At 62.2% G+C, this 785,973-nt stretch carries 681 protein-coding genes, 27 tRNA genes, 2 rRNA genes, 1 other RNA gene, 5 pseudogenes and 2 riboswitches (2 of these 718 only partly in view); of the genes and pseudogenes, 350 read left to right on the top strand and 366 right to left on the bottom strand.

Going from position 1 to position 785,973, the window contains the following annotated elements; genetic code table 11:
* A protein-coding gene (gene thiI, locus ACFWHB_RS13785) for a tRNA uracil 4-sulfurtransferase ThiI (RefSeq protein ID WP_395948669.1) crosses the window boundary here: on the bottom strand, positions 1-772 show its 5' portion. It extends 677 nt beyond the left edge of the window; the window shows 772 of its 1,449 coding nt (coding positions 1-772); the start codon lies at positions 770-772; its stop codon lies off the left edge, out of view.
* 175 nt (positions 773-947) lie between these two features.
* Between thiI and ACFWHB_RS13790 the strand changes: the two genes are divergently transcribed.
* The gene (locus ACFWHB_RS13790) at positions 948-1,907 is read left to right on the top strand and encodes a hypothetical protein (RefSeq protein WP_395948670.1); all 960 of its coding nucleotides are present in this window, start codon (positions 948-950) and stop codon (positions 1,905-1,907) included.
* Positions 1,908-1,971: 64 nt separating this feature from the next.
* On the opposite strand, the gene pbpC is transcribed toward ACFWHB_RS13790, so the two are convergent.
* Positions 1,972-4,296 (bottom strand): penicillin-binding protein 1C, encoded by a 2,325-nt coding sequence (gene pbpC, locus ACFWHB_RS13795; protein WP_395948671.1) that lies wholly within the window; start codon positions 4,294-4,296, stop codon positions 1,972-1,974.
* A gap of 49 nt (positions 4,297-4,345) precedes the next feature.
* Positions 4,346-9,199, bottom strand: a complete 4,854-nt coding sequence (locus ACFWHB_RS13800; RefSeq protein WP_395948672.1) for an alpha-2-macroglobulin family protein — start codon at positions 9,197-9,199, stop codon at positions 4,346-4,348.
* Positions 9,200-9,761: 562 nt separating this feature from the next.
* On the opposite strand from ACFWHB_RS13800, the gene ACFWHB_RS13805 reads away from it, so the two are divergent.
* The 5 genes from ACFWHB_RS13805 to ACFWHB_RS13825 are packed head-to-tail and all read left to right on the top strand — an operon-like array spanning position 9,762 to position 14,875.
* Positions 9,762-10,799 (top strand): AI-2E family transporter, encoded by a 1,038-nt coding sequence (locus ACFWHB_RS13805; protein ID WP_234570474.1) that lies wholly within the window; start codon positions 9,762-9,764, stop codon positions 10,797-10,799.
* Positions 10,800-10,803: 4 nt separating this feature from the next.
* The gene (locus ACFWHB_RS13810) at positions 10,804-12,321 is read left to right on the top strand and encodes an efflux transporter outer membrane subunit (RefSeq protein WP_395948673.1); all 1,518 of its coding nucleotides are present in this window, start codon (positions 10,804-10,806) and stop codon (positions 12,319-12,321) included.
* A complete protein-coding gene (locus ACFWHB_RS13815; protein ID WP_111912798.1) occupies positions 12,314-13,408 on the top strand; it encodes an HlyD family secretion protein in 1,095 nt (364 codons plus the stop codon). Before ACFWHB_RS13810 ends, ACFWHB_RS13815 begins: the two co-directional genes overlap by 8 nt.
* A gap of 8 nt (positions 13,409-13,416) precedes the next feature.
* The gene (locus tag ACFWHB_RS13820; RefSeq protein ID WP_163134898.1) at positions 13,417-14,445 is read left to right on the top strand and encodes a DUF2955 domain-containing protein; all 1,029 of its coding nucleotides are present in this window, start codon (positions 13,417-13,419) and stop codon (positions 14,443-14,445) included.
* Position 14,446: 1 nt separating this feature from the next.
* Positions 14,447-14,875, top strand: coding sequence for an ion channel (locus tag ACFWHB_RS13825; RefSeq protein ID WP_106887235.1), 429 nt, complete (start codon positions 14,447-14,449; stop codon positions 14,873-14,875).
* A gap of 93 nt (positions 14,876-14,968) precedes the next feature.
* Here the strand turns inward: ACFWHB_RS13825 and ACFWHB_RS13830 are convergent, their stop codons facing one another.
* Entirely contained in the window at positions 14,969-16,657 is a 1,689-nt protein-coding gene (locus ACFWHB_RS13830) for an FAD-dependent oxidoreductase (protein WP_395948674.1), read from the bottom strand.
* 134 nt (positions 16,658-16,791) lie between these two features.
* Between ACFWHB_RS13830 and ACFWHB_RS13835 the strand changes: the two genes are divergently transcribed.
* The 3 genes from ACFWHB_RS13835 to ACFWHB_RS13845 all read left to right on the top strand — a co-directional run bounded on the left by ACFWHB_RS13835 (position 16,792) and on the right by ACFWHB_RS13845 (position 21,370).
* Positions 16,792-19,731 carry a sensor domain-containing phosphodiesterase gene (locus ACFWHB_RS13835; RefSeq protein ID WP_395948675.1) on the top strand — a complete coding sequence of 980 codons (2,940 nt, stop codon included), beginning with the start codon at positions 16,792-16,794 and terminating at the stop codon, positions 19,729-19,731.
* A gap of 75 nt (positions 19,732-19,806) precedes the next feature.
* Positions 19,807-20,649, top strand: coding sequence for a pyruvate formate lyase 1-activating protein (gene pflA / locus ACFWHB_RS13840; protein WP_139744139.1), 843 nt, complete (start codon positions 19,807-19,809; stop codon positions 20,647-20,649).
* 79 nt (positions 20,650-20,728) lie between these two features.
* On the top strand, positions 20,729-21,370 hold the full coding sequence (locus tag ACFWHB_RS13845) for an energy-coupling factor ABC transporter permease (RefSeq protein WP_395948676.1): 642 nt from the start codon (positions 20,729-20,731) through the stop codon (positions 21,368-21,370).
* A 57-nt stretch (positions 21,371-21,427) separates the two neighbouring features.
* On the opposite strand, the gene ACFWHB_RS13850 is transcribed toward ACFWHB_RS13845, so the two are convergent.
* From ACFWHB_RS13850 to ACFWHB_RS13865, 4 genes are all read right to left on the bottom strand, one after another.
* A complete protein-coding gene (locus ACFWHB_RS13850; RefSeq protein WP_042649365.1) occupies positions 21,428-22,120 on the bottom strand; it encodes an ABC transporter permease in 693 nt (230 codons plus the stop codon).
* A 93-nt stretch (positions 22,121-22,213) separates the two neighbouring features.
* Positions 22,214-22,954 (bottom strand): ABC transporter permease, encoded by a 741-nt coding sequence (locus tag ACFWHB_RS13855; protein WP_139744137.1) that lies wholly within the window; start codon positions 22,952-22,954, stop codon positions 22,214-22,216.
* Between the two features lie 204 nt (positions 22,955-23,158).
* Positions 23,159-23,932 carry an ABC transporter substrate-binding protein gene (locus ACFWHB_RS13860; protein WP_042649367.1) on the bottom strand — a complete coding sequence of 258 codons (774 nt, stop codon included), beginning with the start codon at positions 23,930-23,932 and terminating at the stop codon, positions 23,159-23,161.
* 65 nt (positions 23,933-23,997) lie between these two features.
* A complete protein-coding gene (locus ACFWHB_RS13865) occupies positions 23,998-24,768 on the bottom strand; it encodes an ABC transporter ATP-binding protein (protein WP_025326493.1) in 771 nt (256 codons plus the stop codon).
* Positions 24,769-25,299: 531 nt separating this feature from the next.
* On the opposite strand from ACFWHB_RS13865, the gene ACFWHB_RS13870 reads away from it, so the two are divergent.
* On the top strand, positions 25,300-26,202 hold the full coding sequence (locus tag ACFWHB_RS13870; RefSeq protein WP_395948677.1) for a lysine exporter LysO family protein: 903 nt from the start codon (positions 25,300-25,302) through the stop codon (positions 26,200-26,202).
* A gap of 77 nt (positions 26,203-26,279) precedes the next feature.
* Here the strand turns inward: ACFWHB_RS13870 and iadA are convergent, their stop codons facing one another.
* Positions 26,280-27,410 carry a beta-aspartyl-peptidase gene (gene iadA / locus ACFWHB_RS13875; protein WP_395948678.1) on the bottom strand — a complete coding sequence of 377 codons (1,131 nt, stop codon included), beginning with the start codon at positions 27,408-27,410 and terminating at the stop codon, positions 26,280-26,282.
* 66 nt (positions 27,411-27,476) lie between these two features.
* Positions 27,477-28,259, bottom strand: a complete 783-nt coding sequence (locus ACFWHB_RS13880; protein WP_106887264.1) for an ABC transporter substrate-binding protein — start codon at positions 28,257-28,259, stop codon at positions 27,477-27,479.
* Positions 28,260-28,465: 206 nt separating this feature from the next.
* Between ACFWHB_RS13880 and ACFWHB_RS13885 the strand changes: the two genes are divergently transcribed.
* Positions 28,466-28,753: a hypothetical protein gene (locus tag ACFWHB_RS13885; protein ID WP_395948679.1), complete on the top strand. Its 288-nt coding sequence runs from the start codon at positions 28,466-28,468 to the stop codon at positions 28,751-28,753.
* Positions 28,750-29,370, top strand: coding sequence for an ACP phosphodiesterase (locus ACFWHB_RS13890; protein ID WP_395948680.1), 621 nt, complete (start codon positions 28,750-28,752; stop codon positions 29,368-29,370). Before ACFWHB_RS13885 ends, ACFWHB_RS13890 begins: the two co-directional genes overlap by 4 nt.
* Positions 29,371-29,404: 34 nt before the next feature.
* Here ACFWHB_RS13890 and ACFWHB_RS13895 read toward each other — a convergent pair whose 3' ends face one another.
* On the bottom strand, positions 29,405-29,788 hold the full coding sequence (locus tag ACFWHB_RS13895) for a DUF2069 domain-containing protein (protein WP_106887267.1): 384 nt from the start codon (positions 29,786-29,788) through the stop codon (positions 29,405-29,407).
* Entirely contained in the window at positions 29,785-30,135 is a 351-nt protein-coding gene (arsC, locus tag ACFWHB_RS13900) for an arsenate reductase (glutaredoxin) (protein ID WP_163148497.1), read from the bottom strand. The genes ACFWHB_RS13895 and arsC overlap by 4 nt, the downstream gene beginning before the upstream one ends.
* Before the next feature lie 58 nt (positions 30,136-30,193).
* Between arsC and ACFWHB_RS13905 the strand changes: the two genes are divergently transcribed.
* Complete coding sequence (locus tag ACFWHB_RS13905; protein WP_395948681.1) at positions 30,194-30,676, top strand: TlpA family protein disulfide reductase; 483 nt, start codon at positions 30,194-30,196, stop codon at positions 30,674-30,676.
* A gap of 84 nt (positions 30,677-30,760) precedes the next feature.
* Here ACFWHB_RS13905 and ACFWHB_RS13910 read toward each other — a convergent pair whose 3' ends face one another.
* A complete protein-coding gene (locus ACFWHB_RS13910; RefSeq protein WP_353852474.1) occupies positions 30,761-32,215 on the bottom strand; it encodes a beta-barrel assembly-enhancing protease in 1,455 nt (484 codons plus the stop codon).
* Between the two features lie 121 nt (positions 32,216-32,336).
* Here ACFWHB_RS13910 and ACFWHB_RS13915 point away from each other — a divergent pair, with 121 nt between their 5' ends.
* From ACFWHB_RS13915 to ACFWHB_RS13925, 3 genes are all read left to right on the top strand, one after another.
* Positions 32,337-32,567: a sulfurtransferase TusA family protein gene (locus tag ACFWHB_RS13915; RefSeq protein ID WP_106887269.1), complete on the top strand. Its 231-nt coding sequence runs from the start codon at positions 32,337-32,339 to the stop codon at positions 32,565-32,567.
* Between the two features lie 64 nt (positions 32,568-32,631).
* The gene (locus tag ACFWHB_RS13920; RefSeq protein ID WP_106887270.1) at positions 32,632-33,702 is read left to right on the top strand and encodes an AI-2E family transporter; all 1,071 of its coding nucleotides are present in this window, start codon (positions 32,632-32,634) and stop codon (positions 33,700-33,702) included.
* Between the two features lie 184 nt (positions 33,703-33,886).
* A complete protein-coding gene (locus ACFWHB_RS13925) occupies positions 33,887-34,696 on the top strand; it encodes a MipA/OmpV family protein (RefSeq protein ID WP_395948682.1) in 810 nt (269 codons plus the stop codon).
* A 74-nt stretch (positions 34,697-34,770) separates the two neighbouring features.
* Here ACFWHB_RS13925 and ACFWHB_RS13930 read toward each other — a convergent pair whose 3' ends face one another.
* Complete coding sequence (locus ACFWHB_RS13930; RefSeq protein WP_139750750.1) at positions 34,771-35,571, bottom strand: alpha/beta fold hydrolase; 801 nt, start codon at positions 35,569-35,571, stop codon at positions 34,771-34,773.
* 181 nt (positions 35,572-35,752) lie between these two features.
* On the opposite strand from ACFWHB_RS13930, the gene ppk2 reads away from it, so the two are divergent.
* Positions 35,753-36,562: a polyphosphate kinase 2 gene (ppk2, locus tag ACFWHB_RS13935; protein WP_163148501.1), complete on the top strand. Its 810-nt coding sequence runs from the start codon at positions 35,753-35,755 to the stop codon at positions 36,560-36,562.
* Positions 36,563-36,672: 110 nt separating this feature from the next.
* Here ppk2 and ACFWHB_RS13940 read toward each other — a convergent pair whose 3' ends face one another.
* From ACFWHB_RS13940 to yejK, 5 genes are all read right to left on the bottom strand, one after another.
* Positions 36,673-37,809 carry an ABC transporter ATP-binding protein gene (locus ACFWHB_RS13940; RefSeq protein ID WP_163134887.1) on the bottom strand — a complete coding sequence of 379 codons (1,137 nt, stop codon included), beginning with the start codon at positions 37,807-37,809 and terminating at the stop codon, positions 36,673-36,675.
* 69 nt (positions 37,810-37,878) lie between these two features.
* Positions 37,879-38,769: a maltose ABC transporter permease MalG gene (gene malG, locus ACFWHB_RS13945; RefSeq protein WP_025326477.1), complete on the bottom strand. Its 891-nt coding sequence runs from the start codon at positions 38,767-38,769 to the stop codon at positions 37,879-37,881.
* Between the two features lie 12 nt (positions 38,770-38,781).
* Positions 38,782-40,434 carry a maltose ABC transporter permease MalF gene (gene malF, locus ACFWHB_RS13950; protein ID WP_234571140.1) on the bottom strand — a complete coding sequence of 551 codons (1,653 nt, stop codon included), beginning with the start codon at positions 40,432-40,434 and terminating at the stop codon, positions 38,782-38,784.
* Between the two features lie 71 nt (positions 40,435-40,505).
* Positions 40,506-41,687 carry a maltose/maltodextrin ABC transporter substrate-binding protein MalE gene (malE, locus tag ACFWHB_RS13955; RefSeq protein ID WP_106887277.1) on the bottom strand — a complete coding sequence of 394 codons (1,182 nt, stop codon included), beginning with the start codon at positions 41,685-41,687 and terminating at the stop codon, positions 40,506-40,508.
* Between the two features lie 396 nt (positions 41,688-42,083).
* Complete coding sequence (gene yejK / locus ACFWHB_RS13960) at positions 42,084-43,133, bottom strand: nucleoid-associated protein YejK (protein ID WP_289975426.1); 1,050 nt, start codon at positions 43,131-43,133, stop codon at positions 42,084-42,086.
* A 73-nt stretch (positions 43,134-43,206) separates the two neighbouring features.
* Here yejK and ACFWHB_RS13965 point away from each other — a divergent pair, with 73 nt between their 5' ends.
* From ACFWHB_RS13965 to hdfR, 10 genes are all read left to right on the top strand, one after another.
* Positions 43,207-43,434 carry a DUF1414 domain-containing protein gene (locus ACFWHB_RS13965; RefSeq protein WP_011705556.1) on the top strand — a complete coding sequence of 76 codons (228 nt, stop codon included), beginning with the start codon at positions 43,207-43,209 and terminating at the stop codon, positions 43,432-43,434.
* Positions 43,435-43,477: 43 nt separating this feature from the next.
* Positions 43,478-45,325, top strand: a complete 1,848-nt coding sequence (locus ACFWHB_RS13970; protein WP_163157047.1) for a DUF3413 domain-containing protein — start codon at positions 43,478-43,480, stop codon at positions 45,323-45,325.
* A gap of 261 nt (positions 45,326-45,586) precedes the next feature.
* Positions 45,587-47,737, top strand: coding sequence for a TonB-dependent hemoglobin/transferrin/lactoferrin family receptor (locus ACFWHB_RS13975; RefSeq protein ID WP_395948683.1), 2,151 nt, complete (start codon positions 45,587-45,589; stop codon positions 47,735-47,737).
* Positions 47,737-49,776 carry a prolyl oligopeptidase family serine peptidase gene (locus ACFWHB_RS13980; protein WP_395948684.1) on the top strand — a complete coding sequence of 680 codons (2,040 nt, stop codon included), beginning with the start codon at positions 47,737-47,739 and terminating at the stop codon, positions 49,774-49,776. The genes ACFWHB_RS13975 and ACFWHB_RS13980 overlap by 1 nt, the downstream gene beginning before the upstream one ends.
* A 35-nt stretch (positions 49,777-49,811) precedes the next feature.
* On the top strand, positions 49,812-52,226 hold the full coding sequence (locus ACFWHB_RS13985; RefSeq protein ID WP_395948685.1) for a proprotein convertase P-domain-containing protein: 2,415 nt from the start codon (positions 49,812-49,814) through the stop codon (positions 52,224-52,226).
* Positions 52,227-52,279: 53 nt separating this feature from the next.
* Positions 52,280-53,650, top strand: a complete 1,371-nt coding sequence (locus tag ACFWHB_RS13990) for a DUF1566 domain-containing protein (protein WP_395948686.1) — start codon at positions 52,280-52,282, stop codon at positions 53,648-53,650.
* Complete coding sequence (locus tag ACFWHB_RS13995; RefSeq protein ID WP_171275821.1) at positions 53,647-54,204, top strand: DUF1566 domain-containing protein; 558 nt, start codon at positions 53,647-53,649, stop codon at positions 54,202-54,204. The genes ACFWHB_RS13990 and ACFWHB_RS13995 overlap by 4 nt, the downstream gene beginning before the upstream one ends.
* A 187-nt stretch (positions 54,205-54,391) precedes the next feature.
* Positions 54,392-54,874, top strand: a complete 483-nt coding sequence (eco, locus tag ACFWHB_RS14000) for a serine protease inhibitor ecotin (protein WP_005328180.1) — start codon at positions 54,392-54,394, stop codon at positions 54,872-54,874.
* Positions 54,875-55,164: 290 nt separating this feature from the next.
* Positions 55,165-55,524 (top strand): DUF413 domain-containing protein, encoded by a 360-nt coding sequence (maoP, locus tag ACFWHB_RS14005; RefSeq protein WP_162520133.1) that lies wholly within the window; start codon positions 55,165-55,167, stop codon positions 55,522-55,524.
* The gene (hdfR, locus tag ACFWHB_RS14010) at positions 55,524-56,399 is read left to right on the top strand and encodes an HTH-type transcriptional regulator HdfR (RefSeq protein WP_395948687.1); all 876 of its coding nucleotides are present in this window, start codon (positions 55,524-55,526) and stop codon (positions 56,397-56,399) included. Before maoP ends, hdfR begins: the two co-directional genes overlap by 1 nt.
* 66 nt (positions 56,400-56,465) lie before the next feature.
* Here hdfR and tyrA read toward each other — a convergent pair whose 3' ends face one another.
* The 6 genes from tyrA to glpT form a co-directional block, all read right to left on the bottom strand.
* Complete coding sequence (gene tyrA, locus ACFWHB_RS14015; protein WP_395948688.1) at positions 56,466-57,605, bottom strand: bifunctional chorismate mutase/prephenate dehydrogenase; 1,140 nt, start codon at positions 57,603-57,605, stop codon at positions 56,466-56,468.
* A gap of 118 nt (positions 57,606-57,723) precedes the next feature.
* Positions 57,724-58,797: a 3-deoxy-7-phosphoheptulonate synthase gene (locus ACFWHB_RS14020; protein ID WP_111912616.1), complete on the bottom strand. Its 1,074-nt coding sequence runs from the start codon at positions 58,795-58,797 to the stop codon at positions 57,724-57,726.
* A gap of 331 nt (positions 58,798-59,128) precedes the next feature.
* A complete protein-coding gene (glpQ, locus tag ACFWHB_RS14025) occupies positions 59,129-60,208 on the bottom strand; it encodes a glycerophosphodiester phosphodiesterase (RefSeq protein WP_395948689.1) in 1,080 nt (359 codons plus the stop codon).
* Positions 60,209-60,308: 100 nt separating this feature from the next.
* Positions 60,309-61,796 carry a glycerol-3-phosphate dehydrogenase gene (gene glpD / locus ACFWHB_RS14030; RefSeq protein ID WP_395948690.1) on the bottom strand — a complete coding sequence of 496 codons (1,488 nt, stop codon included), beginning with the start codon at positions 61,794-61,796 and terminating at the stop codon, positions 60,309-60,311.
* A 421-nt stretch (positions 61,797-62,217) separates the two neighbouring features.
* Positions 62,218-62,976, bottom strand: a complete 759-nt coding sequence (locus ACFWHB_RS14035) for a DeoR/GlpR family transcriptional regulator (protein WP_395948691.1) — start codon at positions 62,974-62,976, stop codon at positions 62,218-62,220.
* Positions 62,977-63,076: 100 nt separating this feature from the next.
* Entirely contained in the window at positions 63,077-64,435 is a 1,359-nt protein-coding gene (glpT, locus tag ACFWHB_RS14040; protein ID WP_111912610.1) for a glycerol-3-phosphate transporter, read from the bottom strand.
* Positions 64,436-64,923: 488 nt separating this feature from the next.
* On the opposite strand from glpT, the gene ACFWHB_RS14045 reads away from it, so the two are divergent.
* Complete coding sequence (locus ACFWHB_RS14045) at positions 64,924-65,772, top strand: MIP/aquaporin family protein (protein ID WP_005327692.1); 849 nt, start codon at positions 64,924-64,926, stop codon at positions 65,770-65,772.
* Between the two features lie 29 nt (positions 65,773-65,801).
* Complete coding sequence (glpK, locus tag ACFWHB_RS14050) at positions 65,802-67,304, top strand: glycerol kinase GlpK (protein WP_395948692.1); 1,503 nt, start codon at positions 65,802-65,804, stop codon at positions 67,302-67,304.
* 193 nt (positions 67,305-67,497) lie between these two features.
* Here glpK and ACFWHB_RS14055 read toward each other — a convergent pair whose 3' ends face one another.
* Positions 67,498-68,400 carry a LysR family transcriptional regulator gene (locus ACFWHB_RS14055; RefSeq protein ID WP_168235414.1) on the bottom strand — a complete coding sequence of 301 codons (903 nt, stop codon included), beginning with the start codon at positions 68,398-68,400 and terminating at the stop codon, positions 67,498-67,500.
* A 190-nt stretch (positions 68,401-68,590) separates the two neighbouring features.
* Here ACFWHB_RS14055 and ACFWHB_RS14060 point away from each other — a divergent pair, with 190 nt between their 5' ends.
* The 6 genes from ACFWHB_RS14060 (at position 68,591) to ACFWHB_RS14085 (ending at position 72,584) form a co-directional block, all read left to right on the top strand.
* A complete protein-coding gene (locus tag ACFWHB_RS14060) occupies positions 68,591-68,965 on the top strand; it encodes a DUF6404 family protein (RefSeq protein WP_168235415.1) in 375 nt (124 codons plus the stop codon).
* Positions 68,966-69,003: 38 nt separating this feature from the next.
* Positions 69,004-69,360 (top strand): VOC family protein, encoded by a 357-nt coding sequence (locus ACFWHB_RS14065; RefSeq protein ID WP_395948693.1) that lies wholly within the window; start codon positions 69,004-69,006, stop codon positions 69,358-69,360.
* Between the two features lie 70 nt (positions 69,361-69,430).
* Positions 69,431-69,631 carry a DUF1737 domain-containing protein gene (locus ACFWHB_RS14070; RefSeq protein WP_163148514.1) on the top strand — a complete coding sequence of 67 codons (201 nt, stop codon included), beginning with the start codon at positions 69,431-69,433 and terminating at the stop codon, positions 69,629-69,631.
* A 118-nt stretch (positions 69,632-69,749) separates the two neighbouring features.
* Complete coding sequence (locus ACFWHB_RS14075) at positions 69,750-70,040, top strand: putative quinol monooxygenase (RefSeq protein ID WP_163148515.1); 291 nt, start codon at positions 69,750-69,752, stop codon at positions 70,038-70,040.
* 89 nt (positions 70,041-70,129) lie between these two features.
* Positions 70,130-70,933: a 2,5-didehydrogluconate reductase DkgB gene (dkgB, locus tag ACFWHB_RS14080; RefSeq protein ID WP_163148516.1), complete on the top strand. Its 804-nt coding sequence runs from the start codon at positions 70,130-70,132 to the stop codon at positions 70,931-70,933.
* Between the two features lie 478 nt (positions 70,934-71,411).
* Positions 71,412-72,584 (top strand): MFS transporter, encoded by a 1,173-nt coding sequence (locus tag ACFWHB_RS14085; RefSeq protein ID WP_395948694.1) that lies wholly within the window; start codon positions 71,412-71,414, stop codon positions 72,582-72,584.
* Positions 72,585-72,650: 66 nt separating this feature from the next.
* Here the strand turns inward: ACFWHB_RS14085 and cydX are convergent, their stop codons facing one another.
* From cydX to ACFWHB_RS14100, 3 genes are read right to left on the bottom strand one after another with little or no spacing between them, the layout of a single operon-like run.
* A complete protein-coding gene (gene cydX, locus ACFWHB_RS14090; protein ID WP_025326454.1) occupies positions 72,651-72,764 on the bottom strand; it encodes a cytochrome bd-I oxidase subunit CydX in 114 nt (37 codons plus the stop codon).
* A 24-nt stretch (positions 72,765-72,788) separates the two neighbouring features.
* Complete coding sequence (cydB, locus tag ACFWHB_RS14095; protein ID WP_395948695.1) at positions 72,789-73,916, bottom strand: cytochrome d ubiquinol oxidase subunit II; 1,128 nt, start codon at positions 73,914-73,916, stop codon at positions 72,789-72,791.
* A complete protein-coding gene (locus ACFWHB_RS14100; protein ID WP_163148519.1) occupies positions 73,916-75,487 on the bottom strand; it encodes a cytochrome ubiquinol oxidase subunit I in 1,572 nt (523 codons plus the stop codon). The genes cydB and ACFWHB_RS14100 overlap by 1 nt, the downstream gene beginning before the upstream one ends.
* Before the next feature lie 120 nt (positions 75,488-75,607).
* Here ACFWHB_RS14100 and ACFWHB_RS14105 point away from each other — a divergent pair, with 120 nt between their 5' ends.
* On the top strand, positions 75,608-77,026 hold the full coding sequence (locus ACFWHB_RS14105) for an aminotransferase-like domain-containing protein (protein WP_395948696.1): 1,419 nt from the start codon (positions 75,608-75,610) through the stop codon (positions 77,024-77,026).
* 59 nt (positions 77,027-77,085) lie between these two features.
* Here the strand turns inward: ACFWHB_RS14105 and ACFWHB_RS14110 are convergent, their stop codons facing one another.
* Positions 77,086-77,739, bottom strand: coding sequence for a tellurite resistance TerB family protein (locus ACFWHB_RS14110; protein ID WP_139745907.1), 654 nt, complete (start codon positions 77,737-77,739; stop codon positions 77,086-77,088).
* Positions 77,740-77,944: 205 nt separating this feature from the next.
* Between ACFWHB_RS14110 and ACFWHB_RS14115 the strand changes: the two genes are divergently transcribed.
* The 4 genes from ACFWHB_RS14115 to ACFWHB_RS14130 all read left to right on the top strand — a co-directional run bounded on the left by ACFWHB_RS14115 (position 77,945) and on the right by ACFWHB_RS14130 (position 79,491).
* Positions 77,945-78,247 carry a hypothetical protein gene (locus tag ACFWHB_RS14115; protein WP_395948697.1) on the top strand — a complete coding sequence of 101 codons (303 nt, stop codon included), beginning with the start codon at positions 77,945-77,947 and terminating at the stop codon, positions 78,245-78,247.
* A 14-nt stretch (positions 78,248-78,261) separates the two neighbouring features.
* Positions 78,262-78,732 (top strand): acyl-CoA thioesterase, encoded by a 471-nt coding sequence (locus ACFWHB_RS14120; RefSeq protein WP_234567726.1) that lies wholly within the window; start codon positions 78,262-78,264, stop codon positions 78,730-78,732.
* Positions 78,733-78,818: 86 nt separating this feature from the next.
* Positions 78,819-78,974, top strand: coding sequence for a pleiotropic regulatory protein RsmS (gene rsmS / locus ACFWHB_RS14125; protein ID WP_106887302.1), 156 nt, complete (start codon positions 78,819-78,821; stop codon positions 78,972-78,974).
* A gap of 49 nt (positions 78,975-79,023) precedes the next feature.
* The gene (locus ACFWHB_RS14130; protein WP_395948698.1) at positions 79,024-79,491 is read left to right on the top strand and encodes a GyrI-like domain-containing protein; all 468 of its coding nucleotides are present in this window, start codon (positions 79,024-79,026) and stop codon (positions 79,489-79,491) included.
* A gap of 21 nt (positions 79,492-79,512) precedes the next feature.
* On the opposite strand, the gene ACFWHB_RS14135 is transcribed toward ACFWHB_RS14130, so the two are convergent.
* The gene (locus ACFWHB_RS14135) at positions 79,513-80,355 is read right to left on the bottom strand and encodes a LysR family transcriptional regulator (protein WP_395950208.1); all 843 of its coding nucleotides are present in this window, start codon (positions 80,353-80,355) and stop codon (positions 79,513-79,515) included.
* A gap of 124 nt (positions 80,356-80,479) precedes the next feature.
* On the opposite strand from ACFWHB_RS14135, the gene ACFWHB_RS14140 reads away from it, so the two are divergent.
* Positions 80,480-80,983 (top strand): nucleoside deaminase, encoded by a 504-nt coding sequence (locus ACFWHB_RS14140; RefSeq protein WP_395948699.1) that lies wholly within the window; start codon positions 80,480-80,482, stop codon positions 80,981-80,983.
* The gene (locus ACFWHB_RS14145) at positions 80,976-82,226 is read left to right on the top strand and encodes a cyanate transporter (protein WP_395948700.1); all 1,251 of its coding nucleotides are present in this window, start codon (positions 80,976-80,978) and stop codon (positions 82,224-82,226) included. The genes ACFWHB_RS14140 and ACFWHB_RS14145 overlap by 8 nt, the downstream gene beginning before the upstream one ends.
* Before the next feature lie 43 nt (positions 82,227-82,269).
* Here ACFWHB_RS14145 and rluF read toward each other — a convergent pair whose 3' ends face one another.
* Positions 82,270-83,280 (bottom strand): 23S rRNA pseudouridine(2604) synthase RluF, encoded by a 1,011-nt coding sequence (gene rluF, locus ACFWHB_RS14150; RefSeq protein WP_395948701.1) that lies wholly within the window; start codon positions 83,278-83,280, stop codon positions 82,270-82,272.
* 642 nt (positions 83,281-83,922) lie between these two features.
* Between rluF and gdhA the strand changes: the two genes are divergently transcribed.
* Positions 83,923-85,266, top strand: a complete 1,344-nt coding sequence (gene gdhA, locus ACFWHB_RS14155; protein WP_395948702.1) for an NADP-specific glutamate dehydrogenase — start codon at positions 83,923-83,925, stop codon at positions 85,264-85,266.
* Between the two features lie 185 nt (positions 85,267-85,451).
* Entirely contained in the window at positions 85,452-85,667 is a 216-nt protein-coding gene (locus ACFWHB_RS14160; protein WP_395948703.1) for a DUF3955 domain-containing protein, read from the top strand.
* A gap of 13 nt (positions 85,668-85,680) precedes the next feature.
* On the opposite strand, the gene ACFWHB_RS14165 is transcribed toward ACFWHB_RS14160, so the two are convergent.
* Together ACFWHB_RS14165 and ACFWHB_RS14170 are read right to left on the bottom strand one after the other, a co-directional pair.
* Positions 85,681-86,049 (bottom strand): VOC family protein, encoded by a 369-nt coding sequence (locus ACFWHB_RS14165; RefSeq protein WP_395948704.1) that lies wholly within the window; start codon positions 86,047-86,049, stop codon positions 85,681-85,683.
* Between the two features lie 115 nt (positions 86,050-86,164).
* Complete coding sequence (locus tag ACFWHB_RS14170; protein WP_395950209.1) at positions 86,165-86,632, bottom strand: hypothetical protein; 468 nt, start codon at positions 86,630-86,632, stop codon at positions 86,165-86,167.
* Positions 86,633-86,899: 267 nt separating this feature from the next.
* Between ACFWHB_RS14170 and ACFWHB_RS14175 the strand changes: the two genes are divergently transcribed.
* From ACFWHB_RS14175 to ACFWHB_RS14185, 3 genes are all read left to right on the top strand, one after another.
* On the top strand, positions 86,900-87,577 hold the full coding sequence (locus ACFWHB_RS14175) for an HNH endonuclease (protein WP_395948705.1): 678 nt from the start codon (positions 86,900-86,902) through the stop codon (positions 87,575-87,577).
* Between the two features lie 385 nt (positions 87,578-87,962).
* On the top strand, positions 87,963-90,065 hold the full coding sequence (locus ACFWHB_RS14180) for a putative bifunctional diguanylate cyclase/phosphodiesterase (RefSeq protein ID WP_395948706.1): 2,103 nt from the start codon (positions 87,963-87,965) through the stop codon (positions 90,063-90,065).
* A gap of 497 nt (positions 90,066-90,562) precedes the next feature.
* The gene (locus tag ACFWHB_RS14185; RefSeq protein WP_395948707.1) at positions 90,563-91,678 is read left to right on the top strand and encodes an LPS O-antigen chain length determinant protein WzzB; all 1,116 of its coding nucleotides are present in this window, start codon (positions 90,563-90,565) and stop codon (positions 91,676-91,678) included.
* Positions 91,679-91,797: 119 nt separating this feature from the next.
* Here ACFWHB_RS14185 and speA read toward each other — a convergent pair whose 3' ends face one another.
* Complete coding sequence (gene speA / locus ACFWHB_RS14190) at positions 91,798-93,699, bottom strand: biosynthetic arginine decarboxylase (protein ID WP_111912556.1); 1,902 nt, start codon at positions 93,697-93,699, stop codon at positions 91,798-91,800.
* Between speA and ACFWHB_RS14195 the strand changes: the two genes are divergently transcribed.
* The 3 genes from ACFWHB_RS14195 (at position 93,680) to ACFWHB_RS14205 (ending at position 97,860) form a co-directional block, all read left to right on the top strand.
* Entirely contained in the window at positions 93,680-93,985 is a 306-nt protein-coding gene (locus ACFWHB_RS14195) for a hypothetical protein (RefSeq protein WP_163138129.1), read from the top strand. The genes speA and ACFWHB_RS14195 overlap by 20 nt on opposite strands.
* Before the next feature lie 774 nt (positions 93,986-94,759).
* Positions 94,760-95,986, top strand: coding sequence for a peptidase T (pepT, locus tag ACFWHB_RS14200; RefSeq protein ID WP_395948708.1), 1,227 nt, complete (start codon positions 94,760-94,762; stop codon positions 95,984-95,986).
* Positions 95,987-96,132: 146 nt separating this feature from the next.
* Positions 96,133-97,860: a lysophospholipid acyltransferase family protein gene (locus ACFWHB_RS14205; RefSeq protein WP_111912552.1), complete on the top strand. Its 1,728-nt coding sequence runs from the start codon at positions 96,133-96,135 to the stop codon at positions 97,858-97,860.
* A 66-nt stretch (positions 97,861-97,926) separates the two neighbouring features.
* On the opposite strand, the gene ACFWHB_RS14210 is transcribed toward ACFWHB_RS14205, so the two are convergent.
* From ACFWHB_RS14210 to ACFWHB_RS14225, 4 genes are all read right to left on the bottom strand, one after another.
* Positions 97,927-98,238 (bottom strand): SelT/SelW/SelH family protein, encoded by a 312-nt coding sequence (locus ACFWHB_RS14210; protein WP_234691847.1) that lies wholly within the window; start codon positions 98,236-98,238, stop codon positions 97,927-97,929.
* A complete protein-coding gene (locus ACFWHB_RS14215; RefSeq protein WP_163158007.1) occupies positions 98,235-99,356 on the bottom strand; it encodes an adenosylhomocysteinase in 1,122 nt (373 codons plus the stop codon). Before ACFWHB_RS14215 ends, ACFWHB_RS14210 begins: the two co-directional genes overlap by 4 nt.
* 185 nt (positions 99,357-99,541) lie before the next feature.
* Entirely contained in the window at positions 99,542-100,279 is a 738-nt protein-coding gene (locus tag ACFWHB_RS14220) for a hypothetical protein (protein WP_395948709.1), read from the bottom strand.
* Positions 100,279-100,839: a YceI family protein gene (locus ACFWHB_RS14225; protein WP_025326429.1), complete on the bottom strand. Its 561-nt coding sequence runs from the start codon at positions 100,837-100,839 to the stop codon at positions 100,279-100,281. The genes ACFWHB_RS14220 and ACFWHB_RS14225 overlap by 1 nt, the downstream gene beginning before the upstream one ends.
* Positions 100,840-100,949: 110 nt before the next feature.
* On the opposite strand from ACFWHB_RS14225, the gene ACFWHB_RS14230 reads away from it, so the two are divergent.
* Positions 100,950-101,852: a LysR family transcriptional regulator gene (locus tag ACFWHB_RS14230; protein ID WP_234568213.1), complete on the top strand. Its 903-nt coding sequence runs from the start codon at positions 100,950-100,952 to the stop codon at positions 101,850-101,852.
* A gap of 1 nt (position 101,853) precedes the next feature.
* On the opposite strand, the gene ACFWHB_RS14235 is transcribed toward ACFWHB_RS14230, so the two are convergent.
* Positions 101,854-102,267, bottom strand: coding sequence for a hypothetical protein (locus ACFWHB_RS14235; protein ID WP_005325492.1), 414 nt, complete (start codon positions 102,265-102,267; stop codon positions 101,854-101,856).
* Positions 102,268-102,333: 66 nt separating this feature from the next.
* Here ACFWHB_RS14235 and ACFWHB_RS14240 point away from each other — a divergent pair, with 66 nt between their 5' ends.
* Positions 102,334-104,064, top strand: coding sequence for a formate--tetrahydrofolate ligase (locus ACFWHB_RS14240; RefSeq protein WP_395948710.1), 1,731 nt, complete (start codon positions 102,334-102,336; stop codon positions 104,062-104,064).
* Positions 104,065-104,307: 243 nt separating this feature from the next.
* Here the strand turns inward: ACFWHB_RS14240 and ACFWHB_RS14245 are convergent, their stop codons facing one another.
* On the bottom strand, positions 104,308-105,957 hold the full coding sequence (locus ACFWHB_RS14245; protein ID WP_395948711.1) for a methyl-accepting chemotaxis protein: 1,650 nt from the start codon (positions 105,955-105,957) through the stop codon (positions 104,308-104,310).
* Between the two features lie 278 nt (positions 105,958-106,235).
* Positions 106,236-106,892, bottom strand: coding sequence for a GTP cyclohydrolase I FolE (gene folE, locus ACFWHB_RS14250; RefSeq protein ID WP_395948712.1), 657 nt, complete (start codon positions 106,890-106,892; stop codon positions 106,236-106,238).
* Between the two features lie 392 nt (positions 106,893-107,284).
* Here folE and moeA point away from each other — a divergent pair, with 392 nt between their 5' ends.
* A complete protein-coding gene (gene moeA, locus ACFWHB_RS14255) occupies positions 107,285-108,511 on the top strand; it encodes a molybdopterin molybdotransferase MoeA (RefSeq protein WP_395950210.1) in 1,227 nt (408 codons plus the stop codon).
* Complete coding sequence (moeB, locus tag ACFWHB_RS14260) at positions 108,508-109,263, top strand: molybdopterin-synthase adenylyltransferase MoeB (RefSeq protein ID WP_395948713.1); 756 nt, start codon at positions 108,508-108,510, stop codon at positions 109,261-109,263. Before moeA ends, moeB begins: the two co-directional genes overlap by 4 nt.
* 77 nt (positions 109,264-109,340) lie before the next feature.
* On the opposite strand, the gene ACFWHB_RS14265 is transcribed toward moeB, so the two are convergent.
* The 18 genes from ACFWHB_RS14265 to moaA form a co-directional block, all read right to left on the bottom strand.
* Positions 109,341-110,153, bottom strand: coding sequence for a hypothetical protein (locus ACFWHB_RS14265; protein WP_395948714.1), 813 nt, complete (start codon positions 110,151-110,153; stop codon positions 109,341-109,343).
* Complete coding sequence (parM, locus tag ACFWHB_RS14270; protein WP_234568201.1) at positions 110,146-111,189, bottom strand: plasmid segregation protein ParM domain-containing protein; 1,044 nt, start codon at positions 111,187-111,189, stop codon at positions 110,146-110,148. Before parM ends, ACFWHB_RS14265 begins: the two co-directional genes overlap by 8 nt.
* Before the next feature lie 112 nt (positions 111,190-111,301).
* Positions 111,302-112,081, bottom strand: a complete 780-nt coding sequence (locus tag ACFWHB_RS14275) for an alpha/beta fold hydrolase (protein ID WP_025326418.1) — start codon at positions 112,079-112,081, stop codon at positions 111,302-111,304.
* A gap of 70 nt (positions 112,082-112,151) precedes the next feature.
* Positions 112,152-113,207 (bottom strand): molybdenum ABC transporter ATP-binding protein, encoded by a 1,056-nt coding sequence (gene modC / locus ACFWHB_RS14280; RefSeq protein ID WP_395948715.1) that lies wholly within the window; start codon positions 113,205-113,207, stop codon positions 112,152-112,154.
* Entirely contained in the window at positions 113,204-113,884 is a 681-nt protein-coding gene (gene modB / locus ACFWHB_RS14285) for a molybdate ABC transporter permease subunit (protein ID WP_106887331.1), read from the bottom strand. Before modB ends, modC begins: the two co-directional genes overlap by 4 nt.
* Before the next feature lie 210 nt (positions 113,885-114,094).
* Complete coding sequence (modA, locus tag ACFWHB_RS14290) at positions 114,095-114,823, bottom strand: molybdate ABC transporter substrate-binding protein (RefSeq protein ID WP_395948716.1); 729 nt, start codon at positions 114,821-114,823, stop codon at positions 114,095-114,097.
* 85 nt (positions 114,824-114,908) lie between these two features.
* A complete protein-coding gene (gene moaE, locus ACFWHB_RS14295) occupies positions 114,909-115,388 on the bottom strand; it encodes a molybdopterin synthase catalytic subunit MoaE (RefSeq protein WP_395948717.1) in 480 nt (159 codons plus the stop codon).
* Between the two features lie 296 nt (positions 115,389-115,684).
* Positions 115,685-115,930, bottom strand: coding sequence for a molybdopterin synthase sulfur carrier subunit (gene moaD, locus ACFWHB_RS14300; protein ID WP_290028802.1), 246 nt, complete (start codon positions 115,928-115,930; stop codon positions 115,685-115,687).
* On the bottom strand, positions 115,927-116,421 hold the full coding sequence (moaC, locus tag ACFWHB_RS14305; RefSeq protein WP_393936314.1) for a cyclic pyranopterin monophosphate synthase MoaC: 495 nt from the start codon (positions 116,419-116,421) through the stop codon (positions 115,927-115,929). The genes moaD and moaC overlap by 4 nt, the downstream gene beginning before the upstream one ends.
* A 50-nt stretch (positions 116,422-116,471) precedes the next feature.
* Positions 116,472-116,978, bottom strand: a complete 507-nt coding sequence (gene moaB, locus ACFWHB_RS14310; protein ID WP_106887335.1) for a molybdenum cofactor biosynthesis protein B — start codon at positions 116,976-116,978, stop codon at positions 116,472-116,474.
* Positions 116,979-117,202: 224 nt separating this feature from the next.
* A complete protein-coding gene (locus ACFWHB_RS14315) occupies positions 117,203-117,793 on the bottom strand; it encodes a cytochrome c3 family protein (RefSeq protein WP_025326410.1) in 591 nt (196 codons plus the stop codon).
* Between the two features lie 12 nt (positions 117,794-117,805).
* Positions 117,806-118,261 (bottom strand): nitrate reductase cytochrome c-type subunit, encoded by a 456-nt coding sequence (locus ACFWHB_RS14320; protein ID WP_106887336.1) that lies wholly within the window; start codon positions 118,259-118,261, stop codon positions 117,806-117,808.
* Entirely contained in the window at positions 118,261-119,136 is an 876-nt protein-coding gene (napH, locus tag ACFWHB_RS14325; RefSeq protein WP_111913680.1) for a quinol dehydrogenase ferredoxin subunit NapH, read from the bottom strand. The genes ACFWHB_RS14320 and napH overlap by 1 nt, the downstream gene beginning before the upstream one ends.
* Complete coding sequence (gene napG / locus ACFWHB_RS14330; protein WP_289975535.1) at positions 119,133-119,867, bottom strand: ferredoxin-type protein NapG; 735 nt, start codon at positions 119,865-119,867, stop codon at positions 119,133-119,135. Before napG ends, napH begins: the two co-directional genes overlap by 4 nt.
* 15 nt (positions 119,868-119,882) lie before the next feature.
* Complete coding sequence (napA, locus tag ACFWHB_RS14335) at positions 119,883-122,372, bottom strand: nitrate reductase catalytic subunit NapA (protein ID WP_168235444.1); 2,490 nt, start codon at positions 122,370-122,372, stop codon at positions 119,883-119,885.
* 125 nt (positions 122,373-122,497) lie between these two features.
* The gene (locus ACFWHB_RS14340; protein WP_226989672.1) at positions 122,498-122,788 is read right to left on the bottom strand and encodes a chaperone NapD; all 291 of its coding nucleotides are present in this window, start codon (positions 122,786-122,788) and stop codon (positions 122,498-122,500) included.
* Between the two features lie 8 nt (positions 122,789-122,796).
* On the bottom strand, positions 122,797-123,306 hold the full coding sequence (napF, locus tag ACFWHB_RS14345) for a ferredoxin-type protein NapF (protein ID WP_395948718.1): 510 nt from the start codon (positions 123,304-123,306) through the stop codon (positions 122,797-122,799).
* A 250-nt stretch (positions 123,307-123,556) separates the two neighbouring features.
* On the bottom strand, positions 123,557-124,552 hold the full coding sequence (gene moaA, locus ACFWHB_RS14350) for a GTP 3',8-cyclase MoaA (protein WP_106887341.1): 996 nt from the start codon (positions 124,550-124,552) through the stop codon (positions 123,557-123,559).
* Positions 124,540-124,679: riboswitch (molybdenum cofactor riboswitch) on the bottom strand. (Overlaps the previous gene by 13 nt.)
* Before the next feature lie 79 nt (positions 124,680-124,758).
* Here moaA and narQ point away from each other — a divergent pair.
* The 4 genes from narQ to ACFWHB_RS14370 all read left to right on the top strand — a co-directional run bounded on the left by narQ (position 124,759) and on the right by ACFWHB_RS14370 (position 128,587).
* Positions 124,759-126,471 carry a nitrate/nitrite two-component system sensor histidine kinase NarQ gene (narQ, locus tag ACFWHB_RS14355; protein ID WP_106887342.1) on the top strand — a complete coding sequence of 571 codons (1,713 nt, stop codon included), beginning with the start codon at positions 124,759-124,761 and terminating at the stop codon, positions 126,469-126,471.
* A complete protein-coding gene (gene narL / locus ACFWHB_RS14360) occupies positions 126,471-127,109 on the top strand; it encodes a two-component system response regulator NarL (protein ID WP_005325544.1) in 639 nt (212 codons plus the stop codon). The genes narQ and narL overlap by 1 nt, the downstream gene beginning before the upstream one ends.
* 163 nt (positions 127,110-127,272) lie before the next feature.
* Complete coding sequence (locus tag ACFWHB_RS14365) at positions 127,273-127,698, top strand: globin domain-containing protein (protein ID WP_395948719.1); 426 nt, start codon at positions 127,273-127,275, stop codon at positions 127,696-127,698.
* Positions 127,699-128,011: 313 nt separating this feature from the next.
* The gene (locus tag ACFWHB_RS14370; RefSeq protein WP_106887344.1) at positions 128,012-128,587 is read left to right on the top strand and encodes an LON peptidase substrate-binding domain-containing protein; all 576 of its coding nucleotides are present in this window, start codon (positions 128,012-128,014) and stop codon (positions 128,585-128,587) included.
* Positions 128,588-128,842: 255 nt separating this feature from the next.
* Here the strand turns inward: ACFWHB_RS14370 and ACFWHB_RS14375 are convergent, their stop codons facing one another.
* Together ACFWHB_RS14375 and ACFWHB_RS14380 are read right to left on the bottom strand one after the other, a co-directional pair.
* On the bottom strand, positions 128,843-130,924 hold the full coding sequence (locus ACFWHB_RS14375) for an ATP-binding protein (RefSeq protein WP_395948720.1): 2,082 nt from the start codon (positions 130,922-130,924) through the stop codon (positions 128,843-128,845).
* A gap of 18 nt (positions 130,925-130,942) precedes the next feature.
* On the bottom strand, positions 130,943-132,127 hold the full coding sequence (locus tag ACFWHB_RS14380) for an FIST signal transduction protein (protein ID WP_171275780.1): 1,185 nt from the start codon (positions 132,125-132,127) through the stop codon (positions 130,943-130,945).
* Between the two features lie 112 nt (positions 132,128-132,239).
* Between ACFWHB_RS14380 and yvcK the strand changes: the two genes are divergently transcribed.
* Positions 132,240-133,163, top strand: coding sequence for a gluconeogenesis factor YvcK family protein (gene yvcK, locus ACFWHB_RS14385; RefSeq protein ID WP_171275779.1), 924 nt, complete (start codon positions 132,240-132,242; stop codon positions 133,161-133,163).
* Between the two features lie 14 nt (positions 133,164-133,177).
* Here the strand turns inward: yvcK and ACFWHB_RS14390 are convergent, their stop codons facing one another.
* From ACFWHB_RS14390 to lpcA, 3 genes are all read right to left on the bottom strand, one after another.
* The gene (locus tag ACFWHB_RS14390; protein ID WP_106887347.1) at positions 133,178-133,513 is read right to left on the bottom strand and encodes an Hpt domain-containing protein; all 336 of its coding nucleotides are present in this window, start codon (positions 133,511-133,513) and stop codon (positions 133,178-133,180) included.
* 297 nt (positions 133,514-133,810) lie between these two features.
* Positions 133,811-134,608 (bottom strand): class II glutamine amidotransferase, encoded by a 798-nt coding sequence (locus ACFWHB_RS14395; protein WP_106887348.1) that lies wholly within the window; start codon positions 134,606-134,608, stop codon positions 133,811-133,813.
* A gap of 120 nt (positions 134,609-134,728) precedes the next feature.
* Entirely contained in the window at positions 134,729-135,307 is a 579-nt protein-coding gene (gene lpcA, locus ACFWHB_RS14400) for a D-sedoheptulose 7-phosphate isomerase (RefSeq protein ID WP_106887349.1), read from the bottom strand.
* A 256-nt stretch (positions 135,308-135,563) separates the two neighbouring features.
* Between lpcA and fadE the strand changes: the two genes are divergently transcribed.
* Positions 135,564-138,020 (top strand): acyl-CoA dehydrogenase FadE, encoded by a 2,457-nt coding sequence (fadE, locus tag ACFWHB_RS14405; RefSeq protein WP_393936328.1) that lies wholly within the window; start codon positions 135,564-135,566, stop codon positions 138,018-138,020.
* 173 nt (positions 138,021-138,193) lie between these two features.
* Positions 138,194-139,711 carry an HD domain-containing phosphohydrolase gene (locus ACFWHB_RS14410; protein ID WP_111911325.1) on the top strand — a complete coding sequence of 506 codons (1,518 nt, stop codon included), beginning with the start codon at positions 138,194-138,196 and terminating at the stop codon, positions 139,709-139,711.
* Between the two features lie 79 nt (positions 139,712-139,790).
* Here ACFWHB_RS14410 and ACFWHB_RS14415 read toward each other — a convergent pair whose 3' ends face one another.
* Together ACFWHB_RS14415 and dnaQ are read right to left on the bottom strand one after the other, a co-directional pair.
* Positions 139,791-141,056, bottom strand: coding sequence for a TIGR03503 family protein (locus ACFWHB_RS14415; protein ID WP_395948721.1), 1,266 nt, complete (start codon positions 141,054-141,056; stop codon positions 139,791-139,793).
* Positions 141,053-141,787 carry a DNA polymerase III subunit epsilon gene (gene dnaQ / locus ACFWHB_RS14420; RefSeq protein ID WP_111911321.1) on the bottom strand — a complete coding sequence of 245 codons (735 nt, stop codon included), beginning with the start codon at positions 141,785-141,787 and terminating at the stop codon, positions 141,053-141,055. The genes ACFWHB_RS14415 and dnaQ overlap by 4 nt, the downstream gene beginning before the upstream one ends.
* Before the next feature lie 52 nt (positions 141,788-141,839).
* Between dnaQ and rnhA the strand changes: the two genes are divergently transcribed.
* Positions 141,840-142,304, top strand: a complete 465-nt coding sequence (gene rnhA, locus ACFWHB_RS14425) for a ribonuclease HI (protein WP_025326391.1) — start codon at positions 141,840-141,842, stop codon at positions 142,302-142,304.
* Between the two features lie 68 nt (positions 142,305-142,372).
* On the opposite strand, the gene ACFWHB_RS14430 is transcribed toward rnhA, so the two are convergent.
* A complete protein-coding gene (locus tag ACFWHB_RS14430; RefSeq protein ID WP_162520138.1) occupies positions 142,373-143,095 on the bottom strand; it encodes a class I SAM-dependent methyltransferase in 723 nt (240 codons plus the stop codon).
* 81 nt (positions 143,096-143,176) lie between these two features.
* Here ACFWHB_RS14430 and gloB point away from each other — a divergent pair, with 81 nt between their 5' ends.
* Complete coding sequence (gloB, locus tag ACFWHB_RS14435; protein WP_163138155.1) at positions 143,177-143,941, top strand: hydroxyacylglutathione hydrolase; 765 nt, start codon at positions 143,177-143,179, stop codon at positions 143,939-143,941.
* 69 nt (positions 143,942-144,010) lie between these two features.
* A complete protein-coding gene (locus ACFWHB_RS14440) occupies positions 144,011-145,552 on the top strand; it encodes a LysM peptidoglycan-binding domain-containing protein (RefSeq protein WP_395948722.1) in 1,542 nt (513 codons plus the stop codon).
* 69 nt (positions 145,553-145,621) lie between these two features.
* Here ACFWHB_RS14440 and ACFWHB_RS14445 read toward each other — a convergent pair whose 3' ends face one another.
* The gene (locus ACFWHB_RS14445; protein ID WP_106887356.1) at positions 145,622-146,467 is read right to left on the bottom strand and encodes an endonuclease/exonuclease/phosphatase family protein; all 846 of its coding nucleotides are present in this window, start codon (positions 146,465-146,467) and stop codon (positions 145,622-145,624) included.
* A gap of 111 nt (positions 146,468-146,578) precedes the next feature.
* On the opposite strand from ACFWHB_RS14445, the gene ACFWHB_RS14450 reads away from it, so the two are divergent.
* Complete coding sequence (locus ACFWHB_RS14450; protein ID WP_025326386.1) at positions 146,579-146,803, top strand: hypothetical protein; 225 nt, start codon at positions 146,579-146,581, stop codon at positions 146,801-146,803.
* A 6-nt stretch (positions 146,804-146,809) separates the two neighbouring features.
* Here ACFWHB_RS14450 and yciA read toward each other — a convergent pair whose 3' ends face one another.
* The 5 genes from yciA to ACFWHB_RS14475 form a co-directional block, all read right to left on the bottom strand.
* Entirely contained in the window at positions 146,810-147,208 is a 399-nt protein-coding gene (yciA, locus tag ACFWHB_RS14455) for an acyl-CoA thioester hydrolase YciA (RefSeq protein ID WP_005325590.1), read from the bottom strand.
* 142 nt (positions 147,209-147,350) lie between these two features.
* Complete coding sequence (locus ACFWHB_RS14460; RefSeq protein ID WP_395948723.1) at positions 147,351-148,166, bottom strand: NAD-dependent epimerase/dehydratase family protein; 816 nt, start codon at positions 148,164-148,166, stop codon at positions 147,351-147,353.
* 246 nt (positions 148,167-148,412) lie between these two features.
* Positions 148,413-149,411 carry a LacI family DNA-binding transcriptional regulator gene (locus ACFWHB_RS14465; RefSeq protein ID WP_106887359.1) on the bottom strand — a complete coding sequence of 333 codons (999 nt, stop codon included), beginning with the start codon at positions 149,409-149,411 and terminating at the stop codon, positions 148,413-148,415.
* Between the two features lie 177 nt (positions 149,412-149,588).
* Positions 149,589-151,505 carry a transglycosylase SLT domain-containing protein gene (locus ACFWHB_RS14470; protein WP_395948724.1) on the bottom strand — a complete coding sequence of 639 codons (1,917 nt, stop codon included), beginning with the start codon at positions 151,503-151,505 and terminating at the stop codon, positions 149,589-149,591.
* A gap of 86 nt (positions 151,506-151,591) precedes the next feature.
* Entirely contained in the window at positions 151,592-154,108 is a 2,517-nt protein-coding gene (locus tag ACFWHB_RS14475) for a putative bifunctional diguanylate cyclase/phosphodiesterase (protein WP_025326381.1), read from the bottom strand.
* Positions 154,109-154,498: 390 nt separating this feature from the next.
* On the opposite strand from ACFWHB_RS14475, the gene hpf reads away from it, so the two are divergent.
* Positions 154,499-154,837, top strand: a complete 339-nt coding sequence (hpf, locus tag ACFWHB_RS14480) for a ribosome hibernation-promoting factor, HPF/YfiA family (RefSeq protein ID WP_005325604.1) — start codon at positions 154,499-154,501, stop codon at positions 154,835-154,837.
* A 75-nt stretch (positions 154,838-154,912) separates the two neighbouring features.
* Here the strand turns inward: hpf and ACFWHB_RS14485 are convergent, their stop codons facing one another.
* The gene (locus ACFWHB_RS14485) at positions 154,913-155,422 is read right to left on the bottom strand and encodes a VC2046/SO_2500 family protein (protein WP_139745204.1); all 510 of its coding nucleotides are present in this window, start codon (positions 155,420-155,422) and stop codon (positions 154,913-154,915) included.
* Between the two features lie 126 nt (positions 155,423-155,548).
* Here ACFWHB_RS14485 and ACFWHB_RS14490 point away from each other — a divergent pair.
* Together ACFWHB_RS14490 and ACFWHB_RS14495 are read left to right on the top strand one after the other, a co-directional pair.
* A tRNA-Tyr gene (locus ACFWHB_RS14490) sits at positions 155,549-155,633 on the top strand.
* A gap of 30 nt (positions 155,634-155,663) precedes the next feature.
* Positions 155,664-155,748 (top strand) — tRNA-Tyr (locus tag ACFWHB_RS14495).
* Between the two features lie 122 nt (positions 155,749-155,870).
* On the opposite strand, the gene ACFWHB_RS14500 is transcribed toward ACFWHB_RS14495, so the two are convergent.
* Positions 155,871-159,581: an autotransporter assembly complex protein TamB gene (locus ACFWHB_RS14500; RefSeq protein ID WP_395948725.1), complete on the bottom strand. Its 3,711-nt coding sequence runs from the start codon at positions 159,579-159,581 to the stop codon at positions 155,871-155,873.
* Between the two features lie 76 nt (positions 159,582-159,657).
* Positions 159,658-161,433, bottom strand: coding sequence for an autotransporter assembly complex protein TamA (locus ACFWHB_RS14505; protein WP_106887362.1), 1,776 nt, complete (start codon positions 161,431-161,433; stop codon positions 159,658-159,660).
* Between the two features lie 529 nt (positions 161,434-161,962).
* On the opposite strand from ACFWHB_RS14505, the gene ACFWHB_RS14510 reads away from it, so the two are divergent.
* From ACFWHB_RS14510 to mltB (ACFWHB_RS14555), 10 genes are all read left to right on the top strand, one after another.
* Positions 161,963-162,337: a hypothetical protein gene (locus tag ACFWHB_RS14510; RefSeq protein ID WP_163155948.1), complete on the top strand. Its 375-nt coding sequence runs from the start codon at positions 161,963-161,965 to the stop codon at positions 162,335-162,337.
* A 79-nt stretch (positions 162,338-162,416) separates the two neighbouring features.
* Positions 162,417-162,695, top strand: coding sequence for a peptidylprolyl isomerase (locus ACFWHB_RS14515; protein ID WP_005325619.1), 279 nt, complete (start codon positions 162,417-162,419; stop codon positions 162,693-162,695).
* A gap of 203 nt (positions 162,696-162,898) precedes the next feature.
* Complete coding sequence (locus ACFWHB_RS14520; protein WP_395948726.1) at positions 162,899-163,609, top strand: DUF1499 domain-containing protein; 711 nt, start codon at positions 162,899-162,901, stop codon at positions 163,607-163,609.
* Positions 163,599-164,180: a carboxymuconolactone decarboxylase family protein gene (locus ACFWHB_RS14525; protein WP_395948727.1), complete on the top strand. Its 582-nt coding sequence runs from the start codon at positions 163,599-163,601 to the stop codon at positions 164,178-164,180. Before ACFWHB_RS14520 ends, ACFWHB_RS14525 begins: the two co-directional genes overlap by 11 nt.
* The gene (locus tag ACFWHB_RS14530) at positions 164,177-166,330 is read left to right on the top strand and encodes an FAD-dependent oxidoreductase (protein WP_395948728.1); all 2,154 of its coding nucleotides are present in this window, start codon (positions 164,177-164,179) and stop codon (positions 166,328-166,330) included. The genes ACFWHB_RS14525 and ACFWHB_RS14530 overlap by 4 nt, the downstream gene beginning before the upstream one ends.
* A gap of 18 nt (positions 166,331-166,348) precedes the next feature.
* Positions 166,349-167,521, top strand: a complete 1,173-nt coding sequence (locus ACFWHB_RS14535) for an ABC transporter substrate-binding protein (RefSeq protein ID WP_395948729.1) — start codon at positions 166,349-166,351, stop codon at positions 167,519-167,521.
* Positions 167,522-167,524: 3 nt separating this feature from the next.
* Complete coding sequence (locus ACFWHB_RS14540; RefSeq protein ID WP_395948730.1) at positions 167,525-169,180, top strand: ABC transporter permease; 1,656 nt, start codon at positions 167,525-167,527, stop codon at positions 169,178-169,180.
* 2 nt (positions 169,181-169,182) lie between these two features.
* Positions 169,183-169,845 (top strand): ATP-binding cassette domain-containing protein, encoded by a 663-nt coding sequence (locus tag ACFWHB_RS14545; RefSeq protein WP_395948731.1) that lies wholly within the window; start codon positions 169,183-169,185, stop codon positions 169,843-169,845.
* Complete coding sequence (locus ACFWHB_RS14550; protein WP_139745992.1) at positions 169,838-170,440, top strand: CDP-alcohol phosphatidyltransferase family protein; 603 nt, start codon at positions 169,838-169,840, stop codon at positions 170,438-170,440. The genes ACFWHB_RS14545 and ACFWHB_RS14550 overlap by 8 nt, the downstream gene beginning before the upstream one ends.
* Before the next feature lie 128 nt (positions 170,441-170,568).
* Positions 170,569-171,666, top strand: a complete 1,098-nt coding sequence (gene mltB / locus ACFWHB_RS14555) for a lytic murein transglycosylase B (RefSeq protein ID WP_234691128.1) — start codon at positions 170,569-170,571, stop codon at positions 171,664-171,666.
* 45 nt (positions 171,667-171,711) lie between these two features.
* Here the strand turns inward: mltB (ACFWHB_RS14555) and ACFWHB_RS14560 are convergent, their stop codons facing one another.
* The gene (locus ACFWHB_RS14560) at positions 171,712-172,194 is read right to left on the bottom strand and encodes a MarR family winged helix-turn-helix transcriptional regulator (RefSeq protein WP_205641381.1); all 483 of its coding nucleotides are present in this window, start codon (positions 172,192-172,194) and stop codon (positions 171,712-171,714) included.
* Between the two features lie 94 nt (positions 172,195-172,288).
* On the opposite strand from ACFWHB_RS14560, the gene ACFWHB_RS14565 reads away from it, so the two are divergent.
* Complete coding sequence (locus ACFWHB_RS14565) at positions 172,289-173,170, top strand: DMT family transporter (RefSeq protein ID WP_395948732.1); 882 nt, start codon at positions 172,289-172,291, stop codon at positions 173,168-173,170.
* Positions 173,171-173,254: 84 nt separating this feature from the next.
* Here the strand turns inward: ACFWHB_RS14565 and pgm are convergent, their stop codons facing one another.
* A complete protein-coding gene (gene pgm / locus ACFWHB_RS14570) occupies positions 173,255-174,904 on the bottom strand; it encodes a phosphoglucomutase (alpha-D-glucose-1,6-bisphosphate-dependent) (RefSeq protein ID WP_395948733.1) in 1,650 nt (549 codons plus the stop codon).
* A gap of 54 nt (positions 174,905-174,958) precedes the next feature.
* The gene (gene seqA, locus ACFWHB_RS14575; RefSeq protein WP_163155970.1) at positions 174,959-175,465 is read right to left on the bottom strand and encodes a replication initiation negative regulator SeqA; all 507 of its coding nucleotides are present in this window, start codon (positions 175,463-175,465) and stop codon (positions 174,959-174,961) included.
* 288 nt (positions 175,466-175,753) lie between these two features.
* Between seqA and ACFWHB_RS14580 the strand changes: the two genes are divergently transcribed.
* From ACFWHB_RS14580 to fldA, 4 genes are read left to right on the top strand one after another with little or no spacing between them, the layout of a single operon-like run.
* On the top strand, positions 175,754-176,518 hold the full coding sequence (locus ACFWHB_RS14580; RefSeq protein ID WP_163156200.1) for an alpha/beta fold hydrolase: 765 nt from the start codon (positions 175,754-175,756) through the stop codon (positions 176,516-176,518).
* Positions 176,519-176,573: 55 nt separating this feature from the next.
* On the top strand, positions 176,574-176,795 hold the full coding sequence (locus tag ACFWHB_RS14585; RefSeq protein WP_106887376.1) for a DUF2788 domain-containing protein: 222 nt from the start codon (positions 176,574-176,576) through the stop codon (positions 176,793-176,795).
* A 20-nt stretch (positions 176,796-176,815) separates the two neighbouring features.
* Entirely contained in the window at positions 176,816-177,112 is a 297-nt protein-coding gene (gene ybfE / locus ACFWHB_RS14590) for a LexA regulated protein (RefSeq protein WP_005325670.1), read from the top strand.
* Positions 177,113-177,150: 38 nt separating this feature from the next.
* Positions 177,151-177,675, top strand: coding sequence for a flavodoxin FldA (fldA, locus tag ACFWHB_RS14595; protein ID WP_005325673.1), 525 nt, complete (start codon positions 177,151-177,153; stop codon positions 177,673-177,675).
* Positions 177,676-177,721: 46 nt separating this feature from the next.
* On the opposite strand, the gene ACFWHB_RS14600 is transcribed toward fldA, so the two are convergent.
* Positions 177,722-178,222, bottom strand: a complete 501-nt coding sequence (locus ACFWHB_RS14600) for a DUF4442 domain-containing protein (RefSeq protein WP_162520198.1) — start codon at positions 178,220-178,222, stop codon at positions 177,722-177,724.
* A 244-nt stretch (positions 178,223-178,466) separates the two neighbouring features.
* Between ACFWHB_RS14600 and fur the strand changes: the two genes are divergently transcribed.
* Positions 178,467-178,895: a ferric iron uptake transcriptional regulator gene (gene fur / locus ACFWHB_RS14605; RefSeq protein ID WP_111911275.1), complete on the top strand. Its 429-nt coding sequence runs from the start codon at positions 178,467-178,469 to the stop codon at positions 178,893-178,895.
* Positions 178,896-179,012: 117 nt separating this feature from the next.
* On the opposite strand, the gene glnS is transcribed toward fur, so the two are convergent.
* Positions 179,013-180,674 carry a glutamine--tRNA ligase gene (glnS, locus tag ACFWHB_RS14610; RefSeq protein ID WP_106887379.1) on the bottom strand — a complete coding sequence of 554 codons (1,662 nt, stop codon included), beginning with the start codon at positions 180,672-180,674 and terminating at the stop codon, positions 179,013-179,015.
* Positions 180,675-180,760: 86 nt separating this feature from the next.
* Complete coding sequence (locus tag ACFWHB_RS14615; protein ID WP_395948734.1) at positions 180,761-181,075, bottom strand: hypothetical protein; 315 nt, start codon at positions 181,073-181,075, stop codon at positions 180,761-180,763.
* A gap of 121 nt (positions 181,076-181,196) precedes the next feature.
* Here ACFWHB_RS14615 and ACFWHB_RS14620 point away from each other — a divergent pair, with 121 nt between their 5' ends.
* The 5 genes from ACFWHB_RS14620 to ACFWHB_RS14640 all read left to right on the top strand — a co-directional run bounded on the left by ACFWHB_RS14620 (position 181,197) and on the right by ACFWHB_RS14640 (position 187,307).
* The gene (locus ACFWHB_RS14620; protein ID WP_395948735.1) at positions 181,197-184,028 is read left to right on the top strand and encodes a xanthine dehydrogenase family protein molybdopterin-binding subunit; all 2,832 of its coding nucleotides are present in this window, start codon (positions 181,197-181,199) and stop codon (positions 184,026-184,028) included.
* Entirely contained in the window at positions 184,025-184,555 is a 531-nt protein-coding gene (locus tag ACFWHB_RS14625; protein WP_395948736.1) for a (2Fe-2S)-binding protein, read from the top strand. Before ACFWHB_RS14620 ends, ACFWHB_RS14625 begins: the two co-directional genes overlap by 4 nt.
* 74 nt (positions 184,556-184,629) lie before the next feature.
* Complete coding sequence (locus ACFWHB_RS14630) at positions 184,630-185,769, top strand: c-type cytochrome (RefSeq protein ID WP_395948737.1); 1,140 nt, start codon at positions 184,630-184,632, stop codon at positions 185,767-185,769.
* Entirely contained in the window at positions 185,762-186,751 is a 990-nt protein-coding gene (locus tag ACFWHB_RS14635; RefSeq protein ID WP_395948738.1) for an XdhC family protein, read from the top strand. The genes ACFWHB_RS14630 and ACFWHB_RS14635 overlap by 8 nt, the downstream gene beginning before the upstream one ends.
* Entirely contained in the window at positions 186,741-187,307 is a 567-nt protein-coding gene (locus tag ACFWHB_RS14640; protein WP_395948739.1) for a nucleotidyltransferase family protein, read from the top strand. The genes ACFWHB_RS14635 and ACFWHB_RS14640 overlap by 11 nt, the downstream gene beginning before the upstream one ends.
* Positions 187,308-187,551: 244 nt before the next feature.
* On the opposite strand, the gene ACFWHB_RS14645 is transcribed toward ACFWHB_RS14640, so the two are convergent.
* Together ACFWHB_RS14645 and nagE are read right to left on the bottom strand one after the other, a co-directional pair.
* Positions 187,552-190,215 carry a beta-N-acetylhexosaminidase gene (locus tag ACFWHB_RS14645; RefSeq protein ID WP_395948740.1) on the bottom strand — a complete coding sequence of 888 codons (2,664 nt, stop codon included), beginning with the start codon at positions 190,213-190,215 and terminating at the stop codon, positions 187,552-187,554.
* Positions 190,216-190,338: 123 nt separating this feature from the next.
* A complete protein-coding gene (nagE, locus tag ACFWHB_RS14650; RefSeq protein ID WP_106887386.1) occupies positions 190,339-191,793 on the bottom strand; it encodes an N-acetylglucosamine-specific PTS transporter subunit IIBC in 1,455 nt (484 codons plus the stop codon).
* Between the two features lie 271 nt (positions 191,794-192,064).
* On the opposite strand from nagE, the gene nagB reads away from it, so the two are divergent.
* Genes nagB through ACFWHB_RS14665 form a run of 3 tightly spaced genes read left to right on the top strand, consistent with a single transcriptional unit; the run spans position 192,065 to position 195,239 of the window.
* Complete coding sequence (gene nagB / locus ACFWHB_RS14655; protein ID WP_395948741.1) at positions 192,065-192,865, top strand: glucosamine-6-phosphate deaminase; 801 nt, start codon at positions 192,065-192,067, stop codon at positions 192,863-192,865.
* Positions 192,866-192,874: 9 nt separating this feature from the next.
* Positions 192,875-194,020 carry an N-acetylglucosamine-6-phosphate deacetylase gene (gene nagA, locus ACFWHB_RS14660; RefSeq protein WP_106887387.1) on the top strand — a complete coding sequence of 382 codons (1,146 nt, stop codon included), beginning with the start codon at positions 192,875-192,877 and terminating at the stop codon, positions 194,018-194,020.
* Between the two features lie 4 nt (positions 194,021-194,024).
* Positions 194,025-195,239, top strand: coding sequence for a DNA-binding transcriptional regulator NagC (locus tag ACFWHB_RS14665; RefSeq protein ID WP_162519201.1), 1,215 nt, complete (start codon positions 194,025-194,027; stop codon positions 195,237-195,239).
* Between the two features lie 302 nt (positions 195,240-195,541).
* Here the strand turns inward: ACFWHB_RS14665 and ACFWHB_RS14670 are convergent, their stop codons facing one another.
* From ACFWHB_RS14670 to aspS, 3 genes are all read right to left on the bottom strand, one after another.
* Positions 195,542-197,167: a phosphoethanolamine transferase gene (locus ACFWHB_RS14670; RefSeq protein WP_395948742.1), complete on the bottom strand. Its 1,626-nt coding sequence runs from the start codon at positions 197,165-197,167 to the stop codon at positions 195,542-195,544.
* 271 nt (positions 197,168-197,438) lie between these two features.
* Positions 197,439-198,179 (bottom strand): YebC/PmpR family DNA-binding transcriptional regulator, encoded by a 741-nt coding sequence (locus ACFWHB_RS14675; protein WP_005325689.1) that lies wholly within the window; start codon positions 198,177-198,179, stop codon positions 197,439-197,441.
* Between the two features lie 69 nt (positions 198,180-198,248).
* A complete protein-coding gene (gene aspS / locus ACFWHB_RS14680; protein ID WP_395948743.1) occupies positions 198,249-200,027 on the bottom strand; it encodes an aspartate--tRNA ligase in 1,779 nt (592 codons plus the stop codon).
* 432 nt (positions 200,028-200,459) lie between these two features.
* On the opposite strand from aspS, the gene ACFWHB_RS14685 reads away from it, so the two are divergent.
* The 8 genes from ACFWHB_RS14685 (at position 200,460) to ACFWHB_RS14720 (ending at position 208,566) form a co-directional block, all read left to right on the top strand.
* Complete coding sequence (locus ACFWHB_RS14685) at positions 200,460-201,320, top strand: DUF72 domain-containing protein (protein WP_163148583.1); 861 nt, start codon at positions 200,460-200,462, stop codon at positions 201,318-201,320.
* A gap of 383 nt (positions 201,321-201,703) precedes the next feature.
* Positions 201,704-202,444 (top strand): carboxy-S-adenosyl-L-methionine synthase CmoA, encoded by a 741-nt coding sequence (cmoA, locus tag ACFWHB_RS14690; protein WP_395948744.1) that lies wholly within the window; start codon positions 201,704-201,706, stop codon positions 202,442-202,444.
* Complete coding sequence (gene cmoB, locus ACFWHB_RS14695) at positions 202,441-203,418, top strand: tRNA 5-methoxyuridine(34)/uridine 5-oxyacetic acid(34) synthase CmoB (protein ID WP_395948745.1); 978 nt, start codon at positions 202,441-202,443, stop codon at positions 203,416-203,418. Before cmoA ends, cmoB begins: the two co-directional genes overlap by 4 nt.
* Positions 203,419-203,500: 82 nt before the next feature.
* Positions 203,501-204,259 carry an ATP-dependent zinc protease family protein gene (locus tag ACFWHB_RS14700; protein WP_025326342.1) on the top strand — a complete coding sequence of 253 codons (759 nt, stop codon included), beginning with the start codon at positions 203,501-203,503 and terminating at the stop codon, positions 204,257-204,259.
* 3 nt (positions 204,260-204,262) lie between these two features.
* Complete coding sequence (locus ACFWHB_RS14705; protein WP_106887394.1) at positions 204,263-205,801, top strand: inactive transglutaminase family protein; 1,539 nt, start codon at positions 204,263-204,265, stop codon at positions 205,799-205,801.
* 3 nt (positions 205,802-205,804) lie between these two features.
* Positions 205,805-206,770, top strand: a complete 966-nt coding sequence (locus ACFWHB_RS14710; RefSeq protein ID WP_106887395.1) for an alpha-L-glutamate ligase-like protein — start codon at positions 205,805-205,807, stop codon at positions 206,768-206,770.
* A gap of 314 nt (positions 206,771-207,084) precedes the next feature.
* Positions 207,085-207,999 carry a hydrogen peroxide-inducible genes activator gene (locus ACFWHB_RS14715; RefSeq protein ID WP_395948746.1) on the top strand — a complete coding sequence of 305 codons (915 nt, stop codon included), beginning with the start codon at positions 207,085-207,087 and terminating at the stop codon, positions 207,997-207,999.
* Positions 208,000-208,116: 117 nt separating this feature from the next.
* Positions 208,117-208,566, top strand: coding sequence for a C40 family peptidase (locus ACFWHB_RS14720; protein ID WP_025326338.1), 450 nt, complete (start codon positions 208,117-208,119; stop codon positions 208,564-208,566).
* Between the two features lie 63 nt (positions 208,567-208,629).
* Here the strand turns inward: ACFWHB_RS14720 and ACFWHB_RS14725 are convergent, their stop codons facing one another.
* Positions 208,630-208,923: a hypothetical protein gene (locus ACFWHB_RS14725; protein ID WP_163148587.1), complete on the bottom strand. Its 294-nt coding sequence runs from the start codon at positions 208,921-208,923 to the stop codon at positions 208,630-208,632.
* Positions 208,924-209,135: 212 nt separating this feature from the next.
* Between ACFWHB_RS14725 and ACFWHB_RS14730 the strand changes: the two genes are divergently transcribed.
* From ACFWHB_RS14730 to ACFWHB_RS14745, 4 genes are read left to right on the top strand one after another with little or no spacing between them, the layout of a single operon-like run.
* Positions 209,136-210,563, top strand: a complete 1,428-nt coding sequence (locus ACFWHB_RS14730; RefSeq protein WP_395948747.1) for a coniferyl aldehyde dehydrogenase — start codon at positions 209,136-209,138, stop codon at positions 210,561-210,563.
* A gap of 8 nt (positions 210,564-210,571) precedes the next feature.
* Complete coding sequence (locus ACFWHB_RS14735) at positions 210,572-211,162, top strand: TetR/AcrR family transcriptional regulator (RefSeq protein ID WP_168235492.1); 591 nt, start codon at positions 210,572-210,574, stop codon at positions 211,160-211,162.
* On the top strand, positions 211,152-211,661 hold the full coding sequence (locus tag ACFWHB_RS14740; RefSeq protein ID WP_106887401.1) for an SCP2 sterol-binding domain-containing protein: 510 nt from the start codon (positions 211,152-211,154) through the stop codon (positions 211,659-211,661). The genes ACFWHB_RS14735 and ACFWHB_RS14740 overlap by 11 nt, the downstream gene beginning before the upstream one ends.
* Before the next feature lie 17 nt (positions 211,662-211,678).
* Positions 211,679-212,863, top strand: coding sequence for an iron-containing alcohol dehydrogenase (locus ACFWHB_RS14745; protein ID WP_395948748.1), 1,185 nt, complete (start codon positions 211,679-211,681; stop codon positions 212,861-212,863).
* A 39-nt stretch (positions 212,864-212,902) separates the two neighbouring features.
* On the opposite strand, the gene cysM is transcribed toward ACFWHB_RS14745, so the two are convergent.
* On the bottom strand, positions 212,903-213,805 hold the full coding sequence (cysM, locus tag ACFWHB_RS14750; RefSeq protein WP_395948749.1) for a cysteine synthase CysM: 903 nt from the start codon (positions 213,803-213,805) through the stop codon (positions 212,903-212,905).
* A gap of 146 nt (positions 213,806-213,951) precedes the next feature.
* Here cysM and ACFWHB_RS14755 point away from each other — a divergent pair, with 146 nt between their 5' ends.
* The 6 genes from ACFWHB_RS14755 to ACFWHB_RS14780 all read left to right on the top strand — a co-directional run bounded on the left by ACFWHB_RS14755 (position 213,952) and on the right by ACFWHB_RS14780 (position 219,270).
* Positions 213,952-214,209, top strand: coding sequence for a GNAT family N-acetyltransferase (locus ACFWHB_RS14755; RefSeq protein ID WP_289975633.1), 258 nt, complete (start codon positions 213,952-213,954; stop codon positions 214,207-214,209).
* A complete protein-coding gene (locus tag ACFWHB_RS14760) occupies positions 214,199-214,783 on the top strand; it encodes a nucleotidyltransferase family protein (RefSeq protein ID WP_395948750.1) in 585 nt (194 codons plus the stop codon). Before ACFWHB_RS14755 ends, ACFWHB_RS14760 begins: the two co-directional genes overlap by 11 nt.
* A 70-nt stretch (positions 214,784-214,853) precedes the next feature.
* Positions 214,854-216,677, top strand: a complete 1,824-nt coding sequence (locus ACFWHB_RS14765) for a SulP family inorganic anion transporter (RefSeq protein WP_106887406.1) — start codon at positions 214,854-214,856, stop codon at positions 216,675-216,677.
* A gap of 142 nt (positions 216,678-216,819) precedes the next feature.
* Positions 216,820-218,166: an MATE family efflux transporter gene (locus ACFWHB_RS14770; protein ID WP_106887407.1), complete on the top strand. Its 1,347-nt coding sequence runs from the start codon at positions 216,820-216,822 to the stop codon at positions 218,164-218,166.
* 11 nt (positions 218,167-218,177) lie between these two features.
* Entirely contained in the window at positions 218,178-218,768 is a 591-nt protein-coding gene (locus ACFWHB_RS14775; RefSeq protein ID WP_042650206.1) for a hypothetical protein, read from the top strand.
* Between the two features lie 286 nt (positions 218,769-219,054).
* Positions 219,055-219,270 carry a YdcH family protein gene (locus tag ACFWHB_RS14780; protein ID WP_005313020.1) on the top strand — a complete coding sequence of 72 codons (216 nt, stop codon included), beginning with the start codon at positions 219,055-219,057 and terminating at the stop codon, positions 219,268-219,270.
* Between the two features lie 100 nt (positions 219,271-219,370).
* On the opposite strand, the pseudogene ACFWHB_RS14785 reads toward ACFWHB_RS14780, so the two are convergent.
* From ACFWHB_RS14785 to ACFWHB_RS14800, 4 genes and pseudogenes are all read right to left on the bottom strand, one after another.
* A pseudogene (locus tag ACFWHB_RS14785) lies at positions 219,371-219,496 on the bottom strand (SDR family NAD(P)-dependent oxidoreductase); the annotation flags it as partial.
* 247 nt (positions 219,497-219,743) lie between these two features.
* Entirely contained in the window at positions 219,744-220,550 is an 807-nt protein-coding gene (locus ACFWHB_RS14790; protein ID WP_395948751.1) for a hypothetical protein, read from the bottom strand.
* A gap of 338 nt (positions 220,551-220,888) precedes the next feature.
* Entirely contained in the window at positions 220,889-224,464 is a 3,576-nt protein-coding gene (gene nifJ, locus ACFWHB_RS14795; RefSeq protein WP_395948752.1) for a pyruvate:ferredoxin (flavodoxin) oxidoreductase, read from the bottom strand.
* On the bottom strand, positions 224,461-226,107 hold the full coding sequence (locus tag ACFWHB_RS14800; protein WP_395948753.1) for an NAD(P)-binding protein: 1,647 nt from the start codon (positions 226,105-226,107) through the stop codon (positions 224,461-224,463). Before ACFWHB_RS14800 ends, nifJ begins: the two co-directional genes overlap by 4 nt.
* Before the next feature lie 341 nt (positions 226,108-226,448).
* Here ACFWHB_RS14800 and ACFWHB_RS14805 point away from each other — a divergent pair, with 341 nt between their 5' ends.
* Positions 226,449-228,251 carry an MOSC N-terminal beta barrel domain-containing protein gene (locus ACFWHB_RS14805; RefSeq protein ID WP_395948754.1) on the top strand — a complete coding sequence of 601 codons (1,803 nt, stop codon included), beginning with the start codon at positions 226,449-226,451 and terminating at the stop codon, positions 228,249-228,251.
* An 86-nt stretch (positions 228,252-228,337) separates the two neighbouring features.
* On the opposite strand, the gene htpX is transcribed toward ACFWHB_RS14805, so the two are convergent.
* From htpX to bioB, 5 genes are all read right to left on the bottom strand, one after another.
* Complete coding sequence (gene htpX / locus ACFWHB_RS14810) at positions 228,338-229,210, bottom strand: protease HtpX (RefSeq protein ID WP_106887413.1); 873 nt, start codon at positions 229,208-229,210, stop codon at positions 228,338-228,340.
* A 134-nt stretch (positions 229,211-229,344) separates the two neighbouring features.
* Entirely contained in the window at positions 229,345-230,025 is a 681-nt protein-coding gene (bioD, locus tag ACFWHB_RS14815) for a dethiobiotin synthase (protein WP_395948755.1), read from the bottom strand.
* Between the two features lie 129 nt (positions 230,026-230,154).
* Positions 230,155-230,955 (bottom strand): malonyl-ACP O-methyltransferase BioC, encoded by an 801-nt coding sequence (gene bioC, locus ACFWHB_RS14820; protein WP_395948756.1) that lies wholly within the window; start codon positions 230,953-230,955, stop codon positions 230,155-230,157.
* The gene (bioF, locus tag ACFWHB_RS14825) at positions 230,948-232,144 is read right to left on the bottom strand and encodes an 8-amino-7-oxononanoate synthase (protein WP_395948757.1); all 1,197 of its coding nucleotides are present in this window, start codon (positions 232,142-232,144) and stop codon (positions 230,948-230,950) included. Before bioF ends, bioC begins: the two co-directional genes overlap by 8 nt.
* The gene (gene bioB / locus ACFWHB_RS14830; protein ID WP_139746279.1) at positions 232,141-233,229 is read right to left on the bottom strand and encodes a biotin synthase BioB; all 1,089 of its coding nucleotides are present in this window, start codon (positions 233,227-233,229) and stop codon (positions 232,141-232,143) included. Before bioB ends, bioF begins: the two co-directional genes overlap by 4 nt.
* A gap of 191 nt (positions 233,230-233,420) precedes the next feature.
* Between bioB and bioA the strand changes: the two genes are divergently transcribed.
* Positions 233,421-234,695, top strand: a complete 1,275-nt coding sequence (bioA, locus tag ACFWHB_RS14835) for an adenosylmethionine--8-amino-7-oxononanoate transaminase (RefSeq protein WP_395948758.1) — start codon at positions 233,421-233,423, stop codon at positions 234,693-234,695.
* Between the two features lie 135 nt (positions 234,696-234,830).
* Positions 234,831-235,652: a HAMP domain-containing protein gene (locus ACFWHB_RS14840; RefSeq protein ID WP_394294065.1), complete on the top strand. Its 822-nt coding sequence runs from the start codon at positions 234,831-234,833 to the stop codon at positions 235,650-235,652.
* 264 nt (positions 235,653-235,916) lie between these two features.
* Here ACFWHB_RS14840 and ACFWHB_RS14845 read toward each other — a convergent pair whose 3' ends face one another.
* The gene (locus ACFWHB_RS14845; RefSeq protein ID WP_395948759.1) at positions 235,917-236,261 is read right to left on the bottom strand and encodes a hypothetical protein; all 345 of its coding nucleotides are present in this window, start codon (positions 236,259-236,261) and stop codon (positions 235,917-235,919) included.
* Between the two features lie 199 nt (positions 236,262-236,460).
* Between ACFWHB_RS14845 and asnS the strand changes: the two genes are divergently transcribed.
* The 3 genes from asnS (at position 236,461) to ACFWHB_RS14860 (ending at position 240,399) form a co-directional block, all read left to right on the top strand.
* Complete coding sequence (asnS, locus tag ACFWHB_RS14850) at positions 236,461-237,861, top strand: asparagine--tRNA ligase (RefSeq protein ID WP_395948760.1); 1,401 nt, start codon at positions 236,461-236,463, stop codon at positions 237,859-237,861.
* Positions 237,862-238,201: 340 nt separating this feature from the next.
* A complete protein-coding gene (locus tag ACFWHB_RS14855) occupies positions 238,202-239,545 on the top strand; it encodes an anaerobic C4-dicarboxylate transporter (protein WP_025326310.1) in 1,344 nt (447 codons plus the stop codon).
* 179 nt (positions 239,546-239,724) lie between these two features.
* Positions 239,725-240,399, top strand: a complete 675-nt coding sequence (locus ACFWHB_RS14860; RefSeq protein WP_395948761.1) for a hypothetical protein — start codon at positions 239,725-239,727, stop codon at positions 240,397-240,399.
* 47 nt (positions 240,400-240,446) lie between these two features.
* Here the strand turns inward: ACFWHB_RS14860 and ACFWHB_RS14865 are convergent, their stop codons facing one another.
* Both ACFWHB_RS14865 and dcuC read right to left on the bottom strand, forming a co-directional pair.
* Positions 240,447-241,586 (bottom strand): M20 family metallopeptidase, encoded by a 1,140-nt coding sequence (locus ACFWHB_RS14865; protein WP_395948762.1) that lies wholly within the window; start codon positions 241,584-241,586, stop codon positions 240,447-240,449.
* Between the two features lie 82 nt (positions 241,587-241,668).
* Positions 241,669-243,045 (bottom strand): C4-dicarboxylate transporter DcuC, encoded by a 1,377-nt coding sequence (gene dcuC / locus ACFWHB_RS14870; RefSeq protein WP_395948763.1) that lies wholly within the window; start codon positions 243,043-243,045, stop codon positions 241,669-241,671.
* 284 nt (positions 243,046-243,329) lie between these two features.
* Here dcuC and ACFWHB_RS14875 point away from each other — a divergent pair, with 284 nt between their 5' ends.
* From ACFWHB_RS14875 to ACFWHB_RS14905, 7 genes are all read left to right on the top strand, one after another.
* Positions 243,330-243,644 carry a hypothetical protein gene (locus ACFWHB_RS14875; protein WP_163136004.1) on the top strand — a complete coding sequence of 105 codons (315 nt, stop codon included), beginning with the start codon at positions 243,330-243,332 and terminating at the stop codon, positions 243,642-243,644.
* Positions 243,645-243,844: 200 nt separating this feature from the next.
* Positions 243,845-244,195 (top strand): ArsC family reductase, encoded by a 351-nt coding sequence (locus tag ACFWHB_RS14880; RefSeq protein ID WP_111911199.1) that lies wholly within the window; start codon positions 243,845-243,847, stop codon positions 244,193-244,195.
* Between the two features lie 22 nt (positions 244,196-244,217).
* Entirely contained in the window at positions 244,218-245,345 is a 1,128-nt protein-coding gene (dapE, locus tag ACFWHB_RS14885) for a succinyl-diaminopimelate desuccinylase (protein ID WP_111911197.1), read from the top strand.
* Complete coding sequence (locus ACFWHB_RS14890; RefSeq protein ID WP_139746288.1) at positions 245,342-246,031, top strand: M15 family metallopeptidase; 690 nt, start codon at positions 245,342-245,344, stop codon at positions 246,029-246,031. Before dapE ends, ACFWHB_RS14890 begins: the two co-directional genes overlap by 4 nt.
* Entirely contained in the window at positions 246,028-246,174 is a 147-nt protein-coding gene (locus tag ACFWHB_RS14895) for a hypothetical protein (protein WP_080675092.1), read from the top strand. The genes ACFWHB_RS14890 and ACFWHB_RS14895 overlap by 4 nt, the downstream gene beginning before the upstream one ends.
* A 257-nt stretch (positions 246,175-246,431) precedes the next feature.
* Complete coding sequence (locus ACFWHB_RS14900; RefSeq protein WP_106887433.1) at positions 246,432-248,159, top strand: potassium/proton antiporter; 1,728 nt, start codon at positions 246,432-246,434, stop codon at positions 248,157-248,159.
* 89 nt (positions 248,160-248,248) lie between these two features.
* Positions 248,249-249,352, top strand: coding sequence for a beta-N-acetylglucosaminidase domain-containing protein (locus ACFWHB_RS14905; protein ID WP_395948764.1), 1,104 nt, complete (start codon positions 248,249-248,251; stop codon positions 249,350-249,352).
* 74 nt (positions 249,353-249,426) lie between these two features.
* Here ACFWHB_RS14905 and ACFWHB_RS14910 read toward each other — a convergent pair whose 3' ends face one another.
* On the bottom strand, positions 249,427-250,059 hold the full coding sequence (locus ACFWHB_RS14910; RefSeq protein ID WP_111911193.1) for a LysE family translocator: 633 nt from the start codon (positions 250,057-250,059) through the stop codon (positions 249,427-249,429).
* A gap of 163 nt (positions 250,060-250,222) precedes the next feature.
* Between ACFWHB_RS14910 and ACFWHB_RS14915 the strand changes: the two genes are divergently transcribed.
* The 3 genes from ACFWHB_RS14915 (at position 250,223) to ACFWHB_RS14925 (ending at position 252,864) form a co-directional block, all read left to right on the top strand.
* On the top strand, positions 250,223-251,845 hold the full coding sequence (locus tag ACFWHB_RS14915; protein ID WP_395948765.1) for a methyl-accepting chemotaxis protein: 1,623 nt from the start codon (positions 250,223-250,225) through the stop codon (positions 251,843-251,845).
* Positions 251,846-252,005: 160 nt separating this feature from the next.
* On the top strand, positions 252,006-252,536 hold the full coding sequence (locus tag ACFWHB_RS14920; RefSeq protein ID WP_106887437.1) for a DUF1523 family protein: 531 nt from the start codon (positions 252,006-252,008) through the stop codon (positions 252,534-252,536).
* A 31-nt stretch (positions 252,537-252,567) separates the two neighbouring features.
* Entirely contained in the window at positions 252,568-252,864 is a 297-nt protein-coding gene (locus ACFWHB_RS14925; protein WP_106887438.1) for a winged helix-turn-helix domain-containing protein, read from the top strand.
* 73 nt (positions 252,865-252,937) lie between these two features.
* Here the strand turns inward: ACFWHB_RS14925 and ACFWHB_RS14930 are convergent, their stop codons facing one another.
* On the bottom strand, positions 252,938-253,408 hold the full coding sequence (locus ACFWHB_RS14930) for a hypothetical protein (protein ID WP_111911189.1): 471 nt from the start codon (positions 253,406-253,408) through the stop codon (positions 252,938-252,940).
* Between the two features lie 29 nt (positions 253,409-253,437).
* On the bottom strand, positions 253,438-254,373 hold the full coding sequence (gene rihA / locus ACFWHB_RS14935; protein WP_111911187.1) for a pyrimidine-specific ribonucleoside hydrolase RihA: 936 nt from the start codon (positions 254,371-254,373) through the stop codon (positions 253,438-253,440).
* A gap of 208 nt (positions 254,374-254,581) precedes the next feature.
* On the opposite strand from rihA, the gene ACFWHB_RS14940 reads away from it, so the two are divergent.
* A complete protein-coding gene (locus ACFWHB_RS14940; protein ID WP_395948766.1) occupies positions 254,582-255,277 on the top strand; it encodes an RluA family pseudouridine synthase in 696 nt (231 codons plus the stop codon).
* A gap of 154 nt (positions 255,278-255,431) precedes the next feature.
* Here ACFWHB_RS14940 and udp read toward each other — a convergent pair whose 3' ends face one another.
* The gene (gene udp / locus ACFWHB_RS14945; protein WP_106887442.1) at positions 255,432-256,187 is read right to left on the bottom strand and encodes a uridine phosphorylase; all 756 of its coding nucleotides are present in this window, start codon (positions 256,185-256,187) and stop codon (positions 255,432-255,434) included.
* Between the two features lie 392 nt (positions 256,188-256,579).
* Between udp and yiaY the strand changes: the two genes are divergently transcribed.
* The 3 genes from yiaY to ACFWHB_RS14960 all read left to right on the top strand — a co-directional run bounded on the left by yiaY (position 256,580) and on the right by ACFWHB_RS14960 (position 258,966).
* Positions 256,580-257,731: an L-threonine dehydrogenase gene (gene yiaY, locus ACFWHB_RS14950; RefSeq protein ID WP_395948767.1), complete on the top strand. Its 1,152-nt coding sequence runs from the start codon at positions 256,580-256,582 to the stop codon at positions 257,729-257,731.
* Positions 257,732-257,864: 133 nt separating this feature from the next.
* On the top strand, positions 257,865-258,203 hold the full coding sequence (locus ACFWHB_RS14955) for an outer membrane protein assembly factor BamE (protein WP_005325779.1): 339 nt from the start codon (positions 257,865-257,867) through the stop codon (positions 258,201-258,203).
* 127 nt (positions 258,204-258,330) lie between these two features.
* Complete coding sequence (locus ACFWHB_RS14960; protein ID WP_395948768.1) at positions 258,331-258,966, top strand: NAD(P)H-binding protein; 636 nt, start codon at positions 258,331-258,333, stop codon at positions 258,964-258,966.
* 87 nt (positions 258,967-259,053) lie between these two features.
* Here ACFWHB_RS14960 and ACFWHB_RS14965 read toward each other — a convergent pair whose 3' ends face one another.
* Together ACFWHB_RS14965 and ACFWHB_RS14970 are read right to left on the bottom strand one after the other, a co-directional pair.
* Positions 259,054-259,413: an RnfH family protein gene (locus tag ACFWHB_RS14965; protein ID WP_106887445.1), complete on the bottom strand. Its 360-nt coding sequence runs from the start codon at positions 259,411-259,413 to the stop codon at positions 259,054-259,056.
* Positions 259,406-259,840, bottom strand: a complete 435-nt coding sequence (locus ACFWHB_RS14970) for an SRPBCC family protein (protein WP_042650424.1) — start codon at positions 259,838-259,840, stop codon at positions 259,406-259,408. Before ACFWHB_RS14970 ends, ACFWHB_RS14965 begins: the two co-directional genes overlap by 8 nt.
* Before the next feature lie 250 nt (positions 259,841-260,090).
* On the opposite strand from ACFWHB_RS14970, the gene smpB reads away from it, so the two are divergent.
* From smpB to hsdR, 11 genes are all read left to right on the top strand, one after another.
* Positions 260,091-260,579 (top strand): SsrA-binding protein SmpB, encoded by a 489-nt coding sequence (gene smpB / locus ACFWHB_RS14975; protein ID WP_025326288.1) that lies wholly within the window; start codon positions 260,091-260,093, stop codon positions 260,577-260,579.
* A 122-nt stretch (positions 260,580-260,701) separates the two neighbouring features.
* Positions 260,702-261,061: a transfer-messenger RNA gene (ssrA, locus tag ACFWHB_RS14980) on the top strand.
* A gap of 177 nt (positions 261,062-261,238) precedes the next feature.
* A complete protein-coding gene (locus ACFWHB_RS14985; protein WP_005325798.1) occupies positions 261,239-262,522 on the top strand; it encodes an integrase domain-containing protein in 1,284 nt (427 codons plus the stop codon).
* Positions 262,523-262,628: 106 nt separating this feature from the next.
* On the top strand, positions 262,629-263,429 hold the full coding sequence (locus ACFWHB_RS14990) for a hypothetical protein (RefSeq protein WP_148304710.1): 801 nt from the start codon (positions 262,629-262,631) through the stop codon (positions 263,427-263,429).
* Between the two features lie 104 nt (positions 263,430-263,533).
* Positions 263,534-263,752, top strand: a complete 219-nt coding sequence (locus ACFWHB_RS14995) for a helix-turn-helix transcriptional regulator (protein ID WP_041206172.1) — start codon at positions 263,534-263,536, stop codon at positions 263,750-263,752.
* A gap of 9 nt (positions 263,753-263,761) precedes the next feature.
* Positions 263,762-263,911: a hypothetical protein gene (locus ACFWHB_RS15000; RefSeq protein ID WP_005325809.1), complete on the top strand. Its 150-nt coding sequence runs from the start codon at positions 263,762-263,764 to the stop codon at positions 263,909-263,911.
* A gap of 119 nt (positions 263,912-264,030) precedes the next feature.
* Positions 264,031-266,841: a DUF927 domain-containing protein gene (locus ACFWHB_RS15005; protein WP_395948769.1), complete on the top strand. Its 2,811-nt coding sequence runs from the start codon at positions 264,031-264,033 to the stop codon at positions 266,839-266,841.
* A 2,636-nt stretch (positions 266,842-269,477) separates the two neighbouring features.
* On the top strand, positions 269,478-270,932 hold the full coding sequence (locus ACFWHB_RS15010) for a type I restriction-modification system subunit M (protein WP_395948770.1): 1,455 nt from the start codon (positions 269,478-269,480) through the stop codon (positions 270,930-270,932).
* On the top strand, positions 270,929-272,098 hold the full coding sequence (locus ACFWHB_RS15015) for a restriction endonuclease subunit S (protein ID WP_395948771.1): 1,170 nt from the start codon (positions 270,929-270,931) through the stop codon (positions 272,096-272,098). Before ACFWHB_RS15010 ends, ACFWHB_RS15015 begins: the two co-directional genes overlap by 4 nt.
* The gene (locus tag ACFWHB_RS15020; protein ID WP_005325831.1) at positions 272,095-273,549 is read left to right on the top strand and encodes an ATP-binding protein; all 1,455 of its coding nucleotides are present in this window, start codon (positions 272,095-272,097) and stop codon (positions 273,547-273,549) included. Before ACFWHB_RS15015 ends, ACFWHB_RS15020 begins: the two co-directional genes overlap by 4 nt.
* 237 nt (positions 273,550-273,786) lie before the next feature.
* Entirely contained in the window at positions 273,787-276,201 is a 2,415-nt protein-coding gene (hsdR, locus tag ACFWHB_RS15025; RefSeq protein ID WP_041206176.1) for an EcoAI/FtnUII family type I restriction enzme subunit R, read from the top strand.
* A gap of 376 nt (positions 276,202-276,577) precedes the next feature.
* On the opposite strand, the gene ACFWHB_RS15030 is transcribed toward hsdR, so the two are convergent.
* Positions 276,578-277,009 carry a GNAT family N-acetyltransferase gene (locus tag ACFWHB_RS15030; RefSeq protein WP_106887446.1) on the bottom strand — a complete coding sequence of 144 codons (432 nt, stop codon included), beginning with the start codon at positions 277,007-277,009 and terminating at the stop codon, positions 276,578-276,580.
* A gap of 182 nt (positions 277,010-277,191) precedes the next feature.
* On the opposite strand from ACFWHB_RS15030, the gene ACFWHB_RS15035 reads away from it, so the two are divergent.
* Positions 277,192-277,692, top strand: coding sequence for an SRPBCC family protein (locus ACFWHB_RS15035; protein ID WP_106887447.1), 501 nt, complete (start codon positions 277,192-277,194; stop codon positions 277,690-277,692).
* 60 nt (positions 277,693-277,752) lie between these two features.
* On the opposite strand, the gene ACFWHB_RS15040 is transcribed toward ACFWHB_RS15035, so the two are convergent.
* Positions 277,753-278,259 (bottom strand): GNAT family N-acetyltransferase, encoded by a 507-nt coding sequence (locus ACFWHB_RS15040; protein WP_234569933.1) that lies wholly within the window; start codon positions 278,257-278,259, stop codon positions 277,753-277,755.
* Between the two features lie 161 nt (positions 278,260-278,420).
* Positions 278,421-279,632, bottom strand: a complete 1,212-nt coding sequence (locus ACFWHB_RS15045) for a GNAT family N-acetyltransferase (RefSeq protein WP_395948772.1) — start codon at positions 279,630-279,632, stop codon at positions 278,421-278,423.
* A gap of 219 nt (positions 279,633-279,851) precedes the next feature.
* On the opposite strand from ACFWHB_RS15045, the gene ACFWHB_RS15050 reads away from it, so the two are divergent.
* From ACFWHB_RS15050 to ACFWHB_RS15060, 3 genes are read left to right on the top strand one after another with little or no spacing between them, the layout of a single operon-like run.
* Positions 279,852-280,670 carry a DUF3100 domain-containing protein gene (locus ACFWHB_RS15050; RefSeq protein WP_106887450.1) on the top strand — a complete coding sequence of 273 codons (819 nt, stop codon included), beginning with the start codon at positions 279,852-279,854 and terminating at the stop codon, positions 280,668-280,670.
* Complete coding sequence (locus ACFWHB_RS15055; protein ID WP_005325846.1) at positions 280,667-281,116, top strand: hypothetical protein; 450 nt, start codon at positions 280,667-280,669, stop codon at positions 281,114-281,116. The genes ACFWHB_RS15050 and ACFWHB_RS15055 overlap by 4 nt, the downstream gene beginning before the upstream one ends.
* Positions 281,116-282,297: a M20 metallopeptidase family protein gene (locus ACFWHB_RS15060; RefSeq protein WP_395948773.1), complete on the top strand. Its 1,182-nt coding sequence runs from the start codon at positions 281,116-281,118 to the stop codon at positions 282,295-282,297. Before ACFWHB_RS15055 ends, ACFWHB_RS15060 begins: the two co-directional genes overlap by 1 nt.
* Before the next feature lie 125 nt (positions 282,298-282,422).
* Here the strand turns inward: ACFWHB_RS15060 and ACFWHB_RS15065 are convergent, their stop codons facing one another.
* The 4 genes from ACFWHB_RS15065 to ACFWHB_RS15080 all read right to left on the bottom strand — a co-directional run bounded on the left by ACFWHB_RS15065 (position 282,423) and on the right by ACFWHB_RS15080 (position 286,480).
* Positions 282,423-283,382 (bottom strand): LysR substrate-binding domain-containing protein, encoded by a 960-nt coding sequence (locus ACFWHB_RS15065; RefSeq protein WP_395948775.1) that lies wholly within the window; start codon positions 283,380-283,382, stop codon positions 282,423-282,425.
* Entirely contained in the window at positions 283,382-284,020 is a 639-nt protein-coding gene (gene pdxH, locus ACFWHB_RS15070; protein WP_139744881.1) for a pyridoxamine 5'-phosphate oxidase, read from the bottom strand. The genes ACFWHB_RS15065 and pdxH overlap by 1 nt, the downstream gene beginning before the upstream one ends.
* Before the next feature lie 163 nt (positions 284,021-284,183).
* Positions 284,184-284,507: a hypothetical protein gene (locus ACFWHB_RS15075; RefSeq protein ID WP_395948776.1), complete on the bottom strand. Its 324-nt coding sequence runs from the start codon at positions 284,505-284,507 to the stop codon at positions 284,184-284,186.
* Positions 284,504-286,480, bottom strand: a complete 1,977-nt coding sequence (locus ACFWHB_RS15080; RefSeq protein WP_395948777.1) for a reprolysin-like metallopeptidase — start codon at positions 286,478-286,480, stop codon at positions 284,504-284,506. Before ACFWHB_RS15080 ends, ACFWHB_RS15075 begins: the two co-directional genes overlap by 4 nt.
* 211 nt (positions 286,481-286,691) lie before the next feature.
* Here ACFWHB_RS15080 and ACFWHB_RS15085 point away from each other — a divergent pair, with 211 nt between their 5' ends.
* Positions 286,692-287,903, top strand: a complete 1,212-nt coding sequence (locus tag ACFWHB_RS15085; RefSeq protein WP_025326277.1) for an RsmB/NOP family class I SAM-dependent RNA methyltransferase — start codon at positions 286,692-286,694, stop codon at positions 287,901-287,903.
* 65 nt (positions 287,904-287,968) lie between these two features.
* Here ACFWHB_RS15085 and ACFWHB_RS15090 read toward each other — a convergent pair whose 3' ends face one another.
* Positions 287,969-288,313, bottom strand: a complete 345-nt coding sequence (locus ACFWHB_RS15090) for a Grx4 family monothiol glutaredoxin (RefSeq protein WP_025326276.1) — start codon at positions 288,311-288,313, stop codon at positions 287,969-287,971.
* A gap of 287 nt (positions 288,314-288,600) precedes the next feature.
* Between ACFWHB_RS15090 and sodB the strand changes: the two genes are divergently transcribed.
* On the top strand, positions 288,601-289,185 hold the full coding sequence (sodB, locus tag ACFWHB_RS15095; RefSeq protein ID WP_100860353.1) for a superoxide dismutase [Fe]: 585 nt from the start codon (positions 288,601-288,603) through the stop codon (positions 289,183-289,185).
* Between the two features lie 103 nt (positions 289,186-289,288).
* Here sodB and ACFWHB_RS15100 read toward each other — a convergent pair whose 3' ends face one another.
* The 41 genes from ACFWHB_RS15100 to ACFWHB_RS15300 form a co-directional block, all read right to left on the bottom strand.
* Positions 289,289-290,098, bottom strand: a complete 810-nt coding sequence (locus ACFWHB_RS15100; protein ID WP_139744878.1) for an MlaA family lipoprotein — start codon at positions 290,096-290,098, stop codon at positions 289,289-289,291.
* Between the two features lie 80 nt (positions 290,099-290,178).
* Entirely contained in the window at positions 290,179-291,447 is a 1,269-nt protein-coding gene (ccmI, locus tag ACFWHB_RS15105) for a c-type cytochrome biogenesis protein CcmI (protein WP_395948778.1), read from the bottom strand.
* The gene (locus ACFWHB_RS15110; protein ID WP_395948779.1) at positions 291,444-291,923 is read right to left on the bottom strand and encodes a cytochrome c-type biogenesis protein; all 480 of its coding nucleotides are present in this window, start codon (positions 291,921-291,923) and stop codon (positions 291,444-291,446) included. Before ACFWHB_RS15110 ends, ccmI begins: the two co-directional genes overlap by 4 nt.
* An 11-nt stretch (positions 291,924-291,934) precedes the next feature.
* Positions 291,935-292,465, bottom strand: a complete 531-nt coding sequence (locus ACFWHB_RS15115) for a DsbE family thiol:disulfide interchange protein (RefSeq protein WP_025326271.1) — start codon at positions 292,463-292,465, stop codon at positions 291,935-291,937.
* Complete coding sequence (locus tag ACFWHB_RS15120) at positions 292,462-294,417, bottom strand: heme lyase CcmF/NrfE family subunit (RefSeq protein ID WP_111912503.1); 1,956 nt, start codon at positions 294,415-294,417, stop codon at positions 292,462-292,464. Before ACFWHB_RS15120 ends, ACFWHB_RS15115 begins: the two co-directional genes overlap by 4 nt.
* Positions 294,418-294,665: 248 nt before the next feature.
* Positions 294,666-295,157, bottom strand: coding sequence for a cytochrome c maturation protein CcmE (ccmE, locus tag ACFWHB_RS15125; RefSeq protein WP_139744873.1), 492 nt, complete (start codon positions 295,155-295,157; stop codon positions 294,666-294,668).
* Positions 295,154-295,360, bottom strand: a complete 207-nt coding sequence (gene ccmD / locus ACFWHB_RS15130; protein WP_395948780.1) for a heme exporter protein CcmD — start codon at positions 295,358-295,360, stop codon at positions 295,154-295,156. The genes ccmE and ccmD overlap by 4 nt, the downstream gene beginning before the upstream one ends.
* A gap of 2 nt (positions 295,361-295,362) precedes the next feature.
* Entirely contained in the window at positions 295,363-296,103 is a 741-nt protein-coding gene (locus tag ACFWHB_RS15135) for a heme ABC transporter permease (RefSeq protein WP_025326267.1), read from the bottom strand.
* A 164-nt stretch (positions 296,104-296,267) separates the two neighbouring features.
* Positions 296,268-296,936, bottom strand: coding sequence for a heme exporter protein CcmB (ccmB, locus tag ACFWHB_RS15140; RefSeq protein WP_025326266.1), 669 nt, complete (start codon positions 296,934-296,936; stop codon positions 296,268-296,270).
* Between the two features lie 2 nt (positions 296,937-296,938).
* Positions 296,939-297,574, bottom strand: a complete 636-nt coding sequence (gene ccmA, locus ACFWHB_RS15145) for a cytochrome c biogenesis heme-transporting ATPase CcmA (protein WP_163148308.1) — start codon at positions 297,572-297,574, stop codon at positions 296,939-296,941.
* 221 nt (positions 297,575-297,795) lie between these two features.
* Positions 297,796-298,182 carry a DUF2802 domain-containing protein gene (locus ACFWHB_RS15150; protein WP_025326264.1) on the bottom strand — a complete coding sequence of 129 codons (387 nt, stop codon included), beginning with the start codon at positions 298,180-298,182 and terminating at the stop codon, positions 297,796-297,798.
* A 94-nt stretch (positions 298,183-298,276) separates the two neighbouring features.
* Entirely contained in the window at positions 298,277-298,765 is a 489-nt protein-coding gene (locus ACFWHB_RS15155) for a chemotaxis protein CheW (protein ID WP_005333026.1), read from the bottom strand.
* A gap of 69 nt (positions 298,766-298,834) precedes the next feature.
* On the bottom strand, positions 298,835-299,701 hold the full coding sequence (locus ACFWHB_RS15160) for a chemotaxis protein CheW (RefSeq protein ID WP_395948781.1): 867 nt from the start codon (positions 299,699-299,701) through the stop codon (positions 298,835-298,837).
* A complete protein-coding gene (locus tag ACFWHB_RS15165; protein ID WP_111912507.1) occupies positions 299,698-300,492 on the bottom strand; it encodes a ParA family protein in 795 nt (264 codons plus the stop codon). The genes ACFWHB_RS15160 and ACFWHB_RS15165 overlap by 4 nt, the downstream gene beginning before the upstream one ends.
* A 4-nt stretch (positions 300,493-300,496) precedes the next feature.
* On the bottom strand, positions 300,497-301,405 hold the full coding sequence (locus tag ACFWHB_RS15170; RefSeq protein WP_395948782.1) for a flagellar motor protein MotB: 909 nt from the start codon (positions 301,403-301,405) through the stop codon (positions 300,497-300,499).
* Positions 301,406-301,407: 2 nt separating this feature from the next.
* Entirely contained in the window at positions 301,408-302,145 is a 738-nt protein-coding gene (locus ACFWHB_RS15175; protein WP_171275705.1) for a flagellar motor protein, read from the bottom strand.
* 2 nt (positions 302,146-302,147) lie between these two features.
* Positions 302,148-303,260, bottom strand: coding sequence for a protein-glutamate methylesterase/protein-glutamine glutaminase (locus tag ACFWHB_RS15180; RefSeq protein WP_395948783.1), 1,113 nt, complete (start codon positions 303,258-303,260; stop codon positions 302,148-302,150).
* Positions 303,261-303,291: 31 nt separating this feature from the next.
* Entirely contained in the window at positions 303,292-305,433 is a 2,142-nt protein-coding gene (locus ACFWHB_RS15185) for a chemotaxis protein CheA (RefSeq protein ID WP_213345000.1), read from the bottom strand.
* Between the two features lie 11 nt (positions 305,434-305,444).
* Complete coding sequence (locus ACFWHB_RS15190) at positions 305,445-306,185, bottom strand: protein phosphatase CheZ (RefSeq protein ID WP_395948784.1); 741 nt, start codon at positions 306,183-306,185, stop codon at positions 305,445-305,447.
* 12 nt (positions 306,186-306,197) lie between these two features.
* On the bottom strand, positions 306,198-306,581 hold the full coding sequence (cheY, locus tag ACFWHB_RS15195; protein ID WP_025326256.1) for a chemotaxis response regulator CheY: 384 nt from the start codon (positions 306,579-306,581) through the stop codon (positions 306,198-306,200).
* 111 nt (positions 306,582-306,692) lie between these two features.
* The gene (locus tag ACFWHB_RS15200; RefSeq protein WP_395948785.1) at positions 306,693-307,412 is read right to left on the bottom strand and encodes an RNA polymerase sigma factor FliA; all 720 of its coding nucleotides are present in this window, start codon (positions 307,410-307,412) and stop codon (positions 306,693-306,695) included.
* Positions 307,405-308,280 (bottom strand): MinD/ParA family protein, encoded by an 876-nt coding sequence (locus ACFWHB_RS15205; protein WP_025326254.1) that lies wholly within the window; start codon positions 308,278-308,280, stop codon positions 307,405-307,407. The genes ACFWHB_RS15200 and ACFWHB_RS15205 overlap by 8 nt, the downstream gene beginning before the upstream one ends.
* Before the next feature lies 1 nt (position 308,281).
* A complete protein-coding gene (flhF, locus tag ACFWHB_RS15210; RefSeq protein WP_111912513.1) occupies positions 308,282-309,784 on the bottom strand; it encodes a flagellar biosynthesis protein FlhF in 1,503 nt (500 codons plus the stop codon).
* A gap of 16 nt (positions 309,785-309,800) precedes the next feature.
* Positions 309,801-311,903: a flagellar biosynthesis protein FlhA gene (gene flhA, locus ACFWHB_RS15215; RefSeq protein WP_262108946.1), complete on the bottom strand. Its 2,103-nt coding sequence runs from the start codon at positions 311,901-311,903 to the stop codon at positions 309,801-309,803.
* A gap of 279 nt (positions 311,904-312,182) precedes the next feature.
* Entirely contained in the window at positions 312,183-313,313 is a 1,131-nt protein-coding gene (flhB, locus tag ACFWHB_RS15220; RefSeq protein WP_106887471.1) for a flagellar biosynthesis protein FlhB, read from the bottom strand.
* An 89-nt stretch (positions 313,314-313,402) separates the two neighbouring features.
* Complete coding sequence (gene fliR, locus ACFWHB_RS15225; RefSeq protein WP_106887472.1) at positions 313,403-314,200, bottom strand: flagellar biosynthetic protein FliR; 798 nt, start codon at positions 314,198-314,200, stop codon at positions 313,403-313,405.
* A 70-nt stretch (positions 314,201-314,270) separates the two neighbouring features.
* Positions 314,271-314,540 carry a flagellar biosynthesis protein FliQ gene (gene fliQ / locus ACFWHB_RS15230; protein ID WP_010673927.1) on the bottom strand — a complete coding sequence of 90 codons (270 nt, stop codon included), beginning with the start codon at positions 314,538-314,540 and terminating at the stop codon, positions 314,271-314,273.
* Positions 314,541-314,567: 27 nt separating this feature from the next.
* Complete coding sequence (gene fliP / locus ACFWHB_RS15235) at positions 314,568-315,323, bottom strand: flagellar type III secretion system pore protein FliP (protein WP_111912517.1); 756 nt, start codon at positions 315,321-315,323, stop codon at positions 314,568-314,570.
* A complete protein-coding gene (gene fliO / locus ACFWHB_RS15240) occupies positions 315,310-315,693 on the bottom strand; it encodes a flagellar biosynthetic protein FliO (RefSeq protein ID WP_106887474.1) in 384 nt (127 codons plus the stop codon). The genes fliP and fliO overlap by 14 nt, the downstream gene beginning before the upstream one ends.
* On the bottom strand, positions 315,690-316,085 hold the full coding sequence (gene fliN / locus ACFWHB_RS15245; RefSeq protein WP_042650085.1) for a flagellar motor switch protein FliN: 396 nt from the start codon (positions 316,083-316,085) through the stop codon (positions 315,690-315,692). Before fliN ends, fliO begins: the two co-directional genes overlap by 4 nt.
* 50 nt (positions 316,086-316,135) lie before the next feature.
* The gene (fliM, locus tag ACFWHB_RS15250; RefSeq protein WP_106887475.1) at positions 316,136-317,206 is read right to left on the bottom strand and encodes a flagellar motor switch protein FliM; all 1,071 of its coding nucleotides are present in this window, start codon (positions 317,204-317,206) and stop codon (positions 316,136-316,138) included.
* A 10-nt stretch (positions 317,207-317,216) separates the two neighbouring features.
* Complete coding sequence (gene fliL, locus ACFWHB_RS15255; protein WP_139744867.1) at positions 317,217-317,723, bottom strand: flagellar basal body-associated protein FliL; 507 nt, start codon at positions 317,721-317,723, stop codon at positions 317,217-317,219.
* Between the two features lie 57 nt (positions 317,724-317,780).
* Entirely contained in the window at positions 317,781-319,574 is a 1,794-nt protein-coding gene (locus ACFWHB_RS15260) for a flagellar hook-length control protein FliK (protein WP_395948786.1), read from the bottom strand.
* An 88-nt stretch (positions 319,575-319,662) separates the two neighbouring features.
* Complete coding sequence (gene fliJ, locus ACFWHB_RS15265) at positions 319,663-320,103, bottom strand: flagellar export protein FliJ (protein ID WP_106887478.1); 441 nt, start codon at positions 320,101-320,103, stop codon at positions 319,663-319,665.
* 16 nt (positions 320,104-320,119) lie between these two features.
* On the bottom strand, positions 320,120-321,451 hold the full coding sequence (gene fliI / locus ACFWHB_RS15270; protein WP_025326242.1) for a flagellar protein export ATPase FliI: 1,332 nt from the start codon (positions 321,449-321,451) through the stop codon (positions 320,120-320,122).
* A gap of 117 nt (positions 321,452-321,568) precedes the next feature.
* The gene (fliH, locus tag ACFWHB_RS15275) at positions 321,569-322,372 is read right to left on the bottom strand and encodes a flagellar assembly protein FliH (RefSeq protein WP_163136077.1); all 804 of its coding nucleotides are present in this window, start codon (positions 322,370-322,372) and stop codon (positions 321,569-321,571) included.
* 68 nt (positions 322,373-322,440) lie between these two features.
* The gene (gene fliG / locus ACFWHB_RS15280) at positions 322,441-323,502 is read right to left on the bottom strand and encodes a flagellar motor switch protein FliG (protein ID WP_025326240.1); all 1,062 of its coding nucleotides are present in this window, start codon (positions 323,500-323,502) and stop codon (positions 322,441-322,443) included.
* Positions 323,495-325,201, bottom strand: coding sequence for a flagellar basal-body MS-ring/collar protein FliF (fliF, locus tag ACFWHB_RS15285; RefSeq protein ID WP_025326239.1), 1,707 nt, complete (start codon positions 325,199-325,201; stop codon positions 323,495-323,497). The genes fliG and fliF overlap by 8 nt, the downstream gene beginning before the upstream one ends.
* A 113-nt stretch (positions 325,202-325,314) precedes the next feature.
* Positions 325,315-325,632, bottom strand: a complete 318-nt coding sequence (fliE, locus tag ACFWHB_RS15290) for a flagellar hook-basal body complex protein FliE (protein WP_106887480.1) — start codon at positions 325,630-325,632, stop codon at positions 325,315-325,317.
* Between the two features lie 125 nt (positions 325,633-325,757).
* Positions 325,758-326,108: a hypothetical protein gene (locus ACFWHB_RS15295; protein ID WP_395948787.1), complete on the bottom strand. Its 351-nt coding sequence runs from the start codon at positions 326,106-326,108 to the stop codon at positions 325,758-325,760.
* A 149-nt stretch (positions 326,109-326,257) separates the two neighbouring features.
* Positions 326,258-327,034: a beta cell expansion factor BefA gene (locus ACFWHB_RS15300; RefSeq protein WP_106887482.1), complete on the bottom strand. Its 777-nt coding sequence runs from the start codon at positions 327,032-327,034 to the stop codon at positions 326,258-326,260.
* Positions 327,035-327,329: 295 nt separating this feature from the next.
* On the opposite strand from ACFWHB_RS15300, the gene rimO reads away from it, so the two are divergent.
* Positions 327,330-328,658 carry a 30S ribosomal protein S12 methylthiotransferase RimO gene (rimO, locus tag ACFWHB_RS15305; RefSeq protein ID WP_395948788.1) on the top strand — a complete coding sequence of 443 codons (1,329 nt, stop codon included), beginning with the start codon at positions 327,330-327,332 and terminating at the stop codon, positions 328,656-328,658.
* A gap of 150 nt (positions 328,659-328,808) precedes the next feature.
* On the opposite strand, the gene ACFWHB_RS15310 is transcribed toward rimO, so the two are convergent.
* Together ACFWHB_RS15310 and ACFWHB_RS15315 are read right to left on the bottom strand one after the other, a co-directional pair.
* Positions 328,809-329,282, bottom strand: a complete 474-nt coding sequence (locus ACFWHB_RS15310) for a GNAT family N-acetyltransferase (RefSeq protein WP_395948789.1) — start codon at positions 329,280-329,282, stop codon at positions 328,809-328,811.
* Between the two features lie 146 nt (positions 329,283-329,428).
* A complete protein-coding gene (locus ACFWHB_RS15315; RefSeq protein WP_111910279.1) occupies positions 329,429-329,731 on the bottom strand; it encodes a hypothetical protein in 303 nt (100 codons plus the stop codon).
* A gap of 11 nt (positions 329,732-329,742) precedes the next feature.
* On the opposite strand from ACFWHB_RS15315, the pseudogene ACFWHB_RS15320 reads away from it, so the two are divergent.
* The 11 genes and pseudogenes from ACFWHB_RS15320 to ACFWHB_RS15370 all read left to right on the top strand — a co-directional run.
* Positions 329,743-329,970 (top strand): annotated as a pseudogene (locus tag ACFWHB_RS15320) (hypothetical protein); the annotation flags it as partial.
* Between the two features lie 567 nt (positions 329,971-330,537).
* Positions 330,538-332,220, top strand: a complete 1,683-nt coding sequence (locus ACFWHB_RS15325; RefSeq protein WP_106887484.1) for an ABC transporter substrate-binding protein — start codon at positions 330,538-330,540, stop codon at positions 332,218-332,220.
* Positions 332,221-332,337: 117 nt separating this feature from the next.
* Entirely contained in the window at positions 332,338-333,321 is a 984-nt protein-coding gene (locus ACFWHB_RS15330; protein ID WP_042648440.1) for an ABC transporter permease, read from the top strand.
* Position 333,322: 1 nt separating this feature from the next.
* Entirely contained in the window at positions 333,323-334,237 is a 915-nt protein-coding gene (locus tag ACFWHB_RS15335; RefSeq protein ID WP_111910280.1) for an ABC transporter permease, read from the top strand.
* Positions 334,234-335,256 carry an ABC transporter ATP-binding protein gene (locus ACFWHB_RS15340; protein WP_005331243.1) on the top strand — a complete coding sequence of 341 codons (1,023 nt, stop codon included), beginning with the start codon at positions 334,234-334,236 and terminating at the stop codon, positions 335,254-335,256. Before ACFWHB_RS15335 ends, ACFWHB_RS15340 begins: the two co-directional genes overlap by 4 nt.
* A gap of 11 nt (positions 335,257-335,267) precedes the next feature.
* Positions 335,268-336,260 carry an ABC transporter ATP-binding protein gene (locus tag ACFWHB_RS15345; protein ID WP_111910281.1) on the top strand — a complete coding sequence of 331 codons (993 nt, stop codon included), beginning with the start codon at positions 335,268-335,270 and terminating at the stop codon, positions 336,258-336,260.
* Positions 336,261-336,362: 102 nt separating this feature from the next.
* Positions 336,363-338,078 carry a glycoside hydrolase family 9 protein gene (locus tag ACFWHB_RS15350; protein WP_290030692.1) on the top strand — a complete coding sequence of 572 codons (1,716 nt, stop codon included), beginning with the start codon at positions 336,363-336,365 and terminating at the stop codon, positions 338,076-338,078.
* A 114-nt stretch (positions 338,079-338,192) separates the two neighbouring features.
* Positions 338,193-339,065, top strand: coding sequence for a BadF/BadG/BcrA/BcrD ATPase family protein (locus tag ACFWHB_RS15355; RefSeq protein WP_290030693.1), 873 nt, complete (start codon positions 338,193-338,195; stop codon positions 339,063-339,065).
* Positions 339,066-339,177: 112 nt separating this feature from the next.
* Positions 339,178-341,043, top strand: a complete 1,866-nt coding sequence (locus tag ACFWHB_RS15360) for a beta-N-acetylhexosaminidase (protein ID WP_139744782.1) — start codon at positions 339,178-339,180, stop codon at positions 341,041-341,043.
* Positions 341,044-341,243: 200 nt separating this feature from the next.
* Positions 341,244-342,797: a methyl-accepting chemotaxis protein gene (locus tag ACFWHB_RS15365; RefSeq protein WP_111910285.1), complete on the top strand. Its 1,554-nt coding sequence runs from the start codon at positions 341,244-341,246 to the stop codon at positions 342,795-342,797.
* Positions 342,798-342,871: 74 nt separating this feature from the next.
* Positions 342,872-343,228 (top strand): MGMT family protein, encoded by a 357-nt coding sequence (locus ACFWHB_RS15370; protein ID WP_106887491.1) that lies wholly within the window; start codon positions 342,872-342,874, stop codon positions 343,226-343,228.
* Positions 343,229-343,249: 21 nt separating this feature from the next.
* Here the strand turns inward: ACFWHB_RS15370 and ACFWHB_RS15375 are convergent, their stop codons facing one another.
* The gene (locus ACFWHB_RS15375) at positions 343,250-343,420 is read right to left on the bottom strand and encodes a hypothetical protein (protein ID WP_162852227.1); all 171 of its coding nucleotides are present in this window, start codon (positions 343,418-343,420) and stop codon (positions 343,250-343,252) included.
* A 116-nt stretch (positions 343,421-343,536) separates the two neighbouring features.
* A complete protein-coding gene (topA, locus tag ACFWHB_RS15380) occupies positions 343,537-346,158 on the bottom strand; it encodes a type I DNA topoisomerase (protein ID WP_395948790.1) in 2,622 nt (873 codons plus the stop codon).
* Positions 346,159-346,518: 360 nt separating this feature from the next.
* Here topA and astB point away from each other — a divergent pair, with 360 nt between their 5' ends.
* Positions 346,519-347,856 carry an N-succinylarginine dihydrolase gene (gene astB, locus ACFWHB_RS15385; RefSeq protein WP_395948791.1) on the top strand — a complete coding sequence of 446 codons (1,338 nt, stop codon included), beginning with the start codon at positions 346,519-346,521 and terminating at the stop codon, positions 347,854-347,856.
* An 89-nt stretch (positions 347,857-347,945) separates the two neighbouring features.
* Here the strand turns inward: astB and sohB are convergent, their stop codons facing one another.
* On the bottom strand, positions 347,946-348,953 hold the full coding sequence (gene sohB / locus ACFWHB_RS15390) for a protease SohB (protein WP_106887494.1): 1,008 nt from the start codon (positions 348,951-348,953) through the stop codon (positions 347,946-347,948).
* 224 nt (positions 348,954-349,177) lie between these two features.
* Here sohB and ACFWHB_RS15395 point away from each other — a divergent pair, with 224 nt between their 5' ends.
* Together ACFWHB_RS15395 and ACFWHB_RS15400 are read left to right on the top strand one after the other, a co-directional pair.
* Positions 349,178-349,933 (top strand): YciK family oxidoreductase, encoded by a 756-nt coding sequence (locus tag ACFWHB_RS15395; RefSeq protein WP_025326219.1) that lies wholly within the window; start codon positions 349,178-349,180, stop codon positions 349,931-349,933.
* Between the two features lie 87 nt (positions 349,934-350,020).
* Positions 350,021-350,905, top strand: a complete 885-nt coding sequence (locus ACFWHB_RS15400; protein WP_111910290.1) for a LysR family transcriptional regulator — start codon at positions 350,021-350,023, stop codon at positions 350,903-350,905.
* Between the two features lie 74 nt (positions 350,906-350,979).
* Here ACFWHB_RS15400 and ACFWHB_RS15405 read toward each other — a convergent pair whose 3' ends face one another.
* Complete coding sequence (locus ACFWHB_RS15405; RefSeq protein WP_106887497.1) at positions 350,980-352,152, bottom strand: MFS transporter; 1,173 nt, start codon at positions 352,150-352,152, stop codon at positions 350,980-350,982.
* 162 nt (positions 352,153-352,314) lie between these two features.
* Between ACFWHB_RS15405 and ACFWHB_RS15410 the strand changes: the two genes are divergently transcribed.
* Positions 352,315-353,457, top strand: coding sequence for a MalY/PatB family protein (locus tag ACFWHB_RS15410; RefSeq protein ID WP_395948792.1), 1,143 nt, complete (start codon positions 352,315-352,317; stop codon positions 353,455-353,457).
* Positions 353,458-353,808: 351 nt separating this feature from the next.
* Positions 353,809-355,131 (top strand): TAXI family TRAP transporter solute-binding subunit, encoded by a 1,323-nt coding sequence (locus ACFWHB_RS15415; RefSeq protein WP_395948793.1) that lies wholly within the window; start codon positions 353,809-353,811, stop codon positions 355,129-355,131.
* 78 nt (positions 355,132-355,209) lie between these two features.
* On the opposite strand, the gene ACFWHB_RS15420 is transcribed toward ACFWHB_RS15415, so the two are convergent.
* Complete coding sequence (locus ACFWHB_RS15420) at positions 355,210-356,118, bottom strand: LysR family transcriptional regulator (RefSeq protein WP_395950211.1); 909 nt, start codon at positions 356,116-356,118, stop codon at positions 355,210-355,212.
* Positions 356,119-356,288: 170 nt separating this feature from the next.
* Between ACFWHB_RS15420 and ACFWHB_RS15425 the strand changes: the two genes are divergently transcribed.
* The 4 genes from ACFWHB_RS15425 (at position 356,289) to ygjK (ending at position 361,832) form a co-directional block, all read left to right on the top strand.
* A complete protein-coding gene (locus ACFWHB_RS15425) occupies positions 356,289-357,545 on the top strand; it encodes an adenylosuccinate synthetase (RefSeq protein ID WP_025326213.1) in 1,257 nt (418 codons plus the stop codon).
* 270 nt (positions 357,546-357,815) lie between these two features.
* On the top strand, positions 357,816-358,352 hold the full coding sequence (locus tag ACFWHB_RS15430) for a YbhB/YbcL family Raf kinase inhibitor-like protein (protein ID WP_395948794.1): 537 nt from the start codon (positions 357,816-357,818) through the stop codon (positions 358,350-358,352).
* A gap of 11 nt (positions 358,353-358,363) precedes the next feature.
* A complete protein-coding gene (locus tag ACFWHB_RS15435) occupies positions 358,364-359,167 on the top strand; it encodes a helix-turn-helix transcriptional regulator (RefSeq protein ID WP_395948795.1) in 804 nt (267 codons plus the stop codon).
* A 184-nt stretch (positions 359,168-359,351) separates the two neighbouring features.
* Positions 359,352-361,832, top strand: coding sequence for an alpha-glucosidase (ygjK, locus tag ACFWHB_RS15440; protein ID WP_395948796.1), 2,481 nt, complete (start codon positions 359,352-359,354; stop codon positions 361,830-361,832).
* Positions 361,833-361,906: 74 nt separating this feature from the next.
* Here ygjK and tyrS read toward each other — a convergent pair whose 3' ends face one another.
* The gene (gene tyrS, locus ACFWHB_RS15445) at positions 361,907-363,106 is read right to left on the bottom strand and encodes a tyrosine--tRNA ligase (protein ID WP_139744202.1); all 1,200 of its coding nucleotides are present in this window, start codon (positions 363,104-363,106) and stop codon (positions 361,907-361,909) included.
* A 114-nt stretch (positions 363,107-363,220) separates the two neighbouring features.
* On the opposite strand from tyrS, the gene ACFWHB_RS15450 reads away from it, so the two are divergent.
* On the top strand, positions 363,221-364,540 hold the full coding sequence (locus tag ACFWHB_RS15450; RefSeq protein ID WP_395948797.1) for a peptidoglycan DD-metalloendopeptidase family protein: 1,320 nt from the start codon (positions 363,221-363,223) through the stop codon (positions 364,538-364,540).
* Positions 364,541-364,716: 176 nt separating this feature from the next.
* Positions 364,717-365,826 (top strand): anhydro-N-acetylmuramic acid kinase, encoded by a 1,110-nt coding sequence (locus tag ACFWHB_RS15455; RefSeq protein WP_395948798.1) that lies wholly within the window; start codon positions 364,717-364,719, stop codon positions 365,824-365,826.
* Between the two features lie 97 nt (positions 365,827-365,923).
* Here ACFWHB_RS15455 and ACFWHB_RS15460 read toward each other — a convergent pair whose 3' ends face one another.
* Complete coding sequence (locus ACFWHB_RS15460) at positions 365,924-366,355, bottom strand: nuclear transport factor 2 family protein (RefSeq protein WP_395948799.1); 432 nt, start codon at positions 366,353-366,355, stop codon at positions 365,924-365,926.
* Positions 366,356-366,409: 54 nt separating this feature from the next.
* Positions 366,410-366,889 (bottom strand): GNAT family N-acetyltransferase, encoded by a 480-nt coding sequence (locus tag ACFWHB_RS15465; protein ID WP_395948800.1) that lies wholly within the window; start codon positions 366,887-366,889, stop codon positions 366,410-366,412.
* Positions 366,890-367,676: 787 nt separating this feature from the next.
* On the opposite strand from ACFWHB_RS15465, the gene ACFWHB_RS15470 reads away from it, so the two are divergent.
* Positions 367,677-368,942, top strand: a complete 1,266-nt coding sequence (locus ACFWHB_RS15470; protein WP_395948801.1) for a RidA family protein — start codon at positions 367,677-367,679, stop codon at positions 368,940-368,942.
* 94 nt (positions 368,943-369,036) lie between these two features.
* On the opposite strand, the gene ACFWHB_RS15475 is transcribed toward ACFWHB_RS15470, so the two are convergent.
* Both ACFWHB_RS15475 and tkt read right to left on the bottom strand, forming a co-directional pair.
* A complete protein-coding gene (locus tag ACFWHB_RS15475; protein ID WP_234677077.1) occupies positions 369,037-369,240 on the bottom strand; it encodes a hypothetical protein in 204 nt (67 codons plus the stop codon).
* A 579-nt stretch (positions 369,241-369,819) separates the two neighbouring features.
* On the bottom strand, positions 369,820-371,811 hold the full coding sequence (tkt, locus tag ACFWHB_RS15480; protein ID WP_171275680.1) for a transketolase: 1,992 nt from the start codon (positions 371,809-371,811) through the stop codon (positions 369,820-369,822).
* A 341-nt stretch (positions 371,812-372,152) separates the two neighbouring features.
* Between tkt and metK the strand changes: the two genes are divergently transcribed.
* The 7 genes from metK to ruvX all read left to right on the top strand — a co-directional run bounded on the left by metK (position 372,153) and on the right by ruvX (position 377,976).
* A complete protein-coding gene (metK, locus tag ACFWHB_RS15485) occupies positions 372,153-373,304 on the top strand; it encodes a methionine adenosyltransferase (RefSeq protein ID WP_025326202.1) in 1,152 nt (383 codons plus the stop codon).
* A 68-nt stretch (positions 373,305-373,372) separates the two neighbouring features.
* Positions 373,373-373,912 carry a SprT family zinc-dependent metalloprotease gene (locus tag ACFWHB_RS15490; RefSeq protein ID WP_111910304.1) on the top strand — a complete coding sequence of 180 codons (540 nt, stop codon included), beginning with the start codon at positions 373,373-373,375 and terminating at the stop codon, positions 373,910-373,912.
* Positions 373,913-373,985: 73 nt separating this feature from the next.
* A complete protein-coding gene (locus ACFWHB_RS15495; RefSeq protein WP_111910305.1) occupies positions 373,986-374,684 on the top strand; it encodes an endonuclease in 699 nt (232 codons plus the stop codon).
* Between the two features lie 72 nt (positions 374,685-374,756).
* Positions 374,757-375,488 carry a 16S rRNA (uracil(1498)-N(3))-methyltransferase gene (gene rsmE, locus ACFWHB_RS15500; RefSeq protein WP_171275677.1) on the top strand — a complete coding sequence of 244 codons (732 nt, stop codon included), beginning with the start codon at positions 374,757-374,759 and terminating at the stop codon, positions 375,486-375,488.
* A 120-nt stretch (positions 375,489-375,608) separates the two neighbouring features.
* Entirely contained in the window at positions 375,609-376,559 is a 951-nt protein-coding gene (gshB, locus tag ACFWHB_RS15505) for a glutathione synthase (protein ID WP_171275676.1), read from the top strand.
* A 195-nt stretch (positions 376,560-376,754) separates the two neighbouring features.
* Positions 376,755-377,309, top strand: coding sequence for a YqgE/AlgH family protein (locus ACFWHB_RS15510; protein WP_395948802.1), 555 nt, complete (start codon positions 376,755-376,757; stop codon positions 377,307-377,309).
* Positions 377,310-377,553: 244 nt separating this feature from the next.
* Positions 377,554-377,976: a Holliday junction resolvase RuvX gene (ruvX, locus tag ACFWHB_RS15515; protein WP_025326196.1), complete on the top strand. Its 423-nt coding sequence runs from the start codon at positions 377,554-377,556 to the stop codon at positions 377,974-377,976.
* Positions 377,977-378,002: 26 nt separating this feature from the next.
* Here ruvX and yidZ read toward each other — a convergent pair whose 3' ends face one another.
* The 4 genes from yidZ to ACFWHB_RS15535 form a co-directional block, all read right to left on the bottom strand.
* A complete protein-coding gene (gene yidZ, locus ACFWHB_RS15520; protein ID WP_395948803.1) occupies positions 378,003-379,022 on the bottom strand; it encodes an HTH-type transcriptional regulator YidZ in 1,020 nt (339 codons plus the stop codon).
* A 13-nt stretch (positions 379,023-379,035) separates the two neighbouring features.
* Positions 379,036-380,205: an MFS transporter gene (locus ACFWHB_RS15525; RefSeq protein WP_395948804.1), complete on the bottom strand. Its 1,170-nt coding sequence runs from the start codon at positions 380,203-380,205 to the stop codon at positions 379,036-379,038.
* A gap of 274 nt (positions 380,206-380,479) precedes the next feature.
* Positions 380,480-381,637 (bottom strand): FOX/MOX family class C beta-lactamase, encoded by a 1,158-nt coding sequence (gene ampC / locus ACFWHB_RS15530; protein ID WP_395950212.1) that lies wholly within the window; start codon positions 381,635-381,637, stop codon positions 380,480-380,482.
* 248 nt (positions 381,638-381,885) lie between these two features.
* Positions 381,886-383,325: an alanine/glycine:cation symporter family protein gene (locus ACFWHB_RS15535; protein WP_106887516.1), complete on the bottom strand. Its 1,440-nt coding sequence runs from the start codon at positions 383,323-383,325 to the stop codon at positions 381,886-381,888.
* Positions 383,326-384,049: 724 nt separating this feature from the next.
* Here ACFWHB_RS15535 and tal point away from each other — a divergent pair.
* On the top strand, positions 384,050-385,000 hold the full coding sequence (gene tal, locus ACFWHB_RS15540; RefSeq protein WP_139745836.1) for a transaldolase: 951 nt from the start codon (positions 384,050-384,052) through the stop codon (positions 384,998-385,000).
* A 193-nt stretch (positions 385,001-385,193) separates the two neighbouring features.
* The gene (locus ACFWHB_RS15545; protein ID WP_025326190.1) at positions 385,194-385,373 is read left to right on the top strand and encodes a DUF3545 family protein; all 180 of its coding nucleotides are present in this window, start codon (positions 385,194-385,196) and stop codon (positions 385,371-385,373) included.
* Between the two features lie 88 nt (positions 385,374-385,461).
* Here the strand turns inward: ACFWHB_RS15545 and ACFWHB_RS15550 are convergent, their stop codons facing one another.
* Both ACFWHB_RS15550 and ung read right to left on the bottom strand, forming a co-directional pair.
* Positions 385,462-386,010: a hemerythrin domain-containing protein gene (locus ACFWHB_RS15550; RefSeq protein ID WP_106887518.1), complete on the bottom strand. Its 549-nt coding sequence runs from the start codon at positions 386,008-386,010 to the stop codon at positions 385,462-385,464.
* Between the two features lie 165 nt (positions 386,011-386,175).
* Entirely contained in the window at positions 386,176-386,862 is a 687-nt protein-coding gene (gene ung, locus ACFWHB_RS15555) for a uracil-DNA glycosylase (RefSeq protein ID WP_395948805.1), read from the bottom strand.
* A 575-nt stretch (positions 386,863-387,437) separates the two neighbouring features.
* Here ung and grcA point away from each other — a divergent pair.
* The gene (gene grcA / locus ACFWHB_RS15560; protein WP_025326187.1) at positions 387,438-387,818 is read left to right on the top strand and encodes an autonomous glycyl radical cofactor GrcA; all 381 of its coding nucleotides are present in this window, start codon (positions 387,438-387,440) and stop codon (positions 387,816-387,818) included.
* 106 nt (positions 387,819-387,924) lie between these two features.
* Here grcA and ACFWHB_RS15565 read toward each other — a convergent pair whose 3' ends face one another.
* The 7 genes from ACFWHB_RS15565 to hemA form a co-directional block, all read right to left on the bottom strand.
* Positions 387,925-389,208, bottom strand: a complete 1,284-nt coding sequence (locus ACFWHB_RS15565) for a dicarboxylate/amino acid:cation symporter (RefSeq protein WP_395948806.1) — start codon at positions 389,206-389,208, stop codon at positions 387,925-387,927.
* 304 nt (positions 389,209-389,512) lie between these two features.
* A complete protein-coding gene (kdsA, locus tag ACFWHB_RS15570) occupies positions 389,513-390,367 on the bottom strand; it encodes a 3-deoxy-8-phosphooctulonate synthase (protein ID WP_106887521.1) in 855 nt (284 codons plus the stop codon).
* 38 nt (positions 390,368-390,405) lie between these two features.
* Positions 390,406-391,206: a SirB1 family protein gene (locus ACFWHB_RS15575; RefSeq protein ID WP_234678165.1), complete on the bottom strand. Its 801-nt coding sequence runs from the start codon at positions 391,204-391,206 to the stop codon at positions 390,406-390,408.
* Positions 391,207-391,217: 11 nt separating this feature from the next.
* A complete protein-coding gene (locus ACFWHB_RS15580; RefSeq protein ID WP_043133018.1) occupies positions 391,218-391,601 on the bottom strand; it encodes a SirB2 family protein in 384 nt (127 codons plus the stop codon).
* A gap of 42 nt (positions 391,602-391,643) precedes the next feature.
* A complete protein-coding gene (prmC, locus tag ACFWHB_RS15585; RefSeq protein ID WP_395948807.1) occupies positions 391,644-392,477 on the bottom strand; it encodes a peptide chain release factor N(5)-glutamine methyltransferase in 834 nt (277 codons plus the stop codon).
* A complete protein-coding gene (gene prfA, locus ACFWHB_RS15590) occupies positions 392,477-393,565 on the bottom strand; it encodes a peptide chain release factor 1 (RefSeq protein WP_106887524.1) in 1,089 nt (362 codons plus the stop codon). The genes prmC and prfA overlap by 1 nt, the downstream gene beginning before the upstream one ends.
* A 51-nt stretch (positions 393,566-393,616) precedes the next feature.
* Positions 393,617-394,876 (bottom strand): glutamyl-tRNA reductase, encoded by a 1,260-nt coding sequence (gene hemA / locus ACFWHB_RS15595; RefSeq protein WP_106887525.1) that lies wholly within the window; start codon positions 394,874-394,876, stop codon positions 393,617-393,619.
* A 125-nt stretch (positions 394,877-395,001) separates the two neighbouring features.
* On the opposite strand from hemA, the gene lolB reads away from it, so the two are divergent.
* The 15 genes from lolB (at position 395,002) to ACFWHB_RS15670 (ending at position 403,267) form a co-directional block, all read left to right on the top strand.
* Positions 395,002-395,580, top strand: coding sequence for a lipoprotein insertase outer membrane protein LolB (lolB, locus tag ACFWHB_RS15600; protein ID WP_395948808.1), 579 nt, complete (start codon positions 395,002-395,004; stop codon positions 395,578-395,580).
* Between the two features lie 26 nt (positions 395,581-395,606).
* The gene (gene ispE / locus ACFWHB_RS15605; RefSeq protein ID WP_395950213.1) at positions 395,607-396,476 is read left to right on the top strand and encodes a 4-(cytidine 5'-diphospho)-2-C-methyl-D-erythritol kinase; all 870 of its coding nucleotides are present in this window, start codon (positions 395,607-395,609) and stop codon (positions 396,474-396,476) included.
* Positions 396,456-396,530, top strand: a tRNA-Gln gene (locus ACFWHB_RS15610). Before ispE ends, ACFWHB_RS15610 begins: the two co-directional genes overlap by 21 nt.
* A gap of 174 nt (positions 396,531-396,704) precedes the next feature.
* Complete coding sequence (locus ACFWHB_RS15615; RefSeq protein ID WP_025326177.1) at positions 396,705-397,652, top strand: ribose-phosphate pyrophosphokinase; 948 nt, start codon at positions 396,705-396,707, stop codon at positions 397,650-397,652.
* Positions 397,653-397,748: 96 nt separating this feature from the next.
* A complete protein-coding gene (locus ACFWHB_RS15620) occupies positions 397,749-399,767 on the top strand; it encodes a bifunctional metallophosphatase/5'-nucleotidase (RefSeq protein ID WP_395948809.1) in 2,019 nt (672 codons plus the stop codon).
* 193 nt (positions 399,768-399,960) lie between these two features.
* The gene (gene pth, locus ACFWHB_RS15625; RefSeq protein WP_395948810.1) at positions 399,961-400,557 is read left to right on the top strand and encodes an aminoacyl-tRNA hydrolase; all 597 of its coding nucleotides are present in this window, start codon (positions 399,961-399,963) and stop codon (positions 400,555-400,557) included.
* 472 nt (positions 400,558-401,029) lie between these two features.
* Entirely contained in the window at positions 401,030-402,121 is a 1,092-nt protein-coding gene (gene ychF, locus ACFWHB_RS15630; RefSeq protein WP_025326174.1) for a redox-regulated ATPase YchF, read from the top strand.
* Between the two features lie 235 nt (positions 402,122-402,356).
* Positions 402,357-402,433, top strand: a tRNA-Met gene (locus ACFWHB_RS15635).
* 13 nt (positions 402,434-402,446) lie between these two features.
* A tRNA-Gln gene (locus tag ACFWHB_RS15640) sits at positions 402,447-402,521 on the top strand.
* Between the two features lie 45 nt (positions 402,522-402,566).
* A tRNA-Gln gene (locus ACFWHB_RS15645) sits at positions 402,567-402,641 on the top strand.
* 35 nt (positions 402,642-402,676) lie between these two features.
* A tRNA-Met gene (locus ACFWHB_RS15650) sits at positions 402,677-402,753 on the top strand.
* Between the two features lie 17 nt (positions 402,754-402,770).
* Positions 402,771-402,845, top strand: a tRNA-Gln gene (locus tag ACFWHB_RS15655).
* Between the two features lie 46 nt (positions 402,846-402,891).
* Positions 402,892-402,966, top strand: a tRNA-Gln gene (locus tag ACFWHB_RS15660).
* Positions 402,967-403,098: 132 nt separating this feature from the next.
* Positions 403,099-403,175, top strand: a tRNA-Met gene (locus ACFWHB_RS15665).
* A gap of 8 nt (positions 403,176-403,183) precedes the next feature.
* Positions 403,184-403,267, top strand: a tRNA-Leu gene (locus tag ACFWHB_RS15670).
* Positions 403,268-403,463: 196 nt separating this feature from the next.
* On the opposite strand, the gene ACFWHB_RS15675 is transcribed toward ACFWHB_RS15670, so the two are convergent.
* A complete protein-coding gene (locus tag ACFWHB_RS15675) occupies positions 403,464-405,296 on the bottom strand; it encodes an SLC13 family permease (RefSeq protein WP_234690435.1) in 1,833 nt (610 codons plus the stop codon).
* Positions 405,297-405,577: 281 nt separating this feature from the next.
* On the opposite strand from ACFWHB_RS15675, the gene yqfB reads away from it, so the two are divergent.
* From yqfB to ACFWHB_RS15705, 6 genes are all read left to right on the top strand, one after another.
* The gene (yqfB, locus tag ACFWHB_RS15680) at positions 405,578-405,910 is read left to right on the top strand and encodes a N(4)-acetylcytidine aminohydrolase (protein ID WP_163147797.1); all 333 of its coding nucleotides are present in this window, start codon (positions 405,578-405,580) and stop codon (positions 405,908-405,910) included.
* An 87-nt stretch (positions 405,911-405,997) separates the two neighbouring features.
* Positions 405,998-406,918, top strand: coding sequence for an alpha/beta hydrolase (locus tag ACFWHB_RS15685; protein WP_395948811.1), 921 nt, complete (start codon positions 405,998-406,000; stop codon positions 406,916-406,918).
* Between the two features lie 61 nt (positions 406,919-406,979).
* Positions 406,980-407,360, top strand: a complete 381-nt coding sequence (locus ACFWHB_RS15690) for a DUF1622 domain-containing protein (protein ID WP_111910318.1) — start codon at positions 406,980-406,982, stop codon at positions 407,358-407,360.
* Between the two features lie 249 nt (positions 407,361-407,609).
* Positions 407,610-409,244, top strand: coding sequence for an alpha-glucosidase (locus tag ACFWHB_RS15695; RefSeq protein WP_395948812.1), 1,635 nt, complete (start codon positions 407,610-407,612; stop codon positions 409,242-409,244).
* Between the two features lie 339 nt (positions 409,245-409,583).
* Positions 409,584-411,149: an ABC-F family ATP-binding cassette domain-containing protein gene (locus ACFWHB_RS15700; RefSeq protein ID WP_395948813.1), complete on the top strand. Its 1,566-nt coding sequence runs from the start codon at positions 409,584-409,586 to the stop codon at positions 411,147-411,149.
* A 10-nt stretch (positions 411,150-411,159) separates the two neighbouring features.
* On the top strand, positions 411,160-412,299 hold the full coding sequence (locus tag ACFWHB_RS15705; protein ID WP_395948814.1) for an MFS transporter: 1,140 nt from the start codon (positions 411,160-411,162) through the stop codon (positions 412,297-412,299).
* Positions 412,300-412,369: 70 nt separating this feature from the next.
* Here the strand turns inward: ACFWHB_RS15705 and ACFWHB_RS15710 are convergent, their stop codons facing one another.
* Positions 412,370-413,734: an MDR family MFS transporter gene (locus ACFWHB_RS15710; protein WP_395948815.1), complete on the bottom strand. Its 1,365-nt coding sequence runs from the start codon at positions 413,732-413,734 to the stop codon at positions 412,370-412,372.
* A 171-nt stretch (positions 413,735-413,905) separates the two neighbouring features.
* On the opposite strand from ACFWHB_RS15710, the gene ACFWHB_RS15715 reads away from it, so the two are divergent.
* Positions 413,906-414,502: an HAD family hydrolase gene (locus tag ACFWHB_RS15715; protein ID WP_395948816.1), complete on the top strand. Its 597-nt coding sequence runs from the start codon at positions 413,906-413,908 to the stop codon at positions 414,500-414,502.
* A gap of 92 nt (positions 414,503-414,594) precedes the next feature.
* On the opposite strand, the gene ACFWHB_RS15720 is transcribed toward ACFWHB_RS15715, so the two are convergent.
* The 18 genes from ACFWHB_RS15720 to tapM all read right to left on the bottom strand — a co-directional run bounded on the left by ACFWHB_RS15720 (position 414,595) and on the right by tapM (position 432,745).
* A complete protein-coding gene (locus tag ACFWHB_RS15720) occupies positions 414,595-415,392 on the bottom strand; it encodes a DUF1338 domain-containing protein (RefSeq protein WP_395948817.1) in 798 nt (265 codons plus the stop codon).
* 148 nt (positions 415,393-415,540) lie between these two features.
* The gene (gene astD, locus ACFWHB_RS15725; RefSeq protein WP_395948818.1) at positions 415,541-417,010 is read right to left on the bottom strand and encodes a succinylglutamate-semialdehyde dehydrogenase; all 1,470 of its coding nucleotides are present in this window, start codon (positions 417,008-417,010) and stop codon (positions 415,541-415,543) included.
* Between the two features lie 65 nt (positions 417,011-417,075).
* Positions 417,076-418,095 carry an arginine N-succinyltransferase gene (gene astA, locus ACFWHB_RS15730; protein ID WP_025326162.1) on the bottom strand — a complete coding sequence of 340 codons (1,020 nt, stop codon included), beginning with the start codon at positions 418,093-418,095 and terminating at the stop codon, positions 417,076-417,078.
* 75 nt (positions 418,096-418,170) lie between these two features.
* On the bottom strand, positions 418,171-419,388 hold the full coding sequence (locus tag ACFWHB_RS15735) for an aspartate aminotransferase family protein (RefSeq protein ID WP_111910326.1): 1,218 nt from the start codon (positions 419,386-419,388) through the stop codon (positions 418,171-418,173).
* 278 nt (positions 419,389-419,666) lie between these two features.
* Positions 419,667-420,248: an aminodeoxychorismate synthase component II gene (locus tag ACFWHB_RS15740; RefSeq protein WP_395948819.1), complete on the bottom strand. Its 582-nt coding sequence runs from the start codon at positions 420,246-420,248 to the stop codon at positions 419,667-419,669.
* A 353-nt stretch (positions 420,249-420,601) separates the two neighbouring features.
* Complete coding sequence (locus ACFWHB_RS15745) at positions 420,602-420,817, bottom strand: hypothetical protein (protein ID WP_025326159.1); 216 nt, start codon at positions 420,815-420,817, stop codon at positions 420,602-420,604.
* 123 nt (positions 420,818-420,940) lie between these two features.
* A complete protein-coding gene (trpS, locus tag ACFWHB_RS15750) occupies positions 420,941-421,945 on the bottom strand; it encodes a tryptophan--tRNA ligase (protein WP_395948820.1) in 1,005 nt (334 codons plus the stop codon).
* Between the two features lie 17 nt (positions 421,946-421,962).
* Positions 421,963-422,628: a phosphoglycolate phosphatase gene (locus tag ACFWHB_RS15755; RefSeq protein ID WP_111910328.1), complete on the bottom strand. Its 666-nt coding sequence runs from the start codon at positions 422,626-422,628 to the stop codon at positions 421,963-421,965.
* Positions 422,618-423,289 (bottom strand): ribulose-phosphate 3-epimerase, encoded by a 672-nt coding sequence (rpe, locus tag ACFWHB_RS15760; protein ID WP_106887543.1) that lies wholly within the window; start codon positions 423,287-423,289, stop codon positions 422,618-422,620. The genes ACFWHB_RS15755 and rpe overlap by 11 nt, the downstream gene beginning before the upstream one ends.
* 189 nt (positions 423,290-423,478) lie before the next feature.
* A complete protein-coding gene (locus tag ACFWHB_RS15765) occupies positions 423,479-424,351 on the bottom strand; it encodes a Dam family site-specific DNA-(adenine-N6)-methyltransferase (RefSeq protein ID WP_139745818.1) in 873 nt (290 codons plus the stop codon).
* Between the two features lie 70 nt (positions 424,352-424,421).
* A complete protein-coding gene (locus tag ACFWHB_RS15770; RefSeq protein ID WP_395948821.1) occupies positions 424,422-425,966 on the bottom strand; it encodes an SPOR domain-containing protein in 1,545 nt (514 codons plus the stop codon).
* Entirely contained in the window at positions 425,956-427,038 is a 1,083-nt protein-coding gene (aroB, locus tag ACFWHB_RS15775; protein WP_395948822.1) for a 3-dehydroquinate synthase, read from the bottom strand. The genes ACFWHB_RS15770 and aroB overlap by 11 nt, the downstream gene beginning before the upstream one ends.
* 16 nt (positions 427,039-427,054) lie before the next feature.
* Complete coding sequence (gene aroK / locus ACFWHB_RS15780) at positions 427,055-427,573, bottom strand: shikimate kinase AroK (RefSeq protein WP_005329951.1); 519 nt, start codon at positions 427,571-427,573, stop codon at positions 427,055-427,057.
* Between the two features lie 191 nt (positions 427,574-427,764).
* Entirely contained in the window at positions 427,765-429,984 is a 2,220-nt protein-coding gene (locus tag ACFWHB_RS15785) for a type IV pilus secretin PilQ (protein ID WP_395948823.1), read from the bottom strand.
* Between the two features lie 16 nt (positions 429,985-430,000).
* The gene (locus ACFWHB_RS15790) at positions 430,001-430,528 is read right to left on the bottom strand and encodes a pilus assembly protein PilP (protein WP_025326151.1); all 528 of its coding nucleotides are present in this window, start codon (positions 430,526-430,528) and stop codon (positions 430,001-430,003) included.
* A 2-nt stretch (positions 430,529-430,530) separates the two neighbouring features.
* The gene (tapO, locus tag ACFWHB_RS15795) at positions 430,531-431,130 is read right to left on the bottom strand and encodes a PilO family type IV pilus biogenesis protein TapO (protein WP_168234565.1); all 600 of its coding nucleotides are present in this window, start codon (positions 431,128-431,130) and stop codon (positions 430,531-430,533) included.
* Positions 431,127-431,696, bottom strand: a complete 570-nt coding sequence (gene tapN / locus ACFWHB_RS15800; RefSeq protein WP_106887549.1) for a PilN family type IV pilus biogenesis protein TapN — start codon at positions 431,694-431,696, stop codon at positions 431,127-431,129. Before tapN ends, tapO begins: the two co-directional genes overlap by 4 nt.
* The gene (gene tapM / locus ACFWHB_RS15805; RefSeq protein WP_393937067.1) at positions 431,684-432,745 is read right to left on the bottom strand and encodes a PilM family type IVa pilus assembly protein TapM; all 1,062 of its coding nucleotides are present in this window, start codon (positions 432,743-432,745) and stop codon (positions 431,684-431,686) included. Before tapM ends, tapN begins: the two co-directional genes overlap by 13 nt.
* A 297-nt stretch (positions 432,746-433,042) precedes the next feature.
* On the opposite strand from tapM, the gene ACFWHB_RS15810 reads away from it, so the two are divergent.
* Positions 433,043-435,532, top strand: coding sequence for a penicillin-binding protein 1A (locus ACFWHB_RS15810; RefSeq protein WP_393937069.1), 2,490 nt, complete (start codon positions 433,043-433,045; stop codon positions 435,530-435,532).
* Positions 435,533-435,588: 56 nt separating this feature from the next.
* Here ACFWHB_RS15810 and oxyR read toward each other — a convergent pair whose 3' ends face one another.
* From oxyR to ACFWHB_RS15825, 3 genes are all read right to left on the bottom strand, one after another.
* Positions 435,589-436,485, bottom strand: a complete 897-nt coding sequence (oxyR, locus tag ACFWHB_RS15815) for a DNA-binding transcriptional regulator OxyR (RefSeq protein WP_395948824.1) — start codon at positions 436,483-436,485, stop codon at positions 435,589-435,591.
* Positions 436,486-436,651: 166 nt separating this feature from the next.
* A complete protein-coding gene (locus ACFWHB_RS15820) occupies positions 436,652-437,287 on the bottom strand; it encodes a DsbA family protein (RefSeq protein WP_395948825.1) in 636 nt (211 codons plus the stop codon).
* Between the two features lie 80 nt (positions 437,288-437,367).
* Positions 437,368-438,225 carry a Vmh family MBL fold metallo-hydrolase gene (locus ACFWHB_RS15825; protein WP_395948826.1) on the bottom strand — a complete coding sequence of 286 codons (858 nt, stop codon included), beginning with the start codon at positions 438,223-438,225 and terminating at the stop codon, positions 437,368-437,370.
* Between the two features lie 121 nt (positions 438,226-438,346).
* Between ACFWHB_RS15825 and ACFWHB_RS15830 the strand changes: the two genes are divergently transcribed.
* A complete protein-coding gene (locus ACFWHB_RS15830; protein WP_290071918.1) occupies positions 438,347-439,249 on the top strand; it encodes a LysR family transcriptional regulator in 903 nt (300 codons plus the stop codon).
* A 48-nt stretch (positions 439,250-439,297) separates the two neighbouring features.
* On the opposite strand, the gene ACFWHB_RS15835 is transcribed toward ACFWHB_RS15830, so the two are convergent.
* The 6 genes from ACFWHB_RS15835 to ACFWHB_RS15860 all read right to left on the bottom strand — a co-directional run bounded on the left by ACFWHB_RS15835 (position 439,298) and on the right by ACFWHB_RS15860 (position 445,851).
* Positions 439,298-440,080 (bottom strand): BPSS1780 family membrane protein, encoded by a 783-nt coding sequence (locus ACFWHB_RS15835; RefSeq protein WP_290072158.1) that lies wholly within the window; start codon positions 440,078-440,080, stop codon positions 439,298-439,300.
* Between the two features lie 39 nt (positions 440,081-440,119).
* Positions 440,120-441,154, bottom strand: coding sequence for a fimbrial protein (locus tag ACFWHB_RS15840; RefSeq protein ID WP_395948827.1), 1,035 nt, complete (start codon positions 441,152-441,154; stop codon positions 440,120-440,122).
* The gene (locus tag ACFWHB_RS15845; protein ID WP_220443607.1) at positions 441,147-441,914 is read right to left on the bottom strand and encodes a fimbrial biogenesis chaperone; all 768 of its coding nucleotides are present in this window, start codon (positions 441,912-441,914) and stop codon (positions 441,147-441,149) included. The genes ACFWHB_RS15840 and ACFWHB_RS15845 overlap by 8 nt, the downstream gene beginning before the upstream one ends.
* Positions 441,911-444,463, bottom strand: a complete 2,553-nt coding sequence (locus ACFWHB_RS15850) for a fimbria/pilus outer membrane usher protein (RefSeq protein ID WP_395948828.1) — start codon at positions 444,461-444,463, stop codon at positions 441,911-441,913. The genes ACFWHB_RS15845 and ACFWHB_RS15850 overlap by 4 nt, the downstream gene beginning before the upstream one ends.
* 76 nt (positions 444,464-444,539) lie before the next feature.
* Entirely contained in the window at positions 444,540-445,301 is a 762-nt protein-coding gene (locus tag ACFWHB_RS15855) for a fimbria/pilus periplasmic chaperone (RefSeq protein ID WP_395948829.1), read from the bottom strand.
* A 10-nt stretch (positions 445,302-445,311) separates the two neighbouring features.
* The gene (locus tag ACFWHB_RS15860) at positions 445,312-445,851 is read right to left on the bottom strand and encodes a fimbrial protein (protein ID WP_025326137.1); all 540 of its coding nucleotides are present in this window, start codon (positions 445,849-445,851) and stop codon (positions 445,312-445,314) included.
* 248 nt (positions 445,852-446,099) lie between these two features.
* Here ACFWHB_RS15860 and ACFWHB_RS15865 point away from each other — a divergent pair, with 248 nt between their 5' ends.
* Positions 446,100-446,927: a peptidoglycan DD-metalloendopeptidase family protein gene (locus tag ACFWHB_RS15865; RefSeq protein ID WP_395948830.1), complete on the top strand. Its 828-nt coding sequence runs from the start codon at positions 446,100-446,102 to the stop codon at positions 446,925-446,927.
* A 67-nt stretch (positions 446,928-446,994) separates the two neighbouring features.
* Here the strand turns inward: ACFWHB_RS15865 and ACFWHB_RS15870 are convergent, their stop codons facing one another.
* On the bottom strand, positions 446,995-448,332 hold the full coding sequence (locus ACFWHB_RS15870; protein ID WP_289976000.1) for an MATE family efflux transporter: 1,338 nt from the start codon (positions 448,330-448,332) through the stop codon (positions 446,995-446,997).
* 153 nt (positions 448,333-448,485) lie between these two features.
* Here ACFWHB_RS15870 and mscM point away from each other — a divergent pair, with 153 nt between their 5' ends.
* The 7 genes from mscM (at position 448,486) to frdD (ending at position 458,429) form a co-directional block, all read left to right on the top strand.
* Entirely contained in the window at positions 448,486-451,761 is a 3,276-nt protein-coding gene (gene mscM, locus ACFWHB_RS15875; RefSeq protein WP_163136309.1) for a miniconductance mechanosensitive channel MscM, read from the top strand.
* Between the two features lie 67 nt (positions 451,762-451,828).
* Entirely contained in the window at positions 451,829-452,506 is a 678-nt protein-coding gene (locus ACFWHB_RS15880) for a glycerophosphodiester phosphodiesterase (RefSeq protein ID WP_394294134.1), read from the top strand.
* Between the two features lie 159 nt (positions 452,507-452,665).
* A complete protein-coding gene (locus tag ACFWHB_RS15885; RefSeq protein WP_106887561.1) occupies positions 452,666-454,543 on the top strand; it encodes a methyl-accepting chemotaxis protein in 1,878 nt (625 codons plus the stop codon).
* Between the two features lie 516 nt (positions 454,544-455,059).
* Entirely contained in the window at positions 455,060-456,919 is a 1,860-nt protein-coding gene (frdA, locus tag ACFWHB_RS15890; protein WP_392417958.1) for a fumarate reductase (quinol) flavoprotein subunit, read from the top strand.
* Positions 456,912-457,646: a succinate dehydrogenase/fumarate reductase iron-sulfur subunit gene (locus ACFWHB_RS15895; protein WP_025326130.1), complete on the top strand. Its 735-nt coding sequence runs from the start codon at positions 456,912-456,914 to the stop codon at positions 457,644-457,646. Before frdA ends, ACFWHB_RS15895 begins: the two co-directional genes overlap by 8 nt.
* Positions 457,647-457,662: 16 nt before the next feature.
* Positions 457,663-458,061 (top strand): fumarate reductase subunit C, encoded by a 399-nt coding sequence (locus ACFWHB_RS15900; RefSeq protein ID WP_106887562.1) that lies wholly within the window; start codon positions 457,663-457,665, stop codon positions 458,059-458,061.
* Positions 458,062-458,072: 11 nt separating this feature from the next.
* The gene (frdD, locus tag ACFWHB_RS15905) at positions 458,073-458,429 is read left to right on the top strand and encodes a fumarate reductase subunit FrdD (protein WP_033130989.1); all 357 of its coding nucleotides are present in this window, start codon (positions 458,073-458,075) and stop codon (positions 458,427-458,429) included.
* A gap of 77 nt (positions 458,430-458,506) precedes the next feature.
* Here frdD and ACFWHB_RS15910 read toward each other — a convergent pair whose 3' ends face one another.
* A complete protein-coding gene (locus tag ACFWHB_RS15910; protein ID WP_395948831.1) occupies positions 458,507-459,733 on the bottom strand; it encodes a winged helix-turn-helix domain-containing protein in 1,227 nt (408 codons plus the stop codon).
* A gap of 74 nt (positions 459,734-459,807) precedes the next feature.
* The gene (locus tag ACFWHB_RS15915) at positions 459,808-460,449 is read right to left on the bottom strand and encodes a class I SAM-dependent methyltransferase (RefSeq protein ID WP_395948832.1); all 642 of its coding nucleotides are present in this window, start codon (positions 460,447-460,449) and stop codon (positions 459,808-459,810) included.
* Positions 460,450-460,579: 130 nt separating this feature from the next.
* On the opposite strand from ACFWHB_RS15915, the gene ACFWHB_RS15920 reads away from it, so the two are divergent.
* From ACFWHB_RS15920 to ACFWHB_RS15950, 7 genes are all read left to right on the top strand, one after another.
* The gene (locus ACFWHB_RS15920; RefSeq protein ID WP_106887565.1) at positions 460,580-461,245 is read left to right on the top strand and encodes a thermostable hemolysin; all 666 of its coding nucleotides are present in this window, start codon (positions 460,580-460,582) and stop codon (positions 461,243-461,245) included.
* Complete coding sequence (locus ACFWHB_RS15925) at positions 461,242-462,747, top strand: AMP-dependent synthetase/ligase (protein ID WP_289975992.1); 1,506 nt, start codon at positions 461,242-461,244, stop codon at positions 462,745-462,747. Before ACFWHB_RS15920 ends, ACFWHB_RS15925 begins: the two co-directional genes overlap by 4 nt.
* Positions 462,744-463,400 carry a TenA family transcriptional regulator gene (locus tag ACFWHB_RS15930; RefSeq protein WP_395948833.1) on the top strand — a complete coding sequence of 219 codons (657 nt, stop codon included), beginning with the start codon at positions 462,744-462,746 and terminating at the stop codon, positions 463,398-463,400. Before ACFWHB_RS15925 ends, ACFWHB_RS15930 begins: the two co-directional genes overlap by 4 nt.
* Positions 463,397-464,245, top strand: coding sequence for an SDR family oxidoreductase (locus tag ACFWHB_RS15935; protein WP_395948834.1), 849 nt, complete (start codon positions 463,397-463,399; stop codon positions 464,243-464,245). The genes ACFWHB_RS15930 and ACFWHB_RS15935 overlap by 4 nt, the downstream gene beginning before the upstream one ends.
* A gap of 1 nt (position 464,246) precedes the next feature.
* On the top strand, positions 464,247-464,882 hold the full coding sequence (locus tag ACFWHB_RS15940; protein WP_393937084.1) for a tetratricopeptide repeat protein: 636 nt from the start codon (positions 464,247-464,249) through the stop codon (positions 464,880-464,882).
* 81 nt (positions 464,883-464,963) lie between these two features.
* Positions 464,964-465,656, top strand: coding sequence for a response regulator (locus ACFWHB_RS15945; protein ID WP_139744265.1), 693 nt, complete (start codon positions 464,964-464,966; stop codon positions 465,654-465,656).
* Positions 465,653-467,095 (top strand): ATP-binding protein, encoded by a 1,443-nt coding sequence (locus tag ACFWHB_RS15950; RefSeq protein WP_395948835.1) that lies wholly within the window; start codon positions 465,653-465,655, stop codon positions 467,093-467,095. Before ACFWHB_RS15945 ends, ACFWHB_RS15950 begins: the two co-directional genes overlap by 4 nt.
* A gap of 75 nt (positions 467,096-467,170) precedes the next feature.
* Here ACFWHB_RS15950 and ACFWHB_RS15955 read toward each other — a convergent pair whose 3' ends face one another.
* On the bottom strand, positions 467,171-467,671 hold the full coding sequence (locus ACFWHB_RS15955) for a retropepsin-like aspartic peptidase RloA3 (protein WP_395948836.1): 501 nt from the start codon (positions 467,669-467,671) through the stop codon (positions 467,171-467,173).
* 398 nt (positions 467,672-468,069) lie between these two features.
* Between ACFWHB_RS15955 and ACFWHB_RS15960 the strand changes: the two genes are divergently transcribed.
* The 6 genes from ACFWHB_RS15960 to ACFWHB_RS15985 all read left to right on the top strand — a co-directional run bounded on the left by ACFWHB_RS15960 (position 468,070) and on the right by ACFWHB_RS15985 (position 473,899).
* Positions 468,070-469,113, top strand: a complete 1,044-nt coding sequence (locus tag ACFWHB_RS15960) for a GMP reductase (protein WP_368169917.1) — start codon at positions 468,070-468,072, stop codon at positions 469,111-469,113.
* A gap of 252 nt (positions 469,114-469,365) precedes the next feature.
* Positions 469,366-470,541, top strand: coding sequence for an elongation factor P maturation arginine rhamnosyltransferase EarP (earP, locus tag ACFWHB_RS15965; RefSeq protein WP_395948837.1), 1,176 nt, complete (start codon positions 469,366-469,368; stop codon positions 470,539-470,541).
* Positions 470,542-470,584: 43 nt separating this feature from the next.
* A complete protein-coding gene (gene efp / locus ACFWHB_RS15970) occupies positions 470,585-471,151 on the top strand; it encodes an elongation factor P (protein ID WP_011707002.1) in 567 nt (188 codons plus the stop codon).
* Between the two features lie 198 nt (positions 471,152-471,349).
* Positions 471,350-471,961, top strand: coding sequence for a DUF2238 domain-containing protein (locus ACFWHB_RS15975; protein ID WP_234678261.1), 612 nt, complete (start codon positions 471,350-471,352; stop codon positions 471,959-471,961).
* 107 nt (positions 471,962-472,068) lie between these two features.
* Positions 472,069-472,821, top strand: a complete 753-nt coding sequence (locus tag ACFWHB_RS15980) for a DUF3530 family protein (protein WP_111910354.1) — start codon at positions 472,069-472,071, stop codon at positions 472,819-472,821.
* 121 nt (positions 472,822-472,942) lie between these two features.
* Complete coding sequence (locus tag ACFWHB_RS15985; protein ID WP_395948838.1) at positions 472,943-473,899, top strand: D-2-hydroxyacid dehydrogenase; 957 nt, start codon at positions 472,943-472,945, stop codon at positions 473,897-473,899.
* A 56-nt stretch (positions 473,900-473,955) separates the two neighbouring features.
* On the opposite strand, the gene ACFWHB_RS15990 is transcribed toward ACFWHB_RS15985, so the two are convergent.
* The gene (locus ACFWHB_RS15990) at positions 473,956-474,450 is read right to left on the bottom strand and encodes a glycine zipper domain-containing protein (RefSeq protein WP_111910356.1); all 495 of its coding nucleotides are present in this window, start codon (positions 474,448-474,450) and stop codon (positions 473,956-473,958) included.
* 244 nt (positions 474,451-474,694) lie between these two features.
* Positions 474,695-476,242: a GGDEF domain-containing protein gene (locus tag ACFWHB_RS15995; RefSeq protein WP_395948839.1), complete on the bottom strand. Its 1,548-nt coding sequence runs from the start codon at positions 476,240-476,242 to the stop codon at positions 474,695-474,697.
* A 281-nt stretch (positions 476,243-476,523) separates the two neighbouring features.
* Here ACFWHB_RS15995 and ACFWHB_RS16000 point away from each other — a divergent pair, with 281 nt between their 5' ends.
* Positions 476,524-477,126 (top strand): nitroreductase family protein, encoded by a 603-nt coding sequence (locus ACFWHB_RS16000; protein ID WP_111910358.1) that lies wholly within the window; start codon positions 476,524-476,526, stop codon positions 477,124-477,126.
* On the opposite strand, the gene ACFWHB_RS16005 is transcribed toward ACFWHB_RS16000, so the two are convergent.
* Together ACFWHB_RS16005 and ACFWHB_RS16010 are read right to left on the bottom strand one after the other, a co-directional pair.
* Complete coding sequence (locus ACFWHB_RS16005) at positions 477,119-477,838, bottom strand: HAD-IA family hydrolase (RefSeq protein ID WP_395948840.1); 720 nt, start codon at positions 477,836-477,838, stop codon at positions 477,119-477,121. The two genes, ACFWHB_RS16000 and ACFWHB_RS16005, sit on opposite strands and share 8 nt — an antisense overlap.
* Positions 477,835-478,059, bottom strand: coding sequence for a hypothetical protein (locus ACFWHB_RS16010; protein WP_025326108.1), 225 nt, complete (start codon positions 478,057-478,059; stop codon positions 477,835-477,837). The genes ACFWHB_RS16005 and ACFWHB_RS16010 overlap by 4 nt, the downstream gene beginning before the upstream one ends.
* 113 nt (positions 478,060-478,172) lie before the next feature.
* Between ACFWHB_RS16010 and ACFWHB_RS16015 the strand changes: the two genes are divergently transcribed.
* Positions 478,173-479,063, top strand: a complete 891-nt coding sequence (locus ACFWHB_RS16015; protein ID WP_163136340.1) for a LysR family transcriptional regulator — start codon at positions 478,173-478,175, stop codon at positions 479,061-479,063.
* A 98-nt stretch (positions 479,064-479,161) separates the two neighbouring features.
* Here ACFWHB_RS16015 and ACFWHB_RS16020 read toward each other — a convergent pair whose 3' ends face one another.
* On the bottom strand, positions 479,162-479,740 hold the full coding sequence (locus ACFWHB_RS16020) for a cysteine hydrolase family protein (RefSeq protein WP_395948841.1): 579 nt from the start codon (positions 479,738-479,740) through the stop codon (positions 479,162-479,164).
* 33 nt (positions 479,741-479,773) lie between these two features.
* Positions 479,774-480,937: an FAD-dependent monooxygenase gene (locus tag ACFWHB_RS16025; RefSeq protein WP_395948842.1), complete on the bottom strand. Its 1,164-nt coding sequence runs from the start codon at positions 480,935-480,937 to the stop codon at positions 479,774-479,776.
* A 226-nt stretch (positions 480,938-481,163) separates the two neighbouring features.
* Between ACFWHB_RS16025 and miaB the strand changes: the two genes are divergently transcribed.
* From miaB to lnt, 5 genes are all read left to right on the top strand, one after another.
* The gene (miaB, locus tag ACFWHB_RS16030; protein WP_106887585.1) at positions 481,164-482,597 is read left to right on the top strand and encodes a tRNA (N6-isopentenyl adenosine(37)-C2)-methylthiotransferase MiaB; all 1,434 of its coding nucleotides are present in this window, start codon (positions 481,164-481,166) and stop codon (positions 482,595-482,597) included.
* Positions 482,598-482,646: 49 nt separating this feature from the next.
* The gene (locus ACFWHB_RS16035; protein ID WP_395948843.1) at positions 482,647-483,705 is read left to right on the top strand and encodes a PhoH family protein; all 1,059 of its coding nucleotides are present in this window, start codon (positions 482,647-482,649) and stop codon (positions 483,703-483,705) included.
* Positions 483,702-484,172, top strand: a complete 471-nt coding sequence (ybeY, locus tag ACFWHB_RS16040; protein ID WP_111910363.1) for an rRNA maturation RNase YbeY — start codon at positions 483,702-483,704, stop codon at positions 484,170-484,172. The genes ACFWHB_RS16035 and ybeY overlap by 4 nt, the downstream gene beginning before the upstream one ends.
* 402 nt (positions 484,173-484,574) lie before the next feature.
* Positions 484,575-485,456 (top strand): CNNM family magnesium/cobalt transport protein CorC, encoded by an 882-nt coding sequence (corC, locus tag ACFWHB_RS16045; protein ID WP_005329827.1) that lies wholly within the window; start codon positions 484,575-484,577, stop codon positions 485,454-485,456.
* A gap of 198 nt (positions 485,457-485,654) precedes the next feature.
* Entirely contained in the window at positions 485,655-487,184 is a 1,530-nt protein-coding gene (gene lnt / locus ACFWHB_RS16050; RefSeq protein ID WP_395948844.1) for an apolipoprotein N-acyltransferase, read from the top strand.
* 66 nt (positions 487,185-487,250) lie between these two features.
* Here lnt and ACFWHB_RS16055 read toward each other — a convergent pair whose 3' ends face one another.
* Positions 487,251-487,733: a zinc ribbon-containing protein gene (locus tag ACFWHB_RS16055; protein WP_106887589.1), complete on the bottom strand. Its 483-nt coding sequence runs from the start codon at positions 487,731-487,733 to the stop codon at positions 487,251-487,253.
* Positions 487,734-487,967: 234 nt separating this feature from the next.
* Here ACFWHB_RS16055 and leuS point away from each other — a divergent pair, with 234 nt between their 5' ends.
* The 16 genes from leuS to ACFWHB_RS16135 all read left to right on the top strand — a co-directional run bounded on the left by leuS (position 487,968) and on the right by ACFWHB_RS16135 (position 503,722).
* Positions 487,968-490,544 carry a leucine--tRNA ligase gene (gene leuS / locus ACFWHB_RS16060; RefSeq protein WP_234569835.1) on the top strand — a complete coding sequence of 859 codons (2,577 nt, stop codon included), beginning with the start codon at positions 487,968-487,970 and terminating at the stop codon, positions 490,542-490,544.
* Positions 490,545-490,663: 119 nt separating this feature from the next.
* Positions 490,664-491,146 carry an LPS-assembly lipoprotein LptE gene (gene lptE / locus ACFWHB_RS16065; protein WP_395948845.1) on the top strand — a complete coding sequence of 161 codons (483 nt, stop codon included), beginning with the start codon at positions 490,664-490,666 and terminating at the stop codon, positions 491,144-491,146.
* Positions 491,147-491,281: 135 nt separating this feature from the next.
* The gene (gene holA, locus ACFWHB_RS16070) at positions 491,282-492,316 is read left to right on the top strand and encodes a DNA polymerase III subunit delta (RefSeq protein WP_394294147.1); all 1,035 of its coding nucleotides are present in this window, start codon (positions 491,282-491,284) and stop codon (positions 492,314-492,316) included.
* 64 nt (positions 492,317-492,380) lie between these two features.
* Positions 492,381-493,034 carry a nicotinate-nucleotide adenylyltransferase gene (gene nadD, locus ACFWHB_RS16075; RefSeq protein WP_395948846.1) on the top strand — a complete coding sequence of 218 codons (654 nt, stop codon included), beginning with the start codon at positions 492,381-492,383 and terminating at the stop codon, positions 493,032-493,034.
* 213 nt (positions 493,035-493,247) lie between these two features.
* Positions 493,248-493,583 (top strand): ribosome silencing factor, encoded by a 336-nt coding sequence (gene rsfS, locus ACFWHB_RS16080; protein WP_025326094.1) that lies wholly within the window; start codon positions 493,248-493,250, stop codon positions 493,581-493,583.
* A 6-nt stretch (positions 493,584-493,589) separates the two neighbouring features.
* The gene (rlmH, locus tag ACFWHB_RS16085; RefSeq protein ID WP_005329815.1) at positions 493,590-494,057 is read left to right on the top strand and encodes a 23S rRNA (pseudouridine(1915)-N(3))-methyltransferase RlmH; all 468 of its coding nucleotides are present in this window, start codon (positions 493,590-493,592) and stop codon (positions 494,055-494,057) included.
* Between the two features lie 101 nt (positions 494,058-494,158).
* A complete protein-coding gene (gene mrdA / locus ACFWHB_RS16090; protein ID WP_106887593.1) occupies positions 494,159-496,087 on the top strand; it encodes a penicillin-binding protein 2 in 1,929 nt (642 codons plus the stop codon).
* Positions 496,088-496,155: 68 nt separating this feature from the next.
* Positions 496,156-497,259 carry a rod shape-determining protein RodA gene (gene rodA, locus ACFWHB_RS16095; protein WP_025326091.1) on the top strand — a complete coding sequence of 368 codons (1,104 nt, stop codon included), beginning with the start codon at positions 496,156-496,158 and terminating at the stop codon, positions 497,257-497,259.
* A complete protein-coding gene (locus tag ACFWHB_RS16100; protein ID WP_163136354.1) occupies positions 497,259-497,393 on the top strand; it encodes an FtsW/RodA/SpoVE family cell cycle protein in 135 nt (44 codons plus the stop codon). Before rodA ends, ACFWHB_RS16100 begins: the two co-directional genes overlap by 1 nt.
* On the top strand, positions 497,393-498,391 hold the full coding sequence (gene mltB, locus ACFWHB_RS16105; protein WP_395948847.1) for a lytic murein transglycosylase B: 999 nt from the start codon (positions 497,393-497,395) through the stop codon (positions 498,389-498,391). The genes ACFWHB_RS16100 and mltB (ACFWHB_RS16105) overlap by 1 nt, the downstream gene beginning before the upstream one ends.
* On the top strand, positions 498,333-499,265 hold the full coding sequence (locus ACFWHB_RS16110) for a septal ring lytic transglycosylase RlpA family protein (protein WP_163136358.1): 933 nt from the start codon (positions 498,333-498,335) through the stop codon (positions 499,263-499,265). The genes mltB (ACFWHB_RS16105) and ACFWHB_RS16110 overlap by 59 nt, the downstream gene beginning before the upstream one ends.
* A gap of 192 nt (positions 499,266-499,457) precedes the next feature.
* Entirely contained in the window at positions 499,458-500,687 is a 1,230-nt protein-coding gene (locus ACFWHB_RS16115; protein WP_106887597.1) for a D-alanyl-D-alanine carboxypeptidase family protein, read from the top strand.
* Positions 500,688-500,975: 288 nt separating this feature from the next.
* Entirely contained in the window at positions 500,976-501,239 is a 264-nt protein-coding gene (gene ybeD, locus ACFWHB_RS16120) for a DUF493 family protein YbeD (protein ID WP_025326087.1), read from the top strand.
* An 82-nt stretch (positions 501,240-501,321) separates the two neighbouring features.
* A complete protein-coding gene (gene lipB, locus ACFWHB_RS16125) occupies positions 501,322-501,999 on the top strand; it encodes a lipoyl(octanoyl) transferase LipB (RefSeq protein ID WP_395948848.1) in 678 nt (225 codons plus the stop codon).
* An 85-nt stretch (positions 502,000-502,084) separates the two neighbouring features.
* Entirely contained in the window at positions 502,085-503,050 is a 966-nt protein-coding gene (lipA, locus tag ACFWHB_RS16130; protein WP_025326085.1) for a lipoyl synthase, read from the top strand.
* A gap of 165 nt (positions 503,051-503,215) precedes the next feature.
* Positions 503,216-503,722, top strand: a complete 507-nt coding sequence (locus tag ACFWHB_RS16135) for a GNAT family N-acetyltransferase (RefSeq protein WP_395948849.1) — start codon at positions 503,216-503,218, stop codon at positions 503,720-503,722.
* A gap of 48 nt (positions 503,723-503,770) precedes the next feature.
* Here ACFWHB_RS16135 and nqrE read toward each other — a convergent pair whose 3' ends face one another.
* The 6 genes from nqrE to ACFWHB_RS16165 all read right to left on the bottom strand — a co-directional run bounded on the left by nqrE (position 503,771) and on the right by ACFWHB_RS16165 (position 509,452).
* Positions 503,771-504,370, bottom strand: a complete 600-nt coding sequence (gene nqrE, locus ACFWHB_RS16140) for an NADH:ubiquinone reductase (Na(+)-transporting) subunit E (RefSeq protein ID WP_111910371.1) — start codon at positions 504,368-504,370, stop codon at positions 503,771-503,773.
* A gap of 177 nt (positions 504,371-504,547) precedes the next feature.
* Entirely contained in the window at positions 504,548-504,940 is a 393-nt protein-coding gene (locus ACFWHB_RS16145; protein WP_395948850.1) for a hypothetical protein, read from the bottom strand.
* Positions 504,941-505,157: 217 nt separating this feature from the next.
* Positions 505,158-505,661 carry a GNAT family N-acetyltransferase gene (locus ACFWHB_RS16150; protein WP_395950214.1) on the bottom strand — a complete coding sequence of 168 codons (504 nt, stop codon included), beginning with the start codon at positions 505,659-505,661 and terminating at the stop codon, positions 505,158-505,160.
* A 41-nt stretch (positions 505,662-505,702) separates the two neighbouring features.
* Positions 505,703-506,884, bottom strand: coding sequence for a MerR family transcriptional regulator (locus ACFWHB_RS16155; protein WP_395948851.1), 1,182 nt, complete (start codon positions 506,882-506,884; stop codon positions 505,703-505,705).
* Between the two features lie 155 nt (positions 506,885-507,039).
* On the bottom strand, positions 507,040-508,770 hold the full coding sequence (gene recJ, locus ACFWHB_RS16160) for a single-stranded-DNA-specific exonuclease RecJ (RefSeq protein WP_395948852.1): 1,731 nt from the start codon (positions 508,768-508,770) through the stop codon (positions 507,040-507,042).
* Complete coding sequence (locus ACFWHB_RS16165) at positions 508,736-509,452, bottom strand: disulfide isomerase DsbC N-terminal domain-containing protein (protein WP_163147846.1); 717 nt, start codon at positions 509,450-509,452, stop codon at positions 508,736-508,738. The genes recJ and ACFWHB_RS16165 overlap by 35 nt, the downstream gene beginning before the upstream one ends.
* A 260-nt stretch (positions 509,453-509,712) precedes the next feature.
* Here ACFWHB_RS16165 and mscL point away from each other — a divergent pair, with 260 nt between their 5' ends.
* The gene (mscL, locus tag ACFWHB_RS16170; protein WP_025326079.1) at positions 509,713-510,123 is read left to right on the top strand and encodes a large-conductance mechanosensitive channel protein MscL; all 411 of its coding nucleotides are present in this window, start codon (positions 509,713-509,715) and stop codon (positions 510,121-510,123) included.
* Between the two features lie 69 nt (positions 510,124-510,192).
* Here the strand turns inward: mscL and xerD are convergent, their stop codons facing one another.
* Entirely contained in the window at positions 510,193-511,104 is a 912-nt protein-coding gene (xerD, locus tag ACFWHB_RS16175) for a site-specific tyrosine recombinase XerD (RefSeq protein WP_106887603.1), read from the bottom strand.
* 198 nt (positions 511,105-511,302) lie between these two features.
* Between xerD and fldB the strand changes: the two genes are divergently transcribed.
* The 5 genes and pseudogenes from fldB (at position 511,303) to ACFWHB_RS16200 (ending at position 515,587) form a co-directional block, all read left to right on the top strand.
* The gene (gene fldB / locus ACFWHB_RS16180) at positions 511,303-511,821 is read left to right on the top strand and encodes a flavodoxin FldB (RefSeq protein WP_025326077.1); all 519 of its coding nucleotides are present in this window, start codon (positions 511,303-511,305) and stop codon (positions 511,819-511,821) included.
* Positions 511,822-511,884: 63 nt separating this feature from the next.
* Positions 511,885-511,986, top strand: a pseudogene (locus tag ACFWHB_RS16185) (flavodoxin FldB); the annotation flags it as partial.
* A 258-nt stretch (positions 511,987-512,244) separates the two neighbouring features.
* Positions 512,245-513,645 (top strand): TldD/PmbA family protein, encoded by a 1,401-nt coding sequence (locus ACFWHB_RS16190; RefSeq protein ID WP_394294153.1) that lies wholly within the window; start codon positions 512,245-512,247, stop codon positions 513,643-513,645.
* Entirely contained in the window at positions 513,645-514,985 is a 1,341-nt protein-coding gene (locus tag ACFWHB_RS16195; RefSeq protein WP_395948853.1) for a TldD/PmbA family protein, read from the top strand. The genes ACFWHB_RS16190 and ACFWHB_RS16195 overlap by 1 nt, the downstream gene beginning before the upstream one ends.
* 206 nt (positions 514,986-515,191) lie before the next feature.
* Complete coding sequence (locus tag ACFWHB_RS16200) at positions 515,192-515,587, top strand: VOC family protein (RefSeq protein ID WP_395948854.1); 396 nt, start codon at positions 515,192-515,194, stop codon at positions 515,585-515,587.
* 66 nt (positions 515,588-515,653) lie between these two features.
* On the opposite strand, the gene ACFWHB_RS16205 is transcribed toward ACFWHB_RS16200, so the two are convergent.
* Positions 515,654-516,580, bottom strand: a complete 927-nt coding sequence (locus ACFWHB_RS16205; RefSeq protein WP_005326662.1) for a L,D-transpeptidase family protein — start codon at positions 516,578-516,580, stop codon at positions 515,654-515,656.
* Between the two features lie 455 nt (positions 516,581-517,035).
* Between ACFWHB_RS16205 and yegQ the strand changes: the two genes are divergently transcribed.
* Positions 517,036-518,397, top strand: coding sequence for a prephenate-dependent tRNA uridine(34) hydroxylase TrhP (gene yegQ / locus ACFWHB_RS16210; RefSeq protein ID WP_106887607.1), 1,362 nt, complete (start codon positions 517,036-517,038; stop codon positions 518,395-518,397).
* A gap of 1 nt (position 518,398) precedes the next feature.
* Positions 518,399-518,647: a YfhL family 4Fe-4S dicluster ferredoxin gene (locus ACFWHB_RS16215; RefSeq protein WP_139745512.1), complete on the top strand. Its 249-nt coding sequence runs from the start codon at positions 518,399-518,401 to the stop codon at positions 518,645-518,647.
* Positions 518,648-518,828: 181 nt separating this feature from the next.
* Here the strand turns inward: ACFWHB_RS16215 and ACFWHB_RS16220 are convergent, their stop codons facing one another.
* The gene (locus tag ACFWHB_RS16220; RefSeq protein WP_167402283.1) at positions 518,829-519,221 is read right to left on the bottom strand and encodes a DUF1090 domain-containing protein; all 393 of its coding nucleotides are present in this window, start codon (positions 519,219-519,221) and stop codon (positions 518,829-518,831) included.
* 159 nt (positions 519,222-519,380) lie between these two features.
* On the opposite strand from ACFWHB_RS16220, the gene ACFWHB_RS16225 reads away from it, so the two are divergent.
* A complete protein-coding gene (locus ACFWHB_RS16225) occupies positions 519,381-519,734 on the top strand; it encodes a DsrE/DsrF/TusD sulfur relay family protein (RefSeq protein WP_395948855.1) in 354 nt (117 codons plus the stop codon).
* Positions 519,735-519,737: 3 nt separating this feature from the next.
* Here the strand turns inward: ACFWHB_RS16225 and ACFWHB_RS16230 are convergent, their stop codons facing one another.
* The 16 genes from ACFWHB_RS16230 to rlmE all read right to left on the bottom strand — a co-directional run bounded on the left by ACFWHB_RS16230 (position 519,738) and on the right by rlmE (position 536,553).
* Positions 519,738-520,949 (bottom strand): MDR family MFS transporter, encoded by a 1,212-nt coding sequence (locus ACFWHB_RS16230; protein ID WP_171275617.1) that lies wholly within the window; start codon positions 520,947-520,949, stop codon positions 519,738-519,740.
* A 147-nt stretch (positions 520,950-521,096) separates the two neighbouring features.
* Positions 521,097-523,238: a polyribonucleotide nucleotidyltransferase gene (gene pnp, locus ACFWHB_RS16235; protein ID WP_395948856.1), complete on the bottom strand. Its 2,142-nt coding sequence runs from the start codon at positions 523,236-523,238 to the stop codon at positions 521,097-521,099.
* A gap of 180 nt (positions 523,239-523,418) precedes the next feature.
* On the bottom strand, positions 523,419-523,688 hold the full coding sequence (gene rpsO, locus ACFWHB_RS16240) for a 30S ribosomal protein S15 (RefSeq protein WP_005326646.1): 270 nt from the start codon (positions 523,686-523,688) through the stop codon (positions 523,419-523,421).
* Positions 523,689-523,848: 160 nt separating this feature from the next.
* Complete coding sequence (truB, locus tag ACFWHB_RS16245) at positions 523,849-524,808, bottom strand: tRNA pseudouridine(55) synthase TruB (RefSeq protein WP_163154249.1); 960 nt, start codon at positions 524,806-524,808, stop codon at positions 523,849-523,851.
* 1 nt (position 524,809) lies between these two features.
* Positions 524,810-525,244 carry a 30S ribosome-binding factor RbfA gene (rbfA, locus tag ACFWHB_RS16250; protein WP_005326642.1) on the bottom strand — a complete coding sequence of 145 codons (435 nt, stop codon included), beginning with the start codon at positions 525,242-525,244 and terminating at the stop codon, positions 524,810-524,812.
* Positions 525,245-525,299: 55 nt separating this feature from the next.
* Positions 525,300-527,996, bottom strand: coding sequence for a translation initiation factor IF-2 (gene infB, locus ACFWHB_RS16255; protein ID WP_106887613.1), 2,697 nt, complete (start codon positions 527,994-527,996; stop codon positions 525,300-525,302).
* A gap of 20 nt (positions 527,997-528,016) precedes the next feature.
* Positions 528,017-529,519 (bottom strand): transcription termination factor NusA, encoded by a 1,503-nt coding sequence (gene nusA / locus ACFWHB_RS16260; RefSeq protein WP_106887614.1) that lies wholly within the window; start codon positions 529,517-529,519, stop codon positions 528,017-528,019.
* Between the two features lie 14 nt (positions 529,520-529,533).
* Positions 529,534-529,992 carry a ribosome maturation factor RimP gene (gene rimP, locus ACFWHB_RS16265; RefSeq protein ID WP_106887615.1) on the bottom strand — a complete coding sequence of 153 codons (459 nt, stop codon included), beginning with the start codon at positions 529,990-529,992 and terminating at the stop codon, positions 529,534-529,536.
* Between the two features lie 166 nt (positions 529,993-530,158).
* Positions 530,159-530,235: transfer RNA gene (locus tag ACFWHB_RS16270), tRNA-Met, on the bottom strand.
* A 92-nt stretch (positions 530,236-530,327) separates the two neighbouring features.
* A tRNA-Leu gene (locus ACFWHB_RS16275) sits at positions 530,328-530,412 on the bottom strand.
* A 9-nt stretch (positions 530,413-530,421) separates the two neighbouring features.
* Complete coding sequence (secG, locus tag ACFWHB_RS16280; protein ID WP_025326063.1) at positions 530,422-530,748, bottom strand: preprotein translocase subunit SecG; 327 nt, start codon at positions 530,746-530,748, stop codon at positions 530,422-530,424.
* A complete protein-coding gene (gene tpiA, locus ACFWHB_RS16285) occupies positions 530,749-531,513 on the bottom strand; it encodes a triose-phosphate isomerase (RefSeq protein WP_395948857.1) in 765 nt (254 codons plus the stop codon).
* Positions 531,514-531,644: 131 nt separating this feature from the next.
* On the bottom strand, positions 531,645-532,979 hold the full coding sequence (gene glmM, locus ACFWHB_RS16290) for a phosphoglucosamine mutase (protein ID WP_171275615.1): 1,335 nt from the start codon (positions 532,977-532,979) through the stop codon (positions 531,645-531,647).
* A 17-nt stretch (positions 532,980-532,996) separates the two neighbouring features.
* The gene (folP, locus tag ACFWHB_RS16295) at positions 532,997-533,842 is read right to left on the bottom strand and encodes a dihydropteroate synthase (protein ID WP_163147003.1); all 846 of its coding nucleotides are present in this window, start codon (positions 533,840-533,842) and stop codon (positions 532,997-532,999) included.
* 83 nt (positions 533,843-533,925) lie between these two features.
* Positions 533,926-535,878 (bottom strand): ATP-dependent zinc metalloprotease FtsH, encoded by a 1,953-nt coding sequence (ftsH, locus tag ACFWHB_RS16300; protein WP_106887619.1) that lies wholly within the window; start codon positions 535,876-535,878, stop codon positions 533,926-533,928.
* Positions 535,879-535,923: 45 nt separating this feature from the next.
* Positions 535,924-536,553 carry a 23S rRNA (uridine(2552)-2'-O)-methyltransferase RlmE gene (gene rlmE, locus ACFWHB_RS16305; RefSeq protein WP_005326622.1) on the bottom strand — a complete coding sequence of 210 codons (630 nt, stop codon included), beginning with the start codon at positions 536,551-536,553 and terminating at the stop codon, positions 535,924-535,926.
* Positions 536,554-536,650: 97 nt separating this feature from the next.
* Here rlmE and yhbY point away from each other — a divergent pair, with 97 nt between their 5' ends.
* Together yhbY and ACFWHB_RS16315 are read left to right on the top strand one after the other, a co-directional pair.
* On the top strand, positions 536,651-536,947 hold the full coding sequence (gene yhbY, locus ACFWHB_RS16310; RefSeq protein ID WP_025326057.1) for a ribosome assembly RNA-binding protein YhbY: 297 nt from the start codon (positions 536,651-536,653) through the stop codon (positions 536,945-536,947).
* Between the two features lie 105 nt (positions 536,948-537,052).
* The gene (locus tag ACFWHB_RS16315) at positions 537,053-537,646 is read left to right on the top strand and encodes a PilZ domain-containing protein (RefSeq protein ID WP_139745520.1); all 594 of its coding nucleotides are present in this window, start codon (positions 537,053-537,055) and stop codon (positions 537,644-537,646) included.
* Positions 537,647-537,694: 48 nt separating this feature from the next.
* Here the strand turns inward: ACFWHB_RS16315 and greA are convergent, their stop codons facing one another.
* The 10 genes from greA to pomA all read right to left on the bottom strand — a co-directional run bounded on the left by greA (position 537,695) and on the right by pomA (position 545,618).
* The gene (gene greA, locus ACFWHB_RS16320) at positions 537,695-538,171 is read right to left on the bottom strand and encodes a transcription elongation factor GreA (RefSeq protein ID WP_041205192.1); all 477 of its coding nucleotides are present in this window, start codon (positions 538,169-538,171) and stop codon (positions 537,695-537,697) included.
* 384 nt (positions 538,172-538,555) lie between these two features.
* Entirely contained in the window at positions 538,556-538,924 is a 369-nt protein-coding gene (locus ACFWHB_RS16325) for a PRC-barrel domain-containing protein (RefSeq protein WP_106887621.1), read from the bottom strand.
* A gap of 77 nt (positions 538,925-539,001) precedes the next feature.
* Positions 539,002-539,154 carry a hypothetical protein gene (locus ACFWHB_RS16330; protein WP_163154255.1) on the bottom strand — a complete coding sequence of 51 codons (153 nt, stop codon included), beginning with the start codon at positions 539,152-539,154 and terminating at the stop codon, positions 539,002-539,004.
* 349 nt (positions 539,155-539,503) lie between these two features.
* Positions 539,504-540,172 (bottom strand): ABC-type transport auxiliary lipoprotein family protein, encoded by a 669-nt coding sequence (locus tag ACFWHB_RS16335; protein WP_395948858.1) that lies wholly within the window; start codon positions 540,170-540,172, stop codon positions 539,504-539,506.
* Positions 540,169-541,122, bottom strand: a complete 954-nt coding sequence (locus ACFWHB_RS16340; protein WP_289984936.1) for an MlaD family protein — start codon at positions 541,120-541,122, stop codon at positions 540,169-540,171. The genes ACFWHB_RS16335 and ACFWHB_RS16340 overlap by 4 nt, the downstream gene beginning before the upstream one ends.
* Complete coding sequence (locus tag ACFWHB_RS16345) at positions 541,119-541,910, bottom strand: ABC transporter ATP-binding protein (RefSeq protein WP_395948859.1); 792 nt, start codon at positions 541,908-541,910, stop codon at positions 541,119-541,121. The genes ACFWHB_RS16340 and ACFWHB_RS16345 overlap by 4 nt, the downstream gene beginning before the upstream one ends.
* 1 nt (position 541,911) lies before the next feature.
* Positions 541,912-543,033, bottom strand: coding sequence for an ABC transporter permease (locus tag ACFWHB_RS16350; RefSeq protein ID WP_395948860.1), 1,122 nt, complete (start codon positions 543,031-543,033; stop codon positions 541,912-541,914).
* Between the two features lie 165 nt (positions 543,034-543,198).
* Positions 543,199-543,570, bottom strand: coding sequence for a BON domain-containing protein (locus tag ACFWHB_RS16355; protein WP_395948861.1), 372 nt, complete (start codon positions 543,568-543,570; stop codon positions 543,199-543,201).
* A gap of 387 nt (positions 543,571-543,957) precedes the next feature.
* On the bottom strand, positions 543,958-544,851 hold the full coding sequence (locus ACFWHB_RS16360) for a flagellar motor protein MotB (RefSeq protein WP_025326043.1): 894 nt from the start codon (positions 544,849-544,851) through the stop codon (positions 543,958-543,960).
* A gap of 8 nt (positions 544,852-544,859) precedes the next feature.
* Positions 544,860-545,618 carry a flagellar motor protein PomA gene (pomA, locus tag ACFWHB_RS16365; protein ID WP_106887625.1) on the bottom strand — a complete coding sequence of 253 codons (759 nt, stop codon included), beginning with the start codon at positions 545,616-545,618 and terminating at the stop codon, positions 544,860-544,862.
* A 234-nt stretch (positions 545,619-545,852) separates the two neighbouring features.
* Here pomA and xseB point away from each other — a divergent pair, with 234 nt between their 5' ends.
* The 3 genes from xseB to dxs are packed head-to-tail and all read left to right on the top strand — an operon-like array spanning position 545,853 to position 548,882.
* Entirely contained in the window at positions 545,853-546,104 is a 252-nt protein-coding gene (gene xseB, locus ACFWHB_RS16370; RefSeq protein ID WP_025326041.1) for an exodeoxyribonuclease VII small subunit, read from the top strand.
* Positions 546,105-546,995 carry a (2E,6E)-farnesyl diphosphate synthase gene (gene ispA / locus ACFWHB_RS16375; RefSeq protein WP_106887626.1) on the top strand — a complete coding sequence of 297 codons (891 nt, stop codon included), beginning with the start codon at positions 546,105-546,107 and terminating at the stop codon, positions 546,993-546,995.
* 21 nt (positions 546,996-547,016) lie between these two features.
* On the top strand, positions 547,017-548,882 hold the full coding sequence (dxs, locus tag ACFWHB_RS16380; RefSeq protein WP_395948862.1) for a 1-deoxy-D-xylulose-5-phosphate synthase: 1,866 nt from the start codon (positions 547,017-547,019) through the stop codon (positions 548,880-548,882).
* A 91-nt stretch (positions 548,883-548,973) separates the two neighbouring features.
* On the opposite strand, the gene ACFWHB_RS16385 is transcribed toward dxs, so the two are convergent.
* The 14 genes from ACFWHB_RS16385 to glyA form a co-directional block, all read right to left on the bottom strand.
* Positions 548,974-549,915: an ABC transporter permease gene (locus tag ACFWHB_RS16385; RefSeq protein WP_025326038.1), complete on the bottom strand. Its 942-nt coding sequence runs from the start codon at positions 549,913-549,915 to the stop codon at positions 548,974-548,976.
* A 3-nt stretch (positions 549,916-549,918) separates the two neighbouring features.
* Positions 549,919-550,893 carry an ABC transporter permease gene (locus ACFWHB_RS16390; protein ID WP_106887628.1) on the bottom strand — a complete coding sequence of 325 codons (975 nt, stop codon included), beginning with the start codon at positions 550,891-550,893 and terminating at the stop codon, positions 549,919-549,921.
* A 95-nt stretch (positions 550,894-550,988) separates the two neighbouring features.
* Positions 550,989-552,545: an ABC transporter substrate-binding protein gene (locus ACFWHB_RS16395; RefSeq protein WP_106887629.1), complete on the bottom strand. Its 1,557-nt coding sequence runs from the start codon at positions 552,543-552,545 to the stop codon at positions 550,989-550,991.
* Between the two features lie 58 nt (positions 552,546-552,603).
* Positions 552,604-554,328, bottom strand: coding sequence for a dipeptide ABC transporter ATP-binding protein (locus ACFWHB_RS16400; protein WP_111910392.1), 1,725 nt, complete (start codon positions 554,326-554,328; stop codon positions 552,604-552,606).
* A gap of 768 nt (positions 554,329-555,096) precedes the next feature.
* Positions 555,097-555,585, bottom strand: coding sequence for a phosphatidylglycerophosphatase A family protein (locus ACFWHB_RS16405; protein ID WP_163136398.1), 489 nt, complete (start codon positions 555,583-555,585; stop codon positions 555,097-555,099).
* Complete coding sequence (gene thiL / locus ACFWHB_RS16410; RefSeq protein WP_111910394.1) at positions 555,582-556,541, bottom strand: thiamine-phosphate kinase; 960 nt, start codon at positions 556,539-556,541, stop codon at positions 555,582-555,584. The genes ACFWHB_RS16405 and thiL overlap by 4 nt, the downstream gene beginning before the upstream one ends.
* Positions 556,542-556,742: 201 nt before the next feature.
* Positions 556,743-557,156: a transcription antitermination factor NusB gene (gene nusB / locus ACFWHB_RS16415; protein WP_025326032.1), complete on the bottom strand. Its 414-nt coding sequence runs from the start codon at positions 557,154-557,156 to the stop codon at positions 556,743-556,745.
* Positions 557,157-557,170: 14 nt separating this feature from the next.
* On the bottom strand, positions 557,171-557,641 hold the full coding sequence (ribE, locus tag ACFWHB_RS16420; protein WP_106887633.1) for a 6,7-dimethyl-8-ribityllumazine synthase: 471 nt from the start codon (positions 557,639-557,641) through the stop codon (positions 557,171-557,173).
* Positions 557,642-557,851: 210 nt separating this feature from the next.
* Positions 557,852-558,961, bottom strand: a complete 1,110-nt coding sequence (ribBA, locus tag ACFWHB_RS16425; RefSeq protein WP_395948863.1) for a bifunctional 3,4-dihydroxy-2-butanone-4-phosphate synthase/GTP cyclohydrolase II — start codon at positions 558,959-558,961, stop codon at positions 557,852-557,854.
* A gap of 142 nt (positions 558,962-559,103) precedes the next feature.
* Complete coding sequence (locus ACFWHB_RS16430; RefSeq protein ID WP_106887635.1) at positions 559,104-559,757, bottom strand: riboflavin synthase; 654 nt, start codon at positions 559,755-559,757, stop codon at positions 559,104-559,106.
* Between the two features lie 54 nt (positions 559,758-559,811).
* Positions 559,812-560,921 carry a bifunctional diaminohydroxyphosphoribosylaminopyrimidine deaminase/5-amino-6-(5-phosphoribosylamino)uracil reductase RibD gene (gene ribD / locus ACFWHB_RS16435; RefSeq protein ID WP_234689812.1) on the bottom strand — a complete coding sequence of 370 codons (1,110 nt, stop codon included), beginning with the start codon at positions 560,919-560,921 and terminating at the stop codon, positions 559,812-559,814.
* A gap of 187 nt (positions 560,922-561,108) precedes the next feature.
* On the bottom strand, positions 561,109-561,558 hold the full coding sequence (nrdR, locus tag ACFWHB_RS16440) for a transcriptional regulator NrdR (RefSeq protein WP_025326027.1): 450 nt from the start codon (positions 561,556-561,558) through the stop codon (positions 561,109-561,111).
* Between the two features lie 146 nt (positions 561,559-561,704).
* Positions 561,705-562,133, bottom strand: coding sequence for a hypothetical protein (locus tag ACFWHB_RS16445; protein WP_395948864.1), 429 nt, complete (start codon positions 562,131-562,133; stop codon positions 561,705-561,707).
* A 122-nt stretch (positions 562,134-562,255) separates the two neighbouring features.
* On the bottom strand, positions 562,256-563,509 hold the full coding sequence (gene glyA, locus ACFWHB_RS16450; RefSeq protein ID WP_168234517.1) for a serine hydroxymethyltransferase: 1,254 nt from the start codon (positions 563,507-563,509) through the stop codon (positions 562,256-562,258).
* 433 nt (positions 563,510-563,942) lie between these two features.
* Between glyA and ACFWHB_RS16455 the strand changes: the two genes are divergently transcribed.
* Positions 563,943-564,269, top strand: a complete 327-nt coding sequence (locus ACFWHB_RS16455) for a hypothetical protein (protein ID WP_262108544.1) — start codon at positions 563,943-563,945, stop codon at positions 564,267-564,269.
* Between the two features lie 3 nt (positions 564,270-564,272).
* Here the strand turns inward: ACFWHB_RS16455 and torS are convergent, their stop codons facing one another.
* On the bottom strand, positions 564,273-567,101 hold the full coding sequence (gene torS, locus ACFWHB_RS16460; RefSeq protein ID WP_395948865.1) for a TMAO reductase system sensor histidine kinase/response regulator TorS: 2,829 nt from the start codon (positions 567,099-567,101) through the stop codon (positions 564,273-564,275).
* 70 nt (positions 567,102-567,171) lie between these two features.
* Here torS and torT point away from each other — a divergent pair, with 70 nt between their 5' ends.
* Positions 567,172-568,224, top strand: a complete 1,053-nt coding sequence (torT, locus tag ACFWHB_RS16465; protein ID WP_395948866.1) for a TMAO reductase system periplasmic protein TorT — start codon at positions 567,172-567,174, stop codon at positions 568,222-568,224.
* Positions 568,225-568,238: 14 nt separating this feature from the next.
* Here the strand turns inward: torT and torR are convergent, their stop codons facing one another.
* Entirely contained in the window at positions 568,239-568,952 is a 714-nt protein-coding gene (gene torR, locus ACFWHB_RS16470; RefSeq protein ID WP_139745181.1) for a two-component system response regulator TorR, read from the bottom strand.
* 151 nt (positions 568,953-569,103) lie between these two features.
* On the opposite strand from torR, the gene torC reads away from it, so the two are divergent.
* From torC to ACFWHB_RS16530, 12 genes are all read left to right on the top strand, one after another.
* On the top strand, positions 569,104-570,267 hold the full coding sequence (gene torC / locus ACFWHB_RS16475) for a pentaheme c-type cytochrome TorC (protein WP_395948867.1): 1,164 nt from the start codon (positions 569,104-569,106) through the stop codon (positions 570,265-570,267).
* A 27-nt stretch (positions 570,268-570,294) separates the two neighbouring features.
* Positions 570,295-572,787 carry a trimethylamine-N-oxide reductase TorA gene (gene torA, locus ACFWHB_RS16480; protein ID WP_395948868.1) on the top strand — a complete coding sequence of 831 codons (2,493 nt, stop codon included), beginning with the start codon at positions 570,295-570,297 and terminating at the stop codon, positions 572,785-572,787.
* Between the two features lie 100 nt (positions 572,788-572,887).
* Positions 572,888-573,556, top strand: a complete 669-nt coding sequence (gene torD, locus ACFWHB_RS16485; protein WP_395948869.1) for a molecular chaperone TorD — start codon at positions 572,888-572,890, stop codon at positions 573,554-573,556.
* A gap of 7 nt (positions 573,557-573,563) precedes the next feature.
* On the top strand, positions 573,564-573,932 hold the full coding sequence (locus tag ACFWHB_RS16490; protein ID WP_395948870.1) for a hypothetical protein: 369 nt from the start codon (positions 573,564-573,566) through the stop codon (positions 573,930-573,932).
* A gap of 106 nt (positions 573,933-574,038) precedes the next feature.
* Positions 574,039-575,832, top strand: coding sequence for a sensor domain-containing protein (locus tag ACFWHB_RS16495; RefSeq protein ID WP_395948871.1), 1,794 nt, complete (start codon positions 574,039-574,041; stop codon positions 575,830-575,832).
* Positions 575,833-576,032: 200 nt separating this feature from the next.
* A complete protein-coding gene (acs, locus tag ACFWHB_RS16500; protein WP_111910404.1) occupies positions 576,033-577,979 on the top strand; it encodes an acetate--CoA ligase in 1,947 nt (648 codons plus the stop codon).
* 286 nt (positions 577,980-578,265) lie between these two features.
* Positions 578,266-578,715 (top strand): type II 3-dehydroquinate dehydratase, encoded by a 450-nt coding sequence (aroQ, locus tag ACFWHB_RS16505; protein WP_005326561.1) that lies wholly within the window; start codon positions 578,266-578,268, stop codon positions 578,713-578,715.
* Between the two features lie 36 nt (positions 578,716-578,751).
* Entirely contained in the window at positions 578,752-579,213 is a 462-nt protein-coding gene (accB, locus tag ACFWHB_RS16510) for an acetyl-CoA carboxylase biotin carboxyl carrier protein (RefSeq protein ID WP_025326015.1), read from the top strand.
* Positions 579,214-579,228: 15 nt separating this feature from the next.
* A complete protein-coding gene (accC, locus tag ACFWHB_RS16515; protein WP_005326556.1) occupies positions 579,229-580,569 on the top strand; it encodes an acetyl-CoA carboxylase biotin carboxylase subunit in 1,341 nt (446 codons plus the stop codon).
* 188 nt (positions 580,570-580,757) lie between these two features.
* On the top strand, positions 580,758-581,006 hold the full coding sequence (locus ACFWHB_RS16520; protein ID WP_041204435.1) for a YhdT family protein: 249 nt from the start codon (positions 580,758-580,760) through the stop codon (positions 581,004-581,006).
* 178 nt (positions 581,007-581,184) lie between these two features.
* Positions 581,185-582,642: a sodium/pantothenate symporter gene (gene panF / locus ACFWHB_RS16525; RefSeq protein WP_205642311.1), complete on the top strand. Its 1,458-nt coding sequence runs from the start codon at positions 581,185-581,187 to the stop codon at positions 582,640-582,642.
* An 88-nt stretch (positions 582,643-582,730) separates the two neighbouring features.
* Entirely contained in the window at positions 582,731-584,155 is a 1,425-nt protein-coding gene (locus ACFWHB_RS16530; RefSeq protein WP_395948872.1) for a PTS transporter subunit EIIC, read from the top strand.
* Here ACFWHB_RS16530 and ACFWHB_RS16535 read toward each other — a convergent pair whose 3' ends face one another.
* Positions 584,156-585,028: a LysR family transcriptional regulator gene (locus tag ACFWHB_RS16535; RefSeq protein WP_395948873.1), complete on the bottom strand. Its 873-nt coding sequence runs from the start codon at positions 585,026-585,028 to the stop codon at positions 584,156-584,158.
* 100 nt (positions 585,029-585,128) lie between these two features.
* On the opposite strand from ACFWHB_RS16535, the gene ACFWHB_RS16540 reads away from it, so the two are divergent.
* The 3 genes from ACFWHB_RS16540 (at position 585,129) to ACFWHB_RS16550 (ending at position 588,356) form a co-directional block, all read left to right on the top strand.
* A complete protein-coding gene (locus ACFWHB_RS16540; RefSeq protein ID WP_395948874.1) occupies positions 585,129-586,145 on the top strand; it encodes a zinc-binding alcohol dehydrogenase family protein in 1,017 nt (338 codons plus the stop codon).
* Positions 586,146-586,664: 519 nt separating this feature from the next.
* A complete protein-coding gene (gene prmA / locus ACFWHB_RS16545; RefSeq protein WP_234568670.1) occupies positions 586,665-587,543 on the top strand; it encodes a 50S ribosomal protein L11 methyltransferase in 879 nt (292 codons plus the stop codon).
* 222 nt (positions 587,544-587,765) lie between these two features.
* Positions 587,766-588,356, top strand: a complete 591-nt coding sequence (locus ACFWHB_RS16550; protein WP_395948875.1) for a sugar O-acetyltransferase — start codon at positions 587,766-587,768, stop codon at positions 588,354-588,356.
* Between the two features lie 432 nt (positions 588,357-588,788).
* On the opposite strand, the gene ACFWHB_RS16555 is transcribed toward ACFWHB_RS16550, so the two are convergent.
* Positions 588,789-589,337, bottom strand: a complete 549-nt coding sequence (locus ACFWHB_RS16555; protein ID WP_395948876.1) for an NAD(P)H nitroreductase — start codon at positions 589,335-589,337, stop codon at positions 588,789-588,791.
* Positions 589,338-589,480: 143 nt separating this feature from the next.
* Complete coding sequence (locus ACFWHB_RS16560) at positions 589,481-591,508, bottom strand: oxidoreductase (protein ID WP_395948877.1); 2,028 nt, start codon at positions 591,506-591,508, stop codon at positions 589,481-589,483.
* Positions 591,509-591,823: 315 nt separating this feature from the next.
* On the opposite strand from ACFWHB_RS16560, the gene sppA reads away from it, so the two are divergent.
* Positions 591,824-593,668: a signal peptide peptidase SppA gene (gene sppA, locus ACFWHB_RS16565; protein ID WP_395948878.1), complete on the top strand. Its 1,845-nt coding sequence runs from the start codon at positions 591,824-591,826 to the stop codon at positions 593,666-593,668.
* A gap of 70 nt (positions 593,669-593,738) precedes the next feature.
* On the opposite strand, the gene ACFWHB_RS16570 is transcribed toward sppA, so the two are convergent.
* Both ACFWHB_RS16570 and ACFWHB_RS16575 read right to left on the bottom strand, forming a co-directional pair.
* Positions 593,739-594,296, bottom strand: a complete 558-nt coding sequence (locus ACFWHB_RS16570) for an NUDIX domain-containing protein (RefSeq protein ID WP_213345087.1) — start codon at positions 594,294-594,296, stop codon at positions 593,739-593,741.
* Positions 594,293-595,096 (bottom strand): DUF2989 domain-containing protein, encoded by an 804-nt coding sequence (locus ACFWHB_RS16575; RefSeq protein WP_289975875.1) that lies wholly within the window; start codon positions 595,094-595,096, stop codon positions 594,293-594,295. The genes ACFWHB_RS16570 and ACFWHB_RS16575 overlap by 4 nt, the downstream gene beginning before the upstream one ends.
* Positions 595,097-595,306: 210 nt before the next feature.
* On the opposite strand from ACFWHB_RS16575, the gene ACFWHB_RS16580 reads away from it, so the two are divergent.
* A complete protein-coding gene (locus ACFWHB_RS16580) occupies positions 595,307-596,740 on the top strand; it encodes a glyceraldehyde-3-phosphate dehydrogenase (protein WP_234568676.1) in 1,434 nt (477 codons plus the stop codon).
* Between the two features lie 56 nt (positions 596,741-596,796).
* A complete protein-coding gene (locus tag ACFWHB_RS16585) occupies positions 596,797-597,075 on the top strand; it encodes a YeaC family protein (protein WP_025326001.1) in 279 nt (92 codons plus the stop codon).
* A gap of 396 nt (positions 597,076-597,471) precedes the next feature.
* On the opposite strand, the gene ansA is transcribed toward ACFWHB_RS16585, so the two are convergent.
* Positions 597,472-598,479 carry an asparaginase gene (ansA, locus tag ACFWHB_RS16590; RefSeq protein WP_042648756.1) on the bottom strand — a complete coding sequence of 336 codons (1,008 nt, stop codon included), beginning with the start codon at positions 598,477-598,479 and terminating at the stop codon, positions 597,472-597,474.
* A gap of 433 nt (positions 598,480-598,912) precedes the next feature.
* On the opposite strand from ansA, the gene gltS reads away from it, so the two are divergent.
* Positions 598,913-600,112, top strand: coding sequence for a sodium/glutamate symporter (gene gltS, locus ACFWHB_RS16595; protein WP_025325999.1), 1,200 nt, complete (start codon positions 598,913-598,915; stop codon positions 600,110-600,112).
* 229 nt (positions 600,113-600,341) lie between these two features.
* On the opposite strand, the gene ACFWHB_RS16600 is transcribed toward gltS, so the two are convergent.
* Entirely contained in the window at positions 600,342-602,213 is a 1,872-nt protein-coding gene (locus ACFWHB_RS16600) for a methyl-accepting chemotaxis protein (protein ID WP_106887660.1), read from the bottom strand.
* 255 nt (positions 602,214-602,468) lie between these two features.
* On the opposite strand from ACFWHB_RS16600, the gene prfB reads away from it, so the two are divergent.
* A protein-coding gene (gene prfB / locus ACFWHB_RS16605) for a peptide chain release factor 2 (RefSeq protein ID WP_106887661.1) occupies positions 602,469-603,567 on the top strand; the annotation gives its coding sequence in 2 pieces (ribosomal slippage) (positions 602,469-602,543 and positions 602,545-603,567; 1,098 coding nt in all).
* 20 nt (positions 603,568-603,587) lie between these two features.
* Positions 603,588-605,126 (top strand): lysine--tRNA ligase, encoded by a 1,539-nt coding sequence (gene lysS / locus ACFWHB_RS16610; RefSeq protein WP_267966728.1) that lies wholly within the window; start codon positions 603,588-603,590, stop codon positions 605,124-605,126.
* Positions 605,127-605,241: 115 nt separating this feature from the next.
* On the opposite strand, the gene ACFWHB_RS16615 is transcribed toward lysS, so the two are convergent.
* Positions 605,242-606,042: a PhzF family phenazine biosynthesis protein gene (locus ACFWHB_RS16615; RefSeq protein ID WP_395948879.1), complete on the bottom strand. Its 801-nt coding sequence runs from the start codon at positions 606,040-606,042 to the stop codon at positions 605,242-605,244.
* A gap of 185 nt (positions 606,043-606,227) precedes the next feature.
* Here ACFWHB_RS16615 and ACFWHB_RS16620 point away from each other — a divergent pair, with 185 nt between their 5' ends.
* The 3 genes from ACFWHB_RS16620 to ACFWHB_RS16630 are packed head-to-tail and all read left to right on the top strand — an operon-like array spanning position 606,228 to position 610,538.
* Positions 606,228-608,018 carry an assimilatory sulfite reductase (NADPH) flavoprotein subunit gene (locus ACFWHB_RS16620; RefSeq protein WP_395950215.1) on the top strand — a complete coding sequence of 597 codons (1,791 nt, stop codon included), beginning with the start codon at positions 606,228-606,230 and terminating at the stop codon, positions 608,016-608,018.
* Entirely contained in the window at positions 608,018-609,742 is a 1,725-nt protein-coding gene (gene cysI, locus ACFWHB_RS16625; RefSeq protein WP_395948880.1) for an assimilatory sulfite reductase (NADPH) hemoprotein subunit, read from the top strand. Before ACFWHB_RS16620 ends, cysI begins: the two co-directional genes overlap by 1 nt.
* The gene (locus ACFWHB_RS16630) at positions 609,732-610,538 is read left to right on the top strand and encodes a phosphoadenylyl-sulfate reductase (protein ID WP_289984996.1); all 807 of its coding nucleotides are present in this window, start codon (positions 609,732-609,734) and stop codon (positions 610,536-610,538) included. The genes cysI and ACFWHB_RS16630 overlap by 11 nt, the downstream gene beginning before the upstream one ends.
* Positions 610,539-610,632: 94 nt before the next feature.
* On the opposite strand, the gene proX is transcribed toward ACFWHB_RS16630, so the two are convergent.
* The 7 genes from proX to ACFWHB_RS16665 form a co-directional block, all read right to left on the bottom strand.
* Positions 610,633-611,637 carry a glycine betaine/L-proline ABC transporter substrate-binding protein ProX gene (gene proX / locus ACFWHB_RS16635; protein WP_395948881.1) on the bottom strand — a complete coding sequence of 335 codons (1,005 nt, stop codon included), beginning with the start codon at positions 611,635-611,637 and terminating at the stop codon, positions 610,633-610,635.
* A complete protein-coding gene (gene proW / locus ACFWHB_RS16640; protein WP_395948882.1) occupies positions 611,634-612,782 on the bottom strand; it encodes a glycine betaine/L-proline ABC transporter permease ProW in 1,149 nt (382 codons plus the stop codon). The genes proX and proW overlap by 4 nt, the downstream gene beginning before the upstream one ends.
* Complete coding sequence (proV, locus tag ACFWHB_RS16645) at positions 612,779-613,975, bottom strand: glycine betaine/L-proline ABC transporter ATP-binding protein ProV (RefSeq protein ID WP_395948883.1); 1,197 nt, start codon at positions 613,973-613,975, stop codon at positions 612,779-612,781. The genes proW and proV overlap by 4 nt, the downstream gene beginning before the upstream one ends.
* Positions 613,976-614,437: 462 nt before the next feature.
* Positions 614,438-614,932 (bottom strand): type 3 dihydrofolate reductase, encoded by a 495-nt coding sequence (gene folA / locus ACFWHB_RS16650; RefSeq protein WP_395948884.1) that lies wholly within the window; start codon positions 614,930-614,932, stop codon positions 614,438-614,440.
* A 24-nt stretch (positions 614,933-614,956) separates the two neighbouring features.
* Entirely contained in the window at positions 614,957-615,424 is a 468-nt protein-coding gene (locus tag ACFWHB_RS16655) for a threonine/serine exporter family protein (RefSeq protein ID WP_106887671.1), read from the bottom strand.
* Positions 615,425-615,539: 115 nt separating this feature from the next.
* Positions 615,540-616,352 carry a threonine/serine exporter family protein gene (locus tag ACFWHB_RS16660; RefSeq protein WP_106887672.1) on the bottom strand — a complete coding sequence of 271 codons (813 nt, stop codon included), beginning with the start codon at positions 616,350-616,352 and terminating at the stop codon, positions 615,540-615,542.
* Between the two features lie 220 nt (positions 616,353-616,572).
* On the bottom strand, positions 616,573-616,911 hold the full coding sequence (locus ACFWHB_RS16665) for a DUF3135 domain-containing protein (RefSeq protein WP_106887673.1): 339 nt from the start codon (positions 616,909-616,911) through the stop codon (positions 616,573-616,575).
* 402 nt (positions 616,912-617,313) lie between these two features.
* Here ACFWHB_RS16665 and mog point away from each other — a divergent pair, with 402 nt between their 5' ends.
* Positions 617,314-617,844 (top strand): molybdopterin adenylyltransferase, encoded by a 531-nt coding sequence (mog, locus tag ACFWHB_RS16670; RefSeq protein WP_025325984.1) that lies wholly within the window; start codon positions 617,314-617,316, stop codon positions 617,842-617,844.
* Between the two features lie 37 nt (positions 617,845-617,881).
* Here mog and ACFWHB_RS16675 read toward each other — a convergent pair whose 3' ends face one another.
* The 3 genes from ACFWHB_RS16675 to ACFWHB_RS16685 all read right to left on the bottom strand — a co-directional run bounded on the left by ACFWHB_RS16675 (position 617,882) and on the right by ACFWHB_RS16685 (position 620,445).
* Positions 617,882-618,229: a DUF2541 family protein gene (locus ACFWHB_RS16675; RefSeq protein WP_289985135.1), complete on the bottom strand. Its 348-nt coding sequence runs from the start codon at positions 618,227-618,229 to the stop codon at positions 617,882-617,884.
* A 239-nt stretch (positions 618,230-618,468) separates the two neighbouring features.
* Positions 618,469-619,224 carry a DNA/RNA non-specific endonuclease gene (locus tag ACFWHB_RS16680; protein ID WP_289985007.1) on the bottom strand — a complete coding sequence of 252 codons (756 nt, stop codon included), beginning with the start codon at positions 619,222-619,224 and terminating at the stop codon, positions 618,469-618,471.
* 243 nt (positions 619,225-619,467) lie between these two features.
* Positions 619,468-620,445, bottom strand: a complete 978-nt coding sequence (locus ACFWHB_RS16685; protein ID WP_168234491.1) for a cytochrome-c peroxidase — start codon at positions 620,443-620,445, stop codon at positions 619,468-619,470.
* A gap of 449 nt (positions 620,446-620,894) precedes the next feature.
* On the opposite strand from ACFWHB_RS16685, the gene ACFWHB_RS16690 reads away from it, so the two are divergent.
* Positions 620,895-621,620: a carbonic anhydrase gene (locus ACFWHB_RS16690; protein WP_289985009.1), complete on the top strand. Its 726-nt coding sequence runs from the start codon at positions 620,895-620,897 to the stop codon at positions 621,618-621,620.
* A 72-nt stretch (positions 621,621-621,692) separates the two neighbouring features.
* Here the strand turns inward: ACFWHB_RS16690 and ACFWHB_RS16695 are convergent, their stop codons facing one another.
* From ACFWHB_RS16695 to ACFWHB_RS16740, 10 genes are all read right to left on the bottom strand, one after another.
* Positions 621,693-622,601, bottom strand: a complete 909-nt coding sequence (locus tag ACFWHB_RS16695; RefSeq protein ID WP_368169966.1) for a pseudouridine-5'-phosphate glycosidase — start codon at positions 622,599-622,601, stop codon at positions 621,693-621,695.
* On the bottom strand, positions 622,595-623,686 hold the full coding sequence (locus tag ACFWHB_RS16700) for a PfkB family carbohydrate kinase (protein ID WP_234677185.1): 1,092 nt from the start codon (positions 623,684-623,686) through the stop codon (positions 622,595-622,597). The genes ACFWHB_RS16695 and ACFWHB_RS16700 overlap by 7 nt, the downstream gene beginning before the upstream one ends.
* Before the next feature lie 430 nt (positions 623,687-624,116).
* Complete coding sequence (nirD, locus tag ACFWHB_RS16705; protein ID WP_256685218.1) at positions 624,117-624,476, bottom strand: nitrite reductase small subunit NirD; 360 nt, start codon at positions 624,474-624,476, stop codon at positions 624,117-624,119.
* Entirely contained in the window at positions 624,473-627,046 is a 2,574-nt protein-coding gene (gene nirB, locus ACFWHB_RS16710; RefSeq protein WP_395948885.1) for a nitrite reductase large subunit NirB, read from the bottom strand. Before nirB ends, nirD begins: the two co-directional genes overlap by 4 nt.
* Positions 627,047-627,072: 26 nt before the next feature.
* A complete protein-coding gene (locus tag ACFWHB_RS16715) occupies positions 627,073-627,894 on the bottom strand; it encodes an ABC transporter ATP-binding protein (RefSeq protein WP_139745503.1) in 822 nt (273 codons plus the stop codon).
* A gap of 81 nt (positions 627,895-627,975) precedes the next feature.
* Positions 627,976-628,935 carry an ABC transporter permease gene (locus tag ACFWHB_RS16720; protein WP_395948886.1) on the bottom strand — a complete coding sequence of 320 codons (960 nt, stop codon included), beginning with the start codon at positions 628,933-628,935 and terminating at the stop codon, positions 627,976-627,978.
* A gap of 14 nt (positions 628,936-628,949) precedes the next feature.
* Positions 628,950-630,305 (bottom strand): CmpA/NrtA family ABC transporter substrate-binding protein, encoded by a 1,356-nt coding sequence (locus ACFWHB_RS16725; protein ID WP_395948887.1) that lies wholly within the window; start codon positions 630,303-630,305, stop codon positions 628,950-628,952.
* Positions 630,306-630,594: 289 nt separating this feature from the next.
* The gene (locus ACFWHB_RS16730; protein WP_205642334.1) at positions 630,595-631,176 is read right to left on the bottom strand and encodes an ANTAR domain-containing response regulator; all 582 of its coding nucleotides are present in this window, start codon (positions 631,174-631,176) and stop codon (positions 630,595-630,597) included.
* Between the two features lie 125 nt (positions 631,177-631,301).
* Positions 631,302-632,060 carry a uroporphyrinogen-III C-methyltransferase gene (gene cobA / locus ACFWHB_RS16735; RefSeq protein ID WP_395948888.1) on the bottom strand — a complete coding sequence of 253 codons (759 nt, stop codon included), beginning with the start codon at positions 632,058-632,060 and terminating at the stop codon, positions 631,302-631,304.
* Positions 632,061-632,089: 29 nt separating this feature from the next.
* Positions 632,090-634,714, bottom strand: coding sequence for a nitrate reductase (locus ACFWHB_RS16740; protein ID WP_395948889.1), 2,625 nt, complete (start codon positions 634,712-634,714; stop codon positions 632,090-632,092).
* Between the two features lie 312 nt (positions 634,715-635,026).
* On the opposite strand from ACFWHB_RS16740, the gene ACFWHB_RS16745 reads away from it, so the two are divergent.
* Positions 635,027-635,527, top strand: a complete 501-nt coding sequence (locus ACFWHB_RS16745; RefSeq protein WP_395948890.1) for an RNA methyltransferase — start codon at positions 635,027-635,029, stop codon at positions 635,525-635,527.
* A 34-nt stretch (positions 635,528-635,561) separates the two neighbouring features.
* On the opposite strand, the gene ACFWHB_RS16750 is transcribed toward ACFWHB_RS16745, so the two are convergent.
* The gene (locus tag ACFWHB_RS16750; protein WP_395948891.1) at positions 635,562-636,314 is read right to left on the bottom strand and encodes a hypothetical protein; all 753 of its coding nucleotides are present in this window, start codon (positions 636,312-636,314) and stop codon (positions 635,562-635,564) included.
* 195 nt (positions 636,315-636,509) lie between these two features.
* On the opposite strand from ACFWHB_RS16750, the gene ACFWHB_RS16755 reads away from it, so the two are divergent.
* Complete coding sequence (locus ACFWHB_RS16755; RefSeq protein WP_025325966.1) at positions 636,510-636,941, top strand: universal stress protein; 432 nt, start codon at positions 636,510-636,512, stop codon at positions 636,939-636,941.
* Positions 636,942-636,998: 57 nt separating this feature from the next.
* On the opposite strand, the gene ACFWHB_RS16760 is transcribed toward ACFWHB_RS16755, so the two are convergent.
* From ACFWHB_RS16760 to gpt, 6 genes are all read right to left on the bottom strand, one after another.
* Positions 636,999-637,634 (bottom strand): murein L,D-transpeptidase catalytic domain family protein, encoded by a 636-nt coding sequence (locus tag ACFWHB_RS16760; RefSeq protein ID WP_025325965.1) that lies wholly within the window; start codon positions 637,632-637,634, stop codon positions 636,999-637,001.
* A 150-nt stretch (positions 637,635-637,784) separates the two neighbouring features.
* Complete coding sequence (locus tag ACFWHB_RS16765; protein ID WP_234691225.1) at positions 637,785-639,038, bottom strand: glutamate-5-semialdehyde dehydrogenase; 1,254 nt, start codon at positions 639,036-639,038, stop codon at positions 637,785-637,787.
* A 191-nt stretch (positions 639,039-639,229) separates the two neighbouring features.
* Positions 639,230-640,333, bottom strand: a complete 1,104-nt coding sequence (proB, locus tag ACFWHB_RS16770; RefSeq protein ID WP_106887690.1) for a glutamate 5-kinase — start codon at positions 640,331-640,333, stop codon at positions 639,230-639,232.
* Positions 640,334-640,465: 132 nt separating this feature from the next.
* A complete protein-coding gene (crl, locus tag ACFWHB_RS16775) occupies positions 640,466-640,858 on the bottom strand; it encodes a sigma factor-binding protein Crl (RefSeq protein ID WP_106887691.1) in 393 nt (130 codons plus the stop codon).
* A gap of 62 nt (positions 640,859-640,920) precedes the next feature.
* Positions 640,921-642,189 carry an esterase FrsA gene (frsA, locus tag ACFWHB_RS16780; protein WP_163137402.1) on the bottom strand — a complete coding sequence of 423 codons (1,269 nt, stop codon included), beginning with the start codon at positions 642,187-642,189 and terminating at the stop codon, positions 640,921-640,923.
* Between the two features lie 176 nt (positions 642,190-642,365).
* The gene (gene gpt / locus ACFWHB_RS16785) at positions 642,366-642,833 is read right to left on the bottom strand and encodes a xanthine phosphoribosyltransferase (protein WP_025325960.1); all 468 of its coding nucleotides are present in this window, start codon (positions 642,831-642,833) and stop codon (positions 642,366-642,368) included.
* Between the two features lie 939 nt (positions 642,834-643,772).
* Here gpt and ACFWHB_RS16790 point away from each other — a divergent pair.
* Positions 643,773-645,224: an aminoacyl-histidine dipeptidase gene (locus ACFWHB_RS16790; protein ID WP_395948892.1), complete on the top strand. Its 1,452-nt coding sequence runs from the start codon at positions 643,773-643,775 to the stop codon at positions 645,222-645,224.
* Between the two features lie 615 nt (positions 645,225-645,839).
* On the opposite strand, the gene ACFWHB_RS16795 is transcribed toward ACFWHB_RS16790, so the two are convergent.
* From ACFWHB_RS16795 to ACFWHB_RS16815, 5 genes are all read right to left on the bottom strand, one after another.
* Entirely contained in the window at positions 645,840-646,841 is a 1,002-nt protein-coding gene (locus ACFWHB_RS16795; protein ID WP_395948893.1) for an ABC transporter ATP-binding protein, read from the bottom strand.
* A 94-nt stretch (positions 646,842-646,935) separates the two neighbouring features.
* On the bottom strand, positions 646,936-647,994 hold the full coding sequence (locus tag ACFWHB_RS16800) for an ABC transporter ATP-binding protein (protein ID WP_395948894.1): 1,059 nt from the start codon (positions 647,992-647,994) through the stop codon (positions 646,936-646,938).
* Between the two features lie 13 nt (positions 647,995-648,007).
* Positions 648,008-649,825: an extracellular solute-binding protein gene (locus ACFWHB_RS16805; RefSeq protein ID WP_163147063.1), complete on the bottom strand. Its 1,818-nt coding sequence runs from the start codon at positions 649,823-649,825 to the stop codon at positions 648,008-648,010.
* Between the two features lie 82 nt (positions 649,826-649,907).
* Complete coding sequence (locus tag ACFWHB_RS16810) at positions 649,908-650,951, bottom strand: ABC transporter permease (protein ID WP_395948895.1); 1,044 nt, start codon at positions 650,949-650,951, stop codon at positions 649,908-649,910.
* A gap of 2 nt (positions 650,952-650,953) precedes the next feature.
* Positions 650,954-651,979, bottom strand: a complete 1,026-nt coding sequence (locus ACFWHB_RS16815; RefSeq protein WP_106887695.1) for an ABC transporter permease subunit — start codon at positions 651,977-651,979, stop codon at positions 650,954-650,956.
* Between the two features lie 739 nt (positions 651,980-652,718).
* On the opposite strand from ACFWHB_RS16815, the gene ACFWHB_RS16820 reads away from it, so the two are divergent.
* The 7 genes from ACFWHB_RS16820 to ACFWHB_RS16850 all read left to right on the top strand — a co-directional run bounded on the left by ACFWHB_RS16820 (position 652,719) and on the right by ACFWHB_RS16850 (position 660,474).
* A complete protein-coding gene (locus ACFWHB_RS16820) occupies positions 652,719-655,325 on the top strand; it encodes a TonB-dependent receptor plug domain-containing protein (RefSeq protein ID WP_395948896.1) in 2,607 nt (868 codons plus the stop codon).
* Between the two features lie 103 nt (positions 655,326-655,428).
* On the top strand, positions 655,429-656,193 hold the full coding sequence (locus ACFWHB_RS16825; protein WP_106887697.1) for a DUF3450 domain-containing protein: 765 nt from the start codon (positions 655,429-655,431) through the stop codon (positions 656,191-656,193).
* Positions 656,190-657,563 carry a MotA/TolQ/ExbB proton channel family protein gene (locus ACFWHB_RS16830; RefSeq protein ID WP_395948897.1) on the top strand — a complete coding sequence of 458 codons (1,374 nt, stop codon included), beginning with the start codon at positions 656,190-656,192 and terminating at the stop codon, positions 657,561-657,563. The genes ACFWHB_RS16825 and ACFWHB_RS16830 overlap by 4 nt, the downstream gene beginning before the upstream one ends.
* Positions 657,564-657,573: 10 nt before the next feature.
* On the top strand, positions 657,574-658,101 hold the full coding sequence (locus ACFWHB_RS16835) for a MotA/TolQ/ExbB proton channel family protein (RefSeq protein ID WP_163137410.1): 528 nt from the start codon (positions 657,574-657,576) through the stop codon (positions 658,099-658,101).
* Positions 658,102-658,167: 66 nt separating this feature from the next.
* Positions 658,168-658,575, top strand: coding sequence for an ExbD/TolR family protein (locus tag ACFWHB_RS16840; protein WP_005327075.1), 408 nt, complete (start codon positions 658,168-658,170; stop codon positions 658,573-658,575).
* A 16-nt stretch (positions 658,576-658,591) separates the two neighbouring features.
* On the top strand, positions 658,592-659,227 hold the full coding sequence (locus tag ACFWHB_RS16845) for an energy transducer TonB (RefSeq protein ID WP_106887700.1): 636 nt from the start codon (positions 658,592-658,594) through the stop codon (positions 659,225-659,227).
* An 11-nt stretch (positions 659,228-659,238) separates the two neighbouring features.
* Complete coding sequence (locus ACFWHB_RS16850) at positions 659,239-660,474, top strand: tetratricopeptide repeat protein (RefSeq protein ID WP_395948898.1); 1,236 nt, start codon at positions 659,239-659,241, stop codon at positions 660,472-660,474.
* Positions 660,475-660,777: 303 nt separating this feature from the next.
* On the opposite strand, the gene ACFWHB_RS16855 is transcribed toward ACFWHB_RS16850, so the two are convergent.
* Positions 660,778-663,816 (bottom strand): glycosyl hydrolase family 18 protein, encoded by a 3,039-nt coding sequence (locus tag ACFWHB_RS16855; protein ID WP_395948899.1) that lies wholly within the window; start codon positions 663,814-663,816, stop codon positions 660,778-660,780.
* 114 nt (positions 663,817-663,930) lie between these two features.
* Positions 663,931-664,014, bottom strand: a riboswitch (cyclic di-GMP riboswitch).
* A 296-nt stretch (positions 664,015-664,310) separates the two neighbouring features.
* Here ACFWHB_RS16855 and ACFWHB_RS16860 point away from each other — a divergent pair.
* A complete protein-coding gene (locus ACFWHB_RS16860; RefSeq protein ID WP_395948900.1) occupies positions 664,311-666,461 on the top strand; it encodes an ExeM/NucH family extracellular endonuclease in 2,151 nt (716 codons plus the stop codon).
* A 149-nt stretch (positions 666,462-666,610) separates the two neighbouring features.
* On the opposite strand, the gene ACFWHB_RS16865 is transcribed toward ACFWHB_RS16860, so the two are convergent.
* From ACFWHB_RS16865 to gltX, 6 genes are all read right to left on the bottom strand, one after another.
* Positions 666,611-666,686, bottom strand: a tRNA-Ala gene (locus tag ACFWHB_RS16865).
* Between the two features lie 56 nt (positions 666,687-666,742).
* Positions 666,743-666,818 (bottom strand) — tRNA-Ala (locus tag ACFWHB_RS16870).
* Between the two features lie 58 nt (positions 666,819-666,876).
* A tRNA-Ala gene (locus ACFWHB_RS16875) sits at positions 666,877-666,952 on the bottom strand.
* Positions 666,953-667,018: 66 nt separating this feature from the next.
* Positions 667,019-667,094 (bottom strand) — tRNA-Ala (locus ACFWHB_RS16880).
* 28 nt (positions 667,095-667,122) lie between these two features.
* Positions 667,123-667,198, bottom strand: a tRNA-Ala gene (locus ACFWHB_RS16885).
* A 362-nt stretch (positions 667,199-667,560) separates the two neighbouring features.
* On the bottom strand, positions 667,561-668,976 hold the full coding sequence (gltX, locus tag ACFWHB_RS16890; RefSeq protein ID WP_395948901.1) for a glutamate--tRNA ligase: 1,416 nt from the start codon (positions 668,974-668,976) through the stop codon (positions 667,561-667,563).
* Positions 668,977-669,227: 251 nt separating this feature from the next.
* Between gltX and ACFWHB_RS16895 the strand changes: the two genes are divergently transcribed.
* The 3 genes from ACFWHB_RS16895 (at position 669,228) to ACFWHB_RS16905 (ending at position 672,579) form a co-directional block, all read left to right on the top strand.
* Positions 669,228-671,330, top strand: a complete 2,103-nt coding sequence (locus tag ACFWHB_RS16895; RefSeq protein ID WP_395948902.1) for a methyl-accepting chemotaxis protein — start codon at positions 669,228-669,230, stop codon at positions 671,328-671,330.
* A gap of 99 nt (positions 671,331-671,429) precedes the next feature.
* Positions 671,430-672,098 (top strand): LysM-like peptidoglycan-binding domain-containing protein, encoded by a 669-nt coding sequence (locus tag ACFWHB_RS16900; protein WP_395948903.1) that lies wholly within the window; start codon positions 671,430-671,432, stop codon positions 672,096-672,098.
* Between the two features lie 271 nt (positions 672,099-672,369).
* Positions 672,370-672,579 carry a cold-shock protein gene (locus ACFWHB_RS16905; protein ID WP_005327092.1) on the top strand — a complete coding sequence of 70 codons (210 nt, stop codon included), beginning with the start codon at positions 672,370-672,372 and terminating at the stop codon, positions 672,577-672,579.
* A gap of 407 nt (positions 672,580-672,986) precedes the next feature.
* On the opposite strand, the gene ACFWHB_RS16910 is transcribed toward ACFWHB_RS16905, so the two are convergent.
* From ACFWHB_RS16910 to orn, 8 genes are all read right to left on the bottom strand, one after another.
* Positions 672,987-673,062 (bottom strand) — tRNA-Gly (locus ACFWHB_RS16910).
* Between the two features lie 24 nt (positions 673,063-673,086).
* A tRNA-Gly gene (locus ACFWHB_RS16915) sits at positions 673,087-673,162 on the bottom strand.
* A gap of 38 nt (positions 673,163-673,200) precedes the next feature.
* A tRNA-Gly gene (locus ACFWHB_RS16920) sits at positions 673,201-673,276 on the bottom strand.
* 25 nt (positions 673,277-673,301) lie between these two features.
* Positions 673,302-673,377: transfer RNA gene (locus ACFWHB_RS16925), tRNA-Gly, on the bottom strand.
* Between the two features lie 38 nt (positions 673,378-673,415).
* A tRNA-Gly gene (locus ACFWHB_RS16930) sits at positions 673,416-673,491 on the bottom strand.
* A gap of 31 nt (positions 673,492-673,522) precedes the next feature.
* Positions 673,523-673,598, bottom strand: a tRNA-Gly gene (locus ACFWHB_RS16935).
* 36 nt (positions 673,599-673,634) lie between these two features.
* Positions 673,635-673,710 (bottom strand) — tRNA-Gly (locus tag ACFWHB_RS16940).
* Between the two features lie 177 nt (positions 673,711-673,887).
* Positions 673,888-674,433: an oligoribonuclease gene (gene orn, locus ACFWHB_RS16945; RefSeq protein ID WP_111912002.1), complete on the bottom strand. Its 546-nt coding sequence runs from the start codon at positions 674,431-674,433 to the stop codon at positions 673,888-673,890.
* Between the two features lie 91 nt (positions 674,434-674,524).
* Between orn and rsgA the strand changes: the two genes are divergently transcribed.
* Genes rsgA through ACFWHB_RS16970 form a run of 5 tightly spaced genes read left to right on the top strand, consistent with a single transcriptional unit; the run spans position 674,525 to position 677,397 of the window.
* The gene (gene rsgA, locus ACFWHB_RS16950; protein ID WP_205648351.1) at positions 674,525-675,559 is read left to right on the top strand and encodes a small ribosomal subunit biogenesis GTPase RsgA; all 1,035 of its coding nucleotides are present in this window, start codon (positions 674,525-674,527) and stop codon (positions 675,557-675,559) included.
* Between the two features lie 42 nt (positions 675,560-675,601).
* Positions 675,602-676,474: an archaetidylserine decarboxylase gene (gene asd, locus ACFWHB_RS16955; RefSeq protein WP_106888021.1), complete on the top strand. Its 873-nt coding sequence runs from the start codon at positions 675,602-675,604 to the stop codon at positions 676,472-676,474.
* Positions 676,471-676,743: a VF530 family DNA-binding protein gene (locus ACFWHB_RS16960; RefSeq protein WP_111911998.1), complete on the top strand. Its 273-nt coding sequence runs from the start codon at positions 676,471-676,473 to the stop codon at positions 676,741-676,743. Before asd ends, ACFWHB_RS16960 begins: the two co-directional genes overlap by 4 nt.
* Complete coding sequence (locus ACFWHB_RS16965; protein ID WP_005327324.1) at positions 676,733-676,996, top strand: DUF2960 domain-containing protein; 264 nt, start codon at positions 676,733-676,735, stop codon at positions 676,994-676,996. Before ACFWHB_RS16960 ends, ACFWHB_RS16965 begins: the two co-directional genes overlap by 11 nt.
* A gap of 2 nt (positions 676,997-676,998) precedes the next feature.
* Complete coding sequence (locus ACFWHB_RS16970; protein ID WP_395948904.1) at positions 676,999-677,397, top strand: hypothetical protein; 399 nt, start codon at positions 676,999-677,001, stop codon at positions 677,395-677,397.
* A 149-nt stretch (positions 677,398-677,546) separates the two neighbouring features.
* Here the strand turns inward: ACFWHB_RS16970 and ACFWHB_RS16975 are convergent, their stop codons facing one another.
* The gene (locus ACFWHB_RS16975; protein ID WP_106887711.1) at positions 677,547-678,041 is read right to left on the bottom strand and encodes a hypothetical protein; all 495 of its coding nucleotides are present in this window, start codon (positions 678,039-678,041) and stop codon (positions 677,547-677,549) included.
* Positions 678,042-678,207: 166 nt separating this feature from the next.
* Between ACFWHB_RS16975 and ACFWHB_RS16980 the strand changes: the two genes are divergently transcribed.
* The gene (locus ACFWHB_RS16980; RefSeq protein WP_139746184.1) at positions 678,208-680,178 is read left to right on the top strand and encodes a putative bifunctional diguanylate cyclase/phosphodiesterase; all 1,971 of its coding nucleotides are present in this window, start codon (positions 678,208-678,210) and stop codon (positions 680,176-680,178) included.
* A 190-nt stretch (positions 680,179-680,368) separates the two neighbouring features.
* Here the strand turns inward: ACFWHB_RS16980 and rraB are convergent, their stop codons facing one another.
* On the bottom strand, positions 680,369-680,704 hold the full coding sequence (gene rraB, locus ACFWHB_RS16985; protein WP_106887713.1) for a ribonuclease E inhibitor RraB: 336 nt from the start codon (positions 680,702-680,704) through the stop codon (positions 680,369-680,371).
* Positions 680,705-681,331: 627 nt separating this feature from the next.
* Between rraB and ACFWHB_RS16990 the strand changes: the two genes are divergently transcribed.
* Together ACFWHB_RS16990 and ACFWHB_RS16995 are read left to right on the top strand one after the other, a co-directional pair.
* Positions 681,332-681,407, top strand: a tRNA-Phe gene (locus tag ACFWHB_RS16990).
* A 5-nt stretch (positions 681,408-681,412) separates the two neighbouring features.
* Positions 681,413-681,488 (top strand) — tRNA-Asn (locus ACFWHB_RS16995).
* Between the two features lie 64 nt (positions 681,489-681,552).
* Here ACFWHB_RS16995 and ACFWHB_RS17000 read toward each other — a convergent pair.
* On the bottom strand, positions 681,553-681,774 hold the full coding sequence (locus ACFWHB_RS17000; protein ID WP_080675078.1) for a hypothetical protein: 222 nt from the start codon (positions 681,772-681,774) through the stop codon (positions 681,553-681,555).
* Positions 681,775-682,296: 522 nt separating this feature from the next.
* On the opposite strand from ACFWHB_RS17000, the gene ACFWHB_RS17005 reads away from it, so the two are divergent.
* The 3 genes from ACFWHB_RS17005 to ACFWHB_RS17015 all read left to right on the top strand — a co-directional run bounded on the left by ACFWHB_RS17005 (position 682,297) and on the right by ACFWHB_RS17015 (position 688,181).
* The gene (locus ACFWHB_RS17005; protein WP_395948905.1) at positions 682,297-683,574 is read left to right on the top strand and encodes an alpha/beta hydrolase; all 1,278 of its coding nucleotides are present in this window, start codon (positions 682,297-682,299) and stop codon (positions 683,572-683,574) included.
* Positions 683,575-683,673: 99 nt separating this feature from the next.
* Positions 683,674-687,237: an ATP-binding cassette domain-containing protein gene (locus ACFWHB_RS17010; RefSeq protein ID WP_395948906.1), complete on the top strand. Its 3,564-nt coding sequence runs from the start codon at positions 683,674-683,676 to the stop codon at positions 687,235-687,237.
* Between the two features lie 155 nt (positions 687,238-687,392).
* Positions 687,393-688,181: a helix-turn-helix domain-containing protein gene (locus tag ACFWHB_RS17015; protein WP_395948907.1), complete on the top strand. Its 789-nt coding sequence runs from the start codon at positions 687,393-687,395 to the stop codon at positions 688,179-688,181.
* On the opposite strand, the gene ACFWHB_RS17020 is transcribed toward ACFWHB_RS17015, so the two are convergent.
* Together ACFWHB_RS17020 and ACFWHB_RS17025 are read right to left on the bottom strand one after the other, a co-directional pair.
* Positions 688,151-688,762 carry a LysE family translocator gene (locus ACFWHB_RS17020; RefSeq protein WP_205597179.1) on the bottom strand — a complete coding sequence of 204 codons (612 nt, stop codon included), beginning with the start codon at positions 688,760-688,762 and terminating at the stop codon, positions 688,151-688,153. The genes ACFWHB_RS17015 and ACFWHB_RS17020 overlap by 31 nt on opposite strands.
* 704 nt (positions 688,763-689,466) lie before the next feature.
* Positions 689,467-689,676: a YgdI/YgdR family lipoprotein gene (locus ACFWHB_RS17025; RefSeq protein ID WP_106887720.1), complete on the bottom strand. Its 210-nt coding sequence runs from the start codon at positions 689,674-689,676 to the stop codon at positions 689,467-689,469.
* Positions 689,677-690,484: 808 nt separating this feature from the next.
* On the opposite strand from ACFWHB_RS17025, the gene ACFWHB_RS17030 reads away from it, so the two are divergent.
* The 6 genes from ACFWHB_RS17030 to ACFWHB_RS17055 all read left to right on the top strand — a co-directional run bounded on the left by ACFWHB_RS17030 (position 690,485) and on the right by ACFWHB_RS17055 (position 697,975).
* Positions 690,485-693,103, top strand: coding sequence for an SLBB domain-containing protein (locus ACFWHB_RS17030; RefSeq protein ID WP_395948908.1), 2,619 nt, complete (start codon positions 690,485-690,487; stop codon positions 693,101-693,103).
* Positions 693,104-693,150: 47 nt separating this feature from the next.
* Complete coding sequence (locus ACFWHB_RS17035; protein WP_395948909.1) at positions 693,151-694,110, top strand: Wzz/FepE/Etk N-terminal domain-containing protein; 960 nt, start codon at positions 693,151-693,153, stop codon at positions 694,108-694,110.
* Positions 694,111-694,217: 107 nt separating this feature from the next.
* Entirely contained in the window at positions 694,218-694,430 is a 213-nt protein-coding gene (locus ACFWHB_RS17040) for a hypothetical protein (RefSeq protein ID WP_193353984.1), read from the top strand.
* Positions 694,431-694,497: 67 nt separating this feature from the next.
* Positions 694,498-695,142: a YjbF family lipoprotein gene (locus ACFWHB_RS17045; RefSeq protein WP_395948910.1), complete on the top strand. Its 645-nt coding sequence runs from the start codon at positions 694,498-694,500 to the stop codon at positions 695,140-695,142.
* Positions 695,139-695,888 (top strand): capsule biosynthesis GfcC family protein, encoded by a 750-nt coding sequence (locus tag ACFWHB_RS17050; RefSeq protein WP_392417403.1) that lies wholly within the window; start codon positions 695,139-695,141, stop codon positions 695,886-695,888. The genes ACFWHB_RS17045 and ACFWHB_RS17050 overlap by 4 nt, the downstream gene beginning before the upstream one ends.
* On the top strand, positions 695,888-697,975 hold the full coding sequence (locus tag ACFWHB_RS17055; protein ID WP_395948911.1) for a YjbH domain-containing protein: 2,088 nt from the start codon (positions 695,888-695,890) through the stop codon (positions 697,973-697,975). The genes ACFWHB_RS17050 and ACFWHB_RS17055 overlap by 1 nt, the downstream gene beginning before the upstream one ends.
* 81 nt (positions 697,976-698,056) lie before the next feature.
* On the opposite strand, the gene ACFWHB_RS17060 is transcribed toward ACFWHB_RS17055, so the two are convergent.
* The 4 genes from ACFWHB_RS17060 to trmB form a co-directional block, all read right to left on the bottom strand.
* Entirely contained in the window at positions 698,057-699,340 is a 1,284-nt protein-coding gene (locus ACFWHB_RS17060; protein ID WP_395950216.1) for a rhodanese-like domain-containing protein, read from the bottom strand.
* Positions 699,341-699,378: 38 nt separating this feature from the next.
* On the bottom strand, positions 699,379-700,299 hold the full coding sequence (glsB, locus tag ACFWHB_RS17065) for a glutaminase B (protein WP_162627312.1): 921 nt from the start codon (positions 700,297-700,299) through the stop codon (positions 699,379-699,381).
* Positions 700,300-700,396: 97 nt separating this feature from the next.
* A complete protein-coding gene (locus ACFWHB_RS17070; RefSeq protein ID WP_106887723.1) occupies positions 700,397-700,729 on the bottom strand; it encodes a YggL family protein in 333 nt (110 codons plus the stop codon).
* Positions 700,730-700,772: 43 nt separating this feature from the next.
* Entirely contained in the window at positions 700,773-701,486 is a 714-nt protein-coding gene (trmB, locus tag ACFWHB_RS17075) for a tRNA (guanosine(46)-N7)-methyltransferase TrmB (protein ID WP_139436010.1), read from the bottom strand.
* A 277-nt stretch (positions 701,487-701,763) separates the two neighbouring features.
* On the opposite strand from trmB, the gene ACFWHB_RS17080 reads away from it, so the two are divergent.
* A complete protein-coding gene (locus tag ACFWHB_RS17080; protein WP_111911980.1) occupies positions 701,764-702,831 on the top strand; it encodes a M28 family metallopeptidase in 1,068 nt (355 codons plus the stop codon).
* 245 nt (positions 702,832-703,076) lie between these two features.
* Positions 703,077-704,258 carry an aminotransferase-like domain-containing protein gene (locus tag ACFWHB_RS17085; RefSeq protein WP_139745452.1) on the top strand — a complete coding sequence of 394 codons (1,182 nt, stop codon included), beginning with the start codon at positions 703,077-703,079 and terminating at the stop codon, positions 704,256-704,258.
* Positions 704,259-704,375: 117 nt separating this feature from the next.
* Here the strand turns inward: ACFWHB_RS17085 and ACFWHB_RS17090 are convergent, their stop codons facing one another.
* Complete coding sequence (locus ACFWHB_RS17090; RefSeq protein ID WP_395948912.1) at positions 704,376-705,926, bottom strand: EAL domain-containing protein; 1,551 nt, start codon at positions 705,924-705,926, stop codon at positions 704,376-704,378.
* A 281-nt stretch (positions 705,927-706,207) separates the two neighbouring features.
* Here ACFWHB_RS17090 and ACFWHB_RS17095 point away from each other — a divergent pair, with 281 nt between their 5' ends.
* On the top strand, positions 706,208-707,113 hold the full coding sequence (locus tag ACFWHB_RS17095) for a TIGR01777 family oxidoreductase (protein WP_290071797.1): 906 nt from the start codon (positions 706,208-706,210) through the stop codon (positions 707,111-707,113).
* Positions 707,114-707,258: 145 nt separating this feature from the next.
* On the opposite strand, the gene ACFWHB_RS17100 is transcribed toward ACFWHB_RS17095, so the two are convergent.
* A complete protein-coding gene (locus ACFWHB_RS17100) occupies positions 707,259-709,700 on the bottom strand; it encodes an ABC transporter permease (RefSeq protein ID WP_395948913.1) in 2,442 nt (813 codons plus the stop codon).
* 171 nt (positions 709,701-709,871) lie between these two features.
* A complete protein-coding gene (locus tag ACFWHB_RS17105; protein WP_043132953.1) occupies positions 709,872-710,597 on the bottom strand; it encodes an ABC transporter ATP-binding protein in 726 nt (241 codons plus the stop codon).
* 57 nt (positions 710,598-710,654) lie between these two features.
* On the opposite strand from ACFWHB_RS17105, the gene ACFWHB_RS17110 reads away from it, so the two are divergent.
* A complete protein-coding gene (locus ACFWHB_RS17110) occupies positions 710,655-711,263 on the top strand; it encodes an arylesterase (RefSeq protein ID WP_106887731.1) in 609 nt (202 codons plus the stop codon).
* A gap of 185 nt (positions 711,264-711,448) precedes the next feature.
* Here ACFWHB_RS17110 and ACFWHB_RS17115 read toward each other — a convergent pair whose 3' ends face one another.
* From ACFWHB_RS17115 to ACFWHB_RS17125, 3 genes are all read right to left on the bottom strand, one after another.
* Positions 711,449-712,393 carry a chemotaxis protein CheV gene (locus tag ACFWHB_RS17115; protein WP_213345095.1) on the bottom strand — a complete coding sequence of 315 codons (945 nt, stop codon included), beginning with the start codon at positions 712,391-712,393 and terminating at the stop codon, positions 711,449-711,451.
* A gap of 350 nt (positions 712,394-712,743) precedes the next feature.
* Positions 712,744-713,841 (bottom strand): porin, encoded by a 1,098-nt coding sequence (locus tag ACFWHB_RS17120; protein WP_395948914.1) that lies wholly within the window; start codon positions 713,839-713,841, stop codon positions 712,744-712,746.
* Positions 713,842-714,159: 318 nt separating this feature from the next.
* Positions 714,160-714,570, bottom strand: coding sequence for a CBS domain-containing protein (locus tag ACFWHB_RS17125; protein ID WP_163147093.1), 411 nt, complete (start codon positions 714,568-714,570; stop codon positions 714,160-714,162).
* Positions 714,571-714,722: 152 nt separating this feature from the next.
* On the opposite strand from ACFWHB_RS17125, the gene ACFWHB_RS17130 reads away from it, so the two are divergent.
* Genes ACFWHB_RS17130 through ACFWHB_RS17140 form a run of 3 tightly spaced genes read left to right on the top strand, consistent with a single transcriptional unit; the run spans position 714,723 to position 717,935 of the window.
* Complete coding sequence (locus tag ACFWHB_RS17130; RefSeq protein WP_395948915.1) at positions 714,723-716,633, top strand: ABC transporter ATP-binding protein; 1,911 nt, start codon at positions 714,723-714,725, stop codon at positions 716,631-716,633.
* Entirely contained in the window at positions 716,626-717,087 is a 462-nt protein-coding gene (locus ACFWHB_RS17135) for a DUF2390 domain-containing protein (protein WP_162627311.1), read from the top strand. The genes ACFWHB_RS17130 and ACFWHB_RS17135 overlap by 8 nt, the downstream gene beginning before the upstream one ends.
* A complete protein-coding gene (locus tag ACFWHB_RS17140) occupies positions 717,081-717,935 on the top strand; it encodes a 23S rRNA (adenine(2030)-N(6))-methyltransferase RlmJ (RefSeq protein WP_234690521.1) in 855 nt (284 codons plus the stop codon). The genes ACFWHB_RS17135 and ACFWHB_RS17140 overlap by 7 nt, the downstream gene beginning before the upstream one ends.
* 73 nt (positions 717,936-718,008) lie before the next feature.
* On the opposite strand, the gene ACFWHB_RS17145 is transcribed toward ACFWHB_RS17140, so the two are convergent.
* Entirely contained in the window at positions 718,009-718,215 is a 207-nt protein-coding gene (locus tag ACFWHB_RS17145) for a hypothetical protein (RefSeq protein ID WP_395948916.1), read from the bottom strand.
* A 180-nt stretch (positions 718,216-718,395) separates the two neighbouring features.
* Here ACFWHB_RS17145 and ACFWHB_RS17150 point away from each other — a divergent pair, with 180 nt between their 5' ends.
* The 5 genes and pseudogenes from ACFWHB_RS17150 (at position 718,396) to ACFWHB_RS17170 (ending at position 725,462) form a co-directional block, all read left to right on the top strand.
* Positions 718,396-718,758 carry a DUF2061 domain-containing protein gene (locus ACFWHB_RS17150; protein ID WP_395948917.1) on the top strand — a complete coding sequence of 121 codons (363 nt, stop codon included), beginning with the start codon at positions 718,396-718,398 and terminating at the stop codon, positions 718,756-718,758.
* Between the two features lie 386 nt (positions 718,759-719,144).
* Positions 719,145-719,294 (top strand): annotated as a pseudogene (locus tag ACFWHB_RS17155) (VOC family protein); the annotation flags it as partial.
* Positions 719,295-719,399: 105 nt separating this feature from the next.
* On the top strand, positions 719,400-720,671 hold the full coding sequence (locus tag ACFWHB_RS17160; RefSeq protein ID WP_395948918.1) for a DNA cytosine methyltransferase: 1,272 nt from the start codon (positions 719,400-719,402) through the stop codon (positions 720,669-720,671).
* A 2-nt stretch (positions 720,672-720,673) separates the two neighbouring features.
* Positions 720,674-723,700, top strand: a complete 3,027-nt coding sequence (locus ACFWHB_RS17165) for an ATP-binding protein (protein WP_395948919.1) — start codon at positions 720,674-720,676, stop codon at positions 723,698-723,700.
* A complete protein-coding gene (locus tag ACFWHB_RS17170) occupies positions 723,693-725,462 on the top strand; it encodes a response regulator receiver domain (RefSeq protein ID WP_395948920.1) in 1,770 nt (589 codons plus the stop codon). Before ACFWHB_RS17165 ends, ACFWHB_RS17170 begins: the two co-directional genes overlap by 8 nt.
* A 70-nt stretch (positions 725,463-725,532) precedes the next feature.
* Here ACFWHB_RS17170 and ACFWHB_RS17175 read toward each other — a convergent pair.
* Positions 725,533-725,981 (bottom strand): annotated as a pseudogene (locus ACFWHB_RS17175) (IS481 family transposase); the annotation flags it as partial.
* Between the two features lie 498 nt (positions 725,982-726,479).
* Between ACFWHB_RS17175 and ACFWHB_RS17180 the strand changes: the two are divergent.
* The 3 genes from ACFWHB_RS17180 (at position 726,480) to ACFWHB_RS17190 (ending at position 728,309) form a co-directional block, all read left to right on the top strand.
* Positions 726,480-726,911: a MerR family transcriptional regulator gene (locus ACFWHB_RS17180; protein ID WP_395948921.1), complete on the top strand. Its 432-nt coding sequence runs from the start codon at positions 726,480-726,482 to the stop codon at positions 726,909-726,911.
* Positions 726,912-726,965: 54 nt separating this feature from the next.
* Entirely contained in the window at positions 726,966-727,571 is a 606-nt protein-coding gene (locus ACFWHB_RS17185) for an NAD(P)H-dependent oxidoreductase (RefSeq protein ID WP_395948922.1), read from the top strand.
* Between the two features lie 147 nt (positions 727,572-727,718).
* Positions 727,719-728,309 (top strand): MliC family protein, encoded by a 591-nt coding sequence (locus tag ACFWHB_RS17190; protein WP_395948923.1) that lies wholly within the window; start codon positions 727,719-727,721, stop codon positions 728,307-728,309.
* Between the two features lie 60 nt (positions 728,310-728,369).
* Here the strand turns inward: ACFWHB_RS17190 and putP are convergent, their stop codons facing one another.
* The 8 genes from putP to ACFWHB_RS17230 all read right to left on the bottom strand — a co-directional run bounded on the left by putP (position 728,370) and on the right by ACFWHB_RS17230 (position 737,580).
* Entirely contained in the window at positions 728,370-729,884 is a 1,515-nt protein-coding gene (putP, locus tag ACFWHB_RS17195; protein ID WP_289975767.1) for a sodium/proline symporter PutP, read from the bottom strand.
* Positions 729,885-730,160: 276 nt separating this feature from the next.
* On the bottom strand, positions 730,161-731,087 hold the full coding sequence (locus tag ACFWHB_RS17200; RefSeq protein ID WP_395948924.1) for a L,D-transpeptidase family protein: 927 nt from the start codon (positions 731,085-731,087) through the stop codon (positions 730,161-730,163).
* 179 nt (positions 731,088-731,266) lie between these two features.
* Positions 731,267-732,508 carry a mechanosensitive ion channel family protein gene (locus ACFWHB_RS17205; protein WP_234569670.1) on the bottom strand — a complete coding sequence of 414 codons (1,242 nt, stop codon included), beginning with the start codon at positions 732,506-732,508 and terminating at the stop codon, positions 731,267-731,269.
* Positions 732,509-732,641: 133 nt separating this feature from the next.
* Positions 732,642-733,841, bottom strand: coding sequence for an acetate kinase (locus tag ACFWHB_RS17210; RefSeq protein ID WP_042648912.1), 1,200 nt, complete (start codon positions 733,839-733,841; stop codon positions 732,642-732,644).
* 466 nt (positions 733,842-734,307) lie between these two features.
* Complete coding sequence (locus tag ACFWHB_RS17215; protein ID WP_395950217.1) at positions 734,308-734,778, bottom strand: YhcH/YjgK/YiaL family protein; 471 nt, start codon at positions 734,776-734,778, stop codon at positions 734,308-734,310.
* Between the two features lie 300 nt (positions 734,779-735,078).
* Positions 735,079-736,185, bottom strand: coding sequence for a 1-acyl-sn-glycerol-3-phosphate acyltransferase (locus ACFWHB_RS17220; RefSeq protein ID WP_025325894.1), 1,107 nt, complete (start codon positions 736,183-736,185; stop codon positions 735,079-735,081).
* Between the two features lie 221 nt (positions 736,186-736,406).
* Positions 736,407-736,958, bottom strand: a complete 552-nt coding sequence (rimJ, locus tag ACFWHB_RS17225) for a ribosomal protein S5-alanine N-acetyltransferase (RefSeq protein WP_163147117.1) — start codon at positions 736,956-736,958, stop codon at positions 736,407-736,409.
* 61 nt (positions 736,959-737,019) lie between these two features.
* Positions 737,020-737,580, bottom strand: coding sequence for a GNAT family N-acetyltransferase (locus ACFWHB_RS17230; protein WP_395948925.1), 561 nt, complete (start codon positions 737,578-737,580; stop codon positions 737,020-737,022).
* A gap of 348 nt (positions 737,581-737,928) precedes the next feature.
* On the opposite strand from ACFWHB_RS17230, the gene ACFWHB_RS17235 reads away from it, so the two are divergent.
* A complete protein-coding gene (locus ACFWHB_RS17235) occupies positions 737,929-739,698 on the top strand; it encodes a M4 family metallopeptidase (protein WP_395948926.1) in 1,770 nt (589 codons plus the stop codon).
* 47 nt (positions 739,699-739,745) lie between these two features.
* On the opposite strand, the gene ACFWHB_RS17240 is transcribed toward ACFWHB_RS17235, so the two are convergent.
* On the bottom strand, positions 739,746-740,645 hold the full coding sequence (locus ACFWHB_RS17240) for a LysR family transcriptional regulator (RefSeq protein ID WP_395948927.1): 900 nt from the start codon (positions 740,643-740,645) through the stop codon (positions 739,746-739,748).
* Positions 740,646-740,853: 208 nt separating this feature from the next.
* Between ACFWHB_RS17240 and mdtH the strand changes: the two genes are divergently transcribed.
* Positions 740,854-742,047, top strand: coding sequence for a multidrug efflux MFS transporter MdtH (gene mdtH / locus ACFWHB_RS17245; RefSeq protein ID WP_139746124.1), 1,194 nt, complete (start codon positions 740,854-740,856; stop codon positions 742,045-742,047).
* 210 nt (positions 742,048-742,257) lie between these two features.
* Here mdtH and ACFWHB_RS17250 read toward each other — a convergent pair whose 3' ends face one another.
* The 3 genes from ACFWHB_RS17250 to ACFWHB_RS17260 form a co-directional block, all read right to left on the bottom strand.
* A complete protein-coding gene (locus ACFWHB_RS17250) occupies positions 742,258-763,515 on the bottom strand; it encodes an Ig-like domain-containing protein (RefSeq protein WP_395948928.1) in 21,258 nt (7,085 codons plus the stop codon).
* 222 nt (positions 763,516-763,737) lie between these two features.
* On the bottom strand, positions 763,738-765,399 hold the full coding sequence (locus tag ACFWHB_RS17255) for a putative transporter (protein WP_106884853.1): 1,662 nt from the start codon (positions 765,397-765,399) through the stop codon (positions 763,738-763,740).
* 117 nt (positions 765,400-765,516) lie between these two features.
* A complete protein-coding gene (locus ACFWHB_RS17260; RefSeq protein ID WP_234570406.1) occupies positions 765,517-766,152 on the bottom strand; it encodes a PAQR family membrane homeostasis protein TrhA in 636 nt (211 codons plus the stop codon).
* A gap of 234 nt (positions 766,153-766,386) precedes the next feature.
* Between ACFWHB_RS17260 and ACFWHB_RS17265 the strand changes: the two genes are divergently transcribed.
* The 3 genes from ACFWHB_RS17265 (at position 766,387) to ACFWHB_RS17275 (ending at position 768,928) form a co-directional block, all read left to right on the top strand.
* Positions 766,387-767,919, top strand: a complete 1,533-nt coding sequence (locus ACFWHB_RS17265) for an aminotransferase class V-fold PLP-dependent enzyme (protein ID WP_395948929.1) — start codon at positions 766,387-766,389, stop codon at positions 767,917-767,919.
* Between the two features lie 136 nt (positions 767,920-768,055).
* Positions 768,056-768,607 (top strand): septation protein A, encoded by a 552-nt coding sequence (locus tag ACFWHB_RS17270; RefSeq protein WP_025325884.1) that lies wholly within the window; start codon positions 768,056-768,058, stop codon positions 768,605-768,607.
* 24 nt (positions 768,608-768,631) lie between these two features.
* The gene (locus ACFWHB_RS17275; protein ID WP_139745320.1) at positions 768,632-768,928 is read left to right on the top strand and encodes a YciI family protein; all 297 of its coding nucleotides are present in this window, start codon (positions 768,632-768,634) and stop codon (positions 768,926-768,928) included.
* 89 nt (positions 768,929-769,017) lie between these two features.
* Here the strand turns inward: ACFWHB_RS17275 and cysQ are convergent, their stop codons facing one another.
* Positions 769,018-769,773, bottom strand: coding sequence for a 3'(2'),5'-bisphosphate nucleotidase CysQ (cysQ, locus tag ACFWHB_RS17280; RefSeq protein WP_395948930.1), 756 nt, complete (start codon positions 769,771-769,773; stop codon positions 769,018-769,020).
* A gap of 165 nt (positions 769,774-769,938) precedes the next feature.
* Here cysQ and ACFWHB_RS17285 point away from each other — a divergent pair, with 165 nt between their 5' ends.
* The 3 genes from ACFWHB_RS17285 (at position 769,939) to ACFWHB_RS17295 (ending at position 772,875) form a co-directional block, all read left to right on the top strand.
* Entirely contained in the window at positions 769,939-770,259 is a 321-nt protein-coding gene (locus tag ACFWHB_RS17285) for a ComEA family DNA-binding protein (protein WP_163150075.1), read from the top strand.
* A 93-nt stretch (positions 770,260-770,352) separates the two neighbouring features.
* Entirely contained in the window at positions 770,353-771,264 is a 912-nt protein-coding gene (galU, locus tag ACFWHB_RS17290; RefSeq protein ID WP_106884858.1) for a UTP--glucose-1-phosphate uridylyltransferase GalU, read from the top strand.
* Between the two features lie 213 nt (positions 771,265-771,477).
* Positions 771,478-772,875: a peptide MFS transporter gene (locus ACFWHB_RS17295; protein WP_106884859.1), complete on the top strand. Its 1,398-nt coding sequence runs from the start codon at positions 771,478-771,480 to the stop codon at positions 772,873-772,875.
* A gap of 70 nt (positions 772,876-772,945) precedes the next feature.
* Here the strand turns inward: ACFWHB_RS17295 and ACFWHB_RS17300 are convergent, their stop codons facing one another.
* Positions 772,946-773,917 carry a response regulator gene (locus tag ACFWHB_RS17300; RefSeq protein ID WP_395948931.1) on the bottom strand — a complete coding sequence of 324 codons (972 nt, stop codon included), beginning with the start codon at positions 773,915-773,917 and terminating at the stop codon, positions 772,946-772,948.
* A gap of 313 nt (positions 773,918-774,230) precedes the next feature.
* On the opposite strand from ACFWHB_RS17300, the gene ACFWHB_RS17305 reads away from it, so the two are divergent.
* From ACFWHB_RS17305 to ACFWHB_RS17315, 3 genes are all read left to right on the top strand, one after another.
* Positions 774,231-774,905 carry a DnaT-like ssDNA-binding domain-containing protein gene (locus ACFWHB_RS17305; protein ID WP_042649095.1) on the top strand — a complete coding sequence of 225 codons (675 nt, stop codon included), beginning with the start codon at positions 774,231-774,233 and terminating at the stop codon, positions 774,903-774,905.
* A 66-nt stretch (positions 774,906-774,971) separates the two neighbouring features.
* A complete protein-coding gene (locus tag ACFWHB_RS17310; protein ID WP_042649085.1) occupies positions 774,972-775,826 on the top strand; it encodes a DnaA ATPase domain-containing protein in 855 nt (284 codons plus the stop codon).
* A gap of 127 nt (positions 775,827-775,953) precedes the next feature.
* Complete coding sequence (locus ACFWHB_RS17315) at positions 775,954-776,589, top strand: SDR family oxidoreductase (protein WP_395948932.1); 636 nt, start codon at positions 775,954-775,956, stop codon at positions 776,587-776,589.
* Between the two features lie 78 nt (positions 776,590-776,667).
* On the opposite strand, the gene ACFWHB_RS17320 is transcribed toward ACFWHB_RS17315, so the two are convergent.
* The 4 genes from ACFWHB_RS17320 to ACFWHB_RS17335 are packed head-to-tail and all read right to left on the bottom strand — an operon-like array spanning position 776,668 to position 781,413.
* Positions 776,668-777,867 carry an ABC transporter permease gene (locus ACFWHB_RS17320; protein ID WP_395948933.1) on the bottom strand — a complete coding sequence of 400 codons (1,200 nt, stop codon included), beginning with the start codon at positions 777,865-777,867 and terminating at the stop codon, positions 776,668-776,670.
* Positions 777,864-779,006 (bottom strand): ABC transporter permease, encoded by a 1,143-nt coding sequence (locus tag ACFWHB_RS17325; RefSeq protein ID WP_395948934.1) that lies wholly within the window; start codon positions 779,004-779,006, stop codon positions 777,864-777,866. The genes ACFWHB_RS17320 and ACFWHB_RS17325 overlap by 4 nt, the downstream gene beginning before the upstream one ends.
* The gene (locus ACFWHB_RS17330; protein ID WP_289981936.1) at positions 779,006-780,010 is read right to left on the bottom strand and encodes an HlyD family secretion protein; all 1,005 of its coding nucleotides are present in this window, start codon (positions 780,008-780,010) and stop codon (positions 779,006-779,008) included. Before ACFWHB_RS17330 ends, ACFWHB_RS17325 begins: the two co-directional genes overlap by 1 nt.
* Positions 780,007-781,413, bottom strand: coding sequence for a TolC family protein (locus ACFWHB_RS17335; protein ID WP_163150096.1), 1,407 nt, complete (start codon positions 781,411-781,413; stop codon positions 780,007-780,009). Before ACFWHB_RS17335 ends, ACFWHB_RS17330 begins: the two co-directional genes overlap by 4 nt.
* 292 nt (positions 781,414-781,705) lie before the next feature.
* Between ACFWHB_RS17335 and dusB the strand changes: the two genes are divergently transcribed.
* Both dusB and fis read left to right on the top strand, forming a co-directional pair.
* Positions 781,706-782,671, top strand: coding sequence for a tRNA dihydrouridine synthase DusB (gene dusB, locus ACFWHB_RS17340; protein ID WP_111911924.1), 966 nt, complete (start codon positions 781,706-781,708; stop codon positions 782,669-782,671).
* Between the two features lie 25 nt (positions 782,672-782,696).
* Positions 782,697-782,993 (top strand): DNA-binding transcriptional regulator Fis, encoded by a 297-nt coding sequence (gene fis / locus ACFWHB_RS17345; RefSeq protein WP_005309538.1) that lies wholly within the window; start codon positions 782,697-782,699, stop codon positions 782,991-782,993.
* Between the two features lie 99 nt (positions 782,994-783,092).
* On the opposite strand, the gene ACFWHB_RS17350 is transcribed toward fis, so the two are convergent.
* From ACFWHB_RS17350 to ACFWHB_RS17360, 3 genes are all read right to left on the bottom strand, one after another.
* The gene (locus ACFWHB_RS17350; RefSeq protein WP_289987670.1) at positions 783,093-783,725 is read right to left on the bottom strand and encodes a LysE family translocator; all 633 of its coding nucleotides are present in this window, start codon (positions 783,723-783,725) and stop codon (positions 783,093-783,095) included.
* Between the two features lie 286 nt (positions 783,726-784,011).
* Positions 784,012-784,126 (bottom strand): 5S ribosomal RNA (rrf, locus tag ACFWHB_RS17355).
* A gap of 122 nt (positions 784,127-784,248) precedes the next feature.
* Positions 784,249-785,973, bottom strand: a 23S ribosomal RNA gene (locus tag ACFWHB_RS17360); it runs 1,165 nt beyond the window's last position.

Consider the following 785,973-nt stretch of genomic DNA (forward strand, 5'->3'; position numbering starts at 1 on the left):
CGTTGTCGATCTTCTCGAGGATCTCGGCCACCACGGGCTCAAAGTCGATGGCGGTGAAACGCACCTTGTGGGAGGCGCCGAACTTGCTCCACAGGTAATAGGCGACCTGCTTGACCCCGATCTCGTGGGCAGCGCCGCCGAGGTTGAAGAAGCAGTAGTGCACGCGGCAGCCGCGCTTGATGAACTGGTAGGAGGCCACGCCGGAGTCGAAGCCGCCGGAGAGCAGGCTCAGCACATCCTCCTGGGTCGCCATGGGGAAGCCGCCCATGCCGTGGTGGACGGCACTGATGATGTAGAGCTCGTCGTTTTCCACTTCCAGATTCACCTGGATATCAGGCTTCTTGAGGCGCACACCGGCGGTTTCGCAGTGCTGGTTGAGGCCACCACCCACATAGCGCTCCAGCTCCAGGGAGCTGAAGTCGTGCTTGCCGACGCGGCGGGCACGCACGCAGAAGGTCTTGCCTTTCAGGCGATCGCCCCAGACGGCGCGGGTCTGCTCGAAGATGTCGTGCAGATCGGTGAAGTTGCTCAGTTTCACTTCGAGGAAATACTGGATGCCAGGGATACAGGCCAGCGTCTCGAGATACTGGGCGTGGAACTGATCGTTGCGGGAGCTCACTACCAGCTTGTCCCAGTCCATCCGCACGCGGGCGTCTTCGTCAAAGCGGCGCAACACGTTACGGATGTTGCCCTGCAGCATCTTGGTGAAACGCTGACGCACTGACTTGCTCTTGATGGTGATTTCGGGGAACAGCTTGATAATGAACTTCATGGTGTTGACTCGGGTGGCCTTGATTTAAGGGCGCGAATTATATCAGAAGTTTGGCGCCAGCGCCTACTGGCCAGGTGACGGCAGATTTTCCCACACAATGTTTGCCGCAAGGCGGCAATCTTGCGTATATTCCCGAGCCTGCGCCTTGGCCACCGGCTTGAACACTGACGATCCGATGAAGACCTATATCTACTACCCCGGCATGGAAGTACGGGATGAACTCTGGCTCAAGTTTGCTCTGATCTATCTGGAGCGGCTCGCCTTCGTCTTCACCGTCAGCGAGAAGAGCGGCCTCACCGCCCTGCTCGATACCCTGCGCCAGCAGAGCGATCTGCTGGCCGAGCGGCCGGCACCGGCCTTCTTTGCCGCCATCACCCCCCAAATCGAAAATCAGATTACCGGCCTTATCGCCCCCGACTTCGTCCGCCACAAGGTGTTTGGCAACAAGGAGCTGATCACGCGCTGGCGTTCGATCACCAACCATGACTGCTTCTGCCCCGCCCAGCCGGGTCTGGAGCGGCTGCACGGCTTTTGCCTGAGCCACGGTTTTGCGACCCAGGATGAGGGGGGGATCAGAATGGCGCGACGCTTTGCCAACCTGCTCTCCATGCGCCTCGCCCGTGAGTGGGCGCTTGCCAATGAGGGGGCCCTCATCACGGATCACGACTACCTGGACAGGCTGCTTCACCTGCTCGAATCCCGCTACCACAACCGGGGTGGTCAGGATTGCTTCCACCTCGAGATCCCGCTGCAAGTGCCCACTCACCTCGCCGAGATCTCCTTCGATGAGCTGGTTGCCCTGCGCGGGCGCAGCGGTTTTCGCCAGCAGCTGGCAGCCTTCCACCAGGCACTGGATGCCCTGCTCACCATGCTGGGCAGCGGTTATGCCGACCCTGCCGTACTGGCCCGCTTCGAGCAGGCGCAGCAGGGGCTCAACCAGTTGCTGGGCCCAGAGACCCGCTGCCTGCCACTCACCACCCTTGTCAGCTGCTCATTGCCCGCCATGGCGATGATCCACAGGCTCAAGGAGAGTCACCCCGACAGCAGCCTTGTCTTCCATCCCATCAAGAAGAGCCACTTTCACCAGCGCAAGAGTCAGCACTTCTTCACCCGGCTGGGTCAGGTCAAACCCTGATCCAGCACAGGGGCTGCCGTCAAGATATTGTCGCCCTGAACGAGGCTCCCCTGACCAGCCTCTCTCAGGAGGGGTTCTCCAGCCGAAACTCGATGCGATCGCTGTTGCCCGCCTCGTCCACCACCACCAGCTGGTAGCGCCCCGCCTCGCTCAATACCTGATCCCCGTTCCAGCGCAGCCGCTGGCCGTTGAGAAACCAGTGCGGCTTGCCCACGCCCCCCAACACCCTGGGTTGCAGGCGGTAGCGCTGACTGCGAATGAGGTTGCCCTCCCCCAGGGCCAGGATGCGAATGGGAGCCTGCAAGTCGGCGCTTCGCCCCTCCCCCGCACAACCACTTGCCAGCAGCGCCTGACGGCGCTCGCCGGTTGTACGCCAGGGCTCCAGCGAGAGCGGCCAGAGCGCCCGAACGCCTGACTGAGTCGCATCCTGGCAGCGCGCCAGGGTCGGCTTGCCTTCGGCAGTGAGCGCAACTTGGCGCAGCGGCGAGGGCCAATCCATGGGATCCGGCAGGGTCGGCGGATCCCGCGCCTCCAGCAGCCAGGCGCTCTGGCGTTGCAGGCAGGCCTCAGGCAGGGTCGCACTTGCCTTGCGCCCCAGCGGCCAGCAGATCTCGGCCTCGCTCACCGTATTGGGTTGCGCCGGCAAAGGGCTGTTGTCCGAGAGCCGCGAGTAGACCGAGAGCAGCAGCGGCACAGCCGCGCTCTGGCCATAAAAGCCCGGCAAGGGGGTACCGTCGGGGCGTCCCAGCCAGACGCCTATGGTCCAGCGGCCGGAGACCCCCATGGCCCAGCTGTCCCGATAGCCGTAGCTGGTGCCGGTCTTCCAGGCGAGCCGGTTGACCCGACCGGTCGCCTCGCTGGCGAAGGGTTGATCCGCCCGCCCCTGGGCACTCAATATCTGCCAGATGATCCAGGCCGCACCCGGGCTCAGCAAGGGGCGGGGCACCGCCTGCTGCCCCGCCAGCCAGACCGGCATCGCCACCTGCCCCTGCCGGGTGAGGGCGCTGTAGAGCGCCACCAGCTGCTCGAGCCGAATACCCGCCGCCCCCAACGCAATGGCCGGGTTGGGCTTGTCCGAGAGCGCCAGCCGCACCCCGGCGTTGTCGAGGCGGCTGACCAGCTTGTCGGCCCCAAGCGCCTCCAGCACCTGCACCGCCGGCACGTTGAGGGATTGCTGCAGCGCCTGGGTGAGGGTCACAGGCCCCTGAAAGGCACCGGTAAAATTGGCGGGTCTATAGTCGGAACCCAATCTCGGGGCATCGGAGAGCAGGGAGGCCGAGTGCACCAGCCCCTCGTCCAGGGCCAGACCATAAATGAAAGGCTTGAGGGTGGATCCCGGGGAGCGGATCGCCTGCACCATGTCGAGGTAGCCGTGGCGGCGCAGATTGCCATACTCGGCGCTACCCACGTAAGCGCGCACCGCCATTGTGCTGTTGTCCACCAGGAGCAAGGCGGCCGAGGTCTGCTCGGGGAAGCGGCGGATATAGCTCGCCACCCGGGCCTCCAGCCAGCGCTGCAGATCCCCGTCTATGGTGGTGTGCACCAGGGCCCCCGGCTGGCTGCCAGCCGCCAGCCGGGCAAACAGCGGCGCCTCCATAGGCGTGAAGTGACCGCGGGCCAGCACAGGCTCGATACGCCCCTCCTGCCACACCGCCTCGGGCCAGGCGCCCTGCGTCACCAGCCGCTGCATCACCTTGTCGCGGGCAGCGCGGGCACGCTCGGGATGCCTGTCCGGCCGGTAACGGCTGGGGGCCTGGGGCAGCACAGCCAGCAGCGCCGCCTCGGCGTGGGTCAGCTTGGCCGCGCTCTTGCCCAGATAAGCGAAACTCGCCGCCTGCACCCCCTCCAGATTGCCGCCAAAGGGGGCCCGGTTGAGGTAAACGGTGAGCAGGGTGCGCTTGTCGTAATGCCACTCCAGTTGCAGCGCCCGCGCCATCTGGCGCAGCTTGCCGGGCACGCTCCTGTGGTAGGGCTCGATGAGGCGGGCCACCTGCATGGTGAGGGTCGAGCCCCCAGAGACGGCCCGCCCGTAGCGCAGCCACTGCCAAACCCCGCGTACCATGGCCACAGGGTTGACCCCGGGATGGCGCCAGAAATGGCGATCCTCGTAACCCAGCAGCGCCTCTATATAGCGGGGGGAGACCTGCTCCAGGGTCACGGGGTAGCGCCACACGCCGCTGGTGTCGGCGAAGGCGCGCAGCGGCCGACCCTTCATATCGAGCACCACCCGCGCGTAGGCGGGATCCAGCGGCGGCGGCGGGAAGAGGCGATCCAGCGCCAGCAGCGACAGGAGCAGGGCAACAGCCCCCAACACCGAGAAACGCAGCCAGCGCGGCAGACGGCCCAACCAAACGAGGCAGACACGGCCACTGCGGCTAAGTCTCAGCAAACTGCGCCGCCAGAGGGTGAGCGGGCGAACCCGCTCGAGGGAGGGAAGATTACTCAGAGATGCTCACCTCATGAATATCCTCCCCCAGGGCCCGCAGCTCAGGCCGGTACATGTCCTCCACCTGGGTCGGCGGCACCGGATAACGACCCGGCGTCACCGCCCGCATCAGGTAGACCAGCTGCTGGTTGCCCCCCGCACTGAGATCCAGTGCCGCCGTGTAGCGATCGTCACGAAACTCCTGATGCTTGAGGTAGTCGTTCCACTCGCTCTGCCACGCAGGTTTCCCCTCAATCGAAAGCTCTTCCAGCTTGATGCTGTTGCCAAGGGCCGGATTCTCCAGCTCGAAACCGGCCGGCAGCATCTCCACCAACAGGGCATCGGGCACCGCCGATTCGCTACTCACATTGAGCCGCACCACCACCAGATCGCCGACCCGTACCTTGGCCGGATCAAGCTGCTTGCCGTCACCGTTGAACCAGCTGCGGGTGACGCTCATGCCCTGGCTGACACGCGCGGGCGCCTGTTCGGGGTAGCCAATCAGTGTTCGCTGCACATAGAGCGAGCCCTTGCCCTCGTTGGTAACGGCGCTGGCTGTCAGCGCCTCCGGGGCGCCGAGCTGCACACTGGCCTCGCCGGCAAAGGGGCGCTCGCCATCGGTAGATACCAACCTGGCCTGCCAGTCGGCGGCAGGATCGACCTGCGCCAACCGCAGCAGGGCGAGGCGCTCCTGGGTGCTGAGCCACTGACGGTGAGCCAGGGTATCGGCCACCTTGGCGCTCAGCGCTGGCCAGCGCTCCTCGGCCAGCTTGTGTTGACGGAGCAGAGAGAGCTCGAGGGCCTGGTCGCGCAGGGGAGAGCCGTAATCCCCGAGATAGTCGTCACCGCGCTCGGTCGCTTGCGCCCGGGCAAGGGCCTTGGCGGCGTTCTGCTCATCCCCCATGGCCGAGAGCGCCAGCGAGAGGTGGAGCAGCGGCAAACCAGAGCGGGCGTGATCCGCCTGCTGCTCCCAGATGAGGCGCAGGGTGGCGAGCGGCGCCTTGCCCACCCGTGCCAGCACATAGGCGCTGTAGGCCTGATAGGCCAGCCGGCTATGCTCGGGGGCACTGCTCCAGCGCTCCCCGTACTGGCTGTCGGTCAGATAACTCTGCAACCTGTTCAGGGCCTGACTCAGCATGGCCTCCGGCACGGCATCCCCCGCCTCCTTGCGGGCCAGCAGATAGTCGGCGGCATAGGCGGTGAGCCACTGCTCCTCGTCGGAGCGTCCATCCCACAAACCGAAACCGCCGCTCGGCAGTTGCAGCCGCTGCAAGCGTTGCAGCAGGGCGCGCTGCAGATCCGCCTCGCTCACCGGCTTGCGGCCCTCTGTGGGTTGTGACCAGGCGACACGCTCATCCGCCGTGGTCAGCAAGTAAGGCCAGGCGCGCGACAGGGTCTGCTCCAGACAGGCATAAGGGTAATCGGCCAGCGCCTGCCACTGGGCAGCCGGATCCCAGGGCGGGGTGCCTGAGAGGCTGAGCAGCCCCTGCAGGTTGGTGCTATCCAGCCCGGCCAGTTCGCTCTGGGCAAAGCTCATCTGCTGACCCGGGGTCAGCATCTGGTAGCGCTGGCGCGTCTGGGCAGGCCAGGGGGAGCGCAGCGGCAACGACCAGTCGCGGCTTATCGCAAAGCCCTTGCCGCTCGCCGCCAGTTGCAGGCTTGCCACGCCGCTGGCGCCTGTCACAGTGAGCGGCAGGGTCAGCCACTGCTCCTCGCCGTTTTTCAGGGAAAGGGTGCTGGGCAGCTCGCCGTTTGCCTTGAGCCCGCCATTGAGGGTCCATTCAAGCGAAAGATTCTGATCCTCGCCGCTCATATTACGCAACTGCACCAGGGCCCGGGTCTGATCCCCGCGAGCGCCAAAGCGTGGCCAGCCAATTTCGGCCACCAGGGGCGCCACCACCTTGACGGCGCGCTCGGCCTCCCCCACCTGCTGTTCGTTCCAGGCCAACGCCATCAGCGCCAGCTCGCCGTTGAAGTTGGGCAGATCGAGCGGGATCACCGCCTTGCCCTGCTCATCAAAACTCACCTCGCCGCTCCAGAGCGCAGCGACCTCGACCCGGCTCTCCAGTGCACCGCCCTTCTTCAGGGCCGGGGCATCACCGCCGTAGTTGAGGCGAGCCAGCTTGCCGTCCTGGGGCGGGATCACCTGACCGTAGTTGTCGAACAAGTCTTGTGCGAAGCGCTTGCGACCGAAAAATATTTCGAAGGGGTCTAGGGGCTTGTAGTCGCTGATATTGAGCACGCCCCTGTCCACCGCCGCCAGCACCACCCGCCCCTGACTGTTGGGGGTGGAGGTAGCAGTCACTTCGAGCCGGGTGAGCGGCACGGCTTTATCCGGCGCGCTCAGGGTAAGCGGCAAGCGGCGCGCTTCCCGGTCGAGCGCGAGCGGCACCAGGCCGACCGAGCGCAGGCTTTGAATGCCCTTGCTGCTCGCCGGTCTCGACTCGCTGTCAGGGACGGCGATCTGGGCCGAGATGTGGAGATCATGACGTTGCCACTCGGGGCTGATGGGGATCTCGAACTCGCCACGCCCTTCCCCCTGCCCGGTGCCTTCGGCGCTCAGCTCGATGCGCTGCCACCAGCGCAGGCCGTCGCCATCTTCCACCAGCAGCAGCCCCTTGCCCGCACGCGGTGCCACCAGGGTCACCTTGGCCTTGTCACCAGCCTGATAGGCGCGCTTGTCGAGGGTGATGGCAATCTTGTCGGGCCGCGCCTGCTCGCCACCGCCGCCCCAGGCGTAACTGCCGATCTCGAACCGCAGGCTGGATTGATGGCCCTGGCTGTTCTCCACCTCGAGGCGATACCAACCAGCCACAAGCGGCAGGCTGAGGGCGGTCGGCCCCTTGCCGTCCAGCTGCAGGGTCTGCTCCTGCTCCAGATAGGGCTGGCTGTTGAACTCGTACTTCCACCCCTCGCCGTCGGCGTAGTGCCAGTAGTAGTCGCGGTACTCGTTGACCAGGCGCACCTTCACCTCGCCCGCCACCGGCTGGCCCTGGTCGTCGAGGTTGAGGATCTGGAAGGGCAGCGGTTTGCCCCCCTCTACCCGCTCTGCCACGAAATCGGCCCTGAGCGCCGGCCACTGGCTTCCGGCGGGCCAGCCGTACTGGGTGCGGCTGCGATTGACGGCGCGGCCACCGGGCTCGGAGAGCGACACCCGGTAGGCCACCTCCAGCGGCCCGAGGGCACGCACGCCATCGAGCTCATCTTGCAGCAAGAAGGCTCCCTGCCCCTGCTCATTGAGGGTGAGGTTGACGGGTTCGAGCGCCTTGGCCTGCTCGGCGAGCAGCACGTCCCCTAGGGTAAACTCCTGCCACTGGGTGAAGGGCATGGTGGCGCGGCTTATCTTTACCTCCGCCTTCGCCTTGGTGCTGCTCGCCGGGGCACCATAGAGGTAGTCCCCCTGCAGCGGCAGGGTGAGGGCCGCTTCCGGGCTCTGCAATTCCCCATCCGGCCCCTTGCCGAGCTGCAGTTTCAGCCGCTCGGGCAGGAACTCCTCCACCAGGAAGGGCCACTCGAAGCGGCTGCCTGCCGATGTCTTGAGGGTGATCGTCCAGCGCCCCAGGGGCGCATCCTGCGGCAGGCGCAGGCCGTAGTGGGCGGCGCCCAGGGGGTCAGGCAGCAGCCGTTTCTGCTCCAGCAGCTGACCGTCCGGCTGTTTCACCTCCAGCTCCACCGCCATGCCGGGCAACAGCTGGCCATCCTGCCCCTTGAGCAGGATCTCGCTGTCGAGCCGCTCGCCGGGGCGGTAGAGATCTCGCCCACTGAACAGATAAAGCTGCTGGGCCTGCCAGGGCTGGGTGCCCAGATCGAAGGTGGAGAGATCGAGGGCCGCGCCATCGAGGCGCAGCACCGCCAGATGCTTGCCCTGCTCGGCCAGCAGCAGGCGGGCCCCCTGCACCTGCTCGAAACGCCGGTGACCGCGCGGATCTGTCTGCTGCACCTGCAGCCGGTTGCCCTTCTCGTCGAGCAGGGAGAGTTGCACCTCCTTGAGGGGTTCGGCGGTGGCCAGGGAGCTGACGAACACCTCCAGTCGATCCCGGTAGCGGCGGGCACTGAGCCCCATGTCGCTCACCGCGAAATAGGTAGTCTCCTTGCGCCAGTCGTAGTTGCCAAGAGGGGACATCACCGCAAAATAGACCCCGGCCTCGGCCAGTTGCGGCTCCTTCACATTGATGAGGCGGGTCTCGCGCCGGTTGGCATCGAGCGCCAGGGCATAACGACCGCTGAACACCCGCTTGGCACGCTGGGTGACCTGCTCCAGATCCCAGTTGCCCATGCCGGCGCCGGGGCGATACTCGGCCAGGAAGCGCGGCAGATACTCGGCATCGATCCGGAAGAAGTCGATGTTGACCTCATCCACGTTGATCGCGCTGATGGGCAGGCGCAGCTCCTCGCGCAGGGGCAACACCATGCCGCTGGCGGTAAAGGAGGCCCCCGCCTCCAGCGGCCGGGTCTTGAGGGTCCAGCGCTGGGGAGATGGGCCCAGCCCCGCCTTGAGACTCACCTCATAGCTCTTGTCGGGCTGGACGTTCGGGAAATAGAGGGTGCGGCCATCTTCGGCCAGGATCCACTCCCCCTGCACCTGCTTGCCACCTTCATTGACAATGAGCCAACTCTGCCAGTTCGCCTTGGGCGTCAGGGGGCCGGAGAAGACCAGTGCCAGCGCCGGGGCATCCCGATACTGGCGGGCATTGGCCTGCACCACAGAACTTGGCGCTCCCGCCTCCTGCTGCGCCTCGGTTGAGGGAGATGCGGGCGCCGGGGTGTCCGGGCCGCAGCCTGCCAGCAGCAGAGCCCCCACCCCCGCCAATAGCGAAGCCAGTAAGCGAGGGACGCGAGACACGGGAGAGGGCTTGAGGAGACGCATAGGTTTGATCCCGGGTTGAGTCGCCGCCAGCGCAGCGCAGGAGCCAATAGGATAAAACGTCGCCCCCATTAACACAAAGCTCAGTGCGGTGGACACATCATCCACGGCATTCCGTGACTGGCAGCAGAAATAGCTATTCATGAGCCAGTAAATAATATTTCCCATTCGAAACTCTTTTTTAGACAGTTATTTTATACAGGTAAACTCCTCCCCGTTTTCTGAACCCAAGCTAGACTGGGGGCAACAGTTCCCTTGTGTGGTATGGGAATACTCTTTATTCTCTGGCACCGCTGAAGTTGTAGAAGCAATCAGCCTAATATCAAGCAGTTAAATATTTTTTAAACATTGAGTTCCTGTGCCATAAATTAAATGCAGGCAAGGTCAGAGTGCCCCCCACACGCTGAACTCAGTGTTCTTTATCACTACACACCCTATGCCTGCTGGCCCGACACCTGTGTTGGGCCAGCATGGTTGTGTGCTCATCCCCCGTCGGAGTCATACCAGAATGGAAAATAATGATCTGTCCATAGTCGAAAAAAGGTTGGTTGCCAGATTCCTGGATATGTTCATCAAGTTTGGCCTTATCCTGGCACTGGGCTCTTTCTGCTTCACCGTGTTCTCCCCCTTCATGAACATGATGTTGTGGGCCCTGATCCTGGCCGTCACCCTCTATCCCCTCCACCAGCGCTTTGCCGCGCGCCTTGGCGGGAAACAGGGCAAGGCCTCTACCCTGCTGGTCTTGCTGGGGGTGCTGCTCATCGTGGCCCCTACCGTCGTCATGGTCAGCTCCCTGGGTGACAGCGTCAGCTCCCTGGTCGACAAGGTGAACAACAATACTCTGGTGATCCCGGCGCCCTCCGCCGACATCGCCGACATCCCCCTGGTGGGCGCCAAGCTCCATGCCGTCTGGCTGAAGGCCTCGGTGGATCTGCCCAGCCTCATCGTCAGCTACAAACCGCAGCTCGGGGATCTGGCCAAGAAGGTCGTCGGCATCCTGGCCAGCATGGGGGGTGGCTTGCTCGGCTTCGTCTTCTCCTTCATCGTGGCCGGCATCATGATGGCCTGGGGAGCACCGGGTGCTGCGAGCGCCGATCGCATCGCCATGCGTATCACGGATGAACGCAAGGGTCTGGCGCTGACCAAGCTGTGCACCAGCACCATACGTGCCGTCGCTCAAGGGGTCATCGGGGTCGCCTTCATCCAGGCGCTGCTGGCGGGCATCGTCATGATGCTGGCAGGGATCCCGGCCGTCGGCATCTTCTTCGTCCTGGCGCTGATCCTCGGCATCGCCCAGGTGCCCGTGATCCTGGTGACGGCGCCCGCCATCGCCTACATGTGGAGCACGGGTGATCACGGCACTGCGGTGAACATCATCTACAGCGTCCTGCTGATCGTCGCAGGCATGGCCGACAACGTCCTCAAACCGCTGCTGCTGGGTCGCGGTGTCGATGCTCCCATGCCGGTGGTGCTGCTGGGCGCCCTTGGCGGCATGGCGGCCAGTGGCATCCTCGGCATGTTCATCGGCGCCACCCTGCTCTCCATCGGCTATCGCATCTTCATGGCCTGGGTCAACGAAGGTCTGGCTTCTGCGGATAAATAACCCCATGGCCGTCCAACGTCACACCATGCGCCCCCTGATCACGGGGGGCGCGTGCCTGTTATTGAGTGCCTGCACAGTGCTAGGCCCCGACTATCAGGCTCCCAGAGTCGAAGAGATGGCCAGCTGGCACAGCGCCAGCGAGGGTCAGCAGGCGAGCGCAACCGCCGACTATCGCCAATGGTGGAACCGGCTAAACGATCCCGTGCTGAGTGCCCTGGTCGAGGAAGCGCTGCGAAAGAATCCGGACGTGCGGATCGCAGGCTTGCGTATCCTCGAGGCCCAGGCCCAGCTCGGCATCGCCGAGAGCCTGCTCGGCCCCCAGGCCACTGTGGGCACGGGCGAGTTCCTGCAAGCCGGGCAGACCCGCAACGGCCACAGCAGCGCCGGCAGCAGCTATGGCGCCGGGTTCAACCTCGGCTGGGAGCTCGACTTCTGGGGCAAGTTCGAACGCGGCATCGAAGCGGCGGATGCCAACTACTTCGCCACCCTGGCCCAGTATGATGACATCCAGGTGCTGATGGCCGCCCAGGTGGCCCAGCTCTATGTGAGCATCCGCACCGTGGAGGCTCGCCTCTACATAGCCCGGGAGAATGCCCGCCTCCAGCAGCGCAGCCTGGAGATCACCGAACGGCTGTTCAAGAGCGGCAACAGCGCCGAGCTGGACGTGCAGCAGGCCAAGACCCAGTACCTGGGCACCCTGTCCGGCATTCCGCAACTCGAGACCAGCCTGCGCCAGAGCCAGAATGCCCTCTCGACCCTGATTGCCAGACCCCCTGGCCCCCTGCCCGAGATGGCCACCAACACCGGCAAGATCCCCCAGGGCGAGCTGGCTCTGGTCACCGAGATGCCGGCCGATCTGCTGCGCCGACGCCCCGATGTGCGGGTCGCGGAGCGGCAACTGGCCGCCCAGTCGGCCCTGATAGGAGTGGCCGAGAGCGAGCTCTACCCCTCCATCACCCTGCTCGGCACCCTGGGCGTCAACGCCACCAATGGGGAGAGCGGCACCTTCTCCTGGGCCGTCGGTCCCTCGCTCAGCTGGAACCTGCTCGATCAGGGACGGCTCGGCAACCAGATCCTGGTGCAGGACGCCCGCTTCCAGCAACTGCACGAGCGCTATCGTGACAGCGTGTTCAAGGCGGCCCGCGAGGTGGATGACGCGGCAGTGGCCTACGCCAACGGCCAGGACGAGATCGCCCTGCTGACCCAGACCGGCGAGGCCGCCCGTCGCTCCCTCGAGATAGCCAACACCCAGTATCGCGAGGGGATGGCGGACTTCCAGCGGGTGCTCGACTCCCAGCGCGCCCTGTTCAACCAGCAGGAGCGCCTGGTCAACAGCCGTGGCGCCCGGATGCGCGATCTCATCACGCTCTACAAGGCACTGGGTGGCGGTTGGGAACAGGGGCGTGAACGCCCCCTGGTGACCCCGGAGGTGGAGGCCCAGCTGCGCACGCGCGCCGAATGGGCTCCCCTGCTCGACGCAACCCACTCCCCCATGACACAGAAGGCAAGCTCCCATGACTGACAGCACTGCATCTCCCGGCCAGGCCAGCCGCCGCGCCACCCTAGGGCTGCTGGCTGCAATCCTCCTCCTGCTCATCTGGTATCTGCTGGCGGACAGGCTGACCCCATACAGCTCCCAGGCCCGGGTGCAGGCCTTCGTGGTCCCCGTCGCCGCCGAGGTGTCCGGCCAGATCAAGCGGGTCTATGTTCACGACAATCAGGACGTGGACGCAGGCTCCCCCCTGTTCGAGATAGACCCCGAGCCCTATGACATTGCCCTGGCCAAGGCCAACTCCGACTACCAGACGGTCTTGAGTGGCGTCAAGGCGAACACCGAAGGGGTCAAGGCGGCCGAGGCCTCCCTGATGGCCATGCGCGCCGCCTATGACAACGCGGCCAAGGATGCGGAGCGCCAGGAGCGGCTCTATCGCGAGGATCCGGGTGCCATCTCGGTGCGTCGCCTCGAGGTGGCCCAAGCCACCCGCGAGACGGCCAGGAGCCAGGTGGCGGCAGCGGAAGCCGACGTCCGCCGCGCCATCGAGGCCGCCGGGGCGAGCGGCGATGACAACTCCCAGCTGCTCAGCGCCCGCTCGGCTGTCCACAAGGCGCAGCTGGATCGCCAGAACACCCGCGTGGTGGCACCGGGTCGCGGCCTCATCACGGATCTCAGCACGGATGCCGGCCAGTTCATCGGGGCTGGCGCACCGGCCATGACACTGATCGCCATCCATGACGTCTGGGTGTCGGCGGATCTGACGGAGAACAACCTGGGCAACGTCCGGCCAGGGGACAAGGTCACCATCTTGCTCGACAGCTTGCCCGGACAGCTGTTCAAGGGGGAGATCCGCAGCGTCGGCTACGGGGTAGGCGATGGCAAGAGCCAGCCCGCCGGTGCCCTGCCCACTGTGGACAACAACCGCGACTGGCTGCGTCAGGCGCAGCGTTTCCCGGTCAAAATCGCCTTCCAGAGTGATGACTTTCCGCCGGTCGAGGCGCTGCGGGTCGGCGGCCAGGCCGATGTGCTGGTCTACACCGGCGAGAGCGGTGTGATGCACTTCCTGGGGGCGCTCTATATCCGGCTGATGAGCCTCTTCTCCTTCCTCTATTGAGGCGCCATATGCATAACGCCGACAGGGCTGTACTGCGCATTGGCACGGGCATCGGGCTCGCGGCGGGGATCTGTTACGGATTGGCCCTGCCCATGCCCCACCTCGGCGTCATCATGGCCTGGGTGGTGCTGTGCCGCCCCGGGGAGGCCCTCGGCCTGAAGAAGGGGCTGGCAGGGGGGCTCCTGCTGCTGGGGATCATGGCCGCCGGGGTGCTGCTGGTCCCCCTGCTGACCCACTATGCCCTGGCGGCCGTGCTGCTCATCGGCCTGCTGCTCTACCTGCTGATGCAGCAGTCGATGGCCGGCAAGGGGGCCGCCGCCATGCTGCTCATCATGGCCATTACGGTGATCCCGGTGGCCGGGCTCATCGAGCAGTCCCTGGCCATCGCCATCGCCCAGATGATGGGGTTGGGGATCCTGATAGGTACCCTGGTCAACCGCATGGCCCACGCGCTCTTCCCTCCCCTGCCGGTGGCGGGAGCGGCGGCAAGACCCGTGCCATTGCCCCCCGAACATCCCAAACGGCTGGCGCTGCGCGCCGTCGCCATAGTGCTGCCGGTGTGGCTGCTGGCTCTCGGCAACCCGGCGTTCTACATTCCGGCGGTGATGAAGACGGTGGCGCTGGCCCAGCAGAGTACCTCCCTCAACGCCAGACAGGCGGGCCAGGAGCTGGTGCTCTCGACCCTGATGGGCGCCCTGCTGGCCTGCGCACTCTGGCTGGGGCTCAGCCTCTGGCCCTCGCTCTTGATGCTGGTGCTGATGCTGGCCCTGATGACCCTCTGGCTGGCGCGGCGTCTGATCCGGCTGGTGGCGAGCCGCTGCTCGCCGTCGTTCTGGAGCAACGCCTGGATCACGGCGCTCATCCTGTTTGGCCCGGCCATCGAGGACAGCGCCACCGGCAAGGATGTGTGGTTGGCGGCGGCCATGCGTTGTGGCCTCTATCTGGTGGTGGCCGGCTATGGCTGGCTGTGTATCTTGCTGCTCGAGCAGTGGTGGCCGGTCGGCCGCCCACTGGCAGAAGCCAAGTTAGGAGACTGACATGTTTCTCATATTTATGGTCGGCATCCCGGTGATCCTGATCAACATGCTGTTGCAATCCCTGGTATCCGTCTGGTGCATCCGCTTCTACATCAAACGGTTCGGCAAGCGTGAGGGGGTGCTGGCAGGCATGCTGGCGCTGTTTGGCATCATCACCCTGGTGATGCTGGGCAACCTGGCACAGATCGGCGTCTGGGGCGGGCTCTTCCTGTGGCTCGGAGAGTTCGACACCCTGCAGGAGGCCGTCTACCACTCCGGGGTCAACTTCGCCACCCTGGGCTATGGCGACATCGTCATGAGCCCGCAGTGGAAGCTGCTCGGCCCCCTCGAAGCGGTCAACGGCGCCCTGATGATAGGCCTCTCCGGTGCCTCCATGCTGGCGGTCTTGCAGCACCACATTCGCAAGCAGCTCAATGACGGCGCCCCCTGATCGGGCTGTGCTCATGGTGTAAAAATGGGCCACTCCATGGAGTGGCCCATTTTCATGCAAAGCAGTCAATTGAGCCATTTCGGCCGGGCAGGCCTATTCGGCGATGGCCAATTGCCAGGTCTTGAAGCCACCGGAGAGGTTCTTCACCTTGAAGCCGTGCTGGCTCAGCAGGCGACAGGCCACATGGCCGCGCAGGCCCACCTGACAGCTGATGAGCAGCTCTTTATCCTTGGGCAGCTCATCGAGACGACCGCGCAGCTCGTCGAGGGGAATATGCAGGGCCCCCGGGATGCGCCCCAGCTTGTCGAGCTCGGGGGCGTTGCGCACATCCACCACCAGCTGGTGCGGGTTGCGGGCCTGCACCTCGGCGGCGTGGCAGAGGATGGTATCCCCCTTCAAGTGGTTGCTCGCCACGAAGCCCGCCATGTTGATCACATCCTTGGCCGAGCCGAACGGCGGCGCATAGGTGAGCTCCAGATCCTGCAAGTCAAAGACGGTGAGCCCGGCACGCTGGGCCACCGCCAGCACGTCGATGCGCTTGTCGATGCCATCCTTGCCGATGGCCTGGGCGCCATAAATCTTGCCATCCGGGGCAAACAGCAGCTTGAGGCTGACCGGGTGGGCGCCGGGATAGTAGCCGGCGTGGCTGCCCGGGTGGACATAGACCTTCTCGAACGGCAGACCCAGCTGCACCAGCCGCTTCTCGTTGAGGCCTGTGCTGGCCACCGCCAGGTCGAACAGCTTGCAGATGGCGGTGCCTTGCGTCTTCTTGTAGGTCTCGCTTCGCCCCAGCATGTTGTCGGCGGCGATGCGCCCCTGACGGTTGGCGGGGCCCGCCAGCGGGATCAGCACGGACTCGCCGGTGACGAAGTCGGTCTCCTCCACCGCATCCCCCACCGCGTAGATGAAGGGATCCGAGGTGCGCATGCCGGCATCCACCTTGATGCCGCCGCGCGGGCCCAATTCCAGCCCCGCCTTGGCGGCGAGCAGGGTCTCAGGCTTGACGCCTATGGCCAGGATCAGCATGCCGGTGTCGAGGTGAGAGCCGTCATTGAGGGTCAGGCGCAGGCCGGCACAGCTGGCGACAGATACGGCCGAGGTCTTCTCTGCCGGCACATCCAGACGCTCGATGGCAGAGAGACCGGTGCGCAGACGCAGATCGATCCCCTCTTCCCGGATACGGGCATGGAGCATGTTGGCCATCTCTTTATCCACCGGCGCCATCACCTGATCGGAGAGCTCCAGCAGGGTGACCTCCAGCTTGCGCTGGTGCAGCGCCTCCATCATCTCCAGCCCGATAAAGCCGCCGCCGACCACGGTGACATGGCGCGGCTTGTCATGGTGCAGGGCCGCCAGGATGCGATCCATGTCCGGAATGTTGCGCAGGGTGTGCACGCCCGGGCTGTCGATGCCGGGGAAAGGAGGACGAATGGGCACCGCCCCCGGGCTCAGCAGCAGCACATCGTAGGGCTCGCGCCGCTCCTCGCCGGTTTGCAGGTTGCGCACCAGCAGGCTCTTGCCCCCCTTGTCTATCTCGATCACCTCGTGGAAGACCCGCACATCGACGTTGAAACGGCGCTTGAAGCTCTGGGGCGTCTGCAGCAACAACGCATCCCGATTGGGGATATCCCCTCCGATGTGATAGGGCAGACCGCAGTTGGCGAAGCTGACAAACTCGCCCCGCTCGAACATCACTATCTCTGCCTCTTCGCTCAAACGACGGGCGCGGGCCGCCGCCGACGCACCCCCGGCGACACCACCCACAATCAGGATCCGTTTCATCTGCAAGACTCCACTCAACGAGAAATTGACATTAAATTAGAGCAATCTAATTTAGGTTTCAATGAAATTTTGTTTGCCGCGGATTTGCAGTATTCTTGCCCTCCGACAATTGCTCAACAGGATAGTGTCAGTTCATGTCGTCTACCGCGCTCAGTCATCTCCCGACAGCCAGCCAGGCCCCCCTGTTCTTTCGCCTGGATACCCGTAGTCAACGGCTGGTCGCCCTGACCGATGTGATGCAGACCCCGCTCCACTGGCTCGATGAGCCCCGCAGCGCCTGGCCGGCCCAGTTGCCCGATGCCCTGCGCCAGCCCATAGAGCAGCGGCTCGCCAGCGGCCAGGGGGGCAAGCTGCTGCTGCGCTTTGCCGCCCAGCAGTGGCATATCTCCCTCTCCCATGAGCAGGACGCCTTCTGGCTCATCTGCCTGCAGACCCAACCCCAGGAGAGTGCGGCCAGCATGTCGCTGCAACTGCCGCGCCTGAGCCAGATGGCCAGCCAGCAGCAGTATGCCCCCATGCTGGAGAGTCTCAGGGAGTGCCTGGGGGCCGATCGCCTCATCCTCTGGCACTACCAGGCCAATGGCCCCCTCGGCAGCGAGCAGCTGACCCCTGTCTTCACCCTGAATGCGGATTCTGTCGGTGCCATTCGCGGTGACAGCCGCTACATCCGGGCCTTGCGTACCCGGGGTGCCCTGAGCTTCTCGGAGGCCGCCCACCAACCCATGCTGAGCCAGCACTATTATCTGGCCAATGCCAATGTCAGCTCCCGCCTGGACGGCGCTTTGCTGGAGCAGGAGAAGCTCATCGGCGTGCTCAGCCTCGAATACGCCGAGACGACCCTGATAGGCGAAGAGACGCTGCAGCTGGTGCGCCACTGCGCCCAGTTGCTGGGCCACTGGCAGCCCGAACTCGAGGTGACCGAGGCCTCCCCCTTCACCCTGCCAAGCGGGCTCAGTTGCAAGACCGGCAATGAGTATTGCCGCGCCCTGGTGCGCTGGGCCATGACGGCGAGCGGCGCCCGCATCGGCTGGCTCGGGGAGTTTCAGCTGCGTGGCCAGGATCTCTGGCTCATTCCCCGCTGCGTGCTGGAAGGAGAGACCTTCTCCGCGGTCAAGCCCATGCGGATGGAGATAGGCCCTAGCCGGGAGATCTTCCAGCACGGCCAGAGCCTCTATGTGGAAGACCTGCCCCTGCGCTATCCCCAGGCCACCCAGTTGCTGGCCCTCAACGCCAAGGCCTACATCGGCATTCCCCTCCAGGGCCAGGGCGGCGTCCCCCTGGGTCAGATCACCCTGCTGCTGGACGGGCCGCTGGCCGACCCCATTCCCCTGCTCGATGCCCTCTACGAGCAGCGTGAGCGGGCCGCCATCGAGCTGCAGCGCCTCGCCAACGACGATGCCCTGCGCCTGGCCGAGGTGGCCTTCAACACCCACGACGGTCTGCTGGTGATGGATCACGGCGGCATCATCCTCAAGGTCAACGACTCCTTCAGCCGCATCACAGGGTTCGGGGACGACGAGATGCTCGGTCAGCATATCGAGGCCCTGAGGCCCACCTACTATGGCGACAGCCTCAAGCAGGAGGTCATTGCCGCCGTCGATAAGCAGGGATACTGGCTCGGCGAGGAGCAGTGCCTGCACAAGGAAGGCCATCTCTTCCCGGTGCGACTGATGGTGAGCGGCGTCAAGGATGAGGAGGACGAGATCAGCCATTTCGTCTGCAGCTTCCACGACATCACCCAGGAGAGGGAAGCGGCCCGCCACATAGAGCGGCTCGCCTATTACGACGATCTGTGCGACCTCTACAACAGGCGCAGCCTGAACGACATCATGCAGCGCACCCTTGCGATCCCGAACGGGCAGTGGGGGGCATTGCTGCTGCTGGATCTCGACAACTTCAAGTCGATCAACGACTCCCTCGGCCACGCCTGCGGCGATCTGCTGCTCCAGGCCGTGGTGGTGCGGCTCAAGTCCCTGCCTCAGGAGAACCTGGTGCTGGCCCGCACCTCGGGGGACGAGTTCGCCCTGCTGTTCACCGCGCTGGGCCAGGGCTATGTCACCGCCAAGATACTGGCGGAGCACTTCGCCCGCGAACTGATGAGCGTTTTCCGGCTCCCCTTCGACATCGGCGATCACAAGCTGCACTGCAGCGCCTCCGTGGGGATCAGCCTGTTCAGCGACGATGACAAGGATCACCTGATCCTGATGCAGCAGGCCGATACCGCCGTCCACATGGCCAAACGGGCCGGCCAGGGCAACCACATCTTCTTCAGCGAGGCCATGGCGGAGAGGGAGAAGAGCAAGCTCTCCCTGAACAACCAGCTGCGCGATGCCCTGCGCAACAACGAGCTGGTGCTGCACTATCAACCCCAGTACAGGGTCGACAACGGCAGCCTCTCGGGCGTGGAGGCCCTGCTGCGCTGGCAGAAGATGGACGGCACCATGATCCCCCCCGGGGACTTCATTCCCATCGCCGAAGAGACCACCCTGATCCAGGAGATAGGCTACTGGGTGATGAAGACCGCCTGCGCCCAATACAGCTTCTGGCTCAACAACGGCCTCGCCATCCCCCATCTGTCGGTCAACGTCAGCGCCCGCCAGTTCCACACCGCCGGCTTCGTGCAGCAGGTGGAGTACGTGCTGCGCGATACCGGGGTTCCGCCGTCGCGCCTGCTGCTGGAGGTCACCGAGTCCGTGGTGCTGGAGAACCGGCTGGACAGCATCGCCAAGATCCGCCAGCTCAAGGGGCTGGGCATCCTCATCTCCATCGATGACTTCGGTACTGGTTACTCTTCTCTCGCCTATTTGCGCGATCTGCCCGCCGATGAGGTCAAACTGGATAGGAGCTTCATCCAGACGCTGGTGCACAGCGAGCAGGACAAGGCCATCGTCAAGGCCATCCTGGATCTCGCCAAGGTGTTTCGCTTCACGGTGACCGCCGAAGGGGTGGAAGACGAGGAGCAGCTGGCCGTGCTCAAGGCCCTGGGATGCCAGCACTACCAAGGCTTCCTGACCAGCCGCCCGCTCCCCGTCAAGGCACTGGAGAGTCTGCTAGGTGCCACCCCGGCAGGCTAAACTGGTAGGATTTATAGGGCTTTATGTCATAAAATAACGACCGCTCGAACCCTGTCCGAACAATTGGAGTCGTCTATGTCAGTCATTAACCGGATCCCTGCCGTTGAAACCAGCGGCCCTGCCGATCAGGGCACTCAGCGGATCCCTGCCGCCACCGTTAGCGACACCAGCAATCCCGACATCATTGGCCGGATCCATTCCGTCGAGACCTGCGGCACAGTCGACGGCCCCGGCATCCGCTTCATCGTGTTCATGCAGGGCTGCCTGATGCGCTGCAAGTATTGCCACAACCGGGATACCTGGGACACCCAGGGTGGCCGCGAGGTCACAGTGCCCGAGTTGATGCAGGATCTCACCAGCTACCGCCACTTCATGAATGCCTCCGGCGGTGGCGTCACCGCCTCCGGTGGGGAAGCCATGCTGCAGCAAGAGTTCATCGCCGAGCTGTTTGCCGCCTGCCAGGCGCAAGGGATCCACACCTGTCTGGATACCAACGGCTTCGTACGTCACTACGACGAGCTGCTCGATCGGGTGCTAGACAACACCGATCTGGTGCTGCTCGACATCAAGCAGATCAACGACGAGAAGCACATCCCCCTCACCCATGTCAGCAACAAGTACACCCTGGAGTTTGCCCGCTACCTGGCGTCCCGCGGCCAGACCATGTGGATCCGCTACGTGGTGGTGCCCACCTGGTCCGACGATGACGAGAGCGCCGAAGGGCTTGGCCAGTTCATCGCAGAGCTGGGAGATTGCGTCGAGAAGGTGGAGCTGCTGCCCTACCACGAACTCGGCAAGCACAAGTGGGACGTGCTGGGAGACACTTACGATCTGAGCGGGATCAAGCCCCCCAGCAAGGAGACCATGGACAGGGTCCAGGCCATCCTCGGCAAGTACCACCCTAACGTGAAGTATTGAGACAGGAGGCCGCCCGGCACAGGGCGGCCTCTTTTTATTGCGCCCCTGGCCTTGCAGCGCCGGCACAAGAGGATAGGTCATGAGTGAAGGACAAGTCGCCGCCCTCCTGCTCTGGCTGGTGCTGCTCGCCTTCAGCCTGCGTGCCTCCCTGCTGCGCACCCTCCACGCCAACCCCCTCTATCAGCACCTCTGCCTGGGGGGTGCCATCGTCCTGGTGCCGCTCTGGACCTTGCGGGCTGGCCTCCACGAGGGGCTGGAGATCCACTTTCTCGGCCTCACCAGCCTGACCCTGCTGCTGGGCTGGCGCCTCGCCCTGCTGGCCCCCTGCCTCACCCTGCTGATCCTCGGGGCCTTTGGTGTCACCGATCTGGCGGAGTTCGGCTGGCAGGCGCTCATCGGCGTCGCGCTGCCGGTGGCCACCAGCTGGCTGCTGTTTCTGGCAAGCTGGGCCTGGTTGCCCCGCCACCTCTTCGTCTACCTGTTCGTGGCCGCCTTTCTTGGGGGGGCGCTGAGCATCTCGGTCAAGATCCTCGCCAGTGCCCTGTTGATGGGGATGAGCGGCGCCTACCCCTGGCACACCATCAGTGCCGACTACCTCTCCATCTGGCCGCTGCTGCTCTTCCCCGAGGCCCTGCTCAACGGCATGGCCATGACACTGCTCGCCGTCTACCGACCCCACTGGGTCAACACCTTCTTCGACAGGGAGTATCTGGGGCGCTGAGCCAACAGAGGCCGGCGCCATAAAAAAAGCCCGCAGCTGCGGGCTTTTGCATTTTTGTCATACGCTGCGGGGGCGCAGGTGGGCGTGCCAGCGGGCCTCCCACTTCTTGAACAGCCAGACGATAGCGAAGGTGAGCAGCATGTAGAGCAGGCCTGCGGTCAGGAAGGCCTCGAACGGGCTGTAGTAGCGGGAGTTGATGATCCGCGCCGCACCTGTCAGGTCGACTATGGTGATGATGCCCGCCACCGCCGAGCCCTGCAGCATGAAGATCACCTCGTTGCTGTAGGCGGGCAGCGCACGGCGAAACGAATTGGGCAGTATGATGCGGGTGAGGGTCTGCCAGCGGCTCATGCCAAAGGCATTGGCCGCCTCAATCTGCCCCTTTGGCATGTTCAGCACGGCGCCGCGCACTATCTCGGCGGTGTAGGCGCCGGTGTTGAGGGTGAACGCCAGCAGGGCGCAGAACCAGGCCTCGGAGAAGAGCACCCAGGCGGGGCCGTTCTTGAGCCACTCCCACTGGGCGGCGCCGTAGTAGATGATAAACAACTGCACCAGCAGCGGGGTGCCGCGGAAGAAGTAGATATATGCCCAGATCGGCCCCTTGATCAGCCAGTTGCGGCTGTTGCGCAAAATGCCCATGGGCACCGCCAGCATGAGGCCAAGCATGAGGGAGGCCGCCACCAGCCAGATGGTGGTGTAGAAACCCTCCCAATAGGTGGGCCACTCCTTGAGAATGATGGAGAAATCCATGGCTTACCTCGTCTTGATCGTGATGTAGATACGCTCGGCACTGACACCGCGACTATCACAGTAAACGAATGACTGCATTGAATACGGCATGGCTTACCTCGTCTTGATGGCGTAGTGACGTTCGGCCCACTTGAGCGCCGAGGTCGAGACCGCGGTGAAGATCAGGAAGATCAACGCCACCGCCATGTAGAAGGTAAACGGCTGCTGGGTCGAGCCCGCCGCCAGGGACGCCTTTCGCACCATGTCATCGAGCCCGATGATGGAGACCAGGGCCGTGGTTTTCAGCAGTACCAGCCAGTTGTTGCCAAAGCCCGGCAGGGCGTGGCGCATCATCTGGGGGAAGAGGATCCGTACAAACACCTGGGTCGCCCGCATGCCAAAGGCGCGAGCGGCTTCCAGCTCTCCCTTGTCCACCGCCAGGATGGCGCCGCGGAAGGTCTCGGTCATGTAGGCGCCGAAGATGAAGCCTATGGTGGCGACCCCGGCCGCAAAGGGACTGATGTCGATGTAATCCGGCAGCAGGGAGATCCACTCCTGGTTCGGATTGCTCTCCAGCAGGTAGTTGTTGTAGGCCTCGTTGACCCAGGTACAGATCCCGTTGATCAGCACCTGGCCGCCGAAGAACAGCAGCATCATCAGCACCAGATCAGGGATGCCGCGAATGACGGTGGTGTAGGCGGTCGCGATGCCGCGCGCCCACTTGTAGGGGGATAGCTTGGCGAGCGCCCCCAGCATGCCGAGCACCAGCGCCAGCAGCAGGGAGGCCAGCGCCACCTCCAGGGTGACCCAGGCCCCCTCCAGCAGGGAGGCTTCGTATCCTTTCAAATCAAACATATGCGGCTCCATTGCAACGCATTGAGCGGGCTTGCCCGTCCCAATATCCTTTCAAACCAAACACATGCAGCTCCATTGCAACTAAGCGGGCCCATCGCTCCCTTGCGAGAGACAACGGGCCCGGTGACTACAGACTAGGGTCAACCTGTCGTGATGATTCGCCGCAATCCCTTCGGCGGCTACCCGGGGTAGCGCGCCTGGGGGTTACTCGCCGTAAACGTCGAAGTCGAAGTACTTGTCGTTGATTTCCTTGTACTTGCCGTTGGCGCGCAGGGCCAGGATGGCGGCATTGAATTTCTCTTTCAGATCCTTGTCAGCCTTGCGTACCGCTATGCCGGCACCCTCGCCAAACCACTTGGGATCGGTCAGTTTCGGGCCGACGAATTCGAAGGCATCGCCACCCTCTTTCTTCAGCAGACCGTCGCTGATGGCGGCGGAGTCGGCCATCACATAGTCAACCCGGCCGGATTTCAGATCGAGATAAGCCTCGTCTGCGGTGCCGTAGCGCTTGATGGTGGCGTTGGGGAAGTTGTCGGTGATGTAGGTGTCCATGGAGGTGGCGCGCTGCACGGCTATGGTCTTGCCATCCATGAAGGCCTTGTCGAGCTGCACCTCGGTGCCTTTCTTGGCGGCGAAGCGGGCCGGAATGTGCTGGTACTTCTGGGTGAAGTCCACCTTCTTCTTGCGCTCTTCGGTGATGTCCATGGTGGCGATGATGGCGTCATACTTGCGTGACAGCAGCGCCGGAATGATGCCGTCCCAGTCCTGCTTGACCAGGGTGCACTTCACCTTCATCTCTTCACACAGGGCGTTGGCGATGTCGATATCAAAGCCTTTCACCTCGCCGCTCGGCTCGGTCCAGGAGAAGGGAGGATAGGCACCCTCAACCCCGATCCGTACCTCTTTCCACTCCTTGGCCATCAGGCTACCGGAACACAGGGCCGTCATCACGGCAGTCGCCAGCATCAGCTTGTTCATGTATCTCTCCTTGATAAACACGTCGATCGTTGAAAACGCAGAATATTGAAAATACCGCTCCCCCATCAATAGATGGAAGAGATGAATTGTTTGAATCGCTCCGACTTGGGATGAGCGAAGATCTCCTTGGGATTACCCTCCTCCTCCACCCGCCCCTGGTGCAGGAACATCACCTTGTTGGAGACGTCACGGGCGAACGACATCTCGTGGGTGACCACCAGCATGGTGCGCCCCTCTTCTGCCAGCTCGCGCATCAGGCCGAGTACCTCGCCCACCAGCTCGGGATCGAGCGCCGAGGTGGGCTCGTCGAACAGCATCACCTCGGGCTCGACCGCGAGGGCACGGGCGATGGCGGCACGCTGCTGCTGGCCGCCGGAGAGGTGACCGGGGTAGTAGTCGCGCCGCTCCCACAGGCCCACCCGGTTGAGCAGTTGCTCCGCCTTGGCGATGGCCTCGGCACGGGGCACCTTGAGCACCTGGATGGGGACTTCGATGATGTTCTGCATTATGGTCATGTGCGACCAGAGGTTGAAGCTTTGAAACACCATGGCCAGACGGCTGCGAATGCGCTCCACCTGACGCATGTCCTCGGGCAGGCGTTCACCGGCCCGATTGCTCTTCATGCGGATCAGCTCGCCATGGAGTGAGACCGTGCCGGAAGAGGGGGTTTCCAGCAGATTGATACAGCGTAGAAAGGTCGACTTCCCCGAACCCGAGGAGCCGATCAGGGAGATAACATCCCCCTTGCGGGCCGTCATATCGATGCCCTTGAGCACTTCGTGGGTGCCAAAATACTTGTGCAGTTCACGAACTTCCAGTGCGGCAACGTCGCTCATCCATTACAACCTTGTCTGTCCCTAGACGCCGCTACGGCGTGACTCCACCATCGCAGATTTAACAAAAAGTTAACCGATGGCAACCTTCAGCGAAAATATCATTCAGGTAGTTAAAAAACAATACAGAACCGAGGTATTTAGTGGTTTATCTGTATTTTTATTGGCCTTGGCGGTATTTTTCAGCACTTTGTCTGCATAAAATCCGCTTTGCGCCGTCTCTGAGATACCGCCTTTTTATACCCGGAACGCACCAGTAGCAAGAAGATTCAGCCATTTCAGTCAGAAGCCATTCAGAGTCACTTTATTCACCCCACCTCGGCCGAACAAAACGCACTTTTTTCGAAATGGAATTGATTTTATTGGCGATGACGACCCGAGACCAAAGGGCTCAGGGAAGGCGGCCTCGCCATGCAAAAGTAACAAACCGATAAAAAAAGGGTCGAATGAAGCATACAAAATCATGGATTTATGACTCTTGGCCAAAAAGTAGTGGTAATGTGTCGTTTTCCCAGTTTTGTGACCGAGGCCCCAATGTTGCTGAATGTGTTGCTGATCCTGCTACCGCTGGTGATTGGCTATCTTGTCCCCCTCTCCTCCACCCGGCTCATCAAGCTGATCAATCAGTCGCTGGGCAAGATGGTCTACCTCATCCTGTTCCTGATGGGGCTGGGGCTGGCCTATGTGGAGAACCTCGGCAGCAACCTGGCGGTGATCTTCAAGGTGGCCGGGGTGATGCTGGCCGCCATCACCGCCTGCAACCTGCTGGCACTCTGGTGGCTGGACAGGCGCAGCCCCCCCACCCATGAGGCGAGCGACGCCAAGATGCCGAGCAAGCTGCATCTGTTGTGGGAGTCCCTCCAGCTCTGCTTCGTGGTGCTGGGCGGCGTGCTGCTGGGGCTGCTGGTGGACTTGCGCGACCTGCCCATCGACAAGTGGAGCGAGTGGGCCCTGATGCTGTTGCTGCTGCTCATCGGCATCCAGATGCGCAACTCCGGCATGCGGCTGCGCCAGATCCTGCTCAACCCCTGGGGCATGAAGATAGCCGCCACCGTCATCCTCAGCAGCTGGCTCGGCAGCCTGCTGGCGGCCCAGTTGCTGGGGATGCCCTCGAGCCACGCCCTGGCGCTCGCCTCCAGCTTCGGCTGGTATTCGCTGTCGGGCATACTGGTGGCCGACAAGCTGGGGCCAGTGCTCGGCTCCGCCGCCTTCATCAACGATCTGGGACGCGAGCTCATCGCCATCCTCATCATTCCAGTGCTGATGCGTCGCCACCCCTCCGCCGCCATCGGCTATGGCGGCGCCACCGCGCTCGACTTCACCCTGCCGGTCATCCAGAAATCCGGCGGCATCCAGGTGGTGCCGGTGGCCATCGTCTCGGGCTTTATCCTGAGCCTGCTCGGCCCCATCCTGATCCTGGGTTTCCTCGCTATCTGAGCCTGGCGCGACCGCTCAGGCGGAAAAAAGCCCGGCAGCAGTGCCGGGCTTTTTGTTGGTTAAGGGGCGCGCCATCTCTAGGTTCGCCACTGGCCGCCACTCATCACCCTCTCGATGGCGAGGCTCCCCGGCGCTATCAGCAGCAGATCCGCATCCTGCCCCACCCCTATCACCCCCTTGCCAGCCAGCCCCAGGGCTCGCGCCGGATTGGCCGTGACCACCCCCAGGGCGACCTCGAGCGACACCCCGAGGGCGCAGGCACGAACGCACTCCTGCCACAGGCTGGCAATCTGGCCGCAGCGCATCTCCACAAGGCGCCCCTCGCCATCAAATCGCGGCAGGCTGGCGTTGGCATCCGAGCTGAAGCTGATGCGATCGGCAGGCACACCGGCCGCCACCAGCGCCACCAGCGCCTCTGCCGCCAGTTGCTCGCCATCGTCCAGCAGCTCGGGGAAGCTCGAGGTGGTGAGATCGATCCAGCCCCCCGCCCGGCCCCAGTCGATGGCCTCGGCAAAGAGCCAGGGGTTGCGGTTGCAGTGGGTGGGATAGAGCTGGCGCAGGGGGATGTCGGTGCCATCGCACAGGGCCCGCAGGGGGGCCAGGGCCCCGCGGCCATCCCCGACGTGGAAGAAGCTGACCCCGCTCTTGCCCGCGAGCAGCCCGGCCACCCGCGCCTCGCTCACCAGCCGCGCCAGCTCGTCATGAGTCGGCGCACTGGATCTGTGATCGCTGATGGCCAGCTCCCCCACCCCCAGCACCTCGGGGATCAGCATGATGTCCGACTCCACCCTGCCGGTGAGGGTCTTGACCGGCAGGTGATAGGAGCCGGTGTACATGTAAGCGCTCACCCCGGCGGCGCGAAACTCGCGCACCTTGCCGAGCACCTGGGCCGGGGTGCGGGTCAGGCTGTCGGTGCCGAGCGCCGCCACCAGGGTGGTGACACCCGCCGCCAGGGCCTCCCCCGCCGCGAGTTCTGGGGTGCGAAAGGCAAAGCCCCCCTCCCCACCGCCCCCCGTGATGTGGGCCAGGGGATCCACCAGCCCGGGCACCAGGTAGCGGCCACGGCCATCGACGCGCACCAGCGGCCAGTCAGGGGGGACAGTCAACCCCTTGCCCAGCCAGGCGATGCGGCCGTCGGCCACCAGCAGATCCTGCTGGCCGAGCGGGGCCGGGCTATGAATTTCCGCACCCTCGATCAGGGTCAACATGGGCATCTCCTTGTTTCATCACCGCTTGCTGCGAAAAAAGAGAGGGAGCAAGCTCCCTCCCCCCCATCAACCACCATAAATATCGTACTTGAAGTACTTCTGGTTGATCTCCTGATACTTGCCATTGGCCCGCAGGGCCTTGATCGCCTCGTCCAGCTTGGCCTTGAGATCCTGATCGCCCTTGCGTACCGCAATCCCCATGCCGTCACCAAACCACTGGCGATCGGTCAGGGCCGGCCCCACATACTCGAACTTGTCCCCGCCCGCCTTGCTGAGCAGCCCCTGATCGATGGCCGAGGCGTCGGCCAGCAAGGCCAGCACCCGGCCCGCCTTCAGATCGAGATAGGCCTCGTCGGCATTGCCGTAACGCACTATGGTGACGTCGGAGCCAAAGTTGTCCGTCAGGTACTTGTCGTGGGTGGTGGCGCGCTGTACACCTATGCGCTTGCCTGCCATCCCCGCCGGGGTCAGCTCCAGCGTTGTGCCCTTGGCCGCCACGAAGCGGTTGGGGATATGGGCATATTTCGCGGTGAAATCCACCTTCTTGCGCCGCTCGTCGGTGATCGACATGGCGGCGATGATCCCGTCGTATTTGCGCGACAACAGGGCCGGGATCATGCCGTCCCAATCCTGCGCCACCAGCTCGCACTTGACGGCCATCTGCTGGCACAGGGCATTGGCGAGATCGATGTCAAAGCCCTTGATCTCCCCCGATGCATCGGTCCAAGAGAAGGGAGGATAGGCGCCCTCCACACCGAAGCGCACGGTTTTCCACTCCTTGGCCATGACGGGGGTGGTGAGCAGGCAGGCAGCAAAGAGGGCTGACAGGGTCAGTTTGGTATTCATCATGAGTACTCCATTACATAGAAAGCGCACAGGCGCGGTCAAGGCATCGCAAGCCTGGGCAGGCGATGGCCAACAAACGGCAAAACGCGGATGAGCGAGATCACGCCCCCGTGGGTATCAATGATCGACAGGTATCAATGATCGACAGGTATCAATGATCGACAGGTATCAATGATCGACAGGTATCAATGATCGACGGGTATCAATGATTGGCGGGCGTCAATGAGCTGCTCCGGGGCCTCGATCTATTCGTCGAACCACTCGGAGAGGTAGAAAGGCTTGAAGTAGAAGGCCAGAAAAAAGCCTCTGGCTTTGCGCATCATGATGGTTTGTCGCGTCCTGTGACAGAGATGAAAGCCACCTTAGCACGCCCCAAATTTGCCCTGCAAGAGGGGCTTGCAGGGCAATCAAAAAATCCTGACCATGGCCAACAGAACCAGGATCCTCTAGGCTCTGAGCACCTTGTCATCGACCTGCCAACGACCCTGATTCCATGAACTACCTGGCGCACCTCCATCTGGCGGCCCACACCCGAAGCTCCCTCACCGGCAACCTGCTGGGGGACTTCGTCAAGGGGCCGCTGCCCACTGGCCTCGCGGCCCATTTCGATGAGGGTATCTGGCTGCACCGCAAGATAGATGCCTTCACCGATGCCCACCCCGAGCACAGGGCGGCGGTCGCCTGCTTCGAGGCCCCCTGGCGCCGCTTTGGCGGCATCCTGGTGGACATGCTCTACGACCACTGGCTGAGCCACCACTGGCAGCAATTCAGTCCGGATCCCCTGCCCCGCTTCCTGCAGCAGAGCTATGGCCAGCTGCTGGCGGATCACGCCCACCTGCCGGATGGGCTGCCCATGGCCCTCAAGCGGATGGCCGAGCAGGACTGGATTGCCTCCTACGGGCGCCGGGAGGGGCTGGGTCAGGCCCTCAACGGCATAGGCCGGCGCCTGCGTCGTCCCCTGCTGCTGGGGGAGGCGCTCCATACCCTGGATGAGGGCCGCTGGCGCGACTGTGAGCTGGGGTTTCTGCGCTTCTATCCCGAGGTGATGCGCTTTAGTGAGGGGCAACTCACCCACTACCGCGCGGGCCAGGGCGAGGCGGGATCAGGACAATAAAAAACGCCCCGAGCGGGGCGTTGAGAGGGCGATATTACTGCACTTCATCCTTTTTCTTGCGGATGCTGAGGCCAAGCTCACGGCCGCGTTGGCGGGCGTAATAGATGGTGCCGACGAAGGCCAGGGTGGTGAACACCAGCTCCACCACCGCCAGCCACCGCTCCCCTTCATCCGTGGTGATCAGGGTCAGGGCGTGGAGGAAGTAGGGCATCAGCACGAAGTTGCCCCAGGCATGGGTATAGGGGTTGCCCTGCACTATGCCCTTCAGGGGGAACAGCAGCGGCACAGTCCAGATCACCGGCAGCAACCAGGGGTTGAGATCCGGGTGGGGCGAGAGCCACAGATGCCAGAGCAGGACCCAGGCCAGCAGGCCGAAGAAGCCAACCAGGGTCAGCAGACGGGCGAAGCGGGTGCTCACTTGAGGATCTCCAGCACCAGCTCGGGGGGGCGGCCGATGCGGGCCTGACCATTCTTGATGACAATGGGGCGCTCGATGAGCTTGGGATGCTGGTGCATGGCACGAATGAGGGCATCGCCGTTCACATCAGCCAGCCCCAGCTCCTTGTAGAGATCTTCCTTGGTGCGCATCAGCTGGCGCGGATCGGCAAAGCCCAGCTGGGCCAGCAGGGTGCGGATATCATCCTCGCTCGGCGCCTGTTCCAGATAGAGCACCACCTCGGGGGCTATCCCGTGCTGTTCCAGCAAGGCCAGGGTTTCACGGCTCTTGGAGCAGCGCGGGTTGTGATAGATTTGGGTCTCGCTCATGGTAACTCCCTGATATTGCAAGATGGGACAACAAATGGCGCTATTGTAGGGGAAACGGATGGGCAGGGTAAGCGGGAGGCCTGTGGAAATGAAACGAATATGTTGGCTGATTGTGGCCGCCCTGCTGGGGGCCTGCACGCCGGCCCCCCAGTTCATCGACGGAACGGGCAAGAACGTCAGCCTGAGCGCCCTGGCGGGCAAGCCGCTGCTGGTCAACTACTTCGCCCCCTGGTGCGCCCCCTGCCTGCGGGAGATGCCACGCCTCAACGCGCTGGCGGCGGAGGGCCAGATCGCCGTGGTGGCCATCAACTACGATCCGACCACCCCGGCAGAGCTGGGCCAGCTGGCAACCCGATACGAGATCAAGGTGCCGCTGCTGATCGCCAATGCGGATGCCAGCCTCCCCTTCCCGCGCCCGGGCGCCCTGCCCACCAGCTATCTGCTCGATAGTGAGGGCAAACTCAAGCAGACACTGGTCGGCGAGCTCGACCAGCAGCAGATCGAGATGCTCAGAGCGGCCGCCAGCAGCCTGAGTCACTAGCGCGGCGCGCTCCGACATCAACACCATAAACAACAAGGGCGCACCGTGGTGCGCCCTTGTTGTATTGGCAAATGCCCGGTGTCGTTAGCCCTTGAGGCTATCGAGATCCTTCTTCGCCCGCTCCAGCTGGGTGATGCGTGCCTCTATGCGGGCCAGGGTCAGCTTGTCGCTGGTGGTGCCACGGGCCACGATCAGCTCGTCGATGGCCGCCTGGTAATCACCGCGCAGGGAGAGGGTCTCCGCCCGCGCCATGTGCAAGTCCGTCATCCTTCCCGCCTTGCGATAGGCATCCGACAGCAGGCTCCAGGCCAGGCTGTTCTCGTCATGCTCCCGGGCATAAGGATCCAGGATGGCGATGGACTTCTTGTAGTTACCCGCCTCCAGATAGGCGTTGCCGAGGTTGACCACCACCACCTCGTTGTCCGGCATCCGGGTGCGGAAGCGCTCCAGCCGGGCGATGGCCTGGGCGCTGCGCCCCTTGGCGAGATCGATGTCGGTCAAGGCATCCACCACGAAGAGATCTTCCGGATGGCGGGCGGCCAGACTCTGCATCAGGGTATCGGCCTCGTCGGTGCGCTTGAGCTGCAACAGGGCCAGCGCCTTGCCATAGGTGGCGGCGTCTTTGAGGGGGTAGTCCCCCTTCTGCAGGCGGCTGTCGAAGTAGGTGAGCAGCGCCTGGGGGCTCTCGGTGCCGTAGCGCACCTGGATACGCACCTTGGCCAGCCAGAAGTCGAGACTGGGGGGCAAGGCGCGGCGGCCATAGCTGTTGGCGCGGGCGCGGGCTTCGCTGATCCGGGTCTCCGGCAGGGGGTGAGTGAGCAGCATCTCGGGCGGCTTGCTGGCGTAGCGGTACTCCGCCGCCAGTTTCTGGAAGAAGCTGGCCATGCCCATGGGATCGAAGCCGGCGTCATAGAGCGTCTTCATGCCGATGCGGTCCGCTTCGTACTCGTTGTCCCGGGTATAGTTGATGGCCGACTGCATGGAGAGCCCGAGGGTGGTCTGCAGCGCGGCTATACCTGCGGTGGGGTTGATCACCGCCAGCGCAATGGAGCCCACCAGACCGGCCAGGGTCATGGCCGAGCTGCTCGCCTGCGCCTCCATGTAACGGGCTATGTGGCGCTGGGTCACGTGGGTGATTTCGTGAGCCAGCACCGAGGCCAGCTCGCTCTCGTTGTCGGCGTAGAGGAAGAGGCCGGTGTGCACCTTGACCCGCCCGCCGAGGAAGGCGGCCGCGTTGATGCTGGGATCATTGATGAGGAAGAAGGTAAAGGGGAAACGCACCCCGTCGGCATTGGTGAGCAGGCGCTGACCCAGATCGTCGATGTATTCGCTCAGCACGGGGTCATCGATGATGGGCAAACCCGCCCGGGCAAACCGCATGAAGGCATTGCCATAGCGCACTTCCTGCTCGATGGGCAGGGCGGCAACCCCGGCGGTGCCGATGTCGGGCAGCTGGTTGTTCGCCTGAGCCTGAAAGGTCGCGCTCATCAGGGATATCAGCAGGGGAAGCGATGCCATCAAGGGGGAAAAACGGGCCACAGTGTTTCTATCTCCATCAGAAGGGGCTCGGGCAGAATACCCTTGCCCATCAAGGCCCACAAGCGTTGTTTCATACTGGTATCACGGCCATAATGACCACCACGCACGCGATGGAATCCTCATGGAACAGCTCGACCTGACACCCTGGCGTTGTCCCGAGCCGCTGATCCGGCTCAAGCTCTGGTTGCGCCAGGCAAGACCCGGCCAATCCCTGCACCTCATACTGGGGGATGCCGGCTCCCGGCAGGATATTCCGGCCTACCTGCAACGCCTGGGCCACAGCGTCCGTCCCCTGGAGGAGTCCGCCGCTCGCCTCTCCCTGCTGCTCGTGGTCGGGAGCCGGCCATCATGATGTCGCCAGGCCCCGGGCTGCCCCTTTCCATCCTGATGACACGGTAAACACCAAGGAAGCCTCGATGTTAGATGTATTGAAGCGCTGGTATCAGACCCGTTTTTCCGACCCCGATGCCGTTGCCCTGTTCCTGCTATTGGTGTTCTGCTTCGCCGTGCTCTGGCTGTTCGGCGATCTGCTGGCCCCCCTGCTGGTGGCCGTGGTGATGGCCTATCTGCTGGAGTGGCCGGTCAGCCGCCTGCAACGCACCGGGCTCTCCCGCCCCCTGGCCACCAGCCTGGTGCTGCTGCTGTTTCTCTCTGTGACCACCATGATGCTGCTGGGGCTCATCCCCACACTGGTGAGCCAGGGGGTCAACCTCGCCAAGGAGGCGCCCTCCATGCTGGCTCATGCCCAGGACGCGGTGCGCACCCTGCCGGAAAAATACCCCGAGATAGTCGACGTCAGCCTGGTCGAAACCATCATAGACAACATTCGCCAGCGCATTCTGGCCGGGGGGGAGCAGCTGGTGAGCGCTTCCCTCAGCTCCCTCATCAACGTGGTGGCCATCCTCATCTACGCCATCCTGGTACCCCTGATGGTGTTCTTCATGCTCAAGGACAAGCAGGTGCTGATGGGCGGCCTGCGCCGCTTCCTGCCCCGCAATCGCACCCTGGTCAACCGGGTCTGGGTGGAGATGAACGATCAGATCATCAACTACATCCGCGGCAAGGTGATCGAGATCCTCATCGTCGGGGTGGCGACCTACATCCCCTTCGCCCTGATGGGGCTGCGCTACTCGGTGCTGCTGGCGGTGGCGGTCGGCTTCTCCGTGCTCATCCCCTACATAGGGGCGGTGGCGGTGACTGTGCCCGTCGCCATGGTGGCCCTGTTCCAGTGGGGGCTGACCCCGGACTTCGCCTGGCTGATGGTGGCCTATCTGGTCATTCAGGCGCTGGACGGCAACCTGCTGGTGCCCCTGCTCTTCTCCGAGGCGGTCAACCTGCACCCTGTGGCCATCATCATCGCCGTGCTGGTGTTTGGCGGGCTCTGGGGATTCTGGGGAGTCTTCTTCGCCATTCCCCTGGCGACCCTGGTGAAAGCTGTGCTCAACGCCTGGCCCAAGCGGGACGAGACGCCCCGCCCTACCCCCTGATGAGAAGAGAGGCTTTCGCCTCTCTTTTTTATCACCGCGAACTCATCGACCACGGACTCGGTTCCCGCCTGAATCCAGCTGCAGCACAACGACGCTATCGACTTGAATTTCAAATAAAAACAGGCTTCACTGACAAGGCCATCGGCAGTATGCTCTGCCAGCCCCGACTCTGAAGGATCAGTCCATGTCCCCTGCTCGTACCCTGCACAGCGCCGCGCTTGGCGCACTCCTGACCCTGCTGTTCGCGACCCCGGCCCGGGCCGAGGTCGATCTCGGCTCCCTCGATATCTTCGTGCAGGACAGCCCCACCAGCCCGGTGCCCAAGGGACTGGTGCTGGGTGGCGCCGTCATCGGTGGCGATGCCCGCTATCAGGGCCAGGATGACACAGCCCTCGCAATACCGGGTTTCATCTACTTCGGCGAGCAGTTCATGTTCCTCGGGGACAGGGCCCGCTACTACTTTCACAAGGATGACAGTTTCGCCGCCTACGGCTACGGCAGGATGCGCTTTGGCAACCTGGATCCCGACGATGCCCCCGAGCTGGCCGGCATGGAGGAGCGCAAGTGGGAGCTGGAAGGGGGCATAGGCGCCAGCCTCATCACCCCCTATGCCCTGCTCAGCACCCGCCTCAGCACGGACGTGACCGGGCGCAGCAACGGCCAGGAGCTGCTGCTGTGGGCCGACTTCCCCATATTGCGGGACAGGCTGCTCATCATGCCCGGCATGGGGATGATGATCCGCAGCGACAAGATGGCGAACTACTACTTTGGCGGCGTCTCGGGGGGCGAGGCCACGGGGCTGCGCCCAGAGTGGGACACGGGCACCACCCTCTCACCCATGGCGGCCATCATCACCAGCTACCGTTTCAGCCCCCACTGGATCGGCATGTTTGCCGCCAACTACGAGCTCTACGACGACGACATCGCGGACAGCCCCATAGTCCAGCACAAGGGGGAGCTCTACGCCGGCTTCGCCGTGGGTTACATCTGGTAGCCCCGCTGCCAACCAACAAGAAGGGAGCCCATGGCTCCCTTCTTGTTTGATGTGGTTAGCACGGCAAGGGGCCATCACAGGGTGGCCAGAAACTCGGCCAGGGTCCGGTTGACGAACTCGGGGTTCTCCAGGGTCGAGATGTGGCCCGCGGCCGGGATCTCCTTGAAGGGGCAGGCCAGTGCCTCGGCCATCAGATAGCCCTCCAGCACAGGGCGCGCCTTGTCCTCGCAGCCTGTCATCACCAGGCTCGGCACGTCCATCTCTTCGAGCCACTCGATGCGATCCTCCCGGGTCACGAAGCTGCGCCCCACCGCCACCAGGCTAGCCACCTGATCCGCTGGCCAGCTGGCGAGGCGTGCCTTGAAGCCGCTCATCAGGGCGGGATCCGGCTCATGGGCAAAGAAGAGCGGCGCCACCTGATCGATGACGGGGGCCGGCAGACTGCCAAGCTGCTCTATCATGGCCAGCATGCCGAGGTAGCGCTCGCAGGGGATCTGGGGCTCCCAGCCAACGAAGGTGTCCATCAGCACCACTCCCTTGAGCCGCGCCGGGGCCATCCTGGCGAGTTCCACGCCCCACATGCCGCCAATGGAGAGCCCCACCAGCACGCACTCCTCTATGTCGAGGGCATCGAGCAGGGCCAGGTGATGCCGGGCCAGGGTTTCAAGGGAGCAGGGGCCTTCCGGCAAAGAGTCGGAATCCCCGTGGCCCCAGAGCTCGGGCACTATGCAGCGATAGCTACTCTTGAGCGCCTCGACTTGCGGTGCCCACATGGCACTGTCCCACAGGTAGCTGTGGCCAAAGAGCAGTACAGGGCCCTGCCCCTCGTCCAGATAGGCCATGCGGCGGCCCGCTATCTCCATAAAATGCTTCATGTTATCTCCTGTTGCCAGCTGCCGATGATGAGACGGCAGTGCAAATCGCCATAAAGGGCTTGATGTTTTTGCTATTGCCAGCGGCTGATGAGGCGGCAGTGTAACACGCCGGCCTTGGCAGTGGCGCCTCCCTGGTGCAAGCTGGGGTGACGCACAGAAAGGACTCAAACAGGAGAAGATCATGCCGAAGGAAAAGAGCAAGAAACGCCCGCGCCTGGACAAGAAAACCTATGAGCACCACCTCACCCAGCTGCAGGAGGAGCTGGTCAAGCTGCAGGAGTGGGTCAAGCAGGAGGGGCTCAAAGTGGTGGTGCTGTTCGAGGGGCGCGATGCCGCCGGCAAGGGGGGGGTCATCAAGGCGATCACCGAGCCCCTCAACCCCCGGGTCTGCCGGGTCACCGCCCTGCCCGCCCCCTCGGACAGGGAGCGCACCCAGTGGTACTTCCAGCGCTATGCCGCCCACCTGCCCTCGGCGGGGGAGATGGTGCTGTTCGATCGCTCCTGGTACAACAGGGCCGGGGTGGAGCGGGTGATGGGCTTTTGCACCGACGCCGAATACCGCGAGTTTCTGCGTGCCTGCCCCGAGTTCGAACGGATGCTGACTCGCTCCGGCATCACCCTCATCAAGTACTGGTTCTCGGTCAGTGATGAAGAGCAGGAGAAGCGCTTCAAGGAGCGCATCAACACCCCCATCAAGCGCTGGAAATTCAGCCCCATGGACTTGCAGTCCCGTTCCCGCTGGGTGGAGTATTCGCGCGCCAAGGATGACATGTTCACCTACACGGATACCGAGGATAGCCCCTGGTTCGTGGTCGATGCCGACGACAAGCGCCGCGCCCGCCTCAACTGCATCGCCCACCTGCTCGGCAAGGTGCCCTACGAGGCTATCCACTACGAGCCCATCAAGCTGCCCCCCATCAAGACCGAGGGCTATGAGCGCCCGCCCCTGGCCAGCCAGACCTTCGTGCCCGACATCACCGCCGAGCTATAAGCCTTCACCCCGTCACCCCGCCCGGTTTCCCACGCGGCAGGCAATAAAAAGCCGGTCATTCGACCGGCAAAAAGGCATTGAATACTATGGAAACCTGCACTGCAACACCATCAGGTGCGGATATATCTGGCGGTACGGGGGAACGCCTGCTCCTTGACATCGAACAGGTAGCAGGCCTCGGCCGGAATGCCGACGCTGTACTCCTGACCCGTGGCCACGTCCACGTCTGAGCTGGCCTTGACGGTAAAGTCGTGACCATCCACATCCATATAGACGAAGGACTCGGCCCCCAGGTGCTCTGCCACCTGGACTATGCCGCTCACCTTGCTGTCGGCGTGGGCGTGATCCAGCGGCACCAGGTGCTCGGGACGAATGCCCAGTTCCACCTTGTCACCGACAGAGCCGCTGCGGGCATCGACCCGGGCACGCACTGTGTCGCCGGAAGTCAGCTTGACCACGCACTCCTGCTCGCCTATCTCCAGCAGCTCCCCCGCCAGGAAGTTCATCTTGGGTGAGCCGATGAAGCCCGCCACGAACTTGTTGTCCGGGTTGTGGTAGAGCTCGAGCGGCGTGCCGAACTGCTCCAGGTTGGTGGTCGCCTCGCCCTTGAGCGGGCTCAGCACCACGATGCGGTTGGCCAGGGTCATGGCCTCCACCTGATCGTGGGTCACGTAGATGATGGTGGAGTTGAGCTCCTTGTGCAGCTTGGCGATCTCGATGCGCATCTTGACCCGCAGGGCGGCATCCAGGTTGGACAAGGGTTCGTCAAACAGGAACACCTGGGGTTGCTGCACTATGGAGCGACCTATGGCCACCCGCTGGCGCTGACCGCCGGAGAGGGCCTTGGGCTTTCTGTCCAGCAGGGGTTCGAGACCCAGGATCTCGGCGGCACGCATCACCCGCTTGTGGATGTTCTCCTTGTCCATCTTCTTGAGCTTGAGGCCGAAGGCCATGTTCTCGTAGATGTTCATGTGCGGGTAGAGGGCGTAGGACTGGAACACCATGCCCACGTTGCGCTCAACCGGCGGCACGTCGTTCATGTAACGACCGCCTATGGTCAGCTCACCGCTGGTGATGTCCTCCAGCCCTGCGATCATCCGCAGCAGGGTGGACTTGCCACAACCGGACGGGCCGACGAAGACGATGAACTCCCCTTCCTTGATGGCCAGGTTGATGTTGCGCAGCGTGTCCTTGTGGACAGCCGGATCGTAGTTTTTGCGAACGTTGTTGAGTACTACTTCAGCCATGACGAGCTCCGCTCTGAAATCTGTGCAAATCGTGATAGTCGGGGGAGCACTCCCCCGGCCATTAAAACCTTAACCTTTCACACCGCCCGCGGTGAGGCCACCGACCAACCAGCGCTGCGCCATGAGGAACACCACTGTGATGGGCAGGCCGGACAGCACGGCGGCGGCGGCGAAGTCACCCCACAGATAGTTCTGCGGATAGAGGTATTGCTGGGCACCGACCGCCAGGGTCAGGTTGTTCACATCCTGCAGCAGGATGGAGGCCACGGGCACCTCGGTGATGGAACCGATGAAGGCCAGAATGAAGACCACCGCCAGTATGGGCACCGACAGGGGCAGCAGGATCAACCTGAATGCCTGCCAGGGGGTCGCGCCATCGATGGCCGCAGCTTCCTCGAGGGAGGAGTCTATGGTCTCGAAGTAGCCCTTGATGGTCCAGACGTGCAGCGCTATGCCGCCCATGTAGGCCAGGATCAGACCGCCGTGGGTGTTCAGACCCAGCCAGGGGATGTAGTCGCCAATCTTGTTGAACAGCGCATAGATGGCCACCAGCGCCAGCACCGCCGGGAACATCTGGAAGATCAGCATCCCCTGCAATATGGTCTGCTTGCCACGGAACCGCAGGCGGGCAAACGCATAGGCACAGGTGGTGGAGAGCACCACTATCATCAGGGCCGTGATGCCCGCGATCTTGATGGAGTTCCACAGCCAGGTCAGCACAGGGAACGGCGGTGGCGTTATGCTGCCATCGGCGTTGGTGATGGACATGCCAAGCGCCAGCTTCCAGTGATCCAGGGTCGGGTTGGAGGGGATTATCTCCCCCACCGAGAAGTTGCCGTTACGGAACGAGATGGCGATAACCATGATCACCGGGAAGATGATCAGCGCCAGGAAGCCCCACATGACCAGGTGGGTTGCCCACACCCGGTATTTCACTGATTTGGGTTGTACGATAGCCATTGAGAAGCCTCCTTACAGCTTGTCCGCTTTGGACAATTTCAGGTTGAGCAGTGCAAGCGCGCCGACGATCAGGAAGATGGCGGTGGCGATGGCACTGGCCAGACCGTAGTCCTGACCACCCGAGCCCTGGAACGCGATCCGGTAGGTGTAGTTCACCAGCAGATCCGTGGTCCCGGCCGGGGTACTGGCCCCTATGATGTCCGGCGCCCCGTTGGTCAACAACTGGATAAGCACGAAGTTGTTGAAGTTGAAGGCAAAGGATGCAATCAACAGCGGAGTCAGCGGCTTCATCAGCAGCGGCACTGTGATCTTGAAGAAGTTCTGTACCGGACCCGCACCGTCCATGGCAGACGCCTCATAGAGATCTTCCGGGATGGCCTTGAGCAGGCCCATGCAGAGGATCATCATGTAGGGGTAGCCGAGCCAGGTGTTGACGATGAGGATCATCACCTTGGCCAGGAAGGGGGTGGTGTACCAGTCCGGCTTGATGCCGAACGCCGCTTCCAGGAACAGGTTGATCTCGCCGAAGTTCTGGTTGAACAAGCCCTTGAACACCAGGATGGAGATGAACGCCGGTATCGCATAGGGCAGGATCAGCATGACCCGGTAGAAACCGCGCCCCCTGAGCTGCTCCCACTGCACCAGGCACGCCATCACCATGCCGATGGCCAGGGTGAAGGCCACGGAGCAGGCGGAGAAGATCACCGTCCAGACGAAGATCTGCATGAAGGGACCCTGGATACCCGGGTCTGTCATGATGCGGACGAAGTTCTTCCAGCCCACGCTCACCACGAAGCCAGGGGCCATGCCCTTGCCGACGAAGTGACCGTCAGCATCTATGTACTGATAGAAGCCGGTGTCCGGGTTCGGCAGCATCAGCTCGCCGTTCTGGTTGTCCCGTAGCAGGTTGCCGTCCTTGATAACGACACCGGACTTGAGCACGGCCCCGTCAACCAGCTGGGTATAGAGCGGCTTTTGCGCCGCAAACTTGCGCAGGCTGCTCAGGGTCAGGTGGATGTTGCCATCCGGCAGTACCAGATCCAGGGCGCTCAGGTGAGTGCGGTGATCGACGATGGCACGTATGGGTGCCGCCTGGTCGAGCGCTTCCCCGTTCAGGGGTTGCAGCTGAACAACCTGTGGCTCGTCACGGACCCGTCCTTCACGGACGGCCAGGGTACGCGCCTTGTTGTTCAGCAGGGTAAGGGGTTGACTGATAAAGGATTGGTCGTCCTGTTGCAGCAGCAGCTGAAACTGATTGTTCTCACCACCCAGGAGGGTGAAATCGAATTCACCGCCGGTCACCTTATAGATTTTTTTCAGATGGAAATCCCGTGCCTGCTCGAGAGAGAGCAGGTTGGCACCCGAGTAGTTGGTGAAGGCGATGCCGATCGTGTAGGCAAGAGGGAAGATGATAAAAACAACCATGCCTGCCACACCGGGGAAGATATAGCGGTGGGCATAGGTCTTCTTGTTCATGAAGACATAGAGACCGACAGAAACGACCACCAGATCGAGCAGGGCAAACACCCACTCGCCGCTGGCATACATCATCACGGCCGCATAACCATTAAGCACTGCAATCAGTGCCGCCATGGTCCACTTCAGCCAGACGTACTTGTCTTTCTTCGGACCGGCATAGGATTCGATAGAAGGTACAACTTCCATGCCAATTAACCTTTATTGCGCCAAGAGAGATTGGAGAGAGTGGGAGGCCCGAAGGCCTCCCTGGTGCTAGCTTACTGGACGATGCGCTTGGCAGCGGTATCCAGGGCTTCGTCAACGCTCTGACGGCCAGAGGTGACGTTCTTGAGGGCAGTTTCGAAGGAAGACCAGAAACGGCTCATCTCAGGCACGGACGGCATCGGCTCGCCATTCTGGGCGTTCTGCATGGTGGCCTTGATGTTGGCATCGGATTCCAGAGTCTTCTGGAAGGACTTCAGTGCCACGGCGCCCAGCGGCTTGTCGGCGTTCACCGGTGCCAGACCGGCGTCGGTCAGCAGGTAGTTTTCCAGGAACTCGATGGCCAGATCCTTGTTCGGGCTGGCGGCGTTGATGGTGGCACCCAATACGCCAACGAAGGCTTTGGCCGGCTTGCCGTTCAGGGTCGGCAGCGGCGCTACGCCGTACTTGATGCCGCTCTTGTCCAGGTTGCTCCAGGCCCAGGGGCCATTGATCATCATGGCCACTTCGCCCTTGTTGAACTTGGCATCCATCACACCGTAGTCGATGCCTTTTTCCAGGTGACCGGATTTGATCATCTCGGAGATGTAGCCCACACCGGCCTTGGCGCCTGCGTTGTTCACGCCGGTGTCTTTCACGTCATAACCGGTAGCGGTTTTCTTGAAGGCGTAACCACCGTTGGCAGCCACCAGGGGGTAGCTGAAGTAGGGGGTGTCATAGGCCCACATGATGGCGCGCTTGCCACTCTTCTTCAGCTCTTCGTCGATCTTGGCGATCTCTTCGAAGGTCTTGGGCGGGTTGGGCAACAGATCCTTGTTGTAAATCAGGCTGACGGCTTCGACCGCGACCGGGTAGCCATAGGTCTTGCCATCGACTGCCATGGCGTCCCAGGCGAACTGCTCGAACTTGGCCTTGGTGGCGGCGTTCGGCGTCACTGGCACCAGCAGACCGGCCTTGACCCACTCACCATAACGGTCGTGAGCCCAGAAGAAGATGTCCGGGCCGTTGCCGGTGGCGGCAGCTTGCTGGAACTTCACTTCTACCTGGTCCGGGTGCGCAACGGTCACCTTGATGCCGGTCTCGGCTTCAAACTTCTTGCCTACTTCGGCCAGGCCGTTGTAGCCCTTGTCACCGTTGATCCAGATGGTCAGCTGGCCTTCGTCAATCGCAGCAGTGGCTGAGCAAGCCACACCCAGGGTAGCCAGACCGATCAGGGATGACAGCAATTTCTTTTTCATGAGCCTTTCCTTGTATTAGTTCCGCGCTGTAAGAGCATTGTGTGCGAGATGAATATTATCCCAAGCCTGCAACGCCTCACATGACACGCCTCGCATTTTTGAAATGCAATTACGTATTTTCTTCCAGAAAGTTATGAAAACATTTTCTTATTTCAGCGACTTATCGGGATTTATCGCCATATTTTTGGCCTTACATGGAAAATTAATTACCAAAAAGAAATAAATTTACACCATTGAAAGGGGTTTCACCCCATTGAAAACCCTTTCAACTCCATTATTTTGTTTAATGTGTTAACAAAAGTACCAAGCCGGATTCCAGGTTCATCTCCCCCTTAAATAAAAAGGCACCGGAGCGAACTCCGGTGCCTTTTTGCCAGAAATGGTGACTGGATCACATTATGACTGACGCAGCAGCTGATCCTTGAGGTTGGGCGGCACGCCACGTATGGTCAGGGTGTCGGTCTGGGGATCGTAGAAGACCCGGCTGTTCAGCAATTTCTGCTCGAAGCTGAGGGTCAGGCCGCCACCCGAGCCGACAAACTTGGTCAGGCCGCGCAGGGTGGAGCGATCGGCCGGGAAGCGATCTTCCAGCTCATATTCCTGGCCGATGAAGCTGTAAAAATCGAGATCGCCATCGCCAGGCAATTCCGCCGAGAGCTCCTTGATTTCGATCTCTTCACCGGCACTCGCCTGCTCGGTGCAATATTTGAAGACCTGCTTCTTGTAATCATTGCGCTCGGCGGGTTCGAGCTGGCGGCTGTCGCAGTAATCGTCTACCGCCTGCAGCAAGCCTTTATTTTGTACCTTGGCATCCATGCCCTCGCGGGCACCCAGCAAGTCCATGAAAAAGTCCCCCAGCTTGCGACCGACCCGCCCCTTGCTGAAGGTGATATAACGGCGAGAATCAGGCTGGGTTTTCCATTCGGTCAGATCGATGCGGGCCACCAGGTTGAGTTTGCCGATATCCAGATAATGGATGTGACGCAGGTCCAGTGCCTCGCTGACGGTGACGCTCTCCTTGCCTTCCAGCAGGGCAATCATCAGATAATCGACCCCGACATAGTTGTATTTGGTAATCAGCAGCACGCCCTGCTCGTCCAAGGCGTGCTCCACCAGCTGCTTGACCAGCATCTGGGTCAGGGTGATAGAGAAGGGGACGAATTCGGTCTGCTCGCCAAGCAGCTGTTCGAGGGCGATGCGAAAGGCCGGAGACGGCTGCTTGGGAGCCTCTTCACCTTCTGCCAGCTCGGCGACGGCGGCTTCCGGGTCGGCAAAGAAACCGAAGCCCTTGCCACCCTTGCCGTTGTAGATGCGATGCAGTTCTGCCATCAGCCCTTGCACCGCCTCGTCGGCAGGCAGAGTCTGACTGCGGGTATCGGCGTGCGGCTGACCGTCATTGCCGGCGCGCAGGGAGTGAAGAATGATCTTGTCGATATCGAGACTCATGTCACAAAGCCATAGTGTTAGCCGAAAGGGTGAAGTATTATAAGGCGCTTTGAACCGAGATGAACCCAAGATTATGCCCATCGTATCAAAGTACAATAACGAGCAGTTTGACGCCCTGATGAACGACCTGATCACCGCCCTGGAGAAACACAAGGCGCCGGTGGATCTCAGTCTCATGGTGCTTGGCAACCTGACCACCAACATCATCAACGGTATGGCCCCGGCCCAGCGTCAGGCGATCACCGAGAAGTACATCCAGGCGCTCACCGCCTCGGTGGATCATCGCCACGATGCTCACTGAGTTTCTTCGCATTCTTTGATGTTTTTCAAGCAGATGGATCATTATGGTCGAAACCGGCAACCCCTATCGTGATAACGTCTCTCGCCTGATCACCTGGGGGCATTGGTTCTCCTTCTTCAACATCATCTTGGCCATGCTGATCGCGACCCGCTATCTGGGTTCCATCAGCTGGCCATCGACCACGCTCGGGGTTACCTATCTCATCATCAGCTGGATAGGTCATTTCTCGTTCCTGAGCTTCGTCACCTATCTGCTGACCGTCTTCCCCTTAAGCTTCGTGCTGCCCAGGGAGAAGCCCCTGCGCTTCATTTCGGCCATCATCGCCACCCTGGCGCAGGTGCTGCTGCTCATCGACACCCAGGTCTTCCAGCTGTTCAAGTTCCACTTGAATGGTCAGGTGTGGCAACTGCTGCTGGATCAGGCCCAGACCGAAGAGGGCTCTATCTGGAGCATCATCTTCGTCGCCGTGCCCACCATCTTCCTGCTGCAATTGCTGCTGTCGGCCTATGTGTGGCGCAAGATCAACAAGCGTAAACGCCGCCAGTACGGCAATCAGGTAGGGCTGGCCCTGCTGGTCTGCTTCATGCTGACTCACCTGGTCAACAGCTGGGCCGATGCGACCCTGTATCAGCCCATCACCATGCAGCGCGCCAACTTCCCGCTCTCCTACCCCATGACAGCCCGAAGCTTCCTGGCCAAGCATGGCTGGCTCGATCTCGAGCAGTATGAGAAGAAGGCCGAGAACCAGGGCAGCGCCGAGCATCGTCTGCTCTATCCCCTGCGCCCCCTCAGCGTGAGTGCGCCGAGCGAGCACAAGAACCTGCTGGTGGTAGTGGTCGACTCCCTGCGGGCCGACATGCTCAACAACATCAACATGCCCAATCTGCAGCGCTATGCGGATCAGCACCTCAACTACAGACGCCACATGAGTGGCGGCAACGATGACGCCATGGGGATGTTCGGCCTCTTCTACGGGCTGCCCGGCCACTACTATGGCGACATCCGTGCCGACAAGCGCCCGCCGGTACTGTTTGACGAGATGCTGCGCCAGGACTACCAGTTCGGCCTGTTCGGTGCGCTGGAAGACGCCAAGCAATATCAGCAGAGCCTGCTCGCCGGCCTGCGCAAGCAGGTGTTTGTCTCCCGCCAGAGTGATGACACTCGCCTCATCGGCGACTGGCAGCAGTGGCTTGGCACCCGCACCGCGGACAGACCCTGGTTCTCTCTGGTCTATCTCTCGAGCCCGGGCGATTATCAGGTGCCCGCCAGCCTCAAGGGCCCCTTCCAGCCCGAGCTGACCCGGTTCAACCCAGCCACCGCCTATAGACCCGAGAACCTGCAAAAGCTGGAGAATCGCTACAAGAACTCGGTGTTCTACACCGATCAATTGCTGGAGCAGATGCTCTCCCAGCTGCAGCAGCAGGGACTGAGCGAGCAGACCATAGTCGTCATCACCTCCAATCACGGCCAGGAGTTCAACGAAACCCAGAGCAACAGCTGGGGCTATGGCAGCAACTACTCCCCCTATCAGGTGCAGGTTCCTTTGGTGCTCGCCTGGCCCGGGGTCGAGAGCCAGCCACAGGAGCAGGCAAGCAGCCATCTGGATCTGGTGCCGACCCTGATGAAGGGCATGCTGGGAGTACGCAACCCCCCTCGCGACTACAGCACGGGGCGCAGCCTGTTTGACACCAGCCCGCGCACCTGGCTGCTGGCCGGCGATCAGAATGACTTTGCCATCTATCAGGACAACACCATCACCCAGTTCAACAAACAGGGTGACTTCGAGCTGCTGGATCGCAACACCTATCGCCCCATCAAGCACGGCACCCCGGACATGGGCGCCATGATCCAGGTGATGAACGAGCTCAACCGCTTCTATCGCACCCCCTAGGTGCTCTTATGGATCCAATCAGCCCGCCTTCTCGGCGGGCTTTTTATTGTCTCGAGATCCAGGCGGGACGCACCTCATCCCCTCCCCCGGCCAGTGCCATTCGCAAACGTATGCCCTGCAACTACTGACTCTTCTCTCAAAAAACCTCAGTCCGATCAAGATCATAAAACAAAGATGATAATGATTATCAATCGTTGATGCGGAGGGATTCATCTGCAATAATCCGCGCCCTTCAGGCTTAAATAAAAATCATTATCAACAATGAAAACACTGCTTCACTACTGGCCCATGCTGCTGTCCGGTACAGCCCTGGCCGCCAGCGATCCCGCCGGGACAGATCCCGAACCCAGGACCCACGAGACCATAGTGGTCAAGGGGCAGCGCATCGAGCAGAAGCTGTCCGATGTCTCTGGCTCCATCACAGTCATCACGGAAGAAGAGCTGGATCGCCAGGTCGCCACCGAGCTCACCGATGTGTTCAAGAACGAACCCGGGGTCTCGGTGACCGGCTCAGCCGGTCGGCCGCAAAACATCATCATCCGCGGCATGGGCGGCAACCGGGTGCTCATCATCAAGGATGGAGTGCGGGTCAGCGACGGCTTCGGCGCCGATGACCTCAACGACAAGGTGGGCCGCTTCAGCTTCGATCTCGATGACGTCAAGCAGATCGAGGTCGCCAAGGGGGCCGGCTCCTCCCTGCATGGCTCCGACGCCATCGGCGGCACCATAGTCATCTCCACCAAGCAGCCGGAGGACTACCTGCAGGGGCAGGATGCCTATCTCGGCGGCAAGGTGCTGCAGGATGGCAGCAGCGACAAGCAGAAGCTGAGCGCCACCGGCGCCGCCCGGGTGCTGGATAGCGAGCACCTGCTGCGGGTCTCCGGCTGGCAGGGGCACGAGACCGCCAACTATGACGAGAGCCGCATCCCGGCTGATCTGGACGGCCTCAGCGCCTCCACCAGCTCCCGCTTCCCGTTAAGCGATCACCACCTGCTGCGCCTCGAGCTCGACTACTTCGAGGACAATGCGCAGCGGGATCAGGGACCACGCGAAGTGCCCCAGCCCGACGGCAAGTGGCAGGTGCGCCAATACCACGAGCAGGGCAGCCAGCGCACCCAGGGGGGCAAACTTGGCTGGGAGGCGAGCGATCTCGGCAGCCTGCTGGCGGATCAGTTCACCTGGAGCCTCTATGGCAACCACTCCAAGAACAGCGCCAACAAACGCAGCCTGCTGCAAAACGACCTGCTGAGCGGCTATCCCCGCTACCGCAGCGAGCGGGAGCTCTCGACCTTCACCGAAGACCGCGTCGGCAGCGAGCTGGACGTGCGCCGGGATCTCGTCACCGGCGACCTTGCCCACAAGCTGAGCTACGGCGTCGAGCTGGAGCGTACCCGACACGAGCGGCCGGTGGAGAAGCTGAGCCTAGAGGCGGGCGTGCCCCAGCCCAGCCAGTCCGAGCCCTTCAGCAGTGCCCGCACCGACCGGGCAGGGGTCTGGCTCGGCGACGTGGCCACCCTGGGCCGGTGGCAATTCACCCCCACCTTGCGCATGGATCACCAGTGGCTGCGCCCGCAAGATGGCAATCAGGGCGAAAACCACAGCTGGCATCTCTCCCCGAGCCTGGCCACCAGCTACAGCGTCAACGAGCAGTGGCGCAGCTGGCTCAGCTATGCCAACGGTTTTAGGGCTCCCTCCTACGACAAGGTGTACGGCAACATCCCCCACTACTTCGCCCTGCCGCCGTTCCAGATCATCGCCAACACGGATCTGAAGGAGGAGACCAGTCACAGTTTCGAGTGGGGTTTGAGTGGCGAGGGGGAAAACTGGAGCATCAAGCCGGCCCTCTTCTACAACCGCTACTACAACTTCATCGACTGGCGCGAGGTGGGGCTGCGCCTGAGTGACGGCGTCATACTGCGCCAGTACCGCAACGTGGCCAAGGCCGAGACCTGGGGGGCGGAAATCGCCGCCAGCTACTGGCTGACCCAGGAGTGGGAGCTGGCCACCAAGCTCGGCTGGGTCGACGGGGAAGACAGCCAGGGCGAGGCGCTGCGCACCCTGACCCCGCTCGAGGGCAACACCCGCCTGAGCTACCAGACCCATGACTGGAGCCTAGGGGTGCAGGCGGACTACGCCGCCGCCATGGACAGGGTGCCCAGCTGCGGCAACAGCCTGACCAAGCGCCAGGATGCCTGCCTCACCAGCGCGGGCTGGTTCAGCCTCGCCATGACGGCGGACTGGCTGATCACCGATGCCCTCAAGGTCAACTTCAAGCTCGATAACCTGTTCGACACCCGCTACACCCGCTATCAGGATGTGGCCGGGCTGGAAGCCGGTACCGACGCCGGACTCTTCACCCAGAGCGGCCGCACCTTCAGTGCCAGCCTGCGCTACACCTTCGTGGGGATCTGATGCACAGCCTGCTTGTACTGGCCAGCCTGCTGGCCACCCCGGCCCCTGCCGCCCCGCTTCCTGAGGCAACCCAGGAGGCCGCGCCCCTTATCCCCGAGCGCCCACTGCTGATGAAGGGGGAGATAGCCCGCCTCGATCCCTATGGCGGCTGGCGTGACGACAGTCGCCGCGCCCCCGAGCTGCTGGCGCTGCTGCGCGAGCAGAACCGCTGGACCGAACAGCAGCTCGCCGGCCAGCAGCCGCTTGCGAAGACACTGCAAGCCGAGTGGCAGGCCCGGGAGCGGGGCGAGCCCCTGCCAGAAGAGTGGCTGACCGAGGCCGGCAGCCAGTGGCGCATGGCGGCGGACGGCAGCCTGTGGCAGCGCAGCGACGCAGGCTCCGCCCCCCGCCAGCGGCTGGCCCCCCGTCAACCCGACCAGGGTTATTACGAGATTGCCGCCTGGGCCCTGCACCCGGATTGCCGCCTGCTTGCCCTGGCAGAAGACCACCGAGGGGATAGGGACTACCGCATCACTTTGCTGGATCTGGCGAGCGGCGAGACGCTCGCCTCTTTGCCACACCGCGCCAGCGATCTGCTCTGGAGCCTGGATGGCAAGACCCTCTATACGGTCGCCAACGAGCGCCACACCCTGCGCCCCTGGCAGCTGTGGGCCTGGCAGGCAGGCAAGGAGGCGCTGGTGCACCAGGAGGCCGATCCCGCCTGGCTGCTCAGCCTCTATCGCACCACGGACAAGCGTCACCTCATCTTGCAGAGCAACAACCACGACAGCTCGGAGCAATACCTGCTGGATGAGGGCGGCCCCACCCTGCTCAAGCCCCGTGAGCGCGGGCTCGAGTACTACCTGGATATCCAGGGGGACAGGGTGCTTGTCAAGAGCAACCGGGCCGGAGCCATGGGTCTTTATCAGGCGCCCAGCCTGGCTCAGGTAGCGAACGGGCCCTGGCAACCCCTCTGGTCAGGCGAGGGCCGGGAGCTCGAGAAGTGGCGCCTGTTTGCCCACCACACTGTGCTGCAATACCGCAAGGCCGGGGACGACTGGCTCGATGTGCTGGATGCAGGCGGCAAGCTGACCCACAGCCTGGCGCTCACCGAAGGGGCCGGCACGGCCTGGATCCAGGGTGCCCATGATCCCGCCAGCCAGCAGATCCTGATCCGCCGCCAGGGCATGGCCGAGGCGCCGCACCAGCGCTGGCTGGATCTGGCCTCCGGCACCTGGAGCCAGGAGCAGCCTGCCTCCTCCTCTCCCTACCTGAGCGAGCGGCGCTGGGTGGTGGGCCGGGACGGCGTCCGGGTGCCTGTCTCCCTGGTGTGGCGCAAGGACATTCAGGCGCCCAAGGCGCTGCTGCTCTATGGCTATGGTGCCTACGGCACCCCCATGCGCCCCTACTACCAGCCCCAGGTGCTGAGCCTGCTGGATCGCGGCTTCGTCTACGCCATCGCCCATGTGCGCGGCGGCGGCCTGCTGGGAGAGGCCTGGTACAAGGAGGGTCGCGGCCAGCAGAAGCAACACAGCGTGGACGATTTCCTGGCGGTGGCAGAGAGCCTGGCCCGGGATCCCGCCATCGATCCCGCCCGGCTGTTCGCCATGGGCGGCAGTGCTGGCGGCCTGCTGGTAGCGGCGGCCCTCAATCAGGCGCCGACCCGCTTCGCCGGGGCCGTGCTGCAGGTGCCCTTCGTCGATCTGCTCGGCACCATGCAGGATCCCGAGCTGCCCCTCACCCGCCAGGAGTACGGGGAGTGGGGCAATCCGGCCATCCCGGCCGACTATGCGGCCATGCGCCGCCTGAGCCCCTACGACAACCTGAACGCGGCCCCCTACCCGCCCCTCTATGTGACGGCCGGGCTGCACGACAGCCAGGTGCCCTACTGGGAGCCCCTCAAGTGGCTGGCCCGCCTGCGGGCCCACAGCACAGGGGCCGGACCCTATCTGCTGCACACCGAACTCGAGGGGGGCCACCTGGCCAATCCCCGCACGGCCGAGCTGCGCGCGGCCCGGGAGTATGCCTTCCTGCTCTCCCTTGCGGGGGTCCGTCACTGATGTCCGCATTCACCTTTTCTGTTTTGGAGTCACCCATGAAACCCTCCTCCCTGGCCCTCTGGCTGGCGGCAACCCTGCTCTCCCAGCCCCTGCTGGCGGCCGAGCTGCAGTTTGTCGATGAAGAACCCCTGACCACCACGCCCCAGGCCTGGCTGGAGCAGCGTCTCGGCGTGACCCTCGCCCCCGACTACGACAGGGCCAGCCTGCTCGGCCACCACCATAGCTTCCGCATGCTGGTCAACGGCCTGCCGGTGGCCACCACCCAGGCCGCCGTCAGCATAGACAGCGCCGGCAGACCCTGGCGCCTCTATCACAATCTGCGCCCCCTGCAGAGCGCAGAACCCGGCTGCGATGCCAGCACCAGCCTGGAGCCCCTGCTTGACCAGCTGCGCGCCGACGGCAGCCAGATAGCACCGCTGGGACAGGTCGAAGCCTGGTACTGGCGCGACGGCGACACCCTGGTGCCGGCCCTGCGCCAGCGGGTGAGCGAGCACAAGGCGGGCAATGCCAAGGCCAGCCGAGTCCAGCTGTTTGCCAGTTGCGACGGCGATCGCGAGCTCGGCCGCTGGGGGGATCAGGCGAGCACCCAGGCGCTGCGTACCCCGGATGCGGGGGATCTGCGGGTCCTGGCGCGGGTGTTCGATCCCGATCCCCGCACCCAGTTGCAAGACGCCAGCCTGGTCTGGCATGAGGCCCTGGTGCTGGCAGATGCCGCCTATCAGGACAAGGTGGCACTGCCGGTCACCCTGCTGGGCAATGACTATGTGCTGAGCGGCCCCCACGCTCGAGTGGTGGATGCCATCGAGCCCACCACGACCCCCTACGGGGCAGACAGCCAGCAGGCCTTTCGCCTGACCCGGGACGATCCGGGCTTTGCCGACATCAACGCCTACTACCACCTGGATCTCGCCCAGCGCCACCTCAAGGCGCTCGGCTTCACCGACCTCATCCCCGGCGCCCTCGACATCGACACGGATGCAGGCTATCAGGACAACTCCCTCTACGATCCGTTCGAGCGCAGGCTGGAGCTGGGTCGCAGCGGCGTCCCCGATGCCGAGGATCCCATGGTCATCTGGCACGAGTTCGGCCACGGCGTGCAGCACCACATAGTGCCGGATCTCGGGGAAGAGGGTGACTGGGGCGCCATCGGCGAGGGCTTCGGCGACTTCCTGGCCGCCAGCCATCGCCAGCGCAGCGAGGCGGGCCGCCAGTTCGAGCCCGCCATTGTGTTCAACTGGGATGCCCGTTTCACCGACCGCGCCCCGCGCCAGCTGGACGATGCTCGGGCCCGCTACCACCCGGACTACAACTACCCGGCTCACCGCACCATCAACGGCAGCAACGGGGATCAGCTGTGGGGCACACCGCTGTTCCAGGCCCTGCTGGCATCGGTGGCCGAGCACGGGGAAGGGGCGAGGGACGAGTTCGATCGCGTCATCATCGAATCCCACTTCGGGCTGGGCCCGGCCATCCGCATGCCGCAGCTGGCCCGCATCACAGTGGACACGGCGGCCCGGCTCTACCCGGCGCGCGCCTATGCCCGGCTGCTGGAGCAGGCCTTCCGCCAGCACGGCCTGTTGCAGGCGCCCGTCAACATAGCCCTGGCCGAGGGCAGCGCCCTTGTGCTGGATCAGCGCCAGTCGGTGCAGCTGAACCTGAGCAACCCCGGCAGCAGCCCGGTGACCCTCAACGCCCTGACCCTGTCCCTGCCCGCCGGCTTGCAGGCCGATCCCCAGGCCTGGTCAGCGACCACACTGGCGGCCGGTGCCAGCACCATCGCCACCCTGCGGCTGCTGGCCACCAGCCCGCTGGCCTGTGGCGACGAGGTGAGCCTGCCGATAAGCCTCGCCATGAGCGGCACCAGTCCGACCGAGCGTCAGTGGCAGCAGTCGCTGACCCTGCCCATAGGCACCCCCGTCATCAGCCGGGCCAACGGCCAGCCACTGGCCCTCAAGGATGCCCAGAGCGAGGAAGTGCGCGGCATCAGCGAAACCAGCCTGGTGCTGGAGAAGATCGACGCCCGGGTGAGCGATCGCCTGCAACTGAACCTGGACTTGCAGCACCAGGCCCTCGATGAGCTGGAGATCTGGCTCAACTCCCCCTCAGGCACCCGCATCCAGATCTGGGACAGGGGGTACAGCCCGTTGCCACGGCTCAAAGGGGTCTTCCCCACCGAACTACTGCCCCTGCAACCCTTCACTCCCCTGGAGGGAGAGCCGCTGGCCGGTCGCTGGACCCTGGAAGTGGTGGACAGCAAGCCGGGCAATCAGGGGCGCATCAACGGCTGGAGCATCAGCCAGCGCATCGGCGCCCAGTGTGGTGAGCCCGTAGCCCCGCCGGATGACGGCATCATCCACTTCAACACCGCGGACAGCAGCGGGGGCGGAGCCCTCAACCTGCTCTGGCTGCTGCCGCTGGCCCTCTGGCGCCGCCTCTGCCGTCGCACCTGATCCATCCCCATAAAAGCAAAAAAGAGGGGCCGAGGCCCCTCCAAGGACAAGAAATGAAGATGAGAATGACCTCGCTGGCCTGCCTGCTGGCCCCCCTGCTCAGCGCCTGTGGTGGTGGCGAGTCCGACGATGCGCCCCTGACGCCCCCCGACTATCGCCTGACGGTCCAACTGCCTGCGGCGGGCACCCTGTGCGTCAACCTGAACCAGAACGACAGTTGCGAGCCCGGCGAGCCCGTGGTCAGTGGCGAGGCTGGCGCCCGTCAGCTGAGCGCCAGCGCCCCCGGCCTGCTCACCAGCCCCTTGCTGTTCATCCCCCGGGATCCGGGCGCCCTGACCCTGACCCACCCGGCGGCGCGCCTGGACGATCAGCGCCTCACCCCCACCCCCTTGAGCACACTGTTGCAGACCCGGGTCGCGGACGGGATCCCGCCGGCCCAGGCCCTGGCCGAGCTGCTGCTCGCCCTGGCGCCCCTGCAACCGGGTCAGGGACTCGCGGCCCTGGCGCTACTGGAAGAGTTCAACAGGGCACTGGAAGCGCTCGCCCTGGCGGCACGCGATGACGCCGCCAGCTTGCCCGCTCTCGCCGCCAGCGATCGCCAGCGCCAGATCTGGCAGGGGCTGGTCACCCTGCTGCCCGAGCTCGCCCAGCACTTTGCCGCCAGCCCCGAGCTCCTGAGCCAGCAGGCAAGGCTCGCCGCCGTGCTGCAGCAGCAACAACCCCGGGCCCTGGTGACCGCCGGCGGCGTCACCACCTACACGGACGGGGTGGATTACCTGCTGACCCAGGAGCCTGCGGATCACCCGGGCCAGGAGGCGAGTCTGGACCAGGCGCCCCTGCGCTATCGCAAGCTGGACGGCAAGGGGCAGCCCCTGGCGGACAATGCCGACGAGTGGGAGTGCGTGGAGGATCTCAACACCGGCCTCATCTGGGAGAAGAAGCTCGATGATGCCGACAGTCCGCGGGATCTGCACAGGGTCTTCGCCTGGGAGTTTGGCAACTATCACCCCAGTCAGGCGGAGCTGGATTATGCCTGCCCCCAGGGGGAGGCCATCTGCTCCACCGAGCAGTATCGCCAATGGCTCAATGCGCAGCGGCTGTGCGGCATAGGGCACTGGCGTCTGCCCACGGCCCTGGAGCTCGGCAGTCTGCAACACTACGGCTCCCTCGCCCGCCAGGATGGCCAGCTGGTCAGCCTGGATGTGCGCTACTTCCCCGACGTCGGTCCCTCGAGCGGCGACTTCGATGGCAGCTACTGGACCCAGACCCTGACCCCATCCCGGCGCCTCGAGAGCGTCCCCATCGCCGTCATCAGCCCTCAGTTCCTGGGGGAGGATGCGGGCACCGATTACCCCTATGGCGTCCAGAACGAAAATGAAATCAATGCCATACAACTGCGCCTTGTGGCCGAGGTAACCCGATGAACAAGTATCTTCTGACCCTGCTGCTCACCCTGTGCAGCCCGCTGGCACTGGCCATCGCCATCTGCGACGACACCATGCCGCGCACCAGCCCAAGCTCCCGCTTCCTGGATCGCGGCAACGGCACAGTCACCGACCGGGCTTCCGGCCTCACCTGGATGCGCTGCCAGCTCGGTCAACGCTGGCAAAATGGGAGCTGCAGCGGCGAGCCGACCCGGCTCTACTGGCAGCAGGCCCTGCTGACCGCAGAGCGGATCCGCACCGAGCCGAGCCATGCCCTCCACGGTTTCGGCGGCCATACCGATTGGCGCCTGCCCACCATCAAGGAGCTCACCAGCATACTGGAGTCCGCCTGCTACAAACCCGCCCTCAACGAAACCCTCTTCCCCCGCGCCATGGCCGGTGACGGCAAGGAGGTGAACGACGGCTATGTCTACCTCTGGTCCTCCACCCCGGTACCCGCCAGCAAGGGGGTCGCCTATCTGGACATCACCAGTGGCGCCGTCGGCATGCGAGCCCCCGGTTCCTGGGCGAAGCAGGTGCTGCTGGTAAGGTGAGCCGTCCGGGCGGGGACTCCCCTGCCCGGTTTACTCCCGAATGGCCTTTTTGTGGTGGAAGGCGTCAAAAAAGCATCAAATTACGTCACCCTGTGCCGGTTCAGGCAGGTTTTGCGCGCCGGAGCGCTGGCGTGAAACGGGCAGAGCGGTTAGTCTAGCGGCGTTGAACCAATCCCATGAGGTACAGATGAAAACCGTATTGCGTTTTAGCCTGCTGGGCGCCTTGTTACTGGGCGGCCATGCCTTCGCCGCCGAACCGAAAAAATTTGATATCAGCATGTTCCCTGCCGCCGAAGTGAACCAGGAACGTGTCGTGATCCGCCTGCCGGAAGTCGAAAACGAAGCCGACATGATGGTCGAGCTGCAAGTGGGCAAGAAGATGCTGGTGGACTGCAACCTGCCCCGCTTCGCCGGCAACCTGGAACAGCACAGCGTCAAGGGCTGGGGCTACAACTACCTGACCCTGGGCCAGGTCTCGGGTCCCGTCAGCACCCTGATGGCCTGCCCGGATGGCCAGAAGAAAGAGAGCTTCGTCCAGATCTATGGTCAGGGCTTCTTCGTGAACTACAACTCCAAGCTGCCGTTCGTCATCTATGTGCCGCAGGAGTATGAAGTGCGCTACCGTCTGTGGCGTGCCGACAACCTGGCCCAGCCAGCCATGATTGAATGAGTGTCCAACGCTCAGGTTCAGCCAATTCATGCACAAATAAAGGCGCCGTATGGCGCCTTTATTTTATTGTTTTCACCCCGCAGAGAGCGGGCGCAGCTGTACAAAACCTGACATAACTCCACTATTTTTCAGGCTTTTTGTGCAGCTGACCGCAAAATTCACCCTCGGGATGAGACAAAGGCTGTTCGATAAAAGATATTTATTAACATAGTAAGAAAATTGATTTTGCACTCTGCGACGGCCTGATGATACTTGCCCGCAAAGGTCAAACTAACCAGAACAAGAGCACTATGAGCTTCGAATCAGACAAGCGTTTCAACGACTTCAAACATTTTCCCCGTGGCCTGCGTCGCAGTGGCGAATTCACCGTGGCCGAAGCGGACAGTCTGGAAAAATATGGCACTGTGATGCTGGCGCTCTATCAGGGCAACCTGGCCCCACGCGATGACGTAGAAACTGCCTTCATCGAGCAGGTCAAGTCTGGCGCAGCCGGCAGCAACCCCCACGCCAAGGTATGGTTCAAGTACCTGAAGGTGATTGGTCCCAAGCGGGTGCACCGTCTGTGCACAGTCGCGGGTGGCGCCAATGAGGACACGGGCGGCAGCTTTGAAGGTGGCGGCGGTGGTGGCAGCGACGAGTCCCTCGATTAATGGATACCGAGCTGCTTCGGACCTTCATCGAGGTCAGCAAGACCCGGCACTTTGGCCGGGCCGCCGAGAATCTCTACCTGACCCAGTCGGCGGTGAGCTTTCGGATCCGCCAGCTCGAGCAACAACTCGGGGTCAGCCTGTTTGCCCGCCATCGCAACAACATCCGTCTGACCGCCTCGGGTGAGCGTCTGCTGCCCTATGCAGACGCCATCTTGCACACCCTGGGCCGCGCCAAGCAGGACGTGGCCCTCTCCCCCGGTTTCAGCCAGCAGCTCGCCATAGGCGCGCCCGCTGTGTTCTGGGAGCTCGACTTCAACGACTGGCTCAACCATGTCTATGCGCTGGCCCCCGGCCTGGCGGTGCGGCTCGAAACAGCCTCCCGCGAGCACCTGTGCCGCCAGTTGCTGGAGCGATCTCTCGACTTGGCCCTGCTCTCCGAGCCGACCAAGATAGACGAGATAGCCCTGCACCCCATAGGCGAGCTGGTGTTCGAGCTGGTGAGCCGGGAGCCTGCCGCCAATGCGGACAGCCTGATGCAGATGCCCCATATTCACCTCGACTGGGGCACCAGTTTCGAGCCGCCCTCGAGCCGGTTGCAGAGCCTGCAGAAGACCCCTGTGCTGCATTCGAGCTCAGCCAGCATGGCGCTGCAGTTCGTGCTGGCCAATGGGGGCGCCGCCTATCTGCCACGGCGTATGGTGAGCCCCTTCCTGGAGCAGGGACAACTGCACCTGGTGGAAGGGGGGCAGGCGCTGAGCCGCCCGCTCTACCTCGCCTATCTGGAGAAATCCGATCGCCGGGAGCTGATCGATCAGCTGCTCACCCTGCCGCTGGGTTGGGATAGCGCCGATCTGCGGCTACCATCCGCCGAGTAGCCGGGCTTCAGCCTGACCAACATGAAAAAAGGGGCCAAGCGGCCCCTTTGCTATGGATGCGTGCCGTCAGCCATGGTGACGACGGTCGTTGGCCTGGGCCAGCAGGGTGCGGCTCTCGCGCAGGAACTCGTCGGCATGTTCGCCGAAGAAGCCGGACACTTGCGAGAAGGCCTCGATGAAGCCGGCTCTGTCCCCCCGCTCCAGCAGCCCCAGCGCCTCGCCGAAGTTCTGGTAGTAACGGCGGATCATCGCCAGGTTCTGCGGTGACGACAATATGATGTCGGCATAGAGGTGGGGATCCTGGGCAAACAGCCGCCCCACCATGGCTAGCTCCAGCCGGTAGATGGGGGAACTCAGGGCCAGCAGACGGTCGATGTTGGCCTGCTCCCGGGAGAGGTGCCAGCCGTAGGCGAAGGTGGCGAAGTGGCGCAGCGCCTGGATGAGGGTCATGGCCTCGTCGTGGGCCTTGGCCTCCACCTGCTGCAGCCGCGCGCCCCAGATGGTCATCTGATCCAGCAGCCACTGGCTGGCGGCAGGGTCACGGCCCTGGCAGCAGACGATCACCTGCTTGGCCAGGCTCGCCACATCCGGCCCGAACATGGGGTGCAGCCCCAATACCGGGCCTTTGTGCACTGCCAGCATATGCTCGAGCGGCGCCGCCTTCACACTGGTGACGTCCACCAGCAGGCAATCTGCTGGCAGCTTGCCGAGCCGGTCGATGATCTGGCAGGTGATGTCGATGGGCACCGCCACCATCACCAGACCCGCATCGGCGAGGATCTCGTCAGAGCGCGGCCAGTCGCCCTGCTCCAGGGTCTCGACCCGGTAGCCGGAGAGGCCGAACATCTGGCCGAACAAGCGGCCAAGCTGACCCTGGCCGCCGATGATGACCACCTTGCCAAGATCCGGCTTCATGCACTTGAAGTGGTTCTCTTTTTCGCTGGCCGACTCGAGGATGTAGGATTCACGCATCACCCTGCGCAACACATCTTCGATGAGATCGCCGGGCACCCCCAGCAGTTCGGCCTCGGCGCGGCGGCGAGCCAGCATGCTCGCCTCCCTGTCCGGCGCATAGATGGGCAGGCCGTGGCGGCTCTTCACTTCACCCACTTCCCCCACCAGGGCCAGACGGGCGGCCAGCAGATCAATAAGCTGCCTGTCCACCACATCTATCTTGTCCCTGAGGGCATTCAACTCTTCAGCCATATCCAGTCCCTGCCGGCGCCGCTGGCGGCGGCGCCCTGTGATTCAAGAGGCAACAAGGTATCACTGCGTGGGCAGTGATACCTCTATGGTTCAATCAGTTACGACAAGATACCACTACTTACAGCGCGGTTCTGCTCTTGAGCGGCGCCGCCAGCTGGCTGTGGCAGCGGGCCAGCAGGGTTGCCGTGGTCTCCCAGTCGATGCAGGCATCGGTGATGGAGACGCCATAGCGCATCTGCTCCTTGGGCTGCTCGCTGGACTGGTTGCCCTCGAACAGGTTGGATTCGAGCATCACCCCTATGACGGAGCGGTTGCCCTCCTGTATCTGGTGGATGACGTTGTCGGCCACCTTGGGTTGCAGGCGGTGATCCTTGCTGGAGTTGCCGTGGCTGCAATCCACCACCAGACCGGGCAGCAGACCCGCCTTTTCCAGCGCCTCTTCCGCCAGCGACACATTGACCGAATCGTAGTTCGGGTGCTTGCCACCGCGCAGGATCACATGGCCATCCGGGTTGCCCTGGGTCTGCAGCAGCGCGACCTGACCCTGCTGGTTGATCCCCATGAAGGCGTGGGGGCTGGAGGCCGCCTGCAGCGCGTTGATGGCGGTCCCCAGGTTGCCGTCGGTACCGTTCTTGAAGCCGACCGGCATGGAGAGGCCGGAGGCCATCTCCCTGTGAGTCTGGGATTCTGTGGTACGGGCGCCTATAGCCGACCAGGAGAAGAGCTCCGCCAGGTATTGGGGGCTGATGGGATCGAGCGCCTCGGTCGCGAGCGGCAATTCCAGCTCCGCCAGCCAGCAGAGCAGCTCGCGGGCGCGGTGCAGCCCCAACTCAACGTCGAAGGTGCCGTCGAGATTCGGGTCGTTGATAAAGCCCTTCCAGCCGACAGTGGTGCGTGGCTTCTCAAAGTAGACCCGCATGACAATGTAGAGAGAGTCCTGGTAGGCATCATGCAGCGCTTTGAGTCTGGTTGCGTACTCTTTGGCGGCGTCCATGTCGTGAATGGAGCAGGGTCCACAGATCACCAGCAGGCGGTGATCCCGACGGTGGATGATGTCGGCTATGGTATTGCGGGCCCCTTGCACGAATGCCAGCGCCTTGTCGGAGATGGGTAACTTCTCCTTGAGCTGGGCAGGCGTGATCATCACTTGTTCGGACTGGATATGGATGTTGTTCAGGGGGTCTCTTTGCATTTTCTCATTCTCTCTACTGTATTTAAGCCAATTGCGCCAAGGTGTATTTATTTATTTACACAAGTCAGCGCTTTGTTACGCAACCGCCCTCACCTTACCAAGGAAAAACAAACAATCAAGTGAAACTAGCGGTTTACTGCATCAACAGATGGATTAATGACCACTCCCGTGACCAAAACAGCCAGAAAGTAGCGTGCAAAAGCCCCTCTGCACCACGAAAATCGTAAACAAATAATTACACCCTACGCCTCATCACTCCCGGGGCTGGCCTGCCGCCATAAAAAAGCGGGGCACCTGGCCCCGCTTGCGTTCCCGTGTTGCTCTTCTTTTATTATTTGCCGTGGGCCTTGATGACCGCCACCGCCTTGTCCGGGAAGTCGCTGAACACCCCGTCCACATCCGCCTGATAGAGGAAAATGTTGAGCAGGTCGGTGAAGTCTTTCGCATAGGCCGGGATCTGCCCCTGATCCTGGCGGAAGGTATAAGGGTGCACCTTGAGGCCGGCGGCGTGGGCCTCCTTCACCATGGTGGTGAACACCGGCTTGCCGAGCGTGCCCGGCTCTGTGACTATCATCGGCTTCCAGGGGCCTATGCCGTCGGCGTAGCCGGCTATGGTCTTCATGGCCCCCGGCTTGAACATCCAGTCATAGTCGTAGGGGGTCGCCTTGCCCTTGGTGTCGTAGACCATGGTCTCATTCCAGTCGGTCTCGGCCATCAGCTGCACCAGCTTCAGGTCCATGCCCAGCGCCGGCATCAGCTCGCCGTTGATGCGCTTGAGCTCATCCACATCGAAGCTCTGCAGATAGACTTTGTCGTCCTTGCCGGTGTAGCCGTACTCCTTGAGCACGGTAAGCACGGCTTTCGAAATGTCCTTGCCCTCGTGGCGGAACAGCCAGGGGGCCTTGATCTCCGGGTAGATACCTATGTTGTTGCCGGTGCTCTTGTTGAGCCCCTGGATCATCTCTATCTCTTCCTGGAAGGTGTGGATCTTGAAGCTGGACTTCCACAACGGGAAGCGGGCCGGATAGACGGGCACCTGCTTGCCATCCACCAGCTGGAAGGGCTCCGTCATGCGCAGGGAGCGCACCTCGGCCAGGGTGAAGTCCACCACATAGTAACGACCGTCCGGACGGGCACGGCCGGGGAAGCGCGTCGCCACGTCCGTGATGCCATCGAGGAAGTGATCGTGCATCACCACCAGCTGGTCATCCCTGGTCATCACCAGGTCCTGCTCCAGGTAGTCGGCCCCCATGCCATAAGCCAGCGCCTTGGACTCCAGGGTGTGCTCGGGCAGATAGCCGGAGGCGCCACGGTGGGCGATCACTATCTTGCCGTCATCGGCGGCCAGGGCGGGCAATGCGAGGGCAACCCCGAGGCCAAGGGCCACCAGGGAGAGGTGAGGTTGTTTCATAAAAACGGCTCTTTGTTATTGTTTATTGGATGTAGGTAGTTGTTATAGCAGAGGTTTATTGCAGTTTATCGGCGGGCGGCCAGGGCCGCCCGCCTTGTCATCAGCTTGCCTTGGGCAAGGCGTGATGGTGTTGCTCCAGCCAGGCGTGCAGTTGCTGCTGTTCGGTATCGGAGAGGCGCAGCCCCAGCTTGCTGCGGCGCCACAGTATGTCTTCCATCGAATGGGCCCACTCGCGGCTGATCAGATAGCGCACTTCCGACTCGTACAGCCCGGCACCAAAGTGCTGACCGCGCTCTTCGTGCAACCAGAGACGGGCGTGACTGCCATAGGCCTCGGCGATGCGGCGGGCGCTGCGCTCATCCAGCCAATCGAATTCGAGCATATAGGCACGAGCCAGCTCGGCGGTGGAGCAGTCGAACTCGCCGCCGGGCAGACGGCTGCAGGCCGTCCAGTCATCCCCCATCTGGCTGAACCAGGGCTTGAGCTTGTTGCAGGCGGCCTGGGCCAGCTTGCGATAGGTGGTGAGCTTGCCGCCAAACACGGACAGGAGCGGCGCCCCGTCGGATTCACCGGAGAGCTCCAGGGTGTAGTCGCGGGTCACCGCCTGGGGAGAGTCGGACTCGTCATCGCAGAGCGGCCGCACCCCGGCATAGGTCCAGATGACCTCGGAGGGCGCAATCTGGCGGGTGAAGTGGGCGTTGACCACCTTGCACAGGTAATTGATCTCGGCCTCGCTGATCCTCGCCTCCCGCGGGCTGCCATGGTGCTCCACGTCCGTGGTGCCGATGAGGGAGTAGTCCTGCTGGTAGGGGATGACGAAGACGATGCGGTTGTCCTCGTTTTGCAGGATATAGGCCTCTTCGCGCTCATGGATGCGCGGCACTATGATGTGGCTGCCCTTGATGAGGCGGATGCCACGCGGAGATTTCTCGTGCAGGCTCTCGTCATAGAAGGTCTTGACCCAGGGACCGGCCGCATTGACCAGGCCACGGCAGGTGACATTGAACTGCTCGCCCCCGTCCCGCTCCAGGGTCAGGGTCCAGTGTTTGGATCCGCGCACCGCCTTGACGCAGCGGGTGCGGGTCTGCACCTCGGCGCCCTTGTCCCGGGCCATCATGGCGTTGAGCACCACCAGGCGGGCGTCATCGACCCAGGCGTCCGAGTACTCGAAGCCCTTGTTGATGCCGCTCTTGAGGCCATCTTGCGGCAGGAAGCGCAGACCGCAGCTGCCCTTGAGCTTGTCGCGCTTGGCCAGGTTGTCGTAGAGGAAGAGGCCGGCGCGGATCATCCAGGCCGGGCGCAGGTGCGGGCGGTGCGGCAAGCGAAAACGCATGGGACGGGCGATGTGCGGCGCCATGCCGAGCAGCACCTCCCGCTCCGCCAGCGCCTCTTTCACCAGCCTGAATTCGTAATGTTCGAGATAGCGCAAGCCACCGTGGATCAGCTTGCTGGAGTTGGACGAGGTGGCCGAGGCGAGATCCTGCGCCTCGAACAGCGCCACCTTCAGCCCCCGCCCCGCCGCATCCGCCGCAATGCCGACCCCGTTGATGCCGCCGCCGACGACGACCAGATCATAATGTTCGCTCATGTTCACCTACTTTCTTATTTTGTGTTCGCCATGCCGGCAATGTTTGATTTCGCTCATATTAGAACATGAAAAAATGATAAACGAACATTTTATGAGGGAAATGTGATCGCGATTGTTCTGACAATGCTAAAAATGCTGCCGGTCGGTGACAAGATGCCACCCCGAGCCTTGCCATGGCACCTACTGCCAGGGCGAATCTGCCGCAGCGGATGCGGGCGCGGCTGCCCGAGGCCGACAGGGCCCGACTCTGAGAGGGCCACCAGCACAGAGACACACCACGCAGGACGAGGAGAGAGCCGTTGTTTTTAGCTCAAGCCTCGCAGCGGCCAGCCGAGACGGCGCCACAGGGACAAAGGGGAAAGGTAGCAGGAGCAAGGCGGCCGCCCGGTGGCGGCCTGATGCTAATACGGCGTGGGGAGACTCAGCAGATGTGGCAGGCTATCTGATGCTGGGACATCAGTCGCATCAACTTCTCGGGCGGCTCCTGATCCGTGAACAGGGCGTGGATCTGGTTGAGGTTGCCGAGGTTGACCATGGCATTGCGGCCGAACTTGGTGTGGTCGGCGGCCAGAAACACCTGGCGGGAGTGGGTTATGATGGCCTGGGCTATCTTCACCTCGTGGTAGTCGAAATCGAGCAATGAGCCATCGTTGTCGATACCCGAGATGCCGATGACGCCATAGTCCATGCGGAACTGGCCGATGAAGTCACGGGTCGCCTCCCCGACGATGCCGCCATCCCGGTTGCGGATCTCGCCACCTGCGATGATGACGGTGAAGTCATCCTTGGCGGTGAGAATGCTGGCGACGTTGAGGTTGTTGGTGACCACACGCAGCTCCCGGTGATCCAGCAGGGCGCGGGCTATGGCTTCTGTGGTGGTGCCGATGTCGATGAAGAGCGACGAGCCGTCCGGAATGTTGGCGGCCACCTCACGAGCGATGCGCTCCTTCTCCTTGAGCTGCATCACCTTGCGGGCGCTGTAGGCGGTATTGACGGTACTCGAATGCAGGGAGGCCCCGCCGTGATGGCGCCTTATCTTGTTCTGCTCGGCGAGATCGTTCAGATCCCGGCGAATGGTCTGGGGGCTGACGTCAAAATGGGTCACCAGATCGTCGGTCGAGACAAAGCCCTGCCTTGTCAGGACGTCCAGGATCTCCAGATGTCGTTGGGTTTGCTTCACGCTTGCACTCCGCTTGAGAGACGAAAAAAGGCCCCGGCGATGCGGGGCCTTTGGCAGTGTACCCTATCCCTTTTCGGACTGATAAGGGTAGGATCACGTTTTATGCCTTGTCGGCAGCGGCCTTCTTGGCAGCGACGGCGATGTTCTCGTGCTTGAGGGTCATTGCCAGCAGCACTATGGAGAGCACGCAAGATGCGGTCAGCACCATGAAACCGCCGTCCCAGCCGAAGTGGTCGACTGTGTAGCCCAGCATGGCGTTGGCCGCCACGGCGCCACCCAGATAACCGAACAACCCGGTGAAGCCCGCCGCTGTACCGGCCGCCTTCTTCGGCGCCAGCTCCAGGGCATAGAGACCGATCAGCATGACGGGGCCATAGATCAGGAAGCCGATGGCGACCAGTGCCAGCATGTCGACGGTGGGGTTGCCCGCCGGGTTGAGCCAGTAGACCAGCACAGCCAGGGTCACCAGCACCATGAAGAGTATGCCGGCCGGGGCGCGGCGGCCCTGGAACATCTTGTCAGAGATCCAGCCGCACAGCAGGGTGCCCGGAATACCGGCCCACTCGTACAGGAAATAGGCCCAGGAGGAGTGATCCACGCTGAAGTCTTTGGCTTCTTTCAGGTAGGTCGGCGCCCAGTCCAGCACACCGTAACGAATGAGATAAACGAAGGCGTTGGCAATGGCGATGTACCACAAGAGCTTGTTGTGCAGCACGTACTTGACGAAGATCTCCTTGGCGGAAAACTCCTGCTCGTGACTCTCGTTGTAATCCTTCGGGTAGTCGTCCTTGTACTCCTCGATGGGGGGCAGACCCACGGATTGCGGGGTATCACGCATCACGAAGAAGGCGATCACCGCAATGGCGGCGGCAGCAGCAGCCGGTACATAGAAGGCACTGCGCCAGTCATTGAACCAGCCCATCCCCAGGATGAACAGCGGACCTATCATGCCGCCGCCCACGTTGTGGGCCACGTTCCAGACCGCGACCACTTCGCCCCGCTCCTTCTGTGACCACCAGTGCACCATGGTGCGACCACAGGGCGGCCAGCCCATGCCCTGAACCCAGCCGTTGAGGAACAGCAGCACGAACATGATGGCGATGCTGGAGGTAGCCCAGTGCACTGTCCCCATCATGAACATGATGCCGGCCGAGAGCAGCAGGCCGGCGGAGAGGAAGTAGCGCGCATTGGAGCGATCCGACACGTTCCCCATCAGGAATTTGGAGAGACCGTAGGCAATGGAGACGCCGGACAGGGCCAGGCCCAGATCACCGCGGGAGAAGCCCTGCTCGATGAGGTAGGGCATCGCCAGACTGAAGTTCTTGCGCACCAGGTAGTAGCCGGCATAACCGAAGAAGATCCCGAAAAACACCTGCCAGCGCATGCGTTTGTAGAAGGGATCCACCTTGTCGGCCGGTAGCCGCTCTATGTGGGGTGCAGGCCTGAAGAGACTAAGCATGTTCTGCTTCCTTATTGTTGTTATGGGCGGTTGAGGGTGCCCCGATCATGCCTGCGACCAGATGAGTCCTTATTCGCAAGCGAGCCTATTGTGCTCACTTGTGAACATTCAATCTGTGATGAAGGCTAAATTATTGCAGTTTTATTACAAAAAATGTCACCTGATGAGTGATCGCTCATCGGCCGCCAGCCCTTGCAGGGCAAGGAATATGGCTACCCACTAAGGAGTATTAACGCCGCTAACAGTTGCTTTTCGTCACATTTTCTTAGCAATGAATGGGATCTTGTCCACATTTCCGGTGGCGGGGGTCTGGTGAATTGGCACAGAAGGTTTATTTTCTCTCTCGTCCAAGAACGAGCGCAAACGAGCATAACGTTTGCGTCAGCTCAAATAACAAGAAGAAACGTTTTCGGACGCAAAAAATGGGAATGCAAGATAACGAAACGGAACATCAAACCTACTCTGGGTGGATATAAGGAATAACAACTATGAGCATACAAAGACCCAATACCCTGCTCGGCGAGTGCCTCGCCGAGTTTATCGGCACCGGCCTGCTGATCTTCTTCGGCGTCGGTTGCGTGGCAGCCCTGGTGCTGGCTGGCGCCAACTTCGGGCAATGGGAAATCTCCATTACCTGGGGCCTGGGGGTCGCCATCGCCATCTATGTGACCGGCGGCATCTCTGGCGCCCACCTGAACCCGGCGGTGACCCTGGCGCTGATGACCTTCTGCGGCTTCGACAAGCGCAAGGTAGTGCCCTTCATCATCGCCCAGATAGCGGGTGCCTTCGCCTCCGCCGCCCTGGTCTACTTCCTCTATGGCAACCTCTTCACCCAGTGGGAACTGACCCACAACGTGGTGCGCGGCAGCGTAGAGAGCCTCGGCACCGCCGGCATCTTCTCCACCTACCCCAATGCCCTGCTCTCCAACATGCAGGCATTCGCGGTCGAGCTGGTGATCACCGCCGTCCTGATGCTGGGCATCATGGCGCTGGGTGACAACAACAACGGTGCCCCCAAAGGCTTCGCGGCCGCCCTGCTGATCGGCATACTGATCGCGGTGATCGGCGCCTCCCTCGGCCCCTTGACCGGTTTTGCCATGAACCCGGCCCGTGACTTTGGTCCCAAACTGTTCGCCTTCTTTGCAGGCTGGGGCGATGTGGCCCTGACCGGCGGTCGCGACAACCCCTACTTCTGGGTTCCCATCCTCGGCCCCATAGTCGGCGCCCAGCTGGGTACCGCTCTGTATGTGAAAGTGCTGGCTCCCTGCGTCCCGGGCAACCGTGTCGTGACCGAAGAAGCCGCCAAGCTGTCCAATAAAGAAGAGGCCGCCGCCTAAGAGCGGTCCCCCCAAACGTGGAGAACATCATGTCTGCTGAAAAGAAATTTGTCGTCGCGCTGGATCAAGGTACCACCTCCTCCCGTGCCATAGTGTTCGATCAGGACGCCAACATAGTCGCGACCTCACAGCGCGAATTCACCCAGCACTACCCCAAGGCGGGCTGGGTTGAGCACGACCCCATGGAGATCTGGGCGACCCAGTCCTCCGTCTTCACCGAGGTGCTGGCCAAGAGCGGCCTGCACAGCGAGCAGATCGCCGCCATCGGCATCACCAACCAGCGTGAAACCACCGTTGTCTGGGAGAAAGCCACCGGCAAGCCCATCTACAACGCCATCGTCTGGCAGTGCCGGCGCACCGCGGCCATCTGTGAAGAGCTGAAAGCCCGCGGCCTGGAAGAGTACGTACGCGAAAATACCGGCCTGGTGCTGGACGCCTACTTCTCCGGCACCAAGGTGAAGTGGATCCTGGACAACGTGGAAGGGGCCCGCGAGAAGGCGATGAACGGCGAGCTGCTGTTCGGCACCATAGACACCTGGCTGGTGTGGAAGATGACCAACGGCGAAGTGCACGTCACCGACCCGACCAACGCCTCCCGCACCATGCTCTACAACATCCGCGATCTGAAGTGGGACCAGCGGATGCTGGACGAGCTGGGCATCCCCGCCTCCATGCTGCCCGAGGTCAAACCCTCCTCCGAGGTGTATGGCTACACCACCCGTGGCGGCGGCTCCCGCATCCCCATCGCCGGCATCGCCGGTGACCAGCAGTCTGCCCTGTTCGGCCAGCTCTGCTTCGAGAAGGGGATGGCCAAGAACACCTATGGCACCGGCTGCTTCCTGCTGATGAACACCGGCACAGAGCCTGTTCGCTCCAACAACGGCCTGCTGACCACTGTCGCCATCGGCCCGAAAGGGGAAGTGAACTACGCGCTGGAAGGGGCTGTCTTTATGGGCGGCGCCACCATCCAGTGGCTGCGTGACGAGCTCAAGATCATCCACGATGCCCGCGACACCGACTACTTCGCGAGCAAGGTGGGGGACACCAACGGCGTCTACCTGGTACCGGCCTTCGTGGGCCTGGGCGCCCCCTACTGGGATCCCTATGCTCGCGGCACCATGGTCGGCCTGACCCGTGGCGCCAACCGCAACCACATCATCCGCGCCGCGCTGGAGTCCATCGCCTACCAGAGCCGCGACGTGCTGGATGCCATGCAGCAGGACTCCGGCATCAAGCTGGCCGCGCTCAAGGTTGACGGTGGCGCCGTCGCCAACGACTTCCTGATGCAGTTCCAGGCTGACATGATGCACACCCCTGTGGTGCGTCCGACCCGCATCGAGACCACCGCCATGGGCGCCGCCTTCCTGGCAGGCCTCGCCGTCGGCTTCTGGAAGAGCTCCGACGAGCTGGAAGACAAGTTCAGCGTGGACAGGGAGTTCATCCCCCAGATGGACAAAGCCGATCGCGCCAAGCGTTACAGCGGCTGGCAAAAAGCGGTCGAACGCTCACGCCGCTGGGCCGAAGAGGATTAATCGGGCAGCCGATGCATCCTTGAGATGAAAACGAACGAGGCCGACAGCGATGTCGGCCTCTTTTTATTGGCGAGCGCGGGTGTTCTGACCGCACCTGACCCCAGCCCTCCGCTTGCCAAGGGGTGGGAGAAAATGACCCCACCCCCTAGTGGAGGGGGAGGCCGGGAGGGGGGTGGCACTGTAGGCATGCCCTCTACAACGCCTCGGCGCCGAGCTGCTCTCTCAGGAAGTCGAGCCAGACCCGCAGCCGGATATCCCGCTGGGCATCGGAGTAGAAGACCGCATGAATGGGGCGCGAGGCGCCGCTGTTGCTGCGGGCCAGCACCTCCACCAGGGCGCCGCTCGCCCTGTCCTCTCCCGTCATGAAGTCCGACAGGCAGACGATCCCCTGCCCTCTGAGCGCCAGCTGGCGCAGGGTCTCGCCGCTGCTGGCCCTCAGGGTCGGGGTGATGGCGAACCTGTCCCCCTGCTCAGTGCTGAGCAGGGGCCAGTGGTTGAGGTGATCGGGGTGCAAAAAGCCGAGCAGCTCGTGGCCTGCCAGCAAGTCAGCTGGCTGGCGCGGGGTGCCGCGCGCCTTCAGATAGTCGGGGGACGCGAGCAGCCGCAGCTTGGATCGCCCGAGCGGCAGGGCACGCAGGGAGGAGTCCGTCAGCTCGCCGATACGAATGGCCATGTCCACCCGCCGCTCCATCAGGTTGATGAAGCCCTCAGAGCTGTGCAGTTGCAGCTCTATGCCGGGGTAGCGGCGGCGAAACTCCCCTATGATGGGCACCAGCCGGTGCAGGATGAAGGGGGTGGCGGCGTCCACCCGCAATATGCCCTCCGGCTGCTCCCGGCGCATCAGCAGATGGCTCTCCGCCTCGCTCATCTCGGTCAGCACCTTCACCGCCCGCTGATAGAACCAGCTCCCCTCCTCGGTCAGGCTGACCCGCCGGGTGGTGCGATTGAGCAGCACCGTGGCGAGCTTCTCCTCCAACCGCTTGATGCCGCGGCTCACCACTGAGTTGTCCATGCCGAGGTTTTCCGCCGCCTGGCGAAAGCTGCCCGCCTCCACCACGGCCACGAACAGGGTCAATTCATCGGAATGGGTCTTCATTGTTGTCATCCTGGCAAGAGTCATGGGGCTTTATAGGCGCAATGGCCCTGGGTTGGCAAGGCAGGCGTCACCAGAGACGGATCTTGCCGTCCGCATAACGTGAGCAACCGCCTGTTTTGCTCCCGGCCTTGTGGATACAATGCCGAAAATTGGCATCGTATGGCGCCAAGCCATCGCAAGGATGAACATCATGAACTTCGAAGAGCGGTTGGCGGCAGCCCACCAGGAGCTTGAAAGCAAAGGCGTGTGGCACGCCAACTACAATCCCCCCTTGCTCAGACTGCTGCGCAGACTGGGCCTGCGACTCAGACCGCCCCACCATGAACGCTTTCTGGTCAACCTGCTTGCCTTTGGTCTGCCGACAGGTGCCATCTGGGGGATGTTGATGTGGTACCTCGGCTGGCAAGATGAGGTGAGTCCGGCCTTCGCCCTGCGCCAGAGCCTGCTGTTCGGCATAGGCTTCGGTCTGCTGATGGGAATCATCGTTTGGGTGCGCCGCAAGCAGCTCAAGCTGACCCCCTGGGACGCCTTGCCGCACTCCACGAACCGCACGCAAAAACGCTGACAACCGACATCACCACCGACATCGACAAGGAGACCCTTATGACCAAGGCCCATGAAAAACTGAACTATGTGGAGTTTGCAGCCAGGGATCTCGCCGCCACCAAGGCCTTCTTCGAGGCCGCCTTTGGCTGGCAGTTCGCGGACTACGGCCCCGACTACTGCGCCTTCGAAGGGGAAGGGCTGGACGGCGGCTTCTATCGTGCGGATCTGTGCGGCCAGAGCGCCCAGGGCGGCGCTCTCCTGGTGTTCTACAGCGCCGATATCGAGGAGACCCAGGCCAAGGTGCAGCACCATGGCGGCATCATCAACCGCCCGCTGTTTGACTTCCCCGGCGGCCGCCGCTTCCACTTTGTCGAACCCAGCGGCAACGAGTTTGCGGTCTGGTCAGAGGGATAACCCTCAGCGCAGCAGACATGTTATTTCAGAGAAATATTTTGACTTTTAATTTTAAATCAAGGCATTACCCATGAAGCTCTATCGATTTATTACTGGCCCTGATGATAAAGATTTTTGCATGCGGATCTCTGAATTGATGAACAAGGGCTGGGAGCTTCACCATGGCCCGGCACTGACCTTCAATGGAAATACTTGCATCGCAGGACAAGCCTTAACTAAAGAAGTCGCTGGCGAAGAATTCGCAATGCCCATAGATCTAACGAAATACTAATGTGTGGGTTCCCCCCTCCCTATTGCTGTTCTTTCCTCAATAGTGTTTTGCGACTGCTGCCCTGTATCCCCCAGTCTGCGGCGGGCATACTGACCGTCGTTTTAGCAAGGAGGTTCAGATGCCATCCCCCCTGATTGTGATTGCCGAGCTTGAGGCCAAGCCTGAATTCGCCGCCGAGTGTCGGGCCGCCCTGACGCCGCTCGTCAACGCCAGCCAGCAAGAGCCCGGGTGCCTTGGCTACCGGCTGCACCAGAGCCTTGAGAGTCCCCACGGCTGGATGATCCACGAGGAGTGGGAGAGCGAGGCGGCGCTCAGTGCCCACCAGCAGCAGCCCCATTTTCTCGCCTTCGTGGCCAACACCCGGGGCTGGTTTGCCAGCACCAGAGTTCGCCGCTATCAGCTAGCCTGAATCCAGCTGCGGCCTGTCCCCTGCCCGCCCTGGATGCGGGGATGGGCCGACAAAATATTGAGCGTAGAAACAATAACTTGAGGAATATAATGATGAAGATGCCCAACCTGGGTCTTGGTACCTTTCGCCTGAAAGATCAGCCCCTGCGCGACTCCCTGCTGCAGGGTCTGGATCTCGGCTATCGCCACATAGATACCGCCCAGATCTATGACAACGAGGCCGAAGTGGGCCAGCTGATGAGCGAAAGTGGCGTCCCCCGCCAGGATATCTACCTGACCACCAAGGTGTGGACCAGCGAGTTCGTCCCGGGCAAGGTGATCCCGAGCCTGGAGCTGAGCCTGGAGAAACTGCGCACCGACTATCTGGATCTTGCGCTTATTCACTGGCCCTCCCCCAAGGATGAGGTGCCGATGGCGGTCTACCTGGAGCAGTTGGCCGAGGCCAAGGCACAAGGCCTGACCCGGGAGATCGGGGTCTCCAACTTCACGGTCGCCCAGCTTAAAGAAGCCATCGCTATCCTGGGGCCGGGTGCCATCGCCCACCAGCAGGTGGAGATCCATCCCCTGCTGCAAAACCGCAAGGTGGTGGAGTTCTGCCAGGATCAGGGCATCGCCATCACCGCCTATATGCCGCTGGCCTATGGCAAGGTGCTGAGCGAGCCGCTGCTGATGGAGATAGGCAAGCGCCACGGCGTCTCGGCGGCCCAGGTGTCACTGGCTTGGCTGCTGGCCCAGGGCATGACGGTGATCCCGAGCTCCACCAAGCGGGAGAATCTCGCCGCCAACCTGGCCGCCCTCAAGGTGCAACTCAGCTCCGAGGAGATGGCACAGATTGCCACCCTGGAGCGAGGGGAGCGCTGCGCCAACCCGGACTTCGCCCCGAATTGGGATTAAACGGGAGAGGACGCATTGTATCTATCGCTGCGGCGGCGGATACCGGCAACCCTCACTAGCCAATTGCAACCACGAGCTATCCCCTCTCCCTGCGGGAGAGGGTTAGGGTGAGGGGCAAGCTACCTCCCCCTCATCCCCAACCCTTCTCCCGCAAGGGGAGAAGGGAGCAAATAACGCTCTAATGACATTCTTGAACACCAGCGGGAGGCCCAGTGCCTCCCGCTTTTTTTGTCTCCAATACCGCGCGCAGCAGCCCCTCTTCCCTTGCCCCTTTCCTCTTTATTCCCAGCTCGGTCTGTACGCCTTGCTTCTACGCGCTTTGTCTCCGCAGCCTCAGCCATTCCCTTTACCCCATTCCACGGATCCATTGCTGCTAATTTAGCAAAAGTAATTTGACGTTACCGTCATTTTTGCCAACAAAGCTCATCGGCATACTGGCGCCATTCTCCCGTCGGGAGCCACTATCCAAGGAGTTTGTATGCCACTGGCGTTATTTGCCCTCACCCTGAGTGCCTTCGCGATCGGCACCACCGAATTTGTAATAGTGGGGCTGATCCCCACCATAGCCGAGCAGCTCAATGTCTCGCTCCCCTCGGCGGGCCTGCTGGTCAGCCTCTACGCCCTGGGCGTCGCCATAGGCGCGCCTGTGCTGACGGCGCTCACCGGCAAGCTGCCGCGCAAGTGGCTGCTGGTGGGCCTGATGGCGCTCTTCACCGCCGGCAACCTGCTGGCCTGGCAGGCCCCCGGCTACGAGAGCCTGATCGTCGCCCGCATCCTCACCGGCCTGGCCCACGGGGTCTTCTTCTCGGTGGGTTCCACCATAGCCACGGGTCTGGTGGCCAAAGAGAAGGCGGCGAGCGCCATCGCCATCATGTTCAGCGGCCTGACCGTCGCCCTGGTGACAGGCGTGCCGCTCGGCACCTGGATTGGTCAGCAGTTCGGCTGGCGCGAGACCTTCCTGGTGGTGAGCGCACTCGGGGTCATCGCCATGGTCGGTAGCCTGCTGCTGATCCCGAGCAACCTGCCCAAGGGGACAGCCTCCACTATCCGCGAGCAGCTCGCCGTGCTGACCCACAAGCCCCTGCTGATGGTCTACGCCAAGACGGCCCTGGGTTACGGCGGCGCCTTCACCGCCTTTACCTTCCTCGCCCCCATCTTGCAGCAGGTGAGCGGTTTCGGTGCCAATGCGGTGAGCCTGATCCTGCTGGTGTACGGAGTCTCGGTGGCGGTCGGCAACATCTGGGGCGGCAAGCTGGCGGACAAGATGGGCCCGCTGCCCGCGCTGAAGCTGATGTTTGGCGGCCTGGCACTCATCCTGCTGATGCTCACCTTCACGGCGCCCCACCCTGTGCTGGCGGTGCTGACAGTGCTGGTGTGGGGCGCCTTCGCGTTTGGCAACGTGCCGGGCCTGCAGGTGCTGGTGGTGAAACAGGCCGAGCGCCATACCCCGAACGCCGTGGATGTCGCCTCCGGCCTCAACATCGCCGCCTTCAACGTCGGCATCGCCTTGGGCTCTGTCGTTGGCGGTTTTGTGGTGGAGCACCTGGGGTTGATGCACACCCCCTGGATTGGCGCGCTGATCGTGCTGCTGGCCTATGGCCTCACCCATGCAAGCGAGAAGCGCGAAGCCAAACTGGCGCTGGCAATCTAATCCGCCGCGCAAAAAAACAAAAAGGCCGACACCTGGTGTCGGCCTTTCTCGTTTTCAGGGGCGGGATCAAGGCTCCTTGAGATCCTCGTCCGCCGCCCAGCGCGCCTCCAGCCAGAGCAGATTGACCAGACCGCACAGCAGCGCAAACCCCAATCCCAGAATCCAGGTGAAATACCACATATCAAAAACTCCTCAATTCCCGTGTTAGTAGAGGCTATGGCCCTGCTGGCGCACCTGCTCGGTACTCATCTTGCCTCGCGCCACCCAGTAGACCCAGAGGGTGTAACCCAGGTTGATGGGCATCAGCACGGCGACTATCCCCAGCATGATGAGCAGGGTGCCCTCGCTGGAGGTGCCGTCCCACAGGGTCAGGCTGCTGGACGGATCCAGCGACGAGGGCAGCACGAAGGGGAATAGCGCTATGGCCACGGTCAGCATCATGGCGGCGCAGGCACCACCGCTGGCAAGGATCGCCAGCCGCGCCCGGCCAAGGTGGCTTGCCAGCGTGCTCAAGAGCGGCAGCAAGAGGCCGAGGACAGGCACAGCCCAGAGCACTGGGTGCGCCATGAAGTTGCCAAACCAGCCATCCGGCGCCGTCGTCACCTGCTTCATCAGCGGCGTCAGGGCGCTGTTGAGATCCCCAATCTCGGCTATCCGGTAACCACGCATCTGGCTGAGCCAGAGGCCGCCGAGGGCAAACAGGGCACTCGCCAGGGGCCCGAGCCAGCGGCTCTGGCGGGCGCAGCGCTCGGCTATCACCCCTTGGGTCTTGCACTGCAGGAAGCTGGCGCCGTGCAGCATCAGCAGGGCCAGCGCCGTACCCATGCAGGTGAAGAGCAGCGGCCAGTTGAAATCGAAGGCGCCGTAGTGGATGCGAAGGGCCGAATCGAAGCGAAACGGCAAGCCTTGCAACAGGAAGCCGATGGTTGCGCCAAACACCAGGGTCGGCAGCAGGGCACCCGTCACTAGGGCCCTGTCCCACCAGCGGCGCCAGAGCGGGTCCGGCAGCTTGCTGCGATAGTCAAAGCCGACCGGGCGCAGGAAGAGGCCAAACAGCAGGAACATGAAGGGCACATAGAGCGCCGAGAAAGCGGCGGCATAGACCAGGGGCCAGGCGGCGAACAGGGTGCCGGCACCGGCGATGAGCCACACCTGGTTACCCTCCCACACGGGGCCCACGCTGTTGAGCAGCACCCGCCGCTCCTCATCATTCTTGGCCACCACAGGGAGCAGCAGGCCGACCCCGAGATCGAAGCCGTCCATCACCACGAAGCCTATGAGCAGGAAGAGCACCAGCCCCCACCAGACGAGTTTCAGGGTTTCGTAATCCATCAGACAAGACTCCCGTTTTTCAACACTTCACCTTGATAACGACCCGTCTGCAGGCTGGCGGGCCCTTTGCGGATCACATGACGCAACAAGAACAGCTCCACCACCAGCAGGCTGCTGTAGATGAGGAAGATGGAGATGAGGCTGAACCAGAGTTGGCCCGGTTGCAGCAAGGAGACCGACGCCGACACCGGCAGCACGTCGCTGATGGTCCAGGGCTGGCGGCCGAACTCGGCCACGAACCAGCCCGCCTCTATGGCAATCCAGGGCAGGGGTATGCTCCAGAACAGGGCCTTGAGCAGGCGGGGCGATTGCACCAGCCTGCCCCGGCACAGTTGCAGGAAGGCGGCACCAAATAGCAGCAGCAACACCACCCCTATGCCCACCATCAGCCGGAAGCTCCAGAACAGCGGCGCCACCTGAGGGATGGAGTCGTCCACCGCCTTGGCTATGGCCCCCTCGTCCGCCTTGCCAATCTCCTTGGCGTAGGGGGTGAGCAAGAGGCCATAGCCGAGATCCGCGCGGTGGCGCTCGAAGGTGGCGCGGGCCTCGGCGTTGCCGCCGTCTTTCCGTATCGCTTCGAGCGCGTCGTGGGCCAGCATGCCGCTGCGAATGCGCACCTCGTGCTGCGCCTTCAGATCTTTCAAGCCAGTCACCTGCTCATCCAGGGAGCGGGTGGCTATGATGCCCATCAGATAGGGGATCTTGATGGCCGCGTGAGTGGTCTCGGCACTCTGATCCGGCAGGCCGAACAGGGTGAAGGAGGCAGGGGCGGGTTCGGTCTCCCACTCAGCCTCTATGGCGGCGAGCTTGACCTTCTGCACCTCCCCGGAGCGGTAGCCCGACTCGTCCCCGAGGACGATGACAGAGAGGATGGCGGCGAGACCAAAGCCCGAGGCGATGGCGAAGGATCGCAGGGCGAAGCGCACCTCCATGCGGCGCAGCAGATACCAGCTGCTCACCCCCATCACGAACAGGGAGGCCGCCACATAACCCGCCGCCACAGTGTGGACGAACTTGACCTGGGCCACCGGGTTGAAGATCACCGCCGCCACGTCCACCAGCTCCATGCGCATCGTCATGGGGTTGAACTCGGCGCCGACCGGGTTCTGCATCCAGCCGTTGGCGATGAGGATCCAGAGGGCGGAGAGGTTGGAGCCGAGCGCCACCAGCGCCGTCACCAGCAGGTGCTGGCCCCGGGAGAGCTTGTCCCAGCCGAAGAAGAAGAGGCCCACCAGGGTGGATTCCAGGAAGAAGGCCATCAGCCCCTCCACCGCCAGCGGGGTGCCGAAGATGTCGCCGACGTAGTGGGAGTAGTAGGCCCAGTTGGTCCCAAACTGGAACTCCAGGGTGATCCCCGTAGTGACCCCCATGACGAAGTTGATGCCAAACAGCTTGCCCCAGAAGCGGGTGATGTCCTTGTAGATCACCTTGCCGGTCATCACGTAGGCGGATTCGGCGATCACCAGGATCCAGGACAGCCCCAGGGTGAGGGGCACAAACAGAAAGTGGAACATCGCCGTCGCGCCGAACTGTATTCGGGAGAGGCTGACCACATCATCCAGGCTTATCATGCATGACTCTCTATGTTGCATTTAACAGACAGGTTTTCGCCCGTTAAGTACAACACGTGCCATGACACCTATAACAGATGCAGTTATAGTGAAATCCACCTATAACAGTTAGGACACACCATGTCCCGTTACGGTCAGCTGGCTGCCTTGTTGCAACAGCAGATAGAGAGCGGCCTCTGGCAGCCGGGGGAGCGCATCCCCTCCATCCGCCAGAGCTGCAAGACCCATGACCTCAGCCCCATGACGGTGCTGCAGGCCTACCAGTTGCTCGAGAGCCGCGGCCTCATCCTGGCCAGGCCCCAGTCCGGCTACTACGTCAAGGCCGCTACCTCACCGCTGCAGGCGAGCGCTGCCCAGCAGGCCCACTACAGCGGCTCGGTGGACATCAACGATCTGGTGTTCGAGGTGTTGCAGGCGAGCAAGTCCCGGGAGCTGGTGCCGCTGGGGCTCGCGGTGGCGGATCCCGCCCTCTTCCCCCATCCCCAGCTCGGCCGGGCACTGGCGAGCTGCATGCGCCGCCTCGACCCCTTCAGCACTGTCGCCGACCTCCCCCCCGGCAACGAGGCGCTGCGCCGCGCCATCGCCCAGCGTTACGCCAGCGACGGCCTGGCGGTGGATCCCCAGGAGATCATCATCACCACAGGGGCCATGGAGGCCCTCTCCCTCAGCCTGCAGGTGTTGACCGAGCCCGGGGACTGGGTGGTGGTGGAATCCCCCACCTTCTACGGCGCCCTGCAGGCCATAGAGCGCTTGCAGCTCAAGGTGGTGGAAATCCCTGTGATCCCCGGGGTGGGCATAGATCTCGCCCTGCTCACCGAGGCCCTGGCCCAGCGTCCCATCAAGGCGTGCTGGCTGATGGGCAACGTCCAGCACCCCCTGGGCCACACCATGCCGGATGGCCACAAGCAGGGGCTGATGGCGCTGCTCAACGCCCATGAGGTGCCCCTGGTGGAGGACGACGTCTACGCCGAGCTCTACTTTGGCCGCGAGCGCCCCAGTCCCATCAAGCGCTGGGACGCCCGGGGCGACAGCCTGCTGTGCGGCTCCTGGACCAAGTGCCTGGCGCCGGGCTTTCGGGTCGGCTGGGTGGTGGCGGGGCCCCATGCCGAGCGCATCCAGCGGCTGCAACTGATGTCGACCCTCTCCACCAATGTGCCGAGCCAGCTGGCACTCGCCGACATGCTGCGCCAGGGCGGGGTGGATGCCCACTTTCGCCGCCTGCGCCACACCCTGGCCCAGCGCCAGCAGCAGATGCGGGCGGCCCTGCTGCGCCTCTTCCAGGACGAGGTGCGCATCTCGACCCCGAATGGCGGCTACTTCCTCTGGCTGACATTCGACGAGCGCCTCGACAGCCGGGCACTCTACGCCCAGGCGCTGGCCAGTGGTTTTTCACTGGCCCCCGGGGCCCTGTTCTCGAGTCAGGGCCAGCACAACCACTGCTTGCGCCTCAACAGCGCCCATCCCTGGAGCCCGGCGCTGGAGGCCGCCCTCACCCGGCTGGCGGCCCTGGTCCACCAGCAGCTCGCCCCCCATCAATAGACCACCAACAACAAGGCCCCATGACGGGGCCTTGTGGACAATCTTATGGCTGCCTGGGCTCAACCCGGCGCGCCCAGCTGGGCCACCTGGCGCTCTATGCTGGCTTTGAGGTTGTCATCGAGTTTGAGGGCACGGGCCAGCTCGTCGAGATAGCCGCGCTCCATGAAGTGATCCACCTCGACGGCGAGCAGGGAGGCGAGATAGACCTCGGTGGCCTGCTCCATGTCGGTCACTTCCCGGGCCAGGGCTTGCGGGTCCAGCGGGCGGGCCAGCTCGGCATCAATCCAGCGGGCGGCATCGGGTTGGCCCTGCTCGGTCAGGTACTGCTGGATCTTCTGACGCTCGTTGCCGTCGATGTGGCCGTCGGCCCGGGCCGCCGCCACCATGGCGCGCACCAGCAAGCTGGCGCGGGCATCCAGTTCGGCGCCCGCCAGCTCGTTGAGGGGATGGGGCGTGCCGGCCGCTGGCGCACTCTGGTTCTGCTGCCAGTCCTGATAGAGCTTGTAGGCCAGCCCGCCGAGGGCGGCCGCCCCGCCCACCGCCGCCACCTTGGTGCCGTACTTGCGCATATTCTTGTTGCCAAGCAGCAGCGCCATGGCCCCGGCGGCCAGCCCCCCCTGGGCCATGCCCTTCATCTGGGCCTTGCGCGTGTCACCGCCATCGTTGAGCCAGCCCTTGCCAGCTCCCATCAATTGCTCCAGCATCTGTTTCATGGGGCCTCCTCATTTGCATGAGCTGCCATGCTGGGCCGCCGCCGCTGAACTCAAGGTGAATAGATGCCCGCGCCCCGTTTGGTGCCGCTGACCCGCGGACTCTGGTTGGATGAGTCCTGGTCGCTGCGATTGTTATTGTCATCACTGGCCATTTCGGGGGCATAGCCCTGGGCATGGCGAGGCGCCCTTCGCAAGGAGACAACCCATGATGAAGCTGGTCATACTGCTGCTCGGTGGCACCCTCTCGGGCGGCCTGCTCGCCGCAACGCCGGACAGGAACACCCATCAGGCCGGGCTGGACAGAGCCTGTGACAACGCCCGGCAACAACAGACGATACAAGAGAGGCAGCAGCGCATCGATGCCTGCGTCAGGGCCGGGGGCAAGACGACCCGCTGCCAGCAGGAGTACGCCAGCCTCGGCCAGCGCACCGGCAATGAACGCCCCTATGTGTCATCCCTGCCTCCCTGCCAGCAGGCCGAGGCCTACCGCAAGAGTGACCGGCAATGAACCGAGGAGACGATATGACCCCACCCCACGAGCTGACCCTGCAATTTCTCGCCGAACCCGCCGACGTCAACTTCGGCGGCAAGGTCCATGGCGGCATGGTGATGAAGTGGATCGATCAGGCCGGCTACGCCTGCGCCGCCGGCTGGTGTGGCGGCTATGCCGTCACCGTCTATGTGGGGGGCATCCGCTTTTTGCGCCCCATCCAGATAGGCCAGCTGGTGGAGGTGCACGCCAAGGTGATCCACACAGGCACCACCAGCATGCACCTGGCCGTGGATGTCTACAGCCGCCACCCCACCGACCCTGCGCGCCACAAGACCACCCACTGCATCATCATCTTCGTGGCCATGGACGAGCACGGCAAGCCGAGCCCTGTGCCCCAATGGCAGCCGGTGAGCGAGCAGGATCTGAGCTTGCAACAGTACGCCAGGAAACTGATGGCCCTGCGCGAAGAGCTCGACAAGGAGATGCGCCAGCACATGTGAAGCCCTTCAAGCCCCGGGCACCCGGGGCGTGTCTTCACGGCCCGCGGCGCTATAATGGCGCCCACTCTGCCCCATGAGAAACCAAGATGTCACTGGAAACTGCCCCCCCCGAGGTCAAACTCGCGGTGGATCTGATAGAACTGCTGGAAACCAACCAGATTGCCCCGGATCTCGCCCTGGCGGCGCTCGCCATCGTCCGCCGGGACTATGAGCGCAAGCTCGAGGAAGGCCGGGCGCACTGACGTGTTCACCTAGACTCTGTCCCTTCACCCTTCCAACCCAGGAGGCCCCATGTCAGAACCCGTTCGCTTTGAAACCGGCAAGGCCATGCTGCTTGGCGGCCTGCGCCGCCATCACAGCTTCCAGCACGGCGACTTCGCCGGCCAGTGGCGCGACTTCAGCGCCCTTGGCCCCCTGCCGGGTCAACTGGGGGAGCACGCCTACGGCGTCATCTGCGCCGCCACTGCCACCGAGTGCGAATATATGTGCGCGGTGGAAGTCGCGGCGCTGGAGGTCTTGCCCAAGACCCTGGGCCGGATGCGGATCACTCCCCAGACCTATGCGGTCTTTCGCCATCTGGGCCATGTCGATGCCCTGCCCCAAACCTGGCAGCAGGCGCTGGCGTGGCTGGCGCACTCAGGCTACGAGTCGGCCCACCAGCCGGATTTTGAGCGCTACGGCGACGCCTTTGACCCGGATAGCGGCAGCGGCGAGGTGGAAATTTGGCTCGCCGTGGTGCCCAGACAATCCCTGGCCTGAGGCCTCGGGCCTGGCTTGTTCCTACCTGGGCCCCATCACCTCGTCACAGAGCGCGATCAGGGCCTCGCACAGCCGGCTGAGGGGCTCACTGTCTCCTGCTCCCAGGTGCAGGGCCAGCTCCACCGAGCGCACCGCAGGCCAGTCCACCAGCGCCACCTGATCGGGCTGCAGCAATCGGGCGGGCAGCAGGCTCACCCCTATGCCCGCGCTCACCGCCCCCTGCAGGCTGGCGAGGCTGGCACTCACGTAGGCGATGCGCCAGGGGATCCCCCTGGCATCCAGGGCATCGGTGATCTGGCGCCGATAGAGGCCTTCGCTCGGAAACACCACCAGGGGAACAGGCTCCCGCTGGCTGGCTGGCCAGTCGCGGCTGTCGACCCAGGCCAGCGGCTCGCGCCAGCGGGCGATGGGCTCCCCCTGCCCCCGCCCCTGCTTGATCAGCGCCAGATCCAGCTCCCCCCCTTCGAAGGCCTGCCACAGGACGTGGCTAAGACCGCTTTGCACCTCCAGCCTCACCTCGGGGTATTGCCGGGCGAAAGCCGCCAGCACAGCCGTCATGGCGCCGGCGGCGAAATCCTCGGGCACCCCAAGGCGCAGGGGGTGACTGGCCTCGCTCACCCGCTCCCCCGCCCGGGCCAGCAGCCCCAGGATGCGGCGCGCCAGCCCCAGCAGCGTCTCCCCCTGGGCAGTGGTCACCACCTGGCGGCCGGATCTGTCGAGCAGCGGGCAACCGAGCTGCTGCTCGAGGCGGCGCATCTGCTGGCTGATGGTGGACTGGGTCAGGTGCATCCGCTCGCCGGCACGGGTGAAACTGCCGGTTTCGACGATGGCAACAAAGCTCTGCAGCAGGTGGGGATCCAGCAAGGGTCGCTCCATGGGGGGATTCTCCATTTATAAAATCACTGAAAGTCATTTTATCATTTAATTTCCAAATGACTTGCGGGCCCGTTAGGCTGCCGTCACCCCCCTCTTTTCCCAGGATGATCCCATGTCACAGCCTCCCCAGTCCGGTGCCCGCCCAGTGAACTCCCTCAGTGCCGTCTCGGCCCCCAGCCATCAGGCATGGCTGGAGCAGACCCTGCAGCTGGCCCTGACCCACCGCCAGCAGGGGGGCCGCCCCTTCGCAGCCCTCTTGGTGCGAGACAACCAGCTGGTGGCGAGCGCCGTCAACCGCATGCTGGAAGCGGGGGATCCCAGCCGTCACGCCGAGCTGGAGGCGCTGCGGGAGGGGAGCCGCAAGGGCCCGCTCGCGGGTGCCATCGTCTATGCCAGCGGCCACCCCTGCCCCATGTGCCTCTGCGCCCTGGTGATGAACGGCATCAGCGCCGTCTACTACGCCTTCGACAATGAAGACGCCGCCCCCTTCGGCTTTGACAGCAGCGCGGCCTACACGGCGCTGCGCCTGCCGCTCTGCCCGCCGCCCCTGCCCCTCATCAAGTTGCCAAGCTCCATACCGGCCGCCGCCCTCTACGGCCCCCAGTCCCATGGTTAAGCGCCCGATCCCCTCCGGCAGCGGCGCCCTGCTGGTGCTGGTGGTGCTGATTGGCATCAACCTGCGCCCCTTCCTCACCGCCATAGGCCCCCTGGCGGGGCAGATAGACGCCCAGCTGGGCCTCGGCATGGACAGGCTGGCCTGGGTCACCCTGCTGCCGCTGCTGCTGATCGGGGTCGGCGTCCTGCTCACCCCGGCCCTGCTCCACAAGGCCGGGCCGCGCCCCTTGCTCGGGGCGGCCCTGTTGCTGCTGATGCTGGGCAGCGCCCTGCGCCTCAACCTGTCCAGCTGCGCCCTGCTCATCGCCAGCGCCGCCCTGTGCGGGCTGGGGTCGGCTCTGGTGCAGGGGACATTGCCCGGCCTCATCAAGGGGGCCTTTGCGGGCAAGGTGCCCCTGGTGATGGGGATCTTCTCGGCCTGCATGATGGGGGGCGGGGCGCTCGGCGCCGTGCTCACCCCCAGGGTCGCCCTGCACCTCGACTGGTCCCGGGCGCTGGCCCTCTGGAGCCTGCCGGTGCTGCTGGCCCTGCTCTGGCTCGGCTGGCGGGTGCGCCTGCCCGCCGCCGCGCTGCACTCCGCCCCATCAGGGGAGCCGCGGCTGATCGCGCTGCCCCGCGCCTGGCTGCTGATCGCCTGCTTCGGCATCATCAACAGCGGCTACGGCATAGTCGTGGCCTGGCTGGCCCCCGCCTACCTGGCGCTGGGATGGAGCCCCCAGCAGGGGGGCGAGCTGGTGGCCTGGCTGGCCCTGGCCCAGACCGCCAGCGGCCTGGGTCTGCCGCTGCTGGCGGCGCGCAAGGAGGACAGGCGCCCCTGGATGGGGCTGGCCATAGTGATGCAGGTGGCGGGCTTTGGCGGCCTCTGGCTCGCCCCGGAAGTAGCCCCCATCCTTTGGTGCCTGCTGTGCGGCGCAGGCCTTGGCGGCAGCTTCTCCCTCATCATGGTGATGGCGCTGGATCACCTGCCAGACCCCAGACGCGCCGGTAGCCTGAGCGCCCTGATGCAGGGATTTGGCTTCATCCTGGCGGCAACCGGCCCCTGGGTGGCAGCGCGCCTCCACCACCTGAGCGGTGACTTCGCCAGCGCCTGGCAGTGGCAGCTCGGCGGTTTGGTGCTGATGAGCCTGCTGGTGCTGCGCCTGAACCCGCGCCACTACGCTCGCGTGATGGGGGCCAGGGTGATGGGGCAGCCCGCCCCCCTCACCCAAAGGGGCCAGACCGTACAAAGCGATACACCGGCCTAGGGCCGGTGTATCGGGAGCACATCAGAGGACGATGAGGGGCGCACTAGCGCCCCTTCTTCTGCCGCCCGGCCTGGCTGGATCGCGGCTTGCCCGGGGTGGCTTTGCCGCCCTTGCTGGGGGCACCTTTAGCTGCGGCGGCTTTGCCTGCGCCACCTTTGCCAACAGTCCCCTTGCCTGCGGGGCTCTTCTTCTCGAAGGCTTCCGGGCCCGGCACATTGGGACGGCCGCCAATCTCGTGATCGTCGTCCCGGCGCGGCTTCTTGCCCTGGGCCGGTTTGGCGCTTTGCGCCGCCGGGGTCTTGGGTTTCTCCCCCTTGGCCGGTTTCACCTCGGAGGAGGAGTCTTCAATCAGCTTGAACAGCTCGATCAGCTCGTCGTCGGTGAGATCGCGCCACTCCCCCACCGGCAGCCCCTTGAGGCTGACGTTCATGATGCGGATGCGCTCGAGCTTGGTCACCTCGAAGCCGAAGTGCTCGCACATGCGGCGGATCTGGCGGTTCAGCCCCTGCACTAGGGTGATGCGGAACACGAAGGGGGCCTCGCGCTTCACCTTGCACTTCTTGGTGACGGCCCCGAGGATGGGCACCCCGGCCCCCATGCCCCGGATAAACTCATCCGTCACCGGCTTGTCGACGGTCACCAGATACTCTTTCTCGTGATCGTTGCCCGCCCGCAGTATCTTGTTCACCAGATCCCCGTGGTTGGTGAGGAAGATGAGCCCCTGGGAGTCCTTGTCGAGGCGCCCTATGGGGAAGATGCGGGTGCTGTGGTTGACGAAGTCGACTATGTTGTCCTTCTCTCCCGCCTCTGTGGTGGAGACTATGCCCACCGGCTTGTTCAGCACGATGAAGACCAGGCTGTCCGCTTCGCGCGCCTCAATCACCTGACCGTTGACCTTGACCAGATCCCCGGCAAACACCTGATCGCCGATCCCGGCCCGCTTGCCGTTGATATAGACATGGCCCTGCTCGATGAAGCGGTCGGCCTCGCGACGGGAGCAGATGCCGCTCTCGCTGATGTATTTGTTCAGGCGCATGGATTCATCGGCCAGCATGGGTCACCTGCCAGATCGTGGAGTTCAGAAGAAGTGTCGGCTGAGTCAGCCAGGTCATGGTCGGGTTAGTCTGCATACGGTTCCATCTACAAAAAGAATCTACAAAAGCATCTGCAAAAAAGTCTCTTCAAAAGGGCAAGGCTGCCCTTTCATCAATAAACCCATCAAAAAACGCCGCTACAGTAGCATATTGCGCCATCCCTTGCCCCGCCCCGTGCGCCGGATCCTGCAATCCGCCCCGAAGAGAACCGCCGCCCGGCGGATGCCGCCTCGCAGATAAGGCTCCCCTTACCCACTGGCCACTTCATCTTGCCCATGCTCTCGCCCTCCTCTCCCCTGCCCCGCCCAGCCTCGCCTGAAGCGACAGGCCAAGGGCCGCAGAGAGCGTCGAAGGATACCCATAGAGAGGGATGAACTAAAACTTGCTATTTATTGACCAAAAATGCATAAAAAGATTTTCGTCAGCGCGAATTATCATGCTCGCGTCGGCCATGTAGCGGCGTAACCGCCATCATTGTCGGCAATAGCCGCCACGAAACAAATTTTTATCCGTATTCACTTTCAACGTCGAATATAAAGCGGGGTACGGCGCCGACCCTTCTCTGGCAAGAGGCCAATTTCCCTTTATTACAGGAGTTACAGATGAGTCATTCCCTCTCTCAGGAGGCATTTCTGGCCCAGGTGGCCAGCCGCAACCCCCACCAACCCGAGTTCATCCAGGCCGTGAGCGAGGTGGTCGCCTCCATCTGGCCCTATGTGGAACGTCACCCCCGCTACCTGCAACACGGCCTGCTGGAGCGGCTGGTGGAGCCCGAGCGCCTCATCCAGTTTCGGGTGAGCTGGGTGAATGACCAGGGTCAGGTGCAGGTCAACCGCGGCTACCGCATCCAGCACAACAGCGCCATAGGTCCCTTCAAGGGGGGCATGCGCTTCCACCCCTCGGTGGATCTCTCGGTGCTCAAGTTCCTCGCCTTCGAGCAGACCTTCAAGAACGCCCTCACCACCCTGCCCATGGGGGGCGGCAAGGGGGGCAGCGATTTTGATCCCAAGGGCAAGAGCGAGGGGGAAGTGATGCGCTTCTGCCAGGCGCTGATGCTGGAGCTCTATCGCCATCTGGGTGCCAACACCGACGTGCCGGCCGGTGACATCGGGGTGGGCGGGCGCGAGGTGAGCTACATGGCGGGCATGATGAAGAAGCTCACCAACAGCGCCGAGTGCGTCTTCACCGGCAAGGGGCTCTCCTTTGGCGGCAGCCTGATCCGCCCGGAAGCCACCGGCTACGGCCTGCTCTATTTTGTCGAGGCCATGCTGGCCCACCGTGGCCAGTCCCTGGCCGGCATGCGAGTCTCGGTGTCGGGCTCGGGCAACGTCGCCCAATACGCCATCGAGAAGGCGATGGCGCTGGGCGCCTGTGTCATCAGCGCCTCCGACTCCGGTGGCACAGTCTACGATCCCGACGGCTTCACCCCCGAGAAGCTGGCCCGCCTGATGGAACTTAAAAACGAGCAGCGCAAGCGGGTGGCGGATTACGCCCATGAGCTGGGGCTGGAGTTCTTCACCGGTCGCACCCCCTGGCACCTGCAAGCGGACGTCGCCCTGCCCTGCGCCACCCAGAACGAGCTGGATGCAGAGGATGCCGTAGCCTTGGTCGCCAATGGGGTGCAACTGGTGGCCGAGGGGGCCAACATGCCCTCCAGCGCCGCCGCCATCAAGGTATTCCACGAGGCGCGGGTGCTGTTCGCCCCGGGCAAGGCCGCCAACGCCGGTGGGGTCGCCACCTCGGGCCTGGAGATGAGCCAGAATGCCCAGCGCCTCTCCTGGACCCGGGAGGAGGTGGACGCCCGCCTCAAGGGGATCATGACCAGCATCCACGCCACCTGTGTCCGTTATGGTCAGGATGACGACCATGTGAACTACGAAAGCGGCGCCAACATCGCCGGCTTCGTCAAGGTGGCCGACGCCATGCTGGCGCAAGGGGTCTGCTAGTCACGCCCTTCCCCGTGACATCCCCCAAAGCAACAGGGCAGCCCATGGCTGCCCTGTTGTGTTATCTGCATCGAGGTGGTTTTCATCAGGGCAATCGCAGGTAGTGTGCCCGGCGTCACTTCACGCTCGCTTCACCCAGCCATGACACCCTCACCCCTCTTCCATACGCGAACGAGGACAACGAGATGACAACGACCATAGGCGCCCTGCTGATCCTGGCCGGGCTCGGCTGCTTTGTGGCCTTCAACCTGCTTGGCACCACAGTGGATGCACAGGGATTGTTGCACGAGCCCTTTGTCCTGCTGCCCCTGGGCTATCTGCTGCTCTTCACCGGCATGGTGCTCAGCTTGCGCCCGCTACTGCGCAGGGCCCTCGCCAAAGGGGAAGAAAACCGGCCCTGATGCGTCAGGGGACTCAGCGATAGCGGCTGATCTCGATGAGGTTCTGATCCGGATCCAGGCAATAGACAGATTCGATGGGGCCGCAGGCACCGTTTTTCATCACGGGCCCCTCCACTATCTCGACCCCCTGGCTCGCCAGCTGGGCCATCACCTGATCCAGGGGCCAGCGGGTGATGAGGCAGAGATCCCCCGATCCCACCTGAGCTCGGTTGCGCGGCTCCTCCCCCAGCAGTTGCAGATTGATCTTCTGGTTGCCAAAGCGCAGGGCCCGGCGCCCGGCCCCGAAGGTGATGGGCTCCATCTTGAAGGCGCGGCTGTAAAAGGCCACCGCCCGCTCTATGTCGCTGACCGTCAATACCAGATGGTCGATATGGCTGATCATGCTTACTCCCTGTGGTAGTGATCGCCGCCCCATCATAGCCAGTCCCCTTGGCAAAGACTGTGCCTTGGCGCACATCCATTATCCCTAAGCATTTCTTTTATCAGGGGAATACGCCTTATCGCATGGCGGCACAGGCCTTGTCGCGCTGGGCAAGCAGGGCTTCGTCCTCGCTCTCCATGGCCGCCAGAATGGCCTGATTGCAGGCCCGCTCCGCGAGCTTCGCCGGGCTCTGCTTGGCATCGACGACCTCCGCAATCATGGGGCGATAGCCGATGGCGGCCGAGCAGTACATGGTGCGGTACTTAGGGAGCTGCCAGCTACTGTCATCCTGGCGCGATAAGTCATCGCACAGCTTGCCAAACAGCGCCCTTGCCTTGACCGTACACTGGCTAAAGCGCCGCACATCCTGTTCATAGGGACGGCAGACGCTGTTCTGTTTGATCTGCCAGAGCTGATAAGAGAAGGGGACTTGCTCCCCCTCATACTGCACCACCAGTGCCTTGACCTCGGTGCCATAGATATCCGTCACCTGCTGCTGCACCAAATTGAGATAAGCCGAAAAAAGGTAAGAAACCGGATCCATCACCACCTCCCTGTGGTTGGCTTTGGTGGAACTCAATCAACACCCACACCCCATTATTGGGCTCCGATGACACCCATCAGGCGGTGTAAAAACCAGCCTACTGATTTATCTATATAAATCCATTGATAAGACACATGTTTTTCGACTTTTCGGCTGAAGAATGGTGTCGATTGGATTAAGATGCGCACCATCAAATGCAACTCGGATGAAACCATCCTTATGCCTGAAGCTGCATAGGAGGGGGGTATCGGACGCTAGGAGTCGGCTTTGCGCAAGACATGGACGGAAGAAGAGTTAAGGGCAACGGTGGCCGCCTATCTGGATATGCACAGCAAGGCGTTGGATGGCATCCCCTTTGTCAAAAAGCACTATTACGCTGAGCTGGCGACACGCTTCGCACGCTCCGAGAAATCATTTGAATATCGGATGCAAAATATCTCTTACATCTGCGTCTTGATGGGCAGGGCTTGGGTCTCTGGATTAAAACCCGCCAAGCATGTTGGCCCAAAGCATGCGCCTATCATAGAGCGCCTGATCTGCGAGCTTGATGGCCAACCTTATACCGGGCAGGCCGAGTTCGAGCATCAGGTCATCCAATATAAGACAAAGCCCGTGCTCCCTCTTCCTCTTGGGACGCAGGAGCCAGCCCAGCGCTATGCCAGCACAATGAGTTATGTGAGGGATCCGCAGGTCAAAGCCTGGGTACTAGTGACCGCAGCCGCTAAATGTGAGTGTTGTGATGAGCAAGCTCCCTTTATCACGGCGACCGGGGAACCCTTTCTCGAGGTTCATCACCTGCGCACCTTGGCAGAAGGTGGCTCGGATACCGTCGGCAACACTGTCGCCCTCTGCCCCAACTGCCACCGCGAGCTGCACTATGGTGCCAACAAAGAGGCGCACCGAGATGCGCTTTACCAAAAGCTCCCAAGACTCCTCAGAGAGTAAGGGAGTCTGACACCTTGATCCCCATAGACTGCTCGCCCATGGCGAGCTGTCTGATTTGGATGCCTGCTCGCTCCCTTCACCACTTCTCCCCTCGGCGGACTACACAAACGCTGCGGCTCACCAAGGTATACGGGGCTGTGGCAGTGATCCCCTCCTGTCTATACCCCTCATTTTCACGCGGGAAAATTTGGAACCCGCCTTGGGACAAGGGGCGGGAGGACATTGCCATCAAGGGGTAAATTCAGTGTTTTTACTCTGATCCTGGGCCCATTTTGGTGCGTATAGCTGGCCGGTTTGGGGCACCTCTGGTGTACAATCTCCAGCCCGATTTTCCTCCCCAGCCCGGCCATGGCTCAGGCCGTTATCCATCCCAGAGTGAGTGACAGTGACCGCGACCCACCCCATGCTCGACAGTTATTACAGCCAGGATCTGGTGTTTTTCTCCATCCTGGTGGCGGTGCTCGCCTCTTACACGGCGCTGAATATGACGAGCCGGGTGAGCCAGAGCCGGGGACGGGCCGCCGCCCTCTGGCTCGCGGGGGGCGCCTTCGCCATGGGGCTTGGCATCTGGTCCATGCACTTCATCGGTATGCTCGCCTTCAACCTGCCCATAGCGCTGGGCTACGATCTGACCCTCACCGGCCTCTCCCTGGTGGCGGCCATCGGCTCCTCGGCCTTTGCGCTCTGGCTGGTGAGCCGCCCCGAGCTACCCTGGCGCCAGATCGCGGGGGGCGCCCTGCTGATGGGGGCCGGCATCGCCGCCATGCACTACATCGGCATGGCGGCCATGAAGATAGAGCCCGGTATTCACTACCACAGCGGGCTCTTCGTCCTCTCCATCCTGATTGCCGTGCTCGCCTCCGGCGCCGCGCTCTGGATTGCGTTTCGCCTGCGCAACAGCACACCGCGCGCCTTCTTTCGCAAGGCCCTCGCCTCCCTGGTCATGGGGGCCGCCATCATCGGCATGCACTACACCGGCATGGCGGCGGCCCAGTTCCCGGAAGGGAGCCTGTGCGGCGCCCTCTACACCGGCCTCAATACCCAGTGGCTCGCGACCGTCATCATCATAGTGACCCTGGCGGTGTTCGCCATCGCCCTGGTCCTCTCCCTGCTGGATGCCCACGCCGCCCGCCTCTCGACCTCCTTGCACCTGGCCCACGACGAGTTGCTCAAGCTGGCGCTCCATGACAGCCTGACCCGGCTGCCGAACCGGCTGCTGTTTGCCGACCGGCTGGAGCAGCGCATCCAGGAGTGCCAGCACAATCAGCGCAGCTTCTCCTTGCTGTTTCTCGATCTCGACGGCTTCAAGATCATCAATGATGCGCACGGTCACCACACCGGGGATCTGCTGCTGGCCGAGGTGGCGACAAGGATCACCGGGCTGCTCGGCGCCAGCGACACCGCCTCGCGCTTTGGCGGCGACGAGTTCGTGCTGGCCCTGGCGCCGGGGGACATCACCCAGACCACGGCCTTCGCCGAGCGGCTGCTGGCCACCCTGGCCCAGCCCTATCCCTGGGAGCATCACAGCCTGCACATCACCGCCAGCATCGGCATCGCCGTCTATCCCCAGGATGGCACCAGCCTGCACGAGCTGACCCTCAACGCCGATGCCGCCATGTACTACGCCAAGCAGCGGGGGCGCAACGACTACTACTACTTCGACAGCGCCATGAATGCCAACGCCCACCAGCAGTTCTTGCTGCAAAAGGAGCTGCGCCATGCCCTGGAGCGGGGGCAGCTGGCCCTGCACTATCAGCCCAAGTACGGCGCCCACAGCGGCGAGGTGGTCGGCGCCGAGGCGCTGCTGCGCTGGCAGCATCCGCACCATGGCGCCATCTCCCCGGCGAGCTTCCTGCCCCTGGCGGAGAAGACCCGGCTCATCATCCCTATCGGCAACTGGGTACTGGATGAGGCCTGCCGTCAGATGAGCCGCTGGCGAGAGGCGGGTCATCACGACTGGAGCGTGGCGGTGAACCTCTCCACCATACAGCTGGCCAGCCCCGGCTTGCTGGAAGAGGTGGAGGCCGCCCTCGCCCGCCACCGGCTCGAGGCACGCCACCTCACCCTGGAGATCACCGAATCCACCGCCATGGAGAACGCCGAGGAGAGCCTGGCCATCCTCAATCGCCTGGCAGAGCTTGGGCTTGGCATCTCCATCGATGATTTCGGCACCGGCTACTCCAGCCTGCTCTACCTCAAGCGCTTCCCCGCCAACGAGCTCAAGATAGACAGGGGCTTCGTCGCCACCCTGGCGCACGAGGGGGACGATGCCACCATCATCGGCGCCATCATAGCCCTGGGCCAGGCCCTGGGGATGCGCATAGTGGCCGAAGGGGTGGAGACCCCGGAGCAGCGCGCCCTGCTGACCCAGCTCGGCTGCGACACCCTGCAGGGCTATCTGCTGGGGCGCCCCATGCCGGGGGAGCAGCTGCTGGCCCACTGCAAGGCGCCACTCCCTACGCCTGAGTGGCACAGCCTGCCCGCCTGATCCTGCAAGGCGGGGGTTATCCCACGGCGCCATAGCTTCCCATCCTCTCACCCCTCCCCATGCCAGCCGATCCGGGTAGGGACCTGCGACCCAGTACAGTTCACGTACAGACAGTCGGTGCTCTAATCACTTGGCACCGCGTACGGCAGTGCAGCCCCCTTCTTGCTCACGGATATCCCATGGTACGACTGGAACAGATTGCCTGATCTGGCGCAGGCAGGGTGGCAAGGACAATTCCCCTCCCCCATCCACGGGACTGTGCCACAACAGATGACAACCTTGATCATCCTGATATGCAGCCGGGTTCAGCCAGTGCCACCACCATGGGCATCCAAGGCAGACAGCCACATAACCGACCAAGACACGCCATGTTCGAAAAGCCAATGGCAAATCAACCAGAGGCCACCCGGATCTCGTCCGTGCTGCTACCTTGCCTCCGACATTGGACCTGTGGGAATGAGCGCCAAATGCTACATGACATATATCGGTGACAATCTATGAGCCATTTGGCGACAAACGACAATAACACCCATAGAGCGGGTTATCCCTTGCAGATAACAAGGGCCGACGATGAAATAGATCTCTATACACTCTTCGCATTGTTGTGGCAGAAAAAGATCTGCATCCTTATTAGCGCATTGATCTGTGGCAGCATGGGATTATTGTATGCCATGGTCGCTCCCGAACAGTGGACGGCTCACGCCATCATATATAAACCCAAACAGCGAGACACGCTGGAGCTCGATCGCCTAAGAACCGCCCTCGACATTCAAGGATTGGCCGGCCCCAAGAGCAATAACGCCCTCTACAATGATTTTTTACTGGAATTCAAGTCTTACGACAATATCAGCAGCTATCTGCACGGCAGTTCCCAATTTAAACAATACGTAGTGGAACAGGACCTTGACCCTCTGGCGCAACAGCAATTATTGAGGACATGGTCAGAGCGGATGCTGCTCGAGCCTGCAGACAAGAAGGGGGAACAGCCAGGCATACGTCTCTCTTTTTCTTTCTTTAAAAAAGAGGAGGCAGCCTCACTTTTGACGGGATATATGAATTACATCGTTTCATTACAAAATAACGATCTGTGTGATGCCCTGGAAAATAATAGAAATAGCCAGCACAGTGCTCTCCAGCTCAGAATAAAGATGAAAACGGAAGACGCAAGACGCGAGCTGGCCAGAGAGATTGAGAACATTGAATACAGCATGAGTATCGCCAATGCCGCCGGGGTGAATAAACCATTGGAAAACTTCAGCTACGGTGATCGCTTCCCCATCATGCTCGGAAAAGAGGGGCTGGCTAAAAAACTGGCCATCCTCAAGTCACTCAAACCAGAAACATATATGCCGGAGATAATGGAGCTGAAGGTGCTGCTTGCCAGATTAGAAGGCATCCGCATTGATGCCCTGGCCTTTCGTCCATTCTCTTATCTGGATACCCCTGGCCAGCCATTGACGAGAGACAAGCCAAAACGTCCGCTGATCCTTGTCCTGGCCACCCTGCTGGGCGGGATGTTAGGGATGGCCCTGGTGCTGCTCCAGCACGCCTTCAGACAGGGCAGAAGCAAAGACGAGGATGCTCACCGGCCAACCCTGGCTAATCTGGGGTGACTTTCATCCTCTTGTAAACAGGTCATTGTGCTCCTTGCCAGAGAGACAACAAAAACGGCGCCCGAAGGCGCCGTTTTTCATTCCCGTCTTTTTACCGACGGGGCGAACCAGCCTGTGGCTTATTCGTCTTCCAGGTAGGCGTAGCCTTGCAGACCCAGCTCCAGCTCGTCGAGCAGGGCCTTGCGGGTCGCGTCGTCCAGCGCCGGGTGGGAGACGATCCGCTGGTAGTTCTCGCGGATCACGGAGGGGTCGATGTTGACGTAACGCAGCAGCTGGTCGACGGTGTCGCCACGCACCACGTTGCGAATGTCCATCTTGCCTTCCTCGTCCAGCCACACTTCCGCGCAGTGGGTATCACCGAACAGGTTGTGCAGATCCCCCAGGATCTCCTGGTAGGCACCCACCAGGAAGAAGCCGACGTGGCACTCTTCGTTCTCGCCGTACTCCGGCATCGGCAGTGTGCTCTCGACACCCAGGCCGTCGACGTAGTGCTCTACCTGACCGTCGGAGTCACAGGTGATGTCCATCAGGATGCCGCGGCGGGTGAGCGGACGCTCGAGGCCGGTGAGCGGCATCACGGGGAACACCTGACCTATGCCCCAGGCATCCGGCAGGGACTGGAACAGGGAGAAGTTCGCGAAGCACTTGTCTGCCAGCTTCTCGGAGAGCTCGTCGGCCAGGGCGCGGTGGTTGCGGTTGACCGGGTTGAGCAGCTCCTTGAGCGCCAGGCAGGTGTTCTGGTGCAGCATCTCGGCCCAGGCGCGCTGCTCCAGGTTCAAGAGACCCATGGTGAACTGGGCGTTCACATCCCCGAGGTCGGCCACGGAGTCGTGGAAGATCTCCAGCAGGGAGGGATCTTCACTGCGCAGGTCCAGCCAGCCTTTCCACATGTTCTGCAAAATGGTCGGGGCGTCTTCATCCGGCGCGTGGATGTCGTTCACTTCCACCCCTTCGGCACCAATCAGATTGGTGACCAGCACGGCGTGGTGGGCGGTCAAGGCACGGCCGGACTCGCTGATGATGGTCGGGTGCGGCAGGTCGAACTCGCGGCACACATCGCCTATGCCCCACACCACGTTGTTGGCGTATTCGGACAGGCTGTAGTTGGCGGAGCAGTGGCTCTGGGAGCGGGTGCCCTCATAGTCCACACCCAGGCCGCCGCCCACATCGACCACGTCGATGGGCACGCCGAGGCGACGCAGTTCGGCATAGAAGCGGCCGCACTCACGGATGCCGCCCTGGATGTCGCGGATGTTGGCTATCTGGGAGCCCAGGTGGAAGTGCAGCAGTTGCAGGCAGTCCAGCTTGCCGAGGCTGCGCAGACGCTCCACCAGCGCCAGGATCTGGGAGGCGGAGAGGCCGAACTTGGACATGGAGCCACCGCTCGATTCCCACATGCCGGAACCGGTGGAGGCGAGCTTGGCACGCACCCCTATGTTGGGCTTGATGTTGAGGCGAACTGACTCGTCCAGCACCATTTCCAGCTCGGAGGGTTTCTCCACCACTATGTAGACCTTGTGGCCCATCAGGTTGCCCAAGAGGGCGTGGCGGATGTATTCGCGGTCCTTGTAACCGTTGCAGACGATCACTGAGCCTTGCTCATGATGATGGGACAGCACGGCCAGCAGCTCCGGTTTGGAGCCGGCCTCCAGCCCAAGCCGCGGCTTGTCGCTGTAGGACTGACTGATGGTCTCGATGACGCGACGCTGCTGGTTTACCTTGATCGGGTAAACGCACAGGTAGTCCCCTTCATAGCCTGACTTCTCGATGGCCTGACCGAAGGCGTTGAACAACGCATCGACCCGGCTCTTGAGGATGTCGGGGAAACGCAGCAATACCGGGGTAGTCAGTCCGGACTGGCGCAGCTGTTCGATGGCCTCGGACAGCACTATATGCGCCCCGGGACGAGACTTGTCGGGGGAGACGGTCACATGACCGGCGTCATTGATATTGAAAAAACCCGCACCCCAGTAGGGAACGTTGTAGACCTTCAAGGAGTCCTTGCTGGACCAGTTAGTCATGGGCTATGCCTCGCAAATGAGCGGCCAGAAGGCCGCCTTCGTTACCCTCAATCACATCCAGACCATCGATTGCAACATGCGGCGAGCAAAGGCTGCCTGCGGGCACCCGGTGCGTCACGGCCAGCGGGGGAGGCATTATCGCCTGACCCTGGGCCTTGTCACAGCCAGATCCTCTATTGCACATCGCGGCAAGCCAAGGCTGCCTGGTGGATCTTGGGAAGTAACGAGTCTTGATGTGGGGCTGGTGGCTTTACATCAAGCTCAACGGTATGCGGTGCCACTCTAATGGGGCGCCGCGGTACTTTGATGACAACCGGCATCAGCCACGCCGTTCGTTCATCATTCGGCAGCCATCCCGACAGAAGGAGAGAGGTTCAAGGAAGAGAAGGGTAGACGTCAGCACGCACGCGTGTTGATAAACGACAACCACCACAGCCCGCTCAACGCCAGTGACCGCCCATGACAAGGGAAGATGATGAGCCGTTGGCCCACTCGGTCAGTAGGTGATGAGAGTCTGTTGTTCTCCCTGATACCGGAGCCTAACCGGTATTAAAGAAACCATTCCCCAGCAGTGTCTGTCGTTTCTGCGTGCCTCGCCCTATAGGCGTCTGATCCTGTCGGTGTCTGGCGGCCTCTGCCTGCTCAGGGTTACCCTCGGATCGGCGCGGAGTGTACACACTTACCGGCGCCACTGACAATAAAAAATCGTGTTAAAAAATGGGTTTTGATCGATGGGTCAAATCTTGCTGCCAGCAAGGCTGGCTCTGGGATCGCGAGGGATGAGGCCGCTCGGGATTGGCCCTGAAAATAACAGGGGAACCGGCCATTTTCCCCCACCCCTTGCCACTGCTGGGCCGGGGGGAAATTCAGCCCTTTCGCATATGCATTACCAGTTTTAAATTCGGAATTTTTATTCAAAATACTTTCAGGTTAGGCCCCCTCCCCCAGCGCCCCCCACGGGATCCCTGCCCAAGAAATTCATCAAAAAATGCGCTGACGCAATAATCAGGCTGGCCGTCTTGTCCACAATGGTCCCTCTTTTGTGGTTTGAGGCCTGCCAATGGATACCCTGCTTGAGCGTTTTCTGCGTTACCTGACTTTTCATACCCGCTCCGATGCGACCAATCCTGCCTGCCCCAGCAGCGAGGGCCAGCTCCTCTTCGCCCGCGCCCTCTTCGAGGAGATGACCCAGCTGGGGCTGACCCAGGTCACCCTGGATGAACACGGCTATCTCACCGCCTGCCTGCCGGGCAACCAGCCAGAGGCGCCGGCCATCGGGCTCATCGCCCACATGGATACCGCCGATTACGAAGCCGGGCAGGTGGTGCCCCAGATAGTCGAGCACTATCAGGGGGGCGACATCTGCCTTGGCAAGGGGGACGAGGTGCTGGCCATTCGCCAGTACCGCTGCCTGAAAAACTACCTGGGGCAGGATCTCATCACCACGGACGGCACTACCCTGCTGGGGGCCGACGACAAGGCGGGCATCGCCGAGATCCTCACCGCCGTGGAATACCTGCAGGCTCACCCCGAGATCCCCCGCGGGGATCTCTGGATAGGCTTCACCCCGGACGAGGAGATAGGCCGCGGCGCCGATCTGTTCCCCCTGGACAGATTCCCGGCCAAATGGGCCTATACCGTCGATGGGGGTGAACTGGGCGAACTGGAGTATGAAAACTTCAACGCCGCCAGTGCCACCGTGCGCATCACAGGCAACAACGTGCACCCCGGCACCGCCAAGGGCAGCATGATCAACAGCCAGACCCTGGCCGCCCGCTTCCACGCCGAGATGCCCCCCGAGCAGACTCCGGAGTGCACGGCAGGGTATGAGGGCTTCTTCCACCTCGCCCGGATGGAGGGCACAGTGGAGCAGAGCACACTGCACTACCTCATCCGCGACTTCGACGATGACCACTTCGCCGCCCGCAAGGCCCAGCTCAAGGAGCGGGTCGCCTCCCTGCAGCTCGACTGCCCCAAGGCGCGCATCGAGCTGACGATAGAGGACAACTACCGCAACATGCGCAGCCAGATAGCGCCGCACATGCACATCATCACGCTTGCCAGGGCCGCCATGGAGGCCGCCGACGTGGTCCCCAAGATCAAGCCCATCCGCGGCGGCACCGACGGCGCCCGCCTCTCCTTTATGGGACTGCCCTGCCCCAACCTCTTCACCGGCGGTCACAACTTCCACGGCAAGCACGAGTTCATCCCGCTGCAATCCATGGAGAAGGCGGTCGCCACCCTGGTGGCCCTGGTGCGGCTCACCTCGGCCTGGCGGGAGCAGTGACGCCGTCCTGAAGGCCGGGCCGGATAAGAGCAGTAACGGCGACATGAGCGGGGCCCTGCGCCCCTATCATCAAACCGTCACACCGCTGCCACAAAGGGGAAACCGGGGGACGGCACCCTGAGGCAACGTTCCGCGGAGCCTTGCCCATGTTCAACGTCGATACCCTGCTGGGGCAGCATCTGCCCCGCCTCACCAGCCAACCCCTGATCCGTCCCCTGCTCCGGCAGGGGCTGCGCTGGCTGCTCAACGAGGAGGCCTTCGCCCAGTTTGCCGAGCGCCATCCTCACCTGCGCGGCCTCGATTTCGTCGAGCAGGCCCTCGCCACCCTCGATTTTGACTACAGGGTGAGCGAGGCCGAGCTCGAGAACATCCCCGCCAGCGGCCGGGTCATGATAGTCGCGAACCACCCCATAGGATCCCTGGACGGGCTGGCCCTGCTGCGCCTGCTCGGCCGCATCCGCCCCGACGTCAAGATAGTGGCCAACCAGCTGCTGGCGGAGATCCGCCCCCTGCGTCCCCTGCTGCTGCCGGTGGACAACCTGGGGGGCAAGACCGACAGGCGCGCCATCCTGGCCATGGGGGAGCACCTGGCCCAGGAGGGCGCCCTCATCATCTTCCCCGCCGGCGAAGTGTCGCGCCTCGGCCCCAAGGGGGTGAAGGACGGCCCCTGGCAGGGGGGCTTCATCAAGCTCGCCAGGCGCACCCGCACCCCGCTGGTGCCCATCCATCTGGACGGGCGCAACGGCCTCCCCTTCTATCTCGCCTCCTGGCTCCACAAGCCCGCCTCCGCCCTGCTGCTGGTGCGCCAGCTGTTTCGCCAGCAGGGACGGCGCATCTCCCTCACCCTGGGGGAGCGCATCCCACCCCAGAGTCTCGGGGAACTCGCCCCCAAGACAGCGGCCGCCCTGGTGCGCCGCCACCTCTATCGCCTCGGCAAGGGGAAGAGGGGCCCCCTGGCGACCGAGGCCCCCATAGCCCTGCCGGAGGAGCGCCGTCAGCTCAAGCAGGCCATGGACGGCTGCGAGCTGCTCGGACAGACCCCGGATGGCCAGCGCATCCTGCTCTATCGCCGCCACGAGCAGGGCCATTCGGTGATACTGCGCGAGCTGGGGCGGCTGCGGGAGATCGCCTTTCGCGCCGTGGGGGAAGGCTCGGGCAGACGGCGGGATCTCGATGCCTTCGACGATGACTACCACCATCTGATCCTCTGGGATCCGACCCGCCTCGACATCATAGGGGCCTACCGCTTCGCCCCCGTGGCCGAGCTGCTGGCACGCAAAGGGGTGAGCGGCCTCTACAGCCACACCCTGTTCGGGTTTGAAGAGAGGCTGCTGCCCCGGCTGGAGCAGGCCATCGAGCTTGGCCGCAGCTTCATCCAGCCCGCCTACTGGGGCAAGCGGGGGCTCGACTACCTCTGGTTCGGCATAGGGGCCTACCTGGCCCGCTACCCCCAGTATCGGTATCTGTTCGGGCCTGTGACCCTCTCCGGCAGCCTGCCGCCGGCAGCCAAGGATCTGCTGGTGGGCTTCTACCGCCAGCACTTTGCCCCCGAGCTTGCCCTTGCGCCCTCGCGCCGCCCCTATCCCGAGACGGCGCCCCTGTTCGAGGGGGCCGATTACGGTGCCGATCTCAAGGCGCTCAAGGCCCGCCTCGACCACCTGGGCTGCGCCATCCCCACCCTCTACAAGCAGTATTCCGAGCTGTGCGAGCCGGGGGGCGTGCAGTTCATGGACTTCGGCATAGACCCTGACTTCAACCACTGCATCGACGGCCTGGTGTGGGTGGACGTGAGCCGCATCAAGCCCCACAAGCGGGCCCGCTACATAGGTTCTCCCGCGAGCGGGACCGACGCCCCGTCGTCTGCCGCCGCCTGATCCCCCGGGCAAAAAAAGAGAGGGAGGCCTGCACCTCCCTCTCTCGTTCAACCCCTTGTCCCTCACCTACTCGGTGGCAGGCTTGCGATCGGCGTGACCAAGATCGCGCTCCGGGGCTATGATGTCGCGCACCCGCTGCTTGATCTCTTTCGCCTCGGGGAAGCCCTCATCGGCCACCCTGTCCCACACCTGTATCCCGTTGACCAGGATGCGAAACTCCCCCTTGCTGGCGGGCACCAGCGCCACCTCGCCGAGATCGCTGTCAAAGGTGGAGAGCAGCTCCTGGGCCAGCCAGGCGGCGCGCAGCATCCAGCGGCAGAGGGTGCAGTAGCGGATCTCGATGCGCGGCTTGCTGACCGGGGTCTGTGGTTCTGTCATGCGATGACTCCATGAAAATCGGTTAACCAGTGGCGGGCTATGGTCTGCATGGTGGCCTGGGGCAGCTCGAGCAGGCCGGGGGCAGGACTCTGCCCGGCCAGCTGGTGCACCCCTTCGATGATCTCCGCCAGCACCAGATAGACGTACTCGCCGATGACGGCGCCGTGGACGAAGTTCACCGCCTCGCCGCGATTGAGCAGGAAGATGGTGCTGCCATCCGGGCGCGTGAGCGCCAGCACATGGGGGCACACCTCCTCGCTCGGCCAGGGCAACTGGGAGAGGCAGAAGGCGAACTCGTCATCCGCCGAGGTGACAGAGGCCACCATGGCGCCGGGGCGCAGCGCCTGCAAGTCGGCGATGTCCAGGGCCCCGTTGCCGGTGCAGCAGATCACCAGCTCGGCGCGGCCGAGGGCCTCGGCCTTGTTCACCAGCTTGAAGCCGTGGGAGAGCGCCTCCACCTGGCGCAGGGCATCCGTCTCCACCAGCTCCAGATGCAGGTTGCGGCAGCGCAGCTCGCGGGCGATGCTGCGCCCCACCTTGCCATAGCCAAACAAGGCGGCCTGGCAGACGTTGAAGGTACGCCTCAGGGTGCGCGCCAGGGACTCGGCGGAGTAGACCACACTCAGGCCGATCTGGATGTCTTCCGCCTGCTTGAGGGGGCTGCGCGCCACCGAGATGACGGGGGCGGCCAGCAGCTCCTGTTCGTAGCGCTGATGGCCATTCTCTGTCATCTCCACCACCCCGAGAAAGCGTTCGCCGAAGTGTTCAGAGAGTACCGCCTGGGTCTTGGCGAAGTAGCCGCCTATGTCCAGGATGATGAGCCGCTCATGCTCCCGCACCAGGGGGGCAATCTGGGCAATGACGCCCTCGGGATCCGAGGTCCAGTGGCGATTGAGGGGCAGCACTGGGTAGTGCTGCTGGGCCCAGGCCAGGGTCGGTCCGTGCACGGACTTGGGTTTGGGCAGGATGGCGCCGACCCGCCCCACCCGGTCGAGCACCTGGATGAAATGGGGTCGGTCCGGGAGCAGGTGGGTCACCAGCAGAATGCAGAGATCCCCGAGGCGTCCCTGCTCGGTGAAATGGCGAAAAAACAGATGCTCAGATCCCTGACTGCGCAACTGTGGCCTCCTTAGCGTGCCGCGAGAAAGCAGGCAAACAGAACCCGGCATAGCCGGGTTCTGTGTGTGTCCAGATAATTGAAAATCCTTTTTATCTGAAAGCACCATGGGGCTCAATCTTTATCTGTGCAGACTTTGACTAACCCATCAATTTATAAGGTAATAGTCTGTTTTTCATGCAGAAATTAATAAAGTGATGCCTCTGGCCAGACCCACCACAGACTCAAACCAGCACCAATTGCCCCTACCAGGATCAGCAGACCCCAACGAGACAACCCCGGGCGCTTGCGCAGGGCCCACTCCAAGAGCGGCAGCAACCAGACCGGCAGCAGCACCAGCAGCGGCACTTCCACGTATTGCCAGGCCAGCATCTGCACGAAGGCCAGCGCCAGCGCCAGGGCGGCAGGAGTCACCTTGATGCCAGCAAAGGCACCGAGCAGGGCACGGAAACCGGCGAAGGCGGCCAGGGCGCCCGCCAGCTGGGCGATCAGCAGGCTGCCATCGATGCCGATGACCAGCGCCAGCCAGATGAAGCCCAGGGCAAAGCCCAGCCCCTCCTCGCTGTCACCGCGCCAGCCCGTCCAGCCGAACCAGGCGATGGCGGGCAAGAGTGCCAGCCAGATGCGCGGCTCGATGGCGAGCACCGAGGCCAGCCCCTGCCACCACACCAGGGCAGCGATCACGGCGAACAGTGCCAGGGCTATGCCCTTGTCTGCCAGTTGCAGCGCCACGGCGGGCACCAGCAGGCACAGCGGCAGCCACTGCCACGCCTTGACCGGCAGGCCATAGGCGCCGCCCAGCAGGCAGCCCACCAGCCAGAGCGCGAGCGCCCCCCACAGATACCCCAGTCGCGGCCAGCGCCATGACAGCAAAGCGGCCCCTAAAGGAGCCGCCAGGGTTTGTAGCAAGAGTGCTGCGCCCATTACTTGCGCACACCTTCGACGAACAGGTTGATGCTCATCTCATCCGGAATGCCCGGCAGCATGTAGTTCACGCCAAAGTCGCTGCGCTTGATGGTGGTGGTGGCGTTGAAGCCGCTGCGGTAGCCGCCCCAGGGATCCTTGCCTTCGCCGATGTGGACCATGTCGAAGGCCACGTCCTTGGAGACGCCGTGCAGGGTCAGGGTGCCCTTGAGCACGCCTTTGTCCTTGGTGCCTTCATAGCCGGAGCTGACGAAGGTCATCTTGGGGTACTGCTTGACGTCCAGGAAGTCGGGGCTGCGCAGGTGCTTGTCGCGGGCCTCGTGGTTGGAGTCCACGCTGGCGGCGTCGATTTCGAAGCTCGCCTTGGCGGCGGTCGGATTGGCATCATCCATGCTGAAGGTGCCGCTGAAGGTGTTGAACCGGCCGACCAGCTCGGAGAAGCCGAGGTGGCCCACCTTGAACTGGACTGTGGTGTGAGCCGCATCGACATCGTAGTCGGCCGCCATCAGGGGAGCCGCCATAAACAGGCAGGAAGCCAGCAGGGCCTTGGTCATTTTCATTCCGATCGTTCCTTCATTGGGGGGTTCACATCGATACCCGACATGCTAACCTCCGAGCAGGAATGGATAATCATCGATTTATTAAAATAATTATCAACCGAGAGTGGAATATGGATCAGATAGCCGCCATGCGCACCTTCATCAAGGTGGTGGAGTGCCAGAGCTTTACCAAGGCCGCCCATCAGCTCGGCATCTCGGTCGCCATGACCTCCAAGCTGATGCAGCAGCTCGAGGAGTCATTGTCGACCCGGCTGCTGTCACGCACCACCCGCCAGGTCAACCCCACAGAGGCGGGCCAGTTCTACTACCAGCGCTCCCTGGCCCTGCTGGCGGAGCTGGAAGAGACCCACAGCCAGCTCACCCACAACAACCAGCAGCCCCAGGGCACCCTCAAGCTCTCGGTGCCCATGGACTTTGGCTACCTGCACCTCTCCCCCGCCCTGCCACTGTTTCGCGAGCGGTTTCCCGAGCTCAAACTGGAGATAGAGTACAGCGACCGGCGGGTGGCCCTGGTGGAGGAGGGATTCGATCTGGCGCTGCGGATCGGCAACCTGCCGGACTCCTCCCTGGTGGCCAAGCCGCTGGCCACCATGAAGCTGGTGGTGTGCGCCAGCCCCGACTACCTGGCCCGCCGGGGCACCCCAAAGACCCCGGAGGATCTCAAGCAGCACGACTGCCTCATCTATACCCTGACCCAGCCGGACTGGGTCTTCAAACGGGATGGTGAGCAGCACAGCGTGCGCCCGCAGGGGCCCCTTCGCGCCAACAACGGGGTGGCCCTGACCCGGGCCGCCTGCGACCACCAGGGCATCATATTGCAGCCCACCTTCATCGTCGGGGATGCACTGCGCTCAGGCGCCTTGGTGCCCCTGTTGCCGGAATGGGAGAAGGGACAGGTGGGGCTCTATGCCCTCTATCCGCACCGCCGTTTCGTCTCGGCCAAGGTGCGCTGCTTCATCGAGTTCGTGCAGGAGCGCTACCTGGCCCCCCACTACTGGGACAGGGAGGTGTGAACTAGCGCGCTGGGCCGGCCGGCAGTGGCAGCTCGGCCACCAGCAGCAGATCGCGCAAAGTCAGCTGCCAGCGCGGCAGGCGCCGTGCCAGGGTGGCAAGCTGCTCCTCGCCAAGCGCATAGGGCAGGGTGATGTGCAGGCAGTGGCAATCGAGCATGGCCGCCAGTTGCAGGATCAGCGTGAGGTTGGCCTCGTCGGTCTTGCGCTTGTTGATGCGCTTGCCGAGCTCCTGGCGAAAATGGGTCTCGGGATCCTGGGTCATCGCCTGCCAGCCGTAGCCGAACAGCGGGACCAAGGCGCTGACGATGCCAAGGGCGGTGAGCGGCTGCTTGGGAGGATGGTAGAGGGCATTGAGGTCCAGCAGTATGGGGCTTTGATGGGGCTCACGACTGCCGGATAAAATAGTATTACTCATTGGATAACCTTATTGATTCCTCTAGACTTCGCCGCATCTTTGACCTGACATGCCAACGAGGTGCTGATGCTAAGCGATATCGAGATCTCCCGCCAGTCCCCCCGTCTCTCAATCTACGCGCTGGCCGAACGCCTCGCCATCCCGTCCCACCAGCTCAGCCCCCAGGGCCACCACAAGGGTAAACTCAGTCTCGAGCTGCTCAAGTCCCGGCCCAGGCAGGCAGGTCAGCTGGTGCTGGTGAGCGCCATCACCCCGACCCCCCTTGGCGAGGGCAAGACGGTCACCACCCTTGGCCTCTCCATGGGCCTCAACCACATAGGCCAACCCAGCATAGCCACCATACGCCAGCCGAGTCTCGGGCCGGTGTTCGGGGTCAAGGGGGGCGCCGCCGGCGGCGGCCATGCGCAGGTGGTGCCCATGGAGGAGATGAACCTGCACCTCACCGGGGACTTTCATGCCCTCACCGCCGCCCATAATCTGGCGGCGGCGGCCCTGGATGCCCGCCTGTTCCACGAGCAGAAACTGGGCGAGCAGTTCAGCGCCAGAACGGGGCTGGCACGGCTCGATATCGATCCCGCCAACATCCTCTGGCCGCGCACCCTGGACATGAACGACCGCGCCCTGCGCCACCTCACGATTGGGCAGGGGGCCGCCGCCGATGGCGTTGAACGCCAGGATCGCTTCGTCATCACCGCCGCCTCCGAGCTGATGGCCATTCTGGCGCTGGCCAGCGATCTGAAAGACTTGCGCGCGCGCATTGGCCGCATCCAGCTGGCGCTGGACATCCACGGCAACCCCATCACCGCCGAGCAGCTGGAGGTGGCGGGCGCCATGACTGTGCTGCTCAAAGACGCCCTGCAACCGACCCTGATGCAGACCACGGAGCAGACCCCGGTGCTGGTGCACGCCGGCCCCTTCGCCAACATCGCCCACGGCAACTCCTCTGTCATCGCCGATCACATGGCGCTCGGGCTCACCGATTACGTGGTGACCGAGGCGGGCTTTGGCTCCGACATGGGGCTGGAGAAGTTCTTCAACATCAAGAGCCGCCAGTCCGGCATCACCCCCGCCTGCGTGGTGCTGGTGGCCACGGTACGCGGCCTCAAGGCCAACAGCGGCCTGCTCGACATCCGCCCCGGCCAGCCGCTGCCGGCGAGCCTCCTGGGGGAAGATTTGCCGACCCTCAAGCAGGGCTGCGCCAACCTCGCCTGGCATATCCGCAACGCCCGCCGTTATGGGGTGCCCGTGGTGGTTGCCATCAACCGCTTCCCGAGCGACAGCCAGGCCGAGCTGGATCTGCTGGCCCGCGAGGCGCTGGCCGCCGGCGCCTGTGACGCCGCCATCTCCCACGCCTTCACCGAGGGGGGCAAGGGCGCCAGCGAGCTGGCCCGGGCCGTGGTCGCCGCCTGTGCGCTGCCAAGGGACGTCAAGCTGCTCTACCCAGACGAGATGAGCCTCTGCGCCAAGCTCGCCACCCTGGTGGAGTGCGGCTACGGCGGACGCGGGGTGCGGCTCTCGGACAAGGCGCGCCAGCAGCTGGCCCGGCTCTCGGCCGAAGGCTGGGATCACCTGCCCATCTGCGTGGCCAAGACGCCGCTCTCTATCAGCCATGATCCTGCCATCAAGGGAGTACCGACGGACTTCGAGGTGCCCATCGAGGAGGTGAGGCTCTGCGCCGGCGCCGGTTTCGTCTATGCCCTGGCGGGCCCCATCATGACAATGCCTGGTCTTGGCAGCCTGCCGGCCTATCGCCATATCGATATAGATGACGACGGCGAGATCATTGGACTGAGCTAAGAACCCTGTTGGCAGCCTGCCTTCCCTGAGCGTCATATCGACATCGGCGATAACGGCGAGATAGTGGGCCTGAGCTGATAACCGCACCGGCAGCCTGCCCTCCCTGAGCGCCATAACGGCATCGACGACGACGGCGAGATAGTCGGCCTGAGCTGACGGCGACATAGTCAGCCCCAAGCAATACGCCAGAAACAACAAGGCCCCACCGATTGGCGGGGCCTTCTGCTATCCGTGGGTCAAGGCTTAGAGGGTGAAGCGCTGGGTCATATGGTGCAGGTTGTTGGCCAGCTTGCTCAGCTCGACACAGGCCTGGGCGGTCTGCTGCGCCCCCTGGGCGTTCTCGTCGGCGGCATTGTGGATGTTCACTATGCTGCGGTTGAGTTCCTCGGTCACCGCGTTCTGCTCTTCGGTGGCGGTGGCGATCAGGGTGTTCATGTCGCTGATCTGGGTGACGGCGCCGTTGATGCTGTCGATGCTGCCCCCCGCTTCCCGTGCCAGTCCGACGCTCTCCTGCATCTGCTGACGGCTCAGTTGCATGGCGTTGCCCGCTTCGGCGGTGCGCTCCTGCAGCAGCGCTATCATCTTGCTGATCTCGGCGGTGGAGGCCTGGGTACGCTGGGCCAGGGAGCGCACTTCGTCCGCGACGACCGCAAAACCACGCCCCTGCTCGCCGGCCCGTGCCGCCTCTATGGCCGCGTTGAGTGCCAGCAGGTTGGTCTGCTCGGCGATGCCGCGAATGACATCCAGCACCATGCTGATGCTGGCGCTGTCCGCTTCCAGCTGCGACACCACAGTGCCCGCCTGCTCTATCTGCTGGGACACCTGCTCTATGCTGCCGATGGCGCTGCGCACCACCTGGTTGCCCTGGGTCGAGGTGCGGGAGGCCTCCTTGGCCGCGCTCATGGCATCCGTGGTGTTGCGGGCCACCTCATTGACGGTGGACTGCATCTCGTTCATGGCGGTGGCCACCTGGGACACCTCGCTCTGCTGGCTGGCCATGCCCTTGGCGGACTGCTCGGAGATGGCGCTCACCTCCTCCACAGCGCTGCTGAGCTGGCTCACCGAGCCGGCTATCTCGCTCACCAGGTCCGCCAGCGCCCCCTGCATGCGGTCGATGGCCGAGCCGAGCTGACCCAGCTCGTCGCGGTTGAAGCGACTGCCACGGATCCACTCCTGCAGCTCCCCCTTGCCGAGATCGCCGCCCGCGATGCGCTGGGCCTGACGGGCCAGCATGATGAGCGGGTCGCGGATCTGGCGGGTCAGCACCACAGAGAGGCAGATCACCAGCGCCAGACCAACCAGCAGGGCAAGGGTGACGCTCAGCTTGGCGGAGTCATACGCCCCCACCACCACCTTGCGGGAGGCGTCGGCATAGCCATGGTTGATGCGTACCAGGTCGCCAACCGACTTGGCCAGGTTGGTGTAGAGGGTGATCCCCTCTCCCATGAAGAGGTGCTGGGCCTCGGTCATCTGACCGGCGTCCTGCATCTGCCTGATGCGCTGGTGCAGGCCGAGGTATTTCTCCCAGTCCGCCTTGACGATGTCGAAGGTGCGGCGCTCCTCCACATCCTCCGCCCAGATGGTGGCATCGTGGGCCGCTATCTGCTGCCCGGCCTCCCTCAGGCTCTTCTCGCTCTCATTGCGGTAATGGGCCTGCTGCTGGGGATCGTCCGCCACCAGAAAGACATCCAGCTCATAGCGGCGCACCGCATTGATGGTCTCCCCCAGGGTGCTGGTGCGCACCACGGCGGGCAGTATGCTGTCGGTGAACCCGGTGGCGGCCCGGTTCATGGTGCTGAATTCAAACAGTGAAAAACCGCCGATAAAGGCCATCATCAGGCCGAGTACGGCAAAGCCGGCGGTGAGTTTCTTGCCTATCGTCATGGTGTTCATGGCATGTCCTGCATATGGGTCATCAAGTGGCATTCGTCGGCGCTGGCCCTTCGAGGCGCAAGCACGCTAGCTGCCATCCATAGCAGTCATTCAAATCTCATCCGTATCGGCACGGACGAGGGGGCCAAACGGGTGTCAAACAGACCATCTCGCGGCACGGTGAGCTGTATCGGCGCACGCGGGCATCCCTTTAGAATTTTTTCAGAAAATAAACCGGGGTGGGCAGACGGGAGGGAAGAGGAAGTCGGGGCATGTCGGTGGGACATGCCCCTGGGTGACTAGCCTTTCAGGCCACCGAGAAACTCGGCGCGGGTGTCTGGCTGGGTCTTGAAGACGCCGCCGAGGGAGGTGGTGGTGGTATAGGAGGTCGAATCCATCACCCCACGGGCCTTCACGCAGAAGTGGGTCGCCCTGATGCTGATGGCCACGTCCCTGGTGCCGAGCAGGGTCTGCAGCGCCAGCAGGATCTGCTGGGTGAGCCGCTCCTGCACCTGGGGACGGCGGGCGAAGAACTGCACTATGCGGTTGATCTTCGACAGCCCGATCACCTTGCCACGGGGGATGTAGGCCACGTGAGCCAGCCCGTCTATGGTGACGAAGTGATGCTCACAGGTGCTGGTGAGACTGATGTCCCGCACCATGATCATCTCGTCCACCTTCATCTTGTTCTCGATCACCGTCACCTTGGGGAAGGTGGCGTAGTCGAGGCCGGAGAAGATCTCGTTCACGTACATCTTGGCGATGCGGTGCGGCGTCTCGGCCAGACTGTCATCGGCCAGATCCAGCCCAAGCGTCTCCATGATGGCGCGCATATGGCCTTCGATGTTTTCCTTCTTCTGCTGGCCGTTCAACCCATTGGCCACCAGTGGTGTCTCCAGGCCCTCGGCCTCGAGCGCTGCCCTGACCAACAGGGCTTCCTGGCTAAAGCTCGTCATCTTGTTTCTCTCCCACGCTCAGGGACTGTGCTGGCCATCGACGTGGTGCCGTGGCGCAATGTTACAGGGCGATTATTGTCATAATTCAAACTAACTCAAGCCCGCTACCCGACTTTATGCCAAACCACCCCGTTTTACCCTCTCCTCCCCTCCCCGTTCGGGGGGGGCATAGGGTCAATGGTCCGGCCCCTCGCTGGCCGGTGCGCGGCCGCTGGTGCCAGGGGCGGCGTCTGCCGGGCCGCACGCCACCCACAAGGAGGTAATTCAAGGGGATGACAGCCCCTCTCATCGCGGCAAAAGCGGCTTTATCCCCCCTTCCTGCGCGATCCGCCTGCCCATGGGGGCAGATTTTTGGGATAATCCGCCCCCTATACACCAGAGAGGTCATGATGATGGGATTCGATACCGGTGCACTCCTCCCCTTGGACAAGGCCCTGCAAGGGATGCTGGAACAACTGAGCTGCCGCTGCGAGACGGAGCAGTTGCCGCTGCCCCAGGCGCTGGATCGGATACTGGCCGAGGAGATCAGCTCCCCCCTGTCGGTGCCCCCCTTCGACAACGCCGCCATGGACGGCTATGCCGTGCGCCTTGCCGATCTCGCCGCCGGCGCCCCGCTCCCCGTGGCGGGCAAGGCCTTCGCCGGCCAACCCTATGAGGGCGAATGGCCGGCAGGTCACTGCATCCGCATCATGACAGGCGCCCCTGTACCGGCGGGCACGGATGCGGTGGTGATGCAGGAAGAAACGCAGGAGGGCGCCAACGGGATCACTTTTCTGACGACCCCCTTCCTTGGCCAGAACATCCGCCGCCGCGGCGAGGACCTGGCCGAAGGGTCCCGGGTGCTGGCCAGCGGCCTGCGCCTCAGCCCCCGGGAGCTGCCGCTGCTGGCCTCGCTCGGCATCGCCACGGTGACGGTGCGCCGCCCCCTCAAGGTCGCCATCTTCAGCACTGGCGATGAACTTAAGCCGGTGGGAACCCCCCTCGCCCATGGCGACATCTATGACTCCAACCGCTACGGGGTCAAGGCCATGCTGGCCCGCATGGGCATAGAGTGCCTGGATCTTGGCATCATCCCCGACGACCCCGCTCAGCTGCGCGCCGCCTTCATTCAGGCCGACCGCGAGGCCGATGCCCTGATCACCACGGGGGGCGTCTCGGTCGGGGAGGCGGACTTCACCAAGCAGTTGCTGGAAGAGCTTGGCGAAATCGGCTTCTGGAAGCTCGCCATCAAGCCGGGCAAGCCCTTTGCCTTCGGCCGTCTGCCGAACGCCTGGTTCTTCGGCCTGCCGGGCAACCCTGTCTCCGCCATGGTCACCTTCGATCAGCTGGTGCAACCGGCGCTGGCCAAGCTGGCCGGCCACCACTTCGCGCGCCCCCTGCCGTTGCAGGCCATGGCTGCCGAGCCCCTCAAGAAGGCGCCGGGGCGCCTGGACTTCCAGCGCGGCATCCTGAGCCTTGGCCCGAACGGCCTGGAGGTGCGCAGCACCGGCTCCCAGGACTCCGGCGTCTTCAGCTCCCTCTCCCGGGCCAACTGCTACATAGTCCTCGAGCAGGCACGGGGCAAGGTGGCCGCCGGTGAGACGGTGACCGTCGAGCCCTTCTCGGGGCTGCTGCTGTGAGCGAGATCCTGAGCGATGCCGAGCTCCTTCGCTACAACCGCCAGATAGTGCTCAAGTCTTTCGACTTCGAGGGACAGGAGGCGCTCAAGCAGGCGCGGGTGCTGGTGATAGGCGCCGGGGGCCTTGGCTGCGCCGCCAGCCAGTACCTGGCGGTGGCCGGGGTCGGCCACCTCACCCTGGTGGATTTCGATCGGGTGGAGCTCTCCAACCTGCAGCGCCAGGTGCTGCACAGCGACGAGCGCATCGGCATGTACAAGGTGGACTCCGCCGCCCTGGCGCTGCGGGCCCTCAATCCCTGGCTCGAGGTGGAGACTCACGCCCTCCTCGCAGACGAGGCGCTGCTCGATGCCCTGCTGCCCAGCCACCAGCTGGTGCTCGACTGCACCGACAACGTCGCCATCCGCAACCTGCTCAATCAGCGCGCCCGCCAGCATCGGGTACCGCTGGTGTCCGGTGCCGCCATCCGGCTGGAGGGGCAGCTGTGCAGCTTCACCTGGCAGGCGGACGAACCCTGCTACGCCTGCCTGAGCGCCCTGTTTGGCGAGCAGTCCCTGACCTGTGTCGAGGCCGGGGTGCTGGCTCCCGTGGTCGGACTGGTGGGCAGCCTGCAGGCGCTGGAAGCCATCAAGCTGCTTGCCGGCATGGGCAAGAGCAACAGCGGCCGCCTGCTGATGATCGACGGCCTGGGTGGCAGCTTTCGCGAGATGAAGCTGCCCAAGCGCCCGGATTGTCCGGTCTGCTCCCAGCCCTGAGTGGCAAAACCCACAAAAAAGCCGAACCCAGGGGTTCGGCTTTTTTGCATGGGAACGCAGAGACCCAGCCATGCGCCCTAGAAGATCCCCTTGGCCTTGACCTTCTTCATGTTCGCGACCTGGCTCGAGAGATCCTCCACCAGAGGCTCTGCCTCGGCGCCTGCCGCACCCTGGCGGGCCGGGGCGCTGGCCAGTCGCTGGATCAGCCGGTGCTGCTCGCGAATGAGCCGGGATTGCTCCTCCAGCTGGCGCGAGAGCAGCTGGATGCTGCTGGCAAGGGGCGCCAGATCCTGCTCGGCCGCCGCCACGGGCAGCTTGCCCGCTATGGTTTCGGCCAGCAGATCGTGATCGAGCGGGGCTGGCAGCCCCTGCCTCAGCTCATCCCACAGCTCGGTGGGCTGCTGCTCGCCGAGCCGGCTCACTATCTCGTTCACCAGATGATCCGAAGAGGGCATGGCCTGGGGCTGACCCAGGCGTTGCACTATCTCTTCCACCATCTGGGCACTGTTGTCCTGACCAAGGCGAGGGGCCAGCCTGGCCACTATCTCGTCGATCAGGGTGTCGCTCACGGCAGGGGCTGCCCCCTCCCCCAGCGCGAAACCACAGCTGGCAAAGACATGGCGCAAGGTTTCGAAATTCACCTGCTCGGGGCCGAAGGCATTGGCCACCGCCTTGCACAGGCTGGGGGCCAGCACATACATGAACATGCCGGAGAGGTAGATGTCCTTGTGAAAGCGACTCTTGGAGAAGTCGAACTCCTCCACATCGTCCTGGATCTTGCGCGCCCGCTGGTACCAGCTCTGCAAGACCCCGGCGGCATAGCGATCAGACTCCAGCGCACCCGGATCCATGAAGATGGAGAAGGTCATGCGCTTGAGCTGGCTACTCATCCGCCACCCCGGCCATCACGGCCGCTTCCCGGTAGACTTCTTCCTCTTCCGTGGTGTAGAGACAGATCTCCCGGGCCAGGGCTGACTGGGCATCGTCCAGCAGCTCCACCCTGTCACCCAGGGTCGGGTAGGCGGCCTTGATGGCCTCATGGATCAGGGAGGCGCCGCCGCCGACCAGGTAGACCCGGTTCGGGTTCTTGGCGAACTTCTTCGCCTCGTGCGCCACCTGGGAGCCCAGCTCGTCGATCTTGTTCTGCATCTTCTCGAGGATCTTGGGGATCTGGCTCTCGTCGTTGACCACGTCCCGCACGAAGCTCATGTCGTGGCGACGCTTGATGAACTCGTTGGCCACCAGATAGCTGGAGTCGCTGTCCGCCGCCGCCAGTGCCTTGCGAGTGGCGTCTGTCACCATGGAGACACCGATCTCGTTGTTGCCATACACATCGGAGACGTCGTCAAACTCGCCGACGATGATCCCCATGTCCAGGGTGGTGCCACCGCAGTCGATCACCAGGGTCTTGGTGAACTCGTTGCAGCCAGAGCCAATCAGGCGGGAGAGTGCGGCGGGCAGGCTCTCCGGCATGACTTCCACGCTGACGATGTTGAACAGCTCCCCCTTGTTGAGGCTGATGGCCCGCATCAGGTTGCGCCGCTTCTTCTCTATCTTCTCTTCGTTGCGCTGGCAATCGTCCGGGTTGTAGAACTCGGTGATGGGCAGGGTGACAGTGATGGCCACGTCGCAGGGGGTCACGCCGGTCTGCAGCAGGGCGTGGTGCACGGAGAGCAGGTTGAGATCGTCGTACTGGTACTCCACATGGGTGGTCGCCAGGGACTTGTCCGAGGTGGCGTCATAGGTGTACTTGGTGTTGCCTATTTCGTAGTTGTAGATCTTCTTGTCCTTGCGCAAGGCGGCGCTCTTCCAATCCTTACGAAAGGAGTTGGGGGAGATGATGGTCTTGAGCACCTTGTTCTCGATCCAGCTCACCTTGACGTTGGTGGAGCCATCATCGATGGCCATTTTCATTACTTCAGACATGAGGAAATACCTGTTAAATAGAGCAAAATGGGTCCGATTGCCTTGCCTTGTGCCATTGGCAAGGCGATCGGACCAATACATACACGGGTAATAAGGCTAAGGGGCGACAAGTTTAATGAGTTTCTAAAATCCGGTGAAGCAAATGATTGAACCCGGCGGGATCTTCCGCAGGCCAGGCGTGATGGCCCTCCGGGGTATGGATGCTGGCGTTGGGCAGAGAGGCGAACTGCTCCACCCGTTTGGCGAGCGGCAGGTAGTCGTGACTGGTGGAGATGATGGCCACCGGCTGCCAAAGGCTGCCGAGTCGGGCACGCACCGACCAGCCGGGCAGCGCCTCCAGCAGCGCACGATAAGTCTTTTTTTTGTTGCTGCGCACGAAGCGCAGCCGGAAGGTGTGGCGCACCGGAGCGAGCTCGGGGCCGGGGAAGAGCTCGCGCCCCAGCCACCAGGCGAGCGGCCGCATGCCAAACCAGCGCAGCCACTTGAGGCGCATGGCATGGCGCTCCTGCTCTTTTGGCGTCTCCAGCAAAAACTCGCTGAAACCGTTGACCAGCACCAGCCCCTGCACCTTGTGGGGCAGTCGCAGCGCCAGCTCCAGCGCCACCATGGCCCCGAGCGAGAGTCCCACCACCCAGGCGGGTTCCGGCTGCTCCTCGAGCCAGCGGGCCACGTCTGCCGCCAGGGTGGGCACATCGAAGGGGCCCTCCTGCATGCTCTGGCCGTGGCCGCGCAGGTCCAGCGCCACCACCCGATAGTGCTGGGAGAAGTGCTCGATCTGGGCCTGCCAGTCGAGGCTGGAGGAGCCAAGGCCGTGCAGCAACAGCAACAAGGGGCCCTCCCCCGCGCTGCGCAAGGCCAATCCATGGGATTTCATTACCTGGTTGCGACGCACCCGTGCTCTCCCTCTCGACTCGATAGCGGCCACCGACGGCCTTGCTGCCCATGCTGTGGCGACACGCCCCTCAGCCCTCTCCCACCAGGCTCACCGCCTTGATGTAGGCGTAGAGGCGCTGCCCGGGCACCAGCGCCAGCCGTTTCGCGGAGCGGCTGGTGATCCGAGCCAGCAGTATCTGCTGCCCCAGCGCCAACTGCAACAGGGTTTGCCCCGGCCTCACCTCCCTCACCTCGAGCAGTCGGGTAGCGAGGCAGTTGGAGAGGCTGGAGTGCGCTATGGGGGCGGTGGCGATCACCAGATCCCGCCCCGCCACCTTGATCTGCAACTCCCCTGTCTCGTCGGGGGCATGCTCCATGGTGACCATCAGGCTCTGATCCCCGAGTTGCAGGGTCGCCATCTGTTCATCGTCGTCGTAGTGGGCCAGGGTCGCCGTCAGCATGACGCCCACATCGTCGCGACTGGCGAGGGAGAGGTCGGTGCGGGCGAAGATCTCGCTCGGCCTGCCTTGCGCCTCCAGCCTGCCGTCAGCCAGCAGCACCAGCTGATCGCACAGCAGGCTCACCTCCTCCATGGCGTGGCTCACGAAGATCATGGGGATGCCGCTTTCGCGCTGCAACCCCTTGAGCACATGGGCCTGATGGATGCGGCTGCGGCTGTCCAGCGCCGAGAAGGGCTCATCGAGCAGCAGCAGATCGGGCTCCGCCAGCAGGGCCCGCCCCAGGGCCACCCGCTGGCGCTGGCCGCCGGAGAGGGCGTGGGCGGGCTGCCCCAGCAGATCGGCAAAGCCGAGCCGCATCGCCAGCACCTCGGGCTGCCAGCGCCCTCGCCCCTTGCCCGCCGCCAGTTGCAGGTTGCCAAGCACCGTCATATGGGGGAAGAGGCGGGAGTCCTGGAACACCAGCCCGATGCGGCGCGCTTCCGGCAGCAGGGCCGCCAGATCACGCCCCTGCCAGTGCAGGACGTCCGAGGGCGCGCGGTCCAGCCCGGCGATGATGCGCAGCAAGGTGCTCTTGCCACAGCCGGAGGGGCCAAAGAGGCCGAGAATGCCGCCGAGGGGCAGCGCCAGATCGCATGCCAGGGTGAAGGAGCCGAACGCACGGTTGGCCTTGAGGTGCAGGCTCATCCGAACAGCCTCCGCTGCCGGCGCTGCAAGACCCCATAGACCAGCACCAGCATCACCAGGGAGAAGCCCATCAGGCCGCCTGCCAAGTAGTGGGCATGTTGATAATCCATGGCTTCCACGTGATCAAAGAGGGCGATGGAGAGCACCTGGGTCTCCCCCGGGATGTTGCCGCCAATCATCAGCACCACGCCAAACTCCCCCAGGGTATGGGCAAAGCCCAGCGCCGCCGCCATCACGAAGCTCGGCAGCGTCATCGGCAAGATGATCTGAAAGAAGCGCTCGAGGGGCCCTAGCCCCAGGGTGGCGGCGGCCTCGAGCTCCTTGTTGCCCATGTTGACGAAGGCGGAGGTAAGAGGCTGCACCACGAAGGGGAGCGAATAGAGGATGGAGGCAAACAGCAGGCCGAGGAAGCTGAAGGCCAGGGTTGTCCCGAAGGTCTCCCGCCACCAGGCGCCGAGGCCATACTCCGGCGAGAAGGCGAGCAGCAAATAGAAACCGAGCACGGTCGGCGGCAACACCAGGGGCAGCGCCACCAGGGCCTCCACCAGCGGCCGCAGCCGGTGCTGGCTGCGGGAGAGCCACCAGGCAAGCGGCGGCGACAGTAGCAGCAGTATGACGGTGGTGCTGGCCGCCAGCTTCAGGGTGAGCCAGACGGCCAGCAGATCCCCTTCACTCATAGCGGCACCTCTCGGGTTTGAATGAGAAATGCGAAGCCATGGGGGCGAGGACGTAGCTTCAGGGTCGAGCTAAACGCCGCCAGCAGATCCCCTTCACTCATGGGGCATATCCCTCCCTGGTTCGAGCAGCAACATGTTATGCATCCTCATTGCAAAGCCTGGCCGGCCCTGAGGCCGGCCAGTGGTCATGGGAGATTGGCGTTCATGCCATCATTGCGGCAAGGCATAGCCCGCAGCCTTGATGGTGCTCTGGCCCGGGCCCTTGAGCCAGGCCACCAGCGCATCCACCGCCTCCCCCTTCTTCAGCACCAGCCCCTGCTGCTCTATGGGCGGGTAGAAGCTGGCCGGCACGGCCCAGGCTTCGCCTGTCTTGCCCGCCTCCACCAGGTTGGCCCAGGCGACGAAGCCGAGCTTAGCGTTGCCCGTGTCCACGAACTGCCAGGTCTGACTGATATTGGTGCCGGTCAGCACTCGATACTGCTTAGGATCTATCTTGAGGTGGGTCAGGGTTGCCATGGCGGCGGTGCCATAGGGGGCGGTCTTGGGGTTGGCGATAGCGAGGTTGCCCTTCCAGCTGCGCAGGCTTGCCTCATCGGGGGCAGGTCCCCCCTTCTTCCACAGGCCGAGCTGGCCGATGGCGTAGGTGAAGCGACCGCGCCCCTTGCCCTCCGCCTCCAGTTTTTGAGGGGTGGCCACGTCGGCGGAGAGGAAGAGATCGAAGGGGGCGCCGTGGGTGATCTGGGTGTAGAGCACCCCAGTGGCCGCCGCGCTGATGACGACGTTGTGGCCTGTCTTGGCGGTGAATTCCTTGCCGATGCGCTCCAGGGTTCCCTTGAAGTTGGCGGCCACGGCCACCCTGACGTCATCGGCCCGAGCGGCCCCGCTGTGCAAGGCGCCTGCGAACAGACCGAGCAACACCACGGACAACTGTTTCTTCATTCCCTGTCTCCTTGAGGCTCCGGCGTACCCGAAGCAAGTAGTGGCAAGCGCCCGCGGGCACTCGCCTGTCATCGAGCCGAGCCGGCTAGGGCGCTTGCCGCCAGCGGGCGGCGGCGGCGTCATCGCTCTGCTTCGCCTCGACCCAGCGATGAACGCCCTCGGCGGTCAGCTCTTTTTTCCAGAAGGGTGCCCGGGTCTTCAAGAAATCCATGATGAAGTGGCAGGCCTCGAACGCGGCGTCCCTGTGGGCGCTGCTCACCGCCACCAGCACGATTTGATCCCCGAGCAGCAGATCGCCGATACGGTGAATAAGGGTGCACTCCTGCAACGGCCAGCGGCCACGGGCCTCTGTGACTATGTCCGTCAGCGCCTTCTCGGTCATGCCGGGGTAGTGCTCGAGGGAGAGCCCCAAGACCTCCTCCCCCTGATTGAAGTCACGCACCTTGCCGACGAAGGTGACGATGGCGCCGCTGTCATGGCGGGTGGCGAGGCGCTCATACTCCTCTCCCAGGGAGAAGTCGGCCCGCTGCACCAGGATGCGATCCACTGTCGTTATCTCGCTCATCCTCAGCCTCCGGTCGTTACTGGAAGGAGAGGGAAGAAGGCGGCCTCATCCCCGTCCCACAGCTCAGTGGTGCGATCCACGGTCGTTATCTCGCTCATCCTCAGCCTCCAGTCGTTACTGGAAGGAGAGGGAAGAAGGCGACTTCATCGCCACCGCACAGCTCAGTGGTGCGATCCACGGTCATTATCTCGCTCATCCTCAGCCTCCGGTCGTTACTGGAAGGAGAGGGAAGAAGGCGGCCTCATCCCCGTCCCACAGCTCAGTGGTGCGATCCACGGTCGTTATCTCGCTCATCCTCAGCCTCCAGTCACGGGGGGGAAGAAGGCGACTTCATCACCATCATTAAGCGGCGTCTCGAGCGGCACCAGGGTCTGGTTGACCGCCACCAGCAGCTTGCCCGACTCCAGCGCCAGGGCCCACTTATCGCCGCGCTCGCACAAGGCCGCGCGAAGGGCGTCGGCACTGGCATAGTCACAGGGCAAGCTGAGCTCGTCGCAGCCCACCAGCTCACGCACTTGCGCAAAAAACAGTACCTTGATCATGCCTTCTCTCCTGCCTGGGGGCCCAGCTGGAAGTGGCCGGACTTGCCGCCCTTCTTCTCCACTAACCGCAGCTGCTCTATCACCATGTCCTTCTGCACCGCCTTGCACATGTCGTAGATGGTCAGGGCCGCCACGGACGCAGCGGTGAGCGCCTCCATCTCCACCCCTGTCTTGCCCGAGAGCTTGCAGAGGGTGCGGATATGGACCCTATTGTGCTCGGGCTGGGCCTCGATCTCTACCTCCACCCGGGTCAGTGCCAGGGGATGGCAGAGGGGGATGAGATCGGCGGTCTTCTTGGCCGCCATGATGCCGGCGATGCGGGCGGTGGCGAACACGTCCCCCTTGTGGTGCTGACCGCCGAGGATCAGGGCCAGGGTCGCGGGGGCCATGGTCACGAAGGCCTCGGCGCGGGCTTCACGTTCTGTGACCTGCTTGTCGGTCACATCTACCATGTGGGCTTCGCCGCTCTGGTTGAGATGGGTCAGGTTCATCTATTCCCCTATCGAAAAATAAGATGGATGATCCGGGAAAACTCCCGAGATCACAGATGGGACACGAAGTTGCACGGCCTGGTGCGGGCGTCCAGCTGATCCCGGATGAGCTGCTCCCAGCCGAGCTGGCAGGCGCCGGTGGAGCCCGGCAGGCAGCAGATCAGGGTGCGATTGGCGAGCCCCGCCAGGGCGCGGCTCTGCATGGCCGAGCCTTTTATCTCGGCGAAGGAGAGCTGGCGGAACATCTCGCCAAAGCCCTGTACGGTGCGCTCGAACAGCACCCCCACAGCCTCCGGCACCCGGTTCTGTTCATTGAAGCCGGTGCCGCCGTTGATCAGCACCACCTGCACCGCCTCGTCGACGATCCACTGGCTCACCTGGGCCCGGATCCTGAACAGGTTGTCGGCGCACAGGGCCCGATCCGCGAGCTGATGCCCCGCCTGGGTCAAAGCCGATACCAAGTAATCCCCCGAGCTGTCGTCGGCGGCGGTGCGGCTGTCGGAGACCGTCAGCACGGCGATCTTGAGAGGGATGAATTCGCTGTTTTTGGGTGCCATGTTTCTGGATGCCATAGGACAAATCCTGTCAATCATTCATTGACCACGAGAGGAGAAGAGGGGGACGCGTCACCCGGCCATGCCGGTCGGTGAATGCGCGCCGACAGGGGCGCCGCGTTGCCGGGGAGGGATTCTATCAAAAGATGTCTGGCTGAGGGGGTTAAAAGGCCCATAAAAATCAAAGGCCATCGAAGCGGCGCTATGCGCTTCGATGGCCCGGCACCTTAGAACCCTTCCACGCCCTTCATGTCAGGCAGCTGATGCGCTATCCCCTTGTGACAATCGATGCAGGTATTCTGACCGCTTGCCAGGTTGGTGGAGTGCATCTGGGCCGCCCGCCGCCCTTGCAGGGAGAAGTCCATGTACTCGAAGTTGTGGCAGTTGCGGCACTCGCGGGAATCCGTGTCCTTCATCCGCTGCCACTCCCGCTCCGCCATCTCCCGGCGGTGGGATTCAAACTTCTCGCGGGTATCCACCTTGCCGGTCAGCATGCCCCACAGCTCCTTGGAGGCCTGCACCTTGCGAATGATCTTGTAGGTCCATTCGTGGGGCACGTGGCAATCGGGGCAGCTGGCGCGCACCCCCGAGCGGTTGGCGTAGTGGATGGTGTCGCGGTACTCCACGAAGACGTTGTCCTTCATCTCGTGACAACCGGTACAGAACTTCTCGGTGTTGGAGGCTTCCATGGCGGTGTTGAAGCCGCCCCAGAAGATGACGCCGCCGAAGAAGCCCATCAGCAGCAGCACCCAGAGGGCCGCCTTCGAGGGGGATTTGAAGGTGGTCCACAGACGCTGGATAAAGCCAGGTAATTTCATCTAGTTGGCTCCTCAGTTCAGCGCTTCAACTGGTTTAAAGGTATTTTCCACCAGCGGCTTGGCATCCGCTTGCGGCACGTGGCACTGCAGGCAGAAGTAGCGACGGGGGGACACCTCGCCAAGGGTCATGCCGTCGCGGGTCTCGAAGTGCGTCGGGCTGATCTTGGGGGCCTTCATCTTGCTGGCGTTCTTGAAGCTGTGGCAGGCCAGGCACTTGTTGACCTTGTTGTCCACCTCGTAGTTGCGAGTATCGTGGGGGATCAGCGGCGGCTGATGCATGTACTGGCGATCATAGAGATCCCCATCCTTGCGATAGTTCTTCATGGGGGCCGCATCTGCCTCCGTGACCAGATCCGTACTCCCCCGCTCCGACTTGATCCCCCCCGTGCTGTTGGTGATCTCGGGGGTGGCTGCCATCAAGGAGCCCGCCATCAGGCAGGCCAGCATTGCTCCAATCAGCTTTTTCATTATTTGTTCTCCGACGTTTTCTCTGCCTTGACGGCAAAACCTGTAGTGATTTCGAAAACTTGCTCCGCGCAGACATCGATGCAACGGCCGCAGTTGGTACACTCCTGAGCCACAATCAAGGGCCCGTGACCGCGCCTGGCCCCGTGAACCGGGCCGCGCAGGATGGGACGCTCCGGGCAGACCGCATAACAATCCATGCAGTTGCTGCACCGCTCACGCCCCCTGGCAGAAATCTTGATAAACCCGACCCGGTTGACCAGGGCATAGAAGGCCCCCACCGGACAGAGATGACCACACCAGCCCCGCTCCACCACCAAGAGGTCGAACAGGAACAGGGCCACCAGCAGACCCCAACCCGCCCCCATGCCAAACAGCAGGCCGCGCATGGCCAAAGAGACCGGATTGACCAGCTCCCACACCAGCACGCCCGTGATGGCGGGCGCCACCAGCACCATGGCCAGCAGCCAATAGCGGGTGTTGCGGTTGAACTGGCCGTTGCCCTTGAGCCCAAGCCGGGCCCTGACCCAGGCGGCAGCGTCCGTAATGAGGTTGACCGGACAGACCCAGGAGCAGAACACCCGCCCCCCAACCAGCCAGTACCCCAGCAGCACCAGTGCCGCCCCGAGCCAGAGGGTGGTGATGGGCCAAAGGCCCGCCGCCACCGACTGCAGCAGAGTCAGGGGATCCGTGAGGGGCACCGTCTCCAGCAATAAAGAGCTGGAGAGGTTGCCCTTGAGGATCCAGACCCCCGCCAGCGGCCCCAGCAGGAAGAGCCCCAGCACGCCAAACTGGCTGAGGCGGCGCAGCAGCAGGAAGCGGTGGGCGCGCCACCAGCCCAGCCTGGCGCTGGCCTCGGCCCCCGGATAACGACTCATAGCCCCTCCGGTTTGCGGGTGGGCAGGGTGAGTCGCTCACCGATGAGGGACTTGCCCGCCTTGGCCTTCTCTTCCCAGCCGAGCCGGTAGTGATGACCGAGCTCACCCTTGGCGAGCCCATGGGGCACCACCTTGATGGCCGCCGTCTCCAGCACGCAGGCGTGCTCGCACTTGCCGCAGCCGGTGCAGATGTCGCTGTGTACAGTGGGCAGAAACATGGCGTGCTTGCCGGTGCGCGGATTGCGTTGCAGCTCTAGGGTGATCGCCTTGTCTATCAAGGGGCAGACCCGATAACAGACATCGCAGCGCAGGCCCAGATAGTTGAGGCAGGTCTCGTGATCGATGAGCACCGCCACCCCCATGCGCGCCTGATCGATGTCGGTCATCCCCTGATCCAGGGCACCGCTCGGGCAGGCCACCACGCAAGGGATGTCGTCACACATCTCGCAGGGGACGGCGCGCGCCTCGAAATAGGGGGTGCCCGTGGTCACGGGATCCAGCAGCCGGGCGAGCTTGAGGGTGTCGTAGGGACAGGCCAGGGCGCAGAGCCCGCAGCGCACGCAGGCACCGAGGAAGTCAGCCTCCCCCAGTGCCGCAGGCGGCCGCAGAGCCTGGGCGGGCACCGCCTGCGCCTGCTGGCGGGCCACAGTACCGAGCCCTGCCCCAAGCAGGCCCACGGAGCAGGCCCCCTTGGCGAGGTCTGCCAGGAACTGGCGACGGCTGCGACTCATCCCCCCGGCCCCGCCTTACGCCTTCATGACCTTGACGGCGCACTTCTTGTAATCCGTCTCCTTGGAGAGCGGATCCGTGGCGTCCAGGGTCAGCTTGTTGACCAGCTGGCTGGCATCGAAGAAGGGCATGAACACCAGGCCTTTGGGCGGACGGTTGCGACCACGGGTCTCGACCCGGGTCTTCACCTCGCCACGGCGGGAGGCGACTATCACCTCTTCGCCACGGCGCACGCCACGGGCCTTGGCATCTTCCGGGTGCATGAAGAGCACCGCATCCGGGAAGGCGCGATAGAGCTCGGGCACCCGGCGGGTCATGGTGCCGGTGTGCCAGTGCTCCAGCACGCGGCCGGTGGAGAGCCACATGTCGTACTCCTGATCCGGTGCCTCGGCGGCCGGCTCATAGGGCAGCGCGAAGATGACCGCCTTGCCATCGGGTTTGCCGTAGAAACGCACCCCTTCCCCCGCCTTCACATAGGGGTCGAACCCTTCGCGATAGCGCCACAGGGTCTCCTTGCCGTCCACCACCGGCCAGCGCAGGCCGCGCGCCTCGTGGTACTGATCAAACGGCGCCAGATCGTGACCATGGCCGCGACCGAAGGAGGCGTACTCCTCGAACAGGCCCTTTTGCACGTAGAAGCCGAAGTGTTCCGCCTCGTCGTTCAGCGCTCCCTTGCTCTGCTCTTTCGGGAACTGGTTGACCTGACCGTTGGCATAGAGCACCTCGAACAGGGTCTTGCCCTTCACTTCCGGCATCTTGGCGATAAGCTCGGCCGGCCACACCTCTTCCACGGTGAAGCGCTTGGCGAACTCCATCAGCTGCCACAAGTCGGACTTGGCCCCTTCCGGCGCCTTGACCTGCTGGTGCCAGAACTGGGTGCGGCGCTCGGCGTTGCCATAGGCCCCCTCTTTTTCCACCCACATGGCGGTGGGCAGGATGAGATCGGCGGCCTGGGCGGTCACTGTCGGATAAGGGTCGGAGACCACGATGAAGTTGGCCGGGTTGCGATAACCGGGCAGCCCCTCCTCGTTCATGTTGGGACCGGCCTGCATGTTGTTGTTGCACATCACCCAGTAGGCGTTGAGCTTGCCGTCTTTGAGCATGCGGTTTTGCAGCACGGCGTGATAACCCACCTGCTCGGGAATGGTGCCTTCCGGCAGCTTCCAGATCTTCTCGGCGATGGCGCGGTGCGCAGGATCGGTGACCACCATGTCGGCAGGCAGACGGTGGGCGAAGGTGCCCACTTCCCGCGCAGTGCCGCAGGCGGAGGGCTGGCCGGTCAGGGAGAAGGGACCGCTGCCCGGGGTGGAGATCTTGCCGGTCAGCAGGTGGATGTTGTAGCAGAGGTTGTTGGCCCAGACGCCACGGGTGTGCTGGTTGAAGCCCATGGTCCAGTAGGAGACCACCTTCTTGTCCGGATCGGCGTAAAGCTGGGCCAGTTTTTCCAGCTTATCTTTGGACACGCCGGAGAGCTTGGATACTGAGTCGACGTCGTAATCCGCCACGAATTTCGCGAAGTCCTCGAAGCTCATGGGGGTGGAGTCGCCGCTGTCCGGGTTCTTGGCCTTCTGCTGCAGCGGATTGGTCGGACGCAGGCCGTAGCCGATGTCGGTGACCCCCTTGCGGAACTGGGTGTGCTTGTTGACGAAGTCCCAGTTCACCTTGTCGTTCTGGATGATGTAGTTGGCGACGTAGTTGAGGATCGCCAAGTCGGTCTGGGGCGTGAACACCATGCCGTTGTCCGCCAGCTCAAAGCTGCGGTGCTCGAAGGTGGAGAGCACGTGCACCTGCACATCCGGGTTGGAGAGGCGGCGATCGGACATCCGCGACCAGAGGATGGGGTGCATCTCGGCCATGTTGGAGCCCCAGAGCACGAAGGCGTCGGCCTGCTCGATGTCGTCGTAGCAGCCCATGGGTTCATCCATGCCGAAGGTGCGCATGAAACCGACCACGGCCGAGGCCATGCAGTGACGGGCGTTGGGATCCAGGTTGTTGGTCCGCAGGCCCGCCTTCATCAGCTTGGCGGCGGCGTAGCCTTCCCACACCGTCCACTGGCCGGAGCCGAACATGCCGACCGCGGTCGGGCCCTTCTCCTTGAGGGTGGCCTTGAACTTCTCGGCCATGATGTCGAACGCCTGATCCCAGCTGATGGGGGCGAAGTCGCCATTCTTGTCGAACTTGCCATTGGTCATGCGCAGCATGGGCTGGGTCAGGCGATCCTCGCCGTACATGATCTTGGAGAGGAAGTAGCCCTTGATGCAGTTGAGGCCACGGTTGACCGGCGCATCGGGATCGCCCTGGGTCGCCACGACACGGCCAGCCTGGGAGCCCACCAGCACTGAGCAGCCGGTGCCGCAGAAGCGGCAGGGCGCCTTGTCCCAGGTGATGGCAGTCTTGTCGGTGCTGGTAATAAGGTTCGCCGCCAGGGTGGGGGCACTGACTCCGGCCACGGCAGCGGCTGCCGCCACCGCATTGGCCTTCATAAAGTCGCGTCGACTCAGCTTCATGACATATCCTCGCATTGCTTAATCACATCAATGACAGCCATTGTCACGAGCCGCGCTGGCTCAGCGTCATGGCGCTTTATTGCTTTCTTCGGGCATCGCGAACCTCGCGGCCCAGCCTCATGGCGCTATTCCCTGCCCTCGGCTTCGACTTCATCAAACTGGTGGTAGATCAGGGCGGCAGAGAGCACGCCCGGCATGGCATTGATCGCATCGATGGCCGCCATGATGGGGCGCTGGCTGGGCCCTTCCAGGGTCACCACCAGCTTGCCTTCGTCGCTGACGGCATGGATCTCGGCCCCGTCCAGAGCCGCAATCTGCTCTGCGAGCCGGTGACGCAAGGGGGGCTGGGTCAGTACCACCAGGCTGGATACATGGAACTCTTCTCGGGTCATATGGTTGTTTTCCAACTTGCTCATCCCTTGCTTCATGTGGACGCCCCCTGATGGGGGGCTCCCACCCTGATACTGCCGACCGGACAATCCGCCACGCAGGCACCACAGCCATTGCACGACTCGGTATGGATGCTGGGGGTGGGGACTCGCCCCAGCTGAGGAGAAAAACGGATGGCCTGCTGCTCGCAACTGTCCTGACAGCGCTGGCAGAAGACCTGGGCACTGGCCAGGCATCCCGCTTCGATGTGGGCCACATAGTCCCAGGGCGTCTGCGTCGTCGGCCTGAACACCGGCGCCTGGCAGGCGCTGACGCACTCGCCGCAGAAGGTGCACTCGCCACGCTGGAAATCCACCGTCGGGAAGCCACCGTCCCCCTTGACCAGGATCTGTTCCGGGCAAGCCGTCAGGCAGTCGCCACACCGGGTGCAATCGGCCACGAAGTCGGTCCAGGAGACAGACCAGGGCAGCTGTACCTCGGGTCTGGGCGCACTCAGTCGTCCTCGAAACAGGCTGCGGCGTGACAGATTGACCCCATCAGGCATATCAATTCCTCTTCACAGGACAGAATTCGAGTGCGGAGCCAGTGACTGGCATTTTCAATACCAATTATAAGCGTGGGTGTATATTGCGACTCTCACAAGTCCAGCGATATACCACCAGGGAGATAAACAGGGGGGATTATTGCGCTGGATCAAACCCTTGGCGCAATAAGGCAGCAGAGGGGCAAGGTAAATTACCCCTATGTGAGGATTGCTTATTAATCGATGGCTATTTTGCTCTGACGGCGAGCTCTCAGCCGCCGATGGAGGCGAGATGGGGGGTCATGCCGGCATTGCCCTCGTGCAGACGATGGGTGGCGGCCTTGCCGGTGAGCGCCTGGCGGATCCGCTGTTGCAGGGCCTCATGCTGGCTGTCGTCACCGAGCAGATCCCGCAACTCCACCCCGTTGTCACCGAACAGACAGAGGTGCAACTTGCCCACGGAGGAGACCCGCAGCCGATTGCAACCGGCGCAGAAGTCCTTGCTGTAGGGCATGATGAGCCCCACTCCCCCCATTGACTCAGGATGCATGAACACCTGGGCCGGGCCGTCGTCCACCGCGCGCAATTGCTGGATCCAGCCATTGCCAAGCAGTTGCTCCTTGATGAGCTCGCCGCTGGTGTGGTGATCGCGAAACAGGCTGTCCATCTCCCCGGTCTGCATCAACTCGATGAAGCGCAGCTCTATGGGCTTGTGCCTGATCCAGGCCAGAAACTGATCCAGTTGCTGGTCGTTGAGCCCCTTGAGCAGCACTGCATTGATCTTCACCGACTTGAAGCCGGCGGCCAGTGCCGCCTCTATCCCCTCCATCACCTCCGCCAGCTTGTTCTCGCCGGTGATCTGGTGAAACTGGCGCGGATCCAGGCTGTCGACACTGACATTGAGGGCATTGAGCCCGGCATCGAACCACTCCTGGGCCCGCTCCTTCAAGCGATAGCCATTGGTGGTCATGGCCACCTTCTCGATGCCGGGGGTATTGGCCACCGTCTCTATGATGGCGGTGAAGTCACGGCGCAGGGAGGGTTCCCCCCCGGTCAGGCGCACCTTGCGGGTGCCCATGGCGGCGAAGCCCGAGACGATGCGGCGTATCTCCTCCAGGGAGAGAAACGACTTGCGCCCCTCCTTGTTGCCATCCGGGGGGCGATAACCGTCCGGCAAACAGTAGGTACAACGAAAATTGCACACGTCGGTAATCGACAGGCGCAAATAGTAAAAGCGACGGGAAAAACCATCTTCAAGTGGCAACATAAACACCTTTCCAAATACGGGAGGCCAGGGCATTTCTTTCCTGACCCTTTCAGCTCGAACGACGGCTGACGGCGTTTTCCCCCTATCTCAATGACTTAGGCAAAAACGCTCGGAGTTCATCTAGTTTTTCGATGCTAGCACAAGTTGGAGTACACTCCCATGCTACTTTGTGGGGTCTTTGTCTGATCTGAAGGAAGCCAATCGGCATGGGAAAGTGGTTCAAAGTACACTCGGTCAGCAGCGCCATCGGCCGCTCCATGGTGCTGATCCTGTTCATGGCCAGCCTGATCGCCGTGGTGGCCATGGTCACCCTCTTCTACTCGGTACCCGATGCCAAGGCGATCAACCTGTCGGGATCATTGCGGATGCAGGCCTATCGCATGGCCTACGAAATCGAGAAGGATCAGGCCGTCCTCGGCCGACTCGACCAGTTCGAGCAGACACTGCACGCCTCCGAGTTGCAGGAGACCCAGCGCTGGATCACCCCCGCCTCCCTGCGCCGCACCTATGGCGAGGTGCTGCTGCAATGGCAGATGATGCGCGAACACATCGAGAACGCCACTCCCAGCCGCTATACCGACAACACGGAACAATTCGTCGCCGCCATCGATGACTTCGTCAACCAGATGCAATATCACGTGGAGTTCAAGGTGCGCATGCTGGCCCTGGCAGAGGGACTGGGCTTGCTCTCCATCATCACCATCGCCTGGTTCACGGTGCGTTTCACCCGCCAGCAGGTGGTGGCCCCCCTCAATCAGCTGGTCCATTGCGCCCGCCAGATCCAGCGCCAGGAGTTCGACCTGACCCTGCCCCCCCACTGCGAAAACGAGTTGGGGGAACTCTCCGGTGCCTTCGCCACCATGGCGGACGAGCTCGGCAAGCTCTATCGGGAGCTGGAGAGCAAGGTGGAAGAGAAAACCGCCAAGCTGCAGCAGGCCAACGACACCCTCTCCTTCCTCTATTCCACCGCCCAGAAGCTGCATGCGGCGCCGCTGAGCCGGCGTACCCTGCAAAAATTGCTGGAGCGGGCCGCCGCCCATCAGCACATAGACCATATCCGGCTGACCCGCTTCGAGCACAATGCCATGCCGGTCTACATCACGGGGCGCAAGGGCTGGCCCGGCGATCTGGAGGCCGTGGTGAGCTTCTATCTGCAGATGGATGATGAGGAGTACGGCCGGCTCGACATGATAAGCGAACACCCCATAGACGAGCGGCTGATGAAGAACTTCTCCATGTTGCTGGCCCAGGTGCTGCACAAGGATCAGACCCTGCTGCAACACCAGCGCCTGCTCTTGATGGAGGAGCGGGCCGTCATCGCCCGCGAGCTGCACGACTCGCTGGCGCAGGCGCTCTCCTACCTGAAGATCCAGTCCACCCTGCTCAAGCGCTCCGTCGCCAAGGGGGATAATGGCAAGGCAGAGGCCGCCATGCAGCAGATCGACGAGGGGCTCAGCAATGCCTATACCCAGTTGCGCGAGTTGCTCGGCACCTTCCGCCTCAGCATCGGCGATGCCAACCTCGGCGAAGCCATAGGCGTCATGCTGGAGCAGCTCAAGCCCCAGACCCGGGCCGAGATCAGGCTCCAATACGGACTGACCGATACGGATCTCGAGGCGGGGCAACACATTCACATCCTGCAGTTGATCCGTGAGGCAGTGCTCAATGCCATCAAACATGCCTGCGCCCAGCGCATTGACGTTAGCTGTGAGACCCTGGCTGATGGTAACATCCAGGTTCAGATTGCAGATGATGGTGTCGGAATAGGGGGCGCAAGCTCGGCGGTGAATCACTACGGTCTCAGCATCATGAACGAGCGTGCCAGCAAGTTGCACGGTCAGTTGACCATCAGTGAACCGCCCTCCGGGGGCACCCGTGTACACCTGACCTTTCCCACCAGCCTAACAAGAGACGCCTGATGGACGAGATGAAATATAGTGTTCTGGTCGTAGATGACCATCCCCTGATGCGCAAAGGCATTGTGCAACTGCTGGAGCTGGAAGATAACATCGAAGTGATAGGTGAGGCTTCTAACGGCACTGATGCCGTGGCCATGGCCAAGGAGTCGGAGCCGGACCTCATCCTGCTCGATCTCAACATGAAGGGCTTGTCCGGCCTCGATACCCTCAAGGCCCTGCGCGCCGAAGAGGTCACCTCCCGGGTCGTGATCCTGACCGTCTCCGACGCCCGCCAGGACGTGGTTGCCCTGCTCAAGGCCGGTGCCGATGGCTACCTGCTCAAGGACACCGAGCCCGACATGCTGCTGGGCCAGCTGGCCGATGTCATGACCGGCAAGCAGATCCTGAGCGAGCCGCTGCGCCCCTACCTCGAGAACATCTACGAGCTGGATCACCTGCAGCAGAAGCTGGAAAGCCTGACCCGCCGCGAGATGCAGATCATGCGCGAGATTGCCAAGGGTCTCTCCAACAAGCAGGTCGCCTCGGTGCTCCACATCTCGGAAGGTACCGTCAAGGTACACGTCAAGAGCCTGCTGAAAAAGCTCGAGGCCCAGAGTCGGGTCGAAGCCGCCGTCATGTACCTGGAGCAGCGCAACTAAGCTCCCGTTGCGCGCCCCATCTCATGCCAGCCAAGGCCCCGCCATCCCGGGGCCTTTTGCTGGCTACCTCCCTCCCCCGCCTCACAAAACGTCACCGTCCCCCGCATCTTATTGAGCAAATGAATTATTATGTTCAGGAGACGGCACATGGAGGGCACACGACATGACATCCGAACAGATCGAGCTGGTACAAAGGACATGGGGCAAGGTCACCGCACTGAACAACACCTATGTTCAGGAGGTATATGCGGAGCTGTTCCGACTGTCGCCGGAATTGATCAACCTCTTTCCCGATCCAGCGGGAATGCCGGTCGCCAAGGTGTCGGATACCCTGAATACGGTGATCACCAGCCTGGAGCAGCTGGATGCCTTGCGCTTCATCATCCGGGATCTCGGCAGACGGCATCAAAAATTCAAGGTGCAGTCACACCAGTTCGCCCTGTTGAAACAGGCATTGACCCTGGTGCTGGCACGTCGGTTGGGGGAGCATTTCACGCCAGCGCTCTCTGATGCCTGGTCACAGATGTACGACGAGATAGCCGCCCTGATGCTGGAAGGGCTCAGTCAGCCCACCGAATCCGTCGCCTAGCCGCCTCTGCCATCACGCCCGAGAGATCCTGCCGCTTAAGATGGACGGCAGATACGCATTTTGCAGGGGGATCATTTGCAATATGCGAACTCTGCCCCATTCTGCAGGTGGGGCATGTACGAGCCCCTACAAGGCCACCTGAATCCCTTCCTGAGTTGTCCCGTCCCTGCCATTCAATCAAATCTTAATAGCTTGATTACTAATGGATATTTAAATCACTGGCCTCATTTTCCTGCCGTTCCTCCATTTTCCCCGAGCTCTGGCACAGTCACTGCATTGTCATATCCAGATGCAACTTATCGGAGGATGGAACATGAAACTTCAACACCTGGCACTGTTCCCCTTGCCCTCACACATATTACCGGGCGGGAAGCTCCCCTTGCGCCTGTTCGAGCCTCGCCACCTGCAGATGCTCAAGGAGTCCTTCGTCGATGATCAGGGCTTTGGCATCGTCATGGAAGAGACCACCAGCACGGGCACCTGCGGACGCATACTGCCGGTCGGCACTCGTGTCAAAGTGACTGATTTCTATACCCTCAACGATGGCCTGCTCGGGGTCACAGTGCTCGGTCTGGAACGTTTCTGCATCCATGAAATGGAAACGGATGGCTCCGGATTGCGTCACGCTCAGGTGGAAACCCTACCCAACTGGCCGAGCGCGCACTCGGACTTCAGCGACAAGCAGCTGGTCAGCAGATTGCAGGAGGTATTTGAACAATATCCGGAACTGGATGAGCTCTACCCGGACAAGCAGTTCGACGATGCGGCCTGGCTCTGCCAGCGCTGGCTCGAGATCCTGCCCATGCCGATCTATGAGAAACAAATGTTGATTGCCAAACAAAACAGTGAAGCGGCGCGCCAGTTCCTGCGCCGACTGATCGCACAGTGAGTCAAGAAGTGGTTTGCAAAATGCGAAAATAACAACTGACAATTCTTACAATGAAACAAGACATTTGCATTTTGCAACCAGCAGCCACCATAGAAAACAGATAACACGGCTGCAAGCCGCAATAACAGGTCATGAAAAGTTGGCACGACTTTTTCATATAAGACCGTACAACCCGATTTATCCCGTGCTCTCTTCAGTATTTGCTGAAGAATTGGTCAACCACCAGGTTGACCATTTTTTTTACCCAAAATCGGGCTACGGGAGCCGGCAATGGCGCAGCAAACAGCTGCGCAGCCGGGCCAGGCTGATGGGCTTGGCCAGAAAATCGTTCATCCCCTGGGCCAGACAACGGGCCCTGTCCTCCGTCATGGCATTGGCCGTCAGCGCCACTATGGGAACCTCGCATCCCATGGCTCGCAGACGACGGGTGGCCTCCAGCCCATCCATCTGCGGCATCCGCATATCCATCAGGATGAGATCCGGTCGCCGCTCGCCGACCTGTGCCAGCGCCTCCAGGCCATTGCTTGCCAGCCTCACCCGGCACACCAGCTTTTGCAGCATGAGTGACACCACCAGCTGATTGACCGGGCTGTCCTCCACCACCAGCACATCCAGATCCAGCATGGAGACTCCCTCGATGGCGGGGTTGGTCGACGCGACGCAAGGTGAGGCCATCCCGGGCAGCTCGAACCAGAAGCAGCTGCCCTGCCCAGGGGCGCTCTGCAGGCGGATGTCGCCGCCCATGAGTTGCACCAGCCGCCGGCAGATGGCCAGCCCAAGCCCGGAGCCGGAGAAGCGACGGGTGGCCGAGCTGTCGACCTGATAGAACGGCTCGAACAGCAGCGCCTGATCCTCGGGAGAGATGCCAATCCCGGTGTCGCTGACCGACACCCTCAGCCGTTCATCCTGCCACGCCAGCGCGAGCCGCACGCTACCGGCGGCGGTAAATTTCACCGCGTTGCCGAGCAGGTTGCCGATCACCTGGGACAGGCGGACGGCGTCCCCCTGCAGCTGGGACGGCACCTCCTCATCCAGCTGCCAGTGCAGCGCTATGCCCTTGGCGCTGGCCTGCGCCTGCAGCGGCTCCACCAGGGCCCGGCACAGCTCGGCGGGTTGAAAGGGTTCGCAGTGCAGGGCCAGGGTATGGGATTCAATCTTCGAGAAGTCGAGCACATCGTCGATGATGGTCTGCAGCAGATGGGCAGAGTGGGTGGCGTGGCCGAGCAGGGTCTGCTGCGGGGTCTCGAGCCGGCCATGTTGCAGCAGATCCAGCATCCCCAGCACCGCATTCATGGGGGAGCGGATCTCGTGGGTCATCATGGCCAGGAACTGGGACTTGGCGCGGTTGGCACTCTCGGCCTCATCCCGCGCCCGCGCCAGCTCCTGCTCGCGGCGGATCTGGCTGCCAATCTCCCGCGCCGTGCCCCTGTAGCCGATGAAGGCACCGCTGGCGTCATGGCAGGGCTCGGCATTGATCTCCATCCAGCAGGGGCCGCTCGCCAGCGTCACCTGGGCGCGCATCGCCCGCACCGGCAGATGGCGCGCTATCTGGTGCTGATACCTGCACCAGGCGGGATCCTCTTTATCGTGGGCAAAGTCATAGAGGCTGCGCCCCGCCTGGCGGACAAGCGCCTCCCCCTGATAGCCGGGGGCAGAGACATAGCTCAGCCTGTGCTCGGGATCCGTCTCCCAGAACCAGTCGGACGCCATGGCGGCAAAGCTGCGAAAGCGTTGCTCGCTGGCCTGCAAGGCGAGGGTCTTGAGGTCGACCTGCTCCTGCAGGCGGGCTCTATAGGCAATGTTGACCAGCGCCTGGGAGATGAGCGGGCGGCACCGCTGCATCGCCGCCTTGCTCTGGAGATCGAAGGTGCCCGCGGCACTGTGCCGGCAGATGAGCACCCCGGAGAAGCCCGGCGCCTGCAAGCCCGTCATCATGACGCTGGCCCAGCCCGCCGCCCCCGCCAGGGAGGCCAGCTCGGGCAACTGGGCCGGATCATAGATGACCAGGGTTTCACCTGCGATGGCGCGGGAGAAGAGCGGTGTCAGCGGCCAGGTGCGGCCGACCTCCCCGGGCTGGGTACTCAGATGGGTGGTGCCGCGCGTGCTCTCCCAGGCGACCACATCAGCCTGTTCGAAGCCGATGAAGGGCTTGAGCGCCAGAATGAGGCTGTCCAGCACCTGCTCCAGGCTCTTGGCCTGTGCCAGCGTCGCCACGCCGCACAGCAGGGCCTGTGACTCCTGGCGGTATCTGGCCTCCCGCTCCCGGCAACGCATCAGCTCCACCAGCGTGGTTTGCAGCTTGTCGCCCAGGGTTTCGAGTTCGCTATTGCCTATCATCTTGTGTCCAGCACCTTGTCAGCTCTCGAGGAAGATTACGCTCGATACCATGAGGTTGCCATGCGCCAGCTCACCGTGGGGCAATCGCCCCTGCTCGCCGAAGGTGAATGGCGTGATAAAGGGGATCTCCCCCAGCCGTTGGCTGAAATGGCCGACGACATCGCTGAGCGAATCTCCCAGCGCCAGACGGCAGCCCGCGCAGAATACCACCAGAGCGCCTATGGGCTGCAGGTTCCCCGCCATGCCATATTCGGGTTCGATGCGCACCGCATTCAGGCTGCGCTGAAGCAGGCCCTCCTGACTGCTGTACATGAGTTGCAGCCTCTCTCCCAGCCGGGTTTCGGTAAAGAGGCGCAACCCTTCCCGCTCCGTCACCGCCTCAGGATGGGAGAGCTTGTAGTAGGGCATCTCATCCAGGGTCCCGACCTGGCGGGCCAGCGGGGAGAGGGTCGTCTCCCGCAAAATGGGACCCACAGGCCAGGGGAGCTGGCGCTCTGTCCAGCGGGCATAGACCCGGGCCGCAGGTTCATTGTCTATGGTCAGCACCTCGCGGCCATCCAGCGCGGTAATGGTGCCATGACGCTCGGTGGGCACATAGCCGGAGTGGAACTGGAAGGCCAGCTGGCAATCGGGATAGAGCACAGCCACCACGCAGCCCTGGCGACCCTCCCCCTCATCCCAGCACAGCTGCCACTCGCCCCTGACACTGTCGTCCGCCGCCGACCCGCCGACGACGGGAACCGTCGCCCCGAACTCGGCATCTATGCCCGCCAGCACCGCCTCTTCCTGCCCTGGGCTGGTGTGCAGCAGTATGAGTTGCGGCAACTCGCCGGGACGCCCGCCATCAGCGATGGCGCGGCGCAGCAACTGGCGCACATCCAGCTCGTCCCCTGCCTGACCGGCCACGCCGTAGGCCCCCTTGTCGTCATAGAGGGCCGCCACTGCCAGACTCCAGCCCAACCGGCCATGATGGCCAGCCTGGGTCAGGATACCGCCACAGGAGCTGCAGCCGATGAGCCGGGTATGGGGGAAACGGGCCTTGAGCGCACGGCGCAGTACCGCGGCATCGTGTGCTTGGGTAAAATAGACCAGCAACAGCGACGGGGAATGAGGTGATTGGGCGAGCAACCGTTCAGCTATCTGTTGGGCGGCCAGCGGGGTCGTCTCGGCAAGAGAGTGAGCCGTCAGGAAGTTCAACACCATCTCCTAGTGGTATGTGATGCAGGGGCATCAAGCAAAAATCATACCTTTATCAAACAATTACCTGGCCAGTCGGACTAAACTGATGCGCACTGGCCTCCCACAGGATGACTGCATGTGGCAGAAAAATATCAATGACTTTGACCGGGTCGTCGCCATCGGCGGTGGTCACGGCATGGGTCGGGTGCTCTCTTCCCTCTCGTTTCTAGGCACTCGGCTGACGGGCATAGTCACCACCACGGATGATGGCGGCTCCACCGGACGCCTGCGCAAGAGCCAGGAGTGCATCGCCTGGGGCGATCTGCGCAACTGCCTCAATCAGCTGGTGACCGAGCCCAGCATCGGCAGCCAGCTGTTCGAATACCGCTTCACGGGTCGCGGCGAGCTGGCGGGTCACAACCTCGGCAACCTGATGCTGCTGGCCCTCGACAACCTCTGTGTCCGTCCCCTGGATGCCATCCGGCTCATCAGCGACATGTTGCACATAGCGCCCAGCCTGCTACCCATGTCCGAACACCCCACGGATCTGTGTGCCCACACCGTCTGTGGCGATCAGATCCTGGGGGAAGTCTCCATCGATCAGCTCACCACGCCGCCACGGGCCCTGAGCCTGAACCCGATCGTGCCCGCCACCCGCGAGGCGATCGACGCCCTGAGCCAGGCCGACATGATCATTCTGGGGCCCGGCAGCTTCCTCACCTCCATCATGCCGCCCCTGTTGCTGAGCGAGATCGCAGAAGCGATCCGCAGCAGCGGCGCCATCGTCGTCTTCATCAGCAATCTGGTGGCCGAAAACGGGCCGGCTGGCAAGCTGACCCTGTCCCACCAGCATCGCTGGCTGGAAGAGCGGATCGGCCAAGGGCGGATCGATGCCATCCTGGCCCCCGAAGGCCATGGGGCCCCGGAGCTGCAGCATTGCCTGATTCAGGCCAGTCTGGGTGAGGCGGCCCTGCCCCATCGCCACGATCGCCTCAAGCTTCGACAGGCGCTGGATGCGGTGATACTGAGCTGGTACGCAGAACGTGACAAGGCGGGCTAATCCGCCAGTGCGATCTAGTGATACTTGGCCAGATGGGAGAACACCTGCGGCAGGGAGTGCTCGAGCTGTTCGAGCAGACGGCCGGCCTCCTCCGCATCCTCCCGGCGACAGGCAAGCTCCAGCGCCATCACCTGCCGATAGCTGGGCTCGGCACCGTAACTGCCACAAGAGGACTTCATGCTGTGGGCGAGGCGGGCCAGGGCGGTCCAGTCCCGCTGATCAAAGAGCGGCCTGAGCTGGGCAAGTTGCCCGCCCACCTCCTCGACAAACACCGAGATGACGACCGGCATCATGTCGTGACCTATGTCATCTGCCAGTTGTCTCAGCACTTTCTGATCCAGCCACTCCATCTTCTCTTCCCTATGATGGTATTCAAACAGACCACAATATAGCCGACCCGCACACCGGCTGTCACCCGCTCTGCGGCGAGAGTCGGTTGAAGCGGTGTGCCGCCATCAGAATGTGAGCCAGTTCAAGTTATCAACACACAGTCTCAGGCAGGAAAGAGATAAATGTTGTCACAAAATTAACAATGGCATAACAATGCAGGCCATGAGAATGATGCGGCTCAGCAACACCTCTCTCATCCCTTTTTGCCTGTATGGCTGCTGCGAAGAACCAGGGTAGGATTCTACCCTGGTATTTTTTTATTGGCGGGTCAGCAGCTTGGCTGCATTGCCGTATTCCAGCTCACCCAGCCTGAACAGGCAGAACTCCCCGGGCGCCATCTTCACCCAGCTCTCATTGCCGGTGAGCGGGCGGGTGGCTATCAGGGTCACCACGTCATTCGGGGTGGTCTCGCTCTGGAAGTCGATGGCCACATCTTCATCCAGCAGACGGGCCTCGCCAAAGGGGGCCCTGCGGGTCAGCCAGTAGAGGTTGTTGCTGCAATAGGTCATCACAAATTCCCCATCCGACAGCAACATGTTGAATACCCCAAGCCCGCGCAGCTCGTCGCACAGGGTCGCGAGATAGCGGAACATGGCGGGGAAGTTGGCCGGACGCTTGGGGTATTTCTGCTCCAGCCTGTCGAGCAGCCAGCAGAAGGCGTGCTCGCTGTCGGTGTCCCCCACAGGACGGTGGCGCCCGGTCCGCAACCCCTTGTAGCCGGTCAGCTGGCCGTTGTGGGCAAAGGTCCAGTAGCGTCCCCACAGCTCGCGGGTGAAGGGGTGGGTATTCTCCAGCGACACGCATCCCCGGTTGGCCTGCCGGATATGGCTGACCACGGCGCGGCTCTTGATGGGCAGCGCCTGCACCAGCTTGGCGATGGGTGACTGGGCACTGGGTTCGGGATCCTTGAAGGTGCGAAAGCCTCGCCCCTCGTAGAAGGTGATCCCCCAGCCATCCTTGTGGGGGCCTGTCTTGCCGCCCCGCAGCATCAGCCCGGTAAAGCTGAAGCAGATGTCGGTCGGCACATTGGCGCTCATGCCGAGCAGTTCGCACATGTCCAGTCCACTCCCTGAATTAATTGATCATCTCTGCATCAATCAGCGAACTCAAGCTGGATGCGAGGCGCCAGGATCGCTCATAGGCCCCCGGCAGCCCCACCCGCCCTCTTTCTCTGATTACTTGGCCATCTCTTTTTCGACCAGCTGGATCAGGATGTGAATGATCTTGATGTGCACTTCCTGGATGCGGTCGGCATAGCCGAAGTGCGGCACCCGGATCTCGACATCGGCCAGACCCGCCATCTTGCCACCGTCCTTGCCAGTCAGGGCAATCACCTTCATGCCCTTGGCACGAGCGGCTTCGATGGCTTTGAGGATGTTGCCGGAATTGCCGCTGGTGGAGATGCCGAGCAGCACGTCGCCGCGACGGCCGACCGCTTCCACGTAGCGGGAGAAGACATAGTCATAGCCAAAGTCGTTGGAGACGCAGGAGAGGTGGCTGGGATCGGAGATGGCGATGCCGGCATAGCCAGGGCGGTTCTCGCGATAGCGGCCGGTCAGCTCTTCGGCAAAGTGCATGGCGTCGCAGTGGGAGCCGCCGTTGCCACAGGAGAGCACCTTGCCCTCTTCCTTGAAAGAGTCAGCCAGCAGTTTGGCGGCCGCCTCTATGTTCTTCAGATTTTGCTCATCGGCCAGAAAGGCCTGGAGCACGCCGGCAGCTTCGGTCAATTCATTGCGGATAAGTTCTTGGTACATGGCGTCTGATGTCTCTTTGTATCGTCCAACATAGGGTTTTGCATTGTCGCACAAGCCAATCCAATCGTCGCCCCCCGCCCGCCAAGATGCGGCCCCAGTACGTTAGGCCGATCACGGTGTCAAGGTAACGAGCTTGTAAACATCTTGATAATTTTGTGCACATGAATTACAACAGGGGCCATATCCAACAGGTCAGACCTCTGGATCAGTTAACCCACGTTTCCCCAACTTCGGCAACTCATGCAAGGAGCGAAAAATGACGACGACCCTCACTCTGTTCGGGGTGATCCTGGTGATCGGCGCCATGGCTTACCGCCGGGCGTCACTGTTCACCTCCACGCTTGCCACGGCCGCCGCCCTGGTCGCCGGCGCCCTCTATGGCCATGTGCCCCTGCTGGTGTGGGTGCTGTTCGCGGTGATCGCCATCCCGCTCAACCTGGTGGAGTTTCGTCGCAACCAGCTGACCAAACCCCTGTTCAAGATCTACAAATCCATCATGCCGGAGATGTCCCGCACCGAGAAGGAAGCCATAGAGGCGGGTACCACCTGGTGGGAAGCGGATCTCTTTGCCGGCAACCCGAACTGGAAGAAGCTGCACGCCATCCCGGTCAGCGTTCTGTCAGCCGAAGAGCAGGCCTTCATGGACGGCCCGGTTGAAGAAGTGTGCCGCATGGTCAACGACTGGGAAGTGACCCACGAGCGGGCCGATCTCTCCCCCGAGGTGTGGCAGTACCTGAAGGACCACAAGTTCTTCGCCATGATCATCAAGAAGAAGTACGGTGGCCTGGAGTTCTCCGCCTACGCCCAGTCCTGCGTGCTGCAAAAACTGTGCGGCGCCAGTGCCGTGCTCGCCTCCACCGTCGGCGTGCCCAACTCCTTAGGGCCGGGTGAGCTGCTGCAACACTACGGCACCGAAGAGCAGAAAGACCACTACCTGCCGCGCCTGGCCGTCGGCAAGGAGATCCCCTGCTTCGCCCTGACCAGCCCGGAAGCGGGCTCGGATGCGGGCTCCATTCCCGACTTCGGCATTGTCTGCAAAGGTGAATGGGAAGGGGAAGAGGTGCTCGGCATGCGCCTGACCTGGAACAAGCGCTACATCACCTTGGCTCCTATCGCCACTGTGCTGGGGCTGGCCTTCAAGCTGCGCGACCCGGATCACCTGCTGGGTGAGGAAGAGGAGCTTGGCATCACCTGTGCCCTGATCCCCACCGACATCAAGGGCGTCGAGATAGGCCGCCGTCACTTCCCCCTCAACGTGCCGTTCCAGAACGGGCCGACCAAGGGTAACGATGTGTTCGTGCCGCTGGACTTCATCATCGGCGGCCCCGCCATGGCCGGTCAGGGTTGGCGCATGCTGGTGGAGTGTCTGTCGGTCGGTCGCGGCATCACCCTGCCCTCCAACAGCACGGGCGGCGTCAAGATGCTGGCCCTGGCCACCGGTGCCTACAGCCGCATCCGTCGTCAGTTCAAGCTGCCCATCGGCAAGATGGAAGGCATCGAAGAGCCGCTGGCGCGCCTCGGCGGCAACGCCTACATCATGGGTGCCGCCGCCAAGCTGACGGTGACCGGCATCGATCTGGGTGAGAAGCCGTCCGTCATCTCCGCCATCGTCAAGTACCACCTCACCGACCGTGCCCAGAAGTGCATCATAGATGCCATGGACATCCACGGCGGCAAGGCCATCTGCATGGGGCCGAACAACTATCTGGCCCGTGGCTATCAGGGTGCCCCCATCGCGGTGACCGTTGAGGGTGCCAACATACTGACCCGCAGCATGATCATCTACGGTCAGGGTGCCATCCGCTGCCATCCCTACGTGCTGCCGGAGATGCTGGCCGCCAGCCATCCGGATCAGGAAGTGGCCCTCAAGCAGTTCGACAAGGCGGTGTTCAGCCATGTGGGCTTTGCCATCAGCAACCTGGTGCGCAGCTTCTGGCTGGGCCTGACCGGCGCCCGCTTCGCGTCCGCCCCCTACAGGGATCAGACCAAGGGCTACTACCAGCAGCTCTCGCGCCTCAGTGCCAACCTGGCCTTCCTGTCCGACATGGCCATGGGCACCCTGGGTGGCGAGCTCAAGCGCAAGGAGCGGGTCTCCGCCCGTCTCGGCGACGTGCTGAGCCAGCTCTATCTTGCCTCCAGCGCCCTCAAGCGCTATCAGGATGAGGGACGCCAGCAGGCCGACCTGCCGCTGCTGCACTGGGCACTGCAAGACGCCATGTTCAAGGCACAAGAAGCCATCGACGAGTTGCTGCGCAACTTCCCGAATCGCTGGATTGGCCTGGCCCTGCGCGTCATAGTGCTGCCGCTGGGTCGCGACATGAAGCGTCCCTCCGACAAGCTGGACAGCCAGGTTGCCCGTCTGCTGCAGACCCCGAGCGCCACCCGCGACCGTCTGGCCGAAGGGCAGTACCTCACCCGCGAGGAGGGCAACCCCTTCGGGTTGCTGGAGCAGGCCCTCGATGACGTGCTGACCGCCGAGCCGCTGTTTGACAAGGTGTGCAAAGCAGAGGGCCGCAAGCGTCCCTTCACCCAGCTGGACAAGGTGGCAGACGCCGGCCTGGCACTTGGCGTCATCAACCAGACCGAGGCCGACTTGCTGCGCCGTGCCGAAGAGAGCCGCCTGCGCACCATCAACGTCGATGACTTCGACCCCATCGATCTGGTGGCCAACAAGGCGCTGTTTGAAGCGTCCGCCTATCACAGGGCAGCCTGATGCCATGAATGCCAAAACGCCTCCCTAGTGGAGGCGTTTTTCATGCTGGCATCTGCCCGGCAACCCCGGATGGAGAAAGAGCAACCAGCTGGATCATATTTTGGATATCAATCCGTTTCCTAACTTGAATGAAGCGGTTAAGGTAAGCACAGGATCACACACAGGATTGCGTAATGGATGATCAAATCCTGATAATTGACGATGAAGACCTGCCCCAAACAGCACCGCGACCCGCCGGCTGGAAGGTGATGATAGTGGACGATGAACCCGAGGTGCATCGCATCACCAAGATTACTCTGAGCAAGTTTGAATTCGACGGCAAGCCCATCGATTTTCTGCACGCCTATTCCGCCGCCGAAGCCAAGGCCCTGCTCGCCGTCACCCCGGATGTCGCCCTGCTGCTGCTCGATGTCGTCATGGAAGCCGATCACGCCGGTCTGGAGGTGGTCAAGTTCGTGCGCGACGAGCTGCAAAACAAGATGGTGCGCATAGTGCTGCGGACCGGCCAACCCGGTCAGGCCCCGGAAGACGACGTCGTCACCAACTACGACATCAACGACTACAAGGACAAGACGGAGCTCACCTCCCAGAAGCTGCGCACCCTGCTGCGCGCCAGCCTGCGCTCCTACCGTGACATTCGCACTCTGGAGAGCAATCGCCAGGGGCTGGAAAAGGTCATCGAGGCCTCCAAGGGGATCTTCGAGCAACGGGCACTGCGCCAGTTCGTCGAAGGGGCCCAGACCCAGCTCAGCGCCCTGCTCAACTTGGAAGAGTCCCAGATCTATGATGTGAAGCATCTGGCCTACGAGGTGCGGGACCAGGTGCTGGAACCCCTGCTCAGCGAGGGCCCGGCCCTGCGCCTCAGTGAGGCGCCAGCCATACTGCGCTGCGCCATGGACAAGGGCGCCAACGTCTACGATGGCAACCAGATGGTGCTCTATTGCCAGAACCCCCGTCACCACCTGCTGTTCCACATCGAGACCACTCGCCCCCTCAGCCAGATGGATACCGGCCTGCTGAGCCTGTTCACCGAGAACATCATAGTGGCGCTGGAGAACATCCGGCTCAACGAGGTCATCGGCGACAACCAGCGCGAGATTATCTACCGCATCGGCGAACTGGTGGAGAGTCGCTCCAAGGAGTCCGGCCTGCACGTCAAGCGGGTGGCACTCTACACCGAGCTGTTCTGCCAGTTGCTCGACATGAACGAAGACAGGTGCGAGCTCATCAAGCGCGCCTCTCCCCTGCACGACATCGGCAAGGTGGGGATCCCGGATGCCATACTACACAAGCCAGGCAAGCTCACCCCGGATGAGTGGGAGATCATGAAGACCCACGCCCAGCTGGGGCAGGACATGCTCTCCGGCAGCGATCTCGCGCTGTTCCAGATAGGGGCCACCATAGCTGGCAACCATCACGAGAAGTGGAACGGCACCGGCTACCCCCGCGGACTTAAAGGGGATGCCATCCCATTGGAGGGGCGCATAGTCGCGCTGGCGGACGTGTTCGATGCCCTGGGGTCGGATCGCTGCTACAAGCAGGCCTGGCCACTGGACCAGGTACTGGCGCTGATCAGAGCAGAGAAGGGAGAGCATTTCGATCCCCTGCTGGTGGATCTGATGCTGGCCAACCTGGAGAAGTTCCTCGAGATCCGCGAACAGTACAAGGACATCTATATCGGTGCCCACTGAGATAGGGGTGTCCACTGAACGCTACCTCGCCATCATGAAGAAGCCGCCCACAGGGCGGCTTCTTTGCATTGAGCGCGGGCTACTGTTCTGGCAGATTGAGATCCAGCTTGGGCGCCTGCGCCGCCGGGGCCGCTGCCTCGCTTTGTGCCTTCTGCGCCGCCATCGCCTTGTGCAGGGTGCGGCGTTTTTGCAGCAGGATGAAGCCACCCGCCCCCAGCAGGAGCAGCAGCAGGCCGCCGCCTCCCAGGGCCCAGGGCAACCAGACCGGGCTCTCCCGCTCCTCAAACTTGGCCTGGGTCGGTACCGCCGCCGAAGTGGGAGATGCCGCTGAAGGGGTGGGCGCCGGTGGCGGCAGTATGGTGAACGACTTGACCGGCAGTTGCAGTTGCACCTCGCGGCCGAGCCGGGTGGTGCCAAACAGGGTCGCCTCCACCCGGTACTGACCCGCCGCCTTGAGGGCGGAGAGATCGACCCCAAGGCGGGGCTCGGTTGCCACTGCATTGAAGGCCATGCTGACCCCTGCGCTGTCGATGGCCTTGCCCTGGATCACCACTGAGGCCGGATCCAGCTCGTCGGCATCGATGAGCAAGGAGAGCCTGGCCCCAATGTCGCCGGAAGGGGCATCCAGGGTGTAGCTCAGCGGCCAGGGGAAGAGCAGCACTTGCTGGGACTGGGCACGGGAGAACACCTGATTGCCGCTGCTGTAGAGGGCGCGATACTTGCCTGCCGGCACATCCAGCACCGCCTCGGCGGTCAGGACGCCATCCCCGGGCACCTCGTCGAGCCCCTTGCCGTCATCCAGATAATGTCCAAGGGTCTCCTCGACGATGGGCTCCCCACTCTGGGCGGCGTCGTTGAACTGTTGCAGCTTCACCGTCATGCCGAGATCGGAGAGGTAGTAGCCCGCCCCCGGCGCCGCTCCATCGATCAGCAACCTGGACTGCAGCTTGACCCGCTCTCCCTGATAGAGGCGGGCCGGCAGCGGCTCGCTCTCGAGCCGGATGTCGGTGAGCAGGCGCACCCTGTTGTCGGGGTCCACCTCGCCGATGGCCTGCCAGGGGCCCGGCATGGGGTTGCGCACCGTGATGAGATCCTGATCCTGCTGCGTCAGCCAGCCCACATCCGGCGGCGTCACCTTGCCCACATAGAGCTTGCTGCCATCCGGCCGCACCAGGATCACCGACGGCGTGCCCGGCTTGCGCTTGATGATGAAGGTGATCTCCTTGACCCCGTAATCGATGCGAAAGCGGTTGTCGAGCAGCGGAATGTCAGAGGGGGCAAACACCTCGTTGGCCATGCCGGAGAGGGAGGTCAGCAGCAGCAGGCCCCCCCAGAGCGAACTCATTGCCGCCACAGGCAGGCTCCCCCTTTCTTCTGCACCAGATCCAGCCTGGCCTCATGGACGGCGACCACCTCGTCGCTGGCGCGCACCACCTTGAGGGGAGCCCGGTTGCTCTCCAGCCGGCGGATCCCGGTGTCCTGGTTGCTGTCATTCTCGTTGCTCTCGCTGGCCAGATTGAGCTTGGTCTGGCCACCCGTCATCAGCAGGTAGACATCCGCCAGGATCTCCGCATCGAGCAAGGCTCCGTGCAGGGTACGGTGGGAGTTGTCGATGCCGTAGCGATCGCACAGCACATCCAGGTTGTTGCGCTTGCCGGGGAAAAGATCCCGCGCCATCGCCAGGGTATCCGTGATGCCGCAGATGTCCGCCGTCTTGAAACCGAGGCCGAGCTTGCTGAACTCATAGTCCATGAAGCTCACGTCGAAGGGGGCGTTGTGGGCGATGAGCTCGGCGCCGCGGATGAAGGCAATGAAGTCGTCGGCTATCTGGCTAAAGGAAGGCTTGTCCGCCAGGAAGGCGTCGGTGATGCCGTGCACCTGGATGGCCTCGGGGTCCACCAGCCTATCCGGCTTGATGTAGACATGGAAATGGTTGCCGGTCAGTTTGCGGTTGATCACCTCCACACAGCCGATCTCGATGATGCGGTGACCCTGATAGATGGGGCCGCCTGCCGTGTTCATACCTGTGGTTTCAGTATCCAGAATGATCTGGCGATTCAGTTGGGGTGTGCTCATGATCGAATCCATGTCAAACTTCGGTTTTATTCGCTAGTTTACCCCAAGACACATGCTAAAAAAGATTGATTTGTATACGGATGGTTCCTGCCTCGGCAATCCGGGCCCCGGCGGCTATGGCGCCGTCATGGTCTATGGCAAGCACCGCAAGGAGTTGGCAGGGGGCTATCGGCTGACCACCAACAACCGGATGGAGCTGATGGCCGCCATCATGGGACTGCGCACCCTGAACGAACCCTGCCAGGTTCGCCTGACCACCGACAGCCAGTATGTGCGCCAGGGGATCACCCAGTGGATCATCGGCTGGAAGAAGAAAGGCTGGATGACCTCAAATCGGCAGCCGGTCAAGAACGTCGATCTCTGGCAGGCGCTGGATGCGGAAGTGGCGCGCCACCAGATCGAATGGCTCTGGGTCAAGGGTCACTCAGGTCACCCGGAAAACGAACGCTGCGACGTGCTGGCCCGGGATGCCGCCAGCGGCAAGCAGCTCGCCGAAGACACGGGTTACCAGCCCTGAGATGCCAGGCAGGCCGAAGCGTCTCTATTAATGAAGGGAACGGCAAGCGGTCTGCCGGGACACCCTCGTCACCAGCCCTGGCGCGCCATGCCAGGCGCCGCCATCGACTCCGGCAGGCGCCAGCGGCGGCGCACCGGAGTGACGGGGAAACGCCGCTTGCGGGCGGCTATCACATAGACAGAGGCAAAGGCTCTGCAGTAATCCCGCCCCAGGCTCTCCCGCCACCAGCCGATCCGGCTCTGCTTCCCCATGAAGGAGAAGCCGAAGCGATCGTCAAACATCACCTCGCATCCCAGCAGTTGCAACCAGTCGGTCACCCGGGCCGGGGTGAACATGCGCGCCGACCAGGGCAGGTGCTGTCGCATGAAGGGCAGGTAATGACCCAGGCCGACCAGGCTGGTGGGGTTGTAGCCACTGACGATGAGCCAGCCGTCATCGGTCAGCACCCGCTCGGCTTCACGCAGCACCTGGTGGGGATCCGGTGAAAAGTCGAGGCAGTGGGCGAGCAGGCAGGCATCCACGCTGGCGGTGCGGATCGGCAAGGCAAGGGGATCGCCCTTGATATCCAGCAGACGCCCGCCGGGGGCGACACCCAGCTGGTGGCGAATGGTGGAACTGCCGCAGGAGAGCTCGGCGCTCAGGGCGCCAATTTTCAGCAGATGGTAGCCAAACAGATGAGGGCACCAGTTGTCGAGCCGCTCCTGGATCTCGGCCGCCACCCAGTCACCCATGGGCAGAGCCGACCAGCTGGTCGGGATCGCGATCTGTTGTTCGGTACGTGCCAGCTGCATAATGGGACCAATCCGGGGTGCGAATGCCATCTTGTTATATAAGATCCCTTCCACAAAGAGAACACAAAGAGAAGCCGACCCATGTATAGCGTCATCACAGTTCCCGCCTTCAGCGACAACTACATCTGGTTGATCCGACACGAAAATCACTGCCTGGTCGTAGATCCGGGCGAGGCAACCCCCGTGCTGGAGCGGCTCGAGACGCTCGGGCTTGAGCTCGACGCCATACTGCTGACCCACCATCATCGCGACCATGTGGGCGGCGTCACGGATCTGCTCCATCATTTCCCTCATGCCCGCCTCTATGGCCCCAAACATGACCCCATGCCGGATCATCACGGCCAGTGGCTCGATGACGGCGATCAGATCAACTGGCACGGACTGAGCCTGGATGTCCTCCACATCCCCGGTCATACCCTGGGCCACATCGCCTATCACGGCCATGGCATGCTGTTTTGTGGTGATACCCTCTTCAGTGCCGGCTGTGGCCGCCTGTTCGAGGGCAGCCCTGCCCAGATGTACGGATCCCTGCAGCGGCTCGCGGCCCTGCCCGATGACACCCTCCTCTATTGTGCCCATGAATACACCCTCTCCAACCTGCGTTTCGCCCACGCGGTCGAGCCGGACAACCTGGCGATCCAGCGGCGGATCGGGGTGATCAGCAAGCTGCGTCAGCAGGGCTTGCCGAGTCTCCCCTCACGCCTGGGGGATGAGCGGCATTTCAATGTTTTTCTGCGCTGCAATGAGGACTCAGTGAAATTTTCTGCTGAGAAATACGCCCTTAAATGCTTGGAAAATCCAGAGGATACCTTCACCGTACTGAGGGGCTGGAAGGACGTTTTTTGAACAAACCTTGATCAGGGGGCCATTGCCCCTTATGATGCGAGCTGTTTTTCAAGAGATGACCTGAGCGAGATGAAGCTACGAACGGCCTTATTGGCGGCGCTGTTTCTCAGCGGCTGTCAAAACCTGAGCCATCAGGATGACCGGGCGGTAACGGCAATCGAGCCGATCAAATCCCCCCAAGTCAGCAAGAAAACATACAAAAAACATTCAGCGCGCTTCCTGTTCGGCGATGAACAGATTGAAGAACTGGATGACACGGATAACCTGTGGGTGCGTATCAGCGATGATATGCAGCTGGACTCGCACGAAAATGCTCGTGTCCGCCAGCAGCGTGATTGGTTACTGCGTAATGATAAGCATATGGCGACCATTGCCAGCCGGGCTGAGCCCTACCTGTATCTGATGGTAGAGGAAATCGAACGGCGTGAGCTGCCAATGGAGCTTATTACCATCCCCATGATCGAGAGCATGTTCGATCCCAATGCCCGCTCCCGCAGCAATGCGGTGGGTCTTTGGCAGTTCGTTCCTGCGACCGGCAAGAACTTCGGCCTGCGCCACGACAACTGGTATGACGGCCGCCGCGATGTATTGGCGTCCACCAATGCCGCACTGGACTACCTGGAGTACCTGAACCGTTTCTTCGACGGTGACTGGCTGCAGACGCTGGCCGCTTACAATGCCGGCGAAGGCCGGGTACGCAACGCCATCATCCGCAATCAGAAGGCTGGTCGGCCGACCGATTACTGGTCGCTGGACCTGCCCCGCGAGACCCGGATGTATGTGCCCAAGATCCTGGCCATGGCCGACATGATCCGCAATGCGGACAAATACAATGTCACCCTGCCGGTGCTGGCCAACAAGCCGCAGTTGCGGACCATCAACACCGGTGGCCAGATCGATCTGAACGTGGCGGCTCAGCTGGCAGGCGTCTCCGCTTCCCAGCTCAAGGCCCTCAATCCCGCACTCAAGCGTGGCATGACCTCGCCGCGAGGCCCCTACAACCTGTTGGTACCCATCGAGTACGCCGACACCCTGGAGCTGGCCCTGGCCGATCTGCCTCAGCGTGAACGTAGCCGTGGTGTGCGCTCCTATCAGGTCACCAGCGGCGATACCCTCTCCCGCATCGCCCAGAATCACGGGGTGAGCGTGCAGCAGCTCAAGCTGGCCAACAATTTGCGCGGCAACAATCTGCGCCGTGGTCAGAGCCTGGTGATCCCCAATGGCGGCACCACGAGCCAGGTCACCCGCAGCAAGCCGCAGCAGCTGGCCAGCCGCAGTGGCAGCAAGATCCAGTATCAGGTGCGTTCGGGCGACAATCTGTGGAGCATCAGCCAGGCCCACGGGGTGACCCACGCCGATCTGGCCAAGTGGAACGGTTTGAGCGCCAAGTCAGCCCTGAAACCGGGCATGAAGCTGGTGGTTTGGCCCAAGCAGGGCAAAGGCAGCAACAAATCCATGGTCTATCAGGTGCGTCGCGGGGATTCCCTCTCCTCCATCGCCGCCCGCTTCCAGGTCGCCGTCAACGACGTGATGCGCTGGAATCAGCTCGGCAAGACCGACTACCTCAAGCCGGGGCAGGAGCTGACCCTGTTCGTGAAGAACAACAGCTGATTGCTTATCACCGCATAAAAAAATACCCCGCGAATGCGGGGTATTTTTTTACCTGCAATCCATCAAACCTCAGGGGGTGATGGCCTGGGCCGCGAACCGCGCCATGATGGGATTGTGATCCGAGGCATCGGTAGCCGGTGAGCTCACCTCCACCAGGTCCAGGTTGCGGTAGTAGAGGTGATCCAGCGGGCGGCCGAAGGCGGTACGGCGCAAGTCGGGCACAGGGATGGCCTCCTGCAGGCCAAGCTCGCCGACCAGCTTGTTCAGCCAGAACTCGCGCTTGTCGCTCCAGGTATTGAAGTCTCCCCCCAGGATGACTGGGCCCTGATGACGATGGATCAGCGCGGTCAGATCGTTGAGCTGTTCGCGGAAGGTGGCCATCCCCAGCTCGAAGTTGACCGCATGCAGGTTGACCACCAGCACGCCGTCAGGATCCCCCTGCAAGGGGTAGAGGCTCACCAGACCGGACTTGGGGATGCGCAGCAGCGGCTCGGGGGAGCGCACGCCACAGACGAAGGCCTGCGGCGTCTTGGCCACCGTCATGACACCGAAGGAGACACCACCCTGGGTGAACGCCTGCAACTGCTGCCACTGGAAGTCGCCGGCACGCAGCCATTGCAGCATCTCGGGCCGGGTCGCCGACTCTTGCAGCAGCACCAGATCCTGGGACTTGGCATATTCGTCCAGCCCTTCGCGCCAGTTCTTGCGCTGCCCCTTGTAGAGATTCCAGACGGTGATGCCAAACTCGCGGGGCAAGGCGGTGGTGGCCAGCGCCACCAGGGGGGGCTTCTGGCAATCGACGCCGGGCACTATGCCCGCCGCCGTGACCAGGTGATCCTGATCCGGCACCTCGAAACAGCCAACCAGTCCCAGCGTCAGCAGGGAAGTCCCCAGAATCCGATAACTATTTTTCATTGGCTAACAATCACCTGCCTCTGCAAGGCGCCATGATCCTCACAGAGCTCATGGACGCCGACTAGTCTCATTATTCGTGTCCGGCCCGACTCATCCATGAGGGACCCCGCAATGGCGAGACAGCACCAGTACCGCGTGACATTTTATGATCAACAAGGAACCTGTCATCAAGTGGAGCTTTCCACCGTCTATCAGATCAGACGGGATCCCCAGTGCGATCTCTGCCTGTTCGACACGGATCAGTGCGTCGGTTCGGAAGAGATGCTGGAACGCATGATACGGCAAAAAACCGGGCTTGAGCAGGAAATATCCATCATCAACGCCCGGCTCATCTGAGCAGATTCAGACCGGAACGGGACGGGATTTGCCCTGATCGTCGATGGCCACGTAAGTAAAGACCCCTTCCGTCACGCAGTAACGCTGGGCTTCATTCTCCCGCAGCACCGGCTTGACCCAGACCTCCAGCTTGAGGCGCATGGAGCTGCGCCCGACCTTCAGGCAGCGACCATAGCAACACACCACGTCGCCCACCTTGACCGGACTGTGGAAGGTCATGCCCTCCACCGAGACGGTACAGATGCGTCCTTTTGCCAGCTCCTTGGCCATGATGCCCCCACCTATATCCATCTGGGACATGATCCACCCCCCGAAGATATCGCCATTGGGGTTGGTATCGGCTGGCATCGCCAGGGTTCTCAGCAACAGTTCCCCATCGGGATGACGCTTTGTCTCTTCCATCATTACCGCTCTCTCTATATGGATGGCGGCATGATAGGGGGCGATCCCGCCCTTGGCAAACCTCAATTGCCGAGCTAACCCGCGCCGCACGTGGCTCCCGTGCCCAACCCCATGCAAAGAAGACCAGGTTGAAGCCCATTCTGACTCAGCCTTGCAAGGTGGCCTGCTCGGCAAACCAATGGGCCGGATCCGGCCAGCGGTAGACGAAACCCAGTCGCTGGCAGATGCGCTGTCCCTCTATGGGTGCAAAGACGCCTGCGGGCTCGATGAACTGCGGGGGCGCCAGCCCGAGCAGACGGCTCGCGAAGGGATAGAGCTGCTCCCGGCGCGGATGTACCGGGGCGCTCAGGTTGTAGACGTCTCCCTCCCGCCCCGCCGCCAGCATCAGCTGGCAGGCTGCCACCACGTCGTCCAGATGCACCAGGTTCACCGCCTGCCCTCCCCCCGCCAGCGTCTTGCCCGCGAGGAAGCGCCCGGGATGCCTGTCCGGACCGTAGAGACCGGCCGGGCGCAGTACCATGGCGCAGGCGAAGCCGCCCTCCTGGACCGCCCGCTCTGCCGCCCGCATCCGCTCTCCCCTGGCGCTGGCCGGGCGCGGGATCTCATCCTCCCCCTGCCCTGGCGCCCACACAGAGGTCGCGCTGATAAAGAGCACCTTGCCAACCCCTGCCTCCCTGGCCAGCTGGCACAGCCGTGCCACCGACGCCGGGTAGTCCTCGGTCTTGCTGGGGGGCACGCAGATCACCAGATCACGGCAGCGAAAGGGCAGCGGACCCGCCATGTCCGGGGCCAGCAGGAGCGGCCAGGCCGCAATGCCCCCGTCACGCAACCGGGTGGCCTTCTCAAGGGAGCTGACCGTCACGGCGACGGATTGACCCTGCGCCTGCAACGCTCTGGCCAGGGGCAACCCCAGCCAACCTGCTCCCACTATTCCCGTCTGATACTCATGTTCGGTCGTCATTGGCAAAATCCTGACAAAAAAAAACGGCCATCCATGATGACCGTCGAAAGTAACGAAGGAAATAGCCGGATGAACCGGTTACCTCCCACAGCGGGAAAATCGGGAGCGCACGCTCCTAATTCGTGGGCCTATCCTAGTGGCAGCGCGGTCAAAAAGCTTTGAAGCGGATCACAGTTGAAAAGGATTTCTGAAAGCGCTTTCAATGTTTGACGAAAAAGCTGGCCCGCTTGGGGCCAACCTCATGGCTCAGGCCACGGACTCCCGACGCACCAGTTCAGCTTCAAACTTGAGCGCCAGGCCCTCTACCGGCTTGTGATCCAGCAGTCGCAAGGCGAGCTCGGCGGCCCGCTCTCCCATCTCCTCGATGGGATAACGCACAGTGGTGAGCTTGGGATAGATGTAACGGGCATAGGGGATGTCATCGAAACCGACCACAGAGACCTGCTGCGGTATCTTGTAGCCCCGCTCTAGCAGGCAGGAGATGGCCCCCGCCACCATGGCATCGTTGAAGCCCAGCACGGCCGTGAAGGGAACGCCGCGCTCCAGCAGCTCGCTCATGGCCACATAGCCTCCCTTCTCGTCGGCAAAGGCGCGACCGATGAGGGCGGGATCCAGCTCGATGCCGGCCCGTTGCAGGGCGAAGCGATAACCAGCCATCCGCTGCTGGCCATCGACGAACTCCTCGTCATCCGAGGTGATGAAGGCGATCCGGCTGTGCCCTGCGTCCAGCAGGTGCTGACAGGCCGTGGTGATGCCCGCCTGGTTGTCGAGCCAGACGCAGCGCTCCTCGCAGCCCGGCACCTGACGATTGATGAAGACGATGGGGGTGGATCCCGACGCCAGCTCGCTCAGCTCCTCGTCCGGCAGCGCCTTGCTGTGCAGGATCAGGGCGTCACACTGGCGTTGCAGCAGCGCCTGGATGGCGTGACGCTCCCGGGCCGCATCGTGGTTGCCGGAGACCACTATGGTGAACTTGTTCGCCTTGTCGACCATGCTCTCGATGCCACGCATCATCTGGGCGAAGAAGGGGCCACCACAGAGATCCCCAACCAGGACGCCGATGCAGTTGGAACGTTTGCTGACCAGGGCCTGGGCGAAGCTGTTTGGACGGAAACTCAGCTCCTTCATGGCCGCGAGCACGGCCTCGCGCTTCTCGGGTGCAACCTGCGCCGTGTTGTTGATGACTCGCGACACCGTCGAAATGGACACATTCGCCAGCTGAGATACGTCTTTGATCGTTGCCACTCTCAATTCCTTTGTTGGGGAAGCCTGTCTGTGTTGATCGGGCATTATATCGAACCAGTCAGACCAAGACGCGGCGCCCGATCACCTGACAGGTTTCCTTTTGTAACAAAGCTTAAGGGATGATAACCATTCTGAGGCAAGAATGGGAGGCAGTCACTGACGCGACTGCCTCTGTCCTCAATAGGCGTGATTGAGCTCGCGTTCCGACATGAAACGCAGAGGCTGCTGCAGCTTGTGCTGGTAGATGAGATCGAAGGAGAGCACGTTCTGGACGTAGTTGCGCGTCTCTCTATAGGGGATGCTCTCCACCCAGACATCCATCGGCTTGTTGGTGCTCTGATCCCGCCAGCGCTTGACCCTGCCGGGGCCCGCATTGTAGGCCGCCGCCGCCAGGATACGGTTGCCGTCATAGACGTCCAGCAGCCGCTTGAGGTAGGCGCTGCCGAGGCGGATGTTCATGGTGGGATCGAACAGCTGCTGCTCATTGCGATAGGGTACCCCCAGCTTGGCGGCCGTCTCCTTGGCAGTCGCCGGCATCAGCTGCATCAGGCCACGCGCCCCGACCGGCGACTGCGCCAGCGGATAGAGGGCGCTCTCCTGACGGGAGATGGCGTAGAGCAGGCTGGTGTTCATGGTGCGCTCCTGCGCCATCTGGGAGAAGGTGCGCTTGAGGGGCAAGGGGAAGCGCAAGTCGATCGCATCCCAGGCCTCGGCCCGGATGCTGGAGAGGATCGCCAGCTCGTGCCAGCCCTGGTTGAGGGCAATATGACCGAACTCCAGGCGCTGGGCCACAGGATTGCGATCCATGTTGTGGATCCACTCAGAGCGCGCCGCCGTGATCTCGTTCATCGCCAGCAGCTCACGCACCCGCACCAGGAAAGGCCAGCGGCTGCTGGCGGTACGCCAGTCCGGCACCTTGTGCCCCACGCTCTGGTTCTTGATGCGATAGGGCACCCCGGTGCGCTGCGCCGCCATGAAGCCATAGAAGCCGCGCAGGTTGGCGGTCTCGAGATAGAGCTCCCGCGCCGGTTTTTGCCGGCCCTGCACCTCCAGGGAACGCGCCAGCCAGTAGCGCCAGCGATCCTCCTTCTGCAGTGCCATGGGCATCCGCTTGACCCAGCCTTCGAGGCCACGCCAATCCTGCTCCCAGATGGCGAGGCGTGCCCGCAGCTCCACCAGCTCGGCATCCTTCATCCGCACCAGGGTTGCATCCAGCCAGCTGCGCTGGGCGAGGGATCTGTCAAGCAGCAGGCGGCGGGCGGCGGCCCGCTCCACCCGAGCGACTTCGGCCTGGTTCAGACCGAAGCGACGCTTCATATCCCCCAATTGACGCAGGGCGGGCTCGGGTTGCTCGTTGGCATAGCGGGCCAGCCCGAGGGAGAGCAGTTGCCTTGACTGCGGCGCCGTCGAGAAGGAGGCCGGGTTCATCGCCCTGGCCGGTTGATCAAACAGGGCTATCATCTGATCCCCATAGGGTTTCAGACTGCCCCCCAGCTGGGCGCCGAGGTGGCGGATGAGATTGGGGTTCTGCGCCTCGAAGGCCAGGTTCATCCGCTGCCAGATCTTATCCTGGGTGCGCAGGCCCGCCTGCTGCCAGAGCTGGAACAGGGGATCGCAGGCATCTGGCCTGGACTGGCCAGTCAGCCAGAGCTTGCCCGCTTCCTGCAGGGCCTCGCTCTTGTGCCCGGTGTAATAGCGGGCCTGGTAGTGCATGCAGAGCAGATCGGTGGAGTTCGGCTTGGCCGGGTAGAAGCGCAGGAACTGGGACCACTGCTGGCTCTGGGCCAGATAGGTGAGGTAGCTGCGCTCCAGACGGTTGGACTGGGGGGTATCCCCGTGCTGGCGGATGAAGCGGGTCACGTCGTTGTAATCTGCCGCTCCGGGCCGGAACGCCAGCTGGTAGTAATCCAGATAGGGCAGCAGCGGATAATGGTTGAGACGGGCGCGGATCTGCTGGAAACGCTCCTGATCATTGGCACGCACAGCATCATAACCCTCGCGATAGAGGGACTGCTCCATGGTTTGCGCAAAGACGGGTGCCACAAGCCCTGGCACGCACATCGCCGAAAAGATGATTCCCTGCACGGCTTTCACGAAAGGCATTCTCCCTTAAGAAGAGGCATAACCACCGCCCGCTGGCGATGGTGAGATACCTTCATTCTACCCGTTAAAGATGGGCGCTACGCCACACTATTTTTGTCGGCAGGGGCGGCGCGATCATGGCGGGTCAGGCGGCTGATGTAGCGCTCCAGATAGGGCACGGGCAGCGGCTTGGAGGCGAGATAGCCCTGGAAGAAATGGCAGCCCTGCGCCTGCAGGAATTCCAGCTGCTGGCGAGACTCCACCCCCTCGGCCGTCACGTTGAATCCCATGTGACGGGCCATGGCGATCACCGCCTCCACTATGGCCATGTTGTCGCCATCCTTGGGGATGTCCTGGATGAAGGATCTGTCGATCTTGAGTTCATCGGCGGGCAGCCGCTTGAGGTAGCTCAGGGAGGAGTAGCCCGCGCCGAAATCGTCGATGGCGAAGCTGATGCCAAGGGTCTTGAGCTCGGCCATCTTGCTGATGGTGTCCTCCGCATGACCGAGCACCACTGACTCGGTGATCTCCAGGTTCAGGCAGGAGGGATCCATGCCGGTGGCGGCCAGCACATCGTGAATGCGATCGACGAAATCGTGGGCATGGAACTGCTTGGCACTGACGTTGACCGACAGCTGGGGCACGTGGATCCCGTTCTCCTCCCAGGAGACATATTGGGTACAGGCCTCATGCAACACCCAGTTGCCGATGTCGACGATGAGATCCGTCTCCTCGGCGATGGGGATGAACTCGGCGGGAGAGACCAGGGCACGGCCCGGAGGCTGCCAGCGGATCAGCGCCTCCACCCCTATGATGTCTCCCCCTTCGACCATGTGCTGGGGCTGATAGTGGAGGGTCAGCTCCTGATTGTTGAGGGCGCTGCGCAGCTCGTTGTGGATGAGCAGACGCCTGTCCGCCTGCAACTGCATGGAGGCATCGAAGAAACGCCGGGTCTTGCGGCCCGCCGACTTGGCCTGATACATGGCGGTGTCGGCCTGCTTGAGCAGATCCCCGGCCTCCTGCTCCCTTCCGGGGAAGAGCGTGATGCCGACGCTGGCACCGATGTGCAGCACCTGGCCCCCGTGACTGTAAGGGGCGGCAATCTCGCCGATGAGCCGCTCGGCGATGAGATCGGCCTGCATCTCCGCCTGGGGCGGGCTGATGGAGAGGCCGGGCAGCAGCAACACGAACTCGTCGCCGCCGAGCCGGGCCAGACAATCCCCCTGCCGCACCAGCCGCTTGAGGCGGTTGGCCACCTCCTTGAGCAGCCAGTCGCCGGTGGCATGACCGAGGGAGTCGTTGATGGTCTTGAAGTGATCGAGGTCGATGAACAGCAAAGCGCCGATCAGGTGCTCGCGGCTCGCCTCGCTGAACGCCTGGGCCAGGGTCTCGTGGAGCTGGCGGCGATTGGGCAAACCGGTCAGCTCGTCGTAATAGGCGAGATCCTGGATGCGGCGCTCCGCCGCCTTACGCTCGGAGATATCCTCGAAGAAGATGACGTAGTGGCTGATCCCCCCCTTGTCATCCTGCACCGGCGTGACGATTTCCCACTGGGGATAGACATGACCGTCGGCGTGCAGTCGCAGGGTCTCACCCTGCCAGCGATCCAGGGCGTTGAGCTCATAGCCGAGCCCCCCGAGCCCGGACCAGAGGTCGTTGCCAAGGTGCAGGCCTATCACCCCCTGGCTGTCGAAGCCGGTGATCTGGCTGAAGGCGTAGTTGACCCTCAGGATCTTGAAGTCCGGATCCGTGATGATGATGCCTTCATGCGTCTCGAACGCCACCGCAGAGAGCCGCATCAGAGCGTCGCTCTGCAGGCGCTCCAGCTCGGCCACCATGCGCACCGAGAAGATGGTCAGCACGGATCCCAGATCGGCAGTCTGGGTCTGGTTCGGGAACAGCAGGGCGAGATGGCCCAGGATCTGGCCACTGCGATCCAGCAGGGGCTGGGCATAGTAGTGCTGGCCCGGGGGCAGGCAGGTGCAGCCGGTCAGGGGTTCGCTGATGGGGGTCGCACTGGCGGCGCCCCGATAGAGCTGCTGGCAGGGCATGTCTGCCAGGGCGTACTCCTTGAAGTCGATGCCGTGGCTCGCCAGCACCCTGAGCCGGTCAAGGCCCACCCGCTCCGTCAGCCAGACAGCGTTGGCCCCCAGGATATGGGCAAGCTCGTTGACCAGGGTATGGCAGAAATCGAGGCCCGTCCTCGCGGAGAGCGCCTGCGCCAGCTGGGCCAGCAAGGGGGCTTGCAGCAGGGGAAGCGGCGGGGCCAGACTGGCAGGCGGCTCGACGCGGCTAGCGGCGTTGTGAGCCATCTCCAGGGGCGCCAGCCAGCCGCAGCAGAGCTGCTGGGCCGGCACATATTGGCCGTACCAGAGCACGTGATGCACTGTGCCTGCCTCATCGCAGAGGTGACCGATGAACTGGCCGGGCTGGCCCGAATGGTGGAGTCTTGCGAGAAAATCGGCGAAACCGGACTCATCTTCTGGCGCCAGTTGGCTGGCCCAGGGATGAGCCCCTTCTCCTTGCCAGGGCTGGCAAGAGAGATGATCAGACAGACTCCACTGCTCATGCTGCCGATCATAAAACCACATCATCTGGGTGGCTTGTTGCTTCATTTACGACTCCAACACTACAACCACGTTATCCACCCCGACACATGCAGAAAAGCATATCCGTTTGTGCGCATATCTCCACCGGCGCATGGCAATCCTTTTGCGATGCGATAAACGATGTGGGTAGAGAAAATGCGAGACTGAGCGGTGAAAACCAGACATCGGGTCGACACAAGGCGCTGCCAAGGGGGGACAGAAACGATCCTATTCGCGCATACTGCCTGCCCGTTTCGCTGAGCTCAAGCGGTTTTTGGCATGAAACGGGAAAAGCTCACAATTTAGGGATTGCCGGATCACCAAGGGGATATTTTGTGATACGAATCACATTTCTATCCGGCCACATGGGTAATCTGAGGGTGAAGACACAAGCAAGACGACCCGAAGGGGGCCAATATGAAAATCGAAATGACCAGTAAAATCATCGACATTACCCCAGCCATCCGCGAGCGCATTGAATCCCGTTTTGAAAAGCTCGAGCGTCTTCAGGTGCCTCTTATCACACCCCATGTGATCATCTCCAAAGAGCGTTTGATGTATATCGTCGAAGCCACCGCCGGCATTCCCAACGGCAAGTTGTTTGCGCAGGCAGAGCACGAGGATCTGTATGCCGCCATCACGGATCTGGGCCAGAAGCTGGAGCGTCAGCTCAATCGCCATATCGAGAAACCCCTCGCCCGCCGCGCGGCTGTCGTAGGCAAGGACGTTCCCGAGGTGGACGAAGCCGACGCCTGATCCCGGTTATCCCATACATTGCGCAAAAAGGCGGGTCATCCCGCCTTTTTGCATCTTCTCCCTGCGCCTCTGGCATCAGGCCAGCCAGCGCAAGCGAGCATCCACCCCCCGCGTCAGATCATCGAGCAACGGCAGCATCAGCAAGGGATCCTCCCCTCTGGGCTGGGAGGCCAGCTTGCCCTGCCAGCGTTCGCGCCCGAGCGCCGACAGGTTGTCATACACGGCGGGATCCAGCGCCGGTGTCCGGTTGACCAGCGCTGGGGATCGCAGCGCCAGCCAGAGCCGCACATCAGCCATGCAGCCCCCCTGCTGCAGCCGCTCGTTGAGTGCCCAGGCGTCGGCGTCCCCCGGCTCGCCCTGCAAATCGGCTTGGGGCATCAAACCGAAACGACTGCGCCATGCCTGCGCTTGCGGTGCCGCCGCCGGAGCGGCCCCAAACCAGGGTTGCTCCTCGACCGCGTCGGTCAAGAGCGCCAGGTGCAGCCTGAAGTCGGCCCTGTCCCCCTGGCGGAGATCCTGGTTGAGCCGCTGGCCCAACTGGGCTTCATCGACGAGCAGGCGATCACGAATGGCACTGGGCAGCATGGGATAAATCTTGGAAATGAGGGTTTCATTGTTTATCGGCCGTCAACCCAATCCTTTAAGCATTAAAAATCCCTGCCAAGGGGTTCACAAGCGCGACAGATCTGTTAGTATGCGGCTCGCACTTGGGGAGGGGTTCCCGAGCGGCCAAAGGGATCAGACTGTAAATCTGACGGCTCTGCCTTCGAAGGTTCGAATCCTTCTCCCTCCACCATTCAAGTGCAACAATCAGGTCATACCCCGTGGAGGGGTTCCCGAGCGGCCAAAGGGATCAGACTGTAAATCTGACGGCTCTGCCTTCGAAGGTTCGAATCCTTCTCCCTCCACCATCATTCAGAAAACCCGGCCTGGCGCCGGGTTTTTGCTTTTCCGGGCCATCTCGCTCTCCCCCCGCCAGACAGCACCATGAAAAACGGGAGGCCAAGGCCTCCCGTTTTCGTGCTCATCCCCTTCACAGGGTGAAGCGATAGAAGATGTCTACCGCCTGGGCCACCCCGCTCATGGCCTGCAGATAGAGTCTGGGCATCAGCTCGTAGCGCAGCTTGAACTCGGCGATGGGGCTGAACACCCCGACGCCGTACTGGAACTGCAGGCCGGGCAGCAGGTAGGCCGACAGGGTCACCTGGGTGTCGTCACCGCTCCCTGCGGTGTCGAGGGCCACATCGCTCATGCCAAGGGACTCCCCGATACTGGAGACAACGCCACTCGCCTGACTCACCGCCCCCGCCACCAGCAGGCCGTTGAAGCCGCCATCCTCGCCACTGGTCTGCAACCCCTTGCCCCTCAGCAGATAAGAGAGCTGCTCGGACTGCGCCATCTGCGGCTCGGAATAGACGGTGATCTTCGGCTTGGCCGCCGGCCCCGTCACCCGGACCCCGACGGTGACGTTGTCCTCTATGGTGTCGGGATCCCGGTAGGTCTCTATGTTGAGATAGGGCTGGTCGATGGGGCCGGAGAAGAGGATCCGCCCCTCCTTGATGATGAGGTTCTGACCGTAGGCCTTGAAGCGCCCATCCTTGAGCTCCAGCTGACCATTGCCCGACAGCGGCTTGGAGGGCTCTTGGCGAATGCCGAGCGCCCCCGTCACCTTGGTCTTGAGCCCCATGGCCTCCAGCCGGACATCGTCACCGAGCCGGATGGCGAGCTTGATCTCCATCGGCAGGGGCGCCGTCTTGGGCACAGGCGGCAGATCGTCATAGATGACGGTCACGTCATCTGAGACCGCCACAGCACTCTCCGGCAATGTCTTGACCAGGATGCGCGACCAGGGGATGTCCACCTGACCGCTCACCTTGGTCTCCTCCCCCAGGGAGATGGCGATGTCAGGTGTCACCTTGACCCGACCCATACCCGGGTACTGGGCTTCCAGGTCCTTGCCCTTGATGGTGAGGCTGCCGGTCACCGGCAGCTTGGCCCAGCTCAGCCATCCCCCCAGCGCGAGCGGCCCCTTGCCAACCAGCATGGAGCCGTCGAGTTCGGCCCGGTTGCCGTTTATCTTGAGGCGGGTCACCAGCTTGGAGAGCGTCACCATGTCGGAGTGGGTCTGCACCTCCCCCTCCAGCAGGTTCAGCTCACCGTACAGCAGGGGCGCGGCCAGGGTGCCATCGAAGCGGGCATCCGCCGAGATGAAGCCCTGCAGGGAGCGCACCTCCGGGATCAGGGGGGCAAAGGTCGCCAGCTTGAGGTCGTCAAACTTGAGCTGCCCCGACAGCAGGCCACGACCCGCAGGCTCCTTTATCAGCAGATCTGTGTCTATGTTGCCTATCTGCCTGGAGGCGAAATCGAGCCGGATGGCGGCCTGCTGGCGTTCGAAATCGACCCCGAGCTCCAGGCGCTGGTACTCCGTCTTGATCTCGTCGGCCACCAAAGTACCCGGCGTGGTGCTCACCCTGGCATGCAGGGTCGGCTGATTGCCGCGCCAGCTGGCGCGGCCGTCGGCCGACAGCACCGCCTGCCAGCGGAAGTTGTCCGGCAACCAGGGGCGCAGCCGCTTGAGATCGAATTCGTTCAGGGCAAACTCCAGGCTACCCTGGGCGGCGGAGACCTGGCTGCCCTTGACGCAGAGGCTGGCCCCCTGGGAACCCAGGCAGAGATCCCCCATGGTCAGCTGCTGTCTGGGCAAGTCCAGATCCAGGGACCAGGGAGCGGCCAGCGTCCAGCGTTTGAACGGGGTCTTCACCTTCAGCTCAGAGAGGGCGCCGCGCCAGCGATCCCCGCGCAGGCTGCCATTCAGGCTCAGATCGGCGGCCACCGGATCCCCCTTCATGGTCAAGGTGAGCCCGTGGCGGTCGAGATCGCCGCTCAGGTTCAGGGCTATCTGGGAGAGCGTCGTCGTCCCCTGCACCAGGCTCGCCACCGTCAGAGCCAGCTCGCCGGCCGGCTTGTCCCCCACCAGGGCGTTGCCCTTGATGACAGTCTCCTTCAGCACGGTTCCGGCATAGGAGAGGCGGCTCGAGACCAGATCCGCATTCACCCTCGGCGCCTGCTGGCTGCCGCTAAGACGCACCTGCCCTTTAAGGTCGCCACCAAGGCCGGGGTAGATGCCGCCAAGCTTGGGGGCATCTATCTGCGCATCCAGCTTCCAGGCCTGGGCGGTGAGCGCCCCCTTGGCCTGCAACTGGTTGGGGCCGCTTTGCAGCGCCAGGGCCGGGATGGTCCACTCCATCTTGTCGTTGCCGCTGAGGGCGCCTTTGAGCGCCAAGGGATACTGGTTGAGCTTGCCCTCGACCTTGAGCTCCGGCAGCGCCAGCTGCCAATGGCCCGCCTCGTCAAGTTCGAAGCGGCTGGCTATCTTGCCCGCCAGCTTGCCCTTGATCTCGGGCACCAGCTCGGCCGGGTTGATCTCCTTGAACTCTGTGGTCCCCTGCCACTGGACGCCCTTGCGCCACGCCAGCTTGCCATCGAGCTTGAGTTCCCCCTTCAGGGCACCCAGCAGCAGCTCGACACGGCTCAGTTGGCCGAGATCCCCCTTGCCCGAGAGCGCCAGCTTGAAGGGGGGCAGATCCGTGCCCTTGCCGGCGGTCTTGAGTGCAAACTGGTAGCCCGAGAGCTTGCCCTTGGCGCTCAGGCTGCCCTTGTCAAGCCGGTAGCTGGGTTCGTCTTTGGCTGGTTTGTGCAGCGGCCAGCCGAGGCTCTTCCAGTCCAGCGCCAGATCGAAGGGCAAGTCGGGATCCAGCGTCGCCAGCGTCCCCTTGAGGTTGGCGCTCACCGGCCCCTTGGCCTTGAGCAACAGCCCCAGCTTGCCCACGGAGCCATCCAGGGTCAGGTTCGCCTGCTCCCCCTTGAGCTCGCCGTCCAGCAACCCCTTGCGCGCCTTGGCCTCCAGGGTCAGGGCGAGGGGATAATCCGAGGTCAGAGTGACATGGCCCTTGAGCGCCAGATCCGCCATGGCGTGGCGCAAGGAGAGCTCCCGCACGTCGATGCGCGCATCCTGAGCGCGGGCCGACAGCAGCAACTTGTCGAGCCCCTCGATGAGCTCCCCCTGCTGATAGCGCACCCGGGTCGCCGCCAGGCCTTCCAGCTGGATTGGGAATGGCAGGCTGATCTCGGGCAGCGCTATGGGGGCTGCCGCCTCTGGCTTCGCCTTGGCGGCCGGCTTGGCTGCCTCGTCGGCAAGAGGGGCCTCGGCCAGGGTCACGTTCAGGCCATCGAGCACGGGCCCGCGCACTATGAGCCCCTTGCGATCCAGGGTGGCGCCTATCTCCAGATCCTTGAGGGTCACCCCCACCCCGGGGACGGCCAGATCCAGATCCGTCACCTTGAGGCTGTCCACCTGGATGCGCAGTGGCAACGGGCGCCAGACGAAGGGCTCGGTGGGCTCTTCTGGCACAGGCTCAGCGTCGGCGACCTTCACCACAGGGTGGGTGACCGTCAGGGATTTGATCCAGAGCTTGCCCTGCAGCAGCTTGCCGAGATCCCAGTCCAGCACGGCCCGCTCGACGGTGACATCCACCAGTTCGTCCTGCCAGCCGACCCCTTCCAGGGTCCAGCCATAGCCGAGCTGGCCCGCCACCAGCTCCCCCTTGAGGGAAGGCAGCGCCCCCCTGGCCTGCTGCCACAGCCACTTGTTGCCCTGATGGGTAAAGCCCAGCAGGCTGACACCGATGAGCAGCAGGAAGAAGAGCCCCATGAGCCACAAGAAAATACGCTTTACCCAGATCACAGCGCAGACCCCCGAGAAAGAGGCAGCCGCAGCGGCCAGGAGAGAGAACAAAGAGGATGAGTGGGTTCAAACCGGATCATAATTCAGGCCCCAGCGCGAAATGCAGCCGCAACGGCTTGTCCTCCTCGGAGATGGCCACCGCCAGATCCAGCCTGACCTGACCTATGGGCGTCACCCAGCGCACCCCGACCCCGGTGCCTATCTTCCAGGCCTCGCTGTAGTCGACGGTGGCGGTGCCGCCATCCACGAACAGGGCGCCGAGCCACTTGTCGCTGAAGCGGTAGTTGTACTCCAGGCTGCCCACGCTGGTGTAGCGCCCGCCGGTGAGCTTGCCATCCTCGTCCTTCGGCGAGACCGTCTCATAGCCGTAGCCACGTATGGTCTGATCGCCACCGGTGAAGAAACGCAGGGAGGGGGGAACCAGCGAGAAGTCATCCCCTATGATGGCCCCCTGCTCGACCCGCATCAGGAAGCGGTGATCCTCCCCCAGGGTGCGCAGCCACTTGCTGCGCCCCCACACCCGCATGAAGTTGATGTCCGAGCCCCAGTAAGGGCTGGAGAATTCTGTCGTCAGTTGCTGACGATCCCCCCAGTCCGGCACCAGGCCGCCACGCACCCGCAACCGCGACCAGGAGACCCCGGGGATCAGCAGCAGACTGTTCCCCTCGTCGTTGCCCTGCACATAGCGCTCGTTCTCCAGCCGGATGAAGACGTCCCTGTCCCAGCTCTCCGGCCGCCGCTTCCAGCGGTGCACCCCCAAGGTGGCCAGATCGGATCGGGTATCGTTGTTGTCTGTGTACTGGTAACCGGCCTGCAGGGAGTAGTAGTCCCGCAGCGGGTTACCGACCGGGATCTGGTAATCGAAACTGAGCTCCGCCTCCGGAGCCGAGACCTTGGCGGTGCTGGAGAGGCTGTGGCCATAGCGGTTGACCCAGGGCTTCTCCCAGGTGGCACTCAGGCGCGGCCCCACGTCGGTGGCATAGCCGATACCGGTTTCGATCTCGTGGTCGACCCGGTTCGAGAGGGTCACCTGCACCGGCACCCGATTGCCCTCGGCCTGGCTGATCATGGGTTTGATGTCCACCTGCTTGAACAGCTTGGTGGAGGAGACGTCCTGGGACATCTCGGCCAGCCGGATCGCCAGATAGGGGTCGCCACTCTTGATGTTGATGAGCGGCCGGATGAGGCGCAGGGCCTCCGGCGTCGCATCGTAGTGGATCTCGCCGAAGTGATAGCGGGGACCGGAGCGGAACAGGATATAGATCTCGGCCTTGCCCTGATCCGGGAAGACCTTCACCTGGCTCTTGCTGATCTTGGCGTCAAAGTAGCCCCGCGCCAGCCCCAGGCTGCCGAGATCCGCCTTGATGGACTCATACTTGCCGTGGTTGAGGGGATCCCCCTCCTTCAGGGGCAGCTTGTCCAGCAGCTCGCTGTAGACCTCGTCGCTGCCCGCCTCCCCTTCCAGCAGGATATCGAGGCGCGAGATGAGCACTGGCTCCCCCCGCGCTATCTCGATCACCACCTTGGCGGGGGATTTCTTGTCGCGCTTGAGGGTTACCTTCGGCTGGTAGTAGCCATAAACCTGCAGAGCTTTTTGCACGCTCTCGGTGATCTTGGCGCGGGCGGGACGATACTGACGCTCCTGGTAGACCGGCAGGGCATTGAGGTAGGCCTCGACGTTATCCTTCTGCTCCCCCTTGATGCCCTTGATCTGATAGGTCAGCTTGGCCGCCATGGCGGGGGTCACCAGCAGCCACAGACAGAGGGCGAGCAGCAAGGTACCGAGCCCACGGCGACCGGTTCGCCCGGGTGAGCTGAACCCGGCAGGCAAAATAGGATGGCATCCTGTCAAACGTCAATTTCCCCGAATAACATAAGTAAAAAACTGTTCGATTTAGAATGATAATGGGGCTCACCCCAGGCGAGCGCGGCTCATCCTAGCATAACCGCAGTCGCGAAATCCCCCTCTCCCCCGGGGCTGGCGTCCTCTTCCGGGGCCGGCTTTCACTGAGGTCTGACAGGGAAAACAGCCCGCCAGCGGGGGAAAGTGCGCACTCTCCCGGCAAGGGGCGTACAAAAAAGCGGCACTCAAGTCCGATGCCAGCGGTTCATTCCCGTCGCAGCCCGCGGCGCTGCAGTGCTCGCCACGCGACAGCCCCTGTCGGACGGCCCCGGGCCTTGAGACCCCGGATGCCCTGGCAGGCTTGACATCATCGTCTGGGGCCCCCATTGCCATATCCTGCTATTGAACAGGAAAATAAGTTTAAATCAACAACTTGAATAGGTGGCACTAAAGCTTCGTTCAATCCAATCGATTTATCCCGCTGCCACTGCTTCCTTCCCTGCCCCACACTGATGTCATCAATCGCAGGAGAGATCCCATGCCCTTACGTAGCGAACAACTGGCTGACTACATAGCCGACAGACTCGAATTCGTCACCTTCCTGGCCTGTTGCAGTGCCCTGCTGGCCCTGTTGACCGGCATGAACGGCCAGCAGGCCCTGGCCTTCACCGCCCTCAACCTGCCCTTCGGTCTCGCCCTGCTGCTGGGGCTGGCCATACTGGCGCCGCTGCCGGCCCACTGGCGCCTGCCCGGGATAGCCTTTCTGCTGGTCGGCGGCGCCCTGCTCACCCTGCAGCTCGGTGGCGACTGGCTCAATCCCCTGGCCATCTGGAGCCTCTACGCCCTGCTGGGACTGGAGATACTGTGGCAGTCTCGCCCCAGGGCACGTCTGGCGACCCATACCCGCGGCTGATGTGCCGCCGGCGTGGCTGACGCGCGCGCCGAATTGGAGTACCCTTGCGCCCCCTTTACCCTCGCCGAGGAACGTTCCGATGAAAAAAGCCTGTGCCCAGCACATCCTGGTCAAGACCGAGAAAGAGTGTCTCGAGATCAAGGAAAAACTCGCCAAGGGTGCCGACTTCGGCCAGATGGCCAAGCGCTTCTCCACCTGCGCCTCCGCCAAGCGCAGCGGCGATCTGGGGGAGTTCTCCAAGGGGGACATGGTCAAGTCCTTCGACGATGCCGTCTTCAAGGGGGAACTGCTGACCGTGCTGGGGCCGGTGCGCACCAAGTTCGGCTTCCACCTCATCAAGGTGCTCTACCGCAACTGAGAGCAGGCACCCTTACCCGTGTCCCCTCTGCCCTGACAAGGGCGCCCGCCGGCGCCCTGCCCGGCCGGGCCCTGGCCACCGCCCTGCTGCCCCTGCGTGCAGGGCGGCAAAAAGCGCCAAGATAAAGATAATTTACTAACGTTATCAGGTAATTAAGTTTATCCTTCTGGGCATTGCTCCATCATAACCAGTGGATCCTGCATATGCACAGCTATTTGTGGTGGCCCCTGCTGGCCTGGTTGCTGCCCCTGGGGGGCGCCCTCGGCAGCCGGGCTCATCTCTGGCCCTGGTGGGTCGGTTTCGCCCTCTGCCTCGCGAGCGCCCTGATAAGCCTCTGGCTCCTGCTGCGCCTGCCCTGGCGCTACCGCAGCTCCCCCTGTCTATGGGCCTATGCCTGGGGCATAGCCCCCCTGCTGCTGCCCCTGCTGTTTGTCGTTCAGGCGCTGCGCTCGCCCCTCACCAACGACGTCAGCACAGATCCCCATCATCCGCCCCGTCTGCTGTGGGCAGAGCAGCTGAGAACGGCACAGGATCTCCCCGTCAATGCCCCCCCCTTGCAAGTTTTTCCCGGCAACCCCGGTCCTCTCTATACCCACGCCTCCCCGGCCGAGGTGCTCGCCGAGGCGGAGGAGCTGATGACGGAGCTCGGCTGGCGGGTACGCCCGGGCCCGAACGGCCTCGATGCCGTGGTCACCACCGGCTGGTTCGGCTTTGAGGATGATGTGGCGCTGCGGGTCTTTACGGGCCCCAAGGAGACCCGGGTCGACATGCGCTCCGCCTCCCGCCAGGGGCGCAGCGATCTGGGGGTCAACCGGGGGCGGATCCTGAACTTCCTGAACCGGCTCAACGAACGGCTGGGGGGTGCCTACAAACCCAAGATGCAGAGACTCGACGAGGAACAACATGCGCATTGAGGTCAAGCCGGATCGGGAATATGCCTGGTTTATCCGCCCCTTTTTCTGGCTGCAGCAACGCAACTACGGTCAGGTGCTGATCCCGGGCAAGTGCTGGGGCCGCTCGCCGCGCCTGTTTGCCGCCGTCGCCACCCTCTACGGCGTCATCAACCGCAAGCGATCCCCCATAGACCCCGTGCTGCGCTCCCTGGTGACGGTGCGGGTCTCCCAGCTCAACTGGTGCCGCTTTTGCGTCGACATCAACGCCATGACCCTCATCAAGCGGGCGGGCTCCAGCGAGAAGGTGGAGGCGCTGGCCCAGTGGCGCACCAGCCCCTTGTTCGATGAGCGGGAGCGGGCGGTGCTCGACTACACCGAGGCCATGACCGGGCTGAACGGGGTGAGCGACGAGCAGGCCGCGCGTCTCAAGCCCTGGTTCGATGACGATGCCCTGGTGGAGCTGACCGGCCTCATCGCCTTCCAGAACATGTCGGCCAAGTTCAATGCCGCCCTCGACATAGCCCCCCAGGGCTTCTGCCAGCTGCCGGTGCAACCCGAGCGCCCGGCGCCCTCCGACAGGGAGCACCAATGAGCCGGGGCCGCCTGCTGCTGTTGCTGGTGATGGGGTGCCTGGTCGGCGCATTCTTCGTCCTGGATCTCGATGCTTACCTCAGCCTCTCCCGGTTGCAGGCACACCAGGATCAAGCCTCGGCCTGGGTGCAGGCCCACTTCGGCCAGGCGGCCCTGCTGTTCACCCTCCTCTACGTGGTCACCACTGCCCTCTCCCTGCCCGGCGCCAGCCTGCTGACCCTGGGGGGCAGCGCCCTGTTCGGCGTCGGTTGGGGGCTCTTGCTGGTCTCCTTTGCCAGCTCGCTCGGGGCCACCCTGGCCTTTCTCAGCGCCCGCTTCCTGCTGCGCGACTGGGTGAGCCGCCGCTTTGGGGACAAGCTGGCCACCTTTGAGGCCGGCATGGCGAAGGATGGGGCCTTCTATCTGCTGAGCCTGCGCCTCATCCCCCTCTTCCCCTTCTTTCTGATCAACCTGCTGATGGGGCTCACCCCCATCAGAGTCAGTACCTACTACTGGGTCAGCCAGCTCGGCATGCTGCCGGGCACCTTCGTCTATGTGCTGGCGGGCAGCGAGCTCGCCAGCCTCACCAGCACAGGCAATATCCTCTCCCCCGGCCTGGTGGCGGCCCTGACCCTGCTCGGCCTGATGCCCTGGCTGATGCGAGGGCTGCAACGCAGGCTCGCCCTGCGCCGGTTGCACGCCCCCTATTGCAAACCGGCTCGCTTCGACTACAACCTGCTGGTGATAGGCGCCGGTGCCGGCGGCCTGGTCACCAGCTACATAGCCGCCGCGGTCAAGGCCAGGGTGGCCCTGATCGAGCAGCACAAGATGGGGGGAGATTGCCTCAACACCGGCTGCGTCCCCTCCAAGGCGCTGATCCGAAGCGCCCGCTTCGCCTTTGAACAGCGCAAGGCTGGCGAACTTGGCTTCAGCCCCAGCCAGTCCCGGGCCGATTTTGCCGCCGTGATGGAGCGGGTGGCGACGGTGATCAAGGAGGTCGAGCCCCACGACTCGGTTGCGCGCTATCAGGGGCTGGGGGTGGAATGTATTCAGGGCCGAGCCCGCTTCGTCTCCCCCTGGGAGCTGGAGGTGGACGGCAGGCGCCTTAGCAGCCGCCATATAGTGCTTGCCACCGGCGCCAGGCCCCTGGTGCCCAAGCTGCCGGGTCTTGAGCAGGTGCCCTACCTCACCTCGGACAGCTTCTGGCAACTGCGCGAACCTCCCCGCCACCTGCTGGTGCTCGGCGGCGGCCCCATCGGCTGCGAGCTGGCCCAGAGCCTTGCCCTGCTCGGCATTCCCATCACCCTGGTGGAGCTGGCCGATCAGCTGCTGCCCCGTGAAGAGCGGGAGGTGGCAGAGGCACTGGCCGAACAGATGGCCCGCGACGGCGTGCGGCTACTCACCGGCTGGCGGGCAGAGCGGGCCGACTATGATCCCGCTGCCGAGGGCACTCTGCCTATCCGGCTACAGCTGCGCCGGGGCGATGAGATGCACCTGGTTAAGGGGGATCAGCTGCTGCTGGCCCTTGGCCGGGTGGCCAACGTCAGCGGCTTCGGGCTCGAAGAGCTGGGGGTGGAGCTGGCCCCCCGTGGCACCGTCAAGGTCGACGGCTTTCTGGCTACCAACTACCCCAGCATACTGGCGGTGGGGGACGTAGCGGGCCCCTATCAGTTCACCCACTTCGCCGCCCATCAGGCCTGGTATGCCGCCGTCAACGCCCTCTTTGGCCAGTTCAGGCGCTTCAAGGCGGACTATCGCGTGATCCCGGCGGCCACCTACACCAGCCCCGAGATTGCCCGGGTCGGTCTCAATCGCAAGGAGGCCGAGGCGCAAGGCATTCCCTTCGAGGCGACCCGCTTCAATCTGGCAGAGCTGGATCGCGCCATCGCCGACGGCGAGCGCCACGGCTTTATCGAGGTGCTGACGGTGCCGAGCAAGGACAGGATCCTCGGCGCCACCATAGTGGGCACTCACGCCGGCGAGCGGATCGCCGAGTTTGTGCTCGCCATGCGCCACCGTCTGGGGCTTGGCAAGATCCTGGGCACCATACATGCCTATCCCACCCTGATGGAGGGGAACAAGTACCTGGCCGGTGAGTGGAAGCGGGCCCACCAGCCCACCCGCCTGTTGGCCCTGCTGGCCCGTTATCACAGTTGGCGCCGCGGCGCCTGAGCCCACGAGACCCTCATCATGTTCAAGACCCGGCTAAGCGCCCTGCTCCACCCCCTGCTCGTCGCAGCCCTCCCCCTGCTGCTGGCGACCCAGCTCGACGCCGCCGAGACGACCTGGCAGCAGACCCTAGCCGAGGCGAAGGGCCAGCGCGTCTATTTCAATGCCTGGGGCGGCAGCCCGGAGATCAACGCCTATCTGGTATGGGCCGGGCAGGAGCTGGAGCGCCAGTACGGGGTCACCCTGGTGCAGGTGAAGGTGGATGATATAGCCCAGAGCGTCAGCCAGCTGCTGGCCAGCAAGCAGGCGGGCAAGACGTCGGGCGGCCCCATCGACCTGCTCTGGGTCAACGGGGAGAACTTCAAGGCGCTCAAGGAGCAGGGGCTGCTGGGGGCCCCCTTCACCCAGGAGCTGCCGAACATGGCCCTGGTGGACACCAAGCTGCCGGTGCACGAGGACTTCACCCTGCCGGTCGCCGGGCTCGAGGCCCCCTGGGGCATAGGGCAGCTCAACCTGATGGTCAACACGGAGGAAGTCACCACAGCGCCCACCTCGGCGGCCGAGCTGCTCGCCTGGGCCAAGGCTCATCCCGGTCGCTTCACCTATCCCAAGCCGCCCCAGTTCCATGGTTCCAGCTTTCTCAAGCAGATCTTGCTGGAACTGACCGATGATCCCGCGCCACTGTATCGGGAGGCGAACGACGCCGACTTTGCCCGCCTCACGGCCCCGCTCTGGGCCTGGCTCGATCAGTTGCACCCCGCGCTCTGGCGCAAGGGCAAGCTGTTCCCCACCAGCGCCGCCGAGACCAAGCAGTTGCTCGATGATGGCGAGCTGGCCATGGCCATCAGCTTCAACCCGGGCGAGGCCCGAAGTTCGGTGCAAAATGGCACCCTGCCCCCTGCGGTGAGGGCCGTTGCCATGAGCAAGGGGGCCCTGACCAACAGCCACTTCCTCGCCATCCCCTTCAACGCCAGCGCCCGGGCCGGTGCCAAGGTGGTGGCCAACTTCCTGCTGAGCCCCACCGCCCAGGCCCGCAAGGCGGATCCCGCCTTCTGGGGCGACCCCAGCGTGCTGCGCCAGGATGCCCTGCCCGGGAACAATCAGCCGGCCCTGCGCTTCAAGGCAGTGGCCGAACCCCACCCCAGCTGGCAGACCCGGCTGGAAGCGGCCTGGGCCGAACGCTACGGCCACTAAACCATGAGCATCCGGCCCTGGCGCCTCCTCTTTCTCCTGCTGTGTGCCCTGTCGCTGGCCGCCCCTATCGCCGGCGGCCTGCTGCTCCTGCTGCTCGAGGGGCTGGCCAGGGGCCATGTCAGCCTGCTGCTCGCCCAGCCCGGGCTCTGGCACTCGGCGGGCCTGAGCCTCTGGGTGGCGGGCGCCTCCACCCTGGGGGCCCTGATCTTCACCGCCCTGCTGCTCGCCCAGGGGGAGGGGCGGCCCTGGATGCGCTGGCTTCGCCGCCTGCTCTCCCCCCTGCTGGCCCTGCCCCACGTCGCCTTCGCCATTGGCGTGGCCTTCCTGCTCGCCCCCTCCGGCTGGCTGCTGCGCCTGATCTCCCCAGCCCTCACCGGCTTTGACTTGCCGCCCGACTGGCAGACCCTGAAAGATCCCTGGGGGCTCGGCCTTATCCTGGCGCTCATCTTGAAAGAGACCCCCTTTCTGCTGCTGATGGCGCTCTCGGCCCTCGACCCCGCCCGGGTCAGCCGCCAGCAGTGGCTGGGGCAAACCATGGGCTTCAGCGGGCCGCAGATCTGGTGGCGCCTGCTGCTGCCCGCCCTCTGGCCCGCCCTGCGCCTGCCCCTCTATGCGGTGGCGGCCTATGGCCTGGGGGTGGTGGATCTCGCCCTGCTGCTGGGGCCCGATGCCCCTGCCTCCCTGGCGGTGCGGCTCTGGCTCTGGTATCAGGACCCTGACCTCCAGTGGCGCGGGGCCAGCGCCAGCGGCGCCCTGCTGCTGCTGGCGCTCAACCTCTTGCTGCTCGCAACCTTGCGGCTGCTGGAGTGGGGCCAGGGGGCGCTTGGCAAGACCCGCTGGCTGGATGGGCGACGCGCCCCCGCCGCGCCCTGGCCTGCGCTAGTCGCCCGCACCGCCGTGTGGGGGCTGATCCTCACCAATCTGCTGGTGCTGGCCTCCCTGCTGCTCTGGTCCCTGGCCCGGCGCTGGTCCTTCCCCGCACTCTGGCCCAGCGAATGGAGCGGCCGTCACTGGCTGGAGCTGCTGCCCACCCTGGGGCCCCTGCTGTGGCAGAGCCTGTGGCTGGCCCTGCTCTGCGCCGCCCTCTCACTGCTGCTGGCGGTGCTCGCCCTGGAGGCACAGCAGGGCCGCCGCTCCCCTGACCGCCAGTGGCCGCTCTGGCTCATCTGCCTGCCGCTGCTGTTGCCCCAGGCCAGCCTGCTGTTCGGGCTGCGCCTGCAGATCGACTGCCTCGACGCCGTCGACGGCATAGGGCCGGGCTGGGTGCTCTGGAGCCAGCTGCTGTTCGTCTTCCCTTACGTCTACCTCTGCCTGCACGGTCCCTATCGCCAGTTCGACGATCGCCTCACCCGGGTGGCACTCTCCCTCGGGGCCACCCCCTGGCGCGCCTGGTGGCGGGTGAAGGGACCGCTGCTGGCGCGGCCGCTGCTGTTCGCCTTCGGGGTCGGGGCGGCGGTGAGCCTGGCCCAATACCTGCCCACCCTGCTGTTTGGCGCGGGCCGCGTGGTCACCATCACCACAGAGGCGGTGGCCATCGGCAGCGGCCTCAACCGGCGACTGGCTGGCCTCTATGGCCTGCTGCAACTGCTGTTGCCCCTCTTCATCTACGGCCTGGTACTCTGGCTACCCCGCCGTATCAATCCCGCACTGAGGCCTTGATCATGCTGCATACCACCGCGCTCACCCTCTACCTGGATGACCAGCCCCTGCTGACGTTGCCCCCCCTGACGGTGGCCCCCGGCGAGGTACTGACCCTGATGGGCCCGAGCGGCTGCGGCAAGAGCTCCCTGCTGGCGGCCCTGGCGGGGGTGCTGCCCCCGGGGGGGCCTATCCGGCTGGCGGGGGAGATACGGCTCGGCGAGCGGCTGCTCACTCCCTTGATGCCCCAGGCCAGGCGCATCGGCATGCTGTTTCAGGACGACCTGCTGTTTGCCCATCTGACGGTGGCTGAGAACCTGATGTTCGGCATGCCGGCTCATCTCAGGGGGATGGCGGCGAGGCGGGCCTGCGCCCTGGAGGCGCTGGCAGAGGTGGGACTGGAAGGACAGGCGGACAAGCTGCCGGGCCAGCTCTCCGGCGGTCAGAAGGCGCGCGTCAGCCTGCTGCGGGCCCTGCTGGCAGAGCCAGAGGCCCTGCTGCTGGACGAGCCCTTCTCCCGCCTCGACAAGCCGCTGCGCGCTGCCTTCAAAAGCCTGGTGTTCGAGCGGCTCAAGGCGCTGGGGATACCCGCCCTGCTGGTCAGCCACGACGAGGAGGATGCCCCGGGGGCTATCCTCACCCTGACCACTCCCTGCTTGACCAAAGAGGACATAGACCTTGTTTGACCGCCATCTGATCCCCCTCATTCGCCGCCCCCTCCAGCTGCTGGCCGTCCCCCTGTGCCGGGCCGGGATCAGCGCCAACCAGATAAGCCTCACCGGCTTTGCCATCGGCATGCTGGCCTTGCCGCTGCTGGCGCTGGGATGGCACGGCTGGGCGCTGCTCGCCATCCTGATCAACCGGCTGCTGGACGGCCTGGATGGTGCAGTGGCGCGCCAGAGCGGGATCACCGACTGCGGCGGCTTCCTCGACATCAGCCTCGACTTCATCTTCTATGCCGCCGTGGTGCTGGGCTTTGCCTTGAGCGACCCCGCCAACGCCCTGCCCGCCGCCACCCTGCTGTTCGCCTTCATGGGCACGGGCTCGAGCTTCCTCGCCTTTGCCATCATGGCGGGCAAGCGCGGCATCGAGAATCCCGTCTACCACCACAAGTCACTCTACTACCTGGGCGGCCTGACCGAGGGGAGCGAGACCATAGCCCTGTTCGTGCTGATGTGCCTCTGGCCCGCCGCCTTCGCCCCGCTGGCCTACGGCTTTGCCCTACTCTGCGCCATCACCACCCTGACCCGGCTCTGGAGCGGCTACCACACCCTGCGTTGAGAGGGGGCGGGCCTGTCGGCGAATTCAGCGGCTGATGAATATGGGCCCCCGGCCCTGCACTGAGCACTTGCGCATGGACGCCAATGTTTTACCATGACGACACTCTTTTTCAGGCTCACGAGAACCGTATGCGTCGCCTTCTCCTCACCCTCTCCCTGTTCCCCCTGCTCTATGGCTGCAGCAGCACACCGGCCCCCAAGCCCGTGGTCAAGCCGCAGCCCCAGAGCGCCTTCATCAATCAGACGCCGCCGAGCAAACCCTTCTACCAGCAGGGGAGCGGCCAGGGAGTCAGCAAGGGAGACTTCGCCAACCGCACCAACGTGGACAACTTCGTGCAGCGCATGGTCGACAAGCACGGCTTCAACGGCGCCGAGCTGCACCGGGTGCTGGCCCAGGCACAGCGCTACGACTGGATCATCCGGCTGATGGACGCCCAGGCGCCCACTACCACGCCGCCCACAGGGCCGACCGGCGCCTGGAATCGCTACCGCGCCAAGTTCATCACCCCGGACAATGTGCAAAACGGCGTCAGCTTCTGGCGTGAGTACGAGAGCGAACTCAATCGGGCGCAGCAGATCTACGGGGTGCCCCCCGAGATCATCGTCGGCATCATAGGGGTGGAGACCCGCTGGGGCCGGGTGATGGGCAAGACCCGCATCCTGGATGCCCTGGCGACCCTGGCGTTCGACTACCCGCGCCGGGCGACCTTCTTCACCGGCGAGCTGGAGGCCTTCCTGGTGATGACCCGGGATGAGGGCATGGATCCCACCGAACCCAAGGGCTCCTACGCCGGTGCCATGGGCTATGGCCAGTTCATGCCGTCGAGCTTCCGCAGCTATGCGGTGGACTTCAACGGCAATGGCCACACCAATCTGTGGGATCCGGTGGATGCCATCGGCAGCGTGGCCAACTACTTCAAGGCCCATGGCTGGGAGAAAGGGCAACCGGTGGCGGTGCGCGGTCAGGGCCAGCTGCCCGGCTATGAGCACGGCTTCCAGACCCGCTACCCGGTCGCCACCCTGCGCGGCGCCGGGCTTGCCCCCACAGGTTCGCTCGGCAACCACAAGGAGGCGAGCCTGCTGCGCCTGGATGTGGGCACCGGCTATCAGTACTGGTACGGCCTGCCGAACTTCTACGCCATCACCCGCTACAACCACAGCACCCACTACGCTATGGCGGTGTGGCAGCTGGGTCTGGCGGTCAAGGATGCCAGAGGCGGTTATTGAAACCGCGCCTTGCCAATGCAAAACGGGCCCCAGGGGCCCGTTTTGCTATTCGTTTTCCAGCAGCCAGCGCTTGAGCAGAGCGGCCAGCTGCCCCTGCTCCTCGTCCGTCAGCGGGGCCAGCAGACGCCGCTCGTTCGCCACGTGGCGCTCCACCGCATGGTCGACCAGCTCACGCCCCGGCTCCGTCAGGCAGACCAAGAGGCTTCGCCTGTCATCGGGGGCCGCCTGACGCACTATGAGGCCGCGCTGCTCCAGCTTGTCGAGCCTGGCCGTCATGGCCCCCGAGCTCAGCATGGCGGACTGGTAGAGGGCGGTCGGGGTCAGCGGCTCACCGGCCCGGCGCAGGGTCGCCAGTATGTCGAAGTCCGAGCCCAGCAGGCCGCACCCCTTGAGCTCTTCACTCACCTCGCGCCCGGCGATGGCCGCCATGCGCGCCACCCGCCCTAGCACCCCCATGGGGGAGCAGTCGAGATCCGGTCGCTGCCGTGCCCACTGGGCCAGCAACAGGTCTACATGATCACTATCCATTCCGGCTCCATTATCTTTTCGAAAAGATACTTGATAATAAACTAACTCGCGGCTAATTTATCTTTACTTCAAGATACTTCATTGCGAGACAACCATGCCACTGCTGATTGCCCTGCTCGCCCCCCTGCTCTGGGGCAGTACCTATGCCGTCGTCAGCCTCTACCTGACCGACTACTCCCCCTACTGGGTGGCCGTGTGGCGGGCACTGCCGGCCGGCATACTGCTGTTGCTGCTCCATCCCCGCCAACCACCGCTCACCTGGAACCGGCAGTTCCTGCTGGCGTTTTGCAATATCACCGCCTTCTTCGCCCTGCTGTTCGTGGCGGCTTATCGACTGCCGGGGGCGGTGGCGGGCACCCTGGGCGCCACCCTGCCCCTCATCCTGATGGGGCTGGCCTGGTGGCAGGATGGCAAGCGACCCAGCCTGAAGTGGCTGCTGCTGGGTCTGATGGGGCTCGCGGGTGTGCTCCTGCTGCTCAACCCCTCCGCCAACCTGGATCCCGTCGGCGTGGCGTGCGCCCTGCTGGCCACCCTGCTCATCGGCCAGTCCAGCCGCTGGATGCAGCGCTGGCCGGTGAGCGATCTGTTGGCGCTGACCGCCTGGCAACTGCTGCTCGGGGGCCTGATGCTGATCCCGCTCGCCTGGTGGCTTGCGGGCCCCATGCCGCTGCCTCAACCGGCGAGTGCCCCCGGCCTGATCTGGCTTATCCTGCTCAACACGGCGCTGGCCTACTGGGCCTGGCTCTGGGGGCTCAAGCGCCACGGCCCCGAGGTGATGGGCATGCTGGCCCTCACCAATCCCATGGTGGCTGTCTCCTTCGGCGTGCTGCTGGTGGGGGAGACCCTGGACGCTCGCCAGTGGCTCGGCATAGCGGTGATCCTGCTCTCCCTGTTCCTGATGAAGCTGCCGACCCGGCCTCTCTTCAAGGGCAGGCAGGCTGCCAAGGCTTGCCCCGACCAGCCGGGAAATGGCTGATCGGGCACCAGAACCTCACCAGACACCCAGCAAAAAGGAGCCAAGATGGCTCCTTTTTATGCGCTTCAAAAACTTGCCTCAGACTCAGACGCCGGCCTTGGCCAGGGCCGCTGAGACTATCTGCTGAGCTTCCTGCTGAATGAGGTCCAGGTGCGCCTCGCCCTTGAAGCTCTCCATGTAGATCTTGTAGATAGACTCGGTGCCCGAGGGGCGCGCCGCGAACCAGCCGTTCTCGGTCACCACCTTCAGGCCACCGATGGCGGCGTTGTTGCCGGGCGCCTTGGTCAGCTTGGCGATGATGGGCTCACCTGCCAGGGTCGAGGCTTCCACCAGCGCCGGATCCAGCTTGGAGAGCACCGCCTTCTGGGCGCTGTTGGCGGGAGCGTCGATGCGGCGGTAGCTGGAGCGACCGAACTTGGCTTCCAGCGCATCGTAGTGGGCCTGAGGATCCTTGCCGGTCACGGCCAGGATCTCGGCGGCCAGCAGCGCCAGGATGAAGCCATCCTTGTCTGTGGTCCAGACGGTGCCGTCCTTGCGCAGGAAGGAGGCGCCTGCGCTCTCCTCGCCGCCAAAGCCGAACTCGCCGCTGTAGAGGCCATCCACGAACCACTTGAAGCCGACCGGCACCTCTTTCAGGGTGCGGCCTATCTCGCCGGCAACCCGGTCGATCATGGAAGAGGAGACCAGCGTCTTGCCGACGGCCGCCGTCTTGGGCCAGCCGGTCCTGTGGGTGAACAGATACTGGATGGCCACCGCCAGATAGTGGTTCGGGTTCATCAGACCCGCCTTGGTGACTATGCCGTGACGGTCGTAGTCGGGGTCGTTGCCAAGGGCGATGTCGAACTTGTCTTTCAGGGCAATCAGGCCCGCCATGGCGAAGGGGCTGGAGCAGTCCATCCGGATCTTGCCGTCTTTATCCAGGGTCATGAAGGAGAAGGTCGGATCGACGCGATAGTTGACCACCTCGATGTCCAGATCGTAGCGCTTGGCGATCACGTCCCAATAGGCCACACCGGAGCCGCCGAGAGGGTCCACCCCTATCTTGATGCCAGCCTGCTTGATGGCGGCCAGATCCAGCACGTTCTCGAGATCATCCACATAGGGGGTGACATAGTCGTGTTCGACCACGAACTCACTGGCCAGGGCCTCGGCGAACGGCATCCGCTTCACGCCGGCCAGACCGGCTTCCAGAATGGCGTTGGCTCTGTCTTCCACCCACTTGGTGATCTCCCCTTCGGCAGGACCGCCGTGGGGGGGGTTGTACTTGAAGCCACCGTCTTCCGGCGGGTTGTGGGACGGGGTGATCACCACGCCGTCCGCCAGGGCCGCCGGCTTGCCCGCGTTGTGGCGCAAAATGGCGTGGGAGATGACAGGGGTCGGCGTGAAGCCGAGGCCTGCCTGAATACGGGTTTCGACGCCATTGGCCGCCAGCACTTCCACCGCGCTGGAGAAGGCGGATTCAGAGAGGGCGTGAGTGTCCATGCCCACAAACAGCGGGCCCGTGATGCCGGCCTGCTGGCGATACTCCACCAGCGCCTGGGTCACCGCCAGAATATGGGATTCGGTGAAGGCGTTGTGCAGGGCGCTGCCCCGATGGCCGGAGGTGCCAAAGGCGACCCGCTGCTCGGGGCGGCTCATGTCCGGCTTGTTGAGGTAGTAGGCGCTGACCAGACGGGGAATGTTGGTCAAGTCGCTTAAACGGGCCGGCTGACCGGCGTGGGGATGCTGTGCCATGGCGTTTTCCTTGAGCAGAAGCCTTGCCCGGCAAGGCCTTGAGTCGTTGATGCGTTAAACGGTGCCGCACACCCGAGCGGTCAAATCCTCGTCATAACCCATGCTGGTCATCAGCTGGGCCACCATGTTCTGCTTGCGGCTGGTGTTGGTGTTGGTGATGACCCAGAACGGGGTATCCGGCACCTGCTTGGGCTTGGTGGTGCTGCCACTGGCACGCAGCGCCTCGGGATCCTGGGAGAAATAGACGCGCTTGCGCCCCTTTATTTCGGTCGCCTGAGTGAAGCTCTCCGGGTTGTCCCGGTACAGGGTGCTGAGCACCAGCATGAAGCGGTTGATGGACTTCTCTTCTTTTTGCAGCTCGCCGGAATCGAGCAGGGCTTCCAGCCCCATGGCATCGGCCAGGGGCTGAGGCTGGGCCACAGGCGCGGCCGGCACTGTCGTCCCCGCCTTGACGGGTTGTTCCAGCAGACGGCGCAGGATATCGGAAGCACTCTCGCCGATGTGCCGGGTCTGGCTGGCGATAAAGAAGTAGAGATCGTCATCAAGCTCGATGGTTTTCATAGGGATGCGCTGGACTCGTCGAAATTCGGATGCGGCGATTATACATAGGCAAACCCGGCAGCCCAAGGGAGGGGCTGGCAGATGTGCATGAATCTCGGTGAGAATACGGCATAATGGCGGGCCAAGTGTGTGATCCCCCGCACTGATAGCCGATCCCGGGCCGTTTTTTTGGAAAAAAACCACAAAAAAATGCCCTGCGAGGAATGAAATCCTTTTCTTTCAGTGTGTTAAAAATCAGGCGAAACAGCCCACGACCGACAAGGTGTCATTTTGCAACAAAACTCATTATTGAATTTCAAGGATCAGGGACAAGGCCCTGTCGTCGTGCTGATCCACGGCCTGTTCGGCAGCCTGGACAACCTCGGCCTGCTGGCCCGCCCCCTGAGCGAACACTGCAGGGTCATCAGCGTCGATCTGCGCAACCACGGTGCTTCCTTTCACTCGGATGAGATGAGCTACCCGCAGCAAGGAGCGGATGTGATCGCCCTGCTGGATCACCTGGCGCTGGACAAGGTATCCCTGGTCGGTCACTCCATGGGGGGCAAGGTCGCCATGCAGGTCGCCAAGCTGGCCCCGGCTCGGGTCGACCGGCTGGTGGTGGCCGACATAGCCCCGGTGGCCTACCCCCATGCCCGCCACCAGAATGTGTTCGCCGGACTCAACGCCACGCTGGCCAATCCCCCCCAGAGCCGTGCCGAGGCCGAGGCCCTGCTGGCCCAATACGTCGAGATCCCCGGGGTGCGCCAGTTCCTGCTCAAGTCCTTCGCCAAAACCGAGGCGGGCTGGGCCTGGCGCTTCAATGTGCCGGCCCTTGAGCGCAACTACGCCAACATCATGGGCTGGCCCGACGACCAGACCCGCTTCGAGGGGCCGACCCTGTTCATCAAGGGGGGCGATTCCGACTATGTGCAGCCTCAATATACCGAGACTGTGATGGCACAATTCCCGGCCGCCAAGGCCCGTGTCATCGCCGGAACCGGCCACTGGCTGCACGCCGAAAAGCCGGTTTTGTTCAATAAACTGGTTGTGGATTTCCTGTCGACAGGCGGTTAACAGTTTCAAATCCTTTGTGATATAGTGCGCCCGTCATAAGGAGTGTGCGCAATCCATGCTGTATGAACATATCGATCTGATCGAGAGTCTGGGCCTGAAGCTGTTCTTCGTGGCCATCTTCCTGCTGATTGGTCTGGCCATTCACGACGTGCTCAAACGCGGCAACGTGCCCCGTTTCGGCCGCTTTATCGTCTGGCTGGTTCTGTTTCTGGGTTGCGCGGGTTTTGTCGCCAAGGGGCTGATCGAAATGGGCTGGGAAGGCTCTGGGATCGGCTAACTACTTTTCATCTGTGATGTATGGCCAAACAGCAAACTGATCGAACAACACTGGATCTGTTCGCAACTGAGAAGCGCCCCGGCAGGCCAAAGACCAATCCACTCCCCCGTGAGACCCAACTCAAGATCAACAAGCGCAACCAGCTCAAGCGCGATCGGGAGAACGGCCTGAAGCGGGTCGAGTTAAAGGTGGAGGCCGAATTGCTGGAGCGCCTGAACCAACTTGCGCTACAACAGAACGTCAGCCGAGCCGAGCTGATCCAATCTATCCTGAAGCAACAGATTGAGTCTGCGCATGCAGCAGGCATCGCAATCTGAACCGTTAAGCATTAACCAGATACGGGTAACTAAACACTATGGCTAGTGTAGGTCTGTTTTTCGGCAGCGATACCGGTAATACCGAAGCTGTCGCCAAGATGATCCAGAAAGAACTGGGCAAACAACTGATTGAAGTCCGTGACATTGCCAAGAGCAGCAAGGCCGACATCGACAGCTTCGATCTGCTGATGTTCGGTATCCCGACTTGGTACTACGGCGAAGCCCAGGCCGATTGGGATGACTTCTTCCCCGAGCTCGAAGAGATCGACTTCAACAACAAGCTGGTCGCCATCTTCGGCTGCGGCGATCAGGAAGACTATTCCGAATATTTCCTCGACGCCATGGGCACCCTGCGTGACATAGTCGAAGCCAAGGGTGCCATCATCATCGGCCACTGGCCAACCGCGAGCTACGAGTTCGAGGCCTCCAAGGCACTGGTGGATGACAAGCACTTCGTCGGTCTGGGGATCGATGAGGATCGCCAGCCGGAACTGACCGCCGAGCGCGTCAAGGGCTGGTGCAAGCAGTTGCACGAAGAGATGTGTCTGAGCGAGCTGGAGTGATCTCCCTCCTCTGACAACAAGGGCCCCGCTGGGGCCCTTGTTGTTTCTACTCCTTCCTGGCTGGCGCTGCCTGGCCCGGCGTTCTGTGTTCCGGCTTGGGTTTCACATACAGGGTGCGCCTGACCTGGGCCACCAGCTCGCCCCGTTTGTCTTGTACCTGCACCTCGAACTCGGGGAAATGCTTGTTGCCCCCCTCGGTCGCCGCCACTATGGATGCCAGCTTGGCGTCGGTCAGGTTGAACTCCGCCACCAGCATCCCCTTGCCAGGCTTGATGAAATTGATGCTGCCCGCCTTGTCCCAGACGTAATAGCGGTTCTTGAAATGGCCCATCAGCATCAGCGGATAGATGGGATCCGTCATGGCAAACATGCTGCCGCCGAACTGGGTTCGGTTGGCATTCTTGTTCCACCAGCGGGACTTGAGGGTGACCCGACAGAAACGAAAATCGGGGCTCAATGTTTCTATCTTGATGCCTGCTCCCCAGAAGGGGGGCCAGGCGTTGAGGGCGTGGCGCACCCAGGCCGCGTTGCCAAAAAGCCAATCCATGGATCTCATCCGACCAGACTATAGAGAAGTGACATAGTATCAACATTCCCTCGCGGAGCAAGCCCGGTCCGGGCCGGCCAGATTAATCTTCCACAGAGGGGAAATGTGCTAAACCCCTTGAATTACTGGGTTTATTTTTGACTTGGCTACGACCTATAATGTCAGGCCATACGAGTTCGTGGTTGCCATTCCTTCGGCAGTCAATCAGAATAACCACACCTTCGAGAATGCGAATAAATAGAATATGGCAGACAACAACCAAGCGTTAAAAAAGGCCGGGCTCAAGATCACCTTGCCCCGCGTCAAGATCCTGGAAATCCTGCAACAGCCGGACTGCCAGCACACCAGTGCGGAAGATCTGTACAAACGGCTGATCGACCAGGGTGAGGAGATTGGTCTCGCTACCGTCTATCGCGTTCTCAACCAGTTTGATGATGCCGGTATCGTCACCCGTCACCACTTCGAAGGGGGCAAGTCGGTGTTCGAGCTGGCGACCCAGGAACATCATGACCACCTGGTCTGCCTCGATTGTGGCAAGGTGATCGAGTTCTCCGACGAGGTGATCGAGCAGCGCCAGCGCGATATCGCCAAACACCACAACATCCGCCTGACCAACCACAGCCTCTATCTGTATGGTCACTGCGCGAACGGTGACTGCAAGCACGACGAATAACGCCGTCGGCCGCGAGCAGCCAAGAAAAAGCCAGCATCACGCTGGCTTTTTTTGTGTCCGCATTCCGGACCAGAGTGGCAGGGTCTCCCCTGCCCTCTTCTTGTCAGACCGCAGCGATCAGGCCTCGGCCTTGCCCCAGACGTCGCGCAGGGCCACGGTGCGGTTGAACACCAGCTGCTCCGGGCTGGAGAGCTTGTTGTCGGCGCAAAAATACCCTTCACGCTCGAACTGGTAGGCAAACTCCGGCTTGGCGTCCTTGAGGGAAGCCTCGACCCGTGCACCCTTGATGATCACCAGGGAATCCGGGTTGAGCGCCCCTTCGAAGTCGTCCTCGGCACCGGGGTTCGGCATCTTGAACAGACGATCGTAGAGACGGATCTCGGCAGGCAGAGACTGAGTGGCGCTGACCCAGTGGATCACCCCCTTCACCTTGCGGCCATCGGCAGGATCCTTGCCCAGGGTCTCGGGATCGTAGGAGCAGTAAATGCAGGTGACCTTGCCGTCCGCGTCCTTCTCGACCCGCTCTGCCTTGATGACGTAGGCATTGCGCAGGCGCACTTCCTTGCCCAGCACCAGACGCTTGAACTGCTTGTTGGCTTCCTCTTTGAAGTCCGCCTCGTCGATGAAGATCTCGCGGGTGAAGGGCAGTGTACGGCTGCCCATCTCCGGCTTGTTCGGGTGAGCCGGTGCGGTCAGCACCTCGTCGCCGGCCAGGTTCTCGATGACCACCTTCACCGGGTGCAGCACCGCCATGGCACGGGGGGCGTTCTCGTTGAGATCGTCACGGATGCAGGCTTCCAGCATGCTCATCTCGACTATGTTGTCCTGCTTGGTCACGCCGATGCGCTGGCAGAACTCGCGGATGGAGGCCGGGGTGTAACCACGGCGACGCAACCCGGAGACGGTCAGCATGCGCGGATCGTCCCAACCACTGACGTGCCCCTCGGTCACCAGCAGGTTCAGCTTGCGCTTGGACATGACGGTGTATTCGAGGTTCAGACGGGAGAACTCGTACTGACGGGGGTGGCAGTCGATGCTGATGTTGTCCAGCACCCAGTCATACAGACGGCGGTTGTCCTGGAACTCCAGGGTGCACAGGGAGTGGGTGATCCCCTCCAGGGCGTCCGAGATGCAGTGGGTGAAGTCATACATCGGATAGATGCACCACTTGTCACCTGTCTGGTGGTGGTGAGCAAACTTGATGCGATAGATGACGGGATCGCGCATCACCATGAAGGGGGATGCCATGTCGATCTTGGCGCGCAGGCAGGCGCTACCCTCGGCCAGCTCGCCGCTCTTCATCTTGGCAAACAGCGCCAGGTTCTCTTCGACGCTGCGATCGCGGAACGGGCTGTTCTTGCCAGGAGCGGTCAGGGTGCCGCGGTATTCGCGCATCTGCTCGGGGGAGAGCTCGTCCACATAGGCCAGACCCTTCTCGATGAGCTCGATGGCATAGCCGTGCAGCTTGTCGAAATAGTCGGAGGAGTAGCAGATCTCGCCGCTCCACTGGAAGCCGAGCCACTGTACGTCCTGCTTGATGGACTCCACGAACTCGATATCTTCCTTCGCCGGGTTGGTGTCATCGAAGCGCAGGTTGCACTGGCCCTGATAGTCACGGGCGATGCCGAAGTTCAGGCAGATGGACTTGGCGTGGCCGATATGGAGATAACCGTTCGGCTCCGGCGGAAAACGGGTATGCACGTGGTTGTGCTTACCGCTGGCCAGATCTTCATCGATGATCTGACGGATAAAGTTGGTTGGGCTGCTCGCCTCGCTCATGAATTCACCTCGAATGTCTCAGCTCATGGGGCAACCGCGCGCCCCCGCTTAGAAACCGACAATGATCCACTATTCATCCATGAGGCTCAACAGGAATTTGCCGCCGCGCCCTGGCTGAGGTCACGCCAGACGCCATTTGCCCGACGCGGGGTCGCTTCCCGGCCACAGGCTTCCTTTATGTCGCCGCCATCGGCTCTCGGGCAAGCGACTTTCCCACGGAGAAGCGTGGGACGCACCTGGGCATAAAGGTGTCCTGTTAGCACAAACACATGGCTGCTTGATATTGCGGCGAGATCACACTTCAATGTTTTGAAACAAGCTTGTAACATTTGGCGAGTCACCTCGCCAAGCTGAACAGGATTGGAACCAACAGAAACCAGGCATTTTCCAAACTGCATCATCCTAGTATCCTATTTACAACTTTGTCATTTTTGCTGCGACATCAGGGAAGATGGTCGACAACACCTGTCCCCTCCCTTTCCCCCGAGCCACTCGCCTCATCCTCAAACAGGTAGCTGAGCCATGTCCTACTCCGTATCAAGACGTGATTTCATCAAGCAGTGCGTCATAGCCGGCATCGCCGTCTACAGCGCCCCCCTCCTCGCCAACCTCTCCCTGTCCGGCATGGAAGACGAGGTCTTCGATCCCGCCTTGCTCGGCCAGTGGAAGCAGGGGGGCAAGATCAAGTTTCGCAGCGATGGCCTGGCCAAGGTCACCGGCCAGAAGATCTACAGCCGGGACTATCGCGCGCAGGATCTGGCTGGCTGGCCGTCCCAGCAGCAACATGCGCTGCTGATCCGGCTCGACAAGGCGGATCGCGTCTATCTGGGGCTGGATCTCTCCATGTTGCCCGCCAATGCCCAGCCCCGCCGGGTGATCACGGCCACCGACCTGGTGCGTGACGGCGTCGAGCTGCCCTCTTTCTACGGCATCAACATGATGGTCAGCGAAGGGGCCACCCCGGACTATCTGGGTCATGCTGCCGCCATGCTTATCTTCGCTGACTTCGCCACCTTCAACCGGGCCAAGCAGATCCTGCAGTTCAACAACAAGGTGGTGCGCTACGGTGATGTGACCCCCCTGGTCGCCACCACCCGGGATCCCTGGGCCTGCTGGCGCATCATCCGGATCGAGGGCAAGCTCGGCAGGGAAGATCAATACAGTACCTTGAAGAACGGCCTCTTCTTCCCGGCCATCGTAAGCCACCAGCCGGTATGGCCGACGGCCAGAGCCGATGGCAACGCAGGCGAGCAGGGGATGTATCAGGCCGGACTGGTGCACAAGGAGCTGGAGGCCGAGGACGCCCTGGTGCTGGATCGCAGCTACCAGACCCAGTTCATCGAGCCCATGATGATGGAGCCGGAAAACTTCAACGGCTGGTTCGACGCCAAGGCGCGCACCATGCACCTGGTGGTGAGCACCCAGTCCCCTCACGACTTCTACTACGAAGCCGCCGAGATGCTGGCCAAGGGGCCGCTGGCCGGCAAGGTCGACAAGCTGGTGGTGCACTCCCCCTTCATCGGGGGTGGCTTCGGGGCCAAGGATCACACCATATTCCCCTTCTATGGCCTGCTCGCGACCCTTTATGGCGAAGGCCCGGTGCGTCTGGCCAACGATCGCTTCGAACAGTTCCAGGGTGGCCTCAAGCGTCATCCGTTCAACATGCACAACAAGCTGGTGATTGACAAGCAGAGCGGCCAGTTCCGCGCCCTGATCAGCGCCATGACAGTGGACGGCGGCGGCCGCCTGAACTTCACCGGCTCGGTGGCCAGCGTGGGGGCCAGCGCCATCCAGGGGGTCTACTACCTGCCCAAGAACGACATCACGGCGGTCGCCCTGCCCTCCGAGAACCCGGATTGCGGCTCCATGCGAGGGTATGGATCCCTGCAAACCATGGCGGCCATGGAGATGATGGTCAACGAGGCCGCCGCACTGCTGAAGATGGATCCGCTGGAGCTGCGGCGCCGCAACCTGATCAAGCCCGGCCAGCCCAATACCCAGGGGGCCATTCCCGAGGGCAACAACCGTTACCCCGAGATCCTGGCGATGGCCGAGCAGCACGAGATCTGGGCCCAGCGCCAGGCCAGGAAGCAGGCTTACGAGACCCAGCATCCGGATCGTCTGCACGGCACTGGCTTTGGCATCACCACCAAGGACTATGGCACCGGTGCCGTGGCCCCCTCCGCCTGCGTCGAGCTGACAAGCAAGGGGGAGATACTGCTCAAGATCAGCGGCATGGAGATGGGCACCGGGATCCAGACCTCCCAGGCCGAGATCGTCAGCCGCTACCTGGGCCAACCGGCCGACACCATAGCGCTCGCCGAAATCGCCCTCTGGGATAGCTTCAAGCTGGTCTCGACCGACAACCCCTACACCATCTCGCAGGAACGTCAGGACGAGATGCAGAAGAACCCGCGCTGGACCCTGGCCATTCCGCAGGCCTCATCGGCCTCCATCTCCTCCTACTTCCAGAGCCATGCCACCGTCACCGCGGCCCGCATCCTGTTCGAGCAGACGCTCTGGCCGGCGGCAACCGCCATCTGGCGCAAGCAGTACTTCGTCGGTCAGGCAGGCCTGGATCTGGGCCCCGCCAGCGAGGCGAGCTGGACCCCGGCGGGGCTGACGACCCGTGGCATGCCGCCGCTGCCGCTCGCCCTGCTGGCGGCCCACGCTCACGCCAACGGCCTGATTACCGGCGCCATGGTGCACAGCTTCAACCGCTGGGCCTGGGCCGAGTGCGACTTCACCATAGAGGGTCAGAGCCAGCGCCTGCCCATAGATGCGTTGGCGTTGCGCTACGGCGACGGCGCCAGCAGCGAGAAACGCGCACAGGCGGATGCCAACGGCTACCAGCTGCTCGATCGCACCCAGGCCCACTACCCCAGCACCAGCCTGAACAACGCCATGGTGACCTACTACGCCCCCTGCGCCACCCTGGTCGAGATAGCGCTGGAGAAGGGGTCCGGCAAGGTGCACATACTGTCTGCCCACAGCTGGCTGGACGCCGGCCGTGTCATAGTCCCCGAACTAGTGGAAGGGCAGATCCAGGGCGGCCTGGCCATGGGGGTCGGTCACGCCCTGTATGAATACCTGCCCGCCGGGCAGGACGGGCCGGGCAACGGCACCTGGAACCTGAACCGCTATCAGGTCCCCCTGGCGCACCAGCTGCCGGTCTGGAACCTGACCCATACCCTGCTCGATCCCCTCTCGCCGACCGATGCCACCAAGGGCATAGGCGAAGTGGTGATGATCCCCGTGGTCGCCGCCCTGGTCGAAGCCATCTATCAGGCGACCGGCACCCGTTTCTATCATCTTCCCGTCACTGCAACCGACATTCAGAAGGCCATCCAATGATCACCGTAAACATGACCATCAACGACCGTCTCATTGGCCCGATCGAAGTGGATGACAACACCATGATGATCGACTTCCTGCACGAGTATGTGAACCTGACTGGTACCAAGTTCGGCTGTGGCGTCGGCGTCTGCCATGCCTGTACCATAGTGGTCGACGGGGCGGATGGCAGCAGCGAGAGCGTGCGCACCTGCATCAACGGGGTGGGCCGCTTCAACGGCCAGCGCATCCGCACTGTGGAAGGCCATGCCAAGCGCAACAACCTGGGCAAGATCATCGCCCTGAGCCCGGTGCAGAAGACCTTCCTAGATCACTTCTCCTTCCAGTGCGGCTGGTGTACCTCGGGTTTTGTCAACGAGACCACAGTGCTGCTGGAGCGGCTGCGCAAAGAGCCGGTGGCCATGGTCGATCTTGAATCCACCATAGAGGGTGCGCTTAAAGATCACGTCTGCCGCTGCACCGGTTACAAGAAGTACTACGAGGGGGTCAAGGCCATGCTGATCTCGGAGGGGGTAGTACGCACATGATGCTCTCCAGACTCACATTCGCGCTCTTGCTGGGCGCAGGCACGGTGTCTGCGGCAGACGCCCAGGATCCACTGGTGGCACAAGGGGCATACCTCTCCAAGGTGGGTGATTGCGCCGCCTGCCACACCGCCGAGGGGGGCCAGAAATACGCCGGTGGGCTGGCGTTCAAGACACCCTTTGGCGTCATCTACTCCACCAACATCAGCTCCGACAAGCACCAGGGGATAGGCAGCTACAGCTATGAGGATTTCTATGAGGTGATGCACAACGGCAACGCCCCCAAGGGACGCCTCTATCCCGCCATGCCCTACACCTCCTATCACATGGTCACGGATGAGGACATGAAGGCGCTCTACGTCTACTTCATGCAGACCAAGCCGGCCGCCACCCCGAACCGCGACAACGAGGTCGGCTTCCCCTTCAACGTGCGCACCGGCCTCGTGTTCTGGAACCTGGTGGCCCACGAGGACAGCCCCTTCCAACCGGATCCCGCCAAGAGCAGCAACTGGAACCGTGGCCGCTACCTGGTGGATGGGCTGGGACACTGCGGCGAGTGCCACACGCCGCGGGATACCTTCATGGCAATGGACGGCTCCCGCTACCTGAAAGGGGCCATGATAGAGGGGGTGATGGCCCCGGAGATCACCGCCACCGAGCTCAGGCGCCAGGGCTGGACCCATGACTCCCTGACCCGGCTGCTGCGCAAGGGCTACTCGGTCAAGGGCGGCGTCTTCGCCGGCATGTATCCCGTGGTCGAGAAGAGCTTCGCCTACCTGACCGACGAGGACATGCATGCCGTCACCAGCTACCTGCTCGGCAGCGACACCCCGTTGCCGGAGCCTGCACCCAAGCCGGTCACTATGGACGCATCGCACCCGGGTTACGGGCTCTACCGGGACTACTGCGCCGGTTGTCACGGCCAGGAGGGTCAGGGCAAGCCGAACGTGACCCCCTCCATGTATGCCAACGCCACCCTGGATCAGGCAACCGCGACCAACACCCTGGCGGTGCTGCTGCGCGGGATCCCGGCCCAGAGCTACAGCCAGACCGAGCGCTTCGCCCCCATGCCCAGCTACGCCAAGGAGCTGAGCGACCAGCAACTGGCGGATCTGGTGAACTTCCTGCGCCAGACCTGGGCCCATCAGCCCTCCGCCCTGAGTGCCGACGACATCAAGACGCTCAAGAAGGAGATCGTCGAGGCGCACCATGAGTGACGCTCAGCTGGAGGTGCTGCGTCAGAGTCTCGCCTGGCTGGCCCAGGGCAAAGGCATCTGGCTGTGCAGCATAGTCGCGACCTACGGCTCGGCCCCCCGCCCCAAAGGGGCCCTGTTCGCCACCGACGGCATCCACCGCAGCGGCTCCATCTCGGGCGGCTGCCTCGAGGATGCCTTCGTCGACATGCTAGCCAGGGGGGAGCATGACTCAACCTTAAGCCTGCTGGACTATGGCTCCCACCTGGCCCCTGATGGCAGTGCGTTCGAGCTGCCGTGCGGCGGCCGCATCCGGCTGCTGGTGGAGCGCCTCGAAGGGGACGCGGCCAGCGCGGATCTCGATGAGTGGCTCACCAGACTGCAAGGGGGCCACCCCTTCGTGCGGGAGGTGCTGCTCGAGCAGGGGAAACGCCGCTATCTGGACGAAGAGACGACGGATCCCTGCGAGCAAGAGGCGCCAGGCCGGGTACGCCTGAGCTATGCCCAGCGCTGGCGCCTGCTGCTGCTCGGCATCAGCCAGGTGAGCGAGCAGGTGGCGCGGCTCGGTCAGGCCGCCGGTTTCGAAGTGCGGCTATGCGATACCCGTGAGCCGTACCGCCGCGACTGGCACTGGGGGCCGGAGCAAGGGGGCATAGCGGTGGAGTGGTGCGATCCCGAGCGCTTCGTCGAGCGCCATGCCACGACCCAAAGCGCCGTGCTGGCACTGGCCCACGACCCCAGGATCGACGATGCCGGGCTGATGGCGGGGCTCGAATCCGACGCCTTCTACCTCGGTGCCATGGGCTCGGTCCGCACCAGCGCCCGTCGGCTGGAGCGGCTGCAGCGAATTGCCGAGGCGAGTCAGACCCAGCTTGCGCGGATCCACGCCCCCATAGGGCTGCCCATCGGCAGCAAGACCCCCATAGAGATCGCCATCGCCGTGCTGGCCGAGGTGATCGCCGTGCGCCAGGGCATCCGATTGGGAGACGCCACAGATGCAGCCTGAGCGCGTCGCCCTGCTGCTGGCGGCCGGCTTCTCTCGTCGCTACGGCAGTGACAAGCGCCTCGCGGGCTCCCCGCCCCTGATCCTGCGCACCCTGGCCACCCTGCTCCCCTGCCATGACAGCGTGCTGGTGGTGCTCAGGCAACGCGACGAGACACTGCGCCGCCTGCTGGCGGACTCCGGGGCCGAGCTGACCCAGGTGCCACGGGACGGCGGCCTGGGGGACAGCCTGGCCCACGGGGTGCGCACCCTGCTGGCGAGCGGCCGCCCTATCCACAGCCTGCTCATCACCCTGGCCGACATGCCCCACCTCTCCCCCGCCAGCCTGCGGGCGCTGCAAGCCGCCCAGACTGGCAGGGAGATAGTGCGCCCCCTCCATCAGGGGCTGCCGGGCCATCCCGTCAGCTTCCCCGCCGATCTGCTCCCCGAGCTGGCGAGCCTGGAGGGGGAACAGGGAGCGCAAGGCGTATTGCTGCGCCATCAGGAGCGCCTGCGCACCCTGCCACTGGACGATCCTGGCTGCGTGCAAGACATCGACTGGCCAGAGGATCCGCTCTGAGCCGCCAGCCCGTCAGACCTGCCTCTTCCCGCTCCTGCCTCCCCACCCTATGACGCCTGCGGCCTGCCTGATCGCCGGACAAAAAAAGCCCCGCACGAGGCGGGGTCACAAGTGATGAAAAACAGACAATACACACACACAACAAAGGTTCACACGCACAGTCAACCTTTCCCAAATCCGATGACATATCGGCCTTGGGAAAGGCGGGTCTTGCGACCCGCCCTGTGTCAGTGACGATACGTTATCAGTTCAGCTCGGTGACGCGGCTGGCGCGCTTGCCATCGAAGCTGGTGGTACGCAGCCAGACCTTGCCATTGACGGTCGGCTTGGCCGCGGCGTCATAGGCGGTCCAGGTGGTGCCGTCCAGGCTGTACTGGATGGGCAGACCCGGCAGATCCACGTTTGCTTCCAGCTTGCCGTTCACCACCTTGGCGCCCGGCACGGAGAGGCGGTATTCAACACCGGCCTGATCCAGCTTCGGCAGCACGCGCTGACCCAGCAGGTTGGCGAACTGGTTCCACTCCTTGTTCAGGGTGGCCTTGTTGACGTGCTTGGAGGTACCGGAGAACTCGCGGCCCTTCACGTAATCCAGCTCGAAGCCACCCTTGTGCCAGGCACGCTCGGCCACGGAGAAGATCCGCGGGTAGACCATGTACTCGTACTGGGCGTCGGTGCGCACGGTTTCGCTCCACTGCTGACCGGAGATCCCCTTGAACTTGACCGGATCCTGGTCACCCTTGGCCACGAAGGCGTTGCCGTCGCGGTCAACCGAGGTCTCGGCGTTCTGCGGCAGGTTTTCCGGGGCGAAGGCGAACACCTTGCGGGTGTCGTTGAAGCGGGTCGCCCAGTAGTAGCCACGCTCGGCCGGGTGTACCTCGTTCGGGAAGTCGAAGTAGAGGTAGTCGGGGTTGGAGAGCACCACGTCATAGCCCTTGTGCGCCCACTTCATCGCCTCGTTGAAGCCACCCCAGTAGAGGGTTTCCCAGAAGTTGACCCGGGTCTTGTCGGTGGCGAACACGCTGGCGTCCGTGGCGTACTTCAGACCATCTTCCCACGCCTGCAGGGTGGAGAAGCCGTGGCCCTTGACCATCTCGCTCACTTCCTTGGCGAAATGAACAGGCAGCTCGGCCACGTCCTTGATCTTGCCATCGTCGATCATCTTCTGGCACATCGGGGACTTGCCGAACGGCTTGTCCTGCTTGCTGGAGTCGACGTTGCCCTTCCAGGCGACCAGATCGGCTTTCTGGGTGACGGCCGGATCCTGATAGCCGCCGCCCTGCATGATGTTCTTCGCCTCGTCACCACCGTAGTGCCAGGCGGTCAGGGGCTGACCGGCGGCCTGGTGCATCTGGGCCACTTCATCCATCACCTTGGCCACGAAGGTGGCAGCACCCGGCTGGCAGGGGTTGATGAAGGACATCTTGTCGTAGAACTGCACCGAGGTGACATTGGAGGTGTCATCCGGGTCAGTCAGACGGAACTGGTTCGCTTCCGCTTCCTTGCCTTCCGCCAGCAGACGCTTGTAGCGCGCCTCCATGGAGACCACGGCGGCACGGGCGTGAGCCGGCATGTTGATCTCGGGGATCACGGTCACGCCGCGGGCCTTGGCGTAACGCACCAGGTCGATGTAGTCGGACTTGCTGTAGAAGCCGGAGCCCATGTTGTCGCTGGTCGGGCCGGAGCCGAGCTGCGGCATCAGGCACTGGGTCTCGGAGAGATCGTGGCAACGCTGGCTGCCGACGTCGGTCAGCTCCGGCAGGCCCGGGATCTCGATGCGCCAGCCTTCATCGTTGGTCAGGCCCAAGTGCAGCACGTTGAGCTTCATGGCAGACATCTGGTCAACCAGCTTCTTCATGGTCTCAGTGCTTCTGAAGTGGCGGGCCACGTCGGTCTGCATGCCGCGGTATTCGAAGCGCGGTGCATCCTCGACGCTCATCTGGCTCACCAGCTTGTCGTCAACCCCCAAGAGGGAGATCAGGGACTGGGCGCCCCAGAAGGCCCCGTCGATGTCATGACCCTGCACCACAGTGCCTTTGGCACCTATGGTCATGTCATAACCTTCGGCCTGCTTGAGCTTGCTGCCGAGCTTGATGGTGACCGGGTAGCCGGTGTCGGAGAGGGTAACACCCAGCTTGGTCAGTTGAGCCTTGATGGCCTCGGCGCGATCGCTTGGCAGGTCCAGGGCATTGAGCTTGATGGTGGAGAAATCGACCTGGGGACCGGCCTTGACCACCTGTTTCATCGGGGTCGGCAGTATCTGGTCGTCAATCTTGCCGGCAGGCAGCAGGGTGCTGGTCTGGTTGGCGGCAAAACGGGTCTCGCTGTTCATCAGGATGTTGTTGTCATCCTTGGTGCGCTTCCAGCCGTCGGCCGGCATCGGCTTCTCATAGGTGGTGGCATCGTCGATGTTGCTCATGCTGGCCAGCACTTTCGGCTCGGCCCCTTCACTGGCGACATACCAGTTCGGCATGATGTCAGATTCGAACAATACCCAGTACTCCACCACCAGGGGCACTTCGACCGTGGCGTCCTTGGCAAAGCCCTGGAACTTCTCGGTTGGCGTCAAACGATAGAGGTCGCCGGTCAGGTGGGTGATGGTGAACTGGTCGTTGTCCACCCGCTGGATGCGGCGGATGGAGGAGACATAGATGCTCCAGTCCTTGGAGGTGACGTCGGCACCGGTATTGGTCAGGTGCAGCTTGGCAACACCGCAGCTCGCCCACTCGGAGCCCAGGGCCTGGCAGTCGAGGCCGGCGCTGGCACCGTCATTGGTGACGACTTCGTACTTGACGACCAGATTGCTGGCGAGGGAATCGACCACGGCTTGCTTGGCGGCATCGGCTGCCTGCACTTGGCTGACGAAAACGGTAGACATGGCAATGGCTAACAGAGAATGTTTCAAGTTCATAACTGCTGCTCTCATTTGAAGTAAAGGTTGGATTTTCTTGGCTTTTTTTATATGGGGCCCCGGGAACGGGGCCCTTAGTTATGTCAACAATGGACTTAGACTTGAGGTGAGCGAGTCGCTCGATTAACGCAGGGCTTTCATCTCACCGGCGATGATTTCGGCCAAGGGGCCCAGAATCACCTGCAGGTTCTGCTCACCGAGCTTGACCACACCGGCCGCGCCCAGGGCTTTGAGCTTGCGCTCATCGACGATGCTGCGATCCTTCAGGGTCAGACGCAGACGGGTGATGCAGGCATCTATGGTCACCAGGTTGTCCTGGCCACCCAGCACTTCCAGATACTGGCGAGCCAGCTCGGTGCGGTCGGTGGTCTGGGCCTGTACCGGCACGGCTTCGTCATCTTCACGACCCGGGGTTTTCAGGTTGAACTTGACGATAACGGCACGGAAGATGGCGTAGTAGAGACCGAAGAACACCAGGCCTTGTACCAGCAGCATGTACCACTGGGTCGCCAGCGGGTTGCGGCTGGAGAGCACCATATCCACCAGACCGGCACTGAAACCGAAACCGGCGATCCAGTGCATGCTGGAGGCGATGAACACGGACAGACCGGTCAGCAGGGCGTGGATGACATAGAGCACAGGCGCCACGAACATGAAGGAGAACTCGAGCGGCTCGGTCACCCCGGTGAAGAAGGCGGCAAAGGCGGCTGCGATCATGATGGAGGCAACTTTCTCTTTGTGCTCTTTCTTAGCGCTGTGGTAGATGGCCAGTGCTGCACCCGGCAGACCGAACATCATGATGGGGAAGAAGCCAGCCTGGTACATACCGGTCACGCCCACGACAGCCTTGCCGGCGTCGATGGAGGATTGGCCACCCAGGAAGTTCGGGATGTCGTTGATGCCGGCCACGTCGAACCAGAACACCGAGTTCAGGGCGTGGTGCAGACCGACCGGGATCAGCAGGCGGTTGAAGAAGGCGTAGATGCCGGCACCGGTGGAGCCCATGCTGACGATGGATTCACCGAAGTTCACCAGGCCACCATAGATAACCGGCCAGACGGCCATCAGGATGAAGGAGACAACGATCATGACAACGGAGGTCACGATCGGCACCAGACGACGGCCGGAGAAGAAGGCCAGCGCCTTGTGCAGCTCGACGCTGCTGAAGCGGTTGTACAGCTCAGCCGCGATGACACCGCAGAGGATGCCGACGAACTGGTTGCTGATCTTGGCAAAGGCTGCCGGCACCTGGTCGGCCGGGATACCCTTGATCTGGGCAACGGCGCCCGGGCTCAGCAATGTGGTGACCACCAGGAAGCCGACCAGACCGGCCAGCGCGGCGGAACCGTCTTTATCCTTGGACATGCCATAGGCAACACCCACGGCAAACAGCACGGGCATGCTGTCGATGATGGCGGCACCCGCCTTGATCAGGAAAGCTGCAACCGGACTTCCACCGCCCCAGCCATTCGGGTCAATCCAATAGCCAATCCCCATCAGGATCGCTGCGGCAGGCAATACCGCTACCGGCACCATCAGGGCACGGCCGATCTTTTGCAAATAACCGAGAATGTTCACGGTTCCTCTCCTTAGTTGATGTTTTTCTAGAAATTAAGTGCTTATCACGTTCGACGCATAAGCCATCAAGGCTTGATTGGCAGTCTATGTGTTTTATTTCGCTGCGCAAATTAATAAACCGGCTTTCGTGATCATTATCACTCAACAGAGATAAAGGTAGCGGATAGATGTGGCTTAGTTCGCAATCTTTATTTACGCTATAAAACAACTTGAATCCGTGTTTGGTCCCTTGCCGTCAATCCTGTGCGGCAACCGTACTGAGGTATAGAAAATGCGCCTGATCCCGTTGAAGTCTGCCAGCCAGGTGGGTCTCTGGTCTGCCCGTTACATCGTTGACCGCATCAATGCGTTCAAACCGACAGCCGACAGCCCCTTCGTGCTGGGCCTGCCCACTGGCGGCACGCCGCTGACGACCTACAAGCGCCTGATCGAGCTGCACAAGGCCGGCGAGGTGAGCTTCGAGCACGTGGTGACCTTCAACATGGATGAGTACGTGGGTCTGCCCAAGGAGCACCCGGAGAGCTACCACAGCTTCATGTACAACAACTTCTTCAATCACGTCGACATTCGCCCGGAAAACATCAACATCCTCAACGGCAATGCCGAGGATCTGGTGGCCGAGTGCAAGCGCTACGAGGACAAGATCAAGTCCTACGGCAGGATCAACCTCTTCATGGGCGGCGTCGGCAACGACGGCCACATCGCCTTCAACGAGCCGGCCTCTTCCCTGGCCTCCCGTACCCGGGTCAAGACCCTGACCGAGGACACCCGCATCGCCAACTCCCGCTTCTTCGGTGGCGACATGGAGCAGGTGCCCAAGCTGGCGCTGACCGTGGGCGTGGGCACCCTGATGGATGCCGAGGAGATCATGATCCTGGTGACCGGCCACGCCAAGGCCCTGGCCCTGCAGGCCGCGGTGGAAGGCTGCGTCAACCACATGTGGACCATCTCCACCCTGCAACTGCATCCCAAGGGCATGATGGTGTGCGACGAGCCCTCCACCATGGAGCTGAAAGTCAAGACGGTCCGTTACTTCCAGCAGCTGGAAGCCGCCAACATCGACCGCCTGTAAGGAGCCGTCATGTACGCACTGACTAATTGCACCCTCTATACCGGCAGCTGCGTGCTGACCGGCCACGGCGTACTGATCGAAGGCGACAAGATTGTCGCCATCTCCCACCTGGCCGAACTGCCAGCGGGCATTGAGCAGATTGATCTCAAGGGCGCCAACCTCAGCGCCGGCTTCATCGACGTGCAGCTCAACGGCTGCGGTGGCGTCATGTTCAACGGTCACATCACCACCCAGACCCTGGCCACCATGCAGGCGGCCAATCTCAAGTCCGGTACCACCAGCTTCCTGCCGACCCTGATCACCAGTCCGGATGCCGACATGAAGCTGGCGGTGGCGGTGACCCGCGACTACATGGCCGCCCGTCCGAACGAGGTGCTGGGCGTCCATCTGGAAGGGCCCTACACCAACCTCAAACGCAAGGGCATACACCCGGCCGAGCAGATCCGTCAGCCCGTCGACGAGATGATCGATTTCTTCTGCGCCAACAGCGACGCCATCGCCAAGATCACCCTGGCGCCGGAGCGCAACAAGCCGGAGCACATCCGTCGCCTGGTGGAGGCCGGCATCCTGGTCTCCGCCGGTCACACCGCAGCCAGCTATGACCAGGCCATGGCCGGGTTTGACAACGGCATGCGCTTTGCCACCCACCTCTACAACGCCATGACCCCGACCCTCAACGGTCGCGAGCCGGGCGTGGTGGGCGCCATCTACGATCGCAAGGATGTCTATGCCGGTGTCATCGTCGACGGTCACCACGTGCACTGGGCCAACGTGCGCCTGGCACACAGGATCCTCGGCGAGAAACTGGTGCTGGTCACCGATGCCACCGCCGCGGCCGGTGCACCGGAAGGCTTTGAGCAGTTTGATTTTTGTGGCGCAACCGTCTATTTCCGCGATGGTCAGTGCGTCGATGAGAATGGTACACTCGGCGGCTCCGCCCTCACCATGATTGAAGGGGTGGAGAATCTGGTCAAACAGGTCGGATTACCGCTCGATGAAGCACTGAGAATGGCCACCCTTTACCCCGCTCGCGCCATTGGATGGGACTCACGTCTCGGTAGTATCCAGGTCGGAAAAATTGCCAACCTCACCGTCTTTGATCAGGCCTTCACGGTCTGCGGGACCGTGGTTAACGGACACTACACAACACAGTGACACTATGACTGGCGGACAAATAGCAAACGTAGATCTTATCAAGCAGGTGAACAGTGCCGTCGTCTATCGACTCATTGACCTGCAGGGGCCCATCTCGCGGGTCAAAATTGCCGAGTTGAGTCAGCTGGCCCCGGCCAGCGTGACCAAGATAACCCGGCAACTGATCGAGCATGGGCTGATCAGGGAGACGTCGCCCCAGGCGTCAACCGGCGGACGACGCGCCATCTCCCTGACCACCATCAAGCATCGCTTTCAGTTTGTCTCCGCCAAGCTTGGCCGCGGCTATCTGCAGCTGTCCCTGTATGATCTCGACGGCAAGGAGCTCGATCAGCACATCACCCAGGTGACAGAGATAGAGCAACAGCCCGTGGTCGACATGCTGCTGCGGGAAATTGGCGCCTTCATCGACGCCAATACCGAGCGCAGCCGCAACCTCATCAGCATAGCGCTCACCATGCCGGGTCTGGTCAACCCGGAATCCGGCATGGTCATCTATACCCCCACCTACCAGATCCGCAACCTGGGGCTCGCCAAGCTGCTGGAGCACCATTTCAACCTCCCCTGCTACGTGGGCAACGACACCCGTTCCCTGGCGCTGGCGGAGCACTTCTTCGGCGAGTCCCGCGACTGCATGGACTCCATCCTGGTGAGCGTGCACCAGGGCACCGGCTCCGGCATCATCACCAAGGGGCAGGTATTCCTCGGTCATAACCGCAACGTCGGCGAGATAGGCCACATCCAGGTCGAACCCCTCGGCAAGCGCTGCCACTGCGGCAACTTCGGATGCCTCGAAACGATCGCCTCCAACGAGGCCATCGTCGACAAGGTGAAGGAGCTCATCAGCCGCGGCCACCTGAGCTCGCTGCAGGAGAAGCACATCACCATCCAGGAGGTGTGCAAGGCTGCCGTGGCGGGGGATGAACTGGCCCGCAGCGTGATCGAGAACGTGGGAGAACACCTGGGCCGGGCCATCGCCATCACGGTCAACCTGTTCAACCCCCAGAAGGTGCTGATCGCCGGTGAAATCACCGCCGCCGAAGAGATCCTGATCCCGGCCATCCGTCGCTGCGTCGAGCACCAGTCCCTGCCAAGCTTCCACCGTGGCCTGCCCATAGTGAAGGCACGCTTCCAGAACCAGCCCACCATAGGCGGCTTCGCCCTGGTGAAGCGCTCCCTGCTGGAGGGGGATCTGCTGCAGATCATCATGGAGCAGAAGTAAGGCCCAAGCCTTGAGAAACAAAAACGGCAGCCAGTGGCTGCCGTTTTTTATGGTCTGTTTTCGCCGGTTTACCCCGCCCGGCAGTGCTTGAACAGGTCAAGCTTGCCGTCATAGACCTGAGTCTGCACATCCATGATACCGAGCATGGTGCGGGGCAACAGGTTGTCGCGTTCGGTTAGCCTGACTCACCCCGCCCTACAGGGCTTGAACAGATCGAGCTTGCCGTCATAGACCTGGGTCTGCACGTCCATGATACCGAGCATGGTGCGGGGCAACAGGTTGTCGCGTTCGGTTAGCCTGACTCATCCCGCCCTACAGGGCTTGAACAGATCAAGCTTGCCGTCATAGACCTGGGTCTGCACGTCCATGATGCCGAGCATCGAGTGGAACAAGTTGTCGTGGGAGAAGCGCTTGCTGCCCGCCTCCTGGCGCAGGCAATCCTGATTGAGCCCGCGATCCCGCTGCAATTGGGGAGAGAGCCAGGTCAGCAGGGGCACCCGGGTCTGATCGTCCGGGGCGAACTTGTAGGGGGTGCCGTGCAGATAGAGCCCCAGCGCCCCCAGGGATTCCCCGTGATCCGACAGGTAGACCAGCCCCACGTTGTACTGGCTCTCCAGGGTCTTGAGCTTGGCGATAAGCTGGGACAGCACCTTGTCGGTGTAGCGGATGGTGTTGTCATAGGTGTTGACCAGCTCCTCGTTGCTGCAGTTCTCGATGTCGCTGCGCGGGCAGTCCGGCAGGAAGACGCGATCCCCGGCCGGGTAGCGGCGATAGTAGGTCGGGCCATGGCTGCCCATCAGGTGGAAGGCCACCAGCTTGCTGCCCTGCTTGCCCTTCATCCCGGCGATCTGCCGATCCAGCCCCTGCAGCAAGACCTCGTCATAGCAAGAGTCCCCTTCACAGTATTGGGGGAAGGCCTTGGGCTCGATCTCCAGGGTGGGCACGTTATTGCACACCCCCTTGCAGCCGCCGTCGTTCTCCTTCCACAGCACAGAGACACCGGCGTGTTGCAGCACGTCCAGCAGGCCGTCCCTGGACTTGGCCAGGGTCTCGTCATAACCACGGCGCGTGAGGTTGGAGAACATGCAGGGCACCGAGACCGCGGTGGCGGTGCCACAGGAGCGCACGTCCCTGAAGGAGACGAGATCCGGCTCCTTCATGGTGAAGCCGTTGGTCTGCTTCTGGTAGCCGTTGAGGGAGTAGTTCTGGCTGCGGGCCGTCTCCCCCACCACCAGGAACATCAGGGTCGGCTTGCCGCCCTTGTCCACCACCCTGGCATCTGTGCCTATCGGCTGATAAGGGACAGGGGTGGCGAAGAGAATATCCCTGGCGTAGCGATAGAGACCGCGCACGTAGTTGGAGGGGACTATCTCTTTGACGATGGTATGGTTGTTGCGCCCGACCGAGGCGTAATCTTGGTAATAGAGGGCGGCGACGCCGACCAGGAACAGCAGGGAGAGGGCGATCCCCGCCAGGCGCATGCCCAGCCCCTTGTACCAGGGGGTTGGGTATTCGATCTTCAGCCACAAGAGGCCAAGCACCGGCAGCACGGCAGTCAGCAGGAACCAGAGCACCACTGAACCATTGAGGTAGGAGCTTGCCTCCCCGCTGTTGGTTTCGAGTATGTTCTGCACCATGCCCACATCGAAGATGATGCCGTATTTGAGCATGGCGTAGCTGACCAGGGAGGCGGTGACGATCAGGAAAGTGAAGAAGGGCTTGAGCAGATAGCGGAAAGTGAACGGCAGGAAGACCGCATTGAGGGCGGCGACCAGCACCAGGGGGATAGAGAGGGCAAACCCCGCCTTGACGTGCTCGAGGGCGCTGAGAATACGGTAAAAGTGCAGAAAAATGGGCCAGTTGAACACCAGTGCAAACAGCAGCACCAGCAACAGATTGACCTTCATCACTCCCAGAGTGAGGCGCATAAGAAGACTCCGACAAACCAGTGATCTGGAGACCCTGCATGGGGGCTCCGTTGTGGGCATCCCTGTCACCCGTCTCTCTTCCCGAGCAGACAACGCGGTGATGGGCACAGAGGCCCGGATGCAATTTGATCCTAGAAAGGCAAACTTAAGCGGGCATTAAGGGAGACAAAGCGAAGGAAATGGGGCCAGAGGAGAGTCAGTAAGATAAAAAACGGCAGCCTGAGGCTGCCGTCTGGTATTTATCCCCAGTCAGGGGCTAGAAGCTGTGTGATCAGAGCAGCGCGGCCACTTCGTCGGAGATGGAGCCGTTGTGGTAGACCTCCTGAACGTCGTCCAGGTCTTCCAGCATGTCGATCAGACGCATCAGCTTGGGGGCTGTGTCGGCGTCCAGCTCGGCCTCGGTGGAGGCGATCATGGTCACTTCGGCGCTCTGGGGCTTGAAGCCGGCGGCTTCCAGGCCATCGAGCACTGTGCCGAAATCGTTCGGGGTGGTGTAGACCTCGATGGAGCCATCCTCTTCGGTGACAACATCATCGGCGCCCGCTTCCAGGGCCGCGTCCATCAGGGCATCTTCGTCCACGCCCACGAAGGTCAGCAGACCCTTCTTGCTGAACAGGTAGGCCACCGAGCCGTCGGTGCCCAGGTTGCCGCCGCACTTGCTGAAGGCGTGACGCACTTCGGCCACGGTGCGGTTACGGTTGTCGGTCAGGCACTCCACCATGACGGCGGAGCCCGCCGGGCCGTAACCTTCATAAACGATGGTCTCGAGCTGCTCGCCATCGCCACCACCGGCGCCGCGCTGGATGGCACGGTTGATGGTGTCACGGGTCATGTTGCCGGTCAGGGCAGCCGCTACCGCCGCGCGCAGGCGCGGGTTGTTGGCGGGATCAGCATCACCGAGGCGAGCCGAGGTGGTGATTTCGCGGATCAGCTTGGTGAAGATCTTGCCACGCTTGGCGTCTTGCGCCGCCTTGCGGTGTTTGATGTTGGCCCATTTGCTGTGACCTGCCATAAAAACTCTCCGTTATAATTTTGAAATCAATGGGATACGGGTCGCATGGCGACCCGTTCTTCAATCTTCTCAGGCGTCAGCCTTGGCATCGGCCTTGGCAACGGTGGCGATGGCCAGCTCGGTCAGCTGGGCCTGGTTGGCGAAGCTGGGAGCATCCGTCATCAGGCAGGCCGCTGCCGTGGTTTTCGGGAAGGCGATCACGTCCCGGATGTTGTCGGTACCGGTCAGCAGCATGCTGAGGCGGTCCAGACCGAACGCCAGACCGGCGTGGGGCGGGGTACCGTACTTCAGGGCATCCAGCAGGAAGCCGAACTTCAGGCGCTGCTCGTCCGGAGTGATCCCCAGGATGTCGAACACGGTGGACTGCATCTCGCTGTTGTGGATACGCACAGAACCGCCGCCCACTTCGTAGCCGTTGATCACCATGTCGTAGGCGTTCGCATAGGCACCGATCGGGTTTGCCTTCAGCTCGGCCGGGCCCAAGTTGCTCGGGGCGGTGAAGGGGTGGTGCATGGCAGCCAGGCCACCTTCGCCATCTTCCTCGAACATGGGGAAGTCGATGACCCAGAGCGGCTTCCAGACGTTCTCCACCAGACCCAGATCGCGGCCCACCTTCAGGCGCAGGGCGCCCATGGCGTCGCACACCACCTTCTTGCTGTCGGCGCCGAAGAAGAGGATGTCGCCGTCAACGGCACCGGTACGGGTCAGGATCTCGCGCACTATCTCGTCGGACAGGAACTTGGCCACCGGGGACTGCACGCCCTCGAGGCCGTTGGCGGCGGCGTTGACCTTCATCCAGGCCAGGCCCTTGGCACCGTAGATGCCGACAAACTTGGTGTATTCGTCGATCTGCTTGCGAGACAGCTCGGCGCCGCCCGGGACTTTCAGGGCTGCCACGCGGCCTTTGGGGTCGTTGGCGGGGCCGGCGAACACGGCAAACTCGACGGCGGTCAGCAGATCTGCCACATCCACCAGCTCCATGGGCAGGCGCAGGTCCGGCTTGTCGGAACCGAAGCGGCGCATGGCCTCGTCGAAGGTCATGATGGGGAAGTCGCCCAGATCCACGTTCAGGATGTGCATCCAGAGTTTGCGGATCATCTCTTCCATGATTTCACGCACCTGGGGCGCGGTCATGAAGGAGGTCTCCACGTCAATCTGGGTGAATTCCGGCTGACGGTCGGCACGCAAGTCTTCATCGCGGAAGCACTTGACGATCTGGTAGTAGCGATCGAAGCCGGACATCATCAGCAACTGCTTGAACAGCTGCGGGGACTGCGGCAGGGCGTAGAACTTGCCCTTGTGCACCCGGCTCGGCACCAGGTAGTCACGGGCCCCTTCCGGGGTCGCCTTGGTCAGCATGGGGGTCTCGATGTCGAGGAAGCCCTGCTCGTCCATGAAGCGACGCACGAAGGCGCTGGCCTTGGCACGGGTCTTCAGGTACTTGGCCATCTCGGGGCGACGCAGGTCCAGGTAGCGATACTTGAGGCTGACCTCTTCGCTGTTGACCTGGTTGAAGTCCAGCGGCAGCGGCTCGGCACGGTTGATGATGGTGAGCTCGTGGGCGAACACTTCGATGGCACCTGTGGCCATGTCGCTGTTGCGCTGGGAGTCCGGACGGGTACGCACCACGCCGGTCACCTGGATGCAGAACTCGCCGCGCAGCTCGGAGGCCAGGGCGAAGGCGTCCGGCTTGTCCGGGTCGAAGAAGACTTGCACGATCCCTTCCCGGTCGCGCATGTCGATAAAGATGAGGCCGCCGAGATCGCGACGACGATGGACCCAACCGCACAATGTAATGGTCTGCCCGGCATGGGCCTCATTGACCTGTCCGCAATAGATAGAGCGCATGGACTTCTTCCTTCGAAATGGTAGAGAGACGGTTCACCTTGGGTCGCCGGGCACGACTGGCAAGCACCGTCTGTCTCACAGCTGGCCAGATCCTGGTTCTTACCCGGTTTGAAATCAGTCTCATATCATCCGGCTCCCCGAGCCGGATACTTGCCGCCAATGCCGGCTCGCGCCGAGTGGCCCCTTGAGGGGTCGACGCGCGAGGCGAGAACATCGGCAAGCGTCGTTGTCTGGCAACCTTGTGACCCCGGTCATCGCCACCTTAGGCGCACAACCCCGTGAGTCACAACGATTTGGCAAACAAAAGGGCTGGCATTATAGAGGAAAACCCCCATTTGGGTAAAATGGCCCGCAGCCTCCTTTGCCCTGTTTTTTGTTGTCCTGGCGCAAAAAGGGGAGCAAAACAGCATAAATCCGCAGACAGGAACCAACATGAGCCTCTATTTGGGTCTGCCCCAGTGGTCACACCCGGCCTGGCCCGGCCAGCTACTGGGGGTGGGCGCCAAGCCTGCCGAACACCTCGCCCACTATGCCCGGGTGTTCAATACGGTGGAGGGCAACACCACCTTCTACGCCTCCCCCACCCCGGAGACGGTGCGCCGCTGGGCCGATGCGGTGCCCGACCACTTTCGCTTCAGCTTCAAGTTCCCGCAGGCCATCAGCCACCAGAGCGATCTGGTGAGCGCCGGCAAACAGGTGGCGGACTTCATCCGCCTGCTGGCGCCCCTGCACGACAAGCTGGGGCTGCTCAAGCTGCAACTGCCCGCCCGCTTCGGGCCACAGGGGCTGGCCCGTCTGGGTGCCTTCTTCGAGGGCTTGCCGCCGGATTTCACCTATGCCCTCGAGGTGCGCCACCCCGACTTCTTCGCCAAGGGGGAGGCGGAGCGCGCCCTGAACCGGCTGCTGATGGACAAAGGCATCAACCGCATCATGCTCGACAGCCGGCCGCTCTTCTCGGTGCCCGCCAGCCTCGCCGCAAAAAATGCGGCCCTCGTCGATGCCCAGGGCAAGAAGCCGCGCCTGCCGGTGCACCTGCTCGCCACGGCCAACAGCCCTGTGGTGCGCCTCATCGGCCTTCCTCATCCCGAGGACAATCACCCCTTTTTGCCCTCCTGGTTGCCCCATTGGAAACAATGGCTGGCAGAGGGGAAGGATCTCTACCTCTTTATCCATACCGCCGACAACGCCCAGGCCCCCGAGTTGGCCCGTCAGGTCAGTCGGCTGCTCGGTCAGGAGATGGCTCCCTGGCCGGGGGAAAACGATCGCGCGCGCCAGGGCCTGCTGCCCTTTTAGCCGCTCCCTTCCCCGCCCCTGTTTCACCGCTAAAAAAAGCCGATTTTTTGTGGCCCCACGGGGCTCGGCGTCAAGACAAACGCCCACCTTTCCTCTACACTACCGCCCCAAGTAAGGACCCGGACGCCCGCCATTGCATAGTGTTGCAGGCGACCGTCCGGCTCCCGGTAAAGGGCTCTGACCGCTGTCCATGGCAACACCTGCCGCGGACGGCTCATCCCCATAAAGGACCAGGATGATGGTCCATTGCGAACGGGACAGGCCCGAAGGATCTCAAGGCCAGCCACCCCGTTCGTAAACCGGTGACGACCCGGACGGGCGTCACCCAACGACTCCATTGAACACACAGTCGGTTCGCGCACCGGCTGTCAGGTTGCGCCAGCATGCACGATCAGATTTTTGCCGCCCCCATCGCCCAATTGGGGGATTTTTGCTTTGACGAACAGGTCGTCGATGTCTTCCCCGACATGATCCAGCGCTCTGTGCCGGGTTACAGCAACATCATCTCCGCCATCGGCATGATGGCCGCCCGCTACGCCCAGCCCCAGAGCCGCCTGTACGATCTCGGCTGCTCCCTTGGCGCCGCGACCCAGGCGATGCGCCGCCATGTCAAGCAGCCGGGCTGCCAGATCACGGCGGTGGATCTCTCCCACCCCATGATAGAGCGCGCCCGCGCCCACCTGTCGGGCTTCAAGTCCGAAGTGCCGGTGGCGCTGGTGGAGGCGGACATCTGCGACATCGCCATCGAGAACGCCTCAGTGGTGGTGCTCAACTTCACCCTGCAGTTCGTCGCGCCCGAGAAACGGGCCGCCCTCATCGCGCGCATCCATGACGGTCTGCGCCCCGGTGGCATCCTGATCCTGAGCGAGAAGTTCCGCTTCGAGGACGCCCAGGTCAACGCCCTGCTCATCGACTTGCATCTGGACTTCAAGCGGGCCAACGGCTACAGCGAGCTGGAGATCAGCCAGAAGCGCACGGCGCTGGAAAACGTGATGCGTACCGACAGCCTGGAGACCCACCGTGCCCGCCTGCGGGACGCCGGTTTCACTCACCAGGATCTCTGGTTCCAGTGCTTCAACTTCGGCTCCATGATTGCCATCAAATCAAGCGACGCCCAGCCATGATCGATTTCGCCAACTTTTATCAACTGATCGCCAAGAACCGGCTGAGCCACTGGCTGCACACCCTGCCCGCCCAGCTGCACGCCTGGCAGCACGACAACCTGCACGGGGATCTGCCGCGCTGGAACCGGGCCCTCAACAAGCTGCCGCAGGTGTCCCCCGGAGACGTCGAGCTGAAAAGCCGGGTCGAGATCGGCAGCCTTGAGAGCATGAACGAGGGGGAGCGCAAGAAGACCGAGAGCCTGCTGCGCCACTTCATGCCCTGGCGCAAGGGGCCTTTTACCGTACACGGCATCCACATCGACACCGAGTGGCGCTCCGACTGGAAGTGGGATCGGGTGCTGCCCCACATCAGCCCCCTCGAAGGGCGTTACGTGCTGGATGTGGGCTGCGGCAGCGGCTACCACCTCTGGCGCATGGTGGGGGAAGGGGCCAGGCTCGCGGTCGGCATAGACCCGAGCCCCCTGTTCCTCTGCCAGTTCGAGGCCATTCGCCACTTCGCCGGCAACGATCAACGGGCGCACTTGTTGCCGCTCGGCATCCAGGAGCTGCCGGAGCTGCGTGCCTTTGACACCGTCTTCTCCATGGGAGTGCTCTATCATCGCAAGTCCCCCATCGAGCACATCGAACAGCTGCGCAACCAGTTGAAAGACGATGGGGAGCTGGTGCTGGAGACCCTGGTGATAGATGGCGACGAGCGGGAAGTGCTGGTGCCCACCGATCGCTACGGCAAGATGCGCAACGTCTGGTTCATCCCCTCGAGCGCGGCCCTCAAACTCTGGGTCGAGCGCTGCGGTTTCAGCGACGTGCGGATAGTGGACGAGAATATGACCAGCACCGACGAACAGCGTCGTACCGACTGGATGATTAACGAGTCCCTGAGTGACTATCTGGATCCCGATGATCCTGCACTCACGGTCGAAGGATACCCGGCACCCAAGCGTGCCGTACTGATCGCCAGAAAGGCCAAAGACTAGCCGATGGCGGCTGTGGAAGTTACACTGACCCAATTCCAGGAAGCACAGTTAAATGAATGACATGAAAAGCAAATTAAAAGGAATGACCCTGCTCTCCCTGCTCAGTCTCGGCGGGTGTGTCAGTATGGAAAAAGCGCCCCCTGTCCCGACCCTGACGCTGGCGGAGCTTCGCAACGAGATAAGCTTGAGCGAGCAACGCCTGCAAACATCCATGGAACAGCAACAGAAGCAGTATGTGCAGCAACAGCACCTGCTGGTTCAGCTCAACACCGATGTCACCAACATGAAAGAGTCCGTGAAGAAAGTCGACAGCAAGCTGGCTACCCTGCCACCCGAGCCCCCCAAACCCATGGCCATCCCGACCGAGAAGTGCCCGGCCCCGAGCCAGGGCCACACGGTCGATGGCAAGCTGCTGGTGGGTGAAGCCGAGTGGATCTGGGTCGATGCCGCCAACGATGCCTTCCAGGCACGGGTCGATACCGGCGCCACCACCTCCTCCATCAGCGCCCAGGAGATCACCATCTTCGAGCGCAACGGCAAGAACTGGGTGCGCTTCTTCCTGAGCCACCAGGAGATGGACGACAAGATCCAGATCGAGGCGCCCCTGGTGCGTCACGTGCGGGTGCGTCAGGCGTCTGCCGACGACCTCGACCGCCGTCCCGTGGTGCGTTTGACCGTGCGCATCGGCGACATGACCGAGAAGGCCGAGTTTACCCTCAAAGATCGCAGCGACATGACCTTCCCCGTGCTGCTGGGCCGTGAATTCTTGAAAGACATCGCCGTGGTCGACGTGGCCCGCGAGTATATCCAACCAAAACCCAAGCTCAAGGATGTAAAATAATCCATGGTTTCCCGTAAGCCGTTCTATCTGCTGGTCGCCCTGCTGTTCATTGTCGGCCTGGGAATGACGTTTTATCACCATGTCGCCCTGGACGTGCCCCTCACGCCCGGTGAAAAACGTCAGATCTGGTCTATCGAAGCCAAGCTCGAGTTCGAGGCGACCGGCGAGCCGGTGATCGCCTCCCTGGCCATTCCGGGCACCCAGCCCGGCTTCACCCTGATGAACGAGAATGCCGCGAGCCCGGGCTACGGCCTGTCGTTTGTGGAAAAAGACGGGGATGCCCGCGCCGAGTGGTCCATTCGCAGCGCCTCCGGCCGCCAGGAGCTCTACTACCGGGTCGACATGATGGCGGATGCCCATGCCAAGCCCGCCGCCAACCCCCTGCCGCCCGCCATCGAGAAGCAGATCGAGAGTGAGCCCTACGCCACCGCGATGAAGCAGATCCTCGAGCGCGCCCAGGAGCGTTCCGCCGACGGCTACACCCTGACCCGCGAGATCATCAAGGAGATCGAGAAGCAGGAACAGAACGCCGAGCTGCTCAAATCTCACAAGAGCCGCGCCAGCCTGATCGCCGAGCTGCTCAACAACGCCGAGGTGCCGGCGCGCGTGGTACACGCCCTGAGCCTGGAAGACGGTCGCCGTCGTCAGGAGCTGGTGGACTACCTGCAGGTGTTCAACAGCCCGACCGACTACAAGCTGTTCAACCCGCAAACCGGCGAACAGGGGCAACCGGGCAACCTGCTGCTGTGGGAATACAACTCCGGCGCCCTACTGGACGTGACCGGCGGTCACAACTCCCGCGTCACCTTCTCGATGATCGAGCAGGAGCAACCGGTGAACGTGGCCCTGGCGCAGAAGTTCGAAAAATCAGAGATGATGAACTTCTCCATTCACAGCCTGCCGCTGGAAGAACAGGCCCTGTTCAAGGGGCTTCTGCTGATCCCCATAGGCGTGCTCATGGTGGTGTTCCTGCGGGTTCTGGTGGGGATCAAGACCTCGGGCACCTTCATGCCGGTGCTGATCGCGGTCGCCTTCATCCAGACTTCCCTGGTCACCGGTCTCATCGGCTTCCTGCTGATCGTCGGCACCGGCCTGGTGATCCGCTCCTACCTCTCAAGGCTCAACCTGCTGCTGGTGGCCCGAATATCGGCGATCATCATCATGGTGATCTCGATGATCGGCATCTTCTCGGCCTTTGCCTTCAAGCTGGGGCTGACCGACGGCATGAAGATCACCTTCTTCCCGATGATCATCCTCTCCTGGACCATAGAGCGGATGTCCATCCTGTGGGAAGAAGAGGGCCCCAAAGAGGTGTTCCGTCAGGGTGGCGGCTCCCTGCTGGTGGCGGTCATCGCCTACCTGGCCATGGATAACGAGCTCATTCGTCACCTCACCTTCAACTTCCTCGGCCTGCAACTGGTGCTGATGGCGACCGTGCTGGTGATGGGTAACTACACCGGCTACAAGCTGAGCGAGCTCAAGCGCTTCAAGCCGCTGGTGGACGAGATGAAGTCCGGTGCCACCCCGGGTAAGGACAAGTAACAGATGTGGTTCTGGCAGAAATACACCAGTCCGTGGAGCCTGTCCCAAGCAGGCATCCTCGGCATGAACAAACGCAACCACTCCTACATCAGCCGCTACAACCCGCGTCGTCTCTACCCGCTGGTGGATGACAAGCTCAAGACCAAGCGCATAGCGCTGGATGCGGGGGTGACTGTACCCGAACTCATCGGCACCATACGCGAGCAGCACGACGTGACCCGCATCACCGAGCTGGTCAAGGATTGGCCGGGCTTCTGCATCAAGCCGGCCCGTGGCTCGGGGGGCAAGGGGATACTGGTGATCCTGCGCCAGCAAGAGGGCAGCTTCTACAAGCCCAACGGCAGCGCCTCCACCGGTCAGGATCTGGAGCGTCATGTCTCCAACATACTGGCGGGCCTCTATTCCCTGGGCGGCAAGCCCGACGTGGCGCTGGTGGAAGGCCTCATCAACTTCGATGACGTGTTCGACGGCTACTCCTTCGAAGGGGTCCCCGATGCCCGGGTGATCATCTTCAAGGGCTTCCCCGTGATGGCCATGATGCGCCTCTCCACCGCCGCCTCGGACGGCAAGGCGAACCTGCACCAGGGCGCCGTGGGGGTGGGTCTGTGCCTGCGCACCGGTCGCGCCCTGCGGGCTGTGCAGTTTGGCAACCCGCTGCGCCACCACCCGGACACAGGTCTGGATCTCTACGATCTCAAGGTGCCCCACTGGGATACCCTGCTGACCCTGGCCGCCTCCTGCTACGAGATGTCGGGTCTGGGCTACATCGGCACCGACATGGTGCTCGACAAGTTCCGCGGCCCCATGCTGCTGGAGCTCAACGCCCGTCCCGGTCTCGCCATCCAGATAGCCAACGGTCGCGGCCTAGTGCCCAATCTCAAGACCATAGAGAAGCTGGGCCAGGTCAAGATGAACGTGGAGCAGCGGGTCAACTTCGCCAAGGATCACTTCGGTATCTTCGACGAATAGCCTGCCCTCACTCCTGCAAAAACGCGCCAACAGGCGCGTTTTTTTATGGCCGGCCATGGGCGGCCCCGCAAGACGCCGGGGAAGGCAGATCCCCGTCACATCCCATGGCAACCCCCCTTCAACGGGCTGGCACAAGGGGATAAGCTCCCATGGCAGCAGTTGCCGCGACGGGCAGGTGGATGGCGGGCCTATCCCCATCCGCTTGCCCCGCAATGCACAGACCCTGCCAGGAGGGCGCCTAATCTCGGCGACAAAGCAGTCTCTCGATGGTAGATTAATCAAATCAAATAGATAGCATCGATCGGGTTTCCCCTATGCAACGTTGGCCCAGCCTGAAACAGCTGCAGTATCTGGTCGCTCTGGACGAGCACAAGAATTTCAATCGCGCCGCCAAGGCCTGTCATGTCAGCCAGTCCACCCTGAGTACCGGGATCCAGACCCTGGAAGACATGATGAACCTGCAACTGGTGGAGCGTGACCACAAGAGCTTCATCATGACGCCGGTCGGCATGGAGATAGTGGCGCGGGCGCGCAACCTGCTCTCCGACGCCCGGGATCTGATGGAGCTCGGCCAGCAGCAGGGGGGCGTCATGCACGGCACCGTCCGCCTGGGTTGCATCCCCACCATAGCCCCCTTCCTGCTCAGCAAGCTGCTGCAGGTGTGCGGCAAGGCCTATCCGGAGCTGGAGCTGCTGCTGCGGGAAGACACCACCACCAATCTGCTCAAGCAGCTGGAGCAGGGGCAGCTCGACTTGCTGATCCTGGCGCTGCCGGTGGAGATAGGCGGCTTTCACAGCAAGACGGTGGGGCAAGATCCCTTCCACATGGTGATGCCCTCCCACATGGCGGCAGGCCTGCACATGCCATTCGACTACAAGGAGCTGCCCAATCAGAGCATCTTCCTGCTGGAGCGGGAGCACTGCCTGACCGAGCACGCGGTGAGTGCCTGCCGGCTGCGGGACAAGAGCAAGATCAACCCCTTCGCCGCCACCAGTTTGCACACCCTGGTGCAGATGGTAGGCGCCGGCCTTGGCACCACCTTCCTGCCCCAGATGGCCATAGATGCGGGCATCCTCGACAACTCGGATCTGGTGGCCATCCCCCTGCCCGGGGAGAAGCCCTATCGCGAGATTGGTCTGGTGTGGCGCCCCAGCACCACCCGGGTGCAGACCTTCTACAAGATTGCCGAACTGCTCACGCCGCTGATAAGTCCCAAGGCGGCGGACTGACGCTTGGCTCGCCGGGGGCCCTTTCTCTGCCCTCGGCAAGTTTTTATGCTATCGCTGTTCAGGTTCCAGGCAGGAACATCGTCTATGATGAATCCCGTGCCCTATCAAGGAGTTGAGATGTTTCGCACCTTGCTTCCGCCCCTGCTGGCCCTGCTTGTCGTCGCCTGCTCCAGTACCCCGGAGCCGCCCCCTCCTGCCCGCCAGGCCAGTGCCTTCGACGGCTTCTATCAGCAGTGGCGCGGCGTCCCCTATCGCATGGGCGGCACCAATCGCGCCGGCCTCGACTGCTCCGCCTTCACCCAGCTTGCCTACCAGCAGGTGCTGGGCTTCACCCTGCCCAGAACCACTGAATCCCAGGCCAGTCTCGGCCGCCCGGTGGACAGATACCGTCTGCAGCACGGGGATCTGGTGTTCTTCAAGACCGGCTGGCAGCAGTACCACGTCGGCGTCTATACCGGTGCCGGTGAGTTCATTCACGCCTCCACCAGCAAGGGGGTGATCCGCTCTCGCCTCGACAACGTCTACTGGAACAGCCGCTACTGGCAAGCCCGCCGCCTGACCCAGTAGCCGCCACCAACGAACACCAAAAAGGCCCCGAGGGGCCTTCTTCTTTATGTGCCGCGCAGAGGCTCAGTGCTTGCGGTGCCAGCGGGGCGAGGTGGCTCGCTCACCCCAGGGGGTCACGCAGGGCAGCAGGGCCCCTTCGATCAGCCGCTCGCTTGCTGCCAGCGCCTCGGCAATCTTCTCGTGGAGCAGCCGCAGCAGGTTTTTGTCCTGCTCCGCCAGGGAGTGACCCGCGGCGAAATACTCGCGCTGATGTTGCAGCGCCAGCTTCTGGGCAAATTCATAGGTGTTGAAACTGTCCGGCATCCGCTCGATCACATCGTCCAGCCGGGCCAGCAGGCTGTGCAATTCCCTGGTCATGTGCTGCTCTCCATTTGAGTTGATGATTGAAAACTACCTCTTATTGGATAATTCACCAATCGGGATACCCCCAAACTGTGTGGCCGAGCACAGTTCCATCAGAGAACCCACTCATCCGCCCTTGCTCTGGCACGCCCATGTTTACAAGCTGGCAACAAGCCGGTAGGCTTAGACCGACTAATCAGTCGGTCAGTTTTTGTGCGGAGCATGCCATGGAAGCCATACGAACAGAGTCCCCAGACAAGTTCTCCCTGCCCGAGCAGGTGAACCGCCTCAAACAGGCCTGTCAGGCCCATCCCATGCCGAGCCTGGAGCAACGCCGCAACCGGCTGAGCGCACTCAAGGGCGCCCTGCTCGCCCACAAGCAACCCCTGTGCGACGCCCTGGCCCTGGACTATGGCCAGCGCAGCGACTATGACAGTCTGGTCGCCGACATACTGCCCTGCGTCATGCAGATCAACTACAGCCTGAAACGGCTCAAGGGCTGGATGAGGCCAGCGCGGCGCCACCCCGGCCTGCTGCTGGCCCCCGCCAGGGTCGAGGTGCACTATCAGCCGCTGGGCGTCATCGGCATCATGGTGCCCTGGAACTTCCCTGTGATGCTGAGCCTGGGGCCCCTCATCGGCGCCATCGCCGCCGGCAACAGAGCCATGATCAAGCTCTCCGAGCTCACCCCCCATACCAATGCCGTGTTGCGCACCCTGCTGGCCCAGGTGTTTGGGGATGACGAGGTGGTGGTCATCGAGGGGGACGCGGGACTCGCGGCCGCCTTCAGCACCCTCCCCTTCGATCATCTGCTGTTCACCGGATCCACTGCGGTGGGCAGGCTGGTGATGGCCGCCGCCGCCCCCCAGCTCACCCCCCTCACCCTGGAGCTCGGTGGCAAGAGCCCCTGCCTCATCGCCCCCGACATGCCGCTGGCCCTGGCGGTGGAGCGGATGATCTTCGGCAAGAGCCTCAACGCCGGCCAGATCTGCGTGGCCCCGGACTATGTGCTGCTGCCACGGGGGCAGGAGCAGTCCTTTATCGAGGCCTATCAGGCGCACTTTCGCCGTCTCTATCCCAAGGGGCTGGATAGCCCGGATTACGGCTCCATCATCAACAGGGCCCAGTACGAGCGGCTCACCGCCTGGCTGGCGGAGGCGAAGCAGGCGGGTGCCCAGGTGCACCCTTGCGCCTCGCCGGCCCGGGATGACGGCGCCCGCCGCCTGGTGCCCCACCTGCTGACCGAGGTGCCCGGCCACTGCCAGCTGATGCAGCAGGAGATCTTCGGCCCCCTGCTGCCCCTGGTGCCCTATGACAGCATCGACGAGGCCCTCGCCTACATAGCGGCGCGCCCGCGCCCCCTCGCCTGCTACCTGATGAGCCTGGATCCGGCGCTGCAGAGCCGCCTCATCCGGGAGACCCACGCCGGTGGCATGGCCATCAACGAGTGCCTGTTCCAGGTGGCGGCGGACGACGCCCCCTTCGGCGGCATAGGCCCCTCCGGCATGGGCCACTACCACGGCCACGAGGGCTTTCTCACCTTCTCCAAGGCGAAAACCGTGCTGCGCCGTGGCCGTTTCAGCGCCGGAACCCTGGTCCACCCCCCTTATCGGCGCTGGTACCAGCGGCTGATGATGGCCCTGTTCCTGCGCTAGGAGGCTGCATGAGCGAACCCATGACAGACAAACGCCGCCAGATCCTGGATGCCGCCCTCGCCCTCTGCGCCGAGGATGGTCTGCAGGGGGCCGCCACCGCCCGCATCGCCCGGGCGGCCGGGGTGGCCAACGGCACCCTGTTTCACCACTTTCCCAGCAAGGAGCTGTTGATCCAATGCCTCTATCAGGACGTCAAGCTGCGCCTTGGCGCCGCCATCAGCGAGGCGGATCCGGCCCTGCCCCTCAGGGAGCAGGCGCGCCACTACTGGCGCCAGGCGATGAGCTGGATGCAGGCCCATCCCCACGAACTCAAGTTCGTGCTGGGCTTCTTCCACTCCCCCTTGCTGGCCAGATCCCTGCGCAGCCAGATCCTGGGGGAGACACTGCGCTTCCTGCCGCGCCTGCTGAGCCAGGGCCAGGCCAGCGGTGAGCTGATGCAGGCGCCCGCCGTGCTGATGCTGGAGGTGTGCCAGAGCCAGTTTCTGGCCTGCGCCTCCCTCTTTGTGGACCAACCCGAACTCGGGGAGGATCCCCACTGGCAGGCCAGCGCCTTCGCCCTCTTCTGGTCCGCCATAGCAGGAGGCCCTCATGACGCTTGATCCCTTGCTCGCCACCGGCAGGCGCCTCTGGATAGGGAGCCTGCTCTGGGTCATCGGCCGTACCCTGTGCCGCGCCGCCCGGGTCGACGAGGCGGTGCGCCGGGAGCTGGCCCCCCTGCCGGAGGGGCTCTGCATCCGGCTGGAGGTTCACGGGCTGCCTCATGGTCTGACCCTGCACAAGAGGGCCGGGCGCTGGCGCTGCGGCCCCGCGCCCCGGGGGGCAACAAGCCCTCATCTGCTGCGCGTCTGCTTCAAGCACCCCGCCATCGCCTTTCGCGCCCTCAGCTTTCGCCTCGGCATCAATCAGGCCTTCTGCGAGAACCGGCTGCTGGTGGAGGGGGATATCACGGCCGCCATGCACCTGGTGCGGGCGCTGGAGCAGCTGCAAGCCCTGATCCTGCCCGCCTTCATCGCGCGGCCCCTGCTGCGCCACTACCCTAGCCCGCGCCACAAGCTGACACGAGCCTGCCACATCTACCTGGGTCTGCTGACCGGTTGAAGAGAAGGATGAACACCATGAGCCGTTATTACGATTTCTTCTGCCCGGTCAGGTTGATGGCGGGGGAGCAGGCGCTGGAGCAACTTCCGGACGAGCTGATGGCGCTGGGGGCGCGCCGTCCGCTGCTGCTCACCGACAAGGGGGTCGGCGGCAGCGGGCTCGCCACCCTGCTGGCCAATGTGCTGGCGGAGGGGGGCCTGCCGGTGGCCGCCATCTGGGACCAGATCCCCGCCGACTCCTCTACCGCCGTGGTGGAGCGCATCGCCACCCGCTGGCGGGAGCTCGGCTGTGACAGCCTGGTGGCCCTGGGGGGCGGCTCCGTCATAGATACCGCCAAGGCGGTCAACATCCTGGTCACCCTGGGCGGGGAGCGGCTGCTGGATCACGCGGGGGCAGGTTGCCTGACCCGGCCCCTCAAGCCGCTGGCGGTGGTGCCGACCACGGCGGGCACCGGCTCCGAGGTGACCCTGGTGGCGGTGATCCGGGACGAGGGGCGCGGGCGCAAGGTGCCCTTCACCTCCCCCTTCCTGCTGCCCCAGCTGGCGGTGCTGGACCCGCGCCTCACTCAGGGGCTGCCGCTGCCCATCACGGCCGCCACCGCCATGGACGCCATGACCCACGCCATCGAGGCCTTCATCGGCAACGGCAAGAACCCGGTCAGCGACGCCCTGGCCCTGATGGCGGTGGAGAAGATAGCCGATGCCCTGCCCAGGGTGCTGCTGGCTCCCGAGGACAAGGCCCTGCGGCTGCAACTGGCGGAGGGCTCCACCCTGGCGGGCATGGCCTTTTCCAACTCCATGGTGGGGCTGGTGCACGCCCTCGGCCACAGCCTGGGGGCCCGCTGCCACCTGCCCCACGGCCTGTGCATGAACCTCTTCCTGCCCACGGTGCTCGACTACAACAGGCCGCAGATAGACACCGAGCTGGCCCGCCTGCTGCTGCCGCTGGCGGGGCCGGAGCGCTTCGCGGCCACCCCACAGGCCCTGCGCCCCCAGGCGGCCCTGGATGCACTCTGCGCCCTGAGGGACAGTCTCTGGCAGGGGGTGGGGCTGCCGCGCACCCTGGCGGAAGCCGGGGTGACGGACAGAGCCGTGCTCAAGGATATCCGGGATCTTGCCATCAACGACGGTGCCCTGCTCTACAACCGCAAGGATGCGGACAGGGAACAGCTGCTGGCACTGCTGGAGCAGGTATGGGAATGACCCCAGGAGAAGGCCCGCAAGGGGCCGGGGGTCGCAGGATCAGATGGGGGGAGTGAAGACCCCGGTGGAGAGATAGCGATCCCCCCGATCGCAGATGATGGCCACCACCACCCCTTGGCTCAGCTCGGCCGCCACCCGCAGGGCGCCGGCCACGGCGCCCCCCGAGCTGACCCCGCAGCAGATCCCCTCTTCCCGCGCCAACCGGCGCATGGTGGCGAGCGCCTCCTCCTGGGTAACATCCAGCACCCGATCGACCCTTTGTGGCTCGAAGATGGCGGGCATATAGGCGGCGGGCCAGCGGCGAATGCCCGGGATCTGGCTCCCCTCTGCCGGTTGCAGGCCTATCACCTGCACCGCCGGGTTCTGCTCCTTGAGGTAGCGGGAGACCCCCATTATGGTGCCCGTGGTGCCCATGGCCGAGACGAAGTGAGTGATTGCCCCCTCGCTCTGGCGCCAGATCTCGGGACCGGTGGATAGGTAGTGGGCATCCGGGTTGGCCGGGTTGTTGAACTGATCGAGCACCAGCCCCTCGCCGCGCGCCTGCATGGCGAGGGCGAGGTCGCGTGCGGCTTCCATGCCCCCTTCCACCAGCACCAGCTCGGCGCCGTAGGCCTGCATGGCATCGCGCCGCTCCTGGCTCATGTTGCTCGGCATGATGAGGCGCATCCTGTACCCCCGGGCCGCCGCCACCATGGCCAGCGCTATGCCGGTATTGCCGGAGGTGGCCTCGATAAGCCGCGCGCCTGGCTCTAAGTGACCACTCGCCTCCGCCGCCCGGATGAGGTTCAGGGCCGGCCTGTCCTTGACCGAGCCGGCGGGGTTGTTGCCCTCCAGCTTCACCAGCAGGGTCACATCGGGATAGGGGTTGATGCGGCGCAGGCGCAGCAACGGGGTATTGCCAATCAGATCTTCCAGGGTGGCGAAGGCCATAACGGGATCCATCCTCTGCTAACTGTTCTATACCTTGCCTGACGAGCCGCTCGCAGGCCGGTCAGTGTAAGCGAGCCTCCTCGGCCCGCAAAGAGCACGGTTGGCAAAGTCCGGCCAGCATGCTCTGATACCCCTTCCCCACCCTTTGAGGAGCCTCCATGAGCGACATTCTTCATCAGGCCGACCAGCAGCAGTTCATCTGCGTGGTGGACGGCAAGACCTCTCGCCTCAGCTACCGCTGGCTGGATGCGGGCACTGTCGATGCCTGCAGCACCCAGGTGCCGTCCGAGCTGAGGGGACAGGGCATTGCCGACAAACTGGCGCGCAGCTTCTACGACTGGGCCCAGGCAGAGGGGCTCACCATAGTGCCGAGCTGTAGCTACATAGACGTCTGGCTGCGCCGTCATGGGGGCTGAGACACAAGCGACCCGGGAGGCACAGCTGCAAGCCCACACCGAGGCCCTGCTGCGGGCCGATCCCCTGCGAATGGCCTGCCTCTGGGCGGCGCGGGAGCTGGCCCTGCCGGACTGGGCGCTGGGGGCGGGCTTTGTGCGCAACCTCATCTGGGATCACCTGCACCAGAAAGCCGAGCCGACTCCCCTCAACGACATAGATCTTATCTATCTGGATCCCAGCGACCCGGAAGGTGCGGGCGAACGGGAGTACGAAGCCTGGCTCAGAATTCGCTTGCCTGATCAACGCTGGGAGGTGCGCAACCAGGCGCGCATGCATGTGCGCCAGCAAGTGCCCCCCTTCGCCAGCTCGCTGGCGGCATTGAGCCATTGGGTGGAAGTGCCCACCTGCATCGGGGTCAGGCTGCTGGCCAACGATGAGTTCGAGTGGCTGGCGCCCCATGGCTTTGGCCACAACTGGTCGCTGCAGGTGAGTGCCAATCCGCGCTGCCGGCAGGAGAGCCGGATCTTCATCGACAGGATCAGGGACAAACAGTGGCAGCGCATCTGGCCTGATCTGGTGGTGAACTGGCCATAACCGGATTGCAATGGGCCGACAACCTTGGGCACACTAAGAAAAAGCTGTTTATAACTCAATGGGTTAAATAATGCGCGACTTCTTCTCTCTCGAACGCTGGCTGCCGGGCCTCGCCGCCCTGCTGCAATATCAGCGGGCCTGGCTGATGCCGGATCTTCGCGCTGGCCTCTCGGTGGCGGCTGTGGCCTTGCCCGTGGCCATCGCCTATGCGGAGCTCGCCGGGGTGGGCGCCATCGTCGGCCTCTACTCCTGCATACTGCCCATGGTGGTCTACGCCCTCTTTGGCACCTCCCGCCAGCTCATCGTCGGCCCGGATGCCGCCACCTGCGCCGTCATTGCCGCCGTGGTGACACCGCTCGCCGCCGGGGACCCCACCCGCCAGTGGCAACTGGTGATGACCATGACCGCCATGACTGGCTTCTGGTGCCTGATCGCCAGCCGCTTCAAGCTGGGGGTACTGGCGGACTTTCTCTCCCGCCCCATACTGATGGGCCTGCTCAATGGTGTGGCCATCACCATAATGGTGAGTCAGCTCTCCAAGATCTTCGGCTTCACCTTCAGCGAGCGCTATCTCATCGAGCGGATCTTGAATGGCACCGACTACCTTACCCAGACCCATCTGCCGACCCTGGCCATGAGTCTGACCGCCCTGCTCACCCTGCTGCTGGCCAAGCGCTACAGACCATCCTGGCCCTCCTCCATGGTGGCCATGGTGGTGACGGCGGCCCTGGTGTGGGCCCTCAATCTCGGTCAGTTCGATATCGCCACCCTGGGGGCCGTGGGCTCTGGCCTGCCCGCCTTCCAGATGCCGGAGTTCCCCCCCGGCCTGATGCGGGAACTGGTGCTGCCGGCGCTCAACCTCGCCATGGTGAGCTTCGTCTCCATGATGCTCACCGCCCGCAGCTTCGCCGCCAAGAACGGCTACGAAATCGATGCAGACAAGGAGTTTCGGGCCCTTGGCATGGCAAACCTGGCCTCTGCTGTCTCCCAGGGCTTTGCCATCAGCGGCGCGGATTCACGCACCGCAGTCAACGACGCCAACGGCGGCAAGAGCCAGCTGGTCTCCATCATAGCCGCGGCTGTGATCGCCCTCATCACCTTCTACCTGACGGCGCCGCTGCAATTCATTCCCACCGCCGCCCTCGGGGTGGTGCTGGTGATGGCCTCCCTGTCACTCACCGATTTTCGCGGCCTCTGGGCCCTGCGCGACTCGGACCGCGCCGCCTTCTGGCTGGCGCTCATCACCTTTATCAGCGTGCTCACTATGGGGGTGATCCCGGGGATCACCCTCGCCGTCTTGCTAGGGCTGTTCCAGTTCCTGCGCAACGTGATGCGCCCCACCGATCAATTGCTCGGCATGGACGATGAAGGGGTGGTGCGCACCCTGGGGGACAACGAGCAGGCCAAGGCGATTCCCGGCATCCTGGTCTATCGCTTCAACTCGCCGCTCACCTACTTCAACGCCCCCTACTTCAAGCGGCGGGTGCTGGCGCTGCTGGTGCAGGATCCCCACAATCCCAAGTGCCTCATCGTGGATGCGGTGGCCTGCTTCACTCACCAGGACATCAGCGTGATGAGCATGGTGGGAGAGCTGCACAAGGAGCTCAGGCGCCGCGGCATCCACATGGTGATGGCCGGTCGCCACGGCCAGATGACCCAGTGGCTCAAGCAGGCGGGGATCCGGATCGGGGACGAGGGGGTCATTCTCAGTCCCGACATGTATCAGGCCCTGCGCCTGACCCGCTGCTACCGGGAGCCTGTGTTCAAGGATGACGAGGTGGTGGAGAGCACCACTGATACCCTGCTCTCCCGCTGGCCCCAGGATGAGACGCTACCGGACTCGGCGCGCCTCACCCGGCCCTGCGAGCAGGAAGCGGGCGCCACCCCGGTCTGACGGCGGCGCGCCACCAGACTGCGAGAGGGTGCCGGGCCAGCACCCTCTTTGCTCAGGGCAGGATTGCACCCCGCACCCGCTTGGTGTTAAATGCCCGTCCAGATGGCGCTGACGAGGGCCATCCCCAGTATTTGGACATCCCATGCAGACTCAATCCCACGCGGGCCCGGGCACCCTCTTCGCCCTGACCTGGCCACTGTTCATCGATCTCGCCCTGCACTTCCTGACCGGGGCCCTCAACACCTTCATGGTGGGCCACGTCTCCTATCAGGGGGTGGCGGCACTGGCAGTCGGCAACCAGGTGTTCGATCTCGCCATCACATTGTTCAGCTTCGTCAGCATAGGCACCAGCGTGGTGATCACCCAGTACCTGGGGGCGGGGGATAGAGAGAAGGCGCGCGTGGTCATCCACACCGCCATCGGCTTCAACCTGCTGGTGGGGCTGGTGGCCGCGGTCGGGGTCATGGCCGGTGCCAGCACCATGCTGGCGCTGATGAACCTGCCCGCCCACCTGATGGGGGATGCCACCCTTTATCTGCAGATCATCGGCCTCTGCCTGCTACCGGAGGCGGCGGCGCTCTGCCTGGCCGCCACCCTGCGCGCCCATGGCCACACCCGTCAGGCCATGTACGTGACCCTGATCGTCAACCTCATCACCTTCGTCGGCAACCTGCTGCTGCTCTACGGCTGGTTCGGCCTGCCCCAGCTCGGGGTCGCTGGGGTCGCCATCAGCACTGTGGTGGGGCGCATCGTCGGCGTGGTGCTGCTGGTGTGGCTGGTGGCGCGCAAGACCGGCATACGGCTGCGGCTGCCGGAGATCCTTCGGCCAAGCAAGGTCATGCTAGACAAGGTGCTGCACATAGGCCTGCCGGCGGCGGGGGAAAACCTCTCCTGGATGCTGCAGTTCATGGTGGTGACGGCCTTCGTCGGCCTGCTCGGCGACAAGGCACTGGCGACCCAGTCCTACTTCTTCCAGATCTGCCTGTTCATCCTGCTGTTCGGCCTCTCCATCGGCCTTGGCAACGAGATCATCATCGGCCATCTGGCGGGGGCCCGTCGCTTCGAGCAGGCCTATCGCCAGCTCATCAAGAGCCTCAAGCTCGGCCTCATCGTCACCAGCCTGATTGCCATAGCCGCGGCCCTGAACGGACGCGCCATCATCAGCCTGTTCACCGACGATGCAGACATCATCACCCAGGTGGCGCAGCTGTTCCTCATCAGCCTCATCCTCGAACCCGGCCGCACCTTCAACCTGGTGGTGATCAACGCCCTGCGTGCCACCGGGGATGCCCGTTTCCCGCTCTACATGGCGCTCGTCTCCATGTGGGGCATTGCCGTTCCCCTGGCCTATTTCCTTGGTATCATGCAGGGCTATGGCCTGGTAGGCATCTGGTTGGCGCTGGCCTGCGACGAGTGGGTTCGCGGTCTGGCCATGTTCTGGCGCTGGCGCAGTCGTCGCTGGCAAAACAAAATTCTTGTCGAAACATAAGCGGAATCACAATGAAGAAAATCGGACTCTTGTTGGCGGCCATCCTGCTCAGCCCGCTCGCCATGGCACAAACCGCCCCGGCGGCCCCCAAGGCGCAAGCCCCCCAGACCTGGTACGTGGCCCCCATCGTCATCGACCAGACCAGCGAGGCGCAGAAGGCCCTGACCAAGGACTTCATGGCCCAGATGATCAAGACCATCAAGATCAACGAGTACCAGACCGGCAAGGCGGTGGGCAAGCACAAGGATCCCAAGTGGCTGATCCGCACCAAGCTGGTGCCCGCAAGCACCGAACCCCTGGTGGGCAAGAAACACCCCCAGGGCCTCACCTACGGCAAGGGCATCCCCACCCAGGAGATAGTCGGCGAGCTCATCATGAACGGCACCCTGGTGGCCCATGTGGGCCAGGGCTGGCGTGAGCCCATAGTGCCGGGCACCCCGGTGGCCGAGAAGATCACCATAGCCAACTACCAGTACGCCATCGGCAACGAGGCCAAGTCCCCGGATCTGGAAGAATTGGCGGCCCAGATAGGCTTCGAAGTGGGCAAGGTGATAGCCCGCGGCGGTCAGCCCCTGCCCGAGAAGAAAAAGAAAAAAGAGTAAAGACGGCACTGCTTTTGAAGAAGGGGCCTTGCGCCCCTTCTTGCTGCCCGCCTGGCGCGCGCCTGTCGTCATCAAAGGGTCACAACTGTGAACAAGCTCCCAGTTCCCTCCTCTCTGCCCTCCTCATAAATCACTTATCTGCTTGTGATTCAATCAGTTAAAAATCATCCGCCAGATGCAGCAAATCCGTTGCCCCAAATTGGATCGGGATCACATTTATCTCCCGGGGGAAGGGGTAGTTTGAAGGTCAAGGCACAATCAAACGACACCAAGGAGGCTTCATTACATGTTCCCTGAGTACAGAGATCTCATCTCGAAACTGAAGAGCAGTGATGTCCATTTCCAAAAGAAGTTTGACTTGCACAACGACCTGGATGCGGAGATCAGGAAGCTGGAAAAACATCACGCCAGCGATTACAGCTCCGAGGTGAAGGATCTGAAAAAACAGAAACTTAAACTGAAAGAGGAGATATACGACATCCTCAAACAACATCCACACTAGACGCCTCGACGAATACCCGGATAAGCAACTTATCCCCCAGCCCGGCTTAAAGCCGGGCTTTTTGTTGGCCACTCACGACAACGCTGAGCAGGCCATATCAGGCGGCCTTGTCGGCGTTGCTGACCGCTACCAGCTTGCCTGCCGCCAGCAGGGCCCGCGCCAGTGGCAGCCCGAGCCAGCCCGCCCCCAGAATACCGATCGTCCCGGCTATATATTGTTCTGTCATCGTCCCCTTCTCCTGCTTGATGCTATTTGCCCCGCAGCTTACCTGCCGTTACATAAAAAGAAAAACACAATAGGTACGAAATACTGACAGAATATGTGGCACCTATGAGAATGAAACTGCAATGTAAAAACACATAACGTAAAATTAAGTAGAACTGACAAAATATATATTTACAGTTCTATCATTCCATCATAACCACTTAACAATAAAAACTGCTAAGTTATCCAAGTACGATTGTGATGTTTTGTCATAATGATTTAAGCTTTTTTCTAACCACTTTTAATTCATTGTTTGCAATTTCCAACCAAGATGGTGAAGATATGGCTGAATTTTGATAGATATAGTTTAAGTATTTTAAAACCTGCTCCGGCCCATTTAAAGCACTAATCTTGTATAGTTTTACGGCATAACTAACCCTATCTAACTCCATATTATTTATGGACAAGCTAGATTGCATATGCATTACAATATTTCTCTCATCTACAATATCGGCAACAGCATTTCTTAAAGTGCTATGAGTTTTAAGAGGCTGGACATTGAAGATTTGTGGAGCAAGTTGGAAAATCTTTGGCCTAATAGGTATTGAAGGATCTGATGCAATTTTGTCAGCTGCAATAATTCTATCCGGCTTGCCAGGTCGCTCTAGTTTCAGTTGTGAAACCTTGCCATTTTCTGTTCCGTATAAAATAAATGACTTGTTAACCCATGATTCTATAGCGCCGATGGAAAATGTGATAGCAGCCATTGCTTGCTGACACATTGCGAAAAATAATTTCATATTTTCTCCCGAAGAATCTACTTCAGGAATTTTGTCAAAAATTGATTCTTGTACTTTAATACTTTTCTTTAATATTTCTGCTTTTACAGCCGCATCAAGAGAATTGAAAAACATAAGAGCTTCAAACTCTGGAGGTGGAACTCGCATATTGTAGCCATTAAAGCAACCTTGAGAAGATAGAATTGTAATCTTACTTCCCCCTTCAGCCAACTGCCCATTGGGTAATATCACGTCATGTGCCAATGATATATTCTTATCTTCTAATAGATGCTCCATTTTTACCTTACGTGATAATGTTAAGTCTTTCCGATTTTAAGTTAAAAAAGCAATTGTTCCTACACTAGACAAAACAAAGCATCTAAATTATGAAGTTCCATATCTGAAATCCTTGTCGGATTATTTAATAAACTTAAGAAATTAATGTAATGGTCTGTTTTCCTGCATATATCCTGCCCAGCTTCCTCTAACATATCAACACATCATTTTGATTTTCAGGGTATCACTACTACAACGCCTGTAGTTGCTATCAGATAGTGAGAAGAGACATCCAATAGTCTCCCGATACAAAAAAGCGGGCCAATGGCCCGCTTGGTTATATTTCACTCATCCAATCCTCACACCGGCGGATGGAAATGACTGGCCTCGCGGGTGGCCATCTCCTCGTAGGTGGCCCACCTCTGCCAGACCACCTGCTGCGCCACCTGCATCAGCCGCTCGGCCTCTTCAGGATGACTCTGGGCCAGCGCCTGGTAGCGGTTCTCCTCCGCCCTGTACTCGGCGAGGGGAATGGAGGGGCGCAGGCTGTCGAGGCTGAAGGGGTTCTGCCCCAAACTGCGCAATACAGGGTTGTAGCGCATCAGAGGCCAATGGCCCGAATCCACCGCCCGCTTCTGTTGGGCCAACCCCAACTCCATGTCGATGCCGTGGGCGATGCAGTGGCTGTAGGCGATGATCAGCGACGGGCCCGGATAGGCTTCGGCTTCGCGCAAGACCTGCAGTGCCTGCTGCGGGTTGGCACCAAAGGCGATGCGGGCCACATAGACGTTGCCGTAGGAGATGGCCTGCAACGCCACATCCTTCTTGGCGAGCGCCTTGCCCCCCGCCGCGAACTTGGCGACGGCACCGAGCGGCGTCGATTTCGACATCTGGCCGCCGGTGTTGGAGTAGACCTCGGTATCCATCACCAGCACGTTCACGTCGCGCCCGGAGGCGAGCACATGATCGAGCCCCGCCGAGCCAATGTCATAAGCCCAGCCATCGCCGCCGATGATCCAGACCGAGCGGCGAACCAGCTGATCAATCAAGGAGAGCAGCTCGCGGGCCTTGCCGGATTTCACCTCCTCCAGCCGCTCCCGCACTTGCGCGACCCGGGTACGCTGGGCGCGGATCTCTGACTCCAGCCGCTGCGGAGCGTTGATAAGCGACTCGACCAACGCTTCCCCCAGCTCCCCCTTCATCGCTTCGAGGGCCGCCACCGCCTGACCGTGATGCTGATCGGCGGTGAGACGAAAACCAAAGCCAAACTCGGCGTTGTCCTCAAACAGGGAGTTCGACCAGGCCGGCCCCTTCCCTTCCCCGTTCTTGGCCCACGGGGTGGTCGGCAGATTGCCGCCATAGATGGAGGAGCAACCGGTGGCGTTGGCCACCAGCATGCGATCGCCAAACAGCTGGGTCAGCAGTTTGAGATAGGGGGTCTCGCCACAACCGGCGCAAGCGCCGGAGAACTCGAACAGGGGTTCGAGGAACTGGGCACCGCGCACGGTGGAGAAATCCACCCGCTCGCGGGCAGGCCAGGGCAGGCTCTCGAACCAGCGCAGCGCCTGTTTCTGGCCAGCGAGGTGCGGCGCTTTGTCCATCATGGTGATGGCGCGGCCGCCCTCGTGTTCCTCATCAGCCCCGACCCGCACCGGACAGGCCTGCACGCACTGGCCGCAACCGGTGCAATCCTCCGGATAGAGCTGCAGGGTGTAGCGGCTGTCGGGGAAACCCCTGGCGGTGACCGGCACCGACTGGGCTGCCTCGGGGGCATTTGCCAGCCAGTCCTGATGGTAGAACTTGGCTCGCAGCGCCGCGTGGGGGCAGACAAAGACGCAGTTGCCGCACTGGATGCAGATATCGGAGTGCCAGGCTGGGATCTCGCGGGCGATATCCCGCTTCTCGAAGCGGCTGGTGGCTGTGGGGTAAGTGCCGTCCACCGGCAGCATGGAGACGGGGATGAGATCGCCGCGCCCCGCCAGCATCGGGCCTGTGACCCGCTGGACAAACTCGCTGCCGCCCGGCGCCAGCGGCAGCGGATAGTCGCTGATCTGTTCATCACCGGCTGGAATGGCTACCTGATGGAGGTGAGCCAAAGTGTCGTCCACCGCCGCGAAGTTGCGCTCGACCACCTCTGGCCCCTTGCGGGCATAGCTCTTCTCTATGCTCTCCTTGATAAGCGCAATGGCCTCGTCCCGCGGCAAGACCCCGGCCAGCGCGAAGAAGCAGGTCTGCATTATGGTGTTGATACGATTGCCCATGCCGTTTTGCTCGGCCACCCGATCCCCATCGATGCAGTAGAGCTGGATATTGAGGGCGCGGATACGGGCGCGCAGCCGCTCGGGCAGGCGGGCCCAGACTTGACTTGCCTCATAGGGAGCATTGAGCAGCAGGGTCGCCCCCTCGGCGGCGTGCTCCAGCAGGTCCACCGATTCGACAAAACCCCACTGGTGGCAGCCGATAAAGCTCGCTTGCTCGATAAGCCAGGGCGCGTCTATGGGCTCGGGGCCAAAGCGCAGGTGGGAGACGGTGCGCGAGCCCGACTTCTTGGAGTCGTAGACGAAATAGCCCTGGGCGTGGAAGCCCTCCAGCTCGCCGATGATCTTGATGCTGTTCTTGTTGGCGCCGACCGTACCATCGGCACCCAGGCCAAAGAAGAGTGCCCGCACCCGGCTGGCGGGCTCCAGATCGCCGATGGGGTGCCAGGCCAGACTCAGGCCCGAGACGTCATCGACAATCCCCACGGTAAAGCGCGGGCGCGGCGCATCGGATGCCAGCTCCTCGAACACAGCCGCGCACATGGCCGGGGTGAACTCTTTGGAAGAGAGACCATAGCGACCGCCGCTCAGCCAGGGCAGCCGCTTGATAAGGCCGCGCTGCAAACCGTCGATCAGCGCGCTCTGCACATCCAGCAGCAGCGGCTCGCCGCCCGCGCCCGGCTCCTTGGTGCGATCCAGCACGGCGATGCGACGCACACTCCTGGGCAGGGCATCGAGCAGCGCCTGCACCGGGAAGGGACGATAGAGGCGAATGACCAGGACCCCGGTCTTGCGATCCTGCCGGTTGAGCCAATCCACAGTCGTGCGGGCAGTGGCCGCCCCCGAGCCCATCAGCACTATGACGTCGGTGGCATCGGTTGCGCCGTGGTACTCCACCAGCCGGTAGTGGCGGCCGGTGAGGGATCCCAGCTTGTCCATGCACTGCTGCACCCGGGCCGGCACCGCCTCGTAGAAGGGGTTGACGCTCTCGCGGGACTGGAAATAGGTATCCGGGTTCTGGGCGGTGCCGCGCATCACGGGGTGATCCGGGTTTAGGGCCCGGGCGCGGTGAGCGCGCACCCAGTCGTTGTCGATGAGGGCCCGGATCTCGTCCCTATGCAGGGCGGTGATCTTGTTCACCTCGTGGGAGGTGCGAAAACCGTCGAAGAAGTGGATGAAGGGCACCCGGCACTGCAGGGTGACGCTGTGGGCGACCAAGGCCAGGTCCTGCGCCTCCTGCACCGAGCCGGAGGCGAGCATGGCAAAGCCGGTGCTGCGCGCCGCCATCACATCCTGGTGATCGCCAAAAATCGAGAGCCCCTGGGCCGCCAATGAACGGGCCGCCACATGGAACACGGCAGCGGTCAATTCACCGGCGATCTTGTACATGTTGGGCAGCATCAACATCAGCCCCTGACTGGCGGTGAAGGTGGTGGCGAGCGCCCCCGCCTGCAGGGCGCCGTGCACAGTACCAGCCGCCCCCCCTTCACTCTGCATCTCCACCACTGTGGGGATGTTGCCCCAGAGGTTAGTCTGCCCCTCGTCCGCCCAGGCGTCAGCCAGCTCGGCCATGGTCGAGCTCGGGGTGATGGGGTAGATGGCACAGACTTCGCTCAGCTGGTACGCCACCCGGGCCGCGGCTTCATTGCCATCGACCATGATCAGTTCATGTTTCATTGGGACTCCTCCGGTTGGCGCAGCAGGATAGCGTGACAAGGGCACTGGTCATGGCAGGCACCGCAGCCAGTGCAGCGCGCCGCATCCACCTGATAGCCCTTGCCCGGCCCCAGCTTCTCGATGGCCTGCTCGGGGCAGCTGCCATAGCAGCCGTCGCACTCGAAGCAGTTGCCGCAGGAGTAGCAGCGCGCCGCCTCGTAGCGGGCCGCCGTCTCGTCAAGGCCACCTATGATCTCGCCAAAGTCGTCCCGTGCCCACGCCGGTTTGACCGGCTGGCTGCTGGCGGGTGCCTGGGTCTGGAACCAGAGTTGCAACTGCTCCGGCCCCACCAGCGGGAATGAAAGCGGTTTGTGGTAGTGACGGCCGCGCAGCCAGGCATCCATGTGGCGCGCCGCCTTCTTGCCGTGGCCGGTGGCTATGGTGACGGTGCGCTCGGAGGGCACCATGTCGCCACCTGCAAAGAGACCCGGCACATCCGTCATCAGGTTCTCGGCAACCTGCACCACTCCCTCCTTGTTGATCCGCACGCCGGGAATGCTCTCCAGCACGCTCAAGTCCACCTCCTGACCGAGCGCCAGAATCAGGGAGTCCGCCTCCAGGGTTTCGAACTGGCCGGTGGGCACCGGCCTGCCCTGCTCATCCAGCGCCATCACCTCCACCTCGATATGGGTGTTGTCGAGCTGGCGGATGCTGCGCAGCCAGTTGATCTTGATCCCCTCCTCCTCGGCCTCAAGGGCTTCGAAGGCGTGGGCCGGCATATGATCCCGGTCGCGGCGGTAGATGATCATCGCCTCTTCAACCCCGAGTCGGCGGGCGGTGCGGGCTGCGTCCATGGCGGTGTTGCCGCCACCGTAGATGGCCACTCGCCGTCCCAGTTTTGGCGGTGGCAGCCCCTGCTCTTCGGCCAGACTGGCCTGCTCAAGGAAACTCACCGCATCGAGGATCTTGCCCGCCTCCCGGGCCGGAATATCGACCCGCTTGGCCAGATGGGCGCCTATGGCCATAAAGACGGCATCAAAGCCCCCCTGGTCGCGCTCGCGCAGCACATCCGCCACCTTGTGGTTGAGGGTGAGGGTCACACCAGCGGCCAGGATGCGGGCCACCTCCCTGTCCAGCACATCGCGGGGCAAGCGGTAAGCGGGAATACCAAAGCGCAGCATGCCGCCCGCCAGCGGCCCCGCTTCGCGGATCTCTACCCGATGGCCGAGCCGGTTGAGGTGCCAGGCGCAGGAGAGGCCTGAGGGCCCGGCGCCTATCACCAGCACCTTCTTGCCGCTGGCGGGAGCAGGCGGCACAGGCAGCCAGCCCCGGGCCAGCGCCTCGTCGCCGAGGAAACGCTCGATGGCGTGGATGGAGACGGCATCATCCACCTGGGCGCGGTTGCAGGCACTCTCGCAGGGGTGATAGCAGACCCGGCCATGGACGGCGGGCAAGGGGTTCTCTTCGACAAGCGTCTGCCAGGCCGCCTCGAAGCGGCCCGCTTCGGCGAGGGCAAGCCAGGCCTGGATATTCTCACCAGCCGGGCAGGCGTGATTGCAGGGTGGCAGGGCCGGCTGCCAGACGGGCAGCCGGGTGCGGACCGGGCCCGTCCCCGTTTTCTGGGAGAGATCCGGCTGTGGGGTCATATCCAGTTGTTTGCTCATACATTGCTTTCTTCTTTGTTGGGTAACAGGCCCGCTCCGAATGCACTTGATACCGTGTAGCCTGGGCAGACGGTGGCCGGAGAGGGAAGAAGCGAAAGCGTCAGAAACTGGAAGCTGGCTCGATGATGGGCCGTTTTTTGTACGCACCTGGGGATCAGGATCAATAAATGTTGCACTTTATGAGGAGTTTCCCCCGGGATCCGACCCCGATCACATGGCGCCGGTGGCTGGCACCGCCTCTCTTGCCCCCCATGATGGGGGGCAAGAGAGGATTGCCGCACGGGGCAGGAATCGTTATCTTGCCCTCTTCACTGGAATCGCCACAGCACAAGGACCCTGACATGCCCACCCTCGCCAGCATACATCTCTACCCCATCAAATCGACGGCGGGCATGCCGCTGACCCGTGCCCTGGTGACCGAGGAGGGGCTGCTGGGGGATCGCCGCTACATGGTGGTCAAACCGGACGGCAGCTTCATCACCGCCCGCACCCACCCCCAGTTGCAACTGGTGACGGCCACCCCGGTGGAGGGCGGCCTACAACTGCGTTACCCGGGAATGGCGCAGCTCAAGCTGCAGGAAGCCGACTTCAGCCGCGCCCCCCAGGCCACCGGGGTCTGGGGCGACAGCTTCCATGCCCTGCACACCCAGTCCCAGGCCGATGAGTGGCTGAGCCGGGTGGTGGGGGAACCGGTTCGCCTGCTCTGGCTCGGCGAAACCTCCGACCGCTTTCGGGAAAAGACCGGCACCCGGGTCAGCTTTGCCGACGGCTATCCCCTGCTGCTGATCAGCCAGAGTTCGCTCGATGATCTCAACCTGAGATCCGATGCCCTGCACCAGATGAGCCAGTTTAGGACCAACCTGGTGGCGAGCGGCACCCGCTCCTTCGAGGAGGATGGCTGGAAGCGGATCCGCATCGGCGAGGTGGAGTTTCTGGTGGCCAAGCCCTGCAGCCGCTGCATCATGACCACTGTGGAGGCGGGCACGGATCGCTTCAACGCCCTGAAAGAGCCCCTGGCCACCCTGACCCGCTACCGCCGTGGCGAGGATGGGGATGTCTATTTCGGCCAGAATCTGGTGGCGCTGAACGAGGGCTGGATTGAGGCGGGCAGCGAGATCGAGGTGCTGGAGAGCACCCGCCCCCATGTCTACCCCAATGCGGCGCCGAAGAAGCGGGAGCTGGTCTGCGTGGCCCGCGAGCCCCTGGCCCGGGATCTGGAGACCTTCTGGTTCGAGGCCGCCGACGGCGAGCCCTTGCCCGACTATCTGCCGGGCCAGCACCTGCCCATCAGCCTCGACATCAAGGGGGAGAGGCAACAGCGCCGCTACACCCTGAGCTCCACCCCGGAGAGACCTGAGCGTTACAGCATCAGCGTCAAGAAGCTGGCCGATGGCCGTATCTCCCCCTGGCTGCACCATGAGCTGCGGGTGGGCGATCACCTGCTGGCCGCCCCCCCGGCCGGGGAGTTTCACCTCGGCACCGAGCGCAAGCTGCTGCTGCTCTCGGCGGGCTCAGGCGTCACCCCCATGCTCTCCATCGCCCGCACCCTGCATCTCAGACACGAACTCGACGATGTGCACTTTATGCACCTGTGCCGCAGCGAGGCCGACATTCCGGCCGCCGCCGAGCTGCACGCCATGAGTCAGGCAGGCATGCAGCTGACCCTGATCCTGAGCCAGCCCGATGCGCACTGGCAGGGCATGAGCGGTCGCCTTGGCAAGGGGCACCTAGAGCAGGTCAGGGATCTGCTGGCGCGGGAGATCTTCCTGTGCGGCCCCCACGGCTTTATGAGCGAGGCGGTCAGGCTGCTGCAGGAGCAAGGGGTCGCCGCCGAGCGTATCCGGCAGGAGAGCTTTGGCGGGGCCATCCTCTCGGTGGCCCGTCCCCACAAGGCGGTGCAACTGCGCATCGGCGAGCAGACCTTCGCTGGCAACAACCAGGGCACCATACTGGATCAGGCCCACAAGCAGGGGGTGGAGCTGCCCTGGAGCTGCCGCGCCGGCATCTGCGGCAGTTGCAAGCAGACCCTGCTCGAAGGGGAGGTAGATCACCCGGACGCCCCGGCCATCACAGCCGCCGAGCGGGCCGCGGGCAAGATCCTCACCTGCTGCGCCGTGCCGCTGACCGATCTGGTGATCAAATAAGAGGATGGCGCCGCCAGGGGTCGGCGCCATCATCACAAAGCAAAACGGCTGCCCTGAGGCAGCCGTTTTCTTATGGCGTCTGGCAATCAGCCACGCAGGGCGGCGATGCGCTGCTCTATGGGCGGGTGGCTCATGAACAGCTCGCTCATGGAGCGCTTGCCGTTGATGCCGAAGGCCATCATGGCCCCTTCCATCTGCGGCTCGGCGCCACGGGAGAGGCGCTGCAGCGCGGCTATCATCTTGTCGCGACCGGCCAGCTTGGCGGCACCGGCGTCGGCGCGGAACTCACGCTGACGGCTGAACCACATGACGATCATGGAGGCCAGCACGCCAAACAGCATCTCCAGCACGAAGACGGTGATCATGTAGGCAAAGCCACCGGAACTGCTGCTCTCTTCGCTGTTGTTGGAGCTGAAGAAGTTGCTGATGACGCCGGCCACTATGCGGGCGAAGAACATCACGAAGGTGTTCACCACCCCCTGGATCAGGGTCAGGGTCACCATGTCGCCGTTGGCCACGTGGCTCACCTCGTGGGCCAGCACGGCTTCCGCCTCGTCACGGCTCATGCTGTAGAGCAGGCCGGACGACACGGCGACGAGGGAGTCGTCACGGCGGGCACCTGTGGCGAAGGCGTTCATCTCGGGAGAGTCGTAGATCCCCACTTCCGGCATCTTGATGCCAGCCTCACGGGCCTGACGGGCAACAGTGCTCACCAGCCAGTGTTCTGTTTCGTTGCGGGGCTGCTCGATGACCTGGACGCCATAGCTGCGCTTGGCCATCCACTTGGACATCAGCAAGGAGATAAAGGAACCCCCAAAACCGAACACGGCACAGAACACCAACAGACCGGAAATGCTGGACTTGTTGATCCCCAGAACCGAGAACAGGATATTGAGTACCACCCCCAGCACCAGCATGACGGCCAGGTTGGTCACCAGGAATAGCATAATTCGCTTCATATTGACTCCTTGTGAGATATAGATGCATGGTTCGGGCCAATTCACGATCGACCTGATACCACACCTGCCCCCGATCATAGACAGACTCGATGAATGTTTGCTGAATGTCGGGCCCAGCTAAGCTGCCGAGGTGCTCAGCCCAGGGCTGAGATGTCGAGACACCCGCGCAGATCCGCCTCGAGCGGCTGGTCTACGAAGGGGATCTCACCCAGAAATGGGGCCGGCAACAAGGCTTTCAAGGTGGCCAGGTTCTCCGGGTAGCGACTCATGTGCGGATCCACCCGATTGACCACCCAGCCAGCCAGGGTCAGCCCCTGATGGCGGATGGCGGCGCAGGTGAGCAGGGCATGGTTGAGGCAACCCAGCTTGGCCCCCACCACCAGGATCACCGGCAGGCGCTCCTGGGCGACCCAGTCCGACAGCAGATGCTGGTGATCCAGCGGCAAAAACCAGCCCCCCGCCCCCTCGACTATCACCAGTTCGGCACCGGCCCGCTCAATCTCCCGCAATCCAGCCGACAGACCCGCCAAAGGAATGCTCGCCCCCACCTCCTGCGCGGCTATGTGAGGGGCTATGGGGGGCTCGAAGGCATAGGGGTTGACCGAGTCGATGGGCAGCGGGAGGCTGGCGGCCGCTTGCAACTGCTGGGCATCGAGGTTGCGAAGCCCCTCGGGGGTGCGGGCACAGCCGGCGGAAATCGGCTTGTAGCCGGCACAGGCTATGCCTTGGGCGGCGAAGGCTTGCAGCAGGGTGCGGGCGACCAGGGTCTTGCCCACGTCTGTGTCGGTGCCCGTGATGAAATAGGATCTGACCATGATGATTCCTCAGCGCAGTTCAAGGTGGCGCTCTGGCACCACCTGGGTATCAGTGATGGGCTTGTGCCGGGCGGCGAACCTGATGGTGGCCGCCCGGCACAAGGCAAAAATGAGTGATCCCGCGGCCGATCAGCGGCGAACCAGGCGTCCGAGGCAGACCTCATAGCTGGCGGCCAGCAGGCCGTCGGGCTGGCGGTGGCGCTCATAGGCTTCCCCGAGACGCCTCAGGCGCTGGCGGTTGCCAAGCCCCGCGGCCCGCTCGTCATTGACCTGGCTGGCCCCTATGCCCTTGAGATCCCGCAGCAAATCATTGAGCTCCAGATAGGCGAGGGACCAGATGAGACAGGTCAGCTCAGGCGCCTGAAACCCCCCGGCGCCAATGGCCTGCTGCAACTGGGGCAGGGCGAGGAAGCGATTGACGTGGGCGTGCCCGTCGACGACGCCCCAGGCCTCGCGCAACTGCCAGAGGGAATCGACAAGCAGGGTCGAGAACAGCAGCTGGCCGCCGGGCTTGAGCACCCGGTGGATCTCGGCAAACGCCTGGGCCGGGCGCTCGCACCACTGCAGGGCCAGACTGGAGAAGACCCAGTCCAGGCTCTGATCCGCGAAGGGCAGCGCCTCAGCGTCGCCGCACACCAGCCGGGCGCCGCTGCCACGCAGGGCGGCCTGGGCCAGCATGCCGGGGGCGAGATCCAGCCCGTGCAACTGCTGACAACGTCCCGCCAGCGCGGGCAGGAAGAAACCTGTGCCGCAGCCCAGATCCAGCCCGCAAACCGTCAGTTCAGAACCGACCGGCCCGTCCGGCATCAGGTCAAGCAGTGCCTGCCCCACCTCCTGCTGGAAACGGGCATGGGCGTCGTAATGACGGGCGGCCGCCCCGAAGCGGCGGGCGAGCTGGGCCTTGTCGACCTGCTGGAAACGCTCATGCATGGCAAGCCCCCTCGGCACCTGCGCCTGGCAGGCAAGGGCCCAAGGCGTCGAGCAGTCGATCCACATCCTCTTCTCGGTGCGCGGCACTCAGGGTGATGCGAAGGCGCGCCGTGCCGACCGGCACAGTGGGCGGGCGAATGGCGCTGACCCAGACGCCGCTATCCCGCAGCCGCTGGGCCAGTTTCAGGGCAGCGGCGCTCTCCCCTACCAGCAGGGGCTGGATCGGGGTCTCGCTTGTACCAAGCTGCCAGCCCAACGCCTGTGCTCCTTGCCTGAAACGGGCGATCAGCTGGCCAAGATGAGCGCGGGCATCATCAGCAGCGCGTACCAACTCGATACTCTTGCTGACCGCACAGGCCTGGGCGGCGGGCATATGGGTGCTGTAGACATAGTGGCGGGCAAAGTTGACCAGGTACTCTACCAGCTCGCGGCTGCCCCCCACGAAGGCACCGGCGACCCCAAGCGCCTTGCCAAAGGTGCCCATCTGGATGTGCACGCTGCCAGGATCAACCCCTTGCGCCGCCAGGGTGCCGCGCCCTTGTGGCCCCAGCACGCCGAGGCCGTGGGCATCGTCGATCATCAGCCAGTTGCCGCTTTGAGCTGCGAGTGTTGCGAGCTCGCGCCAGGGGCCCTGATCCCCGTCCATGCTGAAGACCCCTTCAGAGACGATCAAGCCCCGGTTTGGTTCGAGTTGACGCTCAAGGGCCGCCATGTCGTTGTGGCCGAAGCGCTTCATCCTGCAGGGGAGCTGGCTGCCCATCTCCTGCAAGGAGGCATGGCTGAGTTTGTCCTGCCACAGCAGGTGCTCCTTGCCGAGCAGGGCCTTGAGCACCGCCTGATTGGCGGAAAAACCGCAGTTGAACAGCAGCACAGCCTCCACCCCGATCCAGTCAGCGAGCGTCTCTTCCAGCTGCTGGTGGGCGCGGCTGTAACCTGTCACCAGGGGCGAGGCGCCGGCGCCAGCACCATAGCGGTCGATCCCCGCTTTGAAGGCGGCCTTGATGGCGGGATGATCGGCGAGCCCCAGGTAGTCGTTGGCAGAGAAGTTGAGGTAGTCGCGCCCATCGACCACCAGCCTGGCACCCGTGGGGCCATCGGTGGCGATGCGGCGGCGCAGCAGGTCCGCCTGCTCGCGCCCGGCCAGGGCCTCCCCCAGCGCAAAGGGGCCTGTGACAACAGGGGAAGTCATGAACGGACGGCACCTGCGCGGGGGCGGGTGGCATCGTAGAAGATCTCGGTCGGCTCGCTCTGGCGGCTCACCTCGGCCAGCAGCTCCTCTTCCTGAACCTGATCCGGCTTCTGGGCCCGCTGGGCGGGACGGATGCCGAGCCGCTTGAACAGCTGCATGTCGCTGTTCTCGTCGGGGTTGGGGGTGGTCAGCAGCTTGCAGCCGTAGAAGATGGAGTTGGCGCCCGCCATGAAGCACATGGCCTGCATCTGCTCGTTCATCTTCTCCCGTCCTGCCGAGAGGCGCACGTGGGAGGCGGGCATCATGATGCGCGCCACCGCTATGGTGCGGATAAATTCGAACGGATCCAGGTTCTCCTCGTTTTCCAGGGGCGTCCCCTTCACCTTGACCAGCATGTTGATGGGCACGCTCTCCGGGTGGCGCGGCAGGTTGGCCAGCGCCATCAAGAGGCCCGCCCTATCCTTGGCCTGCTCCCCCATGCCGACGATGCCACCTGAGCACACCTTCATGCCGGCGCCGCGCACGTGCTCCAGGGTATCCAGCCTGTCCTGATAGGTGCGGGTGGTGATGATGTCACCGTAGAACTCCGGCGAGGTGTCGAGGTTGTGGTTGTAGTAGTCAAGGCCGGCGGCCCCCAGCCGCGCCGCCTGATCCGCAGTCAGCATCCCCAGCGTCATGCAGGTCTCCATCCCCAGCCCGCGCACCTCCTCGACCATGCGGAGGATATAGGGCATGTCCCTCTCCTTCGGGTTGCGCCAGGCGGCCCCCATGCAGAAGCGCGACGAGCCGTTGGCCTTGGCCTCGCGGGCCCGCTCCAGCACTTTTTCCACCTCCATCAGCCGCTCGGTTTCCAGCCCGGTGTGGTAGCGAGCGCTCTGGGGGCAATATTTGCAATCCTCCGGGCAGGCGCCGGTCTTGATGGAGAGCAAGGTGCTCACCTGCACCTCGTTCGGGTCGAAATGGGCGCGGTGTACCGTCTGGGCCTGGAACAGCAGATCGTTGAATGGCAGGGCAAACAGGGCCTGAACCTCGGCGAGGGTCCAGTCGTGACGAAGGGCGTGACCGCCCAGGGTGAGAGCATTCATACATGGCTTCCAGTTGTTATAAGTGGGATCCTGCGCCGCCATCCTGGGATGAAGGACCGCAAAAGCCGCCACAGGCCGACCTCCTCGTTGTGAGGCCTGGCGCCAAGTGGCTGAAATTGTTGGCTAGTGTAGAGAGCGCGCGTAGACTGTCAACACCGACCAGATCAAACCAATTGACAACAGAACACAAAATGACCAATCAAGAATTCGACCTGCACCACGTCTGGCACCCCTATACCTCCCTCACCCATCCCCTGCCCTGCTATGAAGTGGCCAGCGCCAAGGGGGTAACCCTCACCCTCAGCGACGGCCGTGAACTGGTGGATGGCATGAGCTCCTGGTGGGCCTGCGTCCACGGCTATCAGGTGCCGGAACTTGACGCCGCCGCCACTGCCCAGCTCGGCAAGATGTCCCACGTGATGTTTGGCGGTCTGACCCATGCACCTGCGGTGGAGCTGTGCCGCAAGCTGGTGGAGATCACCCCGGCTGGGCTGGATCGGGTGTTTCTGGCAGATTCGGGATCGGTGGCGGTGGAGGTGGCACTCAAGATGGCCCAGCAGTACTGGCACGCCAAGGGGACGCCAAGGGCCAAATTTGTCTCCCTGCGGGGCGGCTATCACGGCGACACCTTCGGCGCCATGAGCGTCTGCGACCCGGATGGCGGCATGCACGAGCTCTACAAGGGCTTCCTGCCGGAGCACCATTTCGTGGCCACCCCGAGCTGCCGCTTCCACGCCCAGTGGGACGAGAGCTGCGTGGTGGAGCTGGCGGAGCTGGTTGCCGATCGCCACGAAGAGATAGCCGCCATAGTGCTGGAGCCCATAGTCCAGGGAGCGGGCGGCATGCGCTTCTATCACCCCCGCTACCTGCAGTGGGTGCGCGCCCTGTGCGACGAGTTCGGCCTGCTGCTGATCGCCGACGAGATAGCCACCGGCTTTGGCCGCACCGGCCAGCTGTTTGCCTGCGACTGGGCGGGGATCAGCCCTGACATCATGTGCCTGGGCAAGGCGCTCACCGGCGGCTACCTGACGCTGTCGGCCACCCTCACCACGGAGCAGGTCGCCCGCACCATCTGTGACGGCAAGGCCGGGGTCTTTATGCACGGCCCCACCTTTATGGGCAATCCGCTGGCTTGCGCGGTGGCCAACGCCTCCATCGATCTGCTGCTGGCCTCGCCGTGGCAGGAACGGGTACAGGCCATCGAGCATCAGCTGCGCACCGAGCTGGTGCAGCTGACCCTCAACTCGGCGGTGGCGGATGTGCGGGTACTCGGCGCCATCGGCGTGGTGGAGATGAAGGAGCGGGTGGACGTGGCGCGCATCCAGCGCAAGTTCGTGTCGCTTGGAGCCTGGATCCGCCCGTTCGGCAAGCTCATCTACCTGATGCCCCCCTTTGTCATCAGCCCCGAGGAGCTGCGGGTGCTGACCCGCGCCATCCATGAGGCCATCACCAGCGGTGAATTCTGAGTCTGGATGAATAGGCCCTGCATGAGAATGCAGGGCCTTTTGGCTCTTTTTCATCAGAATGTGAGCAAGACACCAGAACCCGGCTGGCGAGGGGAGTAGACTGCGCGGGTTTTACCCAACAGATGTACCTTTCCCATGCGCCTCTCCATCACTGCCAAGATCAATTTCTTCCTGCTCTTCATCTTCTCCATGGTATTGGTGTTTTCCGCGGCCTATCAGGCGGTGCGCGAGCGCGACCTCATCCTGACTCTCATCAAGGAGCAGAGCCGCGAGCAGACCGAGGCCTATTTCGACGGCCTCAACATGCTGATGCTGACCGGCAAGATGGAGGCCCGCGACACCCTGCGCGCCAAGTTCCTCGATCACGCCCACGTGGAAGATGCCCGCATAGTGCGCGGAGCGGCGATCAACAAGCAGTACGGGGCGGGTCGCGAGACCGAGGCCCCCAAGGACAGATTCGATGCCCTGGCCCTGGCGGGCAAGGGGAGCCTGGAGGTGGTGCACGACGGCACCCACAGCAAGCTGGTGGTGACCCGCCCCCTGCTGGCCAAGACCGATTTTCGCGGCACCGACTGCACCAGCTGTCACCAGGTGCCGGAGAATACGGTGCTGGGGGCGGTGCGCTTTGACTACTCCCTCGATACCCTCTTTACCCGGGTCGAGCAGAACATTCTCACTTCGGCACTTATTCTCACCGGTATCTTCGGGCTGGGGCTGTTGTTGACCCTCTGGGTCATTCGCACCTGGATAGTCCGCCCCCTCAACCAGCTGACCCGCTCCATGGAAGAGGCCACCGATCTGCACGACTTCGGCCACCGGCTGGAGGGGGATGAAGGGGACGAGATAGGCCGGGTGGCGCTCGCCTACAACCAGATGCTCGACAGCGTGGAGCGCCAGCTCGGCAAGCGCCCCGCCCCCTCGTCCCAGGACGATAAGCCAACGGATCAGTCCAGGTAGTAGAACAGCAGGCTGGCGATCAGGATCAGCAGCAGGATGAAGAGGTTGACGTGCAGCGCATCCTCTTGCCGTCGGCTGCGCCTGCGCTCCAGCGCCAAGACCTCTCGTCACAAGACGACAAGCCGGCGGATCACGCCAGGTAATAGAACAGCAGGCTGGCGATCAGGATCAGCAGCTGGATGAACAGATTGACATGCAACGCATCCTCTTGCCGTCGGTGCTCCAGCGCCAAGACCTCTCGTCCCAGGACGAGCAGCCGGCGGATCACGCCAGGTAGTAGAACAGCAGGCTGGCGACCAGGATCAGCAGCAGGATGAACAGATTGACATGCAGCGCATCCTCTTGCCGTCGGCTGCGCCTGCGCTCCAGCGCCAAGACCCCCAGGGTCAGCAGGCAGCACCCCCAGAGCCCGTGCACCAGCCAGGGGGTCAGGGCAGGATCCCAATAGTCACGCACCTTGACCCCGCCATAGACCAGAAAGCCGTAGGCAATATCGGGGCGGGCATGGTGATAGAGGCCGAGCAGGGCGATGAAGCCGCCCCAGCAGAGGATCACCAGCCCCTGGAGTACCCGTATCCAGCCATCCGGCCCCTGCCTGCGTTCCTTCACTCTCACCCCCTGGCCAACCGACCGGATCCATGCAAGATTCATGGGGAAAACCCCGCAAGGGTCCGACATTTTTGCTTGTTTATCAAACCCGCGCGGGTAAGATTAACGGCTTAGTCTGCCATGGTGGGCCACTCATGCCCGGGCCAGACCCCTAGTGTTGCAAATAGCGCTGCAAGAACAAGCTGGAGACAATATTTCGATGACGCACGCATCCGTAGTAGATGTGCTGACCGGTAAGTATGCGGTTGGCACCACCCAGACAGTGAAAGGGTGGATCCGGACCCGCCGCGATTCCAAGGCGGGGATCTCATTTTTGGCCATATCCGATGGCTCCTGTTTCCATCCGGTACAGGCCGTCGTTCCCAATACCCTGGCCAATTACGAGAATGAAGTGCTGCGTCTGACCACCGCCTGCTCAGTGGAAGTGACCGGTGTGGTCGTAGCTTCCCAGGGCAGCGGCCAGGCCTTCGAGCTGCAAGCCTCCGACGTCAAGGTAGTAGGCTGGGTCGAAGACCCGGACACCTACCCCATGTCTGCCAAGCGCCACAGCATCGAATACCTGCGCGAGCAGGGTCACCTGCGTGCCCGTACCAACGTGGTCGGCGCCGTGACCCGGGTGCGCAACTGCCTGGCCCAGGCCATTCACCGCTTCTTCCACGAAGAAGGCTATCTGTGGATTGCCGCTCCCCTCATCACCGCCTCCGACACCGAAGGTGCCGGCGAGATGTTCCGCGTCTCCACCCTGGACATGGAAAACCTGCCGCGCACTCCCGAAGGCAAGGTGGATTACGACAAGGACTTCTTCGGCAAGGAGACCTTCCTGACCGTCTCCGGTCAGCTCAACGTCGAGACCTATGCCTGCGCCCTGTCCAAGGTCTACACCTTCGGCCCGACCTTCCGCGCCGAAAACTCCAACACCAGCCGCCACCTGGCCGAGTTCTGGATGGTGGAGCCGGAAGTGGCCTTCGCCAATCTGGAAGATAACGCCGCCCTGGCCGAAGCCATGCTCAAATACGTCTTCAATGCCGTGCTGACCGAGCGCCGTGACGATCTGGAGTTCTTCACCCAGCACATCGACAAGGATGCCATCGACCGTCTGGAGCGTTTCGTCGCCTCCGACTTCGCCCAGATTGACTACACCGACGCCATCGAAGTACTGAAGAACTGCGGCAAGAGCTTCGAGTTCCCTGTCTCCTGGGGAATCGATCTCTCCTCCGAGCACGAGCGCTACCTGGCCGAGGAGCACTTCAAGTCTCCTGTGGTGGTGAAGAACTACCCGAAAGACATCAAGGCCTTCTACATGCGCCTCAACGACGACGGCAAAACCGTCGCCGCCATGGACGTGCTGGCCCCGGGGATCGGCGAGATCATCGGTGGCTCCCAGCGTGAGGAGCGCCTCGAGGTGCTGGATGCCCGTCTGGCCGAGATGGGCCTGAACAAGGAAGATTACTGGTGGTATCGCGACCTGCGTCGCTACGGCACAGTGCCGCACTCAGGTTTCGGCCTGGGCTTCGAGCGTCTGGTGGTCTATGTGACCGGCATGGGGAACGTGCGCGACGTCATCCCCTTCCCGCGTACCCCTCGCACCGCCGAGTTCTAAGACGCGCCGAGCCAGACTCGCACCGTGCAAAAGCCGACCCTTGGGTCGGCTTTTTATTTCCTGCTCTCCCGGCTGGGGCGCACCGCCTCTCATCCTGATCCTCGAATAAATCCCCCCACCCCTTCCCCTGCCTGTCACGCTCCCGATCGCCCCTGTTCAAGGGCATATCCATAGTTTTTATGCACTTAAATCGGAAAAGAGTCTGTTATTGAACCACCTCAATTTTTTACCCCTTTAGGGGTGCCAGAATACCCACTAACCCTTTAGGGGCAAATAACGACAGATGCTCCCGGGCCCCAGGGCCGATGCGGACATGGATTCAATCACACGAGGTAATGGAATGATCTTGATGGAATTTTTGGTGGTGCTCGGCTGCTTGCTGCTGGGTACCCGCTTTGGGGGCATGGGACTGGGTCTCATCAGTGGCATAGGTCTGTTCCTGCTGACCTTCGTGTTCGGCCTGGTGCCGGGCGAACCGCCGGTGCAGGTGATGCTGACCATACTGGCGGTGATCGGCTGCGCCGCCACCCTGCAGACCGCCGGTGGCCTCAACCTGATGATGCAGGTGGCCGAGCGTCTGCTGCGCCGTCATCCCCAATACATCACAATACTGGCGCCGCTCACTACCTGGACCCTCACCTTCCTGTGCGGTACCGGCCACGTGGTCTACACCATGTTCCCCATCATCGCCGACATAGCGCTGCAGAAGAACATTCGTCCCGAGCGCCCCATGGCCGTGGCATCCGTTGCCTCCCAGATGGCGATCTGCGCCTCCCCGGTCTCCGTTGCCGTGGTCTCCATGGTCTCCATTCTGGCGGCCGGTCACGGCATAGGTCAGGCTTACGGCCTGCTCGACATCCTGATGATCGCCATCCCCTCCTCCCTGACCGGTGTGGTCATGGCGGCCCTGTGGAGCCTGCGCCGTGGCAAGGATCTGGACAAGGACGAGGAGTTCCAGGCCAAGATCCAGGATCCGGAGCAGCGCGCCTTCGTCTATGGCGGCGGTGAAACCCTGCTCAACACCAAGTTCCCGAAAGAGGCCTACTGGTCAACCTGGATCTTCTTCGCCGCCATCGCCGCCGTGGTCTTGCTCGGTGCCAACGAAGGTTTGCGTCCGGTCTTTACCATCAAGGACAAGACAGGCCCCCTCTCCATGAACCTGGTGATCCAGATGATGATGCTGATCGCCGGCGCCATCATTTTGATGCGCTGCAAGGTCAAGCCGGGTGATATCTCCAACGGCGCCGTCTTCAAGGCGGGCATGGTCGCCATCTTCTCCGTGTTCGGGGTTGCCTGGATGAGCGAAACCTTCTTCCAGGCCCACATGCCGCTGCTCAAAGAGACCCTGGCCCACGTGGTACAGGCCCAGCCCTGGACCTACGCCCTGGTGCTCTTCCTCATCTCCAAGCTGGTCAACAGCCAGGCCGCCGCCCTGACCGCCATCGCCCCCATGGGGCTGGCACTGGGGGTGGAGCCGAAACTGCTGATCGCCTTCCTGCCGGCCAGCTACGGCTACTTCGTGCTGCCGACCTACCCGAGCGATCTGGCCTGTATCGGTTTCGACCGCTCCGGCACCACCCGCATCGGCAAGTTCATCATCAACCACAGCTTCATCATTCCGGGGCTGATAGGGGTCAGCAGCTCCTGCGCCCTGGGCTATGTGCTGACCACCATTCTGCTGTAATCGCAGTCGCGTTTAGCACGCCATTGCCAGACAGGCCCCCGCTTTGGGGGCCTGCTCTTTTCTCCCCCTCTCTGCTCTCCAACAATTTTCCCACTGCTATTTCCAGCCACGACGGCTTTACCTGCGCCCCCGCCACTGGGTAGCATGTGCTCCCTCTTTCACCATCGGAATCTCCCCCCATGTCTCGCGTCATCCTGCTCTGGAGCGGTGGCAAAGATGCCATGCTGGCCCTCTGCCATGCCCGCGATGCGGGTCATCAGGTGGTGGCCCTGGCCACCTTTGCACCGCTAAAGCCCCGATTTCTCGCTCACCCCTTGCCACTGGTGCGCCGTCAGGCGGCGGCCCTGGGTCTGCCCCATCTGCTGGTCACCATAGAAGCGCCATTCGAGCAGGGCTATGAGATGGCGCTGAGTCGCCTGCGGCAGGAGTGGGCACTCGATGGGGTGGTGACCGGCGATATCGACAGCGTGGGGGGCGCACCAAACTGGATCCGCGAACGCTGCCAGCCGCTGGGGCTAACCGTCCACACCCCGCTCTGGCAGCAGTCCCGCCAGGCGCTGCTGGCGGATATGCTGGCGCGAGGCATAGTGGCCCACCTCTCCTGCGTCGATACCCGGGTGCTGGCCCCGGAATGGGTGGGGCGTATCCTGGATGCCGCCACCCTCAGCGAGCTGCAGCAACTGGCCGAGCGAGAGGGATTCGATGCCTGTGGCGAGCAGGGGGAGTACCACAGCATGGTGACTGACGGCCCGGGCTTTGCCGCCCCGTTGCGCCTCGATGGCTGGCAGGTGGCGCACCAGGATCATCTGGCCTATCTGGCCCAGGACGAGCCTGTGCCCACCGAGCAACCATAAAAAACGGGAGGCGATGGCCTCCCGTTTTGCTTGCCGTGCACACCGACCTATTTCGCCAGCTTGCCCAGCACCCGCTGCAGCAGGCGGATGCGCGGCTCTATGCTCTCCAGCAGCAGGAACTCCGCCTCCGAGTGGAAGCCGCCGCCCATGGGGCCCAAGCCATCCAGGGACGGCACGCCGGCCGCGGCGGTGAAGTTGGCATCAGATCCGCCCCCCGCCTCCAGCCAGTTGAAGGAGATCCCCTCGTCTGCCGCCGCCGCCTCCACCAGCGCCATCAACGCCTCGGTGTCGCCACTCGGGCGCATTGCCGGCTTGAAGCTCTGGCGATCCACCTCGACCCGGCAACCGCGCAGGAAGGGGTTGTTGGCCATAAAGCCGAGCCGCTCGTGCACGGCGGCAGCCTCGTCGTTGCTCCAGAAGCGCAGGTCGACTATGGCCTCGGCGAAGTCCGGCACCACGTTGACGCCGGTGCCCCCCTGTACCACACCCACGTTCATGGTGGTGCCCGTCTCCATGTTGACCTGCTCGTTGATCGCCAGCACCCAATGGGCCAGCTCGGTAATGGCGGAAACCCCTTCGGTCAGGGCCGAACCCGCATGAGAAGCCTTGCCGTGGAAGCGGATGCTGTACTTGGCATTGCCCTTGCGGGCGCTGATGAGATCCCCGCTCGGGCGCGCTGCCTCGGCCACCAGCACGCAGCCGCTCTGCCTGGCCTTGGCTACCAACCAATCCCTGGACCAGGGGGAGCCAATCTCCTCGTCGCAGTTGCAGCAGACCAGCACCTTGAGCCTGGCCAGCAGCGCCGGATCCATCCCCTTCAAGGCATACCAGGTGGAGAGCAGGCCGCTCTTCATATCCGACACACCGGGGCCGAAGGCCTGATTGCCTTCGACTTTCAGCGGGCGTTTGGCCGCCGTCCCCTCGGGGAAGACGGTATCCATGTGGCCCACCAGCATGACGTCATAGTGATCCGCCCCCGGGGCATTGGTTGCCTCGAGGCAGGGGCCGCACTCAGGAGCTAACTGGTGGCGCACCACCTGCCAGCCGATGGCCTCATATTTTTCGGTCAGGATGTCGGCCACCCGAGCCACCCCGGCCGGGGTGCGGGTGCCGCAATCGAGATTGATGAGGGGGGCCAGATCCGCCAGATAGGCGTCCAGGGAAAAAGCGTTGCGAGGATCTGTCATCATCGTCTCCAAAGGGCAAAAGGTCGGGCCTCGCCCTTGCGCAGAGTGAATGGAGCGGGCAGCCTGGCCGCCCGCCCCGCCATTACATAAACAGCAGATAGTTGAGCGCCAGCGCCGTCACCAGGGCGCCGGCCATGGGCACGCAGGTGCGCTTGACCACCACGAAGGGGGAGACCTTGGCGATCCCCGCGCAGGCGATCAGCACCGCCGCGATTGGGGAGACGGTGCGGCCTATGCTGGAGGCGAGCTGCATCGGCAGCAGCATGGTTACCGCCGGCACCCCGAACTTGGCCGCCACCGCCGGTGCCAGGGTGGAGAAGCTCAGGAAGGCCGCGTTGCCCGAGCCCATGATGACGGCCGCCACCATGATGAGTCCCACCATCACCAGCGTCATCAGGCCGCTGCCGATCCCGGCATTGCTGGCGGAGTGCAGCAGGGTGTCGATGGCGCCTATGGCCTTGAGGGATTCGGCAAACAGCTCGGCACAGACGATGAGCGCCACTACCGGGCCAAACACCTTGCCCATGCCGTCGAGGAAGCTGGAGAGCCCGGCCATGGCGGTGCGCACCGAGCGGGTGCGCAGCAGCTCGCACAGCATGCCGATAAAGACCGACAGCAGCATGGCCACCTCCACGCTGACGCTGATGCTGGTCACCAGCAGCTTGGAGAAGGTCATCATCAGCACGAAGGGGATGATGGGCAGCAGGGCATACCAGGTCGGTGCCGGCACCTCCTCTTTCCCCTGCTCGTCCAGCTCGGCCGGATCGCCGCGATGCTGGGCGGGATCCCAGCCATCCAGGCGATCGCAGTGACGCTGCCAGAAGAAGTGCAGCACCATGGTCACCAGCAGCATGGGGGCCACCAGCCAGATCTGGTAATCCACGAAGTAGCTGGTCGGATCCATGCCGGACTGGCCGGCGGAGAAGATGGCATTGGTCTGGGTCGGGCCAATCTCGAACGCCTGGGAGGTGGCGATGACGCCACAGGCCGACGCCGGGCTGATACCGAGGTTGCGCATCACGGGGTACATGGTGACCATCAGCAAGAGGCCGAGGCCGGTGGCGGAAGTGACAAACAGCGACACGAAGACCGCCACCAGATAGCAGATGGAGAGCATCAGGTAGCTGGACCGGATGCCCGCCACCGGCTTGACCGCCACCCGCACCAGGGACTGGGAGGCGCCAATGTGGGACATGTAGGTGGCAAAGCCCGCCACCGCCATTATGGTGAGGCCAAGCCCCGCCGCCCGGTAGGAGAAGATCCCCTTGAACACCTCGAACAGGTCGAACAGGACGAACCCCGTGCTCTTGTCGGCGGGCAGTATGGGGTGCAACCCCAGCCAGTAGGCCACCGCGAAGATGGCCATGCCTGCCAGCGCCAGCACCGCCTGCGGGTTGTAATCCTTGACGATGCCGTAGACCACGGCCATCAGCACGAGCAAGACGAATAAGAGTTCCAAAGTGCGCTCCTGATAAGATTATCGAGGATCGAAATCTAGTGGCGAGCCCCTCCTTTCCCCTTGATCCCTATCAATAAAAGTGGCTTGAATGACAAAAAGCAGCATTAAATTTTGATATATCAAATAAAATTGGTACATCAATCCAGTGCCGACGCACTAGAATGCCCTGCATCAGATCCTGACCAACAACCTCCACTTTTTTTGCGTTGGATCAACGCCCGTCAGGGGTGAACTGGCCAAGATGCCCGTCGATACAGAGCGACCATTTCGCACCGGAGAGAGTTATGACAAGCCAAGCCACCGCAGGGACTTCGACCTGCGACTACAAGCTGTGGGACATCCTCGTCGAGTCTGCAAAGGAACGCACCACCATTCGTTATTCCAAGCTGGCCAGGCAGGCCGGGCTGGAACAGTGCCAGGATGAGCTGCGCACCCTGCTGCAACGCATCCGCATGTACTGCACCGAAAACAACCTGCCGATCCTCTCCGCCATAGTGGTGGACGACGTGGGCAAATACACAGGCCTCTCCTCCAGCCTGCCGGATGCGCCCTGGGAGCGGGCCCGGGTCTTCGACCACCAGTGGACCACCCTGCACTGATAGCCCCCTTCCCTCAAAACGCGCCCCCAGGCGCGTTTTGGCTATCTGGCCCCTCGCGATTTCTCCCCCCTCCCCGCTGGTAAAACCAGCCAGCCCGGCCATGAGCGTTGCCATGGCTGGGCCACAATGCCAGAATCGGGCCCTTGCATGATTTCACGTTCGGATTTCAGGGCCCCGGGCCCACAGATATAGGATCTCCCATGGCCACCACCCTCTATGGCATCAAGAACTGCGACACCATCAAGAAGGCCCGCAAGTGGCTGGACGAGGCTGGCATCGACTATCGCTTTCACGACCACAGGGCCGACGGCCTCGAGCCTGCCCGGCTGGACGGCTGGCTGAACCAGCTGGGCTGGGAAGCCCTGCTCAACACCCGGGGCACCAGCTTCCGCGCCCTGCCGGAGGAGGCGAAGCAAGGGCTGGACACCGCAAAAGCCCGTGCCCTGTTGCTGGAACACCCCGCCATGATCAAGCGCCCGCTGCTGGATCGCGATGGCGAGCTCACCCTGGGGTTCAAGGCAGACCACTACCAATCCCTCTTCTCTCGTTAAACTTTTCTGTTAAGGAACGCCGATGTCGGATGTCATCGCACTGGCCAAGGATCTTATCCGCCGCCCCTCAGTTACCCCGCTGGATGAAGGGTGCCAGACCCTGATGGCGGAGCGCCTCGAGCGCCTCGGGTTCGTCATCGAACCCATGGTGTTTGAAGACACCACTAACCTCTGGGCCCGCCGTGGCAGCGAGGGGCCGCTGTTCTGCTTCGCCGGCCACACCGACGTGGTGCCCGCCGGGCCGCTGGACAAATGGCATACGCCGCCGTTCGAGCCGACCATCATGGATGGCATGCTCTATGGGCGCGGCGCCGCCGACATGAAGGGGTCGCTGGCCGCCATGGTGGTGGCCACCGAGCGCTTCGTGGCGGCCCACCCGGATCACCAGGGTTCCATCGCCTTTCTCATCACCTCGGATGAAGAGGGGCCCTTTATCAACGGCACAGTGCGCGTCATCGACACCCTGGAGGCGCGCAACGAGAAGATCCGCTGGTGCATCGTCGGCGAGCCCTCCTCCACCGCAGTGGTAGGGGACGTGGTGAAGAACGGCCGTCGCGGCTCCATCACCGGCGATCTGCTGGTGCGCGGGGTACAGGGCCACGTGGCTTATCCTCATCTGGCAGACAACCCCATCCACAAGGCGGCGCCTGCCCTGGCGGAGCTCGCCGCCACCGTCTGGGATGAGGGCAACGCCTACTTCCCCCCCACCAGCTTCCAGATAGCCAACATCCAGGCCGGAACCGGCGCCTCCAACGTCATCCCCGGCGAACTGCAGGTGCAGTTCAACTTCCGTTTCAGCACCCAACTGACCGACATGGACATCCGCGAGCGGGTCGAGGCACTGCTGACCCGTCACGGTCTGGACTTTGAGCTGAAGTGGACCCTCTCAGGCCAGCCCTTCCTGACCGACACCGGCGCCCTGCTGGAGGCCACCGTCGCCGCCGTGGCCGCGGTCAACGGTCAGCAACCAGCCCTGCTCACCACGGGCGGAACGTCCGATGGACGCTTTATCGCCCCCACCGGGGCTGAGGTCATCGAACTGGGCCCGGTCAACGCCACCATCCACAAGGTGAACGAGTGCGTGAAGGCGGACGATCTGGATCTGCTGGCGGACATGTACCAAGGGGTGCTGGAGCACTTGCTGGCATGACCCAGGATCAACTGCTTGGGCTCGACGAGAGCCACCTCATTCTGGTGGGGCGCGGGCCCCATCGCCTGACCGCCGCCACCGCGGCGGCCTTCAACGACATGCAGGTGGCGGCCGCCTATGAAGGGTTCAACCTGCAGGCCGCCTCCAGCTGGCGCAGCTTCGAGCGCCAGCTCGCCATCTGGAATGGCAAGTGGCGCGGGGAGCGGCCCCTGCTGGATGCCGACAACCGGCCGCTGGATGCGCTGCAGCTGGGGGAGACAGAGCGGCTGCACGCCATCTTGCGCTGGAGCGCCCTGCCGGGCACCAGTCGCCATCACTGGGGCACGGATCTCGACATCTATGATCCCGACTGCCTGCCCGCCGGTACCAGGCTGGCGCTGGAGCCCTGGGAGTATGAGGCGGGAGGCTGGTTTGCCGATCTCGGCGAGTGGCTCGGGGATCACATGAGCGACTTCGGCTTCTTCCTGCCCTATGCCAAACCGCTGGACGCGGCTCAGGGGGTCGCCTACGAGCCCTGGCACATCAGCTTCGCCCTGGAGTCCGCTGAACAGCGGCTGGATCCGGATGCGCTGGCGCTTTGCCTGCAACAGGCGGATATTGAAGGCAAGGCGTGCATACTGTCCCATCTCGACGAGATCCTGGCCCGTTATGTCACTGCCGGTCACACCGAAAGGAGAATCCGATGAGCGTGTGGTTATGGATAGGCCTGCCGCTGCTGTTTTTGCTCGGCCTGTTTCTCAATGCCATCAAGGACATGAAACAGCTCGAAAAGCAGTTGCCGAAATACAAGGACAAGATCCGGGAAGTCAAGGACGACGAGGACGACTGACCTCCCCCGCAGGAGCCCGATGGCGCTCCTGCGCCCCCACCCCGGCCTGCGAACAACCCGGCACCCGCCTCCTGAAAATGGGCACCAATTGCCACTCCTTCCCCCTCTTTCTCGTCCCCCTCAGGCCCCGCGCCTACTGCTTAAAAACAGCACAACAACCGTAAAAAACTGCAAATCGATGCACAATTAAGCCACACAAAGGGGTGCAATCTGCATATAATGTGCCTGTTTTGCCGCCCGCCATAAGGAGTTCGCCATTGGATGCCACCACCATCAACAGTTTCTTTTTTATCGGTGCCTTGTTGGTGGGAGCCAGTGTCCTGTTAAGTGCGCTCTCGTCCCGGGTCGGCATCCCCATCCTGGTCATCTTCCTCGCCGTCGGCATGCTGGCCGGTGAAGATGGCCCCGGCGGCATCCACTTCGCCGACTACTCTGTCGCCTACCTGGTGGGTAACCTGGCGCTCGCAATCATCCTGCTGGATGGCGGCATGCGCACCCGGGTCTCCTCCTTTCGGGTCGCACTCTGGCCTGCCCTCTCGCTCGCCACCGTCGGGGTGGCCATCACCACAGGCCTGACCGGTCTGGCCGCCGCCTGGCTGTTTGACCTCAACCTGATGCAGGGGATGCTCATCGGGGCCATCGTCGGCTCCACCGATGCGGCGGCTGTCTTCTCCCTGCTCGGTGGACGCAGCCTCAACGAGCGGGTCAGCGCCACCCTGGAGATAGAGTCCGGCAGCAACGACCCCATGGCAGTCTTTCTCACCGTCACCCTGATAGAGGTGCTGGCCAGCGCCCAGCAGGGGCTGGACGCCGGCTTCCTGCTGCTGCAACTCATCAAGCAGTTTGGCCTCGGCGCCGGCATAGGCCTGGCAGGGGGCTGGCTGCTGTGGCGGCTCATCAACACGGCCCGCCTGGCCCCAGGGCTCTATCCGCTGCTCACGGTGAGCGGCGGCCTGCTCATCTTCGCCCTCACCACGGCAGTGGGGGGCAGCGGCATCCTCGCCATCTACCTCACCGGCCTCCTGCTCGGCAACCTCTCCCTGCGCAGCCGCAGCACCACCTTGTCGGTGCTGGACGGTCTGACCTGGCTCAGCCAGATCGGCATGTTCCTGGTGCTGGGGCTGCTCGCCACCCCGAGCAATCTGCTGCCCATCGCCGTGCCGGCGCTGGCCCTGGCCATGTGGATGATCCTCTTTGCCCGCCCGGTGTCGGTCTGGATAGGCCTGCTGCCGTTCAAGAACTTCGCCCCCCGGGAGCGCTGGTTCATCTCCTGGGTCGGCCTGCGTGGCGCCGTGCCCATCATACTGGCGGTCTTCCCCATGATGGCGGGGCTGCCCAACGCCCAGCTCTACTTCAATGTCGCCTTCTTCGTGGTGCTGGTCTCCCTCATACTGCAGGGCAGCTCGCTGCCGCTGGCCTCCAGGCTGGCGCGGGTCGAGGTGCCGGCGCCGCCGTCCCCCATCAACCGCTCCGGGCTCGAGATCGATCTCGACAGCCAGTGGGAGACCTTCGTCTATCGCCTGAGCGCCGAGAAGTGGTGCATAGGCTCGCCCCTGCGGGAGCTGCGCATGCCGGAGGGCACCCGCATCTGCGCCCTGTTCCGCGGCCAGGAGCTGCTGCACCCCTCGGGCAGTACTTGCCTGCAGTCGGATGACATCCTCTGCGTCATCGGCCACGAGCGGGATCTCCCCGCCCTCGGCCAACTGTTCAGCCAGGCGCCGGAGCAGGATCTGGGCCCGCGCTTCTTCGGTGACTTCCTGCTGGAGGCGACCGCCAGGCTGGTGGATCTCGCCCCGCTGTACGGGCTGGATGTGAGCGAGGTGGCGGATCAGACCCTGGGCGATTTCATTGCCCATCAGTTGGGCGATAATCTGGTAGTGGGTGACCACGTCGCCTGGCAGGGCCTGCTCTGGACGGTGGCGGAGATGGAAGAGGGTGAGCCTCGCAAGATAGGGGTACGCTTCCTGGAAGAAGATCCGGTCTAGGACGCAAGCCGGACCCTGTTCAATACACATACTCGGCGCCCGTTCCCGCCAGGACGGTGAACCGGCGCCCGGCGAGAAGGGAGTGACCCATGCCTTATGAAACCCTGTTGTCTGGTCTCTATCCTCCCTCCCCCCGACTGGGGCTGATCGAGGGCTTCTTCGGCAAGGGCTGGAGCTGGGAGGCCCGTGCCCGCTACGCTCAGTGGCTGCCCCGCCATGGCTATGGCTTCTACCTCTATGCCCCCAAGGAAGACGGCTATCTGCGCAAGCACTGGGCCGAGCCCTGGCCGAGGGAGCAGCTCGACCACCTGCGCCAGCTGGCCCAACAGTGCCGGGACAACGGCCTCGCCTTCGGTGTGGGCCTGAGCCCCATGGGCGCCCATCACGACTACGCGCACAAGCGCCCGGCCCTGCTCGAGAAGGTGCGCCTCATCGAGGAGGCGCTCAAGCCCGACATCCTGGCGGTGCTGTTTGACGACATGAAGGGGGACACCCCGGATCTCGCCCACTGGCAGCTCACCATAGCCCACGACATCGCGGCCCACACCGGCGCCAGCCGTCTCATCTTCTGCCCCAGCTACTACTCGACGGATCCTGTGCTGGAGAAGGTGTTCGGCGCCATGCCCCCCCACTATCTGACGGATCTGGGCCAGGGGCTGGACAAGGGTTTTGACATCTTCTGGACAGGCCCCAAGGTCTGCTCCACCGACTACCCGGCCGCGCACCTCAAGCAGGCCGCCGACTGGCTGCACCGCAAGCCCTTCCTGTGGGACAACTACCCGGTCAACGACGGCAGCAAGGCGAGCAGCTTCCTGCACCTGCGCGCCTTCGAGAACCGCCCCGCCGAGCTGGCGGAGCTGACCGCTGGCCACGCGGTCAATCCCATGAAGCAGGCGGCGCTCTCCGTGCTGCCGCTCGCCACCCTGCCCATGAGTTACCGACTCGGCCACCAGTACGATCCGGATCAGGCGCTGCACACCTCCCTCAACGCCACCTGCGGGCCGCAGATCTCCGCCATGATAGAGGCGGATCTGCCGCTGTTTCAGGACATAGGCCTGGCCCAGCTCACCCCCGAGCAACTCACCCACCTCAAGCACCGCTATCTGCCGTTCCAGGATCAGAGCTGCGTGAACGAGATCCTGCGCTGGCTGGCGGGGGAATATGTGTTCGATCCGGACTGCCTCACCGACTGACACCTCGCCGGACGCCCAATAAAAATGCCACCTCCCCTTCACCAGGGGAGGTGGCATTTTTCATTCCGATCGCCTCAGCCGAAGGCCAGCCAGACGCCGACAAACAGCATGAGCGAGCCGGCGATGCGGTTCATCAGGGTGACGTTGCCGCTCTTGGCGAGGAAGTGGCGCAGGGTGCGGCCACCGCTCGCATAGAGCAGCAGGCAGGAGAACTCGATGACCAGGATGAGCACCACCAGAGCGCTGATCTGGGGTGCCATCGGCTTGGCCGCATTGATGAAGGGGGGCAGCAGGGAGACCATGAAGGCCCACCCCTTGGGATTGGCGATGGCGGTGACGAAACCCTGCAGCGCCAGCCCGAGCGGCTTGGTCTCCTGGCCAGCCGAGAGATCCGCCGGAATCGCCATCTTGCCCTTGGCTTGCCACATCTGGATGCCGAGCCAGACCAGATAGGCTCCACCCACGTACTTGAAGGCCGAGAACAGGGCCGGATAGTTGAGCATGACGGCCGCCACCCCGACCACGGAGAGCACAGAGACCAGGCCGACCCCGATGAGCTCTCCCCACATCATGTGCAGGGTTCGGCGCACCCCCAGGCTCATGCCCAGGGTCATCGCCAGTGTCATGCACATGCCGGGGGTCACGGAGACAAAGAAAAACGTGGGAACAAAGAGCGCCAAGATGGCGGGATCAATCCAGTCGGACACACTACACCTCCAGATAACAAGCAGTCGATCTTGCCTATCACACTCTTTTAACACAAGAAAAACCTTTGCGTTCGGCACGGATTTCACCTTAAAAACCCTGTGACAATAGTTGTCGCGCCTGTGTAAGATGCCGCCTCACTCCTCTTTTGGGTTAGGATCTTTCATGTCTTTGAATAATCTGTCCATTCGTCTGCAAGTTCTCATTCCACTACTGCTCGCCAGCCTGCTGATGCTGCTCATGGCCGTGATCAGCAAGCAGGAGATAGACGGTGCCATCAAGGACATGAACGACACCACCACCAGCGTCACCCGCCACAAGGATGACATCGCCGCCCTGATCCACGCCACCTACCGGCTGCGCACCAATGCCATCTACGGCCTCTACGATCAGGCCCGCTTCGCCGAGCTGCCCGGCACGCTCAATGCCGCCGAGCAGGAGATAAATGGCCTCTTGTCCCGGCTGGTGATCCCCGGTGCCGAGCAGGACAACAGCCAGGTGGCGGCGGCCCTGCAGGCCTATCTCGGCCACACCCGCAGCAACATGCTGCCACTGCTGACCCAGCAGTACAGAGACGGGACCAAGCCCGCCGGCTATGAGCAATCCAGGCTGCGTTTTCGCGAGCTGGGGGAGCAGTTGATCAAGCAGATTGACACCCTCTCTGCCCACATCAATCAGCTGATCCAGCAGGAGATAGCCCAGGAGCAGGCCCACTACCAGGCCACCCTGCTTCAGACCCTGCTGCTGATGGCCGCCACCCTGGTCGCGGCCCTCTGCGGCGGCTGGTGGCTCTCCGGTCGCATCGTCCAGCCCATAGGCCAGTTGCAGGAGGTGATGCACGCCGTCGCCCTCGGTCGCTTCAACGTGCGCGCCAAAGCCGAAGGCAACAACGAGCTGGGCCAGCTGGCCAAGGACATCAACCAGACCCTGAGCCAGCTTGGCAGCACTATCCAGGCCCTGACCGGCATCAGCGGCAACGTGGCCTCCGCCGCCACCGAACTGGCCGCCGTCATGACCCAGTCCGAGGCCAACGCCCAGCAGCAGCGCAGCGAGACCGAGCAGGTGGCCTCCGCCGTCACCGAGCTGGCCAGCACAGCCGACAACGTCAACCACAATGCCGCCCTGGCCGATGAGCTGGCGCGAGAGGCCAACAGCCGGGTCGAGCAGGGGCTGGCCCTGTTTGCCGAGAGCATCCAGGCCAACGGCCGCATGGCGGGCAGCCTGGAGAACGCCGCCACCGTAGTGGCGCGGCTCAAGTCCCAGTCCGAGCAGATCGGCAAGGTGATAGAGGTGATTCAGAGCATCTCGGAGCAGACCAACCTGCTGGCGCTCAACGCCGCCATCGAGGCCGCCCGCGCCGGCGAAACCGGCCGTGGTTTTGCGGTGGTGGCCGACGAGGTACGCCTGCTGGCGGCGCGGACCCAGGACTCCACCAAGGAGATCCAGGCCATCATAGAGCAGTTGCAGAGCCAGTCCCTGTCGGCCAACAGCGGCGTACAGGAGACCCTGGAGATCCTCGGCCACAACCAGCGTCTCTCCGCCGAGGTGCAAGACCTGCTGGGAGGCATCACGGAGGCGGTCAACCAGATCAATGGCGCCAATGCCCAGGTGGCCACCGCCGCAGAGGAGCAGTCCTGCGTCACCGCCGACATCAGCCGCAACATCACCAACATCCACGAGATAGTGAACCAGAACGTGGCCGGCATCACCCAGAGCGCCGCCGCCAGTCACGAACTGTCACAGCTCGCCGAGCAGCAGCGCAGGCAGCTCGCCCAGTTCCAGCTGTAATCCTCCCCCTTCTCTTTGGCAGACCCCGGGCCCGGCACCGGGGTCTGTCCCCTCCCGTTTAAAACGGCTTTTTGCCCACAAGGCGCCATTAGGGGCTGGGCTGCATCCACAAATATGGGTATGGTAGAGGCACGTCATTCCCCCTCACCCAGAGAACACCATGAGCCTGAAGTTCAAGAAACCCGCCTTTATCGCTTTGGGGCTCATCGCCCTCGTGTCCGCCACCTGGCTCGATTTCTATCTGCCGGAACACACCATAGCCACCATCACAGGGGTCGAGGTGAAGCGCACCGACAAGGATGGTCCCATCAGCCAGAAGAACCCGGCCGACGGCCCCATCACCGACGTCTATTACATCTACACCGAGCGTCCCGGCGAGAAGATCCGGGTGTTCCGCAATGAAGATACCGGCTGGGGCTGGCCCTTCTACTTCAAGTTCAATGCCGCCGACGTCCAGGCCAAGGCCAAGTCCATGGAGTTCGAGAAGCGCCTGGCCATCATCACCTCCTACGGCTGGCGCGTGAACATGTTCTCCCTCTTCCCCAACGTCACCAAGATAGAGAGCACCCAGCCCGATGCCTCCACCTGGAGCTTCTTCCGCTGGTTCTGGTTCGGTGTCTGGGCGCTGGTGATGGGCAAGGCCGCCATCGCGACCTGGCGCTACTTCGACCGTCTCGAGGACGAGATATGAGGGGCGCACCGGCATCAGGCGGAGACGGGCAATGACGGAACCGAGCAAGACCCGCACCAGCTTCTACCGGCGGCTCTACGTGGCCCATCTGATAAGCCAGGGCACGGACACTGTGCCCGCCATCATGGCCGCCACCGGCATGCCGCGCCGCACCGCCCAGGACACCCTGAGTGCCCTGGCCGAACTCGATATCAGTTGCGCCTTCGAGCAGACCGAGGGGGCCCGCCACCTGCAGGGCCACTATCGCATCAGCGACTGGGGCCCCATCAATCCTGACTGGATCAAGGCTCAACTGCCGGTCATCAAGCAGACCCTGGGTTATCCCTGAGGGCGAGCTGGCAATCGATAAATAGAGAGGGGAGCCCAGGCTCCCCTCTCTATTTATCTGCAGGATGCGCCCCCTATTCCGGGAAGGGCTCCTCCGGCAGCGGATCCGCCGACTCCCCCTTGGTGCAGTCGATGATGGAGCGCTTGGGGTTGCCCGGGTCACGCAGCAGCAGGGGGGCCTCCCCCCTGTCGTGTTTCTGCTCGTCGGCAAACTCGCTGCCGTAGGCGTTGTGGGTCAGCCTGCGCGCATTGGCGATGGGGGTATCCACAAACAGGGCGTGCACCTCGAAGGTCGAGGCCGGGATCAGGAATCCCGTGATGGGCAGGCCATGAAGCTCCTGGTGGGTCTTGTACCAGGCGAAGCCGTCTGACGTCTTGTCGGGGGTGAAGGTCTTGAGCAGCGGGTGGGACGGCTCACCGCTCTCGCTGTCCAGGTAGAGATCGTCCAGATCGCAGGTCGCCAGCCCCTGCCACATCCTCTCGAAGGGGGTGGCACAGGCCGTCAATTGCATACATGTCAGCAGTGCCAACGTCCCTTTCCACATGCCCAACCCCTTATTCGATGTCCGAGTTCTTAGTCAAATGCCCTTAGACGCCCCACCAGCAGATCGATGAAGCCGACCCTGTCCAGCCCCAGCAACACCCGCGCATTGGCCGGTCTGCCGGTGAGCCCGTAGCGATCCACTACCGTCATGCCGGTAGTATGGGTGCCTCCGGTTTCGATATCGACCCGGCACTCTACCCCATGGAACAGCGTCGGTGCCAGCAACCAGGCGATGGTACAGGGGTCATGGAGCGGCGCGCCAGCAAATCCCCACTTGGGATCCCTGTGGTAAATCATGAAGAAATCGAGCAGATCTGCCACGCACTGGGCCACCGGATTGGGGATGGCGCGCACCCGCGCTATGTCCTCGTCCATCACCTGGGCCTCGTGGGTCACATCCAGCCCGCACATTGTGATGGGGATACCGGCGTTGAACACCATATCGGCTGCTTCCGGGTCCACATAAATATTGAATTCCGCCGCCGGGGTCCAGTTGCCCGCCCCCGCCGCGCCGCCCATCAAGACGATGCGAGCAATCTTGGGCTTGAGCTCGGGATGGGCCGCCAGCAGCAGGGCGATATTGGTCAGCGGCCCGGTCGGCACCAGGGTGACCGGCTCCGGGCTCTCGCGCAGGCACTTGGCCATCAATTCGAGGCCCGTCATGGCCTGGGGCGCAAAGGCGGGATCCGGCAGTGTGGGGCCGTCGAGACCCGATTCGCCGTGAACGTTGTCGGCGATAATGAGCTCGCGCATCAGGGGTTTGGGCGCCCCCGCCGCCACCGGAATGTCGTGGCGACCGAGCAGGGTGAGGATGCGCAGGGCGTTGTTGAGGGTCTTGTCCGGGGTCTGGTTGCCCGCGCTGGTGGTGACCGCCAGCACCTTGAGCTCTGGGCTCGCCAGCGCCAGTATGAGGGCGATGGCATCATCGTGGCCGGGATCGCAATCGAGAATAACGGGCAACGCCATGGAGAGGCTCCTTACGACATGACAGGGAGCCATACCTTAGCAAGCCAGCGCCGAATGAACTCGGGAAGGGGTCACAAAACGGCATCGTCCTGCATTATCAATCACTTGCCACCAGGCCCGCCGGGCAGGCACTGGCCAGTTCGTCCCGATTCGCCCAGCGCCGCCGCTTGGAGTATGATCGCCCCCCGTTTCCAGCCCGCAGCCGCCCATGTCCGCCATCGTCGATACCTTTATCGCCCCCCCTTGCAGTGCCCAAATAGAGATCCTGTTCGAGGATGAACACCTGCTGCTCATCAACAAGCCGAGCGGCCTGCTGAGTCTCTCGGGCAAGAACCCGCAGAACCTCGACTCTGTCCACCATCGGCTGGTACAGGATTACCCCGGCTGCACCCTGGTGCACCGCCTCGACTTTGGCACCTCGGGGATCATGGTGGTGGCCAGAGACAAGGCCATCAACGGGATGCTGTGCCAGCAGTTCAGCCAGCGGGCGGTGGGCAAGGCCTATGACGCCCTGCTGTGCGGCCATCTGACGGACGATGAGGGGGTGATCGACGCCCCCATCGCCAAGGACCCGGCGATCTTCCCCCTGATGAAGATCTGCGCCAGCGGCAAGCCCGCCCGCTCCCGCTATCGGGTGGTGGAGCGACTGGTGCGCGAGGGCGCTGGGGGCGAGCACTTGCCATTGACCCGGGTCAGCCTGGTGCCGGAGACGGGCCGCACCCATCAGCTGCGCATCCACAGCCAGCTGCTGGGTCACCCCATACTCGGCTGCGATCTCTACGGCGGTCTGCTGTTGCCGGGCTGTGAGCAGGCGCCAAGGCTGATGCTGCACGCCAGCGCGCTGGATTTCGTGCATCCGGTGAGCGGCGAGCCGATGCAGATCCGCTGTGCAGCGCCTTTTTAGGGGCAATCAGTAGAGGCCGTCAGTAGATGACAATAGACGCGAGTGTGGCGGGAATAGTGAAAAAGGTGACGGGAGAAGAAAAGGGGCAAACGGTGGATAAAGATAGGGGCCGCGCTTTCGCAACGGCCCCCACCCCCCACTCGTGGTGGTGCTATCAGATCAGCTTGCGGGCGGCGCCCAGCACGATCTTGATGGCATCAGATTCGGTTCTCGCCATGGTTTCGGCGTTCGGGATTTCCTGCTGGGTACGGTTCACGATGACACCGGCCACCATGCCGGCGCGCAGGCCCTGGCTGGTGCACATGGTCAGCAGGGTGGCAGATTCCATCTCGTAGTTCAGCACGCCCATGGCTTGCCACTCTTTCATGGAACCCTGGAAACGGCTCACTACGCGGCCGGATACGGTGTCATAACGCTCCTGACCCGGGTAGAAGGTGTCGGAAGAGGCAGTCACACCCACGTGCAGCTTGGAACCCATCTCCTTGGCGGTGTTGACCAGCGCAGTGGTGCAGTCGAAGTCTGCCACGGCCGGGAACTCCATGGGTGCGAAGTGCAGGCTGGCACCGTCGAGGCGCACGGAACCGGTAGTGACGATCACGTCGCCCACGTTCAGGTGCGGCTGGATGGCACCCGTGGTGCCGATGCGCAGGAAGGTATTGATACCCAGCTGGGCCAGCTCTTCCACCGCGATGGAGGTGGACGGGCCGCCGATACCGGTGGAGCAGATGATCACGGCCTTGCCGTCCATCTCGCCGCGCCAGGTAGTGAACTCACGATGGCTGGCCAGGTGCACAGGGTTGTCCAACAGCTCTGCGATGCGCTTCACGCGCTCGGGGTCACCGGGAACGATCGCCAGGGTGGCGCCTTGCAGATCCGCTTTCTTCAAACCCAAGTGAAATACATCAGACATAGTGGACTCCTGGTTGCATCCCGCCGCCTCGCAGCCGAGCGCAGTTAAGGTGATTCTTTATGGTATTTTCGAGCCTGTTTCCCTCCATTGGGGAAGGCGCCAACTATGGTCGAAAGCGCTTTCCAATTCCTTGACGCGCTTCACACTTCCGCGCATCAGCGGCCCTAAAAAACCGGCAAAACGTTTGCTAACCTGATGAATTTCTTGAAAAACGTTTTTATACCGAACAAGAGGCAAGGGCCCTTGTCAATCCCCGCCTGGCCCCGGTTTTTCGGTACGTGATCGAGTCCATAAAGTTGCCAATCAGATACCATTGACCCCTTTTCATCCCCTCTGGCGCTGTTATGTTGGGGCCCGCATACCACTTAATGGCTAATCATACGGAGTCCACCATGGCGACATTCAAGTTCTACATTCCCGCGGTCAACCTGATGGGGGCGGGCTGCCTGCAAGAGGCGGCGGCCGACATCCAGGGTCATGGCTTTCGCAAGGCGCTGATCGTCACCGACAAGATCCTCAACCAGATAGGCGTGGTCGCCAGGCTCACCGCCCTGCTGGCAGAACATGGCATTGAAAGCGTGGTTTTCGATGAAACCAAGCCAAACCCCACCATGGCCAACGTCGAATCCGGTCTGGCCATGATCAAGGCCCATGGCTGCGACTGCGTCATCTCGCTGGGGGGCGGCTCCCCCCATGATTGCGCCAAGGGCATCGCCCTGGTGGCCACCAACGGGGGCTGCATCCAGGATTACGAAGGGGTGGACTGCTCCGCCAGGCCGCAGCTGCCGCTCATCGCCATCAACACCACTGCCGGTACCGCCTCCGAGATGACCCGTTTTTGCATCATCACCGACGAGGCCCGCCAGGTGAAAATGGCCATCATCGACAAGCACGTCACCCCGCTGATGTCGGTCAACGACCCCGAGCTGATGCTGGCCAAGCCGGCCGGTCTCACCGCCGCCACCGGCATGGACGCCCTGACCCACGCCATCGAGGCCTATGTCTCCACCGCCGCCACCCCGGTCACCGATGCCAGTGCCGTGATGGCAATTCAGCTTATCGCCAAACACCTGCGCACTGCCGTCAACCAGGGGGACGACCTGCACGCCCGCGAGCAGATGGCCTATGCCCAGTTCCTGGCCGGCATGGCCTTCAACAACGCCAGCCTCGGCTATGTGCACGCCATGGCCCATCAGCTCGGCGGTTTCTACGACCTGCCCCACGGGGTCTGCAACGCCGTGCTGCTGCCCCACGTGCAGGCCTACAACGCCCAAGTGAGCGCCGTACGTCTGAAGGAGGTGGCCCGCCACATGGGGGTGGATGTGAGCGCCATGAGCGACGCGCAGGGGGCCGAGGCGGCCATCGCCGCCATCAAGCAGCTGGCGCTGGATGTGAAGATCCCGGCTGGTCTGGAGCAGCTGGGCGTCAAGGCAGATGATTTCGACGTGCTGGCCAGCAACGCCCTGAAAGATGCCTGCGGCTTCACCAACCCCAAGCAGGCAAGCCACGAAGAGATAGTCGCCATCTTCCGCGCCGCCATGTGACGGAGTAATTATGTGTCAGGGCCGCCACGCGGCCCTTTTTATTGGCAGGAGGATCAATGGCTTTTTACTTCCGCACGGGGAGTGGGTATGATTTGCCGAGCTAAAAAGACTGTATGGATGATCTGAACCCGATATGCGGATGAAACACCTGATTGCCGCGGCCCTGACCGCCCTCACCCTGTCCGGTTGCAGCCTGGTCTATCGCATCGATATTCCTCAGGGCAACTATGTGGAACAAAAGCAGGTCGACAAGCTGCGCCAGGGCATGACCCGCGAGCAGGTCGAGTTCGTGCTGGGTTCTCCCATGCTGCGCGACGGCTTTGACCCCAACACCTGGTACTATCTCTATGAGTTCCAGCCAGGTCGTGGTGACAAGGAGCGCAAGGAGCTGACCCTGAACTTCGTGGGAGACAGACTCGCCACCGCCACGGGTGACTTCCCCCTCCCCGCCGCCTTCACGACCCCGCTCTGATAGCATCACAAAACCGGCCAAGGCCGGTTTTCTCTTGTCTGGCCTCCGATCGGGTTTCACAGGGGCGCACTCCCTGAACCATGATCAAGGAGGTCAACACCCCTCGTCATCCCCTCAAGGAGATCACATGAGCCAGATCCTGATCGCCGGGGCAACCGGTCTGGTCGGCCAGGCCCTTATCCGTCAGCTCGGCCCCGAGCACCGGCTGACCCTGCTCTGCCGCCAGCCGGGCGAGGCTGCCCCCAATCGGCACTGGCTGCCGGTGAACTTCGAACGCCTCGACGAGGTGGCGCTGCCCAACGCCGTCGACATGGCCTTCTGCTGCCTCGGCACCACCCGCAAGGACGCCGGCTCCGATGGGGCGTTTCGCCGGGTCGATCACGACTATGTGCTGGCCTTTGCCGCCCTCGCCCGCCGCCACGGCTGCCGGCGCCTGCTGGTCGTCTCCAGCCTGGGAGCCAACCCCGGCTCCCCCGCCCTCTATCCCCGCACCAAGGGCGAGATGGAGCAGGCCTTGCTGGCGCAGGCGTGGCAGCGGCTCGTCATACTGCGCCCCGCCATGCTGCTCGGCCACCGCCAACCCCCGCGCAGATCCGAGCAGATAGTTCAGGCCATCTATCCCTGGATAAAACCCCTGCTGCAGGGGCCCCTCAGGCGCTGGCGGGCCATAGAGGCGAGCCAGGTGGCGCACGCCATGACGGTGCTCGCCAACCAGGCTCAGGGGGTCGAGATAGTGCAGAACGAGCGACTGCTCACCCTGTAAGGCCGAGATCAGTGCAGCCCCTATGGTAAAACATCCAATAGAAAAGAGGCGCCGTGGCGCCTCTTTTCATTGCTCGGTCTCCCCGCATCAGGTCGATTCGCCGTCGTCCCGCTTGCGGTGCACGTCGGGGCGCCCGCCGGTGACCACGTCGGCCCGTCCCTCTTCCTTGGCCTTCTCCGCCCGCTTCTTGCGCATCTCCTTGGGATCGGCGATGAGGGGACGGTAGATCTCGATGCGATCCCCGTCCTGCACCGGCTCGCTTCCCTTGACCGGACGGCTGTAGATGCCGAACTTGTTGACCGAGAGATCGATCTCCGGGTGTTTCTGCACTATGCCGGACTGCTCGATGGCAGCCAGCACGCTGGTGCCCGGGGCCACCCGGATGCACAGCACGGTTTGCCGCTCGGGCAGGGCATAGGCCACTTCGACATTGAGCAGATCAGACACCGTAGACCACCTTGGCGCGGTTGGAGAAGGCGAGCACCATGGAACTCACCAGGTCGCGGAAGATCTGGCCAAAGGCCAGCTCGATCAGCTTGGAGGTAAATTCAAAGTCGAGATCGAACTCCACCTTGCAGGCATCCACGTCCAGCGGCGTGAAGGTCCACCAGCCCGCCAGCTTGCTGAAGGGGCCCTCCACCAGCTCCATCTTGATGGCGCGGTTGGCGTCGAGCAGGTTGCGGGTGGTAAAGGTCTTGGCGATGCCTGCCTTGGCCACATCCACCGAGGCCATCATGTAGTCCTCACCCGTCTCGTGAACGCGGCTGCCGACACAACCGGGCAGAAACTCGGGATAAGCGTGAACATCATTGACCAGACGGAACATTTGTTCCGCGCTGAACATCACCAGGGCACTGCGAGTAATACGGGGCATGGGCTTTCCTCATCCAATCGGGCCGATTTTATCACCTTGCCAGCCAAAATCACCGCCGAAACTGCTCAGCGGGCCGCCACGCGTGCAATTCCCCCCCTTTGCAGCCCCTGATGACCAGCTTGAGATCACCTTGCCAGCCAAAAACATCACCGAACTGCTCACAAAGCCGCCACTCGAGTGGTTGCGCGTTTTACAGCCGCCGCCACCCACGTATAATGCGCCTTCCTAAACATTGCCGAAGGCCCCCGTCATGAGCAAAAAGAACAGTAAAAACAAAGCCGGGTCCAGCACCATTGCACTCAACAGAACCGCCCGTCACGAATACTTCATCGAAGAGCGCGTGGAAGCCGGTCTGTCCCTGCAAGGGTGGGAAGTCAAATCCCTGCGGGCGGGCAAGGCCAACATCAGCGAAGCCTATGTCATCTTCCTGCAGGGCGAAGCCTTCCTGTTCGGCTCCAGCTTCCTGCCGCTGAACGCCGCCTCCAGCCACGTGGTGTGTGACCCGACCCGCACCCGCAAACTGCTGCTGAGCCGCCGTGAACTCGACAAGCTCGAGAGCCTGACCGCCCGCCAGGGCTATACCATAGTGCCGCTGGCGCTGTACTGGAAAGAGTGCTGGGTCAAGGTCGAGATCGGCCTGGTGAAGGGCAAGAAAGAACACGACAAGCGGGAAGACACCAAGGCCCGGGAATGGGACCGGGAGAAGGCCCGCATCATGAAGAACAAGAACCGCGGTTGATTGTGCGCCGCCAGCTCCCGTGGGGCGACCAATAAACCAGCAATCGACCGGCCCGTGCCGGTCGATTGCCATCAACGCCTTGCCATGGCAGGATTTTTGCGTACAATCGCTTTTGACAACTTGGGGCTGATTCTGGATTCGACAAGATTCACGAAACCCAAGGTGCATGCCGAGGTGCGGTAGGCCTCGTTAACAAACCGCAAAAAAATAGTCGCAAACGACGAAAACTACGCACTCGCAGCTTAATAACCTGCGCTGAGCCCTTCTCCCCTAGCTTGCCTGTGTCCTAGGGAATTGGAAGGTCATCCTTCACAGGATCGTGTGGAAGTCCTGCTCGGGGCGGAAGCATTAAAACCAATCGAGCTAGTCAATGCGTGGCGTGTCTCTCCGCAGCGTGCTGGCGAATGTAAAGAGTGACTAAGCATGTAGTACCGAGGATGTAGTAATTTTGGACGGGGGTTCAAATCCCCCCAGCTCCACCAAACAATGTTCCGAGCAGGAACGAAGAAGACCGAAAACCCGCAGGATTCAACGCCTTGCGGGTTTTTTATTGTCCGTGACGTTCGAGAAAGTCGCCTAAATCCAGCTCTAAAGGTAACATCTGTAGTAACACCACTCTGGTAACACCGCTTTTGGTGTTACGTTTGACAGGTAACACCATGAGCAACGACAAACTTAGTGATTCAAAGGTAAGAACTGCAAAGCCAGGGGTACCGCCGAAGGCCAAGCCGGGTGAGCCGCTGGTCAAAGAGTACAATTTGGCTGACGGGGAAGGGCTTTACCTGAGAGTAAAGCTGAATGGCTCTAAACTGTGGCTGTTCAACTACTACAGGCCAAGTGACAAGAAGCGTTCAAACATTAGCTTCGGTGCTTACCCTGATGTAACGTTATCGGCAGCCCGAGAGCGGCGGCGAGAGGCCCGCGCCCTACTGGCCAAAGGAATTGATCCCAAGACTCACAAAGAAGAACAGGCCGCCGTTGCCCAAGCGGAACAAGAGGCCAGCGCCAACACTTTCGAGCGGATGGCTGCCAAGTGGCTGGATCTCAAACGTCATAGCGTGACCGAGGAATATGCTACAGATTCGTGGCGCTCCCTTGAGCTCTATGTACTGCCGTTTATGGGCTCAATACCCATCGACCAGATCCGCGCCCCCAGGGTGATCGAGCTACTGCGCCCGCTGGAGGCTGACGGCAAACTTGAGACAGTGCGCCGCTTGTGTCAGCGAATAAACGAGATCCTCGACTACAGCGTTAATCATGGCCTACTCGATGCCAATCCCTGCTCTGCCATTCGCAAGGTATTCAAGAAGCCCACCAAGAAGCATATGCCCACCCTCAAACCAGACGAGTTGCCGCTGTTGATGGCCGACATTGCCAACGGTCGCCTGGAACATACCACCCGCTGTCAGATTGAATGGAGCCTTCACACGCTGGTGCGCCCCGGTGAATCGGCGGGTACCCGTTGGGACGAGATAGACCTTGAAGCCAAGGTGTGGAACATCCCTGATGATCGCATGAAGATGGATCGCCCCCACCGGGTACCGCTCACCCCGCAAGCTGTTGCCCTGCTGAAGTACATGAAGCCGATCAGTGGCCACCGTCCCTTTGTGTTCCCTGGCCGCCGGGATCCATTGGGTCATATCAACGACCAGAGCGCCAATGCCGCTCTGAAACGGCTGGGCTATGGTGGACGACTGGTGGCCCATGGTTTGCGTTCGCTGGGTAGTACCACCCTCAACGAGCAAGGCTTTAACCCGGATGCTATCGAAGCGGCCCTATCCCACGCCGACGAGAACGAGATCCGCCGCGCCTACAACCGCTCCGATTACTTCGAGCAGCGGGTGATCATGATGGGCTGGTGGAGCGAACACATAGAGCAAGCGAGCCAAGGGAACCTATCTCTAGCGAGCGGTTTTAAGGCATTGAAGGTGGTGGGCGAGTAACGGCCACCAACCGCAAAAATTACTGGGCCTATCTCGATGGATATAAAAGCGGAAAGCCTTGTCCGCCTGGCCCAGTTCTATCCTATAGATTTATAAGGGTGATCTGATGACTAGAGCTAGCTCCCTCGCAGTCCGCCCCCTGCTTCCACTTGAGTTTTGTCCGATAGAACGTGCCGCTCGCCTTCTGGACTGTGAGGTTGGGGATATTTTGCATTGGGTGAAATTAGGTTGCGTTAACATTTATATTGATTTTAATGATGAATTTTCATATCACTGTACAGAATTAAGCCTTGGTAAAGGAGTTTTGAAAGAAAAGCTGGTTCGTGCATCCTTTGGTATCAAACCTTCATTCCCAGATTTTGAATCATCCGTTTGGAGACTTTACGGTTTATGGGGGATAGCAATGACCAGTGCGCCCAGCTACATAAGACATTACTCTTCAAATACTACCTTCACCGACCAAATTACTTTATTTGCAAGGCAAGAACCGCCCCAAGAAAGAATCCTTTGCGATTCCTTTCTTCTTAAGCACGATGCCTATGCTTGGATTGAGTTGGACAATGAACATATCTTGCCAACTCCACTTCTTGTTTACGAAGACTTGGAAAAACTACATCGGAACATTCACACCGGGCAGCGATTTCCTATCAGTACCGACTACAAAGAACAGGGCGCGATGGAGCAAATGCTTGCTGCGACTGGGGGACAACCACCTCGAACAACTGCAAACCAATGCCTGGCCATTGTGGAATTGCTGACCGCTCACGGATTCACAGACGAGGATTACCAAGGGAGTATTGAGGCATTGCAGAAAAAAATCTCACGGCAGGGGTTGGGGGGCAAGCTGTCCAGCATAGACAAGAACACACTGAGCACCTGGCTAGAAAGGGCCGGAGCCAGACGGTGATTTTTCTGCAATAACTCACCGTGAGTTTTTCCATAACTCCCCCTCAAACAAGTTCCATCCTGCAACCATGTCCTCACCGTCAATAACGACAAGCGAGGATGAATATGGAAGCCCCAGCCACCAATAGCGCCGAGATGCGCTTTATCCGAGTACGGGAGGCCGTCGCGAGAACCGGCCTCAGCAAATCCAGCATTTACGACCTGATGGCCCAAGGCCGGTTCCCTCAAACCATCCGCCTCGGCGGTCGAACTGTCGCCTTCATCGAATCCGAAGTCGATGCTTGGATGGCACAGCGCGTCGCCGCTCGCAACGCAGCGGCATAGGGGGGCTGCATGGCTGAAAAAGAGAAGGCCGTACCGCAGAACGGCACGATCCCAATCACCAAGGGCGATGTGACCACCGAACTGACCAAGGAGGCCACCAAGCTGGTGGCCTCCTTCTCAAACCCGTCATCGGCTCCCGACCACCAACCCGCTGCTTAAGGGCAATCCATGAACCACAATACCGATGGGCTCACCGCCCAGGGCGAAGCATTGCCCATAATCAACTACCCACTGGCCTACATGGTGCCAATAGGTTGCAGAGCCGGAGAGGGTGACCTATGACCACGGTGATCAAGGGGATGGCTGGCCCCCGCTTTGTGTCTGACGTGGTGGCCGCAGCCTGTGCCCACTGGCCCGATCTGCTGACCGCAGTGGGCATCGACATCCCGACCCGTGGCAAGCATGGCCCCTGCCCTGTCTGTGGTGGGCGTGACCGGTTCCGGCTCGATGACAAGGGCGGGCGCGGCACTTGGATTTGCAACCAGTGTGGTAGCGGGGATGGGCTGGATCTGGTGTGTCGGGTGACCGGCAAGCTGCCCAAGGAGGCCGCCGAACTGCTCGCCCCGCTGGTGGGGTTATCTGCTGGTGGACTGGATCCTGCCGAACGGGAGCGCATCTACCAGCAGCAACAGGCCAATGCCGAGCAGGAGCGTAGACAGACCGAACGACAGCGCCGTAAGGCCGCCAGACGTGCCGCTGACATCATGCGGGACTGTGAGCAGGCCTACGCCCCCTATTTAGCCCGCAAGAGCTTAGGCGTGTGCCTGTGCGCCGTGAATCACAACTTGGTGCGTGAAGCAGGCGAGAACTTCCCACCGGCCAGCCTGATCGTCCCGCTCTACAACGAGGCGGCCGAGCTGGTGAACGTTCAGCTTATCCGTGACGACGGCACCAAGCGTTATCTGGCGGGCGGGCAGAAGGCCGGGGCTTATCACCGCATCGAGGACGGGGCGCTGGTGGCCGTGGTGGAGGGCTACGCCACCGGGCTATCTGTCCAACTGGCGACCGGGGCCACCGTCTATTGCGCGATGGATGCCGGGAACTTACTGGCCGTGGCCGCCATTGCCTGCCGCCAACACCCAGACGCCCGGATCCTGCTGTGTGGCGACAACGACACCACCACCCAGGGCAACCCCGGAAAGACCAAGGCCGAACACGCCGCCGCAGCCGTGGGCGGGCTGGTGGCCCTGCCACCGGTTGCCGGCGACTGGAACGACTACCATCAAGCCCACGGGCTAGCCGAGACACGAGAAGCTATCATAAGCGCCAGCACCACACCGACCACCAACCATCCCCAAGAGGCCAGCCAGAAGGGACAGGGGGCGAAGGTGATCCCGCTCCATCCTGAGCCCGTGGCGACCACCAGCGTTGATGATCAGGGTTTGCCGCCAGGGTTCGAGATCCGGGGGGATCGGCTCTGTGCCTTGATGATGGTAGGTCGGGGTGAGGATACTCACCAGGAGTGGGCGCCGATAGCCAGCCCTATCCGGGTACTGGCCGAGACCGCCGACGAACATGGGCGCGGCTATGGCCGCCTGCTGGAGTGGCGGGACAGCGCCGGACGGGTTCGCCAATGGGCCATGCCGGTCCGCTCCCTGGTGCCGCGCAACGGCGACGAGGTGTTTGCCGCCCTGCTGGATGCGGGCCTGCCGTTCATCGAGCTGGGCCACAAGCGCAAGCTGAATGCCTATCTGATGGCCTGCCAACCCGAGCGGCGGATCACCTGTGTGGAGCGTACCGGCTGGCATGGCCGCGCCTATGTACTGCCACAGGGGGCTATCGGGCCGGATGCCGAGGGGGTGATCCTGCAAACTGCAGGCTATGCGGCCAACGACTTCACCGAGCGCGGCACTCTGCCCGAATGGCAACAAGGAGTCGCAGGGCTGGCCGTGGGCAACTCCCGGCTATGCTTTGCGCTGTCACTGGCCTTTGCTGCGCCCCTGTTGTCGCTGGTGGGCATGGAGGGAGGCGGGTTCCACCTCAAAGGAGAGAGTACGGACGGCAAGACCACCATCATGAAGGCTGCCGCCAGTGTCTACGGCAACCCGGACCGCTACAGCCAGACATGGCGGGCAACCGGTAACGCCATCGAGGGGATCGCCAGTCGCCGTAATGATGCCCTGCTGTGTCTCGATGAGCTGGGGGAACTGGACGGGCGCGAGGCGGGACAAGTGGCCTACATGCTGGCGAACGGCCAGGGCAAGGGCCGCAGCAAGCAGGATGGGGAGTTAAGGGAGCGCAAGGCATGGCGCTTACTGTTCCTCTCCACGGGCGAGCTGAGCCTTGAAGATCATGCCGCCAGTGCTGGCCAGCGCACCCAGGCGGGGATGGAGGTGCGCACTATCCAGATCCCGAGCGACACCGGACACCACGGCGCCTTTGAATGGCTCCACGGGATGGATGGCGGGCGCTCCTTCGCCGATAGCTTGAAGGCCAATGCCGATCGCCAGCATGGCACCGCCTTTCGCGCCTTTGTGGAGGGGCTGGCCGCCGACATGGAGCCGCACCGCGAGCACCTGGCCAGCGAGATCAAGCGCCTTGCCGGTGAGCTGACCCCCAAGGGTGCGGGCAATCAAGTAGGCCGAGCCATCAACCGGTTCGCGCTGGTGGCCGCTGCAGGGGAGCTGGCAACTCGGCTGGGGGTCACAGGCTGGCCCGAGGGTGAAGCCGTCCGGGCGGTGCAAGTTTGCCTCAAGGCGTGGCTGGCGGAACGGGGCCACCTTGGCAACAAGGAAGACGCCGCCACCCTGGAGCAGGTGCGCGGGTTCGTCACCTCCCACCAGCACAGCCGCTTTGCCGACTGGTTCGACGCCAGCCACCGCCCGGCCAATATGGTGGGCTATCGCAAGGCGGAGTCGTCTGGCGTGAGCTTCTTTGTCCTGCCTCCCGGTTGGGCCGAGATCACCAAAGGACGCAACCCCAAGCGAGCTGCGCAACTGTGCCTGGAGGCGGGGTATCTGCTGACCGGCAAGGACAAGAAGCGGCTACAGCGCAAGGCAAGGCTACCGGGCATGAGTGGAGTCGTGTGGGCGTACCTGCTGACCGATCGCGTACTGGCTGACGGGGCAGAGGGACAAGAGGACGAATAACGCCAGCCAGAAGGAAACAGAGGGCTGCCGCTGGTGGCCCTTTTCTTTTCGGCCTCATGCGCGAGCGTAAAAAACAAAAATGATGGGAACAGTGGGAACAAGACTGCCTAATGAGCCTGTGAGCCTTATGTACCAAGAGTTTGAGCTGTTCCCAACTAGCCCTTTATCTGGTGGGAACAAGGTGGGAACAGTGGGAACAAAAAGGCCCTGTGTTGGGTGTGTTCCCACCTGTTCCCACAACATCCTTGCCTTGGTGGGAACGGAGAAACCCAGTAACGGCGCGGATTAGCGGGCGTTGTTCCCGTGTTCCCACCGTTCCCACAATTTTTTATATATAGAACGTGAACCGACCAGCGGCGAAGCGAAGCCATTCTCTCTGGCTCGCCCGGTAGCATGCTCCCTTGCCCCAGTGCCCGAATAGCAATGCAGCTAGTGCCCGTTCGTGGTGCTGGTGAGCAGCCTCACCTATCAGCAAGCAAGCAGGCAAGCAGGCAAGCAGATCAAGGCCGCGAAACAGAGGCATCCGCATCTGATCAGGTGTGTTTATCTGATCAAGCGAAGTCGAATCAGGTATCTGATCAGGTGGGCGGAAAGCCAAAAACCCAGCAAAAAGGCCATGAGAGGTCCCATTCAAACCCCAAAAAGGGCCAATCAGGGGGGTAGATCGGAGGTGGGGCACACGCGAGCTGATCAGCCGAAACATCTGATCAGAAATTCCGGGAGCATTGGCCGACGCGCAGAGGACCACTGGCGGCCCTGTCACTACCAGAAGATCAACTCCCCCCTTGCTGCTTGTCTGATGCGCTGGCAGGATCCAGCCGCCACAAAAACCGGATTAGTGCGGAACCATGCAAGTTCAGTCATCACTCCAGGCCGTCGTAAGTCATATCGAGTTCATTTACACCCGAGCCACTGACAGACAACCGGCACAATTTCAGCTCCCATCCAACATCGCAGACGTGGAAGTCGTAAGTCCCGATAAAGACATTCTATCGGTCTGGATCACCTATCAGTTTGCAATCCCAAGCGGTTATAACGACGACCTCGAGAACATCCAAAATATGTTCATTTCGGCTATGGAAGATCTTCGTCGTAACCGCACTGCCTGACACCGGCGCACGTCAGCAAGGGCAGGCCAAGCTGGTTGCGATAGGGCGCACTACCCTGAGCGCCCCCTTGTTGGCTGGCTAACTGACGAGCAAGCTTCCCCTTCGAGCCGGTCATCCTGATCGCTCTGGGTGGCTTGTTGCTCTCTCTAGCAATGCACTGCGTCATCGTGGCGCCGATTCGACTACCAGCACGAATCGCAGGCATATCAACCTTCTTGCTGGCCCTCCAGCCGATGATTGCGACGCCCAGCTCTACTGCGGCATTCATCACCCTATGGCTAATTTTGACCGCACTGGTAGTCAATAGGGACATAAAGCGTGGATAACCCGGAAATCAGGCAGGGCAGGCTGTAGTTTTCGAGCCTCTCAGCCTATAGGGCAAGGTACATCTGTTCAACGCCATGTGCGAGAACCAGATCAGCAACACCGAACTGGGTCGTCACACGGCATGAAGCCCCAGAACGTCCAGCGCTTGACCGACCTGCACCACGGCACCAAGATCGACCAGTTGGCCGACTCTATGGCGGCGCTCGGCCATCGCCTGGGGCCAGTTATCCGCTAAGGGATGCCCCTCCCTTGGTGGGGAATGGAGAAGCTGATCATCTGATCACATCGAGGGGAAATGACCACATGATCACATCGGACCATGTGATCGCCGGTGGTGTGAATGATCATTACGGCAAACTTCCTGGAAAGGAGCTAAACCCAGGCACGGCAAGGGGTTCCAGGCAGAAGAGTAACAGATCAGGCTGCGCCAGAGGGGGCAGACGAGAGCGCCCCCTCCCCCTTAACGCCGCACCGGTATTTTTCCAGGTTCAAAATGTTGCTAGCTGATCAGATAGTTGCCCCAGCGCCGACGCGCCAAAAAAATGTGCTCAATGGCATGCGTTACAACCGCCTTGCATCATTGCCTGCGGCGGCGGACATGAATACTATATGAATGGGTAATCCATCCAACTACACAAGCTGTAGGCTGGAGCGGGGAAGGAGAAACGGGCACTTTGGTGCCCGTTTTTTTGCCTCATCCAGGCCACTAGCTCCCCCCTCTACCCCATTGCACGGCAATGGCCTGAAGTTGGTTTATCAAAGCGGTTGAGCCGCTATATGTCTACGGTTACTATCAAGCCACCAGGGGCAATGCTTGTATCTGGGGTATCGGTGGCGGGTCGGCCGGTACGGAGAGCCAGTGGTCCTGTCCTGCCTGCGCCCTCGACCCGATCACTTCTCCTTTAGACCTATCAATACGGCTCGCCAGTAGACCTATCAATACGGCTCGCCAGCAGATAACCCCTTCGAGATAATGCTCTCCCTACTTGTTGATCGATGAGCTCCCCTCTTCTGATAAGCCAACGGGATCATCGCCGCCCTCCTTATGCAGCCAGAAGGCCAAAAAATCATCGTTCCAAAAGCATCCATAACGGTTTATGGCATCCGAGCAAGACGGTAGAATGGCCGCCAACTCAATCCATTAGCAACAAGCGCACCTGTTACCAGCGCTTATGCCCATGCTTTACCCGGATGCCTTTCATGTTTGATCAAGCCTTCAAGAATATCGACGATGCCCTGCACAAAGAGTCGGGCTGCAGTTCTGAACTGGATTACACCGAGCAGACCTCCTGGCTGTTGTTCCTCAAGTACCTCGATGCGTTGGAGCAAGACAAAGAGAGCGAAGCGCTGCTAGAAGGCAGGCCCTATACCCCGATCCTGCTGCCGCGCTATCGCTGGTCGAGCTGGGCCGCCCCCAAAGATGCCGATGGCAAGATTGACCACAACGTGGCCATGACCGGTGACGATCTGGTGGAATTTGTCGATAAAGAACTGTTCGCCTATCTGGAAGGGTTCAAGCAACGGGCGAGCGGGCCGGATACCATCGAGTACAAGATTGGCGAAATCTTCGGCGAGATTAAAAACAAGATCCGCAGTGGCTACACCCTGCGCGATATCATTGACACCATCGACGAGCTGCGTTTTCGCTCCCAGGTGGAGAAACACGAGCTGTCGGCCCTCTATGAAGAAAAGATCAAGCGGATGGGCAACGCCGGGCGCAATGGCGGCGAATACTACACTCCTCGCCCACTGATCCGGGCCATGATTGCGGTGACCAAGCCGCGCATTGGCGAGCGCATCTATGACGGCGCCTGTGGCTCGGCAGGCTTCTTGTGTGAAGCCCACGACTACCTGAGCGCCACACCGGGTCTGACTACCGACGATCTGGCCACCCTGCAGACCCGCACCTTCTACGGCAAGGAGAAGAAGAGCCTCGCCTACGTCATCGCCATCATGAACCTGATACTGCATGGCATCGAAGCGCCCAATATCCAGCACACCAACACCCTGGCCGAAAACTTGAGCGATATTCAGGACAAAGACCGGATGGAGGTGATCCTCGCCAACCCGCCGTTTGGTGGCAAGGAGCGCAAAGAGGTGCAACAGAACTTTCCGATCCGTACTGGCGAGACGGCGTTTCTGTTTATGCAGCACTTTATCAAAATGCTGAAAGTGGGCGGCCGCGCCGCCATCGTTATCAAAAACACCTTCCTTTCCAACAGCGATAACGCCTCGGTGGCGCTGCGTAAATTGCTGCTGGAGAGCTGCAACCTGCACACGGTGCTGGATTGCCCGGGCGGTACCTTCCAGGGTGCTGGCGTCAAAACCGTGGTGCTGTTCTTTACCAAGGGTGAACCGACCCGCAAGGTATGGTTCTATCAGCTCGATCCGGGCCGCAATATGGGCAAGACCAACCCGCTCAATGACGACGATCTGAAGGAGTTTGTCGAGTTGCAAGCCAGCTTTGCTGACTCGGCCAACAGCTGGAGCCTGGACGTAGCGAACATCGATACCGCCAGCTATGACTTGTCGGTCAAGAATCCTAACGGCGGTGAAGAAATAGTACATCGCAGCCCTAGCGACATTATGGACGAGATTGCCGCACTGGATGCCGAAAGCGCCGAGCTGCTGGCCACTATTCGGGGGCTGGTATGAAGATGGGATGGACAAAAATGACGCTAGATGAGGCTTGTCATTTTTCCAATGGCCTCTGGAAGGGTAACAAAGCGCCCTTCTTAAACGTCGGTGTGATTCGCAATACTAATTTTCGGAAAGACGGCTCACTAGATGACTCAGACATCGCCTATCTTGATGTCGAAGCTAAAAAGTTCGAGAAACGCCGCTTGCAATATGGTGACATCATACTTGAGAAATCTGGGGGCGGACCTAAGCAACCCGTTGGACGGGTAGCTCTTTTCGATAAACAAGAGGGACTGTTTTCATTCAGCAATTTCACATCAGCCATGCGGGTAAAAGACCCACAGATATTGAACTTTCGTTTTTTGCATAAGTTCCTCTACTGGACTTATTTGTCGGGTGTTACAGAGGGAATGCAAAGTCATTCGACTGGTATCCGTAATTTAGATGGAAATGCTTATAAATCGATTGAAATAGCGTTCCCATCTCTCCACGAACAACAACGCATCGTGACCATCCTCGACGAGGCCTTTGAGGCGATCGCGGCAGCCCGCGCCAATGCCGAGCAGAATCGTCAGAATGCCTGCGCCCTGTTTGAAAGTGTGCTCAACTCTGTCGAGGGAAAACCTGCCGCACTTGGTGATTACGTCACGATAAAAACTGGCAAGCTGGATGCCAATGCTGCAGTGGAGGGAGGTGAATACCCATTTTTTACCTGTTCGAAGGAAATCTACGCAATCGACAAGTTTGCATTCGACGGTGAGGCGATCTTGTTGGCCGGAAACAACGCTGTTGGCGACTTTAACGTTAAGCATTACAGGGGGAAATTTAACGCCTACCAGCGCACCTACGTTATTACAGTTAACAACGAAGACCTATTGCTCTATAGGTTTCTATATTTCCAGATGCTCAAAAGCTTGAAGCGTTTCAAGGAGCAATCAGTGGGGGCTGGAACGAAGTTTCTAAAACTTGGCATGATCAAGGACTTGAAGATTTCCCTACCTTCGCCACAAGAGCAAATCCGACTCGTATCGTTATTAGATTCTGTACTCGAAGAAACTCAGCGCCTAGAATCCCTCTACCAACGCAAAATTGCGGCACTGGACGAACTAAAACAGTCCCTACTGCAGCAAGCATTTAGCGGCCAATTGGATACCACACGAGTTGAGGTATTAACGCCATGACCCAACCCCGTGATGTGGCGCTGGTGGATGAACTGCGCAGCCAGAGCGATGAGACACCCTGGCTGGAGTTTAAGCACAACAACACTGACCACGAGATGATCGGCAAGCGTTGCTCTGCCCTGGCCAATTCAGCCCGCATTGAAGGGCGAGATTGCGGCTATATGCTGTGGGGGATTGAGGATGCCAGCCACAAGGTCGTTGGCACCGATTTTCGGCCCGATAGCGTCAAGGTCGGTGGGCAGGTGATGCAACTTTGGCTGGCCAACAAGTTGCAACCCAGCATTGCCTTTAGCTTCCGGGTGGTGGAACACCCAGAGGGGCGAGTGGTTTTGTTGGAGATCCCGGCTGCAACCGGTACGCCGGTCAGCTTCCATGGCACCCCTTATATTCGCATTGGCAGCGCAACCCCCAAGCTCACCGATTATCCCGAGCGCTATCAGCAACTCATTGAACGCATGCAACCCTATCGCTGGGAACAGGGGATTGCTCGCCAATATGCGTCGGGTGATGAGGTGCTAGAGCTACTCGATTACAGCCACTATTTTCGCCTGACCAAACAACCATTGCCGGATAACCGCAGCGGGATTTTTGACAAGCTGGAAGCCGATCGACTGATTGTGCGTGACGTGGGGGAACGTTGGAATATCACACACCTTGGCGCAATCCTGTTTGCTCACCGACTCAGTGATTTTGATGCCAGCTTGGCCCGGAAAGCAGTACGGTTTGTTGCTTATGACGGCAAGAATCGGGCGGCCACTGTCACCCACCGCCACGATGGTCAAAAAGGCTATGCGGTGGGGTTTGAAGGGCTGGTGGGTTACCTCAACGACCTGTTACCAAAAAATGAGCATATCGGTTCGGCATTGCGCGAAGCTCACCCTCTTTTTCCTGAACTGGCGATCCGTGAGCTGGTGGCGAATGCCCTCATCCACCAGGATATGACCGTGACCGGTAGCGGCCCACAAATCGAGCTATTCAGTGACCGAATCGAGATCAGTAACCCCGGTGCTCCGTTGGTCAAACCGGAACGGATGATTGACCTCCCTCCCCGCTCACGCAATGAGGCTCTGGCCTCCTTGATGCGGCGGATGGGGATGTGCGAAGAGCAAGGTAGCGGGCTGGATAAAGTCATCGCCCAAGTGGAGATGTTCCAACTGCCGCCCCCCTTGTTCCGGGCAGAGAGTAATTCGACCCAGGCCATTCTTTATAGCCCACGAACCTTTGCAGAAATGACTCCCGAAGAGCGTGTGCGCGCTTGCTATTTCCATGCGGTGCTCAAGTTTCTCAGCGGGGACAAGATGAAAAATGCCAGCTTATGTACTCGGCTCGGCATCGCATCCAAGAATGCCGCTCAAGCAACCGCAGTTATCAATAAAACGCTGGATGCAGGACTTATTCGGGTGGCAGACCCCGATCATCCTCGGGCGGGATATGTTCCTCATTGGGCGTAAATTGTCAGATCGTCCCATGGTGCTTAGGAGTCAATCCAAAGTTTCTTGATTGGGTTTTGATTCTGGCTCTGTCAATCATGCAGCGATTATTTAAAAACACTAATAAATCATGCAATTAGAAACACTTTGGCAGCCTAATTTTTCTTGATTGGGTTTTGATTGGCCAGCTTGGCGGGATGACTGCGCAGCAAACAGCGAGGATAGCTCGGCTGTTGGCCACAAAGACAGGGAGAGAACGTGAAGAACGAAGCAGAAACCCGCAGCGACCATATCGACCCCATGCTGGTGGCCGCTGGCTGGGGCATTACCCCAGGCAGCCGCATTCGTCGCGAGTACCCGATCACCCTGGGGCGGCTGGAGGGTAATGGCAAGCGGGGCAAGGCGCTCTCTGCCGACTATGTGTTGGAGTATCGCAATACCAAGCTAGCAGTGGTCGAGGCCAAAGCCTGGGACAAGCCACTCACCGCTGGTGTGGGTCAGGCCAAGGATTACGCCAGTAAGCTCTCGATCCGCTTTACCTATTCGAGCAATGGCCAAGGTATCTACGCCATCGACATGGAGACCGGCAAGGAGGGGGAAACCCTGACCTTCCCAAGCCCGGATGAGCTGTGGAATGCCACCTTTGCGTTGCAAAATCGCTGGTGGGATCGCTTCACCGCCGTGCCCTTTGAAGACAAGGGCGGCTACTGGCAGGGGCGTTACTATCAGGATATCGCTATCGAGCGGGTATTAAAGGCCATCAGCAAAGGGGATGACCGCATTCTGCTGACCCTGGCAACCGGCACCGGCAAAACCTTTATCGCCTTCCAGTTGGCCTGGAAGCTGTTCCATAGTCGCTGGAACCTCAATGACTGGAAGAACGAAGGTGAACCGGCCCGACGCCCACGCATTCTGTTTCTGGCCGACCGCAATATCTTGGCCAATCAGGCATTCAACAGTTTCTCTGCCTTCCCAGAAGATGCCCTGGTGCGGATCTCCCCCGATGAGATCAGAAAGAAAGGCCGTGCCCCCAAGAATGGCAATATCTTCTTCACCATCTTCCAGACCTTTATGACCGGCAGCGATGCAGAGGGCAAGCCGGCCCCGGTATTTGGTGACTACCCGGCTGATTTCTTCGACCTCATCATCATTGATGAGTGCCACCGGGGTGGTGCCAACGATGAGGGGAACTGGCGGGATATCCTCAACTACTTCAAACCTGCCGTGCAACTGGGGCTGACTGCTACACCCAAGCGCAAGGATAACGTTGATACCTACGCCTATTTTGGCGAGCCGGTTTACACCTATTCCCTGAAAGAGGGGATCAACGATGGTTACCTGACTCCGTTTCGGGTGCGCCAACACGCCACCACGCTGGATGAATATATCTACACCTCAGATGATCAGGTGGTAGAGGGTGAGGTTGAGCGGGGACGGGTTTACACCGAGCAGGAATTTAACCGCATCATCGAGATCAGCGCCCGCGAGAAAAAGCGGGTCGAGATCTTTATGAATGAGATCGACCAGCGCCAGAAAGCCATCGTGTTCTGTGCTACCCAAGATCATGCGCTGGCGGTGCGGGATCTCATCAATCAGATGAAAAAGAGCAAGCACCCCGACTATTGCCACCGAGTCACTGCCGACGACGGGGCGCTGGGCGAACAGTGGTTACGCGATTTTCAGGATAACGAGAAATCGATCCCGACTATCCTGACGACCTCCCAGAAGCTCTCAACCGGGGTGGATGCCCGCAATGTGCGCAATATCGTGCTGATGCGCCCGGTTAACTCGATGATCGAATTTAAACAGATCATCGGCCGGGGCACCCGACTGTGTGATGGCAAGGATTACTTCACCCTGCATGACTTTGTGAAGGCCCATCACCACTTTAGCGACCCCGAGTGGGATGGTGAACCGCTGCCACCCGAGGTGTGTGAACGCTGCGGCACCTCCCCCTGTTCCTGCGAGAAAGTGCCGCCCAAGCCATGCCCGGTCTGTGATCAGCGCCCTTGTGTCTGCCTGAAAGAGCCGGAGGCCGAGTATCAGTGCGAGGTGTGCGGCAACAAGCCCTGTACCTGCCAGAAGAAGGACAAGATCAAGATTGCCCTAGCTGACGGCAAGACCCGCAAGATCCAGCACATGAGCGCAACCAGCTTTTGGCACCCTGACGGCTCCCCCATGTCTGCAGCCGAGTTTATGGAAGACTTGTTTGGCAAGTTGCCCGAGTTTTTCAAGGATGAAGACGAGCTACGCACGATCTGGAGTGAGCCGGGCACCCGCAAGAAGCTGCTCGATGGTCTGGCAGAGAAAGGATTTGGCATTGACCAACTGACCGAGATGCAAAAGGTGATCGAAGCCGAGCAGAGCGATCTGTTTGATGTGTTGGCTTTCGTGGCCTATGCCGATGACCCAATGACCCGGCAAGAGCGAGCAACACAAGCCAAAGCCATGCTTGATCAGGAGTTTGACAGCAAGCAGCAAGCCTTCTTGAGCTTCGTGCTGGGTCACTACGTTAAAGAGGGGGTTGCCGAGCTCGATGACACCAAGCTGGGGCCACTGCTCAAGCTCAAATACAACAACGCGCTGGCGGATGCTTTTGCCGAGTTGGGACCGGCTGAGGGGGTTCGCCGCGCCTTTGTCGGCTTCCAGAAGTATCTCTATCAGGGGCAGTGAGGGGGTGGGATTATCGGTGTTGGTGCATAAATGACCGCGAGCAGCCGAGGGATTTGAACCCGCCCCCCAAAACGTGGTCGCCCTCCCCCTTAACCGGCCAGATGGGGGGGTACTTTTGAAATTAGTAACACCACTGGTAACAATAACGCGAACAACTAAGCATGAAAGCCATTTTATTTCAATATGTTACACATCCAATTCAGCCTCCCCCAGCCACCAAACGTTTGGAAAAGGCCACTTCGCAGGAAGTGGCCTTTTTTTGTGGGTTGCGTTCATGCCTGAGCTGGCTCTGGTGGTCTGTCCGGGGCGCTGTAGCGGGCGAGATGGCCCTGATGCCGCCCTCTGCCGGGGCAGAGGGCGCGCCTCGCGAGGGAGACTAGTCGCCGGAGGTCAGGACCAGCCGGCGCCAGGGGCCCGTTATCTCGCAGTGGCCGGTTTCGTCCGTGTTTTGCCAGCCCAGGCGGTGATAAAACGCCAGCGCCGTGGTGTTGCGGGTGGCCACCTTGAGGGATGCCGGGGGCTTGTGTCCGGCCAGCCCGGCGGCCAGCAAGGCCCGCCCCATTCCCTGCCCATGCCAGTCGGCCACCACATAGAGGTGATGCACGAAACTGTCTTGACCCCAGATGGAGACGAATCCGCAGGGGGTACCGCCCTTCTCCGCCACCCAGATCTGCTCCCCCCGGGTCTGCTCGGCAAAATCCTCCAGCCTAAACAGGGAGGGCTCTACCCAATGGAAGGCCTGCCGCCTTCCCTTGAGGAACAGCTGCGCCAGCATGGGTTCATCTGCATCTTGCATCTTTCTGATCATGAAGACATCCTTGATTTGCCTGCTCACTGCCTCCCACTCTCGATGGATACCGCCGCCGTGTCAAATCGGCAAGCTGGACCCTCTTGAATACGTGATGCTGTGACGCAGGGCTGCCTATTTTATCGCCTTAGGGGCTATACTGCCTGGGTCCCGTCCATGACTGGTTTGAGGTTCACTGATTTATGGATAACAAGCAAATAGAAGGCAGCATTCTGGTACCCGCCCACATCGACGATGTCTGGCGGGCCTGGACCACGGAGAGCGGTCTGCGCAGCTTCCTGGCGCCGGAATGTCTGATGGTGCCGGAACCCAACGGTCCTTTCGAAATCTATTTCAGGCCAGAAGCCCCGCTGGGGGAGCGCGGCAGTGAAGGGTGCCGGGTGATGGCGGTCATGCCCCATGACTTGCTCAGCTTCAGCTGGAATTTCCCGCCCCAGTTTCCCCATATCCGCCAGCAGAAGACCCAGGTCAGCCTGCGCTTCGTGCCCGAAGGTCAGGGCACCCGGCTCCATTTCCTGCAAACCGGCTGGGCCAATGACCCGGATTGGGACCAGGGCTATGCCTACTTCAGGGAGGAGTGGCTGGAGCTCTGCCTGCCAAGGTTGCAGTATCGCTTCACCCACGGTCCCATCGACTGGAACAACCCGCCGGGCAGGCAGCAGTTGAAATCCCTGGCCCAGTGAGGGAGCGATTGAAATAAAGAAGGACCCTTAGTGGGTCCTTCTTTTATGGTGTTCAGGCGGTTATTCCACCGGCTCTTCATCGAACAGGGGGTGGTAGAGCACCTCGCCCTGCAGGCCGGCCAGCCCCCCGGGCTGCAGCTCCATCGCCATGAAGCAGTCGGCGGGTACCTCGTAGATGCAGTGCAGGCCGAAGTCGCTGGCGGGCCTGAAGCCGAAGCGGCCATAGTAAGCCGGATCGCCGAGCACCACCACTGCCTTCCAGTCCATCTCGAGGGCCGTGTCCAGCCCTTCCCGCACCAGATCCGAGCCTATGCCCTGCCCCTGCCAGTCCGGATGGACGGCCACCGGCGCCAGCCCAAGCCAGGGACCTTCCTGGCCCTCAATGGTGATCGGGCTCAGCATCAGGTGCCCCATGAACTCGTACTCTTCCTCCTCGACCATGGTGACCACGGCGGCCCCACACTCGCGCAGGCGATTGACCAGTTCGGCCTCGTCGGGACGACCAAAGGCGGCGCTCACCAGCTCAAAGACTGGCAGCATGTCGCCGGGACGCTCGGTTCTCAACATACAGCGTTACTCCTTGTACAGCAGGGCGGCCATTATTTCACAGAAGTGGCCCCTGACTTGAGCGCCTTTATCCGAAAATGGGAGGGCTGACTCAGGAAAACGAATGGCAATCCGTGCACAAAGCGTCGCAATACCCCCTCTTCCCGCCGACGTTGCCAGCATCAAGCACCAGGCTCCAGCAATCGCAGCAGGTACCCGAGGCCAAGCTCGCCCCTGTCCTTGAGCAGGACACCGCCACCATGGGCCTGCACCCCGGGGGCCCCAGGCGCCAGCCAGGCGAGCGGATGGCACCTGACCGTCAGCCCTGCGGGGAGGCGCCGCTCACCGCCCGCCCCGGCCCCTTCCATGAAGAGCGCCACCTCCTGCCCCCCGACTTCGTCCTCATGAAGGATGGCCACCGCCACCCGCTCGTCCTCGAGCCAGGGGGCCAGCGCCTCCTTGAGGTCGTCCGGCAGGCACGGCGGGCGATCCAGCCGCCAATGATCCAGTTCAGCGGGTTGGCGCGCCGACCCGGGCCGCCGCCCGCAATGGTGCATGCCGAGCTTGGCCATCACCCGGCCTGAGGCCAGGTTGCCCGGCATGTGGCGAGCGGTCAGGGCGGGCAGGCGCAGTTGCTCGAAGGCAAAAGCCCTGACCAGCCGCGCCGCCCGGGTGGCCAGCCCGCGGTTTTGCCAAGGGACCCCCACCCACCAGGCCAGCTCGCCGTGCCAGTGCAGGGAGATGACCCCGAGCAGGGGAGCCGACTCATCACCCATGGGCAATGTCAGGGCCCAGGTCCGCCCCAGCCCGAGGGCGGCCTTGCGCCCGCTCATGGCGAGCCAGTCGCGGGCACTCTCTGGCGGATAGGGGTGGGGGATGTTGAGGGTGTAGCGGGCGAGCGCCTCATCTGAGCAATAGCGCAGGACGGCCGGCTCGTCGGCGGCTTGCAGCAGCCGCAGCACCAGGGCCGGGGAGGCGGTGCCCCCGGGTTCACGCAGCAGGGGCGTGGTCAGGCGCCGGGCCAGCAGGCGTTGCAGCACGGCTGCCAGATCCCCATCGGCGCCGAGGAGCATATCCGCCCCATTGGGCCCCAGGGTGAGCAGGCCGCTCTCCTTGGCCAAGGTCAGGAGGACGCCGGAGGCAGAGATCAGGATCTGGCGACTCAGGTCCGCCGTCATGAGGGGTGACTCACCCTCCCCCAGCCAGGCGGCGAGCAAGCCGCTGGCCGAGAGGATGCCATCGGGCGGGCAGCCGGCCCAGGGCACAGGGGCCACGGCCCCTTGCTCGCAGCGCCTGCCGTGCAGCAACTGCCAACGGTTGCCCTGCCCCTGCCACCTCTGCAGCACCTCCTGCCAGCGAGGCTGCCAGAGCGCCTCTTCTATCAACAGTTCCATCCTTCCCCCTGCGACCGCCGAACGGCGCAGCATAACCGGCTGCTAATGGTTTGTTAACCCATATCTTTAGCATGGTTAAACGGCATACCCCATGAAAAAATGCCATATGGCCAGCTTGATGGCGGTCACATTAATGCCCCCCTGCCCTTCCTATCATGCCCCCATCTCGCAGCGGCCAGCGCCGCTCGTGAATGACAACGCATAACAAGAGAACACACTATGCAGCAAACCACTCCCCTCAAAACGGTGTTAGTCAGTACCCTGGCGACCGCCCTGCTGATCTTCGTGGCCCAGTACCTCATCGGGAAACAGGAGATCAGGATCGGCATCGCCATCATCCCCATACTGCCCATGCTCTTTGCCGTCATCATCGGCATGATAGTCTCCGCCAAGCCGGTCAAGGATCGCATCCCGGGCTGGAAGCGCCTCTTCAGCGAAAAGGAAGAGGGCTTCTGCGGCAAGATGGTGGGCTTCAGCCTGCTGATCCTGGGTACCCAGTACGCGGGCATGATCATCCCCAACCTCAAGATGATCCTCAGCGTCGGCGTGCCGCTCTTCCTGCAGGAGATAGGCAACCTGCTGCCCATCCTCATCGCCATTCCGCTGGCGGTGAAATTCGGCTTCGGCCGTCGCGCCATCGGGGCCTGCTCCTCCATCAGCCGTGAGCCCTCGGTCGCGGTGATCCAGGGCAAGTTCGGTACCGGCTCCCAGGAGTACATAGGCGTGCTCGCCATCTACCTGTGCGGCTCCGTCATCGGCACCCTCTGGTTCAGCGTACTCGGCAGCATAGCGCCCCTCACAGGTCTGCACCCGCTGGCCCTGGCCGCCGGCTCCGGCGTGGGCTCAGGCTCCATGCTGAGTGCAGCCTCCGGCGCGCTGATCAACGGCCTCGACGAGGCGCTGGCCCAGCAGGTGCTGAGCATAGCCGCCGCCTCGAACCTGCTCTCGTCGGCCCTGGGGGCCCTCTCCCTCACCTACCTGGGGCTGCCCCTCGCCGAAAAGATCTATGCCCTGACTGACAAAGGAGCGAAAGCATGAAAAGCATCGTGATGGATATGCGGTTCGTCTTTCTGGCGATCCTGCTGGCCATGTTTACCCAGACCCTGACCACGGGCACCCCGCTCTGGCTGATGGGTGACAGCTTCATCGCCATGTCCCTGGTGGTGTTCGCCTCCCTGGTGGCCAAGCGCTATCTGCCCTCTTCGCTGCCGGCCTTTGCCTATGCCACCATCATCGGCATCCTCATCTGCCTGCCCGAAACCCCGGTGCGCGGCCTCTTCATCGACGCCGTGGCGAAGATCTCCTTCCTCTCCTGCTGCGTGCCGCTGCTGGCCTTCGCCGGCCTCTCCGTCGGCGGTCAGCTCGAGGAGCTCAAGAAGATGTCCTGGAAGGTGATCCTCATCTTCATGATCGTCTCCACCTGCTGCTTCTTCGGCGCCTCCCTGGTTGCCCAACTCGGCTTCTCCATTCAAGGGATCATCTGATGAACCACTACCATATCGAACCTGACCTCCTTGCCCTGCGCGACTTCAGCCACGAGGTGCGCCACCACCTGCACCGCATCCCGGAATACTCCGGGGCCGAGTTCAAGACCTCAGCCTACTGCCGGGGCTTGATGGAGGAGTTTGGATACCAGATCACCGAGTATCCGGGCTTTACCGGTTTTCACGGGGATCTGGTCGTTGATCCCACCCTGCCCACCATCGCCTTCCGTGCCGACATGGATGGTCTGGAGATGCACGACATGAGCGAGGTGGCGTTCAAATCCACCCATGAGGGTATGGCCCACAACTGCGGCCACGACTCCCACATGGCGATCGCCCTGACCACCGCCAAATTCCTGGCAGGGCACAGGGAGCGGCTGCGCTACAACGTTCGCGTCATCTTCCAGATGGCGGAGGAGGACATGCGGGTGCCGGGGGCCGAGAAGATGGTGGAGCTCGGCTGCATGAAGGGGGTGGACGAGATCTATGCCCTGCACAACGACGGCGCCATGGAGACCGGCACCATCAAGTTCAATCAGGGGGTCATGTCCTCCTGGGGCTCGGCCTGGACCCTGGATGTGCACGGCATCTCCGCCCACGGCTCCACCCCCCACAAGGGGCTGGATGCCATCCGCGAAGCGGTGCGCATCATAGAGGACATGGACTACATAGTCGCCAAGCGCACCAGTCCGTTCAGCCCCGCGGTGTTTGGCTGCGGCATGATCAACGGCGGCACCATCCCCAACGCCGTCGCCGATCACGTGCAGGCCCGCGGCACCATACGTGCCATGGACGCCGAGACCGACCAGATCCTGAAAAACAGCTTCAGGGACATGGTCGCCCAGAGCGAGCTGCGCGGCTTCAAGACCACCATGGTCCATGCCGGCTACCCGGCGGTGGAGAACCATGGTGAAGCCTGCGAGCGCCTGCTGCAAGCCGCCGCCGGCGTGCTGCCCGCCGAGGGCATCAATGCCCGGGGCCAGCCCATGACAGGCAGCGAGGACTTCAGCTACATGATCAACGCCACCCCGGGTCGCAAGGGGGCCATGTTCTTCCTCGGCAGCGGCTGCCAGGCCAAGGGGATCTGCAACTACCTGCACGCCAATCCCTACTACCTGGACGATGACTGCCTGCTGATCGGTGCCCAGATCTTTGTCAATCTGGCGACCAGGGCAGCCTAGTCACCCGACGAAAATGAAAAAAGAGAGGCCAATGGCCTCTCTTTTTTTTGCCTCTGCCATTTCGCGCTGCATCGCAGCCCCGGCTATTTGCCTCTGCCATTCAGGGCCGCAGCACAGATCCGGCGCTACAACCAGGGCAGGGTCGCCGCACTGGCGGGGCTCGACTGGTTGAGCAGCGCCAACTGCACCGTCTCCCGACTCACGTGGGGGGCATAGAGGTGGATGAAGTCATACATGTAATCCCGCAGGTGAGCGTGCCTGCGCAGGCAGACATGGGCCACGCTTGAGGCGATCAGATGATCTATGTTGAGGCAGACCAGGCTCTCCCTGTCCCCCTCGTCGAACGCCGAGGTGGCGATCACCCCCACCCCCATGCCGAGGCGCACATAGTGCTTGATGATGTCGCTGTCGGTGGCGGTCAGCACTATGCGGGGGCTGAGGCCATGACGACCAAACGCCTTGTCCATCTTGGAGCGACCGGTGAAGCCGAACACATAGGTGATGAGGGGATAACGGGCCAGATCCGCCATGGAGAGCGGCTGGCAGTCGAGCAGCGGATGGCCGTGGGGCACCACAACACCGCGCCCCCAGCGGTAGCAGGGAATGGTCGCCAGCTCGTCGAACAGGTGCATGGACTCGGTGGCGATGGCCATCTCCACATCCCCGTTTTGCACCATCTGCGCCAGCTGGGCCGGCGCCCCCTGATGCAGCTGGATGCTGACCTCGGGGTAGCGGCGGGAGAAGGCGGTGATCACCGAGGGCAGCTTGTAGCGAGCCATGGTGTGGGTGGTGGCGATGCGCAGCACCCCGCTGGTGGCCAGCTGATCCCCAAGGGAAAGTTGACCAATCTGTTCGACCTGGGCCACCACCCCCTTGGCCAGCTCCATCACCTGCTCCCCCATGGGGGTCAGGCCCACTAGGTTCTTGCCCTTGCGGGTGAACAGCGCCAGCCCCAGCTCGTCTTCCAGCATCTTCATCTGCTTGCTGAGGGTCGGCTGGGAGGTGTAGAGCTTCTCCGCCGTCGCCGAGATGTTGAAGTTGTTCTTCACTATCTCAGTGAAGTTCTTGAGCCTGGCTATGTTCATCAGGGCGCCAGCCGCTCTATATGCCAGCCATCCCCCTCGCGGCTGTAGTAGAAGCGATCGTGCAGGCGATGCTCGCCCCCCTGCCAGAACTCCACCGTCTCGATGACCACCCGGAAACCGCCCCAGAAGCTCGGCAGCGGCACCTCGCCATTGGCAAACTTCTGCTTGAGCTCGAGGAACTTGGCCTCCAGTACGCCGCGGGCCGAGATGCGGGTCGACTGCTTGGAGACCCAGGCGGCTATCTGACTATCCTTGGGGCGGCTGTGGAAGTACTTCATCACCTCGAAGGTGCTCATCTTCTCCACCCGGCCTGTCACGTGCACCTGGCGGTCCAGGGTGTGCCAGGGGAAGAGCAGGCTGATGCGGGGATTGCCTTCCAGCTGATGTGCCTTGCGGCTGCCCATGTTGGTGTAGAACACCATGCCCAGGGCGTCGTAGTGCTTGAGCAGCACTGTGCGCTGCCAGGGCTGGCCGTCGGCATCCACTGTGCCCACCACCATGGCGGTGGGGTCGGTCAGCTTGGCCTCGCACGCCTGGGCCAGCCACTTCTCGAACAGGGCGAGAGGCTCGGCCGGCAGATCGGCCCGGTGCAGTCCGCCCCTGGTGTATTCACGACGCAGATCAGCCACATCCATCATCTTGATTTTCCTTCTCTCTTTCTTTGCCGCCCGTGCGGCTGTGGATGGGGGCATTGTGCGACGAGCACGTCATGGGTACAAGTCTGGGGGCGGCCAAATGCCGACACCAAAAACAGAAAGGGAGGCCTGTGCCTCCCTTTTCTGCCGGCAGCTTGCCACCTGCCTATGGTTTGCCGTCAACCGGCGGGCAATGGGCCAGCATGCGCTGGTTATATTCCGCCGCATAGGCGCTCAGCCTGGCGTGGGCCTCCTTCTGATCCGGCTTGATGACATCGCCGAGCCCCTCCAAATAGCGCACGCCACAGCGAGCCTTGGCCGCCGCCTGCTGATCCGCCGCTATGCCGGGCGCCACCTCGCCTCGGCCGGCCCGTACTATCAGCCGATAGTCCTGCTGGGCCAGGCTGTCACTGACTGCCTGATCCAGGGTGTCGGCATCGGCCTGACAGCCGCCGAGCAGGGCGAGCAGCAGCACGCCGGCCAGCCTCATGCCCGCCTCCGTTGCCAGCCCAGCAGTGCCAGGGCCAGGGTCCAGAAGCCGAGGGCGCCACCGCCACCACCGCCGCCCTCATCCCCACGCTGGGTCACCGACAGCTTGAGCGGGCTGATGGCGAAGAAGAGGTTGTCACTGCAGGCCACCTTCAGCCTGGCGGTGCCGTCGTTACCGGCGGGTATGGTGACGCTGGCCGAGCCCGAGTTGGGCTGGCCACTGGCGAGCAAGGTCCAGCTCACCCCCTCGTCCCGGGTCAGGGAGAGATCCACCTTGCTGCAATTGATGGGGGCCGCGTTGGTGCCGGCCACATCCCAGCCTATGGTCTGGTTGGCGCCGGCTCCCAGCGGGGTCACCAGCGGGCTGGTCAGGCGGAAGGCGCTGCCGGTGTTGACCACCTGGATCTTCATGTCGTCACTGGCGACACCGCTCTTGCCGTCCCGCGCCGTGAGGCGGAAATTGAGCTCCCGGTTGGTGGCTGGCCAGGCCTCCCCCTTCGCCAGGGTGTTGGAGAGCAGGGAGGGCAGGCTTGGCAGGGTGCGCTCCGGCAACGCGGTCGGCGCCACGAAGCGAAACAGCGGGCGACTGCCGTCGTCCACCATGCTGGCGACGCTGAAGGACTCGGTGCCGAGATCGATCTGCTCCCAGGTGTAACTCAGGGGATCCTGATCCAGATCCGCCCCGGCGCCCTTGAGCAAGAAAGGGGTGTTGGCCGGGATCACATAGTCGTTGCCGGCGGCGACCTGGGGCGCGTTGTTGGTCAGGCTCTGGGAGCTGCCACAGCTCGCGACCTTGGCCATGTGGGCCCGCATCTGTTCGATGGACTTGCTGTGGAAGTAGGGCAAGCTGTTGGCCTGCAGGTTCTCCTCCCCGCAGATCCCCGCATAGGCCATGATGGAGCTGCCGCTGCCGGGCTCCCAGGCCTGGCTGGCCTCCCGGTTGCCACCGCCACAGCTGCCGGTGGTGCCGTTGAAGGTGTGGTCGGCGCCGAACTGGTGGCCAATCTCGTGGGCCACGTAGTCGATGAAGAAGGCATCCCCCACCGGATTGGGGGAGCCCGTCATGCCCGCCGATTTCTCCGCGGTGCAGAGCACTCCCAGCCCCGCCAGACCGCCGCCCCCGGTGTTGACCACGTGACCTATGTCGAAGGGGCCAAGCTTGGTGCCGGCCTGGGTCTGTGCATTCTGCTGCACTGTGACGTTGGCATCTATGTCACCGTCATCGTTGTTGAAGGGATCGGTGGCGGTGTCGGTGAAGATGATGGTGTCGTTGCCGCTGGCGAGCTGGAACTCGGCGGCGACGTCACGCTGGTACACCTCGTTGACCCGGTTGAGCAGGGTGGCGATGGCGCCGAGACCCGCCTCGACGGTGCCGCCGTGATACTGGGTGTACTCCCCCGCCGCCGAGATGGCGATGACGTAGCGCTTGCGCTCGTTGCCATCCACCAGGACCTGACGGGCCAGTGCCTTGGCCTGGGAGCCGATGACCTTGTCCGCCTCTTCCTCCAGCCGGCTGTGGGCATCCTGCTGGTAATAGATGGCGTAGCCTTCACCGTTTCGGAGCGGATCCACGAACACCATGCGGCCCTGGTGGCTGAACATGGCGTGGAAACCCTGGGGACCGAGATCGAAGCGCCCCGTCTCCACCGGGTTGGACTCGTCATACCCCTTGAATGCCAGAATGCCGGGATACCTGGCGGCGAGATCCGATGGCAGCAGATCATAGGGCTGCAGGTTGAAGGTCACCTCCTTGCCATCCGGCAGGGGCAGGGTCAGTCGAGGCTCCCCTCCCTGCAAACCGGCGAAGTAATCGGCCGGCACAGTGGCAATGCGATATTGGCTGGCCCGCACCTCATAACCATCGGCAGCGGTGGCCCGCGCCGCCACCGTATTCCACTCACTGGCGGCCAGGCCGCTGGCATTCATCAGACCGGCCACCAGCAACGCCAGCGGAGAGTATTTCATCAACTGCATCTTTATTATCCCTTTTTCCATGCGTTCGCCTGAACTGCCTCAGCATCATTTTCCTGCCAGGGTGAGAAGTCCAGTCCCATCCTCTGTACATTCCCCGAATGGGGACGGTTGCACCAATGCAGTCTAGCCCCTATCATGGCGCGGATTTGTCCGTTTCAGAACCCTCCTGTGTCACGGGCCGGTTCACCCTTTTTTGGCCAAGGTTAATCTCATGCTCAAATCCCCACTGTTGCCCCGTTTCGGGGATCTGGTCGTTGCCATTGTTGACGATGTACTCGGTCAGGGCCTCACCCTCGACCGCGCCTATGCCCGTCACTTCTCCGGCATCGAACTCAAACCGCAAGAACAGGCAAGGATTGCCCTGGTCACCGGCGACCTGCTGCGTCGTCTCAGCCTCTATTGCTTCCTGACCGGCATCCAGGTGCGTCAGGCCGAAAAGAATGTCTGGCCGCTGCTGCACAGCTGGCACGCCTTCCACAAGATTGCCCAGCCCAACAACCCGACCCTGGATCGCTTCAATGAAGAGGCATTCCGCCGCCGTCTGACCGAGGCGAAGAAGAACCCGGTGCTGATGGATGGTTGCCCTGCCTGGCTGGAGAAGCTGGGCAACGAGCAACTGGGTGAGGCCTGGCCTGCCGAGCGTGCCGCCCTGGCCTGGATGCCCAAGCGTTACCTGCGGGTCAACACCCTCAAGTGCACCCGGGAAGAGCTGCAGGCCATTCTGGCCAAAGAGCATGTCACCACCATTCCCGTTGATGGTGTTGAGACAGCCCTGCAAGTCACCTCCGACGCCGCCCTGTTCCGCACCAAGGCCTTTGCCGATGGCTGCTTCGAACAGCAGGACGCTGGCTCCCAACTGGTTGCTGCGGCTCTGGAGGTCACCCCGGGCATGCGGGTCATCGACGCTTGCGCCGGTGCCGGTGGCAAGACACTGCACATCGCCGCCATGATGGAAGGCAAGGGCCGCCTGCTGGCGATGGACGTGGAAGAGTGGAAGCTGGAGAACCTAAAGCAGCGCGCCCGCCGCGCCGGTGCCCACAACGTGGAGACCCGGGTCATCACCAGCAGCAAGACAGTCAAGCGCCTCAAGGAGAGCGCCGATCGCGTGTTGCTGGACGTCCCCTGCTCCGGCCTTGGCGTACTCAAGCGCAATCCGGATGCCAAGTGGCGTGACACCGCCGAGCGCCTGCCGGTGCTGGTCGCCCTGCAAGAAGAGATACTGCAGCGCTACAGCCAGATGGTGAAGGTGGGCGGCCTGCTGGTCTATGCAACCTGCTCCATCCTGCCTCAGGAGAACCGCCAGCAGGTGGACAAGTTCCTGGCGGCCAACGAGAACTACCGGCTGCGGGATGACCACACCGTCAGCCCCTCCGCGAGCGGCTTCGACGGTTTCTACATGGCGCGCATCGAGCGCATCGCCTAAGGCCCTGCGCACCCATAGAAAAGGGGAGCCATGGGCTCCCCTTTTTGCATGATGCGGATGCGACCTTATTCGGCGGCGGCATCGTCCTGCTTGTGCTTGGCAGCAGCTTCCTTGATCAGGGTCTGCAGCTCGCCAGCCTGGAACATCTCGATCATGATGTCGCAACCACCGACCAGCTCACCTTCCACCCAGAGTTGCGGGAAGGTCGGCCAGTTGGCAAATTTCGGCAGCTCGGCACGGATGTCCGGGTTTTGCAGGATGTCGACGTAAGCAAAGGGCTCGCCACAGGACATCAGGGCCTGGGAGGCCTGGGCAGAGAAACCGCAGCTGGGTAGCTTGGGGGATCCCTTCATGTACAGGATGATGGGATTCTCAGCCAGCTGCTGTTTGATCTTTTCAATAGTTTCCATAAATGCCTCACTAGAGCGATTTCGGCGGCCATTCTACTGCAAACCGGGCAGACCACAAACTGGCAAACCGTCCCGAATGCAAGAAGTGATGAATCAATACGCCGCAGCTTGATCCGGATCATGGCGAGAATCAAGAGTTGTTCGCCCATCTTTGATGCTGCTACAATCGACGGGCTTTGGGCCGCCTGGCCCCATCATTTCAAGAACAATTCTTTTCAACATAGAAAAGAGTACGCAATGTCTTGCAACCGTCGCCTTCGCACGGCCCAGCCAATGGAGAGTAGAAAATGGCTTTCGAACTTCCCGCTCTGCCCTATGCAATCAATGCTCTGGAACCGCACATCTCCCAGGAAACCCTGGAATATCACCACGGCAAGCACCACAACACCTACGTGGTCAACCTGAACAACCTGGTGCCGGGTACCGAGTTTGAAGGCAAGTCTCTGGAAGAGATCATCAAGACCTCCACTGGCGGTGTCTTCAACAACGCCGCCCAGATCTGGAACCACACCTTCTACTGGCACTGCCTCTCCCCGAACGGCGGTGGCGAGCCCACCGGCGCCCTGGCCGATGCCATCAACAAGGCGTTCGGCTCCTTCGCCGAGTTCAAGGATGCGTTCACCAAGTCCGCCATCGGCAACTTCGGCTCCAGCTGGACCTGGCTGGTGAAGAAAGCCGACGGCTCCCTGGCCATCGTCAACACCTCCAACGCCGGCTGCCCGCTGACCGAAGCCGGGACCACCCCGCTGCTGACCGTCGACCTGTGGGAGCACGCCTACTACATCGATTTCCGCAACCTGCGTCCGAAGTACATGGAAACCTTCTGGACCCTGGTCAACTGGGAATTCGTGGCCAAGAACCTGGCTGCCTGATAGCCTCTTTCTTGCCAAAGCGCCCCGCACTGCGGGGCGTTTTTTTATGGCGAACGGCCAACGAAAAAGGCGCCATGGGCGCCTTTTCGATAACCATGGGTCGTTACTGGTCTATCTCGTCCAGATACTCGTCCAGGTTGCTGTCATCTTCCTGCTGGCCCTGCTGCTTGAGCTCAGGCTGGCGACCCGTCACCTTGCCGTCGTTGTACTGCAGGTAGAAGTCCTTGGTCAGGGCATAAGGATCGAGCGCATTGTCGATGATCCGCTCCTGATCGATCAGCTTGGAGCGCGTACCCAGACCATCCAGCGCCCAGTGCACGAACTTCATCGGGAAGGTCAGCAGGGCATAGGGGAAGTAGATGGTATCAATGGTATCCCCCACCAGTTCGCGGGTGGTGGTCGGGCCGTAGACGGGCACCATGATGTAGGCGCCATCCCCGATGTCCGCCCTGCCTAGCACAGTATCCATCTCCAGCATGTTGCGCTCGAGGCCGGCATGCTTGGCCACGTCGAAGATCCCCAGCAGACCTATGGTGGTGTTAAGGGTGAAGCGGCCCAGGTTGGTCCCCGCCCCCTTCAGATCACCGACCAGCAGATGGTTGACCATGCTGCTCGGCTCGTCGAAGTTCTCCACCAGGTTGTCGATGCCGTCCTTCATCCCCTGCGGCACATAGCGGGCATAGCCATGGACCACGGGGCGGGCCACATAGGGTTCCAGCACGTCGTAGTTGATGGCCCACATGGCCCGGTTGGCCCCCTGGAAGGGGTCACGGGGATCGCTGGCCGTGCTGGACGCCCCGGGGCGGCTGGGGGTTTCGTTGAGATCCAGGCTCTCTGGGCCCGGCTTGGGAGGGCCACCCGCACAGCCCCCCAACAGCAGTGCCACTGCCAATGCTCCTGAACGCAGATACATATGAAAGTCCTAAGCTTTTTTGGGAATCTTTATGGATTATAGGTAGGCCCGCCCCATCCCGGGGTCGGGCCAAGAGGGTATTAGAGTGCGTGATCGATGCGGATGTCAATCGGCGCTGCAGGGATGCTGGTCGTCGGCACTGTGACCGAGACCCCCTCGAAGGCTCCTTCCTTGTTCATGACGTTTCCGCCCCGGGAGAGGCGAGCCTTGAACTGCAGCTCGGGATAAGCCGCCAGCTTGCTCCCCTCCATCATGGCATCCCCATCCCCCAGTGAGAGGGTGAGGGGCAACTGCGGACCCGGGATGCGCTTGACCGCGATGGGCATGGGCGGGCCATTGGGGATCACCGCAAAGACGAACAGGTGGGCATCCTCCGGCAGCTGGATGCCGGGTGCCAGGGTGATGTGCAGGGGATACTCACCCTCCTTCACCGCCACTACCTGAGCACTGCCCTGCCCGGCCTGAGCGGCGGGGGCGGCTGTCACGGCGATGCCGCGCTGACGCAGTTGCTGCTCGGCATACTCGATGGAGCGCTCCACCATGGCATGGCGGGTCGAGCCCTGCTCCAGCAGCGGCAACATGGCTCGCCAGCGCACCAGCGCGGTCTGGAAGTCCTCTTTCTGCAGCGCCATGAAGGCATGGACCGAGCGCGCCTCTATGTTGGCCGGATCCTGGGCGATGGCCGCCTGCAGCAGCTGATCCGCCCGGGCCTCCTCCCCCGTCATCATCAGGGCCTGGGCATAGGGCACAGCCACCATGGCCTTCTGCGGCGCCAGGGAGTAGGCCCGCTCCAGCGCCTCGCGGGCCATCTCAGGGTCATTGCCATCCAGGGTCAGACGCCCCAGCAGCAGCCAGCCACGGTAGTCGTTCGGTTCTTCTTTCAGCCGGGTACGCAGCCCCAGGGTGAAGTCCAGCAGATCCTGCTCGGTCACCTCGGCATCCCGCTCCACCAGGATGCGGTTGCTCAGCTCCCCCAGCCGGCTGTTGGCATCCTGCCAGCGGCTCACCTCCTGCCAGGCCCCCAGCTGGTAGTAGAGCCCCAGGCTCACCACCACCAGCACCAGCACACCCGGGATCCAGATCAGGCTCTTGCCGCCGCGGGCGCTCTGCTCCACGTCGGGGATGTCGTCCAGCAGGCTGCGTTGCAGTTCTACCAGGGACTCGGACTCCTCGGCCAGTATGCCCTGCTCACGCTCCTCGCCTATCTCCAGCAGACGCTGGCGATAGAGCTGCTTGTTGAGGGCCGAACGGCTGATGCTCTGGCGACCCTCGCCGCGCCACAGCGGCAGGATCAGCGCCAGGCTCGCCAGCACCAGCAGGGCCGCGATCACTATCCAAAATGCGGTCATTGTTTCTCTTCCTCTTTGAGCAGCTCGGCCAGACGGCGCCGCTCTTCTTCGCTCAGGGCGTTATTCATTCGTTTTGTCGCCGCCGGCGCACGGCGGCTGCGCACCACCACAGTGGCGGCACCGATGACGATGACCAGCAGGGGGCCAAGCCAGAGGATCAGGGTGGAGGCCATCAGGGGCGGATCATAGAGGATGAAGTTGCCGTAACGGGCCACCATGTAATCCACCACCTCCTCCTTGTTTTTACCGTCCCGCACCATCTGGTAGGTCTTGTCCCTCAGATCCTTGGCGAGCCCCGCATTGGAGTCGGCGATGTCCTGGTTTTGACACTTGGGGCAGCGCAGTTCCTTGGTCAGCTCGCGGAAGGTCTGCTCCTGGGCATCGCTGTCGAAGGTGTAGACGTCGATGGCGGCACTGGCCTGGCCGGAACCCAGCAGGCCCCCCAGCAGCAACAGGGATGCAATAAGCGTTTTCATCGGAGCGGCCCTCACTTCATGGCATCGAAGATGGGTTTGAGGGTCGAGGCCCAGACTTCGGGATTGACGTCCCCCACGTGGCGATAACGGATGATGCCCTGGCTGTCGATGAAGAAGGTCTCGGGGGCGCCGTAGACCCCCAGATCCAGCCCCAGCATGCCGTCCGGATCATAGAGGTTGACCTCATAGGGATTGCCGAGCTCAGCCAGCCACTTGATGGCCTTGTCCCGCTCATCCTTGTAGTTCATGCCGACGATGGGAATACCCTGCCCCGCCAGCTGCTTGAGGTAGGTGTGCTCCCCATAGCAGGTCGGGCACCAGGTGGCCCAGACGTTGAGCAGCATAGGGCGCCCCTTGAAGATGCTCCTGTCATGCTGCTTGTCGAGGTCATAGATATCCTGCAGGGTGAACACGGGCACCTCCTTGTCCACCATCACGGATTCCAGCTTGGTGGGGTCCGAGTAGAGCCCCTTGAACAGGAACACGGCCCCCATCAGGAAGATGATGAAGGGCAGCAGAAACAGCCAGGTCTTCTTGCTCATGCCTTGGTCTCCTCGTCACGACGGCCGAACCGGTAGCGCTTGTCCAGCATGGCCAGCACGCCGCCAATGGCCATGAAGACGCCGCCGAACCAGATCCAGCGCACGAAGGGCTTGTAGTAGATACGCACCGCCCAGGCGCCGTTGTCGAGCTGCTCGCCCAGCGCCGCATAGAGATCACGGGTGAAGCCGGCGTCGATGGCGGCTTCGGTCATCGGCATGCGACTGACCTTGTACATCCGCTTCTCGGGCTTGAGCAGGGCCACCTGCTTGCCGTTCCTGTGCACCTCCAGCACCCCCTTGAAGCCGTCGTAGTTGGGGCCGTTCTTTTCGCTGATACCGGTGAACACGAATTCGTAGTCGGCGAACTGCACCCTGTCACCGGCCTGCATGCGCAAGTCCTTCTCGATGCTGTAGTTCTGGGTGCAGGCGATGCCTATGATGCTGACCGCCAGCCCCACGTGGCCCAGGATCATGGCCCAATGGCTGTTGCCGAGTTTGCGCACCCCGGTGGCAAAACCGTGTTTGTGGGTGGCGCGCACCCAGGTCTCCTGGATGCTGGTGATGATGATCCAGGTACCCAGGCCTATGCCGAGCGCGGCCCAGGGCTTGAACTCACCGGCGAAGAGTTGCGGCAGCAGCAGGGCGGCGGCCAGACTCAGCCCCAGGGCCAGCACTACCTTGCCCTTGAGCTCACCGAGCTCCTGACGGCGCCAGCGGAACAGCGGCCCGACCCCCAGCAGCAAGGCGAACGGGATGATCAGCCAGCTGTAGATGTGGTTGAAGAAGGGGGTGCCGATGGAGATGCTGCCAAGCCCCAGCTCCTTGTGCACCAGGGGCAAGAGGGTGCCGAGCAGCACGGTCAGCAGGCCCGCCACCAGCAGTATGTTGTTGCCAAGCAGCAGGGTCTCGCGGCTCCACAGCTCATGCTTGCCGTGGCTCTTGACCTGGGAGCCCTTGAAGGCGAACAGCAGCAAGGAGCTGCCTATCACCGCCAGCAGGAAGCCCAGAATGAAGAGGCCACGGGTCGGGTCTGAGGCAAAGGCATGGACGGACACCAGCACGCCGGAGCGCACCAGGAAGGTCCCCAGCAGGCTCAGGGAGAAGGCCGAGAGCGCCAGCAGCACAGTCCAGGCCTTGAAGGTGGCGCGCTTCTCGCTCACCGCCAGCGAATGCAGCAGGGCCGTGCCCGCCAGCCAGGGCATGAAGGAGGCGTTTTCCACCGGATCCCAGAACCACCAGCCGCCCCAGCCGAGCTCGTAATAGGCCCACCAGGAGCCGAGCACTATGCCAAGGGTCAGGAAGACCCAAGCCGCCATGGTCCAGGGACGGGACCAGCGCGCCCAGGTGGCATCGAGCCTGCCTGTCATCAGGGAGGCGATGGCAAAAGCGAAGGCCACCGAGAAGCCCACGTAGCCCATGTAGAGCATGGGCGGGTGGAAGATGAGACCCGGATCCTGCAGCAGGGGGTTGAGGTCGCGCCCATCTACCGGGAAGTACGGCAGGGTGCGGGTGAAGGGATCCGAGGTGAACAGCACGAAGGCGGTAAAGCCCACCGAGATGAGCCCCAGCACCCCCAGCACCCGCGCCACCGCATCCAGCGGCAGGCGACGGCTGAACAGGGCCACGGCCGCGGTCCAGCCCCCCAGGGTCAACACCCAGAGCAGCAGGGAGCCCTCGTGGGCCCCCCACACCGCCGAAATGCGGTACTGCAGCGGCAGCAGGCTGTTGGAGTTGGTGGCCACGTACTGCACGGTGAAGTCGTTGTCGACGAAGGCCCAGGTCAGGCAGAGGAAGGAGAGCAGCAGCAGCAGGAACTGGCTGTAGGCGAGCGGACGGGCCGCCGACATCATGCCGAGGCGCCCCAATTTGGCGCCGATCAGCGGATAGCTCCCCAGCAGCAGGGCGGTGGCAAAGGCCAGGATCAGTGCGAATTGCCCCAGTTCAGGGATCATGGCTGACTTCCTTTCAATTGCGCCGCGACCAGAACCGGTGCACAGGCATGAGACGGTGAGAATTGCCCCAGTTCAGGGATCATGGCTGACTTCCTTTCAATTGCGCCGCGACCAGAACCGGCGCACAGGCATGAGACGGTGAGAACTGCCCAAATTCGGGGATCATTGACTATTTCCTTTCGATGGCAGGGTGAGACATACAGATCCGGCGGCGAAACGAGCTGAACACGAGACAAAGACTGCAGGCATCATTGCTTGGCCCCCTGCAACTGCGCCTCGGTATATTCGGGCTTGAAGTGCATGCCATTGGTGGCGTCCGCCACCTCCGGCGGCATGTAGTTCTCGTCGTGCTTGGCCAGCACCTCGAAGGCGGCCACAGTGGTCGCGTCCTTGAGGGTGCCCTGGGCGACTATGCCCTGCCCTTCCCGGAACAGGTCCGGCAGTATGCCGTCAAATTCCACCGTCACCAGATGGCCACCGTTGTCTATCAGCTTGAAGGCCACCTTGAGGCTCTGGGGATCCCGCTGCACCGAGCCCGGCACCACCAGGCCGCCGATGCGCAGGCGCTGGCCCTCTTCCGGCTTGACCTTCTCCGGCCCCTTGCCCTCCACCAGCTCGCTCGGGGTATAGAAGAGATCGATGTTCTGGCTGAGGGCATAGAGCACCAGGCCAGTCACGCTGGCGAGGCCCAGGCTGATGGCCAGAATGATGGTGAGGCGTTTCTTGCGTCTCGGGGTCATAGGGTGTTCTCCATCTGCTGGGCCGCCTTGCGACGAGCCTCGCGGGCCTGCTTGTTGCGCAATTCGCCGAGCAGGCTGCTGGTTTTCAACCGGGTGGAAATGACGATGCCGACCAGGCAGAGCGCGGTCAGACCGAAGGAGAGCCAGACGTAGAAGGCGTAACCGCCCATGGCCATGAAATCGCTGAATGAGGCAAAGTGCATGCTTACTTCTCCTGTCTGGCGATGTCGGCAACCCAGGGGCGGTGCCACTCCCGCATCAGCAGCTCGTTGCGGAACCGCATCAGGGTCAGGGCCCCGAGGAAGGTGGCAAACGCCAGTATCATGATGAGCAGCGGCCACAGCATCTCGGGGGAGATGGAGGGCTTGTCAAACTTGGTGATGGAGGCGCCCTGGTGCAGGGTGTTCCACCACTCCACCGAGTAGTGAATGATCGGCAGGTTGATCACCCCCACCAGCGCCAGTATGCCGGCGGCGCGCCCCGCCACTACCTTGTCGCTGAAGGCGTTGTAGAGGGCGATGACCCCAAGATAGAGGAACAGCAGGATAAGCTCGGAGGTGAGGCGCGCATCCCACACCCACCAGGTGCCCCACATGGGCTTGCCCCAGGCGGCACCGGTGAAGAGGGCGATGAAGGTGAAGACGGCGCCCACCGGGGCTATGGCCGCCACCGTCATGTCCGCCATGCGCAGTTGCCACACCAGGCCTATGAAGGCCGCCACCGCCATGGTGGAGTAGGCTCCCATGGAGAGGATGGCGGCAGGCACATGGATGTAGATGATCCTGAAAGAGTCTCCCTGCTGATAATCGGCGGGGGCAAAGGCCAGCCCCCAGACGGTGCCTATGATGAAGGCGAGCAGGCTTGTCACGACAAACCAGGGCAGCAGGGTGCCGGCCAGCCCATAGGCGCGCTCGGGTTTGGCATAAGGGTGCAACCATTTCCACATAGCTCACAGAACCTTTCAGTTATTAATTTTTAAGTGGCGAGGCCTACCATACCCACCGGCGGGAAACATCATATCCCCCCAAAGCAATAAGCAGCCATCCCCTTGATCTATCTCAATTATATTTTTCACAAAACAGCCTCAAAAGAGGCTTTTTTGATAATTAATCAGTTGACGCTGACCCGCAGTGCCGCCGAGATGGCCAGGGGCGTCAGGGTCAGGGCCCCCACCAGCATGGCCCCCAGGATCGCGAGTTGCCCCCCGTAGGGCAACCCCATGCTGGCCGCATCTATGGCGGAGGTGGCGAAGATCAGCACCGGTATATAGAGCGGCAGCAGCAGCAGGCTGAGCAGCACGCCCCCCTTGCGCAGGCCCGCCGTCAGCGCCACCCCGACGGCCCCGAGCAGGCTCAGCACCGGAGTACCCAGGGCCAGGGTGGCCACCACGGCCAGATAGCTCTTCATGTCCAGGGAGAGCAGGATGGCGAGCAGCGGGGAAACCAGCAGCAGCGGCAGGCCGGTCAGCAACCAGTGAGCGATCACTTTGGCCAGCGCCAGCAGCCCGAGGGGATGAGGCATCAGCATCATCTGCTCCAGGGCGCCGTCGCTGAAGTCATCGCGAAACAGCCGCTCCAGGGAGAGCATGGCCGCCAGGAGGGCCGCCACCCAGATGATGCCGGGGGCAATGCGGGCCAGCAGCTGGGGCTCGGGCCCGATGCCGAGGGGAAAGAGGGTGATGACGATGAGGAAGAACCAGAGCGGGTTGAAGATGTCGGCGCGCTGGCGCAGGGCCATCAGCAACTCGCGGTGAATAAGGTGTATGACGGCGCGCAACATGACTACTCCTGCAACAACGAGGTCAGCGACAGTGTCTTCAGGCGCCCCTGCATCAGGGTCAGGTCCTGATGGGTGGTGAGCACCACCATGCCCCCCCGATCCGCGTGAGTCAGGAACAACCGCTCCAGCACCCTGACCCCTTGCTTGTCGATGGCGGTGAAGGGTTCGTCGAGGATCCAGAGCGCCGGGCGCTCCGACAGCCAGAGCCTGGCCAGCGCCACCCGCCGCTGCTGCCCTGCCGAGAGCTGGCCCGCGGGATAATCCTCGAAGCCGGCGAGTCCGACCTGGGCCAGCACCTGCCAGAGATCCACGGAAGCTTCGGCCGTGCCGTGCAGCTTCTGGTAGAAGGAGAGGTTCTCGAGGGGGGTCAGGGTCGCCTTGACGCCGGGCTGATGGCCCAGGTAGAGCAGGCTGGCATGGTAATCATCCCGGCAATGGCGGATGTTCTCCCCGTTCCAGCACACCTCCCCCGCGAAGGGTTGGGAGAGGCCAGTCAGCAGCCGGAGCAGGCTGGTCTTGCCCACCCCGTTGGGGCCTTCAATCTGCATCAGATCGCCCGAGCGCACCGCGAAGGAGAGATGTTCAAACAGGGTGCGATCTTCACGCACGCAGCTCAGATTGTTGGCTTGAAGCAGCATGAGGGTGTAATCGTTGAAAATGAGGCGGCCTGCATCTTAACACAGGATCCGGAGGCGTCTTTTCAAAGATGCCAATAATCAACAGGATTTGTGGGGGAGATCGCGCACGGACAGGAGAATATGTGGCAAGGGGAAACTGGAGTGACCAGGCACTGGCGGAGGAAGGGGTGGTAGGGAAAAGAGGGGCGGCCTGAGCCTCCCCTCTCGGTCAGGAGCAGGGGTTAGCTGCGACCCTTGCGCAGGGAGATCAGCAACTCGGCTTCGGCCTGGGGCAACTCGCACTCGCTCATCACCTCGTCGAGATCGGCGCCTAGCTCTACCATCTTGGCGGCGCGACTGTAGAGGCGGCGCTCCGGATCCTGCAGGGTCAACTCCTGCTGGCTATCCTGGATCTTCTGCATGGCCCCTTCGGCGGATTGCAGGCGCTGACCCATGCCGATGGCACCGGTATGCAGCTCCATCATCTGCTTGCGCAGACTCTCGAGCTGCCCCTGCAGCGTCTCCATCCTGGCCTCGGACTCTCGCTGACGGCGGCGGTGACCCAATAGACCGTAGAGGGCCAGCACCAGTGCCAACAAGGACAACCCCAAGGCTGCGAATTCAATCATCAAACTGTCACCTTCCTCTTCACAGGGTCCCGCTCGGCATCAAGATGCCGCGGGCAGATCCGGGACCGCTGTTGTATCACTTTTTGACCCGCCGTTACAGGGAGCCGATATCGTCCCACTCTTCGTCGGAGAGCAGCTTGTTGAGATCCACCAGGATCAGCAGCTGACCGTCGCGGTTGCTGACACCCTGGATGAACTTGGCGCTCTCCTCGGTGCCCACCGCCGGGGCGGCGTCGATCTCGGAGGAGCGCAGATAGACCACCTCGGCCACGCTGTCCACCATGATGCCGATCACCTGCTTCTCCGCCTCTATGATGACGATGCGGGAATTCTCGCTCACATCACCGGCCGGCAGGCCGAAACGGGAGCGGGTGTCGATGACGGTCACCACGTTGCCACGCAGGTTGATGATGCCCAGCACATAGTCGGGCGCACCCGGTACCGGGGCTATCTCGGTGTAGCGCAACACCTCCTGGACCTGCATCACGTTGATGCCATAGGTCTCGTTTTCCAACTGGAAGGTCACCCACTGCAGCACTTCGTCCTCGGCCAGATTTTGTGCAATATTGCGCTTCTCTGTCATCTTCTTGATCCTTGTATGAACCCGTCAACGGGTAAAATTAGCAATAAAACCATGGCAGTGCCGATGTTGTCAGCGGCCTTCAATGTTCACGCCTCGGCCAAGGAGCACCAGCAGCTCCCTGACGTGCAGCAGGGCACACATCTTCTCCTTGACCATGCCCGCCAGCCAGGGGCGTTTCCCCTCCTGATGGCGCCACTTCACCTGATCCCGATGCAGCAGTTCGGTGCCCTTCAACTGATGACAGGCCAGCCCCCAGGGTGATTCCCCCAGCATGATCAGATATTTGTACTCGTCGATCTCCAGATGCTGGCCCGGCATGACCCACTGGGCCGTGTCGACCACGTTCATCTTCTGCTCCCGGGAGGTCATGATCCCCTTGTACCAGCCCGGCTGGCCGAAGAGGGAGCTCACCTCCCCCAGCTGGTGGATGCCGCCAAGCTCGGTCAGGGGCACAGCGAAGGTCACCCCGGCCACATCGAAGAAGAGCGCCTGAAACTCGTTGCCGGTATCCAGGTTTTCCCAGGCAGCAGGGGCCGGCTCAGGTTCCGCCGCCAGCGCGGGTTCGGCCAGTGTCAGGGCGACGGGCTCGGCGATCACCGGGATCACCTCGGGCGTCGCCAGGGCCACCTCGACCGGTTCGGGCTCGACCTCGACCTCGAGCTGGAAGGGCTCGACATGCAGCTCTTCATGGCTCAGGACATCCATCTCATCCTGCACCTGGCTCACCTGGGCGAGCAGCTCGCTCAGTTGCGCCAGTCGGCTGTCGGCTTCGAGATAGGGGGCTGCAACCACCTCGGGCAAGGGGGCGGGCTGAGGCTGCAACTGCGGCGCAGAGGCCGGTGCCTCGTCGTCCGGATCGTCCCGCAGCAGGACATCATCGAGCAGCAGGGAGTGGAAATAGTCATCCATGGCCCGAACCTGGGTGGTCTCTCTCATGGCTTCACCTCCTGGGTTCGTTGACGCTCCAGCGCATCAATAAAGTTGAGCAGTGTCTCGTAGGCATAGGTGCCACGGCTGCCCGGTGCATAGATGGACGGGGGTATGTGCAGCAGGCTGGCATCCCGGAATTTGGTGTCGATGGGAATGACCGCATTCCACACCGCCTCCCCATACTGCTCCTTGATGGACTGCAGCGTCATCAGGGAGGCCCGGGTACGCTTGTCGAACATGGTCGGGATCACCGTATAGCGGAACTTGTCCCGCTTGGATCGCTGCATGATCTCGAAGGTCTTCATCATCCGCTCCAGCCCCTTCAAGGCCAAAAATTCGGTCTGCACCGGCACCAGGATGCGATCGCAGGCCGCCAGCGCATTGACCATCATCACCCCCAGCACGGGCGGGCAGTCGATGAGCACATAGTCATACTGGTCCTGCACCCGCAACAGGGCACGCTTGAGTACCAGCCCCATGCCTTCCCGGTTGCCCATGACCCTGTCCAGGGTCGCCAGCGTGATGGAGGCGGGCAGCAGGTGGATGTTTTCGAACTTGGTCTTCAGGGTCATGCGGTTGACCAGCTCGCTGCTCGGCTTGGCCGCCTGGAACAGCTCGTAGAGGGTGCCTTCCAGCCGGTCCGAGTCAAAATCGAAATAAGAGGTCAGGGAGGCATGGGGATCGGTGTCGATCAGCAGTACCCGCTGGCCACGCTGGGCCAGAATGCCCGCCAGGGAGACGACCGTGGTGGTTTTACCGACCCCACCCTTCTGATTGGCAACCGTCCAAACAATCACTGTATCAATCCTGCCTTGTTGTTATGCGTATGCCACCACCGGGCAGCGTCACCACTCTGACGTCCTCGCTGTCGACGCTCTGTGGCGCGGCCGGGGCCGGCGTCACCGTCAGGGCGTTGACGGAGGTTCGCGGCACCCAGGCGAATCTGGATATGGCGACCACGACCTTGCGATTCTGTAACCGCCCCTGCTCGCTGCCGTTGTCGGCGAAGGGGGAGAACTCCCCATAGGCCTCGTAGGCGAGCCGCTCGGGGGCTATCCCCTTGGTCACCAGGGCGCCGAGCACAGCTTCGGCGCGGGCGGCAGACAGGGTCCAGTTGGAGCGAAACATTTCGTTGTTGATCGGCTGGTTATCCGTGTAACCCCGCACCCTGACATAGTTATCGACCGGTTTCAGAATACCTGAAAGCGTATCGAGCACAGGGGCCGCATTGCTCCCCAGAAAGGCGCTGCCGCTGCGAAACAGCAGGCCGGAACTCAGCTCCACCGTCAGCCAGCTGTCATCCTTCGCCAGCTTGACCACGCCGGCATCTACCAGGGCGCCCATGGACTCCTGCAACTGCAGGTCTATGGTCGCAAGGGCCGTGCCATCTTGCTGGATCGGGGTGCCCGTGATGGGGGCGCGCGAAGGCGACGGGGAGGCCTGGCTCTCCAGCAGGGAAGGCGCGGCCGACACCGGGTGGTTCAGCAGGGAGTTGCCCTGCCCTTCCAGCAAGCCATCGCTGCGCGGTACTTGGTTGAAAGCCTGGGTCATGCCCTCGATGACGGCGCGGTACTGCTCCTTGTTGACTATGGCCACGGAGTAGAGCACCACGAAGAGGGCGAAGATGAGCGTCATGTAATCGGCATAGGAGACCAGCCAGCGATCGAGATGTTCTCGCCCTTGCAGGTGCAAACGATAGCGCTTGCGCATGGCTATTCCCCTTTCAGATAAGCCCGTAGCCGCCGTTCAACCTGCTGGCCATTCTCCCCGTGGGCGATGGCCAGCAACCCTTCCAGCGTCATCTCCTGATAGAGACCGTAGTGGTAGTGGAATGCCCGCAGGCGATTCGCTATCGGCAGATAGAGGAGGTTGGCAAAGCCCACCCCGTAGATGGTCGCGACGAAGGCGATGGCGATGCCTGCGCCGAGGGTGCCCGGCTCCTCCAGGTGAAACATGGCCTGGATGAGGCCTATCACGGCCCCTATGATGCCGATGGTCGGGCTGTAGCCCCCCATGGCCTCGAACACCCTGGCGGCGTGCTCGTTGCGCTCCTGCTCGATGTCGATGTCCGCTTCCAGCAGGCGGCGGATATCCTCGATGGAGACACCGTCCACTATCATGGTGAGCCCCTGGCGGGTGAAGGGATCAGGCTCCCCTTCGGCCTGGTTCTCCAGCGCCAGCAACCCCTGCTGGCGCGCAAACTGGGCCCAGGCCTGCAGGCGTTCGGCCTGCTGCACCAGATCCAGTTGCGGCGGGAACAGCATCCAGCGGGCCTGGGCGAGCGCGGACAGCATGTACTTGCGGGGCGTCTGCAGTATGACGGCACCCCAGGTGCCCCCGACCACGATGACGAAGGCCGGGCCATCCAGCAGGGTCAGCAGGCTGCCGCCGTGCCACCATTGGGCGACGGCCACGGCGAGCAGCGCCAGCACCAGGCCGAACATGCCCATGGTCAGCGACCCAACTCGACCAGGATGCGCTGGGCAACCCTGTCCAGCGGCAGGGATTCGCTTGCTATGCCCGCCTTGGCAACCGCCTGGGGCATGCCGTAGACCACGCAGGAGGCTTCATCCTGGGCCCAGATGGTGGCGCCCTGCTCCTTGAGCAGACGCGCCCCGTCCCGGCCATCGGCACCCATGCCGGTCAGCACTATGGCGAGCACCTTGTCGCCGTAAATCTTGGCGGCCGAGGCGAAGGTGATATCGACGCAGGGCTTGTAGTTGACCTTGTCATTGCCCTCTATGATGCGAAGGCGAGCCCCGGGCCCGCGCCCTTCCAGCAGCATCTGCTTGCCACCGGGAGCCAGGTAGGCGTGACCCGGCTTGAGCACGTCACCGTCTTCAGCCTCCTTGACCCCGATCTGGCACAGACCGTTGAGACGAGCGGCGAAGGCGGCGGTGAAGGTGGCGGGCATATGCTGGATTAACAGGATCGGATGGGGAAAATCTCCCGGCAGCTTGGTCAGCACGTTCTGCAGCGCCACAGGGCCACCGGTGGAGGTGCCGATGGCCACCAGCTGATAGCTCTTGCCGCTGCGCTTGAAGCTGGCGGGCGCCGCGGCGCGGACCGGCTCGGGCTGGCGATCAAGAGGACGCGCCGAGGCAGCGCCGAGGGCGGGGCGCACCAGGGGCTCCGGCGCCCGGGGTCTGGCAGCCGCCATCAGGAAGCGCTTGCGGGCTATCTCCCTAACGCGTTGTTGCAGCAGCTTGACGGCCTCATCCTTGTCGCGGGCTATGTCTTCGAACTTCTTGGGCAGAAAATCCAGGGCACCGGCATCCAGTGCATCCAGGGTCGCCTTGGCCCCCTCGTGGGTCAGCGAGGAGAACATCAGTATGGGGGTCGGACACTTGGCCATGATCTCGCGCACGGCGCTGATGCCGTCGAGCACCGGCATTTCAATGTCCATGGTGATGACGTCAGGCCGCAACTGCAGCGCCTTGTCTACCGCCTCCCGACCGTTCTGGGCCGTGTCGATCACCGTCATCAGGGGATCCTGATTGATGATCTCGCTGACCCGGCGACGGAAGAAACTCGAATCGTCGACCACTAATACCTTGACTGCCATTGTTATTCTTTTAACTCCTTGGGCCAGACGCTCAGTGGCGGCGGGCATAGGCCTTGAGCAGGCTGGGCACGTCCAGGATGAGGGCGATGCCGCCGTCGCTGGTGATGGTGGCGCCGGCCATGCCGGGGGTCCCTTGCAGCAGATTGTCCAGAGGCTTGATCACCACCTCTTCCTGGCCGATGAGGTTGTCCACGACGAAGCCCACCTGCTGGGTGCCGATCTGGACTATGACCACGTGGCCTGTGTCCTGGCGTGCCGTTCTGCCGGCACCGCGGACCAGCCACTTGTGCAGGTAGAACAGCGGGATCGCCTTGTCGCGGACTATGATGGTGAGCTGACCGTCCACTACGTTGGCCTTCTTCAGATCCAGATGGAAAATTTCGTTCACGCAGCCAAGCGGCAGGGCGAAGGTCTGTTCACCCACTTCCACCATCAGGGTCGGCAGTATGGCCAGGGTCAGGGGAACCTTGATCTCGAGGCGGGTGCCCTTGCCCCAGGTCGAGTCGATGTGCACAGAGCCATTGAGGCTGACGATGCTGGTCTTCACCACATCCATGCCGACGCCACGGCCCGAGATGTCGGAGATCTCGGACTTGGTAGAGAAACCGGGGGCGAAGATCAGGTTGTAGGCATCGTTGTCGCTCATGCGCGCCGCGCTGTCGGCATCGAGCACGCCACGGCTGATGGCGATGGCTTTGAGCTTCTCCGGATCCATGCCGGCGCCGTCATCCTCGATGCAGAGCAGGATATGGTCACCCTGCTGGGAGGCGCTCAGTGTGATGGTGCCCTGACGGGGCTTGCCCGCCTTCTCCCGCACGTCCGGCATCTCGACGCCGTGGTCGCAGGAGTTGCGCACCAAGTGAACCAGGGGATCGGCCAGGGCCTCCACCAGGTTCTTGTCGAGATCCGTCTCTTCACCCACCATCACCAGCTCGATATCTTTCTTGAGGGTACGGGCGAGATCGCGCACAACGCGCGGGAAGCGGCCGAAGACTTTCTTGATAGGTTGCATGCGGGTCTTCATGACCGCGCCCTGCAGATCGGCGGTCACCACATCCAGGTTGGCCACCGCCTTTGACATCTCTTCGTCGTTGCTGGCGATGCCGAGGCTCACCAGGCGGTTTCGCACCAGCACCAGTTCCCCCACCATGTTCATGATGACGTCCAGGGTCTTGGTATCCACCCGCACAGTGGTGTCGTTTTGCACCGCACTGCTTTCGGCGGGGGCCGCCTGCTTGGCAGGAGCGGGAGCCGGGGCCGGCTTGGCCGGTGCAGAAGCGGGTTTGGCGGGGGCGGCGCTGGCCGCGACCGGCGCCTTGGGCGGGGTCACGGGCGCGGCGGGAGCCTTGGGCTCGGGAGCCGGAGCAGCCGCCGCCATGCTGTGCTGCGGCGCCTGGCCACGGCCATGCAATTCATCCAGCAGGCGTTCGAACTCGTCGTCGTCGATGAGCTCGTCCACCTCTTTTTGTACCGATTGCAGCGGGGAGAGATCCGGAGCGCCGCCATGCTGGCCCTGGCCGTGCAGTTGATCGAGCAAGGCCTCGAACTCGTCGTCCGTGATGTCGCCCGAGCCGCTCAACACGGGGGCGGCAGAGACCGTCGGCGCCTTGCCAGCACCGTGCAGTTCATCCAGCAGGCGCTCGAATTCGTCGGCAGAGATCTCGTCGATGGAGCCGCCACCGTTGACGGCCACAGGTGCGCTCTCGGCGACGATGACGGGTTCGGGTTCAGGCTCGGGCTGCTGCGGAGCGGCAACACTGGCGGTACGCAACTGCTCCTGCCCTTCGGGTTTGCACAGTTCGTGCAGATCGTGCAGCAGATCGGCAGAGGCCGGGCTGGTCGGCTCCCGATTCTGCACCTGGGCAAACATGACGTTGATGGCATCAAGGGCCTGCAAGATGACATCCATCAGCTCGGCACTGAGGGTTCGCTTGCCGTTGCGCAGCATGTCGAACAGGTTCTCGGCACCGTGGCAGACGTCCACCAACTCGGTCAGGGAGAGGAAACCCGCTCCCCCCTTGACGGTATGGAAGCCGCGAAAGATGGCATTCAACAGATTCTTGTCATCGGGCCGCTTTTCCAAGTCGACCAGTTGTTCAGACAACTGTTCCAATATTTCTGATGCTTCGACCAAAAAGTCTTGCAGTATGTCTTCATCAACTTCGAAGGCCATGCGTCACTCCATTAGAATCCCAGGCTAGACAGCAGATCGTCCACATCATCTTGACCATTGACCACATCGGACCTTGTCTGCGGGTTCATGATGGGGCCTTCTGCCTCGATGCCGCTCGCCGGCAGGCTGCGCGCCGAATTCTCGATGACGGCCTCACCAAACATGGTCAGCATCTCTATCAACTTTGTTTCAACTTCCTGCACCAGCTTGATCACCTTGCGGATCATCTGACCGGTCAAGTCCTGGAAATCCTGAGCCATCAGGATTTCAGTCAGCAGTTGTCGTAACTTATCGGCATCCGTCTCCGAAGCCTTAATAAAATCATTCAGTTGATGGCAGAGTGCCTTGAACTGACCCAGTTCAAGATCCCGGCTCATCAGGGCATTCCAATTGGGCATCACCAGCTGAATGTTGTCATTGAGCCGATCGGCGATGGGAAGACTGGCCTCGACCGCATCCATGGTGCGATTGGCCGCCTTGTCAGTCATGTCGATGACATAGCTGAGCCGCTCCCGGGCATCCGGGATCTCATGGGTGGCCAGGTCGGGGATCCTGGGATCCAGGCGAAAATCTTGCAGTGAGTTGTGCAACTGGCGGGTCAGCTGCCCCACCTTGTCAAACAGGGCCGCCGCATTGGGGGCGCACACATCGGCGAGGATGGTATCGGCCTGTTCAAACTCTTCTCGCTCCAGGTGGGCAACCAGCACCCTTGCCTGTTCAAGCGAGATCATGGCACTCGTTTTGGCCTTCATCCCTGCCGCTCCTTAGCCGATTCGTTCAAAGATTTTGTCGAGCTTCTCTTTGAGGGTGGCGGCAGTGAACGGCTTGACGATATAGCCATTGACCCCGGCCTGGGCGGCTTCGATGATCTGCTCGCGCTTAGCTTCCGCAGTCACCATCAGTACCGGCAGGTGCTTGAGTTTGTCATCGAGACGGATCGCCTTGAGCAGGTCTATGCCCTGCATGCCGGGCATGTTCCAGTCGGTGACCACGAACTGATAATCGCCGTTTTTCAACATCGGCAGGGCCGTGTTGCCATCGTCTGCTTCATGGGTATTGTTATATCCCAGGTCACGCAGCAAGTTCTTGATAATCCGGCGCATCGTTGAAAAATCGTCGACGATGAGGATTTTCATGTTCTTGTCCAAAATTCCCTCCTAAATAGCCGCCAAAACGGCTCACTTACATGATGCAGATCGCAGGTTTTATGGTGCGGATTATGCCTTAGAGTTGCGTTCCAGTGTAGCCAGTACAACCACTTATAAATTCCAATCTCTCAAACGGGCCCGCAGCCTGTGCATGGCCTGGCTGTGGATCTGGCTCACCCGAGACTCGCTCACGCTCAGGACTTCCCCGATTTCACGCAAGTTCAGCTCTTCGTCGTAATACAGCGACAGCACCAGGGCTTCCCGTTCGGGCAGGCGGGAGATGTGTTCGGCCAGGGCGCCCTGAAAGCGCTCGGCCGCCAGATCGTCAAAGCCGCCGTGACCGCTGGCGTCATCGGGATGCCCTATCACATCCTCGCTGACCCCGAGATCCTCGATGCCGATGATCTTGCCGCAGGAGACATCCTGCAGCATGGCATGGTATTCGCCAAGGGAGACCCCCATGTTGGCGGCCACCTCGGTGTCTCTGGCATCCCGGCCATGGGCCTGCTCCACGTTCTCGATCGCCTCTGCGATGGCACGGCTGTTGCGGTGCACCGAACGGGGCACCCAGTCCCCGCGGCGGATCTCGTCGAGCATGGCGCCGCGGATGCGGATGCCGGCATAGGTTTCAAAGCTGGCGCCCTTGCTGCCGTCAAAGTTGCGGGAGGCTTCGAGCAGCCCAATCATACCTGCCTGGATCAGGTCATCCAGCAAGACACTGCTTGGCAGGCGAGCCAATAAATGCTGGGCAATCCGCTTGACCAGCGGAGCATGACGCTCGACCAGCACGTAGGAATCCTGATGACGCAAGTATGCTTGGGCTTTATTCACGGGAGTCTTCCTGTGCTATGACCGGCTTTTGCAATAAATTTTCCAGGAAAAATTCGAGGTGTCCCCCCGGCTGGTTCGGGATGGGCCAGCTCGCCGCCTTGTTCGCCAGGGCACGGAATGCCAGGGAGGCGGGCGACTTGGGAAACGCCTCGACGATCAGCTTCTGCTTGCGCACTGCGGCCCGCAGGTTGGTGTCGTAAGGCACGCAGGCCACCAGCTCCAGGGAGGTGTCGAGGAAGCGGTCGGTGACCCGGGTCAGCTTGGCGAAGAGCTCCTGCCCCTCGCGCAGGGAGCGCACCATGTTGGCCACCACCTTGAAGCGGAACACCCCGTGATCCTTGGAGAGGATCTTGATCAGGGCATAGGCATCGGTGATGGAGGTGGGCTCATCGCACACCACCACCATGATGTCCTGGGCCGCACGGGTGAAGCTCAGCACCATGTCGGAGATCCCCGCCGCCGTGTCCACCAGCAGCACGTCCACCTGGGTCTTCATCTCGCTGAAGGCGCGGATGAGCTCGGCATGTTGCACCGGCGACAGCTCGACCATGGACTGGGTGCCCGAGGTGGCCGGCACTATCATCATGCCGTAGGGCCCCTCGACTATGATGTCGTCTATGGTGCACTCCCCCGCCAGCACATGGGAGAGGTTGCGGTGCACCCGCAGCCCCAGCATGACGTCGACGTTGGCCAGACCAAGGTCGGCATCCAGCACCAACACCCGCTTGCCCTGGGCGGCCATGGCTCCCGCCACGTTCAGGGTCACGTTGGTCTTGCCAACGCCCCCCTTGCCTCCGGACACGGCGATCACTTTTACTCGATTGTTTTGACGCATTTTGCGCAGACCACTCGCCTGATCCATATACATGTTACTCATAAAACTCCGAATCTTCGGCCTCGCCAAAGCCTGAACCCCAGAAGTAAGGGTCTTCTGTTTCCCGCTCCAGCGAGCCCATGGCCGCGCCGACCAGCAGCGCCGCATTGGCAACTTGAATATCTTCCGGCACCCGCTGTCCATCTGTGATGTAGCTGATGGGCAGGGCGTTCTGAATGCATACGTTAATCACCTCACCCAGATTCAGGCTCTCGTCGAGCTTGGTCAGGATGCAGCCGGAGAGCGGAATGCGCCGGAAGTGATCCACCGCCTCCTGCATCACCCGGCGCTGGGAGGTGGCTGACATGACCAGATAGCTGCGAATGCGCACCTTGGCATTCTTGACCAGGGTGTCGAGCTGCTCGGTCAGACGGATATCCCGCTGCCCTACCCCGGCGGTATCGATGAGCACCAGCCGGCGGTGACGGAACTGATAGAGCGCGTTGGCCAGCTCCTCGGCATCCCGTACCTGACGCACCGGGCAACCCATGATGCGACCATAGGTCTGCAGCTGTTCGTGGGCCCCGATCCTGTAGTTGTCCGTGGTGATGAGGGCCACCTGCTCGGCGCCATACTTCATGGCAAAACGGGCCGCCAGCTTGGCGATGGTGGTGGTCTTGCCCACCCCGGTCGGCCCGAGCAGCGCCACGGCACCGCCCTGGCGCAAGATGTCGTCTTCGCTGATCTTGAGCTGGGCCGTCAGTACCTCGGCCAGCTGGGCCATGGCCTGATGGATGGGCATGTCTTCCGGGATAAGTCCGGCGAGCTGATCGGCGAAGGCATCATCGAACCCCATCTTCTTGAGTTCCTTGATGAGCAGCGCCCGCATCGGCTCGCGGCGCTCCACCTCCTGCCACATCAGACCGGAGATCTGGTGCTCCAGCAGCTTGCGGATGCTGGCCATCTCCTTGCGCATCCCCTCCATCTCCTGATCTCGCGGGGCAGGTTGCGCTGCACGGGGGCCGGGGGCAGGACGTGCCTTCGGCTTGGCAGGCTCGGGGGCCGCGCCCCACTGGCCCTGTTCGGCCAGCGTCCTGGGTGCGCCGTTGGCGGACGCCAGTCCCGCGGACTGATTGCCGCCAGCGGCCCCATTCCCGGACCATGGTGCCGGAGATGGGGTGCCGTTACCCGCCCCATTCGCAGGCCATGACCCCTGAGCGGCGTTGCCGCCCGCCGGATTGGCAGGGTTGAGCTTCTGCTGGCGCGCCAGCAGGGCCGCCAGGGTATCGGCATAGTATTCGTTCTGCTCCTTGGGGGGAGCCGAGCGCGTCATCTGCTTGCCCGCAGACGAGATATTGACGCTCTCATCGTTCAACTGACGGCGAACCGGCGCATCTTTAGGTCCAGGCACCTGGGACTGATAATCGACGGCCGCGACTATCTCCACCCCACCGGTGACCTTTTTGTTGGACATGATGACGGCATCCGGCCCGAGCGTCTCCTTGACCTCGGCCAGCGCCGTTCGCATGTCTTTGGCAAAAAACCGCTTAATCTTCACCCGTCATCTCCGCTAACTAGCCCTGTCCCACCGCACTGACGATGCGGATCTGCTTGTCATCAGGCACTTCCTGATAAGACAGGACGCGTAATCCAGGAATGGCATTCTTGACAAATTTCGCCAGGGTATTGCGCAATATCCCCGATGTCAGAAGCACGGCCGGCTGGCCTTCCAGTTCTTGTCGTTGAGTGGCTTCCACCAGGGAGCGCTGCATCCGCTCCGCCAGTCCCGGTTCTATACCGGCGCCATCTCCCCCACCTGCTTGCAGGGATTGATGCAATATGCGTTCCAGTTCTGGTGAAAGGGTGATCACCGGCAGCTCGGGCTCGGGGCCGGCAATCTCCTGCACTATCAGCCTGCGCAGGGCGATACGGCAGGCGGCGGTCAACACTTCCGGGTCCGGGCTGCGTGGTGCATATTCCACGAGGGTCTGCAGGATAGTGCGCATATCGCGAATTGGCACGCCTTCATTGAGGAGATTTTGCAATACCTTGACCAGGTTGCCCATGCTGATCACCTCGGGAACCAACCCTTCCACCAGCTTGCTCTGATGCTTCCCTATCATGTCCAGCAGTTGCTGCACCTCGTCGTGACCCAGCAGCAAGGCGGCATGGTTGGAGAGGATCTGGCTCAGGTGGGTGGCCACGACGGTGGCCGCGTCCACCACTGTGTAACCCAGGGTCTGGGCCTGGGAGACCTGCTCCTTGGCGACCCAGACAGCTTCCAGTCCGAACGCGGGGTCCTGGGTCGCTATGCCCTGGATCTGGCCGAACACCTGGCCCGGATTGATAGCCATCTCCTTGTCGTGATAGACGGTAGCCTCGCCGGTGCTCACCCCCATCAGGGTGATGCGGTACTGATTGGGGGCGAGATCCAGGTTGTCGCGGATGTGCACGGCAGGCACCAGGAAGCCGAACTCCTGGGAGAGCTTCTTGCGCACCCCCTTAATCCGGTTGAGCAGCTCGCCCCCCTGGTTCTTGTCCACCAGCGGGATGAGCTGATAGCCCACCTCCAGGCCGATGATGTCCACCGGCATGACGTCGTCCCAGCTCAGGTCCTTCTGCTCCACCGGAGCATCGCCCTGGGCCGGCAAGAGTTCACCGCTCGCCACCCTGGCCTTGTTCAGTTTCTCCCGGCGCAGCAGCCACCAGGCCCCCACCGCCGCCACGGCCCCCAGACTCAGGAAGGCCAGGTGCGGCATGCCGGGCACGCTGCCCATCATCAGCAGTATGCCGGCGGAGATCACCAGCGCCTTGGGGTTCTCGAACAGCTGGCCGAGCACGGCCGTGCCCATGTCCTGATCGGTATTTTGACGGGTAACTATGATGGCGGCGGCGATGGAGAGCAGCAGTGAGGGGATCTGGGCCACCAGGCCGTCACCTATGGCGAGCAGGGTGTAGATCTCGGCCGCTTCACCGAAGCTGAGCTGGTGCTGCATCATGCCGATGATGAAGCCACCGATGATGTTGATGAAGAGGATCATGATGCCGGCGACGGCATCCCCCTTCACGAATTTGGAGGCACCGTCCATGGAGCCGTAGAAGTCGGCTTCCTGGGTCACGTCCTGACGGCGCTTCTTGGCCTCTTCCTGGTTGATGAGACCGGCGTTCAGGTCCGCATCTATAGCCATCTGTTTGCCGGGCATGGCATCCAGGGTGAAGCGGGCGCTCACCTCCGAGATCCGGCCCGCCCCCTTGGTGACCACCACGAAATTGATGATCACCAGGATCATGAAGACGATGATGCCCACCGCATAGTTGCCGCCGATCACCACGTTGCCGAAGGCCTCGATCACATGACCCGCCGCCGCGCTGCCGTTGTGGCCTTCAAGCAGCACCACCCGGGTGGAGGCGACGTTGAGCGCGAGCCGCAGCAGGGTCGCTATCAGCAGGACTGTGGGGAAGGCGGCAAACTCCAGCGGCCGACGGGTATAGACGGCCACCAGCAGCACCACTATGGAGAGGGCGATGTTGAAGGAGAAGAGGATATCCAGCATCAGGGGCGGTATGGGGAGTACCACCATGCCGAGAGAGGCGAGCACCAGCAGCGGGGTCCCTATCCCCTTGCTGAGCAACCATCTGTACTCTTTGAAACGGCTCAATCCAGCCTTGAATCCCATCGTTCTTCTCGATTTACAACTGCCGATGCCGAATGAAAGCAAATATCAAGCCAATTACTCAACTCATTGATCTATTGGGATTTTATTTTGATGCTGTCAGAAGTCCGTCGGAGGACACGTTCGGGTAGCTTGATTGGAAGCTTCATGGCAAACAGGGCGGGAGCGGGGTTACTTGCGATTTTCCGGTGGCACGATGGATGACCCAGGGCGAGAACAAGGCTACTTGCAATAGTCCGGCGGCATAGTGGACAGAACCCCAACGCCTCCCAAAACACCGGGCTACTTGCGATATTCCGGTGGAATGGGCAGATCCCTGGCGACCGGGGTCGGGCGGCGGCCACGGCCACGGCGGAACTTCTTGAGCTGATAGACATAGGCCAGCACCTGGGCCACGGCGGCAAAGAGCCCCTCGGGGATCTCCTGACCAATCTCGGTGGCGTGGTAGATGGCCCGGGTCAGGGGCGGCGAGGACATCACCGGGATGTCGTATTCCCGCGCTATCTCCCGGATCTTCATCGCCACCTCGTCCACCCCCTTGGCCAGCACCTTGGGAGCGGCGCCTGGCTTGCCCGCGTCGTACTTCAGGGCCACGGAGTAGTGGGTCGGGTTGGTGATGATGACGTCCGCTTTGGGCACATCCCCCATCATGCGGCGCATCGCCATCTGCATCTGCAACTGGCGGATCTTGCCCTTTACTTCGGGCTTGCCCTCGCTGTCCCTGAACTCGTCCTTGATCTCCTGCTTGGTCATCTTGAGCTGGCGATTGTGGTTCCAGGTCTGGAAGGGCACGTCTATGGCGACTATGGGGATCAGGGCGCAGCAGAGGATGATCAGCATCCACAGCAGCAGATCCAGGGCATCTATGATGCCGCCGGGGAAGCCCTCGAGGGAGAGATTGAGCAGGTGATTGAACTGGCTCGACAGCATCCACCAGGCGAACAGGCTGATGAACACCACCTTGGCGATGGACTTGACGAGCTCTACCAGGGACTGCACCCCGAACATCCTCTTCAAACCACTCAAGGGGCTCAGCTTGCTCCACTTGGGCAGCATGGCCTCGGAGGAGAAGTTCATCCCCCCCAGCAGGGTGTTGCCCACGAAGGCGGCTATGGTCACCAGCAGGAACAGCAGGCCGAGGGGCTGCAGCAACTCCCACAGCAGGGTGGGCAGCATGACCCCCATGGCGTTGGGATCGAAGGCCTGATCCCGGTCCAGGGTAAAGCCCATGGTGAGCACCTTGACCATGGCGCCAGCCAGGCTCTCCTTGATCATCAGCAAGCCAAACACTGTCGCCAGCAGGACGCTGGCGGTACCCAGCTCCTTGGAACGTGCAATCTGCCCTTTTTCCCGGGCCTGTTGCAGTCGTTTGCCCGTGGGTTGTTCTGTGCGTTCCTGATCGGTATCAGCCATGCTGGCCTCTCAGGCACATCAAGTCGCCATGGCGAGCTAACCCCCACGCGCAGCAGGCGGGGAGATAATCGGTACTTTTCAGGCCGGTATCAGCCATTCTGACCCCCCAGGCACTGGACCTGGATAAGCTCGCAGCTGGTCTCCTGCACCCGCTCCCAGAGGGAGTCGAAGTGCCCCATGAAGCCGCCTATGGTGAGCCAGAGGATGAACAGGCCCGACATCATGCTGACCGCAAAGCCGATGCTGAAGATGTTGAGCTGGGGGGCCGCCCGGGTCATGACCCCGAACGCGAAGTTGATGAGCAGCAGGGCTATGATGGCCGACAGCGCCATCACCAGGGAGGCCTGGTACATGACCCCGAGGAAGCTTACCAGGCTGCGGATGGCGGGCAGACTGAGCCCGCTGTCCGAGACCGGCAGGGTCTCGAAGCTCAGCACCACCATCCTGATCATCAGGAGGTGACCGTCCACCGCCAGAAACACCAGGGTCGCCAGCATCAGGTAGAACTGACCCACCACGGGGGCCGACTGGCCGTTCATGGGATCCACCAGGGTGGCGAAGCCCAGGCTGGTCTGCATGGCGATGATCTGGCCCGCCATCACGAAGCTTTCCAGCAGAAACTGGGTCATGAGGCCGAGCGCTATGCCGATGAGCAGCTGCTGCCCCAGCACCAGGAAGCTGCCGACGGAGAACAGCTCCACCTTGGGCATGGGGGGCAGCAGGGGGGCGATGATGAAGGTGATGGCGAGCGCCAGCCCCATGCGAACGTTCGCAGGAGCCAGCCGGCTGCCGAACACCGCCATCACCATCAGCAGGCTGCTCACCCGGGCAAGCGGCCAGAGCACGGACGCCAGCCACTCCATGATCACCGCAGTGGTATAGCTCATGCCGCCGCTCCAAAAGCCGTGGGACTGGTGGTCATCGGCAGCCTGATGGTCGCTAATGCCGGCACGGGCATCAGCCGACCACCTCGGGGATCTGGCTCACCATCAGCTGGAAGAAGTCCATCAGGCTCTGCAGGCCCCAGTGGGCGCCGGCCCCCAGGGCCAGCAGGGTGACGACGAGACGGGGCAGGAAACTCAGGGTCTGTTCGTTGATGGAGGTGGCGGCCTGGAAGATGGCGACGACCAGCCCCACCATCAGGCTCGGCAGGATCACGGCACACACCATTATGGTCACCAGCCAGAGCGCCTCACGGAATACGTCGACAAAGGTTTCCGGACTCATCTTATCGGCTCCTTTCCATTGAGCGGCTTACCCCGCCCCCAGCCCGAAGCTGGTCGCCAGGGAACCCAGGATCAGGTTCCAGCCGTCCACCATGACGAACAGCATCAGCTTGAACGGCAGGGAGACCAGCATGGGAGAAAGCATCATCATACCCATGGCCATCAGTATGCTCGCCACCACCAGATCTATGACCAGGAAGGGCAGAAACAGCATGAAGCCTATCTGGAAGGCGGTTTTGAGCTCGCTGGTGACGAAGGCCGGGATCAGCACCCGCAGCGGCACATCCGCCGGCTCGGCCACCTGCACGTTCGCTATCTCCATGAAGGTGTTGAGATCCTTGATCCGGGTCTGGGCCAGCATGAACTGGTGGATGGGCAGCTCGGCCTTCTCCAGCGCCTCCTTGGGCCCTATGGTCTCCGCCAGATAGGGCTGCAGCGCCTCCTCGTTGATGCGATCCAGCACAGGGGACATGATGAAGAAGGACATGAAGAGGGCGATGCCGATCAGCACCTGGTTGGACGGGCTCTGCTGCAGGCCTATGGCCTGTCTGAGGATCCCGAGCACCACTATGATCCGGGTGAAGGAGGTCATCATGATGACAATGGCCGGCAGGAAGGAGAGCGCGGTCATCAGCGCCAGCACCTGCAGGGTCAGGCTGTACTCCTGACTGCCATCCGCCATGGTCTTGACGGTCAGCGCCGACATGCCGTCCTGGGCCATCGCCAGGGGCGACAGCAGCACGGACAGCAGGCCCAGGCACCCGATCCAGTTAACTTTTTTCATGCTTGCCCATCAATTTGCCGAGCTGCTGGGAGAAGGCCTGGGGCTGGCGCTCGTCCAGGGGCTCTTCCAGGCGATAGAGGAAGTTGACCTGCTGCGGCGTCACCCCGATGAGCAGCTGTTGCTCGCCCACCTTGACCACCATCAGCTTCTCCTTGTACCCGAGCGGCAGGGTGGCGATGACCTTCATCTGGCCGCCCCCCATCACCTGGGTGAGCTTGCTCTTCTTGAGCAGGAAGCCCAGCACCAGGATGAGGCCGATCACCATCAGGCTGGAGAGCAGCCAGGAGGTGATGCTGGGGGGAGTAACGCCAGCACCCGGGTTGGCCAGTGCGGGGACGGCGAACAACAGCAGGGCGATGGCACGGATCATTTGAGTTTCTTGATCCGTTCTATCTGGCTGATGACATCGGTCAAACGGATGCCGAACTTGTCGTTCACCACCACCACCTCGCCGTGGGCGATCAGGGTGCCGTTGACCAGCACGTCCAGGGGCTCGCCCGCCACCCGATCCAGCTCCACGACAGAGCCCTGATTCAGCTGCAGCAGGTTGCGAATGCTGATCTGGCTGCGGCCCACTTCCATGGCGATGGTCACCGGAATATCCAGAATGGTGTCCAGCTTGCGCCGCTCCTCGGCACTGATGGGGGCGTCGTCTCTCAGCTCCTCCAGGGGGGCGGGCTTGGCCTCGGCCGTTACCTGCTCTTCCAGCGCGGCAGCCCAGGCGTCAGCCATCAGATCCTGCTCGTCATCGGTTCCGCTCATCTTCAATTCCTCATGCTGCTTCGTGACCCAGGTCGCAGGCGACGGGTCTGTTAGGGCTGTTTATCGGCGATGCTGCGCTCGAGCTCTTCCAGCTCGGCCTCGCCATCGATGCGCACGCCCCCCCGGGTCACCAGATGCATCTCTGTCTTGACTCCGTCAGGGCGCTTGATTTTGTCCACTATCTTGAGCGCCACGTTCTCCTTGGTGCGCCCCATCTTGGCGTGGAAGGTGGGCAGGTCCTCCACGAAGACCAGCAGGTTCTCCGGCATCTCCACCGGTATGATGTCGCCGGGTTGCAGCTCCATCAGCTCGCGCAGGGAGAGCTCTGTCTCCAGCAGCTTGGCCTTGAGCTCCACCTTGACGTCCATGATCTCGTCGCGCAGGGCCTTGCTCCAGCGCACGTCTGTGTCGCCCTTGTCACTCTGCACCCCGGCATCCAGCAGCTCGCGGATGGGTTCGAGCATGGAGTAGGGCATGGCCACGTGGAAGTCGCCGCCGCCGCCATCCAGCTCGATGTGGAAGGAGCTCACGACGATCACCTCGGTGGGGCTGACGATGTTCGCCATGGCCGGGTTCACTTCCGAGTCGAGGTATTCGAAGCCGACGTCCATGACCGGCGCCCAGGCATCCTTGTAGTCCTCGAACACCAGCTTGAGCAGCATCTGGATGATGCGCCGCTCCGTGGGGGTGAACTCGCGCCCCTCGATCTTGGCGTGATAGCGGCCGTCGCCGCCGAAGAAGTTCTCCACCAGGATGAAGACGAGGCGCGCCTCCATGGTGATGAGTGCCGTCCCCTTGAGGGGGCGAAAGCGCACCATGTTCAGGCTGGTCGGCACGAACAGGGTGTGCACGTATTCGCCGAACTTGAGCATCTGGACGCCGTTGATCGACACCTCGGCGGTGCGCCGCATCATGTTGAACAGGCTGATGCGCATGTGACGGGCGAACCGCTCGTTCACCAGCTCCAGGGTCGGCATGCGGCCACGGACGATGCGGTCCTGGGAGGAGAAGTCAAACTGGGCGATACCGGGATCCCCGGCCGCCCCTAGCTCTTCCTCTTCGACATCATCGACACCGTGCAGCAGGGCATCAATTTCGTCCTGACTTAACAGATCGCTCACGCTTCACCTTTCATTGCATGACAAAGCCGGTAAACAGCACTTGTTCTATTACGGGGGAAGAGACCAGATCCTTGAGGACCCGGCGACACTCTTCCAATGAATCCTGACGCAGCTTCTCCTTGCCCTCGAAGGTCATCAGCTGCTCGGCGGTGGCCGCGCTGAAGACCCGCAACAGGGTCCCTTCGATCAGGGGAATATTCTGTTTGGCCAGGGTCTCGTCAGCGGCCCCGCGCACCATCAACTGGATCTTGATCTGCACCAGCCGATCCCGCTGCCCGCCCGCCACATTGAACACGAAGGGACGCGGCATGCCCACATAGAGGGAGGGCTGGGGCGCACTGGCTTCGGGCTTGGTCTCGGCCGTGTCGGCCGCCGGTTCGTCCGAACCGGCAAACATGAACCAGGCACCTGCCCCGCCGCCACCCAGGAGGATGACGACCAGGGCGACTATCATGATCAGCTTCTTTTTCTTGGCCGCCGCCGGGTCCTTCAGCGTCAGTTCGTTATCGTCTGCCATCCCTTGTCCACCCTAGTCTCAAACTTGTTCGGTATCATAAACTTACTCGGGCAGGCATCAAGCATAGAAATCAATTCCGGCATCGTTTGTCGATTCCACCAGCAGACTCAGGGTGCGGGCCCTGCCCTCCCCCTCCGGCTGGTCGCCACCGGCAAAGCCTCCCCCTTGCTGACCCTGACCGCCGAAGCCAGACTGGCCCTGCGATTGCGGCTGTCCCTGCTGCTGTTGTCCCTGCTGCTGCGCCTGTTGTTGCACCACTGTCTGACCGAGCTGGATCCCCTGCCCCGCCAGCATGTCCCGCAGCCTGGGCATGGCCTGCTCCAGCATCTCCCGGGTCTGACCATGCTGCACCACGAAGTGGACGTTGGCCTGGCTGGAGGCATCCATCTGGATTTGGATCTTCATCTTGCCAAGGCCCAGGGGGTCTAGCTGGATCTCCGCCTGCTGCAGCTTGTCCGCCAGCATCAGGTTCACCTTCTGGTGCAACTGGGCTGGCGCCTCCGGGGTGGCCAGCTTGAGATGCGGCAGGCTCTGGGGCTCCCGCCGCGCACTCACCTCGGCCGCCGGTTTGCCATCGCTGGTCTGGGCATGCTGCAGCGGCTGGGTTCCCTCGCTCGGCTCTGTGCCCTTGGCCTCGATCCCGAGCTGCTTGCCCAGCGCATCGAGCCTGGATTTCTGCGCCGCCGGCTTGAGATCCACGGCGGCTCCGACGGCCACCGCGGGTTCGGCCTCCATCTGCTGGATGCCGGCCGAGAGCGCCGTCAGCGAGGCTTGCGGCCCCTGGGACTCGTGACGCGCCAGCGTCTGCTGGGGCGCCGTCAGCACGGGATCCGGGCTGGATGGGGCGGGCTGGGGAGTGGTGCCACTGGCCGTCGTCTCGGCTCTGGGGGCCGCGCTTGGCTTGGCCTCCCGGGCGTCACCTGCCGGGCTCGCCTTGTCGCCCTCACCACCGGCAGTGCCAGGTTCTGGTTTGGCCTGGGCCCCGCCCTGGGGCTCCACCCTGACCACGCCGGCGTCAAAGGCCCTGGCTGTGGTCGCAGAGGCCGCGCTGATCTGTTCGTCATGGGAAACTGGCTCGGACGGCTTCGTGCCCGCCACAGGCCCCTGGCTCGCCGGCGCAGGGGCGGCCTCACCGGCCACCACCTTGGCCAGCAGGGCCGCCCGCGCCTCGCCGGACAAGGGTTCAGTCGCCACCGTATCTGCCGGCTGACCGGCCTTGGGCGCCGCCGTGCTGTTTTCGGCAGTGGCCTGCTCGCTCTCTTGCGGCTCCGAGGGCTGGCCCTTGCCCGCGACGGGTACCTTGCCAGCGGCGAGCCCGTTCTCTTCATTTTCAAGGGGGAGCGCCTCTGCGCCCTGCACATCGGCGACCACCGGCGAGGCAGGTGCCGCCCCTGCCATCACAGGCCCTGCGGCCTGTGACACAGGATGCGACTCGGGCGGCAAGTCATTGCCGTCGACGGTCGCAGTCACCTCCTGAGGAGGCAAGGCAGGGGGAACCACCAGGCTGACATCCTGCCTGATGGAGGCCTGCAGCTGCTGCAGAAAATCCTCGGGGGGAAGCTCGGTCTCATCAGATGGCGTCTTGGTGGGCACCTCCTGATCGCCAGTTGCCTCGGCAGACGCCAAAGATTTGGCATCCAAAGTGGCCGCAGCCTGGGCCTCGTCACCCCCTTGACTGGCCGATGGCTCCTGGCCCAGCAGTTGGGCTCTGGCCATGGCATCGGCAAATGCGGCCTTGCCGTCCGCCAGCGACAGATCCTTTCCTTCCCCCCCGGCGAGGAGCGAGGGCGACAGGGCGCCGTCGGCAGGGATTGCCTGGCTGGGCGCTAGGTTCAACTTGGTCTCTATCATGCTGGGATCCCTGACGACAATCCGGTGATGACCGCACATCCGGGGGGCGGAGGCGGCGTCTTAGCCTGTGTTGGCAATAGAAAGCAAGTTACAGGCCAGAATGGTGATAGCGTCGCAGTATGGCGTAATCGTCCAGCATCTTCTGCTCCTGACGCTGGGCCTTAAGCTGGGCTCGTCCCGCCTGCTTCTCGAGCAGCAGCTCGACGGCCTTGCGCCGCTGCTGGGCTTCGAGCCATTGGGTACGGCATTGGGCCAGCGCCTCACGCACCTGCAACACCCCTTCATACTGCTGGGTCGCCGCATTTTCCAGCTTGTTGATGAAGGCGTGATACTGGCTGTTCTGCTGGGGCGTGATCCCCTGCAGGCCGCGATCCGTCCACTGCTGGTGATAGATCTGGCGGTACTGGTTGAGGGCGTTTTGCTGATCCATGAACAGCTTGAGATCCTGCTGGGCCTTGGCCAGCGCCATGGCGGCCTGCTGTTCGGCCTCCAGCAGTCGGCCCGCCAGCAACGTCAATCCTTTACTCATCACGACACTCCACCGGTTAACGCATCAGCGGCATGGCCACCATGTGCAGGGATTGCAGACCCTCGTCATAGGGAACCACCTCGCGCATTTTCTGCTGCAAGAACTGATCCAGATAGGGTTTCTGGATGATGGCCCTGTCGATGCGCGGATCCGATCCCTGGCTGTAGGCGCCTATGGTGATGAGATCCCGGTTCTGCTGATAGAGGGAATAGAACTGCTTGAAGGCGCGCGCCAGCTCCATGTGCTCCGGGGAGGTCACCATGGGCATGACCCGGCTGATGGATTTTTCGATGTCGATGGCCGGGTAATGGCCCGCATCCGCCAGCTCCCGCGCCAGCACTATGTGACCATCCAGGATTGCCCGCGCTGCATCGGCGATGGGATCCTGCAGATCATCCCCCTCCGTCAGCACGGTGAAAAAGGCCGTGATGGAGCCCTGGCCGTCGCTGCCGTTGCCGGCCCGCTCCACCAGCGCCGGCAATTTGGCAAACACCGAGGGCGGATAACCCTTGGTGGCTGGCGGCTCACCCACCGCCAGGGCGATCTCGCGCTGGGCCTGGGCGTAGCGGGTGAGGGAGTCCATCAGCAGCAGCACGTTGAGCCCCTGCTCGCGGAAATACTCGGCGATGGCGAGCGCCGTCTCGCACCCCTTGAGGCGCATCAGCGGCGAGGCATCGGCCGGTGCCGCCACCACCACGGCGCGCTCGCGCCCCTCGGCACCGAGGATCTCCTCGATGAACTCCTTCACCTCCCGGCCCCGCTCACCGATGAGGCCCACCACTACCACATCCGCCACAGAGCCGCGGGTCATCATGCCGAGCAGCACCGACTTGCCGACCCCGGAGCCGGCGAACAGCCCCATGCGCTGGCCCCGCCCCACGGTGAGCACGGCGTTGATGGCGCGCACCCCTACATCCATGGGCTCATGGATGGGACGACGGGCCAGCGGGTTGATGCGATGCTGGGCGAACTGCACCGTCTGGGAGGAGATGATGGGGCCCAGCCCGTCCAGGGGCTGGCCTATGCCGTCTATGACCCGACCGAGCAGGTTCATGCCCACCGGGATGCCGTGATCCTCGGTGATGGGCACCACACGGGCACCGGGAATGATCCCCTTGAGCTGCTCGCTCGGCATCAGAAACAGCCGATCGCCGGAGAAGCCCACCACTTCGGCCTCCAGCATGCCATCCTGGGTGTCGATGCGGCACAGGGCCCCGATGGCGGCGCGGCAGCCGATGGCTTCCAGGGTCAGCCCCACCACTCGGGTGAGTTTGCCCGCCACCGGCGGTATGGGGGCGAGATCGCGGACCCGGTAGCCTTGCAGTCGACTGAGCAGGGATGCTGTCATCGCGCCTCCAGAGAGAAAGGGGAAAGAGGCCGAGACAAGGAGCCTGCCGCCATTGTCACTAAGTCGGGAGACAGTGCGCAGCAGCCTGGCTTCCCTTTGCCAGAGCGGAACAGGGTGTCAGTCGGCATTGTCACGAAGGAAGTTACGAAGCAGTTGATCGATGCGCCCCGAGAGGGTCAGATCGATGCTGGAGAGTTCGGTGGCCAGCTGCAGATCCCCCGGGGATAGGGTGGGGTCGCTTTGCAGCCGCCAGTGACGCCGGGCACACTCCTCGGCGCCGAAGGCCTGCTCGACCCGGGCCACGTCATCCGGGTGCAGCATCAGGGTGACCCCTTGCTCGGCGGCGGGCAGCAGGGCAAGACCCTGCTTGAGGGCCTCGAGCAACAGTCTTGGGGAGGTCTCGGCCTCGTGGCGAATGAGGGCGCGGGCGAGCTGCTGGACCAGGGCGATGAGCTGCTGCTCCACGGCGCTGTCCTGCTCGCTCAGGGGATTGGCGAGGCGGGAGACGAGCCCCTGCCAGTGGGCAATCTCCTGCTCCACCTGGTCGCGGCCCAGGGCCAGCCCCTCTTCGCGGCCCTGCTCCAGACCCGCCTGATGACCCTGCTGCAAGCCTTCCAGCTTGCCCTCCTCCAGCCCCTTGGCAAAGCCGGCCTCTCGCCCCTCGGCCAGCCCCTCTTCCCAGGCGGCCTGGCGGATTGCCTCCACCTCTTCGGCGGTGATGCTGGGGGTGGGCTCCTCGGGCTGCTCCTCGGGCGGCATCTCGTCCGCCTGCTCCTGGCGATACCAGTCAGGGCCGAGCCCCAGGGCATTGCTCTGGATCTCGGATTCGACCTCCATCTCGGGCCAGCCCCAGGCTTCCACCCGGGTCTCGTCCGCCTCGGGTCTGACATAGCCCCGCAGCTTGCTGTTCTTGTTATTCATGTGCGAAAGACACTCCTAGGGTGCCGGACGAAGGGGGCGACATCATCGCACATTCCATTGCCCATGGCTTAGAGGAACTCTTCGCCACCGCCAGCCCCCAGCATGATCTCGCCCGCGTCCGCCAGACGGCGTGCGGTGGAGAGGATCTCCTTCTGGGCGGCTTCCACCTCTGAGACCCGGATCGGCCCCATGGCCTCGAGATCGTCCGCCAGCATTTCGGCGGCCCGCTTGGACATGTTCTTGAAGACCTTCTCGCGCATCTGGTCGTCCGAGCCCTTGAGGGCCCGTTGCAGCAGATCCCCCGGCACTTCCCGCAGCAGGGTCTGGATGCCCCGATCGTCCACGTCGATGAGGTTCTCGAACACGAACATCAAGTCCTGGATCTGCTGGCTCATCTCCTCGTCCGACTCGCGGATGGAGTCCATCAGCTGGCCTTCGATGTTGGTGTCCAGGTAGTTCATGATGTTGGCGGCGGCCTTGAGGCCACCCATCTTGGCCGCCTGGGCCCCCGCCGCGCCGGCGAACTGCTTCTCCATGATGTCGTTGAGCTCTTGCAGCGCCGCCGGTTGTACCTCTTCGAGGTTGGCGATACGCATCACCAGATCCAGGCGCACCTGCTCCGGGAACTGGCTCAGTATCTCGGCGGACTGCTCCGGCTCCAGATAGGAGAGGACTATGGTCTGGATCTGCGGGTGCTCATTCTGGATGATGCTGGCCACCTGGCGGGCATCCATCCACTTGAGGGAGTCGAGGCCACGGGCGCCGGATCCCAGGATGATCTGATCCACCAGGTTGCTGGCCTTGTCCTCCCCGAGCGCCGCCACCAGGGCCTTGCGCACGAAGTCTTCACTGCCGATGCCGATGTTGGTGTATTTCTGGATGTCGTCGATAAATTGACGATGCACCGCCGCCACCCGGTCGTGACTGAAATCCGACATGGAGGCCATGGACATGCCGAGCCGCTGCACCTGCTTGGGCTCGAGATGACGGAAGATCTGGGCGGCATCCTCCTCGTTGAGGCTCAGCATCAAGACCGCCGCCATCTCCATCCCGGCCATCTGGTCGAGGATCTGGCGCTGGTTATCGGTAATCTCGTTACCGGTGACTTGGTTTTTCTTCTCTTCAGGCATCTCGGTTCGTTACCCATTCTTTGATGACCTGAGCGGCCAGGTCTGGTTCATTCGCTACCAAGGCACGCACGGCCTTGAGCAGGTCCTCGTCACGGTGCAGATCGGGCAGCTTGAGCTGGCCATCCCGCAGGCCGAACACCGGCTCGGCCTCGGCCTGGGCCGCCAGCAGGCTCAGCTCGTCATCCCCACCCAGCACTGTGTGGTTGTCGAAGTCCAGCTCCCCTTCCGGCTTGGCATCCGGGTAGAGCAGGCGCTTGAGCATGGGCCGCACCACTGTGACGATGAGCACTATGATGACCAGCACCGAGGCGGCGATGCGCACCGCGCGCCAGAACCAGGGCTGCTCGTAGATGGGCATGTCGGCCACGGCTTCCAGCTCGGGGCGGTTGAACGGAATGGCGACCACCTCCAGGGTGTCTCCCCGGGTCACGTCAAAGCCGAGGCCGCCGCTGAGCAGACGGCGCAGGGTATCGAGCTCGGCCTGGCTGCGGGCTTCCCGGGTGACGGCACCGTCGGCGCCGGGAGTGGCCTTGTAATCCACCGCCACCGACACCGTCATGCGGCGGATGCCGCCCTGCTGGCGCCGGATGTGGCTGACCGTGGTGTCCAGTTCGAAGTTGCGGGTCGCCTCCTTGCGGGAGCGGCCGGAAGAGCCGGTTCCCCCTTCAGCGCCGGCGGCCTGCTCGGGAATGCTGGAGGCGGCGGGCGGCTGATTGGTGAGCGCGCCAGGCACGCCGCCATTGCTGCCATTGGCGCTGTTCTCTTCCACCGTCATCTCGGAGCGCACGGCAGGCAGGTCCGGATTGTAGGTCTTGCGGGTCTGCTCCTGCTGGGAGAAGTCGAGGGAGAGATCCACCTCCGCCGTATAGTTGTCGGCCCCCAGCACCGGGATCAGGATGGCGTCAATTTTTTGTTTGTATTCGAGCTCCTGCTTCTGCTGCATCGCAAACTCCTTGCGAGTCTGGGCAGAGAGCGGGTCTTGGGAGCCGGAGTTGAGCAGGCGACCGTTCTGATCGGTCACAGTGACGCGGGTCGGCTCCAGGCCGTGCACGGCGGAGGCGACCATGTCGACGATAGAGTCCACCTCCCCCTGGCCCAGCGCTGCCCCTTTCAGGCTCAGCACCACTGTGGCGCTCGGCTTGCGTTCGTTGCGGGCGAACACGTTGTCCTTGGGAATAGCCAGCAGCACCTGGGCCTTGGCGACGTTCTGGAACTGCTCGATGGCGCTCGCCAGCTGGCGCTCGCGGCTCAGTTTCAGACGCTCGCTCTCCATGCGCTGGCTGACCCCGAAGCTGGAGTCCTTGAGCAGTATGGCTTCCCCATCGTTGCTGGCCTCGCTGCTGCTGGCGAGGCCGGCGCGGGTCAGGCGCAGCCGGATGTCCGCATAATTCTCGGCGCTGACCAGCACGCTCTTGCCATCGACCTGATAGGGGATCTTCTGCTGATCCAGGTAATCCAGGGTGGAGACCAGCTCCTGGGTGTTGAAGGTGCCGAGGGGACGCATCTCCGGCTCCTTGCCCCACAGCAGAATGAAGACGGCGATGGCCAGACAGATGGTCAACCCCAGGATCAGGGTGATCTGCCGCAACACATCGGTGTTGGACAAAAAGCCCAGGGCCGAGCTCTTCTGCTCGTGCTCATCGAGGGCGGCAGCCCCCTCGTTGTTCATCAGCAGATCGCCGTTTGGATCGTTAGCCACTCTTCAGGTCCTTATTGCTGACATCTTCATGATGATCTGTCGTCAAAATTTATTGAGATCTCTTATTGCCGACATCTTCACGATGTTCAGTCGCCGTGATTGATTGAGATCGCTTATACCGGCATGTTCATGATGGTCTTGTAGGCATCGACCATCTTGTTACGCACCTGCACCGTCGCCTCGAAGGCGATGGAGGATTTCTGCCCGGCGATCATCACCTCGGACAGATCCACCGACTTGTCGCCCATATCGAACCGGGTGCGCAGATCGTTGGCGCTGCCCTGCAATTCGTTGACGTTGTCGAGGGCCTGCTGCAGCATCTGACCGAAATCCGAGTTGACCGGACGACCGGGCTGGGTCAGCGGCGTGGCACCGGCTTCTACCTTGAGTGCCTGCATCTCTTGCATCAGGCTGCTTGCGCTTATTTCCATCTTCCCTTCCCAGACAAATCATTGACACTGGCAAGCCTTAAGCAATTAGAGTGCCAACCGGGAAGAGGGGCAAGGTGCCGGTGCCAAGGGGCAGCCACAAGCGGGCGCCCTGGTCCCGGCTCATGTCACCCCAGCACCAGCTTCAGATAACCGAGATGCAGATCGTAGTGCTCGTCCGCTGGCAGCTTGACCAGCACCTCGTCGTGCAGGAAGTGCGCCTTCTCGGTGGCCTGCGCAGGGTCCACCAGGCCCACAGCCACCAGCCTGGCGACGATGGCGAGCGCCAGCGCCATTGTCCCCTCGTCCGCCCGTCCCCAGCCGAAGGTGACCCCCTTTGCCGCCCCTTCCGTCAGGGGCTCGACCTCATCACCATTGACCCAGAGGACCATGGGGCTGCCCTCCTGCAGCCGCAGACAGATGCTCTGCCGCTCCCACTCCCGGCGCCAGTCCACGGCAGATTCAGATGCCTGGGTCATACCACTCTCCTTGTTTAACGACTGTGTCTTGCTTTCGCCCATGAAAAAGAGGGCCGAAGGCCCCCTTTTTACTGCAAGTCAGGTCATTTAAACAGGCAGTATTTCAACATGATAAAAGAAAAATACCGGATCGCTGCCAACGACCACCGTCACTTGTTCAGATCGTCATCCAGCCAGTATTTGGAACCAGAGATATTGGCATCGAGCAGCAGTCCCTTCTCCCCTATCTGGTAGATGGCCATGCCGCCATTGTACTTGGCGGTCAGCTCGGCGCTCTCCTTGCCGGCCACGGCCCCCACTTCGGAGGTGGCCTCCCAGCCCTTGTTGACGAAGGCATCGAACCTGGCCTTGTCTTCAAACAGCACCACCTGCTGGTAGAACTTGCCCCCCATGCCGGCGGCCAGCCCGGCGCCAAACATCTTCATATAGGTGTGTTTGCCCGTCTTGCGATTGATGGCAACCCCGGATCCCTGGTTGGTGTGCACCATCAGGGAGAACTTGCGCGAGTCGAACACCGCATAGCCGTAGGCCTGGTCAAACAGCAGCTTGGCGGAGGGTTGCTCGTTGAACAGCCGCACCAGGGCGGTATCGGCCATGGTATCCAGGGCGGTTCTGGCCTCAGCGGGGGTCTTGGGTTCGAGCATGGTGTCGAGCTTCTTGTCGGCGGCCGTCAACCACTCCTTGCCGGTGGCGGCGCTCTCTTCCGACCAGGCGCCCGCCTTGTTGTAGGCATCGGCTCCCCAGCTGGAGACAGACTCCCAGGTCGCCTTGGAGAAGTCGGTGATCCCCTGCCAGGCTTCCTTGCTGGTGTCGCTCACCGCGGTGCCAAGCTCGGAGGCCGCCTCCTTCAATTTCGCCCAGTCGGCATGGCTGGGGCCAGATGCAAGTGCCAGGATGGCGGCAATCAACCAGGATCGGCTCTTCATTGTGTGCTCCTTAAATATCCCATCAGCGGACATGCCACCCTATCAGATTTAAGCCAACTCAAAGAAGTCCTGTGTGCTTGTCCCCTCCACCCGGGTCAACCAGGGCCAGGCTTCCCCGGCGGCGAGGGGACGGCGGTGGCCGCCCTCGTGAGCGGGCACAGCCTCCCTGACGACAAGGGACAGAAGCTGACCGTAAATATTGTTCGGCCTGACAACCTCGGTTGTATAGTTTTTGGTTAGCCATTCCGGTAAAATCCGCGCCCTTGAATAAGAGCCACCTAAGAGTGATTGAGCGATGTCCAACACAAAACAGGCCCCCAAAGTAGGATTCGTCTCCTTGGGTTGCCCCAAAAACCTGGTCGATTCCGAGCGCATCCTGACCCAGCTGCGTACCGAAGGGTACGATGTGGTGCCCAGCTATGACGATGCGGAACTGGTGGTGGTCAACACCTGCGGCTTCATCGACAGCGCGGTTCAGGAGTCGCTGGAAGCCATCGGCGAGGCCCTGGCCGAAAACGGCAAGGTGATAGTCACCGGCTGCCTCGGCGCCAAAGAGAACCAGATCCGCGAGATCCACCCCAAGGTGCTCGAGATCACCGGCCCCCACGCCTATGAAGAGGTGCTGGGTCACGTCCACAAATACGTGGCGAAGCCGACCCACAACCCCTTCACCAGCCTGGTGCCGGCCCACGGCGTCAAGCTGACCCCGCGCCACTACGCCTATCTGAAGATTTCCGAAGGCTGCAACCACCGTTGCACCTTCTGCATCATCCCCTCCATGCGCGGGGATCTGGTGAGCCGCCCTATCGGCGAAGTACTGGCCGAGGCCAAGCGCCTGAAAGAGGCTGGCGTGAAGGAGATCCTGGTCATCTCCCAGGACACCTCCGCCTACGGCGTGGACGTCAAGCACCGTACCGGCTTCTACGACGGCATGCCGGTCAAGACCAGCATGGTGGCCCTGTGCGAGGAGCTGGCCAAGCTCGACATCTGGGTACGCCTGCACTACGTCTACCCCTACCCGCACGTGGATGACGTCATACCGCTGATGCGCGACGGCAAGGTACTGCCCTACCTGGACATACCGTTGCAACACGCCAGCCCGCGCATCCTGAAGCTGATGAAGCGCCCGGGTACCGTCGAGCGCACCCTGGAGCGGATCCAGAAGTGGCGCGAGATCTGCCCCGAGATCACCCTGCGTTCCACCTTCATCGTCGGCTTCCCCGGCGAGACCGAGGAAGAGTTCCAGATGCTGCTGGACTTCATCGACAAGGCGGAGCTGGACAGGGTCGGCTGCTTCAAATACAGCCCAGTCGAGGGTGCCAAGGCCAACGAGCTGCCGGATCCGGTGCCGGAAGAAGTACAGGAAGAGCGCTTCCAGCGCTTCATGGAGCTGCAACAGCAGGTCTCAGTTCGCAAGCTGGCCCGCAAGGTCGGCCAGGAGATGACAGTGCTGATCGACGAAGTGGACGAAGAGGGCGCCACCGGCCGCTCCTTCGCCGACGCCCCCGAGATCGACGGCCTGGTCTACCTGAACGGCGAAACCGGCCTCAAACCCGGCGATCTCGTCAAGGTCCGCATCGATGAAGCCGACGAATACGACCTCTGGGCCAGCCTGATAGGCTAAGTCCGCAGTCCATGACGGCACCTGCCCGGCAGGCGCCAATAAAAAAGCCAGTCAGTGACCCTGACTGGCTTTTTTTATTGGCCGCACAAAATGGTTATGCGCGCTGAAGCGGGGCGCCAGGCGTCACCGGGTCAACGCTTCTGACGAGGGCTAGATGCCTGTATCCGCCACCATCACCAGAACATGAACGCCTTTATCATTGACCTCCTCAACGGCCTTGAAACCATGACGGCAATAAACGCCACCGGTCAGGTTTTCGGTTTGCAAGTACAGCTTGCTGATCCCCGCCCTGCGAGCGCGGCTGAGGATCTCTGTTACCAGCAAGGAGGCGACCCCCTCCCCCTGCCCGCGCGCTTTTTCAACGACATATACCCCACCTAACCAATATTCGTACTCGGGAAATATCGCCATTTCACGGATCTTGAGCTCGGCAGCCCCCACCCATTCACCGGCCTGGCGGGCCAGTACGATCAGCGGAGCCCGGTCAACCTGGGTGGCCGCCATGACCTTGGCCAGCACCTGATCTTGAGTAAAGCGACCACTGTCGCGGCACCATTCGTCAAAATACCATGAGGCAACCACGACTGCGGCAGATGGCGCATCCGCCAGTAACAACAACTCCATAAAGCCTCTTTTTCGTATAACCCCTGACCGGCTGGGGAAGGATGAACACGGCGAGGCGAAACCCAGGGTCGCACCCGCGAGCGGCGGCCTCGCCAGCAGCGAGGCTCCGAGACCGGCATGCTCTAGACAAGGTTATCGAATGGATATCATAACCAGCCGGGGAGTGGAAGGGATCGGGAGCCAAGGCGTACTTTCCCGCCATGACCCAGCAACCGGTTCTGCAGCTGGCGCGGCAGATCGGCCGGGGTGAAGGTAAAGGCGGTCTTGGCCTGCCCGGTCGAGGTGAACTCCTGGGTCAGGATCCCGAATAGGGAGCCCAGATTGGTGTCCAGGATCGCCTGGATATTGTCACCGAACACGAAATTCCAGTTGCCCGTGGTGACATGGATGTCGGACCCCTGACCCACCACGGCAAAGCTGAAGACCAGCTTCTCGTTGGCCTGGCCCACCCGGCTCAGAGGTACCCAGCTATGACGATGCGGAGGTGGTGGTGGTCAACACCTGCGGCTTCATCGACAGTGCGGTACAGGAGTCGCTGGAAGCCATCGGCGAGGTACTGGCCGAGGCCAAGCGCCTGAAAGAGGCCGGCGTGAAGGAGATCCTGGTCATCTCCCAGGACACCTCCGCCTACGGCGTGGACGAGGTCCACATCGACGAGGCGGACGAGTACGATCTGTGGGCCCGCCTGGTCAAGTAATCCGCTAACGGATGTGGCGCCCGAAGCCAGTCAGTGAATGCTGACTGGCTTTTTTAATGCCCCTAATCAGCCAACACAAAAATCCCTTGGCAGCCGGCGCCGGGTCCTTGCGCAAACAGGACGCCCCCCATCATCACCCGACTCACCGGGAGATGCCTCTTAGTGAGCCAGCGCACAGTTCTGCCCCGCCCCCCAGTTCGCTTGTTTCAAGCTCAAAAAAAAGCCACTGAGGGGGAGCAAAAACGAGCACGATCCACCTCACACTATCGTCTTTGAATTGTCATAAAGGATGACTTGGTACTTTGTGAGAATTAATGCAAGCGTATAATTTAAAAGGATTAAAAATAGAGTTTGACGATAATGACGAGAGAGTCCGAGTTTTTACGATATCGACGAAATGAAGAGTTGTTGTTTTCCTGTTAACTCTGCTTTTCTAAGGGCGTTGGATGACACAACTACAAGGGTGCAAAACCTGACCAACATTGAGGGCCGGCATCCAAGCATGGGATCCGGTGCTCCATTCCAAAACCATGGAAGACCAATAAGAAAGGAAAAAATATGCTTGCCAAAGTATCCAAAATCGCTACCTCAGTCATGCTGGGAACCCTGATGCTAGGTGCCGCCGGCACCGCCATGGCCGCCGAGAACAAGACGGTGCTGACCCTGGTCGCGCAACAGGAGACCGCATGGGTCAAGAACTTCAACCCCTTCCTGCAGGCCGGTCTGCTGCACACCACCCGTCACTTCATCTACGAGCCGCTGGTGATCTTCAACGATATGCAGGGTGGCAAACCCGTCTATCGTCTGGCCACCAACTACGCCTTCAGCGATGACCTGAAGTCGGTTACCTTTGACCTGCGCGAAGGGGTCAAGTGGTCCGATGGTGAAGCCTTCACCGCCGACGACATCCTCTTCTCCTTCAACCTGGTCAAGGCCAACAAGGCGCTGGATGAGCGCTCCATCTGGACTCAGATCAAGGGTGTCGAGAAGCTGGGTGAACACAAGGTCAAATTCGACCTGGCCGAGGTCAACACCAACGTGGTGAACGACCTGGTGCTGGTGCCCATAGTCCCCGAGCATCAGTGGAAGTCGGTAAAAGACCCGGTTGCCTTCACCAACGACAAGCCGGTCGGCACAGGTCCCTTCACCGAAGTGGACAACTTCTCCGCTCAGCTCTATACCCAGTGCCGCAACCCGCACTACTGGGACAACGCCAACCTCGCCATCGACTGCCTGCGCATGCCGCAGATGGCCACCAACGACCAGGTACTGGCTGCTGTGATGAAGGGTGACGTGGACTGGTTCGGCTCCTTCGTGCCGGACATCGAGCGCCTCTACGTCGGCAACGATCCCAAGAACAACAAGTACTGGTTCCCCGCCTCCGGCACAGTGGCGTTCAACGTCAACTTCCAGAGCAAGAACCCGGGCAATAACGAAGCCTTCAACGACATCAACTTCCGCCGCGCCTTCTCCATGGCGATGGACCGCCAGTCCATGGTGGACATCGCGGGCTACGGCTACCCGACCGTCAACGAATACCCCTCTGGTCTGGGCAAGGCATTCGCCTCCTGGGACAACCCGGACGTCGAGAAGAAATACGGCAAATACAACAAGTTCGACCTGGAAGGTGCCAAGGCTCTGCTGAAGGAAGCGGGCTACAAGGACTGTGACGGCGACAAGTTCCTCGACACCCCGAGCTGCAAGAAGATCGAGTTCAAGGTGCTGGTACCGAACGGCTGGACCGACTGGGTCAACACAGTCCAGATCGGTGTGGAAGGGCTGCAGGCCCTGGGCCTGAACGCCAAGACCTCCACCCCGGAAGCCACCGTCTGGACCGAGAACCTGATCACAGGTGACTTCGACGTCGCCCTGCAGGGTTACTTTGCCGGTGCCAACCCGCACAAGTACTTCGAGACCGCCTTCCACTCTCGCAACATGGGTGAGCGCGGCAACCGCTTCGCGGCGCCCCGTTACAAGGATCCCGAGCTCGACAAGCTGATCGATGACTTCACCCAGACCGCCGATGCGGCTAAGCAGAAGGAGATCATGTTTGCCATCCAGGAACGCGTCGGTGCCAACCAGACCATAATCCCTGTGTTCAACAACCCGACCTGGTACGAATACAGCACCAAGCGCTTCAATGGCTGGTTCAGTGCCGACAACCCGGTCGCCAAGCCGCAGGTACACCCGGACACCCCGGAACGTCTGCTGCACGTGTTGTCACTCAAGCCAAACAGCTAATCACCTCGGCCCCCTGCGGGGGGCCTTTTTCCCCGCCATGTCTTCCATCCCCCGAATCCTACGGGGTTGGGGGAGCTTTGCCCGGCGCGGGGCAGGCTTGCAGTAAAAGGTATCACCATGGGATTTATACTAAGACGCTTCTCCTTCTATCTGGTCGCCTTCCTGGTGGCCGCCACCATCAACTTCCTGCTGCCCAGAGCCATGCCCGGAGATCCCGTCTCCGTCATGTTCGCCCGGGCCGGCGCCATGATGGAACCTGCCGCCCTCGAAGCCCTCAAGGCCACCTTCGGGTTCGTTGACGGTCCCATCACCACCCAGTTTCTCGCCTATGTGAAGAGTGTCTTCACCTGGGATCTCGGCACCTCGGTGCGCTACTACCCCCAACCGGTCGCCGACGTGCTCGGCCGCGCCATCGGCTGGACCCTGTTCCTGGTGGGCACCTCCACCATACTGAGCTTCTCCATCGGCTCCATCGTCGGTATCTTCGCCGCCTGGTACCGGGGGGGACGCATGGACAGCATCCTCTCCCCGCTCACCCTGGTGATGCAGGCCATTCCGCCCGTGGTGGTCTCCCTGCTCGCCCTCTTCCTGTTCGGAGTCAGTCTCGGCTGGCTGCCCATCGGCTACGCCTACAGCCCGGAGATCCCCGCCGATTTCGGCTGGGAACACATCAAGAGCATCATGCTGCACGCCATCATGCCGGTGGGCACCCTGGCCATGGTGCAGGTGGGGGGCTTCCTCATCACCATGCGCAACAACATGATCAACCTGCTCGGCGAGGACTACATCACCATGGCCAAGGCCAAGGGGCTCTCCAGCAACAGGGTCATCTTCAACTACGGCGCCCGCAACGCCGTGCTGCCCAGCGTCACCGCCCTCTCCATGGCGCTCGGCTTCGTCATCGGCGGCTCCCTCATCACCGAGGTGATCTTCAACTACCCGGGCCTCGGGCTCACTCTCTACCAGGGCATACTGGCCCGCGACTACCCGCTCATTCAGGGGCAACTGCTCATCATGACCATCACCATGCTCAGCTTCAACTTCCTGGCGGACGTGCTCTATGTCTTCCTGGATCCCCGTCTGCGTACAGGAGGCAAATAAGATGCGTATGCCGACTATTTTGAAAATCCTGCTGGGCAACAAGAAGGCCGCCTTCGGCCTCGCCATCGTGGTCACCTTCGTGCTGATGGCCCTCTTTGCCCCGCTGCTCGCCAGCAATGAACCCACCAAACGGGTCGCCCGCCCGCACCAGCCCCCCAGCGTGGAGCTGGTGATGGGCTCCAACCGCATGGGCCACGATCTCTGGGCCCAGTTCACCAGCGGCGCCCGCATCTCCCTCATGGTGGGCTTCGGGGCAGGACTGCTGGTCTGCGCCCTCGCCATCGGCATCGGCATCACAGCCGGTTACTTCGGCGGCGTGGTGGATGAGTGTCTCACCTTCCTGATGAACGTGGTGCTGGTGATCCCCAACCTCCCCCTGCTGCTGGTATTGGCAAGCTTTATCGGGGAGGCGTCACCGACGGTGATTGCGCTCATCATAGGCTTTACCTCCTGGGCCTATGGCGCGCGCGTCATCCGTGCCCAGACCCTGGCGCTGCGGGAGAAAGAGTTCGTCATCGCCGCCGAAGTGCTGGGGGAGCCGGCCTGGCGCATCATACTGGTGGAGATACTGCCCAATCTCATCTCCATCATAGGGGTGAGCTTCATCGGCTCCATCATCTACGCCATCGTCACCGAGGCGACCCTGGAGTTCCTGGGGCTCGGCGATCCGACCGTGGTCAGCTGGGGCATCATGCTCTACAACGCCCAGACCTCCAGCGCCATCCTGGTAGGCGCCTGGTGGGAGATCCTGGCCCCCTGCTTCGCCATCGCCACCCTGGGGGCGGGTCTGGCCATGCTCAACTTCGCCATCGACGAAATCGCCAACCCGCAACTGCGCTCTCACAAGGGTCTGCGCCGCTGGAAACAGCTGGCCGCCCCCGTCACCCCCATCGCAGCCCAGGAGAAGACAGCATGAGCTCGCAACAACCCCTGCTGTCGGTGCGCCAGCTCTGCGTCGACTACATCACAGAGAGCGGCGACGTGCGCGCCGTCAACTCGGTCAGCTTTGACATAGCCCCAGGCGAAGTCTTCGGCCTCGCCGGCGAGTCCGGCTGCGGCAAGTCCACGGTCGCCTTCTCGGTGGCCCGGCTGCACAAGCCGCCCGCCTACATCAGCGGCGGCGAGATCCTGTTCAAGGGGGAGAACATCCTCGGTTTCGACGACGAGCGGCTGCGCAGCTACCGCTGGCGCCAGGCGAGCGTGGTGTTCCAGTCCGCCATGAATGCCTTGAACCCGGTGCTGCGCATGGAGGAGCAGTTCTGTGACGTGCTGCTGGCCCACAACCCCGGCATGACCCGCTACGAGGCGATCAAGCGCGCCCAGGAGCTGCTGGAGATAGTCGACATCCACCCGAGCCGGCTCAAGGACTATCCGCACCAGTTCTCCGGCGGCATGCGCCAGCGGCTGGTGATCGCCATCGCCATGGCCCTCAACCCCGAGCTCCTGATCATGGATGAGCCCACCACGGCGCTGGATGTGGTGGTGCAGCGGGAGATACTGCAGAAGGTCTACGCCCTCAAGGCGAAGTTCAACTTCTCCATTCTCTTCATCACCCACGACCTCTCGCTCATGGTCGAGTTCTGCGATCGCATCGGCATCATGTATGCCGGCGAACTGGTGGAGGTGGCGCCGGCCAAGGCGATACTGACCGCGCCCCTGCACCCCTATACCAAAGGGCTCGGCAACTCCTTCCCGCCCCTGCACGGCCCGAAAACCGTGCTGGAGGGGATCCCCGGCACCCCGCTCAACCTGCTGGAGGTGCCGGTCGGCTGCCGCTTCCAGGCCCGCTGCGGCAAGGTGCACGATCGCTGCCGTCAGGAATATACCGCCCTCGCCGAGATCCGGCCCGGGCAGCAGGCCGCCTGCCACCTCTATGACTCGGCCGAGGAACAACTGGACCACCCCATCTATCTGGACAAGGCCGCTGGCTGTTAAGGATGTCTGTCATGCAAATCGCCCAAACCGACGCGCCCATCATCGAGGTCCAGCATCTCTACAAGGACTTCGCCGTCAACTCCAATGCCATCAAGAGCGGCAAGATGCGGGCCCTCTCCGACATCACCTTCAACCTGCACCGGGGCCGCGCCCTGGCGGTGGTGGGGGAGTCGGGCTCCGGCAAGAGCACCATCGCCAAGATCATCGCCAAGATGTACAAGCTCTCCAACGGCCGCATCCTCTACCGGGGCCGGGATCTGGAGGAGTTCAACAAGGGCACTGCCCTGCTGGACTATCGCCAGAGCGTGCAGATGGTATGGCAAGACCCGTTCGGTTCGCTCAATCCGACCCACACCATCTACCACCACATAGCCCGCCCCCTGCTGCTGCACAGCAAGGTGCTCGACAAGAAAGATCTGCCGGACATGGTCTATGCCCTGCTGGAAAAAGTGGGGCTGACCCCGGCCAAGGCGACGGCGGCCAAGTATCCGCACCAGCTCTCCGGCGGCCAGCGCCAGCGGGTCAACATAGCCCGCAACCTGGCGGTGGAGGCGGAAGTGGTGCTGGCGGACGAGCCCACCTCCATGCTCGACGTCTCCATTCGCATCGGCATCCTCAACCTGATGGAGCAGATGAAGAACGAGCTCGGCGTCTCCATGCTCTACATCACCCACGACATCGCCACCGCCCGCTACGTGGCGGAAGATCTCGCGGTCATGTACGTGGGGCACATGGTGGAGTGGGGCGAGGTGGACGAGATACTGCACCACCCCCAGCACCCCTATACCCAGTTGCTCATCTCGGCGGTGCCGGATCCCGAGAAGAGCATCCATGCCGAGCTGGAGGGGGGCCGCAAGGGGGAAATCCCGCTCTGGACCCCGGAATCCCGGGGCTGCCCCTTCGCCGGTCGCTGCCATCAGGCAATGGCTCGCTGCAAGGAGAGCCTGCCGCCGGTGACCAAGCTTGCCGACAACCACTTCGTGCGCTGCTACCTGCACGAATAAGCCAGCCCCCCACGCCGGGGGCGGCTTTACCGGCCCGCGACACCTTCACCCGGGCCTCCTCGCGAGGCCCCTTCATTGCCCCAGACCAGGGAGTAAAGCTGGATGGAACTCTTGATCAATCAGGTGGGTTACGATTGTGACGGACACAAGATTGCCCTGCTGCAGACCGACGCCAACGTGGAAATAAGCGGCCTGGTGCGACTGCGGCGCCTGCATGATGACCGCCTGCTGCTGGAGGTTCCTCTCCAGGCCGCAGGCCAGGTGCCAGGCTGGCAGGGACGCGCCTACTGGCGTGCCGACTTCAGCGCCTTCAAGGAGCCCGGCCACTACCGGCTGGAGGCGATCACAGCACAGGGCATAGTCCGCTCCACCCGCTTCGCCATAGGCCAGGATCTGCTGATCGGCCGTTGCCTCTCCGATGTCATTCACTACTTCAAGGGCCAGCGTGCCAGCGGCGCCTTCGATAGAGCCGACCGCAGCGCCCGCCTGTTTGGCACCGACCAGCGCAAGGATGTGCACGGCGGCTGGTTCGATGCCAGCGGCGACATGAGCAAATACCTGAGCCACCTCTCCTACGCCAACTACCTCAACCCCCAGCAGACCCCCCTGGTGGTGTGGAGCCTGCTCAAGAGCCGGGCGCTCCTGGCGACGCGCCGCGACATCGACGGGCTGAACCTCTGCAAGCGGCTCGGTGACGAGGGGCAGCACGGGGCGGATTTTCTCTGCCGGATGCAAGATGAGAGCGGCTTCTTCTACATGACACTGTTCGACAAGTGGAGCAAGGATCCCGAGCAGCGCGAGCTGTGCGCCTACGCCACCCAGCAGGGGCTCAAGTCCAACGACTGGCAGGCGGGCTTTCGCCAAGGGGGCGGCATGGCCATTGCCGCCCTGGCCCGGGCCGCCCGCGAGCAGTCCGGCGGCGACTTCGATACCAGCCACTATGCCGAGGCGGCCAGGCGCGGCTACCTGCACCTGCGCGAGCACAACCTCGCCTACCTGGACGACGGCCTCGAGAACATCATCGACGACTATTGCGCCCTACTGGCTGCGGTAGAACTAACCCAGACCCTTGGCCGCGACTGGCTAGGGGAGGCAAGGGAGAGGGCCGGCAGGCTCTGCGCCCGCCAGCGCCCCCACCCCGAGTTCGGCCACTACTGGAGTGCCAACGACGACGGCTCGCGCCCCTACTATCACGCCGCCGAGGCGGGTCTGCCGGTGCTGGCCCTGCTGGAGTACCTGGGGGTCGAGCCGGATCAGGATCGCCGCGCTAGGGTGAATGCAGTGGTACAGCAGGCGCTGGCCGCCGAGCTGGCCCTCGCCGCCCGGGCGGGCAACCCCTTCGCCCTGGCTTGCCAGTATGTGAAAGGGGTCGACGAAGACCCCCGCATCAGCTTCTTTATGCCCCACCACAATGAATCCGGTTACTGGTGGCAGGGTGAAAACGCCCGGCTGGCCTCCCTGGCCGCCATGGCCTTCGCCGCGGCTCGCCACTTCCCCCAGCAGAGCCCACTCCTGATAACGTTCGGCCAGCGCCAGCTCGACTGGATCCTCGGGCAAAACCCCTTCAACGCCTGCATGCTGGCGGGGCACGGCATCAACAACCCGAGCTATACCGCCGGTTATCCCAATGCCCTCGGCGGCATCTGCAACGGCATCACCTCAGGGTTCGATGACGAGGCTGAGGTGGCCTTCATTCCCGAGGCGTACAGGGATCGGCTGGATCAGAACTGGCGCTGGGGGGAGCAGTGGATCCCCCACGCAGCCTGGTTCGCCCTGGCCATCAGCTGGCAGAGTGCGCCGGAGGCTCGTCATGATTGAGACGCACAAGGATCGGCTCGGACATCATTGGCGCAGGAGAGAGCAGTGGATCCTCCAATCATTCAGCCTGGTTTGCCCTGGCCATCAGCTGGCAGAGTGCGCCGGGGGCTCGTCATGATTGAGTTCTGGGTCGGGGTCGATGGCGGGGGGACTCACACCCGCGCCCGCATTCGGGACAAGGGGGGCAGAGTGCTGGGAGAGGGGCGCGCCGCGGGCTCCAACCTGGAGCTCGGCATAGAGGTTGCTCACGCCAATGTGCTGGCGGCCATCGCCAGCGCCCGGCTGGCCGCCGGGCTTGGCATCGAGTGCGAACAGCGGATGGGGGTGGGGCTGGCGCTGGCCTCCGCCGAGCTGGCCGACTGCTACCACGCCCTGCTTAAGATGCCCTTCCCCTTCGCGAGCGTGCGGCTCACCTCCGACGCCTTCGGTGCCTGCCTCGGCGCCTTTGGTGGCCGGGAGGGGGCCATCCTCATCGCCGGCACAGGGTCCGCCGGGCTCATCTACCGCCATGGTCAGCTCCATAGCTGCTCGGGGCGCGGCTTCCCCATCTCGGATCTGGGCAGCGGCGCCTGGCTGGGGCTGCGCGCCATCCAGCAATCCCTGCTCTGCCACGACGGCATCCTGCCCCCCAGCCTGCTCGCCGTGCGCCTGCTCGATCACTTCAAGCGGGATCAGGCCGAGGTGGTGCGCTGGGCAGCCCGCGCCATTCCCGCCGACTATGGCCGCTTCGCCCCCTGGGTGTTCGACGCCGCCAGCGACGGAGACGAGCTCGCCAACCAGCTGCTGGACGAAACCTGCGCCCAGTTGCAGACCCTGCTGGAGGGCATGGGACTGCTGGGAGCCGACCGCATCGCCCTGCTGGGAGGCGTCGGCATGCGCCTGGCCCCTCGCCTGGGGCACCTCAACCTGGTGCCCCCGCAGGCCGATGCGCTGGAAGGCGCCATCCTGTTTGCCCAGTCGGAGGCCTACCCATGCCTGCATCCCTGAGCGCTGTTCGCCCAGCCAGAGGCCTATCTATCTCTGCCCCCCTGAGCCCTGCCCGGCGTGAAGCCTGCGCCAAAGAGGGCACCACACTGTTCGCCCAATCAGAGGAATACCCATGTCTGCACCCCTGATCCATACCCAGATCGACCGTCGCGACGGTGAAGACGTCTGGTTCCGCTTCACCCTGAGCCAGCTCCCGGCCAGCCCCTGGAAGCTGCACTTCTGCCTGGCCCGCCACATAGATCCCCAGTCGGTGGAGGGGGGATCCCTGGCGCGCCAGAGCGGCAGCTACAAGGTGCTGGTGCCCCATGAGGGGGTCAGCGAGCTGCGTTTTTGCTGCCGCAACACCCCCATCAAGCGCTACTCCGATCTGCCTCAGGGCTTCTTCCTCAGCCTGACGGACGAAGGCGCCCAGCCGCAGCTGCAACCCCTGGTGCAGGCGGGCCAGGATCTCGGCCTGCCGCCGAGCCCGGCCGCGGCCCCCGATCTACCCGAGGTGGAGCCCGCCAACGGCATAGTGCCCCAACCGGCTCAGCTGCGGCTGCCGGAGGGCAACTTCCGCCTGGCCGAGCGGGCCCATGTCAGCGGCCCTGTCTCCCTGGCCCCCCTGCTGGCCCATTTCAACGAGCTGACGGGGCTCGCCCTGACCCAGGATCACGACGCCGAGATCCACCTGGTCGAGGCCCCCCTCCCTCAGGAGGCTTACCAACTCGTCATCACCACAGAGGAGATCCGCATCCGGGCCGCCGGCGAGGCGGGCTGGCGCCACGGTCTGGTGACCCTGGCCCAGTGGGCCCTGCAACACGGGGAGAGCCTGCCCTGCCTCGAGGTGGAGGACGCGCCCAGGTTCGGTTTTCGTGGCATCTTCCTCGACTGCGCCCGCCACTTTCACTCCATCGCCACCCTCAAGCGCCTGCTCAAGCAGATGAGCCTCTACAAGTTCAACCGCTTCCACTGGCACCTGACCGATGACGAGGGCTGGCGCCTCGAGATCAAGGCCTTCCCCCGGCTGACCGAAGTGGCGGCCTGGCGGGGACATGGCCTGGCGGTCGGCCCCCAGCTCAGCGGCGGCCCCGATCCTTATGGCGGCTACTACACCCAGAGCGAGGTGCGCGAGCTGGTGGCCTATGCCGCCGGGCTCGGCATCACCATCATCCCGGAGATAGACATCCCGGGTCATTGCCACGCGGCCATCAAGGCGCTGCCCGAGCTACTGCGGGAAGAGGCGGACAGCTCCCGCTACCTCTCGGTGCAATATTTTGACGACAACGTGCTCAACCCGGCCCTGCCCGGCACCTATCGCTTCCTGGAGGCGGTGATCGACGAGGTGTGCGCGCTCTTCCCCGGCACTCAGGTGCACATGGGGGGGGACGAGGTGCCGACCGGGGTCTGGACCGACAGCCCCGCCTGTCAGCAGTTGATGGCAGAGCAGGGCTATACCGATTGTCGGGAGCTGCAGGGCCACCTGCTGCGCCACTGCCAGCAATACCTGGCGGCCAGGGGCAAGCAGATGCTGGGCTGGGAGGAGATACTGCACGGGGACAAGGTGAGCCGGGACGCCACCATCTTCGCCTGGACCAGCTTCCAGGCAGGGCTGGATGCCGCCTCCGCGGGCTACCCCGTGGTGATGGCCCCGGCCCAGTCCCTCTATCTGGATCTCGCCTGGAGCCCGGACATCCATGAACCCGGCCTCTACTGGGCGGGGACCCTCAATCTGGAGCAGGTCTACCTATGCGATCCTGCACCGGCCGATTTCCATGCCAACGATAACATCCTGGGGGTGCTGAGCCCCTTGTGGTCGGAACTGATCACCTCTCGCGATCGTCTCGACTACATGTTGTTCCCGCGCATGCTCGCCACGGCCGAGGTGGCCTGGAGCGACCCCGCCCGCAAGGCCTGGGATCACTTCGCCGCCCGCCTGCCCGGCCAGCTGCAGATCCTCGATCAGTTACAGGTGCGTTACCGGGTGCCACAGAGGTAGTGTTATCTTTCTCTTTTTGGCGACCTTTTGGTCGCCATTTTTTTACCACCAAACAACAAAAATCCAACCTAGCCCCTACTTTTACTCCGCCTTTATTGGCAAAATAAGGCCCCCGATGAGGCCGGGCAAGACGCACTGCGCCCGGGCCTGCATCCGGTTCAACCACAATAACAACCAGCAACGCATCGGAGCTTATCCTTATGGCCCGCAAACACGTCCAGATCCAGGACAGTGAAGTTGAGTTCCCCGCCGACGTGCAACTCGTCTCCACCACGGATCTGCGCGGCGTCATCACCTACGCCAACCCCGCCTTCTGCCGCATCGCCGGCTACCATGTCGATGAACTGGTCGGACACAACCACAACCTGGTGCGTCACCCCGACATGCCCAAGGCCGCCTTCGCCGACCTCTGGGATCGCCTCAAGGAGGGCAACCCCTGGCGTGGCATGGTCAAGAACCGCTGCAAGGATGGCCGCTATTACTGGGTCGACGCCTATGTGACCCCCATCTACGAGAACGGCAAGATAAGCGGCTACCAGTCGGTGCGCTGCAAGCCCGAACCCCAGCTCAAGCAGGTTGCCGCCCAGGCCTATCAGGCCCTGCTCAAGGCCGAACAGGGCGGTGCCAGCAAGCTGCCCTCCCTGCACAGTGCCAGACCCCTGCTGCTCGGCCTGCTGATGCTGGGGCTCTTTGGCTGGGCGGCCTTCTCTCAGGGAGCCCTGACGGTGCTGCTGATGCTGCTGCCCCTGCTGGCCGTCGCCGGCGCTTACTGGCGCGAGCTCATCTCGCTGCCACGCTACCTCAAGCGGCTCGGCCAGCAATATGACAGCCTGACCCGGCTGGTCTACTCGGGGGACGCCCCGGGCGCCATCGCCGATTTCCATCTCAAGATGCTGCAGGCCCGCATTCGTACCGTGCTGGGTCGGGTCAACGACGCCACCCATCCCCTGCAGACCCTGGCGACCGACCTGCAGGACTCTTCCCATCAAGCCTTCCTCGACATCAACGAGCAGGACGCCCAGACCCAGCAGATGGCCGCCGCCATGACCCAGATGGCCAGCACGGCCCACGAGATAGCGCGCAACATCCAGGACACCAACAGCCAGGTGACAGAGGCACGCAGCAGTTGCCAGCATACGGTGCAGCAGCTGGATCAGACCGAGCAGCAGATGGAGCTGCTGGCCAGGCAGGCGGAGCATGCCTTCCACTCCGCCGTCGAGCTGGCGAACGAATCCGAGCGGATCGGCAGCGTCATGGGCGAGATCCAGGGCATCGCCGAGCAGACCAACCTGCTGGCCCTCAACGCCGCCATCGAGGCGGCCCGGGCCGGCGAGCAGGGACGTGGCTTTGCGGTGGTGGCGGACGAGGTGCGCACCCTGTCCACCCGCACCCACAAGGCGACCGAGCAGATCCAGGGCAGCATCCGCCAGATCCAGCAGACCCTGGGCCGCTGGCAGGGGATGATGCAGGACAACCTGGCCCAGACCCGGGAATGCGCCCTGATGACGCGCCAGGGGTCCGGCAACCTGCATCTGGTGCTGGGGGAGATAGATCAGGTGACCGAGTTCTCCACCCAGATAGCCGCCGCGGCCGAACAGCAGCAGGCGGTGGTGGAGGAGATCAGCCGCAACATCCACCAGATCTCCCAGTACTCCCGCGCCAACAGCCAGAAGATCCAGGCGGTGGACAACTCCAGCCAGGAGCTGCTCAAACGCGCCAGCGAGCTCAGGGGGCTGAGCCAGACCTTCGGCTGAGCCGGATCCCCTGTTGCCCCCCAGACCACGGAAGCGCCACAATGGTGGCGCTTTTGTTTCACGCCGAGTAACACATGATGATGACCCCTCCCCCTTCCCCCTTGAACAAGGTGGCACGCATCGAGGCTATCCTGGCCCTGATCCCGGCCGGCCGCGTGGTGAGCTATGGCCAGGTCGCCGATCTGGCGGGCCTGCCCGGGCGGGCGCGGCTGGTGGGGAAAGTGCTGCGGGAGACGGACAAGACGCTGCCCTGGCATCGCGTGCTGGGCGCAGGCGGTACCATCTCCTTGCCCAAGGGCTCGGCGGGTTTCGATGAACAGATAGGAAGATTGCAGGAAGAGGGGGTGCCGGTGATCAAGGGGCGGGTCAGGATGCGAGAGTGGCAGTGGCAGCCCGACCTCGCCGAGCTGCTCTTTCTGATCCCGTTCTAGCGCCTGTCAGGGGCGCCGTCACTAGTCGCTGGCAAGGGGGCCCAGGATGTCGTCGCAACGTACCTGCACCGGTATGGTCTCGTCTTCCCGCTGCAGCAATACCAGCAGACTCTGCCTGTCCACCTCCAGCACATAGGCCGTTCCTTCCCGCGTCAGGCAGGTCATGCCTGGCCGGATTTCATGTATCTCCATGACAACCTCCCTGTCTTGTGCTGCCATCCATGCAGCCCTCTCAGTATACCGCCATCTCCCAATAAAAAGGCCCCTCGCAAGGGGCCTCTTTCATCATGATGTGAGCGGTGACGCGATCAGGACTTCTTCGCCTTAGCCAGGCTCTCCTGCCACTTCCCATTGTCGTAATGGGCGGTCCAGCCTGTTGCCTTGCCGTTCACCTCCGTCATCACGTACTGCTCCTTGCTCTTGCGGCTGAAGCGCACCACGGATGCGTTACCGTCAGGATCTGACGCCGGGGCGTCGGCCAGGTACTGATGCTTGGGCGACAGCCGGTCGCGGAAGCGCTTGAGCTCCTCCACCAGTGGCGCACGAGTCTCACGGGATTTCGGGAAGTTGCTGGCGGCGAGGAAGAGACCGGCCGCCCCGTCACGCAGCACGAAGTGAGCGTCGGACTGGGTGCACTTGAGCTCGGGCAGCGGCACCGGATCTTCCTTCGGTGGCGCTATGTCACCATTTTTCAGGATCTTGCGGGTGTTCTTGCAGGTCTCGTTGGTACAACCCATGTACTTGCCGAAGCGGCCGTTCTTGAGCTGCATCTCGGAGCCGCAGCGATCGCACTCTATGCTCGGCCCTTCGTAGCCCTTGAGCTTGAACTGACCCTGCTCGATTTCGTAACCGTCGCAGTCCGGGTTGCGACCACAGACGTGCAGCTTGCGGCTGTCGTCGATGATGTAGGCATCCATGGCGGTGCCGCAGACGCCGCAGCGGTGCTTGGCGCGCAGCGCCTCGGTCTCGGCCTCGTCACCGTCGGTGGCGGAGACGAACTCGTCCGCACTGACCAGGTTGATGGTCTTCTTGCAGCGCTCTTTCGGCGGCAGGGCGTAACCGGAGCAGCCGAGGAAGACCCCGGTAGTGGCGGTACGAATGCCCATCTTGCGGCCGCAGTCCGGGCAATCGATGTCGGTCAGCACCATCTGGTTGGCACGCATGCCCCCCTCTTCCGCCGGCTTGTCGGCCTGCTCCAGCTCCTGGGTAAACTCGGCGTAGAAGGCGTCAAGCACCTTCTTCCACTCCAGGCTGCCTTCGGCGATGCCATCGAGCTTGTCTTCCATCTTGGCGGTGAACTCGTAGTTCATCAGCTCGACGAAGTTCTCCACCAGACGGTCGGTGACGATCTCGCCCATCTTCTCGGCGAAGAAGCGGCGACTCTCGACCCGCACATAGCCGCGATCGACGATGGTGGAGATGATGGAGGCGTAGGTGGACGGGCGGCCTATGCCGCGTTTTTCCAGCTCGCGCACCAGGGCCGCTTCGGTGAAGCGGGCGGGCGGCTTGGTGAAGTGCTGACGGGGATCCAGCTTGACCAGCTTCAGGATCTCGCCGACGGTCACCGCCGGCAGCTGGCTGTCTTCCCCCTTGCGGCCCATGGGCGGCAAGGCCTTGGTCCAACCGGCGAAGCGCAGGGTGCGACCGCGGGCCTTGAGCTCGAACTCGCCCGCCTTGACGGTCAGGGTGGAGGAGTCGTACTGGGCCGGGGTCATCTGGCACGCCACAAACTGGCGCCAGATGAGGTCATAGAGCCGCATGGCGTCCGGCTCCATCCCTTCCAGCATCTCGGCAGTCACCAGCACGTTGGAGGGACGGATCGCCTCGTGGGCCTCCTGGGCGCCAGCCTTGGAACCATAGAGCGTCGGTTCGGCCGGCAGGTAGGCGGCGCCATACTGCTCGCCGATATATTCGCGCACCGCCTCGACCGCCTCTTTGCTGAGGTTGGTGGAGTCGGTACGCATGTAGGTGATGTAACCCGCTTCGTAGAGACGCTGGGCCATCATCATGGTCTTCTTTACCCCGAAGCTCAGTCGGGTGGAAGCCGCCTGCTGCAGGGTGGAGGTGATGAAGGGGGCGGATGGCTTGGAGCCGGTCGGCTTGTCTTCCCGGTTCACCACCTTGTAGTCGACCCCTTCCAGGGCGGCCACGGCGGCGAAGGTCTCGGCCTGGGTCACCGGCTTGAAGTCGACGCCGTTGCGGCTGACCACTTCCATCCGCAGATCGGCCTTGTCACCGGTCAGCAGATCGGCATTGAGATCCCAGAACTCCACCGGCACGAAGGCCTTGATCTCGCGCTCTTTATCGACGATGAGGCGCACCGCGACGGACTGCACCCGGCCGGCGGAGAGACCGCGAGCCAGCTTCTTCCACAAGAGCGGAGAGACCATGTAACCCACGACACGGTCGAGGAAGCGACGAGCCTGCTGGGCGTTGACGCGATGGATGTTCAGATCGGACGGCTGGGCAAAGGCCTCCTGGATCGCGGTCTTGGTGATCTCGTTGAACACCACCCGCTTGTAGCGGCTGTCATCACCGCCGATGATCTCCCGCAGGTGCCAGGCGATCGCCTCTCCTTCTCTGTCCAAGTCGGTTGCGAGATAGATGGTGTCGGCCTTCTCGGCCAGACTCTGCAACTCGCTGACCACTTTCTCCTTGCCGGGCAAAATCTGGTAGTTGGCCTGCCAGCCTGCGGTCGGGTTGATCCCCATCCTAGAGAACAGGGCGTTGCGATCCTTGGCCGCCTTCTCGGATTCGCTGAGCTTGATGCCGCGAATGACAGGTTTTTTGGGCTCTGTGCTGACGCTGCCGCTGGTCGGCAGATCGCGCACGTGACCGACGCTGGATTTCACCACGTAGTCCTTGCCCAAATATTTGTTGATGGTCTTGGCCTTGGCCGGAGACTCCACTATGACCAGTGATTTGCCCATGCTGTAACTATTATCCTCATTGCACCCGACGGGGTTGGCGTGCGGTTTTGTGGGGCTGTATAAGAGATTTGACGGGAAAAAGCAATCTTGTGAACAAATTTGCCATGCAGCCCGAACCGCCTTGCTTCTTTATTTATTAATGCGAAGGGGACGCGCGGGAAGCAACCGCTTTTTTGTTTTTATGCTATATCCCCCCCTTTTTTAGATTGGAAATGACATATCCAGCCACCCCCGTCACATAAAAAACCACCTTGGTTATCAGCTTGTTACAAAGGATGAAATCTCTTTATAATGGCCGCACGCCGCAGCTTTGTGCGCGGAAGGAACCGCTCCCCATATAAAAATCGAAAGGATGTAGTCATGAAGCACTTCGAGGTCAACTTCGACGGCCTGGTCGGCCCCACCCACAACTATGCCGGCCTCTCCTATGGCAATGTGGCGTCCCAAAGCAACGCCAAGGAAGCGTCCAATCCGAAGGAGGCCGCCAAGCAGGGGCTGCGCAAGATGAAGGCGCTGACCGAGCTCGGCATGACGCAAGGGGTGCTGGCGCCGCAGGAGCGGCCGGATCTCGCCACCCTGCGCCGCCTCGGCTTCACCGGCAACGATGCCAGCGTCCTGGCCCAGGCCGCGAAACAGGCCCCCGCCGTGCTGGCCGCCTGTTACTCCGCCTCCAGCATGTGGACCGCCAACGCCGCCACTGTCTCGCCGAGTGCCGACACCCAGGATGGCCGCATCCATTTCACCCCCGCCAACCTGACCAACAAGTTCCACCGCTCCCTGGAGCCCGAAGTGACTGGCCGCATCCTGCGCGCCGTGTTCAACAACGATCGTCACTTCAGCCACCACCAGCACCTGCCACAGAACGATCACTTCGGTGACGAAGGAGCCGCCAACCACACCCGTCTGTGTCGCGCCTACGGCGAGGCCGGGGTCGAGCTGTTCGTCTATGGTCGCAGCGCCTTCGACGTCTCCCAGCCCGCTCCCAAGCGCTACCCGGCCCGCCAGACCCTGGAGGCGAGCCAGGCCATCGCCCGCCTGCACGGCCTGGGGGAAGAGAGCGCCGTCTTCATCCAGCAGAACCCGGACGTGATCGATCAGGGGGTGTTCCATAACGACGTGATAGCGGTGGGCAACCAGAACGTGCTCTTCTTCCACCAGCAGGCCTTCCTCAACACCGCCACCGCACTGGCCGAGGTGCGCAGCAAGTTCGGCGAGGGGGAGCTGCACTTCATCGAGGTGCCGACCAATGAGGTGTCGGTGCAGGATGCGGTGAAATCCTACCTGTTCAACACCCAGATCCTGACCCAGCCCTCCGGCGAGATGGCGATCATCGCCCCCACCGAGTGCCGTGACAATCCGGCGGTAGCCGCCTATCTGGCCCAGCTGGTGACCCTGGGCACGCCCATCAAGGGGGTGCACTTCATGGATGTGAAGCAGAGCATGCGCAACGGCGGCGGCCCCGCCTGCCTGCGACTGCGGGTTGCCATGAACGACGCCGAGCTCGCGGCGGTCAACCCGGCCTGCCTCATCAACGACAGCCAGTTTGCCCGTCTGGACAACTGGGTCGAGCGCCACTACCGCGACAGCCTGGCGCTGGACGATCTGCGCGACCCTTCCCTGGTGCTGGAGACCCGCACCGCCCTGGACGAGCTGACCCAGATCCTGAAGCTGGGATCCGTCTACCCCTTCCAGCGCTGAGCACACGCTCGCAGCGAAGCCGCGACATCAGCATAAACAGAGAGCCGGGCAATGCCCGGCTCTCTTGTTTCAACCCATTGAACTGTGACTCAGCGCCAGGGACTCTGCTGCCAGAGGCGACCGAGGGCGCCTTCCAGCGCCTGGGCCCCCTGTTGACCCAGCCGCTGGGTCAGGCTCTTGGGCTTGCGGTAGCTGATGCCGACCACCTTGTGTTGGCTGGCCTGGGCCAGCAGGTAGTCATCGCTGGTGCAGAGCGCATCCACCAGACCGAGCTGCTTGGCCTGGCTGGCCAGCCAGTGCTCCCCCGTGGTGACCTTGTCGATGTCGAGACCGGGTCTGTGCTCAGCCACGAATCCCTTGAAGCGCTCGTGGATGGCCCCCAGCTCCTCGCGAAACTTCTCCCGCCCCAGATCGTCGTTCTCGCCGAACATGGTGATGGTGCGCTTGTACTGGCCCGCGGTGTGCATCTCGAACTCGATGTCGTGCTTTTTCAGGAGTTTGTTGAAGTTCGGCAACTGGGCAATGACGCCGATGGAGCCGACGATGGCAAAGGGCGCCGCCAGTATCTTGTCCGCCACGCAGGCCATCATGTAACCGCCGCTCGCCGCCACCTTGTCGATGGCCACCGTCAGCGTGATGTCCTTGTCACGCAGGCGCTGCAGCTGGGAGGCCGCCAGGCCATAGCCGTGCACCACGCCGCCGCCGGACTCGAGACGCAGCAGCACCTCGTCACCGGGCCGGGCGACCCCTATCACGGCGCTCACCTCTTCGCGCAGGGAGGCCACCTCCCTGGCATCCATGCTGCCGTGAAAATCGAGCACAAAGAGCCGGCTACGCTCGTCCTCGCTCTTGGCGCGCGCCTTCTCTTCGGCCTTGCGCGCCTTGTCCATCTGCTTGCGCTCGGCCTTGCCGGCCAGGGCCGATTGCAGCTGATGACGCCCCTGCTCCAGCTCCCGGGAGAGATCCGTCACCACCAGTTCCCCCTTGCGGGCCCTGGGCTGACGGCTGCTCACCACCATCAGGACGACGGCGCCTATGGCCAGCAGTAGGGTGAGGGTCTTGGCCAGAAACAGGCCGTATTCGGTCAAAAATGCCACTTGATACTCCGCGCTATGTTCGGTTTTTTCACATAGTAAGGAGTTTGGCGGTATGGTGCAAAAACTCTGCCGTGGGCCAGGGGCAGAGAGCGTCAATTCACGCTACAGCCCTGTTTTCTTCACATTTTTGCCGTCTCATACTGGTCAACGGCAGGGCCGGATCAGTACACTTGCCTCCTCTATGGTCGCGCCCATCCGTCACGGATTTGTTAACAGGAGTGCACATGCTCGATTATCAGGCCCCCCGGGATCTGCTCAAGGACAAGGTCATTCTGGTAACGGGTGCCGGTGACGGCATCGGCCGCGAAGCGGCGCTCACCTATGCCGCCCACGGCGCTACAGTCGTGCTGCTCGGTCGCACCAGCGCCAAGCTCGAGGCGGTCTACGACCAGATAGAGGCGGCCGGTCACCCCCTGCCCGCCATAGTCCCTGTCGATCTGAAAGGGGCCACCGCCGCTCACTACCGCGGCATGGCAGAGACCTTCGCCCAGCAGTTCGGCCGCCTCGACGGCGTGCTGTTCAATGCCGGCCTGCTCGGCACCCTCTCCCCCTTCGAGCACATCCAGGAGAAGGAGTGGGACGAGGTGATGCAGGTCAACGTCAAATCCGAATTCCTGCTGACCCAGGCCCTGCTGCCCCTCATTCGCCAGACCGCCAAGGAGCATGGCGAGGCCTCCATCGTCTACACCTCCTCCAGCGTGGGCCGAAAAGGGCGCGCCTACTGGGGCACCTATGCCATCTCCAAGTTCGCCGTCGAAGGCATGATGGAGGTGCTGGCGGACGAGCTGGAGAATACCGGGGTGCGGGTCAATAGCCTGAACCCGGGCGGCACCCGCACCAGGATGCGGGCCAGCGCCTTCCCGGCGGAAGATCCCCAGTTGCTGAAGACCCCGGCCGACCTGATGCCGCTCTATCTCTATCTGATGGGGCCGGACAGCCGTGGCAAGACAGGCCAGACCTTCGTGGCCCAGCCCAAATAAATCAACAAACTAACCAGATGGGGTTAAAGTGAAGAGGGGCGCCAGTCGCGCCCTGTTGAATCCCATCGGCCCCTGACAGGTTGCACTATGTTTCGTCCCAAGAGCACGTTTGAGCAATGGCGGATCTTCCAGGCCGTGGTGGACTGCGGCGGTTACGCCCAGGCCGCAGAGGCGCTGAACAAGAGCCAATCCTCCCTCAATCATGCGGTCGCCAAGCTGCAACAGAGCCTGGGGCTGGCCCTGCTGGAGGTGAGAGGGCGCAAGGCGGTGCTGACGCCAGCGGGGGAGATCTTCCTCAAGCGGGCCCGTCAGCTCAGCCAGCAGGTGGAAGAGCTGGAGAACCTGGCCAACAACCTGGAGCGCCAGTGGGAGCCGCAGATCAACCTCTATGTCTCCGCGCTGCAGCCCAGGGAGCGGCTCTACCGGGCGCTGGCGCACTTCCATCCCCGCAGCCGTGGTTGCCGCATCAATCTGCACGAGCGGATCCATTGCCACTTCAATGCGCTCCAGGTGGGGGACCTGATGCTCTCAGAACACCTGCCCCACGATCGCACCGGCCTGCCGCTGGACGAAGTCTGCCTGCTGCCGCTGTGCGCAGCCGAGCATCCCCTCGCCGGGCAGGAGGAGCCCATCACGGCCGAGCTGCTCGCCAGCCATAACCAGATAAGCCTGCACCCGCCCATCCACCGCTCGGTGGACTGGAACGATGCAGACGACACCGGCTGGAAGGCGACCCACTATCACGAGGTGCTCAGCATGGTGCGCCTCGGCCTCGGCTACGCCTGGGTACCTGGCCATCTGGTGCGGGAAGAGCTCGCCAGCGGCGCCCTGGTGCAACTCGATCTGGCCGGAGGCAGCGAGCGCTACCTCTACACCTACCTGCTCACACCGTCGACCGATGCCCTGGGCCCGGCGGCCGAGCTGCTGCTGCGCTGCCTGCGCAACGAATACCAGGCCGACAGTGGCAAGTAATGCGCCGCCGACCACAGCGGTCGGCCCCCGCTTATCCCCCCAGCGTCAATGCCGTGGCCCCCGCCATGGGCGCCTCACACATTGGGCACCCGCCAGCAGGCGGCCAGCGCAGCCAGCGCCAATGCGGTGGCCACCATGAATACCCCGTGAAAACTCCAGATCTCCGCCACAGTCCCCGCGATCGCACCCGCCATGATGGAACCGGTGCGGATGCTGTTGGCAAACAAAGTGGTCGCGACCCCGGCCCGACCCGGCATCAGATCCTGGAAATAGGACATGCCAATGCCGGCGACAATGCCGATGAAGATGGCGTTGAGCAGTTGCAGGGCGATGAGGGCCCCCTGGCTCGACAGTGTCACCAGGCCGGCGTAGAACCCCACCCCGGCCAGTACCGCCAGCAGCATCATGGGCCGCTTGCCAAAGCGCCGGGTGTAGTAACCCGCCAGCAGCATGAAGGGGATCTCCAGAGCCGCCGCCGTGCCCATCAGGATTCCGGCCAGCTTCTCCTCCAACCCCAGCTCCCGGGTGATGTAGAGCGGCATGTTGATGAGGTACATGCTGTTGCAGGTCCACATCAGGGTGGAGGCGATGAAGAGCGCCCGCACCGAAGGGTCCCGCCAGCTGCTGACCCGCTCCCCCCCGCCATGGCTGCTCGGCAACGGCAGGGAAGGCAGCCAGCGCCAGACCACCAGGGCGCAGACCAGATAAGCCAGGGCGGAAGCCAGATACATCACCTCGAAGCCGTAGCCGATGGCGAGCGCGAAGGCGGCCGGCGGCCCTATCACCCAGGCCAGGGAGAACTGGGCCCGCAGCACAGAGCTGAACATGTCGGCCCGCTTGTTGCGGCTGTCGGCGTATTCGCGCGCCAGGGCAAACAGCTGGGGGCTGGCGGTGGCGGTCAGGCTCGCCAGCACCACCCCCAGGCTCACCAGCAGCCAGTATTGCCGGTTCCAGGCAAACAGCAGGGAGAGCACTATGCCGGCAAGGCAGCAGCGCAGGATCAGCTGCTTGCGATCCCCCCCGTTGTCGGAGCGATGGCCGAGCCACTGGCTGATGAGGATGCCGATCACCGCGTTGACGGTGTAGAAGAGCCCCACCAGGAAGGGGCGCACCTGCACCTCTTCGGCCAGAAACAGGCTCAAGGTGGGCACCTGGAGTGCCACCGCTACCCCTGTCATGAAGGTCACGGCGAGGAAAGAGAGAGAGACGGGATCCGGCCTCTTGCGGGCAGCACTCAGCAAACTCATAGAGATACCATTGATATGGAAGAGAAAAGGAAGCCAGAAGCCGGCGGATGTACAGTATGACGGCGATTATTTTATGCGATTATCAACAGCCACCTCAAGGCTTGCGAGGCCAGGTCCAAGTCCGTACATTGGTAAGCCCTCTGGCCAGTACAAGGATTTCACATGTTTGATTTTGATCGGGAGATAGATCGCAGCGGCACCATGAGCCTGAAGTGGGACAAGTACAAGGGTCAGGATGTACTGCCCATGTGGGTAGCCGACACCGACTTCGCCTCGCCCCCTGCCGTCATCGAGGCCCTCACCGCGCGGGTGGCCCACGGCATCTTCGGCTATTCCCGCCCCTCCCCCCGGCTGATCGAACTCATCATCACCTGTCTGCAGCAGCGCTATGGCTGGACCATATCCCCTGAGTGGCTGGTCTTCCTGCCGGGGGTGGTGCCCGGTCTGAACCTCGCCTGCAAGGCCTGGAGCCAGCACGGCCGTGGCATCATCACCCCCAAGCCGGTCTATTACCCCTTCCTGCAGGCGCCGGGCTTCAACGATCGCCCCCTGCTGACAGTCCCCATGATGGAGGAGGCCGGACGCTGGGTGCTGGATCTCGAGGAGCTGGAGCGCCAGGCTCCCTCCGCCGACCTGCTGCTGCTGTGCAACCCGCAGAATCCGGGAGGTACCGTCTTCACCCGCGAGGAGCTGCTCGCCATCGACGCCATCGCCGAGCGCCACAATCTGGTTGTCTGCTCGGACGAGATTCACTGTGATCTGCTGCTGGATAAAGAGGCCCGCCACATTCCCTACGGTGCCCTGAGCCCGTCGGCCGCCGAGCGCTCTGCCGTCATGATGGCGCCGAGCAAGACCTTCAACATCGCCGGCCTGTGCTGCTCCTTCGCCGTGATCCCCAACGCCCGCCTGCGGCTCAAGCTGCAACAGGCGATGCGCGGCATCAGCGCCGACGTCAACCTGCTGGGCTTCGTCGCCGCCGAAGCGGCCTACGAGGGCGGCGAGCAGTGGCTCAGCGAACAGCTCGACTATCTGAGGGCCAACCTGACCCTGATCGAGCAGGCGGTGGCCCGCTGGCCCGGCGTCAAGCTGGCAAAGAATCAGGCGACCTATCTCGCCTGGATCGATGTGAGCGCCCTCGGGCTGGATGATCCCGTCGCCTTCTTCGAGCAGGCGGGGGTCGGTCTCTCCCCGGGCGCCCAGTTTGGCGATGGCCAGTTCGTGCGCCTCAACTTTGGCTGTACCCGGGCTCGTCTCACCCACGCCTTGGCGCGCATGGAGAAGGCAATCCTCCAGCGCAGCGCCTGACAAGGAACGCGCGCTCCAACGCCGGCTGCACCAGGGCTCGTCTCACCCAAGCCTTGTCGCGCATGGAGAAGGCCATCCTCCAGCGCAGCGCCTGACAAGGAACGCGCGCTCCAACGCTGGCTGCACCAGGGCTCGTCTCACCCAAGCCTTGTCGCGCATGGAGAAGGCCATCCTCCAGCGCAGCGCCTGACAAGGAGCGCGCCGCTGACCGCAAGGGGGCGGCGGCCATTTCGCCGCTCCCTTGACGGGAATGGTGAAAGCCATTCATGTTCACATCTGATATAGATAAGATGTGACACATGACGGGATGAGCCTGGCTCATCTTTTTTTCAGCCATTGTTCCGGTTCACTATGCACCCACGAGCCCTGCGTCCCCTGTTGCGCCTGTCAATTGCCGCCCTGCCCTGGCTGGCGGCCATGCTGGCACAGCCCCTCTCTGCCACCCCCGCCTATGTCACCATAGGCACGGGGGCGCTCAACGGCGTCTACTACCCCACGGGGGGCGCCATCTGCCGTCTGCTCAACGACGACAGCAGCAACCACGGGCTGCACTGCACGGTGCAGAGCACCTCGGGCTCCATCGCCAACCTGGCCGCGCTGGCCAAGGGCGACATCCAGCTGGCGCTGGTGCAGTCGGATGTCCTGTACCATGCGGCTCACGGCAGCGGCCCCTTCGCGGGCCAGACCCCGAACGATCAGCTGCGCAGCCTGTTGCGGCTCCACAAGGAGTCCCTGACCCTGCTCGCCAGCGCCACCAGCAACATCAGCACCCTGGCGGACATCGAAGGCAAGCGGGTCGATCTGGGCGCCCCCAACTCAGGGGACAGGGTCACCAGCCGGGCACTGCTCGATGCCATGGGCTGGCAGGAGAGCCAGTTCGCCGTGCCTCCCGTCGCCTCGGCAAGCAACCGCCTGGAGGGACTCTGCAACGGCACCCTGGATGCCGCCTTCCTGGTCGCCGGCCACCCCAACCAGGGGATAGGCGATCTGACAGGGCGCTGCCAGGCCCGCCTCATTCCCATCGAGGGGGAGCAGGTCGACAAGCTGCTCAAGCAGTATCCCTACTATGAGCGCAGCCGCATCGGCGCCAACCTCTACCCGGGGCAGACCAGCGCCGTCGCCACCTTTGCCGTGACCGCCGAGCTGGTGGCCGAGGCCAGCCTGCCTGAAGATCAGGTGCGCACCCTGCGGGACGTGCTGAGCCGCAATCTCAAGCAGTTCACTCGGCTGCACCCGGCGCTCACCACGCTCACCCCGGAATCCATGCAGGCGGGGGACATACTCCCGCTCCACCCCGGCATGCTGGATGCCGCGCCCACCCTGTTGCCAGACGCCCCCTCCGGGGCCGAGGCCACCTCGGGGGCGCTCCCCACGGCGCCGTCCGCCCCCACCAGTGCGGCCACCCCGCTGGAAGGGGCAGAGGTGCTGCCGGAGCAACCCGCCGGCGCCACCCTGCCGGCCAGTTCGGATGCGGTGACGACAGAGCAAGCCCCGGCGCTGACCACGCTCCCGACACAGGCAGAGGCCGCGATAACGCAGGGCACCCAGCCCGACGCGGCCGGGGTCGCCACCCCCTCGGCAGCAAAGAGCACAGCGCCGACCGCGACGCCCGCACCGGTCAGCCCAAGCGGCGCCTCGCCGGTCACCGGCGATACGCCCGCCCCCGCCCAATGACGGAGAGAGCACAATGCAAGAGGCCACCCCAGGGTGGCCTCTTGTCATCTGGATGTGCGCCGACGAGCGGCACCGGGCTTATCCCTTGGGAAGCGGCAACGAGTCCGGGCTCAGGATCTCCTCCTCCACCCAGTGCAGCAACTGCTTGATGGCCCGCGACAGCACCTGGTTCTGGCGCACCACATACCCCAGGCTGGTGCCGGGGAAGTCGGTCAGCCGGGTCACGGGAGCGGTGAGCTTGAGGCGCGGGTGGAGCGAAAAGTCCGGCACTATGGCGACGCCAAAGCCCGCCTCCGCCCAGTCGAGCTGGGCATCCACACTGCCCACCTCCATGATGCGGCAACTCGGCAGCCCGAGCAGGGGCAATGAGGGGTCGATCAGCGCCCGAGTGCGGGTGTCGTGACCGAGCAGGATCAGGGTCGGCTCGTCGAGGGGATCGCTCTCCCCGGCCTTGGCACGGGCCTGCCAGCGGGTGAGCCCCTGCCCCAGGGCACACCAGGTCACCTGCTGCAATTCTGTGTAGAAGAGTGGCTCGCTGCGCTTTTGCGCCATCACGAAGCCGAGATCCGCCTTGCCCGCCCTGACCAGATCCGCCGCCTGATCCGAGGTGGTGTTGAACAGGGTGAGATCGATGCCGGGAAAGGCCTGCTTGAAGCGCTGGAACGGCTGGATCAGCAGCAGCCGCGAGATGATGTCGCTGGCGGCGATGGCGAGCGTCCCCTGGCTCAACTGGCTGAGGGCGTTGAGATCGGACTGGCAGAGCTGCAGCTCGTTGATGGCGCGCTCGGCGCTTTGCAGCAATCGCTCCCCCGCCTGGGTCAGCCGAAACGGACTGCGATCGATGAGCTTGACCCGGGTGGCCTGCTCCAGGTTCTTGAGGTGCAGGCTGACGTTGGGCTGGGTCATGTGCAGTTCGGTAGCGGTCTGGCCGAAGTGCTGCAGGCGGGCCAGGGTGACGAAGGTATTTAACCAGTGAATATCCAGCATGACGACGTTCTCATCCAGCGCTGGCGCGGCTTGGCGCACCATGGCACGTTGTGTGCCGATAAATTGGCCACAATTATATGGTTTTCTTATCGGAATTATAAAGATAATTAATTTTTCTAATCCGCAGAGGGCTCCTAGGATGGACGCCTAACGTCTTAGGAGAAAGAGTCATGTCGTCTATCGTAGTCGTAGGTGCTAACTGGGGTGATGAAGGCAAAGGCCGCATCGTCGATTATCTGGCAGGCCAATCCGCCGCCAGCATCCGTTTCCAGGGCGGCAACAACGCCGGCCACACCGTGGTCAACGATCTTGGCACCTTCAAGCTGCACCAGCTGCCAAGCGGCGTCTTCAACCCGGATTGCCTGGTTGTCCTCGGCCCTGGCATGGTCATCAGCCCGGAGCCGCTGACCAAGGAACTGGCTGAAGTGAAGGCCGCCGGCGTGACTCCGAAGCTCGCCATCTCCGACCGCGCCACCTTCTGCCTGCCGATCCACGCCCTGGAAGACACCCTGGAAGAAGTTCGTCTGGGTGATGGCGCCTATGGCTCCACCCGTCAGGGCATTGCCCCGGCTTACGGTGATCGGGTCATGAAAAAGGCGATCCTGGTCGGCTGGCTGAAACAGCCGGAAGTACTGGTCGAACGCATCCAGTTCTTCCTCGACTGGAAACTGCCGCAGCTCAAGGCCCTCTATCCGAGCTTCGAATTCAGCCAGACCGCCCAGGAGATGGCCGACTGGCTGCTGGAAGTGTCTGCCCCCTGGATCGACGCCGTCTGCAACGTCAGCGAGCCGCTCAAGGCCATCCAGGCCCAGAACGGCACCCTGCTGTTCGAAGCCCAGCTGGGCGCCGGCCGTGACCTCATCTACGGTGAGTACCCCTGGGTGACCTCCTCCCACGTCTCCGGCGCCTACGCCGGTATCGGTGGCGGCCTGCCGGCCCTGCGCCCCGAGCGCGTGATTGCCGTGGCCAAGGCGTTCAGTACCTCTGTGGGTACAGGCACCCTGATCACCGCCATGGAGAACCAGGAAGAGTTCCGCAAGTTCGCCAACGAGTTCGGCGCCACCACCGGCCGTCCCCGTGACATCGGCTACTTCGACGCCGTTGCCACCAAGCAAGGTCTGGAGATCCAGGCCGCCAACGAGATCGCCCTGACCAAGCTGGACTGCCTCTCCGGCATGCCTGACTTGAAGATCTGCGTGGCCTACGAAGGTGCCAACACCGAGAACCCGATCTGGCCGCAGACCGCTGGTCTGAAGCCGGTGTACGAGTCCATGGAAGCCTGGAGCGAAGACATCTCCCACATCCGCAAGTTCGAAGACTTGCCCAAGGCTGCCCAGCACTATGTGCTGCGCATCGAAGCCCTGCTGGGTGTGCCGGTGCCCATGGTCTCCGTCGGCCCGGGCCGCGAGCAGATGATACTGCGCTAAGCCGCTCGCATCGCTGCCGCTAAGGCAGATAAAAACCGGTCTCCATGAGGCCGGTTTTTTTTATGGCCGCCCACCACTAACCGCTGCGGCGTCCCCAACCCTCTCTCAATCCCTCTCATTTCCCCACAAAGCGCAGTTCGGCTCAAAACAGGCATCTTTCAATCCAATATTGAGCAGCATGGTTGAACCTGGCTCGTCCCCCGCCGCTAGACTGATCCCGTCATCAGGATCTCCCCATGGGGATCCCCTCATTCATAAAGGAGCATCACAATGAAATTACCCCTGCGTTCCGCCCTGCTCTCCCTGCTGTGCCTGGCGGCCCTGCCCGCCGCCGCCATGACCTTGAAGAGCACGGACATCCAGGAAGGCCAGCTGATGGACAAGGCATTGAGCTTCAACGGCTTCGGCTGCAAGGGGGAGAACCACTCCCCCCAGCTAAGCTGGCAGGACCTGCCGGCCGGTACCAAGAGCGTCGCCATCACCGCCTATGATCCCGATGCCCCCAGCGGCAGCGGCTGGTGGCACTGGCTGGTGGTGAATCTGCCCGCCAACCAGAGCGAGCTGGCCAGCAACGCCTCCGGCAAGCTCAAGCAGGGGCTGGAGCTTAGAACCGATTTCGGCAGCCAGGGTTACGGCGGCCCCTGCCCCCCGGCCGGGCACGGCATGCACCGTTACCAGTTCACCGCCTGGGCCCTGCCCCAGGATCTCGAGGTGAAGGCAGATACCCCGCCCGCCATGGTAGGCTACATGCTCAATGCCATGGCGCTGGGCAAAGCCACCCTGACCGCCACCTTCGTCACCCCCTAGGAGCCCGCCGGATGAGCACTCCCCTGCTGCAACTGAATCACTATTTCGGGATCCGCCAGCAGCCCCTGCACAGGGTGCTCATCTATGCGCCGACCCTCATCTGGGTGCAGCAGGGCCACAAACAGCTCTGGTGGCAGGAGAGGCGTCTGTCCTTTGACAAGGGGAGCTGGCTGCTGACCCCGGCGGGCCACCAGCTCACCTTCGTCAACCAGCCCGAGCAGGGCAAGTTCAGCTCCTATGCCCTGACCCTGCTGGCCCCGCCCCCCGCCGAGTGGCTGACCGGCGCCCCGGCTACCCCGCAGAGGGAGCCGCGCCTTGAGATAAGCCCGGCGCTGGCGTTCTGCTTCGATCTGGTCTGCTCCATGGCCGGCCGCACGCTGAGCGAGGCGACCCAGATCCAGCTGCTGCACGCTTTCTATGCCGAGCTGCACGCCGCCCATGCCCTCGACCTGCTGTTTCCCGCCAGCACAATGACGCTCGGGGAGCGGCTGGCTCGCTACCTCGGGGTGGAGCCCGGCGCCGATCACAGGCTGGAGACCCTGGCCCCCCACTTTTCCATGAGCCGCGCCTCCCTGGTGCGCAAGCTGGCCGCCGAGGGGCGCAGCTTTCGCCAGCTGCTGGCCCAGGTGCGTATGAGCCATGCCCTCACCCTACTGCAACAGGGACTGAGCCCGCTGGAGACGGCCCTCGCCTGCGGTTACGACTCCCCCAGTCGCTTCGCCGCCCGCTTCAAGCAGGAGTTCGGTCTGCCCCCCCACCAATATCTGCGCACCTGCCCCTCAACGACCCCGCAACGCCAAGTAAATAGTTACTAAAAACAACTCCTGTGTAATCTCATGTAACCCGGTGATCCCGATCACACCTCTCCCCGCCCGTACTGTGACGTAGCGCCAACCTTTCCGCTTTCTTTCCCCTAGAATGGCCTTGAAAACGTTTTTACTAAAATAAACACAAAAAAAGCACCTTCTTTAACCTGCAAAATCGTCATTGGAGCGAGATATGTTTCGTAAAAATTTACTTTCCGTCGCCCTGGGTGTCGCCCTGTTTGGTCTAGCCGCCTGCAACGGCAATGACTCAAGCGCACCGACCCAGCCCGACGCCACCCTGGCGAACCAGTACAGGAACGTGATCGATCGCACCGGTACCCCGCTCCAGTTCCGTGACTTTGACAGCTACTCCAACCTCAAATACAACCCCCTGCTCGATCTCGGGGCCTGGCACGGCTTCCTGCTGCCCAAAAGCGACAGCGAGTGGGGCGGCTTCACCGGCCCCATGGTGATCGCCGAAGAGTACAGCCTCTTCTTCGCAAGGGAACTGGACAGGCTCAGTCTGGGGGATGAGAGCGGCCGCCAGTACCCCCTCACCAGCGCCAGCAAGCATGAGATCTACGCCATCCCCGGCGCCCTGGTGCAGCGCTTCGAATTCGAGCCCTTCACCCTGGAGCTGGAGCTGCGCTACGGCGATGCCCGCACCGCCCTTGTCCGCACCCGTCTGGTGAACAATCAGGATGCCCCCCTCACCCTGACCCTCAACTGGCAGGGTGAGCTGCTCCAGCAGTGGGATGCCAACAAGACGGTCGCCGAGCAGTATCCCGACTGGACCCGCACCCTCCGCCAGAGCGAGCAGGGGATCGAATTCCAGTTCGGCGAACTGCGCAGCACCTGGAACATAATGCAGAGCGGCAGCGCCAGCTATCGCATCGACCGCACCCTGCCCAGCCGCACCACCCTGGACGAGAAGGGGCTCGGCTATGTGAGCGAGGCCAGCCTCACCCTGGCCGCCAAGGGTCAGCAGGATATCTACACCCTGCAGAGCTATGTCCACTCTTCTGATGAGGCGAGCCGCTACCAGCAGAGCCGCCAGACCCTGCTGGCCGACCCGGCCAACGCCTTCGATGCCTCCATCCGCCGCTGGGAGGGCTACCTCGAGCGCGGCCTCTCCAACCAGGGCATCCCCGAATCGGAGCGCCGCATCGCGGTCAAGGCGGTGGAGACTCTCAACGGCAACTGGCGCTCGCCGGCTGGTGCCATCCTCCACGACGGCGTGACCCCCTCCAACACGGCCCGCTGGTTCGACGGCGTCTGGGCCTGGGATAGCTGGAAGCACGCCTATGCCATGGCTCACTTCAACCCCGAAGTCGCCAAGAACAACGTGCGCGCCATGTATGACTACCAGGTCCAGCCAAATGATCCGGTGCGCCCCCAGGACGCCGGCATGGTGATAGACGCCGTCTTCTACAACAAGCTCGCCGATCGCGGCGGCGATGGCGGCAACTGGAACGAGCGGGACACCAAGCCGCCCCTCTCCGCCTGGGCCATCTGGGAGATCTACAGTGCCACCCAGGACAAGGCCTTCATCGCCGAGATGTATCCGAAGATCCAGGCCTATCACGACTGGTGGTATCGGGCGCGGGACAACAACCGCAACGGCATCATAGAGTACGGTGCCACCCGCCACGTCGAGCACAACGACGAGTTCGGCAACATCACCTTCAAGGTGCGATATGGGAACGGCGTGCCCGCCGTGCTGGATCTCGCGCGTTGCACCGACGAGGGGGATGGCTGGTACGGCTGCGCCGGCATGCCGCTCTACCAGCAGGTGCTGAGCACTGGCGGTTACGACGAGATGGACATAGGTGCCCAGCACGGCGCCGGCTGGGAGTCCGGCATGGACAACGCCGCCCGCTTCGGCTTCATCGAGCAGGATCAGCTCAAGCGTTACGCCGACAAGGCCTATGGCGGTGACATAGACAAAGCCCGCCAGGACTGGAACGTCGCCTTCTTCGAGAACCACGAGGGGAGCGGTGAACTGATCGGTTTCTCCATCGATCAGGAGTCGGTGGAGCTCAACGCCTTCCTCGCCAAGGAGAAACGCATCCTGGCGGACATGGCAGATCTGCTCGGCAAGCCGGACGAGGCAAGCCGCTACCGCGAGGGCGCCAGCCAGCTGGCCGGCTACATCAACAGCTGCCTGTTCGATGAGACCTCCGGCTTCTATTACGATCGCCAGATTGCCCAGGGCGATGTGGCGGACGCCAACGGCTGCGTCGGCAAGCTGCTGACCGCCCGTGGCCGTGGGCCGGAAGGCTGGAGCCCGCTCTGGGCCGAGGTGGCCGACAAGGAGAAGGCGGCGCGGGTGCGCGAGGTGATGCTGAGCAGCCAGGAGTTCAACACCAAGGTGCCGCTCGGCACGGCGGCGCTGACCAACCCTGCCTATGACCCCGACATCTACTGGCGTGGCCGGGTCTGGCTGGATCAGTTCTACTTCGGGGTGAAGGGGCTGGAGAACTACGGCTATCGCGACGACGCCCAGGCGCTGGTCAACAAGCTGTTCAGCAACGCCAAGGGGCTGGCGGGCAGCGGCCCCATCCGCGAGAACTACAACCCGGAAACCGGCGCCATGCAGGGGGCCAGCAACTTCAGCTGGAGTTCGGCCCACCTCTATATGCTCTATCGCAACTTCCTGAAAAAAGAGGGGTAATCCCCGCTGACCCGGTAAATGACGCAACAAAAAGGCCTCCAGATGGAGGCCTTCTTTCTATCAGGGGAACGCGCTTACTTGACGGTCACCCGGGCAAACTTGCGCTTGCCGACCTGATAGACGGCGGTGCCGGCAGCGATCAGCGCCTTGCCATCGTCCAGCTTGTCACCATCCACCTTGACCGCGCCCTGCTTGATCATCCGCAGTGCCTCGGAGGTGGTCTCCACAAGACCGGCGTCTTTGAGCAGGTTGGCGATGGCCAGGCCGTCCCCTTCCAGGGCCAATTCGACTTCCGGCATCTCGTCCGGGATGGCGTTCTTGGAGAAGCGCTGGGTGAAGTCTTCGTGGGCCGCTTCGGCCGCCGCTTCATCGTGGTAGCGGGTGATGATCTCTTTCGCCAGCCAGATCTTCACGTCGCGCGGGTTCAGGGTACCGGCTTCGATGCCGGCCTTGAAGCCTTCGATGTCCGCCAGCGGGCGGGAGGAGAGCAGCTCGTAGTAGTTCCACATCAGGGTGTCTGTGATGGACATGATCTTGCCGAACATCTCCCCCGGGGCATCGTGCACGCCTATGTAGTTGGCGGCGGACTTGGACATCTTCTTGACGCCGTCCAGACCCACCAGCAGTGGCATCATCAGCACGCACTGGGCGGCCATGCCGGCATCTTTTTGCAGCTCGCGACCCATCAGCAGGTTGAACTTCTGATCGGTACCGCCGAGCTCGACGTCCGCCTTCAGCGCGACCGAGTCATAGCCTTGCAGCAGCGGATAGAGGAATTCGTGAATGGCGATGGACTGGCCGCCGCTGTAGCGCTTCTTGAAGTCGTCGCGCTCCATCATGCGGGCCACTGTCTGCTTGGCCGCCAGCTTGATCATGCCGGTCGCGCCCAGCTCACCCAGCCAGCTGGAGTTGTACTCGATGCGGGTCTTGGCGGGATCCAGGATCTTGAACGCCTGCTCCGCATAGGTGAGGGCGTTGTGCTTGATGGCCTCTTCGGAGAGCGGCGGGCGGGTGCTGTTCTTGCCGGAGGGGTCGCCCACCATGGCGGTGAAGTCACCGATCAGCAGGATGATCTCGTGGCCCAGATCCTGGAAGGTCTTCAGCTTGTTGAGGATCACTGTGTGACCCAGGTGAATGTCCGGAGCCGTCGGGTCCATCCCCAGCTTGATGCGCAGCGGGCGCCCTTCCTTCAACTTGGCGACAAGTTCTTCTTCAACCAGAATTTCTTCCGCTCCGCGCTTGATCTCGGCTAGCGCCACCTCGAGCTGGGACATTTTTTGACTCTCCAATCACGATTCCACAGGGCCAGACATATTACTGGAATGGCAGGCCAATTGGAAAGGCGGTAAACTCCGACCTTCTTCTGGGTTCAACTTCGTCAGCTTCTCATGGTCATTTGGCACGCCTTCAACTCTCTTCCTACCTGGCACCGCAAGATGGTGCTTATTCTGAGCATTCTGGTGATGATGCTGGCAGCCTGGCCAAGCGAACAGGCCGTCGCCACCCGGGTCGATGACAACGGCAACGAACTTGCCCTGCACCAGCCCGCCGACGCGGCCGCCGCAACCGATGAACTTGAGGACGCGCAGCCCCTCACCCCGCCCAAGCCGCGATACATCACCAAGCAGGTGAAGGTGCGCCGTGGCGACAACATGGGGGTCATCTTCCAGCGCATCGGGCTCAATACCACTGATCTTCATCTGATCGATCAGCTCGACGGCAGCGATCCCCTGCGCATGCTGCAGCCGGGACAGGAGCTCACCTTCAAGCTCACCGAACAGGGCGAGCTGCACAGCCTCTATTACCCCCACAGCCTGGAGCAGGCGCTCAAGGTGAGCCGCAAGGACGACAGCTTCGTGGCCAGACCGGTGCGCCTCGAGCTCGACACCCGCGAGCAGGTGGCGAAGGGGGAGATCCGATCCAGCTTCTGGGGCGCCGCCAGCGAGGCGGGCATGACGGAGGATCAGATCATGGACTTGGCCGCCATCTTCGGCTGGGACATCGATTTTGCCCAGGACCTGCAGCCGGGGGACAGCTTTCGGGTGGTCTATCAGGACAAGTATCAGGATGACGAGCGGGTGGCCTCCGGCGACATCCTGGCCGCCGAGTTCATCAACCAGGGGGCCATCTATCGCGCCGTGCTGAACCAGGATGGCAACTACTACACCCCGGAAGGCAAGGCGATGCGCAAGAGCTTCCTGCGCGCGCCGGTCAACTTCAAATACATCAGCTCCAACTTCAATCCGCGTCGCCTGCACCCTGTCACCGGCAAGGTGCGCCCCCACAACGGCATCGACTACGTGGCCCCCGTGGGCACCCCCATCATGGCGGCGGGTGGCGGCAGCGTGGTGGCGGCCGGTTACAACCAGTTCAACGGCAACTATGTCTTCATCAAGCACGCCGGCAACTACGTGACCAAGTACCTGCACCTCTCCAAGCGCACAGTGAACAAGGGCCAGCGGGTGAAACAGGGGCAGACCATAGGCCTGCTGGGGGGCACGGGCCGCGTCACAGGCCCGCATCTGCACTATGAATTCGTGGTGGGCGGCGTGCACAAGAACCCGCGCACCCTCACCCTGCCCCAGGCCGAGACCCTCACCGGGCGGGCGCTGGCCAGCTTCAAGGCCGAGGCCAGGCCACAACTGGCCAAGCTCGACAGCACGGATCTGCAACTGGCCCAGAACAAGCGGGACAGCAACGGCAGCTAATCAGCCATCAGCCTGTAGCGCCTGACCGCACAGCTGAAGCTGAAACGAAGAGAACAAGGAGAGGCCATGAGCGAGCGCTATATCGGATTGATGTCGGGCACCAGAGCCTGGCATGGGATAGATGCCGTGCCCTCCTCCACTCCTTGGCCAGGTTTCTCGTCACAGAAGGGCATGTCATGAGCGAGCGCTATATCGGATTGATGTCGGGTACCAGCATGGATGGGATCGATGCGGTGCTGGTCACTATGGATGGTGACACCCTTCGGGTGGAGGCGGCGCTCTGCCACCCCTGGCCAGAGGCAACGGCCCGCGAGCTCCACGCCCTCTGCACCCCGGGGGAGAACGAGATAGACCGCATGGGGGTGGCCGACAATCGAGTGGCGCAGGAATTTGCCGCCGCCACCCTGGCACTGCTGGCCAAGGCAGGGCTTGAACCCAAGGATATCCGCGCCATCGGCTCCCACGGCCAGACAGTGCGCCACCGCCCCCAGCTCGGTTTTACCCTGCAGATAGGCAATGCGGCCCTGCTGGCTGCCCTCACGGGTATCGATGTAATTGCCGACTTTCGCACCCTGGACATGGCCCTCGGCGGTCAGGGAGCGCCCCTGGTGCCCGCCTTCCATCAGGCGATATTTGCCAAACCCCATGCCCTTCGGGTGGTGCTGAACCTCGGCGGCATCGCCAATATCTCTGTGCTGCCGGGCCACGCCGACGGCGTCTATGGCTTCGATACCGGCCCCGCCAATACCCTGCTCGATGGCTGGTATCGCCGCCATCAACCCCAGGGCGGCAGCTACGACGCCGGTGGCCAATGGGCGGCCAGTGGCCAGCTTGTGCCCGCGCTGCTCGAAAAACTGCTGGCTCACCCCTACTTCGCCGCCCCCGCTCCCAAGAGCACGGGGCGGGAGATGTTTACTCTGGAGTGGCTCGACGACGAGCTGGCAGGCACGGCATATGCCCCGGTGGATGTGCAGCGCACCCTGCAGGCTCTCAGCTGCCACAGCATAGCCCGCCAGCTGCCTACGGTGGATGAGACGCAAGCCAGGCCAGAGCTGTTTGTCTGCGGCGGCGGCGCCCACAACGGGCCGCTGCTGGCGGAACTCGCCGCCCTGCTGCCCCGCTGGCGCCTTGAAAGCACGGCGGCACTGGGGCTAGCCCCGGACTGGGTGGAAGGAGCCGCCTTTGCCTGGCTGGCACAGCGCTTTATGACGCGCCAGCCCGGCAACCTGCCTGCCGTCACCGGCGCCAGCCGACCCGCCGTGCTCGGCGCCCTCTACCCCGCCTGAGCGCCTGAGTACCAGCGCCATTAACCCCTGAGCAATCACGTGCTCAAACAAATGCCGCCCAAAGGCGGCATTTGTGCATTGGGGTGGTAAAGGCAGATCAGCGGGGGGCGAGCCGCTTGTTGAACAGCTTGAAGCTGGCTCTGGCGATCAGGCCCTGCTCTATGAGATAGATGCAGAGCATCTCTATGGTGCCCGGCCCCTCCGGGAAGTTGCGGGTGACGCTCTCATGGTCGATGACCACATTGTCGTAACTGTGGCGAGAGAGCAGGGTCGCATGCAGATCCGGCTCTGCGAAGCGCGAGACCATGTTCGCCGCCATCTGCGCCTTGTCCCGAGCGATGATCTCCCCCTCCAGGCTGTACTGGGCAGCATCATCGGCATAGGTGGCCAGCCAGGCCGCCACATCCTTGCTGTTATAGGCATCCAGCTGCGTCTGCACTATTTGCTCTATCTGTCCTATCTGCTCTATCTGTCCTGTCTGCTGCGCTGCGACACCCTTGGCTTCCAGCTGCTCTGCTTCAACTCTCATTGATTCCATCCTGCCCTGGCGGGCGTGGTTAGCGTCGGGCGGCTCGCCCTGTGGTCAGCGCTCACTCTCCCACTCCCGAGCGCCAGCCTCAAGGGTGAGAGAGAGTCGCAGCATGTCCTTGTGCTGGATGCCGCTCTCGAAAATGGGGTCGGGGTAGTGGTGCAGAAAGTGATCCTTCACCACGGCATCCACCCTAAAACCGAGGCGCTGATAACAGGTTAGCGGATAACCAAAGGTGCCCGTACCCAGCTCCACCCGCCTGATGCCGCGGGCTGCAAGCTCGGTCAGCCCATGGCGCAGCAGGCCGGAGCCTATGCCCTGGCGCTGGTGATCCGGCCTCACGGCGACATTGAAAATTTCGGCCGTCCCCGGGCTCAGGGCCCTGACGACGCAGACCCCGACCAGGATGCCCTGGGCCCGGGCGGCAAAACACCAGGCCCCTGGGAGGTATGACCCTATGCGCTTCTCTGAGGGATCCGCCTCCAGCAACAAGGCGAGGGGGATCTCAGCCGCAGCTATATTTCCGTACTCCATCTTCATCTTCCTTTGCTTCATCGCCGCTCGTCGCCAGCCAGATGCTGATCGCAAATCAGGGCGTCTCGCCCCAGGATCTGCCGCCTCAGCCCAGAGGCGCAGTGGCGGTGCTGCCATGGCATGCTTCGGGTCTATGAGGCCAGATAAAAAATCACCCCAGAGATTGCGCCATGGCGCTATTTCATGGCCTGCATGACTTGCCCATGCAAATATATTGCATGATATGCCAGCCATATCGCCACTCATATTCTTGCCGAACATGGCTAGCATATTTTCAATCGCCATAACAGCCCCATCATCCGTGCATAAAATACATATCCATGCATGAACAATTGAATTAACTGCACGGCGTTACCGCTGATTAACCTATGGTTCACAGCCCGGCTCCCTATCTGACGGGAGTGAGCCCCCGTCTCAGGCTGATCCTCCGAAAAATGGGGCTGATTACACCATCAGCAGGGCATTTATTCCCTGAATTGAATCGCAACGGGACTATATTTCAGTGCGTTGAGCCAACGCATAAAAACGAGATCCCGGTTTGCCCTCCCCCCTTGGCCACTCATAGAATCCCCCTGTCTGAGATATTTCACCCTGTTCCAGCCTCCTTTATCCACTCCCTCTCGGGCGCGGATTGACAATGAACACCGAGGACCCGACGCCCTTCTATATGCGACAACGGGCCATCGGTTGCCATACCGGATCTGCCTTGTCGGGTATGGAGGAGCGCGATCGAATGGGGTGACCCATACCCTGCGATAACAACGAATAGCAAGAAGAGGAATATCCTATGAGTGGCACCATCATCAAGGCTGCAAGAAATACCCCCCATGCCCCCCAGGATCTGGGCCCCTACACCCAGAGCGTGGCCTTCTCCCATTACAACAATATTGCCGCCCAGCTGCCGGTCGATCCCAGGACAGGCAAGCTGGTGAGTGGCGATATCCAGGCACAGGCCAGACAATGCCTGAGTAACCTCAAGGCGATCGTAGAGAGCATCGGCCACGTCATGGACGACATGGTGAAAGTGACCCTCTTCCTCAAGAACATGGGGGATCTGGAGGCGGTCAACGCCGTTTATCGCGAATTCTTCCCCCGCAACCTGCCAACCCGTACCGTGCTGGCGGTGGCCGGTCTGCCGCTCGGCGCAGCCATTCAGATGGACGCCCTGCTTTCAAACGGGGAAGGCACCTTCCCGCAAGCCCCCTGCCCCCTTATCAAGCTCGCCCGAAACAGCTGCCGGGCACCGGCCGATCCCCTCTCGACCCATACGGTGGCCTTCTCCCACTACAACAATATCGGCGCCCAGCTGCCGGTGGATGCCGCCACCGGCCAGCTGGTTGCCGGTGGCATCCAGGAGCAGGCGGCCCAGTGCCTGCGCAATATCAAAAACGTGCTGGAGAGCATAGATGTGCCCTTTGACGATATCGTCAAGGTGACCCTCTACCTGACCAGCCTCGCGGATCAGGGTGCCATCGATGAGGTCTACCGCACCTTCTTCCCGGACTCCGCCATCGCCCGCGCCGCCGCCTATCTGCCGGCCCGCAGCCTGATCGTGGCCTCTGCCCTGCCGCTGGGTGCCCGGGTGCAGATGGATGCGGTGATCTCCCACGGTGACGGCACCCCGCCGCAACTGGTGGAAGATCGCCACAATCTGGTGATCAGCGCCCGCAATACCGACCAGGCACCGCGCAGCCCGCTCCATTGCCAGAGCGTCGCCTTCTCCCACTACAACCATATTGCCGGCCAGCTGCCGATCGACATGGCCACCGGCAAGGTTCTGACCGGTTGCATCAAAGAGCAGACCGCCCAGTGCCTCGGCCATATCAAGACCATAGTGGAGAGCATCGGCCATGTGATGGACGATATCGTCAAGGTCAATATCCAGGTCGCCAATATTGAGGATCTGGCCGAAGTGGATGCCGTCTATACCCGCCATTTCCCGAGCTACCTGCCCGCCCGCACCGTCATTGGCGTGAGCGAACTGCCCGCCGGCGCCCTGATCCAGATGGATGCGGTGATGTCCAATGCGGAAAGCACCCCGCCGCAGGCGTAAGATTTGCCTTAAATGATAAAAAGACACCGGCATAAGCCGGTGTCTTTTTATCGGGTGTCAACATTGACAACCTTATGCTTCAAGTTTTCCTTCGTTAACCGATAAATTGTTTAAGCTCCACCTCTTTCAATTTAAAGGCCTCATATTCCTGCGAATTTCTGCTCTTGGCGGCAGTGATCCATTGTACGCCGGTTTCATCGACATGTTTGAATTCCAGTCTGAATACGTATTTTGCACTGGTGACCATAGCCATCACCATTCCTGCCAGAAAAGCGACGGCGGGGAGAAACAACGTCATACCCTTACCCTGCGCTTCAGTAGGTATAAAGTAGAAGAGGATACTGGATGTAATTAACCCGAACAATAACATGTTTATTAGTTTGTCCTTCCATGTAAGCACTTTTACTTGTACATCAGAGATCCTGTTCAAATCATACGAATCAGAATTTATCTTCAGCTTTCCCTCTGACTTATCAATCAATACAGAACAAGCCATTGTAAATACCCCATCCTTTTTAAAATGCTGTAAATCAACTGATTTACTTAAAAATCACTCACTACCATGATCGAACGACAAATAACTCGCCTGCCCTATATCACTGGAAACGATACTGCAACGAATACGGATTAATCACCATTCAGATGCACAGCATATTATGAACGGAATCGTATGGCACCAAATAAATGCAGCCATACCGAGAAATTGGAGGTCGCCAACATACTAAGTTGTAAAACTGAATTATTCACTCAGGGTTGACCATGTCTCCCAAAGAATAAATTTTTCTTATAAAAAACGCCCCCCATCTTGCGATGGAGGGCGTTTTATCGTTCCGGCTATTGGGCCAGACGGCCCAATATTCAGCGCTTACAGGGGCTATTACAGGGATTCGGCGGTCGCTACCACGTTTTCCACGGTAAAGCCGAATTCCTTGAACAGCAACTCGGCCGGCGCGGACTCACCGAAGGTGGTCATACCGATGATCTTGCCGCCGAAGCCCACGTACTTGTACCAGTAGTCGGCGATACCCGCTTCGATGGCGACACGCTTGGTGACGCTGGACGGCAGGACGGACTCCTTGTACTCGGCAGATTGGGCGTCGAACACGTCGGTGGCCGGCAGGGAAACCACGCGCACGGCGCGGCCCTTGGCGGTCAGCTGCTCATAGGCGGCCACGGCCAGCTCCACTTCGGAACCGGTGGCGATCAGGATCAGTTCCGGGGTACCGGCGCAATCCTTCAGCACATAACCACCCTTGGCCACATCGGCCAACTGCTGGGCGGTGCGGTCCATCTGGGGCAGGTTCTGACGGGAGAAGATCAGGGAGGTCGGGCCGTCATGACGCTCGATGGCGTGCTTCCAGGCGATGGCAGACTCTACCTGGTCACAGGGGCGCCAGGTGCTCATGTTCGGGGTCAGACGCAGGGAGGCGATCTGCTCAACCGGCTGGTGAGTCGGGCCATCTTCACCCAGACCGATGGAGTCGTGGGTGTAAACGAAGATGGCGCGCTGCTTCATCAGGGCGGCCATGCGCAGGGCGTTGCGGGCGTACTCCATGAACATCAGGAAGGTGGCGCCGTAGGGGATGAAACCACCGTGCAGGGCGATGCCGTTCATGATGGCGGACATGGCGAACTCGCGCACGCCGTAGTGGATGTAGTTGCCTGCGGCGCTCTCGGGAGTCAGAGACTTGGAGCCGGACCACATGGTCAGGTTGGACGGGGCCAGATCGGCGGAACCACCCATGAACTCGGGCAGCAGCTTGCCGAAGGCTTCCAAGGCGTTCTGGGATGCTTTACGGGTCGCTATCTTGGCCGGGTTGGCTTGCAGGGTCTCGATGATCTTGGCGGATTCAGCGGCCCAGTTGGCCGGCAGCTCGCCAACGGTGCGGCGCTTGAATTCGGCAGCCAGGGTCGGGTGCGCGGCTTCATAGGCGGCAAACTTGGCAGCCCAGTCGGATTCCAGCTTGGTGCCTTTCTCCTGGGCATTCCACTCGGCGGCGATCTCGGACGGGATGACGAAGGGCGCGTGATCCCACTTCAGGAAGGCACGGGCGGCGGCGATCTCGTCGTTGCCCAGCGGTGAGCCGTGGCAATCGTGGGAGCCGGACTTGTTCGGGGAGCCGTAGCCGATGATGGTGCGGCAGCAGATCAGGGTCGGTTTGCCGGTCTCGGCCTTGGCGGCTTCGATGGCGGCGTTGATGGCTTCCGGGTTGTGACCGTCAACAGCCGGGATGACGTGCCAGCCGTAGGCTTCGAAACGCTTGGGGGTGTCGTCGGTGAACCAGCCTTCCACATGACCGTCGATGGAGATGCCGTTGTCATCCCAGAAGGCGATCAGTTTGCCCAGTTGCAGGGTACCGGCCAGGGAGCAAGCCTCGTGGGAGATACCTTCCATCAGGCAGCCGTCGCCCATGAAGGCGTAGGTGTAGTGGTCGACGATGTCGTGACCCGGCTGGTTGAACTGCTCGGCCATGGCCTTCTCGGCGATCGCCATGCCCACGGCATTGGTGATGCCCTGACCCAGCGGGCCAGTGGTGGTTTCGATGCCAGGGGCATAACCGTACTCGGGGTGACCCGGGGTGCGAGAGTGCAGTTGGCGGAAGTTTTTCAGATCATCGATGGAGAGGTCGTAACCGGAGAGATGCAGCAGGGAGTACAGCAGCATGGAGCCGTGGCCGTTGGACAGCACGAAGCGGTCACGGTCGGCCCACTTGGGGTTGTTCGGGTTGTGCTTGAGGTGGCCACGCCACAGCACTTCGGCGATATCTGCCATTCCCATGGGGGCGCCCGGGTGACCGGAGTTGGCTTTTTGAACGGCATCCATACTCAATGCGCGAATGGCATTGGCAAGCTCTTTACGAGAAGGCATCTGTATCTCCTGCGATTGCTTCATTTGATGGCCAAGATTAAGGCGCGTTATTGTCCCAGCAGGGCGGGCGCGGTGCAAATATTATCTGGGCGAATAAAGTGGCTTTGGGAGCACAATCGCTTTTCTGGCCAGGGAAAACGATTCAATCCGCCCCCTCCCTTACCTCCATCGGGGTGGTTGCCCCCTCAGCCTTGGTCCGGGCGGGTCCAACCCCAAATAGTGCTGGCAATCACACTGTGACCTAATTAAAATAGACGTCCAGATGTAGATACCTCTACAGACATACCGTCATTTTCCGGTTATGGCCAAGGCGATAACCCCATACGAATCGAGAACCAATCATGGCAAAGCTGTTTACTTCCGAGTCGGTCTCCGAAGGCCATCCCGATAAAATCGCCGACCAGATCTCCGATGCGGTGCTGGACGCCATCCTGGTGCAAGACACCAAGGCCCGCGTCGCCTGCGAGACCCTGGTCAAGACCGGCATGGTGATGGTGGCCGGTGAAGTAACCACCTCTGCCTGGGTCGACATCGAACAGATCGTGCGCGACACAGTTCGCGAGATAGGTTACACCCACTCCGACATGGGCTTCGATGCCGACTCCTGCGCCGTGCTGAACGCCATCGGCAAGCAGTCCCCGGACATCAACCAGGGCGTCGATCGTACCGATCCGCTGGAGCAGGGCGCCGGTGACCAGGGCCTGATGTTCGGCTACGCCACCAACGAAACCGATGTGCTGATGCCCGCCCCCATCACCTACTCCCACCTGCTGGTGAAGCGTCAGGCCGAAGTGCGCAAGAACGGCACCCTGCCGTGGCTGCGCCCGGATGCCAAGAGCCAGCTCACCTTCGCCTACGACAACGAAGGCAAGATCCTGGGTGTGGATGCCGTGGTGCTCTCTACCCAGCATTGCGACTCCATCAGCCACAAGGATCTGGTGGAAGCGGTGCGCGAGGAGATCATCAAGCCGGTGCTGCCGGCCGAGTGGATCACCAAGGACACCAAGTACTTCATCAACCCGACCGGCCGTTTCGTTATCGGCGGCCCCATGGGTGACTGCGGTCTGACCGGTCGCAAGATCATCGTCGACACCTACGGCGGCATGGCCCGTCACGGTGGTGGCGCCTTCTCCGGCAAGGACCCGTCCAAGGTTGACCGTTCCGCCGCCTACGCCGCCCGCTATGTCGCCAAGAACATAGTCGCCGCCGGTCTGGCTGCCCGCTGTGAAGTCCAGGTTTCCTACGCCATCGGCGTGGCCGAGCCGACCTCCATCAGCGTCGAGACCTTCGGCACCGGCAAGGTGGCCGAGGAGCTGCTGGTCAAGCTGGTGCGCGAGTTCTTCGAGCTGCGTCCCTACGGCCTCATCGAGATGCTGGATCTCAAGCGTCCCATCTACCAGGCGACCGCCGCCTACGGCCACTTCGGCCGTGACGAGTTCCCCTGGGAGAAGACCGACAAGGCCGCTCTGCTGCGCGACGCCGCCGGTCTGTAAGGCTGGCCGTTGTGATAAAAGGGGAGCCTGGCTCCCCTTTTGCTTATCCGCTACCCGACGAGACCTCGATGTCTGCCACCAGATCCCAACTCGACGCTTCCCTGCTCCAGCTGCTGCACCAGCGGGTCGACGCCTGCTTTGTGCAGGCGGAGGCACGCCTCGGCCGTTCCTTCCCGCGCCCGCAGATCCACTGCAACATGCGGGGCCGGGCGGCGGGGTCGGCACGGCTGCAAACCTGGGAGCTGCGCTTCAACCCGGCGCTTTATGAGGCCAACCAGCAGGCCTTTCTGGCCGAGGTGGTGCCCCACGAGGTGGCGCACCTGCTGGTCTATGCCCTCTGGGGAGAAGGGCGCGGCAAGTCCCGGGTGCTGCCCCACGGCCGCCAATGGCAGTCGGTGATGCGGGAGCTGTTCGCGCTCGCCCCCAACACCACCCACAGCTTCGATCTCGCCGTGCTGGCCCAGCGCACCCATGCCTATGCGTGCGCCTGCCAGCAGCATCGGCTCTCGGTGCGCCGTCACAACAAGGTGGTGCGCGGCGAGGCCCGCTATCACTGCCGCCGCTGTCGCCAGCCCCTGGTGTTGCAGCCGGGCTCGCCAGCGGATTGAGTCAACCCGTGTCGCGCCCCTGTGTTAGGGTGCGCAGCTTCTTCAGCCAAATGTTTCATTGCCAAGGATCTTCATGTTTCGCTCTCTGCTCACCCTCAGTGTCGGCCTGCTCATCAGCCTGCCGTTCATCAGCTCGCCCCTGCAGGCCCAGACCTTTCGCGCCGCCAAGCAGGATCTGAACAAGCTCTATCAGAGCCACCCCACCACCTTCTATTGCGGCTGCAACATCAAGTTCAGCGGCAAGCAGATGGCCCCCGACTGGGAGAGCTGCGGCTATCTGCCACGCAAGCAGGCCAATCGCGCCTCTCGCATCGAGTGGGAGCACGTGGTCCCCGCATGGGAGTTCGGCCACCAGCTCCAGTGCTGGCAAGAGGGCGGGCGCAAGAACTGCGGCAAGAGCGACGAGTTCAACAAGATGGAGGGGGACATGCACAACCTCTTCCCCGCCATCGGCGAGGTGAACGGCGATCGGGCCAACTACCGCTTCTCCGACTGGAACGGCAAGCCGAACCAGTACGGCAAGTGCCAGATGCTGGTGGACTTCAAGGATCGCCGGGTGCAGCCGCCCAAGGGGCCGGTACGCGGCCAGATAGCCCGTGCCTACCTCTACATGGGCCAGCAGTATGGGCTGCGCCTGGCCGCCCAACAGCGTAAACTGTTCGAGGCCTGGGACAGGCAGTACCCGGCCGACCGCTGGGAGTGCGAGCGCAACCTCCGCATCGGCAAACTGCAGGGCAATACCAACCCCTTCATTGAAAAGCAGTGCCAATAGCCCCATTTGACAGGGAAGGGACACCCCCTTCCTATCATGAAACGCGTTCAAGCCAAGAGATTGTGATCAGCCATGCGCATTCCACGTATCTATGAACCGGCCGCCCTGCAGGTGGGCCAGACTCTCGCCCTGTCGGAAGACGGTGCCAACCACATCGGCCGGGTGCTGCGCATGCAGCCGGGTCAGCAGCTCGAGCTGTTCAACGGCGACGGCAACCAATATGCCGCCACCATCACAGGCGTCGGCAAGAAGTCGGTGGAGGTGCGCATCGACAGCTGCGAGGCCCGCTCGGTGGAGTCACCCTTCGCCATCCATCTGGGCCAGGTGATCAGCCGTGGCGACAAGATGGACTTCACCATCCAGAAATCCGTGGAGCTGGGCGTCACCTGCATCACCCCGCTCTTCTCCGAGCGCTGCGGCGTCAAGCTGCCCGCCGATCGGTTGGAGAAGAAACGCGAGCAGTGGCAGAAGGTGGTGATCAGCGCCTGCGAGCAGTGCGGCCGCAATGTGGTGCCCATCGTTCGCACGCCCATGGAGCTGGACGCCTGGCTGCGCGAAGAGACCCAAGAGCTCAAGCTCAACCTGCACCCGCGCGCCCCTTACAGCATCAGCACACTGCCGGTACCCGAACACGGGGTGCGGCTGCTGATCGGCCCGGAAGGGGGCTTGTCCAGCGACGAGATCGCCCGTACCGTGCAAGAGGATTTCAAGGAAATGCTGCTGGGGCCGCGGGTGCTGCGCACAGAAACCGCCGCCCTGACCGCCATTACGGCGCTGCAGTGCCGCTTCGGCGATCTCGCTTAATACCATCGGGCAGTGTCGATAAGCTGAGTGACGGCATCGAATGATGGCAGACTCAAGCGGCCGATTACGCTGCGCTAATCGACCCTACAACCCTATCGAGCCATTAAAAAGGAACAGCGGATGACCATTAAACTCGGCATCGTGATGGACCCCATCTCGGCCATCAACATCAAGAAGGACTCCAGCTTCGCCATGCTCGAAGAGGCGCAAAAGCGCGGCTACGAGCTCTTCTATCTGGAGATGAAGGATCTTTACATGCAGGCGGGGCGCGCCTTCGGCACCATGCGTCCGCTCACCGTCAAGCATGACTACGCCCACTGGTTCAGCCTGGGGGAAGTGGTCGATCAGCCGCTCTCCAGCCTGGATGTGATCCTGATGCGCAAGGATCCCCCCTTCGACACCGAGTTCATCTACGCCACCTATATGCTGGAACGGGCCGAGGACGAGGGCTGCCTCATCGTCAACAAGCCCCAGAGTCTGCGCGACGCCAACGAGAAGCTCTACACCGCCTGGTTTGCCGAGCACACCCCGACCACCCTCGTCACTCGCCGCACCGACAAGCTGCGCGCCTTCCACGCCGAGCACAAGGACGTGATCCTGAAGCCCCTGGACGGCATGGGCGGCGCCTCCATCTTCCGCATGAAGGAAGATGACGCCAACGTGGGGGTCATCATCGAGACCCTCACCGCCCACGGCAGCCAGTACTGCATGGCCCAGACCTTCCTGCCCGCCATCAAGGATGGCGACAAGCGGGTGCTGGTGGTGGACGGCGAGCCAGTGCCCTACTGCCTGGCCCGCATCCCGGCCCAGGGAGAGACCCGTGGCAACCTGGCGGCCGGCGGCCGCGGCGAGGCGCGTCCCTTGAGCGAGGCGGACTGGGCCATCGCCCGTGCGGTGGGCCCCACTCTCAAAGAGAAGGGACTCATCTTCGTCGGGCTCGACATCATAGGCGACCGCCTGACCGAGATTAACGTCACCAGCCCGACCTGCATCCGTGAAATCGAGGCGGCCTTCCCGGTGCATATCACCGGCATGCTGATGGATGCCATCGAACGCCGTCTGGGAAAATAACCCCAGGAGACACCCCCTCGAGGCCGTCACCCAGGCAGTGACACCACAGGGGCCAGTGCGGCCCCTGCTCTTTTCTGTTGCGCGACGATGTGAGCCAGCCCCCGGACTTCCGGCTTTTCTGTGCGAAAAAGCGGTTTTGCCCGCCGCCGTCAACTGCCATAATCACCCCAAATACCTTTGCACTCTTTGATATCTATGCAAACACTGCAAAACCACTTTTTGCTCGCCATGCCGAGCCTCACGGACGCCTACTTCGAACGCGCCCTGGTCTATCTGTGCGAGCACAGCAGCGAGGGAGCCATGGGACTGGTGGTCAACATCCCGGTGGACATGTCCCTGGACGCCATGCTGACCAAGCTCAAGCTGAGCCCCCCTGCCACCGCCGAGATGAAGCAGCCGGTGCTGCAGGGCGGCCCGGTCCATGCTGATCGCGGCTTCGTGCTGCACAGCTTCAGGCCCGGCTTCAACTCCACCCTGCAGGTGAGCGACGAGATGATGGTCACCACCTCCAAGGACATCCTCGAGACCCTGGGCACCGCCGAGGCGCCGGACCACTGGCTGGTGGCCCTGGGTTACGCCGGCTGGAGCGCAGGGCAGCTCGAGCAGGAGCTGGTGGATGGCGCCTGGCTGGTGATCCCCCCCAACCCCAGGCTGGTGTTCGACACCCCCATTCACCAGCGCTGGCAGCAGGCCGCCGCCAGCATAGGCGTCAATCCTCTGCATCTCTCCAGCCAGGTGGGGCACAGTTAGATCCCTTGTCACGCTCTTTAGTTGGTGCAGTTCCCATTTAGTGCCCCTCATCCCCAGCCCTTCTCCCGCGAGGGGAGAAGGGGGTAAATCGGCACGTTTCGGATATATCTGCGGCAACCAGTCAGCTAAAACGGAGTTAGCCAAATTCGAGCGAGCATAACCTCGGCAGGTTCCCTCTCCCTTCGGGAGAGGGCTAGGGTGAGGGGATACGACATCTTTTTATTCATCTATTTCGAGGACATCCATGTCATCACGCAGCATCATGGGCTTTGACTACGGCACCAAGAGCATAGGCGTCGCCATCGGCCAGGAGCTCACGGGCACGGCCCAACCCCTTCGTTCCCTCAAGGCCAACGACGGCATTCCCAATTGGGACGAGATTGAAAAGTTGCTCAAGGAGTGGCAGCCGGATCTGCTGATCGTCGGCCTGCCGCTCAACATGGATGGCACGGATCAGGAGATCACGGTGCGGGCCCGCAAGTTCGGCAACCGCCTCCATGGCCGCTTCGGCAAGCCGGTGGAGTTCAAGGACGAGCGGCTCACCACCACGGATGCCCGTGCCCGCCTGTTCGAGCGCGGCGGCTACAAGGCGCTCGACAAGGGCAGCGTGGACGGAGTCTCCGCCCAGCTTATCGTCGAAGCCTGGATGGAAGAGCAATACGGTTGAGTTCAGGGGGCCATTGGCCCCCTGCATCAGGCATCTCCCGCCGGCGCCAGCGCAGCCTCTCCCCCGCCCCATGGGAACAGGGCAAGTCCCTCCGCCGCCAGGCCATAGAGCCGCTTCGTCTCATTGCGCAGCCACATCACCTTGGCATCCTGGTTATGGCGTTTGTGCCATAGCAGGATGAAGGCTATCTCAAGTTGCTTGTAGAGTGATTCGGGGAGCGGCAGAGGCATGGCGCTCAGGTTGTCGTGGTGCCTGGCGGCATAACCAGCGCAATAGGAGGGCGCCACCGCGATCAGCTCATGGCTCGACTGGGAGGCGATATGCAGGGCCTGCTCGAAGCTCGCCACCATGATGGGCACCTCCCGCCTCTGCCCCTCGTCCTCCAGCAGATCATCCAGCGCCCAGCTATCGCTGGCCTCCCACACCACGCTTACCTGGGGACAGGCCAGGAAGTTCTCCAGGGACCAGGTCTGCTGGAGCAGGGGGTGATCTTTACGCAGGAACACCACGGGCCTGTCGCTGAACAGCACCTCGTGATCGATGTAGTAGGGCAGCCGGTTGACCCTGGCCTGGGAGCGACCGTGGGTCTCCCGGGCGCAGAAGCCGAGATCCGCATCCCCGTTGACTATGTCGTTGAGGGAGTGATGATCCCACCCCAGCATCCTGACCACAGAGTGGGGATACTTCTGGTAGATGGTCATGGGCAGCTCGCTCAGGAAGCTGGTGCTGAAGGGGGACTCCATCACCAGGCTGAAGCGGGCCCCCTCGGGGATCGCCTCGCTATTGAGAGAGGTGATGCTGTCTGTCAGCAGGAACCAGGCCTTGAGCTCCTCCTCCAGGGTCAGGGAGAGCTGGGTAGGCTGCAGCCCCTGACGCACCCGCACCAGGAGGGGATCGTCAAACCAGTCCCGCAGCTTGGCGAGCGCCTTGCTCACCGCCGAGGGGGTGACGCAGAGCTTCTTGGCCGCCCCTGTCACGCTGCGCTCCTGCATCAGGTGCTTGAAGACCACCAGCAGGTTCAAATCCAGTTCACCCAGGTTGCGCATCTTTCCTCTCCCCTTATCCCCGCGACCGCGCTTCACGCAGCGCGAGCCATGGTAGCAGCCCTTTGACGGCCAGGTAACTGAGCAGGGTCAACAGCAGGGCAGAGATCAGCATCAAGGATGGGGCCACGCCAAGCTGGCCCAGCAGCCAGATATAGAAGCCGGAGAGGCTGATCTGCATGATGCAGAGCAGGGCGCTGGCAAATGCCGCCTGGTGCTGACACTCCGCCAGCGCCTCCCCCATCGCCACCCCGAAGCCGCAGGAGAAGCCGATGCAAACCAGGGCAAAGCCCGGCAGCAGCAAGGGGATGTCGCCCCCCAGCTGCCAGCTGCCGAGCAGGAGGCAGGCCGCCAGCAGGTAGGCCAGATGGGAGAGCGCCAGCACCCTCTGCTTGCCCAGCCAGCGCAGCAGCAACGGGGTCAGGAAGGAAGTGGACATGCTCACCCCGGCCATCACCATCATCACTATGGCGTACTGCTCCGTGGTGAAGCCGTACTGCTGCATCAGGATCAGCGGCGAGACGCTGACATAGACCAGGATGGCGGTCACGCTGACACTGGTCAGCAGCGAGAACAGCATGAAGCGCGGGGAGCGCAGCAGGGCCATTGGTCGGGTAGCACCACTCTGCTGGCGGGCCGGACGGGTCTCCTTGAGCAGCAGCAGGTTGACCAGGCCGCTGACGGCCGCCACCAGCGCCATCGCCACGAAGATCCCGCGCCAATCAAAATGCGACAGGATGAGATAACCCAGCACAGGCGCCAGCACCGGAATGACGCAGATCACCCCATTGATCATGGAGAGCGCCATCGCCAGCCGCTCCTGGCTCAGCACATCCCGCAGCACGGTAAAGGTCATGATATAGAGCGCCCCCGCCCCGACTCCCTGCCAGAAGCGGCCGAGATAGAATTGGCTGATCCCCGCCGCATTGGCCGCCACCAGGGAGGCGAGGACAAAAATCAGGGCGCCCCCCAGTACCACCCAGCGCCGCCCATGGCGATCCGCAATGATCCCCCCCAGTAGCACAGTGGCCGCCATGCCGAACAGGTAGATGGAGAAGGCGGTGTGGATCTGCGCCTCGCTCGCCTGCAGGGTATCGGCAATCTGGGGCACGGCCACCAGATAGAGATCGATCCCGACCGGGTAGAGGATGATCATCAGAAAAGTGCACAGCAGGAAAATGGCCATGGATGCTCCATTGCGAAGGGCCCGCCCACACAAACTATGCCCAACCAGCGTCGATGGCGGGAGCATGGGGGACCGGATGAATATGCGCTGCACTATAGGAGAGGGGCCCGCTCGCACCTAGTGACGAGATGGCGATCGGTAGATTCCAATTTGGAAATCGAATTGTCAGTGGTGAGCCATTCTGGCCATTCAGTGAAGCGTAACCGCGCCGGCGGTACCAAAAAGTACGCCGGGCAATCCCGGCGTACTCACCTCAATCAACGGGGCCGAGCTGTCACTCCGTCAGCTTGCTCAGGATGGCGTGGGCCGCCTTGACACGGGCGTCATTGGGATAGTTGCGATTGGCCAGCATAACGATGCCGACACCCTTGGCGGGCACGAAGGCCACATAGGCACCGAAGCCGTTGGTCGAGCCTGTCTTGTTGTAGAGCCTCGCCTCTCCCGTCTCCTGGGACCCGGCAACGGGTTTGACCGGATTGGCATTGTAAGTCACCGCTGGGGAGTTGCCTGCCAGCAGCGCCGCTTCGCTGACGGGATAGGGGTAGCTCTCCCAGCCGAGTCCCTGGGTCATGGTTCCCACCGAGTAGAAACCGGTGTGGGTCATGGCGATCGCCTGCTGCAGCGGCTCGTCGCCACCACCTGCCATGTTGGCACCGACGAAGGTCAGCAGATCCGCCGAGCTGGTCTTGATGCCATAGGCCTCGTCCGCCAGGATCCCCGGGTTGACCCGGATGGGCTTGTCCTCTTTCGAGTAGCCATAGGCGTAGTTCCCCATGGCCGCGGCGGGCACCTTGAGATAGGTGTGGGCCAGGCCGAGCCCGGGCAGCAGGGTCTGGCTCACCAGTTGCTCAAAGGGTTGCCCCAGGCTATGGGCGGCCAGGTGGCCGAACAGGCCGATGCTGGGGTTGGAGTACTGGCGATGGGTACCCGCCGGGTAGGCTGGCGTCCACTGGCGATAGTAGGCACGCATCTTGTCGATGGAATCCACCTCGTCGGGGAATTGCAGCGGCAGGCCCCCTGCGCTGTAGGTGGCGAGCTCGGCCATGGTGATGCCGTCGAAGGCGGAGCCTTTGAGCCAGGGGGCGTGCTGGCTCACCTTGTCATCGGGCTGGAAGCCGCCCTTGACCACGGCGTAGGCCCCAAGAGTTGCCGTAAGAGTCTTGCTGACCGAGCCAATCTCGAACAGGGTCTGCTCGCTCACGGGGGCCCCGCTCTCCCGGTTCGCCACCCCATAGTTGAAGTAGTGGGCCTTGCCATCCTTCAGCACGGCCACCGCCATGCCCGGGATCCTGTACTCCTTGAGCACGGGCCGGATGCTGGCATCCACCAGGGGGCGCAGGGGATCGCCCTGGGTGTCCGCTGCGGCCTGAGTCAGGCCGGCCCACAGCAGGGTGCCCGCCGTCAGCAATGTCATCCGCACCTGTTGTTGCATGGTCATTCTATCCTCTCGGTTGCTTGGGATCGCCGCACCAGCGACGAGCTATGGGGCCAGCATAACGGGCCAAGGTGTGCTGGATGTGAAGTGGCGTGAAGTCTCGTCGCTGTTGCCAAGGAGGCCTTCAGCCCGCCTCCTGTGAGCCCAGTCATCCCATGCCACAGCCCCGGGCGGGCATGGGCCCATATAGAAGAGGGGAGCCCATGGCTCCCCTCTTTCATTACCCAACCGGATCAACCCAGGACTCAGGCCTGCTTGCTCTTGGGCGGGTTGTCCCAGATCCCCGCTTCCAGCTGGCTGCGGATCTCCGGGTACTTGTTGGCATCGAAGGTGGGGACGCGACCCAGCTTGAGCTGATCGTTGTAGTCCTTGGCCAGCTTGATGGCGACCCCCGAGAGCAGCAGTATGGCGATCAGGTTGACGATGGCCATCATCCCCATGGAGACATCCGCCAGGGCCCACACGGTCGGCAGCTCACCCACTGAACCGAACATCACCATGCCCAGCACGAACATCCGGAACAGCATCAGGCCGCCCTTGTGGTTGTGCTCCAGGAACACCAGGTTGGTCTCGGCGTAGGAGTAGTTCGCCACTATGGAGGTGAAGGCGAAGAAGAAGATGGCCGCCGCGATGAAGATGTTGCCACCGCCACCGACCTGGGAGGAGAGCGCACGCTGGGTCAGCTCGACCCCGGTTACGCCGGAGCCCGGCTCGAACTGGCCGGACATCAGTATGATGGCGGCAGTACAGGTACAGATGACTATGGTGTCGAGGAAGACCCCCAGCATCTGCACATAGCCCTGGGACGCCGGGTGCGGCGGATAGGGGGTCGCGGTCGCGGCGGCATTGGGAGCAGAGCCCATACCGGCTTCGTTGGAGAAGAGGCCGCGCTTGATGCCGTTGATCATCGCCTGGGAGATTGCGTAACCCATGGCGCCGGAACCCGCCTGCTCGATACCGAAGGCCGACTTGATGATGAGCACAAACACCCCTGGCAATTCGCTGATGTTCATCGCCACCACAAACAGCGCCATCAGGATGTAGGCCAGCGCCATGAAGGGTACCACCAGCTCGGCGAAGCGGGCTATGCCACGGATGCCGCCGAAGATGATGAGGCCGGACAGCACCACCAGTGCCAGGCCGCTGACCCAGTCAGGGATGCCGAAGGCCACGTTCATGGCCAGGCTGATGGAGTTGGCCTGCACCGCATTGAACACCAGACCGAAGGCCAGCAGCAGACAGAGGGAGAAGACCACCCCCATCCAGCGCATGCCGAGCCCACGCTCCATGTAGTAGGCGGGACCACCACGGTAGTTGCCGTCTTCGTCCTTGACCTTGTAGAGCTGGGCCAGGGTACTCTCGACGAAGGCGGTGGCCATGCCGATGAAGGCGATCAGCCACATCCAGAAGATGGCGCCAGGGCCCCCCAGATAGATGGCGACGGCCACGCCGGCCAGGTTGCCGGTGCCCACACGGGCGGCCAGGCTGGTACACAGGGCCTGGAAGGAGGAGATGCCGGCACTGTCGGATTTGCGGCTATTGCGCAGTACCGAGAACATGTGGCCGAAGTGACGGATCTGGATAAACCCCAGGCGGAAGGTAAAGAAGAGTCCGACCCCGATCAGCAGGTAAATGAGCACGGCTCCCCACATCAGGTCGTTAATCATTGCAATCAAGGTGTCCATAATTCTCTCGTTGTTATCACATCCATGGTCAGTCTGCGCTGACCGCTCTCTGTCAATTTCCGAATTAGCATTGCGCCGAAGGGGCGGAATCTAGCATAGGGAGGGAATTCAGAATAGTGATTAGGCTCACTGGAAAGACAAAAAACGAGCGATTTGATGCAAAAAAGCTTCATTTAGCACGCAAATAATCAACAAAACTTGATGTGCGATTCTACAGTTGATAAATAAGACCCGAAAGGGGCTCATTTGTCGATATTCCCATGACGGTAAAAACAGATGCCTTCACCGGCGGTGGTAAGGCAAGCGTTTGCCTCTGATGTCGCCCAGCCAGGGGCTTGTCACGCCAAACGTTTTACACGTAATTAAATTTCAAGTAGCTGACAAGAGTATTTGTGTGACCCACTGCACAAAATGAAGAATCAACTAAAAAAATTGCTTTTGTGCCGGTCGCAGGGCGTTGCCAAAAAATCAGTAAAAGTCGTTTTTTATCAGATACTTTCCTCCTATCGCCTCCCCCTCTCCCACCACCTGGGTGATTCACGTACAAGGCTCCCTATTGCAGGAAGCGCCACATCCGTATTAATTAGGCAGGCAGTGGCGATGGGCCACCCCCATCGTGCTTTTCTGAGCCTGAGTCGCCGGGATTTTGTAATTTTATTTCAGAACGGCCGTCTCACGCCCGCAACCCCTGGGATTGCTCCCTCATATAGAGATGATATTTGCTATGGCCGATAAATTAACCCAGCTGAAAGCCCTGACCACGGTAGTTGCCGACACCGGCGACATCGAAGCCATCAAGCGCTACCAGCCCATCGATGCCACCACCAACCCCTCCCTGGTGTTGAAGGCATCCGAGATCCCCGAGTACGCGGCGCTGATCGAAGACGCCATCAACTGGGCCAAGTCCCAGAGCCAGGACAAGGCACAGCAAATCATCGACGCGGGCGACAAGCTGGCGGTCAACATAGGTCTGGAAGTACTGAAGATAGTCCCGGGCCGCATCTCCACCGAGGTGGATGCCCGTCTCTCCTTCGACACCGACGCCAGCATCGCCAAGGCCCGCAAGCTGATCCGCCTCTACAACGAAGCCGGTATCACCAACGATCGCATCCTGATCAAGCTGGCCTCCACCTGGGAAGGCATCCGTGCTGCCGAAGTCCTGGAGAAAGAGGGCATCCAGTGCAACCTGACCCTGCTGTTCTCCTTCGCCCAGGCCCGTGCCTGTGCCGAAGCCGGCGCCTTCCTGATCTCCCCCTTCGTGGGCCGCATCCTCGACTGGTACAAGGCCAAGCACAACCGTGACTACACCGCGAGCGAAGATCCGGGCGTGGTCTCCGTCACCGCCATCTACGACTACTACAAGCAGCACGACTACCAGACAGTGGTGATGGGTGCGAGCTTCCGCAACACCGGCGAGATCCTGGAGCTGGCTGGCTGTGACCGCCTGACCATAGGCCCTGCCCTGCTGGAAGAGCTGAGCAAGACCGAAGGCGCCGTGGTACGCAAGCTGAACTACACCGGCGAGCGCAAGGCAAAGCCGACCCCCATGACAGAAGCACAGTTCCGCTGGGAGCTGAACCAGGACGCCATGGCGGTCGAGAAGCTGGCCGAAGGCATTCGCATGTTCGCCGTCGATCAGGGCAAACTGGAAACCATGCTGGCCAGCCGTCTGTAAAAGACGGGCCGAGGCCATCTCGGCCAGCCCCCTTCACAGGAGGTGTTGCGCCGATAAAACCGGGCTCCCGAAAGGGCAGCCCGGTTTTTTTTATCCACCTTCCCGATTGTCACAACTTGGTCATAAAAGCGTTTTATTTTCAAATGCGTCGTGTTATACGAATGGTGAAAACCATAAAACCAAGGAGGGAGCCATGGACATGTTCAACTTCGATTTTGACGAGGTCGTTGAGCTGGGTTCACGTAGCCGCGGGACAACGGGAAAGAAACGCAAATGGCGTGAGATAGAGGCGCTTAAAGACAAGCACCGCCTGCAAAAGGAGCTGCAAGCCATCGACATCGCCTATGAAGGTTCGGAAGAACTGGAGCTGTAGTGTCACCGACGTCGCCCGTGGCGGCACAGACCCACTGACACAGTAAAACAAGACGCCCCGGCCAAGCCGGGGCGTCGTTTTTTGCACTTCAGGATGAGGGAGGCAACGAGAGCTGCTTGGCCAGCGCCTGGAAGTGCTGGCTCACCTCGGCCCCGAACAGGGGATCATTGATGGCCCTGTTCTGCCAGAGCTGCTCGAGTTGACGCCAGTCATCCTCGGTCAGGGAGTCACGCAGATGGGGGAAGATCACCCCCTCCTCGTAGTTCATGTGGGCCTCCTGCTGCTCGATGAACTGCTCCAGCTTGGCGGTGAACTGCTCAAGCGGAATGACGGCGTCCATCAGTATCATCTCCACCATCTCCTTGAGCTCGGTGCCGGCCACCAGCAGACGGGCGTGCTCCTCATGCAGCCGGTTGGCGACCTCCCCCTCCACCACCCTGTACTTCAGGTAGTAGTCATAGATCATGTCTTCCTTGGGGTGATGGAACTTGTCGGAGACCTCCCGCAAGTAGTCCACCACGTCCCTGAGCAGGAAATAGCTCACCGGCTGCTCATTGCGGATGGCTGCCAGCTTGTGCTTGAGCAGCGTCAGCAGCCTGGCGATGTTGAGGTGGTCCTTATGGAGACTGGATAACATGAGCACTCCTTGCGCTGAATTGAAAAAGGTACTGTCTCGAGTATACGGTCATTTATTACCCGAACTTTGCACTCAATCAAGTCAGTTGCAGACAATCCCCGCCCCGGCGACGCAAGCGACCTGACAACTTTGGGCGCCCTTGCCTGCCCAGAGGCGGGAAGAGGGTCAGGCCGGCACCGGCTGGTGATGGCAGACCGAGAGCCAGTCGATGGGGCTCATCCCCTGCTGCACCAGCAGGCGGTTTGCCTCCGAGAAGTGGCCACAGCCGATGAAGCCGCGGTGAGCGGACAATGGGCTGGGATGGGGAGCCGTCAGCACATGGTGACGCGACCGGTCGATGAAGCGTCCCTTCTTCTGGGCATGGGCTCCCCACAGCAGGAAGACCACCCCCTGGCAGTGGGAGTTGATCCGCTCTATGACCCTGTCGGTGAAGGTTTCCCAGCCCAGATGGGCATGGGAGTGGGCCATGCCCGCCTGCACCGTCAGCACAGTATTGAGCAGCAGCACCCCCTGGGTGGCCCAGGACTCCAGGAAGCCGTGACCGGGTGTGACAAAACCCGGCAGATCCCGCTGCATCTCCTTGTAGATGTTGACCAGGGAGGGAGGCGTGCGCACCCCGGGCAGCACGGAGAAGCAGAGGCCGTGGGCCTGACTCGGCCCGTGATAGGGGTCTTGCCCCAGGATCACCACCTTGACCTGATCCAGCTCGGTCAACTTGAAGGCATTGAACACCTCGGTGGCCGGGGGGTAAATCACCTTGCCCGCTTCCCGCTCCTCCCTGACGGTCGCCAGGGTTGCCTTGAAATAGTCCTGCTCTTTCTCAGAACCGATCACATCCTTCCAGGTCAGCACGCCAGTCTCCTCTCTCTGTGAATCCACTACCTCTGGCACCCCAATATCCTCGATGAATGCCGCAAGGGGCTCAGGATAGGGGGCCGGGCAGCAAGACGCAACCGCGACTCGGCGCTGGGGGATGGCAACACCTGCGCCCCTGTGTCTGCCAAAACTCCTGGCACCCTGCCTATCGAGATGACGGCCGATGGCCGTAGCCATCCGCGCCTTGGCGGCCGCACACCTGACCATCCAGTGACGTTCTGCCCTGAGCTTATAAAGAGAATAAGCGCTAAAGATGTAGTTAAATTACTAGATATACCCAATAAAAAATGCATAATTCATATATCTTACAAAATCATAAAAATGATCTATTTTTGATTAATCTCAATGAATTAATCCCTTTCCTCGCGCGCAAAATGCGCCTTTATTGATTTGGATCAATTTTCGTATTATTACCATCGTGGTATATATGACCCCAACGAAGTAAAGGTGTAAGGCAAGGCCCCGTTAAATCATCCCGTCATCAAGGTGGTTTAAAAACATCAGGGTAATGTGCTTACCGTTGAATCCGCTTTCCTATGAGGAGTCATACCATGATCAAGGGCATCCAAATCACCCAGTCCGCCAACGCCGCACTGCTGAACTCTTTCTGGCTGCTGGATGAAGAGAAGCAGCAAGCTCGCTGCATCTGCGCCAAGGGCGACAGCTTCGTCGCCGATCAGGAAGTCGCACTGTCCGACCTGGGCCAGTTCGAATACCGTGAACTGCCGGTCCAGACCGAACCCGTGGTCGAGGGTGGTCAACACCTGAACGTCAACGTGCTGCGCCGCGAGACCCTGGAAGACGCCATCGCCAATCCGGAAAAGTACCCGCAGCTGACCATCCGCGTGTCTGGCTACGCAGTGCGTTTCAACGCCCTGACCCCGGAACAGCAGCGTGATGTGGTCACCCGCACCTTCACCCAGAGCCTGTAATTCCCTCTGCGGTCATCTGCACCATGAAAAACGGCCCACTCGGGCCGTTTTTTTATGGGCAAGCCACAGTGCCTGCCCATCTCTCCTTGCAGACCGCGCCTGCCGGCTATCCGTGCTGGTCGACCTTCTGCACGGCGACCGGGTTGGCGAGCACCTCGTTCATCTTCTGCTCGTCGAGCTGATCGCAGTAGCGCGCCACCACCAGAGTCGCCACGCCGTTGCCGATGAGGTTGGTCAGGGCCCGCGCCTCCGACATGAAGCGATCTATCCCCAGGATCAGCGCCAGCCCGGCGAGTGGCAGGTGCCCCACCGCCGAGATGGTGGCCGCCAGCACGATGAAGCCGCTGCCGGTGACCCCGGCCGCCCCCTTGGAGGAGATGAGCAGCACCACCAGCAGGGTGAGCTGCTGGAACAGATCCAGCGGCGTATTGGTCGCCTGGGCGATGAAGACGGCCGCCATGGTCAGGTAGATGGAGGTGCCATCCAGGTTGAAGGAGTAACCGGTCGGGATCACCAGGCCCACCACCGACTTCTTGCAGCCGAGCGCCTCCATCTTCACCAACATGCGCGGCAATACGGATTCGGAAGAGGAGGTGCCCAGCACGATCAGCAGCTCTTCACGGATGTAGGAAATAAAGCGCACTATGCTGAAGCCATTTGCCCTGGCAATGCTGCCCAGCACCATGAAGATGAATAGCAGGCAGGTCACATAGAAGCAGGCAATTAACTGGCCGAGTTGGACCAGCGAGCCGATCCCATATTTCCCTATGGTAAAGGCCATGGCACCAAAGGCGCCAACCGGTGCCAATTTCATGATCATATTGATGATGCCGAAAATAACCTGGGAGAAGCTGTCGATGACATTGAAGACCAATTTCCCCTTCTCGCCGATATGGTGCAGGGAGAAGCCAAACAGCACCGCAAACAGCAACACCTGAAGAATGTTGCCGCTGGCAAAGGCGCCGATCACGCTGCCCGGGATCACATCAAGCAGGAAGGCGATGATGCCCTGCGACTTGGCTTGCTCGGCATAGGCCGAGATGGAGCTGGCATCCAGCGTGGCGGGATCCACGTTCATGCCGACCCCGGGTTGCAGCAAGTTCACCACGCACAGCCCGATGACCAGGGCTATGGTGCTCACCACTTCAAAGTAGAGCAGCGCTATGGCACCGGTTTTCCCCACCGCCTTCATGCTCTCCATGCCGGCGATGCCGGTCACTACGGTGCAGAAAATAACGGGGGCAATGATCATCTTGATTAATTTTACGAAGCCATCACCCAATGGCTTCATATCAGCCCCGAGGTCGGGATAGACATGTCCCAGAAATACCCCCAGGGTGATCGCAAGCAGCACCTGGAAATAAAGGCTGCTGAATACTTTCTTGTGCATGATTAACGTCCTGTTAATTAATTGACATCTCATATGGCAGAAATAGGCATGCAGGGAGCCGTCACGAGAAAATATCCTTCTCTCGTTGGCGTCATGCTATTTCATCATCGCAACGGCGCCACTTTCACACGTTATAAGAAGCAATTAAGAGACATTAATCACACAACATATTTAACATCATTAACACCACAGCAACTGCGATATAGTTGGTCGACGATGTATTTGAGACCCTATTGAAAACATTTTGGATAAAAAAATGCCCCGCATGGCGGGGCACCTGGCATCACTAAAGCGGCGTGCTGGATCAGGCGGAGGTATCCAGTGGCTCGAAGCCCTTGATGAGATCGTCGATGGCCTTCATCTGCTTGAGGAAGCCTTCCAGCTTGTCCAGCGGCAGGGCACTCGGGCCGTCGCAGCGGGCCACTTTCGGGTCCGGGTGGGATTCGATAAACAGGCCCGCCAGGCCGACCGCCATGCCGGCACGGGCCAGCTCGGTCACCTGATCCCGACGACCACCGGAGGCGGCTCCCAGGGGATCGCGACACTGCAGGGAGTGGGTCACGTCGAAGATGACCGGATAGCCGCCAGTGCTCTTCTTCATTACGCCCAGGCCCAGCATGTCCACCACCAGGTTGTCGTAACCGAAGTTGGCACCGCGCTCGCACAGGATCAGGCGATCGTTGCCGCACTCCTCGAACTTGTCGGTGATGTTCTTCATCTGGCTCGGGCTCAGGAACTGCGGCTTCTTGATGTTGATGACGTTGCCGGTGCGGGCCATGGCCTCCACCAGATCGGTCTGGCGCGCCAGGAAGGCGGGCAGCTGGATGACATCCACTACCTCGGCAACCGGCTTGGCCTGATGCACTTCATGCAGATCGGAGATGACCGGCATGCCGAAGGTCGCCTTGAGCTCTTGGAAGATCTTCATCCCCTCTTCCAGGCCCGGGCCGCGGTAGGAGTGGATGGAGGAGCGGTTCGCCTTGTCCCAGCTCGCCTTGAACACGAATGGTATGCCCAGCTTGCTGGTCACTTCCACGTACTTCTCGCACACCGCCATCGCCATGTCGCGGGATTCCAGCACGTTCATGCCGCCAAACAGCACGAAGGGCTTGTCGTTGGCGACGTCGATCGCGTTGATCTTGATATTCTTCTGTTCCATCTCAGCATCCTTAAGTGAAGAGGCTTCCCCAGACCCCCTCAATGGAGGGGCTTGGGGCTAAGATCCAGACTGGCCAGCTGGGTTTTCAGCACGTCGGCCACAGGATCGTCCGGGCATTGTTCAATAAAGTATTCAAAATCGTCGGCGGCGAAACGGGGGCAGTCGAGCTGCTCGTAGATGAAGCCCCTATCCCGCGTCTCCAGCGGATCTCCGGGCTTCATGCGCAGCAGCAGCTCGCTGCAGCGCAATGCTTCTGTCATGCGCTCCTCCCGCAGCAGGGCCCCCTTGCTGACGTTGAGCAGGCGTTCGATGATCTCCCACTGCCCGCAGGGCTGCAGATGGTCATCGCTTAAGGTCGCCAGGTTGCCGAGGGCACCGCGCAGCAGCAGCTCGATGCGGTGCAGGCTCAGTTCGTCACCGTTGAAGGGGTCCACATAAACCTCACCCTCCAGGCCGGCGAAGCTCACCAGGAAATGGCCCGGGAAGCAGATCCCCTCCACATCCAGGCCAATCTTGCGACCCAGCTGGATGATGAGGATGCCAAGGCTCACCGGTATGCCCTTGCGTTGTACCAGCACCTGGTTCAGGTCGCAGTTGGCGGCAGAGAAATAATCCTGCCAGTCGCCCCGAAACCCTAAGGTCTGGTAGAACCCCTGCAACAGCTGACGGCGCACCTCGTCACAGTCCCCTTCGACTATGGCCTCGTCCAGCCAGCTATCGAGACGGGCCAGCTCGGCCTCTCCTGCGCCGCCATGGCCCAGGATCTCATCGCTCACCGACAGTGCCAGTTCGGCCAGGTCGTGGGCCTCGAAGTCGGTCCACTCATCCACACGTATCATCGTCGTCATCCCTAACCGAACAGGTTGGCCTGCTTTTGCACCGCCAGCTTGGCGATAAAGAAGATCCACCCCAGGGCCCCCAGGAAGGCAAACCAGCGGATGCTGTTGCTGCGCGCCAGGCGCAGCGCCATCATGCCGAGGAAGGCCACCGCCAGCACGGCGCTCAGCTTCTCGCTGAGCCAGGGGATCCCGTTGTTGAGGGGATTGAGATCCAGCACCATGCACAGCAGCACGCCGGAGAGCACCACCAGGCCATTGAGCCAGCCACTGGCCTGCAGCACCCGGCCGTTACGGGCATGAATGGAGCCGGTTTGGGCCCAGTAAAAGCGCAGCATGAACATCAGCACGGCCCCGACAATCAGGGTGAGGTGCAGATGTTTGAGAACAACATACATATGGTTTCCTTGCACAGGGGCGGACAGTTCCGCCCGTCATCATCACGGCGCCAGACGACCCAGGGTCACCCGCTCGTTATCCCCATAATCCCGCACGGTTTCCACCTGGCAGTAGCCCTGTTGCAGCAGAAGCTGACGCACCGCTGCCCCCTGCTCCCAACCGTGCTCCAGCAAGAGCCATCCCCCCGGGCACAGATGGGCGGGGGCACCGGCGACTATCAGGCGAATGTCCGCCAGCCCCTGCTCGTCCGCCACCAGGGCGGAGCGGGGCTCGAAGCGCACGTCCCCCTCCTCCAGATGGGGATCAGCCCCGTCGATATAGGGCGGATTGGAGACGATCATCGCAAAACGTGGCGCATCCAGCAGGGGCTCGAACCAGCTGCCGTCCCGCACTTCTATGGGCAACCCCAGGGCGGCGCTGTTGGCGCGGGCCAGGGCGGCGGCGTCCGGCATCCTGTCCACCGCCCATACATCGGCATCGGGCCGCTCGGACTTGAGCGCCAGCGCGATGGCGCCGGTGCCTGTGCCCAGATCCAGCAGGGCACAGGGGCCGGCAGGCAGGCGCGCCAGCGCCTGCTCCACCAGCACCTCGGTGTCGGGGCGCGGGATCAGGGTGGCCGGGCTCACCTTGAGGGGCAGCGACCAGAACTCCCGCTCGCCGATGAGGTGGGCTATGGGCTCACCGGCCAGGCGGCGGTCAAGCCAGGCTTGCAGTGTGGCCTGCTGGGCAGCATCGAGCTCGCGCTCCGGCCAGGTCATCAGGTAACTGCGCCGGCAAGACAGCAGATGGCAGAGCAGCGCATCGGCGTCGGCACGGGGGGATTCCCCGGAGGCCAACGTCGCCATGATGTGGGCACGAGCCTGCTGGATTTGCATTAATTGCTCTCGGCCAGGGAGGCGAGCTGATCGGCCTGGTATTCCTGCACCAGGGGGGTGATGACGCAATCCAGATCCCCTTCGAGGATCTCCCCCAGACGATAGAGGGTGAGGTTGATGCGGTGCTCGGAGAGGCGCCCCTGGGGGTAGTTGTAGGTACGGATACGCTCGGAGCGATCCCCTGAGCCCACCAGGTTGCGGCGGGTGCTCTGCTCGGCGGCGCGGTGGCGCTCGTCCTCGGCGGCCTGCAGCCGGGCGGAGAGCACCGACATCGCCTTGGCACGGTTCTTGTGCTGGGAGCGCTCATCCTGGCACTCCACCACCAGGCCGGTAGGCAGGTGGGTGATGCGGATGGCGGAGTCGGTCTTGTTGACGTGCTGACCACCGGCCCCGGAGGCGCGGAAGGTGTCGATCTTCAGCTCGGAGGGGTTGATCTCGATCTGTTCGGCTTCCGGCACTTCCGGCAGCACGGCCACGGTACAGGCGGAGGTGTGCACCCGGCCCTGGGATTCGGTCTCGGGGACCCGCTGCACCCTGTGGCCGCCGGATTCAAACTTGAGGCGGCCGTAGACGTGCTCGCCGTCCACCTTGGCAATCACCTCCTTGTAGCCGCCGTGCTCGCCGTCGTTGCAGCTGACGATGGAGACGCGCCAGCCCTGGCGCTCGGCATAACGGGAGTACATGCGGAACAGATCCCCGGCGAAGATCGCCGCCTCGTCACCACCGGCGCCGGCGCGGATCTCCAGGTAGCAGTTGTTGTCATCCTTGGGGTCGCGCGGCAGCAGCATCACCTGCAACGCCTGCTCCTGCTCCTCTAAGGTCGCCTTGGCGAGCGGCAGCTCCTCCTGCGCCATCTCGCGCAGGTCGGCGTCGTCCTCTTCCAGCATCATCCGGGTGGTCTCGAGGTTCTCCTCGGCCTGACGGAAGCGCTGGAAGGCGTGCACTATGTCTTCTAGCTGGGCATATTCCCGGGTCAGGGCACGGTATCTGTCCTGATCCGAGGCGACCCCGGGCTCGCCGAGCAGGGCCTGTACTTCTTCGTGGCGCTCGATGAGGCCTTCCAGCTTTCTGATCAATGACGGGTTCATAAATCTTGTGTTCTCGATGGAGGACGGGACAACCGGCAGGTTGCCCGAAAATTATGACTCTTGTGACAATCCCAACACCTGACGCAGTTGGGACAGCTTGTGGGTGTCTCCCTGGGCTGCGGCCTGGCGCAGGGCCTGGGTCGGTGCGTGGATCAACTTGTTGGTGAGGCGGTGAGCCAGGGCCTTGAGCGCCTGCTCGGCATTCTCGCCCTGTTGCAGGGCCAGCAGGGCACGCTGCAACTCTTCATCCGCCACCTGTTGGGATTGGTGGCGATAATCGCGAATGAGGTCCACAGAGTGCTGGCTGCGGTACCAGCCCATGAAGTCACCCTGCTCTTCCTGCACTATGAGCTCGGCCTCGGCGGCCGCCCGCTTGCGGGTCTCGAGGTTCTGCTCGATGATGCCCTGCAGATCGTCCACCGTGTAGAGATAGGCGTCGGAGAGCTCGTCCACCTCGGCTTCGATGTCGCGGGGCACGGCTATGTCCACCAGGAACATGGGCCTGAAGCGGCGGGCCTTGAGGGCGCGCTCCACCATGCCCTTGCCGATGATGGGCAGGGGGCTGGCGGTGGAGCTGATGACGATGTCAGCCTCGTGCAGGTAGTCCGGGATCTCTTCGAGGGTCATCACCTGGGCGCCGAACTCCTCGGCCAGCAGCTGGGCCCGCTGCAGGGTGCGGTTCGCCACCATCATCTGGGTGACGTTCTGCTCGCGCAGGTGGCGGGCCACCAGTTCTATGGTTTCGCCGGCACCGACCAGCAGCACCTTGGTCTGGGAGAGATCGGAGAAGATGCGGCGGGCCAGGCTCACGGCGGCGAAGGCCACCGACACGGCGCTGGCGCCAATCTCGGTGTCGGTACGCACCCGTTTCGCCACCGAGAAGGATTTCTGGAACAGCCGCTCCAGCGAGCCCTTCACCGCTTCCGCCTGCTGGGCGTGGGCGTAGGACTGCTTGATCTGCCCCAGGATCTGCGGCTCTCCCAGCACCAGAGAGTCGAGCCCGCAGGCGACCCTCATCAGGTGGCGCACCGCCTCCTCGTCCTGGTGCCGGTAGATGGCGGAGACCACCTCGCTCGCCTCCAGCTGGTGGAACCGCTGCAGCCAGCTCAGCACCTGCTCCCCCTGCCCTTGCTCCAGGCTGCAATACAGCTCGGTTCGATTGCAGGTGGAGACGATCACCGCCTCGCTGACACCGGGCTGCTCCACCAGCTCACGCAAGGCGCGATCGATGCAGTCCGGGCCAAATGCGACCCGTTCCCGCAAGGCGACACTGGCGGTGTTGTGGTTGATTCCGAGGGCAAGCAGACTCATGGGTGGGTGATGATCGTTTCGTGCACAGGGTATGAAGGCCGACAATTGTACGAGAAAGGGTAAGTCTTTAAAAGCGATACGGCCGCCCCTTATACTGTGGCAAATCTCTTATCCGGAGCACGACCTTGTTCTTGCGTATCTTCTCCCTCGCCTGCCTGCTGGTACTGGCCGGCTGTACCACCACTCAACCCCAGCGGGATCAGGTCAACTGGCAACAGGAACGGGCCCGTCTCGAACAGCTGACCCACTGGGAGCTGTCGGGCAAGATGGCCATCATCACGGCCCGCCAGAAGGGCAGCGCCCGCCTCAACTGGCAGCAGGAGGGCGACGACTATCGCCTCAACCTCACCAGCCTCATCGGCACCCATATCCTGGAGCTCTCCCGCCGCAAGGGGGAGATCACCCTGACCGACAACGAAGGCAAGGTGCACCAGAGCCAGGATGCCGAGGCCCTGGTCTATCAGCTCACCGGCTGGAATATTCCGGTCACCGGGCTGCCGGAGTGGATCAAGGGACTGCCGGGTGAGGCCGAATTCGAGCTCAACCCCGACGCCAGCCTGGCCTCGGTGCGCGACGGCCAGTGGCAGATCGTCTATGGGGACTATCGGGATCAGGACAACTACCGGCTACCGCACCTGCTGACCATGACGGGTCAGGGCAGCCGCCTCAAGTTGCAGATCAACCAATGGACCCTGGCGCCATGATGAGCCTCCCAGACCAAAGCGCGCCGATGACGGCGATCCGCTGGCCGGCGCCAGCCAAGCTCAACCTCTTCCTGCACGTCAACGGCCGTCGCCCCGACGGCTATCACGAGCTGCAGACCCTGTTCATCTTCCTGGATCACGGCGACTGGCTGGAGTTTGAGCCCCTGCCGGGAACCAGCCTGCTCACCCTGAGCCCTGCCATCCCCGGGTTGCCCGATGAACAGAACCTGATCATCCGTGCCGCCCGCCTGTTGCAGGGGAGGCTGCCAAGCCCGATGGGGGCCCATATCCGGCTGGAGAAGGTATTGCCCATGGGAGGCGGCATCGGCGGCGGCTCGTCTGACGCCGCCACCACCCTGGTGGCGCTGAATCATCTCTGGCAGGCGGGCTTGAGTGAAGACGAGCTGGCGGAACTCGGGGTGCAGCTGGGGGCCGACGTGCCCGTGTTCGTGCGCGGCCGGGCCGCCTTTGCGGAAGGGGTCGGCGAGAAGCTGCAACCGGTCGAGGTGCCGAGCGCCTGGTATCTGGTGCTCAAACCCGATTGTCATGTGGCAACGGCGGCGGTTTTTCAGGATCCCGAGCTGCCCCGCAACACCCCCAGGATGACATTGCACAACCTGCTGGAAGGGGTGTGGAAAAACGATTGCGAATTGCTGGTGAAAAAGCGCCACCCCGAGGTTGCCAATGCGCTCGGCTGGTTGCTAGAATACGCGCCGTCAAGAATGACGGGCACTGGCGCCTGCGTCTTTGCTCAATTTGAAGACGAAGTGGCTGCTCGGAAGGTGTTGGCAAGGGTGCCGGAAGGCTGGGATGGGTTTGTCGCCAAGGGCGAGAACATATCACCACTCTTCGCCACTTTGCAACAAGTCAGTGATTGGGGTATCGCCAAGCGGTAAGGCAGCGGGTTTTGATCTCGCCATTCCTAGGTTCGAATCCTAGTACCCCAGCCAATCTGACATAATGGTGCCGAAGGTGACGGCTCTGCTGTCCACCCGGGTAATCTGGCGCCACCATGAACTTCCAGAGACCTTGTCCGTTATCTTGATAAATCGTTTGCCCCAAAACGATATGGGTCTGGTTTCAGACTCCCCCACATACTGGATGCAACCCCGAGGTTTCAAACCGTGCCTGACATGAAGCTGTTTGCTGGTAACGCAACGCCGGAACTAGCCCAGAAGATCGCAGATCGCCTGTTTATCAAACTCGGCAATGCTGCCGTAGGTCGCTTTAGCGACGGCGAGATCAGCGTACAGATCAATGAGAATGTACGTGGTGGCGATATCTTCATCATTCAATCCACCTGTGCCCCGACCAACGACAATTTGATGGAATTGATCGTTATGGTGGATGCACTGCGTCGTGCTTCAGCTGGCCGTATCACAGCCGTTATCCCCTACTTTGGTTATGCCCGTCAGGACCGCCGCGTCCGTTCCGCTCGTGTACCTATCACCGCCAAGGTTGTCGCTGACTTCCTCTCCAGCGTGGGTGTGGATCGCGTGCTGACCGTTGACCTGCATGCCGAGCAGATCCAGGGCTTCTTTGACGTTCCGGTCGACAACGTGTTCGGCAGCCCTGTGTTGCTGGAAGACATGCTGTCCAAGAACCTCGAGTCTCCTGTTGTCGTATCGCCGGACATCGGCGGCGTGGTCCGTGCCCGTGCCATCGCCAAGCTGCTGGACGACACCGACATCGCCATCATCGACAAGCGTCGTCCCCGCCCGAACGTCTCCCAGGTCATGCACCTGATCGGCGACGTGGCCGGCCGTGACTGCGTCATCGTCGACGACATGATCGATACCGGCGGCACCCTGTGCAAGGCGGCCGAAGCATTGAAAGAGCGTGGCGCCAAGCGCGTGTTCGCCTATGCGACCCACCCGGTCTTCTCCGGCACCGCCGTGGAAAACATCAAGAACTCGGTCATCGACGAGCTGATCATCACCGACTCCATCCCGCTCACCGCCGAGATGAAGGCGATCGGCAAGGTCAAGCAGCTGACGCTCTCCTCCGTGCTGGCCGAAGCCATCCGTCGTATCAGCAACGAAGAGTCCATCTCTGCCATGTTTGAGCATTGATAGACCCCGTTGTGACAAAAACCGCCAACTGGCGGTTTTTGTTTTTTCAAGCCTGGTCAAAGTAATGCCCTGCCCCCGCAGGTTAAGGATGTCCCCATGAAGTGCTTGCGTCTCCTCACTCTCCTCCCGCTGTGCGCCCTGCTCTCTGCCTGCTTGACCGGCCAGCAGGATCCGCCCTTCACCCTGACTCTGGCACACATGAACGACACCCACTCCCAGTTCGATCCGGTCAATGCCGAGCTGAAGGGGCCCCTCTTCGGCAAGCAGGGGGAAACCGACACCCTCTACACCCGCCTTGGCGGCTATCCCCGCCTGCTCACCATGACCAAAGCCTACCAGGCCGAGGCGCTCGCCAAGAACCAGCCGCTGTTGCTGCTGCACGGGGGCGACGCCTGGCAGGGCAGCGGCTACTTCAAGCTCAACGAGGGGATGGCCAATGCCGAGCTGCTGAGCCAGTTCGGCTTCGATGCCATGGCCCTTGGCAACCACGAGTTCGATCTCGACAACCAGAAGCTGGCCCGCTTCATCCAGGGGGTGAACTTCCCGGTGCTGGCCGCCAACCTGGACAGCCGCGACGACCCGGATCTGAGCCAGGCCAGCAACCTCCAGCCCTTCGTGGTCTATGCCTTCGATGGCAACCAGAAGAGCCCGGTCAGCGATCTCGCCCACCTGCCCGCAGACAAGCAGCTGGTCGCCGTCATCGGGCTGGTGCTGGAGGACATGACCAACATCTCTCCCAACGTCGGCAAGCTGCGCTTTGCCAAGGAGGTGGCCTCGGCCCAGGCCACGGTCGACCTGCTGCAGGCCAGGGGGATCAACCGGATAGTGGCCCTCACCCACATCGGCAACGCCCGGGATCTGGCGCTGGCGGCCAAGGTGAACGGCCTCGATGCCATCGTCGGCGGCCACTCCCACAGCCTGCTCGGTGACTTTAGCAACGTCGGCTGGGGCAAGACGGGGGAATACGCAGCGCTGGTCACCAATCCGGACGGCGTGGGCCTGACCTGCGTGGTGCAGGCGGGCTCCTACGCCCAGGCCATCGGTCTTGCCCGGGTCAGCTTCGACGCCCAGGGCCGGGTCATCGCCTGCAAGGGTCAGAACCAGCTGCTGGCCAGCCGCGACTTCTTCGCCGATCCGGCCCGCCAGCAGAGGCTGGACAAGACTCGCAGCCAGCAGGCCGGCAAGTTCATCGACGCCCAGCCCAACCTGGTGACGGTGGATGAAGATCCGCGCCTGCGCGGCATCATCGACAGCCACTACAAACCGGCGCTGGAGCAGGCCTACGGCCCCGTCATCGGCACCCTTCCCGCACCGTTGCAAAATGCCCGCCGCCCCGGCGACAACGGCAGCGACAGCCACGGCTCCGACGTCGCGCCCCTGGTGGCGGAAGGCCAATATTTTTGGGCCAACCGCCCGGCGGTGCAGGCACTGACCGGCGGCCTGGTCGACTTCGCCCTGTTGGCGGTGGGGGGCGTGCGCGCCGACTTGCCCGCCGGTGAACTGCGACAGGGGGAGGCATCCCTCAGCCTGCTGCCGTTCAAGAACCCGCTCAGCGTACTGACCCTCTCCGGCACCGAGGTGCGGGCCCTGCTGACCGAGACCATCACGGCCACCCTGCCCGCCAGCGCTCATGCGGGCAAGTTCCCCTATGGCGGCCACCTGCGTTACACCTTCAAGGAGACCGAAGCTGGCAAGGCGGGTCACCTGACCCGGCTGCAGTGGCAGACGGCCGAGGGTCAGTGGCAGGATCTGGCGAATGGGCGGCGCTACCGGGTGGTGACCAACGCCTACAGCGCCAACGGCAACGACGGCTGGCAGGCCCTGGCACGGGCGCAGCGTCAGAGTGCTGAGAGCCAGGGTGCCGAGCGCGTGGATCTCGCCTGGGTGGCGGGCCAGCTGACCGCCTTCCCGGTGCTGGCAGTGACAAAGCACGGCGAGCAGCTCAGCGCCGTCTATGGGCCGGGCAAGGCCCTCGACTGCAAGGCAGCCAACGTGGATTGCGGTACAGACGCGGCCTCGTTCGTGGACTATGTGCGTTATGCCCGCCCCCTGGTGACCGCCCTGACCGAGGAGACGGTGACCCTGCTGCGTGCCGGTCAAGCCGACACCCCCTGAGCCGCTGCGCCAAAACGGGCCGGATCTGGCCCATTTTGGCGGCCGTTGGCACCCGGTTCCCGGGTTATTCCCCCCGGCTTGCCGAGCTTTGGTTGAGTGATCGCCAGTCGGCGGCTAGAATATTGCGTCCCATTGCCCTGGACCCTCTGTTTATGGCAACCAGTAGTGCAAGCAGCGAGTGAAGACATCAAGCGTGACGCATCAAATCAAACTGATTGTCGGGCTGGGTAATCCCGGCCCCGAATACGCCAAGACCCGCCACAATGCGGGGGCCTGGTATGTGGAGCAGCTAGCCCGCTGGCACAATGTCAGCCTGCGCGAAGAGCCCAAGTTCTTCGGCCACACCGCCCGCATCCTGGTGGAGGGGCAGGATGTGCGGCTGCTCATCCCGAACACCTATATGAACCTCTCCGGCAAGGCGGTGGCGGCCCTGGCACGCTTCTACCAGATAGTCCCCGAAGAGATACTGGTGGCCCACGACGAACTGGACCTGCCTCCCGGCATCGCCAAGTTCAAGCAGGGCGGTGGCCACGGCGGCCACAACGGCCTCAAGGACATCATCGCCAGGATGGGCAACAACAATAACTTCTTCCGGCTGCGCCTCGGGATCGGTCATCCCGGTGCCAAGGAGCTGGTCGCCGGCTTCGTGCTGACCAAGGCGCCCAGCAGTGAACAGAACCTGATCGAGGCCGCACTGGATGAGTCCTTGCGCGCCACCGACATCCTGTTCAAGCAGGACATGACCAAGGCCATGAACCGGCTGCACAGCTTCAAGGCTGAAAAAGTCTGAACAGGCTTTGATCGATGACGTACTGGATGAGTGCCCACGTACGCCACCGACACCGGTTCAAGCAGGACATGACCAAGGCCATGAACCGGCTACATAGCTTCAAGGCTGAAAAAGTCTAAGCAGGCTTTGATCGATGACGTACTGGATGAGTGCCCATGTACGCCACCGACACCTGTTCAAGCAGGACATGACCAAGGCCATGAACCGGCTGCACAGCTTCAAGGCCGAGAAAGTCTGAATACAGATGCCTGACCTGGGTCAGGCTCGCACAATATGACAGGGCTGCCTAAGAATCTGGTCACTCTCTGTAACGAGAGGTTGTCAGCAAGGCGAAGCGCAGCACAGGAACCGGAGCGTATAGGTATACGTGAGGATTCCGAGCAGCACATGAGCCTTGATCACAGCCTCGCAGTAAGAGTGTGGGCAGGTTCGGCGGCCCTCACACAGCATCCATCACGTAAGGTAACAATTCATGGGTTTTAAATGCGGTATCGTGGGCCTGCCCAATGTAGGTAAATCCACCCTGTTCAATGCGCTGACCAAGGCCGGTATCGAAGCCGCCAACTTCCCGTTCTGCACCATTGAGCCGAACACGGGTGTGGTCCCCATGCCGGATCCCCGCCTCGACCAGCTGGCGGCCATCATCAACCCCCAGCGCGTGGTGCCGACCACCATGGAGTTCGTGGACATCGCCGGCCTGGTGGCGGGCGCCTCCAAGGGCGAGGGTCTGGGCAACCAGTTCCTGGCCAACATCCGCGAGACCGAAGCCATAGGTCACGTGGTGCGCTGCTTCGAGGACGAGAACATCATCCACGTGGCGGGCAAGGTCTCCCCGGCCGATGACATCGAGGTGATCAATACCGAATTGGCCCTGTCGGATCTGGACGCCTGCGAGCGCGCCATCCACCGTCAGTCCAAGCGCGCCAAGGGCGGCGACAAGGATGCCAAGCTGGAAGTGGAAACCCTGGAAAAGATTCGGGTTGCCCTGGAAAACGGCCAGATGATCCGCGGCATGAAGCTGGACAAGGAAGAGCTGGCGGCCGTCAGCCACCTCAACTTCCTGACCTTGAAGCCCACCATGTACATCGCCAACGTGGCGGAAGATGGCTTCGACAACAACCCCTTCCTCGACAAGGTGCGTGAAATCGCCGCCGCCGAGAACGCCGTTGTGGTCGTGGTCTGCTGCGCCATCGAGGCGGACATCGCCGAGCTGGACGACGCCGACCGCGCCGAGTTCATGGCCGATCTGGGGATCGAAGAGCCGGGTCTGAACCGGGTGATCCGCTCAGGTTACGAGCTGCTGAACCTGCAGACCTACTTCACCGCCGGGGTGAAGGAAGTGCGCGCCTGGACCATTCCGGTCGGCGCCACCGCCCCGCAGGCGGCGGGCAAGATCCACACAGACTTTGAAAAAGGCTTTATTCGCGCCCAGACCATCGCCTTCGACGACTTTATCACCTACAAGGGTGAGCAAGGCGCCAAGGAAGCGGGCAAGATGCGCGCCGAAGGGAAAGACTACATCGTCAAGGATGGCGATATCATGAACTTCCTGTTCAACGTCTAACCCCATGAGAGGCCAGCATTTGCTGGCCTCTTTGTTATGGGCACAGGTTGCGGATCTGCTGCCAAATGTCGCAAAAAAAACCAGATTGTTGGGCTTTTGCGCGACAGCGTCCAATAACTCGCCAAACGCACCCAAATTCGGTTTTTCTGGCAAAAAAAGGGTTGACGCCCCAGAGCCAGATACGCATAATTCCGGCCGCACAGTGACGAGGCAACGACTCACTGGAAGCACGGTTGGCTATGTAGCTCAGTTGGTTAGAGCATCGCACTCATAATGCGAGGGTCACAGGTTCGAATCCCGTCATAGCCACCATTAATCATTCAGTTGGGGTATCGCCAAGCGGTAAGGCAGCGGGTTTTGATCTCGCCATCCCTAGGTTCGAATCCTAGTACCCCAGCCATTTTTAAAGTTCTTTGCCAGTCGTATGACTGTTGAGGAGCGCAGTTGGGGTATCGCCAAGCGGTAAGGCAGCGGGTTTTGATCTCGCCATCCCTAGGTTCGAATCCTAGTACCCCAGCCATTTTTACTTGTACACGACAATGTCGGATACAAGACGGCTATGTAGCTCAGTTGGTTAGAGCATCGCACTCATAATGCGAGGGTCACAGGTTCGAATCCCGTCATAGCCACCATTTACAAGTTGTTCAGTTGGGGTATCGCCAAGCGGTAAGGCAGCGGGTTTTGATCTCGCCATCCCTAGGTTCGAATCCTAGTACCCCAGCCATTTTTAAAGGTTCTTTGCCAGTCTAACGACTGTTGAGGAGCGCTGTTGGGGTATCGCCAAGCGGTAAGGCAGCGGGTTTTGATCTCGCCATCCCTAGGTTCGAATCCTAGTACCCCAGCCATTATTGCCTTTCATCGACCTTGTCGGTGATCGCTGTGGTAAACGTGAGAGGTCTTGATCTCGTCAACGTGCCTAGGTCCAAACCCTAGTACCCAGCCATTTTACTTGTACACGACAATGTCGGATACAAGACGGCTATGTAGCTCAGTTGGTTAGAGCATCGCACTCATAATGCGGGGGTCACAGGTTCGAATCCCGTCATAGCCACCATTAATATTGCGGAAGTGGCGAAATTGGTAGACGCACCAGATTTAGGTTCTGGCGCCCTAGGCGTGAGAGTTCGAGTCTCTCCTTCCGCACCATCAAGGCAGTACCAAACAGACCAGCTCATGCTGGTTTTTTTGTGCCTGGATTTCGGCCCTTGTCTCCTCTCCTTCCCTGCCGCTCTCCCTGCTCACTGGCTTGTCAGCCCAGGACCTTATCCCACAGTGTCAGGATTAATGGCCAATAAAAAGCGGCCCGCAGGCCGCTTGCACTCCTTGTTCCCCTCGAGCGCGCTCAGAACGGGAAGAACCAGGGAATGGCGATGACGCTCACCACCATCACCAACAGGGTAAAGGGCACCCCCACGCGGATGAAGTCCATGAACTTGTAGTTGCCGGGCCCCAGCACCAGGGTGTTGACCGGTGAGGAGACCGGCGTCATGAAGGCCGCCGAGGCGGCGATGGCGATGGTCATGGCGAAGGGATAGGGAGAGACCCCCATCTGCTGAGCCGTACCGAGCGCAATGGGTGCCATCAGCACGGCGGTGGCGGTGTTGGAGATAAAGAGCCCGATGGCCGCGCAGAGCACGAACAGGCTGGCCAGCATGACACGGGGCCCCATCTCCCCCACCGCCGAGATCAGCCCGCCGACGATGAGATCCACCCCGCCGGTCTTCTGCAATGCCAGGGCAAAGGGCAGCATGCCGACGATCAGGATCAGGGTCGGCCAGTGGATGGACTTGTAGGCGCTCTCCATGTCGATGCAGCGGAACTTGCCCATCAGCAGGCAGGCGATGAGCGCCGCTATGACGTTGGGCACGGGCTCCGTCACCATCAGCCCTATCATGACCGCGAGGGCGATCAGGGCGTGGATGGCCTGGCTGCGAGCCGGCGCCATCTCGTCCACCTCGGCAGGCAGGCCGAGCAGCAGGAAGTCCCTGTGGTGGGTCTGCAACTGGCGAATGAGGCTCCAGTTGCCCACCACCAGCAGGCTGTCTCCCATCAGCAGCGGCTCATCCACCAGCTTGCCGGTGAGCGCCTCACCGTTGCGGCGGATCCCGACCACGCTCAGGCCGTAGCGGGAACGAAAGGCCACCTCGCGGATGCTCTTGCCAAGCAGACGGGACTCCGGAATGAGGGACACCTCGGCCATGCCCACCTCCCGCGCCTGATCCGAGAAGTACTCCCCGCGCAATATCATGGGTTCGAGTCGCGCCTCGGCACAGAACTCCCGCACATCCACCTCGGGGTCGGACATGTCGATGAGCAGCACGTCCTTGGCCTGGAACTCGGTGACGCCGGAGACGGTCACCATCACCCGCCGAAACTTGCGCCACCGCTCCAACCCGATGACGTTGGCCCCAAAGCGGGCACGCAGTTGCAGCTCGTCCAAGGTCTGGCCTATCAGGGGAGAATCGGGTCGGATCGCCAGGCGGCGCGCCCGGCCGGCCAGCCGATAATCGCGGATGAGGTCGCGCATTGTGCTGCGCCCCGCCTGCTTGCCCTTGCCCTCTTCCCCCTCGCGCACCAGACGGTTACGCATCAGCAGCATGTAGAGGATCCCCATCCCCAGAATGATGACCCCCATGGGGGTGAAACCGAAGAAGCCGAAGCCCTGGATGCCGTGGCGCATCAGCTCGCTGTTCACCACCATGTTGGGCGGCGTGGCCACCAGCGTCATCATGCCGCTGATGAGACCGGCAAAGCCCAGCGGCATCATCAGCCGTCCCGCCGGTATCCCCATCCGGTTCGCCACGCTCAGCACCACGGGGATGAAGATGGCCACCACCCCTGTGCTGCTCATCACCGCCCCCAGGGTCGCCACCGCCACCATCAGCAGCACCAGCAGCTTGGTCTCGCTACTGCCCGCCACCTTCACCAGGGCATCCCCCACCTGATAGGCGATGCCGGTGCGCACCAGCCCCTCCCCCACCACGAACAGGGCGGCGATCAGGATGACGTTGGGATCGCTGAACCCCGCCAGCGCCTCCGGCAGAGTCAGGGTGCCGCTCAACACGAACAGGATGATGATCAACAAGGCCACCACATCCATGCGCACCCTGTTGGTAATAAACAGGAAGATGGCGCCCACCAGCATGCTGAGCACCCAGATCAACTCGGAATTCACACTCGCTCCTTTCGTTCATGTCCGCCGGGCGGGGAACCGCGCCAGACGCCATCAGACCACAGCCAGCCCCCCTCCATTTTGTTACATATCAAGAAAGGGGAGCCCACATCATCGCACATTCGGGTTCACTTGCAGCCACTTTGCAGGGCAGAGCAAGCGCGCCAACCCACTCCACCCGCACGTCCGGGCGAAAAGTGCTGCGCGCCCTCCCCGGCACTCCTAGAATGGGCCCGCTGCGGCGTGATCCGCCCCCTGCCCACCCCTTGTCCTTCGGAGAGAAAATGTCAGTTCACACCCCAACCTACCCGGAATTCACCTTCTTCGGCCGCTTTGTCGCCGACATCCAGTCCGGCCGCAAGACCATCACCATACGCGACGAGAGCGAAGCCGACTGGCAGCCCGGTCAGCGGCTCGCGCTCTTCACCAATCCGGAGCACCAGCCCTTCGGCGCCATGGAGGTGCTCTCGGTCACGCCCCTGGCCTTCGATGACCTGACCGACGAGCACGCCCGCCAGGAGAACATGACCCTGGCCGAACTCCAGACCGTCATCCGGGACATCTACCCCGCGCTGCCACCGCTCTATGTGATTGAATTCAAACTGATTGAAGCCTGATTTTGTGAGCTGCCTCAGCTAACGCCGGTTGCGCTCTCAGACCAGAAGCGCACAATACCTGTTTTTATATACAGTTAACGGTGCAGCATGAACACAGGACTCGAACCCGCAATCGCCGCCATGGTGGTGGAATTTGTTGCCGCTGGCAGACCCAGGGCAAGCGAGATGAGCTGGCAGGCACGGCGGGAGAGCTACCTTGCCTCTGCCGTATTGGGCGGTGAACGGGAAGAGGTGGGCGCCATCGAAGAGTGGCAGGCCGATCACTACGCCATCCGCCGCTACCAACCCCTAGACATGCCAGATCCCGCTTATCCGGCGTTGATCTATTTCCACGGCGGCTGTTTCGTCAGCGGGGATTTCGAGACCCACGATCGCCAGATGCGGATGCTGTGCAACAGTGCCAATGCCCTGGTGTTTGCCGTGCACACGCGCCTCGCCCCCGAGCATACCTATCCTGCCGCCCATGACGATGCGCTGGCCGCGACCCTCGCCATCATGGCCGCGCTGCCGCAGTGGCGCGGCGATCCCGGGCGGGTTGCACTCGCAGGCGACAGTGCCGGTGGCCACCTTGCCCTGGTCACCAGCTTGCGGCTCAAGGAGGCTGGAGCGGCACTGCCCGCCGCCCAGATCCTCATCTATCCCATGCTCGATGCCCTGGGAGAGAGCCAGAGCTATGGCGACCTTGGCGACGACTACCTCATCACCCGTGACATGCTGCTCAGCGGGTTTCAGGCCTATCTGGGCAGGCTGCCCGCCAGCCATCCCGAGGCGAGCCCGCTGCACCATCCTGATCTTGCGGGGCTGCCGCCCACCCATATCCTCACGGCCGAGTGGGATCCCCTGCGTGACGAGGGGGAAGCCCTCTATGGCAAACTGCTGCGAGCCGGTGTTGCCGCCAGCTGTCAGCGGCAGCTCGGGGTGATCCACGGTTTCTTCCAGCTGGCGGGCATAAGCCCTGCGGCCCGTCATGCCATCGCGCAGGTCGCCATGCTGATCAAGGGGCTCTGAGTTGGACCCAACCCCCATGCCGTGCTAAAAGTGTCTCTTTTGAATCAGGGAGGTGACCCTAGTGTTTGAGATAGCGAGCCTGAAAGAGGGCATGATGCACGGGGTCGAGCTGTTCCAGCTGCTGCTGGAGATCATCTCCATCGCCTGCGTGGTGATAGGGCTTGGCAAGACGCTCTGGCTGGCGGCGCGGGTGCGGGATCACGAGCCCGGCTTTCCGCGCATTCGCCTCTGCTTCGGCAGCTGGCTCATCCTGGCGCTGGAGTTCCAGCTCGCCGCCGATATCCTGGCCACCACGGTCGCGCCGAGCAAGGAGGAGCTGATCCGCCTCGCCATCATCGCGGTGATCCGCACCTTCCTGAACTACTTCCTCGGCAAGGAGCTGGACGCCCAGGCCGAACGCCAGCAAGCACCCGGCGCCGAACAGCCCGAGGCGACCCGATAAGGGCCACGCCGGCGGGTATGTGAGTACGCCGCCATCCCGACCGCCCCCTGGTCCGGGATGGCGCCTTTGTGACCCTGCCCGCAGTTTTGGCAATCGGTCAACAATGGAACCCTTTTCAAGGCCCACCTCACCCTGTCGACCCCGGCGCCCTCTGCGTAACATGGCGGGACCACTTCGCCACCGGCCACGCGGATGCATCCTCACCCCGTTCTCACTCTCGATCAGTGCGTTATCTACCAGATCTACCCCATGAGCTTTCAGGACAGCGACGGCGATGGCATGGGGGACATCAAGGGCATCCGCCAGCGTCTCGACTACCTGGCGACGCTCGGGGTCGACCTGCTCTGGCTCACCCCCGTCTACCGCTCCCCCAGGCGGGACAACGGCTACGACGTGGCGGACTACAGCGCCATAGATCCCGCCTTCGGCACCCTGGCCGAGATGGACCTGCTGATAGCAGAGGCGGCCGCTCACGGCATGGGCATCATGATGGACATAGTCGCCAACCACACCTCCACCGAACATGCGTGGTTCAGGCAGGCGTTGGCCGGGGATCCCCGCTATCAGGCCTATTACGTCTTTCGGGACCAGGCCTTCGTCGATGCCCACCCGCTGGACTCCATCTTCGGCGGCAGCGCCTGGGAATTCGTGCCGGCGCTTGGCAGCTACTACCTGCACAACTTCGATGCGAGCCAGGCCGATCTCGACTGGGACAACCCGGCGGTGCGGGCCGAGATGGCGGAGGTGATCAACTTCTGGCTGGCCAGAGGCATCAAGGGGTTTCGCTTCGATGTGATCGACATGGTGAGCAAGGAGTGGTCACGGCTTGCCATGAGCAACGGCCCCCGTCTGCACGACTATATCCGCGAGCTGAGCGGCGCCAGCTTCGGCGGCAAGGGGATCATCACTGTCGGTGAGACCTGGGGGGCTGATCTGGCCCAGATGCGGCACTATTCGAACCCGGATGACAGCGAGTTCAGCATGGTGTTCAACTTCGAGCACCTGGGGCTGGGGCGCGATAAATGGACCTCCCGCTTTGACCCCCTCACCTTCAAAGACGCCATGGCCCGCCACCAGAGCGGACTGCACGGCCAAGGCTGGAACAGCCTGTTCCTGGGTAACCACGACCTGCCCCGCGCCGTCTCTCGCTTCGGCGACGACAGCCCCGAGTGGCGCGAGCTGAGTGCCAAGCAGTGGGTCCTGGTGCTGCACATGATGCAGGGCACTCCCTTCATCTATCAGGGGGAGGAGCTTGGCATGACCAACCGCCGCTGGCAGCCAGAGGAGCTGCGCGATGTGGAGGCCATCAACTACAGCGCCAGCCAGCCGGGACTGGACCCCGCCGAGCTCGCCCGCCGCCTCGATGCTATCGGCCGTGACAACGCCCGCACGCCGATGCAGTGGGACTCGGGCCCCCGGGCAGGTTTCAGCACGGCAGAGCCCTGGATCGCACTCAACGACAACTATATGGAGATCAACGCCGCCGAGCAGCTGGCCCGCCCCGACTCCCTGTTTCACTGCTATCGCCAGCTCATCGCCCTGCGCAAGGCCCATCCCGTCATCCGCCATGGCGACTTCGAACTGCTGGATGAGAACGATCCCCTGCGCATCAGCTACCGCCGCCGCTGGCGGGATCCGGGCACCGGCCAGACGCAGACTCTGCTGCTGCTCGCCAATCTCACCGCAACCCCCCTGCCCATGCCCCATTTCGACAAGCTAACCAGCGACGCCAGCTTGCTGATGGGCAACTACCCCGGCCAGCCAGAGCCCTGCTTTGCCCCCTACCAGACGGCGGTCTGGCTTCTTGTGGAGCCCGCCATGGCGCTCGCGCCAGGCACGCATAGAACCGACCAGAGCAGGCCAGTTCAGGGGCGAGCGGGTTGACTGTCCCCCGGAATCTGCGTATTTTGCGTCCAGATTTCATGTTGGACTGCTCTGCAATGTTGTACATCCTGTTCAAATGCTCTGTCAGGAGGCTGTGCTCCGTGCACTAACACGATGAAGTGTTGCCCGGAGCCACATCTCTTCTGAATCTTCATCAGATAGCGCTGGCGCCCTCCATAGAGGGAGGCGACCCCGCATCTGATGAGAACAGGAGAAAGGCCGGCGAGATGCTTCATCGCCGGCCTTTTTGTTTCTGATCTTCAGGACAAAGTTTCAATATTGCGTGAAACGGGGGCCGGTACGCCAAGTACCGCCCCCGTTTTTTATGGATATAGCACCATGAGTCTGCTCAACATTCACCATCTGACCTGTCACCTCGGTGACAAGACACTGTACCAGGACGCCAGCTTCACCCTGCTTCCCCGCGAACATATCTGCATCACGGGCAGGAACGGCGTCGGCAAAAGCACCCTGCTCAAGCTGCTCCAGGGAGAGCGCCAGCCTGACGCCGGGGATATCCTCTGGCAGCCCGGTCTTGACCGGGGTTACCTCGACCAGCATGCCGAGCTGGACGGGCAACTGACGATACGGACATATCTGCAAACGGCCTTTGCCCCCCTCTATCGGGCCGAGGCGGAGATGATGGCCATCTATGCCAGCCCGGCGCGCTGTGCCCAGCCCCATCAGCTGGCCCTGGCCGCCAGTCTCCAGACCACCTTGGAGAGCCAGTCGTTCTACCAGATAGAGAACCGGATCGACGAGGTGGCCGCCGGCCTTGGCCTCACCCAGCTTGGCATGCAGACCCGGCTGGCCAATCTGAGCGGCGGCCAGCGCCACAAGGTGATGCTGGCCGGCTTGCTGCTGCGCTCGCCGGATCTGCTGCTGCTCGATGAGCCGACCAACTACCTGGACAGCGCCCACGTGGCCTGGCTGGCAGCCTACCTAGACGGCTTCGCGGGCGCCTTCCTGGTGGTCTCCCACGACAGGGATTTTGTGAACCACATCGCCACCGGCATCTGCGATATCGATCGCCTGCAGCTTCGCAAATACCAGGGCAACCTCGACAAGGCCATGGCTCAAAAGGTCGCGAATGATGCCGCTCACGCCCGGCAATACCAGGCGCAGCAGAGGCAGATCGACAAGCTGGAGCTGTTCATCGCCAAGAACGGCGCCGGGGTCAACGCCAGCATAGCCAACGGCCGCAAGAAGCAGCTGGCGCGCATCGAGCGCCTGGCCAACCCGGAGCGGGACAAGGGGGTCTCCCTCGCGTTTCGCAGCGCCGGGGGCGGCGGCCAGCAGGTACTCGCCGCCTCTGAACTGGTCATAGGCCATGATAGCGCGCTGCTGGCACCCCTGACCCTGACCCTGACCCTGAGCCGGGGGGAGAAGGTGGTGATCGCCGGTTTCAACGGCGTCGGCAAGTCCACCCTGCTCAAGACACTGGCGGGCGAGCTGGCCCCCCTGCGCGGTCGGCTCAGCCTCTCCCCCGGGGTCAAGGCGGGCTACTTCGAACAGGCGCTGCACTGGCCCCATCCGGATGCCAGCCCACTGGCCCTGGTGAAAGCCGCCTGCCCCGCCCTCGATGACAAAGACGCCAGGCTGCATCTGGCCCGGATCGGCATCAGGGGCAAACTGGCACTGCAACCGATCGCCGCCCTGAGTGGCGGGGAGCAGACCAAGGTGAAACTGTGCCGACTGGCCCTGCAACCCAGCAACCTGCTGATCCTGGACGAACCGACCACCCACCTGGATGCCGCCGTCAAGGCGGCCCTGCAACAGGCGTTGCAGGACTATGCCGGGACTGTGGTGGTGGTCTGCCACGAGCAGGCCTTCGTGGCCGACTGGCCGGATCGGGTGCTGGACATTCACTCCCTCGCGGCCACCGGCTCGGTATCACATGCGTAAGGTGAACATCATGATATTGAAAGTATTGCTCTTTTTTATTGCGTTTCTAGTGGGTGCCGATGAGCTGATGCTGGGCCCCCTGCTGACCCCCATAGGTCGGGAGCTGGGGGTCCAGCCCGAGCGGGTCACACTGTTTATCACCGCCTACAGCCTGGCGCTGGCGCTGATCGCCCCCCTGCTCGGCAGCCTCTCGGATCGACTCGGCAGGGCGAGGATCATGCTGCCCGCCGCCCTGCTGTTCGGGGCCGCCTCCATAGCTACCGGCCTGGTCGATAGCTTCGAGTGGGGGCTGGCAAGCCGGGTGCTCACCGGTCTCGCCAGTGCCGGCATGCTGCCCATCGCCTTTGCCATGGCGGCAGACGGCACGGGCAAAGATGCCATGAAGCGCATTGCCTGGGTGCAGTCCGGCCTGACGCTGGGCATGATAGCGAGCCCGGCGCTGGGGGCGCTGCTCGCTCAGTGGCACTCCTGGCGCGCAGCCTTTATCCTGCTCGGCCTCTGTGCCTGGGGGGTGGCGGCGGCCCTGGCCCTGCTGCCCGCCGGCAGGCCTTCGGCAGACATATCTGCGGCGCAGCAGGAGGAGAAGGGTGTCCGCCTGCTGGCCATCCCGGGTGCGGTCGGCGCCCTGCTGGCCATGTGCCTGGGCCTGGGGGGCGGCATTGGCCTCTTCAACCTGGTCGGCCAGCACCTGCGCGACACCCAGGGCCTGTCGATGGGGTCTGTGGGGCTCCTCTATGGGGCCCTCGGCATCATCAGCGTCATCGGCAACCTGCTGATGCCCCGCTTGTCTGGCCGGGTCGAGAGCGGGCGCGTCCTGATGCGCCTGGCCCTGGTGGTCTGCGTGCCGGCCAGCGTCGGCTTCTATCTCTCTCCCGCCTCACTGCCTGCCCTGCTGCTGCCGCTCGGGCTGTGGGCGCTGGCGGGTGGCATAGGATCCCCCGCCCTGCAGGGCCACATTGCCGGGCTCTCGTCGGCCCACAGGGGCATGCTGATGTCGCTGGCGATGACCATGATGCATCTTGGGGTGGCGCTCTGGTCCGCCGTCGCCGGGGTTGCCTACAGTGCGGGGCCTGTGGCCCTGGCGCTGCTGGCCATGGCGCTCTTTGGCGGGGCTATCGCCGCCCTGCGCCCCGTCAGCCTCCGGATCTGATGGGCAGACCAGCACGATCACACGCAACAAGGGCTCCCTCGGGAGCCCTTTTTTGTGTCAAGGGAGCGCATCAGGCCGGGATGCTGGCCAGCTCGTGGCGCTTCAATGCCAGCAGCGTGATGAGGAAGGCGGCGCTCGCGATCATTGCCATGCCCACATAGGTGGCGCTGAAACCCGGGGCCAGCTCGGCGGGGCTCAGGCTCGCCAGGCTATGGCTGGTCCCGGCCGGCAGGGCCCCGTGGAACAACACGGCGCAGATAGCCACCCCGACCGCGCCCCCCAGCTCGCGGCCGAAGTTGAATAGCGACATGCCGATGCCGCGATCTTCTCGCGGCAGGGCGTTTTGCACCACCACAGAGAGCGCCGGCAGCACCAGTCCGAGCCCCAGACCGGCGAAGCCCAACCCCAGATTGGCAAAGAGATCGAAGTGAATTTGCCACAGGGCCAGCGCAGCCAGGGCGAAGCCCGCCACCACGAAGCGCTTGTAGTGACCGGTGCGACCTATGAGCTTGCCGCCGACGAAGGCACCCGCCGTGATGCAGACCATGAAGATCACCATGTAGAGGCCGCTCTCGCTGGCCCCCATCCCCTTCTGCCACTGCATCTGAAGCGGCAGGTAGACCAGCACGGCGAACATCAGCAACTGCGAGGCCAGCGCCAGCAGCACGCTCACCAGATAACCGGGCAAGCGGGCCAGATGGGCCGGCAGAATAGGGTCGTGGGCCCGCCGCTCCACCAGGATCAGCAGCAGCAGGGCAATCGCCAGCCCCGCCGCCAGCCAGATGGCGGGGAGCGCCGTCTCCGGCGAGAGCAGCAGCAAGCTCAGTGTGGTGACGGTAATCAGCAGCCCCGCCCCCTTCCAGTCGAAGCGGCTGTGGCGGCGCACATTGAGGTGGCCCAGGTTGCGGTTCACCAGCCAGAGCGCGAGCGCCCCGAGGGGCAGGTTGATCCAGAAGATCCAGCGCCAGCTGAGCTGCTCGGTGAAGTAGCCCCCTAGCAGAGGCCCGGCGATGCTGGAAACTGCATAGACGGCCGAAATATACCCCTGATACTTGCCCACCTCCCGCGGGGGAATACAGTCGGCGATGACGGTGAAGGCCAGCGCGATCAGCCCCCCGCCCCCCAGTCCTTGCAGCACGCGGGCCGCCAGCAGGGTGGGCAGATCCTGAGCCAGGGCGCAGGCTACCGACCCCGCCAGAAACAGGCCTATGCCGATGTTCAGCATCCGCACCCGGCCGAACAGATCGCTCAGCTTGCCGTAGATGGGCAGGGCCGCGGTGGCCGCCAGCAGGTAGGCGGTGACCACCCAGGTCAGGGCGGCGCCGGCGTTCAGCTCGGCCCCTATGATGGGCAAGGGGGTGGTGACTATGCTCTTTTCCAACGAGCCCAGGGCGATCACCAGGGCCACGCTTGAGAAGACGGTTTTTGGGGACATAAAGAGGCTCGCTACTGTGAGATGCCGGCACCCGAGGCGCAGAGCGCATTATTGTCTCATAAATCAGCAGCCCATGGTCAAACCCGCTGCCTGCCCCCACCATGACGGCTGTCGCGGCATAGGGGGAGCGGATCTGGTAGTGTGCTCTTTTAGCCGAGGAGGAAGTACCCCATGTCCGAGCAGTTCCAGTTTGAGCAATACGACGCCCTGATCTTCGATATGGACGGCACCCTGGTGGACTCCATGCCCCTGCACCTGGATGCCTGGGATATCACCAGCTCCGAATTCGGCCTGCCGTTCGATCGGGTTCGACTCAATGAGTACGGCGGCATTCCCACCCGCAAGATAGTGGCCATGCTGGCCGAGCAGCACGGGCTGGAGATCGATGTGGAGGCCTTCGCCCGCCGCAAGATAGCCCTCTATCTGGAGCGGATCGACAGCGTCAGCGTCTTCCCCGCCATGTGGGAGCTGGTCAAGCGCTGCCACGGCAAGGTGCCCATGGGCATAGGCACAGGCTCAACCCGGGATCATGCGACGCACATACTGAGAAATACCGGCCTGGATGCCTTCATCCCAGTGCTGGTGAGCGCCGATGACGTGACCAACCACAAGCCCCATCCCGACACCTTCCTCAAAGTGGCCGAGCTGCTCGGCGCCAACCCGGCCAACTGCCTGGTGTTCGAAGACACCCCCATCGGCATAGAGGCAGGCAAGGCCGGCGGCATGGCGACTGTGCTCGCCACCGAGGGTGAACTGCAGCGGGTGTGATACTAGGCCAAGGCGCTGGGCCGACTACGCTTCACCCTGCTCCCTTAAAAAACAAAACGCCCCATCTGGGGCGTTTTTAGCGGGCGGGGCAATCACATGGCGTTGGTAGATTCGAAGATCTTGTCTGCGGACGCCTCGACGAAGCCCGGGTAGAGCACGCCGTCCGGCTGCGGGTAGCGCCGGGCAAACTCGTAGAAGCAGCTCGGTATGGTGCGCACGCCGTCGCTGAAGGGCACCTCGGCCTTGTCCGCCATGGTGGAGGATTGCTCCAGCATCACCTGGGGATCCCCCTTCACCTCGCCGCCGACGGTATTGAGCACAAAGCCCGCCGCCTTGAGCGCGGCATTGACCTGCTCTATGGTCTCAAAATCGCTCAGGCGGTTGATGTTGACCGTGAAGTGGTTGGCACGATAACCCCAGGCCGCCATCCAGGCTGCGTACTCACTCTCCGCCAGCAGGGTCTGGTAATCGCTCCAGGAGACCTGCCAGGGGGCGCCAGTGTAAAGGAAGGCCGGGGTGTCGGTCAGGTGATCGGGCACCTGATCCACCAGCTTGTGGATGATGGCCTGGGCGCCTGCGGAGAGCTCCTCCACCTTCAGTTCGCTGATAAACACCTTGGGGGCGTCCGGGTCTGAGTGCTCGAAGTGTTTGGCATAGAGCTTCTTGGCCTTGAACACATACTCGCCCTTCTCCTCGTACCCCAGGGCACGAAAGTGGGCCGCCAGTTTCTCGAGACCGAGCTTGGGCAGGTTGTAGGTCCGAAACGCCACGTGATCGTTGATGATGGGGGCACCGCCCCCCAGCAGTTGGTGAACCTTGTGGGCGCTGGGGGTGACCTGAATGTAGTTGTCCCACAGATGGCCAAACAGGGTCTCGATATCCTTTTGCATCTCTCTTTCCTTTGATTGCGGGTACAGACAAGGGCACCTCTGAGTGCCCCTCTTTTATTTTCTTGTTATCAGAAGATCAGACCGGGGGTATGACGCAGTCATCGGCGACTTTGGGTCTCTCCTGCCACATCAACCCCCTCCTTCTCGATTAGAAGGTCAAACCCGGAGACAGCTGATCAGGCATGGCAGCCTTGCTGTCTTCCACCGAAGCAACCGGATAGGCACAGTAGTCGGCGGCGTAGTAGGCGCTCGCCCTGTGGTTGCCGGAGGCACCTATGCCGCCGAAGGGCGCGGCGCTGGAGGCACCGGTGATGGGCTTGTTCCAGTTGACTATGCCGGCGCGGATCCGCTTGAAGAAATGCTGCCAGTCCGCTTCGTTGTCACCGAGCAGGCCGGCGGAGAGGCCGAAGCTGGTGGCATTGCCCTGATCGATGGCGGCATCGAAGTCGTCATAGCGGATGAGCTGCAGCAGCGGGCCGAAGTACTCTTCGTCCGGCAATGCCGCCACGGCAGTCACGTCTATGATGCCGGGGGAGACGAAGCCGGTGCCCGCTTCCAGGTGCTTGAGGGTGAGCAGGCTCTCGCCCCCCAGTTGCTGCAGCTTGGCCTGCGCCTCGACCATGCCAAGCGCCGCACGCTCGCTGATCATGGCGCCCATAAAGGGTTGTTCGGCGGCGTCATAGAGGCCGACCTTGATCTGGCCGACCACCTCCACCAGGCGCTTCACCAGGGCATCGCCACGCTCGCCACGCTCCACGAACAGGCGGCGGGAGCAGGTGCAGCGCTGGCCGGAGGTGATAAAGGCGGATTGCACTATCGCGTGCACCGCGCCATCGATGTCGCTCACGTCTTTCACGATCAGCGGGTTGTTGCCACCCATCTCCAGGGCCAGGATCTTGCCGGGCTGACCGGCAAATTGCTGGTGCAGGAAGTGGCCGGTGCGCGACGATCCGGTGAAGAAGAGGCCGTCGATGTCCGGATTGCCCGCCAGCGCCTTGCCGGTCTCCACTTCGCCCTGCACCAGGTTGAGCACCCCCTTGGGCAGCCCCGCCTCCTGCCAGATCTTCAGCATGGCCTCGGCCACCATGGGGGTCAGCTCTGAGGGCTTGAACACCACGGCGTTACCTGCGATGAGCGCAGGCACTATGTGACCGTTGGGCAGGTGGCCCGGGAAGTTGTAGGGGCCGAACACGGCGACCACGCCGTGGGGCTTGTGACGCACGAACGCCTTGGCGCCCGGCATGGGGTTATCGACCGTGCCGGTGCGCTCGTCATGGGCGCGGATGGAGATGGCGATCTTGCCCTGCATGGCGGCCACTTCGGTGCGGGTCTCCCACAGCGGCTTGCCGGTTTCCCGGGCTATGGTCAGGGCCAGCGCCTCCTTGTGCTCGCCGAGCAGATCGGCATAGCGGCGCACTATGGCCAGACGATCCTCGAGGGCCAGATCGGACCAATGGTAGAAGGCCACGCGGGCCGCCTTGACGGCGGCATCCACCTGGGCTGCGCTCGCCGCCTCCCCCTGCCAGATCACTTCGTTCTTGGCCGGGTCCTTTGACTCGAACGGCTTGCCTTCACCGGCCAGCCACTGGCCATCGATAAACTGGACTAAAGACATCATCAATTCACTCCCTGTGGTGCACAGGCCGCCTCGGCAGCCTGTTTCAATGCGGTGATATGGACCCGTTATTCCAGATCGACGACCCGAACCATGTCGCCACTCTCCACCTTGAGGGCGGCCGCCATCTTGGGCGGAATGATGGCTTCGTGCTTGTCCAGATCGACCCGGATGTTGCCGTAGCAGGCGCGGTATTGCTCGAACCTGGCGTTGCAGACGAGGTAGGTGTGACCGCCGATGGGCTCACCCACCAGCACCGCCAGCTTCTGGCTGCGGCGCACGCTGCGGATGTGCTTCACGTCGCACTCGACTGTGGGGCCGGCATCGAAGATGTCGACGTAGCCCCGGTTCACGAAGCCCTCGTCCTGCAGCATCTTGATGGCAGGGCGGGTCTTCTCGTGGGTCTGGCCGATGACGGCGCGCGCCTCGTTGCTCAGCAGATTGACGTAAATCGGGTACTTGGGCATCAGCTCGGCGATGAAGCGCTTCTTGCCGATGCCGGTGAGGTAGTCGACGGTGGGAAAGTCCATCGAGAAGAAATGCTTTTGCAGCCACTCGTAGAAGGGGCTGTGACCGTTCTCATCGGAGACGCCGCGCATCTCGGCGAAGACGGTCTTGTCAAACAGCTCGGGGTGCTCGGCCATGAACAGGAAGCGGTGCTTGGAGAGCAGACGGCCATTGAGCCCCTCGCGGGCACATTCGCGCAGAAACAGGGTGCAGAGCTCGGAGTTGCCTGTGTAGTCGTTGGAGAGCGTGAGCGTCTCGACCACGTTGTAGATGCCGAGCTTGGGGGAAGAGTGCACCACCTTGCCGATGTGGTAGTTGTAAAACGGCTGGGACAGGCCGACCGCCGCGTCTATGGCGCAGGTACCGACCATCTCGCCGGTCTCCAGGTCTTCGGCCACGAAGAAGTAGAGGCAATCGCCCTTGCCGGCGGGCTTGTCCAGGAAGGTCTGGGTCGAGGCATCGATCTTGCGTTGCAGCAGTTCATCGTTGACCGGCAACGAAGTCATGCCAGTGCCGGATTCGATGGCACAGGTCTTGAGGCCGGCGAAGTCGCGCTGCTCGATAGGACGGATAACCAACATAAATGACAACTCCCTTTCATTGACGACAGGTGGGGTCCCGGCTCCTGCCGGGAGGGCTCCCCACCTCAACTTGGATCAGGCGTTAACCACCTGAGCGACCGCTTTTTCGAACCGTGCCAACCCTTCCTTGATGTCCGCTTCCGGAATAACCAGTGACGGTGCGAAGCGCACCACGTTGGTGCCTGCCACCAGTGCCATCAGCCCCTGATCGATGGAGGCCAGCAGGAAGTCGCGGGAGCGCCCCTTGAAGTCATCGTTCAGCACGGCGCCCAGCAGCAGGCCCTGGCCACGCACTTCGCTGAAGCAGTGGTACTTGGCGTTGATGGCGGCGAGACCGTCGCGGAACAGCTGCTCGCGCTGCTTGATACCGCTCAGCACTTGTGGGGTGTTGACCACGTCAAGCACGGCTTCGGCCACGGCGCACGCCAGCGGGTTGCCGCCGTAGGTGGAGCCGTGAGTGCCCACTTTCAGGTGAGAAGCGATCTCGGTGGTGGTCAGCATGGCGCCGATGGGGAAGCCGCCGCCCAGCGCCTTGGCGCTGGTGAGGATGTCCGGCGTGACGCCAAGGCCCATGTAGGCGAACAGCTCGCCGGTACGACCGACCCCGGATTGCACCTCGTCATAGATCAGCAGGGCATTGTGCTTGTCGCACAGCTCGCGCACCCCTTTGGCAAACTCGTCGGTGGGGCTGATGATGCCACCCTCACCTTGCAGCGGCTCCATCACCACGGCGCAGGTATTGTCGGAGATGACGGAGGCCAGCTCGGCCAGATCGTTGTAGGTCACGTGGGTGATGTCGGCGGGCTTCGGACCGAAACCATCGGAGTAGGCCGCCTGGCCGCCGACGCTCACGGTGAAGAAGGTGCGGCCGTGGAAGCCCTGGTGGAAGGCGATGATCTGGGTCTTGTGGGCACCGAACTTGTCGATGGCGTAACGACGGGCCAGCTTGAGGGCGGCTTCGTTCGCTTCGGCGCCGGAGTTGCAGAAATAGACCTTATCGGCAAAGGTGGCGGCGACCAGCTTCTTGGCCAGGCGCAGGGCCGGCTCGTTGGTCATCACGTTGGAGAGGTGCCACAGCTTCTCGCCCTGGGTTTTCAGGGCTTCGACCAGCTTGGGATGGCAATGGCCCAGACCATTGACCGCGATCCCGCCCGCGAAGTCGACATACTCGCGGCCTTCCTGATCCCAGACACGTGATCCCTCACCGCGCACCGGAATGATCTTGGCCGGCGCATAGTTGGGAACCATCACTTCATCAAACACTTCACGTGTCACTGCCAACAACTCTGACATATTGCTCTCCTGCTATATCGCGGCAGAATAATCCACCGCCCAAAAGTTAAATCCGTGTAAACGTGGCGGAATTATCACAGAAAAAAAGTAAAAAGTCTGTAACTTAACCGCCAATGAGGAACAATGTTCGATTGCCTGTGAGATTTTAGGCAACCGCATTGCATAACGGCTCAGGGGGTGTTGGCAAGAGATAATTTGGGCAGGAAGCAGGGTGAATAAAGTGTCAGGGAAAAATTTTTTGGCCTCATTTCGATTATGAGATGAGGATCACGATTTTTTCAGGAAACGGCCAAAAAGTTGGCCAGCAACTGGTGCCCCTGCTCGCTCAAGATGCTTTCCGGGTGGAACTGAACCCCCTCCAGCGCCAGTGTTTTATGCCGCAGCCCCATGATCTCGTCCATGGAGCCATCGGCGTGCTCGCTCCAGGCGGTGATCTCGAAGCAATCGGGCAGGGTCTCGCGCTCCACGATGAGCGAATGGTAGCGGGTGACCCGCAGCGGATCCTTGAGCCCCTTGAACACCCCCTCCCCCCGATGGCGGATAAGGGAGGTCTTGCCGTGCATCACCTGACGGGCACGCACCACACGGGCACCAAACGCCTGGGCCAGGGACTGATGTCCGAGGCAAACGCCGAGGATGGGGAGCTCGCCGGCAAAACGGGAGATGGCAGCCAGGGAGATGCCCGCCTCGTTCGGCGTGCAGGGACCGGGGGAGATCACCAGATGGCGGGGGGCAAGCCTGACTATCTCGTCCAGGCTCAGCTCGTCGTTGCGCCTGACCTGCACCTCCTGACCCAGGGCGCCAAAATATTGCACCAGGTTCCAGGTAAAGGAGTCGTAGTTGTCGATGAGTAGCAGCATGAGAGAGCCCTGGGAATAGAACAGAGACGGTGATCGGACTGCCCATGCCGGCCGTCCACGGACAAACGCCGCGCATTCTGGCATGTCTGCCCCCGTTAATAAACCGCTGAGGGGCTATGCGCGGGTATGGATGGCAGCCTCATTTCTGCAAGACCAACTCTCTGCCAGCTCGATGGCATTGCCCCATGCAACTCATGCCCTTTAGCAGGGAAGCAGACGAGCGCAGGCAAAATAGGCCAGATAGTCCATGACTGGGCAGGGAAACAGGGGAAAAAGACGGAGCAAGGCGCAAGGGCCGAAAGCGGGGTGTGAAATGGCGGCCCATCGGCAGATGGGCAGAGCCCGGGAGCGCTTCAGCGATCCAGATAACGCCCCTGCTCCAGCTCGCGCTCGCGCTGGCATTCGGCCAGATAGATGGCGGCGGCAATGGCCGGGGTCTTGTGGTGCTTGTCGATGGCATTGGAGACCATCAGCTGCAGGGTGTTGAGGTTCTTGGCCTTGCGGAACTTGCGCAGCCAGTGGCCCTTGTCACTCAGTTCTTCAATCATTGTATTTGATTCGACAGACATGCTTTCTCTTGGGGCAAGCGCCCGCGTTTGACATTGGAAGAGGAGATGACGAACCAGGGGTCGGGTAAAACAAAGAAAGCCAGGCAAATACCCAGCTCTCTACAACTACACCTTCCCAGTATGTCAGGCTCGAGGAACGAAGCCGACGACATCATATACGCTGATCAGGGTTTTTTCAGCCCTTTCCCGCGCCTTTTGTGCGCCAGCCGCCAAAATTGCCTGCAGATGAGTCTCATCCTGACGCAACTCGCGGAAGCGGGCCTGGATGGGCTCCAGCAGGGCGACCACGGCATCGGCCGTCTCGCTCTTGAGGTGGCCGTACATCTTGCCCTCGAAGTGCTGCTCGAGCTCCGGAATGGAGCGACCTGTCACACCGGACATCAGGGTCAGCAGGTTGGAGACCCCCGGCTTGTTCTCGGGATCGAAGCGCACCACGGCCGGCTCGTCGGAGTCGGTCATCGCCCGCTTGATCTTCTTGACGATCTGCTTGGGATCTTCCAGCAGGCCGATGAAGTTCGCCTCGTTGTCGTCGGACTTGGACATCTTCTTGGTGGGATCCTGCAGGCTCATCACCCGGGCACCGTCGGTCGGGATGAAGGGCTCAGGCAGGGTGAACACCTCGCCGTAGAGGTTGTTGAACCGGGTGCAGATGTCGCGGGTCAGCTCCAGATGCTGCTTCTGGTCGTTGCCGACCGGCACCTGGTTGGCCTGATAGAGCAGGATGTCCGCCGCCATCAGCACCGGATAGCCGAACAGGCCGACGTTGACGTTGTTCTCGAAACGGGCGGACTTGTCCTTGAACTGGGTCATGCGCGACAGCTCGCCCATCTGGGTGTAGCAGTTCAGGATCCAGCCGAGCTCGGCGTGCTGGGGCACGTGGGACTGGATGAAGACGGTGCTCTTGGCCGGATCTATGCCGACCGCCAGATAGAGGGCGGCGGCATCCAGGCAGGCCTTGCGCAGGGCGGCAGGCTCCTGGCGGGTGGTGATGGCATGCAGATCGACGATGCAGTAGAGGCAGTCGAAGTTATCCTGCATGTTGACCCACTGACGCAAGGCGCCCATGTAGTTGCCTATGGTCAGCTGGCCCGAGGGTTGGGCCCCGCTCAAAACGATTGGTTTAGCCATGAATGTGTTGATCCTTGTTATTCAGCCAAGAGGGCATCGAGCTCTGCAAACTGCTCGCATACCCAGTCAGGGCGGGAATCTGCGATGGGGCGGCCATAGTTGTAGCCGTAGGTGAGCCCCACCACCTTCATGCCGGCAGCCTGGGCGGCCAGCACATCATTTTCGGAGTCTCCCACCATCAGGGTACGGGACGGGCTGACCCCCAGCTCGTGGCAGGCGTGCAGCAGCGGATCCGGGCTCGGCTTCTTGACGGGCACGCAGTTGCCCCCCAGCCAGAGCGCGAAGCAGTCGCCGATGCCGAGGGCATCCAGAATGGGCTGCACGAAGTGACTCGGCTTGTTGGTCACCACGGCTTGGCGGTAACCGAGCGCCTGCAGGCGGCGCAGGCTCTGCTCCACCCCGTCATACATGGCCAGCCCTTGCAGCAGGCAGGCCTGATAGTGCTGGTCAAACAGGGGGCGGGCCTTGGCAAATTGCTCGGGCGCCTCGCGATAGTCCAGCGCGCGCTGGATCAGCTTGTCGGCGCCATTGCCGACCCAGGTGCGCACCACGGCCTCATCGGCCTCGGGCAGCCCCAGATCGGTCAGGGTGCGGTTGACCGCCAGCGCCAGTTGGGAGGCGCTGTCAATCAGGGTGCCATCCAGATCGAACAGCACCAGATCGAAGGGACGTTCAACGGACATGAGCCAGCTCCGCCCGCATCTGGTCGATCACCGCCTTGTAATCCGGCTTGCCGAAGATGGCGGAGCCCGCCACGAACATGTCAGCCCCGGCGGCGGCGATCTCGCGGATGTTCTCCACCTTGACGCCACCGTCGATCTCGAGGCGAATGTCACGGCCGCTCTCGTCGATCAGACGACGCACCTGACGCAGCTTGTCGAGGGTGCCAGGGATGAAGCTCTGACCACCAAAGCCCGGGTTGACCGACATCAGCAGGATCACGTCCAGCTTGTCCATCACGTACTCGAGGCAGGTGAGCGGCGTGGCCGGGTTCAGCACCAGACCGGCCTGGCAACCCTGCTCCTTGATGAGACCCAGGGTACGGTCCACGTGATCGGAGGCTTCCGGGTGGAAGGTGATCAGGTTGGCACCCGCCTTGGCGAAATCGGGGACGATGCGATCCACCGGCTTGACCATCAGGTGCACATCGATGAGGGCCTCGATGCCGTAGTCACGCAGGGCCTGACAGACCATGGGGCCTATGGTCAGGTTGGGGACATAGTGGTTGTCCATCACGTCGAAGTGCACCACGTCGGCCCCGGCGGCCAGCACCTTGGCCACATCCTCACCCAGGCGGGCAAAGTCGGCGGAGAGGATAGAGGGGGCAATCAGAAAGTCTTTCATCAGCGTCATCCATTGGCAGCGTGGCAGAAAAAGCGGCGCAATTTTATCGCAAATGGGCGATGAAAACGACCCGCACGTACAGGGAATGCGGACCGCAGGTGCAGAAGACGCGGGCCTTGCGCTTGCCCCACCAGACAGGTGACTGCCCGGGCAGAAACGACAACGGTCCCCGCAGGGACCGTTCATGACTCAACCGACAGAGACCAGCTCGGCCTCGCCAGGATAATGGCCCTGCTCGGGGGCTATGCCAGGCGGGTAGAGCGCCAGCAGCTCGGCCACCTTGTTGCGGCTGCCACCGTTGCGGCTGATGGTGCGCTTGACCAGGATCTCGTCCAGCCGGGCCCCGCGATAGAGTTCCCGGGTCAGCTCGATGTCGTGGTTGCTGATGAGCACGGGCACCCCCTTGTGGGCGGCGGTATGTCGGGCCAGCCTGGCCAGCAGGGCCTGGTCATCCAGGGTGAAGCCACCGGCCGAATAGCTGGTGAAGCTCGCCGTGGTGGAGAGCGGCGCATAGGGGGGATCGCAGTAGATCACCCAGTCTTCCTCCGCCCTGGCCATGGCATCGGCATAACTCTCGCAGATGAAGGTCGCCTTCTGGGCCTTCTCGGCGAAGGCCCACAGCTCTTTCTCCGGGAAATAGGGCTTCTTGTACGAACCGAACGGCACGTTGAAGCCGCCCTTTTTGTTGTAGCGGCACAGGCCGTTGAACCCGTGGCGATTCAGAAACAGGAACAGTTGGGCCCGTTCGAACCCGGCTTCGGTCTGGTTGAACTGGGTGCGCAGCCGATAATAGGCAGTCTTGTGGTTGTGCTCGGCCACAAACAGCTTGCGCGCCTCGTGGATGAAGTTGTCCGGCTGCCGCTTGAGATGGTTGTAGAGACCGATCAGATCCGGATTGATGTCGTTGAGCACATAGGCATCGTAATCCGTGTTGAGAAACACTGAGCCCGCTCCGACGAAGGGCTCCAGCAACACACGCCCGGCCGGCAAGCGCTCGGCAATCTCTTCGACCAGGGAGTATTTTCCCCCGGCCCATTTTAAAAACGCGCGTGTTTTTTTCATGGAAGTCCGGTGTTAAGAAGGCAATGCCCAAAAAAGGGGGACGATTCTACCCCCTTCCCCGGGCGACTGGCTATTGCTTCAATTCTTTTTGTATCTGGGCAAACGACTTGGGCCAGGGTTGTCCCTTGAGCAAGGCGGGGGAGAGCTTGCGGATCGCCGCCTTGGCCTGGGTGCTGTTGGCATAGTCGCCCTGCACCACCACGTACCAGGGACTGCCACGGAAGCGGGTCTTGTAGACCCAGACCTTGCCCGCCAGCCCATGCTCGGCCACGAAGCTGTCGACCGCCTGGGTGTTGCTCGCCCCCATCAGCTGGATGCTGTAGTGGTTCCTCACCTTCTTGTTGAGGGTCGCCACCGGCGTCAGGGCCACCTTGGGTGCCGGTGCCGCGGCGGGCGCAGCCGCGGCGGGCGCAGTCGCGGCAGGAGTGGGCGTCGCCTTGGCAACAGGCGCCGTGCTCTGTGCCTGTGCAGCCGCCCCGGTCGGGGCCGCACGGGAACTCCCGCCGACCAGCTCGTCCACCACAGCCGTCGGCAGGGCACCGCTGACGTTGGGCTGTGTCATCAGTTTCTCAACCACTTCATCGGAGATGACGACCCGGCGCCCCTCGTAATTGCTCGACTCGGTGGTGACCGTCTCGCTCTCGACCTTCTTGGGCAAGGTCTTGGCATCGGGCTGCCAATCCCGGGCGAGCTGGTTGCTTGAGGAGCTGGCATCGGCGCCGCTGCTCCCCTGAGCCCCGCTCGCCGCACCGACATTCAGCGGATCGGTGGCGACGGGGTCGGGCAATGCCATCCCCTGGGACGAGGCCGGGGCCTGCTCCTTGCCTGCCTCCTCGAACAGGGGGAGATAGCTCAGGGCCAGCAAACCGGCGGCCGCCAGGGCCAGCACGGTCGCAATCTTCTTGACGGGCAACTCGGCCTGACGTTTCTTGGGCCTTCTGTCGGTCATGACATCCTCCAATGACTGCATGATGGCGGACGGGTGTCCCTCCGCCCCCTTCAGGATCTCTTCCACTTTCGGCTTGGGCAAGAGGGCCGCCGGGATCTTCAGCTCCTTGGCCTTCTCATACAGGAAGATGCGTTGCTCAGGCGCGCTCAGTGGCGCGACTTCCAGCTCGAGCGCGGGCATGGCCCGCCCCTTGAGGGCACCCTTCTGATCGCGACACCAGACGTCACTGCCCGAGAGCAGGATGGCCAGTTTATGGGGAGAGGCCAGGGTATCGTTGTGGCGACAGAGCGCCCACAGCTCCCCCACCAGTTCGGCGGGCAGGGTGTCGGCGCGCTCGATCATGAGCAGCATGCTGGAGGGCTTGCCCTCCAGCATGCGAAAGAAGCTGTCGGCCAGCGCATCCTGCGCATTGAACAGGGGGCGAGCCACCACCTGCTGAAGCAGCAACTGGCGCACGTCCGCCATCTTCATGGCCGGGCTGCCGATGAGGCTCACCACCCGAACCGTGTCAGGGAGTTGGGCAAGCAGGGATTCACACAGGGTGCCACGGCCGCTGCCGGGCTTGCCTGAGAGAAAAATATAGGGGTGATTGAACTCAATCAGGTGCAGCAGCCGGTCAACCAGCTGCCGCTGGGAAGGCAATTTCAGCAATTTGTTATTGGTCACGACCAGACTCGATCACCGCCATCAGCTGCGCATCCGTCACATCGGCCACCACCTGGGCCTGCCCGATCCCGACTGGCAACACCAGCCGCAGCTTGCCTTCCAGCACCTTCTTGTCACGGCGCATATGGCGGATGAAGGCGGCAAAGTCCATCTCGGGCGGCGCCAGCATCGGCAGGTCCGCCGCCAGCAGCAGATCGCGGACTCGTGCAACCTCTTGCGCCGTCATGTCGCCACGGGCCAGGGCCGTTTCGGCCGCCAGCATCATGCCTGCCGCCACCGCTTCCCCATGGAGCCAGTTGCCATAGCCCTTCTCGGCCTCGATGGCATGGCCGAAGGTGTGACCCAGGTTCAGCAGGGCGCGCACGCCATGCTCGGTCTCGTCCTGACCGACCACGTCGGCCTTGATTTCACAGCAACGGCGAATGGCGTAAGAAAGGGCTTCGGCGTCAAGGCGTTGCAGCCGCGCCATGTTGACTTCGAGCCAGGAGAAGAAGGCCGCATCCCAGATGATGCCGTACTTGATCACCTCGGCCATGCCAGCGGCAAATTCCCGCGCAGGCAGGGTCTTGAGGCAGTCGGTGTCGATGATCACATGCTTGGGCTGATAGAAGGCACCCACCATGTTTTTGCCAAGAGGGTGATTGACGGCGGTCTTGCCGCCGACGGAGGAGTCAACCTGGGAAAGCAGTGTGGTAGGCACCTGAATGAACGGAATGCCTCGTTGATAGCTTGCCGCAGCAAAGCCGACAACGTCGCCTATCACGCCGCCCCCCAGGGCGATGAGGGTGGTGTCACGCCCATGACTGGTTTCCAGCAGAGCAGACATGATCCGCTCGAAGGTAGCCAGGGTCTTGTAGGCCTCGCCATCCGGTAGTATCAGGTGTTCAACCTGAAAACCGGGTAGCAACTGAATGATCTGCTCAAGATACAAGGGGGCGACGACTGTGTTGGTCACTATCATGACCCGCTTGCCCTTGATCGTCTGTGCCAGCACCTCGGGGCGTTGCAACAGACCAGCAGCTATCTCAATCGGGTAGCTGCGCTCACCCAGTTCGACCTTCAACCTTTCCATGGACGTCCTCTATTGATTACATACCAATCAACTTAACGATTTGATTAGCTACAACTTTTGCACTTTGATCATCAGTCTGGATGACAAAGTCTGCGACTTCTTCATACAGGGCGTTGCGCTCTAGGGCCAGACGCTCCAGCACTTCGCGGGGCGGCTCTTCGGTTTGCAACAAGGGGCGACGCTTGTCTCTCTGGGTTCGCGCCAGTTGCTTTTCAATGGTGGTTTCGAGGTAGACCACGATGCCGCGCGCAGAGAGTTTGTTGCGGGTTTCACGGCTCTTGATGGCGCCGCCGCCCGTTGCCAGCACGATACCCTGCTGCTCGGCGAGTTCACCGATCACCTTCTCTTCGCGGATCCGGAAACCCTCTTCGCCTTCAACATCGAACACCCAGCCGATATCGGCACCACTGCGGCGCTCAATCTCATGATCTGAGTCGAAAAACTCCATGTGCAGTTGTTCTGCCAGATGTCTACCTATGGTGCTCTTGCCCGCACCCATGGGACCTATCAGGAAAATATTGCGTTTCTCAGCCATGTCTTTTCGTTAGTAATTACAAACTGTATGGCCCCGGTAACTACTCGACCGGGGTACCTATGAACCTTATCTTGCGATGGATCAGGAGGGGGATTATCTCAATAGAAACCAGGACTGGCAACCGCAGCCCTTACGCCCCAGCCTCATCGGGGCGTAAGGTTATATGTGTTTTACCCTCACATGTAAAGTTTTCAGAGGGCGTCGGTGACTATCCTCGGGGTCACGAAGATCAGCAGTTCACGCTTCTTGTTCTCGCTGGTGGTTTTCTTGAACAGGTAACCCAGACCGGGAATATCCCCCAGCAGCGGCACCTTGCTGACGTCGCTCTTGATGGTCTGCTGATAGATGCCGCCCAGCACCAGGGTCTCGCCGTTGTTGACCAGCACCTGGGTGGTGATGGACTGGGCGTTGATGGAGACCGCATCCCCGGTACCGGTCGGGACGGTTTCCCCCTTGGTATCCTGGGTCACGGTCAAATCCAGGATGACCCTGTTGTCCGGGGTGATCTGTGGCGTGACCTTGAGACTCAGCACAGCCTTCTTGAAGGTGACCGAGGTCGCCCCGCTGGATGAAGACTCCACATAGGGGATCTCTGTCCCCTGCTCGATCAGGGCCGGCTTCTGGTTGGCGGTGGTCACCCTGGGGCTTGCGATGATCTCGGCCTTGCTCTCCTTCTCCAGGGCGGAGAGTTCGAGATCCAGCAGAGTGCCATTGGCCAGACGGGCGACCTGGAAGGCCAGGGTACCGGCGGCATTGGTCACCGGCAGGTTGACGTTGAGCCTGTCTTCCACGCCGGGGCGCGTGATGGTGGAGCTGCCGTCATTATTACCGGCGCCATCATTGCCCTCTATGGTGCCCGAGGTGCCATTGCCATGACCATCCGTCTTGGTCACCCCCCAACGTACCCCCAGGGCCTCGTCGAAGCCGTCGTCTATGGTCACCATGCGCGCCTCGATCACCACCTGCTTCACCGGGATATCGAGGATATCCAGCATCCGCTTGACGTTGCTGATGACATCCGCCGTGTCCTTGACCACCAGCACGTTGGTGCGTTCATCCACGCTCACCGCCCCTCTGGGAGAGAGCAGCTTGGTGCTATCGGAGGAGAGCAGGGCCGCCACTTCGGATGCCTTGGCATAATTGATCTGCAGATACTCGGTGTAGAGCGGCGCGAGGTCGGCTACCTGATTGCGGCTCTCCAGCTGCTGTTTCTCTCGTGCGGCAATCTCGTCCGCCGGGGCCACCAGCAGTATGTTGTTGTCCAGTCGCTTGTCGAGCCCTCTGACCTTGAGGATGATGTCGAGCGCCTGCTCCCAGGGCACACCATCGAGACGCAGGGTGATATTGCCGGAGACGGAATCAGTGGTCACCAGATTGAGATTATTGAAGTCGGCGATGATCTGCAGCACTGTCCGAACAGGAATATCCTGGAAGTTCAACGAGATTGGCTTGCCCTGATATTGTTTCGCTGTCGTGGTCGCGACCCGCTTCTTCACCTCTATGATGAACATCTTGTCGGCCTGGTCGTAGCGATAATCAAACTGGCCGTTGACCGAGAGCTCAAACAGGGTGTCATTGCCCTGGCGGAACACCTCCACCTGGGAGACAGGGGTCGCAAAATCCTGCACATTGATAAGATTCAGTTGATCATCCGGGATCCGGGTACCGTGGAACTTGGCGAGCACCTTCTGGCCGCGGCTGCTCACATCCACTGCCGCCGAGCTGTTGTCCAGGGTCACCAGAAACTCCCCCTGTCCCTCCTTGCCACGGCGAAAATCCACACCTTTAACCGAGTTGAAATAAGCACCGCCTGTATTCGCCTGCGAGACGGACAACACGGGTTTGCTGGCAGCAACAGGGGCGGGAGCCGCCAAGGGAGAGGAGACAGCCGCGGGCTGGTACTGAGACTGGTTCTGGGCGACCCGCTGGGTATCAATCAGTGCAGACTGGGTAACAGGCTGGCTCCTGACAAGCGCCGACGGACTGGCAGCAGGGGAGACCGCAGTCGCAGCCACCGGCTGGCCGGCCTTCTCTCCCAATGACACCAGCAATTTGTTGCCCTGTTGATGGACCTGATAAGGGGTCAGCTGATCGAGCGCTATCTTGATATCCAGCCCCTCTCCCTTGCCCTCCACCTTGAGGTTGTCCACCCCCTGCTGCTTGATGGGCAGCGGGTTGACCGTCAGCGCCCCTATGGCGCCGGGCACGTGCAGCAGGAGCTGATTGGGCTCATACGACAGTCTGTCGGTAAATCCGCTCACTGGCTCGCTGAAGCTCAGCTCCAGCAAGAGTTGATCGGCCAGCAGCGGATTCACCTTGACCTCCTGCAACGCCGGCACCGCCCACACCTGAGTGCATACGCCCAGCCACAGCAGCGCCACACCCCTCATCCTTCTTATTGTTGTTCTCATCTCTGCTCATCCCTGATCATAGTTTTGCGTCGAGATTGGCCATGGCCAGCTGAGTTTCTCGGGTGACCCAGCATCCTTTGCCATCCGGTACCGTTTCCATCAAGTCAACATGGGTATTCGTTATCTTGATGACTCTTCCCTGATCCAGCCCCATGTACTGATTGAGCCCCACACGCACGGCTTGCCCGTCCGGGGTCCTGATCAGTGCCCACAACTGTCCCTGTTTGCCGATGGATCCCTTCATGCTCAAACTGGCCAGCGAGTAGCGCTCCAGCACCTCCTTCTCCCGACTGGCCACTATCTGGGCGCAGTCCGGCTTGGTCTTGGCATCCACCCTGGAGCTGGTCTCTGGTTGCGGTTCAATGAAGGGGCTGCGTTGATCACTGCGCTGATAGGCCATGGGGGAGAATGGTTTTATCTCCGGCAAGGGCTCGATCGGGATGGGTTTCCTCGCCTTGGTTTGTTGTACGTACTCGTCCATGTCCTCCTGCCCGCCACAGGCCGTCAACAACAGCACCGGCAAGAGGAGTCCGATCACTCTCATGCTCATGGCTTCTGCTCCAGGGTTTTGCCGTTGTACTTGTAGGTCTTGGCCTGCATGGACATGCCTATCAACTCGTCCTGGCCCTGGCCTTGATTGAGCTGAAACGAATCCAGGATCACGATGCGCGGCAACGCGGCCATGTCTGCCGTGAACTTGCCGAGCTCGTGATAGGTGCCCACCACCTCGATGCGCATGGGCAATTCGGTCGAGAATTCGTGTTTGACCTCTGCCTCCCAGTTGATCCTGTTCAATTTGAGCCCGTTATCGGTGGCAATGAAGCTGATGTCATCCAGCAGCCCCGCCACTTCATGGGTATTGGGCAACTGCTTGAGCTGGGTATCCACCAAATGTTCAAGCTGCACCATCTGCTTCCTGTACGCCTCCAGGTTGGCGGCCAGCATGGCCTTGCTCTCGAATTGGGCCTTCAGCTCCTGTTCTTTAGCGGCCTCCTGCCGCAAGGCTGTCAGGGAGTTGGCAATCACATAGTAGTAAATGGCGCCACCCAGCAGGGCACAGCAAAACAGGATGAAGATCCCCTTGGCAACTTTCGGCCAACGCGCGATGTCATTGAGATCCAGGTCATTGAGCTGTTGCAGGTTCATTGTTGCCCCTTAGTCGCGACCGGAGCGACGCCAGCAATCTGGAACATCATGGAGAACTGGCTGAGGGCCACGGGCGCCACGTCTGCCGTGAAGATGGTGCTGAGCTGAGACTGTCCCAGCCAGCCAGACCCATCGATGCGCCTCATCATGCTGGCAACCCGCCCATAGGCTTCGGCCTTGCCGTTGACATCGATTCTGTTGGCCTGCAAGGCCAGGGTATTGAGATAGACCCCATTGGGCACCAGCACGGGTAACTGATTGAACAGGCGTACCGGTATGTTGCGCCTTGTCTGCAACTGCTCGATAAGCTGCATCCGATCGATCAGCTCCTTTCGGCGCTCCTTGAGCAGCCGGATCTCGCCGAGCTGGGTATCGAGTGTGGCCATCTCCTGCTGCAGACGCTGGTTGCGCTGCTGTTGATACCCGATCTGCTGCTGCACCAGCCAGTCGACGGCAAAGGCAAGGGAGGCGGTGGCCGCCAGAAAAAGGCCGATCATGATGCCAAACTGCTTCTTCTGGCGCTGGGCCCTGGCCAGCCGCCAGGGCAGGAGGTTTATATTTGACATGGTGTGAAGCTCCGCAGTGCCAGACCGAATGCCGCCATGTATTTGGCCCCATGGATGAGGCCCCCTTCCCCCCTGGGCTTGCCAAACAAGGCGAAGGGGTCGGGATGCAGCACTTCACAGTTAAGCTCGCTGCCTAGCTGCCCGACGAGACCCGGCAGCAGACTGCCCCCTCCCGTCAGCACCAGTTTTGACAACTCCTTGTTGCCGGACGAGCTGCAAAAGAGCTGCACATTGCGCCTGACCTGCAACACCAGCGTGCTGAGGTGGGGCAACAACACATCCACCTCATGGTCGGCAGGCAAGCTGCCCTGAACCTTGGCAAGCTCCGCCTCTTCCAGGCTCATGCTGTAAAAAGAGGCCAGGGCCTGGCTGTATTGATCGCCACCGAAATTCTGCAGGCGGGAATAGACGACCTCCCCCCTGAGCAGGGCGGCAAAGGTCATGGCACTGGCGCCTATATCGACGATGCCGACCGGCTTGTCCCAGGTTTGCAGCTCGGGCAGACAGGCCAGCACGGCACGTCCCAGCGCATGGGCCCCCACGTCCACCACCATGGTATTCATGCCAGCCTCCGTCAGCGCACTGACCCGGCCGTTGACGCTCTCGGTACGCGCCGCGCTCAGCAGCACCTCCTGGCGGCTCTCGTCGGCCGTCAGACCGAGGATCTCGAAATCCAGGCTGACCTCATCGAGAGGGAAGGGAATGAGCTGTTCTGCCTCCAGGTGAACCTGGTTCTCCAGCTCGCTCTCGTTGATGTTGGCATCAACCTGAATGACCTTGGTGATGACATTCGAGCCTGTTACGGCCGTGGCCACCTGCTGACAATCCCCTTGAATGAGTCGCTTGAGCGACTTGAGGGACTGGCTGACCCGTTCAATGTCCTGCAGTTGATAATCGACCAGGGTGCCCTTGGGCATGGGGATCTCGGCAACCGATTCGAGATGCACCTTGCCAGGACGTCCGCTGAGGGTGACGGCCTTGATGGTTTGACTGCCAAAATCAATGCCCGCCAAGGAGAGGAGGGATCCCTTACTTAATAGCCCAAACATATACACATCCATGCGTTATTGGGTTTTAGGACTTATTGTAGGACAGCGCATCACGAGGTGATGACTTAACTCAATATAATGCTCTAACTATCAATGTCATAAAGTTTATGTCAAAAGTTGACGCTGCTCTCCTTTCGGCCTTGATTGCGGCCCCCTTGGTAATTGCGTCCTGGAATGCTACCCTCCCGCCTCTTCTCGAGGTCGATGTCCCCGGACAGGAAAACCTCGAATCCGCGAGGGTAAAAAGGCTATACTCTGCGCCCGTTGGCTAATTTTAAGACGATTGGTAGTTCTTCCATGCTGAAATGGCTCGTTCGCCTGTTTATTGTCATGATGCTGGGTGCAGTGCTGGGTGTTGCCAGCCTCATCGGCATCTACTTCTACATCAAGCCCCAGTTGCCGGATGTGAGCGCCCTGCGCGATGTCAAACTGGCCACCCCGATGAAGGTGTACAGCCGGGATGGGGAGTTGATCTCCCAGTTCGGCGAAATTCGTCGTATCCCGTTGCGGCTGGATGAAATTCCCCAGTCCATGATAGATGCCGTGCTCGCCACCGAAGATGCCCGCTTCTATGAGCACCCGGGCATAGACCCCATCGGCATCATCCGGGCCGCCACCGTCTGGGCCGTCTCCGGCCAGGCCCGCCAGGGCGCCAGTACCATCACCCAGCAGGTTGCGCGCAACTTCTTCCTGAGCAACGAGAAGACACTGGTGCGCAAGATAAAGGAAGTCTTCCTGGCCTGGCGCATCGAGCAGAACCTTTCCAAGGATGAGATCCTCACCCTCTATCTCAACAAGATCCCCCTCGGTTACCGGGCATTCGGGGTCGGCGCCGCCGCCCAGGTCTACTTCGGCAAAGACGTCAAGGATCTGACCCTGGACGAGATCGCCATCATAGCCGGGCTGCCAAAAGCCCCTTCCATGCTGAACCCCATACGTTCGCCGGAGCGCGCCTTTGCGCGCCGCAACGTGGTGCTGGGCCGCATGCTGGAGACCGGCAAGATCACCCAGGCCCAGTTTGACGAGGCCTCCAAGATGCCGGTCAAGGCCCGTTATCACGGTGCCGAGACGACCCTCAACGCCCCTTACCTGAGCGAGATGGTGCGCCAGAAGATGGTGGAGCAGTTTGGTGAAGATGCCTACACCATGGGGCTGCACGTCTACACCACTGTCACCGCCAAGCGCCAGCGCGCCGCCCACCAGGCGCTGCTGGACGGCGTCTTCGACTATGACACCCGCCACGGCTATCGCGGCCCGACCGCCCTGCTGTGGAAGACCGGGGAAACGGCCTGGGACTACGACCAGATCATGGCCCACCTGGCCAAGCAACCGACCTACCAACCCCTGATGGCCGCCGTGGTCACCAAGGTCGGTGACAAGAGCGCCACCCTGGTGCTGAAGAATGGCAAGCAGGCCGAACTCGGCTGGAACGGCATCAAGTGGGCCCGAACCTTCATCACCGACGATCGCCAGACCTATCCACCTAAATCGGCACGGGATGTGCTCAAAGTCGGCGCCCAGATCTGGGTGCGGGAGAAAGGGGAAGAGCTGCTGCTCTCCCAGATCCCTGACGTCAACGCCGCCCTGGTCGCCATGAACCCGCAGGACGGTGCCATCGAGGCCCTGGTCGGCGGCTTCAGCTTCGAGCTCTCCAAGTTCAACCGGGTCGATCAGGCTCGCCGCCAGGTCGGCTCCAACATCAAGCCCTTCCTCTATGCCACCGCACTGGAGCAGGGCTATACCCTGGCGTCCCTCATCAACGACGCCCCGATCAACCAGTGGGATCCCGCCAAGGGCCCCATGTGGCAGCCCAAGAACTCGCCAGCCATCTATGAGGGCCCGACCACACTGCGCCTTGGCCTCGCCAAGTCCAAGAACGTGATGTCGGTCCGGCTGATGCGCGCCATCGGGCTGGATACCTATATCGATGGCCTGACCCGCTTCGGCTTCGCCCGCGAGCACATCTCCGCCAACGAATCCCTGGCCCTGGGGGCCGCCGAGTTCACCCCGCTGGAAGTGGTGCGCGGTTACTCGGTACTGGCCAATGGCGGCTTCCAGGTGACCCCTTACTTCATCACCGAAGTGACCGACAGCTTTGGCACTCCCCTGTATCAGGCCAATCCGGCCGCCGCCTGCCGCGACTGCGGTGTACTGGCCGCCGCCGGGCTCGACAGCGCCGATGCCTACGCCAACACTGTCCCTGACTGGAAGGCCCAGTGCCCGATTGATCCCGTGGTGCCCAACAACATGGCGCCCCAGACCATCAGTGCCCAGAGCGCCTTCCTGATCACCGACACCCTGACCACCGCCATCTGGGGTGGCAATGGCTGGCGTGGTACCGGCTGGCGCGCGGCCCGTGACCTCAAGCGTCACGACATCTCGGGCAAGACGGGGACCACCAACGAATCGAGGGATGCCTGGTTCTCCGGTTACACCCCGAATCTGGTGGCCACCTCCTGGATAGGGTTTGACAACCACCAGCGCGGTCTCGGCCGGGCCGAATTCGGTGGCGGCGCCGCCCAGCCCATCTGGATCGACTTCATGAAGACGGCCCTGCAGCAAGTGCCCGAGCGTAAGATGCCGGTCCCCGAAGGGATCATGCAGGTACGCATCGATCGGGAGACAGGTCTGCTGACCAACCGCGCCGATGGCGCCAGCATGGAGGAGTTCTTCAAGGAAGGAACTGAACCGACCCGCTATGCGAGCCAGCTCTCCGATGGCAATGAGGTCTACGGCGGTGATGGATCCAGCAGCGATGGCCCCGTCTCCACCGACGACATCTTCTAAGCTGCCCGTAGCGGCAAAAAAACCGGCGCCCTGGCGCCGGTTTTTTTATCTGCCCTTCAGCCGAGCAGCCCCTTCATCAGGGCTGAGATGCGGGAGGCCAGTCCATTGAAGCAGGGGCGGCGCACCGAGTAGTGGCGATAGAGCAGGGAGATGGTGCGCCCCGGCACCGGGTCTACCACAGGACGATAGCTGACGCCCCCCTCCTCGGCGTTGGCGGGCACCGCCAGCCTGGGCACCAGCGTCATGCCGCTGCCGGCCGCCACCATGTTGCGCAAGGTCTCGAGACTGGTGCCCTTGAAACGCTGATCCTCGCCTATGCCGGCGGCAAAACAGAAGCCCATCGCCTGATCCCGCAGGCAGTGGCCATCGGCTAGCATCAGCAACTTCTTGCCCTTCAGATTGCCAAGCGGCACCGCCCTGGCACTGGCTTCCGGATGATGCTGGGGCACCGCCAGCCACATAGGCTCCTGATAGAGAGGGATGGAACCAAAGCCGTCCATGCCCTCCAGCTCGGCGAGCACCAGGCAATCCAGCTCCCCCTCCTCCAGCCGCTTGAGCAGCACCTGGGTCTGCTCCTCGTAGAGATAGAACTCCAGCTTGGGGAAGTGCTCCCGCAGATCCTGAATGATGTGGGGCAAGAGATAGGGGCCTACGGTGGGAATGAAGCCGATGTGGATCTCGCCGGACATGGGCTCGGCGAAGTGCTGGCCTATGCTCTTGAGCTCGCGCACCTCTTTGAGCACCTTGCGAGCCTGCAGGGCCATGGCATCGCCGGCCGGGGTAAACAACACCTTGCGGGAGGTGCGCTCGATCAGGATCACCCCCAGCTCATCTTCCAGCTTGCGCAGCTGGCCGCTCAGGGTCGGCTGGCTGACGAAGCAGCGCTCCGCCGCCTTGCGAAAATGTTTCTCCTCTTCCAGCGCTACCAGGTACTCGAGATCGCGAAGGTTCATAGGTACTGCATCCTGCCAATCTAAAGAGGCCGTTAGCATGCCCAAGAACGGTGCGGGGGACAAGGGAAGCCCGAAACGAGGAGTGACCTCCCCCACCCCGCTAACCCGGTCTACCCCGCTGCCCTGACCCCAGGGGCCGATGCGGCAAACCCGGGCATGGCCAGGATCAGGCCGCCATCAGGGCGGCGAGATGGCTCGCGAAGGCTTGCGGCTCCCCCAAGAATGAAGAGACGGGTAGCGGGATGAGGCTTCCCCCCCGCATCAGCCCGAGGGTCGGGAATCCCTGCCCGCCGAACCGGCGCAGCCAGCCCTGGCTTTGGGCCAGATGCCCGGCGAGATCCACCTTCTGGCAGGTCTGGGCGAACGCCTCCGCCGTGATGCCCTGCTCCTGCGCCAGCAGCGCGAGACGGGCCTGGTCGCCAACCCACTGACCGTCAAGGTAATGGGACTGCTGAATGCGATGCAGCAGGCTCAAACCATCGCCCCCCAGTTCGGTGACCGCCAAGATGGCCCGGATGGGGGGCTCGGAGTCGAGGAAGAGACCGTCGCTGAGCAAGAGCTCGTTGAAGTAGCGCTCACCGAAAGGCTGGCCGGTCAGGGCCTGGATCCGCTCGTCATGGGGGCGGACATGGTCCCGCAGGGCCTGGCCCATCTGCTGGCGGCGCGGGCCCAGCCAGAGGCCACCCGCATGCAGCGCTATCTGCAAATCCGGGATCCTGGCCGCGGCCTCGAGCAGGGGGGCGGCGCCATAGCACCAGCCACAGAGGGGGTCATATACATAGTGCAGTGTGGTGTCGTTCATCTGCGTGTTCCTCGGCAATTGATCAAAAAACCGGGCAATGAATGCCCGGCAAAAAAACACAGGGAAAAGGACTCAGGCCATTACCACTTCATCTCGCCCATGTTGACCTTGGCACCTATGGCCAGGACATCGTCCACCGGCAGGAACGGGAACGCCTTCTTCAGGCCGTCGATCAGCTGATCGCTGTGCTTGGCGGTGGCCAGCGCCTGCTCGAAGCGCTGGACGTAGTCACGGGTAAAGGTCACGGCCTGGGTGCCCTTGGGCTCGGTCCCCAGGAAATGCCCCGGAATGACCCGCTCAGGCTGGAGGGCCAGCATGCCGTCGAGGGCCTGCATCCACTGTGCCCGCGCCGCCTTGGTCTGGCTGTCCGCCATCCAGACGTGCACCCCGCTGTATACCGGCACGCCGCCAAACGCCGTCTTGATGGAAGGAGCCCAGAGATAGGCACTCGGCGTGTTCATCTCCTTGATCTCGATCTTCTCGCCATCCAGGGTCAGGTGGGAGGCCGTCATCACCTGCGGCACTATCAGGGTCTTGGGTGCCTGCTCGGCGAGGATGGGGCCCCAATAGGCCAGCTTGGCATCCTTGGTCTGCTTGATGTGATCGACCACATGCTGGCTGGCCAGGATCTTGACGTCGGGGAAGGCTGCCTTGATGGGTTCCAGCCCGAAGTAGAAGTCGGGATCCCCGCCGCTGATGTAGACGGTGGTCAGTCGCTTGCCGCTCTGCTTGATCAGATCCACCAGCGCCTTGCCGTCATTCACCCCGAACTGGGCGTCGATGAGGATGGCCTCCTTGTCGCCGGTCACCAGCTCGGAGGAGACGGGGAAGATGGCCTTGTCGCCGGGGTTGTAGACGGTCACTGTCAGGGGGCTTGCCAGGGCGGCGCCACCGAGCAGGGTGGTGGCCAGGGTCAAGGTGCGAAGTACTGTGTTCATGGGTATGCCTCGTGGGTAAGTGGTCATCGAATGGACACAGTTTATTGCAAACTTTTCAGCGCAAATACCGCATAATAAGCGCATCACTGTTGCACAAATCGAGCATATAGAGGTACTGAGCATGGATCGACTGACCGCATTGCGGGTCTTCGTCTGCGTGGTCGAACAGGGCAGCCTGAGCGGCGCTGGAGAGAAACTGGAGATGTCCCGCGCCATGGTGTCGCGCTATCTGGCCGAGCTGGAGCGCTGGATGGGGGCCAGATTGCTGCACCGCACCACCCGCCGGCTCAGCCTGACCGGGCCGGGGGAAGAGGCACTGAATCGGGCCAGGGCCATGCTGGCGCTGGGAGAAGAGATGGAGCACCTGGCCATTCGCAGTGACGAGGCCCCCAAGGGGCAACTGCGCATCACCAGCAGCTACTCCCTGTCCGAAGCCCTGCTGGTCCAGGCCGCGGACGACTACCTGGCTCGCTACCCCGGTACGGCCATCGACATCCTGCTGCTGGACAGAACCGTCAACCTGGTGGAGGAGCGCATCGATCTCGCGGTGCGCATCACCAACGATCTGGATCCCAACCTGGTGGCGCGCCGCCTTGGCACCTGCCACTCGGTGGTGTGCGCCAGCCCCGCCTATCTGGCCCGCCATGCGCCGCCGCAGCAAGTGCAGGATCTGGCCCTGCACAACTGCCTCACCTACACCTATTTCGGCAAGAGCCTGTGGGAATTTCAGGGGCCCGATGGTCCCGAATCCGTACCGGTGAGCGGCAACCTCAGCGCCAACATCTCCAACCTGCTGCTGGCGGCGACCCTGGATGGGGCGGGGATCAGCCTGCAGCCAGCCTACTCGGTGCAGGCCCACCTGGAGAGTGGCGCCCTGGTGCCTCTGCTGACCCAATGGCAGCCCAAGCAGCTCGGCGTCTATGCCGTCTATGGCACCCGCAAGCAGATGTCCCCCCTGCTGCGCAGCTTCCTCGACTTCCTGATCGCGCGCATGGCGGACGATCCCCTGTGGCAGGCCCGCTGAAGGCCCATGAAAAAGGGGCCTGTCGGCCCCTGTCATTCCTGTGTCGGCTTATGCCTCGAAGCCAAACGCCTTGACCGGCGACTCGCCGTCGTCGGCAGCCTCCTCGTCCACATAGATGTCCCGATAGGCGGCGTAGATGGAGTAGTTGATGGCCGGCAGCACCACCAGCAGACCCACCAGCATCAAAAGCGCACCAAAGAAAATCAGCACTGCCCCCAGCAGCCCCCACCAGAGGAAGGGCCACATGTTGCACATACAGCCCTTGAAACTGAGCCGGGCCGCCTGCCAGGCTCCCACGCCATGGAAGAAGATAAGGGCGGGGGCGAAGGTGATGGCCATCAGCACGGGCACCAGCAAGGCCAGCCCAAGCAACAGGCAGAGCAGAAACCCCTGCGCCTGTTCGGGCGTCAGGGTCAGGGTCTCCGGATCCTGGGAGAGCAGGCCGGTCAGGCCCCACTGATGCAGCATGAAGGCGCAGATGAGCAGTATCCCCATGAACAGAGCGAGCACCATCAGCCCCCCCAGCATCAGCGGGGTCAGCCGATGACGAAAACCGGAGAAGAAGTCGGCAAACTGCAGGGGGTGACCCTCATAGCCCCGACGGGCCACCGCCACCCAACCGGCCCCCCACACCATGTAGAGCAGCTGGGAGATGAAGCCCCCCGCCGGCAGCTGTTCCAGCAACATGCCCACCAGGAACCAGATCACTATCATGGCCACGCTGGCGCCCATGCCCTTGTTGAAGATGTCGAACCCGGTGCGGATCCAGATCCAGCCCTGCCCTATGGTGTGGCGTCTGGGTTCGCGGCGCAGGGCGCTGTCACTGTTCATCATTGACCTCGTCGAAAATAGGGGCAGAAAACCCTGTCATCAGGGCACGCTCACCGTGACCATGATGGTGCCCGTGTAAGCACCGGGGCGCACCACCTGACCCGGCAACCGGGTCGGATACAGCCTCACCTGATATTGGGTGTTGTGGCTGGCCGCCGAGTAGGGTACCGCGATGGCAGTATCAAATGGAATAGGGGTCAGCGTATCCTGCTCGACCATGCCCACCCCGACCCCGGCCAGGCTGGTGGTGACGAAGCGATTCTGGCTGCTGAGCGCCCCACCGAAGCTGTATTGCAGCGGCACCAGGTAGTCACTCGGGATCTGGCTGCAGGTCACGCTCACATTGACGCTGCGCGGGGCATAGCCCCTGGGGATCTCCCCCTCGACGAAGGCACTCTGCGCCACGGCACCGAGATCGATGGGAATGCTGGTGCCGGCGGGGAACTGGCAGGTCGGCGTCGAGGTGACGCTGATGTTCATCGCCAGGGTACTGAAGGCATTGACCGGGCTGGTGTCCGGTGCATTGGCTCGCCTCACGAAGAGGTGGGCGACAGTGCCGCTGAAGGTCTGGGTACCCGTGACCCCCTTGAGCAGTTTCAGGGTATAACGGCCGCCATTAACATCAATCCCGCCCAAGGCCAGATTCAACAGGTTACCGATGCAGACGGCCAGCAACCCGCTGCTGGTCGCGTTGAAGGGTATAGTCCGATAATTCCCTGCCGCATTGAACTCGACCTTGAGGCCGAAATAGGGGTTGAGCTTGATAAGGGTCCCCAGAGGATCGGAGACGGTAGGCAGGCTGGTGGTTCCCTGGTAATAGACTGTCATCAGCAGCCCCACCGAGATCCCGGTGCAATTACAGGTGGCCGTGCCCGTGGTCGAGAAGGAGGTGGGACCACTGGTCCCACCGGGCTGATAGAGACCGCTATCGGCGGTGATGGCGCCGGTCGCCACGAAGGGACTGGTGCACTGGCCATTGACGGCCTGCACCTCGCCTGGCCATGAAGCCGCCACCAGCAGGAGTGCCGCCAACAGCAAGGAAGACAGGCCCAGGTTTCCGACGCCGTCACTCATCCCGCTCTCCTCCATGCCTGCCCAGAACAAATTCCTGCTCATGATAATTGCCATCGTCGTCTATCCAGCGCAGCCGCCCGCGGGCCCCCGCCGGTACGGCGCCCGCCATGGGAAGAGAGAGGGAACCGTAAGGCGGCAGCACCCCGCCCTCGCGCCAGGCGAGATGCTGCCCGCTCAGCAACACCTCGCTCAGGCTGATGTGAAAGGGGCCCGGATTGCTGACCCTGAGTCCGCCCCCCGCCTGCCCCTGCCAGCCAAGCCGGCTAACCACCTCGGCCGGGGAACCCGCCAATCCGGCCGGCCGGTAGAACAGCTTGATGCGGGTGCGATAAGCCAGTTGTACGCTCGCCTGCGAGGCTTGCGTCTTGGGGGGCAGTCCAAGGACATTGAGCCAGAACAGGGACTCCCTGTCCCGGGGGAGCCGGCTCAGATCCGCGCCCAGGATGCGCAGCACCTGCCCCCTCTGCGGCCCCAGCCGCATCATGGGCGGCACCACCAGAAAGGGGGTCGAGACATCGGCCGGTCCCTGCTGCTCATTGCCGCCATCGACCCAGGCCTGCAGCAGACTGGGCTCGCTGCCGTCGTTGCGTACCATCAGCCTGGCCTCGGTGCCCCCCTCATAGATCACCCGGGTACGCATCAGGTTCAGGGCGGCCTCGCTGCTTGAGCACCACAACAGGGAGCCCAGCGCCAGCCATGACAGCACGGCGTACCCTTCCAGGGCCCGGCACCAGCCATGCCAACCAATGGGGTCTCTCATGAACTTGCTCCCGGAGTGAGGCAGCGGGCGGCGACCTGCTGATAGGGCATGGCAGGATCCGGCCGAGGAACCCGATAATCGAGCCGGCACCGCTCATCCCCCTCATTGCCCCACTGGACATGGAGGGTTCCCTGCTCGCCACGCACGAAGATGAGCCCCCCCTGGCCGACCACGGCCACGGCGTCGCCGCGGCCATCGACCACCTCGGCACCAAAGGGCGGCGCACTGCCATCCTGACGCACGGCCTTGAGCAGCAAGGGCTGGCCGACATGGGTCTCATACGCCAGCTTGACGATGGCCCCCCGGCGCGGGGCGACCATCTGGGCGCTGCCATCTATCTCCACATCCAGCGGCAAGCCGCCGGGATCCAGGCCTATGATGTTGGTGCGATAGGGGTTGAGCCCGGCCAGCACGGCATAGCCATCCCCATCCACCTCGCTGCCGATCCCGTGACTGACCCTGGCCCCCTGGGCGCCCTTGGCTTCCACCAGCGCCATCGTCTCCCCTTGCGTCTGCCCCAGCACCCAGCCCTCCTCATGGACCAGCAGGGTTCCCTTGGCCGAGGCCACATACTGGGCGTAACCCTCCCCCTGGCTGGTGCTCAACCCCAGCTGGGTGGCCGCCGTCTGATACTGCAGGTTGGCACCATAGCTCAGGGCCGAGTTGCCACTCCCCCGACTCTGATTGCCATAGACACCGTAATAGAAGCGCCCATCCCGGGAGCCGCCATTGAGATCCAGCCTGGCGCTGGCCCCCTGCCCCTCCTGATAGGAGAGGGTGCTGCCAAGACGCGGCGCCCCCAGTTTGTCCCCGATGGGGATGCTGAGGCTCAGCACGTATTGATCCCCCACCCCCTCCTCCAACGAGTGGCTGGCCGACAGGGTCAGACTGCCCCAGTCAAACCCCCGGTTGTAACCGAGCTGGAAGCTGCTGCTCTCCCCCTGGCCACCCCAGTAGTCGCGGCGAATGCCGTTGAAGTAGAGGTCCCCCCACTCCCCTACCGGCTGGTTGATGTTGAGCTGGAAGCGATTGCGCTCCCGCTGCAACCTGTCCAGCGCCTGGGTCTGTATCGCCGCCACGTCGTTGAGGTCGAGATAGCCTTCGCTGGAGAAGCGATAGGCGGCCAGGGTGAAGTAGGTCTGGGTCCTCTCCATCTGCTTGCTGTAAGTGAGGCGATAGCTCTGACCGGCGAGGGAATCAGGCACGTTCGCACTGGCGGGCAACGCCCGCGCCCAGGAGCCGGTCACATCCAGGGCCAGGGCGCCGTAGTCCGAGCCCATGGCCGCGCCTCCCAGCAGGGCGCCGTAATCCTCGGCGGCTATGGTTCCGCCATAGAGGGTCAGGGCATCCGAGAAGCCGCGCCTGTAGGTGCCTTGCAGAAAATCCGGGCCATCGGGCCCCGCATCGTTGCGATAGCGTCCCAGGGTCAGGCTGAAGCGGGAGGTGTCGTCTCGCAACATCTGCACCACGGAGGAGAACGGCAGGGTGAAGCTGCGCTCGCTGCCATCCGCCTCCGTGATGGTCACATCCAGATCACCGGCAAAGCTGGTGGCATAGAGATCGTCGATGGCAAAGGCGCCGGGGGCGACCTGGGTCTCATAGATGAGGGCGCTGCCCTGCCGTATGGTGACCCTGGCATTGCTCTGGGCCACCCCGCGCACCACGGGGGCAAAGCCCCGCTCGAAATCCGGCAGCATGGCGTCATCGCTGGCGAGCTGCACGCCGGTGAAGGGCACGCTGTCGAAGCTGTCGCCCGGGGTGAAGTACTCCCCCAGGGTCAGCTGGGCTTTGCGGGAGGTGACATCTCGCTGCGCATAGCTGTTGAGGGGTTGATAGCCGCCCCCCTGGTTGCCCTGCCAGGAGCCGTTGTGACGCAGGCGCCAGGCACCTAGGTTGATGCCGGTGTTGAGGTTGATGCTGCTGCTCAATGGCTCCCCTATGCTCTCCTGTTCGCTGTAATAAAGGTTGGCGTTATAACCGACGAAGGCCGCATTGATCCCCTGCACCCACTGCTCAGGCCCCACATAGTCACGTCTGATCTGACCGAGATAAGCCTGGGGCAGGCTGAGTGCCCCGCTCAGGCTGGCCAGATCGAAGGTGAAGCTGGCCCCCGGCACCAGGGCTCCCACCTCGATGCAGTCGCCCTGGAGTTGCTGCTGCACCGACCCCTGATCGGGCAGCTTGTCGACCAAGAGCCCCCACTGCGTCAGCTGATCCGGATGAAAGCAGAACAGGGGCGTCCCGGGATCCTGCCCCGCTCTCACCTCCACCTGTTGGCTTATTCTCTCCTTACCATTGATGGTGATGTCGAGCTGGTAGCGCCCGGGGGGGATGAAGTCGGCACGGGAGAAGCGGGCCAGGTCGATGTTGACCCCCAGGCTGTCGAGAAGGCGGCTGTCAAACTCGATGTCAGCGGGTGGACTGACCGCTTGTCCTGCCACCTCGTCCCCCATGGCAAGGGGGCACCAGAGCAACAGGGAGAGACAGCAGCCGGCGTGCCAGAGGGCGGTGGCATGAAGGCAGCAAGAGAGGGGCATTCTGGCTGTCACTGTATAGCTCCCCCTCAGCGCCGGCCTGTGCACCGGGAGCGCCGAACCTTGAGTCCAGCTCCGGCATCTTCCGGAATCAATTGAAGACGAATTGGCCCACCTCGCGGGCACCATAGTCGTTGAGCCAATAGAAGGTCACGGCCTTGGCATTGACGGCCCCAGACAGTTGCTCAAGGGGAAAATCGAAGCTGCCCCCCGGCGCCACCATGCCGCCACTTGAGTTGCTGTAGCGCTTCGATGACGCCGTCGCCTGCAGCTCCAGATTGCTGATGCTGACGTGATAGAGGCTGGGGTTGCTGGCACGCAGTGCGTAACCGTCCCCCTGCCGGATCAGGCGCCAGCTCAACTGCCGGGCGGAGCGCTCGACATTGCCAGGCAGCCCGGATGGCCGGTAGAACATCTTGATCCGGGAGCGGAAGGCGAGCTGCACCAGATTCTGACCCGCCTGGGTCGACTTCACGCTCGGCGGCACCTCCAGCACGTTCAGCCAGAACACCGATTCGCGATCCTGGGGCAACCCCTGCCCCACGTAGGCCAGACGCAGGGACTGGCCACGCTGGGCCTCGATGCGGGTGATGGGAGGGGTTACCAGGAAGGGGAGCGCCTCGGCGCCCGGCCGGATGCGGCGATCGCCCGCATCTATCCACACCTGTACCAGCGAAGGGCTGCTCCCCTTGTTGGTCAGCTCCAGGGTGACCTCACGGGCGTTGGCCGGGTAGATGACACGGGTGCCCGAGATCTGAACATGGCCCCAGGCCAGCCAGGGCAGGAGCAGCACGCACCAGAGCATGAGGCTCAGCCCCACCCTGCGGGGCCTATGAATACGAAGCGCCTTCATGACTGAGCGCTCAGTGGTAGTCCAGGGAGTAGATGAGATCCGCCGAGACCAGACCGGCGCCGACGGCACCTGTGGCTATGTACTGGGCGCTGTAGTAGAGGGTGGCCCCCCCGGTGGCACTGAAGTTGACCAGTACGTTGTTGCCTGTGTTGGTCCTCAGATCGATGGGGGTGCTGTTGGCCGAGAGGATCTGCACCTCCACGTTTTGGGCCGGGTTCTTGCCGCCCGAGGCGACGGCCTTGTTGCTGAGGTTGCCCGTGGTCTGCTCCACCCCGATGTTTTCGAAGTAGGCCCGCACCGACCCCGTGGTCGGGCAGCTGGTGAGGGCGAGGTTGAAGCCTGTCGCCCCCGCGGTCTGGCCTATGCTGCCGAGCGCATTGGTGCTGACGGTCGGCAGGGTCACGGTTGCCGACGCCGTACCACCATTGACCGCGATGGCACAGGTCCCGGCGGTCACCTCGCCATTGATGGTAATGACCCCGTTGAAGGCGGCAACGGGTGCCGACATCCCCATGGTGAGTCCGAGTATCAAGAGAGCCTTCGTCTTCATCACAACCTCCACCTGTCCCTGGATGTCGCTGGCGACTGCTTTTCTCCTGCCAGTGCCTTACTGCCTGCCGCCATAGGTGCCATTCAAAGACACCTTTAGTGACATATTAGTAAATAGCACAGGATTCTCAATCCCGCCGCCGTACGACTCCCTTTCCGGCGCCATGGCCCGAGGTGACGGACAGCCGGGCAAGAATGTGGCATCATTTTCCCCCTTTTGATCTCACCGCCTTATTCGATGGAGCCACCATGCGCCGCCTGTTCTTCCTCCTTCTGCTGCTCGGCAGCGCCTCCCTTCATGCCGAACCCGGCTTCATCAGCCGCCTGCTCAACCACCCGGTGCCGGGGGGCGTGGCCGTGGTGCCGCTGGGGGATGGGCCCAAGGCGCCCGCCGCTCGCTATCTGGACAAACCTGTGCTGGTGGTGCACGAAGAGGGACGGCACTGGATTGCCATCGTCGGCATTCCGCTCAAGAGTCAGGCGGGCCCCCATCAGCTGCAGGTGAGCGATGGCCGCACCTTGAATTTCACCGTCGGCAGCAAGCACTATCGCGAGCAGCACATCAAGTTGAAAAACAGCCGCCAGGTCAATCCGCTGGCCGAGGACATGGCGCGCATCAACCGTGAGCTGGCCGAACAAAACAAGGCCTACCAGACCTTCAGTCCTATTCAGCCCAGCAACCTGCTGTTCGACAAGCCGGTCAACGGCCCCCTCTCCAGCCCCTTCGGGCTGCGCCGATTCTTCAACGGCGAGGAGCGCAATCCCCACTCCGGCCTCGACTTCGCGGTCGGCGCCGGCACCCCCATCAAGGCACCGGCCGCCGGCAAGGTGATCCTGATCGGCAACTACTTCTTCAACGGTAATACGGTGTTCGTCGACCACGGCCAGGGGCTCATCAGCATGTTCTGTCACATGTCCAAGATCGACGTGACCCTGGGCCAGAGCCTGCCCCGCGGTGGCATCGTCGGCCGGGTCGGCGCCACCGGCCGCGCCACAGGTCCCCACATGCACTGGAACGTCAGCCTCAACGATGCCCGCGTCGACCCCGCCATCTTCATCGGTGCCTTCAAGCCCTGAACCGGGCAGCACGAAACGACAAAGGCAGCCTGGGCTGCCTTTGTCGTTCATGGAGAGAGGGCGTTAATCACGGGGCTGCGGCATGCTGCCCGGCCTCCTTGCCCATGGCCCGCCACATCACCAGCACCAGCAAGGTGCTGCAGGTAGGCAGCGCCAGCCAGACCCCGGCCACCCCCCACAGGGAGGAGAAACCCCACAGGAAACCGCCTATCAGCACCAGCTTGCCCCCGGTGAGCAGGGAGGCGATGCGGGCCCGGTTGATGGCCTGGAAGTAGGTCGCTCCCACCAGCAGCAGCCCCTCCATGGGCAGACCCCAGAAGTAGAGCCAGATGCCGAGGCTGGCCACCGGCAAGAGGGCCGCGTTGTCACCGGCGAACAGATAGACCACCCCTTCCGGCCAGAGGTAGAGCGGTATCATGCCGCACAGCGCCACCACCAGGGTCACCCCCAACGCCAGGTTGCGCACCCGCAGCACCCGCTGCCAGTTGCCCGCCCCGGCGTTGAAGCTGGCGATGGGCTGGATGCCCATGGCGATCCCCTCGAAGATGAGATAGAAGAAGGCCTCGCTGTAGCTGATGACCCCGTAGGCGGCCACGTGCAGGGAGCTGCCGACCGACAGCAGCGCCTTGTTGTGCAACGCCAGCACCACAGACAGATAGAGGTACATCAGGAAGCTCGACACCCCGAGTCGCAGGGTCTCCCGCATCAGCCGCCAGTCCGGCACCAGGGTATCCAGGCGGATGCGCAGCTGGCTGCGGGGGGTGAAGAAGTGCCACAGGCACAGGCCCCCGGTCACCGCCTGGGAGAGCATGGTGGCGATGGCCGCCCCCGCCAGCCCCCAGGGGATCACCGCCATCAAGAGGTAATCGAGCAGTACGTTGAGCACGCCGCCCCCCACCAGGATCCAGGTGGTGAGGCCGGGTCGCCCGTCGTTGCGCAGCAGGGCGGTGAACGCCATGGAGAGCACGGCAAAGACTCCGAGCCAGGCGTACCACTGCAGGTAGGCGAAACCGGCGTCGAAGATGACCCCCTCGGCCCCCATCCAGATCAGCATCTCCTTGCCGTACCGGATGCCGATGAAGGCGAGCACGGCGGAGGCGATGAGTACCATCACCAGCGCATTGCCGACTATGTGACGCGCCTTTGCCTGCTCCCCCTTGCCCAGATAGAACGAGGCGAGCGACGAGGAGCCCATGCCGATCAGCGCCCCCACCGCATAGAGTACGGCGCAGATGGGGTAGGCCAGCATCATGCCGGCCAGGCCGTCCTGGCCCAGGATATGGCCGACGAAGATGCCGTCTATGGTGACATAGACGCCGGTGACCAGCATGGCGGCCACCGTCGGGGTGACGTAACGCAGGAAGAGGCGAGAGAGGGGGGCCGTGCCCAGATCGACAGTGGACATAAATTGCTCAAGGGAGGGGAACGGCCAGAATAATAGCCAAACAAGACCCGGATCACCCGTTATTTATGTTGCAGATCATTAATGTGGAAGGCTTTACCCACCCCTGCCCCTGCTTTAGGCTAAGGCGACTTCTCATGAACGGAAACGTGCGCCATGTTGCAACGCCTGCTCTGCCTGATGCTCTGTCTCAGCCTGCTCCCCTTCTCCGCTGCCCAGGCCGATGATGCCGTCACTCAGGTGGAAGAGTTGCTGCAAAGCGTCCCCAAGACCGACAGCCCCGAGAACCAGCAACTGCGGGAGAGCTATCAGCAGGCGCTGCAGTATGCCCGGGATGCCCAGCGCTATCGGGAGCAGGGCAAGGCCTATCAGCAGATCCTCATCGACTACCCCAAGGAGTCGGCCCGTCTCAAGGAGAGCCTGCACAACTATCAGCCCCAGTCCCGCCCGCCCCTCTCCTCCCTCAAAGAAGAGGCACTGCGCCAGGCCATTGGCCTGAGCAGCAACCGCCAGATCAACCTGCGCAAGGAGCGCCAGGCGGTGACCGACAGCCTCAACCAGCTGGAGAGCACGGGCCAGGAGTACCATGTGCGGGTCGATGAGCTGCGCAAGCAGTTGCTGCAGACCCGCTCCCAGCTCGATCGCTTGAGCTTCAGCAACGAGTCGGATCGCCTGCAGGAGGCCCAGCAACTGGCCACCCGCCTCAAGGAGCAGAGCCTGTCGGACCGGATCCAGATGCTGGAGCTGGAGCAGCTCTCCGCCCAGCAGCGCAACGATCTCGGCAAACTGAAGCTGCAGGAGCTCAACCTCGCCATCACAGACGAAGATGAGTGGCAGAACAGCCTGCTCAACCAGCAAAACCAGCTGCGGCGGGAAAAAACGGAGCAGGCGCTGGCGGAAAGCGAGCGGCTGCGCCGGCAGCTCACCTCGGATCTGCCCCTGCTGCAGGAGCAGCAACAGCAGAACCAGGCGCTCTCCCTGCAACTCGGCGCCCTGGAAGATCAGATAGAGCGGGTACAGGACGAGCAGCGCGGCATCGACACCTCCCTGTCAGGACTGAACGATCTGGTCAACTCGGTGCGCGAGCAACTGGAATGGCTACAGATAAGCAACGCCTACGGCGAAAACCTGCGCAGCAAGCTGGCCGATCTGCCCAACTACTTCCCCCTGGAGAAGCTGGAGTCCGACATCGTCAAGGCGCGCATGGCGAAGTACCAGTACGAGACAGAGCAGGATGCCTTGAAGGATACAGTGCAGATCCGCAACAACCTGCTCAGCGGGGATGAGATCACCCTGGACAGGGCCCAGCAGGCCGTGCTCGACAACCTGCTCAAGGCCAGACGGCAACTGCTGACCCGGCTCAACGACGCCTCAGATACCCTCATTCAGGAGCAGACCCGGCTCAAGCTGCTCTACAGCCGCCAGAACAGCAAGATCGACGAGATCCGCGAGATCAGTGCCAGCCACCTGTTCTGGATGCCGGACGTGCGCCCGCTCACCCCGGCCGTCTTGCTCGGCGTGCCCACCGCCCTGAGCCTGCTGCTCGATCCCGTCAACTGGCTGCAACTGCCCAGAGCCATAGTGGAGAACAACCCCATGACCCTGACCCTGGCGGGGCTCGGTCTGCTGGTGCTGGCCTGGTGCTGGGCCAAGCTGGGGCGCCACCTGGTGCAGTACAGCCACTACATAGCCCCGCGCATCGGCAAGGTGACCCAGGACAAGTTCAGCCTCACCAGCCGGCTGCTGGTGCGCTCCCTGCTCGCGGCCCTGCCACTGCCCGCCATGGTGCTGATGATGCGCGGCCTGCTGGACGGCGCCTGGCAATACCCCTTCGCGGTGGCCGTGGCCCGGGGCCTTGGCGAGATCTGGTTCCTGCTGCTGGCGCTGCTGGTCGCCCGCCATCTGACCCTGGAGAAGGGGATCCTGATCCTCCATTTCCGCTGGCCGAAGGAGCCGGTGCAGCGGGTCTGGGGCCAGTTCCGCACCCTGCTGCTGGTGCTGATCCCCAGCTTCTTCGTGCAGGGCATGGCCAACAGCTATCAGGAGCACGCCTTCTACGACTCCCTGGGTCGCCTCGCCTTCATCGTCGGCGCCCTCTGGCTGCTGCTGTTCTTCGCCCGCCTCAACCGGGAGAAGCTGCCGCTCACCTGGGGCCAGGCGGACATGACCAAGCCCCATCTTCTGCACCACTTCATCTGGAACAGCCTGATGCTGGCCCCCCTGCTGGCGGTGCTGGGCTCCCTGTTTGGCTACTTCTATACCTCCCGCATCCTGCTGCGCCAGCTGGAACTGAGCCTGCTGGCGGGGCTCGGCTGCCTGCTGGTCTACTACCTGGCCCATCGCTGGATGCTGATCCAGCGCCGCCGCCTCGCCTTCGATCGCGCCAAGAGCAAGCGGGCCGAGATCCTGGCCCAGCGGGAGCGTGACGAGGACGATCTCAGCTCCGAGATCCCGGACGTGGTGGAAGAGCCCGAGCTGGATCTGGACACCATCAGCGCCCAGTCGCTGGGCCTGGTGCGCACCCTGCTGATGCTGGGCTTCACCATGCTGGTGGTGGTGCAATGGTCGGATCTCAACTCGGCCTTCAGCTTCCTCAGCAGCATCGAGGTGTGGCAGGTGAGCAGCAAGGTGGCCGGCATAGAGCAGCTCTCCGCCATCACCTTGCAGGATCTGATGCTGACCGCCTTCGCCTTCATCCTGACGGTGGTCACCGCCCGCAACTTGCCGGGGCTGATGGAGCTCACCCTGCTCCAGCACCTGAGCCTCTCCCCCGGCACCGGCTTCGCCCTGACCACGGTCAGCAAGTATCTGGTGATCCTCATCGGCGCCCTCACCGGCTTCTCCATGCTCGGCATCGACTGGTCCAAGACCCAGTGGCTGGTGGCGGCGCTCTCGGTGGGCCTGGGCTTCGGTCTGCAGGAGATCTTCGCGAACTTCGTCTCCGGCCTCATCATCCTTTTCGAGAAGCCGATCCGGCTCGGCGATACCGTCACCATTCGTGATCTGACCGGCACAGTCACCAAGATCAAGACCCGCGCCACCACTATCGTGGACTGGGACAGGAAGGAGATCATTGTCCCCAACAAGGCCTTCATCACGGAGCAGTTCATCAACTGGTCCCTGTCCGATGCCATCACCCGGGTCAAGCTGCGCATCCGCATCGGCCTGACCCAGGAGCCCAAGCGGGTGCAGCAGCTGCTGGAGCAGTGCGTACAGGAGTCCACCCTGGTGCTGGATACCCCCACCCCCGAGGTGTTCCTGATCGAGTTCACCGACTCGGCCCTCATCTACGAGATCCGGCTCTATGTAAACAACATGGATCACCGTATGCCGATCACCCATGAAGTCCATTCGCTGATCCTGGAGAAACTCAACCAGCTCGGCATGCCTCTGCCCCACCAGCAGATCGACATTCGGATGAGCCGGGGCTGACAGACCCCCTCCCGCCTCCCCCTTAGTGAGGGCGAGGGAGGGGTTGTTATGACAACAGGAGCCAATCATGCAGATCATTGCCCATCGCGGTGCCAGCAAGCTGGCGCCGGAGAACACCCTCAAGGCGATGGAGATAGCCATCGCACTCGGAGTCGGCGCCATCGAGCTCGACGTGCAGCAGGCAGACGGCGAGCTCTGGGTCTTCCACGACCGGCGGCTGGAGCGTTGCACCGACGGCCACGGGGTGCTGACCGAGCAGTCCCGGGACTATCTGGCGAGCCTGGATGCGGGTGACGGGGAGCGGATCCCGACCCTGTGGCAGGTAATGAGCCTGATTGCCGGGCGCTGCGAGCTGCATATAGAGCTCAAGGGGGCGCACACCGCCGAGCCGGTGGCGGCCCTGACCCGGCGGGCCGAGCGCGAGCTCGGCTTCACCCCGGCCCACTGGGTCGTCTCCTCCTTTCACCATCCCGAGCTGGCGCACTTCGCCCGGCTGCGGCCGGATCTGCGCCTCGGGGCCCTGACCGCCAGCCTGCCGCTGCACGGTGCCCGCTTCGCCGAAGAGCTGGGAGCCTGGTCGCTGAATTGCGACGTGGATTTTGTCGACGCCGGGCTGGTGGCGGATGCCCATCGCCGTGGGCTCAAGATCCTGGTCTACACGGTCGACGAGTTGAGTGATGGGGCTGCATTGGCGGCCATGGGTGTCGATGGCATCTTTACCAACCGGCCAGATCGATTCAGCTGAGTATCGGCGCGGCCTGGCGGCCTATCAGGAGGTGAAAAAAGATCGAAAATTTCCTGTTCACCGGGATACATAAAGTCCACTTTCAGCCGATACAGAGTTGGCTCATAACAATAACAAACACCACACGGATCTCAGACTGACGCTCACAAGGATGTAAACATGAATCTATCCATCAAGAACAAGCTGGTCCTCGCCATCGGGGCCATTATCCTGGTCATCTCCAGCCTGCAGGTCTGGTACAACACCACCCAGCTGCGCAGCGAAACCCAGCGGCTGATCTGGAGCTTCATCGACGACAGCTCCATCGCCAACGTCAAGGGCATCTCCCGCTGGCTCGATGCGCGCATCGGCCTGGTCACCGCCACCAAGGAAGCCTTCACCAAGGAGGATGAGCCCCTCAGCCACCTGGCCCAGTCCATGAACGCAGGCAACTTCGACCTCGTCTATGTGGGCACCAAGGATGGCCGGATGATCCAGAGCAAGCAGACCAACCTGCCCGCTGGCTATGATCCGCGCCAGCGTCCCTGGTACAAGGACGCCATGGCGGCCGGCAAGCTCGCCATCACGGCTCCCTATGCCGATGCCTCGTCTGGCAACCTCATCATCACCATCGCCGAGCCCTTCAGCCGTGGCAACACCGACGGCGTCATCGCCGGTGACGTCTCCATCGACGGCCTGGTGCGCGACGTGCTGGCCATCAACTCGGAAGGCACCTACGCCATCCTGGTGGACAGCAACGGCACCATCATAGCCCACCCGGACAAGGCGCTGACCCTCAAGCCCGCCACCGCCCTCTCCCCCGAGCTGACGGCGGCCAAGGTCAACGAACTGGCCCATGACAACACCATCTCCGAGATGGATATCAGCGGCAAGGCCAGCGTGTTCGACCTCACCGAGATCCCCAACACCAACTGGTATTTCGGCATAGTGGTAGACAAGGCGGTCGCCTACCAGTCCGTCTCCCGCATGGTCACCTCAGCCCTGCTGCAAGGTCTGCTGACCATCCTCATAGTCGCCGGTTTCTCCTACGTGGCCATCAACAGCTCCCTGGCCCCGCTGAAGACCCTCGGCGAGGCGATTGCGGATCTCTCCCGCGGCAACGGTGACCTGACCCGCCGCATCAAGATCGAGCGGGAAGACGAGGTCGGCACAGTCGCCAAGCACGTCAACACCTTCATCGAACGCATCCACGTCATGGTGCAGGACATCTCCAACTCCTCCGGGCAGCTCAACCAGCAGGCCAGGTCCTCCCACGACATGGCGGAGAAATCCAACCAGGGTCTGGCGCGCCAGCAGAACGAGATCTCCCAGATAGCCACAGCGGTGCACGAGATGTCCGCCACCGCCGTCGAGGTCGCCAGCAATGCCGAGCAGACCGCGGAGGCAGCCCGCAGCTCCTCCAGCAGTTGCGAGCACGGCAAGCAGGTGATCGCCCGCAACCAGCGCTCCATCACGGATCTCGCCACCCAGGTCAAGCAGGCCTCCGGCATCATCCAGGAGCTGGAGAAGAACGCCCAGGAGATCAACACCATACTCTCCACCATCCAGGGCATCGCCGAGCAGACCAACCTGCTGGCACTCAACGCCGCCATCGAGGCCGCCCGGGCCGGTGAGCAGGGTCGCGGCTTTGCGGTGGTCGCCGACGAGGTGCGGGTGCTGTCACAACGCACTCACAGCTCCACCGTCGAGATCCGCAGCATGATAGAGACGCTGCAGCGCAACACCCAGGGGGCCGTCAGCACCATGCACGAGGGCCAGCTGCTGGCCCAGAACAGCGTGGAAGACGCGAACGATGCCACCCAGGCCCTGGAGCAGATCACCACCTCCATCAACCAGATCTCCGACATGGCGACCCAGATCTCCAGTGCCGCCGAGGAGCAGCGGGCGGTGACCGACGAGGTCAGCCGCAATATCCAGGCGGTCAAGGACGTCTCGGACGAGCTGGCGGTGGATGCGGACAGCTCCCGCAATCTCTCGGCTCAACTTAAAAATATTTCAGGTGAGCTCAACAATCAGGTCGGCATGTTCCGCATCTGATCGAGCCAATGAAAAGGGGCCGTCCAGGCCCCTTTTTTTATATAAACCCTTTTCGTTTCAATGGTTATAATTCCCCTTCGACAGCGGACACTCTGTGATCCGCCTCTCCATTCGAGTATCCTTCTGACGCAACTGATGCCTGCCCTGACTATATTCGCATTACTTTTTTCGATGTTTTTTCAGCAGCCCCCAAGGTGATAATAGTTATCACTAAACATTTCTGATAAAAAACTTAAAAACTTTAGGGGTAATACCTAAAAAGAGAGGCATTTCTCATTTTTTTGAAAGAAAACTACGTACAATCTTGGGGTTAAAATCACCAGAGTAGCGAGTACGGCTGATCCAGATCACTGATGGATGGCGATAATGACGGCATTTTCATCCAAGGAATGGGGTGGTTGTAATAAAAACCACCGTTGCCAAGCACTAAAACAAAGCAGTTTGACTTGCATCAAGCCTGAATTTTTTTCATAGAGCAAAATCGTGCCCAGCAAATCTATCCCTAAGGAGGCAGATGTGGATATTATCAAGACCGATGTTGCCATCATCGGTGCCGGTGGCGGTGGCCTGCGTGCCGCAATCGCCATTGCAGAAGCCCACCCGGAGCTGGAAATCGCCCTGATTTCCAAGGTCTATCCGATGCGCAGCCACACAGTGGCCGCCGAAGGTGGCGCCGCAGGCGTCGTCCGTGATGACGACTCCCTCGAAAACCACTTCAACGACACCGTCTCCGGTGGCGACTGGTTGTGTGAGCAGGACGTGGTCGAGTACTTCGTCAACAACGCCACCAACGAGATGATCCAGCTGGAGCACTGGGGCTGCCCCTGGAGCCGCAAGCCGGATGGCAAGGCCAACGTCCGCCGCTTCGGCGGGATGAAGATCCCGCGCACCTGGTTCGCCGCAGACAAGTCCGGTTTCCACATTCTGCACACCCTGTTCCAGACCTCCATCAAGTACCCGACCATCAAGCGCTATGACGAGCACTTCTGTCTGGATCTGATCGTGGAAGATGGCCGCGTCCAGGGCGTACTGACCTTCGACATCCAGAACGGCATCACCCGTTTCATCCAGGCAAAGTCAGTGGTGCTGGCCACCGGCGGTGCCGGTCGCGTTTACCGCTACAACACCAACGGTGGCATAGTCACCGGCGACGGCATGGCGCTGGCCTACCGTCACGGCGTGCCCCTGCGTGACATGGAGTTCGTCCAGTATCACCCGACCGGTCTGCCGGGCACCGGCATACTGATGACCGAAGGTTGTCGTGGTGAGGGTGGCATCCTGCTCAACAAGGATGGCTACCGCTACCTGCAAGACTACGGTCTGGGCCCGGAAACCCCGGTCGGCCAGCCGAAGAACAAGCACATGGAGCTGGGTCCCCGTGACCGTCTCTCCCAGGCATTCTGGCAAGAGCAGCAGAAAGGCCGCGTGATCCAGGGCCCCATGGGCGACGTGGTTCACCTCGATCTGCGCCACCTCGGCGAGAAGTACCTGAAAGAGCGTCTGCCCTTCATCTGCGAACTGGCCAAGGCCTACGTGGGTGTGGATCCGGTCAAGGAGCCGATCCCGGTCCGTCCGACTGCCCACTACACCATGGGCGGCATCGAGACTGACGGCAAGTGCGCCACCCGCATGCCAGGCCTCTACGCCGCTGGCGAGTGTGCCTCCGTCGGTCTGCACGGCGCCAACCGTCTGGGCTCCAACTCCCTGTCCGAGATAGTGGTCTTCGGCAAGGTGGCCGGTGAGCAGGCAGCCGAATTCGCGGCGACCCAGCAGCACGGCAACACCGAAGCACTGGCCGCCAAGGCCGAGGCGCTCATCAAGCAGCACCTCTCCCTGCTCGACATCGACGGGACCGAAAACCCGGCCGATATCCGCAACGAACTGGGCATGTCCATGGAAGCCGGCGTCGGTATCTACCGTACCGAAGAGCTGATGCAGGGCACCATCGACAAGATCAACGAGCTGAAGGCCCGTTACAAGAAGGTCAAGATCAACGACAAGTCCTCTGTCTTCAACACCGACCTGCTGTACGCCATCGAACTGGGCTACATGCTGGACGTGGCCGAAGCCATGGCCCATTCCGCCATCAACCGCAAAGAGTCTCGTGGTTCCCACCAGCGTCTGGACGGTTACGAAGAGCGGGATGACGTGAACTACCTCAAGCACTCCCTCTCCTTCTACAACCAGGAAGGCGCCCCGACCATCGATTACTCCGATGTGAAGATCACTAAATCCCAACCGGCAAAACGTGTCTATGGCTCCGAGGGTGAGCAACAAGACAAGGCTAAACTGGCAGCGGACACTGAGTCCCAACCGGTTAAACCAGTACCCGGTTCCGAGGGTGAGAAACAAGACGAGGCTAAGAAGAATGGCTGAGATGATCGAAATTGAAATCCTGCGCTACCGTCCCGAGCAGGATAACGAGCCCTGGATGCAGACCTTCCAGGTGCCTTACCTGAAAGAGATGTCCCTGCTGGATGCCCTGCAATACATCAAGGATCAGCTCGACTCCACCCTGAGCTTCCGCTGGTCCTGCCGGATGGCGATCTGCGGCTCCTGCGGCATGATGGTCAACGGCATTCCGAAGCTGGGCTGCAAGACCTTCCTGCGGGATTACCTGCCGGGCAAGATGACCATAGAGCCCCTCAACAACTTCCCGATCGAACGCGACCTGGTGGTCGACATGTCCGATTTCATCGAGAAGCTGGAGAGCATCAAGCCTTACATCATCCCGTCCGAGCCGCGCAACCTGTGCGACGGCGAGTACACCCAGACCCCAGCTGACATGGCGAAGTATCACCAGTTCTCCATGTGCATCAACTGTGGCCTGTGCTACGCCGCCTGCCCGCAGTACGGCATCAACAAGAAGTTCACCGGTCCCGCGGCCCTGGCGCTGGCTTATCGCTACAACGCCGACAACCGCGACAGCGCGTCCAAAGAGCGGATGAAGATCATCAGCCAGGACGAAGGCGTCTGGGGCTGTACCTTCGTGGGTTACTGCTCTGACGTGTGCCCGAAAGGCGTAGACCCGGCCGCAGCCATCCAGCTTGGCAAGGTCGAGAGCGCCAAGGACTACATGATCGCCATGTTCAAGCCGGATTGAGACCAGGAGTGAGACCATGAACAACACCCAAAGCAAACGTAAGCCCTACGTGCGCGAGATGAAGAAAGACTGGTGGCTGAAGAATGCCTTCTACACCGGTTACATGATCCGCGAAGGCACCAGCATCTTCGTCTCCATCTATGCCGTGGTGCTGATGTGGGGTCTGCTGCGTCTGGTGCAGGGTCAGGAGGCGTTCAACGGCTGGCTGGAATCCCTGCAGAGCCCGGTTGCCATCCTGTTCCATGTCATCGCGCTGGCAGCCTGCCTGTTCCACGCCAAGACCTGGTTTGCCCTGGCTCCCAAGGCCATGCGCATCTTCCGTGGCGAAGACCTGGTGCCGGAGAAGCCGATCGTCATCGCTCAATATGTGGCGCTGGCGGCGGTATCCCTGCTGATCCTGATCATCGTGGCTTGAGGAGATTAATGATGAGACGTTCTGACGAACCCATTTACTGGGGACTCTTTGGTGCCGGTGGCATGGTGGTTGCCATGCTGCTGCCGGTGATTGTCCTCATTACCGGTCTGCTGGTGCCCATGGGCATCATGGACGTGGAGACCATGAGCTTTGAGCGCGTGCACGCCTTCGCCAGCTCCTGGTGGGGTGCCTGCATACTGCTGGTGATCATAGCCCTGCCCATCTGGCACGGCATGCACCGCATCTACCACGGCCTGCACGACCTTGGGATCCACACCACCAAGCTGCACCACTATGTGTTCTATGGCTTCGCCTTCCTGGTGTCCGCCATCACGGTCGGTCTGCTGATGGTGCTGGTACTCCAGTAATCCTTAGGTTGCCAGCAACAGATGATAAAACCGGGCCCAGTGCCCGGTTTTTGTTTGGCTGTCGTTTAGCCTGCGGGCTAAGGACGCAGCGATGGCTCCGGCCACAGGGCCCGCAGGGGCGCCGGCATGGCGCCGAGGCGAAGCAGCGGGGTCTGGTGCCACTGCGCCAGCTTTTGCAGCGCCTTCTCCAGATCCTGCGCCAGGCTGGCGCTCACCCTGACCCCCTGCTCCAGATAGAGGCTCTTGACCTCGAACACCCCCTCCTTGCGATGGGCCTTGGCATCCAGACGCCCCACCAGCTGGCCCCGACGCAGCAACGGCAGCACGAAGTAGCCGTACTGGCGCTTGGGGGCCGGGGTGTAGCACTCGATGCGATAATCAAAGCCAAAGAGTTCGCTGGCCCGCTTGCGATCCCACACCAGGGGATCGAAGGGCGAGAGCACGGCTGTGTGGGTCGCCTTGAGACTGCCGGCCTGGGCCCGGGCCAGCTCATCGGAGAGCGATGCGTGCACGAAGGCCCCGTGCTGCCAGCCCTCCACCCGCACCGGCAACAGCTCCCCCTCGTCCGCCAGCTGATGGAGCAGGGCGTCGTATTTGCCGCGCCGCAGGCGGTAGTAATCCGCCACCCAGCCGGTCTTGACCAGCCCCAGCGCCCGGCAGCTGGCGCGCACCATGTCTCGTTGGGCGAGCTCAGGGCTCGGCAGATCCCGCCCATCGTCCCACTCGGGCATGACTCGTTCGGCGAGATCGTAGACCCGCTGGAAGTTGCGCCGCTCGCGCACCATCAGGCGCCCTGCGGTGAACAGCACCTCCAGATGGCGCTTCTCGGGCTTCCAGTCCCACCAGCCGTTGCCCTTGCCCTCCTTGCGCTCAAAGTCGGCGGCCCGCACCGGCCCATCCCTGCGAATCCGCTCGACTATCTGCTCTATCTCGCCGACGTGGGTCTTGAGCCACTGGGCGGAGAACTTCCAGCCCATGGCGGCGGGATCCAGCATGCGATGGCGCAGCAGCCGGTAATCCTCGCGAGGGACGAAGCAGGCCTCGTGGGCCCAGTATTCGAAGAGATCACCCTCGGCCAGCAACTGTTCCAGCCAGCGCGGATCGTAGTGGCCGAGCCGGCTGAACAGCACCAGATAGGGGCTGCGGGCCACCACAGAGATGGTGTCTATCTGCAGCAGCGCCATGCGCCTTATGCAGGCCAGCAGATCGGAGGGAGCAGCCTTGGCGCGGCGCGGGGTCAGCAGCCCCTGGGCTGCGAGTTGCAGGTGGCGGGCGTCTTGCAATGACAAATGGGGGATCGACATGAAGATAGGGGCATCCGTTCCTGGGTGTCAGGCCACCAGCATGCCCAAGCCGCCGCCAAATGAAAACGCCCCGTTCAGGGTTTGGTGAACACGGCCACATCGGCGTGGGGGAAGCAGAGCTCCGCCTGCCAGCGGGCCGCCAGGGCGCGAAACGAGGCCTCGGCGAAGAAGACGATGTGGGTCGGATCGTGGCGGTAGCGCCACGTCTTGAAGCGCTCGTCACCGAGTACCCGCTGGGTCTGCAACACCAGCACACCGCCGGGGTTGAGGCAGGCCCAGAGGCCGTCCAGCAGGGCGCGGGGGGCGGCCAGGTGCTCGATCACCTCGGTGCTGGTGATGAAATCGTACCGCCTTGTCAGCAGTTCGGGCTGGTCGGCGTAGAACTTGTCGTAACCCACCATCTCAAAGCCCGCCTCCCGTCCCATGGCGATGAGGGCAGGCCCGGGGCCGCAGCCGAAATCGAGGCCGCTGGCAGGAGGGCTCACTCGGGAGAGCACCTCGCCGAAGGCCCGCATCAGGAAGCCGCGGTAGCGGGGATCGTCCACCTGGTTGTCGTGCCCGTCATAGACCGCCTTCTCGGCCACATCGTCCAGGTGATCCGCCTCATCCAGCCAGACCAGCTCGCACGCCAGGCAACGGTGATAGCGCTTGCCCACCACCGGCAGGGGGTAGCTGTGGCGAGCCGAGCAGAGGGGGCAGATGGCGCTTGATGACATGACGGATCCTCCTGGGTGACAGCCGCGCAGATTGCCTGCCCGCCGCCTTGCTGACAACTTTTTTTACTCCTTAAGGGTTTCTTAAGTTTGCCCTTTTACTCTCAAGCCATCCCAAGAGAAGGAGCCAACCATGACCATAGAGATCCAAGCCCCCTACAGATTGCTGCTGGCACAGTCCCCGCAGCAGGTCATGGCGCTGCAAGCCTATATCCAGGCCGCCTACACCCTCGAATTCAACGCCCGCATTCCCCATTTTCTGCCCTGCCTGCTCGGGCTCTACCGGGCCGATGGGGTGCTGGTCGGCGCCTGTGGCCTCAACCACGCCAGCACGGGGGAGCGTGAGCAGCCCCTCTATCTGGAGCAGTATCTGGAGCAGCCCATCGAGGCCGCCATCGAAACCCGCCTCGGGGTACGTCCGGCCCGCAGCCGCATCATCGAAGTGGGCAACCTCGCCTGCAGCGAGCCGGGCAATGCCCGCCTGATGTTTGCCGCCCTGTGCCGGTTGCTGTGTGACAACGCCCTCGACTACGTGGTGTTCACCGGCACCGCCAAGCTGCGCAACAGCTTTGCCCGGCTGCGCCTCAACCCGGTAGAGCTGGCCCCTGCCCAGGCCCATCAGGTGGGGGAAGACGCCAGCGCCTGGGGGGAATACTACCGCTGCCAGCCCAAGGTGATGGCGGGGGACATCAACCAGGGGCGCGAGGTGCTCGCCCAGAGCAGCCTGCTGCTCAACCTGCTGGGGCCCATGCCCATGCTTTTTAACCATGCCGGCCATGACAAGAGGTGCGCCCAATGAGCCTGTTCGACGCCATCGCCCGCCACGCCAGCCTGACGCCGCAACGACCGGCACTGCAAGGCAGCCAGGGAGAGCTGGATTACCAGACCCTGTGGCATCAGATCCAGCACCTGGCCGACCGCTTGCAGCAAGCCGGCATTCGCCGCCTAGCCCTGCAGCTCGACAACGGTCTGCCCTGGGCGCTGATCGATCTGGCCTGCACCCGGGCCGGGATAGTGGTCATTCCCGTGCCCCACTTCTTCAGCCCGGCGCAGCAGGCGTGGCTGCTGGAGAGCAGCGGGGCCGATGCCCTGGTGGGCCCCGAGCATGAGGGCTGGCAGGCCGCCGCCCCCCTCATCCTGATGACGGGGGCCGCCGATGAACAGGCGCTGCCCCTGTGGCGGCGCACCCCGGTCGCCCCCCCGGCCCTGCCCCTGGGCACCGCCAAGATCACCTATACCTCGGGCACCACGGGCCAGCCCAAGGGGGTCTGCCTGTCCCTTGCCCAGATGACGGCGGTCTGCGAGTCACTGGCCCTGCGGGTCACACCGGCCGGGGTCGAACAGCACCTGACCCTGCTGCCCCTGGCCACCCTGCTGGAGAACCTGACCGGTCTGTACGTGCCGCTGCTCACCGGCGCCTGCAGCCGCATCCCCTCCCTCGGCGAGCTCGGCTTCACCGGATCCAGCACCCTCGACCCGGCCATGCTGGGCCAGGCCCTGGCACGCTGGCCCAGCCACAGCCTGGTGCTGGTGCCCGAGCTGTTGCGCCTGCTGCTGGCGCTGTGCGCCAACACCCAGGCCCTGGCCGAACGGCTCAAGGGGCTGCGCTTCGTCGCCGTCGGTGGCGGCAAGGTCGCCCCCGATCTCATCCGCCATGCCCGCGCCCTGGGGCTCCCTGTCTATGAGGGCTATGGCCTGTCGGAATGCGGCTCTGTCGTGGCGCTCAACGGCCCTGACGCCGACCTGATGGGCAGCGTCGGCCGCCCCCTGCCCCACTGCCAGGTCACCCTGGCCGCCGATGGCGAAGTCATGGTGAGCGGCAGCGCCATGCTCGGCTATCTGGGGGAAGAGAGCACTGCAGGCGAGCCTGCTGACTTGCAGATCGCCACCGGGGATCTGGGTCACCTGGACGCAGAGGGCTACCTGCACATCACGGGGCGCAAGAAGAACGTCCAGATCACCGCCTTTGGCCGCAACTTTTCGCCGGAGTGGGTGGAAGCCCAGGCCCAGCTCTGTCCGGCCATCGCCCGCATAGTGATCTTCGGTGACGGCCAGCCCGCCAACGTCGCCCTGATCCAGCCGCTGCCGGGCAGCCAGTCCCAATTACCCGAGCAGATTGCCCGGCTCAACCAGCAATTGCCCGATTACGCCCGCATCCATCACTGGCTGCCGGTGGCGCTGGATCAGCACCCCGGCCTGCTGACGGCCAACGGCCGCCCCCGTCGCAACGAGATTTATCACCACTTTTCCCGGCAGATCGACCAATGCCTGACCCAAGGCCTCACAGGAGAGACCTCATGAGCTTCTACCAGACCCTGCAACACGCCACCGCCTCCGAGCGCGAGCACCTGTTCAATGCCCCCATCATCGAGGCCTGCCGCCGCGGCGACATCAGCCGGGAGACCTACCTCGCCTTCCTGGCAGAGGCTTACTACCACGTGCGCCACACTGTGCCGCTCCTGATGGCTACCGGCGGCAAGCTGGGACAGGAGTATGAGTGGGTGCGCGGCGCCATCCGGGAGTACATAGACGAGGAGTACGGTCATCAGGAGTGGATCCTGAACGACATCCGCGCCTGCGGCGGTGACGCCGAGGCGGTGCGCCACGGCCAGCCGGGTCTGCCCATAGAGCTGATGGTGGCCTTCCTCTACGACCAGATCCAGCGCGGCAACCCCATGGGCTTCTTCGGCATGGTGCAGGTGCTGGAGGGCACCAGCGTCGCCATCGCCCTGACGGTGGCGGACCAGCTCAAGAGCGGTCTGGGCCTGCCGCCCCAGGCGATGAGCTACCTGAGCTCCCACGGCGCCCTGGATCAGGAGCACCTCAAGTTCTTCGAGTCCCTGATGAACCGGGTGGAAGACCCGGCGGATCAGGTCGCCATCATTCATTCGGCCAGGGTGGTCTACCGCCTCTATGGCGACATGCTCCATCAGCTCACGGGATCCTGCCAATGAAGCTTGAAGGGAAACGCATACTGCTCACCGGCGCCAGCGGCGGCATAGGGGAAGCCCTGGCCATGGAGTTGGCGGCCCAGGGGGCGCACCTGCTGCTGCACGGACGCCGGGCCAGCGCCCTGGATCGCCTGCGCAAGGAGCTGCCTCATTCCGAACGCCACCAGACGGTGACCGCCGATCTGGGCTCGCCCCAGGAGCGGGCCAGGCTGTTGCAACACCCGGCGCTGGAGCAGGGGCTGGATGTGCTCATCAACAGCGCGGGCTGCAACCAGTTTGCCTGGCTGGAAGACCAGAGCGGCGAGCAGGTGACGCGCCAGCTGCTGCTCAACATAGAGGCGCCCATCCAGCTCACCCGCGCCCTGCTGCCCCGGCTGCGCAAGCCCGCCGTCATCATGAACATAGGCTCCAGCCTCGGGGCCATCGGCTATGCCGGTTACAGCGTCTATTGCGCCAGCAAGTTCGCCCTGCGGGGCTTTAGCGAGTCTCTGGGGCGGGAGCTGGAGGGCACCGGCATCAAGGTGCTGCACTTTGCCCCCCGCGCCACCCGCACTCACCTCAACTCCCAGGCGGCCTACGCCATGAACGCCGAGCTCGGCACCCGGACCGACAGCCCCCAGGACGTGGCCGAGGAGGCCGTCATCGCCCTGTGCAACGAGACGCGCCGCAGCTGGCTCGGCTGGCCGGAGAAGTTGTTCGTGCGGCTCAATGCCCTGCTGCCCGCCCTGGTCGACAAGGCGCTGGCCAGACAACTGCCCATCATAGAACGCCATGCCCGCCACCCTGTCCCCCTGGCCACAGATCACGGGGACAACCCCGCCTGTGCCACACACGAGAAGGAACATTGAGATGAAACACGCCACTTTCCGCCCCCGATTTGGTCACAGTCTCCTGCTGCTCGCCCTGGCAAGCAGCCTGGTTCAGGCCGCCGATGCCCTGCCCACCATTCAGCAGCAGTGGGCCCACTGCCAGTATCAAGAGACCGGCAAGGCCAAGGAGAGCTGTCTGGAGACCCTGAGCGCCCAGGCGGAGCAGGCCAGTGCCAAGGAGGCCTTTCGCACCGATCTGCTGATCTGGTCCGCCATCGTCAAGAGCACCTGGGCCGGCGCCAAGGGCGGCCTCGGGGCCCTCAGCCTGGTGAAGGAGGCCAAGGCCAAGCTGGAGATCGCCATCAAGCAGGATCCCAAGGCGCTGGAGGGCTCCGCCTACACCAGCCTGGGCTCCCTCTACTACCAGGTGCCGGGCTGGCCGGTCGGCTTCGGGGATGACGACAAGGCCGAGCAGTTGCTCAAGCAGGCGCTCGCCATCAACCCCACCGGCATAGATCCCAATTTCTTCTACGGCGACTTCCTGCTGGATCAGGGGGACAAGGCCCAGGCGAAGATCTATCTGGACAAGGCCCTGGCCGCCCCGGCCAGACCGGGCCGCGAGGCGGCGGACGAAGGACGCAGGACGGAAATCCGCGAACGTCTCGCCAAGCTATAAACACAAGCAGATCAGTGCGCTATTTAAACTCTGCCCACCAACTTGCATACTGGTGGGCAGCGTCATTTGAGGGAGAGAACAATGCGAGTCCTGTTGGTAGAAGATGACGTCATGCTGGGGGATGGCATGGTGGATGCCCTGCGCAGCAGCGGTTACACAGTGGACTGGCTGCAGCAGGGGTTGCCCGCCCTGTCGGCGCTCAAGAGCGAGGAGTTCGCCGCCCTCATCCTGGATCTCAATCTGCCGGACATCGACGGCATCAGCCTGCTGCGCAAGCTGCGCCGGGAGGGACAGACGCTGCCGGTGCTCATCCTCACCGCCCGGGATGCCCTGGACGATCGGGTGCTGGGGCTGGATGCGGGCTCCGATGACTACATGGTCAAGCCCTTCGCCCTGCAGGAGCTCAACGCCCGCCTGCGCGCCCTGGTGCGCCGCAGCAAGGGCCAGGCCCAGGCTGTGCTGGAGTATGGCGACATCCTCATCTACCCCGAATCCCAGCAGGTCACCTATCAGGGAGAGGCGGTCAAGCTGACCCCCCACGAGTACAAGCTGCTGCAGGAGCTCATCAGCCAGAGCGGCCGGGTGCTGAGCCGCGATCAGCTGCAGCAGAGCCTCTATGGCTGGGATGAGGGGGCAGAGAGCAATGCGGTGGAGGTGCACATTCACCACCTGCGCAAGAAGTTCTTCCCCGAGCTCATCCGCAACATCCGCGGCGTCGGCTACATAGTGCCGCAGCCAGATACCCCGGGCAGCAGAGGGATGCCCGCCCGATGAGTCGCGTCCGCTCCATTCGCCGCTTCCTGCTCTCCGGCATCCTGGCCCTGGTCAGCCTCAGCCTGGCCGTCAGCGGCCTCATCGGCTACCTGGAAGCCAACCACGAGATGGAAGAGCTGTTCGATGCCCGTCTCGCCCAGTCCGCCCGCATCACCAACCAGCTGCTCAGCCGTTATCTGAAGCAGCGCGGCGAGCTGCCCAGCAACGGGGCCGTCTACCAGGAGTGGGAGCAGGCCGTGCCCGCCGACCCCCATCAGGAGAAGCGCAGCTTCAGCCAGCTGGGGCGGGACAACGAGTTCACCCCCTACGGCCACGAGTTCGAACACAACCTCTACTTCCAGCTGCTCAACGAGCAAGGCACCATACTGCTGCGCTCACCCAATGCGCCGGAGCAGCCCCTGACCACCCTGGAGCGCGGCTTCAACAGCGAGACCAAGGATCACCACGAGTGGCGCACCTTCACCCTCTACAACGAGGATGAGCAGACCTGGCTCATCGTCGCGGAGCGGGATGACGAGCGGGGGGAGCTGGCCAGCAAGATGGCCACCCTGACCATGCTGCCGCTCTTCATCACCCTGCCCTTCCTGCTCGGCCTGCTGTGGTGGCTGGTCACCCGGGGGCTGGCTCCACTGAATCAACTCACCCAGGCCATCGGCGAGCGCCATCCCGCCAACCTGAGCCCGCTCAACCTGGCCATCAAGGCCGAGGAGCTGACGCCGCTGGTGTCGGAGATCAACCGCCTGATGCACACCCTGGCGGACACCATAGAGCGGGAGAAGCAGTTCACCAACGAGGCCGCCCACGAACTGCGCACCCCGCTGGCGGTGCTGCGCATCCACAGTGAAAATGCCCTGGCCGCCGAGGATGACGCCAGCCGCGAGCAGGCGCTGCGCAAGATGCTGCTGGCGCTCGATCGCAGCGACCGGCTGATCCGCCAACTGCTGACCCAGGCCCGCATCGACAACCAGCAGGCCCCGGCGCTCGGCAAGCTGGATCTGAGCCTGCTGTTGCAGGGCACCCTGGCTACCCTGGCCCCCATAGCCCTGAGGAAGGATCTGCAGCTCTCCCTGGAAGGGGACGAGCATCTGCAGGTGATGGGGCAGGCCATGTTGCTGGATCTGATGTTTGGCAACCTCATCGACAACGCGCTGCGCTACACCCAGGTGGGCGGCGAGGTCGCCGTGGTGATCACCCAGGAGGGCAACAGGGTCAGGGTGGATGTGCGGGACAACGGCCCCGGCATCCCCACCGCCGCCCTGTCGCGCCTGTGCGAGCGCTTCTTCCGGGTCAATCCCCAGCAGGGGGACGGGGTGGGCCTTGGCATGGCCATAGTGCAACGCATAGTGCAGCTGCACGGCGCGGATCTCGACATCCACAACAGGCCCGAGGGGGGCCTTGAGGTGAGCGTGCTGCTGCCCGCCCCGCCGCGCCAGGCATAGGCGGCGCAAGCCTCAGGGAAAAAAGCGCGGGGGCCCAAGCCCCCGCGCACCATTTGTGATCCCAAAGAGGCCTTCCTAGCCACAGCTCGGCTGCACAGTGAAGGTGCGGGAAGAGTCCACCGGCCCCAGCTCCGCCAGCAGGCGACGACCGAGCAGCACGGGATAGATCATGTCGCTGCGATCCCGCAGGGTGAACCACTCCTTGTAGAGCTTGTCACCGACACAGACAGACATGGTCACAGTGGGACGCTCCTCCATGCCACCGGCGCCGCGCACCGTCACGCTGCGCTCCACCGGGCGCTCCAGGGTCTGGCGCACCTCCTTGCCGGTGTTGGCATCGGTCAGCACCAGGGTGAAGCGCACCCAGGGCTTGCCGTCACGCTTGAAGTGGTGCAGCTCTCGCGCATCGAGCGACGACGTGAGGGCGCCGGTATCCAGCTTCATCTTGACCGCCACCCCACCTGGCATGAGCACGCCCTTCTCTATCCAGCCATAGACGGTGGGGGCGGCCCAGGCGCCCGATGAGAGGCAGAGGCTGGCCAGCAACAACCAGCCTGCTTTGTGTGATACGGACAATGTGTTCTCCTCGTCGAAGCGGGCCCACGCTGGCCCTCTGCGCCAGAGTGGGCAGCACACAGGCCACTGTCAACTGGCAAAAGGGGCGCAGGCGCCCAGACCCCGAGTTTCTGGCGTTCACGGCATGGGGGATCCGACAGCAGTTGACCGTGATTCAAGGGGCAAAAAGAGGGAAGAGAGGGGCCGTGGCGAGGTGCTGGATGAAGCTGGTGGCCAACCTCAGGTTGTGACGCCAAAGGCTAACACAATGATGAGCGAATTATCAGTCTTGTTCTGGCGGGATTTTTGCCTAGACTGTTGTAAACCGGAGGCCTTGAAAACCTGCGGTTTTTTTGTGCCTGCCGAAAATTTTGCCCACTGCAACAGTGACTTTCACAAGGCTCAATAAGGAATTTGCAATGCGTATCGAAGAAGACTTGAAGCTCGGTTTCAAGGATGTACTGTTTCGTCCCAAGCGCTCTACCCTCAAGAGCCGCTCCCAAGTCAGCCTGACCCGTCAGTTCACCTTCAAGCACACCCAGACCCAGTGGCAGGGGGTGCCCGTCATCGCCGCCAACATGGACACCGTCGGCACCTTCGCCATGGCGCGTACCCTGGCGGGCTTCGAGATGATGACGGCGGTACACAAGCACTACAGCCTCGCCCAGTGGCAAACCTTCGTCAGCGAAACCGATCCAGCCCTGCTCGGCCATGTGATGGTCTCCACCGGCACCTCCGAAGAGGACTTCATCAAGACCCGCCAGATCCTCGCCATGTCAGAGGCCCTGCGCTTCATCTGCGTGGATGTGGCCAACGGCTACTCCCAGCACTTCGTCGAGTTCCTGCGCAAGACTCGTGAAGCCTGCCCCAACCACGTCATCCTGGCGGGCAACGTGGTCACCGGCGAGATGGTGGAGGAGCTGATCCTCTCCGGCGCCGACATCGTCAAGGTAGGCATAGGCCCGGGCTCGGTCTGCACCACCCGGGTCAAGACAGGGGTGGGTTATCCCCAGCTCTCCGCCATCATAGAGTGCGCCGATGCGGCCCACGGCCTCGGCGGCCAGATCGTCGGTGACGGCGGCTGCACCTGCCCGGGCGACGTGGCCAAGGCGTTTGGCGGCGGCGCCGACTTCGTGATGCTGGGAGGCATGCTGGCGGCCCACGAGGAGTGTGGCGGCGAGGTGGTGGACGTCGATGGCGCCCCCTTCATGAAGTTCTATGGCATGAGCTCGTCGAGCGCCATGGACAAGCACGCCGGCGGCGTCGCCGAGTACCGTGCCTCCGAGGGCAAGACGGTGCTGCTGCCCTACCGCGGCCCGGTCGAGAACGCAGTGCGCGATATCCTGGGCGGCGTGCGCTCCACCTGCACCTACGTCGGCGCCAGCCAGCTCAAGGAGCTGACCAAGCGCACCACCTTTATCCGGGTGCGCGAGCAGGAGAACAACGTCTACGGCAAGGAATGAGCTTGCCCCGAGAAAGGAGCTGAACTCAGCACACACCACCTTTATCCGGGTGCGTGAGCAGGAGAACAACGTCTACGGCAAGGAGTAGCGATAACCCCACTCCGGCCCTCCCCTTAACCAGAGGAGGGCGTGTTGACTCCTCCCCCTTTCGAAGGGGGAGGCAGGGAGGGGGTTGGCAGCCCCACAGTTAGAAGCCAATCCACCGGTGTGCTACCCTGCGCACCGGTTTTTTTGCATCTGGAACCCCGAGCCATGACAAGCCCCCTGCCCCCCTTTGACTGGGACATCTTCTGCACCGTGGTGGACAACTTCGGCGACATAGGCGTCACCTGGCGGCTGGCCCGCCAGCTGGAGCGGGAGGGTCATGGTCAGGTGCGGCTCTGGGTGGATGACTTGGCGAGCTTCGCCCGCATCTGTCCGGGGCTGGATCCCGCGCTGGATCGCCAGTGGGTCGAGGGGATCCACATCCAGCGCTGGCAGGGCCCCCTGCCAACGGATGCCATCCCGGCTAGCGTGGTCATAGAGGCATTCGCCTGCGAGCTGCCCGCCCCTTTTATTGAACGCATGGCCGAGCAGAGCCCGCCCCCCTGCTGGATCAATCTGGAGTACCTCTCCGCCGAAGCCTGGGTCGAGGATTGTCACGGCCTCGCCTCCCCCCAGCGGGTGGGCAAGCTGAGCCTCAACAAATACTTCTTCTTCCCGGGCTTCACCCCCAGAACCGGTGGCCTGCTGTGCGAGCAGGGGCTCATCGCCGAACGACAACGCTGGCAGCAAGACGAGGCTGGCCTTGCCGCCTACTGGGCCAGCCTGGGGCTGCCGCCCAAGGCGCAAGACGAGCTGCGGATAAGCCTCTTCACCTACGAGAGCGAGGCGCTGAAAAGCCTGGTCGCTAGCTGGAGCCAGGGCGCCACCCCGATCACCCTGTTGCTGCCCATGGGGCGCGCCCTCCCCGACGTGCTCTGCGGCGCCGGCCTTGAGAGTGCCATCGGCACGGCCCGGGCGGGGGATCTGCTGCAGGCGGGCCAGCTCGCCATCAAGCTGCTGCCGATGACGAGCCAGGCGGGCTACGATCGGCTGCTGTGGAGCTGCGATCTCAACCTGGTGCGCGGCGAAGACTCCTTCGTGCGAGCCCAATGGGCGGCCCGCCCCTTCCTGTGGCACATCTATCAGCAGGAAGAGGAGGCCCACCTCGTCAAGCTGGCGCACTTCCTCGACCACTATCTGGAGGCCTTGCCCGCCGATGACGGCCAGTGGCTGCGCGAGCTCAACCTGGCCCTCAACAGAGGGGAAGATTGCAGCGAACTCTGGGCCCAATGGCCGATCCACGGCACACTTTGGCAACAACATGCGCGAAGCTGGTCACAGAAGTTGCTGCGGGAAGGGGATCTCGTCACTCGGCTGGTGAAATTTTTAGAAAGCCGTATATAATCTGGCAGTTTTTATCTGCCCGTATACGAACAGGAATTTTTACATGAAAACCGCACAGGAAATCCGCGCTGGTAACGTCGTCATGATCGGTACCGAGCCGATGGTGGTCCAGAAAGCCGAATTCAACAAATCCGGCCGTAACTCCGCCGTGGTCAAGATGAAGCTGAAAGGCCTGCTGAACGGCAGCGCCACCGAGACCGTATTCAAGGCCGACGACAAGCTGGAAGTCGTTCAGCTGGAGCGTAAAGAGTGCACCTACTCTTACTTCTCCGACCCCCTGTATGTCTTCATGGACACCGAGTACAACCAGTACGACGTCGAGAAAGACAACCTGGGTGACGCCCTGAACTACATGGTTGACGGCATGGAAGACATCTGCGAAGTGACTTTCTACAACGAGAAAGCCATCTCCGTCGAACTGCCGACCACCATAGTTCGCGAAGTCGAGTACACCGAGCCGGCCGCCCGTGGCGACACCTCCGGTAAAGTGACCAAGCCGGCCCGCCTGAAGGGCACCACCTACGAGCTGGCCGTTGCCGCCTTCGTAGAGATCGGCGACAAGATCGAAATCGACACCCGCACCGGCGAGTTCAAGCGTCGCGTCAACTGATTTGACGGCTTCACGCCCGTGTTGAAAAAAGCGAGCCCCAGGCTCGCTTTTTCTTTGCGCGCAATAGCGCCAGTGCTGTTCAGCCCGGGTCAGTGACAGTGAGCCGCAGGTTGGGGGAGAATTCGCTCGCCCCCTTCCATCTCGCGTCAATCGGGGCTACACCATGAAGTCAGACTTCTCCTTCATCACGGGCTCCCTATGACATCTCATCAAAAAATCCTGCTGCTGTTGCTCACCTTGCTGGCACTGACCGTCTCTGGTTGGCAACCCTATGACCGCGTGACCTGGCTGCTGGAAGTCATCCCCGTGCTGATCGTCATGCCGCTGCTGATCCTGAGCCACGAGCGCTACCCCCTCACCACCTTGCTCTATCTCGGCATCTTCCTGCACGCCCTGGTGCTGATCCTGGGGGGCGCCTACACCTATGCCCGGGTGCCGCTCGGCTTCGATCTGCAGCAGTGGTTCGAACTCAGCCGCAACCCCTATGACAAGATTGGCCACTTCTTCCAGGGTCTGGTGCCCGCCCTGGCCTGCCGGGAGATACTGCTGCGCGGTCACCACGTGCAAGGCAAGCGCATGCTGGCGTTTCTGGTGATCTGCGTGGTGCTGGCCATCAGCGCCAGCTATGAACTCATCGAATGGGGCGCCGCACTGGCACTGGGCCAGGGCGCCGACGAGTTCCTCGGCACCCAGGGGGATCCCTGGGATACCCAGTCCGACATCTTCTGTGCCCTGGTGGGGGCCGTCAGCGCCCTGTTGCTGCTCTCCCCCCTGCACGACCGCCAGCTCGGCAGGCTTGCCAGGCCCTGAGCCCGTCGAGGGAAGGGCTTGCCCCTTCCCTCTTTCTCCTGGATCCCCCCGGCCCCCTTCAGAAATCCGGCACGCCGCCGTTAACCCAGTCAACCGGGGAGCGCATCATGGCCAGATTATCCTTACCACTGCTGTTTTTGACCCTGCTGGCGAGCACCACCTTGCCGGCCAACGAGATCTCGCCCCCAGCCCCCCTGGATCACTGGCAGGAGAGCGACTGGAAGGGGGTGCCTGACAGCACCCGGATCGACAAGCAGAGGGTGCTCTTTGCCAAGCACGACGGCGACAGCTACCTGGGGCTCGCCATACTGCTGCCGGACTGGCAGCGCAGCGGCCAGCTGTGGCAGCTGACCCGGGAGCTGGGGCGACTCGGCTTCGACACCCTGCTGCTGCTCCCCTCCCCCCAACAGACAGAGCTGGATCCGGCCTCCGAGAAGAAGCAGGAGACCATAGAGGCGTTTCGCCAGCAATTTGCCGAGCGTATCGTCAAGCTAGGTGACGCCAAGCTGCAGGAGGGCGGCTTCAAGCTGCTGCTGGCGCAAGGCACCAGCGCGGCCTGGGCCGCCAATCTCATCACCAGCGAGCAGTTGCCCGCCCCCGATGCCCTGGTGCTGCTCGACGGTTTCTTTCCCAACCAGCTGAGCAACCAGACCCTGGCCAAGCAGGTGGCCCAGGCCAGCATTCCCACCCTGGATCTCTATCAGGAAGACGGGGGGCGCTGGCCCCTGCTGGCCGCCGAGGCGCGCAAGAGCGAGAGCCGCCGCAGCCACAAGCTCAACTACCGCCCCTACGCCCTGATGGAGCTGGACGAAACGCCGGGGCGCATCCAGGGCTGGCTGACCCATCTGGGCTGGATCTGACCCGAACGACTAGCAAGTATGGAATTGGGCCATTCGGCCTGTCTGCATCCGGGCTGGTCAGCCGCCCCCCATCTTTGGCATCATGACGACTCCCACGCGGCAGCGAACGGCAGGAGGCTTCATGCAGCAAATCGTGTTTCTCGACAGTGACACCCTGGACGCCGGCATCAATCTGCGTCGCCCCGATTTCCCCCATCACTGGCAAAGCTACCCCGAGACGAGACCGGAACAGGTGGTGGAGCGGCTCAGGTGCGCCAGCATCGCCATCATCAACAAGATCCGCATCGGCAAGGACGAGCTGGCCCAGTTGCCGAAGCTGCGCCTGATCGCCCTGGCGGCCACCGGCAGTGACAACCTGGATCTGGAGGCGTGCCGCGCCGCCAATGTCGCCGTGTGCAACATCCGCAACTATTCGGGCCCCTCGGTTCCCGAACACGCCATGGCTCTGATGCTGGCCCTGTCACGCAACCTGTTCGCCTGGCGCCAGTCCCTGCAGGAGGGGCGCTGGCAGCAGAGCGGCCAGTTCTGTTTCTTCGATCACCCCATCATGGATCTGCACGGCAAGCGGCTCGGCATCATAGGCAAGGGCACCCTGGGTCAGGCCCTGGGGCAGAGAGCCGGCGCCATAGGCATGGAGGTCTTCTATGCCCAGAGCCAGGTCGGCGCCCCCGGGGATGAAGACAGATTGCCCCTGGAGGCCCTGCTGCAGAGTTCGGATGTGATCAGCCTGCACTGCCCGCTCACCCCCTACACCCGCCACCTCATCGGGGAGCGGGAGCTGGCCATGATGAAACCGGGCGCCCTGCTCATCAACGTGGGCCGCGGCGGCCTGGTGGACGAGCAGGCCCTGCTGGAGGCGCTCGGCAACGGTCGCCTCGGCGGTGCCGGGTTCGATGTGGCAAGCGTCGAGCCACCGCCCCCCGACCACCCCCTGATGCAGGCGCTGCGTTACCCCAACTTCATCCTGACGCCCCATGTGGCCTGGGCCAGCGAGGAGTCGATGCAGCGTCTCGCGGATCAGCTTATCGACAACATCAACGCCTTCGCCCTCGGCAGGCGCCAGCACCGCCTGGTCTAAACGACGGAGACGAAAAAGGGGCCACCGGCCCCTTTTTCATTATGCTCGGGATGACATCAGTCATCGTCGTGCCATCTGCGCTTCTTGTACTTCTTGTGATGCTTGTGGTGGCCATTGTGATAGCCGTTGTCACCCCGGTAGCGGTGACCTCCCCGGTAGTCGTTGTTGGACTCGTGGCTATCGCCGGTTCTGGCCCCGATGGCAGAGCCACCAGCCCCGCCGATGCCGGCGCCGATCAGGCGACCGGTATCGCCACCCACGCTCTTGCCGATGGCGGCGCCACCCAGGGCACCGACGGCGCCACCCAGGGCAGCCTCATTCTTGTTGCCCCTGTCGGCCGTGGCCGCACCGCCCGCCGCACCGCCGACTGCGGCTCCCACCAGGGCGCCGGTGTCGCCCCCCAGCTGCTTGCCTATCATGGTGCCAGCCACTCCGCCGACGCCACCACCGAGTATGGTGTTGAGGGTCTCGGACGCCTGCGCCTGACCATTGCCCAACAGCAGCGCGCCCAGCAGCGCCACTGCGCTCATGCCGTATTTGTTCATCTCCATGGGGTACTCCTGTCAAACCTGATGTCTGATTGATTATTTTTCCCTGCACTATACAAAGCGCCCCGGACTCCGCTACCGGGATTACGACGTCTTCGCCGACAGGCTGACTGTCTCTGCTTCGCGACATGGCTCAATCACATGGGCTAACCGACTGAAAATGAATTAAAAAAAAAGGTCACATGGGAAATTATCCCCACTGTGACCCCTTTCTCGGCCATTCAGGCCCTTTTTCTCCCGATGGCGGTCAGACAGATACTGTCACTACAGCCCCTTTGGAGGGAGGCGAAGTGGCTGACAGATGCCAGCAGTCCCGTCCCTGCCGCTTGCTCTGGTACAGACACTCATCCGCCCGATCGAGCAGGGCAGCGGCGTCATCCGGGTAGCGAGCCCCCCCCGCACTCAGGGTGATGGACTCCTCAAACTCGCGCCACTTCAGCGCCCGCACCCGGGCCAGCAGATGGGTCAGGCGATCCTCGACCTCTTCCTGCTCCCAAGGCAGCAGGGCCGCAAACTCATCCCCCCCGATGCGGTAGACCTGAGCCTCTCCCAGGGTTCTTGCCATTATGGTGGCCACCCGGAACAGCACCCCATCCCCTACCCCGTGCCCCCAGCTGTCATTGACGCGCTTGAAGCTATCCACATCAAACAGCACCAGCCAGTGGGGCCTCTCCTCCTGCGCCAGCCTGGCCCTGTCCTGCTCGAAGGCCCGCCGGTTCATGATGCCGGTGAGGGGATCGTGCAGCAGGGCATCCTGCCCCTGCTGCAGGCTGTTTCTCACCTGATGGATCTCCCCCAGGCTGCCGTGCACGAACCAGGTGCGCTGGCGCAGCTGGATCTCCATCAGCGCCTCATCCTGAACGAGGCCACAGAGGGAGCGCTGCACCAGGGTCTGCTCCTGGCGAAAGATCCGCACCAGAAACAGCAGGCTGCACAGCCAGATGGCGAGCAGCGCCAGCGCGGGCAGCACCACCATCAGCAGGGTATCTTGCAGGTTGCCGCGAAAGTGGGTGGGGGGCAGATAGATGTTGAGATCCCAGTCGATATCCGACAGCGGCAACCTCAGGTGACAGCCTTTGCGGATCACGCTCAGCCCGGCTCCCTGGCTAGAGGCGCCGGAGACCGCCGGCAGCAGTGACAGGTTGTGTCCCACCACCAGCCGCCCATCCTTGCGCTCTGTGATGTAGAGGGCGGCCTGGTCGCTGCCCATCGCCCGTTGCAGCGCCGCCTGCAGCGAGTTGAACGACATGTCGACCATCAGCAGGCCCAGCAGTTGCCCCTCGTCATCCTTGACCCGCTTGATCAGGGTCAGAACCTCTGCGTCGCTGCCGAACCCCTGGTAGGGACCAAACCAGATGAGCTCGTCGCTGTCGCTGGCCAGGGCCTGATACCAGGGACGACTCTGCGCCTGATAGTCGGTCGGTACCGGCCAGTCAGGATAGCTGTCGAGACGGTCGAAGCGGGCGTTGTAGAAGTAGAGGAAGTGGGCGTCGTGCTTGAACTGGTGGGCTATGGCCCAGATCCCGTTGATGGCCGAGTCGCCCCTCGCGATGGCCTGCTTGTCCAGGGAGGCCTCCAGCACGCCGAGCTGGCGCCGATTGGCCAGCACCATCTCGTGGATCAGGGTGGCGTCTATGGAGGTGAGCATGTGGTCATAGCCCGCCAGGGTCTTGTCTATGCTGCGCAGGTAGCTGGCCGCCGCCAGCAACAGGGTGGCGATCAGCACCAGGGCACCGAGCAGAAACGACAGCGGCGTCAGTATGTAGTAGCGTTCCTTGATGATGGTTGCAGGCATGCCACCCTCTATAAAATGTCACGTAAGATGCATTTTATAGTGGAAAACACCGCCGTTATATTGATTGAAGTCATTAACACCCAAGGTTAATGACAACAAAGACATCAAGGGGCCATGCCCGGTTTCGTCATCTGAATATCCATAAAAAGTAGAAACAGTCATCACCCAGCGTTGACGGTTTCTTGCACAGAAGGTGTTATAGTCCATGACTCGAGAAATCGGAGCCAGATGACCTTTGTCGGCAACGCTGGCAACAACGATTCATCAACCAAGGAGATGTTATGAGCAGTCCGTTTATCGAACAGATCAAAGTACGTCGTACCATCTATGCCCTGGGTGACCAGGTGACCCATTCCGAGGCCCAGCTGACGGCCCTCATCAAGGATGCCATCAAGCACAGCCCCTCTTCCTTCAACTCCCAGAGCTCCCGTGCCGTCATCCTGTTTGGCGAGCAGCACCACAAGCTGTGGGACATCGTCAAAGCTGAATTGAAAAAGATTGTGCCGCCAGAGGCCTATCCCCAGAGCGAAGCCAAGGTAAACGGCAGCTTCCGCGCCGGTTTCGGGACTGTGCTGTTCTTCGAAGACACCGCCGTCATCAAGGATCTGCAGCAGAAATTCGCCCTCTATGCCGACAACTTCCCCATCTGGTCCGAACATGCCACCGGGATCGCCCAGTTTGCGGTCTGGACCACCCTGGCCCAGGAAGGCATAGGCGCCTCCTTGCAGCACTACAACCCGCTGATCGACGAAGCGGTTCGTAAGGAATGGGACCTGCCCGCCAGCTGGCTGCTGCGTGCCCAGATGCCCTTTGGCAGCATAGAGCAACCGGCCGGTGACAAGACCTTCATGGACGACGAGGTCCGCTTCCGGGTCTTCAAATAATCACGGGGCCTCGCCCGCTCAAGCCCTCGCTCGCCGGGGGCTTTTTGTTGCCAGCCTCTCGGGTCGGCAACGTCACCAGCAAGGGGCCAGCTTCCTTCGCGACCACAGTCACCTGGCACCAATCGGGGATCACCGCCACGACCGCCGGGTCGAGCCGCCTGTCGCCCCCGATCTGCACCACGGGGCAGCCGGCCTGCAGGGCGCTGAGTATCCCCGCCGGGGCATCCTCGAACACCAGGCAGTCGGCGGGGGCAAGACCCAGCTGGCGCGCGGCAAGCAGATAAGGCTCGGGATCCGGCTTGCCCCGCTCCACCTCCTCTGCCCCGATCAATAGTTTGGGCAACGGCAACCCGGCACTGGCCAGGCGGTGCCGCGCCACCCGCAGGCTCGCGGAGGTCACCAGCGCCCAGCGATCCGGCGCCAGGGCCGCCAGCAGGGTGCGGGCCCCGGCGACAGCCTCGGCCACTCCCGCATGCTGGATCTCCAGCTCGTCGAGCAGCGCCACCTCCCGGGCCAGGTCCAGCTGTGGCGCCAGCGCGCGTATCACCTCCCGCGAGCGCACCCCGTGACACATGGCCAGCACAGGCGCGGGATCCAGCCGATGGCCCTGGCACCAGAGCCGCCAGACGGTCTCCACCTCGGTGGTGGAGTGCACCAGGGTGCCGTCCATGTCCAGCAGCAGGGCCTCGGCCCTCAGGGTGAGCATGGTCATGCGGTTCTCCCCGCCAGCACGTCGACGAAGGCCTGCCGCTGGGCCGACTGCTCATAGCAGGCGAGCGCCTGTTCGGTATTGCTCGCCCATACCGGCAGGGGCCCGACGGCAAATCCCTGCTGCAACAGGCTGGTCAACAGCTCACCCGTCTCCGGCGCCGCCAGTGGCTGGGCCATTACCAGGCTTCCCTTGATCAAGAACAGATAACGTTCGCTCGACATGACATGACTCCTTGTGGCTGGTCAGAGGGCCAAAGGCCCGTTTCGAGACCATTAGAACAAGGCAGTTAGATAATTTATAATCAATAAATCGCCACATTGGATAACCAAATGGAATGAAATTTGACTTAAGGCAACTGCAGGCCTTCGTCATGCTGGCCGAGACCGCCAACTACCGGGAGGCCGCCAGTCGGCTCTTCATCACGCAACCGGCGCTGACCAAGCAGATCCAGGGGCTGGAGCTGGCGCTCGGCAGCACCCTGTTCAACCGGGGTCGCCACGGCGCCGAGCTGACCGCCATCGGCACCCAGTTGCTGCCCCAGGCCCGCGCCCTGGTGGAACACGGCAAGGGATTCGAGCACCACGCCCTGGCGCTGGCGAGTGGCGCCGCCGGGCGCCTCAAGATAGGGTTCGGGCTGTCGAGCTTCGCACTGGCCCCCTCCCTGGTGGCCCGCTTCAAGCAGCAGGCCCCCGATGTGATGGTGCACCTGCAGGACATGACCTCCGCCGTCCAGCACGATCTGCTGCTGGCGGGGCGGCTGCAGATAGGCTTTATGCGAAGGCCAGAGGCGCCACAGCTGAGGGAGCACAGGTTGCTGACCGACCGGCTGGTGCTGGCCGTGCCGAGCCAGATGACGGGGCCGGATCCGGCTGCGTTCGACGTGGAGCGGGCGCTGACCACGCAGCCGCTGTTGCAGATGGTGGGCCACCGCTGCCCCGGCCTCAGCCAGCAGATCGCCCGCTTCCTCGGCGCCAACCGGCTGACCGGCATGATCCAGGAGGCGGAAGACATCCAGACCCTGGTGGCCCTGGTGGCCGCCGGCATAGGCAACGCCATACTGCCCCGCAGCGTCGGCTTCATCGCGGGCAAGGATGTGACCCTCTATCCCCTGTCCGGCCCCTGGTCCGAGTGGGAGATAAGCCTGGTGTGGAACCCCGACTTTGCGGATCCCATTCGCGATCGTTTCCTGACCCTGGTCAGAGCCATGCACCCGGAGGCTGAATAAAACGGCGGCAAACCAAAGGGATAACCACGCTCTCTCGTGCTAGCAGGAAGAGTGGGAGCAGGGACACGCACCCATCTGATGTGCGCGTCCTCAAGGTCTCAGCCGGGATCTGACAGCAGCTGGGCCACCTTGATCACCTCGGCGATGCGGCCGAGCTGGCGCAGGGAGGCATGGTGCTCATTGGCATCGGCGGCGGCGCAGGCATCTTCCAGTATGGTGATGGCGTAATCCCGATCGTGGCCATCCCGGGCGGCGGCCTGAATGGCCCAGCCGGTGCTCACCCCGCACAGATAGAGGTGATCGATCCGATTGGCCCGCAGTGCAGGCTCCAGCGCCGTGCCGTAGAAGGGGCTGACCCTGGGCTTGGTCAGCACCAGATCCCCGGGCTCGACATCCAGCTCGGGGTGGAAGTCGGTGCCGCTATCGGCCAGGGAGAGGGCGCCCTGCTGGTGAGCCCGGCCAAACATGGGGGAGCCCTTGGGTTGCAGCAGATAGCCGCCATCGAAGCCAACCTTGATGAGCACCACCAGCCAGCCTCTGGCACGGGCATGGGCCAGCGCCTGGTTGGCGTGGGTGATGGCATCCTGCTCCTGCACATGGGCCGCCGAGGCGGCGATGCGCCCGTCCGGGTGGGCGATGTCGTTGATAAAGTCGATCACCAGCAATGCCTTGTTCATGCTTCTGCCTCCTCGTCGTCAATGTCCTGCTGCCTACACCAGCCCCAGAGCGTAGCGCAGCGCCATCTCCTTGAGCGGGCCCGCCTTGTCCGCCAGGGTCAGGGCCAGGTTGCGGGTCAGGCGTAGCGGCCCTATGTCGTTGCTGAACACCCCGTAGAAGAGATCCATCCCCGACTGCATCAGCAAGTTGTCGGGGCGCCGACGGCGCTCGTAGCGGCTGGCCAGGGTGATGTCGTGCCAGTCAGCCCCCGCCTTGCCGAGCAACTCGGCCCAGCAGGCCACGTCCTTGAAGCCGAGGTTGACCCCCTGCCCCGCCAGCGGATTGATGGTGTGGGCGGCATCGCCGAGCAGCACAACCCGGCCGGCGTGGTAATGGTTGGCGTGGCGGCGCACCAGGGGGAAGCTCCCCTTGCCTGTCACCTGGAAACCGCCGAGCCGGGCCGGAAAGTGACGGCGCACCTCGGCGGCCAGGGCCTCATTGCCCATGGCGGCCAGCGCCCGGATGCGGGCCGGGCTGTCATACCACACCAGGGAGCCGTGCCGGCCCGGCAGCGGCAGGAAGGCGCGCGGGCCGCTCGGGGTGAACTGCTGCCAGGTGATGTCTTCCTGCTCGAACTCGGTATCTATGTTGATCAGCATGCAGTGCTGGCGGTACTCGAAGCGCGACACCCCTATCCCGGCGAGGCGGCGGGTGAGCGACTCGGCACCATCGCAGGCCAGCACCCAGCGCGCCTGCAGCTCGGTACCATCGTCGAGCAGCAGGCTGGCGTGCCCGGCACTTTGCTGCAGCCGGACCACAGCCGCCGGGGTGTGGGTCTGGATATTGGGAAAATCTTCCATTCGCCTCAGCAGGGCGAGCTGCACCAGCCGGTTCTCTATGATGTAGCCGAGCTGGGGCAGTCCCAGATCCGCCGAGTCGAAGCGGGTGGCAAAGCCATCCAGCTCCCAGGTCTCCAGCCGGCGGTAGGGGCACAGCCGCATTTGCTGCAGGTGCGACCAGGCACCGGCCTTGTCCAGTAGCGCCACCGAGGCCTGGCTGATGGCGGAGACCCGCAGATCCAGCGGCTGCTCCGGGGCGTAATGTTCCGGCAACCGGGTCTCGATGACCCGCACGTTGAGACCCTCTGCCGCCAGCAGGCAGGCGGTGGCGGCGCCCACCATGCCGGCGCCGACGATGGCGATATCACACTGTTCCATAACTTGATTCCTGCAAGGGGTCGCCCCGGACAAGGAGAGAGGGGGCGAACCGAATGGGGCATGATAACGCAAGGAGACCGGATAAACAGTGAGTCAGACGGGCAATTGCCGCGACGGGCCAGGCCATCTGGCGGCGGCGCGGCCCCAGACTGGTCAGCACCGGGATTGCGGAGTAAAATGGCCGGTCCTTTGACCCTGCCGATCTTAAACACAGTCAAGAGTAGCAATGAGCAAGAAACTTCATATCAAGACCTGGGGCTGCCAGATGAACGAGTACGACTCGTCCAAGATGGCCGACCTGTTGGACGCCAGCAATGGCTACACGCTGACCGAAGAGCCCGAGGAGGCAGACGTCCTGCTGCTCAATACCTGCTCCATCCGTGAAAAGGCCCAGGAGAAGGTGTTCCACCAGCTCGGTCGCTGGAAGAAGCTCAAGCTGAAAAAACCGGGACTGGTGATAGGGGTGGGTGGCTGCGTCGCCTCCCAGGAAGGGGAAGCCCTGCGCCAACGTGCGCCCTATGTGGACATCGTTTTCGGCCCCCAGACCCTGCACCGCCTGCCCGCCATGATCAAGCAGGTCCAGGAGGGGCGCGGTGCCCAGGTGGACATCGCCTTCCCCGAAATCGAGAAGTTCGACAACCTGCCGGAGCCCCGTGCCGAGGGGGTCACCGCCTTCGTCTCCATCATGGAAGGCTGCTCCAAATACTGCTCCTTCTGCGTGGTGCCCTACACCCGCGGCGAGGAGGTGAGCCGACCGCTCGACGACGTGCTCTACGAAATCGCCCAGCTCGCCCAGCAGGGGGTCCGCGAGGTGAACCTGCTCGGTCAGAACGTCAACGCCTACCGCGGCCCGACCTTCGATGGCAATGACTGCACCTTCGCCGAGCTGCTGCGCCTGGTGGCCGCCATCGACGGCATCGACCGCATTCGCTACACCACCAGCCATCCCATCGAGTTCACCGACGACATCATCGAGGTCTACAAAGACACGCCGGAAGTGGTCAGCTTCCTGCATCTGCCGGTGCAGAGCGGCTCGGATCGCATCCTGACCATGATGAAACGCCCGCACACAGTGCTGGAGTACAAGTCCAAGATCCGCCGCCTGCGCGCCGCCCGTCCCGACATCACCATGAGTTCCGACTTCATCGTCGGCTTCCCGAACGAGACGGACGAGGATTTCGAGGCCACCATGAAGCTCATCGAGGAGATCAACTTCGACATGAGTTTCAGCTTCATCTACAGCCCGCGCCCCGGCACCCCGGCCGCCGATCTGCCGGACGACGTCGACATGGAGGTGAAGAAGGCCCGCCTCACCCGCCTGCAGAACCAGATCAATCACCAGTCCATGCTCATCGGCCGCGCCATGCTGGGCTCGGTGCAGCGCATCCTGGTGGAGGGGCCCTCCAAGATGGATCCCATGCAGCTCAGTGGCCGCACCGAGAACAACCGGGTGGTCAACTTCGAAGGCCCGCACCGCCTCATCGGTGGCTTCGCCGACGTGGAGATCACCGACGTGCGCCCCTACTCCCTGCGTGGCCGCTTCATCCGCGGCGAGGACGAAATGAATCTGCGCATCGCCACGGCGCCGAGCGAAATCCTGGCTCGCCGTCCGGACAACGTCCCCGATGATCTCGGGGTGGCGGCCTTCAGACCCCATTAATTTTCTCCCCCCTCCCGAGGGCGGGGGGAACAGCCGATACGAGGACACCTTGAGCCGACACATCTCGACCCTGAACCTGCACCTGGAACCCGCCGACAACCTGCGTCTCGCCAGCCTGTGCGGCCCCTTTGACGACAACCTCAAGCAGCTGGAGCGCCGTCTCGGCATCGAGATCAGCTACCGTGACAACCACTTTCAGTTGCTCGGCAAGCAGGCCCAGATAGATGCGGCGGCCGTCATCCTCAAGCACCTCTATGTGGAGACCCAGCCCCTCAAGGGGGGCAAGGTGACCGACATCACCCCCGAGATGGTGCACCTGACGGTGCAGGAGTCCCGGGTGTTGGAGCAGGACGATGACGAGGCGCCGAGCCAATCCTATGGCAAGGAGGTGACGGTCAAGACCAAGCGCGGCCTCATCAAGCCCCGCAGCCCGAACCAGGCCCAGTACATCAGCAACATAGTGCGTCACGACATCAGCTTCGGCATAGGCCCGGCCGGTACCGGCAAGACCTATCTGGCGGTGGCCGCCGCCGTGGATGCCCTGGAGCGCCAGGAGATCCGCCGCATCCTGCTGACCCGCCCGGCGGTGGAAGCCGGTGAGAAGCTCGGCTTCCTGCCCGGGGATCTCTCCCAGAAGGTGGACCCCTACCTGCGCCCCCTCTACGACGCCCTGTTCGAGATGCTGGGCTTCGAGCGCGTCGAGAAGCTGATGGAGCGCAACATCATAGAGGTGGCGCCCCTCGCCTATATGCGCGGAAGAACCTTGAACGATGCCTTTATCATCCTGGACGAAGCCCAGAACACCACCACAGAGCAGATGAAGATGTTCCTGACCCGCATCGGCTTCAACTCCAAGGCGGTGGTGACCGGCGACATCACCCAGGTGGACTTGCCGCGCAGCACCAAATCCGGTCTGCGCCACGCCCTGGAAGTGCTGCAGGGGGTCGATGGCCTGTCGTTCAACTTCTTCGAATCCAAGGACGTGGTGCGCCACCCCGTGGTGGCCCGCATAGTGCAGGCCTACGAGGCGTTCGACGCCCGGCAGGCGAGCGAGAAGAGCCCCCCCACTACCCGCAACGAGAACACCAGCAAAGAGAGTGCCCAATGAGCGTGACCCTGGATCTGCAGCTGGCCTGCGCCAGCACCGACGGCCTGCCGACCGAAGCCCAGCTGCAAGGCTGGCTCGATGGCACCATTCTGGGTTTCCAGGAGGAGGCCGAGGTGACGGTACGGCTGGTGGACGAGGCGGAGAGCCGCGAGCTCAACCTCACCTACCGCGGCAAGGACAAGCCCACCAACGTGCTATCCTTCCCGTTCGAGGCTCCTCCCGGCATGGAACTCCCCCTGCTCGGGGATCTGGTGATCTGTCGCCAGGTGGTCGAGGCCGAGGCCCTCGAGCAGAACAAACCCCTCGAGGCCCACTGGGCTCACATGGTTGTGCACGGCAGTCTGCATCTGCTAGGTTATGACCATATCGAGGACGAGGAGGCCGAGGAGATGGAGCAGCTCGAGCGCGACATCATGCAGGAGCTCGGCTTTGCGGATCCCTACCTCGACGACGAAGTCGAAGGATAAGGTGAATGAGAAGCCGAGGAGATGGTGCAGTTCCAGAGCGCGACATCATGCAGGAACTCGGCTTTGCGGATCCCTACCTCGACGACGAAGTCGAAGGATAAGGTGAATGAGAAGCCGAGGAGATGGTGCAGTTCCAGAGCGCGACATCATGCAGGAACTCGGCTTTGCGGATCCCTACCTCGACGACGAAGTCGAAGGATAAGGTGAATGAGAAGCCGAGGAGATGGTGCAGTTCCAGAGCGCGACATCATGCAGGAGCTCGGCTTTGCGGATCCCTACCTCGACGACGACGTAGAAGAGTGACAGGCCGGTAAGGGGGTCACCGTCTTGAAACAGACAGCCGCCATCCTTATATCGGCAAGACAACATCCCGAATGTTCACACGAGTAACCAAGAGAGAAAATGACCGACGATCACCCTAGTACCGGCTCGCCGAAGAAAACCTGGCTCGACAAGCTCAGCCAACTCTTCCAGGGCGAGCCAAAAGACCGCAATGATCTGGTGGAAGTCATCGCCGATGCGGAAGAACGCGACCTCATCGATCAGGACACCAAGGACATGATCGAGGGCGTGCTCGAAATTGCCGAGCTGCGCGTGCGTGACATCATGATCCCCCGCTCCCAGATGGTGACCATAGAGAAGTCCCAGCCTGTGGACGACTTCCTGCCCGTCATCATCGAATCCGGCCACTCCCGCTTCCCGGTGATCAACGAAGACAAGGATCACGTGGAGGGCATCTTGCTCGCCAAGGATCTGCTGCCGTTCGGTTTCGGCGGCCATCACGCCAGCGAGCCGCTGCAGCTCGAGAAGATCCTGCGCCCCACAGTGATAGTGCCGGAGAGCAAGCGGGTCGATCGCCTGCTCAAGGAGTTCCGCGAAGAGCGCTACCACATGGCCATAGTGGTGGACGAGTTCGGCGGCGTCTCCGGTCTGGTGACCATAGAAGACATACTCGAACTGATTGTCGGTGAGATAGACGACGAGTTTGACGACATCGAGGATGAGCCGGAAGAGATCCGCCGCATCAGCAAACGGGTCTTCTCCGTCAGCGCGCTGACCGAGATCGAAGATTTCAACGACTTCTTCGGCACCCAGTTCAGCGATGAAGAGGTGGACACCGTGGGCGGCCTGGTGATGCATGCCTTCAGCCACCTGCCGAAGAAGGGCGAGGAGATAGAGCTGGACGGCTACCTGTTCAAGGTGATGCACGCGGACCGTCGCCGCCTGCAGCAGTTGCAGGTGAAGATCCCGGAGAATCACGCGGCGGCCCAGCCGGAGTCCTGATCCCGCGCTCCCCGCGCCGTCAATCAACGCCCCTGCTTTCAGGGGCGTTTGTCATTCTGCCGCCCCCACCCCCTCCCATTCCCCTGCGGTGTCCCCCTTCGACATCCGGCTGGCCGGGAGGCTCGCCGTTGGCGCGGTTTGCGGTTAAGATGTCGGCCATTCCACTTTTATTCAGCCCAATTCGAGCCCCGATCCCCCGTGAAATCGAAACTTCTGACAAGCCTGTTCGCCCTGGCCTCTGGCGCCATCGCCGTGCTGGCCTTCTCCCCTTTCGGCTACTGGCCTCTGGTGATCCTCTCCCTGCTCGGCCTCTATGCCCTGCTGGAGAAGGCCAACCCCAAGCAGGCGGCCTGGCGCGGCTTCGGCTATGCCATGGGGCTGTTTTTGCCGGGACAGTGGTGGATCCATGTCAGCATGACGGAGTTTGGCGGCATTCCGCTGCCCGCCGCCTTCGTGCTGCTGGCCGGCCTCTGCGCCTATCTCTCTCTCTATCCGACCCTGGCCTGCTGGGCCTTCGCCCGCTTCTTTGGCGGTCGCCACTGGAGCCGCTGGCTGCTCGCCTTCCCGGCACTCTGGCTGATGGCCGACTGGCTGCGGGGCGCCATCATGACCGGTTATCCCTGGCTCTGGTTTGGCTACACCCAGATAGACGGCCCCCTCAAGGGCTTCGCTCCCATTCTCGGGGTGCAGGGCATCACCCTCGCCCTGCTGCTCACCACCTCCGCCCTCTGGCTCACCTGGCAGAGCCGCAAGCCGGCCTGGCTGCTGCTGCCGGTCGTGCTGGTGGGCGCCGCCCAGGGGCTGATGCAGCTCAACTGGGTGACCCGGGGTGAGCCGGTCAAGGTGGCCCTGGTGCAGGGCAACATAGCCCAGTCCCTCAAATGGGATCCCGAGGCCCTGATCCCCACGGTGCGCACCTATCAGGATCTCAGCCGCGAGAACCAGGACGCCGACATCATCATCTGGCCGGAATCGGCGATCCCGGCCATAGAGAAGGAGATGGGCACCTATCTGGAGAGCCTGGACAAGGCGATGAAGGTGAACGACACCGGCCTGCTGGCGGGGATCATTCATTACGATCTGAAGCAACAGCGCTTCTACAACACCGTGCTCGGCATGGGGGTGCAGGATCTGGACGGCAAGGAGTCCTATCACTACGAGCACAAGAACCGCTACTACAAGTACCACCTGCTGCCCATCGGCGAGTTCGTGCCCTTTGAAGATCTGCTGCGCCCCATAGCCCCCTTCTTCAACCTGCCCATGTCCTCCTTCAGCCGGGGGGACGAGGTGCAGCCGAACCTGATCGCCAAGGGGCTCAAGTTTGCCGCCGCCATCTGCTACGAGATCATCTTCCCGGACGAGGTGCGCCGCAACGTGCAGCCGGACACCGACTTCCTGCTGACCGTCTCCAACGACGCCTGGTTCGGCACCAGTATAGGCCCCTGGCAGCACATGGAGATCGCCCGGATGCGCGCCCTGGAGCTGGCTCGCCCGCTGCTGCGTGACACCAACACCGGCATCACCATAGTCACCGAGCTCGACGGCAGCATCATAGGCCAGATCCCCCAGTTCGAGGCCGGGGTATTGCGTGCCGAGGTGCGCCCTGCCCACGGCTCGACCCCCTATCTGCGCTTTGGCAGCTGGCCCATGTACGCGCTGGCCGCCCTGCTGCTCGGACTGGCGCTGGTGCTGCGGCCCCGCGCCCACCCCTGGGCTCGCCAGCGTTAAGCTAGCCTGGCCCATATAAAAGAGGCGCCCTTATGGGGCGCCTCTTTTTTCATCGGTTCACTGAACTCAAGGGGAGAGCGGCTCCCGGTGATACTCGTTGGCCCCGCACTCCGGGCAGGTGCCAAGCTGCTGCGGGTGCAGCACAGTGTGGCGCCACTCGCAGTGATCGCACACCAGCACGCCGAGCCCCACCCAGTCGCCGGCCCGATAGACCCCCTTGTGCTCCAGCTCGTCCGCCAGCTCGCTCCACTCCACCTGGGCGCGGTCGGTCACGTCCGCCAGCCAGGACCACACTGTATCTTTCAATGCCAGCATAAAGGCGGACTCGGGCACCTCGGCACGGCTCTCGTCATAGTTGCCGAGATCCCGCTTCACGTATTCTGCGATCAGCGCCAGCTCGTCCTGGGTCAGATCGCCGGCCGCCTCCAGATAGGCCTGTACCTTGGCGATCATCCGGTTGAGGCGTTCCCCCTGAAACTCTTCGGTCTCCTCCCACTGCTTCTTGAGCTGGGCGATGAAGGCTTCATACCCTTGTCGACGTTTGTCCATGGCCATTACTCCTCTGCTGAACCCTGATCGTGCCCGGCCTGAGCCAGAGACTGAGCGGTGCAGGCGGTGGTTGCCGCCCTCTGTCACCCTTGCTGCTCCGCGAAACCTCCATGCTGCCCGGGTCGGCCTGAGACTGGGCGGATGCTGGCGGTTGTTGCCGCCGCAGGATATGGGTATTCTATCGGGATTTCCCAGCTGATTTATCTATTCATTTCACAGATCCGGATGTCACCAATGCAAGAGCAATACGTTCCCCAATCCATAGAACCAGCAGTGCAAAAGCACTGGGATGCCAAGAAAACCTTCAAGGCCGTGGAGAAAGTAGACAAGGAAAAGTTCTACTGCCTCTCCATGTTCCCTTATCCGTCTGGTCGTCTACACATGGGGCACGTGCGTAACTACACCATAGGTGATGTGATCTCCCGTTATCAACGGCTCAATGGCAAGAATGTGCTGCAACCCATCGGCTGGGATGCCTTCGGTCTGCCGGCAGAAAATGCCGCCATCAAGAACGCCACTGCGCCGGCGCCCTGGACCTACGAAAACATCGAATACATGAAGAACCAGCTCAAGATGCTGGGTCTGGGCTATGACTGGGACAGAGAGCTGGCCACCTGCAAGCCGGACTACTACCGCTGGGAGCAGTGGTTCTTCACCAAGCTCTACGAGAAGGGCCTGGTCTACAAGAAGACCTCCTCCGTCAACTGGTGCCCGAACGACATGACGGTGCTGGCCAACGAGCAGGTGATCGACAACTGCTGCTGGCGCTGTGACACCCCGGTGGAGCAGAAAGAGATCCCCCAGTGGTTCATCAAGATCACCGACTATGCCGAAGAGCTGCTCAACGACATCGACAATCTGGAAGGCTGGCCGGAGATGGTCAAGACCATGCAGCGCAACTGGATTGGTCGCTCCGAAGGGGTCAACATCAGCTTCAATATCGACGGTCAGGATGAGCAGCTGGAGGTCTACACCACCCGTCCTGATACCTTCATGGGCGTGACCTATGTGGGTATAGCCGCCGGTCACCCGCTGGCCGCACAGGCTGCTGCCAGCAATCCGGAACTGGCCGCCTTTATCGAGGAGTGCAAGCACACCAAGGTCGCCGAGGCTGACATGGCGACCATGGAGAAGAAGGGCATGGCCACCGGCCTCTACGCCATTCACCCGCTCAATGGCCGCAAGGTGCCGGTCTGGGTCGCCAACTTCGTGCTGATGAACTACGGCACCGGCGCCGTGATGGCAGTACCGGGTCACGACCAGCGTGACTTCGAATTCGCCACCAAATATGGCCTCGACATCAAGGCGGTCATCAAACCGGTTGATGGCGAGGTGGACGTGAGCACCGCCGCCTACACCGAGAAGGGTGTACTGTTCAACTCCGGCGAGTTCGACGGTCTCGACTTCCAGGGCGCCTTCGACGCCATCGCCAACAAGCTGGAAGCCCTCGGCCACGGCAAGCGTACCGTCAACTTCCGTCTGCGTGACTGGGGCGTCTCCCGTCAGCGTTACTGGGGTGCCCCCATCCCCATGTTGACCCTGGCTGACGGCACAGTAGTGCCGACCCCGGAAGATCAACTGCCGGTGCTGCTGCCGGAAGATGTGGTGATGGACGGCATCCAGAGCCCGATCAAGGCCGACCCCGAGTGGGCCAAGACCACCTACAACGGCCAGGAAGCGTTCCGCGAGACCGATACCTTCGACACCTTTATGGAGTCCTCCTGGTACTACGCCCGCTACTGCTCCCCGGACTACGACAAGGGCATGCTGGATCCGGCTGCTGCCAACCACTGGCTGCCGGTGGATCAGTACATAGGCGGCATCGAGCACGCCTGTATGCACCTGCTCTACGCCCGCTTCTTCCACAAGCTGCTGCGTGATGCAGGGCTGGTCAACAGCGACGAGCCGTTCAAGCGCCTGCTCTGCCAGGGCATGGTGCTGGCCGACGCCTTCTACTACAAAGACGAGAAGGGCGGCAACGTCTGGGTCAGCCCGACCGACGTCAAGGTAGAGCGCGACGACAAGGGTCGCATCACCAAGGCCGTCGATCTTGAGGGCCGCGAGGTGATCCACTCCGGCATGACCAAGATGTCCAAGTCCAAGAACAACGGCATAGACCCTCAGCTGATGGTGGAGCGTTACGGCGCCGATACCGTCCGCCTGTTCATGATGTTCGCCTCCCCGGCCGACATGACCCTGGAGTGGTCCGACTCCGGCGTAGAAGGCGCCCAGCGCTTCCTGCGTCGCCTGTGGCGCACCACCTTCGAGCACGTCTCCGGTGGCGCCGTTGCCGCGCTGGATGTGGCGGCTCTCTCCAACGAGCAGAAGGCAGTGCGCCGCGAGCTGCACAAGACCATCGCCAAGGTGAGCGACGACGTGGGTCGCCGTCAGACCTTCAACACCGCCATCGCCGCCATCATGGAGCTGATGAACAACCTGGCCAAGCTAGGCTCTGACGAGCAGGATCGCGCCCTGATGCAGGAAGCGCTGGAAGCCGTCGTCGTCATGCTCTACCCCATCACTCCGCATATCGGCTTCGAGCTGTGGAAGATGCTGGGCAAGGAAGGGGACATAGACGTCGCGGCCTGGCCGGTGGCGGATGAAGCGGCCATGGTCGAGACCGAGAAGCTGGTGGTGGTACAGATCAACGGCAAGATGCGCGGCAAGCTGACAGTCCCGGCCGAGATAAGCCAGGCCGACGTCGAGAAGCTGGCCATGGCCGATGCCTCGGTGCAGAAGTTCACCGAAGGCCTGACAGTGCGCAAGGTCGTCTATGTACCGGGCAAGCTGCTCAACATAGTCGCAAACTGAGATTGACCCGCACTCCCGCCCTCCTCCCCTGTCGGGGGAGGAGGGCGGCAGGGTCTGAATCTATATGTGACGGCGGGCAGGCGCCCGCCGTTCTTCACTTGATGCAAAGAGGAATTCACATGGGCATGCCCCTCACTCGCTGGATTGCCATCATGCTGACGGGCCTGCTGCTGCAGGCCTGCGGTTTTCAGATGCGGGGAACCGCCATTCCCCCCGAGCTGATGACCATGAAGGTGGTCGGTGACAACAAGAGCGACTTCTATCGGCTGGTCACCACCCGCCTCAAGGCCTCGGGGGTGACCCTGGCGGACAAGGAGGGCATTCCGGTGCTGACCCTGTCCGGGGTACGCAGCAGCAGCCAGGTTGCCTCCGTCGACTCCATCGGCCAGGACCGCGAGTACCTGCTGGGTTACAGCACCCAGTTCACCGTCTCCATGCCGGGCAAGCCGACCCAGGTCTTCCCCATCACCTTCAACCGCAGCTTCCTGAACAAGCCGGATGCGGCGCTGGCCTCCTCCCGCGAGCAGGAGCAGCTTGGCAAGGAGATGCAGGAACAGGCCGCGAACCTGGTGATCCGCCAGCTGAGCCAGGTCAAGTTCTGATGCGGGTATCCTGATGAGAATCTACCCCGAGCAGGTCACCGACCTGGTGATCCATCAACCTGAGCCAGGTCAAGTTCTGATGCGAGTCTGCCCAAAGCAGTCTGCGGAACACCAACTCAACCAGGGCAAGTGCTGATGCGGATCTATCCCGAGCAGTTTGCGGACCATCTCAAGGCAGGGCTCAAGCCCTGCTATCTCGTTTTTGGTGACGAACCGCTGCTCAAGCTCGAGGCCATAGACGCCGTGCGTCAGGTGGCCCGCAAACAGGGGTTCGATGAGCGCCACAGCTTCGTGGTGGAAGCCGGGCTGGACTGGAATCAGGTCTATGACGCCTGCCAGGCCATGAGTCTCTTCTCGGCCCGCCAGATCATCGAGCTGGAGCTGCCCGCCAAGGTCGACAAGGACTTGGCCGCCCGCATCACCGAAATCGGCAAGCAGCTTCATCCCGACCTGTTGCTGGTGCTCTCGGGGGGGCGTCTCAATCAGACCCAGATGAAGGCAGCCTGGTTCGACAAGCTGAGCCAGAGCGGCACCTATGTGCCGGTCAATCACCCCGAGCCCCGTTTCTTCCCGCGCTGGATGAGTGCGAGGTTTCAACGCTTCGGCCTCAAGGCGCTGCCGGATGCGGTCAACTTCATGTGTCACGCCTTCGAGGGCAACCTGCTGGCCGCAAGCCAGGAGATAGAGAAGCTGACCCTGCTCGGCCCGCCCCAGCCCATCAGCGTCGCCTATCTGCAAGAGACCATCATACGCCACGCCCACTTCACCCCCTTCCAGCTCGTCGATACCCTGCTGGAGGGCAAGGTGAACCGGGCCCAGCGCATACTGCTGGCACTGCGGGCCGAGGGTACCGAGCCCGGCATGCTGGCCTGGACCCTGTGCCGGGAGCTGGAGCAGCTCACCGAGCTGGCCCTGGCCGCCCGTGCCGGTCAGCCTCTGGTGGAACACTTCAGCCGGTTGCGCATCTGGCAGAGCCGCCAGCAGCTCATTCAGCAAGCCCTGACCCGGCTGCCCGTTGGCAAGATACAGCAGCTGTGGCAACTGATGGCCCGGCTGGATGACGCCCAGCGCCGGTTCGACACCGAGCAGGCCTGGCTGATGTTGCAGACCATAGCCCTGGGTTTTCGCGATGGCACGCAGCTGCCCCTGCTGGAGGCGGATCCATGCTGAGCGCCCCCATCGAACGCCAGGCCGGCCCCTTGGCCCCCCTCCATGATCTGACAGGGGGAGCCTCATGCTGAAGGCCCCTATCGGCATCCTGGGCGGCACCTTCGACCCCATCCACATAGGTCATCTGAGGCCCGCCATCGAGGCCCGCGACGCCCTGGGCCTGGCCGAGGTGCGCCTGCTCCCGAACCATATCCCGCCCCATCGCGCCAATCCCTTCTGCTCCAGCGAGCAGCGGCTCGCCATGGTCGCGCTGGCGGCGGCGGAGAACCCGGGCTTCCTGGTAGATGAGCGGGAGCTGCAACGGGACACCCCCTCCTGGACCATAGACACCCTCATCGAGCTCAAGCAGGAGCTGCCGGATACCCCTGTCTGTTTCCTGATGGGCATGGACTCCCTGCTCGGCCTGCCGGGCTGGCATCGCTGGCAGGAGCTGCTCGAACATGCCCACCTGGTGGTGAGCAAGCGCCCGGGCTGGCAACCGGATTACCCGAGCGAGGTGGCCAGCCTGCTGGCCCGCCACCAGACCCGGGATGTGCAGGATCTTCATCGACACCGTCAGGGTCATGTCTGGATCGCCGACAACCTGCCCATAGAGCTGTCGGCCACCCGGCTGCGGGCCCTGCTGGCGGCGGGGCAGGATCCCAGATACCTGCTGCCGGCCCCGGTCGCCGACTACATCCGGCGGCACCGGCTCTATCAGCCATTGCCAAGCCGGTGAGCGGCGCCACGCGGGTTTGTCAGCCGACACCCTGAGGCGCACCCGGCACGGGCTTGACTATTGTCGCGCCCGGTTGCGCACTATAGTGATCAACAAGGGCCTGCCTTGCCCATGGGCGGCAGCCCCGGATCCATTCCCCTTTGCCAGACTGGGAAACGGGAGTGACCATGATATAATCCGCCGCCCTCTGGCGCCGGAAGATAGGAGAAGACATTGCAAGGCCAAGAACTGCTCGCCTTTATCGTCGACAAGATCGATGACATGAAAGGCCGCGACATCATCACCCTGGATGTACGCGGCAAATCCAGCATCACGGACACCATGATCATCTGCTCCGGCAACTCCAATCGCCACGTCAGCGCCATTGCCCACAACCTGGCCAGTGAGGCCCGCCATGCGGGGCTCGACCTGCTCAGCGTGGAAGGTCAGCTCACAGGTGAATGGGTGCTGGTGGACATGGGTTCCGTCATCGTCCACGTGATGCAGGATGAGTACCGCGACTTCTACCAACTGGAGAAACTCTGGGGTGGCACCCAGGTGCAAGCGTAACGAACGATGAAGATCCAGTTGATTGCGGTGGGCACCAAGATGCCTGCCTGGGTAGAGCATGGCTTCGAAGAGTACCGTCGCCGTTTCCCGAAAGACATGCCGTTCGAACTCGTCGAGATAGGCGCAGGCAAACGGGGCAAGAATGCCGACATTCCCCGCATCCTGCAAAAGGAGGGGGAAGCCATGCTGGCCGCCGCTGGCCGCTCGCGCATCGTCACCCTGGACATTCCCGGCAAGCCCTGGACCACGGAGCAACTCGCCGTGTCGCTGGAGGCCTGGAAGCTCGATGGCCGGGATGTGGCGCTGCTGGTGGGCGGGCCTGAAGGCTTGTCCCCCGAGTGCAAGGCCGCCGCCGAACAGAGCTGGTCCCTGTCACCCCTGACCCTGCCCCATCCGCTGGTGCGGGTGCTGGTGGCCGAGAGCCTGTACCGCGCCTGGAGCATTACCACCAATCATCCGTATCACAGGGAATGAGCCATGACCCCTTGGAACATCACTCCCTCATACACCCAGTACCACAGGGAATAGTCCATGTGGTACCCGCCCTTGCTCCCCGTCAGCCATAAGGTAACGGCATGCTGAAGAATCGCATCGAAATGCGCGATCACAGTGCCGAGGGACGTCTGTTCTTCCGGCGCACCCTGGTAGCCTACATCGGCATGGTCGTCCTCATGCTGGTGCTGCTGGGTAATCTCTACTACCTGCAGGTAGAGTCTTACGAAACCTATCAGACCCGTTCCAACGACAACCGGATCCGGGTCGTGCCGGTGGCACCGCCGCGGGGCCTCATCTATGACGCCAACGGCGTGCTGCTGGCGGAGAACCGCCCCGTCTACAGCCTGGAGATAGTGCCGGAGGAGACCGAGGATCTGGAGAAGACCGCCGACGAGCTGATCACCCTGCTGGCCCTGCCGGAGGGGACCAAGGAGCGGTTCCTGGCCGAGGTGAAACGCCAGCGCCGCTTCAAGCCGGTGCCCCTGTTCGAGAAGCTGACCGAGTACCAGGTCGCCCTCTTCTCGGTCAACCAGCACAACTACCCGGGCGCCAGCATAGAGGCCTATCTCAAGCGCTACTATCCGTTTGGTGACACCCTGACCCATGCGCTGGGCTATGTGGCCAAGATCAACACCCGTGACGTGGAGCGCCTCGACAAGGAGGACAAGCTCGCCAACTATGCCGCCACCAAGGACATCGGCAAGCAGGGGGTGGAGAAGTTCTACGAGGATCAGCTGCACGGCGTGGCGGGTTACCAGGAGGTCGAGGTCAACAACCGCGGCCGGGTGGTGCGCACCCTCAAGTTCCAGCCGCCGGAGCCGGGCAAGGACATCTACCTCAACATCGACATCCGCCTGCAGTTGAAGGCGCAGGAGCTGCTGGCCGGCCGCCGGGGCGCCATCGTCATGATGGATCCCAATACCGGCGCCATCCTGGCCATGGAGTCGAGCCCGAGCTACGACCCCAACCTGTTCGTGACCGGCATCTCCAACACCAACTACTCGGCGCTGCTCAACGATCCGGCGCGCCCGCTGGTGAACCGCACCACCCAGGGCATCTATGCCCCCGCCTCCACCGTCAAGCCCATGATGGCGGTGATGGGGCTGAACGAGGGGGCCATCACCCCCAACTATCGCTACTTCGGCGGTCCCAGCTTCTCCATCCCGGGCACCACCAAGAAGTTTCGTGACTGGCGCCGCTGGGGCCATGGCTGGCTCGACGTCTATCGCGCCATCGAGGTGTCGGCGGACACCTACTTCTACGATCTCGCCTACCGGGTCGGCATCGACAAGATCCACGCCTACATGACCAAGTTCGGCTTCGGTCAGTACAGTGGCGTCGACCTTTATGAAGAGACCAAGGGGGTCATGCCGTCCCGCGACTGGAAGATGGCGCGCTGGCGTCAGCCCTGGTATCAGGGGGACACCATCTCCATCGGCATAGGCCAGGGCTACTGGAGCTCCACCCCGATCCAGCTGGCCAAGGCGATCAGCATACTGACCCAGAACGGTCACGACGTGACGCCGCACCTGCTCAAGAGCACCGCCTCGGTGGACGGCGTGGTCAACGCCCCCATCAACCCGAACGTGGCCATAGCCGCCAAGAGCGACACCTACTGGCAGGTGGCCAAGGACGGCATGTGGCGCGTCATCAACGGCCATGAGGGGACGGGACGCCGCGCCTTTGCGGGCACCCCCTACAAGGCGGCAGGCAAGTCAGGTACCGCCCAGGTGGTGGGCCTCAAGGAGAACCAGGTCTACAACGCGGCTACCACCAAGGTGGAGCACCGCGACAATGCCCTCTTCGTCGCCTTCGCCCCGTTCGAGGCCCCCAAGGCCGTGGTGGCCCTGGTGCTGGAAAACGCCGGTGGCGGCAGTGCCATGGGGGCGCCGGTCGCCCGCCACATGCTGGATGCCTACCTGCTGCCGCCAGAACCCCAACTGCCGCCGGCGCCCGACAAGCCGTCCACCCCTGGCCCGGATCAGCGCGAGGCCGTGCCCAATGAATAACGCCGCACGCCTGCTACGCACCTTGCCTCTCCTCCCGAGGCCATCCATGCAGAACGAGGTCTTCTCTCATGAGTAACTCCGCCCGTCAGCAGAGTATCTGGTACAAGCTGCACATCGACCTGCCGCTGCTGCTCGGCCTGCTGGCGCTGATGACCCTCTCCATGGTGGTGCTCTACTCCGCCTCGGGCCAGGACTTTGACTCCATAGTGCGCCAGCTGGTGCGTGGCGGCCTCGCCTTCGGCCTGATGATAGGCCTGGCCCAGCTGCCCCCCTCCCTCTATGCCCGCTGGTCCGTGCCCCTGTTCACCCTGGTGGTGCTGCTGCTCATCGCGGTGGACGTGTTCGGCCATATCGGCAAGGGGGCACAGCGCTGGCTGGACCTCGGCTTCATGAAGTTCCAGCCCTCCGAGGTGATGAAGCTCTCCATGCCCATCATGGTGGCCGCCTGGCTCAGCCGGCACTCCCTGCCCCCCAAGTTCAGCCATGTGCTGATCGCCCTGGTGATGGTGCTCTTGCCCACCCTGCTCATCGCCGCCCAGCCCGATCTCGGCACCTCCATCCTGGTGGCGGCCTCCGGCTTCTTCGTCATCTTCCTGGCGGGGATCAGCTGGTGGCTGATCGGGCTGGCGGTCTTGCTGATCTGCGCCTTTATGCCGGTGCTCTGGTTCTTCCTGATGCACGACTACCAGCGCCAGCGGGTGCTGATGCTGCTCGATCCTGAGAAGGATCCCCTCGGGCGCGGCTACCACATCATCCAGTCCAAGATAGCCATCGGCTCCGGCGGCGTGTTCGGCAAGGGTTGGCTGCAGGGCACCCAGTCCCAGCTGGAGTTCTTGCCCGAGCGCCACACCGACTTCATCTTCGCGGTGTTCAGCGAGGAGTTCGGCCTGGTGGGGGTAGCCCTGCTGCTGGTCATCTATCTCTACATCATCAGCCGCTGCCTGTTTATCTCCATGCAGGCCCAGAACAGCTTCGAGCGCCTGCTCGGCGGCGCCCTGACCCTCACCTTCTTCGTCTATGTGTTCGTCAACATGGGCATGGTGAGCGGCATACTGCCGGTGGTGGGGGTGCCCCTGCCGCTGGTGAGCTATGGCGGCACCTCCATGGTGACCCTGATGGCGGGCTTTGGCATCCTGATGTCAATTCAGACCCATAGAAGGCTACTGGCCTGATGAGGTGGATATATTCTGCCTGTCGTGGAGGCCCCCTGCCGCAGGTGAGCTATGGCGGCACCTCAATGGTGACCCTGATGGCAGGCTTCGGCATCCTGATGTCCATCCAGACCCACAGAAGACTACTGGCTTGATGAGAGCTGGCTGGCTGGTGCTCTGTGCCTGCTCGCTCACGGCGGGGGCGAGCATCTCCCCCGAGCGGCTGAACCTGCTGGCCGAGCAGCACTCGGTGCCGCTGGCCGAGTTGCAGGCCGCCGCCGCCCAGGCGCGACTGCGTCAGGAGGTGCTCGACACCATCAGCCGCCCCTGGGAGGCCAAGCCCTGGCATAGCTACCGGCCGCTGTTCGTCACCCCGGAGCGGATCCGGGACGGGGTCGGCTTCTGGCAACGCCACGCCGCTACCCTCGCCAGAGCCGAGCAGCACTACCGGGTGCCCGCCGCTCTCATAGTCGCCATCATAGGCATAGAGACCTTCTATGGCCGCCAGATGGGCCGCCATCCGGTGCTCGACAGCCTCTACACCCTGGGGTTCCACTACCCCGCCCGTGAGGAGTTCTTCGCCAAGGAGTTCGCCCAGCTGGTGCTGCTTGCCCGGGAGGAGAAGTGGCCACTCACCTCTCTCAAGGGCTCCTATGCAGGCGCCATGGGCATGGGCCAGTTCATGCCCTCCAGCTATCGCCACTACGCCGTCGATTTTGACGGGGATGGCAAACGGGATCTGTTTGCCAACCCGGCGGACGCCATCGGCAGCGTGGCCAACTACTTTGCCGAGCACCGCTGGCGCTGGGGGGAGTCTGTGGTGGAACCCGCCTTGATCGGATTGGCGCCAGTAGGTACCCTGCTGGGGCCCGAGCCCGAGCTCAAGCAGCGCTGGGCCGAACTGGCCGCCGCCGGGATTGAACTCGCCACCCCGCTGGCACCGGACACGCCGGTGAAACTGCTGGCATTGGAGCAGGCCGATGGACCGGAATACTGGGTCGCGCGCCACAATTTTTATGTGATCACCCGCTACAACCGCAGCCCTCTCTATGCGATGGCGGTGCATCAACTCAGTCAAGCAATCCAGGACGCTTATGCATTACAGCCACAAACTTCTCCCCCTCACGCTGACCTTGTTGCTGGCCGCCTGTAGCAGCCAACCTGAGCAGGCGCCCCCGCCGCCGGTCCCGGTGCAGCCGGAAAAACCCCAGGTGATCGAAATCCCGCAGGCGACCGGTGCCATCCCGCGCCCCGAGCCCATGAGCGAGAGCGGCAACCGGGACTACTGGATCGGCAAGCAGAAGTACGAGGTGTGGCGCGACATCAAGCACTACAGCGAGGAGGGCACCGCCAGCTGGCTGTCCCAGGATCTCGATGGCAACAAGACAGCCAACGGCGACGTGCAGGACAGCACCCTGTTCAGCGCCGCCCACCGCAATCTGCCGCTGCCGAGCTATGTGCGGGTCACCAACCTGGACAACGGGCTGGAGACCATAGTGCGGGTCAACGATCGCGGCCCCTTCGGCAGCGAGCGCCTGATCGATCTCTCCCATGCCGCGGCCAAACAGCTGGAGATGGTCGACGGGGGCGAGGCCAGGGTGCGGCTTGAGCTCATCACCGATCAGCCGGATCAGATGGTCGAGATGGTGCCCATGACGCCGATGGCGCCCATGCAGCCGGCTGCCCAGGAGGCCGCCCTCCTGGGTGAGGCCCAGCCTGCGGCAGCGGCCACCGTCACCCCGGCCAAGGCCGCTCCCGCGGCGGCTGCCACGGCGACCAGCACCCTCTCCACCCCCAAGGCCGCCAGCGGCCAGGGCAAGATGATCCAGGTGCTGGCCAGCGGCTCCCAACCCAGGGCCGAGGCCATGGGCAAGGTGATGACCCAGCGCTACGGCGTGCCCTACCAGGTGGTGGCCCACGACGCCATCTTCCGGGTGCTGCTGGGACCGGTCGCCGCCGATCAACAGGCAAGCCTGCTGGAACAGATCCGGCAGGGGGGGCTGGAGCAGGCCTTCATCGTTCCCTGATGGCAGGGCTCACAGAGTGAATCGTCACTCTCCCCCGGCGTCACGTCGTTTCCCGGCGTAACGCCGACAACCGATGGATAAAAAACCAGACCAGATGGCACGCCGGACTATGACCGACCGGCACATCTGGTATAGTGGAGCCCGCTTTTTTTCAACTTGGGTAATCCCCATCCAGGCACCAGGAATTTCAAGATGTCCAAATTTGCCCGTTCCGTTATTCTGGCCTCCCTGCTAAGCGCGACCGCCCAGGCCAACCAGCCGGTACCGACGCCGGATTCGGCTCTGCCGACTGCCCAGCCGGTCCCCACCCTGAACAGCGCCCCCATGGTGGTGCCTGCCGCGCCGGAGATCTCCGCCAAGGCCCATATTCTGATCGACTACTTCTCCGGTCAGGTGCTGGCCGAGCAGAACGCCGACGAGCGCCTGCCCCCCGCCAGCCTGACCAAGATGATGACCTCCTACATAGTCGGCAACGAGCTGCTCAAGGGGAACATCAAGGGCACCGACATGGTGACCATCAGCCAGAACGCCTGGTCCAAGAACTACTCCGACTCCTCCAAGATGTTCATCGAGGTGGGCAAGCAGGTCTCCGTCGATGACCTCAACAAGGGCATCATCATCCAGTCCGGCAACGACGCCTGCGTCGCCATGGCCGAACACCTGGCGGGCAGCACCGACTCCTTCGCCAGCCTGATGAACGCCTGGGCCGCCAAGCTCGGCATGAAAGACTCCCAGTTCAAGAACCCCCACGGTCTGGATGCGGAAGGTCACTACAGTACCGCCCGCGACATGGCCCGCCTGGGTCAGGCCCTGATCCACGATCAGCCTGAGGAGTACAAGATCTACTCCCAGAAATCCTTCGTGTTCAACGGCATCACCCAGCACAACCGCAACCGCCTGCTGTGGGATCAGTCCCTGCAAGTGGATGGCATCAAGACAGGCCACGTCAGCCAGGTCGGCTACAACCTGGTCTCCTCCGCCACCAACAACGAGGGCATGCGCCTGATCGCCGTGGTGCTGGGCGCCAGCAGCGAAGGCTCCCGCGCCGCCGAGAGCAAGAAGCTGCTCACCTACGGTTTCCGCTTCTTCCAGAGCCTGACCCCCTACAAAGCGGGTACCGAGCTGGTGACCCAGAAGATCTGGATGGGCGACAAGTCCGAAGTGAAACTCGGGGTCGATCAGGATGTCTCCGTGCTGGTCACCCGTGGCCAGGGCAACAACCTGAAGGCGGACTTCCAGCTCGAAAGCGAGCTGAAGGCCCCGCTGGCCAAGGGTCAACGCGTCGGCACAGTGTTCCTGAAGCAGGGCGACAAGGAGATCAAGCAGGTTCCGCTGGTCGCCCTGGAAGAGGTGCAGGAAGGTGGCCTGATGAGCCGTCTGTGGGATTACCTGGTGATGCTGGTCGCCAGCTGGTTCAAGTAATCTACCGCACAATCCCGAGCAAGCAGCGGCGCCAACAGGCGCCGCTGCTGTCTTTGCCGCGCCGGAGCAGTGAATAACCCTGCAATCTGCAGGTTCCGCCGACGCTCCATTTGTGGTAAAAAGCAGCATTCCCACGTCCTGTCGACCTGGCGGGCCTTGATCCCGTGCCGGGCAATGCCCATATAAGATGGAGCCGTGCCCATGGTTGACGCGACTGGCGGCCCGAGTCCTTCGGCCAGACAAGATGCAAGATGAAGTCGTTTCGTGACGACGCTAAAGGTGAGTGAGATGAATACCAAGTTTGATGAGCTGCTGGAGTTCCCCTGCAAGTTCCCGTTCAAGGTGCTTGGGGTGGCCGATCCCGCCCTGCCGGATCAAGTGGTTGAAGTGCTGCAGCAACATGCCCCAGGTACTTACAGCCCGACCGTTCAGCCCAGCTCCAAGGGCAACTACCACTCGGTCCGCGTAACCGTGACTGCCCAGAGCAAAGAGCATATCGAAGCGATGTACCACGCCCTTGGCAAGATCGAGCTGGTGAAATACGTACTGTAATTTCTCTCTCGCCCCGCCATCGGGGCGAGCGATTATTTGCCATTCTGTTTTGCCGACGCAAGCGCCTGCCTGTGAGGAAAAGATGTCACCCCAGATCCCCGCCCAGCCACAGCTGCTTGTCAGACACCTGGGTCGCCGCCCCTACCAGCCGGTATGGGACGCCATGAAGGCCTTCACCGACAACCGCACCAGCGAGACGCCTGACGAGTTCTGGGTGGTGGAGCACGATCCCGTCTACACCCAGGGCCAGGCCGGCAAGGCCGAGCATCTGCTCGCCCCCGGTGACATCCCTGTGGTGCAGAGCGATCGCGGCGGCCAGGTGACCTATCACGGCCCCGGCCAGCTGGTGCTCTATGTGCTGGTGGACGTGCGCCGCAGCAAGCTCTCGGTGCGCGAGCTGGTGACCTGCCTGGAAACCGCCATCATCAACACCCTGGCCAGAAGCGACATCCAGGCCTATGCCAAGGCCGATGCCCCCGGCGTCTACGTGAAGAACGATCTCGGCATCGAGGCCAAGCTCGCCTCCCTGGGGCTGCGGATCCGAAAGGGCTGCTCCTTCCATGGACTGGCTCTCAATATCAACATGGACATGACCCCCTTCCTGCGCATCAATCCGTGCGGTTATGCGGGCATGGCCATGACCCAGACCAGCGCCCTGGGCGGCCCGCAGAGCGTGGCCGAGGCGCAATCCATCCTGGTGATGGAGCTGGCCAGCCTGATTGGCTATGAAACGATCACGAATACCGAAGAGGCAGCATGAGCAAGCCCATGCCGCGTGGCCATGAGGGCCCAGAGAGGACCCTGATGGCTATCAATCAGACAATAACAAACACCGAGAGTGAATCATGAGCAAACCCGTTCGTATGGAGCCGGGCGTCAAGCTGCGCGATGGCGACAAGATGGCCCTGATCCCGGTGAAATTCATGCCGGATCCCAACGAGGAAGTGCTGCGCAAGCCGGACTGGATGCGGATCAAGCTGCCGCCGTCGAGCCAGAAGATCGAGCACATCAAGAGCACCCTGCGCAAGAACAAGCTGCACTCGGTCTGTGAAGAGGCCTCCTGCCCCAACCTGGCGGAGTGCTTCAACCACGGCACGGCCACCTTCATGATCATGGGCGCCATTTGCACCCGCCGCTGCCCCTTCTGCGACGTGGCCCACGGCCGCCCGCTGGCACTGGATCCCGAAGAGCCGAAGAAGCTGGCGCTCACCATCAAGGAGATGGGGCTGAAATACGTGGTCATCACCTCGGTGGACCGCGACGATCTGCGCGACGGTGGTGCCCAGCACTTCGCCGACTGCATCAAGCAGATCCGCGAGCACAGCCCCCAGACCCGCATCGAGATCCTGACCCCGGACTTCCGCGGCCGCATGGAGCAGGCGCTGGAGGTGTTCCGCGAGACCCCGCCGGACGTGTTCAACCACAACCTGGAAACCGCACCGCGCATGTACCGGGTCGCCCGCCCGGGTGCCGACTACAAGTGGTCCCTGGAGCTGCTGCGCCGCATCAAGGAGATGCACCCCCATGTGCCGACCAAGTCCGGCGTCATGATGGGTCTGGGCGAGACCAACGAAGAGATAGTCCAGGTGCTCAAGGATCTGCGCGAGCACGGCGTCAACATGCTGACCCTGGGCCAGTACCTGCAGCCGAGCCGCCACCACCTGCCGGTGAAGCGCTACGTGCCGCCCGCAGAGTTCGACGAGCTCAAAGACGTCGCCATGGGGCTGGGCTTCTCCCACGCTGCCTGCGGCCCCTTCGTGCGCTCCTCCTACCATGCGGATCTGCAGGCCAAGGGCGAAGAGGTCAAATAACCTCGCCCGGAAAGAGGGGTCGAATAACCTCTCCTGCTAAAAGAAGAGCGCCCAAGGGCGCTCTTCTTGTTGAACATGTCGGACTCGACACTCCCGGCCAACCCCTTGGCTAATTCCCGGTTCCGGGGTTAAGGTGACGACTCCCTTTCCTTGAGTGAAGCTCCGATGCCAACCCCTATCGTTCGTCTGATCCCCATGGATGAGGCGGCTTTCCCCGCCTATCGCGACTACTTCATCGACGACTACGCCCAGGATCTCGCCTGCAATCACGGGCTGACCCTGGCCTATGCCCGCCAACAAGCCGAGGCTTCCTTGCTGCAACACCTGCCCCAAGGAGCCGCCACGCCGGGCCAGAGCCTGCTCTGCATCATCCCTGTGAGTGACAATGTCGGGAGCGCAGTCGCACCGACTGCGGGCATTGCCGGCTATCTCTGGCACAGCATCGACAGCGCCGCCCACACCACCTTTATCTATGACTTCTACACACTCCCGACCCATCGCGGACTGGGATATGGCAAGGCCGCCATGTCGGTGCTGGAGGCCGACTTGAAGTGCCTTGGCGTCAGCCAGATCAAGCTGAGAGTCGCCTATGACAATCCGAGGGCCAGGGCGCTCTATGAAGAGATCGGCTTTCACATCACGGGCTACAACATGGCCAAGACGCTGGCTTGATGGCTCCCGCCATCAACCCCCTTCCGTCATGCCATGGCGAGCCGACGCTCAGAGCGAGATGCCGGAGAAGGACATGAAGCCGAGCGACATCAGCCCCGCCACTATGAAGGTGATGCCAATCCCCCTCAATCCCTGTGGCACATCCGAGTACTTCATCTTCTGGCGCAGGCCCGCGATGGCGACGATGGCCAGCAGCCAGCCGAGTCCTGAGCCCGCCCCATAGACCACGGATTCGATGAAGTCGTAATCCCGCTGGGCCATGAACATGACGCCGCCGAAGATGGCGCAGTGCACAGTCAACAGCGGCAGGTAGATCCCCAGGGCCTGGTGGAGCGCCGGGAAATGCTTGTCCAGCACCATCTCCATCACCTGCACCAGGGCCGCCAGCACGCCTATGTAGATGATGAAATCGAGAAAGCTGAGGTCAAATTCCCCAAGGAAGGTGCTGTCCGGGCGCAGTATATGGCGGTAGATCAGGTTGTTGAGGGGAATGGCGATCACCATGACCACCAGCACCGTCATGCCAAGGCCGAAGGCGGTGTTGATGTTCTTCGACACCGCGAGGAAGGTACACATGCCGAGAAAGAAGGCCAGGGCCAGGTTTTCCACAAAGATCGACTGAATAAACAAATTGACGTAATAGTCCATGAAGGCTGCTCACCACTTGATTGTGCAAAGAGAGGGTCCGCCCTGACCAGGGGCCAGCGGCAGGAACGGGATGACAGTCAGCACGGGCGCGATCGCAGACGACGGGGGTCGGCGGATCAACAGACAGGGATCAGCGGCAGAGACGGTGTCGGCGTGTGCCCGGCGAGGGGAGCGGCACTAGTCGCCGTGGCAGAAGCGAAATTGCAGGTGATGGCAAAGCAGTTGCCGCTGGTGCAGATGACCGAGGCAGTTTGGCCACTGCCTGAGGTAGATGAGGGGCAGGAAGAACAGCAGGCCGCAGAGCAGACCGAGGATCTCGTGCTGGAACCAGGCCAGCAGCATCTGGTAGAGATCCGGGTCCCTGGCCCCTTCCAGCCGTCGCCCCTGCTCGAAGCTGAGCCGCCACTGGGAGGCCGGAGGCAGGCTGAGGTTGTCGGCCAACCCAGGCGCGGGGGGCTCGTGCAACTGCATCGAGGATGTCGATGTCCCCTGGTCCGACAGCGCGGGCGCACCGAGCCCTGCCGCGGCAGAGGCGGCAAGCCACAGCAGGCAGGCGACGGCGAGCGCCATCGGCCAGCACAATGGTCGGCCAAGGGGTGGCAAGGGGACAGGCTCCTTGAAAAGGCAAGGGGTTGAACGGGGCCGAATATATCACAATCCCTCCTTATATTGAATTTTGGCATCCAGTAACCGGAGAAATTCGATAAAAACAACCTGTTTTCCCCACAAAGGGGACATTTAACACCCTCAATGAAAATGGGGGCCATGCCCCCATCACTCTGTGGGATCAACCCTGGGTGAACGCAGCGTGATAGCTCACCTCCCCCCTGGCCCTCTCGTCATCGAAGCGCCGGACCATAAAGTACTCGGCCGGCACTCCGGGCAGTACCAGGTGGGCATCGGCGACAAAGCCGAAGCGGCCGTAGAAGCCGGGATCCCCCAGCACCACGCAACCTGCCGCCCCGTTTGCCTCGAGGGCGGCCAGACCCGCCTTCATCAGACGCGACCCCACCCCCTTGCCCTGCATCTCGGGAGAGACAGAAATGGGGCCAAGGCCGAACCATTTTTCACTGCCATCCGTGATGCTCACCGGTGAGAAGCAGAGGTGACCGACCACCTTACCCTCCAGCTCCGCCACCAGCGACAGGCTGAGTGCCCCGGCTTTGCGCAGGTCACACACGATCAGCTGCTCGTTGTGATAGGTATGAGGCGCCGTCAGGAAGGCGGCTATGGTCAGTTGTTCGATGGCATCATGGTCGGTGCTCGTTTCGGGCCGGATAAGGATATTCATCATATTTTCTCCATATTCTCTCTTGTTGTGTGATGACTCGTTCAGGTGAGTTGCAGGCAGCAGATCACATAGCCGTAGCTGCCCAGATATTGGCGATGCATGGCCAGCTCGCGGGTCAAGTCCTGATAAGCCGCACTCTCCCCCAACTCGGCGCTATGGCGCGCCAGATTGCGCTCGATGGGATCCAGATAGTTATTCCACGCCCCCATAGGCAGCAGTGTGTGGGAGAGGCAGCGATAACCCGCGGCCCGCACCGTCTCCAGCAGGCCCGCCAGCGTCTGCATGGCGGGGTAGGCCTGTTGCCAAAACGCCTGCGCCTCCTCTGGCGGGACATCGGTCAACCAGACCGCATCGCTCAGCACTATGCAGGCATCGGGGCCTGCGAGCAGCGAACGCCACGCGTTCAGCGCCTTGGCCACCCCCATGACATAGGCACTCCCCTCCGCCCAGATGAGGTCGGCGGGCGCCAGATCCGCCGGCAGTGTCGCCATGTTGGCGCGCAGGGTAGTGACCTTGTCATAACCAGCCGCACTGGCCGACCTGGCCAAGGCAGCCAGCGCCTCCTCGTCAAGATCGATGGCAACGATGGTGGCATTGGTCACCTGCGCCAGCGCCAGGGTAGAAGCACCTCGCCCGCAGCCCATGTCGAGGATCCGGCGCGGCTGAATTGGCAGCGCGGCAAACTGCTGTTGAGTGAAAGCACGATCCCCCGGCCCCCAATGGCTCATGCCATAGAGCAACTGCTTGAAATCCCGGATGTAACTCTGGTGTTCGTTCATGTCTTTACTCAGCCATTGCAGGTGGTAGCGATCCTTCTCGCCAAACCCCTGCTTCATCACCCACTCGAAGTAGGCCTCCGGTGCCTCCCGCTGCAACTGCAACTGCCAGTCCTTGAACGCGTCGCCTGAGTGAGTACTCATCCCAGCCAGATCAGCCAGTAGATCCCGTGCGCGCTGCATCCGCACCAGCTCGTCATCAAGCTCCTTGACCCGAGCCTGCAGTGCCCCCTGATCGATGTCACCCGCGAGACAGGCGAGACACTGCTTGAGGCTGAGGCCACCGGCCTGCAAGGCCTGCACCATCTGCAACCGCTGCAGATCCCCCTCGTCATAGTGGCGATAGCCGTTGGCAGCCCGCTTGCCCTCGATGATGCCGAGCTTCTCGTAGTAGAGCAGGGTGGAGCGGGCCAACCCGCAGCGCTGGGCCAGTTCGGATATTTTCATGGCAACAACTCGCTGTGCGGGTCGTCAGCTGACCCGATGAAGGAGAGCTTAAACTGTGAAGCTGTAGACGGGTCAACGGGAGAACACTCCTTTTCGCAAACAAAACGGCCACCCGAGGGTGGCCGTTGGCTTGCGTGACGTTTGAAGCGGCAGGACTAGAGACCGGCGGCCTCCAGATGCTCCACCAGCAGCTGGACGCTGCGGTTGCCGCGCCACTCGTTGACGTCGAGCCGATAGACCAGCCGCACCCGTTTCACCGAGGCATCTGGCCAGCGCTTGAGATCCACCCCGAAGGCGATGGCATCCACCGCATGACCGGAATCCGTGGTCAGCATCAGCTTGAGGTGCTTCTCCCCCACCAGCCGCTGTTGCACCAGCACGAATTCGCCGTCGAACAGCGGCTCGGGGAAGGCCTGGCCCCAGGGGCCGGAGGCGCGGATGAGCTCCGCCAGCTCCAGACTCAGCTCGTCCGGCAGCAGCTCGCCGTCGGTGAGCAGCACCCCGGTCAGCAGCTCCGGGGTCACCAGCTCGGCGATGACGGCTTCAAATGCCCGGCCGAACGCCTCTATATTGGCCTTGGGCAGGGTCAGCCCCGCCGCCATGGCGTGGCCGCCAAACTTGCCCATCAGGCCCGGATGGCGGGTATCGAGCAGCTCCAGCGCATCGCGCAGGTGCACCCCGGGGATGGAGCGCCCTGAGCCCTTGAGCTCGGTGTCGCTGCTCTGCGCAAACGCAATCACCGGTCTGTAGTACTTCTCCTTGATCTTGGAGGCCACCAAGCCCACCACCCCCTGATGCCACTCGTCCCTGTGCAGCACTATGCCGCTTGGCACCTCGCCGTCGCGAAACCGGATCTGCTCCAGGGTGGCGAGGGCCTCCTGCTGCATCCCCTGCTCTATCTCCTTGCGCTCCTGGTTAAGGCTGTCCATCTCCGCCGCAAGCTGGCGCGCCAGGTTGAGATCATCGCTCAGCAGACAGGCGACCCCGAGGGACATGTCATCGAGACGGCCCACCGCATTGAGGCGAGGCCCCAGGGCAAAGCCGAGATCGGCGGCGCACAGGCGGCGGCCATCGCGGCCCGATACGTCCACCAGCGCCTGGATGCCGGGGCGGCAGCGACCGGCCCGGATCCGCTGCAGCCCCTGATGGACCAGGATACGGTTGTTGCCATCCAGCGCCACCACGTCGGCGACTGTGCCGAGCGCCACCAGATCGAGATAGTCCGCCACATTGGGGGCGCGAATGCCCTGGCGTTCATACCAGCCGCTCTGGCGCAGATGGGTGTTGAGGGCCGCCATCAGATAGAAGGCCACCCCGACCCCGGCCAGGGATTTGGAGGGGAAGTCGCAGCCACGCTGGTTGGGGTTCACTATCGCATCGGCATCAGGCAACTCCTGGCCCGGCAAGTGGTGATCGGTAACCAGTACCCGCATCCCGGCCGCCTTGGCCGCCGCCACCCCGGCAATGCTGGAGATGCCGTTATCCACAGTGATGAGAAACTCGGCGCCCCGGGCCACCGCCAACTCGACGATTTCGGGGGTGAGGCCGTAGCCGAACTCGAAGCGGTTGGGCACCAGAAAATCGACGTGATGGCCCCCCATGGCCCGCAGGGCCAGCACGCACAGGGCCGAGCTGGTGGCGCCGTCGCAGTCGAAGTCGCCGACGATGAGGATGCGCTGCTGCGCCGTCAGGGCATCCGCCAGCAGGGGCACCGCCTGCTCCATGCCGAACAGCCGCTGGGGCGGCAGCAGCTGGCTGGCGCTGCGCTCCAGCAGGGCGGGATCCTCCACGCCGCGGCTGGCGAAGATTTGACGAAGCAGGGGATGCAGGGTGGCGGGCAGATGGGAATCATCAACTCGCGGACGACGACGGATTTGCAGGGGCATTGATGTGATCCAGTATCTTGAGCAGTTGTTCAGGGCTCTGATATCCCCGCACCAGATCCCCGTTTGGCAGGACCCAGCTCGGTGACGCCTTGATCCCGAGCCACTGGCTCAGGCCGATATGATGGGCAAGGATCTCATTACATCCGGCCGCAGGCAAACGATCACTGAGACTGAGTTCACCCAGCAGGGCGGGATCGCACCAGAGCGCCTGCGTTTCGGCCAGCTCGGCGAAGGGGGCCACCAGGGGCAGCAACTGCACGCTCACCCCCCTGGCCTGCAACTGGGGCAGATCGTCCAGCACGGCGTGACAGCGGCGACAGCCGAGATCGGTAAACAGGGTAACCCGGTAGCGCTCGTTCGGCGCCTTGAGCCAGAGTCGCGCCTCGCCTACCTGCGCCAGCGCCAGCCGACGTTGTTGCTGCTGGCTCAGGCGGGTGAGGTTTTGCATGTCGTGGGCCAGATCCAGCATGGAGCCCTGCAGCACATAGTTTCCCCTGGCATCGCTATAGAGCAGCCCCTGGGCTGTGCCCAGCAGATAGAGCCCGGGCACCGGGGTCTCGTCCACCAGGAAGACCTGCACCCCGAGGCGCTGCCCTATGGTCTGTTTCAACAGCTGGGGATCCATCCCCGCGCTGGCAGCAAAGGTGCACAGCAGCATCATTCCCAGCAGTAAATGTCGCACTTGATGACTCACCTGGCATGATTGAATGGATTCATAAGGTAACTCAGTGCACATCCTTGCCCCAACCTCTTAATTAGCGATTGATTAATAGCGTGGATCGCAAAAAAATCCCGATCTGACAGGTTGCCAATTGGGCTAAGGCCCAGCAAGCTAATCAGGACGACGGGAGACACCATGGTCATCCCTCTGTTTTATTGATGTTTTATCGTCCAAACAGCGATGTGGTCGCACCGCATCCTGTCCATTTTTTAGGGGGAAAAATGAGTCTGATTAAAGAGTTCAAGGCCTTTGCGGCCAGAGGCAACGTCATCGACATGGCGGTCGGTATCATCATAGGTGCCGCCTTCGGCAAGATAGTCTCCTCCTTCGTGGGCGACGTCATCATGCCGCCCATCGGCCTCATCCTGGGGGGAGTGGACTTCAGCGATCTGGCCGTCACCCTGAAGGCCGCCGAAGGTGACATCCCTGCCGTGGTCATCGCCTACGGCAAGTTCATCCAGACCATCATCGACTTCCTGATCATCGCCTTCGCCATCTTCATGGGGCTCAAGGCAGTCAACACCCTGCAGAAGAAGCAGGCAGAGGAAGCCCCTGCCCCGGCCGGCCCCACCAAGGATCAGGAGCTGCTGACCGAGATCCGCGATTTGCTGAAATCCCAGCAGGGGAAATAGACGCCAGCTCCTGTCGTGCTGTGATGAAAAAGCCGCCATGAGGCGGTTTTTTATTGACGGCGGCACGGGTCAGGCCCGGGGATGGTGCTCCCCATGGAGTGCCTTGAGCCGCTCGTTGGCCACGTGGGTGTAGATCTGGGTGGTGGAGAGATCCGCGTGCCCCAGCAGCATCTGCACCACCCGCAGATCGGCGCCGTGGTTGAGCAGATGGGTGGCGAAGGCGTGGCGCAGGGTGTGGGGGGAGAGCTCTCCCCTGATCCCCGCCCGCTGGGCATAGAGCTTGATGCGATGCCAGAAGGTCTGGCGGGTCATCATCCTGGCCTGCTTGGAGGGGAAGACCACATCCGAGCTGGTGCCTCCCAGCAGCAGGGTGCGGGCCTCCCGGTAGTAACGCTCCAGCCAGTGAACCGCCTCCTCCCCCATGGGCACCAGCCGCTCCTTGTTGCCCTTGCCCACCACCCGCACCAACCCCTGGCGCAGGCTGACATGCTCGGCGGTGAGCCCCACCAGCTCGGAGACCCGCAGTCCGGTGGCATAGAGCAGCTCGAGCATCGCCTTGTCCCTCAGCTCCAGCGGGTCGTCCACCAGGGGCGCCGTCAGCAGTGCATCCACCTCGGCCTCGCTGAGATCCGAGGGCAGCTTCTTGGGCAGCTTGGGGCCCTCCAGCAACACTGTCGGGTCGTCGCCGCGCAATTTTTCCCGATTCAGATACTGATAGAAGCGGCGCAGGGCCGAGAGGAAGCGGGCTGTGCTGCTCGCCGCAAACTGCTTGTCCACCCGCCAGGCGAGGTAGTGCTGGATGTCGTCCATCCCCGCCAGCAGCAGGGAGCCCCCCTGGCCGTCGAGCCAGAGGGCAAACTTTTCCAGATCCGTGCGATAGGAGCTGACCGTATTGTCGGACAGCCCCCGCTCCAGCCAGAGGGCATCGAGGAAGGGCTCGATCAGGGGATGGTTGTGCACGGCAGGGGCTGGCTTGGTCATGGGGTGTCGGTCTTGGGCAAACGGTGGCCCATTGTAGCCTGCCAGGCCGGCGCGCACATCAGGGGCTTGCGCTTCCCCGGCAGGCATACCAGGCGGTGAAGCGCGAGGGGCAATCTGCTAGACTGGCGCCCTCACTCGGGCGGTCCGGCCCCATGGTTGCCCGACCCCCCCTTGCCTACTGCGATCAAGAGAAGAGCGATGAAGATAGGTTTGTTTTACGGCTCAACCACCTGCTACACCGAGATGGCCGCCGAGAAGATCCGCGCCCTCATTGGCCCCGAGCTGGTTGATCTCCACAACATCAAGGACGTGCCCCTGGCCCGCATGCAGGAGTACGACATCCTGATCCTCGGCATCTCCACCTGGGACTTCGGCGAGCTGCAGGAAGATTGGGAATCCCGCTGGGAAGACATCAAGGATGTGCCTCTGGAAGGACGCATCATAGCCCTGTTCGGCATGGGCGATCAGCTGGGATACGGCGAGTGGTATCAGGATGCCCTCGGCCTGTTGCACGATCAGCTGGTGCCCAAGGGGGTCAGGCTGGTGGGTTACTGGCCCAACGAGGGGTACGAGTTCGATGCCTCCAAGGCGCTGATCGACGATGGCCGCCACTTCGTCGGCCTGGCCCTCGATGACGCCAACCAGTACGACCAGACCGAATCCCGCATCGAGCAGTGGGTCGATCAGATCCTGAATGAGATCCACGAGCTGCTGTGATCCAGGTAGCTTGCATGTTCGATGATCCCTTGGATGCGGAGTGACGATGGCCATCATCTTGTCGTCGGCCTGGCCCTCGATGACGCCAACCAGTACGACCAGACCGAATCCCGCATCGAGCAGTGGGTCGACCAGATCCTGAATGAGATCCACGAGCTGCTGTGATCCCGCCTGGCGGCGCCACAGAGCGTCGACGACCTGGCTCCCTCATCGCCCCTCGAAAGCGGCGTTGATCTCCCCTGCCGGCAGCCGGCCACACAGGCTGCCGGGCGCAGTTATCGCACCGATTTTCTCGTTCGGTATCATCGCCTGACGCTATAGCGACTTTTTGCTGCTGGTCTGCAACAATGCAACCGACACCCCATAACACAATCAGAACGGGTGTCGGAAGCAAACAGGAAACAGACCAGAAAAGGAAATTCTATGACCTCATTCTCCCTGTTGGCCCCCACCATAGCCCGCGACGTGCTCGATCACGCCCTGCGGCTGGGTGCCGACTTCGCCGAGCTGTTTGTGGAGCGCAAGCGCCGCAGCCAGCTCAGCCTGCTCTCCAGCCAGATAGAGAACATCAGCGGCGGCCTCGATTTTGGCATAGGCGTGCGCCTGTGCTACGGCCACAAGGTGCTCTACGGCTACACCAACCTGGCCAGCCGCGACGAGCTGCTGCGCATCGTCAGCCTACTGGCGGCCAAGGACAGGCGTGACCCCGTGGTCACCGCCACTGCCTTCGATTTCACCCCCATCACAGACCGCAATCCGGTGGCCCTGCCGCTCTCGGTCGACAAGCAGCTGGAGCAGAAGATTGCCTACCTGCATGCCATGGATGCGGTGGCCCGCGCCGAGAGCGGCAAGGTGAGCCAGTTCTCCGGCAACGTGCTGGGCTGGGAGCAGGAGGTGGAGATCTTCAACAGCGAAGGGCTGCAGGTGAGCGATCGCCGCCACTACAACCGCATCATGGCCCAGACCATAGCGGTGGAAGGGAGCGAGCAGAGCGTGGGCTACGAGGCGCCCGGCGCCCTGATGGGCTGGGAACATGCCGAGCGCATAGACCCGCGGGAGCTGGCCCTCACCGCCACCCGTCAGGCGCTGGTGAAGCTGGGCGCAGCCCCCTGTCCGAGCGGCACCCTGCCGGTCATCATGGAGAGCGGCTTTGGCGGCGTCATCTTCCACGAGGCCTGCGGCCACCTGCTGGAGACCACCTCGGTGGCCAAGAAGGCCTCGGTGTTCCACGACAAGATGGGGCAGCTCATCGCCAATCCGGCGGTCAGCGCCGTGGATGAAGGCTTGCAGAGCAACGCCTGGGGCTCCATCAACGTCGATGACGAAGGGATGGCGACCCAGCACACCCAGCTCATCAAGGATGGGGTGCTGACCGGCTTCCTGGTGGACAGAATGGGCGCCATCAAGACCGGCCATGCCCGCACCGGCTCAGGAAGGCGCGAGTCCTACAAGTTCGCCCCCACCTCCCGCATGCGCAACACCTACATAGAGCCGGGCAGCCACAGCCTGGACGATATGCTGGCCACCGTCGAGCACGGCATCTACGCCAAGAAGATGGGGGGCGGCTCGGTGCAGCCGGGCACAGGCGAGTTCAACTTCAACGTGCAGGAGGCCTACCTCATCGAGCATGGCAAGATAACCCGGCCGCTCAAGTCGGCGACCCTGATCGGTACAGGCCCGCAAGTGCTCAAAGAGATCTCCATGGTGGGGCGCAATCTGGCCCTGGCCGCAGGTATGTGCGGCTCAGTCTCGGGCTCGGTGCCCACCTCTGTCGGCCAACCCGCCTTGAAAGTTGACAAGATCCTGGTAGGAGGGAACGCCTGATGAGCGCACTCGATATGAATCAACTGCTCAGCCGCCTGCTGGAGAAGGTCGCCGACCTCGATGCCGAGGCGGACATCATCGCCAATCAGGACAAGGCCTTCTCCCTCAAGGCCGACAAGGGGGAACTCGGCGAATACAAGGTCACCAGCAGCCAGCAGCTCGGCATTCGCCTGATCAAGGAGGGTCGGGTCGGCATCGCCTACTCGGAGTCCCTCGATGAGCTGGCGCTGGATGCCATGCTGCAGGATGCTCTCGATGCCAGCCGCTTTGCCAAGGTGGACCCGGATCAGCGCATCTCGGTGGCGGGCAGCCGGATCAGCACCGACTGCGCCGAGATAAACCAGCCCGATACCACGGCGGTGGAGGAGAAGATAGCCCTGGCCCTGCGCCTCGAGGCGGATATGCTGGCGCAACCTGATGTGACAGGCGCCCCCTACAACAGCTTCTTCGAGGGGGAGAGCCGCCTCTGGCTCGCCAACAGCCTGGGCAGCCTCTGCCAGCACAGTGAATTCAGCGTCGGCTGCTATACCTCGGCGCTGGTGGAGCGGGATGGCCGCCAGTCGATGCACTCGCAAGGGCAGTATGGCCGCCGCTTCGACGAGCTGGATAGCCAGACCCTTATCGAACAGATCCATGCCGTGGCCCATGACCTGCTGCCGGGGGAAGCGGTACCGAGCGGTCGCTACAGCGTCCTCTTCAGCACCAACTGCTTCGCCAGCCTGTTTGGCTGCTTCCAGGCAGCGCTCTCGGGCAAGTGGGCCCAGCAGGGGATCAACCCCTGGCGGGACAAGGTGGGTCAGTCTGTGGCCTCCCGCTGGCTCACCCTGGAGAGCCGTGCCTATATGCCGGGGGGCATGAAGATCAAGGCGTTTGACGGCGAAGGGGCCGCCACCTCGGATCTCCTGCTTATCGGCGAGGGGGAGCTCAAGACCCTGCTGCACAACAGCGCCACCGCCCGCCACTTCGGGGTCGCGAGCAATGGCTCGGCGGCCCGCAGCGCCCGCAGCGCCCTCGATGTGACCGCCCGCCACCTGGTGTTCGGCACCGGTCCTCACAGCGAGGGCGAGGTGCAGAGCGGCGACTATCTGGAGCTGGTCAAGCTCGACGGCCTGCACTCCGGGGCCGATGCGGTGAGCGGTGACTTCTCCTTTGGCGCCTCGGGCTTCCTGTGCCGCGATGGGGTGCGGCTCCAGCCGGTGCGCGGCATCACGGTGGCGGGCAACTTCTACCGCCTGCTCGGGGAGCTGGAAGCGGTCGGCAATGTGCTGCACCACAACGATGGCAAGGGCTTCTATGCGCCGCTTATCCGTTTCGGTGGCCTGAATATCGCTGGCAAGTGACAATCAAGGGATGACAAGGAGTGCCATGCTCCTCCATCCATCCGTTTCGGTGGCTTGAATGTCGCTGGCAAGTGACTGTATCTAGTGGGAAAAGCGGTTATCTTCCCCAAGCAAAAGCGGCGCCATCAGGCGCCGTTTTTTCATTGATGGCGCCCCTGTTCGGCCACTCCTAACCTCAAAGAGCCACCGACCACATCGGCCGGAACATGCTGGAGAATACGAAGATGGACAACACCCTGGTCTGGGCCGACATTCCGACACGGGATCTGGATCGCGCCATGGACTTCTACTCGGCCCTGCTCGATGTGCAGGTCACCCCCATACAGGAGGAGGAGATGCGCTTTGCCATGCTGCGCTACGATGGCAGCAACGCGGCGGCCTGTCTCGGCCCTATGGACAAATACCACCAGCCCGGTGGCGCCGGCCCCCTCATCTATCTCTCCCTGGGGGACAGGTTGCAGGAGGCGGAGCAGCTGGTTCCCCGGCTCGGCGGGCGGGTGCTCAAACCCCTGCACTCCATCGGCAGCGGTCACGGCTCCCGGGTCATCATAGAGGATACCGAAGGCAACTGGCTGGCCCTCTATGCCCCGCCCGCCCCTTGAGCCGCATAAACAATAACGGCGACCCTGGGGTCGCCGTTATTGTTACCTGACACCTATCAGAAGCGATCAGGCTTCAGGATTGAGGCGAGTCGGCATGCCGGTACGCTGTTCCAGCACCTGCTTGACCACATTGGAGTCGCTGTCCATGTGGGCGATGAAGCGGGTGGTGGCCGGGGTCATGGGGAGCGGCACAGAGGCTGTGGAGTTGAACTCCTCCTCGGTGCGCGACAGCGGCTCGTGCACTTCCATGTAACGACCGCCATCCGGCTCGACCGTGGTCTTGACCGGCTGGTTGACGAACTGGACGCGGGTACCGACCGGCACGTTGTCGAACAGGTACTTGATGTCATCGGCGCGCAGACGCACGCAACCGCTGCTCACCCGCAGACCTATGCCGAAGGTGGCGTTGGTGCCGTGGATGGCATAGAGGTTGCCGATATAGAGGGCGTGCAGGCCCATGGGGTTGTCCGGACCGGCCGGCCAGACCGCAGGCAGTGTCTTGCCTTGGGCGGCGTAGCGGCGACGGATGTTCTCGGTCGGGGTCCAGGTCGGGTTGGCGCGCTTGCGCTCTACCTTGGTGATCCAGTTCTCCGGGGTGTTGACCCCCAGCTGACCGATGCCGATGGGCAGCACCTGCACCACGTTCTTGCCTTTCGGGTAGTAGTAGAGACGCATCTCGGCCACGTTGATGACGATCCCCTCGCGCGGTGCATTCGGCAGGATCAGCTGATGCGGAATGGTCAGCTTGCTGCCCGGCGTTGGCAGATAGGGGTCGACGCCCGGGTTCGCTTCCATGATGTTGGTCAGGCCCAGCTGGAAGTCGGCGGCGATCTGCTCCAGCGGACGGTTGTCTGCGGGCACCACGTATTCCTGGTTCTCACCGATCAGACGGCTGTTGGCGGCTGGCAGCGCGTATTCAACGGCGGCGGCCTGCTGGCTGACCAGGGTCAGAGTGCAAAAAAGGGCCGAAGCGGCAATGCGAAGGGGATTCATAAAATTCCTGTATGGTTTCCTGTACCTGTTGGCCTGAAGCCGGTTCATCCTCGGTCTGTCCCTTGTCACGAGTAGCGCTCGCCCGAGGCCAATACCGAGCGCGCATTCTTTCCCGAGTCGGACAAAATTTCAACTTGAAGAGGGGGCTTTTTCGCGGAAAAGATCCATTCTCCCCCCAACAATCGACCGTATCGGGTGCCTGTCAGCCTAACATCGCCAATCTGAGCGCAAAATGAACATGCATCCGGCCCGCCACCCTAGCCCCAAATTGCATGATGGCGCCGTCACGAGTACAATCTCGCACCCCTTTTATCAGGAGTATCGAGTCATCTCGTGCTCTGGGTGTACCTCATCGGGTGGCCGTGCGTCGAGTACGGTCGCACCATGCCGATGACCCTATACGGCGCCATCAGGTGGCGCCGTCCTGATTTGCAATCAGACAGAAAGAGTCCAACATGTTCAGACCAGAATTGCTCTCCCCCGCCGGGACCCTCAAGAATATGCGTTACGCCTATGCCTATGGCGCCGACGCCGTCTATGCGGGCCAGCCGCGCTACAGCCTGCGGGTGCGCAACAATGAATTCGATCACGAGAATCTGCAGCTCGGCATCAACGAGGCCCATGCACTGGGCAAGCAGTTCTATGTGGTGGCCAACATCCAGCCCCACAACTCCAAGCTCAAGACCTTCATCCGCGACATGCGCCCCGTGGTGGACATGAAGCCGGATGCGCTCATCATGTCAGACCCCGGCCTCATCATGATGATGCGCGAAGCCTTCCCGGAGATGCCCATTCACCTCTCGGTGCAGGCCAACGCGGTCAACTGGGCCACGGTGAAATTCTGGCATCAGATGGGCCTGACCCGCGCCATTCTGTCCCGCGAGCTGTCCCTGGACGAGATCGAAGAGATCCGCATGCAGGTGCCGGAGATGGAGCTGGAAGTCTTCGTCCACGGGGCGCTGTGCATGGCCTACTCAGGTCGTTGCCTGCTCTCCGGTTACATCAACAAGCGTGACCCCAACCAGGGTACCTGCACCAACTCCTGCCGCTGGGAGTACAAGGTACACGAGGGCAAGGAAGATGACGTGGGCCAGATAGTCCACCGTCAGGAGCCCATCGCCGTGCGCCCGGACAACACCCTGGGGCTCGGCAAGCCGAGCGATGCCCTGGTGCTGCTGGAAGAGTCCAACCGCCCCGGCGAATACATGACGGCGTTCGAGGACGAGCACGGCACCTACATCATGAACTCCAAGGACCTGCGCGCCGTCGAGCACGTGGAGCGCCTGACCAAGATGGGCGTGCATTCGCTGAAAATTGAAGGCCGCACCAAGTCCTTCTACTACTGCGCCCGCACCGCCCAGGTCTATCGCAAGGCTATCGACGACGCAGTCGCCGGTCGTCCGTTCGATCCGACCCTGATGGGCACCCTCGAGAACCTGGCCCATCGTGGCTACACCGAGGGCTTCCTGCGTCGTCACAACCACAGCGAGTACCAGAACTACGACTACGGCTACTCCGTCTCCGACACCCAGCAGTTCGTCGGCGAGATCACCGGTCGCCAGGGCGACATGGTGGAAGTGGAAGTGAAGAACAAGTTCCTGGTGGGCAACAGCCTGGAGCTGATGACGCCGCAGGGCAATGTCAGCTTCAACCTGGAGCAGATGCAGAACCGCAAGGGCGAGCTCATCGACACGGCGCCGGGCAACGGCCACGTGGTCTATGTGCCTGTCCCCAAAGAGATCGACATCAACTACGGCATACTGCTGCGCAACCTGGGCGATCGTCAGGACACCCGCCAGCCCCACTCGGCGGCCTGAGATGGCGCTGCTCATCACCGACAAGTGCATCAACTGTGACATGTGCGATCCCGAGTGTCCGAACCAGGCCATCAGCCTGGGGGACAAGATCTACGAGATAGATCCCAGTCGCTGCACCGAATGCGTCGGCCACTATGAGAAGCCCACCTGCATCAGCGTCTGCCCCATCGATTGCATCATCTGGGATCCCGCCCATGTGGAGACCGAAGAGCAACTGATGGACAAGTTTGTGCTGATGCACAGGCAGTAAACCGGCATCAGCGTCTGCGCCTTGTTGACTGCATCCTCCGGGATCCCGCCCATGTGGAGACAGAAGAGCAGCTGATGGACAAGTTTGTGCTGATGCACAGGCAGTAATGCCGGACCTGCGGGTCATCCAGAAATAGAAAAAGCCGGGCATGCCCGGCTTTTTCTATTGCGCTGCCCTTCCCTCAGGGTTTGACCAGTTTTTGCAGCGCCTCAAGCTCGCGCTGGGCCTCCAGCAGCTCGGCCTGGGACTCCTCCAGCTTGGCCTGCTTCTTGGCGATCTTGTCCGGCTTGCCCGAGACCCGGGCGCTCTGCAGATCCGACAGGCGCTCCTCCACCTCTTGCTTTTGCTTGGCGACCTTCTCTTGCTGCTCCTCGACGAGCCCGGCATCGGTGCAATGGGCCTCGATGTTGCGCAGGGCCTGCTCCAGGCCCGCCACCTGCTGCGCGTTATCGTGCGCCCGGGCGAAGGTCAGCTGCTCGGTCACCGCCTGATGTCTGGCCTTGCAGCCGACGTTTTCACTGCCATAGGCCTGTCCGGCCAACAGCAATAATCCTATTCCGGCAATCTTCCACATAACGACCTCTTTGCTCTGTCATACTGGATGGCCGCCTATGAAACCTGACTCATCTCCCGAGGTCAAGGCACAGGGAAAGGGCTACGACAGAGTTTGCACTGGGTCATGCCGCCGCCAAGCTGGCGACGCTACAATGCCCCTTTCAACCCGGAGAGTCCCATGAAACAAGAGATCCTCATCATCGCCAACGGCGCCCCCTATGGCAGCGAGTCCCTGTTCAATGCCCTGCGTCTGGGGATAGCCCTCAACGAGCAGGAAGGCGTCATCCTGAAGATATTCCTGATGTCCGATGCCGTCGGCGCCGCCCTGGCGGGCCAATCCCCCGCCGAGGGTTACAACCTGCGCCAGATGCTGGAGATCCTGCTGGCACAGGGCACCCTGATCCGGCTTTGCAAGAGCTGCACGGACGCACGGGGCATCAGCTCCCTGCCACTTATCGAGGGCATAGATATAGGCACCCTGCCCCTGCTGGCCCAGTGGACCCTGGCGGCCGACAAGGTGCTGACCTTCTAGGGATCAGGGCTCGGCCCGGACCAGCGCAGTGCGTGAGGTCCGGGTACTCAGGCCATAGAGCATCAGGATCGCCAGGCAGAGCAGCGCCATGCAGCCATAGAGCCAGCCGCCCCCCCAGTTGGCCAGGATCCAGCCCCCCAGCAGGGCACCGATGGCGATCCCGAGCCCGGACATGGAGGCCGCCCCGAAGTAGCTGCCCTTGAGGTGCTCCGGCGCCATCTGATCGACCAGCACATTGAGCAGCGGGAACAGGATACACTCGCCGACGCTCAGCAGGATCACCGCCACTATCCAGTGCCACCAGATGGCGGTATCCCCGAGCGCGAACTGCAGCTGGGCGCTGAGGAAGAAGGCGACCCCGAGCTGCAGTCGGCGCTTGATAGACCAGTTGGCGGTCAGGTGCAGCAGCGGGAACTGCAGGATCACTATGGTCAGCGCATTGGTGCTCACCAGCCAGCCGATGAGGCGCTCCACTTCCGGGGTGCCCGCCCGGGTCAGATACTGGATGAGCGGTGATTCGAACTGGGCATAGACCAGCATCAGCAGCATGTTGGCCATCGTCAGCAGCAGGAAGCCCCTGTCCTGCCAGAGCACCCGCAATACGGCGCGCATGCCCGGACCGGCGGCATGGCTCGCCTGACAGGCGGCAAGCCGAAAGCCGACGAAGAAAATGAAGCCCAGCAGCAGATAGCTGACACTGAGCAGCAGGAAGGTCTCCTGGCGGGCGCTCAGGCCGTAGCTGACCCCGAGCAGGGGGCCTATGGCCGCCCCCAGGTTGAGCAGAAAATAGCGCAGGTGCAGTGCCAACTCGCGGGCTTTGGGCTCGGCCAGGCTATCGGCCATCAGCGCCTTGCCCGGCGAGTCGATGAGCCCGTAGGAGAGCCCGCTGCCGATCACCCCCATCGCCAGCCAGATCACCTGATGGGAGAGGCCGAGCAGGGCGACGCTCAGGGCGGACACCAGGCAGCCAAACAGCAGTATGTTGCGCCTCCCCCACTTGTCCGACAGCCAGCCGCCATAGAAGCTGACCAGGGTGGAGAGGGCCGCCGTGGCCCCCAGGATGAGGCCGATCAGGGTCGCCGAGAGGCCATAGTCGCGGTAGAGCAGGATGGAGAGAAAGGGCCAGACCATGAAGAAGGTGGTGCGCACCATGAAGGTGCCCAGGATGACGATCCAGACTAGCGGGGGAAACTGCCTGAGATAGGCCCATGACATGCTGCACTTCCTTTTGACAACGTGACGGCGAGTCGTCCCTTATAGCAACTGGCGCCAAAAGGAACAAGGCCTCTTCTCCCTGGTCCCCACAGGCAGACAGGCACAAAAAAGCCGACCCTGAGGTCGGCTTTTCACAGAGCGAATGCCTTATTCGGCAGCCGGCTCTTCGGCAACGGCCACGTCGGCAACCGGGGCGGCGGCTTCGGTCGGTGCATTCGCTTCCTTGATGGAGAGACGCACACGGCCCTGACGGTCCACTTCCAGTACCTTCACCTTCACAACGTCACCGATCTTCAGGAAGTCGGCCACGTTCTGCACGCGGGCATCGGTGATCTGGGAGATGTGTACCAGACCGTCTTTACCCGGCAGGATATTGACGAAGGCGCCGAAATCGGCCAGACGCACAACCTTGCCTTCATAGATGCGGTTCACTTCGATCTCGGCGGTGATGGCCTCGATGCGACGGATGGCTTCCATGGCGGCTTCGTTGGCAACGGCGGAGATGCGGACTGTACCGTCATCATCCAGCTCGATGTTGGTGCCGGTCTCTTCGGTCAGGGCACGGATCACGGAACCGCCCTTGCCGATGACATCCTTGATCTTCTCAGGATTGATCTTGATGGTGTGGATGCGCGGGGCGAAATCGGAGATCTCGGCACGGGGAGCCTGGATGGCTTCGTCCATGACCTTCAGGATGTGCAGGCGAGCGCCACGGGCTTGCTTGAGGGCAATCTCCATGATCTCTTTGGTGATGCCTTCGATCTTGATGTCCATCTGCAGCGCGGTGATACCCTGGGTAGTACCGGCTACCTTGAAGTCCATGTCGCCCAGGTGATCTTCGTCACCCAGGATGTCGGACAGCACGACGAAACCTTCTTCTTCCTTCACCAGACCCATGGCGATACCGGCAACGGAGGCCTTGATCGGCACACCCGCGTCCATCAGCGCCAGGGAGGAACCACAGACGGAGGCCATGGAGGAGGAACCGTTGGATTCGGTGATTTCAGACACCACGCGTACCACGTACGGGAACTCGGCGGCGCTCGGCATCACGGCAGCAACGCCGCGCTTGGCCAGACGACCGTGACCGATCTCACGACGCTTGGGGCTGCCCATCATGCCGGTCTCGCCGACGCAGTACGGCGGGAAGTTGTAGTGCAGCATGAAGCGGTCGGCACGGTGGCCGGCCAGCTCGTCGATGTTCTGGGCGTCACGCTCGGTACCCAGGGTCGCAACCACGATGGCCTGAGTCTCACCACGGGTGAACAAAGCGGAGCCGTGAGCACGGGGCAGGATGCCGGTGCCGACGGACAGGGCACGGATCATTTCCGGATCGCGACCATCGATGCGCGGCTCGCCACGGACCACACGGCCACGGACGATGCGGCTTTCCAGGCTGTGGAACTCTTCGCCGATCTTCTTGGCATCTTCTTCCACGCCGGAGGCGATGACCTGCTCAACTACACGTGACTTGATGGCACCGATGGCGGCGTAACGCACGGCCTTCTCGGTGATGCGGTAGGCTTCACCCAGTTCGGCAGTGGCCAGCTCGGCAACCTTGGCTTTCAGCGCTTCGTTGACGGCAGGCGGGGTCCAGTCCCACGGCTGGGTACCCACCTCGGCGGCGAATTCGTTGATGGCGTTGATCACCACCTGCATCTGCTCGTGGCCATAGACCACTGCGCCCAGCATCACCTCTTCGGAGAGGATGGCCGCTTCGGATTCCACCATCAGCACGGCGTTGGCGGTACCGGCAACCACCAGATCCAGATCGCTCTGGGGCAGTTCGGTGGTGGTCGGGTTCAGTACGTACTGACCGTTCATGTAACCCACGCGGGCAGCAGCAATCGGGCCGCCGAACGGGATACCTGAGATGGCCAGGGCAGCAGAGGCACCGATCATGGCAACGATGTCGGGGGACACGGCCGGGTTCACGGACATGACGGTGGCAACCACCTGAACCTCATTGAGGAAGCCTTCCGGGAACAGCGGACGAATAGGACGGTCGATCAGGCGGGAGATGAGGGTCTCACCTTCGCTCGGACGGCCTTCACGACGGAAGAAACCACCCGGGATACGACCAGCAGCATAGGTACGCTCCTGGTAGTTGACGGTCAGCGGGAAGAAATCACGGCCGTGATCGGCCTCTTTCTTGCCAACGACGGTCACAAATACGCAGGTATCGTCCATGCTGACCATGACGGCCGCAGTGGCTTGACGGGCCATCACACCGGTTTCCAGGGTGACGGTGTGTTGACCGTACTGGAATGACTTTACAATAGGATTCACGTGAATTTCCTTTTTACAATTTGGCGCTTTAAATTCGCGTGCAAGTATACTTGATTCGCATCAAAAGGTAAGCGGTGGCGCGCATTCTGTGAGGCAGGCAACGCTTTGCCGCGCGATAAAAATGATCCATAAAAAAGGGGAACCTCACGGTTCCCCTTTTTCGCGAAATCTGATGGTCGATTAACGACGCAGACCCAGCTTGGCGATCAGAGCAGCGTAACGCTGAACGTCTTTACGCTTCAGGTAGTCCAGCAGCTTACGACGCTGGGAAACCATGCGCAGCAGACCGCGACGACCGTGGTGATCCTTGGAGTGCTCCTTGAAGTGACCTTGCAGATGGTTGATCTGGGCAGTCAGCAGGGCAACCTGCACTTCGGGGGAACCGGTGTCGTTGGCGCAACGAGCGTTGTCAGCAACGATGGAAGCTTTGATCTCAGCATTTAGAGACATGGTATTACTCCAGTAGAGTGTTTAAAGGTTCACAGCCAATCTCTAATTCAGCCGTGAAATGAGGGCGGTATCATAATCGCAGCCGCCCCTTTTCGCAACGATAAAGAGGGGCGAGTTGCACGCACCCAGGCCGGTGGGCCAGGGCGATACCGCCAGAGGATCACTCCTCGTTGTTATCGTCGTGATAACGCACCAGTCGCTTGGGGGCGACCCGCCCTTCGTCGTCGATCTCGCCGACGCCGATGAACTCGCGCTCAGGACCGACCGTCATGCGGACCTGGCCGCTTTGCGGCGCACCTGCCACCTGCACGGCCTGGCCCTGGTTCACATAGGCGGCCACGGCCGTCAGCATGTTCACCTCTGGCAGGGACGCCACTGCGGTATCCATCGGCAGCAGCAGGGGATCCAGCTGCTCCCGCGGCGGGATGCTCTCGGCCTTGGCCTGCTCGAAGATGCACTCGAGCTGATCCAGGGTCAGCATCCTGTCATAGGGATAGCTGGCCACCTGGGTGCGACGCAGCTGGGTGACGTGGGCGCCACAGCCCAGCACTTCGCCGAGATCGTCCACCAGGGAGCGGATGTAGGTGCCCTTGCTGCAATGCACCTCGAGGCGCACCTCATCCCCTTCGAAACTCAGCAGTTTGAGCTCGAATACGGTGATGGGGCGGGCTTCCCGCTCGATCTCTATGCCTTCACGGGCGTACTCGTAGAGCGGACGACCGTTGTGCTTGAGGGCGGAGTACATGGACGGCACCTGCATGATGGGGCCGCGGAACTGGTCCAGCGCCTCGATCAGGGTACCCACGGCCACGTTCACCGGACGGGTGGAGACTACCTCGCCGTCGGAGTCGCTGGTGTTGGTGCGCTCGCCCAGCTTGGCGGTCACCTCATAGCGCTTGTCCGCCTCCAGCAGATACTGGGAGAACTTGGTGGCCTCACCTAGGCAGATCGGCAACATGCCGGTCGCCAGGGGATCCAGGGCGCCGGTGTGGCCGGCCTTGGCCGCGTTGTAGATCCGCTTGACCTTCTGCAACACATCGTTGGAAGTCAGACCGGTCGGCTTGTCCAGCAGCAGGATACCGTGTACGTCACGGCCCTTGAAACGACGTCTTCGAGACATCTCAGGCTTTGTCCTCAGTAGTATCATCTGGTGCGGCTTCGTCTTCTTCACGACCGGCTTCGGTCATGCGACGCTTGTCTTCACGCACAGTGTTGGTCACCAGGTTGGAGAGGCGCATCCCCTCGACCAGGGTCTGGTCGTAGTAGAAACGCAGCTCAGGCACCACCCGCAGACGCATGGCGCTGCCAAGCAGGCTGCGAATGTAACCGGCCGCCTCGGTCAGGCCCTTGAGCCCTTCCGCGATGCGCTCGGCGTCATTCTCCAGCTGCAGGAAGGTGACGTAAATCTTGGCATAGTTGAGGTCCTTGGACACTTCCACGTCGGAGACGGTCACCATGCCGATGCGCGGGTCTTTCACCTCGCGCTGCAGGATCAGCGCGATTTCACGCTGGATCTGCTGCCCGACCCGACGGGTCCGGCTGAATTCTCTGGCCATATTCTATCCTGCGATAAAAGGGGGCCGCAGCCCCCTATTTTGTCTAACTGTCGGCTTACAGAGTCCGTTGAATTTCAATGGTCTCGTAAACTTCGATCTGGTCGCCTTCGCGTACGTCGTTGTAGTTCTTGACCGCGATACCACACTCGTAACCGTTGCGGACCTCGTTGACGTCATCCTTGAAGCGACGCAGGGATTCCAGCTCGCCTTCATAGATAACCACGTTGTCACGCAGAACACGGATACGGTTGGAACGCTTGACCACACCTTCGGTAACCATACAGCCGGCAACGGCGCCGAACTTCGGTGACTTGAAGACGCTACGGACTTCAGCCAGACCGATGATCTCCTGACGATACTCAGGAGCCAGCTTGCCGCTCATGGCCTGCTTCACTTCGTCGATCAAATCATAGATGACGGAGTAGTAACGCAGATCCAGGCTCTCGGACTCGATGACCTTGCGCGCAGAAGCGTCGGCACGGACGTTGAAGCCCACCAGGATGGCGCTGGAAGCAGCCGCCAGGGTAGCGTCGGTTTCGGTGATGCCACCGACACCCGAGCCCACGATCTTGACCTTGACTTCGTCGGTAGAGAGCTGAACCAGCGCATCGCAAATAGCTTGCACCGAACCCTGTACGTCGGCCTTGATCACCACGTTCACTTCGGACACTTCGCCCTCGGTCATGTTGGCGAACATGTTTTCCAGCTTGGCCTTCTGCTGGCGAGCCAGCTTGACGTCGCGGAACTTGCCCTGACGATAGAGTGCCACTTCACGGGCCTTCTTCTCGTCACGTACAACGGTGGCTTCATCACCAGCAGACGGCACCCCGGACAGACCCAGGATTTCCACCGGCAGGGACGGACCCGCTTCCTTGATCTCGCGACCCAGCTCGTCACGCATGGCACGGATACGACCGTATTCCAGACCACAGAGTACGATGTCGCCCTGGCGCAGGGTACCTTCTTGTACCAGCACGGTGGCAACCGGACCACGACCCTTGTCCAGGAAGGATTCGATCACGACGCCGCTGGCCATGCCATCGACAACCGCTTTCAATTCCAGTACTTCGGACTGGATCAGGATGGCTTCCAGCAGGTCGTCGATGCCTTCGCCAGACTTGGCGGAGACGTGAACGAACTGGCTGTCGCCACCCCAGTCTTCGGACATGACGTTGTAACGGGCCAGCTCGGTTTTGACGCGATCCGGATCCGCTTCAGGCTTGTCGATCTTGTTGACCGCAACCACGATGGGCACTTCTGCCGCCTTGGCGTGCTGGATGGCTTCGATGGTCTGCGGCATGACGCCGTCATCAGCAGCAACAACCAGAACGACGATATCGGTCGACTTGGCACCACGAGCACGCATGGAGGTAAACGCAGCGTGACCCGGAGTATCCAGGAAGGTGATCATGCCACTGTCGGTCTCGACGTGGTAGGCACCGATGTGCTGGGTAATACCACCGGCTTCGCCAGCGGCAACCTTGGCTTTACGGATGTAATCCAGCAGCGAGGTCTTGCCGTGGTCAACGTGACCCATGATGGTCACGACAGGCGCGCGCGGCTTGGCTTCGGAGGTCTCGTCACGATCGGACAGTACCGCCTCTTCCAGCTCGTTCTCACGACGCAGCAATACCTTGTGACCCATCTCCTCGGCGACCAGCTGAGCGGTCTCCTGATCGATCACCTGGTTGATGGTCGCCATGGCGCCCATCTTCATCATCGCCTTGATGACTTCGACACCCTTGACGGCCATCTTGTTGGCCAGCTCGGCCACTGTGATGGTCTCGCCGATGACGACGTCACGGTTCACCACGGCGGCCGGCTTGTTGAAGCCGTGCTTCATGGCGTTGGGCATGGCGACCTTGCCGCGCTTGCCTTTGCGAGCACGAGGGTTGCGGGAGTCACGGTCGTCTTCGCGGCGAGTGGCCTTTTTCGGGGCCTTGACAGCTGCAGCAGCAGTGCGACGACTGGTCTCTTCCTTCCGGTCCAACTCGTCTTCTGCGGCTTGCGCATGCTTGTTGGTGGTCAGATGGTAATCACTGCTCTCTTTGGCGCGAGCAGCTTCTTCTTCAGCCCAGCGAGGGCCGTTCTGTTCCGCCATGACGCGAGCCTCTTCGGCTTTCTTCGCGGCGAGTTCTTCTGCTTTTTGCAAAGCGGTTTGTTCCTGTTGGCGCTTCAGTTCTTCTGCTTCGCGCTTGGCCATCTTTTCTGCCTCTTGCTGAGCTGTGCTAGCGGCTACTTTGGCGGGCTGTGGAGCCTGTCGAGCCTTTGATTGTGCCTCGATCCGCGCCTTTTCCTCAGCTTCACGACGAGCCTGCTCAGCCTCACGGCGAGCCTTCTCTTCAGCATCGAGACGGGCCTTGTTTTCGGCCTCGTGACGAGCTTTTTCTTCTGCTTCCAAACGCGCTTTTTCCTCGGCTTCCGCCTGACGCTGTTCATCTTCCAGCGCCGAGCGTTTTACATAGGTGCGAGTCTTGCGCACTTCAACCTGCACTTCCTTGTTCTTGCCGCCAGTCCCTTGAACACTCAGGGTGCTCTTGGTCTTGCGCTGCAACGTCATGCGGGCTGGTGCGGTGATCTCGTCACCTCCATGCTGTTTCTTCAAGTGAGCCAGCAGAGTCTGCTTTTCAGACTCGCTGACGAGGTCGTCGGCCTTGCTCTTGCTGATACCGGCATCGACAAACTGCTGGAGAAGACGATCAACCGGCGTGTCGATGTCAGTGGCAAGTTGTTTGACTGATACTTCTGCCATTCATTTTCCTCCGTTTGATCTTATTCAGACTGCTCTTCTCCGAACCAACAGATATTGCGAGCAGCCATAATCAGCTCACCGGCTTTCTCAGCGGTCAGCTCTTCAATGTCGGCAAGGTCGTCGATACCTTGCTCTGCCAAATCTTCCAGGGTGCCGACGCCGCGAGCGGCCAGGGCATACGCCATTTCACGGCCAAGGCCGTTCAGATTGAGCAGTTCTTCGGAAGGCTCTACGCCGTCGAAGGATTCTTCTTTGGCCAGGGCCTTGGTGGTCAGGACATCCTTGGCACGCTTGCGCAGCTCTTCCACCATGTCTTCGTCCAGACCGTCGATGGCCAGCAGCTCATTGACGGGTACGAAGGCGATCTCTTCCAGGGTGGAGAAACCTTCTTCCATCAGCAGACCGGCGAAATCGTCGTCGATGTCCAGCGCGCTGGTGAACAGGGTCAGGATGCGATCGTTCTCGGCCTGGTGCTTGGCACGCATGTCCTCGACGGTCATGACGTTCAGCTCCCAACCGGTCAGCTGGGAGGCCAGACGCACGTTCTGACCGTTGCGACCGATGGCCTGGGCCAGGTTGGCGGCTTCCACGGCGATGTCCATGGTGTGGTTGTCTTCATCAACGATGATGGAGGCCACATCGGCAGGCGCCATGGCATTGATCACGTATTGGGCAGGGTTGTCATCGTACAGCACGATGTCGGCACGCTCACCACTCAGCTCGGCGGAGACGGCCTGAACGCGGGCACCGCGCATGCCGATACAAGCCCCGATCGGGTCGATACGACGATCGTTGGTCTTGACCGCGATCTTGGCGCGGGAACCCGGATCACGGGCGGCGCCCATGATTTCGATCATCTCTTCGCCGATTTCCGGCACTTCGATGCGGAACAGCTCTTTCAGGAAATCCGGGCTGGAGCGGCTGACGAACAGCTGGGAACCACGGGCTTCCGGGCGGACGGCATAGAGCAGGCCACGGATGCGGTCACCGGGACGGAAGGTCTCACGGGGCAGCATGTCGTCGCGGAAGATCACGGCCTCGGCATTGCTGCCCAGATCCAGGATCACGTTGTCGCGGTTGCTCTTCTTGACCACGCCGCTGATGATGGTGCCTTCCTTGTCCTTGAACTGGTCAACGACTTGGGAACGCTCGGCCTCGCGCACTTTCTGCACGATAACCTGCTTGGCGGTCTGGGTGGTGATGCGGTCGAAGGTCACAGAGTCAATCTGGTCTTCAACATAGTCGCCGATCTGGATATCCGGCTGCTCGATCTGAGCGGCTTCGAGAGTGATTTCCCCGTACGGGTTCTCCATGGAAGCCTGATCGGCCACCACGACCCAACGGCGATAGGTGTCGTAGTCACCGGTCTTGCGATCGATCTCGACCCGAACTTCAATCTCGCCTTCGTATTTTTTCTTGGTCGCAGTCGCCAGCGCAGTCTCCAGAGCCTGGAAAATCTTCTCGCGGGGGACAGCCTTCTCGTTGGACACAGCGTCAACGACCAGCAAAATCTCTTTATTCATATCCGATAGCCTCGTTAACCAAAGTTCGGCACTATGTTCGCTTTTTGGATATTGGTGAAAGCCAACACCTCGTCCTTACCATCTACTGTCAGGGTGACCATGTCCCCCTGCACAGCTTTGATTACGCCTTTGAACTTGCGGCGGTTGTTTGTTGCCATCCGAAGCGAAACCGCCGCCTCTTGGCCAACGTATTTTTCGAACTGGGCAACCTTGAACAGCGGACGATCCAGGCCCGGGGAGGAAACCTCGAGGTAATACTCCTCGGTGATGGGATCTTCAACGTCCATGATGGCGCCAACCTGGCGGCTCACCTCGGCACAGTCTTCCACCGTCACACCTTGCTCTGAGTCGATGAAGACGCGCAAGGTCGAGTGCTTACCCGCACGGATAAACTCGACACCCCAAAGTTCAAAACCCAAGGCAACGACCGGAGCCTCGAGCAGATCGGTCAAACGTTGTTCCAACGTAGCCAAAGTCACCCTCCGAAAAACAAAAAAAGGGCATATAGCCCAGATAGAGATCGATTCAGAGTAAATCGCACATAACAAAAAGCCCCGATGTCAAATCGGGGCTTGGCGCTTTACCCTGATTGTCGCCTCGCAGCGACCGCCTTCCTGAGCGTAGGAAATGCGTGAAATTTGGTTGCGGGGGCCGGATTTGAACCGACGACCTTCGGGTTATGAGCCCGACGAGCTACCATGCTGCTCCACCCCGCGTCCGAAATCGTGCGAGATTATAGCCAGATCATTCTCTTCATACAAGACTGAGTGACTATAATACACCCGGTTGCCCGGGCTCACTGCTTAATTGGTGCCGTGGGCGGGACTCGAACCCGCACACCCTAGAGCACTACCCCCTCAAGATAGCGTGTCTACCAATTCCACCACCACGGCAAAAACTCTTTACTCGGGAACGTCAGTGTCTTTCTTCACTGGCGCTTTGGTCTGCTCAACTTGCTGAGTCTGTTGCAGATTTTCCCATTCGCTACCCTGTTTTACCTTGTTGCTTGACATGGATCCAAGCACCAAGCTGATCAAAAAGAACAGAGTGGCCAAAATTGCAGTTGTGCGGGTCAGGAAACTGCCTGAACCACCGGAGCCGAATACAGTATTCGATGCCCCTGCGCCGAAGGAGGCGCCCATATCAGCCCCTTTACCTTGCTGAATCATCACCAGACCGATCAGAGCCAGTGACACCAGCAGATAAACGACTAAAAGAATCTCGTACATTTAACTTGCACCCTTTGCCGCTTCAACAATTCCTAAAAACGCATCGCTGTCGAGGCTTGCTCCACCTATCAGTCCGCCATCAATGTCGGGCTGGGCAAACAAATCTCTCGCGTTGGTCGGCGTCACGCTCCCACCATAGATGATTCTGACTTTCTCACCTATTACCGGAGTATCCTCCGCCAAGCGACCACGAATAAAGGAATGAACCTCTTGTGCCTGCTCGGGTGTGGCGCATTTACCTGTACCTACAGCCCAAATCGGCTCGTAGGCGATGATAGCATTATCGAAAGCCATCGCGCCATTTTTCTCTATGACGATATCCAGCTCTTCAGCGATCACCTCGAAGGTTCTTCTCGCCTGCCTCGCAGCACCTGACTCCCCCAGACAAAGGATGGGAATCAAACCTGCCGCTCTGACTGCCGCAAACTTCTCTGCGACGATAAAGCTGGTCTCACCAAAGAGACGCCTGCGCTCGGAGTGCCCAACCAGTACGTATCGGCACCCTGCCTCGACCAGCATCTCACACGAGACTTCACCCGTATAAGCGCCTTGTCGGTGCTGGCTCACATTCTGAGCCCCCAACCTTATCGCCTTCTGCTCATCGAGCAGTCGTGCTGTAAAGTCGATATGCACATGGGAAGGACAGAGAACGACATCTACATCATCACCAACACCCTTCAGGCATTGACTCGTAAACTGCTCTAACTGCGACCTACTACCGTGTAACTTCCAGTTGGCTGCTACAAACGGCTTGCGATGTCCCATCGGCAACTCCCTTGCGAAAGCGGGGCTGATAATATCCAGAGGATGATCAGCTGACAAGTGCTATTTTCAAATTTTCGAATCGTTTGAACAAGATACAACCAGGGCGGTTAAAAAACCGCCCTGAATGCTCATTAAAACGCCGATTCGACCTGTTGGGCGATGCGTTGTGCCATGTCACGCACCTGTTGCTCATGCTCCCCTTCCACCATCACCCGGATCAGGGGCTCGGTGCCGGATTTGCGCAGCAGGACACGGCCACGGCCACCCAGTTCCTGTTCCACCTTGGCCACTTCCTGCTGCACGGCTTCGGCCGCCAGCGGATCCCTGCCCTCGGCAAAACGTACGTTCACCAGTACCTGGGGGAACTTGCTCATGCCGGAGCGCAGCTTGGCCAGCGGCATCTCCGCAGAGCACACCGCCGTCAGCACCTGCAGGGCGGCGACTATGCCATCCCCTGTGGTGGTCTGATCCAGACAGATGATGTGACCCGAGTTCTCGCCACCGATGCGCCAGCCCTTCTCGTTCATCATCTCGAGCACATAGCGGTCACCCACCTTGGCACGGGCAAACGGAATACCGAGCGTCTGCAATGCCAGCTCCAGGCCCATGTTGGCCATCAGGGTACCGACTACGCCGCCCTTGAGGCGACCGTTGCGCAGGGCATCGCGGGCGATGATGTAGAGGATCTCGTCCCCGTCGATGATGTAGCCAGTGCTGTCTACCATCACCAGGCGATCGCCGTCACCGTCGAAGGCGACACCGAGATCGGCCTTGCACTCCAGCACCTTGGCGGCCAGCGCCTCAGGTGCGGTGGAGCCCACCCCATCGTTGATGTTGAGGCCATCAGGGCTGCAACCGATGGCAATCACCTCGGCACCCAGCTCGCGGAACACTGAGGGAGCTATGTGATAGGTGGCGCCATGGCCGCAATCCACCACCATCTTCACCCCTTCCAGGCTCAGATGGGTGGGGAAGGTACTCTTGCAGAACTCGATGTAACGGCCGGCGGCATCGTCGATGCGCTGGGCCTTGCCAAGTTCGGCGGACTCCACGCACTTGAGCTCGTGATCCAGCTCGGCTTCGATGGCCAGCTCCACCTCATCGGGCAGCTTGGTGCCGTCGGCGGAGAAGAACTTGATGCCGTTGTCGTAATAGGGGTTGTGGGAGGCGCTGATGACGATGCCAGCCTCGGCACGGAAGGTGCGAGTCAGGTAGGCCACCGCCGGCGTCGGCATGGGGCCCATCAATATGGCCTTGAGGCCCGCAGCGGAGAGGCCCGCTTCCAGCGCCGATTCCAGCATGTAGCCGGAGATCCGGGTGTCCTTGCCGATCAGCACCTTCTTGGTGCCCTTCTTGGAGAGCACCTTGCCGGCAGCCCAGCCCAGCTTCATCACGAAATCCGGGGTGATCGGGTATTCACCCACCTTGCCGCGCACACCGTCTGTGCCGAAGTACTTTCTGGTCATTGTCTGTTCTCGTTATTTTATCTGGATACGAAATCTTGTCCCGTCATGGTCATCCAGCCTACGCGCAGCGCGTCCATGGTGGCTCGCACGTCGTGCACCCGAATGATCCTGGCGCCATGTTGCAACCCGATCAGGGCGCAGGCCAGGCTGCCGGCCAGCCGCTCATCAACGGGGCGGCCAAGCAGATTGCCTATCATAGACTTTCGCGACATCCCCACCAAGAGCGGCAGACCGTAATCCAGCAACTTCTGCTGCTCGGCCAGCAACTGATAGTTGTGTGCCACCGTCTTGCCAAAGCCATAACCCGGATCCAGCAGCAGGTGCTGGCGCCGGATCCCGGCATCCAGGCAAGCGGCTATCCGCTCGTCGAAGAAGGCCCTCACCTCCCCCAGCAAGTCGTCGTAATGGGGTTCGGCCTGCATGGTTCTTGGCTGTCCCTGCATGTGCATCAGGCACACGGGCACGTCAGCCTCTGCCGCGGCAGCCAGGGCACCGGGCTCGAGCAGGGCCCTCACGTCATTGATGAGGTGGGCGCCTGCCGCGCAGCCCGCCCTCATCACGGCAGCCTTGGAAGTATCGAGGGAGATCATCACATCGAGCTCCTGGACCATCCGCTCGACCACGGGGATGACCCTGTCCAGCTCCTCCTGCTCGCTCACGTCGGGGGCGCCAGGGCGGGTCGACTCGCCGCCGATGTCGATGAGGGTGGCCCCCTCCTCCATCATCTGGCGGGCATGGGCCAGGGCCAGTTCAAGCGGCTTAAAGCGGCCGCCATCGGAGAAGGAGTCCGGCGTCACGTTGAGGATCCCCATGACGTGGGGACGATCCAGGGAGAGGCTGCGCCCCTTGCTGATTAGTTGCATCTTTACATCTACCTGTCACAAGAAAATCTGGGTATCGCATAAAGAAAAACCCCGGGCAAGCCCGGGGTCTGGATCATGAAAGCTTATTTGGCCGGCACATCGTTCGCCTTGTCGATGTCACTGCGCGGTGCGCTGTTGTCATCGGCCTGCGCCTTGACCTCGGGCTCGCTGCTCACGCTGGCGCCGCCTTGCGGGGTGTCACCGTGCTCATCGTGCCAGTTGCTGGGAGCACGGACCTCACGACGGGCCATCAGATCGTCGATCTGCTTGGCATCTATGGTCTCGTACTTCATCAAGGCATCCTTCATGGTGTGCAGCACATCCATGTTGTCCTGCAGGATCTGCTTGGCACGAGCATAGTTGCGATCGATGACCTGCTTGACCTCGGCATCGATGACGCGCGCTGTGTCATCGGACATGTGCTTGGCCTTGGCCATGCTGCGACCAAGGAAGACTTCACCGTCTTCTTCGGCATAGAGCATGGGGCCCAGACGCTCGGACATGCCCCACTGGGTCACCATCTTGCGGGCGATGTCGGTGGCGCGCTCGATGTCATTGGAGGCACCGGTCGATACCTTCTCGGCACCGTAGATCAGCTCTTCCGCCAGACGACCGCCATACAGGCTGGAGATCATGGACTCCAGATGCTGCTTGGAGTGGCTCCAGCGATCCTGCTCCGGCAGGTACATGGTCACCCCAAGGGCACGGCCACGGGGAATGATGGAGACCTTGTAGACGGGATCATGATCCGGCACTACACGGCCGATGATGGCATGACCGGCTTCATGATAAGCGGTCATCTCCTTCTCGGAGTCTCTCATCACCATGGAGCGACGCTCCGCACCCATCATGATCTTGTCCTTGGCCTTCTCGAACTCCAGCATGGAGACCACACGACGGCTCTCACGGGCGGAGAACAGGGCGGCTTCGTTGACCAGGTTGGCGAGATCGGCGCCGGAGAAGCCCGGGGTACCACGTGCAATCACAGCGGCATTGACGTCATCCGCCAACGGAACCTTGCGCATGTGCACCTTAAGGATCTGCTCGCGACCGCGGACATCCGGCAGACCGACCACGACCTGGCGGTCGAAACGACCCGGACGCAGCAGCGCGGGATCCAGCACGTCTGGACGGTTGGTTGCGGCGATGACGATGACGCCTTCATTGCCTTCGAAGCCATCCATCTCGACCAGCATCTGGTTCAGGGTCTGCTCACGCTCATCGTGGCCACCACCCAGACCGGCGCCACGCTGGCGACCGACCGCATCGATTTCATCGATGAAGATGATGCAGGGGGAGGACTTCTTGGCCTGCTCGAACATGTCGCGCACCCGGGAGGCACCGACACCCACGAACATCTCGACGAAGTCGGAACCGGAGATGGTGAAGAAGGGCACCTTGGCCTCACCCGCGATGGCCTTGGCCAGCAGGGTCTTACCGGTACCGGGCGGGCCGACCAGCAGCACGCCAGTGGGAATCTTGCCGCCCAGTTTCTGGAACTTGGTCGGATCGCGCAGATAGTCGACCAGCTCTTTGACCTCTTCCTTTGCCTCGTCACAACCCGCCACGTCGACGAAGGTGGTCTTGATCTGATCTTCACTCATCAGGCGAGCCTTGCTCTTGCCGAACGACATGGCACCCTTGCCACCGCCGCCCTGCATCTGACGCATGAAGAAGACCCAGACACCGATCAGCAACAGCATCGGGAACCAGGAGATGAAGATGGACGTGATCAGAGACGGCTCTTCCGGCTTCTCACCCATCACCTTCACGTTGTGGTTGAGCATGTCGTTGAGCAGTTGGGGATCCGGCGCAGGGATGATGGTGGTGAAACGTTCACCGGTGCGCTTGACGCCATTAATGACCTTGCCATCCATCCGCACTTCACGGATCTGCTCTTGGGTCACTTCTTTCACGAAGCTGGAATAGTCCAGCTGGCGACTGGTGGTATCGCTGGGGCTGAAGCTATTGAACACCGACATCAGCACGACGGCGATGACCAGCCACAGGATTAGGTTTTTCGCCATGTCACTCAAATCAATGACCTCGCAGACTGACAGTTAACGATGAGGGTTAGGGTACTACAGTTTAAAACCGGTAGCCACAATGTAGACTTCTCGTGAACGGGCACGGGAGGAGTCTGGTTTACGAATCTTGACGACAGAGAAAAGTCTACGAATTTCATTGAGATAGGCATCAAACCCCTCCCCCTGGAATACCTTGACCACGAAACTGCCATTACTGCGCAGGACCTGATTGCACATGTCCAGCGCCAGCTCGATCAGATACATGGAGCGAGCCTGATCCACCTGCTGGGTCCCGCTCATATTGGGCGCCATGTCAGACATGACCACATCAACCTTGTCCGGGCCAACTCGTGCCAACAAGGCGGCAAGCACAGTTTCCTCCCGAAAGTCCCCTTGCAGGAAATCGACACCGGCAATGGAATCCATCGGCAGAATATCGCAAGCAATCACTCGCCCCTTGTCACCCACCTGATCGATGGCAAACTGGGACCAGCCACCGGGGGCCGCCCCCAGATCCACCACCGTCATGCCCGGCTTGAGCAGTTTGTCCTTGCCCTGGATCTCATCGATCTTGAACACGGCACGGGAACGCAGTCCCAACTTCTGGGCTTTTTTGACGTAATGATCGTCAAAATGTTCTTTTAACCAGCGGGTTGAACTGGGGGAATGTTTTTTCTGGGTCATGATTGTCGACTTTAAAAAACCACAAGGGTTATTAGTATTAAGGGCTAAGTGGGGGTAGAATACGCCCCTTTCAACCCTGACTTATGAAGAAATTGCCATGATTCTCAACAATAAACAGAAACAGTACCTCAAGGGCCTAGCCCACAGCCTGAAGCCGGTCGTCCTGCTGGGACAACACGGCCTGACCGAAGGGGTGCTGGCCGAGATCGATCTGGCGCTGAACCACCACGAGCTGATCAAGGTTAAGGTGTCGTCTGAAGATCGTGAGATGAAACAGCTGGTGATGGAAGCCATCGTCCGTGAGACAGGCGCCATCAAGGTACAGAGCATGGGCCATGTACTGACCATCTATCGTCAGGCCACAGAACCCAAGATCCAGTTGCCCCGCAAGTAACAGGAAAGAGCGTTCGCTCTTTCCTTCATTTCTCTTCTTCCCAAGTCGCTTGCCAAAATAGTCGTCAGGCCCTTAACCTGCGATGAATACTTGCGGACATCCACTATGGACAAGCATCAGATTCTCACCGACGAGGAACTGGCCATGCTGCAGGACTTGGGAGACGCAGAGGACATGGCCGCCGGCCAGTTCCTGCGAGGCAACCTGAGTCTTCCCCTACAGAGCCTGTTGCAACGGGCCAGCCCCTTGACGATCGAGGCCCGTATCGCCGGCCATCAACTGCGTTTTCCGCTGCATTGTACCCTGGCGGCGGAAGGCCACACCGAGCTGCGCATCGCCGCCCCCACCATCACAGAGCTGGGCTCCCCTCACCTGCGCGCCTGGCGACTCGATGAGAAAGCCGTCCTGCACACCAGCGATGCCGAGTATGAGGTGCACAGCCTCTCCCTTGGCGGTCTCATCGTGGCCGGTTTGCCACCGACTCTGACCAAGGGCGATCGGCTGCACGGCACCCTCGGCATCGAGGGATTGCCCCCCCTGGCACTGAGCGGCACCCTGATAAGGCATGTCCAGTCCCACCAGAAGCTCCATGACTGGGCCTTGCAATTCCAGCTGGACAAGGGAGATCAGGAGCAACTGCGGGACTGGCTCTTCCAGCGTCATCAGGACGCCTTCGTCCAGACCTATCAGGGGGACTAAATGCAACAGGGGAGCCGGGCTCCCCTGTCTCTTCATCGCCCCTCATCGTCAGAGGTAGGCGACTTCCAGAATTTCGTACTCCACATCGCCAGCCGGTGTCTTGACGATGGCCACGTCGTCCACTTCCTTGCCGATCAGGGCACGGGCAATGGGCGAGTTCACGGAGATCATGTTCTGTTTGATGTCCGCCTCGTCGTCACCCACGATGCGGTAGACCACTTCCTCTTCCGTTTCGCTTTTCAGCAGAGTCACGGTCGCACCGAAGATGACGCGGCCATTGTTGGCAATCTTGGTGATATCGATCACCTGGGCATTGGAGAGTTTGCTCTCAATTTCCTGAATGCGGCCTTCACAGAAACCTTGCTGCTCGCGAGCGGCATGGTATTCGGCGTTTTCTTTCAGATCACCATGTTCACGGGCATCAGCAATCGCTTCGATAATCTGGGGACGCAGCTCGCTCTTCAGATAGTCGAGCTCTTGACGCAGCTTTTCAGCGCCGCGAACAGTCATCGGAGTATGATTCATAGTCGAAACCTGGGTTGCTTGAAAAAGAGAAGCTGCGGCAATCAAAGAGAGCCGCAGCTATCGGTTCGGATGAGGCATCTTAATATGAAGCCGCCACAAAATCCATGTCAGCCCCTGCGAGCGGGATCGCGCTTTGAATGACCAGAGGCCTGCCGGGAGGCTGAAGAAAATCGAGAGGATGAGGCGACCAGAGGCAGCCACGGCGACCTTGACCCTGGCTGCAATATTTTCGTTTTGGTTGTCTGATCAGGCTCACCACCGCATCGAGCCTCGCCTTGCCTAGGTGAAATCATGCTTGCAGACACGTTTCCATGCCTTGCTGGCGATCATAGGCCGGAGGGGATCAAAAGGCAGACCAACATCAAGCCAGCGTGCAAAACCACCTCAGTACCTGGTGTCGTAATAGCTGTAGATGCTCTTTTCCCAAGAGGTATCTGCCATGTTGGGCCAGTGGTCGCTATCAAATCCCGGGGCATTCTTCATGCGTTCCTCTGTGGTATCCATGATGAAGCGCTTGTTTTCAGTATCGACCTTCAGGGCGCTCCAGGGTACGGCAAACAGCTTCTCGCCGAGACTGAGGAAACCGCCGAAGGAGAGCACCGCATAGCACACCTTGCCGTTTTCGATATCCAGCATGAGCTCCTTGATGCTGCCCAGCTTTTCACCTCTCGGGTCGTACACATCGTCGCCACTGAGCGTGCTGGCGCTGAGTACTCTTGACCCAAGACGGCTGGATGGAATGATATTGTTCATTTGATACTCCTGACATTGTTGGAAGAAAGAGTGAGGGGAAAGAGCGTTGGCAGAACGCTCACCAACGCGGTGACGTTTTATTTCCCCTTTCTGGCGTCCCTGCGCTCTTCTTTTCTATCGTCGGGGGCTGCCTGGTGTTTGCCGGCGGACACTGGAATCGCCCCCTTTGATTCCTTATCGTCCTTGCCTTTGGTCTCTTCAGTACGACCCTTGAGTTGGTCCTTGTTCATGATGAACTCCTGATAGTCAGTTGGATGAGGGTGCGAGCACCGAGAATGGGATCCCGCACCAGCCATCGTGAGAATAAGCCGCACACAACAGGGGGTCTGTACGTTGACCCACATAGAGCACGGGCCCGGCACCTGACCAATGGCTCGCTGATGCTGCGTTAAATCAGAGCTCCACTTGCTCGATCCCCTCCCCCGGCTACCGCCGGCAAGGCCCCGAGGCGACACAACCCGCCGACAGGAGAGGCTGAGCCTCAGGCATCAAGATGAAGCCCCATCCAGATGTCAGAACCAAGAGCGCCTGCAGCTCCCCGGCCTGTGCCAGCCCCCTTTTCTCTGCCATGTCTGCGGTTCAGCGGCGCGCCCCGGGTGAGGGGCGCCAGTTGCCCGTGGCGCCGGCACAGAAGCTGGCCAGGCGCTGCACGACCTGCTGAACGGCACTATTGGCCGCCATCACGCCGCCGTAGGGATTGGCCTGCGCTGCTGGCACTGTCTCGTCGAATTCGCGCCAGGCCAGCACCTGGCGGCTGTCGCTGTCCACCAGGTAGGCCCGCAGCGTGAAGCGGGTACGGCTGGGTGATCTGTCGAACTCCTGCTGCAGGCGGATGATTTCGACATCGAGGCGCAGATCCCCCGCAGCCGCACTGGGAGCCAGGACGACGGCGCGAAAGGCCCCCGTGCCCTCAAGCGCGGCGACTATGCCCGGGGCTATCATCCGGGCGGGCGTATCGATCCATTCACTGTGCGCGAAATACTCCAGCTGATAGGGCTCGCGAACATAGATGATCCGCTGGCTGTCGAAACCGGGGGCGGCCCGAGGCGGGTTGACGATCAGCGTAGGCGCGGCGCCCAGTCTGGCCGCTGCGGCCTTGGTCGGGGGGGATGCGCCCACCCCGGAGAGCGAATAGAAGGCCGGTGGCGGCACCTTGGCCGCATCGAACATGCTGCAGGCAGCGGGCAGGAGCAGCAACAGCGCGGCGACGGCGAGCCGGATGAAGGGAGGTGCTGGCTGGCGGATCATGGCTGTTTCCCTCCTTCGGATGATTCTCCCGGGCCATCCGGCACCGGCTTGCGGCCGAACAGGAGCCCGGAGGGGTTGCGTTCGGTCTGCTCGCTGAGACGGCGCAGCGAGGTCGTCAACACGCTGAGCTCGCCGAGCAGGCGTTCCAGCTGGGGCAGGGTCTCCGCCGTGAAGCGGTTGATGTCGCTGCCGACCGCGTTGAGGGTCTTGCCTGCGCTGGCACTGGTGCCGGCGATCTCATTGCCCATCTTCTCGACGGCATCCGCCGCCCGCCCGATACGCGCGATCAGGGGGGCGAGCTCGTGGCTCGCGCTTGCGCTGTTTTTCATCACCCTGGCCGCATCCTTCAGGCCGGCATCTATGCTCTCGTTGCGCTCGGCCAGGGTATGCGCCACCCGGGCAATGTCGGTCAGGGTGCTCTGGAAGGCGGCCTGATTCTCCGGACCGAGCAGGGCGTTGAGGCTGTTCGAGGTACTGTCCAGCTTGGCCAGCACGCTGGTGAGGACGTTCTCGAGGCGAGCTGCAAGAGAGGGATGGGTGCGGATCACCGGATACTGATAGCTAGGGGTGGCCTGCAACAGGGGCATGTCGCTGGCCCCGCCGCTCAGCTCGACATAGGCGATGCCCGTCAGGCCCTGTGTCTTGAGCACGGCCACAGTGTCCTGCCTGATCGGCGTGCCTCGCTCGATGGCGAACAGCAGATTTACCTGCTCGGGATTGGCCGGATCGAGCCGTATCTGCCTGACCCTGCCGACATCGACACCGTTGTATTTGACCGGTGCATTGAGATTGAGGCCGGCGACCGACTCCTCCGAGATCGCCAGATAGAGATCGTATGCCTTCTGGAAAGCCCCTCCCGAGGCGAGCCAGAGGATGACGGCCACCAGCAGGGTGCCGAGGATGACGACAAAACCCCCTACCAGGGCGTAACTGACCTTGGTTTCCATCATGTCCCCTCGCTGCGTTGCTCGGCGGCCCGCCCTCGCGGGCCCTCGAAGAATGGCCGGATTGCCGGCAGATCCATCTCTGCCAGCGTTGTCATCGACCCTATCCCCTGCACCTTGCCGTCGCCGAGCACGGCGACGCGGTCGGCCACCTGCCACAGCAGATCGAGATCGTGGGTGATAAGGACTATGGTCAGGCCGAACAGATCGCGTAACTTGCGGATCAGGCTGTCTATCTCGCCAGCGCTTTCGGGGTCCAGACCTGCGGTCGGCTCATCGAGAAAGAGCAGTTCGGGATCGAGGGCCAGGGCACGAGCCAGCGAGACGCGCTTTAACATGCCGCCGCTCAGCTCGGCCGGGTACTGATCCCCCACGACCGGCTCCAGGCCGCTCATCGCCAGCTTGCGGTCGGCGATGTCGTCGATCAGCCCTTGTGCGAGTTCGGTGTGCTCACTCAGCGGCAGACCCACGTTTTCCCTGGCGGTCAGGGAGCCGAACAAGCCGCCACTCTGAAACATGACGCCCCAGCGCTGGCGCAGGGCAAGGGCGTCGGCGTCTCCGATGTTGGCGAGATCGACCCCAAGCACCCGGATCGAGCCCGACTCGGGTTGCTGAAGCAGGATGATCTCCCGAAGCAAGGTCGACTTGCCCGATCCTGAGCCGCCGATCAGCGCGAAGATCTCGCCGTGGTTGACGACCAGATCGATCCCGTCATGGACCACATGCTCGCCAAAGCGCGTCATCAGCTGGCTGATGATGATGGCCGGAGTGACAATGCCATCTGGCGCCTTCATCTCAGAGATCCAGGGCGCTGAATGCAACCGAGAAGAGCGCATCGGCCACTATCACCATAAAGATGGAGTGGACGACGCTACGCGTCGTCTGCCGTCCGACGCTGTCGGCACCTCCCTTGGTTTGAAACCCCTGGAAGCAGCCAACGGTCACTATGATGGCGGCAAATACCGGCGCCTTGCCGATGCCGATCAGCAGATCCGTGACGCTCACCGTCTTGACGAAGCGATCGAGGAATTCGGCCGTGCCGACGTCCAGCTGGATGTGCGCCATCAGCATGCCCCCCAGGACGCCGAAGAGATCGGCGAAGAGGGTGAGCAGGGGGAGAGCGATCAGGAGAGCGAGCGCCTTGGGCAGCACCAGCATGTCGAGTGGTCCAATGCCTATGGTACGCATGGCGTCTATCTCCTCGGTCACCGCCATGGTGCCGATCTGCGCCGCGTAGGCGGAACCGGAGCGGCCGGCGACTATGATGGCGGTGATCAGCGGTGCAAACTCTCGCAGCATCGAGAGCGCGACCAGATCGACGACAAAGATGTTGGCGCCATAGAGGCGCAGCTGCGCGGCCCCCTGATAGGCGACGACGATGCCGAGCAGAAAGGAGAGCAAACCGACGATGGGCAGGGCATCGACACCTGCGCTGCGGATGTTGTAAAGAATTGGGCGCCAGCGAATCCGTGTCGGATGGGCCAGCCAGCCACCCAAGGCGAAGGTGCACTCGCCGATGAAGGCGAGCAGGGCGCAGCCTTGTGCCAGCAGAGTCGCCGTGCCGTGGCCCAGGCTTTCCAGGCGGGACAGAGGCCGGGGTAGAAATGTGGGCCCCGGAGCGGCCTCCTGAGCCAGGGCATCGAACAGCCTGGCGAACTCCGGGCGCAGTTGGTGCAATTCGACGCCAGCCGCACCATCACGCAGCCGGCGCAGCAGTGTCTGCAGGATCCAGGCCCCGGCCGTATCGAGGGCCTCGATACCAGAGGCGTCGATGGCCCAATGCTCTCCAGCCGGGACGGCAAGGGAGTCGAGCTCGCTTGTCAGCCTGCCCATACCGAGCGCAGTCCAGGATCCCGACAGCACCAGCGCCTGTGGCGTCGCCCGGCTCATGGCCGCCGGTGTGGTGGTCGGCTTCAAGGCTGGCCACCCTGACAACAGAGTGGCAACCCCGAACGGGCGACCTGCCTAAGGACCCCCATCGACCGATGGCGGTAGCCACACAGGCAGCGTGCCGGATCCGCAGGGTCAAGGGTTCCCCTGCACACCATGACGCCTTGCCATGAGAGGTCGTCGGGTGTTTGCCTAGCGGTCGGTCTCGACCTTGATGTCATTCTTGACAGAGGTCACCCCCTCGACGCCCATGGCAATCGCCACGGCCTTGTCCAGCGCCGCCTGATCCACCGCGCCGCCACTCAGGGTGACCTCCCCGGCATCATCGGTATCGACATGGATATTGACCAGGCTGGACATCTGCTCGGCCGCAAGCCCCGCCTTGATCTTGGTGGTGATGACCGAGTCCTCGACATATTCCAGCGTCGAGGACTCCATGGTCGTCGATTCAGATGGCATCGACTGCGCGGCATCGGTGTCGTCGGTGAGCCCGGCGCCGCGGCTGGCTAACGGGAGCAACAGCAGTCCGGTGAGGAGCAAGCTGGCACTGAAGATATGGTTCATGGTGGTTCCTTCCTGGAGGGCTGAAAAAACGCACGTCCGGCAGCCCGGGTGCTATCCATTCGCCGTGACGAAGATGTAACACGGGGCAGCGCGCAGTTCTGTACGGCATCGTACATAACGCCGGAGGTCGACAAGGCCACGGGGGAGCGGCATGAGATCAGGGGATAGATGGGGGAGCGTTGCCGCATCATCGGCAGCGCATTGGGAGTGACTGATAGGCGGGCAAACCGCAGAGGCGCGGTTCAATCGGCCACTGTTCTCACCCGATTTGCCTGAACATGCGGCGAGCGGAGGCCCTATGCTAGGCAACTCCGACTCAACAGAAAAAGAGAAGCAGCGGTTATCGGAGACAACCGCTGCGAGCGGGATGGTGCAGACTGGCGAAAGCTACTTGGGATCAGCCACCCCGATAGGGGCAGATACCGTCGGTTTGCCCTGCATGATGGCGATCTCCACCCGCCGGTTCATGCGCCTGTTCTCTGGGCTGTTGTTCGGCACCAACGGCTGGGAGTCCGCCATTCCCTGCACCACCAGACGGTTGCCGTCAAAGCCGGGCACCTTGATCATCTGGTGGGCCACCGCCACCGCCCGCTGGGACGAAAGCTCCCAGTTGGACTGGAACAGCTCGTCTTCGGTGGCGACGTCATCGGTGTGACCGGAGACGGTGATCTCCCCGGGCACATCCTTGAGCAGGGTCGCCACTTTACGGATCACCGGCCAGAACTGTGGCTGCAGGAAGGCGGAACCCGCCGGGAACGCCGCCTTCTCGCGGATGCGAATGATGATCTGCTGACCCAGCGCCTCTATCTCTATGGCCCCGTCCTGGATCTGGGCCTGCATCTGCTCGGCCAGCGCCTTGGCCAGTTCGTTGGACTGCGCCTGCGCTTTCTGGGCCTGCTGGGCGGTGTCGCCACCGCTCTGCTGACCCTCGGTCTTGTCATGCCCCCCCGCCTGATCCGCATCCCCGGGCTGAAAATCCAGCTCGGTCTGGGTCATGTCTATGGTCTGCTGCATGATGGTGTCGATGGGGGTCGGCTCGGGCCGGCCAGGGCGAAACTCCTGAGCGATGACCGAGGTCCCCTTGGGAATATCCTTCACCTCCAGGATGTTCTGCACCCCGAACGCCTTCTCCATGGAGCCGGCGATCTGCTTGAACTTCTGCACATCCATCTCCGCAAAGGAGAGCAGCAGCACGAAGAAGCACATCAACAGGGACATGAGATCGGCGAAGGTACCCATGTAGCCCGGCAAGCCGGGAGGCGGACACTTGCACTTTGCCATGGGGCCTCCTAGTCGAGCCCGTTGTTGCGTTTGGACTGGTTGAGGTAGTTCTGCAGCATGGCCTGGATCACGCGAGGGTTCTGGCCGTCCTGGATGCCCATGATGGCGTCAAGGATCAGGGTGCGGCTCAGTTGCTCCTCGCCGCTGCGCAGCTCCAGCTTGTCGGCGATGGGAATGGCCACCATGTTGGCTTCGATCGCCCCGTAAAGTGTGGTCAGCAAGGCCACCGCCATGGCCGGGCCTATGGACTTGGGATCACTCATGTTCGCCAGCATGGCCACCAGCCCCACTAGCGTACCTATCATCCCCATGGCGGGGCCGAGATCCCCCAGGGAGCGAAACACCTTGATGGCGATGACGTGGCGCTCCGAGGTCAGCTCTATGTCTTTTTCCATCACGGCGCGCACCACATCGGCATCATGGCCGTCCACCAGCATGTCGATGCCCTTCTTCATGAAGGCATTGGGGATCTCCGCCGCTTCCAGCGCCAGAAAGCCCCCCTTGCGGGCCGCGTCCGCCAGCTCTACCGCCTTGGCAATCAGGTCATCGAGCTTGTCGCCCTTGTACATGAAGGCCTTGCCCGCGACCTTGAACGCCATCAGGAACTGGCTGAGGTTGAACTTCATCATGCAGATGAAGAGGGAGCCCAGTATGGTGATATAGACCGAGGGCATATCCACATACATGTTCATGGGGCCCCCCAGCAGCATGCCGTACACCACGACCCCAAATCCCAGCACTATGCCTATCAGACTGCCTAAATCCACATCCCTACTCCTGTCGCCGAACTTGCCATTTATTTATATTGCGTTGAATTTTCTGCTATTGCGCCTCGGGCAGCAAGCCCGGCACGCCTTCATAACAGGTCGGCAATAGATGGATGCCAGCCCCCTGTTATCGGCCGCGGTCAGGATAGTTTGAGGGCGGCACACTTTTCTGCCTCCCTCCTGTGCCCGGTCGATGTTAAGATGAGCCGTTTTTTTCAATCCCCGAGGATGGACATGGCCAGTAAAAAAATCGACCGTCTGAGTTTTGATGCCACCCTGGAAGAGCTGGAAACCATAGTGCATCAACTCGAACAGGGGTCGCTCCCCCTCGAGGAAGCACTCAAACAATTCGAACAGGGCATCCATCTGGTGCGGGCCGGCCAGCAGAAGCTGGAGCAAGCCGAGCAGAAGATCCAGATCCTCCTGACCCAGGCCGACGGCAGCGAACAGGCGGTCCCCTTTCGATCAGAGCAAGGAGAGGAGTGAGTGACCCTGGACGATTTCTCCCGCCTGCACCGGCGCCGCATCGACGACTGCCTCTCGGCACAGCTTGAGGCTCTGCCCGCCATGGCGCCGCGCCTGCGGGACGCGATGAAATACGGCCTGCTGCTCGGCGGCAAACGGGTACGCCCCTTCCTGGTCTACGCCGTGGGCGAGATGCTGGGGGTTCCAAGCGAGCGGCTCGACGGCCCCGCCGCCGCGGTGGAGTGCATTCACGCCTACTCCCTGCTGCACGACGATCTGCCCGCCATGGACAACGACGATCTGCGCCGCGGCCAACCGACAGTGCACAAGGCATTCGATGAAGGTACTGCCATCCTGGCCGGTGATGCCCTGCAGACCCTGGCATTCTCCATACTGGCGGATCATCCCCTCCCCGACGAGCTGCTGGCCAACCGGGTACGTATGCTGAGCGCCCTGGCCCGTGCCTCCGGTTATCTCGGCATGTGCGGCGGTCAGGCGCTGGATCTGGAGGCCGAAGGCCGCCGCATCAGCCTGGCCGAGCTGGAGCAGGTGCACCGCCACAAGACGGGAGCCCTCATCGAGTGCGCCGTCACCCTGGGGGCCCTGTGCAAGGCCGACGTGGCGCCAGCCACCCTGGCCGCGCTGCAAACCTATGCCGCCGCCATCGGGCTCGCCTTCCAGGTGCAGGATGACATTCTCGACATCACGGGCGACACCGCGACCCTCGGCAAGCCGCAAGGTTCGGATCTGGCGCAGGAGAAGAGCACCTATCCGGCCCTGCTCGGTCTCGACCCTGCCCGTGAGCTGGCTCGCGAACTGCATGACAAGGCCTTAACAGCCCTGCAATCCTTGCCCTACAATACCGACATTCTGGAAGCGTTTGCCGATTACATCATCGAGCGAACCCACTAAACGCTGGATAACAGTAACAATATGAGCGTTGATATTAGCGATTTCCCCAACCTGGCCCTCGCGGATACGCCGGTCGAGTTGCGATCCCTGCCCAAAGAGCGGCTGCCTATTCTGTGCGAAGAGCTGCGCGAGTATCTGCTGCGCTCGGTGAGCCGCTCCAGCGGCCACTTCGCCTCCGGCCTTGGCACCGTCGAGCTGACGGTGGCGCTGCATTACGTCTACAACACCCCCTTCGATCGCTTGGTGTGGGACGTGGGCCATCAGGCCTATCCCCACAAAATCCTGACCGGTCGGCGCGAGCGCATTCATACCATTCGCCAGAAAGATGGCCTGCACCCCTTCCCCTGGCGGGAAGAGAGCGAGTACGACGTGCTCAGCGTGGGCCACTCCAGCACCTCCATAGGTGCCGCCCTCGGCATGGCGGTTGCCGCCGAGAGCGAGGGGCTGGGCCGCAAGGTGGTGGCCGTCATAGGTGACGGCGCCATCACGGCGGGCATGGCCTTCGAGGCCCTCAACCACGCTGGGGATGTCCACAAGGACATGCTGGTGGTGCTCAATGACAACGAGATGTCCATCTCCGAAAATGTCGGGGCGCTCAACAACCACCTAGCCAGGCTGATGTCCGGCAAGCTCTACACCACCATCCGCGAAGGCGGCAAGAAGGTGCTAGCGGGGCTGCCGCCGGTCAAGGAGCTGGCCAAGCGGGCCGAGGAGCACCTCAAGGGCATGGTGGTTCCCGGCACCCTGTTCGAGGAGTTCGGCTTCAACTACATAGGCCCCATCGACGGCCACGACATCCACGCTCTGGTCGAGACCCTGCGCAACATGCGCAACCTCAAGGGTCCCCAGCTGCTGCACGTCAAGACCAAGAAGGGCAAGGGCTACGAGCCCGCCGAGAAAGACCCCATCGGTTACCACGCCGTGCCCAAGTTCAACCCGGACGAGTGCGCCCTGCCCAAGAGTGCCGGCGGCAAGCCGACCTTCTCCGCCATCTTCGGCCAGTGGCTGTGCGACATGGCCGCCAAGGACGAGCGTCTGGTCGGCATCACCCCCGCCATGCGCGAGGGCTCGGGCCTGGTCAAGTTCAGCCAGCAGTATCCGGATCGCTACTTCGACGTGGCCATCGCCGAGCAGCATGCGGTCACCTTCGCCGCCGGCCTTGCCATCGCCGACAAGAAACCCGTGGTTGCCATCTATTCAAGCTTCCTGCAACGGGCTTATGACCAGCTGATCCACGACGTGGCGCTGCAGAACCTGCCGGTGCTGTTCGCCATAGACCGCGCCGGTCTGGTAGGTGCCGACGGCCCTACCCATCAGGGGGCGTTCGACATCAGCTTCCTGCGCACAGTGCCGAACATGGTGGTGATGACGCCGTCCGACGAGAACGAGTGCCGCCAGATGCTCTACACCGGCTATCAGTGCAACCAGCCCGCGGCAGTGCGTTATCCCCGTGGCAGCGGCTGCGGCACCGAGATCCAGAGCGAGATGACAGCGCTGGCACTCGGCAAGGGTCGCGTCATTCGTGAAGGCAAGGGCACCGCCATATTGGCGTTTGGTACCCTGCTGCATCAAGCCAAGGCCGCCGCCGAGGCGCTGGACGCCACCCTGGTGGACATGCGCTTCGTCAAGCCCATGGACGAGGCGCTGGTGCTCTCCCTTGTCGCCTCCCACGATCAGTTTGTCACTCTCGAGGACAACGCCATCATGGGCGGGGCCGGCTCTGCGGTGAACGAGCTGCTGATGCGTGCCAAGCAGTGCAAACCTGTGCTGAATCTCGGTTTGCCGGATCGCTTCGTGGAGCAAGGCACCCAGGAGGAGATCTATGCCCAGCTGGGGCTAGATGCCACGGGCATTCAGGCCAGCATAGAGGCCTGGCTGCAGGCTTGACGCAGAACGGCAGGCCCGACAAGGGCAAACGCGAGCAATAAAGAAGGGCGCCTGATGGCGCCCTTCTTGTTTTCTGCGTGTCTGACCTTTCTTACCCCTTGTAGATCTTCGGGTTAAACACATCCCGCAGCCAGTCACCGAGCAGGTTGATGACCAGCACCAGCACCACCAGGCAGATGCCCGGGAAGGCGGTGATCCACCAGGAGCCGGAGAAGATGTAGTTGAAGCCCACGCTGATGAGCGAACCCAGGGACGGCTGATCCACCGGCATGCCCAGCCCCAGGAAGGAGAGTGCCGCCTCGCTCATGATGGCGTTCGCCACCTGCACCGTGGAGATGACCAGGATGGGCGACAGGCAGTTCGGCAGTATGTGGCGGAACATGATGCGCGGGGCACGGAACCCCATCACCTGGGCCGCTTCCACGTACTCCTTCTTCTTCTCCGCCAGCACGGAGGCGCGCACCGTCCGGGCATACTGGGGCCACTCGGCGATGCCGATGATCACCACCAGCATCAGGATGGCGAACTTAGAGTAGAACTCGGAGCCAAAGGTCGCCTGGAAGATGGCGGAGATGATGATGGCCACCATCATAGTGGAGAACGACAGCTGCACGTCGGCAAAGCGCATCAGCAGGTTGTCGATGCGACCACCGAAGTAACCGGCGATGAGGCCGATGACGATGCCGAGCACCAGCTGCAGGCCGACGGCGAACAGGCCTATGGTCAACGAGATTCGGGCGCCATAGAGGATGGTGCTCCAGATGTCACGACCCTGGTTGTCGGTGCCGAGCCAGAAGCGCGCCTCGCCCCCTTCCAGCCAGGAGGGAGGCAGCTCCGCATCCATCAGATCGAAGCTGGTCTGGTCATAGACGTTGTGCGGTGCCAGCCAGGGCGCCAGCAGCGCCGCCAGTACGAACACCACAAACACCGCAAAGCTGAACATGGCTACCTTGTCCCGCAGGAAGTAGTAGACGATGTCAGAGTTCTTGAATCGCGCCCAACGGCTTGGGCTTGCAGTTACAGCGTTAGTCATCTGTTACCCCTTGGCGGTCAGGTTGACGGTCGGGTTGATGAACCCGTAGAGCAGGTCGACCAGGGTATTGGTCACCACGAAGATAAGGCCCACGAAGATGACGTAAGCGGTGATCAGCGGGGTATCGACCCTGTGGATCGCCTCGAGGAACAGGAAACCCGTCCCCGGCCACTGGAACACGCTCTCGGTCAGTATGGTGTAGGCCACCATGGTGCCGATCTGCACGCCGCCGACTGTGATGACCGGCAGCATGGTGTTCTTGAGCGCGTGGCTGTAGTAGACCTTGTTGTTGTCCAGCCCCTTGGCACGGGCGAACTTCACGTACTCGGAGGAGAGCTGCTCCAGCATCTCGGAGCGTACCAGCCGGATGAACAGCGGCAGCATGATGGAGGAGAGGGACACCGCAGGCAGGATCAGGTGCTTGATACCGTCCCAGGTGAAGAAGCCCGACTCCCAGCCCAGCAGGTTGTAGGTCTCGCCACGGCCATAGGCCGGCAGCCAGCCCAGCTGGATGGAGAAGAGGTACATCAGCATGATGGCGGTCAGGAAGACCGGGATCGAGATGCCGATGCTGCTCACCGCCATGATGAGCTTGGTCAGGAAACTGCGCGGTCTTATCGCCGAATAAACCCCCAGCGGAATGGAGACCACGACGATGATGAGCGCGGCAGCAAACACCAGCTCAAGGGTAGCCACCAGCTTGTCGAGGATCACCTCGAGGGCCGGTCGCTTGAAGAAATAGGAGGTGCCCAGATCCCCTTGCACCGCGTTCTGCAAGAAGCGGCTGTATTTCACCAAAAAGGGATCGTTGAGGCCCATCTTGTCGCGCAGCTCCTGGCGCACGGACTCGGAGACGGATTGTCCCACCAGCTCGCGCAGCGGATCCCCCAGGTTGTCCTGGATGGAGAAGGCGACCAGGCTGATGACGAACATCACTATCACGGCCTGATAGAACCGTTTCAGCAGGAATGTAAACATGCTTGTCCTTCTACGTGGCCTGTGTCTTGGCACAGGCTTCTGTTAATGACGGGGCACCCATGGGCGCCCCGCCAGGTCCTTCCTTAGCGCTTCACTTACTTGTTGACCACCAGGTCACCCAGGTAAGGGAAGTTCATCACGTTGACCACAGGCTTGATGTCGACGTTCTTCTTGGCACCGTAGGCCAGGTCTTCCCAGTGCAAGGGCACGTAGGCAGCGTCGTCGATCAGCATGGCTTCCACCTTCTGCAGGATGGCGGCACGCTTGGCCGGATCGGTTTCGGTGTTCGCTTCCATCACCATCTTGTCAGCTTCTGCGTTGGCATAACCGCCGCAGTTGTACTGACCCATGCCGGTCTTGGCATCCTTGGTGAAGGTCAGGAACTCGAAGAAGTTCGCACTGTCTTCGGTGTCGGAGTGCCAGCCGATCAACTGCATGTCGGAGGCGCACTTGTCAAACTCGGGCCAGTACTGGGCAACCGGCATGGTCTTCAGATCCACCTTGATGTTGATCTTGGACAGCATGGCGGAGACAGCCTGGGCGATCTTGACGTCATTGACGTAGCGGGCAGCCGGGGAGATGAAGGTCATCTTGAAGCCCTTCTCGTAACCGGCTTCCTTCATCAGCTCCTTGGCCTTGGCCAGATCATACTGGGGCTTGAGCGCCTCGTTGTAACCGGCATAGCCTTTCGGGCTCAGCTGGCCAGCGGGGGTACCGAAGCCCTTGTTGATCTTGTCGACAATGCCCACCTGGTTGATGGCGTAGTTGATTGCCTGACGCACGCGCTTGTCTTTGAGCGCCGGGTTGGTGTTCTGGTTCAGCTCGATGATGATGGCGCGGGTACCGGACAGGGTCACCAGCTGGGAGTCCTTGCCGTTCTTCACGCGCTCCAGATCGTTCGGGGCAACCGGGTAGATCATGTCAACGTCACCACCCAGCAGGGCGGCTACGCGGGTCGCGTCTTCCTTGATCGGCACCACTGTCAGGTTCTGGACGTTGCCCTTGGAGGCCTTGTCCCAGTAGTTGGCGTTGCGGGCATACTCCAGCTTCACGCCCTGCTCGCGGAACTTGACGCTGAACGGACCAGTACCGGAAACATGGGTAGAGGCATAGGAGTCGCCGTTCTTGACGATGGCGGCCTTGTCCTTGCCGGCTTCATCCTTGCCGCTGTAGAACTTGGAGTCCATCGGGAAGATGTAGGTGACGGTCTGCAGCACCAGCGGGAACGGCTTGGCGGTGACGAGATCCACGGTGAAGTCATCCACCTTCTTGGCTTCGGCGATGGGGTCGAAGATCGCCTTGAAGTCCGGGGAGGCCTTCAGACGGTTGACTGTCCATACCACGTCATCGGCGGTGAAGTCGTTGCCGGAGTGGAACTTGACACCCTTGCGCAGGTGGAAACGGACGGTCTTGTCGTCGATGCGCTCATACTTCTCGGCCAGACGCGGCTCGAATTGCAGATCCTGGGTGTAACGCATCAGGGGATCGAACACCAGGTGAGACATCTCCAGGGTCTGACCGGAGAGCTGCTCCTGCGGGTCCAGCGAGGTGGCGTCAGAGGCGACGGCAACCTTGATGTCGGCGGCAGAAACGTTGAACGCGAGACCAGCGGCGAACAGCGCCATGGCGATCTTGGATAATCCTTTCTTCATGTCTTTCTCCATGCTTTTGGCTTTTTATTGACAGACAAACCGGCGAACCGGTGCTTTCCTAGCTTGCGATTTCCAGCCCCTCGCGGGACATTCCCTTAAATTCCGGCATGAGGGAGATCAGCTTGCGGCTGTACTCATGCTCGGCATTGGTAAACAGTTTTTCGGTCTCCGCGACCTCCACCAGGTGGCCGTGCTGCATCACGCCGATGCGATCGCACATCTGGCGGATGACCGGCAGATCGTGGCTGATGAACAGCATGGTCAGCCCAAGCTCCTGCTGCAAATCCTTGAGCAGGTTGAGGATCTGGGCCTGCACCGAGACATCCAGCGCCGAGGTGGGCTCGTCGCAGATGAGGAAGCGCGGCCGGGTCGCCAGGGCGCGGGCGATGGAGATGCGCTGGCGCTGACCACCGGAGAACTCGTGGGGATACTTGACCCCTGCCCCGCGGCCGAGGCCGACGTGATCCAGCAGATCGCTCACTATGCCCTGGATCTGGCTCTCGCTGCTCGCCAGTTTGTGGAAGCGGATCGGCTCGGCGATGATGTCACGCACCTTCATGCGCGGGTTCATCGAGGAGTAAGGGTTCTGGAACACCATCTGCATCTGGCGGCGCAGCGGGCGGCGCTCATGCTCCCCTTTCAGGGCGGTGAGGTCGATCCCCTCGAAGAAGATCTTGCCGGTATCGGGCGGATAGAGGCCTGTGATGGCACGGGCTATGGTGGATTTGCCGGAGCCCGACTCCCCCACCAGACCGAAGGTCTCCCCTTCGAAGATCTCGAAGCTGATGTTGTTGCAGGCGCGCACGTACTGGCGGCGGCTCGGGAAGATGGAATCCTTGGTGACGAACTTCAGATCCACGTTCTCCACCCGCAGCAGGGCACCTTCATAGCTGCGCTCGTCCTGACTCTGGCCGAGCCAGTGGGTCTTGAGATCTATGCTGAGATCCGGCGCACTGGCGTCTTCGATGTAGGAGACCAGGGGGAAGCGCACCAGCTTCACATCCGAGCGGGGCACCGCCGAGATGAGGCTGCGGGTATAGGGGTGGCTGGGGCGACCCAGCACCTGTTCTGTGGTGCCGAACTCCACCAGGTCCCCGCGATACATGACAGCCACCTTGTCGGTGACGTTGGAGACCACGCCCATGTCGTGGGTCACCAGCATGCAGCCCACCTGACGCTCCTTGCAGAGGTTGCGGATGAGCTGGAGGATCTGGTCCTGAATGGAGACATCCAGCGCCGTGGTCGGCTCATCGGCGATGATGAGCTCGGGATCCCCCGACAGCGCTATGGCGATGACCACCCGCTGGCGCATGCCACCGGAGAACTGGTGCGGGTACTGCTTGATGCGGATTTCCGGCTGCGGTATCCCGACCGCCCCCATCAGCTCGAGCGCCTTGGCAAAGGCGGCCTCGCGATTGAGATCGGTATTGGCCAGTATGGTCTCCACCAACTGCTGTTCAACGGTGAACAGCGGATTGAGGGAGGTCATGGGATCCTGGAAGATGAAGCCGATACGGGAGCCACGGATGGCCCGCATCTCGTTCTGGCTCTTGCCGGAGATGAGCTCGCCGTTGAGGTAGATATCGCCACGGGCGATGCGACCGGGCGGGCTCAACAGATCGATGACGGCATTGCCTATGGTGGACTTGCCGGCACCTGATTCACCGACCACACCGACGATCTCGCCTTTTTCCACGGAAAAAGAGAGATCCTTGACCGCGGCCAGCACCCCATAGCGGGAGGGGTACTCGATCCGCAAGTTTTTCACTTCGAGCAAGGACATGGTTACCTCTGCGGGGGACATCCGTCCCAAATAATTCGTCCGTAAATCAGCCGCAGATGCTGGTTGTGCCTTGGTACTTATGTTGAGAGCTTGTCTTGTGTAATAAACGCTCAATCCATGAGGCAGCCAAACCAGCGATCCGGGCGGGTTTTTTGCATTTTTTTGGAATAACCCGCGAGTAAGTTAGTCGGTTTGCCCGCGGGTGTAAATGATCCAGTTATACAATTTCGCAATACTTTGCGCAGATAACGCACTCGCCATTGGCGCAAAATGTCGATAAATATCACATTAACAGAGATTGTGATGGCAATGCGAGAGATTAGCTTATTTAAATTTCAACAAAGATGTAACAAGCAATCGAATCCACTATTCAATACAGACTACGCGGCTTCGAATGAGTAGTGAATATTTATGTGAAATGATTTTTTAACGGCAGCATATCTGGATGAAGGAAAACTAAGCAGAGATAAATAGGGTCAACTCAGAATGATCTGCCAGAGCCCGGCGCGCCGTCACCGGACAAGCCGGGGGGATTGCATACAAAAAGGCGCAGTCCCACCAAGGAACTGCGCCTGAAGCTTAATTGTATGGAAAGAGCGGGCAGGCAGAGGATGACACTGCGCGGCATCGAGGGCCAAGCCCGCCATGACGGCCGCAACCGCCACCCCGCCTTACCAGCAGGCCAGCAGGCCAGCAGGCCAGCAACTGCATACAGAACAGGGCGAACAGACCGGCGATGAGATAGCCCGCCGCGACCGCCGACCCGCCTTACCAGCGAGCCAGCAACTGCATGCAGAGCAGGGCGAACAGACCGGCGATGAGATCATCCAGCATGATGCCGAGCCCGCCGTGGATACGGCGATCGAACCAGGAGATGGGCCAGGGCTTGAGCACGTCGAACAGCCGGAACAGCACGAAGCCGGCCAGCACCCACTCCCAGCCGGCGGGCGCCGCTATCATGGTGACGCCGAAGCCTATCACCTCGTCCCAAACGATGGCACCGTGATCCGGCATGCCGATGGCATCGGTGGCCGCTTGGCAGATGCGAATGCCCGCCACGAACCCCACCGCCAGCAGGGCGATGAACCAGGGGGTCGGCAGACCGCTCACCAGCAGGTAGAGCGGAATGGCCACCAGGGTCCCCATGGTGCCCGGCGCCCTGGGGGAGAGACCGGCACCAAAGCCCAGCGCCAGGCAGTGGAGCGGGTTCTTCAGGCTCAGGCTGTTCAGCTCGGGCCTTATCTTGAAAAAGCTCATGCGAAGTGATCCCAGCCCTTGAGATGAAGCTCGACCGGCTGCTCATCCTGCACATAGTCGATGCCGGGGTCACCGGCCTGGATGCGTCCGATGCGGGTGAACCTGACGCCACAGTTGGCCAGCGCCGTGTCCAGGGCACCGTGATGCTCCTGTGGCACAGTGAAGCAGAGCTCGTAGTCATCGCCACCGGCCAGCGCCAGCTGCCAGGCATCCCGTGCGGGCACGGCGTCCTGCAACACGGGCGAGAGGGGCAGCAGGTCCAGATCTATCTGGGCCCGCACACCGGACGCCTTGAGGATGTGACCGAGATCGGAAGCCAGGCCGTCGGAGAGATCCAGCGCGCTGCTTGCCAGCCCGCGCAGGGCCTGACCGGCCAGGATACGGGGATGGGGATGATCGAGCCTGGGCAGCACGGCCGCCAGCTGGTTCTCGTTGAGGGTGCGTTTGCCCAGCAGATGGGAGAGCGCCAGGGCCGCATCCCCCAGGGTGCCGGTGACATAGATGCCGTCCCCCACCCTGGCGCCGCTGCGCATCAGGGCACGGCCGGTCGGCACTGAGCCCTTCACCGAGACGGTGATGGAGAGTGGCCCGCGGGTCATGTCCCCCCCTACCAGGGCCACATTGTAATATTCGGCGAGCTCGAGGAACCCTTCCGCAAAGCCCGCGACCCAGGCCTCGTTGACGGCGGGCAGGGTCAGTGCCAGGGAGACCCAGCGCGGCTCGGCCCCCATGGCGGCGAGATCGGAGAGGTTGACCGCCAGCGCCTTGTAGCCCAGATCCACCGGATCCATGTCCGGGAAGAAGTGCACGCCGCTCACCAGGGTATCGGTGCTCACCGCCAGCATGGTATCGGCGGGCAGGGTCAGCAGGGCGCAGTCATCCCCTGGGCCCATCACCACGTCCTTGCGGGCGTGGGGGACCTTGAAGTACTTCTCAATCAGCTCAAATTCACCCATACAGTAAAAAGCCAGCGGTTAAGCTGGCTCCTCTCTTAGATGCTGTTGATGCGCTTGCTGCGACATAGTGATCAAGGCTCATCTGCTGCTCGGGCTCCTCATGTATCTCTATACACTCCGGCCCCTGCGCAGCCCTTCACCTTGCTGACGACTTCTCGCGACAGAGCATCTATCAGCACTGAATGCTGATGGACGGCGGGATCAACGCTTGGGCAGCGTCTTGATCACCTTGTCCAGTACACCGTTGACAAACTTGTGGCTGTCATCGGCGGCGAAGGCTTTGGCCAGCTCGATCGCTTCGTTGATCACCACGCGCGGCGGCACATCATCACGACGGGTCAGCTCGTAGGTCGCCAGACGCAGGATCGCCTTGTCCACCATGTCCACTTCTTCCAGCGGACGGGAGAGGAAAGGTGAGAACACCTTGTCCAGCTCGTTGCAGTGGACCGCTACCCCGAACAGCAGATCGCGGAAATAGCTCAGGTCCACACCCTTGGTGTCCTGATCGATCTTGAACTGCTCTTCGATGTCGCCCACGTTGGCCTGGGTCATCTGCCACTGGTAGATGGCCTGGGTGGCGCAATGGCGGGCCTTACGGCGCTCGGACGGTTTCAATGTACTTCTCCTCGTTACACGTCCAGTTGTTTCAGGACGTTGATCATTTCGAGCGCGCTCAGTGCAGCCTCTGCACCCTTGTTACCCGCCTTGGTACCGGCGCGCTCGATGGCTTGTTCAATGTTTTCAGTGGTCAGTACGCCGAAGGCGACGGGAATTTCATACTCCATCATCACCTGGGCCAGCCCCTTGCCGTTCTCGCTCGCCACCAGTTCGAAGTGATAGGTGCCGCCACGGATGACGGTACCGAGCGCGACTATGGCGTCGTATTGACCGCTCTTGGCCAGCTTCTTGGCTGCCAGGGGAATTTCGACGGCACCCGGCACACGCACCAGGGTGAGATTGCTGTCCTGGACCTGGCCTTGACGCTTCAGCACGTCCAGCGCGCCGTTCACCAGGCTGTCATTGATGAAGCTGTTGAAACGGGCAACGACAATAGCAACACGCGCCTCGGGAGCGGCGATATTTCCTTCGATAATCTTCATTGGAAATCCTGTCTCTGTGCAATCAATAGGGGCCGGGGCCAAAAGTGCACGCATTCTAGCACAACAGAGCCGCGACAAAAAACCATGGCCGCAACGTGCGGCCATGATAGTCATTCAAGCCATCAGGGACTTGTTCGCCGACGTATTCCAACACCTCAAGGCCGAAGCCGCTGACGAGGATGGTATTTCGTCAAACGAGTACCAAAGCGTTTACTCGCCGACGTACTCCACCACCTCAAGGCCGAAGCCGCCTAGGGCATGGTATTTCTTCGGCGAGCTCAGCAGGCGCATCTTGCCGACCCCGAGCGCCTTGAGGATCTGGGAACCCACGCCGACCCGGCGCGAGGTGCCCTGCCACTTGGCTCCTTCCGGTGCCAGTCCCTTGTCGGCGGCTTCAAAACCCTTGACCCGGGCCAGCAGCTCGGCGCCGTGGGATTCCGCCCCCAAAATCACCAGCACCCCGCCTTCGTCAGCGATGCGGGCCATGGATTTGGGCAGCGGCCAGCTGCGGGCGGCGTGGCGGTCGGTCAGCAGCAGATCGCTCAGCACGTCGTGCAGATGGACCCGCACCAGGGTCGGCTGGTCGGCTTTCACCTCGCCTTTCTTGAGGGCGAAGTGCACCTGGTTGTCTATGGTGTCGCGGAAGGTGACCAGATCAAATTCCCCGAACTCGGTGGGCAGCTTGCACTCGGCCACCTTCTCGACCGTGGTCTCGTGCTGGTTGCGATACTCGATGAGGTCGGCGATGGTGCCGAGCTTGATGCCGTGCTGCTCGGCGAAGATCTCAAGGTCGGGACGGCGCGCCATGCTCCCATCCTCGTTGAGGATCTCGACGATGACGGAGGCCGCCTCGTAACCGGCCAGACGGGCCAGATCGCAGCCCGCCTCGGTATGGCCGGCACGGGTCAGCACGCCGCCATCCTGGGCCATCAGCGGGAAGATGTGGCCAGGCTGCACCAGATCGGCTGCCTTGGCGTTCGGTGCGACGGCGGCCTGTACGGTGACGGCGCGGTCGGCGGCGGAGATGCCGGTGGTCACCCCCTCGGCCGCTTCTATGGTCACGGTGAAGGCGGTGGAGAACTGGGCGTTGTTCCTGTCCACCATCAGCGGCAGCGCCAGCTGCTTGCAGCGATCCCGGGTCAGGGTCAGGCAGATCAAGCCCCTGCCGTAACGGGCCATGAAGTTGATATCCTCCGGACGGACACAGGAGGCGGCCATGATGAGGTCCCCTTCGTTCTCCCTGTCTTCGTCATCCATCAGGATCACCATCTTGCCCGCCTTGATATCGGCAATGATTTCCTGGGTTGTGCTCAGCGCCATGGGCTACTCCATCAACATGCTTGGGGAATTGAGCCTGCCGGCTCGGCTTGATACTGCATCATTGTGTGCTAGATGGGGGCGCGGGGCCCCATTTCAATCGGAGCGGGATCACAGAACCGTATTTTGCCCGCTCGCCTGCCTGTCAGATAAACCCGGATCGGGCCAGAGTCTCCAGGGTCAGGCTGGATCCGCCCTGCTCCTGCGCCCTGCCCTGCATCAGCCGCTCCAGATAGCGGGCGATTTGATCCACCTCCAGGTTCACCCTGTGGCCCGGTTTCCAGCGGGCTATGGTGGTTTCCTGCGCCGTATGGGGCACTATGGTCAGGCGAAAGAGATCCCCCTGCACGGCGTTGACCGTCAGGCTGATGCCATCCACCGCAATAGACCCCTTCTCGGCTATGTAGCGAGAAAGTTCCTGTGGCGCCTGGATCCAGTACTCGATGGCGCGGCCGCTGCTGGACTTGCTCTTCACCTCGCCTATGCCATCGACATGGCCCGAGACCAGGTGGCCGCCGAGGCGGGAGCTCGGCATCAGCGCCTTCTCGAGATTCACCGGATCCCCCACCTTGGCCTCGGCAAAACCGGTGCGAGAGAGGGTCTCAAGGGAAACGTCCGCGGTGTAGCTCTTGTCCCCCAGGGCCACCACCGTCAGGCAGACGCCGTTGGTGGCGATGGAGTCGCCCAGCTTGACGTCGCCAAAGTCCAGGGTCGGCGCATGGACGGTGAGGGCCATGTCATCCCCCTGGCGGCGCAGGGCGGCCAGGGTGCCCATGGCTTCGATAATTCCGGTAAACATGCAGATCACCTTGATGATGACGGGGCCGAACCGGCCCCGATAGACAGTGAAAAATCAGGCAATTTTCGCTGTGATGCGAATGTCCTGCCCCACCAGACGCACATCCTTGAGCTGGAGCTTGGGGGCCTGGAACAGCTTGGTCAACTCCGGCAGGTGGAACAGGCCACGCCCCTCATCCCCCAGCAGCTTGGGGGCCTGATAGAGCACCAGCTCGTCCACCAGCCCCTTGGCCAGCAGGGCGCCGCACAGCCTTGGGCCCGCCTCCACCAGCACAGAGTTGATGTTCTGCTTGGCCAGCAGCATGAAGAGGCTCACCAGATCCAGCTTGCCATCCAGCAGCGGCAGGGTCAGCTGCTGCACCCAGGCAGGCCAGTCCCCGTCGACCTTGTGACGGGCCAGCAGCACCGGACTCTCGCTCTGGAACAGGGGCAGATCAGGGGTGAGCCGGTTCTGGGAATCGACGATGACCCGCAACGGCTGGCGCAGGGTCTCCCTGGGATAGCTTGCCTTGACCGAGGCTGGCAGCTCGTCCCAGCGCACGTTGAGGGAGGCGCCGTCGGCCAGCACAGTCTCGGCGCTGGAGAGCACAGCATCGTGGCGGGCACGCAGCCGCTGCACGTCGCGGCGCGCCTCCGGGGAGGTGATCCACTGGCTCTCGCCGCTCGCCATGGCGGTGCGACCGTCCAGGCTGGCACCGAGCTTGACCGTCACCTGCGGGAAGGCGGTGCGCATCCGCTTGAAGAAGCCCGGGTTGAGGGCCTCGGCCTCGGCGCTGAGCAGGCCGAAGTCGGTCTTGATGCCCGCCTCGGAGAGCATGCGCAGGCCGCGTCCCCCCACCTGGGGATTGGGATCCACCATGGCGGCGACCACCCGGGTCACGCCGGCCTTGATCAGCGCCTCGGCGCAGGGAGGGGTGCGACCGTGATGGGAGCAGGGCTCCAGGGTCACATAGGCGGTGGCGCCGCGGGCCTCTTCCCCGGCGGCATGGAGGGCATAGACCTCGGCATGGGGTTCACCGGCACGCTGGTGCCAACCCTCCCCCACCACAACCCCGGCCTTCACCAGCACGGCGCCGACACAGGGATTGGGGGCCGTGGTGTAACGACCGCGGCGGGCCAGTTCGAGGGCCCGACTCATCCACTGGTAATCATCTTGACTAAACATCTGGGCTCCCGTTCAAAGCGAGAAAATGGGCGTTGTAGGTTCGATTAGCGCAGCGTAATCGGACATTGGGAAGCTTACTTCTCCAGCTTGGCGATCTCTTCACCGCTTCTTGTCATAAACAAGGCGGATGTCCTCGAAGCTGCGATAGGTGGAAACGAAGCGCATATCACCTGCCCACCCAATAGCATTACTTCTCCAGCTTGGCGATCTCTTCGCCAAATTCGCGGATGTCCTCGAAGCTGCGATAGACGGAGGCGAAGCGGATATAGGCCACCTTGTCCAGGCTCTTGAGCTCATCCATCACCAGGTTGCCCACCAGCTGGGAGGCGACTTCGCGCTCGCCGGTGGCACGCAGCCGGGACTTGATGTGGTTGACCCCCTTTTCGATGGCCTCCATGCTCACCGGCCGCTTCTCCAGGGCCCGCAGTATGCCGGCCCGCAGCTTGTCTTCATTGAAGGGCTCGCGGGAGCCGTTGGACTTGATGACACGGGGCATCACCAGCTCGGCCATCTCGAAGGTGGTGAAGCGCTCGTGGCAGAGCAGGCATTCACGACGGCGGCGCACCTGATGACCTTCTGCCACCAGACGGGAGTCGATCACCTTGGTATCAACCGCACTACAGAAAGGGCAATGCATCGGACCTCCGGCGTTAACGGAAAAGGCACCTGCCCCGCGGGGTCAGGATCTTGGCCGGCCAGTGTAGCACGGCCATCCAAAGCCGGTAAAAGCCCAGAAAAAACAATGCCACCCGCAGGTGGCATTGGGGCTGAAATGGCGCAGGCTCAGTCGTCGTAGGGCAACAGATCCGGATCGCAATCCACATAGTCGGGAGCCGGATCTCGCTCAAACTGTACCGCCGCTATCTGGGTAGCCCCTTGCATCAGGGCCTTGCTCACCCTATGCATGCCATCCATCACCCGTCCGGCACTGTCCAGTATGATGGGATAGGCGAGATCGGCGGCCAGCATCAGCTGGCAGTGTTCTATGATGCTGCGCACAGTGGGTTTCACGCTGCCATGCCCGTACCAGTGCACGCTGTCCAGTTCGGCAATCCGCGAGAGCGGCACAGCCTGCACCGGCAGCTCACGGCTCAGCCTCACCAGCCTGCGCACATCCCACGCCAGCAGCCCCTCGGGCGCCGGGCGAAAGTGATACTGGGGGCGGATGGACGAGATAGCCTCCTCGTCGGCGATCGGGATCTGACTGGTCATCATGCCTCCTCTTGCTGTTGTTAAACACGGACTGTTGCATCAGTGCACAGCCCATGGGCCGCGATAGAAAAAACAATGCCACCCTAAGGTGGCATTGGTCTCAAACCAGGCTGTCTGGCCGATCAGGCATAGACAGGGAAACGGCGGCAGATGTCCAGCACCTTCTCGCGAACTGTGGCCAGCACGGCGTCGTTGTCGTGGTTGTCCAGCACGTCGCAGATCCAGTTGGTCAGCTCGATGGACTCGGCTTCCTTGAAACCACGGCGGGTGATGGCCGGGGTACCGATCCGCACACCTGAGGTGACGAAGGGGGAACGCGGGTCGTTCGGCACAGAGTTCTTGTTGACGGTGATGTTGGCCTTGCCAAGGGCGGCATCGGCCTCTTTACCGGTCAGCTCGCGGCCGATCAGATCCACCAGCATCAGATGGTTGTCGGTACCGCCGGAGACTATCTTGTAACCGCGCTCCATGAAGGTCGCAGCCATGGCCTTGGCGTTTTTCACGACCTGGGCCTGATAGGTCTTGAACCCTGGCTCCAGCGCTTCCTTGAAGGCCACGGCCTTGCCGGCGATGACGTGCATCAGCGGGCCACCCTGACCACCCGGGAAGACGGCAGAGTTCAGCTTCTTGTAGAGATCTTCGTCGTCAGCGGCGGAGAGGATCAGACCACCACGGGGACCGGCCAGGGTCTTGTGGGTGGTGGAGGTGACCACGTGGGCGTGGGGCACCGGGTTCGGGTAGACGCCTGCGGCAATCAGACCGGCCACGTGAGCCATGTCGACGAACAGGTAAGCACCGATCTTGTCGGCGATTTCGCGCATGCGGGCCCAGTCGACCACGCCGGAGTAGGCGGAGAAGCCGCCGATCATCATCTTCGGCTTGTGCTCGACGGCCAGGCGCTCCATCTCGTCATAGTCGATCTTGCCGGACTCATCGATGCCATAGGGGATGATGTTGTACAGCTTGCCGGAGAAGTTGACGGGGGAACCGTGGGTCAGGTGACCACCGTGGGCCAGGTTCATGCCCAGCACTGTGTCGCCCGGCTGCAGCAGGGCCATGTAGACGGCGCTGTTGGCCTGGGAGCCGGAGTGCGGCTGCACGTTGGCATAGGTGGCACCAAACAGTTCCTTGGCGCGCTCGATGGCCAGGGTTTCGACCACGTCGACGTACTCGCAACCGCCGTAGTAACGCTTGGCCGGGTAGCCTTCAGCGTACTTGTTGGTCAATTGGGAGCCTTGGGCTTCCATGACGCGTGGGCTGGTGTAGTTCTCAGACGCGATCAGCTCGATATGTTCTTCCTGACGACGGGTTTCGTCTGTGATGGCCTGCCACAGCTCTGGATCATAGCCGGCGATGGTCATGTCACGTTTCAACATCCGTTTATCTCCTGAAAATCGTTTGCGCGATAGGTGAAGTGGGCCCGCGCATTGTAACGTGAGCTGGATCAAAGAGACAGTCCAACCACCCAAAAACTTGTTTATAAAATGTAAAATACGTCGCAATTTTCGAAGCCGGACGCCCCTCTTCCCCCTTGCCTCTCGCGGGCCCCATGCGCCCTGCGCTGGCTCAGCCCCTCCTCAGGCGCCCGATGCTCCTGCCTGGCTCACACTCCGAGTCTTCCCCAGTGAAGGGCAAAAACCAGAGCCAGATCATGGATATAGCATTTACTAACAGATAACATCTTTAGACAGCACAGCGGTTGCGAAGCCTGGCGAGCGGCCATGGGCTGGCAACGGCAGGGCCCTTTGGCGCACAGGGTCATACCAGAGCCCTGCATTTGCCTCTCTCACCACAAGGGGGAACTCCACCATGGATCATCTGATGCTGTTTGTGATTGTCGCTGTCTTTGCCATCTTCTATTGGGTCTACTACACCGGCAGTCGCAAGGGCGCCTGCCCCACCAGCTGGGAGGCGCTGCCCACCCGGGCGCAGTACCTGGCGGCCCACCCCGAGGCCGTCGATGGCGATATCATCTTCTGCATCCATTGCGGCCACCATCAGCAGCTCGAGGTGGGGGTGGTGCACCAGGCCGACTACCGGCGCCAGCACATCTGCCCCCGCTGCAAGCAGGCGCTCTATAGAGACGAGGAGCAGGAAGAAAGCGGCGGAGAAACCGTCGGCAGCAGACCAGGCTGAGGATCATGCCGGGGTTGGCAGCTGCCTCTCCTGCCACGCCTTGAGCGTCGCCACCGCCGCATCGAACTCCCCGGCCAGCCCCGCAGGATCACCCTCCCCCGCCTCCAGGGCGGCACACTGCGCGGCAAAGTCATCCAGCCCGAGCGCCAGGGCACTGCCCTTGAGCTTGTGGGCCATCCCCTTGCGCTCCTCCCCCTCGCACCGCACCAGCGCGGCCACCAGGACCGCCCCCTGGGATTCAAACAATCCGATGAGCTGACGGATGCGCTGGCTGCCGAGCAAGGCCAGATCCGCGTCCAGCACTGGGTTGGCGGCCTGGGGGGCGGGCGGGTTGACGGTGCCCTCCCTCGCGCCCGGCGGGGCCTGCGTTGTCTCTCCCTGGAACTGCCGGTCGATGGCGCTGGCCAGCGCCGCCAGACGCACCGGTTTGCCGACAAAGTCCGCAAAGCCCGCCTCCAGACAGAGACGGATATCCTCGGGGTACATCTGGGCCGAGATGGCGATGGCGGGCAGGGGGCGCTCGTGCACCTCCTCGCTGATGGCGGCCAGATCCTCGCGCAGGGTCAGGCCATCCATGTCCGGCAGATTGATGTCGAGCAGCGCCAGATCGAAACCCCGCTCTGTCACCCGAGCCAGGGCCGATCGCCCGTCTTCCGCCAGGGTGACACTGTGGCCTAGGCGCACCAGCATGCCCTGCGCCACCAGTCGGTTGATCTCGTTGTCCTCCACCAGCAGGATCTCGCGAGGCTGGCCGAGATGCAGCGGCTGGGCCGCAGCCGGCAACTGGGCGGCCGAGCGTTGCAGGGGCAGGCTGAAGCTGAAGCGGCAACCCTCCCCGGGCCGGCTGGCGAGGCACAGCTCGCCCCCCATGGCGACCACCAGCTTGCGACTGATGGCAAGCCCGAGCCCTGTGCCCCCCTGGTGGCCCATGTCCCGCTTGCGCTGGCGGAACGCCTCGAACACCGCCTCCTGCTCATGCTCCGGAATGCCGGGACCGGTATCGCTCACCACGAACAGGATGCAGGGTTCGGCGCAGGGGCCACCGCATGGGAGGGGGCTCACCTCGAGGCAGATCCGCCCCCTGGCGGTGAACTTGACCGCGTTGCCCAAGAGGTTACCGAGCACCTGGCGCAGCTTGCCCAGATCCCCTTCCACCACGGGGGGCAGGGCGGGGGCATATTCCAGCACCAGGGCCACTCCCCTGGCCTCTGCCTTGGGCCTGAACAGGGCGCTCAGCTCATCCACCAGCTGATGCAGCGGGAAGGGTTCCCGGCGCGCCTCCACGTGGCCTGCCTCAATCTTGGAGTAATCGAGGATGTCGTTGAGGATCTCCAGCAAGGATTCGCCGCTGTGCTCTATGGCGGCCAGATAGCGCCGCTGGGTCTCGTTGAGATGGGTATCCTCCAGCAGGGTCAGCCCCCCCAGAATGCCGTTCATGGGGGTGCGAATTTCATGACTCATGGTGGCGAGGAAGACCGACTTGGCCCTATTGGCCTGCTCCGCCTCGGCGCGGGCCAGGCGCTGGTTCTCCACCTCTTCGTTGAGGCGCAGGTTGGCATGGCTGAGCTGGCGGGTGCGCTCCACCACCCGCAACTCCAGCTCCCGCTGGTAGCGACCCAGCTCGACCGCATTGTCACGAAACACCTGCAGGGCATGCCCCAGCTCCGCCAGCTCGTCACTACCCGCCCCGACGATCGGGTCCAGGGGGGCCAGATCCCCACGCGCCAACCGGCTCATCCCCGCTACCGCGTGTTGCAGCGGCCAGACGATGCGGCCGTAGACCATGCGCCACATCAACAGCATCAGCAGCACCAGGGTGAGCAGGCCTATCCCCATCAGGGCCTGCTCCAGCAGCTTGAGACGCTGGCTTAACGCCTGCTGGCTCTCCCCCAGGGAGTCGCGGGCACGGTTGACCAGGTTATCCACCTGCTGGTTGAGGCTGCTCATCAAGGCCTCATTGGCGCTGGCCAGCACCCGCAGCGCCTCCCCCTTGCCGAGCCAGTCGCTGCGTAGCTGCACCAGCTGGTCGCTCTGCGCCAGCACGGCGAGCGCCTGCTCCACCCCCTGGCGGCGCGCCGGATCCGTCACTGCCCCCGCGCGCAGCTGCAAGATTGCCAGCTCCCGCTGTCCATCCCGCAACAGTCCCTGCAAGCGCTCCTGCCGCTCGCCGCGCCAGATCTCCTCGATGCGCTGCTGCTGCATCAGGGTTCTGTGCCGCAGCTCCGTCATCTGCTCCAGCCAGTCGAGATCCTGCTCCAGCAACCTGTCTATCGCCGCGGCGGCGGCGCGCCCCTGCAAGGGGTAGAGGGAGCCGAGCCCCGCCACCATCACGGTTTCGGCATTCTCCATCTGGCTGCGGGCAAGCTCGGCCACCTCGCCGGCCGCGGTCACCAGGCGAGCGCGCAGGGCGTCACCTTGCGCCATCAGGGTCAGGCGCTCCCCCACCAGCCAGCCCTGCTGCCCCAGGTTGCCTATGATGGCCTGGCTCAGGGGATGGAGCTGCTCCTGCACCTGCCTCTCCCCCTCACCGCCGAGCTGGGCCAGCAGGCGCTGCATCTGCTGCCCCTGCAGGGTGAGCAAGCGCCCCTGATGCTCACGCTCCGCCTCGCTGGTCGCCGTGGCCAGCAGATGGGACGCGCTCTGGATCTCGCCGCTCAGGCGCGCCAGGGTACGGGCCCGCTCCTGATCGGCCAGGGTCTGTTGCACCCCCTGCTCCAGCTGGCGCAGGTGGGTGAGCCCAATCCACCCGAGCAGGGAGGCGCTCAGGGTCAGCAGCGCCATCAGGGAGAAGGCCAGCAGCAGCCTGCCTCCCAGGCCGGAAAAGATTCTCACGCTCAGCACCTTGGTTGTGGCCGGCTTTGACCGGATAATGTGGGCCCACACTTTAACAAAACCCCGGGTCATGCGAAGCGTCTATCTCTCACTGTTGCTCATGCTGCTCCCTGGCCCCCTGCTCGCCTTCGAGGTGGATCACTGGCCAGGTGGCGAGTTTGGCGGCCAGCCCGTGCGCCAGCAGTGGCCGGAACCCGCCGCCACAACCAAACCCCTGACCCTGTGCGCCCTCTATCCCCATCTGCGGGACGCCTACTGGCTGTCGGTCAATCAGGGCATGGTGGAAGAGGCGACACGGCTGGGGGTCAGCTTGCGGATCCACGAGGCGGGAGGCTACGGTGCCCTGGCCGAGCAGCGCCAGCAGTTGCAGCAGTGCCTGAGGGAGGGGAGCGACGCCATCCTGCTCGGCGCCGTGAGTCATGAGGGACTGAGGGAGGCAATCACCGCCAGCCCGCTGCCGGTATTCGGCCTGGTCAACGATCTGCCCGCTGGCCTGGTGCAAGCCAAGGTGGGCGTCTCCTGGTATCAGATGGGCTGGCAGATGGGGCACTGGCTGGCACTGCGTCACCCGGCGGGCAGCCAACCCGTCTCGGTGGCCCTGTTCCCGGGCCCCAAGAGCAGCGGTGGCAACAACGTGGTCGAGCCCGGCTTTGCCGATGCCATCCGGGGGAGCGCCATCAAGCTGGTGACCACGGCCCGCGGCGACAACAGCCGCGAGATCCAGCGCACCCTGGTGCAGCAGACCCTGGCCCGCCACCCGGACCTCGACTATCTGGTGGGGGGGGCTATTGCCGCCGAAGTGGCGGTGAACGAACTGGCGCAGCGCCATCTCGACCACCCCAAAGTGCTCAGCACCTACTTCAGTCACGGGGTGCAGCGCGGCCTGCTGCGGGGCAAGATGCTGGCGGCCAACAGCGATCAGATGCGGCTGCAAGGCCGCCTCGCCGTGGCCCAGGCCGTCTGCCTGCTACAGCATCCCGAGGCGGGCGAGCAGCAGTGCCCGCGGGTGATGGGGCCACCCATTCTGACCCTGGATGGCCCCCTGGCCGATACCGGCGACTCCCTCTCCGATGGGGCATTTCGCCCCGTCTACCGGGTCGGTGCAGCCCCCGCAGACCATTAGCCCCGCCAGCTGACTCAGGGGGCCAGCTCGCCGGCAAACAGATAGCCTTCCCCGTGGACGGTGACAAAGAGCTGGGGATCCCGGGGATCCAGCTCCATCTTGCCCCGCAGCCGCCGGATCAGCACGTCTATGGTGCGATCGCTCGGGCCATCGCCACGGTGGCTGATAAGGGTCAGGATCCGCTCCCGGCTCAGCACCCGCCCGGGGTGGGCGACAAAGGCCACCAGCACCTCGTATTCGGCCTTGGTCAGGCGCACCGGCACCCCGTCCTTGCTGAGCTGGCGGCGGGGAATATCGAAGCGCCAGGGGCCGAAATAGACAGCGTCGTCGAGGGGCTCGGCGACTCGGGTGGCAGGCGCCGCTAACGAGATCCGCCACAGCAGGTTCTTGACCCGCACCAGCAACTCCCGCAGCTCGAACGGCTTGGTGACATAGTCATCGGCCCCCATCTCCAGGCCGACTATCCGGTCCACCGCATCGCTGCGGCCGGTGACCAGTATGATCCCGACAGTGCTGCGCGCCCTCAGCTCGCGGGTCAGCAGCAGGCCATCTTCCCCCGGCAGGTTGATGTCCAGCATCACCAGATCGACCTCCTGCTGTGCCAGCACGGCCCGCATCTCCTGGCCGTTTTCCACCGCCGTCACCCGATAGCCCTCCCGCTCGAAATAGCCGGTCAGCTTCTCGCGGGTAACCGCATCATCTTCAACAACCAGAATGTGGTAGCTCATGGGCAGGGTTCACGAAGGTCGACAAGGGAGGATTATTCTATTCACATTTTGTCATAAATACCCCTATTTCGTTAATTTGTGGCGACAACCCTGTTCACAGCCTCTCCCTATCATGGCCCTCATCAAAAAGTCATGATGATGAGAGACAGCTATGAAAAAACTGTGGCACTTCCTGCGCACACCCAGCCGCCGCTGGTCGGTGCTGGCGCTGCTTCTGGCCGGCGTCGGGGTCACCCTGGCCGGTACCGTCGGCCTGCATTACGGCTTCGAGAAGACCAGCAGCCTCGAGTTCTGCATCTCCTGCCACTCCATGAAGGACACCGTCTATCCGGAGTACAAGGAGTCCATCCACTTCAAGAATGCCTCCGGCGTCCAGGCTGTCTGTACCGACTGTCACCAGCCGAAAGACTTTGTCGGCAAGGTGGCCCGCAAGATGGAGGCGGCCAATGACCTCTATCAGGAGTACATAGGCCACAGCATCGACACCCAGGAGAAGTTCGAGGACAGGCGCCTGCACCTGGCCGAGAAGGTGTGGGCCCGGATGAGCAGCCAGAACTCCAAGACCTGCAAGTCCTGCCACAGCTACGACAACATGGATCACGCCAAGCAATCCCCCGCCGCCGCCCTGGCCATGAAGGATGCCGCAGCTAAGAACATGAACTGCATCGAGTGCCACAAGGGCATAGCCCACGAACTACCCAATATGGCGGGGGGCTTCAGGGCCACCTACGCCACCCTGGCCAGCGAAGCCCAGCAGGCGCCTACCGGTGACACCCTCTACACCCTGGGTGAAAAAGACCTCTACGCCAGCGAGCAGAGCACTGATCCCGTCGGCAAGCTGCTGCCCGCCTCCCGCATCGACGTCATTGCCCGCAGCGGCGATCGCCTCAAGGTGACCATCGAAGGGTGGCGCGAGCGCGAAGGCAAGGGCCGGGTGCTGAGCGAATACATGGGCAAGCGGGTCTTCGTGGCCACAGTCCGTGACGAGCTGAAAACAAGCGAGAAAGTCCTCAAGCAGGAGACCGACAGCGCCACCCATATCCAGTGGGAGCAGGTGCAGGTGCAGGCCTGGGTCGATGGCAAGGGGCTCGAGCCCTCCCTCAAGCCCATCTGGGATTATGCCGGCGAGATGTACAAGTCCACCTGCAACTCCTGCCACGGCGCGCCGGATCCCGCTCACTTCACCGCCAACGGCTGGATCTCGGGGCTCAAGGCGATGTCTGCCTACTACCGCCTCAGCAAGGAAGAGGAGCGCACCCTGCTCAAGTACCTGCAAAACCATGCCGCCGACACCGGTGGTCAGGGCAGCCACTAAGTCCGGATTCGAAAGAGGAATAACAAGATGATCAATATTTCCCGTCGTGGTTTTCTGGGTGGCTTGCTGGCCAGCGGTGCCTCTGCCCTGATCGGCCCCTCCCTGCTCGGTCGCGCCGTGATGGCCGCCGAGTCTGGCGACAAGCTGGTGCAGTCCGGCTCCCACTGGGGCGCCTTCCGTGCCCGGGTGGTGGACGGCCTCTGGGTCGAGACCCTGCCGTTCGAGCATGACAAGCACCCCACAGAGATGCTCAAGGCCTTGAGTGAAGTTGTCTACAACCCTTCCCGCATCCGCTACCCCATGGTGCGGCTGGACTGGCTGCGCAAGGGCCACCAGTCCGACACCAGCGAGCGCGGCCAGAACCGCTTCGTGCGGGTGACCTGGTCCCAGGCGCTGGACTTCTTCTATCACGAGCTGGAGCGGGTGCAGAAAACCCATGGCCCGAGCGCCCTCTATGCCGGTCACTCCGGCTGGCAGTCGGTGGGCAAGCTGCACTCCGCCGGCGCCATGCTGGGGCGCGCCATGAACCTGCACGGCACCTATCTGGCCAAGGCAGGTGACTACTCCACCGGCGCCGCCCAGGTGATCCTGCCCCACGTGGCGGGGGCCATGGAGGTGTACGAGCAGCAGACCTCCTGGCCACTGGTGCTGGAGCACAGCAAGACCATAGTCATCTGGGGATCTGACCCCATCAAGAACCTGCAGGTGGGCTGGCTGGTGCCGGATCACAGCGTCTACGACTACTGGGCGCAGCTCAAAGAGAAGGTGGCCAAGGGCGAGATCCGGGTGATCAGTGTCGATCCGGTCAAATCCAAAACCCAGAAGTACCTCAATTGCGATCAGATAACCCTGAACCCGCAGACCGACGTGCCGCTGATGCTGGGCATAGCCCACAGCCTCTACAGCGAGAAGCGCCACGACGAGGCGTTCCTGAAGAACTACACCACCGGCTTTGACAAGTTCCTGCCCTACCTGCTGGGCACCAGTGACGGTCAGGTGAAGGATGCCGAGTGGGCCGCCGCCATCTGTGGCGTGCCTGCCGAGACCATTCGTGAGCTGGCCCGCGCCATGACCAGCGGCCGCACCCAGCTTATCGGCGGCTGGTGTGTGCAGCGGATGCACCATGGCGAGCAGTACGCCTGGATGCTGGTAGTACTGGCCTCGATGATTGGCCAGATCGGCCTGCCGGGGGGCGGTTACGGCTTTGGCTGGCACTACAACGGGGCGGGCACCATCACCTCCAGCGGCCCCATCATGTCCGGTTTCAGCTCTGTCATTCCCGGGGTCAAGCCGATCCATGACGGCGACTGGAAGGGTTACTCCAAATTCATCCCGGTGGCCCGTTTTGTCGACTGCATCCTCAATCCGGGCGAGACCATCGCCTTCAACGGCCAGACCATCACTTACCCCCACATGAAGATGGCGGTGTTCTGCGGCAACAACCCCTTCCACCACCAGCAGGATCGCAACAAGATGGTGGCGGCCTGGCGCAAGCTGGAAACCGTGGTCAGCATCGATCACCAGTGGACCGCCAGCTGCCGCTTCGCCGACATAGTGCTGCCAGCTACTACTACCTATGAGCGGGACGACATCGAGCAGTGGGGCTCCCACTCCAATGCCGGCATTCTGGCCATGTACAAGGTGGTGGAGCCGCTGTTCGAGGCGCGCGATGACTACGACATCTTCGCCGATCTCTGCCGTCGCTTCGGTCGCGAGGCCGAGTTCACCGGCGGCAAGAGCAAGCTGGAGTGGATCCAGAGCATCTATGACGACGCCCGCCTGCAGGGCCGCGGCATCGGCATCCGTCTGCCCCGTTTCAGCCAGTTCTGGCACGGCGAAGGCTTCGTCACCTTCCCGGCGGGCCAGCCCTGGGTGCGCCACGCCTCGTTCCGTCAGGAGCCGGATCTGGAACCGCTGGGCACCCCGTCCGGCCTTATCGAGATCTACTCCAAGACCATAGCCGACTACGGCTATGGGGATTGCCCGGGCCACCCGGTCTGGATCGAACCCTACGAGCGATCCCACGGCGGGCCGGGCAGTGCGCGTTTCCCGCTGCACCTGCAATCCTGCCACCCGGACAAGCGGCTGCACAGCCAGCTCTGCTCCTCCGATAATTACCGCGCCACTTACACTGTGCAGGGTCGCGAGCCTGTCTACATGAATCCCCTGGATGCCAAATCCCGCGGCCTAAAGGACGGGGATCTGGTGCGGGTGTTCAACGGTCGCGGTCAGGTGCTGGCCGGTCTGCTGGTGAGCGAGGACTACGCCCCCGGCGTCGTCAGGATCCAGGAGGGGGCCTGGTATGGGCCACAAGAGGGCGGCAAGGTGGGCACCCTTTGTACCTATGGGGATCCCAATGTACTGACCGCCGACATCGGCTCCTCCAGCCTGGCGCAGGCCACCACGGCCCACACAGCACTGGTGGAGATCGAGAAGTTCAGTGGACAGGCGCCCGCCGTCACCGCCTTCGGCGCGCCTGAGTCGGCCAAGGGCATAGACCCCATGTTCCCGGCGCTCTGACCCAGGGGGGAACGAAAGCGCCCCCTTGAGTTTCCTTTATTTTTAAAGTCGTTAGAATCGGGAGCCATCAAGGCTCCCGATTGCCATCCACGGAGGAAAAATGCAGGAATTTATGGCTACCAGCGAACGCCGGGCCCAACTCTACTGGTGGTTCTCCACCCTGTTTGCCGCCGAACTCAGTGATGAGCAGATCGCCGAATATGACACCTATGACGTGCGAAGCTTCCTGAAAAGCCTCTCCACTCTGGATCCCATGCGCGAGGCCGTGGCCGAACTCAATGACGCCATCGCCCGCCTGCTGGTGCGCACCGATCGCCAGCTCGAACTGGCAGCCGATTTTGCCGGCCTCTTCCTGGTCGATCCCAAGCAGGGGGCCCTGCCCTACGAGTCCCTTTACCGGGGCGATGCCAAGCTGCTGATGCAGGCCCCCATGGCCGAGATGCAGGCCCGCCTGGATCGCCTCGGCATTAATGTCAGCGACAAGTACAAGGAGCCCGCCGATCACCTGGCCATAGAGCTGGATCTGATGGGCAACCTCATCATACACGCGGCGGAAGCGACCACCGCCGCCCAGCGGGAGAGCTGGCTCGGGGAGCAGGAAGCACTGCTGCACGAGCATCTGCTGGCCTGGTTCCCGCGCTTCGAGGCCGCCTGCCGCGCCGCCGACCGGTTTGGCTTCTACGGCGCCAGCGCCCGGCTGCTGGGGGTCTTCCTCACCATGGATGCCAACTACCTAAGCCTGGTCAAGCCGGCGCAGTCTGCCGACTAAGCCTCGCATGAAAACAGCCCTGCTTCTTATTGCATGCTGGCTGCTGGCCCTGATCCCGCTGGATCAGGGCCTGACCCCCCTCGCCGTCCTGCTGTTTCACCCGGACAGGGAACTGTACGGCGCCGCCCAGCTCACCGGCTTTGGCGGTATCCTGCTCACCCTCTACCTTGCCAATCTCGGTGTCGAGGTGGTGCTGCGCCGCCGCTTCCAGATAGCGGGCATGCTGACCCTGCTGGTGGCCTGGGTAGACTTCATCAACAGCAGCGGCAGCGAGACGCACTTTCTGCTGCTCTACCTGCTGGCCCTGCCGTTCCACCTGCTCGGCTGGCTGGTACTGGTGCGCGGCATTCAGGCATTCGGCCGCCAGAAAGGCTGACATCCCGTTGATTTAACATCACTCCCAGACTTTCTCTCCCTCTTGAAACTTCCTGCCATACTGTCACAGTCATCTAAATGACAAAGAAATCAATTCAGGAGCCGCCATGGAAAAAGTGCTACCCGAATCGGTTCAGACACTGCATTTGTCAGGCCCGTTATTCCTTCATGAATGGCAACAACTGTTCGAGCTGGCACCCTTTGGGATAGGGGTCTTCGATCGTGACTTCAGGTGCCGTGGCGTCAACGGTATCTTCACCGAGCTGAGCGGTCTGGCCCAGGGGGATCACCTCGGCAAGACGCTGTTCGACATCACGCCGGCCCAGGCCCCCATGCTGCTCCCCCGGCTCAAGCAATTGCTCCATGGCGTCCCCCGGGCCGAGCTGGATCTGGGCTGCATCCATGTCTCCCGCCCCGGCGGGCCGAGGCGCTGGCAGATGAGCTGCAGCCCCCTGGTGGATGCCGCTGGGATCTTCAATGGCATCTTCCTCATCGCCCGCGATCTCACCCAGGATCCCCGCGCCTACCTGGGCGTGACCCGCTTCACCGGGGAGATCCAGGAGACCAGCAACCAGCACGCACAGCGGCTCTACCAGGCGGAAGCCAGGCTCCACCACCTCTCCTATCACGACCCCCTCACCGATCTTGGCAACCGCAACCTGTTGCAGGAGCGGCTCGAACTGGAGATAGAGACGGCCCGCCTGAACAAGCAGGCCCTCGCCCTGCTGTTCATCGATCTCGACGGCTTCAAGCTGATCAACGACAACCTGGGACACAGCGCCGGGGATCTGCTGCTCAAGCTGCTGGCACAGCGCATCCGCCACAGCCTGCGCCCGGGGGATCTCGCCACCCGGCTAGGCGCAGACGAGTTTCTGGTGCTGCTTCCCGACGTCCGGCAGCCCCAGGACCTGGTGGAGCTGATCGAGCGGCTGCAACACAGGCTCCACGATCCGGCCGACATAGGGCAGGAGCGGGTGAGGCTCTCGGCCAGCATAGGCGTCGCCCTCTACCCGGAGCATGGCCTGACCCCGGACGGCCTCATCAGTGCGGCGGACAATGCCATGCATGAGGCCAAGCGCCGGGGCCGCAACGGCTATCTGTTCTACTCTCCCGGCATGATGGCCCAGATGAGGGAGCGGATGGCCCTGGAGCAGGGGCTGATCAAGGCCATGGAGCAGCAGCAGTTCCGCCTGCTGTACCAGCCCATGACGGATCTGGCCAATGACAGCCTCAGCGGCCTCGAGGCCCTGGTGCGCTGGCAGCACCCGAGCGAGGGCATGATTTCTCCCGCCCGCTTCATTCCGGTGGCCGAGGAGTGCGGTCTGATAGAGCAGTTGGGGGAATGGGTGATGCGCACCGCCTGCCAGCAGGGACAGCGGTGGCTGGCGGAAGGGTTCGCCGTGCCCAGGTTGTCCGTCAATGTATCGGTCAGGGAGATGCGCTCCCCCGACTACGTGGACAGGGTCACCGCCATCCTGGCGCAGACCGGCTTCCCGGCAGAGCGGCTGGAGATAGAGGTCACCGAGAGCATCATCCAGAGTGTGGATCAGAGCCTGAGTCTCTTTACCCGCCTCAAGGCGCTGGGAGTGCAGATCGCCATCGACGACTTTGGCACCGGCTTCTCCTCCCTGAGCCTGCTCAAAAGCCTGCCCATAGACCGCATCAAGATAGACAGGGCCTTCGTCCAGGCGCTGCCCGACGACAAGCACAGCCGGGAGCTGTGCCGCACCATAGTCAGCCTGGCCGACAGCCTCGGCATGGCGGTCACGGCGGAAGGCATAGAAACCCAGCCCCAGCGCCAGTTCTTGCAGTCTCTGCGCTGCGAGGAGGGCCAGGGCTACCTGTTCAGCCACCCCCTGTCAGAACCCCACATGACCTCCATGCTCGCCCCCCAGCGCTGACAATGGCCGCCTCAAGGGACCCAATGAAGAAGGGAGCTCCAGGCTCCCTTCTCTTTATTCCCTTCAGCTTGCTCCCGTCAGGGCCCGCTCACAGGCGCCCCTCCTCCTCTCGTCGCTATCCAAAAGTCTAATTGCCCTCCCGTGCCAAAGGTATAAGTTGTTACTCAATCATTACAAAAATGTATTCACAGGAGTGAGAGATGAGCGAGAGCAAGGTCTATCCGGTCAAGGCCCACATAGGTAGCGACGCCCTGCTGGACAAGGAAGGTTATGAAGCCATGTACCAGGCGTCGGTGCAGAACCCGGACGCCTTCTGGGGGGAGCAGGGCAAGATCCTCGACTGGATGACCCCCTACACCCGTGTCAAGAACACCTCCTACGATCCGGGCCACGTCTCCATCAAATGGTACGAGGATGGCCTGCTCAACGTGTCGGCCAACTGCCTGGATCGCCATCTGGCCGAACGGGGTGACAAGGTCGCCATCATCTGGGAAGGGGACAACCCGGCCGAGGATCGCAAGCTGACCTATCGCGAGCTCCACGGCGAGGTGTGCAAGTTTGCCAACGTGCTCAAAGCCCAAGGGGTCAAGCGCGGCGACATGGTCTGCCTCTACATGCCCATGGTGCCGGAGGCGGCCATCGCCATGCTGGCCTGTACCCGCATCGGCGCCGTGCACAGCATCGTCTTCGGCGGCTTCTCGCCGGAGGCCCTCTCGGGTCGCATCATAGACTCGGGCTCCTCCATCGTCATCACAGCCGACGAGGGCCTGCGCGGCGGCCGCCCCATCCCCCTCAAGAAGAACGTGGATGAGGCGCTCACCCACCCGGATACCCGGGTCAACAAGGTGATCGTCCTCAAGCGCACCGGCGGCAAGGTCGCCTGGCATGACCACAGGGACATCTGGTGGCACGACGCCGTCGCCGCTGCCAGCCCGGATTGCCCGCCCGAAGCCATGGGCGCCGAGGATCCCCTGTTCGTGCTCTACACCTCGGGCTCCACCGGCAAGCCCAAGGGAGTGCTGCACACCACGGGTGGCTACCTGGTCTATGCCGCCCTCACCTTCAAGTACGTGTTCGACTATCACGAAGAGGACATCTACTGGTGTACCGCCGACGTGGGCTGGGTCACGGGTCACTCCTACCTGGTCTACGGGCCGCTCGCCAACGGCGCCACCACCCTCATGTTCGAAGGGGTGCCCAACTACCCGGCCACCAACCGCATGAGCCAGGTGGTGGACAAGCACCAGGTCAGCATCCTCTATACCGCACCCACCGCCATCCGCGCCCTGATGGCCAAGGGCAAGGAGGCCATCGAAGGCACCTCCCGCGCCAGCCTGCGCATCATGGGCTCTGTGGGGGAACCCATCAACCCGGAAGCCTGGGAGTGGTACTACCGCACCATAGGCGACGAGCGCTGCCCCATAGTCGACACTTGGTGGCAGACCGAGACAGGCGGCATCCTGATCAGCCCCCTGCCCGGCGTCACCGCCCTCAAGCCCGGCTCCGCCACCCGTCCCTTCTTCGGGGTGCAGCCGGCCCTGGTGGACAACCTGGGTGAGCCGCTGGAGGGCGCCACCGAGGGCAACCTGGTGATCACCGACTCCTGGCCGGGTCAGATGCGCACCGTGTTCGGCGATCACGAGCGCTTCGAGCAGACCTACTTCTCCACCTTCCCCGGTCGCTACTTCACCGGCGACGGTGCCCGTCGCGACCAGGATGGCTACTACTGGATCACGGGTCGGGTGGATGATGTACTGAACGTCTCCGGCCACCGCATGGGTACCGCCGAAATTGAATCGGCCCTGGTGGCCCACCCCAAGATAGCCGAGGCGGCCGTGGTGGGCGTCCCCCACGAGATCAAGGGTCAGGGCATCTACGCCTATGTCACCCTGATCGCCGGGGAGGAGCCGAGTCGCGAGCTGCATAAGGAAGTGAAGGAGTGGGTTCGCAAGGAGATAGGCGCCATCGCCACCCCGGATGTGATCCACTGGGCCGAGGGCCTGCCCAAGACCCGTTCCGGCAAGATCATGCGCCGGATCTTGCGCAAGATTGCCACCGGCGAGACCGACAGCCTGGGGGATATCTCCACCCTGGCGGATCCAGGTGTGGTGGACAAGCTTATCCGCGAGAAGTCGGAAGCGGCCTGAGTCCTCTCCCACCTCTCTCGACAAAGCCGGCCTTGTGCCGGCTTTGTCGTGTCTGGAAAGCCTGAAGAGGCGGGCATTGCGGCAGAGCGGCTCCGCGCACCAACATGCTTAATAAATGGCCAGATGTAGAGATTAGACCAGTAAAATGCTGCTAATTTTCACGAAATCAATATAATTGCGAAATCTGTGTGCCAGGGCACACCGAATTGTGCAGAAAGTGGCTAGATTTTTGGTGGTCCACAGATAGCTGATAGATAGCAGCATAATCATCGAGGATGTACTCAATATGTCGCAACATCACCGAATTCTCCTGCTCAACGGTCCCAACCTGAATCTGCTGGGCAAGCGGGAGCCGGGAATCTACGGCAGCAAGACGCTCGATGAGATCGTCGCCGATCTGAGCCAGTACGCCAACGAACTCGGTGTCACCCTGGAACACCTGCAATCCAATGCCGAACATGAGTTGGTCGGCCGCATCCATCAGGCCATGGGCCAGGTGGATTTTATCATCATCAACCCGGCCGCCTTCACCCACACCAGCGTCGCCCTGCGCGATGCCCTGCTGGGCGTGGCCATCCCCTTTATCGAGGTTCACCTGTCAAACGTTCATGCCAGGGAACCCTTCCGTCATCACTCCTATCTGTCTGATGTCGCCAAGGGGGTCATTTGTGGGCTGGGTGCCGATGGCTACCAATTCGCTTTAACCGCGGCCGTGCATCAATTGCGCGCGGCTTGATAATCACTGATCAGATAAAGAAGAAAGAGAATGCTAATGGATATCCGCAAAATCAAGAAGCTGATTGAACTGGTTGAAGAGTCCGGCATCGCCGAGCTGGAAATCTCCGAAGGGGAAGAGTCCGTTCGCATCAGCCGTAATTTCTCCGGCCAGGTTAGCGTTGCCCCGCAGATGATGATGCAGCCGGCACAGGTTCAACAAGCCGCCGCTCCGGTCGCCGCTGCCGCACAGGCCGCTGCCCCTGCTGCCGATGCCGCCCCGAGTGGCCATCTGATGCGCTCCCCCATGGTAGGCTCCTTCTACCGCTCCTCCAGCCCGGAAGCCAAGCCATTCGTGGAAGTCGGTCAGCACGTCAATGTCGGCGATACCCTGTGCATCGTCGAAGCCATGAAAATGATGAACCAAATCGAGTCTGACAAGGCCGGTGTGATCAAAGCGATCCTGGTTGAAAATGGTCAGGCCGTCGAATTTGACGAGCCGCTGTTCATCATCGAATAAGGGAAGACGCCACCCATGTTGGACAAAGTAGTCATCGCCAACCGCGGTGAAATTGCCCTGCGGATCCTGCGCGCCTGCAAAGAGCTCGGGATCAAGACAGTGGCCGTTCACTCCACTGCCGATCGGGAGCTCAAGCATGTGCTCCTGGCCGACGAAACCATCTGTATCGGCAAACCCGCCAGCGGTGAGTCCTACCTCAACGTGCCGGCCATCATAGCCGCCGCCGAGGTGACCGGTGCCGTCGCCATCCACCCGGGCTACGGCTTCCTCTCCGAAAACGCCGACTTTGCCGAAGTGGTCGAGAAATCCGGCTTCATCTTCATAGGCCCGCGCGCCGAGACCATTCGCCTGATGGGTGACAAGGTTTCCGCCATCGAAGCCATGAAGAAGGCGGGCGTACCCTGCGTACCCGGCTCCGACGGCCCGGTGGACAACGATGCCAAGCGCAACGCCACCATCGCCAAGCGGATCGGCTACCCCGTGATCATCAAGGCCGCCGGTGGCGGTGGTGGTCGTGGCATGCGCGTGGTGCGCAACGAGTCAGAGCTGGCCGCCGCCATCGCCCTGACCAAATCCGAAGCGGGCCAGTTCTTCAAGAACGACATGGTCTACATGGAGAAATACCTGGAGAACCCGCGCCACATCGAGATCCAGGTGCTGGCAGACGGCCAGGGTACCGCCCTCTATCTGGGTGAGCGGGACTGCTCCATGCAGCGCCGTCACCAGAAGGTGGTGGAAGAGGCACCGGCACCCGGCATCACCGAAGAGATGCGCAAGTTCATCGGTGAGCGCTGCGTGCGCGCCTGTCTCGAGATCGGCTACCGCGGTGCCGGAACCTTCGAGTTCCTGTACGAGAACGGCGAGTTCTACTTCATCGAGATGAACACCCGGATCCAGGTCGAGCACCCGGTCACCGAGATGGTCACCGGCGTGGATCTCATCAAGGAGCAGCTGCGCATCGCCGCCGGCCAGCCCCTGTCGATCACCCAGCAGGACATCCGCATCCGTGGCCATGCCATCGAATGCCGGATCAACGCCGAAGATCCGGCCACCTTCATGCCGTCTCCAGGTCTCATCCAGCGCTTCCACGCGCCGGGTGGTCTGGGTGTGCGTTGGGAATCCCACATCTATGCGGGTTACAAGGTGCCGCCCTACTACGATTCCATGATCGGCAAGCTGATCTGTTACGGCGAGAACCGTGACATCGCCATCGCCCGCATGCGTCACTCTCTCGACGAGCTGGTGGTGGAAGGGATCAAGACCAACATCGCCCTGCAAAAAGAGATCATGAAGGACGAGAACTTCCAGCACGGTGGTACCAACATCCACTACCTGCACAAGAAGTTGGGTCTGTAAGAGGTGCCAGGACCCGATAACTTGCCGCACGGTGGCATTAACAGCCACCATCTGCACAAGAAGTTGGGTCTGTAAGGACTCTTCAACAGAGATTGTCCGGTCCCTCCGGATCGGCAACGAAAAAAGGGCCATGGCGACATGGCCCTTTTTTGTTATCCTTGCGCCCCTCAAAATTGTCGGAGGCCAAGGTGAATCGTTTCGCGCTCGCCCGTCGGGAAGCAGCCCTCTGTCTGTTGCTGACCCTGCTCTATTTCGTTGCCTGGTATGGCACCGCTTATTTCATCCCGGAAGAGCTGGAACTCTGGGATATGCCGCTCTGGTTCCTGCTCAGCTGCATGCTGATGCCACTGCTGTTTATCGGCCTGTGCGCGCTCATGGTGGACCGCCTCTTCATCGACATACCTCTCGACACCGAGGAGCCTCCCCATGAATCCTGAGCCGCGCAGCAAACCCATGACGCCCTGGTTGAGCGAGATCAACCTGTCTATCGGCACAACGCTCGACACCGAGGAATCTCTCCCATGAATCCTGAGCCGCGCTGCGAACCCATGACTCCCAGGTTGAGCGGGTTCAACCTGTCTATAGACACAACGCTCGACACCGAGGGATCTCTCCATGAATCTTGAGCTGATGCTGCCGCTCTTCATCTACCTGGTGCTGGTGCTGGGGGTCGGCTTCTGGGCCGGTCGCCACCGCGCCGGTGGTGACTTCGTGCAGGAGTACTTCATCGGCAACCGCAGCATGGGCGGCCTGGTGCTGGCCATGACCCTGGTGGCCACCTACACCTCGGCCTCCTCCTTTATCGGCGGGCCCGGTGCCGCCTACAAGATAGGCCTGGGCTGGGTGCTGCTGGCGATGATCCAGCTGCCCACCGTCTGGCTCACCCTGGGGGTGCTTGGCAAGAAGTTCGCCATCATAGCCCGTCGGGTCAATGCGGTGACCATCAACGACATGCTGTGGGCCCGCTACCGCAGCAAGTGGGTGGTGGTGCTGGGCTCGGTGACCATCATCCTCGCCTTTATCGCCACCATGGTGGTGCAGTTCATCGGCGGCGCCCGCCTGCTGGAAACCGCCACCGGCCTCAGCTACCAGCAGGGGCTCTTCCTGTTTGCCAGCTGCGTGCTGCTCTACACGGTGATCGGCGGCTTTCGCGCCGTGGTGATGACGGATGCCCTGCAGGGCATCATCATGCTGATAGGCACGGGTGCCCTGCTGGCGGGGATACTGATTGCCGGTGACGGCCTGCCGAACCTCATCCACCAGCTCAAGGTGATAGATCCCAAGCTGGTGAGCCCGACCGGCGCCGGTGACATGCTGACCCAGCCCTTCATGCTGAGCTTCTGGATCCTGGTCTGCGTCGGTGTGGTGGGGCTGCCCCACTCCGCCCTGCGCTGCTTCGGCTACCGCGACAGCAAGGCGCTGCACAGAGGCATCCTCATCGGCACAGTAGTCAGCGCCCTGCTGATGCTGGGCATGCACCTGGCTGGCGCCCTGGGCCGCGCCATCCTGCCCGGCATGGACAGCCCGGACAAGATCATGCCCTCCCTGATGATGGAGGTGCTGCCCCCCTGGCTGGCGGGGGTCTTCCTGGCGGCCCCCATGGCGGCCATCATGTCCACCATCGACTCCCAGCTGATCCAGGCCTCGGCGACCCTGGTCAAGGATCTCTACCTCAACTACCTCAATCCTCGCCAAGAAAAGCTGGAGGTGCGCATTCCACGGCTCTCCCTGCTCTGCACCCTGATCCTCGGCACGCTAGTGCTGCTGGCGGCGCTGCAGCCGCCAGAGATGATCATCTGGCTCAACTTGCTCGCCTTCGGCGGTCTGCAGGCGGTCTTCCTCTGGCCACTGGTACTCGGCCTCTACTGGTCGCGGGCCAACGGCCCCGGGGCGCTGGCCAGCATGGTGTCAGGCATTGTCTGCTACGGGGCCTTGAGTCAGTGGGGGATCAAGCTGGCCGGCCTGCACGCCATAGTGCCCAGCCTGGGGCTCGGGCTGGTGGCCTTCATCCTGGTCAGCCTGCTGACCCCGCCTCCGGATCAGTCGGTTCGCCGATTGTTTGATCAGAAATAAGAAAGGAGCCAATAAAGGGGCTCGCACCTATTCCCAAATGGGTGCGAGTGGGTAAAATGTGCGCCACGTCACAAAATGCCGCGCCCTTATGCCAGTTCAGAACGCCAGAAAGATCCTGACCCAGTCCCTGCAACGGCTCGGTTATGCCCTGTTGCTGCCTGTTTCCATTCTGCCGCTGGCGGCCCTGCTCTATCGGCTCGGCCAGCCGGACGTGCTGGATCTGGCGGTGCTCTCCCTGGCCGGACGTGCCCTCTTCAGTCAGATGCCGCTCATCTATGCGGTGGCCATCGCCTTCGGGCTGAGCCGACAGGGGCAAGGGGCACAGGCCCTGGCTGGCGCGGTCAACTTCCTGCTGCTGAGCTCGGCGCTCGCCACCCTGCAGCCCGGCCTCCATGCGGACATGATCTGCGGCCTGCTGGCAGGCCTGACCACCGCCATGGTCTGCTCCTGGACCCGCAACCTCTCCCTCCCCGGCTGGTTGCGACCGCTGCAGGAGGAGCTGCCCGGCCTGCTGCTCTCGGCCCTGGCCAGCCTGCTGCTGGTCGTGCCCCTGGCCCTGCTCTGGCCCCTGCTGGAGCAAGGCATCACGCTGCTCGCCTCCGATCTGCTCACCACGCCGTTTGGCGCCTTCTGCTACGGCGTGCTGAACCGGCTGCTGATCCCCCTCGGCCTGCACCAGGTGCTGGGCAGCCTGATGGGGCTGGGGGAGAGCAACCTGCAGGCGCTCTCCGCCGCCCAGCCGCTGCACGAGGGCTATGTGGCGGGTCTCTATCCCGTCATCATGTTTGGTCTGCCCGGCGCCTGTTTTGCCATCTGGCTCCATCGCCAGCGGATGCGGCGCCTGCCGCAGGGGGGCTTGCTGCTCACCCTGGCACTCACCTCGGCCCTGGTGGGGATCACCGAACCCATCGAATTCCTGTTCGCCTTCACCGCCCCCTGGCTGTTCCTGGCCCATGCCCTGCTGACCGGGCTGTCGCTGGCCATCTGCAGCGGGCTCGGCATCCAGGTGGGCAGTTACTTCTCCGCCGGGCTGCTGGATCTGGTGCTCAGCTACGGCTCGGGTGAGCACAGTTTCTGGCTCATTCCCCTCGGCATACTGTTCTTCGTCATCTATGCCCTGGTGTTCTCCCGGCTGCTTGAATACGCCCCCCTCAGCCTGCCGAGCAAGCCCATCGCCGAGGATCTGCCCCAGCTCGCGGCCGTGGCCCCCACGGATCCGCAGATGCTGGCCATCCAGTACCTCAAGATGCTGGGGGGCATGGACAACCTGCAGGCCATGAGCGTCTGCCTGACCAGGCTCAGCCTGCGGGTGCGGGAGATGACGCTGGTGGATCAGTCCCGTCTGGCCAGGCTCGGCTGCCTCTCCTGGATAGTCCTGAATGACCATCAGCTGGTGCTGGTGCTGGGCCCCAACGCCGGCCTGATCGAGGGGCAGATCCGCATGCTGGCAGAGCGCCAGTCGGTCCCCCTCGGCCTCGAGCCCGGTCAGGCCCCCCTCGGCCAGCACCGCTGATCAGGCGAAGGGCAGCCGCTCGGCGACGAAGTCCATCAGGCTGCGCAGGGCGGGCGCCAGGTGCTCGCGGCTCGGATAGATGAGGTAGAAGGGATTGGGCGGTATGGGGTGAGCTGGCAGCACCTTCAGCAGGCGCCCCGCCGCCAGATCCTCCCGGCAGACATGATCCGGCAACAGGGCTATTCCCCCCTCGTGGAGCGCCAGCTCCCTCAGCGCCAGCAGGCTGTTGCTGAGGCAGGCACCCTGAGGTCGCCAGCCCCCCTCCTGCAGTGGCCACAGCGGCAGCGCCCCATGCACCAGGCAGGCATGATCTCCCAGCTCCGTCAATTGTTGCGGCGTGCCATGGCTCGCCAGATAACCCGGGGCCGCCACCAGATGGCGTGCCACCTGGCCGATGCGCCGGCAGATGAGGCTGGAGTCTTTCAGCGGCGCCGCCCGCAGCGCCAGATCGTAACCCTCCCCCACCAGATCCAGCTGCTCGTCACTCAGGGTCAGCTCCAGTACCACCTCGGGGTAGAGGGCGCGAAACTGGGCCAGGATCCGGCCAAGCAGCAGGGTGCCCGTGGCCTCGGGGGCTGTGATCCGCACCCGGCCCGCCGGGGCCGAGCGCAACCTGGCCATGGCCAGATTGGCGCTGCGCGCCAGGGCCAGCAGGGACTGGCAATGCTCCACATAGACCTCTCCCTGGGGGGTCAGGCTCAGTCTGCGGGTGGTGCGCTGCAACAGCCGCACCCCGAGCCGGGACTCGAGGCGCGAGATCTTCTGGCTCACCGAGGACTTGGGCATGCCGAGCACCTCGGCCGCCCCGGTAAAACTGCCCTGCTCCACCACGGTAGCGAACAGCCCCATCAACTCCAGTTCGACATTGTTCATATATACAAACAGTCTGTCCCAATTACCCATCTTAATCTTAATAATCAACCAGACTAGACTCTCTGGCAATCCCACTCATACCGATTTGAAAGGAACTGCCATGAAAGCCATCGCCCTCACCCATTATCTGCCAAGCGATCACCCCCACTGCTTCATCGAGACCGAGCTGCCGGATCCGACCCCGGGCCCGCGCGACCTGCTGGTACGGGTCAAGGCCACCTCCATCAACCCGGTTGACACCAAGGTGCGCGCCCCCAAGGCCAAGGTTGAAGCCACGCCCCGCGTGCTGGGCTGGGATGCCGTGGGGGAAGTGGTGGCCGTGGGCAGCGAGGTAACTCTGTTCAAGGCGGGGGACAGAGTCTGGTATGCCGGCGACATCAGCCGCCCCGGCAGCAACAGTGCCCTGCAACTGGTGGATGAGCGCATCGCCGCCCTCGCCCCCAAGACCCTGAACGACCTGGAAGCCGCCGCCTTGCCGCTGACCGCCATCACCGCCTGGGAAACCCTGTTCGACCGCATCGGCCTCACCAGCGAAAGTACCGGGCGACTGCTTATCATAGGTGGTGCCGGCGGCGTCGGATCCATCGCCATCCAGCTGGCCCGCCAGCTCACCAAGATGGAAGTGATCGCCACCGCCTCCCGGCCTGAAACCCGTGACTGGTGTCTGGCCATGGGCGCCCACCAGGTAGTGAGTCATCACAAGCTGCAAGAAGAGCTGGCCGGCCTTGGCATCAGCCAGCTCGATGCCATCTTCTGCACCAATGCCACCGAGCAGCACTGGAACGCCATGGCTAGCCTCATTCGCCCCTTCGGCCACATCTGCACCATCGCCGAGTCCAGCGAGCCCTGGGATCTGGGTCTGCTCAAGGCCAAGAGCGTCACCTTCAGCCAGGAGTTCATGTTTACCCGCTCCCTGTTCCAGACCCCGGACATGATAGAGCAGCACAAGCTGCTCGGCCGGGTCGCCGCCCTGCTGGACCAAGGGGTGCTCAAGAGCACGCTCACTCGCACCCTGCCCGAACTGACCCCGGCCAGCCTGGCACAGGCCCATCGCGAACTGGAAGCAGGCCGCATGGTGGGCAAGCTGGTGATCGACATGAGCGGCTTCGCCAGCTGAGACTCCCTGCAGCCATGCAACCTATTCCCTTATAGGTAAAAAATGCACCATCATGGGGTGAGATCACCAGTGACAAGCCCCAAGAGTGCACAGCCCCGCCGCCAATCTGCGCCCCTGGCGGGGCCTTCCCCCCGAAAAAACCATAAAAAAGAGGCCATCCCGCCGGGATGGCCCTCAAAACCTGAACGTTGGGGTAACAATCACACACATATCCTTATGCAGGACATGTGTAACTTTGCAGATTGCGTGCCAATGTCTGCTTTTACCCGCAAAATGACCGTTTTTCGGCGCACCGGCATAAAAAAAGCCACCCTAAGGTGGCTGAAAAAGATGACGGAACTTCATAGAGCAAAGCATTCAGCGGGAACAAGTTGCTTCCCGTCACCCAGTAAGGAATACATTAACCGTGCCAACTTGGCAGAGTTGCCTTCCTTCCCCATCCCATCATGGGCAAACCACGACAGCACAGGCCCATGATGATAGAATCCCGCGGTTTCACATTTATGAAGAGTCGACCCCATGCCCTGGATACAAATTCGAATCAACGCCACCGCCAAGACCGCGGACAAGGTGAGCAACATGCTGCTGGGGCGTGGAGCCCAGGCGGTGACCTTTATGGATGCCCAGGATGTGCCCGTTTACGAGCCGCTGCCTGGTGAAACGCCGCTCTGGGGCGAGACCGAGGTGATGGGGCTGTTCGATGCCGAAACCGACCCGGCGCCCACCATCGCCTTCTTCCAGCAGATCTTCGGGGAAGACGTCGGCTACAAGGTCGAGCAGCTGGAAGACAAGGACTGGGTACGCGAGTGGATGGATCACTTCCACCCCATGCAGTTCGGCGAGCGGCTCTGGATCTGCCCGAGCTGGCGCGACGTACCCAACCCGGATGCGGTCAACGTCATGCTGGATCCGGGCCTGGCCTTCGGTACCGGCACCCACCCCACCACGGCGCTCTGCCTGCAGTGGCTAGACGGGCTGGATCTGGCCGGCAAGACTGTGGTCGACTTCGGTTGCGGCTCCGGCATCCTCGGCATCGCCGCCCTGAAGCTGGGCGCCGCCCGTGTTATCGGCATCGACATAGATCCGCAGGCCATCCAGGCCAGCCATGACAACGCCGAACGCAACGGCGTCGCCGGCCAGATCGAGCTCTATCTGCCGGCCGACCAGCCGCAAGGGGTGGAAGCGGACGTTGTGGTGGCCAACATACTGGCCGGCCCGCTGCGCGAGCTGGCGCCGCTTATCGCCGGCCACGGCAAGCCCGGCAGCCTGATGGCGCTCTCCGGCGTGCTGGAGAGCCAAGCCCCCGAGCTGGAGACCATCTACGGTCAGTGGTTCGACATGGACCCGACCGCAGTGAAGGAAGAGTGGTGCCGCCTCTCAGGCCGCAAGCACGACTGATTGCAAGAGGCCATCACTGTGGCAACACTGCGGCCGCAAACACGGCTGATAACAACAGTCATCCTCTATATCTGCAGCAGCATACCAACAAGGGCACCCCAGGGTGCCCTTGTTGTTTCCGGCGCCAGCTGCGCGCCCTTTCGCCCACTCTGGGGAGAGCTTCACGCTTCTCTGCCTCTCGATGACTTATCCTCTCTTCCTCCATTCCATTGAGGCCCAGCCATGACAGAATACGAAAAGATGCTAGCCAGCCAGCCCTACAACTGCATGGCCCCCGAGCTGGATCTCCTGCGCCGGGAGACGGCGCGCCGCTATCGCAGCTTCAATCGCGCGGACGAGGAGGAGCAGCTGACGCAGCTCAAAGAGATCGTCGGCGAGCTGGCAGAAAGCGCCTTTATCTGCCCGCCCCTCTACTGCACCTATGGCCGCCACATCCACCTTGGCGAGCGCAGCTACATCAACATGGGGGCCACCCTGCTGGACAACGCGCCTATTCGCATCGGCACGGACGTCATGATAGGGCCGAACGTACAGATCTATACCGCCGCCCACGCCCTGGATGCCGATGAGCGCATCCAGGGGGTAGAGACGGCGCTGCCGGTCACCATAGAAGACAGGGTCTGGATCGGCGGTGGCGCCATACTGCTGCCTGGGATCACCATAGGGCGGGAGGCCATAGTCGGCGCGGGCGCCGTGGTGACCAGAGATGTCCCGGCCGGAGCCCGGGTGGTGGGCAACCCGGCCCACATCCTGCCCGCCAGGGACAAGATGCCAGTGACCGAGAGCCAGGGGCAAAAATTCCCATCAACATAAAGCCCGATATCATCAAGGCCCGTAAGACGGTAAAAAGAGGCCGCCCAGAGGCGCAGAGGGGCTGGGGCTGGGGCTGGGGCTGGGGCTGGGGCTGGGGCTGGGGCTGGGGCTGAAGCAGAAAACCGCCCATAAAAATAAAGCCCAATGTCATAACGACGTTGGGCTGTAAAAAGGTGCTACGGAATTGCGACTCTCATCGCAGAAAATTAGAAGGGGTCACCTTCTAAACTGGCAGTGGGATAATAACGGGGCGCAAACGTTTTACGTAGGGTAATCAACCAGGATTGAGAACAGCCTCTCACTATTCAAAAAATTCCCAGGCAAGCCCGAACTCCCCCTTGGCAAGTTTCCATTTATCAGTACAGCCTGCCATCATTTTGGGGTAAATAAAAAAGCCCTGGATAATCAGGGCCTTTCTGCACTGTCCCTGGCTTAGAAGCGACGCACGAAGTCAGCGACAGGCAACTCCCGCAGCTTACGCGCCTCCAACATAGGGGTGCCCAGGTAGAGGAAGCCCACCAGTTGATCCTCCGGTGCCAGCCCCAGCCCCTGATTGATCACCTCGTCGAAGATGAACCAGCCGGAGCGCCAGATGCCGTTGAACCCCTGTGCCAGGGCCGCCATCTGCATCGCCATCAGGGCGCAGCCGGCAGAAAGCTCCTGCTCCAGCCTGGGCACCTTGGGGTGTGCCTGATAGCGGGTCGCGACGGCCACCACTAAGGGCGCTCGCAGAGGCGCCTCACTGCACTTCTTGATGCTCTCGTCGTCCTCGCCCCGGGCGCGAGCCGCATCCGCCAGCAGGGCCCCCAGTCGCTCGCGCCCCTCCCCTTCAAACAGGATGAACTGCCAGGGGGTCAGGGTGCCGTGATCCGGTGCCCGCAGGCCGGCCTTCAGAATATTGTCGAGCACCTCGCCACTCGGAGCCGGAGTGGTCAGACGGCCACAGGAGTGGCGGTTGAGTAACAGGGAGAGGGCATCCATGGTCAGTTCCTTATCAGGGGGCAATGATGGCGCTACCTTAGCACAGCCCGAAGGGGAGCACAGCCAGGGCCGGCCCGCGCCACCAATAGAAACCCCCTGATAGTCAGGGGGTTATCATCATGCTGTCAGCCAAGGCCAGGGCGCTAGATAACGGACGCCAGCTCGGCCCCCTGGCGGATGGCCCGCTTGGCGTCCAGCTCCGCCGCCACGTCGGCACCGCCTATGATGTGCACCGGCTTGCCCGCCGCCTGCAGACCGGCCTGCAGCTCCCGCAGGGGCTCTTGCCCGGCGCAGATGATCACCTGATCCACCGGCAGGCACTGCCTGGTCTCACCCACCTGGATGTGCAGCCCCTCGTCGTCGATGCGCAGGTACTGCACGCCGGAGAGCATCTGCACCTTGCGGTTCTTGAGCACGGTTCTGTGGATCCAGCCTGTGGTCTTGCCCAGGCCATCCCCCACCTTGCTCTCCTTGCGCTGGAGCAACCAGATCTGGCGCTCGGGAGCGTCTATCTCGGGCTTGATCAGGCCGCCGCGCTCACCCAGGCTCTTGTCGATGCCCCACTCCCTGAGCCAGTGATCGCGATGATGATCCGCGCTCCCCTCCGCCTTCTTCTCCACCAGGAACTCGGCCACGTCGAAGCCGATGCCGCCAGCCCCGATCACCGCCACCTTCTGGCCCACCGGCTTGCCATCGCGCAATACATCGAGGTAGTTCAATACCTTGGGATGCTCGATCCCTGGGATGTTGGGGGTGCGCGGGCGTATACCGGTGGCGAGGATCACCTCGTCAAAACCGCCGCCAAGCAGGCTCTCTGCGCTCTGGCGCTGGCCGAGATAGAGCTCGACGCCGCACTTCTCCAGCCGTCTGGCGAAGTAGCGCAGGGTCTCATGAAACTCCTCCTTTCCCGGGATCTGCTTGGCGAAGTTGAACTGACCGCCTATGGTCGGCGCCTGATCGAACAGGCTCACCTGATGGCCACGCTCGGCGGCGTAGCAGGCGAACGCCAGCCCGGCAGGCCCGGCCCCCACCACCGCCAGCTTCTTGGGCTGGGGCACCCGGCCAAACGTCAACTCGGTCTCGAAACAGGCGCGGGGATTGACCAGGCAGGAGGCGCGTTTTTGCTTGAACACGTGATCCAGGCAGGCCTGGTTGCAGGCGATGCAGGTGTTGATCTCGTCCGCCCGGTTCTCGGCGGCCTTAATGACAAATTCAGGGTCGGCCAGGAATGGGCGCGCCATGGAGACCATGTCCGCCTCCCCCTGCGCCAAGATGCGCTCGGCCACCTCGGGGGTGTTGATGCGGTTGGTGGTGATAAGCGGCACAGTGAGGTGCTTTTTCAGCTCGGCGGTCACCCAGCTGAAGGCGCCCCGCGGCACGCTGGTGGCTATGGTGGGGATGCGCGCCTCGTGCCAGCCGATGCCGGTGTTGATGAGGCTCACCCCTGCCTGCTCCAGCGCTTTCCCGAGCGCTATCACCTCCTCCAGGGAGGAGCCCTTCTCCACCAGATCCAGCATGGAGAGACGGAAGATGATGATGAAGTCGGTGCCGACCCGCTCGCGAATGGCCCGCACTATTTCCAGCGGGAAGCGCATGCGGTTTTCGCTGCTGCCGCCCCAGCCGTCGCTGCGCTGGTTGGTGCGCTCGCAGATGAACTGGTTGATGAGATAACCTTCCGACCCCATCACCTCGACCCCGTCATAGCCCGCCGCCTTGGCGAGGGCCGCGGTCGAGGCGAAGTCCCGTATGGTGCCACGGATCTGCCGCTCGCTCATGGCCCGCGGCTTGAACGGAGAGATGGGAGCCCTGATGGCGCTCGGCGCCAGGCTGAACGGATGGTAGGCATAGCGACCGGCATGGAGGATCTGCAGGGCTATCTTGCCCCCCTCCTGATGCACGGCGCCGGTCACCTTCTTGTGCTTGGCGACCTGCCAGGGGAAGCTGAGCTGGGAGCCATGGGGCACCAGGCGCCCCCGCAGATTCGGCGCTATGCCGCCGGTGACTATAAGGCCGACACCGCCGCGGGCGCGCTCGGCGTAGAAGGCGGCCAGCTTGTCAAAGCCCCCCTTCTCCTCCTCGAGGCCGGTATGCATGGAGCCCATCAAGACCCGGTTCTTCAACTGGGTAAAGCCGAGATCCAGGGGAGTCAGCAGGGTGGGATAAAGGCTCATGATGTGGCTCCTTGCAAGACAGGGGCGCAGGGGATCGCGAGCACACTGCGACGCGAGGGGGCACAAGCTGACTCAAGAGGGATCGGCAACGTCGGGTAGCGGCTCACAGGGCCTCCAGTTAATTTTTTGTTATCAAATTGAGGCTAGAGTAAAGAATCAAAAATCCTTTTTCAAACAAATGTTTGGACATTTTTTCGGCGAACAGCCGTATCCCGAAGCCAGGGGGAGCGATCGCGGCCAAGCGAAAATGGCAATTGGCGGGTCAACTGGTTAATAATGCCCTTCTCTACCCATTAACAGGGCGTTAGCACGGCTATGTCTATTTTCAAAGGTCTGGGGTGGCTGTTTCGCAGCCTTTGGCGTCTGCTCAACTTTACCCGCTTGATGCTGGTCAATCTGCTGTTTCTCATCGTCGTGCTGGTCATCGCCTTCAGCCTCAACCAGAGCGAGACCCCCAGCACCCCCATAGAGGGCGCCCTCACCCTCAATCTCGCCGGCGTACTGGTGGAGCAACGCACCCAAACCGATCCGACGGTGCAGCTGCTGAGACAGATGGAGAAAAGCGACGATCAGCCCAGTGAAATCGTCCTCTCCGACCTGCTGTGGGCCATCAAGAGCGCGGGGGAGGACGATCGCATCAAGGCGCTGGTGATCAAGCCCCAGGGACTGCAGGGGGCCAGCCTCTCCAAGCTGCAGGAGGTGGCCAGCGCCATAGACGCATTCAAGGAGAGCGGCAAGCCGGTCATCGCCATGGCCGACTACTACAGCCAGGGCGCCTACCTGCTCGCCGCCCATGCCGATCACGTGCTGCTCAACCAGAGCGGTGCCGTGCTGATCGAAGGCTTTGGGGTCTACCAGACCTACTTCAAGTCGGCGCTGGAGAAGCTCAACGTCACCCCCCATGTGTTCAAGGTCGGCACCTACAAATCCTTCGTCGAGCCCTATACCCGTGACGAGATGTCCCCCGAGAGCAAGGAGGCGAACCAGCGCTGGCTGGATCAGCTGTGGCAATCCTATGTCACCGACGTGGCCGAGCAGCGGGAGATAGAGCCCGATGCCGTCGCGCCAGACAAGGATCACTTCCTCGAGCTGCTGCGCAAGGCCGGTGGCAATGCCGCCAGCTACGCCCTCGACAACGGTCTGGTGGATCAGCTCGCCACCCGCGACGAGATGACCCAGGCGGTCATCAAGGAGGTGGGTGAGAGCGAGGATCACGGCTGGAAAGGGGTCGGCCTGAAAGAGTATCTGGCCGCCATCCCCGAGCAATATCCCCAGAGCGGCAAGGACGAGGTGGGTCTCATCACCGCCAGCGGCGCCATCATGGACGGGATCCAGCCGGCCGGCACCATAGGCGGTGACAGCCTCTCCGAGCTGCTGGCAGAGGCCCGCCGCGACGACCAGATCAAAGCCGTGGTGCTGCGGGTCGACAGCCCAGGGGGCAGCGCCTTCGCCGCCGAGCAGATCCGTGCCGAGCTGCTGGCCCTGAAACAGGCGGGCAAGCCGGTGGTCATCTCCATGGGCAGCTACGCAGCCTCCGGGGGTTACTGGATCTCCGCCGATGCGGACAAGATCTTCGCCTCCCCCACCACACTCACCGGCTCCATCGGTGTGTTCGGCATGTTCGCCACCATCGACAAGGCGCTCTCCCAGTACGGGGTACACACCGACGGCGTCGGCACCACAGACTTCGTGGGGGTCGGGCTGACCCGGGCCCTGCCGGAGCACGTCGGCCAGGCCATCCAGCTGAGCGTGGAAGACACCTACCAACGCTTCGTCGGTCTGGTCGGCAAGGGCCGCGGCCTGAGCCCGGAAGAGGCGGAGAAAGCCGCCGAAGGCCGGGTCTGGACCGGTCAGGATGCCAAGGAGCTGGGGCTGGTGGACGAGTTCGGCAACCTGGACGACGCCCTCAAGGCCGCCGCCGAGCTCGCCAACCTCAAGAGCTGGCAGGTCACCCCCATAGCGCCGGAAGAGTCGGCAAGGGACAAGTTCCTGCGCGAGCTGTTTGACAGCAGCGCCCAGGCGCTGGCCCCGCACCTGCAAAGCTGGCTGCCCGCAGGATTGGGCCAGGCGCTGGTGGAGATGAACCGCAGTCTGGATCCGCTGACCCGCTTCAATGACCCGCAAGGCACCTACGCCTTCTGCCCGGTCTGCGTGCCCTGAGACTGACAGTGTGCCGAAAACAAATAAACCGCCGAAAGGCGGTTTTTTTGTCTTCAGAAACCCATGACTATCAGCTCAGCAACCCGGCCTCTGCCCAGTGCTGCAATTCGGCCAGCACCCGGGTCTCGCGCACAGTCCACTGGGGGCAGGGGCCGGCCAGCTGGGTCTTGTTGGTCTGCAGGGCCTCTTCCAGGGCGAACCAGCCCGGGGTGAAGCCAAGACGTATCTCGTAGGGCTGGGGGTGCGGCTCGCACCAGTCCTCCCCCACCTGACAGAGGTAATAGAAGGAGCGGATGCAGTAGGCGTCATAGTCGGCCTCGCGGGCGGCGCGAAACTCCCGGGTCTGCCCGAGCAGCAGACCCACGGCCACCAGCTCGGCGCCGCACTCTTCCCGCAGCTCCCGGGCCAGGGCCGTATGGTGGCACTCCCCCGCCTCTATGCCGCCCCCGGGGAACATGAGATCCCCGTTGACGCGAGAGTGCACCAGCAGCAGTTCATCCCCGCGCATCACCACGGCCCTGACCGTGGTCCGCTCGAGCACCCGCCCCTCGCAAGGGACCTGACCATGGACGAGGCGAATGTCGAAGGCATGGGCCCACTCAAGGGCTCCGGATGGCAGCGGTATCATGGGGCCTGGTAGCTCCCTTGTCTGAGCGCCTCGACTATGGTGGCGGCCGCCTGATCCAGCCTCTCCTGCTGCTCCTTGCCGATGGCGTGGTAGATCCCGAGACGGGTGGACGAGACCTCGGGGGTCTCCTGAAACGACTCGCTCACCTTGCCCCACTGATAGGCCAGATCAAACGCCTTCTGCCCCATGTAGAGGGTGCTGAGGGCGGTGAGGATCCGGCTGTTGACCTTGTCCCCTTCCCCATAGAGGGAGAGGGCGTGATGCATCAGGGCGATGGCCTTCTGGGGCTCGCTCTTGGCATAGATGCCCCCCAGGGCCAGCTGCAGCTCCGGCTCCTCGAGGGCGGGGGTGCCTTCCAGCGCCAGGAAGCTGGCACGGGCCGCTGGATTGGTGTTGTTGGTCCAGTGCCAGAGCAGCAGATAGGGATCCTGGGAGCCACGGGTCTGGGCATCCAGCTGCTCCAGCTGAGCGCCGGCGGCCAGCATGCCCTCCACCCTGGGGCTCTTCTGCTCGCGGGCCCGCTTGTATTCGATGTTGGTGGAGTGTTCGGCGCACTGGAGGTAGCGCTCCAGGTCACGCATCAGCTCGTACCTGTGCCTGTCCGTGCCCTCCTCCTGGAGGTAGTAGCGGGCGCGGATGACATCGCTGCGCTCATGGCGACACCAGCCGTCGTCCACCAGATCCGCACAGAGCGCCGGAGACTGGGTGCAGATGTTGTGGATCCTGTCGTCATCGCAGGCCATCAGCGTCAGACAACAGGCGAGGGGGAGCAGTAACGGACGCTGTGAGAATAGGGTCATGGTTCACATCTGGTTGGTAACAATCGCAACCCGCCCTGGCCACCGCCAACTAGCAAACAGGCTACATATCCATTACAATGCGCGCGCCGTATAAGGCCGCGACTGCAGAATAATATAACGAAACCGTCAGCCCTACACTGATCTGCATTCGACGAATTTCAATTTGCCCAGGCAACTTGCTTCAACAACGTGAAATAAAGGATCTGGTTAATGACCCACGAGCACTACTTGCAGGCGTGGCAGGAGAGCCAGGAGCTCGCCGAAGCCATGCAGCCCTTGATTGGTCGCCTCTACCGACAGCAAGGGATAGAAATCACCCTCTACGGGCGCCCCCTGCAGAACGCCTCCACCATCGACATCCTCAAGGCCCACAGGGTCGTTCGCCGCCACCAGGGCACTCCCCTCCCCATCCAGCAAAGCTTCCCCCTGCTCCAGGCCATGGTCGCCCTGAATCCGACCGCCGCCGAAGTGGATCTCGGCAAGCTGGCGGTGGGTTACTGGCAGGATCACCAGGATGAAGCCGGCATAGACGACTACCTGCGCGCCAAGCTGGCCCCGGCCCTGAACCGCAATTCAGTGCCCGCCCCGACCGACGTGGTGCTCTACGGCTTTGGCCGCATCGGCCGCCTGCTGGCCAGGCTGCTGATCGAGCGCACCGGCGCCGCCAACTCCCTGCGCCTGCGCGCCATAGTCGTGCGTGGCGGTCGCGAGGGGGATCTGGAGAAGCGGGCCAGCCTGCTGCGCCGCGACTCTGTGCACGGTCCCTTCAACGGCTCCATCGAGGTGGATAATGAGCGCAGCGCCATCATCGCCAACGGCACCTTCATCCAGGTGATCTATGCAAACAGCCCGGCCGACATCGACTACACCGCCTATGGCATCGACAATGCGCTGATCGTCGACAACACCGGGGTCTGGCGCGATGAGGGGGGTCTGTCCGAGCACCTCAAGGCGCGCGGCGCCGCCCGTGTGCTGCTGACCGCCCCCGGCAAGGGGGAGATGAAGAACGTGGTGTTCGGGGTCAACCACGAGGTGATAGGCCCGGATGACAAGATCATCTCTGCCGCCTCCTGCACCACAAACGCCATCACACCTGTGCTCAAGGTGATGCAGGACAAGTACGGCATCCGCCACGGCCATGTGGAGACGGTGCACTCCTACACCAACGATCAGAACCTGATCGACAACTATCACAAGGGCGAGCGCCGCGGTCGCAGCGCAGCCCTCAACATGGTGATGACCAGCACAGGCGCCGCCAAGGCGGTGGCCAAGGCGCTGCCCGAGCTCAAGGGCAAGCTGACCGGCAACGCCATCCGGGTGCCGACCCCCAATGTGTCGCTGGCCATCATCAACCTGTCGCTGGAACAGGGCACGGATCGGGAGAGCCTGAACGCCTATCTGCAGCAGATGGCCCTGAGCTCGGCCCTCCATCGCCAGATCGATTACAGCGCCAGCACAGAGCTGGTCTCCTCCGACATGGTGGGTTCGCGCTTCGCGGGCATAGTGGACTCCCAGGCCACCATAGCCGAGGGGGATCACTGCGTGCTTTACGTGTGGTATGACAACGAGTTCGGGTACAGTTGTCAGGTGGTGCGGGTGATGGAGCAGATGGCCGGTGTAGTCCGCCAGGATCTACCGGCATAGTCCGCTAGGATCTGCCCGCCAGATCCCTTCATGGCTCAATTTGCAAGGAGAGGCCAATGTCGTTTCAACAGGTGATAGGGCAGATGCCCAAAGAAGTGTACGAGCGGCTCAAGACCGCGGTCGAGCTGGGCAAGTGGCCGGACGGCCAGCCCCTCACCGAAGAGCAGAAGGCCACCTCGCTGCAGGCCGTGATGGCCTGGCAGGCGATGCACCTTGCCGATCCCGAGCACATGAACATAGGCCGCGACGGCGAGATCGTGATGAAGAGCAAGAGCGAGCTCAAGCGCCAGTATCGCGATGAGGAAGAGATTGTCCGTATCGATCTCAGTCACTGAGGGCGAGCTCAAGCATCAAAGCACCGCGACGAGGAAGAGATAGTGCGGATCGATCTCAGTCACTGAGGGCGAGCTCAAGCATCCAAGCACCGCGATGAGGTAGAGATAGTCCGTACCGATCTCAGTCACTGAGCCTTGCCGCGAGCCATGGTTCGCACGCCACAGCAAAAAGGGGAGCCATAGTGGCTCCCCTCTTTTTTCCTGTCTCTCTGCCGGGTGAGGATATCCCCCTCATCCCCAGCCCTTCTCCCGCCAGGGGAGAAGGGTCTAGGCCCGCAGCTGGCGGATAGCGAGTGGACAAGCTGCCAGCGATCGCCATGACGGGCCTCGCTGCCAGCAGCACCTCGATCTATCCCCTCTCCCCCTGGGAGAGGGCTAGGGTGAGGGCCGCAATGCTCAGGGGGTCAGCTCGCCCCGCAGGGACTGCTGCATCAGCTCGCGGATGCGCGGGGCCGGCAGATCCTGGCTCAGCAGGAAGTGCAGCTTGGTGAGCGCCGCCTCGGCTGTCATGTCAAAGCCCGAGATGACACCGGCCCGGGAGAGGGCGTTGCCGGTGGCATAGCCCCCCATGTTGACCTTGCCGTGCAGGCACTGGCTCAGGTTGACTATGATGACGCCCCGGGCCGAGGCCTCGGAGAGCAGCGCCAGCATGGCCGGGTTCTGGGGCGCATTGCCCACCCCGAAGGAGAGCAGGATCAGCGCCCGCACCGGTTGCTGCAAGATGTTGGCGATTACCTCGGCCGAGATGCCGGGATAGAGGGTCACCACGCCGATGGGCTGGGGGGTGATGTCGTGCAGCACCAGCGGACGCTCGGACGGCACGCCCAGCTCCCCCGCTTCCAGGGAGATGGCGATGCCGGCATTGAGCAGCGGCGGGTAGTTCGGCGAATCGAAGGCGTGGAAGCCGTCCGCGTGCACCTTCTTGCTGCGGTTGCCGCGATAGAGCTGATTGTTGAAAAACAGCGTGACCTCGTGGATCGGGTAGTTGGCCGCGATATAGAGCGCATTGAGCAGGTTTTGCTGGCCGTCTGAACGCAGCTCGGCGAGCGGGATCTGGGAGCCGGTGATGATGACCGGCTTGTGCAGATCTTCAAGCATGAAGGAGAGGGCCGAGGCGGTGAACGACATGGTGTCGGTGCCATGCAGGATCACGAAGCCGTCGTACTGCTCGTAGTTGTCACGAATGTCCTCGGCGATGCGCTGCCAGTCCGCCGGGGTCATGTCGGAGGAGTCGATGAGGGGGGCATATTCGTGGATATGATAATCCGGCATCTCGGGCCGGTGAAACTCGGGCATCCGGGCCAGACAATCTTCCATGAAACCCGCCATCGGCACATAACCGTGGTCGGAACGCTGCATCCCTATGGTGCCACCCGTGTAGGCGATATAGATAGACTTCTTCACACCCTCTCCTCTCTCTGTACTGACAACCGGCGGACAATTCAAGGTTCAACCGATTCCTTCACTTCCTATTCCGGTTCCGCTCATGGGCGGGAAACTGGCGAATTATAGAGACTGCCGCTGCAAATGACAGCAGTCATTGTTGCGGGCCGGAGCACACCCAAGGCATAGTTTTAAATGCTAGGTTAATGCACTGTTTTGAGCATTAATATGATGAACATGGATATAAACGGTGATTTTTGCTACTATCCGGCGGATTTTTCATGAATGTCATCTGGATGCCTGATGAAATCGGGCTCGCATCGATCCCATTTTTGCCTGGGACTGGGGCTGTGGCCCCCTCTTGAACTGGCGCCTGCGCCACACTGTTTTTATCCCGGCTGAATCTGTGAGTCTTTCTCGCCAAAGACACAGCCGATCAACATGGGAGTACCGCATGATACAACTTGATTCCTACGCCACCCTGGTCGCCGCCACCCTGGTGCTGCTGCTCGGCCGTCTGCTGGTCAACCGGATTGGCCCCCTGCGTACCTTCAACATCCCCAAACCGGTGGCAGGCGGCCTGGTGGTCGCCCTGGTGCTGCTGCTGCTGCGCTCCACCATGCAGCTTGAACTGCAATTTGACACCACACTGCAAACCCCGCTGATGCTGGCCTTCTTCGCCTCCATCGGCCTCTCCGCCGATCTGGGCAGCCTCAAGCGCGGCGGCAAGGCGGTGATCACCTTCCTGCTGGTGGTCACCGGCCTGCTGCTGGTGCAAAACAGCCTGGGGGTCGGTCTGGCCACCCTGCTGGGTCTGGACCCGCACATGGGGCTGCTGGCCGGCTCCATCACCCTCTCCGGCGGCCACGGCACAGGCGCGGCCTGGGGCTCCATCTTCACCGAGAAGTACGGCGTGCAATCCGCCGCCGAGCTCGCCATCGCCTGCGCCACCTTCGGCCTGGTGCTGGGCGGCCTCATCGGCGGGCCTGTCGCCCGCTACCTGGTGAAGAAGGTGCAGGTGCCCGGTGAGGAGCACAACCGTGACGGCGCCCCCCAGGGCTTCGAGATGCCGGACATGGAGCGGCCGCTCACCACCTTCAGCCTGATCGAGACCCTGGCCCTGATCGCCATCAGCCTCAAGGGGGGCGAGATGTTCTCCCTCTACCTCAAGGGCAGTGCCCTGGAGCTCCCGGTCTTCGTCTGCGTGCTCTTCGTCGGCGTGCTGCTGCGCAACCTGCTGACCCTGCTCAACTGGCACGAGGTGAGCGATCGGGAGGTCTCCCTGCTCGGCAACGTCAGCCTGTCGCTCTTCCTCGCCATGGCGCTGATGAGCCTGAAGCTGTGGGATCTCGCCAGCCTGGCCCTGCCCATCTTCATCCTGCTGGCCGCCCAGACGGTGGCGATGGCGCTCTACGCCATCTTCGTCACCTTCAGGGTCATGGGCAGCAACTATGACGCGGCCGTGCTGGCGGCGGGCCACTGCGGCTTCGGTCTCGGGGCCACCCCCACCGCCATCGCCAACATGCAGGCCATCACCCAGCGCTTCGGCCCGTCCCACCTGGCGTTCCTGGTGGTGCCCATGGTGGGCGCCTTCTTCATCGACATCATCAACGCCGTGGTGATCAAGCTGTTCCTGGCCCTGCCCTTCCTGTAAGCCCGGGCGCCAGACCCCATATGAAAGAGCCCACCTTTTGGTGGGCTCTTTGCTGGCGCTCTCCCGCCCCCCTGGTTCCCAGGAAGGCCAGAGCATCCCGGGATTCAGCCCCTGCGACAGTCAGGACGCATCACGGCCTTGGCCGGATGACGGACAACAAAAAGCCCCGCACTCCAGTGCGGGGCTTTTTACATCAGGCGCCGCAGTGGCGCCGCTTCTCGACCCTTTCTTACAGGATAAAGGTCGATACCTGCTGGTTCAGATTGGTGGCACGTCCCTTGAGGTGGTGCGCCTGATCCAAATCCCGCATGGCGGCGGCGGTGATCTCGTCGCTCACATCCTTGATGGCGGTGGTGTTCTGGGTGATCTCGCCGGTCACCTGGGTCTGCTCCTCGGCGGCGGTGGCGATCTGACCCGCCATGTCGGAGATGAGGGAGACGGCCTGGGTGATCTCTTCCAACGCCGCGGCCGCGGCATCGGCATCCTTGACGCTGTTGTCCGCCAGCCCCTGGCTGGTCTGCATCAGGCTGACCGCACGGGCCGTGGTCTGCTGCAGCGTCTCTATGGTGGACTGGATCTCCTGGGTGGAGTCCTGAGTACGGCGCGACAGCACCCGCACCTCGTCCGCCACCACGGCGAAACCGCGACCCTGTTCACCGGCACGGGCCGCTTCGATGGCCGCGTTCAGCGCCAGCAGGTTGGTCTGCTCGGCAATGCCCTGAATGGTGGAGAGGATGCCTGAGATGGCCTGGGCGTGGCGGCTCAGCTCGCCGATGACGCCGGTGGCCTGACCCACTTCCTCGGCCAGGTTGTTGATGGACTGGCGAGTCTGGTTCACCAGCATCTTGCCCTGCTCACTGCTCTGGGCAGATTGCTGGGCGGCGGCGGCTGTGTTCTCGGCGTTGCCGGCGATCTCCATGGTGGCGCTCGCCATCTCGGTGACCGCGGTGGCGACCATGGTCACCTCCTGCTGTTGACGCTGCAGCTCTTCCACCGCGGCCTGGTTGGTCACCAGGCTGCGCTCCGCATCGGCATTCAGCTCGTTGGCCAGCTGGCGGATATTGCCGATCAGCTGGTGCTGGCTGCCCACAAAACGGTTGAAGCTGTTGGCCAGCTGGCCCACCTCGTCATTGGCATCGATCTTGATGCGCTGGGTCAGATCGCCGTTACCGTCGGCGATGCGGGCCAGAGCCTGGGAAACCTTGCCAAGGGGGCCCAGCAGCAGGCTGACCAGCCAGGAGATGGCGATGATGCTGCCCACCAGCACCAGCAGGGCCAGGCCGAGCTGGGTCATCAGCAGGGAGGAGAGCGGCGCCTCCAGGGTGGCCTTGTCCAGCACCAGCACCAGCTCCCAGTCGGTGTTCGGGATGTCCGTCGCCCACAGCAGCTTGTCGCGGCCTTCGTTGTCAAAATAGGCGGGGAGCAGGCTGTTGCTGCTCTTGCTCTGCTCGATCAGGGCATTGGAGAGATCGTTGTCGATCTCGCTCGCGGGCTTCATCGCCTTGGCCGCATCTTTATAGGCGATGACGGTGCCGTCCTTGTGCATCAGGATGGCGACACCGTCCGCCGGCAGGGCCATCTTGGTGACATCCTCCACCAGGGAGGCGATGGAGAGATCGCCGCCGACCACGCCGCCCTGGGCCGGTTGGGCCAGGGTCACCACCATGACGTTGTAGGCCACGTCCAGGTAGGGTTTGGTCACTATCATGCCGCCCTTGGCCATGGCTTCCTGATACCAGCCACGGGAGCGGGGATCATAGCCGTCACGGTTGATGGAAGGGTCAGAGTCGTTCATCTTGCCACTGCCCTCACCGAAATAGGTGAGCTGGAAACGGCCGGAAACTTGCGCCTGTTGCAGGGCGTTGAGGGGCTCGGGGCCGGCCTTGTTGCCAAGGGCCTGGATGACATCGCGACGGGCGGCGAGCCAGTCACTGACGCTGGCGGCCTGCTGGCTGCCAAGGCGCTGCACCTGTTCCTGACTGCCTTGCAGCAACAGGGACTTCTGGCTGCTGTAGCTCTGCCAGGAGAGCAGCAGGATCACCAGGGAGAGGGCGATCACCACAGACAACAGTATCTTCTGCTTGAGTGATAGGTTTTTCATCGTGCTTTCTTCTTGTGGGGTCAGGAACAGGATTACTCGAAAAGTGCGCGGCACTCCATGTTGTTGTTAGCGGCCAAAGCGCACAAAACTGAAGCGGAGAATGGCGCGGCTGGCGATATTTTCTGCAAGAAAGCACAAAATAGCCTCCGAAATCGGTGACAGAAGGCGGCCAGGGCCAGCCAACCCTGTTTATTCCTTCCGCAATTGGCTAGAATATCCCGTTTTTAAATCACATCGACCCCGAGAGTTTTCACGATGTTTGAAGTCAATCCTGTATTAAACAAGCTTAAGGAGCTGTCTGAGAGGACCGAGCTGCTTAGGGGGTACCTTTGACTATGACGCCAAGAAAGAGCGTCTAGAAGAGGTCAATGCCGAGCTGGAACAGCCGGATGTCTGGAATGAGCCGGAGCGCGCACAGGCGCTGGGCAAAGAGCGCGTGTCGCTGGACAACGTGGTCAACACCATAGACGTCTTGACACAAGGTGCTGAGGACGTCGAGATGCTGGTCAGCCTGGCGGTCGAAGGCGAAGACGAGGAGACCTTCAACGAGGCCGTGGCCGAAGCCGATCAGCTGGAAGCCAAGCTGGTGGATCTCGAATTCCGTCGCATGTTCTCCGGTCAGCACGACGGCTCCGACTGCTACATCGACATCCAGTCCGGTTCCGGCGGCACCGAGGCCCAGGACTGGGCCAACATGGTGCTGCGCATGTACCTGCGCTGGGGCGATGCCCACGGCTACAAGCCGGAGCTGATCGAGCTGTCTGACGGCGACGTGGCCGGCATCAAGTCCGCCACCGTCAAGTTCACCGGCGAGTATGCCTTCGGCTGGCTGCGCACCGAGACCGGCGTGCACCGCCTGGTCCGCAAGTCACCGTTCGACTCGGGTGGCCGTCGTCATACCTCGTTCTGCTCGGTGTTCGTCTACCCCGAGATCGATGACGACATCGAGATCGACATCAACCCGGCGGATCTGCGCATCGACGTCTACCGTGCCTCCGGCGCCGGTGGTCAGCACGTCAACCGGACCGAGTCCGCGGTGCGTATCACCCACGTCCCCACCGGGGTGGTGGTGCAGTGCCAGAACGACCGTTCCCAGCACAAGAACAAAGATCAGTGTATGAAGCAGCTGAAGGCCAAGCTCTACGAGCTGGAAATTCAGAAGCAGAACGCTGAGAAGCAAGCCCTCGAAGAGACCAAGTCCGACATCGGCTGGGGCAGCCAGATCCGCTCCTACGTACTGGATGACTCCCGTATCAAGGATCTGCGCACCGGCGTCGAGACCCGCAATACCCAATCGGTACTCGACGGCGACTTGGACAAGTTTATCGAAGCCAGCCTGAAATCAGGCCTGTAAACAGAGCAGCAGGAATCACCATGTCTGAACAAACCACTACTCCGGAAGTCGACCAGACTCTCGAACTGAACAACGAGATGACTGAGCGTCGCTCCAAGCTGGCCGCCTTGCGCGCCCAGGGCAACCCTTTCCCCAACGACTTCCGTCGTGACAGCCTGTCCGGCGATCTGCACGCCGAGTTTGGCGACAAGAGCGCCGACGAGCTGGTGGCCTTGAATAAACGGGTGAAGATTGCCGGTCGTATCATGACCCGCCGGATCATGGGCAAGGCTTCCTTCGCGACCCTGCAGGACATGGCTGGCAAGATCCAGATCTACGTGACCCGTGACGACCTGCCGGAAGGCTTCTACAACGAGCAGTTCAAGAAGTGGGATCTGGGGGACATAGTCGGCGTGGAAGGGACCCTGTTCCGCACCAACACCGGCGAGCTCTCCGTCCATGTGGGCGAAATCCGCCTGCTGACCAAGGCACTGCGTCCGCTGCCCGAGAAGCACAAGGGCCTGACCGACCAGGAAGCCCGCTGCCGTCAGCGCTACCTGGATCTGATCGCCAACGAAGAGTCCCGCAAGACCTTCATGATCCGCACCCAGGTGGTTGCCGGCATCCGCAAGTTCTTCAACGAGAAGCGCTTCATGGAAGTGGAAACCCCCATGATGCAGGTCATCCCGGGTGGTGCCTCCGCGCGTCCCTTCGTCACCCACCACAATGCGCTGGACATCGACATGTACCTGCGTATCGCCCCCGAGCTCTATCTGAAGCGTCTGGTGGTCGGTGGTTTCGAGCGCGTCTACGAGATCAACCGCAACTTCCGTAACGAAGGGATCTCGGTGCGTCACAACCCCGAGTTCACCATGATCGAGTTCTACATGGCCTATGCCGACTACATCGATCTGATGGACCTGACCGAGGAGCTGCTGCGCACCCTGGCCCAGGACATCCTGGGTGACACCAAGATCCGTTACGCCAAAGAGGGCGAAGAGGGTCTCACCATCGACTTCGGTCAGCCGTTCCAGCGCCTCACCATGGTCGAGTCCATCCTCAAGTTCAACCCGGATGTGACCCAGGACGATCTGGCCACCCTGGAGAGCGCCACCGCCGTCGCCAAGCGTCTGCACATCGAGCTGATGAAGGGCTGGGAGCTGGGCCACGTGATCACCGCCATCTTCGAAGAGACAGTTGAGCACATGCTGCTGCAACCGACCTTCATCACCGAGTACCCGGCTGCCGTCTCCCCGCTGGCTCGCCGCAACGACAAGAACCCGGACGTGACCGATCGCTTCGAGTTCTTCATCGGCGGCCGCGAGCTGGCCAACGGCTTCTCCGAGCTGAACGATGCGGAAGATCAGGCCAAGCGCTTCCAGGATCAGGTGAACCAGAAAGAAGCGGGCGACGACGAAGCCATGTTCTACGACGCCGACTTCGTCACCGCGCTGGAACACGGCCTGCCGCCCACTGCCGGTCAGGGTATTGGTATCGACCGTCTGGTGATGCTGTTCACCAACAGCCACACCATCCGCGACGTCATCCTGTTCCCGGCCCTGCGTCCGCAACAGAAATAAGCGATCGCCTCAGGCCTGGCCTGATGCCCGATGGCACTGAAAACGCCCCGCAACTGCGGGGCGTTTTTTATGACGAAAACCAAAGCCGGCGAACCGGGCACACCCGGCTGGCGACTTATGGGGCAGGCGGCAGCAGCCACTCCCCCTGCCACAGGGTCAGCGCCTGACCCGACATCCACACCCTATCCCCCTGCAACTCGAGCACCAGCTCCCCGCCCCGCGCGGAGATCTGGCGCGCCCGCAACTGCGTCTTGCCGAGGCGCTCGGCCCAGTAGGGCACCAGGGCGCAGTGGTTGGAGCCGGTGACGGGATCCTCCTCCACCCCGACCCAGGGGGCGAAATAGCGGGAGACGAAGTCATCGCCTCCCCGGCTGGAGGGCGCCGTCACCATCAGGCCACGACCTGGCAGGGCCCGCAGGGCGTGGAAGTCCGGCTTGAGCCCCTGCACCTCTTCTTCGCTCCCCAGCACCAGCAGGAACTTGGCGCCGGCGGCCAGGGTCTGCAGCGGCGTGCAGCCGAGGGCCTCGGCATAGGCGGGATCCAATGCCAGCGGAGCAAGGGGGATGCGCGGAAAGTCGAGCCGGATCCACTCCCCCTCGGCGCTGGCCTCCAGCAGGCCGCTGCGGGTCTCGAAGCGCAGCACCTGAGAGCGGGCCACAGCCCCGGTCTGCCACAGCACATGGGCGGCCGCCAGGGTGCCGTGACCGCAGAGATCCACCTCGACCGTCGGGGTAAACCAGCGCAGCCGATAGTGCGCCTCCCCCAGGGGAGTGAGGAAGGCGGTCTCCGACAGGTTGAACTCCGCCGCCATGGCCTGCAGCTCGGCATCGCTGCGCTCGGGGCCCAATACGACGATGGCGGGGTTGCCCCCGAAGGGGCGCTGGCTGAAGGCATTGACATGGAACAGTCTGGACATCGGCAGATCCTGAGAGGCGGAAGGGGACTCAATATTGCGATTTTTATACCACAGCCGGGGAGCCGCTGAGGCGGATTTCGGCTTTATAAATTCATAAATCGCATAAAGAAGATATTTTTATTCTTTGTTGTTATTCATTGCACCCCTTAACCTGACCAAAAATCAGACCATGGAAGACGTGTGTGATGCAATTGACAGCCCCAATACCCACCATAAGCCCGCTCTCTGACGAGCAGCAGCGCCAGCTGAATCAGGTCTTGTCGACCCTCAACACCCAGCAACTCGCCTGGGTGAGCGGTTATCTCTACGGCCTCTCCCAGTCAGGCGTCCAGAGCGTCGCCACCAGCGCCGCCGTGGCCGCCCCCGGTGGCAGCCTGACCATTCTCTACGGCTCCCAGACCGGCAACGCCAAGGGTGTTGCCAGCGCCATCCAGGCTCAGGCGAAGGCCCACGGCCTGCCGGTGACCCTGACCTCGATGGCAGACTACAAACCCAAGCAGCTCAAGAAAGAGAGCCATCTGCTGGTGATCGTTAGCACTTACGGGGAGGGGGAGCCGCCGGAGAGCGCGGTGGATCTGTTCGAGCAGCTTAAAAAAGGCAAGATAGGCAAACTCGAAGGTCTCAAGTTCGCCGTGTTGGGGCTGGGTGACAGCTCCTACGAATTCTTCTGCCAGACCGGCAAGGACTTCGACGACTTCCTGTCAAAAGCGGGTGCCGAGCGCATTCATGAACTCGCGAGCCTGGATGTGGACTATCAGGATGCAGCCAAGAGTTGGGGCGAGCAGGCTGTCATTGCCGTCGCCGCCACCCTGTCTGCTGGCGCCGCGACAGCCAGCGTAGCGGGTTCGGTGCAGCAAGCCATCGGCCACAGCCAGTATCACAAGGAGAACCCCTTCCCGGCCAAGCTCTCGGTCAATCAGAAGATCACCGGCCGCGACTCCACCAAGGACATCCGCCACATCGAGATCAACCTGGAAGAGTCCGGCATCACTTATCAGCCGGGGGATGCGCTCGGCATCTGGTTCGACAATGACGCCGATCTGGTGGGCGAAGTGCTGGCCCTGACCGGCCTCTCCGGCGATGAAACCACCGCACAGGGCCCCTTGCGCGCGGCCCTGACCCGCCACTTCGAGCTGACCCGCTTGCACGGCGGCTTTATCACAGGACTCGCTGACCTATCGGGCAATCCGGCGCTCAAGGATCTGGCCGGCGACAAGGCCCAGGTCAACGCCCTGGTGGCCAGCGCCCAGGTGGTGGATGTGCTCAAGCGCTTCCCCTCCTCCCTGAGCGCGGATCAGCTTGTCAAACTGCTGCGCCCGCTGACCCCGCGCCTCTACTCCATCGCCTCCGCCCAGAGCGAAGTGGAGGAAGAGGTGCACCTGACAGTCGGCGTGGTGCGCTATCCCCAGGAAGATGGCACAGTGCGATCTGGCGGCGCCTCCTCCTATCTGGCGGACCGTCTGGCCGAGGAGGCCGAGGTGCGGGTGTTCGTGGAGCACAACGACAACTTCCGCCTGCCGGCCAATCCCGATACCCCCGTCATCATGGTGGGTCCGGGCACCGGCATAGCCCCCTTCCGCGCCTTTATGCAGGAGCGTGAGGCACAAGGGGCCGAGGGCAAGAACTGGCTCATCTTCGGCAACCCTCACTTCACCCAGGACTTCCTCTATCAGGTGGAGTGGCAGCGTTATGTGAAATCCGGCCTGCTGTCGAAGATCTCCCTGGCTTTCAGCCGGGATCAGGCCAACAAGATCTATGTGCAGGACCGCCTGCGCGAAGCGGGGCTTGAGCTCTACCAGTGGCTGGAAGCAGGTGCTCACTTCTATGTGTGCGGCGACGCCAACCACATGGCGAAGGATGTGCAGGAGGCCCTGCTGGATGTGATCAGCGATCATGGCCACAAGAGCCGTGAAGAAGCAGAAGAGTATTTGAGCGAATTGCGTCGTGCCAAACGTTATCAAAGGGATGTCTACTGATGAGCAAGCAACCAATCTCGAAACAAGCAGCAGGACCGGTTGAAGGGCCACTGTCCGACAACGAACGCCTCAAGCGCGAGAGCAATTTCCTGCGCGGCACCATAGAGCAGGATCTGCAGGATCCCCTCACCGGTGGCTTTAATGGCGACAACTTCCAGCTGATCCGCTTCCACGGCATGTATCAGCAGGATGACAGAGACATCCGCCCCGAGCGCACCGCCCAGAAGCTGGAGCCCCTGCACAACGTCATGCTCCGCGCCCGCCTGCCGGGCGGCATCATCACCCCGGCCCAGTGGCAGGTGATCGACAAGTTCGCCGAGGAGCACAGCCTCTACGGCAGCATCCGCCTGACCACCCGTCAGACCTTCCAGTTCCACGGCGTGCTCAAGCGCGACATCAAGCTGATGCACCAGACCCTCAACAGCACTGGCATCGACAGCATAGCCACCGCCGGCGACGTGAACCGCAACGTGCTCTGCACCAGCAACCCGGTGGAGTCCGAGCTGCACCAGGAGGCCTACGAGTGGGCCAAGAAGATCTCCGAGCACCTGCTGCCCAAGACCCGCGCCTACGTGGAGATCTGGCTGGATGGCGAGAAGCTGGGGGATGACGAGGAGCCGATCCTGGGTTCCAACTACCTGCCGCGCAAATTCAAGACCACTGTGGTGATCCCGCCCCACAACGATGTGGACATCCACGCCAACGATCTCAACTTCGTGGCCATCGCAGATGGCGGCAAGCTGGTGGGCTTCAACGTACTGGTGGGCGGGGGTCTGGCCATGACCCACGGCGACACCAGCACCTATCCGCGCAAGGCGAGCGATTTCGGCTTCATCCCGCTCTCCCACGTGCTGGAGGTGGCCGCCGCAGTGGTCAGCACCCAGCGCGACTGGGGCAACAGGGTCAACCGCAAGAACGCCAAGACCAAGTACACGCTGGAACGGGTCGGCGCCCCGGCCTTCAAAGCCGAGGTGGAGAGTCGCGCCGGCATCCAGTTCGAGCCGGTTCGCCCCTATGAGTTCACCAGCCGTGGGGATCGCTTCGGCTGGGTGGAAGGGATAGACGGCAAGCACCACCTCACCCTCTTCATCGAGAACGGCCGCCTGCTGGACTTCCCGGGCAAGCCCCTCAAGACCGGCATGCTGGAGATCGCCAAGATCCACCAGGGGGATTTCCGTCTCACCGCCAACCAGAACCTGATCATCGCAGGCGTGCCTGCCAGCGAGAAGGCGCGCATCGAAGCCCTGGCGCGCCAGTACGGTCTGCTGGATGACGGCGTGAGCGAGCAACGCAAGCAGTCCATGGCCTGCGTGGCCCTGCCCACCTGCCCGCTGGCGATGGCAGAAGCGGAGCGCATGCTGCCAGCCTTCGTCACAGACATCGAAGGTCTGCTGGCCAAACACGCGCTGGCGGATGACGCCATCATCTTCCGGGTCACCGGCTGCCCCAACGGCTGCGGCCGCGCCATGCTGGCGGAAGTGGGTCTGGTGGGCAAGGCCCCCGGCCGCTACAACCTGCACCTGGGGGGTAACCTGGAGGGGACCCGGATCCCGCGCCTCTATCAGGAGAACATCACGGAGCCGCAGATCCTGGCCGAACTCGATTCCCTGATCGGCCGCTGGGCCAAGGAGCGCAACCCGAACGAGTGCTTCGGCGACTTCGTGATCCGGGTTGGGGTGATTGCCCCCGTCATCGACTCCGCGAGGGACTTCTATGCAGACTGAACTGACTGATAGCGGGCTGCTGGCGCGCACCACCAACGGGCGGCTCGACCTCGACGCCCTGCTGGCCCTCGGCCGGGAGGAGCAGAGCGAGGCGCTGGCCCCCCTCAACCGGGAGCTGGACGCCATGAGCGCCCCCGAGCGGGTGCGCTGGGCGCTGGCGAATCTGCCGGGGGAACATGTGCTGTCGTCGAGCTTCGGCATCCAGGCGGCACTGATGCTGCACCTGGTGAGCCGCGAGCGGGCCGACGTGCCGGTGGTGCTGACCGATACCGGTTATCTCTTCCCCGAGACCTACCGCTTTATCGACCAGCTGACCGAGCGCCTCAGCCTCAACCTGAAGATCTACCGGGCCGAACTCAGCCCGGCCTGGCAGGAGGCCCGCTTCGGCCTCTTGTGGGAGCAGGGGGTGGAGGGGATCACCCGCTACAACCAGCTCAACAAGGTGGAGCCCATGGACCGCGCCCTGAGCGAGCTCGGCGCCCGTACCTGGTTCTCCGGCCTGCGCCGGGAGCAGGCGGGTAGCCGCGGCAAGCTGCCGGTGCTTGCCATACAGCGCGGCCGCTTCAAGTTCCTGCCGGTGATCGACTGGAGCAACAAGGACGTCTTCTACTACTTCAAGGAGCACGATCTGCCCTACCACCCCCTGTGGGAGCAGGGCTACCTCTCGGTGGGCGATGTGCACACCACCACCAAGTGGGAGCCGGGCATGAGCGAGGAGCAGACCCGCTTCTTCGGCCTCAAGCGTGAATGCGGCCTGCACGAAGAGAGCGGTGAGCACGACGGATCCGGCATCTGAGCCCGGGTGCAAGCGGCTGACCATAAAAAACGCCCGGCAATGGCCGGGCGTTTTGCTTGCTGACATCCATGGACTGGGCCGCGCCGAGGGGGCCTTAGCCCGCTGATTTGTCTTGCGCTGCGGCGGCGCGTGCCTGGGTCAGCCAGTCATTGACCAGGGCCTGGTGTCCCTTGAGCCAGGCATCGGCGTGGCGCTCCACATCCGCCGGCTTGTTCTGTCCCTTGTTCATCAGGCCGTTCTGGATGTTGATGTCGTTCAACGGCAGCTTGACGATGCTGAAGAGCTTGGCTGCCGCCGGGTTGACATCGGTGAAGGCCTTGTTGGCGACTATGTGCATGGTGTTGACGGCAAAACCGTAGTTCTTGCCGCTCGGCAGCCGGGTCTTGTCCCCATCAGGGGCATCGGCGGGCACCTCCAGCCACACCACATCCTTGCCCGGCACCAGCTCGCTGCTGAGCCAGTAAGGGGTCCAGGTGTAGTAGAGCACCGGCTTGCCGGCCTGGTAACGGGCCAGGGTATCGGCGATCAGGGCCGCGTAATTGCCCTGCTTGTGGGTGACTGTCGGGGTCAGGCCGAACTCGTCCAGATGATGGTTGATGGCCCCTTCGCAGCCCCAGCCCGGGTTGCAGCCCACCAGATCGGCCTTGCCATCCCCGTCGCCGTCAAACAGCGCCGCCAGCTTGGGATCCTTGAGCTGACCCAGGTTGGTGATGCCGTACCGGGCCGCCGTCTTCTTGTCGATGAGGTAGCCCTGGGCGGCGCCGGCCACATAGGTGCCCTGACGGAAGAACACCTTGTCGCCCCCCGCCTGTTCGTACTTGTTGTCCTGCAGCGGTATCCAGTTGAAGGCGAGGAAGGTGCCATCCCCCTGCGCCACCGAGGCGTAGGCCACGTTGTAATCCACCTCCTGGGCGGGCTGCACCTCGTAGCCGAGACGACCCATCAGCTTGCTGATCAGCAGGCTCTGGAAGGCCTCCTCCGGCAAGGAGCTCTGCAGGGGCTGCACCTTGACCCCCTCCCCCGGCAGCGCTGTATTGGCCATGGCGAGGGAACTCAGCAGCAGGGCGCTCAGGGTCAATCCTTTGGTGATCTGTTTCATGCATTTACTCCTTTGTAATCGAGGGATTTGCCGCGGCCGCACAGGCGCAGCAGCAGGGCGACGGGACCGCGCTGATACCAGCGGCCGACCCGGCTGCGATCCGGCTGTCCCATCGCCTGGGTCAGTCGGTCGAGCACTATGGCCAGCAGCACTATGCCGAGGCCACCGATGGAGGCGAGCCCCATGTCGAGGCGGCCTATGCCGCGCAGCACCATCTGGCCCAGACCGCCGACCGCTATCATGGAGGCGATCACCACCATGGAGAGCGCCAGCATCAGGGTCTGGTTGACCCCTGCCATGATGGTGGGCATGGCGAGCGGCAGCTGCACCTTGAACAGCAGCTGGGAGGGGCTGGCACCGAACGAGTGGGCCGCCTCCACCAAGTCAGCTGGCACCTGGCGGATCCCCAGCATGGTGAGACGGATCATCGGCGGCAGGGCGAAGATGACGGTCACCACCACCCCGGGCACATTGCCGATGCCAAACAGCATGACGATGGGGATGAGGTAGACGAAGGCCGGGGTGGTCTGCATGGCATCCAGCAGCGGCCGGGTCCAGGTGGAGAGCCGCTCGCTACGGGCCAGCAAAATGCCGACCGGCAAGCCTATCAGCACGCAGAAGAAGAGCGAGGTCAGCACCAGGGACAGGGTCACCATGGCATCGGACCAGGCGCCGATAAGGCCGATCCCAACAAGAGACGCGAGCGTGCCGAGCGCCATGCGGCCGCCCACCAGCTGCCAGGCGATCAGGGTCAAGAGCCCCATCATCAGGGTGGAAGGCACAGTCTGCAGCAGCTGGGTCATGGCCCCCAGGGCCAGCTCCACAGGGGCGCGGATCAGCTGGAACACAGGCCGCAGGTTCTCCACCAGCCAGCCGATGCCCCCCTCGACCCAGGTATCCAGCGGCACCAGGGCCTGCTGGAAGGGATCCAGCCAGTCGACGGCGGCACTATTATCGACGACTGCGATCTGGCTCTGCCAGTCTGCCGCCTCTGTGGCCGTACTGCCCCAGGGATCCTCGGCTGTGGTGGTGGTCGCAGCGCCCCAGGGATCGGCCTGCGCCTCGTCGGCCCAGGCGGGAGCGCTCGTCAATAGCAACAGCGCCAGCAAGCCGGTCAGCAGACGGTTCAAGAGGTTGAGATTCATACCGGGGTACTCCTGTCCAGGGTGTTGAGCAGATTGGCCTTGGAGATGAGTCCCAGATAGGTGCCATCCTCCTCGACCACGGGCACCTGACAGGGTGCTGCGGCCACCTGGCTGATGAGTTCGTTGAGGGAGGTGTCGGCCAGGATGGGCTGGATGTCCGCCAGCAGCGCCTGCTCCAGGCTCCCCTTGTCACGGACCGCCTGACCGAGCGACTCGACCGAGACAACCCCGAGGAAGCGGCGGCTGCGATCCACCACGTAGCCGTACTCCCGCTCCAGCTCCTTGAGCTGGCGCAGGGCGTTGCCCGGCCCGTCGGTGGTGTGTTTCTTGATAAGCGGCGTCTGCTTGCGGCTGGCCACATCCCGGGCGCTGAAGACGTTGGCCAGATCCACCCCGCGAAAGAAGGCGCGCACATAGTCGTTGGCGGGCTGGTTCAGGATCTCGTCCGGGGTACCCACCTGCACCAGCTGGCCATCCTGCATGATGGCGATGCGATCGCCGATGCGCATCGCCTCGTCCAGATCGTGGGAGATGAAGATGATGGTGCGCTGCTGGCTCGCCTGCAGCTTGAGCAGCTCGTCCTGCATCTCGGTGCGGATCAGGGGATCCAGCGCCGAGAAGGCCTCGTCCATCAGCAAAATGTCAGGGTCATTTGCCAGCGCCCGGGCCAGGCCGACCCGCTGCTTCATGCCGCCGGAGAGGGCGTCGGGGAAGGCGTCGATCCACTGTCCCAGACCCACCTGATGGAGCGCCTGACGGGCACTCTGCTGGCGCTCCGCCAGCGGCACCCCGGCCAGCTCCAGGCCGAAGGCGGTGTTTTCCAGCACGCTCAGGTGGGGCATCAGGGCGAAGGACTGGAACACCATGCTGATCTTCTTGCGGCGCACCTGGCGCAGTTCGCGCTCCGAGATGGCGGCTATGTCCTCGCCATCGATCAGCACCTGGCCACGGGTCGGCTCGATCAGCCGGTTGAAGAGACGCACTAGGGTGGACTTGCCCGAGCCGGAGAGGCCCATCACCACGAAGATCTCCCCCTCGTTGATGGCCAGATTGACATCCTGGACCCCCAGGGTCTGCCCGGTCTTTTGCAGTATGCTGGCGCGGTCGTGCCCTTTCGCCAGCAATTTGAACGCTTTTTCCGGATGTTCTCCGAATATTTTATAGAGCGATTTCACTTCGAGTTTGACTGTCATACTGTCCTTTTTCTATGGCCGGCATATTGCTGTTCCTGCTGCCGAACGCGCACCAATTACTTTCAACACTAAACAATTAGGCCAAATAACAAAAGAACCATAAGAGTCCACAAAAACAAGTATCGACATAAATAACTGATTTTTATAACTTATTTAAGGTAACAAAAATTCAACAGATGACCGAAATGGATCGGAAAAATATGAGGTAGCTGCATGAATAGTCCGTTTATTATCCATATCATGAGTAGAATCAAGGGAGTGAGGAGCATAAATGAGGGTAACCCCCGGACTGAGGACCCCTTTCATCAAGACCCATAAAACAATTACAACATTAATCATATTTAATCCCTGTGAAGGGGGGGGGTTAGGGGAGGATTGAGCAGGAAAGGGGCCTATGCGGAGCGCGGCGGCGAAGTCGAAAAAAAGCCCCTCGCAGTGGAGGGGCCTTGCTGACGGGAAGGATTAGCGTCGCAGCCAGGTTTCGAAGCAATAAGGATGAGGGTTCTTCTCGTCGGGCTGATGGGGATCGCTCTCGGTGCGCACCCAGTCTCCCTCATCGAAGGCGGGGAAGCGGGTATCCCCTGCCACCGCCAGATCGATGCGTGTCAGATAGAGCCTGTCGGCCCGGGGCAGCAGCTGGCCATAGAGATGACCCCCCCCTATCACCATCAGCTCATCCACTTTCTCGCCCCTTGCCAGCAAGGTGAGCGCGGCCTCGACCGAATCGACCACCTCCACCCCTTCTGCGCAATAGTCAGGGTTGCGGCTGATCACCAGGTTGCGGCGTCCGGGCAGCGGGCGACCTATGGACTCGAAGGTCTTGCGCCCCATCAGCACCGGCTTGCCGAGCGTCACCCGCTTGAAGTGGGCCAGATCGGCGGGCAGATGCCAGGGCATCTGGTTGTCCAGGCCAATCACGCGATCGTGCGCCATGGCGGCAATCATGGAAATGTGCATGGGTTCAGCCTCTTGCAGCCTGTCTCAGACAATGGGCCGGTTACGGTACACGACCAGAGAGGGGATCGCCAAACCGAAACTGAGGGCCCCCACGATAAAGAGCACCTTGAGGCCGTTGGTCACGGCGTGATGGATAAGCTCCGTGGTCACCCCCGAGATGTTGAGCTCCACCACGGCAATCATGGTCTTGAACGCATAAACACCCGGGATCATGGGGATGATGGAGGCGACGCTGAACACGGGGCGCGGTGCCAGCAGGCGCTTCGACCAGTAGACGCAGACAAAGCCCACCGTAGTAGACGCCGCCAGGGTGGCCCACTCTATGGGCATGCCGTAATGAATGAGCAGGGTGCGCAGGCTGTGGGCCAGGGCGCCTCCCATGGCGCAATACTTCAGCATCCTAGGCGGCACATTGAACAGCATGGCAAAGCCGACCGCCGGTATGGCAGACCAGAACGCATCCCTGGCGAGCAGCAAGAGCAGTTCCATCATGGCCGCGTCCCTCCCGCCAAGACCACCAGACGAGGTCCTGGCCCAACACTCACACTAGTGGCACCGAAACGGCGCGCTATTGTCCCGCTTCGAGCGCGGATAGCGTCATTGCATCTCATATGGAGTTCCACCACAGTTTCCAGCCCCAGATCCCGGTGACCGACATGGCCAGCACTATGCCGATGACGGCGCTGATGGTGAGCAGGGTCGCCATGCCCCAGCGGGCCAGCCCCAGGTTGAAGTAGCCCTTCACCATGTCGGAGACCGCATTGATGAGCGGGAAACCCGGCACCAGCAGCAAGACGCTGGCCGCCATGGCGAGATAGGGTTGGTCTCCCCACTGGAAGTAGGTGGCGCAGGAGGCGATCAGGGTGGCGACGAAGCCGGTCGCGGCGAAGTTGATGAGCGGACTGTGGTGATGGCGAGCCATCAGCTGGCGCACTCGCATCGCCACCGCAGCGGCGATGAAGGTCACCAGGAAGATGGGCCAGTCGCCGCCGAACAGCAGACTGAAGGCGCCGCAGGAGAGCCCCACCATGGGCACTACTAGCCAGGGGTGATAATGGAACGGCACTATGCCGTCGAGCCGCTGGCGCACCTCCCGCACACCGATCAGCTCCTTCTCCGCCAGGATGCAGATGCGCTGGACCTCGCACACCACCTGCATGTTGATCCCCTGATCCCGCACCCGGCGGGTGGTGGTGACGCAACTCCCCTGATAGAGGCTGGTGAGCACTATGGCGCTGGCGGAGATGGCCATCTCGACACTCTCCAGCCCCAGCGCCAACCCGAGCCGGACCGTGGTCTGCTCTATGATGCGCCCCTCGGCACCATGCTGGGCCAGCAACTGACCCACCTTGACGATGATCCGGGTGATCTCTGTCTGTTGCTCCCGCGACAGCACCCTTCTTGGTGTGATACTTCTCATAATCCCTTAGAGTCGTAGCAAGATGAAATGTGCCGAGATATTACCTCAAGCGTTATATTCCTTCATCCATATCTGCGGATTTAGCGGGCCCCATGTTATTAAATGAGTGTGCAATGTGAATTTGCAGCAAATAAAAAACAAACCACCCTTTTTATTAACATTGGGTGGTTTGCGCTGAAGAAAATATTGAAAATAACGGAGCAGGGTGGCGACCAATAAATTATTTATTCCTCGGATGATCCGCCAGCACTATCACATTGTCTGGCGGCAGCCTCTCTTCGGCTTGCGCCAGAGACTCCTCCTGCAGCTGAATGATGTGGCGGCGCATGGTATACACGGAGTCGTGCATCATGTTGGCAATCCGGATGCAGCTGTCGAGATTGTTCCTGGCCAGACGGCGCTGGCAATCGATGCGAAACTGCAGGCCCCGCAACCGCCGCTGCCGATCCGGCCCCACCTGCGCTATCAGGGCCTCTATCTGCTGATGCAACAGGGCATCGAGCCGCTCCGGCTCGGCCAGGGCCCAGTGTTTGAGCGTATCAAAATCTGGCAGCTCCATATCCCCTCCTGGCCAGACGCCTCCCACATCCAAGTGCGACCACGCCCGGCACATCATTTCGCTGTCCATAGGAAGGTTATATAAGATAGTGGGGATTTGGGTCTGTCGGCTCCGAGTCACAGGAGTCCGCTTTTTCATCCAGTGGGCGGATATTGGGCGAGAGGAAAGATTAATTCTTTAGGATTCATGAAATTATAGTGATGCCCCATGCGTCACTTTTTTTATAAATTTTAAAGGCTTTTATGGCTCTTCTTATTCCCTATTCATCGATAGCGAATAGATCTGCTTTTCGTTCGACTCTCAATTTAGACCTTGCCATGTCGCACCCAAGCCGGTGGTTTAACATATCTCACTGATTATGTTATTTTATTTACCACTTTTTCCAATGACCAAGGGTTGAGCATGAGCAAGGCAAGAATCGGTATAGTCACCGTCAGCGATCGCGCCAGCGCGGGCATCTATGAAGATCTCTCCGGCAAGGCCATCATCGACACCCTTGACGCCTATCTGACCTCGGAGTGGGAACCCGTCTATCAGGTAATCCCGGATGAGCAGGATCAGATTGAGGCGACCCTGGTTCGGCTGGCGGATGAGGAGTCATGCTGCCTCATCGTCACCACGGGCGGCACAGGACCGGCCAAGCGGGATGTGACGCCGGAAGCCACCGAAGCCGTGTGCGATCGCATGATGCCGGGCTTTGGCGAACTGATGCGGGCCGAGTCACTCAAGTTCGTGCCCACCGCCATTTTGTCACGCCAGACCGCCGGCCTGCGCGGCAGCTCCCTCATCGTCAACCTGCCGGGCAAGCCCAAGTCCATCCGCGAGTGCCTGGATGCGGTCTTCCCCGCCATCCCCTACTGCATCGACCTGATGGACGGGCCCTATCTCGAGTGCGATGAAGCCGTCATCAAGCCATTCCGCCCCAAGAAATAGCTAAATGGACGGGGGATGTTAAGCCCCCGTCCCTCTCTTATTTACGGCCGTACACCTTGACCCCCGCCTTGCTCCCTTCCGAATTGCCATAAACCTCGATCCGCTTGATGCAGACCCGGCTGCCGAGGGACTTCCAGCCGGACTCCTGATCCTCTTTCAGGCTCTTGTCAAAATGCAGTGTCTTGCTGCGGTCATTGCCGTAGATCACCTTGACCCTGTCCAGGGTCAGCTCCCGCCCCGCCTTGACCATGATGGACTTGGCCGGACGACAGATGATGACGGGAATGATGGCAGCATGGTCGCCCACCCCCAGCAGCATGGTATTGCCCAGCCGAAATTCATCATCGGCCATGGCCGGGGACACAACCCCGCCGAGCAGCGCCATCGGCACCAGGATGCGCAAGGCGCGGGTAAAGGGGGATGAGAGATGAAGAGAAAACAGAGCTGACATTATGCCTCCTGAAAAAAGGGGCATGATAAGGGCCCATAGCCAAACCCAAGCTGTACTGGAGCTGTACCAGTGGGCAAGGCAATAGCCAGGCGAGGCTCATTCCGATGATGGCACCTCACGCCCGGGACCTGTGATGACAGGGACTCAGGCCCCCGTCATCACCTCTGGGGAGACTAGTTGCCCCACATGGTCATCAGCTGGGATTCCATGGCCTCTTCCGCCTCATCCGGCAGCGCGGCGAAGAAATCGAGCCCGGTCTGCTCCTCCACCGCATCCACAGTCACTATGTAGTCCGCAAGCCGGCTGGCCGACACATTCTCCTGGGGCAGGATGAAGGCGATGGCTTCCTGGTTGGCCACGTCCATCACCACCCTGTAATAGGCATGGGGCACAGTCACGCCATTGCCGATGGCGCCATCGGAATTGGTGAAGATGGGGCCCGTGATCACCTGGACATTCTCATAGGCGATGGCCCACTGCCGGGTCTTCTCCTCCAGAATGCGCCAGGCCCCCTGATTGAGGGCCGGCAACTGCGGCGTCATGTTGGTCAGCAGGAAGCTCTGCTTCATGGTGGTGGCGCTGGTGCGCATGTCCGCCGCGGGCGCCTGATGGCCGCGGTCAAAGCCCGAGCCCTTGTAGTCCGCCAGGGTGGCGCGGTACTGCACCGGCACCTCCTTGTCTTCGGCGAAGGCATCCTTGCGCGGCACCTGCCCCTGGGCGCTGGCCACCGTCATCCGGTAAGAGACCCAGTCAGAGACCTTGGTGTCGTAGTTGTAACCGGCGGCATAGCCCTCCCGGCACAACAGCTGACTGGATTGACCAGGCACTCCCAGGGCAACGTGATCCTTGCACTGGAAGCCCGCCGCCAGGGTCGGGAAAGTGGTGAGAGTAAATCCGATAGCCAGAACTAATTTATTGATATTATTCATTATTATGCCACTCCTTGTGTTAGGCGGAGTGATTTGACACCAGGTCGGATGAGCAAGGCAATCGCACAAATAGCGAGCAGTGCGGAAATGTGAGGGGGACGGCAGATCGGTGAAATCCCTGTCGCCAGCTGGGGGATTGCCATCCCGTCCTCGCTGTGACAGGAACGGCACTTTGACTTGGTTATCAGATAGATAGGCAGACAAAAAGCGGAGCCACCGGCTCCGCCACTCTCCTCATGTAGCTCAGCTCTTCACCTCAGGCCTGGGGGTATCGGGCCGGGACGGCGGCAGTATGGGCAGCACTATCTGCGGCTGCTCCCCGGTCAGGCTCTCGAGGTAGGCGGTCATGTCGTCGGCCTCCTGCTCGCTCAGGCGCTGGCCGAGCTGGATGTCCGCCATGATCTGCACCGCCTCCTTGAGATCCCAGACGGCGCCGTCGTGGAAGTAGGGGTAGGTCAGCTCTATGTTGCGCAGGGTGGGCACCTTGAACCAGCCGATGAGCTGCGGCTCGCCGGTCACGGCGCCGCGTCCCTGGGCAGGGTTGTCGGTCTGGTAGTGCTTGACCAGCCCCATCTTCTGGAAGGAGTTGCCACCTATGGCGACCCCGTTGTGGCAGGCGGTGCAGCCCTTCTCCTTGAACAGCTGGTACCCCTTCAGTTGCTGCGCCGTCAGCGCCTTGCCGTCCCCCTTCAGCCAGCGATCGAAGGGGGCATTGGGGGTGATCAGGGTCTCCTCGAAGGCGGCGATGGCATCGGTGACTTCATCTATGCCAAAGTCCGCCTTGCCGTAGACGGCATCGAAGCGGGCGCGGTACTCGGGCAGGGTATGCAGGGTGCCCACCGCCAGCTTGTGGGTGAAGGCCATCTCCAGCGGGTTCTCGATGGGCCCGGCCGCCTGCTCCTTCAGATCCTTGGCGCGACCATCCCAGAACTGCACGAAGTTGAGGCTGGAGTTGAGCACGGTCGGGGAGTTGATCGGCCCCTCCTTCCACTTGTGGCCGAGGGAGCTGACCTGATTGTCCACCCCGCCGGTCGCTAGGTTGTGGCAGGAGTTGCAGGAGATGGCATTGGATTTTGACAGTCTCGGTTCGAAGAACAGCATCTTGCCCAGCTCGACTTTCGCCGGGTCTTTCACCTTGGCGGCTTCGACCGCTTGTATCGGCTCACTCGCCCACCCCATCCCGGGCAAGGCCAGTGCCAGCAGCAGACAATATTTATTCATCTTTTTTCTCTCCCTTGAGTCTGCGAACAATCGCAGCCTCAGCCTGCCCGGGAAAGGCTGTCTCTTATTTGCCCAAGATCAATATGAGTTACAAAAAACTACAACAAAAACAATGGATTGATTTATTTTAGACGGAATAACGGCGGGGACTTGCGAGGTAAAAACAAGCTGAATTTCGATGCGTGAATTATGAGCTAATTCATCAGCAACGACAGCCTATTAATTAGATTGCTGTCATTGAATAAAGCGATTATTCAATATGCAGTGGCGACAGTCCATTAATTAGATCCATTTAATATGCATCATAAATATGGTCAGCTGTCGCCATAAATAATAAAGAAGCCGGTCTGAACTGCTGTTCCCCTTATTTCAGACGATGCCATTTGTTATTCCTTCACTTAATCAAGGAGGCGAATGGTTGTGCTTTTCAATCAAGATAAGGATATATGATGATAAAGTCCCTGCTGGCCGGCGCCCTGCTGCTCTGCCCCGCCGCCTTCGCCGCCACTGTGCACTGGGAATACAGTGGCGAGGCCGGCCCGGCGAAATGGGCAAGGCTGACCCCGGAGTTTGGCCAGTGCGCCGGCAGCAACCAGTCGCCGGTCAACCTCACGGCTCTGGTGGAGGCCGAGCTGGCGCCGCTGCAGTTCCACTACCTGCCAGGCGGCAAGACGCTGGTCAACAATGGCCACACGGTACAGGTCAACTATGCCCCCGGCAGCAACTTGCAACTCGACGGTATGGCGTTCGAGCTCAAGCAGTTCCACTTCCACGCCCCCAGCGAAAACCTCATCGAGGGCAGGTCCTACCCCCTGGAGGGGCACCTGGTCCACGCCAACGACAAGGGGGAGCTGGCGGTGGTAGCGGTGATGTTCGAGGCGGGCCGCGCCAACCCGGCCCTGAGCCAGGCCTGGCAGGCGCTGCCAGCCAAGGCGGGGGAAACTCGCGCCCTCAAGGTGCCGCTCTCGGCAGAGCAACTGCTGCCCACCCAGCGCGACTACTACCGCTTCAGCGGCTCGCTGACCACACCGCCCTGCTCGGAAGGAGTGCGCTGGCTGGTGATGAAGCAGCCGGTGCAGGTGAGTCAGGCCCAGATCGACGCCTTCAAGGCGGTGATGCACCACCCCAACAACAGACCCGTCCAGCCTCTCAACGGGCGCCAGGTGCTGCAATAGGGTTTTATGTAAGCGATTTTCGCAATAAAAAGAGGGCCTATTGGCCCTCTTTTGCATCTATCACAAAGATGTTTACAGGCTGGCGGCAATCTTTGCCCCCAGGGCGGCGTTGTTCAGCACCAGCTGGATGTTGGCCGCCAGGGAGTTGCCGCCGGTCAGCTCGCACACCCGCGCCAGCAGGAAGGGGGTGGATGCCTTGCCCTTGACGTCCTGCTCGTCCGCTTCCTGCAGCGCCTGGGCAATGGCCGCATCTATGTCGGCCTTGGGCATGGCAAACTGGGTCGGGATCGGGTTGGTGACCACGGCGCCACCGGCCAGCCCCAGCTCCCACTTGAGGCGCAGCGCCTCGGCAATGGCCGCCGGGGTGTCGAGGCGGTAATCCACCTTGAAGCCACTCTCGCGGGTGTAGAAGGCGGGCAGCTCATCGGTCTGGTAGCCGATGACGGGCACCCCCTGGGTCTCCAGGTACTCCAGGGTCAGGCCGATGTCGAGTATCGACTTGGCACCGGCGCAGACCACGGCCACCGGGGTCTGGGCGAACTCCTGCAGATCCGCCGAGATGTCGAAGGTCTCCTGGGCGCCGCGGTGCACGCCGCCGATGCCGCCGGTGGCGAACACCCGGATCCCCGCCATGGCGGCGATGATCATGGTGGAGGCTACCGTGGTTGCCCCCAGCCCCTTGTTCGCCAGCACGAAGGGGATATCCCGTCGGCTGCACTTGGTGGCGGCGTGACCGGCCTTGCCCAGCGCCTCCAGCGCCCCCGCATCCAGCCCCACCTTGAGGCGGCCATCCAGAATGGCGATGGTGGCCGGCACGGCGCCGTTGTCGCGCACCACCTGCTCCACCTGGCGCGCCGTCTCCACGTTCTGCGGATAGGGCATGCCGTGGGAGATGATGGTGGACTCCAGGGCTACGACGGGTTTGCCGGCGGCCAGGGCCGCAGCGACTTCAGGTTGGATATCGAGGTAAGCGTTCAACATGGGTACTCCTCCAGCATGCGTTCAACGGCGGCCTTGGATAGGCCGGAAAAGACGGTATCGGAACAATTGACGGTGAGGGCGGCGCAGCCGAGGGCGAAACGGGTCGTCTCCATGATGCCCTGCTCCTGCAACCAGGCGTGGGCCAGCCCTGCCATGAAGGCATCGCCACCGCCGGTCACGTTGACGACGGGGCTGCCGAGCACGGGCAGATGGCCCTGGCACTCCCCGTCGCTGTAGAAAATCCCCTGATCCCCGAGGCTCAGGAACAGCCGCTGCACCCCTGCCCGGTGGAACCAGGCCGCCGCCATGGGCCAGGTATCTGGCCCAGCTATGGTGAAGCCGCACAGCTGCTCGGCCTCGCTGCGGTTCGGTTTGAGGGTGTGGATCCGATGCAGCCAGGGGCGGATCTTCTCCACCTTGGCCACAGAGACGGTGTCGACGAAGATGATGTGCTCACCCTGACGCTCGAACAGCCAGTCCAGGGTGTGGGTGGCGAGATTGGTGTCCAGCACCCAGAGCCGGGCCGCGCCAAGGAAACCGCTGAGCGGGGTAAGCCTGGCCGGGGTGAGTTCGTCGATGATGCCCATGTCGTTGACGGCGCAGCTCATCTCGCCGCTGCCATCGTGCAGGCTGAGGTAACAGGAGGTCGCCTGCCCCTCCAGCACCAGCGTCTGGCGCACGTCGACGCCGGCGCGCTGGCTCACCTCCAGCAGGTGATGACCGTACTGATCGTTGCCCACAGCCGTCAGCAGCCGGGTGTCGGTGCCGAGCCGCGCCAGGTTCTCGGCTATGTTGCGCCCCACCCCGCCGGCGGAGGTGCGGACCCGGCCCGGGTTGGAGTCGCCGATGCGCAGGTTGTCGTGGCTGCAGCCACAGATGTCCATGTTGGCGCCGCCGATCACCACGGCGTAGGGGCCTTCTCGCAGCACATAGCCGCGCCCCTGCACATAGCCCTGGCGCATCAGGCTGGAGATGTGACTCGCCAGCGCGGAGCGGCTGATACCCAGCCTGTCTGCCAGCTCCTGCTGGGCAATCATGGGATCCTGGCGCAGCAGGGCGAGGATCTCTTGTTCACGTTCCGTCATAGACAAACATCCAGTTGCAAACGTTTGTCCATTATTTCCGAAAAACGTTTTCCCGCCATCCTCTCGTGCAAGAAATGTCGGGTCAGCCACAAAAAATCACCGGGCAAGCCCGGTGATCCTTCATGGGATATGTGCGGCGCACTCAGCCCAGCCGCGCGACACTCAGGGCTGGATGGTCCAGACAGCGACCGTCCATCAGGGCATAGCGCTGCTTGTAATGTCGGGTCAGCAACAAGAACATCACCGGGCAAGCCCGGTGATCCTTCATGGAATATGTGCGGCGCACTCAGCCCAGCCTCGCGACACTCAGGGCCGGATAGTCCAGACAGCGACCGTCCATCAGGGCATAGCGCTGCTTGTAATGTCGGGTCAGCAACAAGAACATCACCGGGCAAGCCCGGTGATCCTCAATACGATATACACGACCCCCTCAGCCCAGTTGCACCCAGACAGCGCCCTCATCCAGCCGCACCGGCCAACAGGCGACACTCAGGGCAGGATCGTCCAGGCAGCGGCCATCCATCAGGGCGTAGCGCTGCTTGTAGAGCGGCGAGGCGACCACGGGCTCGCCCCCGGCGTCCCCCACCAGGCCGCGCCCCAGCACGGCCACGCCGGCCAGAGGGTCCACCCCGTCCAGGGCATAGACCCGCCCCCCGAGGCGAAACAGCGCCAGCACCCGCCCCTCCAGCCAGGCGCTGCGCCCGGCCTGCTCCGGCAGGGCAGCCAGCTCGCACACCCTATGCCACTGCCCATGCTCGGGGTGCGCTGTGCCTTCCTTGAAATCCTTCATACCACCTCCTTGATACTGATATCCGGCACCCACTGGCCCCGCTCCTCACGGCGCGGCGGCGTCTCGTCCTCGGGCCGGTTGACGAAGGCCTCGAACAGCTTCAGCTTGTCCGGATCCGCCAAGGTGCTCTTCCACTCGCACTGCCAGGTGCCGACTATCTCTCCCATCATGGCCTCCAGCTCGGCCCCTATGCCGAGCCTGTCCTCGATGATCACCGACTTGAGGTAGTCGAGCCCCCCCTCCATGCTCTCCATCCAGACCGAGGTACGCTGCAACCGATCCCCGGTGCGCACGTAGAACATCAGCAACCGGTCTATGTAGCGGATCAGGGTCTGCTCGTCGAGGTCGGTGGCAAACAGATCGGCGTGGCGCGGCCGCATGCCGCCGTTGCCGCACACATAGAGGTTCCAGCCCCGCTCGGTGGCGATGACGCCTATGTCCTTGCTCTGGGCCTCTGCGCACTCCCGGGTGCAGCCGGAGACCGCAAACTTCAGCTTGTGGGGGGCCCGCAGCCCCTTGTAGCGGTGCTCCAGGGTCTGGGTCAGGGTCATGGAGTCCTGCACCCCGTAGCGACACCAGGTCGAACCGACGCAGGACTTCACGGTGCGCACCGACTTGCCGTAGGCCTGGCCAGTCTCGAAGCCCGCCGCCACCAGCTCGCCCCAGATGGCGGGCAGCTGGTCGACCCGGGCACCGAAGAGATCTATGCGCTGGCCACCGGTGATCTTGGTGTAGAGGCCGTACTTGCGCGCCACCTCCCCTATGGTGATGAGGCCGTCCGGGGTGATCTCCCCACCCGGGATGCGCGGCACCACTGAGTAGGTGCCGTCCTTTTGCAGGTTCGCGAGGAAGGCGTCGTTGGTGTCTTGCAGGCCACGGTGGGGCTTCTCCAGCACATGCTCGTTCCAGAGGGACGCCAGTATGGAGGCCACCGTCGGCTTGCAGATGTCGCACCCCAGCCCCTGGCCGTGCTTGTCCCGCAGCGCCTCGAAGCTCTTCAGCTCGCCGACCCGGGCCAGGTGATAGAGCTCCTGGCGGCTGTAGGCGAAGTGCTCGCACAGCCCCTTGTCCGCCTCGACCCCGATCTCGCTCAGGGTCTGCTCCACCACCTGCTTGAGCAGGTTGCCGCAGCCGCCGCAGCCGGTGCCCGCCCTGGTGCAGCTCTTGACCGCCGAAAGCTCGTGGTTGCCCGCCCGAACGGCGGCCACCACCTCCCCCTTGCTGACGTTGTGGCAGGAGCAGAGGATGGCGCTGTCCGGCAGCACCAGGGGCGCGGGGGCAGCCCCCACCTCCCCCACCAGCAGGGAGAGCGGCGGCTGGGGCAGCGCCACCCCGTTCTGGTAGTACTGCAGCAACCGCTCATAATCGGTTCCGTCCCCCACCAGGATGGCGCCGAGCAGCCGATTGCCCTCGCCGTCGGTCACCAGCTTCTTGTAGATGCCCTTGACCCTGTCCAGCAGCAGCAGCTCCTGGGCCCCGGCGGTGCTGGCGTGGGCGTCGCCGATGGAGCCCACGTCCACCCCCATCAGCTTGAGCTTGGTGGACATGTCGGCCCCCACGAAGCGGCTCTCGCCGCCACACAGGCTGGCCACGGCGGCCCGGGCCATCTGGTAGCCGGGGGCCACCAGGCCGAAGATGCGCCCCTGCCAGAGCGCGCACTCGCCGATGGCGAGGATGGCGGGATCCGAGCTGTGGCAGCCGTCGTCGATGCAGATGCCGCCGCGCTCCCCGACCTCCAACCCTGATTGACGGGCCAGGGCGTCGGCGGGGCGTATGCCGGCGGAGAACAGCAGCACGTCGGTCTCAAGATGAGAGCCGTCCTTGAAGCGCAGGCGGTGGCGAGCCTGCTCCCCCTGCTCTATGCACTCTGTGGCCTTCTCCACCAGCACCTCGACCCCGAGGGCCTGAATTTTGTCTCGCAGCACGGCGCCGCCGCTCTCGTCGAGCTGCACCGGCATCAGCCGCGGGGCGAACTCCACCACCTGGGTCTTGAGACCGAGCAGGCGCAGGGCGTTGGCCGCCTCCAGCCCCAGCAGGCCGCCGCCGATCACCACGCCGCTGCGGGCCTGGGCGCAAGCATCGCGGATGGCGGCGAGATCCCCCAGGGTGCGGTAGACGAAGCACCCCTCCCGCTGGTGGCCGGGGATGGGGGGCACGAAGGGCACTGAGCCGGTCGCCAGCACCAGACGGTCGTAAGGGAACTGCTCGCCGTTGGCCAGCGTCAGGGTGCGGGCGGCTCTGTCGAGCACCTCCACCCCGGCCCCCAGCCGCAGTTCGACCCCCTGCGCCTCATACCAGGCGGGATCCGCCATGCGCAGCGCCTCCGGGGCCTTGCCGCCGAACACCTCGGAGAGGTGCACCCTGTCGTAGGCGGAGTCCGGCTCGGCCCCGAATACGGTCACCTCGAAGCGCGCCAACCCGCCGGCCGCCACCAACTGCTCGATAAAGTGGTGACCCACCATGCCGTTGCCCACCACCAGCAGGCGCTGCTTTTCGGTGGATCCGGTGCTCTGGCTATCGATCAGGTCCATGCCGTCGCCTACCACCCACTGTTGCTCTTTGTCAGCCATATCTCTCTTCCTTGAATCCGTTTGGCTCAGGCACGCAGCTTGCTGCGCACTTTCTCGGCCGCCTTGAGGGGGGTCACCTTGCGCTGCTTCTCGTAGAGGAAGCGCAGCACCTGCTGGCGCAGCTTGTGGTAGTGGGGATCGTCCGCCAGGGCGACCCTGTCCCTGGGCCTTGGCAGGTCCACTGTCAGGATCTCCCCGACTGTGGCACTGGGGCCGTTGGTCATCATGCAGATGCGATCGGAGAGCAGCACAGCCTCGTCCACGTCGTGGGTGATCATGATGACGGTGTTGCCAAGCTCCGCCTGAATAGCCATCAGGGCATCCTGCAGATGGGCCCGGGTCAGGGCATCGAGGGCGCCGAACGGCTCGTCCATCAGCAGCACCTTGGGGGAGAGCGACAGCGCCCGGGCGATACCGACCCGCTGTTTCATGCCCCCCGACAGCTCGTGGGGCATCTTCCGGCTGGCGTGGTCCATCTGCACCAGGGAGAGGTAGTAGTCCACCCGCTCCGAAGCCGCCCGCCGGTTCGGCTCAACCTGCCCCACCGCCAGCGCCACGTTCTGCTGGACGCTGAGCCAGGGCAGCAGGGCATGGTTCTGGAACACCATGGCCCGCTCGGGCCCGGGGCCCGCCACCTCGCGGCCATCGAGTATGATGCCGCCGAGGGTCGGCTCCAGCAGTCCGGCCACCAGGTTGAGCACTGTGCTCTTGCCGCAGCCCGAGTGACCTATGAGGGAGACGAACTCCCCCTTCTCGATGCGCAGGTTGACCCGGCTGAGGGCTTCGAAGCTGCCCTGCTCCGTCTCGAACGAGATGCCGACGTCGCTTATCTCCAGATAACTCTTCATTGGCTCTTCTCCTGCCTGAATAGGAATGTGATTAACGCAGTACCTGGCCACTGTTGCCGGGCCTGTGCTGCCTTGGCTGCCCTAGCGCAAGACCTGGCGCTTGTCCCAGGAGAGCCACTGCTGCAGGGCCAGCATGCCCCTGTCCAGGGCGCAGCCGATGAGGCCTATGGTGATCACAGCCACCATGATGCGGGCCAGGGAGGCCGATCCGCCGCTCTGGAACTCGTCCCACACGAACTTGCCGAGCCCCGGGTTCTGGGCCAGCATCTCGGCCGCGATCAGCACCATCCAGGCCACCCCCAAGGAGAGCCGCAGCCCGGTGAAGATCATGGGCAGGGCGCCGGGCAGCACTATGCGCCGCACATGGGTCACGAAAGAGAGCCGCAGCACCCGGCTGACGTTGTGCAGATCCCTGTCCAGCCCCGCCACCCCCACCGCCGTGTTGATCAGGGTCGGCCAGAGGGAGCAGAGGGTCACCGTCAGGGCCGAAGTGAGGAAGGACTTGGCGAGCCAGGGGCTGGGGTTGGCGTAGAGGGCGCTCACCACTAGCGTGATGAGGGGCAGCCAGGCCAGGGGTGACACCGGCTTGAGCAGCTGGATCACCGGATTGGCGGCGCGATAGAGCCCCTGATTCATGCCGAGCAACACCCCGCACGGGATGGCGATCAGGGTCGCCAGCCCAAAGCCGCACAACACTGTGAGCAGGCTGGTGGCTATCTGATCGAAGAAGGTGGGACGCCCTGTGTAGGGGCGCAGCTTCACCTCGGCCGCCGGATCCGCCGCCAGCCTTGCCGCGTTGCGCGCCTGCTGGCGCTCGAGGAAGGCCGCCGCCTTGTCCCGCTCGGCCAGGTGATCCTGGCCCAGGGACCAGAACTGGCTGGCGGTGGCCACCGGCCCAGGCAGGGTGCCCAGACTGGTCTGCACCTGGCTCGCCCCCCACTGCCAGAGGCCGAGGAAGAGCAGCACGCCCAGCAGGGGCTGCACCATGACTTTCCAGTTGACGGCTTTCCAATGGATGAGTGGCCACTTGTGTCGGTTCATTGGGTTCTCCTTGCTCATTGCACCCGCTCATCGCCCTTGAGGCCGATGGCAAACTGCTGCAGATAGGCGTTGGGGTGGCGGCCGTCGTAGATCAGGCCGTCGATGAAGCCATCCTGGGGGCCGCGATAGCCCTGCTCGCTGGCAAAGTCCGGGAAGTCGGTGGCCTTGAGCTTGCCCTCGGCGATCAGCGCCTCAGCGGCCTGGCGATAGACGCCCGGCTGGTAGACGGCCTTGGCCGCCTGCTCGAACCAGGCGTCCGGCTTGGCCTCGGGGATCTGGCCCCAGCGCCGCATCTGGGTCAGATACCAGATGGCGTCCGAGTAGTAGGGGTAGGTAGCGTGGTGGCGGAAGAAGACGTTGAAATCCGGCAGCTGACGCTTGTCCCCCTTGGCGTACTCGAAGGTGCCGGTCATTGAGTTCGCAATCACCTGCTCGTCGGCCCCCACGTACTCGGGTTTGGCCAGCAGCTTGGCCGCCTCGCGCCTGTTGCCGTTTTGCTCCGCATCCAGCCACCAGGCCGCCCGCAGCAGCGCCTTCACCAGCCGGACATGGGTGTTGGGGTGGCGCTCTGCCCACTCCCGGGTGACGCCGAACACCTTCTCCGGGTTGTTGCGCCAGATCTCAAGGTCGGTGATGACGGGCACCCCTATGCCTCTGGCGACCGCCTGCTGGTTCCAGGGCTCCCCCACGCTGTAGCCAGCTATGGTGCCAGCCTCCAGGGTGGCGGGCATCTGGGGTGGCGGCGTCACCGAGAGCAGCACGTCAGCCTGACGCTGGCCCGAGTTGTCGCCAAGCTTGGGCGCGTAGAAGCCGGGGTGCAGGCCGCCCGCCGCCAGCCAGTACCTGAGCTCGTAGTTGTGGGGGGAGACGGGGAACACCATCCCCATGTTGAAGGGCTTGCCCCCCTGACGGTACTCCGCCACCACGGGCTTGAGGGCCGCGGCGCTCACAGGGGGCGGCACCTGGCCCGCCTTCGCCTTGGGCAGCTGGGGGGCCATGGCTGCCCAGACGCTGTTGGCAACCGTGATGGCGTTGCCGTTGAGATCCATGGCAAAAGCCGTCACCAGCTCGGCCTGAGTGCCGATGCCGATGTGGGCCGCCAGGGGCTGGCCCGCCAGCATCTGGGCGCCGTCCAGCTCGCCGTCTATCACCCGATCCAGCAGTATCTTCCAGTTCGCCTGAGCTTCCAGGGTCACGTAGAGCCCCTCGTCCTCGAAGTAGCCCCGCTCGTAGGCCACCGCCAGCGGCGCCATGTCGGTCAGCTTGATGAAGCCGAGCCTCAGCTCCTCCTGCTCCGGAGCCCCCAGCGCCAGCGTCGGCAGTGACAGCAGCGCCAGCAGCAGACCCGCACATCCTTGTCTCTTGTTCATTCGCCTTCCTCGCTCAGATCACAGTCATGGGCGGCCATTCCCCTGCGCCGTTGCAGGGTCGCGGCCAAAAAAAAACCTCACCGATCCGGGATCGGTGAGGCCTCTTTGCCCTGTTGCGAGTGACGGGCCCGTGGGTGCCATCACTCCTTGTCTTCTGGGTAATCCACTTTCCGTGCCAAATTGGCCAAGCCGCCAAAACTGGCCCTATTCCGCCTTTTTCCTCCCGCTTTGCCTTCTCGTTTGCCTCAATTAGGCGCAGTTGCACCAAAACGGTTTGCCAGCGGAGCGCTCAGGCGGGCAGTGCCTGCAGCAGTTGCCGCGCCAGCTCCCCCAGGCTCAGGTGGCGGCTCATGGCGGTGCTGCGCATCAGGCGGTAGGCCTGCTCTTCGTCCAGCCCCTGATGGCGCATCAGGCGCCCCTTGGCCTGCTCGATAAGCCGCCGCTCCTCCAGCTTCTGGCGCAGCTCGCTCTCGGTCTGCATCAGGGCCTGCACCATGGCCAGCTGGCTGCGGGCGAGCCGCAGCCACTGCTCCACCGGCTCCCGCTCGCCGCAAGGGTGGGGTACCAGCAGCACCCCCTGCTGCAACAGGGCGAGCTGGGTGTCGCCCCCGAGCCGCTCGCAGAACAGCAGGCGCGGCAAGCCCGGCCAGAGGGAGAGGCCGAGGCGCACCTCGGCGCCGAACTGGCGGCAACTGACCAGCAGGGCGTCCCCCTGCTCCATCGGGGTCAGCAGCTGGCGGGTGTCGAGTATCCTGGGCTGATGGCCGTAGTGGCTCACCAGCAGGGCCAGGCGATTGGCCTGACCCGGATCATCGGCGTGGATCAGCAGGCGGGAGGGGGGGCCATCCTGGCCCCGGGGAAGAGTAGTCATGGCGCTCCTTGCCAACGGCTATCGCAACGTGTCTGCTGAACATGCCGCAACATGAAGGCCAACTATTTGAATCTACCTCCTTTTTATCTATCCAGAGGTAGTGGGGGTAGAGGGGAAACCCCGGCTCAGGCCACCCGCTCCATGGTCTGGTTCAGCAGGGCCTGCAGCTCGGCGCCCAGGTTCACCACCTCCCCCATGATCATCAGCACTGGGCTCTGGCCGAGCAGGGCACGGGCGGCCTGCTCCAGCCCCTCCAGCCGGGCGTGATGGACCTGCTGGCGCGCACTGCACCCGGCCACCACCAGGGCCACCGGCAGATCCCCGGATGCCCCTGCCGCCAGCAGCCCCTGCCGGATCTGGGCCGCCCGCTCCAGCCCCATGTAGAACACCAGGGTGTGGCCGGCCCGGGCCAGCCCCTGCCAGCCTCTATAGTCCCCCTCGTCCATCAGGTGGCCCGTCACCAGGGTCAGGGAGCGCGCCAGTCCCCTGTGGGTCAGGGGGATCAGGGTGCTGGCGGCGCAGCCCAGGGCCGCCGTGATGCCGGGCACCAGCTCGGCCTCTATGCCGTGGCGGGCCAGGTGCAGCGCCTCCTCCCCGCCCCGGCCGAACACCAGGGGATCCCCCCCCTTGAGACGCACCACCCGCTTGCCGGTGCGAGCCAGGGCCAGCAGCAAGGCGTTGATCTCCTCCTGGGTGGGGCTCGGCTCACCGCAGCGCTTGCCCACATCGAAGCGGGCCGCCCCCTGGGGAATGCGGGCCAGGATCTCGCTCCCCACCAGGCGGTCATAGACCACCACCTCAGCCGCCTCTATGCGGTGCAGGGCGCGCAGGGTCAACAATTCGAGGGGCCCTGGGCCCGCTCCCACCAGACTGATTTGGCTCATCTCACACTCCTTGTGTTGCTGCCCAGGGCTCAGGCCTGGGCGATAAAAACATGCTTGATCAACAGCTTGTCGATCTCGGGCAGACAGGTACCGCAGTTGCTGCCGCAGCCGAGCAGAGCCTGCAGCCCCGCCAGCTCGCTCACCCCCTGCCGGGTGATGGCATCGACGATGCGCTGCTCCGACACCCGCAGGCAGGAGCAGACCAGCCGGCTCTCCCCGGCCAGGGCCAGGCTCAGGGTCTGGCTCAGGGCCCCCGCCTGCAGCGGCGTACCGAGCAGGCTGGCCAGCAGATCGACCTTGATGTCAGGGCGCTGCTCCCCCACCAGCAATATGCCCTCGATGCGATCCCCGGCCAGGGCCAGGGCGAGCCAGCCCTCCTTCATGGGCAGCCGCAGCCAGTGCCCCTCTGCCCCCAGCCGCTGCCACAACCCCTGGGGGCTGTCGGACCAGGAGGCCAGCAGGGTGCAGTTGCCCTCGGGCAGGGGGCGCCTGGCCCACCAGTCCACCGGCTCGCGCCACTCATGGCGGCCGCACCAGAGCCCCTGCCAGCGGGTGGCTTGCGCCCTGGCCTGCACCCGCCCCTGTTTGAACATGGGCTGGCCCGAGAGGGGATCCACCACGGCGGCGATGAGACGGTTGACCGCCCCCTGGCTGCACTGGCTGTCGGTCCAGTGCATGGGCAGGAAGGCCTCCCCCTCCCTGAGTCCCTCGTCCAGCCCCACCAGCAGCAGGGCCTCCCCGAGCTCGTTGTAAAGGCGCACCAGATCCCCCTCCCTGACGCCGAGCGCCAGCAGGCTGGCGGCACCCACCCGCACCCTGGGCCAGGGCTCGGCCTCCTGCAACCTGGGCACGTGACCGGTGCGGGTCATGGTGTGCCACTGATCCCGCAGCCGCCCGCTGTTGAGGAGCAGGGAGAGATCCTCCCCCGGGGCGGCGGCCTCCGGCTGGGGGGGGAAGTGCTGGGCCAGGGGCAGCAGGCGGGCCCGCCCGTCCGGGGTGGCAAAGCACCCGTCCTCGAACAGACGGGCTCGCCCCTTTGGCCAGTCGGCGTTGACGGGCCAGCTCAGGGGGGCGAGTGCCTCGAACTCGGCGCGGCTAAGATCCGCCAGCCCCGAGATGTCGAACTGGCGGGCCCCTTCGTTCTCGAAGCCGGAGAGGGCGGCGTGCTCACAGAAGATCTCGTGCTCGTGCTCATAGGCGAACCCCTCGCCAAAGCCGAGCCGGCGGGCGAGCTGGGTCAGGGCCCACCAGTCTGGCCTGGCCTCCCCAGGCAGGGGCAGGAAGGCGCGCTGGCGGCTGATGGTGCGCTCGGAGTTGGTGACTGTGCCGCTCTTCTCCCCCCAGGCGGCGGCGGGCAGCAGCAGGTGGGCGAGGCGCGCCGTGTCGGTATTGGCCGTCACCTCGGAGACCACCAGCAGCTCGCAGCGGCTCAGGGCTTCGCGCACCCGGTTGCCGTCCGGCAGGGAGACCGCCGGGTTGGTGCCGAGCACCCAGAGGGCACGGATCTCCCCCCGGTGCACCGCCTCGAACAAGGCCACCGCCTTGTGCCCAGGCCCGCGCACCATGGTCGGGCTTCCCCAGAAGCGCTGCACCCGATCGCACTCGGCCTCGCCAAAGCCCATGTGGGCGGCGAGCTGGGTCGCCAGGCCGCCCACCTCGCGCCCCCCCATGGCATTGGGTTGCCCCGTCATGGAGAAGGGGGCAGCCCCCGGCTTGCCGATGCGGCCGCACAGCAAGTGGGCGTTGATGATGGCGTTGGCCTTGTCCACCCCCTGGTTGGACTGGTTGATCCCCTGGCAGAACAGGGTGACAGTCCTGGGGGTGCGAGCAAACAGCTGGTAGAAGCCAAGCAAGTCGCTGCGGGAGAGGCCGCAACTGCGGGCCACCTCGTCCAGTTGCCAGGCCGGATCGTCCAGCGCCACCGCCAGTGCCTCGAAGCCGCTCACATGCTGCGCCACATAGGCCTTGTCCCAGCCGTCGCTGTCGAGCAGATAACGGCACAGGCCGTTCCACAGCGCCACGTCGCTGCCGGGCTTGAGGGCCAGATGCAGATCCCCCTGCTCCGCCGTCATGGTGCGGCGGGGATCCAGCACCACCAGCCTTAGCTCGGGGCGGCGCGCCCGCGCCTGCTGCAGGCGGCGAAACAGCACAGGGTGGGTCCAGGCGGTATTGGCGCCGGTGAGCACCACCAGATCCGCGAGCTCCAGATCCTCGTAGCAGGCGGGCACCAGATCCTCCCCGAAGGCGCGCTGATGGGCCACCACAGCCGACGACATGCAGAGCCGGGAGTTGGTGTCCACGTTGGCGCTGCCCAGATACCCCTTCATCAGCTTGTTGGCGACGTAGTAATCCTCTGTGGTGAGCTGGCCCGACAGGTAGATGCCGATGGCTTGCGGCCCGGACTGGGCCATGATGGCGGCAAGGCGATCCGCCAGGGTATCGAGGGCCTCCTCCCAACCGATGCGCTGCCCCATCCAGCGCGGATAGAGCAGACGGTCGGGGAAAGCCAGGCTCTCCAGCAGGCTGGCCCCCTTGACGCAGAGGGCGCCCGCGTTGGCCGGATGCTGTTCATCCCCCTGCAGCTGCCAGCTCTCCCCCTCCCGGCTGAGCCGGATGCCACACCCCACTCCACAATAGGCACAGGTGGTCTTCATTCCCTCGCTCCTTGTCGCCGGCGGCCCCGGGGGCCGCCTCCTTGTCCTGTTCGATGACGGCCACATAAAAAAGCGTCCGCCCCCCTGCGGGGACGGACGCCGTTGTCCGGATGCCTCGATCATCTTGTCTGGGGAAGTGACTGCAAAGCCCGCGCCAGGATGCAAGGTGCGTCGCCATTGGGCGCCAGGGCGCAGGGCTGCGCCAGGGCGGTGCAACTGCTCCCTTGTTGGGCCCGCCGGGCGGGAGTCGGCACCACAGGCTGGGCAAGGGGCCCACCGGGGGTATAATGCGCCGCCACAGAGGAGAACGAGATGAAAGAGTCAGGTTACGGCGCCGCAGAGCGGGTCGATGCGCGGCCGGATGCGGCCCCCGAGTATTGCGCCATCGGGCTGGTCAACCCCAAGTCACCGGAGAACGTGGGGGCCGTGATGCGGGCCGCCGGCTGCTACGGGGCAGAAGAGGTCTACTACACGGGTCAACGCTTCGAGCTGGCGCGGCGTTTTGCCACCGACACCAAGCAGATGGTGGAGAAGATCCCCCTGCTCGGGGTCGAGGATCTGCTGGCCTTCGTCCCCGATGGCTGCACCCCTGTGCTGGTGGATCTCATCGAGGGAGCCACCTCGCTGCCGGACTACGAGCACCCCGAGCGGGCCTTCTACATCTTCGGCCCTGAGGATGGCACCCTGGAGCTCGCCCGCTTCGCGGCGGTGAAGGAGGTGGTCTATGTACCGACTCAGGGTTGCATGAACCTCGCTGCCTCGGTCAATGTGATCCTCTACGATCGGCTGGCCAAGAAGCTGAGGGCTGTGTAAGAAGGTGATCAAGGTGGCCGGACCGCAGGCCGCCTCAATCCTGTGATGGCGCCTCCCTGCGCACCCTCGCCTCCTGCTCCCTGATAAAGTCCAGGTAGTCGTCGTAGAGCCGGTTTTCCCGATAGATCCCTGCCAGGGTCCCCTGCCTTATAAGGGTGCGCATGCCCGGATCCCAGAGCCCGTGCAACTGCCTGCCCTTCTCGTTATCGGCGAAGATGGGGTAGGTCGGGATCCAGCGCAGGTGCACCTGTGCCAGCTCGGTCGGGAGGGCCTCCTTGGGGTAGAGGGCGCCGTCGGTCAGGTAGTAGCGGTAGCGCCCCTTGAGCAGCAATTGCAGCGCCATCTCATGGCTGTCTATCTCGTACCAGCGCATCGGCACCGGGATGAACTTGTCGAAGGCCCAGCCCCGCAGCCAGAGCACCTCCTGCGCCTTCAGGCTGTGCTCGCCGTCCCAGTGCGGCAACCAGCGACGCTGCATCACCACATTCACGTTGTCGGCCGAGTCGGGGTAATCGGGCTGATGAGCGCCCTTCACCTCTCCCCGATAGACCCCCATCGCCATGTCCCCCCCCTTCTGCGACACCACCGCCAGCGCCCGCTTGTAAGGGACCAGATGGGGGCGCACCACATACCCCTCGGGCTCGTAGATGGCACGCACTATGTCCAGATAGACCCCTTTGCCATCCTTCTGGCAGAAGCCGGGCCAGTCATCGCAATAGACATCCAGGGTATCGGCCCGCACGGGCCAGATGAGCAGCAGGCAGCAGAACAGAAAAAGACGAACCATGGGTTTCCTCAGTGGTATGACCGTCGGCAGGCACTCAGCGCCAGACGGCCCGTTCAAGCATACTGATAGCATAGAAAGCCAGCCTGCCTGGTTACATTTTTCCCGATTTTGCGAGCGAGTCGAGGGTTATTGCCCCCTCGATCGGTATCATGGATCATAAGATTCATTAGTGACCTAACTGAGGGGAGCCTTCTCATGCCAACCATCAAATCCCTGCTCTGTCCCGTCGATTTTTCCGAGATGTCCAAGGCCGTGCTCGACTACGCCGTCTTCATGGCCCAGAGCCATCAGGCCGAGCTCAAGCTGGTCCACGTGGTGGATCAGCTGCACGGTTTCGACAGCTACAAGATCCTGCACATGACCGCCATCGAGATCACCCATGAGATGGAGCGTCAGGCCAAGAGCCAGCTCAAGGAGCTGGTCGCCAGCCTGCCCATCCCGGCCAAGTTCGAGGTGCGCTTCGGCCGCGCCGCCGACGAGATAGTGATCCAGGCGAAGGAAGACAAGGTGGATCTGCTGGTCATGGGCAGCCACGGTCGCTCCGGCATCAGCCACCTGCTGGTGGGCAGCGTGGCGGAATCCGTGGTGCGTCACGCTCCCTGCCCCGTGCTGGTGGTGCGCAAGTAACCCCAACCCCCGACCGGAAGGACAGCATATGCTGGCCTTTTTGCTCTCTATGCCCCCTCAACCGTGGGCATAGATGACGCTGCCCCCCTTGATGGTGTCTATGATGGCCCTGGACTGCTCTCGCGGCAGGGCCGGGCAACCCCAGCTGCGGCCCAGCTTGTCATATTTTTGCAAATGCCTCGGGCTGGCATAGTCAGCCCCGTGTACCACTATGGCGCGCTTGCGGGCATTGCTGTTCTTGCCGGGGCTCAGGCCGTCCAGGCGCAGGGAGTAGCCGTGCTTGCCCTGATAGGTCTCGGCGGTACGATAGACCCCGAGGGAGCTCTGGCGGGAGTTGAGCTGGTTGGAGAACTGGCGCGCGGCCAGCTCCCCCGAATTGCGACCGTGGCTGACCCAGGTGTGGTAGAGCAGCTTGTGACGCTTCACGTCGATGACGAAGAGGCGGCGCATGGTCGAGGGTTTGCTGTAGTCGATGATGGTGAGTATGGGTTTGCGCTTGTGGCGCACATCTTGATAGCCCTGCAGGGCCTTGCGGAATACCTGCTTGTCCAGCTTACCCGCCAGACCCAGCTGGCGATAGAGATCCTGATCCCAGCTGGCGTGGCCCTGGCTGCTGAAGCAGAGCGCCCCCAGCAGCAGCGGCAACCCCAGCCAGAGGCTGGCCAGCCGCGACATCCAATACTGTCGCTTCATCCTTGAAGTCGCTCCCCTTCCTGAACTGGCGCTCTGAATGACGCCATGTCTCGCTGGATAGTTATATGCAAGCCACTGATAGTGCGCAATAAAAAACCACAAAAATGCCGACCTGAGTCGGCATTGACGGCAATATGTTGACGACCTTGCTCAGGCACGGATCAGGTAGTCCGCCTGACCGACCCATTTGTAGCTGGTCAGCTCGGTCAGCCCCATGGGGCCCCGGGCGTGCAGCATCTGGGTAGAGACAGCGACTTCCGCCCCCAGGCCAAACTGACCACCGTCGGTGAAGCGGGTGGAGGCGTTGACGTAGACAGCCGCAGAGCCGGCGCCGTTGACGAAGCGCTCCGCATTGGCCAGGTCGTTGGTCAGGATGGCATCGGAGTGGCCGGCATTGTGCTCGCGCATGTGGGCCAGCGCCTCGTTGACGTCAGCCACCAGCTTGACCCCCAGGGTCAGCCCCAGCCATTCGGTGTCGAAATCTTCCGCTCCCGCCTCGCACAGGTTGTCGGCCCCTGCCAGCAGTGGCATGGCGTTGGCGGCGCCCACCAGGGTCACCTTGCGCTCGTTCATCAGGGAGACCAGCTGCGGCAGGAAGCGGGCGGCGATCTGCTCGTGGACCAGCAAGGTATCGAGGGCGTTGCAGGCGGAGGGGCGCTGCACCTTGGCGTTGTCGATGACCGCCAGGGAGCGTTCCAGATCGGCGCTCTCGTCCACGAAGATGTGGCTGATGCCAAAGCCGCCGATGATGACGGGGATGGAGCTGTTCTCCTTGCACATCTTGTGCAGCCCGGCACCGCCGCGGGGGATGATCATGTCCACATAGCGATCGAGGCGCAGCAGCTCGCCCACCAGGGCCCGGTCCGGGTTGTCGATGTACTGCACCGCATCCCCAGGCAAGCCCGAGGCTGCCAGCGCGCTCTGGATCACCCGTACCAGCTCCAGATTGGAGTGGAAGGTCTCGCGGCCACCGCGCAAGATGCTGGCGTTGCCGGTCTTGAGGCAGAGGCTGGCGATGTCGATGGTGACGTTGGGGCGCGCCTCGTAGATGACGCCTATGACGCCGATGGGCACCCGGCGGCGGGAGAGGCGCAGGCCGTTCTCCAGCACCCGGCTGTCGATCTCGGCGCCGACCGGATCATCCAGGGAGATCACCTTGCGCACGTCCGCCACTATACCGGCGAGGCGGGCGGGGTTGAGCAGCAGGCGATCCAGCATGGCTTCCGACAAGCCGGCGTCGCGGCCAGCCGCTATATCCTTCTCGTTGGCAGCCAGGATCTGCGCACTGTGCGCCTCCAGTTCATCGGCGATGGCGGCCAGCGCCCGGTTTTTCTGCGCCGTACTGATGGTCGCCAGCTGATAGGCGGCCTCGCGGGCCGCCTGCCCCATTTTCTCCAGACTCATAACGTCATCCTTTTTCTCTTTCATAGGTGTCGCTTACAGCAGCACCATGTCGTCTCTGTGGATGGCCCATGATCCCGTAGCCATGGCCGCAGTCTCTATCGAGCCAGCTGCTTTACAGCAGCACCATGTCGTCTCTGTGGATAGCCCATGATCCCATAGCCATGGCCGCAGTTTCTATCGAGCCAGCTGCTTTACAGCAGCACCATATCGTCTCTGTGAATAGCAACGGCGCCATAGCCGTAACCCAGCACGGCCTCTATCTGATCCGAGTGTAGGCCCCGCAGCTTCTCAAGCTCCAGATGATCGTAACGGCAGATGCCGCGGGCCAGCTCGCTCCCCTGAGGGCCCAGGATCCGCACCACGTCGCCACGGACGAAGTCTCCCTTGACCGCGACTATGCCCTTGGGCAGCAGGCTGGAGCCCTTCTCCTGCATGGCGGCCACGGCCCCCTGATCCACCTGGACTTCCCCATGGGGGGGCGGCCCTGCCAGGATCCAGCTCTTGCGTCCTTCCAGCGGCGAGGCCAGCGCCGGGAACAGGGTCCCCACCCGCTCGCCGGCGGCGAGGCGACCTATCACTTCCGGGATCTGGCCGGTGGCGATCACCACGTTGACCCCGGCGCGGCGCGCCACGTCGGCGGCCTGCAGCTTGGTGGCCATGCCGCCGGTCCCGAGGCCGCTGACGCTGTCACCGGCGAGGGAGCGCAGGGTGTCGTCTATGGTCTGCACCTCTTCGATGAGCTGGGCATCCGGGTTGGTGCGGGGATCCGCGGTAAAGAGCCCCTTCTGGTCGGTGAGCAGGATCAACAGATCTGCATCCGCCAGGATGGCGGCGCGGGCGGAGAGGTTGTCGTTGTCCCCCACCTTGATCTCGGCGGTGGCCACGGCGTCGTTCTCGTTGATGACGGGGATGATGCGATGATCGAGCAGAGTACGCAGGGTGTCGCGGGCATTGAGGTAACGCTCCCTGTCCTCCAGATCGGCGCGGGTCAGCAACATCTGGCCGATGTGCAGCCCGTAGAGGTTGAACAGGTCCTGCCATACCCGGATGAGCTGGGTCTGGCCCACCGCCGCCAGCATCTGCTTGTTGGGCAGAGTCGGCGCCAGCGGAGGGTGCCCCAGGTGCTCACGTCCGGCGGCGATGGCGCCGGAGGTCACCAGAACGACACGGTGTCCGTGTCGATGCAGGGCGGCACATTGCCTGACCAGCTCCACCATGTGGGCACGGTTGAGACGGGCAGATCCCCCGGTGAGCACGCTGGTGCCCAATTTGACGACTATGGTTCTGTTTTCCATGGGAACAAAGGGTTAGAAAAGTAAGGAATCCCTTTATACCCACGGCCCTGTTGCCCTGCAAGGCAATTAAGCCTCACAGCTGTCATGGCAAAGAAGGAGGCCCCGCGGATATGACCGCAGGGCCCGGGCGGATCAGGCCGCCGTCACGTTCAGCTCGGCGGTGACCTGCTTGGCGGGAGACAAGGTGCACTCCAGCAGGGTCAGCTTGGCGCTGATGAGTTTGTAGAAGTGGTTGAGGGTACGCTCGACCTCGGCCTGATGCTTCTTGGGCAGCGGCTTGTTGATCCACTCCCCGTCCGCATTGTAGAAGCCGACCTGATAGTGATAGCTGAAGCTGTGGTCCTCCTGCTCCAGCACCAGCCACCAGCCCCAGAACTCCCGCTTGTCCGGCGCCGGTTTGGCGCTGACGCAGACGGAAAGGCAGTCGAAGCGGTAGCGTCCCTCTTCGCACAGATCCTCGCGCAGATAGGGGCCAATGGCCGCGAATTGCCTCAGCAATCGCTTGTAGGTCACTCTTTCTGACATGCTAACCTCCCTGTTGAACAAGCCATACCATCACATGGTGATGTTACATTTTTAGTTCTATATCATGTACATAAGTGTTTCTTTAGCCAATCTACCGTCTCTTTGAGCGCCTCGTCATACACCTCCAGCAGAGGCTGTTTGTCGAACACCACCGCCTTGCCATTGCGGCTGGCGGAGGCCAGGGCCCGGACATCCTGCTCGGGACAAATGAAGTCACGCTTGTGGCCAATGCTCAAGATGGGCACAGAGGTGCGGCTCCCCAGCAACCCCTGGGTCTTGAGGGAGAAGACCTGGCACTTGGTGCGCAGCAGATCCCACTGGGCGGCATCAGCCCCCAGGCGGTTCGCCAGCCCGTCTCGCATCATGCGCGGACAGCGGGCAAACATCTCCTGATTGGTAAACACCTGATTGATGCCGGCCCCGATGCAGACCACAGTCCTGAGCTTGAAGGGCTCGATGAAGGCGAGGCGCGCCGCCACATTGCCAGCGAGGCGGAACCCCACCATGGCGATGCGCTGATGATCGACCCAGGCCACTTCTGAGAGGTGGTTGAGCACCGCCTGGTGCAGGCGACTGGTGTCCTGCACCAGCGGCCAGTGCTCCGCATAGCCGGTTCCCGGCATGTCCAGCGACAGCATGCCGATACCGTGAGGCTCGAGGCACTTGAAGTAGAAATTGAGGAAGTCGACCTGGAGGGCGTCTATGCCACCGCTGACGATGACCAGGGGCACAGGCCTGTCGGTGGTGGGCAGGTGCAGATAGCCCTGAATGGTCTTGCCCCGGAATGGGACCTGCAGCTCCTTGAGGGGCACCTTGAACAATCTGCCTGCCTCGCGGTAGGCCATGTTGCAGAGCAGCTGGGCCTGATCCGCCAGCTCGTCATTCTTGAGGTGGGGGTAGCTCGCGATGGAGTAGTAGCGCACCGCCTTGAGCAGATTCTTCAACGCCCCGGCGCTATCGCCCTGGCTGACCAGCTCGCGCCCGGCATTGAAATAGCGGCCAGCCAGCTGGCTCCACTCATAGACCCAGTTGCCGGGCACATAGCCCTTGATGGTATCCAGATAGCGCTCGTGGCTGCGCTCCCCCTGACCCATGGCGATGCGGGCAAGAGTCTGCTCCACTTCCACCGGATCCGCCCCCTGCCAGGCCCAGGTCGGCCGGCGCAGCAGGCGGTACCAATGGGGCGACAGGGCGCCGTCGATGAAGCTCTCGGCCAGGGAGCTGTCCTGCTCATCGACCGGGCTGGAGTTGGATATTTCGGAGGTTTCCAATACCTGTTTGACCCGGGTGAACAGCTTTTCCGTCAGGTTGGTATCGTCGTTTGGTTCCAAGATGGTGACTCTTCTGTCTCAAACAATGGTCCATCTTAACCACTTTTCACCGCGGGCAGCCACATCATAAACGCATAAGGCCCCAAACAGGGGCCCTATGAAACCGTCTTGCCATCAGCGCGAGCGAGCCGCCCCACCAAAGTCAGGGGCAGACGGTGCGCCAAGGCAGGCGGCGATTACTCTTCGTCGCAGATCGGGTTGGCAAACTCCAGCGCCATGTCCCAGGGCTGCTCAATCCAGGTGTCCTGCGGGATGGCGACCTCGAAGTCATCCAGCAATTGCTCACCCATGGGCTTGGCGAAGATGGCGATGAACTTGGCCTTGGGATAGAGCTCGCGGATCGCCTTGGCGGTAGTTCCTGTGTCCACCAGATCTTCCACTACCAGCCAGCCTTCACCGTCACCGGCTGTGGTAGCGGCCTTGACGACCACCAGCTCACGCTGGCTGTTGTGGTCATAGCTGGAGATGCAGAGGGTTTCGACGTTGCGAATGCCAAGTTCGCGGGCCATCAGGGCAGCAGGCACCAGGCCACCACGGCTGACCGCGATGATCCCTTTCCACTGGCTGACGGGCAGTTGACGACGGGCCAGACGGCGCGCTTCACGTTGCAGGTTATCCCACGACACATAGAATTTCTTTGGCATGCTATCGATCTCAACGAGTTATAAAGGCAATCACTTAAGACATAAGAGTCCCGGCAGACACACGGGATCCGGTAAATTCTGGCCCCCGTTTCCTGAATTTTGCTTGCACTTTTGCGGCCTCAGGGATGAACCCTCGGCAGCAAAAAGCAGATGCATTGAAAGCAGGACGGGCATGGCTGGCGGCCATCTCGATCTAGACCCAGACCTCAGGCCAGCTGTTGGGCCGGTATGATAGCACCCTTTGCAGATAAAATGACTGGCAAACGTATGCGAAAAACAGGAAAAGTCGGCCATCTCCTGCCCGTTTGGCCTCCCCTCTGGGCTCAGTCCTCATCAACAGGGTGCTCATTCGAAGAGCAAACCTCGAATTTCGGGTAAAAAAATAGCAGGGGGAGGATGGAACCCTCACACACCTGCTGCTTTTCTGCTTTCTCTGTCAGCCCGGCTGACTGCCCGTCTTAACGACGACCGGCGTAGGGGTTCGGATAGTTGAAACCCTGGGTATAGAGAGACTGGGCAAACCAATAGGTTGAATTGCTGCCTGACATAATGAACTCCTGATTGCTTAACAAGTTACGTACCTTTTAATGCGGGTTCAGATCCTTGAACAGACACTCGGTTCCGTGGAGGCGCACTTGCTTTGCTTCGGTTCCCTGGAGGCATTCATTGTCGTCCTGACAAGTGGTTGACCCACGGCGGCTAATTTACCACCCGGCGGCGAAAAGACAATATTTTTGTGATGTGCGTCACGAATTTCATCTTCTGCTGGTAACCACGGGCAAGGCAGTCATGTTCGCCATTCAGGCTCCCTTTATCAGCACAAGCAGACCGCAATTTGCGCAGATCGCTCACATTTTTGTGTGATTGACTGTATTATCGTTACCCTCTTCTGCGGCCCACTGGGCCCTGTCCATTTCCGTGCTGGTAAGGAGTCCCGACGTGGCACAGCTTAGTTCTCTGTCTCCCAAGTTGATTTGGCAATTCTTCGAGCAGATCTGCTCCATTCCCCACCCCTCCAAGCACGAGGCCAAATTGAGCGCCTGGATAGTGCAGTGGGCCCAGGGGGAAGGCCTGGCGGTCAAGCAAGACGCCGTGGGCAACATCATCATCAAAAAGCCGGCCACCCCGGGCATGGAAAACCGCAAGGCCGTGGTGCTGCAGGCCCACATCGACATGGTGCCCCAGGCCAATGCCGACACCCGGCACGACTTCACCCAGGATCCCATCGATGCCTACATCGACGGTGAATGGGTCACCGCCCGTGGCACCACCCTGGGAGCCGACAACGGCATGGGCATGGCAGGCTGTCTGGCCGTGCTGGCCGACAAGACCATCAAGCACGGCCCGCTGGAAGTGCTGCTGACCACGGACGAAGAGACCGGCATGACAGGCGCCTTCGGCCTGGAAGCGGGCTGGCTGGAGGGCGAGATCCTGCTCAACACCGACTCCGAAGAGGATGGCGAAGTCTACATGGGTTGCGCCGGCGGCGTGGATGCCAATATCCGCTTCCCGCTGGAGCAAGTTGCCGCCACCCAGGGTGAAGGGTTCGAGCTGCAGGTGAAGGGGCTGCGGGGCGGTCACTCCGGGGTCGACATTCACCGCGGTCGTGGCAACGCCAACAAGCTGCTGGTGCGCCTGCTCAAGGCCGCCGAGCCGCTGGGGGTGCGTCTGGCCGAGATAAGCGGCGGTACCCTGCGCAACGCCATCCCCCGCGAAGCCCGCGCCACCCTGCTGGTGCCCACCGCCAGCGTCAGCGAGTTCAAGGCCCTGGTTGACCGCTACGCCGGCATCTATCAGAGCGAGCTGGCCGCCACGGAAGCCAACCTGACCGTGCTGCTGAGCGGCCGGGACATGCCCGCCAAGCTGATGAGCGAATCCCTCCAGACCCGCCTGCTGGACGCCCTGATGGCCTGCCCCAACGGCGTCATCCGCATGAGCGATGCCATCCCGGGCGTCACCGAGACCTCCACCAACCTCGGGGTCATCAAGACCCTCGAGGGTGAGGTCTATGTGCAGTGCCTGATCCGCTCCCTCATCGACTCGGGTCGCGAGAGCGTCGAGCAGATGACCCGCTCCCTGTTCAGCCTGGCGGGTGCCAGCTGCGAATTCACCGGCGCCTACCCGGGCTGGGCACCGAACGTGGACTCCCCCGTCATGGCCCTGGTGCGGAGCAGCTACCAGACCCTGTTCGGCGAGATGCCGAACGTCATGGTGATCCACGCCGGTCTCGAGTGCGGTCTGTTCAAGAGCGCCTACCCAGATTGGGACATGGTCTCCTTCGGCCCGACCATACGCGGTGCCCACTCACCGGACGAGCGGGTTCATATCCCGGCGGTCGAGCGCTTCTGGCAACTGCTGGTCCACGTGCTGGAACAGATCCCGGCCAAGTAAGCACGGCCTCCCGAGCCACTCCATGCCCCGCCCAGTGCGGGGCATGTCATTGGGGCTGTGCCCCTCCTTTCTCTGCGTTGCCCCCTTCACTGCCCCTGCCGATCCCCCTTGAAATCGTATCCATAAGCAACCCTGGATTTGAAAACCTTTTCCATGATTTATGTAAATTTACAACACAATAAGTTGATCGAGATCACAAAAGCCTCTAGCATCAAATTGTGACCAAGGTCACAGGAAACAATAATCAACAGAGCGAAGAGGTAAGACTATGTTTGAGAACCTGGCAGTGCTGTTCCACCTGAAGGGTGCATCCAGCAAGAAAGGCACACAAGAGAAAGACACCTATGCGCCTTCGACTCGCAACTACTACTTCCGCTATGGCGCCTGATGTCGCCCGTCCGGAAGTTGAAAATTACGACGTAATAAAACTACAAAAAAACTCAACAATTCACACCACAGCCACCCCCTCGGGGCGCTGTCCTGCCCGGGCCAGATGTTCCACGGCCAAACCTGAACTCCAACCATGAAGATGGGGCCCACAGGCCCCATTTTTTTATTGCTCGTCCCCGACGCCACCCTGCTGCGATACCGGCCCTGGCGAAGCGGACGCCGGCATCAGACCGCCTTTCCCAGCGGCGCCGCCTCCACCACGGACAAGGGGAAGTGGCAGGCCACCTGATGGGCCTCTGTGCCACAGGGCTCCAGACTCGGCGAGGTGCCTCGGCACAACTCTGTGGCATAGGGGCAGCGCTGATGGAAATGGCAGCCGCTCGGCGGCGAGATGGGTGAGGGGACGTCCCCGGTCAGCAGGATCCGCTGGTTGCGCCTGCGGGGATCCGGCACCGGGATCGCCGAGATGAGCGCCTGGGTATAGGGGTGGCGCGGGCTCAGGTAGAGTTGCTGGGCCTCGGCCAGCTCGACGATCCTTCCCAAGTACATGACCGCAATCCTGTCCGAGATGTGTTTGACCACAGAGAGATCGTGGGCGATGAAGATGATGGCCAGATTCATCTCCCGCTGCAGGGTGAGCAGCAGATTCACTATCTGGGACTGCACCGAGACGTCCAGCGCCGACACCGCCTCGTCGCACACCAGCAGTTTGGGCTTGAGGGCGATGGCGCGGGCTATGCCGATGCGCTGGCGCTGGCCGCCGGAAAACTCGTGAGGATAGCGATCCACCGCACTCGTCGGCAGGCCCACCTTGTCCAGCAGCTCCAGCACCCAGCCGCGTCGCTGCGCTGTGTTGCCTTTACCGTGGATGATAAAAGGCTCTTCCAGGATCTGGCCCACGGTGTGGCGACCGTTGAGGGATTCTGCAGGATCCTGAAACACTATCTGCATCTCCTGGCGCAGGGATCGCATCTCCCCGGGTGACAACCGGGTGATATCGCGCCCCTCGAAGCTTATCTGCCCCGCCGTAGGTTCAAACAGCTTGAGCAGGGAGCGCCCCAGGGTGGACTTGCCACAGCCGGACTCCCCCACCAGCCCCAGCGTCTCCCCCTGCTTGAGATCGAAGCTGATGCCATCCACCGCATAGACGGTGTAGGGTTTGCGCAAAAAGCCACCACCCATCTTGAAGTGCTGCTTCAAGTCTCTTACCGACAACAAGACGCTCATCGCCGCCGCTCCTGTCCATCCTGGTGAAGAGCCGACATAGCCCCTTCCCGATTGCTGAAGTGTTGTTTCAACTCCCGTACCGACAACAAGATGCTCATATGCTCAACTCCTTCCAGTGGTGGCAGGCCACGGCGTGGCGCTCGCTCAGCTGCTCTGTCACCGGTATGGTGCCCACGCAGATCTCGGTGGCGTGGGGACAACGGTTGGAGAAGCGGCAGCCCGCCGGCATCTCGTGCAGGGCGGGCACCTGACCCTTGATGGTCTTGAGCAGGCTCTTTGGCACGTCTTCGAGGCGCGGGATCGAGGCCATCAGACCATGAGTATAGGGATGGCGCGGATGGTCAAACAGCTCGAAGATGTCGGCCCGCTCCACAGCGCGACCCGCATACATCACCACCACCTCGTCGCACAGCTCCGCCACCACCCCGAGATCGTGGGTGATGAAGATAATGGCCATGCCGGTCTGGGCCTGCAGCGCCTTCATCAGATCCAGGATCTGGGCCTGGATGGTGACATCCAGCGCAGTGGTCGGCTCGTCGCAGATGAGCAAATCCGGCTCGCAGGCGAGCGCCATGGCGATCATCACCCGCTGGCGCATGCCGCCGGAGAGGTTGTGGGGATAGACCTCAAAACGCTGGGCCGGCTCCGGGATCCCCACCTTCTGCAGCATGGCGATGGCAGCCTCCTTGCGCTGCGCCTTGCTGAAATCGGGCCTGTGCAGGCTGAACACCTCCATCAGCTGAGCCCCGACCGTTTGCACCGGATTGAGCGCCGTCATCGGCTCCTGGAAGATCATTGAGATGCGGTTGCCGCGCACCTTGTACATCTGATCCGGCGGCAGCGACAGCAGCTCCTCCCCCTGAAAGCGGATGGAGCCCGCCACCACCTGACCGTGGGGCCTGGGCAGCAACCCCATGATGGCGAGCGAGGTGACACTCTTGCCGCAACCTGACTCACCGACGATCCCTAGGGTCTGGCCAGGGGCGACCTGGAAGCTGACCCCGTCGAGCACCTTGATCTTGCCGTCGTCGACGCTGAACTCCACCTCGAGATCCCGCACCTCCAGGATGGGGGCCCTGCCCTGACCGTTATCAGCGGTGAACTTCCCCCCATTGTCTCGGACGTCGAGGATGGGGGCCTGTGTCTCTGTCATCGCCTCCCCCTTCTCAATGATGCGCATAGGTCTTGTCGATCAGGGTGATGGGAGCGAGCGACTCACCCGCTTCCTTGGCTTTTCGGGTCTCTTCCTGCACCTTGGGATCGAGCCAGAGCAGGCCGCCACTGCTGTGGGGGTAGCCATCCATGGGCCAGTAGAGCAGATCCGGGGTGTTACGGGTGGCGGGCACCTCCGGCAGCATCACGTGGCGCCAGCTGCTGGCCCGCACATAGTTGAGCTGCACCCCGGGCACGAAGATGGCGAGGTCATAGATGCGCTGCTGGATCTGGCGGGAGATCTCGGCCCGCTTGGTCATGTCGAACTCGACGTTGTAGGCGTCGATCAGGGCGTCCAGCTCCTTGTCGGCCACGTTGAACAGGTTGTTGGTCTGGGGCTTGTTGGCGTTGGCCGAGTGGAACGACTCCCAATATTGCGGATAGAGACCGCCGCCACCCCAACCGAGCCAGGCCGCCTCGTGTTTCTTCTCCAGCATCACCTTGAAGCCGGTGGCCCCATCCACCAGGTTGAGCTCCAGATCCAGGCCCGCCTTCTTGGCCTCTTCTTTCAGCACCGTCAGCCGTTTGGAGTGCTCCTGGCTGGTGTAGGTGAGGGCCAGGGTCAGCCGCTCCCCCTTGTCGTTTTGCAAGATGCCGTCCGGCCCCGGCTTGTTGTAGCCGCCCTTGGCGAAGTACTCCCGTGCCTTGGTGATGTCATAGGCCCGCTCCGGCAGTTTGATGTCGGTGAATTCGCCAAAGCCCGAGCCGAAGGTGGTGGCCCTGTCATAGTCGCCGTGCAGCACTGTCGCTATCATCTTGTCCAGGTTCATGGCGTGCTGAATGCCCAGGCGCACATTGACGTCCGCCAGCTTGGGGTTGGCCACATTGAGGTGCACCCCCTGCCCCCCTTGCTTGGTGTCGGTCATGGCCATCACCTTCTGCACATAGCCCTTCTTGTATTCCGGGGTCACGGCTTTTTCATGCCACCAGTTGGGCAGTATCATCTCGAAGGTATCTATCTCTCCCTTGAGGAAGTGGCGAAACGCTATGTTGTGATCCCGGATCACCTGCACCTTGATGCGGTCGATGTTGAATCTGTGCTGGTTGTAGCGATCCTGCTGGGCCCACCAATCCTTCTGCTTGCTGAAGGTGATGGACTTGCCCTTCTTCACCTCGCTCATCACATAGGGGCCCGTGGTCGGCACCACCGCCCAGTTGTACTGCTTCACCCAGTTCGGCCCCATCTTGTAGTAGTGCTTCGGCTGGGGCCACAGCTCCGTGGTGTTGAGGAGATCCAGCCTGGCCTTGCGGCTGCCCGCCTTCACCAGGATGGTGTGATCGTCAATCTTCTCCACCGCCACCACCTCTGTGGTGTAGTAGTTGTTGAACCAGGGCCCCTTGATGTCCTTGGAGCGCATCATCTCGTAGCCGAAGGTGTAGTCGTCGGCGGTGACGGGTTTGCCGTCAGACCACTTGGCGCGGGGATCCAGCTTGAAATAGACGGTCTGACTGTCTGGCGCTATGGCCCAGGCGCTCGCCAGCGAGGGAATGGGGTTGCCGGTGTTGGGGTGGAAACTGATGAGCCTCAGCTGGTTGTCCAGGATGAAGGAGCGGAACGAACCGTTGGAGTCAGGCCCCACGGTGCGAAACGTCAGCGGAAAGCTGTCGATGAAGAGGTTGAGGGTGCCGCCGGGCTGCGCCTTGGGAGAGGCAAACACGGGGTCTGTGTCATTGGTCTCCCACTTGAGATCCGCGGGCAGGCTGGCGGCCCACACCCAGGATCCGTTCACCAACACGAAGAGAGCACCTATCCATTTGATTTTATTGTTCATGTTTGACTTCCAGGTCATGCCCCTGCACCGGGGGCGTCTCAATTAAGGGTTGGATACCCAGGGCCCTCAGGCGGGCCCCGGGTCACTGATAACGGGTAAACTTGCGCGGATCGAACGCCTCGCGGATCGCCTCCCCGATGAAGGAGACCATGATCAGCACCAGGCTCACCGCCGCCACCACAGAGCTCACTATCCAGATGGCATCCAGGTTGTTGATCCCCTGGGAGAGCAGCTCCCCCCAGCTCGGGGTCGGCGGGGCCAGGCCAAAGCCCAGGTAGTCCAGCGCCGTCAGGGTGGAGATGTTGCCCACCACGGCGAAGGGGGCCAGGGTGACTATCATCATCAGGGTGTTGGGCAGTATGTGGTTGAAGATGATCCGCCTCGTGCTCGCCCCCTGGGCCCGCGCCGCCATCACATAGTCCCGCGCCCGCTCCTTGTAGGTGAGGGTGCGCATGTACCAGGTGATCCCCATCCAGCCGAACAGCACGTTGATCCCCACGAAGAGGCCGAAGTTCGGCTTGGCCAGTGACACCAGTATCATGATGACGTAGAGGAAGGGCACCTGGGACCAGATCTCGATAAAGCGCTGCAAGATGAGGTCAAAGCGCCCGCCGAGGAAGCCCATCATGCAGCCGATGCTGACCCCGATGACATAGCTCGCCACCAGGGTGATGAAGGCAAAGCCGATGGCGATGCGAAAGCCGTAGACCAGGCGCGCCAGCACGTCGCGACCGCTGGTGTCGGTGCCGAGGAAGTGGCGCTCTGTGAGGCTGGGAGCATAGGGTGGGTAGGCCTCCTCCTTGAAGTCCTGCTCGTAGGGGTTCCAGGGCACCAGGGGCAGCAGCACCCAGTCCCCTTTTCCCGCTTCTGCGAAGCGGGCTTGCAACTGACGGTAGTTGGTCTCGTACTCGTAATCGAGCCCGAACTGCTGGCCCGGGATCACGTCGCCATAGGTGGGAAAGTAGAGCTCTCCCTGATAGCTCACCGCCAGCGCCCGGCTGTTGACCAGGAGCTCCGCCAGCAGGGAGATGACCACCAGGGCCGAGAAGATGACAAAGGAGTAGTAACCGCGCTTGATCGACTTGAAGCGCTTGAGTTTTTTCAGCGTTACCGGGTTCAGGTTCATGGTTAGTCTCCAAACCGTACGCGGGGGTCAACGAGGGCAACGCAGATATCGGAGACGATATTGCCCACCAGCATCAGCATGGAGGTGATGGCCAGTATGCCCATGACGGTGGGGTAATCCCGCTCGACGATGGCCTCATAGCCGAGCAGACCTATGCCGTCGATGTTGAAGATGGTCTCGATGAGGAAGGAGCCGCCGAAGAAGACGGTGAGCACGGACCCCAGGTGACTGGCGATGGGGATCAGGCTGTTGCGCATGGCGTGGTCGGTGACCGCCTTGCGAAACGGCAGCCCCTTGGCCACGGCGGTGCGCACGTAATCCGCCGACAGGTTCTCCATCAGGCTGTTCTTCATGGTCATGGTGAGGATGGCAAAATCCCCGATGGCGTAGGCGATGAGGGGCAGCAGGGCGTGGGCGAAGAGGGTGCGGATCTGATCCCAGCTGCTCTCCATGGAATCGAAATCGTCCCCTGGGAAGCCCCCCATGGGCAGCCACTCCAGGTGGAAGGCGAAGACGGTGATGAGGAAGATCCCCACCACGTAGGCGGGTAGCGCATAGGCCATGTAGATGAGCATGGAGCTCAGGGAATCGAAGCGGCTGTTGTGCCTGAGGGCCTTGGCCACCCCGAGCGGGATGGAGACGGCGTAACTCAGCAGGAAGGTCGCCAGCCCGAAGAAGGCCGTCACCGGCAGCCGCTCCTTGATGAGATCCCACACCGGTTCGTAGTAGCGGGTCGACTCCCCGAGATCCAGCACCGCCAGCTTCTGCAGCCACTCCCAGTAGGCGATCAGCATGGGCTTGTCGAGACCGTAAAAGGCCTTGAGCTCCTCTATCTGCTCATCGGAGAGCGCCTGCGCCCCCTTGCTGCCGCTGGAGCGACCTGTCTCGTTCTGCGAGACCTGCGCCTGCAGCAACATGCGCTCGACCGGGCCGCCCGGCACGAAGCGGGTGATGGTGAAGACGAGCAGGGTGATACCGAGAAACGTAGGGATGATCAGAAGCATCCGACGTAAGAAATACGACAGCATGGTGGAACCTCGTCCTTGTTGTTCTTTTATGGTCAGTCACATCCGGTGACCGGCCTATGCTTCCTGGCATTACTCACTGAATTGACTGGTATTGGCAGACAATCCCGCTCGGCCACTGTAAAAGCTCTGCAACAAAAATCAAGTAGAACTAAGCCCATCGATCGTCAGTGAGGTCCGCAGCATAACTCACCGATGTTTTTTTCATAAAAATCCAACTTCAATATAAAAAACTGCTACGCCTTCTCATTTAACTTGTTTTTAATTATTAAAAAATTAATTACACATCCGTTTGAAATTCAAAAAATACAAATAAAAACATACAGATAAAATCAAACACCCTCTCATCTCATTTTACCTATTAAAGAAGAGGGAAATATCCTCCAGCCTGAACCTGAACTGAAATCCCCCTAGCACCGAAGATAGATTTAAATACTGCAAAAATGTCATTCCACGATACCGAGGTCATGGCGACAGGCGGTTTATCGATAAGTTCAAAACTAATCAATAAAATGGGAAAATACAAAGTTAACAACATATTTACATGAGCATCCGCATTCTTTACGGAATAAAACGCCAAAAAAATCGCCTAAATCCTGCACAGTCTTCTAATTCCCCCTCCAGTCACCATCCTGGCCGCTCCATTTGACGTCAATCATCAAAGCTTGATAAGCCTTACGCACCGCTCCAACGAGGGCGGTAAGGGAAGCAAACAAAAAAACAATCAGGAAGGATACTAACGATGCTTAGGAAAAGCAGACTCTCTGCTGCCGTAGCGTTTGCCTTGGCGAGCGCGGCAGTTGTGGTCACCCCTGCCCTGGCCGAAGAGGGCCAGAACGTCGAAAAACTGCAAAAAATCAAGGTCACCGGCTCGCGGATCTCCCGGGTCGATGTGGAAGGGTCCACCCCTGTCGTCTCGGTGACCAAGGCCAAGATCGAAGCATCGGGTCAGCAGACCGTCGCCGATTACCTCAAACAGGCCTCCTACAACTCCTTCGGTGGCGTCTCGCCGGCCTCCGGCAGCTCCTTCCAGTCCCAATCCACCGTCGGCCTGCGCGGCCTGGGCTCGGAGCGCACCCTGGTCTTGCTGAACGGCAAGCGGGTAGCAGGCTCCCCCACCATGGGCGGCACCTCCATCAACCTCAACACCATCCCCATGGCCGCCGTTGAGCGGGTCGAAGTCAACCTGGACGGCGGTTCGGCCATCTATGGTTCCGACGCCATCGGCGGTGTCATCAACGTGGTGCTCAAGGAGGGCTATGAGGGCCTGACCTTCCAGGGACGTCTCGGTTCCCCGACCGAGCCGGGCGGCGATGAAGCCAGCGGCTCCGTCGTGGCGGGCGTCAACGGCGAGAAGGGCTCGCTGATGGCGGTCTACGAGCACGACAAGAAGGACGTCGTCTATGCCCGAGATCGTGACTATCTCGCCAAGCAGGGCAACGACGCCCCCAGCGCCTACGGCCGCAACGTGGAGGGGATCACCGGCCTCGACGCCAACGGGGATCCCATCTGGAAATACGGCCCCCTGGCCGGTGCCACCAATGCCGACGGCAGCTGCAAGGAGCCCTTCATCGGCTTCGAGGGCGGCTGCAACTTCAACTACGGTCAGGTCGCGGCCACCACGGCTTCCCGCAGCCGTGACACCCTCTATCTGAACGGTCGCTACCACCTCAACGACAATGTCGACTTCGTGCCGCAGATCATCGGCTCCCGGGTCGAGAGCTTCGGCCGCTTCGCCCCCGCCGCCGGCGCCTTCGCCATAGACCCGTCCAACCCGAACAACGCCCAGTTCTTCACCGACAACGGCCTGGACGCCGCCGCCACCCAGGGTCTGGGTGAGGCCGCCTACGCCTACTACCGCTTCAGCAACGTCGGTCCCCGTGACAACTATGTCACCGACATGACCGGCAGCCTCAACCTCGGCTTCGAGGGCACTGTCACCACAGAATCCGTGGGCGACATGCAGTGGAACGCCGGTTACATGTACTCCAAGACCGACAACAAGGAGAACGGCACCGGCTACGTGCTGCAATCCGCCGCCCAGCAGGCCATCGCCGACGGCAAGTTCGTCGGTGGCGAGTTCGATCCCAAGAGCACGGCCGCCATGGCAGCCGACACCAGCCGCCGCTCCACCATGGACTTCTACCAGTGGTACGCCGGTGTCCAGTGGGACATGGGTGAGCTGCCGGCCGGGCCGGTCAGCTGGTACGCGGGCGCCGAGTACAACGACTGGGTCTATACCGACAAGTACGATGCCCAGTCCGAGGCCGGCAACATCATAGGCTCCGCCGGTAACTCCTCCGGCGGGGTGCGCGACGTCACCGCCGCCTACATCGAGTCCCTGGTGCCCATCACGGAGCAGGTCGAGCTGAACCTGGCCGGCCGCTTCGATGACTACAGCGACTTCGGCAGCGCCTTCTCCCCCAAGGCGAGCCTGCGTTACCAGCCGCTGGACAACCTGATGCTGCGCACCTCCTGGTCCCGCTCCTTCCGCGCCCCCAGCCTGAGCGATCTCTACGCGGCTGACTCCTTCTCGGCCGACTGGGCCAAGGACTATGTCTACTGCGAGGCCAACGGCATCTCGGCGGCAGACTGCCCGAACCGCCAGTACGACACCACCCGCACCGCCAATGAAGAGCTGAAGGAAGAGACGGCGGACACCTGGAACTTCGGGGTGGCCTACAGCCCGCTGGATGACCTGAACCTCTCCCTGGACTACTACACCATCAAGATCGAGGACGTGATCCAGCTGAACACCCTGCAGTCCGTCATCTATGACGAGCTGAACAACGGGGGCTCCAGCAACATCACCCGCAACAGCCAGGGCAAGATCAGCAACGCCATATCCCCCATGGTCAACCGGGGCACCCTGAACACCAGCGGCCTGGATCTCAAGCTGGATTACCGCTACGACCTGACCTCCGCCACCATTCGCTATGACCTCGGTGGCACCTACATCCTGGACTACAAGGAAGGTCTGTACGCCGGTGGCCCCGTCATCGACAAGATCGGCCAGAACGGCAAGCCGCAGATGCGCTTCAGCACCGGCGTGGGTGTCAACGTGCCCCAGTGGTGGAACATGGATAGCTACCTGAGCGCCAACTACATCGACTCCCAGAGCCAGGACTACATCGCCGACACAGGTGAGGAAGTGGGCCACATCGCGTCCCAGACCACCTGGAACCTGAACGTCGGCGTGGATGCCCCCTGGAACGGCAAGATCCAGGTCGGGGTGAAGAACATGTTCAACGCGGGCCCGTCCCTCGAGAGCGATGGCTTCACCTATGACGAGGAGCTCTACAGCATCGACGGTCGCATCTACTACCTCGACTACGCCCAGAAGTTCTGATCCACCAGGAAAGTGACGAGCCGGCCCCCTCGGGCTGGCTCTGCCCCATGCCCCAAGGAAGTCACGGAGATAGGGTAATCCTATGAAAAAAAGGACTATTACAATGAAGAAAGCGCTCCTCGGCAGCCTGGTTTCGGCTGCCCTGCTGACCAGCTTCAATCTGAGTGCCGCCTCTGCCGGTCAGGCAGTGGACGCTCAAGCCGCCACCGACAATGCCTCCAAAGTGTCCCAGCAGAAGATCGACAGCTACGCCGAGTCTGCCGAGTCTGCCCTGGCCCAGTACAAGGCCGCCCTGCGTCAGGTCGACAGCCTGCGCACCTACAACGAGCAAGTGGGCAAGATGGTCGACTCCCAGAGTGCCGAGCTGGCCTCGATGCAGCGCCAGATAGCCCAGATAGATCAGACCAGCACCGAGGTGGTGCCCCTGATGCTCAAGATGATCGACTCCCTCGATCAGTTCGTCGCCCTGGACTTGCCGTTCCAGAAGGTCGAGCGGGAGGACCGCGTGGCGGCCCTGACCGATCTGATGAATCGCGCCGATGTCACCATCTCCGAGAAGTACCGCAAGATCCTGGAGGCCTACCAGATCGAGGAGGGCTTCAGCCGCACCATAGAGTCCTACAAGGCCAGCCTGGACAAGGACGGCGGCGAGAAGACCTACGAGTTTCTGCGGGTCGGTCGCATCGCCCTGCTCTACCAGTCCCCGGACGGCAACGAGACCGGCATGTGGAACAAGCAGACCCGCCAGTGGGAAGAGTTGCCCCAGGAGTATCGCAGCGCGGTGGAACAGGGCCTTCGCATCGCCAAGAAGCAGGCGCCTCCCGCCCTCATCAAGCTGCCGGTTCAAACTGCGGAGAAAGCATCATGAAAGGAATCAGACTCGCCATTGCCTCCCTGATAGCGGGAGCCACCCTGATCACACTGCCGGTGACCGCCGCCGAGAAGCCGGTGGATCTCAACGCCCTGCTCAATCAGGTCAAGGCCGCCAGCACCAGCGAATCCCAGCTCAACAAGGAGCGGGAGGCCCGCTTCCTGGCTGACAAGAACGAGCAAGGAGCCCTGCTGGCCAAGGCCAAGGCCGAGCTCGCCGCCGAGACCGCCAAGGGCGAGCAGCTCAAGGCCACTTTCGATGCCAACGACAAGCAGCTCACCGAGCTGACCGAGACCCTGCGCCAGCGCTCCGGCAACATGGGCGAGATGTTCGGCGTGCTGCGCCAGTTCGCCGGCGAGTTCAAGGGGATCTTCAACGCCTCAGCCCGCCGGGTCGAACACCCGGAGCAGACGGCGCTGCTGACCCGCCTGGCGGAGAGCAAGGAGCTCCCCTCCAGCGACGACCTGACCGCCTTCTGGACCACCACCCTCGGCCGCATGGTGGACGGTGGCAAGGTGAGCCAGATCCCGGCGACCGTGGTCTACGGCGAGGGCAACCAGGCCGAGAAGACGGTGACCCAGATAGGCGAGTTCAACACCGTCTCCGAGGGCAAGTACCTCACCTTCGTGCCTGAGACCGGCAAGTTCGAGCAGCTCTCCCGTCAGCCGGACAACGCCGTGCTGGAGCCCATCGCCCAGTTTGAGCAGGGCAACGGCGCCGTCGAGCCCATCTTCATCGACCCCTCCCGCGGGGTGATCCTCTCCCTGCTGGTGCAGTCGCCGACCTTCAAGGAACGCGTCGATCAGGGGGGTGAGGTTGGCTACGTCATCATGGTGCTCGGCGTGCTCGGCACCCTGCTGGCGATCTTCTGCGGCCTGCGCCTGTCGATGATCGGCAGCGCCATGCGCAAGCAGCTAAAATCCGAGCAGATCGTCAAGGGCAACCCCATAGGCGAGATGCTGGGGGCTTACCAGAGCCATCGTGGTGACAACATAGAGGATCTGGAATCCAAGCTCGACGAGATCATCCTGCGCAACGTGCCCAAGTTCGAGAAGGGCATCAGCATCATCAAGCTGATCGCCTCGGTGGCGCCGCTGCTGGGCCTGCTGGGCACCGTAGTGGGGATGATAGCCACCTTCCAGGCCATCACATTGTTCGGCACCGGAGATCCCAAGCTGATGGCGGGCGGCATCTCCGAGGCCCTGGTCACCACCATGCAGGGTCTGGTGGTCGCGGTGCCCATGCTGTTCCTCTACACAATAGTGCAGACCCAGAGCCGTCGTCTCATCCAGGTCCTGGAAGAGCAGAGCGCCGGTTTCGTCGCCCGTTATCAGGAACGTCTGCACGCCGCCAAAGCCGCAGCCTAAGGAGTCACCCATGTGGTTCTGGTTGATTGAAGAAGTCGAGTCGGTCCGCCGGTTTCTGGGATTGGGGGGCGACGTGCTGGTCGCCCTGTTCTTCCTGACCCTGATGATGTGGGCCCTGCTGCTGGAGCGCTGGTTCTACTTCATGGCGGTCTACCCCCGGCAGGTGAAGCAGACCAAGGCGACCTGGATGGCACGCAGCGATCATCTCTCCTGGTCTGCCAAACAGATCCGCCGCGAGCTGGTCTCCCGGGTCGCCATGGCGGTGGACAAGGGGATGCCGGTCATCAAGGTGCTGATCGCCCTCTGTCCGCTGATGGGGCTGCTCGGCACCGTGGTCGGCATGGTGCAGGTGTTTGACACCCTGGCCATCACGGGCACGGGTTCCCCCAGGGCCATGGCCTCGGGGATCTCCAAGGCGACGGTACCGACCATGGCGGGCATGATTGCCGCCCTTTCCGGCCTGTTTTTTGTCAACCAGCTCGATCACAAGGCCAAGTTGGCGGTGCAGAAGCTGGAAGACAACCTGAAACACGGCTGATGCAGGATGCACTCCCCCGGCCGGGCACTGCCCGCCGGGGCACAGAACAAGCAAGGAGTTTTTGCCATGAGAAAACGTCACAGCGACAGCGGTGCCGATGAGGCGGCCATCGATCTGACCCCCATGCTGGACATAGTGTTCATCATGTTGATCTTCTTCATCGTCACCACCTCGTTCGTCAAGGAGTCCGGCGTGGAGATCAACCGCCCGAGCGCCAGCACGGCCGAGACGGTGAAGAAGGGGAACATCATGGTCGCGGTCCGCGAGAACGGCCAGGTCTGGGTCGACAAACGGGTCGTCGAGGTGGGCGCCGTACGTGCCAACATCGAGCGGCTGCGGGCGGAGAACCCGGAGAGCGCCGTGGTGATCCAGGCCGATACCGAGTCCCGTTCCGGGCTTGTGGTCCAGGTCATGGATCAGATCCGCATGGCCGGTGTCCAGAACATCTCCATCGCGGCGAGCAAGAGCAGCTGATGCCGGAGCGAGCACCATGAGATACCTGATAGCGATAGCTGTCTCCTGTGTGGTGGTGTTCTTCCTGTTTCTGGGAATGAACAAGCTGATCACACCGGATCACCGGGAGCTGACGGAGAGAGAAGACGTCACCATGACCGACTTCATTCGCCTCAAGCCCCAGGAGACACTGCAAGAGAAACAACGGGAACTGCCCAAGCCGCCGCCCCCGAACCGCCCGCCTCCCCCACCCGAGATGGAGGTGGCGAGCACCGACAGGCCCAAGATGGACAGTGCCCCCATGGACATGCCCAAGCTCGACATCCCGGTCAACATCGGCGGCGGCAACGCCCTGGGTGCCTACAGCACAGGGGGCGGTGGCGGCGGCATGGGCGGCAACAACGGCGCCATGCCCATGGCGACCTTCGAGCCCATGATGCCCCGCAAGGCGGCGCTGGCCGGCCTCGCCTCCGGCAAGGTACTGGTGGAGTTCACCGTGACCGAGCGCGGCACCGTCAGCAACATCCGGATTGTCAAGGAAGAGCCCCGCAGCTACGACCTCGGCAAGGAGGCACGCAAGACCATAGCCAAGTGGACCTTCAAGCCGGCCATGGTGGATGGCAAGCCCCAGGCCAGTCGCATGCAGCAAGAGATCGAGTTCGCGGTCAACTAAGGAAGGTGGCGATGAAAAAGTTACATACCCTGATCCTCGCCCCGGTGGCCATGGCGGTGCTGCTCAGCACCGCCAGCTGGGCCGCCGAGCAGCCCGCCCTGTCTGATCGCGCCTATCGCGCGGTCAACAAGGCCCAGGCGTTGATCACCGAGAAGAAATACGGCGAGGCCAATGCCAAGCTGCAGGATGCGCTCTCGGGCGCAGGCGATCGGGTCTACGACAAGGGGGTCATCTTGCAGACCCTGGGGTTCGTGGCCGCCCAGCAGGAGAAATACGGCCAGGCGACCAAATACTTCGCCGACGCCATCGCCACCGGCGGCCTGCCGCAGCCGGTGGCCCAGCAGGTGCGCTACAACCTGGCCCAGCTCTATATGGCGGAAGGCAACTTCAAGGCCTCCATCAGCACCATGAATGAGTGGTTTGCGAACCTTGGAAAAGATGAGAAGCCGACCCCCCACGCCTACATCACCCTGGCCAACGCCCATGTGCAGCTCAAGCAGTACCGGGAGGCCATACCGGCGGTGGATCAGGCGATCAGGCTCTCCGCAGGCAAGGCGCCGGAGTCCTGGTACCTGCTGAAGATGGCGGCCCACTACGAGTTGAAACAGTACAAGCCGGCTACCGAGGTGCTGACCGCCCTGGTGGACAGATACCCGGAGAAGAAGAAGTACTGGACCCAGCTCTCCGCCATGCACATGCAGGCGGGCAACGATGCCAAGGCGCTGGCGGCGCTCGAGTCGGCCTACAACCTCGGCATGCTGACCGAGGCGACCGAGTTGCAGCGCCTCGCCAACTACCTCGCCTTCGCCGGCATCCCCCACCGCGCCGCCCGCGTGATGGAGAAGGCCATGAAGGAGGGGGTGATTGAGCAGAGCGCCGCCAACTACAAGACCCTCGCCAACTACTGGCATCAGGCCAAGGAGCTGGATCCGGCCATCGATACCCTGGCGAAATCCTATCAGCTGGCCCCCAATGCCGAACTGCAGCTGAAGATGGCGCGCATGATGATCCAGAGCAAGCGATACAAGGATCTGGTGGCCCTGGCCGCCAAGCCGGCCGCCAATGCCAGCGGTGAACAACGCGCCGATCTCAAGTTCCTGACCGGGGTCGCCTACTTCGAGCAGCAGAAGCCGAAGGAGGCGCTCAGCGCCTTCACCCAGGCCGCCCAGAATGGCAACGTCAGTGGCCGCGCCTCCCCCTGGATCAGCTTCCTGAAGGAGCAGCAGGGCGGCGCCGTCACTCAATAAACCGGCACGTCATGGGCAAGAATCCGCCCATGGCGACTGCCCATCCACAAGGGGGTCAGCCCCGCAGCTTGCCTGGTGGCAATTGGCCGCTCTTCGGAGCGGTCTTTTTTATGGGCAGCTCCCCGCGTGGTCACGAAATTCCTTCCTTATATAAGGCGCAAAAAAATCCGGAGCCTGGGCTCCGGATTGGGTCATTGCCTCTATAGGGGGCAGCCCCCTCACAAGGTCATCAGTAGTTGCATACCAGCTTCCAGCTGCCATCACCCGCTCTGAGTTCGCTGCTGGTACGGCAGCCGGGGCAACTCAGTAGTTGCATACCAGCTTCCAGCTGCCGTCACCCGCCTTGGGCTCGCTGCTGGTCCACCAGTTCGCCTGCCAGACTGCCTTGCCGTTGGTCATGCGATCGTTGCCATTGGCGTGATCCCCGCGCGGCCAGCTCGGATAGGCCGGATAGGCCGCCGGATCCACGCTCTGGCTGGTGCAGCTGGTGCCACCGCTGCCGCCATCACCCCCACTGCTGCCACCCAGCACCGCCTCAGCCAGGGCTGGGAAGTCGGACTTCAGGCCTATGGTCTGGCTGCCGGCAATCAGGCGTATGCCGCTCGGCACACCCGCCGCCGGCAAGTAGTAGGTCATGGCCACTTCCACCTCGGTGCCCGGCGCCCAGGCCTTCCAGCCCGGCAACGTCAGGGCCACCTTGTGGAAGTCCTTCTCATTGGCGATGCCGTCGGAGTTCTGGTTGCCGCCGCTCTCCACCACCTTGAGCCCCATGCCGCTCTGATCCGTGATGGTGTCAGAGGTGGAAGTGGGCATCAGGAACTCGATGCGAGTGCCGCCCGGTATGGTCTGGGTCGACTTGTTGGTGAGCTTGAGCGTCGGGTTGATCGGGTAGTTGGAATCCCCCTCCTTGAAGCCCGAGAGGCTCACGCCTATGTCGAGCTGAGCGGCCGGGGCCGGCAGATCGTTCTGCTTCAGGCTGGCCTTGCTCGCCTTGCTGAACTTGTCGTAGGCCAGGCTGGTGAGGGTGCTGCCCATGACATACTCGTTCTTGGCAGCGTCGAAGTCGTAGTCCCCCGCCATCTCCCAGAACATGACGCCACCCAGGCCCCGATTGACTATGTAGTCGAGCTTGTGACCCATGGACTCTTCATCTTCGGTGGAGAGGAACACCTTCTTCTCTTCGTTCCAGAGCCAGGGCGCATGGGCCTTGTCATCGTAGTAACGCACGTACTGGCCTTGCATCACGTGGGCCGGGTTGTTGGGATCCAGACCCCAGGCCGTGCCATAGCTCGGCAGTGTGGTGATGCCGAGGCTGGCCGCGTGCTCCAGGTTCTTGGCGTGCCACATGGGCACGGCGCCACCGCCTATCTCCTTGCCGTTCTTGTCGAGATCATGCCAGATGTTGTCGATGCCGACCGCACCATTGCCGCAGGGAACTGTGCTGCCCCCCGTGCCCGGCTGACAGGCGCTCTGGCTCGGCAGCGCCGCCTTGCCCCCTAGGCCGTGGGTACCACCTGTCACCCCTTGCCAACCACGGGTGTAGTAAGGCACCCCTATGTTGATCTTGCCTGCCGCCAGGGCACCACGGAAGTAGTGGGCCGCCCAGGCGGAGTTCAGGTAGCCGATGGCACCGAACTGGGCCTGGTTGTAGACACCCCACTGGGCCAGCTCGGGATCCGCCTTGTTGTCGAACAGGGCGGCGTTGTGGCCGACGAAGTGGTTCCAGGCGCCGTGGAAGTCGTAGGTCATCAGGTTGACGTAATCCAGATACTGGGTGACCTGGAAGTTCTCCATGCCGCGCAACAGGTAGGCCGAGGCAGGCGAGGCTATGGTCAGCATGTACTTGCGACCGTCCTCGGTGCCGGCGCTGTCGAGCCGCTCGCGCAGTGTCTTCATCAGCACTTCGTAGTTGGCAAACAGCTTGGCCCGGCACTGGTTGGAGAGCGGGAAGTCGTTGGGGTTGCCCGCATCCTTCATGGAGGTGGGGTACTCGTAATCCACATCCACCCCATCGAAGCCGTACTGGCGGATGAAGCTCACCGCCGAGTTGGCAAAAGCGTTGATGCCGGCGGTGTTGACCGAGCAGTCGCCCTTGGTGGTGGCGGTGTAGAAGCCGCGGGTATCGGCCCAGCCACCCACGGAGATCAGGGTCTTCACGTCAGGATACTGCTTCTTGTATTTAGACAGCAGGTTGAAGTGACCCTGGTAGGCGAATTCGGGATCCATTTCGGCGCCCGGCACCCCGTCCCAGGTCAGCTTGGTGGCGGCGTCATCCACCTTGATGAGGTGACTCTGCTCGTCCACCGCCGCGAAGGCGTAGTTGATGTGGGTGATCTTGTCCCAGGGGATGTCGCCCACCAGGTAGGAGGGCAGCCCGTTCTTGCCGGTCCGCCAGGAGGTGAAGTAACCGATGACCCGGCGGCCATGGTCATCCCCCATGCACTCGCTGCCATCGGCGCGATAGATCTGGCGCACGTCGCAGGAGAGGTTGCCACCTGTGGGGGGCAGCGCCGCCTCTTCCACCTGGACATCGACCTGGGCCGACTCGCCGGAGAGGTTCTCCTTGTCGGTCGCCACCAGCTTGAGACCGGCCAGCCCCTTGCTCTGGGGTGTCCAGCTCAGTTGCCAGGGGGCGCTGCTGTCTTCAGCCACCTTCTTGCCATCGACGAACAGCTCGACCTTGGCGACGTCGTCATTGGCGTCGGTCACATTGCCAGTCACTGTGAGGGCGCGGCCCAGGGTCACCTTGGCCCCGGCGGCGGGGCTGGCGATGCTCGCCTTGGGTGCCTCTGGCGCCACCACGGCGGCGACCTTGAAGCTGGAATCCGCCTCACTCAGCACCTTGCCATCTTTATCCAGCGCCCGGGCCTTGAGGGCGTGATTACCCACGCCGGCGGCAGACCAGCTGGCGCTCCAGGGAGAGGCCGTGGCCGTGGCGACCAGGGTGCCATCGACCAGGTATTCCACCTTGGCCAGCGCCGTGACCGGGCCGCTCAGGGTCACCCCCAGGGCGACGCTGGCACCTTCGCTGACGCTGCTGCCCACGGCGGGGGAGCCGATGGCAACGACCAGAGCAGGCGGCGGCACCTCACCGCCATAGAGTTTCCAGGCATCGGCCCAGACGGCGCCGACGCCGGGTTCGTAGTGGTAGGGGGAAGCCCCGCACCAGCCGGAATAAGGGAATTCTTTGCATTCGTAGAGGGCGCCTGCGTTGCTGACGACATCGCCGGCCTTGTAGGCGGTGCCAGCCTGATAGGCGGGATAGGCGGCGTGCGCCCAGGCGGGCATGGCCGCAAGGGCAACCAGCATGGCGAGCCTGCTGGGCCTGAGGGTCTGTTGCATCTTGTTATCATCCTTGTTTTGTCTTGGCTTCAACACCGGGAAAAGCGCAATCGCAACAGGGGAGCAGGGAACGACAACAGGCCTTGGACGGGGCCACATACCCTCATGTCACCCCGGGGTAACCCCGCTGTCTGGCCCGCTTGGGACAGATCGGAGGCTTTGCGTCCCGGCATCACTGCCGGTTTGCCCTTAACCTGGGTTCCGTGAGGAACGGATCGAGTATAGAAAGCAAGTGGCGGCCGCTCAATCTTTATTCTCTAAGGAAAATATGTGAATGCCGGCCAGCTCACATCCTCCCTCAATCGGCCAACTAATAATTAAGTCATTAATATCAATCTGTTAGCCACATCAAAAAAACGGACTCAGCCTCTTTTGTCTCCCCATAATGTGCGCTGCCTCACTGGTCAGAGCTGCCAGAAATGTGACAATGCGCGCCCTTGGCCAGAGCGCCAAGGCTATGGAAACACTGGCAAAAAAATAAAAAAGGAATACCCATGAAAGGAAGACCTACCCTGCTGTCCCTGGCCGTGGGGCTCGCCCTCGCGTCCCCGTCTCTCCATGCCGCCGGCTTCAGTTGCCCGGCCGACAGCGCCCTCACCCCCATCCCCGCCATCCAGGGCAGCGGCGACAAGAGCCCCCTCGTCCCGGACCATCAGTTCGAAAGCCCCCGAAGCGTCTCGGTCAAGGCCGTGGTCTCCGCCCTCGGCGAGAGCCTGAACAAGGGCTTCTACCTGCAGGATCTGCAAGGGGACGGCAATCCCCAGAGCTCGGACGGCATCTTCGTCTACCTGAGCGACAAGCAGTTCGCCAGCAAGTACCCGGACATACAGCCGGGTGCCCAAGTCTGTCTGGAGGCCAAGGTCGAGGAGTATCATGGCCACACCCAGCTCAAGCCCCTGTTTGACGGCAGCACGCCGCGTCTGGCGGTGCTGGCCCAGGGCGACGCCCCGGCCGCCACGGCGCTGCGGGTGCTGGAGGGGGAAACCCTGGCCCGGGCCCTGGAGCGTCACGAGGGGATGCGGGTGCGCCTCGATGGGGAGAGCGCCCTCAAGGTAAGCCGCAACTTCAGCTACGACTACGCCGCCAAGCGCAACAACCTGGTGCTCTCCCACGGCGCCCCACTGATGAAGCCGACCCAGCTCCATGTAGCTGGCAGTCAGGAGGCAAACACCCTGGCCGAGGCCAATGCGGGCAACCGCGTCTTCCTCGAGTCGGACTTCAAGGCCGCCAACGGCAAGCTGCCCTGGTTGCCGGCCTGGGAGCCGGAGCAGGGTTACCTGCGCATCGGCGATGCCCCGGTCAATCTGGAGGCCATGGTGGGCTACAGCTTTGACGAGTACCGGCTGATAGTGCCCAAGGATCAGCGCATCACGGCGGGGGATCTGCTGCGCACCGATGAGAACGACCGCCAGGGCGCACCGGCCCGCGCCAATGGCACCGACCTGCGCATCGGCAGCTTCAACGTACTCAACTACTTCACCAGCCACTCCAGCGTGGGCGGTGCCCTCAACGTGCTCTGCGTGGATCAGGCGGATGCGGACAGCGCCAAGGGCTGCAACCGCGGCGCCAAGCGCCTGGAGGAGTTCCAGCTGCAGCGCACCAAGATAGTCAACGCCATCACAGAGATGGACGCAGACCTGCTCGGCCTGATGGAGATGGAGAACAACGGCTTCGACGAGCACGCCGCCATCAGCGATCTGGTGCAGAGCCTCAACGCCCGGCAGAAAGAGGCGAGCAAGCAGTACGCCTTCGTCACCCTGCCCAAGGCCCTGCTCACCCAGGATCGCTTCTTTGGCGGCGACGCCATCATGGTGGCCATGATCTATCGCCCCGCCCTGCTCACCCCGAGCGGGGATGCCGAGGTCATTCGTCTGCCAGAGCAGCGCTACATCACGGGCGGCATCACCAGGAGCGCAGGCCAGCGGGACTCCCTGGTGCAGCGCTTCACCGTGGCGGGCAGCGACGAGCCCCTGACTCTGGTGGTCAACCACCTGAAATCCAAGGGATCTGGCTGTTATGAGAACGGGGATGGCAAGAGCGAGCCTGCGGATCTGCAGGGCAAGTGCACCGAGTTCAGGGTCAGTGCCGCCAAGGTGCTGGGTGAGGCGGTGAGCAAGATGCCGGGTCAGGTGCTGCTGGTAGGTGATTTCAACTCCTACGCCAAGGAGGACCCGATCCGGGTGCTCACCGACTACGATCCGGCCACGGTGGATCGCCAGATCCACTCCGCCTCCCACACCTTTATCGGCGAGCAGCCCTATGAGCAGATGGGCCGCGCGGTGGAGAAGAACTACGGGCTGATCGACATAAACCTCAAGTTCAATCAGGAGAAGGCCATCTCCTACAGCTACGAGGCCGAGCTCGGCACCCTGGATTACGCCCTCGCCAACCCGGCGCTGGCCAAGCGGGTGATCGCGGTCGCCGACTGGCACATCAACTCCTTCGAGAGCAACCTGTTCGAATATGGCAGCGCCTTCACCGGCGATCTGATCAAGTCGGACAACCCGTTCAGCGCCTCCGACCACGACCCCATCATCGTCGACCTCAAGCTCAACGAGCAGAGCAAGGGCGGCGGTGGCGGGGCCATGGGGGCACTGCTGCTGGCGCTGCTGCCGCTGGCCTGGCGCCGTCGGCACACCTCATGATCCGCGCTGAATAACGCAAAAAGCCCGCGACAGTCGCGGGCTTTCTCATTTAGATCATTTGATTTGTAAATGAAGGGGCACTAATCATGAAAAAAACAAATGCCTGAACAAACAAAAAGGCCACCGCGATGCGGTGGCCTTTTACTGTTTGGTGGAGCTACGCGGGATCGAACCGCGGACCTCTTGCATGCCATGCAAGCGCTCTCCCAGCTGAGCTATAACCCCAAATTTTACTCTTTGAACAACCGGTTCTGGCGGCCGGCTGCCTTACTGCTAAATAGTGGTGGAGCTACGCGGGATCGAACCGCGGACCTCTTGCATGCCATGCAAGCGCTCTCCCAGCTGAGCTATAACCCCGAAATCTTTACTCTTTAGACAATCGGTTCTGGTGTCCGTTTGCCTTACTGCTAAATAGTGGTGGAGCTACGCGGGATCGAACCGCGGACCTCTTGCATGCCATGCAAGCGCTCTCCCAGCTGAGCTATAACCCCACAAAGGTCGGCCTGGGTGATACACACCGCACTGCCCTGGGTACTGCACGTCTACAATCAGGAACCTGGTGGAGCTACGCGGGATCGAACCGCGGACCTCTTGCATGCCATGCAAGCGCTCTCCCAGCTGAGCTATAACCCCTTGGATTCCAGATTGTTCGAGGAGAATTTGGTGGAGCTACGCGGGATCGAACCGCGGACCTCTTGCATGCCATGCAAGCGCTCTCCCAGCTGAGCTATAACCCCAACTCACCTCGGCGCTACCAAAGTTATCTCTGGCAACGGAGGCGCATGATAGGCATCACCCGCTTTGCTGTCAACCCAAAATTTTCGCCGGTTGGAGCGTTTAGTCAAAATTCAGGCAGTTAGCTGTTTTTACCGCCAAGAGCGGCGCTATGTCGCTGTTTTACGTCGCAAATCCGCTTGAGGCCAAAATACAAAGGGCCCCCGTCAGGGAGCCCTTTGTTGTCAGCGACTGACGCTTATTCGGCGGCCATCCGCGCTTCGATATAGGCCAGGGCGCGGTCGATGCGAGCGAGCACCCGCTCCTTGCCCACCAGCGCCATCACGGCGTCGGCGATGCCAGGGGAGATTGGCCCAGACCGGTATTACTCGGCTGCCATACGCGCTTCGATATAGGCCAGGGCGTGATCGATGCGGGCGAGCACCCGCTCCTTGCCCACCAGCGCCATCACGGCGTCTATGGCCGGGGATTGACCCAGACCGGTGACGGCGACGCGCAGCGGCATGCCGACCTTGCCCATGCCCTGACCCAGCTCGGCGGCGGTGGCTTCAATCAGCTCGTGCAGCGCTTCCGTGGTCCAGGTGTCCAGCGCCGCCAGCTTGGCCTTGGCCAGTGCCAGCGGCTCGGCAGCCACGCCGCGCAGGTGCTTCTTGGCAGCCGCTTCGTCAATGGCCTCGTACTCTTCGAACAGATAGCGGCTCTGGGCGGCCATCTCTACCAGGGTATTGCAGCGCTCGGCCAGCAGGGTGACCACAGCTGGCAACGCCGGGCCCTTGCTGGTGTCGATGTTCTGGGCGGCCATGTGCCACTCCAGGTGCTTGGCAACATAGGCCGGATCCAGGCTGCGCATGTAGTGGTTGTTCAGCCACAACAGCTTGTCGGTGTTGAAGGCGGAGGCAGACTTGGAGATGGCATCCAGGCTGAACAGCTTGATCATCTCGTCCAGGGTGAAGATCTCCTGATCGCCGTGGGACCAGCCCAGACGCACCAGATAGTTCAGCAGGGCTTCCGGCAGGTAGCCGTCGTCGCGGTACTGCATCACGGAGACAGCGCCGTGGCGCTTGGAGAGCTTGGCGCCGTCGTCGCCCAGGATCATGGAGACGTGGGCAAACTCCGGCACGGGCGCATTCAGTGCCTTGTAGATGTTGATCTGGCGCGGGGTGTTGTTGATGTGGTCTTCGCCACGCACCACGTGGGTGATCTCCATGTCCCAGTCATCGACCACCACGCAGAAGTTGTAGGTCGGCGCGCCGTCGGTGCGGCGGATGATCAGATCGTCGAGCTCGGTGTTGGCGAACTCGATGCGGCCACGGACGTGGTCATCGAACACCACAGAGCCTTCGGTGGGGTTGCGGAAGCGGATCACGTGGGGTGCATCGGCCGGGTGATCGTGGGCGGCATCCCGGCACTTGCCGTCATAGCGGGGCTTCTCGCCACTCGCCATCTGGCCTTCGCGCAGCGCCTCCAGGCGCTCCTTGGAGCAGAAGCACTTGTAGGCACGGCCATCGGCCAGCATCTCGTCGATGATGCCGTTGTAGCGATCGAAGCGCTTGGTCTGGTAGTAGGGGCCCTCATCCCAGTTCAGCTCCAGCCATTCCATGCCCTCAATGATGGCGTCGATCGCCTCCTGAGTGGAACGTTCCAGGTCGGTATCCTCGATACGCAGCACGAACTCGCCGCCCTGGCTCTTTGCGAACAACCAGGAATAGAGTGCGGTACGGGCACCGCCGACATGCAAGAAGCCGGTCGGGCTGGGAGCAAAACGGGTTTTGACTTTCATCTTTAAGCCTTGTGTAGAGGGCCTTGGGCCAATGCGTTAGAAAAAACCGTCGCATTTTAGCACTCAGAATCACGGATGGGAAAACCATGCAATAGCCGGGGCCTAAACAGGTCTTGATTCGGCCGGGGCGCCGTTCTTTGAGAGGGATCGCAAAACCTCCCCTCATTTTCAGCTTTGCTGATCAACATTGCTGGAGGAATCTCCCGTCATGCCGATAATTCATACAACTTTCTACTCACAAGGAACACGAGATGCAGTTTCGCTCTATCCAGAATCGCATCCTGGTACTGGCGGGGGTCGCCATGACCACGGCCCTGGTCATCCTGATCCTGCTCAACCAATACTCGAGCAAGCAGACCCAGCAACTGACCATCAGTTCCAGTCGCGCGGCCCTGCAGCAGGAGGCGTGGCAGAAGGTGAGTGCCAACGCCCGCGCCGAGGCCGCCACCATCACCCAGTTGCTGCAAAAGGGGCTCTCCTATACCCAGCAGATGGCCAGCGTCTTCGCCCTGCAGCAGGAGGGCAAGCTGCCGCTGGATCGCCAGCAGGCCACGGACCTGCTCAAGGCGCAGCTCGGCCTGGAGCCGCAACTCTATGGTGCCTTCGCGGGCTTCGAGCCGAACGGCTTCGATGGCCAGGACAGCGCCTTCGCAGGCCAGAGCGCCCTTGGCAGCGATGACAAGGGGCGCTTCGTCCCCTACTTCTATCGCGACAAGGAGAACATTGGCTCGGATCTGCTGCTCTCCATCGAGAAGAGCGACGCGGACGAATTCGGCAATCCGGCCAACGACTACTACGCCTGCCCGAAACGGGAGGGGCGCTCCTGCCTCATCGATCCCTTCAAGGTGGACATCAACGGCCAGCAGGTGCTGGTGAGCACCATCACCACCCCCATACTGGTGGGCGGTCAGTTCAAGGGTATTGCCGCGCTGGATCTGGCGGTGGACTCCATCAGCCGCCAGGCCCAGTCCCTCAACAGCAACATCTATGACGGCAAGGGAGAGACCCTGATCGTCAGCTCCGCCGGCGTCATCACAGGCACCAGCGGGGACGCCAGCCTGCTCGGCAGCCGCGCCGACAAGCTGCTGGGCGACGGCTGGCAGCAATACCTCAAACCCGAGCTGCAACGCCAGGAGCTCGACGAGGCGTTTCGCATCTCTGTGCCCATCGCGGTGCCGGGCATGGCCCGCAACTGGGCCATCATAGTCACCCTGCCCTACCAGGTGGTGCTGGCGGGGGCCGACGAGCTGGAGAGCCAGCTCACCGAGATGAACCGGGCCGCCATGACCCAGCAGCTCATCGGTGCCCTCATCGTACTGGTGCTGGCCCTGGCCACCATGCTGGCGATAGCACGCAGCATCACGGGCCCCATCCGCCAGATGGTCAGCCTGGTGGATGACATCGCCGATGGCGAGGGGGATCTCACCAAGCGCCTGAACACTCGTGCCCAGGACGAGCTGGGGGCACTGGCCCGCGGCATCAACCGCTTCATCGACAAGTTGCAGGTGCTGCTCGGGGACGTGCAGAAAACCGCGAGCGAGGTCCATCGCCACGCAGGAGATACCGACCGCATCGCCGGCCAGACCGACAGCAACCTACAGCATCACCAAGCGGAGATGGAACAGATGCTGACCGCGGTGCAGGAGATGTCCTATGTCAGTCAGGAGGTGGCCACCCACGCCAACAACACCGCCGACTCGGCCAAGCAGGCGCAGGGGGCGGCGGATCAGGGCAAGGTGCGCTTCCAGCAGGTGATCCAGTCCATGCACAAGGTGGCGGCCGAGGCGGGCAAGGGAGCCGAGGTGGTAGAAGGGCTGGCCCACGACAGCGAGCAGATCACCAGCATACTCACCGTCATTCAGGGCATCGCCGATCAGACCAACCTGCTGGCGCTGAACGCCGCCATCGAGGCGGCCCGGGCTGGCGAGCAGGGGCGCGGCTTTGCGGTGGTGGCCGACGAGGTGCGCAAGCTGGCGGGCAACACCCAGCAGGCGGTGCAGAACACCCAGGAGCTGATCGAGAAGATCCGCCACAGCTCGGCCAATGCGGTCAACGCCATCCAGCAGAGCCAGCAGCTGACCCATCAGGCCGTGGGCGAGGCCGATCTGGCGGAGGCGGCGCTGGACAGCATCTTCCAGGCCATCGCCACCATCAACGACATGACCTATCAGATAGCCTCCGCCGCCGAGGAGCAGAGCTCGGTTTCCGAGACAGTCTCAGGCAACCTGTCAAAAACCAACGCACTGGCCAACGACATAGCCCAGGATGCCACCAATACGGCGAAAGCCAGCCAGGCCTTGCGCCAGGCGGCCGAGCGTTTGCAGCAGTTGCTGGGGCAATTTCGTCTCAGCTGATAATTTTCATGCTCAGGGCTCTCCCCCTCGGGGGCGAGTCCGTTTACCATAGGCACTATATTTGCCTGATGGCAGGCAATGTAGTGAGAGGTAAATGCCGTGCCCACCCCGGACCGTCGCCCACGTGGCCATAACAGACGAGCCCAGCAGCGTCGCCAAGACGAATCACAAGGAACCCTGCTCCATCGTATCAATGCCGCAACCCTGCCCCTGCGTCAACGTCTTGGCCAGGGATTGAGCGGCCTTGGTCAGCGTAACAAGGAGCCGAAGGCGGCTTCATTCAAGCTGGCGAGCCCGCTGCCGCACAAGCACACCATAGGCCTGCTGGTGCTGGTGCCTCTCTGGCTGTTGCTGCTGGCCTGGGAACCCGCCCCCGCCGCCCCCAAGGCGGCGCCTTCCGGTTCGCTCGCCGTGCCGCTGGCCGTCCCGACCCAGGCGCTGACCGTGGGCAACGGGGCCGCAAGCAGTGCGCCGGCCGCGGCCAAACCTGTCGAGGAGAAAGTCGATGGCACCTGGCTGCAGCACGAGGTGCAGGCTGGCGAGACCCTCTACTCCATCTGGCGCAAGTTTGAACTGCCCGGGGCCGAGCTGAGCCGCCTGATCGCCATAGAGGGGCCGGACAGGCCGCTGACCCGGCTGCAATCGGGCAAGTCGGTGTTCATCCTGGTGGACACAAGCCGCCGCATCCAGCGAGTCGAGATCCGCTCCTTTGGTCAGGCAAACTACCGCTACGACCGACAGGGCGAAGGGTTCGCCCTCAAGGAGTGATGAAACGGGAGGCCATGGCCTCCCGTTTTTTTGACCAGAAGCATGAAACAAGCCGCTGACTTCCCAATACTTTTAGCTCGCTCAAAAAATGAAAAGTGCCAAATTGACAAGGGATCGGGCTCCAGTACAATCGGTTGTGCTTTAGACAGGGATTGTACTGCATGCCACTGGAACACATCGACGTAGTCAGTCATGGGTAGGCCCCTGCATTCTAGGCAAATGCTGCCCAACAAGGCGTTAGTTTCATTTTGTTATAGATAGGACTTACCACATGTCTGACATTCGCACCGGCCAAGTAAAATGGTTCAACGAAACCAAGGGTTTTGGCTTCATCGAGCAATCCCAGGGACCGGACGTTTTCGTTCACTTCTCCTCCATCCAGAGCACAGGTTTCAAGACCCTGGCTGAAGGTCAAAAAGTCCAGTTCACCGTGACCCAGGGCAAGAAAGGCCCGCAGGCTGAGAACGTGACTCTGCTCTAAGCCGCACCCGTGAACTCGCAGGAGGAGCCAAGGCCCCTCCTATTTTTTTGCCTGCCATTCCCCGCCCCGTATCAGGCGAGCTCTTCGCCGCCCTGACCTGCCTCTCCCCTCTCCCAAGCCGCCTACGCTCAGCTGCCGCCGCCATAGTCCATGGACCGGGGGCAATGACGGGAAACCGGCACAGGTGCTGACAAGCGGATATGGCAAAGCATCGCGGCGCGATACGGAATCTATTCGAATGGGGATAAGAAAAAGAATGAACGACTAGGACTACGAAGAGAGATTGGAGCGGGAAACGAGACTCGAACTCGCGACCCCAGCCTTGGCAAGGCGCGGATCATGCTCTGCCAACTGAATGTGGCGATGAGTGTATTGAAATATTGGATTCATGAACTTCGAGGAGAGATTGGAGCGGGAAACGAGACTCGAACTCGCGACCCCGACCTTGGCAAGGTCGTGCTCTACCAACTGAGCTATTCCCGCAACAGGATGTCTTCTGCAAGTGATTGGAGCGGGAAACGAGACTCGAACTCGCGACCCCGACCTTGGCAAGGTCGTGCTCTACCAACTGAGCTATTCCCGCATCGGAATAATCATCTGCAGTAGCTTGCTAATACGTATTGGAGCGGGAAACGAGACTCGAACTCGCGACCCCGACCTTGGCAAGGTCGTGCTCTACCAACTGAGCTATTCCCGCAACAGGATGTCTTCTGCAAGTGATTTGGAGCGGGAAACGAGACTCGAACTCGCGACCCCGACCTTGGCAAGGTCGTGCTCTACCAACTGAGCTATTCCCGCATCGGAATAATCATCTGCAGTAGCTTACTAATACGTATTGGAGCGGGAAACGAGACTCGAACTCGCGACCCCGACCTTGGCAAGGTCGTGCTCTACCAACTGAGCTATTCCCGCAACATAGATTGTCTTGAGGCTGACTGATGATTGGAGCGGGAAACGAGACTCGAACTCGCGACCCCGACCTTGGCAAGGTCGTGCTCTACCAACTGAGCTATTCCCGCATCGGGCTGGATTGAACCAGTGTCATCATCAGATTTTGGAGCGGGAAACGAGACTCGAACTCGCGACCCCGACCTTGGCAAGGTCGTGCTCTACCAACTGAGCTATTCCCGCAACTGCCTTAAAACGGCCGTACAGCATTTGGTTGCTTGCGCTACTGTACGGGAGCCGAATTATAAGAGCAGTCATTCCAATTGCAAGGGCTTTTTTGTCACTGTGCAGCCGTTCGCTCAAAAGCTGGCCGAACTGCCGATTTTAGCAACCGAGCGACGGCAACCCCTTGCCGGGGACTCAGATTTTGAAGACGTGGCTGCGGTAGAACTGCAGTTCGGCGATGGACTCGCGGATGTCGTCCAGCGCCTGATGAGAACCGCTCTTGGTGAACTGATCCAGCAGCTCCGGCTGCCAGCGGCGCACCAGCTCCTTGATGGTGCTGACGTCGACGTTGCGGTAGTGGAAGAAGGCTTCCAACTCGCCCATGTGTTTGACCATGAAGCGGCGATCCTGGCCTATGCTGTTGCCGCACAGGGGGCTGGTGCGCTCGGGCACCCACTGGCGAATGAAGTCGAGGGTCTCGGCCACGGCGCGGGCTTCGTCGTGCTCGCTCGCCTTGACCCGGGCGACCAGTCCGCTCTTGGTGTGGGTGTTGACGTTCCAGTCGTCCATCTTGGCCAGCTCTTCATCGCTCTGGTGAATGGCGATGACGGGCCCTTGTGCCAGCACGTTCAGATCCTTGTCGGTGATGATGGTGGCAATCTCCAGAACCACGTTCTCTTCGGGGTCGAGACCCGTCATCTCCATGTCGATCCATACCAGGTTCTGCGCGCTGACTGTCATGATTGCTCTCTCTATTGGGAGGAATGGCGGAATTTTGCCAATTTGCATGTATCATACTGGCTTTGGATCTGTTCATAAACTGGCGAATCGAGTGGCAAAGAAAGCAAAACTCAATCTGGGTCAACAGAGGCGCGTTCAGGCCAACCGCGAGCGGCGGCTGCAAAAAGATCACACCACAGTGGTGGATGACACCCTGTTCGGCCCGGCCATCGAAGGGGTGGTGATCAGCCGCTTCGGCCAGCACGCGGACGTGGAAGCCGTCGACGGCACCATACACCGCAGCAACCTGCGTCGCAGCAGCATCAACAGCCTGGTGTGCGGTGACAAGGTGGTCTGGCGTCCCGGCCTCAATGCCGCGACCGCCGGGGTCATCGAGGCGGTGCATCCCCGTCACTCCGTGCTGACCCGGCCGGACTTCTACGACGGGGTCAAACCCATCGCCGCCAATATCGACCAGATAGTCATCGTCTCGGCGGTGATGCCCGAGTTCTCCACCAACATAGTCGACCGCTATCTGGTGGCCGCCGAGGATGTGGAAATCGCCCCCCTCATCGTCCTGAACAAGGTCGACATGCTGGACGAGGCGGCCCGCACACGGGTCGAGGGACAGCTCGCCGCCTACCGCAAGCTCGGCTACCCGGTGATCCTGGTGAGCTGCGAGAGCGGCGAAGGGCTCGACCAGCTCAAGGCCGCACTGACCGACAAGATCAGCATCTTCGTCGGCCAGTCCGGGGTGGGCAAGTCGTCCCTGACCAACGCCCTGATGCCAGGGCTCGGCGTGCTCACCGGCGAGATCTCCGAAAACTCGGGGCTGGGCACCCATACCACCACCACGGCGCGGCTCTATCACTTCCCGAGCGGCGGCGATCTCATCGACTCCCCCGGGATCCGCGAGTTCGCCCTCTGGCACCTGGAAGCCGATCGCATCACCTGGTGTTTCGTGGAGTTTCGCGACTACCTCGGCAGTTGCAAGTTCCGCGACTGCACCCACAAGGACGATCCCGGCTGCGCCCTGCGGGCGGCGGTCAGCAGTGGCGCCATCAGCCCTGACCGCTTCCACAACTATCACCGCATCCTGGAAACCATGCAGGAAGCCCGCCACGGTCGGCAACAAGCCCGGCTGTGACCCAATCAACCTCCCTCTTTTTAGAAAGAGCAGATGAAGATCATGAGCATCACTGACAACCTGAAAATTGCCGGTCAATACTGCCTGCCCAAACACGCCCTCTCCCGCCTGGTCGGCAAGCTTGCCGCCGCCGAGGCTGGCAACCTCACTACCCGGGTGATCGAGGCCTTTATCAAGCAGTACGGCGTCGACATGAGCGAAGCGCTGCACGAAGATCCGGCCCACTATGCGAGCTTCAACGCCTTCTTCACCCGCGAGCTCAAGCCGGGGATCCGTCCGCTGGTCGAGGATGCCATGACCCTGGCCCTGCCGGTGGACGGCACCGTCAGCCAACTCGGTCCCATCCATCAGGGCCGCATCATCCAGGCCAAGGGCCACGACTACAGCGCCCGCGAGCTGCTGGGTGGCTTCGAGGATCTGGTGGCGCCGTTCAAGGATGGCGACTTTGCCACCATCTATCTGGCGCCCAAGGATTACCATCGCATCCACATGCCCCTGGACGGCGTGCTGGAGAGCATGGTGTTCGTGCCGGGGGATCTCTTCTCCGTCAACCCGCTCACCGCCGAAAACGTGCCCAACCTGTTCGCCCGCAACGAGCGGGTGGTCGCCACCTTCCGCACCCCCCACGGCCCCATGGCGCTGGTGCTGGTTGGCGCCACTATAGTCGCCAGCATCGAAACCATCTGGGCCGGCAACATAGCGCCGACCAAGCAGAAGGAAGTGGTGCGCTGGGATTACACCGGCGACGAGGCCATCACCTTGCAAAAAGGCGCCGAAATGGGTCTGTTCAAGCTCGGCAGCACAGTCGTCTGCCTGTTTGGCCCCGGCATGCTGGCCGGTTTCGAACCCCATCTGGCCAACGGCGTCACCACCCGCATGGGTCAGCCCTTTGCCAAGCTGGCGGATCAGGCATGAGTGACCAGTCCAAACCAGGCGCCTCGCAAAAAAACAATCCACTGCACGGACTGACCCTGGAGGCGATAGTCACCGCCCTGGTCGAGCACTACGGCTGGGAAGAGCTGGGGCAGCAGATCAACATCCGCTGCTTCACCGAGGATCCCAGCGTCAAGTCGAGCCTCAAGTTCCTGCGCAAGACCCCCTGGGCGCGAGAGAAGGTAGAGAGTCTCTATCTCTATGTTCAACGCAAACAGGCCAAACAGAAGGAAGACCCCAGTGGCGTTTAAGATTACCTACACCTACAAGAAGCAGGCCAAAGAGATAGGCTACGCCAACGACAAGTTCAACAGCATCTATGACGCCATTGCCGCGGCCGAGGGGCTGGATCTCTCCAGCTTCCACGCCATGGAGGCCCAGCTGGCCCAGGTGTGCCGCCGCGACAAGAAGAGCGTGAAGGACTACAGAGAGAACTACTTCAAGGAGCTGGGCTTCTCCAACGTCGTGATCGAACGGGACAATCTCGAAGACAAGCAGGAGTAAGCATGCGAACCCTGACTCTGATGGCCGCCTCCCTGCTGCTGGCGGCCTGCAGCACCCAGCCTCCCCAGCTGGTCGGCAACGATCAGGATGCCCACGGCTGCCGTGCCAGCGCCGGTTACCAGTGGTCCCCCCTGCTCGGCCAGTGCGTACGCCTGTTCGAGCAGGCGGTGCGCCTGCAATCCCTCGAGGCCAGCGAGACCGGCAGCGCCTTCGTGCTGTTCAACGCCGATCAGAGCAAGGCAGAGCTAACCCTGCCAAGCGGCGAGCTGATCCCCCTTGAGCGCCAGGGCGAGGAAGGAAGCTGGTCCTGGCAGGGAGGAGCCTACCAGCTCTTCCCCTGGAAGGGTTATGTGCTCAAGTCCGGCGAGCGGACGCTGTTTCACGGTGACAGCGCCCTCTAACGGCAACCGCCGCCAGTACGACAAAACCCCCGGCTCAGCCGGGGGTGTTGTTTTTGGCCCAGAGCCGGTTCGGGTTCAAGGCGCTCGCGACCCAAAACAAAAACCCCGTTGCAGGCAACGGGGTTTTCATGCGCTCCGGCAGGGCAGGATCAGTTGCCCAGGGTGGCGAACAGACTCTGCTCCAGGCTGCCGCGGGAGACGCAGACCGGCGTGATGGAGGGAGCCAGCACGCGCTCGCCGGAGGACTCGACGAAGTAGAGCTGGGTGTTGCCCTTGACGTTGACGGTCGCCACGCTGTTGTTGCCGCTCTGGGTGATGATCAGGTTGATCTGCAGATTGGGGTTGCCCAGTGCGACCTTGGAACCCATGGTGCCGCAATCCAGCCACTCCAGCCCCTCGGCCGCGTTTTCGACGTTGGCGGTCATCAGACCTGAGCCACGCTGGCTGTTTTCGATGTTCAGGCCGTGATCGCCAAACCACTTCTCGGCGCGGGCCCACACCAGATCCACCGGAATTGCCATCTCCTGGGTGTTGTTGGTCGCCTTGGCAACCGGCGGGGTATAGCGGTACTGCTCGCCACCATTGTTGTCACTGGCACAACCCACCATCAACAGGGCCAGGGCGCCCCCCATTATCTTCTTCATGCTGCTTCTCTCGTCCATAAGGCCATAGGCCAACCGGCGGCTATTATGGCGATCACGACACAGACTGTCAGCAGGGATCCACATAAATGGCGGATTCTTAACCCACGCTTTACAAAACTGGCCTGTTATCATAGATTTGCTCGAAGTCTCCTCCGTGAGTGCTCACGTGAATTCTTCGCTCTCCCTGGCGCTGCTGCAGCAGATCATCGACCAGTTACCCATGAATATCTTCTGCCGGGATACGGCCGGACGGTACCTGTTTGCCAACAAGGCTTTCGCCCGGGAGGCCGGGCTGTCACAGCCGGGCGACCTCATCGGCAAGACGGACGCCGAAATGCCCTGGGGCGATCTGTTCCGCGAGGAAGACGGGCGCCTGCTGGCCGAAGGCAAACCCCTGCTGCACCAGCAATTGCACTGCCACGGCGGGGCCGGCGCCAACTGGATGGAGATCCACAAGGTGCCGCTCTATGACGAGCAGGGTGACCCCCTCGCCCTCTTCGCCATGGTCAGCGCCATCGACCAGCGCAAGGAGCTGGAGCAGACCTTCCGCCAGCAGCAGCTGCTGCAACGCCGCCTGCTGGATGCCATCCCTGACCTCATTCGCCTCGAAGATCACCAGGGCGTGCTCATCGACTGCAATCAGGCCTTCCTCGACTTCATGGGACTGTCGGCAAGCGACGCCCTGGGTCGGCGAGTACCGCCCCGCCTGCCCGTCGAACAGACCCTGGGACAGGGGGAGTATTGCGTGGTGGATGCCCAGGGCAAGGGCCGTCACCTGGAGGTCACCCGGGTCGAGGTGCCGGACGACGAGGGCAACTCCCTCGGCATTCTCACCCTGAGCCGTGACATCACAGGGCTGCGTACCACCCAGGCCCAGTTGCAACAGGAACAGCACTACGACAGCCTCACCGGCCTGCTCAAGCTCTCCCACTTCCTGCAAACCAGCCGCCACCTCGGCGCCCGCAAGGCCAGCCTGCTGCTGGTGGATCTGCAACATTTCCGCGAGATCAACGATCGCTTCGGCATCCGGGTCGCCGACCGCCTGCTCAGCCAGGTGGCGCGCCGCCTGCAACGGCTGGCGCCGCCCCAGTCCCTGCTCTGCCGGGTTGCCGCCGATGACTTCGCCCTGCTGCTGCCCGAACTCCCCCTCTCCCTGGATGAGTGGAGCCGCAACCTGCAACAGGAGCTGATGGCCCCCTACCAGGTCGAGGAGCACAGGATCCAGATCCCGGTGTTCCTCGGCATAGCCCACGGCAAGGCAAAGGAGGCCGAGCGCCTGCTGAGCCACGCTGAAGCCGCGCTGGCCCAGGGCAAGCGCCAGCAGCAGCACTGCACCCTGTTCGACCCCGAGCTGGACGCCAAGCTCAAGCGCCGTCAGCTCATCGCCGCCCAGCTGCCGCTGGCCATCAAGTCGGCCGAGCTGACCGCCGTCTACCAGCCCATCATCTGCACCCACAGCAACAGGCTGCACGGGGCCGAGCTGCTCTGCCGCTGGCCTCATCCGGAGTTCGGCATGATCTCCCCCGACGAGTTCATTCCGCTGGCGGAAGAGCTGGGCCTCATCGGCCAGCTCGGCCAGCTGATGCTGGAGCTGGGTTGTGCCCAGCTGGCACGCTGGCAGGTGGCGGCCCCGGATCTGGTGCTCTCCATCAACCTGTCACCGCTGCAGTTCCGCGATCCCGAACTCTGCCCGCAGATCTTCGACTGCATCGAGCGCCACGGGCTGGCCCCCTGGCAGCTGGAGCTGGAGATCACCGAAGGGGTGCTGATGGAGAATGCCGACGAGATAGAGAGCAACCTCGCCTGCCTCATCGAGGCGGGCTTCCAGCTAGCCATCGACGACTTCGGCACAGGTTACTGCTCCCTCGCCTACCTGCCGAGGCTGCAGGTGGCCACCCTCAAGCTCGACAGGAGCTTCACCCAGGGGCTGGCCAGCAACCAGGCCACCACCGCCATCGTCCGCTCCGTCATCGGGCTCGGCCATGAACTCGGCATCAGGATCACCGCCGAAGGGGTGGAAACCGTGGAGCAGCAGGCCTGGCTGGCACAGGCGGGCTGCGATCGCCTGCAGGGTTACCTGTTCAGCCGCCCCCTGCCCCCCGCCGAGTTTGCCCGCAACTACCAGTTGCCCGACTGACTCGCACACAGCAAAAAGGCCACCGAGGTGGCCTTTTTATTATCTGTCGAGGGCATGGGCAACATCTTCTCGATGCGCTGACGAGTACACCTTACTCCTGGAAGTAGGTGCCCCAGCCGTCGTAGTCCACGCCGTATTTTTCGAGGGAAAAACGGTCAGCATCTTCTCACCGGCAACCAGGAAGACACTCTTACTCCTGGAAGTAGGTGCCCCAGCCGTCGTAATCCACGCCGTATTTTTCGAGGATCGGCAGCATCTTCTCGATATCGGCCACTATGGTCTCGATATCCAGCTTGCACTCCACTGTGGCATCGAAGCAGAAGATGGTGGCACCGTCATCCAGCTCCATCTCCTCGGCATCTGTCACCTCGAAGCCGGCCTTGAACAGGTCCACCGCCGCCTTCTCCAGCAGATCGAAGTTCTGACAGGCAAAGTGGTGCTCAATCTCGTAGTCCAGACTCGGGTTGCTGCCATCGGCCAGCAGCTCGTTGACGATGGCGGTGGTCTCGTCGCGCCACTCTTGCATGTTGATACTCATATAAACCCCAGGCGGTATTGGATGGATGTCAGTCCCTGCTGGCAGGCACGCTGCGGCCGCGTTGGCCCGGGTCGCCGCCAGGGGGATGGTTGCGGCAAAGCATACCCGCAGAGCGCAACCGGCTCAATGCGGCGGACCAAGATAACTGCCTTGCCCGACCCCCGCCCAAATGGCGGTGTCCGCAAAAAGGTCAAAAAGTGCAATAACCCGCCTTTGACAGGCGCCACCACAGATACCGTCCCCCCCCAGCTCAAGGAAAACAAAATACATTGCAGGATCTTTGGGGATCAGTGTTTTCCACCATGGAGCTACTGATGACCAAGGGTCAGCCCGGGAGCATAAAAGAACTCGTTTGAATGACACACCGTCAGAAGCAAGGCCCCCGCTCATCGGCTCGCCCCTTGTGATTGGGCATCAGGTCATGGCCGTCATTGAGCCATGACGTTCGTTCAAGGGATCTGGCCTCCTTTACTCACGTTGCCCATGAACACAGCGCGACAGGGCGGGAAAAATGGGGGAAAGCAGGATCGATTGCTCGGTTATCGAGCGAACGGCACCGCATTATTCCCCCAGCGGTTGACACCTAGACGCAGAAAGGGTTTAATGCGCGCCGTTGCCCAGATAGCTCAGTCGGTAGAGCAGGGGATTGAAAATCCCCGTGTCGGCGGTTCGATTCCGTCTCTGGGCACCAATAATTCCTCCTTAGTTCAGTCGGTAGAACGGCGGACTGTTAATCCGTATGTCGCTGGTTCAAGTCCAGCAGGAGGAGCCAAATTCGAAAGGCCCGCTCATCTGAGCGGGCCTTTCTGCATCTCCCCTTCCCGAAATGTCATCCCCTAATAGCGATTCTCATCGCCGTGCCAGACATGTCCGGCAGAACATGCCCGGGCGACCTCGTGGCAAGGGTCATCGGCATGACTGCGGAAGAAATGCTGATCTTGTTGCAGCAGAAGCGAACTCATCGAGTGGCTGATACCGGCCAGAGCCTCGCCAGCGGTCAATCCTGCAACCCGGTGATCTGTGGCCAAATGAGCCAGTACTCTTTCACGACTATTCATGATCGCCTCCCTCTGTGGATCCCGTCGTAAATTGACCATAGCAGCAGGTATCTGACTACCGCAAACCCGCGCCAGCAAAGGGCTCCAGGCCGGTCCATCGCTGCCGGGAAAGGGGGGCAAATGAAAAGGCCCACCCTGCCGGATGGGCCTTTCATGACTGCTAGCCGCCGTTACAGGCCGCCAGCAACAGGGTCGCCCCGCAGGTGGCGCTGAAAACCAGCAACCCCGCCTGCAGCACGCCCTCAGGATCCGTCTCTTTTCTTCTCTTTCTGAACCTTATCCATCGCGGCTTCATCGAGCCCACCTCATCCTGTTGTGTCCAGCTCCCCTGCCCTCCTCGGCAGGCCGCTCATCTTGATCCCGGTTCAGTTCAAGGTCAATCGGTCCGCAACAATAAAGCGGCCGGGCACTTGGGAGAGGGCCTCGTCATAGGTCCGCTCATTATCGGGAAAACCGGCGTGACCCGTCTGCGAGCCAGGGCTATGATGAGGCCGACGATTTCCGATCCCAGGGAGACCCCAGATGAGCAGCCCCTTGCACTATGTGCTGGATGGCATCCATTGCGAGCCACACTTCTTTACCGTGCCCCTCGACCACCAGAAACCGGATGACGAGGAGGGCATCACCCTGTTTGGCCGCACTCTCTGTCGCCAGGACAGGCTGGACGATGAGCTGCCCTGGTTGCTCTATCTGCAGGGGGGGCCGGGCTTTGGCGCGCCGCGCCCGACCGCGAGCGGCGGCTGGATCAAGCGGGCCCTGCAGGAATTTCGGATACTGCTGCTCGATCAGCGCGGCACAGGCCACTCCACCCCCATCAGCGCCGAGGCGCTGGCAGGGCTCACCCCGGGGGAGCAGGCCGACTACCTCAGTCATTTTCGCGCCGACAGCATAGTGCGGGACGCCGAATACGTTCGCGATACCCTGAGCCCGGACCGGCCCTGGAGCCTGCTTGGCCAAAGCTTCGGCGGCTTTTGCAGCCTCACCTATCTCTCCCTGTTCCCGGACAGCCTGCACGAGGTCTACCTCACCGGCGGCGTGGCCCCCATAGGTCGCAGCGCAGACGAGGTCTACCGCGCCACCTATCAGCGGGTGGCGGACAAGAACCGCGCCTTCTTCGCCCGCTTCCCCCATGCCCAGGCCATCGCCAACCGGCTGGCGACTCACCTGCACCGCCACGATGTGCGCCTGCCCAACGGCCAGCGCCTGACGGTGGAGCAGTTGCAGCAGCAGGGGCTGGATCTCGGCGCCAGCGGCGCCTTCGAGGAGCTCTACTACCTGCTGGAGGATGCCTTCATCGGCGAGCGGATCAACCCCGCCTTCCTCTACAAGGTGCAGGCCATGCAACCGTTCAACACCAATCCGGTGTTCGCCATACTGCATGAATCCATCTATGCCGAAGGGGCCGCCAGCAACTGGGCGGCCGAGCGGGTCAGAGGGGAGTTTCCGGCCCTGGCCTGGGCGCCCGGCAAGGATTTCGCCTTCACCGGCGAGATGATCTTCCCCTGGATGTTCGAGCAGTTCCGCGAGCTGATGCCGCTCAAGGAGGCCGCCCACCTGCTGGCCCAAAAGGCCGATTGGGGCCCCCTCTACGACCAGGCGCAGCTGGCCCAGAACACAGTGCCAGTGGCCTGCGCCGTCTATGCCGAGGACATGTACGTGGAGTTCGACTACAGCCGCGACACCCTCAAGGGCCTTGGCAACAGCCGAGCCTGGATCACCAACGAGTACGAGCACAACGGCCTGAGAGTCGACGGTGAGCAGATCCTGGACAGACTCATCCGCTTGAACCGGGGCTGCTGATCCCCCGCGGGCGACGAACCCGCCATAAAAAGAATATCGAGGGCGGCCCATGAGCCGCCCCGCCCTGTCGGAAGCAACACAAAACAACAAGGACACCCTTTGGATCATCCGGAAATCTCGGCCGGCTGGCTGAGCCGCCTCTTCTATCACTGGACGGGCCCGCTGCAACGCAAGGGGCTGACCGAGCCCCAGGTCGGTCTCGACGATCTCTACCCCCTGCTGCCGGAAGACAGGCGCGACGAGCGGGCCGACGCCTTCCTCGCGCTCACCGCCGCTGCGCCGGTGCGCCCCTGGCCCATCATGGCCTTTATCTGGCGCCACTACCGCCGCCGCATCGGCCTGCTCACCCTGTTGCAGCTGATCGGCATGCTGGCCACCCTGGCCAGTCCCTGGCTGCTCAACCACAGCATGACCCAGCTCGGCACCGGGGCCAGCACAGGCCACAAGCTGCTGCTGGCCTTCGCCCTGTTTGCCTCTGTGCTCGCCGCCGGCATGCTGGCGGAGCACTCGTTGCAGCTGGCGCTCAAGATGCACGTCCCCATTCGCCGCCTGCTGGCCGAGTCCCTGCTCGCCAAGGTGATGAAGCTCGGCGGCAAGAGCTTCGACGACAGGGCCGGCGGCCGGGTACAGAACCTCATCAACCGGGACGTGTGGGACATTACTTGGATTCTGGCAGACCCCGCCATGCCGTTCACCATGGCGCTGCAACTGGCGGGCACCATAGCCCTGCTGGTGTGGCAGGTGGGCAGCGCCGGTCTGGTGGGCTTTGCGGTGCTCACCCTGCTGCTGCTGCTCTCCACCCGGGTGGTGCGCCGCATGAACCAGCAGGAGCAGCAGCTCAAGCGTCAGCAGGACGAGCGCAACGGCATACTGGCCGAATACATCAAGAAGCTGCGGCTGGTGCGCCAAAACGGTCTCGGCGCCTTCTTCACCCGGGCGGCCAACGCCAAGCGCCAGCAGGAGCTGGGGGTGCTGGGTCGGGTGCTCAAGCTCGATGCCATCAACAGCTTCCTGATGATGAGCACCCCGCTGCTGGTGACGCTCGCCACCTTCACCACCTATCTGGCCTCGGGCCAGAGCCTGACCCTGCCCCAGGTGTTCACTACCATAGCCCTGTTCGCCGTGCTGCGGATCCCCATGATGCGGCTGCCTTACCTCATCCGTACCCTGATCAACTTCAATACCGGCTTCAACCGGCTGTGCGAGTTTCTGAGCAGCCCGGAGCAGCACAGGGATCTCACCGACACCAGCCTGCCCGTCGGCAGCCTGGTGCTGGAAGAGGTCACCGCCCTGCACCAGCAAAAACCTGTACTGCAAGAGGTCAGCCTCAGCATACAACCGGGGGAGCTGGTGGGGATCACTGGGGCGACCGGGGCGGGCAAGAGCTGCCTGCTGCACCTGGTCGCCGGTTTTGACAACGGCTTTGAGGGGGCTATCCGTCGCAACGGCCGGGTGGCGCACCTCGGCCACAAACCCTGGCTGATGAACGACAGCATCCGCAACAACATACTGTTCGGCCAACCCTGGCACGAGGATCGCTACCAGTGGGTACTCGGTGCCTGCGCCCTCACCACGGATCTGGGGCTGCTGAGCCACGGGGAGCAGACGCTAGTGGGAGAGCTTGGCACCCGCCTCTCCGGTGGCCAGCAGCAGCGGGTCGCCCTGGCCCGCGCCCTCTATGCAGAGGCCGACATCCTGCTGCTGGACAACCCCTTGTCGGCGCTGGACCCCATGGTCTCGGCCCAGGTGCTGGAGCAGGGGCTCGCCTTCAAGCCGGGGCCGACCCGGCTGCTGGTGAGCCACGATCCGGACGTGCTGGCCCACTGCGATCGGGTGATCCGCATCGAGCAGGGCCGCCTGGTGGAGCTAGGCGCCCACCAGCTGGCGGATCTCATCCAGCACCCGCAACCCACCCCTCTGGTGGCGCCCCAGGAGGCGGAGCAGTTCAGCGAGGAGAAGGTGGTGGAGGGCAAGGTGGACTGGGGCCTGTTTGGCTTCATGTGGCAGCGCCTGGCCGCCCCAGGCGCCATCCTGATCGCCCTGCTGCTCACGCTAGGTCAGGAGGGGCTGCGCATCGCCTCGGATCTCTGGCTCGGCGGCAAGGCCGAGGTGAGCGATGTGAGTACCCTGCTCGGCATCTATGTGCTGCTGGGGGCGGGGTCGCTGGTCTGCATCATGGTGGTGCGGGTCATCAACTACAAACTCGGCCTCAAGCTGGCCTGGACCCTGTTCGACGGCATGCTGGGCCGCATCAGCCGCGCCCCCATGGCCTTCTTCGACAAGGTGCCCCAGGGGCGCATCCTCAACCGCTTCGATCGGGATCTTGGGGAGGCCCAGGAGGTGCTGCTCTCCATGCTGATGGGACTGTTCGGCATGCTGGTCTCTGTGCTGCTCCAGGTGGTGGTCATCGGCATCAACATCCCCCTGCTGCTGCTCATCGCCCCCCTGGTGGGCTGGGCGCTCTACGTGCTGCAACGACGCTACCGGGCGGTGCAGCTCAAGCTGCGGCGCCAGTCCTCGGTGCTGCGCTCGCCGCTCTATATCAGCATCAGCGAGACCATTCGCGGCGCCCCCGCCCTGCGCTTGGCCGGGGCAGAGCGCTTCGCCCTGGATCAGGTGCTGCATCACTATGACAACAACCTGCGCAGCTGGTACACCACCACCTCCATCAACCGCTGGCTTGGCATGCACCAGACCCTGCTCTCCGCCGCCCTGGTGGGAGCAGTGGCGCTGATGGTGGCCTTTGGCAACAGCCCGCTGCTGGGGGCCGTGGCCATCACCTACGCCTTCACCGCCTCGGCCATGCTCAACTCCCTGATCCGTACCTTCGCCGAAGTGGAGCAGGTGATGAACGCGGTGGAGCGGGTACGCGAATACAGCGAGATAGAGAGTGAGCGCCAGGAGGGAGAGGCCCTCGCCACCCCCCATCCGGCGGTGCGCTTCGACAACCTGGGGCTGCGCTACCCGGGCGCCAGCCAGTGGGCCCTGCACAGGGTCAACTTCGAGCTGGCTCCCGGCGAGAAGGTGGGGGTCTGCGGCCGCACCGGCGCGGGCAAGAGCTCGCTACTCGGGGTGCTGCAGGCCATGTATCCGGCCTCACAGGGAGAGATTTACTACAGCGATCAGCCGCTCTCTGCCCTGGCGCCGGAGGCGGTGCGCGATCTGTACGACACCGTCTCCCAGATCCCCCTCACCTTCTTCGGCACTCTGCGCGCCAATCTCGCCCCCCTGACCTGCCACGGCGACGAGGCGTTGGAGCTGGCGCTGAGTCGGGTGGGTCTGGCCGAGCGCTGCGCTGGCCGGCTGGACGAGGACCTCGACAGGCTGCAGCTCTCCGCCGGCGAGACCCAGCTGCTGGTCATCGCCCGCATCCTGCTGTCGCGCCGCCCCCTCATAGTGCTGGACGAAGCCACCTCGGATCTCAGCCACGGCGGCATGCGCAAGATGGCGGAGCTGCTCTATCGCTACCGGCCAGAGGCCAGCTACCTGGTGATCGCCCACCATCTGGAGCCGCTCTTGTCGGTGGACAAAGTCGTGGTGATGGAGGCCGGCACTGTGGTGGAACAGGGATCCCCGGTCAGCCTGCTGGCCAATCCGGGTTCCCGCTTCCACCAGCTGTTTGCCGGTCAGGTGAACCGCCAGGTAGGGGAGCTGACGGGCTAAGATCGGCGTTGCCTCGCCGACGTCAGAAGGGCTGCCCGCGGGCAGCCCTTGCTTTATCGGAAGCATCGCAAAAAGCAATTCTCATGTGGATACCAACCGAGCAGCAAAGCTGCTATAAAAAGAGCCCGAAACAGTCAGGATCACAAGGATGTGTCATGTCTCCAAGGATGGAGGTGGTTGCGCGCCAACCACAGCTGGAAGTCGCCCTGATCAGCAGCCAGGGAGGGGGTTACCCTCGCCATACCCACGAGGAATATGTGCTCTCGGCAAACTTGAGCGGCCAGGAACGTATCTGGTTTGACGGCAAGGAGCAGGAGGTGGTGCCGGGCCAGGTGACGCTCTACAACCCGCTGACCATGCAGGCCTCCACCTTTGGGGAAGATACCCGCTTCATCAGCCTGCATCTGTCACAGGAGCGGGTGAAGAGTCTGCTGGATGAGGCGGGACTCCTGCCCGGCCAGTCGCCCCCCGCATTCATGGAGGGAGTACACCAGCTCCCGGCGTTGTTCCACGCCATTCTGGACCTGCATCGACACCCCTCGGCCAACCAGCGGGAAGAGGGGCTGGTGCGCCTGCTCGCCGCTCTGCAACGCAGTAGCGACCCCACACCGCGATTGCTGCAGGGGCGGCTGCCCCAACTGCTTGACTACATGCGCGACCACCTCAGCCAGGAGATCAGCCTGGATGATCTTTGCCAGGTGGCCTGCTGCTCCAAATTCCACCTGGTTCGCAGCTTTCAGCAGGCGCTGCATGTTCCGCCCATCCACTATTTCAACCAGCTGAGACTGATGGAGGCCCGTCGCCGCCTGCTGCAAGGAGAGAAGCCCTCCCAGATAGCGCTGGCGCTGGGCTTCTATGACCAGAGCCACATGAGCAACGCCTTTCGCCGCGTCATGGGGATCAGTCCGAGCCGCTACGGAGCCCCCGGCACAAACTCGACATAACCCTGATAGATCACGTAACAGGCGAAATAGGCGAAGATCAGTGCCGACGCCAGGTAGGAGAAGCGCACCATCTTCTCCCCCAGCAACCGCCCGCCCTGATAGGCAAGGGTGCAGAGCACCAGGGCCCAGAAGATCCCCGCACTGAAGAAGCCGGAGAGGAAGAGCCCGGCATTCAGGGGATCCGCCCCCTGCCTCGCTATGATGGCGCCCCCCACGGCCGCGAACCAGAGGATGGCGGTCGGTGAGGAGAGCGCCAGTACCATGCCGCGGCCGAACAGGCGCCAGCGCCCCCCGGACTGCGCAACGCCATTCAACTCGCCATCCTGTGCCTGCAGCGCCGCGTAGCCCATCTTGATGGTCAACCAGATCAGGGTGACCGAACCAAAGATCCAGAGGCTCCAGCGCACCATTTCAAACTGCAACAGCACGGCCATGCCCGCCATGGCGAGCATGGCATAGATCAGGTCCCCCACACAGGTTCCCACCCCGAGCCAGAAGCCGTGGGAAAAACCGCGAGACATGGCCAGGGTGATCATCGCCATGTTGGCCAGGCCTATGTCCAGGCACAGAGAAAGACTCAACAGAAATCCATTGTAAAATGCCATGTCACACTTTCTCCCAGATGGTTTGATGGTAACGGTCACCCTCTCCCTGCCAGGGCCCTGCTGCCCAAGACGCGGCCAACATCGAGCTCTTTTGACTCTCACCAACCAGGCTCTCCGACAAGGCACCGAACAGCTGTCCAAGCTCGGGATCCTCTGCCCGCTGGGCCATCTCCGCGAGCAATATCATCAGGGACTCGCACAGACGGTTTTGCTGAGGGCGTGTTCCCTCAAGGTCTCCCTCCAGCTCACGCAGACTGGCAACCAGGCTCAGCACGCGGCAGATATACTCCCGCAGCCTGGGTGGGAGCGCAGGGGGCGGCATCAGCGTCAGCATATGGACAGAGTGCGTCGCCCTGGGGGGCCAAAATTCCATCTTCATCATTTACCTCCATGTAATATGAGGTCATATGACACCATTCATGATGAATTTGTATTGGAAAATATTGCCTTTTTATCCCAGCCAGACAACGGGTTCGCCAGCACCACCATGGGATTCAAGTCATAGAAAGGAGGATGAAGAAGGCAGGTATAGCCTCATTATTTAAGGGCTGTCACCCTGGCTGGACATGTCGACCAAGGATGGGGCCACCTCTTGTAACGATGAATAAATGCCTGCCAGAAAATGGCAAGGGCGCCTCCTTCGAGACGCCCCTGTGAACACATCCAGCAGCCAGTCAGGGTCAGCGCTCCATGATCTGGGTGATGTCATCCTTGTTGATCAACATCTCCCGCCCCTCTTCGTCGTAGTAGCGGTACATGCCCGTGTCTTCATCCAGCTTGGGCTTGCTGTCGGTGGTAATCATCTTCCCGTCCCGGGTGCTCATGATGTATTGAGAGCTGCACGCCACCAGCCCCAGCATGCACACCAGGACCATCATCAGTCGTTTCATCGCCCATCCTCCTCTTCATTCTCACCATTAGGTTCATAAGTGAAGCCTAGCTCAGGCGGATTCAGGGCTGAGCCCCTGTCCGGCTAAAGCAAAATTAATTAGAAGTCAACTTCCGAAGCAATGTTTCCATTTAACCCCTGACATAGAAAAACAAAAAAACAAAAAACCAACAACAAGGAAACCGAATCGCTACACTCGGCGGCATTTTGCACTCAGAACATCAGAGATTGAGAATCATCCGACATTCAGACTGAGAATTGTCTGATATATGTTGCAAAAAAATACACCTTTGATAGATTCCGACACTGAATTCAAATGGCAACATAATTACTAAAACCATCAATAATTCATCTTTTTCGCCTCATCAGATGCGACATGATCTGTCTGGTGAGCATTTTTCATAACAAAAAAATTACATTCAATGCCGATATGTCATTCGGATGCGGTAGCTATGTCTGTTTTACCTCCAGTCCACATGGACACCACGATGAGCCCCTCATTGAGTAACTTCGCAATACTGTGACAGAGCAGCAATTTGATGCTGTTTGTGTGATGCCCTTATGTCGCCAATATATGATGGTCACGACCTGTACTGATTGCACAGTACACGAGTCAGTGAGCAGTTAAATTAACTGCCAACGATAAAACACAAGAGATCATTCACAGATATTGCAATGATGGAGCCCAATCCTTTTACAGGAAATATCGCATAAAAAGATCATCCACTTAATTCATGAGTAAACATGATTTAATTTATGTCGATGACTTGTAGCAGTCAAAACAAACACATTGCAAGGCTTTACGTAAAATGAAAGTTATAACAGCGCCATGGATCTTAGCTGCGATTAGTTTGAATATATTCGCTGCACCGCAGATAAGCCCGCAGATGATGGAGCAATTCAAGCGTCTGCCACCGGCAGAACAGCAGGCTCTGGCAAAGCAGTATGGTATATCCACTGAACAGCTAAATAGTGCCAGTGCCATTACACCTGTCACACCATCGGTTCCTGTTGCCGCCCCACGTGAACTCGATTATAGCCAGGTATCCCAGCGTCCCCTCGTTGCCGGAGTGGCACAACCAGGGGACTTGCAACCATTTGGGTATAATGTATTTGCCGGTGAGCCCATCCTGGATGCACCTATTACCGATATGCCAGTTGCAGATGACTATGTTATTGGCCCTGGAGATGAAATTCATGTTCAACTCTACGGTAAAGAAAATGCGGTTTACGATTTGAGTGTCGGCCGGGAAGGCTTTATTGATTTTCCCAGTCTCGGCCCTATCTCCGCCAGTGGCTTAACCTTCCAGCAATTCAGAAGTGACCTTGAATCCAGGATCAAGGAGCAGATGATTGGTGTAAATTCCTTCATCAGCTTTGGTTCAATGCGTTCCATGCAGGTGTTTGTGATGGGAGACGCCTACCGCCCAGGTGCTTACAATGTCAGTGGCATGGCGACCGTGACTCAGGTATTGCAGGCCGCTGGTGGCATAGACACAGTCGGTTCCTTGCGAAAAATCCAGGTGAAACGCGCAGGGCAAAATGTCATCGATGTGGATCTCTACAAGATGCTTGTCTGGGGTGATACCAGCCAAGACATCCGTTTACAAGCCGGAGATACTGTGTTTGTTCCTGCCAAGGGCAGTGAGGTCGCTATCAACGGGCTGGTCAAGCGCCCCGCCATTTACGAGCTGAGAAATTCGGCACCGCTGGCAGATGTGCTCGCACTGGCTGGCGGCGTCAAAGCCGCCGCGTTGCAAGAAGTCTCCGTAGAGCGCCACTCCGATAGCGGTCTCAGGGTGTTCAACCTGACACTGGCCAACGCCCATGATCGCCTTTTCAGTATTCGGGACGGGGACAAGATATCGGTCAAACCGAGCAGCACCGAATATAGCCAGGCGATTGTGGTCAAAGGTGCAGTAGTTCGTGATGGTGTCTACAGCTTCTCTCCCGGTACTCGGGTCAGCACTATTTTGCAGAGTGTTGAGCGAGACCTCATTTCGGCTACCGATTTGAGTTACGCTCTGGTGGTCAGAGAGATTGACTCCCAACGTAATATCAGCGTGATTCAATTCAATTTGGGCAATGCCATGCAACACCCTGGTGGCAAGGATGATGTCCTGCTTCAGGCCCGGGATCAGGTGCTGGTGTTCCGCAACGATGCTACTGACCGCCTCAGAGAGACAGCCACAACCTCAACCAAGGTGAAGGATCTCAAGGCGAAGTCTCGAGAACTGGACAACGCTGCCATGATGCGCACAGATGCATCCACCGGCGCCAATGTCACAAACGATGAATTGAATACTGATAGCCAGATCAAGCTCTCTTCACTTTCCGATAAAACCGCAACAGATGCCGTTGTGGCGGACTCCAGACAAGCCTTGTTGGCGCCAGTCATCGAGCGCCTGAAAGCGCAGTCGACTCAGGGCCAGCCGGTCAAAATCATGGAAGTCAGGGGGGAAGTGAAATACCCGGGCCTCTACCCACTGACCGAGAGCAGTCGCATGTCCGATGCCATTCTCGCCGCCGGTGGGTTCAATGAGCAGGCCAACATTGTCGAACTGTCCCGCGTCAATGAGCGTGGTGACAGCATCCTGGTCCAAAATGAGCGATTCTCTCTGGACACAGCCAATAGCCCGTACAGTTCGCCCCTCCTGCAATCCAAAGACAATATCAACGTCCTGCCCCACCCACAGTGGCGGGAAGAGGCGACCGTTCAGGTCTTCGGTGAAGTGAAATTCCCCGGCACTTATACCGTGCGTCGCGGAGAAAGCCTGCACGATCTGATCGAACGTGTGGGTGGTATTACTGCCTACGCCAATCCCAACGGTGCAATATTTGCACGTAAAGCCCTGCGTCAGCAGGAAGAACAACGGTTGGTGATGCTGCGGGATGAACTTCGCCAAGAGATATCGACCATGACCTTGCGCAGACAGAGCACCATTGCCAACTACAGCAGCTCTCCTGCCGAGGCCATGACGGTTGTGAATCAACTGGAGAACAGCAAGGCCATTGGGCGGATGACCATAGATATGCCAGCACTGCTCTCCGGAGAAAAGCAATCCGATATATTGCTGGAGGATGGCGATAAATTATATATCCCGACCATGCAGAATGTGGTCTCCATCGCAGGCATGGTGCAGTTCCCCTCTTCCCATATCTACAAAGAGGACACCAGCATCAACGAATACATCAGCCTGGCCGGTGGAACCAAAAAACAGGCCGATACCGATCGCGTCTATGTCATCAAGGCCAACGGCAGCGTGTTGTTGCCCAATGACAGTTGGTTTGGCGGACGAAAGAGCCTTGAACCTGGCGATACCATCATAGTGCCGGTGGACTCCGATTATCTGGACAACCTGAGCATCATGTCCTCAGCAACCCAGATCATGTATCAGTTGGGCGTAGCCTGGTCCGCCATCAAATAACGCGCTGGACGCGTCATTTCATATTCCATAGGACTCACGACATCATAATGGAAGCACAAAAAGTGAATGTCATTCCCTTACCGAGAGACATGTCTCCGGCAAGTGATGAAATCGACCTGCGGGAGCTGATGATTGCCTTGTGGCATGGCAAGTGGTGGATCTTTTCCACCACCTTCATTGCCACCTGCCTTGCCGTAGCCTTTGCACTCTGGAGCCCCAATATCTATCGTGCCGAGGCCTTGCTGACCCCCTCCCTTGAGCAGCAAGGTGGTGGACTCTCCGCGCTGGCATCCCGCTTCGGTGGGCTAGCCAGCCTGGCCGGTGTCGATCTTGGCAACAAAGGCGGAGATAAAGCCTCGATAGCCATCGAAGTGGGCAAGTCACGGCTGTTTCTTGGGGATTTCATCCGCCACCACCAGCTGGCTGTCCCTCTGATCGCCGCCACTGGCATAGATAAAGCAACTGGCGAGTTGATCATCGACCCTCAGATCTACGATACGGTGACCCAGAAGTGGGTGCGCGAAGTACCTGCTGGCAAGTCACCCGAGCCCACTGACTGGGAACTGATCAAGGCTTTCAGGGGGCTGGTCTCCCTCAATAGCGATCCCAAGACAGGGTTGTTGACAGTCAGCGTCGACTTTTATTCACCGCAGTTAGCCAAGCAGTGGGTGGACTGGTTGATCAATGATCTCAACCACACCATGAAACAACGGGATCAGGAGGAGGCAAAGCGCAATATTTCCTATCTGACCGAGCAATTATCCAAAACCTCTGTCGCCGATATGCAGAAGGTTTTTTATCAGCTGATCGAAGAGCAGACCAAGACCTTGATGCTCGCCGAGGTCAATCAGGAATACGTATTTAAGGTACTTGATCCTGCCGTCATAGCCGAAGAAAAAATAAAACCCAAACGGGCACTGATTGTTGTATTGGGTGCACTGTTGGGCGGTATGTTGGGAGTGATGATAGTTTTGGTTCGGTTTGCATTCCGTCATGATAAAAGATAATGGATGCAAACTGATCAAAAACGATGGCTTGCCATCATAATAGAGTAGAACGAACCTCGACTATTCTGATTTTATAAGGGAAATATATGAAGAAGAGTGTTTTGATTATGACTGCCCTGCTGGCCCTGTCCGGCCAGACCATGGCTGCTGAAACTGCTGCCGGTGCTGCTGGTGCTGCTGGTGCTGGCGCCGCTGCCGGTACCACTGCCCTTGTCGCTGTGGGTGTAGCTGCCGCGGTTGCCGTCGGCGTAGCCGTCGCCGTTGCCAGCAACGACGATGACAACAGCTCTACCTCGACTGTGACCAGCACAGCTCGTTGATATTAAGATTTAAAGACTGCCCGAGGGCAGTCTTTATTTTTATACCGATTCATTCAGTGATGCTCGCATGCTAACAAAGCGCCTTGTTATTATGCTATCCATGTTATTATTTGGCTGTGCAGATAACAACCTTGATAGCTATCAGCAACTAAAGTTTCTCTTCTCCGGGAATGAAGAAATAACGATTACCCCGGAGGCCATCAATAAATTGCCTTATGCCAGTGCATTTTTAACGATTGATGACAGACCAAAAATATTCGTCGTACTTGCATTTGTGGATAACAACAGATTGTCTTGGATCAGCAGTAACAGAGGGATAATAGTTACCGAGCATGGCCGAATAACAAAGACATTGAAGTTCGACAATGATATTGATTACTTCTTGGGTACGGTTCAGGACCCATTATCTCAGGCATCCATCACCTCAGGTGCACAGTTCAGTTACAGCGCCGAATGGGAAAATGATCGCCGCAGCGGGAGAAGCATGCATAGTGTATTCCGGCAGCTCGCGGATGAAAGCCTGGATATCAATGGCACCATCATTGCGACCTCCCTCTATGAGGAAACAGTACAGTCGATAAAAGATGGTCAAACATGGAATAATTATTACTGGCTGGACAAAAAATCTGGCCTGATCCGAAAGACCATTCAAAAACTAGGCCCTGACAACAGCACCATAGAGATGGTCTTTACCAAGCCTTACTCATCATGAAAAAAATAATACTCTCGTTATTGATAGGCTATGCACCCTGGCTTCACGCTGACAGCGTTACCAAAGTAGTCTTCGGTAATGTCAATGGCACCACCATTTCCCTTTCGGATAGTCAGCGTCTTGAACAGCTACTGAATAACAACAAGCTACCTGACCATATCTATTGGCCTGCCGCCATCATCTCATCCCCCACAGAAGAGCATCTGGCACAGCAAGCCAAGGAGCGATTGCTCAGCGATGTGAAATCACTCCAGGTGATATGGATGAGAGAACATCAAGGTGGTCTGGTTCAAACAACCCAGCAACTGTTGCGAGAGCTGGATCAGCTTGATATCACAGGCCGGATTGACATAAAGCTGGATCCCGATCTCAGCAGAATTGAACCTGCCAACAACCCTCGCTTGGCCGGTGACTATTCACTCTATGTCTCTCCTCGGCCATCCCGTTTATATTTGATGGGTTTAATCAATAGCCGCAAGTCATTGCCTCATGAACATGGAAAAGGTTTGGCTGAATATTGGCAAGGCCATAGCTTGTTGGCCGGTGCCAACCCGGGTCAGGTATATCTTATCCAGCCAGATGGCAGCATCCAGTTATCACCCGTGGCCGTATGGAATGAATATCATATAGAGCCCATGCCCGGTGCAACACTGTTTGCCGGGTTCGCTCCCGAGTTGCTGCCAGCCAAATTTAAAAACATCAATCTCCGTATTGCCGAAATGATTGCTAATCGGATACCCGAGTAATGCTAACCAGAATCGCCACTCTCTCTATTCTTGTCTCTCCTATCGCTTGCGCCAATACGGATAGTTTCTCCCCTACCTTTCCCACCCAGAGTGACTTTGGTGGCGTAGGTCTGCTTCAGATGCCAACGGCGCGCATGGCCCCAGAAGGTGAGTTCTCGTTCAACTACATGGATAACCAGGAATATCGACGCTGGTCTATCTCCATGCAGCCATTTGACTGGCTGGAAGCCACCCTGAGATACACCGATATTCGCACCCGCCTGTATAGCAATGATGAGAGCTTCAGTGGCGATCAAACCTATAAAGACAAGGGGATGGATGTCAAAGCCAGACTATGGAATGAATCCACCTGGCGCCCTCATGTCTCTGTCGGGCTTCGCGATGTCATGGGGACCGGACTCTTTGACAGCGAGTACATAGTTGCCAGCAAGCGTTACCAGAACCTGGATTTCACCCTGGGCATGGCATGGGGAAATATGGGGCAGAGTGGCAACATCAAGAACCCCTTCTGTGAACTCCGCGATGGCTGGTGCCAACGCGACGACGGGTTCTCGGGCAGTGGTGGCAAATTTGAATTTGGCAGCCTGTTCCATGGGCCTGCCGCTCTCTTTGGCGGGATAGAGTACCAGACGCCCTGGCAACCATTGAGGTTGAAACTTGAATACGATGGCAATGATTACAGTCACGAGTCGGCGGGCGTCATAACACAAAGCACCCCCATCAATGTGGGCATAGTCTACCAGCCCTATGATGCTCTCGACATGCATCTCAGTTATCAGCGCGGCAACACGCTGATGTGGGGGATGACACTGCATACCAATTTCAACGATCCCTCCTTGTCGCTACCAAAACTCATGGATCCCCCAGTTCCGGCCTATCAGACCAGCGAAACTGCCTCTCTGGATGAGGTGGACTGGCAGGATTTGTCCTCACAGCTGGCCGCCAATGCAGGCTGGCAAGAGGTTTCCCTCTACGGCGATGACGACACCCTTACCCTGGTGGGTGAGCAGACCCGCTTCCGGGAGCAGACTCAGGGCGAGCACAGGGCCACCATGCTCGCCGTCAATGACGCCCCTGCGTCGGTGAAGCAGTTGCGGATTATCGAGCAGAAGCAAGGAATGCCGCTGCAGGAGACCCGCGTCGATCTGGACTCGGTGCGCCGCGCCAACAGCGATCTTCCCCTTGGCCAGAAACAGGAGATCGAGGTCAGCCGTCAGTCGCCGACCCAGGTTCAGGGGACAAGGCGCCATGAGGCGGAGCCTCGCTCATGGAGTTTCAAGATTGCGCCCAAACTGAGCCAGTCCATCGGGGGCTCAGAGAGCTTTTACATGTATCAGGTCGGGTTGAATGCCAATACCGACTGGTACATGACAGAGCACAACTGGCTGAGCAGCACGCTCTTCTTCAATCTGTTCAACAACTATGACAAGTTCAATTACACGGCCCCCCCGCCCGATGGCGAGGCCCTGCCCCGGGTCAGAACCTGGATCCGGGAATATGTCACCTCCTCGGATGTGCTCCTGAATAACCTTCAGCTCACCCATATGGATAAATATGATGATGCCTGGTACGCCCAGGCATATGGCGGCTATCTGGAGATGATGTACGCCGGGGTCGGTGGTGAAACCCTGTATCGCCCCTTCAATCGCTCCTGGGCCATAGGGGCAGACATCAACCTGGTGAAACAGCGGGACTGGGAAAACACCCTCCAGCTGGCTGATTATCAGGTGGCGACTGGCCATGTCACCACCTACTGGCAGCCGACGTTTCTCGACAAGGTGACGGCACAGATCTCGGTGGGTCGTTACCTGGCAGGGGACTATGGTGCCACCCTCAACTTCGCCAAGAAATTTGATTCGGGAATAAGCGCCGGTTTCTTTGCGACCTTCACCAATGTGTCGGCAGAAGAGTACGGTGAAGGGAGCTTCACCAAGGGGCTCTACATCACAATCCCGTTCGACCTCATGATGTTCAAGTCCACCATAGACAGCGGTACCATCAGCTGGGTCCCCCTGACCCGGGACGGGGGTCAGATGCTGGCCAGAAAGTACGGACTCTACAGCCAGAGCAGTGTCGCCTCCTTCTGATGTGAAATGACTGCCCGTCGCAGATAAAAAAGCACCTTCCATGAAGGTGCTTTTTTGTTTCTGGCGCACGGATCTTTGCGATCAGCCCTGCGGCTTGCGCTCACCTGTGACTGTGGGGTTCTTGGGGTCTGAGCTCCACTCGTACCAGCCGCCGTCGTAGACGCTGATCCGCTTCCAGTCCATCAGCCAGGCGTAGAAGAAGGCCTCGGAGGCGCGCCAGCCGGTGCCGCAGTAGAAGGCGGCCTGCTGGGTGGGCGCTATATCCCACTGGTCCCACATGGCGAGGATCTCGCGGGCCGGTTTCATGGTGCCGTCCGGGTTGTGGAAGTCGCTCATGCTGTTGGCATCCACGCCACCGTGACCCCACTTGGCCCCTGGGATGTCGCCCTTGGGCTTGATGTAGCTGTAGCCGGAGGTGTTGCCGACAAACTCGTCCCAGGTGCGCACGCTGACCAGGGCGCTATCGGGCTGCTTGAGCAGCGCCTTGGCCTGGTCCAGGGTGGTGTAATACTCGGGGTGGGCCGGAATGGCCACGCCAAACTCCTTCACCGGCTCAAACTTGTTGGCCAGGCCGGTCTCGGTACGCAGGTGCTGCACGAACCAGGCATCCAGGCCGCCGTCCAGCAGGCGCACGTCTTCCACCCCGGCATACATCATCAGGTGAGCGGCACGGGCCGCCGCCATGGTGTTGCGACCGTAGAGGATGACGGTGGTGTCGTGGCGGATGCCGTTCTCCAGCAGCAGCTGCTTGAGGGCTTCGTCAGACACCTTGTTCCACAGCGGCTCCTCTTCCAGGCGGTTGGTGTCGATGTAACCGGCCCCCGGGATGTGGCTCAGCAGATAAGCCTTGGGGGCACCCCAGTCGACTTCGAAGACCTTCCAGTCCCCCTTGGGAGCGGCGGCCACCTGCTTGCCTGCCTGCAGATCGGCGAGCCAGAGCGGGTAGACCAGCTGCTGCCAGCGGGCCAGGTGCTCGCGCGGCGCACTCTGCCAGCCCTGCAGCTCGAACAGTTGCTTGATGCCCTGCTGGCGCAGCAGGCGGGCCACCTCGGCCACTTCCCGCGGGGCGCCGTAGAGGGCAACCGGCAGATCGGCCTTCAGCCCCTTGCTCGCGAGCGCCTTGGGCCACTCTTCGTCACTGTATTTCCACTCGGCGGAGAGGTTCTCGGCGCCAGCCACGTGGCCCCCCTGCTTCTCGCCCGCCATGGGCCAGCCCTGGTAGAAGTAGCTGGGGCGGGTATCCAGGATCACGGCCTGCTTCGCCTTGGCATCGGCCAGGGAGAGAGGGGGCAGTTCGGCGGCCAGGGCGGGCCAGGCACACCAGAGCAGCAAGGCGGCCAGGCCGCTTCGCCACAGTCCAGTCATTCGTTTCATGATGTTGTCTCGATGCATAGTGAACAAAGTTAAAAAATGGAGCGGCCGAGGCGCTCGGCCAGCAGCTCCAGCGCCGCCGTGCCCGCCAAGGAGTTGCCCGCCTTGTTGAGTTCGGGGGACCAGACGCAGACCGTCAGTTCGCCGGGGATCAGCGCCATTATGCCACCCCCTACCCCGGACTTGCCCGGCATGCCGACCCGGTAGGCGAAGTCGCCAGCCTCGTCATAGAGGCCGCAGGTGGCGAGCAGGGCGTTGACCTGCTTGGTGGTACGGGCAGGCAGCAGCTGTGTATTTTCGCCGAGCGGCGCGCCGCGGTTGGCCAGGTAGATGAAGGCCCGGGCCAGATCGACGCAGCTCATGCGGATGGCGCAGGCATTGAAGTAGCTCTGCAACACCTTGTCCACCTCGTTCTCGAAGTTGCCATAGGCCTTCATGAGGTAGGCGATGGCGGCGTTGCGGGCGGCGTGCTGATATTCGGAGCGGGCCACTACCTGGTCCGCCATGATGGCCGGATTGCCAGAGAGGCGTCTCACCAGCTCCAGGGTGCGTTGGCGCGGGGCGGTTAGCCGGGTCTCCAGCAGATCGCTCACCACCAGGGCGCCGGCATTGATGAAGGGGTTGCGGGGAATGCCGTGCTCGAACTCGAGCTGCACCAGGGAGTTGAACGGCTGGCCGGAGGGCTCCTTGCCCACCCGGGCCCAGATCTCCTCCTCCTGATAGAGGGTGAGCGCCAGGGTCAGGCTCAAGGCCTTTGAGATGCTCTGGATGGAGAAGGGCTCGAAGGCATCACCGGCGGTGAACAGCTCCCCCTCCACGGTGCAGACAGCGATCCCGAGTCTGTCCGCCGGCACCTGCGCCAGCGCGGGAATGTAATCGGCCACCTTGCCCTGCCCGAGCAGCGGGCGCACCTCTTCCAGGATGCTGGCCAGTAATTCGGATGACAACACCATAGACGATTCCATGACGTGAGACGGGGTGAGGCCAGGCTCACCGACAAAAATCCCGCCGGCGGCGGGATTTTCTATCTGCCCGAGAGGCAGTCAGATATCAGGCCGGCTCACCGTACCAGAGATCGAACAGCTCGGTGACCACCACGGCCTCCATTCCCTTGCCTTCCAGCCAGGCTTTGACGACGGCGCGGTCCTCTTCGGTGCACTTGCCCAGTTGCTGGGTGCAGATCATCCCTTCCCAGGCCAGGTGGCCGGAACCGGCGAAGGCCAGCTTACGGGGTTCAACAACCTCATCGATCATCGCATCGACTACCGCATCGATGGTCTCTTCGGCAGTGCCGACCGGGAAGTTGAAACTGATGTCGAAACCCATTTCCTGGAATTCATCGACGCGCAGTTTCTTACGCAGACGGCGGCTACGATTGGCCATGATAGCTCCTCAAGTTAGTTGATACGCGAGTTGACGTGCCAGCTCAGCTGACACGCTTGAAAATCAGATCCCAGACACCGTGGCCCAGACGATGGCCACGTTGTTCGAATTTGGTCAGCGGACGCCAGTCGGGACGGGGCACCCAGTTGCCGGTGGCGGAGGTGTTCTCGTACCCTTCGGCGGCGCTCATCACTTCCAGCATGTGCTCGGCATAGTTTTCCCAGTCGGTGGCCATGTGGAAGACACCACCTATGGCGAGCTTCTGGCGGATGTCCTGGGCGAAGGCCGGCTGCACTATGCGGCGCTTGTGGTGACGGCTCTTGTGCCAGGGATCCGGGAAGAAGAGCTGCAGGCAGGAGAGCGAGCCGTTCGGGATCATGTGCTCCAGCACTTCCACCGCATCGTGGCAGATGACGCGCAGGTTGGTGACGCCCGCCTCCTGTGCGGTGCCGAGGCAGGCACCCACGCCAGGGGAGTGCACCTCTATGCCGATGAAGTTCTTCTCGGGGGCATTCCTGGCCATCTCCACCAGGGAGGCGCCCATGCCGAAGCCGATTTCCAGCACCACCGGGGCTTCGCGGCCAAACAGCGCCACCATGTCGAGGGGCTGTGGTGCGAAATCTATGCCCATGACCGGCCAGAGCTCTTCCAGGGCCTTCTCCTGCCCTTTGGTCAGGCGGCCTTCGCGACGGACGAAGCTGCGGATCTTGCGCATGAACTTGCCGTCTTCGTTAAATACATCTTGGGTCACAGGCATAATTGTCTCGTTATTTCATCAATCCGGGTAACAGAACCGGGGTCAATCCGGGTTTAGGCCGACCTGGGTGGTTCGTTATTTCATCAATCGGCAAAAACAGGGGAGCGAATTATCCCAAGATAGGCCCAAGGCGCAAGTGTTTCGCAAAACAAATCCCCCCTGACTGACCAATTCCGCCACTGCGGTTGACAAATGCCACCCCCTTCACAGAATCTGCGGGGCGTCAGGTGCATCCTGACGCGGAAAAATAAAACCATACACAACAAAGGATTGCAGTATGAAAAAAGCCCTTTTGACCCTCGCCATCTCGGCCCTGCTGGCCGGGTGCAACCCCTCGGACAATGATTCCCAGCCCCCCGCCCCTGCCACCCAGGCCTATGAATACCTGGTGCAGCTGAGCTCGAGTGCCGAGGGAATAGGTGCCAGACCCACGGGCACCGAGGCCGAGACCCGCGCCGCCGCCTGGATCCAGGACCATCTGACCGGCTGGGGCTACGAGGTGCAGAACCAGCCCTTCACCTACACCCGAAGCGGCACCGAGAAGCACTCCCAGAACCTGGTCGCCGAGCTCAAGGGCCAGAGTGACAAGGTGATCCTCATCGGCGCCCACTACGACAGCACAGGCGAGAAGAAGGGCTCCGAAGGTGCCACCGACAACGGTGCCGGTGTCGCGGCCCTGCTGGCGGTCGCCGAGGCGCTCAAGGATCAAACCCTGCCCTACACGGTGCGCTTCGCCTTCTTCGGGGCTGAGGAGAACGGCCTCAACGGCTCCAAGGCCTATGCCGCCAGCCTGGATGCCGACGCCGTCGCCAAGCTGCTGGCCATGGTGAACTACGACACCATAGCCGGGGGCGACATCGTCTACGTCCACTCCGCCCATTCGGACGTGGCCGAGTACAACTGCGCCGAGCCGAGCCGTTACAGCTTCGATCCCAAGGTGCGTGACCGCCTGCTGGCCATCTCCAAGCAGAGCGCCACCCCGTTCGCCATTCACCCCAGCTACGGCGGCTACCCGGAAGGGGAGACCGGCAGCTGGTCGGATCATGCGCCTTTTGCCTGCCTGGGGGTGCCCATAGCCTACGTGGAAGCCACCAACTTCACCATCAACGGGGAAGATGGCTATGACGGCTACTCCCAGAGCACCAACCCGGCGCTATGGGACTGCTACGACGAGGCCAGCAAGAGCGCCTGCGATCGGGACAGCGAGACCCAGTGGGGCAAGATCTGGCACACAGAGCACGACCGCCTCGACAAGATGGCCGAACTGTTCCCGGGCCGGGTCCAGCAGCAACTCGGTGCCAACACGGATCTGATGATCAGTTTCCTGAAAGAACCCGGGCTCTAAGCACCGAGCCGATGATCTGCGTCTTCAGGCTGAAAGAACCCGGGCTCCAGGCTCAGGGCAGATGAACACCTGACAGGGGTTTTTGCGCCCCCGGCCAGGGTAGAGACGATAAAATTCGGGCAGGTGCCAAACCTGCCCTTTTTTATGGATTTTTGTGACAGCCATTGCCTCATTTCTGAAATCTGATACAAACGGATAACCTGGCGGTTGAATGGAGCGACCGCCACCTAGTCAGAGAGAACCCTATGCAGCCGTTTTTTGCCCAGCGCTTCGAGAAGGTCGAGCCTTCCTTTATCCGTGAAATCCTCAAAGTCGCCGCCAATCCGGAGATCATCTCCTTCGCCGGCGGCCTGCCCAATCCCCACCTGTTCCCGGTCAAGGCCATAGAGCAAGCCTGCCAGGACGTGCTGCGCGAACAGGGCGCCGCGGCGCTGCAATATGCCACCACCGAAGGGTTCGCCCCGCTGCGCCAGTACATCGCCGATCGCTACCAGAGTCGCCACGGCATGGTGGTCAACCCGGACAACATCCTCATCACCAGCGGCTCCCAGCAGGCGCTGGATCTGCTGGGCAAGGTGCTGGTGAACGAAGGGCAGGATCTCATCATCGAAGAGCCGGGCTACCTGGGTGCCATCCAGGCGTTCTCCGTCTATCAACCGAATTTCAAGCCCATCACCCTGGGGGAAGAGGGACTGGATCTGGCCGCGCTGGATGCGCTGCTGGAGCAGGGCTCCAGCGCCAGGCTGCTGTACGGCGTGCCGAACTTCCAGAACCCGAGTGGGGTCTCCTACAGCCGTGCCAATCGCGAAGCACTGGCCGAGCGCCTGGTGCGCCACGATCTGCTGATGGTGGAAGACGACCCCTATGGCGAGCTGCGCTTCGAGGGTGAACACCTGCCCCCCATCGCCAAGCTGGCGCCGAACAATACAGTGCTGCTCGGCTCCTTCTCCAAGACGGTGGTGCCCGCCTTCCGTCTCGGCTGGATGCTGGTGCCGGACTGGCTGCGCAAGAAGGTCACCATCGCCAAGCAGGCCACGGATCTGCACAGCAACGCCTTCAGCCAGCAGGTGCTGCACCGCTTCCTGACCGATCACTCGCTCGACGCTCATCTGGAGAAGATCAAGGAGGTCTATGGCCGCCAGCGGGCCGCCATGGAGGCCGCCCTGAGCCGTCACTGCCCGCCCGGCGTCAGCTACACCCGCCCCGAGGGGGGCATGTTCCTCTGGCTGACCCTGCCGCCCAGCATCAGCGCCATGGCCCTGTTCGACGAGGCGATCAAGGAGAAGGTCGCCTTCGTGCCCGGCGCCCCCTTCTATGTGCGCCCCGAGATCCAGAACACCCTGCGCCTGAGCTTCTCCTGTGTGGATGAGGCCACCACGGAAGAGGGCATCAAGCGCCTCTGCCGCGCCCTGTCCCGCATGCTCTGAGCCCTCCGGGGATGAAAAAAAACCAGCGACCTGGGTCGCTGGTTTTTTTATGCCTCGCCGTCAACCCCTGTGAGCGAGCGGCAAGCCATTGGAGCCGAGCGCCTTGGCGCGGCTCCCTCAGGCTGACGGCGACGTCTGGGTGGGCAGCAGGCTGGCAAAGGCCGTCATCGGCATGGGCCTGCCATAGAAGTAGCCCTGCAGGAAGCTCACCTGGCGCTCCTTCAGGTAATCGGCCTGCACCTGGTTCTCCACCCCTTCCGCCACCAGCAGCAGACCGAGCCGGGTCGCCAGATCGATGACGTTCTCGACTATGTGGCTGGAGAGCGCATCCGATCCAATCATGCCGACGAAGCTCTTGTCGATCTTGAGGAAGTCCACCTGGAAGGCCTGCAGATAGGTCAGGCTGGAGTGGCCTGTGCCGAAGTCGTCGATGGCGATGAAGACACCGAGCTGATGCAGCTCGGCAAACAGCCGATCCGTCGTCTCGTCCGCCACTATCAGCTCCCGTTCGGTCAACTCCAGCACCAGCTTGATGGGGTTCCCCCGGAAGGCGCCGATAAAGTCCCGACAATCGTCCAGCAGACTCAGATCCTTGCAGTGGCTGGCGCTGATGTTGAAACCGAAGTGGAACCCCCTGGGCATCTGGTCCGCCAGGGGGGCAAAGGCCTCCCGCACCTGGGCCATCAGCAGCCGGGTCATGGGGACTATGAGGCCGCTGTCTTCCGCCAGCGGAATGAAGCGATCCGGCGAGATCATGCCCTGACGGGGATGCTGCCAGCGCATCAGCACCTCGCAGCCGCTCCAGTGTGCATCCTCCCCCGTCACCACGGGTTGCAGATAGGGGATGAACTCCTGCTGATCCAGCGCCCGCTTCAGCTCCTGGGTCGGGGAGGTCGAGCGCCCCGTCAGCCAGAAGATCCCCACCCCGAACAGCACGCTCAGCAGGGGATAAACTATGATGCCGACCTTGGAGTAGTCCCAGATGTGGGCCCTGTATTCATCGACCGATACTCGGGTCACCACCTTGAACGGATACTTGCCGGAGGTCTCCTCCAGATAGCCCTGGCTGTCCGGCGGGATGAGGCGATCGGTGAGCTGGCTGTCCCGCTGCAGCATCTTCTGACCCACCACCAGCCCGAGGGGGGAGTTGCGGCTCAGCATGTCCAGAATGTTGAGCAGGTAGTAACCATCGACCCCCACCAGCACGCTGAAGGCGCCGATCTCCTCCCGGTAGACGATGAGGGGGCGATTCGGGGTGACGGGGTTGCCCTTCATCAGATCCAGCTTGCCACCCACGTAGTCGTTCAGCTGGATCTCCCCGCTGACCGGGCCATAGAGGGAGGTGCAGTAGATGGTCGTGCCCTCGGCCAGGTTGACGCTGCGCACATCCGGCACTGTCGCCACCTGATCCCGCAGCCCCTGAACCACCTCGAGGCAGGGCTTGTTCAAACTGCCGGCAAGGGCCGATGCCGCCTGCTGGGCGTTGTCCAGGGTGCGATCAAACATCAGCCTGGCGTGTTGCAGCCGCTCCACCGCATCCTGCCGTACCCCGGTGGCGGTCTGCCAGGTGATGACGGCGAGCCCCAGCACCATGGGCAGCAGACCCGCCAGCAGGGCACAGACCAGCCGGACATAGAATTGACGCACCCTTAAACGACGAAATGGCATAACCGTCCTCATGGTAACGGCGAAAAAGCGGACAAGTTTACCCGCCACAGCCCGCTTGGCAAGCAATGATAATGCGCTCGGGTAAAACCCGAATGGCGCCCACTCTGGGAGGCAAGCCCCACTCCCCATCCAGATCCCATGCCTTGCGCCAGCGCAAGTCCCCTGGCGCAAGGCGCGCGAGGCGGCGCCATCATGAATTTATAATGCTCATAAAAACAGGAGCTTGTCCATCCAGTGCACAGCCTCTAGAGTAGAGCCAACAGCCATCTGGGAGGCAGGACATGAAGATACTGATCACGGGGGGAACGGGCTTTATCGGCCGCCGCCTGGTGGCACACCTCAAGGTGCAACACGAGGTGGTGGTGCTGACCCGCCAGGGCAGCCGGGCCTATGAGCTGCTTGGCCATGACGTCACTCTGCTGGACAACCTGGACCGGCTGGACCACCTCAACGATGTGGACATCGTCATCAACCTGGCCGGGGAGCCCATCGCCAGTGGCCGCTGGAGCGAATCCCGCAAGCAGTTGCTGTGCAACAGCCGCTGGCTGCTGACCGAGCAACTGGTGGATCTGGTCAAGCTCTCCAGCACGCCCCCCAGATTGCTGCTGAACGCCTCCGCCATCGGCTGGTATGGCCGCCAGGGGGATGAGCCACTGGACGAGCGCTGCCACCATCCCCACGACGAGTTCACCCACCGCCTCTGCCAACGGTGGGAGCAGCTGGCCCTGCAGGCCCGCAGCCCCCAGACCCGGGTCTGCGTAGTGCGCATCGGCCTGGTGCTCGGCACCGATGGGGGCGCCCTGCCCAGGATGCTGCCCCCCTATCGGCTGGGGCTCGGCGGCCCCATGGGCCCGGGCAGCCAGATGATGAGCTGGATCCACGTGCAGGATCTGGTGCGGGCCATGCTGTTTCTCCTCGAACACGACGAGTGCGAGGGGATCTTCAATGGCACGGCCCCGCAGCCGGTCAGCAATCGCCTGTTCAGCCAGACCCTGGCCAGGACACTGCATCGCCCCCATTTCTGCATGGTGCCGGCCCAGCTGCTTCGGCTGCTGATGGGGGAGGCGGCCGATCTATTGCTCACCGGCCAGCACATCCTTCCCGCACGCTTGCAGGAGGCGGGGTTCCACTTCACCTATCCTGCCCTCCCCGAGGCCCTCGGCAACCTGCTGCAGCCCCCGCGCTGAGATCCATAAAAAAGCGCCCGGCCAAGGCCGGGCGCTTTTTGAGAGAAGGGTGCTGGGTCGATTAGTCATCGAACGCTCGCGTAGCTGGCAACCAAGCATCAGCATCCCCGTTAGTCCGATTACGCCACTTCGTGGCTAATCGAACCTACAGCAACCCCTGCCCCAAGCCTCTTAGCCGGTCGCTCAGGGTGCCCGCCAGCAGCTGACGGCGCATGCCCTGACCGGCCAGGGTCACCAGCAGGGCCCCCAGCAAGGGCAGGCCGGCCCAGATGGCCCAGTGGAACTGCCACTGGCCATCGAACCACCACCACTGCAGGCCAAAGGAGCAGAGCTCCACCACCATGGCGGCGCACAGCCCCGCCAGGGCGCCACTGGCCACCAGCTCCCAGCGCAGCATCTTCTCCAGCAGTTTGCTGCCCGCCCCCAGGGTGCGCATCAAGAGCAGCTCGCGGCGCCGGGCGGCCATGCTGGCCTGGGTCTGGGTCAGCAGCACCAGCAGGGCGGCTACCGTCACCAGCCCCAGCATCAGCCCCAGTGCCCGGCTCACCTGATCCGAGACCACAGTCAGCCGCCCTATCAGATCCTCCACATCGATGAGACTCACCGTGGGGTGACGACGGATAAGCTCCACCTCGGCACTGCGTCCTTGTGGCGGCAGACGATAGCTGCCAAGCCAGGTCTGGGAGAAGGGGGCCAGCACGTCCGCCGAGAAGATCATGTAGAAGTTGGGTCTCATGTTATCCCACTTGATGGACCTCAGGCTGGTCACCCTGGCCTCGAAGCTGCGCCCCTCTATGGTGAAGCTGAGGGCATCCCCCAGGGCGATGCCGAGCTGGCCCGCCAGCACTTCGTCGACGGAGACCTCCCCCTTGCCGCCGAGCCATTGGCCCGAGGTGACCAGGTTGTCGGGGGGCAGGGTCGCCGTAGTGGTGAAGTTGAGCTCGCGGTTCACCCCCTCCCGGGCCGCATCCTCACCCACCGCCTGACCGGCGATCCGGGTCAGACGCCCGCGCACCATGGGGTAGAAGTCCGAGGTGATGGCACCGGCCTTGTGCAAGTCCGCCAGTATGCCGTCGCGCTCCCCGTCGGCCACATTGACCAGGAAGCGGTTGGGGGCATCCGCGGGCAGACGGGCGGAAAAATCATCCAGCAGATCGACCCGCGCCGCCCACAGGAGCCCGAACAGCATGAGCGCCAGGGCAAAGCCCGCCAGCTGGAACAGGCCGCTGCCGCGCTCGCGGGAGAGGTGGCTGATGGCGAGGCGCAGGGCATGGGGCCCCTTGAGCCGACCACCGAGTCGCAGCAGCCCGGAGGCCAGCAGCGCCAGCAGCACCATCAGCAATCCCATGCCCCCGATGAGACCGAGCGCCAGCCTGGCATCGGCGGTAAAGCCCCAGACCAGAGCGAACAGACCGAGCAGGCCCACGGGCACCGTCAGCCAGGGGGGAATGCCCGCCTCCAGCTCCCGGCGCAGCACCCGCAGCGGCGGCACCTTGAGCAGGCGCAGGAAGGGGATGAAGGCCAGCAGCAGGGTGATGAAGAAGGCGACCGCCAGACCCAGGGCAAAGGGACGCCAGGAGGGCGGTGGCAGATCAGCTGGCAGCAGATCCCCCAGCAGTTGCAGCGTCAGCCACTGCATGGCGCTCCCCGCCACCAGGCCGATCAGGGCACCTATCAGGGTCAGGGAGGCGAGGAGGGTCCCCATCAGTTGCCAGAGGGTACGCCGCGACGCCCCCAGCGTCTTGAGCAGGGCCACCATGTTGGTCTGGCGCTCGGCGAAGTGACGCACCGCTATGCCCATGGCCAGGGCCCCCAGCAGCACGCCGGCCAGGGACGCCAGGCGGAAGAAGCGCTCGGCATTGGCCAGGGATTTGCCGACCTGAGAGCCCTGATCGTCGGGCTTGATCAGCTTCTGCCCGGCCGTGAGTCTGGACGTCAGCCAGCGCTCATAGCGGGCGATCCCCTCCCGGGGACCCTTGATGAGATAACGCCACTGCTGGCGGCTGCCCGGCAAGAGGGCGCCGGTCGCCTCGATATCGGCGCTGTGGATCAGCGCCCTTGGCGCCATCTGGAAGGGGCTGAAGCCCTGATCCGGCTCCTGGCCCAGCTCCCCCGCCACCTTCAATCTGGTGTTGCCGACCTCCAGCTCGTCCCCGAGTTTGGCGCCGAGCAACTGCATCACCCGGGCGGAGAGCCAGATCTCGCCGGGTGCAGGGGCGCGCTGGGGCATCAGCTCCAGCTTGCCATAGAAGGGGAAATCGCTCGGCACGGCGCGAATGGACGCCAGCTGCAGGCCGTCGCCGTGAAACAGCATGCTGTTGAAGCTGACCGTGGTCTGGACGAGGAGCCCCTCCTGCTTCGCCTGGGCGAGCCAGGCCTCGGGCGCCGGTGTGGCGGAGCGAAGCACCCGATCCGCTCCGATAAAGTCCCGGCCCGAGGCCTTGAGCCCCGCATCCAACCTGTCCGCCACCAGGGCCACGCTCAGCACGCAGGCCACGCTCAGGGCCAGCGCCAGCACGAACCAGCGCAGCTCGCCGCTGAACCCTTCCCGGCGCAGCAGCTTGAAACCCAGTCTCCATTGACTCATGACTTGCTCCCCATGCCCGGCGCCTGCACAAGCCAGAGCCACAGATCATTGCTGAACCCATCCCGGCGCAGCAGCTTGAATTCCCGTTTCCTCCATTGACTCATGGCTTGCTCCCCATCGCCAGCGCCAGCAAAAGCCCTGACCGTCCCGGGCGGTTCTTTCTCCACTGGCTCATGACAGCTCCCTGACACGGGGAGCCAAGGTGGCTTCGGATGCTGGCGCATCTGCCTCCAGCCGTCCCGCCGCCATCACCAGCTGCCGCTGGCAGCGCTGGGCCAGCTCATGATCGTGGGTCACCACCACCAGGGTGGTGTTGTGCTCACGGTTGAGACGAAACAGCAGTTCGATCACCGTCTCCCCCGTCTTGCTGTCGAGGTTGCCGGTCGGCTCGTCCGCCAGCAGCAGGCTGGGGCGGGTCATAAAGGCCCGGGCGATGGCGACCCGCTGCTGTTCCCCCCCGGACAGGCGCGGCGGCAGGTGGTGCAGTCGCTCGGCCAGACCGACCTGGGTGAGCAGCTCGCGGGCCCTGGGCTCACAGTCGGTCTCGCCGCGCAGCTCGGCCGGCAGCATGACGTTCTCCAGGGCGCTCAGGGTGGGCAAGAGCAGGAAGGACTGGAACACGAACCCCACCTGCTCGGCGCGCAATCTGGCCCTCCCCTCCTCGTCCAGCCGGGTCAGGGACTGGCCCAGGATCTCTATCTCGCCGCTGCTCGGCAGGTCGAGTCCGGCCAACAGGCCGAGCAGGGTGGACTTGCCGGATCCGGAGGCGCCGACCAGGGCCAGCGTCTCGCCGGTATTGACTTGCAGATCGATCCCTTCAAGGATGGTGAGACTTTCCTGGCCGAGGCGAACGGTTTTGCCGAGCCCCCTGACGGTGATAATGGGCGTTGAACTCATGATGCGTTTCCTGTTTGCCTTAACCTGTAATGACAATAGATCGTGGGAGTTGAATGCATGACGCGTGTCTTGTTCGTCTTGAGTTGCCTGTGTTGCTGGATCTCATCGGTCCAGGCGCAAACCCTGCTGGTACTGGGGGACAGCCTGAGTGCCGGCTACCAGATGCAGGCCGAACAGAGCTGGCCTGCCCTGCTCAATGAGAAGTGGCAGCAGCAGGGTGGCGAGCACAGGCTCATCAACGCCAGCATCAGTGGTGAAACCACCCAGGGTGGGCTGGCCCGCTTGCCCACCCTGCTCGAAGAGCACAAGCCTGACTGGGTGCTGATCGAGCTGGGGGCCAACGATGGCCTGCGCGGCTTTGCCCCCGCCATCACCCGGGCCAACCTCACCAAGATGGTGGAGCTGGCCAAGGCCAGCCAGGCGAAGACGGTGCTGACCCAGATCCAGCTGCCCCGCAACTATGGCGCCCGCTATTTGCAGCAGTTCGAGCAGATTTTTCCGGAGCTGGCGCAGGCCAATGACCTGCCGCTGATGCCCTTCTTTATCGATGATATTGTGCTGCGCCCTGAACTCATGATGAACGATGGGCTCCACCCCACGGCGGCGGCGCAGCCCCAGATCCGCGACCGGGTCGCCAGCTTTATCGAGCCCCTCTTGACCCAGTGACCCCAGGGGGCGAACGCTGGCAGCCAACCCACCAAAACGAACGCACCCGCCAAGGCGGGTGCGTTGCTATCTGTCTTTGCCAGATCCAGAGCCTCAGGTTCTGACCCATGCATTCTTGAATCCCCCTGCCAGCAGGCCAGTTCGACTGTCAGTTGGCAAGGCACGACGCAGCCGGCTATGCGGGTTCACACCCCCAGGATCTGGCGCATGCGCTCCTGGGTGACCCCAACCAGCAGATCAGGCTGGAACTTGGAGATGAAGCGGTCACACCCCACCTTCTTGACCATGGCCTCGTTGAAGTTGCCGCTCAGGGAGGTGTTGAGGGTGATGAAGAGATCGGCCATGCGCGGATCGCTGCGCACCTCGTGGGTCAGGCGATAGCCATCCATCTCCGGCATCTCGGCGTCCGTTATCATCAGCATGATCTCGTCGGTCACCTTCTTGCCCGCATCGCACCACCCCTTGAGCAGCTTGAGCGCCTGCAACCCATCCTGGCACTCGATCACCTCGAGGCCGAGCTGGGCTAGGGTCTCGCGCACCTGATTGCGTGCCGTGCTGGAGTCATCGACGATGAGCACCCGGCGCCCCTGCATCTGGGGCAGGATCTCCCTATCCAGCACCTCCGCCGAGATGCGGATGTCATAGGTGATGATTTCCGCCAGCACCTTCTCCACGTCGATGATCTCGACTATCTGGTCGACCCCACCCTCCGGGATGCGGGTGATGGCGGTGAGGTAGTTGGCACGACCCGCCGAACGGGGAGGCGGCAGTATGTCCTTCCAGGTCATGTTGACGATGTGGGCCACCTGCCCCACCAGGAACCCCTGAATGGTGCGGTTGTATTCGGTGATGATGAGGTTGGATTCGTTGTCGACCGCCATGGGGCGCATGCCGATGGCGCCGCGCAGGTTGATGACGGGAATGGAGACGCCACGGATGTTCGCCACCCCGCTGATGTTGTGATGGGAGCCCGGCATCTTGTTGAGATGGGGCAGCTTCACCACCTCCCGCACCTTGAAGACGTTGATCGCAAACAGCTGCTGGGTACCCAGCCGGAACATCAACAACTCCAGGCGATTCTCCCCCACCAGCTGGGTACGTTGATCCACTGAATCCAATATGCTCGCCATATAAAGCCCTTACGTCCGTTTCCCGAGTGCCGCCCCGCGATGGGGCGCCAGCATGCCAACCAGACCCGCATTTCCCCGACAGGAGCAACGCAAGTCTCTATACAAATAATGAAAAGGGTCGAGAAAAGATAGGATCTTGACCGCGGGGCGTGATCCTCACCCCATAGCCCCATGCCAGCAACCCCTCATCCCCATCGACCCGACAATAAGAGTTATCGACCAGGAGGGGACAATGCTGAACCCGGGATTGGCCAGACGGCCGACAAAGGGCACTGCGGGTTTTGCGCCCATAAAAAAACCGGCCGCGAGGCGGCCGGTCAAAAAAATACAGTAGGCAGTCAGGGAACGACTTAGAAGTGGTACTGCATGGCCACGCCAACGACGTCGTCGGTGTTCTGGCCAAACTTGTTGTACCCGTCAGTGCCGTCGCTGCTCAGCAGGTTGGCCTTGTAATCAACGTAGACGTCGAAGTTATCGTTGATGTTGTACCAGGCACCGATGGAGACGTATTCGGTCAGGGTGTCGTCGAAGGTTTCACCCTTCACATCCAGGCGGTTATACGCCAGGGACGGCTTCCATTGGCCCCAGGTGTACTGAACCACGGCTTCGTAACCGTTGCTCTCTTCGGCGTAGCCGTTGTAGCCAGACTGGTTCACATAGACGTGGTCTTCGCCATAGGCGTAGGTCGCGGCAGCATACAGGTTGTTGGCGTTGTACTTGATACCGACAGCGGTCAGCTTGGCGTCTTCGCTGCCACCGAAGTTGGAGTTGGCAGCCTGATCGGCAGTCTTGCCAGCCTGGTTATAGGCCAGACCCAGGCTGATGCCCATGTCGAAGTTGTAGTTGGCAGACAGGGCGTAGCCCTCTTCAGAGCCTCTCATCCAGCTAGATTTGTAGCCAGTGTTAACTCCGCCGACAGTAACATCATCACCATTTTGCGCTTCGTTCTCGCCGGTGAACTGGGCACCCAGCACCAGGCCGTCGAAGGTGTAGAGGTACTGAGCCAGGCCGTTGGTACGACCGGTACCGAACACTTCGGTACCCTTGCCCAGGCCATCTCCGCCCCACTCCGGCAGAACGTCGGTGTAATCGTTAACGGCCTTGGCAATCAGACCATCCTGACGACCGTAGCTGAAGGCGCCGAAACGATCGTTCTTGATGCCAACGTAGGCATAACGCAGTTCGGTGTCGGAGCCGTTGGTCGGTACGTTGTACTCGACGAAGCCGTTGGCGACGGTTTCTTCGTTGATGCGGGTCTCACCACCGATGCGCAGACGCAGGTAGCTCTGATCGCCACTCTCGTCGTCGTTGTCGCTACCGTAGTACATGCCTTGAACACGGCCACCGATGTCAAGCTTGGTACCATCCTGGTTGTAAACGGTAGAAGCTTGTGCACCACCGGCCAGCAGCAGGCTGGAGATGGCCATCGTCAATGCTGTCTTTTTCATTGTTCGTTCCTCTGAGGTGTAAACCAGACCTGTGCTCGGTCGTTGTCATTTTGAATCGGGTTCATTTCCGATGACCTAGGGTAGATCTGCGAACCTTGATGGGAACTGAAGAAGGGGTCGATTAATTAGAAATACTCGATTTATCCTGCCTGTTGCGACATCAAATGTCGCAAATCAAGATAGCTGCAGAATTTTAAGCCAATTAAATGAACAATTCAGAACAACAGGAATGCCATAACTATAAATGACAGAGGGTTATATCGAGGAGGGGTCAATGAAAGCTCGAGGGAGCGGGTTCCACTCGCTCCCAAAGAGGCCTCAGGCAGGTTGCCAGTCCCGCATGACGCGCAGCAGGTCTTTCCAGCTGACGATGCCGACCAGGGCGCCGTTTTCCAGTACCGGCAGGCAGGAGACATGTTGCTCCAGCATGATGGCGCTGGCGGCCTGCAAAGACGATTCGGGAGAGATGGTGATGGGCTGGCGACTCATGATCTGGTGGGCCCGCCGGTTGAGGGTCTCGGTGTCGCGGTTCATCTCGGCATCAGTGTCGAGATAGGGGCTGAGGGCGCGTAGCAGATCCCGGTCCGAGATGACCCCCACCAGCACTTCCTCTTCCAGCACCAGCAGGTGGCGAAAGTGGGCCTGCTCGAAGATCTCCTTGATGACACCCAGCCTGTCATCCATGGAAACGGTCGCGACCCGGGTCGTCATGATCTCTTTAATCAACATGGAAGCCTCCTGCCCCCTGACAGATGTCTCTGTTATGGCACGTTTTTCTTGCCGCAGCCAGCCATGCCCCCCAGCCTCAAGTGCAAATCCGAGTCATTTCACGTAAGATCCGCGCCAGTTTCTCCCCTTCATTGAGCCAAGCAGATCCATCCATGATAGTTGCCAGTCAAATCGAACTGATCCGCGGCGGCCGCACGCTGCTGGACAACGCGTCCGCCACCATACACCCCGGCCACAAGGTGGGCCTGGTGGGCAAGAACGGCTGTGGCAAGTCCACCTTCTTTGCGCTGGTGCGGGGCGAGCTGGCCATCGACAACGGCAGCTTCAGCCTGCCCGCCGGCTGGCAGATTGCCGGCGTGGCCCAGGAGACCCCGGCGCTGGACTGCTCCGCGCTCGAATACGTGGTCGATGGCGACAAGGAGTTCCGCGCCCTCGAAGCCCAGCTGGCCCAGGCCGAGGCGGATGACAATGGCCTCCTGGTCGCCGAGCTGCACGGCAGGCTCGACACCATAGGCGCCTACAGCATCCGCGCCCGCGCCGCCGAGCTGCTGCACGGTCTTGGCTTTGGTGGCGATCAGCTAGACTCGCCGGTACGCAGCTTCTCCGGTGGCTGGCGCATGCGCCTGAACCTGGCCCAGGCCCTGCTCTGCCGCTCCGATCTGCTGCTGCTCGATGAACCGACCAACCACCTGGATCTCGACGCCGTCATCTGGCTGGAGAAGTGGCTCAAGGGCTATCAGGGCACGCTGGTGCTGATCTCTCACGACCGCGACTTCCTCGATTCGGTCATCAATCGCATCATCCACATCGAGAACGGCAAGCTGAACGAATACACCGGCGGCTACTCCGACTTCGAGTTGCAGCGCGCCGAGCAACTGGCCCAGCAGCAATCCATGTACGAGAAGCAGCAGCGGGAGATGTCCCACATGCAGGCCTATGTGGACCGCTTCCGCTACAAGGCCTCCAAGGCGCGCCAGGCCCAGAGCCGCCTCAAAGCCATGGAGCGGATGGAGAAGATACTGCCCGCCCACGCCGACTCCGAGTTCAGCTTCGAGTTTCGCGAGCCCTCAGCCCTGCCGACCCCCCTCATCGCCATGGAGAACCTGTGTGCCGGTTACGGTGACAAGGTGATCCTGGAGAAGATAAAGATGAACCTGGTGCCGGGCTCGCGCATCGGCCTGCTGGGGCGCAACGGCGCCGGCAAGTCCACCTTCATCAAGATGCTGTCGGGCTCCAATGCGCCGCTGTCGGGCAAGCTGGAGGTGAGCGCCGGGGTCAGCATCGGCTACTTCGCCCAGCATCAGCTCGAAACCCTGCGTCTGGACGACACCCCCCTCGATCACCTGGCCCGCCTCGCGCCGGACAAGTCCGAGCAGGAACTGCGCAACTACCTTGGCAGCTTCGGCTTCCACGGCGACAAGGCGCTGGACAAGGTGGCCCCCTTCTCCGGTGGCGAGAAGGCGCGGCTGGTGCTGGCCCTCATCACCTGGCAAAAGCCCAACCTCCTGCTGCTGGATGAACCGACCAACCACCTGGATCTGGAGATGCGCCACGCCCTGACCATGGCGCTGCAAGGCTTCGAGGGCGCCATGGTGGTGGTCTCTCACGACCGTCACCTGCTGCGCACCACCACGGATGACTTCTACCTGGTCCACGGTGGCCGGGTCGAGCCGTTCGACGGCGATCTGGATGACTACCACAAATGGCTCGGCGAGCAGGAGAAAGAGGCCAACGCCAAGCCGGTGGACGGCACCGTCTCCGCCAACTCGGCAGTGGCGCGCAAGGATCAGAAACGGCTCGAGGCCCAGTTCCGGCAAGCGACCCGGCCCCTGCGCCAGAAGCTGGAGAAACTCGAGACCAGCATGGAGAAGCTGCAGGGCAAGCTAGGCGACATCGAGAGCCAACTGGCCGATCCCGCCATCTACGAAGAGAGCGCTAAAACCAGGCTCTCCGAGCTGCTCAAATCCCAGGGCCCCCTCAAGGAGCAGCTGGAAGAGGTGGAGCTGGAGTGGATGAGCCTCAGTGAGGAGCTGGAAACCATGGAGCAGGCCTTCTTTGCGTGACGAACAGCTGATGGCAAGCGAGCGGGTCGCCGTGCACGAGCTGCCGACGCCGCTCGGCTTCTGGCACTGGAGCGGCAAGGTCTATGGTGAGCGCAGCCAGGACTGGCTCAACGTGCAGACGCTGGGGGGCAACGTCAATCTGGCGCTCTTGCTGCACCACCTGGATCTGCTCGGCATCCCGGTCGATCTCACCGATCTGCAACCGGCCCTGGTCCAGACCGAGGCCGTGCTGCTCCCCTGGCGCACCCTGCGCCAGCAAGCCAAGGCGCGGCTGGCCGAGGAAGAATACCAGGCCATGCTGGCCCACGAGCTGGAGCTGGAGCGGTTGCAACAGGGGGTCTTGCTGCAGACCCTGCGCGGCCTCTCCCTGTTTCGTGGCAAGAGCCACAACTTGTTGAACTACCTATCGTTATTGGGTGCCCAGCAGGGCCCCCTCAGAGACCTAATATGCTGAGCTACCGCCACGCCTTTCACGCAGGCAACCATGCCGACGTCCTGAAACACGCCGTCCAGGCCCTGATCATCGAGTCCCTCAAGAAGAAGGAGAAACCCTTCATCGTGCTGGACACCCATGCCGGCGGCGGTCTCTACGACCTGCGCGGCGACTGGTCCCAGAAGAAGGCGGAGTACGCCGACGGCATAGGCCGGCTGTGGGACGAGCGCGCCCAGTGGTCCGCCATGGCCCCCTATCTTGGCGTCATCGAAGAGATGAATAGCGATGGTCAGCTGCACTACTACCCGGGTTCCCCCGAGCTGTCCCGCCGTCTCGCCCGCGAGCAGGACAAGCTGGCGCTGATGGAGCTGCACAACAACGAGGTGGAGGACCTGCGCGCCAACATGGGCTATGACCCCCGCGTGGCCGTGCACCACCGTGACGGTTTCGAGGGGCTGGTCGCCCTGCTGCCGCCGACTCCGCGCCGGGGGCTGGTGCTTATCGACCCCCCCTATGAGCTCAAGGAAGATTACTTCGCCGTGGTCGATACCCTGAAAAAGGCGCAGAAGCGCTGGGCCACCGGCATCTATGCCCTCTGGTATCCCATCCTCGGGCAGGAGGCGGACAAGTCTCGCGACATGCTCAAGGCGATCAAGCGGGAGAACTTCGGCAACGTCCTGGTGGCCGAGCTGGAAGTGGCCGGCCAGACTGCCGACTGGGGCATGAACGGCTCAGGCATGCTGATAGTGAGCCCCCCCTGGATGCTGGCCGAGCAGATCGAAGCCTTCCTCAAACCCTTGTGCGCCAAACTGGCCCAGGGCGCTGGCGCCCAGTACAGGGTGGAGTGGCTCAACAAAGCCGCCGACTGAGCCCTCATCGCTCACAAAAATGACAAAGCCCCGAAAGGGGCTTTTCTCTGTCTGCCGTTGCCGAAATGACGACTCAGGCCCGGACGGGCATATCCCGCCAGAGCGCCAAAATGAGCAGCGCCAGCAGGGCCAAGGGCGGGAACAGACAGAGCAGCACGCACAGAACGGTGACAAGCACGGGGTGGCGGCTCTTGCGGCGGGCCAGTCGCCAGGCCACGACGCCGACGACGATCATCAGCAGCAGGATGAACAGCACATAAATATTGGCACTGATGGTCATGAAAGCTCCTTTTTCATGGCAAAGGCACACTCTATCGCCGCCATGGCCCCAGGCAAGTCCCCAATCAGGTGGTTTCGACCTCGGTCGATAGGCTTTTTCTATCCAGCCGATAGATGAGAATAGTTTTCATTTGATATAATTCCGGGTGATACTGCACTCATCGCCAGAGGAGACACCATTATGAAAAAGACCATCAGCTTCGCCGTTCTGCACTTCAGTGTCGCCTTCACCGTGGCTTACCTGCTGACCGGCGAACTGCTCACCGCCAGCCTGATCGCCCTGATAGAGCCCGCCGTCAACACCATCGCCTTCTACTTCCACGACCTCGGCTGGCACAAGCTCAAACCCGATCACAGCCTGCAGGCCAAGACCAGCAGCTTCGCCCTGGTCCACTTCTCGGTGGCCTTCGCCGTCGCCTACCTGCTGAGCGGCGAGCTGCTGACCGGTGGCGTGATGGCGTTGATAGAGCCTGCCATCAACACCGTCGTCTTCTTCTTCCACGAGCGGCTGTGGCGCGCCCGCCAGCAACTGGCACTGGCATAAGGGAGGGCGACCAGCCCTTCCCCCTCACGAGCGGCTATAACAGCCGCCAAACCCTGGTACTGGCCTAAAGCCCCATGAGTCCAATGAGGGGGCATAACCCCCTCTCACAGCTCGACTACGCCGACGCTCCCCTTGCCATAGCGACTCATTCTTTGATCCCGCCCGAAAATCCATCACCCTGCCCTTCCCCTCAGCGCCACCCTCGCTAACATACCCGAATGGCAATACATCCCTCGTTGGAGTCACCCATGATCCACGCCATCCCCAAAGCGCAGCCAAATAGCAGCACACTGGAAGCTGACATTCAGGGGCGGTAGCTTGCCCAAAAGCGGTAGCCAGCAAGCAGAGCTGTTTCTTGTCCAAAAATTTCTGAGTGGAGGCTGTGCATGGAAACGCAAACACTGCATCGGGGTCGGCTGATCGACCACATTCAGCTGGTAGTAAAGGACCTGGTTGCCAGCGAGCGCTTTTACAGGGCCACGCTGGCCGCCTTCGATATTCCGCTGGGTGGCACGGGTGAGGGTTACTTCTGGGCGGCGCTGGCCCAAGGCGGCTAGGATAACAGCCCCCCGAAGAGTGCGGCTATCAACCAGATAACCATCTTGTAAGATGCAGCTGATTGAGTCTTTCGATGGAAGAAATTGATTGTTTTTCTGTCCAATCATCCCAAGCTCGATATAATCGAGACATTTTTTGAAGTGAAACGAAAAACCAGAATGACAGAAAAACTAACCGCAATTGACCTCTTTGCTGGCGCAGGTGGTTTCTCCTTAGCTGCTCTTCAATGCGGATTCAACATTTTGGCAGCAGTCGAGTTTGATGCCGCCGCTGCAAACACCTATGAAAAGAACATAAAAAACACCTTTAATAGTGTAAATACTAAGGTCTACAACACTGATATCAACAAGATAACTGATCTCCAGCAATTCATGAATGAAGTGGGCGTAAAGCCAGGGGAACTTGATCTTCTGCTTGGGGGGCCACCTTGCCAAGGTTTTTCTACCCATAGAATAAATAACGCTGGTGTTGATGATCCGCGTAATAAATTATTACTTAAGTATTACGAATTTGTTCATGCTCTTCAGCCGAAAATTTTCCTTATCGAGAATGTGGCAGGTCTCCTGTGGAAACGGCATGAGTCTTATCTTGAAACATTGAAGAAAAATGCAGAAGAAAACGGCTATACCATCAGGTTTTGCGACTTGTTGAATGCTCGAGATTATGGTGTACCACAAAATCGAAAGCGAGTTTTCATTTTTGGCATTCGCAGCGACCTTGATCATAGCAATGTTGTGTTTCCACCAAAACCGACTCATTTCCCACCAAAATCTGAATTATATCCCTCTTGGAAAACTGCCTCTTGCGTATTCGAGAAACCTTCAGATTTCATTCTTGACCGCTATTGGTCAGAGTATTTCTCGAAGAAGAGTAAGTTATCGAGAGAGGAGAGCATTAGGCTCTTGGAAAATCTAGAGTTTGGATATGAATTAGATTTAAATGATCCACTTAATTTTAATATGGGTCATACTACAGCAATGATAAATGTATTTAGATCAACGCCACTCAATGGTAGCCGGGCCGATTCGAATCGAGTTTTACCGTGCCACAAGGAGCACGATGGTCACAAAGATGTATACGGACGCATAATGATCCATCTACCTTCAAATACAATCACTACAGGATGTATTAACCCATCAAAAGGTAGATTTGTTCATCCATGGGAAGATCATGGTATCACTATGCGTCATGCTGCAAGGCTTCAGACATTTCCCGATGATTTTGTTTTTTACGGCAATGCCACACAGCAGGCGAAACAAATCGGCAATGCAGTACCTATTTCATTGGGAAAAGAACTTATTTCATATATTAAGAACGAAATATATGCTATGACATTCAGTAACCAGGACTCATAATAATGATACAATCAATATCATTTCAAACCCGAGCCAGAGCAGTGGACCATCTAGGTCGAGAGCAAATTGCTGATGCTCCCACAGCAATATCAGAGTTATGGAAAAATTCATTCGATGCATACGCACGTAATGCGGAACTTCATCTCTTCGATGACGAGTATCAGGTGGCGACATTAACCGATGACGGCCATGGTATGACTATACAAGATGTTATGGAAAAGTGGCTAGTTATAGGTACTGAATCCAAAATAACCTCATATAAAAAATCAGCTCAAGATAGTAATGAAGATGAAGATGAAGATGAAGATGAAGATGAAGATGAAGATGAAGATGAAGATAGAGATGGTTTATCGATACGGCCGAGACAAGGGCAAAAAGGTATTGGACGGTTATCTAGTGCTGCTCTCGGTTCACTCTTACTTTTGGTTTCTAAGAAGAAAAAATCAAAATTTGTAGCATTACTTATAGACTGGCGACTTTTTGAGAATCCTTACTTATATCTTGACGACATAAAAATACCAATTGAAGAGTTTGAAACAAAAGAGCAACTTCATGAATTGCTTCCTCATATGTTTGATGCACTAATGAGTAATATTTGGGGGCCAACAGACAGTTCTGAAAAAGACCGAAAAAAACGAATAAATGATGCATGGAATGATTACTCAAGCCTAGAAATGTTAAGTGGTAAAGAAAACACTACACAATCAAAAATAGCTGAATCTATAATATGCTCCACTTTTAATGACTATCACTTTCAGCAATGGTCAGTTTGGAGTGGGAAGTCGAAGAATGGGACAGCTCTATTATTATCTGAAATACATGAAGACCTAAAAGCACAATATGGTGATAAAACAGATCCGACAGTAGCCAGAGCTCAAGAAACTTTTTTCTCTACCCTAATATCATTTACAAATCAGATTGTAGCTGATCACCTTAATGAATTTCGTTATGAAGCAAAAATCCATAAAGGATTAAATTCAAGATATCTAGTATCACCAGAAAAAGAGTTCTCTCATTCAGATTTTGAAATGATGGAACATAGAGTTATCGGTGTCATTGATGAGAAAGCAATTTTTAAAGGGCAAGTAGTTGCATATGGCCAGGATTTTGGTGAAATTGAAATCCCACTACAAATGTCCATGCCGACCCACAGCAGAAGTCGTGTAGGGCAGTTTCATGTACAACTTGGAAGCTATGAAGCTGCTAGAGGTGAAGCTGAACTGGGAGGAAAGCAGACATCTATGGAGCCAGCAATCTGGGCAGACATTTCAGAGAAGACAGAAAAATATGGTGGCCTAAAAGTCTATCGAGACGGGCTCAGAGTTATGCCTTATGGAAGACCTGACAATGACTTCTTTGAAATTGAGCAGCGTAGAACAAAAAATGCAGGCCGATACCATTACTCATTGAGAAACATGGTCGGAGCCATCTCATTGAGTAGTGAACATAATTTAAATTTAAAAGATAAAGCTGGTCGGGAAGGCTTTATAGAAAATAAAGCATCTAAATGTTTTAGAGATGTTGTAATCTTGCTTCTTGTTGAATTGGCAAGGCGTTATTTTGGTAGTGACAACACGTCTATCCGAAAAGATTTTATAAAGTCGCTTTCAAAAAGCTATGACAAAAGAAAGGCTGAAGCCGATTTCAAAAAAGAGCAAGAGAGGAAAAATAGGGTATTCAACAAGAATCTTCGAGAGTTTTTACCAATTGTAGAATTGCTATCAGAAAGAACTAATGAATATATATCTAAAATAGAAACACTGAACTCTGAGGTAACTGTTGAAGGTGTTTTTGAGTACCATTCCATGGCCGAAGAAATAATGGAGGAGTTATATAAGATCAAGCTTGCACCTCCTCCAAGGAAACTAAAAGGAGCACAAGAGTCAAAATATCGACAGTACAAAGAGCAGTACAACACTAGCCTTAACAAGGTGAAAACAGCCATTGATTCATTAAATAATCATTTAGAAATATTAAAACCAAAAGCACCTGAAGAAATTGCAAATAATAAAGCAACGCGAAATGCAAGAATTTTCCAATCGAAACTGAGAGGCTGGGAAAAAGAAGTAGATGAAATCTTAAACGCCGAGAAACAACGTCTTTCAGATTTAATCACATTAAAAAAAGATACATACAGAGAAAGCACCTCTACTGTTATTAATGATATTAATTCAGAGAGCATAAGTTTAGGTAAAGGGCTGGACCTAATTGACTCCAAGCTACTGGAGATTCAGAATGAATGCGAATATATATTCGTACCTTATGTAAATACACTACAGAGCCTAAGAGAGAATATTAATTTGTCTGGGCTGCTAGATTTTGCCATGGATCAAAGTAGTGGGCTACAAGAAGAGGTTGATAGATTAAATGCTTTGGCACAGTTAGGTATCACTGTCGAAATAATTGGTCATGAATTGCATAGCATGAAAAATGACGTTGATACAGCATTAACTAGAGTCGCCAATCAAATTCAAGATCCAGTTGATGCAAACAACCTCATTCGCGCATACTCTGTATTAAATGACAAGCTAAGTTTTTTATCAAAAATGAAGCTCTCTGGTGAGAAAATTAGAACATGGATTACAGGTTACGAGATATCTGCATATTGCAAAGAGTTCTTTGGAAATAAACTCACCTCTATTAATTTCATAGTCACACCAAAATTCGAAAAAATAAGGATTTTTGATGAACAAACTAGATTATACCCAGTTTTCATAAATCTTATTAACAACTCCCTTTATTGGGTTAGACAAAAAGAACAAAGTGATTATATCATCCAGTTAGATGTTATCGATGGAAAGGTCGTTGTGTCAGATAATGGTACAGGTGTCTATCATGATGATTTAGATAACTTATTTCAGATTTTTTTCACAAAAAAGGTGCGAGGTGGTCGAGGTGTCGGCCTATATCTGTGCATGCGTAATCTAGCATCAAGTGGACATACAATAAGCTATGCGACTGACCCAAAATTCATAGCACTGAATGGCGCAAATTTTGTTATCGACTTTAAAGGGGCTAAACATGACTAATAATAGCTATAGAGAATTAGTAAAAAAAGCTTTTATTGAACCAATAAAGTCAGTTCTAGCCATTGATGACCAATACAAATCCCTAGATTTATTTTTGATAGATCAGCAAGGAAAACCCTCTGATAACAACCAGCTCGACATATCTAGACAAAGGCAAACTCTAGAAATGGTTCGCGCAAAATGCTGGTTGGCTGACATGCATGACGGGCACGTCGAAGCTACCGGTGACCAATTGTATAGTAGGTTACATCAATGCGACCTATTACTGTTAGACTATCATCTAGACCCCACCGAGCACTCCGACGCAACAAAAGCATTAAATATACTATCCATTATTGATAAAAACCATCATTTCAACTTAGCTGTCGTTTATACAAGTGATGAAGATTTAAAAAAAGTTCAACGAGAGATATTTTTCAAGTTATCCTCCTTTTCTGCTCTTGACTTTACTAATCAAGACTTTACTTGTATCGAAGAAGTAATAAACACTTGGAGTGACAATGGTGTTGAAATTTTAGATGAATTAATAGATAATATTTCAAATGACGAGTTATTCCAGATCATTAAAAAACCAGATATTTTGAAAACAGATGTTTTCAATGCTATTTTTAACCAAACGCGGACGGTGCTGAATAATTATTATCTGGAGATTCCACATGAAATTGATGAAAGAATTTTTTATCTGTATTTGCTAAAATGCAAATCATCAATACTTAATAAAAATGGAGAGTTTAATGGTTCATCCAATGTTCAGACTAACTCTTCGGACAGCGAAACTATTTGGCTTAAGACTAACAGGTCATTTATTTCAATAGTATCAAAGAGTAATGTCACCCCATCAGAATTACCTGACGCCTTATTAAGTGCTCTAGAAAATTGGAGCCCAACCTCTCATCGCCTATTATTATCTAGAATTAAAAGCGAATTGGATGATAATGGTCAAACCTTTGAAAGTTCGGTATTAAAATGCATTTTTACCAATGCTGGATGGCTTAAGCAGTTTTCAGAAAGTTCGAATGGCTATCAATTGACTGTATCTAGGTTGATGGAGGGTTTAAAAAATTCATTGCTAGATAGCCATTCTCTTAAGGATTTTTCCAACCTATTAAAGCAACATATAAATAGTATTAGTTTGAATGAGACCATTGATAGAGAAAGTAATTCTTCTATTAAATTGTCTAATGAGTCAGATAGATTAAATGTATTCAAGCTACTAAATAGCTATATAGGTACAAAAAAAGTTGATGGAGAACATCTAGTAACTGGCCACATAATTAAATGGACTAAGCCTAATAACCAGCATGAGATGTTACTATGCCTAACTCCCGCTTGTGACTTGGTCCCAGGTAGAACCGCAGAACGAGGTTGGAAAACTGATTTAGCCCCCTCTTTCTTGCCTGTTAAAATCATTAGACTGTTAAAGCAAGACAATGAGAGGAAATATTTAAAAGAGATTAATAGCAAACCAGTTTTAGTTTTAACTACTGATGAAAACACTAGTGTATATTTAGCTGCTGAATCTGGAAAGTCAGTATTCCATGAACAAATTTTCGCTATGAATCAAGGTCGTTTCACTCGTGAGACTAATAATGTAATGGTTAAACTAGTGCGAACGCAATTACAAAATGAAGATCAGCTCATTACCGTCCCCCAAGATTGTCACGTTGTAGGTCAGCTGCGATATGAATATGCTCTTAATCTACTTCAACTTCTTGGGCAGGATTTAACTAAAATCGGATTAGATTTTGTTAAATTTGAATAGGCCTCGTGTGATAGTATTAATTGTACATTTCTAGTTATCACCTGACACCGGCCTCAAACCGGTGTCTTGTTTACACTACTTTAGAACGCACTTCCCTCACTATCAATTTCAGACCCTTTTTGAACATGCAGTAGGGAGCCTGTCTTTCCATCATCCTGCCTTGATGTGGCCGCTAAATGTTGTAGTGCGCTAGGTAGTTGTCCAGGTCTATCTGCGTCGGCTCAACCGACTCATACCAGTTTGTTTTCTCCTTGATACGGAAAGGGTACGATGCAGCGGCTCGATATAGCCGTTACTGTGCGACCAGCGCACCTTGGTGGTCCGGTACTCAATCTTCTTCAATTGCAGGAACAGCTAGTAGGGATGATGGTCAGGGTGTTCGTAGAACTCACGCCCGTTGTCCGACAGAAAATTATAAACCTGCGTCTCTTGAACCTCGAAGAACGGTAGTACCGTTTCGTTGAGTACATGCACCGAGGTCACAGGCGGCTTGCTCGTGTAGAGACGTCCCCTTGTGTGGAGCTTTGGCAGCTCAGCCCGTAGCCTCGAATAGCTCAGCATATTCATACCATCACGTATAACCCAGCCACGAAATAAATAAGGGTCGGGAAATCCCCTTGGGGAGCCCCTTTCGGCCACCTGATTGCCCTGACTCGCGTTCCAGAGCCACTATAAGATCAATTTATGGGTTTTCCGGTAATGACCCCATATTTGCTTATAGTGGCGCTCACTTGTCCATTGACGCCCATTTTGGCCCCATCAGGGGTCAGAGCGGCCATTTCCCGCCCCGGCCCGAAGGGCGGGCGAAACCCCGTCGAGGGCAAGGCCCTCGCATTCTATGGGGCAAAGCCATATCCCGCACCTACGGAATGCCAGGAACGCGGCGACGCAGTCACAGAGCAACATCATTATCCTCCCAGCACTGCGCCAACGGCGCCCCCTCCCCCTGGGGATGCATTCCCCCCTGCCACTGGCCTATAGTGAGCCCCTACTCGAACAACCTTTGCGAGCAGCACCATGTATATCGGCGAATTTGCCCGACTGGCGGGCACCACACCCAAGGCAGTCCGTCTCTACGAGCAGCTCGGGCTGCTGCCCGAGCCCAGGCGGCGCGGCAAGTATCGCGTCTACCGGACTGAGGATCTGGAGTGGGTCGGCTTTATTCGCCAGGCCCAGCAGCTCGGCTGCAAATTGAGCGAGCTTGTCCCCTTACTGGCGGGCCTCACCAGTCTCGCCGAGTTTCCCTGGCAGAAGGTGGAGCAGCTTATCGCGGGCAAGTTGGCCCAGATCGCGGCAGAGGTGGCCAGGCTGCAGCACCAGCACCACTCCCTGACCCAGTGCGCCGCGCTGCTGGCGCAGCACCCCTGCCGCTATGGCGCCCCCGGCCAGAGCGAGCCGCACCCACAGGCTGAGCAAGGGCTTGCAGGACGGGCGCACAAGGTGGCTTGACTCTGTCCCATGGGACAAGGGGTGTAATGGGGGCTCACTTCAAGGAGCCACGCCATGACACCCAAGCTGCTTATCATCAACGGCAACCCCAAACCCGACAGCCTCTGCCATGCCCTGGCCAGAGAGTATGCCCGCAGCGCCGAGGAGGGCGGCGCAGAAGTCACCCTGCATCACGTGGGGGAGCTCGCCTTCGAGCCGGATCTGCACCATGGCTATGACGAGGCGCAGCCCCTCGAGCCCGATCTGCTGGCATTGCAGCAGAGTCTGAAGCAGGCCCAGCATCTGGTGATCGTCGCCCCCCTCTGGTGGGGCCACCTGCCGGCCCGGCTCAAGGGCTTGCTGGACAGGGTGCTGCTCTCGGGGTTCGCCTTTCGCTATCAGAAGGACAAAGCCCTTCCCGAGCGCCTGCTCGCCGGCAAGACGGCGCGCCTGCTGCTCACCATGGACAGCCCGCTCTGGTACTACCGCTGGTGGCTGGGCTCCCCCGTCGAGCGCACCCTCGACAAGCCCGTGCTGGGGCTCTGTGGCATCAGGCTGACTCACCGCCAGCATCTGGGGCCTGTCCATACCGCCAGCGAACGGGAGCGACAGCGCTGGCTGGGCCGTGCGGCGGCCGCGGCCCGCAGTGATGCGCAGCGGCTGGCGCGGCGACGTACCTGAGTCAGGGCGGCGGCGCCCCTGGTGACTAGGGTTGTCGGAAGTGGGGACCAGAGAGACGGGCAAGGGAGTCTGGGGTGAAAAAGTCCTCGGCGGCTCGGCGCCCTTGTGCTGTAGTAAGTGGGAATCCCCCTTGCTGGAGCCTTTTCGATGAACAAGATGTTGCTTGGCACCCTCGCCTTGATGCCGCTGCTGGCCAATGCCGCTACCCCTTCCTTTGACTGTGCCAAGGCCCACAGCGCGGCCGAGCAGCTAGTCTGCCAGGACGCCGGGCTGGCGGCGCTGGATAACGAACTCGCCGCCCTCTATCCCAAGGCGCTGGCTAATCTGTCGGCCGAGCAGCAGAAGACGGAGAAGGCGATGCAGCGCGGCTGGATCAAGGGGCGCAACGAGTGCTGGAAAGAGAGCGACTCGCGCCAATGCGTGGAGGAGAGCTACCAGCTACGCATCACAGAGTTGCAGATAAAAGGGGGCCAGCTGATGGTGCCAAGCCCGGTCGACTACCAGTGCGACGGCGAGCTCCGGCTCTCGACCTACTTCTATAACGAGGCCAAGCGGCCCGCCGCCGTGATCAACCTGAGCGAGGGGGCGCAGCAGTCGCAGGTGCTCGCCTTTGAAGCCCCCAGCGCCAGCGGTGCCCGTTACGAGGGGCAGAATCTCACGCTGCTGACCAAGGGGAACGAAGCCAGGCTGGAGCGCTATGACCAACCCACCCGGCAGTGCCGGGTCAGCGGCCAATAAACCCGCGCCACCATGAAAAGGCCCCGCAATGCGGGGCTTTGTTTATTCAGCGTGCGTGATTTATCTCACCATGACCGGCTCAGCCGAGAGAGGGGGAGTCTGGAACTCACGCTCTGCCTCGTCGAAGCGATCCAGCATGGCCTTGGAGGGCGCCTTGTCCAGCAGGCTGAACACCACTATGGCCAGGGTGGCGAAGACGAAGCCCGGGATGATTTCATACAGACCCAGCCAACCGAACTGCTTCCAGACGATGACGGTCAGGGCACCGGCCAGCATGCCGGCCAGGGCGCCGTTGCGGGTCATGCGCGACCAGAGCACGGAGAGCAGCACCACGGGACCGAAGGCGGCACCGAAGCCGGCCCAGGCGTAGCTCACCAGCCCCAGCACCCGGTTCTCCGGGTTCACGGCCACGGCGATGGCGATAAGCGAAATCACCAGCACCATGGCGCGGCCGACCCACACCAGCTCTTTCTGGGAGGCATTCTTGCGCAGGAAGGGCTTGTAGAGATCTTCGGTGATGGCGCTGGAGCAGACCAGCAACTGACAGCTCAGCGTACTCATCACGGCCGCCAGTATGGCGGAGAGCAGCACGCCGGCAATCCAGGGGTTGAACAGTATCTTGGAGAGCTCGATGAAGACGCGCTCCGGGTTGGCGGTGACGCCGGCAGCCTGCTCGGTGAAGGTGGAGAAGTAGGAGAGGCCGAAGAAGCCGATGGCCACGGCGCCGCCCAGGCAGAACACCATCCAGGTCATGCTGATGCGACGGGCGCTGGCCATGGAGTGGTGGGAGTCCGCCGCCATGAAGCGCGCCAGTATATGGGGCTGGCCGAAGTAGCCCAGGCCCCAGGCCATCAGGGAGATGATGGCGATGAAGTCCAGGTTCTTGAACATGTCGAGGTTGCTGGCATTCTGCGCCGCTACCTGCACCATGGCGGTGTCGATGCCGCCGACGGCGATGATGACGAACACCGGGGTCAGGATCAGGGCGAAGATCATCAGGGTGGCCTGCACCGTATCTGTCCAGCTCACCGCGAGGAAGCCGCCGAAGAAGGTGTAGGTGATGGTGGCTGCGGCACCGACCCAGAGGGCGGTGTCATAGCTCATGCCGAAGGTGCTCTCGAACAGGCGGGCACCGGCCACCACGCCGGAGGCACAGTAGATGGTGAAGAACAGCAGGATCACCAGGGCGGAGAGGATGCGCAGCACCCGGCTCTTGTCCTCGAAGCGGTAGGTGAAGTAGTCCGGCAGGGTCAGGGCGTTGCGGTTCTTCTCGGTGTGAACCCGCAGCCGACCGGCCACCCAGCGCCAGTTGAAGTAGGCACCTATGGTGAGGCCGATGGCGATCCAGCTCTCGGAGATGCCGCCGATGAAGACGGCGCCAGGCAGGCCCATCAGGAGCCAGCCGCTCATGTCGGAGGCCCCGGCGGAGAGGGCGGTCACCCAGCTCCCCATGCGGCGGCCGCCGAGAATGTAGTCGTCAAAGTTACGGGTGGCGCGATAGGCGATGAAGCCGATCAGGACCATACCCAGGATGTACACCAGAAAGGTGATGAGCATTGGGGTGCTAGCTGTCATTCAAAACTCCGTTATGTGACTCTTGTACCCGTTCTCGCGACGGGCTCTTCCTTAAAAAACCGGCCTAGATTAATCAGCAGATCGCCTGATCACAACCACTTTTAACAAATAAAAAACACAGAGAAAACGTTTCATACCTAATCAAGTAACCAATCAAGAGGGGTTAGGCCGGATTTTATCCCGACGGTGCAAGGACTTACCCGGGCAGCCCCTTCCTTTACCCATCATAAAAAAAGCCCCGACCTTGGCCGGGGCTCGATATCGAGGGCAACCGGATCAGCGGTTGATGGCGATGGGCATGCCGCTGCGCTGCTCCAGGGCCTGCTTGACCAGTTGGGAATCGCTGTCCGCATGGGCGATAAAGCGCGTCACGGCCGGGGTCATGGGTAGCGGCGCCGGCAGGCTGGAGTTGAACTCCTCCTGGCTGCGGGAGAGCGGCTGGTGCACTTCCAGGTAGCGGCTGCCATCCGGTTCGACCGAGGCCTTGATCGGCTGGTTCACGAACTGGACGCGGGTGCCGACCGGTACCTGCTTGAACAGATACTCGATGTCGTCGTTACGCAGCCGCACGCAGCCGTGGCTCACCCGCAGACCTATGCCGAACTGGGCATTGGTGCCGTGGATGGCGTACATCTTGCCGATGTAGAGCGCAAACAGCCCCATGGGGTTATCCGGACCGGCCGGCCAGACCGCAGGCAGGCTCTCGCCACGGGCGGCATACTCGGCATGCATCTTGGCGGTTGGGGTCCAGGTCGGGCCCGCCTTCTTGCGCTGCACGCTGGTCACCCAGTTTTCCGGGGTGTCGGTGCCGAGCTGGCCTATGCCGATGGGCAGCACTTCCACCACCTTCTTGCCTTTCGGGTAGTAGTAGAGGCGCATCTCGGCGACGTTCAGCACTATGCCCTCCCGGGGGGCATCCGGCAGGATCAGCTGGTGCGGCACGACCAGCTTCTCGCCCGCCTGCAGCAGCAGGGGATCCGCCTTGGGGTTGGCTTCCAGCATGTTGGTCAATCCCAGCTGGAACTTGGCCGCGACCGCTTCCAGGGGCTGGCCCGCCTCTTCGGCCGGCACCACGTATTCCAGGTTCTCGCCCACCAGGCGGCTGTTGGCCGCAGGCAGGGCATATTCGACGGCAAGCACGGGCATGGCGGTCAGGAGCAGGCTGCAGCACAGTGCAGCCGCCGTGTTGTGGAGGAGCTTCATAACTTTCCTGTGATATTGGGGTGATTCAGGACTCTGGCCAGGCCGGGGCGTGCGCGCCCGGGGCGAAGAGAAGGCCGCCATTTTTCTCCTCTGCACCGCAAATTTCAACCGACACGTGGTGACGGGTCGATGATTAATATGGCGTTTTCCCCTGGCCTCATCCTGTAACAAGAATCAAATCACTCGTTCTTCCAGGCATGCATGTCATAACCGGTTGGCGATTGATGCAACCGCAGATGAAATTGCCCGATAATGGCGAATATATGGTCGAATATATCGGCCTGAATCCCTTCGTAATCTGCCCAGGCGGTGGTCGCCGTGAAGCAGTAGATCTCCAGCGGCAGGCCGTCGGAAGTCGGTGCCAGCTGGCGCACCATCAGGGTCATGTCCTTGCGAATGCCGGAGTGGGCGCGCAGGTAGGCATCCAGGTAGGCGCGCAGGGTGCCGAGGTTGGTGAGGTGACGGCCATTGATGGGGCAACTGATGGCGTCGCTGAGCTGCTGGTTGTAGCTGCTCAGCTCCTGCTCCTTGCGGCTAAGATAGGGGGCCAGCAATTTGGCCTGCTTGAGTGTCAGCTGCTCCTCGGCGGTCAGGAAGCGCACGCTGGTCATGTCGATGTTGACGCTGCGCTTGATGCGCCGACCACCGGATTCCGTCATCCCCTGCCAGTTCTTGAAGGAGTCGGAGATCAGGGCATAGGTGGGAATGGTGGTGATGGTCTTGTCCCAGTTCGACACCTTGACCGTGGTGAGGCCGATGTCGGTCACCTCGCCATCGGCGCCGTACTTGTCCATCTGCAGCCAGTCACCGACGCTCAGCATGCGGTTGGCGGAGAGCTGGATCCCGGCCACCAGACCTAGGATGGGGTCCTTGAACACCAGCATCAGTACCGCAGTCATGGCCCCCAGACCGCTGAACAGGAAGAGCGGCGACTTGCCGAGCAGCAGGGCTATCATCAGGATGCCGACCAGTATGCTGGCCACCAGTTTCACCCCCTGGAAGATGCCGCGCAGGGGCAGGTCCCGTCCGAGCCGGGTATATCGACTCACCGACAGCAGACAGTCGAGCAGGGCGAACAGGGCAAGCAGCAGGAACAGCAGGATCCAGAGCTGGGCCAGCATCTCGATAAGCTGCAGGCTGTCGGATGCCTTGGGCAGCCAGATCTCCGCCTGACCGAGCAGCACGGCCCCTTGCAGGACCAGGGCGAGCCGGTAGAAGAGCCGCTGCTGCAACTGGGGCGGCAGCCACACCTGCTTGGTCTTGCCGAGCAGCCCCACCAGGCGCACCAGCAGGATGCGGTGCAGCACCAGGTGCAGTGCCAACGCGGTCAGCACGATGAAGCTCAGGGCGATCACCAGCGCCATCATGGCGGTGACCTCCACCCCGAGACCGGACAACCAGTTGAAAAATATCTCCTTCATCTCTACCTCTGCGACGTGAAACTGCCGTCAGGGTACGTATCTGGCCCCTCATGTCAAATGACAGCTTGCTCAATGTGCCGCTGAAACGACAACGCCCGGCACAGGCCGGGCGTTGTTTCGGTGCGAGTAGGCCTTAGCCGACCAGGCTCAGGGCATCGCGGGCGATGACCAGCTCTTCGTTGGTGGGCATCACCAGGGCCAGGCGGCTGCCTTCGGCCGTGATGGGGCCTTCACCGCCCAGCACGGCGGCGTTGTTGGCCTCTTTATCGACCTTGAAGCCGAACAGGGCCAGCCGCGCCAGCACCATCTCGCGCACCATGGCGGCGTTCTCGCCGATACCGCCGGTGAACACCAGGGCGTCCAGGCGACCGTCCATGGCGGCGGCATAAGCCCCGACATACTTGGCTACCCGGTAGGTGAACACATCCAGCGCCCGCTTGGCGCCGGCGTCGGTGGCATAGTTGGTGGTGACATAGCGGCAGTCGCTGCTCACCTCTGTCATCCCCAGCAGGCCGGACTCGCGGGTCAGCACATGGTTGATCTCGTCCACGCTGTAGCCGAGCTGGTCGTGCATGAAGAAGACCACGGCGGGGTCGATGTCACCAGAGCGGGTGCCCATCGCCAGCCCTTCCAGCGGGGTCAGGCCCATGGAGGTATCGACGGACTCGCCGTTCTTGATGGCGCAGACGGAGGCACCGTTGCCCAGGTGGCAGTTGATGATGTTGAGCTCGGACAGCGGCTTGCCCAGCGCCTTGGCGGTCTCTTCGGCGATGAAGCGGTGGGAGGTGCCGTGAGCGCCGTAACGACGGATGCCGTTCTCCTGGTAGAGCTTGTAGGGCAGCGCGTAGAGGTAGGCTTCCTGCGGCAAGGTCTGGTGGAAGGCGGTGTCGAACACGGCCACGTTCTTCTCGGCCAGGGCCGGGAAGACCTTGAGGGCGGCACGGATGCCGATGAGGTGCGCCGGGTTGTGCAGGGGGGCGAACGGAATGGCGGCCTCGATGCCGGCGATCACGCCATCATCGATGCGAACGGAGCGGGAGAACTGCTCGCCACCGTGCACGATGCGATGGCCGATGGCGACCAGCTGCTCGGCGAGTGTCGGATCCTGGGGCAGGATGTGACCCACTATGTGGTCAAGGGCGGCCTGGTGCGCGGCACCGGCGCCCAGCATGGCTTCGCCCTTGACTCCGTGGAGTTTCCATTTGATACGTGCGTCATCCAGATTGAAGCATTCGGCCAGGCCGGACAGCATGTCCTCACCTGTTTCGGCGTCCATTACGGCAAATTTCAGGGAAGAGCTACCGCAGTTAAGGATCAATACCAACTTGCTCATGTTCTACATCTTCCTGTGCTTCGGCTTTATGCCGACAGTGTCGTGTCATCCAACATGGATGGGATTCCCCTGCCGGGGGCGTTATGGTCGCAGGAAAGTGCGCCCAATTTTTCAAACTGTCTGGCGCCAACCATTGTCTGGCGCGCTCATCCTTTCAAACTCTCTAACGCCGACCGCCAACTCTGGTCCAGGCGCGCTTATCCTTTCAAACTCTCTGGCGCCGACCCATAGTCTGGCGCGCTCATCCTTTCAAACTCTCTAACGCCGACCGCCAACTCTGGGCCAGGCGCGCTTATCCTTTCAAACTCTCTGGCGCCGACCCATGGTCTGACGCGCTCATCTTTCTCAAACTCTCTGGTGCAGACCCGGAGGCTGGCGCGCACATCGATTCGTCAATGCGGGACAGGCCAGCGCCCATTCGACGCGGCCCTGTCGTGGCGGGTGCCCGGGCACCCGGCGCTGCGGCTCAGACCGAGGTCAGCAGCGACTGGTGGACCTTGACGACCAGCTTCTTCACCAAGCCTGGGGTAGTCAGGGTACAGAGAGGGCGATGCAGTTCTCCCGGCCAGAAGATGGCAAAGTCGCCGGGCTGCAACGCCAGATAACTGGTCTGGTCGTCATCGACGAACCAGAGATCGGGGTGGGGATGATCGGCGCCGTCGCTCACATAGGCATGGGGCCCGACGCCGATCCACTCCTCCCCCCGCAGCAGCAGCTGGATATCCAGATACTGCTCATGAAACTCGCCGCGGCGATCCGCGACCGGCTCGGTCAGCGCTTCGCTCACCAGACAAAACAGCTTGAGGCCGTCTATGTCCTGCTTGCCGAGCGGCGCCTGCAGCCACTGTTCGACGCTCTGCACCACCTCGGCCATGATGCGGGCCAGCGGCGCGGGCAAGGGGGTACGTTGCAAGGTATCCAGACTGCCGGTGATCATGGGGTTCGCATCCTTAGGTATATCTGCCATCTATCTTTGTCCATCAATGAAAAAGGACCCCTAAAGGTCCTTATTCAGCGTCGTCTGCCATCCTTGCAGACTCGAAAAGCGCCTGACTCATCTTGTTGGCGCCGAGTCACTGTTGCACAGTCGCCCGCCCCTTGCCAAGAGATACCCGCTCAATCACCCGATGATCGTACCAGTTGAAACAATATTATTCACTAGTCCATTGCCACCGACTTTGACCAGACGCAAAAACGGGAGCATCTGCTCCCGTTTTTTTCACCGAATCGGCGTCATTCAAACCTTGCTGGCGTTCTCCACCGGCTTGGCGTACATGGCACGCCAGATGGCCTTGTGTTCTTCCGGCACCTCCGACTGACGGGTCAGGAAGGCGGTCTGCTCTATGGTGCTGGCCTTGCCGGGCACATCTGCGGCCAGGTAGTTGCCAGGGAAGAGGCGGTAGCTGCTCCAGATCGCCTTGTCGATCAGCGCCGCCAATTCGTCCGGATCGCTGAAGCCCTCTGTGATGGGGGCGCCGAAGGAGACATGTACCCGTCCCTTCTGGCCGACGATGCCGGCGACTATGCTCTCGATGTCCTCAAACTCGCCCTTCTCGTAGCTGCCGTTGACTGACTTCTCGTACAGCTCCCGCGCCTTGGCCTTGTCGGTGGGATCCACCTCGTAGCTGATGCTGACCGGCACTATGTTGAGGCTGCGCATGTAATCGACGAAGTCGATCTTCTGCTTCTTGCCGTCCACATAGAACATCTTGAGGATGGCCGGATCCGTCTTGTCGTCCCCGTTCTTGGCGCGCCCTTCCTTCTGGGCGATCCAGATGGAGTGGCCCTCGTGCACCGACTGACCTATGTAGGCCGACAGCTCGCCGAGGGCCTTCATCATCTCCCGCGGCCCCTTGGCGGAGCGCTTGACGATGAAGCTCTTGTTGAGCTTCATCAGCTCGGTGGCACAGGGCTTGCGCAGCAGGTTGTCGCCGATGGCGATGCGCACCGTATCGAAGCCATGGGTGTGCAGCCCCCAGTTGACGAACGCCGGATCCATGGCGATGTCCCTGTGGTTGGAGACGAACAGGTAGCCCTGCTCCTTCTTCAGATGCTCGAGGCCGGAGAAGCTCACCCCCTGGGTGGAGGTGGCTATCATGCGACTCATGTAGCGGGTCACCCCCATCTGCACCTGATGGATGGTGCTGACCTTGGCCCACTTGTGGCGCAGGAACTGGCGGATCAGCGGGCGAATGGCCCAGCCCAGCCAGCTCATCAGGGAACCGAAACGGTATTTGGCGATGGCGCCGATAAACTCGTCATCCTGGATCAGCCGCTCGATGGCAGCCGGCACTTCGTCATCGCGATAGGGGCGAATGTCCGCGAATCTATCTACTTCTGTCACAATGTCAGCCTTGCATGTATGGAGTCGCGACCAGCTGCTGCTGGCCGGGAAAATTCAGGGCGCAATTTTACACGCTTTTGGGGTCAGGGGTATGAGAGGCATACAGATAGTGCGATCTTGCCGTGAAAAAGCCGCCAAATCATGGGGAGCCAGGATCCAGGACGGCCTGCGCCCATGGCTTGGCGAGGGACTGGTCCCGCACGGAGAAAGCCACATGCTCCTCAACCGGCCGGATTGAGCAGCGCGGTGAGGACGTGGTCCTCCCAGCGGCCGTTGATCATCAGGTAGTCCCGGGCATAGCCTTCCTGCTCGAACCCGAGACGCGCCAGCAGGGCGCCACTGCGCCGGTTCACCGGCATGTAGCTTGCCATGATGCGGTGCAGGTCGCGCTCCCGAAACAGGTAGTCGATGCCGGCGGCCACCACCTCCTGCATCAGCCCCTGCCCCTCGTGATCCTGATCGATGGCATAACCCAGATGGCATGCCTTGAACATGCCCATCATGATGTGGGTGAAATTGCAGGTGGCGAGCACCCGCTCCCCTTTGGGATCGAGCGCCACCAGTTGCACGGCGCTGCCGTCGAAAAACTGGCCATAACCGTCGCGCAGCCGCCCCTGCCAGTGACCCAGGGTATAGAAGCTCTCGTCGCGCCAGGGCTCCCAGGGCTGCAGATGGGTGCGGTTGCGCCGGTAGAAATCCAGCATCAGCTCGGCCCGCTCCGGGGGCAGGACGGTCAGCCGGGTGCGGGCCGTGGTGATATGGGGCAGGGTCAGCACTGTGCCTCCCCATGCTGGCCATGCAGGGTGCCAGTAACCGGACTGGGCCGGGACCCCATCAGTGATCCCTTTCCCGCAGCCTGAGCCAGTCATCCCGCAGCAGACCGTAGTGGACATGATCCACTACCCTGTCCGCCAGCCGCTCCGCCCGCCGGGTGATCCCCTCCTGCTGCATGCCGAGCCGCTCGCACACAGCCCGGCTGGGCTCGTTCTCCAGCGCGGCGCTGATCTCCACCTTCTCCATCCCCATCTCCTCGAAGGCGTGATGGATCAGGGCCTGACAGGCCCGGGTGATGATGCCATTGCCCTGCCAGCGCTCCGCCAGCCAGTAGCCGATGCTGACCTTGGCCAGCCCCTGATCGATCTGGTTGTAACCGATGACACCGACCACCTCCCCCTGATACTCGATGGCGGTGGTCAGCCCCTCGCCTCGGGAAAATTTCTCGATGGCGTGGCGAATGAAGGTGGCGCTGTCGGAGGGCTGCTGGATATGGGGCACCCAGGGCAGCCACTGGGAGAGATAGTCGCGATTGCGCTGACAGAGGCGAAAGAGTTCGCTGGCCATGTCGGGCTGCAGAAACAGGAGCGCCAGCTCGTCATCCAGTTGCCATGAAAACATTGCTCCTCCCCCGCCTTTGGTCCGGCATCCGCCGTCATGGGAGCCAATGTAGTCAATCAATCCCTTGTTTGCCAAGGACTTTCGGCGCCTGTCACCGGCAGGCAATCCCCATATGGATGTGCCCATTTGGGCACTGTTTTGGGCCTTGCAGCAATCAGCCCTTCCCTTGGCACAAGTCACCACATTCATGACAAATTTCAGCAGCCAAGGATGGCAACAGTCAGATCTGCTACGCCTTTATGCTGCTCTGTCACATATGACAGGCAGTTATTTCAGACCACCGCACTAGTGTAAGAGCGCCGGGCAACGGACCCGGCGTGCAATCTTCATCGACTAAGGAAAGACGAGATGAACAAAGTCTATTTGGCCGTGGTACTGGCCTGCTCGGGAAGCGCCGCCATGGCGGCAGAACAGGTGGAAGTGAACCAGGTCTCCGACCTGACCGGCGCTGTGAGCGGCGCCGCCAGGATAGGCGCCCTCGCCACAGGGGATGGCGAGTTTCGCCAGGTGCGGACGGTGACGCTGCCCAATGGCCAGCAGCGGGTGCGTTATGAGCAGACCTGGCAAGGCATCCCGGTCTGGGGTCAGGTGCTGGTGGCCGATCAGGCCCTGGGGGGCCAGGTCAACCAAGTGTCCGGCACCATGCTGCGCAAGATAGATACCGACCTGACGGGCCCGACCGCCACCCTCTCCCCTGCCGATGCCGCCCTCAAGGCCCGCGCCGGTGCCAAGGGCAGCAACGAGCGGGTCAAACTGTTCGTGATGCAGGATGAGACCGGTCAGGCCCGCCTGGTCTACCTGGTCTCCTGGCTCGCGACAAGCGAACAACCGAGCCGCCCCTTCGTGATGATAGATGCCCAGAGCGGCAACGAGCTCAAGCGCTGGGAGGGGATCAACCACCAGGACGCCACAGGCCCGGGGGGCAACCTCAAGACCGGCAAGTACTTCTATGGCGCCGATTTTGGTCCCCTCAAGGTGGACGACAGCTGCCGCATGAGCAGCAGCAACGTGGACACCATCAACCTCAATCACGCCACCAGTGGGGGCGCAGTGCACCAGTTCAGCTGCCCGGAGAACAGGGTCAAGGAGATCAACGGCGCCTACTCCCCCCTCAACGATGCCCACTACTTCGGCAACGTGGTGTTCGACATGTACCGCAACTGGTACAACACGGCGCCGCTGAGCTTCAAGCTCAAGATGCGGGTGCACTACGGCCGCAACTACGAGAACGCCTTCTGGGACGGCAGCCAGATGACCTTCGGCGACGGTGCCACCACCTTCTATCCGCTGGTGAGCCTGGATGTGGCGGCCCACGAGGTGAGCCACGGCTTCACCGAGCAGAACTCGGGACTGGTCTACTCGGGTCAGTCGGGCGGCATCAACGAGGCCTTCTCCGACATGGCGGGGGAAGCGGCCGAGAACTACATGAAGGGCAGCAACGACTGGCTGGTGGGGGCCCAGATCTTCAAGGGCAACGGCTCTCTGCGCTACTTCGAGGATCCGACCCGGGATGGCAGCTCCATCGGCCACGCCAGCGATTACTATGACGGCATCGACGTGCACCACAGCTCGGGGGTCTACAACCGCGCCTTCTACCTGCTGGCCAACACCGGCGGCTGGAACACCCGCAAGGCGTTCGAGGTGTTCGTGCTGGCAAACCGCCTCTACTGGGGGGCCAACACCAGCTTCGATCAGGGCGCCTGCGGCGTGACCAGGGCGGCTACCGATCTCGGCTACAGCCTGACCGACGTCGCCACCGCCTTCACCGCTGTCGGAGTCAACGCCAGCTGTGGCGCCACGCCCCAGCCCGACAAGGTGCTGCAAAACGGGGTCGCTGTGACCAATCTCACCGCCGCCAAGGGGGGCAAGCTGAACTACACCGTCGAGGTGCCGACCGGCAAGAGCCAACTGGTGATCGCCAGCAGCGGCGGCAGCGGGGATGCGGATCTCTACGTGAAATTTGGCAGCGAGCCGACCAGCAACAGCTATGACTGCCGCCCCTACAAGAGCGGCAACGCCGAAACCTGTACCCTGAACGCGCCCAAGGCCGGGACCTGGCACGTGCAGTTGAGCGGTTTCGGTGCCTTCTCGGGGGTGAGCCTCAAGGCCAGCTACTGAGCCCGAATGTCAGTGAAGGGAGAGCGCCGGACTTGTCCGGCGCTTTTTTATGTGGACTTGCCCGACCAGCGCCGGGCCAGGGTGCGCGCCGCCTCCAGCACCCGCTCCTTGGCGGGGTTGGGCCGCTTGCCGCTGCGCCAGGCCATCATCACATCCCAGTGATCCGGCGGCAGATCCGTCACATCCAGTTTCACCAGGCGACCAAACTCCAGATCCCGGGTGATGGCGAGCGCCGGCATCAGGGTGATGAAGCCGTGCTCCAGTGCCAGCTCCCGCGCCGCACTGGCGGGCTGGATGGCGTGCAGCGGGCTCGCTACCTGGCGCAGCAGCCGCAGTTGCAGGATCAGCTCGTCACAGCCTGTGCCCCACTGCTGGGGGGCCAGCCGCTCGTTGGCGATGTCTTGCAGGGTCAGCCCCTGCCGTCCGGCCAGCGGGTGGGTGGCGCAGGCCACGGCTATGATGGGGGAGCGATAGAGCAGCTCGAGCTGGATGCCCGCGATGGCGGGACACTTGAGGATGAAGCCGACGTCGGTCTCGCCGGTCAGCAGCTCCTGCATGATGACGCCGGAGTGATCCGTGCTGCAGCGGATCTCGAACGCCTCGTCCACCAGGGCCAGCAGCAGGGGACCAAACACCACAGTAGTCAGGGAGGGAAGGCAGGAGAGCCGGATCCGCGGCAAGGCGGGTGCCCCCTGCATCGCCAGCCGCCCCCCCTCCAGAGCACTCAAAGCGCTGGTGGCCGCCGGCAGGAACTGCTCGCAGGCCGGTGTGGGGGTGGCGCCACGGCGGTGACGGCGGAACAGGGACTGGCCCAGCTCCTGCTCCAGCACGGCGATCCGCTGGCTGACCATGGGTTGTGACCAGCCGCGAATGGCCGCCACCTTGCTGAAGCTGCCACGGTTGGCCACATCCAGCAGCAATTGCAAATCGTCGAGTGTCACAGCCATAACCAAATCCAATATGAAATATAGCCAGTTGTCGGCTACCACTATATCTGGAGCCCCACCAGAATAGCAGCATCAATCGTCGTGAAATGGCAGAACGCCAGCGAGTCAGGGACTTATCGTCGCCCTTGGCTCTGTTTGGTGACGGCGCCATTCGGATGATGAGTACACAACAAATAATGTCATCGAAGCAAGCAGGGGTATAAGGGTCATGGTGGAGCGGGCGAGGCGGTTGGGGCGGTGGTTCTTGGCATTGGATTCCCTCTTGGTGATCCTGGGGTTCTTCGTGGTGATGCCCATGATAAGCCTGCGATTCGTGGACCAGCTTGGCTGGGCCGCCGGTGTGGTCGGACTGGCGCTGGGCCTGCGTCAATTGACCCAGCAGGGGCTGGGGGTCTTCGGCGGCTCCCTCGCCGACAAGTTCGGGGCTCGCCCCCTCATCGTCTGCGGCATGTTGCTGCGGGCGCTGGGCTTTGCCAGCCTGGCCTATGCCCAGAGCGGGCTGGAACTCATCGTCTCCTGCATCATCTCGGGGCTAGGCGGCTGCCTGTTCGATCCCCCCCGGGCCGCCCTGGTGATCAAGTTCACCCGCCCGCGGGAGCGCGGCCGCTACATCTCCCTGCTGATGATGCTGGAGAGCGCCGGCGCCGTGGTGGGGGCCCTGCTCGGCAGCTGGCTGCTCAACTTCGACTTTGAATATGTCTGCCTGCTGGGGGCCGGCCTGTTCGTCTGCGCGGCCCTGTGCAACCTGCTGATCCTGCCCCCCTACAAGCTCTCCCTGCGCCCGACGCCGATCCGGACAGGCCTCGGCCAGGTGCTGGCGGACAAGGCCTTCTGCCGGCTGGTGCTGATCCTGAGCGGCTACTACGCGCTCTGGGTACAGGTGATGCTGATCTTCCCCATCCTGGTCAAGCAGATGGCAGGCAGCACCACGGCGGTGGGCTGGATGTATACCCTGGAGACGGCCATCTCCCTGGCTCTGCTCTACCCCCTTGCCCGTTACGGCGAGCGCCACTTCAAGCTGGAAAACCGCCTGATGGCGGGGGTGTTGCTGATGACGGCAGGGATAGGGCTGGTGGCCTTTGCCACCACCTTGCCCGCCGTCTTCATGCTGCTTGCCTGCTTCTATCTCGGCATCGTCATCGCCGAGCCGGCGCGGGAGACGCTCATGACCAAGCTGGCCCAGCCGGGGGCGCGCGGCAGCTACATGGGGTTCAGTCGCCTGGGTCTGGCGCTGGGTGGCATGACGGGTTACGTGGGGGGCGGCGCCCTGCACGACTACGCCATGGCCCAGGGACAACCCTGGCTGCCCTGGCTGGTGCTCGGCACCGTCGGCGTCACCACCCTGCTGCTGCTGGTGAACTGCTTTCAGCGCGATTCCCGTCTGGCCCAGGTCAATGCCTGATCCTTGAGCACCCAATGCGGATGACCCCGGGGCGCCCCTCGTTCGAGTCGGCGCCCTTCTTTTACCCGGCAACACAGGGTCTGCAGCCCCCTCCCCTGACCTGCATACCCCCCTCTTTCCTTCACCCCACTTTCCATCACCCCACAAGCCGAATGACGCACATAAAAAAAGCGGCAGATTGCTCTGCCGCTTTGTGTCCATCTGGCTGGCTTACTTGTCGATATCCAGCAGATTGTTGTTCAACATGTAGTCGATGACCTGGTTGGCCGTGGACCCCGATCCCCCGGTCAGGGTGTCGAAGGTGTGGTTCACCAGCACTATCTCCTGGGTCACCGCTGCCGCGCTGCTCTCTTTCACCTGCAGGTGCACCCCTTCGCTGTCCTGGAACACAGAGAGCAGGCTCTTCAGGGAGCTCTGGTTCTTGCTGCCATCGCTGTCGAGCAGGTCACTCAGATCCAGCTTGTCCCCTTCGGCCTTGGAGAAATCGACCACATAGTCCTTGGCAACGGAGCCTGCGACCGTGTCCCCCTTCAGCCAGGTGAAGGTGTCAGCCCCGGCATCTCCCTTGAGAACGTCGTTGCCAAGCCCACCGATGAGGATGTCGTTGCCCAGCCCGCCACTCAGTATGTCATTGCCGGTCCCGCCATAGAGGGTGTCGTTGCCAGCATCGCCGGAGAGTTCGTCGTTACCTCCCTGGCCGAAGAGGATGTCGTCTCCCAGGCCACCATACAGCTTGTCATGTCCGCCACGAGTATCACCCGCGACATCAAATGACTTGGCATTGGCCTTGATATATTCGTACAGCTCTACGGTGCTGGGGGCATAGCCGTTCTTCAAGGTCAGGAACTGGGTCAAGCCATCCAGTCCCTTGCCATTGACCCAGTCCGTCGGCTTGGCCGGATTGCCCGCCGCGCCCCAGGGCAGATAATCTGTGTTAATGGCATCGCCAAACAGGATGTCGTTGCCTGCGCCGCCCTTGACCGTATCCGAACCAACCTCTGCGGGAGTATTCGTCACCGAGCCACCCACAAGCACGGCCTGGAGATCCTCGGCCTTGGTGATAATGTCGGGTTGACCGATCGGCGGGTACGTCACCTTGCCGAGGTTATCTATCACCAGCGTGGCCGATGTGTTATCCCACCAATCTTCTACATCATTCAATGTAAAGACATAGCGATAATCGCCTGCGGCCAGAGGACCACTGTCGATCATCCCTGTCGTATTTAAAGCACTACCGACATTGACCCAGCTCGAGCCATTCAAACGCTGTAATTGCACCGAGAAACTGTCACCGGAAGAAAAATCGCGATCTGTAGACAAATCAAAGCGGATGCCATTACCTGCAGCGACCGCCAGTGTTGCACTGGTAAAGATCGACGCACCGGAAGAGGCTTTATCAGTCAACTCAATCTTGTCGTTGTCTCTCACAACGGTGCCGGAGCTATCGCCAGCTTTACCCCAACTGCTCGCTCTCCACACACCACTATTACTCGAGAAGTCATTCAGTATTTGCGACTGGCCATATTGACTGCCCGCACCGGTCACCTGGGTATTGTCGAAATACTTCAGGTTACCCTCCGTCACACCGGTACCTATGCCAATCGCCTTGACCTCGCTCAATCCCGACAGAGATGTAAAGGCGTCGATTGCCTTCTGCATGTCGGCATCATTCGTGGTACCACCAGACGAGGAGTCGCCGTTGTGCACAGTGGGATCGCCATCGGTCAGGAAGTAGGTCAGGTTTTCGAATTTCAGGCCTGTCCCGCTACCCGGCTTGGTATTGAACCACTCGGTCGCCTTGATGAAGGCATCCTCGTAGTTGGTCGCCCCATTGGCAGACAGGGTCGTGATCTTGTTGATCAGCGTCTGCAGGTTTGCCGAGTTGAGATCTTCGATCTTCAACATATTGCTGGCCGACCCGGCGAAACCGATCAGCGTCACGTTGACCACGCCATCGTGGCTGGTCAGCTGGTTGGCCAACACTTTCAGTGCATTGATCGTCAATGTCATCCGATCCTGACCTGAACTGGGATTCTGACTCCCATTGAGGCCATATTTCATGCTGCCTGAGGTATCCACAATCAAGGCGACATTGTAATTCTTGCCAGGCTCGACCGACGTCTTGATGCCACCTATATCGCCCAGCAGCACATCATCACCACCGCCGCCATCAACGGTGTTGTCACCATTCGGATTGGCCGGTTTGATCATGAAGCCGGCGTCTGCCTCGGTAAATTTCACTTCACCCGAGATAGGTTGACCATTCATGTCGTACTCTTGCGAGCCCGCCACAACGGTAACCTTGATATTCTGGCTACCGACCGGCAGTTCAACCTGCAGCGACAATTTGCCATCCTGATCCAGCATGCTGGCTGGCACCTTCCAACTGCCGTCAGCCTGCAGAGTACCGCCGGAGACCTCAGTCCCCTGCGGCAGTCCCTTGATGGTCAGCTCGGTAAAGCGCTCGCTACCGTCTGTGTCTATCAAGTCAGCATCTATCTTCAGGGTTGCAAGGTCGGCAACCTTGCTCAGCTGGCCACCCTCAAACTCGTACTTGCCATCTTGAAGATAGAGGGTTTCGACACTGTAGAAGTCATGGTTGGTCACCGCCCCAGTGACGGGGTCTGTATAGACAAGCCGGTAGTCGCAGCTGTTGGGTAAACCGGTCGTGACCAGTTTCAGCGCCTTCATCGAGCCGGGCATGTAGGCAACATCCTGGCCGTCACCACCGTAATAGGAAGTGGTTGCCTTCAGGCTTTGAGAGATGAGCGTGTCGTTGCCCCCATCCCCCTGCAGCTTGACCGAGGACGTTGCATTCTTGCCACCGATCAGAATGTCATCTCCGTCACCGCCAATCAGGTGCTCATTGACGCTGGCCCCACCGATCAGGGTGTCGTTGCCAGCCCCACCGATAGCCTGGAAGCTTGTACCGCTGCCGAACTTGATCGTATCGTTGCCAGCCCCGCCATCTACCCAGGTGCCATTGCTGGAAACCAGATAATCATTCCCCCCGGTCGGGTTCGATGATGGATTTTTGCCTTGCAAGGAGTCCAGGATCTCTTCCACCTTCGCCGCCCCCGGGGTCAAACCGCCACTCACCAGCTCAACCTTGAGTATCACGCCATCAACCACTGGCTTGATATCAATAACGAACTTGGCGTTGTCACTGGAATTGACACCATCGCTGACCTGGTAATCAAAAGCGGCATAATCGCCAAGCTTGTTGCCTGGAGTGCCGCCATTGTTGCCCGCAGCCGAGCTCGACTCATGAAGATCAGGCAAGAACTGCAGCTTGCCTGCATCAATATCCCCCTTGCTGAATGTCAGCCCGCTATTCACCAGAGCCTGTGTCACTGTCTGCCATTTACCGTCAGCATCCTTGTACTGGAGCAAGCCATCGGCTGGCAGTGAGGTGATCCTGATCGACAGCTGAGCATCTGGTGTATCGGCATCGCTGGCCTTGAAATCGCTCCACTTCAGGGAAAGTGGTGTGTCTTCGGCGCCACTGGCGTAGCCGCCGGAAGTGACGGGAACGGCCAATACCAGCGCAGTATCGCTGCCCGGCAGAGAGGTGTTGCCCGCCTTGTCGGTCTGGGTCGCGGTCACCGTCAACGATGTCCCACTGCCCGGCGTCGCCTCAGTCCAGCTGATCATGCCGTTCTGATAGCCATAGCTCTTGCCATTGTTCGATTGCAGCGTGCCATCGGCTTTCAACGTCAGTTCAACCGTATTGCTGACGACACCATTGTTGATGATCAGCGTCACCTTGCCGCCCGCGACCAGATCGGCATGGCTGACCCCGGCACGCACCTGGATCTGATCGTTGCCGATCTCGGTCTTGGTCAGCATCTGGTCGTTGTTGACATCGTCCACGATGACCACGGTCGGCGCACCGGTCGCGGTGGTGTCGCCCATGGTCGCGCTATCGCTGCCCGGCAGGGATTCGTTGCCCGCCGCGTCGACGATGGTGGCGGTCACGGTGAGCTTCACCCCGTCCGCCGGACGGTCAAACTCGTAGCCCACCTTGCCTGCGCTGATGTCGGCATCGGTCAGCACCCGGTCTGCCTGGCCGCTCACCTTGAGGGTGTCACCCGCCTTGGCCTCGGCCGGCAGGCCCACTTCCACGTTCACCTGGCCGCGGATCTCGGTGTTGCTGATGGTGCCGTCGTTGTTGGCATCTTCGGTGATGACCACGGTCGGCGCACCGGTCGCGGTGGTGTCGCCCATGGTCGCGCTGTCGCTACCCGGCAGGGATTCGTTGCCCGCCGCGTCGACGATGGTGGCGGTCACGGTGAGCTTCACCCCGTCCGCCGGACGGTCAAACTCGTAGCCCACCTTGCCTGCGCTGATGTCGGCATCGGTCAGCACCCGGTCTGCCTGGCCGCTCACCTTGAGGGTATCACCCGCCTTGGCCTCGGCCGGCAGGCCCACTTCCACGTTCACCTGGCCGCGGATCTCGGTGTTGCTGATGGTGCCGTCGTTGTTGGCATCTTCGGTGATGACCACGGTCGGCGCACCGGTCGCGGTGGTGTCGCCCATGGTCGCGCTATCGCTACCCGGCAGGGATTCGTTGCCCGCCGCGTCGACGATGGTGGCGGTCACGGTGAGCTTCACCCCGTCCGCCGGACGGTCAAACTCGTAGCCCACCTTGCCAGCGCTGATGTCGGCATCGGTCAGCACCCGGTCTGCCTGGCCGCTCACCTTGAGGGTGTCACCCGCCTTGGCTTCGCCCGGCAGGCCCACTTCCACGTTCACCTTGCCGCTGATCTCGGTGTTGCTGATGGTGCCGTCGTTGTTGGCATCTTCGGTGATGACCACGGTCGGCGCACCGGTCGCGGTGGTGTCGCCCATGGTCGCGCTGTCGCTGCCCGGCAGGGATTCGTTGCCCGCCGCGTCGACGATGGTGGCAGTCACGGTGAGCTTCACCCCGTCCGCCGGACGGTCAAACTCGTAGCCCACCTTGCCTGCGCTGATGTCGGCATCGGTCAGCACCCGGTCTGCCTGGCCGCTCACCTTGAGGGTATCACCCGCCTTGGCTTCGCCCGGCAGGCCCACTTCCACGTTCACCTTGCCGCTGATCTCGGTGTTGCTGATGGTGCCGTCGTTGTTGGCATCTTCGGTGATGACCACGGTCGGCGCACCGGTCGCGGTGGTGTCGCCCATGGTCGCGCTGTCGCTGCCCGGCAGGGATTCGTTGCCCGCCGCGTCGACGATGGTGGCAGTCACGGTGAGCTTCACCCCGTCCGCCGGACGGTCAAACTCGTAGCCCACCTTGCCTGCGCTGATGTCGGCATCGGTCAGCACCCGGTCTGCCTGGCCGCTCACCTTGAGGGTATCACCCGCCTTGGCTTCGCCCGGCAGGCCCACTTCCACGTTCACCTTGCCGCTGATCTCGGTGTTGCTGATGGTGCCGTCGTTGTTGGCATCTTCGGTGATGACCACGGTCGGCGCACCGGTCGCGGTGGTGTCGCCCATGGTCGCGCTGTCGCTGCCCGGCAGGGATTCGTTGCCCGCCGCGTCGACGATGGTGGCAGTCACGGTGAGCTTCACCCCGTCCGCCGGACGGTCAAACTCGTAGCCCACCTTGCCTGCGCTGATGTCGGCATCGGTCAGCACCCGGTCTGCCTGGCCGCTCACCTTGAGGGTGTCACCCGCCTTGGCTTCGCCCGGCAGGCCCACTTCCACGTTCACCTTGCCGCTGATCTCGGTGTTGCTGATGGTGCCGTCGTTGTTGGCATCTTCGGTGATGACCACGGTCGGCGCACCGGTCGCGGTGGTGTCGCCCATGGTCGCGCTGTCGCTGCCCGGCAGGGATTCGTTGCCCGCCGCGTCGACGATGGTGGCAGTCACGGTGAGCTTCACCCCGTCCGCCGGACGGTCAAACTCGTAGCCCACCTTGCCTGCGCTGATGTCGGCATCGGTCAGCACCCGGTCTGCCTGGCCGCTCACCTTGAGGGTATCACCCGCCTTGGCTTCGCCCGGCAGGCCCACTTCCACGTTCACCTTGCCGCTGATCTCGGTGTTGCTGATGGTGCCGTCGTTGTTGGCATCTTCGGTGATGACCACGGTCGGCGCACCGGTCGCGGTGGTGTCGCCCATGGTCGCGCTGTCGCTGCCCGGCAGGGATTCGTTGCCCGCCGCGTCGACGATGGTGGCAGTCACGGTGAGCTTCACCCCGTCCGCCGGACGGTCAAACTCGTAGCCCACCTTGCCTGCGCTGATGTCGGCATCGGTCAGCACCCGGTCTGCCTGGCCGCTCACCTTGAGGGTATCACCCGCCTTGGCTTCGCCCGGCAGGCCCACTTCCACGTTCACCTGGCCGCTGATCTCGGTGTTGCTGATGGTGCCGTCGTTGTTGGCATCTTCGGTGATGACCACGGTCGGCGCACCGGTCGCGGTGGTGTCGCCCATGGTCGCGCTGTCGCTGCCCGGCAGGGATTCGTTGCCCGCCCCGTCGACGATGGTGGCAGTCACGGTGAGCTTCACCCCGTCCGCCGGACGGTCAAACTCGTAGCCCACCTTGCCTGCGCTGATGTCGGCATCGGTCAGCACCCGGTCTGCCTGGCCGCTCACCTTGAGGGTGTCACCCGCCTTGGCCTCGGCCGGCAGGCCCACTTCCACGTTCACCTGGCCGCGGATCTCGGTGTTGCTGATGGTGCCGTCGTTGTTGGCATCTTCGGTGATGACCACGGTCGGCGCACCGGTCGCGGTGGTGTCGCCCATGGTCGCGCTGTCGCTGCCCGGCAGGGATTCGTTGCCCGCCCCGTCGACGATGGTGGCAGTCACGGTGAGCTTCACCCCGTCCGCCGGACGGTCAAACTCGTAGCCCACCTTGCCTGCGCTGATGTCGGCATCGGTCAGCACCCGGTCTGCCTGGCCGCTCACCTTGAGGGTGTCACCCGCCTTGGCTTCGCCCGGCAGGCCCACTTCCACGTTCACCTGGCCGCTGATCTCGGTGTTGCTGATGGTGCCGTCGTTGTTGGCATCTTCGGTGATGACCACGGTCGGCGCACCGGTCGCGGTGGTGTCGCCCATGGTCGCGCTGTCGCTGCCCGGCAGGGATTCGTTGCCCGCCCCGTCGACGATGGTGGCAGTCACGGTGAGCTTCACCCCGTCCGCCGGACGGTCAAACTCGTAGCCCACCTTGCCTGCGCTGATGTCGGCATCGGTCAGCACCCGGTCTGCCTGGCCGCTCACCTTGAGGGTGTCACCCGCCTTGGCTTCGCCCGGCAGGCCCACTTCCACGTTCACCTTGCCGCTGATCTCGGTGTTGCTGATGGTGCCGTCGTTGTTGGCATCTTCGGTGATGACCACGGTCGGCGCACCGGTCGCGGTGGTGTCGCCCATGGTCGCGCTGTCGCTGCCCGGCAGGGATTCGTTGCCCGCCCCGTCGACGATGGTGGCAGTCACGGTGAGCTTCACCCCGTCCGCCGGACGGTCAAACTCGTAGCCCACCTTGCCTGCGCTGATGTCGGCATCGGTCAGCACCCGGTCTGCCTGGCCGCTCACCTTGAGGGTATCACCCGCCTTGGCTTCGCCCGGCAGGCCCACTTCCACGTTCACCTTGCCGCTGATCTCGGTGTTGCTGATGGTGCCGTCGTTGTTGGCATCTTCGGTGATGACCACGGTCGGCGCACCGGTCGCGGTGGTGTCGCCCATGGTCGCGCTGTCGCTACCCGGCAGGGAGACGTTGCCCGCCGCGTCGACGATGGTGGCAGTCACGGTGAGCTTCACCCCGTCCGCCGGACGGTCAAACTCGTAGCCCACCTTGCCTGCGCTGATGTCGGCATCGGTCAGCACCCGGTCTGCCTGGCCGCTCACCTTGAGGGTATCACCCGCCTTGGCTTCGCCCGGCAGGCCCACTTCCACGTTCACCTTGCCGCTGATCTCGGTGTTGCTGATGGTGCCGTCGTTGTTGGCATCTTCGGTGATGACCACGGTCGGCGCACCGGTCGCGGTGGTGTCGCCCATGGTCGCGCTGTCGCTACCCGGCAGGGATTCGTTGCCCGCCGCGTCGACGATGGTGGCAGTCACGGTGAGCTTCACCCCGTCCGCCGGACGGTCAAACTCGTAGCCCACCTTGCCTGCGCTGATGTCGGCATCGGTCAGCACCCGGTCTGCCTGGCCGCTCACCTTGAGGGTGTCACCCGCCTTGGCTTCGCCCGGCAGGCCCACTTCCACGTTCACCTTGCCGCTGATCTCGGTGTTGCTGATGGTGCCGTCGTTGTTGGCATCTTCGGTGATGACCACGGTCGGCGCACCGGTCGCGGTGGTGTCGCCCATGGTCGCGCTGTCGCTACCCGGCAGGGAGACGTTGCCCGCCGCGTCGACGATGGTGGCAGTCACGGTGAGCTTCACCCCGTCCGCCGGACGGTCAAACTCGTAGCCCACCTTGCCTGCGCTGATGTCGGCATCGGTCAGCACCCGGTCTGCCTGGCCGCTCACCTTGAGGGTATCACCCGCCTTGGCTTCGCCCGGCAGGCCCACTTCCACGTTCACCTTGCCGCTGATCTCGGTGTTGCTGATGGTGCCGTCGTTGTTGGCATCTTCGGTGATGACCACGGTCGGCGCACCGGTCGCGGTGGTGTCGCCCATGGTCGCGCTGTCGCTACCCGGCAGGGATTCGTTGCCCGCCGCGTCGACGATGGTGGCAGTCACGGTGAGCTTCACCCCGTCCGCCGGACGGTCAAACTCGTAGCCCACCTTGCCTGCGCTGATGTCGGCATCGGTCAGCACCCGGTCTGCCTGGCCGCTCACCTTGAGGGTATCACCCGCCTTGGCTTCGCCCGGCAGGCCCACTTCCACGTTCACCTTGCCGCTGATCTCGGTGTTGCTGATGGTGCCGTCGTTGTTGGCATCTTCGGTGATGACCACGGTCGGCGCACCGGTCGCGGTGGTGTCGCCCATGGTCGCGCTGTCGCTGCCCGGCAGGGATTCGTTGCCCGCCCCGTCGACGATGGTGGCAGTCACGGTGAGCTTCACCCCGTCCGCCGGACGGTCAAACTCGTAGCCCACCTTGCCTGCGCTGATGTCGGCATCGGTCAGCACCCGGTCTGCCTGGCCGCTCACCTTGAGGGTATCACCCGCCTTGGCTTCGCCCGGCAGGCCCACTTCCACGTTCACCTTGCCGCTGATCTCGGTGTTGCTGATGGTGCCGTCGTTGTTGGCATCTTCGGTGATGACCACGGTCGGCGCACCGGTCGCGGTGGTGTCGCCCATGGTCGCGCTGTCGCTGCCCGGCAGGGATTCGTTGCCCGCCGCGTCGACGATGGTGGCAGTCACGGTGAGCTTCACCCCGTCCGCCGGACAGTCAAACTCGTAGCCCACCTTGCCTGCGCTGATGTCGGCATCGGTCAGCACCCGGTCTGCCTGGCCGCTCACCTTGAGGGTGTCACCCGCCTTGGCTTCGCCCGGCAGGCCCACTTCCACGTTCACCTGGCCGCTGATCTCGGTGTTGCTGATGGTGCCGTCGTTGTTGGCATCTTCGGTGATGACCACGGTCGGCGCACCGGTCGCGGTGGTGTCGCCCATGGTCGCGCTGTCGCTGCCCGGCAGGGATTCGTTGCCCGCCGCGTCGACGATGGTGGCAGTCACGGTGAGCTTCACCCCGTCCGCCGGACGGTCAAACTCGTAGCCCACCTTGCCTGCGCTGATGTCGGCATCGGTCAGCACCCGGTCTGCCTGGCCGCTCACCTTGAGGGTATCACCCGCCTTGGCTTCGCCCGGCAGGCCCACTTCCACGTTCACCTGGCCGCTGATCTCGGTGTTGCTGATGGTGCCGTCGTTGTTGGCATCTTCGGTGATGACCACGGTCGGCGCACCGGTCGCGGTGGTGTCGCCCATGGTCGCGCTGTCGCTGCCCGGCAGGGATTCGTTGCCCGCCGCGTCGACGATGGTGGCAGTCACGGTGAGCTTCACCCCGTCCGCCGGACGGTCAAACTCGTAGCCCACCTTGCCTGCGCTGATGTCGGCATCGGTCAGCACCCGGTCTGCCTGGCCGCTCACCTTGAGGGTATCACCCGCCTTGGCTTCGCCCGGCAGGCCCACTTCCACGTTCACCTGGCCGCTGATCTCGGTGTTGCTGATGGTGCCGTCGTTGTTGGCATCTTCGGTGATGACCACGGTCGGCGCACCGGTCGCGGTGGTGTCGCCCATGGTCGCGCTGTCGCTACCCGGCAGGGATTCGTTGCCCGCCCCGTCGACGATGGTGGCAGTCACGGTGAGCTTCACCCCGTCCGCCGGACGGTCAAACTCGTAGCCCACCTTGCCTGCGCTGATGTCGGCATCGGTCAGCACCCGGTCTGCCTGGCCGCTCACCTTGAGGGTGTCACCCGCCTTGGCCTCGGCCGGCAGGCCCACTTCCACGTTCACCTGGCCGCGGATCTCGGTGTTGCTGATGGTGCCGTCGTTGTTGGCATCTTCGGTGATGACCACGGTCGGCGCACCGGTCGCGGTGGTGTCGCCCATGGTCGCGCTGTCGCTGCCCGGCAGGGATTCGTTGCCCGCCCCGTCGACGATGGTGGCAGTCACGGTGAGCTTCACCCCGTCCGCCGGACGGTCAAACTCGTAGCCCACCTTGCCTGCGCTGATGTCGGCATCGGTCAGCACCCGGTCTGCCTGGCCGCTCACCTTGAGGGTGTCACCCGCCTTGGCTTCGCCCGGCAGGCCCACTTCCACGTTCACCTGGCCGCTGATCTCGGTGTTGCTGATGGTGCCGTCGTTGTTGGCATCTTCGGTGATGACCACGGTCGGCGCACCGGTCGCGGTGGTGTCGCCCATGGTCGCGCTGTCGCTGCCCGGCAGGGATTCGTTGCCCGCCGCGTCGACGATGGTGGCAGTCACGGTGAGCTTCACCCCGTCCGCCGGACGGTCAAACTCGTAGCCCACCTTGCCTGCGCTGATGTCGGCATCGGTCAGCACCCGGTCTGCCTGGCCGCTCACCTTGAGGGTATCACCCGCCTTGGCTTCGCCCGGCAGGCCCACTTCCACGTTCACCTTGCCGCTGATCTCGGTGTTGCTGATGGTGCCGTCGTTGTTGGCATCTTCGGTGATGACCACGGTCGGCGCACCGGTCGCGGTGGTGTCGCCCATGGTCGCGCTGTCGCTGCCCGGCAGGGATTCGTTGCCCGCCCCGTCGACGATGGTGGCAGTCACGGTGAGCTTCACCCCGTCCGCCGGACGGTCAAACTCGTAGCCCACCTTGCCTGCGCTGATGTCGGCATCGGTCAGCACCCGGTCTGCCTGGCCGCTCACCTTGAGGGTGTCACCCGCCTTGGCTTCGCCCGGCAGGCCCACTTCCACGTTCACCTTGCCGCTGATCTCGGTGTTGCTGATGGTGCCGTCGTTGTTGGCATCTTCGGTGATGACCACGGTCGGCGCACCGGTCGCGGTGGTGTCGCCCATGGTCGCGCTGTCGCTACCCGGCAGGGAGACGTTGCCCGCCGCGTCGACGATGGTGGCAGTCACGGTGAGCTTCACCCCGTCCGCCGGACGGTCAAACTCGTAGCCCACCTTGCCTGCGCTGATGTCGGCATCGGTCAGCACCCGGTCTGCCTGGCCGCTCACCTTGAGGGTATCACCCGCCTTGGCTTCGCCCGGCAGGCCCACTTCCACGTTCACCTTGCCGCTGATCTCGGTGTTGCTGATGGTGCCGTCGTTGTTGGCATCTTCGGTGATGACCACGGTCGGCGCACCGGTCGCGGTGGTGTCGCCCATGGTCGCGCTGTCGCTACCCGGCAGGGATTCGTTGCCCGCCGCGTCGACGATGGTGGCAGTCACGGTGAGCTTCACCCCGTCCGCCGGACGGTCAAACTCGTAGCCCACCTTGCCTGCGCTGATGTCGGCATCGGTCAGCACCCGGTCTGCCTGGCCGCTCACCTTGAGGGTATCACCCGCCTTGGCTTCGCCCGGCAGGCCCACTTCCACGTTCACCTTGCCGCTGATCTCGGTGTTGCTGATGGTGCCGTCGTTGTTGGCATCTTCGGTGATGACCACGGTCGGCGCACCGGTCGCGGTGGTGTCGCCCATGGTCGCGCTGTCGCTGCCCGGCAGGGATTCGTTGCCCGCCGCGTCGACGATGGTGGCAGTCACGGTGAGCTTCACCCCGTCCGCCGGACGGTCAAACTCGTAGCCCACCTTGCCTGCGCTGATGTCGGCATCGGTCAGCACCCGGTCTGCCTGGCCGCTCACCTTGAGGGTATCACCCGCCTTGGCTTCGCCCGGCAGGCCCACTTCCACGTTCACCTTGCCGCTGATCTCGGTGTTGCTGATGGTGCCGTCGTTGTTGGCATCTTCGGTGATGACCACGGTCGGCGCACCGGTCGCGGTGGTGTCGCCCATGGTCGCGCTGTCGCTACCCGGCAGGGATTCGTTGCCCGCCCCGTCGACGATGGTGGCAGTCACGGTGAGCTTCACCCCGTCCGCCGGACGGTCAAACTCGTAGCCCACCTTGCCTGCGCTGATGTCGGCATCGGTCAGCACCCGGTCTGCCTGGCCGCTCACCTTGAGGGTGTCACCCGCCTTGGCCTCGGCCGGCAGGCCCACTTCCACGTTCACCTGGCCGCGGATCTCGGTGTTGCTGATGGTGCCGTCGTTGTTGGCATCTTCGGTGATGACCACGGTCGGCGCACCGGTCGCGGTGGTGTCGCCCATGGTCGCGCTGTCGCTGCCCGGCAGGGATTCGTTGCCCGCCCCGTCGACGATGGTGGCAGTCACGGTGAGCTTCACCCCGTCCGCCGGACGGTCAAACTCGTAGCCCACCTTGCCTGCGCTGATGTCGGCATCGGTCAGCACCCGGTCTGCCTGGCCGCTCACCTTGAGGGTGTCACCCGCCTTGGCTTCGCCCGGCAGGCCCACTTCCACGTTCACCTGGCCGCTGATCTCGGTGTTGCTGATGGTGCCGTCGTTGTTGGCATCTTCGGTGATGACCACGGTCGGCGCACCGGTCGCGGTGGTGTCGCCCATGGTCGCGCTGTCGCTGCCCGGCAGGGATTCGTTGCCCGCCCCGTCGACGATGGTGGCAGTCACGGTGAGCTTCACCCCGTCCGCCGGACGGTCAAACTCGTAGCCCACCTTGCCTGCGCTGATGTCGGCATCGGTCAGCACCCGGTCTGCCTGGCCGCTCACCTTGAGGGTGTCACCCGCCTTGGCTTCGCCCGGCAGGCCCACTTCCACGTTCACCTTGCCGCTGATCTCGGTGTTGCTGATGGTGCCGTCGTTGTTGGCATCTTCGGTGATGACCACGGTCGGCGCACCGGTCGCGGTGGTGTCGCCCATGGTCGCGCTGTCGCTGCCCGGCAGGGATTCGTTGCCCGCCCCGTCGACGATGGTGGCAGTCACGGTGAGCTTCACCCCGTCCGCCGGACGGTCAAACTCGTAGCCCACCTTGCCTGCGCTGATGTCGGCATCGGTCAGCACCCGGTCTGCCTGGCCGCTCACCTTGAGGGTATCACCCGCCTTGGCTTCGCCCGGCAGGCCCACTTCCACGTTCACCTTGCCGCTGATCTCGGTGTTGCTGATGGTGCCGTCGTTGTTGGCATCTTCGGTGATGACCACGGTCGGCGCACCGGTCGCGGTGGTGTCGCCCATGGTCGCGCTGTCGCTACCCGGCAGGGAGACGTTGCCCGCCGCGTCGACGATGGTGGCAGTCACGGTGAGCTTCACCCCGTCCGCCGGACGGTCAAACTCGTAGCCCACCTTGCCTGCGCTGATGTCGGCATCGGTCAGCACCCGGTCTGCCTGGCCGCTCACCTTGAGGGTGTCACCCGCCTTGGCTTCGCCCGGCAGGCCCACTTCCACGTTCACCTTGCCGCTGATCTCGGTGTTGCTGATGGTGCCGTCGTTGTTGGCATCTTCGGTGATGACCACGGTCGGCGCACCGGTCGCGGTGGTGTCGCCCATGGTCGCGCTGTCGCTACCCGGCAGGGAGACGTTGCCCGCCGCGTCGACGATGGTGGCAGTCACGGTGAGCTTCACCCCGTCCGCCGGACGGTCAAACTCGTAGCCCACCTTGCCTGCGCTGATGTCGGCATCGGTCAGCACCCGGTCTGCCTGGCCGCTCACCTTGAGGGTATCACCCGCCTTGGCTTCGCCCGGCAGGCCCACTTCCACGTTCACCTTGCCGCTGATCTCGGTGTTGCTGATGGTGCCGTCGTTGTTGGCATCTTCGGTGATGACCACGGTCGGCGCACCGGTCGCGGTGGTGTCGCCCATGGTCGCGCTGTCGCTACCCGGCAGGGATTCGTTGCCCGCCGCGTCGACGATGGTGGCAGTCACGGTGAGCTTCACCCCGTCCGCCGGACGGTCAAACTCGTAGCCCACCTTGCCTGCGCTGATGTCGGCATCGGTCAGCACCCGGTCTGCCTGGCCGCTCACCTTGAGGGTATCACCCGCCTTGGCTTCGCCCGGCAGGCCCACTTCCACGTTCACCTTGCCGCTGATCTCGGTGTTGCTGATGGTGCCGTCGTTGTTGGCATCTTCGGTGATGACCACGGTCGGCGCACCGGTCGCGGTGGTGTCGCCCATGGTCGCGCTGTCGCTGCCCGGCAGGGATTCGTTGCCCGCCGCGTCGACGATGGTGGCAGTCACGGTGAGCTTCACCCCGTCCGCCGGACGGTCAAACTCGTAGCCCACCTTGCCTGCGCTGATGTCGGCATCGGTCAGCACCCGGTCTGCCTGGCCGCTCACCTTGAGGGTATCACCCGCCTTGGCTTCGGCCGGCAGGCCCACTTCCACGTTCACCTTGCCGCTGATCTCGGTGTTGCTGATGGTGCCGTCGTTGTTGGCATCTTCGGTGATGACCACGGTCGGCGCACCGGTCGCGGTGGTGTCGCCCATGGTCGCGCTGTCGCTACCCGGCAGGGATTCGTTGCCCGCCCCGTCGACGATGGTGGCAGTCACGGTGAGCTTCACCCCGTCCGCCGGACGGTCAAACTCGTAGCCCACCTTGCCTGCGCTGATGTCGGCATCGGTCAGCACCCGGTCTGCCTGGCCGCTCACCTTGAGGGTGTCACCCGCCTTGGCCTCGGCCGGCAGGCCCACTTCCACGTTCACCTGGCCGCGGATCTCGGTGTTGCTGATGGTGCCGTCGTTGTTGGCATCTTCGGTGATGACCACGGTCGGCGCACCGGTCGCGGTGGTGTCGCCCATGGTCGCGCTGTCGCTGCCCGGCAGGGATTCGTTGCCCGCCCCGTCGACGATGGTGGCAGTCACGGTGAGCTTCACCCCGTCCGCCGGACGGTCAAACTCGTAGCCCACCTTGCCTGCGCTGATGTCGGCATCGGTCAGCACCCGGTCTGCCTGGCCGCTCACCTTGAGGGTGTCACCCGCCTTGGCTTCGCCCGGCAGGCCCACTTCCACGTTCACCTGGCCGCTGATCTCGGTGTTGCTGATGGTGCCGTCGTTGTTGGCATCTTCGGTGATGACCACAGTCGGCGCACCGGTCGCGGTGGTGTCGCCCATGGTCGCGCTGTCGCTGCCCGGCAGGGATTCGTTGCCCGCCCCGTCGACGATGGTGGCAGTCACGGTGAGCTTCACCCCGTCCGCCGGACGGTCAAACTCGTAGCCCACCTTGCCTGCGCTGATGTCGGCATCGGTCAGCACCCGGTCTGCCTGGCCGCTCACCTTGAGGGTGTCACCCGCCTTGGCTTCGCCCGGCAGGCCCACTTCCACGTTCACCTTGCCGCTGATCTCGGTGTTGCTGATGGTGCCGTCGTTGTTGGCATCTTCGGTGATGACCACGGTCGGCGCACCGGTCGCGGTGGTGTCGCCCATGGTCGCGCTGTCGCTGCCCGGCAGGGATTCGTTGCCCGCCCCGTCGACGATGGTGGCAGTCACGGTGAGCTTCACCCCGTCCGCCGGACGGTCAAACTCGTAGCCCACCTTGCCTGCGCTGATGTCGGCATCGGTCAGCACCCGGTCTGCCTGGCCGCTCACCTTGAGGGTATCACCCGCCTTGGCTTCGCCCGGCAGGCCCACTTCCACGTTCACCTTGCCGCTGATCTCGGTGTTGCTGATGGTGCCGTCGTTGTTGGCATCTTCGGTGATGACCACGGTCGGCGCACCGGTCGCGGTGGTGTCGCCCATGGTCGCGCTGTCGCTACCCGGCAGGGAGACGTTGCCCGCCGCGTCGACGATGGTGGCAGTCACGGTGAGCTTCACCCCGTCCGCCGGACGGTCAAACTCGTAGCCCACCTTGCCTGCGCTGATGTCGGCATCGGTCAGCACCCGGTCTGCCTGGCCGCTCACCTTGAGGGTATCACCCGCCTTGGCTTCGCCCGGCAGGCCCACTTCCACGTTCACCTGGCCGCTGATCTCGGTGTTGCTGATGGTGCCGTCGTTGTTGGCATCTTCGGTGATGACCACGGTCGGCGCACCGGTCGCGGTGGTGTCGCCCATGGTCGCGCTGTCGCTACCCGGCAGGGATTCGTTGCCCGCCGCGTCGACGATGGTGGCAGTCACGGTGAGCTTCACCCCGTCCGCCGGACGGTCAAACTCGTAGCCCACCTTGCCTGCGCTGATGTCGGCATCGGTCAGCACCCGGTCTGCCTGGCCGCTCACCTTGAGGGTATCACCCGCCTTGGCTTCGCCCGGCAGGCCCACTTCCACGTTCACCTTGCCGCTGATCTCGGTGTTGCTGATGGTGCCGTCGTTGTTGGCATCTTCGGTGATGACCACGGTCGGCGCACCGGTCGCGGTGGTGTCGCCCATGGTCGCGCTGTCGCTGCCCGGCAGGGATTCGTTGCCCGCCGCGTCGACGATGGTGGCAGTCACGGTGAGCTTCACCCCGTCCGCCGGACGGTCAAACTCGTAGCCCACCTTGCCTGCGCTGATGTCGGCATCGGTCAGCACCCGGTCTGCCTGGCCGCTCACCTTGAGGGTGTCACCCGCCTTGGCTTCGCCCGGCAGGCCCACTTCCACGTTCACCTTGCCGCTGATCTCGGTGTTGCTGATGGTGCCGTCGTTGTTGGCATCTTCGGTGATGACCACGGTCGGCGCACCGGTCGCGGTGGTGTCGCCCATGGTCGCGCTGTCGCTACCCGGCAGGGAGACGTTGCCCGCCCCGTCGACGATGGTGGCAGTCACGGTGAGCTTCACCCCGTCCGCCGGACGGTCAAACTCGTAGCCCACCTTGCCTGCGCTGATGTCGGCATCGGTCAGCACCCGGTCTGCCTGGCCGCTCACCTTGAGGGTGTCACCCGCCTTGGCTTCGCCCGGCAGGCCCACTTCCACGTTCACCTTGCCGCGGATCTCGGTGTTGCTGATGGTGCCGTCGTTGTTGGCATCTTCGGTGATGACCACGGTCGGCGCACCGGTCGCGGTGGTGTCGCCCATGGTCGCGCTGTCGCTACCCGGCAGGGAGACGTTGCCCGCCGCGTCGACGATGGTGGCAGTCACGGTGAGCTTCACCCCGTCCGCCGGACGGTCAAACTCGTAGCCCACCTTGCCTGCGCTGATGTCGGCATCGGTCAGCACCCGGTCTGCCTGGCCGCTCACCTTGAGGGTATCACCCGCCTTGGCTTCGCCCGGCAGGCCCACTTCCACGTTCACCTTGCCGCTGATCTCGGTGTTGCTGATGGTGCCGTCGTTGTTGGCATCTTCGGTGATGACCACGGTCGGCGCACCGGTCGCGGTGGTGTCGCCCATGGTCGCGCTGTCGCTACCCGGCAGGGATTCGTTGCCCGCCGCGTCGACGATGGTGGCAGTCACGGTGAGCTTCACCCCGTCCGCCGGACGGTCAAACTCGTAGCCCACCTTGCCTGCGCTGATGTCGGCATCGGTCAGCACCCGGTCTGCCTGGCCGCTCACCTTGAGGGTATCACCCGCCTTGGCTTCGCCCGGCAGGCCCACTTCCACGTTCACCTGGCCGCTGATCTCGGTGTTGCTGATGGTGCCGTCGTTGTTGGCATCTTCGGTGATGACCACGGTCGGCGCACCGGTCGCGGTGGTGTCGCCCATGGTCGCGCTGTCGCTGCCCGGCAGGGATTCGTTGCCCGCCCCGTCGACGATGGTGGCAGTCACGGTGAGCTTCACCCCGTCCGCCGGACGGTCAAACTCGTAGCCCACCTTGCCTGCGCTGATGTCGGCATCGGTCAGCACCCGGTCTGCCTGGCCGCTCACCTTGAGGGTGTCACCCGCCTTGGCTTCGCCCGGCAGGCCCACTTCCACGTTCACCTGGCCGCGGATCTCGGTGTTGCTGATGGTGCCGTCGTTGTTGGCATCTTCGGTGATGACCACGGTCGGCGCACCGGTCGCGGTGGTGTCGCCCATGGTCGCGCTGTCGCTACCCGGCAGGGAGACGTTGCCCGCCGCGTCGACGATGGTGGCAGTCACGGTGAGCTTCACCCCGTCCGCCGGACGGTCAAACTCGTAGCCCACCTTGCCTGCGCTGATGTCGGCATCGGTCAGCACCCGGTCTGCCTGGCCGCTCACCTTGAGGGTATCACCCGCCTTGGCTTCGCCCGGCAGGCCCACTTCCACGTTCACCTTGCCGCTGATCTCGGTGTTGCTGATGGTGCCGTCGTTGTTGGCATCTTCGGTGATGACCACGGTCGGCGCACCGGTCGCGGTGGTGTCGCCCATGGTCGCGCTGTCGCTACCCGGCAGGGATTCGTTGCCCGCCGCGTCGACGATGGTGGCAGTCACGGTGAGCTTCACCCCGTCCGCCGGACGGTCAAACTCGTAGCCCACCTTGCCTGCGCTGATGTCGGCATCGGTCAGCACCCGGTCTGCCTGGCCGCTCACCTTGAGGGTATCACCCGCCTTGGCTTCGCCCGGCAGGCCCACTTCCACGTTCACCTTGCCGCTGATCTCGGTGTTGCTGATGGTGCCGTCGTTGTTGGCATCTTCGGTGATGACCACGGTCGGCGCACCGGTCGCGGTGGTGTCGCCCATGGTCGCGCTGTCGCTACCCGGCAGGGATTCGTTGCCCGCCCCGTCGACGATGGTGGCAGTCACGGTGAGCTTCACCCCGTCCGCCGGACGGTCAAACTCGTAGCCCACCTTGCCTGCGCTGATGTCGGCATCGGTCAGCACCCGGTCTGCCTGGCCGCTCACCTTGAGGGTGTCACCCGCCTTGGCCTCGGCCGGCAGGCCCACTTCCACGTTCACCTGGCCGCGGATCTCGGTGTTGCTGATGGTGCCGTCGTTGTTGGCATCTTCGGTGATGACCACGGTCGGCGCACCGGTCGCGGTGGTGTCGCCCATGGTCGCGCTGTCGCTGCCCGGCAGGGATTCGTTGCCCGCCCCGTCGACGATGGTGGCAGTCACGGTGAGCTTCACCCCGTCCGCCGGACGGTCAAACTCGTAGCCCACCTTGCCTGCGCTGATGTCGGCATCGGTCAGCACCCGGTCTGCCTGGCCGCTCACCTTGAGGGTATCACCCGCCTTGGCTTCGCCCGGCAGGCCCACTTCCACGTTCACCTGGCCGCTGATCTCGGTGTTGCTGATGGTGCCGTCGTTGTTGGCATCTTCGGTGATGACCACGGTCGGCGCACCGGTCGCCTGGGTATCAGTGGCCGCGCTGTCGCTGCCGCCGGTGCCCTTGTTGCCCACCAGGTCGGTGTAGCTCTCCGGCTTGACGGTCACACTGGCGGTGCCGGTGAAGTTCGCATCCGGGGTGAAGGTCGCGCTCCAGGTCTTGCCGCCATCGGCGGTGGTGAGGTTGCTGACGGTGCCGCCCACCACGTCGAGGTCGCTCAGGTCAAACCCGGTCACCTGCTCGCTGAAGGTGAAGGTCACGGGGCTGGTCTCGCCCGCGATGATCTGGCTGTCGACGATGTTGACCAGCACGCTCGGGCCCTGGGTGTCCACACTGTAGCCTTCGCTGCCAGTCGCAGTGGCGCTGTTGCCCGCCGCATCGGTGCTGGTCACGCTGGCGTCGATCACCTTGTCACCATCCGCCACCAGATCCGCTCCCGGCACCTTGATGCTGAAGGTCTTGTCGGCCAGCACTTGGCCGGTGAAGGTCTTGCCGTTCACCGTCAGGGTGACGGTGTCGCCCACCTGGACGTCGCCACCCACGCGACCGGTGACCGGGATCTGCTGACCCGCTTCGGTGGCGTTGATGACGTCGTCGGCGGTGATGTCGCCATCGAGCTTGATGGCGAGGTCTACCGGCGCCGTGGTGTCGAGCAAGGTGGTGTCATCACGGGCATCAGCGCGGTTGCCCGCCGCGTCGGTGACGCTGGCCTCGACGGTCAGGCTGCCATCCGCCAGACCACTCAGGTCCGCGGTGGTGCTGTAGTTGCCATTGGCATCAGTGACGGCGGTGACGGTCACCTTGTCGCCGTTGGCATCGGTGATCACCAGGGTCACGGTGCGGTTGGCACCGACATCGGAGGTGCCGCTGATGGGCGCGTCGGCCACATTGCCCGCGTTCACGTCATCCAGGCTCACCGTGATGTTGGCGGTGGTGTCCACGCTGCCATCATCGGCGGCAGTGCCGGTATTGCCGGCAGGATCGGTCACGCTGGCAGTCACGTCATAGCCGCCATCCGGCAGGGGGGTGACCACATTAGAGCTGTAAGTCCCATCCGGCTGAACTGTGGCCGTCAGGGTCTGCTGGTTGCCATTGGCATCGGTCACCACCAGGGTCACTGTGCTGCCAGGGGCGGCATTTGTGGTGCCCGTGATGGTCGGGGTGCTGTCGTTGGTGTTGTCCGGCCCAGTCACAGTGACAGAAGGCGCCGTGCTGTCCACGCTGCCATCGTCGGTGGCGGTGCCGGTATTGCCGGCGGGGTCTGTCACGCTGGCGGTCACGTCATAGCCGCCGTCCGGCAGAGGAGTCTCCACATCCACGCTAAAGCTGCCATCCGGATTGACAGTGGTGATCAGAGTCTGCTGGTTGCCGTTGGCATCGGTCACCACCAGGGTCACTGTGCTGCCGGGAGCGGCATCCGTGGTCCCGGTGAGGGTCGGGGTGCTGTCGTTGATGTTGTCCGGCGCGGACACAGTGATGGTGGGTGCGGTGAGATCGAGGAGCTCATCCTCGTCATCCTGCGCTTCGACCAGCGGAGCGGCATCATCCGGATTGGCGGAATCAAAGCCAGCGCTGGAGATGGTGGCATCACCGGTTCTGTCGATGGTGATGAAGCCACCGTTGCCGCTGGCACCAGCAACGCCGCCTACGTTGCCCGCAGCGGGTGCCCCGCCCGCCGCCGACGCTTCAAATGCCTGGGTCGGGTCTGTCCCCGCCAGAATCGCCTGCTGCAGGGCGGCGATGTCGTCAGGTACATCCCCCTGTGCCAACTGGGACTCTTCAGACTCGGGAGTGTTGCTCGGGCTCAGGGTAAAGGTGGTCTCCCCCCCCTGGAAGCTGGCCCCTTCAGGAGCGAGCAATACTGCATCCTTGGGCAGCACATCGCCTTCAGAAAGAAGCGTCTGGCTCCCGTCAGCGGCAACCAGGTAGACTTTGCCTTGCAATTGGGTAACGACGACATCCTGATCCAGTACGATGCTCTTGCTGCTCATGGTTTCTCCTGAAATATCAATGGGCATAGATTTCCAGCCTCCAATGTGCCCGTTAGTCCGACCAGATACCAGTGAGAAAAATCGAACGAACAGACCGAAATGAGGCTTGGATTCGCGCCGAAAACGAAGGGTGTTTGACGGGGAATAAAATTAGTTAAATCAATAGCATCAAAAATGACAGAACGAAGATGGGAGCCTTATTGGCTCCCATTTCACGTCGATTCAGGCCCCGGCCCAGAGCAGGATGGCCAGCAGTTGGGGAGAGATGATCCGCAGGAACATCACCAGGGGGTAGACGGTCGCGTATGACAGGGCGCTGGCGCCACTGGTGGGGTGCATGCCGTTGGCGAAGGCCAGGGCGGGAGGATCCGTCATGGAGCCGGCCAGCAGGCCGCACAGGGTGAGGTAATTGACCTTGCCATAGTGGCGCGCCAGCACCCCGACCACCAGCAGCGGTATAAGGGTGATCGCCACGCCGTACATCATCCAGGCGGGACCATCCCCGTTGATCAGGGTGTCGATGAAGCCGGCCCCTGACTTGAACCCCACCACAGCCAGGAATAGCACTATGCCTATCTCCCGCAGCGCCAGGTTGGCGCTCGGAGGCATGAACCAGTAGAGCTTGCCGATGCTGCCGATGCGCGACAGTATGAGGGCCACCACCAGGGGGCCGCCCGCCAGACCCAGCTTGAGGGCCGCCGGGAATCCCGGCAGATAGAAGGGAATGGAGCCGAGCAATACACCCAATCCAATGCCGATGAAGACCGGCAGCATCTGCACCTGCTGCAGTTTTTGCTGGACGTTGCCGACCACGCTGGTCACGGCTTCGATGGCATCGAGCCGCCCCACCAGGTTCAGGATGTCGCCAAACTGCAGGCTGGTCTGGCTGGTCGGGACCAGCTCGATGCCGGCCCGGTTGAGGCGCGAGATGACCACATCGTATTTCTGCTTGATGTCGAGATCCCGGATCCGCTTGCCGAGCACCTGCTCATTGGTGACCACCACCCGCTCGACCCGCAGATCCGTGCCCCGGGTAGAGAGGGAGGTATCCACCTCCTCACCGAGCACCAGCAGCACCTTGTGCAGGGCGTGGCGCTCCCCCACCAGGTGCAGCAGATCGCCGAGCTCGATGCGAGAGTCGGGCTTGGGCACCATCAGTTCGTCACCCCGCTTGAGGCGGGAACAGATGACATCGGCCTCGTCCAGGCTCGGGATCTCGCCAAGCATCAAGCCGTGCATGTTGGGGTTACGCACCGCGATATTGATGGTTTGCAGGCTCTCCTTGGTCTTACCCGCCTGTTGCTCGAACGCGGCTGCTTCTTCGTCGATCTTGACGTGAAAGAACATGCGAATGAGCCACATGGTGAGCAGGATGCCGCAGATCCCGAACGGGTAGGCCACCGCATAGCCCATCCCCATCAGGCCGGTGGAGCCCGGATCCGCCCCAAGCTCGGCCAGGATCTGCTGACCCGCCCCCAGCGAAGGGGTGTTGGTCACGGCACCGGAGAAGACCCCGAGGATCACCGGCAGCGGCACGTCAAACAGCTGGTGCAGCGCCGCGGCCACCACGCAGCCGAGCAGCACCAGCAGGGCGGCGAAGCCATTGAGCTTGAGCCCCGAGCTGCGCAGGGAAGAGAAGAAGCCGGGACCGACCTGGATGCCTATGGTGTAGACGAACAGGATCAGACCAAATTCTTGAATAAAATGAAGTGTTTGCTCATCCAGCTTCAGGCCGGATAGCCCGGCAAAATGACCCACTATGATGCCGCCGAACAGCACACCGCCAATTCCCAAACCAACGCCATAGACTCGCCAGTTTCCCAGCCAGAGTCCCAGCACCGCCACCAGCGACAACATGCTGATGGAAAGCGCGATCTCACTCATTTTTGCATCCTTTCCAAGCTGAACTGGCACTAGCTTGTCAGCAAACGAAGGGGGCAACTGTGGGATGCCGCACGAATTCAGGCTTTGATGGGTGCAAAAATACCAATTAAGGGCTAGTCAGGCGACATAGCCATAGATGGCCACAAAGTGACAGAGGCTCCCCCCCAGCACGAACAGATGCCAGATGGCGTGGTTGTAAGGGATCTGCCTGGCCATGTAGAAGATGGTGCCCAGGCTGTAGATGAGCCCGCCAAGCCCCAGCAGCAGGAGCCCGGTGCCATCCAGATGGAGGTAGAGCTGATAAACGACCACCAGGGACAACCAGCCCAGCATCAGATAGGTGAACAGAGACAAGCGCTTGAAGCGATTGATGAACAAGAGCTTGAATACCACCCCGGCCAGGGCCAGCCCCCAGATCACCACCATCAAGCCCTGCGCCAGCGGGGTATCGAGCGCCACCAGCAGGAAGGGGGTGTAGGTGCCGGCGATCAGCAGGTAGATGGCGCAGTGATCAAGCAGCTTGCACCGGCGTCTGGCCACCGCCGAGCCCATGCTGTGGTAGAGGGTCGAGGCGAGATAGAGCAGCACCAGGCTGGAGCCGTAGAGGCCGTAGCTCAGCAACGCCTGGGGCCCCTGATCCCAACCCTTGTGCAGCAGCAGGATAAGGCCGATGATCCCCAGCAGCAGCCCCAGCCCGTGGCTGAGACGATTGGCCCACTCTTCCCGTGGGGAATACCCCGTCACATCCGTCATCACTACCTCCAGCCAAGATCCGATCCACTCTAGCGGCCGACGTTTCAGGCTACAAGTGTTAGCTCAAAATAAACAGGGTCTGCCCAGGGGGAGCCTCGGCGTCAGGAGGTGGCTGTTCCCCCCGCCCCTTTGGTGTATGCTCTGCGGCCGACGCCACCCGCGCAGATGGCCGTGTCTGTCCGGCACGGCGCGCGCCCGGTACTTTCTGCCCGACAGGCTGGTCTGGAGAACCTGATGAAGCTGACTGAACTGTTTACACAACCGGATCCTGACTTCGGCCAGGCCATGACGGCCCTGCTGGAGACCTTCCATCACTCGGATGACAGTCAGGCCCCCTATCAGCGCGACAGTTTCGTCCACCAGCTCGATCAGTCGTCCATGCCCGCCAGCGGCATAAGCACGACAGAGTACCTCGCGCGTCTCGCCGCCCTGGTACCCGGCGCCTCCCATCTCACCTCGCCCCACTACATGGGGCACATGACGGCGCCCTTGCCGGCCTTCACCGCCGAGCTCTCCCGGCTGCTGGTGATGCTCAACCAGAATCCAATGAAGATGGAGTCCTCCCGCCTGCTCAGCTTTCTGGAGCGGGAGGTGCTGGCCAAGCTGCACCGCCTCGTCTATCGGGAGAACGACGGCTTTTACGAGGCGCAGATGCATGCCAAGGATGCGGCCCTCGGCGTCATGACCAGCGGTGGCACCATAGCCAACGTCACCGCACTCTGGCTGGCCCGCAACCGAGCCTGTGGCGACGATCTGTTTTCCCTCTACGAGCAGGGCTACCGTGGCGCAGTGATCCTGGGGTCCAGGCTGATGCACTACTCCTTCGACAAGGGGATGGATCTGTTGGGGCTGGGGGCTGGCCGCGTCTGGCGCCTCGAGACGGATGCCGACAACCGGCTCTGCCTCTCGGCCCTCGAGCGCGCACTGGTTCAATGCCGGGAGCAGAAGCTCAAGGTGCTGGCCCTGGTGGGGGTCGCCGGCAGCACGGACTTCGGTTCAATAGATCCCCTGCCCGAGCTCGCGGCCATCGCCCGACGCGAGCAGATCCACTTTCACGTGGATGCCGCCTGGGGTGGCCCGACCCTGTTCTCCCCCCGCTATCAGGGCCTGCTGGACGGCATAGCGCAGGCCGATACCGTGACCCTGGATGGCCACAAGCAGCTGCTGGTACCGCTCGGCACCGGCATGCTGCTCTGCCGCCAGCCGGACCTCATGATGACGGTGAAGCGGGAGGCTCCCTACGCCATTCGCGCCAGCTCCTTCGATCAGGGCCGCTTCACCCTGGAGGGCACCCGCCCCGCCAACGCGCTCTATCTGGATGCCGCCTTCCAGCTGCTGGGCCAGCAGGGCTATGCCCAGCTTATCGACGCCAATTACGACAGGGCACGGCGGATGGCGGAGCTCATCGATGCCCACCCCGCCTTTGAGCTGATGTCGGCCCCCGTGATGAACCTGCTCTCCTATCGCTGCATTCCGCCCCATCTGCAGGGCAAGGCCCTGGACGAGGCGGCCAACGAGCAGATCAACGCCTTCAACGTGGCGCTGCAAAAGGCCCAGCGCGCCGAGGGCCACAGCTTCGTCTCCCGCACCCAGCGGGCGGTGAGTCGCTACGGCACACAGCCGCTCACCCTGCTGCGCGCCGTCCTGCTCAATCCCCTCATCGAGGAGCGCCATATCCGCGGCTTGCTGGATGACCAGCTGCGGCTCGGCAGCCTGATTGCCAGCCAGCTATTCGACCAGGCAGAGCAACCAGGATCTGTGGCATAGGGCAGCAAGTGCCATCCTTACCCCCAGGGATGGCGACCCCGCAGCGGGGAACTGCATACTAAATGAACGGTCTTATTCATTTGCCGTTGCCTAACGGGCAGGTACACTGAGTGAAATTTTGAGGTTAGAGCCCAGCATGAAGCAGTTTATTGAATTTATTCCCCTGATCGTCTTCTTCGCGGTCTACAAGTTTTACGACATCTACACCGCCACCGGCGCCCTGGTGGTCGTCACCGGCCTTCAGCTGCTCTACAGCTGGGTGCGCTATCGCAAGGTCGAGAAGATGCAGCTGTTTACCTTCCTGCTGGTCGGTTTCTTCGGCGGCCTCACCGTCTTCTTCCACGACGATACCTTCATCAAGTGGAAAGTGACCGTGATCAATGCACTCTTTGCCCTGGCCCTGCTCATCAGCCGCTACGGCTTTGGCAAGAATCTCATCAAGCAGATGCTGGCCAAGGAGCTGCAAGCTCCCGACCGCGTCTGGGACAACGTCAACCTCGGCTGGGTCGGTTTCTTCGCCCTCTGCGGTTTGCTCAACCTCTATGTGGCCTTCAACCTCTCCCAGGAGATGTGGGTCAACTTCAAGGTCTTCGGCCTGCTGGGCATGACGCTGGTGTTCACCCTGCTGAGCGGCGTCTACCTCTATCGCCACATGCCGGCCGAGCAGAAAGCAGAACAGAAAAAATAACCGCAACCAGAAAAGGATCCTCTCATGTGGTATCTCATCTACTCCGAAGATGTCGCCGGCAGCCTGCCCCAGCGCAAGCTGGCTCGCCCCGCTCACCTCGCCCGTCTGCAGGCGCTGCAGGATGAGGGGCGCCTGCTGACGGCCGGCCCCAATCCAGCCATCGATGCCGAGGATCCGGCCGATGCGGGTTTCACCGGCAGTACAGTCATCGCCGAATTTTCCAGCCAGGCCGACGCCAAGGCCTGGGCCGATGCGGATCCTTATGTGGCGGCAGGCGTCTATGCCAAGGTGACCATCAAGCCGTTCAAGAAGGTGTTCTGAAGCGGGTCGATTGGCATCATTGAGCGCGAGAATGCAAAAGGCCGGACACTGTCCGGCCTTTTTACATCTGCACGCCTTGGCGGCGACAATCAGGCCCGCGCCACAAACCAGGGGTTGAGGATGTTCGGCTTGTTGTAGGCAAGCGCAGTGCCATCGAGCTGGGTTACTGACCCACCCGCCCCTTCCAGCACAGCCTGCGCCGCTGCCGTATCCCACTCGCAGGTGGGGGCGAGGCGCGGATAGAGCTCGGCGCCCCCTTCGGCAATGATGCAGAACTTGAGGGAGCTGCCCATGGAGACCAGCTCGATCTCGCCAAAAGGTGCCAGATAGTCGAGGGTCTCCTGCGACAGGTGGTTGCGACTGCCCACCACGAGCCACGCTTGCCCTGCTTCATGGGGGCGGGTCTGAATGGCTTTATGCGTGCCATCGGCAACACGCCAGGCTCCTATCCCCTTGCCGCCATACCAGAGCCTGTCCAGCACAGGGGCATAAACCAGTCCCCAGACCGGCCTGCCATCCTCGATCAGCGCAATGTTCACGGTGAACTCGCCGTTGCGGGAGACGAATTCCTTGGTGCCATCCAACGGATCCACCAGCCAGTAGCGGGACCAGCCGCGCCGCGCCTGCATCGTCTCGGCGTCCGACTCTTCCGACAGCACAGGGATATCCGGTGTCAAGCGGGCCAGCGCCTGCACTATCACCTCGTGCGCCCCCTGATCGGCTGCGGTGAGTGGACTCTCGTCCTGCTTGTACTCCACCGCAAAGGGTTGACGGTAGATGGCCAGGATGGCGTCACCGGCGGCGCGGGCTATGGGTTCCAGCTCGGAAATGGCGGGTAAGAACATAGAAAAGACATCTCGCTCAAATGGTTAGCCAGTGTACCTATTTCGGACCTGTCTGGCTTATAGCCGTTTGCACTGACTTATAAAGTGTCAAAAATGACAGACAAAAAGTGGCGCAGCTCGGCTAATTATCAATAGTCAATTGACACTACATAAGGACATGACACCATGAACCGAAAAACACTGATCGCCGCCCTGCTGCTGGGTTGCCTGCCCCTGCTGAGCCAGCCTGCGCTCGCCGCCGACAAGCCGGTCGCCAAGCCCGCTACGACCATCACCAGCACCAAGGAGGCCGGCAAGATCAACCTGAACACCGCCAGTGCCGATGAACTCGCGGCGCTAAAGGGCGTTGGCGAGAAGAAGGCGCAAGCCATCGTCGATTACCGCGAGAAGCAGGGCAAGTTCACCTCGGTGGATCAGTTGGAAGAGGTTAGCGGCATAGGGCCCGCCACCCTGGATGCGAACCGGGACATGATTATCGTCAAGTAACCGGTTTGAATCCCTGTCATCCGAGGGCGGCCTGTGGCTGCCCTATTTGTCTTGGAGTATCATGAACGCACTTTGTATCCTCGGACTCATTCCATGAAAAAGACACCCCTCGTTGTTCGCAAGGCCGTCCTCCCCGTTGCCGGTCTGGGTACCCGCATGCTGCCCGCCACCAAGGCCATCCCCAAAGAGATGTTGCCTGTGGTCGACAAGCCGCTGATCCAGTATGTGGTGCGTGAGGCCATCGCCGCCGGTATCAAGGAGATCATCCTGGTGACCCACTCCAGCAAGAACTCCATCGAGAACCATTTCGACAAGAGCTTCGAGCTGGAAGCGACCCTGGAGAAGCGAGTCAAGCGCCAACTACTGGAAGAGGTGCAGCATATCTGCCCGAAAGACGTCACCATAATGCACGTGCGCCAGGGTGAGGCCAAGGGCCTGGGTCATGCGGTGCTGTGCGCCCGCCCGCTGATCGGGGATCAGCCTTTCGCCGTGCTGCTGCCTGACGTGCTGATCGACGAGGTGGCCAGCGATCTCAAGCAGGACAACCTGGCCGAGATGGTGCATATGTTCGAGGCGGATCAGATCAGCCAGATCATGGTGGAAGCCGTCCCCGAGAGCGAAGTAGACAAATACGGCATCGCCGATATCAAGGGCGAGGCCCTGAGCGCCGGCATGTCACTGCCGATGCAGGCCATCGTCGAGAAGCCGCCGCGCGACGAGGCGCCTTCCAACCTGGCCGTGGTCGGCCGCTATGTGCTCTCCGCCAACATCTGGCCCTTGCTGGAGAAGACCCCGGCCGGGGCGGGCGACGAGATCCAGCTGACCGATGCCATCGCTATGCTGATGGAACACGAACAGGTCAATGCCTACTTCATGAAGGGTCGCAGCCACGATTGCGGCAGCAAGCTGGGTTACATGAAGGCCAACGTGGAATACGCGGTACGCCATCGGGAGATGGACAGCGAATTTACCGCCTGGCTCAAGCAGTTCGTCAAACAGTTGTAATTGCTGAAAATTCACACAATACACAGAATAAAAGACTGGGCATCATTCGATGCCCATTTTCATTTTATAAACAAAAATTCAACCATTGATAGATAAAATATCGTCAAAAGCTCTCGTTGTAATTCAATCCTGCTTGTTTTATAAGGAATATGGCTTGTTCCTAGCCCTTGCATAAAATTTCTAAAAAAATATAAGACACAGGTGGAAGTTCCAATGAATAACCCGTCCAAAGGGACCTTTTTAGGTCACCCTAAAGGGCTCTTTTTGCTCTTTAGTACTGAACTCTGGGAGAGATTCTCCTACTACGGCATGCGTGCCGTGCTCGTCCTCTATCTGACTGACATGACGGCCAACGGCGGCATGGGCTGGACCCAGGCCGACGCCCTCAAGCTGTACGGCATCTATACCGGTCTGGTCTACATCACTCCGATCATCGGGGGCTGGCTGGCCGATACCTTCCTCGGTCAACGCCGCGCCATCCTGATCGGTGCCATCTTCATGGCCGCGGGTCAGTTTACCCTGGCCCTGCCCCACGCCATGTTCCCGGACATGGTCAACACCGTCTTCTACGCGGGCCTTGGCTTGCTGATCCTGGGTAACGGTCTGTTCAAACCGAACATCTCCACCATGGTGGGCGACCTGTATCAGGAAGGTGATCACCGTCGTGACGGTGCCTTCACCATCTTCTACATGGGCATCAACCTGGGCTCCCTGCTGGCAGGGGTGATCTGTGGTGCCGCCGCCACCGCCTACGGCTGGCAAGCCGCCTTCGTCAGCGCCGGTATCGGCATGCTGCTCTCCCTGGTGGTACAAGCCACCATGGCCCAGCGTTTCCTCGGCGACATCGGCCGCGTGCCGGCCGCCCAGCGCGCCGCCATGCAGCGTTCCAAGGAGCAGAAAGCCCCGCTGACCAAGCAGGAAGTGGATCGCATCAAGGTCATCCTGGTGCTGGGTCTGTTCACCATCATCTTCTGGGCCGGTTTCGAGCAGGCCGGTGGTCTGATGAACCTGTACGCACAGGAATATACCGACCGCATGATCGGCAGCTTCGAAGTGCCGACCGCCTGGTTCCAGTCCCTGAACCCCTTCTTCATCATCACGCTCGCCCCGATCGTGGCCGCCATCTGGATCAAGCTCGGCAGCAAGGAACCAAACTCCCCGGTGAAATTCGCCATGGGTCTGCTGTTCCTGGCCGTCGGCTTCCTCTTCATGATCGGTGCCGTGCTGGAGCAAGGCGGCGATCAGGCGGTCAAGACCTCCATGTTCTGGCTGGTCGGTGCCTACCTGTTCCACACCCTGGGCGAGCTCTGCCTCTCCCCGATCGGCCTCTCCATGGTGACCAAGCTGGCTCCGCTGCGCCTGGCCTCCCTGATGATGGGTGCCTGGTTCGGCTTCGTCGCCCTGGCCAACTATGCGGCCGGTTTCATCGGCTCCTTCGTCGGTGAAGCAGGTCCGATCGCCATCTTCGGTGGCATCGCCCTGGCCGCCGTGATCAGTGCCCTGATCCTGCTGACCATGGCCAACCGCCTGGTCTACTGGATGCACGGTGCCGAAGGCCCCGCCAAAGAGGCCGACGAGCACGACAAGAAGCTGCAATCCGCCGCCGTCTAACCGGTCCGGACTGCACAGCAAACAGGGCGCCCATTGGGCGCCCTGTTTGTTTCGGCTCTAAAGCACGGCCTCAGTGATGACGAACCTGCATCTTCAGGGCACTGCCGTTGTCACTGCGAAACTGCAGTTCGAAGGGTTCGTGCCAGCTGCGTTTGTGCAACCCATAGCGGCTGCTGCGCATCAGCCCGAGTGGCAAGCCACCCGAGCGCATCAGCCAGTGGGGCGAAGTGAGGCCCGCATTGGCAAACACCAATCCGTCTTCCTGATCGAACAGCAATGCCGCCATGGAAAAGGAGTGGCGCAGACCCGACTCAAGCAATTGCAAATTGAGGTAGTCGAGCAACCTGTGGGGCTGGGTCAGCAGTTGGCTCTCCTGCTGCTGGTATTGGCGATAGGGGGCGTTCATCAAGGAGCGTACCAGGGCGCCGCAGAAGGCGGCATCCACCCCCAGGATGGGCAGCTCCATCACCAGTACCAGCAGCTTGTCGCCCAGCTTGAAGGTGTCGGGAATGAACAGATTGCCCATGCCGGCGAACGTCACCTGCCAGGGCCCCCACTCCTGCATGCCAGGTGGTGCCAGCCAGGCCAGCAGGCGGCTGGACGCCAGATCGTGAGCCCGGAAGAAGTCGATGTGCTCCATCAGCTCCAGTTGCTGACTCTGGTGGGCGTTGCTCGTCAGGCACTGATCTATGCTGCGCCGGATCTGGCCATAGTCATCCACCGGCTTGATGAAGAAGTCGCTCGCCCCCGCCCGCAACGCCCGCTCGATGGCGGCCATCTGATCCTGGCCCGAGATGACGATGACAGGCACCTCAGGATAGCGGGCGGTGAGGCAGGCGATCACCTCATGCCCATCCATGTTGGGCATGTTCAGGTCGCATAACACGATATCGGGGTGATAGAGTGCGGCTGCAGAGAGCCCTTCGATTCCATCTTCGGCCTGAAAGACACAGGCCCCATCATGCTCGAGATAAGTGACCAGAGAGTGGCGAAAAACCGCTTCATCTTCCACCACCAAGATCCGTAGTCCGGCTTTTGACATCTTGACAAAGCTCTTATTAGTCAAACGGTTATTTGAGCACTAAGCCTAGATCATGGGAGCGCCATCTCGCCACCCAATATTGCCGGACAGCCCCTTCAAATGGCCAGTCGGCCACCCAAGCATTTGAAATGGGCTGATTATTTTGTCAGCAATTTATGCCTCTTCCTTGCCGAGCGGGAGGGTCAGCACCCCAATTCCACACTGGATGAAGGGACGCCCCGGCATCATCAGGCTGTCATCCATGGGCACCGTGAATTGTATGCAACCCCGCCATGAGGGATAATGCCCCCCACTCCAGATCGTGAAGCAGACCATGACGCCAGCCGAATACAGCGCCCTCGCCCATCCCAGACTCTCCCATCCGGCACGCAGCCTCTATACCCTGCAGCTGCGCCGGCTGGTGCTGGAAAATCGGCTGCCCAGGCTCAACTATCCCGAACTCGGGCGCGCCCTGGCGGTGGTCGATCCGGGCAATCCCAGCGGGTTCTGCTATCAGGTCAATGCCCGCCAGCTCACCGAGTTGCTCGATGAGCTGATGGAAGCCGAATTGTTGCAGGTCGAGGCACAGGCGGACAGTGAGCACTACCATCAGTGCCCCTTCCAGCTGCCCCTGCTGAGCCAGCGGGTGCGCAGCCCGCTACCGGAGCGCCCCTTCCAGATGCATCTGCGGTGGCGGCCGGATGAAGAGCTGCCCGCCCTCGCCCGCCTGTGCGGGGTGATCGATGCCAGCTACAGCGAAGAGGATCTGGGGGAGTTCATCGCCTACTGGCTGGGCCGCCCCGAGGTGTTCGACTCCCAGCATCAGTGGATGCTCAAATTCATCCGGACCCTCAAGAGCCGGCGATACACAAGGCGCCAGCCGACCGAGGTGGCCGGTTACCAGCAGATCACCCCAGCCCCCGTCGATTCGGGGCCGAGCAAGCGGGCCCAGGAGATGATCGAGGCCGCCAAGCGGCTGGCCCAGACCCAGGAGCCGGACAATGATTGATCCCGGATGCCCGCAGCAGGCACTATTAACCCCTTGCCACCCCAGCCCCAGCAGAAGGAGTATTCCATGACAGATCCGCACGACCCGCTGCGCCAGGAGCTGGAGGAGATCGAGGCCAAGCGCCGGAGGATCGCCAAGGCCAAACAGGACCATCGTGTGCACGATCCCGAGCTGAGCCAGCACGTGGGCGGCCTGCTCGAGCGCATTCGTCGCCTGCAGGCCCAGACCGGTGGCGGCCAGTACGACTACGAGACCCTGCGCAAGGAGTACGACGCCAAGGCCAATGCCGAGGTGCGCGAACTGCAGAAGGCGGCGCGCCAGGAGCGGATCCAGAAGCTGATCGCCCAGGCCGACCTCAACCCGGACTGGATCTTCGAGAAGATGGATGCCGGAGACCCCGCGCTGCAATACCCCATGGAGACGGCCCGCTACTTCATCAGCGGCTTCGAGCATTGGGAGAAGAGCGGCGGTGGCTGCATGCTCATCTACGGCGACTACGGCACCGGCAAGTCCACCCTGGCGGGCGCCGTGGCCCATGAGCTGATCGAGCGCCACCAGAAATCTGTGATCTTCCAGCAGTGGGCCTCCATAGTGGACAGGCTCTTCTTCAACGTCATCCAGGATCAGGAGGAGCGCAATCAGTACCGCCGCGCCCTGGAAGAGGTGGATCTGCTGATCATCGACGAGGTCGCGGCCAACCGCGCCAAGATGGCGGAGAGCCAGTCCAGCTTCCTCGGCCACCTGTTGCGCCGCCGTCGCAACCTCTCGAAAAGCGTCATCATCATCACCAACCACAGTCCCCAGAGCCTGCATCAGGCCATAGGTGACTTCAGCTTCGAGGCGATCAAGGCGTTCAACCCTGTGGATATCCACCTGAGCGGCCCCAGTCGTCGCCCCAGCATAGGCCACTACAACGGTTGACCCTGTGCGAGCCCGGGCCAGTTGCCCGGGCTCGCCGCATTTCTCCCTCCTCTCAAATAAAAACAACTCTCATTTACAGCGCTGTGCCAACCCTTTAGGCTAACCCTTTCGCCACAGGGAGCAGCACATGCCAACCACACTTGTCTTCGGAGCCAGCCGCGGGCTGGGCCGCGCCTTCACCGATCAGGCCCTGCGCCAGGGTCACAGGGTCCTGGCCCTGGTTCGCCAACCTGAGATGGCCGCCGAGCTGCGCACCCTGGGGGTCGAGGTCATCGAAGGAGATGCGCTGGACCCGGCCGCCGTGCAGCAGGCCTGCGCGCAAGCGGGTCCAACTGCCCGGGTCATCTCCACCCTCGGCAGCTTCCGTCAGCCACAACCCGTGGATTATCAAGGCAATCGCAACGTCATCGACGCCATGGAGCAGACCGGGCTCATACACCTGCTGCTGGTGACGTCCCTCGGCTGCGGCGACAGCTGGCAGTATCTGCCCGAGCGGGCCAGGGCGGCGTTTGGTCATGAGGTGCGCTTGAAGAGCCTGGCGGAGAGCTGGCTGCAGACCAGCGCGCTCGGCTGGACCATCCTCAGGCCGGCCGGCTTGCAGGATGGGGAGGCAACCGGGCGTGCCGAGCTGAGCCAGGGTGAGGAGGTGCATGGACTGGTGCGCCGCGCCGACGTGGCCGCCCATGGCCTGCGCCTGCTGGCCGATGAGGCTGCGCTGGGGCAGATCTACGCCATCGGCGATCCCGAGCTCCATCGCGCCTGACCCATCCAAGACCCAATCCACCACATAAAAAAACGGTCAGCCCCTGGGCTGACCGTTTCACACTCTGTCGCCGCCGCGTTATCTCGCTTGGCTGGCGTCCGTGACACTCGCCACCTGGCTGGCAACCGGCAGCGACTGTTGACGCCAGCGCAGCAGCAGGCAGGCGAGGGCGCCATGAAGCAGTGCCAGCCCCCATAGCTGCCACCAGTAGTGGGAGACCTGAGCAAACTCGGCCCCCATCTGGTTGAGGCGCAGGAACCCCTCTATGGCCGGCGTGCTCGGCACCCACTGGGCCAGCCAGTTGAGAGGGGTCGGAATGAGCTCCAGCGGCCAGATGAAGCCCGCGAGGAAGACTAGCGGCAACGAGGAGATGAGCACTACCTGGGTCGGCAGGTCGCGACGGGTAAACAAGGCCCCCAGCACCACCCCAAGCCAGGTGGTGGCTAGCAGGAAGGGCAGGGTGAACAGCCACAAGGCGGCCGGCTCGGCGGTGCGGGCTATGCCGTAGTAGTCGAAGCAGAAGCCGAAGAAGTAGGTCACCGGCAGCACAAACAGCCCCCCTACCACCAGAGTGCGGGCCAGCAGCAACGCCAGCACGGGCACCTGCTGCCAATAGCCCTGCTCCCCTCGCCCGCTTCGCTGGTTCTGGGTCGCCCCCAAAATGCCGGTGCCCATCAGCAGCACCTGGTGCAGGATCAGCACGAAGACAGCCGGCACCACGTAGTTCACATAACCCATGGTGGGGTTGAACACAGGCACCACGTTGAGCCCGACCGCATTCCAGCCCATGGCGGCCTGGGGCAGCGCCTCGCCCTGGCTCAGCAGCCGGGCCACCTTAACCTGAGCGGCCAGGGTGCCACCCGCCTGGGCCAGCCCTTCGGCTATGGTGCCGTAGACCAGGAAGTAAGAAGCGTCCCCGGCGTAACCCAGGGTAACGCTCTTGCCCAGCATCAGATCCCGGTAGAAGTGACGGGGAATGTGCAGTATGCCGCTGGCCTTGCCGGTCAGCAGCCACTGACGGGCCTGTGTCAGGCTGTCGACCCGAGCCACCAGTTTCACCTGGGGCGTCGCGTCGGCCATGAACTCCAGCTGACGGGAGAGCTGGCTGCCATCATCGTTGACCACCACCACAGCCTCCTCGCGAGGCAACTGATGCAGATAGGGTTGCGGATAGAGGAAGGAGTAGAAGAAGACGCCGCCAAACAGGGTCAGCATGATGGCGCGGTCCGCCAGCAGGGTGCGCAACTCGAGGCGCACCAGATCCCAGAAACCCATCATGATTCAGGCTCCTTGGTGGCCAGTTGGCGGGCCGCATGGGCCTGAGGTTGATAGCGCCGCACAACCAGCAGCAGCGGCAGCAGGAACAGCAGCAGGGCGCCGAACTGGGGCAGGGCCGCCGTCAGCGGCTGGCCGTAGTTGGTCTGGCCTATCTGCAGCTCGACATAGTGGGAGATGGGCAAGAGGCTGCGCCAGAACTGGGCTACATCCCCCATGGCGCTGACCGGGAAGGTCACCCCCATGAAGGCGAAGCCCGGCGCCGTGTAGGCTCCCGCCAGGGAGAGCGCACGGGCCGGATCCCGGATGACGCCGTAGAAGAAGGCCCCCATGCTGACGCAGGCGGCCGAGGCCAACCCCAACCCCAGCGTCAACACCAGCCAGCTCCCCTGCATGGGATAACCCAGCCCCTTGAACAGCAGCAGACTCCACGCCAGCCCCCACCCCCACCCGATGAGCACATGGGGCAGCAAGGTGCGCCAGAGGCCGAACCAGACCCCTCTGGTGGTCCAGTCCAGACCGAGTCGATCGGTGCGGGCCAGGGCGTTGAGGCCATAGAGCACCACCAGGATCTGCCACACCGCGGGCAGCAGGGCGCTCAGCAGAAACTGGGCGTAGCTGGAATTGATGTTGTAGAGCGCCGTCACCTGGCTGGCGATGGGCACCGATTGCCCCAGCGCCCCGGGAAGCGCCTTGCCGTCGGCCATGGCCGCGAGCACGCCCACCTGGCCGTTGAGGGTGCCGACCACCTGGGCCAGGGCCGCGTTGACCAGCTTGGCGATCAGGATGAACTGGCCGTTGTTGAACACAGTCACCTGCGGCTGAGTGCCCTCACGGGCATCCCGCTCCAGGTGGTTGGGGATCACCACCAGGGCATAGATGTCTCCCCCGCGCAGCGCCCTGGCGCCCTCCTCTATGGTGTCAAACTGCTGCGCTATCTTAAGCCCGGCGGAGGCATCCAGCGAGAAGGCGAGCTGGCGGGAGAGCGAGCTCCTGTCCAGATCCACCAGACCCACCTTGAGATCCCGCGCCAGCCCCGCCGAGAAGATCCAGCACAAGAGCCCGATCAGCAGCAGCGGGATCCAGCTGGTCAGGGCCCGGCTGAAGGGGTCTTGCCACAGCAGCCGCCATTCGCGTCCCATCAGAGTTCGACCAGCACGCTCATGCCAACCCGCAACCCTTCAACCGGTTGCAAGGGGCGCGCCTCCACCTGGAAGCTCTTCATGTCAAACCCCTGACGGGTGTCTGTGGCTCGCCAGGTGGCGAAATCCCCCATCGCGGCCACATGGGCCACCTTGAAGCGCACCGTCTGATCGCCAAGGCCCGGGATGCGGGCATCAAACTCGGTGCCGACAGGGAAACGGGGCAGCAGATCCTCGCGGATATGGAACTGGGCCCAGGCATCCTTCATGTCGAGCAGAGTCACCACGGGGAAGCCCTGGGGCGCCAGCTCGCCGCTGCGCAGCAGCACCTGGGCGACCTCCCCCTCGTGCGGACTGGCGATGCGAGTGTCGGCAAGATAGGCCTCGACCTCGGCCACCCCGCCTGCCGCCATCTTGGCCTGCTCCCGCGCCGCGATCTTGGTCTCCTCCCGCGCCCCTTCGAGGGTCATCTGATATTGCTGCCAGGCCATGCCTTCGCTGTATTTGGCCGCCTGCCAGGCCGTCCAGGCCTCGTCACGCTTTTGCAGCGGCATGACGCCGTCCCTATGCAGGCTGGCGATACGCTCATAGGTCTTGCCACGGAGCAGGGCGGCCGCCTTGGCTTGCTGCCACTGATCCTTGGCTGCGGCTATCTGCTGGGCCCGCGCCCCCTTCTCGGCCTCCTGCGCCATGGCGCCAGCGGCCGCCTGACCGGCCTTGGCCTGGCTCAGCTTGGCCTCGATTTCGGGGCTCGCCAGGGTGAACGCCAGCTGACCCTTGGCCAGTTGATCTCCCTTCTTCACCAACACCTCGTCGATGCGCCCCGCCACCTTGGAGGAGACCGAATACTGCTGCGCCTCTATCTGCCCTTGCAGGCGCACCGGCTCCGGCTGATAGGCCAGCCAGAAACGCCAGCCCAACCAGATGACCAGCAGCACCAGGGCAAGTGGCAGCAACCAAGGCTTGCCCTGGCTCATCTTCTTCTTGATGGGGGGATGACTCATGAATTCACCTCTGTCGCCTGAGCATGCTGATATTGATTGAAACTGTTCATCTGACCGGAGAGCGCCAGCAGGCGGGCCAGGGAGATCACATATTGATAGGCTGCCGCGGCGCGCTGGGTCTTGACCCCGGCCAGCTGGCTCTGGGCATCCACCACATCCAGGGAGGTGGAGAGCCCCTGACCAAACGCCTTGTCCCGCAGCCGCACGTTCTCCTCGGCCAGGGCCTGGGTCGAGGAGAGGGCGTGATACTCCTCCAGCCCCTGCGCCGCCTCGCGCCAGGTCTTCTCGACCAGCAACTCCAAATCCTGGCGGGTCTTGGCCTGCAGCAGATTGACCTGCAGCTCGGCACTCTTGGCCGCCTGCACAGTCTCGGAGCGGCCATCACGGCTCACCAGCGGCATGCTGACCCCGACCCCGACCAGCCAGTCCGGGGTGGTCTTGGAGACGATGGAGTCATCTTCATAGAGGTTGTAGTTGCCGAACAGGAAGAGCTCGGGGGCGTATTTGCCCTTCTCCAGCTTGATCATGCCCTGGGCCTGCTCCTTCTTGGCCGCCAGCAGCTTGAGGCCAGGGTGCACCGCCAGGGTCTCCTCCACGAAGGGCGTAAGCTGTGGCATCCCCTCGTTGATGAAGAGCCGGGTATTGGGCTCCGCCTGCTTGAGCTTGAGCATGTGGCCGAGCGCCAGCTGGGCTATCTCCAGGCTGCGCCGCGCCTTCTGGGTATCGATGCGAGCCCTGTCATAGGCCGACTGGGCGGAGAGTCGCTCGACCCGGGCTATCTGGCCCTGGGCTTCGAGCTTTTTGGCATGATCCAGGTGGTGGGCCAACCCCTGCTCTATTTCCTGCTTGGTCTGCACTACCTGGGCCGCCAGCACCACGCCGAAGTAAGTCTGGGAGAGGCTCTCGAAGGTGGACTGCTGCTTGAGCACCAGCAACTGCTGCGCCTCGCTCACCTGCGCCTGGCGGATGTCCTGAGCCGCATCTATGCGTCCACCGGTGAACAGGGGCCACAGCATCTTGACCGAACTGGTGACCACGTTCTGCTTGGTGAGGGGGGTGACGAAGTCGCTGGGACTGAGGTTGAGCGCCTGCATGACGGGGCCCAGCACCTTGCCAAATTCCGGATGATTGGCAATGGGGTTCAGATCCAGCATGTCCAGCTCCATCGGCTGATCGAGGTGGGTATAGCTGGCCCCCACATCCACCTTGGGCAGGTACATGCCCTTGGCCGCCTCGCGCAGCTGCTCTGCCCGCGCCACCCCGGCCTGCTCCGCCGCCAGCCCGTCATCTTGCTGGATGACCCGGCTCCAGGCCTCGGTGAAGCTGACGGTCTGCGCCTGCGCCGAGCCCAGCATGGCTCCCAGCAGGCCCGGGCAGAGCAATTTGATGAACCTTGACGTCATACATCCCCAATTTATGTTTGTAATAAAATTGTGTGGAGCCTTTGCTCGATTCAGGCTCGCTATCATAGCGTAAACAGGCGCCGGAAAGAGACTGGCAAATCACCGAGTCCCTCACTCATTTGACCCTGACCATGGTCCCAGACAATATGTCTGATTTTCAAGCACTCCTGAATTTGCAAGCCTTGGCGCGACGTTTTTTTCAGAAAAAAATGGCTGACGCTCAAATACTAACCTTTTCTCCTGACTAAAAAATGCGTAATATACGCCGCCCTAAGCCGATGGTAACCGTGGAATGCAGATAGGTCCCCACACGCTTGAAACTCCCTTGATCGTGGCCCCCATGGCCGGTGTAACAGACCGACCATTTCGTGAACTTTGTTTACGTTTGGGAGCAGGCATGGCCGTTTCCGAGATGCTGCTGGCCAACCCGGATGTCTGGGATACCCAGAAAACCAGGATGAGAATGGGCCACTCTGCCGAAACCGGACTGCGATCGGTCCAGATTGCCGGAGCCGACCCCGAGATGATGGCGTTTGCTGCCCGCTACAACGTGGAGCAGGGCGCTCAGATCGTCGACATCAACATGGGATGTCCGGCAAAAAAAGTGAATAAAAAGTTGGCAGGCTCCGCCCTGCTGCGCCAACCCGATCTGGTCAGATCCATCTGCCAGGCCGTGGTGAATGCAGTAGAGGTACCTGTCACCTTGAAGATCCGCACAGGATGGGATCCGGATAACCGCAATGGCGAGGAGATCGCCCGAATCGCCGAAGATTGCGGTATCGCGGCCCTTGCCGTGCATGGTCGTACCCGCTCCTGCCTCTACAAGGGCGAAGCGGAGTACGACACTATCAGGGCGATTAAGCAGGCCGTATCGATTCCTGTTGTCGCCAATGGTGACATAGACAGCCCGGAGAAGGCCCGGTATGTCCTCGACTATACCGGCGTCGACGCCGTGATGATCGGCCGTGCTGCGCAAGGACGACCCTGGATTTTCCGGGAAATCCGTCATTTTCTTGAGACGGGCACCAAGCTGCCGCCTCCCGACAGGGAAGAGGTTCGCACCCTGATGAACGAGCATGTTACCAATCTGCATCAGTTTTACGGTGCATATCTGGGAGCGCGCATTGCCCGTAAACACGTGGGCTGGTATCTGGATGAAGAAGAGACGGGCCGAGAATTCCGTAAGCACTTCAATGCCCTGGATTGTGCAGACGCACAGTTGAACGCGCTTGAAATGTATTTCGATGGATTAGGTTAACGCATAACTAAAGAGCCGACCGAATATGTTCGAACAAACCCTGACTTCTGATGCATTGGTAACAACTACTCACAATCACGCTGCCGAGCCGACCCAGCGCCCCCTGCGTGACTCTGTGCAACAGGCCCTGCGTAACTACCTGGCCCAGTTGAACGGTCAGGAAGTGATTGATCTGTACGATATGGTTCTCTCCGAAGTCGAAGCCCCCATGCTGGACGTGATCATGCAGTACACCCGTGGTAACCAGACTCGCGCCGCCGTGATGATGGGCATCAACCGTGGCACCCTGCGCAAGAAACTCAAGCGCTACGGCATGAACTGATTTCAGTCATCCTGCTGCAGTGCAGATAAAGGCGTATCCCAGCGATGGGATACGCCTTTTTCTATAGCCGGCTTTTGCAATGCCTGCAATGGCCGAACATCACTCCGTCGCCAGCTTGAGGCCAAGGCCGACAAACAGGCCTCCCATCAAGCGGTTGAGCCAGCGCCCCAACCGGGCAGGCAGCCGCACCCTGTGGCTCGCATAGGCGGTCGAGAAGGCCAGCAGGTGGCACCAGATCATGCCGTTGAGGTTGAAGATGCAGCCCAGCACGATGAAGGCCAGCGCCTTCTGTGGCGCCACCGGATCGATGAATTGCGGTACGAAGGCGAGGAAGAAGAGCGCAACCTTGGGATTGAGTACATTGGTCAGCAAGCCTTGCCGAAAGATCCGCCCGTAGGAGAGCGCTGGCAGCATCACCGGGGGCTCGGTCGTCGCAGTGGTCGTGGCGCCTTGCCTGAGCAGGGAAATCCCCAGATAGACCAGATAGAGTGCCCCCATCAACTTGATGACGGTAAACAGCTCGGCCGAGGTACTCAGCAGAGCCGACAGCCCCAGCGCCGCAGCCAGCACATGCACCATGGTGCCCGCTCCTATGCCCAGTGCGGCCACCGAACCCGCTCGCCAGCCTTGCGAGCCACTGCGCAGCATGATGAGCAGAGAGTCCGGCCCTGGCATCATGTTCAGCAACAGCCCGGATACGACAAACAACGCCAGATCGTGGATCCCCAACATACACAGCTCCCTTGCAGATGAAACTCACAGTCTATGGATCCAGCCCGCCTTGTCACTCCCCATTACGGCAATAGTGGGCATAAGCAGGAGGCATAGCCAGGGGCTATCAGGGTTGGTGGGCGAGAGAGTAGAAGGGTCGAAAGGTAATCAAGTGGCTAAACAACGGGCCATTTATTGAGGCAGATGGCCTGAACGTCTCTGATCCATAAGAAAATCAGTGCTGAAGCTCTGAATATCAGGCAATAAAAAAACCCCGCTCGATGAGCGGGGTTTCTTCTAATTGGGTGCCTGGCAGTGTCCTACTCTCGCATGGCGAATGCCACACTACCATCGGCGCTACCGCGTTTCACTTCTGAGTTCGGCATGGGATCAGGTGGTTCCACGGCGCTATGGCCGCCAGGCAAATTCTTAATCTAGAAAGCTGACGTGAGTAATGATGTCGCTCGTGGCTTCATCACTATCACTGAATTAGTTAGTAGTTCATACACTTGCTACAAGGCCCAGAACACTTCTTGGGTGTTGTATGGTTAAGCCTCACGGGTAATTAGTATGGGTTAGCTCAACACGTCGCCGCGCTTACACACCCCACCTATCAACGTTGTGGTCTCCAACGGCCCTTTAGGACCCTCAAGGGGTCAGGGATGACTCATCTCAGGGCTCGCTTCCCGCTTAGATGCTTTCAGCGGTTATCGATTCCGAACTTAGCTACCGGGCAGTGCCACTGGCGTGACAACCCGAACACCAGAGGTTCGTTCACTCCGGTCCTCTCGTACTAGGAGCAACTCCCTTCAATCATCCAACGCCCACGGCAGATAGGGACCGAACTGTCTCACGACGTTCTGAACCCAGCTCGCGTACCACTTTAAATGGCGAACAGCCATACCCTTGGGACCGACTTCAGCCCCAGGATGTGATGAGCCGACATCGAGGTGCCAAACACCGCCGTCGATATGAACTCTTGGGCGGTATCAGCCTGTTATCCCCGGAGTACCTTTTATCCGTTGAGCGATGGCCCTTCCATTCAGAACCACCGGATCACTATGACCTACTTTCGTACCTGCTCGACCTGTCCGTCTCGCAGTTAAGCTGGCTTATGCCATTGCACTAACCTCCTGATGTCCGACCAGGATTAGCCAACCTTCGTGCTCCTCCGTTACTCTTTGGGAGGAGACCGCCCCAGTCAAACTACCCACCAGGCACTGTCCGCGAGCCCGATTCAGGGCCCTGCGTTAGAACATCAAACATACAAGGGTGGTATTTCAAGGACGGCTCCAGCGCAACTGGCGTCACGCCTTCAAAGCCTCCCACCTATCCTACACATGTAGGTTCAATGTTCAGTGCCAAGCTGTAGTAAAGGTTCACGGGGTCTTTCCGTCTAGCCGCGGGTACACCGCATCTTCACGGCGAATTCGATTTCACTGAGTCTCGGGTGGAGACAGCATGGCCATGGTTACACCATTCGTGCAGGTCGGAACTTACCCGACAAGGAATTTCGCTACCTTAGGACCGTTATAGTTACGGCCGCCGTTTACCGGGGCTTCGATCAAGAGCTTCGCTTGCGCTAACCCCATCAATTAACCTTCCGGCACCGGGCAGGTGTCACACCCTATACGTCCACTTTCGTGTTTGCAGAGTGCTGTGTTTTTGATAAACAGTCCCAGCCATCTGGTCACTGCGACTCCCAACTGCTCCATCCGCAAGGGACTTCACTGTCAAGAGCGAACCTTCTCCCGAAGTTACGGTTCTATTTTGCCTAGTTCCTTCACCCGAGTTCTCTCAAGCGCCTTGGTATTCTCTACCCGACCACCTGTGTCGGTTTGGGGTACGATGACTTGTAATCTGAAGCTTAGAGGCTTTTCCTGGAAGCAGGGCATCAATGGCTTCACCACCGTAGTGGCTTCGTCTCGTGTCTCAGTGTTGTGTCTCCGGATTTGCCTAGAAACACCACCTACGCACTTTCACCAGGACAACCGTCGCCTGGCCCACCTAGCCTTCTCCGTCCCCCCATCGCAATTACAAGTCGTGCAGGAATATTAACCTGCTTCCCATCGATTACGCCTTTCGGCCTCACCTTAGGGGTCGACTCACCCTGCCCCGATTAACGTTGGACAGGAACCCTTGGTCTTCCGGCGAGGAGGCTTTTCACCCCCTTTATCGTTACTTACGTCAGCATTCGCACTTCTGATATCTCCAGCATGCCTCTCGACACACCTTCGCAGACTTACAGAACGCTCCCCTACCACTCACA

Origin of the sequence: Aeromonas mytilicola subsp. aquatica, from assembly GCF_044336385.1 — a bacterium.
Classification (GTDB): Bacteria; Pseudomonadota; Gammaproteobacteria; order Enterobacterales; family Aeromonadaceae; genus Aeromonas; species Aeromonas rivipollensis.

What these genes read in the sequence shown, in the direction of transcription:
- ACFWHB_RS15180 (WP_395948783.1), bottom strand. Translation starts at nt 303,260, where the DNA reads ATGGCAGTCAAGGTATTAGTGGTCGACGATTCGAGTTTCTTCCGTCGC.
- cobA (WP_395948888.1), bottom strand. Translation starts at nt 632,060, where the DNA reads ATGAGCCAAATCAGTCTGGTGGGAGCGGGCCCAGGGCCCCTCGAATTG.
- sodB (WP_100860353.1), top strand. Translation starts at nt 288,601, where the DNA reads ATGGCTTTCGAACTTCCCGCTCTGCCCTATGCAATCAATGCTCTGGAA.
- ACFWHB_RS14670 (WP_395948742.1), bottom strand. Translation starts at nt 197,167, where the DNA reads ATGCGCCTCACTCTGGGAGTGATGAAGGTCAATCTGTTGCTGGTGCTG.
- flhB (WP_106887471.1), bottom strand. Translation starts at nt 313,313, where the DNA reads ATGGCTGATACCGATCAGGAACGCACAGAACAACCCACGGGCAAACGA.
- ACFWHB_RS15470 (WP_395948801.1), top strand. Translation starts at nt 367,677, where the DNA reads ATGAGTGGCACCATCATCAAGGCTGCAAGAAATACCCCCCATGCCCCC.
- ACFWHB_RS17120 (WP_395948914.1), bottom strand. Translation starts at nt 713,841, where the DNA reads ATGAAAAAGACAGCATTGACGATGGCCATCTCCAGCCTGCTGCTGGCC.
- fliQ (WP_010673927.1), bottom strand. Translation starts at nt 314,540, where the DNA reads ATGAGTCCGGAAACCTTTGTCGACGTATTCCGTGAGGCGCTCTGGCTG.
- ACFWHB_RS17320 (WP_395948933.1), bottom strand. Translation starts at nt 777,867, where the DNA reads ATGATGGGTTTCTGGGATCTGGTGCGCCTCGAGTTGCGCACCCTGCTG.
- greA (WP_041205192.1), bottom strand. Translation starts at nt 538,171, where the DNA reads ATGAATCATACTCCGATGACTGTTCGCGGCGCTGAAAAGCTGCGTCAA.
- fliG (WP_025326240.1), bottom strand. Translation starts at nt 323,502, where the DNA reads ATGCCTGAAGAGAAGAAAAACCAAGTCACCGGTAACGAGATTACCGAT.
- ACFWHB_RS15000 (WP_005325809.1), top strand. Translation starts at nt 263,762, where the DNA reads ATGGCTGAAAAAGAGAAGGCCGTACCGCAGAACGGCACGATCCCAATC.
- ppk2 (WP_163148501.1), top strand. Translation starts at nt 35,753, where the DNA reads ATGCCGAAGGAAAAGAGCAAGAAACGCCCGCGCCTGGACAAGAAAACC.
- napF (WP_395948718.1), bottom strand. Translation starts at nt 123,306, where the DNA reads ATGCCTGATGGGGTCAATCTGTCACGCCGCAGCCTGTTTCGAGGACGA.
- ACFWHB_RS15085 (WP_025326277.1), top strand. Translation starts at nt 286,692, where the DNA reads ATGCTCAAATCCCCACTGTTGCCCCGTTTCGGGGATCTGGTCGTTGCC.
- ACFWHB_RS14800 (WP_395948753.1), bottom strand. Translation starts at nt 226,107, where the DNA reads ATGAGCAAACAACTGGATATGACCCCACAGCCGGATCTCTCCCAGAAA.
- moaC (WP_393936314.1), bottom strand. Translation starts at nt 116,421, where the DNA reads ATGAACCTGACCCATCTCAACCAGAGCGGCGAAGCCCACATGGTAGAT.
- ACFWHB_RS14230 (WP_234568213.1), top strand. Translation starts at nt 100,950, where the DNA reads ATGGATCAGATAGCCGCCATGCGCACCTTCATCAAGGTGGTGGAGTGC.
- ACFWHB_RS17060 (WP_395950216.1), bottom strand. Translation starts at nt 699,340, where the DNA reads ATGACTGGACTGTGGCGAAGCGGCCTGGCCGCCTTGCTGCTCTGGTGT.
- panF (WP_205642311.1), top strand. Translation starts at nt 581,185, where the DNA reads ATGAATCTTGAGCTGATGCTGCCGCTCTTCATCTACCTGGTGCTGGTG.
- ACFWHB_RS14715 (WP_395948746.1), top strand. Translation starts at nt 207,085, where the DNA reads ATGCAACGTTGGCCCAGCCTGAAACAGCTGCAGTATCTGGTCGCTCTG.
- ACFWHB_RS13870 (WP_395948677.1), top strand. Translation starts at nt 25,300, where the DNA reads ATGTTGCTGAATGTGTTGCTGATCCTGCTACCGCTGGTGATTGGCTAT.
- fliH (WP_163136077.1), bottom strand. Translation starts at nt 322,372, where the DNA reads ATGAATAACAAGAACAGCAAGCTGCGGGGCTATGTCAGACCCGAGGCG.
- ACFWHB_RS15330 (WP_042648440.1), top strand. Translation starts at nt 332,338, where the DNA reads ATGGGATTTATACTAAGACGCTTCTCCTTCTATCTGGTCGCCTTCCTG.
- ACFWHB_RS16830 (WP_395948897.1), top strand. Translation starts at nt 656,190, where the DNA reads ATGAAAGGAATCAGACTCGCCATTGCCTCCCTGATAGCGGGAGCCACC.
- metK (WP_025326202.1), top strand. Translation starts at nt 372,153, where the DNA reads ATGGCAAAGCTGTTTACTTCCGAGTCGGTCTCCGAAGGCCATCCCGAT.
- ACFWHB_RS15985 (WP_395948838.1), top strand. Translation starts at nt 472,943, where the DNA reads ATGCAGCAAATCGTGTTTCTCGACAGTGACACCCTGGACGCCGGCATC.
- ACFWHB_RS15110 (WP_395948779.1), bottom strand. Translation starts at nt 291,923, where the DNA reads ATGAAAACGCTTATTGCATCCCTGTTGCTGCTGGGGGGCCTGCTGGGT.
- ACFWHB_RS14160 (WP_395948703.1), top strand. Translation starts at nt 85,452, where the DNA reads ATGACAACGACCATAGGCGCCCTGCTGATCCTGGCCGGGCTCGGCTGC.
- eco (WP_005328180.1), top strand. Translation starts at nt 54,392, where the DNA reads ATGAAAACCGTATTGCGTTTTAGCCTGCTGGGCGCCTTGTTACTGGGC.
- malF (WP_234571140.1), bottom strand. Translation starts at nt 40,434, where the DNA reads ATGGAAGTTGTACCTTCTATCGAATCCTATGCCGGTCCGAAGAAAGAC.
- ACFWHB_RS13925 (WP_395948682.1), top strand. Translation starts at nt 33,887, where the DNA reads ATGTCCCCTGCTCGTACCCTGCACAGCGCCGCGCTTGGCGCACTCCTG.
- pdxH (WP_139744881.1), bottom strand. Translation starts at nt 284,020, where the DNA reads ATGATGGATGTGGCTGATCTGCGTCGTGAATACACCAGGGGCGGACTG.
- ACFWHB_RS15355 (WP_290030693.1), top strand. Translation starts at nt 338,193, where the DNA reads ATGATTGAGTTCTGGGTCGGGGTCGATGGCGGGGGGACTCACACCCGC.
- malG (WP_025326477.1), bottom strand. Translation starts at nt 38,769, where the DNA reads ATGGCTATCGTACAACCCAAATCAGTGAAATACCGGGTGTGGGCAACC.
- ACFWHB_RS14370 (WP_106887344.1), top strand. Translation starts at nt 128,012, where the DNA reads ATGAAACTTCAACACCTGGCACTGTTCCCCTTGCCCTCACACATATTA.
- ACFWHB_RS14915 (WP_395948765.1), top strand. Translation starts at nt 250,223, where the DNA reads ATGTCTTTGAATAATCTGTCCATTCGTCTGCAAGTTCTCATTCCACTA.
- moeA (WP_395950210.1), top strand. Translation starts at nt 107,285, where the DNA reads ATGGGATTCGATACCGGTGCACTCCTCCCCTTGGACAAGGCCCTGCAA.
- torC (WP_395948867.1), top strand. Translation starts at nt 569,104, where the DNA reads ATGAAAAAACTGTGGCACTTCCTGCGCACACCCAGCCGCCGCTGGTCG.
- ACFWHB_RS14740 (WP_106887401.1), top strand. Translation starts at nt 211,152, where the DNA reads ATGACGCTTGATCCCTTGCTCGCCACCGGCAGGCGCCTCTGGATAGGG.
- ACFWHB_RS16700 (WP_234677185.1), bottom strand. Translation starts at nt 623,686, where the DNA reads ATGACGGAACGTGAACAAGAGATCCTCGCCCTGCTGCGCCAGGATCCC.
- ACFWHB_RS14640 (WP_395948739.1), top strand. Translation starts at nt 186,741, where the DNA reads ATGCAGCCTGAGCGCGTCGCCCTGCTGCTGGCGGCCGGCTTCTCTCGT.
- ACFWHB_RS14075 (WP_163148515.1), top strand. Translation starts at nt 69,750, where the DNA reads ATGCCATCCCCCCTGATTGTGATTGCCGAGCTTGAGGCCAAGCCTGAA.
- ACFWHB_RS16800 (WP_395948894.1), bottom strand. Translation starts at nt 647,994, where the DNA reads ATGACAGAGACACAGGCCCCCATCCTCGACGTCCGAGACAATGGGGGG.
- ACFWHB_RS17265 (WP_395948929.1), top strand. Translation starts at nt 766,387, where the DNA reads ATGAAGCTGACTGAACTGTTTACACAACCGGATCCTGACTTCGGCCAG.
- ACFWHB_RS14045 (WP_005327692.1), top strand. Translation starts at nt 64,924, where the DNA reads ATGAGCATACAAAGACCCAATACCCTGCTCGGCGAGTGCCTCGCCGAG.
- ACFWHB_RS17205 (WP_234569670.1), bottom strand. Translation starts at nt 732,508, where the DNA reads ATGAAGGAGATATTTTTCAACTGGTTGTCCGGTCTCGGGGTGGAGGTC.
- yegQ (WP_106887607.1), top strand. Translation starts at nt 517,036, where the DNA reads ATGTTCAGACCAGAATTGCTCTCCCCCGCCGGGACCCTCAAGAATATG.
- ACFWHB_RS15860 (WP_025326137.1), bottom strand. Translation starts at nt 445,851, where the DNA reads ATGAAGACGAAGGCTCTCTTGATACTCGGACTCACCATGGGGATGTCG.
- ACFWHB_RS15020 (WP_005325831.1), top strand. Translation starts at nt 272,095, where the DNA reads ATGACCCAACCCCGTGATGTGGCGCTGGTGGATGAACTGCGCAGCCAG.
- folA (WP_395948884.1), bottom strand. Translation starts at nt 614,932, where the DNA reads ATGCACATTTCCATGATTGCCGCCATGGCGCACGATCGCGTGATTGGC.
- ACFWHB_RS14060 (WP_168235415.1), top strand. Translation starts at nt 68,591, where the DNA reads ATGAACTTCGAAGAGCGGTTGGCGGCAGCCCACCAGGAGCTTGAAAGC.
- ACFWHB_RS14600 (WP_162520198.1), bottom strand. Translation starts at nt 178,222, where the DNA reads ATGGATTGGCTTTTTGGCAACGCGGCCTGGGTGCGCCACGCCCTCAAC.
- ACFWHB_RS17140 (WP_234690521.1), top strand. Translation starts at nt 717,081, where the DNA reads ATGCTGAGCTACCGCCACGCCTTTCACGCAGGCAACCATGCCGACGTC.
- ACFWHB_RS14380 (WP_171275780.1), bottom strand. Translation starts at nt 132,127, where the DNA reads ATGGTGTTGAACTTCCTGACGGCTCACTCTCTTGCCGAGACGACCCCG.
- ACFWHB_RS15065 (WP_395948775.1), bottom strand. Translation starts at nt 283,382, where the DNA reads ATGAACATAGCCAGGCTCAAGAACTTCACTGAGATAGTGAAGAACAAC.
- ACFWHB_RS16155 (WP_395948851.1), bottom strand. Translation starts at nt 506,884, where the DNA reads ATGAAAATATCCGAACTGGCCCAGCGCTGCGGGTTGGCCCGCTCCACC.
- crl (WP_106887691.1), bottom strand. Translation starts at nt 640,858, where the DNA reads ATGTCAGAAAGAGTGACCTACAAGCGATTGCTGAGGCAATTCGCGGCC.
- ACFWHB_RS13805 (WP_234570474.1), top strand. Translation starts at nt 9,762, where the DNA reads ATGTTCATCAAGTTTGGCCTTATCCTGGCACTGGGCTCTTTCTGCTTC.
- holA (WP_394294147.1), top strand. Translation starts at nt 491,282, where the DNA reads ATGCGGATCTATCCCGAGCAGTTTGCGGACCATCTCAAGGCAGGGCTC.
- ACFWHB_RS15565 (WP_395948806.1), bottom strand. Translation starts at nt 389,208, where the DNA reads ATGCACAAGAAAGTATTCAGCAGCCTTTATTTCCAGGTGCTGCTTGCG.
- hdfR (WP_395948687.1), top strand. Translation starts at nt 55,524, where the DNA reads ATGGATACCGAGCTGCTTCGGACCTTCATCGAGGTCAGCAAGACCCGG.
- ACFWHB_RS13800 (WP_395948672.1), bottom strand. Translation starts at nt 9,199, where the DNA reads ATGCGTCTCCTCAAGCCCTCTCCCGTGTCTCGCGTCCCTCGCTTACTG.
- ACFWHB_RS16335 (WP_395948858.1), bottom strand. Translation starts at nt 540,172, where the DNA reads ATGATCCGCCAGCCAGCACCTCCCTTCATCCGGCTCGCCGTCGCCGCG.
- ACFWHB_RS16540 (WP_395948874.1), top strand. Translation starts at nt 585,129, where the DNA reads ATGAAAGCCATCGCCCTCACCCATTATCTGCCAAGCGATCACCCCCAC.
- ACFWHB_RS14710 (WP_106887395.1), top strand. Translation starts at nt 205,805, where the DNA reads ATGTGGTTCTGGCAGAAATACACCAGTCCGTGGAGCCTGTCCCAAGCA.
- ACFWHB_RS16895 (WP_395948902.1), top strand. Translation starts at nt 669,228, where the DNA reads ATGCAGTTTCGCTCTATCCAGAATCGCATCCTGGTACTGGCGGGGGTC.
- nirD (WP_256685218.1), bottom strand. Translation starts at nt 624,476, where the DNA reads ATGAAGGATTTCAAGGAAGGCACAGCGCACCCCGAGCATGGGCAGTGG.
- ACFWHB_RS14430 (WP_162520138.1), bottom strand. Translation starts at nt 143,095, where the DNA reads ATGCAGCTGGCACGTACCGAACAACAGATCGCGATCCCGACCAGCTGG.
- ACFWHB_RS15575 (WP_234678165.1), bottom strand. Translation starts at nt 391,206, where the DNA reads ATGATACGTGTGGATGAGTGGACCGACTTCGAGGCCCACGACCTGGCC.
- ACFWHB_RS15960 (WP_368169917.1), top strand. Translation starts at nt 468,070, where the DNA reads ATGCGTATCGAAGAAGACTTGAAGCTCGGTTTCAAGGATGTACTGTTT.
- secG (WP_025326063.1), bottom strand. Translation starts at nt 530,748, where the DNA reads ATGTACGAGATTCTTTTAGTCGTTTATCTGCTGGTGTCACTGGCTCTG.
- ACFWHB_RS16665 (WP_106887673.1), bottom strand. Translation starts at nt 616,911, where the DNA reads ATGGAGCTGCCAGATTTTGATACGCTCAAACACTGGGCCCTGGCCGAG.
- cmoA (WP_395948744.1), top strand. Translation starts at nt 201,704, where the DNA reads ATGCACGATCAGATTTTTGCCGCCCCCATCGCCCAATTGGGGGATTTT.
- ACFWHB_RS14245 (WP_395948711.1), bottom strand. Translation starts at nt 105,957, where the DNA reads ATGAACACCATGACGATAGGCAAGAAACTCACCGCCGGCTTTGCCGTA.
- ACFWHB_RS16000 (WP_111910358.1), top strand. Translation starts at nt 476,524, where the DNA reads ATGAGCAGTCCGTTTATCGAACAGATCAAAGTACGTCGTACCATCTAT.
- htpX (WP_106887413.1), bottom strand. Translation starts at nt 229,210, where the DNA reads ATGAAGCGAATTATGCTATTCCTGGTGACCAACCTGGCCGTCATGCTG.
- ACFWHB_RS17270 (WP_025325884.1), top strand. Translation starts at nt 768,056, where the DNA reads ATGAAGCAGTTTATTGAATTTATTCCCCTGATCGTCTTCTTCGCGGTC.
- udp (WP_106887442.1), bottom strand. Translation starts at nt 256,187, where the DNA reads ATGTCTGATGTATTTCACTTGGGTTTGAAGAAAGCGGATCTGCAAGGC.
- ACFWHB_RS13815 (WP_111912798.1), top strand. Translation starts at nt 12,314, where the DNA reads ATGACTGACAGCACTGCATCTCCCGGCCAGGCCAGCCGCCGCGCCACC.
- glpQ (WP_395948689.1), bottom strand. Translation starts at nt 60,208, where the DNA reads ATGAAACAACCTCACCTCTCCCTGGTGGCCCTTGGCCTCGGGGTTGCC.
- cydX (WP_025326454.1), bottom strand. Translation starts at nt 72,764, where the DNA reads ATGTGGTATTTCACCTGGATTCTGGGATTGGGGTTTGCGCTGCTGTGC.
- ACFWHB_RS16385 (WP_025326038.1), bottom strand. Translation starts at nt 549,915, where the DNA reads ATGACTAACGCTGTAACTGCAAGCCCAAGCCGTTGGGCGCGATTCAAG.
- moaD (WP_290028802.1), bottom strand. Translation starts at nt 115,930, where the DNA reads ATGATCAAGGTACTGTTTTTTGCGCAAGTGCGTGAGCTGGTGGGCTGC.
- ACFWHB_RS16390 (WP_106887628.1), bottom strand. Translation starts at nt 550,893, where the DNA reads ATGTTTACATTCCTGCTGAAACGGTTCTATCAGGCCGTGATAGTGATG.
- mltB (WP_395948847.1), top strand. Translation starts at nt 497,393, where the DNA reads ATGAGAGCTGGCTGGCTGGTGCTCTGTGCCTGCTCGCTCACGGCGGGG.
- prfA (WP_106887524.1), bottom strand. Translation starts at nt 393,565, where the DNA reads ATGAACCCGTCATTGATCAGAAAGCTGGAAGGCCTCATCGAGCGCCAC.
- ACFWHB_RS14865 (WP_395948762.1), bottom strand. Translation starts at nt 241,586, where the DNA reads ATGACAGATCCTCGCAACGCTTTTTCCCTGGACGCCTATCTGGCGGAT.
- ACFWHB_RS17035 (WP_395948909.1), top strand. Translation starts at nt 693,151, where the DNA reads ATGGAAGCACAAAAAGTGAATGTCATTCCCTTACCGAGAGACATGTCT.
- ACFWHB_RS14665 (WP_162519201.1), top strand. Translation starts at nt 194,025, where the DNA reads ATGACTGGCGGACAAATAGCAAACGTAGATCTTATCAAGCAGGTGAAC.
- ACFWHB_RS14140 (WP_395948699.1), top strand. Translation starts at nt 80,480, where the DNA reads ATGTCACAGCCTCCCCAGTCCGGTGCCCGCCCAGTGAACTCCCTCAGT.
- ACFWHB_RS17240 (WP_395948927.1), bottom strand. Translation starts at nt 740,645, where the DNA reads ATGGCTGTGACACTCGACGATTTGCAATTGCTGCTGGATGTGGCCAAC.
- ACFWHB_RS14855 (WP_025326310.1), top strand. Translation starts at nt 238,202, where the DNA reads ATGATCTTGATGGAATTTTTGGTGGTGCTCGGCTGCTTGCTGCTGGGT.
- rimO (WP_395948788.1), top strand. Translation starts at nt 327,330, where the DNA reads ATGTCCAACACAAAACAGGCCCCCAAAGTAGGATTCGTCTCCTTGGGT.
- ACFWHB_RS14895 (WP_080675092.1), top strand. Translation starts at nt 246,028, where the DNA reads ATGAGCGTGTGGTTATGGATAGGCCTGCCGCTGCTGTTTTTGCTCGGC.
- ACFWHB_RS14585 (WP_106887376.1), top strand. Translation starts at nt 176,574, where the DNA reads ATGCTGTATGAACATATCGATCTGATCGAGAGTCTGGGCCTGAAGCTG.
- ACFWHB_RS14770 (WP_106887407.1), top strand. Translation starts at nt 216,820, where the DNA reads ATGCAGACTCAATCCCACGCGGGCCCGGGCACCCTCTTCGCCCTGACC.
- orn (WP_111912002.1), bottom strand. Translation starts at nt 674,433, where the DNA reads ATGACAGTCAGCGCGCAGAACCTGGTATGGATCGACATGGAGATGACG.
- ybfE (WP_005325670.1), top strand. Translation starts at nt 176,816, where the DNA reads ATGGCCAAACAGCAAACTGATCGAACAACACTGGATCTGTTCGCAACT.
- ACFWHB_RS16315 (WP_139745520.1), top strand. Translation starts at nt 537,053, where the DNA reads ATGGACAAGCATCAGATTCTCACCGACGAGGAACTGGCCATGCTGCAG.
- aroQ (WP_005326561.1), top strand. Translation starts at nt 578,266, where the DNA reads ATGTCGCAACATCACCGAATTCTCCTGCTCAACGGTCCCAACCTGAAT.
- ACFWHB_RS17000 (WP_080675078.1), bottom strand. Translation starts at nt 681,774, where the DNA reads ATGAATAGTCGTGAAAGAGTACTGGCTCATTTGGCCACAGATCACCGG.
- ACFWHB_RS15350 (WP_290030692.1), top strand. Translation starts at nt 336,363, where the DNA reads ATGGAACTCTTGATCAATCAGGTGGGTTACGATTGTGACGGACACAAG.
- yvcK (WP_171275779.1), top strand. Translation starts at nt 132,240, where the DNA reads ATGTGGCAGAAAAATATCAATGACTTTGACCGGGTCGTCGCCATCGGC.
- ACFWHB_RS14115 (WP_395948697.1), top strand. Translation starts at nt 77,945, where the DNA reads ATGATGAAGCTGGTCATACTGCTGCTCGGTGGCACCCTCTCGGGCGGC.
- ACFWHB_RS16100 (WP_163136354.1), top strand. Translation starts at nt 497,259, where the DNA reads ATGAGGTGGATATATTCTGCCTGTCGTGGAGGCCCCCTGCCGCAGGTG.
- efp (WP_011707002.1), top strand. Translation starts at nt 470,585, where the DNA reads ATGAAAACCGCACAGGAAATCCGCGCTGGTAACGTCGTCATGATCGGT.
- ACFWHB_RS14520 (WP_395948726.1), top strand. Translation starts at nt 162,899, where the DNA reads ATGCACAGCTATTTGTGGTGGCCCCTGCTGGCCTGGTTGCTGCCCCTG.
- ACFWHB_RS14225 (WP_025326429.1), bottom strand. Translation starts at nt 100,839, where the DNA reads ATGAAAATGACCAAGGCCCTGCTGGCTTCCTGCCTGTTTATGGCGGCT.
- ACFWHB_RS17315 (WP_395948932.1), top strand. Translation starts at nt 775,954, where the DNA reads ATGCCAACCACACTTGTCTTCGGAGCCAGCCGCGGGCTGGGCCGCGCC.
- ACFWHB_RS15880 (WP_394294134.1), top strand. Translation starts at nt 451,829, where the DNA reads ATGCAGATCATTGCCCATCGCGGTGCCAGCAAGCTGGCGCCGGAGAAC.
- nagB (WP_395948741.1), top strand. Translation starts at nt 192,065, where the DNA reads ATGCGCCTGATCCCGTTGAAGTCTGCCAGCCAGGTGGGTCTCTGGTCT.
- accB (WP_025326015.1), top strand. Translation starts at nt 578,752, where the DNA reads ATGGATATCCGCAAAATCAAGAAGCTGATTGAACTGGTTGAAGAGTCC.
- tapN (WP_106887549.1), bottom strand. Translation starts at nt 431,696, where the DNA reads ATGTCAAATATAAACCTCCTGCCCTGGCGGCTGGCCAGGGCCCAGCGC.
- ACFWHB_RS14105 (WP_395948696.1), top strand. Translation starts at nt 75,608, where the DNA reads ATGTCCCGTTACGGTCAGCTGGCTGCCTTGTTGCAACAGCAGATAGAG.
- ACFWHB_RS13920 (WP_106887270.1), top strand. Translation starts at nt 32,632, where the DNA reads ATGTTAGATGTATTGAAGCGCTGGTATCAGACCCGTTTTTCCGACCCC.
- ACFWHB_RS16005 (WP_395948840.1), bottom strand. Translation starts at nt 477,838, where the DNA reads ATGACCATGCTCACCCTGAGGGCCGAGGCCCTGCTGCTGGACATGGAC.
- ACFWHB_RS14985 (WP_005325798.1), top strand. Translation starts at nt 261,239, where the DNA reads ATGAGCAACGACAAACTTAGTGATTCAAAGGTAAGAACTGCAAAGCCA.
- gshB (WP_171275676.1), top strand. Translation starts at nt 375,609, where the DNA reads ATGACCATTAAACTCGGCATCGTGATGGACCCCATCTCGGCCATCAAC.
- modB (WP_106887331.1), bottom strand. Translation starts at nt 113,884, where the DNA reads ATGAGTGAAGGGGATCTGCTGGCCGTCTGGCTCACCCTGAAGCTGGCG.
- ribD (WP_234689812.1), bottom strand. Translation starts at nt 560,921, where the DNA reads ATGTTTAGTCAAGATGATTACCAGTGGATGAGTCGGGCCCTCGAACTG.
- bioF (WP_395948757.1), bottom strand. Translation starts at nt 232,144, where the DNA reads ATGACTTCCCCTGTTGTCACAGGCCCCTTTGCGCTGGGGGAGGCCCTG.
- ACFWHB_RS16015 (WP_163136340.1), top strand. Translation starts at nt 478,173, where the DNA reads ATGAAATTTGACTTAAGGCAACTGCAGGCCTTCGTCATGCTGGCCGAG.
- ACFWHB_RS17255 (WP_106884853.1), bottom strand. Translation starts at nt 765,399, where the DNA reads ATGAGTGAGATCGCGCTTTCCATCAGCATGTTGTCGCTGGTGGCGGTG.
- fliL (WP_139744867.1), bottom strand. Translation starts at nt 317,723, where the DNA reads ATGGCAGACGATAACGAACTGACGCTGAAGGACCCGGCGGCGGCCAAG.
- trpS (WP_395948820.1), bottom strand. Translation starts at nt 421,945, where the DNA reads ATGGCTAAACCAATCGTTTTGAGCGGGGCCCAACCCTCGGGCCAGCTG.
- ACFWHB_RS15430 (WP_395948794.1), top strand. Translation starts at nt 357,816, where the DNA reads ATGAAATTACCCCTGCGTTCCGCCCTGCTCTCCCTGCTGTGCCTGGCG.
- ACFWHB_RS14055 (WP_168235414.1), bottom strand. Translation starts at nt 68,400, where the DNA reads ATGAAGACCCATTCCGATGAATTGACCCTGTTCGTGGCCGTGGTGGAG.
- ACFWHB_RS15545 (WP_025326190.1), top strand. Translation starts at nt 385,194, where the DNA reads ATGGACATGTTCAACTTCGATTTTGACGAGGTCGTTGAGCTGGGTTCA.
- yhbY (WP_025326057.1), top strand. Translation starts at nt 536,651, where the DNA reads ATGATTCTCAACAATAAACAGAAACAGTACCTCAAGGGCCTAGCCCAC.
- accC (WP_005326556.1), top strand. Translation starts at nt 579,229, where the DNA reads ATGTTGGACAAAGTAGTCATCGCCAACCGCGGTGAAATTGCCCTGCGG.
- arsC (WP_163148497.1), bottom strand. Translation starts at nt 30,135, where the DNA reads ATGAGCGAGACCCAAATCTATCACAACCCGCGCTGCTCCAAGAGCCGT.
- ACFWHB_RS15045 (WP_395948772.1), bottom strand. Translation starts at nt 279,632, where the DNA reads ATGGAACTGTTGATAGAAGAGGCGCTCTGGCAGCCTCGCTGGCAGGAG.
- ACFWHB_RS15400 (WP_111910290.1), top strand. Translation starts at nt 350,021, where the DNA reads ATGTTTCGTCCCAAGAGCACGTTTGAGCAATGGCGGATCTTCCAGGCC.
- ACFWHB_RS16795 (WP_395948893.1), bottom strand. Translation starts at nt 646,841, where the DNA reads ATGAGCGTCTTGTTGTCGGTAAGAGACTTGAAGCAGCACTTCAAGATG.
- fadE (WP_393936328.1), top strand. Translation starts at nt 135,564, where the DNA reads ATGACGACGACCCTCACTCTGTTCGGGGTGATCCTGGTGATCGGCGCC.
- aspS (WP_395948743.1), bottom strand. Translation starts at nt 200,027, where the DNA reads ATGCGCTCTATCTATTGCGGACAGGTCAATGAGGCCCATGCCGGGCAG.
- ACFWHB_RS15705 (WP_395948814.1), top strand. Translation starts at nt 411,160, where the DNA reads ATGATATTGAAAGTATTGCTCTTTTTTATTGCGTTTCTAGTGGGTGCC.
- ACFWHB_RS15865 (WP_395948830.1), top strand. Translation starts at nt 446,100, where the DNA reads ATGCGCCGCCTGTTCTTCCTCCTTCTGCTGCTCGGCAGCGCCTCCCTT.
- ACFWHB_RS15325 (WP_106887484.1), top strand. Translation starts at nt 330,538, where the DNA reads ATGCTTGCCAAAGTATCCAAAATCGCTACCTCAGTCATGCTGGGAACC.
- dapE (WP_111911197.1), top strand. Translation starts at nt 244,218, where the DNA reads ATGTCGGATGTCATCGCACTGGCCAAGGATCTTATCCGCCGCCCCTCA.
- glpT (WP_111912610.1), bottom strand. Translation starts at nt 64,435, where the DNA reads ATGCTTAGTCTCTTCAGGCCTGCACCCCACATAGAGCGGCTACCGGCC.
- ACFWHB_RS14185 (WP_395948707.1), top strand. Translation starts at nt 90,563, where the DNA reads ATGAGCCATTTGGCGACAAACGACAATAACACCCATAGAGCGGGTTAT.
- ACFWHB_RS15810 (WP_393937069.1), top strand. Translation starts at nt 433,043, where the DNA reads ATGCTGAAATGGCTCGTTCGCCTGTTTATTGTCATGATGCTGGGTGCA.
- ACFWHB_RS16855 (WP_395948899.1), bottom strand. Translation starts at nt 663,816, where the DNA reads ATGCAACAGACCCTCAGGCCCAGCAGGCTCGCCATGCTGGTTGCCCTT.
- torT (WP_395948866.1), top strand. Translation starts at nt 567,172, where the DNA reads ATGCGAAGCGTCTATCTCTCACTGTTGCTCATGCTGCTCCCTGGCCCC.
- grcA (WP_025326187.1), top strand. Translation starts at nt 387,438, where the DNA reads ATGATCAAGGGCATCCAAATCACCCAGTCCGCCAACGCCGCACTGCTG.
- dnaQ (WP_111911321.1), bottom strand. Translation starts at nt 141,787, where the DNA reads ATGAGCACACCCCAACTGAATCGCCAGATCATTCTGGATACTGAAACC.
- ACFWHB_RS16720 (WP_395948886.1), bottom strand. Translation starts at nt 628,935, where the DNA reads ATGAACCGACACAAGTGGCCACTCATCCATTGGAAAGCCGTCAACTGG.
- ACFWHB_RS16690 (WP_289985009.1), top strand. Translation starts at nt 620,895, where the DNA reads ATGATAAAGTCCCTGCTGGCCGGCGCCCTGCTGCTCTGCCCCGCCGCC.
- ACFWHB_RS15170 (WP_395948782.1), bottom strand. Translation starts at nt 301,405, where the DNA reads ATGCGCAAGCGCTATCGTTTGCACCTGCAAGGGCGAGAACATCTCGAT.
- ACFWHB_RS15935 (WP_395948834.1), top strand. Translation starts at nt 463,397, where the DNA reads ATGAAGCTTGAAGGGAAACGCATACTGCTCACCGGCGCCAGCGGCGGC.
- ACFWHB_RS16355 (WP_395948861.1), bottom strand. Translation starts at nt 543,570, where the DNA reads ATGAACCATATCTTCAGTGCCAGCTTGCTCCTCACCGGACTGCTGTTG.
- ACFWHB_RS15100 (WP_139744878.1), bottom strand. Translation starts at nt 290,098, where the DNA reads ATGTATCTGCGTTCAGGAGCATTGGCAGTGGCACTGCTGTTGGGGGGC.
- glnS (WP_106887379.1), bottom strand. Translation starts at nt 180,674, where the DNA reads ATGAGCGAGGCGAGCAGCCCAACCAACTTTATCCGTCAGATCATCGAT.
- nrdR (WP_025326027.1), bottom strand. Translation starts at nt 561,558, where the DNA reads ATGCATTGCCCTTTCTGTAGTGCGGTTGATACCAAGGTGATCGACTCC.
- ACFWHB_RS13965 (WP_011705556.1), top strand. Translation starts at nt 43,207, where the DNA reads ATGCCCATCGTATCAAAGTACAATAACGAGCAGTTTGACGCCCTGATG.
- sppA (WP_395948878.1), top strand. Translation starts at nt 591,824, where the DNA reads ATGTCTATTTTCAAAGGTCTGGGGTGGCTGTTTCGCAGCCTTTGGCGT.
- asd (WP_106888021.1), top strand. Translation starts at nt 675,602, where the DNA reads ATGAGCATCACTGACAACCTGAAAATTGCCGGTCAATACTGCCTGCCC.
- ACFWHB_RS17300 (WP_395948931.1), bottom strand. Translation starts at nt 773,917, where the DNA reads ATGTCAAAAGCCGGACTACGGATCTTGGTGGTGGAAGATGAAGCGGTT.
- gloB (WP_163138155.1), top strand. Translation starts at nt 143,177, where the DNA reads ATGTATAGCGTCATCACAGTTCCCGCCTTCAGCGACAACTACATCTGG.
- torD (WP_395948869.1), top strand. Translation starts at nt 572,888, where the DNA reads ATGCAGGAATTTATGGCTACCAGCGAACGCCGGGCCCAACTCTACTGG.
- ACFWHB_RS13990 (WP_395948686.1), top strand. Translation starts at nt 52,280, where the DNA reads ATGAAGATGAGAATGACCTCGCTGGCCTGCCTGCTGGCCCCCCTGCTC.
- ACFWHB_RS16230 (WP_171275617.1), bottom strand. Translation starts at nt 520,949, where the DNA reads ATGTCATGGGCCTATCTCAGGCAGTTTCCCCCGCTAGTCTGGATCGTC.
- ACFWHB_RS15920 (WP_106887565.1), top strand. Translation starts at nt 460,580, where the DNA reads ATGACCATAGAGATCCAAGCCCCCTACAGATTGCTGCTGGCACAGTCC.
- ACFWHB_RS14995 (WP_041206172.1), top strand. Translation starts at nt 263,534, where the DNA reads ATGGAAGCCCCAGCCACCAATAGCGCCGAGATGCGCTTTATCCGAGTA.
- ACFWHB_RS15310 (WP_395948789.1), bottom strand. Translation starts at nt 329,282, where the DNA reads ATGGAGTTGTTGTTACTGGCGGATGCGCCATCTGCCGCAGTCGTGGTT.
- moaB (WP_106887335.1), bottom strand. Translation starts at nt 116,978, where the DNA reads ATGGCACCCAAAAACAGCGAATTCATCCCTCTCAAGATCGCCGTGCTG.
- ACFWHB_RS15150 (WP_025326264.1), bottom strand. Translation starts at nt 298,182, where the DNA reads ATGATTGAATTCGCAGCCTTGGGGTTGTCCTTGTTGGCACTGGTGCTG.
- ACFWHB_RS14675 (WP_005325689.1), bottom strand. Translation starts at nt 198,179, where the DNA reads ATGGCAGGTCACAGCAAATGGGCCAACATCAAACACCGCAAGGCGGCG.
- ruvX (WP_025326196.1), top strand. Translation starts at nt 377,554, where the DNA reads ATGTCATCACGCAGCATCATGGGCTTTGACTACGGCACCAAGAGCATA.
- napA (WP_168235444.1), bottom strand. Translation starts at nt 122,372, where the DNA reads ATGAAGCTGAGTCGACGCGACTTTATGAAGGCCAATGCGGTGGCGGCA.
- ACFWHB_RS14925 (WP_106887438.1), top strand. Translation starts at nt 252,568, where the DNA reads ATGACGGAACCGAGCAAGACCCGCACCAGCTTCTACCGGCGGCTCTAC.
- ACFWHB_RS17105 (WP_043132953.1), bottom strand. Translation starts at nt 710,597, where the DNA reads ATGAGTTCAACGCCCATTATCACCGTCAGGGGGCTCGGCAAAACCGTT.
- ribE (WP_106887633.1), bottom strand. Translation starts at nt 557,641, where the DNA reads ATGAAGATTATCGAAGGAAATATCGCCGCTCCCGAGGCGCGTGTTGCT.
- ACFWHB_RS16340 (WP_289984936.1), bottom strand. Translation starts at nt 541,122, where the DNA reads ATGATGGAAACCAAGGTCAGTTACGCCCTGGTAGGGGGTTTTGTCGTC.
- ACFWHB_RS15395 (WP_025326219.1), top strand. Translation starts at nt 349,178, where the DNA reads ATGCTCGATTATCAGGCCCCCCGGGATCTGCTCAAGGACAAGGTCATT.
- ACFWHB_RS14170 (WP_395950209.1), bottom strand. Translation starts at nt 86,632, where the DNA reads ATGGATCCGGTTTCTTACCTTTTTTCGGCTTATCTCAATTTGGTGCAG.
- ACFWHB_RS17025 (WP_106887720.1), bottom strand. Translation starts at nt 689,676, where the DNA reads ATGAAACGACTGATGATGGTCCTGGTGTGCATGCTGGGGCTGGTGGCG.
- ACFWHB_RS16135 (WP_395948849.1), top strand. Translation starts at nt 503,216, where the DNA reads ATGCCAACCCCTATCGTTCGTCTGATCCCCATGGATGAGGCGGCTTTC.
- ACFWHB_RS15790 (WP_025326151.1), bottom strand. Translation starts at nt 430,528, where the DNA reads ATGAGAGTGATCGGACTCCTCTTGCCGGTGCTGTTGTTGACGGCCTGT.
- bioC (WP_395948756.1), bottom strand. Translation starts at nt 230,955, where the DNA reads ATGCATGAGCGTTTCCAGCAGGTCGACAAGGCCCAGCTCGCCCGCCGC.
- lpcA (WP_106887349.1), bottom strand. Translation starts at nt 135,307, where the DNA reads ATGTACCAAGAACTTATCCGCAATGAATTGACCGAAGCTGCCGGCGTG.
- ACFWHB_RS14220 (WP_395948709.1), bottom strand. Translation starts at nt 100,279, where the DNA reads ATGGGCGCAGCACTCTTGCTACAAACCCTGGCGGCTCCTTTAGGGGCC.
- seqA (WP_163155970.1), bottom strand. Translation starts at nt 175,465, where the DNA reads ATGAAAACCATCGAGCTTGATGACGATCTCTACTTCTTTATCGCCAGC.
- miaB (WP_106887585.1), top strand. Translation starts at nt 481,164, where the DNA reads ATGAGCAAGAAACTTCATATCAAGACCTGGGGCTGCCAGATGAACGAG.
- mscM (WP_163136309.1), top strand. Translation starts at nt 448,486, where the DNA reads ATGTTGCAACGCCTGCTCTGCCTGATGCTCTGTCTCAGCCTGCTCCCC.
- ACFWHB_RS15160 (WP_395948781.1), bottom strand. Translation starts at nt 299,701, where the DNA reads ATGAGAGAGACCACCCAGGTTCGGGCCATGGATGACTATTTCCACTCC.
- ACFWHB_RS14390 (WP_106887347.1), bottom strand. Translation starts at nt 133,513, where the DNA reads ATGGAGTGGCTGGATCAGAAAGTGCTGAGACAACTGGCAGATGACATA.
- ACFWHB_RS14875 (WP_163136004.1), top strand. Translation starts at nt 243,330, where the DNA reads ATGACAAGCCAAGCCACCGCAGGGACTTCGACCTGCGACTACAAGCTG.
- aroK (WP_005329951.1), bottom strand. Translation starts at nt 427,573, where the DNA reads ATGGCTGAGAAACGCAATATTTTCCTGATAGGTCCCATGGGTGCGGGC.
- ACFWHB_RS15855 (WP_395948829.1), bottom strand. Translation starts at nt 445,301, where the DNA reads ATGAAGGCGCTTCGTATTCATAGGCCCCGCAGGGTGGGGCTGAGCCTC.
- fis (WP_005309538.1), top strand. Translation starts at nt 782,697, where the DNA reads ATGTTCGAACAAACCCTGACTTCTGATGCATTGGTAACAACTACTCAC.
- ACFWHB_RS16400 (WP_111910392.1), bottom strand. Translation starts at nt 554,328, where the DNA reads ATGTCCTTGCTCGAAGTGAAAAACTTGCGGATCGAGTACCCCTCCCGC.
- proX (WP_395948881.1), bottom strand. Translation starts at nt 611,637, where the DNA reads ATGAAACAGATCACCAAAGGATTGACCCTGAGCGCCCTGCTGCTGAGT.
- fliE (WP_106887480.1), bottom strand. Translation starts at nt 325,632, where the DNA reads ATGGAAATAAGCGCAAGCAGCCTGATGCAAGAGATGCAGGCACTCAAG.
- fliI (WP_025326242.1), bottom strand. Translation starts at nt 321,451, where the DNA reads ATGACAGCATCCCTGCTCAGTCGACTGCAAGGCTACCGGGTCCGCGAT.
- moaE (WP_395948717.1), bottom strand. Translation starts at nt 115,388, where the DNA reads ATGAGCGAGATAACGACAGTGGATCGCATCCTGGTGCAGCGGGCCGAC.
- rnhA (WP_025326391.1), top strand. Translation starts at nt 141,840, where the DNA reads ATGCTAAAAAAGATTGATTTGTATACGGATGGTTCCTGCCTCGGCAAT.
- ACFWHB_RS16765 (WP_234691225.1), bottom strand. Translation starts at nt 639,038, where the DNA reads ATGAGTCTGGAGAAAATGGGGCAGGCGGCCCGCGAGGCCGCCTATCAG.
- ACFWHB_RS15375 (WP_162852227.1), bottom strand. Translation starts at nt 343,420, where the DNA reads ATGGAGATACATGAAATCCGGCCAGGCATGACCTGCCTGACGCGGGAA.
- pflA (WP_139744139.1), top strand. Translation starts at nt 19,807, where the DNA reads ATGTCAGTCATTAACCGGATCCCTGCCGTTGAAACCAGCGGCCCTGCC.
- ACFWHB_RS14730 (WP_395948747.1), top strand. Translation starts at nt 209,136, where the DNA reads ATGGAAGCCATACGAACAGAGTCCCCAGACAAGTTCTCCCTGCCCGAG.
- ACFWHB_RS14340 (WP_226989672.1), bottom strand. Translation starts at nt 122,788, where the DNA reads ATGAGCAAGTTGGAAAACAACCATATGACCCGAGAAGAGTTCCATGTA.
- ACFWHB_RS13825 (WP_106887235.1), top strand. Translation starts at nt 14,447, where the DNA reads ATGTTTCTCATATTTATGGTCGGCATCCCGGTGATCCTGATCAACATG.
- asnS (WP_395948760.1), top strand. Translation starts at nt 236,461, where the DNA reads ATGACGCACGCATCCGTAGTAGATGTGCTGACCGGTAAGTATGCGGTT.
- ACFWHB_RS16860 (WP_395948900.1), top strand. Translation starts at nt 664,311, where the DNA reads ATGAAAGGAAGACCTACCCTGCTGTCCCTGGCCGTGGGGCTCGCCCTC.
- ACFWHB_RS14860 (WP_395948761.1), top strand. Translation starts at nt 239,725, where the DNA reads ATGTCTCGCGTCATCCTGCTCTGGAGCGGTGGCAAAGATGCCATGCTG.
- ACFWHB_RS15930 (WP_395948833.1), top strand. Translation starts at nt 462,744, where the DNA reads ATGAGCTTCTACCAGACCCTGCAACACGCCACCGCCTCCGAGCGCGAG.
- ACFWHB_RS16430 (WP_106887635.1), bottom strand. Translation starts at nt 559,757, where the DNA reads ATGTTTACCGGAATTATCGAAGCCATGGGCACCCTGGCCGCCCTGCGC.
- ACFWHB_RS17165 (WP_395948919.1), top strand. Translation starts at nt 720,674, where the DNA reads ATGATACAATCAATATCATTTCAAACCCGAGCCAGAGCAGTGGACCAT.
- ACFWHB_RS15035 (WP_106887447.1), top strand. Translation starts at nt 277,192, where the DNA reads ATGGATAACAAGCAAATAGAAGGCAGCATTCTGGTACCCGCCCACATC.
- ACFWHB_RS14065 (WP_395948693.1), top strand. Translation starts at nt 69,004, where the DNA reads ATGACCAAGGCCCATGAAAAACTGAACTATGTGGAGTTTGCAGCCAGG.
- ACFWHB_RS14735 (WP_168235492.1), top strand. Translation starts at nt 210,572, where the DNA reads ATGAGCGAACCCATGACAGACAAACGCCGCCAGATCCTGGATGCCGCC.
- ACFWHB_RS13810 (WP_395948673.1), top strand. Translation starts at nt 10,804, where the DNA reads ATGGCCGTCCAACGTCACACCATGCGCCCCCTGATCACGGGGGGCGCG.
- ACFWHB_RS16905 (WP_005327092.1), top strand. Translation starts at nt 672,370, where the DNA reads ATGTCTGACATTCGCACCGGCCAAGTAAAATGGTTCAACGAAACCAAG.
- ACFWHB_RS15370 (WP_106887491.1), top strand. Translation starts at nt 342,872, where the DNA reads ATGATGATGACCCCTCCCCCTTCCCCCTTGAACAAGGTGGCACGCATC.
- ACFWHB_RS14365 (WP_395948719.1), top strand. Translation starts at nt 127,273, where the DNA reads ATGACATCCGAACAGATCGAGCTGGTACAAAGGACATGGGGCAAGGTC.
- trmB (WP_139436010.1), bottom strand. Translation starts at nt 701,486, where the DNA reads ATGCCTGTGACCCAAGATGTATTTAACGAAGACGGCAAGTTCATGCGC.
- rsmE (WP_171275677.1), top strand. Translation starts at nt 374,757, where the DNA reads ATGCGCATTCCACGTATCTATGAACCGGCCGCCCTGCAGGTGGGCCAG.
- gltS (WP_025325999.1), top strand. Translation starts at nt 598,913, where the DNA reads ATGATACAACTTGATTCCTACGCCACCCTGGTCGCCGCCACCCTGGTG.
- ACFWHB_RS15010 (WP_395948770.1), top strand. Translation starts at nt 269,478, where the DNA reads ATGTTTGATCAAGCCTTCAAGAATATCGACGATGCCCTGCACAAAGAG.
- ACFWHB_RS16215 (WP_139745512.1), top strand. Translation starts at nt 518,399, where the DNA reads ATGGCGCTGCTCATCACCGACAAGTGCATCAACTGTGACATGTGCGAT.
- ACFWHB_RS17170 (WP_395948920.1), top strand. Translation starts at nt 723,693, where the DNA reads ATGACTAATAATAGCTATAGAGAATTAGTAAAAAAAGCTTTTATTGAA.
- ACFWHB_RS13865 (WP_025326493.1), bottom strand. Translation starts at nt 24,768, where the DNA reads ATGAGCGACGTTGCCGCACTGGAAGTTCGTGAACTGCACAAGTATTTT.
- ACFWHB_RS17110 (WP_106887731.1), top strand. Translation starts at nt 710,655, where the DNA reads ATGACGCGTGTCTTGTTCGTCTTGAGTTGCCTGTGTTGCTGGATCTCA.
- ACFWHB_RS15495 (WP_111910305.1), top strand. Translation starts at nt 373,986, where the DNA reads ATGTTTCGCTCTCTGCTCACCCTCAGTGTCGGCCTGCTCATCAGCCTG.
- ACFWHB_RS16805 (WP_163147063.1), bottom strand. Translation starts at nt 649,825, where the DNA reads ATGAACAATAAAATCAAATGGATAGGTGCTCTCTTCGTGTTGGTGAAC.
- ACFWHB_RS16405 (WP_163136398.1), bottom strand. Translation starts at nt 555,585, where the DNA reads ATGAGCTTTTTCAAGATAAGGCCCGAGCTGAACAGCCTGAGCCTGAAG.
- cysQ (WP_395948930.1), bottom strand. Translation starts at nt 769,773, where the DNA reads ATGTTCTTACCCGCCATTTCCGAGCTGGAACCCATAGCCCGCGCCGCC.
- hemA (WP_106887525.1), bottom strand. Translation starts at nt 394,876, where the DNA reads ATGAGTCTGCTTGCCCTCGGAATCAACCACAACACCGCCAGTGTCGCC.
- ACFWHB_RS15925 (WP_289975992.1), top strand. Translation starts at nt 461,242, where the DNA reads ATGAGCCTGTTCGACGCCATCGCCCGCCACGCCAGCCTGACGCCGCAA.
- cmoB (WP_395948745.1), top strand. Translation starts at nt 202,441, where the DNA reads ATGATCGATTTCGCCAACTTTTATCAACTGATCGCCAAGAACCGGCTG.
- astA (WP_025326162.1), bottom strand. Translation starts at nt 418,095, where the DNA reads ATGTTGGTTATCCGTCCTATCGAGCAGCGCGACTTCGCCGGCCTCAAG.
- modA (WP_395948716.1), bottom strand. Translation starts at nt 114,823, where the DNA reads ATGAAGAAACAGTTGTCCGTGGTGTTGCTCGGTCTGTTCGCAGGCGCC.
- ACFWHB_RS15840 (WP_395948827.1), bottom strand. Translation starts at nt 441,154, where the DNA reads ATGAGTGACGGCGTCGGAAACCTGGGCCTGTCTTCCTTGCTGTTGGCG.
- ACFWHB_RS15465 (WP_395948800.1), bottom strand. Translation starts at nt 366,889, where the DNA reads ATGGAGTACGGAAATATAGCTGCGGCTGAGATCCCCCTCGCCTTGTTG.
- ACFWHB_RS15420 (WP_395950211.1), bottom strand. Translation starts at nt 356,118, where the DNA reads ATGCTGGATATTCACTGGTTAAATACCTTCGTCACCCTGGCCCGCCTG.
- maoP (WP_162520133.1), top strand. Translation starts at nt 55,165, where the DNA reads ATGAGCTTCGAATCAGACAAGCGTTTCAACGACTTCAAACATTTTCCC.
- fliP (WP_111912517.1), bottom strand. Translation starts at nt 315,323, where the DNA reads ATGAAAAAAGTTAACTGGATCGGGTGCCTGGGCCTGCTGTCCGTGCTG.
- ACFWHB_RS16490 (WP_395948870.1), top strand. Translation starts at nt 573,564, where the DNA reads ATGAAAACAGCCCTGCTTCTTATTGCATGCTGGCTGCTGGCCCTGATC.
- ACFWHB_RS17145 (WP_395948916.1), bottom strand. Translation starts at nt 718,215, where the DNA reads ATGACCATCAGTGCCAATATTTATGTGCTGTTCATCCTGCTGCTGATG.
- ACFWHB_RS15410 (WP_395948792.1), top strand. Translation starts at nt 352,315, where the DNA reads ATGTTTGATTTTGATCGGGAGATAGATCGCAGCGGCACCATGAGCCTG.
- dkgB (WP_163148516.1), top strand. Translation starts at nt 70,130, where the DNA reads ATGATGAAGATGCCCAACCTGGGTCTTGGTACCTTTCGCCTGAAAGAT.
- ACFWHB_RS14315 (WP_025326410.1), bottom strand. Translation starts at nt 117,793, where the DNA reads ATGAAATTACCTGGCTTTATCCAGCGTCTGTGGACCACCTTCAAATCC.
- ACFWHB_RS14515 (WP_005325619.1), top strand. Translation starts at nt 162,417, where the DNA reads ATGAAAAAAGCCTGTGCCCAGCACATCCTGGTCAAGACCGAGAAAGAG.
- nadD (WP_395948846.1), top strand. Translation starts at nt 492,381, where the DNA reads ATGCTGAAGGCCCCTATCGGCATCCTGGGCGGCACCTTCGACCCCATC.
- cydB (WP_395948695.1), bottom strand. Translation starts at nt 73,916, where the DNA reads ATGGATTACGAAACCCTGAAACTCGTCTGGTGGGGGCTGGTGCTCTTC.
- tyrS (WP_139744202.1), bottom strand. Translation starts at nt 363,106, where the DNA reads ATGTCCCAGCTCGAGGTGGCGCTAGCCGAGATCAAGCGCGGAGCGGAA.
- ACFWHB_RS14700 (WP_025326342.1), top strand. Translation starts at nt 203,501, where the DNA reads ATGACCCTGCTCTCCCTGCTCAGTCTCGGCGGGTGTGTCAGTATGGAA.
- ACFWHB_RS13855 (WP_139744137.1), bottom strand. Translation starts at nt 22,954, where the DNA reads ATGTTTGATTTGAAAGGATACGAAGCCTCCCTGCTGGAGGGGGCCTGG.
- lysS (WP_267966728.1), top strand. Translation starts at nt 603,588, where the DNA reads ATGTCTGAACAAACCACTACTCCGGAAGTCGACCAGACTCTCGAACTG.
- ACFWHB_RS15620 (WP_395948809.1), top strand. Translation starts at nt 397,749, where the DNA reads ATGAAGTGCTTGCGTCTCCTCACTCTCCTCCCGCTGTGCGCCCTGCTC.
- yidZ (WP_395948803.1), bottom strand. Translation starts at nt 379,022, where the DNA reads ATGCGCAACCTGGGTGAACTGGATTTGAACCTGCTGGTGGTCTTCAAG.
- pepT (WP_395948708.1), top strand. Translation starts at nt 94,760, where the DNA reads ATGGATACCCTGCTTGAGCGTTTTCTGCGTTACCTGACTTTTCATACC.
- ACFWHB_RS14705 (WP_106887394.1), top strand. Translation starts at nt 204,263, where the DNA reads ATGGTTTCCCGTAAGCCGTTCTATCTGCTGGTCGCCCTGCTGTTCATT.
- ACFWHB_RS17350 (WP_289987670.1), bottom strand. Translation starts at nt 783,725, where the DNA reads ATGTTGGGGATCCACGATCTGGCGTTGTTTGTCGTATCCGGGCTGTTG.
- napH (WP_111913680.1), bottom strand. Translation starts at nt 119,136, where the DNA reads ATGAGTCGTTATCCGGGGGCCGAGGCCAGCGCCAGGCTGGGCTGGTGG.
- ACFWHB_RS17185 (WP_395948922.1), top strand. Translation starts at nt 726,966, where the DNA reads ATGACACCCAAGCTGCTTATCATCAACGGCAACCCCAAACCCGACAGC.
- ACFWHB_RS16760 (WP_025325965.1), bottom strand. Translation starts at nt 637,634, where the DNA reads ATGAAGCGACAGTATTGGATGTCGCGGCTGGCCAGCCTCTGGCTGGGG.
- ACFWHB_RS16815 (WP_106887695.1), bottom strand. Translation starts at nt 651,979, where the DNA reads ATGCTGTCGTATTTCTTACGTCGGATGCTTCTGATCATCCCTACGTTT.
- ybeD (WP_025326087.1), top strand. Translation starts at nt 500,976, where the DNA reads ATGAATACCAAGTTTGATGAGCTGCTGGAGTTCCCCTGCAAGTTCCCG.
- ACFWHB_RS16555 (WP_395948876.1), bottom strand. Translation starts at nt 589,337, where the DNA reads ATGGATGCCCTCTCCCTGTTACTCAACCGCCACTCCTGTGGCCGTCTG.
- ACFWHB_RS14970 (WP_042650424.1), bottom strand. Translation starts at nt 259,840, where the DNA reads ATGCCCCGTATTACTCGCAGTGCCCTGGTGATGTTCAGCGCGGAACAA.
- gpt (WP_025325960.1), bottom strand. Translation starts at nt 642,833, where the DNA reads ATGCCAAAGAAATTCTATGTGTCGTGGGATAACCTGCAACGTGAAGCG.
- ACFWHB_RS16395 (WP_106887629.1), bottom strand. Translation starts at nt 552,545, where the DNA reads ATGAAGAAAGGATTATCCAAGATCGCCATGGCGCTGTTCGCCGCTGGT.
- ACFWHB_RS15835 (WP_290072158.1), bottom strand. Translation starts at nt 440,080, where the DNA reads ATGAACAGTGACAGCGCCCTGCGCCGCGAACCCAGACGCCACACCATA.
- malE (WP_106887277.1), bottom strand. Translation starts at nt 41,687, where the DNA reads ATGAAAAAGAAATTGCTGTCATCCCTGATCGGTCTGGCTACCCTGGGT.
- ACFWHB_RS17115 (WP_213345095.1), bottom strand. Translation starts at nt 712,393, where the DNA reads ATGGCGAGCATATTGGATTCAGTGGATCAACGTACCCAGCTGGTGGGG.
- recJ (WP_395948852.1), bottom strand. Translation starts at nt 508,770, where the DNA reads ATGCCCCTGCAAATCCGTCGTCGTCCGCGAGTTGATGATTCCCATCTG.
- galU (WP_106884858.1), top strand. Translation starts at nt 770,353, where the DNA reads ATGAAAAAGACACCCCTCGTTGTTCGCAAGGCCGTCCTCCCCGTTGCC.
- ACFWHB_RS16730 (WP_205642334.1), bottom strand. Translation starts at nt 631,176, where the DNA reads ATGACTACTCTTCCCCGGGGCCAGGATGGCCCCCCCTCCCGCCTGCTG.
- ACFWHB_RS16190 (WP_394294153.1), top strand. Translation starts at nt 512,245, where the DNA reads ATGACCTCATTCTCCCTGTTGGCCCCCACCATAGCCCGCGACGTGCTC.
- ACFWHB_RS15075 (WP_395948776.1), bottom strand. Translation starts at nt 284,507, where the DNA reads ATGAGGCTGGCCGGCGTGCTGCTGCTCGCCCTGCTCGGCGGCTGTCAG.
- ACFWHB_RS17305 (WP_042649095.1), top strand. Translation starts at nt 774,231, where the DNA reads ATGACGCCAGCCGAATACAGCGCCCTCGCCCATCCCAGACTCTCCCAT.
- ACFWHB_RS15115 (WP_025326271.1), bottom strand. Translation starts at nt 292,465, where the DNA reads ATGAGCAAGAAGACCTGGCTGTTTCTGCTGCCCTTCATCATCTTCCTG.
- ACFWHB_RS17085 (WP_139745452.1), top strand. Translation starts at nt 703,077, where the DNA reads ATGCAGCCGTTTTTTGCCCAGCGCTTCGAGAAGGTCGAGCCTTCCTTT.
- ACFWHB_RS15785 (WP_395948823.1), bottom strand. Translation starts at nt 429,984, where the DNA reads ATGAGAACAACAATAAGAAGGATGAGGGGTGTGGCGCTGCTGTGGCTG.
- ACFWHB_RS15185 (WP_213345000.1), bottom strand. Translation starts at nt 305,433, where the DNA reads ATGGCCTTCGAAGTTGATGAAGACATACTGCAAGACTTTTTGGTCGAA.
- ACFWHB_RS17335 (WP_163150096.1), bottom strand. Translation starts at nt 781,413, where the DNA reads ATGACGTCAAGGTTCATCAAATTGCTCTGCCCGGGCCTGCTGGGAGCC.
- ACFWHB_RS17180 (WP_395948921.1), top strand. Translation starts at nt 726,480, where the DNA reads ATGTATATCGGCGAATTTGCCCGACTGGCGGGCACCACACCCAAGGCA.
- ACFWHB_RS15915 (WP_395948832.1), bottom strand. Translation starts at nt 460,449, where the DNA reads ATGTCATCAAGCGCCATCTGCCCCCTCTGCTCGGCTCGCCACAGCTAC.
- topA (WP_395948790.1), bottom strand. Translation starts at nt 346,158, where the DNA reads ATGGGCAAATCACTGGTCATAGTGGAGTCTCCGGCCAAGGCCAAGACC.
- ACFWHB_RS16150 (WP_395950214.1), bottom strand. Translation starts at nt 505,661, where the DNA reads ATGAATATCCTTATCCGGCCCGAAACGAGCACCGACCATGATGCCATC.
- ACFWHB_RS13985 (WP_395948685.1), top strand. Translation starts at nt 49,812, where the DNA reads ATGAAACCCTCCTCCCTGGCCCTCTGGCTGGCGGCAACCCTGCTCTCC.
- ACFWHB_RS14210 (WP_234691847.1), bottom strand. Translation starts at nt 98,238, where the DNA reads ATGACAGAACCACAGACCCCGGTCAGCAAGCCGCGCATCGAGATCCGC.
- ACFWHB_RS14755 (WP_289975633.1), top strand. Translation starts at nt 213,952, where the DNA reads ATGAGCGACATTCTTCATCAGGCCGACCAGCAGCAGTTCATCTGCGTG.
- ACFWHB_RS17260 (WP_234570406.1), bottom strand. Translation starts at nt 766,152, where the DNA reads ATGACGGATGTGACGGGGTATTCCCCACGGGAAGAGTGGGCCAATCGT.
- ACFWHB_RS16685 (WP_168234491.1), bottom strand. Translation starts at nt 620,445, where the DNA reads ATGAATAAATATTGTCTGCTGCTGGCACTGGCCTTGCCCGGGATGGGG.
- ACFWHB_RS15895 (WP_025326130.1), top strand. Translation starts at nt 456,912, where the DNA reads ATGGCTGAGATGATCGAAATTGAAATCCTGCGCTACCGTCCCGAGCAG.
- ACFWHB_RS14920 (WP_106887437.1), top strand. Translation starts at nt 252,006, where the DNA reads ATGAGCCTGAAGTTCAAGAAACCCGCCTTTATCGCTTTGGGGCTCATC.
- ACFWHB_RS16205 (WP_005326662.1), bottom strand. Translation starts at nt 516,580, where the DNA reads ATGAATCCCCTTCGCATTGCCGCTTCGGCCCTTTTTTGCACTCTGACC.
- ACFWHB_RS16495 (WP_395948871.1), top strand. Translation starts at nt 574,039, where the DNA reads ATGGAAAAAGTGCTACCCGAATCGGTTCAGACACTGCATTTGTCAGGC.
- ACFWHB_RS16550 (WP_395948875.1), top strand. Translation starts at nt 587,766, where the DNA reads ATGACAGAATACGAAAAGATGCTAGCCAGCCAGCCCTACAACTGCATG.
- ACFWHB_RS15345 (WP_111910281.1), top strand. Translation starts at nt 335,268, where the DNA reads ATGCAAATCGCCCAAACCGACGCGCCCATCATCGAGGTCCAGCATCTC.
- narL (WP_005325544.1), top strand. Translation starts at nt 126,471, where the DNA reads ATGGACGAGATGAAATATAGTGTTCTGGTCGTAGATGACCATCCCCTG.
- ACFWHB_RS14625 (WP_395948736.1), top strand. Translation starts at nt 184,025, where the DNA reads ATGATCACCGTAAACATGACCATCAACGACCGTCTCATTGGCCCGATC.
- ACFWHB_RS16820 (WP_395948896.1), top strand. Translation starts at nt 652,719, where the DNA reads ATGCTTAGGAAAAGCAGACTCTCTGCTGCCGTAGCGTTTGCCTTGGCG.
- ACFWHB_RS16715 (WP_139745503.1), bottom strand. Translation starts at nt 627,894, where the DNA reads ATGAAGAGTTATCTGGAGATAAGCGACGTCGGCATCTCGTTCGAGACG.
- rluF (WP_395948701.1), bottom strand. Translation starts at nt 83,280, where the DNA reads ATGCTGGCCGATGAATCCATGCGCCTGAACAAATACATCAGCGAGAGC.
- ACFWHB_RS14840 (WP_394294065.1), top strand. Translation starts at nt 234,831, where the DNA reads ATGCGCCTCTCCATCACTGCCAAGATCAATTTCTTCCTGCTCTTCATC.
- ACFWHB_RS17130 (WP_395948915.1), top strand. Translation starts at nt 714,723, where the DNA reads ATGATAGTTGCCAGTCAAATCGAACTGATCCGCGGCGGCCGCACGCTG.
- ACFWHB_RS15300 (WP_106887482.1), bottom strand. Translation starts at nt 327,034, where the DNA reads ATGAAGAGCCGATCCTGGTTGATTGCCGCCATCCTGGCACTTGCATCT.
- ACFWHB_RS15745 (WP_025326159.1), bottom strand. Translation starts at nt 420,817, where the DNA reads ATGTCTGTCGAATCAAATACAATGATTGAAGAACTGAGTGACAAGGGC.
- ACFWHB_RS14615 (WP_395948734.1), bottom strand. Translation starts at nt 181,075, where the DNA reads ATGATGCAGTTTGGAAAATGCCTGGTTTCTGTTGGTTCCAATCCTGTT.
- ACFWHB_RS14780 (WP_005313020.1), top strand. Translation starts at nt 219,055, where the DNA reads ATGTTCCCTGAGTACAGAGATCTCATCTCGAAACTGAAGAGCAGTGAT.
- ACFWHB_RS14235 (WP_005325492.1), bottom strand. Translation starts at nt 102,267, where the DNA reads ATGAGTAATACTATTTTATCCGGCAGTCGTGAGCCCCATCAAAGCCCC.
- dxs (WP_395948862.1), top strand. Translation starts at nt 547,017, where the DNA reads ATGAGCGTTGATATTAGCGATTTCCCCAACCTGGCCCTCGCGGATACG.
- ACFWHB_RS14020 (WP_111912616.1), bottom strand. Translation starts at nt 58,797, where the DNA reads ATGCAAAGAGACCCCCTGAACAACATCCATATCCAGTCCGAACAAGTG.
- tapO (WP_168234565.1), bottom strand. Translation starts at nt 431,130, where the DNA reads ATGAACCTGCAACAGCTCAATGACCTGGATCTCAATGACATCGCGCGT.
- ACFWHB_RS16975 (WP_106887711.1), bottom strand. Translation starts at nt 678,041, where the DNA reads ATGAAGAAGATAATGGGGGGCGCCCTGGCCCTGTTGATGGTGGGTTGT.
- aroB (WP_395948822.1), bottom strand. Translation starts at nt 427,038, where the DNA reads ATGGAAAGGTTGAAGGTCGAACTGGGTGAGCGCAGCTACCCGATTGAG.
- corC (WP_005329827.1), top strand. Translation starts at nt 484,575, where the DNA reads ATGACCGACGATCACCCTAGTACCGGCTCGCCGAAGAAAACCTGGCTC.
- xseB (WP_025326041.1), top strand. Translation starts at nt 545,853, where the DNA reads ATGGCCAGTAAAAAAATCGACCGTCTGAGTTTTGATGCCACCCTGGAA.
- tpiA (WP_395948857.1), bottom strand. Translation starts at nt 531,513, where the DNA reads ATGGGACATCGCAAGCCGTTTGTAGCAGCCAACTGGAAGTTACACGGT.
- ACFWHB_RS17275 (WP_139745320.1), top strand. Translation starts at nt 768,632, where the DNA reads ATGTGGTATCTCATCTACTCCGAAGATGTCGCCGGCAGCCTGCCCCAG.
- ACFWHB_RS15740 (WP_395948819.1), bottom strand. Translation starts at nt 420,248, where the DNA reads ATGCTGCTACTCATCGACAACTACGACTCCTTTACCTGGAACCTGGTG.
- ACFWHB_RS13905 (WP_395948681.1), top strand. Translation starts at nt 30,194, where the DNA reads ATGGGCAGGGTAAGCGGGAGGCCTGTGGAAATGAAACGAATATGTTGG.
- ACFWHB_RS15535 (WP_106887516.1), bottom strand. Translation starts at nt 383,325, where the DNA reads ATGGACACCTTGATTGCAATGATTAACGACCTGATGTGGGGAGCCGTG.
- ACFWHB_RS15040 (WP_234569933.1), bottom strand. Translation starts at nt 278,259, where the DNA reads ATGTTGAGAACCGAGCGTCCCGGCGACATGCTGCCAGTCTTTGAGCTG.
- ACFWHB_RS17045 (WP_395948910.1), top strand. Translation starts at nt 694,498, where the DNA reads ATGCTAACAAAGCGCCTTGTTATTATGCTATCCATGTTATTATTTGGC.
- ACFWHB_RS15995 (WP_395948839.1), bottom strand. Translation starts at nt 476,242, where the DNA reads ATGCCTGCAACCATCATCAAGGAACGCTACTACATACTGACGCCGCTG.
- lptE (WP_395948845.1), top strand. Translation starts at nt 490,664, where the DNA reads ATGGGCATGCCCCTCACTCGCTGGATTGCCATCATGCTGACGGGCCTG.
- ACFWHB_RS14510 (WP_163155948.1), top strand. Translation starts at nt 161,963, where the DNA reads ATGCCCTTACGTAGCGAACAACTGGCTGACTACATAGCCGACAGACTC.
- ACFWHB_RS16840 (WP_005327075.1), top strand. Translation starts at nt 658,168, where the DNA reads ATGAGAAAACGTCACAGCGACAGCGGTGCCGATGAGGCGGCCATCGAT.
- ACFWHB_RS14475 (WP_025326381.1), bottom strand. Translation starts at nt 154,108, where the DNA reads ATGAAGCAACAAGCCACCCAGATGATGTGGTTTTATGATCGGCAGCAT.
- ACFWHB_RS14375 (WP_395948720.1), bottom strand. Translation starts at nt 130,924, where the DNA reads ATGATAGGCAATAGCGAACTCGAAACCCTGGGCGACAAGCTGCAAACC.
- ACFWHB_RS15765 (WP_139745818.1), bottom strand. Translation starts at nt 424,351, where the DNA reads ATGAAAAAAACACGCGCGTTTTTAAAATGGGCCGGGGGAAAATACTCC.
- ACFWHB_RS16195 (WP_395948853.1), top strand. Translation starts at nt 513,645, where the DNA reads ATGAGCGCACTCGATATGAATCAACTGCTCAGCCGCCTGCTGGAGAAG.
- ACFWHB_RS14760 (WP_395948750.1), top strand. Translation starts at nt 214,199, where the DNA reads ATGGGGGCTGAGACACAAGCGACCCGGGAGGCACAGCTGCAAGCCCAC.
- ACFWHB_RS17310 (WP_042649085.1), top strand. Translation starts at nt 774,972, where the DNA reads ATGACAGATCCGCACGACCCGCTGCGCCAGGAGCTGGAGGAGATCGAG.
- lipB (WP_395948848.1), top strand. Translation starts at nt 501,322, where the DNA reads ATGTCACCCCAGATCCCCGCCCAGCCACAGCTGCTTGTCAGACACCTG.
- ACFWHB_RS16655 (WP_106887671.1), bottom strand. Translation starts at nt 615,424, where the DNA reads ATGATGGAACTGCTCTTGCTGCTCGCCAGGGATGCGTTCTGGTCTGCC.
- ACFWHB_RS15405 (WP_106887497.1), bottom strand. Translation starts at nt 352,152, where the DNA reads ATGAGTTTGCTGAGTGCTGCCCGCAAGAGGCCGGATCCCGTCTCTCTC.
- ACFWHB_RS13930 (WP_139750750.1), bottom strand. Translation starts at nt 35,571, where the DNA reads ATGAAGCATTTTATGGAGATAGCGGGCCGCCGCATGGCCTATCTGGAC.
- ACFWHB_RS13790 (WP_395948670.1), top strand. Translation starts at nt 948, where the DNA reads ATGAAGACCTATATCTACTACCCCGGCATGGAAGTACGGGATGAACTC.
- ACFWHB_RS16960 (WP_111911998.1), top strand. Translation starts at nt 676,471, where the DNA reads ATGAGTGACCAGTCCAAACCAGGCGCCTCGCAAAAAAACAATCCACTG.
- ACFWHB_RS15460 (WP_395948799.1), bottom strand. Translation starts at nt 366,355, where the DNA reads ATGAGAGTTGAAGCAGAGCAGCTGGAAGCCAAGGGTGTCGCAGCGCAG.
- ACFWHB_RS15030 (WP_106887446.1), bottom strand. Translation starts at nt 277,009, where the DNA reads ATGATCAGAAAGATGCAAGATGCAGATGAACCCATGCTGGCGCAGCTG.
- ACFWHB_RS13880 (WP_106887264.1), bottom strand. Translation starts at nt 28,259, where the DNA reads ATGATGAATACCAAACTGACCCTGTCAGCCCTCTTTGCTGCCTGCCTG.
- ACFWHB_RS14070 (WP_163148514.1), top strand. Translation starts at nt 69,431, where the DNA reads ATGAAGCTCTATCGATTTATTACTGGCCCTGATGATAAAGATTTTTGC.
- ccmE (WP_139744873.1), bottom strand. Translation starts at nt 295,157, where the DNA reads ATGACCCCGAGACGCAAGAAACGCCTCACCATCATTCTGGCCATCAGC.
- ACFWHB_RS16455 (WP_262108544.1), top strand. Translation starts at nt 563,943, where the DNA reads ATGGATCATCTGATGCTGTTTGTGATTGTCGCTGTCTTTGCCATCTTC.
- ACFWHB_RS14540 (WP_395948730.1), top strand. Translation starts at nt 167,525, where the DNA reads ATGAGCATCCGGCCCTGGCGCCTCCTCTTTCTCCTGCTGTGTGCCCTG.
- ACFWHB_RS15340 (WP_005331243.1), top strand. Translation starts at nt 334,234, where the DNA reads ATGAGCTCGCAACAACCCCTGCTGTCGGTGCGCCAGCTCTGCGTCGAC.
- nagA (WP_106887387.1), top strand. Translation starts at nt 192,875, where the DNA reads ATGTACGCACTGACTAATTGCACCCTCTATACCGGCAGCTGCGTGCTG.
- ACFWHB_RS17070 (WP_106887723.1), bottom strand. Translation starts at nt 700,729, where the DNA reads ATGGCCAATCGTAGCCGCCGTCTGCGTAAGAAACTGCGCGTCGATGAA.
- ACFWHB_RS16220 (WP_167402283.1), bottom strand. Translation starts at nt 519,221, where the DNA reads ATGTGGAAGATTGCCGGAATAGGATTATTGCTGTTGGCCGGACAGGCC.
- modC (WP_395948715.1), bottom strand. Translation starts at nt 113,207, where the DNA reads ATGAGCCTGCACCTCAAGGCCAACCGTGCGTTCGGCTCCTTCACCCTG.
- ACFWHB_RS16845 (WP_106887700.1), top strand. Translation starts at nt 658,592, where the DNA reads ATGAGATACCTGATAGCGATAGCTGTCTCCTGTGTGGTGGTGTTCTTC.
- ACFWHB_RS16360 (WP_025326043.1), bottom strand. Translation starts at nt 544,851, where the DNA reads ATGGCAAAGTGCAAGTGTCCGCCTCCCGGCTTGCCGGGCTACATGGGT.
- ACFWHB_RS15900 (WP_106887562.1), top strand. Translation starts at nt 457,663, where the DNA reads ATGAACAACACCCAAAGCAAACGTAAGCCCTACGTGCGCGAGATGAAG.
- ACFWHB_RS14085 (WP_395948694.1), top strand. Translation starts at nt 71,412, where the DNA reads ATGCCACTGGCGTTATTTGCCCTCACCCTGAGTGCCTTCGCGATCGGC.
- ACFWHB_RS15360 (WP_139744782.1), top strand. Translation starts at nt 339,178, where the DNA reads ATGTCTGCACCCCTGATCCATACCCAGATCGACCGTCGCGACGGTGAA.
- torR (WP_139745181.1), bottom strand. Translation starts at nt 568,952, where the DNA reads ATGAGCTACCACATTCTGGTTGTTGAAGATGATGCGGTTACCCGCGAG.
- ACFWHB_RS16615 (WP_395948879.1), bottom strand. Translation starts at nt 606,042, where the DNA reads ATGTCCAGACTGTTCCATGTCAATGCCTTCAGCCAGCGCCCCTTCGGG.
- folE (WP_395948712.1), bottom strand. Translation starts at nt 106,892, where the DNA reads ATGACGAGCTTTAGCCAGGAAGCCCTGTTGGTCAGGGCAGCGCTCGAG.
- ACFWHB_RS16535 (WP_395948873.1), bottom strand. Translation starts at nt 585,028, where the DNA reads ATGAACAATGTCGAACTGGAGTTGATGGGGCTGTTCGCTACCGTGGTG.
- ACFWHB_RS16580 (WP_234568676.1), top strand. Translation starts at nt 595,307, where the DNA reads ATGACCCACGAGCACTACTTGCAGGCGTGGCAGGAGAGCCAGGAGCTC.
- ACFWHB_RS14265 (WP_395948714.1), bottom strand. Translation starts at nt 110,153, where the DNA reads ATGAGTAGCCAGCTCAAGCGCATGACCTTCTCCATCTTCATGGATCCG.
- ACFWHB_RS16835 (WP_163137410.1), top strand. Translation starts at nt 657,574, where the DNA reads ATGTGGTTCTGGTTGATTGAAGAAGTCGAGTCGGTCCGCCGGTTTCTG.
- gltX (WP_395948901.1), bottom strand. Translation starts at nt 668,976, where the DNA reads ATGAAAGTCAAAACCCGTTTTGCTCCCAGCCCGACCGGCTTCTTGCAT.
- mltB (WP_234691128.1), top strand. Translation starts at nt 170,569, where the DNA reads ATGCGTCGCCTTCTCCTCACCCTCTCCCTGTTCCCCCTGCTCTATGGC.
- yqfB (WP_163147797.1), top strand. Translation starts at nt 405,578, where the DNA reads ATGTCAGTTCACACCCCAACCTACCCGGAATTCACCTTCTTCGGCCGC.
- gdhA (WP_395948702.1), top strand. Translation starts at nt 83,923, where the DNA reads ATGAGTCATTCCCTCTCTCAGGAGGCATTTCTGGCCCAGGTGGCCAGC.
- ACFWHB_RS17080 (WP_111911980.1), top strand. Translation starts at nt 701,764, where the DNA reads ATGAAAAAAGCCCTTTTGACCCTCGCCATCTCGGCCCTGCTGGCCGGG.
- ACFWHB_RS16600 (WP_106887660.1), bottom strand. Translation starts at nt 602,213, where the DNA reads ATGAAAAACCTATCACTCAAGCAGAAGATACTGTTGTCTGTGGTGATC.
- astD (WP_395948818.1), bottom strand. Translation starts at nt 417,010, where the DNA reads ATGATGTCTTTAGTCCAGTTTATCGATGGCCAGTGGCTGGCCGGTGAA.
- ACFWHB_RS14930 (WP_111911189.1), bottom strand. Translation starts at nt 253,408, where the DNA reads ATGTGGAAAGGGACGTTGGCACTGCTGACATGTATGCAATTGACGGCC.
- ACFWHB_RS16755 (WP_025325966.1), top strand. Translation starts at nt 636,510, where the DNA reads ATGCCAACCATCAAATCCCTGCTCTGTCCCGTCGATTTTTCCGAGATG.
- ACFWHB_RS14645 (WP_395948740.1), bottom strand. Translation starts at nt 190,215, where the DNA reads ATGAACTTGAAACATTCTCTGTTAGCCATTGCCATGTCTACCGTTTTC.
- ACFWHB_RS15885 (WP_106887561.1), top strand. Translation starts at nt 452,666, where the DNA reads ATGAATCTATCCATCAAGAACAAGCTGGTCCTCGCCATCGGGGCCATT.
- ACFWHB_RS15980 (WP_111910354.1), top strand. Translation starts at nt 472,069, where the DNA reads ATGGCCAGATTATCCTTACCACTGCTGTTTTTGACCCTGCTGGCGAGC.
- ACFWHB_RS14565 (WP_395948732.1), top strand. Translation starts at nt 172,289, where the DNA reads ATGCCACTGCTGATTGCCCTGCTCGCCCCCCTGCTCTGGGGCAGTACC.
- ACFWHB_RS15335 (WP_111910280.1), top strand. Translation starts at nt 333,323, where the DNA reads ATGCGTATGCCGACTATTTTGAAAATCCTGCTGGGCAACAAGAAGGCC.
- infB (WP_106887613.1), bottom strand. Translation starts at nt 527,996, where the DNA reads ATGGCAGAAGTATCAGTCAAACAACTTGCCACTGACATCGACACGCCG.
- ACFWHB_RS16630 (WP_289984996.1), top strand. Translation starts at nt 609,732, where the DNA reads ATGCAGACTGAACTGACTGATAGCGGGCTGCTGGCGCGCACCACCAAC.
- hpf (WP_005325604.1), top strand. Translation starts at nt 154,499, where the DNA reads ATGAAAATCGAAATGACCAGTAAAATCATCGACATTACCCCAGCCATC.
- ACFWHB_RS16585 (WP_025326001.1), top strand. Translation starts at nt 596,797, where the DNA reads ATGTCGTTTCAACAGGTGATAGGGCAGATGCCCAAAGAAGTGTACGAG.
- ACFWHB_RS15525 (WP_395948804.1), bottom strand. Translation starts at nt 380,205, where the DNA reads ATGGCCATTTTCCTGCTGTGCACTTTTCTGATGATCATCCTCTACCCG.
- iadA (WP_395948678.1), bottom strand. Translation starts at nt 27,410, where the DNA reads ATGTTGACCCTGATCGAGGGTGCGGAAATTCATAGCCCGGCCCCGCTC.
- ACFWHB_RS16330 (WP_163154255.1), bottom strand. Translation starts at nt 539,154, where the DNA reads ATGAACAAGGACCAACTCAAGGGTCGTACTGAAGAGACCAAAGGCAAG.
- ACFWHB_RS15415 (WP_395948793.1), top strand. Translation starts at nt 353,809, where the DNA reads ATGCACCCACGAGCCCTGCGTCCCCTGTTGCGCCTGTCAATTGCCGCC.
- pgm (WP_395948733.1), bottom strand. Translation starts at nt 174,904, where the DNA reads ATGGCACAGCATCCCCACGCCGGTCAGCCGGCCCGTTTAAGCGACTTG.
- ACFWHB_RS16575 (WP_289975875.1), bottom strand. Translation starts at nt 595,096, where the DNA reads ATGACCCTATTCTCACAGCGTCCGTTACTGCTCCCCCTCGCCTGTTGT.
- ACFWHB_RS17190 (WP_395948923.1), top strand. Translation starts at nt 727,719, where the DNA reads ATGAACAAGATGTTGCTTGGCACCCTCGCCTTGATGCCGCTGCTGGCC.
- ACFWHB_RS15135 (WP_025326267.1), bottom strand. Translation starts at nt 296,103, where the DNA reads ATGTGGAAATGGTTGCACCCTTATGCCAAACCCGAGCGCGCCTATGGG.
- ACFWHB_RS15755 (WP_111910328.1), bottom strand. Translation starts at nt 422,628, where the DNA reads ATGTCCGTTGAACGTCCCTTCGATCTGGTGCTGTTCGATCTGGATGGC.
- ACFWHB_RS14720 (WP_025326338.1), top strand. Translation starts at nt 208,117, where the DNA reads ATGTTTCGCACCTTGCTTCCGCCCCTGCTGGCCCTGCTTGTCGTCGCC.
- ACFWHB_RS17100 (WP_395948913.1), bottom strand. Translation starts at nt 709,700, where the DNA reads ATGAGTCAATGGAGACTGGGTTTCAAGCTGCTGCGCCGGGAAGGGTTC.
- ACFWHB_RS17005 (WP_395948905.1), top strand. Translation starts at nt 682,297, where the DNA reads ATGAGCAGCCCCTTGCACTATGTGCTGGATGGCATCCATTGCGAGCCA.
- moaA (WP_106887341.1), bottom strand. Translation starts at nt 124,552, where the DNA reads ATGTTGCCACTTGAAGATGGTTTTTCCCGTCGCTTTTACTATTTGCGC.
- ACFWHB_RS14485 (WP_139745204.1), bottom strand. Translation starts at nt 155,422, where the DNA reads ATGCTGCCCAGTGCCATTCGTGATCGCCTGCTCGTCGATGAAGCCCAG.
- ACFWHB_RS15940 (WP_393937084.1), top strand. Translation starts at nt 464,247, where the DNA reads ATGAAACACGCCACTTTCCGCCCCCGATTTGGTCACAGTCTCCTGCTG.
- ACFWHB_RS16010 (WP_025326108.1), bottom strand. Translation starts at nt 478,059, where the DNA reads ATGTCGAGCGAACGTTATCTGTTCTTGATCAAGGGAAGCCTGGTAATG.
- tapM (WP_393937067.1), bottom strand. Translation starts at nt 432,745, where the DNA reads ATGTTTGGGCTATTAAGTAAGGGATCCCTCCTCTCCTTGGCGGGCATT.
- rodA (WP_025326091.1), top strand. Translation starts at nt 496,156, where the DNA reads ATGAGTAACTCCGCCCGTCAGCAGAGTATCTGGTACAAGCTGCACATC.
- nirB (WP_395948885.1), bottom strand. Translation starts at nt 627,046, where the DNA reads ATGGCTGACAAAGAGCAACAGTGGGTGGTAGGCGACGGCATGGACCTG.
- ACFWHB_RS14415 (WP_395948721.1), bottom strand. Translation starts at nt 141,056, where the DNA reads ATGAGTTCGCTCTGGGGGGGCCTGCTGCTGCTGACCTCCCTCTCCGGC.
- ACFWHB_RS14100 (WP_163148519.1), bottom strand. Translation starts at nt 75,487, where the DNA reads ATGATAAGCCTGGATGATGTGGTCAGCCTCTCCCGAATACAGTTCGGC.
- ACFWHB_RS14145 (WP_395948700.1), top strand. Translation starts at nt 80,976, where the DNA reads ATGGTTAAGCGCCCGATCCCCTCCGGCAGCGGCGCCCTGCTGGTGCTG.
- ACFWHB_RS16200 (WP_395948854.1), top strand. Translation starts at nt 515,192, where the DNA reads ATGCTGGAGAATACGAAGATGGACAACACCCTGGTCTGGGCCGACATT.
- ACFWHB_RS17250 (WP_395948928.1), bottom strand. Translation starts at nt 763,515, where the DNA reads ATGAGCAGCAAGAGCATCGTACTGGATCAGGATGTCGTCGTTACCCAA.
- ACFWHB_RS13995 (WP_171275821.1), top strand. Translation starts at nt 53,647, where the DNA reads ATGAACAAGTATCTTCTGACCCTGCTGCTCACCCTGTGCAGCCCGCTG.
- glmM (WP_171275615.1), bottom strand. Translation starts at nt 532,979, where the DNA reads ATGACCAGAAAGTACTTCGGCACAGACGGTGTGCGCGGCAAGGTGGGT.
- fliO (WP_106887474.1), bottom strand. Translation starts at nt 315,693, where the DNA reads ATGATCCGTGCCATCGCCCTGCTGTTGTTCGCCGTCCCCGCACTGGCC.
- glyA (WP_168234517.1), bottom strand. Translation starts at nt 563,509, where the DNA reads ATGTTGAAACGTGACATGACCATCGCCGGCTATGATCCAGAGCTGTGG.
- ybeY (WP_111910363.1), top strand. Translation starts at nt 483,702, where the DNA reads ATGAGCGTGACCCTGGATCTGCAGCTGGCCTGCGCCAGCACCGACGGC.
- cysM (WP_395948749.1), bottom strand. Translation starts at nt 213,805, where the DNA reads ATGGATCCCGTTATGGCCTTCGCCACCCTGGAAGATCTGATTGGCAAT.
- proW (WP_395948882.1), bottom strand. Translation starts at nt 612,782, where the DNA reads ATGAATCTCAACCTCTTGAACCGTCTGCTGACCGGCTTGCTGGCGCTG.
- ACFWHB_RS15450 (WP_395948797.1), top strand. Translation starts at nt 363,221, where the DNA reads ATGGTCATTTGGCACGCCTTCAACTCTCTTCCTACCTGGCACCGCAAG.
- ACFWHB_RS15825 (WP_395948826.1), bottom strand. Translation starts at nt 438,225, where the DNA reads ATGAACACAGTACTTCGCACCTTGACCCTGGCCACCACCCTGCTCGGT.
- ACFWHB_RS16055 (WP_106887589.1), bottom strand. Translation starts at nt 487,733, where the DNA reads ATGGACAAACGTCGACAAGGGTATGAAGCCTTCATCGCCCAGCTCAAG.
- ACFWHB_RS16695 (WP_368169966.1), bottom strand. Translation starts at nt 622,601, where the DNA reads ATGTTGAACGCTTACCTCGATATCCAACCTGAAGTCGCTGCGGCCCTG.
- ACFWHB_RS14205 (WP_111912552.1), top strand. Translation starts at nt 96,133, where the DNA reads ATGTTCAACGTCGATACCCTGCTGGGGCAGCATCTGCCCCGCCTCACC.
- ACFWHB_RS13820 (WP_163134898.1), top strand. Translation starts at nt 13,417, where the DNA reads ATGCATAACGCCGACAGGGCTGTACTGCGCATTGGCACGGGCATCGGG.
- ACFWHB_RS16560 (WP_395948877.1), bottom strand. Translation starts at nt 591,508, where the DNA reads ATGAGCCTTTATCCCACCCTGCTGACTCCCCTGGATCTCGGCTTTACC.
- ACFWHB_RS15260 (WP_395948786.1), bottom strand. Translation starts at nt 319,574, where the DNA reads ATGATAGAGACCAAGTTGAACCTAGCGCCCAGCCAGGCAATCCCTGCC.
- ccmI (WP_395948778.1), bottom strand. Translation starts at nt 291,447, where the DNA reads ATGACCGCATTTTGGATAGTGATCGCGGCCCTGCTGGTGCTGGCGAGC.
- flhA (WP_262108946.1), bottom strand. Translation starts at nt 311,903, where the DNA reads ATGGGATTCAAGGCTGGATTGAGCCGTTTCAAAGAGTACAGATGGTTG.
- ACFWHB_RS15455 (WP_395948798.1), top strand. Translation starts at nt 364,717, where the DNA reads ATGAGCGAGCGCTATATCGGATTGATGTCGGGTACCAGCATGGATGGG.
- ACFWHB_RS13970 (WP_163157047.1), top strand. Translation starts at nt 43,478, where the DNA reads ATGGTCGAAACCGGCAACCCCTATCGTGATAACGTCTCTCGCCTGATC.
- ACFWHB_RS14880 (WP_111911199.1), top strand. Translation starts at nt 243,845, where the DNA reads ATGGCCACCACCCTCTATGGCATCAAGAACTGCGACACCATCAAGAAG.
- ACFWHB_RS14560 (WP_205641381.1), bottom strand. Translation starts at nt 172,194, where the DNA reads ATGGATAGTGATCATGTAGACCTGTTGCTGGCCCAGTGGGCACGGCAG.
- ACFWHB_RS15190 (WP_395948784.1), bottom strand. Translation starts at nt 306,185, where the DNA reads ATGAAGGCCAAAACGAGTGCCATGATCTCGCTTGAACAGGCAAGGGTG.
- rihA (WP_111911187.1), bottom strand. Translation starts at nt 254,373, where the DNA reads ATGGCGTTGCCCGTTATTCTCGATTGCGATCCCGGCCACGATGATGCC.
- ACFWHB_RS15090 (WP_025326276.1), bottom strand. Translation starts at nt 288,313, where the DNA reads ATGGAAACTATTGAAAAGATCAAACAGCAGCTGGCTGAGAATCCCATC.
- prmC (WP_395948807.1), bottom strand. Translation starts at nt 392,477, where the DNA reads ATGCAAATCCAGCAGGCTCGTGCCCACATCATGGCGACGTTGGCCTCC.
- fliR (WP_106887472.1), bottom strand. Translation starts at nt 314,200, where the DNA reads ATGAGCTATACCACTGCGGTGATCATGGAGTGGCTGGCGTCCGTGCTC.
- ACFWHB_RS14940 (WP_395948766.1), top strand. Translation starts at nt 254,582, where the DNA reads ATGTCCGCCATCGTCGATACCTTTATCGCCCCCCCTTGCAGTGCCCAA.
- ccmA (WP_163148308.1), bottom strand. Translation starts at nt 297,574, where the DNA reads ATGCTGCTTCAAGCCAACAATCTGAGCTGCGTGCGTGAAGATCGCACC.
- ACFWHB_RS16620 (WP_395950215.1), top strand. Translation starts at nt 606,228, where the DNA reads ATGCAATTGACAGCCCCAATACCCACCATAAGCCCGCTCTCTGACGAG.
- napG (WP_289975535.1), bottom strand. Translation starts at nt 119,867, where the DNA reads ATGAGTCGCAGCCGTCGCCAGTTCCTGGCAGACCTCGCCAAGGGGGCC.
- nifJ (WP_395948752.1), bottom strand. Translation starts at nt 224,464, where the DNA reads ATGAAACATGAACTGATCATGGTCGATGGCAATGAAGCCGCGGCCCGG.
- kdsA (WP_106887521.1), bottom strand. Translation starts at nt 390,367, where the DNA reads ATGGAACAGAAGAATATCAAGATCAACGCGATCGACGTCGCCAACGAC.
- ACFWHB_RS15695 (WP_395948812.1), top strand. Translation starts at nt 407,610, where the DNA reads ATGAGCTTTCAGGACAGCGACGGCGATGGCATGGGGGACATCAAGGGC.
- ACFWHB_RS17235 (WP_395948926.1), top strand. Translation starts at nt 737,929, where the DNA reads ATGAACAAAGTCTATTTGGCCGTGGTACTGGCCTGCTCGGGAAGCGCC.
- ACFWHB_RS14130 (WP_395948698.1), top strand. Translation starts at nt 79,024, where the DNA reads ATGTCAGAACCCGTTCGCTTTGAAACCGGCAAGGCCATGCTGCTTGGC.
- ACFWHB_RS13980 (WP_395948684.1), top strand. Translation starts at nt 47,737, where the DNA reads ATGCACAGCCTGCTTGTACTGGCCAGCCTGCTGGCCACCCCGGCCCCT.
- ACFWHB_RS14745 (WP_395948748.1), top strand. Translation starts at nt 211,679, where the DNA reads ATGAGCCGTTATTACGATTTCTTCTGCCCGGTCAGGTTGATGGCGGGG.
- ACFWHB_RS15490 (WP_111910304.1), top strand. Translation starts at nt 373,373, where the DNA reads ATGTCTGCCACCAGATCCCAACTCGACGCTTCCCTGCTCCAGCTGCTG.
- ACFWHB_RS14440 (WP_395948722.1), top strand. Translation starts at nt 144,011, where the DNA reads ATGAAGCTACGAACGGCCTTATTGGCGGCGCTGTTTCTCAGCGGCTGT.
- nqrE (WP_111910371.1), bottom strand. Translation starts at nt 504,370, where the DNA reads ATGGACTATTACGTCAATTTGTTTATTCAGTCGATCTTTGTGGAAAAC.
- ACFWHB_RS17040 (WP_193353984.1), top strand. Translation starts at nt 694,218, where the DNA reads ATGACTGCCCTGCTGGCCCTGTCCGGCCAGACCATGGCTGCTGAAACT.
- ACFWHB_RS13890 (WP_395948680.1), top strand. Translation starts at nt 28,750, where the DNA reads ATGAACTACCTGGCGCACCTCCATCTGGCGGCCCACACCCGAAGCTCC.
- ACFWHB_RS17325 (WP_395948934.1), bottom strand. Translation starts at nt 779,006, where the DNA reads ATGGGACGCGAATGGCGGCTGCTGTGGCAAGACCCCTTCAGCCGGGCC.
- ACFWHB_RS14110 (WP_139745907.1), bottom strand. Translation starts at nt 77,739, where the DNA reads ATGAAACAGATGCTGGAGCAATTGATGGGAGCTGGCAAGGGCTGGCTC.
- ACFWHB_RS17200 (WP_395948924.1), bottom strand. Translation starts at nt 731,087, where the DNA reads ATGAAGCTCCTCCACAACACGGCGGCTGCACTGTGCTGCAGCCTGCTC.
- ACFWHB_RS15820 (WP_395948825.1), bottom strand. Translation starts at nt 437,287, where the DNA reads ATGAACGACACCACACTGCACTATGTATATGACCCCCTCTGTGGCTGG.
- ACFWHB_RS14805 (WP_395948754.1), top strand. Translation starts at nt 226,449, where the DNA reads ATGCCCACCCTCGCCAGCATACATCTCTACCCCATCAAATCGACGGCG.
- rsmS (WP_106887302.1), top strand. Translation starts at nt 78,819, where the DNA reads ATGTCACTGGAAACTGCCCCCCCCGAGGTCAAACTCGCGGTGGATCTG.
- lipA (WP_025326085.1), top strand. Translation starts at nt 502,085, where the DNA reads ATGAGCAAACCCGTTCGTATGGAGCCGGGCGTCAAGCTGCGCGATGGC.
- ACFWHB_RS15945 (WP_139744265.1), top strand. Translation starts at nt 464,964, where the DNA reads ATGCGAGTCCTGTTGGTAGAAGATGACGTCATGCTGGGGGATGGCATG.
- rpe (WP_106887543.1), bottom strand. Translation starts at nt 423,289, where the DNA reads ATGAAAGACTTTCTGATTGCCCCCTCTATCCTCTCCGCCGACTTTGCC.
- ACFWHB_RS17125 (WP_163147093.1), bottom strand. Translation starts at nt 714,570, where the DNA reads ATGTTGATTAAAGAGATCATGACGACCCGGGTCGCGACCGTTTCCATG.
- ACFWHB_RS16225 (WP_395948855.1), top strand. Translation starts at nt 519,381, where the DNA reads ATGAAACAAGAGATCCTCATCATCGCCAACGGCGCCCCCTATGGCAGC.
- ccmD (WP_395948780.1), bottom strand. Translation starts at nt 295,360, where the DNA reads ATGCACTTTGCCTCATTCAGCGATTTCATGGCCATGGGCGGTTACGCC.
- frdD (WP_033130989.1), top strand. Translation starts at nt 458,073, where the DNA reads ATGAGACGTTCTGACGAACCCATTTACTGGGGACTCTTTGGTGCCGGT.
- ACFWHB_RS15365 (WP_111910285.1), top strand. Translation starts at nt 341,244, where the DNA reads ATGGCCCGCAAACACGTCCAGATCCAGGACAGTGAAGTTGAGTTCCCC.
- yiaY (WP_395948767.1), top strand. Translation starts at nt 256,580, where the DNA reads ATGGCGACATTCAAGTTCTACATTCCCGCGGTCAACCTGATGGGGGCG.
- oxyR (WP_395948824.1), bottom strand. Translation starts at nt 436,485, where the DNA reads ATGAACCTTCGCGATCTCGAGTACCTGGTAGCGCTGGAAGAGGAGAAA.
- ACFWHB_RS15175 (WP_171275705.1), bottom strand. Translation starts at nt 302,145, where the DNA reads ATGGGCATGTTCGGCCTGGTGCTGGCGCTGCTCGCCGTGGCCGTCGCC.
- tkt (WP_171275680.1), bottom strand. Translation starts at nt 371,811, where the DNA reads ATGCCTTCTCGTAAAGAGCTTGCCAATGCCATTCGCGCATTGAGTATG.
- earP (WP_395948837.1), top strand. Translation starts at nt 469,366, where the DNA reads ATGACAAGCCCCCTGCCCCCCTTTGACTGGGACATCTTCTGCACCGTG.
- proB (WP_106887690.1), bottom strand. Translation starts at nt 640,333, where the DNA reads ATGGAAAACAGAACCATAGTCGTCAAATTGGGCACCAGCGTGCTCACC.
- ccmB (WP_025326266.1), bottom strand. Translation starts at nt 296,936, where the DNA reads ATGTTGCGCGCCGTCATACACCTTATTCACCGCGAGTTGCTGATGGCC.
- putP (WP_289975767.1), bottom strand. Translation starts at nt 729,884, where the DNA reads ATGACAGCTAGCACCCCAATGCTCATCACCTTTCTGGTGTACATCCTG.
- ACFWHB_RS17030 (WP_395948908.1), top strand. Translation starts at nt 690,485, where the DNA reads ATGAAAGTTATAACAGCGCCATGGATCTTAGCTGCGATTAGTTTGAAT.
- ACFWHB_RS14635 (WP_395948738.1), top strand. Translation starts at nt 185,762, where the DNA reads ATGAGTGACGCTCAGCTGGAGGTGCTGCGTCAGAGTCTCGCCTGGCTG.
- ACFWHB_RS16025 (WP_395948842.1), bottom strand. Translation starts at nt 480,937, where the DNA reads ATGGAACAGTGTGATATCGCCATCGTCGGCGCCGGCATGGTGGGCGCC.
- ACFWHB_RS17285 (WP_163150075.1), top strand. Translation starts at nt 769,939, where the DNA reads ATGAACCGAAAAACACTGATCGCCGCCCTGCTGCTGGGTTGCCTGCCC.
- ACFWHB_RS14725 (WP_163148587.1), bottom strand. Translation starts at nt 208,923, where the DNA reads ATGACCAGGGAATTGCACAGCCTGCTGGCCCGGCTGGACGATGTGATC.
- mdtH (WP_139746124.1), top strand. Translation starts at nt 740,854, where the DNA reads ATGGTGGAGCGGGCGAGGCGGTTGGGGCGGTGGTTCTTGGCATTGGAT.
- ACFWHB_RS16740 (WP_395948889.1), bottom strand. Translation starts at nt 634,714, where the DNA reads ATGAAGACCACCTGTGCCTATTGTGGAGTGGGGTGTGGCATCCGGCTC.
- ACFWHB_RS15550 (WP_106887518.1), bottom strand. Translation starts at nt 386,010, where the DNA reads ATGTTATCCAGTCTCCATAAGGACCACCTCAACATCGCCAGGCTGCTG.
- ACFWHB_RS16750 (WP_395948891.1), bottom strand. Translation starts at nt 636,314, where the DNA reads ATGGTTCGTCTTTTTCTGTTCTGCTGCCTGCTGCTCATCTGGCCCGTG.
- ACFWHB_RS16530 (WP_395948872.1), top strand. Translation starts at nt 582,731, where the DNA reads ATGCCAGTTCAGAACGCCAGAAAGATCCTGACCCAGTCCCTGCAACGG.
- speA (WP_111912556.1), bottom strand. Translation starts at nt 93,699, where the DNA reads ATGACTAACTGGTCCAGCAAGGACTCCTTGAAGGTCTACAACGTTCCC.
- ACFWHB_RS13915 (WP_106887269.1), top strand. Translation starts at nt 32,337, where the DNA reads ATGGAACAGCTCGACCTGACACCCTGGCGTTGTCCCGAGCCGCTGATC.
- ribBA (WP_395948863.1), bottom strand. Translation starts at nt 558,961, where the DNA reads ATGGCGCTGAGCACAACCCAGGAAATCATTGCCGATATCAAGGCGGGC.
- fliJ (WP_106887478.1), bottom strand. Translation starts at nt 320,103, where the DNA reads ATGAGTAAAGGATTGACGTTGCTGGCGGGCCGACTGCTGGAGGCCGAA.
- ACFWHB_RS14955 (WP_005325779.1), top strand. Translation starts at nt 257,865, where the DNA reads ATGCGGATGAAACACCTGATTGCCGCGGCCCTGACCGCCCTCACCCTG.
- ACFWHB_RS14445 (WP_106887356.1), bottom strand. Translation starts at nt 146,467, where the DNA reads ATGAAAAATAGTTATCGGATTCTGGGGACTTCCCTGCTGACGCTGGGA.
- glsB (WP_162627312.1), bottom strand. Translation starts at nt 700,299, where the DNA reads ATGGTGTTGTCATCCGAATTACTGGCCAGCATCCTGGAAGAGGTGCGC.
- ACFWHB_RS16345 (WP_395948859.1), bottom strand. Translation starts at nt 541,910, where the DNA reads ATGAAGGCGCCAGATGGCATTGTCACTCCGGCCATCATCATCAGCCAG.
- ACFWHB_RS15120 (WP_111912503.1), bottom strand. Translation starts at nt 294,417, where the DNA reads ATGATCCCTGAACTGGGGCAATTCGCACTGATCCTGGCCTTTGCCACC.
- ACFWHB_RS14450 (WP_025326386.1), top strand. Translation starts at nt 146,579, where the DNA reads ATGGCGAGACAGCACCAGTACCGCGTGACATTTTATGATCAACAAGGA.
- fldA (WP_005325673.1), top strand. Translation starts at nt 177,151, where the DNA reads ATGGCTAGTGTAGGTCTGTTTTTCGGCAGCGATACCGGTAATACCGAA.
- ACFWHB_RS15475 (WP_234677077.1), bottom strand. Translation starts at nt 369,240, where the DNA reads ATGACGTTGTTTCTCCCCGCCGTCGCTTTTCTGGCAGGAATGGTGATG.
- ACFWHB_RS16115 (WP_106887597.1), top strand. Translation starts at nt 499,458, where the DNA reads ATGTCCAAATTTGCCCGTTCCGTTATTCTGGCCTCCCTGCTAAGCGCG.
- ACFWHB_RS15580 (WP_043133018.1), bottom strand. Translation starts at nt 391,601, where the DNA reads ATGTATGTTGTTCTCAAACATCTGCACCTCACCCTGATTGTCGGGGCC.
- ACFWHB_RS15710 (WP_395948815.1), bottom strand. Translation starts at nt 413,734, where the DNA reads ATGTCCCCAAAAACCGTCTTCTCAAGCGTGGCCCTGGTGATCGCCCTG.
- acs (WP_111910404.1), top strand. Translation starts at nt 576,033, where the DNA reads ATGAGCGAGAGCAAGGTCTATCCGGTCAAGGCCCACATAGGTAGCGAC.
- prmA (WP_234568670.1), top strand. Translation starts at nt 586,665, where the DNA reads ATGCCCTGGATACAAATTCGAATCAACGCCACCGCCAAGACCGCGGAC.
- ACFWHB_RS16145 (WP_395948850.1), bottom strand. Translation starts at nt 504,940, where the DNA reads ATGGCGCTCGCCGTCGCCTGCCTGCTGTGGCTTGCCGCCTCTGCCGCG.
- ACFWHB_RS14685 (WP_163148583.1), top strand. Translation starts at nt 200,460, where the DNA reads ATGAGCCTCTATTTGGGTCTGCCCCAGTGGTCACACCCGGCCTGGCCC.
- rpsO (WP_005326646.1), bottom strand. Translation starts at nt 523,688, where the DNA reads ATGTCTCTAAATGCTGAGATCAAAGCTTCCATCGTTGCTGACAACGCT.
- glpD (WP_395948690.1), bottom strand. Translation starts at nt 61,796, where the DNA reads ATGAGCGAACATTATGATCTGGTCGTCGTCGGCGGCGGCATCAACGGG.
- ACFWHB_RS14525 (WP_395948727.1), top strand. Translation starts at nt 163,599, where the DNA reads ATGCGCATTGAGGTCAAGCCGGATCGGGAATATGCCTGGTTTATCCGC.
- tal (WP_139745836.1), top strand. Translation starts at nt 384,050, where the DNA reads ATGGCCGATAAATTAACCCAGCTGAAAGCCCTGACCACGGTAGTTGCC.
- astB (WP_395948791.1), top strand. Translation starts at nt 346,519, where the DNA reads ATGAAGCACTTCGAGGTCAACTTCGACGGCCTGGTCGGCCCCACCCAC.
- rraB (WP_106887713.1), bottom strand. Translation starts at nt 680,704, where the DNA reads ATGCAAGAGTGGCGCGACGAGACCACCGCCATCGTCAACGAGCTGCTG.
- ACFWHB_RS14765 (WP_106887406.1), top strand. Translation starts at nt 214,854, where the DNA reads ATGCGCGACTTCTTCTCTCTCGAACGCTGGCTGCCGGGCCTCGCCGCC.
- ACFWHB_RS15975 (WP_234678261.1), top strand. Translation starts at nt 471,350, where the DNA reads ATGACATCTCATCAAAAAATCCTGCTGCTGTTGCTCACCTTGCTGGCA.
- ACFWHB_RS14120 (WP_234567726.1), top strand. Translation starts at nt 78,262, where the DNA reads ATGACCCCACCCCACGAGCTGACCCTGCAATTTCTCGCCGAACCCGCC.
- ACFWHB_RS17050 (WP_392417403.1), top strand. Translation starts at nt 695,139, where the DNA reads ATGAAAAAAATAATACTCTCGTTATTGATAGGCTATGCACCCTGGCTT.
- folP (WP_163147003.1), bottom strand. Translation starts at nt 533,842, where the DNA reads ATGCAACTAATCAGCAAGGGGCGCAGCCTCTCCCTGGATCGTCCCCAC.
- parM (WP_234568201.1), bottom strand. Translation starts at nt 111,189, where the DNA reads ATGTCTGAAGTAATGAAAATGGCCATCGATGATGGCTCCACCAACGTC.
- ACFWHB_RS16725 (WP_395948887.1), bottom strand. Translation starts at nt 630,305, where the DNA reads ATGAACAAGAGACAAGGATGTGCGGGTCTGCTGCTGGCGCTGCTGTCA.
- ACFWHB_RS15055 (WP_005325846.1), top strand. Translation starts at nt 280,667, where the DNA reads ATGAAAAGCATCGTGATGGATATGCGGTTCGTCTTTCTGGCGATCCTG.
- ACFWHB_RS15060 (WP_395948773.1), top strand. Translation starts at nt 281,116, where the DNA reads ATGAACCACTACCATATCGAACCTGACCTCCTTGCCCTGCGCGACTTC.
- glpK (WP_395948692.1), top strand. Translation starts at nt 65,802, where the DNA reads ATGTCTGCTGAAAAGAAATTTGTCGTCGCGCTGGATCAAGGTACCACC.
- ACFWHB_RS17015 (WP_395948907.1), top strand. Translation starts at nt 687,393, where the DNA reads ATGTCTCCAAGGATGGAGGTGGTTGCGCGCCAACCACAGCTGGAAGTC.
- torA (WP_395948868.1), top strand. Translation starts at nt 570,295, where the DNA reads ATGATCAATATTTCCCGTCGTGGTTTTCTGGGTGGCTTGCTGGCCAGC.
- ACFWHB_RS16675 (WP_289985135.1), bottom strand. Translation starts at nt 618,229, where the DNA reads ATGGCGCTGCTCGGCGGGGTTGTGTCCCCGGCCATGGCCGATGATGAA.
- ACFWHB_RS14535 (WP_395948729.1), top strand. Translation starts at nt 166,349, where the DNA reads ATGTTCAAGACCCGGCTAAGCGCCCTGCTCCACCCCCTGCTCGTCGCA.
- ACFWHB_RS14240 (WP_395948710.1), top strand. Translation starts at nt 102,334, where the DNA reads ATGCTAAGCGATATCGAGATCTCCCGCCAGTCCCCCCGTCTCTCAATC.
- narQ (WP_106887342.1), top strand. Translation starts at nt 124,759, where the DNA reads ATGGGAAAGTGGTTCAAAGTACACTCGGTCAGCAGCGCCATCGGCCGC.
- ampC (WP_395950212.1), bottom strand. Translation starts at nt 381,637, where the DNA reads ATGCAACAACAGGTGCGGATGACATTGCTGACGGCGGGCACCCTGCTG.
- proV (WP_395948883.1), bottom strand. Translation starts at nt 613,975, where the DNA reads ATGACAGTCAAACTCGAAGTGAAATCGCTCTATAAAATATTCGGAGAA.
- ACFWHB_RS15735 (WP_111910326.1), bottom strand. Translation starts at nt 419,388, where the DNA reads ATGTCAGAGTTGTTGGCAGTGACACGTGAAGTGTTTGATGAAGTGATG.
- ACFWHB_RS14905 (WP_395948764.1), top strand. Translation starts at nt 248,249, where the DNA reads ATGCCTTATGAAACCCTGTTGTCTGGTCTCTATCCTCCCTCCCCCCGA.
- bioD (WP_395948755.1), bottom strand. Translation starts at nt 230,025, where the DNA reads ATGGTCAGATCCTATTTCATCACGGGCACCGACACAGACGTGGGCAAG.
- ACFWHB_RS17150 (WP_395948917.1), top strand. Translation starts at nt 718,396, where the DNA reads ATGAAAAAGACCATCAGCTTCGCCGTTCTGCACTTCAGTGTCGCCTTC.
- ACFWHB_RS14990 (WP_148304710.1), top strand. Translation starts at nt 262,629, where the DNA reads ATGACTAGAGCTAGCTCCCTCGCAGTCCGCCCCCTGCTTCCACTTGAG.
- truB (WP_163154249.1), bottom strand. Translation starts at nt 524,808, where the DNA reads ATGTCTCGAAGACGTCGTTTCAAGGGCCGTGACGTACACGGTATCCTG.
- ACFWHB_RS15205 (WP_025326254.1), bottom strand. Translation starts at nt 308,280, where the DNA reads ATGTATATGGATCAGGCGAGTGGTCTGCGCAAAATGCGTCAAAACAAT.
- ACFWHB_RS16570 (WP_213345087.1), bottom strand. Translation starts at nt 594,296, where the DNA reads ATGATACCGCTGCCATCCGGAGCCCTTGAGTGGGCCCATGCCTTCGAC.
- ACFWHB_RS15005 (WP_395948769.1), top strand. Translation starts at nt 264,031, where the DNA reads ATGACCACGGTGATCAAGGGGATGGCTGGCCCCCGCTTTGTGTCTGAC.
- ACFWHB_RS17210 (WP_042648912.1), bottom strand. Translation starts at nt 733,841, where the DNA reads ATGAGCAAGTTGGTATTGATCCTTAACTGCGGTAGCTCTTCCCTGAAA.
- yejK (WP_289975426.1), bottom strand. Translation starts at nt 43,133, where the DNA reads ATGAGTCTCGATATCGACAAGATCATTCTTCACTCCCTGCGCGCCGGC.
- ACFWHB_RS15510 (WP_395948802.1), top strand. Translation starts at nt 376,755, where the DNA reads ATGCAAACACTGCAAAACCACTTTTTGCTCGCCATGCCGAGCCTCACG.
- yciA (WP_005325590.1), bottom strand. Translation starts at nt 147,208, where the DNA reads ATGATGGAAGAGACAAAGCGTCATCCCGATGGGGAACTGTTGCTGAGA.
- nusA (WP_106887614.1), bottom strand. Translation starts at nt 529,519, where the DNA reads ATGAATAAAGAGATTTTGCTGGTCGTTGACGCTGTGTCCAACGAGAAG.
- ACFWHB_RS16680 (WP_289985007.1), bottom strand. Translation starts at nt 619,224, where the DNA reads ATGAATAATATCAATAAATTAGTTCTGGCTATCGGATTTACTCTCACC.
- ACFWHB_RS17295 (WP_106884859.1), top strand. Translation starts at nt 771,478, where the DNA reads ATGAATAACCCGTCCAAAGGGACCTTTTTAGGTCACCCTAAAGGGCTC.
- ACFWHB_RS15990 (WP_111910356.1), bottom strand. Translation starts at nt 474,450, where the DNA reads ATGGAGATGAACAAATACGGCATGAGCGCAGTGGCGCTGCTGGGCGCG.
- ACFWHB_RS15715 (WP_395948816.1), top strand. Translation starts at nt 413,906, where the DNA reads ATGTCCGAGCAGTTCCAGTTTGAGCAATACGACGCCCTGATCTTCGAT.
- ACFWHB_RS13975 (WP_395948683.1), top strand. Translation starts at nt 45,587, where the DNA reads ATGAAAACACTGCTTCACTACTGGCCCATGCTGCTGTCCGGTACAGCC.
- ACFWHB_RS13850 (WP_042649365.1), bottom strand. Translation starts at nt 22,120, where the DNA reads ATGGATTTCTCCATCATTCTCAAGGAGTGGCCCACCTATTGGGAGGGT.
- ACFWHB_RS15685 (WP_395948811.1), top strand. Translation starts at nt 405,998, where the DNA reads ATGAACACAGGACTCGAACCCGCAATCGCCGCCATGGTGGTGGAATTT.
- ACFWHB_RS15700 (WP_395948813.1), top strand. Translation starts at nt 409,584, where the DNA reads ATGAGTCTGCTCAACATTCACCATCTGACCTGTCACCTCGGTGACAAG.
- fliN (WP_042650085.1), bottom strand. Translation starts at nt 316,085, where the DNA reads ATGAGCGGAACCGATGACGAGCAGGATCTGATGGCTGACGCCTGGGCT.
- ACFWHB_RS17330 (WP_289981936.1), bottom strand. Translation starts at nt 780,010, where the DNA reads ATGAGTCATCCCCCCATCAAGAAGAAGATGAGCCAGGGCAAGCCTTGG.
- rlmH (WP_005329815.1), top strand. Translation starts at nt 493,590, where the DNA reads ATGAAGATCCAGTTGATTGCGGTGGGCACCAAGATGCCTGCCTGGGTA.
- ACFWHB_RS16020 (WP_395948841.1), bottom strand. Translation starts at nt 479,740, where the DNA reads ATGAACAAGGCATTGCTGGTGATCGACTTTATCAACGACATCGCCCAC.
- ACFWHB_RS17230 (WP_395948925.1), bottom strand. Translation starts at nt 737,580, where the DNA reads ATGTTTTCATGGCAACTGGATGACGAGCTGGCGCTCCTGTTTCTGCAG.
- ACFWHB_RS15155 (WP_005333026.1), bottom strand. Translation starts at nt 298,765, where the DNA reads ATGACAGAGAAGCGCAATATTGCACAAAATCTGGCCGAGGACGAAGTG.
- ACFWHB_RS13835 (WP_395948675.1), top strand. Translation starts at nt 16,792, where the DNA reads ATGTCGTCTACCGCGCTCAGTCATCTCCCGACAGCCAGCCAGGCCCCC.
- ACFWHB_RS14530 (WP_395948728.1), top strand. Translation starts at nt 164,177, where the DNA reads ATGAGCCGGGGCCGCCTGCTGCTGTTGCTGGTGATGGGGTGCCTGGTC.
- tyrA (WP_395948688.1), bottom strand. Translation starts at nt 57,605, where the DNA reads ATGGCTGAAGAGTTGAATGCCCTCAGGGACAAGATAGATGTGGTGGAC.
- ACFWHB_RS16745 (WP_395948890.1), top strand. Translation starts at nt 635,027, where the DNA reads ATGAAAGAGTCAGGTTACGGCGCCGCAGAGCGGGTCGATGCGCGGCCG.
- ACFWHB_RS14410 (WP_111911325.1), top strand. Translation starts at nt 138,194, where the DNA reads ATGGATGATCAAATCCTGATAATTGACGATGAAGACCTGCCCCAAACA.
- ACFWHB_RS14165 (WP_395948704.1), bottom strand. Translation starts at nt 86,049, where the DNA reads ATGATCAGCCATATCGACCATCTGGTATTGACGGTCAGCGACATAGAG.
- ACFWHB_RS16660 (WP_106887672.1), bottom strand. Translation starts at nt 616,352, where the DNA reads ATGAGAAGTATCACACCAAGAAGGGTGCTGTCGCGGGAGCAACAGACA.
- ACFWHB_RS16970 (WP_395948904.1), top strand. Translation starts at nt 676,999, where the DNA reads ATGCGAACCCTGACTCTGATGGCCGCCTCCCTGCTGCTGGCGGCCTGC.
- ACFWHB_RS14395 (WP_106887348.1), bottom strand. Translation starts at nt 134,608, where the DNA reads ATGTGCGAACTGCTCGGCATGAGCGCCAATGTGCCGACCGACATCTGC.
- ACFWHB_RS15080 (WP_395948777.1), bottom strand. Translation starts at nt 286,480, where the DNA reads ATGCAGTTGATGAAATACTCTCCGCTGGCGTTGCTGGTGGCCGGTCTG.
- smpB (WP_025326288.1), top strand. Translation starts at nt 260,091, where the DNA reads ATGAGCAAAAAGAACAGTAAAAACAAAGCCGGGTCCAGCACCATTGCA.
- thiL (WP_111910394.1), bottom strand. Translation starts at nt 556,541, where the DNA reads ATGGGTGAATTTGAGCTGATTGAGAAGTACTTCAAGGTCCCCCACGCC.
- ACFWHB_RS15830 (WP_290071918.1), top strand. Translation starts at nt 438,347, where the DNA reads ATGGATCGACTGACCGCATTGCGGGTCTTCGTCTGCGTGGTCGAACAG.
- ychF (WP_025326174.1), top strand. Translation starts at nt 401,030, where the DNA reads ATGGGTTTTAAATGCGGTATCGTGGGCCTGCCCAATGTAGGTAAATCC.
- ACFWHB_RS16825 (WP_106887697.1), top strand. Translation starts at nt 655,429, where the DNA reads ATGAAGAAAGCGCTCCTCGGCAGCCTGGTTTCGGCTGCCCTGCTGACC.
- leuS (WP_234569835.1), top strand. Translation starts at nt 487,968, where the DNA reads ATGCAAGAGCAATACGTTCCCCAATCCATAGAACCAGCAGTGCAAAAG.
- ACFWHB_RS14545 (WP_395948731.1), top strand. Translation starts at nt 169,183, where the DNA reads ATGCTGCATACCACCGCGCTCACCCTCTACCTGGATGACCAGCCCCTG.
- ACFWHB_RS15015 (WP_395948771.1), top strand. Translation starts at nt 270,929, where the DNA reads ATGAAGATGGGATGGACAAAAATGACGCTAGATGAGGCTTGTCATTTT.
- mog (WP_025325984.1), top strand. Translation starts at nt 617,314, where the DNA reads ATGAGCAAGGCAAGAATCGGTATAGTCACCGTCAGCGATCGCGCCAGC.
- ACFWHB_RS13845 (WP_395948676.1), top strand. Translation starts at nt 20,729, where the DNA reads ATGAGTGAAGGACAAGTCGCCGCCCTCCTGCTCTGGCTGGTGCTGCTC.
- ACFWHB_RS17055 (WP_395948911.1), top strand. Translation starts at nt 695,888, where the DNA reads ATGCTAACCAGAATCGCCACTCTCTCTATTCTTGTCTCTCCTATCGCT.
- ACFWHB_RS17215 (WP_395950217.1), bottom strand. Translation starts at nt 734,778, where the DNA reads ATGATCACCGGCAGTCTGGATACCTTGCAACGTACCCCCTTGCCCGCG.
- ACFWHB_RS16110 (WP_163136358.1), top strand. Translation starts at nt 498,333, where the DNA reads ATGCATTACAGCCACAAACTTCTCCCCCTCACGCTGACCTTGTTGCTG.
- bioB (WP_139746279.1), bottom strand. Translation starts at nt 233,229, where the DNA reads ATGAATGCTCTCACCCTGGGCGGTCACGCCCTTCGTCACGACTGGACC.
- xerD (WP_106887603.1), bottom strand. Translation starts at nt 511,104, where the DNA reads ATGACCAAGCCAGCCCCTGCCGTGCACAACCATCCCCTGATCGAGCCC.
- rlmE (WP_005326622.1), bottom strand. Translation starts at nt 536,553, where the DNA reads ATGACCCAGAAAAAACATTCCCCCAGTTCAACCCGCTGGTTAAAAGAA.
- ACFWHB_RS15845 (WP_220443607.1), bottom strand. Translation starts at nt 441,914, where the DNA reads ATGAGAGACCCCATTGGTTGGCATGGCTGGTGCCGGGCCCTGGAAGGG.
- ACFWHB_RS14620 (WP_395948735.1), top strand. Translation starts at nt 181,197, where the DNA reads ATGTCCTACTCCGTATCAAGACGTGATTTCATCAAGCAGTGCGTCATA.
- ACFWHB_RS14960 (WP_395948768.1), top strand. Translation starts at nt 258,331, where the DNA reads ATGAGCCAGATCCTGATCGCCGGGGCAACCGGTCTGGTCGGCCAGGCC.
- ACFWHB_RS15295 (WP_395948787.1), bottom strand. Translation starts at nt 326,108, where the DNA reads ATGACCCAGGCATCTGAATCTGCCGTGGACTGGCGCCGGGAGTGGGAG.
- ACFWHB_RS14775 (WP_042650206.1), top strand. Translation starts at nt 218,178, where the DNA reads ATGAAGAAAATCGGACTCTTGTTGGCGGCCATCCTGCTCAGCCCGCTC.
- fldB (WP_025326077.1), top strand. Translation starts at nt 511,303, where the DNA reads ATGAAGATAGGTTTGTTTTACGGCTCAACCACCTGCTACACCGAGATG.
- ACFWHB_RS16325 (WP_106887621.1), bottom strand. Translation starts at nt 538,924, where the DNA reads ATGAACAATATCATTCCATCCAGCCGTCTTGGGTCAAGAGTACTCAGC.
- ACFWHB_RS14320 (WP_106887336.1), bottom strand. Translation starts at nt 118,261, where the DNA reads ATGAAAAAGCTGATTGGAGCAATGCTGGCCTGCCTGATGGCGGGCTCC.
- ACFWHB_RS15435 (WP_395948795.1), top strand. Translation starts at nt 358,364, where the DNA reads ATGAGCACTCCCCTGCTGCAACTGAATCACTATTTCGGGATCCGCCAG.
- ACFWHB_RS14460 (WP_395948723.1), bottom strand. Translation starts at nt 148,166, where the DNA reads ATGACGACCGAACATGAGTATCAGACGGGAATAGTGGGAGCAGGTTGG.
- ACFWHB_RS15425 (WP_025326213.1), top strand. Translation starts at nt 356,289, where the DNA reads ATGTCGTCTATCGTAGTCGTAGGTGCTAACTGGGGTGATGAAGGCAAA.
- bioA (WP_395948758.1), top strand. Translation starts at nt 233,421, where the DNA reads ATGACCAATCAAGAATTCGACCTGCACCACGTCTGGCACCCCTATACC.
- ACFWHB_RS15720 (WP_395948817.1), bottom strand. Translation starts at nt 415,392, where the DNA reads ATGCAAAAGGATATCGAGACCCTGTTTGGCCATCTGTGGGACAACTAC.
- rbfA (WP_005326642.1), bottom strand. Translation starts at nt 525,244, where the DNA reads ATGGCCAGAGAATTCAGCCGGACCCGTCGGGTCGGGCAGCAGATCCAG.
- ACFWHB_RS14790 (WP_395948751.1), bottom strand. Translation starts at nt 220,550, where the DNA reads ATGGAGCATCTATTAGAAGATAAGAATATATCATTGGCACATGACGTG.
- ACFWHB_RS17095 (WP_290071797.1), top strand. Translation starts at nt 706,208, where the DNA reads ATGAAGATACTGATCACGGGGGGAACGGGCTTTATCGGCCGCCGCCTG.
- mrdA (WP_106887593.1), top strand. Translation starts at nt 494,159, where the DNA reads ATGCTGAAGAATCGCATCGAAATGCGCGATCACAGTGCCGAGGGACGT.
- ACFWHB_RS17090 (WP_395948912.1), bottom strand. Translation starts at nt 705,926, where the DNA reads ATGCCATTTCGTCGTTTAAGGGTGCGTCAATTCTATGTCCGGCTGGTC.
- ispE (WP_395950213.1), top strand. Translation starts at nt 395,607, where the DNA reads ATGACGGCGATCCGCTGGCCGGCGCCAGCCAAGCTCAACCTCTTCCTG.
- ACFWHB_RS15870 (WP_289976000.1), bottom strand. Translation starts at nt 448,332, where the DNA reads ATGTCCACTGTCGATCTGGGCACGGCCCCCCTCTCTCGCCTCTTCCTG.
- dusB (WP_111911924.1), top strand. Translation starts at nt 781,706, where the DNA reads ATGCAGATAGGTCCCCACACGCTTGAAACTCCCTTGATCGTGGCCCCC.
- ACFWHB_RS15910 (WP_395948831.1), bottom strand. Translation starts at nt 459,733, where the DNA reads ATGTCGATCCCCCATTTGTCATTGCAAGACGCCCGCCACCTGCAACTC.
- ygjK (WP_395948796.1), top strand. Translation starts at nt 359,352, where the DNA reads ATGTTTCGTAAAAATTTACTTTCCGTCGCCCTGGGTGTCGCCCTGTTT.
- ACFWHB_RS16810 (WP_395948895.1), bottom strand. Translation starts at nt 650,951, where the DNA reads ATGAACCTGAACCCGGTAACGCTGAAAAAACTCAAGCGCTTCAAGTCG.
- ACFWHB_RS13830 (WP_395948674.1), bottom strand. Translation starts at nt 16,657, where the DNA reads ATGAAACGGATCCTGATTGTGGGTGGTGTCGCCGGGGGTGCGTCGGCG.
- ACFWHB_RS16445 (WP_395948864.1), bottom strand. Translation starts at nt 562,133, where the DNA reads ATGACCAGTCAGATCCCGATCGCCGACGAGGAGGCTATCTCGTCCATC.
- ACFWHB_RS13860 (WP_042649367.1), bottom strand. Translation starts at nt 23,932, where the DNA reads ATGAACAAGCTGATGCTGGCGACTGCCGTGATGACGGCCCTGTGTTCC.
- mscL (WP_025326079.1), top strand. Translation starts at nt 509,713, where the DNA reads ATGAGTCTGATTAAAGAGTTCAAGGCCTTTGCGGCCAGAGGCAACGTC.
- ACFWHB_RS14890 (WP_139746288.1), top strand. Translation starts at nt 245,342, where the DNA reads ATGACCCAGGATCAACTGCTTGGGCTCGACGAGAGCCACCTCATTCTG.
- fur (WP_111911275.1), top strand. Translation starts at nt 178,467, where the DNA reads ATGGCAGACAACAACCAAGCGTTAAAAAAGGCCGGGCTCAAGATCACC.
- cysI (WP_395948880.1), top strand. Translation starts at nt 608,018, where the DNA reads ATGAGCAAGCAACCAATCTCGAAACAAGCAGCAGGACCGGTTGAAGGG.
- ACFWHB_RS15050 (WP_106887450.1), top strand. Translation starts at nt 279,852, where the DNA reads ATGCAGCAAACCACTCCCCTCAAAACGGTGTTAGTCAGTACCCTGGCG.
- ACFWHB_RS15950 (WP_395948835.1), top strand. Translation starts at nt 465,653, where the DNA reads ATGAGTCGCGTCCGCTCCATTCGCCGCTTCCTGCTCTCCGGCATCCTG.
- ACFWHB_RS16850 (WP_395948898.1), top strand. Translation starts at nt 659,239, where the DNA reads ATGAAAAAGTTACATACCCTGATCCTCGCCCCGGTGGCCATGGCGGTG.
- ACFWHB_RS13940 (WP_163134887.1), bottom strand. Translation starts at nt 37,809, where the DNA reads ATGGCTGAAGTAGTACTCAACAACGTTCGCAAAAACTACGATCCGGCT.